Genomic DNA, 913,698 nt, shown 5'->3' with positions numbered 1-913,698 from the left:
GCGCGGGAGGAGGCGCGGGCGAGCCGACGCGGGTGAAGCCCCGCACCCCTGGTGTGACGCCCGCCACTCCGCCGGATGTCACATCGCGGAGCCCTGCCCCGTCCTGTGTGTGCAACCACGGACGACATCGCAGAGGAGCACACCATGAACGCCCGCCTCAACGCCTTCGCCAGCCCCGTGACGGGGAAGCTCGTCAAGCATCTGGTCGCCGCCGGGAAGGTGGTCGAGGGCACGGGACTGCCCGCCGCGACGCAGGAGCTGGTGAAGATCCGCGCCAGCCAGATCAACGGCTGCGGCGGCTGCCTGGACATGCACACCAAGGAAGCCGCGGCGGCCGGGGAGACCGCGTTGCGCCTCCACCTGATCGCCGCCTGGCGGGAGGCCACCGTCTTCACCGACGCCGAGCGCGCGGCGCTGGAGCTGACGGAGCAGGGCACCCGCATCGCGGACGCGGCGGGCGGGGTCCCGGACGAGGTCTGGGCGAACGCGGCCGAGCACTACGACGAGGAGCAGCTCCTCGCCCTGGTCTCCCTGATCGCGCTGATCAACACCTTCAACCGGCTGAACGTCATCCTCCAGCAGCCTGCGGGCGGCTACCAGGTGGGGCAGCTCGCGCACCTGTCGTAACCCCGTCCGGCCGGTCCGCGCGGCGTCGGGGCGGCCGGCGCTCTGCCTAGGCTGGGCGCCATGGACGTGTTCGACGAACTGTTGCGGGGCGTGCGGGGCCGGGGCGCGGTGTTCGGGCGGTCGGTGCTGACCGCGCCGTGGACCCTGCGGTTCACGGACGGGGCGTACCTGACCCTGTGTCTGCCGCTGCGCGGTGCGGGGTGGATCGTCCCGGAGGGCGGCGAGCCGCTGCGGGTGGAGGTCGGCGACGGAGCGATCGTGCGGGGCCCGGCCCCGTTCGTCTTCACCGACGACCCTGCGGACGGTACGGGGGCGGGCCGGGCCGGTGACGTCCGGGAGGTGCACCGGGGACACCTCCAGGACGCCACCGGCACCGGCTCCGTCGCCGTCGCGCCGGACGGCGGCCCCGAACTCGACTCCCCCACCGTGCTGCTGGCCGCCACCTACGACGTACAGGCGCACGTGCCGCAGCGGCTCCTGCGGGCGCTCCCGCCGGCGCTCGTGGTCCCCGACGAGGAGGACTGCGCGCCGCTGCGCGGCTACCTGGAGACCCAGATCGGCCGGGGCCGGCCGGGCGACCAGATCGTGCTCGACCGGCTGCTCGACTGGATGCTGGTGTGCACGCTGCGGGACTGGTTCGACCGGCCCGAGGCGAATCCGCCCGGCTGGTACGGGGCCCTCGGCGACGAGGTCGCCGGACCGGCCCTGCGGGCGATCCACGAGGACCCGGCGCACCCCTGGACGACGGCGGAGCTGGCGGGCCGGGCGGGCGTGTCCCGGACGACCCTGGCGAAGCGGTTCACCGAACTCGTCGGGGACGGGCCGGTGGCCTATCTGACCGAGTGGCGGATGACGCTGGCGGCCGATCTGCTGACCCGCCCGGAGCTGACCGTCGCGGCCGTGGCCCGCCGGGTGGGGTACGCGGACGCGTTCGGCTTCAGCGCGGCGTTCAAGCGGCTGCGCGGAGAGAGCCCGAGCGCGTACCGGCGGGAGGCCGCGACGGCATCCGGGACGGTGGGGACGGCCGCCCCGGCGGGGTGAGCCGCCGGGGTGAGCCGCCCTCGGGGCGTGAGCCGCCCCTTGCGGCGTGAGCCGTCCCCCTGCTCGTCCCGGCCCGGCCCAGCCCCTGCGGGATGAACCGCTCCCCCGGCCCCGGCCGCGCCCCTCAGCCCCAGACGCCCCGCGCCGCCGCCTCCCGGACGACGTCCGCGATGTCACGCGGCTCCCGGCCGAGCGCCCGGCGCACCCCGTCCAGCACCGGTGCCTCCTGACTCGTCGTGATCGGGATCAGGGCGTCGGTCCAGAGGCCGGCCTCCTCGTCCGTGAAGCCCTGGCCCTCGACGAGCCCGGCCCGGAAGACGGAGGGATCGACGGGCACGTACGCGGCGCGCTTCCCGGTCGCCTTCGCGATCTCGTCCAGGACGTCGGCGATACCCAGGGCGCGCGGGCCGGAGAGCCCGTACTCCTGACCCGCGTGGCCGTCCTCGGTCAGGGCGGCGACCGCCACCGCCGCGATGTCGTCGGCGTCCACGAACGCGGCCTTCCCGTCCCCGGTGGGCAGGGCCAGTTCGCCGGAGCGTACGCCGTCGAGGAAGACGCCCTCGCTGAAGTTCTGGGCGAACCAGCCCGGCCGCAGGATCGTCCACTCCAGCCCGGAGGCGCGCACGGCCCGCTCGCCCTCGCCGTGCGGCCCGCCGACGTCGTGGCCGGGCCCGAAGTAGCCGGGCACGTCCACGCCGCGGGCCGAGAGCAGCACGAGGCGGCGCACCCCGCTCGCCACGGCCCGCTCGACGAGAGGGGGGGTCGGGGAGGGCGAGGTGTCGAGCGGGACGATGTAGACGGCGGCGGCCCCGTCCAGGGCGGGACCCCAGGTGGCGGGCTCCGCCCAGTCGAACCGGGTCTCCCCGGACCGCGAGGCCGCGCGGGTCTCCACCCCCAGCTCGCGGAGTCGGGCCACCACCCGGCGGCCGGTCTTGCCGGTGCCGCCGATCACGAGGACGGGGCCCCGCGTCGGGGTCGTATCGGTACGCGTATCCGGAGTAGTCATGGCACCAGCCTCACGCGGCGGGAGGCCCCGGCCCATGGCTCAGCGTCCGGGAGAGATGTCCGAGCGTCCGGCAGGGGCGGGGACCGGGCACACGAAGAGGCCCGGATCCTCGGGATCCGGGCCTCTTCGTGATCATCAGTAGCGGGGACAGGATTTGAACCTGCGACCTCTGGGTTATGAGCCCAGCGAGCTACCGAGCTGCTCCACCCCGCGTCGGTGAACCCCACCCTACGGCACGGAACACCCCCTCCATGACCGCGAGCGGCCCGGTCCGGCCCGCCGACCCCTCGCGCGGCCACCAGGCCCCCGCGGCCGGCACGCCCCCGCGGCCGGCCGGCCCGGCAGCCCACCCCGGCGTACGGCCGTTCAGCCGACCGCCCCGACACGCGGCACTCGCGCCCGCCGGATCACCAGCGCCATCAGGGCCGCCATCGCGCACAGCGCCCCCGACGCGTACCAGACCACGTCGTAGCTGCCGAACACGTCCCGCGCGACCCCGCCGAGGAACGCGACCACCGCCGCGCCCACCTGGTGCGAGGCCAGCACCCAGCCGAAGACGATCGCACTGTCCTCGCCGTACTGCTCGCGGCAGAGCGCCAGCGTCGGCGGGACCGTGGCGACCCAGTCGAGGCCGTAGAAGACGATGAAGAAGATCATCGGCGGCCGTACGTCCGGGGCCATCAGCATCGGCAGGAAGAGCAGCGAGATCCCGCGCAGCGCGTAGTACACGGCGAGCAGCCTGCGCGCGTCGAAGCGGTCGGTGAGCCAGCCGGAGAAGATCGTGCCGATGACGTCGAAGACCCCGATGACCGCGAGCAGCGAGGCCGCCGCCGTGATGGGCATGCCGTGGTCGTGGGCGGACGGCACGAAGTGGGTGCGGATCAGGCCGTTGGTGGAAGCCCCGCAGATGGCGAAGGTGCCCGCCAGCAACCAGAACGGCCCGGTGCGGGCCGCGTCGAGCAGGACCCGCACCGTCCGCCGGGCGGCGCCGCGAGCGGGGGCGGGCTTCGGCACGTACGTGCCGCCGTACGGGGCGAGTCCCACGTCGGCCGGGTGGTCCCGCATCAGGAGCCACACGAACGGGACGACGACGAGCGCGGCGAAGGCGGTGGTGACCGAGGCGGGCCGCCAGCCGTGTTCGTCGATGATCCAGGCGCAGAACGGGAGGAAGACCAGCTGCCCGGAGGCCCCGGCGGCGGTGAGCACACCGGTGACCAAGCCCCGCCGGGCCGTGAACCAGCGCTGGGTGACGGTCGCGGCGAACGCCATCGCCATGGACCCGGTGCCGAGCCCCGCCAACAGGCCCCAGTACAGCATCAGTTGCCAGGACGCCGTCATCCAGACACTGGCCAGCGCCCCGGCCGCCACCAGGGTGAGCGCGCTCGCCACGACCCGCCGGATGCCGAAGCGGTCCATGAGCGCGGCCGCGAACGGCGCGGTCAGCCCGTACAGGGCCATGTTGATGGAGACCGCGAACCCGATCTCGCCACGGGACCAGCCGAACGCGGTGTGGAGCGGGTTGATCAGCAGTCCGGGAAGGGAGTTGAAGGCCGCCCCGCCGATGATCGTCACGAAGGTGACGGCCGCGACGATCCACGCCCGGTGGACACGGGGCGGGCGACGCCCGTCGCGGGGCGGCCGGGCGTCGTGGGTGGCGCTCTCCAGGGTCTCGGTCACGTGGACCAGCTTCTTGGCCCGAGGCGTACGCCACGAGTGGCCGGAAGGACATGGTTCGCAGGGATCGGGCCATCACCCGGCGCACGGAGGCCGATGTCCCGCCTGTGACAGCCCGTCGGCCGGTCGGCCGGGCCGGGGACGGGGGCGGGCTGCGCCGACGAAGCGGTCAGCCGGGCCGGGGGGCTCCGCCGACGAAGCGGTCAGCGGGGCGGAGGGCCGGCCCCGGCCGAGGAAGCGGTCAGCGGGGCCGGGGGTACACGGCGGAAGAGGCGGTGGCACGCCGCCGGGCCCCCGCGTGGACGGACCCGGCGGCCGCAGCGCCCACCGCGTACCAGAACAGGTCCGGGGCGTTGAAGGTCGAGCCGAGCACCAGGCGGGCCGCCGCGCTGTGCGCCGACAGCTCCGCCGGTACGCCGGTGAGCTGGGCGAACTCCACCGCCCAACTCAGGCCCAGTGCCGTGGAGGCCACCACGAGGGGCCGCGCGCGGGGCGCGCAGAGGGTGACGAGCGTGCAGAGCAGCACCGTGTAGAGCGCGCTCCCCGCGCACTTGGCGAAGGCCCCGTCCGCCCCGGCGCGCACGGCGAGACCCGCGGCGACGGTGACGACGGCCGCCACCGCCGCGAGCACCCGGACCCGGACCGTACGGGCTCCGGGGATCAGCGCCGCGGGCGCACCCGGCCCGACCGTGCCGCCCCCGGCCTCGCGCCTCCGGCACGTACGGGCCCTCACGCGAGCCCCGCCCGCTTCAGCCGCCGGATCGGCCGGGCCCCCAGCAGCACCACCACGACCCCCATGTTGACCACGGCCGCCGCCACCAGCAGCTCCGGCGCACCCACCGCCTCGGCCACCGGGCCGGCCAGGGCACGGCCCGCCGCGACCATCAGGAGCGAGCCCGCCACATCGTAGGCGTGCAGCCGGTTCAGGGCCTCCGGCGGGACGTGCGTCTGGACCGTCGTGGACCACATCACCAGCCAGAACGCGGCCGCCCCGCCCGCCAGGAGCTGTCCCGCCGCCAGCACCGGCAGCGGCATCCCCAGTGCCAGCACCAGCAGGCTCACCGCCACCAGCGGCAGCGCGACCGCCCCCGCCGCCAACGGGTGGGCCGGGCGCAGCCGCAGGGCGAGGAGGCCGCCGACGACGCTGCCCGCGCCGTTCACCGCCATCAGCATCCCGTACGCCCCCGAGCCGTGCCCCTCGGTGACCAGGACGGCGGTCAGCGGGAGCATCGGGCCGAGGACCGCGAAGCCGTACACCGTCCAGACCGCGATCACGCCCCACAGCCAGGACCGGGCCCGGAACTCCCGCCAGCCGTCCACCAGTTCGGCGACGAACGTGCCGCGTGCCGCGTCGTCGTGCGGGGCCGGAGCCAGCCGCATCAGGAAGAGGCAGATCCCGGAGACGGCGAAGGTGGTCGCGTTCGCCGCGTAGACCGCCCCGGCGCTGGCGATCCCCACGAGCGCCCCCGCGAACGCCGGGCCCGCCATGGCCATCAGCGCCTCGGAGACCCGCAGGACGGCATTGGCGCGCTGGACATCGGCCGAGACGCGCGGCACGGTCGAGGCGACGCCGGGCTGGAAGAGCGCCGCGCCGACGCCGGCCACCGAGCTGAGCGCGTACACCACCCACAGGGGCGGGTTGCCGGTCGCAAAGGCGACGGCCAGGACGGCGGCGCCGCCCCATCGCAGGACGTCGGCGATGATCATCATGCGGCGCGGGGTGAACCGGTCCGCGAGGACTCCGCCGAACAGGACGAACACCGCGAGCGGCCCCATCCAGGCGGCGAGCGCGAAGCCGACCGACGAGGCGGGCCGCCCCGCGCCCAGCAGCCCGGCGGTGAGGGCCACCGGGATCATGCCGTCACCGAAGAGCGCGACCGTACGGGCCACGAAGAAGTAGCGGAAGTTGCGGTTCCAGAGCCCCGCGCCACCGGGCCGGTCCGGGCCGAGCGGCGGCAGGGCGGGGCCGGGGGCGGCGACGGGCGGCCCCGGAGGCGCGGCGGACAGGCCGTGCGGCCCGCGCGGGGCCGGGGCCGGGCGCGAACTCGACCGCGGACTCCGCCCCGGGGCCGAGGCCGGGGCCGGACTCCGCCTCGGGTCCGGGGACGTACGGGTGTCGCACGCGGCGTCGGAAAGGGGCGCGGGCTCTGTCGGCTTCTCCATCACATCGCTAACCTGTATCAGCTCATGGTCTATACCACTACGGGATTTATCCGTGCTCTTCGAGGAGGCCGTCGTGCCGCACCGCGTCGTCGTCCTGGCCCTTGACGGACTGCTCCCCTTCGAACTGGGCATCCCCCAGCGGATCTTCGGCCGGTCCTTCGGCGCCGCGCCGGGTCGCGCCGCCGGGAAGCTGTACGACGTGGTGACCTGCTCGGTCCGCCCGCCGGGCCCGGTCCGGACCGACGCGGACTTCTCGATCCTCGTGGAGCACGGGCCCGAGGCGCTGGCCACCGCCGACACGGTGGTCGTCCCCGCCTCCTACGAACTGGGCCCGGTCTTCGAGGAGGGCCGGCTCACCGAGGAGCTGACCGCCGCGTTCGCCCTGGTCCGGCCCGGCACGCGGATGGTCTCCATCTGCACCGGGAGCTACGTCCTCGCGGCGGCCGGGTATCTCGACGGCCGGCCCGCCACCACGCACTGGTCCTGCGCCGACCACTTCCAGCGGACGTTCCCGCGGGTCCGGGTGGACCCGGACGTCCTGTTCATCGACGACGGCGACGTGCTGAGCTCGGCCGGGGTCGCCGCCGGGATCGACCTCTGCCTGCATCTGGTGCGGCGCGACCACGGGACGGCCGTGGCGAACGAGATCGCCCGGCGCACCGTCGTCCCCCCGCACCGGGACGGCGGGCAGGCCCAGTACATACAACGCCCGCTCCCCGAGCCGCGGTTCGCGTCCACCACCACCGCCAGATCCTGGGCACTGGCCCGGCTGGAGCGGCCGATCCTGCTGAAGGACATGGCGGAGCAGGAGGCGATGAGCGTACGGACGTTCACGCGCCGCTTCCGTGAGGAGGTCGGGATCAGCCCTGGCCAGTGGCTCACCCGACAACGGGTGGAGCGGGCGCGGCACCTGCTGGAGTCGACGGACCTCTCCATCGACCAGGTGGCCCGCGACGCGGGCTTCGGCACGGCGACCTCGCTGCGCCAGCACCTCCAGGCTGCCCTGGGCGTGCCGCCGACCGTCTACCGGCGCACGTTCCGCACCTCGGCGGAGACCACGGCCTGATCGGCCGACCGGCCGGACCCCGGCCCCGGGGTCCGGCCGGTCGTCGGACCCCCGGCGCCCGGGGTCCGGCCGGTCGCCGGGTCCGGGCCTCACCCCGGGGTCCGGCCGGTCGCCGGGTCCGGCCTCGTGCGGCCGGGCGGGGTGCGGAACCCGTCCCGGTCAACGGACCGGAGACGGGAGGCAGTTCGCCCGGCACCCCCGAAGGCTCAAGCCAGGTTGTCGGTGAACAGGCACACGGGCGGCTCGCAGGACTCGCCCGCCCGACCACCCGCGCCGACGACCGGGGGCGGGCCCGGCACCCGCACCGGGCCGCCGCGGTCCACCTCGCACCAGATCTGCTTCCCGCGCCCCTCCGGCAGCCAGCCCCAGCGGTCCGCGAGCCCATCCACCAGTTCCAGGCCCCGGCCGTTCGTGTCCTCGCCCTCCGCGTGCCGCTGGAGCGGCGGGCGGTCACTGGCGTCCGCGACCTCGACCCGGACCGTCCCGGCCCCGCCGGACGCCCCGGTGGAGCCGAAGAGCATCCGCAGCACGGCGGGACATCCCGTGTGGACGACGGCGTTGGTGACCAGCTCCGAGATCAGCAGGATGAGCGTCTCGGCGAGCGGCTCGTCCTCCCCTATCCCGGACCCGGCCAGACGCGACCGCGCCCACCGACGGGCCCGCCCCACCTCTGCGGGATCCGGACCGACCTCCAGCTGAACCTGAAGCACCTGCACCGCTCACACCATCCGAACCGGCGGACACATCGCCTCGCGCCTCCTCAGGGTCACGGAACGTGATTCCCTTACGCGACAGCATGGTTGACGTACAGTCACCGCAACAAGCGCTTCGGGCATATTCCAGCGCGAAGGAGTACGCGTGGTGCATACTGTGCGACGCACGCTGCGGGGAGTCGAACAGGAGCGCGCAGAGACCGCGGGAAACGCTCTTCGGGCAGGCCCGGCACAGCTCCGGCGAGAGCCCTCGCCCAGGACCGGAGCCGCCGCACAGGCCGCCCCCGGATCGCCCGGTTCCAGAACCACTCGCATCCCACGGAGCGTACCCGAGCCGGGCCCCGACTCCACCCGGTGACGAATCAGGCGAAGGGCACAAGGCGGTATCGGCACCGGGCGGATGCGCTGCGTCACGCTCCGGCCCCAGCCTGCGGATTTCCCGGACGGTACGCCGTCGAGCTGCCGGAACGCGGCCGCGCGGCCTCCCGGTCCGGCGGCCGGCTCCCCCTCCGCGCGGGTCCTCGTGGGCCGCCCGCAGCCCGGAACCGGGCGCGTTCCGGAGGGAGGTGAACATCTGCCTCCCAGGTGAAGCCCTGCCCGCCGTGGCTCCGGAGGCGGTCACGGGCGGCGCGGACGGCGGCCTCGCCGCCGGGCGGCACGGCCGCCGCGGCCCTCACCGCGCCCCCCGGTAGCGGCGGCCCCGCCCCCGGCGGCACGGGCCGGTCCGGTGGCGGCGGGCGGGTCGGCGCAGCGGTGTTCGACCGCCCGGAACGCTCCGATGACCGATCCGAACTCCTGGCGCCGCCCGGCGTGTTGAACGGCCGTACCGGCGGTCCGGGTGGCGTTGCGGGGTGGTTCGGTGGCGCGAGGGGCGCGGTCTCGTACCGGAGCCGCCCCGCGTACGCCAGAGTGCGCGCCCGCGCGGGGCAGCCGGACACCGGCCCCGGCGTACGGTGCGGTCCGGGGCCGCGGGGCCGGGCTCCCCCGCCGGCGGGGGATGCGGCGGGGCGAGCGGGTCCACGGAGCGTACGGACGGCGGCACGGGGACGGTCGCCGCCCCCGTAACACCCTGACCGGTGACTACGCGTCGGGCTCGATCACCGTGAAGTACACGGCGAACGCCGCCACCACATCGCTCTCCGCGACCTTGCCGTCCCGGTCCGTGTCCAGGCTCTGGGCGGCGACGCCCGCGATCTCGGCGCTGGCCCCGAGGACCCGGAGCGCCCGCTCCACGTCTGCCACCGCCGCTCTGCCGTCGTTCCCCCCGTCGGCGACCGCGATGGCCGCCCGCAGGAAGGGACGGGCGATCTCGGCGAACCGCTCGGGACTGTCCCGGAGCCGCTTCACCGCCCCGCCCACGAACTCCTCACGGGTGACCCGCTGGTCCCCGTCCACATCGGCGATCCCCGCCATGCCCTGCCAGAAGGCCTCGGCGCCGGTGTAGAGAGCCTGCCCCTTGTCGCAGCGGGCCGTCGTACCGAACTCGGTGAGCAGACGGGCGGCCGCGGCGTTGAAATCGGCGCGATCGATGTAGCCGTTGCCGTCCTGGTCGAAGGCGGCGAAGCGGTGCGCGATCTTGCGCTCGTACTCTGCGCTGTCCATGCGGGGAGCGTACGTCGCCCGGAGCCCCCACGTGTCACCGCGGAGCGCATCCTCTGTGACAACCTCGCATCACCGGGCCCGCCGAGCCGGCGGCGCGGCCCCGCTCACCGCCACGGAAACCGAGGTACGGCCCATGACGCGCACCGATACCGACGCCGCCGCCGCGTGGAGCCGCTCCCTCAGCGCCCTCTTCGGCGAAGGAATGTTCGCCGCCGTGGGTGCCCGGCGGCGCGATGACCGGCGGCTGGACGCCCTCGACGTCATGCGCCTGACGACGGGAGACCCGCGTGGCTGGTCGCGGCGGATCTCCGCCGCGGGAGTGCTCCCGGGAAGGTTCGGGGCGGACGCCGTCCTGTTCACCGACGCGGTGACGGCCCGCACCGACCCGCACGTCGACATGTTCCACCGGGACGGGGTGTACGAGGGGTTCACCGGTCACGTCATGGACTGCGGCGTCATCGCCGTCTCCGCGACGGAGGTCGGCGTCTTCCGGGCCTTCTCGACCGACTGACGACCGCCCCGCCGGCCGGCCGGCGGTGGTCAGGCGCTCAGCGGCCTGCACTCCTCGTCGGCAGCGGACCGGGCGTCCGGGTAGACGTCGAAGAGACGGCGCACGCCGAGGGCGCCGAGCACCTTGTTGACGTGCGAGCCGTCCTCCGCGCCCCGCGCCGGGAGGATCAGCCGCAGCCGGCCGCCGCAGGACTTCATCAGGCGGCGCGACGCGATCAGCACGCCGACGCCGCTGGAGTCGCAGAAGAACACCTCGGACAGATCCAGCACCACATCGTGACGGCCCTCCGCCACCGCGTCGTGGACGGACTGCCGTACGACGGGTGAGGACACCAGATCCAGTTCGCCGCTCATGCGCAGCACGGTCCAGGAGCCCTGCTCCGCCTCGTCCACAGTGAGCGTCACGCGACTGGACCTCTCGTTCCGGGGCTTCCGGAGATGATCCGGAAGTTGCCGTTCCTCCTCGCGGCTGCCCAACCGCACCCCCATGAAACACCGACACGCCCGCAGAGGCCCAGGAGGTTTCCGGCGGTAAGGCGCACTTCGGCCCGTTTTCGCTGATCAGAACGGCCGAGGAGGCATCCCGGCCGAAAATCGACTACCGTCGTCGGCCATATGCGGCAGTGGGACGGATAGGGCAAAGCCGCGTGCGCCGTTCGCCCGGCGGACTACATTCGGTCCGCACGGGCACGGGCAGGATGGATCACGGAGCTGGGCGACAGGCCGGGGGCTGGGGGGTTCATGGCGAAGGACACGGCACCCCGCTGGGACCGCAGGATGCAGCAGAGGCTGGCCCGCGGGGAGGCGGCGGCGCTCGGTGAGCTGTACGACCGGTTCGCCGCGCTCGTCCACAGCCAGGCGCACCTCATGCTGGACGACGAGGACGCGGCCGGCCTGGTGACCCGCGAGGTCTTCGCCCAGATCTGGGAGAGCCCCGAGGAGTACGACCCGAAGCAGGGCTCGATGCGTGCCTGGGTGGCCCACCTCACCCACCGCCGGTCGGTCCGGCGTCTGCGCACCTCCGCGGCCACCTCCTACGCGGCGGAGCACGGCGAGGACACGGCGCCCGACCCCGACGAGGTGGAACAGCGGGTGCGCAACGCCACGGCCGCGGCCCGTGCCGACTACATCGTCGCCTCCATGCCCGCACCGCTGCGGCAGGCCCTGAAGCTGGCGTACGTCGACCGCCGTGACTACCGGCAGGCCGCCGCCGAGCTCGGGGTCACCGAGGACGAGGCGCGCCGCCGGCTCCGCCTCGGACTCCAGCTGCTCTCCACGGCGAACGCCCGCCCGCTCGAAGGGTCCGCGCCACCCGGTTACGGACGGATCCGGTGAGCGGCGACGGGCGCGCGAGCGAAGGCGACGACGAAGGCGTCCGCGGCGCCCGCCGGATACCGGGCCCCCGCGGGGCGGCGGACGACCTCGACCTGGCGTCCGTACCGCTCCCTCCCCTGCCGCCGCCAGGCGCAGGCACCCCCGACGAGGCCGTGCCGGAACAGGCCGCTCCGGACGAGCCCGCGCAGGCCCGCCGGGACGCCTCGGGCCGGGACGCCTCGGACGGGACCGTGTCGGACACACCCGCGCCGGTCGATCCGGAGGCTTCGGACGTCACCACCTCGCAGGAGGCCTCCGCCATGGACGCGGCCGAGGGACACCGGCGCGAGGCCCGCCGTGCCCTGCGGGCGCCCGGTCCGGACGACGTTGCGGCGGGGCCCCCGCCGGAGCGCGTACCGCAGCCGTTCATGACCACCGGGCCGGTCCTCCCCCACCGCGATCTCCAGGCCCTCCTCGGCGCCTGGGCGCTGTCCGTGTGCTCGGCCGAGGAGACCGCCGCCGTGGAGGACCACCTCACCGTATGCGCCCCGTGCGCGGGCGAGGCGGTGCGGCTGCGACAGGCGGTGGGGCTGCTGCACAGCGACGGCTCCCTGGACCTCGACCCCGCCCTGCGCTCCCGCGTGGTGGACGGCTGCCTGAGCCGCAGGCCCGCCCTGATCCCGATACCGGAGTGGGCCGCCCCGTACGACGCCGAGACCGCCCGTCTCGACGCGCTGCTGCGCGACATCGGGGACGCCGACTGGCACGCGCCGGTGCGGCTGCGGTGGTTCGAGAAGGAGCGCGAGGCCGAGCGCAGCACCACGGTCGCCGGGGTGATCCGCCACCTGACGGCGGTCGACGGGCTGCTGTCCGCCGCGCTCGGCCTCGACGACCCGCTCGGCGGCGGCCGGACGCCGCCGGACCCGACCGCACGCACCGAGGCGTACTGGTCCGCGATGGGACCGCCGCCCACGCGGGCCGTCCGCGAGCCCTGGCGGGCGCAGAGCCACGAGGTGATCCGCACGGCCTCCTTCGCCGAGCGGAACGGCACCGAGACCACCGTCTCCTACGGGGCCTTCGCCCTGCCGCTCCAGGACGCCGCCGTGGACCGGGCCTTCGAGTGCTGGGTGCACGGCGGGGACATCGCCGACGCGGTCGACTACCCGTACTCCGCCCCGTCGCCGGCCCACCTGCACCTGATGATCGACCTGGCGGCCCGGATGCTCCCGGCCGCCGTCGCGGCACGCCGCCGCGCCGGGCTGGCCGGGCCCGCGCGGGACCTGGTCACGGCCGGGGAGCCGGGCCGCTCGCTCCATCTGGAGATCGAGGGCCACGGCGGAGGCGACTGGTACATCGCCCTGGACTCACCGGCCGCCCTCGGCTCGCGGGACCGCGCGGTGGCGCAGGTGGCCCTGGACGGCGTGGAGTTCTGCCGGCTCCTCGCGGGCCACATCTCGCCGGTGGACGCGGCGGCGGGCCAGGAGGGCGACCGGGAGGCCATCCGCGACGTGCTGTTCGCGACGGCCTCGCTCAGCCGGCTGTAGAGCCCGGCCGGAGCGCTACGCGAAGACGACCGTACGGCGGCCGTTGAGCAGGATGCGCCGCTCCGCGTGCCACTTCACCGCACGCGCCAGCGCCTGGCACTCGACGTCCCGGCCGATGGCGACCAGCTGGTCCGGGGTCACCTCGTGGCCGACGCGCTCGACCTCCTGCTCGATGATCGGGCCCTCGTCGAGGTCGGCGGTGACGTAGTGGGCGGTCGCGCCGATCAGCTTCACCCCGCGCGCGTGCGCCTGGTGGTAGGGCTTGGCGCCCTTGAAGCTCGGCAGGAACGAGTGGTGGATGTTGATGATCCGGCCGCTGAGCCGCTTGCACAGGTCGTCGGAGAGCACCTGCATGTAGCGGGCCAGGACGACCAGCTCGACGTCCTCCTCACGGACCAGCTCCAGCAGCGCCGCCTCCGCCTCCGGCTTGTTCTCCTTGGTCACCGGGAGGTGCCGGAAGGGGATGCCGTACGAGGCGACGAGCTCGGCGAAGTCCGTGTGGTTGGAGACGACGGCCGCGATCTCGACCGGCAGCGCGCCGGTGCGCGAGCGGAACAGGAGGTCGTTGAGGCAGTGGCCGAACCTGCTGACCATGAGCACGATCCGCATGCGCTCCGCCGACCGGTGGATCTGCCACTCCATCCCGAAGGCGTCCCCGATCGCGGCGAAGCTGGCGCGCAGCTTGTCCACCGTGACGCCGGCGTCCGCCGAGAAGTGGACGCGCATGAAGAACAGACCCGTGTCGTGGTCCCCGAACTGCTGGCTGTCCTCGATGTTGCAGCCGGTCATGAAGAGGTAGCTCGACACGGCGTGCACGATGCCCTGTTTGTCCGGGCAGGAGAGCGTGAGGACGTACTGCTCGGTCGCGGCGGCGGCGTCCGAGGGGGCGACGGAGGGGGCGGGCTGCGGCACGGTCATCCCCGTAGGGTGCCACACCCCACGGAGGCTAGGCGGCCCTGGTCATGATGCGGATGACGTCCAGCGAGTGCGGCGGTATGTCCGGGTTGTCCGCGTCGTTGGTGGCGAGCATCACATGGGCCTCGCGCGCCGCGTGGACGGCCTCGGCCCATCCGTGGTGCTCCAGATAGGCGGAGACGGGGGCGTCCGCGCCGACCTGGTGCATGATCCGCAGCACCCGGAGGGCGGCGGCGTCCACGGCGGCGGCCTCGGCGGAGTCCCTGAATATGGTGCCGATGTACTTCTCGGCGGACCAGTTGTCGAGCCAGGTGTCCTCGACCAGCCGGTACACGGCGTCGGTGACGTCCCCGTACCCTTCCTGGCCGGTCAGCCAGCACTCGCGGTGGAAGGCGGGGTCGGAGAGCATGTGCAGCGCCGAGCGCACGTTGGTGCGCCAGCGCCACCACGGCATGTCAGTGAGCGGCATGCCGCCCATGGTGGAGGAGCGACGGCCGCGACGGGAAGAGTTCTCCGAACCTTGCTGCACGGTCGTCGATCGTACGTTCCTTCACCGCACCTCCGCACAGGCCCCCGCAATTCACCTCGCCGTCACCGAGCGTTGAGGGTCGCACACCACGCCGTTACCCGCGAGGCGGAACAGTCGTGGTCCATGACCGGACGGCGACGCCCCACCTTCACCCGCCCCTTGCCGGGCGTCATCAGCGCGACGGCGACGGCGGTGCTGCTGTCCGGGTGTGGCGTGCTCCCTGGAGCCTCGGGGGGATCCAGGGAGCCCGTCACGGTGATGACGTGGGCGCCCGACCGCTCGGAGGACATCAACGCGGTGAAGATGGCCGGGGTCCCCGCGATGGCGCAGACGTACGCCCGCTGGGTCAACGACACCGGCGGCATCGACGGCCGGGAGCTGCGGGTGGTCGTCTGCGACGAGGCCGACACCTCGATCGGCGCGGAGCGGTGCGCGCGGGAGGCCGTCGAGAGGAAGGTGGCCGCCGTCGTCGGCTCGTACAGCCGTCACGGCCAGAGCTTCATGCCCGCGCTGGAGGCGGGCGGCGTCCCGTACATCGGGGGCTACGGGGCCTCCCCCGAGGAGTTCAGCAGCTATGTCTCGTACCCCGTCAACGGCGGCCAGCCGGCCCTGCTGGCGGGCCACGGGCGGCAGTTGGGCCGCAGCTGCGAGCGGGTCTCGCTGGTGCGGCCCGACTCGATCGGCGGCGACGGGATGCCGCCGCTCCTGAACAACGGGCTGCTCGCCGCCGACCGGCCCGCCTCCACCGACATCGTGGCCCCGCTGGACGCCACGTCCTACGACGAGCAGGCCGCCCGGGCGCTGCGGCGGTCCGGCGACGGCTGTGTGACGGCGGTGCTCGGCGCCCGTACGGAGACGTTCTTCGACTCCTTCCGCCGGCTGGAGCCGGACGGCGGGCGGGTCAGGATCTCCTCCGTGCTCGGCAGCGTCAGCCAGCCGCTCATCAACCGCACGGGCGGCCGGAACAGCCCGTTCGAGGGCGCGTACGTCACCGGCTGGTACCCGGACGCGAAGAACCCGCGCTGGAAGCAGATGCGCGACGTGGTCACGGAGTACGCCTTCGGGGACAACCGCATCGACCCGGACGACACCGCCGTGCAGACGACGTGGATCGCGTACACGGCGCTGCGGGCCGCCGTCCGGGCGGTCGGCGACGAGGACGTCACGCCGGGCCGGGTCACCGCCGCCCTCAACCGGGGCGTCGAGGTCGACACCGGTGGCCTCACCCCGACGCTCCGCTGGCGCTTCAAGGACCTGGTCGGCACGTCGAGCTACCCCCGCATCGTCAACACGAAGGTGACGTTCCAGGTGGTCCGGGACGGCCGTCTCACCGCCCAGAAGAAGGGCTTCGTCGACGTCCAGGAAGCCCTGACGGACGCCCCGCGCGGCTAGGACCTCCCGCGCGGATCATGCCGGGCTCGCGGGCCCGGCACGGCAGCCTCGCGGCGCGCGCGACGCCCGTCGGCACGGCGCCGGACCGCTCGGGGGCGGGAGCAGTGCCCGCCGGACCGCTCGGGGCGGAAGCGGTGCCCACCGGGCCCCACGGGAGCGGGGGCAGTGCCCGCCGGGCCGCTCGGGGGCGGGCCCGTCAGGCCCCGCCCCCGCTCCCGCGCCCGTCCTAGAGCTCGGTGTAGGCGTGCTGGGTGAGGCCGTACTTCCCCGCGATCGTGTTCCAGAGCCTCGACGCCTCGCGCTTGGCCCGGGTGGCCACCCCGCTCTGCTGGTTGGCCTTGGCCGTCTCGTTCGTCGACCGGGCCTGGCCGCCCTTGCAGACGGACTTGTTCTTCTGGGCCTGCCGCGCCCACGTGGCGTAGTGCTCGTCGGCCGCCGCCGACGCCTTCCAGGCCCGGTTCAGCGCGGCGACCAGCTCCGCCTGCTGCGGCAGCTTGTCCACGCTCAGCCCGCCGAGCCGGGTCACCAGGTCGCGGCGCTGCTGGGCGGCCCCCCGGAGATCGGTGTTCGCCCGGTCCAGATCCTTGCAGGACTTGATCTTCTCCACCGCGCTGATCACCGCTGCCCGGCTGTTGTTGCTGTCGGCCAGCAGCTTGTCCAGCGCCTCGGCCTGCGGCTTGGCCGGGTCGGGCGGCGCGGCCTCGGTGGTGGGGGCGGTGGCCTGCGAACTCTGCGAGGCCACCGGCTGCTTGTCGTCGCCGGAGCCGTCGCCACCGCTCATCAGCGCGCCCGCGCCGAGTCCGATGACCGCGCAGCCGACGACGACCGCGGCGATCAGCGGGATGTGCGCGGACCGCCGGCGCGGCGGGGCACCGTCGTGCTGGTCCGCCCCGTCCTGCTCCGCGCGGCCCTGGAAACCCTGGAGCCCGGAGTCGTAGCCGCCGGGCGGCTGCGGCCGGGAACCCTGCTGCTGGTACGGGGGCGGGGCCGGGCGGCCCGCGTCGAACTGGGGCAACTGCTGTGTGGCGCCCGCCGGTTCCTCCGAACGGAACAGGTTGTCGAACTCCGCGGGCGGCTGCCGGTCCTCCGGCGCGCCCGGCCTGATCCCGTACGGGGCCCCACCGGGCACGGGGGGTATGTACTGGGTCGCGTCCGCGTCCCCGCCGCCCGGCCGGGGCGCCACGGGCCCGGTGCCGCCGGGGACGGGCGCGATGTACTGCGTGGCGTCCGCGTCACCGCCGGGAGCCCCCTGGCCGCCCCGGACGCCCTGGCCCCCGTAGCTCCCCGGACCCCCCTGAGCGCCCGTCCCGGCCTCCGGCGGCAAGGGCTGCGCGTGCGGCAACGGCTGGGACGGCGCCGGGTCGTGCTGCTGGTGCCGGTGTTGCTGCTGGGGGTACTGCGGGTCGTACGGCGACGGAGGCTGCGGGGCGTGCTGCTGAGGCTGCTGGTACGCACCAGGCTGCTGGGCCTGCTGGTACGCCCCCGGCTGCGGGTACCCCTCCGAGGCCCCCGGCCGCCCGTACGCCTCCTGGCCCCCCGACTGCTGCGCGGGAGGGAGGGGCTGCGCCTGCGGGTAACCGTAGCCCCCTGGCGGCTGCTGGCCCGGCTGCGGATAGCCGTAACCCCCTTGGGGCTGCCGACCCGGCTGCACCTGCGGATAGCCGTAACCCCCCGGCGGCGGCTGGCCCGGCTGCGCCTGCGGCGCGGCAGACTGCGGACCCCACTGCTGCCCCCACGGCTGCCCGCCGGCGGGCGCCGCCTGCTCGCCCTGGCCGGACGCCCCCGGCACCCAGGGGGCTCCGCCGTCGGCGGGCAGCACGACACCCTCGTGCGCGGGTCGTGCGGCGGGGAGCTGTTGCTCGCCGCCCTGTTCGCCCTGTCCGCTCTGCGTCACCGGGACTCCTACGTGTGAACCTACGGAATCGTCGGCTCACGCTATCGGGTGGCCGCCCGCCTCCGCCAAGCGCGTGGTGCCCCGCACCACCCCTTCACAGGGCGCGTAACACCCCGCGGACCCACGACGCTGTTAAAGGCCCGGCCGGCGCCGGCGACCACCTCTCCCCTCACGCCGGCTGGAGCTCCAGGCGCTCGCCGAACTCCCGTACCGCGGGCTCCTCACCGAAGGGCGTGAGCCGCTGCTGGAGATCGTCGAGGTATTCGGCGCCCCGGCTGGAGCGCACCGTCGCCAGCAGCTCCATCGCCCTCGTCCCCGTGTGGCAGGCCCGCTCCACCTCGCGCTGCTGCACCTGCGCCGAGGCCAGCAGCACCAGGGCGATGCCCCGGCGCCGGGCACGCGTCTCCGGCAGCGCGGCCAGCGCCTCCTTGGCCCGCCGTGCGGCCTCGTGCGCCTGCCCCAGGTCCCGGTGACAGTGGGCCAGTTCGTCCGCGAGGTACCCCGCGTCGAAGTGCCGGATCCAGACCGGGTCGTCACCGGTGTCCGGGTCGGCCTGCTCCAGCGCGGCGACCGCGCGCCCCGCCACCGCGTGGCAGGTCCGGGCGTCCCCGAGCAGCGCGTGGCCGCGGGCCTCCGCCGCGTAGAACATCGCGCGGGCGCGGGGCGTGACCTGCCCCCGCGCTCCTTCCTGGGCGGCGCGGGCCAGCTGGGCGATCTCGCGGGGGTTGCCGAGCTGGGCGGCGAGGTGGCTCATCGACGCGGCGAGCACGTAGCCGCCGTACGCGCGGTCGCCCGCCGCCTGCGCGAGCCGCAGCGCCTGGATGTAGTAGCGCTGGGCGAGGCCCGGTTGACCGGTGTCGACGGCCATGTACCCGCCCAGCTCGGTGAGTCGGGCGACCGCGGCGAACAGCTGCCGCCCCACCTGTTCGCGGTACGAACCCGACAGCAGGCCGGACACGACGCTGTTGAGGTAGTGCACGAGCACCGGCCGCACGTGGCCGCTGCCGAAGCGGTGGTCGAGGTCGGTCAGGGACGCGGTCATCGCCCGCACCGCCTCGACGTCGGCCATCCCGACCCGTGCCCCCGCCGTCCGCTCGACCTGCGCGTCCGGGCCCGAGATCAGCCAGTCCCGGCTGGGCTCGACCAGCGCGGACGCGGCGACCGCCGACCCGGTCAGCAGGTCGCGGCGTCCCACGTCGCTGCGCCACAGCTCGCAGACCTGCTCGACGGCCCCGGCGACGGTCGGCGCGTACTGGAGACCGACGCCGGACGCCAGGTTCTTGCCGTCGGCCATGCCGATCTCGTCGATCGTGACCGTCCGGCCGAGCTTGCGGCCCAGGGCCTCGGCGATGACCCCCGGCGCCCGGCCGCGCGGCTGCTGTCCGCGCAACCAGCGGGCCACGGAGGTCTTGTCGTAGCGCAGATCGAGTCCGCGCTCGGCCCCGACCATGTTCACGCGGCGCGCGAGGCCCGCGTTGGAACAGGCGGCCTCCTGGATGAGCGTCTGGAGCCGTTCGTTGGGCTGGCGGGCTACGAGAGGCCTTGCAGCCATATGTCCCCCTGAAACATCGGTTATGTGCAGTGATCGGTGGAAGGGATCACTGCCCGGCACATACACAAGAAATGCGCATATCCCTTCGGCATTCGGTACGGACCCGGCGCGTCGCACGACGGCACGGGTCCGGGGCGGACCCGGCCGCGGCCCTGGGGGTGGTTACCCGCACGTGGCCGTCCCGCCTCCTGCGCGCCCCCGTCCGTGCACCGATGCGCCCCGCGTGTGGGGGCGGTGCGCCGGTCCCCGGTTCAGGCCAGGCCGTAACCCCTGGTGACGACGGCAGTTGTGCTGATCGTGGATGAGCCCATGGGAGTCACGGAAGCCGCGCAGGTCCCCCAGCAGCGGAGCGAGCCGCTGCTCGACGCCGCGGTGCGCTATGCGGAGGAGCGTCACTGGGACGTGTTCCCCGGCGCCTGGCTGGAGGTGGTGGGCGGCGTCGAGCGGTGCTCGTGCGGCGACACCGGCTGCGCCCTGCCCGGCGCCCACGCGGACCGGCCGGACTGGGCGGGCCGGGCCACCGGCAGCGGGGCGGCGGCCCGGCGGATGTGGACGCGGCAGCCCCGCTCCTCGGTGCTGCTGCCGACCGGGCGCGCCTTCGACGCGCTGGAGGTCCCGGAGTCCGCGGGCTTCCTGGCGCTGGCCCGGATGGAGCGGATGGACCTGACGCTCGGCCCGGTCACCCGCACCCCCGACCGCCGGATGCTGTTCTTCGTGCAGCCGGGGGCCGCCGCCAAGGTCGCCGACCTGGTACGCGGGCTCGGCTGGAACGCCGAGGCGATCGACCTGGCCGGCCGCGGCGACGGCCATTACGTCGCCGCCCCGCCGACCCGCGTCGGCGGCCGGGGGGCCGTGCAGTGGGCCCGCAGGCCCAACCACGCCAACCGCTGGCTGCCCGAGGTGGGCGAGTTGATCAGCCCGCTGGCGTACGCCTGCGCCCGCGACGCCGCCGACGCCCGCGCCCGGACCGCGTAGGGCCCGCGCCCGCTTCCGGGGCCTTTCGTAGGGTGGTCCCCACCACGTGGGGATATCGAAAGGCTGTGCCATGCCGGACCGGGCGGATGCGCGTACCGAGACAGACGACGACGCGGCGGGCGGCGGCCGGGAGGCGCGGCCCGCCGTCCGCGTCCAGGGGCTGTGGAAGCGGTTCGGGGAGCAGATCGCCGTCGCGGGGATCGATCTGGAACTGCCCGCGGGCAAGTTCATCGGTCTGGTGGGGCCCAACGGGGCGGGCAAGACGACGACGCTCTCGATGGTCACCGGGCTGCTGCGGCCCGACAGGGGGAAGATCGAGGTGGCGGGCCACGACGTGTGGACGGACCCGGTCGAGGTGAAGTCCCGGATCGGCGTGCTGCCGGAGGGGCTGCGCCTGTTCGAGCGGCTGTCCGGACGCGAACTGCTGGCCTACAACGGCCGGTTGCGCGGGCTTCCCGGTGACGAGGTGGACAAACGGGCCACCCAGCTGCTGGACGTGCTGGACCTCGCGGGCTCGCAGCACAAGCTGGTCGTGGACTACTCGACCGGCATGCGGAAGAAGATCGGGCTGGCCGCGGCCCTGCTCCACAACCCCGAAGTCCTGTTCCTGGACGAGCCGTTCGAGGGCGTCGACCCGGTCTCGGCGCAGACCATCCGGGGCGTGCTGGAGCGCTACACCCGGTCCGGGGCGACCGTGGTCTTCTCCAGCCATGTGATGGAGCTGGTCGAGTCGCTGTGCGACTGGGTCGCGGTGATGGCGGCGGGCCGGATCACGGCGCGCGGCACGCTGGAGGAGGTCCGCGGCGACGCGCCCTCGCTCCAGAGCGCCTTCCTCGAACTGGTCGGCGCGGGCGGCCGGGACGCCGGCGATTCCCTCGACTGGCGTGGGCGGCGCCCGATGAGCGTGCTGGACGCCCCGGTCTCCGCGGCCGCCCCGGCCGCGCCGACGACGGGCCTGACCCCGGTCTTCGTACGGCTCAAGCTGACGCTGCTGCGCAACGGGCTGCGGCAGTCCTCCGGACGCAGGGCGGCGTTCATCGCCTCCCTCGTCCTCACCCTGCTGCTCGCGGCGGGCCAGGTGCTCGGCCTGGTGCTGCTGCGCGGCAACGGGCACGCGGGCACCGTCGTGGTGCTGCTCACCGGTGTCGTGGCGCTCGGCTGGGCGGTACTGCCGCTGTTCTTCCCCAGCGGGGACGACACCCTCGACCCGACCCGGCTGGTGATGCTGCCGCTGCGTCCCGAGCCGCTGATCCGGGCCCTGCTGGTCTCCTCGATGATCGGCATCGGCCCGCTGTTCACCCTGTGCCTGGTGGCCGGATCGGTCCTCGCGCTCGCGCACGGGGCGGCGGGCGTGCTGTTCGCGGTGGTCGCGGTCCCGCTGACGATGCTGCTGTGCGTGGCGCTGTCCCGCGCGGTGGCCACGGCCAACGTACGGCTGCTGAACTCCCGCAAGGGCCGTGACCTCGCGGTGCTCAGCGGGCTGGTGATCGCGGTGGGCATCCAGTTCGTCAACTTCGGCGCGCAGCGGCTCGGCCGGGCCGGCGGGCTCTCCACGCTGGACCCGGCGGCGGGCGTGGTGCGCTGGCTGCCCGGCGCCTCCGCCGTTGCGTCGGTGGACGCGGCGTCGGACGGCGCGTACGGGATCGCCGCCGCCCAGCTCCTCGTCACGGCGGCGGCCCTGGCGGCGCTGATGTGGTGGTGGCAGCGGAGTCTGGTGACGCTGATGACCGCGCCGGACGGCTCCACCCTGGCGGCGGCGGAGCCGGCCCGCGCGGAGTCCGGCCGGCGCGGCCTTTCCGCGCTGCTGCCGGAGGGCCGTACGGCGACGGTGATGCAGCGCAGTCTGCGGTACGTGGCACGGGACCCGAAGACCAAGGCGGCCTGGGTGACGGCCCTGGCGGTCGGGGCGATCGTGCCGCTGCTCAACGCCGTCCAGGGAACCGGCTCGGTCTACTTCGCGTGCTTCGCCGCCGGGATGCTCGGCATGCAGATGTACAACCAGTTCGGCCAGGACACCTCGGCCTTCTGGATGGTGGCGCTGACGATCTCCTCGCCCCGTGACGCGTACGTCGAACTGCGGGCGCGGGCGTTCGTCCTGCTGCTGCTCACCCTGCCGTTCACCCTGGTCGTCTGCGTGGTGACGGCAGCGGTGCTCGGTGACTGGCGGTCGCTGCCGGGGGCGCTGGGCCTGTCCTTCGCCCTGCTGAGCGCGATGCTGGCGACGGGGGCGGTGGCCTCGGCGCTGTTCCCGTACTCGATTCCTCAGGAGGGCGCGTTCAAGAACGTGGTGCCGGGGCAGGGCGGACTGGCCTGGATCTCGATCCTCGGCGGGATGGTGGCGGCCGCGCTGCTGGCGTCGCCGGTGATCGCGGCGACGGTCTGGATGCATCTCACGGACCGCCACGACGCGCTGTGGTTCCTGGTGCCGGGCGGACTCGCGTACGGGGTGCTCATCGGGTGGGCGGGGCTGAGGATCGCCGCCCCGCGCACGGCGAACCGGCTGCCGGAGATCCTGACGGCGGTCAGCAAGGGCTGACCCACCCGAGAGCCGCCCGGCCCGGCTCCGGCAGGGGCGTACGGCCACCGGTTCCGGCCCGCGCACGGCCACCGGTCCGGGCCCGCGTACGACTACGGGGCGACCGGCTCGCGGTCGTCCTGGTCGTCGCGGCCGTCCCGGTCGCACCGGTCGTCCTCGGCGAGCTGGTCCAGGAAGGGCTCCACCGCGGCCCGCCAGCCCTCCGGCTGGTCGTAGTGGACGAGGTGGCCCGCGTCCGCGACCTCCGCGTACTGGCCGCGCGGCAGGACCCGAACCATCTCCTGCGCCTCGGCCCGGCCCAGCTCCCCGTCGAGCCCGCGCAGCACCAGGGCGGGGCACCGGACCTGGGTCAGCTCCTCCCAGTGGGCGTCGTAGACCCAGGTGGCACGGGTGTGGAGCATCTGGCGGCGGGAGAAGACGGGCCGCCAGCCGTCCTCCCGCTCGGCCATCACCTCGGCGTAGAACGCTCCGCGCGAGGGGTTGGGCCGCTCCACCCAGGGGTCGTCCTCGCCGAACCACTTCCGTACGTCGGCGAGGGTGGCGAAGGGCAGCGGCCAGGAGTCGAACCAGTCGCTCCACTCACGCTGGGAGGCGGCCCCGAGGGCGGAGGCCCGCATGTCGCAGACGACGAGGGCGCGGACGAGGTCGGGGCGCTTGGCGGCGAGCTGCCAGCCGGTGAGCGCTCCCATGGCGTGGCCGATGACGGTGACCGGGCCGAGCCCGAGCTGTTCGATCGTGGCCTCGGCGTCGGAGACGTAGGCGTCGCGGGTGTACGGGCCGTCGGCGGGCTTGGCGCTGCGACCGTGGCCCCGCTGGTCGAGGCCGACCGCCCGGTGCCGTTCGGAGAGCCAGCGGGCCGTGGGGGCCCAGTGCGAGGCCCGGCCCATCAGTCCGTGCAGCAGTAAGACCCCGGGGGCCCGGTCCGCCTCCGTCCGCCCCTTGGGCGGGTCGGCGAACTCCCATGCCGCGAGGCGTACGCCGTCGGTACCGGTCACATCGATGCGCCGCACCATCGTCCTGGCACCTCCTTCTGGTCCTCGATCACCGTGTGGTCGCACCGTCAGGCTATCGAACTTGTATTCGAAAACGGCGGTTGGCCACCCAACACCCCACGTTCGAGTGACACCGGTCAAGGATTGGTGCCGATCGGTCTGGGGAGATCTTCATCGGGAGGCGGGCCGCTCGGGGACAGGGGCTCGCGGGAACTGACCTTGAGAGCTCGGGGCTCCAGGTCAGCACAGGGGAGGAACGGCCCCGGCGCCCTCGGACGCCGGGGCCGCCCCCTGTCCGGGGACGGTTTCCGCCGGCGTGGACAACGATGGCAGGGGACGGCGCGAGGCCCCGCGCTCCGGAGGGGACGAGGCCCCTCGCACCGGCGGGGGAAATTCCCGCACCACCGGGGACGGCCACCGCGCGGACCGGGAGGACCGGGCCTGCACCGGACGCGACGACGGCGGTCGGACCGGCGGGTATGACGCTGCTCGTGCCGGACGCGACGACGGCGTTCGGATCAGCGGGGACGGCACCGCTCGGACCACCGAGAACGACGCCGCTCGGACCGGCGGACATCAGGGCGCTCGGATTGGTGGGTATCAGGGCGTTCGGACCGGCGGGTATCAGGGCGTTCGGCAGCGCGCCGGGCACCATGCGGTTCGCGTGACGGTACGACGGGCGCATTCCCTGCTCCCTCCCCGACCGTGCCGACCGGAACCGGCCGACACCCTCAGGTCCTCTGTCTGGCCTCAGCCTGGCACGGAGCCGCTCGCCCCGCTGCCCATTCGGACGGGAAATCGGCGCCCGTACATCACGGTTGTGTTGCCGCCGGGCCGGGAACCGCATCGCCGCCGGGCGGCGCACGCGAAGCCGCTCGGCGGCAGCCGCGTGCGCCGCCCGGCGGCGACAGGAGGTAGGTGCCGGACGACAGGACCACGACGCCGGACGGCGGCACCTCGGACAGGGGCGAAAGGGCCTGGCGAGGAGCCTTCGACGCCGACGCCGGACGTCAGCGCTTGGCGACGAAGACGTGCGAGGCGACCTCGGCACCCAGCTCGGCGGCCTCGCCGCTGGAGCCGACCAGCACCCCGCCGGGCGACTCGGTCACGCTGACGACGGCGCCGGGCTGCACCCCGGCCCTGCGCAGCGTGTACATCAGCTGGGCGTCGGTCTGGATCGGCTCCCCGATCCGCCGCACGACCACGGTCTTGCCCTCGGTGCCCGGATCCAGCTCGGCCAGGCTCACCATGGAGTCGTCCAGGAACGGGTCGGCCTCGGCATTCTCGCCCAGCTCCTCCAGGCCCGGAATGGGGTTCCCGTACGGCGACTCCGTCGGGTGGCGCAGCAGCTCCAGCACCCGCCGCTCCACCGCCTCGCTCATCACGTGCTCCCAGCGGCACGCCTCGGCGTGGACCTGCTCCCACTCCAGGCCGATCACGTCCACGAGCAGGCATTCGGCGAGCCGGTGCTTGCGCATGACGCGGGTGGCGAGCCGACGGCCCTCCTCGGTCAGCTCCAGGTGGCGGTCGCCCGCGACCTGGACCAGGCCGTCGCGCTCCATACGGGCCACCGTCTGGCTGACGGTCGGACCGCTCTGGTCCAGCCGTTCGGCGATGCGGGCGCGCATGGGGACGACGCCTTCCTCTTCCAGTTCGAGGATGGTGCGGAGATACATCTCCGTGGTGTCGATCAGTCCGGACATTCGTGCCCCTCGATGCTGTGACTAGAAAACGTCGTGCGATGGCCCTGCCCCAATTCTGACGCATCGCGCCGACAACCGTGCCGCCCGTGTGGCAGACCGGTGGAAGAGGGCACGGGCCCGGCCGCCGGGTGGTATTGACAGCCCACTGGTCCAGACCGCAACGTGATCGGCGGCACCAGCGTTCCCGCCCCGTCCCACCCCCGTCGAGAGGGCTCTCCCCGATGAGCGACAGCAAGCTGGCCGGTCAGTTCTTCGATGCGGCGATCGGCCTGCTGACGCGGGTGCGGGACGAGGAGGCGGAGAACATCGCCGCGGCGGGCGCGGCGATCGCGGACACCGTCGAAGCGGGCGGGCGGCTCTTCACCTGCGGCGCGGGCCACTCCTCCCTTCCCGCCCAGGACGTCGTCTACCGCGCGGGCGGCCTCGCCCTGATGAACCTGCTCGCCGTGCCCGGCGCGGTCGGCGTGGACGTCATGCCCGCCACGCTCGGCTCGGCGCTGGAGCGGGTGGACGGGCTCGCCTCGGCCGTCCTGGACTCCAGCCCGGCCACCGCCGGGGACCTGCTGGTGATCATCTCGCTCTCCGGGCGCAACGCCCTGCCGGTCGAGATGGCGCAGAACGCCCGCGCGCTCGGGCTGAAGGTCATCGGCGTGACCTCCGTCGCGTACGCGGAGAACACCCGGTCCCGGCACGCGTCGGGCGGCTTCCTGCGGGACCACTGCGACATCGTCCTCGACAGCAAGATCGCGATCGGCGACGCGGAACTGACGGCCCCCGGCGTGGACGCCCCCTTCGCCCCCGCCTCGACCGTGGTGACCAGTGCGATCATGCAGGCGATGCTGGCGGCCGCCGTGGAGCGGCTGGTGGCCCGCGGCATCGAGCCGCCCATGCTGCGCTCGGGGAACGTCGACGGGGGCCACGAGTGGAACGGCCGGATCATGACGGAGTACCGGGACCGGATCTTCTACCGCCACTGAGGCGCGCCCCGCCCCTGAGGCGCCTTCCGTCGCCGAGCGGGGTCCGGCCGGCCCGCCGGACCCCGGGACGACCGGGGGACCGGGGTGCTGGCCGCCCGGCAGCCCCCCTACCGGGCGCCCCCTACCGGCTGTCCGCCGTCGCCCGCGCCAGGTCCACCGCTCCCGCGACCCGTGCCGCGACCGTCTCCGCGTACGCCGTGTCGGTACGTTCGAACGCGGCCCGGTTCGCCGCGCGCAGGAATGTCAGCACGCCCAGCGTCCGCCCCCGGCTCCGGAGCACCGCGCAGAGCGCGTGCGCCGCGTCCCGCGGCCAGCGGCGCTCCACCGCCCAGGCGGCCGGGTCGGCGGCCCCGGTGGCCCCGCTCGTCCGGACCGTTCCGGTGCGCTCGACCGCCTGGAGGGCCGGGTGGCCGGGGGCGTACCGGGCGGGGATCGCACCCCCGGAGACCGGCAGGCAGGGGCCGGGGGCGTCGAAAGGCGTGGCGGCCGTACGGACCAGGCGCTCACCCGCCACCAGGTCGATCAGAACGTGGTCCGCGAACCCGGCGAGCGCGAAGTCCAGCAGGGAGGTCGCCGCCTCCATCGGGTCCTCGCACTCGGAGGCCGTACGGGCGGCCCGGTGGAGCTGGCTCGTCCGGAACCGCAGCCGGTCGGCCTCCTGTTCGGCGAGCTTGGCGGCGGTGACGTCCCGGAACAGCCACCCCACCCCGAGCGGAACCGGTTCTTCCGTCAGGGGCGACGCCAGTCGCAGGAACCCGCTGCGCCAGCACCGCCGACGCTCGCCCTCGGCCGTCCGCAGGGTCACCCACAGCTCGGCCGGGGCGCTCGGGGCGCCCTCGGCGAGCACATGGTGGAGGGCCGCCTCCACCTCCTCGACGCCCTGGACCACCAGGTCGCCGAGCGGACGGCCGAGGAGGCGGGTACGGCTGCCGCCGAGCGCGCGGGCGGCGTACGCGTTGACCACCGTGGGGCGCAGGTCCACATCTACGAGGACCACGCCCCAGGACGCGTCCTCCAGCAGCGCCTCGCTCAGCGCGATGGCCCGCTCCAGGTCGATCTGGGCGTGCACCTCGCTGAACGCGCAGTAGACCCCGGCCGGTCGCCCGTCCGCGCCGCGCACCCCTGCGGACTGGGTCCGCACCAGGACCCGGCCGCCGTCCTTGCGCAGCAGCGCGAACTCGTGCACCTGCCGCCCCGGCGCGTCCATGGCCGACATCAGCCGGTCCCGCACCTCGTCCGCGTCGGCCCTGCGCACCGCCCAGCCGGCGAAGCCGCTCCGGCCCACGGCCTCCTCGGCCGTCCATCCCAGGACGCGTTCGGCCTCGCGGTTCCAGTGGGTGACGGTGCCGGCCGCGTCGAACGCGCAGAGCGCGGCGTCCATGCCGTCGAGCAGGGCCGCCAGCAGCTCGGACCCGGCGGGCGGACAGGGGAGCCCGTCCTCCCCCGCCGGGGGTCCGGGAATCGTGGAGCGCCCCGGTGGCCCGCCTCCGGAGTCCTCGTCCGGCCCGATCTCGTCGGTGGTCCCACTGCTCCTGGAAGCACCCACTCCGCACCCCCCGCAGAACGTGTCGGCCGTCGCGCAGAACGTCCCGGCCGTTTCCCCACGCGTCGCCGCGTGGATTGCCGCACGTCAGACCATTCAACTCGAACGTGACCCAGCACACATCACCTTTCGGCGAAATGATTTTCCGGAGCGGTGGCTTCCGATGCATTCACGCCACCGGGCCCCCTCGCCGGACCGCGCCGGACCCCTCACCGGTCCGCACCGGACCCGGACCGGACCGGCGGAGCGGCCGCCGGATAAATCGTTTGAACCCCGATCGGGGCCGGTTCTACGCTGGTGGCACACAGGAAAGGAGGTGTTCCGGAAGTGATTTCTCTTCGGACTCGTGAGGTGGCTGCGGGCTGACGCCCGTCGTCGCACTCTTGTGCAGTGCATGGCCGGACGCCGGCCAATTCCCAGCAGTCACCGACCCGCAGGCTCGCCGGTAAGTCCGGCCGGCTCCTCTGTGCACGGAGGGCCCAGAGCCTGCGGGTTTCTGCGTTGTACGGGCCGGGAGCCCTGGAGCGCCGGAACGGCGTACGGGCGGGAGCCCTGGAGCGCCGGAACGCACGCGCCCCCGGAACACGGGACCCCCTCCCCCCGGCCGCCGTCGCGCACGCGGTCCCGCGGCCACGGAACGCCAGGCTCACGCGGCCCCTACGGGCAGAGCCGCTCCACCCGCCACGTACGCCCGTCCGGCCCGTCGCCCTCGCGTACGTACCGCAGCCGGTCGTGCAGCCGGTTCTCGTGCCCCTGCCAGAACTCGATCGTCTCCGGGACGACGCGGAAGCCGCCCCAGTGCGGCGGGACCGGCACCTTCTCGCCTTCCGGGTAGCGGGCGGCCAGTTCCTCGTACCGGTCGATCAGCTCCTCGCGGGAGCCGGCGACGGTGGACTGGGCACTGGCCCACGCGCCGAGCTGGGAGCCGTGCGGACGGGTACGGAAGTAGGCGGCGGTCTCCTCGCGCGAGGTGCGGGCGGCGGTGCCGGTGACGATGACCTGGCGGGCCATCGCGTGCCAGGGAAAGAGCAGCGAGACGTGATGGTTCGCCGCCAGTTCGCGGCCCTTGCGGGAGTCGTAGTTGGTGAAGAAGACGAAGCCCCGGTCGTCGTACTGCTTGAGGAGCACGGTGCGCGAGGACGGGCGGCCGTCCGGGGTGGCGGTGGAGACGACCATCGCGTTGGGCTCGTGCAGCACCCCGCCGACGGCGACCTGGCGGAACCAGCGGGCGAACTGCTCCATCGGATCGGCGGCGAGATCGCGCTCGGTGAAGTCCTCCGAGCGGTACTGCTCGCGCATGGCCGCCGGATCGGTGGTGGAATCGGTACGGGAGCCCCTCGCGGCGACGCGGGAGATCCCGGCCCCGGACTCGGCCCTGGCCTCTGCCCCGGTCCCGGTCCTGGCCCTGGCCCTGGCCCTGGCGGAAGGAGCCTGCTGGACGGCGTCGGCGGGGTGATCCGGTGCCGGCGCGTCACGATGACGATCCGATGCGGGTGCGGCGGGACGAGGGTGATCCGGTGCGGGCACAGCGTGATCCGGAGTCGGCACGGAGTGGTCTGGTCTGGGCACGGGACCATCCTGCCCCAGCGGCCCAGTGTTCCCGGCGGCCAGGGCCCATAACCGTGCGCCGCCGAAATGGGGTCCTGTGCCGGATGTCACGCTTCCCCGCTCCGTGGGAACCCGCCAATATCGTGGGGCAGACCCCTGTGGCCTTCGCACAACGGCCGCCCGGCCTTCCGCGGACACCACCGCTGCCGGCGCGTACACCACGGCCGCCGCCGAACCGGGTCTGCCGCCCGCCCGCCGCCCGCCGAACTGAGGGAGCCGCCTGATGTCCGATTTCGTACCCGGTCTTGAGGGAGTCGTCGCGTTCGAAACGGAGATCGCCGAACCGGACAAGGAAGGCGGTTCGCTCCGCTATCGCGGGGTGGACATCGAGGACCTGGTCGGTCACGTCTCCTTCGGCAACGTGTGGGGCCTGCTGGTGGACGGGGCGTTCGATCCGGGCCTGCCGCCCGCCGAACCGTTCCCGATCCCCGTGCACTCCGGTGACATCCGCGTGGACGTCCAGTCGGCGCTGGCGATGCTCGCGCCCGTCTGGGGCCTGAAGCCGCTGCTGGACATCGACGAGGCGACCGCCCGCGACGACCTGGCACGGGCGGCGGTCATGGCGCTGTCGTACGTCGCCCAGTCGGCGCGCGGCCAGGGTCTGCCGATGGTCCCGCAGAGCGAGATCGACAAGGCGCACTCGGTGGTCGAGCGCTTCATGATCCGCTGGCGCGGTGAGCCTGACCCGAAGCACGTGAAGGCGGTCGACGCGTACTGGACATCGGCGGCGGAGCACGGGATGAACGCCTCCACGTTCACGGCCCGCGTCATCGCCTCGACCGGTGCGGACGTCGCGGCGGCGCTGTCCGGCGCGGTCGGTGCGATGTCGGGTCCGCTGCACGGCGGGGCCCCGTCGCGGGTCCTCGGCATGATCGAGGAGATCGAGCGGACGGGCGACGCGACGGCGTACGTGAAGCAGGCCCTGGACCGGGGCGAGCGCCTGATGGGCTTCGGCCACCGTGTCTACCGTGCCGAGGACCCGCGCGCCCGCGTCCTGCGCCGCACCGCCCGCGAGCTGGCGGCCCCGCGCTTCGAGGTGGCGGAGGCGCTGGAGAAGGCGGCCCTGGAGGAGCTGCACAACCGCCGCCCGGACCGGGTGCTGGCGACGAACGTGGAGTTCTGGGCGGCGATCGTCCTGGACTTCGCGGAGGTCCCCGCGCACATGTTCACGTCGATGTTCACGTGTGCCCGTACGGCGGGCTGGTCGGCGCACATCCTGGAGCAGAAGCGCACGGGCCGCCTGGTGCGTCCCTCGGCGACGTACATCGGCCCGGGGACGCGGGACCCGCGTGAGATCAGCGGGTACGAGGACATCGTCGCGGGTTGAGGGGCCGGCGGGCGAGGGCGAGCCCGGTCGAGAAGTGCGGGTCTCGGTGAACGTGCCGGTACGGGGTAGACGTACCGGCACGTTTCCGACGCGCTCCCGGCGCGTTTCCGGCGCATTCCCGGCACGAGGAGGCCCATCATGACCACGCCCCGCCCGTCCCTGACCCTGTCCAGCACGGTGCTCGACGCCCCGGACGCGGCGGTGCTGGCGGACTTCTACCGCCGCCTCCTCGGGTGGGAGACCGTGCAGGACGAACCCGGCTGGGTGAAGCTGCTCCCGCCCGGCGGCGGCTCCGGCCTGGGCTTCCAGACCGCGCAGCCGTACGTGCCGCCGGTCTGGCCCGCCACCATGGGCGACCAACTGATGATGCTGCACCTGGACTTCGAGGTCTCCGACCTGGAGGCGGGCGTGGCCCACGCGGTCGCGGAGGGCGCGCGACCGGCGGAGTTCCAGCCGCAACACGACGTACGGGTGCTGTTCGATCCGGCGGGCCACCCGTTCTGCCTGTTCGTGAGCGACCGGGTGCCGGGCGAACCGCCCACGATCAGCCCGGAGTGGGTGGCGGAGCAGACGCGGGAGATCGCGGAGCAGGACCGGGTGACGATCCAGGACGCGGTGGCCCCGGACCCGGCGGACCGCCCGGCGGGCCCGGCCCGGCAGGCGGAGCCGGACACGGGGGCGTAGCGTCCGGGGGTTCAGACCTCGCGCTGGGGGCGGAGACGGCGGACGGCGATGACGTTGTCGGTGACGGTGGCCGTCTCGCCGCCGGGTCCGGTGGCGGTGCGCCGGGGCGCGTGGCAGCGCTCGGTGCGCCATCCGCCGTCGAGCCGGAGCGACGCGCGTACCTCGTCGGGGGTGGGGAACCGTACGTCCTCGTCGCCGTTCTGCCACGACCAGGGGGCGAGCGAGGCGTGCTCGACCAGGACGAGGAGACCACCGGGGGCGACGGCTTCGGCGGCGCGCCGGAGGACCTGATCACGAGGGATCTCCACAGGGGTGTGGAAGTAGCTGGCGGTGACCAGCTCGAAGACCCCCTCGGGGAAGGACCGGGCGAGGTCGTGCCGGTCGGGGTGGACGCGCTCGGTAAGCCCGGCCGCTGCGGCCCCGGCGGCGACCCGGCCGAGGGCGGTCGCGGAGACGTCGACGGCGGTGACGTCCCAGCCGCGCGCGGCGAGCCAGAGCGCGTCGCCGCCGTGCCCGCAGCCGAGGTCGAGCGCCCGACCGCCGCCGGTCGGCCCGGGGGCCAGGGCGGTGACGACCTCGGCCAGGACGGCGTTGGGACGGGTGCCCCCCTGCGGTTCGACGCCTGCGTAGTGGTTCTCCCAGAACGCGGCGGAGTCGGTGGTGCCGGTGGCGCCCTCGGTACGGGCGGTGTCGCTGCTCATGACGGTCCCCTTGTCGCTTTCGTGTGGCGGCGGGCGTGACCCCGGCTACGGCCCCGGCTCAGGCACCGGTTCCGGGTGCCGGTTCCGGGCTCCGTTCCCGGCCCGGCTCAGGGCCCGGCCCGGCTCGGCTCCCGGCGCCGGTTCCTGGCTCAGGTTCCGGCCCGGTCCCGGTCCCGGCTCCGGCTCCGGCTCCGGCTCCGCAGGGGACTTCCCGCCTTCCGGACGACCGTGCGCCGCGCCCGGCCGCTCTTGCAAGCTCCCATGCCGTTTCGGCAACCTGGGGCGCATGGGAGACGACGCGAACACAGGGGAGCAACCGAATCCGGACTTCGCCTCGCGGGACCGGGCCGATGTGCTCGCGGCGGTGGGCCCCCGTCTGCGCGAACTGCGGAGGCGGCACGGGATGACGCTGGCCGAGCTGGCGGAGCGGACCGGGATCAACGAGAGCACCCTGTCCCGCCTGGAAGGCGGCACGCGCAAGCCGACGCTGGAGCTGCTGCTGCCGCTGGCGGAGGTGCATGCGGTCCCGCTGGACGAGCTGGTGGGCGCACCCCGCACCGGGGACCCGCGCATCCACCTCCGCCCGGTGACGCGGGACGGGCTCACGTACGTACCGCTGAGCCGGCCGGGCGGGGTGCAGGCGCACAAACTGCTGATCCGGCCGAGTCCGGCGGGCACGGAACCTACGCTGCGGACCCACGAGGGCTTCGAGTGGCTGTACGTCCTGGCCGGACGGCTGCGGCTGATCCTGGGCGACCGGACGCTGGTGCTGAAGCCGGGTGAGGCGGCAGAGTTCGACACCCACGTCCCGCACTGGCTCGGCCCCGACGACGACCGGACGGTGGAACTCCTCGTCCTCTTCGGCCACCAGGGCGAACGGGCCCACCTGCGGGCCCGCCAGGAACCTCTGCGAGGATCGGCCGATGGGACCCTCTGACGCCGCCGTACGCCACTCGCCCTCGACCTGGCAACAGCCGTGCCCCGCCCCGGCGTCGGCCGAACGCAGCGCCCTGGTCGCGGCACTCGCCGAGCGCGTCCTGGCCCTCGGCGCGGGCCGCCTCCTCGTCGGCGTCGACGGTTTCACGGCGTCGGGGAAGACGAGCTTCGGGCACGAACTGGCCTCGCGCATAACGGAGTCGGGCCGACCGGTGTTCCGGGCCACGCTGGACGACTTCAAGAACCCGTGGAAGGACCGCCATCTGTACGACCGGGAGTCGGGGGCAGGCTACTACCGCAACGTGTACGACTACGACGCGGCCAGGCGCCTCCTCCTGGACCCGTTCCGCTCACCGGAGGCGGAGGCGTGCGCGCTGTGTTCGATCGACCCGCTGACGCAGCAGTCCCATGCGACGGAGACGACCCCGCTCACCCCGGACGCGGTCCTGATCGTGGACGGCGTATTCGCGTTCCGCCCGGAGATCGACGCGTACTGGGACTTCCGCATCTGGCTGGACGTGGACGCCGAACTCTCCGTACGCCGGGGTGCGGTACGCGACCGGAATTGGGCGGGCTCGGACGCGGAGTCGATCCACCGCGACCGCTACCTGGTGGCGGAACGGCTGTACCTGGCGGAGGTCGACCCGCTGCCGAGGATGGACGCGATCGTGGACAACACGGACTTCGCGCGCCCGCGGGTGGTGGAGCGGGGCTGACGGACGCGGCCCGCACGCTCGACCACGGGTGGCGGAGCGGGACTGACGAAGGCGGCCCGAACACCTCCCCCGCGCGCGCCCGCCGCCCGCCGCCCCTGCCGTCCCGCCGCCCCTGCCGTACGGGGCAGGGCCCCCCAACCACGGGTCAGGGCCCTCCCACCCCCGCTAGCTCGGCGCGCCCCCGCTCGGCGGACGCGTCGGACTCACGCCCCGCCGCGCTCGACTCACCACCTCCGCGGCCTCGTTCGTCGGCTTTCAGGGCGGCCGTGAGGTGGTGGCGGAAGCGCCGGCCGAGCTTGCGGTCGACGAAGCGTTCCAGCGCGGCGGCGAGCAGCATGCAGAGGGTCAGACCGAGGGCGATCGAGGAGAGCAGGCCGATTCCGGGGACGTTCTCCAGGATGCCGCGGGTGACGGGGACGCCGAGGCTCTGATGGACGAGGTAGAACGGGTAGGTCAGGGCGCCCGCGTAGACGAGGGGACGCCACCGCAGGCGACGGAGGGGTCCGGGACCGGCCAGGAGGAGCAGTCCGAGGCAGCCGGTGAGGACTGCCGCGCTGACGGCCCAACTGGTTCCGGGGTGGGCGACGACGCGGTCGTTGAGGACGGTGAGGGCGTAGCACCAGGCGAACCCGAGCAGCAGCCACAGCAGCAGGTTCGGCCCGTAGCGGTACATCAGGTACACCGCGATGCCGGCCACGAAGAGTCCGGCGTACTCACCGAGGAGGACGGCGTCGAGGACGGCGGAGTCCCGTTCGCGGCCCAGGGCGGCGAGGGTGAGCCAGAGGAACCCGAAGGCGATGACGCGCCGGTAGGTCAGTCCGATCAGCAGCAGGCCGCCCATGAGCAGGTAGAAGCGGGCTTCCACCCAGAGGGTCCAGGCCACGCCGGCGGTGAAGGGGACGCCGAGAGCGCTCGGGATCATCGTGAGGTTGGCGAGGGTCGTCCGCAGGTCCGTGGGGGCGCCCCACCGCTGACCGGCGAGCGTGGCGGCGATACCGACCGCGACGATGAGCAGGACCACGGCCCAGTAGACGGGGAAGAGCCGGGCGATGCGGGATACCGCGAACTGCGCCGGGGAACGGCCCCAGCATGACATGCAGATGACGAAGCCGCTGATCAGGAAGAACGCCTCGACCCCGAGCCAGCCGTAACCGCTGACGGGGTGGAGGGTGGGCGCGACGGCGTTCAGATCGTGGGCGGTGTCGGTGCCCCAGAAGTCACGCGTCGGGGTGCCCACGAAGTGGTAGGCGGCCACGGCTATCGCCGCCAGCAGCCGCAGACCGTCGATGGCGGCCAGCCGCCCGTCGCCGTACGGGCCGCAGGGCCGCGCCTCTCTCGCCCGCCGCGTCCATCGCGCCCATCGCGCCCATCGCGCCCATCTTGACCATGGCCGAACCTTCCTGGCTGTACGAGGCGGGCGGGGGACGGTTGCGACGGGCGCGGGCATGCGTGGTTGCTCCTGTGCCGAACACGGGGACGGCCGACCGGGAGGGGCGCGCAGGGAAGCGCTGACCGTCGGCCGCACGATGACTGCGCCTTGGCCCCAACCCCCGGCTGATGGGCGGCCGAAGTTGACGCGTCGAAGTCTCGCCGCACACCGGCCACGCGGTCGTCCCCCAGGAAGCCGAACCGAAAGCTGCCCGAAAGTGCCACAGGGCAGCGGCCCGAGCCCATCGGAAGTGCTACCGGTCGGGGTCCACCTTCGGACCGAGCAGCACGATGGGGAGCTGACCTCAGGGACCGGAACAGCCGGGATTGCGGTCGCCGTAGGGGGACAACAGGATGGGTGGATCTGGGCCCCTCGCGCGCCAACAGGAAGGCAGAATGGGGATCTGCTGAGCCACTTCCTCGAAGATGACCACTTGAAACAGAAGATCACATATGTCCGGTTCTCAAGAAGTAAGCAAAAACAGCCTCTCCGCCCGATAGACCCGCAGGTCACGAAGGGTGGTCCCCGCGCGTGCGGGGGTGGTCCGCTTGTCCAGGTTCATAGTTGGCCCCCTTTCGGGTGGTCCCCGCGCGTGCGGGGGTGGTCCGTCGACCCGGGGTTCGTTTTTGTACTGGGCGACGTGGTCCCCGCGCGTGCGGGGGTGGTCCGGTGGACCTGGCCTCCATCGCCGAGCGCGAGAAGTGGTCCCCGCGCGTGCGGGGGTGGTCCGAGCGTCTATCCGGGGGTGCCGCGCGCCTACCAGTGGTCCCCGCGCGTGCGGGGGTGGTCCGGAGTCGGCGGAGGCCGCAGCCGCGAAGGGTGAGTGGTCCCCGCGCGTGCGGGGGTGGTCCGATGTCGCGCAACGCGCGGTCCAGGACGACCTGGTGGTCCCCGCGCGTGCGGGGGTGGTCCGGAGATTCATGAGCACCACCACGCACTGCACCGGTGGTCCCCGCGCGTGCGGGGGTGGTCCGTCTACGACGTGACGGAGTCGGACGACGGGCACGTGGTCCCCGCGCGTGCGGGGGTGGTCCCCCGACCGCCGGCCCCGTCGAGCTGCGCCCCGTGTAATCCCCGCGCACGCGGGGGTGGTCCCCTCTCCGCCGACCACGCGCAGAGAAGCTGACAGTCGTCCCCGCGCACGCGGGGGCCTTCCCTCGTCCGGCTCCGCTGGGCTACGGGCTGGGGCAGCCGCTCACGTTGCGGGCCGTACTCGGCCATCGGCCGGTACGGCCCGGCGAAATCAGGTTCAACGTGCGCCAGTTGCACGTACGCCGGGCGACACGGCCCGTCGGGTCACGCACGACCTCGAGGGTGCGCCCGCGAACCGATCACCCCCGGCACCCGCCCTAGACGGGCTCGGTGCACATGACGTAGAGGTCGATGTGGGAACTCTGCAGGTTGTCACTTCCCTGGGCCCACCAGCCGTCGCGGGAGCCGGTTTCGGACGCCTTGGCGGGGCGGCTGGAGATGAGGCTGGCGGCAGGCCCGTTGGCCGACGCGCCTCCACCGGCGACGACGGTCCCGGCGGGGCAGGTGAGCAGGCCGCCGTAGGGGCTTTCGGAGGCGGCGTTGAAGCGGGTGACGGTCAGGGCGTGGACGGGGTCGGTGCAGACCGCGTGGACCACGGCGGTGGTCGTGTCCCATCCGGCGGTACCGAGTGCCCACTGCGTGGGCTGGGAGGTGCCACTGACCGGAGTGGGGTACGACTTGCTCAGCCAGGAGTCGGCCCCGATGGCCTCGCCGCCTCCGCCCAGGGCGACCTTTCCGGCCGGACACGACAACGTGGTCAGCTTGCCGTAGGGGGACGGCGTGACGGGATTCCGAACGATCCGATAGCCGCTGAGCGGGTAGGCGCAGACGGCATAGGTCGTCAGGGTCATGCCGGGGGAGACGAACTTCACGGCGGACGCCCTCCAGCCGACGGGCTGACCGCTCTCCATCAGCGGGGCGCTGCTGACGAGTTGGATGTCGTGGCCCCAAGGGGTGTGGCCGAAGTCGGCCTCGGCGCCTCCGCCGATCGGGACCTTGCGCTGCGGACAGCGGACACTCTGGGTCTGCAGGTCGCCGACCCCACCGCCCTCCTTGACGATCTCGACGCCGTAGATGCGCGACGCCGCGGCGGCGGCACCGTCCGCAGGTGTCGCCGCTTGCGAGACCGGCGCCCCCGGGCCAGCCGAAGCCATCAGCGCCCCGGCCACCACCCCCAGAGCGACGGCAACGAACCTGATCTTCTTCGTCAGCATGCGCATGAACCCTCTCTCACCGAACACACCCGGATAGCGGTGAGTGAGCTTCTTCAGCGTTGCCGCTCCGGTGTGAGGATGGCCTTGGCGATTGACGTCATGCGGTTGGGGCTGCATCGGGACCTGCGGAAGATCCGCCAGGACTTCAACCTCGCGACGCCGCGTTCGACGGGCGCTCGTGCTGCGGCCAGTGCTTGATTGAGGGTCTTTTCGGTGGGGGTGAGTTCCTGCAGGGGCCGGCGTTTGATGCCGGTGGTCAGCCACGGGCCGGCGCCCTGGTAGGCGAGATCGGCCAGGATGGGAACGCCCTGGCGCTCGCAGATCCGGATGATCCGGTGGGTGCGGGCCGCGGTCAGGTCATGGGCGCGGTCCGGCAGGGCGGGCGAGAGCCACAGCAGCCGGCCGCCGGGGTCGGTGACGACCTGCACGTTCACACCATGGCCACACCATGGCGCCGGTGTTTGTGGGAGTGGTCGGCCCGGCCGTCGCCGACCCGGTCGCACTCGGCGAGGGTACCGTCGAGCAGGACGAAGTCGGGTTCGTGCTCGCGCAGCGTCTTCAGCAGGCCCGGTGCACGGGCGGCGAGCAGGTCGACGACCGCGCTGGTGTATGCGTGGGCGGTGGACTCGCTGATCCCGAACCCGGCGGCGATCTTCGCGAGAGTGGTGTGTTCGCGCAGGTACACCAGTGCCACCATCGCGCGCTGGGACGGACGGAGCTTGCAGCGCCGGTCGCCCTCACGGGTGACGATCAGCATGGTGACCCACTCCACGAGTGCATGCGGCAGGTCAAGTGCGGCAGGATGGACGACCAACGAGGCCCCCGAGCAACGTGATGGAGACGTCAGACATCTCGATCAACAGCCCGGGGGCCTCGCTCGTTGCACTTCACGGCCCATCACCCGATCGGGGACCAACTCGAAGAGGCTCACTGAGCGTTACAAGGAGCGCCATCACCTGAGCTGCCGTAATCAGACCGTGCCAGTTAGCGGCCGATGCTCGGCCAGCCACCCCGCAAGTAACGGCGTCAGGCCGAACGGGCGGCCCTCGGCGCCCCCAACTCGCGCTCCTGGCAACGGGCTTTCCCGCTCGAAGGCCGCCCCCAGGTCATCAAAATGATCGTCGGTGTTCGATAGTCACGTCGTCAACCTGATGGCCCACTCACCCACGGAACTCTTCCCGAGTGCTTTGCGAACCTTCAGCCGTGGCCATTCCGCATCGCACTCCTTCAGTTAGGAATTTCTCCGTAGTTGACGTCTATAACCGTTCCTGTATTTGCATGGATCATTACCGACGCCACTTGCTGGCCAACAGGGACTTCTTCCGCAGTGGACTCTACAGGCGGGAGCATGAAATTGACTGCCCAGCGCGTCTCCCAGCCTCCCGCCTCGTTCTTTTGTACAAGTATTTCCGAACTATCAAATTTTCCGCTTGGCACCTTCTCCGTGGCAATTTTCCTAGCCTGTGCAGCTGTTAGGACATGAGCTGGAGGTGTCGCTGGGCCAGGTTCATTTCGGCCCGTAAAAGCAGAAATCCGTCCGTCCGGTTCAACTACGACGTCCATCCGCATAGGCATGAGGACACCCTCTACTCGCTTTCGCCACCCAACAGTTTTTTGTCCAGTTCCTGGCGCTGTCGGGTCTACCATCGGCTGACTCCCTGCGAGAGCCCAGGGGAACCTACCTCGAACGAATGATTCGGCCTGTTGAATCGCATCATCGTCTGATTTCAGCCGCTGATTCTCTACGCCTGGCAGTGACTTCGCGAGTGTGGATCCTGTGACAAAATTCCCGGATTCTGTGAAATTCAGGAACCCGTCCTCCAGAGTAACAAGGGTTTGATCCGCCTGGCCCCCTTCTCCCTTCATGTGCTGAATGCTGGAGATCTTGGCCCTCTCTCCATAGATTTCATTAACCATCTTTCTGGCTTTCTCCTGCTGTGTAGAGCTGGCTTGCGTCAATTCCGATACCTCGGTGAGGACCGTAGTGACTGCGATAGATCCGATGATCAGCGCTACTACGGCGCCTCCCAGGAGAGTTACGGCCGCCCGAGAGAAATCTTGCTTGTTGAAGATCTTGAAGCGCGCGTCATCAGATCCTCTCCCCTTGTGTACAAGGGCGGCTACAGCCGCACCGATTACGGCTCCCAGGCTGTTGGCCACGAGATCCTCGGAGGTGCAGGAGCGACCGATGTGCGGAGTGACTGCTTGAGTAAGTTCAGTGGCCGCCGAGAGCACAATGCAACTTGCGGAAATGAGGGCAGGTCGGCGGAACAGGGCGACGGCAAAGAAGGCGAGCGGAATGTACATCGCAATGTTCATCAAGCCCTGCTGAGTCAACAGCGGCGTGAACGGGTCTCGGTTGACCCAGCAAGTTCCTGACGCACCTGCGGAAGCGTGAATCGGATACAGCGTGGCAACAAGTTCTCCTGCAACAGCCCACCCGAGAAGCACTGACAGAGGCCGTGACAAGCCCCGCCTCCGAGCAACATAAAGCATCAAGCAGCTCAGAAAAATACCGAAGACAAGAAATGCGGGAACCAGCCATGGGTTCCCTTGGAAAATCGCGCTGATCACAGGGGCCTCGGTGAAGCATAGAAGAAGAAAGAATAGGACAGACCTGCGGGCCGCGCCTACATAGGAGCGGCCCGCAGATGGTGATACGTCAGCAGCCGGTAACCGGCGGAGTCTGGAAGGTCTGCTGGCCGGTAACCTGCATCATGCCGACCGCGGACTTGCAGGTGCTGTGCACGTAAGCGTTAGTCCAAGTAGAGCGCTTCGTGGTGCCGGCCGACTGGTTGAAGTAGCCTGCCCAATGGTTGGATCCGGAGTAGGAGTAGCCGAACCTGGCATTAATCGAGGATCCTGAATCCTTCCTGTACGAGACGACCACGTTCAGTCGGTTCTCAACGGTGGAAGCTTGCGAAAGAAATATGCTCAGTCGGCCGCTGCTAAGCGTTGTGCACGACTCGACGTAGCCGCAGTTCCCCGCGGCAACCGCCGGCGATGCCCCCACGCCGAGCGCAAGAACACTACCCATTGCCACAACCGCCGCCATCTTCTTCACGTTTTCCCCTTTTTCGTCATGGAATCATCACTTGCTTTGCGTAGTGAAACTACCCCGTCGCATTGCGTTCCTGCTAGGGGTGCCAGCAATTGCGCTGATCTACTCTAAATATGACGAATGCGATATTTTGCTCTCAGTCGGACAAGTTACACATAGTGGGTAACATGACTGCGGGGAATCTACACAACTCTCCCCTTTGGTGCGTCGAGAAAGTCGCATATCTGATCACCATTGACCTGTGGCTACTTCGTTGCAGAAAGGGTTTCTGCCAAAGTTGTCTCCTTTTCGCCCTCTCTGCATGCGCGCTGTTCCAATTCACTTCGCTGCCCGGCGCGTCCGTGGCCTTGGTCCTTCGTGACGGTCCGCCGGCTTCTTCGGTGAGCCGTTTCGGTGTTCGGGCTGGTGGCGGTCAGGTGATGGCCCGGCTGTGGCGTCGAGTGAGCGCCGGTTTCCACGGCTCCGGTGGAATGCTGCCGCTCTCATGGGCTGGAGCGTGTGGGCCAGTCGAGGTTCGGAGAGCTTCGAGTCGTGCCAGTGGCCGGTGAGGCACCGCAACTGGGTGCCGTGGTGGGGCCGTTCTTCGCGGACCTCCAGGTAGTTCACGACCTGTTATGCGACAGGACCGGCAGGCGCACGGCTGCGGCACTGAGTCAATCGCGACCGTGGTGATAGCGCAGAGCGTCGAGACCTCGGCAAACGTCGCGGAGCCAGCCAGGGCATCGATGCCTGTGAGAGATCAGGGATACACCCCTGCGTTGAACATGCCTCACTTGCCTGACTAGCACTTGTGCCGCCGACCAGTGAGCATTTTCAGCGTTGACGCTCCAGGGTGAGGACGGCTGCGGCAATGGCGGTCATGCGGTTGGGGCTGCAGCGGGCTTTGCGGAAGATGTGCCAGGACTTCAGCCTTGCGACGCTTCGTTCGACCGGTGCTCGCGCCGCTGACAGGGCCCGGTTGATCGTCTGCTGGGTCGTGGTGAGGTCCCGGTTCGGGGGACGTCTGATCGGTGTGGTCACCCAGGGGCCGGCCCCGATGTAGGCGCGGTCTGCGAGGACGGGGACGCCCTGGCGTTCGCAGTTCCGGATGATGCGGTGGGTGCGGGCGGCGGTCAGGTCGTGGGTGCGGCCGGGCAGCGCGGGAGAGATCCACAGCAGCTTGCCGGTGGGATCGGCCACGACCTGCACGTTCACGCCGTGACGGCGGTGCTTCTGGGAGAAATCGGCCCGGCTGTCGCCGACCCGGTCGCATTCGGCGAGTGTCCCGTCGAGCAGGACGTAGTCCGGATCGGCCTCATGCAGGACCCGCAGGAGGCCCGGCGCCCGGCCGGACAGGTGCTGGACGACCGCCTGGACGTAAGCGTGGGCAGTGCCGACGGATATGCCGAAGCCGGCGGCGATCTGCGCGATCTTGTCATGCCGGCGAAGGTAGACCAGGCCGACGAGGGCCCGCTGGTGGGGCGGCAGCTTGCAGCGGCGGTCACCCTCACGGGTGACGATGAGCATGGATACCCACTCGACCAGAGCATGAGGCAGGTCGAGTGCGGCAGAATAGGGGACCAACAGGGCTCCTGTGCCGATGGGTTGAGACTTCGAACACCTCCTCCAACGGCCCGGGAGCCCTGTGCGTTGCGGTCCTCACCCTGGCTCGGTCTGGGTCACTCGATCAGTGGCCACTCTGAAAGAGCTCAGTGAGCGTTTTCAGCTTTGCCTCTCCAGGGTGAGGACGACCTTGGTGATTGACGTCATGCGGTTGGGGCTCATCCGGGATCGTCGGAAGATGCGCCATGACTTCAGTCGTGCCATGCCCCGTTCAACGGGCGCCCGGGATGTGGCCAGCGCTCGGTTGACCGTCTGCTGTGTCGGAGACAGTCGTCCGCCGGGCGGCCGTCTGTGCCCGGTGGTGACCCAGAGGCCGGCGCCCTGGTAGGCACGGTCAGCCAGTACGGGGACGCCTTGGCGTTCGCAGATCCGGATGATTCGGTGGGTGCGGGCCGCGGTGAGGTCGTGGCACCGGCCAGGCAAGGCTGGGGAGATCCACAACACCTGCCCGAACGGGTCGGTCACGACCTGCACGTTCACGCCGTGGCGGCGGTGCTTGTGCGAGTAGTCGGCCCGGCCGTCGCCCACGCGGTCGCACTCGGCGAGGGTCCCGTCGAGCAGGACGTACTCCGGTTCATGCTCGCGCAGGACCTTGAGCAGGCCAGGCGCCTGGGCAGCCAGGAGGTCGATCACCGCGGCGGTGTAGGCGTGGGTGGTGCCCACCGAGATCCCGAAGCCGGCGGCTATCTGGGCCAAGGTGTCGTGCTTGCGCAGGTACACCAGAGCGACGAGCGCGCGTTGGTGCGGCGGCAGCTTGCAGCGGCGGTCACCCTCGCGGGTGACGATGAGCATGGTTACCCACTCGACCAGCGCATGAGGCAGGTCGAGTGCGGCAGGATAGGGAACCGACGAGGCACCTGTGCTGATGAGTTGAGACTTTGAACATCTTCCTCAACGGCACAGGTGCCTCGTGCGTTGTGCCCTTCACGCCGTCACCCCCATAGGTGACCACCCTGAAAACGCTCAGTGATTTTGCTTGACAACCCTAGATAACCATCGGAGTCAGGCGCCCCTCGGCGGTCGGCGGCCTGAGGCGAAGGGATCATCTGATCAGGCGGTCGCTATTTCGCCACCGAACGGAATATGCCCCGCCCCTCGTGTCCGGTAACAGCGGCTAACACAATGAGTTGATCTGTCGGTGGGTGATGAGGCAGCGGGCGAGTTTGAGGAAGGCTTCGTGGATGTCGGCTCTCCGTTCCCAGCGGATGCGGAGGCGTTTGAAGCCGTGGAGCCAGGCGGAGCTGCGTTCGACGGCCCAGCGGCAGGTTCCCAGTCCGGTGCCGTGGAGAGTGCCGCGACGGGCGATGGCCGGGACGATGCGGCGTTGGCGGACCTGTTCGCGGTAGATGTCGTGGTCGTACCCGCGCTCGGCGAAGACTGAGTCCGGCTTGCGTCGAGGGTGTCCGAGTCGGCCTCTGACGGGTGGGATGGCGTCGAGCAGGGGCATGAGCTGGGTGACGTCGTTGCGGTTGCCGCCGGTGAGGATCACGGCGGGCGGTGTGCCGTTCCCGTCGGTGATCAGGTGGTGTTTCGATCCGGTTCGGCCACGGTCGACCGGACCCGGTCCCGTGTGGCTCCCCCTTTTACGGCCCGCACGTGACTGGAGTCGACCACGGCACGCGACCGGTCGAGGCGGGCCGCCGCGTTGAGTTCGGCCAGCAGTACTTCGTGCAGCTGCTGCCAGACGCCGGCCTCGTTCCAGTCCCGCAACCTCCGCCAGCACGTCATGCCCGACCCGAAGCCCAACTCCTTGGGCAGGTACTCCCACTGGATGCCGGTGTGCAACACGAAGAGGATGCCGCACAGCACCTGCCGGTCCGGCAGCGGCTTCCGTCCAGGGTGCCGAAACCGGCGTTCCCTGCACGGAAGCAACGGCTCTATCCGCTTCCACAGGTCATCCGACACGATCCACGGCGAAGCCCCCATACCCGCCCAACGCTCAACTCCTGACGCGGACACGGCCAAGAGGACCGAACCACCTCATTGTGTTAGCCGCTGTAAGCACTGGGGCGAAGGGCCGGACACGAGGGGCGGGTGGTCCCTGCCCGACCCGGATCAGCTGCGAACCCGCGGCCCCCTCAGCGCCCTTCCGCAACACCGGCTCCGGGCTCCCCCTCCCGGCCGCTCACGGTCGGCCCTCTGCTCGGCTTCACCCGTAATCCGGGCCCCTGCCACCGCACGGTCGGAAGGAACCCACACACAATGATGGGGAACCCACACGTAACGGGGGAAATCCGCATGTAACGGTGGGAATCCGCACGGGATGGTAGGAGGGAGGCGGGCAGTGGAAGCGGGGGCGCCGCGACCGATGAAAGCCGCTCCCGCGAGCGGTCCACTCCCTGGCAGCACACACATGGACAGGAGCAGCACATGGGTCAGCTGGCCGTGGTCGACTTCGTTTCGCTCGACGGCGTCATGCAGTCGGTCCTCTCCGCCGACGAGGACCGGGACGGAGGCTTCGCTCAGGGCGGCTGGGTGCTGCCGTACGTCGATCCGATGGTCGAGCGGTTCATGAGCGACGCCACCACCGGCGCCGGAGCCCTGCTCCTGGGGCGCAGGACGTACGAGATCTTCGCCGCCACCTGGCCGTACGCCGACCGGAGCGACCCGGCGGTGGCCACGATGAACGCGATGCCCAAGTACGTGGCGTCCCGCACGCTCGGGAACGAGGGCCTGAGCTGGGCGAACACTTCCCTCCTCGGCGCCGACCTGCCGGCGGAGGTCCGCCGGATCAAGGCCGCTTCCGCGCGCGAGACGGTGGTGCTGGGCAGCGGCGAGCTGCTCGCTTCGCTGATCGAGCACGATCTCGTCGACGAGTACCGGCTCCTCGTCTTCCCTCTCCTCCTGGGCAGCGGCAAGCGGCTCTTCCCCGAAGGCGAAGGCCCCCGCCGCCTGACGCTCACCGGCACGCGGACGACACCGTCCGGCGTGCTGATCACCACCTACCACCGCCCCGGGAAAAGGTGACTCCACCCGCTGCCGGTGTGCGCCCGCTCCCATCGGCGATCATGAACAGATGAGTCAGGACACCACGGACGTGAACGCCGCCATCCAGGGTGAGCTGCGGCTCCTCGACCCCGCCGTGCGGCTCTCCCGGTCGGCCGCCGAGGCGCTCCTCGACCCGGAGTTCGTCGAGGTAGGGGCTTCCGGGAGACGGTGGACGTACGAGGAGATGCTCGCCGCGCTCCCCGGTCTGGACGGCGGGGACGTGAACGGGCCGCGCTTCGAGCCCTCCGGGATGACCGGGGTGGTGCTGGCGCCGGGGCTGGTGCACCTCACGTACGCGTGCGTCATCGACGGGGCGCGTTCCCGGCGGAGTTCACTGTGGCGCCGACGGGAGGGGGACGGTTCCTGGCGGATGTACTACCACCAGGGGACGCCCGTCCGGGAGACCGGGCATACGGCCGCCGAGAACGTGTAACACCCCGCCCGGCCCCGGTTCGGCCCGCGCCCCGCACCCACTCTCCGCAACGTGCGCAAGGTCTCACGAGAGGATTCACAGAGGCACGGCGTGTTGCTCAGATTGCAGATGTGATGATGTGCCGCATGTCTGACGACGAGAGCCGGGCCGGCGCACAACCAGGCACCGGCGTACCGAGGTCGCGCCTTGCGGAGTACGCCGAAATGGCGCCTACGCAGGGGAAGTCCGGCGCTTCGGAGAGGTCGGCGGACTCTTCTGCGACAGCTCGGTGTCCGTGCGGCCGGCCCCCTCGCGGCAACGGGGCACGGCTTCGGCCGAAACGGCCCGGGGCGACGCCGCCCGAGCTGCCGAACACCGTCTGAAATTCGCCGCGTTGCTCGAGAGATTTCGCGCTTCGCCGGTCCTGGTGCCCTTGGGCGAAGGTCGTTCGCCCGACGGGGAACGAGGTCTGCTGACGGCCGACGCGAACGGCATCCGCTTCATCCTGGCATTTTCCGACCAGCAGGCAGCGGCCTGGCTCGCCCACACCTATCGCGGGCTCGCGGAACTCGCGGCCCCTCACCCGGTGGCCGAGTCGTCGTGGGCGTGGCTCATGGCCTGCCGGACCGTGCCGCAGCCCGGCTTCCCGCCCACCCCGATGCTGGCGTCCTCGGTCGTCGTCCCCAAGGACGGCAGCTCCCCCTTCCACCCAGCTCCGAGCGCGCCCCTGGCGGATCTGGAGCCCGCCGAGTCGTACGAGGCGGCGGTTGCCCGGGTTCAGAACCAGGGGCGCAGGATCAACACCCGTGGCGCGGTCGTGGCCCTGCACTCCGCGATCGGCAAGAGCCCGTCCACCGCGCTCGCCTGGCGGCCCTCGGACGAGGCACCCGGCTGGTGGAGCCGGCTGACCCGGCGGTACTTCCCGGAGTTCGAGCGGGTGCGGGCGAACAGTTGGGACGAGATCGTGAAGGCGGTCGCGGAGCACGGGTCCGACAGCCGCGGCCTGGTGTGGGTACGTCGTGAGATCGGCGACCTGGAAGCGCCGGGCCATCTGGTCTACGCGCACAACCATCAAGGACAGGTCGTCTTCCTCGACGGCCTGACCTCTTCCCTCGCCCGGCTGGACACCGACGGCGTACGCGAGTTGGTCCTCGTCCGGGCCCTGCCGGAGGCGCAGAGGGTTTCGCGCCGTCCGTGGGAGCAGGAGGCCCACGACTTCGAGGCGGCGGTCACCAAGGCGCGGCTGTGGCTGGAGAACACGTACGGGGGCGAGGCGGAACTGGTGGGTCCGACCGTCGGTGACGAAACCGGGCGGGGCTGGGTCTTCTCCGTCGGTACGCGACGCCATCGGGAGAGCGGGCGCCTCCAGGACGCCATGCGCGACGCTGGTCGTCCCCAAGGACGCGGGCGAGCCGTTCGGGCTGCCGAACGCCGCCCCCTGGAACTGGCCGGCCCACTGGGACGCCGGAGGGCGTCCCGGCACCGGGACGTTCCCCGCGCCGCCCCCGCCCGGCCGTGCCGACGGGTTCGAGCCGACCTTCGCCCGGCTCGGACCCGTCCTGTCCCTGTCGGACCACCGGCTCTGGTCGTCGGGGGTGGACGAGCTGTCCTCCTTCCCGGCCGGCTCACGCGCCCTGATCTGGGTGCGCCGTACGGACGGCCGGGGCCGCGAGGCCGTGGGATGGCTGGTCAACGGTCTCACCACGGATACAGGCGTGCTGCTTCTCGACGGCTCGTCCGACGAGCCTGTGTCCTTCGACCCGACCGGTGTCCACGCGCTGCATGTGATCCGGTACCGCTGAGACCCTCACCCCAGCCCCTCCTCCACCAGTGCCGCCCACTGCGCCACCACCCGTGCCCGGCGGGCCGTGTCGTCGGTGAGGAGGTTGGCGAGGCCGAGACCGCGGGCCATGTCCAGGAGGCCCTGGACCGTTTCCCGGGTGCCGGGGCGGGACTCGTCCGCGCCGAGGAGCTCGACCGCGATCCGGTGGGTCTCGCGGCCCACCCGCGCCTCCAGCTCCGTGACGCGCGGGCGGAGCTGGGGCTCGTTGGAGGCGGCCACCCAGAGCTGGAGCGCGGCCCGGAACAGGGGGCCCGTGTAGAGGTCGACCAGGGCGGCGACCACCTCGGCGCGGCCCTGGACCGGGAGGGCGCGCAGGGCGGCGGAGCGTTCCTCCGCGACGTACTCCACCGCACCCGTGAACAGGTCCTCCCGCGTCGGGAAGTGGTGCTGGGCCGCCCCGCGCGAGACGCCGGCCCGCTCCGCGACGACGGAGACCGTGGAGCCCGCCCAGCCGTGCTCGGCCAGGCAGGCCACCGCGGCCTCCAGGAGCCGCTGCCGGGTGGCCCGGCTGCGGTCCTGCTTGGGCGCGTGCACCGCCTTGGATGCGGAGGAGGAGGTGGAGGAGGTGGAGGAGGTCACCGCACCCATGCCGGGTCCCGTCGTTCGAGGAAGGCCGTCATCCCCTCCCTCGCCTCGTCGGAGGCGAACAACGCGGCGGAGCGGGCGATGAGGTCTTCGGCGTACTGGTCGAAGCTTCTCAGCACCGTAGCCGTGACCAGCTCCTTCGACGCGGCCAGCCCCTGCGGGGAGGCCCGCCGCAGGCCGTCCAGGACCGGTGCGAGCGCCTGGTCGACGTCCTCGGCGGCCTCCGTGACCAGGGAGATCCTGGCCGCCTCCGCCGCGTCGAACCGTTCGCCGGTGAGGTAGTAGCGGTGTGCCGCCGTACGGTCCAGGCGCGGCAGCAGGGTGAGGGAGATGACCGCCGGGGCCAGGCCGAGCCGGGACTCGGTGAGCGCGAAGGACGACGCCCCGCCCGCCACCGCGATGTCGCACGCCGCCAGCAGGCCGAGCCCGCCCGCGCGGACGTGGCCGTCCACCCGCGCCACCACCGGTTTCGGCAGTGCCACGATGTCCCGCATCAGGCCGACGAACGCCGCCGGGTCCGGCGGCGCCGTCAGGTCCGCCCCGGCGCAGAACGTCGTCCCGGTGTGGGTGAGCACCACCGCCCGTACGGTGTCGTCCGCCGCGCAGGCCGCCAGCGCCTCCCGCAACGCGCCGACCAGGGCCGCCGAGAGCGCGTTGCGGTTGGCCGGGGAGTCCAGCGTCAGGGTGGCGATGCCCCGCTCCCCCGTGCGTACGATCAGCGTCACTGTTCCTCCGTCTTCTCCCGGTCGCGCAGCTCGCGCCGGAGGATCTTGCCGGAGGCGGCGCGGGGCACCGCCTCGATGAACTCGGCCCGCCGCAGCTTCTTGTACGGGGAGACCCGCTCGGCGACGTAGGCCATGACGTCGTCCTCGGTCAGTCCGTCCGCCGCCGGACCCCGGACCAGGAACGCCTTCGGGACCTCGTTGCCCTCCTCGTCGTGGACCCCGATCACCGCCGCGTCCGCGACCTGGTCGTGGGTCAGCAGCAGGGCCTCCAGTTCGGCGGGGGCGACCTGGTAGCCCTTGTACTTGATCAGTTCCTTGACCCGGTCGACGACGTACAGCCAGCCGTCCTCGTCCACCCGCCCGACGTCGCCCGTGTGCACCCAGCCGTCCGCGTCGATCATGCCGGCGGTGGCGTCGGGGCGGTTCAGGTAGCCCTTCATCACCTGCGGGCCCCGGATCAGGATCTCGCCGTCCGCTCCGGGCTCCGCGTCCTGCGCCGGGTCCTCCAGCGACACGATCCGCATCTCGGTGTTCGGCAGCAGCTTGCCGACCGTGCCCGGCGGCGGGTGCTCGACGGAGAGCGGCACCACGTGCGTGCCCGGCGACAGCTCCGTCATCCCGTACGCCTGCCGTACCGGCGGCAGGCCGAGCCGGGCCGAACAGGCGGCGGCCAATTCGGCGTCGAGCGGGGCGGCGGCGGAGACGATGTACCGGAGCGAGGAGAGGTCGTACTCCCCCACCAGCGGGTGTTTCGCCAGCGCCAGCACGATCGGCGGGGCCACGTACAGACCGGAGATCCGGTGCGTCTGGATGGCCTCCAGGAACTGCGCCAGGTCGAACCGGGGCAGCACGACGACCGTCGCGCCGCAGCGCAGCGGGGCGTTCATGAGCGCGGTGAGGCCGTAGATGTGGAAGAAGGGCAGCACCGCCAGGATGCGGTCGCCCTCGCCCATCGGGATGAACGGCCGCAGCTGTTCCAGGTTGGTCGCGATCGACCGGTGCGTCAGCATCACGCCCTTGGGCGCGCCCGTCGTTCCCGAGCTGTACGGGAGGGCGGCGACGTCCTCGCCGGGGTCGATGGCGATCTCCGGCTCGGGGGCCGTGGAGGACAGCATGTCCAGGACGGAGGTGTGCCCCTCCGCCTGGTCGCACACGTAGATCTCCCGTACGCCGCCCGCGAGTTCGGCCGCGCGTCGCGCGGTCGCCAGGAGCGGGGAGACGGTCACGATCCACCGCGCCCCGCTGTCCGTGAGCTGCTTGGCGAACTCCTCGGGGGTGGCCAGCGGGTGGACCGTGGTGACGGAGGCCCCGGCGCGGGTGGCCCCGTAGAACACGGCGGGATAGGCGATGGTGTTGGGGCTGTGCAGGGCGAGGACGTCACCCTTCCGGAGCCCGGCCTCCGCGAGTGCGGCGGCGATCCGCCGGTGGAAGCCGTCGAGTTGGGCGTAGGTGAGGGACATGCCGTTCGTGCCGTCGATCAGTGCGACGGTGTCACCGAACCCCGCGGCCCCGCCGAGGGCCGCTTCGTGGATGGGTGTGTCGAGGGCCGGTACGTCTGTGTACTCGCTGCGGAACACCATGGCGGTCCCCTGTCGTCGCGGTGGCCCGCGCCGCCCGGATGGCGGCGCGGGGCACCGTGCGGGTGTGGAGTGTGGAGGGTCGGAATCGCCCCTGTGGGGAGGGATGGGGAGGGGTCGGACGCGAGCGGTTCGCGGAGAGCGGGGACTCAGTACGACTTCGGCAGGCCGAGCGACTGGTGCGAGACGTAGTTCAGGATCATCTCGCGGCTGACCGGGGCGATCCGGGCCACGCGGGACGCGGTGATCAGGGACGCGAGGCCGTACTCCCTGGTCAGGCCGTTGCCGCCGAGGGTGTGGACCGCCTGGTCGACCGCCTTCACGCATGCCTCACCGGCGGCGTACTTGGCCATGTTGGCCGCCTCGCCGGCGCCGATGTCGTCGCCCTCGTCGTACAGCCGGGCCGCCTTCTGCATCATCAGGCGTGACAGTTCCAGCTCGATGTGCGCGGTGGCGAGCGGGTGCGCGATGGCCTGGTGGGAGCCGATGGGGGCCTTCCACACCTGGCGGGTACGGGCGTACTCGACGGCCTTGGCGAGCGCGAAGCGGCCCATGCCGATGCCGAACGCGGCCGTCATGATCCGCTCGGGGTTCAGCCCGGCGAAGAGCTGCAGGAGTCCGGCGTCCTCGTCGCCGACCAGGGCGTCGGCCGGCAGCCGTACGTCGTCGAGGACCAGCTCGAACTGCTTCTCCGGGGCCTGGAGTTCCATGTCGATCTGGTTGCGTCCGAAGCCCTCGGCGTCGCGCGGGACGATGAACAGGCAGGGCTTCAGCTTCCCGGAGCGGGCGTCCTCGGTGCGGCCGACGATCAGGGTGGCGTCGGCTATGTCGACACCGGAGACGAAGACCTTGCGGCCGGTGAGCAGCCAGTCGTCACCGTCGCGGCGGGCGGTGGTGGTGATGCGGTGGGAGTTGGAGCCGGCGTCCGGTTCCGTGATGCCGAAGGCCATGGTGAGGCTGCCGTCCGCGAGGCCCGGCAGCCATGCCCGCTTCTGCTCCTCGGTGCCGAAGCGGGCGATGACCGTGCCGCAGATCGCCGGGGAGACGACCATCATGAGCAGCGGCGAGCCGGCGGCACCCAACTCCTCCAGCACGATCGAGAGTTCGGCCATGCCCCCGCCTCCACCGCCGTACTCCTCGGGGAGGTTGACCCCGAGGTAGCCGAGCTTGGCGGCTTCGGCCCACAGCTCGTCGGTGTGGCGGCCCTCGCGGACGACGGTGGTCATGTAGTCGCGCCCGTACCGCTTGCCGAGGGCGGCGACGGCGGCGCGCAGGGCCTGGTGCTCTTCGGTTTCGAGGACGGTGCGTGCGGTGCTCATGCGGTCTCCTCCGGTACGGAAGCGGGGGCCGGGTCCTCCTGGACCACGGCGAGGAGCGCGCCGACCTCGACCTGGTGGCCGGGTACGGCGTGCAGGGCGGTGAGCGTGCCGGAGGCGGGCGCGAGGATGCGGTGCTCCATCTTCATCGCCTCCAGCCAGATCAGCGGCTGCCCGGCCTCGACGGCCGCCCCGGCGGCGAGGCCCTCCGCGACGCGGACGACGGTGCCGGGCATCGGGGCGAGCAGGGAGCCGGGTTCGGTGTGTGTGGCGGGGTCGGTGAAGCGGGGCAGGGCGGTGAACGTGTACGAGCCGTCGGGAGCGTCCACGTGGACCCGGCCGGTGTCCCCGTCGGCGGTGACCCGGAAGTGCCGGGTGACGCCGTCGACTTCGAGGGTGACGCGGTCGGGGGCGGCGGCCAGGACCCGGATGCCGGGGACCTCGTGCGGTTGCGGGGTTCCGGTGCGCGGGGTGCGGTAGGCGATCTCGTACTCGGTCCCGTCGGGCTCGCTGCGGTAGCGCTTGAGCTGCGGCCCCGAGGGCACGTTGCGCCAGGCCCCGAAGCGGGTCGGGGGCGGGCCGCCGGCATCGGCGCGATGTCCGGCGGGGGCGGCGGCGGGGGTGCGGCCTCCGGCCGGGGCTGCCGGGCGTACGGCTTCCGCCAGGGCGACGGCGAGGGCGGCTCGGGCGGGGTCGCGGCCGGGGTCGGGGGCGGTCAGGTCGGCCAGGTGCCGGTCGTAGAAGCCGGTGTCCAGCCGCGCCGCCGCGAAGTCCGGGTGGCGCAGCGAGCGGACGAGCAGGTCGCGGTTGGTGACGGGGCCGTGGACGCGGGCCCGCTCCAGCGCGCGGGCCAGCAGCCGCACGGCCTCGGGCCGGGTCGGGGCGTGGGCGATCACCTTGGCGAGCATCGGGTCGTAGTGCACGCCGATGGTGTCACCGCCGGTGTACCCGGTGTCCAGGCGCAGGCCCGTCGCGTCCGGCAGCTCCAGCGCGAGGAGCGTGCCGGTCTGCGGCTGCCAGTCGCGTGCGGGGTCCTCGGCGTAGAGCCGGGCCTCCACCGCGTGGCCGGACGGCTGCGGCGGCTCCGGTGCCGGCAGCGGTTCGCCCTCCGCCACGCGCAGTTGCAGGGCGACCAGGTCGAGCCCGAACACGGCTTCCGTCACCGGGTGTTCGACCTGGAGGCGGGTGTTCATCTCCAGGAAGTACGGGCGGCCCTCGGCGGAGACCAGGAACTCGACGGTCCCCGCGCCCCGGTAGCCGACCGCCCGCGCCGCAGCGACCGCCGCCTGGTGCAGCCGCTCGCGCAGCTCGTCGTCGAGTCCGGGTGCGGGGGCTTCCTCGATCACCTTCTGGTGGCGGCGCTGGAGGGAGCAGTCACGGGTGCCGAGGGCCCACACGGTGTCGTGCGCGTCCGCCATCACCTGGACCTCGACGTGCCGGCCGCGCTCCACGTACGGTTCGGCGAACACCTCGCCGTCACCGAACGCCGACGCGGCCTCGGCGGCAGCGGCGAGCAGCTCACCGGGCAGTGAGCCGATGTCGCGGACGATACGCATGCCGCGACCGCCGCCCCCCGCCGCCGCCTTGAGCAGCAGCGGCAGATCGTCCTCCCCGGCCGTCGCCGGGTCCACGGGGGCCAGCAGCGGGACCCCGGCCCCGGCCATCAGCTCCTTGGCGCGGGTCTTGGACGCCATCAGCTCGATGGCCTTCACCGGCGGGCCCACCCACACGAGCCCCGCGTCCTGCACGGCGGCGGCGAAGGCGGCGTTCTCGGAGAGGAAGCCGTAGCCGGGGTGCACGGCGTCCGCCCCGGCGGCCCGAGCGGCGGCGACGACGAGGTCGCCGCGCAGATAGGTGTCGGCGGGGGCCGCGCCCGGCAGCCGGACGGCGAGGTCCGCCTCCCGTACGTGCAGGGCGTCCGCGTCCGCGTCGGAGTACACGGCGACCGTGGTGATGCCCAGGTCGCGGCAGGTGCGGAAGATGCGGCAGGCGATCTCGCCCCGGTTGGCGACGAGCAGGGAGTGGATCACGTCTCTCCTCATGTGCGGGTCACGTCCGGAAGGGTCCTCATGGCGGTCACATCCGGAAGACGCCGAAGCCGCCGCGGGCGCCCTCGACCGGTGCGGTGTGGATCGCGGACAGGCACATCCCGAGGACGGTCCGGGTGTCGCGGGGGTCGATGACCCCGTCGTCGTACAGCCGCCCCGACAGGAACATGGGCAGCGACTCCGCCTCGATCTGCTGCTCCACCATGGCGCGCAGCCCGGCGTCCGCCTCGTCGTCGTACGGCTGCCCCTTCGCGGCGGCCGAGGCGCGGGCGACGATGGAGAGGACGCCGGCGAGCTGCTGCGGGCCCATGACGGCGGACTTGCTGCTGGGCCAGGCGAAGAGGAAGCGCGGGTCGTAGGCGCGGCCGCACATGCCGTAGTGCCCGGCCCCGTACGAGGCGCCCATGAGGACCGAGAGGTGCGGGACCTTCGAGTTGGCGACCGCGTTGATCATCATCGCGCCGTGCTTGATGATGCCGCCCTGCTCGTACTCCTTGCCGACCATGTAGCCGGTGGTGTTGTGGAGGAAGAGGAGGGGAATGTCGCGCTGGTTGGCGAGCTGGATGAACTGGGCTGCCTTCTGCGACTCCTCGCTGAACAGCACGCCCTGCGCGTTGGCGAGGATGCCGACCGGGTAGCCGTGCAGCCGCGCCCATCCCGTCACCAGGCTGGTCCCGTACAGCGGCTTGAAGGCGTCGAAGTCGGAGCCGTCGACCAGCCGGGCGATGACCTCGCGCGGATCGAACGGGGCCTTCAGGTCGCCCGGAACGATCCCGAGGAGCTCGTCCTCGTCGTACTTCGGAGGTTCGGCGGGTCCGGGATCGGTGTGTGCCTTGCGCCAGTTGAGGCGAGCGACGATCCGGCGGGCCTGCCGGATCGCGTCGTGCTCGTCCACGGCGAAGTGGTCGGCGAGCCCGGAGGTGCGGGCGTGCATCTCCGCCCCGCCCAGGGACTCGTCGTCGCTCTCCTCGCCGGTCGCCATCTTCACCAGCGGCGGCCCGCCGAGGAAGACCTTGGACCGCTCCTTGATCATCACGGCGTGGTCGGACATGCCGGGGACGTACGCGCCTCCGGCGGTGGAGTTGCCGAACACCACGGCCACGGTGGGGATTCCGGCGGCGGAGAGCCGCGTGATGTCGCGGAACAGCGCCCCGCCCGGAATGAAGATCTCCTTCTGGGAGGGGAGATCGGCACCACCGGACTCCACCAGGCTGATGCAGGGCAGCCGGTTGGCGAAGGCGATCTCGTTGGCACGCAGGGCCTTCTTCAGCGTCCACGGGTTCGAGGCCCCGCCGCGTACGGTCGGGTCGTTGGCGGTGATCAGGCACTCGACGCCCTCGACCACCCCGATCCCGGTGACGAGCGACGCGCCGACCGCGTAGTCGCTGCCCCAGGCGGCCAGCGGCGACAGTTCCAGGAACGGGGTGTCCGGATCGACGAGCAGCTCGATCCGCTCACGGGCCGGGAGCTTGCCGCGTGTGCGGTGCCGGGTCACGTACTTCTCACCACCGCCCGCGAGCGCCTTGGCGTGTTCGGCCTCCAGCGCGTCGAGGTTGGCGAGCATGGTGGCACGGTTGTCCGCGTATGCGGCGCTGTCGGTGTCGAGCGCGGTGGGCAGGACGGTCATGCGGTCACCTCCGGGACGGTAACGTCTGCCAGCAGCGCTACGGGAACGGGCACGCGACGGGACCGCAGCCACTCCCCCAGCGCCTTGGCCTGCGGGTCGAACCGGGCCTGGGCGGCGACGCCCTCGCCCAGAAGACCGTGGACGGTGAAGTTCAGGGCCCGCAGGTTCGGCAGGACGGTGCGGACAACCTCACATGCGGCTGTTTCCGGCAGCAGTTCCTTGAAGCGGGCTACGGTCAGTTCGTGCGCGAGCCACCGCCAGGCGTCGTCACCGCGCACCCACACGCCCACGTTGGCGTCGCCGCCCTTGTCGCCGCTGCGGGCCCCCGCGATCACGCCGAGGGGCGCGCTTCCCGTGGCGGTCGCGGGGTACGGCTCGGGCAGCGGCGGTTCGCCGAGCGGCTCCAACTCCCGTGTGCGGAACGGCGGCTCGATGACCGTGCGGGTACCGTCCGGGAGCACGGCGGTGTGCCGGACGTCCCCCGCCGGCACGTGGATCGCCTCGAACACGCCGTAGGGCGCGCCCTTTCCGGGCGGGGCGGTGACGTGGAAGCCGGGGTAGCTGCCGAGGGCCAGTTCCACGGCGGCTCCGGAGACCGCGCGGCCCACCGCCCCGGCGTCCTGGTCGCGGACGACGAGCCGGAGCAGTGCGCTGGCCCGCTCCTCGCTGTCCGCGTCGGGGTGGTCGGTACGGGCCAGCTCCCAGCGCACCTGGGCGGGCGGACGGGCCCCGCCGCGCTCCAGGGCCGCGCCGAACTGGTCCTGTACGAGCCGGGCCTTGGCCTCGATGTCGAGTCCGGTGAGGACGAAGACGACCTCGTTGCGCCAGCCGCCGAGCCGGGTGAGCCCGGCCTTGAGGGTGGGCGGCGGGGCCTCGCCGCGTACGCCGTCGATCCGGACCCGGTCGGGGCCGTCCTGGCTGAGTCGCACGGTGTCGAGGCGGGCGGTGACGTCGGGGCCCGCGTACCGCGCTCCTCCGGTCTCGTACAGGAGTTGGGCGGTGACCGTGCCGATGTCGACGTACCCGCCGGTGCCGTCGTGCTTGGTGATGACGGACGACCCGTCGGCGTGAATCTCGGCGAGCGGGAAGCCGGGGCGGCGCAGGAGACCGGGGTCGTGCTCGCCGAAGAACGCGTAGTTCCCGCCGGTCGCCTGGGTGCCGCACTCCAGGACGTGCCCGGCGACGACGGCCCCCGCGAGCGCGTCCAGGTCGCCCGGCCCCCAGCCGAAGTGGGCGGCGGCGGGCCCGGTGACCAGGGCCGCGTCGGTGACCCGCCCGGTGACGACGACATCGGCCCCGGCCCGCAGGCAGGCGGCGATCCCGGAGCCGCCGAGGTAGGCGTTGGCGGTGAGGAACCCGTCCGGGACGGGCAGGCTGTCGCCCTCGACATGGGCGACGCGGACCGGCACGCCGACTTTGGCCGCCAACTCCCTGACGGCGTCCGCGAGTCCGGCCGGATTGAGGCCGCCCGCGTTGGCGACGATCCTCACCCCGCGCTCATGGGCCAGGCCGAGCCCTTCCTCCAACTGGCGCAGGAAGGTGGAGGCGTACCCCTTCTGCGGGTCCTTGAGGCGGCTGCGGCCGAGGATGAGCATGGTCAGCTCGGCGAGGTAGTCGCCGGTGAGGACGTCGAGGGGGCCGCCGGTGAGCATCTCGCGCAGGGCGTCGAAGCGGTCCCCGTAGAAGCCGGAGGCGTTGCCGATGCGGAGGGGCGCGGCTCCGGGACGGCGCACGGGGGCGCTCACGCGTGGTCACCCCGCTCCGCACGGGGCAGCCGGCCGGGTCCGGGCGGCCCGGCGAACGCCTGGGCGATGCCGAGCCACTGGTCGGCGTCGCGCCCCTCGGCGGTGACCGCGAGGTCGGAGCGGTGGGCGCGCTGGGTGACCAGAAGGCAGAAGTCGAGGAGCGGGCCGGTGATCCGCTGCGCGGCGTCCGGCGGCCCGTACGCAATCATCTCCCCTCCGGGTACGTGGAGTTCGACGCGGAACTCCTCCTCGGGCGCGGTGATCCCGCGGACCGCGTAGGCGTAGTTCCGGGCCCGTACGCCGATCCGCGCCACGTGCCGCAGCCGGACGGTGGGGGTCCGGGTCGCACCGAGGGCGTCAGCGACGTCCTGGCCGTGCGCCCAGGTCTCCATGAGCCGTGCGGTGGCCATGGAGGCGACGCTCATCGGCGGCCCGTACCAGGGAATCCGGGTGCCGTCCGGGGCGTCCCGCAGGACCTTCTCCAGCCGGTGCCGCCCTTCCCGCCAGCGGGCGAGCAGAGCGTCCGGGGCATGGGCGGCGACCAGGGCGTCGGCGGCCTCGTCGACGAACGCCTCGGGGGCGGCGAGGGCCTTGGTCACCTCGTCGGCGAACCGGTCCGGCTCGGTGGCCGCCAGCAGCGCGACCTCGTCGGTCCAGCTGAGGTGGGCGATCTGGTGGGCGACGGTCCACCGCTCGGCCGGCGTCGGGCCGAGCCAGGCCGGCCCGTCCAACGCCCCGACCAGGGCGTCGAGTTCGTCGCTCTCCTCGCGCAGATCGTCGATCACGGCTACGACAGCGGACACGTGCGCTCCCCTCGGGACCGGGTGTGGTGTCCAGGAGCATGGCAGCGCGCCAGGAAACAATCAAGCGTGCTTGCATGATTTTCGCTCAGGGGTGCGCTGACGGGTGCCCCTCACCCGCTCACCCGTCAGCCACCCGCCCGTCAGCCGCCGTCCATGGCCGCCTTCGCCATCTGTTCGGTGGTGCTGGCGCCGTCGAGCGCCTCGCGCACGATGTCCGCGTGTCCGCTGTGGTGGGCGATCTCGCGGAACACGTGCAGCAGCACGTGCCGTACGGTCCAGACGCCGGGCTGCGGCGGTGACCAGGGGTATCGGGGCAGCGTGACCTCACGGTCGAGGTCGGGTTCCTCGCGGACCGCGCGGTCGAACGCCTCCGCCGCCGCGTGGAAGGCGTCGAGGTGGGCGGCGAGCGTCTCGCCGTCGGTCATCCGGTTGCCGTCGGGGTCGAGGTCGGCCCAGCCCACCTCGGGGGCGGCGGTCCCGTCGACCACGGAGAGCCAGGTCCGCTGCACCGACGCGAGGTGCTTGACGAGGCCGCCGAGCGTCAGCTCGCTGACCGTCGACCGGGTACGGGCCTGTTCGTCGGTGAGTCCGGCGACGGCGTAGAGGAAGTTGGTGCGCTGGTCGGCGACCATGGCCAGCAGGTCGCGGCGTTCACCGGGCTGCGGATGGCTGCCGGTCGGTGCGGTCGGTGCGGTCGGTTCCATGACGGGCCTCCTGGCGGACCGGTGCGGTGCGGGACTCGGTCCGGCGACTGTAGGCTCCGCCGCCGTACGGACGAGGGCATTCCGGCGGCGGTGGGGTGGCGGTCCGCGTTGGCCTCCGTCGATGACTGCCGAAACCCGCCCGCCGGCCTCGGCGGCCGTCCTCTTCGACGCGGACAAGCTGGTCCTGGAGCTCCGCCACGATGCCGAAGGCGCGTACCACGCCTTCCCCGACGGCCGTCCCGACGCCGGCGACCGCCCCGGCGCCGCACCACGGGTCGCCCTGTCTCTGGCGGAGGCCCTGCACGCCCGCATCCGCCCGGCCGGAACGGCGGAGGCGGTCCTGCGCGCCTGGTCGGCGGGGGCGGCCCCGCGGGGCCCGGTGGCCCTGGTCGACCCTTCGGCGGTACCGCCGGTACGGGTGCGGGCCGGGGCGGTCGTCATCCGGGGCGGGGCCGTCCTGCTGATCCGCTTCACCGAGGAGGACGGCGCGTCGCACCACGAGATTCCGGGCGGCGGGGCCGAGAAGGGCGAGATGCCGGAGAGGGCGGTGCTGCGCGAGCCGGACGAGGAGACCGGGCTCGCCGGAACCGTGGGGCCCGAGATCGCGCGGGTCTGGAAGGACGGCCGGCACGAGCACTACTTCCTCGTGGCCGCCACGGGCGAGGTCGGCCCGCCGGAGACGCTGGACACCTACGGCGGCGTCCCGGTCCGGGTGCCCGTGGAGGAGTTGCCGGCCACCCCGCTGTGGCCCCGGCGGCTGTCCTGGCGCATCGCACACCGGCACCGGACGGGGTGGCCGGAGCGACCCGCCGAACTGGCGGACTCGATCACAGAGTTGGGGCCGCCGTGCGAGTGGTGAGGACCCTGCGCCGCACGGCGGCGAGGGGTGCCGCGAGTGCCGGGGACCCGGGCTCCGGGCCTCTCCGTCACCACCCTGCCCCGCGTTCGGCGCCGCACGGTCCGAGCACGCGGCTGCGGCGAAGATCCTGGACGCCGAGCGGCTGGCGATCTCCCCGCCGTTCGTCACCGAACTGGACCACCTGATCCACCGCGATCGGGGATTCCCGGCGGCCAGGCAGGTGGTGGAGGCGGCGAATTCCCGCGTGGCCCGCGCTCTTTCCGCCGGCTGCCGCAGGCCCTGCCCGCCCTACGCCGACGCCCCCGCGGCCTCCCCCGGATCCGGCACCGTGCGCGGGATGCCGAGGTGCGGCAGCTCCAGGTGACGTGTGCCCCCCGGGTACGTCCACCTCGCCGAGCCTGCGGCGGCTTTCGCAAGCCGCCGCACCCGGCCGGGCCCCCTCACGCCTCGCGTCGCGTGCGGCCCGACCGGCTGCGTACCGCGCCGATGCTGGCCCCGATGACGAGGGCGATGGCGAGGGCGTCCGTCGTGGAGAGGGCCTGGTCCAGGATCAGGAAGCCCGCGGCCGCGGCGATGGCCGGCTCCAGGCTCATCATCACGGCGAACGTGGGCGCGGGCAGCCGACGCAGGGCCATCAGCTCCAGGGTGTACGGGAGGACCGAGCTGAGGACCGCCACCGCCGCGCCGAGCGCCACGGTGGACGGGACCGCGAGCTTCGCCCCGGACTGGATGACGCCGAGCGGCAGCGAGAGGACCGCCGCGACCACCATCGCCAGCGCCAGCCCGTCCGCCTGCGGGAAGCGGCGGCCGGTGCGGGCGCTGAACACGATGTACGCCGCCCACATCGCCCCGGCCCCCAGCGCGTACGCGGCGCCGACCGGGTCGAGGCGGTCGAACCCCCCGCCGCCCAGCAGGACGACGCCGACGAGCGCGAGCCCCGCCCAGACGACGTTGACCAGGCGGCGGGAGGCGACCACCGAGAGGACGAGCGGGCCGAGCACCTCCAGGGTGACGGCGATCCCGAGCGGGATGCGGTCCAGCGCCAGGTAGAAGAGGGTGTTCATGCCGCCCATCGCAACGCCGAAGGCGAGCACCGTGCCCCAGTCGGCACGCGAGTGGCCGCGCACCGTCGGGCGGCAGATCACCAGCAGGATCAGTGCGGCGGCCGCCAGGCGCAGGGTGACGACGCCCAGCGCGCCCGCCGTCGGCATCAGCAGCGCCGCGACGGCCGAGCCGAACTGGACGGAGAGGCCGCCGGCGACGACCAGCGCGATCGGCGCCAGCGCCGTCCGCCGCGCGGCCCACGCCCCCCCGGCGGGCGCGTCCGCGCCGCCCGCCCCGCCGGGGACGGCCGTGTCCGCCGCGAGGCCTTCGAGAGCCGTCACCGCTTCGGGTACGGCGACGGCTGCGGCGGCCGATTCGGCGGCGGCCGGATCGGCGGCGGCGCTGCGCTGGTCGTTCACGGGGGCCTTCCAAAGGGAGCGGGGGAGAACGGGGTGGAGCGGAAGCCGGTCGGTCCCGGTGGCGGGGACCGGGGCTCCGACACACCGGCCCGGTCCACTGTAATGGACCGGACGGTACGAGAAGCCGCACTGTCCGGTCCGTGGGCCTCCTCCACCGTAAGGACGCCCGCGCGTTCCGTGAAACAGCGTTCACGCTCCCGTGACGCTCGCCCGGCACGGAGCGAGGACGCGCCTCCCGCCGCCCCGTGGGCCTCCGGCGTCCGCGCACCGTCCGCGCGGTCGCCGACGAGCCGAACATCACACCCGCCGCCCGGCGCGGACCGCCCGCCCCGCTCGGTCGGAGCCCGCCCCGCTCAGTCCGGGCCCGCCCCGCCGGACCCGTCGTTCCCCGCTCCCAGCGCCTCCGCGATGACCTCCGCCAGGTGCCGGGCCCGCCGCCCCGCCAGCTGGTCGAGCTGCGTACGGCAGGAGAAGCCGTCCGCGAGGAGTTCCGTCCCGTGTTCCGCCTCCCGTACGGCGGGGAGGAGCCGCTCCTCCGCGCAGGCGACGGAGACCTCCCAGTGGCCCCTCTCGAAGCCGAAGTTCCCGGCGAGGCCGCAGCAGCCGCCGCTGAGCTCGCCGGTCAGGCCCAGCCGTTCGCGCAACCGCCGTTCCGCCGCGTCGCCGAGGACCGCGTGCTGGTGGCAGTGCGTCTGCCCGGCGACCGGGCGGTCCAGGCGGGGCGGCGTCCAGTCGGGGGCGTACTCCTCCAAATACTGGGCGAACGTCCGTACCGAGGAGGCGAGTCCGGCCGCGCGCGGGTCGTCGGGGAGGAGTTCGGGCAGATCGGTGCGGAGGGTGGCGGCGCAGCTCGGTTCCAGGACCACGAGCGGTTCGCCGGGGAAGAGGCCGAGCCGGTCCAGGGTGTCGCGCATCACCCGGCGGGCCGCGTCGAGCTGCCCGGTCGACACGTACGTGAGGCCGCAGCACAGGCCGGGGACGGGCGGCGGCACCGTACGTCCCGTCGCCTCCTCCAGCACCCGGACCGCCGCCCGGCCCACCTGCGGCGACAGGTGCTCGGTGAAGGTGTCGGCCCAGAGGTGCACCACCCGGTTCGCGGGGAGGACGTGCGTCACCCCGCCCTGCCGTGCGCGCAGCCACCGGCTGTACGTCTCGGTCGCCAGCACCGGGATGGTGCGCTCCGGCGCGATGCCCGCCAGCCGCTTCACGAGCGCGGCGAGCGGGCGCAGCCGGGCGAGGGCGTTGAGCGGCCGGGCGAAGGGGCGCGCCAGGCGCAGCCACCGCGGCAGGCGGCCCATCGCGTAGTGGGCGGCGGGGCGCAGGCGGCCCCGGTAGTGGTGGTGGAGGAACTCCGCCTTGTACGTGGCCATGTCGACGCCCACCGGGCAGTCGCCCCGGCAGCCCTTGCAGGAGAGGCAGAGGTCGAGCGCGTCCCGGACCTCCGTGCTGCGCCAGCCGTCCGTGATGACTTCGCCCGCCAGCATCTCGTGCAGGAGGCGGGCCCGGCCGCGCGTGGAGTGGGCCTCCTCGCCCGTCGCGCGGAAGGACGGGCACATGACGTCCGCGCCGCTCGCCTCCGTCGTCCGGCACTTGGCGACGCCGACGCAGCGGCGGACCGCGCCCGTGAAGTCGCCGCCGTCCTGCGGGTAGCCGAACTCCACGTCCACCGGGCGCTTCGGCAGGACGGCGAAGCGGAGGTCGTCGTCGAGTCGGGCCGGGCGGACCAGCATCCGCGGGTTCATGCCGCCGTCCGGGTCCCACAGGTCCTTGTACCGGCCGAAGAGGGCGACGAGTCCGTCCCCGTACATCCGGGGCAGCAGCTCCGCGCGCGCCTGCCCGTCGCCGTGCTCGCCGCTGAGGGAGCCGCCGTGCGCGACGACGAGACCGGCCGCCTCCTCGGAGAACCGGCGGAAGCGCGCCACCCCGGCCTCGGTGATCAGGTCGAAGTCGATGCGGACGTGGACGCAGCCGTCGCCGAAGTGGCCGTAGGGGGTGCCGCGCAGGCCGTGGTCGGCGAGGAGGACCCGGAAGGCGCGGAGGTACGCGCCGAGCCGGGCGGGCGGGACCGCACAGTCCTCCCAGCCCGGCCATGCCTCGCTGCCGTCGGGCATCCGGGTCGCGGTCCCGGCGGCGTCCTCGCGGATGCGCCACAGGGCCCGTCGGCCCGCCGGGTCGGTGACGACGAGCCCGTCCACCGCGTCGGCGGCCCGCAGGACGCGTCCGGCGGCCGCCTCCGCCTCGGCCGGGGTGGCGCCGCCGGTCTCGACGAACAGCCAGGCGGCCCCGCGCGGCAGCCCGGCCGCCCCGGTGACGAGGTCGGCGGCCATGCCCTCGACGGTGAGCGGGCCGTACGGGAGGAGGCCGGGCGCGGCATCGGCGGCGGCGGACTCGTCGGCGTAGCCGAGCACGGCCAGGGCGCGGGCGCGCGGAGCCTCGACCAGCCGCACGGTGGCCTCGGTGACGACGCCGAGCGTGCCCTCGCTGCCGCAGAACGCCCGGACCGGGTCGGGGCCGCCGGGGTGTTCGGGGAGCAGGGCGTCGAGCGCGTACCCGGAGATGCGGCGCGGGAGGTCGGGGTAACCGGTGCGCAGGAGGGCGAGGTGGGAGGCGATCAGTTCGCGTACGCCTTCGGGGCCGCCTCCGCCCCCCTGTTCCAGGCGCAGCACCTCTCCTCCGTACCGGGCCACCGTCAGCTTCGTCACGTTGTCGGCGGTCGTGCCCCAGGCCACCGAGTGCGCACCGCAGGAGTTGTTGCCGATCATGCCGCCGAGGGTGCAGCGGCTGTGGGTGGAGGGGTCGGGGCCGAAGGTCAGTCCGTGGGGCGCCGCGGCGGCGCGCAGGTCGTCCAGGACCACGCCGGGCTGGACGACGGCGGTGCGGGCGGCGGGGTCCAGGCGGAGGATCGTGCGCAGGTGGCGGGTGAGGTCGAGGACGAGTCCGGTGCCGGTGGCCTGCCCGGCGATGGACGTGCCGCCGCCGCGCGGGACGACCGGCACCCCGTGCTCCCGGCAGACCGCCAGCGCCGCCGCGACGTCGTCCGCGTCGCACGGGGCGCACACCCCGAGCGGCACGCGGCGGTAGTTGGAGGCGTCCATCGTCGTCAACGCCCGTGCTCCGGCCCCGAAGTCGCTCGCGCCGCGTACGGCGGAGCGGAGCGCCGCGACGAAGGCCGGTGGGGCCGGGGGCGGGGACGCCGGCCGTCCGGTGAGCGGTCGATGCTGTTCGGCCATGCCCTCAGCATGCCGTCGGGTCAGGTGAACTCTTGGGATGCGGCCGGGCCAATCGCCGCAATCCGCACAAAAAAGCCCACAAGATCTTCCCAAACAGACCGTCAAGTCTCCTATAGTGACCAAGACTTGCGCAGGAACTTTCAGTTCCAGTTGTGCAGGATCGCCCACACCCGTAACGAAGTGTCCGGAAAACGCCCCATCGGCTTCGGTCACTCCCCGCACCGCCCGGCACCACCGCCTACCGTCCAGCACCGTCCGCCACCGAGGACTCCGATTGCGCCCCTCACTCCGGCCCACCGCACTCGCCCTGCTGATATCGGCAGCCGCAACCGGCACGCTGACCCTGTGGGGTGTGGCCGCGGCCCCCGACGCGGCACGGACCCCGCTGGCCTGGGGCGCGGGCGCAGCCGCCGTGCTGCTGAGCGTCTGCGTCGCCGTCACCGTCCACACCCTGGGGACGGCGCGGACCCTGCGCGCCAAGGTCGCCGCCGACGCCGAGCGGTTCACCTCCGAGACCTCGCGCCTGGTCTCCGCCTCCGCCGTCGAGGCCCAGCGCTTCACCGCGGAGACGGCCAGGATCAAGGGCGCCGCCGCCGCGGAGACCGCCCGGCTGGTCTCCGAGATGCGGGCCGAGAACGAGCGGATCGCCGCGGCCGCCGCCGCCGAACAGGCCCGGCTCGGCGTCACCATCGACCGGCTGACCGCCCGTGCCACCCGCGCCGAGACCGAGCGCTCGGCCGCCATCGCGGCCTGCGCCAACGCGGCGGGCCGGATGCAGGCCCTGTCCACCAGCATGCTGGCCGACCTCCGCGAGATGGAGCACCGGCACTCCGACGAGTCCGTGCTCGGGGACCTGCTCCACCTGGACCACCGCACCGCCCAGGCGGGCCGCCTCGCCGACTCCATCGCCGTGCTGACCGGCGCCCGTTCCGGGCGGCGCTGGGCCAAGCCGATCGTCATGGAGTCGATCCTGCGCGGCGCGATGGGCCGGATCGGCAGCTACCAGCGCGTCCGCCTCCACTCCACCAGCGACGTCGCCATCGCCGGCCACGCGGCCGAGGGCGTCATGCACGCGCTCGCCGAACTCCTCGACAACGCTGCCAACTTCTCGCCGCCCACCGCCGAGGTCCACGTGTACGTGGAGGAGGTCCCGGCAGGCATCGTCATCACCGTCGAGGACAGCGGGCTCGTCATGAGCGAGGTGCAGCTGCGCCGCGCCGAGAAGGCGGTCTCCGCCGACCACCAGGACCTCACCAACCTCTCCGGCACCCGTCTCGGACTGGCCGTCGTCGGCCGGCTGGCCCGTAAGCACGGCCTGACGGTCTCCTTCCGGCCGTCCGCCCGCGGCGGCACCGGCGCGCTGATGATGCTCCCCCAGGAACTGATCTCCCGCGCTTCCGCACCGGCCGCACCGACCGCGACGCCTTCCACCGCGACGGCCCCGGACCGGGCGACGTCCCCGGAGGCGACGGCAGCGGAGCCCGCCCCGCCCACCACCACCGTGCCCGCCGAGCCCGAGCCCTTCCACGCCTCGGCGGCCGACACCGACGAGGCCGGCCCCGCCCCCACGGACCGGCCCTCCGCCGGGAGCGACACCTCCACGCCCACGACCCCGGCGGCGGAAGCGGAGTTCCCCGGTTCCTCGGTGGACTCCGTCTCCGAGTCCACCGGCAGCGTGCCCGCGTTCGGCGAGAGCGGCCTGCCCAAGCGCCGCCGGGGCCGCACGCTGGCCGCCGCCGAAGCCCGTACCGGCAACGTCGCCCCCGGCGGAGCCGACCACCCCCGGGCCCGTACCACCGACCCGAAGGTCCAGGCAGCGCGCTTCAGCACCTTCAGCAAGGCGGTCCGAGCCAACTCCCCGCACCCGGAAGGCAACACCCGATGACCGCGACCACCGACGAGAAGCTCAACTGGCTGCTGGAGGGGCTGCTCGACCGCACCCCCGGTACCCGCCACGCCCTCGTCCTGTCCCGCGACGGCCTCAAGCTCTGCCGCACCCCCGAGCTCTCCGTCGACCAGGCCGACCAGCTGGCCGCGATCTCCGCCGGCATCCAGAGCCTGTCGCACGGCGCGTCCATCGAGTTCGGGGACGGCACCGGCGGCGTACGGTCCGCGATGGCCGAGTTCTACGGCGGCGTGCTGTTCATCGTCGAGGCCGGGGCCGGCGCCCACCTGGCCGTCGTCGCCGACGAGGACTCCGACGTGGGCCTGGTCGGCCACAACATGAGCGAGCTCGTCGAGCAGCTCGGCGAGCACCTGGTCGCGCCGCCGCGCGAGCCCGTCGAGACTCCGGCCGTATGACGACGGCGCCCCGCCCCCGACCGGGCCGCGACGACGACCCGGACCGGCTGTACACCCTCACCGGGGGCCGCAGCCGCTCCGACTCCGCCGCCTTCGACCTGGTGACGCTCGTCGTCGCGGAATGCGACCCGGCGCCCGGAATGCAGTCCGAGCACGTCGCGATCCTGCGGATGTGCCAGGGCCCCGTGGCCGTCGTCGAGATCGCCGCGAGCCTGAACCTGCCGGTCAGCATCGTCCGCATCATGCTGTGCGACCTGCTCGACACCGGCCGGATCAGCGCCCGCCACCCCCGTACAGCCCGTGTCGCGGACCGGCTCCCCGACCCCGACATCCTGGAACAGGTGCTCGTTGGACTCCGCAACCTCTGACCGCGCCGCCCTGAGCGCGACGGCCGACAACGGTCTCAAGATCGTCGTCGTCGGCGGCTTCGGGGTCGGCAAGACCACCATGGTCCGATCCGTGAGCGAGATCCGTCCGCTCAACACGGAGGAGACCATGACCCGCGCGGGCGAGGCCGTCGACCACCTCGACGGCATCCAGGCCAAGTCGTCCACCACCGTGGCGTTCGACTTCGGCCGCATCACCCTCGACGAGCGCTCCGTGCTGTACCTCTTCGGCGCGCCCGGCCAGGAGCGCTTCTGGTTCCTGTGGGACCGGCTGTTCTCCGGCACGCTCGGCGCGGTCGTCCTCGTGGACACCCGCCGCCTCGCCGACTCCTGGTACGCCATCGACCGCCTGGAGCACCACGGCACGCCGTTCATCGTGGCGTGCAACGACTTCGGCGGCCCCCTCCACAGCGAGCAGCAGATCCGCGAGGCCCTGGACCTCTCGGACGACGTACCGCTGGTGGAGTGCGACGCCCGCGACCGCTCGTCCAGCAAATACGTGCTCATCACGCTCGTCGAGCACCTCGCCGCGCTCTCCGCCGCCCGCCTCCGCGCCCCGGAAGCGGCCCTGGCGGCGGCCGGCCCGACCCCGGAGTCCGCCCCGTGACCACTGTCTCCGGCTGCCCCGTCTCGCACGGGTCCGTCCCCCTGTCCGGGCCCCGCTTCCAGCGTGACCCCGTCCAGCTCTACCGGGAGCTGCGGCGCGACCACGGGGCGCTCGCCCCGGTCGTCCTCGACGGCGGCATCCCCGCGTGGCTCGTCCTCGGCTACCGCGAACTGCACCAGGTCACCGGCGACCCGGTCCTCTTCAGCCGGGACTCCGACCTGTGGAACCAGTGGGACCGCATCCCCGACGACTGGCCGCTGCTGCCGATGATCGGGCGCAAGCAGAACTCGATCCTCTACACGGTCGGCGAGCGCCACAGCGTCCGCGCCATGATGATCAGCAACGCGCTGGAGGGCGTCGACCCGTTCGCCCTCAAGCGGTACGCGGAGGAGTTCGCCGACGAGCTGATCGACCGGTTCTGCACCAAGGGCTCCGTGGACATCATCGCGGACTACGCCAAGCTGCTCCCCGCCCTCGTGCTGGCCAGGATCTACGGCTTCTCCGACGAGGAGGCCCACCCGCTGGTCGGCTCGATCAACGACATGATCGACGGCCGGGAGCGGGCACTCGCCGGAGCGGAGCACCTGGGCGCCTCGATGTTCCAGCTGCTCGTCGCCAAGCACGCCGAGCCCGGCGACGACGTCGCCACCCGCATGCTCGCCGATCCCGGCCGCTTCACCGACGAGGAGATCGCCCAGGACCTCATGGTGATGATGGCCGCCGGCCACCAGCCGACCGCCGACTGGATGGGCAACTCGCTGCGCCTGATGCTCACCGACGACCGGTTCGCCGCCTCGCTCTCCGGTGGCCGGCACAGCGTCGCGGAGGCCATGAACGAGGTCCTGTGGGAGGACACCCCGACGCAGAACGTGGCCGGCCGCTGGGCCGCCCGCGACACCCACATCGGCGGCCGGCACGTCCGCGCCGGGGATCTGCTGCTCCTCGGCCTCGCCGCCGCCAACGGCGACCCGCAGGTGCGGGTCGACGGCTCGGCACTGACCGGCGGCAACAACGCCTTCCTCTCCTTCGGCCACGGGGAGCACCGCTGCCCGTTCCCGGCCCAGGAGACCGCCGAGGTCATCGCCCGTACCGGCATCGAGGTCCTGCTCGACCGGCTGCCGGACGTGGACCTCGCCGTCCCCGCCGAGCAGCTCACCCGCAGGCCGTCGCCGTGGCTGCGCGGTCTGACGGATCTGCCGGTGCTCTTCACCCCCACTCCTGCCCTCGGCAGACCCGGACTTCACGGAGGCCCCGCATGACCCGCATCGCCCTCGATCCCTTCGTCAGAGACCTCGACGGCGAGAGCGCCGCACTGCGGGCGGCCGGTCCGCTCGCGGAGGTGGAGCTTCCGGGCGGAGTGCACGTCTACGCGGTCACCCGCCACCAGGAGGCCCGCGCGCTGCTCACCGACAGCCGGGTGGTCAAGGACATCAACGTCTGGAACGCCTGGCAGCGCGGCGAGATACCGGCGGACTGGCCGCTGATCGGCCTGGCCAACCCCGGCCGCTCGATGCTGACGGTCGACGGCCCGGACCACCGCCGCCTCCGTACGCTGGTGGCACAGGCGCTGACGGTGAAGCGGGTGGAGAAGCTGCGCGCCGGGATCGAGGCGCTGACGAACGCGAGCCTGGAGAAGCTGGCCGCGCTGCCCGCCGGGGAGCCGGTGGACCTGAAGGCCGAGTTCGCCTACCCGCTGCCGATGAACGTGATCAGCGAGCTGATGGGCGTGGACGCGGCGGACCACCCGCGGCTGAAGGAGCTGTTCGAGAAGTTCTTCTCGACGCAGACGCCGCCGGAGGAGGTCCCGCAGATGATGGCGGACCTCGGGGCCCTCTTCACCAAGATCGTCGAGGAGAAGAAGGCGAACCCGGGCGACGACCTGACCAGCGCTCTGATCGCGGCCTCCGAGAACGGTGACCACCTCACCGACGAGGAGATCCTCAACACCCTCCAGCTGATCATCGCCGCCGGGCACGAGACCACGATCAGCCTGATCGTCAACGTGGTCGAGGCCCTCGCGGTCCACCCCGAGCAGCGCGCGAAGGTGCTGAACGGGGAGATCCCGTGGGAGGGCGTGATCGAGGAGACGCTGCGCTGGAACACCCCGACCTCGCACGTCCTGATCCGCTTCGCGACGGAGGACATCGAGGTCGGCGACAAGGTGCTCCCGAAGGGCGAGGGCCTGATCATCTCGTTCGGCGCGCTGGGCCGGGACGAGGAGCAGTACGGCCCGACGGCGGGCGAGTTCGACGCGACCCGCACCCCGAACCGCCACATCGCCTTCGGCCACGGTCCGCACGTCTGCCCGGGTGCGGCGCTGTCCCGCCTGGAGGCGGCGATCGCGCTGCCCGCCCTGTACGAGCGGTTCCCCGAGCTGGATCTGGCGGTCCCGGCGTCCGAGCTGCGCAACAAGCCGATCGTGACGCAGAACGACCTGTACGAACTGCCGGTGAAGCTGGGCTGCCCGTTCGGCCACGACGCGTAGGCCGTCACCGGCGCGGGGCGGTCCGCGCAGCGGATGGACCACCCCGCGCCGGGGCGTCCACGGGCCGGAGCGCACGTCTCATCGGACGGACACGGTTGTTGAGCCGCGCCACCGAGGCACTACGCTCCGTCCCGTGGCCGACATCCAGATTCCCGCTGACATCAAGCCCGCAGACGGACGCTTCGGCGCCGGTCCCTCCAAGGTGCGGACGGAGGCGCTCGACGCGCTGGCCGCCACCGGCACCTCTCTCCTCGGCACGTCCCACCGCCAGGCCCCGGTCAAGAACCTGGTCGGCGAGGTACGGGACGGCGTGCGCAGCCTCTTCTCCCTCCCCGAGGGGTATGAGGTGATCCTCGGCAACGGCGGCTCCACCGCCTTCTGGGACATCGCGGCGCACGGTCTGATCGAGTCGAAGTCCCAGCACCTGAGCTTCGGCGAGTTCTCGTCGAAGTTCGCCAAGGCCGCGAAGCTCGCGCCCTGGCTGTCCGACCCCTCCGTGATCGCCTCCGAGCCGGGCACCCACCCGGAGCCGCGGGCCGAGGCGGGCGTGGATGTCTACGCCCTCACCCACAACGAGACCTCGACGGGTGTCGCGGCCCCGGTCGAGCGCGTCGCCGGCGCCGACGAGGGCGCCCTCGTGCTGGTGGACGCGACCTCCGGCGCGGGCGGCCTGCCGGTCGACATCACCGAGTCCGACGTCTACTACTTCGCCCCGCAGAAGTCCTTCGCCTCGGACGGCGGCCTGTGGATCGGCGTGTTCTCCCCGGCGGCGCTGGAGCGCGCGGCCCGCGTCCACGCCTCGGGCCGGCACATCCCGGAGTTCTTCTCGCTGCCCACGGCGATCGACAACTCCCTGAAGAACCAGACGTACAACACCCCGGCGCTGGCCACCCTCTTCCTGCTGAACGAGCAGCTGACGTGGATGAACAGCCAGGGCGGCCTGGACTTCACGACGGGCCGCACGGCCGCGTCCTCCCAGCACCTGTACGGCTGGGCCGACGCGTCGAAGTACGCCACCCCGTTCGTCACGGACCCGGCGAAGCGCTCGCAGGTCATCGGCACGATCGATTTCGCGGACGAGATCGACGCGGCGGCCGTCGCCAAGGTGCTGCGCGCCAACGGCATCGTGGACACCGAGCCGTACCGCAAGCTGGGCCGCAACCAGCTGCGCGTGGCGATGTTCCCGGCGATCGACCCGGCGGACGTGCAGGCGCTGACCGCGTGCGTCGACTACGTGATCGAGAAGCTGTAACCCTCCGGTTCTCCGGCTCCACCGCTGTACGGAGACGGCCCGGCACCCGCGTGGGGTGCCGGGCCGTCTCTGCTTCACTCGACCGGGTGGCATATGCCAGAAGCGCGATCCTGGCCGGTCCAGCCCTACGATGGTGGCCTCGACACCAGCCCCTTCCAGGAGGCCCGCAATGTCTGCGGCAGCAGTCGAGCACCCCGGTGACGACCAGCCGGAAACGCTGCTCGAAACGGCGAACCGTCTCGCTGAGCAGCTTCCGGGGCATCGCGTCGAGATCATCGGAGGCGTCATCACCGTGGCACCACCTCTGGACGGCCCGCATGCCGACGCGCTGACCACGCTCATGGTCCCCTTCCTCGCGGCAGGTCTCCACGGCGAGGAGTCGAGAGTCCTCCAGGGCATCGGCCTCTGGCTCCCCGGCGGCCCCCAGGACTTCGCGATCCCCGATCTGGCGATCGTCGACGCCGACTCCGACGAGCACCTGGCCGAGAACACCTGCTACGACCCCGCCTGCTTCCGGCTCGTCCTGGAGGTCACCTCCGGGAACTACCAGAACGACCTCCGCAACAAGGTCACCGCCTACGCCCAGGCCAAGATCCCGGTGTACGTCATCGTCGACCGCAAGCACAGCCGGGTCCACGTCCTGACCGAACCGCTCCCCGGCGGCTACGACCGGCACGAGGTCTACGCCCCCGGCCAGCAGGCCCCGCTGCCCGCCTCGATCGGCGCCGAACTCGCCCTGGACGTGGACGGGATCGTGCGCGCGGGCCGCTCGAAACGCTGAGGACACCCGGCGCGTCTACTCCCCCGGCGCCGCCACCAGCACCGCCCGCAGCGCGGTTATCCCCGCCAGCCACGCCTGGTCCTCGCCGGCGTCCGCCCACAGGTCCAGCGGCTCGGCGTTCGGCGCGGTGAGCCGGTCCAGCGCACGGACGGCCAGCGGGCGCAGGTCGGCGGGGAGCGGGGGCAGGGGCTCCTTCGGGCCGTACGCGGTGGTGACCGGCTCGCCCCCGGGGCACTGGGCGGCGACCAGCGCGGCGGCGGCGACCGCCTCCTCGCCGTCCGCGTAGTCCTCACCCCCTGTGCCCGCGACGGCGGCCAGGACCTCCCGGAGCACATCCGCCTTCTTCTCGGCGTCGGCGTCGTCCACCCGCCCGCCGAAGTCGGCCGCGGTGTCGTTGTCGAAGTGGCCGATGTCCCAGGCGCCCATGGGATCCCCCTCAGTTCGCGGTGCTGATGTCCCCATCCTCACAGCCGCCACTGACAACCGGCCCGCGCGCCAGGACGAACCCCTGCGGCGTCCGCTCCGGGAACGGCCCGTCCGTCTCCCGCTCCCGCCGGGTCACGGACACGATGTCCAGCCCCGCCTCCCGCAGCAGCTCCGCCATCCGCTCCGGCTGCCGGCGGTGGAAGACGAGCGCGACCTCCTCACCGAGCGCCTCCGTCATCCGCAACGCCTCGTCCCCCACCTGGAAGCCCAGCAGCACGGGCGCCCCCGGCGCGAGGACACGGCGGAACTCCGCGAAGGCACGCGGCAGTTCCTCGTCCGGGACATGGATCGTCGAGTACCAGGCGAGCAGGCCGCCCAGCGACGCGTCCGGCAGGTCGAGAGCGAGCATGGAGCCCTCCTCGAAACGCAGGCCGGGGTGGTCCTTGCGCGCCTCGGCCAGCATCCGCGGGGCGAGGTCGATCCCGAACACGTCGAGTCCCAGGCCGAGTCCGTGCAGATACCCGGTCACCCGGCCGGTACCGCAGCCGACGTCCGCCAGCGGAAGCGAGGCGCCGTCGCGCGCCGTGCGGGCCGCGAGTTCCGCGAAGGCGGTCAGCAGACCCCGCTCCAGCGGTTTGGCGGCCAGCTCGTCGCGGGTCCAGTCCGCGTAGCCGGTGGCGATGGCGTCGTACGAGGCACGGGTGGTGTGCAGGAAGTCAGGTCCGGTCATGGACCGGAACCCTAGGGGACGTCCGGCACGGGGGTGCGGGCAGCCCACCGCCGTTCGCCGTCCTCCCACTCCTCGGTCGGCCGGAGCCCCGCCGACCGCGCCACCGCCTCGGACGCCGCGTGGCCGGGGTGGATGTGGGCGAGGAGTTCGCGGACGCCGCCGGCCGACGCCAGGTGCGCCGCGAGGCCCTTCGCCGCCTCGCCCGCGTAGCCCCGGCCCTGCCACGGCGTACCGATCACCCAGGCGATCTCGGCGCGGGAGCCCCGTACGGTCGCCTGGACGTATCCGGCCAGGGCCCCGCCCTCACGGACCCGGAGCACCCAGTTCCACCACAGCTCCCCCGCGTCCGGCGAACCGGCGCACTGCCGTTCGTAGCGGGAGCGCAGCACGGCCGGGGCGGGCGGCTCGCCCCCGGTGAACCGGTACAGCGCCGGGTCCGCGAGGACGCCCGCCATCGCGTCGGCGTACGCCGGGTCGAGGGGGAGCGCGTCGAGGCGGGCGGTGGTGAAGGGCGGCGGCGGGGGTGCGGGAGTCGTCGGCACGGTGCCCGACCCTACGTGCCCCGCCCCGGCCCTCTCGGCCCTTCACCGGCTCAGGCGCTGGAAACGGCGGACCGCCAGCGGCAGAAAGACCAGCGTGAGCACCAGCGGCCACACCACCGCCATCAGCAGGGCGTGTTCCTCGACCCAGAAGCCGCCGCCCGCCACGGGGTTGCCGAACAGCTCCCGGGTGGCCGTCGCGGTCGAGGAGACCGGGTTCCAGGCGGCGAGGAAGCCGAGCCAGTCCGGCATCAGGGACGGGGAGACGAAGGTGCTGGAGATCATCGTGACGGGGAAGGCGACCGCGTACAGCCCGCCGGCCGCCTCCGGGGTGGGGACCAGCATGCCCAGCCAGACGCCCACCCAGATCAGGCTGAACCGCAGCAGCAGGAGCAGCCCGAACGCCCCGAGCGCGGCCGGTACCCCGCCGTCGGCGCGCCAGCCGATCAGCAGCGCCGTGACGGCCAGGATGGTCAGTTCGGCAACGGCGACCACCAGGTCGGCCGCCCCGCGCCCGGACGCGAACGCGGAGGGGGCCATCGGCATGGACCGGAAGCGGTCGACGACCCCCTTGGAGGCGTCGGTGACGACGGCGACGGCGGTGTTCATGAAGCCCATCGCCATGGTCATCGCGAACATGCCGGGCATCAGGAACTCCCGGTAGTCCCCGCCGCCGGGCACCTTCATCGCGCTGCCGAAGACGTACCCGTACAGCAGGAGCGAGAGGATCGGGAAGCCGAGTTGCCAGCCGATCGCGGCGGGTTGGCGCTGGTAGTGGGTGAGGGTGCGCCGGGTGATGTTCCAGCAGTCGGAGACCGCCCAGTACGCCGTGCCGTGGTCGCGGCCCCGGCCCGCGGGCCGGTCACCGGTCACCTCGGGGTTCGTGTCGAGCGTGGTCATGCCGCCACCTCCGGGGCGTCGTGGTGGCCGGTCGCGTGGTCCGCGTCCGCGTCGGCCGCGCCGTGGCCCGTCAGCCGCAGGAACACGTCGTCCAGGCTGGGCCGGCGCAGGCCGATGTCCTCCACCGCGATCCCGTCGTCCTGGAGGCCGCGGGCCACCTCGGTGAGCGCGGCGACCCGGTCGGCGACCTGCGCGTGCACGCGGCGGGCCGGGATGTCGGTGACGACGCGTCCGCCGGCGGCCACCCGGTCGACGGCCCTGGCCACCGCCGCGAGGTCGGCCGCCTCGGCGGCCACCACCTCGATCCGGTCGCCGCCCACGCGGTTCTTGAGCGCGTCCGGGGTGTCGTCGGCGATGGCCCGCCCCCGGTCGATGACGGTGATGCGCGAGGCCAGGCGGTCCGCCTCGTCCAGGTACTGCGTGGTCAGCAGCACCGTCGTCCCGCCCGCCACCAACGCCCGCACCGCGTCCCAGACTTCGCCCCGGCCGCGCGGGTCGAGCCCGGTCGTCGGCTCGTCCAGGAAGAGCACGTCGGGGTGGAGGATCATCGAGGAGGCGAGGTCGAGCCGCCGCCGCATGCCGCCGCTGTACGCCGTGGCCGGCCGGTCGGCCGCCCCGGTCAGGTCGAACCGGTCCAGCAGTTCCCCGGCGCGCTGCCGGGCCCGGCGGTTGCCCAGGTGGAAGAGGCGGCCGAACATCTCCAGGTTCTGCCGCCCGGTGAGGCCCTCGTCGACGGCCGCGTACTGGCCGGTGAGCCCGATCCGGCTCCGTACGCGGCGGGGTTCGCGCGCCACGTCGAGCCCGGCGACCTCGGCCCGCCCCGCGTCGTACCGCAGGAGGGTGGCGAGGACCCGCACGGCGGTGGTCTTCCCGGCCCCGTTCGGCCCGAGCAGGCCGTGGACGGTGCCGGGGCGGACGGCGAGGTCGAATCCGTCGAGTGCCCGCTTCTCCGCCCCGCCCTTCCCCCGGTACCGCTTCACGACGCCCTCGGCGAGCACCGCGTACCCGGACGAGGGACCCGAGCCCGCGCGGGACATGGACCCCTTCTTGGGCACAGCCATGACACAACCCCCTGTTCGACGACGTTCCGGAAGTCAACTGAGTACACCGTACCCTAGATTGGGTACACCGTACTCGGATGCGGGTACGGCGTACCCATCGCTGATCCGGAGCATTACGCTGACCCTCATGGCGAAAGACGGAACGACAGCGGCGGCGGACGGCACGGCCACCGGGAGCGGCGACACCGCGCGCAGTCTGGAGCTCCTGTGGGGCACCGGGGAACGGCCGAGCCGCGGCCCCAAACCGGGCCTCACGCTGGACCGGATCGTCACCGCCGCCGTCGCCGTCGCGGACGCGGAGGGGCTGCCCGCCGTCTCCATGCGCCGCCTCTCCACCGAGCTGGGCACGGGCACGATGTCGCTCTACCGGTACGTCCCCGGCAAGGCGGAGCTGCTGGACCTGATGCTCGACCGCGTCCTGGGCGAACCGCTGCCCGCCGCGACGGGGGAACCTGATGGCGCGGCCGCCGCCGAGGCGTCCGGGGCCGCCGCCGACACGCCCGGAACGGCCGCCGTCGGCACGCCCGCGACCGGTCCCGGCGACTGGCGCGCGGCCGTCGACACCATGGCCCGGTCCTACCTGGACAACCTGCGCCGCCACCCCTGGCTGCTGAAGATCAACCAGGCTCGTACGGTGCTCGGCCCCAGCGCCCTGCGAGGACTGGAACTGGCGCTCACCGGCCTGCGGGGCATGAGACTGCGCGACCCCGAGCTGATCGGCGTGATCATCACGGTGAACAGCTTCGTGGAGGGGCTCGCCCGCACGCGGGCGGACGCTGCGGAGGCGGTACGGCAGACGGGGCTGAGCGACGAGGAGTTCTGGGACCGCCAGCGCCCCTATCTGGAGCGGGCCATGCTCAGCGGTGCGTACCCCGTGATGGCGAACATGGCCGAGGACACCTTCAGCGCCGAGTTCGACCATTTCGAGTTCGGGCTGCGGCGGCTGATCGCCGGCTTCGAGGCGCTGGTCCGGGAACGGACCGCGGAACGGGGTGCGGCCCGCACATGACAACGCGCCCGGTCCGTGCCCCAATGGAGGTATGGACGCCAGCCGGGAGCTCGCTCCTTTCGTCAAGCAGTACGCCGTCCTCCTGAGCACCCACCGCCAGGACGGGACCTCCGTCGGCACCCCGGTCAACATCGCCGTCGAGGGCGATCACGCGTTCATCCGCACGTTCTCGTCCGCCTGGAAGGTCGAGCGGATGCGCAACCACCCGCGCGTGGAGATCGCCCCCTGCACGGTCCGGGGCAGCCCCACCGGACCGCAGATCAGGGCGCACGCCCGGCTGCTGCGACCGGGAACGAAGGAGAACACGCACGCGGCGCGGATGCTGTCGCGCAAGTACCCGATCGTGCAGGGCGTCCTGGTCCCGCTCGCCCACCGGCTGAAACGGGACCGGACGCTGCACTACGAGGTGTGGCCGGTGACGGACGACGACTGACCCGGTCACGCGCGACGACCGACCAGGTCACAGGTGACGACTGACCCGGTCACGCGCGACGACCGACCAGGTCACGGGCGACGACTGCCCCGGTCACGCGCGAGGGCTGAACCCGCGCCGGGCGACGACCGGACCGGCGACGGCGAGCGCCGAGGCGTCCGCGACGGCCTCAGCCCTGCCCCCGCTTCCGCCGGAGCGCGAACCACAGGACGCCCACCCCGACGATGACCGCCGCGCCGACCCCCGCTCCCCCCTTGCCGCCGCCCGTGGCGCCGCCCTCCTCGTCACCGGCTTCGCCGGTGGCGCCGGGGCTCCCCGAGGGCTTCCCCTGCTCCTGGCCGCCCTCGAGGCCGCCGCCCTCCACGTCCACCCGGACGACATCGCTGCTCTCCCCCTCGGAGCCGAACATCAGGGCCGAACCGTCCGCCGTGTACGTCACCGACTCCGCCTGCCCCTGGAACGGGGCGGCGACCGACCGGTCCTCGCCGAGGCGGCCGTTCTCGAAGGCGTACTCGCGGGCGCTGAAGTACGAGCGCAGCGTCAGGCGCTTCCCGTCCGGCGAGAAGGCCCCGTCGGTGACCCAGGGCACCTCGTCCACCCGCCGGAAGGTGTTCACGGCTCCGGCGGAGAGCTTCGCGGGGCCTTCGTAGAGGCCGCCGCCGTCCTCGTTCTTGGAGGCGATGTAGACGCGGCCGGTCTTCGGGTGGACCATCATCGCCTCGGCGTTGCGGGCCCCGTCGGCGTACTTCACGTCGTACTGGACGGCGGTGACAGTCGCGTCGCGCAGGACCTTCGGCTCGGGGAAGCGGTAGATCCACACGTGGTCCCAGGTGCCGTCGAGGTTGTCGCCGATGTCGCCGACGTAGATGTCGCCGTCCGGCCCGATCGAGATCGCCTCGACGTCCCTCGGCTCCCCCACCCCCCGCAGGGTGATGGTGGCGAGGGTCTTCCCGGTGCGGGAGTCGACGGCGAAGACGTAAGGGCCGTCGTCGCTGTCGTTGTGGGTCCAGTAGACGCCGGGGTGCGCGCGGCTGGCGGCGAGGCCGCTGGACTCGGTGATACGGGGGTCCTCGATCGTGAAGTCACGGTCGGGACTCCCGTCCTCGGCCACGGCCGGACCGGCCCCGGCGAACAGCGGCAGGGCGGCGGCGAGAGCGGCGGCGAGTACGGTGGCGGCGCGGCCTGCCGGGCCGGTCGGATACGAGCGCATGACCCAAGTGTCCATCGTCACGTCGCAGGCCGGAGCGGTGATCGGAGATGATGACGCCATGCGTTTTCTTCCGGTCGGCGATTCCATGACCATCGGCGCCACCGGCGACTACACCTGGCGCTACCGGCTGTGGCAGCACCTGGAGGCGCACCCCGGCCTCCCGTACGAGATCGTCGGCCCGCGCACGGCGCTGTACGACACCGCGGCGAACGCCCCGCTCTCCCACACCTACGCCGACCCGTCCTTCCCGCCGGCCGCCCGCCGCCATCTGTCCGGCTGGGGCGAGGGCTGGCTGCACATGGCCCCGGTGATCGCGGACGCGGTGCGCGCGTCCGGGGCGGACGTGCTGCTGGTCTCGCTCGGCCTGATAGACCTCGGGTTCTACACGGACGCCGAGCAGACGGCGGCCAACGCCCGCGCGTTCATCACGGCGGCGCGCACGGCGAACCCGCGCGTGCGGATGGTGCTGCTCCCGGTGATACCGAACGTCCGGGCCGAGACGGACGCCCCCTTCGCCGCCTCCTGCGCCCACTTCAACGAGCTGCTGGCCAAGGCGGCGGCCGATCTCGACACCCCGTCCTCACCGATCCTGCTGGCCTCGCGCCCCCCGGCGTACGACATCCACACGGACACCTACGACGGCACGCACCCCGGCCCGACGGGCGAACACAAACTCGCCGCCGCCTTCGCCGACGCGATGCACCGGGGGTGGGGACTGGGCGGCCCGTACGCGGGGGCGCCCACGGCCCCGTCCCCGGCCACGGCCCCGTCCCCGGCCACGGCCCCGACCCCGGCACCTCCGGCTCAGCCCCTGCCGGCCTGACCCGGCCGGCTCGACGTCAACGCGACGCCCGCTCGATGGCGTCGAAGACGTCGGCATCGGTCTCCTGCTGCCAGCCGGGCAGATCGGGCCAGTCGGCCACATGACCCGGCTTCGGGTCGTCGAAGTGCCGGAACATCTGAGCCGTCCAGCAGGTCACGCCGAACCGTCCGCGCCGTTCACGGATCGTCCGAACCGAAGGGGGCGCTCCGCCCCGTCGCCGGCCGGCCCGTCGCGGCTTCTCTTCCACCACGCCGGTGCGACAACCCGCGTGCCCGGCCGGGTTGTTCCGACAGGTGAGCCGCGTCGGGAGTGAACGCGTGGCCCACGGCACGCGGCGGGCACGGGCTCACCCGGTCCGCTGCGACCCCAGCATCGTCAGGGCCAGTTCCGTCAGTTCGCCCGAGACCTCGCCGGGGCGGGCCCGGCGGCTGCGGCGGGTGTGGTGGGCCATCAGTTCGTGGACCGTGCCGACCATCACCATCACGTCGACCCGGTGATCCCGGTCCTCCGCCTCGCCGCGCTCGACCGCGCGTTCGGCCTCGCCGGTCAGGAACTCCGTCCACAGCGCCCGCCACAGCTTGCAGTGTTCGTCCACCACCGCGCTGACGCCCAGCACTTCGACGAAGGTCACACGAGCCTCACGCGGGTCGGCGGTGACGGCCTCCACGTACGCGTCGAAGAGCAGCCGGACCCGCTCCGCGATCGAGCAGTTCTCGATGCCCTCGGTCAGCAGGGCGCGTTCCATCGCCCTCAGCCCGGCCGTGGTGACCCGGTTGTGGAGGGCGATGAGCAGGCCCTCCCGAGAGCCGTACTCCTGGCGCAGCACCTCGACCGGCACGCGGGCCGCCTCGCACACATCGTGCTCGGCGGTCGCCCGGTAGCCGTTGACCCCGTACAACTCTCTGGCTGCTTCGAGGAGTTGTTCCCGCGCCTGCGTGCGCGCGGCATCCCCGGGCCCGGTCCGCTGAACCGTCCAGCTGTCCGCCACCGGTCCTCCTTGAGCGCAAGCTGCGGGAGAGGAGCCTGAGCGCCTCTGCACGAACCGCGGCCCCATTGTGCTCGCCCCACCGCCGCACGGACGGCCTCGCCACACCCATACGGGGGAATACCCGCACGCGGAAACGCTTCTTCTTCCCGCGCCCCGGACGCACCCGCACACCCGTCCTAGCCGGCCGTCTCCACCCCCTCACCAGTCGCCCGCACACGCGTCCCCGCCGCGGCGCCGACCCCGCGTTGAACGCGTTCAACCGGCTCTGCCACGATGGCCGCAGCTGCCGCCCATCGGGCGTGCCGCGTACATCAGACGTGCGCGTGAGGGGGAATGAACGGTGAAGAAGAAGCGCCTCTGGGGGCTCTCCCTGTTGCTCTCGATCCTGGTGCTGCTCCTGGAAGCGGTGATCGCGCTCATCGTGAGCGTCGCTTACGGATTCACCCAGGAGTCCCCGAACGACGGGGGTGGCTCGCCCGCGATACTCATCCTGGCCCTGCCCGTGATCCTCGTGTTCGCCACCGTGGTGGCCGCCCTGCTCTCCGTGGTCCTCGTCCTCCCCACCGTCTGGCTGAGCGAGGTGCTGGGGCGCCGATCGGGCGGGCGCGAGGTGTGGTGGTGGGTACCGGTGGTGGCGGGGGTCGTCTCGCTCGCGGTCGTCGGCCTCGTCGTCGCCCTGGCCGGCGGCTCGGGGGCTGGTGCCTTCGCGGTGGGGTGGGTGCTGACGGCGGTCGCGCTCACCGTTCCGGCGCTGCTCTGGCGGTCGCGCCGGGAGCGGGTGTTCGGGCCGGTGATCCTCTGGGGAGTGGTCGCCGTCATCCTCACCACCGTGCTCGGCGGCGTCGGCTTCTGGACGGGACTGCTCCAGGAGTACCGCCCGCCCGCGCTCACCTCGGCGGACGTCGTCGGGCGCTGGACCGACGGGAGCGGCGGGACCATCACCTTCACGCCGGACGGCCGCTTCACCGCCGTGGACATCGACGACGACCTCGACACCTACGACGACTTCAGCGAGGCGGACCCGAAGGGCGGGGACGACGACCGCTGCTCCGGGCAGGGCACCTGGACGTACGAACCCGGTCCGGGCCGCTGGTCCCAGGAGGTGCGCGTCACGGTCGACTCCTGCGCGTTCGACTACTGGAACGTCGGCGGGACGGAGACCCGGCCCACCCTCTACCAGTACACCGACGACACGGATTCCGGGGATCTGTACGAGTTGACGAAGGCGAACGGCTAGGGCGCAGGGGGAACCGGGGGCCCGTGCGGTGGGTGGGGCGGCGCGGGACGAGGGGATCTCACGGTGGGGCGTATCCGTCGCGTACGTCGTGAGGGGGCCGCCTTCACCGGCGGGCCCAGCCGCATCGGGCTCTCCCGGGCACCGGCGAGGGCGAGCCGCTGCCGAGCAGGTGCACGGCTCCGGCCGCCGACGCCGAGGTGATCGAGAGTGGCCACGACCTCACGGACACGGTCCCGGCCGGGTGAGGGCCGTCCGTGGAAGCGTCGGGGCCACGACGCCGGTCCACCGGGCGCGGCGCGGGGCGACAGGTCCTACGACCAGGGACGGGTGTCGTACGCGGGCAGCGGCCGCAGGGCCGGCCAGCGCGCCGCCAGCCGTTCGGCCAGGGTGGAGCTCAGGCGGCCCACCGCGTGCAGACGATCGTGGTCGCGGGTCATGTCGGCGACCACGCCCAGGCGGTGGACAAGCCGCTCGCGGGCGGAGACGTAGCCCCACGAGAAGTCCTCGGCGGGCAGCCGGGCGAACTGGTCGGCCGTCCCGCGGTGGGCCCGCTCGACCAGCGCGTCCCCCTGGATCAGCCACCCCGCGCACGCGTCGGCGAGGTCGCCCGGCACGTCCCTGCCGGTGAGGCCGCGCCAGGTGGTCCGGTAGATGCCCTCGACCTCCGCGAGCGGAGCCGCGGGGACCGACATCGCGCACCAGCAGGTGGGGAAGCCGATGCGGAAGTAGGCGAGTTCCAGCAGTCCGTTGCCGAGCGCCGCCCGTTCGAAGTCGACGAACCGGACACCGTCCCCGGTGCGCAGGTCGTTGCCGGGGCACGGGTCGCCGTGCAGCAGCGCATGATGCGGGGTGGGGTCCAGCCGGTCCAGGAGGGCGGCGAGTTCATCGGGCGCCTCGGGTGGGACGGGCACGTCGAACGCCCGCGCCAGGGCGAGGAAGGACTCCGCGTCGGCGGCCGTGGGCCCCGACCAGGCGGGGAGCGCGCCCGCGTCGGCGGGTCCGGTCAGGGCGTGCAGCCGGGCGAGTGCCTCGGCGTACCCCGGCATCCAGTCGTCCGTCCTGCCGAGGTCGTCCAGGTGGTCGAGGACCATCACCCGCGCGGGCGCGTCCGTGGCGAGCACCGCGGGAGCCACGGCCGGCCCGGTCGCACGCCCCGCCAGGCGCAGTCCAGCGATCTCCCGCGCGAAGCGCGTGTCCGCGTCGGCGGCCGCGTCCCCGACGTCGGTGATCTGTTTGACGACCACCAGGCTCCGGTCGGCCAGCCGGACCCGCCACACCCGTGATCGCGGACTGCTGTCCAGAAGCCTGCTCGACTCGGGGGTGCCCACGGTGGAGCGCAGCGCTTCATCGAACGGGAGCCGGTTCGGCATGGGGGCGAGCCTAGAGCATGCCCGGCGGAAGGTGTCCGGCCCCGCCGCGCACCGGTCCCGCATCCTCAGCGGTCCAGGAACTCCGCGCAGCGCAACGGCCCCAGCACCGGGCCTTCCCCCGGCCGGATGGTCACCTCCACATCGTCCGCCCGGACCTCCGCCTCACGGTCGGACTGGAAACTGGCCAGCGTGCAGACCAGTTGTCCCGTCACCTGGTCCCGAGCCCGCGCCCAGTACGGGCCCTCCAGCTGCACCGTGACGCGTGCCCCGTCACCGGTGACGCGGTAACCGCTGGGGGCCTGGAGCAGCGTGGTCAGCCCCTCGCGGCGTTCGGCGGCCGTCGGCCCCTGGGCCAGCAGCTTCATCACCGCTTCCAGGCCGTCGTCCTCCCGGTCGAGCAGGGGCACCGCCCGCAGTCCGGTGTCCGACGCGTAGTAGAGCCGCTTCCCCCGCGTCAGCCCGGAGGCGGGCTCACCCGCGTCTATCACCCCGGTCGGCCGGACGCCGACCCCGCAGCCGGCCGACGCGGACAGGACGGCCGCCAGCGCGGCGAGGGTGACGACACCTCGGCGGCACCTCATCGTCCCTCCTCCTCTCCCGTACTCCGGAGAGTCGGTCCCGATGGCAGGATCAGCGTGAACACCGCGCCTCCGTCCGGCCGTTGACCGACCTCGATGGTGCCGCCGTGCAGCCGGGCGTTCTCCAGGGCGATGGCCATCCCGAGACCGCTGCCCTGTCCGCCGTCCAGCCCGGCCCCCGGCCCGCCGGCCCATCCATCGCGCCCGGCCTGCCCGTCGCGCCCGGTGACGGCCGTCCGGGTGCGCGCCTCGTCCGCCTTGTAGAACCGGTCGAAGACCCGCTCCCGCGCCTCCGGCGGCAGACCCGGTCCGCGGTCCGCGACCTCCACCGCCACCCGGCCCTCCGCGGGCGCGGCCAGGGTGACCGTGACCGGCGGGGCCCCGTGCCGGAGCGCGTTGCCCACCAGGTTCGAGACGATGACGTCGATGCGCCGCCGGTCCACCACGGCCCGTACCCCCTCGGCGAGTTCGGCGGTCACCCGGTCCGTCCAGCCGCGCAGCGCCAGCGACGCCCGTACGGTGTCGGCGAGGTCGGTCTCCGAGGCGTTGAGCCGGACCGCCCCCGCGTCGAAGCGGGAGATCTCCATCAGGTCCTCGACCAGCCGGGACAACCGGGCCGTCTCCGCACCCACGGTACGGGCCGCTCGGGCGGCGTCCGGCGGGAGTTGGTCCGCGTCCTCCTCCAGGACCGTCGCCACCATCGCCATCGCCGCGAGGGGCGTGCGCAGTTCGTGCGACACGTCCGCCACGAACCGCCGCGCCTTCGCCTCCTGTGTCCTCAACTCCGCGTCGGACGACTGGAGCGCGTCGGCCGTCTCATTGAACGTCCTTGCCAGATCGGCCAGTTCGTCGCGTCCGCGCACCGCGACCCGGCTGCCGAGGTCGCCGGCGGCCAGTTCGCGGGTGGCCCGCCCCAGCTTCCGTACCGGCCGCAGGACCGTCCCGGCGGCCAGCAGCGCCAGCAGGGCCGCCGCCACCACCACAGGCACGATCCCCTCCTGTACGGAGTCCAGCAGCGCGGCGGTGTCGTCGCGCTCGGCCCGCAGGTCGGTGATGGCGAAGACCTCCAGGCCCGAGGTGCGCCGGTCCCCGTCGGCGTACGTCACGGGCGTGCCGACCACCAGGTACGGCTCTCCCCTCCACTCCACCCGCTGGAACCGGGCCCCGTCCCCGGCTCGTACGGCCGCCCGCAGTTCGGCGGTGATCCTGCCCTCCGTGTCCGCGTACGCGTCGGAGACCGCCGACAGGTCCTCGTGGCGGGCGACCACGATGCGTGCGCCCAGGCCCTCGGAGACCTCCGCGGCGAACCGGGACAGCGACCGCTGGTCGGGCGGCAGGTCGAACCCCGCCGCCACCACCGCGACCCGCTCCCGGAGGTCGTTCACGGCGGTGTTCTGGGTGCGCTGGAGGACGGCGGTGCGGGCGTCCCGGTAGGCGAGGGCGGTCGCGGTCACCGCGCTGAGGAGGGCGACCAGGACGAAGGTGACGACCAGCCGGACCCGCAGTCCCCCGGCGAACCGCCGGGGACGGTGGCGAAGGGACCCCCGCCGCCGTGGGCCGAGCCGAAGGGACCCGAGCCGAAAGCCCCCGGACCGCACAGGCCCGGACCCCACGGACCCGGACCGCCGGGGGCCGGACCGCAGAGGACCGCGCCCCGGAACGCCGCCGCTCACAGCGGACCGAAGCGGTAGCCGAAGCCCCGCACCGTCTGGACGTACCGGGGCCGGGCCGGTACGTCCTCGATCTTGGCGCGCAGTCGGCCCACCGCCGCGTCCACCAGCCGGGAGTCGCCCAGGAACGTGTGGTCCCACACCGACGCGAGGAGCTGCTCGCGGGTGAGGACGCGGCCGGGGGCGGCCGAGAGCTCCAGCAGGACCCGCAGTTCGGTGGGCGGCAGGGCGATGGGCGTGCCGTGCTTGGTGACGGTCAGCCCGGCCCGGTCGATCACCAGACCACCGTGTTCGGTGCGGTCGCCGTGATCCGCCCGACCGGCCCCCGCCCCGACACCCGCACCCGCCGTGCCGGGCCCCGCCGCCGGTTCCGCGCGGCGCAGGGCGGCCCGGATACGGGCCTCCAGGACGGGCGCGGTGACCGGCTTGACCACATAGTCGTCGGCCCCCGCCTCCAGCCCGGCCACGATGTCCTGGTCGTCGCCGCGCGCGGTCAGCATGATGATCGGCAGACTCGCCGTCCGGGCCCGGATACGGCGGCACACCTCGAAGCCGTCCATCCCCGGCAGCATCAGGTCCAGCACCGCCAGCTCGACCGGCGCGCCCCGCTCCCCGGCGAGCAGCGCGAGGGCCTCCTCGCCGGTGGCGGCCGTCTCCACGCCGTACCCGTGCCGGCGCAGCACGAGTTCCATCCCGTCCCGTACGGACGCGTCGTCCTCGATGAGCAGCACATGCGGCATGGGGCCGATTATGCGCACGCCCCGCATCGCTCCGCCTCCCCCTCCCAGGGCTCAGCCGCAGGTCGGAGGCATTGTTACGTTCCCATCATGTGCCCATGCACCGGCCATCACGCACGACGGCCAGCGTAGGGCCCATGAGCTTCCCCACCACCACCGCCGGGCTCCGCCTGGCCGCCTTCGTGGCCGTGCCCGTACTCGCCCTCACCGTCGCCTGCGGCGGCAGCGACGACGACGCCGGGGCCAAGAGCCGCGACGCGATCGCCGACGTACCGTCCCCGAAGTCTCCGAAGTCCGAGCAGTCCGAGGACGGGAACACCGGGAAGGACGGCGCGCCGAGCGCGAAGCCCGCCGGCAAGAGCGCCTTCTACGACGCCCAGGTGGCCTTCGTCCAGTGCATGCGCGCCAAGGGCGGCTACCCGGAGTACCCCGACCCCAAGCTCAGCGGCCACCTCGACTGGTCCAAGGTCAACGAACTCGGCTCCCAGCCGGGCCGCAACCAGGGCATCAAGGCCGGGAAGAACAACGTCTGCGTGGACGAACTCAAGGCGTCCATGGCGGTCGAGCCCAAGCGTGACCAGCAGAAGTCCTACGAATCGATGCTCGCGCACGCCCAGTGCATGCGGGACAACGGCATCAGCCGGTTCACCAACCCGGTGATGTCCGGCGGCAACGCGATCCCCGGCGGCGACCCGAACCCCGGCTCCCCGGTCCTCGACCCCGAGTCGCCCGCGTACAAGCAGGCCCGTGAGGCGTGCAGGACGAAGCTCCTCGACGGTCTGGACGGCATGCAGTGAAACGCTCCACCACCGCCCTTGTCGCCCTGGGCGCGGTGACCGCCGCCGTCACCGGGGCGTCCTGTTCCTCGGCGTCGGCGGCGGGGCCGGCGCGGCGGGCCGGGACGGGGACGGCCTGCCGCCCGCCACGGCCGCCGTCGTCCGCACCGACCTCGTGCTATCCAAGACCGTCGACGGCCGGATCGACTTCGCCCAGCGCCGCGCCGTCAAGGCCGCCGTGGAGGGCACGGTGACGGTGGCCGCCGCCGAGGGGACGACCGTACGGAGAGGGGAGGCCCTGTACGAGCTGAACGACAAGCCGGTCACCCTCCTCTACGGGCCGGTCCCGGCGTTCCGCGAGATGAAGGCGGGCGCCCGAGGCAGCGACGTACTCCAACTGGAGCGCAATCTGCGCGACTTGGGTTACGGAGCCGGGCTGTACGTCGACACGGAGTACGGCCCCGACACCGAGGCCGCCGTCAAACGGTGGCAGAAGCACCTCAACCGCGAGACCACCGGCCGGGTCGGCCGGGGCGACGTCGTCTTCCAGCCCGCCGAGGTCACGGTGGTCTCCGCCGACGCGGCCCTCGCCGACCAGGTCGGCCCGGACGGGCCCGTCCTGACGATCGCCTCGACCAAGCCGGTCGTGCGGGCCCTGCTGGAGCAGACGGACGGGGCGCTCACCGCCCGCGGCACGAAGGTGGAGGTGACCCTGCCGAGCGGAAGGACCGAGACCGGGAAGGTCGCCGGGACGGTGCGCCCGGAGGGGGACGAGGAGGCCGAGGGCAGCCAGGAGGGCATCACCGTCGAGGTGGTCCTCGACGGTGGCTCCCGTGCCGTGTCCGGCGAGGACGCCGAGGCGACGGCGAGCGTCACGTTCGTCAGCGAGGCCCGCAAGGGAATCCTCGCGGTACCGGTCGAGGCGGTGGTGGCCCTGCGCGGCGAGAACGGCGGGTACGGCCTCCAGGTCGTCCGCGGCACGACCTCCGAGATGGTCCGGGTGGAGACGGGCATGACGGCGGACGGGCAGATCGAGGTCAGCGGGGACGGGCTGCGCGTGGGCATGAAGGTGGGGGTGGCGAAGCCGTGACCACACACCGCCCGGCCCCGTCCGCGCACCGCCCGGACCCGCCCGAACACCCGCCCGCGCACCGTCCGGACCCGCCCGTGCCACGGCCGATCGTGGTCGAACTCCGCGACGCCGGTAAGTCCTACCCCGGCGGCGTCCACGCCCTGCGCTCCGTGGACCTCACCGTCCACGAGGGCGAACTCCTCGCGGTGGTCGGCCCGTCCGGCTCCGGCAAGTCCACGATGCTCAACGTCATGGGCACCCTGGACCGGCCCACCTCGGGTACGGTCCGGGTCGCCGGCTACGACGTGTCCACGCTCTCCGACGCCCGCCTCTCCGCCCTGCGCGCCCGCCACATCGGCTTCGTGTTCCAGCACTTCCACCTCGCGGCGGGCCGTGACGCGGTGGACAACGTCGCCGACGGGCTGCTGTACACGGGCGCCGCCCTCCGGGAGCGGCGCGACCGGGCGCGCGAGGCGCTGGTCCGGGTGGGCCTGGGCCACCGCACCTCGCACACCCCGAGCGAGCTGTCCGGCGGCGAGAAGCAGCGCGTCGCCATCGCCCGCGCCCTGGTCGGCCGGCCCAGCCTGCTGCTGGCGGACGAGCCGACCGGGGCCCTGGACACCGCGTCCGGCGCCATCGTCATGGAGCTGCTGCACGAGCTGAACGCGTCCGGCACCACGGTCTGCGTGATCACCCACGACCAGCAGATCGCGGCCTCGCTGCCGCGCCGGGTCCGCTTCCGGGACGGCGAGGTCGTCGCGGACGAGGGCTCTGCGACACGTACGGAGAACCGCCCTCCGCCGCGTACGGGCGGGCACCCCCCGATGCCTGCGGACGAATGCCCTCCGGCACACACAGGGGAGGGCGCATGACCCGCGGTCTGATGCCCGCCCGGCTCTCCCCTCGGGACGTCCTGCGCGTCGGCGCGGTCGGTCTGCGGGCGCGCCGGGCCCGTGTGGTGCTCTCGGCGCTCGGGATCGCCATCGGCATCGCGACGATGGTCGCGGTCGTCGGCCTGTCCGAGTCGAGCCGCGCGGACCTGATGTCCCGGCTCGACCGCCTCGGCACCAACCTCCTCACCGCCGAGGCGGGCGAGACCCCGATCGGCGGCACGGTCGAACTGCCGAAGAACGCGGTGGCGATGGTCGAGCGGATCGGCCCGGTGCTCCACGCCACGGCCACCGCCGAGGTCGACGCCCGTATCCGCCGCAGCGATGTCGTTCCCGAGGAGCGCACCGCCGGGGTCACCGCCCAGGCGGCCCGGACCGATCTGCTCTCCACGCTCGGCGGCGAGGTCGCCCGCGGCACCTGGCTGACGCCGGCCGGGGAGCGGCTGCCCACGACCGTCCTGGGCACGGTGGCGGCGGACCGGCTCGGCATCACCCGCCCCGGCGAGACGATCATGATGAACGATGTCCGGGTGGTCGTCGTCGGCATCCTCGAACCCATCGAGCTGGTCCCGACCCTGGACCGGGTGGCGCTGGTCGGATTCCCCTCCGCCGAACGCTACTTCGGCTTCGACGGCCGCCCCACCACCATCTTCGAGCGGTCCACGGACGCCTCGGTGGAGGACGTACGGGCGGTGCTGGCCCGTACGGTCCACCCCGGCAACGAGGCCGCCGTCAGGGTCTCGCGCCCCTCGGACGCGCTGGCGGCACGCGCGGCGGCCGACAAGGGGCTGACGACCCTGATGCTCGGGCTGGGCGCGGTGGCGCTCCTGGTCGGCGGGGTGGGCGTCGCCAACACGATGGTCATCTCCGTGCTGGAGCGCCGCCAGGAGATCGGCCTGCGCCGTTCGCTGGGGGCGACGCGCAACGCGATCCGGCTCCAGTTCCTGACCGAGTCCCTGCTGCTGTCCGCGCTGGGCGGGGCCACGGGCGCGCTGCTGGGCGCGGCGGCGACGTACGGGTTCGCCCGCGTGCAGGGGTGGACGGCGGTGATCCCGCCCTGGTCCCTGGCGGGCGGCCTGGCCGCGACCCTGCTGATCGGCGTGGCCGCGGGCCTCTACCCGGCGATCCGCGCCGCCCGCCTGCACCCGACGGTGGCCCTGAACACGGCGTGAGGGGCAGGACGGTCACGGCACGGGACGGTCACGGCACGGGACGGTCACGGCACGGGGCGGCGACGCGAGGGCGGGCCGGGAGGCGCGGGGCGCGGGGCCGCCCCTCCCTCAGGGGCTGACCCGCTCGACGCCGCGCCGATCCGCGAGCTTCGCCACGATCAGGCAGTACAGCGGGGCGAAGACGAGTTCCAGGACGAGGGCCTGCCAGGGGGCATCGGCGGCGGTGCTGCTGCTGTCGAGTTGCCCGAAGCCCGCCGACAGGCCGAAGGCCAGCAGATTGTTGGCAGCGTGGAGCACGATCACCGCTTCGAGGCCGCCGGTACGGATCACCAGCCAGCCCCACCACAGGGCGGAGTAGAACAGCAGGAGGAATCCGGTGAGTTCGCCGAACCCGTGGGCCAGGGCGAACAACAGGGACGCCACGACGGTCGCGGGCCACGGCGAACGCACGGCCCGCCCGATCACCTGGACCAGCCAGCCCCGGAAGATGTACTCCTCGGCGGCGGCCTGGAACGGGACGAGGGCCAGGATCACGGCCATGCTCAGCAGGAAGTAGGGCCAGCCCGGAAAGCCGCCGCCCGGCTCCACGAGCGGCTCGGAATCCCAGGTCCAGGCGATCCCCACACCGATCTGCACGATCATCAGGGGGAAGCCCACGGCGGCGCACCACCCGATCCAGCTCCAGCGCAGCCGCCCGGCGACGGACGACAGGGTCCCGGCAGGACGGCGGCCCAGGAGCCGGACGACGCCCATGACGACGGGTATGCCGATCGCGATGCCGAGGAGCGAGATGGTCAGGTCGGCGACCGGGTCCTCGAAGAAGAGACCGCTGTCCGCCGGGTCGGGTCCCACGTCCAGCACGTCGGCGATGACCACGCCGATCATGGTGATGGTCATGATGCCCACCACGATCAGCAGCAGGGCGACCACCAACTCGCCCAGCCAGCCGTACCGCCCGCCCTGGCCCGTTGCGCCCCTGCTGGTCGTAACGGGAGCCCGAGGGCGCGCGCACCGGCCCGGTCGGCGGCGGGTTCCACGGCGGGGGCGAGCCCCAGCCCCCCTGCCAGGACGCCGGAGGCGGCGGGAACGACGAACCGGCCGGGCGCGGCGACTCGGCCGAGGCCGACGGTGGGGCCCAGGGCGACGGAGGCTCGAACGGAGGCTGGAAAGGGGGCTGATTCGGGGGCGCGGCCGGCGGGGGCTGGTCCGGGGGCACATCGGAGGGCGGGTTCACACCAGCGATCTTCGGCTGCCGCACGGCACGGGTCAACGCGTTACGCGGCCGGGAGGCAGGCAGGCTGACCGGGAGGCAGGGAGGTCAAGCACGTCACCCCAGGCGTTCCACGGCACACGGCCCACGGCCCCGGCGCCGATGGCGGCGCCGGGACCGTGGAGCCGGGGTCACTACTTGCGCAACTGGCGCCACGTGGACGGCCCGACGATGCCGTCCACTCCGATTCCCCGAGCTCTCTGGAACGAGGTGACCGCGTTGTAGGTCGCCGGGCCGAACTGCCCATCGACCGTCAGGCCGTAACCGTGATAGCCCAGGAGGCACTGGATCTCCCGGACCCGGTCGCCGGTGGCTCCCTGCTCGATCACGACATTCCACGCCCAGCTGTAGCCCGCGGTCAGCCCCGCGTAGTCGACACCCACCTTCCAATAGACGGAACACGCGGCCTGGACCGAGGCGGCCGTCGAGCTCTGGCCCGTCTCCGTCGAGGCGGCTGCCGTGCCGGGGCCGGCCAGCACGGTTCCGAGGGCGAGGGCGGAGCAGACAGCAGCTCCGGTGAACACGCCACGGAACCGCGTCGAGGACCGCATGCTCATGTTTTCTCCTTGGTGGGTGCGGTTTGCCATGAATCAGGCCGAGTCGGGCTGATGCGGCGACACACTGGCATGGCAAAGAACTGGCCACCAGAAGGTGTGATCCTGTTCCGGACAGCCCGAAAATGTCCTGCGGCAGCCTTGCCCGAGTGAGCATCGATTCTGAAAAGGCCGGCCCCTCAACGGAATTCACCAGCGGACGACGAGCTTCCCATTCCGCCAGGGCTTGCGATAGAGGTGGATGATCAGCAACTCGATGGCTCGACCTCCGCCGACGCATACCTCCATGCCGCAGGCGGGACCTCCCGCCCATAAGAAAGGAGCTTGCGAAATCCCCTCCGAGGGCAGGCAACCACCGTGCGCCCAGAATATGCGGAGCACATATGACCGGCCTCCCTACGGACCAGCGGGAAGCCGGAGCACGTATTCCTCAGGCCGAAAACTCTTGATCGTCATCTTGGGCAGTGGCCCATAACGTGGCCCGAAGTGACCGTCTCGGTCCCGGATATCGGCGTACATGCAGTCCGGCACCGAACGACCGGCCTCGCCTTGCAGCCTCATCGGCATCCGCCGTCAAGGCAGGCGGGGGACGGGCCGGGAAATCCTTTCCTCCCGGAAAGTCAGGGGATGATCCGACCTCTCCGCAGGCAGATGCCCGGAGTGACAGCTCTGACGGAACGAGCGACGAATCCCGCGTCGGCCACCCCACTCAGGCACTCCCCAGCGGGCCGAGAGAAGACCTCGGGAGGCACCTTCTCGCCTGCCCCCGCCCACGTCCGCGCACCGTCCCGCGCCCGCTTCCGCGCGGTACGTCCCTCCCGCACCTCCCCCGCACCTCCGGCCCCCGCACCTCCGGCGGCGAAGCGCTCGCGCCAGGAGGGCGGTTCGAGGGAGTTGGCCACCCTCGCCCGTACCTCGTCCCGGCAGGCGCGTCGCTCCTCACGGCAGCAGGGGCCGCAGATGGTGGCCCACGGAGCAGCGGGCCGAATCACATGCTCCTCGCAGGCCCCGCGCAGGTGATCTGGGCCGGAGGGGACGGCGATGGTACGGGCTGGGCGAGGCATGATGCGGGACACCGGTCCGCGAGAGGCCGCGGTGATCAGATCGTTGCCGCTCCCCGTACAACCGAGCAGAGCCCTCCCCGGTCCCACCATCAGCCGCGAGGAAGACCTCCGGCAGGAAACCCGAGCAGGGCGGGGGCCAGAAGATGCGCAGAACGGTGTGGAGAGCGGCGGTGGCCGGTGGGGCTGCGGCCGTGTTCACCGGGGTGGCGGCGGTGCCGGCCGGGGCGGTGGAGGGCGGGGTCTCCTTCAGCCGGGTCACGGTGAACGGCGGGAAGCCGATCGTGCTCGGTGTGAAGGAGGAGGTCGAGGTGTACGTGACCTTCCGGATGACGACCACGCTGAAGCACAGGTCCGGGCCGATGGTGTTCCCCTACCGGGGCACGGTGGGCTCCAGCGAAACGCTGTGGAATTCCATCATCACCAGCGATGGCGAGGTCGTGGACCAGGCCAAGGGCATCTGCGACTTCGAGGAATGGCTGACCATCGATCCACGGCACTACGACTTCGGCAACGAGGACGCGGGCACCTGGAAGACCGCGGCCAAGGTGTACCTCCCCAAGGGCGCCGAGGACATCGACGACAAGAAGCTGCCGCTCCAGGTCAAGCGAGCCACCCGCCTCACGGTCAACGCCTCCCCGGAGCCGGTCGGGAAGGGCAGGACGATCACCGTGACCGGCCGGGTCAGCCGCGCGAACTGGAACACCCACACGTACCAGGGATACGCGGGCCGCACGGTGAGCCTCCAGTTCAAGGCGGCGGGCACCTCCTCGTACAAGACGGTCAAGAAGGTGGAGTCGAACAGCACAGGCGCGCTCAAGACCACGGTGAAGGCGGGTACGTCAGGAACGTGGCGCTGGACGTACTTCGGCAACACCACATCCGGCGCGAACTCGTCGAACGGGGATCGGGTGGAGGTGCGGTAGGCGACGGGCGTACGTGGCGTGCCGGGCGACATCGTGTCGCCCGGCACCCCGGACACCGGCCCTCTGAACGCGGCCGCCGGCGCACGGGCCGATGCCCCCTCACTCGTTCACCGCACACCCCGCCCGCAGCCAGACCGCCGTACCGTGCAGCAACGCGGTGTCCACGAACGGGTCCTGCGCCGTCGCCCGCGACCGCCGGTCCAGCGGCCGGGTGCTCCCGCTCAGCGCCGGAACCCCCACGAACGCAACGCCCCGCGCGCTCCGGCTCATCGCCTCCACTCCGGGGGCCACCGATGCCCGGCGGCGGTGCCGGGCGCGAGCAGGACGTCCATGGTCGCTTCCGGCGCCGGGCGGCCCCTCGACCGAGAGCCGTGCCGCCGGGCCGGATCACACGGCGCCGGGCCGGACGAATGACGGCCACCGATCGGCGGCCCACTCCGGCCAGCCCGTCCAGCCGGGCGGCGGGTCGCCGTTCACGCGGCCTTCGAGTTCCGCCGCGTCGGGCTCCTCGAAGTGCGCCCGCCCGTGCAGGAGGTCGGTCTCGTCGAGCGGGTACGTCTCCTCGGCGGCGGTCGCCCAGCGGTGGGCGATCCGGGTGCGCTGGGTCTCGTGGTCGACAGGCAGGTAGACCATACGGAAGCCGGCGCCCTGCGCCTCGGCCAGCCGGCGGATCGCGGTCCGTTCGTGCCGTGACCAGCAGCCGTAGTCCACGACGACGTCGGTACCCAGCCGGACCGCGTCCAGGGCGAGCCAGAGCATGCGCCCCTCCAGCACGTCACGCTTACCGTCCGGCTCAGCCTCGCCGAACAGGGGAAGCATCCACTCGTCGGGCGTCAGGCGCAGCGCGCCGTGCTCGTCGGCGAGTTGGCGGGCCCGCGTGGTCTTTCCGGCTCCGGGAAGGCCGACCATCAGGAACAAGGTGGTCATGAAACCCGGATCGTGCCACGAGCCGAGCCGGACGACCACCGACTTTGCCCGGTGGCGGGGTGGGAACGTGGGCGGTCCAGCCGTTTCGGTGACGTACGCACCACGGAGGGCGTCCCTCCTTCTGAGCCGGCCCCGGACAGCAGCCTCCCGCCGGGATCAGGGCGCGGGGGTGGCAGCGCGACCCGGCACCGGGGTCCCGGCGGACCAGAAGTCGGAGCGGACATTGGGGGTGGGGATCTCACCCTCATACACACGGCCGTTCGCCGGCTTCACGGGCGGCGCTACCTCCGACTCGTCCACGCAGGGAGTGGTGACCTCGAAGAACCCTTGTCCCTTGTAGCCGAACTTGACTCTGATACCGAAGCCGTCCGGAGAGGTGGCGATGATCGTCGGCAGGTCCTTGCTCGGGTTCACCATGTCGATCCGGTAGTCATGCGCCTTCCAGAAGCGCTCGACCACACCGAGGAAGTTGCCTCGACGCTGTTCGGACACGACCGTCATCACGGTCCAGTAGCGCGACACATCGCAGCTGCCGGTCGTCGTCGCACGATGGACCCACTCGACCTCCGGCTTGATCGCTCCGACCGTCGCGTAGAACATCCTGTCGGCGTGCTCCGCCGCACCCTGCATGTCCATGCCCGCCAATGCCCCTTTCCCGTTCTGGCCACCGCCCAACAACCCGCACCCGGCCAGCAGCACACCGGCCATAGCCACCGCACAGGCTCGGCGGACAGTCCGCATGATGCGCTTCACCGATGCTTCTCCCTCACAAGGTCTTCGGGACGTCCACCGACGATATTGGCGATGTTGTCCGCCGACACCCGATCGATTTCGGGGTCGAAGTACTGGGAATGAGCCTGGAAACGGCCATTCTCAAGGATCATCCTGGGCCCGTCGTCGACCAGAAAGCGCTGTGCCCCGAAAGCCTCACTCGCCGGGTCCTTGCCGAAGTACACATCGTCGTTGCCGGCGTCGAAGAGGTCACGCCCCACCTCGATCCCTGCAGGGCCGCCCAGCAGAGGGTTCTGCGCACCACCCAGGACCCAGCCGAGCCCAGCCTCGCTCTTCGTGGGCAGGTGGGTGACCGGGTCGTTGTCGGCGGCCCCGACGAACACATGGTCCTTGCCGACACCGAGTTCCGTTGCCTTCTGAGCGTCCACGCCAGGACTGCCCAGCAGGATCACATCGTCGACGCCCGGGATTCCTCCCGCCTCCTTGGCGGCCGTGCCCACGGTGAGCGAGCCGTAGGAATGCCCGATCGCCGTCACATGCGGGTTCTCGTTCGCGTTCGTCGCCGAGAGACCTGACATGAACTCGTTGTACGCCGGGGCACCCCGTTGCGCATCACCTTTCGTCATCACGTCCACATGCTGCGGGGCGTCGTAGCCCAGCCAGACGATGGAGGCAGTGGACGGGTCCACTTCCCCCGCACCAAGAGCCGTGTCATAGGCACGCTTCATCGTGTCCGTGACGAAGTCACTGTCGAGCTTGGTGCCGAGACCGGGAACGTATGCCGCGACATGCCTGGAGGCATCAGGGTTGCCGTATGAGACGATCGCCCGCCCGTTGCCCTCGTCCCCGATGCCCAGGAGGAACATGGGAGGATGACTCGGCTTATCCAGTTTGCCCTGAAGCATGTGGAGGGCATCGAGCTTGGTCTTGGCGTCGTCGCCACCCTGTCGCGCCAGCTCATCGATGAGGACCGGCAGGTAGTTCCGGTTCGCCTCGTCGCGGGAGGCCGCCGGGATACCGTCCAGGCCGCCGATCAGATCCGGTGCGACCTTCAGGTACTCCTGCCGCTGTTCCTCGGTCAGGTCGTCCCACCACTTCTTGCGCTCGGCCGGGCTCTTGGCCTCCGGAACGCCTTCGGCGAGATACGTGCCCGCGGTGGAACGTACGTCGGCGGTGTCCCGGCCGACGTCCTTCAGCGTGGCCGCAGTGACGTCAAGGCCCTTCTCCGCCTTCAGGCCATTGAGGGTCTTCGCGTACCGGGCATCGATCTCCCGCGCGGACTGTACGGCTCGAACGATGCGGTCGGCCACGTCCTGCGCCTTCGCCGCGTTGGGGTTCGCCGGCATGAATCCCGCGTAGCCGGGATACAGCGACGGCTGCCCCGGCGAGCCGAGGCCGGGCGGGTCCAGCGGGAGCCGGGCATCGCCCTGAGAGCTACCGCCCGGTGCCTTCCGTCTCGCACCGGTCATGTCCGTGACCTCGGATGCCGGGTAGCTCACGGAACCGTCTTCGTGCACGGTGAAGTTCAGGGAGGCCGCATCCTCAAGGGCCTGCTTCAACCGGCGCTGCGGTTCGGCGAGATCGCCGGCGAGCCCGTTGAGCGCCGTACGGACCAACCCGCACTCCGTCCGCACGTACTGGAAGTTCCGGCTGAGACGCCGGAGCTTGCCGAGGGCGGCCTCCGCCGACTCGCTCTCCTGGGTCTCGCGGAGCTTCGCGGACATCGCGCGGTCGACCTGCCCCCGGTCAGCTGCCGCACGGTTCGACACCTCGTGCCATCGGTCGCCGGCCCGGGTGAGCGCGGACGTCTCGAGATCGCGCAGCATCTGCCAGGTGAGCGGGGATGTCATCGCTTCTCATCCGCCGTGCCGGGGACGTGAACACCCTTGACGGACGACTTGACAGCGGCCTCCGACTCCCCCATCTCCCTGGCGACCGTCAGCAGGTTCCCCTGGAGCTGCCCGCACTCGTCCCGCATCGCCCGAAGGCGGTCCTCCCAGGACGTCAGCACACGCGTGAGGGCCGTGGCGGAGCTGAGGCCGACTGTCTTTGCCTGGATGCCCTCGTGGCCGCTCTTGAGCACCGACCTACTGGTCTCGGCCCTGGTCCGCAGATCGCCGGCCGTGCCGGAGGCACTGGTCCAAGGCCCCTTGCTGTGCTTCAGGTTTCCGGCGCCGCTCTCCCTGCCCCCCGTGGTGGAGGACGCCGAGGCAAGCTTCATCGCAGGCTCATCGCCGCTCGGTCCGAACAACTCCTGCCAGCGGTCCGCATAGGACACGGCACTCCCCCGTCTGTCGGTGTTCCGCCTCCGCGCCACGAGAGACTAACGCAGCTCACGGAACGCGTATGCGATCGGGAACAAGTTCCGGACAGGAAAAGGCTGGTTAAGTACGCCGGGCGGTCTTCTGTGCTTGCGTACGCACCGCCTCTGAGGGGGAGCGCATTGCGGCCACCGTCGTGGCGCCTGCTCGGGCGTTCTCGGCCGTGCTCCGTATGACGGTCAGCCCTGAGCCCATGAGCCCGGTCTTCCCGCACCGCTTCCGTCACCTCACCGGTACGCCGGAATCATGGTCCCCCTCGGTTCCCCTCCTCACCGAGCCGGGATGCGAGCACGGTCGGCGGACAGAACCAACGCCGCCCCGAACCGCGTTCGGGAACGATCAGTCGTCGTTCCGGTTCCTGATGACAGCGACCATGAGGGCGCCCCCTCCGAGCGCGATGGCGCCTCCGGCCAGGACCCCGGCCCAGCCGAAGATCTTCTGGGCAGCATTCTCCCCGCTCCTCATGTCATCGGCACTGCGGTGCACGGCACCCTCGCCGGATCCGACCATGCAGGTCTGCCCCTCCTCCATGACGGAGCTGCCGCACACGGCGTTGGCCTCGGACTGGGTCAGGTCCCAGCTGTACATGAGCAAGGCAACTCCGGCGGCCGCTATGACCAGTGCGATCGGAATCGCACAGCCCAGGATGGGACCGTTCTTCTCTCTTGATGCCATGCCCCTGACATTACGGGTGGGCAGCGGGCTCCCGAAGGACCACCCCGGCACGTCCACGTACCAGCCGTCCGGGCGTTGCCCGGAGTTGGGGAGAACGTCAACCGGTGCACCCGCGAAGACCGACGCCGTAACACTTCGCCCCCACAGGCGCGGACCATCCGCCCCTGGCAGCCGCACCGGCATGCGGCGCCCCACAACGGAACATCTTCGGCCCGAAACGCTCCCTGCCAACACGGCCGGCCGGAAGATCAGTCGCCCTGCTCCACCGTGGTCGTCCGTACCAACGACACCGGTTCCGACTGCTGGTTCGAGGCCGAGACGCGGGTGGTCTCGCGGGTGAGGCGGAGCCCCATCGTGGTGAGGGCGTCCGTGTCGTACAGGGCGCACAGGAGCGCCGCAGCGGCCGAGAGCGACATCGAGTCCATCGGTCCGTGGCCGAACTGCGCGGCCATGTCCGGGTCGTCGAGGGCGGCCTGTTGAGCGTGGGCGAGCACCTGGTGCGGGTCGTCGACGACGAGCTCGTCGATCTGGATGCGCTGGGCGCGGACGCGCAGGTCGAGCGGGCGGGGCGGAGCGGACCTCGGAACGGTGGCGACGGACCGGAGCTTCGGGTGGGCCAGGGGGGTCAGGTCGGAGAGTTCTGTCAGGTGGTTCATGAGGTGGGCTCCAGAGAACGGGCCGCCGGAACGACGGTGCGGGCGGTGCACGGAACAGCCGTGGCGGTGCGGAGCTACGAGCGGGGCGGGCTGGGCGGCGGAGAGCAGGAGCGCCATGGAGCTACAGGCTGCGGCAGGAGGAGGAGTTGGGCTGTGCTGAACGGGAGTTGGGCGGCGTTGAACGGTGGTCGGGCAGTACTGACCGCGAGTTGGGCGGTGCTGAGCGGGAGTCGGACAGTTCGGGGGTGGCGTCGGGGGCGAAGACGGACCCAAGATCGATTCTGTTCTTCCTACTCGGCGTGGAATGCGGGCGGACATGCTTACCTTGGGAGCGCCGTGCGAACGTCGCAAGGTGCGCTGTGTGCATTCCGCGCACGCTGCGCGAAATGTCGGGTAGATCGAGCCGAACCGGGGAGGGGGCACCGTGGCGCGCGAGAGGTCGGGGAGAACGGCGCGACATCTGGTCCTGGTGGCCCGCCTCCGGCGCCTCCGGGAGGGTGCGGGCCTGTCCGTACCGCAGGCCGCCGCACAACTGGGGTGGCACCCCTCGACGCTGCGGCGGCTGGAACAGGCGCAGACCTCGCTCGACGTGGGTCAGGTGTCCGCCCTGCTCACCGCCTACGGGGCGGGCGCGACGGAGACCGACGACATCATGGGGCGCCTCAACTCGGCCAATATGCCCGGCTGGTGGCATCCGTGGCGCGACGCGATGGCACCCTGGCAGCTGGACGTGATGAGCGTGGAGTCCGCGGCGGGCGTCGTGCGCACGTGGGACCCGGCACTGGTGCCGTCGTTGCTGCGCACGCCCGCGTATGCGATGGCCGTGGATGCGGTCATGTTCCCCGATCAGGGCGAGGCCGCGCGAAAACGGCGTGCGGATTTCCTGATGGAGCGTCAAAGTCGTCTCGCAGAACAGCAGACCAGGCTCTGGGCGCTGCTTCCCGTCACCGCGCTGCGCTGCCGTGTGGGCGGCGACGGGGTGATGCGCGAACAGCTCAGGGCCCTCCGGAACATCGCCCGTCGCGGGGATGTGACGATGCAGTTGCACCCCGAGTACGCGCCGCCGCACCCGTTGACCGGCGTACCGGCGCTGACGCTGTACCGGGTGGAGGTCCGGGAGATCGCGGACCATGTGGTGCGGGAGGGAGGTCTGCCGGGAACGGCGGACGTGTGGGACAGTCCGCACCCCGTGCAGACGTATCAGGGAATGCTGGACGTGTCGTGCGTGATGGCGATGCGGCCGGACCGAACAGGAGAGGTGTTGCAGGATGAGTACGACCGGAAATGGGCCTGACGGACATGGGCCGGAACTGCCCGCCCAGATCGACACGAGCGTCGCGCACTCCGCACGTGTCTGGAACTACTGGCTCGGCGGCAAGGACAACTTCCCCGCGGACCGGGCGGCAGGCGATGCCTACCGGGAGAAGTACCCGCTGATCGAGACGTTCGCGCAGGAGTCGCGCGACTTCCTCCGCCGTACGGTCACCTTCCTCGCGCGGGACGCCGGTATCCGGCAGTTCCTCGACGTCGGCGCGGGGCTGCCGACCGCGAACAACACCCACGAGGTCGCCCAGCGGATAGCCCCGGACTCCCGGATCGTCTACGTCGACCACGACCCCCTGGTGCTCCTGCACGTCCACGCCCTGCTGACCAGCACCCCCGAGGGCGCGACCGCGTACGTCGAGGCGGACATGCGCGACACCGACGCCGTACTCGCCGGGGCGGCGAAGACCCTGGACCTGACCCAGCCGGTCGCCCTCGTGATCAGCGACGTGCTCGGGCACATCGTGGACTGGGACGACGCCCTCTCCCTCGTACGGCGCCTGGTGGACCGCCTCCCCTCCGGCAGCTACCTCTCGCTGAGCCACTCCACCGCCTCCGACGACGCCCACCGGGCCGTCCAGGACGAGTACAACGCGAGCGGCGCGATCCCGTACATCTTCCGGGAGCCGGAGGTGACGGTCGCGTTCTTCGAAGGGCTGGAGATGGTGGAGCCGGGCATGGTGTCCTGGCCGAACTGGCGGCCCGACGCCAACACCGGCACCACCACGGCCCGCGCCGGCTGGGGCGCGGTCGCCCGCATTCCCTGATCCGCGATCCCCGTTCCACGTAGGCAACCGCCGTGCCGCGCACGGGACTTCCCGTGCGCGGCGCGCACGGCCGCGGAGGCTGGCGCATGAGCAACCAGGGCACCACCGACCACGGAGCCGCCGGCCCGTGGGACGACCGCGACGGGCGGGACACGGCGGGCCGGCTGCTGCGCGCGGCGACCGGATCGGGCGCCGGTCTGATAGCCGAGGCCGCGTCCCTGGTCCAGGGCTGGGCGGTACTGACCGACCCGATCGCCGGAGCCGTCTACAGCTCCCCCGCCGCCGCGGCCGCCGACGGCGTCCACGCGGCATCCGCCCCACAGGAACACCCGTACAGCGTCCAACTCCCGGCCGCCGGCGCGGTTCTCGTCCTGACGCCCGCGCCCGCCACCCCCGCCGAGCACACCGGCCGGGTCGCCGCGACCACCGCGGCGCTCCTGGAGGTACGCGGTCAGCGGGCGGCGGAGCTGCGCGGGGAGCAGATGCGGCTGCACACCACCCTGCTGCGGCTGCTGCTGGCCGGACATGCCGGAGCCGTCGTCGACGCCCTGGGCGGGAGCGCGTACTCGCACGTCACGGTCTACCGGCTCACCGGCGACGACGCCCCCGCCGCCCACCTGGTCCTCTGGCGGGCCGTACGCCCCACCCTCGCCCCGCACGCCGACGCCTGCACGCTGCTGGGCCGGCTGGACGGCGAACTGGTCGTCGCCGAGGTGCACCGCGGCGCGGACGACGGCCGGATCCTGCGCCTGGTCTCCCGCGTGTGCGAGCGGCACGGCATGCTCGCGGGCATGGCGGGACCGCTTCCTCTGGCCGAGATGTCCACCGCCTACGGCGATGCCGCCGCCGCCCGGCACAGCGCCACCTCCGCCCACCGCATCGTCCCCGCCGACGCGATCGGCGCGCCCCGGCTCGCGCCGCTCCTGCCCGTCGCCCCGTACGCGCGGTGGGCGGCGTCCGTGCTGCGTCCGCTGGACCCCGCCCAGCAGCACCTGCTGCTGGTGTGGCTGCGCACCGGCAGCAAGCCCCGCGCCGCCGCGGCCCTCGGCCTGTCCGCCGGGACGGTACGGGCCCGGATACGCCAGCTCGCCCGGCTGCTCGGCGCGGACCTGGGGGACGCCACCGTCCGCGCCCACCTGCTGCTCGCCCTCCGCGCCCCCGCGCCCGCCGGGGTCGGGGAGGGGAAGGGGGAGGGGGGCGCGGAGGGGGAAGGCGGTCAACGATCCGGGGTTGCCCCCGGAGCGTCGACCACCGGTACCGCCTCCGCCGCCCCGGCATCCCTCGGAACGCTCGCCTCCGGAAGCGGGGGTGCTCCCGTGCCGGGCAGCCCGGACCGGTTGGACGCGCTGCCGGGCGGCCTCCTCGACACCGGAGCGGTACGGGCCTGGGCCGGCGGGCTCGTCGACGGGCTGGAGCCCCATCTGCGGATCGCCCTGACCTGCTGGCTGCGCCATCACGCCCGCACCGCCCCCGCCGCGGCCGAGCTGCACGTCCACCGCACCACGCTGACCACCTGGATCGGCCGGTGCGCCGACCACCTCGCGCAGAACCTCGCCGACGCGACCGTCCGCGCCGAACTCCACCTCGCCCTGCGGATCACCCGGAGCGGCCCCGACGATCCGGCAGCCCTGCCCCGGCGCGGCGGCCGCACCTACCGCCGTCTGTGAGGGCCCGCGCCGTACAGGAGCCGTACGTGCGGCCGTACACGGCGGCCGTGCGCGGGAGCCGTGCTTGCGGCCGTACGCGGGACCTGTACTCGCGGCCGTGCGCGGGAGCCGTACGCCGGGGGCCCGGAACCGTTCGCCGTACCCGAGGGGCCGCGCCGCGCACCCGCCGTACGCGGACCGGTCGCGCCGGCCCTCGTACGCGGTCTCAGGACGATGCCTGGCCCGTCTCGAAGCGGCTGACGCGGTCACCCGTGACCGTGAAGATCCACCGGGTCCGCATCGTGCCCCAGGTGTCGTTGGTGTAGTCGACGACGAGGCTGCGGCCGTCGTCGGAGGCCTCCACGACCTCCATACGTCCGTTGGCCTGCGGGGAGAAGATCTCTTTCTCCGTCCAGGCCGCCAGGTCCCGTTCGCTGCCGTCGTCGGACATGGTGGCGTCCTCCGTGAGGACGTCGGTGAAGAAGGCGTCCTTGTCGCCCGCGTTCACCGTGGCGACGAACTTCTCCACCACCGGGTCGTTGATCGATGGGGTCATCGTGTTCCTCCTCGGCAACCCGTCCGGGACCGGGTGTCCCGGAATCCCACCCGAGTCTCTGTCGGCACCCCCGGCACCGCATGTCGGGGGCGTCTCTGCTCCCTGTCACCGGTCCGGGGGGCATCCCGGTCCCCGGGGCGCTCCTGTCTGTGGAGCGCGCTTCTGCCACGTGTCGCCGACCCTGCCGGGTGCCCGTACCCGCACCCCGTCCCTCACCCCTCGCCGCCGGACCCGACCCGTCCCAGGAACAGGTCCCGCCCCGGACACGTCGTATGTGTCGGCCACAGGGCGTGGACCGGGACCCGCACGGGCGGGTCGAGATCGACGACCCGCGCCGCGCCGCCCGCCGCCGGACCCGGCGGAGCCGTGACGAAGGCGATGCGGCCGGTCGCGGTGACGGCCGTGACCGGGGGTGTGCCCTGGACCGGGTTGCGGCACGTGTCCGGCTCCACGCCCGCCCGGCGGCAGAGGCCGATCAGCAGGTCCGTGTACGCGGACGAGCCGGGCTCGCCCCACACCGTGAGGGGCTGGTCGCGCAGGTCGGCCACGGCCACCGAGGCGCGGGCGGCCAGCGGATGTCCGGCCGGTACGGCGACCCGCAGACGGTGTTCCGCGATCCGGGCCCGCGTCAGCCCCGTACCGGCGGGCATCGCGCGGCTCAGCCCCACGTCGCAGGCGCCCGTCAGCAGTTGCTCGCGCAGTTCGTCGGGGAAGAGCTGGCGGACATGGGCCTGGATGCCTTCTTCCTCCGTACGGGCTCGGGTCAGCAGCTCCACGACCTCCTCGGCGGTGACGGCCGGGGTGTGGCCGATGCGCAGGTGACCCGCCCGGCCGCGGCCGATACGGCGGGCGCGGTCCAGGGCGGCGAGCGCCTGGGCGTTCAGGGCGCGGGCGTCCTCGATGAGGGCCTGCCCGGCCGGGGTGGGGGTGACGTGCTGGTGGCTCCGGTCCAGGAGCCGGACACCGACGTGCCGTTCCAATGTGCGGACCGAGGTGCTCAGCGCCTGCTGGCTGAGGTGCAGCCGTTCGGCCGCGCGAGTGAACCCGCCCTCCTCCGCGACGGCGACGAGGTGCTCCAGCTTGCGCAGGTCCAGACTCACGCGGCCTCCTGTACGTCTGTACGCCGGGAAGGATCGGATGACCGGTCAAGGGGCAGGGGCTGACCGGTCAAGGGGCAGGGACAGGGGGCCGTGGTCAGGGGCCGTGGTCGGGGACAGGTCGGCGGCCGTCACGTCACGGGTCCGGCCGGGCGACCGGTCAGCGGACCGTGTAGCCGCCGTTGGCGAAGATCGTCTGACCGGTGATCCACCCGCCGTCGGTGACCAGGAACTTCACCAGCGGCGCGATGTCCTCGATCTCCGTGAGCCGGCCGCCCATCGCCTGCGACTTGTGGAACTCCACGCGCTCCGGCGTCTCCTCCGGGTAGAAGAACGGGGTGTCCATCGGTCCGGGGGCCACATTGTTCACGGAGATGCCGCGCGGCGCGAACTCCTTGGCCGCCGCCCGGGTGAAGTGCTCCAGCGGGGCCTTCGCGCCCGCGTAGGTGGAGTAGCCGTCCGTGAAGGCGGCGAGCAGGGACGTCACCAGGCTGACGATGCGACCGCCGTCGTTGAGGCGCGCCCCGGCTTCCTGGAGGAAGAAGTACGCCGCCTTGGAGTTGATCGCGAACATGCGGTCGTACTCCTCCTCGGTCGTCTCGGCGATCGGCTTGCGCAGCACCATCCCGGTGGTGTTCACGGCGACGTCCACCCCGCCGAAGGCGTCCAGCGCCTGGTCGAAGAGGCTCCGCACCCCCTCCACGCGGGTGAGGTCCTCGCGGACGACGACGGCCTGCGCGCCGGCGGCCCGTACGGACTCCGCCGTCTTCTCGGCGTCCGCCGCCGTGTTCTCGCCGTGGTAATGGACGACGACGTTCGCGCCGGCCTCGCCGAGCGTGCGGCTGATGAGGCCGCCGAGGTTCTTCGCGCCTCCGGCGACCACCGCGGTCCTGCCGTTCAGCGCCTGCTGCTGCTCACCCATGGGGAACCCCTCTCTCGTTCTGCTCATTCATTTCGTTCGTTCGCCTGTTCCGCGCCTGAGCGTGTTCCGATAGGCCTGCTATGAACCGTTCGGGAGGTCCAGGCCGTTCAGTGCGGTTTCGACCGTTCACCGCCCACGCTAGGAGCACGCCCCTCCGGACGGAAACACAAAGATCGTGTCGGCCCACAAGGAAGCTGGGTCGCCGCAGGTCAGCGCCGGTCTTCGCAGGTCACCACAGGTCAGCGCAGGCGCGGGAGCGTCCGACCGGGACCCCGGAAAGCCCGTTGACGTACGCGTACGGGTCACGAAGGATCGCCGCGTGACGACCGCCGAGCAGCCTTCGACCGCCCCCGGACCGGCCCCGGCCCGCCCCATCGCGCTGATCACCGGCGTCGGCCGCAGCATCGGCATCGGCGCGGGCATCGCGCGCAGGATGGCGGCATCCGGCTGGGACGTGGCCTTCACCTACTGGACGCCGTACGACCGCCGCATGACGTGGGGCGCCGAGCCCGGCGCCGCCGCGTCCATCGCGGACGAGCTGGCCGGGGCGGGGGCCCGTGCGGCGGCGATCGAGGCGGACCTGACCGACGCCGAGGCCCCGGCGCGCATCTTCGACGAGGCGGAGCAGCGCCTCGGCGGGCAGGTGACCGCACTGATCCTCTCGCACGCGGAGTCGGTGGATTCGGGGCTGCTGGACACCACCGTGGAGGCGTTCGACCGGCACTTCGCGGTGAACGCGCGGGCGAGCTGGCTGCTGATCCGCGAGTACGGGCTGCGCTTCCGCAGCGCGCCGGACGGCGCCGCGGGCAGCCCACCGGGCGGTTCGGCGGGCGACGCGGGCCCCGTTCCCCGTCCCGCGACGGGCCGGATCGTGGCGCTCACCAGCGACCACACCGTGGGCAACCTCCCCTACGGGGCGAGCAAGGGCGCGCTGGACCGCATCACGCTGGCCGCCGCGCACGAGCTGGCCCACCTCGGGGTCACGGCGAACGTCGTCAACCCCGGCCCGGTGGACACCGGCTGGATGACCGACGGCCTGCGCGAGGCCCTGGTCCGGGGCACCCCTCTCGGCCGCCTCGGCACCCCGCGCGACACCGCCCACCTGGTGGACTTCCTCTGCTCCCCCGAAGGCCAGTGGATCAACGGCCAGTTGCTCAAGAGCAACGGGGGCGCGGCTTCCTGACGCCGCACGGGAGGGCTTCCCGCCGCCTCCGCGTGCCGATGGGCCGCACTCAGGGATATGACGTCCCGTCAGCACGTCCGAACGCGTCGCAACACGTCTAATCTGGCCTGGTCCATGCAGTGCACAGGGGGTCGTATGCGCAACGAAGACAGAGCCGACCGGGCATACGGCGGGCAGGGGGACGACGGTCGGGCACACGACCGCCGGGCGGAGGACGGGCGGGCACACGACGGCCGACCGCACGGCTCCCCGTCCCACGACGCCGAGCCGCCCGCCGCCCGGACCGTGATCGACGGCCGCTACGAACTGCTGGAGCCGATCGGCAGCGGCGGGATGGGCGAGGTCTGGAAGGCCCATGACCTGCGGTTGCGCCGGTTCGTCGCCGTTAAGGGGCTGCTCGACCGGAACGCCATGACCGCGGGCACGCAGACGGCGGCGATGCAGCGGGCGCGGCGCGAGGCGGAGGCCATCGCCAAGATCGAGCACCAGAACGTGGTGACGGTCCACGACCAGGTGGAGACCGATCAGCAGGTCTGGATCGTGATGAAGCTGCTCGAAGCACGGTCGCTGGGCGACCTGTTGACCAGCGAGCGGGTCCTCGCCGTGCCGAGGGCGGCGAACATCGGCCTCCAGATCGTCCAGGGCCTGCGGGCGGTCCACGCGGCGTCGGTCGTCCACCGTGACGTGAAGCCGGGCAACGTCCTCGTACGGGACGACGGGCTCGTGATCCTGGTGGACTTCGGCATCGCCACCTTCGAGGGCGCGGACCGGGTGACCCGGTCCGGCAGCGTCATCGGCACCCCTCCCTACCTGGCGCCCGAACTGTTCGCCCCCGCTTCTCCGGGCCCCACGCCCGCCTCCGACCTGTGGGCGCTCGGCGTCACGCTGTACGAGATGGTGGAGGGCCGGGCGCCCTTCGCCGGGCGCGAGGTGTGGGAGGTCCAGGAGAACATCCGGCAGTCCCCCGAGCCCGCCATCCGCTACGCCGGGCCCCTCGCCCCGGTCATCCAGGGGCTGTTGATCACGGACCCGCGTGAGCGGCTGGACGCGGCCACGGCCGAGGCGATGCTCCGCGAGGTGCTCGGGGACCCGGCCGCGCCGCACGCCGGCGCCGCCGGCCCGGAGACGCACCCGCCGACGGCGGCCGCGACTCCGAACACGCCGAACCCGTTGCCCCCCGCCCCGGCTCCGGCCGTCCCTACCCCGGCCACCCCGCGCCCCGCGCCCCCCTCTCCCCCGGTGGCAGCGGCGAGCGGCGGGCGCGGCCGACAGCGGGGCTGGAAAGTCGCGGCGGCGGTCGTGTGCGCGGCGCTGCTGGCCGGCGCGGGCTGGCTGGTCTCGCAGGGCGACGGCGAGGGCGGCGGAACCGGCGACCGGGCGGACTCGGCACCGGGCCGGGGCGAGGACCCGATCGGCAGCGGCACGCAGAAGCGGTGGAAGGACACCCACCCCACCTTGAAGATCGGCGTCAAGGACGATCAGCCGGGGCTGAGCATCTTCGACCGGAAGTCGCGTACGTACAAGGGGTACGACATCGACCTGGCCTACGCCATCGCGGAGAGCATGGGCTACGGCAAGGGCGAGGTCTCCTTCACCACGGTCGCCACGGACTACCGGAGCACGGCGCTGAAGACCAAGCAGGTGGACCTGGTCATCGCCTCGTACAGCATCACCGACGACCGCAAGACGGCCTCCCCGGACGGCTACAGCGTCGACTTCGCCGGCCCGTACTACGAGGCCAGCCGGGGCTTCCTGGTCCGCGAGAAGTCGGCCAAGTACACGATCAACGACTCCAGCGATCTGCGGGACCTCGGCGTGGAGGTGTGCACGGCGCGGGAGTCGACGTACGAGAAGGCGCTGCCGAAGCAGGGCTTCACCATGGCGAAGTCGCAGCCCAACACCTACCAGGACTGCCTGGACAAGCTGCTGGACCCGAAGTCCGACGTGTACGCGGTGGCCTCGGACGACATCATTCTCGCCGGGTACGTCGAGGCCAATCCGGGCAAGGTACGGCGACTGGAGAACATCCAGGGCGCGGAGGGCTACGGCGTGGCGATGCGGCCGAAGTCGAAGGAGCTCAAGGGCGAGGTGTGCTCGGCGCTGCGGACGATCCTGGCGAGCAGGATCTGGGAGGACATGTACAAGGAGAACCTGTCGGGCCTGGTGGGCAACGAGAACCCGCCGGGCCGCCCGGACCTCACGGAGTGCGTGAATTACTGAGCGCGCCGGCCCGCGGGGCACGCGAGACGCGAGCGGGGCCGCGGGCACCCACGGGCCTCACCGCCCCACGCGCTGTCCGGCGGATCATGGGCGGAGCCATAGGCGGACTGCCGCCGCGATGACTGTGCCGTGGAAGGTGTAGGTCTTCCTGCCGTAACAGGTGGCGGCCGTACGGGAGTTCTGGAGTCGGTTGCTGGTCCGCTCGACCTCGTTGCGGTGTCGGTGGTGACCGCGGTCGAAGTCGGCGGGTCTGCCGCCCGCGCTGTCTTTGCTCATGCGTGTATGCAGAGCCTGAAGACCAAAGCTGCGGCGATAGCAGTGTTCGTCAGAGTCCTGCCTGGCGCGCGCGCAGACGCTGCCAAGCCGCGATTCCGAGGGTGATGCCCCAGATCAGGAAGAGGGCGTACCAGAACAGTCCCCAGGTCGCCTGCGGGTGGGCGTCCATGGCCGCGAAGGCCGGGGCCGAGACCACGCGGCCCGTGGTGATCAGGTACTGCATCGCAAAATACGTGAACCCCCAGAGAGCCATGCCGATCGCGGCGAGTCCCGACGGGACGGCGATAAGGAGGGCCGGGGCGCGGCGTCCCCAGGGACGCACCAGGGCGAGAGAGAGCACGGCGCCGAACGTGGCCACGGCGCCCATCACCCAGTAGCCGATGGCGGCCTCCAGGTTTCCGTGCGGGGCCGCGGCGAAGTCCCCGGGGAACATTGCCGGGACATCGGCGCCCCACCAGAAGTGGGGCGCCGCATATCCCAGGGCCGCGACCGCGGCCACGTAACCGGGCCATGCGGGCTGCGAGGCGGGCAGTGAGACCGTACTCTCCATCGCCATCAGGTCCTCCAGGACACTCGGGTTCGTTCAGCGGTTCGATGTTCCCGTCGTGAACCGAGTCTTCCTGACCAGCCCCTCCCTGCGGATCGGTCCGCTGGACGATCCCGTACTCCCCCGCCCGGCGGAGACCGGTCCACCCTGGTGTCAGCTGCCGATCACTTGGCCGGAGCGAACCATCCCCCAGCCGGAGGGAACCGCCGTGGCGTGAGGCGGCTCCTCCGCTTCCGCCTGCTGCTCCGGGGCGTTGCGGTCACACTCGTGGCGGGTGGCGTCATCCATGCGACCGGCCCGTCCAGCGCTTTCCAACCCTGCCGCAGCCGTGCTTCTCGAAATGCCCTGCGAGAAACAGCAGGCACGACTTCAGGCTCAGCAGGACCGGGTGTCCTCCAGGGCCTGGACGGTGCACAACTACCCGCCGACCGCCGGCGACAGCTACGGCCGCCGGAACGGACAGCGTTAGGGGCCGCCGGGCGGATCATGTGACTTTCCGGCTGGTTGCTCGTGGCTCGTTGGTCGGGCCATGGGCCGGACGGGACCCGGGACCGGCTGGACAGCGCCTGACCGCCGCCTGCTCACCGCTCGGGGAACCGCTCCCCGCACCGGCTGCAGAAGACCGGGGCGGGGTCCTGCGACAGCCGCCCGCACGCGGGGCAGACCCGATCCAGCATGCAGGGCCCCTCGCCGCCCTCGTGCGCCCCGCTCGGCGGCTTGACCGCGAGGCCGGGGCGGCGGCGGTGGACGGTGAGGTAGCCGAGCCCGTCCGGCCCGGCGGCCAGCGCGCGCCGGGACGTACGCGGCAACCAGAGGACGGTCCCGGCCTCCAGGTCCAGCTCTCGGCCGCCTGCCCTGGCGGTGCCCCGGCCCTCCATCACGACCAGGAGCACGTCGAGCACGTCCTCCTGGTGCTCCCCCACCTCGGCGTCGGCAGGGAGCCACACCAGATTGGCGTCCAACTCCCGCCCGCCCTCGGCCAGATGCCACAGCGCTCCGCGCTCATCCACGTCGACGGCGGCCAGGATGTCGGTGAGCACGGCGAGGACCTCGGGAGTGGCGTTCACACCGCCCAGGCTACGCGGGGGAGGTGCCGCCGGACCCGTCGCCTCGATCGCTACGCATGTCGCGGCCCGACCACCACGGAACGGAACCGGCCGGAGTCGTGCGCACCACCGTGGCGCCGAGGGCCGGATGCGCCAGGTGGAACACCCGCTGTTCATCCCCCTCCCTCGAAACGAGGCGGCCACCCGGAGACACGGTGAAGGGGGCACCCCTGCGTGCGCGGGGACCACGTCTTGGGCGCTCCGGTCTTGTCCCGGTTGACGGGACCACCCCCGCGTGCGCGGGGACCACAGTTCGTGACCTGCGGGTTTAGGTGGCAGGGGGACGGTTTTTACTTACTTCTTGAGAAACCGACATACCCGCCCTTTAGTTCATTTCGCTGCATCATCACCCGTCCCACCAAGCGCGGACGGTCAGCGGGCGGGGCCCAGGTCCGCCCCCGTGATCCTGTTCCGGCTGGCCGTGAGGCGGGGCGCGCCCCGGTCACCACCGTACCGGCCGGGCCCAGGAGCACTTCCGAGGCGTCAGGAGCCGGAGGTGTCGGACCGAACACGCGTAGTTCATCCACCTCGCCCTCGAAACTAAGCGCCCACTCGGGCAACGGGGTGAAGTCGTCCCGCGCAGAGGGCCACCGGGGCGAGCGGGCCGATGGCGGTCCGGGGGCGTTCCGCCTGCCGCCGTCGCACAGGAAGACGTCAGAAGGGTGCGGACCGCTCCAACAGCCTCCGGTTCGCGGCGAGTACGCTCACGCAGTCGTCGCCGTGACACTCAGGGCCAGCAGCTTCCCCACCTCCGCGAAGCCGCGCTGGGCGCAACCCGCCGCGAAGGCGGTCCGTTCCGCAGTCACCACGAACTCCCCTGTGCCGAGGGGACCCGTGCGGGGCCTCACGCCTCAGGCCTCATACGCAGGCACCGACTACGGAACTGACCCCGCACGGACCGCTGCTCCTGGCTCGACTCCCCTCGCCGCTCTACGAGTTGGTTGTCGACGAACTCGCCGCCACACAGAACTCGTTGCCCTCCGGGTCGGCCATCACCACATGGTGCTCGTGGACCTCCGCGAGCACGGACCCGCCCGCCGCCACGAGCCGCGCGGCCTCCGCCCGGATGTGGGCCCACTGCTCGGCGGGGGTTCCGTGGGCCGCGATCCGTACGTCGATGTGCAGCCGGTTCTTGGCCTTCTTCGGTTCGGGCACCTTGAGGATGGAGAGCCGGGGGCCGACACCCTCGGGGTCGCACAGCCAGGCGCCGTCGTCGATCGTCTCGCCCTCCGGCAGGTCGAACTGGGCGAGCCATTCCTCGCGGGTCCCGAACGGTGGCGGCGGCGGCAGATCCACATATCCCAGGGCCGACTTCCAGAATTCGGCCAGGAGTTGGGCGTCGGCACAGTCCAGGGTCAGATCGATACGTCCAGGCATGCCCCGGACCGTACGGGACCCCGTCGCCCGGCGCATCCGCGTAACGTGGCCCCCCGGCCATCCCCGGCCCACCCGCCTGCCGTACTCAGAGGGAGACCGCCGTGCACCGCGAGCCGAACGACCCGTACCCGCCGATCGAACCGTACGCGCACGGCATGCTGGACGTCGGGGACGGCAACCTCGTGTACTGGGAGGCGAGCGGCAACCCGGACGGCAAGCCGGCCCTGGTGGTGCACGGCGGGCCCGGCTCGGGGTCCTCGTCCCGCTCACGCCGGTACTTCGACCCGGACCGCTACCGGGTGATCCTCTTCGACCAGCGGGGCTGCGGGCGTTCGACCCCCCACGCGAGCGACCCGGCGACGGACATGGCGTACAACACCACGGCGCACCTGATCGCCGACATGGAACGTCTCCGGGAGCATCTGAACATCGACCACTGGCTTCTGTACGGCGGCTCGTGGGGGTCCACGCTGATCCTGGCGTACGCGGAGGAGCACCCGGAACGGGTCACGGAGGTGGTCATCCCGTCGGTGACGACGACGCGGCGCAGCGAGATCGACTGGCTCTACCGGGGCGTCGGCAACCTCTTCCCCGAGGCATGGGACGCCTTCCGCGCGGGTGTCCCCGAGACGAGCGACCCCGCCGGCCTGGTCGCCGCGTACGCCCGCCGTATGGAGAGCGAGGACGCCGCCGTACGGGAGAAGGCCACGGCGGACTGGTGCGCCTGGGAGGACGCGGTGGTCTCGATGGAGGCGATCACGGGCCCGCCCCCGTACAGCGGCCGCCCGGACCGCGACCAGCTGGCTTTCGTCCGGATCTGCGCCCACTACTTCGCCCACGAGGCCTGGCTGGAGGAGGGCCAACTCCTCGCCCGGGCCCACCGTCTGGCCGGCATCCCGGCCGTCCTGATCCACGGCCGCTTCGATCTGGCCGGCCCCCTCATGACCGCCTGGGAACTCGCCCGCGCCTGGCCGGACGCCCGGCTGACGGTCATCGACACGGCGGGCCACATGGGCGGCCCGGACACCCGGCGTGCGGTACTGGCGGCGCTGGACGGGTTCGCGGGCTGAGGCCCACGCCCGCGGGCCGGTGCGCGGAGTGAGACCGGGGCGGCAGGACGCCGGGCCCCGCGGAGGCGAACTCCGCGGGGCCCGGCGTCGCCAGGTGAGGGTGCGCCTCAGTCGTTCAGGGCGTCCTTGACCTTCTCCTTGGCCTGCCGGGCGTCGCCCTTGGCCTGCTCGGCCCGGCCCTCGGCGGTGAGGCGTTCGTTGCCGACGGTGCGCCCGGCGACTTCCTTGATCTTGCCCTTGGCCTGCTCGGTCTTGGCCTGGCTCTTCTCGTCGGCAGCCATGTCACTCACCTCGTGTGTGGTCGGCGTTTGCGATCAGCCACCGTCTGACCGCCCTCGCCCCCTTCAAACCTCTCGTCACCCGTGCGGACCATTCCCCCGAAAACGGTCCGCCGGAGGAGACATGGCAGCGGGACATCGCGGGCACGAGGGGGCCACATCGCCCCTGCGACGGCTGGTGAGGACATGATGCTGATCCCGAGCCCGGACGCCATGCGGACCCTGCTGGCCCGCTACAACGAGCTGCAGTTGCGCCATTCCCAGGACTCCGACCACGAACTCCAGCGGAGCCTGGAGGACGTGACGTACACGCTCTGTGTGAGCACCGGCACCCGCACGGTCCACGACGCCCTGCTCGCCGCCGACACGATCCTGCGGAGGTCGGCGGCCGAGGAGGAAGCGGCGGCGGGCGCTCCCGTACAGCCGGCGACGGCCGCCCGTCCGGTCCTCCCGAAGCCGCGGTCCCTCTGATCCGTACCGTACGAAAGGAGTCGGCTCATGCAGATCGAGGGGGCCGATACGGGAAGTCCCGTGTGTCGGCCGAGGACGGCCGCCGAGGCGCGCCAGGAGGTGGAGTTCGCCCTCTACCCGCTGCGCTGCGCGCCCGACGCACGGTACCGGACGGCTCATCAGGCCGGTGTGTGGGACGCCGTGCTGGTCGCCTCCGAACTCGTCGGCCATGTGCTCCACCACCGGGCGGACGTCTCCCGTGACTGCTTCCTGGTCTGCTCGCTGAACTGCGGCGAGATCACCATCAGCGTCACCGACCCCTGCGACGACGTCCTGCCCGCCTCCCCCGTCGCCCCGGACCCCCGGCGCGGCGGGCTGGAGGGGACGGGCTGGTGGCTGGTCCACCAGCTCGCCGACCAGGTCGACATCGTGCGGCTGCCCGAAGGGGGTCGGTCCATCACCGCGGCCGTGCCGCTCTCCGGGCCCTGAGCCGCGCCACCCGGCGCCATCCGCCCGACCGCATCCGGAACAGCCGCGCCACGGGCCACGCGCCATGGGCCACGGACCACGGACCACGGGAAGCCTGACCCGCGCGCGAGGGGGCATACGGCGAAGCGCCGGGGGAGAACAGGCTCCCGCGAACCGCCGCGCGGCGGGGCAGACATGGGGGAACCGATGGACACCGCCGTTCCGACCAGAGAGCCGCACGGCACGAACGAACCGCACGGCGCGAGAGAGCCGCACGGTGCGAGAGAGCCGCACGGTACGAACGAGTCGCACGGGGCAGTAGGGCCTCCTTGCGCGGGAGAGCCGAGAGGCGCGCGCCGTACCGACGAGCCGAGCTGGGCGAGCGGAGTGCAGGGTGCCCGAGGCTCTGGTGAGCGGGGTACGCCCCGTTCCCCGCGGCCCGGCCGCTCCCCCGCCCTCACCAGTGGTGCCGCCCGCGCGGCGGCCCGCGTCGGCGCGTTCGCCGTCTGCCAGGCGGCCTTCATGGTCGGCGTCGGCCTGCTGATCACCGGCCCGGCCCGGCACCTGGGGCCGGTGGCGGCGGAGGACGCGGTCGTCGAGGCCCTCGAAGACGCGCGCACCGGAACGCTCGACGCGGTCTCCACGGCCGTCTCCGCCCCGGGGGACACCACCACGGTGGTGGGCCTCACGTTCCTCGTCTGCCTGACGCTGGTCCTGACGCCCCGGCTGCCCCGGTGGCGCGAGGCCGTCTTCCTCGCCGCCGCGGTGTCGCTCCAGTCGGCGGTGTTCGTCCTGATCACCGCCTGCGTGGACCGGACGCGCCCGGACAGCGAGCGCCTGGACGACTCCCCGCCCACCTCCAGCTACACGTCCGGGCACACCGGAGCCGCCACCGCCCTGTACGGCGGCCTCGCCGTCCTGGTCCTGTCACGGGTGCGCGCACCGTGGCGCAGGCCACTGGCCGCCCTGCTGCTGCTCGTTCCGCTGCTCGTAGGGCTGGCACGGCTCTACCGGGGCATGCACCACCCCACCGACGTGGCGGGAGGGCTGGCGAACGGCACGCTGTCCCTGATCGTCGTGGGGCGGGCCGTGCTCGCGGGACACTCCTGGGCGGCCCGGCCTCCCGTCGACGCCGTGGACATCGCCGTGGCCGCCGCCGGGCACCGGTCCGCTCCCGCGCGGAAGCACGCCACCGTCATCGTCAATCCGACGGTGACCGGCCGGGCCACCAGGGAGCGGCTGAGACTGGTGCTCGCCCAACACGGTTACGCTGACGCACCGTTCGTCGACACCACCGCGCAGGACCCCGGCGGCGGCCAGACGACCGCCGCCCTGCGTGCCGGGGCCGAGATGATCGTGGTCTGCGGTGGCGACGGCACGGTCCGCGCGGTCGCGGACGTCCTGGCCGGCACCGGCGTCCCCCTGGTCCTCGTACCGTGCGGCACCGGAAACCTGCTGGTCCGCAACCTCGGTCTGCCCCTCCGCCCCGCCGAGGCGCTGGCGGCGGGCCTGACCGGCGAATCCCGCCCCCTGGACCTGGGCCGGATCGAGGGCGACGGGTTCCCCGCCGTCCACCTCACGGCGATGGCCGGGGCGGGGTTGGACGCGGCGATGCTGGAGGAGACCTCCGACCGCGCCAAGTCGGCCCTGGGCCGGCCCGCGTACGTCCTGGCCGGGGCCAAGGGGCTGCGTGCGCCCCGGATGCGGCTGACCGTCAGCCTGGACGGCGGGCCGGAACTGCACCGCACCGCCCGGATGGTCCTCATCGCCAACATCGGGGCCGTCCAGGCGGGCGCGGCACCGGTCCCCGCCGCCCGGCCGGACGACGGGCTGCTGGATCTCGCGGTCTTCGATCCGAGAGCGGTGGGCGGCTGGCTGCGCGTGGCCGGAGTGCTGCTGGGCGGCGGCCGGGGCGCGGGCGACGGGCGGGCGGTGGAGTACCACACCTTCCGCCGCGCCGAGCTGTCCTTCTCCCGGCCGCAGCCGCGCGAGGTCGACGGCGACCCGGTGGGGCCCGGCCTGCGCCTCGCCGCCGAGGTCCGGCCCGGCGCGCTGACCGTCATGCTCCCGGCGCGGGAACGCTGATGGGGACGGCGACGCGGGTCCCGGTGACCCATGACATGAGCGGGGACGAGCTGTCCGGCGACGAGGCGTTCGCGGCCCTGCGCCGGTACGGCCGCTGGGCACTGGTACGGGACGCCTTCGTCCGCTTCCGGTACGCCGACGGCTTCAGCCACGCCCGCGCGCTGGCCCTCCAGACGATCCTGGCCGTCGTCCCTCTGGTGATCGCCTTCGTCGGGCTGTCGGCCGAGCTGCACACCGAGAGCATCGGCAGAATCGCCGAACTCACCCTCCGCAACCTCAGCGAGGGCCCGAGCGCCGGAGTGGTGGACGACGCCCTCAACCGCCACCGGCGGAGCGGCGGCGACGGCCCCGAGATCGCCCTCTGGCTGGGGCTCGCGTTCTCCCTCGCCAACGTCACCACCGCGATGTGCCAGATCGAGCGCGGCGCCAACAGGATCTACGGCGTGGAGCGGGACCGCGTCTTCCACCGCAAGTACCTGCGCGGACTGGTGATGGCCCTGAGCGCCGGCATCCCCCTGGGCATCGGCACCGTGATGATGGTGGCCGGCGAGGAACTCGTCGCGGCCTTCACCTCCGTGTACGGGCTGGGGGACACGGCCCGTGAGGCCGGGAACCTGCTCCGCCTGCCCCTGGGCTTCCTGCTCGCACTCATCGCCGCGAGCGCGGTCTTCCGCCGTTCCCCGCGCCGTCAGCAGCCGGGCTACACGTGGCTGGCCTTCGGGGCGGCCGTCTACCTCGTCCTGTGGACGGTGCTGACCTGGCTGCTGGGCCTCTACCTCGGGATCAGCGGCTCCTTCGACACCGTCTACGGGCCCCTGAGCGCGTTCATGTCGCTGCTCCTGTGGGCCTACCTCACCTCCATAGCCCTCTTCGTCGGGCTGGCCTTCGCCGCCCAACTGGAGGCCGTCCGCGCCCGCAGGCCCGGACCGATCACCCCCGACCCCGGAGCATGACGTGCCACCACCCCCCACGGAGCCGCCCACCACGGGACCGGACCCCACCGGGCCGAGCCCGGTCGAACCGCCCACCACCGGGACGGGCCGCGCCGGGCCCACCGGACCCGGCCACGACCGGGCCCGCCGCGCGGACCGCCGCCTCGGCGTGCGGCTGGCGGCCGCGCTCGCGGCGGGCGTCGCCGCCGCAGTGCCGTTCGCGCTGCTGATGATCCTCGTCGAAGGCTCCTGGCCGCCCCTGCGACGCCTGGACTCCGGCGCGGCCCACCGGTTGCACGCGGTGGCGCTGGACCATCCGGCGTGGACGGGGACGCTGCGCGTCCTCTCGGACTGGGTCTGGGACCCCGCGACGCTGCGTACGGCGGTCGCGGTGCTCACCGGGTGGCTGCTGTACCGGCGGGCGTGGCGGCTCGCGGCCTGGGCGGCGACCACCGCGATCGGGGGCGCGCTGACCGGGGTGCTGGTGAAGGTCGTGGTGGAGCGGGCCAGGCCCTCGCTCCCGGACCCGGTGGCCCACGCGCCCGGCTACTCGTTCCCCTCCGGCCACGCGATGACGGCCGTCACCTCATGCGCCGTTCTCCTGCTGGTCCTGCTGCCGCTGGTGCCACGCGGGTGGCGCGGGCTGTGCTGGGCGGCGGCCGGGATCTCCGTCCTGGGCGTCGGGTTCACCAGGGTCGCGCTCGGCGTCCACTGGTTCAGCGATGTCGTCGGCGGTTGGCTGCTGGGCGGGGCGGTCGTCGTCCTGACCGGCTGGGCCTTCGCGGCGTGGCGGCGGGACGCGGGCCTCCCCCGTACGGAGGTGTCGGAAGGGCTCGAACCCGAACTGGCCGACGACCGCCCGGAGCCGGAGGAGTCCGGCGACCCGGCCGACCCGGCGAGCGGCGCACGCGCTCAGCGTCCCTGACCGGCCGGGGCGCGGTCGGCGTCACCGGGGCGCCGGGGGCGTCCTCGGCCGGCTCAGCCCCCTGCAAGCCCCGGTCCGGCCGGTCCGGTCCCCGGTGAGCGTCCCTGGCCGGCCGGGGCGGGGTCAGTACCCCTGGCCGGCCAGGAAGGACGCGAAGTCCAGGGCCAGGGACCGGGTCTCGGAGACAGGGGCCTCGTCGGCTCCACCGGCCCGGCTCTCCCCGTCCACCAGCACGAACACGCAGACGTCCTGCCCCGCCCGCACGACCCACATGGCATGGGCGCGGTCGCCGTCCCGCAGCAGGGCGAGTTCCAGCTCGCTCCCGGTGACGGCGTCGGAGATCACCTCGCGGCTCTCGCGCCGCCAGGGGACGCCCGCGATCCGCAGTCCTCTCGGGTGGACGGCCTCCTCGCACACCGTGCACAGGGCCTCGACGTCGTCCGGGCTTCCGTCCCCCGGACCGCCCGCCACCGACCGGAAGTACGGCCACCCGTCCTCGTCATCGCGCCCCGCGACGGCGAAGAACCCCGCATCGGCGGAGAACGCTGCGGCGGCCCGCACGGGCGATCGCGCCTCACCGAGGGCCAGATGCGTACGGAGGGCCTCGCCCCACTGTTCGGCCACCGGGGTCATCGGTGCCTCCTCTTCGTCGACTGCCGCTCGGCGCAGCTTCTCCTGCCCGGGTATTCGGCGGTCAGACGGGTTCGCCCGCACCCGTACCGGGAAGCCGCGCGGGCGGGTGCGGACGCCCGCCGGATTCAGGGGCCGGGGACGGGGCACACGGGGCAGGCACGACCTCCGGACCACACCGCAGGACGAAGACAAGCCGACAACCCAAGCCACCGCACCAGGACAAGGAATCGCCATGATGGTCGTAGGAATCGTCGCTGTCTGCGTCGTTCTCGCCGTACTCGCCTTCTTCGTACCGCGCCTCTCCCGCCACCCGGAACGCGGCACACAGCGCACGCTGGGCCTGGGCTCCCGCGCCGGCGGCAAGGCCCCCGGCGTTCTGGGCCGCCTCTTCAGCAAGCCGTTCCGCAGCAGCTCCAAGGCCGTCGGCCGCAGCGGCTCGGCCGGTCGCCGCGCCCGCGGCCACATGCCGTTCTGAGCCCGGCGACGCGCGAACACCGTTCTGAGCCAGGCGACGCCCGAACGCACGGACACCGGCCGGCAGGCCGGTGACGCACGAACGAACGCCGGAAGGGTCCTCCCGTCACGCCGACGGGAGGACCCTTCCGCTACGACTACGAGGGCGCCGCTACCAGGCGAACGCCTCCGGCGACGGGCCCGGACCGGGGAAGATCTCGTCCAGACCCGTGAGCACGGCCTCCGGGAGGTCCAGTTCCAGGGCGCGTAGGGCGCTGTCCAGCTGGTCGGCGGTGCGCGGGCCGACGATCGGGCCGGTGACGCCGGGGCGGGTCAGCAGCCAGGCCAGAGCCGCCTCGCCGGGCTCCAGGCCGTGCTTGTCGAGCAGGTCCTCGTACGCCTGGATCTGCGCGCGGGTGGCGGGGTCGGCCAGGGCGTCGGCCGCGCGGCCCGAGGCGCGGCGGCCGCCCTCGGTGGTCTTCCGGATGACGCCGCCCAGCAGACCGCCGTGCAGCGGGGACCAGGGGATGACCCCGAGTCCGTACTCCTGCGCGGCCGGGATGACCTCCATCTCGGCGCGGCGCTCGGCGAGGTTGTAGATGCACTGCTCGCTGACCAGGCCGAGCGAGCCCCGGCGGGCGGCCTGCTCGTTGGCCTGGGCGATCTTGTAGCCGGGGAAGTTCGAGGACCCGGCGTAGAGGATCTTGCCCTGCTGGACCAGGACGTCGATCGCCTGCCAGATCTCGTCGAAGGGGGTGTCCCGGTCGACGTGGTGGAACTGGTACAGGTCGATGTGGTCGGTCTGGAGGCGCTTGAGCGAGGCGTCGACCGCCCGCCGGATGTTCACGGCGGAGAGCTTGTCGTGGTTCGGCCAGGCCTCACCGTCGGCGCCCATGTTCCCGTACATCTTGGTGGCCAGGACCACCTTGTCGCGCCGGCCGCCGCCCTGGGCGAACCAGGTGCCGAGGATCTCCTCGGTGCGCCCCTTGTTCTCGCCCCAGCCGTAGACGTTGGCCGTGTCGAAGAAGTTCAGGCCCGCGCCGAGCGCGGCGTCCATGATGGCGTGGCTGTCCGACTCGTTGGTCTGCGGGCCGAAGTTCATCGTCCCGAGGACGAGCCGGCTGACCTTGAGTCCCGTACGTCCGAGCTGTGTGTACTCCATGGCTCCCCAGCCAACTCCTTCGAGTCCACTCCAGGCAAGCACCCCCGGCCACGGAGCCCGCGCCCAGCTCCGAGCGTCGAGCGGCCCGGACCCGGACCCCTGGCCCTGTCCCTGACCCCTGTCCCGGCCCCTGACCACGAGAACGGTCCCCCAGCCGGGCCGGGGGACCGCTGAGCACTGGGAAGATTCAGCGCACGTCCCGGACGAACGCCGCCCACGCCGAGGCCGCGAACACCAGCGCCGCCCCCTCCGGCCGCTTCGAGTCACGCACCGGCACCACACCGCGGAAGCCATCGGCCACCTCGACGCAGTTACCGCCGTCCGAGTTGCTGTACGAGGACTTCCGCCACCTCGCGGCGGTCAGATCAGGTCGCTGGGAACGCATGTACGCATCTCCTTGATCAGCTACTCGATGAACTGGGTCGTCCGCACCAGGAAGCGCGACCGGTCCCCCAGCACAAGCCGGGGGTGCGGCAGCGTGCCGCAGGGTTCAGCGCACGTCCCGGACGAACGCCCCCCACGCCGACGCCCCGAACACCAGCGCCGCCCCCTCCGGCCGCTTCGAATCACGCACCGGCACCACACCGGGGAAACCATCGGCCACCTCGACGCACTGCCCGCCGTCCGAGTTGCTGTACGAAGACTTCCGCCAGATCACGGCGGTCAGGTCGGGTCGCTGGGAACGCATGCGCGCATCTCCTTGATCAGCTGCTCGATGAACTGGGTTGTCTGCTCCGGGGAGAGCGACCGGTCCCGCGACACATCGTAGGACAGGCGCAGCTCATCGACCCGGGCCGGATCTTCCACCAGCTCACCCGACTTGCTGCCCTCCAGGTAGGCCACCGACTTACCGCTGGGCAGCCACAGAACCGTGAGCGAGCCACCCATCAGATCGTGCAGTCCGGCCGAGAACGGCAGCATCTCGATCGTGACGTTCGGCCGCTTCTGCCACTCCAGCAGGGCCTCCAACTGCTCCAGCCACACCGCGGGCTGCGCCGCCGCACGCCGGAACACCGCCTCGTCGAGCACCGCCCGGAAGAACGGCGCGTCCTCGCCTTCGAGGACGCTCTGACGGCCCATCCGAGCCTCCACGTCCTCCTGCAGCTCCGCCGCGTCCCGAGGCCGCCCGTGCTCCAGCACCTCCCGCGCGTACGTCCTGGTCTGGAGCAGTCCGGGAATCGTGCTGCACGCGTACATGTACTGGACCGTGGCCTCCCGCTCCAGCTGCATGAACCGCTTGTACCGGCTGCCGAACGCGTCGTCCCGCGCCAGCTCCCAGAGCTGGCGCAGCTGCTCCCCCGTACCGAACACACCGTCCAGCGACGCCCACACCTCCGGGGACCCCAACCGCGTGCCGTGCAGCAGCTTGTGCAGATAAGAGCGGTCGTACGTCGTCTCGTCGTGGAGGTCGTCCAGCGTCAGCCCGCGCTGTTCCCGCAGCTTCCTGAACGTGTCGTGGAGCATCTGCCGGGCCGACGTCTCACCCGATTCGGACTTGCGTTTGGGCATACCAACTCCGTTGTTGCCTATGGCGATAGGGCTACGCGAAGCCCCTTTCGAGAGTAGCCACCAGCGCCGATGCTCGTAACGGAAAGACCGGACACCATCACGGAAGGCGACATCATGAGTGCTACTCCCCCGCCCTCGCGCGCTACTCCACCGCGCTACGGATCACCCGACGGCTGGGCCGTCCAGCGCATCCCGGAGCGGCCCGTCATGCGCGTGATCGACGTCCGGCGGCAGGAGACCGCCTTCGAACTGCCACTGGTCGTCACCTTCAACGGCGAGGTCCGCCACACGGCCGCACTCCGCCTGGACGTCGACGAGGCCATCGACCTGGTGGACGAGGTGAACCTCGCACTCGACGTACGCGTACGGGAGCCCCTCGCCGACGCCTGCCGCCGCCGGGAGCGTCCCGAGTCCTGACACCTGCGCACACCTGGGCCCCGCGCATCGCGCCCGCGACGGGGTCTCGGTCCGATACGGGCTGAGCCTCAGCTGCCGAGGGCGGCCCCACGCCCGATGCCCCCATCAGGCGTCACCCTCCAACGTGACCAGCAGCGTCCGCAGCAGCCGGTTCAGCTCCTCGCAGTCCTTCTCGTCCAACCGCGCCAACATCCTGCGCTCGTTGCGCACATGCCCCTCCACCGTGTCGTCGACGAGCGCCCGCCCGGCGTCGGTGAGCGTGACGTACAGGCTGCGGCGATCGCCGGGGACGGCCTCCCGGGCTACCAGGTTCCGGGCGGCCAGCCGGTCGATCCGGTTCGTCAGCGCGGCGGAGCTGACCATGACGCTGGCGGCCAGCTCCTTGGGGGTGAGCGGGCGGTCGCTGCGGCGCAGGGTGGCAAGGACGTCGAACTCCCAGCGCTCCATGCCGTGTTCGGCGAAGTACCGGCCGACCTCCTTGTCGACGAGCCGGGTCAGCCGCAGAAGCCGGCCCACCGCGCCCATGGCCTCCAGATCCAGGTCGGACCTCAGGGCGGCCCACTGGTCCAGGAAGCCGTCAACCGCATCGCGCGCCTGCGCACCCGTCTCACCCATGGCCCGACCTCGCTCCAGATATTTCCACGTCGAACTGTTTGACGTAATCCTACCTCGCACCCTACCTTTCCGTTCCATGAGAGATAGTTCGACGTCGAATGATTGTGCCGACGCCTCGGCCCACCCGGTCGTGGGGTGGGCCGGTGCCTCGGCCCACCCCACGACCGCCGACGCGCGGGCCCACCCCGCGACCGGCGACCTCGACACCGTCGCCCGCGTCATCCACTCCCGCCGCAGCGTCCGCCACTACCTGCCCGACCCGATACCCGTCGGCCTCCTGCGGAGGCTGACGGATCTCGCGCTCCAGGCGCCCTCCAGCTTCAATCTCCAGGCGCGCTCCGTCGTCACCGTCGCGGACGCGACCGGCCTCCGTGCGCTCACCGCCGCGACCGGCGGGCAGCCCCACCCGCAGGAGGCGCCGGTGATGCTCGTGTTCGTCGCGGAGTCGGCCGCCCACCGGGAGGACCGCGGCGACATCTGGGAGACGGCCCGCGCCAACGGGGCCTGGTCCGAGGAGTACGCGGCCGCCTCGCCCGGGGACGTGCGGAGGTTCCAGGAGGACCTGGAAACCCGGGGGCTCGCGCGGGAGTACGCGGTGAAGGACGCCATGATCGCCGCCTCCTTCCTGATGATCGCCGCCGAGGCCGCCGGGCTCGCGACCAGCCCCATGAACGGATGGGACGAGGACGCCGTCAAGAAGGCCATCGGCATCGACGGCCGCGACCACCTCCACATCGCCCTGCTCATGTCCCTCGGCCGCCCCGCCGAGACCCGCACCCACCCGGGCCGCCGGGACCGTGCGCTGACCTGCTTCAGCGAGACGTTCGGGCGGTGAGCACCGACCCGATGGCCGCAGCCGCCCCCACCCCGCGCCCCCAGGAGCCCGCCATGGCCGACCGGTCCCGCACGGTCAGGATCTCCCTGCTCACCGCCCTCGCCCCGGCCGTCTGGGGCTCCACCTACCTCGTCACCACCGAGTTCCTGCCGCCCGACCGGCCGCTGCTCGCCTCCACACTGCGCGCGCTGCCCGCCGGGCTGGTCCTGCTCGCGCTGACCCGTGTCCTGCCCCGGGGCGTCTGGTGGCTGCGCGCGGCCGTACTCGGCACCCTGAACATCGGAGCCTTCTTCTTCTGCCTCTTCGTCGCCGCCTACCACCTGCCCGGCGGAGTGGCCGCGCTCGTCATGGCCGTCCAGCCGCTGATCGTGATGCTCCTCGGACTTCTGCTGCCTCGGCACCCGCATCCGCGCCCCGCACCTCGGCGCCTGCCTCCTGGCCGCCGCCGGGGTCGCACTGCTGGTGCTCCGGCCGGATGCGGCACTGGACGGCGTGGGCGTCGCGGCGGGGCTCGTGGGGGCCCTGAGCATGGCGGCCGGGATCGTGCTGACCAAGCGATGGGGGCGACCCGAAGGGGTCTCGCTGATGGCCTTCACCGGATGGCAGCTCACCGTCGGTGGTCTGGTGCTGCTGCCCGCCACCCTGCTCGGCGAATCGCTGCCGTCCGAACTGACCTGGGCCAACGTCGGCGGCTTCGGCTACCTGGCGATCGTCGGGGCGCTGCTCGCGTACATCGTGTGGTTCAACGGCATCGCGCGGCTGCCGGCCCTCGCCGCCTCGTTCCTGTCGTTCGCCTCGCCCCTGTGCGCCACGGTCCTCGGCTACCTCTTCCTGGGGCAGACCCTGGGTCCGCTCCAGTTGCTGGGCGCGGTGGGTGTCGTCGGGGCGGTGGTGCTGGTGCAGCGGGGCGAAAGGCTGGCCGACGCGGCTCGTACGGGGACGCCCCCGGCTCGTACCGGGACGCCCCCGACCGGCACTCAGGCGACACCGGCCGGTACGTCCTCGCCCGCGGCCCCTGCTGCCCCGGCGCCCTCCGGCTCAGGCGCCGAAAGCGGCTGACACGGCGACGACGACGAACATCAGCACGAGCACGGCCGCCATGATGCGGTTTCTGGTCTTCGGATCCACCCTTCGAGCGTAACGGCTCCGCCCGCGGCGCCCGCGACCAGGCCCGGACCGCCCCCAGCCTCCGCTCCGGACATGGTCCGTCCGCAGGCCCGGGCGTGTCCGGCGGGCCCGGCCTATCGTTGGACTACGCGGCTGCCCGCACGCCCGTGCGGCAGTGGGGAGGAGCGGCACGATGACCGTCGTAGACACCGACAGGATCGACATGGCCGACACCAGCGACGAGCGCACCCTGGACATGATGTTCGAGTGGCTTGAGCCCGTCCCCGAGGGATTCAAGGTCGAGATCGTCGAGGGGACCGTCCATATGTCGCCGCAGCGGGACACACACTGGCGAATCATTCTGGCCATCATCAGGCAACTGCTGCCTCGATTCGCAGAGGACCGGTTGCTCTCGGACGTGCGCATCGACTTCGGCGAGGGCAACGGCTTCGCCCCCGACGTGGTGAAGCTGTTCGACACGGCGCGCAAGGACAGCCGTGGGCGCTGGCTTCCGGAGCACGTGGAGTTCGTGGCCGAAGTCATCTCCAAGGGCACGGCCGCGGCGGACTACGGACCCAAGAAGGATGCCTACGCGGCCGCCGGAGTGCCCGTCTTCCTCATCGTCGATCCGTACACGGGCCGCTGTCTCCTCCACTCGGAGCCGAAGGACGGCGGCTACCACCAGAAGCTCGTGGCCGATTTCGGCCTCGATGTCGACCTCACCGGCACCTCCATGGACCTGGTCCTGAAGACCGACGCCTTCCCCCGCGACTGACACCTCGCACACGAAGAACGCCCTCCTCCCGGAAGAGACCGGGAGGAGGGCGTTTCCACACGTGGGGGCCGGGCCCACCGCCCTACGCGGCCGTAGCCAGCTGCTCGCGCGGGACGAAGCGGACGTGCGGGCGGCCCGGACGGAGGTCCACCTTCAGGCGGAGGCCGCCGACGCGGGCGAGGGCGAAGCCCACGGCCAGGGCGGCGATCACCGAGATCGCGCCGCCGGCCGCGAAGCCGACGCGGGCGCCGTACGTGTCGCTGATCCAGCCGACGATCGGGGCGCCCACCGGCGTGCCCCCGGCGAAGACCATCATGTACAGGCTCATCACCCGGCCGCGCATCTCCGGGTCGGCGGCCATCTGGACGCTCGTGTTCGCGGTGATGTTCGTCGTCAGGCCGAGCATGCCGATCGGGACCAGCAGGAGCGCGAACAGCCAGACGTACGGGGAGAGCGACGCGGCGATCTCCAGCAGCCCGAACGCCGTGCCCGCCACCACCAGCATCCGCAGCCGCGAGGAGCGGCGGCGGGCCGAGAGCAGCGCGCCGGCCAGCGAACCGGCCGCCATGAGGATGTTGAACAAGGAGTACATGCCCGCGCCGCCGTCGAAGATCTCGTCGGCGAAGGCGGTCAGCCAGATCGGGAAGTTGAAGCCGAACGTGCCGACGAAGCCGACCAGGACGATCGGCCAGACCAGCTCGGGGCGGCCCCGGACGTAAGCAAGGCCCTCGCGGAGCTGGCCCTTGGCGCGGGGCACGGTCACCGAGGCGTGGAGCTCGTCCCTGCGCATCAGCAGCAGGCCGGCGAGCGGGGCCAGGAAGGAGAGGCCGTTGAGCAGGAACGCCCAGCCGCTGCCGACCGTGGTGATCAGGACGCCCGCGACGGCGGGGCCGATGAGCCGGGCGGACTGGAAGTTCGCCGAGTTCAGGCTGACCGCGTTGCGCAGGTGCGCGGGGCCGACCATCTCGGAGACGAACGACTGCCGGGCCGGGTTGTCGACGACGGTCACCATGCCGAGGAGGAAGGCGACCAGGTAGACGTGCCAGACCTCGACGACCCCGGTCAGGGTCAGGACGGCGAGCGCGATGCCGCACAGGCCGAGCATGGCCTGGCTGACGAGCAGGATCTGCCGCTTCGGGAGCCGGTCGGCGATGACGCCGCCGTACAGGCCGAAGAGCAGCATCGGAAGGAACTGGAGGGCCGTGGTGATACCGACGGCGGTCGCGGAACCCGTCAGGCTCAGGACGAGCCAGTCCTGCGTGATGCGGGACATCCAGGTACCGGTGTTGGAGATCACGGCGCCCGTGGCGAACAGGCGGTAGTTACGGATCTTCAGCGACGAGAAGGTCCCGCCGGTCGTGCTCTCGTGGGTGGAAGTCGGTGCGGGGGCGGAGTCTGCTCCGGATCCCGTACTCAAAAGGGTTCATCTCCTCGGCGTCTGCGGTGTTCGGTCCGACGAGGACGTGACGACGGGCGCTCCGGCGGGGGCCCGGTGCGGAGCGGACGGCGTACGTCCGGTCCGGCGGCGGGTCACCGTCGGCGCGCCCGTGGGGTCACAGGTGGGCGAGCTTCTCCAACACGGGCGCGGCGGCCCGAAGCGTCTCCCACTCGTCCTCGTCCAGGCCCTCGGCAAGCCGGGTCAGCCAGGCGTTCCGCTTGGTGCGGCTCTCCGCGAGCATGGCCTCGGCCTGCTCGGTCTGGCTGACCATCTTCTGCCGACGGTCATCGGGGTGCGGTTCGAGCCTGACCAGCCCCTTCGCCTCCAGCAGCGCGACGATGCGGGTCATCGACGGAGGCTGTACGTGCTCCTTGCGGGCCAGCTCACCGGGGGTGGCCGAGCCGCAGCGGGCGAGGGTGCCGAGCACCGACATCTCGGTGGGGCTCAGCGACTCGTCGACCCGCTGGTGCTTGAGGCGACGGCCCAGCAGCATCACGGCGGAGCGGAGGGAGCTCACGGCGGCGGCACTGTCGCCGTCGTGGATCAGGTCAGGCATGTTTGTTAGCGTAACTCATTACCCAACCTAAATACCACTCGATCGCGCACACGCCGAAAAATACTCACCCGAACGAGTGAGTTCGGCGTGGAAAGTGACGCGAAGAACACTCCGGGGCGGCGACCCTGCTGGGCATGGGATCGACAGTGCTCAGCCTGCGGATAGACGGTGAGCTGCTCGACCGGCTCCGGCAGCACGCCGCCAAACGCGGAATGAGCGTCCAGGACTATGTGGTCCGGACGCTCATTCGTGACGACTTCGACGAACGCTTCACCGCGGCCGTCGAGGAGACGGAGAAGTTCTACGGCGACTCCAGGAGTGTGACACCACCGGTCACATGAGGGGTGCGACGTCCCGGGTCAGCCGAGGCGCACGACGACCGAGGCACGTGACGACGCCTCCGCTCACGTGAGGCCGAGCGCCGGCATCGCGTAGTAGAAGACGAACACCGCCGACACCGCGTACATGGCCGCCGGGACCTCACGGCCGCGACCGGCCGCCAGCCGCAGCACGGAGAAGGCGATGAAGCCGATGCCGATGCCGTTGGTGATCGAGTACGTGAACGGCATCATCAGCATCGCGAGGAACGCCGGGATCGACAGCGTGTAGTCGCTCCAGTCGATGTCCCGCACCGAGCCCGCGATGATCAGGAAGCCGACCGCCAGCAGGGCGGGCGTGGCCGCCTGCGACGGGACCATGGTCGCCAGCGGTGTGAGGAACAGCGCCACCGAGAAGAGCAGACCGGTCACGACGCTCGCCAGTCCGGTGCGGGCGCCCTCGCCGACGCCCGCCGTGGACTCCACGAAGCACGTGGTGGCGGAGGAGGAGCTCGCACCGCCCGCGGCGACCGCGAGGCCGTCCACGAGCAGCACCTTGTTGATGCCGGGGAAGTTGCCGTCCTGGTCCATCAGCTTCGCCTCGTCCCCGACGCCGAGGATGGTGCCCATCGCGTCGAAGAAGCAGGACAGCAGCACGGTGAAGACGAACAGGACGCCCGTCAGGATGCCGACCTTCTCGAAGCCGCCGAACAGGCTGACCTCGCCGAGGAGCCCGAAGTCCGGTGTGGAGACCGGGCTGCCCGGCCACGCGGGCGTCGTCAGGCCCCACGCCCCGGCGGGCAGGTCCGCGATCACGTCGATGACCACGGCGACGGCCGTCATGGCGACGATCGAGATCAGGATCGCGCCGGGCACCTTGCGCACGATCAGCGCGAGCGTGAGCAGCGCGCCGAGCACGAAGACCAGCACCGGCCAGCCGTTGAGGTGACCGTCGCCGCCGAGCTGGAGCGGCACGGTGGTGTGCGCGGCGTCCGGCATGCGCGAGACGAAGCCCGAGTCGACGAGGCCGATCAGCAGGATGAAGAGGCCGATACCGATCGCGATGCCCTTGCGGAGCGATTTCGGCACCGCGTTCATCACGCGTTCCCGCAGCCCGGTGGCGACCAGCAGCATCACCACGATGCCCGCGAGGACGACCATGCCCATCGCGTCGGGCCAGCTCATCCGGGGGGCGAGCTGAAGCGCGACGACGGTGTTGACGCCGAGGCCGGCCGCGAGCGCGATCGGCACGTTGCCGATGACGCCCATCAGCAGGGTGGAGAAGGCGGCGGACAGCACGGTGGCGGTGACCAGCTGCCCGTTGTCGAGCTGGTGGCCGTACATGTCCTTCGCGCTGCCCAGGATGATCGGGTTGAGCACGATGATGTACGCCATCGCGAAGAACGTGGCGAACCCGCCGCGGAACTCGCGGGCGACGGTGGACCCCCGCTCGGAGATCTTGAAGAACCGGTCCAGGCTGCCCTGGGGCTGCGGAGCCGACGGGGGCGGGGAGTCGACCGGAGCGGTGGCCGAGGGGGACATGGGTGACCTCAGTCGTACGTAGGGAGGTAAGGCGGGGCACTGCCAGGCGGGCAGCAAAGGGACGAAAGGTGATCGCTTTTGGATGTTCAGACGAAGAATTCGAGCCAACCCAAAGCAGATTCAGTATGAATACATCAAGCGAAGATCGCTATCTCCGCGCGTAGACCCCTGGTGCCCCTAGGTCGGGGAGGCGTCCCGAACGCGGTCCGGGACGCCTCCCCGCCGCCTCGTACCCGCCGATCCGGGCGCTTCCGACCCGGCCATACACTGAGGACATGGAGAAGTGGACACCGCAGCACGAGGCGCCCGAACCCCTGGAGGGCCCCGTCGTCGCCACCGTGGTCGGCGGCACGATCCTCTGGTTCGTCCTCTTCCTCGCCCAGCTCCCCTTCTACGGCTGGTTCGCCGACCGCGGTCACACCTGGTGGGTGTGGACCCCGCTGGCCGGCGCCGGGCTCGGCCTGATCGGCATCTGGTACGTGCGCGGACGCGACGCCGCACTCAAGCGGCACGCGGCCCGCGTCGCGGCCAAGGAAGCCGCCGGCGCGGAGGCCGAGGGCAGCGCCCTGGGCGGCAGCCGAACGGACCGCACCGACGGACACGGCTGACGCCGGTCACACGGGGAAAGCTCCGCCGACGCCGGTCACGAGCGGGAAACTCCGCCGGCACCGGTCACGCGGGGGAAACTGCGCCGACGCGGGTGACGTTCGGCCTCCTCCGACGACGCGGCTGACGGACCTCGCCGCTGTACAACCAGGGGCCCGACTTCCTCCACCCGTGGTCGGATCTTCACCCCTCCCGGTGGGTGATTCCACGGGCACGCCCGTAACGTCGGACCCATGACGCAGCGGGCACTCGATTCCTCCGGGGGACAGACTCCCGGCCCCGGGAAGCAACCCCCCGGAACCTCCCGGACCTCCGAGGGCTCCGGGACCTCCGGGACCTCCCGGCAGGCCAAGATCGACGCGGGGGCGGAACTCGATCCCGTGCACCCGATGGAGCCACCGGCACCGGCCCACCGGGCGACCGGCCTGACCAGCGCCGAGGTCGCCGAACGGGTCGCGCGCGGCGAGGTCAACGACGTACCCGTACGTTCCTCGCGCTCGGTCACCGAGATCGTCCGGGCCAACGTCTTCACCCGGTTCAACCTGATCATCGGCGTGCTCTGGGTGATCATGCTGTTCGTCGCGCCGATCCAGGACAGCCTCTTCGGCTTCGTGATCGTCGCCAACACCGGCATCGGCATCATCCAGGAGTGGCGGGCCAAGAAGACCCTGGACAGCCTCGCGGTGATCGGTGAGGCGAAACCGACCGTGCGCCGTGACGGGGTGGCCGCCGAGATCTCCACCTCCGAGATCGTCCTCGGCGACCTCGTCGAGCTGGGGCCGGGTGACAAGGTCGTCGTGGACGGCACGGTCGCGGAGGCCGACAGCCTGGAGATCGACGAGTCGCTGCTCACCGGCGAGGCCGACCCGGTGGTCAAGCGCGCCGGGGACCAGGTGATGTCCGGCAGCTTCGTCGTCGCGGGCGGCGGGGCGTTCACCGCGACCAAGGTGGGCCGCGAGGCGTACGCCGCACAGCTCGCGGAGGAGGCGTCGCGCTTCACGCTGGTCCACTCCGAACTGCGCAGCGGCATCAGCACGATCCTGAAGTACGTCACGTGGATGATGGTCCCGACGGCGATCGGGCTGATCATCAGCCAGCTCGTCGTGAAGGACACCAACGTCAAGGACTCCATCGCCCGGACGGTCGGCGGCATCGTCCCGATGATCCCCGAGGGGCTGGTCCTGCTGACGTCGGTGGCCTTCGCCATCGGAGTCGTCCGGCTCGGCCGCAAGCAGTGCCTGGTCCAGGAACTGCCCGCCATCGAGGGGCTCGCCCGCGTGGACGTGGTCTGCCTGGACAAGACGGGAACGCTCACCGAGGGCGGCATGGACGTCAGCGAGGTCCGGCCGCTGCACGGGGGCGACGAGGCGTACGTCCAGCGAGTGCTGCGGGCCTTCGGCTCCTCGGACCCGCGGCCCAACGCCAGCCTCCAGGCCATCATCGACGCGTACCCGGCGGATGGCGGCGACGTGGGCGGGAACGGCACGGAACGCGGCGACGCGGACGGCAGCGGTGCGGACGGCGGGAGCGCGACGGCGTGGACGGTCACCGACGCGATGCCGTTCTCCTCGGCGCGCAAGTACAGCGGCGCGGCGTTCACCGAGCCGGACGGGACGGGCTCCGCCTGGCTGCTCGGCGCACCCGACGTCCTGCTCCCCGAGGGCGACCCGGTCCTCGGGCAGATCGAGCAGCTCAACGAGCAGGGCCTGCGGGTCCTCCTGCTGGCCCGCGTACCGGGCGGTGAACTGGACGCGCCCGGCGTGGCCTCCGAAGCATCCCCCACCGCCCTGGTGGTCCTGGAGCAGCGGCTGCGCCCGGACGCGGGCGACACGCTCGCGTACTTCGCGGACCAGAACGTGGCCGCCAAGGTCATCTCCGGCGACAACGCGGTCTCGGTCGGCGCGGTCGCCGGGAAGCTGGGCCTCGCGGGCGCGGAGAACACCCTGGACGCCCGCCGGCTGCCGAGCGACCCGGACGAGATGGCCACGGCCCTGGAGCGGAACGCGGTCTTCGGCCGGGTCACCCCGCAGCAGAAGCGCGACATGGTGGCCGCCCTCCAGTCGCGCGGCCACACGGTCGCGATGACCGGCGACGGCGTGAACGACGTCCTCGCGCTCAAGGACGCGGACATCGGCGTCTCGATGGGCTCGGGCTCGGAGGCGACGCGCGCGGTGGCGCAGATCGTGCTGCTGAACAACAGCTTCGCAACGCTGCCCTCGGTGGTGGCCGAGGGCCGCCGGGTGATCGGCAACATCACCCGCGTCGCAACGCTCTTCCTGACGAAGACGGTCTACTCGGTGCTGCTGGCCGTCCTGGTGGTCTGCACCCAGGTGGAGTACCCGTTCCTGCCGAGGCACCTGACCCTGCTGTCGACGCTGACCATCGGCGTCCCGGCGTTCTTCCTGGCCCTCGCGCCGAACAAGGAGCGCGCACAGCCCCACTTCGTACGCCGGGTCATGCGGTACGCGATCCCCTCCGGTGCCATCGCGGCGACGGCCACCTTCGTCACGTACCTGCTGGCCCGCCACCACTACTCCGGCGACGGCGTGCTGGAGGCCGAGACGAGCGCGGCGACGCTGGCGCTGTTCCTGGTCTCGATGTACGTCCTGGCGATCATCGCCCGCCCCTACACCTGGTGGCGCGTCGCGCTGGTGGCGGCGATGGGGCTCGGCTTCCTGATCGTGCTCGTGGTGCCGTGGCTCCAGGACTTCTTCGCGCTGAAGCTGGTGGGGTCGGTGATGCCGTGGGCGGCGGTCGGCATCGCGGCTGCGGCGGCCGTCGCGCTGGAGTTCGTCTGGCGCTGGGTGGGGCGGCGCTTCCGGGCGTAGGGCCGGCCACGGACACGGAGAAGCCCCCGGGAGGACGGTGGTCCTCCCGGGGGCTTCTCCGTATGCCTGCGGCTACTACTTCACGTCGAGGTAGTCACCGGCGGCCGAGACGGCCGGGGTGCTCGGCGTACCGGCGAAGCTGTAACGCCAGTGACCGTCGGACGAGGCCTTGACGGTGGTCTTCAGGGTGCCGGTGGAGCTGGTCTTGACGGTCTTGACCGTCGTGTAGCTCTTGGCGCCCTTCTTCTTGAACTGGAGCTTCACGGACTGGTTGCTGTAGCCCTTGTACGTACCGGTGTCCCAGTTCGCACGGGTCAGCTTGCCGGTGACCGTGATGGTCTTGCCCTTCTTCACCGGCTCGGGCGAAGCGTTCACGGTCAGCTTGGAGAAGCGCTGGACGCGGACCTTGGAGACGACGTCCTGCGAGATCTCCTCGCCGTCGTTGGCGCCGGCGGCGGCACCGACGCGCCACCAGGTCGCGTCCGAGCTGATCAGGAAGGCCGGGTCGAGCGTGATGGTGCCCTTGCAGGTCGTGGTGGTGGTGTTGACCACCTTGCAGGAGATCGACTTCTCGTTCGGACCGAAGCCGAAGCTGTCCTCGTCGTCGATGGACGAGCCGATCCAGATGAACGCGGCGGCACCGGCGATGCCGGAGTCGTCGGTGGCCGTCACGGTGTAGGGCACCGTCTGCTTCGACTTGGTGCCGACCACGATCGGCTTGCCGCCGTTGACGACCGCCGAGGTGATCTTGCCGTTGCCGAACTCGGTGGCGGCGAAGGCACGCTGCGACTTCTCCCCCGCCGAGGGCTGGAAGGCGGTGAAGCCGCGGTCCACGGTCCAGGAGCGACCGTCATCGGCCTGCGCGGCCGGCACTGCGAAAGCGGAAAGGGCCAGGGCGCCGGTGACAGCGGCCACGGTGGCACGAATACGCATGTGTCCCCAAGTGGAGAAGGGGCCCCGGGGCGCGCTTGTGTCGTCAGCCCGGCGGGGCCCATCTGATCCATGAGCCTCTTGGCTCACTGGATCAGACCGGCAAACCAGGTGAACGGTTGTACACATCCATGATTTTTCTGTGAAGCCACCTGATCCGCGCCCCGTCCGCCCACCGGCCCCCGCCCGGCCGGCTCAGTCGAACCAGCGGTCCCGCGCCAGTTCCGCCGTCCGGGACGGGTCCTCCAGCAGGGCCGCGACCTCGAAGCGGCGGGGCCACTGGCCCGCCGCCCAGGCCAGGCCGGCCGCCACGCCCTCCAGGGTCGCGGCGTGGACGGTGCCGTCCGGCGTGCGGCGCCAGTCCAGTTCGATGCCGCCCGCGCGGAGTTCGGCGTGCTCGACGTACGTGTCCGGGGTGCGGGCGCCGAGCAGGACGCGGACCGCCTCCGGTACGCAGTGCTCCTCGCCCTCGCTGGTGACGTCCGCCTCGACGGTCTCGCCGAGGCGCCGCACCTGGAGCAGGTCGGCCAGGTCGGCGGCGCGGGACGGGGCGACCGGGAGCAGGGGCAGGCCCTCGGTGAGCGGCAGGACGTCGGGGGCGTCCGCGATCACGGCGTCGGCAGCGTCGACCACCGTCACCTCGCCGTCCACCACCGCCCGCAGCTCGTCCGGCAGCGTCACCTGGTCCGGGTCCAGTTCGGCCAGTGCCGTGTAGAGCGCGTGCAGGTGTACGGGGGTGACGGGGCGGTCCTCGTCGGCGAGGCGGCCCAGCAGTTCGGCCGCGCCGCCCGGCTCGTCCAGGAGGGCGTCCACCGAGGTCCGCACGCCGAGGGCCCGCAGCACCTCGGTGTCGTCGAAGCCGGTCGCGTCCACCGCGTCGTACAGCCCGGCCAGCCGGGGATCGCCGCCCGCCGCGCGCAGTCCGGCCGGGCGGCGGCCGTCCAGCACGGGGTGGTCGCGCAGCCACCACGCGGTGTAGGGGCGCACGGACCGTGTCGTGCCGTCCGGGAGGAGCACCCGCACCGGCTGGGTCAGCGCGTCGCGCAACGGCGGCTGCGCCAGCAGGGCGAGCGCCTGCGGCCAGGCGTCGTCGTCCACCAGGTCCAGGTCCCGTACGGCGACGATCTCGGTGGCGACGGGTGGCACCGGGGTCTCGGGCAGCTGGTCGAGCAGGTCCTCGCACCACACGTCGACGGCGTCCAGCAGCCCGGCGTCGTCCGGTTCGGCGAAGTCGCCGTCGCGGGGCTCCAGTTCGTCCGGGTCGAGGACGACGTCGGTGGCCCGCACGAGGGCGAAGGTGGCGAGCACCCCGCAGGCGGTGAGCGGGGCTTCGCCCCAGCGGTCGGCCAGCTCCTGGTCGACGAAGCCCAGTTCCCCCTCACGCATGACGTGCGCGAACGGGCTTGCGGGAAGGACGAGTTCGCCCGCCGGGGCCGGTTCGCCGTCCTCGTCGGGGAGGGCGAGCGCGCCGAGCCAGGGCTCGTCGCCGGGGGCGAGTTCGGCGTCGCGCACCAGGGTGAGGACGGTCTCCGCCAGTTCGTCGGCGTCGAGCGCGTCCTCGTCCCAGATCTCACCCGCGTCGAGCGATCCCGCGACGGCCGCCCGCACCTGAGGGGTCGTCAGGACGGCGCGGGGGGTGGCGGGCAGGGCCCCGAGCTTCTCCAGCAGGGGGTGCACGGCGTCCGGGTGGGCGACCTTGAGTCCGAGCCGGGAGAGCCGGCCGAGCACGGGTCCGGTGAGCGCGTCCGGGAGGGGCAGCAGGATCTGGCGCGGCCCGATCACGGTGCGCGGCGGGCGGCCCGCCCGCTGGCCCTCCGGGTCGCCCGCGAGCGGGACGGGGAGGCCGGTGAGCCGGTCGGGGTCGGTGCCCGCGAGGCTGTCGTAGAGCCGGTGCCACCAGGCGGGGTCGCGCTCCAGTCCGGCGAGGCGGTCGATCGCCTCGGTCAGCGGGACGCGGGCCACCCCGAGGGTGCGCAGCTCGGTACGCCGTTCCAGGCCGGCGGGCAGCAGGCAGGGCAGCACCTCGGCGAGCACCCGTACGGTCTCGGCTCCGACCCCCTCCACGACCTCGGCCTCCACGGGCCGCAGGGCCCGGGCATCGGATGCGGTGTCCTCCGGACGGTCCCGTTCCCCGTCCTGCTCCTGTTCCCAGCCGTCCGCCCACACCGGCTCGGCCTCGGGGCCGCGGGGAGCGGCGGGCTCCAGGAAGGCGACGCGGGGCAGCCGGTCCAGGATCGCGCCGCGCAGAGCGCCGTCGAGCCCGCCCTTGCCGAGCCGGCCGGGCACCAGATCGATGGTCCCGGTCGACACCGGCCGCCAGTGGCCGAGCAGTTCGGCGTACGCGTCGGCCGCCCGCTCCACCAGGAAGTCGGTCAGCGGCCCCGGTGCGGGGTGCCGGCGGGCGGTGTCCAGCGGAAGGGAGGCGATGAGCAGGGCGGGGATGCCGAGGGGTTCGTCGGTGGGCGTCGGGGCGTGCACGACGGGCGCCGTACGGGGATGGAGCGGGGCGCCTTCCTCGTCGACCGGGACCGCCCAGGTCACCGACCAGTGCGGGCGCAGCCGCTCCTCGACCGGCCGGTCGGCGAGCAGGGCGGGCTCGACGGGCCCGTGGCGGAAGACCGTGCGCCAGCGGTTCAGGCCGCGCGCGGAGTCATCGACGTGCGTGTACGGACCGTGCACCGAGCGGGTCAGGGTCCGCGTCCAGTCCGGGGTCTCGATGACGACCTCGACCAGGCCGGGCAGGGTGAGCAGCAGCGCGTCGTCCACGTCGGCCAGCAGCCGCGCCACCAGATCCTCGGCGGTGCCGTCGCGCAGCGGCAGCACGACGACGGTGTCGTACCCCCGGGGCGCGGAGCCCTCGGCCGGCAGCGGCAGGCGCAGCAGCGGTACGTGTCCGTCGCGGCGGCGCAGCTCGTCCCCGAGGCCGGGGGAGCCGACGGCCGCCCGACGGGCCAGCTCGCGGGCCTCGGCCAGGGACCAGCGGACGCCGCCGTGGACGCCGAGGACGGCGGGCTCGTCGCTGACCGCGAGGACGGCGGCGAACCCGACGCCGAAGCGGCCCACGGCGGACTCGTGGCCCTCGCGCTTGGCGGAGGCCCGCAGGGTGGACAGGGACTCCACGCCGGTGGCGTCGAGCGGGGCTCCGGTGTTGGCGGCGGCCAGGACACAGCGGCCGTCCGGGTCGCCGGGGGCGGCGGGGTGCAGGGTGAGGCGGAGCCTGCCGGGGACGCGGGCGCGGGCGGCGGCGTCGGCGGCGTTCTGGGCCAGCTCGACGACGAGGCGGTCGCGGTAGCCGCCGAGCGCGAGGTCCTCCTCGGCGTTGGCGTCCTCCCGGAACCGGGCGGGCCCGGCGCCCCACGCGTCGAGCACGCCGCGCCGCAGCCGTGCCGTCCCGAACGGATCGGCCCCCTCGGTCGCCTTCATGCTCACGCTCTCGACTCCGTTCGGTGGCTGGGGGCCGTGGTGCCCCTGCGGCCCAGTGTGCGCCCGAAGGTACCGCGCGTGCCGCGCCGACGGTGTCCGGCGCCCTCCCGGCGTCCGACGAGGGAACCCTCGGCCGGGGCATGACCAGCCCGTCCGGCGTGCGAGGACGGAGCCTTCGGCCGCCCGGGCCGCACACGGACAGGGCCCCGGGGCCCGGGCACCTGCATACGGCACCCCCGCGTCCCGCGATCTCCGGGCACCGCGAGCCCGGTCCCCCCGGCGGCCAGGAGCGTCAGGAGTGGCCGAGGTCCTCCGACGCACCGTCCGGCTCGTCCGGGACGGAACCGCCGCCCCGCTGCGGCCGCAGCGCGTACGCGTCCACCCGCATCGTGTCCAGGGCGTGCGGCGCCGGCTTCGGTGGGGCCGGCATCACCGCGGCCTCGGAGTGCCCGCCGCACCCGTACGCCAGCGACACCACATGCCCGTCCGCCGGGCCGAACTCGTTCGCGCACACCCCGAACGCCTGCTTCAGCGAACCCGCCATCGGGATCAGGAACGCGCAGCTCACACAGGTCGCCGGAGCCGCCTGGGCCATCGGCGTCTTGGGGCCGAACGCCTCGTCCCAGCGGTCGGCCGCCTCGTACAGCCCGTACCGCGACAGCACCCGCGCCCGGCGCGTACCCAGCTCCTCGGCCACCGCGGCGATGGAGCCCCGGCTGGTCGCGGCCACCGGCCGGTCGGTCAGCTCGGCGTCCTCCGCGTCGGCCAGCTCCGCCAACTCCGCGGAGACGATCGAGTTCGGCGGCGGCTCGTCCTCGCCGCTCCAGCCGGGCTCCAGCCGCAGGTCCTCCGCCTCGGTGGGCAGCAGGTCGCCGGGGCCCATGTCGCCGGGGCGCAGCCGCTCGCTCCACGGCACCCACTCCGGCGCGAGGAGCGCGTCCGCGCCCGGCAGCAGCACCGTTTCGTCCAGGGTGACCTTCTTCGCGCGGGAGGCCCGCGCCACCGTCACCGCCCAGCGCCAGCCCCGGTAGCCCGGCTCCCTGGCCTCGAAGTAGTGCGTGACGACCCGGTCCCCTTCGGAGACCACGCCGACATGCTCACCGACCACAGCGGGCGCGGCCGCCTCCTCGGCGGCCTCGCGTGCGAGGTCCACCGCCTCGGCGCACAGACGGTCGGGAACGGGGGTACGGGCCGTACGGCTCCGCGTCGTCGTCGCAGCACTCACAGGTCTTCGCTTCTCTCCATACGCCAGTCTCACGGGCGCGCCAGCTGCTGGACGATTGCCGTTGCGGCCGGACAGGCCAGACGGGTGGAGGCGGAGCGGACCTGGGGGCCGCGTCGACGTCCACACCCGTTGTGCCTGCCTCGGGCGTGCCTTCTGCCATCCCTTCCGGGGGATGGCCGAGAGGCGCGCGGCCAAGAACAAACGCCGGTGGCGCGTTACGCACGCTACCCTCTCCGCCGCTCCGCGCCCACCTGCCCGTCCCAAACGTGCCGTATCCGTTCGCCGGCGGACGCCGTCGCTCCGCTCGCCCGACAGGGCGTCACCGGGAGCGCCCCGCGCGAGTCCGTGACCGATCACCGTTCATACCTGCCGGGGTTGGGGCACTATGACGAGGTGACTGCCGCCAGGTCGCACGACGGTCCCGGCCCGCTCCGCAGGGCGGGGCGGGCGACGGGGCGTGCCCTGCGCGCCCCGTTCACCGGCACGGCACGCTCCATCCGCAGGGCGACGCACGCGCACGGGGCGGGCGAGTCGGGCCTCGGCAAACTGATCGAGCTGCACGCGGTGAACGGCGCGGGCGACGTCATGATCACAGTCGCCCTCGCCTCCACGGTCTTCTTCTCCGTGCCCACGGACGAGGCGCGCGGCCGGGTCGCGCTCTACCTCGCCATCACGATGGCCCCCTTCACCCTCCTCGCCCCGGTGATCGGCCCGCTGCTGGACCGGTTGCCGCACGGGCGGCGCGCCGCGATGGCCGGGGCGATGCTGGCCCGTGCACTGCTCGCGATCACCATGTCGGGCGCGGTCGCCACGGGCGGCCTGGAGCTGTATCCGGCCGCGCTGGGCGTCCTGGTCTGCTCGAAGGCGTACGGAGTGGTGCGCAGCGCGGTCGTGCCACGGCTGCTGCCCCCCGGATTCTCCCTGGTGAAGGCGAACTCACGGGTCACCCTGGCGGGGCTGCTGGCCACGGGGGTGGCGGCCCCGATCGGGGCCGGCCTCCAGACCGTCGGCTCCGCCTGGCCGCTCTACGGGGCCTGCGCGATCTTCGTCGCGGGCACCTTCCTCGCCTTCACCCTGCCGCCCAAGGTCGACTCCGCGAAGGGCGAGCGCCGGGCGCGGCTGATCGTCCCGCACCACGAGGAGCCCGCCCCGCGCCCCGCACCCGGCAAGGGCAGCACCCGTGCGGACCTGCGCCGGGGCAAGAACGGGCGGAAACCGGCCAAGGAGCGTCCTCCAGGTCTGCGGTCCGTCGGCGGGTCCGTCCTGCACGGGCTCCAGGCCAACGCCACGCACCGGGCCCTCTCCGGCTTCCTCATCTTCTTCCTGGCGTTCCTGCTGCGCGAGCACCCGCTGGCCGGGCAGAGCGCGGCGGTCTCGCTCGGCATCGTCGGCGTGGCGGCGGGGACCGGCAACGCCTGCGGTACGGCGGTGGGCTCCTGGCTCAGGGCGCGCGGCCCCGAGGTCATCATCGCCACCGTTCTGGGGCTCGCCCTCGGTACGGCGATCCTGGCCGCGGTCTTCTTCTCCACCGTGATGGTCGCCGCGCTCGGCGCGGTCGCCGGCTTCACCCAGGCCCTCTCCAAGCTGTCGCTCGACGCGATGATCCAGCGGGACGTGCCGGAGGAGGTCCGCACCTCGGCGTTCGCGCGGTCGGAGACGCTGCTCCAGATGGCGTGGGTGGTCGGCGGCGGCATCGGGATCGCCCTGCCGCTCAACGCGGTGCTCGGGATGTCGGTCGCGGCGGGCCTTCTCGCGCTCGGCGCGGCGGCCTCCGTACGGGGTCTCCTGGGGGCGGCGCGGCGCGGCACGCCGCACCCCCGCGTGGCGTGAACGGAAGCGACCGATAGCCTTCGGCCCATGACCGTTGCGTTCTTCTCCGGTAAGGGCCGTCGAATCGGCGTAGCTCTTGGTGCCGTGTCCGCGGGACTCCTTGTCCTGTCCGCCTGCGACAAGCCGACGCCGCTCGCCACCGTGACGGTCGGCAGCGACTCGGTGAACACCGAGGCCACCTGCTACAACGACGGCGATGCGATCAAGGAGTCCCTCGTCCAGGACTGCCTGAACAAGAAGCCCGGGAAGACCATCACGGTCTCCATGGACGACAAGGTCCGCTTCGGCGTCGACCCCGAGATCGCCGAGAACGGCTGGACGCTCTTCATCAACGGCCAGCAGGCCGAGCAGGAGCCGTACGACAAGACCTACCGGACGATCCCCAGCAGCGCCTTCTTCGCCAGCCAGACGGGCAAGCCCGCCGAGAAGACCAACATCTCCATCGTGGAGACCCGGGGCAAGAAGCTCACGGGCATCTGGCAGTTCGAACTCAAGAAGGACTGACCTCCGCCGAGGCCCCGCAGGGCCCGCCGAGGTCCGGCGGGCCCGCGGAGCCCGGTGTGGAACGCCCTCCCCCGTCCTCGACCCTGAGGCTGAATCCGTGCGTGTGCTGGTCGTGACCGCTGTCCCGGTGGAACGGGACGCGGTCACGCGTGCGTTCGGGGGCGTTCCGGAGACGGTGACCGTTCCGGGGGCCGAGCTGCACCGCAGCGGGGCGTTCGACGTCCTGGCGGGCGGTGCGGGCCCGGCCGCCGCCGCCGCGGCCACCGCGTTCGCCCTGGCCTCCGCGCCCGCGCCGTACGGTCTCGTCGTCTCGGCCGGGATCGGCGGGGCGTTCACCCCTCTGACCCCGCTCGGCTCGCCGGTCGTGGCGAGCGGCATCGTCGCCGCCGATCTGGGCGCCGAGTCCCCCGAGGGCTTCCTCCCGGTCACCGCGCTCGGTTTCGGCCGGGACCGCTTCACCCCGCCGCCCGCGCTCGTACGGGAGGTGGCGGCCGCCACGGGCGCCGCCGCGGGTCCCGTCCTCACCGTCTCCACCGCCACCGGCTCCGCCGAACGCGCCGGGGCCCTGCTCGCGGCGCATCCGGGGGCCCTGGTCGAGGCGATGGAGGGCTTCGGGGTCGCGGAGGCCGCCGCGCGGGCCGGTGTGCCCGTACTGGAACTGCGGGCCGTCTCCAACGCCGTCGGTCCCCGCGACCGGGACGCCTGGCGCATCGGTGACGCGCTGGCCGCGCTCACGGACGCGTTCGGGAAGAGCGCCCCCGTACTGGAAGGTTGGAACCGGCATGACCACTGAGACCGCATCCGGGGACAGCCCGGCCGGGGACGCGATCCGGATCGCCTACTCCCCCTGCCCCAACGACACGTTCGTCTTCGACGCCTGGGCGCACGGCCGGGTCCCCGGCGCGCCCGCGCTGGACGTGACCTTCGCCGACATCGACCTCACCAACGGCATGGCCGAACGCGGCGAGCTGGACGTCCTGAAGGTGTCGTACGCCGTTCTGCCGTGGGTGCTCGACGAGTACGCGCTGCTGCCGTGCGGCGGGGCGCTGGGCCGGGGCTGCGGCCCGCTGGTCCTCACCAAGGAGCTGGGCCTCGACCTGGCCGGCCGGACCGTCGCCGTGCCGAGCGAGCGTTCGACGGCGTACCTGCTGTTCCGGCTCTGGGCCGCCGACATGGTGCCGGGCGGGGTGGGCGAGGTCGTCGTCATGCCGTTCGACGAGATCATGCCCGCCGTCCGGGACGGCAGGGTGGACGCGGGCCTGGTCATCCACGAGGCCCGCTTCACCTACCGGAACTTCGGGTTGCACAACCTCGCCGACATGGGCCGCCACTGGGAGGACACGACCGGTCTCCCGATCCCGCTCGGCGCGATCATCGCCAAGCGCTCCCTGGGCGAGGAGACCCTGCGCCGCCTGGCCGATTCCGTACGCAGCTCGGTCCGGCTGGCCCGGGACCACCCGGAGGTCTCGCGCCCGTACGTCCTGGAGCACGCCCAGGAGATGGACCCGGCGGTCGCGGACCAGCACATCGGGCTGTACGTGAACGAGTTCACCGCCGACCTCGGCGAGGACGGCTACGCGGCGATCCGCGGCCTGCTGACCCGCGCCGCCGCCGAGGGCCTGGTCCCCCCGCTGCGCCCGGACGCGCTGGCGTTTCCCTGAGCGACCGAGCGACGGGCGGCCGGCGGCCGCCAGGAAGGACGGCCCCGGTGCACACCTCGATCGACCCGTTCACGCTGGAGTTCTGGAAGGAGGGCCGCACCCATGAGCGCCGCTCCGGCCTCCGGGGCACGGTGCCGGGGTTCGGGGAGGTCGTGCTCACCGCGCCGCTGCCCCTGAAACACACGCCGGGCAGCGTGGTGTCGGAGGTGCGGGGCCCCTCGATACCCACGGCGGTGTTCGAGACCCGCGGCATCCACACGGACGCCACGGACCTGCCGACGCTCAACGGTTCGACGCTCCGGCTCGGCGACGCCCACGTGTACCTGCGGCGCAACCGCTTCGGCCTGACGCGCGGGGCCCGCGCCCTGCGCTTCCGGTACGGAGGCGACCACTACGTGCTGCGGGCGGTGAACCGGAAGCGGTTCGTCCTGGTCCGGCGGGCCGACGACGAGGACCCCGGCGTCACCCTCACGGCGAGGCTGTCGGGGTTCGGCGGCGGCAAGCGGCTGGCGGTCCGCACGACGGGCCGGGCCGTGGCCGCGGACATCTCCCTGGTCGCCCTGTTCGCCGGGGTGGACCGGGCCCCGCTGACCCGGTCGGGCGCGGTGCGCGCGGCCCTGGGGCGGTCGACCCGGCTCTTCGCGGAGAGCCAGGCCTGACGCTCGGCCTCGGGCCGCCCCTCGGACCGCAGGCCGGAGCAGCCCTCGGACCGCAGACCGGAGCTGTCTGTACCGGCCCGGCTGTCCGGCCCGCGAACGTACCGGCCCCGCGGTCGGATGCGAGGTCTTCCGTGCGGATCGGGCCGGACCCCGTGGGCCCGGCCCGATCCGCACGCGAGGTTCTACACGTCGAGCTGGTCCGCGACCGCCCTCAGCAGGCCCGCGATCTTCGCGCCGGCGGCCTTGTCCGGGTAGCGGCCCCGCTCCAGCTGCGGAGTGATGTTCTCCAGGACCGTCGTCAGGTCCTGGACGATCGACGCCAACTCGTCCGGCTTGCGGCGCTGCGCGGCGGCGACGGACGGGGTGGGGTCGAGGACCACCACGGAGAGCGCCTGATCGCCACGCTGACCCGCGACCACGCCGAACTCCACGCGCTGGCCGGGCTTGAGTGCGTCGACTCCGGCAGGGAGTACCGACGAGTGGACGAAGACGTCACCGCCGTCGTCGCGGGAGAGAAAGCCGAAGCCCTTCTCGCTGTTGAACCACTTGACCTTGCCGGTGGGCACGTCTGTCCTCGTCCTCGTACTCGTCGGTGTGCGGGAGAGCCGGGATACGGCTCCGGATAGCAAAGCAGCGGGTCACCGTGACCCGCCCGGTCCCAGGCTAATGGCCCTGCGGCCGGTGACAAGAGTCGCCGGAGAGTTCCTCGGGGCTGGGAACTACCCTGGTCGGGTGAGTACTACTCCTTCAGGCGCGGGCGATCGGCTTGTTCAGGTCGGCGCGATCGTCTTTTTCATCGGCGCACTGGCCACGCTGGTCACGGTCGCCCCCCTGTTCCTGGGCACGGACCCGTTCCCATCGATCGCGTACGCGGTCTCCATGCTGATGGGCGTCGGGTTCCTGATCGCCGCGGCCGGCGTCGTGCGCTCGGTCTGGGCGAACTCGCCGAAACGCACCGCGAACTCGTAGCCGCCCTGCCGCCCCGGACCCTCCCGGAGGCGGAGAGGCGGCGGGGTGGAAGGGCGGACCGAGACGGCACCCGGAGGGGACGGGCGCACGGGCGGCCACCGGAGACGGGCGCGCGCATGCGGTTGTCCGGGGGGGCGGGCGCGTGCGGTTGTCGGGGGCGGGCCGGCGCGTACGGCTACCGGGCCGGGCAGTCCCTCGCGTCCTCCCTGCGCCCGTTCACGCCACCCGGTCCGCGTCGAAGGCCGCCAGCCAGGCCGGGAAGGCCGTCAGCTCCTCCAGCACCACGTCCGCGCCCGCCGCCCGCAGCTCCGTCGCGTCGCACGGGCCCGTGGTCACCGCGACCGACAGCGCTCCGGCGGCCCGCGCCCCGCGCACGTCCCCGAGGTGGTCGCCGACGTACACCTGCGCCCCGTGCTCGCGCAGGGCGTCGCCCTTGGCCTCCGCCCACAGCCGGCCGATCACCGCGTCCGGTTCGATGCCGAGGTGGTCCAGGTGCAGCTGCGCGTGCGCCGCCTGCTTCGCCGTGACGACGATCGCCCGGCCGCCGAGCGCCCGGACGGCGGCCACCGACTCCCGTGCCCCGGCGAGGGCCGTGCTCGGGGCTATCGCGTGGTCGGGGTAGAGCTCCCGGTAGCGGGCGGCCACGGCGGGCACCCCGCCGGCCGGGAACCAGTGCGCCAGCTCCGTCTCCAGCGGCGGCCCGAGCCGGTTCACCACCAGGTCCACGTCGATCGACGCCCCCGTCTCCGCGGCCAGGACCCGGAAGGCGGCGGCGATGCCGGGCCGGGAGTCGACGAGCGTCATGTCGAGGTCGAAGCCGACCGTCAGGGGGCGCCGCCGGGGGTGCGGTCGCCGATCGGGATGCTGAACCGTGGTAGCCATGCCTGCCATTGTGCCGACCGGCCGCAGCCCGCCCGGAGCCCCGTCGCGGAAGCCGTCCCTGCCCCGCGCGGGAGCCGATCCGGCCCCGTCGCGGAAGCCGACCCTGCCCCGCGCGGGAGCCGATCCGGCCCCGTCGCGGACGCCGTCCCGGCCCCCTGTGCGCGAGGCCACCCCGGAGCCCCCGTCGATGGCGAGAAACCGCCGCCTAGACTGAGGCGCGCACTTAGCCAAGCCTTACCAATGCGGCTCGTGCCCGTCTCGTTCTCCCACGTGCCGGGTCCGTGTCCGGGCCGTTCTCGATGGGATCAGATGTCAGCGTCAGCATCAGCGCCGGTGCGGGCCGCCGCGCCACCAGGGGCGTCCCGGCCCCCACGCCTCTCCCGACGCGCGACCACGACGGCCGCGGCGGTCGTCGCCCTGCTGCTGGCGATCCTGCTGAGCCTCGCCGTGGGGGCGCGTTCCATCCCGCCGGGCGAGGTGGTCGACGCCCTGCTGCACGGCGGGACCTCCGACGCCGCCGAGGTGATCCGCACGATGCGGGTGCCGCGCACGCTCATCGGCCTGATGGTCGGCGCGGCCTTGGCACTCGCGGGCACGGTGCTCCAGGGCATCACCCGTAACCCCATCGCCGACCCCGGCATCCTCGGCATCAGCCAGGGGGCCTCGGTGGCGGTGGTGGTGGCCATCGCGTTCGCGGGGGTGCACACGCTGACCGGATACGTGTGGTTCGCCTTCGCGGGCGCGGCCGTCGCCTCGGTCGCCGTGTACGCCATCGCGGCCCGCGGGCGCGGTGGGGCGACCCCGGTGAAGCTCGCGCTCGGCGGCGCGGCGATCAACGCGCTGCTGGTGTCGGTCACGATGGGAATCCTCACGACGAACGCGGCCGCGCTGGACGAGTTCCGCTTCTGGCAGGTCGGCTCGATCGCGGGCCGGGAGGCGGACGTCGTCCAGCAGGTGTGGCCCTTCCTCCTGGTCGGGGCCGCTCTCGTGCTCTCCGTCGCCCGCGGGCTGGACGCGCTCGCGCTCGGCGAGGACGTGGCGAAGGGGCTCGGGCAGAACGTCGCCGCGGTCCGGATCGTCGGCGGGATCGGGGCGACCGTGCTGACCGGCGTCGGGGTGGCCGCCGCCGGGCCGATCGCGTTCATCGGGCTCGCCGTCCCGCACATCGCCCGCGCGGTCGTCGGCAGCGATCACCGCTGGGTGCTCCCCATGGCGGCGCTGCTCGGACCCGTGATGCTGCTGGTCTCGGACGTCGTCGGCCGGATCGTGTTCCCGCCGAGCGAGGTTCCGGCGGGCGTGATGACGGCCCTGATCGGGGTGCCGTTCCTGGTCGCCCTCGTCCGCCGGAAGGCGGTGCCCGCGTGAGCGTCACCCGTGCACCCGAGAAGCGCGAGAAGCCTGGAAGGAGCGTGCCCGTACGGGTCCGGCCCGCCGGGTACGCCGTCGTGAAGGCGGGTCCGCGTGGCCGGTTCCTGCTGCACCGGCGGGCCTCCGCCGTCGCGGCGGCCCTGACCCTCCTGCTGGCCGCCGTCTGTGTCGCCTACCTCTGCGTGGGGGAGAGCTTCGTCGCGCCCGGCGAGGTCGTGAAGGTGGTCCTCGGGCAGCCGTCGTCCGCCGAACTGGTCGTGGGCACGCTGCGGCTGCCCCGCATGGTCGTCGGGCTGCTGGTGGGCATCGCGTTCGGGATCGCCGGGGCGCTGATCCAGACGGTGGCCCGCAACCCGCTGGCCAGCCCCGACATCATCGGCATCAGCCAGGGCGCGAGCGCGCTCACCGTCGGCGCGATGACCTTCGGCGTCACCTCGTACACCGTCCTGCCCTACCTCTCCGTGGTCGGCGGCATCGCGGCGGCGGCCCTGGTCTACGTCTTCGCGTGGCGCGGCGGCCTGCACGCGACGCGCTTCGTCCTCATCGGCATCGGGTTCGCCATCGCGCTGCGGTCGGTGACCACGCTGTTCCTGACCAAGGGCGACTACCTCGTCGCCCAGCAGGCGCAGATCTGGATGACCGGTTCGCTCAACGGGCGCGGCTGGCCGGAGGCGGCTCCGATCGGCTGGACGCTGCTGATCCTGCTGCCCGCCGTCGTCTGGGCGGCCCGCGCGCAGCGCACCGTCTCGATGGACGACGACACCGCCACGGCGCTGGGTGTGCGCCTGGGGCGCGTACGGCTCGGACTGGTCGCCCTCGGCGTGGTCCTGGCCTCCGTGGCGACGGGCACGGCGGGCCCGGTGGACTTCGTGGCACTGCTCGCCCCGCAGATCGCCCGGCGCATGACCCGGACCGCGCAGATCCCCCTCCTGTCCTCGGCGCTGCTGGGCGCGGTGATCGTCGTCGGCGGCGATCTGCTCGCCCGCAGACTGTTCTCGCCCACCGAACTGCCCGTGGGAGTCCTCACGGCGGCGGTCGGCGCCCCGTATCTGATCTGGCTGATCATCCGCGGTCACCGCGGCCGCAGTGGAGGCACCGCATGAGCCCGACGACCGACGCAGCCGCAGGTACCGGTGCGGGTGGCGGTACCGAAGCAGCCCCGGGGGCCGGTGGCAGGCTGGCCGCCCGTTCCCTGACCCTCGCGTACGAGGACCGCACCGTGGTCCGCGAACTCGACCTCACCGTGCCCGACGGGCAGGTCACCGTCATCGTCGGCCCGAACGCCTGCGGGAAGTCCACCACCCTGCGGGCGCTCGGCCGGCTGCTGAAGCCGCGCGGCGGGGCGGTCCTGCTGGACGGCACGGAGCTGGCGCGGATACCGACGAAGCAGATCGCCCGGAACATCGGGCTGCTCCCGCAGACCCCGGTCGCCCCCGAGGCGATCACCGTCTCCGACCTGGTCGCGCGGGGCCGCCAGCCGCACCAGAGCTGGTGGCAGCAGTGGTCGGACGCGGACGAGCGGGCGGTGACCGACGCCATGGCCCGTACGGACGTGACGGCGCTGGCCGAACGGCCGGTGGACGAGCTGTCGGGCGGACAGCGCCAGCGGGTGTGGATCGCCATGGCGCTCGCCCAGGACACCGATCTGCTGCTGCTCGACGAGCCGACGACGTACCTCGACATCGCGCACCAGGTGGAAGTCCTGGACCTGGTGCGCCAGCTGGCGGCCCCCGCCGCGGACGGCACCCGCGGCCGCACCGTCGTCACCGTGCTGCACGACCTCAACCAGGCCGCCCGGTACGCGGACCGCCTGGTCGCCATGAAGGACGGCCGGATCGTCGCCGAGGGACGGCCGGGCGATGTCGTCACCGCCGAACTGGTCCGCGAGGTCTTCGGCCTGGAGGCGGTGATCGTCCCGGACCCGGTGACGGGTTCACCGCTCGTCGTCCCCGGTGCACCCTGGTCCCCGCCGCCGGCGGGTTCCCCCTCTCTGAAAGGTCTGTGACATGACTGCCCTCCCCCGCCACCGCGGCCTCGCCGCCGGCTCCCTCGCCCTGACCGCGGCACTCGCCCTCACCGCGTGCGGCTCCTCGGACCCGGCCCCGGAAGCCGCCGGCTCCCCGGCGAAGACGCGTACGGTCAGCACCGCGAACGGGGACGTCGAGGTCCCCGTCGCGCCGAAGCGGGTCGTCGTCCTGGACTCCGGCGAACTGGACTCCGCGATCACGCTCGGCGTCCGGCCGGTCGGCGCGACGCACTCGGCGACCGAGGACGATTTCCCGTCCTACCTCCCCGAGAGCGAGACGAAGGACATCACTCCGGTCGGCGAGATCGCCAACGCGAACCTGGAGTCCGTCGCCGCCCTCAAGCCGGATCTGATCCTCACCAGCAAGGTCCGTGACGGCGACCGCTACGAGCAGCTCAGCAAGATCGCCCCGACCGTGATGACGGAGGCGACCGGCAGCGCCTGGAAGGAGAACTTCCAGGTGCACGCGCAGGCGCTCGGCAAGCAGGCGGAGGCGAAGAAGGTCCTCGCCACGTATGACAGCCGGGTGGCGAAGGTGACGGAGGCCCTCGGCGGCAAGGAGAAGGCCGCCGCCACGGACGTCAACTTCATCCGCTTCGTCGAGGGCGCCGAGATCCGCATCTACGGCAAGCAGAACTACATCGGTTCGATCCTCGCCGACATCGGCACCGGCCGCCCCGCGATCACGGACAAGGCGAAGGACGGGTTCTCGTACGACGTGTCGCCCGAGAAGATCGACCTCGCCGACGCGGACGTCATCTTCACGTCGACGTACGGCGACCCGGAGAAGGCGGGGACGACGAAGACGATGACGAGCGGTCTGTGGAAGGGGCTGAAGGCGGCCAAGAACGACAAGGTCTTCAAGGTCGACGACCGTCTGTGGATCTCGGGCATCGGCTACACGGCCGCCGGAAAGATTCTGGAGGAGTTCGAGGCCAGCATGACGGAGTAGCCCATCGCCGGGACGGCCCGCTCCCGCTCCCGCGGAGGGACCGGGGCGGGCCCGCCGGTACGGGGGCCCGTACCCCGGACACGGGCCGTGCTGGAGCCGGTCTCCACGCGAGCCGGTGTCCCGGACCCGTCCGGCGCGGGCGGCCGGCGTGGACGGCCGGCTCAGCCGGCCCGTCTCCGTGCGCGCCACACCAGGTAGAGCGCGGAGGCGACGGCGGCGACGCGGATGACCACCGGCCACGCGTCCAGCAGGACGTCCCGCAGCGCGCCCTCGCGGATCGGCTCGCCCCACCGCCCCTCCATCCGCCCCCACACCCACACGAGTGCCCCGGCCGCCACCGTGCCCGGCAGACCGAGCGCCGCCCACTTCGCCTCCGTACGGGAGAGGGCGCGCGAGGAGTACGCGATCAGCCAGCCGCCCGCCAGCGGCAGCCAGGAACCGGTGATCACCCCGGCGACGAGCAGGCCGGCGGCCAGGAGCAGCAGCGGGTGGGCGAAGCCGCCGCGGGGGCCGGGGGCGGCGGCCGCGGGCTCGGCGACGACGGGGACGGCCTTGCGGCGGCGGAGCTTGACCAGGCGCAGGGCGCGACGGCGGGCGGCGGTGCCTTCGCCTCCCCCGGCCACCGCCGCGTCCTTACCGACCCCGGCTTTTCCGGCCCCGGCCTTCCCCTCCCCGGCTTTTCCGAACCCGGCCTTCCCCGCACCGGCGGCGCCCCCCGCCTCCTCGTCCTTCGTGCCCGCCGGTCCCTTCCCGGTGGGCCCCGGCCGCCTGCCGAGCAGTTCCGGGGCCTCGATGCCGCCGAAGAATCCGGGGATGGCGGTCCCCTCGTCGAAGGGCCCCGGCTCCAGCCGCCACCAGTCGGTCGCGTCGCCGGAGCCGCCCTGCTGGTCCTGGCCGAGCATGTGCGGGGCGGAGGGGTCGGGCCAGTCGCGGACGGGAACACCGTCGTCGGCTGCGGGGGCCTCGTCGCCGTCTCCGTCACGGACGGGAACACGGGCGTCGGAAGCGGGGGCCGCGTCGCCGTCGCGGGCGGGAGCCGGCCGGGGCACGGAGGCCGCGCCGGGAGCGCCCGCATCGGCGGGACGCTCACCGCCCTGCGCGTCGTCCCCCGCGGCACGACGCGACGCGCCCCACCTGAAACCGGCTTTCGGCTTCCTGGCGCTCCGGGCGTCCGGGGGTGCGCCCCGCTCCTCCGGCGGCTCCGGCTCCTTCGCCCCTCTCGGCTCCTTGCGCAGCAGCCCGCTCCGGGGCCGGGGGAGGCTCCGCCGTGACGGCTCGCCCGCTCCCGCCCCCGCGCCGGGCCGGGCGGGCGGCAACGGGACCGTACCGTCGCCGGACTCCGCCGCCGCGGCGACCAGTTCGTCCGGGCTCCCCAGCCTGCCGATGATGCGCCGCACGGTCGCCGGGGAGTCCGCGCCCGCGGTGCCGCGCTGCCGGTCGATCTCGCCCCGGAGGGACGAGACGAGCCGCATCCGCGCGGCCGAGGACAGCTGGTGCCGCTGGGCCAGGTCGCCGACCCGGCTCAGGTAGTCGTAGACGAGCTGGTCGCTCTCGATCCCCACTGCGGTGCATCCCCTCTACCGGCCCTGCCCCGACGGTAGCGTTCCAGCGGCTACCGTGGGACGGATGGGGACGACCACACCACCGCGCACGCTCGCCGAAGCCCTGCGCGCCCGGGGCGACGAATCGCTGGCCGGGCTGCTGCGCGCACGCCCCGACCTCCTGAACCCGGTGCCGAACGACATCACCCAGCTCGCCACCCGAGCCGGAACCAGGGCGTCGGTCGTCCGGGCTCTGGAGCACCTGGACCGGTTCGCGTTGCAGACCGCCGAGGCGCTGGCGGTGGCCCCGGACCCGGCCCCGTACGCCACGGTGCTGTCCCTCCTCACCGGCGACGGGCTCGACGACGGCGAGCAGCACGACGACGCGGGGGCGGCGATCACCGCCGCGCTGCCGGGCGCGCTGGCGACGCTGCGCGAACAGGCCCTGGTCTGGGGCGAGGACGACCGGCTGCGGCTGGTGCGCACCGCCCGCGAACTGCTCGCGCCGTCGCCGCAGCACCCCTCCCCCACGGGCCTGGGTCCCACGGTCGCGGAGGCGACGGCAGGCATGTCGCCGGGCCGCCTCCAGGAGATCCTGGCGGCGACCGGGCTGCCCGCCACGCACGACCCGGTCTCGGCGGTGGCCGCGCTCTCCTCGCTCTTCACGGACCGGACGCGGATGGCGGAGCTGCTGGACACCGCCCCGGTGGAGGCGCTGTCGGTGCTGGACCGGCTGGTGTGGGGCCCGCCGTACGGGGAGGTCACGCCGAACCCGACCCCGCCCGTGAAGTGGCTGCGCGACCGGGGCCTGCTGCTGCCGGTCTCCACCCGCACGGTGGTCCTCCCGCGCGAGGCCGCCCTCCACCTGCGGGCCGGGCGCGCCCACCGCGTACCGGAACCGGTGGCCCCGGCCGTCGCGGCGGCGGCCGAACGCGATCCACAGGCTGTGGACAGGGCCGCGGCGGGCCAGGCGTTCACGGCGCTGGCCACGGTCGAGGAGCTGCTGAAGCTCTGGAACGGCGGCGGGCCCACGATCCTGCGCGCGGGCGGCCTGAGCGTACGGGAGCTGAAGCGGACCGCGTCCGCGCTGGACGTACCGGAGCCGATCGCCGCCTTCTGGGTCGAACTGGCCTACGGCGCGGGGCTGGTGGCGTCCGACGGCGAGACCGACGAGCGGTACGCGCCGACGCCCGCGTCCGACGAATGGCTCGACCTGCCCGCCGGGGACCGCTGGACGCACCTGGCCACCGCCTGGCTCGCCGCCACCCGGACACCGGGCCTGGTCGGCGGCCAGGACACCAAGGGGCGGGCCCTGTCCGCACTCGGCCCGGAACTGGACCGTTCGGCCGCCCCCGACGTACGCCACCGGGTGCTGGCCCTGTTCGGCGAATTGCCGCCGGGCACCGCGCCGGACCCGGAGACGCTGCTGCGACGGCTGCGCTGGGAACGCCCGTTGCGCGGCGGACCGGCCCCGGCGGCGGGAGGCACCGCCCCGGCCGGCTCGGCTCCCGCGGAGGGGACGGACCTCCGTTCACGCCTCGCCCTGTGGACGCTGAACGAGGCGGAGCTGCTGGGCATCACGGGCCGGGGCGCACTGTCCTCGCAGGCCCGCGCGCTGCTGGACGAGGGCGAGGAAGCCGCGGCGGCACGCCTCGCCCCGCTGATCCCCGAGCCTCTGGACCATGTGCTCCTCCAGGCCGACCTGACGGCGGTGGCCCCCGGCCCGCTGGAACGCCCGCTGGCGGAGACGCTGTCCGTCCTGGCCGACGTCGAGTCGAAGGGCGGGGCGACGGTGTACCGCTTCACGCCCGGCTCGGTGCGCCGCGCCCTGGACGCCGGGCGGTCGGCGTCCGACCTGCACGCGTTCCTGGCCGCGCACAGCCGTACGCCGGTGCCCCAGCCGCTGAGCTACCTGATCGACGACGTGGCCCGCCGCCACGGGCACCTGCGGATCGGGGCGGCGTCCGCGTACGTACGCTGCGACGACGAGGCGGTCCTCAACGAGATCCTGGCCGACCGCCGTTCCACGGGCCTGCGCCTGCGCCGCCTCGCACCCACGGTCCTGGCCTCCCGGGCCGACCCCGGCCCGCTCCTCGAAGCGCTGCGCGACATGGGGTACGCCCCGGCCGCCGAATCCGCCGACGGCGACGTCCTGATCACCCGCGCCGGGGCCCGCCGCACCCCGCCCCGCACGCCCCCGGTCCCGGTCCCCGAAGGCCCCCCGGCCCCGGACGCCACCCTGCTCGGCGCGGCGGTCCGGGCCATCCGCGCGGGCGACACGGCCGCCACGGTGGCCCGCAAGGAACCGGCGGACGGCCCCGCCGCCAACGGCCCGTCCGGCGCCCTCCCCCGCACACCACCCCCGCCGAGACCCTGGCCACGGTCCAGGCGGCCGCGATGACGGGCTCCACGGTCTGGATCGGCTACGTCAACGCGGACGGCGCGGCCAGCCAGCGCGTGATCGCCCCGGTCCGCGTGGAGGGCGGCTTCGTCACGGCCTACGACCACACGGCCGACGAGGTCCGCACGTACCCGCTGCACCGCATCACGGGGGTGGCGGAGCTGGCGGAGGACGGGGAGGGGTAGGGGCCCCGGCCCCCTCATGCCGGTGCGCGTCATCCCTGGTGCCCTTCCGGGTGCCTGCGCAGGTAGACGTTGCAGTCGGACACCGTGGTCATGTCGCCCACGGCCCGAGCGCGGCTGCGTACGGCGGCCGGTTCGACGCAGCCGGCACAGCCCTCGACCGGGACCGGCTCTCTTTCCATGCGCAGGGGTAGCTCGACCGGCGGGGTGCTGTAGCGCATCGGTTCGCTCATGCGGTGATCGTCACGCTCGTCACCGGGACGACGGAACCCCGTACGTTTCCCACTTCGGGACGTCCCCCGCCCTGTAGAACGTCCCTGAGACGTCCGGGCAAGCGGGAGCGGGAAGGCAACCAGGGATGCCGAACGAACGCCTACGGGCAGTCATGGCCGCCAGAGGGTGGACCCACGCAGACCTGGCCGGGGTGGTGGAGGTCGACCCCAAGTCCGTCGAAAGGTGGGTCAACTTCGGGCGCACGCCCCGGCGCTCCACGGCTCTCAAGGCCGCCGAGACGCTGGGCGAGGACGTGCACGCCCTTTGGCCTCAACTCAGGCAGGCACGCTCGGCGCGGGCAGTGAGTCCCGAGCTCGTCGCCCTGTACGAGCAACGGGCCGACCTGCCGGTATCCACGTTCGTGAACCTCCTCGCCCGGGCCCGCGCGCGGATCGATGTGCTCGTGTACGGAGCGGTCTTCCTGCACGAGGCGTATCCACGGCTCAACAGCATGCTGCGCGAGAGGGCCGCAGACGGGTGCTCGATCCGGATCGCGGTAGGCGATGCCGACCACATCAACGTCCGACAACGTGGCCAGGAAGAGCGCTTCGGCCATGGCATCGAGTCACGCTGCCGGCTGGCGCTCATGCACTACCGCCCCCTGGCCACCGTGCCCGGCATCGACATCCGCACGCACGGAACGACGCTCTACAACAGTCTGTACCGCGCGGACGACGAGATCCTGGTCAACGCCCACATCTGGGGCGTCAACGCCTACGCCGCGCCGGTATGGCATCTTCGGAGCACCGGCAGCGGAGGCATGTTCGGCACCTACGCGGACAGCTTCGAGACGGTCTGGAACTCCGCGCGGCCGGTGGAAGGGTGAACCCGATGGCACGGACCGAGTACTACGACGACCCGAACGCGCCCGAGCCCAACAGCATGGTCGTCGCGGCGTCGGCAGTCGTGACCGACGGCGACGGACGCATCCTCCTCCAGCGCCGCCGCGACAACGACCTCTGGGCGCTGCCGGGCGGCGGAATGGACCTCGGGGACTCGCTGCCCGGCGCAGCAGTTCGTGAGGTCAAGGAGGAGACCGGGCTCGACGTCCAGATCACGGGTCTCGTCGGGACGTACACCGACCCCCGGCACATCATCGAGTACAGCGACGGGGAAGTCCGCCGACAGTTCAACGTCTGCTTCACCGCCCGCGTGACCGGCGGAGCCCTGACCGTTTCCGAGGAGAGCACGGAGGTCCGGTTCGTGGCACCGGACGAACTCGACGCGATACCCATGCACCACACCCAGCGCCTCCGGCTGCGCCACTTCGCCGAGGGCCGTGACCGGCCCTACCTGGGCTGAGGGAGACCGAGCGCCCACGCGTGGGCGCTCGGCGCGAACCCTCAAGGAAAGCTCTGAAGATCACATCTCCGATGGTCGCAAGTCTCCCCGCATGACATGTTCACCCTGCATACGCAGCCGCACAGCCGAGGAGACCCGGATGATCGGAACCCTGACCGCCGGTGAGCAGATCCTGATGGCGATCATCGCGGTGGCCGTCCTCGGTCTCGCCGCGTTCGGCGTCCGGCGGGCCAAGCGCACCGGGCAGCCGGGCGGGACCGAGTAGCGCCGGCCCTTCGCCGGTCCCCGGCCGGGTGCGGTGCCGCCCCACCGCGTTCTGCGATGCTGCGGGCATGTCCTTCTCCCGCCGGAGCCCCGAGCCCGTGTCGCCGAACCCGCCCGCCGGGCCGATGCCCCCGCTGCTCACGCAGTCCTGGCTGGATCTGGCCTTCCTGCACTGGGCGGTCGACCCGGCCGACGTGGCGCCGCTGCTGCCGGCGGGCACCGTGCCGGACACGTTCGACGGGGCGACGACGTACGTGGGGCTCGTGGCGTTCCGGATGTACCGGGTGGGCGGGCTCGGGCTGCCGGGGATTCCGTACCTCGGCACCTTTCCCGAGACCAATGTGCGGCTCTACTCCGTGGACGGACGCGGTCGGCGCGGTGTCGTCTTCCGGTCGCTCGACGCCTCGCGGCTCATCCCGGTCCTCGTGGCGCGGGCCGCGTTCCGGTTGCCGTACGTGTGGTCCCGGATGGACGTCGAGCGCTCCGGCGGAACCCTCACGTACACGAGCGGCCGCCGCTGGCCCGGCCCGCGCGGCGCACGCAGCCGGATCGTGCTGCGGCCGGGCGAGGCGATCGACGAACCCACGCCCCTGGAGCACTTCCTGACGGCTCGCTGGGCCCTGCACACCACGTTCTTCGGGCGGACCGCCCACCTCCCCAACGTCCACCCCCGGTGGCCGCTCCACCGGGCGGAGCTGCTGGAGTGCGACGAGGACCTGATCGCGGCGGGCGGGCTGCCCGCCCCGGCCGGGGAGCCGATGAGCGTGCTGTACTCCCCCGGCGTCCCGGTGCGGTTCGGGCCGCAGCACCGCGGGGCCTGAGAGCCGCGGTGCCTGAGACCGGGGCGGGGCGGCGGGGTGCGGGGCAGCGGGGGCGGGGGCGATCTGCGCGGGCCGTGCGCTCGCTCCGCCCCTACTGCCCGCGGGCACGCACCCCCACCGCTCCGGCCCCCGATGCGGCACACTGGACGTTTGGCCGCAGCCGTGGCCGTACCCCGCAGAAAGGGCCGAAGCGCGTGACCGGACCCCTCATCGTCCAGAGCGACAAGACGCTGCTCCTCGAAGTCGACCACGACCTGGCGGACGCCTGCCGTCGTGCCATCGCGCCGTTCGCGGAGCTGGAGCGTGCGCCCGAGCACATCCACACGTACCGGGTCACCCCGCTCGGGCTGTGGAACGCCCGTGCCGCCGGGCACGATGCCGAGCAGGTCGTCGACGCCCTGGTCGAGTACTCCCGCTACCCCGTGCCGCACGCGCTCCTGGTCGACATCGCCGAGACGATGGCGCGGTACGGGCGGCTCACCCTGTCCAAGCACCCCGTGCACGGGCTCGTCCTGACCACCACCGACCGGCCCGTGCTGGAGGAGATCCTCCGGTCGAAGAAGGTCCAGCCGCTGGTCGGGGCACGCATCGATCCGGACACCGTGGCCGTCCACCCCTCCGAGCGCGGGCAGGTCAAGCAGACGCTGCTCAAGCTGGGGTGGCCCGCCGAGGACCTCGCCGGTTACGTGGACGGGGAGGCCCATCCGATCGAGCTGGCCGAGGACGGCTGGTCGCTGCGGCCGTACCAGAAGCAGGCCGTGGAAGGCTTCTGGCACGGCGGGTCGGGGGTCGTCGTGCTGCCCTGCGGGGCCGGGAAGACGCTGGTGGGCGCCGGTGCGATGGCGCAGGCCAAGGCCACCACCCTGATCCTGGTCACCAACACCGTCTCCGCCCGGCAGTGGAAGCACGAACTGGTGAAGCGGACCTCGCTGACCGAGGACGAGATCGGCGAGTACAGCGGGACCCGCAAGGAGATCCGGCCCGTCACCATCGCCACCTACCAGGTGCTGACCACCCGGCGGAAGGGCGTCTACCCGCACCTGGAGCTGTTCGACTCCCGCGACTGGGGCCTGGTCGTCTACGACGAGGTCCACCTGCTGCCCGCGCCCGTCTTCAAGTTCACCGCCGACCTCCAGGCCCGGCGGCGGCTCGGCCTCACGGCGACGCTCGTACGGGAGGACGGCCGGGAATCCGACGTCTTCTCCCTCATCGGGCCGAAGCGGTTCGACGCCCCGTGGAAGGAGATCGAGGCGCAGGGCTACATCGCGCCCGCCGACTGCGTCGAGGTCCGGGTCAACCTCACCGACTCCGAGCGGCTCGCGTACGCGACCGCCGAGACGGAGGAGAAGTACCGGTTCTGCGCCACCACCGCGACCAAGCGGAAGGTGACCGAGGCGCTGGTGCGCAAGCACCAGGGTGAGCAGACCCTCGTCATCGGGCAGTACATCGACCAGCTCGACGAGCTGGGCGAGCATCTGGACGCCCCCGTGATCAAGGGTGAGACCAGCAACGCCCAGCGGGAGAAGCTCTTCGAGGCGTTCCGCCAGGGCGAGATCAGCGTTCTGGTCGTGTCGAAGGTCGCCAACTTCTCCATCGACCTGCCCGAGGCGACCGTCGCCATCCAGGTCTCCGGCACCTTCGGGTCGCGCCAGGAGGAGGCGCAGCGGCTGGGCCGCGTCCTGCGGCCGAAGGCCGACGGGCACGAGGCCCGGTTCTACTCGGTCGTCGCCCGCGACACCATCGACCAGGACTTCGCGGCGCACCGCCAGCGCTTCCTGGCCGAGCAGGGGTACGCGTACCGCATCGTCGACGCGGACGAGCTGCTCGCGGAGAACTGAGAACGGGAGGGGGCGGGCAGGCGGGGCGGGCGCTCAGCGGCCGCGGCCGACGACGCCCGCCTCTTCCGCGTACTCGCCCAGGACGACGACGCCGAACGCCGTGGTCACGAACACCTTCACGGCGCGCATCGCGTCTCCGACGCGGTGGGGTCGGTGGTCACCGGTCGCCGCGGTCGCGCCGTGCGCGGGGCCGGTCGTGCGGGGGTTCAGGGTGGCTGTGCTCATGTATCCATGGTGCTCCCGTCACCCGATCGGGCGCGTCGGCCCGCAGGCGGAACCCGTGCGTCGGCCGCGTCGGTCCGCAGGCGGAAGCGCGGGCCTGTGCGTAGCCCTCCGGTACCGCCCAGGTCGCACGCATCCCCTACGGGTGCCCCTGACCAGGCCGTCTCCGGGCGCTTCCCCCTGGACCGCTCACCGGGCCCGCCCGCGAACGGCCGCCCCGGCACCGCCCCCTGGGCCCCTCCGCGGCCCGCTCCCCGAGCGTGCCGACCTCCCCGGCCTGCCCCGGCCGCTCCCGGCCGGGGCCGTATTCCGTTCGACCGGGTCCCGCCCTGTGACTACAATCGCCGGTCTGCCCGCCTCCCGAACCGTGGTACCGGCCTTTCACCGCCGGCAGCCGGGGGAGCGCCGCCGGCCGGACGGAAACCGGACGGCACCCACGCGAACCAACCTTCCCAGCGGACCGCCGCTCCGGCCCCTGCCGGTCTCAGCGCGCGGCCCGCCGTCCTGCGTTGAAGAGCCGGAGGCAACACCGTGCCCGCGCACGTAGCAGAGAGCGATTCCCCGCCCGACCCCCACGACCCCCTGTCGCACGAGCGTGCCCATCTCGCCGCGTCCCGCGCCGCACTGCGCGGCATGCGCGAGGACGTCCAGGCCCTCGACATCCGCGATGTCACCGCGAACTGGGTCAACGCCGCCGTGCTCCAGTCCCAGATCGACGACCGCATCAAGGCGCTCGCCGACCTCTCGCACACCCCGCTGTTCTTCGGCCGCCTCGACTACCTCCACGCCGTCGGCGGCGAACTGGCCGAGGGCGCGGACGGCGAGCGGTTCTACATCGGCCGCCGCCACGTCCACGACGCCGCCGGCGACCCCATGGTCATCGACTGGCGCGCGCCGGTCTCCCAGCCGTACTACCAGGCGTCCCGCACGAACCCCCGGGACGTGGGGCTGCGCCGCCGCTTCGGCTACACCGGCGGCGAGCTGACCGCGTACGAGGACGAGCACCTCACCGACCCCGCCGAGGCCGAGCACACCAGCCGCCTCCTCCAGGCGGAGATCGAGCGGCCGCGCGTCGGTCCGATGCGCGACATCGTCGCCACCATCCAGCCCGAGCAGGACGAGATCGTCCGCAGCGGCCTCGGCGGGACCGTCTGCGTGCAGGGCGGGCCCGGCACCGGGAAGACCGCCGTGGGCCTGCACCGGGTGGCGTACCTGCTGTACGCGCACCGCGAGCGCCTCGCCCGTACCGGCACCCTGGTCATCGGGCCGAACCGGTCCTTCCTCCACTACATCGAGCAGGTCCTGCCCGCCCTCGGCGAGCTGGAGGTGAAGCAGGCCACCGTCGACGACCTGGTGCGCGCCGGGGTCGAGGTCCGGGGCGAGGACGAGGCCGCAACCGCCGTCGTCAAGGGCGACGCCCGGATGGCGGAGGTGCTGCGGCGGGCGGTCCGCTCCCATGTGACCGCCCCGGTCGAGCCCGTCGTCGTGGTACGCGGCTCCCGGCGCTGGCGGGTGCCCGCGTACGAGATCCAGGAGATGGTCGACGAGCTGCTGGCCCGCGACATGCGGTACGGGGCCGCGCACGAGGCGCTCCCGCAGCGCATCGCGCACGCCGTCCTCGTCCGGATGGAGGAGGCCGGGGAGGCCCCCGACGACCGGGTGCAGAACGCGGTGGCCCGGAACCCGGCGGTGAAGGCGGCCGTCAAGGCGATCTGGCCCGCCGTGGACCCGGCGAAGCTGGTGCTGCGGCTGCTGTCCGACCCGGAGTTCCTGGCCGCGCACGCGGAGGGGCTGCTGAGCGAGGAGGAGCAGAAGCGGCTCCTGTGGGCGAAACCGGCCCGCAGTGTGAAGACGGCGAAGTGGTCGGCGGCGGACGCGGTCCTGATCGACGAGGCGACCGACCTGATCGCCCGTACGCACTCCCTCGGCCATGTCGTGCTCGACGAGGCGCAGGACCTTTCCCCCATGCAGTACCGGGCGGTGGGACGGCGGTGCTCGACCGGTTCCGCCACCGTCCTCGGCGACCTGGCACAGGGGACGACGCCGTGGTCCACGGAGAGCTGGGCCGAGGCCCTGTTCCACCTGGGCAAGGCGGACGCGGTGGTGGAGGAGCTGACGGCCGGTTTCCGCGTGCCGCGCGAGGTCATCGCGTACGCCTCCCGGCTGCTGCCCGCGATCTCTCCGGGCCTCGCGGCGGTGGAGTCGGTGCGTGAGTCGCCCGGTTCACTGGTCGTACGGGAGGTGACGGACGGTGCGGACGGGCTGGACGCGGCCGTGGTCGCCGCCTGCGAGGAGTCGCTGCGCCACGAGGGGTCGATCGGGCTGATCGCCGCCGACGCCCGGATTCCGGTGCTGGGAGCGGCGTTGGCGGCGGCGGGGCACGCGTACCTCTCGCCGGGTGAGGAGACGACCGCCGAGTCCCGGCTGACGCTGGTCCCGGCGTCGCTCGCCAAGGGGCTGGAGTACGACTACGTGGTGCTCGACGAGCCGGCGGCGGTGGTCGACGGCGAACCGGACGAGCGGACCGGGTTGCGGCGGCTGTACGTGGCGCTGACCCGTGCGGTGTCGGGGCTGACGGTGCTGCACGCGGCACCGCTGCCGGAGGCGCTGGTGTAGGCGGGGAGGCGGCATCGACTGGCCGGGGCCGGGGGGCCGGGCCGAGGCCCGGCCCCGGACGGGCCTCAGGCGTCCAGCGCCTCGCGCCACTCCCGTACGGCCGCCGCGTCCACCGGGCCCGACCAGCCGCCGGGCCGGGCCGCGCCGCCGATGTGGACCGCGTCGATGCCCGCCGCCCGCAGTTCGGGCAGGTGGTGCAGGTGGAGGCCGCCGCCGACCAGGACCTGCGCCTCGTACCCCGGCTCACCGCTGCGGGCCGCCTCGGCCACCAGGGTCGGAATGCCCGCGTCCACCCCGGCCGGGGAGCCAGCCGTGAGGAACGTGTCGAGTCCGGGCAGGTCCGCGAGCTGCTTGCGCACGGCGTCGCGGTCCGCGGCCCGGTCGATGGCCCGGTGGAACGTCCATGGGCAGCCGTCCAGCTCCGCGACGAGCCGCTCGACGGCGACGAGGTCCGCGTGGCCCTGCTCGTCGAGGAAGCCGAACACGAACGCGTCGGCCCCCGCCTCCCGCATCTCACGGGCCTTGCCGACCAGAACATCGATGTCACCGGCGGCGAAGCCGTCCGCCACCCTGAGCATCACGCGCAGCGGGATGTCCACGGCGGACCTGATCGCCGCGAAGGTCTCCCGCGACGGCGTCAGACCGTCGGCAGCCATGTCGGTGACCAGTTCGAGACGGTCCGCACCTCCGGCCTGGGCGGCGACCGCGTCCTCCGCGTCGAGAGCGATCACCTCCAGGACTGCACGATTGCTCATGGGTCCCCATTCCTCCGATACACAGCTATAGGTCTAGTCCAATGGCCAGCCTACGGGGCGGCGACTGGACAGCGCAGCCCTCTATAGGAACGTACGAGCGCGACCGGACGCGACCCGACCCGCCCCCTCCTCCGCGATCACCCCTTGCGTTTCATAGGGGCGGGGGGTATACATGAGGCAGCTGGAGATACCCCCCAGGGGTATCAGCCAGAGGACGACTCCAGGGAGGGCCCCGTGTCCGCGCATTCCGCCACCACCGACACCAGCGCCGTCGGCGCCGACACCGGCACGGCCGCGGTCGAACTCGCGATCGGCGGGATGACCTGCGCCTCGTGCGCGGCCCGGATCGAGAAGAAGCTCAACCGGATGGACGGTGTCGAGGCCACCGTGAACTACGCCACGGAGAAGGCGAAGGTCACCTATCAGGGATCAGAGGTCTCCGTCGACGATCTGATCGCAACCGTCGAGGCCACCGGCTACACCGCCCGGCGGCCCGCCCCGCCCGCCGCAACCCCCCGTACCGGGGGCGGCACGGACGCGGCGGACGCCCCGGCGCCGAGCACGGAGGACGACGGGCTCACCACGTTGCGCCAGCGCCTGACCACCGCCGTGGTGCTCGCCGTACCGGTGATCGCCATGGCGATGGTCCCGGCGCTCCAGTTCGACTACTGGCAGTGGCTCTCCCTGACCCTGACCGCGCCGGTCGTCACCTACGCCGCCTGGCCGTTCCACCGGGCCGCCTGGACCAACGCGAAGCACGGTGCGGCGACGATGGACACGCTGATCTCGGTCGGCACGTCGGCCGCGTTCCTGTGGTCGCTGTGGGCGCTGTTCTTCGGGACGGCGGGCATGGTCGGCATGACGCACCCGTTCGAGTTCACCATCGCGCGCAGCGACGGCGCCGGGAACATCTACCTGGAGGCCGCGGCCGGGGTGACGGCGTTCATCCTCGCCGGGCGCTACTTCGAGACCCGCTCGAAGCGGAAGGCCGGGGCGGCGCTGCGGGCGCTGCTGGAGCTGGGCGCGAAGGAGGTCACCGTCCTGCGCGACGGCGTCGAGTCGACGATCCCGACCGCCGAACTCCAGGTCGGGGACCGCTTCCTGGTGCGTCCCGGGGAGAAGATCGCGACGGACGGGACGGTGGTCGAGGGCTCCTCCGCCGTGGACGCCTCGATGCTCACCGGCGAGTCCGTCCCCGTCGAGGTCGGCGTCGGAGACCCCGTCACCGGAGCCACCCTCAACGCCGGAGGCCGCCTCGTCGTCCAGGCCACCCGCGTCGGCGCCGACACCCAACTCGCCCGCATGGCCCAGCTCGTCGAGGACGCCCAGAACGGCAAAGCCTCCGCCCAGCGCCTCGCCGACCGCATCTCCGCCGTCTTCGTCCCCGTCGTCATCACCCTCGCCCTCGCCACCCTCGGCTACTGGCTCGGCAACGGCGCCGGACCCACCGCCGCCTTCACCGCGGCCGTCGCCGTCCTCATCATCGCCTGCCCCTGCGCCCTCGGCCTCGCCACCCCCACCGCCCTCATGGCCGGCACCGGCCGCGGCGCCCAGCTCGGCATCCTCATCAAGGGCCCCGAAGTCCTGGAGACCACCCGCCGCGCCGACACCATCGTCCTCGACAAGACCGGCACCGTCACCACCGGCCGCATGACCCTCCAGACCATTCACACCACCCCCACCACGACCGAGACACAGGTCCTCCGCCTCGCAGGCGCCCTGGAGAACGCCTCCGAACACCCCATCGCCCAAGCCGTCGCCACCGCCGCCACCGACACCACCGGCCCCCTCCCCACCCCCGAGGACTTCCAGAACATCCCCGGACTCGGCGTCCAGGGCACCGTCGAAGGCCACGCCGTCCTCGTGGGACGGGAACAGCTGCTGGCCGAGTGGGAGATCCGTCTCCCCGCCGCCCTCGCCGAGGCGAAGCAGGCAGCCGAGGCGGCCGGGCGTACCGCGATCACCGTGGCCTGGGACGGCGAGGCGCGCGCGGTGCTGGAGGTCGCGGACGCGGTGAAGGACACGAGCGCCGAGGCCGTCCGCCGGCTGCGCGCCCTCGGTCTGACCCCGATCCTCCTGACCGGCGACAACCGGGCCGTGGCGGAGTCGGTCGCGGCCGAGGTCGGTATCGACGAGGTGTACGCGGAGGTCATGCCGCAGGACAAGGTCGACGCGGTCAAGCGCCTTCAGGCGGAAGGCCGTTCGGTGGCGATGGTCGGGGACGGGGTCAACGACGCCGCCGCCCTCGCCCAGGCCGACCTCGGGCTCGCGATGGGCACCGGGACGGACGCCGCGATCGAGGCGAGCGACCTCACCCTCGTCCGGGGCGACCTCAACGCCGCCGCCGACGCGATCCGCCTCTCCCGCCGCACCCTCTCCACCATCCGCACGAACCTCTTCTGGGCCTTCGCCTACAACGTCGCGGCCCTCCCCCTGGCCGCCGCCGGGCTGCTCAACCCGATGATCGCCGGAGCGGCCATGGCCTTCTCGTCGGTCTTCGTGGTCGGCAACTCGCTTCGGCTGCGCACCTTCAAGGGCGCGTGAGACCGGCCCGGCATACGGAGTCGGAGCGCGGCGGGACCGTCGAGGTCCCGCCGCGCTCGTGTGTGCGCACGGAGACCGGGCATGTCCGGTGTTCGTCACCATCTGTTGAACGGACGGTGAACTCACGCCGGACCATGAGGTCTTCCGCCGCCTCTCCCACCGGCTCGACGCCCTACTGGTAGCGGGGCGAAGCCCGAACCCGGCGGTGGTTCGGGACCGAGCGGGAGACGCGAGACCGTTCTCCGGCAGCCATTAGGGTGACAGCGAGTCACCGCCGGGCCTGGAACTGGCCGGTCCGCGCGGGTACGTCGGAGAACAGGATGCACAGGGTGAAGAAAATCAAGGCCGCCGTCGTCACCGTCGCCGCCATGGCGGGGCTGGCCGTGTCCATCACGCCGGCCCAGGCCGCCGACATCTGCACAGCCGGTGGCAACGGCAAGTACATATGCAAGTACGGCGTGACCAAGCACGACCTGCCGAACGGCGAGGACGAGCAGTACTTCGTCGGCACCGACTACGCGGTGTGGACGCGCTGGACCACGAACGGCAGTTGGAGCCGTTGGACGTCCATGGGCAAGCCCGACCCGTACGGCAAGGCCAGTGCGGCGAGCCCCATCAAGGTGACGGACACGCAGACGTCGAACCAGTTCCGCACGACCGTCCACCTCACGAACAGCAACGGCGCTTTCGTGGGCAAGACGCGCTACGACATCGGCTTGGACTGGCAGAACTGGGACTTCCCCAACTGCTGCTGATCGCGCCGTCGCGCCCTCCGCGGCACGTCTGATCCACGGCCGGCCGCCGCACCGGGTGGGAGCGGGCCCCACCGGTGAGGCGGCAGGTCACGGGGCCGCTCCTGGACGGCCCTTCGCGCGGTGTCTCGGGCCCCCCGGCCCACGCCCCGGCCACCGGGGGACCGGCCGGAACGGCACGTGGCCCGGCGGACGGGCTCAGGCCCGGACGAACCGCAGCCGGGTCCCCGGCACCGCCTGCGCGGCCCCGGCGAGGGCGTGTTCGGGGACCACGCCGACGACCGGGTAGCCGCCGGTCGTCGGATGGTCGTGGAGGAAGACGACGGGCCGCCCGTCCGGGGGGACCTGGACCGCGCCCAACACGACGCCCTCGCTCGGCAGTTCCTCCGTACGCGACCGTTCCAGCGCGGGTCCCTCCGTGCGCAGGCCGATGCGGTTGCTGTCCGGCGAGACCCGGTAGCCGGAGGTGAGGAGGGTGCGGAGGGCGGACGCGGTGAACCAGTGGTGGCGGGGCCCGGGATGGACCGGCAGCACCAGTTCGGCCGGGGCCCCCGGCCAGGGGACGGGTCCGGCCGCGGGCGACGGTACGCACCCCGCCGGGTCACCCAGGGGAACGGTGTCCCCCTCGCTCAGCGGGGCGGGCCCGAGCCCCGAGAGGACGTCTGCCGAACGGCTGCCCAGCACCGCGTCCGGCACCAGCCCGCCCGCGAACGCCAGGTAGCTCCGGAGACCGGTGGCGGCAGGGCCCGCCTCCAGCACCGCACCGGCCGGCACCCGTACCGGCGCGCCCCACGCCACCGGCCGTCCGTCCACCGTCACCGGACAGCCCGCCCCGCCGACGACGGCCACGACCGTCCCGTCCGGGCGGACCGCGCACCCGGTGAGCGTGGTCTCCAGGACGGCTGCGTCCGGCGGATTGCCGACCAGCCGGTTGGCCAGCCGGGCGGCGGGCGCGTCCAGCGCCCCGGCCCGCCCGACCCCCAGGTGCGCCCAGCCGGTACGTCCCGCGTCCTGCACGGTGGTCAGCGCGCCGGGACGGACAACGTGCAGGCGGTACGCGGCGGTTGACGTCATGCGCCCGCCCGGCGGCCGTTCGCGCGGGGCGTCGGCGTCGTACCCGCGCGGGGTTCCGGCACCGGGACCGTGCCGCCGTCCGCCCCCACCGGTACGAACCTGACCGGCGTCCCCGGCCCGAGCAGCGCCGCCGGTTCGCGGGCCGGGTCCCACAGGCCCGACGGGTCCGGCATCCGCCCGATGAGCTGCCAGCCGCCGGGCGACACCCGCGGGTAGACCCCCGTGTAGGGCCCGGCGAGCGCCACCGCCCCGGCCGGGACCCGCGTGCGCGGGGTGGTGCGCCGGGGCACGTGCAGCCGCTCGGGCAGCCCCGCGAGATAGCCGAAGCCGGGGGCGAACCCGCAGAACGCCACCCGGAACGCGGTACGGGAGTGCAGCGCGCCCACCGCGTCGGGCCCGACGCCCCAGAGCGCGGCGACCTCGTCGAGGTCGGGACCGTCGTAGATGACGGGGATCTCCACCGGTTCGCGGTCCGCGCGGGGCACCGCCTCCACCCGCCACGAGGCGAGGTCCCGCGCCAACCGGTCGCGGGCCCCAGAGATGCCCCCGGACCAGGGCCCGGCTGCGGCTGCGGCTTCGGCTTCGGCTTCGGCTTCGGCAGCACGGTCCGTGATCCCATCGAGCAGGACGGTGCGGGCGGCCGGGACGATGTCGCGCACGGCGGGCAGCTCACCACGCGCGCGACGGCGGATCAGCTCGGCGTGGAACGCCTCGGCGTGCTCGCCATCGTTCAGTTCGACGAGGAGCGCGTGCGGCCCGGCGGGCAGCACGCGTATCCGCCGCGCACGCGCACCGGGCGCGCGAGGGCCGGGACCGGCGGCTGGGGCGTTCGCGTCACCACCCGTTGCGCGGTGCCCGTTCATGTGAACGCCCGTATCGCAACGCCCGCTTCCTCCAGTGCGGCCCGCACCCGGCGGGCGAGGTCCGCCGCGCCCGGAGTGTCCCCGTGGACGCAGAGCGAGCGCGCGACGACCGGCACGCGGCTGCCGTCCGCCCCGGTCACCTCCTGCTTCACGGCCATCCCGACGCTCCGGCGTACGACGTCGTCCGGATCGTGCACCACCGCGCCCGGTTCGCCGCGCGGTACGAGGGTGCCCTGCGGGGTGTACGCGCGATCGGCGAACGCCTCCTCCACGGCGGCCAGCCGGGCCTCGGCCGCGTGGGCGAGCAGCCGGGAGCCGGGCAGGCCGAGCACGGCAGGGGCACCGCCCGCGAGGCGGACGCCCGCGACGACGGCGGCGGCCTGGTCGTCGTCCCAGACCGTCCGGTTGTAGAGCGCGCCGTGCGGTTTGACGTACGAGACGGCGGAGCCGGCGGCCTCCGCGAAGACCCTCAACGCACCTATCTGGTAAGCGATCTCGGCGGTCAGCTCGGCGGCCGGCACGTCCATCGCGCGGCGTCCGAACCCGGCCAGGTCCCGATAGGAGACCTGCGCCCCGATCCGTACCCCGCCGGCCGCCGCCGCGTCGCAGACCCGCCGCATCACGGAGGCGTCGCCGGCGTGGAAGCCGCAGGCCACGTTGGCGCTGGTGACGACGGTCAGGAGGGCATCGTCATCGGTCAGGGTCCAGCGGCCGAAGCCCTCGCCGAGGTCCGCGTTGAGATCCATCATCACGGGCGCACGGTATGACCGTCCGGGCCGGGCGACAAGGGCCGGTCCGGAGGGTGGAAGCCCCGGGCCCGTACCCCGGCTGCCTCCCGCGCGCACCCGTCCGCGCACCGCCCACGTCCTAGAGTCGCTCCATGACGGACCACAGCCACCGCCCCCACCCGCCGCGGAACGCCGGTGTCGGCACCAACACCGGCACCAGCACCGAAACCGGGCTCCGGGACCGCTGGCACGACACGCTGCTGGCCGCGCGCGCCGGGGCGGGCGGCCCCGATCCGCTGCCGTACGCCGACAACCTGCTCGCCCGCTGGGCCGAGCCGCAGCGCCGGTACCACACGACCGCCCACCTGCGGGCGGTCCTGGACCACGTCGACACGCTGGCCGACCACGCCGAGGACGTGGAGGCGGTACGGCTCGCCGCCTGGTTCCACGACGCGGTGTACCGGCCCGACCGCAGCGAGAACGAGGAGCGCAGCGCCGCCCTGGCCGAACGCGCGCTGCCCGAGGCGGGGGTGCCGGACGCGGTGACGGCAGAGGTGGCCCGGCTGGTCCGGCTCACCGTCACGCACGACCCGGCGGACGGCGACCGCAACGGCGAGGTGCTGTGCGACGCGGACCTGGCGGTCCTGGCGGGCGGGCCGCAGGAGTACGGGGCGTACGCGGCCCGCGTCCGGGAGGAGTACGGCTTCGTCCCGGACGACGCCTTCCGGGAGGGCCGGGCGGCGGTGCTGCGGCAACTCCTCGGTCTGCCCCGGCTGTTCCGTACCCCGTACGGCGCGGCGGAGTGGGAGGCGCGGGCCCGGCACAACCTGGCGACGGAACTGGAGCTGCTGTCCTCGTCCGCCTCCGGCTGACCGGCTGACCGGCCGAGCTGCCCTCGTACGTCCCGGCTGCCCGGCCGGCTCGACGCTGCCGGCCGGTCGCCCCGCCTCCGTCCGTCCCCGACCGCTCCCGGCTCCGTCCCTCCTGCCCCGCCTCGGGCGCTCCTCCGCCGGCCGTCAACGTGTCTTCGCAAATGTTCCGTTTCGTTCACGGTGTCGTCCCGGTCATGCCCTGGCCCGACCGGTGGAGGACGCCGGAGGTTAACGTCTCGCATCGCAGATGCACACGCCTTCTGCGACGGCGATCCGCCGATCTTTCCGCTCCGAACAACTCCACGGGGGTAAGGCGACATGTCCAAGGGACTCGGTACGACGGCCGGCAGGACTTCCCGGCGGCGCGTACTGCGGCTGGCCGGGGGCGGGCTCACGATGGCGGTGCTCGGGGCCGGTCTGACCGCCTGCGAGGACGAGTCGGCGACCGGCGGCGAGGGCAGCGTGCCGTCTCCGCGCGGCTCTTCCCCGCAGGACGGCAAGGGGGACAAGGGCGGGCAGGACGGCAAGGCCCCCGCACCGCTCTGGACGAAGACCACCTCGGCGCAGACGTACGGGGACAACGACGAGCTCGTCGCCGTGGACGGTGTGGTGATCGCAAGCGGCGACCCGCTGGCCGCGCTCGCCGGGGCGACCGGCGAGGAGCGGTGGTCGCTGACCGAGGGGGCGACGCCCGGTGCGCCGCTGCTGCTCGGCGCTGGCACCCTGTATCTGGCCAGCGGCAAGTACGACGGCAGCGTGATCGGCTTCGTGCCGGGGTCGGGCAAGGAGACCTGGCGCAGCCACCTCGGCAAGGAGTACCGGCAGCCGCGGCCCATCGCGGTGGACGCGGAGCAGGTGTACGTCGTCGCGGAGATCCTGGAGGCGGACGGTTCGTCCCACACCAACGTGATCGCCGCGCTGAACAGCACCACCGGCAAGGTCGCGTGGAAGGAGCAGCGCGACCTCGGCACCGAGCAGAACGGCATCCACGCCGCCGTCCAGGGCCGCCATCTCGTCTACACGGACTACAAGAAGAACCTCACGGTCCGCGACACCGCCACCGGCAAGCAGGTGTGGACGCACAAGACGACGAAGACGAGCTACGGGCCGTTCGCCGTCCACCAGGACCTGGTGATCGTTCCGCAGGGGTCCCGGCTCCAGGCGTTCGCGCTGGCGGACGGCTCCGAGAAGTGGTCCGTGGAGGCGGAGGAGTTCTCCCTGTTCCGGGAGCCGAGCCTCGTGGACGGGGTGCTGTACATCGCGGACAGCGGCCGCACGCTGTGGGCCCTCGAACCGGCGACCGGGAAGAAGGTCTGGCAGTCGACGGCGCTCCAGGACGCGAGCGTGCAGGTGCCCCGGCAGTTCGTCAGGGTGGGGGACACGCTCTTCGGGGCCACCGACCTCGATCCGGAGGGCGGCGTGCACGCCATCGACGCGAGGACCGGTGCCCTGCGCTGGACCTTCAACGACGGGACGGGCGACTACCACGCGTGGCTGGTGGCCACGGACGGCAAGCACGTCTTCGCCCTGCACGGCAAGAAGCTGCACGCGCTGCCCGCGTGACCGGTGCCCCCGGTCCGCGCGGTCGGCGGCCGGAGAGGCACCCGCCGTGAAGCCCGCCGCGGAACCTGCCGTGGCACCCGCCGCGGAACTTGCCAGGGGCCTGTCGCAGAACCTGCCGGGGGCCTGTCGCGGAACTCCCGGCCGTCCGGGTATGTGTGGCGGGTGCTTCTCCGGCCGCCGCCGCGCGGCTGCCTCTCCGGCCCCGCCGCGCGGGTGGCTTCCGGCCGTCCGCGCGAGGTGCCCGTGTCCCACGTGACAGGCGTGTGAACAGGTACGTTGCCCTCCCCACGCCGGGAATGCGCAAACGTTTCCCGGCGTTGGGACGAGTCATGCCCGACTCTCCCTCACGCCGCGCCCCCATGCCCCTGGCCGTATACATTCTCGGCCTCTCGGTCTTCGCACTCGGCACCAGCGAGTTCATGCTGTCGGGTCTGCTCCCGCCCATCGCGGACGACATGGACGTGTCGATCCCGCAGGCCGGACTCCTCATATCCGCGTTCGCGATCGGCATGGTGGTCGGCGCCCCGCTGCTGGCCGTGGCCACCCTCCGGCTACCGCGCCGCACCACGCTGATCGCGCTGATCTCGGTGTTCGGCCTCGGCCAGGTGGCCGGCGCCCTGGCCCCGACGTACGAGATCCTCTTCGCCTCCCGCGTGCTGAGCGCGCTCGCGTGTGCGGGGTTCTGGGCCGTCGGGGCGGCCGTGGCCATCGCCATGGTCCCGGTGAACGCGCGGGCACGCGCGATGGCCGTGATGATCGGCGGCCTGTCCGTGGCGAACGTGCTCGGCGTACCCCTGGGGGCCTTCCTCGGCGAGCACTTCGGCTGGCGTTCGGCGTTCTGGGCGGTCGGCGCGGCCTCGGCCGTGGCACTGGTCGGCGTCGTCACACGCATCCCGTACATCCCGCTGCCCGAGAAGAAGCCCGCGCTGAAGCGGGAGCTGGCGATCTACCGGGACCGCCAGGTCTGGCTGGCGATCGTGGTCACCGCGCTCGCGGCGGGTGGCGTGTTCTGCGCGTTCAGCTATCTGGCGCCGTTGCTCACGGACGTGGCGGGGCTGGAGTCCGGCTGGGTGCCGTGGATTCTCGGCCTGTTCGGGGTGGGCGCGCTGGTCGGCACGATGGTCGGCGGCCGGGTCGCGGACGCGCACCTCTTCGGAGTGCTGCTGAGCGGCATCGCGGCGTCCACGGTGTTCCTGGTGGCGCTGGCCCTGTTCGCCTCCAGCCCGGTGGTGGTCATCGCGCTGGCGTTCCTGCTGGGCCTGTCCGCCTTCTTCACCGCCCCCGCGCTGAACGCGCGGATGTTCAACGTGGCCGGGGCCGCCCCCACGCTGGCCGGGGCCACCACGACGGCGGCGTTCAACCTGGGCAACACGAGCGGACCGTGGCTCGGCGGCACGGTGATCGACCTGGACTTCGGCTTCGCGTCCACGGCCTGGGCGGGTGCGGCGATGACGGCCCTGGCCCTGGCGGCGGTCGGCGTGGCCCTGCGCCTCCAGCGCGGCGAGGGCGGCCACGGCACCGGCCGGTCGCGGTCGCGGCTGATCGCGAAGGGTGCGGCGGACGTCACGAAGAGCGCGTCGGCGGGTGGGGCTGTCCCGGTGCCGGACGCCCCTTCGGCCTCCTCAGCCCGGCGGCCGTAAGGCGCCGGACCAGCTCCTTCGAGCCGACCTCCCGCGCCCCGGCCCGTACGGCGTCCGCGTAGTGCGCCTCCGGTACGTCGTAGTGGTCGCGCTCGAAGGCGCGCGCCGGACAGCCGATCGCGGCGGCGAAGGCGTGCAGCTCCTCGAACGAGACATCGCTGACCAGGTGCGACCAGAGGCGGCCGTGGCCGGGCCAGGTGGGCGGGTCGATGTAGAGCGTCACCGCCGCAGTACCTCGCCCAGCGCCCCCACCGGGGCCACCGCGACGGCCGCCTTCGTGCAGACCCAGTGCGGGTCGGGGCCCAGCTCCGGTTCCACGTCCAGCGCGTGCGGCTCTTCCTCCGCCGAGCACGCGGGGCACAGCGGCCACCGCCCGTACCGCTCCAGCAGCGCGTCCTGGACGTCCTGGGCGATCAGCCCGGCCACGAACTCCGCACCCTCCGGCCACTGCTCCACCCACCACCGCCGGTGTGTCACCGCGTCCTCGACCAGCGAGACGATGTCCGCCTCCGCGACGTCGGCCGCCGCCAGATCGGCCACGACCAGCGCGCGGGCGGTGTGCAGTGCCTGCTCCAGGGGGTTCAGCTCCATGCCCCCATTGTGCGCCCGCGCGCGAAACGATCCGCCGGAGGCTCCGCCAGTGGTAGAGACCGCTGAGGGGTTGACGGGTCCCGGGGTTGAAAATATCTTTCATATGTGACCAGTGACGTGAAGGAAAGTTTCAACGGCGACTCCCCACCCGCTCCGGCGGCGCTGGCCGCCAAGGTCCGGACCCTCGCCCCCTCCATGACCCGCTCGATGCAGCTGGTCGCCGAAGCCGTGGCGGGCGACCCGGCCGGCTGCGCCGCCCTCACCGTCACCGGCCTCGCCGAGCGCACGGGCACCAGCGAGGCCACGGTCGTCCGCACGGCCCGCCTCCTCGGCTACCCCGGCTACCGGGATCTGCGCCTCGCGCTGGCCGGCCTCGCCGCACACCAGGAGTCCGGCCGGGCCCCCGCCGTCACCGCCGACATCGCGGTGGACGACCCGATCGCCGACGTCGTCGCCAAGCTCGCCTACGACGAGCAGCAGACCCTCGCCGACACGGCCGCCGGGCTCGACACCGTACAGCTGGGGGCCGCCGTCGCCGCCGCCGCGACCGCCCGCCGCATCGACGTCTACGGCGTCGGCGCCTCCTCCCTCGTCGGCCAGGACCTGGCGCAGAAGCTGCTCCGGATCGGCCTCATCGCCCACGCCCACATGGACCCGCACCTCGCGGTGACCAACGCGGTGCAGCTCCGCAGCGGCGATGTGGCCATCGCGATCACGCACTCCGGCTCCACCGGCGACGTCATCGAGCCGCTGCGGGCCGCCTTCGACCGCGGGGCGACCACGATCGCGATCACCGGACGGCCCGACGGCCCCGTGTCGCAGTACGCGGACCACGTGCTGACCACCTCCACCGCACGCGAGAGCGAGCTGCGACCGGCCGCCATGTCGAGCCGGACCAGCCAGCTGCTCGTCGTCGACTGCCTGTTCATAGGTGTCGCGCAGCGGACGTACGAGACCGCCGCGCCGGCGCTCGCCGCCTCCTACGAGGCCCTCGCCCACCGCCACAGCCCCCGCGCCCGCTGACCGGGCCCGGACCTCGTACGCGCACCCGTACGCGACCGGGAGCGTGACCGGGACCGGGACCGCCGAGAACACCGCGCAGACCGTTCAGACCAAGCGCCCCGCACAGACCGAGCAGACCGAGCACTCTGTGCAGACCGAGAAAGCTGAGCCGCACCTCATGACCTCCACCACCGACGCGAACCCCGGCACCCCCGGCACCCCCGACGTCCCCGGCGCGACCGACACCTCCGGGACCTACGGCGAGCTGCGCGCCCAGCTGGCCACCCTCGCCACCGAGGCGTTCCGCCCCGAGCTGGCCGAGATCGACCGGCTGTCCACCGAGGAGATCGCGCGGATCATGAACGGCGAGGACACCACCGTCCCCGCCGCCGTCGCCGAGCGGCTGCCGCAGATCGCCGCCGCCATCGACGCCATCGCCGAGCGCATGGCGCGCGGCGGCCGGCTGATCTACGCGGGCGCGGGCACGGCGGGCCGCCTCGGGGTGCTGGACGCCAGCGAGTGCCCGCCCACCTTCAACACCGACCCGTCCGAGGTCGTCGGCCTGATCGCGGGCGGCCCCTCCGCCATGGTCACGGCCGTCGAGGGCGCGGAGGACAGCAAGGAGCTGGCCGCCGCCGACCTGGACGGGCTGAAGCTGACCGCCGACGACACGGTGGTCGGCATCTCCGCCTCCGGCCGCACGCCGTACGCGATCGGCGCGGTCGAGCACGCCCGCGCGCGGGGCGCCCTGACCATCGGGCTCTCCTGCAACGCCGGTTCCGCGCTGGGCGCCGCCGCCGAACACGGCCTGGAGGTCGTCACCGGACCCGAGCTGCTCACCGGCTCGACCCGGCTCAAGGCGGGCACCGCGCAGAAGCTCGTCCTCAACATGATCTCGACGATCACGATGATCCGGCTCGGCAAGACGTACGGGAACCTCATGGTCGACGTCCGCGCCTCCAACGAGAAGCTTCGGGCCCGCTCCCGGCACATCGTCTCCCTGGCCACCGGCGCGTCCGACGCCGAGATCGAGGCCGCCCTCGCGGCCACCGACGGCGAGGTCAAGAACGCGATCCTGGTCGTTCTCGGCCAGGTCGACGGCCCCACCGCCGCGGCCCGCCTCACCGAGGCGAACGGCCACCTCCGCGCCGCCCTCACGGCCGTCCGCACCACCTGACCCACCCCGGGGTCCCCCACCCCCCGCACAGCAAGGCACCGAGCACCATGGCCACTGAAGACAAGAACCGCGCCACCGCCGCCGCGATCCTGCCGCTCGTCGGCGGCGCGGCGAACGTCGCCTCCGTCGCCCACTGCATGACCCGGCTCCGGCTCGGGCTGCACGACCGGTCCCTCGTCGACGACGAGGCGCTGAAGGCCCTCCCCGCCGTGATGGGCGTCGTCGAGGACGACACGTACCAGATCGTGCTGGGTCCGGGCACGGTCGCCCGCGTCACCCCGGAGTTCGAGCAGCTGGTCGAGGAGGCCCGCGAGGCCGCCCCGGCCCCGGCCCCCGAACCCGGCGCGGCCCCCGCCACGGCGGAGGAGCTGGCAGCCCAGGGCGCGGCGATCAGGGCGGAGCGGAAGGCGAAGAACGCCACCCCGTTCAAGCTGTTCCTGCGGAAGATCGCCAACATCTTCGTCCCGCTGATCCCCGCGCTCATCGGCTGCGGCATCATCGCGGGCCTCAACGGCCTGCTGGTGAACCTGGAGTGGCTGCCCGCCGTGACGCCCGCCCTGGCGGCGATGGCGTCCGGCTTCATGGCGCTGATCGCGGTGTTCGTCGGTTACAACACGGCGAAGGAGTTCGGCGGCACGCCGATCCTGGGCGGTGCGGTGGCCGCGATCATCGTCTTCCCGGGCGTGACGAACATCGACGCCTTCGGCCAGACGCTCTCCCCCGGCCAGGGCGGCGTGCTCGGCGCGCTGGGCGCGGCGGTGCTGGCGGTGTACGTGGAGAAGTGGTGCCGGCGCTGGGTGCCGGAGGCACTGGACGTCCTGGTCACCCCGACGCTGACGGTGCTGATCTCCGGCCTGGTGACGATCTTCGGCCTGATGTACGTGGCGGGGGAGATCTCGTCCGCGATCGGGACGTTCGCGGACTGGCTGCTGTCCAACGGCGGCGCGGGCGCGGGCTTCGTCCTCGGCGGCCTGTTCCTCCCGCTGGTCATGCTGGGCCTGCACCAGGCGCTGATCCCGATCCACACGACGCTCATCGAGCAGCAGGGCTACACGGTGCTGCTGCCGATCCTGGCGATGGCGGGCGCCGGCCAGGTGGGCGCGGCGGTGGCGGTGTACGTCCGTCTCCCCCGCAACGAGTCGATCCGCCGCACGATCAAGTCCGCTCTCCCGGCGGGGCTGCTGGGCGTCGGCGAGCCCCTGATCTACGGCGTCTCGCTCCCGCTGGGCCGCCCGTTCATCACGGCGTGCGTCGGCGGGGCCTTCGGCGGCGGCTTCGTCGGCCTGTTCAACCAGCTCGGCGACACGGTCGGCTCGACGGCCATCGGCCCGTCCGGCTGGGCCCTGTTCCCGCTCCTGGACGGCAACCACGGCCTGGGCTCCACGATCGCGATCTACGGGGGCGGCCTGCTGGTGGGTTACGTCGCCGGCTTCCTGGCCACGTACTTCTTCGGCTTCGGCAAGGACCTGCTGGCCGAGTTCAACGTCTCCCGCGAACCGGCCCACTCCACGGTCGCCGCCACGGGCAACACCCACCCCGCCCCGGCCGGTTCCGGCCCGAACGACTCCGACAACCCGGACCCGGGCCCCGGCCCCGACCCGGCCAAGGCCCCGGCGGGGGTCTGACACGGGGCCCGTCACGCGCCTCAGCCCCGGCTCGGCCGGTTTCGGGTCCCGGCCGGCCGGTTCCTGGTCCCGGCCGGCCGGTTCCTGGTCCCGGCCGGCCGGTTCCTGGTCCCGGCCGGCCGGTTCCGGTGCCCGGTCGGCCGGTCCGCGGCGCTGTGGTCGGCCGGGCACCCACTCGCCCGGCCACAGCTCCGCGAGTGGTTTCACCCCGACGCAGTAGCGACGCCCCACCGGATCAGCGTTCACGGCGCAACGGCTCGGTGAACCGCAAGGGCCACTCGGTGAACCGTAAGGCGGCTCTGCCAGGCCCCACCCGTGCGGCCACGCGAGGGAGCGGTGCTGCGACACACCTGTTCGGCGGTGAATCCCTCGACTTGCGACATCGATCCGCTCCCATTAATCCATGCCGACAACCCTCCCCCTCCGCCCTGGCGTGCGACGTTCCGCCATCCGCGCCACGCTGGCCGTAACCGCGGCCGCGACCCTGACCGCCGCCGGTTTCACGATCACCAGCACCGGCGCCCGGGCCGCCGACGGCGACGTGGCCAACAGCGTTCTGGCCGACCTCACCATCTCCGACGTCCCCGCGGCCGGACTGGACGCCTTCACCGGTGTCTTCGGCACAGCGGGCTCCCCACCGAACGGAGGACTCGACAACGGAGACCTCTCCGACCCGTCGGGAGTCCTGAACTACCTGACCGTACGCGGCCAGGCAGTGGCCAGAACGAACGCCGAGGCGGCGAGGAACTGGGCCCAGGCGCAGGCGTCCGGGTTCACCCTGTCGCTGAACGAGCGGGACTTCCTCAGCGTGGGTTCCCTGGACGCCTACGCCGAGTGCATCCCCGCTCCCATCGGCCCGCTCGCTCTGGCCTACGCGCGCACCGACTCCAACACCATCGGCGTCCTGGGACGCCAGGTGCCCACCGGTACGACGCAGCTCGAGGTCACGGGAGCGGAGCTGGGCGCCGCCGACGTCAGCACCGCCACCCTCACCGTCCGGTACGACCAGATCGAAGACCCCTCGGGAGGCGCCTACCAGCCGCAGTCCACCGCCCGGGCCGCCCTGGACATCACCATCTCCGGCACCCTGCGCGACGAAGAGGGCGGAGAGCTGTACGACGGGCCCCTTGTCGACGTCGAGCTCGGTCACGTGGACGTCACCTGCGACGGCACCACCTCCCCGCCGGTCACGACACCGCCGGTCACGACACCGCCGGTCACGTCACCCCCGGTCACGACACCTCCGCCCACTCAACCGCCGGTCACCGACCCGCCCATCACCATCCCGCCCGTCACCGTGCCTCCCATCACCGTGCCGCCGGTGACCGACCCGCCCATCACGATCCCGCCGGTCACGGTCCCTCCCGTCACCGTTCCCCCGATCACGCTCCCGCCGACCACGCCTCCGGTCACCAAGCCCCCGACGTCCCGTCCCACTCCTACGCCGACAGCGCCCGGGCCCAGCCACGAGCCGGACTACGGCTACGGCGACCACGGCGGCTACTGAGCACCTTCCTCCGCCGGCCGGTGGCCGTGCGTGCCGCCCGGTGACCGCGACCCACCGGGCGGCACGCCGACGGGCTACGTGGTCAGGCTTCCTGGCCACGTCACTCGCCCGACCGAAGGCCACCGGTAACGAGGAGTCCGAGGAGACCCGTGCGGAGCGCGCGGCGACCCGGCTCACCATGGCCTTCGCCAAGGCCGTGTACGACCGTCGCAAGGAACGCGGCCTCTCCCGGAAGGAGGCCACCCTCGACGAGAATCAGGAAAAGGTTTGCAGCGGCCTGTCCGGTGAAGCCGCTACCACGGGAGCTGCCCTCCCGGCGCGGGTGCTCCCCGGTGAGTCAGCGCTCGTCGGGGTCGTCGGGGTCGTCTCTGTGCGTGCGCTCGGCGTCGCGTCGGATCTGTGCGTGGTGCGCGTCGCGGAGGGGGTCTCTGACGTGGAAGCTGTGGTTGCCGGGGTGGTCGTCGTAGAGGCCGCACCACTGCCGGTAGTTCTCCCTGACGTGGTGGATACGGACAGGACACAGAGGCAGCGCGGTGAACCGGTGGTGGACACGATGGCCGCCCGCGCTCCCGACCCACAGGAACCACAGGCTTGCGGGCGGTTCCGTCTCGGCGGTCCACAGACAGGTTGCGTGCTCGACCGCCTCGCCGTGTTCACCCAACTCGCATAACACGTATGGCTTGTCGTGAAGGAGATCGTCCGCGTCGTCGGGGCCGCCTTCCATGGATACGAGAGCTGCGAGTGCTTCGTCGGGAGGAAGGGCGGTGACGGCGGTGCATTGCAGCACGGTGGGTCGGGCCTCTTTCGTGGAGGTCGGGGCAACGCGAGGCCCCGCCGACGCGTACGTAGGGCAGTACGTCGGCGGGGAGCGGTGCTCGCGGGCGGACTGGGTCGGCCCTGGGGCATGTCCTTCGCTGCCGTGGCGTGTCCGGTCAGGAGGATCCGTCCACCGCGTCGGACCGCCTGGGCGGGATGGAGCACAACAGCTCCCGCATCCGCTCGAACTCAACGGCGAATGACTCAAGTTGAGCTGCCATCGCACGGGTCTCGTCCACCGTCAGGATGCCCAGCCTGATGCGGTACGCGTCCTTGACGTCGGTACAGGTGTGACAGACCTTGTCGGCCGAGATCTGCTCCAGGTTCACGCCGAACCGCAGCAGCGCATTGACGAGCCGGACACCGGCCTCCACCGCCACCTCCCGGTCAGGGTCGTCCAAGTAGTCGGGGCCGACCGAGTCGCATCCGACCAGGCCGTCCACGGGGTTGCGGTGAAGCATCACGCGATCCATCTCTCTCTGGGCAAAGCCCATCCGGGCCTCATCCCGGCCACGAACGGAAGAAGTTGTCAGAACATGCCGCCGGCCGCACGCAGGCGGCAGGGTCGGCCTCGATACGGACCAGCCCTGCGGGCTACATCCCGTACGAGCGGGCGCGGGCACAACCCCCGTGCGCGGGGGCTTGCAGGGGCCCGTAAGCGCTGACCGGTCACAGCACCTCGCCCCTGCTCCGGGCGTTCGCACGAGCGGTCCGGGCGCGGAGGCCCTCCGCAGCCGTCGCGGGCCGTACGCGCTCAGGCACCGCCTCCCACTCGACACCACCGCCCACGGGCCGCAACGACCAGTACGGACCAGCAACCCCACGGAACACACCCACGCGATCGGAACTGCCCGTATCCACTACGAGCGTGCCGACCCTTGGCCGCGAACTCACTTTCTGTCCCATGTCTCACCTTCGTGGGAACTTGCTTGATTGCACCGGTGCACCTCGTTCGTGCACGCTGAGCTAACCGTGCGGGCCATGGTGCCCGGTACCGTTGAGAGGACGCCGGATCATAAGATCCATAAGCCCTAGGGGTTGGGATGGTCGCAAATCCAGGAGCACGGCGTAACCAAGAACTGTGCACCCTGCTTGAGCAGGCCGGATACTCGGAAACCAAATTCGCCCACGCAGTGAATCGTGTGGGGTCTGAAGCTGGTCTGGCTCTTGCCTACAAGCAGCCCTCCGTGTCTCAGTGGAAGCAGGGGGCCCAACCGAAGGCGCAGGTGAGGGCCGTAATTCTGGCCGTTCTTGAACGCCGGCTGGGGCGTCCGGTGACCTATGCCGAAGCAGGGCTGCAACCACCGGCAGGCGACCGGAGCGGATCTCGGCGCGACACCGTGGAGTCCCTGATCAACCTGGGGAAGGAAGACATGAACCCCTCCCGTCGCAAACTCTTGACCACCGGTCTGTACTCCGCCGCCCTCACCGTTCCAGCCTTTTCCGCTCTCGCTTCCGCTGCGGAGGCTGATGAGCGCGACCGTTTCACCCGGCCGACCGGCCGAATTGGCCCCGGAGAAGTCGAGACCGTCCGCCGGATGACGGGCAAGATCGCAGATATCCTCGATGAACTGGGTGGTGGGCATGCCCGGCCGATGGCAGCCGCGTTCATGGTGAATACGGTCGCGGGCTACTTGCGTGCCGCCGCCTCGGAGAAGGTTCACCGCGACATGCTTTCGGCCGCGTCGGACCTCACGTATCTCACTGGCTGGATGGCGATGTACGAACGGGCCCACGGGCTCGGCCAGACCTACTACCTGCGGGCGCTGGACCTGGCCAAGGAGTCGGGTGATCAGCTCACCTACAGCCGCACTCTGCGCGGCATGAGCTTGCAGGCATCCCACCTGCGGTACGGGCAGAAGGCGCTGGACTACGCAGATTCAGCAGCCGAGGTCGCCCCGCAGGCGGGCCCGCGTCTCGTCGCGTTTCTGCGCGGTCAGCAGGCTCACGCTTCGGCCATGGTGGGTGATCGGCACGGAGCGATCGCACGGCTCAAGGAAGCGGAAACCGCTCTGGCCCAGGCGGATTCCCGGCGCGACGCCGTGGGCGGGTACGACCAGGCCGCGTTCCTCTTCCACGTGTCCCACGTGCACTACGAATCGCGCGAACTCGCCTCCTCCATCAAGGCACTTCGGTCCTCCATCCGGATCATGTCCCCCCTGGAACGGCAGGGAAGACTTCATGCGCACGCGGTGCTGGCGCAGCGACAGCACGAGTACGGGCACATGGAGGAGGCATGCGCATCGTGGGGTCGCTTCCTCGACGACTACGAGGGGCTGTCGACAGCGCGAGGTGACGAGCATTTCGACAAGCTGCGCACGCTGAGCACCCCACGGCCTTCAACTGCCGTACGCAGGCTCCAGGACCGCATCCAAGCGGTGGCCCGGCTCAAAGCTGCCTGACACCGATCCGGAAGCGAAGACGACCCCGTCGCACTCCATGCCGGAATGCGGCACACCCCGTCACACGACGCGCGGTCGGCGTTCGCTCGCTCCTCCGGGGGCCTGCCGCTTCCATGCGTACCGGGTGGTCGCCCCGTTTCGAGGATGCGATGGACGAACTACGGACGAACTCAGCCGGTTCCGTAGCGACAGGGGTGCGACGTGCGGACCGATGAACATGTTCACCCTGAGCCGGCCCCCGGTCCGGACCCGGGCCTCCCAGCTTGGAACGAGCACGCCCGCTCGGCAGTCCGACCCGAGCAGGCCATGCGGTCAGCGAGGACGGCGTCGCTGAGTTCCCCGGCATCGCTCGACCGCAGCATCCTGCAACCTGCCCGCCCCCTCAGCACACCTTCTGGAGACAGCGTGCCCCGCCTGCACGTCCCGCCATACGCCTGGTCTGCAACGACAACCGTCTTGCCCTCTCCGTCGATGACTGCAACACCCTCGAACCCCTCGGAAGCGCACGGTTCACTCACTGCGTGCGCACCGACTGGGACCACGCCTCTACGGGACGCGGAGCACTACCTCTTACGCCAAAGGGAGACCGACCAAACTGGCAGCGGGCAGAATGACACCGACTGAACCACGCACGCGACCGCTTCATAGCGGAAGAACCGATATGCCGGTTTCTCAAGAAGTAAGTAACGGCCACCCCGCCACCTAAACCCGCAGGTCACGAACTGTCGTCCCCGCGCACGCGGGGGTGTTCCCGGAGTCCTGAGTCAGCGCATCGCTGACGTGGTGTCGTCCCCGCGCAGGCGGGGGTGACCCTGACAAGGGCTCCTCGGATTACGGTTCTGAGAGGTGACCCGCCGCGGGGGCTGCCCCTGTTGGCACGGTGTCCCCCGGTGGGTCAGCGCTCGTCGGGGTCGTCGGGGTCGTCTCTGTGCGTGCGCTCGGCGTCGCGTCGGATCTGTGCGTGGTGCGCGTCGCGGAGGGGGTCTCTGACGTGGAAGCTGTGGTTGCCGGGGTGGTCGTCGTAGAGGCCGCACCACTGCCGGTAGTTCTCTCTGACGTGGTGGATACGGACAGGACACAGGGCAAGAGTGACAAGCCGGTGGTGGACACGATGGCTGCCCGAGCTGTCGGTCCACAGGAACCACAGGCTTGCGGGCGGTTCCGTCTCGGCGGTCCACAGGCGCGCTGCGTGCTCGACCGCCTCGCGGTGCTCGCCCAACTCGCATAACACGTATGGCTTGTCGTGAAGGAGATCGTCCGCGTCGTCGGGGCCGCCTTCCATGGATACGAGAGCTGCGAGTGCTTCGTCGGGAGGAAGGGCGGTGACGGCGGTGCATTGCAGCACGGTGGGTCGGGCCTCTTTCGTGGAGGTCGGCGCAGCGCGAGGCCCCGCCGACGCGTACGTGGGGCGGTACGTCGGCGAGGAGCGGCGCTCGCGGGCGGACTGGGTCCGCCTGGGGCATGTCCTTCGCTGCCGTGGCGTGTCCGGTCAGGAGGAACCGTCCACCGCGTCGTGCCGCCTGGGCGGGATGGAGCACAGCAGCTCCCGCATCCGCTCGAACTCAACGGCGAATGACTCAAGTTGAGCTGCCATCGCACGGGTCTCGTCCACCGTCAGGATGCCCAGCCTGATGCGGTACGCGTCCTTGACGTCGGTACAGGTGTGGCAAACCTTGTCGGCCGAAATCTGCTCCAGGTTCACGCCGAACCGCAACAGCGCGTTGACGAGCCGGACACCGGCCTCCACCGCCACCTCCCGGTCAGGATCGTCCAAGTAGTCAGGGCCGACCGAGTCGCACACGACCAGCCCGTCCACGGGGTTGCGGTGAAACATCACGCGATCCCTCTCTCTCTGGGTATGACGCCCACCCGGCAGCGCGGCACTTCCCGCGCCTGCCGGACGGAACCTTGATCGGCCGGATCTACTCCCGGCCACGAACGGAAGAGGTCGTCAGCCCGTGCAACCGACCGCACACGGGGAGGCGGGGTCGGCCTAGATGCGGATCACCTCGGCGAGCGGCCCGCCGCATCCGAGCCGGCACGGGCCGGTCACAGCACCTCGCCCCTGCTCCGGGCGTTCGCACGAGCGGTCCGGGCACGCAGACGCTCAGCAGCCGTCGCGGGCCGTACGCGCTCAGGCGCCACCTCCCACTCGACGCCGCCGCACACAGGCCGCAACGACCAGTACGGACCAGCGACCCCACGGAACACGCCCACGCGATCGGAACTGCCCGTGTCCACCATCAGCGCCCCGACCGGAGGCATCACCGACTCTGCGCCCACCCGCCCATCCCCTTACGTTCCGTTCACATCTGCTCGCACTAGGCAACGGCACAGGCGGGTGCGGCGGTACCGTTGGAAAGCGCACAGGGTTTAAGGGCGTTAAGCGATGGGCTTAATCGTGCAGGGGAGTTGAGCGATCGTGGGCACCAGCGGGCCGAACACAGCGTTAGGGCAACTCTTCCGCGAAACCGGCTGGACGTTGCGGCAGTGCGCGCAAGCGGTCAACAGGGTGGGAACCGAACGCGGCACCCCCAAGCAGTACCGCGCGCCCTCGGTGCATCAATGGATGAGCGGGAGCCTTCCGCGCGAGGACGCCCGTTCGCTGATCTTGGAAGCGTTCGCCCGACGGCTCGGGCGGCCCGTCACACACGCGGAAGCCGGCTTCCCGGCTCCTGAGGGAGTAACGGAGACGGAGGGCAGCACAGTTGACGGGATCATCGATCTTGGGAGGCTGGACATGGACCCTTCCCGTCGTGGCGTACTGAGCATCGCCCTGTTCTCCGTCGCACTGACCGTCCCCGAGTGGCCGGACGTGGTCGGGCGCATGGAATCTGCCCAAAGTGGCGCGCGGACCCGTATCGGCATGTCCGATGTGCACACGGTCTCCGCGATGACAGAACAGCTCTCTTCCATGGACGACCAGTTCGGCGGTCGCACGGCGCGCCCTCTGGCAGCCACCTTTCTCGTGAACACAGTCGCGCCATTCCTGCGTGTGCCAGGCCCCGAGGATGTACGGAAAGCCATGATGTCCGCGGCATCCGATCTCTGCTATCTCACCGGCTACATGGCGGTTGACGAGGGCTTGCACGGTCTCGCGCAGCGCTACTACCTCAAGGCGCTGGAGCTTGCGGGAGCGTCGGAAGACCACTTGACGTACTGCACCACGCTCCGAGGCATGAGTGTGCAGGCGGTCGATCTCGGCCAAGGCCCAGTGGCGAAGCGGCTCGCCGACTCTGCCGCCGCATCGGCGCCGCAGGCCGGTCCACGCATGCGCGCCTTCCTTGCGGGACAACAGGCGCACGCCGCAGCACAGATCGGGGACCGTAAATCCGCGCTCATGTATTTGCAGGAAGCGGAGGTGGCCATGGACAAGGCGGAATCAGGCGCAAAGGTATTCGGTTCGTACGACCCCGCATCGCTCAACTATCACACCAGCCAGGTGCGTTATGAGATGGGCGACCTGCGCGGCGCAGTTGAGGCCCTGCAAGAGTCGGACCGGCTTCGGTACAGCGTCTACCGCCGCACGCGCGTCAAGGAACGAGCGATCCTCGCCGAGCGGCAACTCTCCGTCGGACACCTGGAGGCCGCGTGCCGGACATGGGGACTCGCTCTGGACGACTATCCGTTGGTCAACAGCGGTCGCATCGACAAACGCATGACGGACATGTTCAACCTGATCCGGCCCCACGTCCGTAACCAGGCCGCCCGAGCCCTGGACGAGCGCGCCCGTTCGGTCATCCGACCCCAGCTGATTCCGGCGTAGCGGAAATTCCGCCGCTCCACGAGCCGGGAACGTACCAGGGCCTCTACGAATACGGGCAACATCTCCTTGGCCGCCCGCATCGGTGCGCAGGCGGTAGGCATCGCCGCGGAGACCGGCTCCGCGCGGATCTTCGAACAGCTCGACCGGCTCGACCAGGCGCTGGCCCCTGCGGTCAGCGAGGACGGCGTCGCTGAGTTCCGAGGAGCGCTCGACCGCATCATCCTGCAACCTGCCCGACCCCTCACCACACCTTCTGGAGACAGCGTGCCCCGCCTGTACGTCCCGAATGGCACGATGCCCCGGTCGGCCGGGACCTCACAGCAATCCTGGCGCCGGTGACCGAAAGGACCTGACCATGGGCAAGGATTTGCTGCCGGACGAGGAGATCACGGAACGTTTGGCCGAGTTGACGGGATGGGAGCGCGAAGGGGACACGATTACGCGCTCGTTCGGCATCCGATACCACGGCGGCGTCGCGCTGATCGTGAACGTCGCGGATACCGAGCGGCTCGTCGGGCACCACGCGGACATCGACCTGCGGTGGGATCACGTACGGTTCCGGATCACGACGCACGACGCCGGCCACCGCCTCACAGCGGCCGACTTCGACCTGGCTGCCCGGATCGACCGCATCGCGGCGGCGCACCAGGCACAGCCCCACAACTCCTGAACGGGGAAACACGAGCGGACCCCGTCTCGTAGCCGGAGGTAGGCATATCCGGTACACAATCTGCCCCACCGAGGCATGAGAAGAGAGAGTCGTGAGCGACGACCTTTCCGCAGTGGACCCCCTCCTGTACGCAGTGGCCACGCTCACGTAGGCGCGGCAAGCCTCCCGAAGCTCGGATCTTGAGCCACGAACTTCGGGACCCGAGATCCGAGCTTCGGGTGAGACCGGGTCACTCGTTCGGAGTACGGGAATGAGGGCTGCGGCCCGAAGCTCGGGTCCTGGGATCCGGGTGTCGGGATACGAGCCGCGAGACCCGAGCACCTTCTTTAACCGGCAGGAAAGACAGGGGGGTTGGAGAAAACCTCCCCACCCTCCCTACCCCGTCACGGCCAGCAAGTATGACTAATGGTGACGGCTTGCGGCACAGCGTGACGACTGTCTACGGTGCGAGAACCAAAACGACCCCGACACGGTGTTGCAACCACCGGGCCAGGGTCTAACCGCAAGATCGTTCACCTAGAAAGCCGATCCCGTGGCTACTCAGCACCTTAGCTCTGCCCCGTCCGCGCCAGCAGCCTCACACGCCTACCCGATGGCCAAACCGGGTTATGGCAAACGCTCCGCCCCGGACCAGAACCCGCGCACACGCGACGACTTCGCCTTACTCCCCACCCGCGAGCGGTACGTGGCCGGGTTCATCGACCACCTCCCCGAAGGTGCGGCGATGAGCGTGAAGCAACTGGCCAAGCACCTCCCTCTCTACGGTCAGCAAGCCATCTCAACCGCGCTCAACACCCTGTCCGTCGCGGGCCACCTGCGCCGCGTCCTGTGCAGGCTCGGCACCGGGTACGAAGTCCGCTGGATCTACCGCACGTTCTGGTCCCGTACCGCACGCGACAACGAATGGTGGACCACCTACCTCGCCACCGAGAACGCCGTCCAGGCCCTGACCCCGGCCGCTGCCGGACCGGAAGCACCTCGCTCCGACGCATCCCCGCAGCCGAATGACGCAACCGCGGTATGCGCCCCTGAACCCCCCGCCGTTCCTCAGCAGCGCACCCCGCCACCGGCCCCCGAGGCACCGCAGCCTCAGCCTGAGCCCCAGCCCACCGAACAATGGCCGTCTGCACAGGACATGGTGAGCTACTCCTCAATCGCCCCGGCGCCCGCATCACCCGTCCCTGGTGCCGTCCGTGCGGCGCTCCGCGCCACCGCTGAACCCGAGCGCTCCCCCGCCTACCTGGCGTTGGCCCACCTGGGCCGCACCGACCACCGTCTCGCCCTCTCCGCCCACGACTGCACCGCCCTCGAACCCCTCGCAACCGCATGGCTCACACGAGGCGTGAGCGTCGACTACCTGACCAGCGCCCTCACCGCAGGACTCCCCGCACAGATCGACTCACCAGCCGGCCTCCTCCGCCGCCGCCTCACCGACAAGATTCCGCCCCAACTCCCCACGACCGAGGCCACTCCGTTCAGCTCCGACGCCTCCGCGACCGACCGCCGCATCCTCATCGAATGCACCAACTGCGGCCGCCCCGGCCCACCGGAAGCACTCCCGGACGGACTCTGCCGCCCCTGCCACCAAGCCCACACCGGCAACGACACCACCACACCCAGCCCCGCCGAAATCGCCACCGTCAAAGCCCACATGGCCAACCTCCGCAGCCTCCTCAAACCCGTCTGACCCCGACCAGCAGGCCAACCCACCACATCACCCCTGAGGTGCAGAGCATCTGCACCACCACCCACACCCCGAACCACGCCTACGAGTCGCGTAACCCCGCCTCTTGCGCCGAAGCCGGATCGACCAGGCTGGCAGCAGGCAGAATGGCACCAGCCGAATCACACGCGTGACCGTTCCATGATGGAAGTCCAGATATGCCGGTTTCTCAAGAAGTAAGTAAAAACCGCCACTCCGCCACCTAAACCCGCAGGTCACGAACTGTCGTCCCCGCGCACGCGGGGGTGTTCCGCCGGACCACGCGGCGGGGGCGGAGCCGGACGAGTCGTCCCCGCGCATGCGGGGGCGGGCCGTTGGGGGCTGAGGTCACATCTCCACCGGCACCGGACGACTTCCCGCCCTGCTCGCCCCCGTCTCCTCCCCGCTCGGCATCAGCGGCATCACCACCGCACCGGACACCAAGGTGACCACACCAAGGTGGCCACAAGCCCGGCACCGCGCCCGGCGGACTACGTCTCAGGTGCCGGTCTGCCCCCGTCTCCGGCCCGATACGCCCCCGGAGATCGCCAACTAGCTTCGGCCTCATGCGAATCGGACTGCTCGGCACCGGAAATGTCGCCCGCGCCCTGGCCCACGGCTGGCGCGCCGCAGGGCACGACGTCCTCCTCGGATCGCGTCATCCACGGGAGCGTGGCGACCTCGGTCTGCCGGTCGCGGGGCTGGACGAGACCGCCGCGCACGCAGAAGTCCTCGTCAACGCCACCCCCGGCGGCGTCTCCGTGGACCTGCTCCGCTCCATCGGTGCGCCGGCCCTGGCCGGCACGCTGCTGATCGATGTCGGGGTCGGCCTGTCCGACGACTTCAGCGCCCTCACCCATCCCAACAGCAGCCTGGGCGAACTGATCCAGGAGGCGTTCCCGCTCACCCCCGTCGTCAAGACGCTCTGCACGATGGACTCGACCACCATGGTCGCGCCGGGCGACCTCACCGAGCCGGGCACCGTCTTCCTGTCCGGCGACGATCCCGAGGCCAAGGCCACCACCGGAAGGCTGCTCGCCGACCTCGGCTGGCCTGCCTCCTCCCAGCTCGACATCGGCGGCATCACGACCGCACGCGGCCAGGAGCACTTCGCGTTCCTGTTCATGGGGATCGCGGGCGGGGTGGGCTCCCACACCTTCAACATCAAGGTGGTCACCCGCCCGTAGCCGCGCCACGGCGCACGCGGGCCCCGAGAACTCCATGCCCACAGCCGTACGTCGAACCGGAACGGCCCGACGTACGGCTACGGAACGACCGCGCGGTACGGCCTACCGGGGCGACTCCCGGTACGGCCTACCGGCGCGACTTCCTCCGGCTTCCTCCCGTGAACGGCTGGGCTCTCAGGAAGCACCGGCCCGGGCAATCCTCTTCAGGCAGTACACGGTCCCCTCATGGATGGAGTGGATCGGGCCTACTCCGCCGCACACAAGAGAGGGATCGGAGGCTCCGCCCTCCAGCGGTATCGCCTTCACGATCTCCAGATATCCCGGATCGCACATGGCGGGGTCCTCAAGGAGGAATCCGCTGTCCATGCGACCGCTGTCCGGGAATCGGGGGGCGTAGACGCATTCGCCCACATGGATGTTGCGCTTGACGCACAGCTCGATCGTTCCGACGAAGAGGTCGCCTTCCTCCCGCAGGCCGGAGTTCTGCCGCTGCTCGGGGCACCACGTGCCTCCCTCGACCCTGTCGTACGCGATGTAGTGCGCTTCCGCCGAGGAGCAGTCGGCCTTCTCCACGACGAGCCTGTAGTCCCGCAGGCAGTCACCGATCTTGAAGTCGCGGACAGCGGCGTAGGACTGACCCTCGTCGCTGTTGTTCCAATAGACCTTGTAGCCGCCGAATCCCAGGGAAGCGAGCAGTACGGTCACGGCCGCGGACCAGGCGAGGATCCGGCCGCGGAAGCCGCGACGCCGTACGCCTCCTGCCTGCGGCGGGTCGGGCACGGGCACGGGCAGGACAGGAGGATCTGTCCGTGGCGGGGCCGGGACAGGAGGGGCGGACGTGCCTGTCCGCGGCGGGCCCGGCACCGGTGGAGGGGCGGTGCTCGTGACCGCCCGGTGGAAAGATTCGGCACTGTCCGCCACGGGAACGGCCGCGGGTATCGGCTCCGGGGCTCCGCGTCCGCTGTGGTCGCTGATCATGGCGGTCCACGCCGGCGGCAGACTTCCGGCCCCGAGCAGAGGGACGAGCGCCGCGGCCGACAACAGGTCCGCCGGGCTCGGCCTGGCTTCCGGCGCGAGGGCCAGGCAGGGCCGGATGAGCGTGTCGAGTTCGCCGGGGAGACCGGTCAGGTCGAGTTCCCCGCGCTGTACGTGGGCGAGCAGCCGCAGGGCATCGGCGTCCGCCGCGTACGGTGGCCGGCCGACAGCGAGGAAGAAGAGGGTGGCGCCGAGCGAGTACACGTCCGACGCGGCGGTCGACTGTTCGCCGCGGGCCTGCTCGGGGGAGCTGAACGCGATCGTGCCCAGAGTCAGCGTGGTCCGGGTCAGGTCCGTGGCGTGGGAGATGCCGAAGTCGAGAAGGCGCGGGCCGGTGAGCGGCAGCAGCGTGTTGCCGGGCTTCACATCCCGGTGGACGATCCCGGCACGGTGCAGGTCCGTCAACGCTTCGGCCATCCCCGCGGCGAGCCAGCGCACAGCATCGGAGGGAAGGGCTCCGGCGCGCTGAACGAGGTCGGCCAGAGACGGTGCCGGTACGTACTCCGTGGCCATCCACGGCACGACGGCTTCGGCGTCCCCGTCCACCACGGACACGGTGAAGACTCCGTTCACCCTGCGAGCCAGTGCCACCTCCCGTGCGAAGCGACGCCGGTCGAACTGCCCTGCCTCCTCCTCCGTGAGGAGCGTCTTCACCGCCACCAGCCGGCCGCTCACGGAACGGCCGAGATACACCCGGCCCATGCCGCCGGCACCGATACGGCCCAGCAGTTGGTAATGCCCCAGTTGAGAGGGGTCTCCAGGCTGTAGCGCCTGCACACGTGATGAGCTCATTTCCCCCGCCTGCTGCCTGCGGCACGGGGCCATGGTCCGGCCGGCCGCGCGCTCCCCGTGGTGATCGGATGTGCGACATGGCGCCCCTGGCGAACGGGCCCTCGCCCAGGGCCGCCCGCGGCCGCCAAAGACCTCGCGCGCTCGTCCACCCTTCCCCATGTGTCGATGCCGTTCGTGCCTCGCCGGACAACTTGTCTTCCGGGGGCGGGAATTCGGGGCCATGCTAACGGCGTTCGGCTGCCGGCCATCAGGCGGTCCCCGGCTCGGCGGGCTCCCGCGAAGGATCATCGCCGGGGTCCGGTCGGCCGTCTCCCGGCTCGACCTCGGCTCGCCACCCGCCCGGCACGCCCCGTTCACGCCATGTACGCATCAGGTCGGTCCACGCGCGCTGCCCGTGTCCGGCCGCTCCGGTCCCAGATCGGAATCCCGGCCCTCCGGTCATACTGGGCCAGACAGGGAACGGACACGGGCGGCCGACGAACAGCGGAGGAGGGCAGGGCATGGGCAGAGGTACGGGCGACGACGCCTGGTCCGGTGCGCTGCACCGGCTCTGGCAGGCCGCTTCGCGGGCCGAGGAGGTCGGCGCGCTGGCGGACGACGTCTACGCGCCGCTCCTCGCCACTCCGGGCGTCCACCTCGTCGTGGGCACCCGATGGGACGAGGACGCGACCCTGCGGTACATGCGGGCCCTCAGCGCCGGGAGCGACACCCCGGTGATCGTCGCGGCGGCCCGTTCGATGCCGGGGGCAGCCGCCCGCGAACCCGACGGGGAGCCGGTCGTGACCCGGACCGCCGTCGCCGGTCTCGACGACGGGGCGTGGCCGGAGGCGGAGTTCCTGCGGCAGTCGCCGGGGGCCGCCGTGGTGGCGTGCACGTTCCGGCTCGACCGGCGTGGCTGGGCGGCGCTCAGCCTCGCCGTTGACCCCTCGGCCGACACGGAAGGCGTGGCCCGCCGCCTGGCGCAGGCCGTCGACGTCATCGTCGCCTGCCACACCGGCATCCTCCAGCGCGGACGTGAGGCCCGGCGGGCCGCCTCCGACGCGCTGCTCGCCGAGGCGTCGCTCCAGATGGACTCGTCCCTCGACGTCGAGGACACCCTCAGACGGGTGGCCCGGATAGCGGTCCCGGCCGTCGCGGAGGGCTGCCTCGTCCACCTGCTGCGCCAGGACGGGCCCGAGTTCGTCGCCGCCACCCATGTGGCCGTGCGGCAGCAGCGCGCACTGGAGGCCGTGGGCCGCGACGACCCGTGGCTGGCGGCCCTGCTCGACCGCCGCGGCGACGCCGACCAGGCGGTCTTCCTGAGCGGCGCCGCCCTCGAAGGGTCCCCGTTCGCCACGTCCGCCCCCGCCGGGCCGGGACCGGCCGACCCCCACCCCACGGTGGTCAGCGTCAGCACCCTGCGCGCCCGCGACCGCGTCGTGGGCACCATCACCTTCATCTACCAGCGCGCCGAGGACCGGCTGCCCGGCACCGCCTTCCTCGACAGTCTCGCCTCCCGCGCCGCCCTCGCCATCGACAACGCCCTGCTGTACGAGATGCGCCGCCACGCCGTCCTCTCGCTCCAGGAGCACCTGCTCCCCTCGACGCTCCCGGCCGCGCCGGGGTGGGACCTGTCGGCGAGCTACGAGGTCGGCGACCCGATGCTCGACGTCGGCGGCGACTTCTACGACGCCGTGCCCCGCCCCGACGGCAGCATCGCCGTGCTCATCGGCGACGTCTGCGGGCGCGGCGCGGAGGCCGCCGCCCTCACCGGGCTGGCCCGGCACACCCTGCGCACCCTCCTGGAGGAGGGCACCGAACCGGGCACCGCGCTGAGCCGTCTCAACCGGGCGCTGCGCCAGGAGAGGGCGAGCCGCTTCCTCACCGCGGTCGTCGTGACGATGACGCCCCGCACCGACGGCACCGCTCTGCTCACCACGTGCAGCGCCGGACACCCCCGCCCCCTGGTGCTCCGCGCGGACGGCTCCATCGGCGAGATCGTCTCCGGCGGGCTGCTCCTCGGCGTCCTGGACGACGTGGCGTACGAGAGCCACGAGGACTCCCTGGGCCCCGGCGACGCCCTCGTGCTGTTCACCGACGGGCTGACGGAGGCGCGGGAGGCGGACGGCACGTTCTTCGAGAGCGTCCTGCCGCAGCGCCTCTCGGCCCTGCGCGGCGGCGACGCCGCCCGTATCGCGGAGACCCTGGCCCGGCAGGCCAGGACCTTCCGCGCCTCCGGGCAGGACGACATCGCCCTGCTCGTGGCCCGTTGGAACGGCACCTCGCCCTCCGGGGACCCGGCATCCTCCGAGGACCTGACCCCCCTGGAAGCCCAGCTCGAACAGGCGGCGACGCGATGACCGGTGACGGACTGATCCTGGTGGTCGAGGACTCGGAGGAGGACACCGAGGCCATCCAGCGCGCCCTGTCCCGCTCGCGCCCCCTGGTGGACCTGGAGTTCACCCCGCGCAGCGAGGCGGTGCTCCCGCGCCTCCTGGACCCGGACGCCCGGACCCCGGACCTGCTGCTCCTCGACCTGAACATGCCGGGCGTGGACGGCCTGACGCTGCTGTCGCAGCTGCGCGCCCACACCGCGTGCGCGTCGCTGACCGTGGTCGTCTTCACCTCTTCCACGGCCTCCGCCGAGGAGGACGCCTGCTACGCGGCGGGCGCGGACAGCTACATCTACAAGCCGGTCAACTTCGAGCTGTTCCGGACCGTCCTTCAGGGAGCGGTCGACTACTGGCTGCCCCGCGAGCCGGACGGCGCGATCACGGTCGGCCCTCCGGCCGCTCCCCCAGCGTGAACCAGACGGCCGTGCCGGGACCGCCGCCGCAGTCGGGGTCCGGTGCGGGGGCCGGGCTCTCCAGCCACAGGCGGCCCCCGTGCCGTTCCACGATCCGCTTGACCACGGCGAGGCCGACGCCCGAACCGCCGCCCCGCTCGTCACGGCGGTGCAGCCGCCGGAACAGCTGAAGGACGTCCGTCTGCTGCCCGGCCGGGATGCCGATGCCGTTGTCCCGGACGACGAGAGCCGTCACCGTGCCGCCGTCCGCGCCCGCGTCCGGGTCGCCGCCCCCCTCTCCGCGCGTACCGTCGTCGGCCGGCGCCGGGACCCGTACCGCCTCGATCCACACCCGGCGCTCCCCCGTGCCCTCGTCGGCCGCGTACTTGGCCGCGTTCACGAGCAGGTTCTCCAGCACCTCGCGCAGCCGCTCCCGGTCCGCCCGCAGCCGGGGCAGGGGCTCCGGGCGCACCAGCGTCACCCCGCGCTCGGCGAGCCGCCCCCCGGCCACCTCCAGCGCGTCGTCGAGCACCTCGTCCACCGACAGCGTCTCCCGCACCAGGCCCACCTGCCCCAGGCGGGAGAAGTGCAGCAGGGAGTCGAGCAGCCCGTCCATGCGCTCCGCGAGCCGCCGTACGGTGGTCAGGCGGCGCAGGGACGTCGCGTCCAGGACGGCTCCGGCGTCCTCGACGATGAACGCCGCGGCGTTCGAGATCCCCCGCAGCGGCTCCTTGAGGTCGTGGGCCGCCGCGTGCGCGAACGAGTCCAGGTCCTCGTTGGTCCGGGACAGTTCCGTGTTCCGCGCCTCCAGCGCCACCACCTGCCGGGACAGCAGTCCCGACACCTCCCGCCACAGCTCGGCGGCGACCACCCGCTGGGCCGGGCTCCACGGGATGCTCCGCCCCCGTACGGTCGCCCGGTAGACCGCCGCCGAACCGCGCGGGGTCAGCCGCTCGCCTCCCGGCCCCGTCCGCACCGGGCGGGCCGGGTCCGCCGCCCACTCCCGAGGCGCGGGCTGTTCGTGGCGCCACCAGGCCAGCAGGTCGCCGTCCCGGTTGAACGGCAGGAAGAGGAGTCCGGCGGGCACCCCCCGCTCCTCCGCCTCCTCCCGCTCCAGACCCAGCACCTCGGGGAGCCGGTCGGTGCTCCACACCTCCCCGACCGGCGCCTCCCGTGCCAGCCGGGCCAGCAGTCCGGGCAGCGCCTCGGGCACGGGGTCCCCCGCCGTCAGCGTCTCCGCGGCCCGCAGCAGTACCGCCCCGTCCGCGTCGAGCAGTTCGGCCATTCCGGACCCCGGCCGCATCAACGCGTCCGGGGCCAGGGAGGCCGACCGGGCCAGCAGCGTGGCGAGCGTCCGGCGGCTGCGGGCCAGCTCGTCCGCCTCCTCGCGCCCGGCGACGGCGGCCAGTTGCAGGGACAGCGCGATCCCGAAGAACTCGCACGCCGCCCGCACTTCGGGCGTCAGCCGCATCGGCTCGTCGCCGTGGCAGGCGATCAGCCCCCACAACTCCCCGTCGTGCAGCAGCGATACGGACATGGAGGAGGCCACCCCGATGTTGCGGAGGTACTCCAGGTGGTAGCCGGAGACGGTCCGCAGCACGGACGCCGAGAGGTCCAGCGGCTGCCCCGTCCTCTCCCGCAGCCCGGGGACGAGCCCCACCGTGCGGTCGTCCACGTCACCGATGACCCGGATCCAGTTGCGGGCATAGAGGCGGCGAGCCTGCGGCGGGATGTCGGCGGCCGGGAACCACAGCCCGAGCCATGGCTCGCGTCCCTCGTTGCGCGCCTCCGCGATCACCTGGCCGGGCCCGTCGCGGCCGTCGAAGCGGTACGCCACCACCCGGTCGTACCCGGTGAGCGCCTGGACCTCGCGGACCGCGGCCGTACAGCACGCGGTGACGTCGGACGCCCCCTGGAGCTTCTGCAGGGCCCGCCGCACCCTGGGGTAGAAGTTCTGGAACACGAACGGCCCGTCCACGGCACGGGGTTCGAACTCCAGCACCAGCAGGTCCCCGTTGCGGTGCACGGTCACGTCGTACGACCGGGGCCCGCCCTCGCCCCTCACCGTCAGGGCCAGCACGCCGGAAGAGGCGGGCCCGTCCTGCGCACCGCCGTCCGGGCCCGTCTCGGGCGACGCCGGGTCCACCGCGGCCTCCAGGACCGACGTGCTCTCCCGGACCAGGGCCCACTGCTCGTCGCCGATCAGCTCCGTGAGCGGACGGCCCAGCAGATCCCCGGCCGCCCGGCCCAGCACGTCCGCCGCGTTCCGGCTCACGGTGTCCACGACCGCGTCGTCCAGCCGCGCGGCGATCAGCACCCCGTACGACTGGACGCCGCCCAGCAGATGGATCGGCTCGCGCACGCACTGCGAGAGGTCGAATTCCTGGCTGACGCCGGCCTCGGCCGTCACCGCCCTCGGGGTCAGCCAACCCCGTACGTCATCGGACACCGTCTGTTCTCCGTCCTTCGGGGTCGGCCCTTCCTACCATTCCGGTTCCGGCCGGCGGCGACCGGTCCGGAGCGGAAATCATCCGAGTATTTCCCGCGCACGGAAAAACACGGGGCACCGACGTGCACCTTCCTTTCCCGCACCTTTACCGCTCCTCTTCCACCCCGCACCGAACCGCCCCGCACCTGGCCGTCCCGTGTCTCCCTCCACCCCGCTCCTGCCCGTCCGCCCCTGTGCACACCGCTGCTACCGGGGTGCCTCCCAGGTGTGGGCCGCACCTTCGCGGGCACACGAGGGTCAGCGGAAATATCACCGGTATATCGATGATCCGCCGCACAATGCGCTGAGCGACCTTCGCGAAAGGAGCCACAATGAGCGACTCCCTGTGGGGCTACCAGCCGTCGAGCGGTCATATCGCGGGCAGCGACCTGACCGGCTTCACGGTCGAGGCGACCGACGGCAGTATCGGAAAGGTCGACAAGCACTCCGACGAGGTGGGCTCGGCCTATCTGCTCGTGGACACCGGCGTCTGGATCTTCGGCAAGGACGTCCTGCTCCCTGCGGGCACGGTGAAGCACATCGACACCGAGGACCGGAAGGTCTACGTCGATCTCACCAAGGAGCAGGTCAAGGACTCCCCGGAGTTCGACCGGCACCAGCAGACCGAGGATCCGGCCTATCACGATCAACTGTCCGCCTACTACACGGCGTTCCGCGTCATGTGATCCGGCGCGCCCCCGAACGGCGGCGGGCCCGGCCCCGAGGAGGGGCCGGCTCCGCCGTCCCGCCCGTCCGGACCGGACCGCCACGCGGCCGACGCGGCGCCGCCGCCTCAACGCGGCAGCTGACTCTCCCTGTTGGCCTCCGCCACCCGCGCCCGGAGCACCGCCCCCGGCGGCGCCGGCCGCACCGCCTCCGACGGGCACTCCCACTCCGGCCCGCCGCCGGGCGGCCGCAGCCGCAGGCCCGGACCGGACCGGCCGACCACCCGGCCCACCCGGCCGTCCCGCGCGTCCACCGCGAACGCGCCCGCCTCGGGTGCACCCGGCGCGCATCCCTCACCCGTCATGACCGCTCTCCTTCTCCGCCAGCACCTCGCACAGCCGCAGCGCGGTGTCGATGTTGCAGCGGCCCAGATCGACCAGGGGCGCGGGTTCGTCGCCCGCGCACGAGGCCGGATCGACCCGCAGGGACGGCAGCTTCACCCCGAGCCCGGCGAACCTCTCCTTCAACCGCTCCACGGCGTCCTCCGCCGTGCGCACCCGTTCGACCGCCACCCTGCGCCGCTCCATCGCTTCCATGCCGCACCTTCCACTCTGCGTGATGGACATGCATACCCAGCGTGTCCAACGCGCAGGTCGCCCGGAAGAGGCGCAGTTCCGGTAAACCTCCTCACCGTCACCGACCGTCACCCTCTCCGGAGCGGCGCCGCTTCCCGTCCTCCCGCCGCACCGGCGCGCGGCGTGGGAGCGCTCTCAGTGCGGTCGGCGCCCGGCGCTAGGCTGTACGGGATCCGGCGACGACACCGAGCACACGCACCGCAGCGCACCCCGCACCCGCCCGCGTATCGCCGCCCCGTCGACGAGGAGCGACCGCCTTGCCCGAGCAGCCCCCCGGGTCCCGGCCCACCCTGGAAGCCGTCGCCGCGCGCGCCGGGGTGTCGCGGGCCACCGCCTCGCGGGTCGTCAACGGGGGCGACGGCGTCCGCAAGCCACTCGTGGACAAGGTGCTCCAGGCGGTCGAGGAACTGGGATACATCCCGAACCACGCGGCGCGGACCCTCGTCACCCGGCGCACCGGGGCGGTGGCTGTCGTCATCGCGGAGCCGGAGACCCGCTTCTTCTCGGACCCCTTCTTCTCCCAGCAGATCCGGGGCATCAGCAAGGAGCTGACCGCCCACGACACCCAGCTCGTCCTGCTGCTGGTGGAGGGGCCCGGCGACTTCGACCGGATAGCGCGCTACCTGGCGGGCGGGCACGTCGACGGCGCGCTCGCCTTCTCGCTGCACACCGACGACCCGGTGCCCGCGATCACCCGGCGGGCGGGGATTCCGGCGGTGTACGGGGGCCGGCCCAGCTGGACCGCCGATCCGGGCGACCAGGCCGTCCCGTACGTCGACGCGGACAACCGGGGCGGGGCGCGGCTGGCCGTGCGGCATCTGCGGGACCTGGGGCGCGAGCGCATCGCGCACATCGCCGGACCCGCCGACCAGACCTCCGCGCTGGACCGCCTGGACGGCTACCGGGACGTGCTGGTGGACGTGGACCCGACGCTCGTCGCGGACGGCGCGTTCACGGTGGAGAGCGGGGCGCGGGCGATGGCGGAGCTGCTGGAGCGGCGGCCCGACCTCGACGCGGTGTTCGCCGCCAACGACCTGATGGCGTCGGGCGCGCTGCGCGTGCTGCGCGAGCGGGGGATCGCGGTGCCGGACCAGGTGGCGCTGGTCGGCTTCGACGACATGGACTCGGTGGCCGCGGAGACCGATCCGCCGCTGACGACCGTGGGCCAGGAGATCGAGGGCCAGGGCCGGCTGATGGCCCGGCTGCTGCTGCGCGCCCTGGACCGGGACCGCACGGGCGACGGAGAGGTCCCGGAGTCGGTGATCACCCCGACCACGCTGGTGCGCCGCGCCTCGGCCTGAGCACGCGGGCCGTGCCCCGGCCGGGGCACGGGTGCGGCGGACACGGGTGCGGCGGGCCGCCGCTCCGAGGAGCCGGCGACCCGCCGCACCGATCGTGCCCGCACGCCGGGTGTACACCGCGTACGGAGTGCCGTACCGCGCCCGGCCCGCACGTACGGGCGCGTAACGGCGTACCCGTCCCGTGCCGGGCCTGCGCGTACGGGCGCGTACGGGGTACCGCCCCGCGCCCGGCCCGCACGTACGGGGGCGTACGGCTTACGGCACCGCGTCCGGCCTACACGTACGGGATCTTCAGGACCGCCGCGTCCGTGCCGGTCTGCACCTGGGACGTGCCGTTGCCGAGCGCGTTCCAGATCTCCAGCCGCACCGTGCCGTTGCTGAGGTCGCCGAGGCTTCCGGTGACGGCCTTCGTGCCGGACGCCTGGGTGTACTCCTCCCACCCGTCGACCGGGTCGGTCGCGAAGTAGCGGAAGGTCTCGGTCCGGTCGAACGTGCCGTCGCCGGTCAGGTCGTAGCTGACCCGGACCTGCGGGGCGAGGCCGACCTTCGTGCCCGCGTCCACCCGGAGGCGGAACGCGGTGGCCGCGCCCGCGGCGACCTTGCCGTTGACCTTCTTCACCTCGTAGACGTTCGGCCGGTACGGGGTGCCGTCCCGGTTGACGCCGTCCGCCGAGGCGATGGTGTCCACACCCGCCGGGTCGGTGGTGGCGGTGGTGAGGACGCCGCCGGACTTCAGCCGGAAGGTGTTGCCGGTGGAGGGCTCGCCGGGCTCCTCCGGATCGGGGTTCGAACCACCGGGGCCGGTGCTCGTGGCGGTCGAACGGGCCGGTACGGACAGGGTCTTGCCGTCCGAGAAGGTGACCGTGCGGGCCGTGGAGCCGTGGTTGTGGGCGGTGTAGGTGCGGGTGCCGTCCCTGGAGAAGACCGCCGAGGTCGGCAGGTCGCCGCTGACCCCCATGTCGGGTGCGCCGACGGAGGCGAGGGTGGTGATCCAGTGGTACGTGTGCGCCTTCGACTCGCCCTGCTCCGGGGTGTAGTTCCCGTTCACCCCGTCCCACTTGGCCTTGGCGGACGCCGGGTCGGAGAGCGACTCGAACTCCCAGAGCAGGTCGCGCCACTCCTGGGCGGGTCCGCCGTTCTCCCGTTCCATCTCGGCGATGTTCCGCTTGATGGCCGCCTTCTCACGAGCGAGATGGAGTGAACCCCCGGTCACGGGGAGGACGTTGATGCCGTGGATCTCCTCCGGGTTGGCCGTCCACCAGGTGGAGTACGCGCCGCCGCTGCCCCAGACCATGCCGACCGTGTCATGGCCGAAGGAGGCGGGGAAGACCTGCTGGCTCGCGTCGAACCAGTACTGGGTGATCGCCTCGGACTCGGTGGTCAGCAGGTAACTGCCGAGGTCCCGCAGCGCGTTGTCACCGGTGGCCGCGCCCCACAGGACGAGCCCGGCGCTGAGGTTGATGGACTCGGAGGAGGACTCCTGGTTGTTGCCGGCCGCGAAGCCCTGGTGGCCGGAGGCCCAGCTGTGGCCCGCGTACACGTCGAAGCCGCGCAGGAACGGGTAGGCGGAGTCGGTGCGGCTGGGATTGGCGGCGTCGCGGATCAGGTGCTTGACCATCGTGCCCCAGGCCGGGTCGGCGGCCCACGCCTGGTCGTACTGGGCGATGATCGCCGCCGCGTACACGTAGTAGCTGTAGTGGAAGTGGTGGTCGTTGAGTTCGGTGTCGCTGCCGTACGAGGCCGGGTAGCCGGTGAGGGTCTTCCAGTCCTTGTCGTAGCTGAACTCACTGGGCCCGCCCGCCGTGAACCACTCCTGGAGCCGGCCCTTCATCAGGCCGAGGAGCTTGTCGCGGGTGGCGGTCTGGCCGATCTGGTCGGCCACGGGCACCAGTTGGGCGAGGCGGCCGAGCGCCTTGCCGGTCCAGTAGGTGTCGGTGGCCCCTGAGAACGGGTCGGCGGCGTTCGCCACCTCGTTCAGGTAGCCGGTCAGCCGGGCCTTGTCGACACCGCTGGAGGCGGGCAAGGCGGGCACGACGCCGTTGTTCTTCTGGCTGGTGGTGAAGGACGCGGACTCGCGGACCTTCATCGTGCCGCGCGGCGATACGTACGTGTACGGGGTCAGCGCGTCCGTGGTGTGCAGCCACTGGTGGCGGTAGAGGGCCTGGAGCGTGGAGCGCTCGGTGCCCTCCCTGGCCTCGGTGGTCAGGCTGTAGGTCGCCTTCACCGTTCCGCCGGTGGACTGCCACGCCACCTGGGAGCCGGTGACGAAGCTGAAGGCGTACTTCCGGTAGGTCGGGAGGGCGTCCGGCGAAGGCAGCACCGCGAGCGAGAAGTAGTCCTTGGAGCCCAGCCCGGCGGTGATCGCGGTGCCGGAGACGTTCCAGTCGCTGCCGCTCGGGGCGAAGAGGGCGTAGTGGTGCCCGGCGACGGTGATGCCGAGGACGTTGCCCTGGTCGGAGAAGACGGTGGGCGTGGAGGCGGTGGTGACGCGGGCGTCGCCGCCGGAGCCCTTGGCGTACACGAAGGGCATGCCGTGGCCGATGGTGGCCCGGAAGGTGCGGGAGCCGTCGGCCCAGTAGGGCGTGACCGTCCAGTCGGACCAGGCGTCGGCCTTGGTGTCCGGGGAGTTCAGCCCGCTCAGCCCGACGGTCAGGTCGGCCTTGTGGGCGTACTCGTACTGGCGGCCGTCGCCGACGATCGCCGGCGTGGTCGGGTAGCCGACCTCCAGACCGGACGCCTTGGCCTGGTAGGTGAGCGGGTGGCCGTACAGGGGGGTGCTGTACGGGTTGTCGCCGTAGCGCTGGAAGGCGAGCGAGGACCACCAGTCGTTGGTCGGGACCGGCTTGTCGCGCGCGGCGGTGGTGAGTTTCGGGGTGACGGGCGCACCGGTGTCGGTGGTCGGGCCCGAGGTACCGGCGGGGCGGGAGTCGGTGTAGCTGCCGGCACCGGCGGGGAGGGTGGCGGCGGCAGCGGGAGAGGCGGCGGGGCCCAGCCCCACGGCGGCCACGGCGACGGCGAGGAGCGCGGCGGCCACGGGTCTGGGAGCGGTGCGGGAAACGGATCGGGAGAGGGAGGTTCGCACGAGCAGCACCTCGATCATGGGGGGAAGAGCGCGTTCGAGAGCGCTCTCATGTGCCGAGGAACGTAAAACTCCTGAAACGTCAGTGTCAAGAGAACGTGCACGCAGGGCAGTTGGGCGGGAGGGCGGCGCAATCCCAAGCTGTTATGTGTTCGAGTCTTGACGGGGCGAGGGCGGTGCGGGACGCTCCAGACGCAGGTTTTGAGAGCGCTCTCAAGGCGCTCGGTTCATCCCGAAGCCAAGGGAGGCTTCCATGCCCATCGCCCGAGCCGCCAAGAGAGCCACCGTCCGCCTCGGCGCGGTCGTCCTCGCCGGGGCCCTCCTCGCCGCCTGCGGAACCGGCGACTCGTCGGACACCTCCGACAGCGCGGGCGGAAAGGTCACGCTCAACGTCGACCTCTTCGGGTCCTTCGGCTTCAAGGAGGCCGGGCTGTACGAGGAGTACCAGAAGCTCAACCCGAACATCACGATCAAGCAGAGCGACACCCAGGACGAGGCGGACTACTGGAAGTCGCTCCAGACGCGGCTGGCGGGCGGCGGCGGCCTGGCGGACGTGCAGGGTGTGGAGGTCGGCCGCATCGCGTCGGTCACCCAGCAGCAGGCGGACAAGTTCCAGGACCTGAAGGAGTTCGGGGCCGACAAGCTCAAGGGCGAGTTCGCCGAGGCGAAGTGGTCGGCGGCGACCACGAAGGACGGCAAGGTCCTCGGCCTCGGCACGGACGTCGGGCCCGAGGCGATGTGCTACCGCACCGACCTCTTCGAGCAGGCCGGGCTGCCCACGGACCGCGAGGAGCTCGCGAAGAAGTGGTCCACGTGGGACGGCTACCTGGAGCTGGGCAAGCAGTACAAGAAGAAGGCGCCCGCCAAGAGCGCCTGGCTGGACAGCGTCGGCTCGCTCTACGGGATCATGATCGGCCAGGAGAAGGAGCGCTACTACGACGCCTCCGGCGAGCTGATCTACGAGAAGAACCCGGCGGTCAAGGCGGCCTGGGACACCTCCGTCGAGGCGGCGGAGGCCGGCCTGAGCGCCAAGCTCGACCAGTGGTCCCCGCAGTGGAACCAGGCGTTCGCCGCCGGTTCGTTCGCGACGATCCCCTGCCCGGCCTGGATGCTCGGCTACGTCAAGGGCCAGGCCGGTGACGCGGGCAAGGGCAAGTGGGACATCGCCAAGCTGCCCGGCGGCGCGGGCAACTGGGGCGGCTCGTACCTCTCCATCCCGCGCGCGGCCAAGCACAAGGAGGAGGCGTACGCGCTCATCGCGTGGCTGACCGCCCCCGAGCAGCAGGCGAAGGTCTTCCAGAAGCAGGGCAACTTCCCGTCCTCGACGGGCGCCATCGAGAAGATCGCGGGCGCGAAGGACACGTACTTCTCGGACGCGCCGATCGGCCAGATCTTCGGTGAGGCGGCCAAGGCGTCCCCGGTGCAGGTGCTGGGTGTGCACGACCAGAACGTGATGCAGCAGATCACGAACGCGCTGAGCGAGGTCGAGCGCAAGGGCGTGTCGTCGGAGAAGGCGTGGGGGACGGCGAAGAAGGGCGTGGACAACGTGATCGGCTGACCTGCCGCCGCCACGGCCGCCCGGCCTTCTCCGCACCGGGTGGGGCCGGGACGCCACCGGTCCGGTCCGGGCCGTCCCGCTTGTCAGAGGTACGGGGGCGGCCCGGTCCCGCCCCCGTACACCCGACGAGCGGGACGGGCACCACCGAGCCCGCCGCCTCTCTCTCCCCCCCCCGCTCGTCCGCATCACCTCCTCGCCCCCGATCCCGAAGGGCCGAACCGTGTCCCTCACCGCCACCGCGAAGGCCGGGCCCCGCAGCCCCGCCGGACCCGGTCCCGGCCCCGACGACGGCCGGGCCGCCGCGCTCCGGCGCACCTGGCGCAAGGCGTCCCCGTACGCCTACATCGCCCCGTTCTTCACGCTCTTCCTGGCCTTCGGCCTCTTCCCGCTCCTCTACACCGCGTTCGTCTCCCTCTACCGGGTCGAACTCCAGACGAGCGGCGAGATGGAGTGGCGGGGCATCGCCAACTACACGGCGCTGTTCACCGACGAGTTCTTCTGGACCTCGCTGCGCAACACGTTCACCATCGGCGTGCTGTCCACGGTTCCGCAGCTGGCGATGGCGCTGGGCCTCGCGCACCTGCTCAACTACAAGCTGCGCGGGCGGACGTTCGTGCGGACCGCGATCCTGCTCCCGTACGCGACCTCCGTCGCCGCCGCCACGCTGGTCTTCGCGCAGCTCTTCGGCAAGGACTTCGGGCTGATCAACTACGCGCTGGGGCTGGTGGGTTTCGACCCGGTGGACTGGCAGACCGGCACCGTGGCCTCGCAGATCGCGGTGTCCTCGATCGTGATCTGGCGGTGGACCGGCTACAACGCGCTGATCTACCTGGCGGGCATGCAGTCCATCCCGCACGAGCTGTACGAGGCTGCGGAGATGGACGGGGCCTCGCGCTGGCGGCAGTTCGTGCACGTGACGCTGCCCGGCCTGCGCCCCACGATCGTCTTCACGGTGATCATCTCCACCATCGGGGCGACTCAACTCTTCGGTGAACCACTGCTGTTCGAGGGATCGATCTCGGGCGGGATCTCGCACCAGTACCAGACGCTCGGCCTGTACATGTACGAGCAGGGCTGGGGCTTCTTCCACCTGGGCCGGGCCGCGGCCATCGCCTGGGTGATGTTCGTCCTGATCGTGGTGCTCGTCGGGGCCAACGCCCTGCTCGTGCGCCGCCGCGCACGCAAGGAGGCCGGCCGATGACCGCGCTCGCCGCACCGCCGGCCGCCCCGGAGAAGGACGGTCCGCCGCAGACCCCACCGCCCGGCAGGCGCGTCCGCCGCGGAGGCGCGGGCCGCACGATGAAGGCCGGCTGGCTCTCCTACGTGATCCTCGGCGTCGCGCTGCTGATATCCGCGTTCCCGTTCTACTGGACGATCGTCGCGGCCAGCCGGTCCAACGCGGACATGGCGAAGGTGCCACCGAGCCTCCTGCCGGGCCCGAACCTGATCAAGAACTTCGAGCAGGTCCTCGACGAGGCGGACATCGGCAAGGCGCTGCTGAACTCGCTGATCGTGTCGGGTTCGATCACGATCGGCACGGTCCTGTGCTGCACGCTGGCCGGATTCGCCTTCGCCAAGCTGAGGTTCAAGGGCCGCAACGCGCTGCTGACGCTGACGATCGGGACGATGATGATCCCGCCGCAGCTCGGGGTGATCCCCCTCTTCATGCTGATCGCCGAACTCCAGTGGGTGAACCAGCTCCAGGCGGTGATCCTGCCGGGCCTGGTGTCGGCGTTCGGGGTGTTCTTCATGCGCCAGTACCTCGTGCAGTCGCTGCCGGACGAGCTGATCGAGGCGGCCCGGGTGGACGGGGCGTCCACGGCCCGCATCTTCTGGTCGATCGTGATCCCGATCGCGCGGCCGGGGATGGCGGTGCTCGGGATGCTCACGTTCATGACCGCGTGGAACGACTTCTTCTGGCCGATCATCGCGCTGTCCTCGCAGGAGCCGACCGTGCAGGTGGCGCTGCGGCAACTCGGCGGCGGGTACGTCAACGACCAGTCGGTGATCATGGCCGGCACGCTGCTCGGCACGTTGCCGGTCCTGCTGGTGTTCGGACTGCTGGGCCGGCAGATCGTCGGCGGGATCATGCAGGGCGCGGTGAAGGGCTGACGGGAGCGCCTTCACCCGGGGGCCGGCCGAAGCGTCACCCCCGCCCGCCCGTCACTGATGCCCCCCGTTCCCGGTCCCGTCCCGTTCCCGTTCCCGTTCCCGTTCTGGTCCTTCGCCCTCCTCCCCTCCTCTCTTCTCCTTTCCGCTCCTCTCCTTCCGCCGTCGGCGTCCGCCCGAACGCCCCTCACTCTCTCCTCGTCATCCCTCCTCCCCTCACTCTGGAGTGTCCGTCTCATGACCGCTGTCGATTCCCGCCCGGCGACCGCCGAGGACGCCCTTCCCGAGACCGGTACGGTGCTCCGCTTCCCGACCGGGTTCCGGTGGGGCACGGCCACCGCCGCGTACCAGATCGAGGGCGGGGCCGCCGAGGACGGCCGTACGCCGTCGATCTGGGACACGTTCAGCCGGACGCCCGGCAAGGTGCGCAACGGCGACACCGGCGACATCGCCGCCGACCATCTGCACCGGATGCCCGAGGACGTCCGCCTGATGAAGGAACTGGGCGTCACCGACTACCGGTTCTCCGTCTCCTGGCCGCGGGTGCAGCCGACCGGCCGGGGCCCGGCGGTCGAACGCGGCCTGGACTTCTACCGCCGGCTGGTGGACGAGCTGCTGGCGGCAGGCATCAGACCGGTCGTGACGCTCTACCACTGGGACCTGCCGCAGGAGCTGGAGGACGCGGGCGGCTGGCCGGAGCGGGACACGGCGCACCGGTTCGCGGAGTACGCGGGCCTGGTGGCGGGGGCGCTGGGCGACCGGGTGCCGACGTGGACGACGCTGAACGAACCGTGGTGCGCGGCGTTCCTCGGGTACGGGAACGGGGTCCACGCCCCCGGCCGCACCGACGACCTGGCGGCCCTGCGCGCCGCCCACCACCTGAACCTGGCGCACGGGGCGGGGGCGCGGGTGCTGCGTGACCGGCTGCCGGAGACGGCGGAGATCTCGCTGACCCTGAACCTGCACGCCCTGCGCCCGCTGAACGACACCGACGCGGACCGGGACGCGGTGCGCCGGATCGACGCGGTGGCGAACCGGATCTTCCTGGACCCGGTCTTCCACGGCAGGCTGCCGCAGGACCTGGTGGCGGACACGGCGGCGGTGACGGACTGGTCGTTCGTGCAGGACGGCGACCTGGAGGTGACATCGACGCCGATCGACTCGCTGGGCATCAACTACTACTCGCCGAGCGTGGTGTCGGCGGGTTCGTCGGGGTCGCCGTCGCCGTGGGCGGGCGCGGAGCGGCACGTGGCGTTCACCCCGGCGGAGGGTCCGCGCACGGCGATGGACTGGCCGGTGGACGCGAACGGCCTGTACGAACTGCTGACCCGGCTGCGCGACGAGTTCCCGGCGCTGCCGGTGCTGGTGACGGAGAACGGGGCGGCGTACGACGACTACGCGGACCCGGAAGGTGACGTGCACGACCCGGAGCGGGTGGCGTACCTGGACGCGCACCTGACGGCGGTGCACCGGGCGATCGCGGACGGGGTGGACGTACGCGGGTACTTCCTGTGGTCGCTGCTGGACAACTTCGAGTGGGCGTACGGGTACAGCAAGCGGTTCGGCATCGTGCACGTCGACTTCGCGTCCCAGCGGCGCACGGCGAAGGACAGCGCGCGCTGGTACGCCGACGTGATCGCGCGCGGCGGCCTGGAGGGCTGACGGCGCGCAGGCCGGAGGTCCGGAGGTCCGGAGGTCCGGAGGTCCGGAGGACAGACCACCGGGGTGCCACCTGGCGGGCCGACGGCCTGGAACCGGGGGTTTCGTGGAGGGTCCGGGATACGTGTCCCGGACCCTCCCGCGTGCCCCGGACCCTCCCGCGTGCCCCGGACCCTCCCGCGTGTCCCGGACCCTCCCGCGTGTCCCGGACCCTCCCGCGTGTCCCGGAATCTCTCGCATGTCCCGGCCCCGCCCGACTGCCCAGGCCCCTCTTGCCCGCACCGGCCCCGCCCGTGGTGGGGCCCTTCCCCGTGGCCGGGTGGACGGGGCGAGTGATGTGCGTTTCGTACCGGAATCGTCCGGGCGGCTTTCGGCCGGATGAATCCCCGGTGGTGTCCGGCGAGTCGGCGGTCGGCGGACCCGGTCGAGGAAGGGCCGCCCGTATGGCCGGAAGAGACCGCGAGCAGACCGACGGCGGAGCCCGCTCCGGGGAGGACCACGAGGCCGACCGGGGAAACAGAGCTGATCAGCAGCGAGGCGCCCCGGAGCCGGTCCGCGTCGGCACCTGGGGCGAAGGTCGCCCGGCCCACGCCGACCGGACGGCCGGACCGGCACCAGCAGGCGCGTACCACACAACTGCGGCCGACCCGCTGCAACTTGGCGCGAATGCATGGCCTCCGACAGCGGTGACGTACCTCACCCCTTGACCTCCTCACCCCCGCCCGTATGGTCTAGACCAAGCAGTGAGAGGCAGTCGGCGGCGGCACCCGAGCCGCCCCTGCCTCGCCCATGTCCCCCGGCCGGCCGCGCCCACCCCCAGCGAAAGGCCCGCATCCCGTGCGCTGAAGCGGCACAGCCGACGCTTCGCCGTACCGCCCCACCAGGCGGGCCCCGCGGACCTGCGCGGACCTGCCCATGCACGCTTCTTCCCACCCCCACGGACACAGCGGGAGATCGCACATGAGGAGCTACACAGCAGAGCCGAGCCTGCCCCCGCCCGGCGGAACCCCCCACGCCCCGCCCCACGCCCCGCTGCACCAGGACGGGGCCGGTCCCGCCGATGAACGGACGCGGGCCACAGCGGCGGCCACCGGCGCACGAGCGCTCCAGTGGCTGGCCGACCACGTCAACACCCACGCGTACGCGCTGCTGAGGGTGACCGTGGGCATCGTCTTCGTCGGCTTCGGCGTCCTGAAGCTGTTCCCCTCGGCGAGCCCGGCGGAACACCTGGCCGTGGACGCGGCGACGAAGATGACGCTGGGCCTGGTACCGGAGACGGTGCTGCTGCTCTCGCTCGCGGCGCTGGAGACGGCCATCGGCATCGGCCTGATCATCGGCCGCCGCCTGCTCCGGCCCGCCCTGATCGCGTTCTTCCTCCACATGGGCGGCGTGTTCTCGACGCTGCTCCTCCTGCCCGACGCCATGTGGCAGCCCCACTCCCCCGCACCGACGATGGAGGGGCAGTACGTCGTCAAGAACGTGGTCCTGGTCGCGGTGTGCCTGGTGGTGGCCGCGCACGAGTGGAACAGCGGGACCGGTCACGACGCCGGCCGGGAGGGGGCGGGCTGAGGCCCCTTGAGGCGACCCAAAGGCACCCCGGGCGCCACAACCGTCTCGTCCGCCCCCTTAGCCTGGGTAAAGGATCGGCCTACGGGGGCGTCCTGACGGATGGAAGAGAACCTCACACATGACCAGGGAACCGGCCGCCGGAAGCGGCGGCGAACCACTGCCCTACGCGCCTCTGCCACCCGGCGCGCGCGGCCCGCTGGACCCGCCGCCGCTCGGAGCCCCTCCTCCGGGCTTCGGGCCCCGGCTCGTCATCGCGGAAGGCATCCTCACCAAGGCGGCGGGAGCGGCCGACCGGATCTTCGACGGCTTCCACCAGCCGGCCCGATCGGTGGACGAGCCGACCGGGAAGGCCGCACGTGAGCTGGCGGGCTGGGAGAGCGCGGCGGCTCTGCGGACCTCGTTGAAGAACTGGCAGAACCAGTCGAAGGCCGCCGAGACGTGGCTGACCCGCATCGCGGAGAGCCTGCGCGCCTCCTCGCACACGTACACCTCGACCAACCAGGGCGTCGATCAGCAGTTCAGCGTTCTGAGGACCTACGGCTGATGCCCGCCTTCTACCGCGAACTGCTCGACACCGACCTCTCGGTCCTGGACAGCCTCGCCGACGCGTGGCGGGACGCCCACACCCGTACGGAGAAGTTGCCGAAGCGGATGATGGACGAGGTCCTCAAGCCGCTGCGGGACAAGGGGTACTGGGAAGGTGCGGCGGCTCCGCACGCCTGGTCGCTGATCGACGACATCGCCCGTCAGCTGGCCGCCGCGAACAAGGTGGCCGAAGCGCTGGCAGGCGTCATCGACGACGCGGTGGCCGACCTCAAGGTCATCCGCCGCGATCTGAAGGATGCGGTGCGGCGGGCCCAGGACCAGGGGCTGGCGGTGGACGCCTCGGGCAGGGTCTCCGGGTACATCACGTCCGAGCAGCAGATCCCCATGGGGCAGCGCGTCCACAGCGCCCGCTACGCCGAACTGGCGCAGGAGGAGATCAACGAGATCGTCCGCCGGGGCATCACCGCGGACCAGGGCCTCTCCATGGCGCTCATGGCGGACGTCGGCCTCGGCGCGTGGTTCAACACCAGCCCCCGGCACAGCTCGATCGACACGACCGACCGGATCAGTGTCGACGAGTACAACGCGTACCACCGCGCGCTGTCGGGGAAGGACCCCTATCCCGAGACCAAGGACGACAGCCCCTACGGACTGGGCCTGGACTACGTCACCGGCATCGGCCCCCGCCACAAGGACTTCACCAACGGTGACCGGATGGCCAACCTGATGCAGTCCATGGAGAGCATGAAGGACATCCGGAAGCAGACGGTCGAGCAGTGGGAGGCGACCGGCGAGAAGGAGGGGCAGGCGGCCTTCTCCATCTCCGCGTCCGGCAAGGTCGAGGCGGGGAAGAAACTGCTCACCGAGGACCTGCCGGCCATCGTCACCAACGACCCCGACCACCTGGGCGAGGCGTTCATGGGCTCGTACAACGTGGACTACGTCGTGCGGGGCACGGATCCTGACGGTTCGCTGGTGGTCGAATACACACTGAACAACACGACCAGCTCGGAATCGGCGCTGCACTACATCGGCTACTACGACTGGCTGAAGTACGCGGAGATCGCCGATGGCCCGATGACGAGCGCGGTCAGCCAGACGGTCACCTGGACCGAACGTATCCCCGGGAGGACATCGTGAACCGCGCCCGGCGGCCGGCCGGCCGCCACCTCCCCGCGGCAGCCGCCCTGGCGGCGCTCTCCCTGTCCCTCACTGCCGGCTGCTCCGAGGCCGCCCGCTGCGGGCCGCCCGCTCTGGACGAGGTCAGCCAGATGGACCTGTACGGCACGTATGCCGGCCCCCACGGGTCCCAGCTCACGCTGACGAACATCGGTGGCACCACCGTCACGTTCACGGCCCGCGACTGGCCCGCCGGGAATGGCGTCGGCATTCTCGCTCAGGACGCTCCCTCCATCGACGGAGAGGGGACGTGGTCGGTGGTGAGCGCCCCCGGCGAGGCCGGGCGCGTCCGCCTGAGCTTCGAGGACCGCGAGGCGGGACAACCGGGGCCGCCCTTGCAGCAGTTGGAGGTCGGCAAGAGCGAGGCGGATACACCACCGATGCTGTTCGCCAAGCTCGGCGACCCGGATGTGTGCCGGGTGTACGAACTGGAACGAGAGAGACAGTGAGGTAGGACCGGCACCGCCGCACTGCTCCCTCGCACCGCTCGACGTACGGACAGCGTCCGACTCGCGTCGCCCACCGGATATCACCGGTCAGCCATCGGCCACGGCGCACAGGGGATCACGCATCGATCGCCGGTCGTCCGTCAGCGTCCGGCCCTGCCCGGCGCAGCTGTCAGCCACGTTCGCTAAGGTCAGCGGCCATGACTGAGAACACCGCCGGGACATGGCCGGAACCTCCCCTCGCCGGCACCGAGGCACGAGCCATCATCGGCGCCCTGGAACGCCAGCGGGCCACCCTGGCCTGGAAGTGCTCCGGCCTGGACGCCTCCGGCCTCCGCACCACCCTCGGTACGTCCACGCTCACCCTGGGCGGCCTCCTCAAGCACCTGGCACACGTGGAGGACAGCCACTTCGCCCGGCTGTGGCTCAACGCCCCGGTCGGCGCGCCCTGGAACACCGTCGACTGGGAGACCACGCCCGACTGGGACTACCGCTCGGCGGCCGACGACACTCCGGAGCAACTCCGCGCGCTCTGGCAGCAATCCGTCACCCGCTCCCGAACCATCGTCGAGGAAGCCCTCGGCAAGGGCGGCCTGGACCAACTGGGCGCCTACACCACCCGAACCGGCGAACGCCCCAACCTGCGCCGCATCCTCCTGGACCTCTTGGAGGAATACGCCCGCCACACCGGCCACGCCGACCTCATCCGCGAATCGATCGACGGGCTGACGGGCGAGGACCCGCCGAGGTGAAGCAGGGGAAGAGGCGTCCGCTTCGCCGAGCGGACGCCATGACTTGCGGTTGTGCGCCCGCCTGAAGCCGTGGCGCCCGATGGGTGTTTCACCCGCGCAGGCGGAAGCGGCCAGAAATTCGGCCAACACCTCTGCCGGGACCGCTGCCGTGGACGCCCACATGGCCCTTTCCTTCCGGTCGGCCTGTGCCCCCGCAGCGGATGAACGCTGTCTCGCGCATCAATGTCGAGGGTCATTCCACAGCAGCCCCACCACAGAGCAGACGGCGGACAGAATTACGGCTACCACCGAACTCCGAACACGCCAGCTTCACAATGAAGGTGCCACTGCACGTTCCTCAAGAAGTAAGCAAAAACGGTCCCTCGGCCACCTGAACCGGCAGGTCACGAACAAGAGTTCCCCGCATGCGCGGAGGTGGCCCATAATCGTCTCGATTCGCCGCGCGAAAGCAGATAGGGTCCCCGCGTGCGCGGGAGTGGCCCCTTGACCACGCCGGGGCCTGCGGATGTCGACCAGTTCCAAGCCATGACCGAAAGTAGCCGTTGATCAATTCCGTCCATCAACTTTACGATCTCACCGTTTGGCATGTGACAGGATCATGGCGCTCCTGTCGGGGCGGGCATGCCTTCCGGGGGAGGGGGACATTCCTCTTTCGCGTGCCCGGATTCGACCCGCGAACGAATGGAATGTACTCGTGAGATCTCTCCACGCGCGTGTCATGACGCTGCGGGCCTCGGCCCGTCGGGCAGCCATAGTGCTGCTCAGCGCCGTCACGATCGTCGGCATATTCTCCGCACCGGCTCAGGCGGGGAGCTGGGACAGCAGCCTGAGCAGCGTCGGCCCGAACTATGAGTCCCGCCGGTGGTACCAGCCGAGTTCCTCCACCGGCACCACGATCAAGTTCACAGGGTGCACGGCGGGAGGGTACACAGTTGTAAACGTCACCCTCTACAAGGTCGTCAACAACTTCCCTGACACGGACTACACCAAGGCTGCATTCACGAAGTGCTTCCAGAGCTCCACGTCGACCTCCACGGGAAACTGGAACGACCACGGGGCCGGAGACTACTACTTCGTCGTCAATGACGGCGGAGGATCATACGTTTCGGTCAAGTACCTGGCCGTTTCCTACTAATCTCACCGTCCCCGGCCTCGCGTCCACCGCGAGGCCGGGGACGAGTCCCGTCGATGAGGTTGACCCATGCCGTTGCACTACCAGTCCTGCACGTTCCGCTACAGCCGCAGGACACGCCCTGTCATCGACAGACTCGACTTGAGTTTCTCGCCGGGCAACACCGTCCTTCTGGGCCCCAACGGAGCGGGGAAGAGCACGCTCCTTGCGCTAGGAGCGAGCGCGCACCTTCCGCTGGAAGGCAAGGTCCGCTTCGGCGAGTTGCAGTCCACCAACACCAGGACTCTGCAGTCCTACCGGCGCAAGATTTCCTGGTTGCCCCAGCGCGCCAGCTTCCTTCCGAGGATGACCTGTCGGGAGCACGTTGCCTACGTCGGCTGGCTCAAGGGGATGCGGGAACGTGACGCCTGGCGTGCCGCTCCCGCAGCGATCGAGCGTGTCGGGCTGACGACAAAGATCAAGGACAAGGTTTCAACCCTCTCGGGAGGGCAACAGCAACGGCTGGCCATTGCCCAGGCGTTGGTGCACGACGCGGAACTCTTGCTTCTCGACGAACCCACGGTAGGCCTGGATCCTGCCCAGCGCCGCCGGTTCCACGACCTGCTCGTCGAGCTGAGAGGTAGTGTGCACGTCATCGTTTCCACACATGACATTGCCGACCTGGATCAGGCCTTCGACGAGGTCGTGGTCCTCGAGAACGGTGCCCCGAGATTTCAGGGCGGCGTAGCCGAATTCGCCAACTATGCCGATCCGGAGAGCGTACCGGGACGACGCCTGGAGAGCGCCTATTCAGCGCTGCTGGGATCGGTGGAACAGTGATCTCTCTCGGGAACCTTCGTGCATCATCCGCGCCCTGGCTGGTCCTCCCGGCGCTCCTCTATCTGAAAAGCTTCGTCACGGAGGGAAATTTCTGGGGAGTTCACGGCTACGGCCTGGTATCGGGCGAGTTCGCCTCGTGGGGCATCACAGCGATCGCTCCGGCAGTAGCCGGGTCCGCCGCCTGGGAAGCCGGCCGCCACCGGCACGTGGAAGACCTGCGGAGGGTCGGCTCCCGAGGTCCGGTACGCCAGTGGTTGTGGGCGTCCCGACCGGTCTTCGCACTGCACCTCGTCCTTGTCGTTGGCGCCCTGATCATGGCCAGGATCGCTGTCGGGGTCTGGCCGAGCGCTTCCGGTCTGCTCGCCGTTGGGCACCTGTTGGTCCTCCCCTGCGCCTGGATAGTCATCGGCTGGGTGGTGGGGCTGCTGTGCCCACGCGCTGTGGCCGCGTTGATCGCTGCGGTCGGCAGCTGGGTGTGGCTGGCGATACCGCAGTCCATGGGTGCCCCGGCATGGCGGCACCTGAACGGCTTCGTCATCGAGAACTCGACCCTCACCGACACTCTGGACCCGCTCGTCTATCTCATTCCCTGGTTGGTCACTGCAGGACTCACTGTGGCCGTCGTGCTCATCGTGGGCGTACGCCGCAGGCCTTGGCTGGTCGTGGCGAGCGTGGCCGTTCTGGCGGCGACGATCATCGCGGGCAGGAACCTGGTATCGGACTGGGGGCACAGCCCGCTCGCGCATGCGCGTGTCGGCCACACCGTATGCGTCGGCAGGTCGCCGACGCTCTGCCTGCCCGAGGAGTACAAGGAGAAGGCCTCCCATCTGCGCCACAGCTCCCTGCCTGCGCTGGAAGACCTGCGAGCCTCTGGCGTGCCCTCGCCCCGAACGCTGCGGCTGGCCTCCGATGACCTCGACCCCGAACCCGGTGTTTGGCCTCTGTACTGGTCGCCGGAGAACAGCACCGAGCAACTCCGCGTCGACCTCGCTCGATCGGCCGTCGCCGGCGTCGCCGCACTGCACGGCATACGTGACTGCCGCCAGCCGTACCTGGCCGACACCTGGGCGCTACTGGTCGTAGGCATAGACGAAGAAGACGTGCGTGCGAGTGTCCCTGAGCAGGACTGGACGCAGGTCCAGCGCATCCGGCAGCTTCCGGACGAGCAGCAGGCCCAGTGGTTCACCAAGGCCGCCCAAGACCAGACCCACTGTGTGGGAGGGACGACGTGAAGCTCTACTTTTCCGTCGTACGACGCTGGTGGACCGTGTCCCTGGCCCTCCTGCTGCTGGCAGTGATCTGCTGGATACTTGGCGGGACGGAAATCCCCGTACCGGCATTTCTTGGCGGCATGGTCAGTACGCGCGTCCAGTACTTCACACCGCTCATCGTCATCGGGACCGTCCTCTACTGCCTTGAGCGCCGTCTGGACGCTCCCGAGAGGACAGCGGTCGTGCGTGTTGACCGCTGGGACCTCGTGGCCATCACAGCCGCTGTGACGGTGTCTCATCTGCTGGGCTTCATCTTGGGCATGGACATCCCACGCAACCTGATGCTGCTCATCGCTGTGGCTCTGGTCGTACGTCGGGTCAGTAACGAGGCAGCAGCCGGTGGAATCTGCCTGCTCCTCCTGTTGATCAGCGCCAGTCTCGGCCGCGCGTTCCACCCTTCCGGGAAGCCGGCAGCTGAGTGGTGGGCTCTCACGCTCTATCCATCCGGGAGCATGCCCGCGTGGATCGCGGCTCTTGTTCTGTTCGGATTGGGGCTACTGGCATCCAGTCGGCACCGAACAACAGCGCGTAGCTGACTCGCGGCGGCACTCAAAACATCGAGTAGCTCCTTCCGGGGCGGCGCCAGCAGACCGAACTGGCCCGCCGTCATCGACCGCCCCGCCTTCGGCGGAACATCACCGAGACCTGCACGGAGTGTTACCGGCTCGCAGGCACCAGAGCGGCCCGAGAGCAGGACGCCACTGGCCGGCTCCAGCATTGGCACGCTGATGCGTGCGCTGCTCAGCACCACCATCGTGAGGTGGGGGTCACTGAGCTGTGCGATGGATGCGGTCACCCTCCAACGTTCCAACTCGTCCTCAGCCCACACCAATCAGTTCGCCGCCATCGGGCCTGCTCAGGGGGAAGCCGCCGTCCGCTCGACAGCCGACGGCGAGCGCAGGCGCGGCAGGCAACGGTCAGCGGACGGTGCATCGCCTCGCTCACCCCGCCCATCTCCCCGTCAGGAACGTCAGCGCGACCAGCGTGGTCACCGGGGCCGCCACGCACAGGTACACCGTTCTGAACCACGGCCGGCTCAGGCTCAGCGCCGCCAGGCCGATCCACAGCGGCCACCACAGCAGTGTCGCGCGCGGGATGGACGTGTACCAGTACGACGTGCCGAGCGCCCACAGGCTGAGGGCCACGTACACCGCCTCGGGCCAGCGGCGCCGGTACAGGAGTACGGCCGCCAGTGCGAGGCCGACCAGCATCGCCGCCAACTCCGCCTGGAACATGAGGGCGTAGCCCGTCGTCTGCGTCCGGCCGAACGCCCCGGCCCATGTGTTCCCCCACGCCTCCCAGGGCGTGTGGAACGTTCGGTACCAGCCGCGTTCCTGCGCGTGCTTCCACGCCATCCAGTCACCGGTGTGCGTGTGGAGGTACCAGCTGTACGCGGCCGGGGGCAGCGCCGGAAGCAGGGTCCAGCCCGCCGCCCGCCGGCTCCTCCGCCTCTCCCGCTCCCGTGCCGCCGTCAGGAGGAACAGCAGCCCGATGGCCGCCGCGAGGAACAGGCCGCTGATCCGTACCGTCGTCCCCAGCGCGGTCAGCACGGCGGCGAGCGCCCAGCGGTGCTTCATCGCCGCCAGCCAGGCGGGCAGCGCACACGCGAGGAACAGCGCCTCCGTGTAGCCCGCCGCCAGGAACACCGCGCAGGGGGAAAGGAGGAAGAAGAGGGCTGTGCGGGAGCCCGCCGCGCCCTCCGGCAGGTACGCCCGCGCGATACGGGCCAGGGCCACGACCGCCACGGCCCCCGCGACGAACGAGATCAGCAGACCGGCCGCCGTCCAGTCCGGGACGGCCGTGTGCACGGCCCGGAGGACGAGGGGGTAACCGGGGAAGAACGCCTCCCGGTTGTCCCAGCCGCTGGTCCACGGGCCCGCGCCCGCCGGGAAGTAGCCGTCGCGCGCTATGTGGAGGTAGTGGTTCGCGTCCCACTGCTGGAAGGGCGCCAGGACCGGGGCCGCCTCCCGTGCGCCGGACTGGGCGGGGAACAGCCAGCGGGCGAGGTGGGCCGTGAGCCACAGGGATAGGCGCGTCAGGAGGTAAAGCCCCAGCACGGTGCGGTCGGCGGGGGTCAGCCGCGCCGCCACCCGGCGCAGCCACCCCACCCGAGGACCGGGTCCGGGGCCGGGCCCGGGGCCGGGGCCGCCGCCCGCAGCAACTCCCCCACCCTCGGGCGGCGCGAGGAGTCCCCAGCCCTCGGGCGGCACGGCAGGCTGCCGGCCTTCGGTGCGCATGGAGTACCGGGGCTCGGGGGCCGCCGCCGGGTGGGAGTCGGGTAGCCGTGGGCCGGGGGAGAGCGTGGTCAACTCGGGCACCTTTCGGGCGCGCCTCACGGAGACGCCGAGGCGTAGGCGTACGGGACCGCCCGGGGAAGCCGCCGGGGCACGGGGAGAGGAAGCGGGAGAGATGGGAAGGAGAGGGGAAGGGGAAGGAGAGCGCTGCCTGTCCCCATCTGAGTCAAGATCGGGATCAGGACCGGATCGACGCCGACGCCGACGCCGACGCCGCCGGAGTCAGTTCATCGACTCGGCCCCATCCGACATCGCCGAAGCCGTCGCCGAAGCCGTGGCCGTCGGCGGGGTCTGCGGCGACGCTGTCCTGCTGATGCCGGCACTCGTCCGCGTGGGCCGTCCGTCCGGGCGACCCGACGGATCCTCCGCCCCCGTACTCCCCGCACTCCCCGTACTCCTCGGTCCGCCGGGGAACGTCCTGGTCGGTGACGGTGACGTCGGAGGATGGGTCGGTGAGCGGTCGGAGGGTACGGGGGACGGGTAGCTGGGCGTCGGGCTCGTGGCGGGGGCGACCGGTTCCGGCCGTACCGGCAGCAGGCCCACCGCCGCCGCGCCGCCCCCGCCGACGACCAGGCAGACGCCCACCGCGACCACGGCCATCCGGCGGCGCTGGGCGCGCATGCCGCGCCGGGTGATCCCCGCCGCGTCGTCCGCGCCAACGCGGATCTGTCCGAACTCGCCGGCCTCCCGGAACAGGGACCGCAACGGATCCCGCCGTTCAGACATCACGTGCCTCCTCGATGCGGGGGTCCTGCAACCGGTGGGCGAGCGCCGCCCTGCCGCGGACCAGATGCGTCTTGATCGTGCTGGTGGAAAGCCCGGTCTCCCCGGCGATCTGCTCGACCGTGAGGTCGCACAGGTAGTGCAGGGTCAGGGTCCGCCGCTGCTGCGCGGGCAGTTCCCGGAGCGCGGCGACCAGCGCCACATGGTCCGGGCCCGGCGGCGCGACATGCTCCGGGAACTGCGCGCTCCCCCGGCCCCACGCGTCCGCCGAACGCCGCCGGAAACGCCAGCGGCTCACCGCGAGACGCCAGGCGACCGTACGGATCCACGCCTCGGGCTGCCCCTCGCGCTCCAGCCGCCCGCGCCGGACCCACGCCTTGACGAAGGCTTCCTGCACGACGTCCTGCGCCTCCTGGAGGTCACCGGTCATCACGTACAGCTGGCCTGTGAGACGCGCGACCGCCCGGGCGTAGAACTCTTCGAACTCCTCGACGGTCAAAAGTCGCTCCCGGATCTTTCGCTTCACCGGGTATACGCCCGGCGAGCGGGATCCGGTCGACACGACCCCCGAGGACATCCGAGTGACAGTCGTCACAGCACCGGAAGGTCCATCGCGGGCGCCCCGGACCGGAGGGGGCACCCGTACGGTGACGCCCGTACGGCCTACGCCTCCGCGCCCTCCGCCGCGTCGAGGACTCTCCGCACCGCCGCCAGCACCGACTCGTCGCTGAGGACGGCGCGCCACTGGCCGTGGCTGACCGGGCGCTCATCGGTGTCGAGCAGGTACCGCACCCGTGGGGCCGCGTCCGCCGCGCAGGCCGGGTCGGCCGTGGCGACCTCGGCGAGAAGGTCCAGGGGTTCGACGATCGTGGGCGGGTAGCCGCCGGGCGGGCAGATCCGCACCAGCTCGACCAGAACCGGGGCGATCCGCCGCCCGTCCCGAGTCAGCTCCCACAGGGCCCGGAGGACCTTCAGCGCCTCGGAGCGGCAGTCGCCCTCGACACGCGCCCGCGCGGTGGCGTACAGCCGCTCCGCCACCTGGTCAGCCACGGGCGGATGCGTGGCGGCGACCTCGGCGAGCAGGAGCAGGGGCCCGACGCCTCCCGGAGTCGCGTACGCCTGCCGCGCGCTGGTCGCGGTCAACTCCAGCAGCGCGGGCACGACTTCGTCCGCATCGCCGGTCACCCGCCACAGGGCCCGAGCCGTCTCCACGGCTCCCTTCGGCGTGGAGGACGGGTGGCGGGGCTTCTCGCGGAGAGCTTCCCGGAACAGTCCGCGCAGCCAGTCCACCGCACCGGACGCGAGCGGCCCCAGCGCCGCACAGGCGCGAACGCGGTCCCGGTCGGTGGCCGTGGCGCCCAGCCCGCCGAACGGGCCACGGCTCTCCCCGGCGGTGTCCAGCACGTCCAGCACGGCCAACAAGGGTTCGCCGTCGCCGGTCAGGGCGAAGTGGACGAACGGGTCGACCCGCGTGGTGTCCGGCCAGAACCGCGGCGGGCCCAGTCGTTCCCGCAGCCGGTCACGGTGGGCCGCCGCGACGGGGCCCGCGTCCAGCAGGCTCAGGGCCTGCACCGCCACGGTCCACGGCTCGCCCTCGCCCTGTCCCTGGCCCTCGCCCTGTCCCTCGCCGTCACCCTGGCCCTGCCCCTCGCCCTGTCCCTGGCCCTCGCCGTCGCCCTGTCCCTCGCCGTCGCCCTGCCGCTCGCCCTCGTTCTCGTTCTCGTTCTCGTTCTCGTCCAACAGCTCGACCAGCCGCTCGACCACGGGGGCTCCCTCAAGGTGCCACCGCCGCACGATCGCGTAGTACGCGCCCTGTTCGGAGGACGGGGCGGACCTGGCCCGCGCCAGCAGAGGGCCGAGGAGCACCCCGGCGTGAGCACCGAACAGACGCAGAGCTTCCGGGTAGTTGAGGTCGCTCTCCTCCCAGGCGCAGGTGGAGGTGGTGGGGGGCCACACCGCGAACCCCATGGACCGGCCGGACAGCAGCCCGGCGACCAGCGGTGCCAGGCACCGCTCGTCCCCCATCCGGCTCAGCGCCCACACCGCGTACCGCCGCGCGGGCTCGTACGGTTCGTCCTCCTCGGCGAGGTGCGCCGCCACCCGGTCGGCCCAAGGGCGGGCCGCGGCACCGCACATGGCGAGGAGTCGCAGAGCGAAGGCACGGTTCGCCGGGTCGGCCGTGTCGATGAGCTGGGCCACGTCCGGCAGGAGTTCCGGTACGGCCGAACGCCACCCGGACATCAGGGCCGCCGCGATCCGCAGACCGCCCTCGTGGTGGGCGGCGGTCTCCTGGCGCAGCAGTCCCCGCGCGAGAACGAGCCGCCCCGGCAGGTCGCCGTCGAGTTGCGCGTCCGCGGCGGTGACCCGCTCGACGTACGAAGAGCGGGAGCCCCGGTGGCGGGGGGCGTCGGAGAGTGACGGTCCGAGCAGCACATCGGCGGTGGTCCGGGCGTACGCCGGGTCCGGGTGGCCGGGCAGGACACGGCGCAGCGCGACGACCGCGGACAGCCGGACATCGTGCCCGTACTGTTCGTACCAGGCGAGCCACACGTCGATGTCGCCGTCGATGTCGGGCTCCTCGCGCTTCCCGGTGTCGCCCATCCTCTGCCGCAGCCAGGAGATGGCCTCCTCGCGCCGGTCGACCGCGTGGCCGGCGAGTTCGCCCACCGCGAGCACGAGTTGCTCGGCCACCGACCGGTTCGGTTCGCAGGCGAAACGGTCCCGGATGCCGTCGATGACGTCGTCCGCCCGGTCGGTGGCCCGTGCGAGAACCGACACCACCCCGATCCGTACATCTTCGTCGTCGGCGGCGAGCTGCGGCAGCAGCGCGTCGACAGCCCGGCCCCAGGCCGCGGGCCAGGTGGCGGGAGCGGTGGGCCGCCACCCGCCGAGCTTCGGATCGGGCCGGGCGGTACGGGCGGTGTTCCCCGCGCGGGCGAGCACGGCGAGCGTGGCCAGGATCTGCGAACGCACCTTCACGACCGGGTCCTGTACCGCCTGGACGAGGAACGGAAGCACCTCGGGGGCCGCGGGCCGCACCGAACTGCCGTCGCCGCAGCACGCGAAGTGGAGGTCGGCGCAGGCGTCTGCGGCCGTCCGCCGGTCGGGCGACCAGAGCCGTACCAGGAGGTCCGGCCCGTACGGCCCGAAGCCGTGGGGATCGGCCGGATCGACCACCAGCGACCAGTCGACCTCCGCGGCGAACCGGGCGGTCAGCTCCACGCCCGGACCGCGCGTGACAGCCGGGGAATCCGTGTCCTCCGCGCCCGCACCGCGCGTGACAGCCGGGGAATCCGTGTCCTCCGCGCCCTCGTCCCTCTCCGCCCTCGCCACGCCCCATGCCCTCCCTCAGCTGCGCTCACTCCGCCGGGCCGCCGCCCGGCGGCCCCTCACCGCGCGTCCGCCGCCAGCTGGGTCGTCGCCAGTTCGCGGTACAGCTCGTCCTCGACGATCAGCTCGTCATGCGTGCCCGCGCGGCGGACCCGGCCCTCCTCCAGGACCACGATGCGGTCCGCGTGCCGGACCGTGGACAGGCGGTGCGCGATGACCAACACCGTCGTCTGTTGCGCCAGTTCGAGGATGACGTCCCGGAGGGCCTGTTCGTTGACCGCGTCCAGCTGCGAGGTCACCTCGTCGAGCAGCAGCAGGCGGGGGCGGCGCAGCAGCGCCCGAGCGATGGCGATGCGCTGGCGCTCACCGCCGGAGAGAGTGACGCCCCGGTGGCCGACCGCCGTGTCCAGTCCCTCGGGCAGCCGCTCGACCAGGGTGTCCAGCCGCGTGCGGGCGACCGCCGACACCAGCGCCCCTTCGTCGGCGTCCGGGGCGGCGAAGAGCAGGTTCTCCCGCAGCGTCCCGGCGAGGACCGGCGCGTCCTGTTCCACGTACGCCAGTGCGCCCCGCAGTTCGGCCAGCGGCCAGTCCCGGATGTCCCGGCCGTCCACGGTGATCGTGCCGCCGTCGTGGTCGTAGAACCGTTCCAGCAGGCTGAACACCGTGGACTTGCCCGCACCCGACGGGCCCACCAGCGCCACCATCCCGCCCGCCGGCACATCGAACGTGACGCCCCGGTGGGCGGGGGCGCGCTCGTCCCCGTAGCCGAAGGCCACGTCCTGGAACGCGACGCCGAGCGGTGTCGCGGGGGCCTGGTCCCGTACGAGCGCGGGGGCGGTCTGCTGCCGTACGGGCGCGGGGGGCGTGGCCGGTTCGCCGGGCAGCGACTCCACCTCGTCGATCCTGCGCACCGCCGCAAGCCCGCTCTGCAGGCCCGTCCAGCCCTCGACCAGGCCGCCGATCGGGCCCATCAGGTAGAAGAGGTACAGCAGGAACGCGATCAGCGACGATATCTCCAGCGAACCGGAGGCGACCCGTGCGCCGCCCACGCCGAGCACCGCCAGGAACGCCAGCTGGATCGACATCATCATCGTGACGTCGGAGACCGAGGACCACCGCGCCACCGCGACGCCCCGGTCGTGCGCGTGCCGGGCCGCCGCTGCCACGGCCGCCGTCTCCCGCTCCTCCGCCCCGCTCGCCTTGACCGTACGGAACGCCTGGAGCACCCGGTCCAGCGCCGCGCCCATCGCGCCCACGGCCTCCTGCGCCCGGAGCTGGGCCCGCTGGATGCGCGGCATCAGCAGGGACGTCACGGCCCCGATGCCGACGATCACGACGAGGGTCACGCCGAGCAGCGTCAGGTCCATGTACGCCATGAAGGCGATCGTGCCGAGCAGCATCAGCACGCTGTTGAACGATTCGACCAGACCGCTGGAGAGGACCGTGCGCAGCAGGGTCGTGTCACTGGTGACGCGCGACTGGAGGTCGCCCGGAGTCAGCCGGTCCACCGCCGGGACCGTCAACCGCATGATGCGGCCCACGAGTTGGTCGCGTGCCCGCAGGACGACGCCTTCTCCCGTACGGGCCATGAGATAGCGCCCGTACGCGGAGAGGCAGGCCCCGGCCAGCACGAGCGCGGTCAACGCGACGAGCGGGCCCACGGGCGAGCGGTCGGCGGCGAACGCGTCCACCGCGTACTTCGCCGTCAACGGCATCGCCAGCCCCGCCCCGGACCCGGCGAGCGAGAGCAGGCCGGCGCGGACGAGAACGCCCCGGTGCGGACGGACGCGGGAGAGGAGCAGGCGGAGAGGGGAGGGTGCGGGCGAGGAGGCGGGGGCGGGGCTGCCGGGGGCCCCGGACTCGTCCGCAGGCCCGTCCCCAGCGTCGTCGTCGGCCCTGACCTGCGGTTCGGGCCCGCGCGGCTCCCCGTCGTCAGCGGGCTCGTTCCGCCCCGCGCCGGTCGTCGTCCCCGCGGCCGTGCTCACCCGGACCCCCTCCGTCTGCCGTCACCACCATCAAGGGACGCAGATCGGCCGGTTCCGCCTGCTCCCCGACCGTACGACCCCCCGCCTGCACCCAAGCATGCGGGGCGAACGGCGGTGCCGCCCGCACCCCCGCGCACCAGTCGGGCCAGACGCCCGACATCCGGCAGGCCAGGGCGATGGCGACCGAACGCGGCAGACAGCCGTAACGGCCCGCGCAGCGGCGGCTGGTGGACACCACCGCCTCGAACACCTCCAGCGTCTCCGCGTACGTGGCGGGACGCGCGCCCCGCGCACACGCGGCCAGCACCCGGCGCAGCCGTCCCGGCTTGAGGCGGGCCAGGACGAACGCGGCGGCGATGGCCGTACGCAGCCGTATCCCGCCCGCCCCCGCGCCCCGGCGCGGCATCGTCATCTCGGTGGTCATGCGTGCAGGATCTTCGCCTCGACGAGCTGACGGGTCAGCTCCGCGACATCCGACTCCGCCTCGGCGCGCTCGACGTCGAAGGCCGCGACGATCCGCTCGACGGCGGTCTCGGGCCCGTGCCCGGCGGCCAGCGTGTCGACGACGATGACGCTGGTGTCGTTCAACTGCCAGTAGCTGCCGTCGTTCTCGTCGAGGAGCACGCCGCCGTACTCGGTGGTGGTGACGGCGATGCCTTTTCTGAGCTTCACAGGGATGCCTCGCTGGTACGGGTACGGGTAGGGGCAGGGGTTCGATGGGACAGGGACGCCGGCCAGGCGTTCTCGGCCGTGCGGAGCCAGGTCTCCCCGGCCACGGTGGAGCCGATGGAGTGCTCGACCAGGACCGGCGAGAAGGGTTCGGCGGCGAGCCGGAGCAGGTGGCGGGCATCGACCAGGCCGCGTTCGGCGAGCCGGGAGCCGGTCCACAACGCGGCGAGTTCCGGGCCGTGTTCGCGCAGGCCCTGGTGTTCGTCGGAGGACATGTGGTCCTTCGTGGTCCGGGCCAGCAGCGCGTCCGGGACCACGCCGCGCATGGCCTCGACGAGCAGCGGCTTGTAGCGCCAGGGGCTGATCCGGTCCGGAAGGCGTACGGCGAGGGTCGCCTCCAGGACGCGGTCGTCGTAGAAGGGGGCGGCGACCGGCAGGCCGATCGTCGTGCCGATGTCCTCCATCGCCTGGAAGTGCCGGGCCCCCATGCGTACCGCGTCGATGTCGACGTGCCGCCCGCGCCACGGGTCGATCGGCTCGGCGTGCTCGGCGGCGGCCCGGAACTCCTCGGTGATCAGGGCGTTGGCGTGCTCGGTGAACCAGGGGCGCAGGGACTGCCGTACGCCCCAGGAGAGCAGCGGGGTCCTGGCCACCGGCTGGGGTTCGACGGTGACGGCTCCGGCGAGCCAGCGGCGGAAGCCGGACCGGTCCAGCAGCGCCTTCACCGTGGGCAGGAGCGGCCAGCCGAACTGGTGGCGCAGACCGCTGAGGTGGTTCCAGGCGGTGAACGGGTTCCCGTGGAAGAGGTCCTGGTAGGCGTGGGGCAGGCCGAGGAAGAGTTCGTCGCCGCCGTAGCCGGTGAGGTGGTAGCGGGATCCGGTGGCGTGGGCACGGCCGAGGAGGAGGTCCGCACGGGCCCGGCCGGGGGCGACCGGGAGTGGTTCGTCGTTCAACTCGGCGGCGCAGGACGCCAGATCGGCGTAGAAGTAGGGGGCGTCGCCGGCGGGGATGACACGGTGGTCCAGGGTGGCCGCGCGGCGGTCGGCGGTGGAGGCCGCGTGTCCGGCCGGGGCCGGAGCCGTGCCGCGATCGTCCTGCCCGGCCAGCTCCACCGCCCGCCGTGCCCAGGTCTCGTCCTCGCTGTAGCGGTCGCGGGCGGCGACGGTGAGCAGCGAGAGCCGCTGCGGACCGGTCGCACGGGCGGCGAAGGTGAGGGAGGTGGAGTCCAGGCCCCCGGACAGTTCGCAGCTGATCCGGTCCAGGCCGCCGACATGGGCTCGTACGGAGGCGGCGATGGCCTCACCGAGGGCCCGTGCGCCCTCGGCCAGCGGGAGTTCGGGGGCCGGCGGCTCCCACCAGCGGTGCTCCGTGGGGCCGGGGAGGGCGGCCGTGCCCGGTGCTGCGACCGGCAGGGTCAGGCCGTACCCGGCGCCGGTCTCGTGCACCCCGCGCCACACGACACGGCGGCTGAGGGGGTGCGGCAGGAAGTCGAGCATGCGCAGGGCGAGCGCTCCGTCGTCCAGAGGCGCGTCGATCAGCCGGGCGAGGGCGGCCGGGCGGTCGGAGGCGATGGTTCCGGCCTCCGGGTGCCGGGCGTGGTAGATCCGGCGCAGCCCGGAGGCGGTGCCCCTGATCCAGGTCTGCCCGCAGAGCTGGGCGATCACGTGGTGCAGGCCGGGCAGCCGGGCCAGGCGGCGCTCCAGGCCGGTACGGTCGCGGGCGCCCTCCAGCAGGCCGGAGAGTACGGCCTCGGGAACGCGGTCGGGCCCGATGAGCACGAGGGCGTCGTCGCCCCGGCGGAGGTGGCTCACCTTGCGGAACGCCGGACGGGCGACGATCCAGGGCCGGCCTGACGGGTGGGCGACGGTCAGAACGTCGCCCCCCGTCGCGGCCGGCCCGGCCGACTCCTGCGCGGGAAGCCGCCCGGCCACCGCCGCGCCCGCCGCGCTGTCCGGCAGAACGACGAAGTAGTCACGCAGATGGCCGGGCATGTTCACCTTCCGGAAGTTCTCATACGTCGCACAGGAATCCGAGGTCCGGTTTAGACGAAACGGCGGACCCAGTACTCCTTGTACGAGCCGTAGAAGTAACCGGCGGTCTTCTTCGAGAAGTCGCCCTGCTTGAACAGCGACGGCTTCACGTAAGCCTTCTTCTGCTGCTTCATGAGACCTTCCCTTCTGTGTGAATGGAAACCGTAATGACCACTTTGCGCCTGCATAACTGACGTTATTCATGCGACTGGTGTTCACCACGTGAACACCAGAGCCATCATGTCCCGCCGCAGAACCGGTACGCATGATTCCGACTTACCGCCTGAAGTTGGCTGGATAGCGTGAGCGGAGAAGAGTGGAGGCCGACGCTCCGGCCCGGCGCGCGACATCGGGTGGCCGCCATGTGCAGTCGCACACCGGAGGCGCGTGACACCGAAGTGGACTGGACCAATCGCGGACCTGAAGGGCCTGATCGGGCGGTGAGCTGCCAGGAGAGGGAACCGCCGGTCACAGATCCGCCGAACCGCCCCCCGCCCCTCCGACCGCCTTCAAGGCCGCACTACCTCAGGCGCGGGGGGCGCGCCACCGGCATCGGCGAAACCGCCCGGACCCGTGCTGCCGCACCGGGAAGGTCGCCGCAAGACCCCATTCGGCCATGCCGAACGCCCTCCGCCACCGTCCGACTACGGAATGATCGGCCACACAGCCCCGCACGGGGCTTCCCATCGCGCGGCGAAGGACTTCCCGCCCCGCGGCGAAGGGCTCCTCGACCCGAGGCGAGGGGCTTCCCGGCCTGCATCCGCGGCCTTCCGCCCCCGCAGGCGGAAGTGTCCCGCCCCGGCGAGGGGGCGTGCCGGCCCGCCTCCGAGGAGCTCTCCGACCCGCCTCCGGGCTCCTCCCCTCCTTACCGCCCGCACCGCGCCCCACACCCCTCCCCGGCCACCTCCACCAACGCCTCAGGGGCGGCACCTCCGTGATGGAGGTACCGCCCCTGAGGGACGTACGGGGAACTTCGTGATCGGCAGGCCGATCAGAAGTCCATGTCACCGCCCGGCATGCCGCCCGGAGCGGCCGCGCCGGCCTTCTCGGGCTTGTCGGCGATGACGGCCTCGGTGGTGAGGAACAGCGCGGCGATGGACGCGGCGTTCTGCAGAGCGGAACGCGTGACCTTCGCCGGGTCGAGGATGCCCTCGGCGATCATGTCGACGTACTCACCGGTCGCGGCGTTGAGGCCGTGACCGATCGGAAGGTTGCGGACCTTCTCCACGACGACGCCACCCTCGAGACCACCGTTGACGGCGATCTGCTTGAGCGGGGCCTCCAGCGCGAGCTTCACGGCGTTGGCGCCGGTCGCCTCGTCGCCCGTGAGGTCGAGCTTCTCGAAGACGGCCGAGGCCTGGAGCAGAGCCACGCCACCACCGGCGACGATGCCCTCCTCGACGGCGGCCTTGGCGTTGCGCACCGCGTCCTCGATGCGGTGCTTGCGCTCCTTGAGCTCCACCTCGGTGGCGGCGCCGGCCTTGATGACGGCCACGCCGCCGGCCAGCTTCGCCAGACGCTCCTGGAGCTTCTCGCGGTCGTAGTCCGAGTCGGAGTTCTCGATCTCGGCACGGATCTGGTTGACGCGACCCTGAACCTGGTCGCTGTCACCGGCGCCGTCGACGATCGTCGTCTCGTCCTTGGTGATGACCACCTTGCGGGCACGGCCGAGCAGGTCCAGGCCGGCGTTCTCCAGCTTGAGACCGACCTCCTCGGAGATCACGGTGCCACCGGTGAGGATGGCGATGTCCGCGAGCATGGCCTTGCGGCGGTCACCGAAGCCCGGAGCCTTGACGGCGACGGACTTGAAGGTGCCCTTGATCTTGTTGACGACCAGGGTGGAGAGCGCCTCGCCCTCGACGTCCTCGGCGATGATCAGCAGCGGCTTGCCCGACTGCATGACCTTCTCCAGCAGCGGGATCAGGTCCTTGACGCTGCCGATCTTCGAGTTGACGATCAGGATGTACGGGTCGTCGAGCGACGCCTCCATACGCTCCATGTCGGTGGCGAAGTACGCCGAGATGTAGCCCTTGTCGAAGCGCATACCCTCGGTGAGCTCCAGCTCCAGACCGAAGGTCTGGGACTCCTCGACGGTGATGACGCCTTCCTTGCCGACCTTGTCCATCGCCTCGGCGATCTTGGCGCCGATCTCGGTGTCGGCGGCGGAGATGGAGGCGGTGGAGGCGATCTGCTCCTTGGTCTCCACGTCCTTGGCCTGCTCCAGCAGAGCGGCGGAGACGGCCTCGACGGCCTTCTCGATACCGCGCTTGAGGGCCATCGGGTTGGCGCCCGCGGCGACGTTGCGCAGACCCTCGCGGACGAGAGCCTGGGCGAGAACGGTGGCGGTGGTCGTACCGTCGCCGGCGACGTCGTCCGTCTTCTTGGCGACCTCCTTGACCAGCTCCGCACCGATCTTCTCGTACGGGTCCTCGAGCTCGATCTCCTTGGCGATGGAAACACCATCGTTGGTGATCGTGGGCGCGCCCCACTTCTTCTCGAGGACGACGTTACGGCCCTTGGGGCCGAGGGTGACCTTGACGGCGTCGGCGAGCTGGTTCATCCCGCGCTCGAGACCGCGCCGTGCCTCCTCGTCGAACGCGATGATCTTGGCCATGTGAAGTGGTCCTCCCGGACAGGGGTGGATTGCTCCGGACCGAGAGGCGCCCGCGACGGACGGCCTGCTGCGTGGTGGTTCCTTGCCCCACCGCACCTGCGGACCTCACCGGCCCGGTCCAAGTTCTGTCACTCTCACCTGGAGAGTGCTAACGCCAATGATTAGCACTCGACCCCCGAGAGTGCAAGCGCCTCGGGCGAGTGCCCGCCATGTGGTCCGGGGCCGCCGGCGGTGCCGCGCGGGGCCCGCCGCAGGTACGTGCCCCGAGGGCGGCGGCGGTCCCGGAACGCGCGTAGGGCCCGATCCCTGCTGGAGAACTCCAGGGGGGTCGGGCCCTACGTGCGTGAGTGGTGTCGTCGGACAGACGCGCCGGCCTCAGCCGACAGCGAGCTTGACCATGTCGGCCTGGGGCCCCTTCTGGCCCTGCGAGATCTCGAATTCAACTCGCTGACCCTCTTCGAGGGTGCGGTACCCGTCCATCTGGATCGCGCTGTAGTGGACGAAAACATCCGCACCACCGTCGACCGCGATGAAGCCGTACCCCTTCTCCGCGTTGAACCACTTGACGGTGCCCTGAGCCATGCCTAACTCCCCTATTACTGGCCCTTGCACGGGACCGCACTTCGCGGGCCCGGGTCACGACTCACCCTCCGACAGGAGAGGGTGCGCGGCGCCGCAGCGCGTCGACCGCGGCCGAATGTATCCGTCCAACTGCCCTCTGCAACAGGTCAATCGGACGAGAAATCTGGGGGCGGCTGAACACGCGAATAGGAGCGTTTCCTGAGATGTACGGGCAAGTCGGGCCAGTCAAAGGCCACTTATGCCGCAAGAGGTTCACGTACATTGGCTGCTTCTTATCGGGGCCGGGCGCATTCTCATATGCGGGCGGCACGAGCAGCGGACGGGGCTTCCCCAACTGTACCGCGCTCAACCATGCAGAATTGCCCCCTCCGCTTCTGGAGCGGAGGGGGCAACGGTGGTCCCGCGAAGGCGCGATGGCCACACCGGTCTCGACGGCCCCATAGGGCTCACACCGGCCGGGGAGCACGTCGACCCGAACCGACCCGGCTCGAACCGACCCGGCGTGAACCGGCCCGACCCGGCCCGAACCGACCCGGCGTGAACCGGCCCGAACCGCTCCGGACCGGCTCAGCAGCCGCCGGCGACCGCGGGAATGATCGAGACGCCCGCGCCGTCCGGGGTGGCGGCGTCGAGGCCGCCCTCGAAACGCACGTCGTCGTCGTTGACGTACACGTTGACGAAGCGGCGCAGCTTGCCCTGGTCGTCCAGGACGCGGGCCGCGATGCCCGGGTGGTCCTTCTCCAGGGACTCGATGACCTCGGAGAGCTTCGCGCCCTCCGCCGTGACCTCGGCCTGGCCGCCCGTGTAGGTGCGGAGGATGGTGGGGATGCGGACCTTGACGCTCATGGCGGACGCCTTTCTTGCTGCTGTGGTCGGAGTGGTCAGGCGGAGGCGAGGCCCGCGGCGCGGAACGCGTCCAGGCTCGGCTTGATGGTCGCCGTGGCCTGCGAGGTGGGGGCGACCGCGTCAAGCGTCTTGAGTCCGTCGCCGGTGTTCAGGACGACGGTGGTGAGCGCCGGGTCGATCACGCCGGCCTCGACCAGCTTCTTCGTCACGCCGACGGTCACCCCGCCCGCCGTCTCGCCGAAGATGCCCTCGGTGCGGGCCAGCAGCTTGATCGCGTCGACGACCTGCTCGTCGGTGACGTCCTCCACCGCGCCGCCGGTGCGCCGGGCGATGTCCAGCACGTACGGGCCGTCCGCCGGGTTGCCGATGGCCAGCGACTTGGCGATGGTGTTCGGCTTCTGGGGACGTACCACGTCGTGGCCGGCCTTGAAGGCGGCGGAGACCGGGGAGCAGCCCTCGGCCTGGGCGCCGAAGATCTTGTACGGCTTGTCCTCGACGAGGCCCAGCTCGATCAGCTCCTGGAACCCCTTGTCGATCTTGGTGAGCTGGGAGCCGGACGCGATCGGGATGACGATCTGGTCGGGCAGCTTCCAGCCGAGCTGCTCGCAGATCTCGTACGCCAGCGTCTTGGAACCCTCGCCGTAGTACGGACGGAGGTTGACGTTGACGAAGCCCCAGCCCTCGCCGAGCGGGTCGCCGATGAGCTCGGAGCAGAAGCGGTTGACGTCGTCGTAGGTGCCCTCGATACCGACCAGCTCACCGCCGTACACCGCGGCCATGACGACCTTGCCCTGCTCCAGGTCGTGCGGGATGAACACGCAGGAGCGCAGTCCGGCGCGGGCGGCGGCGGCGCCGACGGCCCCGGCCAGGTTGCCCGTGGAGGAGCAGGAGAGGGTGGTGAACCCGAAGGCGCGGGCGGCCTCGACGGCGATGGCGACGACCCGGTCCTTGAAGGAGTGCGTCGGGTTGCCGGAGTCGTCCTTGACGTACAGGCCGCCGGTGACGCCCAGCTCGCGGGCGAGGTTGTCGGCCTTGACGAGCTTGGTGAAGCCGGGGTTGATGTTGGGCTTCTCCGCCACGTCGGCGGGGACGGGCAGCAGCGGGGCGTACCGCCAGATGTTGTCCGGGCCGGCCTCGATGCGCTTGCGCAGCTCCTCGGGGGAGCCGGTGGGCAGGTCGTACGCCACTTCCAGCGGTCCGAAACAGGAGGCGCAGGCGAACAGGGGGCCGAGTTCGAACCGCTCGCCGCACTCGCGGCAGGAAAGCGCCGCGGCGGGACCGAGGTCGACGGCCGGGGCGGAAGGAACGGTGGTACCTGCAACGGTCTGAACAGCCATGATGGCGGAGGTCCCTTTCTCCTCATCTTCCTCGCGGCGCATTTCGCCGCAAGACGGAATTGGCACCTTCCCCACCGTGACCTCGCGGTCGGCAGGAGGGTTGCCGGGACTTCAACGGGCCGTTCCCTCAGTCCCTCTGGATGAGCTCTATGGCGCTGGATCTTCGATCCAGGCGTTTATGCGCGCTCCGACCCCGACATGCGACGGCGATACGCGTTGTTCAAGACTGTAACCGAAGCACCGGACCGTCGAGATAGCCGTCCGAACCGCGAGATGGATCACACACAGGGAGTGCCGACCGTGCTCGAAGAGGTGGAACGCTGGCTGACCAGGCGTTCCTGGTCGTCCGGCGACCGCCCGCTGAACCGGCTCGCCGACGCCCGGACCGCCGACCCGCGCCGTACGACCGTGAGCGTGGTGCTGCCCGCGCTCAACGAGGAGGCCACGGTCGGCGCGATCGTGGCGACGATCCGCCGGGAGCTGATGGAGAAGGTCCGGCTCGTCGACGAACTCGTGGTGATCGACTCCGGCTCCACCGACGCCACCGCGGCCGTGGCACGGGCGGCAGGCGCACGGGTGGTCCACCGGGACGCGATCCTGCCCCGGATCCCGGCGCTGCCCGGCAAGGGCGAGGTACTGTGGCGCTCACTCCTGGTGACCAGCGGCGAGATCGTCTGCTTCGTGGACGCGGATCTCAGGGACTTCTCGGCGGACTTCGTCTCGGGGACGGTGGGGCCGCTGCTCACCGATCCGGCCATCCAGTTCGTCAAGGCCATGTACGACCGCCCGCTCGGTGACGCGGCAGGTCAGGGCGGCCGCGTCACCGAACTGGTGGCACGCCCGCTGCTCAATCTGCACTGGCCGCGGCTGGCCGGGTTCGTCCAGCCGCTGGGCGGTGAATACGCGGTGCGGCGCTCCCTGCTGGAGCGGCTGCCGTTCCCGGTCGGTTACGGAGTGGAGCTGGGGCTGCTGGTGGACGCGCTGCACACGGTGGGCCTGGACGCGCTGGCCCAGGTGGACGTCGGCGTACGCCTCCATCGCCACCAGGACGGGCAGGCGCTGGGCCGCATGGCGGCGGCGATCTACCGTACGGCGCAGCTCAGGCTCTCGCGCGGCCATCTGGTGCGGCCGTCGCTGACCCAGTTCGAGCGCGGCGAGGGCGGCTTCGTCCCCCGTACGCACCCGGTGGACACCGAGGAGCGGCCGCCGATGCGGGAGATCGCGGAGTACGCGGAGCGGTGGGCGGCGTGAGGCGGTGGGTGGCGTGAGGCGGTGGGCGGCGTGAGGGGTGAGCGCCCGGAACGCCGGGGCCGGGTGAGGCTGTGGGCGGCCGGAGCGGCCGGGCCGTCTGAGGCGGTGCCGGGTGGAGCCGCCGGGCGTTTGGGGGCCGGGCTCACGGGCTAGGTTCCGGTACATGGTCTCCGAGCACACGCCTTCCACCGGTTCCACCCGTTCCACCGCTTCCCAGGTCCTCGTCGCGTCCAACCGCGGCCCCGTCTCGTACACGCTCGGTGAGGACGGGACGCTCGACGCCAAACGCGGCGGGGGCGGTCTCGTCTCCGGGCTGAGCGCCGTCGACGACAAGCTGTGGGTCTGCGCGGCCCTCGGCGACGGCGACCGCGAGGCGGTCCGCCGCGGGGTCGGGGAGCCGGGCGTCCGGATGCTGGACATCGACGCGGAGGTGCACGCCGACGCCTACAACGGCATTGCGAACTCGGTGCTGTGGTTCGTCCACCACATGCTCTACCAGACGCCCGTCGAGCCGGTCTTCGACGCGGAGTTCCGCAGGCAGTGGGCCGCGTACGAGACGTACAACCGGGCCTTCGCCCGCGCGCTGGCCGAGGAGGCGGAGCCGGGAGCCTCGGTCCTCGTCCAGGACTACCACCTGGCCCTGGTTCCCGGCATGCTGCGGGAGCTGCGCCCGGACCTGAGGATCGGCCACTTCTCGCACACCCCCTGGGCGCCCGTGGACTACTTCCGGCTGCTGCCCGACGACATCGCGGAGCAGTTGCTGCGCGGCATCCTCGGCGCGGACCGGGCCGCGTTCCTGACCCGCCGCTGGGCGGACGCGTTCATCGGCTGCTGTACGGAGATCCTCGGCGGCACGGGCCGGACCCGGATCGGGGTGCACGGCCTCGGGGCCGACGCGGAGTTCCTGCGCCGCCGTGCGCACGAGCCGGACGTGGACGAGCGGATGGCGGCGCTGCGGGAGCAGGTGGGCGAGGGCCGGAAGACCGTGGTCCGGGTGGACCGCACCGAGCTGTCCAAGAACATCGTGCGCGGCCTGCACGCCTACCGGGCCCTGCTGGACGCCCACCCGGAGTGGCGCGAACGCGTCGTGCACATCGCCTTCGCCTACCCCTCCCGCCAGGACCTCGCCCTCTACCGGGATTACACGGCGGCGGTGCAGTCGCTGGCCACGGAGATCAACGGGGCGTACGGGACGGAGAGTTGGACGCCGGTCGTCCTCCACGTCAAGGACGACTTCGCCCGCTCGCTGGCCGCGTACCGGATGGCGGACGTGGCCCTGGTCAACCCGATCCGCGACGGCATGAACCTGGTCGCCAAGGAGGTCCCGGTCGTCTCGGACCAGGGCTGCGCGCTGGTGCTCTCGCGCGAGGCGGGGGCGTACGAGGAGCTGGGCGAGGACGCGATCGTGGTCAACCCGTACGACGTGACGGGCACGGCGGAGGCCCTGCACGAGGCGCTGACGATGCCCGCCGGCGAACGCTCCGCCCGCACGGAGCGCCTGGCCGGGGCGGCGACGGCACTGCCGCCCCAGCAGTGGTTCCTGGACCAGCTGGAGGCACTGCGGCAGGGGTGAGGGGCCGCGGGACCGCTCGGCGGACCACTCGGCCCGTCGAGCGGCCCGCCGGTCACAGCCGCTCGGCGAGCGCCGCCAGGAAGGCGACCACCGCGGCCGGGCCCGGCAACGACAGGTCGGCGCGGTCGGACAGTTCGGGCACCTCGGCGCTGCCGCTGCACACCAGGAGGCCGGGGATGCCGTCCGCACCCTCGGACCGCAGCTTCTCCACGGCGGCGAAGGCGGCCAGGTCCCCGAGGTCGTCGCCCGCGTAGATCACGGACTCGGCGTCCAGCTCCGCGACGAACCGGGCGAGCGCGACGCCCTTGTCCATGCCGGGCGGGCGCAATTCCAGGACCAGGCGGCCCGGTTCGACGATGAGGCCGTGCCGCGCGGCCAGCTCGCCGAGGGGTCCGCGCAACATGTCGAAGGCCGCCTGCGGGTCCTCGGCACGTCGGGTGTGGACCGCGACGGCCTGCCCCTTCTCCTCGATCCAGGCGCCCTTCCCGACGCCGGAATCGTCGAGCAGGCCGGGGAGTTCGGCGCGTACCGCCGTGACGCCCGGATGCGGAGCGGGGGCGTTGACGGTACCGGTCACAGCGTCCCAGCGTTCGGCGCCGTAGTGCCCGAGCACGACGAGGTGCTCCAGGCCGGGGACGCCCGCGAAGCCGCCGTAGCGCACCGCGAGTGCCGCCGGGCGGCCGGTGATCACGGCGACGGCCGCGACCTTCGGTGCGAGCGCGGCGAGCGCCTCGACGGTGCCGGGGTGGGCGCGCGCCTGTTCGGGGTCCGGGACGATGTCGGCGAGCGTGCCGTCGAAGTCGAGGGCGACGACCGCACGGTCGGGCCGGGCGAGCACGGCTTCGAGCCCCTCGCGGCCGGCCGGGGTGGTCGGGGTCGGCAGGTTTTCCGGGTGACTGCCCATGGGACGAGCCTAATCCCTGAGCACGGCATCCCTGAGCACGGTATCCCTGACCACGGTATCCCTGACCACGGTGGACGCGTCCGTACGCCGACCGCCCCGCAGGGACGCCTACGCACGGGCGGGCGGGAGTTCGGGCCGGTCACCCGATCCACGGGGTCCACGGCGGCCGCCGGCACGGCGACGATCCGCGGCGGCACCCTGCGGCCGTCGCCCGGGTGTGCCGTGGCCGCGTCACCGGCGCGGACGGCCGGCCCCTCCCTCCTTGCCGTGCGGGGCCCACCACCCTGTCGTGTGGAGCCCGCCATGCAGGCACCCGCTCCTCCCCTGCTTGACAGCCACCCCCCACAACTCCATGATTCCATTAATTGACTCATGGAATCGAGGTGAGGCGCGTGGCAGACACGAGCGCCCCGAACGCGGCGTCCGGCAGCTGGGCACTCGAAGCCCGCGGCCTGGGCAAGCGCTACCGGCGCGGCTGGGCGCTGCGCGACTGCTCCTTCCGCATCCCGGCCGGCCGCATCTGCGGTCTGGTCGGCCCGAACGGAGCCGGCAAGAGCACCCTGCTCGGGCTGGCGACCCGGCAGGTACAGCCGACCACCGGCGGTCTGCGGATCTTCGGCGTACCGGTCGACGACCCCGCCGTCCTGCCCAAGGTCGCGTTCCTCGGCCAGGACAAGCCGCTGTTCAAGCGGTTCACCGTGGCCGAGACCCTGCGCATGGGCGCCGAGCTGAACCCGGACTGGGACGCCGCCGCCGCGCACCGCATCGTCCGCTCCGGCAACATTCCGCAGCACGCGAGGGTCGGCACGCTCTCCGGCGGCCAGCGCACCCGCCTCGCCTTCGCCCTCGCCTTCGGCAAGCGGCCGGAACTGCTGCTCCTGGACGAGCCGATGGCGGACCTCGACCCTCTGGCCCGCGACGAGATGAGCACCCTCCTCATGGCGGAGGCCGTCGAGCGCGGCACCACGGTGGTGATGTCCTCGCATCTGCTGACCGAGCTGGAGGACATGTGCGACTACCTGCTGGTCGTCGCGGAGGGCCGCATCCGCATGGCCGGTGACGCCGACGCGCTGGTCCCGGCCCACACGCTGGTCACCGGGATGAGCCGCGACGGTTCGCTCCCGCCCGAGCTCGGCCACCACACGGTCGTCGAAACCCGCCTCCAGGGACGGCAGTTCCAGGCGATGATCCGGCCGCAGGGACCACTCCCGGCCGACTGGCAGAGCGTCGAGCCCTCACTGGAGGAAGTCCTCCTCGCCCACCTCCGCTCCCCGGACGCGCCGTCGCTCTACACGCCGGGCGCGCGCGTCGACGCCGAAGGGATTCAGGCCGCATGAGCGCCACCCTCACCGAGAAGCCCGCCGAACCCGCTCCCGGCCGCCGCCTGTTGCGCGGAATGCCGTGGCTCGTCGTACGCCAGCATCGCGTCGCCCTGGCCTGCGTCCTCGGCCTCACGCTGCTGACCGCGCTGTGGATCGTGTACGAGCGCAACGAGTTGGTCCACCTGCTCGACGCGAAGGGCTGGCCGGAGAACGACGCCGGACAGCCGATGGAGAACAACCGCGGCTACAACTACATCACCACCGTCCTCGGCGGCCTCCCGGTCATCCTCGCCGTCTTCATCGGCGCCCCGCTGATCGCGGGCGACCAGGAGAACGGCACCGCACAGCTCGTCACCACCCAGTCGGCGACCCGCCGCCAGTGGCTGCTCGCCAAGCTGGGCCTGGCCTACACCCTCGCGCTGGTCTCCGGCGTGGTGCTCTCGGCGCTGTTCACCTGGTGGTGGAAGCCGTACCGCTCGGTCTTCCTCAGCGAGTGGATCGACGGCGTGATCTTCGACAACACCGGGCCCGTGCTGCCGGCGTTCCTTCTCTTCCTCACCGCTGCGGGCATCACCATCGGTGTCCTGATCCGCCGGGTCCTCCCGGCCATGGTGGTCACGTTCCTGTTCACGGCGGTCACCACCATGTTCGTCTGGGACGAGATCCGCATCCGCCTCGGCGACACGCAGATCTTCAGCTACCCGATGGGCAGCGAACTCCCCGCCCGTTATGCCGAGTCGTACGAGGTGGACCGCTGGGTCGGCAGTGCCGACGGAACCCTGTACGGCTGGGGCACCTGCGCCGAGGCGACCGAGAAGGCGCAGAGCGCGTGCATCAAGGAGCACGGCATCGTCAACGACGTGATCGAATACCTCGACTTCAGTCAGATGGCGCCGATGCAGTGGACCGCGGCCGGCCTCCTGCTCGTCGGAACGGCGCTGCTCACGGCGTTCACCCTCTGGTGGACCTCGCGCCGCCCGCTGTAGGGACAGCCCCCCTCTTCTCCGTAAAGTGTCGGCAATCGAGCGGAAGGTGAAGTCCGTGGTCGTGTTCCGCATCGACCGGCGCAGTGGGGTGTCGACCTACCTCCAGATCGTCCGGCAGGTCGAACAGGCGCTGCGCATGGGCGCGTTGGAGGTGGGCGACCGGCTGCCGACGGCGGCCCAGGTCGCCGCGACCACCAAGGTCAACCCGAACACGACGCTCAAGGCATACCGCGAGCTGGAACGTATGGGACTCGCCGAAGTGCGCCAGGGTGCCGGAACGTTCATCACCCGCACCCTCGCCCAGCCCCAGTCCGGTCCCGACTCCCCGCTGCGGTCCGCGCTGACCGACTGGATGGGCCAGGCCCGCGCCGAGGGACTCACGGGGCGGGACGTCACGGCCCTGTTCCACGCGGCGTTCGCCGGCGCGTATCCGGGCGAGTCACCGGACTGACCGGTGCCGCCCGGTACCGGTCAGGCGCGGTGGTAGCGGTAGCCGCTGCCGTGGGCGGGACCGACGTCGTGCAGGATGCCGGACCCGGCGACGGTGAAGAACGAGGGTTCGGCGTCCCGGCACATACCGGTGGAACGGGCCGTGTCCACCATCGCTGCGCCGACGTTGATCCGCGTCCCGCCGGCCGCCACCGAGCTGAGCTTCGCCGTGTACTCGCAGTGCCCCGAGCCCTGGACGTCGGAGATGAGGGTCACCGCCGACTGGCCGGGCGACACCCGCCGGATGACCACGGTGTGCGGCTGGAGGGCGTCGTACTGGGACGCGATCGACCAGGTGCCGACGAACTGCTGCGGGACCCGGCCGTCCGGGGCGGGTTCGGGGTCCGGCGCGGGCGGCTTCGCATCGTCCCCGGAGCCGCTCGACGCCGACGACTCGGCACCGCCCTGCCCGCCGCCGTCTCCGGTGCCTGCGTCTCCGGTGTCCGCGGACCCGCCGCCTCCGGGCACGGAGCCGCCGCCCTCACCGTCTGCCCCGCCCTCCTCCTTCTCTCCCTTGTCCCCCTTCTCCTCGCCCTTGTCCTTCGGGGCGTCCTTCCCGTCGTCCTTCGCCCCGTCCTTGTCGTCACCCTTCCCGGAGGGCGAGGCCGCGGGGCCGGAGGAGGCGTCACCCGCTCCTGGCGGCGTCGCGGCCCCCTCGCTCCGGGCGTCCTCGGAACCGCCGGGGGCGCGGTTGAGGAACGCCGTGGTCCCCCCGGCTGCCAGCACGGCGACGACGACGGCCGCGACGATCCAGACCCGGCGGCGACGCGACCCTCCCGCGCGCGGCGCGGCAGGCGGCTCGGCGGCGGCCGGGGCGGGCTTCGCGGCCGACTCGCCGGCCTTCACCGGGGCCGGACGCAGATCGACCGTGCCGAGGTCACGGGGAGCGGCGGCCGGGGCGACGGCGGAGACGGCGGATCCAGTGGGATCAGCGGGTTCAGGTGCGGAAGCAGCGGGCGCGCGGGCGGCCCCCTCGCCCTCGGACACGGCCGCGCCCTCGCGTCCGGGGACAGCTACGGGTACGGGATCGGCCGCGCCCCGGCCCTCCGGCGAGCCCACCCCGACCGCGCCCTTGGAACCCCCCGGAACCGCTGAACTCCCCGACTCTCCGCCCTGCTCCGGCACCTCCGCGTCGAGCAACAGGGCCGACTGACGCGCCAACCGGGCCAGCAGCACCGGCGGCAGCCAGGCACCGTGCGAGGCGGTCGCGGACTTCGAGGCGGCCAGCTCCTCCAACAGCGCGTCCACACCGGAACGTTCGGCGGCACTCTTGGTCAGGCAGCGTTCGATCAGCGCGCGCAGGGGGGCGTCCGCCACGGCGGTCAGGTCCGGCGAGGACTGAACGATCTGGAACATGACGGAATGCTGGTTGCTCGCACGGGCTCCGAACGGCAGCTGCCCGGTGGCGGCGTACATCAGCACACAGCCGAGGGAGAAGACGTCCGCCGCAGGCCCGGTCTCCTCGCCGAGGACCTGCTCGGGCGCCATGAAGCCGGGCGAGCCGATGACCATGCCGGTACTGGTCAGCAGGGATTCGACGGACACCTGGAACGCGCGGGCGATACCGAAGTCGATGACACGGGGACCGTCCACGGTGAGCAGAACGTTGGAAGGCTTGAGATCCCGGTGGACGATCCCCGCGGCGTGGATGCCCCGCAAGGCCCGCAACAGCCCCTCGGCCAGCGCGTGCACGGACGCGGCGGGCAGCGGGCCGTGCTCCCGGACGGCCTGCTCCAGAGAGGGACCGGGTACATAGCCGGTGGCCACCCAGGGCTGCTCCGCGTCCGCGTCGGCGTCGAGCACGGGGGCGGTCCAGCGCCCGCCGACCCGCCGGGCACTCTCGATCTCCCGGCGGAAGCGGGCCCGGAACTCACCGTTCGCTATGTGCTCCTCGTGGACCACCTTCACGGCCACGGTACGTCCGCCCGCCGACCGGGCCAGATACACACGGCCCATCCCGCCCGCACCCAGCCGGCCGAGCAGCGGGTAGGGCCCGATCCGCACGGGATCACCGGCCGCGAGCGGGCGTATGCCCTCCATCGCCGTGTACCGCCGGCTGTCCGCGCCCGTACGCCCGCCGTCGCCCGTTCCCGACCCCGGACCCGACCCCGTTGCCGCGCCTTCGCCCGTACCGCCACTCATGCTGAACAGATCCCCCGATGGCCGTGACCCCTGCGGTCGTTCACGCCGACCGGAGCCGCGCGCCCGCCCAGGATAGGAGCACCGCGTACCGGAGGGTCATGGGGCTCCCGGTCCGAGGGCGATCACGGAGAACACGGCCCCACGGGGCCCGTTCCGACCGATCGGCCGGCAGCGCCCGCCGCCCGGCCGGCCCGGAACCGGCACTGCACCGGGGCAGCCGAAGACCGGCGAATATAATCGGCCCCATGTCGAAGCCTGACGCACTGCTTGTCGACGTTGCCGCCCTGGTGGAGTCGGGGCACAGCAACCAGATGCCTCTGAGCGTGGTCGCCGGAGGCGCCGTCATCACCGGCCGGCTGGCCCCCGAAGCCGTGTGGAGGCAGCGGGTCTCGGAGGTCCTGGCGGACTCGGCCCACCTGACCGACTTCTCCACCGTGTTCACCGCCGCGAACACCGGGGAAGGACCGCCCACCCATCTGCACTTCCACGTGGCGCAGATCCTCCAGGGCACGATGGGGATCCCGGAGACGGGCGGGATGTACCGGGTGGCGATCGAGGACGTCAGCGCCTGGAGCATGGGCGACTTCAGCTACTCCGACCACTGACCCCCGCCACCACCCCCGGACGCCTCGCTCCGGGAAGTTCCCGCAGAACGCGGTGAGGGTCCGGCCGGGACACCCCGGTCGGGCCCTCACCCCAGCCCTGCCGACGGGGCGCGCCGTCACGCACGCGTGCCCGCCGGCTCGACCGGCCTGACGCGCAGCGCGAACGACGCGGGCAGCACGGAGGCCACCGTGGCGAGCAGGGCACTCGCGCCGATCACCGCGGCGACCGTGCCCCGGGGCACGACGACGCCGGACCCCGCGCCGAGCAGGCCGAGGGCGCTCCACACGCCGAGCAGGTTCACCCCGGCGATCACCGCCCCGAGCACCGCGCCGACCGCCACCACCACCAGGGCCTCCACCGCGACGAGCCGCAGCACCTGCCCCTTCGTGGCACCCGCCAGACGCAGGGACGCCAGCTCGCGGACCCGGTCCGAGGTCGCCATCATCAGCGTGTTGGCGAGCGCGATTCCCGTGTAGAGCAGCGCGATGCCGAGGATCATCCACATCCCGAGCCGGGTGTTCCCGCTGGAGCGCTGGTGGTGGACCTCGACCCACCGGTCGCCCGTCAGGAGCTGGACGCCGGTCGCCTTCGCGGCGGCTCCCAGCGCGGCGGCCGCGGTGTCCGCGCCGTCCCGCGGCAGCACGAGGTCGACCCGGTCGACGGGGGCGCCGGCGGCGTTGCGCCCGGTGAGGTAGACGCCGTTGCCGCCGGTGCCGGTGGAGAGCACCGCCGCGATACGCAGGTCGGCCTTGCGGCCGTCGCCCAGCCAGACGGACACCCGGTCGCCCACCTTCGTGGTCAGCCACTCCTCGTTGACGACGATCCGTACGACCTGGAGCCCACAACGCCGGTGCGGGGCGCCGGCTTCACGGCCCTGACCCCGTACGCCCGGGAACACGGCCACCCCGCGACCGGGGCCTACGCCATCTGACCGACCCGACCCGACGCGACACGGTGCGGCAGCGCCGAAGATGAAGCCCAAGGCAGTGTCCGGCCGGCAGGGGGCAGTCCATCCCGGAAACGCTTCGATCGAACCATTTCCAAAGCCGCCCTTGCCTAACTTGCCTGACGTCAAAGCACCCGGTCTGACCTGCGCATAGGGTCCTTTGACCCTAGATAACGATCGTCGGGCAGCGGCCGTCGTCGGCCTTGCAGACGGGGTGCCGGTCGATGCCGTTCCGGAGCTGTTCCTGCTGGTGTTCCAGGTCGGCCCAGGCGGACAGGGTGGGTGTCGGACCGTCTTCCCAGCGGCGCTCCTCCCCTGGTGCGGTGCGGTCCGGGGCTTGGTGGGGTGAGGCGGGGGTGCCGGCTGCGGAGTCGGGGGCCGGCATCGCGGCGGCGGCCTTGACGGCGGCCGGAGATCACCGCGCCGACCGTGCGGGCGATGACCTCCCGCGGCAGCGGCACCGGCCACCCCGCCGCGAAGAGCCCGGACGCCATGAGGCCCTGGTCCCGGAGCGTGTCTCCAACCCCGTTGCTAGAGTGAACCGTTGGTTTCGATCAGGGGCGGGGGACCCATGACGTTCGACGACGAGTGGGCGGCACTCAAGTCCGACGCGCGAGACAGGCAGTCGGCGCAGATGAGCCTCAACACGGCTGGGGCCCGGCCCGGTGTTCCGGCGTCCGGTGCTGATCGCGACCTGGTGGTGCACCGGGACGAGCTGGGCGCGGTCGGTAACGAGGCCTTCCGGGTCCACGGCGAGCTGCGGAAGCGTGCTGACGTGGCGGGTGCCGGTGCCGACAAGGCCGGCGCGGGGACTGCCCGGGCCGCGGCGGAGTTGCAGGGCCACAACTTCAGCGCGGGTGGCGAGTTGTACACCACGCTCGAAGTCTGGACTTCGCAGGTGAAGACAGTTCTGCAGATGTTCGCGCACATCTCCAACCACCTGGACTACTCGAAGAAGTCGCACGCCAACGACGAGGTGGAGATCGCCGCGACGCTCAGACGGCGGGACGGCTCCGCCGTGCCGGTGTCGGAGTTGCAGAAGTACGTGAAGTGATCAGGGGGAGCAGGACAGCATGGGGGCGTTCTCGTACACGGATCTAATCGAAGCCGACCTGGGCAAGCTGAGCTCGGCTGCCGATGACTGGACCTCGACGGCAGCCGGTCTGAAAAGGTTGAGAACCGAGGTCTGCAGCGGTCTCCTCCAGTTGTCCGATGGAGCCGACTGGGCTGGGCTGAATGCGACCGTCACCAAGGAGTTCGTCCGCAAGTCGGTCAAGGAGGTAGCGGATCTCCAGCTGGAGGCGCAGAGCATCGCGTCAGTCCTCCGCGACGGTCATGCCGAGCTGAAGCACGTGCAGAAGCGTGCTCGCGAGCTTTCCGCGGAAGCACGTAAGGGTGATCCTGACCGGTCGGCGGGCCCTGATCCGGGGCTGTTGGTGTCGGACGGTCCCAACGGGACCGTGAAGGTCATGGAGGCCTTCTGCGGTGTGGAGGGCACGTCCCAGCGGACCAAGGACCTGATGCAGTGGTACGCCGATACCCTCACGGGTCTGGTGGCGCACGCGGCGGAGATCGACGCCGCCGTGACCCGGGCGCTGAAGCGAAGCCACGGCGGTGATCCGCACAATGCGGGGCATGCGACGTACACCTCGCTCGACGAGGACCAGCTCCCCCGCGCCACCAAGCTCGCCTCCCTCGGGGATGATGCGAACACGGCGCAGCGGGCCGAGCTGCGGCGGCTGTGGACGTCGTTGAGCCCCCAGGCTCGTGCGGAGTTGTGGACCGGGCACAAGGGCGACCTTCTCGCGGCGGGGCTGCTCGCTCCGACGATCAAGAAGGCGGCTCCCGACCGGGGCTCCGGCCCTCACGGTGTCGAAGATCCGGGAGCCGAGGAGCGCAGGACCCGGGAGAAGATGAACCTGGTCGCCGAGGCCGCCGACTGGAAGGGCGACAACGACGCCGCGCGGCACATGGCGCATTACCTCGGGAACAGCGGGACGGACATGGATCTGCCCGTCGATAAGATGATGTCGGACGTGCCCAGCTTCAACGCGCACATCGAGGACGGCATCAGGGAGAATCAGGCGGCTTGGCGCGACGAGGCTCTCGCGGAGTTCCGGCGTAATGGCGGACAACCCGTTTCGATGCCGGTGGAGACCGGAAACCGGGACTTCAGTTTCACGCCGGATGTCGACAACAACTGGTTCTACGCAGTCGGGTCCACGCGGTCGAACGTGACCGGGGTGGTCACCGTCGTACCGGACGAGAACGGGCAGCCCAAGGTCGGTCTCGACTACCAGGCCAACGCCTGGGACCGCTACAACTGGGACGAGAGCAAAGGCGTGACCGTTCCTCTCCCGTGGGGCAGCGACATGAGCATTCCGGACGGTCAGATGGCCCGCCTCCACACCACGGGCATCGCCCAGGAGTTCGACATGGCGGGCAGCAGCTCCGTCAAACACTACGATCTGGGCGGCCCCGCCCCGAACGAGGGTTCTCTGCCGCAGCCGGACCAGCCGGGCCGCGAGGGCGACCGGACGGATCCGGGTCGTGAGCAGCAGGAAGCGCGATAGAGGATCACTGATGGACACCTTCCCCCGAACCGCTGCCAGCGCGCAGCCTGTGCGGCGCCGTCGTGTGCCGGTCGTAGTCGTCGTCGTTGCGGTGCTGCTCGCCTGCGTCGCCACCGCGATCGGTGTGGTGTCCTGGGTCGCCGACGACGTGTCGTCGGACCTGACGGACCAGGAAATGACGTGTTGCTGGGAAGAAGGAGCCACGCCCGCCTGGATGAGCGACCAGCTCGGTATCCGTATTCCGGAGGGGGCCTCGGACCGGCGGTCGGGCTACAAGAGCGGCCAGCGTTACGACACCGGTCTGCTGGCCTTCGTCCTGCCGAGCGAGGACGCGGAGCGGTATACGGGCCGACTCATCCGGAGCGGCACCGAGATGATCGGGAACTTGCACCCCGAGAAGAAGGGCTACCGGCCCGCCGCCGCCTTCGGTCACCTCGGACTACCCGAACCCGAGACGGTTACCCAGGGCCTGCGAAAGGCCAGCCTGTGCCCGGACGACCTGACGTCCCCGGAGGGCAAATACCTCCAGCGCTGCGTCGACATCTTCGCCCACGAGTTCACACCCGGCACCACCCGTATCTACGTCCGGTCGACCATCGAACCGTCCATCACACCTCCCCCCGCGAGCAAGGCTCCGTAGCCGGCAGCGAGGGCATCGCAGAAGCGGCGGAACCCCTGCTTCGTACCACTGTCACCGCCAGGAGAACGGGCACGGCCAGGGCGACAACATGAGCGCTGCGGGCCGAGTTGAAGCGGGTGCGGCTGGTGCCGGCGATCCGGGCGCACTCGGGGTGGCGCGGAGCGCCGGCCGCCTGGCCGGGCGGTTCCGCCGTGGGGAGCGGAGCGGACCCGGCGGGGAGGGTGACGGGGTCGAGAGCCCGGAGCGCGCGGCCCGGGGAGCGGAGCGGACCGGCGGCCCCGGCATCCTCGAGCGTGAGAGCGCGGAGCGCTCGGTCCGGGGAGCGCAGCGGATCACCCCTGCACGCGGCACCCCGTCGACCCCCGCCCCCACCCCACCCGTGATGAAACGGGCCGTCAGGCCCGCTGCGCCCCCGGGCCGTCAGGCTCTCGCCCCGTCGTGCCTCGCTGCGCCCCGCTCAGCCACGATCCCGCTGCGCCTGACAAACCCCCTTAACCGCACCACTGGGAGAGCGGACGCTCGGTGCGCAAATCGGAGTGCCGACGGGCCAGATTCGCAGGATGAGATCACTGCCGCCGCTTGCGTCGGCGGGCCGACGCAGACGTGCTGCCTTCGTGCTGGGACTCGTGCCAGCGCAGCCGCTCCCGCCGAAGACGCCGCCGCAGTCTTTCTCGCCGGATTCGCTTGCCGCACGCGCTGCCTGCGACCAGGAGCAGCAGCAACGCCAGCAGGGCGGCCATGACCGCCTGAGCCGTGCAGGCTCGAGGCAGATCAGTCCAGGACAAGCCGTAGGCGATCGCTGCCGTACATGCCGAGCCCGTGCTCAGCACCAGCACCTGCCGGCCCGTCGGATCAGACACCGACTGCCCTTTGGCGGCCCACTGCTTGAGGCCTTCCACGAACCAGAAGCCGACCAACCCCAGCGCTCCGAGCGCTGACAGCAGCACGGCCAAGCCCAGGTCCACAAGGAATGCCATGTTCGCCATGCTCTGGCAGACGACCAGCAGTCCGTCAGAGTACGGCTACTCAGATACGCGGCTTGCACGGCTGGCTGCGTAGGTCGTCTCCAAGAACGGTTGTCTGCGGCTTCCAGGAACGCTTCCCCATCACCGGCGTCCACAATGTCGGCGAGAACATGGAGTGCCGCCCGCCACGGGAGCGCACGAGTTGCAGGGCTTATGAGACGGGCACGGCCGGACGGCCAGGACTTGGGCGTTGGGTCGCCCTCGATCAGCGATGGTTGGGGGTCAGCAGCGTGGCGGCTGCGGCGATGAAGGCGACGGATGCTTCCTTGGCCGCATGCCGCCGGGCGTCCAGCTCGGTCCGGTCGATGACCTTGCGAAGCGCGTATGTGGCATCTGCAGCCTGCTGGGCGGGGCCGGCCAGCGCGGGCACCAGGACCTGAAGGCGGATGTGGGGCGCGGTGATAGCCGCCCGGGTGTCGTGGGACCTCGGCTGGGCCTCCAGCTGGTGCTCGGTGCCTGCCTCGGTCAGGGCCAGACGTTCCCGATGGAACATCGCCGAGCGGTGCGCGTCCAAGGCGGCCGCGAAGTCGGTGACGGCGCCGAGCTGGTCCTGGCGGTGGCTTTCGGTGCGCTCCTCAGCGCGTGCAGTGCGTGCCGAACGGTGCTGGAGGAGTCCGGCGGTCAGGGCACCAGCGAGGGTACCGAGTACGGCAACGATCGAAGGCCATATGGACATCAGGCAGTGGGTCCTCTCGGGCCGTCGGTTTCCGTGGTGAGGGTCAGCGGACAGCAAGGCGCACGGCGGCGCTGAAGGTGCCGGAGAAGACGAGGACGCCGATCTCGTGCCGCGCTTCTCGCAGTAGTGCGAGCCATACGTCCCGGGGCACGCTGGCTCGGTTCTGGTAGGTGCCGACCAGCTCGGTGCCTAACCCGTCCTTCGGCCGACCGGGACGCTTGGACGGCTCGGGCCAGAGAAAGGTCTCTTCGACGCGCAGGTGTCGCGCGACGCGGAAGCGGTGCCGTGCATGGGGAATCCGTCCGCCCAGCCATCGGCTGACCGTCTTGGGATCCACCTCGCAGATCTCGGCGAGTGCATCGGGCGAGACGCCGCGTTGGCCGAGCACGGTGCGCAGTCGGTTGTTCACAGCAGCCATCGAATCGGCACGGCGCGTGATCGCGCAAGGACGTTTCGGGACGCAGTCCGCTGTAGTGGAACCTCGCGGACTGCCTACTCTGGCGGCATGGAGCTCTTCGTCCTGTGGGACATCGACCACACCCTCATCGAGAACGCGGGGGTCAGCAAGGAGATCTACGCCGCTGCCTTTCGTGCCCTCTCAGGTCGGGAGCCCACGGAGCCCGCGCGCACTGAGGGGCGTACGGACCGACTGATCATGCGCGACATGTTCGTCCGCGAAGGGCTACCCGTGCCCGACTGGCCCTTCGTCGAGACGGCGCTCGCCCAGGCAGGGGAGGCGCGCCTGGAGGAGCTGCGCAGGCGTGGGACCGCCCTGCCCGGTGTGCACGACGCCCTGAAAGCCGCCTCGGCTCAGACCGGTTGGATCTCCTCCGTACTCACCGGCAACATCGCCGCCAACGCCCGTGTGAAGCTTGCCGCGTTCGGCCTCGACTCCCTGCTTGATCTACCGGTCGGCGCCTACGGAGCGGACGCCGAACTCCGCCCCCACCTGGTCGCTGTCGCCCGCGAGCGCGCACAGCGGCTTCATGGTGTTGCGGCTGACATCCCCACCGTCCTCGTGGGGGACACCCCTCGTGACGTGGAGGCGGCTCGGACCACAGGCTCCGGCATCCTCGCCGTCGCCTCCGGCATCCACCCCCAGGAGGAACTGACCGGCGCCGGAGCCGTCGAAGTCCTGCCCGACCTGTCGGACACGAAGCGTGTCCTCGGCATCCTGGAGTCCTTCGCAGGTCACTGAAAACGTCCCAGGACGTCCTTGGGACCGTCCCCGAACGCGGTGTCGAGGTCCCCGAGCAGAAGGCCACTATCAGGCTCCCACCAGGCAACCAGCCGAAGGAGCCGACGTGATCGAGGAAGTCACCGGGATCAAGAAGATCCGCATGCTGTACCTGCAGCTGCTCTACCGCTGCAACTTCACGTGCCTGCACTGCTTCCACGGCAAGCGGCTTCAATACGCCGACGCCTTCACCGTCGACGAAGCTGCCGATCTCCTCACCCTGATGCGGGACGAGTACGGCACCGAGGCCGTGACCCTGCTCGGCGGAGAGCCCTTCGTCCACCGGGACCTCGCGCAGGTCGTCCGCCATGCCAAGGAGGAATTGGGCCTGCGGGTCGAGATCTGCACCAACGGGTACCGGATCGAGCGCCGTCTGACCGAGATCGCTCCTCCCTGGACCTGCTCAGGGTTTCTCTGGAGGGCGTCGGGTCGACCAACGACGGCATCCGAAAGCAGGGCAGCTACCAGAGCGCCCTGAGCACGCTCGGTCTGGCTCGGGATCTCGGCGTTCCGACCGGCGCGACCATGACCGTCACCTCGCGGAACATCGCCGAAGTCCTGCCCCTCGGACACGCCTTGGCGGAACTCGGGGTCCGGCAGCTCAAACTCCACCACCTGCGGCCGGTCGGCAACGCCGCCGACCATCCCGAGCTGCTGGTCACCTCCCCTTCCGCCTACGGCCGGCTCCGGGCCGAGCTGGCGTAAGCCGATCTGCCTTTGGAGGTGATCGTCGACGAGGACCTCTCCGAGGACGGTGCTCCGCAGGTGTGCGCCCCCTCCGATGGTCCTCGCGAAATCGACCGCATCGAGGTCGACCCGCGCGGTGCGCTGACCATGTCCTGCAAGGCCGTGGGCAAGGACGCGCACGCCTTCTGGTACGAGAAGGCGGCAGGACACATCGTCCACCAGCCCTCGTCCGTCGACGAGCTCACCCTCGCGGTACCGGACGTGGTGTACGGCCGTGCCTGATCACCCGCGCTTCGAGAGCCTGGAGGGATTACGCGGCACCGGCAAATCCACCCTGGCGCCCATGCTCGCCGCCGCCCGACAGGCCGTCCTCGTCGCTACCGTCCCGCTGCCCTACCAGCCGCTCAGACAGGCGCTGGACGAACGGACGAATGTAGAGGCACGGATGTGCTTCTACCTCTCGGGCCTGTTCACCGCGGCCGAGGAGATCCAGCACCACCTCGACGCCGGCGTCCCTGTCGTCGTCGAGAGCTACTTCGCCCGGTGCCTCACCAACCACCGGGCCCTGGGGGCACAACTCGGTATCACCCTGCCGAGCTGGCTGCCGACACCCGCTACCTACCACCTCGTCTGCGACGACGACGAGAGACAACGTCGACTCGCTGGGCGGAACAAGCCGGTGTCGCGGTGGGACTCACTGATCGAGACCGTTGCGGACCGAGTGACGGACGCCTACGCCTCGTTCCCGATGCATCGCGTCGACACCACCGGACGCAGCCCCGACGAGGTCCTCCGAGTGATCATGGATACCGAGACGCAAGGAGCGCACCCCCATGCAGACTCAGAGCCTGTGGGAGCACACCCTCACGTTCTTTCCGCAGTTCCTCGCCACGCTGCGGGAACGTGTCGCCCCTGACGCCACCGTCGCGGTGGTCGGCGCGAGCGACGGCAAGTTCGTCCTGCCCCTCGCCGCCGCCGGCTACCGCGTCGTCGCCGTCGAACGTGACGCGGTCGCCCTCCACGGGGGCGGCGTCCACCTCCCGGGTGACAGCCAGGCCCACGCGTTGGGCCTGATCGATCGACTGAAGCTCGAAGAACTCCACGAACGCGTCGAGGTCGTTGAGGACGACTTCCTGGACGGCGAGCCCCTGGGCCTGCAGTGCGACGCGGTCTGGACGAGCTGCTCGTGGCACTACAGTGCCAACCACCACCGCCCGCTCGGCGAGTTCGTCGACCGCATGCAGCGCCTGGTCCGCCCGGGCGGCGTGTTCGGCGCGGAGTTCATGATGCCCGTCGAAAGACGCCACCACATGATCGAGCACTACACCTCCCCGGAACGCCTTCACCCCCACTTCATCGGCGACTGGGAGGTCCTGCTCACCCTGCGTACCACCGAGTTCACCGAGCGGCCCCACGTCGGCCAACTGCACGACCACACCCACCGCATGGGCCTGCTGCTCGCGGCCCGGACGTCCACCCTCACCGACCACTTCTGAGAGAAGGCCCCATGAAGCACGAGTACGAGGCGAAGTTCCTGGCCGTGGACGTCGCCGCCCTCCAGAACAAGCTGAGCGCCCTCGGTGCCGTCCAGGCGTTCCCCCGCACGCTCCTCACCCGCAAGATCTTCGAGAACGACTCTCTCGACGGCGGGGCCTGGATTCGGCTGCGGGACGAGGGCACCCGCTCGACGCTCACGCTCAAGCAGGTCACCGACGCCACGACGATCGACGGCACCAAGGAGATCGAGACCGAGGTCACCGACCTGCACGCCATGGCCGACATCCTGCGCCGGGTCGGCCTCACCGAGGTCCGGTACCAGGAGAACTTCCGCGAGGAATGGCGTCTGGGCGAGGTCGCCTTCGACTTCGACACCTGGCCCGATCTCCCCACCTTCCTGGAGAACGAAGGACCCGACGAGGCATCGGTGCGCCAAGCCGCCGCCCTGCTGGACCTCGACTACTCCGAGGCCCGGTTCGGCAGCGTCGACGAGATCTACACGAGCGAGTCCAGCCGCGACATCCTCGCCGAGCCCACGCTCCTGTTCTCCGAAACCGAGAAGCAGAAGGACTCTTCTCCTGCGACTCAGGACCGTTGATCACGGAGGGAGGACGAGGGATGCTGGCGGAAGTCGCCCTACAGCACAGGGTGATCCCCGCGATCGCCGAGTTCGCCCGAGGAGGACTGCCCTCACCGGCGGCCACCGACGACGGCAACGAGTGGGTCGACGGACTCTGCTGGCTCTACTGCTGACAGCGGTGGACGCACGTGCTGTGGATCGGCCCCGCCAGAGTCGCCGGGGCCCAAGCCCCGATGTACGCGTGCGGCGCCTGCATCAGCGAGCTGCAGGAACGGGTCTGGCAATCCTTCTTCAACGAGAGCCGCCCGGCCGGCTCCACCCGGCCGAGCGAATCCGCCGAGGTGGGGCAGTCGACCTCCGGCAGGAGAACGGGCAAGCATCGGGGCGAGAGCAGGCTCTTCCGCCGTAGTTGAGCCCCCGCCCCGGTCACGCTGGCGCCCGCTGTCCCCCGCAGCGAGAGCCCGTGGCCGGGGCGGGTCCTTGGCGTGCGCGCCTTCGGCGGAAGCCCCGAGACGAACGGTCTGACAACGCAGCGACCGTTTCACATCCACCGATACGGTCTTCCCACCCATCCTGGGCCTCTTGGAGGAGCAGTCGTGACGCAGCAGACCACGGACGAGCGGCCGGGCATCGCCGCCGCCATCGTCGTTCACGAGGGCCGTGTGCTCATGGTCCGCCGCCGGGGGAGCGAGGGGCAGCTCTCCTGGCAGTTCCCCGCCGGGGAGGTCGAGCCCGGCGAGGAACGTGAGGCCGCCGCCGTACGGGAGACCCGGGAAGAGACAGGGCTGACCGTGGAGGCGGTCAAGCTGCTCGGCGAGCGCGTTCACCCCAAGACGGGCCGCCTCATGTCCTACACCGCCTGCCAGATCCTGGGCGGCACAGCTCACGTCGCCGATACCGAGGAGCTGGCCGGGCTTGCCTGGGTATCCCATGGCGACATCCCGGAGTACGTCCCGTACGGGCTGTTCGAGCCGGTACAGAAATACCTGGACGTGGCCCTGAACTCCTGAGGGCTGATACAAGCCTGCGGAACTTCGAGGCTAGCTGAGATCGAACAGCGCTCGCTCCAACTCGCGCCACCCCGGCTTCGGTGCCGCAACGGGCCGTACGACAGCAAGAAGTCGTCCGTCGAGACACACGTCGAACCGTCCTTCCGACCGTGCCACTCTCTCGGATCGCCACCTGCCGGGGCGGCCTCTCCTCAAGCACTCCCATCATGACCTCGTACTCCGCGGGCCCCAAGGCATCAGCTCGTGCCCATCGGCCCTTTACTGAAATTCCTGCGAGAGTGGCCTCCTGCTCAGGTTCGGGGGCGGTTCGGTAGAGCCTGCTCATCACTTCCTCTGCGGTTTCCTGCGGAGGCTGCCTGAGTTCACGGGCCAAGAATGCAAGTGTTTCGAGTCCCGTGATCTCCTCGCTTACGACATCCTTGACCACCGCTCCCGCCGGGGGCTGCTGCTTCGTTGGAGCCGCTGGGGACTGCTGCTTCGTCGGGGGAACGTCGGTTCCGGAGGCTGCGTGCGATTCTGAATCGCCCCAGCAGAAAGGTTGCTCCTGGCTGCCCCCGTCTTCCGTGCCTGCCCAGTCGGTCAGGACTGCGTCTACCGATTCGCTGGCTTCGGGGATGAAGATGTCCACAGCCACGCCCGCCGGACTGACGTAGACCCAGCTCATGAACCTCCAGCGGAAGGCCGAGGCCGAAAAGGCCACCCGCCGCAAGCCCACAAAGTAGGTCCCGAGCAGCACCGCTCACGCACCGCTCACGCAGGCAACGTCACAGCACCCGGCCGTGTGACCCGCCATGCCCCGAGCAACAGAAAACCCCAGGTCACGGTTGATGTGACCTGGGGTTCTTCTGAGCCGCCTTCGGGATTCGAACCCGAGACCTACGCATTACGAGTTGTCCGATCTTGTTCCACGGGCGTCCGTCAGCATCCGCCAGAATGACGAACCGCCTGGCCAGGTAGACGCCCAGCCCTAAGCAGACGAGGACGGACTCCTGCGGACGTGGCACACATCGAGACCGAGACTGAGACCGCTTCGTCCCGAAGCAGCTTCGAAGCGGATGTTGCCTTGGGAGGGCGTACCGCCCACCTCCGCCCATGCCCACAGACGGCCCACACTCGTGATGCCGCCCGAGCCTCACTCCGTCCGCGCGCGGACGCGAAATTTCGCCAAGCCAGCTTCTGCAATCATGACTGATCATCGGCCAAGAAATTCAGCGGTCTGCACGCCTTATTCCCACAAGTCGCCACGCCTCGCATAAAGATTGAGCGAAAACCCCCGGAGGCGCATCAGCATGCCTCTTTGCGGTGCAGGGCTACCCCCACCAGCTCCTGAAGGCAGCGGTCAAGAAAGCGCCGACGATGACACCCACGAGAGAAAATGTTACCGTCGTAAATCGCTGCAATTCCTGACTGTGGCGCCCTTCCAGCACCGTCAGGATCTTCTCCGAGCTTTCGATCTCTTCGATATAATCCTCGCCCATCGTCTTCTCTAGATGGCCTTTTAGGTAAGTCTCGTCATCGCCTGGATAAAGCCTCTCAAGGTCATCCACGTTGTCACGCTTGTGGTGAATAATTTCGAGCCGCGCGGACACTGCATCCAACTGCACGGATTGCAAACTGTGACGCATCGTCAGATTCCGAGAAATGTAGGCACGAAATCCGCGAAGCTTGAATGTTTTCACCAAATCTTGCGACTTCCTCGACAGATTCTCTGCCGCACCAAGTCGCACATTCCTCAGCATCGTAAATCGATAGAAATAGGAAAACTGCTCCTGAATTGAGGAGTATAGCGCCCACAGGGAATCTAGAGAGTCAGAGAAATAAGTAACCTGATCGTAGGAAAGGGTCTTTTCGACCTCCACCCTAAAACCTTCACCCGCAGGCCGACCCTCGTCTCCCACCCTGAGGAAGAAATCAGCATGAAATGGACTAGGCCCCAGAGTGAGCAAGTCGGCCGGGGAATTGCGTTTCTTGAGTTCATCGCGAAGGAATTCCCGAACTACCACTAGCGCCATGGATGGATTAGCGACATCCCCTGGGGCATCGACACATTCGATGAAGGTAACGGGATGCACGTAGTCGAACAGAGTCGTCACCCGGAAAGTCTCTACCTCATCCGACTCCAGGAGTTTCATGGCCTGCAATCGCATTGGAATCTTAACTTCGAAAGCAATTACGCCAGATTCAGGTATATGCACCTCCTTTTTCTCGGGATCATCATACCCATCTCCGGTCCAACAGAAGTTGAGATCAGAAACGTCAAGTATCCTGAAATTTTGCACCGACGGTATCGCATCAAAGGCATCCTTCGTCTGCTTGGTCCAGCTAGCAGGGTCATCGGCGTCGATAACGCTGGGAACCATGCAACCCACTCCGAAGAAACGTGCACTCATCTCTACCACCCTTCACTCATTCCGGCAGGATTAGCCTAGCGTCGGAAGGGTGTGCGCGTCAGGCGTTGAGGGATAACGCTTGGGTCGGGGGAGCCACTTTGGGGCGAGTGATCATGGTCCCTTAGGATTCCGGCGAGTCGGGCAGTGTGGACCTGACCGTTAAAGCGCGACCTTAGGCCAGGATCTTAGAGGCTCGCCCAAAGCGGCTGCCTTAAAGCAGTGGAGTCGACCGCCCCAGCCACAGAGGATGTTTCCTGACCCCATGCACGCAGCGGGCACCCGGGCCCGGTCTCCTGAGCGGTCATGACGGGATGTCGGGCGGTCGTGGGAGGCTTGGCTGGGAGCGAGAGAGTGAGCCGAGGGGAGCCCAAGTGACAGAGGCCAGTCCGCGCGGAACTTACCTGGTCATCGCGGAGGCGCTGCGGCAGGAGATTGAGGGCGGCCGCCACAGGAGCGGTTTGCCGTCCGAGGCGGACCTCATGCGTGAGCACGGGGTAGCGCGGAACACGATCCGTCGAGCACTCAAGACGCTGGAAGCTGAAGGCGTGCTGGAATCTGCGCCGGGCATCGGCTGGCGCGTGTTCCAGGGCGGTGACCGCCGCTCGCTCGTTGAACGGATGGTGGCGGTGATCGAAGAAGACTCGCTGGCCGTCGGGGACGCGTATCCGTCGGAGGCGAGGCTCTGCGAGCGATTCGGCGTATCGCGTACGGCTGTCCGCCGAGGGCTCGCACACATGGAAGGGACGGGCCTGCTCGCCACCGTTCACGGCAAGGGGCGCACAGTGCGCGCTCTCCCGAGTCCTACCGTAGGGCCGTAACCTTGGCCACCATGGGACTGACTGAGTGGGCGTACTCGCTCTCTGAATCGCTGCTGTCCGAGCCGCTGCCTCGAAGGTGGGCGCATTCCCTTGGTGTCGCGAAGCGGGCCCGCTCTCTGGCTCCGATGCTTGGCGACGACGCGGAGCTTCTCGAAGCAGCCGCCGTGCTGCATGACATCGGGTACTCGCCGGAGATCGCCCTCACCGGATTCCATCCGCTCGACGGGGCCCGCTTCCTCCGTGGTCAGGAAGGGGCAGACGAAAGGGTCGTCCGTCTCGTGGCGCACCACTCCTGTGCCCTGCTGGAGGCGGAGGAGCGAGGGCTCCGGCACGAGCTGGAGAGCGAGTTCGAGCTTGAGCGTCCCGACCTTGTGGACGCCTTGCTCTTCTGCGACATGACGACGACCCCGGACGGCACGCACACCGCGCCGGCCGACCGCCTCAACGAAATCTTGCAGCGGTATGGGCCGGATACGATCGTCGGCCGCTTCATCCAACGCGCGGCGCCGGAGATCCACGCAGCTGCGCGACGTGTGGAGGCGCGCCTCGCCCAGGCGCAGACCGCAGATCAGCCGATGTAAGGCTCTTGGCGCGCGTCGTCCAGGCCGTGTGTGATGCGCAGCCGCATAGACAGATGGATGTCCAGGTCATCGAGGTCCGCCGGGTCGACCCAGCGGACCTCTTTGGACTCGCTGCTTGTACGCAGGGTGCCGCCCGTGGGGTGCGCTCGGAAGCAGATAGAGAACTGCTGACGGACCTCTCCGTCGTCGTACGCGAGGACGTGCTGAGGGTCGGTGTAAAGGCCAGAGACGCTGTCAATCTCGACCGTGATTCCCGTCTCCTCAAGCACCTCCCGAACGACGGTGTCGCCGATGCGTTCGCCGATGTCATGCCCCCCTCCGGGGAGTGCCCACAGGTTGTTGTCGGTCTTGTGGATGAGCAGAAGTCGCCCCGTGCCGTCGCGGACGACCGCCGTGACGGAGGGGACCACCGAGTTCGCCTTGGGCGCGTCGGGATCCCGGAAGTAGTCGATACGGCTCATGCGTGCAGACCTCCGCAGTCGGCGGGAGAGGAGATGGGCCTGGCCGCTTCCCAGACTCGTTCGATGCTTTCAGCGTATGCGTCGAACAGCTCACCCCCGGGCACACGCTGAAGGTGCAGGACAGGAGCCATGTACGCGCCGACCCCGTACAGGTGGCCGTTGGCGAGCATCTCGTTGTCGGCCCGGTAGAGCGAGTTGTAGAGCGTGGTGCTGTGGAGCCGGAACTCCACTCCGGGAAGTCCGAAGAGCGAGCTGTAGTTGATGAGGGCGTTCCGAACCTTGCTGGCCATGGCTGGCCCGATCCCCTCATCCTCGCCGCGCACCGCCACTGCGGGGCTGTCCGGGTCTCCGAGCATGAAGCGGATACGGGTGCCGGCAGCTGACTTCTCCTTCACGACTCGGTGGAACGACGCGTCCTCCGTGAGCCAGAAACCCGAGTACACGAGCACGTCGAACGACTCCTTGGCCTGCGCGTAGAGCTGGGGCCAAATACGGTTGGGGACGACGGACCGGTGCGGATACAGCTTGATCAGCTCAGCGTTTCCGGCCTCGGTGATCTCTGATGACGTGCGTTCTTCGGGCCAGAGGTAAGAGACCTCGCACTGAAGGAGCGAGGCCGTGGCGTACTGGAAGCGCCGGTAGGGCTTGCGGTTCGGTTCGTTGATCCAGCGCTCTACCGTTTTCGCCGACACCCCGAGTCGCTGGGCTACTTGATCGAGCGTCAGGCCACTCTCAAGGATCGCGCCGCGAAGTTTCTCGTTGGCCATGCCGAACTCTCCCCCGAGTGGGACGACTTGGTACGACTTCACCGTACCGAAGTCGTGCGCAGGTCGTACATGTGCGGAGTCGATCGTCTTCGCTGCTGAAGCCAATCTGTAGGTACATCGCAGCGAGCGGCTCGCAGGAACCCAAAAAGTCGAAGGGCTTGACGGAGCGAACCTCCCTCTGCATGATGAGGAACACGTATTACATGTCTCTCTCGTTCGGGTCGGTCACACACGCCCCGGCGGATGCGCAACAACTGAACAGTGTGATCCACCGCAGTACGGCGGCCGTGACCGTTCCGGCCGAGGCGAGTGGAGACCAGTCGGCCGAGAAGGGGCCCCCGTCACACCGGGGCCCAACACCCCAGATGGGGGGACACGCCACCGACTCGAAAGAACCGCATCGGCACACCTTGAAGCTGCCGCCTCAGACGTCCGGGACTTCGGATCTCCCCGGACCGAGCAGCGCCGAGCGAATTCGAGAACCGAGCATCCACCCACCTCCTGAATCACTGCGGAGGAACCCGTGAACAAGCGAATGCGCAGGGCGTCACCGGCGCTGGACCGGCGCAGGTGACCACGCCCTACCGCGTCGGCGGCCGAGCAGCACGGGCCGCCTGTATGAACCGTGCTTCCCCGCGGCTATCGCGGGGCCGGTTGCCTCCCCTGCCCGTCAGGCCCGCCCCTCGCGGCGGTGCCGTACGGGCGGGGCTGAGGGGAGCCGGACCTTCCGCCCTCCTCTTTCCCTGGGAGTCATCGTGAGTGAAGTTGAGATCGTCTCGTTCGGTTACCTGCACGGTGAGCCGCCGGCCGCGCACCTGACCATCGACCTGCGCCACCACTTCCGTGACCCGCACGTCCGGCCGGAGCTGCGGTACATGACCGCCGATGACGCGCCGGTCCGCGCCGCTGTGCTCGCCACGCCCGGCATCACCGCGCTGGTCGACGCGACCGCCACGGCGGTCGACGCGTTCGCGTCCGGCCCCACGGCGGGCATCGTGACGGTGGCCGACGGGTGCGCCGGTGGACGACACCGCGCCCCGACGTTCGCCCGCGCCCTGGCCGAGCGGCTGACGGCCGCCGGGCACCGTGTGACCGTTCAGCACCGCGACATCGCCAAGGCTGTCGTCCAGCGGTGACGGTCGCTGCCTGCGTGTTCTGCGAAATCGTCGCCGGACTCGCACCGGCGGACGTCGTCCGTGAGTGGGGCGACGTGATCGCGATCCGCCCGCTCGCCCCGGTCGCCCCGGGGCACGTCCTGGTCATCCCGCACACCCACGCCGCCGACGTCGGAGAACGCCCGCTCGTCTCCGCCCGGACGATGGCCTGCGCGGCGGAACTGGCCGCCGAACTGCCCGCCGCGAACGTCATCACCAGCAAGGGCAGTGCCGCGACACAGACGGTCGCTCACCTGCACCTGCACGTTGTCCCCCGCACCGCCGGGGACGATCTGCCGCTGCCGTGGACACCCCAGCAGCAGGCCGCCGGTGACCCGGCTGCCTCCCTCTGATCAACCCCATCTGAACGGCGTGCGGCCCCGGTGCTCGAACACCGGGGCCGCTGTTCTGGGCCGTTCCACCGCTAAGGAGAACCACGACCCATGAAGAACATTGTGGCCGGTCGCATCGCGGCCAGCACCACCGAGTTCATCGAACTGGCCCTCGGTACCCCGCTGGACCTCTGGCTGGGCGTGGAGGGCGAGAGCGAGATGGAGCGCGCGGCCCGGATGGACGCGGCCCGCGACATCCTCGCCGACAACCCCAACCTTCCGGACCGCGTGAGTCAGGTCGCCGCGCAGGCGATCGAGGCCCACGCCCCGGAGCTGTTCAACGTCACCCTGTTCCCCGCCCGCCGTCCGGCCGGCCGACGGCAGTACCGGGGCGGTGTGGCGGCATGAGCGCTACACAGTCTGTGCCGAAGCCGGAACTGCTGCTGGACCACCGGGGCGCGGTCAAGGCCTCGTTCGACATGCCGCTGGACTACGAGCCTGCCCGTCTGGGCGTTGCGTTCCACGAGGCAGGGCATGCGGTGCTGGCCATGGCCTACGGCATTCACGTGGTCTCCAGCGAGGTCATGTCCTGGAAGGTGGGGGATGACGGGTGGGGCCTGACCGGGGCCACCACGCTGAACGTGGAGCAGGTCGGGGAGTGGCAGTACGCGGCGATGCTCGCGGCCGGTGAGGTCGCGCAGGTGCAGTACCTCATGGTCGCCGGGCTGTGGACTCCGGAGCGGGCCCTTGCCTGCACCGCCGACCACGACCGCGAACAGGCCGTCGACGTCCTCGCGTACCACGGCTACTGCCTGGGCCGCAGCCACGTTCCGGCTGACGGCCGGTCGTGGGGGCAGGTTCGCGGGATGGCCCGCCGCCGGATCTCCTACCTCTGGCGGGAGATCCGCACGGTCGCGCACGCCATGAACGAGAGCACCACGGTCACCGGCGAGGAAATCTCCACCCTCACCGGCCTGACCAACCCGCCCCTGATTGGCGGTGCGGCATGAGCACCACGACACAGGAAACGGTGCGGCCGGCGGTTCCGCCGCTGACCCGCCCGGAGATGGGCCTCGCCGGATTCGGCGCTCTCGCCGCCGCCGGTGTCGGCGCACTCGGGCTGATCTCCTCCTTCGACGCCGTGTCCGACGCGGCGGCCGGGTGGGGATTCAGTGAGGCGTGGATGGTGCCGATCGGGATGGACGTCGCGATCCCGGTGTTCTCGGTGGCCAACCTCCTCCTCATCCGTATGGACATGCCGTTGGCGTGGGTGCGCTTCGTCCCCTGGGTTCTGACGCTGGTGACGTGCGGGCTGAACGTGTCCGCTGGGCATGGGCTGTGGGCGAAGGTGGCGCACGGGACGATGCCGCTGCTGTGGGTGGTGTTCTCCGAGATCGGCGCGCACATCTACGCCTCCCGCATCGGCGCGGTCACCGGCCGCCGCATGGACAAGATCCGGGCCTCCCGGTGGCTGCTCGCCTTCCCCTCCACGTTCGCCCTGTGGCGCAGGATGACGCTGTGGGAGGTCACTTCCTACGCCGACGCACTCACCCGGGAACGTGAACGCCTCCTCGCTCGTGCGGAGTTGCGCGAGCGGTATGGGCGGCAGTGGCGTCGGCGGACTCCTCGCCGGGAACGGGTCCTGCTCAAGCTCGGGGAACTCAACCCGGCAGCCGAGCAGGAACCGGTTGTCCCGTCGAAGCCCGACACGGCACCGGCCCCGGAAGCCTCCGACGCCTCGGAGACCGAGCCGCAGCCCAAGGACAAGCGGTCTCCGCGCCGTCCGGGCAAGGCGAAGCGGTCCCCGGAGGAGATCCTCGCCGAGGCGCGGAAGGTCACCACGGAGTGGCCGGACACGGCGCTGACCGCTGACGGCATCCGTACGGCGGTCCGCGTCTCGCAGGCCACCGCCCGCACCCTGCGCGACACCCTCAAGGCCGAACGCGCCACCGCCCCGCTCCACAGCGTCAACACCGAGCAGTACCACGACGCTGACAGCGCCGGTGACGAGCAGCCTGGGGCGGTGGCGGCATGAGCACCCTCTTAACAGCCCTCGCCACCGCCGGTCCGCTCGCGGCCGGGTGGTCGGTCCACACGGTGTGGCTGCGCCGCTCCCTGCGTACGGCTCGCCGTGACCCGCTCACCGGGCTCCGCACCCGCGACGGCTTCACCCGCCGCGCCAGTGCCCTGTTGAAGGACCCGCGGGCGGTGGTGGTCCTCGCGGACGTCGACCACTTCAAGCAGATCAACGACACCCACGGCCACGCCGCGGGGGACGCGCTGTTGAAGGCGACCGCTGACCGGCTCGCGCACTACGTGGGTCGGGACGGGGTCGCCGGACGGCTCGGTGGGGATGAGTTCGCCGCCGTCGTCATCGACACCCACGGCACCATCGCGGACCTCCTCGCCGTGCTCCACGGCGTGCTCGCCCGACCGGCCGACGGTATGAACCCGGCGGTGCGCACCACGGTGTCGCTCGGCTGGGTCCGTGCCGCCGACCACCCGGGAGAAGACCTCTCCGGGCTGCTGCGGCGGGCGGATGAGGCGATGTACACGGCGAAGCAGGCTCGGGCCGGGGTCCGCCGAGCCGGACTCGGCAGGCTCCTGGCCACCTTGTCCGGGCGTCGTGCCGGCCGTCGCGGTACGGGGGTGGCCGCGTGAGGCGTCCGAAGTTGCTGGACCTGTTCTGCTGCGCCGGCGGCGCGGGCGTCGGGTACGACCGGGCCGGGTTCGACGTCGAGGGTGTCGACATCGTCGCCCGGCCCAACTACCCCTTCCCGATGCACCGGGGCGACGCCCTGGAGCGGCTCGCGTCACTGATCGCGTCGGGGGACATCGAGCAGTACGCGTTCGTGCACGCCTCACCGCCGTGCCAGGACAAGTGCTCGCTCACCGTGGGTACCAATCGGTCCCAGGGGTGGGGAGGTCGGCACGTCGACCTCGTTGCCCCGACCCGGCACCTGTTGGAGCAGTCGGGACGGCCGTATCTGATCGAGCAGCCCAACGGGCGGGCGGAGATCCGTAAGGATCTGACCCTGTGCGGGGAGATGTTCGGTCTCGGAGTCATCCGCCACCGCAACTTCGAACTGGGCGGCTGGACCGTGGAGCGACCGGCCCACCGGGCGCATCGCGGGCGGGTTCGTGGGTGGCGACACGGCGTCTACTACGACGGCCCGTACGTCGCCGCCTACGGCAACGGCGGCGGCAAGCCCACCGTGCCCGAACTCCAACAGGCCCTGGGCATCACCTGGACCGACCTCCGCGACGAACTCACCGAAGCCATCCCACCCGCCTACAGCCGGTGGATCGGTGAACAATTCCTCACCGCCGGCCGGGTGCTGAAGGCGGTGGCCTGATGTCCCCCGCGTTCGGCAAGTGCTACGACCCGACCGGGACGACCTACGGGGTGCCGACCTTCCCGTGGAAGTACGCCCCCGACGGCTACGCCACCCGCCGCCAACTCCGCGATCGCGGACTGCGCCCTGGTGGTCAACCGGTCGCCGCGCAAGTGATGCGCCGCGCCGCCCGCCGCAAGGGCGGGGTATCGGTCGCCTACCTCTACCGACTCGACCTCGCCAAGCCCGTCCGCCCCATGACCCCCGGGGCGGGCTGCGGCTCTGGCCGCCGCGATGACCGCGCGCCGCACCTGCCCGCAGTGCCGGGTCGACGTCGGGTACTGCATCCCGACCTCGCTCGGCATGTGCCCGGGCTGCGCCTACCCCGATCAGCAGCCCGGCACATAAATCGAGCGCTTGAACGAGGGGCAGGAATCCTGCCCCTCGTCGCGGCTCTGGGGACTGAACATCAACGACATGGGCCCGGCCACTCACCTCTCACAGCGTCGGCCGGGCCCGTGCCCACTCCCTTGTCTAGGAAGGACATTCAGTGAATCACGACGACGAAAGCGAAATCCCCGACCGCCCCGAAGCCGACCGGAACATCCCCGCCGCACCCGACTCGGTCGGGGACGTGGTCGACCTCGACAAGGCCCGATCCGCCCGCACCGAGTCGGCCGACCCGACCACCGACCGGTCGGCCGACTCCCGGCCCGACGAGTCGGGTGTCGAGTCGGGCGACCCGACCGAGCCCGTGATGGTCGACGGACCGACCGAGGTCGGCCCCGGGTTCATGGGCCGACTCATGAGGGCGAAGCGGCGGGCGATCGTCCCGGCCTGGCTGCGGTCGGGCAAGGAGTTCCGGACCGCCACGAAGTGGGCGACCGGGCACTACGGCCACCTGGCCGGGTACCACGCCCTGCGCTCCCCGTACTACGCCACCCGATTCGCCTTCCAGGCTCCGGCCGGTGCGGCGAAGTTCGTGGGCGGGACGATGCGGTGGGTGGCCGACCGGGAGGGCGAGCCTGTCCGGCTCGCGTCCGTCCGGCGCGAAGATGCCGCCGAGTATCTGAAGCTGTCCCGGCAGCGTGATGGCCGGGTGCGGCTGCGCACCGTCGTGGCGACGCTGGCTCTGTTCGTCGGGATCGGGGCAGCGCTCGCCATCTACGTCCTCGCCCCCGGCTGGCTCCAACTCCTCACCGTAGGCGCGCTGTTGATGGCCCTCGGGTCGGCCGGCACGCAGGCCGACGCCCCGGTCATCACCCGGGCCGTGGAGATGGTGAAGGCTCCCAAGCTCACCTCCGACATCGTCCTGCGGGCATTGGGTGCGCTCGGGATCACCGCGATCAATCAGGTGCAGAGCAAGGGGCGGGACGGGTTCACGTTCACCGCTCCGATCACCCGGGACGGGCCCGGATGGCGTGCGGAGGGCGACCTCCCGTACGGCGTCACGGTCACCGACGTGATCGAACGCCGGGACAAGCTCGCCTCCGGCCTCCGACGCCCGCTCGGCTGCGTCTGGCCCGAAGCCGTCCCCGACGAGCACACCGGCCGACTCGTGCTCTGGGTCGGGGACCAGGACATGTCGACCGCCGCGAAGCCCGCGTGGCCGCTGATCAAGGGCGGCTCCGTCGACCTGTTCAAGCCCGTCTCCTTCGGCACTGACCAGCGAGGACGCTGGGTCGACATCACCCTGATGTACATCGCCGGAGTGATCGGCGCGATCCCGCGCATGGGCAAGACGTTCCTGCTGCGTCTGCTTCTGCTCATCGCCGCCCTGGATGCCCGTGCCGAGGTCCACACCTACGACCTCAAGGGCACCGGCGACCTCGACCCCGTGGGCGAGCGGGTCTCGCACCGGCACCGGGCCGGGGACGATGACGAGGACATCGAGTACGCCCTTGAGGACCTGCGGGCCCTGCGTACCGAGCTGCGCCGCCGGGCGAAGATGATCCGGTCTCTGCCGCGGGATATCTGCCCGGAGTCCAAGGTGACCTCTGAGCTGGCGAACAAGAAGGAACTCGGGCTCCATCCGATCGTGGTCGGGGTGGATGAGTGCCAGGTCTGGTTCGAGCACCCCAAGCACGGTGGGGAGTTCGAAGAGATCTGCACCGACCTGGTCAAGCGCGGCCCGGCGACCGGGATCGTGCTCCTGCTCGCCACGCAGCGCCCGGACGCGAAGGCCCTGCCCACCGGGATCAGCGCGAACGCGTCGGCCCGGTGGTGCCTGAAGGTCATGGGCCAGCTCGAAAACGACATGGTCCTCGGTACGTCCAGCTACAAGCGGGGCATCCGAGCCACGATGTTCAGCTGGAAGGACAAGGGGATCCACTACTTCGTCGGTGAAGGTGCCGACGCGCGGATCGTCTCGTCCGTCTACGTCGACGCCCCCACCGCCGAGGTGATCGGGCTGCGGGCCCGCCGCCTGCGCGAAGCAGCCGGAACCCTCACCGGCCACGCCGCCGGGGAAACGTTCGAGGACCGGGAGACGAGCGGGTTCGACCTGCTCGCCGACATCCTCGCCATCGTGCCGGCCGAAGAGCCCAAGCTGTGGTCCGAGACCGTCGTCGCCCGCCTCGCCGACCTCCGCCCGGACGTGTACGGGGGCTGGGAGCCGGAGCAGCTCGCCACCGCGCTCAAGCCGCACGGCGTCCCCACCGGTCAGGTGTGGGGCAAGACCGAGGCCGGGAAGGGCGCGAACCGGCGCGGTATCGAACGCTCCCGCATCCTCACCGCGATTGCGGAGCGTGACGGAAAGCGGGACGCGAGCTGACCACGGATCGCCGCTAGACCTAGCAGCCACCCTCGCTAGGTCTAGCGGCACCGCTAGCGGCCCATATGCCGCGTGATCAGCACGCTAGTACCTAGCACCCCACCTGCGAAAACCCCGGAAGCCGGCCTGGGAGGCCTCTGATGACCCCTGCCCTGCTCGCTAGCACCCTCCTCATGTTCATCACGCTCAGTTACGCATCCCTGTGTGCGGCCTCGCCGTTCGGGAACTGCCGCAAGTGCCGCGGCTGGGGCTTCGCAACGAAGACCGACCGCAAGGGCCGCCCCAAGCGCGGCAAGGACTGCCGCCGCTGCAAGGCCACCGGCAAGCGCATCCGGATAGGCCGCCACCTCTACAACGTCGCCGCCCGCCTCCACCGCAACGGCACCCGCTGACCACCCCACCCGCTGCACCGCCGACCACCACCGGAAAGGGGCCCATCGTGGCCGTCACCGTCTCCCTGGTCCTGCTCTTCGGACTCGTCCTGTTCTTCCTCCTCCGCTCCAACTCCCTCGGCTGGGGATCCGCGTTCATCGCCGTCATGTTCGGGTACTTCCTCGCCTCCACCGGAGCCTCCACCCCGATCAACGAACTCACCACCGCCGTCATCAACTCCATCCCGGACCTGTGAGGCGTGCAATGAACGAACCTCTCATCCACCGCCACTGGGCCGCCCTTGCTGCCCCGAAGGTGGCCCCGGCCATCGGCACGTCGACAGTGCTGATCCTGGGGCGGATCTGGAACGCCAACGGGGCCGAACACAGCACGGGCAACGCCGTGTTGATGGTCGCCCTCGCGGCCGGGGCCGCAACCGCCGGCGCGTTCGCCGCCGCCGGACACAGCGGCGGTGACGGGGTCCTCGCCGGGACCGCGTTCGCCACCTCCGGCGCCCTCGCCCTCGCCGGAGTCTCCGGATACGCCGACGGCTGGTCCCTGCCCATCCTGCTCTGGGCGGTGGCCACCGCCGTCGCGTACGGGATCGCCGCCCGCTACTGGCGCACCGACCGCCGAACCACCCTCGCCCACCACCGGCAGACCGAGGTCCGGCGCGAGGACCACGCCCACGTGGAGCGCGTCGAAGCCCTGCGCGCCGGAGCCGAGATCGAGGTGGCCCGGGCCGGGGCCGCGTATGCCGAGCAGCTCGCCACCGCGCTCATCACCCGCGCCACCCTGCCCGGCTACGACCCGCAGGCCATCACCCGGGCCGGGCTCCCCGAGCTTCCCGCCGTCGACATCACCAAGGAGCACTGAGCCGTGTTCGAGATCCGCGTCATCTGCGAGGCCGCCGACCGCGAGGCCGTCGTCAGCGGCCTGCGGTCCCAGTTCACCATCGGCCGCGTCCGCAGCAACTTCTCCCTCACCTCCGGGGGCGAGCGCCTCTACATCACCGCCGACCTCCGCGACGCCAACCCCTGGCCCACCCCCGAGCAGGCCTACACACACGCCCCGAGCATCATCCGGGAGATCGGCTGGACCACACGGGCAGCAGCGGAAAGGCCGTTGTACACGGATCTGGGGCGTGAGTTCTGGCTCCGCAAGGCGGCCCTCCTGGACCGCATCGCCCTCGCCGACGAACGCGAGGACGCCCCCGGCGACGCGGCCCAGGCCGCCACTGAGGCCGCCCGCCGCCTCATGGACCTCGACAGCGCTGCCGGGCTCGGGCCCTCCGGCCACGCCGACGGACCGTACGCCCCGGATCACCCGGAGAGCGCCCGCGACCCCCGCGGTTACGTCCGCCAGGAGTTCGCGATCTGGCACAAGAACAACCAGTAGCTACGCCAAGGGCGGCCCCCGTCTCGGCAAAAGATCAGGGCCGCCCTTGTCTCCCAGCCCTCAACAGAACTGGAGACACCCAGCATGACGCACCCCACCACCATCCCGCGAGACCAGGACCGAGGTGCCCACCTCACCACCGCCCTGGCACTCGCCGCGACCGGTGTGCCGGTCCTGCCGCTGCGGGCGGGGAAGATCCCGTTCGGGAACTGCCTGTCCTGCCGCGACAACGCCTGCGGCGGCCGGCCGAACATGAAGACTCCCGGCCCCTGCCAGTGCCCCCGCCCCTGCCACGGATGGGCCGCCGCCACCGTCAACCCCGCGACCATCGATTCGCCCGATTGGGCGACTGCGTGGCGGCAGGCCGAAGCAGTAGCGTTCTGCCCCGGCGAAGCCGGGGTCACCGTCGTCGACCTCGACCACGCCGACGCCATCGCCTGGGCCCGCCGCACGCTCCCCTCCACCCGCACCGTGGCGACGACCCGGGGCGAGCACTGGATCTACCGGGGCGCGATGCAGTCCGCGAACGCGGTCCGCGACGGCGTCGACATCAAGTCGGCCATGTCCTACGCCCGTTGGCTCGGCCAGGGCAACGGCACCATGACCGCCCTGCCCGACGCGGTGCAGGCTCTGGTCGTCAGGAAGCCGTCGCCCATCCGGCCCGTCACCGTGCCCGTACCGGCCGGGGGCGGGGAGTGCCGTCACCGCAGCCCCGCCTATCTGGAGCGCGGCATCGCGATGGCGGAACAGCAGATCACCGGGGCGACGAGCGGCGTGCACGCCACGGTGTACCGCACGTTCCTCGCTGTGCTGTCCAAGCACGGCCGGTGCGGCTGCCTCACCGAGACCCACATGGCCCGGCTGTTCGCCGCCGCGCAGACCAAGGGCGAGAGCCCCCGCCACTGCACCGACGCATGGGCCAACGCCCGCACGGCATTGGGGATGTGAGTCATGTCCGAGGATGAGAAGACCCCGGCACGTGAAGTCATCACCGAATACGCGCAGTCCCACTTCCGGTACTTCCGCACCGCCGACGGCACCGTCTACGCCCAGCGCAACAACCACCCCGTCGCCCGGCCGATCCGCTCACAGGGCACCACCGGCAGCCACCGGCAGGAACTCATGGTCGGCATGTTCCGCGACGAGGTCGGCGTCTTCAACGGCACCTCGCTCAAGGAAGCCCTCGGCCTCATCGAGGCGCTCGCGCTGACCGAGGACACCCAAGCCGTCCACATCCGCGTCGCCCCCGGCTTCGACGGAGCCACCTGGCTCGACCTCGGCCGCGCCGACGGGCAGTCCGTCCGCATCCACCCCACCGGGTGGGAGATCACGGTTCCCGACCCGCGGGAGGTGTGCTGGCGGCGCACCCAGCTCACCGGGGAACTCCCCCTGCCGGCCAAAGACACCAACGGCAAGGGCATCGACCTCCTGATGCGGCTGTGCAACTTCGCCAACGCCGAAACCGAATGCCTCGCCATCGCCTGGCTCCTCGGCTGCCTCGGCCCCAACGTCCCCGTCCCCGCCCCCTTCCTCACCGGCCCCCAGGGCGCGGGAAAGTCGACGGGCGGGCGGATGCTCGTGCGGATCATCGAGGGCATGAGCGGCGACCTTCGGCGGGCTCCGAAGGATGAGGAGAACTTGATCGCTGCTGTGGCCGCCGGGTGGGTCACCGCTCTCGACAACCTCTCCCACATGACGCCGGACCTGTCCGACGCCATGTGCTGCATCGTCACCGGAGCCGAGAGCGTCAAGCGCGCCCTGTTCACCGACGGAGACGTCCACCGCGCCCGCTACCGCCGCCCCATGCTCCTCACCGGGATCGACGTCGGCGTCATCCGCCCGGACCTCGCCGAACGGCTCCTTCCCCTGCGTCTGGAGCGGCCCCGGGTGAGACGGACCGAAGCGGAACTCTGGACGGAGTACGAAGAGGTCCTGCCCGTCGTCCTCGGCTCCCTCCTCGACCTCGCGGTCAAAGTCCGCGCGGCCAAAGCCGAGACACCCACCGATCTACGGATGGCGGACTTCGCCCACCTCTGCGCGCAGCTCGACGTCGCCACGGGTCTCGGGGCGCTGCCCGCGTACCGGGCGAGCCTGGACGACCTGAACGACGACGTGATCGAGGGCGACCTCCTCGCGCAGACCGTCCTCCAGCACGCCGACACCATCGACCCCGGCGGCGAGCAGCGCATGACGTCCACCGAATGGCTGCACGCCCTCAGCCGCCTCTACAGCGGTGACGAACTGCGCCCTCTGCCCAAAGGGTGGCCGACGACCGGCAAGGTCCTCTCCGACCGGCTCAAGCGCCTCCAACCCACCCTGGCCGCGCGCGGCGTCCTCATCGACACCGGCCGCACCAGCGAGGGCCGCTACCTCGAAATGGCCCGCAAGACCGCCCCCGCCGCACACGAGCAGCGGCCAGCGTTCTGACCCGCCGCCACGCTCGCTCGACAAGCAAGAGGAGCACCCGGCGTGACGTGCTCCTCTTGCTGTTCGGCGGCAACGCCGCACCAAGGTCGTGCCGCCCCGCGGCTCCTTCTTCACGCTCTGAGCCGCGCACTACAACAGACACCCCCCTCTTTTGTCCTAAGAGGGAAGACGCTGCGTCATCTGCGTCATACAGCTCAGAAAGCAGCCCCTGACCTGCAACTTCGAGCATGACGCAGACGGCCGCGCCTGCGTCATCCTGCGTCATCTGCGTCACCTCCGTGACGCAGCCCATGACGCGCCGATGACGCACACCCACACCGCTGCGTCACACGAAACAGCAGCTCAGAAGGCCGAATGACGCTGATGACGCAATGACGCAGAAATCCGCACCTAGGACAGGTACGGGCCTCGCAGCTCTCCCCGTACCTATCCCCCAGTCCAGGCCGCCGCCGAGGAGGCATGTTCCGTTGAACCCCGCCACGCGAGTCGTCGAGCCCCTTCTCTACACCCCCGAGGAAGCCGCCGAAGCACTCCGGCTCGGCCGCTCCACCGTCTACGAGCTGATGGCCGACGGAGCCCTGGAGTACGTGAAGCAGGGCCGCTGCCGCCGCATCAAGGTCGCCGTGCTGAAGGCGTTCGTCGCCGGGATGCCGTCGGAGACCACCTCTCACTGACCACGACCCGAAGCGCGGGCCGGAGGACGTCCTCCGGCCCGCGCTTCGTCGCGCAAGGAGCACGATGAGCCCCCGTAAGGCCAACCTCGAATCGTCCATCTATCTCGGCAGCGACGGCTGGTGGCACGGCCGCGTCACGATGGGCACCAAGAACGACGGCAGTCCTGACCGGCGCCACCGGCGCGCGAAGTCCGAACCCGAAGTCAAGCGCAAGGTAAGGGCGTTGGAGAAGCTCCGCGACGAGGGGCGGGCACCCGTCGCCGGACGGAAGCCCACCGTCGAACAGTGGATGACTACCTACCTGACCACCATCGCGAGCCTGAAGCTCAAGCCCCGCTCTCTGGACGACTACTGGTCCAAAACCCGCAACGACATTGTCCCCGGGCTCGGTCAGCACCGGATCGACAAGCTCCAGCCGGGGCACCTGGAACGCTGCTACGCCGACATGCTCCGCGCCGGCCGCGCCCCGTCCCACGTCCTGAAGGTGCACCGCATCCTCTCCCGTGCCCTGAAGATCGCTCACCGTCGCCGGATGATCGTGGAGAACGTCGCCACCCTCGTCGACCCGCCTACCGTCGACGAGACCGAAGCGAACCCGTTCACCGTCGAAGAGGCGAAAGCCTTCCTCCTCGCCGCGGCAAAGCGGCCCACCTTCATGCGCTGGCTCGTCGGCGTCGGCATGGGCTTCCGCCAAGGCGAAGCACTGGGACTCCGCTGGCCGTACGTCGACCTCGAAGCCGAGCTGTTCCACCCGCAGTGGCAGCTCCAGCGCCTGACTTGGCGGCATGGCTGCGCCAACCCGCACCTCTGCGGTGCACGCCTCCACCGCTTCGATCCCTGCCCGCCTGACTGCACCAAGCACAAGGGCTACAAGCGCGGCTGCCCGAAGCCGTGCCCGCCCGGTTGCACTCGCCACGCCAGCACCTGCCCCATACGGAAAGGCGGCGGCCTCACCTACACCCGGCCCAAGACGAAGAAGAGCCGGAACGCCGTCCCTATCCCCGCGCCATTCATCCCCCACCTCCGCGCGCACAAGGCGCAGCAGGACGCCTTGCGAGAGGAGGCCGGAGAGGCGTGGCAGGAGTTCGACGCGGTGTTCACGCGCCCTGACGGCCGGCCGATCGACCCCCGGGACGACTGGGAGGAGTTCAAGGAGCTTCTCGAAGAGGCCGGCATCAGCGACCGGCGACTTTACGACGGCAGCCGCCACACCACCGGGACGATCCTCAACGAGCTTGGGGTGGACATGCCCACCATCATGGAGATCCTCCGGCACACCCAGATCAGCCAGACCCGCCGCTACGTGAAAGGCCGTTCCGCCCTCTCCAAGGACGCCATGCACCGGATGGGGAACGCCTTCGCACCGGGGCCCTCCACGGGCCCGTCTGAGACCAGAAGTGAGACTGCAGGCAGTCGAGCGGAGCGCTCACGGCGTCGCCGCCGCATCCGCTGAACCAAAGAAGCCCAGCTCAGAGAAGGTCTGAGCTGGGCTTCGGATGGAGCCGCCTTCGGGATTCGAACCCGAGACCTACGCATTACGAGTGCGTTGCTCTGGCCAACTGAGCTAAGGCGGCGCGCCCTGTCGCACTATGGTGCGATCAGCAGCGGAGCCAAGTCTACACAGTTTCCGGGGGTGCTCCGAACATCGCACCCCCGGAGGTGTTTGTGCTGGTCAGAAGCGGTCAGGTGGGCCGGGCGGGGCCGCAGGGGTCAGGTGCACTTCTTGCCGTCCCGGGGCGGGGTGCCCTCCAGGAGGTACGTGTTGACCGCCGTGTCGACGCAGTCGCTGCCTCGGCCGTACGCGGTGTGGCCGTCGCCCTCGTAGGTGAGCAGGGTGCCGGAGGAGAGCTGGCCGGCGAGGGACTCGGACCACGTGTACGGGGTGGCCGGGTCGCGGGTGGTGCCGACGACGAGGATCGGGGCGGTGCCCCGCGCCTTGGTGGGATGCGGGGTGCCGGTGGCCTCGGTGGGCCAGTACGCGCAGTTCAGGGAGGCCCAGGCGAAGCCGCGCCCGAAGACCGGGGACGCCTTCTCGAAGTCCGGGACCGCCTTCTCCACCGCGTCGGGGCCGTCGAAGGCGGGCGGCAGGTCGAGGCAGTTCACGGCGGCGTTGGCGAACATCAGGTTCGCGTACTTCCCGTCCGGCTCGCGCTCGTAGTAGCTGTCGGCCAGGGACAGCAGGCCGGAGCCGTCACTGCGCTGCGCGCCCGCCAGCGCCTCGCGGAGCTGCGGCCAGGCCGCCTCGTCGTACATGGCGGCGATCACCCCGGTGGTGGCCAGCGCCTCGCCCAGCTCGCGGTCGTCGCCGGTCGGGACCGGGTTCGCGTCCAGGTCCGTGAAGAGCCGCTTCAGGGCGGCGGCAGCGTCCTCGGTGGACGTGGTGCCGAGCGGGCAGTCCGGCTGCTTCACGCAGTCGGCGGCGAACGACTGGAAGGCTCCCTCGAAGCCCGCCGTCTGGTCGCGGTTCATGTCGATGGCCTTGAGGGACGGGTCCATCGCCCCGTCCAGGACGAGTCGCCCGGCCCGCTTCGGGTAGAGATCCGCGTACGTGGCGCCGAGGAAGGTGCCGTACGACGCTCCGACGTAGTTCAGCTTCTCGTCACCGAGGAGAGCCCGCAGGACGTCCATGTCGCGGGCCGTGTCGACGGTGGAGACGTACGGGAGGATCTTCCCGCTCCGCTTCTCGCACCCCGCTGCGAACTTCTTGAACGCGGCCGTCAGCTTCCGGACCTCCGCCTCGTCGTCCGGGGTCTGGTCGACCTGGGTGTAGGCGTCCATCTCCTTGCCCGTGAGGCATTCGACGGGCTCGCTGCGGGCCACGCCGCGCGGGTCGATGGCCACCATGTCGTAACGGGCCCGCACCGGGGCCGGGTAGCCGAGGGCCGCGTACCCCTGGAGATAGCCGATCGCGGAGCCGCCGGGGCCGCCCGGGTTCACCAGGAGCGAGCCGATCCGCTTGCCGGGGCCGGTGGCCTTCTTACGGGAGACCGCGAGGTCGATGTCGCCGTCGTCCGGCTTGTCGTAGTCCTTCGGCGCCTTCATCGTCGTGCACTCGAACCCCTCCACGCCGCAGTCGCGCCAGCTCAGCTTCTGCGTGTAATACGACGACAGCCCTTCGGGGGCCGCGGTGCCGGCGGCCGATGCGTTCGGCGACGAGCCACCGCCGCTGCAGCCGGAGACGAGAAGGCCGGCCGTGCCGATCCCGAGGGCGAAGGTGCGGAGCAGGCGCCTGGTTTCCATGCCGGGAGCGTATCCGGCAGGTGACGAGTCGTCCGATTCCCTGCTCATTCGGGTGAACAGGGCACCCGCCGGGAGCTACAGGGCCCTACCGGGCAGCCGCGCGGCCCCATCCGGACCGTACCCCGAACGACAGCACACGGCCGCGTGCCCGGCGGCCCCTTCCCCGACTCTGTGCCTCGCCCCCCGCCGCCGGCCCACGCCCCCGCCCCGGCGCGCGCCGATTCAGCCCGCCCGCAGCGCCATCGTCATCGCCTCCACCGCCAGCAGCGGCGCCACATTGCGGTCCATCGCCTCCCGGCAGGCGATCACCGACTCGATCCTGCGGAGGGTCTGCGCGGGCGTGGAGGACTCCGCGACCCGGTCGAGGGAGTCCTGTACGTCGGTGTTGGCGATCGCCAGCTTCGAGCCGAGCTGGAGCGCCAGCACATCGCGGTAGAACCCGGTCAGCTCGGTCAGCGCCAGGTCCAGGCTGTCGCGCTGCGTACGCGTCTTGCGGCGCTTCTGCTTGTCCTCCAGCTCCTTCATCGCCCCCGCCGTACCCCGCGGCATCCGGCCGCCCGCCACGCCGCCGAGCGCCGCCTTGAGGTCCTCGGTCTCCTTGACGTCGACCTCCTCCGCCAGCTGCTTGGCATCCTCGGTGGACGTGTCGATCAGCTCCTGGGCCGCCTTGAGGCAGCCCCCGACATCGGCCACGCGCAGCGGGACCTTCAGCACGGCGGCCCGTCGGGCCCGCGCCCGCTCGTCCGTGGCGAGGCGTCGGGCCCGCCCGATGTGGCCCTGCGTGGCGCGCGCCGCCGCGTGCGCCCGCTCCGGGTCGATGCCGTCGCGGCGGATCAGGACGTCGGCCACGGCCTCCACCGGCGGGGTGCTCAGGGTCAGGTGCCGGCAGCGGGAACGGATCGTGGGCAGGACGTCTTCGAGCGAGGGGGCGCACAGCATCCAGACCGTGCGCGGCGCGGGCTCCTCGACGGCCTTCAGCAGGACGTTGCCCGCACCCTCGGTGAGGCGGTCGGCGTCCTCCAGGACGATGATCTGCCACCGCCCGACCGCCGGGGAGAGCTGGGCGCGGCGGACCAGGTCGCGGGTCTCCTTCACGCCGATGGAGAGCAGGTCCGTACGGATCACCTCGACGTCGGCGTGCGTACCGATCAGGCTGGTGTGGCAGCCGTCGCAGAAGCCGCAGCCGGGCGCGCCGCCCAGCGCCCGGTCCGGGCTCGTGCACTGGAGCGCGGCGGCGAAGGCGCGCGCCGCCGTGGACCGGCCGGAACCGGGCGGCCCGGTGAACAGCCACGCGTGGGTCATCTTCGAGCCCTGGTCCAGCGGCTCGCCTTCGGACACGGCGGTGACCAGCGCATCGGCGTCCTTGGCGGCAGCGGCGAGCTGTTCCTGCACTCGGTCCTGTCCGACCAGGTCGTCCCATACGGTCATGGGTCACCGCCCTTCCGGTGGTGTCGTGCGAAAGCCTGCGGCGGTGGGCGCCGGCCGTGCCGCTCCCCCTCCGACGCCCCTGCGGATTCCATTGTGGACGACGCCACTGACAACTCCGGCCCGCCCGCCCCGGAGGGACGGACGGGCCGGCCGGTCACCGCGGGAGCGGGTCAGCCGCGCGGGCGGCGTCCCCGGCCCTCGTGGCCGTCGTCGTCATGACCGCCGAGGAGCTCGTCCGCCAGGGTCGGCAGATCGTCGAGCGGGGTCTCCTCCGCCCAGTCCGGGCGGGGACGCTTGCGACGGGACTGCTGCCGGTCGGGGGCCGGGGCGTTCGGGTCCTCGATCTGCGGCAGCTCGCGGGTGCGCTCGCTCTCGCTCTCCGCGGGCGAGGCCGCAGGGCCCTCGTCACGGAAGTAGCCCTGAGGCACCCGGTCGGAGGGGCGGTCGTCGCGTACCGGCGGCAGCACGGCCGTCTCATCCGCGTCACGCGCCTCCCGCGCCGGCGGCCACGGGTCCGTCCGTCCCGGATCCGGGACGCGCGGCAGCATCGCCGTCTCGTCGTCCCCGAGCCCGGCACCCGAACGGGAACCCGAGCCCGACCCGGCGGCACCCGAACCCGAACCGGAACCGGAACCGGAACCGGAACCGGAACCCGAGCCCGCGGAACCGGAACGGCCCCCCGTACCCGTACCGGATCCCGTACCCGTACCGGGTCCCCCGGCGCCGTCCTCCTCCGGGCGGGCCGTCGGGACCGGCTGCGTGATCTCGTTCGGGTTCACGATCGGCGTGGGGACCGTCAGCTCGTTCTCCGGAACCGACGCCCCCTCCGAGTGCGAGGACGAACGCGAGGGCGTCTCCCTACGGGACGCCCGCTCCGCCTCGGCCCGTGCCGCCTCCGTACGGGCCGCCGCCTCCTCCTCGGCGCGGCGGCGGGCCTCCTCGGCGCGCAGCAGGACCTCTTCGGCCTTCCGCTGCTTCGCCAGCCGCTCGGCCTCGGCCTCCTTGCGGAGCCGCGCCTCCTCCTCGGCCCGCTGCCGCAGCCGCTCCTGCTCGGCCTCGCGGGCCGCCTCCTCGGCCTCCAGCCGGCGCCGGTCCTCCTCGGCGCGGCGGCGGGCCTCCTCGGCGCGCTGCCGGGCCTCCTCCGCCTGGCGTTCGGCCTCGCGGCGGCGGGCCTCCTCCAGCTCGCGCTGCTTGCGCTCCTCCTCCTCGGCGCGCAGCCGGGCGAGCTGCTCCTGGCGCTCCTTCTCCAGGCGCTCCTCCTCGGCCTTGCGGGCGGCCTCTTCCTCGGCCTTGCGCCGCGCCTCCTCCTCGGCCTTGCGGCGGGCCTCCTCGATGGCCTCGATCTCGGCCTCGGAGAGCGGAAGGAGCTGGTCGAGCCGGTGGCGTACGACCGTGGTGATCGACTCCGGCTCCTGGCCGGCGTCCACCACCAGATAACGGGTCGGGTCGGCGGCGGCCAGGGTCAGGAACCCGGAGCGCACCCGCTCGTGGAACTCCGCAGGCTCCGACTCCAGCCGGTCCGGCGCCTCCGTGAACCGCTCCCGCGCGGTCGCCGGGTCGACGTCCAGCAGCACCGTCAGATGCGGTACGAGGCCGCTCGTCGCCCACCGCGAGATCCGGGCGATCTCGGTCGGGGCCAGGTCCCGGCCCGCGCCCTGGTAGGCGACGGACGAGTCGATGTAGCGGTCGGAGATGACGATCGCGCCGCGTTCCAGCGCCGGGCGGACGACGGAGTCGACGTGCTCGGCGCGGTCGGCGGCGTACAGCAGGGCCTCGGCGCGGTTGGAGAGACCGGCGGAGGACACGTCGAGCAGGATCGACCGCAGCCGCTTGCCGATCGGGGTGGCTCCGGGCTCGCGGGTCACGACGACCTCGTGGCCCTTGGACCGGATCCAGTCGGCGAGCGCCTCGACCTGGGTGGACTTGCCCGCTCCGTCGCCGCCCTCCAGGGCGAGGAAGAAGCCGGTGGCGGCGGGCGCGACCGCCGGGTCGCCGCCGCGCAGCGCCTCACGCAGGTCCCGGCGCAGCGGCACGCCCGCCCGGTCGTCCGTCTTGGCGAGGACGAGCGCGGCGACGGGCAGCAGCAGCGCGCCGAGCAGTATCAGGGTGAAGGCAGCCCCGCCGTGGGCGAAGACGAAGTCCCCGGCGACCAGGCGGTGGCGTCCTATCGCGGCGGCCAGCAGGGGGCCGGCGACCGCACCGAGGGCGACGAACACCCGGACGACCGCCTGGAGGTGCTCGGTGGTCCGGGCCTGCCGGAACGCCTCGGTCTCCTGGTCGATCAGGGTGTGCCCGGTGTTCGCGGCGACCCCGGCGGAGTACCCCGCGAGGAGGGCGATGGCCAGTCCGGTCGCGGTGTCCGGAACCAGGCCGAGCGCGAGGAGCGCGAGCCCGGTGGCGGTGACGGCCAGCGCCAGCAGGCGGCGGCGCGACAGGGCCGGCAGCACCTGGCGGGCGGTACGGATGCCGAGGGCGGTGCCGCCGGTCAGTCCGAGGATCAGCAGCGCGAACGTGGCGGGCCCGCCGCCCAGGTCGTAGGCGTGCAGGACGGAGACGGCGGCGGCCGCCGCGACGGCACCGGCGACGGCGGCGCAGACCGCGACCAGCAGCGGGACCGCGCCGGTGCGGCCCTTGTCGGGGCCGTTGCCGGTGGCGGGCCGGCGCAGACCCTCCAGCGGGGAACGCGGCCGGGGCGTCCGGTCGGCCGGGAACTCGATGAAGTACAGGACGGAGATGGAGGCGGAGAAGAGGCCCGCCGCGACGTAGGACCCCAGGGCCGCCTGGTGGAAGGAGAACCACTCCAGGCCGGAGCCGAGGAGGTTGCCGATCAGTGTGGCGACCAGCAGGACGGCCGCGGCGGCGGGCACGGAGAGGAAGTTCGTCCGCAGTGAGAGGCGGCGCAGGGCGTCGAGGTGGTCGGGCAGGGGGCGTACGGCCGCGCCTTCCGGGGGCGGGCCCGGCAGCAGCGCCGGGGCGGCGCTCTCCTTGGCCACGGCCCACAGGCGCTCACCGGCGCCCGTCACGAAGACGGTGATGAGGACCATCATGAGCGCCTTGTCGGGCGTCCAGTCGATCCACAGCGGGGCGACGACCAGCAGCGCCAGGCGCAGCCCGTCCACCCCGATCATCAGCCATCGTCGGTCCAGCTTTCCGCCGGGCCCCGTGAGGGACGTCAACGGCCCCAGGAGTACGGCTCCGAAGAACAGGGTGGAAAGGATCCGGGCACCGAAGACGGCGGCGACGGCGAAGGCCGCCCCGCGGTATCCGGTGCCGAATGAGCCCTCAAGGACCGCCGCTTGCAGCGACAGCAGCACCAGCACGAGAAGGGCGAGTGCATCGCCGATACCGCCGACGAGCTGGGCGCTCCACAACCGCTTCAGCGGAGGGATGCGCAACAGGGCCCGTACGGCGCGCTCGCGTGAGTCTGCGGCAAGTGTGTCGGAGGTGGGGCTCACGACCGTTGGCTGCTCGGCTCGCGTCATCCGCCCAGCCTATCGGGAGCGGCGCGGTGACTGTCGGCCCGTCCGAACATATGGACGTGGGCAGCTTCCGGCCATGCCCTCGCCACCCCCCTTGACACACCCGCCCGGCACCCCGTTGAGCCCCCCCCTGAGCCCCCTGACGCACCGCCGCCCGGCACCGGGATCACGGGGATCGAGGTGCCGGGCGGGGCGCGATACGGGCGGCGCGGGTGTTGCGGAGATACGGAGGTCAGTCGTCGGTCGGCGTGGAGGAGGCCGAGGCCGTCTTCTTCGCCGCCGCCGTCGTCTTCTTGGCGGCCGTCTTGGTGGCGGTCGCCTTCTTGGCCGTCGTCGTCTTCTTCGCCGCGGTCTTCTTGGCGGCCGTCGTCTTCTTCGCGGCCGTCTTCTTGGCCGTCGCCTTCTTCGCGGGGGCCTTCTTGGCCGTCTTCTTGGCCGGTCCCTTGGCACGCTTCTCGGCGAGCAGCTCGTAACCGCGCTCCGGCGTGATCTCCTCGACGCTGTCGCCGGTCCGCAGGGTCGCGTTGGTCTCGCCGTCGGTGACGTACGGGCCGAAGCGGCCGTCCTTCACCACGACCGGCGCGCCGCTGACGGGGTCGGTGCCCAGCTCCTTCAGCGGCGGCTTGGCCGCGGCCCGGCCGCGCTGCTTGGGCTGGGCGTAGATCGCCAGCGCCTCTTCGAGGGTGATGTCGAAGAGCTGCTCCTCGGAGGTCAGCGACCGGGAGTCGGTGCCCTTCTTGAGGTACGGGCCGTAGCGGCCGTTCTGCGCGGTGATCTCGACGCCCTCGGCGTCCGTGCCGACGACGCGCGGCAGCGACATCAGCTTGAGCGCGTCGGCGAGGGTGACCGTGTCCAGGGACATGGACTTGAAGAGGGAGGCGGTCCGCGGCTTCACCGCGTTCTTGCCGGTCTTCGGCGTCCCCTCGGGCAGCACCTCGGTGACGTACGGGCCGTAGCGCCCGTCCTTGGCGATGATCTGGTTGCCGCTGACCGGGTCGGCGCCCAGCTCGAAGTCGCCGCTGGGCTTCGCCAGCAGCTCCTCGGCCAGCTCGACGGTCAGCTCGTCGGGGGCCAGGTCCTCGGGCACGTCGGCCCGCTGATGGCCCTCGGCGTCCTTCTCGCCCCGCTCGATGTACGGGCCGTAGCGGCCGACGCGGAGCTTGATGTCGTTGCCGACGGGGAAGGAGGAGATCTCCCGCGCGTCGATCGCACCGAGGTCGGTGACCAGTTCCTTCAGGCCGCCGAGGTGGTCGCCGTCGCCGTTGCCCGCGTCGGAGGCGGAACCGGCGCCGGCCGCGTCGTCACCGGAAGCGCTCGCTCCGAAGTAGAAGCGCTTGAGCCACGGCACGGACCTGGCCTCGCCCCGCGCGATGCGGTCGAGATCGTCCTCCATGCGGGCGGTGAAGTCGTAGTCGACGAGCCGGCCGAAGTGCTTCTCCAGGAGGTTGACCACGGCGAACGACAGGAAGGACGGGACGAGCGCCGTGCCCTTCTTGAAGACGTACCCGCGGTCCAGGATGGTCCCGATGATCGAGGCGTACGTGGAGGGGCGGCCGATCTCGCGCTCCTCCAGCTCCTTGACCAGCGAGGCCTCGGTGTAGCGGGCCGGGGGCTTGGTGGCGTGGCCGTCGACCGTGATCTCCTCGGCGGAGAGCGCGTCGCCCTCGGCCACCTGCGGCAGCCGGCGCTCGCGGTCGTCCAGCTCGGCGTTCGGGTCGTCGGCGCCCTCGACGTACGCCTTCATGAAGCCGTGGAAGGTGATCGTCTTGCCGGACGCGGAGAACTCGGCGTCGCGCCCGTCGCTCGCCCGGCCGCCGATCTTGACGGTGACGGAGTTGCCGACCGCGTCCTTCATCTGGGAGGCGACGGTCCGCTTCCAGATGAGCTCGTAGAGCCGGAACTGGTCGCCGGTGAGCCCGGTCTCGGCGGGGGTGCGGAAGCGGTCGCCGGAGGGGCGGATCGCCTCGTGCGCCTCCTGCGCGTTCTTGACCTTCCCGGCGTACGTGCGCGGCTTGTCGGGGAGGTAGCCCGCCCCGTACAGCTGCGTGACCTGGGCACGGGCCGCGGAGACCGCGGTGTCGGAGAGGGTCGTGGAGTCCGTACGCATATAGGTGATGAAGCCGTTCTCGTACAGCTTCTGCGCCACCTGCATGGTCGCCTTGGCCCCGAAGCCCAGCTTGCGGCTCGCCTCCTGCTGGAGGGTGGTCGTCCGGAAGGGGGCGTACGGCGAGCGACGGTACGGCTTCGACTCGACGGACCGGACCGCGAAGGTGGAGTCGGCGAGCGCGGCGGCGAGCGCACGGGCGTTCGTCTCGTCCAGGTGGAGGGTCTGGGCGGAACCGGCCTTGAGCTGCCCGTCTGCCCCGAAGTCGCGGCCCTGGGCGATCCGGCGGCCGTCGACCGCGCTGAGGCGGGCGGTCAGGGTCGAGGGGTCGGAGGCGTCACCGGTGCGGCCGGTGGCGAACTTTCCGGTCAGGTCCCAGTACTCGGCGGAGCGGAACGCGATGCGCTCGCGCTCCCGCTCGACGACGAGCCGGGTGGCGACGGACTGGACGCGGCCCGCCGAGAGCTTCGGCATGACCTTCTTCCACAGGACCGGCGAGACCTCGTAGCCGTAGAGACGGTCGAGGATGCGGCGGGTCTCCTGGGCGTCGACCATGCGCTGGTTGAGCTCGCGCGGGTTGGCGACGGCAGCCCGGATCGCGTCCTTGGTGATCTCGTGGAAGACCATCCGGTGGACCGGGACCTTGGGCTTGAGCACTTCCTGGAGGTGCCACGCGATGGCTTCGCCCTCGCGGTCCTCATCGGTGGCGAGGAAGAGTTCGTCGGACTCGGCCAGCAGCTGCTTGAGCTTCCTGACCTGGGCCTTCTTGTCGGCGTTGACGACGTAGATGGGCTGGAAGTCGTGTTCGACGTCCACCCCGAGGCGGCGTACCTCGCCGGTGTACTCGTCCGGGACCTCGGCCGCGCCGTTCGGGAGGTCGCGGATGTGCCCGACGCTCGCCTCGACGACGTATCCGGGGCCGAGATAGCCCTTGATCGTCTTCGCCTTGGCAGGCGACTCGACGATGACGAGTCGGCGGCCGCCCTGTGCGGTCTCGCTGGTCGGGGACAACTTCGCTCTTCTCTCCGGTCGACACTCGATGGGCATCCGGGCGGCGTCATGACGCCGCCGAGGTGCTGTCGCTGCGGAGTGTGACGGTACAACCCGCCCCCGTGTCAAACGGCAAAAGCCCGCAACGGCCACTCGAACGGTAACCCGACTTCCGCCATTCCTGCCGCCCGGACCGCCCGGACCGTGGCGCTCCGGGCCCTGGCCGGGGCCTCGGAGCCGGTCGGGCTCTCCATCGGCCGCTCGGCGGGCCGCCCGCCGAGCGGCCGGTCGTCCGGGGGTTCACGCCACCGGGCAGGGGGTCAGACGAGCGTGAGGACCCACACGCCGAGGCCGAGGAAAACTACGCCGAAGAGCGTGGTGAGTGCGGTGGAGGCGACGGGGCTCACACCGTGTGCCACCGGCGCGCGGTGCAGGGCTCGCGCCCCTGTCCAGACCAGGAGGGCGGCGCCGAACAGCGACAGGGTCGTACCGGCGAAGACTGCTGAGACGCTCTCCATGTCGTACCCCTGACCCGTCGTGTGGCCTGCCGTGCGGCCCGGCGCGTAAACCCTTGTGGCGAACCGCCGGGGCGGGCCCGGCCGGTCCGGCACGGGAAGGAGGCTGCCACCCCACGGCGTCGCCCACACGAACCCGGAGTGAACAGCACTCCCCCGCCACCCGGCGGAACCCCATCGGCCGCATCCGCCGGGACGGGACGGGGGATGAGCGCGCCCTCTGACCGGAGTACGCGCCCCCTCGGCCGAACGGCCTGCGGGAACCGGTCGAGCGGAATACGCGGAGACGGGTGCGCCGTGAACGGCACCGGACGGGAAGGCGCTGGCCGCGCGGACGATCGCGCCTCGGGCGGGGGCCGAGGCGCACCGGTACCGGAATCCGTCGCGCTGCCGCGCCGACCCGGTCGGCCCGACCCCGGAGACCACCCGGACCCGGCCCCCTACCCGCCGGTACGAGCCCCGGCGCGCCCGGAGCGTACGCCCGGCGCACACCCGCCAGGAGCGGGGCAGCCCGCGGTACGGGACACGACACATTCGCGGGCCGGGACCGGGGCCTCGGCCGAGGCCCGGGCTGAGGTCACGGGGGCTGGACCGAGACCCAAACGCGGGCGGAGGTCGGGGGCTTCGAGGCTCCGGGGCAGGAGTTCCAGGGCGGGGGTTCCAGGGCCGGGTTCCAGGGCCCCGGAGCGCGCCGGGGCCCTGGAAGGCAGCGCGCCGGAGTCCCCGGGCGGCAGCGGCCTACTCGCCCCGCGTCACCACGCCCGGCGCCGGCTCCAGGAAGCCCTCTTCCACCAGCAGCCGGATCGCCTGCGGGGTGCGGTCGCGCAGGAGCACCGGATCCTCGGCCATCAGCTGCGCGATGGCGTCGAGGATGCGCCCGGCGGGAAGCGAGCCGTCGCACACCCCCGCGAACCCGGCGGCCACCGCGTCGACCTTGGTCGCCCGCATCATGCCGCGGTGCTGGCGGAGCACCACGTGCTCGGGGTCCTCCGCGCCCGGCAGCCCGACCTGCTCCTGCACGACCTCGGTGGCGAGGACGAAGTGCCCGGCGAGCAGCGCCGCGTCGTCCTGGTCGCGGAGGAAGTCCTGGCGGGCGAAGTGCTCCTGGACGGCCTGTCCGAGCGGCTGCCGCACCGCGTGCGGCCACTCCTCGACGACGATCGAGGGGGCGCCGGCCGCCGCCGCGGCGGATTTGCGCAGGGTGATCCAGCCGAATCCGACGGCCGTGGTGCCCCGCGCCTCGAACTCGTCGAGCCACGCCTCGTACCGCTCGCCGTACTCGGCGGGGTCGCTGCGGTGGTCACCGCTGTCCCGCAGCCACAGCTCGGCGTACTGCGTGACGTCCTGGACCTCGCGCTGGACGATCCAGGCGTCGCAGCCGTACGGCACCCAGGAGCGCAGCCGGTCCTGCCACTCCTCGCCCTCCACGTGCTGCCAGTTGGCGAGGAACTGGGCGTATCCCCCGTCGTTCAGATGGTCGCCCGCCTGCTGCACCAGCGTCCGGCACAGGTCGTCGCCGCCCATGCCGCCGTCCCGGTAGGTGAGGCGGGCGCCGGGCGAGATGACGAAGGGGGGATTGGAAACGATCAGGTCGAACGTCTCGGAGCCCACCGGCTCGAAGAGGGACCCCTCCCGCAGATCGGCGGGGGCGGCGCCGGACAGGGCGAGGGTGAGCCGGGTGAACTCCAGCGCGCGGGGGTTCAGGTCGGTGGCGGTGACCCGCGTGGCGTGCTGCGCGGCGTGCAGCGCCTGGATGCCGGAGCCCGTGCCCAGGTCGAGCGCCGAGGCGACGGGCGTACGCACGGTGATCCCGGCGAGGGTGGTGGAGGCCCCGCCGACACCGAGGACGACGCCCTCCTCGCGGGAGCCGCTCCCGCCCGCGCCGCCGACCGCGCAGCCGAGGTCGGACACGATGAACCAGTCCTCGCCGTCCGGCCCCCCGTACGGCCGTACATCGACGCGGGCGCGGACCTCCCCGTCCGCACCGCCCTCGCGGGTCACCCAGCCGTCCTCGACGCACGCGTCCAGGGGCAGGACCGCACGGGCCCGCTCCTCGGCGACGGGGTGTTGCAGGAGGAACAGCCGCACCAGCGTGTCGAGCGGGCTGTCGCCGCGGGTGGCCCGCGACGCGGGGACGGTCTCGCTGCGGGCCAGCGCGGCGTAGGCGGGCGCGCCGAGCCGGTCGAGGAGCCCGTCGGCGGTGAAGTCCGCGGCGAGCAGGGCCTCACGGAGGTCGGAGGCGTGGTCGGATGCGGGAAGGCTGCTCTTACTCACCCACCCATTGTGTCCGCTCCCACCGACAACGGCAGCGGCCCGGACCCCCACCGGGTGTCCGGGCCGTGAGAACGCCGCTCAGTCCTTCTTCTCGGAGGATCCCTTGTCGGAGGAGTTCTTCTCCACCGCGTCCTTGTCCGAGGAGTCCTCGGTCCTGGCGTCCTTGCCGTCGGAAGCCGAGCCTTCCGCGGGCGCGTCGCCGCCGGTCGCACCGGAACCGGAAGGTCCGGTCGAGGCAGGCTGCTTCTGGCAGCCCTTCTGCTTCGACATCGCGGAACCGACCTTGCCGGACTCCAGCTTCTTCATCGCCTGATTGCCGCCGGCGCTGATCCTCTCCAACTCGTTGGCGATGGTCTTCAGCCCGTCGGAGAACTTGTGCTGGTCCTTGATGTCGACCGCGTCGACCTTGGTCTTGAGGGCGGCGTACTCCTTGGAGGAGGCGTTGAGCTCCTTCATCGCCGCCTTCTGCGTGCTCTCGCCGTCGTCGACCGGCGGCGGGCCGACCTCGCCCACCGCCGTGCCCAGCGCCTTGTATGCGTCGGACATCTGCTGGAAGGCGACCGAGTCGGTCTTCTGGACCTCGGCGGGCGGGTCGTTGTCCTGGGTCTTCTGCCCGATGGAGGCGTTGGCCTTGTCGATCTTCTGGAGTTGCGGCTGGGCCTGGGCACAGAACTTCTTGGCCCAGTCGTTGACCTTGTCGTCGCTGTCGTCGCCGCCGCAACCCGACAGCGTCAGCACGAGTACCGCACCGCCGGACAGCGCGGCTGCAAGCTTCTTGTTCACCGGTTTGGTCCCTTCCAAGGCTCTCGGCCCGGAACTTACACGCCGAGGGTCCGACAGCCGGGCGCCGGTCAACCGATGTGCACCCTTTTGAAGCCATTTGAACCAAGCGAAATGAGGGGGATGCCACTCATACAGAAATCCGCACACCCGCCCGGTCACTCCATCGAACGGAGGAAGAAGACGGCCACCGAGGGACAGCTGGGGAGCGGAGCAGGGTGACGGCCCGAGAACGACGCGTGGACGGCGCGTCAGCACGCGCCGCCCATCACTGCCTTGACCGGCCGTCACGCCGGAACGGGCCCATCTCCTCCTCTGTACGGACGCGTGCCGATACGGATGTACGTACGCCTCAGAGGGCTGCCGCGGGAGGCGACGCGGAAGCCGGCGGACCGTCGCCCGACGCGTCGTCGTCACCCACGGCGATGCCCCGCCGTTTGGAGACGTAGACCGCGCCGACGATGACCCCGATGGCGACGACGGCCACCAGCGCCCGCACCCAGGGGTTCGCGTCCGCGCCGTAACTGAACTGCACGATCGCCGGGGCGATGAGGAGGGCGACCAGGTTCATCACCTTGAGGAGCGGGTTGATCGCCGGGCCCGCCGTGTCCTTGAACGGGTCGCCGACCGTGTCGCCGATGACGGTCGCGGCATGGGCCTCGCTCCCCTTGCCGCCGTGGTGGCCGTCCTCCACGAGCTTCTTGGCGTTGTCCCAGGCGCCGCCGGCGTTGGCGAGGAACACCGCCATCAGCGTGCCGGTGCCGATCGCACCGGCGAGGTACGAGCCGAGCGCGCCGACGCCGAGGGTGAAGCCGACCGCGATCGGCGCCAGCACCGCGAGGAGGCCGGGCGTGGCCAGTTCGCGCAGGGCGTCCCGCGTGCAGATGTCCACGACACGTCCGTACTCCGGCTTCTCCGAGTAGTCCATGATGCCGGAGTGTTCGCGGAACTGCCGTCGGACCTCGTGGACCACGGACCCGGCGGACCGGGACACCGCGTTGATGGCCAGCCCGGAGAAGAGGAAGACGACCGCCGCGCCCAGGATCAGGCCGACGAGGTTGTTGGGCTGCGAGATGTCCAGGCTCAGTCCCAGCTCGCCGGCTCCGGCCCCCACCTCCGCGACGGCCGTGGCGATGGCGTCGCGGTAGGAGCCGAACAGCGCCGCCGCGGCCAGGACGGCGGTGGCGATGGCGATGCCCTTGGTGATGGCCTTGGTCGTGTTGCCGACCGCGTCCAGGTCGGTGAGGACCTGGGCACCGGCCCCGGTGACGTCCCCGGACATCTCCGCGATGCCCTGGGCGTTGTCGGAGACCGGCCCGAAGGTGTCCATGGCCACGATGACGCCCACCGTGGTCAGCAGCCCCGTACCGGCGAGGGCGACCGCGAAGAGTGCCAGCATGATCGACGTACCGCCCAGCAGGAACGCCCCGTAGACGCCGAGGCCGATCAGCAGCGCGGTGTAGACCGCCGACTCCAGACCGATGGAGATGCCCGCGAGCACCACGGTGGCCGGACCGGTGAGCGAGGACTTCCCGATGTCCCGGACGGGACGGCGATCGGTCTCCGTGAAGTAGCCGGTGAGCTGCTGGATGAGCGCGGCCAGCACGATGCCGATGGCCACCGCCACCAGGGCGAAGACCCGTGGATCGCCGCCGTGCCCGGTGATCGCCCCGTCGGTGACACCGTCCAACTCGGCGTACGAGGAGGGCAGATAGCTGAAGGCGGCCACGGCCACCAGGGCGAGCGAGACCACCGCGGAGATGAAGAATCCACGGTTGATCGCCGTCATCCCGCCCCGGTCGGAGCGGCGCGGGACGACCGCGAAGATGCCGATCATCGCGGTGACGACGCCGATCGCCGGGACCATCAGCGGGAAGGCGAGGCCGGAATCGCCGAACGCGGCCGTGCCGAGGATGAGCGCCGCGACGAGCGTCACGGCGTACGACTCGAAGAGGTCGGCGGCCATGCCCGCGCAGTCACCGACGTTGTCGCCCACGTTGTCGGCGATGGTGGCGGCGTTGCGCGGGTCGTCCTCCGGGATGCCCTGCTCCACCTTGCCCACCAGGTCGGCGCCCACGTCCGCCGCCTTGGTGAAGATCCCACCGCCGACCCTCATGAACATGGCGACGAGCGCCGCGCCCAGTCCGAATCCCTCCAGCACCTTGGGCGCGTCGGCGGCGTAGACGAGCACCACACAGGATGCCCCGAGCAGACCGAGCCCCACCGTGAACATTCCGACCACGCCACCGGTACGGAAAGCGATCTTCATCGCTTTGTGCGATACCGCGGTGAGATCCTTTTCCGCTTCACCGTCCACCGGGGTCGCCTCACGCGCCGCTGCCGCCACACGCACATTGCTCCGCACCGCGAGCCGCATTCCGATGTATCCGGTCGCCGCCGAGAAAAGCGCCCCCACCAGGAAGAAGAGGGAACGCCCCACGCGCTGCGACCAGGTATCGGCCGGCAGCAGGAACAACAGGAAGAACACGACGACGGAGAAGACGCCGACGGTACGCAGTTGTCGGGTCAGATAGGCGTTCGCACCCTCCTGGACCGCCGCGGCGATCTCCTTCATGCGCTCGGTGCCCTCACCGGCCGCCAGCACCTGGCGTACGAGCACCTGGGCGACAACCAGCGCGGCGACGGCGACCACCGCCACCGCGATGACGATCAGCCGGTTGCCGTCGGTGAGTACCGCGGCGAGAGAAGCCGGTCGGTCGGGAAAAGCGGATTCTCGCGCCAATGCTGCCGTGGGGGTGATGAGGAACTCCGCCATACGTCCTCCTTGACGCTCAGCGCACAAGTCGTGGACGGATTGTAGGGAGCGGAACCCGATCAAAACAGTGGGCGGGAAGAGAATTGATTGCACTCCCCCCGATGCCGAAAGATCAACGGAAGGATTCGTCTCGAATGCAGTAACGCCGCAGCCGTATTACGTGTGTCGGCTCAGGAGAAGAGCTCCTGCTCAACCGAACCGACGCCCCGGAAGCCTCACCGGCACGCCCGCCCCGCCGAAAGCCGGGGCGACGGGGGTTCCCCGGGTGACGGAGGGGAGAAGACCGCACGGGCAGAGACCACTGGGCCGCGCGGGCACGCCGCTGGACGGACGGTCTATGGGTGAAAGAGCGCGGACACACGGGCCGGGCCACCGGGCACCGTCCCTGGGACCGCGCCACCTCGCTCGGCCTAGCTCAGGGACAGGGCTGCGGGCGGGGCTCGCGGGCACGGCAACCCAAGGCACCGAACCGACTACGGGGCTACGGCAATGATCCCTGGCCGCGGCCGGCGGTGAGCAGGACAGCGCAGGTTCCACGTGGCAGCGCAGGTTCCACGTGCCAGCGCAGGTTCCACGTATCCATGGGCTCGTCAGCCCCCTTGCCCCGTCCTCAGGCCTGTAGCGCGGCGTCGGCCGTGGGCCAGCTCATGCGGATCACTCCGCCGCCTGCGCCGGAGCGGACTTCCATGTCGTCGACGAGGCCGCTGATGACCGCGAGGCCCATCTCGTCCTCGCCCTCGCCGTCCGCATCGGGTTCGGGCCGGACCGGCCCCGCACCGGAAGCGCCGGAACCGTTGCGCGCCCCGGAGCCGGCAGGCCTGCCGCCGGGGCCGGGAACGCTGTCCCCGACCTCGATGGAGAACACCTTCTCCTCCTCCGTCAACGCCACACTGACCGGCTCGGTGATGCCGTGGCTGCGGTGCAACCCGACCGCGCGGCTGCACGCCTCGCCGACGGCGAGTCTGACCTCGTCGAGCACCGCCTCGTCCACGCCGGCCCTGCGCGCCACGGCGGCCGCCACCAGGCGGGCCGTCCTGACATGTTCAGGCTGGGCGCTGAAACGGAGTTCAACGGTGGCCATGCCATCCCCCTCGAAACGTTCTCGGGCGTACGACTCAGGGGCCCCGGGCGTGTCGCCCGGCACCCCTGCTCTCCTCCTCCGGAAACCGACAAAGCCGACAGCCGACCCGAAGGTCGACCGCCTGCCCGTCACGGCCCACGCACTGCCGCTGCCGGCCCGTTCACTGCCTGCCGACCGGCCCGCGGGCCGGCCCGCTCCGACCTCAGTCGGTGGCGGCGACAGCCTCGTCGACCGTGGTGTGAATCGGGAACACCTTGGTCAGGCCCGTGATCCGGAAGATCTTGAGAATGCGCTCCTGGTTGCAGACCAGGCGCAGCGAGCCCTCATGGGCCCGGACACGCTTCAGGCCGCCCACGAGCACGCCGAGGCCGGTGGAGTCGAGGAAATCGACGCCTTCCATGTCGACAACCAGGTGGTAGCTGCCGTCATTCACCAACTCGACCAACTGCTCGCGCAGCTTGGGCGCGGTATACACATCAATCTCGCCACCGACCTCGACGACCGTACGGTCGCCACCAGGGCCGGACACATTGCGAGTCGACAGGGACAGGTCCACGGATCCTCCAGCACCTTGCTATCGAGCGGTCGCCCCTCGCTCTCCCCGACGGAGGCCAGGGGACGGATCGCCAGCCGCGATGGCATTCAATCACTTACCAGCAGCCATGCACGACGCCTTGGGACCATTGTCCGTCACGCCAGTGACACACTCGGTGCCGATGGCCAAGAATCATCGTCCCGGACGACCACCCGAGAGCGGGGACTCGCGCCCCTCTCCCGCCATGATCCTCGACCGGCTCGCCACAGGGGCGGGCCGGGCCGCGCGCATCACTCATACGGAGCACCTGCCCCCGAGATCGGGAACCCATGCCATCTGGCCGGATCGCATCCGACCAGAGGTGATCTCCGCGATCGAAAAGGCCGGGATCGCCCATCCTTGGGCGCATCAGGCGGCCGCGGCCGAGCATGCGCTGGACGGCGAGTCGGTCGTGATCGCCACCGGTACGGCCTCGGGGAAGTCACTCGCGTACCTCGCTCCGGTCCTCAGCACCCTGCTGGACGGCTCCGAGGCCCCGAACGGTCGTGGGGCCACCGCCCTCTACCTCGCCCCCACCAAAGCCCTGGCAGCCGACCAGCGCCGATCGGTGAAGGCGCTCGCCGCCCCGCTCGGCAACGCCGTCAGGCCCGCGGTCTACGACGGCGACACCCCGGTGGAGGAACGCGAGTGGGTGCGCCAGTACGCGAACTACGTCCTGACCAACCCCGACATGCTGCACCGCGGCATCCTGCCCTCCCATTCCCGCTGGGCCTCGTTCCTGCGCGCCCTGCGGTACGTCGTCATCGACGAGTGCCACACCTACCGCGGCGTCTTCGGCTCCCACGTCGCCCAGGTCCTGCGCCGCCTGCGTCGCCTGTGCGCCCGCTACGGGGCCGACCCGGTCTTCCTGCTGGCCTCGGCCACCGCGGCGGAGCCCGCGGTGGCCGCCGGGCGCCTGACGGGCCTGCCGGTCGTCGAGGTGTCCGACGACGCCTCCCCGCGCGGCGAGCTGGTCTTCGCCCTGTGGGAGCCCCCGCTGACCGATCTGCACGGTGAGAAGGGCGCCCCCGTCCGACGTACCGCGACGGCCGAGACCGCCGACCTCCTCACCGACCTGACCCTCCAGGGCGTCCGCTCGGTCGCCTTCGTCCGCTCCCGGCGCGGCGCGGAACTCATCTCGATGATCGCCAAGGAACGCCTCGCGGAGATCGACCGCTCACTGCCGCAACGGGTCGCCGCCTATCGCGGGGGCTACCTCCCCGAGGAGCGCCGGGCCCTGGAACGGGCACTGCACTCCGGCGAGTTGCTCGGTCTGGCGGCCACCACCGCCCTGGAACTCGGCATCGACGTCTCCGGCCTGGACTCGGTCGTCATCTGCGGCTATCCGGGCACGCGCGCCTCCCTCTGGCAGCAGGCGGGCCGCGCAGGCCGCTCGGGACAGGGCGCCCTGGCGGTCCTCGTCGCGCGGGACGACCCGCTGGACACGTACCTGGTACACCACCCCGAGGCGCTGTTCCGGCAGCCCGTCGAGTCGACCGTGCTGGACCCGGACAACCCCTACGTCCTGGCCCCGCACCTCTGCGCCGCCGCCGCCGAGCTGCCCCTCACCGAGCCCGACATCGCGCTCTTCGGGCCGGCGGTACCCGAGCTGCTGCCGCAGCTGGAGGCCACGAAGCTGCTGCGCAAGCGCCCGTCGGGCTGGCACTGGACCCGCCGCGAACGTGCCGCCGATCTCGCCGACATCCGGGGCGGGGGCGGCCGACCGGTCCAGATCGTCGAGGAGGGCACCGGCCGCCTGCTGGGCACCGTCGACGCGGCCGCCGCCCACACGGCCGTCCACGAGGGGGCCGTCCACCTCCACCAGGGCCGCACCCACCTGGTCCGCAAACTGGACCTGGAGGACTCCGTGGCCCTGGTCGAGCAGGCCGACCCGCCCTACTCGACGGTCGCCCGCGACACCACGTCCATCACCGTCCTGGAGACCGACACCGAGGTCCCCTGGGGTCAGGGGCGGCTCTGCTACGGCTCCGTCGAGGTCACCAACCAGGTCGTCTCCTTCCTTCGCCGGAAACTGATCACCGGGGAGGTCCTGGGCGAGACGAAGCTCGACCTGCCGCCCCGCACCCTGCGCACCCGTGCCGTGTGGTGGACCGTCACCGAGGACCAGCTCGACGCGGCCCGCATCAATCCGGAGATCCTCGGCGGCGCGCTCCACGCAGCCGAGCACGCGTCGATCGGCCTGCTCCCCCTCTTCGCCACCTGTGATCGCTGGGACATCGGCGGCGTCTCCGTACCGCTGCACCCGGACACCCTGCTGCCGACGGTCTTCGTGTACGACGGCCATCCCGGCGGAGCCGGATTCGCCGAGCGGGCCTTCCATACCGCCCGTACGTGGCTGACGGCGACCCGCGAAGCCATCGCGTCCTGCGAGTGCGAGGCGGGGTGCCCCTCCTGCATCCAGTCCCCCAAGTGCGGCAACGGCAACGAGCCCCTGCACAAGCGCGGAGCCGTACGCCTGCTCACCGAACTCCTCCGGTCCGCGCCCTCCGGCCCTGAACCGGCCGGAGCGACCGCCCCGGAGGGCGGTCCGCCCAGCAGCCCGACGTAGGCGAACCCCCGTCAGAAGCGGGCGGGGTACACCCTGCTGTCCTCCTCCCCCGTTCACCCACCATGGACCGGCGTGCCCACGCCATCCCCCTTCTCGACGGCTTGCGCATCCCCGGCCGGGGTACTCGCGTCCTCGGCCAGCGGTTCCCCGACCTCCTTCGAGGCCCGAGGGAGGGCCGGCGGACCGGCCCGCGCTCTGACGGCGGGTGCATACGGACCGAACCCCGAACGGGCGGTCACATCGGCGATCTCCCCGTTCACCGCACAGCGGACGAGCTCGGCGCCCTGTGCCAGGGCCACCCTCCTGGCCACCTCGCAGGCGACCACCGCACCCTCCAGCGCCCGGTCCGCGGCCGCGAGCGCCGCCAGATCCGCTGCTCCGCCCGCCCGGTGACGGGCAGCCACGGCTTGCCCCAGCGCGAGCACGACGGCGAACACGGTGCACAGCGCGGTGGCGGTGACAGCGACCCACACCGTCGCCACGCCCCGGTCCGCCCCCGAGGCCGCCCCCCGACCCGTGTCCCGGCCCGCGCTCAGGGCCTCCACCCGGCCCGTGTCCCGGCCCACCGCCGACGTCGTCGGTCGGGCCGCCAGTCGGCCCACGCCCTGAACCGCGTCCCGGTTCCGGCACCACCCCCTCGGCATCCTCCGTGGGCCCCCGCCCGGCCGTCGGCGCGGACACCGTCTCCCATGCCCTCTCACCTTCATGTGGCGACGCTCCCTACCGTGTCCTCGGCCAGGACGGCCGCCTCTGCGCTCAACATCAGGGTCAGCGCCCCCGGACCCGGAGCCGGTGCCTCCACCCGGACCCGCCACAGGTCACCGGCCCGCGCCACCTCGACGCGGGCCCCGCGGGGTGCGGCCTCACGGGCCGCCTCCAGTACCGCCGCCTCCGGCTCCGAGCGGGCCGCTGCGCGCGCCCCCGCCCGCGCCGCATCCACACAGCGGATCTGGTCGGACGCCGCCACCAGTGCCCAGAGCAGCGCCAGCGCGAAGGTGACCAGCACCGGGATCACCACGGCCGCCTCTGCCGTCACAGCGCCCCGGTCCCCGCCGCCGCCTCCACTCCCGGCCCGACCCGGCCGCCCGCTCCGGGGAACACGTCGAGAAGCGGCCCGACGGAATCGACCGACGGCCGGGGAGAGGAGCCGGCGCGGTCGGCTGTACCGGGTCGCCGTGAAGGGTCCCGAGCGGATCTCAGAACTTCGCATCGAGCGCGTCCTCGACCAGTGACTGCAGTGCCGACAGCACCGGCCCGCTGTTCACCACCTTGTAGAGCACCGCGGCGAAAGCGCACGCCGCGATGGTTCCCACCGCGTATTCGGACGTGGTCATCCCGTGATCCGACCGGCCGAGCCGCCCCGCCCAGCGCGCGGACCACCTCGCCGAGCGGCCCGGTGCCCCCGCGGACGGTCGCCCTCGGCGCAGTGCGTTGACGGCCAGGTCCCAGAACTTCGTTTTCATTTCATCCCCCGATGAGCATCGATGACGAGCAGGCGTCCGAACGGAACGCCCGTGAGCGACACGGAACCCCCGTGAATGACAGCGAAAGTGAAGGGCCGACAGGTCGCCGCCGACCGCGAACCACGTTCCGTCTCACCGGCCCGGACCGCCGCCCGAGAGCAGGCCGCCGGCCAGACCGATGATCACCGGTGCCACCCCGACCGCCAGGAAGGCGGGGAGGAAGCAGAGGCCGACCGGTGCGGTGATCAACACGCCGGCGCGTTGTGCCCGCGCGACCGCCGCAGCAGCTCGCTCGGCGCGCATCGACTCGGCGAGCCTGGCGACCGGCTCCGCGGCCGGGGCCCCCGTCGAACCCGCCCGGTACAGACAGCGGGCCAGCGGACCGGCGCCCGGTATCTCGGCGAACCGGCCCCATGCCTCGGCCGGTTCGCCGCCGAGACGGATCTCGGCGGCCGTTCGGGCGAGCCCGTCACCGACCGGGCCTCCGATGGATTCACCCACCTCCTCGGCAGCCTCCCCCGGGCCGGCTCCGACCGCGATACAGGCGGCCAGCAGATCCGCCGCCAAGGGGAGCTGCCCGGCGATCACGGCCCGGTCCGGGACGGTGCCATCGGGACCGTCCCGGAGCCGGGCCCGCTGCCACCTCCACGCCCCGTACGCGGCGGCCGAACCGGCGGCGCAGCCCAGCACGCCGCCGACCAGGATCCATCCGGTCAACCAGGCCCCTGCCGGAGCCACCCACCCCCGAGCCACCCCGGAAGGCCCAACGCAGCCGCCGCCCGACCGGAACCGTACGGCCAGTCGGCTCACGCTCCACCTGCCGGGGTGCGCCGACGCCGCCTCCCCCAGCAGCAGGGCTCCCCGACCGCGCACCGCGCGCAACCGGTACCTGCCGGTGGCCATGGCCGCCAGCTGTGCGGCCAGGCCCAGCATCGCCATCGCCATCCCCAGGCTGTGGAGAACTTCTCCGCCCACCGCGCTCACGTCTCCTCCCCTCCGCGCACGATGCGGCACGCCCAATACAGTCCGACCGCCTCCAGCGACGCGCCCACCGCCAGGCAGGCCAGACCTGCCGGGGTGTGGAGCAGGACACGCAAGGGTTCGGCTCCGAGGGCCGCTCCGAGCCCCAGCCCCGCCACCGGGAGCAGCGCCAGGACCACGACGGTCGACCACGCTCCCGACAGCTGCGCGCGCAACTCCTCCTGTCTGCGCCGCTCGTCCCGCAACGTCGCCTCCAGCCGCTCCAACCCGACCGCCAGCCCGGCTCCACCGTCGACGGCCACCCGCCAGCACGCGGCCATCCCGGAGAGCCCTCCCAGACCCGGACCTTCCGCGGCCTGCCGCAGTGCCGCCGGTACGTCGCCACCGAACCGCGCCGCCGCCAGCACCGCGTCCTCCGCCTCCCCCAGCCGACCGCCGGAAGCGGTGGCCGCAGCGCACACGCTGTTCCCCGCCGAGCCCTCGCTCAGCGCGGCCAGCAGCGCCTGCCCCGGCTCACGGCCGGCGCGCAACTCCCCGACCACAGCCCCGCACAGCGCCGCCACCGCGGCCGCGCCCCTCTCCGCCGCCCGCACTCCGGTCCGCCCGTGCAGCCAGCGGCGTACCAGCGGGACCGCCACGGCTCCAGCGACCAGCGGCAGCACTGAACTCCCCGCGACGGCGAGCAGTACGGCGGCCGGAACGCACCACCACTCCCGACGGCTCCGGACCGCCTCCATCACCTGTCCCCGCGCCGTGAGCAGCCGGGCCCCTGGCCGCCACGGACGTGACCGGGGTGGAGCGTCCACGAACAGCACCCGTGCCCGCCGTGCCCCGGAATCCCGCACCCTCGCAAGCCACATCGCCGAACCCGCGCAGAGCGCCACCGTGTGGATCGCGTAGGCGGACATCGCCGCCGTCACAGCGCACCCCCGATCAGAGACCGCAACCGTTCCCAGCCCCGCTCCGGCACGAAGCCGCCGGTTCCCCAGCTCAGGGCCGGAACCGTGAAGACCAACCCGGCCGCGTCCCGCTCCAGGACGTGTACCTCGGCAACCCGCCGCTGCCCCGCGCGGTCCCGGACGAGATGCACGACCACCGAGAGAGCGGCCGCCAACTGGCTGTGCAGGGCGACCCGATCGAGACCGGCCGCGGTACCCAGCGCTTCCAGCCGGGCAGGGACGTGCTCGGCGGCGTTCGCGTGGACGGTGCCGCATCCCCCTTCGTGTCCGGTGTTCAACGCAGCCAGCAATTGCGTGACCTCAGCGCCCCGCACCTCTCCGACCACCAGCCGGTCGGGCCGCATGCGCAGCGCCTGCCGCACCAAATCCCGCAACGTCACCCGGCCCGCGCCCTCCTGGTTGGCCGGGCGGGACTCCAGGCGGACCACGTGCGGGTGGTCCGGCCGCAGTTCGGCGGAGTCCTCGGCGAGCACGATCCGTTCGTGCGCCCCGACCGCGCCGAGCAGGCTGGCGAGGAGCGTCGTCTTTCCTGCCCCTGTGCCGCCGCTGATCACGTAGGAGATCCGCGCTTCCACGAGTGCTCGCAGGATCCGGTCACCGCCCGGCGGCACCGTGCCCGCGTCCACCAACTCCGTGAGCGAGAAAGCTTTCGGCCGTACCACGCGCAGGGAGAGGCAGGCCGAGCCGACGGACACCGGTGGCAGCACGGCGTGCATCCGCGTGCCGTCGGGCAGTCGTGCGTCCACCCAGGGCCGCGCGTCGTCCAGCCGCCTGCCCGCCACTGCGGCAAGACGCTGGGCCAGCCTCCGGACCGCCGCCGCGTCCGCGAAGGCGACACCCGTCAGCTGGAGCCCGCCGCCCCGGTCCACCCACACCCGGTCCGGTGCCGACACCAGCACATCCGTCACCTCCGGGTCCGAGAGCAACGGCTCCAGCACTCCCGTGCCGACGAGTTCGCCGCGCAGCTCCGCCGCGGCGCCGAGCACCTCGGCATCCCCCAGCAGCCGCCCCTGGGCCCGTAGGGCGGCGGCCACGCCGGCTGGAGTCGGAGCGGTACCGCTGCGGGCCAGCCGCTGGCGTACGGCGTCGAGCAGTTCGTCCGTCATGCCCTGCCTCCCCCGGGCGGGGCGGACGGGGAGCGGGTGTCGGCGGCTGCCTCCGCCTGCGTCCAGAAGGCCGAACAGAACCGGGCCAGCGGGCTCCGGGCGCTGCCGCCGGGCGGGGTGCCGTCGTCCTGGGAGGCCAGAAGGTCCGGCTCGTGGGGAAGTTCGCCGACGAGCGGGAGGCCGACGGCCCGGGCCACCCACTGTCCGTCCAGTCCTGCCGCATACGGCCCCCGCGGGACCACCCGCAGGTCGTCCAGCACCATGCCGACCGTGGCCGCGACGCGTTTGGCCGCCACGACCGCGCGCAGTTCGCCCGGCACGACGAGCAGGCCGAGATCGAGTTGGGCCAGAGCCTCCGCCACTCCCTCGTCGACCCGGCGCGGGAGATCCACGACCACCACTCCGCCGAGGCGACGCGCGGCGGCGAGCACCGCCCGCATCGCCTGCGGTGGGATCACGACCTCGTCGTCACGCCCCCAGCTCAGCACCCGCAGCCCGTGAAGCGCGGGCAGCGAGTCCTCCAGGGCCCCACCGCCGAGACGCCCCTTCGATTGGGCGAAATCCGGCCACCGTCTGCCCTCTGCCCGCTCACCGCCGAGCAGGACGTCGATGCCGCCTCCCAGCGGATCGGCGTCGATCAGCATCGTCCGCCGACCCGCCCTCGCCGCGTTCACGGCCAGAGCGCAGGCCAGCGTGGACGCGCCGGAGCCGCCCCGGCCGCCCATCACGCCGACGGTGAGCGCCGGCTGCCCCACACCTTCGGCGGCGTTGGCGATCTGCTCGACGAGCCAGCCCTCGGAATCAGGCAGCCGCAGCACATATTCGGCCCCGATCTCCACCGCCCGGCGCCACACGTCCGGATCGTCCTGGTCCCGCCCGACCAGCATCACCCCCTTCCTGCGGTCCGCGCCGCGGCACCGCGCGGCGGCGTCGTCCCCGACCAGCACCATCGGAGCCCGCTCCCAGCCGCCCCGACGGCCCGGCGGCCCGTGATGGACCTCCGGCTCGGCTCCGGCCGCCGCGCACAGCCGCAGCAGGTCGTCGAGCAGCTCCACGTCCTCCGTCACGATCAGCGGGCCTCCGCACCGCCGCCCGGCGAGCGTCGCTCCGTCTCCTGCAAGGGATCCAGCCACGATCTCCGCCCCCTTCTCACTGCCCCTTCAGTGCGGTTCGCGGTGTTCTCGGAGCGTTTCCGAGATGCGCGTTCCAGCAACCGCGGACTTCGCGGGTGGAATCAACGTGGGGCACGGCGGAAAAAGATGTGGATCTTGATGGAAAACTGTGGACAACCTCGGGCTTGTGAATAACTCCGTAACCCGAACCAGCGACTTCCGCAGAGCATCGCTTCAGCTACACACTGTTACGAGACGAGTCGCACGGCATCCGGCTCGCACGAACAGGCCGATGACGGCCGGAAGGGAGATCGAGGTGGTTTCCGCCCCAAAAATGCGTCCGGACATGCGACGACCCCCGCCGGGGGGGAGAGCGGGGGTCGTCCCCACGGCCGACTCGGGGGGGGGGAGGAGTCGGGCCGGGTTAGCACGGTCGCGAACGATCCGTGACTTCCATGGTGTACCCGAGGCCCTTCTCAGGCAAACCCACGCGCCGGAGTTTACGCCGAATGGTGGGCCCCTATGCTCAGCGTTGTGGAAAACTGCTTCTCGCCGCGCACAGCAGCCTTCTTTGACCTGGACAAGACGGTCATTGCGAAGTCTTCGACGCTGACCTTCAGCAAGTCCTTCTACCAAGGCGGGCTGATCAACCGCCGCGCCGTACTGCGCACCGCGTACACCCAGTTCGTGTTCATGGCCGGGGGCGCCGATCACGAGCAGATGGAGAAGATGCGTGCCTACCTCTCCGCCCTCTGCAAGGGATGGAACGTCCAGCAGGTCAGGGAGATCGTCGCCGAAACCCTGCACGACCTGATCGACCCGATCATCTACGACGAGGCCGCCACCCTCATCGAGGAACACCACACGGCAGGACGCGATGTGGTCATCGTGTCCACCTCGGGCGCCGAGGTCGTCGAACCCATCGGCGAACTGCTCGGGGCGGATCGTGTCGTCGCCACCCGCATGGTCGTCGGCGACGACGGCTGCTTCACGGGCGAGATCGAGTACTACGCCTACGGTCCGACCAAGGCCGAGGCCGTGAAGGCCCTCGCGGAATCGGAGGGGTACGACCTCGCACGTTGCTACGCCTACAGCGACTCGGTGACCGACGTGCCGATGCTGGAGTCGGTCGGCCACCCGCACGCGGTCAACCCCGACCGCGCGCTACGCCGCGAAGCGATCCTTCGCGAGTGGCCGATTCTCGTCTTTGACCGTCCGGTCCGCCTCAAGCAGCGCCTGCCCGCATTCTCCATGCCTCCCCGGCCGGCCCTCGTGGCGGCGGCAGCGGTCGGCGCGGCAGCGGTCACCGCCGGACTGGTCTGGTACGCCAGCCGTCGGCGTGCCACCGTCGCCGCCCTGCCGGGATAGGGATCGACGGAGCGGAGCCGGACGGAGGGCGCCGGAGCGGGAGCGACGAGGCGGAGGGGGCTTGGTCGCCCCACCCCGTCCGGTCAGTCCGATTCGCCCTTGATGGATCGGAAAAGTAAAGAAGTCCGTCCAGGGGTTTCCCTCCTCCGGGTCCTGGAGTACAAAGGAGCTGACGGCCCGCGAGACCAAGGACATCCGTGAGGATGACCTGCAACGCATGACGGCCCCACGGACCGCGCACGAAAGCTGAGCACCCACGCGACGTCGACCCGTCGATTACGGGCCAGCCGCACCAGGTGACGGGCAAAGCACCCGACCTGATGGGCGAATTCACGAGGACGCTTGGTAACTCGGCAGACGTGCCAGCGGCGGTACCGCACAGCGGTACCGCCGCAACTCTCACCGCAGCCCCAGCACCGGCCCCCGCGTCCGGCCGTCGGCACTCGCCACCCTCGACACTTCGGCCGCACGCTCGGCAGTCGGGCCGAACAGCCGCCCCGCGGGCAACCTCGGCGCCCGGCAGCTCAAGCAGCGCCGCGCTGGAGCGCCTCGCAGACCGCGGTCGACTCGCGCACACCCAGCTCCACCGAACGCCCGCAGTGGGCGATCCAGGCGGCCATACCCTCCGGGGTTCCGGCCGTGTACCCCTCGAACGCCGCCACGTAGGCGGCCCGGCCCTGTTCCGCGTGCCCCACCTCGGCCGGGCAGATCGACTTGGGGTCCAGCCCACTGCCGATCAACACGATCCGCTCGGCCGTCCGGGCCACCAGACCGTTGTGCGAGCCGAACGGGCGCAGCGCCAGCAGTTCACCGTGCACCACGGCCGCCGTGACCAGAGCGGGGGCGCTACCGCCCGCGATGATCAGCCGCGAGAGCCCTTCGAGTCGCCCGGCGACCTCTTCGGCCCTGGGTAGCGGTGCCTCGATGAGCGGCTCGTCGACCGGTTCCCCTGCCAGTCGAGGGCGCCCCACCGCGTCGTCGGGGGTCGCCCCGCCGGCCGCCACCAGATGCAGCCGAGCCAGCACCCGGAGCGGCGACTGACGCCAGATGGAAAGGAGCTGACCCGCCTCCGCGGTGAGCCGCAGAGCGGCACCGACCACGCGCGCCTCGTCCTCGCCGCTGAAGTCGGTGCGTCGGCGGACCTCCTCGAGGTTCCAGTCGGCACCGGACAGCGCGGCCGACCCGCGCGAACCCCGCAGTGCGGCCTCGGCCGTGACCTCGTTGCTGCGGCGCCGCATGACGCGATGGCCGTAGACCCGGTCGACGGACTTGCGCACGGAGTCCACGGCATCGGGAACGCCGGACAGGGAACCGAGCGCGGCAAGCGGGTCTGAGGCAGTCGTACTCATAAGTAGCGAGGCTACGCGCCCCTCTTGCCCGGACCACCCCCAAGTGGCCTTCTTCACGAACCTTGACAGCACAACGCAACGAACCCACTACCCTAGGTGAACATGAAGATCGCTTTCGTCGGGAAGGGCGGCAGCGGAAAGACCACGCTGTCCTCGCTCTTCATCCGCCACCTCGCCGCCAACGAAGCCCACGTGATCGCCGTGGACGCCGATATCAACCAGCACCTGGGGGCCGCGCTCGGCCTGGACGAGGCCGAGGCCGCCGCGCTTCCGGCCATGGGGGCGCACCTCCCCCTCATCAAGGAGTACCTGCGGGGGACCAATCCCCGCATCACCTCCGCCGAGACGATGATCAAGACGACGCCACCCGGTGAAGGCTCCCGGCTGCTGCAGGTCCGCGAGGACAATCCGATCTTCGATGCCTGCGCGCGCACGGTACGGCTCGACGACGGGGACGTCCGGCTGATGGCGACGGGCCCCTTCACGGAGTCCGACCTCGGGGTGGCCTGCTACCACTCCAAGGTCGGCGCCGTGGAGCTGTGCCTCAACCACCTGGTCGACGGCCCCGACGAGTATGTGGTGGTCGACATGACGGCGGGCTCGGACTCGTTCGCCTCGGGCATGTTCACGCGCTTCGACATGACGTTCCTCGTCGCGGAGCCGACCCGTAAGGGGGTGTCGGTCTACCGCCAGTACAAGGAGTACGCCCGTGACTTCGGTGTCGCCCTGAAGGTCGTCGGGAACAAGGTGCAGGGGCCGGACGACCTGGAGTTCCTGCGCGCGGAGGTCGGCGACGACCTGCTGATCGGGGTCGGCCACTCCGACTGGGTACGGTCGATGGAGAAGGGGCGGCCGTCCCGGTTCGAACTGCTGGAGGCCGACAACCGGATGGCCCTGCAGACGTTGCAGGACACCGCCGAGGACTCGTACGAGCTGCGCGACTGGGAGCGCTACACCCGCCAGATGGTGCACTTCCACCTGAAGAACGCCGAGAGCTGGGGCAACGAGAAGACCGGTGCCGATCTGGCCGCCCAGGTCGATCCCGCCTTCGTCCTCGACGAGCGGTACGCCGGAGCGGGCGCGGCCGCACCCGCCTGACGCACCGCGATCACGCGAGGACCACCATCACGCGCGGCCCGTGTCCGCCGTGCCCGCCTCCCTTTCCGGCGGCCGGCGGACACGGCGACGCGGTCAGCCGTCGCTTCGGTCGGCCGCTTCCGCAGCCCCCTCCGCGTGCTCCGTGGCCTTGCCGTCGGCCTTCCCCTCCGCCTCGCCCCCTGCGCTCCCCGCGTCCTTCCCCTCCGTGCTCTTCCCCGTGCTCTTCCCCGTGCTCTTCCCCGTGCTCTTCTCCGTGCTCTTCTCCGCGTTCTCCGCGCCCCTCTCCTCCTTCTCCAGGGCGTCGCCTGCGGCCTCGCTCCCCGCCTGCTGGGGTGCGGACCGCTTGCCGAGGAAGGACTGCCAGCCGGTCTTGGGCGCCTCGCCCACGCCCAGCCGGGTCAGCTTGGCCAGCACCTTCGGGTCCTGGGCGTCCAGCCAGTCGGCGAGCTGCCGGAAGGACACACAGCGCACGCCCTCCTTCGGGCACACCTTCGCGATGGTCTCCTCGATGGCGCGCATGTAGGTGCCGCCGTTCCAGGACTCGAAGTGGTTGCCGATGATCAGCGGTGCCCGGTTGCCGTTGTACGAGCGGTCGAATGCCTGGAGCAGGCCGTCCCGCATCTGATTGCCCCAGAACTCGTGCTGGGAAGGGTCTCCCTGAGTGGCCGTGCCGGACTGGTTGACCATGAAGTTGTAGTCCATCGAGAGGGTCTCGAAGGCGCGGCCGGGCATCGGGACGAGCTGGAGCGGAATGTCCCAGACCCCGCCCTTCTTCTTCGGCCAGACCTGGTTGCCGACGCCGCTGGAGTCGTAGCGGAAGCCCATGGTCCGGGCCGCTGCGACCATGTTCTTCTGGCCTTCGAGGCAGGGGGTGCGGGCGCCGACCAGTTCCTTGTCGTAGTCGAAGGGGAGCGGGTCCTCGCCCTTCAGCGCCGGGGCGTTGGTCTTCCAGCTCTTGACGAAAGCTTTCGCCTGGCTGATCTCGCTCTTCCACTCCTCGACCGACCAGGTCCCGACGCCGCCGTCCTTGCCGCAGAAGTGCCCGTTGAAGTGGGTGCCGATCTCGTTGCCCTCCCTCCAGGCGGCACCGACCTCGGCGAGGGTGTCGCGGATGCCCTTGGTGTCGTTGAAGCCGATGTCGGAACGGCCCGGTGCGTGCTGGGGCGGGTTGTAGAGGTCCTTCTTCTCCTCCGGCAGCAGGTACACGCCGCTGAGGAAGTACGTCATCTTGGCGTTGTACTTCTTGCCCACGCCACGGAAGTGCGAGAAGAGCTTCTGACTGTCCTCGCCGGCTCCGTCCCAGGAGAACACCACGAACTGGGGAGGCTTCTCGCCGGGGGCCAGACGCTGGACGGCCGGCATGTTCGGCTGGACGCCCGTGTGGGCGGTGGACCCGTCCCCGATGAGCTTGACCGCGCCCTTCGGGGCGGCCGGCGGATTCTCCTTGGCGCCGTGGGCGCCCTTCTCCGCTCCAGCCTCTCCGGCACCGGAACCTCCGGAACAGCCCGCGAGAACGGCGACCAAGGCCGTGGACATGACGCCCAGAACGATCCTCTTCGTGGCGGCCATCATCCGCCCACCCTCTTCCTTGCAGGTCATTTGCGTTGAAGTGCCGACACGGCGCGGCCAAATTCGCACGCGGTCCCGCACAGCAAGGGCGACATACCGAATGAAAAGCTGCTTATTCACCAATACGAGTTATCGACTGGTCCGTACGCCCCCTGTGCCGAACCGAGCACCCCGCCGCGATCCGCCCCTCCGTGAACTGCGACGCCGCAAACCGCACCGCCCTGAACCGGCCGACCCCCGGACTCGTGCAACAGGACGACGTGACCCGGAAGAGACGACATGATCCAGATGACGTGATCCAGACGACGAGACCAGGCGACGCCACCGGGCGACCCCGGCGGACGAAGGAAGCGGACGCCCCCGCTCCACCCCCTTCCGCCCGAGCACCGCACCGGGGTGACAGCCCCGCGCACCCGCGCCGCTCGACGGCCCTCCGAACACGGAGCAGGATCATGGCTCCATACACGAGGACACAGGTCTAAACCAATTCCCGGCAGACACTTGTCACCCGGCCTCGCGCCTGATGAGCTATGCCTCGGGACACAACGGACACCCTGGGACTGGGAGAAGTCGTGAGCAACGAGAGCCTGGCCAACCTGCTTCGGGAAGAGCGGAAGTTCGCTCCGCCTGCCGAGCTGGCCGCCAACGCCAACGTCACCGCAGAGGCGTACGAGCAGGCCGAGGCGGACCGGCTGGGCTTCTGGGCCGAGCAGGCGCGCCGCCTGACCTGGGTCACCGAACCGACCGAGACCCTCGACTGGAGCAACCCGCCCTTCGCGAAGTGGTTCGCGGACGGCGAGTTGAACGTCGCGTACAACTGCGTGGACCGCCATGTCGAGGCCGGCAACGGTGACCGGGTCGCCATCCACTTCGAGGGCGAGCCGGGCGACAGCCGGGCCATCACCTACGCGGAGCTGAAGGACGAGGTCTCCCGCGCCGCCAACGCGCTGACCGAGCTGGGCGTCGGCAAGGGCGACCGGGTCGCCGTCTACCTGCCGATGATCCCCGAGGCCGCCATCGCGATGCTGGCCTGCGCCCGCATCGGCGCCGCGCACTCCGTGGTCTTCGGCGGCTTCTCGGCCGACGCCATCGCCGCCCGCATCAAGGACGCGGACGCCAAGGTCGTCATCACGGCCGACGGCGGCTACCGCCGCGGCAAGCCGACCGCGCTCAAGCCCGCGGTCGACGACGCCGTCTCGCGCTTCGACACCGTCGAGCACGTCCTCGTCGTCCGCCGTACCGGTCAGGACACCGCCTGGACCGAGGGCCGCGACGTCTGGTGGCACGAGATCACCGGCCGCCAGTCCGCCGAGCACACCCCCGAGGCGTTCGAGGCCGAGCAGCCGCTCTTCATCCTCTACACCTCCGGCACCACGGGTAAGCCGAAGGGCATCCTGCACACCTCCGGCGGCTACCTCACCCAGGCCGCGTACACGCACCACGCGGTCTTCGACCTCAAGCCCGAGTCCGACGTCTACTGGTGCACCGCCGACATCGGCTGGGTGACCGGGCACTCGTACATCGTGTACGGGCCGCTGGCCAACGGCGCGACCCAGGTCATGTACGAGGGCACCCCGGACACCCCGCACCAGGGCCGGTTCTGGGAGATCGTGCAGAAGTACGGCGTCACGATCCTCTACACCGCGCCCACCGCGATCCGTACGTTCATGAAGTGGGGCGACGACATCCCCGCGAAGTTCGACCTGAGCAGCCTCCGGGTCCTCGGTTCGGTCGGTGAACCGATCAACCCCGAGGCGTGGATGTGGTACCGGAAGAACATCGGCGCCGACACGTGCCCCATCGTGGACACCTGGTGGCAGACCGAGACCGGCGCGATGATGATCTCGCCGCTGCCCGGCGTGACCGGGACGAAGCCGGGAAGCGCCCAGCGCGCGCTGCCGGGCATCGCCGCCACCGTCGTGGACGACGAGGCCAACGAGGTGCCGAACGGCGGGGGCGGCTACCTCGTCCTCACCGAGCCGTGGCCGTCCATGCTCCGCACCATCTGGGGCGACGACCAGCGCTTCATCGACACCTACTGGTCGCGCTTCGAGGGCAAGTACTTCGCGGGCGACGGCGCCAAGAAGGACGAGGACGGCGACATCTGGCTGCTCGGCCGGGTCGACGACGTCATGCTCGTCTCCGGGCACAACATCTCGACCACCGAGGTCGAGTCGGCGCTCGTCTCCCACCCGTCGGTCGCCGAGGCCGCCGTGGTCGGCGCGGCCGACGAGACGACCGGCCAGGCCATCGTCGCGTTCGTGATCCTGCGCGGCACGGCGACCGCATCCGACGAGCTGGTCGCGGACCTGCGCAACCACGTCGGCGCGACGCTCGGCCCGATCGCCAAGCCCAAGCGGGTGCTGCCGGTCGCCGAACTGCCGAAGACCCGGTCCGGCAAGATCATGCGCCGCCTCCTCCGCGACGTCGCGGAGAACCGCGAGCTGGGTGACGTCACGACGCTGACGGACTCCTCGGTGATGGACCTGATCACCACCCAGCTCCCGTCCTCCCCCTCCGAGGACTGACAGCTCCGTCCGAGCGGACACGCCTCGGATGTACGGCTCCGACGGGCACCCGGCAACGCGCCGGGTGCCCATCGTGCGTCCAGCCGGAAAAGCACCCAGCTCGCTGCGTACGGGCCGCTCCGCACGCCCCCGGTAGAGTGGGCGCTTCATCGACAACTTCAGAGAACATCTCCACAGGGGCGCCGGGAAGTCTGGTCGGCACGCCGATCAGTGCTACCCGCCCACCGTCCCGACCTGGAGGTCTCTCTCGTGGCACCGCCCACCCCGCCCACGGCCGCACCCACCCCGTCCGGCCCCCCGCCACCGCCCCGCCGCCCGCTGCTGGGCAGGCTCTCGCTCCCCGAGCGGAACTACGTGGCGGAGGCGCTCCGCACCGAGACGGTCGGCGGGATACTGCTGCTGGTGGCGGCGGTCGCGGCACTCGTCTGGGCGAACGCCTTCGGCGGCTCGTACGGAGAGGTCAGCCACTTCCACCTCGGCCCCGCCGCCCTCGGCCTGGACCTCTCCGTGGCGCACTGGGCGGCGGACGGACTGCTCGCCGTCTTCTTCTTCGTCGCCGGTGTCGAGCTGAAGCGCGAGCTGGTCGCGGGCGAACTCCGCGACCCGAAGGCCGCGGCCCTCCCCGTGGTGGCCGCTCTGTGCGGCATGGCCGCGCCCGCCCTCGTCTACGCCGTCACCGCGGCGGCCGGCGGCGGTTCACAGGCCGGCTGGGCGGTCCCCACGGCCACCGACATCGCCTTCGCGCTCGCCGTCCTCGCCGTGGTCGGCACCTCCCTGCCCTCCGCGCTGCGGGCCTTCCTGCTCACCCTGGCCGTCGTGGACGACCTCTTCGCGATCCTGATCATCGCGGTGTTCTTCACCTCGGACCTGAACTTCCTCGCTCTCGGCGGCGCCGTCCTCGGCCTGGGCCTCTTCTACGCCCTCCTGCGCTTCGAGGTCCGGGGCTGGTACGTCTACGTTCCGCTCGCCCTGGTCATCTGGGGGCTGATGTACAACAGCGGCATCCACGCCACCATCGCCGGTGTCGCGATGGGCCTGATGCTGCGCTGCACCCGGCGCGAGGGGGAGGAGCACTCCCCCGGCGAGCACATCGAGCACCTGGTCCGCCCGCTGTCGGCCGGGGTCGCCGTTCCCCTGTTCGCCCTGTTCTCGGCCGGGGTCGCGCTGAACGGTGACGCGCTGGCGGGCGTCTTCACCCGACCCGAGACGCTCGGCGTCGTCCTCGGCCTCGTCGTCGGCAAGACCGTCGGCATCTTCGGCGGTACCTACCTGGCCGCCCGCTTCACCAAGGCCGAGCTGAACGAGGACCTGGCCTGGGCCGACGTCTTCGCGGTGGCCTCGCTCGCCGGCATCGGGTTCACCGTCTCGCTGCTCATCGGCGAGCTCGCCTTCGAGGGCGACCCGGAGATGGTCAACGAGATCAAGGCCGCCGTCCTGCTCGGCTCCCTCATCGCGGCCACGCTCGCCGGTGTGCTGCTGAGAATCCGGGTACGCAAGTACCGCGCACTGTACGAGGCCGAGGAGCTGGACGAGGACGCATCCGGGATACCGGACGTGTACGAGCAGGATGACCCGGAATATCACCTGCGCATGGCCGCCATCCACGAACGCAAGGCGGCCGAACACCGCCGTATCGCCGAAGAGCGGGCGGGGGCAGCGCGCAACAAGCCGAACAGTCCGGCATGATCTGACATCGGATGTGTCGAAGACGGAGAGGGAGTCAGGGATGAGCGACCCCGGCAACTACGCGGGCAACACCGACCGCAGCATCGGGCAGCTGGTCGCCGCGGCGACGGCCGAGATGTCCGCGCTGGTGCACGACGAGATCGCCCTGGCCAAGGCGGAGGTCCGCCAGGATGTCAAGCGCGGCGCGATCGGCAGCGGGGCGTTCATCGCCGCGGGCGTGCTGCTGCTCTTCACGATGCCGATGCTGAGCTTCGCGGCCGCGTACGGAATCCACAACCTGGGGCTGGGGCTGGCCTGGTCCTTTCTGATCGTGGCCGGCGCCTTCATCCTCCTGGCCGCCCTGATCGCCTTCATCGGGCTGCGCAAGTTCAAGAAGATCAAGCCGCCGGAGAAGTCCATCGCCTCCGCCAAGCAGACCGCCGCCGTCCTCCAGAACGCCAAGCCGCATCCCCGGCCGTCCACCGAGGCCGCCGCGATCATCAAGCGCTCCGGGAGTTCGCCGGCGCTGAAGGGCACCGGGGGCGGCGCCGGTCAGGACACGGCCTCCGCTGTGGCACGCTCGTCCACATGACGGTTCCCGATTCCAGCGCTTTCGGCCCGACGGGTCCCGTGGACCCGGAGGGTCCGGCCGCTTCGGCCGCTTCGGCCGACAGGCCCGCCACCACCGAGCAGGCGGCCCCGGCCGTGCGGACCGCCTCGGCCGCCCGGACGGCCCCGGCGGCTCCGGACGGCCCGGACGCGGCCCCGGCGGGCCGGGTCGTCACGGCCGGGGGACCCGTGCGGCTCGACGGCCCCTGGACCCACCGCGACGTGGCCGCCAACGGCGCGCGCTTCCACATCGCGGAGGCGGGCGAGGGCCCGCTGGTGCTCCTGCTGCACGGCTTCCCGCAGTTCTGGTGGACCTGGCGCCACCAGCTGACCGCACTCGCCGACGCGGGGTTCCGGGCGGTAGCGATGGACCTGCGCGGCGTGGGCGGCAGCGACCGTACGCCACGCGGTTACGATCCCGCCAACCTGGCGCTCGACGTCACCGGGGTGATCCGCTCCCTCGGTGAGCCCGACGCGGCTCTCGTCGGCCACGATCTCGGCGGCTACCTCGCCTGGACGGCCGCCGTGATGCGGCCCAAGCTGGTCCGCCGACTCGCCGTCTCCTCCATGCCGCACCCGCGTCGCTGGCGCTCCTCGATGCTCTCCGACTTCTCCCAGTCACGGGCAGGTTCGTACATCTGGGGCTTCCAGCGCCCCTGGCTGCCGGAGCGTCAACTCCTGGCGGACGACGCCGCCCTGGTCGGAAGCCTCATCCAGGACTGGGCGGGTCCCCGTACCCCGGACTTCCCCGACGAGGAGACCCTGGACGTCTACCGGCGGGCCATGAGCATCCCCTCCACCGCCCACTGCTCGATCGAGCCGTACCGCTGGATGGTGCGGTCGATGGCGCGTCCCGACGGAATCCAGTTCAACCGGCGGATGAAGCGCCCGATCCGGGTGCCCACGCTGCACCTGCACGGGTCGCTCGATCCGGCGGTCCGCACCCGCAGTTCGGCGGGGTCCGGACAGTTCGTGGAGGCGCCCTACCGTTGGCGACTTTTCGACGGTGTCGGGCACTTCCCGCATGAGGAGGATCCGATCGGCTTCTCCACCGAACTCATCAACTGGCTCAAGGACCCCGAGCCCGACCGGTAGCCGTACGCCCGGCACGGGCACGGATGTCCGACGGCCCGCCACTTGCCTGCCGCATAGGCCAATTGGCTGACTCGCGCACGATTACCGACCTTGGGTCACGGGCAGACGTCGGGGTATGGGCTGGACGCACGACTTCACCGACGAAGCACGCAACCGCCGCTCCACCGCCTCGGCCGGTGCGAGCACACACGAGGGGGGCGGCCCTCGCGGCCGGGTGCACCACGTGGACGTTCACCATTCCCGTCTCGGGATCTCGCGCATTCTCCGCCGCCGGGCCCGCTGGGTCTCGGCACGACTCCGCCACCCCCGCAACTGACCCGCGTCGCCGGCCTCCTCGACACATCGGAGGGCGGCGGCGGACGCGTCGAGATCCGCCGGGCTCCGGCTAGAGGGCGCAGCCCTGGCTGTCGACCTGCTGGTCGGCCGTACGGCCGATCTCGATGTCCTCGCGGATCTCGTCGACCGTCAACGCGTAGCCGGTGTCCGGGTCGTCGAGCGACTTGGCGAACACCACTCCGTACACCTTCCCGTCCGGAGTGAGCAGCGGGCCGCCGGAGTTGCCCTGACGCACCGTCGCGTAGAGCGAGTACACATCGCGGCGCACGGTGCCCCGGTGGTAGATGTCCGGGCCGTCCGCGTCGATGCGGGCGCGGACACGGGCCGAGCGCACGTCGTACGCGCCGTTCTCGGGGAACCCGGCGACGATCGCGCTGTCGCCGGTCTCCGCGTCGTCGTCCGTGCCGGTGAACCGCAGCGGCGTGGCCCGCAGATCGGGGACGTCCAGGACGGCGATGTCGCGCTGCCAGTCGTAGAGGACGACCTTCGCGTCGTACAGCCGGCCTTCGCCGCCGATCTGGACGGTGGGCTCCTCCACACCGCCGACCACGTGGGCGTTGGTCATCACCCGGCGCTCGGAGAAGACGAAGCCGGTCCCTTCGAGGACCTTGCCGCAGCTCGGGGCCGTCCCCACGACCTTGACGATCGACTTCTTGGCTCGGGCGGCGACCGGGCTGCCCACCAGGGCCGGGTCCGGGGCCTTGACCTCGGTGATCGGCTCGTCGGCGAACGGGCTGAAAACCTGCGGGAAGCCGTTCTGCGCGAGGACGGAGGAGAAGTCCTGGAACCAGGTGGGCGCCTGCTTCGGCATCACCCGGTCGACCCCGAGCAGCACCGAGGAGGTACGGACCTCCTTGCCGAGGGTGGGCAGCGAGGTGCCCGCCAGCAACAGCCCGATCATCCAGGCCACCAGCAGCATCGCCACCACGTTGACCAGGGCGCCGCCGGTGGCGTCCAGGGCGCGCGCGGGCGACCAGGTGATGTACCGGCGGAGTTTGTTGCCCAGGTGGGTGGTGAACGCCTGGCCGATCGAGGCGCAGACGATCACGACGACAACCGCACCGATGGCGACCGCTGTGGAGACCTCGGCGTCCTCGGTCACCCGGTCCCAGATGACCGGCAGCAGATAGACGGCGACGAGGCCGCCCCCGAGGAAGCCGATCACCGACAGGATGCCGACGACGAAGCCCTGGCGGTAGCCGATGACCGCGAACCACACGGCAGCCAGCAGCAGCAGGATGTCCAGCACGTTCACCGTCTATAGCCTCGCAGTTTCGTCACCTGGCCCGTCGGGGGTGACGGGGTCCGGGCCGGGCCCGGAACAGCGCAGCAGGACAGCCAGCGTGTCATGCGCGCCAGTCGAGCGGCACCTGTCTGTCCCGGTCCCAGGGGCGTTCCCAGCCCGCGTAGTGCACGATGCGGTCGATCACTCCGGCCGTGAAGCCCCAGACGAGAGCCGATTCGACCAGGAACGCCGGGCCGCTGTGCCCGCTCGGATGGACGGCCGTGGCCCGGTTGGCCGGGTCCGTGAGATCCGCCACGGGGACCGTGAAGACCCGCGCCGTCTCGGCCGGATCGACGACCCCGACCGGGCTGGGCGCACGCCACCAGCCGAGCACGGGCGTCACGACGAAGCCGCTGACCGGGATGTAGAGCCGGGGCAGCACGCCGAAGACCTGGACGCCGCGCGGGTCGAGCCCGGTCTCCTCCTCGGCCTCGCGCAGCGCCGCCCGGAGGGGCCCGGTGGTGGCCTGGTCGCCGTCCTCGGGGTCCAGCGCACCGCCGGGGAAGGACGGCTGCCCGGCATGGGAACGCAAGGTCCCCGCACGCTCCATGAGCAGCAGCTCCGGTCCGCGCTCCCCCTCGCCGAACAGGACCAGGACCGCCGACTGCCGGCCGGCCCCGCTCTCGGGCGGCAGGAAGCGGCTGAGCTGCTGCGGCCGGATCGTGAGCGCGGCTCTGGCGACGGGGTCGAGCCATGAGGGCAGGCCGTCGGTGCTGACGGTCACAGGCACGTCGGGGACGCGCCCGTCGCCGGCGGCGCGGACGGCCCCCTCTCCGCGGCCGGCTCCGGGGCCGGAGCCTGCCTGCGTCGTGCTGCGTGCGTGCGTGTGCGTCATGGGCACCCCCGTCGATTCACAACGCGTGTCATCGGCCATTTCGTTCCGGGCCGTTCCGTCCTGAGGGGTGAAAGTCCGCCGGGCGCACGCTTCATGCCGCCCTCACCCTGCCCCCAGCGGGGGCGCGGGCCTGCCCGGATAGTCGGCGGGCGGGCTGAGCCGCTGGCCCGGATAGCCGCCCATCTCGTACTTCAGGAGCTTCCTGGCCTTCTCCGGATCGGTCTCGCCCTCCCCGTACGAGGGGCAGAGCGGCGCGATGGGACAGGCCCCGCAGGCGGGCTTGCGCGCGTGGCAGACCCGGCGGCCGTGGAAGATGACGCGGTGGGAGAGCATCGTCCACTCGCTCTTCGGGAAGATGCCGGCCACCACCGCCTCGACCTTCACCGGGTCCTCCTCGTCCGTCCACTTCCAGCGCCGCACCAGGCGGCCGAAGTGTGTGTCGACCGTTATGCCGGGGACGCCGAAGGCATTGCCGAGGACGACATTGGCGGTCTTGCGGCCGACGCCGGGCAACTCGACGAGGTCTTCGAGACGTCCGGGGACCTCGCCGCCGAACTCGTCCCGGAGAGCGGCCGAGAGACCCAGCAGCGACTTGGTCTTGGCCCGGAAGAACCCGGTCGGCCGGATGATCTCCTCCATCTCCTCCGGCACGGCCGCCGCCATGTCCTCAGGGGTCGGATAGGCGGCGAAGAGCGCGGGGGTCGTCTGGTTGACCCTCAGGTCGGTGGTCTGGGCGGAGAGGACCGTGGCCACGAGAAGCTCGAAGGGGTTGCGGAAGTCCAGCTCGGGATGGGCGTACGGGTAGACCTCGGCGAGCTCGCGGTTGATCCGGCGCGCCCGTCGGACCATGGCGAGATGCGACTCGGTCTTCGGAGCCTTGGCCGGAGCCCCCTTGGCCGGGGCCTTCGCCCTGGCCGAGGGTGCCTTGCGCGGAGTGGCCGCTTTCGTCCCGGCGGCCTTGCGCGAGGAGGCCGTCTTCGTCCCGGCGGCCTTGCGCGGGGTGGCCGCCGTACGTGCCGCTGCCGACTTGGCGGGCTCGGCGGGCTTGCCGGGGTTCGACGATGACACTTCAGACCTCCTGGCCGACTTCCGGAGCGTTTTCCCCGGCTCTCCGGTTGAAACGTTCGCCCCTCCGAGGGAGCCGTTCGCGGCATTCTTCGGGCATGACCGGGCCTGTTCGCCCATAGCGGAACCGCTGCCCTTCAGCACCCGGTCGGCCGCCTCGGCCCGCGCACTCCCCGGCGTTATGGACACCCGGCCAGCCTAGAGCCCGGCACCGACAACCACCGCTGTCCCGGGGTTTCCACCCCCGATCGGACCCCTGCCGTAGGTTTCGTACCGCCCGTGCGTCAAACTGGTTTGTGATTGATCGCACTGTTTTACCGTCCGGCATGATGGGGACCACGGTTTCCGGACCAGGCCGACAAGGAGAGAACTCGTGGACGACGTTCTGCGGCGCGCCCCGCTTTTCGCGGCGCTCGATGACGAGCAGGCCGCGGAGCTCCGCGCCTCGATGAGTGAGGTGACCCTCGCCCGCGGAGACGCGCTGTTCCACGAGGGCGACCAGGGTGACCGCCTGTACGTGGTCACCGAGGGCAAGGTCAAGCTCCACCGCACCTCACCCGACGGGCGCGAGAACATGCTGGCCGTGCTCGGACCCGGCGAGCTGATCGGAGAGCTGTCGCTCTTCGACCCCGGCCCCCGTACGGCGACCGCCTCCGCGCTGACCGAGGTCAAGCTCCTCGGCCTCGGCCACGGTGACCTGCAGCCCTGGCTGAACGCCCGGCCCGAGGTGGCCACCGCCCTGCTGCGCGCGGTCGCCCGGCGGCTGCGCAAGACCAACGACCAGATGTCCGACCTGGTCTTCTCCGACGTGCCGGGCCGGGTCGCCCGCGCCCTCCTGGACCTGTCGCGCCGCTTCGGCGTCCAGTCCGAGGAAGGCATCCACGTCGTGCACGACCTCACCCAGGAGGAGCTGGCCCAGCTGGTCGGCGCCTCCCGCGAGACGGTCAACAAGGCGCTGGCGGACTTCGCGGGCCGCGGCTGGCTGCGTCTGGAGGCCCGCGCGGTCATCCTGCTGGACGTGGAGCGGCTGGCGAAGCGCTCGCGCTGACACCCCCGCGCCCGTACGCGGTGTGCGCGCCGACGCCGCCCCGGAGGCGCTGCGACGGATGTGAGCCGACGCGAGGGCCCGGCCGACCGGAGATGCGTCCCGGTCGGCGGGGCCCTTCCCGTTCATGCCCGGGGGGCGTCCGGCCCTGATCCGCCGGGCGCTCCCTGGATGAGCCCGTGGCCGGCGAGGTACTCCAGCTGCGCCCGCACCGACAGCTCCGCGGCCGGCCACAGGGAGCGGTCCACGTCGGCGTAGACCGCGGCCACCACCTCGGACGGCGTACGGTGCCCGGCCTCCACCGCCGTCTCCACCTGGGCCAGCCGGTGCGCGCGGTGGGCCAGGTAGAACTCCACCGCCCCCTGCGCGTCCTCCAGCACCGGACCGTGGCCCGGCAGCACCGTGTGGACGCCGTCGTCGACCGTCAGCGACCGCAGCCGCCTCAGCGAGTCCAGGTAGTCGCCGAGCCGCCCGTCCGGGTGCGCGACCATCGTCGTACCGCGGCCGAGGATCGTGTCGCCCGTCAGCACCGCCCGGTCGGCGGGCAGATGGAACGAGAGCGAGTCCGCGGTGTGCCCCGGCGTCGGCACCACCCGCAGCTCCAGGCCGCCCGTGGTGATCACGTCACCACCCGCGAGGCCCTCGTCGCCCAGCCGCAGCGCCGCGTCCAGGGCCCGCACCTTCGTCCCCGTCAGCTCCGCGAACCGGCCGGCGCCCTCCGCGTGGTCGGGGTGCCCGTGGGTGAGCAGCGTCAGGCCCACGCGCCGCCCGGTCCGCTCCACCGCGTCGATCACGGCCCGCAGGTGTACGTCGTCGAGCGGCCCGGGATCGATGACGACCGCGAGAGCGGAGTCGGGCTCGGCCACGATCCAGGTGTTCGTCCCGTCGAGCGTCATCGCGGACGGGTTGGGCGCGAGGACGTTGACCGTGCGGGCGGTCGCGGGACCGGAGAGAACGGTTCCGCGCGGCTGTCCGGGCAGGGCGGCTGCGTCGGTCATGCTCCGCCACCCCCCGGTCCCGCCGCGGGTACGTGCTTGGTGAACTCGTCGTGTCCCGGCCAGCTCAGCACCAGCTCGTCGCCCTCCAGACGGGCCTGCGCGAGGACCGGGGTCATGTCCTGGTCCTCCGCCGCCCCGAGCGCCTCCGCGGCCGTCCGGTACGGCGTGAGGGCCCGCAGCGTGGTCACCGTGGGCGGCATCATCAGCAGCTCACCCGCGTCGTAGCGGCGGGCCGCCTCGGCGGGGGCGATCCACTCCGTGCGGTCGGCCTCGGTGGAGACGTCGCGGGTCCGCTGCCCCTCGGGGAGCGCGGCGACGAAGAACCAGGTGTCGTAACGGCGGGGTTCGAATTCCGGGGTGATCCAGCGCGCCCAGGCGCCCAGCAGGTCCGAGCGCAGCACCAGACCGCGCCGGTCCAGGAACTCCGCGAAGGACAGGTCCCTGGCGACGAGCGCCTCCCGGTCGGCCTCCCAGTCGTCCCCGGTCGTGTCGCCGACCACGGTCGATGCGGTCGGACCGGCGAGCAGGACGCCCGCCTCCTCGAACGTCTCGCGCACCGCCGCGCAGACGACGGCCTGCGCCTCGGTGACCGTGGCCACGCCGAGCCGGGCGGCCCATTGCTCCAACGGGGGCCCGGCCCACCCGATCAGCCGGTCGTCGTCGCGCGGATCGACTCCGCCACCCGGATAGGCGTACGCGCCGCCGGCGAACGCCATGGAGGTGCGCCGGCGCAGCATGTGCACGACGGGGCCCGTCGCCCCGTCCTTCGCACCGCCCTCCACCCCGCCCTTCCCGACCGGATCGCGCAGCAACATCACGGTGGCGGCCCGCCGGGGGGTGGCGGCCGTCAGCTCACCGGCGGCGAGGGCCCTGATCCGGTCGGGCCATTCCGGGGGGTACCACTGACCTTGGGACATGGCCGGAGGCTATCCGGAACCGCGCCGATGTTCGAGAGGCTCCGGGAACGTCACGGCGTCCCGACATGCCCCGTACACACGCGCCCTCCCGTACACCCCTCCCGCTCGGCCCCCACGGATACCGCACCGCGGGAGGGGACCCGCACACGCCCGATCCCGCCCGGTCGAGGACCGGACGGGATCGGGAAGGGCGGAAAGGGCAGGAAGGCGGAGGGCCGAAGGCGGGCGAGCGGAGGCTCAGGCCTCGGTGAGCTCCACCTGGACCTCGACCTCGACCGGCGCGTCCAGCGGCAGCACGGCGACGCCGACGGCACTGCGGGCGTGGACGCCCTTGTCTCCCAGGACCTCGCCCAACAACTCGCTCGCGCCGTTGATCACGGCGGGCTGGCCGGTGAAGTCGGAGGCCGAGGCGACGAAGCCCACGACCTTCACGACGCGCTTGATCCGGTCCAGGTCGCCGGCGACCGACTTCACGGCGGCGAGGGCGTTGAGCGCGCAGGTCCTCGCGAGCTCCTTCGCCTCGTCCGGCGTGACCTCGGCGCCGACCTTGCCGGTCACGGCGAGCTTGCCGTCCACCATGGGCAGCTGGCCCGAGGTGTACACGTACACCCCGCTCTGCACGGCCGGCTGGTACGAGGCCAGCGGCGGCACGACGGCGGGCAGGGTGAGGCCGAGTTCGGCGAGGCGCGCTTCGACGGCGCCCGCCACTACGCCTTCTCCCGCTTCAGGTAGGCCACGAGCTGCTCGGGGTTGTTCGGGCCGGGAACGACCTGGACCAGCTCCCAGCCGTCCTCGCCCCAGGTGTCCAGAATCTGCTTGGTCGCGTGCACGAGAAGGGGCACGGTCGCGTATTCCCACTTGGTCATGGGCCCGACTGTAACGCCTGGCACGTACGGTCCCGTGCGTAGGCCGGGGCCTGACTGGTTAGGCTCGAATACGTGAGCAGGTTCCAGGTCGTCAGCGGCAAGGGCGGTACCGGTAAGACCACGGTGGCCGCCGCCCTCGCGCTCGCCCTCGCGACCGAGGGCAGGCGCACCCTCCTCGTCGAGGTCGAGGGCAGGCAGGGCATCGCCCAGCTTTTCGGGTCCGACGCGCTCCCCTACGAGGAGCGGAAGATCGCCGTCGCGCCGGGCGGCGGCGAGGTGTACGCGCTGGCGATCGACGCCGAGCTCGCGCTCCTCGACTACCTCCAGATGTTCTACAAGCTCGGCGGCGCGGGCCGGGCCCTGAAGAAGCTCGGCGCGATCGACTTCGCCACCACCATCGCGCCCGGCGTCCGGGACGTCCTGCTGACCGGCAAGGCGTGCGAAGCCGTACGCCGCAAGGACAAGCAGGGCCGGTTCGTCTACGACCACGTGATCATGGACGCCCCGCCGACCGGCCGGATCACCCGCTTCCTGAACGTCAACGACGAGGTCGCCGGGCTGGCGAAGATCGGCCCGATACACAACCAGGCGCAGGCGGTGATGCGGGTCCTGAAGTCCCCGCAGACCGCGGTCCACCTGGTCACGCTCCTGGAGGAGATGCCGGTCCAGGAGACCGCGGACGGCATCGCCGAACTGCGCGCCGCCGAACTGCCGGTGGGCAGCGTCTTCGTGAACATGGTCCGCCCGCATCTGCTGGACGAGGACGCCCTGCGCACCGCCGCGGGCGGCCGCCGCAAGGAGATCGCCAAGACGCTGACCCGGGCCGGGGTGACCGGTTCCGCGGCCCTCGTACGTCCGCTGGTCGCGCAGGCGGCCGAGCACGCGGAGCGGGTCGGCCTGGAGCGGGAGCAGCGCGCGGTGCTGGCCGGTCTCGGCCTGCCGACGGCGGAGCTGCCGCTGATGGGCGACGGGGTGGACCTCGCCGCGCTGCACGACCTGGCCACGGAGCTCCGCAAGCAGGGCGCGGGGGAAGAGGGGGACGCATGAGCGCGGACGCATCCGGTACGAGGAGGAGCACGGGGACGGGCAGGGGGGCGGGGACGGCCGGATCGGACGTGGCCGGTGTGGCCCCGGACGCCGGCGCGTCCCTCGACGTCGACGGGCTGCTGGACGACCCGGACATCCGGATCGTCGTGTGCTGCGGTTCCGGCGGGGTCGGCAAGACGACGACGGCCGCCGCCCTCGGTGTACGGGCCGCCGAGCGCGGCCGTAAGGCCGTCGTCCTCACCATCGACCCGGCCCGGCGGCTCGCCCAGTCCATGGGCATCGACCAGCTGGACAACGTCCCCCGGCAGGTCGACGGCATCACGGGCGACGGCGAACTGCACGCCATGATGCTCGACATGAAGCGGACCTTCGACGAGACCGTCGAGGCCCACGCGGACGCCGAACGGGCGAAGGCCATCCTGGAGAACCCCTTCTACCAGTCCCTGTCGGCCGGATTCGCCGGTACGCAGGAGTACATGGCGATGGAGAAGCTCGGGCAGCTGCGGGCACGCGACGCGTGGGACCTCATCATCGTCGACACCCCTCCCTCGCGCTCCGCGCTGGACTTCCTGGACGCGCCGAAGCGGCTGGGATCCTTCCTGGACGGGAAGTTCATCCGGCTGCTGATGGCGCCCGCGAAGGTGGGCGGCCGGGCCGGGATGAAATTCCTCAATGTCGGCATGTCGATGATGAGCGGCACGCTGGGCAAGCTGCTCGGCGGCCAGTTCCTGCGGGACGTCCAGACGTTCGTCGCCGCGATGGACACCATGTTCGGCGGCTTCCGCAGCCGTGCGGACGCCACGTACAAGCTGCTCCAGGCCCCCGGCACGGCCTTCCTCGTGGTGGCGACGCCGGAGCGGGACGCGCTGCGCGAGGCCGCCTACTTCGTGGAACGGCTGGCCGCCGAGGACATGCCGCTGGCCGGTCTGGTCCTCAACCGCGTGCACGGCAGCGAGGCCGCGCGGCTCTCGGCCGAGCAGGCGCTGACCGCCGCGGAAAATCTTGACGACGCCCGCATTGTGGATCAGGAGGCCGGGAAAGCTGGCCTTGGTGACCGGGAAGCTCCCGCCCCTGCCGTCACCACCCCCGGACCGACCGAGCCGCCCCTCTCCCCCGAGGCCGAGCCGGCGTCCGGACCCGAGCACCAGGACACGACGGACACCACCACGGACGCACGCGACGAGACCGGCGGGATCGGCACATCCACCGACGCATCCATCGACACGTCCGGAGACACCGACGACGCGGATGAGGACGACGCGGACGAGATCGACGTCATCGGCATCGAGGAACTGACGGCGGGTCTGCTGCGCCTGCATGCCGAACGCATGCAGGTCGTCGCCCGCGAGGGCGTCACCCGCGACCGCTTCACCGCGCTCCACCCCGAGGTGGCGGTGACGGCCGTGGCGGCGCTGCCCGGCGATGTACACGACCTGGACGGCCTCCGGGCCATCGGCGACCGCCTCGCGGAGGGTTCCGCCCCGGCTCCGGCCTGAGCGGCGGAGCGGTCACCGGCGTACCCGGATACGGACAGGGCCCTGGCGTCCCGTCGGTGCACAGCCCGCGTACGGACCGGGCTCAGCGGCGGCACCCGCGGCTACCCGTACAGGTACCGGCGCATGCCCGCAATCCTCGTACGCGTCGGCGCACCGCACCTGCCCCGCCGCACCTACCCCACCGCGGCGTACGTCTCCTGCAGCTCCTCGTCCTCCAGCCCGATGACTCCGGGCAGGATGCCGGTGGACCGCTCGTACTCGCTGCGTGCGGTCTCCAGCAGGCGGCGCCACGACGTGACGGTGGGCCGACGGCGCAGCAGCGCGCGGCGCTCCCGTTCCGTCATGCCGCCCCACACGCCGAATTCGACGCGGTTGTCCAGCGCGTCGGCCAGGCACTCGGTCCGCACCGGACATCCGGTGCACACCGCCTTGGCTCTGTTCTGCGCTGCCCCTTGTACGAACAGTTCATCCGGATCGGTAGTGCGGCAGGCTGCCTGCGCACTCCAGTCGGTTACCCAGCCCATGCCGGCGCCGTCCTCTCCCGAATCGAGGCTCCCCCACGGCGGTAGCGGCATATTCACCGCTGCCAGTTGAGGACGTTACGGAAGGTAGGGACAGCACAACACCCCCTTCGGGCCCAATCTTGAATGGTCCGAACGGACTATGCGTATGCGGCAGATCACCCAGAGGAGTGAGCGGAGGACATGCTCGACCAACCCTGCTAAAAGCGGACAGTGCACGCAAGTCGCAAGGGACTTCTTCTGGCATACGGGGCGATTTCGGGAGCGCCTCGATGCCGATGCGAAGACCGATGTGGTTACTCAGAGGTCAGATGAAGAATGACCAGAAGATGCACATGGGGTGGCAGGGGACTTGATACGTAACCGGACTGCTGTGACAGTTGAGAGCAGCTTAGGCCAACGCCTGCCCGTCTGTCCGGCGAATGGGAACGTAGCCGCCGCACGCCCGCGCGCGCCCGTGCCGCCAGGCGCGGCGAGGTCCCGCGAGGTCCGGGGGCGCTCGCCGGACCGCAGGGAAACCGCACGACGCGGTTCGGTCGGTACCACCCCGCGAGGAGCCCCTCGGCTTCGGCGAAAGACGGCAGCCGGCGGACGGCCGACCGGCCCATCCGGATGTCACGGTCTGGTACGCGAACGCTCCGAGAGGCCCCCGCTCCTACGACACGTTCATCACAACTGGTTAGGCTGCCCCCATGCCAAAAACGCGCTCGGGCGGGGGTCTCACCACGACCCAGCAGGCCGCAAAGTTCCTCGGTGTCGCCGCGCTCTCCGGAGCTGTCCTGGCAGGCATCGCGCTGCCCGCAGCCGGAGCGCTGGGGCTCGCCGCGAAGGGGACGGTCGAAGGCTTCGACGAGATCCCCTCCAACCTCAAGACCCCGCCGCTCAGCCAGCGGACCACGATCCAGGACCGCGACGGCGGCACCATCGCCACGGTCTACTCCCGTGACCGCACGGTCGTCCCGCTCAAGGACATCTCGCCGTACATGCAGGACGCGATCATCGCGATCGAGGACTCCCGCTTCTACGAGCACGGCGCGGTCGACCTCAAGGGCATCCTGCGCGCCATGAACCGCAACGTACAGGCGGGCGGGACCGCGCAGGGCGCGTCGACCCTCACCCAGCAGTACGTGAAGAACGTCTTCGTCGAGGAGGCGGGCGACGACCCGGAGAAGGTCGCGGAGGCCACGCAGCAGACGCTCGGCCGCAAGGTCCGCGAGCTGAAGTACGCGATCCAGGTCGAGGAGGAACTCGGCAAGAAGAAGATCCTGGAGAACTATCTCAACATCACGTTCTTCGGGCAGCAGGCGTACGGCGTCGAGGCCGCGTCCCAGCGTTACTTCTCCAAGAGCGCCAAGGACCTCAAGCTGGAGGAGGCCGCACTGCTCGCCGGCCTCGTCCAGTCGCCGAGCCGCTACGACCCGGTCAACGACACGGAGGAGGCGACCAAGCGCCGCAACACCGTGCTGGCACGGATGGCCGCGGTCGACACCATCTCGCGGGCCGAGGCCGACAAGGCCATGGAGACGCCCATCAAGCTGAGGGTGTCCCGGCCGAAGAACGGCTGCATCACCGCCGTCAGCGGCTCCGGCTTCTTCTGCGACTACGTCCGCAAGACGATCCTCACCGACACCGCCTTCGGCAAGACCGAGGAGGACCGGGCCAAGCTCTGGAACCTCGGCGGCCTGACCATCCGGACCACACTGGACCCGCGCGCGCAGAAGGCCGCCAACGAGGCCGCCACCGCGAAGGTCAACAAGGCCGACAAGTTCGCGGCATCCGTGGTGCAGGTCCAGCCGGGCAGCGGCAAGATCCTCTCGATGGGCCAGTCCCGCCCGTACGGACTGGACCAGAAGCAGAACGAGACCGTGCTGAACCTCGCCGTGAGCAACAAGATGGGCGGCAGCACCTACGGCTTCCAGGTCGGCTCGACGTTCAAGCCGTTCACCGCGGCGGCGGCGCTGGAGAAGGGCATCAGCCCGGCGACGTCGTTCTCCTCGGACTGGAAGATGACGCTCCAGGAGCGCGACTTCCGCAACTGCTCCGGCGCTCCGGCCGGGCACGCGCCCTGGGAGCTCCAGAACGAGCTGGAGTCCGAGAAGGGCACCTGGGACATGACGAGCGCGCTCGGCAAGTCCATCAACACCTACTTCGCGATGCTGGAGCAGAAGGCCGGCCTCTGCGAGACCGTCGAGATGGCCAAGAAGGTCGGCTACGAGCGCGGCGACGGCAAGAAGATCGGGGAGTACCCCTCGATCACCCTCGGCGGCGAGGTCAGCACCCCGCTCTCCATGGCCGGCGCGTACGCCGCGTTCGCCAACCGGGGCACGTACTGCACGCCGATCGCCATCGAGTCCATCAAGGACCCGCAGGGCAAGAACGTCCCCGTGCCGAAGACGTCCTGCTCGCGGGCGATGAGCGAGCGGACCGCGGACACCATCAACCAGATGCTCAAGGGCGTCGTGGAGGACGGCACCGGGACGCAGGCCGGACTCAGCGACCGGGACAACGCGGGCAAGACCGGTACGACGAACGACCGCAAGGACGCCTGGTTCGTCGGCTACACGCCGAACCTCTCCACCGCGGTGTGGGTCGGCGACGACATCGGCGAGAAGAGCTCGATGTTCGGCGTCACCATCGGCGGCCAGTACTACGACAAGGTCTGCGGCGGCTGCCTGCCCGGCCCGATCTGGCGCATCGCGATGACCGGGGCGCTGAACGCCTCCGAGACTCCGGGCTTCAACCCGGTCCCCGTGCCTCGCGGCAAGGAGAAGGAGGACAAGGAGGAGGGTGACCAGGACCAGGGCCGTGACCGCGGCCGCGGTCGGGGCGACGACGGCCGCGATGACCGCAAGCCCGGCGACGACGGCAACCGGTTCCCCGGCATCGAACTCCCGGACGGCGTGATCGGCGGACCGGGCAGGGGCGGCGGCACCGAGGGCCCCTGACCCGTACGGGCAGTGAAGAGGAAAAGGGTGGGTGCCCCGGTCGTGACGGGGCGCCCACCCTTTTCGCTACCTGGCGGCCGGCCCTTTCCCCTTGCTCGGAACCCGCCCTCTTCCCTGCCCGGCGGCCGGCCTTCGACGGCCCGTGTGCTCGACCGGGATCTCGTGCGGCCGCTCGGCCGGCGGGGGCAGCCGGTCCTCACGTGCTCAGCCGACCGGACAGCCGGCCCTCACCTGCTCATCCGGCGAGGCAGCCGCCCCTCGCCTGCTCAGCCGGCGAGGCGCTGCTTCACCGCGGCGGCGACCCGGCCGCCCTCGGCGAGACCGGCCACCTTCGGGTTGACGATCTTCATGACGGCGCCCATCGCGCGCGGCCCCTCGGCTCCGGCGGCCTTCGCCTCCTCGACGGCGGACGCCACGATCGCGTTCAGCTCGTCGTCGGTGAGCTGCTGGGGCAGGTAGCCGTCGAGGATCAGGCCCTCCGCCTTCTCCCGCTCGGCCTGCTCGGTCCGGCCGCCCTGGGCGAACGCCTCGGCCGCCTCACGGCGCTTCTTCGCCTCCTTGGCGATCACCTTCTGCACCTCGTCGTCGGAGAGCTCGCGCGCCGACGTACCGCTGACCTCTTCCTTCGTGATCGCGGTGAGGGTGAGCCGAAGGGTGGACGAGGTCAGCTCGTCGCGCGCCTTCATGGCGGTGTGGAGGTCTTCCTTGAGCTTGGACTTGAGCGTGGTCATGCCGCGATTGTGACAGGTGCGGGCCTCGGGGTGCCCACCGGTTTTCCCGGCCGCGCGGTCCGGTCTGCGACGATGGGGCCATGCGCGCACGCTACGGAGTACCCCTGAAAGTCACGGCAGTCGGCGCGGCGGTCGGCGCCGCCGGACTCGCCTACGCCGCCGGGTTCGAGGCCCGCTCGTTCCGCCTGCGACGGGTCACCGTTCCGGTACTCCCGCACGGGGCACGCCCGTTGCGCGTGCTCCAGGTCTCCGACATCCACATGGTGAGCGGTCAGCGCAAGAAGCGCGCCTGGTTGCAGTCGCTCGCCGGGCTGCGCCCCGACTTCGTCGTGAACACCGGCGACAACCTCTCGGACCCGGACGCCGTGCCGGAGCTGCTCGACGCGCTCGGTCCGCTGATGGAGTTCCCAGGGGTGTACGTCTTCGGCTCCAACGACTACTACGGCCCGAAACTGCGCAACCCGGCCCGCTACCTCCTGGAGAAGATGCAGGGCAAGCACGGCCTGAACGGCAACGCACCCGCGGTCGGCGTCGTCCACAACCCGTGGGAGCCGATGCGCGACGCCTTCGACGAGGCGGGCTGGCTGAACCTGTCGAACACGCGGGGCCGGCTCAAGCTCGACGGCATGGAGCTGGCGTTCACCGGCCTGGACGACCCGCACATCAAGCGGGACCGGTACGCCGAGGTCCAGGGCGGCCCGGAGACCGACGCCGACCTCTCCATCGGCGTGGTCCACGCCCCGTACCTGCGCTCCCTGGACGCCTTCACGGCCGACGGCTATCCCCTGATCCTGGCGGGTCACACGCACGGCGGCCAGCTGTGCATCCCGTTCTACGGAGCACTGGTCACCAACTGCGACCTGGACACGGACCGGGTGAAGGGCCTGTCGAGCCACACGGTGGGCGACCGCCGCGCCTACCTCCACGTCTCCGCGGGCTGCGGAACCAACCGCTACACCCCGGTCCGCTTCGCCTGCCCCCCGGAAGCCACCCTGCTGACGCTGACGCCGAAGGCTTGAGCCCCCCTCCCTCCCCGCGGCCCGAGGCCCCACGACGCCGCCCCGTCCTCCGGGCCCGGAGGACGGGGCGGGAGCCGGGAGAAACCGGATTTCGCCTCCGGCCGCAGGTGGGCTAGAGTTATCGATGTCGCCGGGAGTCCGGTGGACATCGGGGTGTAGCGCAGCTTGGCAGCGCGCTTCGTTCGGGACGAAGAGGTCGTGGGTTCAAATCCCGCCACCCCGACAGCTGGTCAGAGACCACATACGGATTTTCGTATGTGGTCTCTGTCGTGCTCAGGGGCCAAAGAGATTTGATCACGGCTCCGGCGTGACTGCCCTACTCCGCTCCGAGAAGGTCTCCTCCATAGCCTCCGCCCCCTGCGTGATCACCGGTCGGAGCTGCTTCCTGCACACGGCCTCGGTGGTCGCCTGACTGCTGTGGCCGGCCAGCAGGGCGATGCGCTCCAGCGGGATGTCGTGATGTGGGAGAGCAGGGACGCGAGGCTGTGTCGAAAGCTCCCGTGGTGTCCCTTCGGGATCGAGCCCCGCCTTAGCCTCGCCTGCAGTTTCATCTGCCAGCGCAGGTTGAAGGCACTGCTGCTGTCCTAGTGCCGCATCAGGCAACGTTCGCCCTGTCGTGTTGCGCGGGCTGACTCGCTCCGGTGCCAACGGGTGGTAACGGCGTGGGGGGTCTCGGATAGGCTCAAGCATGCGATCTCGAACAGGCGGCATGTGGTGGGGCACCACGATCGAAGCGCCGGATCCCAGCGGTTTGGCGAAGTTCTATGCCGAACTCCTCGATTGGCACATCGGGCACGAAGAGCCGGGAACAGCCATCGTGGCCGCCTCACCGCAAGGACCGTTCTTCGTGTTCCAGCAGGCGGAGGGCTATCGGTCTCCGGTGTGGCCACCGGCCGACGGTGACCAGCGCCCGATGATGCACTTCGACTTCCAGGTCGGCGACCTGGACTCGGCGGTCGCCGAGGCGGTGGCCCTGGGCGCCACCATCGCGGAGTTCCAGCCGCGGGAAAACGTCCGGGTGCTCTTCGACCCGGCCGGCCATCCTTTCTGCCTGTGCCGCGACGACGAATAGATCAGGCGACGTTCGCCCTGTCGACGACGGCGCGTAGGCGCCCGTCGTCGGCATGGCGGTTTCGCCAGATGATGTAGCGGCGGATCATGCTGCCTTGTTCTTTGTGGGTGGCGTGGTCGGTGCCGTCGAGGGTGAAGTAGCGCAGAGCGGTGAACTGAGCCTCGATGCGGTTGAGCCAGGAGCTGTTGGTAGGGGTGTAGGCGATCTCGACGTTGTTCGCGGCAGCCCAGGTGCCGACCCGCTGGCATTTCTTCGTGGTCAGGTGCGGGGAGTAGTTGTCGCAGACGATCGCGATGCGGGTCTCGGGCGGGTAGAGGGTGCGCAGGTAGCGGCAGAACTCCAGGAACTGCGTCCGCCTCTTGATGGGCTTGACGTGGCCGTAGAGCTTGTCCTTGGCCAGGTCGAGTGCGGCGAACAGGTGCCGTACTCCGCCGTAGCGGTTGTAGGTGGCCCGGCGCCTGCGGCGGGGTTCGCGAGCTGGGTCTTTGTGCCTGCCGCTGCGTTCAGCCCACTGCCGGCCGGGGTGGGGCATCAGGTTGAGCGGCCCGAACTCGTCCATACAGAAGACGACTTCGGGCTCGTCGTCCTCGGGTATGACCTCGCCGTCGGCGATCGCGTAGAGGTGTTCGACGCGGGCCTTCTTGGCGGCGTAGTCCGGGTCGCGGGAGGTCTTCCAAGTCTTCAGGCGTTGAAAGGTGACGCCTTCCTCGCGGAGCAGGATGCGCAGGCCCTCGTGGCTGATGTCGTCGATCACCCCCTCGGCGACCAGGAAGTCCGCCGGCTTGGACAGACTCCAGGTGGAAAACGGCAGGTCGTGCTCGGTGGGCTTCGATTTGGCGATCTTCTTGATCTCGCGGCGCTCGGGCAGTGTGAACGTCTTCGGCCGACCGCCTTTGTATTTCGGGTAGAGCGAGTCGAAGCCGTCGGCGTTGAAGTTGTGGATCACATCGCGGACCCGGTCGCCGCTGGTGAACGACACCTCGGCGATCTTCGCCACGGCCATGCCCTGCGCGGACAGCAGGACCATCTGGGCCCGCCGCCAGGTCACCACCGACCCAGTGCCCCTGCGGATGATCCGCAGTAGCCGCCTGCCCTCGTCATCGTCGATCTCCCGGACCTGTGCTCGTTCCGCCACGAGAACAGCATGGCGTGTCCGCGCCGCCCGGACTGACACCCGCACGGCGCGTCACAGCAGGGCGAACGTTGCCTGACGCGGCACTAGCTCTCGGTGTCCGGGGCACCACGAAAATCGCGGTCCTCGATGACCGCGAAGGCTTGCTCAGCGCTGGCGTCCACACATCGATCCGAGCATGGGACGACCTGATGGCGTTGATCAGCTCCTCCACCACGTCAAACTTCCACTGGTGGACGTTCAGCCTCAGATCCTGCATCGGCACCTCGCTGTACGGCATGCCCAGTTGCCACCAGAACCGCATGAGGTAACGACACTCCTGGAACGCGGTCATCCGCCAGGCGATCATGAATGACCGCCCGGACTCGCCGTCTCTGTTCGTCGTCACGAAAGCCGTTGCCGAGGTCGGTCAGGGGCACGCCCGGACGCCAGCAACCACGTGCACCACCCATCACAGGGTCCGTGAAGACGCCGAACGAGTCATTCCGCCAGGAGTTCTTACACGCGGTTCCAAGGCGGGAACGCACTCAGTACGGCCGCACGCTCTCGGATAAGTGCTATCTGCGCCCCCCCCCCGGCGAATTTCGAGGTTTGCTTGGAGCGTTGAGCAGCGTGTCGGCGGTAGCGAAGGGTTGGCGCGTCGACCAGGACTCCCTCCACGACCGCCGAGGCCGCCATGAGGACCCCTGTGTCCTCCATGCCCTGGAGGGCGGACCACCCACCGAGTGCCAGGAGCAGGGAGCGTCTCCACATCACCCCCGCAGGGTGGACGGGAACCCGGTACTCGGTGGGGCTCGTTTTCCAGGTGGGCAGCAGCGCACCCCGAGGCAGAACGCCGGCCGGGATTGGCAAGGGATGGTCGACCAGGAGGCCGTCGGCCATCAGATCGCGGGCGTGGCCCACGGCGTATCCGGCGCCCGGATGGTCGATCAGGGCGGTGGTGAGGACCGCCAGGGCGTCGGGTTCGAGTTCGTCGTCCGCGTCGACGTTCTGGACGAAGGGGGCGGCGGTGCGGCCCAGAGCGACGTTGCGGGTGACCGCCGGCCCTTCGGAGGTGCCGTGAGAGGCGACGACCACCCTCGGGTCGTCCATGGCGGCGCAGGCCGTCAGAACCGCCCGTACCTCGTCCGGCGGCCCGTCGATCTGGACCACCCACCGCCACTGCGCATGGCTCTGGTCGAGCAGTGACCGCCATGCCGCCGGAAGGAAGGCCGCATGTGAGGCGTGCACGGCTGTCACCACGTCTACCTGCATGATCCGATCATATGGACCCCTAGCCCTGTCGTGCCGTGGTATGCACGTTCGGGGCACTGTCGAGCAGCAGGGGGAGCGGATGGACGCCGGGGTCGTACACGGCGCGGCTGAACCAGGTGACCGTCTCGGACTCGCGGGAGCTGGACCGGGTGTGCGAGGAGGTGGCGTTCGCCCTGCACCGGGACGGGACGGAGCCACCCTTCGACGTGGCATCCTCCGACTTCGCCGCCGATCCGTATCTGATCTGTGCCGACCGCTACTGGCGGCTGCGATTCCTGGAACGGCCGAGCATCCGGACCGCCGCCGCCTGCTCCCTCTGGATCGGCGGGCACGTGTCCCGCGAAGCACGGGTCGAAGTGCTGGAGAAGTGGGCCCTCGGATACGCCTTCATCACCAAGGACAGCGTCGAATCCGCCGTCGAGCTCTCCCAGGGCATCGAGGAGATCGTCTCCCGCGACACCCCGGCCGGGGACGTCGCCTACTTCGCCACCCTGTACCACGCGGGCAAACTGCGCTCGGATTTCCTCTTCGAGGAACTCCACCAGTTCCTCGACGCCTCCCTGCTCGCGCTCGCCGCCGGCACCCACCGACAGTCCGCCCTCTTCACGGCACTACGCTCCTTCGCGGCGTTCGGAAGTCCGGCCGTCACCACCGAACACGCCGTCGGTCTCCTCGACCAGGCATGGCGCTCCGCCGACCGCACCCGGCACGTCGTCGACATCGGCCTCAACGGCATCCAGTTCGCGACCCCCTTCGACGGACACGGCGAGCTGCTGCGCGACCGTGCGACCGAGGCCGTACGGGATCACCCCGGCGACCACATGTTCCACTTCCGGCTCGCCACCGGACAGCACATGGCCCGCGAGCACGACGCAGCTCTGAAGAGCATCGACACCGCTCTCCGCCTGCTGCCCGCCGTCGGCACCCGGGGCAGCCACAAACTGCTCCAGGAGCAGTACCTCACCAAGCGGGAAGTGATCGTGGAGGGTCGGCAGCGTGCCGTGCTCGATGCCGAGTACCGACAGCGGCTGGTCGAGCAGGAGACGCGCCACCAGGAGCGGTGGGCACGCTCGGAGGAGGAGATGCGACGACGCGACGAGCATCTGGGCCGGGCCCTCAGGGAGAGCGAGGAGTCGGCGCGGGCCAACCACGTGCGCTCGGTCGAACTCGTCGCCCTCTTCGCGTCCGTCATCGCCTTCGCCGTCGGATCACTTCAGGTGACGCTGACCGGCGACTTCTCCCTGCGTGACCGACTCCTGCTCATCGGCGCGTGGGGCATCGTCCACGCGCTGTTCGCCCTACTCGTGATTGGTGGCACGTGGCTGATCACCCGGCCGCGCCGGACATGACGGACTCACTGGTCTCATACGGGAAGGACGTTGAGGGCAGCCGGTGGTGATCGGTACCGTCGAGGCACAAGGGACGACCGGGGGAGATTTCGACATGGCACGCTCCGTACGTGCGTGGGGGCCGGGTACGCGGACGACGGCGCGGGCGGTGCTTGCAGGGCTGATCGGTGCGGTGGTCGGCATCGCCGCGTACTCCATCGCCCAGACCGGCGGACAGACGCTCTCGATCGTGGTGGGCGGGCTGGCCGGCATCGCGCTCGTCCTGGGGGCCGAGTTCTACCGCCAGTCGGCGCAGTTGACGGAGGTCAAGCTCACCCTGCCCGTCGGCGAGATGACCTTCGCGCCCACCCCGGACGCGCGGCAGGCGGCCCAGCGGCTGTTCTTCCAGGCCGCCACCCGCGTGGCCACCCGTCCGCTGAGCGACGAGGGCGGGAACCTCCGCGCGGCTCTCGCCTCGCTCAAAGGCCTCGTCGACCTGTACCGGGAGCCCGTCGAATCGGGTACCGCGCCGCCGCCGCCAGCCACGGGCGACTCGGTCTACGCTCTCGCGCTGAGCATCGTCAACCACAACCTGGCCCCGTTCCTCGAGATCTGGCACCCGAAGCTGGACACCTGGGCGGCCGCGCAGGGGGAATACGCGGACGAGAGCACGTGGCCCGAGAACGCCGCGTTCCGCGCCGACCTCAAGGAACTGCAGGAACGCCTGCGGCCGTACGTCATCGGGCTGGGAGACCTTGCGGGCATCCGCGACCCGGAGCAGTACCTGCGCCGGCCCGACTGGCGCCCCGGGGCGGGACGCGCGCCCCTCCCCCACCAGCAGGAGACCGGGCCCGACATCCGTTGATCGGCTCGGCCGAACCCGCGAGGTTCTCCTTCCGGTGATGACGCATGATGAGACCGTGAAGATCGACCGACACGTTCCGGCGCCGCGGACGTCCCGCAGAACAGCGCAGACAGCACCCCCCCCCCCCGGCTATTTTCCGGGCTGAGCGGGTATGCCGGCGCGCAGGCATGAGTCCCTGCGGGAGGGACTGATCATGGTCCCTCCGGCAGCGTCCGACGGTGCTCCCGTGCTCGTCGCCGAGTGGGACGTGTTCCTGAGCTACAGCCGCACCGATGCCGACAAGGCCCGGTCCCTCGCCCGCATGCTGCGGGACCAGGGGCTGCGGGTGTTCCTCGACGACATGGGCGTCGACGACTTCGCGTCGATCACCGCTTCGATCTCCGAGGCCCTCGCCCGTTCGAAGGTGCTTCTCGCCCTCTACTCCGCCGAGTATCCGCGTCGTCGTGCCTGCCAGTGGGAGCTCACGTACGCGTATCTCGCCGGTCAGCGGGAGGGTGATCCCCGAAGCCGTGTCCTCGTGATCAACCCCGAGCTCTCCGCCGAGCACGTCCATCCCGTCGAGCTCCGCGACGCCAAGCACTGGATCTGGCCCGCAGCCCCGGACGCGCTCCGGCCGCTCGCGGAGCAGGTCGCGGCGCACGTGGCGGGGATCGACTCGCCCCTCGGCGCGGCGGGCCACCTGGCTGGCGGGCGCGAGGCTCCGTCCGTTCCGTGGCTTCCGGCACCGGTCAGGACGGGCTCGGCGCGCTTCACCGACCGGCTCGCGGAGCAGTGGCGCATCCATACGGCGCTCGTCCGCCACCGCGCCCCGCTCGTCGCCCAGCCGGGCTCGGGCTCCGGCCGGACGGCGCAGCTCCGCGGCATGCCCGGCATCGGCAAGTCTGTACTGGCCCAGGAGTACGCCCTCCGGTTCGGCTCCGCGTATCCCGGCGGTGTGTTCTGGTTCGACCTCCACCCGGCCCAGGGTTCATTCCCGACGACGGCGATGGACGTCTACGCGGAGCAGGTGGACGTCGTGTGCCACGCGCTCGACGTGGACCGTACGGGTGACGCCTCCCTCGTACGGCTCCTCAGCCGACTCGCGATCCACCTGGGCGAACGCGGGGCGCCGTGCCTGTGGGTCGTGGACGGCGTGCCCGACGGACTGAGCCAGGAGGAGCTGCAACTGCTGCGCGGTCCCCACCTGCTCGCCTCCACCCTGCTGACCACGCGCTCGTCCCGGTACGGGTCGTTCGCCGAGGCCGTCGACGTACCGCCGCTCTCCGACGCGGACGGGTACCGGCTCGTCACCTCGCACCGCACTCCCGGGAGCGAGGTCGAGAAGGCGACGGCCCTCGCCCTCGTCCACGACGTGGGCGGACACCCCCATGCCCTCGACCTCCTCTCCGACCTGGCCGACACCGCCGACTTCACCGGCCTCCGGAACCGGCTGCATGCCGCCGGCACCGACATCCTGGTCTCTCCCGGTCCACCGCCTACCGGAAGCCGGCCGTCGGGGCTTTCCCGGGCCCCGCTGGCAGCCACGCTCCTGACCCAGCCCTTGTGCGGGAACGGGCCGGTCGACGACGTCCTGCGCCTCTTCGCCCTCGCCTCCCCGGCGCCCCTTTCCCAGACGGTCCTGGAGAACGCCGTCGCCTCGGTCGACCCCTACGACCCGTGGGAGGCCGGCCCTGCTGTCTCCGACGCCGTCGCCACGCTCCTTGGCTCAGGCGCGCTCCTCCCCGACCCCGCGGCCCCCCGGTCATGGACCGTGCACGCCCTCCTCGCGCGGGCGGTCCGCAGACACGACGAGGACACCGCACGCCAGGAGGACCTACGGCAGGTGCTGCTGCACACCCTCGCGGCGCCGCTCACCAGGATGTCCCACGACAGCGTGCCGCCCCGGCCGGTGCCCGTCCCCTTCCCTCCGCTCGACCTGCCCCGCTCGGGACCGAGCCCCGTGGAACGGGCCGCCGCGTTCGACCTCCAGGTGGAACTGGTCACCCGGGTCGGCGTCCAGCCTCTCGGACCCGAGGAGGGCTCGCTGCGCGAAGCCCTCACCTCACTGCACTCCCTGTTCGCCACGACCCGGGAGGTGCTGCACCGGGTCGCGGCCGAGTCCCCGCCCCCGCTCGTCCTCCCCCGGATCGCCTTCGTCCTGGCCAACCAACACCTCCGCCCTTTCCTCGCGACGTGGCACTCGGCCCTCCGCCTGCACGAGGAGACCTGTCCGCCCGGACGCAGCTCCATCGACCACGAACGGCTCTGGCCCAGGGCCGCCGGCATGCGCACGCAGCTCGCCGAGCTGAAGGATCCGCTGTCCTCGACCGCCGAGGAGTTGGCCGCTCTCTGCGGGATCGACCTGCTGCACCTGGCAGGGCCGGGGGATACCTGATACGCCCCGCCCCTCGCCCTTCGTCGCGACCCACCTCAGTCGCGTTCGCCTCGTACGACCTGGGCGATGGCTTCCGCGATCTCCTCGACGGAGTAGTCGCAGGTGCTCATCGCGACCGTGCCGGCGAGCGAAGGGCTGTACCGCCGGACGCCATCGGCGTCCAGGTCGTGCCAGATCGGCAGCAGCGATTGTTCACCGGCCACGCTGCGAGTGACGAGCCCGTCGAGCTCGTGGTTGGTCCATCCCTTCACGAAGAAGGAGTCCGAGAGGATGACGACGCCGTACCGGCTGGCTCTGATGCCTTCGTCGATCATCCGACGCAGGCTGTGCCCGAGCCGCATCCGGGCCTCGTCCAGCCAGACGCTCACCCCCAGTTCGACGAGTGCGTCCCGGAGCGGGCGAGCGACGTCTTCCTTGTCCTCCGAAGCGTGGGAGACGAAGACGTCCCACGTCTGTCCGCCGAGGGCATCACCCGACGGTTCCTGCGGCTCGTGGAGAGCGACCGAGCGCGCCGGGTTCGTCCCCGCTTCTCGGACCGGGGGAAGGAATCCTCGCGGCGGCGGCTGAACGCCCACGGACGCGGCGATACGTCCGGAGTGGCCTCCCAGGTCGATCGCGACGACCCAGTGACCGTCACGAGGGATGGCCACTCGGCAAGGCGATCGGGTGACACGTCCGCCGTAGTACCGATGCCTTCTTCCCGTCTTGTACTTGCTGTACTCGCTGCGCGTCATCACCAGGACATTCGCCTGATTACGCAGGGTGACAATTACAGTGGACCCCTTCTTGAGGTTCCCGAGGTCTTTGAAGAAATGCTGCACGGACGCTCCTCCCCGAGACGACTGCGTCGCATTCAGGTTAAGAAGCACCACCGACAGTCGAGCTGGGCCGCCCGTCCTTGCCTGGTCAGGCAAGCGGATCGATCCGGCCGGCACACGCGACTTGGAGCGTTCGGAGCGCTCCGACCGCTTCCTGGAATTCGTCTCCATCCTTGTCCGGAACTGCCACTGCGGCCATGACCAGTCCCTCGACCTCACGTACGGACGCCGGAGGCAGAACGAAGGTTCCGTTCTTGAACCCGGTGTCGATGTTCGTGGACAGCAACTCGTGGAGGGAATCCCAGGACCGACGGGCAGCGGACCGGAGCTTGTTCCGCTCGCTCTCCTCACTTTCTCCCCCAAGGTCTTCGAGCGCCCGGAGAAGCAACTGGACGTGCCTGTTGAGCGATGTGGTCAGCCTGCGGAACCTCAGGTGCACTTTGAGCGCCGCGGCCGTCGTGGTTCCTGCGATGGTGACGACCATTCCGAAGAGCACCGTGTCGAACTTCGGGTCGTTCTGTTGCCAGTGCACATACCAGATGAGGCCCAAGGCGCCCATGGCCATGGCGACCACCCTCCCGTACATGGCCCGGACAAGCCGCCGCCGAAGCCGCTCCAGAGGAAAGTCCGTGGGCTCGAAGGTGCCGTAGAACGTATGCAGGAACCAGATGAGGATCAGGACCGAGCCCGCTCCTCCCTTGTCCTCGGGTGCCGCGGTGAAAGCGACGTAGGCGAAGCTCGCGACGAGCAGGCCATAGAGGACCAAGGGAGTGGTCGTGATACGGCGGCGCCATCGCGAAGGCAGCGAACGGAACCAGGGAAGCACCAGCCAGGCAGCGGCACCGTAGAGGACCACGCTCGATGCGAGTTGGCCAGCGATCCATACGAGGTTGCCTGTCATCATCACGACCGTGAGGGCGGCCAAGGCCGCAGCCGCCAAGATCACCGCCATGGTGAGGCGGCTCCACATGGGCAGTCGCTCGAGCAGGACTATGAGACGAGGCAACGGCATGACCTTTCTGTCGGTTGCCTCCTACCTACCAGGGCGGTCTGACAGCGGGCCCGTAGTGCCCCCGGTGACTCCGACCAGGACCTGTCTCACCGGGCGAGGGTTTATCCGAAAACCACGTTGAGATGGGTGTGCTCCGAGGGAAGATCCTTGCCAGCCGTTTGCAAGAGAGGACCACCGACCATGACCTGCCAACCGGACCGCGCCTGCGGGCGGCCGACCCGTTCGGGCAACCCGTGCAAGATTCGGATATCAGGGTCGGACGTGGCGTGCGGCACGCATGCCACCGAGCAGGACAAGGCCGTGGCCGAGGCCCACCGGCGCGGGTGAAGGGAGGGCTACGAGTCGGGAAGTGAAAGCAGCGCGCTTCTCCAAGTCCCGCATCGAACGGCTGGAACAACGCGTCAAGGAGCTTGAGGAGCAGCTGGACAGCACACGGCGCGTGTATGAGGTCAACGGCTGCCAGGTCGTGGAGGTCGGCGGTTACGGATACCGCTGGCGCGAGAACGAGCCGCTCGAAGTCGGTGATCGTGTGCTGCTGCCGGAGAACTACGTGAGCCGCATCAAGAACGGCCCGGGCCCCACGGTGGGTGTGGTCGACAAGCTCGGCACCACCTATCGCGGTTCCCTGTCCGACATCGTGGGGCGGGCACCAGCGGCCGGCAAGGACGGCTGACAGAAGCTCGTGCCCCCACTGTGCCTCTAAACCGTGTCTCGCACTTTCCCTGGCTGCACCTCATCCGGGACGAGGAGGCCGTGGGTTCAGACCGCCACCCCAACAGCTGAAACACCAGGTCAGGGGCCTGATCCGCATCGCGGGTCGGGCCTCTGAGCAGTTTCGGGGGACGTGTACATCCGAGCATTCCTCCACGCCGCCTCGTCGCCCCTGTCCGGCCATGGCGCCTGGTCCGTACGGTGCCGGAGCTTCGATTGTGATCATGGCGGTCCGAGGCCCCCGGACCGCCATGATCGGTGTCCCGGCTCAGGCTGCCGCGCCCCCGAAGCGCGCACGATAGGACTCCAGGTCCTCGTCCGTGATCTTCGCGAAGAGGACCGGTGGGACCGTGAACGGGGTGCCGGCCGGGATCGTGGACAGGGACTTCGCCTGGTCAGGTGTTGGCCAGGTCGCCGCGTCGTTCGGCAGGGTGAAGGCGCCACGCATCGTTGCGGCCGAGGTCGGGATGAAGGGCTCGGAGACGATCGCGTACAGGTGGATCAGGTTCATCGCCGTGCGCAGCGTCAGGGCCGCGCCGTCCGGGTCCGCCTTGATCTGCTGCCAGGGGGCCTTCTCCTCCAGGTAGGAGTTGCCGGCCGACCACAGGGACCTCAGTGCGGCCGCTGCCTTGCGGTACCGGAGGGTATCCATGTGCTCCTCGTACTCGGCCAGCAGGCGGGCGGTCTCCTCGCCGAGCCGCGTCTCCGCCTCGCCCGCCCCGCTGCCCGCGGGGACCTCGTCGCCGAAGCGTTTGCGGGAGAAGGACAGCACGCGGTTGACGAAGTTGCCGAGGGTGTCCGCCAGGTCCTTGTTGACCGTGGCGGCGAAGTGCTCCCAGGTGAAGGACGAGTCGTCGGACTCGGGCGCGTTGGCGATCAGGAAGTAGCGCCAGTAGTCGGCCGGGAGCGTCTCCAGTGCGGCGTCGGTGAAGATGCCGCGCTGCTGGGAGGTGGAGAACTTGCCGCCGTAGTACGTCAGCCAGTTGAAGCCCTTGACGACGTCGACCGTCTTCCACGGTTCGCGCACCCCCAACTGGGTGGCGGGGAACATCACCGTGTGGAACGGGACGTTGTCCTTCGCCATGAACTGGGTGTAGCGGACCGTGTCGTCGGCCTCGTACCACCACGACTTCCAGTCGCGGGTCTCACCGGGCGGGGCCGCGTCCGCCCACTCCTTCGTGGCGCCGATGTACTCGATCGGGGCGTCGAACCAGACGTAGAAGACCTTGCCCTCGGCCGCCAGCTCCGGCCAGGTGTCCGCCGGGACCGGCACGCCCCAGTCCAGATCACGGGTGATCGCCCGGTCGTGCAGGCCCTCGGTCAGCCACTTGCGGGCGATGGAGGAGGACAGCTGCGGCCAGTCCCCCTCGTGGCGGGCCACCCATGCCCCCACCTCCTGCTGGAGCTTCGACTGGAGCAGGAACAGGTGCTTCGTCCCGCGGACCTCCAGCTCCGTGGAGCCGCTGATCGCGGAACGCGGGTCCAGGAGGTCGGTGGGGTCCAGGACGCGGGTGCAGTTCTCGCACTGGTCTCCGCGCGCCTTGTCGTAGCCGCAGTGCGGGCAGGTGCCCTCGACGTACCGGTCCGGCAGGAAGCGGCCGTCGACCGGGGAGTACACCTGACTGATCGCCCGTTCCTCGATGAAGCCGTTCTCCCACAGCTTCCGCGCGAAGTGCTGCGTGATCTCGGCGTTCTGCCGCGAGGAGCTGCGGCCGAAGTGGTCGAAGGCCAGCTGGAAGCCGTCGTACACCGCCTTCTGCGCGTCGTGGGCCTGCGCGCAGAACTCCGCCACCGACGTGCCGGCCGCCTTGGCCGCCAGCTCGGCGGGGGTCCCGTGCTCGTCGGTCGCGCAGATGTACAGGACGTCGTGACCACGCCGGCGGAGGTACCGGGAGTACACATCCGCCGGAAGCATCGACCCGACCATGTTGCCCAGGTGCTTGATCCCGTTGATGTAGGGAAGCGCGCTGGTTACCAGGTGTCGAGCCTTCCTCGGATGCTCCCTTTCGTACGGGCGCGGGACCGGTGGCCGGGTCGCGGCAGGTCCGGTCGGTGGTGTGCGGTCGGCGGCTGCCCTGTGGCCGCGCGACCGCGGAACGCGGCAATCGTAGGTCACCTCCCCACCGTGACCGCGAGCCGTTTATCGCCGGCCGTCAGCGGGCCGGGCGGTCACACCGGCCCGGCTCTCCCTGCGGACCAGCTTCATGGACGAGGGCCGGGAATCGGCACCGGGGACCACCTCCACTCCCCCCGCGCAGCCCGGTCGGCACCCGTTCGCGGCGGGCCCGGATGCCGTAGCGGCCCCGGCGCTCCCCCATCTCGCCCACCCCGCCTCCTCGTCCCGCGAGGTGGGCCGTACGGATGAATCGGGGGCCCTCCCGGGGGCGCGCTCCCCCCTCCGCCACGCCGTGAGGAGCTGGCCGCCGGGACACACGGAATTCCCTTGAACTTGCCCGTACAGGCACGGAGTTGAGGGTTTATCTACGCGCGGAGCATAAGTCACCGAACGATCATTCGGGCATATCAGACGACTTCCCGCGGGGGCCCTACCCGCTGGTACCGCGAGCTGCTAGAAACTGCATCGCTCCCCCCGTCCCCCGCTTCCTTTCACGGCTCGTCCCCTCATCCCCCACACCTCGAAGGGCCTTGCAGCCATGTCAGTACGCAGAATCCGGACTTCCGTCATCACCTTCGCCCTCGCCGCCGCGGCCGCTCTCGGCGTCGCAGGACCGGCCGCGGCGAGCGACTCGGCGGCCGCGGGCGGCTATGTCGCGCTCGGCGACTCCTACTCCTCGGGCGTCGGCGCCGGAAGCTACCTGTCCGACAGCGGCGACTGCCGGCGCAGCACCAAGGCCTACCCGTATCTGTGGCAGGCGGCCAACTCCCCCGCCTCCTTCGACTTCGTCGCCTGCTCGGGGGCGACGACCTCGTCCGTGGCCGGCACCCAGCTCGGCGCGCTCGACGCGTCCACGTCGCTCGTGAGCGTGACCGCCGGAGGCAACGACGTCGGGTTCGCCTCCGTCATGCAGGACTGCGTCCTCGGCAGTGAGGCCACCTGCATCAGCCGCGTGAACAACGCCGTCTCACAGATGAACAACTCCCTGCCGGGACGCCTCGATTCGCTCTACGACGACATCCGGGCCCGCGCCCCCCGGGCGCAGGTCGTGGTCCTCGGCTACCCCCGCTTCTACCAGCTCTCCGGCAGCTGCATCGCCGGGCTCACCGAGGCCGAACGGACCGCGATCAACAAGGCGTCGGACGCACTGAACGGCGTCATCGCCAAGCGGGCCGCCGATGCCGGGTTCGCCTTCTCCAGCGTGGTGGACGAGTTCACCGGGCACGAGCTGTGTTCGGGCGACGCCTGGCTCCACAGCGTCACGCTCCCGGTCTACAACTCCTACCACCCCAAGGCCGCGGGGCAGTCGGGCGGCTACCTGCCCGCCTTCCGCTCGGCGGTGTAGGACCGATCGCGTACGGAGAGGCGGTTCACCGGGCGACCGATGGGCCGCCTCTCTCCGTACCGCCCGCTTCTCTCCGTACCGCCCGCTCCCTCAGTACCGCTCGACCAGGTGCTCGCGGCCGGCCGGCGGCTCGTACGACTCGGGCCAGAAGTCCGTCACCGCGGTGATCAGACCGTTCGCGTCGAACGTGAAGAACTGGATGGCGTCCAGCTCCTGCGGCGGATCGCCCTCCCGCTCCGCCGTCACGGTGACCCCGGTCCGGGCGGCGGCCTGCCGGCCCTCCGCGTCGGCGACGATCCGCTCGACCCGTACGTGCCAGTCGCCCGGATACTCCCGGTTGAACCGCACGTACCGATCCCTGCCGCTGATCCGCTCCCGTGTCTGCGGCAGGTCGTACACCACGTCCTCGGCCAGGGTCGCCCCGAAAGCATCCCAGTCGCGCGCCTCGGCGGTCGCCCAGTACGTCTCCACCGCCCCCCGCAGCGCGGCCGTCGTCGGTCCCGTGGCCGCGCCGGAAGGCGCTCCCGTCGTCGCGTCAGAAACCGTACCGGGCAGGGCTTCGCCCGCCGATCCACCTGTCATGTCGGTCATGGGAACGAGTCTGGCCCCCACCACTGACAATCGGCCGGAGAAGACCGCCACCGCCGCTCACTCGTCGGTGGTCAGTCCTGCCGCCCCGCGGGCCGCGACGCCTTGATCGAGTACATCAGCGGAATCCGCGGCCGGCCCGCCGGGAACCGGAAGTGGCCGTCCGCGTGGCGCTCCAGCACGTCGAAGCGCTGGACGAGCGCGAGATCGTGCTCGTGGAGGAAGTCGATCCGCAGTCCGGCCGCGGCGAGCGCCGTCACCACCCGGCCCACCGGGTGCTGCCACTCGATGCTGCGGTTGTGGACCGTCGGCGCGGTGAGGTCGGCGTACGTCCCCGGCGTCTCGTCCACCCAGGCGTCCCGGCTGAAGTAGTCGTCGGTGACCACCGAACCGGTCTCGGCGTCCATCGAGTCGGTCAGCGGATGGAACTCTCACGAGGTAGAGGAATCCGCCGGGGGCGACCAGCGAGGCAGCGGTCTCGGCCCAGCGATCGATGTCGGGCAGCCAGTTGAGCGCGCCGATCCCCGTGTAGACGATGTCGTACGCGGAGTCGGGGACGGCGGACGGGGCGTCGTACACATCGGCCGCGACGAACGCCGCCCGGTCCGGGCCCAGCCCCAGCTCTCCGGCCAGGCCGCGGGCGGTCTCGACGGCGGGTTCGGAGAAGTCGAGGCCCACGACCTGCCTCGCGCCGTGTCGTGCCCAGGACAGGGTGTCCACGCCTATGTGGCACTGGAGGTGCAGCAGCGTCCGGCCCGTGACGTCACCGACCTCGGCCAGCTCGAAGGCGCGCAGCGCGTCCTGGCCCGCCCGGAACGCGTCCAGGCCGTAGTAGTCGCTCGCCACATGGATCGGCACACGTTCGTCCCAGCGTGCGCGGTTGGCGTCGTGCCAGTCGTCAGGAGTCGTCGAGGAGTACATGCCCCGAAAGCTACTCATGGGCCCGGCGGGGCACGAGTGGTTATCCGGTGCCCTCAAGACCCATGAGGGCGGAGTACGCGGACTCGGCCCGCCGGCCCGGGGCGGCGTCGGGCCGCGCGTGTTCCAGGAAGCTCCCGGTCGCCCCGTGGTGGAGTATGCGGCCCCGGTTCATGAGGGAGACGGTGTTCGCCTCGTCGGCCAGGTCGGCGATGTCGTGGGTGGACATCAGGACCGGAATCCGCTCGGTGACCTTCCGCAGAACATCGCGGAACACGGTCCGCTGGTGCGGGTCGAGGCCGGCGGTGGGCTCGTCGAGGAGGATCACCCGCGCGTCGTGGGCGGGGGCGCACGCGATGCCGACCCGGCGGAGCTGGCCTCCGGAGAGCTTGGCCGTCTTCCGGCCGCTCCGGTCGGCGAGGCCCACCTGTTCGAGGACCGTGCCCGCGCGTTCCCACGCCGCGGAACGGTCCTCGCCCTTCAGCCAGGCCGCGTACGCCACGTACTCACGCGCTGTGAGCTGCCGTGACGTCGGCACCTTCTGCGGCAGCCACGCCACATGGCGGCGGTATGCACGTGCGGCGGAGGTGAGGTCGGAGCCCCTTGAGCCGGACCTGGCCTCCCCCGGGCGCCACCGTGCCGGCCAGGCCCCGATGAAGGGCGTGGCCGGCACGGCCGGGTGGGTGCGGAGGGAGGTGGAGATGCGCATGGGCCTCGTCGTGGAGCCGGAGCCGTTGGAACACGCCGTGAACGTGGAGGAGTCATGCTTCTTGTCGCTCCCCCGGTCGACCTGCTGCCGGAGCTCCACGTTCACGCTCGTCCGGCCGTACACCTCTTCGCAACCGGTGAAGTCGATGTCGTTGGACGACCCGTCGACCCACCGCTGGGACGGCTTGCCCTGGTCGCCCACCCAGTCATCGGCGGTCCCGTTCGCCCGGGCACCCGTGCCCGTCGCCGACACGGGCACCGCAGCGGCTCCAACGACCGTACCGGCCTTGCGCATACGGCGTCCTGCCACGGAAATCCCCTCCCTCGACTTCCCGGTCGCCGAGACCCCCTCGAACGGCAACCCGAAAAGTCGCCGAACGTCAGCACCGGTCAGGGCGTTCCGGTCCCGGAAGAGACGGCGCATGTCCGGTTCATTCGATCTCGGTCCGATCCATCACGCCCCATCGGCATCGGATTCCCGCAGAGAAGAGGCGCCTCCGGACTCCGGAATTCGTCCCCCGGGAATTCCGCACAGCCCCGGACGGGCCCCTGGTGATACGCGGTCCGCATCCCGTCGCGGGCGGGCCGGGCGATCGGGTTGGATGGGGGCATGACGACTGATGCAGCAGCCGCGCCCGACTGGGAGAAGCGGTTCCGTGCCCCCCGTGTCTCGCTTCCCGACTGGGCCGAGGACGCGCCTGACCGCTCCCTCTTCGTCTCGAACGTCACGGGGACCTACGAGCTGTACGCGTGGGACCGGGCGAGCGGGCGGCAGCGCCAGGTGACCGACCGGCCCAACGGGACCACCGACGGGGTGCTGACGCCGGACGGGGAGGCGATCTGGTGGTTCAGCGACACCGACGGCGACGAGTTCGGGGTGTGGATGCGCCAGCCGTTCGACGGTGGCGAGGACGAACCGGCCGTGCCGGGGCTCGCCCCCTCCTATCCGGCGGGTCTGGCCATCGGGCGCGACGGTTCGGCGGTGATCGGGCGGTCGACGGACGAGGACGGCACGACGGTCCATCTGGTGCGGAAGCCGGGCGGTGACCCGGTGGAGATCTACCGGCACCGGGAGTCCGCGGGGGTCGGGGACCTGTCCCACGACGGCACCCTGATCGCCCTGGAGCACACCGAGCACGGCGACGCGATGCACTCCGCGCTGCGGGTGGTGCGCCCGGACGGCTCCACGGTGGCCGAGCTGGACGACACCGAGGGCGGCACGAAGGAGCTGGGGCTCACCGTGCTCGGCTTCGCCCCGGTGGCCGGTGACACCCGGCTCCTCGTCGGGCACCAGCGGCGGGGGCGCTGGGAGCCGATGATCTGGGACCCGGTCGCGGGCACGGAGACCGTCCTGCCGGTCGACCTGCCGGGCGATGTGGGGGCCGAGTGGTATCCGGACGGCTCCGCGCTGCTCATCGAGCACGAATTCGAGGCCCGCAGCGAGCTGTGGCGTTACGAGCCGGGGACCTCGGGGCCCGTGCGCGTGGAGACCCCCGCCGGCACGGTGTCGAGCGCCACGGCCCGACCGGACGGCACGGTGGAGTACCTGTGGTCGTCGGCCGCCGAGCCGCCCGTGGTGCGGTCCACGAGCGGTGCCGTGGTCCTGGACCCGCCCGGCGCGAAGGCCCCGCCGTCCGTGCCCGTCGAGGACGTGTGGGTGGACGGGCCGGGCGGCCGTGTCCACGCCCTCGTGCAGAGGCCCGCGACCGGGGAGGGCCCCTTCCCCACGGTCTTCGAGATCCACGGCGGACCGACCTGGCACGACAGCGACGCCTTCGCCTCCGGCCCGGCCGCCTGGGTGGACCACGGCTTCGCGGTCGTCCGGGTCAACTACCGGGGCTCCACCGGGTACGGCCGCGAGTGGACCGACGCGCTGAAGCACCGGGTCGGCCTCATCGAACTGGAGGACATCGCGGCCGTGCGGGAGTGGTCCGTGGCATCCGGGCTCGCGGACCCGCAGCGGCTGGTCCTGGCAGGCGGCTCCTGGGGCGGGTACCTCACCCTGCTCGGGCTCGGCACCCAGCCGGACGCCTGGGCGCTGGGGCTGGCCGCGGTGCCGGTCGCGGACTACGTCACGGCGTACCACGACGAGATGGAGGCCCTGAAGGCCATGGACCGCACGCTGCTGGGCGGCACTCCGGAGGAGGTCCCCGAGCGCTTCGAGGCGTCCTCCCCGCTGACGTACGTCGACGCGGTACGCGCCCCGGTCTACATCTCGGCGGGCGTCAACGATCCGCGCTGTCCCATCCGTCAGGTGGAGAACTACGTGGACCGGCTGGCGGCGCGCGGCGCGGTGCACGAGGTGTACCGGTACGACGCCGGGCACGGCTCGCTCGTGGTGGAGGAGCGGATCAAGCAGGTGCGGCTGGAGCTGGAGTTCGCCCTCAAGCACCTCGGAGGAGGCGCGGCGGCCGGTACGGCGGGGTGAACCTCGGCCGGGGCGGCCGGGAGCGGTGGTCCGGCGGGGAGGCCGAGGGCTGGACTCGTACGCCGGGGGCGGAGGCGGGGGAGCGGGGGTTCTCCGCGCCCCGGACGGGCGTAAGAGGCGGATAAAGGACGGACCCCGCTCCGGAACAGCGGGGCGGGGAACCGTACCTTGGAGGGGTGTACCGGTTCCTGCTGACCCCGCGATGGTGGGGGATCAACCTCTTCGTCGTGCTGGCCATTCCGTTCTGCGTGTTCATGGGCACCTGGCAGCTCGGCCGCTTCGAGGACCGCGTGCAGTCGCACGAACAGGCGGAGAAGCAGCCCGATCCCGGCACCCGGGCCGCCAAGCCCCTCGAAGAGCTGCTGCCCGTCGACAAGGTGACGTCCGGCCGCCCGGCCATCGCCACCGGCACGTACGCCGACCAGTTCCTGGTACCCGGCCGTGAACTCGACGACCGCCGGGGCTTCTACGTCCTGACCATGCTGCGCACGGACAGCGGCAAGGCCCTGCCGGTGGTACGGGGCTGGCTGCCCGGCTCCCCGAACGACGCCCGCGTGCCCGCCGCCCCGCGGGGTGAGGTCACGGTGACCGGTGACCTCCAGGCATCCGAGAACGCCCGCAGCAACGGCGTCGATGTCCGGGGTGGGCTTCCCGAGGGCCAGCTCGGCATGATCAGCGCCGCGACCCTGGTGAACCTCGTCCCGTACGACGTCTACGACGCCTGGGTGACCCTCCCCGAGCCCGAGGCGGGCGGTGCGGACAGGGCGATGAAGCCGGTGCCGGCGGCGGCCCCGGAGGGCAGCGGCCTCGATCTGAAGGCGTTCCAGAACCTGGGGTACACGGGCGAGTGGTTCGTCTTCGCCGGGTTCGTGCTCTTCATGTGGTTCCGGCTGGTGCGGAGGGAGGCCGAGGCCGCGCGTGACGTCGCCCTCGGGCTCGTGCCGGAGGGCTCGGAGGGGCCTGGTACCTCGGCGGCCTCGGACGATGCGGGGGCCTTGGCGGCCCCGGCTGAGGCGGGGGTCCCGACCGTACCGGCGGCACCGGGCGACGCCGGAGCCTCGGAAGACCCGCAGGCCGCAGGGGCCGCGGAAGCCGCCTCGGGCCACGCGGGGCGCTGACGACTCCCGGCGCCGGCCGGGACGAGGGCGAGGGCTGGTGCCCGCCCCGGTCGGAAGGCGGACGCGGGGCGCTGCCGCCGGCCCCGGTCGGGGCGTGGGCGGGCGCTGACGCCGAACCCGGTCAGGGCGTGGGCGGGCGCTGACGCCGGGCCCGGTCACGACGTGGGCGGGCGCTGACGCCGGGCCCGGTCACGACGTGGGCAGGACACCCGTTCGGTAGATCGTGCCCGCGCAGGCGTTGGGGATCTTCGTCTCCGCCGTGGGCGCGCCCGCCTCCGGGGTGTGCGTCACGGCAATGCTGCCCTCGGCCGTGCCGCCGTCCTCGGCCAGCGACTGGGCGGCCGCGCCGGACTGGTCCGTACCGTCGCCGACCGATCCGCCCGCGCCGTCCGCCGACGGGGTCGGGCTCGGGGACGGGCCCGTGGTGGGACAGGTCTCGGCCGGCACCCAGGCGAACCGCACCTCGTACGCCATGGCCGGTTTCAGCAGTACGGTGCCCGGCTCCTGCGAGGGGTCGGGCAGGCCGGGGGCCGCGTCGCCCGCCGCGTGCTGGACCACGCCGATCTTGAGCGGATCCGCCGCACCGAGGGCGGTGAAGCCCACCGTGCCGTCGCTGCTGACGGTGCAGTCCTTGCCGGACACGTTGGCGATCTTGAAGCTGCCGTAGACCGTGCCGTCGGCCGCCGGGGCGTCCGTGCCGGCGGACGCGACGCCCAGCTGGCTCGGGTCGCAGACCGGCAGCGTCGCGTAGTCGACGTCGGTGGGGTCGGGGTTCCGGCCGGTCGCCGTGCCGTCGGGGTCGCTGCCCTCGCCCCGGGTGGGCCGGGGGTCCGGGGTGGACTCGCCGACGCCGCCCTCGCTCCGCCGGTCGGTGGGTTCCACGGTCCGCAGGCCGGGCGCCTCGGGGCCGGTCTCGTCCCCGTTGCCGCCCTGGGCCTGTTCGCCGTGTCCGGCGATGGCGGGGCGGGCGGCGGAGGCTCCGTCCGAGGTAGCGACATGGACGAAGGCGGGGACGGCGGTACCGATCAGCAGCGCCGCCGCGGCCGCCCCCACGAGGGCCTGCCGCCGTCTGGCCCGGCGGGCGGGGACGGCGCGGTGGAGGTGGTCGAGGGTGCCGTCGGCGGGCGCGAGATCCTGGACCACCCCGTGCAGCATGCGGCGCAGGGCGACCTCGTCCAGTTCGCGGGACGGGGGGGACGGCCGGTCGGCGGCCCGGCCGGTCGCCCGGTCGGTGGTCCCGTCAGCAGCGCGGCCAGCAGCCTGGTCAGCGGCGAAAAGGCTGGTCAGCGTGGTGAGGATGTCGTCGCCGTCGTCGGCGCCGGGGGTCTTGTCCGCCGGTGCGGCGGTCCTGCCCCCGGTCCGGGGTGCCTTCCCTCCGGCCGCCGCACTGCCGGGGCCTTCGCCCGCGGCGGCGTCCGCGGGCCCGCTCCGGCGGCCCGCGTCCTCGGCGGTGACGGGTTCCTCGGGGTCCTCGGCGGTCTCGCCCTCGGGGCCGTCCGCCGCCTCTCCCCCCTCGTGCGCGGGCGGTTCCGGTTCGGGGGCGGCCACCGGATCGGGCGCCACGCTCCCCTCGTGCGGGCGGTCCGGATCGGTGTGCGGAGTCTTCTCCGGCCCGTGGTTCACAATTCCGTTTCCCGTCGGGTCGCTCTCGTGCCTGTGCTCGGGGACCGCGGAACCACCGGAGCCCTCGGCCCCCGGCCCGCGCCGCTGTTCGGGCCCGCTCATGTCTGGGCCTCCATCACCACGCGCAGGGCCGCTATGCCCCGAGAACCGTACGCCTTCACCGACCCCAGCGAGATACCCAGCACCTCGGCGACCTGGGACTCCGTCATGTCCGCGAAGTAGCGCAGCACCAGCACCTCGCGCTGGCGTCGTTGCAGTCCCTTCATCGCCTTGATCAGCGCGTCCCGCTCCAGCTGGTCGTACGCGCCCTCCTCCGCGCTGGCCATGTCCGGCATCGGCTTGGAGAGCAGCTTCAGCCCGAGGATGCGGCGGCGCAGGGCCGACCGCGACAGGTTGACCACGGTCTGGCGGAGATACGCGAGGGTCTTCTCCGGTTCGCGCACCCGGCTGCGCGCGGAGTGCACGCGGATGAACGCCTCTTGCACCACGTCCTCGCAGGACGCGGTGTCGTCCAGCAGCAGGGCCGCGAGACCCAGCAGGGACCGGTAGTGGGCGCGGTAGGTCTCGGTGAGATGGTCGACCGTGGTTCCAGCTGCCACCGTCTCGTCAGCACCCCTGCGCTGCGACGGCAACGGTGGCGGGGCGCGCGGCGGGCATGGGCGCGATCACCGGCATGCCGCCGGGCGCGCGGGGCCGCCGGAGCGGGCGCACCGAAGCGCCCCGCAACGGGCCCACCACTGTGATGTCGAGAACCTCTGCCACGCCTGTTGGACACGCTGCCCCCCGTCAGGGTTGTACGCGGACCACGCCCCGTTCGACGCTGTGCGACATGCCCTCATACGTACCTGCTCTTCCCCAAATGCCCCGTCATCGCGTCCGGCCACGCACAAAGTGACCGCAGAGACGCAGCCCGGCCGAGGTTCGGTTGCAGATGGCCGGGAGATCATCGTCGGATACGACAACGTCCCAGCTCAAGAGGTTCAGACCAGCGAATTGCTCATAGGGCGTTCACAGATCCTACAAAACAAGTTCGACCATCACCGGGGGAATTCGGCGGCGATCGATTCGGCGATCTGAGCCACGTTCAAAGCCGCACCTTTTCGGAGATTGTCCCCGCAAAGGAACATTTCCAGGGCATGCGGATCGTCCATCGACCGCCGGACGCGGCCCACCCAGGTGGGGTCGGTGCCGACCACGTCGGACGGGGTGGGGAAGTCACCGGACGCGGGGCTGTCGAAGAGCACCACGCCGGGAGCGGTCGCCAGGATCTCGTGCGCCTTGTCGACGCCGACCTCGTTCTCGAAGCGGGCATGGACGGACATCGAGTGCGTGGCCACGACGGGGACGTACACACAGGTCGCGGTGGCCTTCAGGTCCGGGAGGCCCAGTACCTTGCGGCACTCCTCGCGGAGCGAGATCTCCTCGGTGGACCAGCCGTCGCCGGCGTCCGTTCCGGCCCAGGGCACCACGTTCAGCGCCACGGGCGCGGCGAACGGGCTCGGCGCACCGCCGCCCGTACCGGCCGCGCCACCCCCGAGGTCCCCCAGGGCCCGGCGTACGTCTCCGGGCTGGGTCCCCAGCTCCGTACCGGCCACCAGCGCCAGCTGCTCCCGCAGGGCCGCGACGCCGTCCCGGCCCGCTCCGCTGACCGCCTGGTAGGAGGAGACGATCAGCTCGCGCAGCCCGAACTCGGCGTGCAGCGCGCCGACCGCGACGATCAGCGACAGCGTGGTGCAGTTCGGGGACGCGACGATGCCGCGCGGCCTCAGTCGCGCGGCATGGGGGTTGATCTCGGGGACGACGAGCGGCACGTCGTCGTCGAGCCGGAAGGCCGCCGAGTCGTCGACGACGACGGCGCCCTTGGCGGCGGCGATCGGGGCCCAGTGGGCGGACACCTCGTCCGGCACCAGGAAGAGGGCCACGTCGATGCCGTCGAACACGTCCTCGCTCAGCGCGAGGACCTCGCTCTCCTCACCGCGCACGGCCAGCTTGCGGCCGGCCGAGCGCGGTGAGGCGACGAGTCTGACCTCGCCCCAGACGTCCGCGTGCTGCGAGAGGATCCGGAGCATGACACCGCCGATCGCCCCGGTCGCACCGACGACCGCGAGCGACGGGCGGTGTCCGGTCATCGGCCGGTGCCTCCGTAGACGACGGCCTCGTCGGAGTCGCTGTCGAGACCGAAGGCGGTGTGCACGGCGCGCACGGCCTCGTTGACGTCGTCGGCACGGGTGACCACCGAGATACGGATCTCGGATGTCGAGATCAGCTCGATGTTGACGCCCGCGTCGGACAGCGCCTCGAAGAAGCCGGCGGTGACGCCCGGGTTGGTCTTCATGCCCGCGCCGACCAGCGAGATCTTGGCGATCTGGTCGTCGTAGCGGAGCGAGTCGAAGCCGATGGTGCTCCTGGTCCGCTCCAGGGCGTCGATGGCCTTGCGGCCCTCGGCCTTGGGGAGGGTGAAGGAGATGTCCGTCAGGCCGGTCGTCGCGGCGGAGACGTTCTGCACCACCATGTCGATGTTGACCTCGGCGTTCGCGATGGCGCGGAAGATCGCGGCCGCCTCGCCCGGCTTGTCCGGGACGCCGACGACGGTGACCTTGGCCTCCGAGACGTCGTGGGCGACTCCGGAGATGATCGCGTGCTCCACCTTCTGGTCCCCTTGCGGCTCGTTGCTGACCCAGGTTCCGCGCAGTCCGGAGAAGGACGAGCGGACGTGGATCGGGATGTTGTAACGGCGTGCGTACTCGACGCAGCGGTGCAGCAGCACCTTGGAGCCGGACGCGGCCAGCTCCAGCATGTCCTCGAAGGAGATCCAGTCGATCTTCTTCGCCTTCTTCACGACCCGCGGGTCCGCGGTGAAGACGCCGTCGACGTCCGTATAGATCTCGCAGACCTCGGCGTCCAGCGCGGCGGCCAGCGCGACGGCGGTCGTGTCCGACCCACCGCGACCGAGGGTGGTGATGTTCTTGCCCTCCTGGCTCACGCCCTGGAACCCGGCGACGATGGCGATGTTGCCCTCGTCGATCGAGGTCCGGATGCGGCCCGGGGTGACGTCGATGATGCGCGCTTTGTTGTGGACCGAGTCGGTGATGACACCGGCCTGGCTGCCCGTGAACGACTGGGCCTCGTGGCCCAGGTTCTTGATGGCCATCGCCAGCAGGGCCATGGAGATCCGCTCACCCGCGGTCAGCAGCATGTCGAATTCCCGGCCGGTAGGCATCGGGGACACCTGCTCGGCGAGATCTATCAGCTCGTCCGTCGTGTCGCCCATCGCGGACACCACGACAACCACCTGGTTGCCGTTCCTCTTGGCGTCGACGACTCGCTTGGCAACCCGCTTGATGCCCTCGGCATCGGCTACGGAGGAGCCTCCGTACTTCTGCACGACAAGGCCCACGTGCGCTCCTCGCTCAGTCATTACTGCGGTCGGCTCAGTTTAACGAGCAGCCCGGAATCGACCCGCTCATACCAGATGATGAGATGTCCCGCTCATCACCCGGTACGGCGTGTCGTCCCGAACCGCTCGTAGGGGGCTGTTGCCCAGCCGGACCACCGGCACTCCCCTTTGTGTCCCAGCCCACACGATCGGGGGCGGCCGGGCGAGTCGAAGCGGCCGGCCGGGGTACGTGGTGCGGTCGGCCCGCGCACCGGGTCGGCGTACGCCCTCACTCGGGGTACGCCGTCAGTCGCCTCCTCGCCGCCCTGGCGCCCCGGCTTTCGCCAGGGGATGGGCGGGCGCGCCCAGTACGGCACTGAGGTTGGCGGCAGCCATAGGGATCCAGCCTTTCCAGCAGGCGGTCTCTTACGGTCAGACCCCGGTTGGCGTTGGTAGCACCGCCGGGGTTGTCCGTTTTCCGGATCGGCCCGCCGCCGCCCTCTGGTGGTGCGTCAGCCCGTTGCCAGGGTCTGCGCGTCGAGCACCTGTGTGTTCTGCGCGGCCGCGATGCGCCAGACGCCGTCGTCCTTGGCCAGTACGTAGGTCGGGGTGCCGGGGAGCGCCTCGGGGTGGTCGGCCATGAGCCCGGAGGGATCCGCCTGGCCGTGGAAGACCTCGTCCAGGAAACGGCCGTCGTCGCGGGAGACCGGGCGCTGCCGGATCTTGACCGCCGCGATGTCGGGGCGGATGAAGAGGATCAGGTCCACCGTGTACGTGGCCGTCACCGGGGAACCCGCCTGCGGAGGCAGTACCGCGCGGGTGAACGCGCCGATCTCCGGCAGGCCGGCCAGCCTCTTCCCGTGGGCCGTGGTCCAGATGGCGTCCTCGCGGAAGCCGTCGAGGAAGTCATCGGGCAGCGCGTTCTGCTGGGCGTGCTCCACCCGCGCGACGAACGCGACGATGGCGTCGACATCCTCCTGCGGGGCCGGTACGCCGATGACGGTGGGGGCCGGAGCCGGGGCCGGGGCGGACGCGAGGGGCGGCCCGGCTGGTACGGGGGGTGTTGCGGGGGACGGAGTGGCGGGGGGCGTGGCGCTCATGCGTAACCTCCTGGTGGGTCGCGGCCCGTTGCGTCGGCCGTCGTTCACCAGGAGACTCGCTCCTCAAGCGCGCTTGAGGTCAAGAGCGGCCCTCTCAGGCCGCACCGACCGTCCGGTTCCCGTACGCGATGGACGCCTACTTCACCGGCCGCAGCCCCAGCGGGGCCGCGATCTCCTGGAGCATCACGCGCCCCGCCTCTTCCGCGAGGTCGTCCTCGCCCGGATCCTGGTCGGTGTCCAGACCGTCCAGTTCCGCCAGGGGCTGGCCCAGGCGGATGTGGGCGACCAGGGACTGGAGGGCGCGGAGGGCGGCGGACGCGGTGGAGCCCCAGTTGGAGAAGTACGAGAACTGCCACCACCACAGCGCCTCGGCGGTGCGGCCGGCCTCGTAGTGCGCCAGGCCGTGGCCGAGGTCCGTGACCAGGTCCGCCAGATCGTCGGAGATCCGGTGCGGGACCGGGGCCTTGCGGGGCTCGTACGGGTCGAAGACCTCGGAGTAGACGTCGATCGGCTCCAGCAGCGCCGCGAACCGCTCGCGCAGGCCGTCCGCGTCGGGCTCCGCCCCGAGGTCCGGTTCGTAGCGCTCGTCGGGCAGGACGTCCTCGTACGCGCCGAGACGGCCGCCCGCGAGCAGGAGCTGCGAGACCTGGAGCAGCAGGACCGGAACGGCCTCCTCCGGCTCCTCGACCTTGGACACCTCCGTGACCGCGACGATGAACGTCTTGATCTGGTCCGCGATCTGGACGGCGAAGTCGCCCGGGTCCTGCGTGACGGAGTTCAGCGTGGCGTCAGACATCGAGGGGACCTCCCGTGGGCGCGGTCACAGACGGTGAAGTGAACGATGAAGCGGACGGCGAACCGAGCGGCGAAAAGGACCACGCGGCGGACGGCGGACCGGGTCGTGCGGCGGACAGCTGTACGGGCGAGGGCCGGGGAGGCGCTGCGGGGGTGTCAGACATCCAGCAGCCGCCTCCCCTCGAAGGCGCGGCCCAGGGTGACCTCGTCGGCGTACTCCAGGTCGCCGCCGACCGGCAGGCCGCTGGCCAGCCGGGTCACCTTCAGGCCCATCGGCTTGACCATCCGCGCCAGGTACGTCGCGGTGGCCTCGCCCTCCAGATTGGGGTCGGTCGCAAGGATCAGCTCCGTGATGGAGCCGTCCGCGAGCCGCGCCAGCAGCTCGCGGATGCGCAGGTCGTCCGGGCCGACGCCCTCGATGGGGCTGATCGCCCCGCCCAGGACGTGATAGCGGCCCCGGAACTCGCGCGTCCGCTCGATCGCCACGACGTCCTTGGGCTCCTCGACCACGCAGATGACGCTCAGGTCGCGGCGCGCGTCGCGGCAGATCCCGCACTGCTCCTGCTGCGCGACATTGCCGCACACGGCGCAGAACCGGACCTTGTCCTTGACCTCCAGCAGGGCGTGCGCGAGCCGGCGTACGTCCGTGGGCTCGGCCTGAAGGATGTGGAAGGCGATCCGCTGCGCGCTCTTGGGGCCGACGCCGGGCAGCCTGCCCAGTTCGTCGATGAGCTCCTGAACCACGCCTTCGTACAACGGAACGCCTCTCTTCGCTTCCTGCTCCGTACCGTAGTGGGTACGGATCGGTACCAGTAGGCCCCGGAGGGCCCGCCCGTATCCGGTCGGGTCAGAACGGCAGACCCGGAATGCCGCCTCCGCCGCCCAGCCCCTGCGTCAGCGGGCCGAGCTTCTCCTGCTGGAGCGCCTGCGCGTTCTCGTTGGCCGCCTGGACGGCCGCGACGACGAGGTCGGCGAGCGTCTCGGTGTCCTCCGGGTCCACCGCCTTCGGGTCGATCACCAGGGAGCGGAGCTCGCCGGAACCGTTCACGGTGGCCCTCACGAGACCACCGCCCGCCTGTCCGTCGACCTCGGTCCTGGCCAGTTCCTCCTGGGCCGCGGCGAGATCCTGCTGCATCTTCTGGGCCTGCTGGAGCAGCTGCTGCATGTTGGGCTGGCCACCACCGGGAATCACGGTCACTCCTGGCATTTCGACGACAAATGTTTCGGTAAGCCGAGCCTACGTGCTCACGGGGCACCGCGCTCCACCCGTCGGGGACCAACTCTTTCGGGTGAGATTCGCGGACCGGCGTGAGTGCTCCTATACCTGACCAGCGGCCCCGCGCAGGCGGGAATCCCGCGATTTCGACCCCACGGCCCACCATTCGGCGGTAGGAAGGGCATACACATCGACACGCGCGCGCAGCCGTTCGGTGACGCAGAGTTACCCCTCACAGCTTCAGAGGTTTCAGAGGTTCTCGGTCGCGCGGACCGCCCCGCCCCCCTTCGGGCCCGGCCGGGTCCGGGCCCGTTCCGGAAGCCCCACGCGCCCGTCCCGTCCGTCAGAGTGCAGAGGAGTGCCCCGGTGAGTCAGCCGGATATGCAGCCCGAGGGGCCGCCCCGCAAGGAGTCCGACGCGGGATCCGGTGAAAACGGAGTTGCGCATTCCGTGGCCGCTTCCGGCTCCCCGGCCGGGAGGCGCGCCGAAGGCCGTACCGAGGGCGGCGCCGGGGGGCGGGATCTGACCGGGCGCCCGTTCCCCCTCGGTGACTGGGGCGAGCCGGCCGAGCGGCTCGACGAGCTCTACCGCTGGGTCGAAGCCGGTGCGCTGGACACCGCCGACTGGTATCTGCACGACCGGATCTGGAAGCGGCGGGCCGCCAGGAGCCTGCGGATGGGAACGGCCGCCGGGGCCTTCGCCGGGGCCGCCCTGCCGTTGCTCGACCTGACCGGGGCGCTGAGCGGTTCGGCGGGCTGGGGCTATCTGTCGCTGCTGCTGGGGGCCGCCTGCATGGCCTGCGACCGGTACTTCGGTCTCACCTCCGGGTGGATAAGGAACCTCGCCACGGCCCAGGCGGTGCAGCGGCGGCTCCAGGTGCTCCAGTTCGACTGGGCGTCGGAGTGCGTACGGGAGGTGCTCGGGCCGACCGAGGGCACGGCCAGCGAGGCGACCGAGCGGTGCCTGGGGGTGCTGCGGAGGTTCTCCGAGGACGTGACCGACCTGGTGCGGTCGGAGACGGCGGACTGGATGGTGGAGTTCCGGGCCGGGCCCGCGCCGATGGGCATGCAGGCCCTGGCCTCGGGGAGCGCGGGCGGGCGCGGGGAGCCGGCGGCGCCGGGGCGGTTCTCGATGCCGTCGGTGGCGGCGCGGCCCAACATGCCGCGGCAGCGGCCGCCGGAGTCGCCGCGGTGAGGGCGGTGCCGGAGCCGGTCCGGTTCCCGGCGGGCCCGGCCGGACCGGCGGGTCCTGCCCGCCTCCGCGCCGAACCGCCGCCGGACACCGCCTAGCTGAAGATGATCATCGAGCCCTGGGCCAGGCTGCGGGTCGCCGCCGCGTGGAGGCCGAGCCAGACATGGCGTTCGCGGGCGAACGGGCTGTCGTCGTAGGGGATCGGGGCCGCCGGTTCCTCCAGGGAGGTGGGTCCGGCGGGGGGCTGCGGGGCGGCCGGTGGGTTCGCCGGGTCGATGCCGATGGCCGGGGCGACGAACTCCAGCTCCCGCAGCAGCCCGTGCGCGGAGCCCAGCGGTCCGCCTCCCGCCAGGAGCGCGTCGTCGGAGAGCGGGGCCGGGAAGTCCACCGGGACGTACGCCCCGGCGTGGTCGTAGTGCCAGACCAGGTGCGACTGCTGCGCGCCCTGCTCGAACATCTCCAGCAGCCGCTCGTACTCCCCGTCCAGGCCGTCGGCGGGGGTGACCGCGAGGCCGCTCAGCTGGAGCAGGTAGGCGCGGCGCAGGAAGTGCAGGGCGTCGTAGTCGAAGCCGGCCACGGGGGCGACCTCCCCGTTCAGGCCCGGCATGTAGGCGTAGACGGGGACGGGCGGCAGCCCGGCGTCGTTCAACGCCTTGTCGTAGACGGCGATCTCTTCGGCGAACGGATTGTCGGCGCTGTGGCACAGCACGTCGACGAGGGGGACCAGCCACAGGTCACAGGCCACGAAGTCTCGCTCTCCAACGGGTTCGGCGATCGTCGGAACAGCGTAATGCGGGGCGAACCTCACGCACAGTGCCCCGGCGTCCGCGACCTCCCGCGCAGTGCCCCGGCGTCCGCGACCTCACGCACCGCGCCCCGGCGGTTCCGGCGGCTCCGGCCCGGTTTCGCGGGCCTCCTGTGCCTCCAGGCGTTCCGCCCAGGCCAGCGCGTGGCCGTAATACGCGTGCATCGAGGCCCGGACCTGGTCGCGGTCGCCCCGGCCGATGGCGTCGACCAGTTCCTCGTGGCCGAACCACAGCACGTCCTCGTCCATGCCGTCACGGCGCAGCCGGTGTACGGCGAACACCCATGCCTGAACGCGGAGTCGGGTGAGGAAGTCGGCGATGTGCGGGTTGCGGACGAACTGTCCCAGCTCCCGCCAGAACCTCAGGTCGTACCCGATCAGTACGTCGAGATCACCCCCCTTCGCCGCGCGGACCGCCTCCGCGGCCCGGCGACGGATCGGGGCGAGCGCCTCGGTCCGGATGGCCACCTGCCCGGCGGGGTCGCGGAAGAGGCCGTCGACGACGAGGGCGCGGGCCTCGGCCATCGCGCGGTAGTCGGCCACGGTGAACTCGCGGACCTGGAAGCCGCGGTGCTGATCGGAGACGAGGAGCCCCTGCGCGGAGAGGTCGAAGAGGGCCTCACGGACGGGGGTCGCGGAGACCCCGTACTGCTCGGCGATCTGCTTCACGGTGAACTCGCGGCCCGGCGGAAGCCGCCCCGCGACCACTTCGTCACGCAGGGCGTCGGCGATCTGCCGGCGCAGGGTGTTGCGCGTCACGCCTCCGCCCGGCCTCATTCCGGCCCCCATCCGTACGCCCCTGTCCGCCCCTGTCCGCCCCGTTCACCGGCCGTTTCCGGCGGGGGGCACTTACGGCTCGGGTCACCTTAAGCCAGACCCCCGGCGTGCCCGATTCCGGGCAGGGCGGGGGCTGTGCGGCTGCGTACAGGGGCGGTTACCCGGAGTGCGGGCCGGAACGCGCCCGGCGGGCCGGTCGGCCGTACGGACCGGAGGGCCTGGCGGCGGTACGGACCGGGGCCCGGCGGCAGCACGGACCGGCGGGCCGGACAGCCGGGGCGGGCCTCCGGGAAGCGGGGCGGGCCGTTCCCGGCGGAGGGGTGGCCTCCAGCCCGTTCCGGACCCCGCCCCGCGCCCGCGCGCCTCCCTCCCGCGTCCTACGCGCCCTTTCCGCCCTCCACCGTGTACGTGTCCGCGACGGAGAGGGCGGCGTCCAGGGCCGCGAGCCCTTCCTCGGCCTCGGCCTCGGAGACGTTGCAGGCGGGGACGGCGTGGGTCCGGTTCATGTTGATGAACGGCCACAGCCCCTCCTTCTTCGCCGCCGCGCCGAACGCCGCCATCGGGGCGTTCGCCTCGCCCGCGGCGTTGTACGGGACGAGCGGTTCGCGGGTCTCCCGGTCACGGACCAGGTCCAGCGCCCAGAAAGCGCCGAGGCCGCGCACCTCGCCCACCGAGGGGTGGCGTTCGGCCAGTTCGCGGAGGCCGGGGCCGAGGACGGTCTCGCCGATGCGGGCCGCGTGCTCGACGACCTTCTCGTCCTCCATCACGCCGATGGTGGCGACGGCGGCGGCGCAGGCCAGCGGGTGGCCGGAGTAGGTGAGGCCGCCGGGGTAGGGGCGGGTCTCGAAGGTCGCCGCGATCTCGGCGCTGATGGCGACGCCGCCGAGCGGCACGTAACCGGAGTTGACGCCCTTGGCGAAGGTCAGCAGGTCCGGCACGACGTCGAAGTGGTCGGCGGCGAACCAGGCGCCGGTGCGGCCGAATCCGGCCATCACCTCGTCGAGCACGAAGACGATCCCGTACCGGTCGCAGATCTCACGGACGCCCGCGAGGTAGCCGGGCGGCGGGGTCATGATGCCGGCGGTGCCCGGAATGGTCTCCAGGATGATCGCGGCGATGGTGGACGGACCCTCGAACGCGAGGGTGTCCTCCAGGTGCTGGAGCGCGCGGGCGCACTCCTCGGCCTCGGTCCGCGCGTGGAACGGGGAGCGGTAGAGGAACGGGGCCCAGAAGCGGACGACACCGGCCGAGCCGTTGTCGGAGGGCCAGCGGCGCGGGTCGCCGGTGAGGTTGATCGCGGTGGAGGTGGCCCCGTGGTACGAGCGGTAGGCGGAGAGCACCTTGGTGCGCCCGGTGTGCAGCCGGGCCATGCGGACGGCGTTCTCGACGGCCTCGGCCCCGCCGTTGGTGAAGAAGATCTTGTCCAGGTCTCCCGGCGTGCGCTCGGCGATGAGGCGCGCGGCCTCGGAGCGCGCCTCGACCGCGAACGCGGGCGCGAAGGTGGCGAGCTTGCCCGCCTGCTCCTGGATCGCGGCGATCACGGTGGGGTGCTGGTAGCCGATGTTGGTGTAGACGAGTCCGCTGGTGAAGTCCAGGTAGCGGTTGCCGTCGTAGTCCCAGAAGTAGGACCCCTCGGCGCCGGCGACGGCGAGCGGGTCGATGAGGCCCTGGGCGGACCAGGAGTGGAACACGTGCGCGCGGTCCGCGGCCTTCACGGCCGCACCGGCCGCGGGGTCGGCGTACGGGGCATGAGGGGCATGAGGGGTCATGCGGCGAGCGTAAGCGGGGTCCGGGGCCGGCCTCCATGGCCACCTTGTACGGCCCGGGGCGGATGGTTCGGCAGGGTGTCGGGTCCTGGCCGGATGTCGAATTGACAGCATGCTGGCAACATGACAGCCTTATGTCATCTAGCCGAGGGAGTCATCATGACCGTCAGCAGCGGCAGCACCGGCGACAGGACCGTGCACCTCGCCGTCTACGACACCTTCGCCGACTGGGAGACCGGGTACACGACCGCCCATCTCACGCAGAACGGCTACACCGTGCGGACCGTGGGACTCACACGGGAGCCCGTGACGACCATGGGCGGCCTGTGCGTCCGGCCCGACCTGGCGCTGGACGAACTCCGGCCGCAGGACAGCGCGCTGCTGATCCTGACCGGGGCGGCCGGCTGGGACACGGGCGACACGCTGGCGCCGTTCGCGCGGACGGCCCGCGCCTTCCTGGACGCGGGGACGCCGGTCGCGGCGATCTGCGGGGCGACGGCCGGGCTGGCGCGGGAAGGGCTGCTGGACGACCGCACGCACACGAGCGCGGTCTCGTTCTACCTCGCGGCGACGGGGTACGCGGGCGGCGAGCGGTACGTGGACGTGGACGCCGTCACGGACGAGGGGGCGGACACGGGCGGCCGGCTGGTCACGGCCGGGCCGACGGAACCGGTGGCGCTCGCGCGGGAGGTCTTCGCGCTGCTCGGGGTGTACGGCCCGGAGAAGCTGGACGCGTGGTACCGGCTGTTCCACGACTCGGACGCGAGCGCGTACGAGGTGCTGGAGAGTGCGTGAGGGCGGCGCGGGCGCGCAGGACGTCCGGCTCCAGCAGGACCTGTTGAGCCGGACGGCGCTCACGGTGTTCCGGCTGAACGGCCAGTTCCTCTCGGTGGCCGACGAACTGGCGCGGCCGGGCGGCCTCACCGCGGCGTGGTGGCAAGTGCTGGGGGCGGTGCTGCCGGAGCCGTTGCCGGTGGCGGGGATCGCCCGCACGATGGGGATCACCCGGCAGAGCGTGCAGCGGATAGCGGACCTGCTCGTCGAGCGGGGGCTCGCGGAGTACGTCCCGAACCCGGCCCACCGCCGGGCGAAGCTGCTCCGGCCGACGGCGGCGGGACACGAGGCGGTGGCCCTGATCGAACCGTCCCACACGGCGTTCGCGGCGCGGCTGGTGGCGGAACTGGGGGCGGAGGAGGCGGCGGACACGGTGCGGGTGCTGGAGCGGCTGTCGGAGGCGGTGGACCACCTCACCGCTCCGGAGGGCCCGAACGCGAGCGGCGGAACCGGAGCGCGGGAAGGCGTGTCGTAGAGAAGGACCGTGGCCCCGCCGCCCCTGCCCGGCGGGGCTGTCCTCGTGCGGGCCGCAGGGGAGGACGCGCACCATGGACAAGCTCGGCTCCGACGACCCGCACCGCGTCGGCGCGTACCGGCTCCTCGGCCGTCTCGGCGAGGGCGGCATGAGCCAGGTCTTCCTCGCCCGCTCCGACCGCGGCCGCACCGTCGCCCTCAAGCTGGTCCGCCGCGAACTCGCCGAGCGCCCCGAGTTCCGCGCCCGCTTCCGCCAGGAGGTCCGCGCCGCGCACCACGTCGGTGGCGCGTGGACCGCGCCCGTCCTGGACTCCGACACCGAGGCCCCCGTCCCCTGGGTCGCCACGGGGTACGTCGCCGGGCCCTCCCTCCAGCGCGTCGTCTCGGGCCGCCCCGGTGCCCCGGTCACGGTCTCGGGGGCGTACGGGCCGCTGCCGTCGCGTTCCGTACGGTTCCTGGGGGCCGGGCTCGCCCACGCCCTCCAGCACATCCACGGCGCCGGGCTCATCCACCGGGACCTGAAGCCCTCGAACGTCCTCATGACCATCGACGGCCCGCGGGTCATCGACTTCGGCATCGCCCGCGCCCTGGAGTCCGTGCCCGACGGCGAGCTGACCCGCACCGGCATCCTCGTCGGCTCACCCGGCTTCATGGCCCCCGAGCAGGTGCGCGGCGAGCGGGTGACCACCGCCTGCGACGTGTTCTGCCTCGGGGCCGTCCTCGCGTACGCCGCGTCGGGGCGGCTGCCGTTCGGTACGGCCGAGAGCGGCGGGGTCCATGCCCTGATGTTCCGGACAGCGCGGGAGGACCCGGACCTGACCGGCGTACCGGAGGAACTGGCCGGCGTCGTACGGGACTGCCTGGCGAAGGACCCGGCGGCCCGGCCCGGTACGGACGACATCCTGGCCCGCCTGGGCGGGACGGAGGCGGACGAGCCCTGGCTCCCCGCCCAGCTCATCGCCCAACTCGGCCGCCACGCGGTGAGCTTGCTCGACGCGGAGGATCCGGAGCTCCCGGAGGGGCTGGACACTCCGAAGGCTTCGGGGGTCCCGGAGGCCCTGGACACGCCGGGAGCTTCGGGGGTCCCGAAGGCCCTGGACACGCCGGGGACTCCGGTGGTCCCGGAGGCCCCGGACCGGGCGCGGGCGGCCGGAGATCCCGCCGCCCCGGCGCCGCCGGAGTCCGGCCCGTACGCCGCACCCCCGGCGTCCGCGTCGCCCCGGCCCCATCCCGCCCCGTACGCCCGGGCCCCCCAGCCGTACAGCGGCGCTCCCGCCCACGGCGGCACCGCCGAACAGGCCCTCGCCCCGGCCTGCTTCGCCCCCACGCCTGCCCCGTCCGGCCGGGAGGGCCGCCCCCTCGGGGCCACCGTCGCGCTCATCGCCGTGGCCGTGGTCGTGGCGCTGGGAGCGGGCGGATCGGTGTACGCGTTCATGAAGGGCGGCACGCCGGGGAGGACCGTCTCCCCCGGACCGTCCGGGTCCGCCACGGAAAGGGGCGGGCAGCAGGGCGACGGGGGAACCGTCCCGGAGAACTTCCTCGGGACCTGGTCCGGCTCCATACCCGGCGAACAGGGTTCGGCCACACGGACACTGACCATCCGTCAGGGCGAGGTCGGCGACCAGGTCCTCGCCCTCACCGCCGAGGGGACCCTCGACTCCGGGGGCACGTACCACTGCGAGTTCGGCGCCCCGCTCGCCGGGCGCCCGCCGGCGGACGGCCCGGTCCGCATCGGGCCCTCCACGGTGTCCTCCGGCTCCCCGGCCACCTCCTGCACGCCGGGGAAGCCCACCGAGCTGACCCTGCTCCCGGACGGGACCCTGCGCCGGTCCACGGCCGGGACCGGCGAGAGTCTGATCTACACCAGGGCGGACTGACGCCACCGCCGACGCCGTGCCTCTCCGGCGGCGCAGCACGGCCGCCCCCAGGCGCCGTGATCACCCCGCCGTGATCACCCCGCCGCGCGCCAGGATCAGCCGTCGGCGCCGCGATCACCCGTCGACACCGCGGTCACCGGCCCCTCGTCGCACCCGCGGGCCAGTTCCGCCAGCCGTTCCGCGTCCACGGTGCCCGGTTCGGCGGACCAGAGCACGAGTTGCTGTTCCGGCGCTCCGGCGTAACGGAAGGCGTCCCAGTCGAGGGTGAGGTCGCCGACATCCGGGTGGGCGATGCGCTTGCTGCCGAAGTCCTGGTGGGCGACCCGGTGTTCGGCCCACCAGACCCGGAAGTTCCGGTCGGCCACGGACAGTTCGCCCACCAGGGCGGTCAGGGCCGGATCGGCCGGGTTGGTGCCGGCCTCCATCCGCAGCACTTCCACGCAGGTGCGGGCGACGTCCTCCCACTCGGGGTAGATCTCGCGCATCACCGGGGCGAGGAAGACCATGCGGACGTAGTTGCGCTCGGCCTCGGGCACGGCCCCGAAGTCGCACAGCAGCGCCGCCGCCGGCGGGTTCCACGCGAGGATGTCGAGGCGTGGCCCGAAGACGAGGGCGGGCGTCCCGCCGAGCTGGCCCAGGAGCCGCGCCAGGTGCGGGTGGACCGTGGGCCGGGCCCGTCGCCGCGGCGCGGTACGGCGGCTCCCCGCGCGGGCGGCCTGGTCGATCAGCCCCTCCGCGTACGCCCGCTGGTCGCCGTCGAGCCGCAGGGCCCGCACCAGCGCGTCGAGCACCGGCTGCGAGGGCGCGAGACGGCCCTGTTCGATGCGCACGTAGTAGTCGGTGCTGATCGCGGTCAGCTCGGCCACCTCCTCGCGGCGCAGCCCCCGGACGCGGCGCTGGGTGTGGCCGCGCTCGGGCAGCCCCACCTGCGCCGGGGTGAGCTCCCCGCGGCGGTGCTTGAGGAGCTCGCCCAGCTCACGAAGGTGTGCGGAACCGGTCATGAGCCCAGCATGGCAGTGGGGTACGCGTTCCGCCCGGGAGAGATCCTTCCCGGGAAGCCGCCCGACCTTCTTCCGGACCCCGCCCGGCCGGAGAGTGGAGACAGGCCGCGGAATCACCCGGCCACCCCCACGATCCCGTCAGGAGAACGCCATGAGGACCGACGTCCGCTTCCCGACCAACGGCCTCCAGCTCGCAGGCCACCTCTACCTCCCCGAGGGCGTCGACGGCCCGCTCGCCGCGATCGTCGTCGGCCACCAGACCACCGGCGTCAAGGAGCAGTCCCCGGCGGTGTACGCCGAGCGGCTGGTCGCCGAGGGGTTCGCCGTCCTGACCTTCGACGCGGCGTTCCAGGGCGAGTCCGAGGGCATGCCCCGCGGCCTGGAGGACCCCTTCCAGCGTGCCGAGGACTTCCGCGCGGCGGTCTCCTACCTCACCACGCGGCCCGAGATCGACGCCGGCCGCATCGGCGTGATGGGCGTGTGCGGCTCGGGCGCCTACGTGCCCTACGCCGCCCAGACCGACCACCGCATGAAGGCCGTGGCCGGCGTCTCCGGCACCGATGTGCCCAGCTTCTTCCGCGAGGGCGACCCCGAGGGCTGGCAGCAGATGGTGGCCCGCTCGGGTGAGCTGCGCAGTGCCGAGGCGGCCGGTGAGCCCGCGGCCACCTTCGCGGTGCTGCCGGAGAAGGCCGACGCCGACACCCCGGCCCCGACCGCCGACTTCGTCGACTACTACAAGACGCCCCGTGGCCGCCACCCGCGCTCCACCGGCGACCTGGTCGTCCGCAGCGCCGACCTGCTCGACCAGTTCGACTCCTTCGCCGATGTTGCGAAGATCGCCCCGCGTCCGCTGCTCATGATCGCCGGCACCGAGGCGGTGACCAGGGGGTTCTCCGAGAAGGCGGTCGCCGACAGCCCCGGCAACGCCGAGCTGTTCCTGGTCGAGGGCGCCGGCCACGTGGACCTGTACGACCGCGACGCGGCCGTCACGCCCGCCGTCGCCAAGCTCACGGAGTTCTTCCGGAAGCACCTCGGCTGAGACCGCCGCCCTCCGCGCCCCCGTCCGTGGCCGGCTCCGCCCTCGCGGCGGGGACCGGCCCGGCGGCCGTCCGGGGGCCTGCCGCACGGCCGTACCGGGCCCCGACAGCCCGCCCGCACCGCCGTCCGCGCCCGTGTGCCGCGCGGGCCCGCCGTACGCGCCCGTGTGCCGCGCGGGCCCGCCGTCCGCGCCCGCCTCGCCGCCCCGGCCCGCCTCGCCGCCCCGGCCCGCCCCGCTGGTCCGGCCCGCGCCGCAGTCCCGGCCCGCAGTCCCGGCCCGCCTCGCCGTCCTGGCCCGCCGTCCGCCCCGCCCGTCCGGGTGCCGGGTGCGCCCGCCTCGGGGGGCCGTCCCCAACAGGCCCGCCCGGACTTCCCGAAGTCGTCGGAGGTCGGCAAGTAGCGACGGGTCGCTGTCCCCCGAGGCCTCCGGGCTGTTGCTATGAAGTGGTCGCTTTCCTCTGTGGAGAAGGGAGTTCCGCGGAATGCGGACCACAACACTGGGCAGGGACGGGCCGGTCGTCGGACGGCTCGGACTGGGCGCCATGGGGCTCTCGTACCGCTACGCCCCCGGCCAGCGCGACCGGACCAAGGCCGTATCGCTGGTCCAGGAGGCGGTGGACCTCGGGGTCAACCTCGTCGAGACGGCCGGCGCGTACGCGGCCGGGGACAACGAGCGGCTGATCGGCGAGGCCATCCGGGGGCGGCGGGACGAGGTGGTGCTCTGTACCGGCGGCGGCCTGCTCGGCGACCCGGACGGCGGGCTGCGGCCCGCGGGCGGCCCGCAGGCGCTGCGGGACGCGGTCGACGAGAGCCTGCGCCGGCTGCACGTGGACCACATCGACCTCTATCTGCTGCGCCGCGTCGATCCCGGCGTGCCGCTGGAGGAGAGCTGGGGCGCGCTGGCCGAGCAGGTCTGGGCGGGCAAGATCCGGATGCTGGGGCTGCCCGTGGTCACCGTGCAGGAGGCGCGCGACGCCGAGGCCGTGCACGAGGCCGCGGCGATGGCGGCCGAGGTGTCGCTGTTCACCCGCTGCGGCCTCGACGACGTCGTGCCGTACGCGGTGGAGCGCCGGATCGCCCTGCTGGCCGGCGCCCCGCTCGGGCGCGGGCTGCTGGCCGGTGCGCTGACCCGCCACGACGACCTGCCCCCGGACGACTGGCGGCGCACCCAGCCCCGTTTCGCCCCCCGCGCCATCCGCCACAACGCCGCGCTCACGCAGGCGGTCGCCCAGGTGGCCGCCCGGCACGGGGCGACCCCCGCGCAGGTCGCCCTGGCGTGGCTGCTGCGCCTGGGCGACCACGTGGTGCCGCTGCCCGGCACGCGGGCGTCCTACCACCTCGCGGAGAACCTCGGCGGCGACCGCGTCCGCCTGACCGACCAGGACCTGACCGACCTGGAGTTCCTGCCCTACCCGGCGGGCGCGCCCGAGGCGTGAACCGAGCCCGGACCGCCCCCGCACCGCAGTTCCCGACTCTCCACCTCTTATGGAGTTCCTGACATGACGACCTCTCTGGTACGGCAGGTTCTGCCGAGGCCACGGCCACGGGCGGCGACGACCGGCGTCCACGGAACCACCGCGCCCGGATTCGCCTCGGTGCGCCACTCCTTCGAACGGGCCTGCCGGGAGTCGGGTCCGCCCGGTTCCCACGGGGCCGCGCTGGCCGTCGTCCGGGACGGTGACCTGATCGTCGATCTGTGGCACGGGACCGCCGACCCGGTCACCGGCGCTCCGTGGACCGGCGACACCCTCGCCCCGCTGCTGACGGCCTCCCACTCCGTCCTGGCCACGGCGGTCCTGCTCCTCGCCGACATGGGCGCGCTCGCCCTGGACCGGCCGGTCGCGGAGTACTGGCCGGAGTTCGCGGTACGCGGCAAGGGCAAGGTGACGCTGCGGGACGTGCTGACGTTCACCGCCCGGCTGCCGGGCATGGCGGCGGGCCTCGACCAGCGGGACGTCGAGAACCCGCGCATGATGGCCGCGCTGCTCGAACTGCACAGCCTGGAGGAGGACCCGCGGGCCGGCGGGGTGCTGCACGGACCGTGGACCGCCGGGTGGATCGTCGCCGAGGTGGTCCGCCGGGTCGACGGCCGCGATCTCGACCTGTTCTTCCTGGAGGAGATCGCGGGTCCGCTGGGCCTCGACGTCCACTTCGGCCTCGTCCCGGACCAACTGCCGCACGCCGCCCGCGTCTCGTACGACCCGGACTTCCGCGCCCGCTTCCCCGCGCCGGACGGCGGCCCGGACGACGGCGCGGCGGACCTGTTCGGCCGGGTGTGGAACAACCCGTCCCCGTTCCCGCCGGACGCCGGGGTGTGGAGCGAGACGCGGCGGCGGTACGCGATCGTCCCCTCGCTCGGGGTGTACGCGTCGGCCCGAGGGCTCGCCCGGCTCCAGGGGGTGCTGGCCGCCGACGCCGTACGCGCCCCCGGCGAGGAGCCCCTGCTGCTGTCGCGGCGCACGCTCGACCAGGCGCGGAGCTTCTGGGTCGAGGGGCTGGACCCGCTGCTCGGCGGGGTCAGCGCGTACGGCGAGGGGGGCCTCCAGCTCCTCGACGAGGGCCTCCACCCGGCCGTCCGCGCCGGGGCCTTCGGCCACCAGGGCCCCGGCGGCGTCGCCCACCAGGCGTGGCCCCGGACCAGGACCGGGGCCGCGTGGGTGCGCGGCCGGCTGACGGCGGACGCCTCGGCACGGGTCCTGGACGCGGTGGCGGACGCGGTGGAGCGGACGGCGCGGGACGCGTTCTGAGGCCGCCCACCGTCCCGTACGCCCCGGTCCACGCCCCGGTCCCGGACCGGTCACCCTCATACGCGCCCCGGACCGGCCGCCTGTTCGGGCCGGACCGGAACAGGCCGCCTTGCGCTCCGGGCCGGACGGGCCGCCGTTTCGCCCCGGACCGGCCGCCGTTCCGGGCCGGACCGGGGACGAACGCCGTCCTTCCCCGGTCCGGCCCGATCACGTGCGAGGCCGGCCACGCGTCGTCCGCCCCGGTCCGGGGCCGCGCCTCGCCGTGCGGGCCGCCCGGCCCCGGCCGCCGGTCAGGCCGCGCCGGGTACCCGGGCCCACGCCCCGAGCGCGTCGCGTCAGGACGGACCGGGGCGGGCCTCGGCGAGGCCCGGTGAAGCGGTTCCCGAGGCCCCCTGGTTCGGCCCGTCCGCGGCGAGGCCGTGCAGGACGACGTCCCAGACCGAGTCCCCCACCGAGCCCCACGCCGTGTCGCGGGCCGTGCAGTTCGCGGCCATCGCCCCCTCCGCGAGGTGCGACAGCATCGCCACCGCGTCCTCGGGGGCCACACCGGGGCGCAGCCGCCGGGCACTGTCGGCCCGGTCGATCAGGGTGCGCAGGACGGGAAGCCAGATCTCGGCCAACAGCGGTGCGTCCTCGGGCGCGTCGGCCTCCAGCCGGCGCGCGGCGCGGACGAAGGGGTCCTCGTGCGCGAGCCGGACCAGCGTGCCGATCAGCGTACGCAGCTCAGTCAACGGATCGGCGGAGAGCGCGAGTTCGTCCAGGCAGCGCGCGAACCGGGCCGACCCGGCCGTGCGCACCTCCTCGGCCAGAGCGGTCTTGTTCCTGAAGTGGAACGTCAGAGCACCGATGGAGGTCGCGGCCCGCCAGGCCACCCCCTGGAGGGAAGCGCCCTGGTAGCCGCGCTCGGCGAACTCGTCGGCCGCCGCCTCCAATACGGTCCGGCGCGTCCTGGCCGCCCGTTCCTGCATGCGCCTTCTCCTCGGACCTCGGCAAGTAGTCGTTCTCTCCCGTAGAAATATAACGAACATTCTCTATGTTTGTTAGTCTGCTGAGCGACGCTCACCTGGGAGGGACCCGCAGTGACGACGATGCACGAAACGCCCGACATGACGGCGAGTCGGCCGCCGACCGACCTGTCCCGGCTCCTGTTCGGCCATTTGCACCGCTCCGACCAGCAGCGTTGGGGCCACGTGTACCTGCAGGGACTGCTGCGCACCCACGGGAAGAAGACCGTGCGCCGCATGGCAGCCGTCGTGACCGGCTCGGAGGCGGCCTCGACATCCCTGCACCAGTTCGTCAACGCCAGCCCGTGGGAATGGGCCCCGGCACGCGGGGAGTTGGCCCGCTGGGCCGCCCGTTCACTGCCGGTACGCGCCTGGACCCTGGCGCCGGCCGTCCTGCCCAAACGGGGCGACCGCTCGGCCGGGGTGCACCAGCGCTTCCTTCCGGAATCCGGGCGCACCGTCAACTGCCAGCTGGGCATCGGCCTGTTCCTGGACGTCGGCCGGGCTCAGGTCCCGGTCGACTGGCAGCTGTTCCTGCCGCCCCGCTTCACCCGCGACGAGGCCGTGCGCGACCGGGCGAAGATCCCCGCGACGACCCGGACCCGGCCCCTGTGGGACCACGCCCTGTCCCTGGTACGGGAGATGGCGGCGCGGTCCGGCGGGCGCACGGCACCCGTGGTCGCCGATCTGACCTCCCTGTGCGACGTCGATCCACTGGCGCAGCGGCTCCAGGGAGGCGGGCACTCCTTCGTCCTCGCCCTGCCGGGCCAGACCGCCCTCGGCGGTCCCGAAGTGCCGCCGGGCAAGAAGGAGTCGGCGCGCGGCCTGCTGCTGCGCCGGGGCGTCCGGCACCCGGCGGGGCCCGGCCGGCAGATCCTCTCGCACGAGACGACCGTGCGCGGACTGCGCCCGGACGGCGAGCACAGCCTCGGGCAGGGCCGGCTGATGGCCGAGTGGGACGCGGGCAGCGGGCGGCCCGGACAGATCTGGCTGACCAACATCACCGACCGGCATCCGGCCGAGCTGCTGGAGCTGGCCCGCTCCCCCCTGGGGGCGCGGACCGCGGTCGACCGCATGGGCGAGGACTTCGGCCTCCTCGACTTCGAAGGGCGCTCCTTCCCCGGCTGGCACCGGCACATGACGCTCGTGTCGGCGGCCTACGCCAGCGCGACCCTGGAGAGCATGACCCCCTGACCATTTTGCTTGCCTATACAAATAAATATCGGCCAGGGAGACCCTTCAAGTACCCCGACCCTCCCCAGATGATTGCACAGGCATGTATCTTGGTGTCATCGCAGTCGAGAAGGGGAGCTGTTCCATGACGATCAACCAACAGCCACGCGCCGCCTCCGATCAGGTCATGTGGGAGGCCGTCCTCGGCCTGCACACCTTCGTGGAGCGCCAGCTCGCCCACACCCTCCAGCGCCGCTACGGCGTCGGGCTCTCCGAGTACCGCGCCCTGGAGACACTCACCCAGGCGGAGAAGGGCGAGTGCCGGATGCAGGAGCTCGCGGACCACATCGGCCTGGGCCAGAGCTCGGTGACGCGCCTGGTCGGACGGCTGGAGAGCGCCGGCTACGCCTACAAGGACAGCTGCGCCGACGACAAGCGCGGCGTCTTCGCCGTCATCACCGAAGAAGGCCGCAAGCGCTACCAGGAAGCCCGTGCCACGTACGCCGACGTCCTCAGCTCGGCCCTCAACACCGCGAGCGCCGACGACCAGCTCGCCAGGGCGGTGCAAGCGCTCCGCAGCGCTGCCTGACGAGACCGCGACCGACGGCGGGAGGCGTCCGGGGTAACCCCGGCCTCCCGCCGTCTTTGCATGTTCGGGCTTCGGCAGCACCGGAGCCAAGCCGTGACCCAGGTCACACGAACCTCCAAAGTATTTGCTTGACCATGCATATAAAGAGGGATAGATTCTTCCTCATAGCCGGACCGGCCGCACCAGCCGGACCAGCCGCACCAGCGAGCACAGCCACACCCGTGGGGCCGGTCGAACCAGCCAGAACGGTCGGACCGGCCAGATCGCCCATCCACCGAGGGGGACCGTTGCCTTCGCCTCGCCTGTTGCAGGCATTCAGCAGACACGTGCAGGAACAGCCCGACAGCACCGCGCTCGTCGCCGCCGGCACCCGCGTCACCTACGCGGACCTGGAGCGGCTGGCCCACCGGGCCGCCGCGGACCTCGACGGCGTCGCCTTCACCTCCGTCCGCGCCCTGTGCGTACCGGCCCACAAGTCGCCGGAGACCATCGCGCTGCTGCTGGCGGCCTGGCGCCTCGGGATCAACACCCTGGTCCCGTCACCCAGCCTCGGCGCCGCCGCCCTGGCCACCCTCACCGCTCAGGCGCACGGCCCGCTGAACGCCGTCGCGGCCCCCGGCGGCGGCGCGGTCCTGACGCGGGAGGAGACCGACCCCGCGCTCGCGGAGGGATTCAGCGCCCCCGACCCCGCGGAGTCGCTGCTGACCCTCACCACCTCCGGGTCCACCGGCGTCCCCAAGCTCGTCCCCATCCGTACCGCGGCCTTCGACCGCTTCGGCGACTGGGCCACGGAGAAATTCGGGATCGACGCGACCACGCGGGCGCTGAGTTTCTCGCCGCTCAACTTCGACCTGGCCCTCCTCGACGTCTGGACGGTCCTGGAGGCCGGCGGCACCGTGGTCCTGGCCGACGCCGGAGCCAGCGGGGACGCCGCCTACCTGCGGGCGCTGACCCGGGACAACGAGGTGACCCTGGTCCAGGGGGTGCCCCTGCTGCACCGGCTCCTGGCCGCGGACGACGCCCGCTACCCGGCGGTCCGTACGGTCGCGTTCACCGGGGAGTCCGTCTCCGAGCAGGGGCTGCGGGACGCGTTCGCCGCCTGTCCGGCCGCCCGCTTCCACAACGTCTTCGGCTGCACGGAGACCAACGACAGCTTCGTCGAGGACATCGACCCGGACTCCTTCGTGCACCCGCTGCCCATCGGCGCGCCGATCGAGGGCACCGAGGCGGTGCTGCTCATCGAGGGCCCCGACGGCACCGAAGTCCTCCAGGGGCCGGGCACCGGCGAACTGCTGGTCCACACTCCCTTCCAGACCTGCGGCTACCTCGAACAGGCCCGTAACGCCCACGCGTTCATGCCGGACCCGCGCGGCGGCGGCGCCATGTTCTACCGCACCGGCGACCTCGTCCACCGCGACGCCGACGGACGCCACTTCCTCCAGGGACGTACCGACTTCCAGGTCAAGGTGCGCGGCGTACGCACCAACACCCTGGAGGTCGAGACCGTCCTCGGCGCCCACCCGGACGTCGTCGAGGCCTGTGTCGTCGCCCTGCCCTGCCCCGAGGCCGGCACCCGGCTGCACGCCGAAGTGGTGCGCCGGGACGGGACCTCCCTCAGCTCGCTGGGTCTGCGGGCGTACGCGGCGAAGCACCTGCCGCGGCACGCCGTGCCCAGCTCGGTCGCGCTCGCCGGCACCCCGCTGCCGAAGACCCCGACCGGCAAGCCCGACCGTAATTCGATCAAGAAGACCCGACTGAACGGAGACCGCTGATGAGCACCCCCGGTACCGACCCGATCCGCGACTACATCGTCCAGGACTTCCTCTCCGGCGAGGACGCCGAGGACCTGACCGACGACTTCGACCTCATCGAGAGCACCGTCGTCAACAGCCTCGGCCTGGTCCGCCTCATCTCCTGGATATCGGAGACGTACGGCATACCGGTGGACGACATCCCGCTGGAGCCGGACGCCTACCGCACCCTCGCGGACATCCGCCGTTTCGTCGGCGAGGCCGCCCCGGCCGCCGTCTGACCGGCGGCTCCGCACCCCCTGATCCCCGCGTATCCGCCCCCCACACGCGGCGCACTGCACCTGCACCTGCACCTGGACACGTCCGGAACACAACGATGACAGGAGTTCTCCCATGATCGTCCGTTCTCTCTCCGACGTCCCCGCGGTCGAGTGGGGCAGCGGCACCAGCCACCGCCTCCTCACCGAGCAGGACGGGATGGGCTTCACCGTCTGCGAGACGCTCGTCCGCCAGGGCACCTCCAGCGCGCTGCAGTACCTCGGCCACCTGGAGGCCTGCTACTGCATCGGCGGCTCCGGCGAGGTCGTCACCACCGACGGCGTCCGCCACAAGATCAAGACCGGGACCATCTACGCCCTGGACAAGAACGACGCCCACCACCTGATCGCCTCCGACGACGAGGACCTCCTGCTCGTCTCGGTCTTCAGCCCGGCGCTGCGCGGGGACGAGAAGCACTCGCTCTCCGACGACGGTTTCTCCCGCTACTGATCCGCACCGCCGGGGGCGGGGCCGCGACGGCGCGGCCCCGCCCCCGGCCCCCCGCGCCCGCGACCGGTGAAAGGCAAGGCAGAGCACCCATGGCAGCAGAGAAGGACACGGACACCTACGGCGTCACCGCGCCGTACGCCGACGAGCTGAACGACGACGTCACCCGCTGGGACCGCGCCGGCGAGTTCCCGCACGAGAAGTGGAAGCCGCTCCAGCGGTCCGGCCTCTTCACCCTCCCCTTCGCCCCGGAGTACGGCGGCGCGGGCCGGACGCTCACCGAGACCATGGCCGCGCTGGAGGGCCTCGGCCACACCAGCCGGGACGCGGGACTGAACTTCTCCGCGTCCACGCAGATCGTCAGCGTCGGCATCCCGCTCCAGGCGTTCGGCTCCGCGGACCTGCGCGCGCGCTACCTGCCGCGGGTCACCTCGGGCGAGGCCATCACCGCGCACGCCATCACCGAACCGGGCCACGGCTCGGACGTGATGAACATCCGGACCACGGCCGTCCGCGACGGTGACGCGTACGTGCTCAACGGCGGCAAGATGTTCATCACCAACGCCCCGGTCGCCGACCTCTTCCTGCTCTACGTCCGCACCGGCAAGCCGGGGGCGTTCGGGCTGAGCACCTTCCTCGCGGAGCGCTCCACGCCGGGCCTCACGATCGGCGAGCCGCTGGAGACGATGGGGCTGCGCACCTCCCCGATCAGCGAGGTCACGCTCACCGACGTACGGCTGCCCGTAGGCAACCGGCTCGGCAGCGAGGGCGCCGGCTTCCTGATCATGGACCATGTGATGAAGCGGGAGATCCTGTTCTCCTTCGCCGTCAATCTCGGCGAGATGACCCACCGGCTGAAGCGGGTCGTCGAACACGCCACCACCCGGCAGCAGTTCGGCTCCGCCATCGGCAAGAACCAGGCGGTCGCCCACAAGATCGCGGACATGCGGATCGCGGTCGAGTCGGCCCGCAAGTGGCTGTACGACACGGGCCGCAAGGTCGAACAGGGCAAGGACGCCTCGCTGGACGTGGCCGCCACCAAGATCGTGGTCAGCGAGGCCAACCAGCTCACCGCCCGGCACGCCATCCAGATCTTCGGGGCCCGCGGCTATCTGACCGACACGGGCATCGAGCGCGAGCTGCGCAACGCCGCGGCCGGCTCCATCTACTCCGGCACCAACGAGATCCAGCGCAACTGCATCGCCGCCCTGATGGGCCTGTGACGAGAGGCATCGCCATGACCGAGACCCTGATCGACACCGCCCCCGCCCAGCCGGCCGCCGACGCCGCGTCCGCGCGGACGACCGCGGACGACCTCGCCCGGCTCACCGCTCCCACGGACTTCCTCGACCACGAGCACCCGACCGTCCAGGCGTTCGTCGACAAGGCCCTCAAGGGGATCGACCGCGACGCCGCCGGCCCCGTCGAACTCGCCGTCGCCCTCTACTACGCGGTCCGCGACGGCATCCACTACGAGGTCTACGGCGCCGACCTGTCGCCGCAGGGGCTGCGCGCGTCCAGCATCATCACCGGCGGCAAGGGCTTCTGCCTGCACAAGTCCGTGCTGTACGCCGCCTGCTGCCGGGGGGTCGGCATCCCCGCCCGGCTGCACTACAGCGACGTGCGCAACCACCTCGCCTCCGACCGGCTGCGCTCCTACATCGGCGGCGACGTCTTCTTCCACGGCCTGGCGACCGTGTACCTCGAAGGACGCTGGCTCCAGGTGACCCCGGTCTTCAACAAGCTGCTGTGCCGGCTGTACGGCATGACCCCGCTGGAGTTCGACGGCCGCTCCGACAGCCTCTACCACCCCTTCGACGCCCAGGGCCGCCAGAGCATGGAGTTCCTCACCGACCACGGCGACTTCGACGACGTCCCGTACGACTTCGTCATGGACAACATGCGCCGCAAGCACCCGAAGTTCCTCGCCGAGGACGGCACCGGCACGGTGAGCGGCGGCTCGCTCGCCGACGAGGCGACCGCCTGATCCCCACGCCCGGTGCCCCACCCGCACCCGTATCCGTACCGGCATGCACGGCAGAAGAACGCAGAAGAAGAGGAGAAGCACCCCATGACGCAGTTCCAGGCCCGAGAGGACGGCTGGGGCGCGGTCGCCCGCGTCGGCGTCGTCGTTCCGCACGCGGACGTCGGGCCCGAGTCCGAGCTCCAGGCGATGGCGCCGCGCGACGTCTACATCCACGGCTCCCGCGTGCACTTCGGGGCGATGCGCCCCGGCGGCGAGATGGACCCCAAGATCCCGCACGACCCGGTCCGCGCCTTCATCGACCCGCCCTTCATCGACGACGCGGTCGAGCTGCTGGCCGCCTCCCCCCTGGACTCCATCGCCCTGGGGTTCACCAGCTCCTCCTACGTCCTGGGCGCCGACGGCGAGCAGAAGCTGTTCGAGCGGCTCGCGGAGCGGACCCGCGGCATCCCGCTGACCGGCACCGCGCACGCGGCCGCGGCCGGCTTCCGCGCGCTGGGCGCCGAGCGGATCGCGCTGGTCAACCCGCCGTGGTTCGACGACGAGCTGTCCGCCCTGGGCGCCTCCTACTTCGGTGAGCGCGGCTTCGACGTCGTCCACCACGCACCCTGCGGCCTCCCCAGCAACCAGAAGCTGATCACCCCGGAGGCGCTGGTGAAGTGGATCGAGTCCGACGTCGCCCCGCACCGGCCCGACGCGGTCCTGGTCGCCGGCAACGGCATCCGCGCCGTCGGCACCATCGCCGGCCTGGAGGAGACCGTCGGCTTCCCCGTCCTCACCGCGAACCAGGTGCTCTTCTGGCACGCGCTGCACGCCGCCGGCGGCAGCGGGGCCGCCGCGCGGATCACCGACTACGGCGCCCTGTTCGGCGTCCGTCCCGAGACCGGGAGCGTGGCCCGATGAGTCTGCTGCCCGCGTACGGCTACCAGGCGGCCGTGCAGGAGACCTGCGACACGCCGGAGTACCACATTCCGCTCGTGTGCTGGCACGACGACGACACCGGGGTGCGCGGCATGGTGCTGTACCGCGGGGCGCTGCGCCCGGCGGAACAGGTACCGGGGTTCCGGCGCTACCTCGCCTCCGAGGACCTGGAGCAGTACGCCACGACCGGCCCGTGGCCGCTGCTCGCAGCAACCGCCTGATCCGACCCGTGGCGGGGGCCGGCCGGGCCCCCGCCGCATCAGGAGCCGTATCGACATGACACACGACTTCATGTGGTCCGACGCGCCGCCGGGTGAGGTCCTCGATCCGGTCGGCATCTGGATCGTCCGGGCCCCGGCGGGGCAGCGCCTCCCGCCCGACGGCTCCCCGCCCGACTGGCTGGACGAGAAGGAGCGGGGCCGGCTGGCGTCGATACCGCAGCAGTCCGGCCGGGAGACCTACGCCTTCGCGCACTGGGCGCTGCGGAGCGTGCTCGGGTCCTCGCTCGGCTGCTCCCCCGGCAGCGTCGGCTTCCTGCGGCAGCCCTGTCCCGGCTGCGGCGGGGCGCACGGGCGGCCGGCCATCCGGGACCCGGCCCCGGTCGGTGAACCCCTGGAGTTCTCGATGTCGCACAGCGGGGACCACGTCGCCATCGCGGTCGCCGAGGCCACCATCGGCATCGACATCGAGTCCTGGCCCACCCCGGAGTCGGTCGCCGGCTATCTGCCGTTCCTCCACCCCAGGGAGCAGCAGTGGCTGGGAGGCCGCCCGGACGACGAGCTCGTCCGGGACTTCGCCCGGCTGTGGACCCGCAAGGAGGCCATGGCCAAGGCGACCGGGCAGGGCATGGCCGCCGTCATGAACCGGCTGGACCTCACCGGCCAGCCGCTCGGCTGGCGGGTGCGGCAGCTACTCGCCCCTCCCGGTTACGAGGCCAGCTTCGCGGTCCCGGCCTCGGTGCACGTCACGGTGACCGTGCACGAGGAACTTCCGGAGCCGATGCCGGAGTTGGCACCGACATGACCGCCCGGCGGGCGGTCCGCACCCCACTCGGGGGGTGCGGACCGCCCGCCGCGTCACGGAGCGGGCGTCAATCGACGGTCACCTCGGCGGTGAAGACCTGGATGCCGTGCTGCTCGACCCGGACGGGGACCCGGCGGCGGCCCGTGCCGACGGAGACCGGCTCCCCGGCCACGACGACGGCGGGGGCGTCGAACTCGACGTACCGGACGAAGTCCGTCCTCATCCCGATGACGGCCGAGCCCGCGCCGCCGACCTCGTGAGCCGCCTGCCGCGCCGCCTCCAGCAGGAGCATCCCCGGCACATGGTCCACCGCATGGTCGAAGAGCACCGGGTGGGAGGGGTCCACCCGCAGCAGCCACCGGCCGGGCCGCTCGCCGCCCAGCGCGGGCGAGAGCACCACGTCGTCCGCGCGGTCGCGGCCCACCCGGTGCGGGTCCACCGGCGGCCCCACCGGGAGGCAGCCCTCCTGGGCCGCGTCGAGGTCCGCGTAACTCCCGCGCAGCCGACGGTAGATCGCCGCCGGCTGGTTGTTGAAGCGGGTGTGGGCGATCCCCATCAGCCGCTTGCCCAGGTGGACGTCGATGTCCATCGTCATCCCGGCGAACCTGCTGCCGCGCCGGACCACGTCCGAGCAGGTCACCACCAGGCGCACCTCGTCCTCCCCGGTGGTGACCAGCGAGGCCGCCGGCTCGACCGCGAAGCTGAAGTCCTCCCACGCCTGCTTGTACTCCCGCGGCACGTCGTACACCGCGTGGGAGAGCAGCGGGACGGTCTGGCGCACGGTCTCCGCGAGCAGCAGCGGATCGTACGAACCCCGCGACGGCCGGTAGAAGTCGTGGCCCTTCGGCCAGCGCGCCGTGAGCACATACCGGTCCGGGCTCGTCCCTAACCAGGTCCTGAGCAGCACTTCCTCCCCCCGAAGCTTGTGCACCTGCCACTGCTGCACCTGCGACTGCTGGACCGGCTCCACCTCACGGCTCAGTACAGAAACAGACAACTTGGCCCCCCAAGGTCGATGGTGTGCGCGGGTGACGACGGAGGAATTCGCGCTCAGCGCTCCGTTCCCCCACTCCAAAAATAATGTTCCTTTTGTTTTGCCGCGTCAAGAGGGGCCTCTCCGCGAGTTTCCTTCGGGGCGATCTAAGATCAGAGCCAACTCAACTACCCCATACCGGACTTGCCTTGCCCCCTGTTCACCCAGCTAACATAAGGAGCATTCTTTTTGGGAAGGTGGGAGTCATGGCACAACCGAAACAGGAGCGGGCGGAACAGACCCGCCGTGCCCTCCTGAACGCCGCCGCCGAGGTCTTCGACGAGTTCGGCTACGCGGGGGCCAGCATCACCCGCATCCTCAAGCGGGCCGGGGTGACGGCCGGAGCCCTCTACTTCCACTTCGGCTCCAAGGAGGACCTGGCCAAGGCGGTGATGAACAGTCAGCCGGAGACCCTGGTGCCGCTGCTCGCCGCCGGCGGCCTCCAGCGGCTCATCGACCTCACCCTCGTCTGGTCGTGGCAGCTCCAACGCGATCCGCTGCTGCGGGCCGGGGTCCGGCTGACCAACGAGCAGGCGTCCATCGACGGCTCCCTCAACGCCGACCCGTACGAGAACTTCCGCGGCATCATGGTCGGCAGCCTGCACGAGGCGCTGGAGGCCGGCGAACTGCAGCCGGGGGTGGACCCGACCGTGGTCGCGGAGTTCGTGGTGGCCGCCTGTACCGGCATGCAGATGTACTCCAACGTCGTCAGCGGCCGCCGGGACCTTCCCGAACGCACCCAGCAGATGTGGAACCTGATCCTGCCGGGCCTCGCGGTCCCGTCCGTGATCACCCGCGCCGAGACATCTCCCGCCCGCGGCAGCGCGCTGATGCCCTGACCCCAGCAGCCCGCCGGCCCGCCCGACCCGTCCCGACCCGATCCGACCGGCGCATCCGGCCGGACGGTTCCTCCAGCACGCCCAGCACGCCCCGGATGTCCTGCACCGCTCCGCCCGTTCCGACGAGCCCTACGGAGAAGCATGCTCACCCTGCGCCTGGTCGCCCTGAACATCGACGGTGTCCTGCTCAACGACACCTTCAGCCCGGTGATCCACCACTTCGTCACCACCCGGGGCGGTACGTACTCCGCCGAACTGGAGAGGTCCGTCTTCTCCCAGCCGCAGCACATCGCCGGCCGGCTCCTCGCGGCCGCCACCGGCGGCTCCATGAGCGGCGAGGAGGCGCTCGCCGCCTACTTCGAGGACCGCGCCGCCCACCTCGACCGCCACCCGGTCACGGTCACGCCGGGCACGGCCGGCCTGCTCACCCGGCTGCGCGGCGCGGGCCTGCGCACGGTCTGCTACGGCGGACTGGGCAAGGACCACTTCGACCGCCATCTGGGCCGGTACGCCGAGCTGTTCGACGGTCCCGGCTACGTCTGCACCAACGACTTCCGCCCCGGTCTGAAGGAGATCACGCGGGACGTGTTCGGGCTCCGCCCCGAGCAGACCCTCTTCGTGGACGACGTGGCCCGCGTCGCCGCCGTGGCCCGCGAACTGGGCACCGCCTTCGTCGGCCGGCCCTCCACCTTCGTCCACAGCCACCAGCGCGCCCTCATGGAGGAGGCCGGGGTACGCCATCTGATCAGCGGCCTCGACGAGCTCGACGACGGCCTGGTGCGGCGGATCGACCGGGACCTCGCCTCGGGCACGTTCTGGAGCGCCGCCCCGGCCGGGACCCCGGCATGACGGCGGGCGGACCGCTGCTGTCCGGCAAGGTCGCACTGATCACCGGGGCTTCCAGCGGCATCGGCGCCGCGGCGGCCCGGCACTTCGCCGACGAGGGCGCGGCCGTCGTCCTCGTCGCCCGCAGGGCCCACCTGGTGGAGGAGGCCGCCGAACGGATCGGGAAGGGCGGCGGCAGAGCCGTGGCCGTGCCGGGCGACGTCACCCGCCGGGAGGACATGGACCGCGCGGTCGCCACGGCGGTGGATCGGTTCGGCACGCTCGACTGCGCGTTCAACAACGCCGGTCACGCCGGCGCCGGAACCCTTCTGCACGAGCTGTCCGACGACGAGTTCGACCGCACCCTCGACGTCAACCTGCGTGGGGTGTGGAACTGCCTGCGCGCCCAGCTCCCCGCCATGATGGCGGCCGGCGGCGGCGCGATCGTCAACACCTCCAGCGTCGCCGGGGTGCGCGCCACCTCCGCGTCCGCTCCCTACGTGGCCGCGAAGCACGCGGTCCTCGGCCTGACCCGCGCGGCCGCCGCGGAGTACGGCGAGCACGGCATCCGCGTCAACGCCCTCGTGGTGGGCAGCACCGATACGGAGATGATGGACAGCGTCCTCGCCGCCGGGCCCGCCGTCCGCGCCCGCTTCGGCGGCAAGGCGATCCAGCAGCGCCTGGCCGATCCGGCGGAGATCGCCCGCGCCGCCGCCTGGCTCTGCTCGGACGCCTCGTCGTTCACCACCGGGGCCGCCCTCGCGGTGGACGGCGGCCGCACGGCCACGTAGGGACGGAGACGGATACGCCCCCGGCGGCCGCTCCCCTTCGGTGAGGGGGGCGGCCGCCGGGGGCGTACGGTCGCGCGGCGCTTCGGGCCCGTGTCGGGCCGCGCGTCAGACCTGGAGCGCGCCGGACCGGTCGGTGACCTGCTGCGGGGCCGCCGGGGCCGCGGCCGCCTCGGGCTTCGTGCGGTCGGCGAGCTTGAGCCAGATGACCCCGACGATGATGACGGCCAGCCACAGGCCCTTGGCCAGGGTGAGGGTCTCGTCGAAGAAGAGCGGGCCGAGGACCGCGGCGCCGACCGCGCCGATGCCCGCCCAGACGGCGTAGCCGATGCTCACGTCGATGGTGCGGAGGGCGAGGCTGAGCGCGTAGAGCGTCAGCAGGAAGAACACCACGGCCACCAGGGACCAGGTCAGCCGGGTGAAGCCTTCGCTGCCGCCGACGGCGAGTGCGTACCCGATCTCGAAGACTCCGGCGAGCAGGAGGGAGAGCCAGGCGTTGGTGGAGCTCTTGGCCGCGTTGGACATGGGAGGTGGTTCCTCTCTCAGAGGTGTCGTCAGGGGTGTGCGGGGTGGGCCGCTCGCGCCGCCCGGGGAGCGGGCGGGGCTCAGGCCGAGCCGCTGAGCTGGAGTCCGACGACTCCGCCGATGACGAGGAGGATGCCGATCGCCTTGTTGACGTTCAGGCGCTGGCCGAAGAACAGCGCGCCCAGGACGGTGATGCCGACGCCCGCGACGGACGTCCACAGGGCGTAGCCGACGCCGACGTCGAAGGTCAGCAGGGCCTTGCTGAGGAAGAAGGTGGCGGCGGCGCCGCTGGCCAGGGTGATCCCGGTCCACTTGCGGTTCTTGAAGCCCTCGGCCTTTCCGGCGGCGATGGCGACCGTGATCTCGAAGGCGACGGCGATGGCGAGGTAGAGCCAGTGCATGGGAGGTCCTTCCGTGCGGTGGGTGGGAGGAGCGGGAGTGGAGCGGACGCGTGAGGGGAACGTGGGGCGCCGTACTCCGGCCGGGGCGCAGGGGGCGAGGGGGGCGGGTGCGGCGCGTGCCGCGTCACGTCGGGGACGGGGTGCGGCGTCGCGGGGTGCGGTGCGGCGGGCCGGGGCCCTGGTCAGTACCGGGACCGGTCCATGGTGAGGTAGTCCTGGAAGGGCTCCTCCGCCTCGGGGAGCCGGAGCGCGGTGACCTTGAGGGGCCAGCGCTCGGGGTCCTCGGCGAAGAGGGTGTACGTGCTGGTGTAGTCGAAGCCGTACCGGGCGGCGGTCCGGCGGTCGGCGGCGTGCACGATGTGGCCGATGCCGGCGAACCGCGCCGCCATGTAGCACAGGGCGCAGGGCTCGCCGGAGGCGATCAGGGTGGCCCCCGCCACGGCGCGGATGCCGTGCCGGGTGGTGGCCTCGCGGAGGGCGACGACCTCGGCGTGCGCCGTCGGGTCGTTGTCCTCGCGGACCCGGTTGAAGCCGGTGCCCAGGATGCGTCCGCCGCCCACGACCACTCCGGAGAACGGGATTCCGCCCTGCGCGACGTGCTCGCGGCTGAGCCGGATCGCCTCGTGGGCGTAGCCCATCAGTTCGCTGTCGTGTGTACCCATGAGCAGTTCGTCTCCCGAGTTGCCCTGTAGCGACCTAGCATCGTGTGCATTTGCTTGCACAGGCAAGCATATGAGTTCAGGGATCTCCGTCAGCGACGCGATCCGATGAGACTAATCATGCATGTGCATGTAACCAGTGTCAAGCGGGGGCGTGGGCGCGCGCGTTGTCCAGGGTCGCCAGGGGCTCCAGCGTTCCGGGATCGAACGGCGTCAGGGCGCTCCCCGCCGCCATCCTGAGCGGCAGGTCGGGATCGGCCAGCGCACCCGTCCCGATCGCCACGAGGTCGGCGTGGCCCTCCTCCAGGACGCGCCGCGCCACGGCTTCCCGGTGCAGCGCGCCGTTGGCGATGACGGGCAGTCCGGTGACCGTCCGGGCGATCGCGGGCAGCGTCCGCCCCTCGGGGAACCAGTCGCGCCCGCTCCCGGCCAGGTGCAGGTAGTCGGCCCCGGCTTCGGCCGCGGCCGTGAAGACCGCCTCCGCCTCGTCCTCCCCGCCCGGCCAGCGCCAGGCGGGGTCGTTGATCTTCCCCTGGGACAGCCGGACGCCGACCGCGAAACCGGGCCCGACCGCGCCCCTGACCTCGGTCAGCACCTCCCGGACGAGCCGCAGACGCCCCTGGAGGCCGCCGCCGTACTCGTCGGTGCGCAGATTGGTGTACGGGGTCAGGAACTGGTCGAGCAGATAGCCGTTGGCCGCGTGGACCTCCACCCCGTCGAAGCCGGCGTCGCGGGCGCGGACGGCGGAGGCCGCGAACCCCGCGACCGCCTCCGCGATCTGGCGGCGCGTCAGCTCCATCGGCACGGGCCAGGGCCCGGCGCCCCGGTACTTGGCCAGCTGTTCGCCCAGCGGCCGTACGGCGGAGGGCCCCGCGGCACGGTCCCGGAACCGGTTGCCCTGCGAGACGGCTCCGGCGTGCATCAGCTGGAGGACCACGCGCGCGCCCGCGGCGTGCGCCCGGTCGACGACGGGCCGCCAGGCGGCGGCCTGCGCCTCGTCCGTGATGCCCGGCTGGTGCAGGTAGCCCTGGGCGAAAGCCCGGTCGGTATAGGTCCCTTCGGTGATCAGGAGCCCGAAACCGCCCTCGGCGAAGGCCGCGTAGTACGCGGCCATCTCCTCGGTGGCCCGGCCGTCCCCGGTCGCCGAAACGCGGGTCATGGGGGCGAGGGCGTACCGGTTGCGCAGGTCGAGGCCCGTGAACCGGCAGGCGGCGAGGGCGGGGTGGGTTCCGGGCACCTCAGCAGCTCCCGTCGATGCCGCAGGCGGCGCCGTAGACGTCGCCGTCCGCCTGCTGCGCCCGCGCGTCGAGGATCGCCTTGCGGAGCTGGGCGGGGCGCGGGACGCCCTCGATGCGGGTGTCGCCGACGAGGATGGTGGGCACGGCCTGCACCCGGTGGGCCGCGGCCTCCCGCAGCGCCTCCTGGTGCCGCTCGCGGTACCTGCCGTCCTCCAGCGCGGCCCGGAAGCCGTTCTCGTCGAGCCCGATCTCACCGGCCAGGGCGGTGAGGACGTCGAGCTGCCCGAGGTCCTGGCTCTCCTGGAAGAAGGCGCGGAACATCCGCTGGTTGTACGCCGTGCCCAGGCCGTGCTCGGCCGCGTACTGGTAGCCCTCGAAGGCGAGCGCGGTGTACGGCTGCGGGGAGACGTCCGGGAGCTTGATGTCGACGCCCAGGCGGCGGGCCATGGGGTAGACGGCCCGCTCCCAGATGCTCGGCAGGTACTCGTCCTCCGGCCGCAGGGTGGGCTGGGGGTGCGGACGCAGCTCGAAGGGCAGCCACTCGACCTCGACGTCGGTGCCCACGTCCTTGATCGCCTCCTCCAGCGGGCCCTCGGCCAGCATGCAGAAGGGGCAGACGTAGTCGGACCAGATCTTGATCTTCACGGGCTCGGCCATGCGCAGACCTCCAGGTCATTGATCGCGCAAGCAACAACATCCGCCGACAGGGCGGCAGGCGTTGACGGACGCCCAAAAGGTTGCACGATCATGCACTTTTGTGTCAAGCCGTCCCGTCCTGGAGCCCCCGAACGGAGTCGGGTCCCGGTGCGCCCGCCGCCTCAGCCCGACCGGTCGGCGGGCGGGAGGCGGAAGCCGTCGAAGAGGTCGTCCATGGCGCTTCGCGCGACGCGGGCCGGGGTCGCACGGAGGGCGAGATCGCGGGCGGCCACCGCGACGGGGTGGGCGAGGGAGGCGATCCGGCCGGCCCGGCGGGATCGGACCCGGAGGGCGTCGGTACGCGCGTGGCGGGCCCGGCCGTAGGCGGCCAGGGCCTCCGGCACGTCGCCGCCGTCCAGCAGGTGCGCGAGCACGACGGCGTCCTCGATCGCCTGGCAGCCGCCCTGGCCGAGGTTGGGGGTCATGGCGTGGGCGGCATCGCCCAGCCAGGCGATACGTCCCCGATGACGGCACGGGAGCGGGGTGGCCAGGTCGTACAGATCGTGCTGGAGCACGGCCGCCGGGCCGATCCGCGCCAGCAGTTCCGGCACCGGCGCGTGCCAGGCACCGAACCGGGCCAGGAGTTCGGCACGCGGGTCCTCCGGCCGGAACCCGCGCTCCACGACGGCGGTGGCGTAGACGTAGACCCGGCCGTCCGCGAGCGGGACCACCCCGAAACGCTCACCCCGCCCCCAGGTCTCGGCGGCGTCCGGTCCGGGGAGACCGGCGGCGGGCAGCACGGCGCGCCACGCGGTCTCCCCGCTGTAACGCAGACCGGGATGGTCCGGGAAGTGCTGCCGGCGCAGGGCGCTGTGGATGCCGTCGGCGGCGACCACCACATCGGCGGCGAGGTCACCGGCCGGCGTACGGACGACCGGCGTACGGGCGGCGGACGCACGACCGGAAGGCGTCACGGCGAAAGCCGGACGGGCGGCGGGCTCGTGGGCGGAAGCCGTACGGAGGGACTCGTGGGCGGAAGCCGTACGGGGGGAAGGGCCCCGGGCCGCGGCCGTGCGGGCGGGCGGGGTGCGGAGGGCCCGCGGGCCGCCGGGGCCCGCGGCGGGGCCGGGCTCGACGGCCGTGACCGGTGTCCCGTACCGGATCACGCCCCGCGGCAGCGCGGCGGCCAGTCCGGCCGCCAGGGCCGGACGGTACACGGCGAGCGGAGGGCTGCCGTACCGGGCCGCCAGCGCGGCCGTGTCGGCGCGATGCAGCCAGCCGCCACCGGGCCGCCGCAGCCCCATCGCGGCGGGCACGGCGCTGCCCGTCGCCCGGACGACGTCGAAGCCGATCGCTTCGAAGGCGCGCAGGGCGTTGGGCGCGAGGACGATCCCCGCGCCGGTCGCGGACGGTTCGGGGGCCCGCTCGCACACGGTGACCCGCCAGCCGCGCCGGTGCAGGGCCACCGCCGCCGTCAGCCCGCCGATCCCCGCCCCCACCACGACCGCACGACGCACGGTTTCCGCCATGGCACACGCCCCTCTCCCCCTCGCCCATCCTCTACATCCGTAGAGGATGGGCTCACTCTACAGCTGTAGAGTGAGCCCATGGCCTCCCCTGATCGCAGAACACTGATCGCGGACACCGCGATCGGCCTCGTGGCGGCCGTCGGGCTGCGGGGGCTGACCCATCGGGCGGTCGACGCTGCGGCGGCTCTCCCGACAGGCAGCACCTCGTACTACTTCCGGACACGGACGGCGCTGATCGGCGCCTGCTACCAGCGGCTCGCGGAGCTGGATCTCGCCGACCTCGACGACTTCGCCGCGTTCGCCCCCTCCGGCGTCGGCGACCGGGAGGCGGACCGGGGCGCGGCGGGAGCCGACCGGGAGGCGGTGGCGGCGGCGCTCGCCGCGCTGCTGCACCGCTGGCTGACCACGGGCCGCGCACGGCAGCTGGCCCGCTTCGAGCTGAGCCTGGAGGCGGCCCGCACCCCCGAGTTGGAGACGGACCTGCACCGGGCGGGGCTCGGTGCGCGGGTCCGGGCGGCCGAACTCCTCGGCGGGCTCGGGGCGGAGCGGCCCGAGGAGGCAGCACGGTCCCTGGTGGCCTGGACCGACGGGCTGCTCTACGACCGCCTCGCGGGGGCGCTGTCCCGCTCCGGGCCGCCCCCGGACCTGGCCGAACTGACCGCGGTGACACGCCGCATGGTGGACGCGGCCCTGGCCTGAGACCCGTTCGCGCTCAGCGGCCGACGCGTGACAACCGGGGGCGGGTGACGACACGGCCGGGTGCCGACACGGGCGGAGAGGGCTCCACCGGGCCCGCGCCCCGCCGCGCCCGGCTCCCGGCGCGCCCAGGGCCTGCACGAGGCCGCAGGGCCCCTACCGGCTCCGGAGGGACCGGAGCCACGCCGTCCTCATGCGGCGCGATCCCGCGACCGCAGCGCGAGCCACAGGTCGTAGCGGGCGCTCGGAGGCCGGAGCAACGACCGCTGGAGAACGGCTTCGAGCCGGGTCAGCCGCTTACGCGTACCGGGGACGGAGAGGCCCAGCTCGGCGGCGGCCGGGCCGAGCCTGCCCTCGCACCGCAGCCAGGTCCGCAGGGTCTCCTCGAACCCGAGGACGGGGGCCAGTTGGCGGTCGGCCCAGTCCCGTACGGCGGGGTGGGCCAGGATCTCGTCGAGGTCCCGCGCCGGCTTGCCCGTACCCGGCCCGGCGGTGGCGTTCGGGGCGGGCTCGGGGGTGCGCGCCGCGGCCGGGGTGCACGCCGGGGCGGGGGTGGCCCGCACGCGCAGCGCGAGGTCGAGCGCCGACCGGTCGGCGAGCCGGTGCAGATCGAGGCCGAGCAGTTCACCGATGAGTTTCAGCCGGGCGGCCAGCGTGTTGCGGTGGATCTTGAGGTGATCGGTCGCGTGCGACGAGAACGCCAGCCAGGAGGTGGCGGTGGCCATCAGTTCCTGGCTTCCGGGGTCCCGGGCCCGGCGGGGCGTATGGACCAGGAGCGGCTTCAACAGCTCGTCCGCCCACTGCCGGCCGTGCGGCCCGACGGCGAGCGCGAGATCGGGCGAGACACCGAACCGGGCGTGCCGGGCGGGCAGTTCGCGGGCGGCTGCCAGCGCGTGGAACGCCTGGCGGTAGCCCGTCGCGGTGTCGGCGAGCGGCACCGGTTCGCTGACGCCCACCACGCATCCGCCGACCCGCGCGGCGACCGCCTCGTCGGTGGGCGCCTCCCCGGCGTCCGGTTCGGGCCCGCGCCCCGGCATCACGAGGATGAGGTGGCGGGAGTAGACGGGGCACCGCACGATCCAGGACCGGCCGCCGTCCGCGTCCCCGCAGATCCGCGCCACCTCGTCGCGGTCGTCGGCGGAGCACTCCACGACGCACACCCGTACCGGATCGGGGAGCCGGGGCCGCAGCGCTCCGGCGACCTGCTGGGCGATGGTGAGCTGGCCCGTCATCAGCAGGTGCAGCACCGCTTCGCGGCCACGGGATTCCGCGAGGTCCACCCGGCGGCGGCGGCGCTCCAGCGTCTCGGCCTGCCGGCACAGGGACAGCGGCATGACCACGTCGGCCAGCAGGGTGCCGAGCCCGGGGGCCACCGGCCGGGGCGTGACGACGACGAGCACCGGGGAGGCCGGATCGCCCGCGCTCAGCGGGAACAGCAGCGCGGTGTGCCCGCCGGTGTCCAGCACGTACGTTCGGGCCCCGCGTCCGGTGAGGGCGTTGCCGCCCTCGGCCATCAGCCCCACGACATCGGGGACCACCGCCTGATCCGTACGGGAGGCGGCGTGCAGCACCCTTCCGTCCGGCCCGACCAGCCCCGCCCAGCCCTCGGCCCGCCCGGCCAGCCAGCCAGTGCAGGATCTCGGCCGTCCCGCCGGTGCGGGCCAGCCGGTTCATCCGCAGCAGGTCGTCCGCGCGCTCCTGCACCCGCACCCGTTCCCCCGTTCCCACCCAGGACACGGGGCAGCGTGAGGGAGCCTCCTCGCCCGACTGTGCGAACCGATACCCCCGCCGCCGTCCCACTGGGCGTAGTGAATCTCCCGTCTCCTTACCCTGCGTTCTAGGGTCCGAACCTGTCCGGCACGTCGGGGGATGACGGGGGAACGCCGGCAACGGGGGACCGCGGGGAACGCGGGGAACGCGGCGGCAGCGGTTCACGGGGGTGGCCGTTGCCGCCGGTTCCCACGCGGCGCCGAGGCGGCCCACGGCCTCCCGGCTCCCGGCTCCCGGCTCCCGGCTCCCGGCTCCCGGCTCCCGGCTCCCGGCTCCCGGCTCCCGGCTGATTGTCAGTGGTGCCTTGTAGCGTCGATCTCGTGAAACCGGTTCCCGGCTTCACGACGCCGATGTGCGAGGAAAGGCCCCCATGGAGTTCCGCATCGACCGCAGCGCCCTGACCGAGGCGGTGTCCTGGGCGGCCCGCGTCCTGCCCGTGCGCTCGCCCGTCCCGGTGCTGGGCGGACTGCTGCTGGACACGGAACACGGGGGCGAACGCGACGGCGGGGGCGGGTCGTTGCGGATATCCGGTCTCGACTACGAGGCGTCCGCACGCGTCGACGTGGACGCCGACGTCGCACGGTCCGGAAAGGCGCTCGTCATGGGGCGACGGCTGCTGGACATCTGCAAGGTGCTGCCCGAGGGCCCCGTGGAGTGCGCGGTGGAGGGCTCGCGGTTCACGGTCTCGGGCGCCGGAGCCCGGTTCGGCCTCTCCGTGCTGCCCCTGGACGACTACCCGGCGCTGCCCCCGCTCCCGCAGGTCCGGGGCGAGGTGGACGGCGCGCTGTTCGCGGCGGCCGTGGCCGATGTGGCGGTGGCCGCCGGGCGCGACGACGCCCTGCCGGTCCTCACCGGCATCCGGCTGGGGCTCGACGGCGACACGATGACGCTCGCGGCGACCGACCGGTACCGCTTCGCCGTGCGGACCCTCCCGTGGAAGGCGGCCTCCCCCGGCGAGAGCGCCGACGCCATCGTCTCCGCCCGCCGCCTCACCGAGATCGCCCGGTCGCTGGGCCGCTCCGGGCCGGTGAGCGTCGCGCTGGACACCGGCTCGGCCGGTTTCGAGCACGCCGGGACGCGCACCACCGTACGGCTGCTGGAGGGCCGGCTGCCGCGCCACGAGAAGTTGTTCACGATGGAGGACCCGGCCGTCGCGGTGGTGGACCGGGTCCGGCTGACCGAGGCGGTCAAACGGGTCTCCGTCGTCGCGGACGGGGACAGTCCGGTGCAGCTGGTCTTCTCCCGCGCCGACGCCTCCGTGCTGCTCCGGGCGGGTTATGAGGACGATGTGGCGTCGCAGCGGGTGCCGGCCGCCCTGGAGGGGGCCGACGAGCTGACCGTGGCCTTCAACCCCGGCTATCTGGCGGACGCCCTGGCCACGTTCACCGAACCGTCCCTGCGGCTCCTGCTGCTGGGGCCCGGACAGCGCGCGATGATCACGGACGAGGCGGGCACGGACGCCCATCGTCACCTGCTGATGTCGGTCAAGCCGCAGCTGGCGTGAGCGCGGCCGGACGCCGGAGCCGCCGGCGCGGACAGCTGTGGAGTGACACCCCGCGGGCCCGGCATGGACCCGGGGCAGCGGAGCGGGGGCCGTCCGGGCATCGCGGCCGACGCGGCACCGGCGGCCTGGCGGGCCGGCGGCACACCGAAACGTCCGGCAGGCCGGAACGTCCGGCGCACCGAAGCGGGGGCGGGCCCGGCGGATGCCGGACCCACCCCCGTCCGGGTGGGGCCTGATGGACTCGACGACCTTCGCAGCCGCTCAACGGCCTTCGTGGGCGGGGGCGAAGGTCATGCCCCGCCGGGTCAGCAGCTCAGGTTCGGTCCGGTGGTGGTACCGAGGATCTGGGTGAACTGCGTGAACTTGTTGATCCGGCTCTGGACCTGCGCCGGGTTGCCGCCGTTGCACTCCAGTGCGCCGTTGATGGAGCGGATCGTCTCGCCGAAGCCGGCGTTGTTGACGATGGCGTTGTGGGCGGTCATCGTGCCGGGGCCGTTCTGGGTGTTCCAGTACCAGAGGCCGGTCTTCCACGCCACGGAGGCGTTCTGCTCCACCAGGTACGGGTTGGCCAGCAGGTTGATGCCCAGCGCGTCCCCGGCGGCCTTGTAGTTGAAGTTCCAGCTCAGCTGGATCGGGCCGCGGCCGTAGTAGGCGGACTGGCCCGCCGGGCAGCCGTAGGGCTGGGTGGCGTCGCAGTAGTGCGGGTAGTTCGCCTCGTTGACTTCCTTGATGTACACCAGCCCGCCGGTCTCGTGGCTGACGTTGGCGAGGAAGGCTGCGGCCTCGCGCTTCTTGACCTCGTCGCTGCCGGTGTTGGCGAAGGCCGGGTAGGCGCTCAGCGCGTCGGTCAGGCCCTGGTAGGTGTAGAAGGCGTTCCGGTTCGGGAACATCTGGTTGAACTGGGCCTCGCTGACGACGAACCCGTCGTTCTGGCCCGGCCCGTCACCGCCGCCGCAGGCGCCCTTGTCGGCCCAGACGTCCGACGAACCCGGACGCTCGTTCTGCGTCCACCACTTGGCGGTGTAGTTGCGGCCGTTGTACGAGACCGTGCCGCCGTTCGTGTAGACGGCGGAGGAACTCCAGGCCGTGGCGCAGGCGGCGGCCTGCGCGGTGGCGGCGGGAAGGACGACGAGTGCTGCGACGAGCGCGCCGAGCGCGACCAGCAGACTCATGACACGTCGGATCACGTGATCACACTCCTTGGACGCGGCGCGACGTCCGGCCGTGCGCCGCCGTGGGGGTGCCCGACACTCAAGCGAGATGGTCTGAACCTGTCAAGGTCTAGACCAACCCTGCCGAAAGGTCCCGGTACCGCCACCGCCGGCCTCGCCGCTCCGGCGCGACCTCGCCGGAGGGCCCTCAACAGCCGTTATTCCGGAGGGAGTCCGTCCGCATCCCCGCCGGACCGCGACGGAACCGAAGGTAAAATCTTCCGGCCGTGCCCAGCATGCGGACGGCACGGAAACCCCGGCGTAGCGCTCCGGAGCGGCGGGTCGAGCGGTGAACCCGTACCGTGCGACGGGCGCTTCAGCACGTCGGCCCGGCCCCCGGGGCGACCCCGACGACGCCCGTGATGCGCCCGTACCGCCCCACCACCGGGCAGCCGAAGGGCTGGGTGGCACCGCATGTGCGCCCGTGGTCGGCCTCGTCGATCTCCTTGACGTACTTCAGCCCGACCGACTCGAAGACCGCGTGCGTCAGGAACGCCGCCGCCTCCCGCGCCCGCGTCTGCGGCGTACCGACGTCGGCGAAACGCGGGTACGCGTGCAGCGCGTCGATCAGCCCCCGGTACGCGCGCACCCACGGCGCGCGACATGCCCGTGGGGCCCGCGATCACGGTGATCGCGGGCCCCACGGAGAACCGCTCCCTACAGGAACGAGTTGATCTCGATCGTCTCGGTCCGGCCGGGGCCGACGCCGATCGCGGAGATCGGAGCGCCCGACATCTCCTCCAGGGCCTTCACGTAACCCTGCGCGTTCTTCGGCAGGTCGGAGAAGGTCTTGGCCTTGGTGATGTCCTCGGACCAGCCCGGCAGGTACTCGTAGATCGGCTTCGCGTGGTGGAAGTCGGTCTGGTTGTACGGGAGTTCCTCGACACGCTTGCCGTCGATCTCGTACGCCACGCAGACCGGGATCCGCTCCCAGCCGGTGAGGACGTCCAGCTTGGTGAGGAAGAAGTCGGTCAGGCCGTTGACCCGCGTCGCGTACCGCGCGATCGGGGCGTCGAACCAGCCGCAGCGGCGGTCACGGCCGGTGGTGACGCCGCGCTCGCCGCCGATGCGCCGCAGCGCCTCGCCGTCCTCGTCGAACAGCTCGGTCGGGAACGGACCGGCCCCCACACGCGTCGTATAGGCCTTGAGGATGCCGATCACGCGGCTGATCTTCGTCGGGCCTACACCGGCTCCGGTGCAGGCGCCGCCCGCGGTCGGGTTCGACGAGGTGACGAAGGGGTACGTGCCGTGGTCGACGTCGAGCAGGGTGCCCTGGCCGCCCTCGAAGAGCACGACCTTGCCGTCGTCGATGGCGTCGTTCAGGATCAGGGTCGTGTCGGCGACGAACGGCTTGATCTGCTCCGCGTACTGGAGCATGTCCTCGACGACCTTGCCGGCCTCGATGGCCCGGCGGTTGAAGACCTTGGCCAGGAGCTGGTTCTTCTGCTCCAGGGCCGCCTCCACCTTCTGCTCCAGGATCGACTCGTCGTAGAGGTCCTGGACGCGGATGCCCACCCGGTTGATCTTGTCGGCGTACGTCGGGCCGATGCCCCGGCCCGTCGTGCCGATCTTGCGCTTCCCCAGGAAGCGCTCGGTCACCTTGTCGAGCGTGACGTTATACGGAGTGATCAGGTGAGCGTTTCCGCTGATCAAAAGCTTGGACGTGTCGACGCCTCGCTCGTTCAGACCGCTCAGCTCGGAGAGCAGGACCGCCGGGTCGACCACGACACCGTTTCCGATGACCGGGGTGCACCCCGGCGACAGGATTCCGGAGGGGAGGAGATGCAGCGCGTACTTCTGGTCGCCGACGACGACCGTGTGGCCGGCGTTGTTGCCGCCCTGGTAGCGCACCACATAGTCCACGGATCCACCGAGCAGGTCGGTGGCCTTCCCCTTGCCCTCGTCACCCCACTGAGCACCGAGCAGCACAAGTGCGGGCACAGGCGTACACCCCTTCCGGGCGGGGCATGTCCAAGGTCAGGGGGCGTACGTCAAGGTCGTACCTGCCGTACGACGATGTACGGCAGAGCCTGAGCCGTCGAACCGGGTGCCCCGGAATAGACGAAGCCCCTGGCGCAATAGCGCAAGGGGCTCTTGCACCAAGATGCTACCCGAGGAAGGACCGAGGTGTCGGCTGCAGAGCCCCCCGGCGACGGCGACGACCAGCTTCTGGTGGTCATCGACCCGGTCGCCCGCCGGAGCGACGGCGAGTCCGTCCGTATCGCCAAGGACGTGCTGAGCGCCGGCTCGCACGCCAAGATCTGCCTTCCGGACACCCCCGAGGAGTTCGCGCGGGCCCTGTCCCGGCGGGGTTCGCGCAGGCCCGTGGTGGTCGGCGACGACCACGCGCTGCTGCGTGCGGTGGCCCAGCTGCACCGTGAACGGGAGCTGGCCGCCGGCGTCCTCTCCCTGATCCCCGTCGGCGCGGCGCACGCCCTGGAAGTGGCCCACGCCCTCGGCGTCCCCCGCGGCGCGGTGGCCGCCGCGCGGACCGCGCTCGACGGAGTGGTGCGCCGTCTGGACCTGCTGGTCGACGACAGCGACGGCGTCGTCCTCGGCCGCCTGCGCATCCCCGTCCCCGCCCCGCCGCCCGACGCGCGGGGCCCGCACGCGGGCGTCACGGCCGTCTGGGACACCTGTCGCTCGCTGGTGGCGTCCCTGGTCCGGCCGGTCCCGGTCGCCGCCGCCGCCGCGCACCCGACCACACACCGCCTGCGCATCGAGGCGGACGGGGTGGTGCTGAGCGACCTGGACACCCCGGTCCGGGGCCTCTCCGTGACCTCCCGAGGGGGCGGAGGGCTGGCCGACGTCGTCGTCCGCACCGCCGCGGGCGAGGACGTGACGGCGGAGGCCGGGGCGGTCACGGTCTCGGGCGCGGACTTCCGCTACCGGGCGGGCATACGGACCGCGGGGCCGGTGCGCACCCGGACCTGGACGGTCCGGCCGGGCGCCTGGGCGCTGATGCTGCCCGCCCCGGCGAGCGCGGACGGGGCGGCGGGCGCACGCTGGTAGGGGGCGGCCGCGGAACCGAGCCGTCCCGTGACCGGTCCCGGAGGTGACCGTCATGACCAGGATCGCTGTCGGATGGCACATCGACCTCGCATTCGAGGAGGACTCCCACCGCACCCGTGCGGCGGCGCTCGTCCGCCTCTCCGACGGAACGGAGGTACGCGCCCACGGCTACGCCGGCCGCCACCCGTCGGACGCCGACCAGCAGCGGGTCGGCGAGGAGATCGCGGGGGCCAGGGCGCTCAACGAACTGGCGATGAAGCTGCTGACCAAGGCGCACGACGAGATCGACGAGGCGTCGGGCCGCTCGTCCTACCCACTGACGTAAGCCCTCTCGCCGTTCCCTCCCGCACGGGGCGCCCCGCCCCCGCGGCGTCCGCGGTGCGGGTCGCGGAGGGGAACCGTCCCCCTGCCGTGCCACGTCCCCCGGTATGGAGATCCACTAGGGCATGCGGGACGAACGGCGGGAGGCCGCCGTAGGCACCGCCGGCTGTGCGGCGGCCTTCGCCGGCGCCCCCGTAGGCATCGTGCTCCGGGCCCCGCACGGCAAGGGACGCGCTCGCCGGGGCGCCGAGGCCGGAGTGCTACGCCCCCTGCTGAGCCACCGGGCCGGCCCGCCGCGCACCCGGCCCGCCCGCCTCACCACGGTCCAGGCCCGTCCTCGCCCTCACACCTCCACCAGCAGCTCCTTCAGCCCCCGGATCACGTACCCCGGCTGCCACGCGGGCTCCGCCGTCATCCGCAGTGCGGGCGCCTTGCGCAGCAGCTCCCCGAAGGAGGCGGTCAGCTCCAGCCGGGCCAGCGGGGCGCCCAGGCAGAAGTGGATGCCCGCGCCGAAGGTGAGGTGCGGGTTGTCCGTACGCGACAGGTCCAGGGTGTCCGGGCGCGCGAACCGCTCCGGGTCCCGGTTGGCCGAGCCGAACAGCAGCGCCACCTCCTCGCCCCGCCGGATCACCTGGCCGTCGATCTCGATGTCGTCCAGCACCCAGCGTTCGAACATCTGCAACGGGGTGTCGTAGCGGAGCAGTTCCTCGATCGCGGTGGGCAGCAGCGTGGGATCGGCGCGCAGCGCGGCCAGTTGCTCCGGGTGGTGGAAGAGGGTGCGCCAGCCGCCGGCGGTGGTGTTGACCGTCGCCTCGTGGCCCGCGTTCAGCAACAGCACACAGGTCGAGACCATCTCCTGCTCGGTCAGCCGCTCGCCCTCGTCGTGGGCGGCGATGAGCGCCGAGATCAGGTCGTCTCCGGGGTCGGCGCGCCGCTCGGCGATGAGGCCGCGCAGATAGGCGGAGAAGTCGACGGAGGCGCGTACGGCGGCCGCCGCCGTCTCCTCCGAGGGGTTCAGCTCGAACATCCCGCAGATCGCCGCCGACCAGGGCCGCAACAGCCCCCGGTCGGCCTCCGGGACGCCCAGCATCTCCGCGATCACCGCGACCGGCAGCGGCTCCGCGATCTCCGCCAGCAGGTCCCCGCCTCCCTCGGCCACGAACGCGTCGACCAGGCCGGCCGCCAGCCGCCGTACGGTCGGGGCCAGGTTCTCGACCGTACGCGGGGTGAACGCGCGGGAGACCAGCCGCCGGATACGGGGGTGGTCGGGGGCCTCCAGATCGAGAATGCCCTGCCCGTTGAGCGTGGTGAACGGCTCGTGCGCGGCGGGCGGCGGGGTGCGGCCGAACTCCTCGTGGCTGAAGCGGTGCAGATACGTCCGGCCGAGCCGCCGGTCCCGCAGCAGGGCCGATACGTCGGAGTGGTGCGGGATCAGCCACTGCCCCGTCGGCTCGAACCGGTGCGCCCGGCCCGCGGCCCGCAGAGCGGCGTAGGCGGGGTAGGGATCGGCGACGAACGCGGGCGACCAGGGATCGAAGGAGACGTGCATGGCCCGACGCTACCCGCGCCCGCCGCCACTGCAAGGGGGCGGTACGGACGCTCTCCGCTCGGCCTCCCGCGCCGGGGAGGCCCGCCGGATCACGGACCTCCGGGCCCCGGGGGCAGCCGCGCTACCCCGGAGTGACCAGCCGCGCCTCGTACGCGAACACCGCCGCCTGGGTCCGGTCGCGCAGCCCCAGCTTCACCAGGACGCGGCTGACGTGCGTCTTGATCGTGGACTCGGCGACGATCAGGTGCGAGGCGATCTCCCCGTTGGAGAGCCCCTGCGCGATGAGGACCAGCACCTCCGTCTCGCGCTCGGTGAGGTCCCCGATCCGGGCGAGTGCGGGCGGTCGCGGGGCCTCCGCGAGCTTGGAGAACTCGTTGATCAGCCGCCGGGTCACCGTCGGGGCGAGCAGCGCATCGCCCGAGGCGACCACCCGCACCCCGTCCGCGAGCTGGCGGGCCGAGGCGTCCTTGAGCAGGAAGCCCGAGGCCCCGGCCCGCAGCGCCTGGTAGACGTACTCGTCGAGGTCGAACGTCGTCAGGACCAGGACCTTCGCGTCGGCGTCCCGAGCCACGATCTCGCGGGTCGCCTCGATGCCGTTCATCTCCGGCATGCGGATGTCCATCAGGACGACGTCGGGGCGCAGTGCGGCGACCTGGTCGAGCGCCTGCCGGCCGTCCAGCGCCTCGCCCACCACCGTGATGCCCGGCATCGCGTTGAGCAGGACCGAGAACCCCTCGCGGACCATCATCTGGTCGTCGACGATCAGGACCCGGATGTCGGTGTCGCTCATGCCCGGCCGTCCCGTTCGACGACGACCGTGTCGGCGTCGCCGCCGGCCGTCCCACGGGGCTCCGGCAGGTCCGACAGCGGTACGGGGAGGAACACCGCGATCTCGTACCCGCCGTCCGCCGTCGCTCCGGCCGTCATCTCGCCGTTCAGCATCGCCACCCGCTCCCGCATCCCGGTGATCCCGTGGCCGGCACCGGGCGAAGGCTTGACCAGGCCCCGCGGGGGCCCGTTGACCACGCGCAGTCCCAGGCCGCCGAGGACGTAGCTCAGCTCCACCCGCGCGGAGGCGCCAGGCGCGTGCCGCAGGCTGTTGCTCAGGGCCTCCTGGACGATCCGGTACGCCGACAGCTCGACGCCCTGAGGCAGCTCGCGGACGGCACCGGTGATCACCTTCTCCGTCTCCAGGCCGGTCTCGCGGACGTTGTCCAGCAACCCGTCGAGCACGGCGAGGGTGGGCTGCGGTGCGTCCGGCGCCTCGTAGTCCTCCGCCCGGACGACCCCGAGCACGCGGCGCAGCTCGGTGAGGGCGGCCACCGCGTTCTCCCGGATGGTGACGAACGCCTGCTCCAGCTCCGGCGGCGGGTTCTCCACCCGGTACGGGGCGGCCTCGGCCTGGATCGCGACGACCGACATGTGGTGGGCCACCACGTCGTGCAGCTCCCTGGCGATGGTGGTGCGTTCCTCCAGCAGGGTCCGCCGGTCGCGCTCGACAGCGGTGACGGTGCGCTGCACGGTGACCTCGCGCTCGGCGTCGCGCCGGATCTGCACCACGGCGACGACGAGCAGCGCGAAGGCCGAGAGGACGGCCACGGGCGCGGTGATGCTCGGGTCGCCGCCCTCCAGGAGCATCCCGAACAGCAGCGTCAGCAGCCACATCCAGGCGGCCGTACGGGGCCGGGTCCGGGCGGCCACGACCACCATGACCACGATCTGGGCCAGGAAAGCGCCCGGCCCCCACAGCCCGTCGCTGCCCAGCACACCGCAGAAGACGGTCGCCAGCAGGGCGGCCCAGAACGCGGCGACCGGCCGCACGAGGGTCATCACGACCGGGATCGCGGGCACCAGCCCCATCAGCAGGCGGTACTCCCACTCGGTGAACCCGGCCATCATCACGAGGAAGGCGGCGAACAGCACCAGCGCGTGCGGGGTCCAGACGGCGGCCTTCCGCGCGCCCTCGGGCAGCCGCCGTATCAGCCGGCCGTCAGGGTTCAGCGGCGGCAGCGGCCGGTAGGCGAGCACATCGCGCAGGAGATCGTTCCGCAGGCCGTCGATCGCCCCTGCGGCGGCCCGGAACTCCGGGCTGCTGGTCTTCGTCTGGGTCTCGGTCACGCTTCCACGGTAGGCGGCGGCGGACGGCGGGTCGTCACCATCGCTACGGATTCCGGGGCATCCGTCTCAAGGACTACGCGCCTCCGCCCCACCGCGCCCCGCACTGCGAAACCGCAGGTGGGAGCCTTGCGTCTACCAGGCAAGCTGGGTGATCTCCTCGGCCACGACCGCGCAGGCGTCGGCGGCCGGGTCGATCAGCGGGAAGTGCCCGGCGCCGCCGAGCAGCGTCAGCCCGACCGTCTCGCCGAACCGGGCCGCCGCGTCCACGTACGCCTCGGACACGGCGCGGGGTACGACGATGTCCTCGACACCGTGCACGATCACGGTGGCGATCCCGGTCGGCAGCAGCGCTCCGGGGTCGGCGTGGGCCACCCGCTCGGCGAACTCGCCCTCTCCGCCCAGAAGTTGGGTGACCGCTCCGCCGCACACCCCCAGCTCGACCGCCGTGGCGAAGTCCGCGATCGGGGCCAGCGCGACGACCCCGCGCAGCGGCGGCGGGGCGGGCAGCCGCCACGGCGACCCCTCGGGCAGCACGTGCCGCGCCGCCGCCCACAGCGCGAGGTGTCCCCCCGCCGAGTGCCCGGAGACCACGATCCGCCGCGCATCGGCGCCCGGCAGCTCGCGGGAGGCCAGGGCGGGCATCGCGTCCAGGGCGGCGGCCACGTCGTCGAAGGTCTCCGGCCAGCGCCCCGCGACGGGGTCGGTGCTCCCCGGCCGGGGCTCCTCGCCGACGCGCTGCCGAGGGATGTCGTCGCCGCCGCGCCGGTACTCCACGCTCGCCACGGCGAAGCCCCGGCGGGCCAGGAAGTCCGCGAGCGGGGAGAGATGAGCCCGGTCGTAGGGGGCCCGCCAGGCGCCGCCGTGCAGGAGGACGACGAGCGGGGCCCCGGTGCGGCCGTCGCGCGGGGCGTAGAAGTCGACGACCTGGTCGGGGTGGTCCCCGTAGGCGGCCGTCCGGTCGGGGGCGACGGCGGGGTGGGCGAACGCCGACGCGCTCTCGGCCGCGTCCCGCTCGCGCGCGGCAGAGTCCGGGGAACCCGGGGAATCCGTCATGCTGCTCAACCGTCCTCTGCCCATGGCCTGTGCAAGTGTCCTGCCCCAACAGGGTTGACCTGCGGGGACGGTACCAGCACCCGGTACCGTCCCCGCCCGGTCGCACGCGGGCCCGACGGGGCGTCAGGCCGGCCGCACCTCGGCCAGTACGTCGGCGAGCACCCGCGCCGCCCGTTCCGCGTCGGCGTATCCCACGTACAGCGGGGTGAAGCCGAACCGCAGCACGTCCGGACGCCGCAGGTCGCCCACGACGCCCCGCTCGATCAGCCGGCGCATCACCGGTCCGGCGTCGTCGCAGCGCAGGGCGACCTGGCTGCCGCGTTCGGCGTGCGCGGCCGGGGTGACGGAGGTGACCCGGCCCGCCGGGACGTACGCCTCGACGCACTCCAGGAAGAAGTCCGTCAGCGCGAGGGACTTGGCCCGCACCGCGTCCACCGACACCCCGTCCCAGACGTCGAGCGCCGCCTCCAGCGTCAGCATGGAGACGATGTCGGGGGTGCCGACCCGGCCCCGTACGGAACCGTCCGCCGGGGCGTAGTCCGGCGTCATGCCGAACGGGTCGGCGTGCGAGTTCCAGCCCGGCAGGGGCGAGTCGAAGGCGGCCTGGTGGCGCTCGGCGACGTACAGGTACGCGGGCGAACCGGGGCCCCCGTTCAGGTACTTGTACGTACAGCCGACCGCCAGGTCCACCGTGTGCTCGTCCAGTCCCACCGGGAGGGCGCCCGGCGCTGTGGCACAGGTCCCACACCGCGACCGCGCCCGCCGCGTGGACGGCGGCGGTCAGGCCGGGCAGGTCGTGCAGCCGGCCGGAGCGGTAGTCGACGTGGTTGAGCAGCACGGCGGCGGTACGCGGACCGAGCGCGGCGGGGACGTCGGCGGGCTGGACCGGCACGATCCGGTGACCGGTGAGCCGGGCGGCGGACGCCGCGATGTACCCGTCCGTGGGGAAGGTGGACGCGTCGACCAGGATCTCGTCCCGCCCCTCGCCCGCGAGGCGGGCGGCGGCGACGACGGCCTTGAAGACGTTCACGCTGGTCGAGTCGCCGACGACGATCTGCCCGGCGGCGGCCCCGACGAGCGGGGCGATCCGGTCCCCGATCCGCTCGGGCGCCGTCCACCAGCCGCTCTCGTCCCAGGACCTGATGCGCAGCTGGCCCCACTGGCGGGCCAGGACGTCCTGCACCCGCGCCGGGACGTGGACGGGCAGCGCGCCGAGCGAGTTGCCGTCGAGGTAGACGCCGTCGTCGAGCGCGAACAGTTCGCGGCGTGCGGCGAGCGGATCGGCGGCGTCGAGCCTCGAAGCCCGCGCGCGGAGGTCCGTGGTCGTGACCGTGGTCTCAGACATGGCTGCGCGCCGTCCACAGCTCGGGGAACACGTTCTTCGTGGCGCGCTTCTCCAGCCAGGCCACCCCGGCGGAACCGCCGGTACCGGTCTTGGAGCCCATCGCGCGCCGGGTGGCGACGAGGTGGTCGTTGCGCCAGCGCCACACCAGCTCGCCGACGTCGGTCAGCAGCTCGCCGAGGCGCACCAGCTCGTCGTTCTGGTCGTCGGAGGCGTAGATCTCCGCCCACACGGCCTCGACCTCGGGCGAGGGCTCGTACCGCCGGGTCAGGTCCCGTGTGATCACCGACTCGGGGATCGCGTACCCGCGCCGGGCCAGCAGCGCGAGGGTCTCGTCGTACAGGCTGGGCTCCGCGAGCGCCTTCTCCAACTCGGCGTGCACCCGGGGCGCGCCCCGGTGCGGCACCAGCATGGAGGCGGACTTGTCGCCGAGCAGGAACTCCATCCGCCGGTACATCGCGGACTGGAACCCGGACCCCTCACCGAGGGAGCCCCGGTAGGAGTTGAACTGGGCGGGAGTGAGCCCGGCCAGCGGCCGCCAGGACTCGTTCAGCGCCTCCAGCTCGCGCAGCGACCGCTTCAGGGCGTCGCGCGCGACGGGTATGCGGTCCTCGCGCAGGGCGCGGGTGGCGGTCTCCCACTCATGGACGATGACCGTGAACCACAACTCCATGACCTGGGTGGTGACCAGGAAGACCATCTCGCCGGGATCCTCCGAGCGGAGGTGCTGGAGGTGGGTCAGAACGTCCGCCTGGACATAGTCCTCGTACGGAGTCGTTCCCGCGAAGTCCAGGTACGGGGTGTCCGCACCGGTGGCTTCGGGGTCGGGGTGGTTGGTCGACATTTCTGTCTCCTCGACACGAGCTTCCGGGTAGCGGTCCGCCCCTTCCGTGAGGTGATGGAGCTCCGGTCCCCTGCTCGCATACTAAGCGTCTCCCCGCCCTCGGCGCTCGGGCGGGGAGACGGCTCAGGACAGAGGGGATCAGCCCAGGATGTCGGCGGCGGTCGGCGAGGAGTCGCGCAGGAACGTCGTGCAGCGCTCGTGCTCCTGGGTCTCCCCGATCGCCCCGGCCGCCCGCGCGAGGGCGTGCAGGGCGCGCAGGAAGCCGCGGTTCGGCTCGTGCTCGAACGGGACGGGGCCGTGGCCCTTCCAGCCGGCCCGGCGCAGGGAGTCGAGGCCGCGGTGGTAGCCGGTACGGGCGTACGCGTACGACTCGACGACCCGGCCGCCCTCGAACGCCTCGTCGGCGAGCTGCGCCCAGGCGAGCGAGGAGGTGGGGTACTTCGCGGCGACCTCGGCGGGCGGGGTTCCGGCCGCCAGCAGCTCGCGCGGCTCGGGGTCGTCGGGCAGGTGGGTCGGGGCGGGGCCCCCGAGCAGGTTCTCGTGGATGGACATGCCTCAAGTGTGCCTGCCGTCACGCCCCGGCGGCACCGCGCCCCGGCCCGCTCGTGGAAGCCTCGGGGGGCGGCTCACCCGTCGCCGTGCTCCTCCCCCGCGTACGGCTCACCGGACGCCGCGCTGGGCTCGCCCGCCGCCGCGCTGTCCCCCGCGTACGGCTCACCGGTCGCCGTGCTCCGGTTCCAGCGGCGGGGAAGCGACCCCGCAGTGCACCGCGCACGCGGGCCGCTCGCCCCGCGCGGCGGCGGGGGCCGGGGCGCGCACCGTCCACCAGGCGAGGAGCGCCCCGGCCACCAGCAGCCCGGCGCACATCGGCATCGCCCGCCGGAAGGTCGCGGCGAACTCGCCCGCGTCCCGGTACGCCTCCGGCCCCATCCCGGCGAGCAGCGGCAGCGCGGCCACCGCGATGAGCCCGGCGGCCCGCGCGGCGGCGTTGTTGATGCCGCTGGCCAGCCCCGCCCGCCCGGCGTCCACGGCGGCCAGGACGGTCGCGGTGAGCGGGGCGACGACCACGACGAGCCCGGCGCCGAGCACCACGACGGCGGGCAGCACCTCGCCCGCGTACCCGCCGGTCCGGCCCCACCCGCAGCATCAGCAGCATCCCGGCGGCGGCCAGCAGCGGCCCCGCCGTGAGCGGGATCCGGGGCCCGATCCGGCGGCCCAGCTCCCCCGACCGGGCGGAGAACAGCAGCATCAGCACGGTGGTGGGCAGCAGCGCGGTGCCGGCCCCCAGCGCCGAGTATCCGGCGACGACCTGGAGCTGGATCGCGGAGAGGAAGAAGAAGCCGCCGAGGGCCGCGTAGACGCAGAAGGTCACCAGGTTGACCGAGGTGAACAGGCGGGAGCGGAAGATCGACGGCGGCAGCATGGGGTCGGCCCGCCTCCGCTCCACCGCCACGAACACGGCCGCCAGAACCAGCCCGCCGACGGCCGCCCCGACCACCACGGGCGACGCGCCCCGCGCGGGGGCCTCGATCAGCGCGTACGTCACCCCGGCGAGCGCCAGCGCCGCGAGGGCGGCCCCCAGCACGTCGAACCGGCCGTGCGCCGCCGGATCGCGCGACTCCGGTACGTGCCGGAGGGCGACGGGGACGCAGAGCGCGGCGAGCGGCAGATTGAGCAGGAACACCCACCGCCATCCGGGCCCGTCGACGAGCCACCCGCCCACGAAGGGCCCCACGGCCGCCCCCACCCCGCCGAACCCGGACCACAGCCCCACGCCCCGCGCCCGGTCGTCCGGATGGAAGCTCGCCTGGATCAGCGCCAGCGAGCACCGCTACGAAGGCACCGGCCACCGCCAGCCGGTCAGCGCAAGACCCCCACCGGCCACCGCCCACCGGTCAGCGCAGGGCCTCCACCGCCCGCACCAGCGCCTCCACCCCCAGCACCGCCTTCTCCCGCGGGCACCCCACGTTCAGCCGGAGGAAGCCGGGCGCCCCGTAGACCGCGCCCCCCATGATTGCCACCCGTTCCCGCTCCACCAGCACCCGCTGCAACGCCTCGTCGTCCACACCCAGCGGACGCAGGTCGATCCACGCCAGGTAGCCGGCCTCGGGCGGCGTCCACCCCAGCTCGGGCAGGGCGTCGCCCAGCCGCCGCGCGACGTACGCCAGGTTCCCCGCCGTGTACGCGCGGACCGCGTCCAGCCACGCCGCACCCTCCCGGTACGCGGCGATGTGCGCGGTCAACGACAGGACGGCGGGCGACGCCAGGCCCTCCGCCGTCTCCATCCGCCGCAGGAACTCCGTCCGGTCCCCGGCGTCTCCGATGAACCCGTACGACCCGGTCAGCGCCGGGAAGTTGAACGCCTTCGAGCCTGAGGTGACGAGCGCCCAGCGCCCGCCGCCCGCCACCCGCGTCCACGGAACGTGGACGCGCCCGACGCCTCCCTCGTGCACGAAGTCCGCGTGGATCTCGTCGCTGATCACGGCGACCCCGTGCCGCTCGGCCAGCTCCGCCGTGCGGGCCAGCTCACCCGCCGTCCACACCCGGCCGGTGGGGTTGTGGGGCGAGCACAGCACCAGCGCCTTCGCGTCCGGCCGGGCCAGCTCCCGCTCCAGCGCCTCCTCGTCCCCCACCGGCACCCCGCGCAGCTCGCGCCCGAGCCCGGTGACCGCCTTGCGGAAGCCGTCGTACGTGGGGGTGTGGACGACCACGCCGTCGCCCTCGGCCGTCCACATCTGGAGGAGCTGGGAGAGCTGGCTGAGGACGGACGGGCCGTAGACCAGCTGCCCGGTGTCGATCGCGGTGCCGTACCGGGTGGCGTACCAGTGGGCTATCGCGGAACGGAAGTCGTCCTGCTGCCAGGTGGTGTAGCCGAACACCCCGTGGTCCACGCGCGCCCGGAGCGCGGCCAGCACCTCGGGGGCGGTGGCGAAGTCCATGTCGGAGATGGTGAACGGCAGCAGGCCGTCGGCCCCGAAGCGGTCGGCGACCCCGTCCCACTGGACGCACCAGGTGCCCCGGCGGTCGACGACGGTGTCGAAATCGTAGGGCGCGCTCGCCACAGATCCTCTTCTCTCGCGGCACGGCGACGGGCCCGGCCCTCCGGAGGAGGACCGGGCCCGACACCGTACGTCCGTGCCTACGGGGTGGTTACTTCAGCTTCGTGCCGGTGGAGCGCAGGTTCGCGCACGCCTCGGTGACGCGCGCGGCCATACCGGCCTCGGCGAGCTTGCCCCAGGTGCGGGGGTCGTAGGTCTTCTTGTTGCCGACCTCGCCGTCGACCTTCAGGACACCGTCGTAGTTGCGGAACATGTGGTCCGCGACCGGGCGGGTGAAGGCGTACTGGGTGTCGGTGTCGAGGTTCATCTTCACGACGCCGTTCTCCAGCGCGGTGGCGATCTCCTCGGCGGTGGAGCCGGAGCCGCCGTGGAAGACGAAGTCGAACGGCTGGCTGCCGGCCGGCTTGCCGTACTTCTCGGAGACGCCTGCCTGGAGGTCCTTGAGCAGCTCGGGACGGAGCACGACGTTGCCCGGCTTGTAGACGCCGTGGACGTTGCCGAAGGAGGCGGCCAGCAGGTAGCGGCCCTTCTCGCCCAGGCCCAGGGCCTCGGCGGTGCGCAGCGCGTCCTCGACGGTCGTGTACAGCTCGTCGTTGATCTCGTGCGTGACGCCGTCCTCCTCGCCGCCGGTCGGGGTGATCTCGACCTCAAGGATGATCTTGGCGGCGGCGGCCTTGGCCAGCAGCTCCTGGCCGATGGCCAGGTTGTCGGCGAGGGTCTCGGCCGAGCCGTCCCACATGTGGGACTGGAACAGCGGGTTCAGGCCCTTGGCGACGCGCTCGGCGGAGATGTCGAGCAGCGGACGTACGTACCCGTCCAGCTTGTCCTTGGGGCAGTGGTCGGTGTGCAGCGCGATGGTGACGTCGTACTTCGCGGCGACGATGTGCGCGAACTCGGCCAGGGCGACCGCGCCCGTGACCATGTCCTTGTTGTACTGGCCGCCCAGGAACTCCGCACCGCCGGTGGAGATCTGGACGATGCCGTCGCTCTCGGCCTCCGCGAAACCGCGCAGGGCCGCGTGCAGGGTCTGGGACGAGGTCACGTTGATGGCCGGGTAGGCGAACTTGCCCGCCTTGGCCCGGTCGAGCATCTCGGCGTAAGCCTCGGGGGTTGCGATGGGCATCTGACCGCTCCTTGGGATGTGCGGGTGTGCAGGCGTAAGTCCCTGACCTGGGGGCGACGTCATCGTCGCCCCCATCTTCCCAGACTCGCCCTGCGGCTCCACCCGGCGGACCCCGTTGGATACCGGACGGTGATGGGTCAGGGGTGGACGGTTTCACGTGAAACGGTCCACCCCTGGCGAAAAACGCAGGTCACCCCGCGTACGCGTGCGGCTCAGGCCAGATCGAGGTCGGCCACCGAGTAGACGTGCACGTACGGCAGGCCCGCCTCCGCGATGGCCGGGGCGGCCCCGCGCTCGACGATCACGGCGACGGCGACGACCTCGCCGCCCGCCTCGCGCACCGCCTCGACGGCGGTCAGCGGCGAACCGCCCGTCGTCGAGGTGTCCTCGACGACCAGGCAGCGGCGGCCCTTCACGTCGGTGCCCTCGATCCGGCGCTGCATCCCGTGCGCCTTCTGCGCCTTGCGGACGACGAACGCGTCCAGGCTCTTACCGCGGGCGGCGGAGGCGTGCAGCATCGAGGTGGCGACCGGGTCGGCACCGAGCGTCAGCCCGCCGACGCAGTCGTAGTCCAGCTCGGCGGTGGCGTCGAGCATGACCTGGCCGACCAGCGGCGCGGCCTGGCCGTCCAGCGTGATCCGGCGCAGGTCGATGTACCAGTCGGCTTCCAGGCCCGAGGAGAGGGTCACCTTGCCGTGCACCACGGCCTTGTCCTTGATCTGCTGGAGCAGGTCAGCGCGTACGTCAGTCATGACCACGAGGGTAAGCGGTGGAGCCCGGGCCCACGGCCGGGCACCGGCTCAGAGCCGTGTCCAGCTCCAGGTCGTCGTGATCTCCAGCGGGTCGATCGGGGTCACCAGCCGGGGCGCGGTGTTCAGCCCGTTCGGCGGTCCGGACTGCGGCTCCACGCACACCGCCTCGTCCTGCTCGTCGTAGACCACCACCCACTCACCGCGGCTCCTGACCGTCAGCTCCAGCTGCTCCGGCCAGGTGAGCTTCACGTCCACGCCGTCCGGCATGCCGAAGCAGTCGTCCCACGGTCCGGGTACGGGGTCGATGCGCTTCCCGGTCGGCAGGTGGTCCGCGCCCCGCTCCTCCTGCCAGCCGGGCTCGAAGGAGAGCTGGGCGTCCTGGCCGCCGAGGTTGCGGTGGAACCAGGGGTGCCAGCCCGCCTGCGCGGGGAAGGAGTCGCCGTACGTCTCGACGGCGAGACCGAGCGTCAGGGAGTCCCCGGTCAGCTCGAAGGTCTGCGTCACCCGGCCCTCGTACGGCCAGGGGTCGGCGAGGTCGTAGGAGAAGGCGGCCCGGCCCTCGGCCAGCCCGGCGGCCGTGTACGCCGGCCGCCAGGAGGTGTCCCGGCCGGTGCCGTGGATGGCGTGCGGCGGGGAGTTGAGCGGCAGTTCGTGGAGCACGTCACCGTTGCGGAACTGTCCGTACCCGGTGCGCCCGCACCAGGGGACCATAGGGAAGCAGCCGTACCGCTCGCCCTGGCGGAGCAGTTCGGTGGACCCGATCCGCAGGCTGCTGATCCGGCAGCCGTGCAGCGGGTCGATGGTCAACTCGGCTTCGCCGACGGTCAGCCTGACGTTCTCTTCGCTCCTGCTCACCCGACGACCCTACTGGCCCGCCCCCTGCCACCGCCTCCGGCCCGCACCACCTCCGCGTCCGCCGTCGCCCCGGCTCCGGCTACCTCCGGCGTCGCAGCGCCCGGCCGAGCACCACGGCGGAGGCGAGCGCGAGGGCGGCGGCGGGGGCGACCCACCGCAGGGCGGTGCTCGCACCGCCCGACTCCGGGGACGGCACGGGGGCGTAGCGGCCGCGCGGGGGCGCGTGATCGACCTCCTCGGCACTGCGCCCGATCATGGTGCGCCGGGCGTGCGCGGCCTCGGCGGGCGGTTCCTCCGGAACGGTGAACTCCAGCCCGGCGACGGGGTCGAGCGAGGGCGGCGGCACCGGGGAGTCGTAGACGGACGGGGCGGCATCGGAGCCGGAGCCCGAGCCGGGGCCGGGAGCACCGGAAGCGTCACCGTCACCGGCCTCCACAGCCTCCGCGCCGTCACCGGAGCCGGCATCGGCTTCCACGCCGCCACCGGAGCCGGGAGCAGCACCGTCACCGGAGCCCGCGTCCTCCCCCCGCGCCGCCAGCGACTCCGTGACGAGTTGCTGGGTGAAGCGGTCCAGGAGGCGGTGGGCGGCCGCGAGGGCAGCGCCCTCCTCCAGCTCGACCAGTCGCCCGTCCCCGTCGGCCGTACCGCTGTAGGCGAGCGTGGTCCCGCCGTCCGTCTCGGTGAGCGCGACGGTCAGGATCAGCTCGACCGCGCCGTCGCCCCGAGCCTCCACGCCCTTCCCGGTCACCGAGAAGCGCCGCCCGTCCGGGACGACTCCGTCCTCCGGACCGGTGAGCCGCAGCTCGCCCCGGTACGTGATGGTGTGGCCACCGGCCCGCAGTTTCAGCCGGCCCGCCAGGGGCGACGCCGACGCGTCGGCGTCCTGCTGGAAGCCGGGTACGCAGCGGGCGACCCGGACGGGGTCCTCCAGCGTGCGCAGCAGGGTCGGGGCGGGAACCGGAACGAACACCTCATGCTCCATGGCAACCGAGCCTAATCCGCCCCGGCCCGGACGTCAGCGGTTCCGTCCACCGAAAGCCTCCCCGCTCACCGGACGCCCCGCTCGCGGGAAGCACCGGCGCGGCCGCGCCCCGCGCCGCCCCCACACCACCGCTCACCCGGCCCCCCGCCGCCCCCTCTCCGCCGGGCTCCGCCCCGCCCCCTCCGGGCTCACGCCTCCTCCCAGTACCGGGGGTGGATCAGCGTCGACGGAGCGAGGCCCGGCAGGCGGGCGCCGGCCGCCACCCGTGCGCCCTCACGCAGCTCCCGGCCCCTCAGCGACCGCGGCTCGGGCCCTCCGGCGGCCAGCACGATCCGTGGGGCCGTGCCCGGTCCGGCGAGGAGGAAGCCCCAGTCCTCCCGCTCCCGGTCGTCGTCGCCGCCCCGGTCCGGGCTCGCGGCGAAGCCCCCGTACCGGCCGGTGACGCGGTACGGGCGGGGGGCGAGACCGCCCGCGCGCACCGACGCCTCCACCGTCCAGAAGGTCTGCGGCCGGGCCTCCAGCGGTCCGGCGTGCACCACGAGCCGCCCGTCCGGGGCCAGGGCCTCCGTGATCAGCCCGTAGAACTCGGCGGAGTACAGCTTCGTGCTGGCGGTGATGCCCGGGTCCGGGAGGTCGGAGATCACCACGTCGTAGCGCCCCCGGTCGGTCCGGAGCCAGGGGAACGCGTCCGCCGCGATCACCGTGAGGCGCGGGTCCCGGAAGGCGTGGTCGTTCAGCTCGGAGAGGGCGGGGTCGGTACGGGCCAATCGGGTGACTCCGGGGTCCAGCTCGACGACGGTGACCGAGCGGACGTCCTCGTAGCGCAGCACCTCGCGGGCGGCGAGCCCGTCGCCGCCGCCCAGGACGAGCACGCGGGCCCGGGGGCCGTTCATGGCGGGGTGCACCAGCGCCTCGTGGTAGCGGTACTCGTCGCGGGCGCTGACGCGCAGCCGGCCGTCCAGGTAGAGGTCGAGGGAGTCGCGGTCGGCACCGGTCAGGACGACCTCCTGGACCCCGGTCTGGACGGCCACCCGCACCTGGTCGCCGTAGACCGCACGGCGCGCGGCCCGCTCGAAGTCGTCGACCAGCACGGTGGCGGTGGCCAGCACGGTGATCACCGAGACGTTGACCAGGACGAGGAGCCACCGGGTACGGGCACTGAGGTCGCGCCGGAACACCCACAGGACCAGGGCCCCGCCCGCCGCCGCGTTGACCGAGCCGGTGAACAGCGTGCCGGTCAGCTGTCCCAGCACCGGCAGCAGCAGAAAGGGGAAGGCGAGCCCGCCGACCAGCGCGCCCACGTAGTCGGCGGCGAAGAGGTCGGCGACGGTTCCGTCCGCTTCCTGCCGGTCGACGCGCTGGATCAGCGTCATCAGCAGCGGGATCTCCGCCCCGATCAGCACCCCGATCGCCAGCGAGAACCCGACCAGGACGTACTGCGACTCCCCGAGCCAGGCGAAGGAGGCGTAGAGCACCAGCGCCGAGGAGCCGCCGATCAGCGCGAGGGCGGCCTCCAGCAGGCCGAACCCGACGGCGGCGTGGCAGCGCAGACGTTTCGCCAGAAGGGAGCCGATCCCCATCGCGAACACCATCACGGAGAGCACGACGGACGCCTGGGTGACCGAGTCTCCGATCAAGTACGAGGCGAGCGCGACCAGTTCGAGCTCGTAGACGAGACCGCAGGCGGCGCAGACGAAGACCGCGGCCAGCACGAGGAACCGGCCGGTCCCCGGCCGCACGGGGAGCGGCGCCGCGCCCCCTCGCAGCGACGTGTGCTGGTCGATCATGATGCGAACGCTACGTCACTGGACCGTCGCGCCTTGTCACCCACACGGGTGCAAGTGCCCCGGCCGCTCAGACCGCGACCGCGGGCACCCGCGCCCCCACCCGCGTCCGGGTCACCACCAACTGCCCTTCCTGCGGGTACGCGTGCCAGGTCCGCCACCGCACCTGACCCTCGGCGCGCTGGGCGAGCATCGCGGTGAAGGCGTACGGACTGCCGGGGAAGGTGCCCACCAGTCCGTGCGGATGGTCGCTCACGAGGGCGAGCAGCTCCTGCGCCCGGCCCGCGAACTGACCCTGGGTCAGCATCTCGACGCGGGCCGCGAATTCGTACTCCCGGTCGCCGAGGCGCTTCGAGACGCCGAGGGGCAGAGGGGTACTGCTGCCGGGCATGCAGGCCACGGTCTCGGAACAGGTCCCGCCCTCCTCCCGAAGGAGGACCTGATGGGAGGCGCCGAGCAGCCTCAACTGGAGTTCGGAGCCGCCGAGCCGGAGGTCGAGGACCGCCAGGGCGGGCAGCGGCTCCCGCCCCAGCATCCAGGCCAGGTCGGCGGCACGGGTATCGGAGTAGGCCGTCTGGAGGGTGGTGAGCATGGGTGGGCTCCGCAAACACACATGGACACCTGGACAGCGGAACGCCCCGGACAGACTGCGCGTGGGAGGTGAGGGGCGCCCGATCTGGTCCAACTGGGGTCCGAGGGCTGAATGTTCTCTTCGACGAGGGAAGCACGAAGTGCACCGCGCCCACAGCGTTTTCGCCCAACTTGCCGTGGTTTCCATCCCCTCGGGGGCCCACGGGTTCACGTGTTCAACCGAAAACGTCCGCGTCGCTCAACGAAAAGACGCCCGGAGGGAGTTCACCCTCCGGGCACCTGGTGTGAGATCACTGTCCGTGACCCTCGACGGCTGGGTCAATCACCGCCTCCCCCACCGCATCCAGCCCCGCCCCCGCACGAGTGCCCTCCGGAGCGACGGCTTCCGCCGGGGCCTCGGCTCCCGCCGGGGCCTCGGCTCCCGCCCGAAGGCCGTCCACCTCCACCGCCGGGACGAGGCGCGCCCTTCCGGCCGGCATCCCGGCCGCCACAGCGCACCATCCCCCACACGAGCCACACGGCGCCCACGATCGGTGCCCCCAGCAGCAGCACCGTCAAGACGATCTCCATGGCCGCCACCCGCCTTACCCTCCCGAAGCGAGGTCCCCCGTCGCTTCCCCGTTGGTGCGCCCGCCCCCGGGCCCATGGCCCCGTCAGCCGCCACCGGCGGCGGGGGTGGCCCCGTCAGCTGCTGCCCCCGCCGCAGCCACCCCCGCCCCCGCCCCCGCACGACGAGCCGCCGCCGCAGGAGTGCCCGCCGGAACCGGAGTCGCTGCCGGACCCGGAGTCGCCCCACGACCACCAGCTGCCGCCGGAGTCGCCGGCGCCGAGACTCTCGCCGCCCGCCGACGCCGACGAGGAACGCCGGCCCTTGGTGCGCGCGTGCGCCGTCCTGTTCCCACCGGTGGCCCGCAGAACGGCCAGCAGTCCTCCGACGACGAGCGCCGAGATCAGCACCGCGATGAAGACGCCCATGGCCCCCACCCGCCTTTCCTTCCCCCGAAGCGAGGTCCCCCGTCGCTTCCCCGTTGTTGTGACAGGGGGATTCCCGGGGTCCCCGCGCGCCAAAGCGCACTTGAGCAACTCCAGAGCTTCGGCCCAGGATGACGCCCATGACACAGGGACGAGCCACTCAGGAAACCCCGGAACGGGAGCGGCGGCCGCTGCTCAACCGCCGCCTCGCCGCGTTCGGCACGACGATCTTCGCCGAGATGTCCGCGCTGGCCGTGCGGACCGGCTCGATCAACCTCGGCCAGGGCTTCCCGGACACCGACGGCCCCGAGGAGATCCGCGAGGCGGCGGTCCGGGCGCTGCGGGCCGGACTCGGCAACCAGTACCCGCCGGGCCCCGGCGTCCCGGAGCTGCGCGCCGCCGTCGCCGCCCACCAGGAGCGCTTCTACGGCCTGAGCTGGTCCCCGGAGACGGAGGTGCTGGTGACCACCGGGGCCACCGAGGCGATCGCCGCCTCCCTGCTGGCCCTGCTGGAACCGGGCGACGAGGTCATCGCGTTCGAGCCGTACTACGACTCGTACGCCGCGTGCATCGCCCTGGCGGGGGCCCGGCGCGTACCGCTCACGCTCCGCGCCCCCGGTTTCCGCCCGGACCTCGGCGAACTGCGCTCCCTGATCACCCCGCGCACCCGCCTGCTGCTCCTGAACACCCCGCACAACCCGACCGGCACCGTGCTCACCCCCGACGAACTGGCCGGCATCGCGGCGCTCGCGGTGGAACACGATCTCCTGGTGGTCACCGACGAGGTGTACGAGCACCTGGTCTTCACCGGGGCGCACCACCCGATCGCGGCGCTCCCCGGTATGCGCGGGCGCACGGTCTCGATCTCGTCCTCGGGCAAGACGTTCTCGTACACGGGGTGGAAGGTCGGCTGGGTCACCGGGGAGGCGCCGCTGGTGGCGGCGGTGCGCTCGGCGAAGCAGTACCTCACCTTCGTGAGCGGCGGCCCGTTCCAGTACGCGATCGCCGAGGCGCTGGCCCTGCCGGACGCGTTCTTCACGGGCTTCCGGGAGGACATGCACCGCAAGCGCGACCTGCTGGCCGAGGGCCTGCGGAGTGCGGGCTTCCGGGTGTACGAGCCGGAGGGGACGTACTTCATCACCACCGACATCACCCCCATCGGCGACGAGGACGCCTACGCCTTCTGCCGCGCCCTGCCGGAGCGCTGCGGGGTCGCGGCCGTACCGAACTCCGTCTTCTACGACGACCCGCAGGCGGGCCGCAGCCAGGTCCGCTTCACCTTCTGCAAGCGGGACGAGGTGCTGGAGGAGGCGGTGGAGCGGCTGGGCAGGCTGGGCTGAGCACGGGGCGGCGGCCGGGTACCGCGGTCGTCCGCCCACGGAAACGGCCCGGAAGGCGGTCGGGGATGACCGTCTTCCGGGCCGTGGCCGTCGGCTGCCGGGACTCAGGCGCCCGCGGGCTCCTCGCCCTCCGGCTTGTCCTCGGCGGGCTGGATGCCGAGGTGCTCCACGAGCCACTTGTCGAACTCGATCGAGGCGCGCACCCAGCTCACCGTCGAGGAGACGAAGTGCTCCAGGCTCACGCCGGTGCCGATGAGCATCTGCGCCTCACCGATCAGCCGGACGGAGCCCGCCTCGTCGCCCTCGCCCTCGTGGGCGTGGGTGTAGACCTTGGGCCACAGGGTGCGGCGGTTCCAGTCGTCGATGGCGTCCAGCAGGACGGGACGCTGGTCCAGGTCGTGCGGGCGGTCGTAGAACGTACGGACCGAGAAGACCTGCTGCTCCGCCTCGCCGCGGAACATGAAGTACGTGCGGAACTCCTCCCACGGCGCCGCGAGGTCGCCCTCGTCGTCGACGACGTACTTCAGCTCCATCTGGTCGAGCAGCTGCTTGACGAGGTCCTGGTCAGGGACGACGGGGCCCTCCGGTCCTGCCGCCTGCGGTTCGGGCTGGCCCCCGAAATTAGGAATCGAGGACGGATCGATGCTCACCGTTATTTCCCTTCGTGCGGTTGCCGCCATCCTCTCCCATGGCAGGCGGGGCATGGCAAGCCCGCGCGGCTCCTATCCGCCACAAGCTGACAGACGGCGTGCGCGGACGGGGGTGCGCGGGCCTGCGGCCACGGGCCGTGACACCCTGCGACCCCCGGTGGCCGCCGTGGCGCCCAGGGGGGCGCTCCGGGGACCTCCGGGGGCCGCAGGCCGCCTCCGGACCTCCCGGCCTACGCGGCGGGGCCCACGATCAACCCGTCCTCGGCCCGGTCCACCCGTACGGTGTCGCCGTCGCGGACCTCGCCGGACAGGATCTCCTTGGCCAGCCGGTCCCCGATCGCGGTCTGGATCAGCCGCCGCAGCGGGCGCGCCCCGTACGCCGGGTCGTTGCCCTCCGCCGCCAGCCAGGCCAGCGCCTCCGGCGTGACGTCCAGGGTGAGCCGGCGCTCCGCGAGCCGCTTGGCCAGCCGGTCGATCTGGAGCCCCGCGATGTGGGCCAGCTCGTCGCCGGAGAGCGCCGAGAAGACCACCAGGTCGTCCAGCCGGTTGATGAACTCCGGCTTGAACGAGGCCCGCACCACGTCCAGCACCTGCTGCTTCTTCACCTCGGGCTTGACCAGCGGGTCCATCAGGAACTGGGAGCCGAGGTTGGAGGTGAGGACGAGGATGGTGTTGCGGAAGTCGACCGTACGGCCCTGTCCGTCGGTGAGCCGGCCGTCGTCGAGGACCTGGAGCAGGACGTCGAAGACCTCGGGGTGGGCCTTCTCCACCTCGTCCAGGAGCACGACGCTGTACGGGCGGCGGCGAACGGCCTCGGTGAGCTGGCCGCCCTCCTCGTACCCGACGTAACCGGGCGGGGCGCCGACGAGCCGGGCGACGCTGTGCTTCTCGCCGTACTCGCTCATGTCGATGCGGATCATGGCCCGCTCGTCGTCGAACAGGAAGTCCGCGAGCGCCTTCGCCAGCTCGGTCTTGCCGACGCCGGTGGGGCCGAGGAAGAGGAACGAGCCGGTGGGCCGGTCCGGGTCCGCGATCCCCGCCCGCGTGCGGCGTACGGCGTCGGAGACGGCCTGCACGGCCTCGGTCTGCCCGATCAGCCGCTTGCCCAGCTCGCTCTCCATCCGCAGCAGCTTCTGGGTCTCGCCCTCCAGCAGCCGCCCGGCCGGGATGCCGGTCCAGGCGCCGACGACGTCCGCGATGTCGTCCGGGCCGACCTCCTCCTTGACCATGGTGTCCTTGTCCTTCGAGGCCTCCTCGGCCTCGGCGGCCTCCTCCAACTCGCGCTCCAGGCCGGGGATCTCCCCGTACAGCAGCTTGGAGGCGGCGTCGAAGTCGCCCTCGCGCTGGGCGCGTTCGGCCTGGCCGCGCAGTTCGTCGAGCCGCTCCTTCAGCTCACCGACCCGGTTGAGGCCCTGCTTCTCCTTCTCCCAGCGGGCGTTGAGGCCGCGCAGCTCCTCCTCCTTGTCCGCGAGGTCGCGGCGCAGCTTCTCCAGACGCTGCCGGGAGGCGGGGTCGGACTCGTTCTTGAGCGCCAGCTCCTCCATGCGCAACCGGTCGACGGAGCGCTGGAGTTCGTCGATCTCCAGCGGAGACGAGTCGATCTCCATCCGCAGCCGGGAGGCCGCCTCGTCGACCAGGTCGATCGCCTTGTCGGGGAGGAAGCGGGAGGTGATGTAACGGTCGGAGAGGGTCGCGGCGGCCACCAGCGCCGAGTCCGCGATCTGCACCTTGTGGTGGGCCTCGTAACGGCCCTTGAGCCCGCGCAGGATCGCGATGGTGTCCTCGACGGTGGGCTCGGCCACCAGCACCTGCTGGAAGCGGCGCTCCAGGGCGGGGTCCTTCTCGATGCGCTCGCGGTACTCGTCGAGCGTCGTCGCGCCGACCATCCGCAGCTCGCCGCGGGCCAGCATCGGCTTGAGCATGTTGCCCGCGTCCATGGCCGAGTCGCCACCGGCGCCCGCGCCGACGACCGTGTGCAGCTCGTCGATGAACGTGATGATCCGCCCGTCGCTCTCCTTGATCTCGGAGAGGACGGTCTTCAGACGCTCCTCGAACTCACCCCGGTACTTCGCCCCGGCGACCATCGCGCCCAGGTCCAGCGAGACGAGCCGCTTGTCCTTGAGGCTCTCGGGGACGTCGCCCTTGACGATGCGCTGGGCGAGCCCTTCGACGACGGCGGTCTTACCGACGCCCGGCTCACCGATGAGCACGGGGTTGTTCTTCGTGCGGCGCGACAGCACCTGCACCACGCGGCGGATCTCCTGGTCGCGGCCGATGACCGGGTCCAGCTTGCCCTCGCGCGCGGCGGCCGTGAAGTCGGTGCCGAACTTTTCCAGGGCCTTGTACTGGCCCTCCGGGTCGGGAGTGGTCACCCGGCGCCCTCCCCTGCTCGTCTCGAATGCGGCCAGCAGCTTCCTGGTGCCGGCGCCCTGCCCGTCGAGGATCTCACCGGCACGGCCGCCCTTCGCGGCGATCCCGATGAGCAGGTGTTCGGTGGAGATGTAGTCGTCGCCCAGCTCCTTCGCCCGCTGGGAGGCGTCCTGGACGACGGCCAGGAGCTCGCGGTTGGGCTGCGGCGGGGCGACGGTGGAGCCGGTGACGCTGGGCAGCGTGCCGAGCAGCCGCTCGGTCTCGCCGCGCACGGCGGCCTGGTCGGCCTCGACGGCGGCGAGCAGGTCGATGACGTTCTCGTTGTCCTGCCCCTCCAGCAGCGCGAGCAGCAGGTGCCCCGGAGTCAGATCGGGGTGCCCGTCCTTCACGGCCCTGCTGGTGGCCGCGTTGATGGCGTCCCGGCTCTTGTTGGTCAGCTCGGCGTCCACGTGTGGTTACTCCTCCTCGCAGCTGGCGGGTCGCGCATGAGTCCATGCATTGACTTCAACGACGTGTACAAAGTTGAGTCTACTCCACTCAAGGACGGGCGTGCACGCGCCGGGGGCGGCATTTCGGAGGGCGCGGGCGCCGCGAACGGGCGAGGCGGGGCGCAGGTGCCGCGCGGACCTGCGGCGACCGGGGCCGTGGGCGCTGCGGACCGTCGGCGACCGGGGACGCGAGCACTGCGGACCGACGGCGGGGACGCGGGCGCTGCGGACCGACGGCGGGGACGCGGGCGCGGCAGACCACCGGCGCGAGCGCGGGCGGCGCGGGCCGCCGGCGCGGGTGCTCGTACGCTGCCCCCATGGCAGACGTACGCAACCCCTCACCCGAATACGTCGCGTTCTGGCGCGAGAGCCACCTGTCCACGCTGACGACCCCCCGCCCGGACGGCACGCCGCACGTGGTCCCGGTGTGCGTGACGTACGACCCGGAAGCCGGGGTGGCGCGCGTGATCACGGACGGCGGCAGCCGCAAGGTCGCCCATATCCGGGCGGCGGGACCGGAGGGGGCGCGCGTGGCCGTCTGCCAGATCGACCGGGCCCGCTGGGCGACCCTGGAGGGCCGCGCGGTCATCCGTACCGAGCCGGAGGCCGTCAAGGACGCCGAGGCCCGCCACGAGGAGCGCTACGGACGCCCCCCGCGGATCAACCCGACCCGCGTCGTCGTCGAGATCACCCTCGACCGGGCGCTCGGCAAGGTCTGAGGCCGCCCGGTCGCGCACGGCCGGACTCCGGCCGCGGGAGCAGCACAACGGCGCCACCGCGTTCAGGTCACGGTGGCGCCGCTGTGTGGGGGAAGCGCCTGGAGCGACAGGTGACGACGGGGGAATCGCTCAGGCGCTGCGGGGGGTGGCGGAAAGGGGTTCTGCGTCGAACAGCTCGTGGTCCCGCTGATCGAGATTGACGAAGATCATGCCGTACCTGACGGCACAGCGAACCGGCTGCGGAGCACCACGGGGCCGGCGGAGGCAGCGATAAGCGCGGACGTCCTCGTCCTCTTCCATCACCACGACGACCGGCTCTCCGAACAGGGTGACCATCAACGAGTCGCCACGACGGGGGAGGGCCGTGAGCAGATCGATGAAATGCCACCCTGAGCGATAGGCGGACGCCATCTCGCGCCGGAAGGTGCGGTCGTCCGGCGGGGTGCTCATGCGCGGGCTCCTTCCGGCAGGTCGACGGCCGAGGGCGATCCGGGCGCCGCCCCCACCGTCCGTGCGGGCATCAGGTCCCAGGCCAGGTCAGGGGGCGGAGCAGCCAAGGCGTGCACATCGGCCACACCACTGTTCACGCCGCCCTCCACGAGGCCAAGAGCACTCAGCGCTCCGGTCGTCACCCCGACGGAGAGGGCAACAGCAAGCACCGAGCGAAGCGTTTTGTAACTCATGATGGGCTTCGTCCTCACTTCCCAGGTTTCCTCTCCCCCGCAAAACAAGACGATGGCCCATCCAGGCACGTCAATGCCACAGAACCGATGCATCATGTTCCTGCTGATTCATGTTCCTGGGGGGTGGAGAATTGACCACAGAAAGCACTAAAGCGACACATCCCCACGCGGTAAGCGCGATGTGTGACGAGGGGGCGCGGCTCTACGCGAGCGCGCTGAGCGTGGGCAAGATAGCTCGCACAGAGGCGGAGGAGGCCCCCTGCCTGCTGGAATTCGCCCTGCTCCACCCCGACCCCGACGATCCCACCTGGCTTCGTCCGGTGCCACCGTCAGCCGCGCTGACGCAGCGGCTTCACCCGATCGAGCGAGAGATCCAGGAGCGGAGACGCCGCTCGGTCGAGCTCACCGAGGCGTTCGAACCCTTCATGGCGATCAGCGCGCAGGCGCCGCCGATGACGCACGCCATCACGGTCCTCGAAGGCATCGGCCGCATCAACGCATCCATAGAACTCGCCCTGGCGGAGTGCCACTCGGAAGTCCTCACGATTCAGCCCGGTGGAGGGCGCAGCGAGAACGCCCTGACCATCGCCATGGAGCGCGGCCGCATGCTCGCCGCTCGAGGTGTGGGCATGCGGACCCTGTATCAGCACACCGTCCGCCACAGCCATGGGACTCTCAGCTATGCGGCGCAGATGGCCGACAGCAAGGTCGAGATCCGAACGCTCGAAGAACTCATAGAGCGGCTCATGATCTTCGATGACACCGTCGCTTTCATACCGGCCACGGATGACCGCACCGTAGCCCTCGAACTGCGGCACCCCGGTATCGTGGAGTACCTGACCAAGGTCTTCGAGCAGTTCTGGCACCGCGCGGTTCCCCTCCAGGAGCAGATTCCGTACGAGTCCCCGTCCGACGGCATTTCCGGGGTGCGGCATTCCATCGCAAAGCTCCTTGTGGAAGGCCACGTCGACGAAGCGATCGCCCGCCGCCTCGGCATGAATGTCCGCACCTGCCGCTCCCACATCGCCAAACTCAGCGTCGCACTGGGCAGCAACAGCAGAGCCCAACTCGGTTACCTCATAGCACGGTCAGGAATTCTGGAGTCCGGACCGGACCCCGCGCTTCGCCCCACAACCCGGGCGTGACCGCACAGAGGGGGAGAGCACGGCCACGCCCAGGTCCGCCGGGGGAGTTCCCCGCTCTCCCGCCTCCTCCACCCTCACCCCACACCTGAGCCGGCACCACCCTCCCCTTGTTGCACTGCACGAAGCGGGGGCCACGCATGGTCATCGAGACGGAACAGGACACTCTCCGCACGGAACAGCCGAGTTGTGCGAGCCGGCGCTCCGGATGCACGGGGCGGTCACCCCGGTCCAGCGCAGCATCGCCCGCCTCCTCACCGAAGGCCACGTCGACGACGTCGTCGCCCGCAGGATGGGCATCGGCGTCCGCACCTGCCGCGCCCACATCACCACACGCATGCGGCCCCTCGGCGCCACCAGCCGCACCCACCTCGGCGCCCTCCTCATCGGCTCGGGCATCGTAGAGGCACGCCGGCACGGCTGATCCGCCGGCGCGGCGCTCCACAGGCGCGATCGGACGACTCCAAGGACCACGAAGCCCAGATGACCGACTCCACCCCCCTGCCGGCCGCCGTCGAGGACGACCACTTCGGGGCCATCCAGGTCGAACTCACCGGAGAGCGCGGCGAGACGATCGTCGTGAGCGGCGAGCGCATCCCGCGCGTCGTCCTCACCCGCGCCCCCGGCGCGATCGTCGACGACCACATCGCCATCGGCACCCGCGACCCCCGCCACCTCACCCTCACCGTGGACGGCGAGGAGGCGACGATCAAGCCCGGCAAGGGAAAGCTCCGCCGCCGTTCCTACCGGGTCGACGTCCGCTGCGCGGGCACGTCCTACCGGCTCGTGCCCGACTCGATCCCGAGCAGCCGGCTGCTCCGCGACGGCAAGCGCATCGGGGACTTCTCCTCGGGCGGCGACCGCCGGGTCCTGGCCGAATGGCGGGAGGGGGCCGCGGTGGAGCCGCTCGACGCGGCGATCGCCTACACGCTGGCGGCCGCCTTCGGCACCGGCGGTCAGCCGATGTGGATGATGCTGGTCGAGGCGGTCAGTGAACTCCTGCCGTAGAGGGGGCGGGCGCGTGTACGTGCACCGGGCGTCCGTGTACGTACACGCGAAAGGGGCCGGGAGCGCGTGCGATCCGCTCTCCCGGCCCCTCGTCCCGCCGTCGGCGGGCGAGCGGTGCTACTCCGTGGGCCGCTTCGGCTTCGGCCGCCAGACCACCAGCGCGCCGGTCTGCTGCACGTCCTGGTACGGCACCAGGTCACGGCGGTACGAGGCGTGCACCTGGGCCTCGCGCTGCTGCATGGCGACCGCCGCGCCGTCCACCGCCGCCGACAGCTCGGCGACGCGCTGCTGGAGTGCGGCGACCTGGTTCTCCAGCTCGATGATCCGCTTGATGCCCGCCAGGTTGATGCCCTCGTCCTGCGACAGCTGCTGCACGGTGCGCAGCAGCTCGATGTCGCGGGCCGAGTAGCGCCGCCCGCGCCCGGCCGTACGGTCCGGGGAGACCAGGCCGAGGCGGTCGTACTGGCGCAGCGTCTGGGGGTGGAGGCCCGAGAGCTGGGCCGCGATCGAGATCACGTACACCGGTGTCTCATCGGTCAGCTGGTACGGATTGCGTCGACGGCCGTCCATCTCAAGCTCCCTTCGCGGCCTGGAACAGTTCCGCCCGCGGGTCCTCGTCCGCGGTCGCCTTCCGGTAGGCCTCCAGGGCGTCCCTGGCCTCCTGGTCCAGTTCCCCGGGGACCGCGACCTCCACGGTGACCAGCAGGTCGCCGCGGGTGCCGTCCTTGCGCACCGCGCCCTTGCCACGGGCGCGCATCGTACGCCCGTTGGGGGTGCCGGGGGGAAGCTTCAGGGTGACCGGGGGGCCGCCGAGCGTGGGGACCTTGACCTCGCCGCCGAGCGTCGCCTCCGGGAAGGTGACGGGCACGGTGACCGTGAGGTTGTCGCCCTTGCGTCCGAAGACCGGGTGGGCGTCGACGTGGACGACGACGTAGAGGTCGCCGGCCGGGCCGCCTCGTTCGCCCGCGCCGCCCTTGCCGCGCAGCCTGATCCGCTGGCCGTCGGAGACGCCCGCCGGAATCCGCACCTGCATGGTGCGCGCCGACTTCGCCCGGCCGCTGCCCTTGCAGACGTCGCACGGGTCCTGGGCGATGAGGCCCCGGCCCTTGCAGTCCACACAGGGGTCGGTGAGCGAGAAGCCGCCGCCGCTGCCGCGCGAGACCTGGCCGGTGCCGACACAGGTCGGGCAGACCCGGGGGGTGCCGTTCTTGTCGCCGGTGCCGGAACACGCCTTGCAGGGCGCCTGGCTCGACATCCGCAGCGGGACCGTGGCCCCGTCGACCGCCTCGGTGAAGCTGAGCGTCACCTCGGACTCGATGTCCTGGCCGCGCTTGGGCTGGACGCGGGTGCCCGCGCCGCCGCGGTTGAACAGCCCGCCGAAGACGTCGCCGAGACCGCCTCCGCCGCCGAAGCCGCCGCCCGCGCCGCCCTGTCCGCCCGGTGCGCCCCCGCCGAAGAGGTCGCCCAGGTCGAAGTTGAAGTTGCCGCCCGCACCACCGGGGCCGGCCCGGAAGCCGCCGTTGCCGAAGAGGGCGCGCGCCTCGTCGTACTCCTTGCGCTTCTTGGGGTCGCCGAGGACGTCGTTCGCCTCGGAGATCTCCTTGAAGCGCTCCTCCGCCTTGGCGTCGCCCTTGTTGGCGTCCGGGTGGTTCTCGCGGGCGAGCTTCCGGTACGCCTTCTTGACCTCGGCGTCGGTGGCGTCCTTGGGGACGCCGAGAACCTTGTAGTAGTCCTTCTCGACGAAGTCCTTCGTGCTCATCGACGTCCCTCCTTCCGGACGATCGGCCGAGCGGCCGGCCCGTGGGCCGGCCGCCGGGCCGCGCGGTGGGCCCCGTGGTGGTCAGACGCGTCGTCAGACCTCCTCGGTGCCACCGCTCTCCTCGTCGTCGGTCTTCTCTTCCTTGGCCGCGGCGGGCGTGGCGCCCGGCTGCGGCTCGGCGACGGCCACCCGCGCGGGGCGGATGGTGCGCTCGCCGATGCGATACCCCGGCTGGAGGATCGCCACGCAGGTCGTCTCGGTGACGTCCGGCGCGTAGCTGTGCATCAGGGCCTCGTGGATCGTCGGGTCGAAGGACTCGCCCTCCTTGCCGAACTGCTGGAGGCCCAGCTTCGCCACGACGGTCTCCATCGACTCGGCGACCGACTTGAAGCCGCCGACGAGCTCGCCGTGTTCCCGCGCGCGGCCGATGTCGTCGAGCACGGGAAGGAGCTCGGACAGGAGGTTCGCGACGGCGATCTCCTTGACCGTGACCCGGTCCCGCTCCACGCGGCGGCGGTAGTTCTGGTACTCGGCCTGGAGCCGCTGGAGGTCCGCGGTGCGCTCGCCGAGCGCGCTGCGTGCCTGGTCCAGCTGGGCGGTCAGACCGACGGACTTGTCCGTGTCCCCGGCCGGGGCCGCCGCCTCCTCCTCGGAGGGGTCGGCGGCCTTCGGCTCGGCGTCATCAGGGGTGGCGCCGGAGGGGACGTCGGGCTTCTCCTCGAAGCCCGGAGTCTCCTCGGTCACGCCGCACCGCCCTTGGTGTCCTTCTCGTCGTCCACGATCTCGGCGTCGACGACGTCGTCATCGGCCTTGGCCTGACCGTCGCCCGGCGCCTCGGCACCCGGCGCCGCACCCTCGGCCTGGGCGTTGGCGTACATCGCCTGGCCCAGCTTCTGGGAGACGGCCGCGACCTTCTCGGTGGCCGTGCGGATCTCGGCGGAGTCCTCGCCCTTGAGCTTCTCCTTCAGCTCCTCGACCGCGGTCTCCACCTCCGTCTTGACGTCGGCGGGGACCTTGTCCTCGTTGTCCTTGAGGAACTTCTCCGTCTGGTAGACGAGCTGCTCGCCCTGGTTGCGCGACTCGGCGGCCTCGCGACGGGCGTGGTCCTCCTCCGCGTACTTCTCGGCCTCTTCGCGCATCCGGTTGACCTCGTCCTTCGGCAGCGAGGAGCCGCCGGTGACGGTCATCTTCTGCTCCTTGCCGGTGCCGAGGTCCTTGGCGGCGACGTGCATGATGCCGTTGGCGTCGATGTCGAAGGCGACCTCGATCTGCGGCACGCCGCGCGGGGCCGGCGGCAGACCGGTCAGCTCGAACATCCCGAGCTTCTTGTTGTACGCCGCGATCTCGCGCTCGCCCTGGTAGACCTGGATCTGGACGGACGGCTGGTTGTCCTCGGCCGTCGTGAAGATCTCGGACCGCTTGGTCGGGATCGTGGTGTTGCGCTCGATGAGCTTGGTCATGATCCCTCCCTTGGTCTCGATGCCGAGGGACAGCGGGGTGACGTCGAGGAGCAGGACGTCCTTGACCTCGCCCTTGAGGACACCGGCCTGGAGCGAGGCGCCGATGGCGACGACCTCGTCCGGGTTCACACCCTTGTTGGCCTCCTGGCCGCCGGTCAGCTCCTTGACGAGCTCGGCGACGGCGGGCATACGGGTGGAGCCACCGACGAGAACGACGTGGTCGATCTCGGAGAGCTGGATGCCCGCGTCCTTGATGACGTTGTGGAACGGGGTCTTGCAGCGGTCCAGGAGGTCCGCGGTCAGCTGCTGGAACTGCGAGCGCGTGAGCTTCTCGTCCAGGTGCAGCGGGCCCTCGGCGGACGCCGTGATGTACGGCAGGTTGATCGTGGTCTCCGTCGAGGACGAGAGCTCGATCTTCGCCTTCTCCGCGGCCTCGCGGAGACGCTGGAGAGCCATCTTGTCCTTGGACAGGTCCACGCCGTGGCCGTTGGCGAACTGCTTCACCAGATAGTCGACGACGCGCTGGTCCCAGTCGTCACCACCGAGGTGGTTGTCGCCGTTGGTGGCCTTCACCTCGACGACGCCGTCGCCGATCTCCAGGAGGGACACGTCGAAGGTGCCGCCACCGAGGTCGAAGACGAGGATCGTCTGGTCGTCCTTGTCGAGGCCGTACGCCAGGGCGGCGGCGGTCGGCTCGTTGACGATGCGCAGGACGTTCAGGCCCGCGATCTCACCGGCCTCCTTCGTCGCCTGACGCTCCGAGTCGTTGAAGTACGCGGGGACGGTGATGACCGCGTCGGTCACCTTCTCGCCCAGGTACGACTCGGCGTCGCGCTTCAGCTTCTGCAGGATGAAGGCGCTCATCTGCTGCGGGTTGAAGCTCTTGCCGTCGAGGTCGATCTTCCAGTCCGTGCCCATGTGGCGCTTGACGGAGCGGATGGTCCTGTCGACGTTCGTGACCGCCTGGCGCTTGGCGACCTCGCCGACGAGCACCTCGCCGTTCTTGGCGAAGGCGACGACGGACGGCGTGGTCCTGGCGCCTTCGGCGTTGGTGATGACGGTGGGCTCGCCGCCTTCGAGAACGCTGACGACGGAGTTAGTCGTGCCCAGGTCGATGCCGACCGCACGTGCCATTTCAATTCCTCCAACTGACTACTTGAGCGGATCTGACTCAAGGATGCATCACATCGCCGCATGCGTCAACAGAGCTGAGTCGACCGGACTCAACTTACATGCTTACGCAGAACACATCCCTGCCGGTCGGGACGCCACAGCGCCATGTCTCCGCCCGCCACACCCCTCGCACACCACCCGGCCCGCCACTCCGGCATGGGATCGTTCTGTCACAAAATGCCGCGAGACGGCCACAACCGTCCCTGACCGGCAGGTTTCACCGTGGATCGTTACCCATCGAACCTCGAACCCCGGGCGGGCGCGATGCAGAACGCGACGAAGCGGCACGTACGGCAGATGAGACGGAAGACCCGGTGGGCCCGGAGCGCCCGGCCGCTCCCGCCCGCGTACGCGGCGGTGCCCGGAACCGCGAGGTGCCGCTTCCCCTCCCGCACCGCCGCACTCCTGGCCGGCCTCACCGACCGGGCCGGACGGATCGCGGACCGCTTCCTGCCCCGCGCGCCAAGCACGACGGGCAGGGCGAGCACGACGGCCGAACGGGCGCTGGACCTGGCGCTCGGCACCGCGCTCCTGGTTCTGACCGCCCCCGCCGTGGCGGTCGCCGCCCTCGCACTGACCGTGCGGCGCACTCCCGGCGGGGCCTGGGACCGCCGCCCCCGCACCGGCCCGGACGGCCGGGTCTTCACCCTGCGCACGCTCCGGACGCGCCGGTTCCGCCTGGACGTGCTCTCCCGGCTCCCCCATGTCGTCCGCGGCGACCTCGCCCTCGTCGGCCCCGCCCCGCTCGCCCCCGGCAACCCGCGCGCCGCGGTCCCCCGCACCCGGCGCCGGCAGCGGGAGCTGCGGCCGGGACTGACCGGACTGGCACAGGTACGGGCCCGCTCGGGCCTGCCGTGGAACGACCCCGCCCTGCTCGACCAGCACTACGCAGAGCACCATGGAGTCGTACTCGACCTGGCGATCCTGGCCGAGGCCGCACGCGACTGGCTGCGGACGGCGCTCCCCGGAACCCGCCGGACCAAGGCACACCTGAGCGACACAGATCACCGCCCGCCCGGCTGCGGCGGGGTGGACTAAGTGGATAGTGTCAGCACAGACTAATTAAGTTACTGCTTAGTAGTAGTGGGCAGTATTCAACTGGATCCCGCTCTCGCAGGCCCGAGGAGCCCTACTCATGCAACTCGCCGCGATCATCGTGTCGCTGGTGCTGACGGTCGTCGGCGTTGCGCTCGTCGCCCGAGCCGTCGCGCAGATCTACCGCTTCGTCCGCCTCGGACAGGCGGTACCGGCCGGCAGTCGCACCGACGACCCCAAGCAGCGGACGATCACCTTGATCAAGGAGTTCGTCGGCCATACCCGCATGAACCGCTGGGGAATCGTGGGCGTCGCCCACTGGTTCGTCGCGGTCGGCTTCCTGACCCTGGGCCTGACGATCGTCACGGCGTACGGCCAGCTGTTCCAGGCGGACTGGGTGCTGCCGTACATCGGCACCTTCCTGCCGTACGAGATGTACATCGAGTTCATCGCGCTCGGCACGACCGTCGGCATCCTCGTCCTGATCGCGATCCGCCAGCTGAACCTGCCCTCGCGGGCCGGCCGCAAGTCGCGCTTCACCGGCTCCAAGATGGGCCAGGCGTACTTCGTCGAGATCGTCATCCTGATCATCGGCGCCGCGATCCTGGTGCTCCGCGGCCTGGAGGGCGCGCTCCACCACGTGGACGGCTACGGCCCCGCGTACTTCGTCTCGTACCCCCTCGTGCTGGCCTTCGAGGGACTGAGCGTCGGAACGCTGCAGAACCTCGTCTACCTGTTCGCGATGATCAAGCTCGGTACGACGATGATCTGGGCGATCACCGTCGGGCTCAACACCAACATGGGTGTGGCCTGGCACCGCTTCCTGGGCTTCCCGAACATCTGGTTCAAGCGCAACGCCGACGGCGAGGTCGCGCTCGGCGCGCTCCAGCCGATGACCTCGGGCGGCAAGGAGATCGACTGGGAGGACCCGGCCGACGACGCGGTCTTCGGCGTCTCCCAGGTCGAGCAGTTCTCCTGGAAGGGCATCCTCGACTTCTCCACCTGCACCGAGTGCGGCCGCTGCCAGTCGCAGTGCCCCGCGTGGAACACCGGCAAGCCGCTCTCGCCGAAGCTCCTGATCATGTCGCTGCGCGACCACGCGCACGCCAAGGCCCCGTACCTGCTGGCCGGCGGCGGCAAGACCATGGAGGGCGAGGAGAAGGCCACCGAGGAACAGCTCAAGGACGTCCCCGCCGCCGCGCTCGCCGAGGCCGAGCGGCCGCTGATCGGGACCGTCGAGGAGAACGGCGTCATCGACCCGGACGTCCTGTGGTCCTGCACCACCTGCGGCGCCTGCGTCGAGCAGTGCCCGGTGGACATCGAGCACATCGACCACATCGTCGACATGCGCCGCTACCAGGTGATGATCGAGTCCTCGTTCCCGTCCGAGGCGGGCACGATGCTCAAGAACCTGGAGAAGAAGGGCAACCCCTGGGGGCTCGCCAAGAAGGCGCGCGTCGAGTGGACCAAGGAGGTCGACTTCGAGGTCCCGATCGTCGGCAAGGACGTCGAGGACCTCACCGAGGTCGAGTACCTGTACTGGGTCGGCTGCGCGGGCGCCCTGGAGGACCGGGCGAAGAAGACCACCAAGGCCTTCGCGGAGCTGCTGCACATCGCGGGCGTCAAGTTCGCGATCATGGGCGGCGACGAGAAGTGCACGGGTGACTCCGCCCGCCGCCTGGGCAACGAGCCGCTGTTCCAGCAGCTCGGCCAGGAGAACGTGGCCATGCTGAACATGGCGTACGGCGAGGACGACGACGAACCGGAGACGAAGAAGCCCAAGTCGTCGAAGAAGATCGTCGCCACCTGCCCGCACTGCTTCAACACGATCGCCAACGAGTACCCGCAGCTCGGCGGCGAGTACGAGGTCATCCACCACACGCAGCTGCTCCAGCACCTCATCGACGAGGGCAAGCTGATCCCCGTGACCCCGGTCGAGGGCCTGATCACGTACCACGACCCGTGCTACCTGGGCCGGCACAACAAGATCTACACCCCGCCGCGCGAGATCATCGCGAAGGTGCCGGGGCTGCGCAACGAGGAGATGCACCGCCACAAGGAGCGCGGCTTCTGCTGCGGCGCCGGCGGCGCCCGGATGTGGATGGAGGAGCGGATCGGCAAGCGCATCAACACCGAGCGCGTCGACGAGGCCCTCGCCCTCAACCCGGACATCGTCTCCACCGCCTGCCCGTTCTGCCTCGTCATGCTGACCGACTCGGTCAACGGCAAGAAGAACGACGGCCAGGCCAAGGAGTCGATCCAGGTCGTGGATGTCTCCCAGCTCCTGCTGGATTCGGTGAAGACCCCGATCGACCCGGCCGGTGAGGCCGACGCGGTGGACGCACCGGAGCCCGAACCGGCACAGTGACGTAAGGCAACGCCGCGATGAGCGGCCGGACCCGCCTCGGGGGCGGGACCGGCCGCTTTCCCGTGCCCGGCGGCCCCTTCCCGGCCGCGACCGTGCTTCCGGGCCCGGCGCCCCGCCCCCGCGGTGGTCGCGCTTCCGTGCCCGGCGCCCCCTCCCCCGCGGTGACGGCCACCGGGTGTGAGCCCCGACATGTACGGGATGCCGTATCTGGAGCATCATGTGCGCGGAAGACGCCCGATACGGCTGAGGACCCCCGCCCCGGACCCGGCGGGCACCGGCCGACGAACGACGACGAGGCACCCGTGCGCCGACCCACCCGCCCCGAGCACCCGAAGGCCGCGATACCCGGCCGGGTACCGGCCGTCCTCGCCGCAGGCTGTTCGGTCCTGCTGCTGGCGCTCACGGCCTGCTCGGGCCCGTCCCCCTCCCCCGCGTCCGGCGCCAAGAACGGGGACACCCCGCCACGGGCCCGGGCCGGGGCGGGCACGGCGAGCCTGCCCGTGCCCCGCGGGGACGGCAGCCGCGTCCCGTACGACTTCAACGGCGACGGCCACCGCGACCTGGTCCTCGACGACCTGGTGAAGGCCCCCGAGGACAGCCACGGCGACGACGCGGGCATCGGGGTCGTCTACGGCACCGGCGACCCCGACCGCCCCCTGGACCCGGCCGTACGGCAGCTCCTGAGCGCGCGGGCGAACGCGGCGAAGTCCGGCGACACCCTGCCCGCCGCGTTCGACGCCGAGGCCGCCTGCGACCTCGACCGGGACGGCTTCAGCGACCTGATCGTCTCGACGGACCCCCCGTACAACGGCATCGGTGCTCCGCCCGTCCCCCTCCAGATCCTCTTCGGCTCCCCGGCCGGACTCACCGGCAAGGCGGTCACCGTCCGCATCCCGCAGAAGGCCCGGTCCGGCAACGATTGGCCCGAGCAGCCGGTCTGCGGCGACTTCGACGGCGACGGCGAGGCCGACCTCGCGGTCACCGCCAGCGCCGGCCGGATCACCTTCCTGCACGGCCCCTTCACCCGCGCCGGAGCTCCGCGCGGCGCGGAACTGCTGCCCGACGGCGGCCCGTACCTCTACGCTCCCGAACCCAAGGCCGACACGGACGGGGACGGTTACGACGACCTCGTCGCCGCCGCCCGCCCGCACGCCCCCGGCCAGGCGGGCAAAGGCACCCTCCTCCTCGGCTCGGCGGAGGGCCCGGTGCGGCCGGGCGGGCCGTACGCGTTCGCGGCGGAGAAGCTCCCCGGCGCGCCGCTGGACGTGACAGGCACCACCCGCACCGCCCTCCTGAGCCACGGCGACCACGACGGCGACCGCAAGCCGGACACGGTGGTACGGACGTACCGGGGCGAGCGGCAGGACCTGGTCGCGCTCTACCCGGCGGGTACCACGGACAAGCCCGCCGTCACCTTCTCCACGGCGGTCTTCCTCCCCTGAACTCCCCCGCCGGCGGGCCGGGGTTCACCCCTTAGGGGATGTCACAGCTCGGCCGCAATGGCGGACGGCCCTCCCCTGCCCTGCCCCCGGACGCCGGGGACCAGGTACGTTCGACGGGTGGCTGGATTCAGGATCGGACGCGGCCGGGACAACCGCACCCCGCAACAACCGCAGCAGCAGCGGCAGCAGCCGTACGGAGGGCAGGCACCACAGCCGCCGTACGGTGCTCAGCCGTGGCCGACCGCCGGCGCCCCCGGCAACGGTTCGGTGCCACCGCCGTACGGCGCCCCGCAGGGCCCCCCGTACACCGGGGGCGGCCATCCGGGCCAGGGCCGGCAGGGCGGAGGCGGACGGCCTCCGCACGGCCCCGGCGGCCACCACGGCGGAGGCGGCCACGGCGAGCCGGAGTACTTCGGCGACCCCTACGCCGACCCCGCGCCCCACGACCCGTACGCCAACAACCCCGGTCACACGCAGGCGTTCCGCGTCGACGAGGACCCGTACGGCGACGGCAGCACCTACCACGCCGGTGACGCCCCCGCCCCGCCGGCCGGCCCGCGGCTGCGATGGAAGGAGCTCCTGAGCGGCATCGTGATGCGCCCGGGACCGACGTTCTGGCAGATGCGGGACTACCCGGTCTGGGGTCCGGCGCTGGTCGTCACGTTCCTCTACGGACTGCTCGCGCTGTTCGGCTTCGACCAGGCACGCGAAGAAGCGATCAACGCGACGATCTCGACGGCCATCCCGTACGTCCTGTTCACCGGTGTCGGCTTCGTCATCGGCGGTCTGGTCCTCGGCGCGGTCACCCACACCCTGGCCCGCCAGCTCGGCGGCACGGGCTCGTGGCAGCCGACGGTGGGCCTGTCGATGCTGATCATGTCGATGACGGACGCGCCGCGCCTGGTCTTCGCCGTGTTCCTGGGCGGTGAGAACTCCCTGGTCCAGATCCTGGGCTGGCTGACCTGGCTGGCGGCCGGAGCGCTGTTCACGTCGATGGTCAGCAAGTCGCACGACCTGCCCTGGCCGAAGGCGCTGGGAGCGTCGGCGATCCAGCTGATCGCGCTCCTGTCGATCATCAAGCTGGGCACGATCTGAGGCAGGTACGCGAAGGTCCCCGGAGCACGCACGGCGCTCCGGGGACCTTCGCGTAGGCGGGGTGACGGCCGGGCTGGGCCGCGGTCAGACGGGGTGACGGTCGGGCGGGCCCACGATCAGGCGGGTGACGGTCGGGCGGGCCCACGGTCAGGGGGGTGACGGCCGGGCGGGCCCACGGTCAGGGGGGTGACGGCCGGGCGGGCCCACGGTCAGGGGGGCCACGGCCCTACGCGTCCAGCACCTGCCCGTCCCGCCGGACGACGGGCTTCTCCACGCTCCAGGGGAAGTTGATCCACTGGTCGGTCTTCTTCCACACGTACTCGCACTTCACGAGGGAGTGGGACTTCTCGTAGATGACGGCGCTGCGGACCTCGGCGACGTGGTCGACGCAGAAGTCGTGGACGAGCTTGAGCGTCTTGCCGGTGTCGGCGACGTCATCCGCGATCAGGACCTTCTTGTCGGAGAAGTCGATCGCGTTGGGGACGGGCGCCAGCATGACCGGCATCTCCAGGGTGGTCCCGACCCCGGTGTAGAACTCCACGTTGACGAGGTGGATGTTCTTGCAGTCGAGCGCGTAGGCGAGCCCACCGGCGACGAACACACCGCCGCGGGCGATGCTCAGCACCACGTCCGGCTCGTACCCGTCGTCCGCGACGGCCTGCGCCAGCTCGCGCATCGCCCGCCCGAAGCCCTCGTAGGTGAGGTTTTCCCGCACGTCACTCGCCATGATTGATCACACCTGGGTCCGATGGAAGTTCTGGAACGACCGCGAGGCCGTCGGCCCCCGCTGGCCCTGGTACCGCGACTCGTACCGCTCGGAGCCGTACGGGAACTCGGACGGCGACGTCAGCCGGAACATGCACAGCTGCCCGATCTTCATCCCCGGCCACAGCTTTATGGGCAGCGTGGCGAGGTTCGAGAGCTCCAGGGTCACGTGCCCGGAGAAGCCGGGGTCGATGAACCCGGCGGTCGAGTGCGTCACCAGACCGAGCCGCCCGAGGGAGCTCTTCCCCTCCAGCCGGGAGGCCAGATCGTCGGGGAGCGAGATCACCTCGTACGTGGACGCCAGCACGAACTCCCCGGGGTGCAGGATGAACGCCTCATCCCCCTCCGGCTCGACCGTACGGGTCAGGTCGGTCTGCTCGACGGCCGGGTCGATGTGCGGGTACCGGTGGTTCTCGAACACCCGGAAGTAGCGGTCCAGCCGCACGTCGATGCTCGACGGCTGCACCATCGAAGGGTCGTACGGATCGATACGGACTCGGCCGGCGTCGATCTCGGCCCGGATGTCCTTGTCTGAGAGAAGCACGCCCCGAGGATACGCAGAAGGCACGACCCCACCCCAACCGGACCACCCACATGCGCCCGGGGGAGATGGGTGTGGGGGACCGGACCACCCACATGCGCCCGGGGGAGATGGGTGTGGGGGTTGGGGACCGGGGGTTCGGGGGCCGGGGGTTTGGGGGCCGGGGTTCGGGGGGGGTTGGGCCGGGGGTTTGGGGGCCTGGGGTTTGCCTTCGGCGGCCTGGCTGGGCGGGGCGGCCCATGGGGGGGCCGACTTCGGCGGAGCCGGCTCCGGCGCGCGGGGGCTGCGCGGGGCCGGTCCCGGCGGGCAGGGGTTTCGCGGGGCCGACTTCGGTAGGCAGGCTTCGGTCGGGGCCGCTCGCGCAGGCCTGCTGTGACGAGAGGCCGTGGCGACGGCTACCCGAACGCCACGGCCCGCACACGGCTACCGCCCGACTCGTGCCCGGCTACCGCTCCTGCTCGTCGGCTCCCACCTGGATGCCGCTACGGCTACCGGTCTTCGGCTCCGCCCCGGATGCCGCTACCGCTTCTCGAACGCCACCGGCACGGCCTGCCGCAAGCGCGCACAGCGGGGACACCGGATCAACCGCCCGGGCCCGATCCGGCCGGCCCCGAGCTGCTGCATCGGGAACGACGAGGTAGCGAAAACATGCCCTTCGGCACAGCGGACGACGGTGCGCTCCATCGACTCCATCAAGTCCCTTCCCCAACCACATACGGACGAGAAAGCCACATTAGGGGATGAACGGGACGCCACCACACCCGGCACTCCGACCACCCACGCTACGCCCTCAACTCCCGCCCACCACACCCCTGTCCATCCCCCACCCCCTCTCGCCCGCACAACAGAGAGGCCCCACGGCGCATCCGCCGGGGGCCTGGCATGGGGTACAGTGTGAAACGCTGCAGCGCCGGTGATCGGCATGCTTCGCGGGTGTAGTTTAATGGTAGAACATGAGCTTCCCAAGCTCAGAGCGCGAGTTCGATTCTCGTCACCCGCTCCACGACTGAGGCCCAGGTCATCGACCTGGGCCTTGTTTGGTGTCTGGTATCTGTCTAGGTTTGCGTGCCCGTTCCGCGCCCACCGCAATGGGGTGACGCAGAGACCGCAAGCCACGGCCCCGGACGCATGTTGCAGCAGACGAATGCGCCCTCGATGATGCCCGGCCCCCCGCAAGAACACCGGCCTGGTGCGTATAGCGGCTCTCGCAAAGGCCCTCTCCAAGCCAGCAAGTTCTGACGGCACAGACGCGCAGCGCCGTTCTACGCCCCACGGCTTCGCGGGAACCTGCTGCGTCGGCCGAGCCCACCGTTACTACGTCTCGCCTTGGGCGGAGGCGACCGCCCCTCGGCGGTGCGGTCGGTGTGAACGAGTCAACTGCTTCTTCCAGGCTGGAGCTGGGAGAGGGCATGCACGACAGTCAAGTCGTACTCGTCCTTGTCCTGCTCCCAATAAGCGAACACCCGAGCCGTGGCCTCGGCCATGTCCGGGGGCAGGTCAGCCGCGCGGAGCGTAGGGGCGATCTCTTCCATATCCGGCGCCCAGCGCCAGGCCCTGGCTGCCACGCTCGGCAGATACTCGGAGTCGGAGAGGATCGCGGAGACCATGATCTCGACTTCGGCCGTGAGCTGGGCACCGACTCCATGGGCGTCGGCGAGCGCGTGAGCGATGCCGGCGAGGGTGCGGGCGGCCTTCTGGTAGCTGGCAAAGGCCATCTTCAGAGCGGAAGCGGAACCGGGTGTGTCCCTGACGCGGCACACGTGCAGCACAGAGTCCGTGAACAGCGACGCCACCAGCTCGACGGCAGAATCGGCGCCTGCGAGATAGAGCCGTGTGGCACGCCCCTCGCCTGGCGGCTGACCGAAAACGGCACCGTCGACGACTGCGGAGCCGGGGCGGATCTCGTCGGCGATGCGCCGTACGCGTTGAGGGCTGATGGCGTTCACATCGGTGTACACCCCCGCGAAGCCGTGCGCGGCCGCCGCCGCTGCAACGTCCTCCGCCGCCTGTGGTGGGCACACCGAGAGAACGACTGCGCTTCGGGTCAGCGCTTCCGCGAGCGAGTCGTACGCCGTGGCACCGGCTTCCCTCCCGCGTAGCCAGGTGTTCTCACTGCGCCCCTTGGTCACCGACAGTGCCTCATGGCCGCCGGCGACGAGCTCGGCGGTGATCGCCGCGCCCATGGTTCCAGGGTGGAGGACAGTCACGGTGATCACTGGCTGCCTCCGGCGGTGTGCGACGTGGAATGTCCCTCATCCCCATGATCCGCTGTCGCTCGGCACCGGCGGCTTCAGGTTCAATGCCTGGTGGCAGTCCGGGCACTGATGGCGGACAGAAGCGCCTCCGGCCCTGGACCGGCCGTTCAGGACGGGACAGCGGTACACGGCCCGTCGCCGCCACCGTCCTGGCAGCTCGCCTCACGCTGAAGCCGCGTCATGGGTACCGTGCAGGAGACGAACTCTGTACGGACAGACCGGCGGTCGCGCCGGATCGTCCGGCGGCCGGGAGGTGTCCTGATGCTGGAGGAAGCCGAGGAGATCGGCAAACGCGCTCGCAGGGCGAGGCTGCGACTGGGCATGCCGCAGGCCGACCTGGCGACGGCCCTGGGGAAGTCACAGGGCTGGGTGTCGAAGATGGAACGGGGCCTGATCGAACTGGACCGGGTCGGGCTGCTCAACCAGGTGGCCGCAGAGCTGCACGTCCATCCGAACGACCTGATCGGACGCCCGTACAGCAGCTCCCCCGACGACAGCCAGTGGCAGATCGCCGCCTCGTCGATCCTGCGCGAGCTGCGCCGCTACGACCTCGTTCCCGTCTTCGACGGGGTTCCCCGGCCGGCCTCACAGCTATGGCGTGAGGTGACCCGGCTGCACCGCCTGCGGGACACCGCCTCCAACGCCGCGATCCTCCAAGTTCTCCCGGACCTGTTCCGGGAAGCGCGCAGCCTGGCGGAGGACTCGGACGGGCACGAGCGGGAAGAGGCGTATGCCATTTACGCCGTGTGCTGCAAGTTCGCGCACACCGCCGCGCACGCCCTCGGACACCCCGAGCTGGTGGCCATGGCGTGCGAACGGGCCGCGTGGTCAGCCAGGTTGTCGGGAGATCCGGTGCTGCCTGCCGTCGCCGACTGGATGCGCGTCTGGGACATGTGGGCGACGGCCGACTGGACCGACGCCCTGACCCTCTCGGACAAGGCGATCGCCTCGGTGCAACAGCCGTACGAGCACGGTGATCCGCTGGCCGTACGGGCTTGGGGCACGCTTCAGCTCCGAGCGGCCATCTCCGCCGCTCGGGCCAACCGCCCATCGGAAGCGGAGGACCGGATCGGACACGCGAAGGACGCTGCCGAACGCATGGACGCGTACGTCAGCGCACCGGTGTACGACCGGCATTCGCTGACGTTCTCCGCCGGAAACGTACAGATCCACGCGATCAGCGTGGCCCTCGAAATGGGCAAGCAGGGCAAAGCTCTGGAGATAAACCGCCGCACCAGCCCGAGCTTGGTCGGGGCACTACCCAACTCCCGTCAGGGCCACCACCACATGGACGTCGCACGGGCCTGGCTGTGGGACGGGAACCGGGCAAAGGCCCTCACCGAGCTGGAGACGGCTGAGCGGATCGCGCCGCAGCTCGTACGGAACCACCCCATCGCCCGTTCAACGCTTCGCAGCATCGTCTACGCGGAACGGGCAGCCACGAGGGAGAAGCTGCGGCACATGTCCGACCGCTTTCACCTGGACGGATAGGGGTCGTATTCCTCCGGCTCATATTCGAGGCCCGTCCTGTCCCTAACTTCGGGGCATGACGCGACGACGTTCTTCTCATCTTCCCTCGCAGGGAGCCGAGTTAGGTACGGCAGCACCGTTCGTTCCACGGCTCGGCGACCTCGCCACGGACAGCGCTCGCGATGGCCGTCTCGGGGTCGTGGTCGCTCTCCCCGGTGAGGGCTCCGCTACGACGTACCACCTGCGTCCGCCCGGGGGCGGAGCCCCGTGGTCCGCGCCCGCTGACGGGACGACGCTCCGTCCCGTGCCGGTGAGGGCCACCCACGCCACGCTCTCGGCCGGACGGGACGCGGTCTACGACCCGCGTGCCCGGCAGGGATCGGTTCCCATCGAGTTCCACTTGGACGACGGATCGACCCTCGATGGCGCGCTCATCCTCACCTCTGTCGAGCTGGAGTGGCTGCACCAGCAGACCAGCCGCCTCGTCGACGCACACGGACGGGCCCTCGGCGGCACCCCGTGACCGGGCCTCGGCGACGCCACGCCCGAAAAGCCGCGCCGCGCTCCGTGCACCCCGAAGGCGGAGGCATCGCGCTCACGCTTCTGGCCGTCGTCGGCCTGGTGGGCCCGGCCTGGGCACTGCGTGAGCAGGCCGTCCCGCTCCTCAACGGCCTCGGTCACCAGCCCGCCGCCGTCTCAACGGACGCGAGCTCGCCCTCCGACCACTGACTCCGCTCCGCTGTCCGGGACGTTCACCCCACGTTCCCAGCAAACGGAGCCTGCCATGCACCCGGAACATCCAGGCGTGATTCTCCAGGGAGAGATCGTGGACATCCCGTACATCGTCATCGACCAGCTCACCCCCGACCAACAGCAGGTCTGGAAGACCTACTTCGGCGATGCCGACCGACCCCGCTACATCGAGGAAGGCATCTGGCGCCGTACGCAGGAGAAGGCCACGGCCGAACAGAGCGGCTGGACTGCCGACGACGACGCCCGGCGGCGGATCATCCACTACCGCTACCGGTACGGCCTGGTCCCCACCACCGCTGCGCCGGCCATCGGCCTGACCGACCTGTACCTCTACCACTCCGCTACCGCTCCCGCGGACGAGATCGACGCGCACCACGACGCCCTGTGGGACTCGCTCGCCACCGGCGGCTGGAAGGAGGCTCCCGGTGGATTCTTATGGACACGTCGGGATCTGAAGTGCCGGATCACCGAGCACGACGTCCACCCCCAGGACGCCGCTGCGGGCCGTACCCTCCCCGTCGGCTACCGGAGCCTGGACGTGCAGATCGCCTCGGTGTCCTACGCACCGCCGCCCTCGGTGCGGCAGCTGCCGTGGAACGTCCTCTCCACCGGGATCAGGTGCAAGGACCGCCCCGGTACGCCGACCCGCGTCACGGACCTGTCCGTCCTCGCGGACCTGCTGCCGTTCCAGGTGGAGATCGGATGCGGTACGTCGGTCGAGGCGGGTATCCCGCCCCTGCACCGTCTCCACGAGATCTACCGGGTCACCGACCGCCAGGGCCACGAACCGCGGGAACACCGCTTCACCCTCTCCCCGACAGCGGACACCCTCCTCCACGAGCTGCTGACAGAGCCGGAGGAGAAGGCGGCGGAATTCGTGGAGATGTTCCGCGCATGCTTCCTGGCCGAGCCGACCCCGGCCATGTGGGCGCTCAAGGAACTGAAGGACGCCGGGCATCTCGTCGGCCCTGTCATCACCAACAACTTCGACGTGCTCGCGGCGCGCGCCGGGCTCGACGAGTGCTTCATGCGCCGCTACGACCAGGCCGTACCCGACGTCGAGTGGGTGGACAGCGCCAAGGCCCTCCTCGTCGTCGGCCTGCACGCCGACCGCCGCAAGGTCCAGGCCCGAGCCCGCGCTCGCGGCATGCAGGTCGTCTACCTGGACCCGGAGGGCTTCTGGCGCGACGGCCAGTTCATGCCGTACCCCCTGGAAGGCCCCCAGGACGGCGACCTGGTGTGCCGGGCAACCGCCGCCGAGGCACTGCCCGCCCTCGTCAACCTGCTGAAACAGCAAGCTGGTTGATCCACCTGCACGAAGAGGGCCGCGCCGGGTGTTGGCGCTAGCGTGACGCACCCGGCCGGCCCGGACTCCCCTGGGCGGGCGAGGGACAAGGAAAGGAGCGTCGACCCATGCGCGTATCCGTCATCGGCTGTGGTCACCTGGGCATTCCCCACGCCGCTGCCATGGCCGAGATCGGCCACGAGGTCATCGGCGTGGACCTGGACCAGGCGAAGATCGACCGCCTCAACACCGGCGAGTGCCCCATCTACGAGGACGGCCTGCCCGAACTCCTCAGCACCCACACCGCCACCGGCCGCCTGCGGTTCACCACCAGCCTCGCTGAGGCAGCCGAGTTCGCCGACATCCACTTCCTGGCCGTGGGCACGCCCATCGACGCGGACGGGCGGAGCTACGACACCGGACAGGTCTTCGGCGCCGCCCGCGCCCTGGCCCCGCACCTGACCCGCCCCACGGTCGTCATCGGCAAGTCCACGGTCACCGTCGGCACCTCCCGCGACCTCGGTGCTCTCCTCGCCCGGCTCTCTCCGGCCGGTGAGGACGTGGAGGTCGTCTGGAACCCCGAGTTCCTGCGCGAGGGCCACGCCATCGACGACACCCTGCGCCCCGACCGCATCGTCGTGGGCGTGCCCTCGGCCCGCGCCGAGGACGCGGTACGTGAGGTCTACGCACCCCTCCTGGCGAACGGCATCCCGCTGTTCGTGACCGACCCCGCCACCGCCGAACTCATCAAGGGCGCCGCCAACGCCTACCTCGGCATGAAGATCTCCTTCATCAACGGCGTCGCCGACATGTGCACCGCCGCCGGAGCCGACGTCCAGCAGCTCACCGAAGCCATCGGCCTGGACCCCCGCATCGGCCGCGGCGGCCTCAACGCCGGCCCCGGCTACGGCGGCGGCTGCCTCCCCAAGGATGTCCGCGCCTTCACCGCCTCCGCCCGCACCCTGGGCGCCGCCGAAGCAGCGACCATGCTGCGCGCGGCGGAGGAGGTCAACGAATCCCGACCCACCGCCGCACTGAAGCTCATCGAGCAGACGCTCGGCCGACCCGTCGACGGCGTACGCATCACCGTCTGGGGCGCGTCCTTCAAGGCCGGTACCGACGACGTCCGCGAATCCCCCGCCCTGGCGATCGCCGCCCTCATGCACCAGCGCGGCGCGACCGTCACCGTCCACGACCCGCACGCCGTGCCCACAGCACTGCGCCGCCACCCCGAACTCGACTACTGCGAAAGCCTCGAAGACTCCCTCGCGGCAACCGAGCTGATCGTCCTGGCCACCGAATGGCCCCACTTCCGCGAGGCCGACCCCAAGGCCCTCGCCCCACTGGTCGCGGACCAAGTCCTCGTCGACCTCCGCAACCTCATCGACGCCGACGCCTGGCGCATGGCCGGATGGACCGTACGCCAGCTCGGACGACCCGCACAGGAATAGCCGAACCCATCGACCGGAGGTCCGACGTGGACACCCTGTGGGACAACATCGAGAAGCTCTCCGCCGTCTGCCGAGCAGCCGGCGCCCACCTCCCCGACGAGGAGCTCAAAGCCCTCCAGGTCGGCAAGGTCGCCGAGGAAGCCGGCGAGGCCATACACGCCCTCCACGGCCTGAAGGGCCTCACCACCTGCGGCGACGACCACACCTGGTCCGAGGTCCAGAACGACCTGGTCGGCTCCGTCATCGCCGCCCTCCTGGCCATGCACTACATCGACCCCACGGGCGCCCGCGCCACCTTCGACGAGATCCTCCACCGCCGGACGCGCAGGGGCCGCGAGGCCGCTGCGGCGGCCTGACAGCCTCCGGACGTAGCCGTCGACCGCTCCAGCTGAAGGCGGTCGACGGCCAAGTTCGACACACAAGCTGCGGCAGGCACCTGTTTCCAGCACGGTAGAACTTTCCCTACTTCATCAAGGTGGCTCGCTCCGCTCGCCGCGCGCTCCCCGGCTCACCGCCGGTCGCACGGCTGGAGCGAGCACCATGGTGGGGAGGAAACCCGCTGTGGCCGGGGCGGTCGGCTCCACGGCTTTAGCCACCTCCCCGGTTCGGGTTCCGCATCGAGCAAGACCAGGGGGCCACTCGTTCAAATTCCGGGCAGGATCACAGCCTGCCCGAGTTGCGGCAAGCGTACGGCCCCCTGATCATGCCCGACCCCAAACCGGGCAGGACACCGGCCAAACCCGCTCCGCCGACCTTGTCGGAACCGCCAGCGTGAACAACGGCCTTGGCTATACCCTTACGCCATGAGGGTTTTCCAACCTCACGCTGTCGCGTGGTGAAGGACGAGGACGGCCTTCACCACGTCGGTGATCCGGTTCGTGCTGCAGCGGAGCTTCCGTAGCAGTCGCCAGCCCTTCAGGGCGGCCATGGCCTGCTCGCCGAGGCAGCGGATCTTGGCGTGCGTACTGTTGTGCCGGCGCTGCCACCGCTTGAGGCGACGGCCGCGGAAGGGCACCCGGACCGGGCAGCCGGCACCTTGGTATGCCTTGTCCGCCCAGCACTTGAGTTCGGCAGCGGCGAGAGCTTCGACGATCCCGTGAGTGCGGGCCGCAGTCAGGTCGTGGGTGGAGCCGGGCAGCGCGGGCGAAGCCCACAGCAGGCGGCCGAACGGGTCGGTGAGAACCTGGACGTTCATGCCGTGACGTTTGTGTTTGCCGGAGTAGTACGGGGTGTCGGCGGCGATTCGGTCGATCGGCAGCAGGGTGCCGTCGAGGATCACAAAGGCCGGGCGGCTCGCGGTCCGCATGACCTGGGCCAGGCTGGGAGCGAGCGTGGCCAGGACTTCTATCGCCTCGCGGACATAGCGGTAGACCGTCGCGACCCCGATGCCGAACCCGGCGGCAAGCTGGGCGTAGGTGTCACCGCAGCGCAGATGCGCCAGAACCAGGAGGGCCTGGCGGCCCGGCGTGATGCGCCGCCACCGGGTGCCGATCTCACGACGACGCGCAGCCAGGTGCCCGGCGAGGTGGCGCAGATGGCCACTGGACAGATCGATCGCCGATGGGTAGACAAGCACGCGAAGCTCCTGGTCGGCACGGGTGATCTTGGTCGTGAACCCGTCTACCAGGAGCTTCACCGCTTCGCATATCCCGCCAACCACCGGCGCACACCGTCAGGTTGGAAAGGGCTCAATGAAGGCCCTGGTCAGAGACCGGGGCCTTTCGCTTGCCCTCCAGCGGCGTCGGTCCAAATCCTTGCCCCCCAGTGGACGGCCGGAGAGCGGCTGCTCTGTCATCACCCGACGCATGCGGTCGCAACCATCAAGGCAGGGGCCTGTGACTCAGCCGACCCTCGCATACTCCAATATGATTGGTTTGATGCCCTCAACGACTCGCATCACTGTCACGCTGCCCAGCGACCAGGTGGCGGAGCTCCGCAAGCTCACGGACAACGTCTCCGGGTACGTGGCGGAAGCCGTATCCCGCCAGATCCGGCACCAGCTTCTGGTCGACGACCTCCGCCGTCACGAGGAAGAGCACGGTCCCTTCAGCGACGAGGAGCTCGCCGAGGCTCGCGCGAAGATCTTCGGCTCCGCCGGCACCTCCACGGGTGCGGACGCCGCGTGAGCGAGCGCATCGAAACCGTCGTCCTGGACTCGGAAGGGCTCTCCGCCTGGATCGCGCAGGACCGCAAGCTCCTCGCGATGCTTCAAGTCTTCCATGACATGGGAGCCAACCTGGTCATCGGGCCACCACCATTGTGGAAGTCAGCCACTCCCGTACCAACGCGCCTCGCCCTGAACTGGGTCCTCTCCCGCGTCAAGGTGGAGCCGGTCACCGAACAGTCGGCGAAAGCGGCGGCTGTACTCCTCAAAGGTGCCGGACTGCACAGGCACAAGTACGCCCTCGACGCCACGGTCGCCGAGGTCGCCCTCCGCCAGCCGAAACCCGTCGCCCTGCTGACGTCCGACAGCGACGACATGAACAAGCTCTGCGGCAACCAAGTGCGCATCATCTCCCTCTGACCAGCCGGCCCGCCCGGATCACGCGTCGCACTGCCAGCTCTCGTGCCCCATCCGTGCCCAGCAGAGCGGACAACAGCGGTCAGATATGGTTCTCAGAGACCGGGAGCCATCCACCTGACCAATCCGAAAGCGCAGGTCAGAGCCCCTCCAGCAGCGTAAGAGCCGCTGATTCCCAAGCTCAGAGCGCGAGTTCGATTCTCGTCACCCGCTCTTTGATGAAGGCCCTGGTCGGAGACCAGGGCCTTCATTGTGTTCGGGGCCCGGCCGAGGTGTGGAGGCTGTGGGGACGGCTGGAACCGCGTGGTTGCCGTCGTGCGTGGTGCCCTAGCGTGTGCAGGAGTGAAGGGCGACAGCACGCGTATCCGGGGGGGGGGGGGGGATTCGATGGCTGACGGGGTAGCTCTGGCGGATCGGATAGCCGAGCGGCGGTCCGGGGTCGGTGATCCGGGGGCTCTGGTGGGTGAGCTGCGGCGGTCGTTGGTGCTCGTGCCGTACGACCGGGGTGGGTTGTGGACCGCCGAGTTCGGTGGGGTGCGGTGGGTGTGCGGGTTCACCGATGAGGCCGCTCTGGCCCGGTTCGCCGAGGAGCGGGCCGTGCTGGAAGGGATGGCCGGGGCCGGCTCCAGGAGCTGGGAGTACGCCGCGTTCCGGGGGGCCCGGTTGCTGGACGAGGTCATTCCGGCGATGGGGGTGCCGGCCGGGGTCGCGGTGAATGTGGCTGATCCGGACGGGTCGATGCTGTTCCCGCCAGTGGTGGGGATCGTGCCGGATGCCGTCGCCGTCGATGCGGACGTACCGAGCGAGGGGCGGGACCTGTGAGCGGTACGGGGGCCGAGGACCTCAACGTCGATCCGGTCAGCGTTCAGCAGATTACCAGCGGGCTGCGCGGGGCCGTGGCCGAGTTGAAGGAGATCGGGGACGGCACGGGGGCCGTGCTGGGCAAAGGGCTGTCCGAGCTGTCGATGACCGGGATGGAGGCCGGACATCACGGGCTGTCCGTGGACTTCGAGGACTTCTGCGAGCGGTGGGAGTGGGGCGTCCGCGCGCTCGTCCAGGACGCCAACGCGATCGCGGCGAAGCTCGGGCTGGCGGCGGGGATCGTGTGGGAGGAGGACCAGTACGTCCAGGGCACGTTGAAGATCGTCGTCAACGCGGGCGTGGGGAATCCGCATGCTTCCGAGGACGAGATCGTCAAGCAGGGGTGGGGCGATGTGTTCACCCCGGACTATCTGAGCCCCGACTACAGCCGCGAGTCGTTCGAGCGGGCGGCGGACGAGGCCGGGCAGACCTGGAAGGACACCGGACGGGCGCTCGTCACCGAGGGGAACGGCGGTCGACAGGCGGAGCAGCTGAAAGAGCTGTTCGGTGTGGATCAGCAGACGTTCGACCGGTCCGTGGACGACATGTTCGGGCCATCGCCCGAGGAGCGGGCGCGGCAGAAGGAGCAGCAGGGCGGCGGGGGGAACTAGGCCATGGGGTTCGGGGATTTCGTCAGTGACATCACGCCCGATGTCGTCGAGGACGCGGTCGAGGACGGTGTCGAGTGGGCGGGTGACCGGGTCGAGGACGCCGGGAACTGGACCGGCGACCGGCTCGAGGACGTCGGCTGGGAGTCCGGGGCGGACTGGGTCCGGGAGAAGTCCCGCTCGGTGGCGAACCGGATGGGCGCCGAGGTCGACGAGATGGACCTCGGGCAGACCGAGGACAAGACCAAGCTCATCTACGGCAGCCCGTCCACGATCCGGTCCACCGCGACCCATCTCCGTAAGTTGCAGGGGTCGTTCGACCAGGTCGGCGGTGGACTCAAGGGGGTCGACTCCTCCGCGCTCAAGGGGCAGGCCGCCGACGCCTTCCGGGACTCCGTGTCCATCGAGCCGCCCAAGTGGTTCAAGGCAGCCGACGCCTTCGAGAAGGCCGCCGGCGCGCTCGACTCCTTCGCCGGGACCGTGGAGTGGGCGCAGGGGCAGGCGCAGACCGCGATCGACAAGTGGAAGGCGGGAACCAAGGCGTCGGAGGAGGCCAGGGACGCGTACAACGCCAAGGCGGACACGTACAAGAAGGCCGTCGACGCGTACAACGCCAAGCCCGCCGACGACCGTGACCCCTCCTCGCTGCCGCCCAAGCCCGGCGCGTTCACGGACCCGGGCATCGGGCGGATGGAGGAGGCGCAGTCGCTGCTCGCGGAGGCGCGCAAGCAGCGCAACACCGCCGCCGACATCGCACGCAAGGCCGTCACCGCGGCCCGGGACTCCGCGCCGCCGAAGCCCCGGTACGCCGAGCAGGCTTTGGACGGGCTCGCCGAGTACCAGGTGATCCAGACTCATATCGCGGGCGGCGTCGTCAAGGGCGCGGCAGGCATCCTGAACTTCGCGCGGAGCGTCAACCCGACCGACCCGTACAACATCACCCACCCCGCCGAGTACGGACTCGCGCTCAACAACACCGCCGCCGGCCTCGTCCGGGTCGCCAACGACCCCTGGGGCACCGGCAAGCAGATGGTCACCGACTTCATGAAGGACCCCGCCGAGGGGTTCGGCCGGCTCCTGCCGGACCTCGCCCTCACCGCCGCGACCGGCGGCGCGGGGGCCGGCGTCAAGGGAGCCCGAGTGGTGAAGGAGGCCGCCGACCTCGCCTCCGACGCCCGCAAGCTGGAGCGCGCCGCACCCGAAGGAACCCACAACCGCCCCGACAGCGAGCGCACCAGCGGGGGAACCGACCCGGTCGACCTCGCCTCCGGTCGCATGTTCCTTCCTCAGACCGACGTGAGGCTCCCCGGCGTACTGCCCCTGACATTCACGCGTCGCTTCGAGTCCGGGTACACAGCCGGCCGGTTCTTCGGACCCTCCTGGTCCTCCACCGTCGACGAACGCCTGGAGATCGACGCCCACGGCGTCATCCACGTCACCGCCGACGGCCTGCTCATCACTTACCCCCACCCCTTGCCCGGGTTGCCCACCCACCCGGAATCCGGCACCTCACGCAATTCCCTGAGCCGTGATGAATCCGGCGACTACACCCTCACCGACTCCGACACTCGACTGACCAAGTACTTCTCCGCTCCTCATGGAACGGAACCCGGCCAGGACGGAACCGCATGGCTCGTCCAGATCAGCGACCGCAACGACAACGCCATCAGCATCGACCGCACCGAGGACGGGACACCCCAGGAACTCGCCCACTCCGCCGGGTACCGCCTCTCGCTCACCAGCACCGAAACGGGGATCACCGTGCTGAGTGTGAGAGACGAGACAGGCGCGGCCACCCCCATCAGGTCCTACGGCTACACGGGCGGCGATCTCACCACCGTCACGAAACCGTCCGGCGCCACACTCACCTTCATCTACGACGATCGAGGGCGGATCACCGCCTGGATCGACTCCAACAACCACCGCTACGACTACACCTACGACAACAACGACCGCGTGATCGCGCAGGGAGGTGAGGGCGGCCACCTGCAGATGACCCTCGCCTACAGCGATCCGGACACGGGGACCGGCCACCGCACGACCTCTCTGACGACCGCGCGCGGTCACACCACCCGCTATCTCGTCGGTAGAGGCAGCCGCATCCTCTCCACGACGGACCCGCTCGGCCATACCACTCGCTTCACCCACGACACCCGCGGAAGGCTGCTCACGCTCACCGACCCACTCGGTCGCGCCACAACTCACCAGTACGACGAGGAGGGGAGACAGACCGCGGTCCTCCACCCCGATGGCAGTGAGGAGCGCATCGTCTTCGACCGGCTCGGCCTGCCAACTCACTACACGGCTCAAGATGGTGCTCGTTGGCTGCAGGAGTTCGACGACCGTGGTAACCGGACCGCCGTCACCGATCCCATGGGGCACACAACGCGCTACAGCTACGACGCTGCCGGTTTCCTGACCGGGACGACCAACCCGCTCGGGGCGGTCACCTCGATACGGTGCGATGCGTCAGGGCAGCCTGTGGCGGTCACGGACGCCGTCGGTGCCACCACCCGTTACCAGCGGGACCTCCTTGGTCGCCCTGTCCGGATAACCGACGCCCTGGGTGCGACCACGGTCCTGGAATGGTCAGCCGACGGAGAGCTGGCCAGTCGTACCACCCCTGACGGTTCCAAGGAGTCCTGGACCTACGACGGCGAAGGGAACTGTACGCGTCACGTCGACGCGCTCGGACGGGAGTCCCACTTCGAGTACACGCACTTCGATCTTCTCTCGGCGAGCAGGTCACCCGGAGGAGCGAGTTTCGAGTTCCAGCACGATGGCGACCTCAACCTCACGCAGGTCCGGAACACGCTGGGCTCGGTGTGGTCGTACACACGCGACCCTGCGGGACGGCTCGTTTCGGAGACGGACTTCGACGGCCGCACGCTCAGCTACGAGTCGGACGCTGCCGGACAGGTAGTCACGCGCACCAACTCGCTGGGTGAGTCCATCACGTACGAGCGTGACGCGTGCGGCCGAGTTACCCGCAAAGACGCGGCGGGCACGGTGACGACCTTCTCCTACGACCGAGCGGGGCGCCTGCTCCATGCTGTGGGGCCGGAAAGCGAACTGCTCTATCAGTACAACCGAATCGGCCGTGTGAAAGTAGAGATAGCCGACGGCCGAGTCACCACCTATACCTACGATGCGCTGGGCCGCCGGACCCAGCGCGTGACACCCACCGGTCAGCGCACCAGGTACGCCTACGACGCCTCCGACCGGCTCACCGAGCTGATCAGCGGCAACCGGACCATCGCGTTCACCCACGACCTGGCGGGCCGCGAACTGACGCGCGCTTTCGGCCCCGAGCTGACCTTCAACTCGGCGTGGGACGGCGCTGGCAGGCTGGTCACACAGCACATCTTCAGTGGCGAAGACACAGTGAACCGCCGGTCCTACACCTACGACGCCGACGACCGGCTCACAGCGGTCGACGACACACTGCGCGGCATGTCGCGGTTCACCCTGGACGCTGTCGGCCGGGTCGTGTCCGTCACAGCGGACCGATGGGCCGAGAGCTACTCCTACGACGCCGACGGAAATCAGACTTCGGCGTCCTGGACTGCCTCCCATCCCGGCCAGGAGGCTACGGGACCTCGTTCCTACACCGGCACGGAGATCATTCGCGCCGGCGCGCTCCGGTTCGAGCACGATGCTCTGGGCCGGGTCACCGTCCGCCGGAAGACACGGCTGTCCCGCAAGCCCGACACCTGGCGGTACACGTGGGATGTCGAGGACCGCCTGACGGCGGTGACCACCCCGGACGGCATCGCGTGGCGCTACCGCTATGACCCCCTTGGCCGCCGCACAAGCAAAGTCCGGCTTTCCGACATGGGTGACCCCACGGGCGAGGAGGTCCGTTTCTCCTGGGATGGCACCACGCTCTGCGAGCAGACCACGTTGTCTTCGGAGCTTCCTCGTCCAGTCACGCTCACCTGGGATCACGACGGTATTCGCCCGATCGCCCAGACCGAACGCATCCTGTCCTCGAACACGCGACAGGACGTGATCGACGAGCGATTCTTCGCGATCGCCACCGACCTGATCGGCACCCCCACCGAACTCATCGATGAGACCGGGAACGTGGGATGGCAGTCCCGCGCGGCTCTCTGGGGCAGTACGACATGGGCGAGAGACAGCACGACCTACACGCCGCTCCGCTTTCCCGGTCAGTACTACGACCCGGAGAGCGGCCTGCACTACAACCACCACCGGCACTACGATCCGCAGACCGCCCGTTACCTCACAGCCGATCCCCTCGGCCTCTCACCTGCACCCAACCCCCGTACCTACGTCCACAACCCCCACACATGGTCCGATCCGCTGGGGCTCGGCCCCTGCCCCCGAGGGGGGTGGGAAGAAAAAGCCGACTTCTCCAGCCAGAGTGTGATGAGCAAGAAATTCCACGCACACGCGGGAGATTTCCTGGACGAGCCGGGTAATCTCAAAAAGGCGAATCTCCAAAGGTTCGAAGATAGCATGCGGGCTCACATAAAAGCGGATGACACGAAGATTTATCGATTCGACTACAGAGGCCAAGGACAAGCGATCGGCTTCATTGACCCGACCACTCAGAAGATGGTCATGCTACACGCGGACACCGGAAAATTCTGGTCAGGCTATAAACTGGGCGACAAGCAATTTCAGAGCATCATCGATAAAGGGTTCCTATGGTGACAGGGTCGAACGAGGGCGGAGCTGGAAACGCCATGGCTGTTCTCGACAGGCAGGGCGCCTTCAGCGGACAATGGCTCGCGGCAGGAGAGAAGAAGGTCGCCCCGGTGCCGGCAGGCAGTCACACGGACGACTCTCTGGTCAGGCGTATCACCGAGGGATGCCGGACTGCAGGCGCCGACGCCGTCCTGGTGATTCACCCCTCCGTCGGGGCAATCGCCACTGCGGACAGCCTGCCGCCGGCCGATCCGGGCCTTGTCTCGCTGCCTGCGGATCTTCTGCTCGTCGCTGCGAACCTGGAGGGCGCGGTCCTCTTTCCCGGACCGGGCTACGCCTTGGTCGCCGGCACGTCGGCGTTCCTCGCGGGAGCAGCGCCAGAGGGAGTGGACCAGGCGCGTGCTCGCTTCGCCCGTTACGCTCGGGCAGCAGCACGGAAATGGCCCGCTCTGGAGTCGACCGCGCGGTCGTTTCCTCCCGGACACATCGCCTGGAAGTACCCGAGGGACGTTCCGGAGGCCACCGCCACGGGCCAGCAGCTGGCACTGATGAGAGATCTAGCAGCCGGACACTGCACGGGGGCGGAATTCGCCGTCGGTTGGCTCGACGCACGTCGTCGTTCGCAGCAGCGGGGCGAGCGGGTCCGCGATCCCTTGGAGACGCTCCTCGATCGTGTCTTCTCGCTGCTGGAGGACTACTCCATCGACCCGCAGTTCAAGGAGCCGGACGACCTGTCGGACGACGAATTGAAGAACGCCGTCATCGAGCTGCTGCGCAAAGCGGAATGACCAGCGTCAGAGACCTCTGAGGACCGGCCGCCGTGGAGACTGGTGGCGGGGCCGGCTCCCCGCAGGCGAGAGCCGGGCACCTCCGGACGTGGCGTCCGATCTCTCCGGGTCGTGCCCCATCCGTGCCCAGCGAAGCGGACAACAGCGGTCAGATATGGTTCCCAGAGACCGGGAGCCATCCACCTGACCAATCCGAAAGCGCAGGTCAGAGCCCCTCCAGCAGCGTAAGAGCCGCTGATTCCCAAGCTCAGAGCGCGATTTCGATTCTCGTCACCCGCTCTTTCAGAAGGCCCCGGTCTCCGACCGGGGCCTTCTTCGTATTCGGCGGCGGTCCGTGGTGTGGGGGCTGTGGGGACGGCTGGAACCACGTGGTTACGGGTGGGCGTGGTGTCCTAGCGTGTGCGGAAGTGAAGGGCGACGACTCGCGTATGGGGGAGGCACCAGTGGGTGACGGGTCAGCGCTGGTGGATCGGATAGCCGAGCGGCGGGCCGGGGTCGGTGACCCGGAAGCCCTGGTAGGTGAGCTGCGGCGGACTCTCGTGCTCGTGCCGTACGACCGTGGCGGGTTGTGGACCGCTGAGTTCGGTGGCATCCGACGGTGGAACCGTCGTCGAAGAGGTCAGATTCGCCTGGGACGGCCTCACCCTCTGCGAACAGACCATGCGAGAGTCCGCTCTGCCGAACACCGTTGTCATCACATGGGATCACAGCGCCGGAGTCCCTCTCGCCCAGACCGAGCGCATCCTGACCGCCGACACCCGTCAGGACGAGATCGACCGGCGGTTCTACGCCATCGCCACCGACCTCGTCGGTGCCCCCACCGAACTCGTCGACGAATCGGGCGATATAGCTTGGCGCACCCGCACCACTATCTGGGGCACCACTGCCTGGGAACGGACGAGTACGGCCTACACCCCTCTGCGCTTTCCCGGCCAGTACTACGACCCGGAGACCGGCCTCCACTACAACCTCTTCCGCCACTACGATCCGGCAGCAGGCCGCTACGTCTCTCCCGACCCACTCGGTCTGGCGCCAGGGCCGAACCCGGTCGCCTACGTCGACAACCCCTTCACCTGGTGCGACCCGCTGGGCCTCATGCCCAAGTGTCCCAAGGAGAGGGCCCGGAAGGTTGCCGACCAGGTGATCGAGCGGGCCCAGGAAGGGAAGATGAGGAAGTCCGGCAACTACCACGCCGACACACGGCACCAGTTCAGCGACGACCGGGTTCTGGAGATCCTCAAGAACCCCGACGCGGTCTACCACTCCCAGGGACAGCGAGGAAACCTCACCTTCCGGCAAGGAGAAGACGTCGTGATCACCAAGGGGCCGGGCGCCGGCGCGGGCGATGTCATCACCGCTTACGGTCCTTCGGGGACCCGAGGGGAAAGCGGCGCCAAGGCATTCGGCGGATCGCCTGACGACCCCGGCCTGCCGGTGACCCATGACGATATTGTGAACGGCAACATTCCGGACAGCCGAGGCGGCACGCTGGCGCCCGCCGATCAGATCCGGTGAGGTGGGACACCTGTGGAAATCGCCCTGAACACCCTTCGCGCCGTGGTGACGGATACTCCGCTCACGTCCACCCCGCGCCTCGCCCTCGACATCCCCCAGTTGGTCGTCGGTGAGTTCACCGACCGGGCGGAATTCGAGCGGCTGCTGCCCGGCACCTTCGGAAGCCAGGAGTGGCTGGGGTCGGAGAACGACGACCTTCTGTTCGACAACGGCAGCCGCGAGCTGGTCGGCGTGGGCCTCCACCTGCCCGCCGTATCCGCCCCGGCAGAGGCCGGAGTCCGCCTTCCCACCGAGCCCCGGGCCGTCCGGGGCGGGCTCCGCGCGGAGGAGGCAAACGACTTTGCCCTCGCGCAGACGGCGGTGCTGTGCTGCGACCCCGAAGCGACGGAACTGGCCTGCCTGCGGAATCTCGCGATCCTCGACACTCCGCTGGATGCCCGGATCGGTATCGCCCCAGGCTTGGCGCTCCTGGTCCAGACCGGGGCAGTCGTCGGCTGGAGCCTGGCCGACCCTGTCCGATACCTGACGACCGGGTACGCCGTCGCCGACCTGGCGCCGCCGGCGCCATCCACCAGGCGGCGACTGGCCGAGTGCCTCGCGCTGATCACCCGCCCGCTGGTCGACGACGTGATGGACAAGGAACCGGACGCCTGGCATCGGCTGCGGGCGACTGAGCGGGCCCTGCGCGAACAGAAGGAGGACCTGAACAGGGCAGCAGCGCTCCACCAGCTTGTGGCTCGCTTGATCGAGGACTACGAGAACTGGTGAATGGGGCAGGACGTGGGTCTACCTAACTCGCTGTTCGCCCCGACACCTCGACGTACAGTCCGCCGAGAACCGCTGGAACCAGCCGAACCCAAGGAGCTCGGACGGCGCCATGCCGGTGCCCCCTTCGGCCTGAGCGACTTGCAGGCGCGACAGGGCAAAACCGACTGGATCGGCGACACGAAGTGCGCCGCCTACGGGCTCGACGTGCAGGCAAGCTTTGCATCGGGCCGAGCAGACCTCAACAGCCGTGCCCCATCCGTGCCCAGCAGCGCGGACAACAGCGGTCAGATGCGGCTCCCAAAGACCGAGGCAATCTACCGGCGACATTCAAAAGTCCAAGTCAGAGCATCTCTGGCAGCCCAAGCACCGTTGATTCCCAAGCTCAGAGCGCGAGTTCGATTCTCGTCCCCGCTCCCTCCATGAAGGCACTGGTCAGCGACTGGGGCCCTATTTGTGTTCAGTGCCGGCCTGTGGTGTGGGCGCTGGGTGGTGGCAAGAACCACGTGGTTGCAGCTGGGCGGGGTGGCCTGGCGTGCGCGGAAGTGAAGGGTGATGACTCGCGTACAGGGAGGGCTTCCGGTGGGCGACCGGGTGGGCGATCGAATCGCCGAGCGGCGGGCCAAGGTCGGTAATCCAGGGGCTCTGTAACGGCTGAACGGACAAACCACCCCACGGGCGTTCATGTCACCGCCTCGGCGAAGATCATTTACGGGACAGCCCTTAGCTTCACGTAAACCTTGCCAGGGCCGCGTTCCCACGTACGCCGACAGTCCTGCGGGTCAGGTGCGCCGCACTGGCCGGTTGCATGGTGTTGGCAGCCCGTCAAAACGGTAGCTCACGTACGAGCTCTCAGCGAGAGTGTGATCTGACGTTCATGAAGATTAATTCTGGCAACCTCGACACAGATCTCATCGCCCACTCGATATTCATCAGCAATATCGACCATTGCAGACCCAGGGAGCAGTCCGCTCACTCCACCCGGCAATGAAACGAGAAGACCGACAGGCGTCACCATCACGACACTCCCAGTAAAAGATGCCCCAAAATGCTCGCGCGCAAATTTCTTCATGGGGTCCTCCTCCAGGCCCTTGATGGAGAGGAGGACTTGCTCTCGCGCAGGGGCGTGACCGATGACCAGGGAACTCACCTCCCGCCCTTCGCACATCACTTCGGTGATTTCCGCGTACTTCATCCATGTGATCTCGGAGGGGTTGACGAATCCCGCACAACCCCCAAGATCTACGAAAACGCCGAAGTCGAAGACATCAGATACCACCCCTTTGCAGACATCCCCCTCCCTGAACCTCTGCCCTGCCGACCAAATCATCATGCATTCCTCGCAATCCAAGTCTTAAGTAGATCACCAAAAGGTCGCGCGAGCACGGGTGGCCGCGCCTCAAATTTCGCGGAAAGGGGCACGGTCATCTATTCCAGCGGAGCGACATCGACACAGGTTGGATTCAAGCCGGGCCCGACCCCCATGCCGGTACGGAGAGGGGAGCCAGCCCCAGAACAAGCCAGGCTCTGCCCCGAGCACGAGGCAGGGAGTCGCCGGCAGTCGCTGCGGAGAGGTCATGAGGTTGCGCCCCTCACGTCAGTTCCGCTCGCCGTCAACTGCCAGCGCAGAATGCGAGATGGGACGCCATAATTCCCTGACAGCCTCATGGTCAACCGCTACTGACATCTCCGCGCAGACCTCCAGTGACCAAGCTGCTGCACGGCGGCCACCCTCGCACGTCGCTCGATCGCTGTGAAGTCAGAGGGACAGCCTCTCAAGGTTGGTGCGGAACGCCTGAGTCAGGGCACTTCTCTTCTATGGGGGGCGTTGCCGGCTGAGTCGTGTGGGTGGAGACACTCACCGGCTTGCGGATGAGGCGATTCGAGAAGGTGGTGGGGGTAGTACGGGAGCGGGGAGGGAACGGTCCCGGTGTCGGCCGACCGCCAGGCTTCGACCGCGACACCTACCACCGCCGCAACACCGCCGGACGCTGCTTCACCCGGCTCAAAGCCATCCGCGGCATCGCAACCGGATGCGACAAGACCGCCCCTTCCTACGAAGCAGCGGTCAGCCTGCCGTCGTTGCTGTTTTCGGCACGATCGCTGTGAGGACGGACCCCAGCGGGGGCTCTGCGGCGGGCCCTGGTGCTCGTGCCGTACGACCGTAAGGGGTGATGGACCGCCGAGTTCGGCGGGGTGCGGTGGGCGTGCAGGTTCGCCGGGGAGGCGGCGTTGTCACCGTTCGCCGAGGTGCGGGGCTGTGGTGGACGGGGCCGGAGCCGCGGTGAACGTGGCCCACCCGGACGGGTCGATGCTGTTTCCGTCAGAGGGGGATCGTGCCGGATGCCGCCGCCGTCAATGCCGACGTCCCCATCGAGGGGGACGGCGAGTGGCACGGGGGCGGACCATCTCCACCTCAACGCCGAGCCGGTCAGTGTGCAGCTGAGGTGGGACACCGGGGGAAAACGCCCTCAACACCCTTCCCGCCGTCCGGACGACCGGATCACCTCGTGGACGGTAACGACCCCAACGTTCCGCTATGTGTATGACGGTGCCGGCCGCGTGGTCCGCACGGTCGGCCCGGACGGCTATCTGTCGTCCACGTTCGCCTACGACGTCCGGCCGGCGACGGGCGGCCGCGTCACCGGTACTCGGACTCCCTCGGCGCGACCAGGCACTGGTCGCGCCGACGACGAGACCGGGCGGCGCACCCGATCCGTCCTGTGGGGAGCCACGTCGTGGGACCGCGACGCCGGCGCGTACACCCCCCTGCGCTTCCCCGGCCGGTACTCCGACCCGGAATCGGGCCTCCACTACAACCGCCACCGACCGGCCGACGCCCTGTGCCCCCTCCCCCGGGAGGAATCGGAGGAACCGGAGGAACAGGCCGACCGCGACCGGCGGCCATCGGCGACCCGTGGTCGGACATCCGGCGGGCATGCTCCCACCCTGGTCGAGTTGAGCATCCGGCTCACCGGCGTAGCGTGGAAGACGCCTGGATGAGGGCAGCCGGGTCGCTGACGGGCAGGGGAGCCAGGAGCGACCGACGTAGAGGGCTGGACGTCTCCGGAACTCGTGCAAGAGCGCGCAAGGAGTGAGATGGATGAACATCTCATCGATCAACCAGCTGCGGGACCGTGTACGGGGGCCGGTGATCACGCGTGACTGCGACGGCTACGACGAGGCGCGCAAGGTCTACAACGGCATGATCGACCGGTACCCGGCTGCCGTCGTGCAGTGTGCGCATGCGGGCGATGTGATGGCTGTGGTCGACTTCGCACGCGGGAATGAGCTGGACCTCGCGGTGCGTGGTGGTGGGCACAGCGTGCCCGGCTTCGGGACCTGCGACGACGGTGTTGTGGCCGATCTGTCGGGCATGAGAGGCGTCCGGGTCGATCCCCGGCGGCGGACCGCGCGGGTGGACGGCGGAGCGACCTGGGGCGACTTCGACGCGGCGACGCACACGTTCGGTCTGGCCACAACGGGCGGGATCATCTCCACCACCGGCGTCGCGGGGCTCACCCTCGGTGGAGGGATCGGGTACCTTGCCCGCAGCCTCGGGCTGAGCTGCGACAACCTGGTCTCGGCCGATGTGGTGACTGCGGACGGCAGGCTGCTCGTGGCGAGCGAGCACGAACACGAAGACCTGTTCTGGGCCATCCGCGGTGGCGGCGGCAACTTCGGCGCGGTGACGTCGTCCGAGTTCCGGCTCAGTCCGGTCGAGAACATCTACGGCGGGCCCATCCTGTACGAGTTGGAGGATGCGGGCACGGTTCTGCGCGCGTTCCGCGAGTTCATCGCCGACGCCCCCGAGGAGCTCGGCGGCTTCCCCGCCTTCCAGATCGCTCCGCCACTGCCGTTCATCCCGGAGGACCGGCACGGCGACACCTTCATCCTCATCGTCGCGTGCTGGTCCGGACCCATGGACGAGGGAGAGCGCGCCGTCCAGCGGTTCCGGGATATCGCACCGGTGGTCGCCGAGCACGTCGGCCCCCTGCCGTATCCCGCTCTCAACAGCGCGTTCGACGCGCTGGTACCGCCTGGCCTGCAGCACTACTGGAAGGCCAACTTCGTGACGGAGCTCAGTGATGCGGCGATCACGGCACACCTCGATCACGCGGCCCGGCTGCCCGCCATGAACTCGACGGTGCACATCTATCCGGTCAACGGCGCCTGCCATCGCGTGGCACCGGAGGACACGGCCTTCGCCTACCGTGACGCCAACTTCGCCACCGTCATCGCGGGCATGTGGCCGGACCCTGCCGACAACGAGGCCAACATCGCCTGGGTGCGGGACTACTACCAGGCCACCGCACCGCACGCGGAAGAAGGCGGGTACATCAACTTCATGTCCGAGGACGACCAGGACCGCATCAGGGCCAACTACCAGGGCAACTACGAACGCCTCGTCGAGGTCAAGAGGGACTACGACCCCGGAAACCTCTTCCACGTGAACCAGAACATCGCCCCGTAGGGGCGACAGTCGGCCGCAGGAACCGTTGGCCCTTCACCACGGTTCGTTGCGCCGGGACACAGAGGAGGGGGAGGGGACCGAAGAACTCTTCGGTCCCCTCCCCCGGGCCCACCGGTCCCCTCCCCCTGGCCCACCTCGGGTCAGAGCCAGGAGTCCCAGATGCCGTAGGCCGTCGATCGGGTCGCGGCCTCGGCGCCCGAGGCGTCGAGCCGTACGACGCGGTAGTAGTACAGGCCGAGCCGGTCCTCGTGCACCGTGGTGTCCATGAAGAACGCCGCGTCACCCGCCGTGCCCTCCGTCAGGGCGACGTAGGCGGCGGTGACGGGGTCCCAGCGCTCCACGCGGTAGCTCGCGAAGCGGGAGCAGTCCCCGAGTCCGGAGCTCTCGGAGCAGCCGACGTACAGCTCCGGGTACTGGCCCTCGCGGACGTCGGTCTCCGTCCAGCCCGGTGGCCGGGTGTCGGGCAGCGTGACCGACACCTCGGCGGGGTGGAGTACGTCGAGTGGCTCGTCGTCGTGCAGGAGCCGGTCGTCCGTGGCCGCCACCTTGTAGACGTGGGTGGCGCCGTCGGCGACCGTCGGGCAGAGGATCTCGGTGCCGGCCAGGGAACTGCCGGTCCAGCAGTTCTCCTTCCAGACCGTCTCACCGCTGTCCGGGTCGGTGACGCCCTGCCATACGTGGTAGCCGCGGACGTCGGCGTCGGCGGGCGGCGTCCAGGTCAGCCGGACGCCGAGCGGGACGCGTTCCGCGGTCAGGTCCTGGACCGGGGCGGGACGCCGGGTGTCCGGGGTGGTCTCCGTGGCGGGCGGACCGGCCTGCGACACCCGCCCGTACCGGTCGGTCGTCACGACCCGGTACTCGTACGTCGTCTCCGACGCGCCCTGGACGTCCCAGCAGCTGCCGTTGACCTGCCTGCGGGCGGAGAGGGGGGCGTCGTCGTCCGCCCAGGTCCAGTACGTGTCCGGGTCGTCCAACGGCTGGTCCACCGCGGTGAACGGCTTGCACTGGTCCACGACGGCGGTCTCGCCCGTCGCGGTGTCGGTCCGGATGATCCTGTACGTGGGAAGGTGCTGTTCGTCGACGGTCCACGGGTCGACGCTGCTCCACGCGACCATCACGCCCTCGTCGAACCTCTTGGCGGTGGTCTTGAAGGCCGGGATCGCCTCCGGCCGGTCGGCCATCTCCAGCGTGATCTCCACCGGCGCGGCGGCGTTGCCCCGGGCGTCCACGGAGCGGACCGCGTACCGGTAGCTGTCGGCGACGGCGGCCGTCTGCCGCGGCACCACGTCGGTCCGGGTGGCGGCGCTCCCCTCGGGAAGAGCGTCGGTGTAGCCGCCGGTCGCCGGGTCGTACTGGAGGACCTGGTACGAGGCGGCCCCGGTGACCGGTGACCACACCAGATGCGGAACGCCCGAGCGATACTCGGTGCGGAGCCCCGTGACGGCGGCGGGCGGGGTCAGGTCGGGGGTGGTGAACGTCCTGGCGGCCGAGTACGCCGACCAGTTCCCGACGGCGTCCCGTGCCCGCCCCCGGTAGGTGACCTGGCTGCCGTCGGCCCGGTAGCCGGTGTCGCAGATCGCGCCCTTGGTGCCGGAGTAGACGGTGCTCCAGCGCTTCGTGACGGCGTCGAGCCGCTGCATCTCGTACCGGGCGATGTCGGCGGCGTTCTGCGCGGTGGTGACCAGCTCCGGCGCCGCGTAGGGCTGGTCGGCCGGGCAGGCGTCCCATTCGACGAAGGGTGCGGCGGGCGGCGTCCTGTCGATGGTGGTGACGAGGGCGTCGGTGCTGCCGCCGGAGGCATGGCCCGCCCGGTCGACGGCCCGCACCTCGTAGTAGTAGGCCGCGCCGGTCCTGGGCAGCGCGCTGTCGGTGTACGACGTGGCCGTGGTCGTCCCGAGCGGCTTGCTTCCGTACGGCGTGCCCTTCAGCCGCCGGTAGACCCGGTAGTTCGCCAGGTCCATCTCCCGGTTCCTGGTCCAGGTGAGCTTGGCCGCACCGGTGGTGGAGTCGTACGAAACGGCCGCGCCCGTCGGAGTGAGGGGCCTGACCTTGTCATGGACGGCGGAGGTGCGCGGCGTGTAGGTGAACCTGACGTTCGCGGAACCCGTCCAGTTGACGAAGTCGAAGCGGAGCGTGTGCTTCCCCTGGGGAATCGTCACGTTGACCGTCTTCTCGACGGTGGCGGAGACGTTCTTCCACACGTCGATCTTGCGGACCCCGTCGAGGTAGACCCGCATGCCGTCCTGGGCGGAGGCCGTGAACGTGAAGGGGCCGCCGGAACCGAAGTCGCGCGTCACCGTCCAGCGGACACCGAAGTGGTTGGACGGCACGCCGGAGGCGGGCGCCCCCTTGCCCCAGTTCTGGGCGATCGCGGAGTCGCAGTCCGTCTTCTTCGGCGTGCCCGAGAACGTCGTGTTCGTGAAGAACTGCCGTGTGAAGACGGGGGAGGCACAGCTCACCGCGGCGGTGGCGGGTACGGCGGTGGCGTACAGCACTCCGCCTGCCGTCGCCAGAACCAAGGCGGTGGCGGTCGTGCGTCTGGCTGGGTTCATCAAGTCCTTCAGTCCTGTTCGGCGGCCGATGTCGATCAGACGTCGCCGAACAAGACGGACCAGAGCGTCGGTTGGTTGTACGCGTCCCACCCGTGACCGTTCAGGCGCCGGAACACGGTCTCCGCAGCGCCCCGCAGTGCCCCCTGTTCACCCGTGCTCAGCGGGGCGGGCGTCGGCCGGTCGGAGGCCGTTCAGCAACCGGAGCACCGCTGCTTCCCCCCGAAGGGCGCGGCGTTCCGCCTCGCATCGGTCCGCACCATCCGCGAGGCGGGCCGGTGAAGGGACGCCCCTGCGCGGTGAGCCGCCCGCCGCACCGTGCCCCGGTCACCGCGGGCCGCTCCCGCCGAGGGCGTCGCCGGTGGCCACCGGCCGGTCGGAGGGCAGGCCCCACTCGCTCCAGGAGCCGTCGTACACGGCGAGGTCGTCGTACCCGGCCAGAGTGGCCCCCAGGGCGAGGACGCAGGCGGTGACCCCGGAGCCACAGCTGAAGTACAGCTGCTCACGGCCCCCGGCCGCCGCCTCGAACACCGTGCGCAGTTCGTGCGCCGGCCGCATCACACCGCCGTCCCGCAGGAGTTCGCCGAAGGGGAGGCCGGCGGCGCCCGGCATGTGGCCCCGGCGCAGGCCGGGCCGCGGCTCGGGCGCGGTGCCGGCGTACCGTTCCGCGGTACGTGCGTCGAGCACGGCGGACGCCGGGTCGGCGAGGGCTGCTGCGACCGCGTCGGCGTCCACGATCAGCCCCGGTCGGGGCCGGGCGGTGAAGCCGCCGCGCGGGCCGTCGTAGGCGGCGGGCGTCGACTCGACCGGATGGCCGGCCGCGATCCAGGCGGGCAGGCCGCCGTCGAGGACGGCGACCCGGTCGAAGCCCATGGCGCGCAGCATCCACCAGGCGCGGGCGCTGGAGTAGATGCCCCGGGCGTCGTAGACGACCACCGTGTCGGAGTCGTCGACGCCGAGCGCACGCAGGGCCTCGGTGAACTGCCGGACATCCGGCATGGTGTGCGGCACAGGGGAGGTGTGGTCGGACAGTTCGCCGTCGAGGTCGAAGGGGCGGGCCCCGGGGATGCGCACCGGGGCGCCCCGGTGGGCTCCGACCGAGGCGTCGAAGAGGACCACGCCCTCACCGCTCCGGGCGGCCGCCGGCGCCGCCAGCCGGTCGGCCCCGACGAGCGGCCCGGTGAACCCGGTGGCGGCGGTGTCGGGCGGTGTCGTCGCGCTCATGCGGTACCTCCGGGTGAATCGGCGGGCCGCCACCGGGTGTTGTCGGTGCACCGGCCCGCCGTAGGTTCGAGATCAGCTGCCCCATCCTCCTCGGTGACGCCGTCGCGCACGATCCCCGCACCCGACGAGCCCGCTGCGGACGGAGCGGGCCGGGGCCGGGGTCGTGGCGTACCGGCTCAGCGGCCGGCCTGTCCAGCGCCCGTAGGATCCGGAGCATGGACGATGACAGTCTGATCACCGCACGCGTTCGGACGGAGCTCGTACCGGTGATACTGGCGCTCGCCAATCCGCCCTGGCAGCGCGACGTGTGGCTCGATCCGTCCACGTTCGAGAACCTGGACCATGTCTTCCACGTCCTCTACGACGACTTCTGCGAAGCCGATCACCCGGAGCGGTACCTCGGCATCGGCCTGCGTACCGAGGAAGAGGTCGCGCTGATGCGGCAGCTCGGTGTGGCGCTCGACGCCGTCGAGGCAGAGGTCCCGGACGAGACCGACGCGGAGTATCTGCGCGCCCCCGGTTGGCCGCAGGTCGTGTCCGCCGCCGGCCGGCTCGCCCGGGTCATGGTCGGCCATGACCTCCGCGAGCTCCTCGAACTGCACGAGGCCCGAGTCGAGCGCGATACGGCCCCGTAGGGCCGGGTTCCGGACGTGCGCGGCCGGGCGGCGCGCGGGTCCTGGAGGGGGCCGAACCGGCCGGGACGCCCTCTTCGGCCCCGGTCAGCCGTACTGCGCGACGCTGTAGGCGTACAGACCGACCAGCCCCATGACGCAGACGAGGATCACCCAGGAGCTGAGCCCGGTGTGCCGTCCCCGGCCTCTCCGGTCCGGGCGGCCCTTGCGCCCCTTCTGCTTCCGGGGCTTCCGGGGCTTGCTGGACGTGCGGGGCCGCTCGCTCCGGCCCGGCGCTTCGCCGCCCGGTGCGGCAGTCAGCGCGTCGGCCGCCGTCTCGGCCAGCAGCCGCCTGCACGTCGCGGCGAGCACGTCCGTACCGGCGGAGAGGGACACCACGGCCTCCGAGCGCGCGGGAGCGGTGGTGCCGCCGTCCAGGATGCGGCCCGCGCGGACGAGGATCTCGCCCCTGCCGCCGGAGGGGGCGAGGCTGATCCAGCGGCGTACGTGCTCCCCCCGGATGACCACGCCTCCGGACCGCTCCCGGTACACGGTGTGCTCCCGCCACAGCACCCCGGCCAACTCCTGAGCGGTGTCTCTCAGTTGTGCGCCCACCAGCCAACCCCCGCCTCGCCGCGAATCGAACAAGCATCGCACTCTACTGGCGGGGAACCCCGGTGCGGGACCGGGGCCAGGGGAACGCGGGCTGCTGGGGCCGCCCCGTCGGTTTCTCGGTGCGCCCGCTCAGCGCACCGGGAACCCGAACGCGTACCCCTGCTCCTTCAGCCAGGGCAGGACCTCGCGCAGCGCGGTCAGGGTCTGGGAGCGCTCGCCGCCCGCGTCGTGGAAGAGGACGGTCGGACCGTTGGCGATCTCGCGCTTGACGGTGGCGACCATGGCGTCCGCGCCGGGGTGTTCGAAGTCCTTGGTGTCGACGTTCCAGCCCAGCGGGCGCATCCCGTGCGAGGCGGCGAGCTGACGGCTGTACGGGGTGAACGCGCCGCCCGGAGCCCGGTAGTACTGCGACCGGACACCGCCGGACGCCTTCATGATCATGCGTTCCGCGTCGAGGATCTGCTGGGACTGGTACGCCTCGGACTTGGTGTCCATGGTGGTGTCGTGCGAGACGGTGTGGTTGCACAGCCGGTGGCCGTCGGCCACGACCTTCTTGACCAGGTCCGGGTACGCCTCGGCCTGCGTGCCCACCATGCAGAAGGTGGCCTTCACGCCCTCGTCCTTCAGCAGCCGCAGCACCTGCGGCGTCCAGACCGGGTCCGGTCCGTCGTCGATGGTGATGTTGACGCCCCGCGGACCGCTCTCCGAGGCGTGCGCGATGTCCGCCGCCACCTTCTCCACGGGCCGTTCCCCGCCGGCCGGGGCGGAGGCTCCGGCCTGCGGCCGTCCCCCGGTGGTGTCGGCCTGGGCGGTCCACATCGAGGCGGCGGCGGCCAGCGCCGTGACGCCGATCGCCGCAGCGAACATCTTGCTGTGCCAGGCCCGTCCCTTGTGCTTCGCCATGTCCGCCCGCCCCTTGTGCTGTCTCCGCCGATGCCGTGCACCCCTCCAGACACGCGGAGAGCCGCCGGGGATCCCTCGGTTACCGATCGCGGACATTCCTGCAGGGAATCGGCGACAAACGCCGCCCTCCCACACCGCCCGGAGCGGCCCGGCGGGCAGCCCGGCTGCGGGCGCCGGGCCAACGCCATCCGGGACAACGGGAGTCAGGGCAAAGGAAGTCAGGGCAAAGGAAGTCGGGGCAAAGGGAGTCGGGCAGCGGGGCGGGGAGAGCGGAAGCCGGTCAGCGGGTCCTGTCCTCGGCGAGGGTGTGGGCGACCAGCGCGTTGGCGTGTCCGTGGCCCAGACCGTGGGCGGACTTGAGCCAGGCGACCAGGTCCATGTGCTTGCTCAGCTCGGAGGCCCGTACGAGGTCCTTCCACTCGGAGACCGGGCGGCCGTACTTCTTCTCGATCGAGGGGAAGTAGCTCGCGGGGCCCTTCACTGCGTCGGTCATGGCGTGTCCCGTCTGTGGTGTGCCGGAAGGTGATCGCGGGGGCGTGGTGTGCGCCCGAACCGCCGGGTGTGCGACGTGCGGTACTGCCGTGATGTGCGGTACGGCTCTACCGGAGAGTGTTCCTGGTGGATCTGACAATCGGGCCCCGGAGCACCGGAGGCCGGGCCCCCGCACGGTGTTTCCGCAGATGCGCGTGCCCGTCCGGTGCGGGCTGCGGCATGCTGTCCCGGTGTACGAGAGCCATCTGACCGTGTTGTGCGACGGCGGGGAACTGCGCAGGCTGGAGCGCTGGGCCGCCCGCAGGCCCGACGTGAAGTTCACCCACATCGCGCTGGCGCGGGGCCGTACCGTCTCCCAGCCGATGCTGACGCTGCGCGGGAGCCGCCCGTCGTTCGAGGACGAGCTCGCCGCCGCCCGCGAGGCCGGGGCCGCCCTGGCCCGCGCCGGGTTCGCCGTGGCGCGCGTGAAGGTCGAGTGCGCGCCCCTGGCGGCGGAGGTGCCGCGCGACGACGCCGACGTGCCGGACGACCGGCACCCGTACGGGGCACGGCACTTCGAGCACCATGTGAAGCTGCTGCTCGACCCGGCGGACGGCCGGCAATCCGCCCTCGTCGCCGTGGCCGAACGGCACGGGGCACACGTCTCGTGGAACGCGCGCCGGGTGCGGGCGGACGGCCGGGAGGAACGCTTCGTCACTCAGCGCTGCCACCGTACGGGCGACCGCGGCGCGGCACTGATGCTCGACGCGCTCCTCGCGGAGCTGACGGCATACCACGTGGTCGACGTGGAGCGGGAGTACGTGCTCCTGGACAGTGGTCCGGAGCTGGACGAAGGATGGCTGGAGACCGCATGAGCACCGAACAGCGCCCGCCGTTCCCCCCGGTGCCTCCGGCGGCCGGTCCCGTGCCCCCCGGTGCGGGCCGGGACGTACGGCGCCGCTTCCTGGACGCCGTGCCCCCGACGATGCTGCGGGTGCTGGACGACGAAGCCGTCCAGCGCACCGTCTTCGATCCGGCGCTCAAGCAGTTCCCGAACGCCTATCGCGCCTCCGACCCGGTCTTCCCCTCGCCCTCGGCCACGCGGGCCTGGCAGAGCGCGCGGGGCGCGGCGCTCCGCGCCGTACGGGACGGGGTGGCCGCGTCCCCCTGGGCCGAGGCGCTGGTGATGCGCGGGAGCGTGCTGATGGCCCTGTGGTTCGGCGAGCAGGCGCGCGAACCCGGCGACCTGGACTTCGTGGTCGTCCCCGCCTCGTGGCGGATGGACGAGGAGCGCACCTCGGCGCTGCTGGCCGGGGTCGCGGAGGCGGCCGAGGCGCAGGCTGCGCACGGCGGCGACGGGGTGCGCGTCCACGCCGCCGGGGCCGTGTGCGAGGACATCTGGACGTACGAACGGGTGCCGGGCCGCCGCATGATGCTGCCCTGGGAGGCCCCCGGAACGCCGGGCGGCTGGGTGCAGTCGGACTTCGTGTTCGGTGAGGAGCTGCCCGAACCGCCCGAGCGGATCGTCCTGCCGTCCGGCGGGGTCCTGTACGGGGCCACCCCGGTGCTGTCCCTGGCCTGGAAGGTGATGTGGCTGATCAACGACGCGTACGCGCAGGGCAAGGACCTCTACGACGCGGTCCTGCTCGCGGAGCGGCACCCGCTCCCCTCCGCCCTGCTCCAGGAGGTGTTCCGGCTGAGCGGGGAGTGGCCGGAGACCGGGCGGGACCGGGTGGTGGGCGAGGATCTGGACGCGGCACTGGGCCATGTCGAGTGGCACCACTTCGTCGGGGAGTACCCGCGGTTCGACGGCCGGGAAGCGGAGTTCGCCGGACGGCTGCGAACGGCGCTGGCCCCCACGTTCGCCGGTCCGTCCGAGCGGTGGAACCGGCGCGCCGGTGCGGGGGAAGGGCCGGCGCACGGTCGCCCCGGCGGAGCCCCAGGACAGCGGAGGCAGCCTCCATTTTTTGCCTTTCCTTTGCCCGGATCAGGGTCGCCGCCGGGATGGACGCGCGCTCCCGCCGTGTTGGGGCCGGGTGGACACCCCGGCTACGGACAGGACAGCGACGTGACAGACACGACCACCGAACACACGGCCACGGCGGACACGGGCATCCCGGCGGGCGCGGTCACGGCGGGCGGGGCGGACTCCGCGAGCCGGGTGGAGCCGGTCGCCGCGCGCACCGCGGACGCCCTCTCCCGCCCGTTCTCGGTCCGGGGCCTCACCACCCGGAACCGGATCGCGATGGCCCCCATGACCCGGCAGTTCTCCCCGGACGGCGTCCCCGGCCAGGACGTGGCGGACTACTACACCCGGCGGGCCGCCGCCGACGTCGGGCTGATCATCACCGAGGGCACCTACGTCGACCACGACGCGGCGGGGACCAGCGACCGGGTCCCGCGCTTCCACGGCGAGGCGGCCCTCGCGGGCTGGGCGAACGTGGCGGACTCCGTGCACCGGGCGGGCGGCGCGATCATTCCGCAGCTGTGGCACGTGGGCGTCACCCGCGCCGAAGGCGCCGGGCCGGTCCCGGAGGCCGAGCCGGTGGGCCCCTCCGGTGTGGCGTTGAACGGTGAGCCCAAGGGCCGCGCCATGACGCAGAAGGACCTCGACGACGTCATCGCCGCCTTCGCCGACGCGGCGGCGGCCGCCGAGCGCCTCGGCTTCGACGGCGCCGAACTGCACGGAGCGCACGGCTACTTGATCGACCAGTTCCTCTGGTCCGGCACCAACCGGCGTACCGACGCCTACGGCGGCGACCTGGTCGCCCGCACCCGCTTCGCGGCCGAGATCGTGGCGGCGTGCCGCGCCGCCGTGTCCGACGCCTTCCCCCTCTTCTTCCGGATGTCCCAGTGGAAGTCCGACGCGTACGACGCGAAGCTCGCGAAGAGCCCGCAGGAGCTGGACGCGCTGATCACGCCCCTGGCCGAGGCCGGCGTGGACGTCTTCCACGCGTCCACCCGCCGTTACTGGCTGCCCGAGTTCGAGGGCTCCGACCTGAACCTGGCCGGCTGGGTCAGGAAGATCAGCGGCAGGCCGACCCTCACCGTCGGCTCGGTCGGGCTGGACGGCGACTTCTTCGGGGCCTTCCAGGGCGTCGACGCGAACGTCACCGGCATCGAACAGCTGCTGGACCGGATGGAGCGGGACGAGTTCGACATGGTCGCGGTCGGGCGGGCGCTGATCGCCGACCCCGCGTGGGCGGCGAAGACCCTGCACGGGCGCACCGGCGAGATCACCCCGTTCACCGCGGAGATGCTGAAGACGCTGCGCTGACCGGCCCCGGCGGCTTGTCGGCTCGCGCTCCGTCATGCCCTGTTCGCCGCTCCCGGCAGCTCCGCCCGGATCGCGGCGATCAGGGCGCGGCCGGCCTCGTGCGCGGCGGCACTGCCTTCGGCCGGGGTGGTGCCGGCGCGCTGGTGCAGCACCACCCCGAGGATCAGCCGGGAGGTTCCGGCGATCTTCTGCGTGGTGGCCCAGACGAGGTTGCCGCCCGCCGGGGTGGAGGAGCCGGTCTTCAGGCCGATGACGCCGTCGTGGCCGAGCAGCCTGTTCGTGTTCCGGAAGGTGGCCCCGGTGCCCGGCGCCGTGACGGAGGCGGTCGCCACGATCTGCCGGAAGACCGGGTCCGCCATCGCCGCGCGGGCCAGCCGCAGTTGGTCCTCCGCCGTGCTCCTCGTGCTCGTCTCCATGCCGCTCACCCCGGTGTACGTGGTGGCGCGCATGCCGAGGCCGGCGGCGGCCCGGTTCATCTTCACGACGAAAGCCTTCTCGTCTCCGGCATCCCAACGGGCCAGCAGCCGGGCGATGTTGTTCCCGGACGGCACCATCATCAGTTCCAGCAGCCGCCGCTGGGTGTACGTCCGGCCGGCGAGCACGGGGGCGGTCGTCTCGACGGAGGAGTACGACTCGTCGGCCGCCCGCTGGTCGGCGACCACGGTCGCGCCGGGGGCGTCTGCCCGCATCGGGTGGTCCCGGAGGATCACGTAGGCCGTCATGATCTTGGTGATGCTGGCGATCGGGACCGGCTTCCGCTCGCCCCGTGTGCCGAGACTGCCGATCCCCTCGACCGTCACGCTCGCCTGGCCCTCGCGCGGCCAGGGCAGGTGCAGCGACCGGGCGAGTGGTGCCACCGCCTCTCCCGGCCGGTCGGCCACCGACCCGGCCGGGGCCCCGCCGCCTCCGACCGCGTACCACCCGCCCGTACCCGCCACGAGCGCCGCGACGGCGGCCAGCGGGACGAGGACCGAGCGGCGGAAGCGGCCTCCACCGGGGGCGGGAGAGGCCGCGGGGACAGGGAGCGGCGTGGGCTCGGGCGACGTCGTGGGCTCGGGCGAGGCCGCGGGCGTGAGACCGGGTTCGGGGCCGGGGCCGGGCGTGGGCGTGAGAGCGGCTTCGAGTTCCGGGCCGGGGCCGGGCGTGGGCGAGGTCGCGGGCAGGGGCGTACGGTCGGGCATGGCTCCTCCAGGTGGTGCGTGCGGTGTGCCGTCACCACTGCCACCTTCGAAGAAGCGTTCTTCCGGTCCCGTGCGATGCCGTTTCCGCCCCCGCGTGAGTGCGTTTCGGTTCCGTATCGGCCCGTCGGACCGGCGGGCGGACCAGGCCCGTCGGGCCCTCAGGCCGCCGGCGGGGCGAGGTCGAGGACGGCGAGCGCCCCTCCGTCCGCGGCGTTCGTGAAGGTCAGCCGGGCCCCGAGCACCTCGGCCTGGCCTCGGGCGACCGTCAGGCCGAGGCCGTGCCCCCGGCCGCGTTCGCTCGCGCCGGTGCGGAAGCGCTGCGGGCCGTGCTCCAGCAGCTCCGCCGGGAAGCCCGGCCCGTGGTCGCGTACCGCGATCCGCGTCCCGGCCACCGTCACCTCGACGGGGGCCGCGCCGTGCCGGTGGGCGTTGGCGACGAGGTTGACCACGATCCGCTCCACCCGGCGCGGATCGGTCTCCACGACCCCGGCGGGCTCCCCGGCGCGGCCGGCTTCCACCGCCCCGGCGGACCCCATGCCCCCGGCGTTCTCCGCCGGCTCGACGGCGAGGACGCGGGTGTCCGTGCCCGTGCGCCGCACCACGTCCGCGACCAGCTCGCCCAGCGGCACCGGGTCCAGCCGGGCCCGCTCGACGCCCGCGTCGAGACGGGAGATCTCCAGCAGGTCCTCGACCAGCGCGTTCAGAGCCCGCAGCCGGTCCCGTACCAGCGCCGCCGCCTCGTCGTCCTCGGGCAGCAGCCCGGCGGCAGTGACCAGGCCCATGAGGGGGGTGCGCAGTTCGTGGGCGACGTCGGCGGTGAAGCGGCGCTCGTTCTCCAACTTGTGCTGGAGGGCGGTGGCCATGTCATCGACGGCCGCCGACATCTCGGTGATCTCGTCGCGGGCGCGCCCGGCGGGGCCGATCCGGGCGTCCAGGTCGCCGTCGGCGATGCGGCGGGCGGTACGCGCCCCGTGGCGCAACCGCCGGTTGATCGGTTCCGTGGCGAGGGCCGCGAGCGGGACCACGACCAGGAGGGCGGCGAGGACGGACTTCACGATGCTGCGGTCCAGCAGCTGGAGGCCGCGGACCTCGGAGCTCATGTCGTCCCGGACGACGAGGTACCGGTCGTCGCCGACGTCCGCGGCCCCCCACATCCAGTACCAGTTGGGCGGATCGACGTCGTACCAGGTGGCGTACGCTCCCTCGCCCGCGGGCCCGTCCACGTCCCCGGCCGGCCGGGCGGGGAGGTCGCGGGCCAGGGGGCCGGGCAGCTCGGCCCTCGTCCGTACGTCGATGTCGGCCGGGGCCTTCCCGGTACGCGCGAACTCCCGCTCGGCGGCGATCAGCCGGGTCAGCGTCCGGTCGGTGCCGACGCGCAGACCGCGTTCGCGGGTCGCGTCGTGCACCAGGAAGCCGACCACGGCGGCGACCGCGCAGCACGCGGCGGCGGCGAGTGCGGCGATCTTCCAGCGCAGGGCACGGGGGTTGAGGAAGTCCACGGGACCGGCCGGCCGCTCAGCCGCGGACGAGCTTGTAGCCGAAGCCGCGGACGGTCTCGATCCGCCCGCCGCCGATCTTCTTGCGCAGCCGGAGCACGCACAGGTCCACGACGCGGGTGTCGCCCTCCCAGCCGTAGTCCCACACCTCGCGCAGCAGCCGGCGGCGGTCGAGCACCGTTCCGGGCGCTGCGGCGAACTCCAGCAGCAGCCGCAGTTCGGTGGGGGTCAGCGCCACGGCCTCCCCGGCCCGGCGGACCTCCATGCCGAGGGTGTCGACGGTCAGGTCGCCGAAGGTCAGCACATGGCCGCGGGCCGCGTCGGCCGACCGGAACCCGCTCGCCCCACCTGTCCGGGGCCCGGTCGTACCGGTTGCCGGCACCGGGCCCTCCCGGTCGGGGCGGAAGGTGGCACGGCGCAGCAGGGCGCGGATGCGGGCGACCATGACGGCGGTGTCGACGGGTTTGACCACGTAGTCGTCCGCCCCCGCCTCCAGCCCCGCGACCACGTCGAGGGCGTCGCCCCGCGCGGACATCATCAGGACCGGTACGGAGCTCTCCTCGCGGATGCGGGTGCAGAGCCCGATGCCGTCCAGCTGGGGCAGCATCACGTCGAGGATCAGCAGATCGTGCGCGCCCGCGCGGAAGGCGTCCAGGCCGTCGAGCCCGTCGGCGGCGACGTCCACCTGGTAGCCGTACCGTTCCAGGGCGAGCTGGACGGCGCGGCGGATGGTGGCGTCGTCCTCGACCACGAGCACGCTGACGGGGGCCGGGCCCCGGGCTTCGGACACGCTGCCTACCTGGGCGTTCGAGGTCATCGGTCGGTCGCTCGCATCGTAGTCGGAGGGCTACCGGCTCAGCGTCGCCGCGACCGGGAGGTGGTCGCTGCCGGTGGCGGGCAGGGTCCAGGCGGCGCGCGGGGTCATCCCCCGCACCAGGACGTCGTCGATGCGGACCATCGGGAACACCGCGGGCCAGGTGAAGCCGAGGCCGTCGCCCGCCTCCCGCTGCGCGGAACGCAGCCGCGAGGTCACCGGGGCGAGCGCGTCGTCCTGATACGTACCGTTGAAGTCGCCCAGCACCACGAGCCGGGGCGCGGCATCCAGCCGGAGCGCGGCGGCCAGTGCGCGGGCCGCCTCGTTGCGGCGGCCCGTCGTGAAGCCGGCCGCCGAGACCCGTACCGACGCCAGATGGGCCGCGTACACGGCGACGGGCCCGGACGGGGCCCGGACGGTGGCGCGCATCGCGCGGGTCCAGGGCATGATCGGCACCGCCTTCACGTCCGCCAGCGGGTGCCTGCTCCAGAGGCCGACCCCGCCGATCACCGCGTGGTGCGGGTAGGAGGCGGCCAGTTCGCGGGAGTAGACGGCGGCCGACGCGTCGGACAGTTCCTCCAGCGCCAGCACGTCCGCGTCCGCCCCGGCGAGCGCCCGCGCGGTACCGGCGGGGTCGGCGTTCGCCTCGTCCACGTTGTGGCTGACCACCGTCAGATCGCCGCCGCCCGCGCGCTTGTCGGTGAGCGCGCCGCCGAAGAGCGTGACCCACACGACGGCGGGGGCGAGCACCGCCACGGCGACGGCGCGGGACCGGCGTACGGCGGCGAGCCCGAGCAGGACCGGCACGGCGAGCCCCGTCCAGGGCAGCAGCGTCTGGACGAGGCTGCCCGCGTTGACGCCCGCGTTCGGAATGCACCCGTGCAGCGCCATCGGCGCGGCGCAGCACACGGCCGCGGCGGCGAGCAGGCGGTCAGCGCGGCGTACCCCCCGACGCCGCCCCGCCGGGGGCGCGGGTGGCGGCCCGTCCTCCGCGGCCTCGTCCTCCGCGGCCTCGTCCTCGTCACGGGCCTCCGGGCCCTTCCGGATGGTCAGCACGGCACGCGTCTCCCAACGTCCGACGTCACGTACACCGGGGCGGGGTACGCCCCCAGCGTCGGTGAGCCGTGCTTCCGGCCGGTCAGGGCGGTGATTCGAGGACCGCGCGGCTCTGTATCGGCCGCGTATCGGCGGGGGTACGCGGTCGGGGCCGGGACTCCGCACCGCCCGGCGGCCTCCGGCGAGCGGCGGCGGGGCGGGAGGGTCACACTCGGAGGAACCCGAGTGGCCCGAGTGGGAGGACTGCCGCGTGGACGTACCGGTGTGGCTCTGGATCGTGTTCGCCGCGACCGTCGTCGTCTCCCTGACGGTCGACCTCCTGGCCCATCGCACGGCGCATGTCATCGGCTTCAAGGAGGCCGGCCTGTGGAGCGCGCTGTGGGTGGGTCTGGCGCTGGTCTTCGGCGGGGTCGTCTTCCTGACCCTCGGGACGACCGCCGGAACCGAGTACACGACCGCCTGGCTGCTGGAGAAGAGCCTGTCGGTCGACAACCTCTTCGTCTTCGCGCTGATCTTCGCCTATTTCAAGGTCCCCCGCGCATATCAGCACCGGGTGCTTTTCTTCGGCGTCATCGGAGCCCTGGTGTTCCGGGCGGTGTTCCTGACGCTCGGTGTCGCGGTGGTGAACCGCTTCACGTTCGTGCTGTTCCTCTTCGCCGCGGTCCTTTTCTACAGCAGTTACAAGATCCTCAGCGGCCAGGAGGAGAATTTCGACCCCGGCAGAAGCTTCGCGGTGCGGTTGCTGCGGAAGGTGATGCCGGTCCAGGACCACTATTCCGGTACGCACTTCGTGGTCCGCGAGGAGGGGCGCCGGGTCGCCACGCCGCTGCTCGCGGTGGTCGCCGCGATCGAGGCGGCCGACCTCATCTTCGCCGTCGACAGCGTGCCGGCGGTGCTCGCGGTCAGCGACGACCTGTTCATCGTCTACACCAGCAACGCCTTCGCCATCCTGGGGCTTCGGGCCCTGTACTTCCTGCTGGCGGGGCTGCTGGACCGGTTCCACTACCTGAGCCACGGCCTGGCGGTCATCCTCGCCTTCATCGCGGTCAAGCTGCTCCTCCAGGCCGCCCACAAGATGATCAGCACCTCGATCCCGGAGATTCCGTCCCCGGTGAGCCTCGCGGTGATCGTCGTCGTCCTGGCCGTGTCGGTGACCCTGAGCATGCGCCGCCCGCCGGACACGAAGGACGGCTCGGGCACCGGTACGGACGGCGGCGCCGGTACCGAGAAGTAAGCCGTCGGGAAGTCGAGAAGTAAGCCGTCGGGGAGTGAAGCAAGGCATCGGCAATGCACGGCCAAAGGTTTCCAGAACCACCCGCCCGGCCTATCGTGGGTAAATGGCCAGCAAAGAGCGTGAGACCCGACAGCGGGCCGCTTTCATGTGCCCGACCTGCAAACAGCCCGTCCCCTCCGAGATCCACCGCCACAAATCCCTCGGGATCTTCGTCCCCGTATGGCGCGCAGGGCCCTGCGCGAATCCCGACTGCGCGGATCACGCCGCCGAGGAGCGGCCCGCCCGGCAGCACGGGGCGACCCGGAGGTAGCCCGGCAACCCGGCGAACGGCCCGGCCCAGCCCGGCGAACGGCCGGCCCGGTCCGCCGCGACCCGGCCCCGTCACGGACCTCTCGGCCCGCCTCAGCCCGCCGCAAGGCGGGCGGTGAGCCGGGCCCGCGCCTCGGGCCACTCGTCGGCCAGCAGCGAGAAGCAGACGGAGTCCCGCCAGGTTCCGTCCGGCCGGCGCCGATGCCGCCGCAGCACCCCTTCGCGCCGCGCTCCGAGGCGGGCGATGGCCGCCTGCGACCGCTCGTTGAGGTGGTCGGTCTTCAGCTGGACGCGCCCCATGTGCAGCTCCTCGAAGGCGTACGTCAGCAGCAGGAGCTTCGTCTCGGTGTTCACGGGCGTGCGCCAGTGGGCCCGGCCGTACCAGGTCCAGCCGATCTCCAGCCGCTCGTCCGCCACCACCACGTCCATGAAGGCCGTCCACCCCACGGCCCGCCCGCTCCCGCGGTGGACCACGGCGAACGGCACATACGCCGGATCGCCGAGCACCTCGTCCATCCGCTCGCGCAGCTCCTCGCGGGTCCGCGGCGCGGGCCCGCCCTGCCAGCGCCACACCTCCTCGTCACCCCCACCCGCCGCGAAGAGATCGTCGAGGTGGGCGGCGGTCAGCGGGACGAGTTCGACGTACTGCCCGGTCAGGGTCACGGGCCGGGGCGGAAGCGCGATCATGGAGCCGATCCTAGCCTCCCTCGCCTCTTTCGCACTAGCGTGTACAGGTTATGCACTAGTACATAAAGGGGTCATCGTCGTCCGGGCGCGCGGGGCGGCCGGACGACGCCTAGCGTTGTCCGTACGGGCCGGTGGCCCGTACGGGCGGGGCCGAGGACAGGGATCGCAGGGAAGGACCGGCGCGATGGCTGTACAACCCGAGGGCACCCCGTGCTGGGCGGACGCCATGTTCGTCGACATGGAGGGCGCCAAGAGCTTCTACGGAGACGTGCTCGGCTGGACGTTCGGCGAGAGCACGTCGGAGTTCGGCAACTACACGCAGGCGTACGCGGACGGCAGAGCGGCGGCGGCCGTCGTTCCGCCGATGCCGGGCGCGGAGGGCGCCTCCGCGTGGTGCCTCTACTTCGCCTCGCCGGACGCCGCCGCGACCGCGGAGAAGGTCCGGGAGAGCGGCGGCGAGGTACTGATGGAGCCGATGCGGGTCGGCGACTTCGGCACGATGGCACTGGCCCGCGACCCCGGCGGAGCCGTCTTCGGCATCTGGCAGGCGGGCAGCCACGAGGGGTTCGAGACGGAGATGGGCGCGCCCGGCGGCTACTGCTGGGGCCAGGTCTTCACCCGGCGCCCGGAGCAGGTGGACGCGTTCTATCCGGCCGTCTTCCCGTACACGGTGCGGAAGTTCGACGACGAGTCGATGGACTTCGCCATGTTCGACGTGGCGGGGCAGACCGTGCTCGGCCGGATGGCGATGGGCGAGGACTTCCCCCCGGAGGTTCCCTCGTACCTGAACGTGTACTTCGCCGTGCCGGACTGCGACGCGGCCGCGGCGAAGGCGACCGAGCGCGGCGGGACGCTGCAGTACGGGCCGATGGACAGCCCGTTCGGCCGGTTCGCGGCGATCAGCGACCCGCAGGGCGCCTCGTTCGCCGTGATCGACGTGACCACCACCGTGGGCGCGATGCCCGCGACGAGCCCGGTGCCCTGACCGGTCCGGCCGCGAGCCCGGAGGGCCGGGGCCGGCGTCCCTGAGGGCGGGCCGCGACCGGATCACCGGCGCGGCCCGCTCGCATACCGCCGTACGTTTCTCCGACAGGGCCGCAGTTTCGTCGGAACATCGCCCAAAAGCTGGCAGATGCGAGCCTGATCGGTCTAGCGTGTCGCACATGCAGTCCTACACCATCGGTCAGGCAGCACGCCTCCTCGGGGTCAGCCCCGACACCGCCCGTCGTTGGGCGGACGCCGGCCGGGTTGCGACCCATCGCGACGAGTCCGGCCGTCGGCTGATCGACGGCCGTGCGCTGGCCGCCTTCTCGATCGAGGTCGGCCAGGGCACGGGCGGCGACGAGGAGGAGGACGTATACACCTCGGCCCGCAACGCGTTTCCGGGCATCGTCACCGCGGTGAAACTCGGGGACGTCGCGGCCCAGGTCGAGATCCAGGCCGGCCCGCACCGGCTCGTCTCGCTCCTGACCAGGGAGGCGGTGGAGGAACTGGGGCTGGAGGTGGGCATGCGGGCGACCGCGCGGGTGAAGTCGACCAACGTCCACATCGACCGCACCTGAGCCGCCCGCACAGAACCCGCCCGCACCGCACGGCACCACCGTTCACACCCCGGCCCCACCCGGCACAGCACCGTCCCGCACAGCCCGGCCCCACCCGGCACAGCACCGTCCCGCACAGCCCCGCACCACTCATCGCAGCACCGCACCACACGGCACCACCGCACAGCACCACCCTTCGCAGCCCCGCACGGCTGCCCCGCCGGACCGGCGCCCCGCCGGCCGCGCACGCGCCGAAGGAGCCCCGACCCCCATGTCCCTGCCGCCCGCCCGCCGCCGCGCGGCCGCCGCCGCCCTGACCACCGCCCTGATGCTCCCGCTCGCCGCCTGCGGCAGCGACGGATCCGGGGCCGAGGAAGAAGGGGGCGGCGGCTCCGGGGCCGCCTCCGGCGCCCGGAAGGCCGATCTGACCGTGCTGGCCGCCTCCTCCCTGACGGACGTCTTCACGGAGGCGGGGGCCGTGTACGAGAAGGAGAATCCGGGCACGGAGGTGACGTTCTCCTTCGCCGGCTCCCAGGAGCTGGCCGCCCAGGTCAAGCAGGGCGCGCCCGCCGACGCCCTGGTCACCGCCGACACCAGGACCATGGAGGGCCTCTCCGGCGACACCGGCGAGCCGACCGTCATCGCCAGGAACCGCCTCGTCATCGCCACCGGCGAGGGCAACCCGGAGAAGGTCGAGCGCCTCGACGACCTCGCCGACCCGAAGCTGAAGGTCGTCCTGGCCGCCCCCGAGGTACCGGTCGGCCGCTACAGCCGGCAGATCCTCGACGCCCGGAAGATCGACGTGAAGCCGGTCTCCCAGGAGCCCAACGTCCGCGCGGTCCTGTCCAAGGTGTCGCTCGGCGAGGCGGACGCCGGACTCGTCTACAGGACCGATGCCGCCGCCACCGGCAAGGTCGACGCGATCGAGATCCCCGATGCGCAGAACGCCATCGCCTCCTACCCGGCCGCCACACTGAAGACCTCGCAGCACGGCGAGGCCGCCGCCGCGTTCGTCGCCTGGCTCTCCACACCCGCCGCCCAGAAGATCCTCCGGGGCGCGGGCTTCCAGCAGCCGTGACGCGTCCCCGCCCGCCCCGGCGAAGCCCGCACCGCCGCACCCCGCCCACCCGGCGGAACCCGTACCGCCCCCGTCCCACGGGCCCCGCCGGGGCCGCCGTCACCTCCCCGCAGCCCCGACGAGGTCACCCATGAAACGACCGGCCGCCCGCCGCACGTCCGGTGCCCGCGCGCCCCTGCTGCTGACGGTGCCCGCCCTGCTGGCCGTGGCGTTCCTGATGCTGCCGCTCGCCGGCATCCTGGCCCGCACCTCGTGGGGCGAGCTGGGCGGCCACCTCACGGCCGAGGCCACCACCGAGGCGCTGCGGCTCTCGCTGCTGGTCTCCCTGTGGGCGCTCGGGCTCTCCCTGCTGCTCGGGGTGCCGCTGGCCTGGCTGCTGGCGCGGGTGCCGTTCCGCGGCAAGGCGTTCGTCCGCTCGCTGGTGCTGCTGCCGATGGTGCTGCCGCCGACGGTCGGCGGCGTCGCCCTGCTCCTGGCCTTCGGGCGGCGCGGGCTGCTCGGCCCCTGGCTGGAGGACGCCTTCGGCGTCACGCTGCCCTTCCACACCTCGGGGGCCGTGGTCGCGGCCACGTTCGTCGCCATGCCGTTCCTGGTCATCTCGCTGGAGGGCGCGCTCGGCGGACTGCGTCCCCGGTACGAGGAGACCGCCGCGTCCCTGGGGGCCTCGCCGGTCCGGGTCTTCCTCACCGTGACCCTGCCGATGGTCGCCCCCGGACTGATCGCCGGGGCCGCCCTGACCTGGGCGCGGGCGCTGGGTGAGTTCGGGGCGACCATCACCTTCGCCGGGAACCTCCCCGGCAGCACGCAGACCCTTCCGCTCCAGGTGTACCTGCTGCTCCAGGACTCCCCGGAGGCCGCCACCTCCGTGTCGCTGCTGCTCCTGGCCATGGCGATGATCGTCCTGATCGCGCTGCGGGGGCGCTGGGCGGCTGCCCCCGGCGGCCGACGGGACCCGGCGAGCCGGGCGGCGGCGACCCGGCCGGAGGAACCGGCGGGCACCACCCCGGACCCGCTCCCCGAACCGTCCGCCGTTGCCCTGGACAGGAGTCCGCCCGAACCCTGGCCGCTGCACGCCGAGGTCACGGGCTTCACCCACCTCACCCTGGACGCCGCCCCCGGCACCACCATCGCGGTGGTCGGCCCCAACGGCGCGGGCAAGACGACGCTCCTGCGGGCCCTCCTCGGCCTCACGCCCCGCGCGCACGCGGCCCTGCGCCTGGGCGACCGCGACGTCACCGCGCTCCCCCCGCACCGCCGGGGCGTGGCCTGGGTCCCCCAGGACGGGGCGCTCTTCCCGCACCTGAGCGCCCTGACCAACACGGCGTACGGGCTCCGCGCCCACGGCGTCCCCCGTGCCGAGGCCCGGCGCGAGGCCCAGGACTGGCTGGACCGGCTCGGCGTGGGCCACCTCGCCCGCCGCAGGCCCGACCGGCTCTCCGGCGGCCAGGCCCAACGCGTCGCCCTCGCCCGCGCGCTGGCCGCCCGCCCGCGCCTCCTGCTGCTGGACGAACCGCTCGCCGCCCTCGACCAGACCACCCGCGCCCACGTGCGGCACACCCTGCGCGGGCACCTCGCCCGGTTCGGCGGGGTCTGTCTGATCGTCACCCACGACCCGGTCGAGGCGGTCTCGCTGGCCGACCGGGTCCTGGTGCTGGAGGACGGCCGGGTCCTCCAGGACGAGCCGCCCGCCGAGGTCACCCGCCACCCGCGCTCCCCCTGGGTGGCCCGGATGCTGGGGCGCAACGCCTGGCCGGGCACCACCACCGACGACGGCCTGGCACCGGAGGGCGGCGGGCGGCTCGTGGTGGCCGAACCCCTCCCGGCGGGCGCGCCCGCCCTCGCGGTGATCGGCCCGGAAGCCGTCTCCGTACACCGGGAGCGGCCCACCGGCTCCCCGCGCAACGTCTGGCCCGGCACGGTCCGCGAGATCACCTCCGTCGGCAGCCGGCTGCGGCTGCTGATCACCTCGCCGGAGGCCCCGGACCTGGTCGCGGAGATCACCCCGGAGTCCGCCGCCGAACTCGGCCTCGCCGACGGAAGCGCCGTCTGGACCTGCGTGAAGGCGACCGAGGCGACGGTCGTCCGGCTCTAGGCCCGGCTCCGGCGCCGGGAACCACGCACCCCTGCCCGCACGTACTTCTGTACGTACACCTCCACGACACCACGAGAGACGGGGACCCATGTCGCTGTTCGGCAACGCCCACACCATCGACCCGGCCACCGCCCAGCAGGACTACGCGCGGCTGCTGGGGCAGGGCGAGCAGGTCCACGCCGCGTACCTGCTGGTCCGCGACAGCATCCTGTTCACGGACCGGCGGCTGATCCTCGTCGACAAGCAGGGCATCACCGGCAAGAAGGTGGAGTACCGCTCCGTCCCGTACCGCAGCATCACGCAGTTCTCCGTGGAGACGGCCGGGACGTTCGACCTCGACGCCGAGCTGAACATCTGGGTCTCGGGCCACGCGATGCCGATCCAGAAGACGTTCACCAAGGGCGTCGACATCTACGAGGTCCAGGCGATCCTGGCGCAGTTCGTCTCCCGGTAGCCCCGCTCCGCGAGGGTCAGAACGCCGGGCGCAGCCGGGCCGCCGCCGAGTGGCCGGGGACGGCGGCGCGCAGCTTCGCGGCGCGCTCGCGCAGTTCGGGCAGCCGGGCGTAGAGCGCGTCGCCGGGGCAGCGGGTCTCGAAGCTGTCGCGGTGGCCGGAGATGACGTGCAGCCGGGCCACCTGGCCCTCGTCGAAGCGGCTCTCGTCGTTCGTCGAGACCAGGTCGACCGTGCCCAAGGGGTCCGCGCCCGGCCGGAGTTTCCACGCGACGACCTTCACCAGCGCGTCCATCATCGGCTTCGGCACCTCGGCCCCCGGCCCGAAGTTCCCGATGGCCGCGACGCCGACCGTGTCGGCGTTGAACCCCTTCGTGTGCGCGCCCAGCACCGGGCGGCCGACCCCGCCCGCCCGGCCCTCGTAGATGGTGCCGCAGCGGTCGACGAGGAAGTTGTAGCCGATGTCGTCCCAGCCGTCCTGCCGGACGTGGTCGCGCTGCACCGCCCGGATCAGGTCGGGGGCGTCCGCGCAGTCGTAGTCGTTGGGGTTGCCGGTGTGGTGCACGAACACCGCCCGTGCCGCGCCCGTGTAGTGCGGTCCCTCCCGGACCAGCTTCTCGTCCGCGTGCCACTCCCGGCGGGTGACGAGGGCCGGTTGCGGGAGCCCGCGCGGCGGCCGGGGCCCGGTGGCCAGCTCCGACCCGGGCGTGCGGAACTCCGGACCGTCCCCGAGGACCAGGAGGGCCAGGGGCAGGACCAGGACGCCCAGGACGAGTCGGCGGGACCACATGGACTCCACCCTGCGGCCTGGCATCCGGCCGCGCAGAGGAGCGGGCCGTTCGGGTGACGCCCCTCCGGCGAGGGCGATGGCACCCCTCCAGCAGGGCCACCTTGTCCGGAATGCGGGTTTCGCAGGGTCTTCCTACGATGAGACCCGGATCATCGCCCGCTCCCGGCGGGGATGCCCGGCGGAGCGAGGACCCATGGCCCACGACGCCCACGACCCCGTGCGGGACGAACCCGATGTCGGCCTCAAGCCGAACGCGATCGGGTTCGTCGACGCCCTGGTGATCGGCCTCAACGCGACCTCCCCCGCGTACTCGCTGGCCGCCGTCATCGGCCCCATCGTCGCCCTGGTGGGGATCTACGCGCCGGGCGTCATGTTCGCCTCCTTCGTGCCGATGCTGCTGATCGCCTCCGCGTTCTACTACCTGAACAAGGTCGACCAGGACTGCGGTACGACGTTCTCCTGGGTGACGCGGGCGATGGGCCCCTGGGCGGGCTGGCTGGGCGGCTGGGCCATCACCATGACCGGCGTGCTGGTGGTGGGCTCGCTGGCCGACGTGGCGGTGAGCTTCACCCTGCTGGCGGTGGGCCTGGACGGCTGGGTCGAGAACGACGTCGTACGCCAGTCGCTCACCGTGCTGCTCATCATCGTGATGACCGCGGTGTGCGTCGTCGGCACCGAACTGTCGGCCAAGGTGCAGAACGCGCTGATCCTCCTCCAGATCGCGTTCCTGCTGGTCTTCGTCGTGGTGGCGCTCTACCGGGTGTACGCGGGCACGACCGGCTTCGACTCCGTCGAGCCGGCCGCCGGCTGGCTCGACCCGTTCGGCGCGGGCGGCGCCGCGCTGACCGGCGGGCTGCTGCTCGGGGTGTTCATCTACTGGGGCTGGGAGTCCGCGGTCAACCTCACCGAGGAGACGGAGGACTCGGCGAGCGCCCCCGGCAAGGCGGGCCTGTGGTCCACGGTGGTGCTCCTGGTGACCTACCTGTCGGTCGCCTTCGCGGTCGTGGCCTTCGCGGGTACGGCGTTCCTGGCCGAGAACGCGGGCGAGGAGGAGTTCGTCTTCGCCCAGCTCGCCGGGGACGTCCTGGGCGGCTGGGACTGGATCCTGCTGCTGGCGGTGGCCACCTCCGCGCTCGCCTCCACCCAGACCACGATCATCCCGGCGTCCCGGACCACCCTGTCGATGGCCCGCCGTCAGGCGCTGCCGCAGCACTTCGGGCACATCAGCCCCCGGTTCCGTACGCCGGACGTCAGTACGTGGTGGGTCGCCGGCGTCGCCATCGCCTGGTACGTGGTGGTCAACCAGATCTCCACGAACGCCCTCTTCGACTCGCTCACCGCGCTGTCCCTCCTGATCGCCTTCTACTACGCGCTCACCGGGGTGGCCTGCGCGGTCTACTACCGCCGCCACCTCACCGAGAGCGTGCGGAACTTCCTCCTCATCGGCCTCGGCCCGGTGGCCGGCGCCGGGCTGCTGACCTGGCTGCTGGTGCGTTCGATCATCGACATGTCCGATCCGGCCAACTCCTACAGCGGCACCTCCTGGTTCGGCCTCGGTCCGCCGCTCGTCATCGGCATCGTGATCTCCCTGGCCGGTGTGGTCCTGATGGTGGCGTGGCGGCTGCGGGACGCGGTGTTCTGGCAGGAGCGGCCGGGGGTGGCGGACCCCGACCTGGTACACGGGACGATCACGCGCTCCGGCGGCCCCGGTGCCGCCGCCTCCGGTCGGGGTGACTCCGCCGAGGACCCCACCGGTACAGGTGATTCCGGTACGGGTGATTCCGGTACGGGAAAGGGGAGTTGAGATGTCGGTCGTCCTCGGTTACGACGAGTCCCCCGGTGCCGCCCGCGCCCTGCGCATCGCCATCGAGGTGGCGGCGGCGTACGGGGAGGAGCTGGTGCTGGTCTACGGGGCCGCCGCCCCCGGGCTGCGGGACGGCGCCGAGTACCGCAGTCACTACGAGGCGATCCGCCAGGCCGGACGCGCCGGACTGGAGCACGCGCTCACCGCCGCCGAGGAGGCGGGCGTCCCGGCCTCGGTGGAGGTGCTGGACGAGAAGCCGGCCCAGGCACTGCTGGACGCCGCCGAACGCCACGGGGCTCGGGTCATCGTGGTCGGCACCTGGGGCGAGAGCCCGATGCGCGGTGCCCTGCTGGGCTCGACCCCGCACAAACTGCTGCACATGTCGACGGTCCCGGTGCTGTGCGTCCCGACGGAGGACGACGGGGGTCCGGAGCAGCCGTAGCCCACCGTCGACGCCGCTTCCCCCGTCCCGATCACCTTCTCGTTCAGGCCGCCACCCCTGACGGGCCGGGTCAGTTCGGGCAGTGGGCGTCCCGGACCGGGCGCCTGCCGGTGACGAGGAAGTCGCTGACGGCCCGGTCGCCGCAGGCGTTGCCGTTGCCCAGATACATCCCGTGCCCGCCCCGCTCGACGGTGACCATCCGGGCCCGCCCTCCGAGCGCCTCCCGCATCTTCAGGGCCCCGGCGTACGGGGTGGCCGGGTCGCGCAGGCTCTGGATCATCAGCACGTTCGAAGGGCCGTCGTCGGTGATCCGGGTCGCCTCGGGCTCCTCGTCGTACGTCCAGAAGGCGCACGGCGCTATGTTCACGGGCATCCCGGCCGTCAGCGGATACCGCGCCCGGTCGGCGGCGACCCGGCGGGCGTAACCGGAGTCCGGGCCCGGCCAGCGCACATCGTTGCAGACGACCGCCATCGTCAGCGTCGCGTCCTCGTCCGGCAGCGCGCCCGCCTGCTCCGGCGGCAGCGCCGGGCGGCCCGCCGGCTCCTGCGCGGACCGGATCAGCCGGGCCAGCGACGGGAACGCCCGGTCGCTCTGCAGGGTGCCCTGGAGGGCCTGCCTCAGCCGGTCCCCGGTGAGCGGGACGCCGGGAATCTCCGATTCCTTCGGGTCGCGGTCCAGCGCACGGGCCAGTGCGAGGAACAGCGGCTTCACGTCCTCGGCGCGCCGGGCCAGCCGGAGCCCTTCCGCGTCCCGTGCGGGGTCAGCCGCCCAGGCCGCGAAGTCGGGGAAGCGGAGGGCGACCGCCGGGGCCGTGTTCGCCAGCCAGCCGTACCCCACCCGTGCCGGGTCGGGGTCGCCGACACTGTCCAGGACCAGCCGGTCGACGCGGCGTGGATACTCCTGCGCGTACACCGCGCCGGCGTAGCTGCCGTACGAGTGCCCCCAGACGGACAGCTTCCGCTCGCCCAGCGCGGCGCGGAGCCGGTCGATGTCGCGGACCTGGTTGCGCGTGCTGAAGGACCGCACCACCGGGCCGCCGTCGCGGGCGCACGCCCCGGCGGTGCGGCGCGCGCGCTCGGTGTTCCGCGTGATCGAGCCGTCCGGCGCGGGGTAGGACCGCAGCGTCACCAGGTGCCGGTCCGCCTCGGGGATCCCGCAGCCGGCCCGGATGGAGCCGCCGACCCCGCGCGGGTCGAGGCTGACCAGGTCGTACGCACCCTCGGTCGCGGTCCGCAGCGCCTCGCCCTTCTGCGCGAGGCGCTGGACCCCGGAGCCGCCGGGGCCGCCGGCGAGGGCCAGCAGGGTGCCGCGCCGGGCCTCGGGCCGGTCGGTGCGCAGCCGGCTGACCGCCACGTCGACGGTGCGCCCGCCGGGGACTCGGTGGTCCAGGGGGACGCGGAGCGTGGCGCACTGCTGCCCTGCGGGGGCGGTCACGCCCGGAAGGGGAGCGCAGGGACCCCAGTCGAGCGGGGCCGCCGCGGACCCCGCCGGGCGGCTGTGCGCGACGGGCGCACCGACGGCGGCCAGGGTGCCGGCCGCGGCGGCTGCGGAGACAGTGAGGAGTAAGGCCTTGCGGGTCCAGGTCGTCATGGTCCAAGCCTGGTCGAGCGCTGACGCGCTGCCCATGAGGGAGCCCGGTGAATCCGACCGGGGGCGGCCCACCGGGCCCCCCTCCGGCAAACCCCCCACCGCACCTCGGGCAGGCCCCCGCACCACCGGGACACGCCCCGCCCTGCCCCCCGCACCACCGGAACACGCCCCGCGCAGCTTCCGCGACACCGGGCCGCACCTCGGGCAGACCCCGCGGCACCCTGCCGCACCTCGCGCACAGCCCGCGCCATCGGCACGCACCGCCCGGAGGAGCAGATTGACGTGATGCATGACACAGCAGGCGGAGGGAACGCTTCCACGTTCTAGGGTGTCAGGATGTCTTCCCCCCTCGCCTCCGAGCAGCCGCGTCCCACCGCCGCCGGTCCCACGGAGACCGACAGCCCTCCGGCCGGGAAGCCCCCGGCCACGGGACCGTCCGCCGGGAGCCCGCCGGCCGTGAAGCCCCCGAGCGGCGGCCGGGACCACTTCTTCGACAACGCGAAGTACCTGGCGATCGTGCTGGTGGCGATAGGACACGCCTGGGAGCCGCTGCCGTCCGGGCGTCTCGTGGAGGCCGCGTACACCTTCATCTACACGTTCCACATGCCGGTGTTCATCCTCATCGCCGGCTACTTCTCCCGGAACTTCGAACTGACGCCGAACCGGGTGTGGAAGCTGGTCACCAGCCTGCTGGTCCCCTACGTCCTGTTCGAGGCGCTCTACTCGCTCTTCGAACGGGTCGCGGACAAGCCGGACTTCGCCCTGTCCATGCTGGCGCCCTACTGGCTGTTGTGGTTCCTGCCCGCCCTGTTCTTCTGGCGGCTGTCCACGCCGCTGTGGCAGGCGGTGCGGTTCCCCGTGCTGCTCTCGCTGGCCGTCGCCGCGCTGGCGACGGTGTCACCGGCCGCCGACGGGGCCCTCCAGATCCAGCGCGTGCTCCAGTTCCTGCCGTTCTACGTGCTCGGCATGCGGCTGCGCCCGGAGCACTTCGCGTTCCTCCGCTCCACCCGGGTGCGGATCGTCTCGGTACCGGTCTTCGTGTTCGGGATGCTGCTGGCGTACTGGCTGGTGCCCCGGATCTCGACCTCGCTGTTCTTCCGCAAGAACAGCGCCCTGGAGATGGGCATCGCCGAGTGGGCGGGTCCGGTGACCACGCTCCTGCTGTTCGTGGCCGCGATCGCGCTGGGCGCGTGCTTCCTGGCCTGGGTGCCCCGGGGCCCCAGCTGGATGACGGCGCTCGGCACCGGCACGCTGTACGGGTACCTGCTCCACGGCTTCGTCGTGCGGGGCCTGAAGTACGGCGGCTTCTACGACGACCCGTTCTTCGAGACCACCCTGGGCACAGTAGCCGTCACCCTGGGCGCGATCGTCGTCATGACCCTGCTGTGCACGCCCCCGGTCCGGGCTCTGCTGCGCCCGGTGCTGGAACCGCGTATGGCGTGGGCGCGGCAGAAGCCGCCCACCGCCACGGCTTCCTGAGGGACCGGACCGCGATCGCTCGGGGCCGCTCGGGACGTCGAGCGGCAGCGAGGGGTCAGTGGTCCACGACGACGGTCCGGCCGAGGACCGCGACGTGCTCCAGGACGTCCTCCAGCGGATCGTCGATCTGGCCCGTCGCGATCAGAGCCACCTGCGGGCCGTTGTGGGCGTCGGTGTGGGTCTCGTCGGCGTGTGCGGCGGTGCCGGGCAGCACGGAGGCCGCCACCGCCAGGCCCAGCACGGTCAGCATGCTCTTCATGATCGCGATCCTCGCACGCCCCGCACCGCCGACGGACGGCGTCACGGGGCGTACGAGCGGGTCTCAGGTCCCGTCGGCGGGTGTCAGACCCCGCCGGCTCCGGGGGCGGACACCGCTCCGGGAACCTCGTTCCTCGCCTCGTCCGGACTCCCCAGCAAGGCGGAGGCCGTCTCCAGCGGGGTGCGGGCGGGGGCCGGCGCCGGCGCGGCCGACTCGGCGGTACGGCAGGTGAAGCCGAGCTTGGACAGCGCCCGGACGACCTCGGCGGAGCTGAAGTCCCGGCGGTCCTGCCGGGTGATCACTTCACCCACCTGCTTGACGGGGTAGACCCGGCGGCTGATGACCACCGCGTCGCCCGTGACGGGTTCGGGCTTGATGCCCTTCATCGCTTCCGCCACTTCGCTCTTGAAGAGGTCGAAGGGGAAGCGGGCGATGACACAGCGCATGGTTCCTCAACAGGGGTCGAGTGCTCGGAGGACGCACGCACCGGGAGGCTCGCCGGGCGTACGGGGCGGCCGGCGGCGGACCGCCGGCCGCTCGGGGTCACGCGGCGCGGTTGGCCCGACGCTGCGCGGCGGCCGCACGGGCCTCGGGCGTCGGCACTCCGGGCCGGCGGCCGCGGGCCGGAGCTCCGCTGCCACCGCGCTTGGTGCCGCGGCCCATGAACGCGCCGCCACGGCTGCCGCGCTCCTTGGGCGGGGCGGTGACGACGACCGGGACGCCGGAGGGGGCCTGCGCACCGGTGATCCGGTTCAGCTCGGCCTCGCCGGAGCGGACCTGGGCGATCTGCGGGGTGATCCCGGCATCCGCCATCAGCCGGGTCATCTCGCGGCGCTGGTTGGGCAGCACCAGCGTGACGACACTGCCGGACTCCCCGGCACGGGCGGTACGGCCGCCGCGGTGCAGGTAGTCCTTGTGGTCGCTCGGCGGGTCCACGTTGACGACCAGGTCGAGGTTGTCGACGTGGATGCCGCGCGCCGCGACGTTCGTGGCGACGAGCACCGTGACGTGGCCGGTCTTGAACCGCTCCAGGGTGCGGGTGCGCTGCGGCTGGGACTTGCCGCCGTGCAGCGCCGCCGCCCGGACCCCGCTCTGCAGCAGGTGGTCGGTGAGCTTGTCCACCGCGTGCTTGGTGTCGAGGAACATGATCACGCGACCGTCGCGGGCCGCGATCTCCGTCGTGGTGGCGTACTTGTCGGCGCCCTGGACGTAGAGGACGTGGTGCTCCATCGTCGTGACCGCGCCGGCGGCGGGGTCGACGGAATGCACGACCGGGTCCTTGAGGTAGGAGCGCACCAGCAGGTCGACGTTACGGTCCAGGGTGGCCGAGAACAGCATCCGCTGCCCGTCGGGGTTCACCTGGTCGAGCAGCTCGGTGACCTGCGGCATGAAGCCCATGTCGGCCATCTGGTCGGCCTCGTCGAGGACGGTGATGGTGACCCGGTCCAGCCGGCAGTCGCCGCGCTCGATCAGGTCCTTGAGGCGGCCCGGCGTGGCGACGACGACCTCGGCGCCCCCGCGCAGCGCACTGGCCTGGCGGCCGATGGACATGCCGCCGACGACGGTGGCGATGCGCAGCTTCAGCGACCGGGCGTACGGGGTGAGCGCGTCGGTGACCTGCTGGGCCAGCTCACGGGTGGGGACGAGGACCAGGGCGAGCGGGCGCTTGGCGTCGGCGCGGCGGCCGGAGGTGCGGGCCAGCAGCGCGAGGCCGAAGGCGAGGGTCTTGCCCGAGCCGGTGCGGCCCCGGCCGAGGACGTCCCGGCCGGCCAGCGAGTTCGGCAGGGTGGCCGCCTGGATCGGGAAGGGCACGGTCATGCCCTCGGCGACCAGCGCCGCCTTCAGCGGTGCGGGCATCTCCAGCTCGCCGAAGGTCTCGGCGGCGGGGAGGGCCGGGGTGACGGTCACCGGCAGGGCGAACTCGCCCTTGGCGCCGGACGCGGAGCGGCGGCCGTAGCCACCGGACCGGCCCGAGCCGCCGGAGTGACCGGAGCCGCCGGAGCGCTTGGGGCCCCCGCCGAAGCCCGCGGCACGGCGCTCGCCGCCGCCACCGGAGTAACGGGGGCCGCCGCCGGAGCGGGTACGGGAGAACCGGTCGTTCGAGCGGGGGGTGCGTTCGCGGTTCATAGGGAACCTTTCCTCGATAGGGCACGTATCGAGGGATTCCTTTGGGGAAGCGGCCGTGAACGGCACCCAGAATCGCAAGAACGAGCCGATGAAATGACAAAAGAAAACGAAACCCGGCCGCCGGGAATCAACACACCGGACGCGGCTCCGTCGAGGGGCGCGCAGAGCGAGCCCCGGAAACGACAACGAGCCGGGGCCCGCACCCCAAGGTGCGGGCCCCAGCTGCGCAGTGCTACCTGAGTGATCAGGCGGGGGTGATGTTCTCGGCCTGCGGGCCCTTCTGGCCCTGCGTGACGTCGAAGTTCACCTTCTGGCCCTCCTGCAGCTCACGGAAGCCGCTGGAGGCGATGTTGCTGTAGTGAGCGAAGACGTCGGCGCCGCCGCCATCCTGCTCGATGAAGCCGAAGCCCTTTTCCGAGTTGAACCACTTCACGGTGCCAGTAGCCATGTCATATCTCCTTAGGGGCAGAGCCCGCGGGCCCACACTGTGCAGGCCCAACGTCGCCGCGATGATTACCCCGTCCGGAAAGAACACCGGAAAGACAAAAGTGCGCCTACCGACATCCGATCGGCAAGAGCACTTGAAGTTTTTTGGGAACCACAACTGCAACTGAGATCAACAGTAGCACGATGAAGCCGGAGCGGCATGTGTCCAATATCGCCGGCCGTGTCGGAACATAAAAGCCTCATCGCGCATTGCGTGAAATTCTATGCTGACGAATGCAGATATTTTCCGGGCCCGCGCGGGTGTTCTCCGGGCCGGCGTCGGGGCTCCGCGGCGCGCGGCACGGCGCACGTCAGCGCTCGGCGGGCCCTGCGGAGCGGGCGGACCGGCCGCGCAGTTCCTCGTTGAGGCGCAGCGCCTCCTCCAGCTGGTCCTCCAGGATGACGATGCGGCAGGCCGCGTCGATGGGCGTGCCGGAGTCGACCAGCTCACGGGCGCGGGCGGCGATACGCAACTGGTAGCGGGAGTAACGGCGATGGCCGCCCTCGGACCGCAGCGGGGTGATCAGGCGGGCTTCGCCGATCGCCCGGAGGAACCCCGGCGTCGCGCCGATCATCTCGGCGGCTCGCCCCATCGTGTAAGCGGGGTAATCGTCGTCGTCGAGCCGGTCGGTGGCCTGCGAGGGGGTCTCCGGGGGCATCTGCACCTCTTCTGTCACGCGCGGCCGGAGGGGCCGGGCGCCGTACGCCTGCGGGGTGCGCCTCGGCTGCGTACCGCTGTGTCACGTGACTGCACAAGAAACCCTAAGCCCCTGCCGAGGACATGTCTATCGCGGCCGGAACAGTTTCGGACGGCTGCCACGGGCTCGGCGGACGCACCCCCGCGACCTTCCCGCGTTTCACTGACCGACTGGTCAGTTGTCGTCGGGAGGACCGCGGGGCCATAATGCACGCGTAGCCCTTCACGCATCCCCCGTCGTGAAGGGCTACACCCCTGTCCGGACCCGGCTCCGGGCAGCAGGGTGCGGGGCTTTCACGGGCAAGGGACTCCCCTCGTGGCCCCCTGCCCATGTTTTTTCGAGTTAACAGTGACGTAGAGTGTTTGCGCAAGCTCAGTTCCGACTCCGAGGGGAATCGTGGAGGCCCGGATGGCCAAGGACGACGGCGACGATCGCGGTCCGGAACCCGTCGTGCCGCCCGCTCCGGACGAGCTGCCCCGCCTCGACTCCCTGCGGGAAAAGGTCGAGTACATGGTCGAGAAGACCTTCCCCGGCCAGAAGATCTCGGGCCGGGTCTTCGCCGAGCTGGTCCGCGACCGCGGCGGCTCGCTGTCGCACAGCTACTTCTCCAACATCCTGGCCGGCAAGGTCACCCAGCCGTCCGAGGACATCCTCAAGGCCCTCGGCCTGGGGTTCGGCGTGGACTGGCGCTTCTTCAAGGAGGAGTCCGAGGTCGTCGACGACGTCGTCGCCGGGCTCCAGTTCCTGGCCAAGCGGCGCACCGGCGAGATCAGCGGCCTGGCCGGCCGGGGGCTGAACGACGACGGGCTCCCGCCGGAGCTCCTCCGGTTCGCCCTGTCCCTGCTGGAGGACGCCGCACGTGAGAAGAGCGGCCCGGCGGGCCGGAGCACGGACGACGGTGAAGATTCCGCCGGGAACCGCCGTCCGGCGGGCCCCGCGGCGTAGCGTCTTCGTCATGTCCCTGCGGAAACTGCGGAAAGAGTGCGAGGCCGGGCTCGCCGACCTGCCCCTCCCGGTTCCCTTCACCCTGGACGGACTCGTCGCAAACATGGAGGCGGCGAGCGGGCGCACGATCCGGCTGCACGAGATGCCGGACCGTCTCGCCCGCGTCAACGCCGCCTGCGGACTGCGGCTGAAGGCCGGCGACACCAGCCTCGTCCTCTACCGCCGCAGGCCGACCGCGTACCAGACCCAGCACGTCGTCCTGCACGAGCTGTGCCACGAATGGTTCGACCACGGGACGACTCTGGACGCGGAGCGACTGCGCACGCTCCTGCCGGTCTTCGACACCTCGCTGATCGCCCGGATGATCTCCCCGGACGCCGCGGCGTCCTTCGCCACCGGCGGCGGCACGGTCCAGGCCCGTGCGCAGTACGACACCCACGACGAACGTATGGCCGAATTCGGTGCCTCGCTGATCCCCCGGATGGCGCGGGACCTCACCACCGATGACATGGTGGGGCGGCTGGACGACTCCCTGTCCCGCCCGGTGGCCCACCGTCGGCGCGCTCTCTTCCCGAGCAGGTGGACCGGCCGCGGCTGACACGTGCCACCGCCCTGCCCGCAGGCCCGACCCGTACCCCTACTCCGAGGACGAAGACCGCCGTGACCCCCCTCGATCTCGCCGGCTACCTGATAGCCGGCCTGATGACGGCCGTTGCCCTGTGGCGTATGCCCGCCGCCCTGTGGGGTGACGAGGAGGACCGCCGTCGCCGGGCCCTGTGGGGCTGCTACGCCGGATTCGCCGTCGCGCTGTGGACGAAGACCGAGGCGGTGCGCACCGGCCTGAACGACAGCGCCGTCACCGACCTCGCCGTCCTCATCAAGCACTACACCGCCACGGTGGCAATTCTGGCCATCCTCAGCTACATCGTGGCCATCTACGGCGGCTACCCCGAAGAAGGCGTGGTCCCCCGCCACGTACGGTTCGCGCGGCTCGTCCAGAAGCTGGCGGCCAAGGCGTCCGCCGCCACGCTGATCCTGCTGACCGTTCTCTTCTTCACCGTCGTCGACCGCTCCCGGCCCTCGGACCGCTTCGTCTCCGACCACGCCGGGGAATGGGGCGCCACGCTCTACATGAGCGTCTTCTACCTCTACCTCGGGGCCGCGTCCGCCGTCTGCGCCTTCCAGTGGGCGCTGGCCACCCTCGACGCCCGGAGGCGCCATCTGCGCATCGGGCTCGGGATGATGACCTTCGCCATGTTCATCGGTGTCGGCTACACCGTCAGTCGCACCCTCTTCCTGTGGATCAGCGTGGTGGACGAGCCGAGCGAGGCGTTCGCCCTGCGCTTCGACCGGGTCACCGAGGCCGCGCAGTTGGTGCTGTTCGCCTTCTTCGCCCTCGGCGCGTCCGTCCCCGCGTTCGCGGCCGGGGCGCGCCGGGCCCGGCTGTGGCGGGCCCAGGTCAAACTGCACGCGCTCTGGCACGAGTTGATGACCGTCTTCCCGGACCAGCCGTTCGACCCGCCCGCCTCGCTGGTCCGCGAGCTCACCCGTTTCAACGTCCCGGCCGACCTGCGGGTGGACCGCTGGGCCGCCGACATCGCGGACGCCGCCGAGAAACTGCGCCACTACGTCCCCGACGGGCTGCTCGACGCCGCCGTCACGGCCGCCGCCCGCGACACGGACGACCCGCGCCGGGCCGAAGCGCTCACCGACGCCTACTGGCTCCGGTCCGCCGTGCTCGCGAAGGTGTCCGGCGCGCCCGCCGGAGGAGCCGCGCCGGTCGCCGTCCACCACGCGGCGGACCAGGACGGGGAGGTGGCCCGGCTGGTACGGGTCGCCGCCGCGTACCGGACGGTCGGCGAGGAACGCGCCCGCGCGGTGCTCGCCGCCGCCACGGCAGCGGCGTCAGCCACGGCGGACACGGCGGCCTCGGCCGAGACCACCCGCACGACGGAGACGAGCGCATGACGGGCACCACCCACGACCTGACCGGCACCTCCCCGGACACCGCCCCCGCCCCCGGTGCCGGTGCCGGTGCGCCGGAGAGCACCACCCCGTCCGTGGCGCGCACCGTCACCGACGTCCTCCAGCCGCGCAACGTCCTGCTGGCGGGCATGCTCGGCATCGGCCTCGCCGCGGCGGGCGACTGGACCGGGCTGCTCTGGGGTCTCCTCGGGGCCCTCTGCGCGGGGCTGATCCCGGCGGGGTACATCGAGTGGGAACGGGGGCGTGGCACCTGGGGCGACCGCCATGTGGTGGACCGGACGAAGCGGGCGCCGATCTTCTTCGTGATCCTCGGCTCGATCGGCGGCGGCTCGGTGGTGATGGTGGTCGGGAACGCGCCCACCGGCATCCTCGCCGCGATGCTCGCGCTGTGGGCGATGACGATCGGCCTGCTGGCCGTCAACACGGTGTGGAAGATCTCGGTCGACGCGTCGGTGGCCTCGGCGGCGGTCGCCCTCCTCGCCGTCGTCCACTCCCCCTGGTGGCTCGCCGCGTACACGCTGACGGTGGCGGCCTGCTGGTCGCGGGTCGCCCTCGGCTATCACACCGTCGCCCAGACCGTGGCGGGCGCGGGTCTGGGGGCGGCGACCACGGTGGCGTACGTGTTCGTCTGAGCACATACGCCACCAGGCCTCCGACCGGTGCGGAACCGGCCGGAGGCCCGGTGCGGAGACGGTCGGAGGCCCCGGTGCCGGGCCGCGGCGCGGAGTTCGGCCGGGCGCAGGGCCGGCGCGCGGCCCGGCACCCGGATCAGAGCGCGGAGCACTGCCCCGTACGCGGGCCCCCCACCTCGTTGGCGCGGCCCGGACCGGCCACCGGTTCGGGACGGTTGGCCGAACACACCAGCGGGCCGGTGACCGTGTTGGCGGCGAACCGCACCCCGCCGGTGTTGCCGGTGAGGACGACCGGGCCCTCGACGGTGTTCGCCGTGCAGCCCGGACCCCCCACGCGGACGGGACCGGTCGCACGGCTCACCGAGACCGGGCCGGACACCCGTGAACCGCACACGTGGACGGCGGCCGCCCGGTCGGCCTGGACCGGGCCGTCGAGCGTGGAGCCGGTGACCACGAGGGCCGCGCCGGGACGGACGACGACCGGGCCGCGCTGCGCCGCCCGGTCCAGGCAGGTGACGCCGCTCGTGACGGTCAGCGGGCCTCTGCGGGGACCGGTGACCCTGGTGGTGCAGGCGGGGGCGGCCACGATGCGGGACTTGTAGACCAGGGACTCGGCGAGCTTGCCCGGCTTGGGGTCGCTCAGCGGACGCCCCAGCTTGGCGAACTCCCCGCCGGTCTCCTTCTTGCCGCCGTTCCATGCCTCGATCCGGCCGAGCTGCGCGGCGGTCCTCCCGTCGTCCACGACCGCGTCGGGGGCGAGCGCGGCCATCGACTTCGAGGCACGCTTCACCAGGTCGAGATACGGGCCCGGAGCGGTCAGGTCGTACGCGCTCACATCGTGCTCGCCGCGCAGCCAGGCCCCCCACGAGAACTCCAGGAACTCCGTCGCCCCGTCCGGGACCTCGTAGCCGATGTCACGGGTGAAGTAGACGAGGCTGCGGTACGGGTCGTCGCGGAAGTGGGTGATCCCGAGGCGCTCCGGCAGCTGGTTCACCGTCAGCGGGCGGTTGTTCTCGTCACGCAGCCACACCTTCTTCTCGGCGGTCATCCGCTGCCAGAACGCGGAGGGGGACAGCGAGCTGAAGTTGTCGGTGACGCGGAGCCGGATGTGCGTCGCGGGCGAGCCGTCCGGGCCCTCCAGGAAGGACGTCAGGGTGTGGTGCCCGTCGGTGAGGTACAGCTTGCCGCCCGGCCCGACGACGGCGGTCTTCATCGGCGCGATCGTCTCGGGCGTCTCCTGCCCGAGAGGCACGGTGCAGGTGAAGCTCGACGGGTCGCCCAGCCGGGCGCCGGGGCCGGCCGACGCGGCCTCCCCCTGGCCGTTGGTCTCGCACCACTCGTCGAAGCGCTTGTTGACGCCGCCCGCCGCCTCGTCGCGGTCGCTGCCGTAGCGGCCGAGCTTGTAGAAGACCTGGTCGAAACCGAGGACGGCCTGCGTCGGGTGCAGTTCGCCGAGCGTGACGTCGATCAGGTCGCCCGGCTGGGCGCAGACCCGCGGCAGCGGACCGCTCCCGGCGCACGGGTCGGCGGCCGCCGCGCCGGTCCCCGCACCGGCCACGACCGTGCCCGCCGCCAGCGCACCGGCCAGCAGCAGCGCCCCGCGCCGCGGCAGCCGCGCCCTCGATCTGTTCATGAACGTGCCCTCCTGCGTGATGGTCTTCCGCGAGGGACCTTCGCAAGGCCCGGCGACCCCCGCGCGGACGCCGCGTGAACGCGGGATGTCGCCGGGGTGCCACGGCGGGACCGCCGTGCCGGTGCGGCCGCGGCGGGGCACCGGACCGGGGTCGTACGTCCGCCGGTGCGGACCCGCCGCCGCACCCCTCCCGGTCCGTTTGCGGGCACGGCGGACACCCGGTTACGTGGACGGGGAGGGCCCGCCCGCGAAGGGGCCGGCCCCACCGCCTGGAGGTGGCACCGATGGCGAAGAACCGGTCAGCACCCGGCAAGGGCGCGCGCGGCGGCAAGGTCGGGCTCATGCTGAGCCTGGGCAGCAGCGCGCTCGCGGTCATCAGGGCGTCGAAGCAGATCCGTCGGACCAGGGGCACGCACGACAAGCTGAACACCGCCGACGCGGTGGCGGGGATGCTGCCGCTGATCACCTCGGCCGCCCTCGTCCTGCGTCAGTTGCGCGGCCGGAAGCGGGACACTCCGGAGACGGCCTGAGCCGGAAGCGGCCCGAGCCGGGCAGCACCCCACCCGAGAGGTTGGACACCCGAGAAGCCGGAGGCCCCCGAGAAGCCGGACACCCGAGAGGCCGGAGACCCGAGAGGCCGGAGAGGCCGGAGACCCGAGAGGCCGGAGATCATCACCCTGCCCCCGGCGCTGACCGCCCTGGCGACCGGGGTACGCCGCTGAGCCCGACCGGCCGGTCACTCCGGCGGCGTGGGCCGCACCACCGACGGATCCTCGCGGATGCGGGACGCGAGGACGGCGATGTCGTCCTCCGCGTCATCGCCGAACCGGTCCAGCACCCGGTCCAGAAGGTCCTCCAGACCACCGCCGGGCGGCAGGGTCAGCGAGGCCAGCCGCCGTACCGACACGTCGATGTCCTCGCCCCGGCGCTCCACCAGCCCGTCGGTGTACATGAACAGCACGGTCCCCGGACCGCAGGGCACGGACGCGGTCCGGTAGCCGCCGAATCCGGTGCCGAGCGGCGGCCCGACCGGCACCGGCACGACCCGCGCCGCGGCGGTGCCGGGGTCGATGAAGACCGGGGGGAGGTGGCCCGCGCTGGCCACCTCGCACACCCCGCCGAACCGGTCGACGACGGCGAGGAGGCAGGTCGCCGCCCGGTCCAGGCCCGACCGCTCCACCATCCCGTCGAGCTGCTCCAGGATCTGGTGCGGCGGGAGGTCCTCCTGTGCCAGCAGCCGCAGCAGGGAGCGGTACTGGCTCATCGCCACGGCCGCCTCCACACCGTGGCCCATCACGTCGCCCATCGCCTTGAGGTGCCTGCCGTCCCGGAGCGGCACGACGTCGAACCAGTCGCCGCCGACCAGGACGCCCTGGTCGGCGGGGCGGTAGCGGGTGGCGACCTCGACGTGGGGGTGGGGCCCCCAGGGCTCGGACAGCAGTGAGCGCTGGAGCTCGCGGGCGATGCTGTGCTCGTGGTCGTAGCGACGGGCGTGGTCGAGGTCGACGCCCGCCCGGAGGGCCAGTTCGCGGGCCACGGCGACGTCCTGGTCGTCGAAGGAGGGGGAGCCCTCGGCCCGGACGAGGCTGAGCGCGCCGAGCGGCCGGGTGCGCGCGGTGAGCGGGACGACGAGCGCCTGGCGCAGGCCGAGCGCGCGGGAGGTGGTGATCCGGTCCGATGTGGAGGCGCTGCGCCCGTGCGGGTGGTCCTCCCAGTCGTCGATGACCGGTTCGTTCTCCGCGAGGCAGCGAGCCACCGCGGAGTCCGGCGCGAAATCGACGTACTCCCCCGGATGGCCGAACTCCTGCATCACCTCGTCGAGGTCGCCGTCGCCCCGCAGCGCAGCCCGCCGCAGCCGTACGACACCGGGGGCCGGGCGGCGCACGGAGTGCCCCACCTCGGCCGGGAACACGTCGACCGCCGCGACGTCGGCGAAGGCGGGCACCACGAAGTCGGTCAACTCCCGGCAGGTGGTGTCCATGTCGAGCGTGGTGCCGATCCGGACGGCGGCGGTGCTGAGCAGGGCGACACGGCCGCGGGCCTGTTCCAGCTCCTCGTGCTGCCGGACGGTGTCGGTGATCTCGACGACGATCGCCATCAGCCCGCAGCCCTCGCCGTCCGCGTCGAGCCGGTGGTAGGTGGCCCTCCAGAGCTGCTGGCCCGGCCCGTCCGCCGCCCAGGTCCGCCCGCTGATCGTCTCCTCGCGGGGCTTTCCGTCGGCCAGCACGGCGCGCATGGTGGTGGCCCGACCGTTCAGCTCGGGCAGCACCTGGAAGAAGGTCCGTCCGAGGTGGGAGGCGGCGGGAAGGCCGTTGAGCCGTTCGAGGGCCGGGTTGACGTAGGTGTAGCGGAGGTTGTGGTCGAGCACCGCAACGGCGGCCGGATTGCCGTCGAACAGGGCCGCGACCGTTTTCGGGTCGAAGAACGACGGCATGCCGTCGTCGCACGCATCGGCCTGCAAGACCTTTCCTCCCGCCCTCGTCGCCCCCGAGTCCTGGGACTCCATCGTCGGCCGCCCCTCCTCGCACCGCATCCGCAGGACGACCGATCAGCGGCCCGGCGGTGGACGGCTCGGGAGAGCAGTTCGGCGGGTCAGCGCGCGAGATCCGTCCGGTCAGGGAACGGACCGGAGCCAGGACCGGAGCCGAGATCGAGGTCCAGGTCGAGGTCCAGGTCGAGGGTGCCCTCGGTGGCCTCCGCCGTGGGCGGCAGGGCCAGCGCCGCGCCGACCGGACCGGGCAGACTGCCGGAACCGAGCAGTCCCACGACCAGCGTGGTGGTGAGGCGGTGCCAGGCGGGGGCCCGGCGGAGCATGGCGTGGTCGCCGCCCCGGACCGTGATCATGCAGGTACGGGCGCCGGCCCGGCGGGCCCGCGCGGTGAGCGACTGGCTGGCCCGGGGGCTGGTCAGCCGGTCCCGGTTACTGTGGACGAGGACGACGTCACGGCCCGCGAGCTGGGTGACCGGGTCTCCCGGCGGACACCACGGGGCCAGCCCGACGACGCCCCGTACCAAGGGGTGCCCGGCGGCTCGGAGGGCGGCGCGCGCCCCCATGGAGTGGCCGAGGAGCACCACCGGCAGCTCGTCCCCCGCCTCTTCCCGTAGCGCGTCCAGAGCGGCCACGGCGTCGTGGAAGGGGTCCGCGCGGGTGCCGTTCCAGCCTCGGTGGGCGTACCGCACCTGCTGGACGAGGACGTTCCCGCCGGGGGCGCGGACGGCCCGGCCGAGCGCCCGGACGAAGGGGCGCATCCGGGTGCCGGGCAGATTGAGCAGCCCCGGCGGCGGGGGTTCCGTACCGGCCTCGCGCCCGCCGTGCAGGACGAGCACCGCTGCCGACGGCGGTCGTTGAACCACGCGTACCTCCAGGTCCGGATGCGGGGCGCGGAGCCCCCTCGTCCCCGTATACGTCGCCGGGGCCGCTCCGGATGGGGCGTACGGGCCGACAGGCCGGCGAACCGGTCGCCCCCGTGACGACGGGGCGGGCGCGAGGGGCGGGAAGTGCCGTCCACTGTACGGTCACGGGCGCGGAACCATTCGTGGCGTCAGCACCATCCCCGTACATGACACCGAAGGAGCCTCCATGGCATCAGGACCCCAACTCGGCAGCATGGCACCGGACTTCACGCTTCCGGGCGGATCACTCTCGGGCGATTCGTTCGAACGCGCCGACTACCGGCTCTCCTCCGCCCGCGGCCGGTCGGTGGTGCTGGCGTTCTATCCGGGGGACAACACCAGCGTCTGCACGAAGCAGCTGTGCTCGTACTCCTCGGGCATGGAAGTGTTCGAGGGGCTCGACGCCGATGTCTGGGGAATCAGTCCACAGGGTGTGGACAGTCATGAGTCGTTCGCCCGCGCGTACGACCTCCGGATGCCCCTGCTGGCCGACGAAGGCCGCGAGACCGCGAGGGCGTACGGAGTCGCCGCGCCGGGAATCGGGGTGCGGCGGGCGGTCTTCCTCATCGACCCGGACGGGGTGCTGCGCTGGAAGCACGTGGCGCTGCTCGGAGCGACCTTCCAGTCGCTCTCCACGCTCACGGACCGTTTGTCCGGCATCAAAGAGGCGTAAATATTGCCGGGTTCCGGCAGTGACTGAGGCAGGTGCCGTATGGGACCATCCAGCCAGATCGACGTAAGACATTCGGGGGAAGCCGCCAGGCGGGGAGTGATCACGTGACCTTCTTTCTCGGTCTCGGCATTGCGGGGATCGCCCTGCTCGCCTTCTCCCTGATCTTCGACGGCCTTCTCGAAGGTCTCTTCGGGGGCGTGCTCGACGGCCTGTTCGACGGGCTGCTGTCGCTCCCGGTGATCGCCGGATTCGTCTCGATGCTCGGCTTCGGCGGGGCCATCGTGCTCGGCACGACGGGGGTCGGAACGGTCGCGGCCACGGCTGTCGGCTGCGCGGCCGGTCTGGTGGCGGGCTGGCTGACCTGGAAGCTCAGCCAGGCCCTGATGCGCGACCAGACCCACACCACGCCGCGCGCATCCGACCTGGTCGGCACGGCGGGTTCCGTCGTGACGGCCATCCCGGCAGGGGGCTACGGCGAGGTGCTGCTGCGCCTGGGCGGCCAGCCCGTGAAGTACGCGGCCAAGGCGGCCGCGCCCGTCGCGCGCGGCACCGAGATCTGGGTGGAAGAGGCGCTGTCGACCACCTCGGTCGCGGTCCGCCCGGTGGAGCGCTGACCGCGCGAGACCCGGTTCGCCCGGCGCCCGCCGCCCTTCTTCTTTCGTCTTTCGCCCATGACCGACGATCAACTCCACAGCTCTGCCCAGCTCCACGACAATCTGCCGTCCCCCACGGGAGGCAGGGGGGACACATCCCATGAGTCCAGTAGTCATCGCCGTCATCGGCATCGTCGTACTCCTCGTCCTGCTCGGCCTCGTCGTCATCACGCGCTACAAGGTGGCCGGGCCCAGCGAGGCGTTCATCATCACCGGCCGCCGGGGCAAGAAGTCGACGGACCCGGTCACGGGCCTCACCAGCATCGACAACAGCGGTCAGAAGGTCGTCGTCGGCGGCGGCGTCTTCGTCGTGCCGTTCGTCCAGCAGAAGTTCACGCTGGACCTCTCCAGCCGCCACATCCCGATCGCCGTGCGCGGCGCGGTGACGCTGCGCGGCGTGAAGTCGAACCTCGAAGGCGTCGCCATCGTCAAGGTCGGCGGCAGCGAGGACGCGATCCGCGCCGCCGCCCAGCGCTTCCTCCAGCAGCAGGACGGCATCGTCGGCTTCACCCAGGAAGTGCTCTCCGGCGCGCTCCGCGCGATCGTCGGCCGGATGTCGGTCGAGGACATCATCCGGGACCGGGCCGCGTTCGCCGGGCAGGTGGCGGAGGAGGCCGAGGCCAGCCTCTCCGGTCAGGGCCTGATCCTGGACGCCTTCCAGATCCAGGACATCACCACCGAGGGCTCCTACCTGGAGGACCTCGGCCGCCCGGAGGCAGCCCGCGCCAAGCAGGAGGCGGACATCGCCGAGGCCATCGCGAAGCGCGCCTCGGAGCAGGCCCGGCTGAAGGCGGCCGAGGAGATCGCCATCGCCGAGCGGACGTACTACCTGAAGCAGGCCGAAATCAAGGCCGAGACGGAGGCGGCGGCCGCCAAGGCCAACGCCGCCGGCCCGCTCGCCGAAGCCGCCCGCCAGCAGGAAGTCCTCGCCGAGCAGGAGAAGGTCGCCGAGCGCCAGGCCGCGCTGACCGACCGCGAGCTGGACACGAAGGTCCGTAAGCCCGCCGACGCCGCCCGCTACCAGGCCGAGCAGGAGGCGGAGGCCCGCCGCATCGCCCAGGTCAAGGAGGCCGAGGCCGACGCGGAGCGCTCGCGCCTGACCGGTCAGGGCGAGAAGCTGCACCGTTCGGCGCTGGCCGACGCGGTCCGCATCGAGGGTGAGGCGGAGGCCGCGTCGATCGCCGCCAAGGGTGCGGCCGAGGCCGAGGCCATGCGGAAGAAGGCGGACGCGTTCGCGCAGTACGGTGACGCGGCCGTCCTCCAGATGCTGGTTGAGGTCCTCCCGAGCGTCGTGGCGAAGGCTTCCGAGCCGCTGAGCGCCATCGACAAGATGACGGTCATCTCCACGGACGGCGCGAGCCAGCTGGCCCGCACGGTCACGGACAACGTCGCGCAGGGCATGGAGCTGCTCAGCTCGACGACGGGCGTGGACCTGGCGTCGCTCCTGAACAACCTCACGTCCCGTACGGGCACGGTGCCCGCGCCCACGACCGGGGAAGCCGGTACGGCGGCGGGCGCCGCGACGACGGGCGAACCGGGCACGGGGTCGCGGCAGAACGGCGAGATCGAGATCAAGGGCTGACGCCGGGGCGGGACTTCCACGCCCTCAACGGCAGCCCGGTCGGACCGGTCGGACCGAGCGCACCGGTCGCACCGAGCGCACCGAGCGGCAGGCCGGGCCGGTCAGGCCGGTAAGTGCCCGGAAGCCCCACGGGGGTTCCGGGCACAGCCATGTCCGGCTCGGCCCTCGCCACGCCCTGGCCTGCCACCCGATCGGCCGGGCGACAGGCCTCCGGCTCAGCCCGGCCGACCGGCTTCCGGCTCGGCCTGGCGGTCGGCGGCAGCGGCGACGGCGGCGGCCAACCGCCCGCGCCACCCGCTCGGTTGCACCTCCTCGGGTCCGGGCCGGGCATCACCGCCGAGGCCGGCGATCCGGTACTCGGCCCACCGCGCCCAGGCGGCCTCCTGCTGGCAGTCGGGGCACTGGGTCTCACCCGCCAGGGACCGGAAGACGTGCTCGGTCCCCGGCCCTTCGCAGGTGACGAGCGGAGCGACGTACCGGGGGACGGCGACCACGGACGAGGACTCGGGCGCCGATGCGAGTTCGCGTAGGGACGCGGGCCCACGTTCACGCCGGGGCGCGGGCCCACGTTCACGCCGGGGCGCGGGCTCGACGCCCCGCTCCAAGGCACCGGGTTCGTGCCCGACGCTCACGCGGGCAAGGGGCTCGGGCATCTTCTGCACCAGCCGGTGCCGCAGGAACCCCACGGCGGACCGCACGCCACCGGCCGGCAGGTCACTGGTCAGCACCCGCCGCAGGTCGCTCCCGGACATCCCGCGCCGTAACCACTCGACGGCCTGCCCGACGAGGGCTCGGGCTTCGGCCGCGCCGAGGTACAGCTCCCGATGGGAATGCCGCAGGGACAACAACACCCGCTCGGCCTCGACGGCTTCGGGCGCGTCAGGTGTCTCGGGCACTCCGAGCGCGTCAGGCGTCTCGGGCACCTCGGGTACCTCGGGCACCTCCGGCGCTTCGGTGGGTGGGCGGGATGAGTTCTTCTCCCGTTCTTCGTCTACCGGTAGGTGGTGACCGACGGTCCGACGCCCCGGCTGACCGACCGCCGGAAGGTGCGCACTCGGAGGAGAGGAGCGACGGAGAGAGGAACAGGAAGAAGCCGGGGGAGGAGCACCGAGCGTGCCACCCGGCGCACGGCCGCCCCCGCTCCCCAGCTGATCCCCTTCCTTCCGCCACACGTCACACGCCCCGGCATCGTCCAACGGGACATTGGAGAAGAGTTGACGGGTCGCCCACCACCCACGCTCGCCGGAGACCCGCCGCTCATGCACGAAGCCGTTCGTGAGCAACTGCTCCTTGACGCGCTGGAAGGCGCGCCCCTTGAGGCCCAACTTCCGCGCGTGCTCGGACAGGGGGAGGTGGGCCTGCCCCTCGGGCAGCCCCTGGACGTAGAGAATCAGGATCTTCGCGTCGCCGCACAGACGCGGGTGGCGCACGACATCGTGCGAGGCCTTCGTGTAGCGCCGGGAGGGCGCGATAGCATGCCGAAGCATCCCAGTGGAGCCTTTCTTCCACTAGTTGGGTGAAGGCCCTCGGATCGGTGCTCGAACACCACCGGGGGCCGCCCCATGCACGTACGCATACGCACGTACATGCACGGAGCGTGATGACACGATCACGGTACCGCAGCGGAGAAGGCGCGCCGACCACCAGCGGAAAACCCCACTCGACCAGGTGACGGGCGAATTCCGGCCAGCTCAGTCGCTGTTGGTGCCGACGAGCCGGCGAGTGCCTCGCGCAGGAGACGACGGGCGCTCCGCCGAACCGGACCGACGGTCGACAACACCCCCGGTCGACAGCCACACCCCTCCGAACGAGCCGCCCCGGTCACCTCCCGCCGAGCGGCGAGCGCCAACCGGGATCGTGCGACGCCCGTCGCTCAAGATGGCCCAGCAGATGAGCGGCGGCAACCTCCACGGTGGCCTCGGGCACCCCAACGCCCCTCAGCGCAGCGGCAGTCCGCCCGCGCACGGCCTCCTCCTCCCACACCCCACCCAGACACGGCAGAAGCAACAGGAACCGCTCGGCCCACTCCCGGACACCGTCACCACCGAAAGCGGGACCGTCAGCAAGGCCGGTCAGCTCGCTCCACGACAGCCGGACCTCTCCGCACGAAGTCGAGCCCGCACGGAGGTAGTCCACTCCGAACTCATCACCGAGATTCCGGTAGACCACGACGACCCCGCCCTCGGAGCCCTGATCCCCCGTCAGAACCCGGAAGGCCGGCCACCGCTCGGGATCGAAGAGAACCTCGGAGAGGGCATCGGCATCCGCCCCGTCACCCCCGAACCACTCAGGCTCAGCACGCCCACCGCACGCCCCGTCCGCACACAGCCCCAGCAGATGACAGCTCCAGAACCCCGGATGTCCGACCAGCGCCTCCCCGGCAACCACCGGCCCGTGCCCATACCCCGTGATCAACACACGCGGATTATGGCTCACCCCGTACCGGGCCGGAGGAACCTGAGCGCACCGGGCAGCACCCGTATGACCCCGGGTACTGCTCAAGCCCGGTCCACGAGCCGACGGAAGCGCCTCGAACCTCACGGCCGGGGGATACTACTCCGCCGCCGCGTCCGCCTCCTCCATCTGCGTCAGCGCGTCCGTGATCATGCGGGTAGCGAAGTTCGGGTCGTCCGTCATGCGGTTGATGTGTTCCGCCAGCAGGAACGCCGTCGCCTGGAGCGGGGTCAGCTCCGTGCGCTTCCAGTCGCCGTACTGCTGGCGCCACAGCGTGGGGCTCAGGCCGATGGCGGCGGCGATGGCCATGCCGGACATCGTGGGGATGGTCTCGGGAGGGATGCTCATGGTCATCTGCCGGAGCGTGGTGACCAGGGTCGGCACCACGTACTCGATGACGTCCTTGTCGTGCGCCTCGTGAGCCTCCCGCAGCCACTTCATGTACATGAAAATCAGCGTGCACGCACCGTCCAGCACGTCGTCCACGCCCTGCGGGCCCAGCGACGAGATGAGCTGCTGGACCAGGCGCTCCTGTTCGGGGTCGGGGCCGGTCCCGCCCGCGTGGACGCTTCTGAGCCGGGAGTCGATCATCATGAGCGCCGCGCCCACATCGCCGGCGGGAGCGTAACGGGGGTGAAAAGACGACACGGCAAGGGTCCTTCCCGGGTGGCTGCCGTCGGGCAGCACGCGGTGTCCGGGCGGCGCTCCGTACCTCTGCGCACCCGGACGACTACGCATCCGACTCTCCCCGATCCGCCGCGCCCCCGTCGGGCACTTCCCGAATTCGGCCGGGCCCTGGCGTCACTTTCGCCAGAACAGGTGGTGTGTCATGCCACTCGGGCTCGGGACGACGTCCAGGTGGTAGCGGTCGCGCAGGTCGTCGGGCGAGTCCCAGAGGCGCAGGCCGCTCCCCAGCTTCAGCGGAGCGACCGCCACGTGCAGGGTGTCGATCAGGCCGGCGTCGAGGAACTCCCGGATCGTGGTGACGCCGCCGCCGAGCCGGACGTCCTTGCCGTCCGCCGCCTCACGGGCGCGCTCCAGCACCGTCGCCGGGTCGCCGTCGACGAAGTGGAACGTGGTGTCGGAGAGCGTGAACGACGGGCGTGCGTGGTGGGTCATCACGAACACCGGTGTACGGAACGGGGGTTCGCCGCCCCACCAGCCCTGCCAGTCGTGGTTCTCCCACGGGCCGCGTTGCGGGCCGAACTTGTTCCGGCCCATGATCTCGGCCCCGATGTTGTGCGTGAAGTCCCGCGTGAAGTAGTCGTCCAGGCCCCGGCTTCCGCCCGGCTCGGTGCGGTTGGGCCAGCTCGCCGTCGCGCCCGCCCAGGAGAAGAGGGCGCCGGGGTCGACGTCGCCGAACGGCCGCTCCAGCGTCTGGTTCTCGCCTGCGGCGACGCCGTCCTCGGAGAGGGTGAAGTTCTGGACCCTCAGCAGCTGTGCCATGCGTTCCTCCTGCTTCTGTGCGGTCACCGACCGGTGTCGGACGACAGGTCAGACCTGTCGCGGCGGCGGAAGTCATCGGTCTCGCCGCCGTGTTCACCGCCCCGCTCTCCCGGCCGCCTCCGTCACCCTCGCCGTACGCTGCCTGCATCACACCGCGCCACGCCGCACCGATCCGGCGCACCACACCGTCACCGCGATCAGATCAGTGGGGGTTTCCTCATGAGCGAGCCGTCCGGACCTCGGGCCCGTAAGCCGTTCCTGTACGTCGTCGTCTGCGCGGCCGGCGTCGCCCGTGACGTCGACATCCTGCTCGCCGCCGCGCAGGACGCCGGCTGGGACGTGGGCGTCGTCGCCACCCCGCAGGGGCTGGGCTTCCTCGACACGGCGGCCGTCGAGACGCGGACCGGGCACCCGATCCGCTCGGCCTGGCGCTCCCCCGGCGGGCCCCGGCCGTTCCCGGACCCGGACGCGATCGTCGTCGCACCCGCCACGTTCAACACCGTCAACAAGTGGGCGGCCGGGATCGCGGACACCCTGGCCCTCGGCATCCTCTGCGAGGCGTACGGGCAGGGCGTCCCCACCGCCGTCCTCCCGGCGGTGAACTCCTTCCTGGCCCAGCACCCCGCGTACGTCGAGAGCCTGGCCCGGCTGCGCGGCATGGGCGTCCGGATCAGTGGCAGCACACCGCACACACCCACGTCGGGTGACACGGCCGCCTTCCCGTGGGAGGAGGCCCTGGAACTGCTCGCCCCGGGCCGTTCGGCGCGGAGCTGAGCGGCTGCCGGCGTCGCACCGGTGGGGGCCGAACGCCGCTCGGGACGGGAGTGACGGCCGGGGCGGGTTCACGACGGTCGCCGCGCTCCTCGTGTCGTTCGATCAGAGGTGCGTTCAGGCCAGGTGCGACAGGGCAGGCTCCGGAGCGCGGCCCCGTACAGCACCGGGGCGTGACCCCGTACAACTCCGGGGCGCGGCCCCGTACAACTCCGTCCCGATCACGACCCCTCGACGTAATTCGGCCACCCGATAAGGTCATGGCCGGATAAAGAGATCGTCAAGTGCGCGCCTACCGCCGCACATCTCGGGAGGAAGTCATGGGAACCCGCCGCACGTCACTGCCCGGAGTGGGTGCTCAGTACGACTTCACGACCGAGACGGGCCAGCACATCTCGGTCGTCGTCCACCACGACGGCCGCCGGTTCATCGGGTTCTACGAACAGGACGATCCTGATGCGTGCCAACTCTCCGTCCCCCTGACGACGACCGAGGCCACCGCCCTCGCGCACCTCATCGATCCGGCGCCCATCGACGCCGTACGGACCGAGGGCATCGACCTGGTCACCGAGCACATCCCGCTCGGGTCCCGCTCCCCGTACGGCGGGCGGCTGCTGGGGGAGACGCGGGCGCGGACCCGGACCGGGGCGTCCATCGTGGCGGTGCTGCGCACCCACAGCGCGCACCCGTCACCGGAACCGGATTTTCGACTGGCCATCGGGGACACCCTCGTCGCCGTCGGTACACGTGAGGGCGTCGACGCGCTCTCCGAGATCATTGCGGAGGGCTGACCGTGCATGACACGACTGCATTGCTGGTGGAGCTGGGAGCCGTCATCCTCGGGCTCGGGCTCGTCGGGCGGTTCGCCGGCCGGATCGGACTCTCCCCCATCCCGCTCTACCTGCTGGCGGGGCTCGCGTTCGGGCACGGCGGGCTGATCCCGCTCAAGGCCAGCGAGGAGTTCACGATGGTCGGCGCCGAGATCGGCGTCATCCTGCTGCTCCTCCTGCTGGGTCTCGAGTACAGCGCGTCCGAGCTGGTCACCAGTCTCAAGACGCAGTACCCGTCCGGTGCCGTGGACTTCGTGCTGAACGCGACGCCCGGCGCCGTCGCCGCCCTGATGCTCGGCTGGGGACCGGTCGGCGCCGTCGCGCTCGCCGGTGTCACCTGGATCTCCTCCTCCGGCGTGATCGCCAAGGTGATGACCGACCTCGGCCGGCTCGGCAACCGGGAGACCCCCGTCATCCTCGGCGTCCTCGTCATGGAGGACCTGGCGATGGCGATCTACCTGCCGCTGCTGACCGCCATGCTCGCCGGGGTCAGCCTGGCCGGTGGCAGCCTCGCCCTCGTCATCGCGCTCGGGGCCGTCGGGTTCGTCCTGTACCTGGCGCTGCGCCACGGCCGTCTGATCAGCCGCGCGGTCTCCTCCGACAACCCGGAGATGCTGCTCCTGGTCGTCCTCGGCCTCACCGTCCTGGTCGCCGGCGTCGCCCAGCAGCTCCAGGTCTCGGCGGCCGTCGGCGCGTTCCTCGTCGGCATCGCGCTCTCCGGCGAGGTCGCCGAGGGCGCCCGCAAGCTGCTCACCCCGCTGCGGGACCTGTTCGCCGCCGTGTTCTTCGTCTTCTTCGGACTCTCCACCAACCCCGCCGACATCCCGCCGGTGCTGCTTCCCGCCGCCCTGCTGGCCGTCGTCACCACCTTCACCAAGATCGCCACCGGCTACTACGCGGCCCGGCGCGCCGGAATCGGCTCGCGCGGCCGCTGGCGGGCGGGCGGCACCCTCGTGGCGCGCGGGGAGTTCTCCATCGTCATCGCCGGTCTGGCCGTGGCCACCGAGCCGCGCATCGGTCCCATCGCCACCGCGTACGTCCTGATCCTCGTCGTCCTCGGCCCGCTCACCGCCCGGTGGACACAGCCCATCGCGGCGAGGATCGAGGCCCGGCGCGGCGGTGGTGGAGACGGGAGCGCGGGCGGGAGCGGGGAGACGGCCGCCGAACCGGTAGCCAAGGCCGCCCCCGAGCGCCGGCTGGGCACGCACGACGACCTCACCCCGGAACCGGCGGGCGAGAAGCGCGAGTAGCCCCCGTAGGCACTTCCGTACGTAGGGACGCAGGCCGGAGCCCCCGGACCCCACCACGCCGGTGGGGTCCGGGGGCTCCGTCGTCGTTCGGTCCGGCCCGTACGCCTGCGGCCGTGAGCACCTCTTCGTCCGTCTCCGTGCGTCAGCGCTCCTCCGTGCGGTTCAGTGCGCGATGCCGTCGATCAGCTCCCGCGCCCCCTGGCGCAGCAGCGCGACCGCGACGGACGTGCCCAAGGTGGCGGGGTCCAGGGGCCCCGCCCATTCGTGCGCGTTCAGCACGGTCTTGCCGTCCGGTGTGAACACCTTCGCCCGCAGCGACAGGTCGCCGTTCCGCTCGACCCGCGCGTACCCGGCGATCGGGCTGTTGCAGTGGCCCTGGAGCACATGGAGGAACATCCGCTCGGCGGTCGTCTCGCGGTGGGCTGCCGGGTCGCCGAGCGCGCTCACCACGTCGATGACGGCGTCGTCGCCCTCGCGGCACTGGAGCGCCAGCACCCCCGCACCGATCGGCGGGCACATCACCTCGGTCGACAGGATCTCGGTGATCACGTCCGCGCGGTCGATGCGCTCCAGGCCCGACGCGGCCAGCAGCAGCGCGTCCGCCTCCCCGGCCGCGAGCTTCTCCAGGCGGCGGTTGGCGTTGCCGCGCATCGGTACGCAGTCGAGGTGCGGGTGCGAGGCGGCGAGCTGGGCGGAACGGCGTACCGAGGAGGTGCCGATCCGGGTGCCGGCGGGCAGCTCGTCGAGCGCCAGCCCCCTCGGGTGGATCAGGGCGTCGCGGATGTCGTCGCGCCGGAGGAAGGCGGCGAAGACCGTGCCGGCGGGCAGCGGACGGTCCGCCGGGATGTCCTTGACGCAGTGCACCGCCAGGTCCGCCTCCCCGGCGAGCAGTGCCTGATCGACCTCCTTGGTGAACGCGCCCTTCCCCTCGACCAAGCTGAGATCGCCCATCCACTTGTCACCGGTGGTCTTCACCGGGACCACCTCCGTACGGATGCCGGGGTGCAGGGCGGCCAACTCGGCTCGGACGCGCTCCACTTGAGCGAGAGCCATGGGGGAGTCACGGGAGACGACGCGGATCAGATCGACGGACATGGCGTCACGATAGAGGGTCGGGTCGCTGTTTCACCGACCGGACTCGGCGTTCATGTCCGCTTTCGGACGCGGCCGTTGACGGTTCGGAACGCGGCGACCCTCCGCACATCCGTGCGGGCGGTCATCCGTACGGTGCGGCTCCCGCGCCGGTCGAGCCGGGTCACACGCCTGACAAGGAGCCGTCTTGCCCACCGTTCTCTACACACCTGTAGAGTTACCTCGGTCCCGGCTCGCACCACACCGTGGATCGCGGTACGCAGCACGCAACAAGCAGTGCAGTAGGTAGCACGCAGCAGGTAGGGAGACGCCATGGCTCTGTGGGATCGCATCAAGGAATCCGCGTCGTCGATGCAGGCGCAGTTGGAGACGAAGAAGAACGAGCTGAAGTCGGGGTCGTTCCGGGACGCGAGCATGGCCATGTGCGCCCTGGTCGCCGCCGCCGACGGTTCCGTCGACCCCTCGGAGCGCCTGCGCGTCGCCACGCTCATCGGGACCAACGACGTCCTGCGCAACTTCCCGGCCGAGGACCTGCAACGGCGCTTCAACGCGTACGTCGACCAGCTCACCGCCGACTTCGCCTTCGGCAAGGTCAGCGTGCTCCAGGAGATCGCCAAGGCGAAGAAGAAGCCCGCCGAAGCCCGTGCCGTGATCCAGATCGGCATCGTCATCGGCGGCGCGGACGGCGACTTCGACGCCTCCGAGCGCGGCGTCGTCCGGGAGGCGTGCTTCACGCTCGACCTGCCGCCGCACGAGTTCGACCTCTGACCCGTCAGGCCACGACGGACTCCGGGCCGGACCCCCGGCAGCCCGGTCCGGAGCCGAGAGACCGTGCCCGGCCCGGAGACCGTGCCCAGCCCCGGAACCCGTGACGCCCGGCCCGGAGACCGGCGGCCGGCCGGACCCCGCCGTCCCGTCCGCACGGCCCGTCCCTGAACCGCACGCCCCCGCTCCCGTGTCGCACGAACCCCCGCATCCCCCGAACCGCCGGTGCGGTCGCGTGGTCCGGCCGACCACCGGTCCGCGTCCCCGTCCGCACCGGCTGCCGGGGGTGCCCCACCCCCTTGGGGCACCCCCGGCCGCACCCCCGGACCCGCGCCCTCCCCCGGCGCGGGTCCGGGGACCTTCCGGCGCGGGGCCGGGCGTCACAGCTCCTTGGCCGGCCAGTCCAGCAGCCGCGCGCCGATGACCGCCGTCTGGAGGCTGTAGCGGTGCATCGGGTCCGAGGGATCCGACCCGGTCAGCTGGTGGATGCGCTCCAGCCGGTACGTCAACGCCCGTACGCTCAGCGCCAGTCGACGGGCGGTCTCGGCGGCGACGCAGCCCGCGTCGAAGTAGACCGCCAACGTGTTCAGCAGTGGTTCCGCGCCGCCCCGCGCCTTCTGGAGCGGGCCCAGCTCACTGCGCACCAGATCGGCCATCGCCTGCCGGTCCCGCGTCAGCACCGGATAGACCAGCAGGTCGGAGGCGTAGAGCACCGGGTCCTCCATGCTCATCCGGTCCGCCAGATCGAGGGCTTCGAGCGCCTCGTCGTACGAGTGGACCACCCCGCCGGGGCCCTTGTGCGGGCGGCCGACCGCGACCTGGCCGCCGTCCGTCGCCGCGTGCGCCTGCTTGGCGAAGTAGCGCAGCACGTCGGGCTGGCTGCCCGGAGCGATGCAGACGATCCGGCCGTCCTTCGTCGTCAGCAGGATCTTGCGGCCGCTGAACCGCGTCAGCAACGCCGCCTCCACACTGCGCGGCACCGCGTCCGTCTCCGTGTACGCCTCCGGGCCCGTCGCCACCGCCACCGCGTGCGCGCGGGAAAGCCGCAGGCCGAAGCGGGTCGCCCGCTCCGCGAGCCGGACCAGGTCGCTGCGCCCGTACAGCAGGTCGTCGATGAACTCCCGGCGCGCCGCCTCCTCCCGCCGTACGGTGAGCCGCTGGGCACGCTCGAACCCCTCGGCGAACGCGTCGACCGCCTGCTCCACCGCGGCCAGGAGGGCATCGGTGGCGGCAGGGGATTTTCCGGCAGCGGAGCGCGGCCATGCCTCACGCGTCTGCGCCAAGTGCATCGTGACCAGCGCGCGCAGTTGGTACCCGGCGTCCGCCGCCGCACGACCGAGCGCCCGCCGCGCCTCCAGTTCGTCACGGGTCAAGCGACGGCCGGTCTGGGCGACTTCGCCCAGAATATAGACATAATCGCCCAGCATGTCGTCGGGAATCCTCGGCTCCGCCACGCACGCTCCTTCAGCCCTGCAACAGTCCTGTCATTTCCCCAACGCACTCAGGGCGGTGCCGGTGCCCGGCATCAGCACCGCGTAAAGATTGCCGGGTTCCGGCAGTGCGTGGTACCGCCACGTGGTGTCAGGATCAGGTCAGCACCAACACGGGGGAAACACACCGGAGAAGCACGCCGGTGACGCACGGGGGAAGTACGGGGGAGCACGGGAACGGGGGTGCGGGAGCCTCTCGGATCTCGGGGTCCGCGCCGTCCACGGGGGATCGGGGACGGCGCGGGTCCAGGGTCCGGCGCGGGCGTCCCGCGGGGAACGCCCCGGTCGCCGCGGCAGGTTCGACCACACCGCGGGGCCGGGCCCCCGTCACCCGCCCACCGGCTCCCGGCCACCGGTCCGAACGCCCCCGCGCCGGAACGGATGAGACGCACCGTCACGGCGACGAGGCGCGTGACCACAGGGGGTGGGACCGATGGACGCATTCCTGAGCACGGCACTCGCCTTCCCCGCCGTCCTGGCCGGTACGGTCCTGCGGGACCGGAGCGATACCGGCGGCACCGCCCACTGACCGGGAAGACCGAGCCGGAAGGATGACGGCATGCTGGGTCTCGTGCCTCCACTTCCTCAGCAGCCGGGACGCCCGCCGCCCTCCGGCCACATGATCGTCTGCGGTGACGACGCCCTGGCGCGACGGCTCGCCGTGGAGCTGCGCTACATCTACGGGGAACGGGTCACGCTGCTCCTGCCGCCGGGCCGGGACGCGAACGGCCCCGAGACGCCGCTGACCCAACGGGGCCGTGCGGCAGCCCTGTTCGGCCGGATGTCGGCGGCGATGAACCGCGCGGGCAACGGCAACGGCGCCGCCGGCGGAAGCGGCGACACCAATGCCGGGGTCGAGGCCGTCCGCATCATGGAGGCCCCCGAGCCCTCGGACGACGTCCTGGAGGAGGCGGGCATCGACCGGGCCGCCGCCCTCGCCCTCGTCTACGACGACGACGAGCGCAACATCCGCGCCGCCCTCACCGCCCGCCGCCTCAACCCCCGTCTGCGGCTGGTGATCCGGCTCTACAACCGCAAGCTCGGCCAGCACCTGGAGGAGCTGCTCGACCAGGCGGCGGCCGTCGCCATGCCCGGCATCGACCCGACGCTGCTGGACGCCTCCACCACCGTCCTCTCCGACGCCGACACCGCCGCCCCGGCCCTCGCCGCCACCGCCCTCACCGGCAGCAGCAAGATCATTCAGGCGGAGGGGCTGCTCCTGCGCGCCGCCGAACGCCCTCCGCCGCGCCCCGGTGAGAGCGCCGACCCCGGCCTGTGCACCCTCGCGCTGCTCTCCTCCACCACCAACGACCCGGCGGGCGCGGAGGGTTCGGAGACGAGCGGCGACGAGGCCCCGCTGCTGCTGCCCGACGAGAGCACCGTCGCCGCCGCGACCGGCCGGGGCACGGTGGTCCTCGAAGCGATCAGCCGGGCCGATCCGGACCGCCCCGCGACCCGGATGGGCGGCCGGGGCGCGCCGCTCTCCCAGGTCTTCTCGCGCCGCCTGCGCTGGTCGGCCCTCGGCGTCGCGCTCTCCGCGCTGGCCCTGGTGATCGCCTCGCTGCTGACCACCGAGGACTCCGCGCTCCAGTCCACGTACCTGACCCTGCTCGACCTGCTGGGCATGAACGACCCGGCGGAGGACGGCCCCCCGGCCCGGCAGATCATCCAGCTCCTCTCCGGCATCGCCGGACTGTTCCTGCTGCCGCTGCTGATCGCCGCCGTCCTGGAGGCGTTCGGCACCCTGCGCACGGCCTCCTCGCTGCGCCGCCCGCCGCGCGGACTGTCGGGACACGTGGTGCTGCTGGGCCTCGGCAAGATCGGTACGCGCGTCCTCGTACGCCTCCGCGAGCTCGGCATCCCCGTGGTCGTCGTCGAGGAGGACCCCGAGGCGCGGGGTATCCCGCTGGCCCGCTCGATGCACGTGCCGACCGTCATCGGCGACGTCACCCAGGAAGGTGTCCTGGAGGCGGCCAAGATCCGCCGTGCCCACGCCCTCCTCGCGCTGACCAGCATCGACACGACGAACCTGGAAGCGACGCTGTACGCCCGCTCGGTGAAACCGGATCTGAGGGTGGCGCTGCGGCTGTACGACGACGAGTTCGCCACCGCCGTCTACCGCACCCTGCGCACCGCGCACCCCCAAGCCCTGACCCGCTCCCGCTCCGTGTCCCATCTGGCCGCCCCGTCGTTCGCGGTCGCCATGATGGGCCGGCAGATCCTCGGCGCGGTCCCGGTCGAGCGGAAGGTGATGCTGTTCGCGGCACTGGAGGTGGCGGGGCACCCGCAGTTGGAGGGCCGCACGGTCGAGCAGGCCTTCCGGTCCGGCGCGTGGCGGGTGCTGGCCCTCGACGCCACCCCGCCCGCCGACCGCAACCCCGACCTCGCCGCGCTCCCGCCGTACGACCCGGCGAGCGACGGCGCGACGCCGCCGCCCTCCGGCCTGGTCTGGGACCTGCACCCCGGCTACGTCCTGCGCGCCCGGGACCGCGTGGTGATCGCCGCCACCCGCCGGGGCCTCGCGGAACTGCTGCGCCGCCGGCGGACGGCCGCCTCACGGCAGTAGGCGGCCGGGGGGGGGCCGGCTCCACCGGTCCCACCAGGGGTCGCCGGAGCCGGTGGGGACGGGGCGGCCGGGGGAACCGCCGGACGGGGTCGCCGGAGCCGGTGGGGACGGGGCTGCCGGGGGAACCGGCGGGCGGGCCGCTGCCGGTGGTACGGGGCCGCTACCGGAACGCGCCCATCGCCTCCCTCACCTGGTCCAGCGTGGCCTCCGCCAGCGCGTTCGCCCGCTCGTTGCCCGCGCGGAGCACCGACCGTACGTACGTCAGGTCCTTCGCGTACTCCGCCCGCCGGGCCCGGAAGGGGGCAAGACGGGTGTTGACCGCGTCGGTCACCGTCCGCTTGAGCGCGGCCGCCCCGCCGTCGCCGATCTCCGCCGCGACCTCGTGCGGGTCCCGCTCCAGACAGAGTGCGGTCAGCAGGACCAGCGAGGAGACGTTGGGGCGGGCGTCCGGGTCGTACGTGATGTGCCGGTCGGCGTCCGTGGTGGCGCCCTTGATCAGGCGCGCGGTCTCGTCGGCGGTGGCGGAGAGCGGGACGGAGTTGGCACGGCTCTTGCTCATCTTCGTGCCGTCCGTGCCGAGCAGCAGGGGCGCGGTGGAGAGCAGGGTCTCCGGCTCCGGGAAGACGTGGCCGTACCGCTCGTTGAAGCGGCGGGCGACCGTGCGGGTGACCTCCAGGTGGGGCGCCTGGTCCCGGCCGACCGGGACCAGGTTGCCCTTGCAGGACAGGATGTCGGCGGCCTGGTGGACCGGATAGGTGAGCATCAGCCCGCTGACGGCGGACTGCCGGGAGTGCGCGATCTCGTCCTTCACCGTGGGGTTGCGGTTCAGCTCGGCGACGGAGACGAGGCTGAGGAAGGGCAGCAGGAGCTGGTTGAGCGCGGGAACGGCGCTGTGGCAGAAGACGGTGGACCGGGCGGGGTCGATGCCGAGGGCCAGGTAGTCCAGGAGCAGCCCGTCGGTGTACTCCCCGAGCCGCTCGGCGGTGTCCCGGTCGGTGATGACCTGGTAGTCGGGGATGAGGACGATGACGTCCACGCCGAGGTTCTGGAGGCGCACCCGGTTGAGCAGCGAACCGAAGTAGTGGCCGAGGTGGAGGGGGCCGGTCGGGCGGTCCCCGGTGAGAACCCGGAAACTGCCGGGGTCCTGGGCGATGCGGCGTTCCAGTTCCGTGCCGCTGCCGGGCTCGGCGGCGGGAGGCCGCTGGGCGGCAGAGCCGGTGGTGGTGGCGGCCGGGAGCGTGGTGGTCATGGTGGGTGTCTCTCCTCGCGTGAGTGCTGCGTGAGGGACGGCCCCGCCGGTGAGCGCCGCTGCGCTCCGTCTCCGTGTCCGCTGCGCCGTACAAGGGCAGCGAAAAGGGCCGTCCATGTCGAACGGCCCTGGTTCCGTGCAGATGCTGTGGCCGCTCCTATGAGGAGCGCCACCAGTTTCGGCACGGGACGGAGGTCATGGCCCGAGTGTACGAGCTGCGGGTCCGGCGCAGTAGTTCCTCCGGGGCATGCTCGCCCACGTGCCGGGAGCCCGTCCGGGGTGACCCGCCCACGTGCCGAAGCCCGGTCGGGGCGTGCTCGCCCCCTGTGGCGGAAGCCCCTTCCGGACCCGTGGAATAGGCCGGACCCGTGGAATAGGACGGAGGAGGGTCCCGTTGTAGGGTATAGTTCAACGTTCAACCAAAACGGCCGAGGCTTCCGGAGACGGAACCCTGACCTCCGGCCGGGACTCAGGAAGGCGGACGCCATGCAGTTCGGGATCTTCACCGTCGGGGACGTCACGACCGACCCGACCACCGGCCGGACCCCCACCGAGAACGAGCGGATCAAGGCGACCCTGGCCATCGCGCAGAAGGCCGAGGAGGTCGGCCTGGACGTCTTCGCGACCGGCGAGCACCACAACCCGCCGTTCGTCCCGTCCTCCCCGACGACCACGCTCGGCTACATCGCCGCCCGCACCGAGAACCTCATCCTCTCCACCTCCACCACGCTGATCACCACCAACGACCCGGTGAAGATCGCCGAGGACTACGCCACCCTCCAGCACCTCGCGGACGGCCGCGTCGACCTGATGATGGGCCGGGGCAACACCGGACCGGTCTACCCCTGGTTCGGCAAGGACATCCGGCAGGGCATCCCGATGGCCATCGAGAACTACGCCCTGCTGCACCGGCTGTGGCGCGAGGACGTCGTGGACTGGGAGGGCACGTTCCGCACCCCGCTCCAGTCCTTCACCGCCACCCCGCGCCCGCTCGACGGCGTCCCGCCGTTCGTCTGGCACGGCTCCATCCGCTCCCCGGAGATCGCCGAGCAGGCCGCGTACTACGGCGACGGCTTCTTCCACAACAACATCTTCTGGCCCATGGAGCACACGAAGAAGATGGTCGACCTCTACCGGCGCCGCTACGCCCACTACGGCCACGGCACCGCCGACCAGGCCATCGTGGGGCTCGGCGGCCAGGTGTTCATGCGGAGGAACTCGCAGGACGCGGTACGGGAGTTCCGCCCGTACTTCGACAACGCGCCGGTCTACGGCCACGGCCCGTCCCTGGAGGACTTCACCCGCGAGACCCCGCTGACGGTGGGCTCCCCGCAGGAGGTCATCGAGCGGACGCTGACGTTCCGGGACGCGGTGGGCGACTACCAGCGCCAGCTGTTCCTGATGGACCACGCGGGGCTCCCGCTGAAGACGGTCCTGGAGCAGCTCGACATCCTCGGCGAGGAGGTCGTACCGGTGCTGCGCAAGGAGTTCGCCAACCTGCGGCCGGCCGGCGTGCCGGAGTCCGCGCCCGTCCACCCGGCGGTCGCCGCCGCCCGCACCGCCCGTACCACCCCTACGACGGACAAGAAGGAGGTCTGATCCCGATGCCCGCCACCACCCCCCTGCGCGTCGTCGCCGTCTCGGCCGGACTGAGCCGGCCGTCCTCCACCCGGCTGCTGGCCGACCGGCTGGCCGCCGCCACCCGTGAGCGCCTCGCGGCCGACCAGGACCGGCCGGTCGAGGTTCGGGTCGTCGAGCTGCGCGACCTCGCCGGGGACCTTGCGAACCACCTGGTCAGCGGGTTCCCTCCGGCCGCACTGCGCGAGGCGATCGAGGCGGTGACGGAGGCGGACGGGCTGATCGCCGTGACGCCCGTGTTCACCGCCTCGTACAGCGGACTGTTCAAGTCGTTCTTCGACCTGATCGACAACACCGCGCTGACCGGAAAGCCCGTCGTGATCGCCGCCACGGGCGGCACGGCCCGGCACTCGCTGGTCCTGGAGCACGCGATGCGCCCGCTCTTCGCCTATCTGCGGGCCGTCACCGTGCCCACCTCCGTCTACGCGGCGTCGGAGGACTGGGGGTCCTCGGGCGACGAGTACACCGATGGCCTGCCGTCCCGCATCCGGCGCGCGGGCGGCGAACTGGCCTCCGCGATCCTGGGCCGTACGGTCTCCGGGGCCTCGCGCGCCCTCGGCCTGGACGACGGGGAGGACGCGGTCGTCCCCTTCGAGCAGCAGCTCGCGGCCCTGCGGCCGAACTGAGCCTGCCACACCCCGCCGCCCGCTGAGCGGACCTCACGGCCGAGCGGGACTTACGCGGGCCGGCCTTAGGCGGGCGGGTCGGTACGACCCGCCCGCCTGTGTCCGATGTGACTACAGTGAGATCGAGAGCTGTACCGAGCTGGACCGCGCAGGACCGGGCTGGAGGCAGACATGGGCAGGATCGTGGTGGGGGTCGACGGCTCCGACGCGTCGATCAAGGCGCTGCACTGGGCTGTACGCCAGGCCGAGCTGACCGGCGCCACGGTGGAGGCCGTGAACAGCTGGGAGTACCCCGCCACCAGCTGGGCGTCGATGATGCCGGGCATGCCGGAGGACTTCGACCCGCAGGCCCTGGCCACCGTCTCCCTCAACGAGGCGCTGGAGGAGGCGCTCGGCGCCGCGGGGGCAGCCGCGGTCAGCAAGGTCGTGGTGATCGGCAACCCGGCCCAGGCCCTGCTGGACCGTGCCGAGGGCGCCGACCTGCTCGTCGTGGGAGCCCGCGGCCACACCGGCCTGAAGGCCACCCTCCTCGGCTCGGTCAGCCTCCACGTCACCCAGCACGCGCCGTGCCCGGTGACGGTCGTACGCGACTGACGCGGGGCGGGTGCACCCGAACTGACGCGCATCGTGCGCGGGTGGTGCGGGGCTCGTACGCGGGTGGCGCGGGGCGGACTGACTCAGCTCGTACGCGGGTGGTGCGCGGCGTGGTACGCGGCGGACCGACGTCGGGCGTACCCGGCCGGGCGTACCCGGCCGGGCGGCGGGGCCGGCGGCCGGACAGCCGGCGGGGGAAATCGGGGGACCGTTGTCAGTGGGTGCTCCTATCGTGGGCTCATGACCCCTGCTCTCTTCGGGCGCGACCACCCCGCGGGCGTCCTCCGCTCGGAGATCGTCCGGGCCCTGGACAGCCACGGTGGCCTCGTGCTGGTCGCCGGAGAGGCCGGGATCGGCAAGAGCACGCTCGTGACGGACGCCGCGCACGAGGCGCGGCGGCGGGGGGCGCTGGTGGTCGGCGGCTCCTGCTGGGACTCCGACAACACCCCCGGATACTGGCCCTGGGTCCAGGTCCTGCGCGGCCTGCGCCGCTCCGCCACGGCGGCGGAGTGGACGGCGGCGCTGGAGGCGTCGGAGGGCAGGCTCGCCGCGCTGCTCGGCGAACCGGTGCCGGGGGCGGCGGCCCCCGGCCCCGTGGGCAGCGGCACGAGTCCGCCGGGCGCACAGGAGCCACCGGGGTCACCGAGGTCATCGGGGCCGCAGGAGCCACCGGGGCCGCAACGGTCCTCGGGGTTCCTGGTGTCCTCCGGCAGTGGTCCCACCGACGGAATCGACACCTTCGGCCTGTTCGACGCGGTGACCACGGCCCTCGTCACCCTCTCCCAGAGCCGTCCGCTGGTGGTCGTCCTCGACGATCTGCACAGCGCCGACCCTGCGTCGCTGCGCCTGCTCGAATTCGTCGCCCAGCACGCCTGGTTCGAGCGGCTGCTGCTGATCGGCGCGTACCGGGACGTCGAGGTCGAATCCCCCGGACACCCGCTCCAGCCGCTGATCCTGCCGCTGGTCTCGCGGGCCGCCGCCACGCTCACCCTGACCGGCCTCGGCCGGGACGAGGTGGGCGCGCTGATGGCAGTGACGACGGGGCGTGAGCCCGCGCCGGAGCTGGTGGACGAGGTCCACCGGCGTACCGGCGGCAACCCCTTCTTCGTCGAGCAGACCGCCCGGCTCTGGCACAGCGGGTCCCCGGTCTCCACCATCCCGCCCGGTGTACGCGAAGCCGTCCGGCAGCGGCTCGCCCTGCTGCCGGAACCGGTCGTCTCCCTGCTGACCGGCGCCGCCCTGCTCGGCCGGGAGTTCCGGCGGCAGGTCCTGGCCGTGGTGCACGGCTCCCCGGTCCCCCACGTGGACCGGCTGCTGGAGCCGGCCGTCGTGGCCCGGATCCTCGTTCCCCAGCCCTCCGGGCAGTACGCCTTCGCCCACGACCTGCTGCGCGAGACGCTGTACGCCTCACTGGACGACGCCGAGGCGCGTGAACGCCACGCCACCGTCGTACGGGCCCTGGACGCCCACGGCGGCCTCGGCGACGCCCTGCGGCCCGGCGCGCTCGCCCGGCACGCCCACCTCGCCGGCGGGGCGCTGGAGCCCGGCCGGCGGATCGACCTGCTGCTGGCGGCCGCCCGCGACGCCGCGGGACGCCTGGCCGACGAGGAGGCCATCGGCCACTACCGCCGCGCCCTCGCGGTCGCCTCCGGCACACCCGGCGCACCCGGCGCACCGGAACGCGACCCGGATCTCCGGCGGGCCGCGCTGATCGGCCTCGACCTCGCCGGACAGCTGCGGCACGTGGGGGAGAAGGCCGAGGCACAACGCCTCCTGGACCACGCGGTCACCCGCGCCCGGCAGCTGGACGAACCGGAGCTGCTGGCCCGCGTGGCGATCACCCTCCACCGCGACGCGATCCTGAGCAGCCACGACGTGTCCACGAAGGACCTCCTCGCCGAGGCGCACCGCAGGATCACCGGCAAGGAGGGCCAGGACGGCCTCTCCGACGACCGGCTCGCCCAGGAGCTGGCCGTCCACACCATGGCGCTGGCCCGGCGCGGCTCGGACGACGAAGCGCTCGCGTTCTCGCTCTGGGCGCGCCACGACTCCGTGTGGGGCCTCGGCTCCGCGGTGGAACGGCTGGCGCTGACCGACGAGCTGACCGTCGTCGGCCGGCGCACCCGGCACCAGGACATGGAGCTGCACGCGGCGGCCATGCGCTGGGTGGCGCTCCTGGAGCTGGGCGACCCGGCCTACCTCGATCAGTTCCGTACGTTCGTCCGGCTCGCGGAGCTGAGCGAACTGCCCTGGTTCACCCTGGCCGTCGCCGTGGACACCAGTCTGATCGCCTCCCTCCAGGGCCGGTTCGCGGAGGCTGCCGCCGCACTGTCCGGCGACGCGCTCACCCTGGAGGGCTGTGACCGCGCGACGTTCGGCTTCATGGGGCACCACCTGCACTGGGCGCTGCATCTGCTCCGGGGGCACTTCGCCGAGGCCGAGGAGGTTCTGCACGGACTGCGGAGCTCCGGGTACCCCTACCCGCGGCTGCTGGAATCGGTCACCGCGGTGGAGCAGGGCGACGCCGCGCCCGCGCTGCGCCTGATCGCCGAGCACGCGGACCGCGCCGCCCCGTACCCACGGGCGTTCATGCCGCAGTGGCTCAGACTGCTCGCCCAGACGGCCGCGCTGACGGGGGACCCGCGGCTCATCGCCCGCGCGGAGGACGAGCTGACGCCCTACACGGGCCAGTGGATCGTCTCGCTCTCCGGGTGCGACATCGGCGGGCCCGTCGACCTGTGGCTCGGGGTGCTCGCCGCCGCGCGCGGCGACCGGGACGCGGCGGTGGCGGCGCTGACCGAGGCCGCCGCCTCCTCGGACCGCCTCGGCGCCCGCCCCTGGGCCGTACGCTCCCGCCTCCACCTGGCCCGCGCCCTGCTGGCCCGCGCCACCGGTGCCGGGGACGGGGCGGGCGGGGACGCCGGTGCCGTTACGGTGCGGGGCTCCGGTTCCGGTGCGGTGGGTCCCGGTGCGATGGGTCTCGGTGCGGTGGGACCCCGTGCGACGGGTCCCGGTGCCGGTGACGCCGGGCAGGCTCGTCGGTTGCTCGACGACGTCGCACGGGAGGCGGGCGAACTGGCGCTGCACCACTGGGTGTCCGAGGCCACCGTCCTCCGTGCGCTCCTGCCCATCGCCTCCGTCACCACCGGCACCGGCACCGGCACCCGTACCGGTACCTCCGACGACACCGCCCCCTCCCCCGTCCCCGCCCCGCCGTCATCCGTCCCTGCCCCGCTGTCGTCCGTCCCCGCCCCGCCGTCGTCATCCGCACCGGATGCGGCCCCGGAGCGGAGCACGGCCGAGGCGGCGGCCGGAGTGCCGACCGGGGAACGGAGCGGGGCACCGAGCGCAGAGCAGAGCGGGGAGCGCGCCGAGTTCCGGCGGAACGGGCCCGTCTGGCAGCTCCGTTGGGACGGGGTGACCGTGCACGTCCCGGACGCCAAGGGCCTGCGGGACCTGCACAGCCTGCTGGGTCTTCCCGGCACCGACGTCCCGGCCGTCCAGCTCCTCGCGCCCGAGGGCGGGAGCCTCGTGGTCGCCGCCGGGCAGCTCGGCGGCGATCCGGTGCTCGACGACGAGGCCAAGCGCCGGTACAAGGAGCACCTGGACCGGCTGGACGCCGAGATGGACCGCGCCGCGGCCCGCGACGACGCCCGGCAGGTGGAGGCGTACGACCGGGAGCGGCGGGCCCTCCTCGACGAGCTGCGCACCGCGTCCGGGCTCGGAGGCCGGACCCGGCGGCTGGGCGACCGGACCGAGCGCGCCCGCAAGACGGTCACCGCCCGGATCCGCGACACCCTGCGCAAACTGGATACCCTGCACCCCGCCCTGGCGGCCCACCTCACGGCGTCCGTGACGACCGGAACCACCTGCGCCTACCGTCCCGACCGCGCCCCCGACTGGCGGCTCTGACCACCACCGCCCGCCCGGGGAGCGCCCCGCACCACGGGCGCGAGGCCGCACCGCACCCATGGTGCCGGGTCCGCCCGCTTGGTGACGGAGCCGCCCGCTCCGCGATGATCCGGGCCCCGGCACCACCGGCGGATACCGGTCCAGGGCCGGCCACCACGGACGGATACCGGGCCGCGCGCCGCGGCACCCTGCGGGACCGGCCGCCCCCGCGGGGTGCCGTCCGGGCCCCGCCGCTACCCCTCGGCCACCACGTCCGCGACGACGCACGCCACGTTGTCGGGTCCGCCCGCCTCGTGGGCCAGGCCGACCAGCCGGCGTACGGCGGCCTCCGGTGTCTCCGCCCCGGTGACCTCCGTCCGCAGCTCCGCTTCGTCCACCACCGCCGACAGACCGTCCGAGCAGAGCAGATAGCGGTCCCCGGCCCTCGCCTCCCGCAAGCGGACGTCGGGCCGGGACACCCCCGTCGACGGGGCGGACCCCGCCGCCCCGACCAGCGCCTTCAGCAACAGCGCACGCTCCGGATGGGAGGCGGCCTCCTCGGGGCCGAGCGAACCGTCGTCGATCATCGCCTGGACCACGGTGTGGTCGTGCGTGATCCGGAACAGCTCGCCGTCCCGCAGCAGATAGGCCCGCGAGTCCCCGATGTGCACGAGCCCGAGCCGCGATCCGGTCCACAGCATCGCGGTGAGCGTCGTCCCCGAACCGTCCGGGGCCGCACCGGGCGCGACCGCGTCCCGGACCGCGCGGGACACGGAATCCACCGTGTCCTCCAAGGCGTTCAGCAGATCCGCGGCGGACAGCTCGCCGTCCCGCACACCCCACGCGGACGGCTTGAGCGCCTCGATCGCCGCCGCGCTCGCCTCGGCCCCGCGCTCCCCGAAACCGTCGGCGACCGCCAGCAGCCGGGGACCCACGAACGCCGCGTCCTGGTTCTCCGTACGCACCATCCCCGTATCGGTCAGCGCGGCACACCGGATCACCAGGTGCACCGCCCCCGGCCCGAACGCTCCGGTGCTCAGGGCTTCCGCGTCCCCCGCGCCCCCGGCCGACCCCGCACCGCTCTCGTCCCCGCTCCCGCAGGTGATCTCCGTACCGCCCGACATCCGCCCCATGGCTCCGCCCTCCGCTGACAAGTGGTCGACGAGGTACATCGCCAGATCGCGGCGGGCCGCCGTCTCGGCCTCCACCCGCGCCCAGTAGGCCCGGATCTCCACGGCCGCCGCGCCCGCGTCGAGCGCCACGACCCGGCCGATCCGGCTCAGCGGCATCCCGATCCTGCGCAGCCATGCCACCAGCCGGGCACCCTCCACCTGCGCCGGGTCGTAGTACCGGTAGCCGTTCACCGGATCGACCAGGGCGGGCCGGAGCAGCCCCAGCTCGTCGTAGCGCCGGAGCGCCTTCGCGGAGAGCCGGGACAGCCGGGCGAACTCCCCGATCGTCACCAGCTTCCCACGCGCGGCGTCCACCGCACGGCCTTCGCGTTCCACCCCGCACCTCCTCGCACCGGGCGTCGTCCGCCCGGCCCCACCGATGCTGGGGCTTCCCCCGCGGGGAAGGTCAAGGATGCCCGGGACGGGTAGGTCCACGACGCCTGGGGCCCCGCACGTACGGCAGGGAGCCCGGTGGCCCGTCAGGGGCCGGCCGTCCGCCCCCATCGGGCGGGCACGGAACGCGCCCGATGGGGGCGGGCAGGGACGCGCCCGCGCCCCTGTCGCGGTCACTTCCGGTTGTAGAGCCGCATCGTCACCACCCCGAAGACCACCAGGAACACACCGGTCCAGCCCAGCGTCCAGGCGATGTCGGTGGCCGGCCACTTCCCCGCCATCAACTCACGGACCGCCGTGGCGAGGTGGGTGACCGGACTGTTGTTCACGAACGCCTGGAGCCAGCCCGGCATCGTCTTCGGCTCGACGAAGACATTGCTGAGGAAGGTCAGCGGGAAGATCACCATCATGCTGACGCCCATCACCGACTTCTCGGAGCGCAGCATCAGCCCGAACATCGTCCAGATCCAGGAGAACGCGAACGAGAACACGACCAGCAGCGCGACGCCGGCCAGTACGCCGAGCACACCGCCGTCCGGACGGAACCCGATGATCACGCCGACGACGAGCATCACGAACGACGCCAGCACATAGCGCAGGACGTCGCCGAGCAGATAGCCGACCATCGGAGCGGGGCGCCAGATCGGCAGCGTGCGGAACCGGTCGAAGACACCCTTGGCGATGTCCGTGTTCACCGCGACACCCGTGTACATCGTGATCATCACGACGCTCATCACCATGATGCCGGGCAGCAGGAACTGGATGTACTCCTCCGTCGAGCCGGCCAGCGCCCCTCCGAAGAGGTACGTGTACATCAGGACCAGCATGATCGGGAAAGCCGTCACGTCGAAAAGCTGTTCCGGCACGTGCTTGATCTTCAGCATGGCGCGCCAGCCGAAGGTCAGCGACGCCGACAGGGCGCTGGGCCTCGGCGGGCGCTCGTGGCCCACCAGCAGCGCCGAGAGGCGCTCCCGGTCGGGCTCGGCGAGCACGACGTCCTCAAGCTCCGTCTTGGCGGTCGCGGTGCTCATGCCGCCGCTCCCTTCTTGTCCGTGAGAGCGAGGAAGACCTCGTCGAGGCTGGGTTGTCCCAGCGAGAAGTTGTCGACCGTGATGCCGCAGTGGGCCAGCTCTGCCAGGGCTCGCCCGGCCTGCTCCGCAGCGCCCCGGTCACCGCTCTGCCCGTCGATCCGGGCGGTGAGCGCCACCGGGTCCGCGTCCAGCTGGACCTCCGTGTTCAGCGCGAGCGCCAGCACCTTCTGCGCCTCGGCACGCTGATCGGCGTCCCGCAGCCGCAGATGGACGGTCCCGGAGCCGACGGATGCCTTGAGCTCGCCCTTGGTCCCCTCGGCGATGACCTTGCCGTGGTCGATCACCGCGATACGGGAGGCGAGTTGGTCAGCCTCGTCCAGATACTGGGTGGTCAGCAGGACCGTGGTGCCGTGCGCGACGACCGCCCGCACGATGTCCCAGACCTGGTTGCGGCTGCGGGGGTCGAGTCCGGTGGTCGGCTCGTCCAGGAACAGCACGTCCGGGGTGTTCAGGATGGACGCGGCGATGTCGATGCGCCGCCGCATGCCTCCCGAGTAGTTCTTCACCTGCTTGCCCGCCGCTTCGCTCAGCCCGAACCCGTCGAGCAGCTGGTCGGCCCGGTCGCGGGCCGCCGGCTTGGAGTGCCCGAGCAGCCGGGCGAGCAGGATCAGGTTCTCCACGCCGGTCAGGTCCTCGTCCACCGAGGCGTACTGCCCGGTCAGGCTGACCCGGCTGCGCACCGCGTCGGCCTCCTTCACGACGTCCTTGCCGAACACCCGGGCGGTGCCGCCGTCGGGGCGCAGCAGGGTCGCGAGCATGCGGACGGCGGTGGTCTTGCCGGCCCCGTTGGGTCCGAGGACGCCGTAGACGGTGCCGGTGGGGACGGCGAGGTCGATGCCGTCCACCGCGCGGTTGTCGCCGAAGACCTTCACCAGCCCCGCGGTCTCGATGGCCAGTTCTGTGGTCATGTTCCCTTCCTTGTGGATCGTCGGTGGGTGTCGGTGCTCCGGGTCCGTCCGGGCTTCCGGAAGGTCAGGAGACGTAGGGGCGGACGGCGCGCGCCTCACGCAGGGCCCGGCCCCACCAGCCGAGCTGGTCGAGCATCACGCGGACGGACCGGTCGTGACGGGTGTCGGCGGGGCTCTCCTCCAGCGGCTGCTGGAGGAAGTCGAGCGCGACCCCGTTCCTCAGGGTCACCGTGTGCAGCTCGGTGAAGACCGAGCGGAGCTGTTCCACCGCGTACAGCCCGGCGGAACCGTGTCCGTAGCTCACGAAGGCGACCGGTTTGGTCTGCCACTCCTCGTAGGCGAAGTCGATGGCCTGTTTGAGGGAGGCGGGGAAGGAGCGGTTGTACTCCGGGGTGACCACGACGAACGCCTCGGCCCTGGCGATCTCCTCGGTGAACTCCGTCATCTGCTCGGTCGCGCGCCCCGGGTAGTGGACGGGGAAGTCGAAATCCGCCAGGTCCAGCACCGCGAGCTCCAGCTCGCTCCGGCCCTGCGCCCGCTCCACGAACCAGCGGCCGACCGCATCGCCGACGCGGCCTTCGCGGGTGCTGCCGATGATCACCGCGACGCGGAGCGGGTCGCTTCCCGTCTCCCGCTCCCGCCCGGAAGGAGAACCGCTTCCGGTGCCCCGCACGACGTCGTCGGCCTCGTCCGTCGTCATCGCCGGCCCCCTCCCGTGTCCTCCGCCGCGTCCGGGCCCCGTCCGGGCCCGGTCCGCTCCCTCACCTCCTGGGCGCGAGACGCGGAGGCGCGGCCGCCAGATCGAATCTGGCGGCCGCGCGCACGGTCGGGGAGCCATGGGCACAGGTCCCGGAACCGGGCCCCGGAAGGAGCCTGGCTCTCAGGTCTCCCGCGCGTACAGGGCGTAGTACGAGACGCAGAGAACGCCCACCCCGACCGCCAGGCCCAGCGCGGCCGACCGCAGCACGCTGGTGTCGGTGAGACTCACCAGGAAACCGATCGCGCTCGCGGTCAGCGCCCCGTACGCGACCGCCCGCAACTCGCGCGGCACCGCGTGCTGGATCCGTCCCAGCGCGAAGCAGAGGACCGCCAGAGCGGCACCGGAGACGAGCCCGAGCAGAACCTGTCCGCCGGTGCTGGGGCCGCCGTCGCGGCGGATGAACGCCGCGTAGAAGCCGTAGATCACGCCGAGTACCAGGGGCAGGGCCCAGGCGAGCGCGGTGTGGGGGCGGGGCCGCGCATGCGCGCGGCCACCCCTTCGGCCGGGCATGGCTGCGTGTGTGACCATCGCGGACAGCTCCTTCCGTCGCACGCCCCCGTTCCTCCAGAGCACACCCGGCCGCGCCGCCCGGCAACTCGAATGGCGTACGGCCCGGAGCGGTCCGGTCCCGCAGGGGATTCCCTGAAGGGGTGCGGACCTCTCCCTCGACCACCTCGACGACCCCGGCGGGCCCGCCGCGCTCGGCGGTCCCGGCGGCCCTCTCGGCGGTCCTGCTCGTCCTGCTGGCGCTCCTGGTTCCGCTGAGCGCGCTCTCCGCCTGGGTGGACCTGGAGATCGACGACACCGACCGGTACGTCGCCGCTGTCTCTCCGCTCTCCTCCGACCCGGCGGTGCGGTCCACCGTCGCGGACCTGGTCACCGAGGAGGCCCTGCGACAGATCGACCTCGGCCCGCTCCAGGACACGGCACGGGACTTCCTGCACCGGACCGTGTCGTCGTTCACCACCACCGATGCCTTCCGGAACGCCTGGGACACCGCCAACCGCACCGCCCACGAGGCGGTGGCAGCAGCACTGGACGGGGACAGCGGTGAGCCCGTGACGATCGATCTGGCCCCGGTGATCGACCAGGTCAAGAAGGACCTCGTACGCGACGGGGTGCCGTTCGCGGACCAGATCCCGGTGGAGCGGACGGAGATCACCGTGCTCGGCCCGGACCAGGCCGACGCCTTCAGGAGTTCGTTCCGCTGGCTCCGCTACTGCAGCATCTGGCCGGCCGTCGCCACGCTGGTGTTCCTCGTCCTGGTGGTGGGCACCGCGACCGTGCGGCGTGGGCTGCGGGGCGGCCTGTGGGCCACGGCGGTCGTGGGCGCCGGGTTCGTGGCCGGGGCGATCGTGCTCCGGGTGCTGGTCGCGGTCGGCCGCAGCCGTGCGCTGGACGAGGTGCCCGGCAGCGACCGGGACGCGGCGGCCGCGGTGGTCGATGCCCTGACGGCCTCGCTGCGGACCACGGTGTGGGTGGTGCTGGTGGTCGGGGCGGTGCTGCTCGTGGGGGCGGTGTCGGCCCGGATGCTCCTGCGGAAGAGGTCCTGAGCCGATGTGCGCCGAGGTGGCACGCGCGGGGGATCTGCCGTGCGGGCGACGGGCGCTCAGCGAGTACGGCGAGGCCCCCTCGGCGGCGAACGCCCGCCCGGCGGACGAGGTCGAGGGCTCCCGGACCCGACCGGGTGAGGAAGCCCGGCGGAGACGCTGTCCGGGTGTTTCACGTGAAACACCCGGACGGGGTCTCCGCCGGCCGATGTCCCGCTGACCGGCTCGGACGGTGGCTGCCCCTGCCCGACCCGGCTGGGCCCTGCCCGGCTCGACTCCGGCGTCGGCGGATCAGTCCGCCGACGAGCGCCCCTGAAGGCGTTCCATCTCCCGGCGGTCGCGCTTGGTCGGCCGGCCCGCTCCCCGGTCCCGTACGGGTACCTGGATCGCGATCTCGCGGGGCGGCGGGGGCGGGCTGTTGTCGACGAAGCACTCCACGGCCACCGGTGGTCCGACCCGCTTCTTCACGATCTTCGAGACGACGACCACCCGGTCCCGGCCCGCGTGCCGGAGCCGCACCTCGTCACCGACGCGTACGGCCTGCGCGGGCTTGGCACGCTCGCCGCCGACCTTCACATGCCCCGCCCGGCAGGCGGCGGCCGCCTGGGCGCGGGTCTTCGTCAGCCGGACCGACCAGATCCACACGTCGATCCGGACGCTTCCCTCCGCCTGGGGCACGTCACCGGAAACCATGGATCCGACTGTAATGCGCGGAGGGCGGCGGGCGGGAGGCGATCATCCTCCCGCCCGCCGGTTCTCACACGCCGATGTCGCGTCCGTCCTTGCGCCAGACGGCGACGACGGCGGGGCGGACGATCTTGCCCGGTCCGTCGGGCCAGACGCTCGCCGGGTTCTCCACGGACGCCCCGTCCGTCTCTCCCGGATGCTGGACGGCGACCAGGACGCGGCGGTCCTGGATGACCGGGCCGCAGGTCTCGGCCCCGGCCGGGACGGTGAGGAACTGCTTCAGCTCCCCGCGCCGCTCACCGTGGGTCGCCACGCCGAACAGTCCGTCGTGCGAGTCGAGCTTGTTGCCGTCCGTGGAGATCCACAGGTTGCCGTGATCGTCGAACGCCACGTTGTCCGGGCAGGAGATGGGGCTGACGTTCTCCTTGGGGAAGCCCGCGAAGTACGTCGACGGGTCGTCCGGGTCGCCCGCCACGAGGAAGAGTCGCCAGGCGAAGCCGTCGCTCGCCGGGTCGTCCCAGTTCTCCGCCAGCTCCAGGACCTGCCCGTGCTTGTTGTTGTTGCGCGGGTTGGCCTCGTCCGCACCCGCCTTGCCCGCCTTGCCGCGGTCCGTGTTGTTGGTGAGCGCCACGTACACCCGGCCGGTGCGCGGCGAGGGCTCGACGTCCTCGGGGCGGTCCATCTTGGTCGCGCCGACCTTGTCACCGGCGACCCGCGTGTAGACGTACACCTCCTCGGCGGTCATGCCGGGCACGTGCGACGTGGTGCCGGTGGCCAGCGGGATCCACACACCGCTGCCGTCGAACTCCCCGTCGTTGGGCAGCTTTCCGGTGCCGTCGATCTCAGTGACAGGCGAGTCGCCCGTCAACTTGGCGACGTACAGCGTGCCTTCGTCCAGCAGCGTCAGGTTGTGCTCACGGGCGGCCCGCGAGTTCCCCTTCTTCATCTGCTTGCTGGAGACGAACTTGTAGAGGTAGTCGAACTTCTCGTCGTCGCCCATGTAGACGACGGGGCGGCCGTCCGAGGTGAGCCGGGGCTGCGCCGCCTCGTGCTTGAACCGGCCCAGCGCGGTCCGCTTGCGCGGGGTGGAGTCCGGGTCGTAGGGGTCGAGCTCGACGACCCAGCCGAAGCGGTTGGCCTCGTTCGGTTCCTGCGCCAGGTCGAAGCGCCGGTCGAAACGCTCCCACTTGCGCTCCGTTGCGCCCGCGCCGATCCCGTACCGCTTGTGCATGGCGGTGGAGCCGTTGGCGAAGTACTGGTTGAAGTTCTCCTCACCGTGCAGCGTGGTGCCCCACGGAGTGGTGCCGCCCGCGCAGTTGTTGAGGGTTCCGTACACCTTGCGACCGGTGGGGTCGGCGGACGTGCGGAGCAGGCTTCCGCCTGCGGCGGGGCCCGTCATCCGGAACTCGCTCGTCGCGGTGAGGCGGCGGTTCAGCGGGTGCCGGTTGACCGGGCCCAGCTTGCCGGTGCGGTGCTCCTCCTGGACGACGACCACGGAGAGTCCGTGCGCGGCCCAGGCGATCTCCACCTGCTCGCGGGTCGGGTTGGCCGGATCGTACCCACGGAACATGAGTATCTCGTCCGTGTACTCATGGTTGGCGACCATGACCTGTCGGCCGTGCTCGCCGCGCAGCGGGAGCAGGGAGAGGAAGTCGTTGTTGTAGCCGAACTGGCCCGCCTGCGCCTTCGCGGTCTGCTTGTCCGGGTCGAAGGCGGGCGCGCCGCGCAGGATCGGCTCGCCCCAGCGGATCACCACGTTCTGGGCGTACCCGTCGGGGATGGTGACCTTGTCGTCCTTGTTGGGCGCGACCGGCGAGAATCGCAGGCCGCGGGCCCCGGACGAGGACGGTCCGTGGGGACGGCCCGGCTTGTTCCCGTGCCCGGCCGCCGCGAGGGCGTGGGCCTGCGGGGCGCTCGGGCCGGACAACGCGGCGGTCCCTGCGGCGGTGGCGACGGTGACCACGGCGGCGGCGCGCATCATGGAGCGGCGCGACACGGCACCGGCGATGATGTCGCCGGCGTACTCGTTGTCGCTGGTGTTGGGCGTCTCCTTGAAACAGGCGTCCCCGCAGCGGAAGCGGCAGGTCAGCGCGGAACGCCCACCGGGATGCGAGCTGATGAACGGCAGCAGGTTGCGCACGTGGATTCCCTCCGTCTGGTGTCGTGCGAGACGGTATGTGCGCCTTCACGCGGTCCGTGGGACTCCTGGTGAACGGAGGGTGAAGTCCGGGCCACCGCTGTTTCCTTGACCACTCCGAGGGGAAGCCCCGCGGACTCGGTACGGGAACGGTTGCGGCTCGGTTGACGCAGGGGTGGGCCGCACCGGCGTACGGCCTGATCCGGCCGCTAACCTTACGTATCCGTCCTGGCCAGGGATGAATTCACCCAGGTCGGACATTCACCGCACCCAACTCATGCGAAAGGCCTCGCCCATGGGCATTCGGAGCTTGCTGCGTAAGGTGTTCGGCCGCACGGAGCAGGACGAGCCGACCACGGCCACCGTCCCGCCCCAGGCCGAGCGCACTCAGCCCAAGGAGTCGGAGCCGGAGACCACTTCGGCGGCCGAGCCCGCGGCGGAGCCGAAGGCGTCGATCCCGGCCCCGGCCTCGCCCTCGTCCACGGAGGCCGCACCGACGGCCTCCTCCCCCGACGGCACCACGGAGCGTGACAGCTCGCCCGCCGCCGACCTGGTGGCAGAGGCGTTCGACAAGCCGGCCGCCGCACCGGCGTCGCCGATCGTCCCCGCACAGGGATCGGCCCCGGACGACACCCCGAAGGCGGAGAAGCCCGAGGCTCGGGTGGCCGCCGCCGAGCCCGAGGTGCCGGTGGCCGCCGCCGAGGCACCTGCCGAGGCCGAGGAGCCCGAGACGGCGGTACCGGCGCCGATCACGATCGACCTCGACCTCGACGACGCCCCGGAAGCCGCACCCGAGCCGGAGCCCACTCCGAAGCTCGCAGCGGAGGCGGAGGCCGTTCCGGAGCTCGCAGCGGAGGCGAAGGCCCTTCCGGCAGAAGCCGAGGCCGCTCCGGCGGAGGAAGAGGCGCCCGCGAAGGCCCCGGAGACGAAGACCGCCCCCGAACCGGCAGCCGCAGAGGCCCCGGCCGCTCCGAAGGCCACCGAGGCCGAGCCCGCCGAAGCCGATGCGGAATCCGCCCCCGAGCCCGTCGAAGCCACGGCCGAGGCCGCCCCCGAGCCCTCTACGGCCGAAGCGGCACCCGCCCCGACGCCCGCGCCCGCCTCCGGCAAGCCCGCCACCACGCTCGCGAAGGTCACGTCGCGCGCTCCGCAGCTCGCCGGCCCGTACAAGGCCGCGCAGGCAGCGCTCAAGGCGCACGAGCTGACCGGGCTCCGCGCCCGCGTCTACCTCGTGCTGGATCGCTCCGGCTCGATGCGCCCGTTCTACAAGGACGGCAGCGCCCAGCACCTGGGCGACCGGGTGCTCGCGCTCGCCGCGCACCTGGACGCGGACGCCACCGTGCCGGTCGTCTTCTTCTCCACCGAACTCGACGGCACCGGGACGCTCGAACTCTCCGGCCACGAGGGGCGCGTCGATGAACTGAACGCGGGCCTCGGCCGCCTGGGCCGGACGCACTACGAGCACGCCGTCGCGGAGGTCGTCGCCCACTACGAGAAGTCCGGCGCCACCGGCCCGGCCCTCGTGATCTTCCAGACGGACGGCCCGCCGGACGCCAAGCAGGCCGCCCGGCAGGCCCTCGCGGACGCGGAGCGGCTGCCGCTGTTCTTCCAGTTCGTCGCCTTCGGCGACCCGGAGGCGAAGGGCTTCGACTTCCTGCGGAAGCTCGACGCACCGAACACCGGCTACTTCCACGCCGGACCCGCACCCCGCGAGATCGCGGACGCCGAGCTCTACCGGGAGATCCTGGCCGGCCTGCCCGCCTGGACCGCCGCGCGCGAAGCCGGCGCCGAGGGCTGACCGACCGGCAGTCGTACGGTCACGGCGGGATCGCCGCCCCAGGGCCCGGCTTCGCCGTGACCGTTCCGCCGCGGGCCGACACGAGCAGCCCCCTCGACGAGTGGTTCGCTGCGCCGGCGGGTGTCCGGCCGGGTCTGCCGGGTGCGGACGAGATCCTCGGGCGACCAGGACCCGCAGGGTGACGCCCCTGCCTCGTGCATGCTTGTGCGCCCCCTCCCGGGGTGGGACTTTCCTACGGGAACCCATGACGGCGACGGATGTTTCGCAGAGCTCTCCACCACGGGCGGGGGCGCCTCCCCGTCCGTGGTGGGGCCCCGCCGCGTGGGCCCCGCCCGCCGATGTGAGGACGCCCCTCCTCGGGGCCGTAGGATTTCCGGCATGGCGGCCACTGGATCCGAGAAGCAGGGGGCGAAGGCGTTCTACGTCTCGACCCCCATCTACTACGTCAACGACGCTCCTCACCTGGGCCACGCCTACACGACCGTCGCAGGCGACGTGCTCACGCGCTGGCACCGCCAGCGTGGTGAGAAGGTGTGGTACCTCACCGGCACGGACGAGCACGGTCAGAAGATCATGCGCACGGCCGAGGCCAACGACGTCACCCCGCAGGCATGGGCGGACAAGCTCGTCGATGAGGCGTGGAAGCCTCTCTGGGAGCACCTGAACATCGCCAACGACGACTTCATCCGGACGACGGAGAAGCGGCACACCGACCGGGTGCAGGAGTTCGTGCAGGACCTGTACGACAAGGGCGAGATCTACAAGGGCGGGTACGAAGGCCCGTACTGCGTGGGCTGCGAGGAGTACAAGCTCCCCGGCGACCTGATCGACGGCGAGGGCGACTTCGCCGGGCAGAAGCTGTGCCCGATCCACAAGAAGCCGGTGGAGCTCCTCAAGGAGGAGAACTACTTCTTCAAGCTCAGCGCGTACGGCCCGAAGCTGCTGGAGTTCTACGCGGCGAACCCGGACTTCATCCAGCCGGAGTCGGCGCGCAACGAGGTCGTGAACTTCGTCGAGCAGGGCCTCCAGGACCTGTCGATCTCGCGCTCCACCTTCGACTGGGGGGTCCCTGTCCCGTGGGACGACCAGCACGTGATCTACGTGTGGGTCGACGCGCTCCTCAACTACGCCACGGCCGTCGGCTACGGCGCCGACCAGGAGAAGTTCGACGGGACGTTCCCGGCGAACGTGCACCTGATCGGCAAGGACATCCTCCGCTTCCACTCGGTGATCTGGCCCGCCATGCTGATGGCGCAGGGCCTCCCGCTCCCCGGCAAGGTCGTCGCCAACGGCTGGCTGATGGTCGGCGGCGAGAAGATGTCGAAGTCGAACCTGACCGGCATCAAGCCGCAGGACCTGACCGCGCACTTCGGGGTGGACGCGTACCGCTGGTACTTCCTGCGGGCCATCGCGTACGGCAGCGACGGGTCGTTCTCCTGGGAGGACTTCTCCGCCCGCTACACCTCCGAGCTGGCCAACGACTACGGCAACCTCGCCTCGCGCGTGGCCGCGATGGTCGGCAAGTACTTCGGCGGCGCGCTGCCGGCGGACACGGCAGCCGGTGACGCCGAACTGGCCGTGCGGGAGGGACTGGCGAAGGCGGTCGCCACCGCCGACCGGAAGATCGGCGATGAGCTGGACTTCCAGGCGGGCATCCTGGCGGTCTTCGAGTTCGTGAAGCAGGTCAACGGCTACATCACGGAGCAGGAGCCGTGGAAGGTGGCCAAGGACACCACGCCGGAGGGCCAGGCCCGCCTGGCGGCCATCCTCTACACGGCCGCCGAGTCGCTGCGCGGGGTCGCGGTCCTGCTCAACCCGGTCATGCCGGAGACCTCGCAGAGGCTCTGGGAGTCCCTGGGCGCCGAGGAGCCCCTGGGTGCCCTGGCCGACCAGAGGGTCCAGGACGCGGGCACGTGGGGCGCCCTGCCGGCGGGCTCGACGGTGACGAAGGGCGCGGTGCTGTTCCCCCGCCTGGAGGAGAAGCCGGCGTAACCGCCGCCGTACGCGCAGGAGCCCGGGACCACCGTCGTGGTTCCGGGCTCCTCGCGTCCGGCCACCGGCCTCACCGCCCCAGCGTCTCCGCGTCACCCATCACGATCACCGGGTGCAGGGCCGGGTCCAGGGTGCGCAGGAGCTCCCGCATCCGGTTCTCCGGGATGGAGACACAGCCCTGGGTGGGGCCGCCGTGGTCGACGTGGATCCAGATGCCGCCGCCGCGTCCGAGGCCGAGGGGGCGGGTGCGGTCGAGCGGGCTGACGCCCTCCGTGCGGTTGTAGTTGATGGCGACGACGTAGTCGAAGGAACCCTCCAGCGGCTCGCCGAAGAAGCCCTCTCCGTCCACTGCGAACCGGGGGTGCTCGTCGTACGGGAGCAGAGCGCCCGGGTCGGGGAGGCGCCCGCCCGCGTCGGTGAGGGTGTACACGCCCGTGGGGGACCGCAGGTCGCCCGCCACGTGGTGGTCGGTCCAGCCCTCCATGCCGTTGTGCGCGTCCCAGGGCCCGGCGACGGGCTCCCAGCCCTTCCCCGGGCCTTCGCGGCTGTAGAGGACCGCGCTGGACTGGTTGGCGTCGGCCTCCTCGCCGGTCACGACGAACGCCTGCCGGGCCTCGGCGGGGATCTCGGCCAGGGTCTGCGGTCCCAGGCCGGGGATCGTGGCGGGGGTCGGCGCGGGGGCCGGAACGGTCTCCGGGCCGGACGGGGCCCTGCGTACGGACGAGGCGTCGGACTCCGGGCCCGCCGCCCCCTGTCCCGGCGCGCCCACGGGGGCCTTGGCGGGGGTGGGGCCCGAGGAGCAGCCGGTGAGCAGCAGGGCCAGAACGAGGAGCGGTGCGGCGAGCAGGGCTGGCGGGCGGCGCGGGACGGACACGGCGGATGGCTCCTCGGTGACGGCGGACGGCGCGGCGGGGCGGCACGCGGTGCGGTGGAGGTGTCTCGCTGCCAGTCTTTGCCGGGCCCGTCCCGGCCGAATCCGAACCGGGGCCATCCGGCTGTACCACGTCGCCCGGCCGTCATCGGAGCGCTCACGGCCGCGCAACGAAACAGCCCCCGATCGGGTGATCGGGGGCTGTTTCACGTGAAACATCCGCGGCGCGGGCCGCGCGGAGCCGTAGGGGCCGCCGGGTCCGCGCGGGCTACTTCTCCGATCCGGTCTTCTCCGCTGCGGGCTTCTCCGAGGCGCCCTTGGCGGCGACCGGCTTGCGGAGCTGGATGTTCAGCTCGCGCAGACGGGTCTCGTCCAGTTCGGTCGGGGCGCCCATCATCAGGTCCTGGGCGTTGCCGTTGAGCGGGAAGGCGATCGTCTCGCGGATGTTCGGCTCGTCGGCGAGCAGCATCACGATGCGGTCGACGCCCGGAGCGATGCCACCGTGCGGAGGAGCGCCGAGGCGGAATGCGCGGAGCATGCCCGCGAACTCGTGCTCGACCGTCTCGCGGTCGTATCCGGCGATCTCGAAAGCCTTGAGCATCAGCTCGGGCTCGTGGTTGCGGATGGCGCCCGAGGACAGCTCGATGCCGTTGCAGACGATGTCGTACTGCCAGGCGAGGATGTCGAGCGGGTCCTTCTCCTCCAGGTCGGCGAGGCCGCCCTGGGGCATCGAGAAGGGGTTGTGCGAGAAGTCGATCTTGCCGGTCTCCTCGTCCTTCTCGTACATCGGGAAGTCGACGATCCAGCAGAACCGGAAGACGCCCTCCTCGAAGTGGCCGGCCCGCTTGGCCGCCTCGACCCGCACCGCCGACATGATCTTGGAGACCTCGTCGAACTCGCCCGCGCCGAAGAAGACCGCGTGGCCCGGCACCAGCGAGAGGCGCTCGGTGAGCGTCTTGACGTCGGCCTCGGTGAGGAACTTGGCGATCGGACCGGCCAGCGTGCCGTCCTCACCCACACGCACCCAGGCCAGGCCCTTGGCGCCGTGCTCGACGGCGTACTCGCCGAGGCCGTCGAAGAACTTGCGGGACTGGCCCGCGGTGTCCGGGACGGGCAGCGCGCGGACGTGCTTGCCGGCGAACGCCTTGAACCCGGAGTCGGCGAAGACGTCCGAGATGTCGACGAGCTCCAGCTTGGCGCGCAGGTCCGGCTTGTCGTTGCCGTACTTCAGCATCGACTCGCGGAAGGGGATGCGCGGGAACGGCGAGGTGACCTCGCGGCCGTTGCCGAACTCGGTGAAGAGCTCGGTCATCAGCTTCTCGATCGGCTGGAAGACGTCCTCCTGCTCGACGAAGGACATCTCGACGTCGAGCTGGTAGAACTCGCCCGGCGAGCGGTCCGCGCGGGCGTCCTCGTCGCGGAAGCAGGGCGCGATCTGGAAGTAGCGGTCGAAGCCCGAGATCATCAGCAGCTGCTTGAACTGCTGCGGGGCCTGCGGCAGCGCGTAGAACTTGCCGGGGTTCAGCCGGGACGGGACGACGAAGTCACGGGCGCCCTCGGGCGAGGTCGCGGTGAGGATCGGGGTCGCCATCTCGTTGAAACCGAGGGCCACCATCTTGGATCGGATGGCGGCGATCACGGCCGAGCGCAGCATGATGTTGCGGTGCATGCGCTCGCGGCGCAGATCGAGGAAGCGGTACTCCAGGCGCCGCTCCTCGTTGACGCCGTCCTCGGTGTTGATCGTGAACGGCAGGGGCGCCGCCTCGCCGAGCACCTCGACCTCGGTGACCTCGATCTCGATCTCGCCGGTCGGCAGCTCCGGGTTGACGTTGTCGGCACCGCGGGCGGAGACCTTGCCGTCGACGCGGACGACGGTCTCCTTGGTGAGCTTCGCCAGCGCCTCGTTGGCGGGCGTGCCGGGCCGGGCCACGAGCTGCACCAGACCGTAGTGGTCGCGCAGATCGATGAAGAGGATGCCGCCCAGGTCTCGGCGATTGTGCAGCCAGCCGCTCAGCCGGACGTCGGTGCCGACGTCAGAGGCGCGGAGCTCGCCGCAGGTGTGGGACCTGTACCGATGCATCGTCGTTCATCCAGTCTTCGCGGTTGGGGGTGGATCGAGCCTCACCAGGCTACCGTCCGGGACCGGGGCGCTTCATTTCCCTTACGCTCCGCAGCCGGGTCCCACCCGCTGCCGCCCCGCCGGGCCTCCGCGGCAGGTGGATGCTCCTCGGTGGCGTCCACCCCGCAGACGTTCCTAAAGTGGGGCAATGCGCACCGAGGAAGTCCTGGCCGCGATCGCGACGGGCCTGTGGCGCTGGGACAACGCCGCCGGCACGGTCATGCTCGACGCGGAGGCGGCCCGGCTGGTCGGGCTGCCGCCCGAGCCCGGCAGCTACCGGGAGTCGGAGGTGCGCTCCTGCTTCCACCCGGTCGACTGGAACGAGATCTACGCGGTGGTCAACCTCGCGGTCACCGAGGGGACCCTCGCCGAGGCGCGGCTGCGGATCGTGAACGAGCGCGGGCAGGTCCTCCGTACCGTGCGCAGCCGCTCCAAGCCGGTGATCCCGCCGGGCCATGACACCGGGGGCTACGTCCTCATCGGCACGCTCCAGGAGATCGCCGAACCCCAGCCCGGCTCCACCGCCGCCGCCCGCATGCCGGTCACCGGGGACTGGCGCCGGTCCCGCGAGGCGTTCCTGCTGGACGCCGGGCGGGCGCTGGCCGAGGCCCGGTCCACCGAGGAGGTGCTGCGGGTCGCCGGGTCGCTGTCCATGCCCGGCTTCTCCCCCGACGGCCTCGCGGTCTTCGGCTCCGCCGGGGAGCGGCTGACGATCATCGGGCACCACGGGCACAACGCGGGCGACGAGGAAGCCTTCACCGACATGTCGCTGGACACCGACTACCCGGCCGCCGAGGTCGTCCGCACGGGCCGCGCCATCTACCTCCCGTCCCCCGAGGAGTACCGCCGCCGCTATCCGGCCACCTGGCCGCTCGCCCGGCGCTTCGGACGGCAGTCCTGGGCCTTTCTGCCACTGGTCGCCTCCGGCCGCACGATGGGCGCCTGGATGGCCGGGTTCCGGCATCCGGTGGGGTTCTCGCCGGACGAGCGCGCGGTGCTCTCGACGGTCGCCCGGATGCTCGCCCAGGCCCTGGCCCGCGCAGGGGTGGCGGAGACGGAGCGCGAGCTGTCCCTCGGCCTCCAGCGCTCGATGATGCCGACCCTGGGCCCGGAGATCCCCGGTATGACGGTGGCCGCGCGGTACGTGCCCACCGGCGGCGGACTCCAGGTGGGCGGCGACTGGTACGACATGATCCCGCTGCCCAACGGCCGCATCGCCCTGGTCATCGGCGACGTCCAGGGCCATGACGTACGGGCCGCCGGGCTGATGGGCCAGCTCCGCATCGCGTTGCGCGCGTACGCGTCCGAGGGGCACCGCCCGGACGCCGTGCTCGCCCGCGCCTCCCGCTTCCTGTCCGGGCTCACCGACGCGCACGAGAGCGTCGAGGGCGATCCGGGGGCCATGGCGCCCCGCTTCGCGACCTGCCTGTACGCGGAGGTGGACCCGGAGGACGGGACCCTGGACATCGCCCGCGCGGGCCACCCCGACCCGGTGGTGATCAGCGCCGACGGAACCGCGGTGATCCGGCAGACGGCCGGCGGGCTGCCGCTCGGGATCGAGTCCGACTCCGACTACCCCACCACCCGTGTCGTCCTGGAACCCGGCGAAACGATCATGTTGTGCACGGACGGCCTCATCGAGACCGGCGGACATGACATGGCCACCGGCTGGACCCGTCTGCGCCCGGTCCTGGAGGACCCCGTCGAGGACCTGGAGGAGATGGCCGACGCGCTGGTCCAGGCCGTGCACGGGCCGACCTCGCACTACACGACGGGACCGCTCGCGGACCGGCGGGAGGACGACATCGCCGTGCTGGTCCTGCGGCGGGAGAGCGCCCCCGCCCGGAAGGCGCCGCCCCGCCGGAGCGTCCTGACCATCGCGCAGGCCGAGCCCGAGCGGATCTCGGTCGGACGGCAGCTCGTGCGCGAGCTGCTGCACGACTGGAGCGATCCCGAGCAGGTCGACTCGGCGGTCCTGATGGTCTCCGAGATGGCCACCAACGTGCTCGTCCACACGGACGGGGACGCTCTGATGGTGGCGGAGATCTCCGGCGAACAGGGGGAACGGCGGCTGCGCGTCGAGGTCGCCGACGCCAGTGACGAACTGCCGCACAAACGGCGGCCCGGCGAGATGGCGTCCAGTGGGCGGGGACTCATGCTGATGGAGATGCTCGCGGACGCGTGGGGGGTCGATCCGCGGGGCGAGGGGAAGTCGATCTGGTTCGAGCTGTACGAGTCGGACGAGCCGGGGGAGTTGGCGAACGCCGCGACCGCCTGAGGGCTCGGGGGCTCCGCGCCCTCGGTGGCCCGGACCTCTCCCGTGACACGTCCGTCCTCACCCGACGGACGGGCCGGAGTGGCTGCCGGACGGGCCGGGGGTACTCCCGGACGGGCCGGGGGTGCCGCCGGACGGGCCGGAAAGGGCTCCCTTGCGCAGTTCACCCAGGATGCCGGAGGCCGCCGCGCACAGGGGTACCGCCAGCAGCATGCCGAGCAGCCCCGCCACGCTCGCCCCCGCCGTCAGCGCGATCATGACCATGGCGGGGTGCATCTGGACCGTACGGCTCTGGATCACCGGCTGCAGCACATGCCCCTCCAGCACCTGGACCGCGAGCACCACCCCCAGGGCCCACAGGGCGGTCACGAACCCCCGGTCGGCCAGAGCCACCAGGACGGCCACCGCACCGGAGATGAACGCCCCGAGGTACGGGATGTACGCACCGACGAACACCAGCGAGCCCAGACCGAGCGCACCGGGGACATCCAGGATCAGCAGGCCCACCGTGATGCACACCGCGTCGATCAGGGCGATGAACGTGGTGCCGCGCATGAACCCCTGGATGGCCTCGAACGCCCGGCGCCCCATGGCCTCGACCAGGTCCCCGGTGCCGCGCGGGGCCACCGTGTGGGCCAGGTGCACCGCACGGTCCGAGTCGCGCAGGAAGAAGAAGGTCAGCAGCAGGGCCAGCACGCTCGTCGCCACCAGCGAACCGACCAGGCTGATACCGCTGAGCAGGCCGCCCGCCGCGCTCGCCCCGAACTTCTCCACCAGGCGCTTCGCGCTGTCGGCCAGATCATCGACGTCGGTGGTCCCGCCGATGTCCAGATGGTCGACGACCCACTGCCCGGCGTCCTTCAGCGAGGCGACGATCTGGTCGCCGGAGTCGATGAGCGTGGTGACCACGATGTACCCGGCGCCGCCGACCACCGCGACGAGGGCCGCGCAGGTCAGCCCCGCGGCCAGCGACCGGTTCAGCCGGCGGGCGATCAGCCATTGGTGGACGGGCCCGAGCAGGGCGGTGCCGAGCAGCGCCAGCAGGACCGGGGTGACCGCCGTCTTCAGGACGACGACCAGCCAGATCACGACGGCGGCCACGCCCACGACGAGCAGGACGACACCGCACCAGGCGGCAGCACGGCGGGCGCTCTCGGGGAGGAGGGGCTTGAGTGCGGGCACCCTCCCAGCCGATCACGGTGTGCGTCGGCGGGCCCGCCGACGCACACCGCACGGGTGACCGGACGTCACATGCCGTGGACCGCGGGTACCGTGCCGAGGCGCCCGGCCTGGAAGTCCTCGAACGCCTGCTTCAGCTCGGCCTGACTGTTCATCACGAACGGACCGTAGTGCGCCATCGGCTCCCGGATCGGGCGTCCGCCGAGAAGCACGACCTCCAGGTCCGGGGTGTGGCCGTCCTGCCGCTCGTCGGCGCGGACGGTCAGCGAACCACCGGCCCCGAACACGGCGGTCTGCCCCAACGCGATCGGGCGGCGCTCCGCGCCGACCGAGCCGCGCCCGGCCAGGACGTACGCGAGGCCGTTGAAGTCCTCGCGCCAGGGCAGGGTCACCTCCGCGCCGGGGCGGACGGTGGCGTGGATCATCGTGATCGGGGTGTGGGTGATGCCGGGGCCCTGGTGGCCGTCCAGCTCACCCGCGATGACCCGCAGCAGCGCACCGCCGTCGGGCGAGGCCAGGAGCTGGACCTCGCCGCCGCGGATGTCCTGGTAGCGCGGGTTCATCATCTTGTCGGCCTTGGGCAGGTTCACCCAGAGCTGGAGGCCGTGGAAGAGCCCGCCGGACAGGACGAGCGACTCCGGCGGGGCCTCGATGTGCAGCAGGCCCGACCCGGCGGTCATCCACTGGGTGTCGCCGTTCTCGATGGTGCCGCCGCCACCGTTGGAGTCCTGGTGGATGAAGCTCCCGTCGATCAGGTACGTCACGGTCTCGAAGCCGCGGTGCGGGTGCCAGGGCGTGCCCTTCGGCTCGCCCGCCGCGTACTCCACCTCACCCATCTGGTCCATCATGATGAACGGGTCGAGGTGCCGGTAGGTGATCCCCGCGAAGGCGCGGCGGACGGGGAAACCCTCGCCCTCGAATCCACTCGGCGCGGTCGTGACGGTGAGTACGGGCCGGGCCTCGGCGTCACCCGGAGCGGCCACCTTGGGCAGGGTCAGCGGGTTGTCGACGGTCACTGCGGGCATGGAAGCCACCTCCGGGCGAGTGTTCTGCGATCAATTTAGTTGAATGATGAACATCTCGCAAGGCGCCACGCATTCCCGGACCGCCGCACACAGCGACCCGGCCCCTGACGGCCGGGCGGTCGCACGGGGCGGCACACCCGCCCCCGCACAGCGGAAAGGGCCCGCCCCCCTTCCGGCGCGGACCCTCGCACGTACACGGGAACGGCAGGCGGGCGGCCTACCGGGACGCTTCGATCACCCGTACATCCGGCGCATCGCGAAGTCGACCATCTGCTCGACGGCCTTGGCGTCGAAGACCATCCGGTGGTCGCCCTCCATGTCGAGGACGAAGCCGTACCCCGTCGGCAGCAGGTCGATCACCTCGGCCCCGGTGATCACGAAGTACTTGGACTCCTTGCCCGCGTACCGCCGCAGCTCCTTGAGCGTGGTGAACATCGGGATCACCGGCTGCTGGGTGTTGTGCAGCGCCAGGAAGCCGGGGTTGTCGCCGCGCGGGCAGTAGACCTTGGAGGTCGCGAAGATCTGCTGGAAGTCCTCGGCGGAGAGGGAGCCGGTGGTGAAGGCCCGTACCGCGTCGGCCAGGGAGGGCGGCGACGGTTCGGGATACAGCGGCTGCTCCCCGTAGCCGCCGCCCATCTGGCCCATCTGACCCATCTGCTGCTGAGCACCAGGGTTCTGGTCGTAGCCGTACATGCCGCAAAGAGTAATCGGACACATCTACGGCTTGAGGGGTTGCGCCTTATTACTGACGGGTAGCATCATCGGAGAGGTCAGCTGATCGATCCCTGTCTGCCTGTCGCCCGACCCGCATCTCCCCAGGGCGCTGCGCGCCACTGCTATTGATTACGGAGCCTTCCCATGGGGCACTACAAGTCGAATCTCCGCGACATCGAGTTCAACCTCTTCGAGGTCCTCGGGCGCGACAAGGTGTACGGCACCGGTCCGTTCGGTGAGATGGACGTCGACACCGCGAAGAGCATCCTGGAAGAGATCGCGCGCCTCGCCGAGAACGAGCTCGCCGACTCCTACGCCGACGCCGACCGCAACCCGCCGGTCTTCGACCCGGAGACCAAGACCGCCCCGGTCCCGGCGAGCTTCCGGAAGTCGTACCAGGCGTTCATGGACTCCGAGTACTGGCGGCTGGGCCTGCCGGAGGAGATCGGCGGCACGACCTCGCCCCGCTCCCTGATCTGGGGTTACGCGGAGCTGCTCCTCGGCTCGAACCCGGCCGTGTGGATGTACTCCTCCGGCCCGGCCTTCGCCGGCATCCTCTTCGAGGAGGGCAACGAGCAGCAGAAGAAGATCGCGGAGATCGCCGTCGAGAAGCAGTGGGGCTCGACGATGGTGCTGACCGAGCCGGACGCCGGCTCGGACGTCGGCGCCGGCCGGACGAAGGCCGTGCAGCAGGAGGACGGCTCCTGGCACATCGAGGGCGTGAAGCGCTTCATCACCTCGGGCGAGCACGACATGTCCGAGAACATCATCCACTACGTGCTGGCCCGCCCCGAGGGCGCCGGACCGGGCACCAAGGGCCTCTCCCTCTTCATGGTCCCGAAGTTCCACTTCGACTGGACCACCAGCGAGCTGGGCGAGCGCAACGGCGTGTACGCCACGAACGTCGAGCACAAGATGGGCCTCAAGGCGTCCAACACCTGCGAGATGACGTTCGGCGACCAGCACCCTGCCAAGGGCTGGCTGATCGGCGACAAGCACGACGGTATCCGCCAGATGTTCCGCATCATCGAGTTCGCCCGCATGATGGTCGGCACGAAGGCCATCGCCACCCTCTCCACCGGCTACCTGAACGCGCTGGAGTACGCCAAGGAGCGCGTCCAGGGTCCGGACCTGGCGAACTTCATGGACAAGACCGCGCCCAAGGTCACCATCACGCACCACCCCGACGTGCGCCGCTCGCTCATGACGCAGAAGGCGTACGCCGAGGGCATGCGCTCCCTCGTGCTGTACACGGCCGCCGTCCAGGACGCGATCCAGGAGAAGGAGGCCGCAGGCGAGGACGCCAAGGCGCTGAACGGCCTCAACGACCTGCTGCTGCCGATCGTGAAGGGCTACGGCTCCGAGAAGTCCTACGAGCAGCTCGCGCAGTCGCTCCAGACCTTCGGCGGCTCCGGCTACCTCCAGGAGTACCCGGTCGAGCAGTACATCCGGGACGCCAAGATCGACACCCTCTACGAGGGCACCACGGCGATCCAGGGCCAGGACTTCTTCTTCCGCAAGATCGTCCGCGACCAGGGCGCCTCGCTCAACACGCTCTCCGAGGAGATCAAGAAGTTCCTCGCCGAGGCCCAGGGCAACGAGGAGCTGGCCCCGGCGCTGGACTCGCTCGCCAAGGCCGCCGTGGACCTGGAGGCGATCGTCGGCACGATGATCACCGACCTCACCGCGACCGGCGAGGACGTCAAGAGCATCTACAAGGTGGGCCTCAACACCACCCGCCTGCTGATGGCGTCCGGCGACGTCGTCGTCGGCTACCTGCTGCTCAAGGGCGCGGCCGTCGCCGCGGAGAAGCTGCCGACCGCCTCCGCCAAGGACACCGCCTTCTACCAGGGCAAGATCGCCGCGGCGAAGTTCTTCGCCGCGAACGTCCTGCCGGGCGTCTCGACCGAGCGCGCGCTCGCCGAGACCGTCGACAACTCCCTGATGGAGCTGGACGAGGCCGCGTTCTAGGACCGCCCGACCACGCGGTACGTCACCCCGGCGCCGCCACCCGAATCCTTTCGGGTGGCGGCGCCGTCGTAGCGGCTGGGTACGCAGAGCTGATCGACGGGAGTCTGGTCCTGCCGGGCGTCCGCCGGGCCGCCGATCCCGTGGTCACCGGATACCGGACCCCGTGTCCTCGTTACAGTGAAGAACATGAGTTCCCCTCTCCGGTTCGACCGTGCGCACACCGATGACCTGATGTCCTACCTGGCGGCCAGCCCGTCCCCGTACCACGCCGTGGCGAACGCCGCCGCCCGGCTGGAGGAGGCAGGGTTCCGGCAGGTCGAGGAGACCGCCGCCTGGGATGCGTCGCCCGGAGGGAAGTACGTGCTGCGCGGCGGGGCCATCGTCGCCTGGTACGTGCCGGAGGGCGCCCGGGCGCACACCCCGTTCCGGATCGCCGGGGCGCACACCGACTCCCCGAACCTGCGGGTGAAGCCGCTGCCCGACACCGGGGCGCACGGCTGGCGCCAGATCGCCGTGGAGGTCTACGGCGGCACCCTGCTCAACACCTGGCTCGACCGGGACCTGGGCCTGGCCGGACGGATCTCGCTGCGCGACGGCACCCACCGGCTGGTCAACATCGACCGGGCGCTGCTGCGGGTGCCGCAGCTGGCCGTGCACCTGGACCGGTCCGCCAACACCGACGGCCTCAAGCTCGACCGGCAGAAGCACATGCAGCCGATCTGGGGGCTCGGCGACGTCGAGGAGGGCGACCTGATCCGGTTCGTCGCCGAGGAGGCGGGCGTCGACGCGGAGGACGTCACCGGCTGGGACCTCATGCCGCACGCCATCGAGCCGCCCTCCTACCTGGGCCGGGACCGGGAGTTGCTGGCCGGGCCCCGGATGGACAACCTGCTCTCGGTGCACGCCGCGACCGCCGCCCTGGCCGCCGTCGCCGGGCAGGACGACGCCGACATCCCGTACATCCCGGTGCTCGCCGCCTTCGACCACGAGGAGAACGGCTCGCAGTCCGACACCGGGGCCGACGGCCCGCTGCTGGGCTCGGTGCTGGAGCGCTCGGTGTTCGCGCGCGGCGGCACGTACGAGGACCGCGCCCGCGCTTTCGCCGGCACGGTCTGCCTCTCCTCCGACACCGGCCACGCCGTGCACCCGAACTACGCGGAACGGCACGACCCGACGCACCACCCGGTCGCCAACGGCGGCCCGATCCTCAAGGTCAACGTCAACATGCGGTACGCGACCGACGGCAGCGGCCGCGCGGTGTTCGCCGCCGCCTGCGAGAAGGCGGGCGTGCCGTGGCAGAGCTTCGTGTCCAACAACGCGATGCCCTGCGGCACCACGATCGGCCCGATCACCGCCGCCCGGCACGGTATCCAGACCGTGGACATCGGCGTGGCGATCCTCTCGATGCACAGCGCCCGTGAGCTGTGCGGCGCGGACGACCCGTACCTGCTGGCGAACGCGCTGGCCGCGTTCCTCGCCGGCTGACCGGTCGGCGTCGCACCGCCTCCAGCCGTCCGGGTGAGGACACCCAACCGACCGCGCGCACATGGTTGTTGCCGGGCCGGGTACGCGGTCCGTACACCGGCCCGGACTCACCGGGCGGTCGAGGAGGCGGAAGTCATGGGACTCGGAGGATGCATTCTCCTGATCGGTGCCGGCGCCATCCTGGCGTTCGCCACCGACTGGCAGATCGACTCGGTCAACGTCGACCTGGTCGGCTGGATCATGATGCTCGTCGGCCTCATCGGGGTCTTCGTGTACATGAGTATCGCGCGGCGCCGCCGGATGGTCGTGCCGCCCACCACCACAGTCGTCTCGGACGACGAACAGCGGTACCACTGACGACCTGCGGCGACGAGCGGACCGGACAGCCGGCCGAGCGTCGCCGCCGGGCCCGGCGGCCCGGCACCGGTCCTGCGGAGACCCCGATATTCTGGGACGGATCCCGCGCCCCCACCGTGGGTGCGCCCGCCCGGAAGAGGAGCCGTTCGTGGAGTTCCGGCTGCTCGGTACGGTCGCCGTCGAGACGCACACCGGACCGCTGCCCCTGGGTCCCGCCAAGCGGCGCAGCCTGCTCGCCGCACTGCTGCTGTCCGCCAACACTCCGGTCTCCATCGGCCGGCTGACCGACTCCCTGTGGGACGACACCCCGCCGCTCCAGGCCCGAAGTGTCATCCAGGGCCATGTGTCGCGGTTGCGCGCCCTGCTGGTGGACGCCGACGCGGAGGCGTACGGGGTCGAGCTGGCCACCCTGGGGGACGCGTACGTGCTGCGGGTCCCCGAGACGCTGGTGGACGCGCAGCGGTTCGAGGAACTGCTGATGCTGGCGCGGGAGCAGCGCAGCCCGGCGGACACCGTGCTGATGCTGAAGGAGGCCCTGTCGCTCTGGCAGGGCCCGGCCCTCAGCGGTGCGTTCGCCGGTCCGCCGCTCCGGGCGGCCGCGCACTCCCTGGAGGAATCGCGGCTGGCGACGGTCGAGCTGCTGGCCCGTACGTACGGGACGCTCGGCGAGCACCACCGGGCGGCCGCCCTGCTGGCGGCGGAGACCGCGGCGCACCCGTTGCGCGAGTCGCTGGCCGCCGAACTGATGCTGGCGCTGTACCGGGCGGGACGCCAGTCGGAGGCCCTGGACCGTTTCCACCGGACGAGGCGGCTCCTCGCCGACGAGCTGGGCATCGACCCGGGGCCCAAGCTCGCCGACGCGTACGCGCTGATCCTGCGCGGCGACCCGGCGCCCTCGTCCGCCGCCCCGGCCGCCCGCCGCACCACCGCCGCGTCCGGGTCGGCGGCCCCCTCCGCCGGATCCCCCGGAGCCGCCGCGGCACCCGGAACCGGTGGGGCCCCTGGAACCGCTGAGGCCCCCGGAACCGTTGGGGGACCCGCAGGAGGCCCGCCCGCCACCGGGGCGGGGACGACCGCCGGTGGCGGTGGCACGACGGGGGCCTCCTCCGCCGCACAGCGCTCGCGGCCCGCCGCACCGCCCGCGGTGCACCCCGCCGACCCGCTCCCCGTCGACCTGCTCCCCCGCGCGCCCCGCGGTTTCCACGGGCGTACCACCGAGCTGGGCGCGCTCAGCCGGGCGGCGGCCGGTGAGTCGCCCGTCTGCCTGGTCACCGGGCCGGCTGGGGTCGGCAAGACCGCGCTGGCGCTCCAGTGGGCGCACCGCAACGACGCGCTCTTCCCGGACGGCCGCCTCTTCGCCGACCTGCGCGGATTCAGCGAGGCCGGTGAGCCCGTGCTCGTCGACGTCCTGCGGGAGTTCCTGCTCGCGCTCGGCGTCCCGCCGCGCCGGGTCCCGGAGTCCGCCCCGGCCGCCGCCGCGCTCTTCCGCTCGCTGACCGGCCGGCGCAGGCTGCTGGTCGTCCTCGACAACGCCCGCGACTCCGCCACCGTCCGGGCGCTGCTGCCGGGCGGCACGGACTGCGTCACCCTGGTCACCAGTCGGCACCGGCTGGAAGGGCTGATCGCCTCGGACGCCGCCCGGCCCGTCCCGCTCGACACGCTGGAGGCCGACGACGGCACGGCGCTGCTCGCCGGGGTGCTGGGGGAGGAGCGGGTGCTCGCCGAACCGGTGGCGGCCCGCCGCCTCGCCGAACTCTGCGGCGGGCTGCCGCTCGCGCTGCGCGTCACCGCCGCCCGACTGGCGGGGCGGCCGCGCTGGACGCTGGCCGCCCTCGCCGACGAACTGGCCGACGAACGCGGCCGCCTGGCCTGCCTCGACGTGGACGACACCGGCGTCGCGGCCGCGCTCCGGCTCACCGTCCAGCACCTGCCGCCGGACGCCGTCCATCAGTTCGCGCGGCTCGGCCACCACCCCGGCGGTCACTTCGACCCGTACGCGGCGGCCGCGCTGGCGGGGACGGACCCGGTGGCCGCGTCGGCCGCGCTGGAGCGGCTGGCCGCCGCCCACCTCGTCGCCGAGACCGCGCCGGGCCGGTGGGTCCTGCACGACCTGGTGCGGCTCTACGCCCGTGGTCTCGACCCGGCCTCCGCGCGCGAGGCCCTCACCGGGGTGCTCGACCACTGCATCGCCACCGCGCTGGCCGCCGCCGACACGGCGGAGCCCGGCGGCGAGCCCTGCTTCGTCCTCCCGGACGGATTCCGCCCGCCCACCGCCGTACGGGACTTCGCCGACCGGGACGAGGCGATGCGCTGGCTGGCGGGCGAGCGCGAGAACCTGGCGCTGGCCGCCCAGGCAGCGCGGGACGCGGGCCTGGAGGACCGGGCCTGGCGGATCATCCTGCTCCAGTGGCCGCAGGTGGTGTGGCGGGTACGGGACAACTGGGCGCCCCTGCTGGAGCTGGCCCTGGAGTCGGCCCGCGCCGGGAAGGACGCGTACGCCGAATCGAGGGTGCTCACGCTGCTGGGCTGGGTGCTGACGGAGGAGGGCCGGACCGCCGAGGCCGCCGCCCTGCTGGAGCGCTCACCGCAGCTCGCCCGTGAGGCCGGCGACCCGCTGGGCGAGGCGACCGCGCTGGTCAACCTGGCCGTCGTCCAGGCCGAGCTGGGCGACCTGCCTGCCGCGTCGGAGAACTGCGCCCGCGCCGTGGAACTGGCCCGCCGTGAGGAGGACCGGCACACCGAGATGCTCGCTCTCCAGCACCTGGCGCGGATGCGGCTCACCGCGCGCCGCCCGGAGGAGGCGCTGGCCGATGCGCGGGCCGCGCTCGAACTGGGCCCCGAACACGAGGAGGCGGCCCGCCGGTCCCTGCTGCTGGCGATCTGCGGCGAGGCGCGTCTGGCGCTCGGCGAGGAGGACGACGGCATCCGGCTGCTGGACCGGGCCGCGCGGGAGGCGGAGCAGGCCGGTTACGACGAGGGCGCGGTACGGGCACTGGAGGTCCTGCTGCGCGTCTCCGCGGAGCCCTCCTACCGCGTGCGCCACGAACGGTCCGCGCTCCGGCTCGCCACCGCACCCTGAGCCGTGCCGGCCGGCGCCACCGCAGGTGGGGAAGGGTGCGGCCCGGCCGACGCGAGGAAGTGCGAGGCGTCAGCCGAACGTCAGCGGGACGCCACCAGAACGTGAGCGGGGCCGCACAGACTCATTCCTGTCAGCAGCTCACCGGCCGCTTCACCGCTGAAAACGCGGAGGCGGCCCCTCGTGTCGGGGATATCGTCATGCGCACCTACCGCAACCGCACCGCCGTACTCGTCTCCGCGGCCACCGCCGCCCTCGCCCTCTCGCTCACCGCGTGCAACGGCGACGACGGTGGCGCCAAGTCCGCCGGTACGACGGACAGCTCCGCCGCCTCGGCCTCCACGGCCCCCGTCGCGAAGAGCACCGACACCCAGCAGGACGGCGCGGAGCAGAGCGGTGACCAGGACGCTGCGGAGCAGGGCGGCGAGGGCCAGGGCACCGTCAAGCAGAGCGGCGGCACGGGCCAGGCCAAGCAGCGCGGGAGCGGCACCACGGGCAACACCCCCCTCTGCACCGCCAAGGGTCTGACGATCACCGCCGAGCGCCAGGACGGCCCGCCCTACACCCACCTCACGCTGTCCGCGAAGAACACCTCCGGCGCGAGCTGCGAGATGAAGGAGTACCCGCACATCCACTTCCTGGACAACGCGCGGGGCATCGTCCCGCCCGTCGCCAAGAGCAAGCCGGCGGCCCCGGTGATCCTGGAGCCCGGCCAGTCCGCCTACGCCGCGGTGCGGATGTCCGAGGGCGGCCGCAAGGAGAACACCGAGACGGTGAAGGAGTTCACCGTCACGCTGAAGGCCAACGGCGGCGGCATGGCGGTCGTGAAGTCCCCGGCCGCCGAGGGCCTGTCCGTCAACCCGCAGAAGTGGGCCACCGGCTACTGGACCCCCCAGCTGCGCAACGGTGCCGACGAGTTCTGAGCCACCGGAAGATCGAGCGGAGATCCGCCGGAGGCCGGACGCCAGGAGCGTCCGGCCCGGCGCCCGGCGGCTACCTACCGTGCCGGTCTCAGGCGGGCTCGTCCATCCCGGCCAGCACCAGCGCCAGCCGGGATTCGCCGTCCGCGGTGACGCGAACCGGCACCCCCCAGTCCTGCTGGTGCACATGGCAGGCCGGGTACTCGTTGGCCGGGTCGTCGTCGCAGGACGCGGCCATCGCGGAGACGTGCAGCACGCCCTCGGTGACTCCGTCCGCGAGCACCAGGTCGCGCCCGAGGTCGGTCCCCGTGCCGGAGCCCTCCGCCAGCAGCTCCGGCGGGGTCGCGGAGACCAGCAGCCGGGTCGAGGGCCCGTAACGGGTGTCCAGCTTCTGGCCCGCGGGCGCCTGGAAGACCACGTCGAGACGGAGGGCGCCCGGAGCGATCTCCGTGGCGGCGCGCCGGGTGCGGTGCGCCCGGTCCGCGACCCGTACCGCCTCCTCGGGCAGCCGGAGCCGGGTCAGCCGGTGGCGGACCGACTCGACGACGACGAGATCGCCGTCGACCAGCACCGCGTCGCTGGGCTCACGGACATCGGTGGCCAGCGTGGTGACCTCGCCGGACGCCGGGTCGTACCGCCGCAGGGCGTGGTTGTACGTGTCGCTGATCGCGACGGACCCGTCGGGCAGCGCGGTCACGCCGAGCGGGTGCTGGAGAAGCGCCTGGGAGGCCGCCCCGTCGCGGTGGCCGAAGTCGAAGAGGCCCGCGCCGACAGCGGTGTGGACGTGCCCGTCCCGATCGACCCAGCGCAGCGCGGAGTTCTCCGAGTCGGCCACCCAGAGCCGTTCCCCGTCCGCGGAGACGGCGAGACCGGACGGCTGGGCGAACCACGCCTCGGCGGCCGGGCCGTCGACCAGGCCCTCGTTGGTGGTCCCGGCGGCGACGCCCGCGGTTCCCGCCTCCGGGTCGTACGTCCACAGCTGGTGCACGCCCGCCATGGCGATCCACAGCCGGTCGCCGAACCAGGCGACGTCCCACGGCGAGGAGAGGTCCACCTCACGGGCCGGCCCACTGGTCGGGGTCCCCTGCCACCACTGGCGGCCGGTCCCGGCGAGCGTGCTGATCACCCCGGTCGTGAGGTCCAGGGCACGGATCGCGTGGTTGACGGTGTCCGCGACAGCGATCCGGCCGTCCGGGAGCGCGGCAAGCCCCTGCGGTTCGCTGAAGCGGGCCTCGTCCGGGCCGCCGTCGCGCAGACCGCGGTCACCCGTGCCGAAGTGGCGGCGCACGGTCTCGCCGTCCGCGTCCAGTTCGACGAGACGGTGCCGGGTGGTGTCGGAGACCAGGAAGCCGCCGTCCGGCAGCAGCAGCACCTTGCCGGGGAAACGCAGATGTGTGGCGACGGGCTCGGGCGCGACGTAGGGGCCGTCGCCCCGGCGCAGCGTGCCCTTGGCCCCGTGTTCCGCCTCCAGCTCCTCGACGAGCTTCTCGATGGCGTGCGCATGGCCCTCGCCCGCGTGCTGGGCGACGACATAGCCCTCGGGGTCGATCACGACGAGCGTCGGCCAGGCCCGTACCGCGTACTGCTTCCAGGTGGCCAGCTCGGGATCGTCGAGGACGGGGTGGTGGACCTCGTAGCGCTCGACGGCGTCCACGACGGCCTGGTGCTCGGCCTCGTGGACGAACTTCGGCGAGTGGACGCCGATGATCACCACGGTGTCGCGGTGCTTCTCCTCCAGCTCGCGCAGCTCGTCCAGGACGTGCAGACAGTTCACACAGCAGAACGTCCAGAAGTCGAGGATGACGATACGTCCTCGCAGGTCAGCGAGGGTGTACTGCTGGTCGCCTGTATTGAGCCAGCCGCCCTTGCCGATGAGTTCGGGGGCGCGGACGCGTGCACGTGTTGCCATGCCACCAGTCAACACCCTGAACGCCTGCGCGCATTCCGCCGGGTGCCGGGGGAACCTGTGCTCCATGAGACTTCTCGTGCGGGAGCGGATGTTCGCCATCGGCGACGACTACTGGATCGAGGACGACACGGGCCGCAAGGTCTTCCTGGTCGACGGGAAGGCGATGCGGCTGCGCGACACCTTCGAGCTGAAGGACGCGGACGGCCGGATCCTGGTCGAGCTGCGGCAGAAGCTGATCAGCCTGCGCGACACGATGCTCATCGAGCGGGGCGGCGAGGAGCTTGCCACGGTCAGACGCAAGCGGCTGTCACTGCTCCGCAACCACTACCGGGTGACGCTGGTGGACGGTACGGAGCTGGACGTCAGCGGCAAGATCCTGGACCGCGAGTTCGCCGTCGAGTACGACGGTGAGCTGCTGGCCCGGATCTCGCGCCGCCTGCTGACCCTCCGGGACACGTACGGCATCGACATCGTCCGGGACGACGCGGACAGCGCTCTCCTCATCGCCGTCGCGATGTGCGTGATCGTGCTGGCCGACAAGGAGAACGGGGGCTGAGCGCCCGCCCCCGCACCCGCGGTTCGCGTTTCACGTGAAACATCGAGCCGTGCGCCCCGTGGTCCGGGCGAGGCTCATCCCGCCTGCCGCGCGGCTGCCCGCCGGTCCGCCTGGACGAAGGCCGCCGCCACGAGGACGACGGCGGCCGCGAAGGAGACCGCGAGGGCCGGGTTGAGCCAGGAAGGGACGACGCCGCCGGCGAACTCCCGGCCGTCGGTGGTGTGGCACAGGACGCCCACCGGGAGGTACCGCACCTCGTGCGTCGCCACCGTCGCGCCCTCGGGCCGTTCGGGGGCGTAGCGGCACTGGTGCAGAGGGGTGGAGTCCGCGCCGGACCCGGCCTCGCTGACCGCGAGGCCGGTGAGGAGCAGGCCGAGGAGGTGGAGCACCACCGTGACGGAGGCGGCGAAGACCGCCGTGCCACGCAGCAACGTCGATGCGGAGCCGTCCTGTTCAGCCATGGCGCTCACTGTAGGCGGGCGACCGGCGCACCGGCTTCGCGTGCAGCCGGAGCACCGGACCGCCGGGGCTCAGGACCGATCAGCGGACGGGGCCGGGAGCGGCGAGGCGAGCCCCAGCCGGCGGCCCTTGAGCACCGGGAACTGCTCGCGGGTCGTCCGCACCTTCTCCGGGTCCAGCTCGACCGTCAGGATCTCCTCGTCCGCGCCCGCCTCGGCCAGCACCTCGCCCCACGGATCGACGACGATGCTGTGCCCGGCCTGCTGGACGTCGGCGTGGGTGCCCGCCGTCCCCACCGCGAGGACGTACGCCTGGTTCTCCACGGCGCGCGCCTGCGCCAGGAGCGTCCAGTGGGAGCGGCGGCGCTCGGGCCACCCCGCCGCGACGATCAGCGTCTCGGCCCCCGCGTCCACGAGTCCACGGAACTGCTCGGGGAAGCGGAGGTCGTAACAGGTGGCGAGGCCCAGGGTGGTGTCCGGCAGCCGGACGGTCACCAATTCCTCGCCCGCGCCCATCATCACCGCCTCACCCTGGTCGAAGCCGAAGCGGTGGATCTTGCGGTAGCAGGCGGCGCGCTCACCTTCGGGTGAGAAGACCAGACTGGTGTTGAACAGGGTGCCGTCGTCCGCCCGTTCGACGAAGGAGCCGGCGTGCAGCCAGACCCCGGCCTCGGCCGCCGCCTTCGCCATCACCTGGTGCGTGGGGCCCTCCAGCGGCTCGGCCTCCGCCTCGAAGGCGGTGTAGGCGAATGCCCCGACCGGCCAGAGTTCAGGGAGAATTACCAGGTCAGAGCCGCTCTGGGCGACCACCGATGAGGCCGCTCGCGCTCTGCGGGACTCGACGGATTCGTCCGGGTCCACCGCGATCTGGATGAGGGAGGCGCGCACACTACCACCGTCCTGGCATTCGAGCCGTCAACACGGGCCTACGATCGTCACACGAAAGCACTGCCGGGGTGCCTGCTCGCAGCGTAACTTAGCCACCGAACGTCCCGACTCCGCCACCGAACCTCGCCCGCAGCCCGCCGACAGCGCCGTCAGTGCCCGCCCGCACTCCCTGCTCTCCAGCCCACGCACCGCAGAACCGCACGAGGGGTCCCGTGACCGTCCATCCCAGCCTCCAGACCTACACCGACGCCGCGACCCACTCCATCGAGGCGATAGCCGAGCTGGTGAAGCCCCTTCCCGAAGGCGAGTGGAACCGCCGCACACCCTGCCCGGGATGGTCGGTGCGCGACATCGTGTCGCACGTCATCGGCATGGAGTGCGAGATGCTCGGTGACCCCCGGCCGATCCACACCCTGCCGCGCGACCTCTACCACGTGCGGAGCGACTTCGCCCGCTACATGGAGATGCAGGTCGACGTCCGGCGGCACCACACCTCCCCGGAGATCCTCGCCGAGCTGGAGTACGTCCTCATCCGCCGCGCCCGCCAGATCCGCAACGAGTCGCGCAGCCCCGAGACCAAGGTCCGGGCGCCCCTGGGCGCCGAGCAGACCCTCGAAACGGCGCTGAACCTGCGGGCCTTCGACGTCTGGGTGCACGAGCAGGACCTGCGCACCACGCTGGGGCAGCCGGGCAACCTGGACTCTCCCGGTGCCCTGATCACCCGCGACCTGCTGCTCGCCGGACTGCCGAAGGTGGTCGCCAAGGCGGCGGGCGCGCCCGCCAACTCCGCGGTCGTCCTCGATGTGCACGGCCCGGTGGAGTTCCTGCGGACGGTACGGGTCGACGCGGAGGGCCGCGGCTCGATCGACGGCGCGCCCTCGCTGGGCCCCGCCGTGACGCTCTCGCTGGACTGGGAGACGTACGTCCGCCTCGCCTGCGGCCGGGTCCGGCACGGGGCCGTCGCCGACCGGATCAAGGCCGAGGGCGACCAGGAGCTGGCCACCGCGATCCTGGACCACTTCGCCGTCACGCCGTAACCCGCGCCCGCATCCCGGCGGCCCCCGTCCCGGCCCGCCCGCGCCCGTCCCGTCCCCTCCTCGGGTGGCGGGCGCACCGCGGAGCGCGCTCCGGACGTCCTCCCCGGCGCGGCCCGCGGGGTTCCGGGTGCCGCGCGGCTTCCCGGTGGCCCTACACCGGCACGTGCACGGCCTCGACGCGGCTGACCACGTGGTGCTCGCGCTCCCTGGACGCCACCCGCCGGCGAAGCCGCAGGATCTGGGCGACGCCGAGCGCCTCCAGGACGAAGACCGAGGCGAACGCGACCCGGTAGTTGTCCCCCGTGGCGTCCAGCAGGACCCCGACGGCGAACAGGGTGGTCATCGAGGCGATGAACCCGCCCATGTTGACGATCCCCGACGCGGTGCCCTGACGCTCAGGAGGGTTGGCCGGGCGGGCGAAGTCGAAGCCGACCATCGAGGCCGGCCCGCAGGCACCGAGCACGACGCACAGGACGACCAGCAGCCACATCGGCGTGTGGTCGGCCGGGTAGAAGATCGCGGAGGCCCAGAGCAGGGCCGTCGCGGCCACCGTGCCCAGCGCGATCGGGGTCCGCGCCTCGTGGTGGCGGGCGATGATCTGCCCGTAGACCAGCCCGACCACCATGTTCGAGAGCACCACCAGGGTGAGCAGCGTCCCCGCCGTGCCCCGGCCCAGCCCCTGCGCCTCGACCAGGAACGGCATCCCCCACAGCAGCAGGAACACCATCGCCGGGAACTGGGTGGTGAAGTGCACCCACATCCCCAGGCGCGTACCGGGCTCCCGCCACGCGGCGGCGATCTGGCGGCGGACGTAGGCGGCCCCGGCGTGCTCGGCGGGCGGCGGTTCGTGGCCCTCGGGGTGGTCCTTGAGGAACAGCAGGAGCAGCACCAGCACCACCACGCCCGCCAGCGAACTGCCGGCGAACGTCGTGGTCCAGCCGTAGCTGTGCAGCGCCCGCGCGATGAACAGCGTCGAGACGAGGTTGCCCGCCATCCCGAACAGGGCGGCGACCTGGCCGATCAGCGGACCGCGCCGGGCCGGGAACCAGCGGCTGCCGAGCCGCAGCACGCTGATGAACGTCATCGCGTCGCCGCAGCCGAGCAGGGCGCGCGCCGCCAGAGCCGTCCCGTACGAGGGGGAGAGCGCGAAGCCGAGCTGCCCGACGGTGAAGAGCACGACCCCGAGGGTGAGCACCTTCTTGGCGCCGAGCCGGTCCACCATCAGCCCCACGGGTATCTGCATGCCCGCGTAGACGAGGAGTTGGAGGATGGAGAAGGTGGAGAGCGCCGACGCGTTGACGTCGAACCGGTCGGCGGCGTCGAGCCCGGCGACGCCCAGGCTCGTACGGAAGATGATCGCGACGAAGTAGACGGCGACCCCGATGCCCCAGATCCAGGCGGCACGCCGCCCGCCGGGCGGGTCACCTGGCAGCGGCAGGGTGGGCGCGGCGGCCGAACTCACCGGTCCTCACCCCGCACCAGCTCCCGCACCCGGCCGACATGGCGGCGCACGACCAGGGCCGCGCCGTCGGCGTCCCCGGCCCGGATCGCGTCCAGCAGCTCGCCGTGCTCAGTGACGTTGGCCTCGATCCTGCCGGGGTGGGCCTCCATCACGGCGACCCCCATCCGCAGCTGCCGGTCGCGCAGCTGGTCGTAGAGGCGGGAGAGGATCTCGTTGCCGGCATGCTTCACGATCTCGGCGTGGAAGCAGCGGTCCTTCACGGCCACCGCCGCCAGGTCACCGGCCGCCGCCAACTGCCGCTGCTCCTCCAGGAGCTGTTCCAGCCGGGCGATCAACCGCGGGGAGGCGGGCACCGCCTTCCGCGCGGCGAACTCCTCGACCAGCAGCCGCGTCTCGACCACGTCCTTGATCTCCTGCGCGGAGACCGCGAGGACGAGTGCGCCCTTCTTCGGGTAGAGCTTGATCAGCCCCTCCACCTCCAGCCTCAGCAGCGCCTCGCGCACGGGCGTCCGGGAGACCCCGACCGCGTCCGCCAGGTCCCCTTCGGTGAGCAGCGTCCCGCCCTCGTACCGCCGGTCCAGCACGGCTTCCTTGATGTGCGTGTAGACCCGCTCGGCGGCGGGTGGTCGCCTGAGGGGAGCGGTCGGCGGCTTCACGGGGGCGGCGGGTGCGGCAGACATGCGCACAGCATAGATACAACATGCACGCATGAGGAGCGCCGTCCGGATTCCGGACCTGCGCCTGCCCGTCCGGACCCCACCGCCAGGCAGCGGGCCTGCCCGCAACGCCGAACGGAGGCGGGAGAAGCGAGAGGGTCCGGCCCGCGCGCTCGCGCCCCGGGTCAAGCCTGTGCACATTCACCCCTGCGGCACCACATCCATTGCGCCGCTCCAGGAGTCTCACGGGCGAGCGGCACCCTTATGTGGCCGCATATCAGGGGCATTTGGAGCATTCAGTTGAAAATCGGCATCAAGCGCATCAATCGCGTCACCGTCACGGCCACCGTGACACTCACCGCCGGTGCGGTGCTCGCGGGCAGCGCCTTCGCCTCCTCGGCGCACGCCGCCACGCCGCCGGTTCCGAAGATCGTCGCCAAGGGCGGCTTCGTGATGAACGACGGCACCGGGAAGACCCTCTTCACCAAGTCCGCGGACACCCGCCGCGCCACCGGCTCCACCACCAAGATCATGACGGCGCTGGTGGTGCTGTCGCAGAAGAACGTGAACCTGAAGTCGAAGGTCACGATCCAGAAGGCGTACAGCGACTACATCGTCTCGAAGAACGCCTCGTCCGCCCGGCTCATCGTCGGCGACAAAGTCACCGTGGGCCAGCTCCTCTACGGCCTGATGCTCCCCTCCGGCTGCGACGCCGCGTACGCCCTGGCCGACAAGTTCGGCTCCGGCACGACCCGTGCGGCCCGTGTGAAGTCGTTCATCGGCAAGATGAACTCCACGGCCAAGAGCCTCAAGCTGAAGAACACCCGCTTCGACTCGTTCGACGGCATCGGGGGAGGCAACAACTACTCGACCCCCCGTGACCTGACGAAGATCGCCAGCAAGGCGATGAAGAACTCCACGTTCCGGTCGATCGTCAAGACCACATCGACGAAGCAGAAGGTGACCACGAAGAGCGGTGGCTACCGCTACATGGCGTGGAGCAACACCAACAAGCTGCTCGGCAGCTACAGCGGCGCCATCGGCGTCAAGACCGGCTCCGGCCCGACCGCCAAGTACTGCCTGGTCTTCGCCGCGACCCGCAAGGGCAAGACCGTCATCGGCACCGTGCTCACGTCGTCCTCCGAGGCGAACCGCACCGCCGACGCGAAGAAGCTGATGGACTACGGCTTCAAGCGCTAGGCGTGCCGCCCCGCAGCCGCCTGCCGTGAACGGCCGGCCAGGCGTGACCGCGGGGCATGAAGACCTCCGGTGTGGTGAAGACCCGACACCTCCACCACACCGGGGGTCTTCGCCCTGATCAAGCCCGGTCGGTGTCGGCCAACGCTCGTGATCGGTACGTCCAGGACCCGGTCCGGGCAGGCGAAAGGCCGGTAGGCCCGCGCGGCCGTCGCGCGGACCCACGCACGACGGGTTCGCCGCCACATTCTTTGCCATGTCCGCGTACATCCTTGCGGGCCGCTCATGAGTCTCGTATCGGGGCCTCTTCCTGTTCCGGCCCCTCAATGCATTCGCGAACTCGGAGCGTTCATTGATATCGAGCCACAAGGCCCGCCCAAAGGCTGGTCACAAGGCCGGCCGCAAGCGCCTGCGCAACTCTGTCGTCGCAGCTGTCGTATCCGGTGGCGTGATGCTGGGGGTCACCCCCCTCATGTCACCTGCCCAGGCCGCCGTCCCGCTGCCGACGCTCAGCGCCAAGGGCGCGTTCCTGCAGGACAAGGCGACCGGCGCCAAGAAGTACGGCAAGGCCGCCGACACCAAGCGGCAGATGGCCAGCACCACCAAGGTCATGACCGCCGCCGTGGTCCTCAACACCCCCGGCGTCGATCTGTCCCGCAAGGTGACCATCTCGCAGACCTACCGCGACTACGTCACGGCCAAGGGCGCCAGCACGGCGGACCTGAGGACCGGCGACAAGGCCACGGTCCGTCAGCTGCTCCACGCGCTGATGCTTCCGTCCGGCTGTGACGCGGCGTACGCACTCGCCGACGCCTACGGCGTGGGCACCACCCGGGCCGCCCGGACCAAGCAGTTCATCGGCCAGATGAACAAGAAGGCCGCGTCGCTCGGGATGACCAACACCATGTTCGACTCGTTCGACGGCATTTCGTCGACCGGGAACAACTACTCGACCCCGCGCGATCTCGCGCAGCTCGCCAGCTATGCGATGCGGGGCTCGACACTGCGCGGCATCATGAGCACCACCAAGTACGTGACGCCCGTGACGACCAGCACCGGCGCGCTGCGCACGTACACCTGGTACAACACCAACAAGCTGCTCGGCTCCTACAGCGGCGCCGTCGGTATCAAGACCGGCACCGGCACCGCGGCAGGCCCCTGCCTCATCTTCGCCGCCACCCGCGGTGACAAGACGTACGTCGGCGTCATCCTGAACGGCACCGACCGCTACAACGACGCGGCCAAGCTGCTGGACTACGGCTTCGGCTCCACCACCGCGTCGACCATGCAGCTGCGCACGCTCCCCCAGGGCGCCCAGCGCGACTGATCCGGTACCGGGCCTGACCGGCCGGACACCGCAGCGGACACAACAGAAGGGTGCGGCCACCAACCGGTGGCCGCACCCTTTGTCCGTTCGCCCGTCAGGCCCAGGTGATGAGCCTCTTCGGCTGCTCCAGGATCGCGGCCACGTCGGCCAGCACCTTGGAGCCCAGTTCGCCGTCGACCAGGCGGTGGTCGAACGACAGGGCCAGCGTGGTGACCTGACGGGGCTTCACCTTGCCCTTGTGGACCCACGGCTGGAGCTTGATCGCGCCGACCGCCAGGATCGCGGACTCGCCCGGATTGAGGATCGGCGTACCGGTGTCGACGCCGAAGACGCCGACGTTGGTGATGGTCACCGTGCCGCCCGCCATCGCGGCCGGGGACGTCCTGCCCTCCCGCGCCGTGGCGACCAGCTCGCCCAGGGCCTCCGCGAGCTGCGGCAGCGTCTTGTCGTGCGCGTCCTTGATGTTCGGCACGATCAGACCGCGCGGGGTGGCCGCCGCGATGCCCAGGTTCACGTAGTGCTTCCGCACGATCTCCTGGTTGACCTCGTCCCAGGCGGCGTTGACCTCGGGGTTCCGCTTGATGGCGACCAGGAGGGCCTTGGCGATGACGAGGAGCGGATTGACCCGCACCCCCGCCATGTCCTTGTCCTCCTTGAGCTCGGCCACGAGCTTCATCGTGCGCGTCACGTCCACCGTCACGAACTCGGTGACGTGCGGCGCGGTGAACGCGCTGCCGACCATCGCCTGCGCGATGGCCTTGCGGACGCCCTTGACCGGGACGCGGGTCTCACGGGCGGAGTCCCGTACGTCGGCGGCGGGCGCGGCGGCTGCCGGAGCCTCGGCGGCCACCGGGGCTGGGGCGGCACGGGACGGGGCCGGGGCCGCCGCCGCGTGGACGTCCTCGCGGGTGATGATCCCGTCCTTGCCGGTCGGCACCACCGACGCCAGGTCGATGCCCAGGTCCTTCGCCAGCTTGCGTACCGGCGGCTTGGCGAGCGGACGGCCGCCGGCCGCCGCACCGGCCTGCGCGGGAGCGGCGGGAGCGGGAGCGGCGGGAGCGGGAGCGGCGGGAGCGGGAGCGGCGGGCGCCCCGTGCCCGTTCAGCTCGGCCTGGACCGCCGCCGCGACGGCGGCGGCCTCCGGAGCGGCGGCCGCCCCCTTGCGCGGGCGGCGCTTGGTGGAGGACTCGGCGACGCCGTACCCCACCAGGACCGGTGTACGGCCCTTCGGCTCGGCATCGGCCTCCGGGGCCTCCACCGGCTCCCGGGCCGGCTCGGCGGCCGGGGCCGGGGCGTCGCCGCTGCCCGGAGCCACGTCGATCGCGATGATCACCTGGCCGACATCGACGGTCGTGCCCTCGGCGAAGCGCAGCTCGTGCACCACCCCGTCGAACGGGATCGGCAGCTCGACGGCCGCCTTCGCGGTCTCGACCTCGCACACGACCTGGCCGTCGGTGACGGTGTCGCCGGGCTGCACGTACCACTTGAGGATCTCGGCCTCGGTCAGTCCTTCGCCCACGTCGGGCATCTTGAACTCACGGAAGCGAGCAGACGTATCGGTCATCGTCGTCACGAACCCTCTCCTCAGAACGCCAGCGAGCGGTCGACGGCGTCGAGCACCCGGTCCAGACCGGGCAGGTACTCGTCCTCCAGCCGGGCCGGCGGGTAGGGGACGTGGTAGCCGCCGACCCGCAGCACGGGGGCTTCGAGGTGGTAGAAGCAGCGCTCGGTGATCCGGGCGGCGATCTCCGCGCCGGAGCCGTAGAAGACGGGCGCCTCGTGGACGACCACGACCCGGCCGGTCTTCTCGGCCGACGCCTGGATGGCGTCGAAGTCGATCGGGGACATCGAGCGCAGGTCCAGGACCTCGATCGACTTGCCCTCCTCGCGGGCGGCCGCGGCCGCTTCCAGGCAGACCTTCACCATCGGCCCGTACGCGACGAGCGTGAGGTCGCTGCCCTCGCGGACCGTCACGGCCTTGTGCAGCGGGCCGGGGATGGAGTCGGTGTCGACCTCGCCCTTGTCCCAGTAACGGCGCTTGGGCTCGAAGAAGATGACCGGGTCGTCGCTCTGGACGGCCTGCTGCATCATCCAGTAGGCGTCGCTCGCGTTGGACGGCGAGACCACCTTCAGGCCCGCCACGTGCGCGAACAGCGCCTCGGGGGACTCGCTGTGGTGCTCGACCGCGCCGATGCCGCCGCCGTACGGGATGCGCACGACGACCGGCAGCTTGACCTTGCCGAGCGAGCGGGCGTGCATCTTGGCGAGCTGCGTGACGATCTGGTCGTACGCGGGGAAGACGAAACCGTCGAACTGGATCTCGACGACGGGACGGTAGCCGCGCAGGGCCAGGCCGATCGCCGTACCGACGATGCCGGACTCCGCGAGCGGGGTGTCGATGACCCGCTCCTCGCCGAAGTCCTTCTGGAGCCCGTCGGTGATCCGGAAGACGCCGCCGAGCTTGCCGACGTCCTCGCCCATGATGAGGACCTTGGGGTCGTTGTCGAGGGCGAGGCGGAGCGACTCGTTGAGCGCTTTCGCGATGGACATCTTTTCCACGGCCATGGCTACTTGCCCTCCTCGGCAGAGTCGGCGAACGATGCCTGGTAGGCGGCGAACTGGGCGCGCTCCTCGTCCACGAGGGAGTTGCCGTCGGCGTAGCCGTGCTCGAACAGGGCCATCGGGTCCGGGTCGGGCATCGCGCGCACCGTCTCACGCACCCGCTTGCCGAGGGTCTCGCTCTCCTCGTCGAGCGCGGTGAAGAAGGCGTCGTCCGCGAACTTCTCCTTCTCCAGGTACGCCCGCAGCCGCAGGATCGGGTCCTTGGCCTCCCAGGCGGCCCGCTCCTCGTCGGCCCGGTACTTCGTCGGGTCGTCGGAGGTGGTGTGCGCGCCCATGCGGTAGGTGAACGCCTCGACGAGGGTCGGGCCCTCGCCCCGGCGGGCCCGCTCCAGCGCGGAACGCGTGACGGCCAGGCAGGCCAGCACGTCGTTGCCGTCGACACGGACGCCGGGGAAGCCGAAGCCCTGGGCTCGCTGGTAGAGCGGCACCCGTGTCTGGCGCTCGGTGGGCTCGGAGATCGCCCACTGGTTGTTCTGGCAGAAGAAGACGACCGGGGCGTTGTAGACCGCGGAGAAGGTGAACGACTCGGCGACGTCACCCTGGCTGGAGGCCCCGTCACCGAAGTACGCGATCACGGCGGAGTCCGCACCGTCCTTGGCGACGCCCATGGCGTAGCCGGCGGCGTGCAGCGTCTGCGCGCCGATGACGATCGTGTACAGGTGGAAGTTGTTGCTGTTCGGGTCCCAGCCGCCGTGGTTCACGCCGCGGAACATGCCGAGCAGGTTGGTCGGGTCGACGCCCCGGCACCAGGCGACCCCGTGCTCACGGTAGGTCGGGAAGACGTAGTCGTCGTCACGCAGGGCCCGGCCGCTGCCGATCTGCGCGGCCTCCTGGCCGAGCAGCGAGGCCCACAGGCCCAGCTCGCCCTGGCGCTGGAGGGCGGTCGCCTCGGCGTCGAAGCGGCGGGTGAGCACCATGTCCCGGTACAGGCCGCGCAGTTCGTCGGCGCTCAGGTCGATGCTGTAGTCCGGGTGCTCGACGCGTTCGCCCTCGGGCGTGAGCAGCTGTACGAGCTGGGGCTCGGCACTCTCCGGCTTCTTCGCGGCGCTGGTGCGCTTACTGGCGCGTCGCGGTTTGCGCGCGGCGGCAGTACTCTCCACGGTCACGTGCGTGCTCCTCCGTCGGTCCGGCCCCCGGGGTCTGCCGGGAAACCAGTGCGGCTCGCCTGAATCCGGCTGACGCGCACGGGGTGGGTGCCGGCCGGCCGGGATCAGGCGTGACAGGTGCCCCGGCGAGCGCCCTGTCATAGGCACGTTACCCAGTGCTTCGCACAACTGCGAAACCCTATCTGACCTGCGATTTTGCTTGGATTTCCAAGTAAATCGAAAAAATCTCGAAGCTCTGCTGGTCAGGGCACTGGAAACAGCCTTGCAGGCCGCCGGAACAACGGCACGTTATCCCGCGGATCAGCGCCAGGGAAGAGCGGAGCGGAGGCGAGTATGTGAGACTGCGATCGTGCGCGAAGAAGGAAAAATCACGGTATTTCTGCTCGACGATCACGAGGTCGTCCGGCGTGGCGTCCATGAGCTGCTCGCCTCCGAACCGGACATCGAGGTGGTCGGGGAGGCCGGTACGGCGGCGGACGCCCTGGTGCGGATTCCTGCGACGCGCCCCGACGTTGCGGTGCTCGACGTACGGCTGCCGGACGGCAGCGGGGTGGAGGTGTGCCGGGAGGTCCGTTCCCGGGACGAGAACATCGCCTGTCTGATGCTCACCTCGTACGCCGATGACGAGGCGCTTTTCGACGCGATCATGGCGGGCGCGTCGGGATATGTCCTGAAGGCGATCCGGGGCGATGAACTGCTGAATGCGGTACGGGACGTGGCGGCCGGGAAATCCCTGCTGGACCCGGTGGCGACCGCCCGCGTACTGGAACGGCTGCGGGACGGCGGCAGCGGCAAGAAGGACGACAAGCTGGCCGGACTGACCGAGCAGGAACGCAAGATCCTGGACCTGATCGGCGAGGGGCTCACCAACCGGGTCATCGGCGAGCGGCTGCACCTGGCCGAGAAGACCATCAAGAACTACGTCTCCAGCCTGCTGTCGAAGCTGGGCATGGAGCGCCGCTCGCAGGCCGCCGCGTACGTCGCCCGCCTCCAGGCCGAACGCCGCTGAGTCCCGGACCGCCCCGCAGGTAGGGCCTCGGCCCGGCCAGTGGGCCCTCAGCCCACCCTGCCGTACCCCTCGGAGCCCACCCTGCCGTACCCCTCGGTCCGCGCCGACCGTACGCCCTCGGCCCCGGCCGTAGGCCCTCAACACCGTGCGCCGGGCGGCCGTCTCCGGCCGTGGGCCTGCGGCCGGAGACGGCCGCCCGGGACTTTGGTCCCGCGTCACGTGGGGCAGGCGACTCTTACGCGGCCCCTACGTCCGGGGAACAGTGGAGGCCATGTCCTTCGACGAACTCCCCGCGACCGAGGCGATCCGGCGCGCCGTGACCGGCACGACCGAGCGGGCCGCGCGGGCGGAGCGGACCGCCCCGGCGGCACGGACCGGGCGGGCCGAGAAGGTCGAGCCGATCGAGCTGCTGCGACGGGTCCCGTACGGCCGCCTCGCCACCAGCATGCGGGCGCTGCCGTTCCTGTCGGTCGCCCGGCACATCGTGAGCGACGGACACATCCTGCTGCGGATGCACGGCGGCTTCGGCCACCACGAGGCGTGCGACGGGAGCGTGGTCGCCTACGGGGCGGACAACTACAGCGGCAGCGTCTCCGGCGACGGCGGCGACCTGTGGTCGGTACAGTTCACCGGGCCCGCCGAGATCGTGCACCCCTGCCCCGAGCAGGAGGAACTGTTCGGAGCCGCGCCCGTCTCCGTGAACGGTGAGCCCTACACACCGGCCTACCTCCGGGTCGATCCGCACTTCGCCACGGAACACCGGCTGACCTTCTGAACCGTCGAGTCGCCGACCGCCCTTCCGAGGCGTCGAACACGGCAGCGCGTCTGCGGACGGCGGGGCCCGCGGCAGCGCGGCTTCCCTAGCGCATCGCCAGGGGTGACCGCAACTCCGCGAAGCGAACACGCAGAGTGATCTAACATCTGGTAAGTGCCGCGCTCATATGTCACTCGCCCGCCTGTTCCCCCGGTCGGCGAGGTGCTGCGCCGTTATCCGGACGTGGGCGAGCCGCTCGCCTGCGAGCCGATCACCAAGGGCCTGCTGAACCACGGATACCGCGTCTCCACCACGAGCGGCTCCTACTTCCTCAAGCACCACCTCGACAAGAAGCACCTCGACGATCCGAGCGGTGAACGCGCCGCGATCGTGCGCCAGCACCGCGCCACCCAGCGCCTGAAGTCGCTCGGTGTGCCCGTCGTGCCGCCGCTGACGGACGCCCGAGGCGACACCGTCACGGTGATCGGCGAGCGGTGCTACGCCCTGCACCCCTGGGTCGACGGCCTCCACCGGGTCGGCGCCCAGCTCACCCTCGCCCAGTCGCGCCGCCTCGGGGCGCTCCTCGGCGCCGTGCACACCGGGCTGGAACAGGTGATGGCCCCGCGCGACGGACCGCATGCGGCGAACCCGCCCGGCCGGCGGGGCCACCACAGCCCGGACGCCGCCGACACCTTCGCGCTGATCGACGACCTGCTGGACGCCGCACGCGGGCAGGACGGACGGGACACCCCGCGCGACGCCTTCGACGAACTCGCCGTGCACCGGCTCGTGGAACGGCGCGCCCTGCTCGAACAGCACGCCCACCGCCGCCCGCCCACCCCGGACCGGCCCGCCACCGGCTGGGTGCACGGGGACTTCCACCCGCTGAACCTGCTCTACCGGGGCGCCGACCCGGTCGCCATCGTGGACTGGGACCGGCTGGACGTACAGCCGCGCGCCGAGGAGGCGGTCCGGGCGGCGGCGATCTTCTTCGTCCGGCCCGTCGGGGAGCTGGACCTCGCGAAGGTCCGGGCGTACGCCCGCGCGTACCGGCGGACCGCCGGGGCGGGGGCCGCCGAGCTGGCGGCCGCGGTGCACCGGGTGTGGTGGGAGCGGCTCAACGACTTCTGGATACTCCGCTGGCGCTACCGCCTCGACGACCGCAGGGCCGACCCGCAGTTCCCCGCGGTGTCGGCCCTGGCGGTGTGGTGGACGCGGGAGTACGAGGCGGTGTGCGCGGCCTTCACGGAGTGAGCGCAGCGCACGAGGGGGCGCTCACGCGTGAGCCCGGCGTGCGCCGTGGTGGCGCACGCCGGGCTCAGCGCGGTGCGGCAGAACTGGGGTGCCGTCGGAGTTGTTACGGCGTGGTGCCGCCGGCCGACACGTCGCCGCCGGGGGTGGTCCCCGTACCGCCGTCGTCCTCGCCGCCGGCGCCGCCGTCGTCCCCGGCGCCACCCGGTGTGCCGGGATCGGTGGCCGGGTCGCTGGGCTCACCGCTGGGCTCGCCGCTGCCGCCCTCGTTGGCGCTGCCGTCCGACGTACCCGGATCCGTGCCGGTCTGGGTCGGGTCCGGGGAGAACGTCGGCCGGGTCGGGGTCGGGTCCGGGGTGTACGGCGGAGGGTTCGGCTGCGTCTGGCCGCCGCTGGAGGTGTCCGGCTCCGTCGGCTCGTCGCTCTCCTCCTCGGACGGCTCCTCCGAGGGCTCCTCCTTGGACTGGCTGACCGAGGTGGACGGCGTGACCGGGCCCTTCTTGCCCCCGCTGTCCTGCGCGGCGTTGACGGCGAAAGCGACCCCCGCCCCGATCGCGATCAGCGCGAGCAGGACGAAGAGCCACATCTTGCCGCGCCCGCCGGACCGCCGCTGTCCGCCGTCGTACCCCCCGTCGTCCGGGTTGTACGGAGGAAGGATCGGTCCCTGCGAGGTGTCCCCGTGCATCGGGTGGCCCGCACCCATCGCACGGGTGGAGCCGGTCATTCCGTGCGCCGGGGTCTGACCGCCCTCGTGCAGCGCGACCGGCCCGGTGTTCCAGGTGCCCGTGTGGCCGCCCTGCACCTGGAGCATCTGCAGGCTGTACTGGATGAGGCCGCGCATCTCCTCGGCGCTCTGGAACCGGTCGTCCGGGTCCTTGGCGAGCGAGCGCATCACCATGCCGTCCAGCTCCGGCGGCACCACGTCCGAGACCTCGGACGGCGGCACCGGGATGTCCTGGACGTGCTGGTAGACCACCGAGAGCGGGGTCTCGCCGGTGAACGGGGGACGCAGCGCCAGCAGCTCGTAGAGCAGACAGCCCGTGGCGTAGAGGTCGGAACGGTGGTCGACGGCCTTGCCGAGCGCCTGCTCGGGGGAGAGGTACTGCGGCGTGCCCATGACCATGCCGGTCTGGGTCATCGTCGACTGCGCGCCGTGCAGCGCGCGGGCGATGCCGAAGTCCATCACCTTGACCGCGCCGGAGTCCGTGATGATCACGTTGGCGGGCTTGATGTCGCGGTGCACGATGCCGTGCTGGTGCGAGTACGCGAGGGCCTCCAGCACCCCCGAGACGATGATCAGCGCCTGCTCGGGCGGCGGGGCCTCGGCGGTCAGGAGCAGGTCGCGGATGGTGCGCCCCTCGACCAGCTCCATCACGATGTAGGGGACGGTCTGGCCGCCCACGACGTCCTCGCCGGAGTCGTACACGGCGACGATCGCGTGGTGGTTGAGGCCCGCGACGGACTGTGCTTCGCGGGTGAACCGCGCCTTGGAGACCGGGTCCTCGGCCAGGTCGGAACGGAGAAGTTTCACCGCGACGGTCCGTCCGAGCCGGACGTCCTCCGCCGCGTAGACCTCCGCCATGCCGCCCCGGCCGAGCCGGTGGGTCATCCGGTAACGTCCGTCACCGACGACGCCGCCGACGCCCCAGGAGTCGGTGCCATCCGAAACTCCGCCGCCGTTTGCTTCGGAATCGGGTGCCATCAGTCCTCGCCGTCGTATCTGTCCGCGCGTCCGCGGGTTCTCACGGTGCCTTGCTGCATTGCCACGTCACGCTACAGGCTTCCGCGGACACCCCGGTTCCGCTCCGGCAGGATCATCTGCCCGCCCCGGCGCGTCCTCCCGGTGAATTGTCGGCGTTTCCTGTAACGCTTCCGAGACGCTTCCCGTGCGTAGGGTCACGGAACGGGCACCCGGCTTGACGTGTCGGACCCCTGCGGCAGACTTGGCGCGTAATCGCGTTGTACGGAACCGCGTCGCACGCAATCACGTCCTACAGAAACACCGCGTGCGACCGCGCGCCGGCGAGGGGGATGCAAGTCATGAGCCAGGACGGCGCACAGGGCCGCTACGCGGGCGGAGCCGTGGCGGGCGGCCGCTACCAACTGCGGGACCTGCTCGGCGAAGGCGGGATGGCGTCCGTATACCTGGCCTACGACTCCGCGCTGGACCGCCAGGTCGCGATCAAGACCCTGCACACCGAACTGGGCCGCGAGCAGTCCTTCCGCGAGCGGTTCCGGCGTGAGGCACAGGCCGTCGCCAAGCTCCAGCACACCAACATCGTCTCCGTCTTCGACACCGGCGAGGACGAGCTCGGCGGTGCGCTGATGCCGTACATCGTCATGGAGTACGTCGAGGGGCAGCCGCTCGGCTCGGTGCTGGCCGCGGACATCCGCGACCACGGCGCGATGCCCGCCGACAAGGCGCTCAAGGTGACGGCGGACGTGCTCGCCGCGCTGGAGACCAGCCACGAGATGGGCCTGGTCCACCGCGACATCAAGCCCGGCAACGTGATGATGACCAAGCGCGGTGTGGTCAAGGTCATGGACTTCGGCATCGCCCGCGCCATGCAGTCCGGCGTCACCTCGATGACGCAGACCGGCATGGTCGTCGGCACCCCCCAGTACCTCTCCCCCGAGCAGGCGCTCGGCCGGGGGGTCGACGCCCGGTCCGACCTGTATTCGGTCGGCATCATGCTCTTCCAGCTGCTCACCGGCCGCATCCCGTTCGACGCGGACTCGCCGCTGGCCATCGCGTACGCGCACGTGCAGGAGGAGCCGGTCGCGCCCTCCAGCATCAACCGGTCGGTGACCCCGGCGATGGACGCCCTCGTCGCCCGCGCGCTCAAGAAGAACCCGAACGAGCGCTTCCCCAGCGCCGCCGCGATGCGCGACGAGATCGCCCGTGTGCTGAACGCCTCCGGCGGCCAGACCGGCGCCCCGGTGATCGTGGCCGGCGGCGGTCCCGCCAACAGCGGCTCCGGCGTCGGCTCGGCGGTGTTCCCGCCCGTCGACCAGAGCGTCCCGGCCCCCCACGGCGTCCAGACGCCGTACCAGCCGCACCCGCAGCAGCCCGGACCGTACGGGCAGCCGACCCCCGCGCCCACGCCCAGCTACGGCTATCCGCAGGCGGGCCAGGGGTACCGGACCGCGGGCCCGCTCTCCCACCCGACGCCGCCGCCGTACGCGGTCAGCCCGCAGCACTCGACGTCCGTGGGCACCACCGGCCGCGGCGGGCCGAAGCGGAACATGCCGGTCGTCGTCGGTTCGATCGTCGTGGCGCTGCTGGCGATCGGCGGCCTGATCACCGCGATCGCCCTCCAGGGGGGCAAGGACGACGAGGCGGGCAAGGACGGCGACCCGGGCACCACGGAGCAGGTGGAGGGCTACCGCCCGCCGGAGCGCAACCGGACGATGGACGACACGGACTGCTCGAACGCCTCCGAGGACTCCAACGACCCGCAGAAGGTCCGCGCGCCCAACTTCATCTACAAGGACATCCTCTCGGCGAAGGCATGTGCGGCCGCCGCGGGCTGGACGATCAAGGAGATCGCGGAGCCGGGCAACACGTACGCGGACGGCCAGGTCGTCGGACAGTTCCCGTCCTCCGGTGCGGCGGTCCCCGAGCGCGGCGCCCACTTCGAGCTGAAGGTCTCCACCGGTAAGCCCTCCTGAAACCCCTCCTGAACCGACGGCGGGGACACCGCTCCGAGGCGTCGGCGCGGAGCTCCCGAAACGCTCGTGGGCCGACGGTCGGGAAGCCGACCGCCCGTGTCCGAAGCTGATCGTTTCGGGGCCCCGGAGTCCGTCTCGTCACCCATGAGCGACCGCTGACCAGCCGGGTATGTCCGGATCGCACATCCGGGATGCCGGATGAAGTGGCCCGTGTGACGCTGATCCCATGGCTCCAGGACAGCCGGCCTCATGGTCGTCGAGGTGTGCGGTCTATCTGCTGGCGGCGGCCGGAGCGGCGCTGGGGCCGCTGGGCGGCTCCGCCCACGGTTCGCCGCCGCCGGACGGCCCGCCCCTCACCGCGTCGGCCCCCGAGGCGTCGCGTCCCGCCGCGTCCGCCGCACCGCCCGCATCGGGCGCGTCACGACCCGCCCGCACGAGCTCCGGCTCCCCCGCGGCACACCCCTCCGGCCTGCCCCTGCCCGATCTGCCCCTGCCCTCCGGCGTCCCGTTCGCCGGATCACCGGGGGAGCGGCCCGTGCCGTCCTCCACGGCGAGCGGGCACGGCGCGCCCGGTGTCGACGCGCCCGGAACGTCCCCATCCCCTTCCGCCTCCCCCGAGGTCTCCGGATCGACCGCCCCGCTGGCCGGGCGCGAGGCCGGGGCCGGCAAGGCGCGTCCCGGACGGTCGCTCCCGCCGTGGGAACCTGCGGCGGCCGAGCCACCGGTCGGGGAGGAGCAGTCCGGCGAGAGCCGTGTCGACCCCGTCGATCTGCCCGTCTCCACCCCGCCGCCCGACGCCTTCACCGACCCGGCGCAGCGCGCCGCCGCCCGCGCGCTGGACGCCGCGTCCCTGCGGCGGGTGCAGCAGGTCTCGCTCGGCACGGGCATCGCTCTGGTCGGGATGGGGATCGGCTTCCTCGCGTTCCGTCTGCGCCGGGCGAACTGACCCCCGCGAGCGGAAGGCCCGGCTGCCCGGCTCGTCACAGCCGCGTCACCGATCCCGGCGACATTTGCCAGGATGAGCATACTCGGTATACATACTCAGTATGTCCATTCGCCACGGCCTTCTGGCCCTGCTGGAACGGGGCCCTCGTTACGGGTCCCGGCTCCGCACCGAGTTCGAGTCGCGCACCGGCTCCACCTGGCCCCTGAACGTCGGCCAGGTCTATACGACGCTCAGCCGCCTGGAGCGCGACGGCATGGTCGTCCAGGACGGCGCGGACGACGCCGGCCACGACCTCTACGTGATCACCGACGCGGGCCGGACCGAACTGCGCACCTGGTTCGAGACCCCCGTGGACCGCACCAGTCCGCCCCGTGACGAGCTGGCCATCAAGCTGGCCATGGCCGTGGGGGCGCCGGAGGTCGACATCCGTGAGGTCATCCAGTCCCAGCGCCATCACACGCTCAAGGCCATGCAGGACTACACCCGGCTCAAGGCCCGCGCCCTGGCCGACGTCCCGGCCAACCGTGACGAGGTCGCCTGGCTGCTCGTCGTGGAACAGCTGATCTTCCAGGCGGAGGCCGAGGCCCGCTGGCTCGACCACTGCGAGTCCCGCCTCGTCCGCCTCGCCGAGGCCGCCGCCACCGAGCCCACACCCGAGCCCGGCCCCGCCGCCACCCGCGCCCTGTCCGGCCGGACCCGTTCCCGGCGCTGACCCCGACGCCTCCGTCCCGTACGGCCCGGCACCCCTGCCGTACACCGATGCCGGTGCCGTGTGCCCCGTGCCGTACACCGACGCCGTGTGCCCGTGCCGTCCGCCGGTGCCGTAGCGACCGGCCCGGTGCCGTACGAGCGGCCCGTGCGGCACCACGGACCCCGGCGCCGCCCACACCCGACCACGCCGTTCCCAGGGGGGACCTCCCACCATGTCTTCGTCCGCCACACCGCCGCCCCCGCCGTCCTCCGGGACGCCCGGCGGCAGCCCCGTACTCGAACTGCGGGCGCTGACCCGTACCCATGGCTCCGGCGTCGCCGAGGTGCACGCCCTGCGCGGCATCCAGCTCTCCGTGCACGCGGGCGAACTGGTCGCCGTCATGGGACCCTCCGGCTCCGGCAAGTCCACCCTGCTGACCCTGGCCGGCGGCCTCGACACCGCCACCAGCGGCCAGGTGGTCATCGAGGGGCAGGACATCGCCGCCCTCGGACCCAAGGGGATGGCCGCCCTGCGCCGCCGCAGCGTCGGCTACGTCTTCCAGGACTACAACCTCATCCCGGCCCTGACCGCCGCCGAGAACATCGCACTGCCCCGCGAACTCGACGGCGTCCCGGTGCGCAAGGCCCGCAAGGAGGCGCTCGCCGCGCTCGCCGAGATGAGGCTGGAGGAGATCGCCGACCGCTTCCCCGACGAGATGTCCGGCGGCCAGCAGCAGCGCGTCGCCATCGCCCGCGCCCTCGTCGGGGACCGCCGCCTCGTGCTCGCCGACGAGCCCACCGGAGCGCTCGACTCCGAGACCGGCGAGACCGTCCTCGCCCTCCTGCGCACCCGCTGCGACCAGGGAGCGGCCGCCGTCATGGTGACCCACGAACCCCGGTACGCGGCCTGGGCCGACCGGGTCGTGTTCCTCCGCGACGGCTCGATCGTCGACCAGACACTGACCACCGGAGCGGACTCGCTGCTCCCCACCACCACCGAGGCCGCCAGGTGAGCGTCCTCTCCGGCTGGCGCGCCGCCTTCCGCACAGCCCGACGCGACGCCGTACGAGCCAAGGGCCGCAGCGCCCTGGTCGTCGCGATGATCGCCCTCCCGGTCCTCGGCGTCACCGCCGCCGACCTCACCTACCGCAGCGCCCTGCCGACCCGGGCCGAGGAGCTGACGGCGGAGCTGGGATCGGCCGACGCCCGGTTCAGGTCCACGGGCATGGGCCCGGTGAAACTCCAGCAGATGCCCGACGGCGTCAACTGGGGCACCCCTCCGGGCACACCCGACCCGTCCCCCGAGGTGCAGGCGAAGCCGGTCGACGTGAAGGCCGCCCTCCCCGAGGGCTCCCGCTACCTGACCGAGCGCAGCGTGCCCGCGTCGGTGACCACCCGGCACGGCATCGCCGACACCGAGATCAGCGAACTGTCCGTCTCCGACCCGCTGGTGCGCGGCCGGATCGAGCTGACCGACGGGGCCTTCCCGCGCAAGCGTGACGAGATCGCCGCGACCACGGCCTTCGCCGAAGCGGCCGGACTGTCCCTCGGCGACACCGTCACCGTGCGCGGTCCCGAGCAGACCTACACCCTCACCGGCACGGTCGAACTCCCCGCCGATCTGCGGGCCGAATCCCTCTACGCGCTCCCCGGCTCGGTCATCGCCCCGTGGCAGAGGACCGCCGACCGCGACAAGGCCGTCCTGCCACCCCAGCCGAGCGACCCGCTGTGGCTGGTGAAGGGGCCCGCGGGAGCGGGTGTGACCTGGCAGGACATCCTCGCGGCCAACGAGAGGGGTGTGGTGGTCACGTCCCGCCAGGTCGCCCTGGACCCGCCGCCGGACTCCGAGGTCCCCATGTCCGCGATGAGCAGCGGGTACTCCACCGAGGTGGAGACGACCGCGGCGGTCCTGACGGTGGCCGCCATGGCCGTCCTGGAGATCGTGCTGCTGGCCGGCCCGGCGTTCGCCGTGGGCGCCCGGCGCTCGCGCCGCCAACTGGGCCTCGTCGGCTCGTGCGGCGGCAGCCGGGGCCAGGTCCGGTCCATGGTGCTCGCCGGCGGCGCGGTGCTCGGCGGGGTCGGCGCGGTCGCCGGAGTGGTCGCCGGATTCGGCCTGACCGCGCTGTTCCACCCGGTGATCGAGGACTACACGGGCAGCCGTTTCGGCGAACTGACCGTACGGCCCTGGGAGATCCTCGGCATCGCCGTGCTCGGCCTGGTCACCGGCGTCCTCGCCGCGCTCGCCCCGGCGATCGTCGCGGGCCGCCAGTCGGTCCTGGAATCGCTCACCGGTCGGCGCGGCACCCGGCGCGGCTCCCGCGTGCTGCCCGTCATCGGCGCCATCGCGCTCACGGCCGGCGTCACCGTCGCGGTGTACGGCGGGGTGGCGGGCGACACCGCCTTCGTCGCCGGTGGCTCCGTCCTGGCCGAACTCGGTGTGCTCGGCTGCATCCCGGTGATCGTCGGCCTCCTCGGACGGCTCGGCCGGAGGCTTCCGCTGACCCCCCGGATCGCCCTGCGCGACGCGGCCCGCAACCGTGGGCGCACCGCTCCCGCCGTCGCCGCCGTGATGGCGGCCGTCGCGGGCAGCGTCGCCATCGCCACGTACACCAGCAGCAGCGCCGCCGAGCAGGCGTACGACTACGTGCCGAACATGACCCCGGGCACCCTCGCTCTGTCGGCGTCCGACATCGGCGCCGACCTGCCCCGCTCCCGCGCGGCCGTCGAGCAGAACTACCCGGTCAGCGGCGGGGCCGCCGATTTCGGCCGGGTCTGGGCCGGCAGCGACTGCTCGGTCCATCACCAGGAGGAGAACGGCTGCGGCGAGCTTCAGCTCGTCAAGCCCACGGGAAAGGGCCACAGCTGCCCGCTGAAGGGCAAGGGAGCCGAGGAACTCGCCCTGCGGCTCTCGGCCGACGAGCACAAGCGCGTGATGAACTCCCCGGCCTGCATGGACGAGAACTACACGATGGTCGCGTTCGGCACCGACGATCACAAGATCGTCATCGGGGGCGTGGACGTTCTCCGCACGTACGTGAAGCTCGACGACCCGGCGGCAGCGAAGGCCCTGGAGGCGGGCATGCCCGTCCTGCTGAACTCGGCGTACGCCAAGAACGGCGAGGTCACCCTCAAGGCCACCCACACCTACAGCGCCCGGGACGAGAAGAACCGGGCCCGGCACCCCGGCAAGGCCCGCACCACCACGGACCGGCTGAAGGTGTACGTCGCCCCCGACCGGTACGCGGCGACTCCCGGCATCCGGATGGTCATGCCGCGGAAGACCGCCGAGCGGCTGGGGCTGCACGTCGAGGACTACGGGAGCTTCTACACGCTCGGCCGGGAGGCCACGGACGCCGAGCGCCAGGCGGCGTACGCGGCGCTCGACCAGGCCGGGAACAAGGCGTACCTGATGGCCTCGGACGAGGAGCTCCGGACCGAGGACGACACGATCCTGCTGATCCTCGCCCTCTTCGCCGGGGTGGTGACCCTCGGCGCGGCGGCCATCACGACCGGGCTGTCCAAGGCCGACGCGGAGGCCGACCTCACCACGCTCAGCGCGGTCGGCGCGCCGCCGGGCCTGCGCCGGTCGCTGTCCGGCTTCCAGTGTCTGGTCGTCGCCGCGACCGGGGTCCTGCTGGGGACAGCGGCGGGGCTCGTGCCCGCGATCGCCCTGCGCCTGACCGACCTGCGCGCGGCGCTGGCGGAGATGCGGGCGGACCCGATGCAGTCGGCCTACACGCCGATCGTGATGCCGTGGGAGACCCTCGGGCTGCTGGCCCTGGTCGTCCCGGTGCTCGCCGGGCTGCTGGCGGCCGCGCTCACCAGCTCCCGCCAGACGCTGGCGCGGCGCGCGGGATGACGCGCGGGGAGGGGCGGTCCCCTCCGCCACGCGGGTCGGGACGGTCCCTTCCGGGGGCTCGCTGAGGAGTTCCGGTGCCCCCGAGGACGGTGGATCATCCGTTCTCGGGGGCACCACCCTTGTGTACGGCAGGTGTGCGAGACAATGGCGGCATGGAAATGCCGAGGAATGACCGGTCGCAGGAGCACCCGCAGGTCCTTGTCGTGGGCCAGGACGGAATGGCTGTCGGCGGCGGTGCCAGTGACGACGAGTCGCGCGAGGTCCCGGTGACGGAAATGGTGGAACAGCCCGCGAAGGTCATGCGCATCGGCAGCATGATCAAGCAACTGCTGGAGGAGGTCAGGGCGGCTCCTCTCGACGAGGCGAGCCGGGTCAGGCTCAAGGAGATCCACGCCGGTTCCGTGAAGGAGCTGGAGGACGGACTGGCCCCGGAGCTGGTCGAGGAGCTGGAGCGGCTCTCCCTGCCGTTCACGGAGGACTCGGTGCCCTCCGAGGCCGAGCTGAGGATCGCCCAGGCGCAGCTCGTGGGGTGGCTGGAGGGTCTTTTCCACGGCATCCAGACGGCGCTGTTCGCCCAGCAGATGGCGGCCCGCGCCCAGTTGGAGCAGATGCGCCGCGCGCTGCCGCCCGGATCGGCGCACGACGACGAGGGGGGCGGCGCGGACCCGCACGGTCCGATCCGCTCGGGCCCGTATCTGTAACCCGCCCCTCAGCCTTCTCCGACACGCATCAGGGCCCGGCACACACGGTGTGCCGGGCCCCTCGTCGTACGGCTCCCGGAGGTCAGGCGTCTGCCGCCGGTGCGGTCAGCAGCACCTTGCCGATGTGCCCGCTGGACTCCAGTACCCGGTGCGCCTCGGCCGCGTCGGCCATCGGCAGCGTCCGGTCCACCACGGGCCGGACCACGCCGTCCTCGATCAGCGGCCACACGTGTTCGCGTACGGCGGCGACGATGGCGGCCTTCTCCGGGAGCGGGCGGCCCCGCAGGGAGGTCGCGGTGACGGCGGCCCGCTTGGTCAGCAGGGCGCCGAGGTTCAGTTCGCCCTTGGCGCCGCCCTGGAGCCCGATGATCGCGAGCCGGCCGTTCACGGCGAGCGCCCGCACGTTCCGGTCCAGGTACTTGGCGCCGATGAGGTCCAGGATCACGTCGGCCCCGGCCCCGGCGGTGTTCTCCCGCAGCTCCTCGACGAAGTCCTGCTCGCGGTAGTTGATGAGGATGTCCGCCCCCAGCTCGGCGCACCGGGCGAGCTTCTCCGGACTGCCCGCCGTGACCGCGACGCGGGCCCCGACCGCCTTCGCCAGCTGGATGGCCATCGTGCCGATGCCGCTGGAGCCGCCGTGGACCAGGAAGGTCTCGCCGGGGCGCAGGTGGGAGATCATGAAGACGTTCGACCACACGGTGCAGGCGACCTCGGGGAGCGCCGCCGCCTCGACCAGGCCGACGCCCTTCGGAACGGGCAGGAGCTGGCCCGCCGGCACAGCGACCTTCTCCGCGTAGCCGCCGCCGGCCAGCAGCGCGCACACCTCGTCGCCGACCGCCCAGCCGGTCACCCCCGGACCGAGCGCGAGGATGCGGCCCGCGCACTCCAGACCGGGGTAGGGGGAAGCGCCGGGCGGCGGGTTGTAGAAGCCCTGCCGCTGGAGTACGTCCGCACGGTTCACGGCGCTGGAGACGACCTCGACGAGGACTTCGCCTTCGCCGGGTACGGGATCGGGCACCTCGGCCCACAGGAGCGCCTCGGGGCCACCGGGTTCGGGAATCGTGATCGCATGCATGGCCGCGAGGCTACTCCGGCACGCCGTGCGCGCTGGAGCACCGCACATACTCCTGCGCGTGGCGCGGGCGCGTGTACCGGGCTCTCCGCGTACGGCTGAAGGCACGCGGAGAGCCCGGTACAGGTACGCGCGCGAGGCCCCACGGGTGTGCGGCGGCCCGGTGTTCGTTCCGGGGCGCGGCGCGCTCAGGGACGCGGCGGCATCGGGTTGTGGGACACGGAGGTGGAGCTGGGGCTCTTCCGCACGATGGTGATGACCCGGTCCGTCAGTTGCAGCGGACTGGCCGCCGGGTCGTCGTAACCGAGCAGCCTGTGGCCGCGCAGAACGCTGACGACGAGGTCCTCCGTCTCCCGTACGTTCTTGCCCACCTCGGCCTTTATGACCGGCCGTTCCACCAGATCGAGGCCACTGCCCTGCTGGATCAGGTCCTCCATCACCGTGCCCGCGCTGGGGCTGAGGACGGAGAGGCCGAGCAGCCGCCCGGCCGCGCTGGCGCTGGTGATGACGGCGTCGGCCCCGGACTGCCGTAGGAGCGGAGCGTTCTCCTCCTCGCGCACCGCCGCCACGATCTTCGCCCCCCGGTTCAACTGCCGGGCGGTCAGGGCCACGAGAACGGCCGTGTCGTCGCGCTGGGTGGCGATGATGACCTGACGGGCTTTCTGGAGCTCGGCCCGCAGCAGGACATCACTCCGGGTGGCGTCGCCCAGTACGCCCGTGAAGCCTTCGGCGTTGGCGGCCTCGATCACCTTGGAGGCCGGATCGACGATGACGATCTGGTCCTTCCGCAGGCCGGTGGAGCAGAGGGTCATGATCGCCGAGCGGCCCTTCGTGCCGAAGCCGACGACGACGGTGTGGTCACGCAAGTTGGATCTCCAACGCTTCAGCCGGAAGTCCTCGCGGGTCCGTTCCGTGAGGACTTCGAGGGTGGTGCCGACCAGGATGATCAGGAACAGCACGCGCAGCGGTGTCACGAGCACCACGTTGATCAGCCTGGCCCCGTCGCTGTACGGGGTGATGTCCCCGTACCCGGTGGTGGAGAGGGTGACCGTCGCGTAGTAGATGGCGTCGAGCAGGTTGACCTTGCCGTCGGCGTTGTCGTTGTAACCGTCGCGGTCGAGCCAGACGATCAGCACGGTCGCGGCCAGCACGATCAAGGCCATCAGCAGGCGTTTGGCGACCTGGCGGGCCGGACCGAGGGCCACCCGGCGGGGGAGCATCACCCGTGTCGGCACGACCAGTTCGTCCGCTCGCCTGGCCATCGCATCGTGGCCGGGAAGTTTCACGTGAAACACCCTTCCGTCCACGGCGTCGCCGGGGCCCATGGGAGATCCAGAATCTCCACCTCGGTGCCGGACCGTACCCCGCCCGGCTCCACGACGGCCAGCCCGTCCGCCGCGGCGATGCCCCGCAGCATCGCGGGGCCGTTGTAACGCAGCGGCGCGACATGGTCCCGCCCGCCCGCCCGGCCCGCGCGATGGACGACGGGGACGAGACGGGTGTCGTGCGGATGCCCGTGCACCTCGGCGTGGACGAGGGCCCGGTACGCGTCCTGGGCGGGGCGGCCCGCCAGACCCGCGAGCAACGGCTCCACGAGCGTCACCAGCCCCGATACGGCCGCGAGCGGATTTCCGGGCAACCCGACCAGATACGGACCGTCCGGTGTCCCCTCACGCTGCTTCGTCACCCCCGCGGACTGCTTCGCAGCCCCCTCGACATGCTTCGGCGGCTGCTCTTCCGCGCGCCGCTCGGTCTGTCCGCGGGCCGGCAGCCGCGCCAGCAGCATGGGGTGGCCGGGGCGGACCGCGACGCCGTCCACCAGCAGTTCGGCGCCGAGACCGTCGAGAACCGGGTGCACGTGATCGACCGGGCCGGCGGCGGTACCGCCCGTGGTGATGATCAGGTCGGCGTCGGAGGCGATGAGGGCGTCGCGCAGCGCCCCGGCGTCGTCGCCGAGGCGGCGGGGCCCGGCGACCTCCGCACCGAGGGCCCGCAGCCAGGGACCGAGCATGGGCCCGAGGGCATCCCGGATCAGCCCGTCGTGCGGCAGGCCGGCGGCGAGCAGTTCGTCGCCGAGCACGAGGACGTCGACGCACGGGCGGGGCACGGCGGGCAGCGCGTCGTACCCGGCGGCGGCGGCGAGTCCCAGCACGGCCGGGGTCACCACCGTCCCGGCCGGGACGAGTTGTTCGCCCGAGTGACACTCCTGGCCTCGGGGCCTGATGTCCTGCCCGGTCGCCACGGACCGCTCGGCGTGCAGCAGCCCCTTGGCCTCGTCGGCGTACGCGTGCTCGTTGCGGATGACGGCCGTCGTGTCGGGCGGAACGCGGGCACCGGTGGCGATCCGTACGGCGACGCCGTCGGGCAGCGCCGTGGCGGGACCGCGTCCGGCGAGGATTCCGGCCCCGGCCTCGAACGCCCAGGGTCCGGGGCCGGCGACCGCCCAGCCGTCCATGGCCGAGGTGTCGAACGACGGCAGGTCGGTGAGCGCGCCGAGCGGCTCGGCCAGCACGTGCCCCAGCGCACGGTCGAGCGGCAGCCGGACCGCCCCGAGGGGGCCGACCCGGCCGGCGCGGGCCGCGACCGCCCGCGCCCGGCTCCACGACAGGAGCGGGGACGGGTTCGCGGTCCGGGACGTGGAGGCGGACCGTACGCGGCTGTCCGCCCCCCTCTCCGCCGGGGTCCGCGGGGAGTCCCCCGTCCCCGGATGACGACCGCTCACCGCGCTGGTCTTCGGGGTGCGGCCGGTCGGGGTGTCGCCGGTGCGCGGGGTGTCGGCGGCCGGGGCGCTGCCGTCCGGTTCGCCATGGCCGGGGGCGCTGCCCGTGGCGCCGTTCGTGCCGTCGCGTGGGGCCGGCTGCGGCCGGACCGGGCCGAGCGGCGAGCCGCCCACCAGGGCGAGCGCCTGCTCGATGGCCAGCTCCTCCTCGGCGCGGGCGCGACCGCGACCGCTCACGGGCAGCCCCACCGGAGCGGGACCGGACGCGAGGAGATCGTCATCGGCCGGACCGGATGCGGGGCGGTCGGGCCCGGTCATGGCGTCCCGGCCCCCTCGCGGCCCGTACCGGGCCTCGCATCACCTGCGGCACCGTCGGCCCGCCCGTCCCCGGTGCCTTCCGCGCCCGCCTCCTGGTCCGCCGCCTCCGCCTCCCAGCACAGGGCGAGACCGGTGGCCTTGCGAGCAGCCTCCGCGACCGCTGCGGCGGCCTCGTGGGGCCCGGCGTCGGCGCTCGCCCTGGCCGCCGCGTACCCGACCAGGAAGGTCGTGAGCGGGGCTGCGGGCCGGGCGACCCCGTGGGCGGCGTCACGGGCGAGGTCGAGCAGGACGCCGGTGTCGACGTCGAGTTCGATGCCCAGTTCGTTCTTGACCGAGGTGATCCATTCGTCCAGCACGGCCCCATGCTCTCTGATCCGGGCTCTGGCGGCGGCGATGTCGTCCCAAGTGTCGCAGTCGAACGCGGCGTCGGGTCCGGCCTCGACGCGGGCGAGGTCCAGCTCCGCCGTCAGGAGCCGCAGCGGCAGCCCGGCGAGACTCCCGTGCTCCGTGGCGATCAGGCCCAGCTCCCGGCGGAGCGGCTCGGCGCGATAGGCGGCCACGAGCGGCTGGTCTCGCCCCTCGGGGTCGGTGCACAGGGCCCCTTCGCTGCCCGCCTCCCCAGCTGCGGCGAGCAGCGCGTCGACCGTCCCCCGGCCGAGGAACGGCAGGTCGGCCGAGAGGACGAGAACGCGCTCCGCCGTCGTCTGCCGCAGCCCCGCGCCGAGCGCCGCCAACGGGCCGCCGCCCTCCGGCACTTCACGCGTCCAGGTCACCGGCCGGGCGGTGGCGCGACGACCGCCCACCACGACGGTGAGCGCCGCGTCGGCGCAGGCGGCGAGCACCCGGTCGAGGAGCGTCAGGCCACCCACCCGAAGCCCTGGCTTGTCGGCGCCGCCGAGCCGCTTCGCGGCCCCGCCGGCAAGAACGATCACGTCGTAGGCCGTCATACGTCGAGTATGGGCGGCGCACCGGAGCGGCACCCCCGCCGGGGTGGCGAAAGGCCGAGTCCCGGCAGGGGGCGCGGCAAGCCCCGTACACGCGACCGGCGACACGCGACAGCGCACCGACCGCCCGACGAGCAGCCGCAGCCCACCCCCAGCCCACCCGCCTCCGGCCCATCGGCTGACGGCCGGCCACCGGCGGGTCCGGCGGCCGGCGACCAGCCACCGACCACCCGCCGTCGGCAGGCTCGTCGACTACAGCGAGCGCAGAAGTACCGCCGGCTGCTCGACGCAGTCCGCCACGTACCGGAGGAAGCCGCCGGCCGTACCGCCGTCGCACACCCGGTGGTCGAATGTGAGGGACAGTTGGACGACCTGACGTACGGCCAGCTCTCCCCGGTGAACCCAGGGCTTGGGCATGATCCGGCCGACGCCGAGCATCGCCGCTTCCGGGTGGTTGATGATCGGCGTCGACCCGTCGACCCCGAACACCCCGTAGTTGTTCAGCGTGAACGTGCCCCCGGTGAGCTGCGCCGGGCTGAGCTTCCCGGTCCGCGCCAGCTCGGTCAGCCGGACGATCTCCGCCCCGATCGATTCGGCGTTGCGGGTGTGCGCGTCGCGGACGACCGGAACGACGAGTCCCCGCTCCGTCTGGGCCGCGAACCCGAGGTGCACTCCGGGAAGCCGGACGATCTCCCGCGCCTCCGTGTCCACGGTGGAGTTGAGCTCCGGGAACCGGGCCAGCGCAGCCGTGCAGATCCTCGCCAGCAGGGCCAGGACCGACACCTTCGGCCCGGCGGACGGGCCCGTGGCGGCGTTCATCGCGGCCCTGACCGCCATCAGCTCGGTGGCGTCGGCATCGACCCAGCAGGTGGCGTCCGGAATCTCGGTACGGCTGCGCGACAGCTTGTCCGCGACCGCCCCGCGCACCCCGCGCAACGGAATCCGCTCGGCGGCCGGCTCGCCCGCCCCCACCGTGGCCCGCCCCGGCGCCACCGGAGCGGCAGGGGCGGCAGGAGCCGCAGCCGCACGGCTCTCCGTCTCCACCGCCGCCCCGGCCATCCGGATCGCGGCATCGACGTCGGCCCGCAGGATCAGCCCGTCGGGCCCCGTCCCCGTCAGCTGCCGCAGATCGATCTCGTGCTGCCGGGCCAGTCGCCGTACGAGGGGCGAGACCACGGCCACGGGACCCGGCACACCGTCCATCTCACCGACGACGACGGACGCGGAAGCGCGACCGGCACCCGGTACGGGGGCAGCGGGTACGGAGTTGGGTGCGGCAGCGGCGGTCCGCTCCGGCCGGATACGCCGACGCCGGGCAGCCGGGGCCCCGGTCCCGTACCCCACGAGCACGTTCCCGGAACCGGAATCGGAACCGGCACCCGCCTCCGCAGCGGGGCCGTCCGCAGCAGCCCCACCCCGCCGGGACGCGCTCCGGGATGCGGCCGGAGCGGCGGAGGACCCGACGGAAGCGGAGGGCTGCGTCGCCCCCACCGCGACCGTCAGCAGCGGTGCGCCGACGGGGAGTTCCGCACCTTCCTCGCCGTACCGCGCGGTCACGACACCCCCGTACGGGCAGGGCACCTCCACCATGGCCTTGGCCGTCTCGACCTCCACGACGGGCTGGTCGATGGCGACGACGTCGCCCACCTCCACCAGCCAGCGGACGATCTCCGCCTCGGTCAGCCCCTCACCGAGGTCCGGCAGCTTGAACTCGAGCACCTGGGCCATCAGCTGTCCGCCTCCCACTGCAACCGCGCCACCGCGTCGAGCACTCGGTCCACTCCCGGCAGATGGTGCCGCTCCAGCATGGGCGGCGGATACGGGATGTCGAACCCGGCCACCCGCAGCACCGGCGCCTCCAGGTGGTGGAAGCACCGCTCGGTGATCCGGGCCGCGATCTCGCCGCCCGGACCGCCGAACCCCGGGGACTCGTGGACCACGACCGCGCGCCCGGTGCGCCGCACCGACGCGGCCACCGTCTCGTCGTCGAACGGCACCAGCGAGCGCAGGTCCACCACCTCCAGGTCCCAGCCTTCGGCGACCGCCGCCTCGGCGGCCTCCATGCAGACCGGCAGGGAAGGCCCGTACGTGATCAGAGTGGCGCTGCGCCCGGACCGCCGCACCACGGCCCTGCCGATCGGCTCGACCGCCGCGGGCGCCTCGGGCGACCAGTCGGCCTTGGACCAGTAGAGCCGCTTCGGCTCCAGGAAGACCACCGGGTCGTCCGAGGCGATCGACTCCCGCAGCAACCCGTACGCGTCCTCGACCGTGGCCGGTGTGACGACGTGCAGGCCGGGGGTGGCCATGTAGTACGCCTCGGAGGAGTCGCTGTGGTGCTCGACCCCGCCGATCCCGCCGCCGTACGGCACCCGCACGGTGATCGGCAGGGGCATGGCCCCGCCGGTGCGGTTGCGCATCTTGGCGACATGGCTCATCAGCTGCTCGAACGCCGGGTAGGCGAACGCGTCGAACTGCATCTCCACCACGGGCCGCAGCCCGTACATCGCCATGCCCACGGCCGCGCCGAGGATGCCGGCCTCGGCCAGCGGGGTGTCGGTGCAGCGGTCGTCGCCGAACTCCTTCGCCAGCCCGTCCGTGATCCGGAAGACCCCGCCGAGCGTGCCCACGTCCTCCCCGAGCACGTGGACGGAGGGGTCCTCGGCCATGGAATCGCGCAGCGCGCGCCCGAGGGCCTGCGCCATCGTGGCCGGTTTCGCCTTCGTCGTACGACCGCCGGCCGTCGCTGCCGCGGTGGTCATCGTCCCGCCTCCGTGCCGTGCTCGTCGTGGTCCTGCTCGGCGTCCAGCTCGGCCCGCAGCGCCGCGGCCTGGGCCTGGAGCTGGCTGGTCTGCTCGGCGTAGACATGGGTGAACAGGTCCATCGGCGCCAGCTCCGGATCGGCGTTCATCCCGTCACGCAGGGCGGCGGCCATGCGCTCGGCGGACTCCTTCACCCGCTCGACGCCCGCCTCGTCCAGCAACCCGCGCTCCAGCAGCTCCCGCTCCAGCAGCCGCACCGGATCGTGCGCCCGCCACGCCTCGACCTCGCTGTCGACCCGGTAGCGGGTGGCGTCGTCGGCGTTGGTGTGGGCGTCCATGCGGTAGGTGACCGCCTCGACCAGCGTCGGGCCCTCGCCCCCCCGGGCCCGTGCCACGGCCTCGCTCAGCACCTGGTGCACGGCGGCGGCGTCGTTGCCGTCGACGAGGCGGCCCGGCATCCCGTACCCGACGGCCTTGTGGGCCAGGGAAGGGGCGGCGGTCTGCTTGGCCAGCGGTACGGAGATCGCGAATCCGTTGTTCTGGACGAGGAAGACGACCGGGGCCTTCCAGACCGCCGCGAAATTCAGCGCCTCGTGGAAATCGCCCTCGCTGGTGCCGCCGTCGCCGACCATGGCGAGGGCCACCACGTCGTCGCCCTTGAGCCGGGCCGCGTGGGCCAGTCCCACGGCGTGCGGGAGCTGGGTGGCGAGCGGGGTGCACAGCGGGGCGATGCGGTGCTCACGCGGGTCGTAGCCGGTGTGCCGGTCGCCGCGCAACAGGGTCAGCGCCTCGACCGGGTCCAGACCGCGGGCGACGGCCGCCAGCGTGTCCCGGTAGCTCGGGAAGAGCCAGTCGCGCTCCTCCAGAACCAGGGCGGCGGCGATCTCGCACGCCTCCTGGCCGGTGCTCGACGGGTAGACCGCCAGTCGGCCCTGCTTCGTCAGCGCGGTGGCCTGTGCGTTGTAGCGACGCCCGCGCACCAGCTCGGCGTGGAGCCGGAGCAGCAGCTCGGGATCGGCGTCGGCGACCGCGTCCGTACCGAGCACCCGGTAGGGCTCCGGGTCCGGGAGCAGCGGCGCGGGGTCGGTGATCGGCTTCCAGGCCGGGGGCGGCGTGGGCCGGTAGGCGGCCGCGCCGGGCAGCTCTTGGACCGTCATGTGAAGCACCTCCTGGCATCGAGGGGATCGAGGGTGTCGATCAGGGCGTCGATGGGTGTCGATCGGGAGCGAGACGTCGAAGGAGCGGAACAAGACGTCGAGGGTCGGACGGGGCACGGATGTGGTGTGCCTCACCAACCGATTGTTCGGTCGCGCGGGCATTTTGGCTACAGGCACCGCCAGCCTGTGGACAAACGGTTCTCCACAGCCTGGGATAGGAACAGGTCGTCCACAACAGGGAGGCGCGGGCCGATGGCAGCTGAACAAATGGCCGACAAGGCCGCGGAGCCGGGCCGGATCGCACCCGGAGCCGTGCCCCCGGCCGCACCCGCGGCACCCCCGGCCACCCCCGCGTCACCGCAGGCCACCCCCGCGGGACCGTCCGGCACGGCCGCGGGAGCGCCCACCACGGCCGCCCGGCCGCCGACCGCACCCGCCGGGTCCGTGACGGAAGCGCCGATTCCGCCCGCGCGGCCACTGGACGCCATCGACCGCGACATCCTGCGCATCCTCCGGACGGACGGCCGCGCCTCGATACGGTCGGTGGCCGAACGGGTCCACGTATCGCGCGCCAACGCCTACGCCCGGATCAACCGGCTCGTCGAGGACGGCGTGATCCGCGGCTTCGGCGCGCGGGTCGACCACGAGCGGGCCGGCCAGGGGGCGTCCGCGTACATCACGCTCAAGATCGTGCAGAACTCCTGGCGCACCGTGCGCGAACAGCTCCAGGCCCTGCCCGGCGCCACGCACATCGCCCTGGTCAGCGGCGACTTCGACGTACTGCTCCTGGTGCACACGCCGGACAACCGGGCGCTGCGCGAGCTGGTCCTCACCCGGATCCAGTCGATCCCCGAAGTGCTCTCGACGCGCACGCTGCTGGTGTTCGAGGAGACGGACCTCGGACCGCTCCCGGACCGCCCGGCCGAGCTGGCCTGACCCGCGGCGGAGCCCCCGCCGACCATGGGCCGGCCCCGACCGATCCGCCCCCGGACCGGACCCGCCCGGTCACCTGGCCGAGCCCGCCCGGCCGCCCGCTCAGCGCCCGTTCGCGCGCATCCCCTCGAAGGCGAGGCGCACGATCGTGTCCGCGAGCTGATCCTCTCCCGGAAAACCGCCCGGCTGCGGCCGGTACCACTCGACCAGCGAGTTCACCATGCCGAACAGCAGCCGGGTGGCGAGCCGTATGTCCACGTCCGCCCGGAGGTCGCCCTCAGCGACCGCCGCCTGGAGCAGCTCCGCCACCCGCTGGTCGAACTCGCGGCGGCGCTCCAGCGCCCAGCGCTCCGTCTTCGTGTTGCCGCGCACGCGCAGCAGCAGAGTGACGTAGGGGACCTCGGCCATCAGTACGTCGACCGTCCTGCGCGTGACGTACTCGACCCGCTCGATCGCGCGCCCGCGCTGCGCCCCCGGCTCGTCGAGGATGGCGAAGAGGCCGTCGAGCGCCCGGCTCACGGCCCGGCGCAACAGCTCCTCCTTGCCCGCCACATGGTGGTAGATGGAGGACTTCGAGATGCCCGCCGCCCGCGAGAGATGCTCCATGGACGTGCCGTCGTAGCCGCGCTCGTTGAAGACACGGACGGCGACGGTGAGCAGGGTCTCCGGTGTGTACGTGTCCCGCTTGGCCGTGGTCATGTCCGCGATCCTCCCCCATGAGTTGTCCACAGGTTCTCTGGGGCCCCTTGTCCCGACCGATCGTTCGGTTACTCTAACTCCATCCGTACGTCCCTGCCCGGCTCGATGAGGAGTTGGTCCGCCATGGCCGCCGCGCTCACCCCCCAGCAGCTGTCCGAGACCCACCGGCCCACGCTCGACCAGGCCCTCGACGTGATCAGTACCCGCGCGTACTGGTCACCGCACCCCGAGCACCCGAAGGCGTACGGGGAGGGCGGCGTTCCGGGCAGCCTCGGAGCCGCCGAGGGCAAGGCCGCCTTCGACGCGCTGCTGGGCTCCCGGTTCGATCTGGGCCAGCCGGGCACCGACGGCTGGGTCGGCGGCGAGGTCTCGCCGTACGGGCCGGAGCTGGGCGTCGAGTATCCGCACGTCGATCCGGACGTCCTGCTTCCGGCGATGAAGGCCGGCATGGGCGCGTGGCGGGCGGCGGGACCGGAGATCCGGGCCCTGGTCTGCCTGGAGATCCTGTCGCGGATCAGCGCCCGCACCCACGAACTGGCCCACGCGGTGATGCACACGAGCGGCCAGGCCTTCATGATGGCCCTCCAGGCGGGCGGCCCGCACGCGCAGGACCGGGGGCTGGAGGCCGTGGCGTACGCCTACCGGGAGCAGGTCCGCACCCCGGAGACCGCCGACTGGTCGAAGCCCCAGGGCAAGCGCGACCCGCTCAAGCTGCACAAGTCGTTCATCGCCTCCGGCCGGGGCGTCGCGCTGGTCATCGGTTGCAACACCTTCCCCACCTGGAACGGCTATCCGGGCCTGTTCGCCTCCCTCGCCACGGGCAATCCGGTGCTGGTCAAGCCGCACCCGCGCGCCGTGCTGCCGCTGGCCGTCACGGTGTCCATCGCCCGCGAGGTGCTGGTCGAGGCGGGCTTCGACCCGAATCTGGTCGCCCTGGCCGCCGAGCGCCCCGGCGAGGGCATCGCCAAGTCCCTGGCGCTCCGCCCCGAGGTCCGGATCATCGACTACACCGGCTCGACCGCCTTCGGCGACTGGCTGGAGGAGAACGCGCGCCAGGCCCAGGTCTACACGGAGAAGGCCGGCGTCAACACGATCGTCGTCGACTCCACCGACGACTACCGGGGCATGCTCGCCAACATCGCGTTCTCCCTGTCGCTGTACAGCGGCCAGATGTGCACCACCCCGCAGAACCTGCTGATCCCGAGGGACGGCATCGCCACCGACGACGGCGCCAAGTCCTACGACGACGTGGTCGCCGACATCGCGGCCGCCGTCACCGGACTGCTCGGCGACGACTCCCGCGCCTCCGCCCTGCTCGGCGCGCTGGTCAACCCGGACGTACGGGCGCGGGTGGAGGCGGCCGGCGAACTGGGCGAGGTCGCCCTGGCCTCGCGTACGGTCGCCAACGCCGAGTTCCCCGACGCCGTCGTCCGTACGCCGGTGATCGTGAAGCTCGACGGCACCAAGACGGACGAGGACGCCGCCTACCTCTCCGAGTGCTTCGGCCCGGTGTCCTTCGCGGTCGCCGTCGAGTCGACGTCCGCCGCCCTGGACCTCCTCCGGCGCACGATCCGCGAGAAGGGGGCGATGACGGTCGGCGCGTACACCACGTCCCCCGAGGTGGAGCGCGCGATCGAGGACGTCTGCCTGGATGAGTCGGCCCAGCTCTCGCTGAACCTGACCGGTGGGGTCTACGTCAACCAGACCGCGGCCTTCTCCGACTTCCACGGCTCCGGGGGCAACCCCGCCGCCAACGCGGCCCTGTGCGACGCGGCCTTCGTCGCCAACCGCTTCCGGGTGGTGGAGGTGCGCCGCCAGGCGTAGTCAGGAAACGGGCGGCACGTCAGCGGATGTCGCGGGGGTCGGGGACATCGGCGTAGCGCTGAATCCACGCGTGCATCGCGATCGCCGCGGCGGCCCCGGCGTTGATGGACCGGGTCGAGCCGAACTGCGCGATCGAGCACACCATGGAGACGTGCTCGCGCGCCTCCTCGGTGAGACCCGGCCCCTCCTGCCCGAACAGCAGGACGCAGCGGCGCGGCAGTTCGGTGCGCTCCAGCGGTACGGCGCCGGGGAGGTTGTCGATCCCGATGATCGGCAGCCCCTCGGCGGCCGCCCACGCGGTCAGGTCCGCGGTGCCGGGGTGGTGGCGCACATGCTGGTAGCGGTCGGTGACCATGGCGCCGCGCCGGTTCCAGCGCCGCCGGCCCACGATGTGGATCTCCTTGGCCAGGAAGGCGTTGGCGGTCCGCACCACGGAGCCGATGTTGAAGTCGTGGCCCCAGTTCTCGACGGCCACGTGGAAGTCGTGCCGCCGCAGGTCGAGGTCGGCGACGATCGCCTCCCTGGTCCAGTAGCGGTACGCGTCACCGACGTTGCGCCGGTCGCCCTCGGCCAGCAGCTCGGGGTCGTACCGCTCGTCGTCGGGCCAGGGCAGGGGGTGCGGCCCGACACCGATGGTCTGGCCGTACCCGTCGTCGTACTGGAGGGGTTCGTCCTGAACGGGCCCCGCCGGGGCGTTCTCCGCCCGATCGGGGGCCTGCTCCGCCGGGGGCTGCTGGGTTCTGCCGGTCTCACTGCTCACCCGACGAGCGTATGGCCCCCGCCGCCGCCCCGGTGCCGGGGCTCCTCCGTACCGTCCCCGTGACCGTCCCGGCCGCCTCCGTGGCCGTCCCGCACCGTTCCGGGTGCCGCAGGTTCCGCGGGGCCGTCCTCAGCGCCGGGTGTTCCGGACACCTCGGCCTTCCCCGGCGTACGCGACCGGCCGGGCAGGCCGGAGAGCAGCCGCCGTCGGCCGTTCGTGACCCGGACGCCCATCCAGACGAGGAAGGCCGTCGGCAGGAACACCGCGTCGGCCGCGATCATCGCCATGGAGAAGAACGGCAGTCCGAGCAGCAGGGCGATTCCCGCGTGCTCGCAGATCATCACGACCAGCAGGACGTTCTTGACGCGCCGGTTGAACAGCGTGAACGGAAAGGCGACCTGGACGATGACCGTGCCGTACGTCAGCACCATCACCATCAGCCCGCTGGAGCCCAGAAGGTCCGACAGGGCGGGCCACGGGGTGAAGTAGTCGAGGTTGAGCGGGTAGTACAGCGCGGTGCCGTCCTGCCAGCGCGAGCCCTGGATCTTGTACCAGCCGGCCGTCGCGTAGATCAGGCAGACCTCGGCCATGATCACGGCGAGCGTGGCGTTGTGCGCGAGGTTGGCCAGTACGTCGAGGAGGGCGCGGGGCTCGCCGTGCGGCTGATAGCGGTTCGCGGCCCACCAGGCGGCGGCGGAGAGCCAGAGGACCCACAGCAGGGCCGGGAGCCACCAGGTGCCACCGAGCCCGCCCATCAGCGTGGCCGTCACGAGGACCGGACCGAGGACCGCCCAGAGCACCGGGCCCACGATGTCCCGCGCGGGCGGCAGGCCCGCCGCGACCCGCCGAGCGTCGCGCACCGCGCGCCGGGCGTCCAGCGACCAGACCTGACCGCAGCGGGTCAGCACCAGGTAGATCGCCATGAGGTGGACGACGTTGTCGCCGCCGTCGCCCATGAAGATGCTCCGGTTCTGCACCGAGAGCACGCCGATCATGAAGAGGACGGACATCGTCCGGGTCCGCCACCCGAGCATCAGCGCGGCGGCGGACAGCAGCGTGAGGGCGTACACGGCCTCGAACCAGACCGTGCTGTCGGTCCACATGAGGACCGAGAACGCCTCGTTGCCGGCCGTGAGCCGGCGGGCCAGATCCCAGTGCCACGGGCTGTCGGGGCCGTACAGCTCATGGCGGTTCGGCAGTTCGCGCAGCAGGAAGAAGAGGTAGGTGGCGGCGAAACCGATCCGGACGACGGCGCTCTGGTAGGGGCCGAGGGCAGAGGCGGTGACGCGGTGAAGAGCACGGGCCGGACCGCCGCCGATGCCGGAGCGCGGCTCGGCCGGCCGGGCACCGGCGGGCCGGGGGGTCGCGGGCACGGGGACCGGGGGCCGCGGGGTGGCGGGCGGAGGAATCGTCACTGGTCCGCCTCCACGCGGTGGGCCGCGTTCCTGCCCGCGTCCCGGCCCTGTCCCCCGGCGTTCTCGGGGAGGTCGTCGGGGGTCACGGTCCACCAGGGGAGGACGCGGTGGACGGGCCGGGTGCTGATCCTCTCGGAGCTCCACGGCGGCGGGGCGACGGAGCTGGTGGCGGAGCGGAGCTGGATGCGCTCGATGGTGCCGCCGTAGTCGCGCCCGCTCAGCCGCAGCATCGCGATGCGTCGCACGTAGCGCTCGGAGAGCTCTCCGCGCAGACCGTTGGGGCGGTTGTCGCTGTCGTGGGAGTTGACGTAGAAGTCCCAGCCCCGGCGGAGCTCGTTCTGGTCCACATGGCTGGGGAAGAGGTTGCCCCGCACCCCTTTGCCGTCCTCATGCGTCAGGTTCATCCACCGTGTGGTGCGGCGGCCGTCCTCCCCCACCACCTCGGCGCGCACGTGGACGGCGATGTTCTGCTGGAGCGGGTTGGGCGCGAAGAGCTTCCAGTTCTGCTCGAACTCCGGGTAGATCCAGCGGTCGATCGTCTTCCCGTGCTGCTTGGTCAGCGTGTTGGAGGGGGCGACGTGCAGGAACACCATGGCCACCTGCGTGCAGGCGAGCAGCCCGATCAGCGAAAGCGCCAGGGCCGCGGCCACCTGGTACGGGAAGGAGAGCCCGGCTATGCCCCGGCCTGTGGCCGACGGCTCCGTCGCCACGAGCTCCGCGTGAGGTTCCGACACGTCCACCGTCCCGTACGGCGGATGCGACATCGGTGGCGGTATGGCCTCGGGGGCGGTGTCCTGCGCTTCCGTCGAACGGTTCGACGCCTGCGGACAGGCGTCCTTCCCCCCGTCCGCGGAACTCCTGCCGTGGTCCGAATCCATCCCGCCCCGATCACCGTCGATCACCACTCAGTCATCCACAGGGTTGACACCCTACGGGCCTCCGACTCACCATTGAAGTCAAGGAACCGAACGATCGGTCGGTAGGGAGCCCTGGGATGGCGGCAGTGACTGCGGACCAGACGACGCGGAAGACGCCCGGCACGGCAGATGGGGCGGACACGGTGGACGCGGACCGCGTCGCGGCCTTCGACGCGACCGTGGCGGCGGACGAGCGGATCGAGCCGCGCGACTGGATGCCGGACGCCTACCGGGCGACGCTCATCCGTCAGATGGCCCAGCACGCCCACTCAGAGATCATCGGCATGCAGCCCGAGGCCAACTGGATCACGCGGGCGCCCTCGCTGCGCCGCAAGGCGATCCTCATGGCCAAGGTGCAGGACGAGGCCGGCCACGGCCTGTATCTGTACAGCGCGGCCGAGACGCTGGGCACCAGCCGCGACGAGCTGCTCGACAAGCTGCACGCGGGCCGTCAGCGCTATTCGTCGATCTTCAACTATCCCACGCTGACCTGGGCCGACGTCGGCGCGATCGGCTGGCTGGTGGACGGGGCCGCGATCACCAACCAGGTCCCGCTCTGCCGCTGCTCCTACGGCCCCTACGCCCGCGCGATGGTCCGCATCTGCAAGGAGGAGTCCTTCCACCAGCGCCAGGGGTACGAGCTGCTCCTCGCCCTCAGCCGCGGCACCGAGGCCCAGCACGCCATGGCCCAGGACGCGGTGAACCGCTGGTGGTGGCCCTCCCTGATGATGTTCGGCCCGCCCGACGACGCCTCGTCGCACTCCGAGCAGTCCATGGCCTGGAAGATCAAGCGGCACTCCAACGACGAGCTGCGCCGCCGCTTCGTGGACATCTGCGTGCCCCAGGCCGAGGCGCTGGGCCTGGAGCTCCCCGACCCCGACATCCGGTGGAACGAGGAGCTGGGCCGGCACGACTTCGGCGCGATCGACTGGTCCGAGTTCCAGGAGGTCCTCAAGGGCAACGGCCCCTGCAACGAGCAGCGGATCACCCAGCGGCGCACGGCCCACGAGGAGGGCGCCTGGGTCCGGGACGCGGCGGCCGCGTATGCCGCCAAGCACGCCCCGAAGCCTTCACCATCACCGTCCCCGGCCTCATCGGCGGCGACGGCCACCGCCCCGGCCCCAGCTTCGGCTTCGGCTTCGGCTTCGGCTTCGGCTTCGGCTTCGGCACCAGACCAGTCATCGGCACGGACCGGCGCGTCCGCGCGGCATGTGGAGGAGACGGCATGAGCAGCTCGACCGACTGGCCCCTGTGGGAGGTGTTCGTGCGCTCGCGGCGCGGGCTGTCCCACACCCATGCGGGCAGCCTGCACGCGCCGGACGCCGAGATGGCCCTGCGCAACGCCCGCGACCTCTACACCCGCCGCTCGGAGGGCGTATCGATCTGGGTGGTCCCGTCCACCGAGGTCACTGCCTCCTCCCCTGACGAGAAGGACTCCTTCTTCGAGCCGTCCGCCGACAAGCCCTACCGTCACCCGACGTTCTACGAGATCCCGGACGGGGTGAAGCACCTGTGAGCGCCGCACTCGCCCTCGGCGACGACGCGCTGGTGCTCTCGCACCGGCTGGGGGAGTGGGCCGGTCACGCCCCCGTCCTGGAGGAAGAGGTGGCCCTCGCCAACATCGCCCTGGACCTGCTCGGACAGGCGCGGGTGCTGCTCTCGCTCGTCGGGGACGAGGACGAGCTCGCCTACCTCCGCGAGGAACGCGCCTTCCGCAATCTCCAGCTGGTCGAGCAGCCGAACGGGGACTTCGCCCACACGATCGCCCGGCAGCTCTACTTCTCGGTGTACCAGCACCTGCTGTACGAACGGCTGGCCGCCGGGAACGGCGAGTTCGCCCCTCTGGCGGCCAAGGCCGTCAAGGAGGTGGCCTACCACCGCGACCACGCCGAGCAGTGGGTCCTCCGGCTCGGCGACGGCACCGAGGAGAGCCACCGCCGGATGCAGGCCGGGCTGGACGCGCTGTGGCGGTTCACCGGTGAGATGTTCCAGCCGGTCGAAGGGCTGGACGACACGGACTCCGGTGTCGACCGGGAGGAGCTGCGCGGCAGCTGGCTCGCCGCCGTCTCCGGCGTCGTCGAGCGTGCCACGCTGACCCTGCCGACGGGCCCGCGGTCCGGGGGCTGGGCGGCGGGTGCGGGCCGACAGGGCCTGCACACCGAGGCGTTCGGCCGCATGATCGCGGAGATGCAGCACCTGCACCGCAGCCACCCGGGGGCGTCATGGTGACGGACACCCGGCTGGAGGCGGAGCTGCGCGACCTCGCCGGTTCCGTGCCCGACCCCGAGCTCCCGGTGCTGACCCTGGCGGAGCTGGGGGTCCTCCGGGACGTTCAGGTGGAGGGACCGGGGCGGGTGACCGTGCACCTCACCCCGACGTACACCGGCTGCCCGGCGATCGAGGCCATGTCCGCCGATATCGAGCGGGTCCTGCACGACCACGGCGTACCGGAGGTCTCCGTCGTCACGGTCCTGGCGCCGGCCTGGTCGACGGACGACATCAGCGCCGAAGGGCGCCGCAAGCTCGCCGAGTTCGGCATAGCACCGCCGCGCGCCCACAGCGCCGACGGCGGCCCCGTGCCGCTGACGCTGTCGGTCCGCTGTCCGCACTGCGGTTCCACCGACACCGAACTGCTCAGCCGGTTCTCCTCCACGGCGTGCAAAGCCCTGCGGCGCTGCGTCGCCTGCCGTGAACCGTTCGACCACTTCAAGGAGTTGTAGATGTTCCATCCGCTCCGGGTCAGCGCGATCGAACGGATCACGGACGACGCGGTGGCCGTCACCCTCGCCGTACCGGCCGAGCTGCGCGAGACCTTCCGCCACGCCCCCGGTCAGCATCTGAACGTGCGCTACCCGGTGGACGGCCAGGAGGTCCGCCGTTCGTACTCGATCTGCGCGCCGGCCGTCGAGGCACCCGGCGAACCGGTGCTGAGGGTGGGCATCCGCATGGTCGAGGGCGGCGCGTTCTCCACGTACGCGCTGAAGGAGCTGGCCGTCGGGGACCAGGTGGAGGCCATGCCTCCGATGGGCCGTTTCGTGCTGAAGCCGCGCGCGGGGCTGTTCGCCGCGGTGGTCGGCGGCAGCGGCATCACCCCGGTGCTGTCCATGGCGGCCACTCTGCTCGACCGGGAGCCCACGGCCCGGTTCTGCCTGATCCGCAGTGACCGCACGGCGGCCTCCACGATGTTCCTGGACGAGGTGGCCGACCTCAAGGACCGGTATCCGGACCGTTTCCAGCTGGTCATCGCGCTCTCACGGGAGGAGCAGTCGGCCGGACTGCCCTCCGGGCGGCTGGACGCCGAACGACTCACCGCCCTTCTGCCCGCCCTGCTGCCGGTCGCCGACGTGGACGGCTGGTTCCTGTGCGGACCGCTCGGCCTCGTACGGGGCACGGAGAAGGCGCTGCGGGCGCTCGGCGTCGACCGCTCCCGGGTCCATCAGGAGATCTTCCACGTCGACGAGGGCTCCGCCGACGCGGCGGCGGTCACGGTCGCGGCCCCGGCCGACTCCGTGCTGACGGCCACCCTCCACGGCCGTTCGGGGAGCTGGCCCGTGCAGGACGCCGAATCCCTGCTGGAGACGGTGCTGCGAAGCCGCGCGGACGCTCCGTACGCCTGCAAGGGCGGCGTCTGCGGGACCTGCCGGGCGTTCCTCGTCACGGGCGAGGTCCGGATGGACCGCAACTTCGCGCTGGAACCGGAGGAGACCGAGGCGGGCTTCGTGCTGGCCTGCCAGTCACATCCGCTCACCCCGGAGGTGGAGCTGGACTTCGACCGCTGAGGCCGCCGGGCCCCTCGGTCGTTCCGCTCTCCTGCAGCCTGCTCTCCCCCGAAGGCCCTCAGGCGCTGACGACCAGCTGGGGAAAGCCGACGAGCGGCGGGAGACCGGGGCCGTGGTCGTCCCTTCACCGAGGACCCGCGGGCGGCCGTCGAGGCGGTCAGGGCCGCCTTCCCGAACGTCGGACCCAGCCCGCGTACCCGGTTGTGGCCGTGCGCGCCCACGCCGCACGGCCGGAGCAGCGGTACGGCGTGGGCGCGTCGGGGCACACGCTCGGAGGACTCCGGACACGAGCTCGGGAGACCCGGCGCGTGTGTCCGGAGCTCCGGGGCACAGGCTCGGAAAGCCCGGCGCAAGGGCTCAGAGAACGAAGGCGGGCGTCCCGTTGTCCGTGGTCATCGGGCGTCCGGCGCCGTCCCACGCCTGCATGCCGCCGTCGATGTTCACCGCGTCGATGCCCTGCTGGACCAGGTACTGGGTGACCTGGGCCGAACGGCCGCCGACCCGGCACATCACGTACACGCGCCGACCGTCCTCGGCGGCCTCGGTCAGCTCGCCGAACCGGCCCACGAAGTCGCTCATCGGGATGTGCAGCGCGCCCTCGACATGACCGGCCGCCCACTCGTCGTTCTCACGGACGTCCAGGACGAAGCCGTCCGATGGCACCGCCGCGGCGTCCACCGAGGGCAGCGGGGCGAAATTCATGGGTCATGCCTTCTCTCGTACGTACGCGGCCGGGTCACCGGGAACGCTACTGCACCATCTCCGCCAGCTCGGCCTCCCGGCGGGACACCTCTCCCAGCAGTTGCTCCGCGATGTCCTCCAGCAGCTGGTCCGGGTCGTCCGGGGCCATCCGCAGCATCGACCCGATCGGCCCCTCCTCCAGCTCCTTGGCGAGGACGGTCAGCAGCTCCTTGCGGCGGGTGAGCCACTCCAGGCGGGAGTAGAGCTCCTCGCTCTCGCTCAGCGGGGCCGGGGGCTGCACCGGGCCGGCCGCCCACTCCTCGACGAGCTCCTTGAGCAGTTCGACGTCGCCGCGGCCGTAGGCGGCGTTGACGCGGGCGATGAACTCGTCCCGGCGCTGCCGCTCCGTCTCGTCCTGGGCGAGGTCCGGGTGCGCCTTGCGGGCCAGGTCCCGGTAGAGCCTGCGGGCCTCCTCGCTGGGCCGGACCCGCTTCGGCGGCCGTACCGGCTGCTCGGTGAGCATGGCCGCCGCCTCGGGGGAGAGCCCGTCGCCGTCCATCCAGTCGTGGAACAGCTCGTCGACACCGGGCATCGGCAGGACCGCCGCCCGCGCCTCGCGCGCCTTGCGCTCGTCCTCCGGGTCGCGGGTACGGGCCGCCCGCGCCTCCGCGATCTGCGCGTCCAGTTCGTCGAGGCGCGCGTACATCGGGCCGAGCTTCTGGTGGTGCAGCCGGGAGAAGTTCTCCACCTCCACCCGGAAGGTCTCCACCGCGATCTCGAACTCGATCAGCGCCTGCTCGGCGGCCTGTACCGCCTTGGCCAGCCGCGCCTCGGGGCGCGGAGCGGCCTCCTCGGGCCTGTCGGACGCCCCGGCGGCATCCGGCGCCGCGGGGGCGTCGTCCTGCGCGTCCGGCGCGGGCTGCGGCGCGTCCGGCCCGTCGCTGTCCTGCCGGTCTTCATCGTTCCGGGTGGTCGGCACCCCGGCGGCTTCGTGGGTCACCCGTCCAGCGTATGGCCACGGCGGGCCGGCACCGCACACGCGGTGGGCCGCCACCGGGGCGCGATGCGTCACCGGCCCGAAGGCCACCGCACCGTACGTCACCGGCCGTAGGCCACCGCATCGGCCCCGACCCTGCCGGCACCTGCCTCGGACCCCGGCCCACACCCTCGCCCCCAGGAGTTCCCGGCACCCATGGGCCCCGGAGTCACGGGTCGTACGGGCGTCGCGGACGTGGCGGTGGGCGCGGGCCCGTCTCACGGTCCCGTCATATCCCGAACTCGGCGGCCAGCCTGCCCGCCTTGATCGCCCGCACCAGCTCGGCGTGATCCGCCTCCGTACGGTCCGCGTACGTCACGGCGAAGGCCGCCATCGCCTCGTCGAGCTCGTCGTTCTTGCCGCAGTAGCCCGCCAGCAGGCGGGGGTCCGCGCTGTGCGCGTGCGCCCTGGCGAGAAGCGCGCCGGTCATTCGCCCGTAGTCGTCCACCTGGTCGGCGGGGAGCGCGGCGGGGTCCACGCTGCCCTTGCGGTTCCGGAACTGCCGGACCTGGTACTGCCGGCCGTCGACGTCCGCCCAGCCGAGCAGGATGTCGCTGACGACCTGCATCCGCTTCTGCCCGAGCACCACCCGACGGCCCTCGTGCACCTCCTCCGGCACATCGAAGCCGACCGCGGGCAGATGGGGGGCGAGCACCGAGGGGCGCGCCTCCTTCACCTGGAGGACCAGCGGCTCGCCGCGGTGGTCGAGCAGCAGCACCACGTACGAACGCGTCCCCACGCTGCCGGTGCCGACCACCCGGAACGCCACGTCGTGGATCGCGTAGCGGGCCAGGAGCGGCACCCGGTCCTCGGAGACCGTGGTGAGGTAGCCGCCGAGCCCGGCGGCCACGGCCGCGGCCTCGGCGTCCGGCACCCGTCGCAGCACGGGCCGGGCGTCCACGAAACGCCGGCTGCCGTCCGGGCACTCCTCGGTGGAACGGGCGGCGAAGCGGGCGCTGGTGTTGTTGCGGGCCTTCTCCGAGACCCGCTCCAAGGTGCCGGCCAGGTCACGCGCGTCCGTGTGCGAGACGAGCTCCTCGTCGGCGATCGCGTTCCAGGCGTCGAGAGCGGGCAGCCGGGCCAGCAGCCGCATGGTGCGCCGGTAGGCCCCGACGGTGTCGTACGCACCCCGGCGGCAGGTGTCCTCGTCGGCCCCGGCGGCGCGGCCCGCGAGCACCAGGGAGGTGGCGAGCCGCTTGAGGTCCCACTCCCACGGCCCGAAAACGGTCTCGTCGAAGTCGTTCAGATCGATGATCAGGCTGCCCCGGGCATCGCCGTAGAGGCCGAAGTTGGCCGCGTGCGCGTCACCGCAGAGCTGGGCGCCCACCCCGGTGACGGGGCTGCCGGTCAGATCGTGGGCCATCAGCCCGGCGGCACCGCGCAGAAAGGCGAACGGGGTGGCCGCCATCCGGCCCACCCGTATCGGCGTCAGACCCGGCACACGGCCCCGGTTCGACTCCTCGACCGCCCGCACGGCGTCCGGCCGTCCCGGCGGCAGGATCAGCGAAGCGTGCGAGGACCGCGGCACCCGATCGCGCAGCGCCTTGCCCGACGCCTTGGGCGAGGGGCCCGCCCCCCGTCGGGCGAAGCCGGGCACGACCGGAATGCGCGGGTCCTCGCCCGTGGCCCGCTGCTCGGACATCGCCGCCTCGGTTCCGCTCATGGAGCGTCGCCTCCCCCACCCTCGTCCCGCTTCCGGCTGCCCGGCTCTCCGAGCCGCCGGCGGCCCTGCGCATCAGTGACCGAGCACGACGGTACCGCCGATGCCCCGCACCCGCCGGGCCCTGTGGACAACTGTGCGATGCCCTGGCCGACCGACCCCACCGGACCGGGTTACGGCAAGTAATCGACAGCGAGCGCTTCGAAGTTGTCCAGAATTACGCGGGGCGCGCTCGAGAACACCTCGCCCGCGGAGGTGGGCCGCTTCCTCGCTCGGACAGCCGGACCGTAGAGCCGTACCGTATGATGATCATGACGAATCGGGTGTTTCACGTGAAACACAGCGCTGCCCGAGAAATGCCGCACCACAACAGAAGACCAGCACAGCTCGGCACCACGCGCGAGGTGCCGAGCCGCCCCGGTCCGAGCCGGTCACCCCGCCGAGTCGAGCAGGTCAGCCGACGCCGCCGGCGGCGACCCCCGCGCCCGCCGGCTCCTCCTCGCCCTCGTCGCCGAACCGCCCGGCCCGCATACCGCGAGCGGTTTCGACGCCGTCGAGGACCGCCTCGTCCGACGGGGAGTCCCCGTTCGAGGGGGCATCGGAGCCCACGCCCCCGACCTCCGCCGCGAGGCGGGCCTCCCGCTCCTCCCGCTCCGCCTTCTCGCGCGCCTGGGCGGCCAGATCCACCCGGCCCTCCGGCTTGATGTGGGCGATGACACCGGGGTGGGCGATCGAAGGCAGGATGTGGCGCCACATCTCCGCCACCTGCTCACGCAGATCGGCACGCCCGGAATCGGCTTCCGAGACCAGCTGGATACCGGTGAACGAAGCAACAATGATCTTGGCCGACACCATCGGGTCGATCTGCGGGAACACCTCGCCGCGTTCCTGCCCCAGCTCCAGCATCCGGGCGGTCGCGTCGATCCATTCGCCCCACGGATGCGGGCCGCCGAGGAAGACGCCCTCGATGGAGAGCCTGGTGCCCGCGCGGGCCATCGCGTTGTGGCGCAGGGCGAAGGCGAACTGCTGGCCGCCGTCCACCAAGGACTGGAGCGGCGAACCCTCCTGCTCGAACTCGACCGTGGAGGTCTGCTCGTCCATGATCGCCTGCGCGATGGCCTCCTTGGAGGCGAAGTGGAAGTACAGGGCCCCCTTGGTGACCTTGGCACGACGGAGAATCTCCGAGATGGCGGCACGCTCGTAGCCGTAGTCGTCGAAAACGCTCGCCGCGGCCTCCACGATCGACCGCCACGTCTGGACCGCGCGAGCCTGCTTCGCCATTTCCTGCCTCCGGGACGTTCTGTGCGCTCAGCCCTTCGCCGCCGAGCCGCCGTCGATCCAACCTCTGCGGCCAGCGTATGCAAGCGCGTCGTCGCGCCGGCTCTCGGTCTGTCCGGAAACCGCGCCCGGACCCGCCGCACCACCGCCTGCGGACGCCCGCCGCCGCTCCCTCCCACCCGCCTGTCCGTACCCCGCCCGCCCACCGAAAACACGGACCTCGTCATCGAGGGAACACGGACTTACCCACCGCCGACGGTCACCGAACCCCCGGACGCCGGGACCGAGCCCGCGTCCACCGGATGCCGAACCCCGCCTCCGACAGCCGGCGTGCCCGCCGAACAACCAGCACCGAACACCGAACGTCTCAACGTCCGGGGCGTCGACCCACGGGACAACGAAGAACCCCCGCTCCGGATCTGATCCGAAGCGGGGGTTCTTTCAAACCAACCCGACAGCCGATGACGACTGTCCGTTGTGCGCGAGGGGGGATTTGAACCCCCACGTCCCGAAGGACACTGGCACCTGAAGCCAGCGCGTCTGCCGTTCCGCCACTCGCGCATGAGTGGTGTTTTCAGACTCTCTCACCGTGTGGTGCGAGCGCCTGGCGACATCCGGAAGATTAGCACGCTGGACAGGGTGGATTCACATCCGTTGTTTCGCCGACCTCCGCAGGGGAAGCGGGAACCCCGAACCCCTCGGCCGGGAACCCCGACCCCGGCGGGCAGGGAACCTTCCGTCATCTCCCCCACTCCTCCGGAGTGCGCCCCGGGTGCGGGACACTGGGAGGAGGCCACCTCTACGATCCGTGTGAGGGGTGACACTCATCCACAGGCCAGACAAGGGGAACCAGCTGATTTCCCGACGCGTGGATACGATCAGTAAGCAGTACAGGGACGATGACACCGGAGGAGGTGCCCCGTGGGGGTCATGAAGCGTTTCGAGCAGCGCCTCGAGGGGCTGGTCAACGGCACCTTCGCCAAGGTCTTCAAGTCCGAGGTGCAGCCCGTCGAGATCGCCGGCGCGCTCCAGCGCGAGTGCGACAACAACGCGACGATCTGGAACCGTGAGCGGACCGTCGTCCCCAACGACTTCATCGTCGAGCTCAGCACACCGGACTACGAGCGGCTCAGCCCGTACTCCGGGCAGCTGGGCGACGAGCTCTCCGGGCTGGTGCGCGACTACGCCAAGCAGCAGCGCTACACCTTCATGGGCCCGATCAAGGTGCACCTGGAGAAGGCCGACGACCTCGACACCGGGCTCTACCGGGTCCGCAGCCGCACCCTGGCGTCGAGTACGTCACAGCACGATCCGGCGGGCCACGCCCAGCCGCCCGCCGCCGGGCGGCCTGCCGCCCCGGGCGGTTACGGCTACCCCCCGAGCGCCGCTCCGCCGATGCCCGCGGCCCCGCCGCCGGGCGCCGGACGGCCCCCGGCCCCCACGAGCGACCGGCGCCCCCCGGCCGCGCCCGGCCCCATGCCGGACGCCCGGACCCGGCGCTGGATCGAGATCAACGGCACCCGCCATCAGATCTCCCGCCCGACGTTGGTGATGGGACGATCCACCGACGCCGACGTGCGGATCGACGACCCCGGCGTATCGCGCCGGCACTGTGAGATCCGGACCGGAACGCCCTCGACGATCCAGGATCTCGGATCTACCAACGGCATCGTGGTAGACGGGCAGCACACCACCCGCGCTACGCTCCGCGACGGCTCGCGGATCGTCGTGGGCAGCACCACCATCGTTTACCGGCAAGCCGAAGGGTGAAGCGGGGGCAATGTCAGAGCTGACCCTTACGGTCATGCGGCTAGGTTTCCTGGCTGTTCTGTGGCTGTTCGTCATCGTGGCCGTCCAGGTCATCCGCAGCGATCTGTTCGGAACGCGCGTAACGCAACGCGGCTCACGCCGCGGTGCCGCCGAAGCGCGCCCGCAGCAGGGACGCCAACAACAACAAGCGGCGCCGCCCCAGCAGCGCCAGCAGCCCGGCCGGCAGCGCCGGGGTGCGCCGACCAAGCTGGTCGTGTCCGAAGGCACGCTCACGGGCACCACGGTCGCGCTCCAGGGCCAGACCATCACCCTGGGCCGGGCCCACGATTCGACGATCGTGCTGGACGACGACTACGCGTCCAGCAGGCATGCCAGGATCTACCCGGATCGTGACGGCCAGTGGATCGTCGAGGATCTCGGGTCCACCAACGGCACGTACCTGGAACGGACCCGGCTCACCACCCCGACACCAATTCCGCTGGGCGCGCCGATCCGTATCGGCAAGACCGTCATCGAGCTGCGGAAGTAGTACGACAATGAGCGAGCGGAGCGAGCGAGCCGCGGCGGTCCCGACGGTGGACGCTGCCCGGTTCCCGACCGGAGGGTGGGCAGTGTGGCTCGAGACAGGCTGTACCCCGAGGCGGAGTCGACGGGGCAGGCGCGCATGAGTCTGTCGCTGCGCTTCGCCGCGGGGTCGCACAAGGGCATGATCCGGGAGGGCAACGAGGACTCCGGCTACGCCGGTCCCCGGCTCCTCGCCATCGCCGACGGCATGGGAGGCCAGGCGGCCGGCGAGGTCGCCAGCTCCGAGGTGATCTCCACGCTCGTCCCGCTCGACGACGACGTACCGGGATCCGACCTCCTGACCTCGCTCGGCACGGCCGTCCAGCAGGCCAACGACCAGCTGCGCGTCATGGTCGAGGAGGACCCCCAGCTGGAGGGCATGGGCACCACGCTCACCGCCCTGCTCTGGACCGGACGCCGCCTCGGCCTGGTGCACGTCGGCGACTCCCGCGCGTACCTGCTGCGCGACGGCGTCCTGTCGCAGATCACCCAGGACCACACCTGGGTGCAGCGCCTCGTCGACGAGGGCCGGATCACCGAGGAAGAGGCCACCACCCACCCGCAGCGCTCCCTGCTGATGCGGGCGCTGGGCAGCGGCGACCACGTCGAGCCGGACCTCTCCATCCGTGAAGTCCGCGCCGGTGACCGCTACTTGATCTGCTCCGACGGCCTCTCCGGCGTCGTCTCGCACCAGACGATGGAAGAGACCCTCGCCAGCTACCAGGGCCCGCAGGAGACCATCCAGGAGCTGATCCAGCTCGCTCTGCGCGGCGGCGGCCCGGACAACATCACCTGCATCGTCGCCGACGTCCTGGACGTCGACGGCAACGACAGCCTGGCCGGACAGCTCAACGACACCCCGGTCGTCGTCGGCGCGGTCGCGGAGAACCAGGCCCAGCTGGGCGACGGCGGGGCCATGCAGACGCCCGCCGGGCGCGCGGCCGGCCTCGGCCGCCCCGTGCCCCCGCCCGCCGGCGGCTTCGGCCCGCCCGGCAGCGGCGACGCCGGTTACGACGGCATGCCGGACAACTCCTACGACGCCTACACCGACGACGACTTCGTCAAACCGCGCGGCGGCCGTAAATGGCTCAAGCGCTCCGTCTACATCGTGCTCGCGCTGGCCGTGATCGGCGGCGGTCTCTACGGCGGCTACCGCTGGACGCAGACGCAGTTCTACGTCGGCGCGCAGGACGAGAAGGTCGCCCTGTTCCGGGGCATCAGCCAGGACCTCGCCTGGGTCTCGCTCTCGAAGGTCGAGAAGAACACCGACATCGAGCTCAAGTACCTGCCGCCGTACCAGCGCAAGCAGGTCGAGGCGACCATCGCCGAGGGCAACATCACCGACGCCCGCGAGAAGGTCGCCGAGCTCGCCGCCCAGGCCTCAGCCTGCAAGAAGGACGCGCAACGCCGCGCGGCCGACGCCGAGAACCGGGCCCGTACGGGCGAGGGCGAGGCCGGCGGCACCGCCGGGGCCCCCGCCACCCGGACTTCCGCCACATCCTCCGCCAAGGGGACCAAGCCGACCACCGCTCCCACTCCCGGCCCCAGCCTCTCGGAGGATGAGAAGAAGCTGGTCCCGCAGTGCGGTAAGCAGTAAGCCGTAGGGGGCCTTCAGCACCATGAGCGTTGTCACCAACACGACCACCATCGGCGCGATCGACGCACCGAGCCGCCGCAACACCGAGCTGGCGCTCGTCGTCTTCGCCGTCGCCATCTCGGTGTTCGCCTACGCCAACGTGGGCCTCGCCCTCAACGGCGAACTGCCCGCGGGCATGCTCGGCTACGGAGCGGGGCTCGCCCTGCTCGGCGGCGTCGCCCACCTCGTGGTGCGCAGGTTCGCCAAGTACGCCGATCCGCTGCTCCTGCCCCTGGCCACCCTGCTCAACGGCCTGGGCCTGGCGCTGATCTGGCGCCTGGACCAGTCGGAACGGCTGGCGCGGCTCCCCAGCTTCGCGCCCGCCGCCTCCAAGCAGCTGATCTTCTCCGCGATGGGCGTGGCCCTGTTCATCGGGGTGCTGCTCCTGCTCAAGGACCACCGCATCCTCCAGCGCTACACCTACATCTCCATGGTGGTGGCGCTGATCCTGCTGATCCTGCCCATGTTCTTCCCGGCCCAGTTCGGCGCGAAGATCTGGATCACCATCCCCGGTATCGGATCCATCCAGCCCGGTGAGTTCGCGAAGATCGTCATCGCGGTCTTCTTCTCCGGCTACCTGATGGTGAAGCGCGACGCCCTGGCCCTGGCCAGCCGCCGCTTCATGGGCATGTACCTGCCCCGCGGCCGGGACCTCGGCCCGATCCTGGCCATCTGGGCGATGTCGATCCTGATCCTCGTCTTCGAGACCGACCTCGGCACCTCGCTCCTCTTCTTCGGCATGTTCGTCGTCATGCTCTACGTGGCGACCGAGCGCACCAGCTGGATCGTCTTCGGCCTGACCATGTCGGCCGTGGGCGCGGTCGGCGTGGCCTCGTTCGAACCGCACGTGCAGGACCGCGTGACCGCCTGGCTCGACCCCTTCGCGGGCTGGGGCACGCACGCCGCCAGTGAGCAGATGGCCCAGGTGCTGATGTCGTTCGGCTCCGGCGGCACGCTCGGCACGGGCCTCGGCCAGGGCAACTCCGACCTCATCCTCTTCGCGGCCAACACCGACTTCATCCTCGCCACCGTCGGCGAGGAACTGGGGCTCGCCGGCGTGATGGCGTTCCTCCTGCTGTACGGACTGATCGTCGAGCGCGGTGTACGCACCGCGCTGGCCGCCCGCGACCCCTTCGGCAAGCTGCTGGCCATCGGCCTCTCCGGAGCCTTCGCCATCCAGGTCTTCGTCGTCGCCGGCGGTGTCATGGGGCTCATCCCGCTCACCGGTATGACGATGCCGTTCCTCGCGGCCGGTGGTTCGTCGGTCATCGCCAACTGGGCCCTGATCGGCATCCTCATCCGGATCAGCGACACAGCCCGCCGCCCCGCGCCGGCTCCCGCGCCCTCGACCGACGCCGAGATGACCCAGGTGGTCCGTCCGTGAACAAGCCGCTGCGCCGGGTCGCGATCTTCTGCGGCCTCCTGATGCTCGCCCTCCTCGTCCGGGACAACTGGATCCAGTACGTCCGGGCCGACGAGCTCACCGGCCGGGAGGAGAACCGCCGCATCCGGATCGAGCGGTACGCCCACGAGCGGGGCGACATCATCGTGGACGGCAAGGCGGTCACCGGGTCCGTCGAGACCGAGGACAGCGACTTCAGGTACAAGCGGGTCTGGAAGAACGGGCCCCTGTGGGCCCCCGTCACCGGCTACTCCTCGCAGGCGTTCGACTCCTCGCAGCTGGAGAAGCTGGAGGACGGCATCCTCACCGGCAACGACGACCAGCTGTTCTTCAACCGCACCCTCTCCATGTTCACCGGCGAGAAGAAGCAGGGCGGCAACGTCGTCACCACCCTGAACGGCGACGCCCAGAGGGCGGCCTTCAAGGGCCTCGGTGAGAAGAAGGGCGCCGTCGTCGCCCTCGATCCGAAGACCGGCGCCATCCTGGCGCTGGCGAGCACCCCCTCGTACGACCCCTCGGTGTTCGCGGGCAACTCCGACAAGGACGCCGCCGCCCGGCAGAAGCTCCTGCGGGACAAGGACAAGCCGATGCTCAACCGGGCCTTGCGCGAGACCTACCCCCCGGGCTCCACCTTCAAGGTCGTCACCGCCGCCGCGGCCCTGGAGAACGGGCTCTACGACGACATCGACGCCAAGACGGAGTCCCCGCTGCCCTGGACGCTGCCCCAGTCCACCACGCAGCTCAGGAACGAGGGGAACATCCCCTGCGAGAACGCCTCGCTGCGGGAGGCCCTGCGGGTGTCGTGCAACACCGTCTTCGGGAAGATGAGCGACGACCTCGGCAACAAGAAGATGATCGAGCAGACGGACAAGTTCGGCTTCAACAAGGAAGTCTTCACGCCCGTCCGCGCCGACGCGAGCGTCTACCCCGAGGACAACAAGCCGCAGAACGCCATGGCCGGCATCGGCCAGGCGTCCAACCGGACCACGCCGCTCCAGATGGCCATGGTGGCCTCCGCGATCGCCAACGACGGCAAGCTGATGCAGCCGTACATGGTCGCCGAGCGCCAGACCCCCAACCTGGACCCCGTCTACACCCACGAGCCCGAGGAACTCAGCCGCGCGCTCTCCGGTGAGAACGCCCAGAAGATCCAGCAGATGATGGAGACCGTCGTCAAGGACGGCACGGGAACCAACGCACGGATCCCCGGCGTCACAGTGGGCGGCAAGACCGGTACAGCACAGCACGGTCTGAACAACAGCGAGAAGCCCTACGCCTGGTTCATCTCGTACGCGAAGACCGACAACGGCTCCCCGGTCGCCGTCGCCGTCGTGGTCGAGGACGGCAACGCCAACCGGGACGACATCTCCGGTGGCGGACTGGCCGCCCCCATCGCGCGCGACGTGATGAAGGCGGTCATCGACAGCGGGAAGTGAGACCTGTCACGGCGGCCGCCCGTCATACCGGACATCGGATACCGGTCGGATATCGGGTTGCCGGGTGCGGGCTGATCACTTCACCCGTGCCCGGTAGCGTATGCGCGAACAGCGCACCGCCGCGGACCACACACGGGTGCGGTCGGGACTGACGGAGAGGGCTGGAACAGTTATGGAAGAGCCGCGTCGCCTCGGCGGCCGGTACGAGCTGGGCTCGGTGCTCGGCCGTGGTGGCATGGCCGAGGTCTACCTCGCGCACGACACCCGGCTCGGCCGCACCGTAGCTGTGAAGACGCTCCGGGCCGATCTGGCCCGCGACCCGTCGTTCCAGGCCCGGTTCCGCCGAGAGGCCCAGTCGGCCGCCTCGCTCAACCACCCCGCGATCGTCGCCGTGTACGACACCGGCGAGGACTACGTCGACGGGGTCTCCATCCCGTACATCGTGATGGAGTACGTCGACGGGTCGACGCTGAGGGAGCTGCTGCACTCCGGTCGCAGGCTGCTTCCCGAGCGCACGCTGGAGATGACGGTCGGCATCCTCCAGGCCCTGGAGTACTCGCACCGCGCCCAGATCGTCCACCGCGACATCAAGCCGGCGAACGTCATGCTGACGCGCACCGGCCAGGTCAAGGTCATGGACTTCGGCATCGCCCGCGCCATGGGCGACTCCGGGATGACGATGACGCAGACCGCCGCGGTCATCGGCACCGCCCAGTACCTCTCCCCGGAGCAGGCCAAGGGCGAGCAGGTGGACGCGCGTTCCGACCTGTACTCCACGGGCTGCCTGCTGTACGAGCTGCTCGCCGTGCGCCCCCCGTTCGTCGGGGACTCGCCGGTCGCGGTGGCCTACCAGCACGTCCGCGAGGAGCCGCAGCCACCGAGCAACTTCGACCCCGAGATCACGCCCGAGATGGACGCGATCGTGCTGAAGGCGCTCACCAAGGACCCGGACTACCGCTACCAGTCCGCCGACGAGATGCGCGCCGACATCGAGGCGTGCCTCGACGGCCAGCCGGTCGCGGCCACCGCGGCGATGGGCGCCGCGGGGTACGGGGGCTACGACGGCTACAACACCGACCAGCCGACCGCCGCCCTGCGCCCGACCGACCCGAACCACGCGCAGACCTCGATGCTGCCCCCGGTCAACCCGGACGACGGCGGCTACGGCTACGACGACCGCGGAGCCCGCCGGCGCCAGCAGAAGAAGAGCAACACCTCGACGATCCTCCTGGTCGTCGCGGGCATCCTGGTCCTCATCGGCGCGATCCTGATCGGCCGGGTGGTCTTCGCCGACACCGAGGGCGACAACCAGGTCAAGGCCCCGAACCTGGTGGGTTCCACGCTCCAGGAGGCGGAGACGCTCGCGGCGAGAACCGGCGTCACCGTGAAGAAGGGCGCCGAGGAGCCGTGCGAGCAGCAGGAGAAGGGCCAGATCTGCTCGCAGGACCCGTCGGCCGACGCCATGATGGACAAGGACGGCACCGTCACGGTCGTCGTCTCCACCGGTGCGCCGACGGTCGAAGTGCCCAATGTCATGGAGAAGTCCGAGGACGGTGCCCGCGAGGAGCTGGAGAAGAAGGGCTTCACGGTCAACGTCACCACGGCGGAGTCCGAGAAGGCCGAGGGGACGGTGATCAAGCAGGACCCCAAGGGCGGCGAACAGGCCGAGGAGGAGTCCGAGGTCACCATCACCGTGGCCGTCCAGGCCACGCTCGACCTGCCCGACATGCGGACCCGCACGTTCGAGGCTGCGCAGCAGCAGCTTCTGGGCATCGGCTTCACCAACGTCTCGCGGACCGATGTGGACTCGGACAAGCCGGCGGGGGAGGTCATCGAGCAGACCCCGACGGGCCCGAGCAAGCAGGGCAAGGACGTGCAGATCGTCCTCAAGGTCTCCAAGGGACCGGCCCAGCCGGAACAGGTCCAGATCCCCGGTGACATCGTCGGCAAGTCGTACCAGGACGCCAAGGGCCAGCTCGAAGGGCTCGGCTTCGTGGTCCAGCTCGCTCCGGGTTCGGTCGACAAGCCGAACGCCAAGGTGATCACCAGCAACCCCGGACCGAACACCCAGGCGGCCAAGGGCAGCACCGTCATGCTCGTGACCATCGAGGGCGGCGGAGGCGACGGAGGCGGTGGCCTCTTCGGAGGCATGGGCGACGACTGAACCACCGCCCGCCCCACCCCGTACGGCGAAGGGCCCTGGTCAACCATCGTGGTGACCGGGGCCCTTCCCGCGTACGTGAGCGCGTACGCGCACTCAGCACAGCTCGGTGCGGGTAGACGCACTCAGCGCAGCTCGGCCGGCTTCGTGCGGTCCTTGTCGACCTTCTCCGTACGCTCCAGCTCGCCCCACACGACGTACCGGTACTTCGAGGTGTAGACCGGGGTGCAGGTCGTCAGCGTGATGTAGCGGCCGGGCTTGTCGACGCCCGACTCCTCCGGGACCGGCTGGATCACGTCGACGTTGAACTTCGAGGTCTCGGGGAGCGTCTTGTAGACCTTGTAGACGTACCAGGTGTCCTTGGTCTCGAAGACGACCGCGTCACCGTTCCTGAGCTTGTGGATGTTGTGGAACTTCGCGCCGTGCCCGTCGCGGTGCGCGGCCAGCGTGAAGTTGCCCTCGTCGTCCCAGGGGAGAGCCGACTTCACCGGGTCCGTGTAGTAGCCGGCGATGCCGTTGTTCAGGGTCTCGGGGTCGGTGCCCTTCTTGACCAGCACTTCACCGTTCTCCATGGCGGGCACGTGCAGGAACCCGATGCCGTTCTTGGTGTCCAGCACGCCCGGCCCGCCCGCCCATCTGCCGCGGACCGTGTCGCCCTGCTTGTCGGCCTCGCGGTCGGCGAGCACGTTGGTCCACCACAGGGAGTACGCGACGAACAGGGCGAGCACCAGCCCTGCGGTGATCAGCAGTTCGCCGAAGACGCCGACGGCCGTCGCGACGGGGTGGCGGCGTGCCGGGGTCGGAGGCGGGGACGCGGACGTGTCGGTCCGCTCGTCGTGCTCGGTCCTCGCTGCCACCGCACCGTCCCTGTCGTGAGGTTGTTCAGCCGACGAGCGCGTCGGGCTTCCCCTCGCTGCGCGGCCGTTCGTCGACCATCTTGCCCCAGACGATCATCCGGTACGTACTCGTGAATTCCGGAGTACAGGTCGTCAGGGTGAGGTACCTGCCGGGCTTCTCGAAGCCCGAACCGACCGGCACCGGCTCGATCACGGAGATGTTCGACGGCGAGGTCTGCGGGAGGATGGCGGCCATCTCGTACGTGTAGTACGCGTCCCGCGTCTCGACCACGATCGGGTCACCGGGGTTGAGCTTGTTGACGTAGCGGAACGGTTCGCCGTGGGTGTTGCGGTGGCCCGCCACGGCGAAGTTGCCCTGCTTGTCGGAGGGCATGGCCGTCTTGAGCTTGCCCTCGCCGTAGTGGCCGATCATCCCCCGGTCGAGGACCTTCTCCTTGTCGATGCCCTCGGCGATGGGGGCGACGACGTCGAGCTTGGGGATGTGCATGATCGCGAAGCCCTCGCCGGGCGCGAACACTCCGGGCCTGCGGTCGCCGGCGGCCCATTCGTCCTGGATCCGGCTGGTCTCCTTGCCGGCGATCTGCTCGGCCCTGATGTTGGTCCACCAGAGCTGGTAGGTGACGAACAGGAGCATCAGGACACCCAGCGAGATGAACGTCTCGCCGACCAGCCGGCTGGCGACGACCGCCGGGCTGTCCTTCGCCGCCCGTGCCGCGCGCCGCGCCTCGATCCGGGACAACGGGGCCGCCGAGGCCGGGACGTCCCGCTCCGGGGCCGGGCCCTGGCGCCGCCGCCCGCGCGCCTTGGCCGCCCGGCGCCGCTCGGCCCGCCCGCCGGTGGCCGATGGCGGGCCGGAGGAAGGGGCGGGCCCGTCCGGGACGGGGGCGAGCACCTCGGTGCGGGGCCCCGCGTCGTCGGCAGGGACCGCGTGGACGGCGTCGAGGACGTCGGTACGGGGCCCGGCGGAGAAATCCGGAGCCGGGGCCCGTCCCTCGACCGGGACCGCCGGGGACCCGGCACCCGCCGGAACCGTGGGGGGCAGCGGTGCCGGAACCTCCGGAGCCATGCGCGCGGAGGGCTCCTGAGGCCCGTACCAGTCCCGCTGGTACCCGGCGGGGTCATACCACTCGTTCGGGGCCCCCCGGGGCTCCTGAGGGCCCGGAGAGGGTACGTATCCGGCCTCGTACGCCGGTTCCGCGGCCGGAATGTTGTCCGCCCGGAACCACGGCGAGGTGTGCCCGCCGGGCAGCGGAGCGTTGCGCGGGTCCGCGAGGCCGTCCACTGCCGCTCCGGACGCGCCGTCGGCCCCGTACGCCTCGTGCGTGGAGGGGTCCTCCGGTCCGGCGCCGTGTCCGGGGCGGCCCCCGGTCACGCGACGGCCTTGCCCACCACCGGCGCGAGTCCGGCCGACCGTGCGACGGCTCCCTGGTCCCCGCACTGCTCCAGCCAGTTGGCGAGCATCAGGTGGCCGTGTTCGGTGAGCACCGACTCGGGGTGGAACTGCACACCCTCCACCGGCCGGTCGCGGTGGCGCAGCCCCATGATGATGCCGTCCGCCGTGCGGGCGGTGACCTCCAGCTCCGGAGGCAGCGCGCCGGGTTCGGCGGCGAGCGAGTGGTAGCGCGTGGCGGTGAACGGGGACGGCAGCCCGGCGAACACGCCCTTGCCCTCGTGGGTCACCGGGGACGTCTTGCCGTGCAGCAGTTCGGGGGCCCGGTCGACCACACCGCCGTACGCGACGGCCATCGACTGCATCCCGAGGCAGACGCCGAAGACCGGAACGCCGGTGTCCGCGCAGTGGCGCACCATCTCGACGCAGACGCCCGCCTGTTCGGGCGTGCCGGGGCCGGGCGACAGCAGGACGCCGTCGAACCCGTCCCGGGCGTGGGCGGTGGTCACCTCGTCGTTGCGCAGCACCTCGCACTCGGCACCGAGTTGGTAGAGGTACTGGACGAGGTTGAAGACGAAGCTGTCGTAGTTGTCCACGACGAGGACGCGTGCGCTCATCGGGCGGCTCCTGCTCCATCGGCGCTCTGGCCGTCGACGGTCACGTCACCGAACGGAAGCAGCGGTTCCGCCCACGGGAACACGTACTGGAACAGCACGTAGACGACCGCCAGGATCAGCACGAGCGAGATGAAGCCCCGCACCCACGCGTTGCCCGGCAGATGCCGCCAGATCCAGCCGTACATGCTGTTTCCTCCATTCGGTGCCCGCCCCAGACTAAAGGGCTGCGGCCCGGACGTGGGTCAGCGGTGGAAATCCCCGGACCGGCCACGGCCCGGCCGGGGAGCCCGGCCCGGTCTCACTCCACAGGCCGCGCGTGGTGCAGGTCCACCGTGCCGGAGTATCCGGGGAGGGTCACCGCCTCGTTCTCGTCGACTTTCCAGCCCAGCCCGTACGCCTTCACGTACAGCAGGTAGTTCTGGATCGCGGAGGAGTCGTCGAGCGCCCGCTTGAGCTTGCCGGGGTCGCCGACCGCGGTGACCTTGTAGGGCGGGGAGTAGACGCGGCCCTGGAGGATCAGCGTGTTGCCCACGCAGCGGACCGCGCTGGTGGAGATCAGCCGCTGGTCCATCACCTGGATCCCGCGCGCCCCGCCCTGCCAGAGCGCGTTCACCACCGCCTGGAGGTCCTGCTGGTGGATGACCAGGTCGTTGGGCTGGGACTCGGGGTAGCCGGGGTTGGCGGTCGCGTCGGGGGGCGCGTCATCGAGGGTCACGCTCACGGAGTCGCCGCTGATCTTCGCGGTCCCCGCGGCCTTCTCCAGGGCCTTCAGCTCGGCGTCCTCGGCCTCGGTGGAGCCGTCGTCGCGCTGGGCGAGGGCGTCGATCTCCGCGCGTACAGCGGCGGTCGCGTCGTTCAGCTCGCCGTTCTTCTCGCTGCGGTTCCGGATCAGGTCGGAGAGCTTGAGCAGGGAGGAGTCACTGCGCAGATCGGTGCCCTTGGCGGCGTTGGCGCTGGTGACGAAAATCAGTCCGGCCAGGGCGAAGACCGCAGCGGTGAGCCCCCGAGCCGCCCACACGGAGGTGCGGTGGCCCGGCCCTTCGGGGGAGTCGGCAGAATTGCTCAACGTACCCTTATCTCATCAGGCGCCAGAGAAGCACTACGCTAACGGACGCTCGGGGGAGGCGGCATTCCCCCTGGCACCCACCCCGGCGCCCGCCACAGATCCCTGCGCGGTCACGCAGCGCATCGACAGGAGAGTCCCTCGTGCCGAAGTCACGTATCCGCAAGAAGGCCGACTTCACGCCGCCCCCGGCGAAGCAGGCAACGGCCATAAAGCTGACCAACCGCAGCTGGGTCGCCCCGGTGATGCTGGCCCTGTTCCTCATCGGACTGGCCTGGATCGTGGTGTTCTACGTGACGGAAGGCGATCTGCCGATCGACGCCCTGGGCAACTGGAACATCGTGGTCGGCTTCGGCTTCATCGCCGGCGGTTTCGCCGTGTCGACGCAGTGGAAGTGACGCGCTTCCCCGATCGGTGACGCCGCCGCGGTCGCTTCCGCAGCGGCCATCCGCTCGCCCTGTACCCGTTCGGCACCCTCCCGCGCAAGCCTTGCCCTGAGTTACCCACAGCGTTATCCACAGCTGGGGGAAAAGGTCAGACGATCTGTGGATAACCTCCACTCACGTTGACGCCGGTATGACCGCAGCCTCCCTCATCGAGGGGGGCTGCACCCCGTTGTTCAGGTGGAAAAACCCAGCTCAGCGACGACAGGAACACCCGTTCCTCTTACCATGCACAAGATTCCGCGCACACTGTGGACAACTTCGGTCGAGCTGGGGGCGGAGAGTCACTTTTCCCGACGATTCCGGTCAGCCCGGCTCCCTCGTGTCCGGTCAGGTCAGCTCCATCGTGCGGACGACGATCATCCCCACGGTCGCGAGCAGGACGAGCGCAGACGCCCACCTGCACCGCTGTGCGCCGCTCGCGCGGGGCGTGGACCAGGCCGACGGCGAGGGCGACGCCCACGACCAGCCCGCCGATGTGCGCCTCCCAGGCGATGCCGTGCCACCGGAAGGTGAAATACAGGTTCACCGCCAGCAGCACGAGCACCGGACGCATGTCGTAGTTCATCCGGCGCATCAGGACGGCGGTCGCGCCGAACAGGCCGTAGACCGCGCCGGAAGCCCCGAGCGAAGGCTGGTTCTGCGCGGCGAGCAGGTAGGTCAACGCGCTGCCGGCGAGGCCGGACAGCAGGTAGAGCGCGAGGTAGCGGGCCCGTCCGAGCGCCGCCTCCACCTGTCCGCCGAGCCACCAGAGCCCCAGCATGTTGAACGCGATGTGCACCACTTCCCGGTGGAGGAACATCGAGGTCACCAGGCGGTACCACTGGCCCTCGGCGACCCCGACGAAGGCCCCCGGCGGGGGTTGCCGGTCCCACGCCAGCCCGACCAGCGTCAGGTCGTTCACCAGCGCCGGCCGGACGGTGACCAGGAGGAAGACGGCCAGATTGATGCCGAGCAGGACCTTGGTGACCAGCCGCGGATCGGCGGCCACCGTCCCGCCCGCCACCGTCCGCGGTCGACCGGCGGCCGGCCGGCGCCCCGTCCCCGCACCCTGGCGTACGCAGTCGGGGCACTGGAAGCCGACCGATGCGCCGACCATGCACGCGGGGCAGATCGGCCGTTCGCAGCGCGTACAGCTGATGCCGGTCTCGCGGTCGGGATGGCGGTAGCAGACCGGCGTCGACGCACCGCTCCCCGAGGCCCCGCGGTCCGTCGGCGGCTGCTGCTCCATCGGTCCTGACCTGCCTCTCGGTACTGGTCGCCCGGACGGCGGGACAGGGCCGCCCCGCCGGTCCGCTCACTCGTCGGTACGGACGGGTGGGGCGGTTGGTTCCCCCGCCGGTCTCCCCCGATGAGGGGCGCCGACGCACTGACGGCGCGCGCACCGGGCGCACCGGGGGCGCGCTCCCGGTCAGCGGGTCTCGATGACCACGGACTCGATGACCACGTCCTGCAGCGGACGGTCGGTGCGCGGATTGGTCGGCATGGCCGCGATGGCGTCGACGACCTTGCGGCCGGCCTCGTCCGCCACCTCACCGAAGATGGTGTGCTTGCCGGTGAGCCAAGCGGTGGGGGACACGGTCAGGAAGAACTGCGATCCGTTCGTCCCCGGTCCCGCGTTCGCCATGGCCAGCAGGTACGGCTTGGTGAAGCCCAGCTCCGGGTGGAACTCGTCGGCGAACTTGTAGCCGGGGCCGCCGGTGCCGTTGCCCAGCGGGTCGCCGCCCTGGATCATGAAGCCGCTGATCACGCGGTGGAACACGGTGCCGTCGTACAGCCGGTCCGTGGTCTTCTCGCCGGTCTCGGGGTTGACCCACTCGCGCTGCCCGGTGGCCAGCTCGACGAAGTTCCTGACCGTCTTGGGGGCGTGGTTCGGCAGCAGCCGGATCTCGATGTCGCCCTGATTGGTCTTCACAGTGGCGTAAAGCTGCTCGGCCACGATCTGCCTTCTTTCGTCCTTCGCCTGCCGTCAAGTCCTTCGCTGACGTCCGCCGATCCTCCCACGGCCGGGGAAACGTACGGCCGGATGGCGAGCGAAACGGCGCGTTCACCACCGAACCATGGCATGGTCGGCGGAACACTCCACATAAACCGTTTCGGCCATATCAGCCATTTCAGCCGCATGAAATGTCGTGGCCGTGAAGGACGATCATGACCCGGATGCCCGTCCCGCATGCCGGGCATGGCCGCAACAGGCATGATTTCGAACTGGGCGGACAGGCGGAGTACCTACCCGCCACCAAGGAGGAGGATCTCGTGACCCGCATCGACAGCGTGCGCGCCGCAACCGACTCGGCGAAGGACAGCGCGCAGCACGCCGCGGAAGTGGTGGCGCCCTACGCCGACACGGCCAAGGAACAGGCGGCCCACCTCGCGCACGAAGCGCGTGCCCTGCTCGCGCCCAAGGTGACGAAGGCGGCCAAGCAGGCCCGTGTCCAGTACGCGTCGCACCTCGCACCCCGCATCGAACAGGCCCGCACGCACGTGCCGCCGCGGGTCGACGAGGCCGCGCACCGCGCCGCGGTCTCCACCCGCAAGGCCGCGCGGAGCGCCGCCGAGTACACCGCGCCCCGTGTCGAGCAGGTCCGTGCGGCGGCCGTGCCGGTCGCCGAGCAGGCATCCGCCCGCGGCGCGGCCGCCCTGGCCGCGCTGCGTACCCAGGTGACGGCCGAGGAAATCCAGAAGCTCGCCAGGAAGCACCAGCGGCGGGCCAAGGCCGGCCGGGCCGCGAAGGGCTTCCTGGTGCTGGGCGTGCTGGCGGGCGGCGCGTACGCCGCCTGGCGCTGGTGGGACAAGCAGGCCAACCCGGACTGGCTGGTCGAACCGCCCGTCGCCACCGAGGTGGGCGACGAGCGCTCGCCGCTCAGCTCGGTCGACGGCAGCGACCGCGCCGACCTCGACCCGGAAGTCAAGGCCAAGCAGGCCGAGGCCGAAGCGGCCGAGGGCGAGGCCCCCGGCCTCGACGACCGCCCCTGACCGGGGCGGACAGCTCAGCCGTCAAGATCGCCGGAAGAACGGGAACGCGGCTGCGGTGACCATCGGATGGTCACCGCAGCCGCGTTCGTCCGTCCCTACCGGCTCGGCGGCAACGGCGGGCAACCGGCCCGGCGCGACCCGCCGACCCGTCGCGCACCGGCCCCGCCCGCCGGCCTACCGGCCCACTGGCCTACCGGCTCACCGCGAAGCGCATGAGGGCGTGCTCGTCGCCCTGCTTGATCTTCCCGGTCTCGTTGATCACCTGGAGCTTCCACCCCGAGCCCTGCCGGACCGCCTTGGCCACCGCGACGCCGTTGTCCTGGGTGAGCATGCTCGGCCAGATGTCGGCCACCTGCTGCGTGCTGCCGCCCGTCGCGTCATACACCTTGAAGCTGATGTTGCGCGCGTTGCTGAACGAGCTGCGCTTCTTGTACGCGGCGGCGATGAAGACGATCGACGTGATGTTCGAAGGAATCCTGGCGAACTCGACGGTCACCGTCTCGTCGTCACCGTCCCCGTGACCGGTCTGGTTGTCCCCGCTGTGCACCAGCGAGCCGTTGCCCAGCGGGTCCAGCGAGTCCAGCCCGGCGAGCCGCACCGGGTCGCCGCCCTGCATCGCGATGGCGATCAGGTCGAGGTCCGTACCGGCCTTCTGCCGGATCTTGCCCATCAGACCGCCGCTGCTCCCGACGGTCGGGTCCCACGAAGCCCCGATGCTCAGGTGCGTCACCCCGTCCAGGTCCGCAGGTCCGTCTTCCTTCGTCAACGTGATCATGCCTGAGTCCTTAGTGGCTCGACTGTTTATGCATGAAGTGTGCCTGGTACCTCCGGCACACGGCCCCAGGAGAGAGCGGAAAGCACCGGCCGGTCGGCGCGGAAGGGACCGGAAGCCTCCGGAACCGGGACGGCGCCCGGTGCCGGGCTCCGCGACCGCACCCTGCCCGCGGCCCCGGAGCCGGACGACGAAAAAGACCCCCCTGACCGCGTTTCCACAGGCCAGAGAGGTCTTTCGCAGTGGAGCCTAGGAGATTCGAACTCCTGACATCTGCCTTGCAAAGGCAGCGCTCTACCAACTGAGCTAAGGCCCCGCGCCACTACGCACGAGAGTAGCCCCCAACACGTCCGTGCCAGGGCCACCGTCGCGAACCAGAGTACCGGGTGACCCCCGTAATCCTGCAAAAGGATAGGGACTCCCGGTGGACGACCACGCTCCGTAAGATGCTCGCCAGGTTCGCAGCAGCGAAGCCGTAGCGATGGGGAGACGCCATGGACACAGCGCAGCAAGAGGCGACAGCAAGAGCCAGAGAGCTTCAACGCAGCTGGTACGGAGAGCCGTTGGGGGCGCTCTTCCGTCGCCTGATAGATGATCTCGGGCTGAACCAGGCCCGGTTGGCGGCTGTGCTCGGGCTTTCCGCTCCGATGCTCTCGCAGCTGATGAGCGGCCAGCGCGCCAAGATCGGCAACCCCGCTGTGGTCCAGCGCGTCCAGGCCCTCCAGGAGTTGGCGAGCCAGGTGGCGGACGGCAGCGTCAGCGCGGGCGAGGCCACCGACCGCATGGAGGAGATCAAGAAGTCGCAGGGTGGATCGGTGCTCACCTCCTCCGGCCAGACCACGTCCTCCGGCGGCGCCCCCACCGTCCGCCGCGTGGTGCGCGAGATCCAGTCGCTGCTGCGGTCGGTCGCGGCGGCCGGCGACATCATCGATGCGGCGGACTCCCTCGCGCCCACCCACCCGGAGCTGGCAGAGTTCCTCAAGGTGTACGGCGCGGGGCGCACCGCGGACGCGGTCGCGCACTACGAAGGGCACCAGAGCTAGGGCGTCCCGTCGGAGCGAGGGCGTTGTGTTCGAGTCGGGCCGGACCCCGTGAATCCGGCATGATCCGAACGCCGGGCCCCAGGGCCCTTCGCAGGAATCGGGCGAACGTCGGAGCCAGGGCATGCGCACCGCGCAGCGCCCTGGTGCCGCCGGGACACGGGAGCCGGACACGGGGCCGCGGCAGAAGCCGGGGCGCCACGGAACGGGGAGCGGGCGCAGCACAATGGGTGAGGTCTTCGCCGGTCGGTACGAGCTGATCGATCCGATCGGACGGGGCGGGGTCGGCGCCGTCTGGCGCGCCTGGGACCACCGCCGCCGCAGGTACGTCGCGGCCAAGGTGCTCCAGCAGAGCGACGCGCACACGCTGCTGCGCTTCGTCCGCGAACAGGCCCTGCGCATCGAGCACCCGCATGTGCTGGCTCCCGCCAGCTGGGCCGCCGACGACGACAAGGTCCTGTTCACCATGGACCTGGTCAGCGGCGGATCGCTCGCCCATCTCATCGGCGACTACGGTCCGTTGCCGCCGCGCTTCGTCTGCATGCTGCTGGACCAGCTGCTCTCCGGCCTCTCCACGGTGCACGCCGAGGACGTGGTGCACCGCGACATCAAGCCGGCCAACATCCTTCTGGAGGCGACCGGAACAGGCCGCCCGCATCTGCGCCTCTCCGACTTCGGCATCTCGATGCGCAAGGGCGAACCCCGGCTGACCGAGACCAACTACGTGGTCGGTACGCCCGGTTACTTCGCCCCCGAGCAGATGATGGGCGCCGAGCCCGACTTCCCGGCAGACCTCTTCGCGGTCGGCCTGGTCGCGCTCTACCTCCTCCAGGGAAAGAAGCCCGACGCCCGGGCGCTGGTGGAGCACTTCGCCGAGCACGGCACGCCCAGCGCCCCCAACGGCATCCCCGAGCCGTTGTGGCAGGTGCTCGCCGGTCTGCTCCAGCCCGATCCGCATGCCCGGTTCCGCACGGCTACGGGCGCGCGGAAGGCGCTGACCGCGGCGGTCGAGATGCTCCCGGAACCCGGCCCGGACGACGAGCAGGTGGAGGTGTTCGACCAGATCGGGCCGCTGCCGGAGGGATTCGGCCCGGACGGTCCTCCCACCGCCCCACAGCGTTCCTCGGACTACGCCGCGGGCGGTCCCCGGCGTGCCCCGGACCCGGCGGCGACCGGAGCGGCGCGGCAGAGCGTTCCCCGGCCGTCCGACCCGCAACCCGTCGCCCCACCGCCCGTATCGATGTCGGAGACGGGCAGCTTCCACCTCGCACCGCCGCCGGAACCCTCGCCTCCGCGGCAACAACAGCCGCACGTCCAGACGGGTTTGCAGCACCAGCCGACCTCTCCGGACCTCCAGCAGCCGCACGACCGGCAGGCTCGGTCCGGGCCGCAGCAGACACCGCCGCCGCCCCCGTACGCGTCGAGCACGCCGTCCCCGTACGCTACGGACGCACCGCCCGACCCGTACGTCGTCGGCGCTCCGGACCTCTCCCGGGCACCGACCACCGGCGTACCGAGCGACGTCGCCGCCACCCGCGCCTACACGGCCCAGCAGCCCCAACAGGCCCACCTGAACCAGCCGTTCTCCCCGGTGCCCAGCCCACCGGTACAGCACGCCGCACCGCACGCGCCCGCAGGGCGCACGCTTCCAGGACCGTCCCCGAAGGTGGCGGCCGGGGTGCTGCTGGTGGCGTTGATCTGCTTCGCGGTCGGCATCTGGGCCCTGACCCAGATCTGACGGGCGGCGGCCGGCAAGCGCGGCCGGGGACCTGTCGCAGGACGCAGGCGGCTACCAGCCCTGCGGCGACCCGTGGCCACCCACTCCCGGCGCACCGGAGGCCGGGGACGGGGTGGCGGCGGCCGCACGACGGCGCGCCAGCAGCACCCACCCGCCGAGCCCGAGCACCAGCACGGCCCCCGTGCCGATCCCGGCCGCGGCGACCACCTTCATCGGACCGCTCTTCGCCGCCTGCTCCGCGTTCTGCCCCTTCCGGGCCACCTCCCGGTCCTGGTCGGTGACGCCGAAGGCCCCGGCATCCCCGTCGTACGGGGATGCCCCGGCCTTGTTCTTCACCTGGACCGACAGCTCGTACGGGATCGGCTCGGCGCCGTAGAACTCCTTCAGCTTCGGGCTGAGGGACACCGCCAGGTAGTACCAGCCGGCGAAGCGCATGGCGCTGACCTGGGTCGAGGAGTCGTACCGGTTGCGGTAGGCCACCGGAGGCAGCGGTCTCAAGGAGGCGGAAGCGGGCCTTCCGGAGTACGAGAGGGTGGCGTCGGACACCAACCCGTGGGCGGGGTTGGCCAGCGACAGCGTCAGCGCGCTGCCCACGAACTCCTCCACGCCGCCGGTGCTGTTGGAGAGTCCGGCGGTGGCGTGGATCTGCTGGCCCCAGCCCACCGGCACCCGGTAGAAGCGGGTCTGTCCCGGCGCGACCGTGTCCTGCCAGCGGCCGTTCTCCAAGCTGGTGGCCTCGAAGTAGCCGGAACCGCCGGCCCGCTTCCGCTGCTTCCCGGTCAGGGGCTGCGGCGAGGCCGACGGCCAGCTCTCGGGTGCCTCCGTCGGCATGGCGGAGGCGTTCTTCAGCCGTGGTTCCTGGAGGAAGCGCAGCTCCAGGTCCCAGGCCCGTGTGTCGGAGGCGTCCTTGGTCTCGCGCTCGACGAGGACGTCGTACTGGCCGCTCTCCTGACAGGAGGCGGAGCCTTCCTCGATCGTCCGGTAGGCGTACGCGGTGATGGGACGTGCGTACTCCCCCGAGCCGAAGGTCGCCCGCTCCGAGCCGCACCGGGTGTCGTCGGTCTCCCGGAGGCTGACCTCGATGCCGTCTCCGTAGGCGACCGGGCCGCTGCCACCGGGTACCGCGACCGCCGAGACATAGGCGTTGGAGACGTCGTCCAGCGTGACCCGGTAGTACAGCTTCTCGCCCGGTCTGATGGTGCTGCGGTACGGAACGCCCTCGTCCAGCTCGGACGCCTCGACGTTCGCCGTCGCCCCCTGCACCTTCTTCGCCTCGGGATCGAACGCGTACACACCGGGGCCCGCCGCGTGCGCCCGGCCCGGCAGCACCGCCACCGCGCACATCGCCGCGAGTGCCGCGGCCGTCACCCGGTCCCTGTTGCGCTGCCTCTTCACGCGCTTCCCCTCGTCGTCCTCACGCGCCCGCACCGTCGGCCCGCCCGGCCCCGGCCGGTCCATCCTGCCCCGCACGCCCCGCCGTTGTCTCCGGCCCCCACCGGATTGCGCCGCTTGTCCGCGTTGCCGACGCCCGCCCCCGAGGACGGCACCCGACCCGGCGATCATTCACGTAAGCAACTCGTTGATTTGCTTACGTGAATCCGCTGGGTCGGTCATCACGGTTCCGCGCCGCCCGGACCCCGGACAGCACGAAGCCCCGGCCGCTCAGCGACCGGGGCCCGTAACAGACTGGTGTCGTCTCACACACCCGAACCTGCGGGCACGGAGTCGGTCGCCTCCGTCCACAGATCCTGCTCGGCGCGATCCGCCTGGATCTGGCGGTACACGAGGAGCCCGCCGATGGCGGCCAGTGCGACCAGGAGAAGCTTCTTCACCGCGCTACCTCGTCTTTCCTTGGTTTTGGGGCCTTCTGCCGCCGACTATACACACCGGCCGATACCGATCGGTGACCTGCCCGCGGCCTCCCGGCGGGCCCTCCACCGCCTCCGGAACGACCCTTCGGCGACCCCTTCCGGCCGCTCGGGAGGGCCGGTCCACTCCGGTTGCACCATACGAGTGGTGTTAATCCGAAGATCGGCGCAGCGCGGGCGTCGGTCCTCGAAATCGCGGCCCGATTCCACATGATCGGAGAAGTCAGCAACCGGACCATCCGAAAGCGAGGGGCCATGAGCACCTTCCAGCCCAAGAACATCTGGACCGCCTTCATCACCGCCTTCTTCGCCCTCCTGGCGTCGCTGGGCCTCGCCACCGCCACGGCCGGCACCGCGAACGCGGCGAACGCCACGAACACGGCCCCGACGCCGGGCGCCACGACCCACGAACACACGGAGGCCACCGTGGCAACTCCGTACGCACCCTCGGTCCGATGGACCCTTCCGCGTGACCGCGCCCTCCCGCCCACGATGAAGCAGCGCATCCGGGCCGAGGCCCACGGCTCCTCCCCGGCCACCCGCCACCTGTCGATCGACCCCGCGGAGACCGCTCGCACCACCGGCCAGTCCGGCTCCCACCCCACAGCCCCGGAAGGCGACTCCCCGGCGCCACCCCCCTGATCCCGGCGCCCGCCGCACTCCGGGGCCCCTGGTCCGGTTCACACCGGCCGGGGGCCTTTCGCATGCCCGGAACCGGCCGCCGGTCCGGGCCCCTTTCCGTACGCCGGGTACGCCCGACCCGCGGAACGGTCTGCGATGATGCCGCACACGCGGGCGGCCGCGTGGGCGACGGGGCGCGATGAGCGGGGGTGCCGCATGGCGGCGTCGGGCTTCTTCTTCGTCGTCCTGCCGTGCCTGGCCATCGTGAGCTTCACCTGCTTCGCGGCCTGCCGGTCCCAACGGCACAGGATCTTCAAGGCCCTTGCGTACGTGTTCCTGTCAGCCGGCCTCGTCTGCGGGCTGACCCCGGTAGGCGTGGTGATTTGGGCGGCCACGCTGTAGCCCCGCCCGCTGCCCCGGCAGAACACCGGAACACGCAGAAGGCCCCCACCGTCTCCGGTGGGGGCCTTCGTGCTGGTGGGGCTAACAGGATTTGAACCTGTGGCCTCATCCTTATCAGGGATGCGCTCTAACCAACTGAGCTATAGCCCCGCCGCGCTGTACTGCTCCGCGCTGACCTCTGAAGATTAGCGCACGTCGGGGCCAGTCCCAAAATCGATACCCGGTGCCCTACTCGTCCTCGGCCAGCGTGAGCTCGACGCCGCCCACGAAGCCCGCCGACAGGTTGTAGATGAAGGCGCCCAGCGTCGCCAGCGCGGTGGCCAGCACCACGTCGATCACGGCGATGACCGAGGTGAAAATGAGCACGCGCGGCAGCGACAGGAACGACTGCAGATCGAAGCCGTTGCTCTCGTTGGAGCCGGTGGCCTCGCTGATCGTGCCGCCGACGGTCTCGAAGACGCCCATCGCGTCCATGACCATCCACAGCACCGCCGCCGCCACCACCGTGCAGATGCCCAGCGCGATCGACAGCAGGAAGCTGACCTTCATCACCGACCACGGGTCGGCCTTGGCCACCCGCAGTCGGGCCTTGCGGGTACGCGGAGTGGTCCGCGCCCCCGTGCGCGGCTTGCGCGTCGCCTGAGCGCCGCCCAGGCCCTGCGCGCCGCCCAGCGTCCCGCCACCCTGACCGGGCCGCTGCTGGCCGCCCTGCGTGCCGCCGCCGGGCGCCTGGTACGCCTGGGGCGGGTGGTACGGCCCCGAAGGCCCCGGTGCGGGCTCACGCTCGCCGGGCAGCGGCCCGGTCGCGTAACCCTCGTACTGGGGCTGAGGCCCTCGTGTGTCCGTCACAGTGCCCCCTTGGGAGTCCGTGGCAGGGCCACGGGCACCGTTCGCTCCTGCTCCGGAAGCGGCCGAACCGGCGCCCGTGGCTCCACTCACGCTCTTACTCCTCGTGCTCCCCGGTCGAAGGCTCCGTGCCCTCGACAGTGCCCTCGCTCACGCCCTCGGCGTGCACCGCGGCCGTCTCGCCCTCGGCGTCATCGGCCCCTTCGACCTCTTCCGCCTCACGACCGGCCTCGGCGTTGCGCGCGATGCCGACGACGGCGTCGCGCTTGCCCAGATTGATCAGTTGGACGCCCATGGTGTCACGGCCCGTCTCCCTGACTTCATTGACTCGCGTACGAATCACACCACCGCCGAGCGTGATGGCGAGAATCTCGTCGGTCTCCTCGACCACCAGCGCGCCGACGAGCGATCCGCGGTCCTCCACGATCTTGGCGGCCTTGATGCCGAGGCCGCCGCGGCCCTGGACGCGGTACTCGTCGACGGCGGTCCGCTTCGCGTACCCGCCGTCGGTGGCGGTGAAGACGAACGTACCGGGCCGGACGACATTCATCGAGAGCAGTTCGTCGCCCTCGCGGAAACTCATCCCCTTCACGCCCGAGGTGGCGCGGCCCATCGGGCGCAGCGCGTCGTCCGTCGCGGTGAACCGGATCGACTGGGCCTTCTTGCTGATGAGCAGCAGGTCGTCCTCGGCCGACACCAGCTCGGCGCCGATCAGCTCGTCGTCGCCGCCGTCCGGCGTCTCGCGCAGGTTGATCGCGATGACACCGCCCGAACGCGGCGAGTCGTAGTCCTTGAGCGCGGTCTTCTTCACCAGACCGCCCTTCGTCGCCAGGATCAGGTACGGCACGGCCTCGTAGTCGCGGATCGCGAGGATCTGGGCGATCTTCTCGTCCGGCTGGAAGGCCAGGAGGTTGGCGACGTGCTGGCCGCGCGCGTCCCGGCCGGCGTCGGGCAGCTCGTACGCCTTGGCCCGGTAGACCCGGCCCTTGTTGGTGAAGAACAGCAGCCAGTGGTGGGTCGTCGAGACGAAGAAGTGGTCGACGATGTCGTCCTCGCGCAGCTTCGTCCCGCGCACACCCTTGCCGCCGCGCTTCTGCGAGCGGTAGTCGTCCGTCTTCGTGCGCTTCACATAGCCGCTGCGGGAGATCGTGACGACGATGTCCTCCTCGGCGATCAGGTCCTCGATGGACATGTCGCCTTCGAAGGGCACGAGCTTGGAGCGCCGGTCGTCGCCGAACTTCTCGACGATCGCGGCCAGCTCCTCGCTGACGATCCCGCGCTGCTTGGCGGGCGAGGCCAGGATCTCGTTGTACTCGTTGATCTTCGCCTGGAGCTCGTCGTGCTCGGCGGTGATCTTCTGGTGCTCCAGCGCGGCCAGCCGGCGCAGCTGCATCTCCAGGATGGCGTTGGCCTGGAGCTCGTCGATCTCCAGCAGGCCCATCAGGCCCTCGCGCGCGATCTCCACCGTGTTCGAGCGGCGGATGAGGGCGATGACCTCGTCGATGGCGTTCAGGGCCTTGAGGAGGCCGCGCAGGATGTGCGCCCGCTCCTCGGCCTTGCGCAGCCGGAACTTCGTCCGCCGGACGATGACCTCGATCTGGTGCGTCACCCAGTGGCGGATGAACGCGTCGATGGAGAGCGTGCGCGGCACCCCGTCGACGAGCGCCAGCATGTTCGCGCCGAAGTTCGTCTGGAGGTCGGTGTGCTTGTACAGGTTGTTCAGGACGACCTTGGCGACCGCGTCCCGCTTCAGGACGACGACCAGGCGCTGCCCCGTCCGCGAGGAGGTCTCGTCGCGCACATCCGCGATGCCGCCGACCTTACCGTCCTTGACCAGGTCGGCGATCTTCTGCGCGAGGTTGTCGGGGTTGGTCTGGTACGGAAGCTCCGTGACGACCAGGCACTGGCGGCCCTGGATCTCCTCGACCGCGACGACCGCGCGCATCGTGATCGAGCCACGGCCGGTGCGGTAGGCCTCCTCGATGCCCTTACGGCCCACGACCAGCGCGCCGGTGGGGAAGTCCGGGCCTTTGATGCGCTCGATCAGCGCGTCCTGCAGCTCCTCGTGCGAGGCCTCCGGGTGCTCCAGGTACCACTGGGCGCCCGCGGCGACCTCGCGCAGGTTGTGCGGCGGGATGTTGGTCGCCATACCGACCGCGATCCCGGCGGAGCCGTTGACCAGCAGGTTCGGGAAGCGCGCCGGCAGAACCGTCGGCTCCTGGTTGCGGCCGTCGTAGTTGTCCTGGAAGTCGACGGTCTCCTCGTCGATGTCCCGGACCATCTCCATGGACAGCGGCATCATCTTGCACTCGGTGTACCGCATGGCGGCGGCCGGGTCGTTGCCCGGGGAACCGAAGTTGCCGTTGGAGTCCACCAGCGGCATCCGCATCGACCACGGCTGCGCCAGGCGCACCAGGGCGTCGTAGATGGAGGAGTCGCCGTGCGGGTGGTACGTGCCCATGACGTCGCCGACGACGCGGGCGCACTTGTAGAAGCCCTTCTCGGGGCGGTACCCGCCGTCGTACATCGCGTACAGCACCCGGCGGTGGACGGGCTTGAGGCCGTCCCGCACGTCGGGCAGCGCGCGCGAGACGATGACGGACATCGCGTAGTCGAGGTAGGAGCGCTGCATCTCCGTCTCGAGCTGGACGGGCTCGACCCGCATCCCCACGCCGGGGACGGTGACCTCCTCCTCGAGCGTCACGGATTCAGGTGTCTCAGGGGTGTTCTCGTCGGCCATTGCTGGTCAAAGTCCTTTCGAGCGGCGGCGTGGCTGGTACGGCCGACTCAGATGTCGAGGAAGCGGACGTCCTTGGCGTTGCGCTGGATGAACGAGCGCCGTGCCTCGACGTCCTCACCCATGAGCACCGAGAACAGGTCGTCGGCCTGCGCCGCGTCGTCCAGCGTGACCTGGCCGAGCACCCGGTGGTCGATGTCCATGGTCGTGACGCGCAGCTCCTCGGCGTTCATCTCGCCGAGGCCCTTGAAGCGCTGGATCGAGTCTTCCCTGATCCGCTTGCCGTTCTGCTTGCCGAGCGCCACCAGGGCGTCGCGCTCGCGGTCCGAGTACGCGTACTCGAAGTCGTCCCGGCCCCACTTGATCTTGTAGAGGGGCGGGCGGGAGAGGTAGACGTGCCCGGCCTCGACCAGCGGCTTCATGAAACGGAAGAGGAAGGTCAGCAGCAGGGTGTTGATGTGCTGGCCGTCGACGTCGGCGTCCGCCATCAGGATGATCTTGTGATAGCGGAGCTTCTCGATGTCGAAGTCCTCGTGGACCCCGGTGCCGAACGCCGAGATCAGCGCCTGGACCTCGGTGTTCTGGAGGATCTTGTCGATCCGGGCCTTCTCGACGTTCAGGATCTTGCCGCGGATCGGCAGGATCGCCTGGTACATCGGGTTGCGGCCGGACTTCGCCGAACCGCCGGCGGAGTCACCCTCGACGATGAAGATCTCGCACTGGGTGGGGTCGTTCGACTGGCAGTCGCTGAGCTTGCCCGGCAGCGAGGCGCTCTCCAGGAGCCCCTTGCGCCGCGTCAGGTCGCGCGCCTTGCGGGCCGCCACCCGGGCGGTCGAGGCGGCGATGCCCTTGCGGATGATGTCGGCGGCCTCGTTGGGGTTCCGGTCGAACCAGTCCGTCAGCTGCTCGTGGACGACCTTCTGCACGAAGGTCTTGGCCTCCGTGTTGCCCAGCTTGGTCTTCGTCTGGCCCTCGAACTGCGGCTCGCCCAGCTTCACCGAGATGATCGCGGTGAGGCCCTCGCGGACGTCCTCGCCGGTGAGGTTGTCGTCCTTGTCGCGCAGCAGCTTCTTGTCGCGCGCGTACCGGTTGACCAGCGAGGTCAGCGCCGCGCGGAAGCCCTCCTCGTGCGTGCCGCCCTCGTGCGTGTGGATCGCGTTGGCGAAGGAGTAGACGCCCTCGGTGTACTGCGTGTTCCACTGCATGGCGATCTCGGCCGAGAGGAGACGGTCCTTGTCCTCGGCCTCGATGTCGATCACCGACTGGTGGATGACGTCGCCCTTGCGGGAGTTGAGGTACTTCACGAAATCGACGATGCCGTTTTCGTAGTGGTACGTGACCGAGCGGGCGGTCTCCTCCTCGGCGGGCTCGGCCGCGTCCACGCTGTCCGCGCCGGCCGTCGCCTTGGCCGACTCGCGCTCGTCGGTGAGCTTGAGGGTGAGGCCCTTGTTGAGGAACGCCATCTCCTGGAAGCGGCGCGAGAGGGTCTCGAAGCTGTAGTCGGTGGTCTCGAAGATGTCCCCGTCGGCCCAGAAGGTGACCGAGGTACCCGTCTCCTCGGTGGCCTCGTGCTGCGCCAGCGGGGCGGTCGGGACGCCGAGCTTGTAGTCCTGGGTCCAGCGGTAGCCGTCGGTCTTGACCTCGACGGCGACGCGGGTGGACAGCGCGTTGACGACGGAGACGCCCACGCCGTGCAGACCGCCGGAGACGGCGTAGCCGCCGCCGCCGAACTTGCCGCCCGCGTGCAGGACGGTCAGCACGACCTCCACGGCCGGCTTGCCCTCGGACGGCACGATGCCGACCGGGATGCCGCGGCCGTTGTCGATCACGCGCACCCCGCCGTCGGGGAGGATCGTGACGTCGATGGTGTCCGCGTGACCCGCCATCGCCTCGTCGACCGAGTTGTCGACGACCTCCTGCACCAGGTGGTGCAGGCCGCGCTCACCGGTCGAGCCGATGTACATGCCAGGCCGCTTGCGGACCGCGTCCAGCCCTTCCAGCACGGTGATCGCGCTGGCGTCGTACGAGGCGGTGACCTCGCCCGGCTCACCGGCTGTGGACGGAATGTTCTCGTTGGGGTTGCCGGAATCGGCCACGAAGCGCCCTTTCTGGCACAGCACAGGCCGTTCTCCGGACAGGCGGGAGCGGCTGCGTCGTTCGGCTTGTATCGACGACTCCCGCCTCAGCGGCGGGATTACTCACCAGTCTACCGGTAGCACTGACATGAGTGGGGGTTTGCCGGTACCTGAGTACGCATGTGCCGCCCTGAATGAGCGGCTGACGACTCCCCATATTCGGGAAGGGGCCCCAAGAGGTCCTGACGGGCTTTGAGCGCTTCGGCCTGTCAACCTCCCGCTACGGTGAGGGACGCTTCAGCCGTACCGTCCGGTTTCCTCCCGCCCAAACCCTGGCGAAAACACCCGAGGATCGCCCCGTACACGACAATTTTGCGCCAAAAGCGCAGCTCAGCGAGGGCGAGTGATGATCGCCACGGAATCTCCACGGAAGCGCCGAAGAACGCCGAACCCGACCGCGGGCTCCCCGGTCCGGCCCGCGTCCACGGGTCCTCACCCGTAGGTGTCCCCCGGCCCCTTGCTGCCCGGCGCCCGCAACGGCCCGTACCGGCGCTCCGGGCCGCCCGGACCGACCACCTTGATCATCCGTACGGTGCCCTGCCCCAGGTCCGCGTTCAGCCGGGCCACCAGCTGCGGAGCCAGCAGCCGCAGCTGCGTCGCCCACGCCGTCGAGTCACAGCTCACGGTCAGCACCCGCGCGTCCGGTGCCTCGTCGTACCGCAGCGGCACGCAGTGCTTCGCCAGGTCCTCGCCGACGATCTGCGGCCACCGGCCCATCACCCCGCCGACCGCCGCGGGCGTCTCCCAGCCACGTTCGGTGATCAGCCGGTTGATCGCGGACCCCAGCGCCTGCGGGTCCCGGCCGTCCGACCGGGCCCCCGACCGCAGCCCGCCACCCCGCCGGGCCTGCTTCTTCTGCTGCGCCGCCGCGCCCCGCGCGCGGGCCTGTTCCTTCGCCGCCCGCAGCGCGACGCGGGCCAGGTCGACCCCGGACACCTCGGGCGGCTTCGGGCTCCCGCCCTCCGGCGTGCCACCGTCCGCGCCCGTCCCGCCCGCCCGCTCGTCCCGGCCGGTCATACGCGCTCCACCTCGCCCGCGCCCACCGCGTACCGCGTCCCCGCCAGCACCCCCGGCACGTCCTCCGCCACCGCGGCCGTCACCAGCACCTGCTCGCCCGGCGCCACCAGCTCCGCCAGCCGCTCCCGGCGGCGGGCGTCCAGCTCGGCGAAGACGTCGTCCAGCACCAGCACCGGCTCGTTGCCCTCGGAGCGCAGCAGCTCGAACGAGGCCAGCCGCAGCGCCAGCGCGTAACTCCACGACTCGCCGTGACTCGCGTACCCCTTCGCGGGCATACCGCGCAGCCCCAGCAGCAGATCGTCGCGGTGCGGACCGACCAGCGTCACGCCCCGTTCGATCTCCTGCTTCCGGACCCCCACGAGCGCCGCGATCAGCTGTTCGTACAGCTCGTCGCGGGTGCGCTCGGGACCCACGCCCTCGCCGACCGAGCTGTGGTACTCCAGCGCCACCGGACCGCCGCCCGGCGCGACGTCCCCGTACGCCTTGTCGGCCAGCGGCTGGAGCGTGGCGACCAGATCGAGCCGCTGCGCCAGCAGCTCGGCGCCCACCCGGCCCAGATGCTGGTCCCAGACGTCCAGGGTGGACAGGTCCATCGAGCGACCGCCGTGCCGCCTGGCCATCGCCGCGGACTTCAGCAGGGTGTTGCGCTGCTTGAGCACCCGCTCGTAGTCGGAGCGGACCCCGGCCATCCGCGGCGAGCGCGCGGTGACCAGCTCGTCCAGGAACCGCCGCCGCTCGCCGGGATCGCCCTTGACCAGCGCCAGGTCCTCCGGCGCGAACAGCACCGTCCGGACGATGCCCAGCACATCACGCGGTCTGACCTGCGAGGACCTGTTGATACGGGCCCGGTTGGCGCGGCCCGGATTCAGCTCCAGCTCGACCAGCTGCGAGCGCTCGCCCTGCGTCACCGCCGCGCGGATCACCGCCCGCTCCGCGCCCATCCGCACGAGCGGGGCATCCGAGGAGACCCGGTGGCTGCCGAGGGTGGCGAGGTAGCCGACAGCCTCGACCAGATTGGTCTTGCCCTGCCCGTTGGCCCCCACGAACGCGGTGACGCCCGGATCGAGAGGGACCTCGACCCGGGCGTACGAGCGGAAGTCGGCCAACGAGAGATGGGTGACGTGCATGATGTCCGACCTCTCCCATGGGTGCTTCCGCTTCGCAGGCTGCCGCGCCGTGCGGCGCGTCGTGGCGCGGCCTGTTCGCGCCTGCCGGACGCCGACGCCCGCGCGTCGGCGTCCCGCTCAGTTCTCGGACTTGGACTCGACCGCGTGGCCGCCGAACTGGTTGCGCAGCGCGGCGATCATCTTCATCTGCGGGGAGTCGTCCTGGCGCGAGGCGAACCGCGCGAACAGCGACGCCGTGATCGCGGGCAGCGGCACCGCGTTGTCGATCGCGGCCTCCACCGTCCAGCGGCCCTCGCCCGAGTCGGCGGCGTATCCGCGGAGCTTGTCCAGGTGCTCGTCGTCGTCGAGCGCGTTGACCGCGAGGTCGAGCAGCCAGGAGCGGATGACCGTGCCCTCCTGCCATGAGCGGAAGACCTCGCGCACGTCGGTGACGGAGTCGACCTTCTCCAGCAGCTCCCAGCCCTCGGCGTACGCCTGCATCATGGCGTACTCGATGCCGTTGTGGACCATCTTCGCGAAGTGGCCGGCGCCGACCTTGCCCGCGTGGACGGAGCCGAAGTCGCCCTCGGGCTTCAGCGCGTCGAAGATCGGCTGGACCTTCGCCACGTTCTCCTCGGTGCCGCCGTACATCAGGGCGTAGCCGTTCTCCAGGCCCCAGACGCCGCCGGAGACGCCGCAGTCGACGAAGCCGATGTCCTTGAGGCCCAGCTCGACGGCGTGCTTCTCGTCGTCGGTCCAGCGCGAGTTCCCGCCGTCGACGACGACGTCGCCGGGCGAGAGCAGTTCGGCCAGCTCGTCGATCGTGGACTGGGTCGCGGCGCCGGCCGGCACCATGACCCAGACGACCCGCGGGCCCTTCAGCTTGCCCACAAGCTCTTCGAGACTGTGGACATCGGCGACATCCGGGTTGCGGTCGTAACCGATGACGGTGTGGCCTGCGCGGCGGATGCGCTCACGCATGTTGCCGCCCATCTTGCCGAGGCCGACGAGACCGAGCTCCATCAGAGATTCCTTAAGCGTCGTGGCGATAAGCGTCGGGGCATCTGCACCCGTGTCCGAGCCTACGCCCGGCCGGGGACAGCACGGCGGGCCCGCTCCGCGCCGAGCGGGCCCGCCGGAAACTGCCGCGGAAAGGTCCCCCGGACGGCCGGGGGCAGGCGGGATCAGCCGGAGAGGCGCACCGGCATGATCAGGTACTTGTACGCGTCGTCCGCCTCGGCGTCGACGGCCGGGCGGCCGCTGAGCAGGGCGGGCTTCGTGGAGGTGGTGAACGAGAGCTGGGCGACCGGGGAGTCGATCGCGCTCAGTCCGTCCAGCAGGAACGTCGGGTTGAAGGCGATCGAGATGTCGTCGCCCTCCAGCACCGCGTCGACCCTCTCCACAGCCTGTGCGTCGTCGCTGGAACCGGCCTCCAGGATGAGGACACCCTGTTCGAAGCTGAGCCGTACGGGGGTGTTGCGCTCGGCGACCAGGGCCACACGCTTGACGGCCTCGACGAAGGGGGCCGTCTCGATCACCGCGACGGAGTTGAACTCGGTCGGGAACAGCGTGCGGTACTTCGGCAGGTCGCCCTCGAGCAGCCGCGTGGTGGTGCGGCGTCCGGCGCCCTCGAAACCGATCAGTCCCTCGCCCGCACCGGAGCCGGAGAGCGCCAGGGTGACCGTGTCACCGCTGGTGAGGGCCTTCGCGGTGTCCAGGAGCGTCTTGGCGGGCACCAGGGCGACCGCCGAGGCGTCCGCGTTCTCCGGCTTCCACAGGAACTCGCGGACCGCGAAGCGGTAGCGGTCGGTGGAGGCGAGGGTGACCGTGTCGCCCTCGATCTCGATGCGCACACCGGTGAGCACGGGCAGCGTGTCGTCACGGCCGGCGGCGATGGCGACCTGGGCGGCGGCCGAGGCGAAGACCTCGCCGGGGACGGTTCCCGTGGCGGTCGGCATCTGCGGCAGCGCCGGGTACTCCTCCACAGGCAGTGTGTGGAGGGTGAAGCGCGAGGAGCCGCAGACGACCGTGGCGCGCACACCGTCGGTGGAGATCTCCACCGGGCGGTTGGGGAGGGCGCGGCAGATGTCGGCGAGCAGCCGGCCGGAGACGAGCACCGTGCCGTCCTCGTCGATCTCCGCGTCGACGGAGACCCTGGCGGAGACCTCGTAGTCGAAGCTGGAGAAGCTGAGCGCACCGTCCTCGGCCTTCAGCAGAAGACCCGCGAGAACGGGCGCCGGCGGACGGGCCGGGAGGCTGCGGGCCACCCAGGCCACCGCCTCCGCGAGTACATCGCGCTCCACCCGGATCTTCACCGGAACCGCCTCCTGCTGTTGCTCGCTCGCCCTGCTGGCCTTCGTCGTCTGGACCGGAGCCCACGGCCGAGTCGGCGGAGGCTCCGGGGTCCAGTCTGACGTACGGCACCGACAGCCGTTGCTGCTCGGGGTCAAGTCGGGCCAAGAAGTCCGCGACGGTCGCCGGTCGAGTTGTACACAGGCCCCACTTCGAAGCGGATTCCTGGCTAACTCTGAGTGGTAGTAGTAGTAGGCCCTGTGGAAACCGTGGATAACGTCGTTTGCGCAGGTCAACGACTGTTTTTTGTCCACCGGTCCTGTGGGCGGCATCCGTGGACAACCGGGCCTATCTGTGGACGGGCGAAAGTTCTGCACACCCGATGCACAGGAGGGGGCTACTTCTCCCCAGCGCTGTCCCCAGCTTTACCCCCGTTCCCCACAAGCCAACCCAGCACCTTGGTGTGACGCCTTTCACTCCGGGCGGTGAGAGCGGGTGTCGCGTTGCCGAACAGTGGACAGGGGTGTGGAGAAGCTGGGGACAACCTGGCCCTGCCTGTGGGCCGCCGGTGGACAACATCGAGGACCCCCTGTGGAAGAAGAATCTGTCCACAGGCTGTGGATGATCGTTGACCACAAATCCCCAACCACGTGACCTGGCCTGATGGAGTATCGGCAGCGCGTCCTGTGGACGCAATATGGACAACTTCCCAGTCCCCGGGCTGTGGACGGAAAATACTTCGCACATCTGTGGAGAAGCCCCTCTGAGCAGTACGTATTCGAACAACGCGGTCGGATCGGGGAGCTCGTCACGGAGTTCCGGCACCGCACAGAAGCGCTGCCAAGGGCTCCCGGATGCCCGTGGCGGGGTCCGGACAGGCACCGTGTACGGACTACGCGTCGGAGCCTGAGGCCTCGGGGACGCGAAAAAGCGCCTGCCGCGAACCGTGGAGGTCCGCGACAGGCGCCCTGGGAAGAGGACTCCGGGAGTCCGGCTGCTCAGAAGGCCAGAAGCCCGGTTGTCCTGCTGTCCTGCTGTCCTGCTGTCCGGGAAGGGGGGTGCCCCGCCGTGCCGAGAGCCGGTGTCAGCCGTTCTTGATGCGGTTGGTCAGTTCGGTGACCTGGTTGTAGATGGAGCGGCGCTCCGCCATCAGCGCCCGGATCTTCCGGTCCGCGTGCATGACCGTCGTGTGGTCGCGGCCCCCGAACTGCGCACCGATCTTCGGCAGCGAGAGGTCGGTCAGCTCGCGGCACAGATACATCGCGATCTGGCGCGCCGTCACGAGCACCCGGCTGCGCGACGATCCGCAGAGGTCGTCCACGGTGAGCCCGAAGTAGTCCGCGGTCGCCGCCATGATGGCCGGCGCGGTGATCTCCGGGGCCGCTTCCTCGCCGCCCGGGATCAGGTCCTTCAGCACGATCTCCGTCAGCCCGAGGTCCACCGGCTGCCGGTTCAGCGAGGCGAAGGCGGTCACCCGGATCAGCGCGCCCTCCAGCTCACGGATGTTGCGCGAGATCCGCGAGGCGATGAACTCCAGTACCTCCGGCGGGGCGTTGAGCTGCTCCTGGACCGCCTTCTTGCGGAGGATCGCGATCCGGGTCTCCAGCTCGGGCGGCTGGACGTCGGTGGTCAGGCCCCACTCGAAGCGGTTGCGCAGGCGGTCCTCCAGCGTCACCAGCTGTTTCGGCGGCCGGTCCGAGGAGAGCACGATCTGCTTGTTCGCGTTGTGCAGCGTGTTGAAGGTGTGGAAGAACTCCTCCTGCGTCGACTCCTTGCTCGCCAGGAACTGGATGTCGTCGACCAGCAGGATGTCCACGTCGCGGTAGCGCTTGCGGAAGGTGTCGCCCTTGCCGTCGCGGATCGAGTTGATGAACTCGTTGGTGAACTCCTCCGAGCTCACGTACCGCACCCGCGTCCCCGGGTAGAGGCTCCGCGCGTAGTGCCCGATGGCGTGCAGCAGGTGGGTCTTGCCGAGTCCCGACTCCCCGTAGATGAACAGAGGGTTGTACGCCTTCGCGGGCGCCTCGGCCACGGCGACGGCCGCGGCGTGCGCGAACCGGTTGGAGGCCCCGATGACGAAGGTGTCGAAGAGGTACTTCGGATTGAGCCGGGCGTGCGGTTCGCCGGGGCCCGGCGCGGGGGCCGGCTGGGCGCCCATCGGGCCGGGGACCGAGCCGCCGGTCCGTCCGGGACCGTGGCCGGGGCCGCCCTGGCGGTGCTGCGGCTGCTGGTCCTGCCGTTCGGGGCGCTGCTGGTCGTACCCCTGGCGCTCGGGCGGCTGCGACCGGTAGTCGTGCTGGGGCCGCCCGGTGCCGTACGGCTGCCACTGCTCGGAGGACTGCTCCCGGTACTGCTCGTTCTCCCGGTACGGCTCGCTCCCGCGGTACGCGTCGCTTTCGCGGTACGGCTCGCCGGACGGCTGCTCGCGGTCCTGGTAGCCGCTGTGCCGGGGTTGCTGCCAGGAGAGGTCGTCCTGGGTACGCGGCCAGGCGCCGGGCTCCGGACGCTGCTGCTGGTAGTCGGGGTAGGCGGGCCGGGCCGTCGGCATGCCGTCGTCGGACGACCGCTGGTCGTAACCGTCGTACGAGTCACCCCGCCCGGAGTCGTCGCGCGGCTGCGGTGGGTAGCGGTGGCCCTGCTGGCTCTGGTGCGACGGGGGCGCCGGCGGCTCGCCCGCGGAGTCGTCGACGGTGATGGCGATCCGGATGGGGCGGCCGCACTCGCGGGTCAGCGTCTCGCTGATGAGCGGTGCGAGCCGGGTCTCCAGGACGCGCTTGCCCCATTCGTTGGGGACGGCCAGCAGCGCGGTGTCGGCGACGAGTGCCAGCGGCTGACAGCGCTCGATCCACTGCTTGTCCTTCGGCTCGATGCCCTGCTGGCCCTCCCCGAGGAGTTGCTCCAGCACTCGTGGCCACACTGCGGCAAGATCGGCAGGTACGTCAGCCACAAGGCACGCTCTCTCGCATGTCCCACGAATGTGTGGTTCTCGGGACGGGATGGGTCGGGTCGGGTGAGGCCCGGCAGTCGGGAAGGAAAGGAACCGGAGTTCAGCCACGGTAGTCAGGCCGACCCGCACGGTTCAAGTTGTTGTCCACAGGCTGTGCACAATGAGGCCTCGCGTGAGGCCGGTTTGACCGGATGGCGCAGCCGCGCGTACCGTGACCAGGTCGAGTTGTCGATGGCTGCTGCCGCCTGCCTCCGATGGGCAAAGATCACGATCTGTGATTGTGAAGCGGTGCACTAAGGCGTTTACGCGAGTTCCTCGTGGGCGCACGGTGACAGCCAGGCGATGTCCCGCCAAGACACACATCATTTCTGGAGCCCCCGAGTGAGCAAGCGCACCTTCCAGCCGAACAACCGCCGTCGCGCCAAGACCCACGGCTTCCGTCTGCGCATGCGTACCCGTGCCGGCCGCGCGATTCTCGCGAACCGCCGTGGCAAGGGCCGCAGCAGCCTGTCCGCCTGATCGCTTACAGGTCCATGACGTGCTGCCTACCGAGAATCGGCTGAGGCGGCGCGAGGACTTCGCGACCGCGGTACGACGAGGACGTCGAGCCGGACGTCCGCTGCTCGTCGTCCATCTACGCAGCGGTGCAACGGACCCGCACGTGTCGGGGGAGAGTGTTCCCCCGCCGCGTGCGGGTTTCGTTGTCAGCAAGGCCGTGGGGGGAGCCGTCGTCCGCACCGCGGTGAAGCGGAAGCTTCGCCACCTGGTCTGCGACCGGCTGGCTCAGCTGCCCCCCGGTAGCCTTGTTGTCGTACGGGCGCTGCCCGGTGCGGGCGACGCCGACCATGCACAGCTGGCCCGAGACCTGGACGCCGCTCTTCAGCGGCTGCTGGGAGGGGGCGCGCGATGAAGTACCCGCTGCTTGCTCTCATCAAGCTGTATCAGTGGACGATCAGTCCACTCCTCGGTCCTGTCTGCCGCTATTACCCGTCGTGTTCCCACTATGGATATACGTCGATCGACAGGCACGGTGCCATCAAGGGAACAGCGCTGACGGCCTGGCGCATCCTGCGGTGCAACCCGTGGTCGCCCGGTGGCGTGGATCATGTTCCGCCTCGCAGGCGTCCGCGGTGGCACGAGCTGCTGCGCAACGCCCTGCGCGGCCACAAGGGCGGGGAGTCCGCCGCTGATGTGCGGCCCGGGAGTTCGGTATCCGAGCCTCCGAGCCCGGCCGCAGAGACCTCGCCCAATGCTCAAGGAGCCTGATTAGTGGACACGATTGCCAGTCTGTTCAGCTTTATCACCACACCTGTCTCATGGATCATCGTCCAGTTCCACAAGATCTACGGGGCGCTCTTCGGCGATGACTCCGGCTGGGCCTGGGGCCTGTCGATCGTGTCCCTGGTGGTGCTGATCCGGATCTGCCTGATCCCGCTCTTCGTGAAGCAGATCAAGTCGACCCGCAACATGCAGGTGCTCCAGCCGAAGATGAAGGCGATCCAGGAGCGCTACAAGAACGACAAGCAGCGTCAGTCCGAAGAGATGATGAAGCTGTACAAGGAGACGGGTACGAACCCGCTCTCCTCGTGCCTTCCCATCCTGGCGCAGTCCCCGTTCTTCTTCGCCCTGTACCACGTGCTGTCGTCCATCGCCTCGGGCAAGAAGATCGGTGCGATCAACCAGGACCTCCTGGACAGCGCGCGTGAGGCGCACATCTTCGGCGCCCCGCTGGCCGCCAAGTTCATGGACAGTGCCGACAAGGTCGCCTCGCTCAACGCCGACCTGCTGGACGTCCGGATCGTCACCGCGATCATGATCATCATGATGTCGGCCTCGCAGTTCTTCACCCAGCGCCAGCTGATGACGAAGAACGTCGACCTGACGGTGAAGACCCCGTACATGCAGCAGCAGAAGATGCTGATGTACATCTTCCCGGTCATCTTCGCCGTCATGGGCATCAACTTCCCCGTCGGTGTCCTCGTGTACTGGCTGACCACCAACGTCTGGACCATGGGTCAGCAGATGTACGTGATCAACCAGAACCCGACGCCGGGCAGCAAGGCGCAGGACGCGTACCTCCAGCGACTCCTCAAGAGCGTGACCTCCCACGGCGAGGTGCGGGGCCGCACCCGGCGCAAGATGGTCAAGGCGATCGTCGCCAAGGGTGCCGACCGCAACGACATCGAGCGCAAGTTCATCACCGGCCTCGCCAAGCTGGGTCTCGCGGCCCAGGAGGACGGCACGGTGCAGAAGAGCGAGACCGCGGTCACCGACGCCGAGAGCCAGGCGCACAAGCGTCAGCAGCCCAAGCGCCAGACCAAGGCGAAGCGTCAGACCACCGGCCACGCGACTGCGGGGGCCAAGGACACGGCATCCTCGGAGACCGGTTCCAAGACCTCGCTCCAGAAGCAGGACGCACCGCAGGACAGCAAGCCGAAGTCGGCGGACAAGCCCGCCTCCGGCTCCTCACGCCAAGCCAAGTCCGGACAGCGCAAGGGCCCGCAGCGGCCCAAGCACCCGTCCAAGAAGTAAGAAGGAGTCCATCCGTGACGGAAGGCACCACCTCCACGGCGCCCACCGAGGCCGGCAGCGACACCCTGACCCGCCTGGAGCAGGAGGGTGAGATCGCAGCCGACTACCTTGAGGGCCTGCTCGACATCGCCGACCTCGACGGCGACATCGACATGGACGTCGAGGCGGACCGGGCCGCAGTGTCGATCATCAGCGAGTCGGCACGCGACCTCCAGAAGCTCGTGGGCCGCGACGGTGAGGTCCTGGAGGCGCTCCAGGAGCTGACGCGGCTGGCCGTTCACCGGGAGACCCGCGACCGCAGCCGGCTGATGCTGGACATCGGCGGCTTCCGGGCCAAGAAGCGCGCGGTCCTCGCGGAGCTGGGTGCCAAGGCCGCGACCGAGGTCAAGAGCTCGGGCCAACCGGTGAAGCTGGACCCGATGACGCCGTTCGAGCGCAAGGTCGTGCACGACGCGATCGCCGCCGCCGGCCTCCGGAGCGAGTCGGAGGGCGAGGAGCCGCAGCGCTTCGTCGTCGTACTCCCGGCCTGACCGGACCCTTGTACTGTCGGCCCCGTCTGTTCGCAGGCGGGGCCGCATGTGTCAGCTTGATAGTCGGCCACCAGACAGGCCCTAGGGCGGTACGGAAGGACGGTCCCCCGTGACGGAGGCAGCAGAGCTTCCCCAGGCACCTGCGGAGGCGCAGGCGGTGTTCGGAGAGCTCTTCCCGGAGGCTGTCCGGTACGCCGAACTGCTGGCGGATGCCGGAGTCAAGCGTGGCCTGATCGGGCCGCGTGAGGTTCCCCGGCTCTGGGAGCGGCACCTGCTGAACTGTGCCGTGCTCTCCGAGGTCGTGCCCGAGGGGGTCACCGTCTGCGATGTGGGCTCGGGCGCGGGCCTGCCCGGCATTCCGCTCGCGCTGGTACGCCCGGATCTCAAGATCACGCTGCTGGAGCCGCTGCTCCGGCGGACGAACTTCCTCCAGGAGGTCGTCGAACTGCTGGGCCTGGACCATGTGACGGTCGTACGTGGGCGGGCCGAAGAGGTGCTGGGCACGCTGCAGCCGGTGCAGGTGGTGACCGCGCGTGCGGTGGCGCCGCTGGACCGGCTCGCGGGCTGGGGCGTGCCCCTGTTGAGGCCCTACGGCGAGATGCTCGCGCTCAAGGGCGACACCGCCGAGGAGGAACTCAACGGTGCCAGGGCGGCGCTGAGCAAACTCGGCGTGGTGGAGACCGAAGTGCTCCAGATCGGAGAAGGTGTGGTCGACCCGCTGTCCACCGTGGTCCGTGTCGTGGTGGGCGAGAGTCCGGGTGGTGTGAGGTTCGCCGCAAAGAGGGCCAAGGCCGCCCGCACGGGGCGCACCCGTAGGCGTCGCTGAGGGCGTCGTAGGCCCGCGCCGCCGTCCTGCGGAGGCGATCGGTCGAGGCAGATATGCGGGCTTCGTTACCGGTTGGGCCACTTAGCAGCGTTTCTGCCGGAAAGTGGCGATCCCCCCTCATCGCGGAGTGTCGTGGCCTGCTAGTTGCCGCGCAGGGGCATCGTGTTTCACGTGAAACGTCGCTCTCTGCTGCAGGGAATCATCGGGCGCGGGCGTGCGTCCGCCACGCCGCGCGACCGCAAGCCCGGACGGGTGGCCGAGTTGTCCACACGCACGGATTCATCCACAGAACAGCGGGCCTCGCTGGTTCACGACCCCGAAAGCATGGCAGGCTCTGTTCATTGCGAGCCTGAAGTCGAGGAGAGTGAATCCTTGCGGTCCGACGCCAACATCGCGGGACCGATGACCGACCCGGTCCCCGGTCCCCGAACCGAGTCCCTGGGTGAGGGTGTTTCACGTGAAACACCGCCGCCGATGGGCGACACCCCCATCGGCCGTGCCGCTCAGCTGGCGGTCGAGGCCCTCGGCCGCGCCGGCGAAGGGCTGCCCCGCCCTGACCGCACCCGCGTCATGGTGGTGGCCAACCAGAAGGGCGGGGTCGGCAAGACGACCACGACGGTCAACCTTGCCGCTTCTCTTGCTCTTCATGGCGCCCGCGTTCTGGTGGTCGACCTCGACCCACAGGGCAACGCCTCGACGGCTCTGGGGATCGATCACCACGCCGACGTCCCCTCGATCTATGACGTCTTGGTGGACAGCCGCCCCCTCTCCGAGGTGGTTCAGCCCGTACCGGACGTGGAGGGTCTCTTCTGCGCCCCCGCCACCATCGATCTCGCCGGTGCGGAGATCGAACTGGTCTCGCTCGTGGCGCGGGAGAGCCGCCTGCAGCGGGCCATCCAGGCGTACGAGCAGCCGCTGGACTACATCCTCATCGACTGCCCGCCCTCGTTGGGTCTGCTGACGGTGAACGCCCTGGTGGCGGGAGCCGAGGTGCTGATCCCCATCCAGTGCGAGTACTACGCACTGGAAGGCTTGGGGCAGCTGCTGCGCAACGTCGACCTGGTGCGGGCTCATCTGAACCCGGAACTGCACGTCTCGACGATTCTGCTGACGATGTACGACGGTCGGACGAGGCTCGCCTCCCAGGTCGCCGAGGAGGTTCGCACCCACTTCGGCAAGGAGGTGCTGCGGACGAGCATTCCGCGGTCGGTGCGCATCTCGGAGGCGCCCAGCTACGGGCAGACCGTCCTGACCTATGACCCGGGATCCAGCGGGTCGCTCTCGTACCTCGAAGCCGCCCGCGAAATCGCTCTGCGGGGCGTCGGGGTGCACTACGAGGCTCAGCCCGCCCACACGAGCAATCAGAACAGCCAGCAGAACATTTCGGAGGGCATGCAGTGAGTGAGCGCCGTAGAGGACTGGGACGTGGGCTCGGTGCGCTGATCCCCGCCGCCCCTCAGGAGAAGCAGGTCTCGGCGGCCGGCGGGGGCGCGGCCTCGTCCGGCGCAGGTCCGGTGCTGACAGCGGAGCGCGGGGTGGCCGCGGCCAAGGTCGCCGGGCTGCCGTCCTCGCCGGTGGTGCCGGAGCCGGCGTCCGCTCCTGAGAAGCGGGCCGAGCAGGGTGTCGGGACGTCCGGTGCCTACTTCGCCGAGCTGCCGGTCGGGGCGATCACCCCGAATCCGCGCCAGCCCCGTGAGGTCTTCGACGAGGACGCCCTGGCCGAACTGGTCGTCTCCATCAAGGAAGTCGGCCTGCTCCAGCCGGTCGTCGTCCGCAAGGTGGGCGCCGACAGCTATGAGCTGATCATGGGTGAGCGCAGGTGGAGGGCCTGTCGTGAAGCGGGTCTGGAGCGCATTCCCACCATCGTGCGCGCCACGGATGACGAGAAGCTCCTGCTGGACGCGTTGCTGGAAAACCTTCACCGGGCTCAGCTGAACCCGTTGGAGGAGGCTGCCGCGTACGACCAGCTGCTCAAGGACTTCAAGTGCACCCATGACGAGCTGGCTGACCGGATCGGCCGCTCGCGTCCGCAGGTGTCGAACACTTTGAGGCTCCTGAGGCTCTCGCCGCCGGTGCAGCGCCGGGTCGCCGCCGGTGTTCTTTCAGCCGGGCACGCCCGCGCCCTGCTGTCCGTGGACGATTCCGAGGAGCAGGACCGGCTGGCCCACCGCATTGTGGCCGAGGGTCTTTCGGTGCGTGCGGTCGAGGAGATCGTGACGTTGATGGGCTCGCGCCCGTCCAGCTCTCCGAAGTCCAAGGGACCGAGGGCCGGGGGGCGCCTGTCCCCGGCCCTGACCGACTTGGCTACCCGTCTGTCCGACCGCTTCGAGACCCGTGTGAAGGTCGACCTGGGGCAGAAGAAGGGCAAGATCGTCGTCGAGTTCGCTTCGATGGAGGACTTGGACCGGATTCTCGGAAGCCTCGCCCCGGGCGAGGGGCGGGTGCTGGAGCGCCGGCTCGCGGAGACGTCCGAGGAGGACGACGGCTGAGCACCGCGGGCTCTGTGCGAGGGCGGGTCGTGTTCCGGCGTTGACCGGAACACGACCCGCCCTTTGTTCTCTCTCGGTGTCCGTATCACCTCTGGGTGGATACGATGCGATCTGGGACGGCGTATCCACGGTGATCGACCTCGGAGGAGGGCGGAGACCTTGCCAAGAGTGAGCCGCAGTCGGCTTGTCACGGTGGGGCTGGGCCTGGGAGCCGTCGGGGGATTCGTCGGCAGCCTGGTCCGTGAACGGAGCACGCTGGCAGCCGCACGTGGTGCGGCGGGTGGAGGAAGTGAGGAATCGCCGTCATGGGGCGCCGACTCGTACCACTCACCTTGGACAACCTCCCGGATCTCCCAGAGCGTTGCCGCTCATGCGTCTTCTGGGAGCTTGACCCGGTCAGCGGGGAAGCCGCGGTAAAGGCGGGCAAGCCGGGGCTGGAGAAGGAAGCCTGGATCTCCGCGGTGCTTCTGGAGTGGGGCTCCTGCGGTCGTGTGGTCTATGTGGACGATGTGCCGGCCGGCTTCGTGCTCTTCGCCCCGCCCGCGTACGTTCCTCGCTCGACGGCGTTCCCGACCAGTCCGGTCTCCCCCGACGCCGTCCAGCTGATCACCGGGCTGATCGTCCCGGAGTATCAGGGACAGGGGCTGGGCCGTGTCATGGTGCAGACCGTGGCCAAGGACGTGCTGCGCCGGGGGTTCAAGGCGATCGAGGCGTTCGGGGACGCGCGGTCGGAGTCGTCCTCCTGCGTGCTTCCGGCAGATCATCTGCTGGCCGTCGGCTTCAAGACCGTGCGGCCCCACCCCGTCCATCCCCGTTTGAGGCTGAACCTGCGGACCACTCTGTCCTGGAAGGAGGACGTGGAGTTGGCACTCGACCGGCTTCTGGGGGCGGTCCAGAAGGAGCCGGTTCTCCGCCCACTGTGAGGCCGGGCCGCTGAGGGGCGTCATACGAAACGGGCCCACCCTGAGGGGTGGGCCCGTTTCACGTGAAACATCGCGCCGTGGCGCTGCCGAGCTGTCAGGCGGGGGCGATGAAGCCTTCGAGGTCGCGGAGGATCGCGGCCTTCGGCTTGGCGCCCACGATGGTCTTGGCGACCTCGCCGCCCTGGTACACGTTCAGGGTCGGGATGGACATCACGCCGTACTTGGCGGCGGTGGCCGGGTTCTCGTCGATGTTGAGCTTGACGATCTCGATCTGGTCGCCGTGCTCGGCCGCGATCGCCTCCAGCGAGGGGGCGATCTGGCGGCACGGGCCGCACCAGGCAGCCCAGAAGTCCACCAGAACAGGCTTGGCGCTCTTGAGGACTACCTCGTCGAAGGTGTCATCCGTAACGTGCTTCAGGTCGCCGGCCACGGCGGCCTCCTTAGTCTCTCGGGGTGGTGGGGTGCGGTGCGAACGTTCAGAGGGCCGGGGTCTTCTCCGGCTCGGCGGGCTCGGTGTCGGCCAGGGCCGCGAGGAAGCGCTCGGCGTCCAGAGCGGCGGAGCAGCCGGTGCCCGCTGCGGTGATGGCCTGGCGGTAGGTGTGGTCGACCACGTCGCCGGCACCGAAGACACCGGTGAGATTGGTGCGGGTGGAAGGCGCCTCGACCTTCAGGTAACCCTCGTCGTCGAGCTCCAGCTGACCCTTGAAGAGCTCGGTACGCGGGTCGTGGCCGACAGCGATGAAGAGTCCGGTCACGGGCAGCTCGGACGTCTCGCCGGTCTTGGTGTTGCGCAGGACCAGGCCGGAGAGCTTCTGATCGCCCTTGATCTCGGCGACCTCGCTGTCCCAGGCGAACGTGATCTTCGGGTCGGCGAAGGCGCGGTCCTGCATCGCCTTGGAAGCACGCAGGGTGTCACGGCGGTGGACGATCGTGACGGACTTGGCGAAGCGGGAGAGGAAGGTCGCCTCCTCCATCGCGGTGTCACCACCGCCGATCACGGCGATGTCGTGGTCCTTGAAGAAGAATCCGTCGCAGGTGGCGCACCAGGAGACGCCGCGCCCGGAGAGGGCGTCCTCGTTGGGCAGCCCGAGCTTGCGATGCTGGGAGCCGGTCGTGACGATGACCGACTTGGCGCGGTGGACCGTGCCGGCGGTGTCGGTGACGGTCTTGATGTCGCCGGTGAGGTCGACCGCGACGACATCGTCGGGGACCAGTTCGGCACCGAAGCGCTCGGCCTGGGCCCGCATGTTGTCCATGAGCTCGGGGCCCATGATGCCGTCCTGGAAACCGGGGAAGTTCTCCACGTCGGTGGTGTTCATCAGCGCACCACCGGCCGTGACGGCGCCCTCGAAGACCAACGGGTTCAGCGAGGCGCGGGCGGTGTACAGCGCGGCGGTGTACCCGGCCGGTCCTGAGCCGATGATGATCACATTACGGACGTCGCTCACGGGTTTCTTCCTCGTTTCTGCAGACTGCCTAACTGCCTACGGGGTCGGTCAACGACTCTCACCCCACCCAACGGATCCTACGGCTGATGCATTCCCGAACGGGCCGCGGCGGCGCGGCCCGTGCTTCAGGGGCGGCTGTAGGCGCGGGTGAGCAGCAGTTGTCCAGGGGAATTCGGGGCAGTGTCCACGCAGGTGGCGGCGACGAGGTAGGCCTCTACACGCGAGGGGTCACTTGTATGGGGAAGGACGACGAGATAGGCGTTCTCCCCTTCGTAGGTCCCCTCGTCGAGAGCGAGAGCCGGTGTGGTGCGTCCGGTGGCCTGCTGCACACAGGGGGGCACGGCGGCGGCAGCCTTCAGGGGGCGCCCGGATTCGCCGGAGTCAGGGGCGAGGGCTTCGCTCGACGACTTGGTGTCCGCCTCCGGCGGGACTTTCTTGGCACCGGGGGCGTCCTGGCCCGGTCCGCCACCGAGGAGGTCCTGCACCTGAGCTTCGAGGGTGGTGTCGGCGTAGGAGTGCGCACCGCTGTCCGCGGCACTGGCCCCGCTGTCGGACGCCGCCTTGGAGGCGCTGCCGGACGGGGCGACGGACTGGAGGAAGAAGATGCTTGCTCCGATGACCGCCGCGCCGAACGCGGTGCCGAGGACCACGGCGCGTCGACGGCGCCGGGTCGGACGACGGCCCGGCCCGGTCGTCGCAGAGGACCGTCCCGCAGGGCGACCGGGGGCGGGGGCACTGCTGCTCAGGGAAGAAGTGCCGGTCCTCAGGTCCGCACCGGGCGTTGTTTCACGTGAAACAACGCCCGGTGCGTCGACGGCGGCCGCGGGGGACGAGTGGGCTTCCACCGCCAGGGCCGCGTCGATACGGGCGGCGACGTCCTCCGGCATCGGCTCGGGGGTGGGCATCGTTCCGAGCAGCCCGCGAATCTCTTCCAGGGAGTCGCGGACCTCCGCGCAGGGGGCGCACTCGGTGAGATGGTGCCGGACTTCCTCTGACCGGGAAGGCGGGAGCAGCCCTTCGGTGAGGTCGGAGATCTCGGAGACCTCCGGGTGCTGAGCCGTGTCGGCTGTGGATGTCACGGGCGCCCACCTCCTCCCTTCGTCGCGGCAGGGTCGCTCACTCCTGCGTCTCTGGGGCCTGACGCAGATGGGACGGATGCGCCGGGTGCCCGGTTCCGTTCGGCCGCGGTGATGCCCCCGTCCGAGACCTGCCCTCCGGCTTCCGCGCGCAGATGACGGACCAGAGGAGCCAGTCTCGCCCGGCCGCGGGCGCATCGGCTTTTCACGGTGCCGGTCGGCACCTCCAGGATGCTGGCCGCCTCAGCCACGGGGTAGCCCTGCATGTCGACGAGGACGAGGGCTGCCCTCTGATCGGCGGGCAGGGTGGCCAGGGCTTCCTGGAGCTGGCGGTGGAGATCCCGCCGCACAGTGGGGGCCTCGGCCGATTCGTGGGGTTCCAGGAGTTGGTCGAGCCGGTCGGCGTCGTCCACCGGGGACGTCTTGCGGGAGGCGGCCTTGCGGGCCCGGTCCAGGCAGGCGTTGACGGTGATCCGGTGCAGCCACGTGGTGACGGCGGACTGGCCTCGGAAGGTGTGGGCGGCGCGGAAGGCTTTGACGAGGGCGTCCTGGACGGCGTCAGCGGCTTCCTCCCTGTCCCCCAGGGTCCGCAGCGCTACGGCCCAGAGCCGGTCGCGGTGGCGCCGCACGAGTTCGCCGAAGGCGTCGGGGTCGCCCGCGACATGCTGCGCCAGCAGGTCCGAGTCGCTCGGCGCCTCTGGTGGAACGGAATCCACCGTGCTCCCCCTCCGAACCGGATCCGATGTGACCTGTGGGCCGCGACCCGTCGAAGCGGTGCGACGGGAGAAGCCTGCCGCCAGGGGTGGGACGGCCGCAACCCTCGCCACCGTCGGTGCCCGATGGGCCGGGCGGTCCGCCCCACAGTAGCGGGCGGAGGCGATCGGTGATCAGTACTGGGTACGGACGGACCGCCCGTACCCTGCTCAGCCGAGAACGGAGATGTCGGTGATGCCGCCGCGGTATCCGCCGGTGCCGTCCGCCGGAAGCTCGGTGACGTGGATCAGGACGTAACGCGTGCGGATGGGTTCGTCGAGCTTTTCCTCGAGCTTCGGTCCCGCGACCGTCCGCTTGACGATCGGCTGGTCGAAGTCGGCCGCCGTGGACGGGGACGTCGCGTCCGGGGACGCGGCGGAGACGGCCGTTGTCTGTCCGCTCCGGTACAGGGACACGGCGACGCCGGAGACGTCCCGCACCTCGCCGAGGTCGACGATGATGCCGCTGCCCTGCTTGCGCTGGGGGAGGTTGCCGAAGTTCGCGAAGCCCTCGTACCGCGGAGTGATCCAGTGGGTCCCCTGGTCACCGTCCACGGTGTTGCCCACCTCCTGCTGCTTGATCCCGGAGCCGTCGGGCGTGAATTCCGTGGCTCCCGCGATGTCGAGGGGTTCGGCGCGCGGGGCGGGCTTGTCGTCCTTGTTCTTGTCGTCCCCGCCCGGCTCGGTGACGCCGGTGTCGTCCGTGCCCTTGGTGCGGTCGAGGAGCGCCTCCGCGAGCTGCCAGCTGCCGAGACCCAGGGCGGCGATGAGGAGTGCGGAGACCGTCCACTTCAACACGCGGCCGGTACGGCTCTGCAGGGGTGCAGGAGGGGGCGACATGACCGGCTGGGTCGCGGCGGCCGGGTGGGAGGACGGGCGCCCGTAGGTGCCCTGCTGGTAGGTCGTGCGCTGGTACGCCGGCGGCGCGGTGAACGCGGGCTCCGGCGGAAGGATGCGCGGCATGGCGGCGACGGCCTTGGCCAGCTCGTCCGGAGTGGTGCAGGGAGGTTCCTGCCGGGAGGCGGTGGCGCCGTCGTTGGCGAGCGCCCGCATGGCGAGCTCGGAGAGGCCGCGGTGGACGCCGGCCCGCACCTGGTCCGGGGCGATGAGCCCCAGGTCCTTGGGCAGCCCGGCGAGACCGTGCGCGTCCTCCCCGTACGGCCAGCGGTGGGTCAGTGCGGCATACAGGAGGGCGCCGATGGCCTCGGTGTCCGTACGGAGCGGGCGCTCGGCGGTGATGCCGCGCAGGGCGGCGTTCACGGCGAGGCCCCGGATGCGGTACTGCCCGGTGGAACTGCGCAGGACCGCGCCGGGGGTGAGACACAGATGGGACAGGCCCTCGCGGTGGGCTGCGGCCATCGCCTGGGAGAGCTGGCTGACGAGCTGGTAGGCGTCATGGGCCTCCATCGGCCCGGCGGCCAGCAGAGCGGTGAGCTCGGTGGCGTCCGGCAGCCATTCGTGGACCACGTAGACGAGGTCGTTCTCCTCGACGGCGTCCAGGACCTGGACGAAGCGGGGGTCGCCGAGCAGAGCCGAGGAGCGGGCGGCCGCCAGGACGGAGCGGGCCCGCGGGTGATCCGCGGGGAGCAGGTGGACGCCCACGGCTCGGCGGAGCTTCTCGTCGACGGCGCGCCAGCTGCTGAAGCCGTCCAGCCGGGTGACGCACTCCTCCAGGCGGTAGCGCCCGGCGAGCTTGTGACCGCTGTGCAGGTCGGGGGAGGCCGGGACGACCTCGGAACGCGCCCGTCCACCGTCCGCTTTCCCGGTGTCCTCGGGGCCCGCGCCCGTGGTGTTCTCGGCTTGCGCCGTCCCGTCGGCCGTGGTCCCGTCCGCCTTGGCGGTCAACGGCTCGCCGCCGCTGTTGTCGGCCACGTCGACGGCAGCCGTGCTACGTTCCGCCACCGTCGTTCCTGCCTCCCCATCCGTTGCGCGATGCCAGCCAGCTCTGCACAGTCACGCCAATTGTGCCCACACTCCGGCGCTAAGCACGACATGCGGAGTGCGGCGATGGTTGTGCGGGCGGGTGCTCATTCAGCGTCCGAGCCGACCCCGGACCATGCCCACCAGGCCGTTGACCTCTTCGATTCGCATCTTCTTCGCCGCGACGAAGAAGATGCCCAGGAGGAGGGCGCCGCCGCAGATCAGCGCGACCAGGGAGCCGAGGGCACCGGTGCCGACCAGTTCCAGAATCGCGAACCCGGCGGCACCGCCGACCAGGGCGGCGGGCAGCGCTGCCATGCAGAGGCGGGCGTAGGTCCGGACGATGTGCGCGCCGTCCAGATCGCCGCCCAGCCGGTTGCTCAGCCGGCGCCAGGCGACGCCGACGCCGACCGCGTAGGCCAGACCGTAGGAGAACGCCATGCCGACGACGGCCCAGCGGGCGGGCAGGACGACGTAGCACAGGGCGGAGGCGGCGGCGTTGACGGCGGCCACGATGACCGTGTTGTAGAAGGGGGTACGGGTGTCCTCGTACGCGTAGAACCCTCGCAGGACGACGTACTGCACGGAGTAGGGGATCAGGCCCAGCGCGAAGGCCATGAGGATGAAGCCCATGGAGCGGGCGGCCTCGGCGCCGCTGGAGGCGTACAGCAGGGTGCACATCGGCAGGCCGAGCGCGAGGAACGTGAAGGCCACCGGCACGATGGCGACGGCCGAGTTCCGCAGCCCCTGGGAGATGTCGTCGCGGACGGCGCCGGGGTCGTTGTCATGGGCGGCCCTTGAGATGCGGGGCAGCAGCGCGGCCATGACGGACACGGTGATGATGGCCTGCGGCATGCCCCAGATCAGCTGGGCGTTGGAGTAGGCGAGGAACCCGGTGCCGTCCTGCCCGGAGAGCTTGCCCGCGGCCGTGGCGAGCTGCGTGACGACCAGGACGCCCGCCTGGTTGGCCAGGACGAACAGCACGGTCCATTTGGCCAGCTTGACGGTCTTGCCGAGCCCGTGACCCTTCCAGTCGAACCGGGGACGGAAGCGGAAGCCCGTCTCCCGCAGGTAGGGGATCATCGCCAGGGACTGGACGACGAGCCCGAGCAGGGTGCCGATACCGAGCAGCCGCACACCCTCCGGCGGGATCGTGTCGACGCCCATCTCCGATTCGGCGGAGGTGCCGTAGACCCAGATGAACAGCCCGAACGTGATGATCATGACGATGTTGTTCAGGACCGGGGTCCACATCATCGCGCCGAACTTCCCGCGGGCGTTGAGGATCTGCCCCATCACCACGTGCACGCCCATGAAGAAGATGGTGGGCAGGCAGTACCGGGCGAAGGTGACGGCGACGCTGTTGGCCGCCACATCGTCGGCGATCGTGCTGGACATCAACGTGATCAGCACCGGAGCGACGAGGACCGCCGCTACGACGATCAGGCCGAGCGCGACCATCACCAGGGTCAGGAGCCGGTTGGCGAACGCCTCGCCGCCGTCCTCGTCGTCCTTCATCGCACGGACGAGCTGGGGGACGAAGACCGAGTTCAGGCCGCCGCCGACGGTGAGGATGTAGATCATCGTCGGCAGGGTGTACGCGATGGTGAAGCTGTCGCCGAGCATCGCCGCACCGAGTGCGGCGGTGATCACCAGGGACCGGACGAATCCGGTGAGCCGGGAGACGAGGGTGCCGGCGGCCATGACGGCGCTGGACCTGAGGAGGCCGGAGACCTTGCCGCCGCCCTTCGCGGGCGCGGGGGCCGGTTCGGGCTGGGGCGGTGCGGGGGGCTTGCCCGCTCCCTCCTGGTCCCGGAAGAGGTGGGCGAAGGCATCCGGCTCCTGGCGGTCGTCCGCCGCCCGCGTGACGAGGTCGTCGACGCCGACGAACTGCGTGGTCGCCGGACGGTCCCCGTACGGCAGGTGCCGCGAAGGTCCTGCCGGCTCGGGGGGCGGGGTCTGGGCCCAGATGCGCGGGTCCGGGGCGTAGGGAGCGGGGGGCGGCTGCTGGTAGAGCGCCCCCGGCTCCTGGTAGGTGCCGGGAGGCGGCGGCGGGTGCGCGGCGCGGTCGTAGAGCGCCTCGCCCACCGGGTCCTGAGCGGTCAGGTCCTGCGCCCGGTAGGGGTCGTCCTGGTAGGCATGCTGGAGGTACGGGTCCGGCGGCACCGGGCCGTCCTGGTCCGGGGGCGGAGGAACCGGAGGCCCGCCCGGAGACGCTGCTCCGCCCGCGCCCTGTCCGCGGTCACCGTCGTACGGCGCGTTCATCGAAACCCCTACCTCATCGTCCCCGGCCGGCCGGCCACGACAGACATCGCTCAACGGTCCACTTTCTCACCCGTTCCCGATGGGGCCCCGCTTTCCGGACCGGTGTCCGGAGCCGGGTCACTCGGCTGCTCGGGTCCGTCACCGCCGCCGCCCGCCGTGTCGCTTGCCACGGCACGCTTGCGGTGGGTGTACATCCTGATGCCTGCCAGCACCAGGAGCAGCAGGCCACCGGCGATGACGAGCAGCACGGTCGGCGTCACCTCGGAGACCTTCACGGTGAAGGTCATCTCCTCGCCGTACTGGGTACCGTCCTCGGTGAACAGCCGGGCGGTCACCTGGGCCCGTCCGTTGGCGCTGGTCGCCGTGTCGAACTTCACCGATTGGCTGTGCCCGCCCGCGATGCTGACCGGCAGCTCGGCCTTGGTTCCGTCATCGTTGAACTTGAGCCGGATGTTGTCCGAGGTCAGCTGGAGAACCAGCCGGTCCACGCCCTGCACCAGTTGGTTCTGCACCGTGACCGGGATGGTCGCGCTGCGCCCGGAGAGGGTGACGTCGGACTTCTCGATGAGCTGCACCTCGGAGGTGAGGCTCTTCAGGTAGACGCGGACAGCGGTGCGGTACTGCCGCGACTCCACGGGGTGCCCGCGCCAGGACGTCGACATCGAGCGGTTCACGGCGTTGCCGAAGGGGGTCACCACGCGCTCGGGCTGCGTCAGGATCGTCTCGAAGCTGTCGAGTGAGCCCTGGGTGGTGCGGATGTCCTGGAACGCCTGGGTGGGCAGCTCCTGGGCGCGGAGCTGCTCCGGGTACGCGGAGCGCCGGGGCACCTTGGTGGTGGCCCTCGGATCGGGCTTGACCTCGGCGGCGGCCACGAGGTCGAGGGGCTGAGTCCAGCGGTTGCCCGACAGGGCCTCCAGTGCACGGGCCATCGTCTGAGCCTGTGCGGCGGTGGGCATCCGGGGCGGCGCCACGACGATGCTGCGCTCGTTGTCCGGAGCCTGCTCGGTCAGCGCGAGGGTCTGCGCGAGGAACTTCTGGACAGCGAGGGCGGAGGCGCCCGCCCTCGACATGTCGCCGTCGAACAAGGTCGACAGCCGGGCGTCCGCGACGACCGCGGTGGTCCCTCCGCCGATCGGCCGCGCCGCGGTCGGTGTGTACGGAAGCTCCGTGGTCTCGCGGAAGCTGTCGCTACGGGCGATCACGTTGTGGGCGCCCGCCGAGGTCGCCACGTCGACGATGGACGAGTCCACGGCGCCATTCACGGGCCAGGCGAAGTCGGTGGACGGCTTCACGTGGAGGATGGTCTCCACCGTGGTCGCGGCCACGGTGGAGGCGTTCTGCAGGTGGCTGAGCGTTCCGGAGACGTTCTTGCCACGGTGCGCGATGGAGGCCAGGTCGGGGTCGGCGAACGGCAGGGCGATCACCTTGTCGTCCTCCACCACCTTCTCCAGAGCGGTGAGCCACTGCTTGGCGACAACCTGGTTCTTGCCCGCGACGGTCCGGTCACCCGACTTGATCTCGTACTTCCCGGCCATCGCCGCGACGCTCGCCAGGAGGTCCGGGTCGACGACCCAGGTCACCGGAAGCCGGCTGCCCAGGGACACCATCTGCTCCAGCCGGCCACCGGGCGCCAGCTCCTCGGCCAGGTCGTCGTCGGCGAAGACCGGGGTCTGCTGTTGGTCCGAGCGGGTCTCCGCCGTGACGTGGGGCGAGGCGATCAGCGGCCAGAGGAAGGTGAGTTTCGTCCTGCTGTCGCTCGCCTCGGGCTGCCAGGGCAGGAACGAGCGCTTGATGCCGAGGACCTGCTCGTAGGCGGTGCCCGCCGTACGGCCGGAGACGGAGACGCCGAGCTGGTAGACGCCCGGCTCGTCCAGCCCCAGCTTGTCGACGGGCACGGTGAGCGTGAAGTCCTGGCTGATCCCCCGGGCGAGTCTGGGGATCTTCAGCGTGTACTTCTCCCCGACGTCGACCGGGTCGGCGCCGGGAACGTACCCGGACCGCTTGGCCGCGTCGTCGACCTCGCCCCGGCCGGTGAGCCGAGGGCCGACGCGCAGGTCGACCTCGGCACCGCTGATCGCCTTCTTGCCCTTGTTGGTGAGCGTTCCGGAGACGGTCAGGGTGTCGTCCTCCGAGGGAACGCTCGGGGAGAGGGTGTTCAGCGACACATCGACCGTACGGGAGCCGGTGGAGGCATTGGAGGGCTCGGCGGCCGGGGCGGCGCCGGAGGCCGGAACGGCCAGCAGACCGGCCAGGAGCGGTGCTCCGAGCACCGCGGCGGCCGTGCGCCGGAGCCACCGGCGGGCAGGAGAGGGACGAGTCCCCTGGAAGTCTGCCGCCTCGGCCACGCGCCTACCCGTCCCTCGTCGTCGTCAGATGCTGTCGATCGTTCGGTCCTGCGTCCACGCATGGTAACGAGGAGCGGCGGGCCGAAGTGCTGGGGTCCATCGCACATGATCGCGGGCGCCACGCAGGGTCCCCGTAAACGATGACGTCGCGGTCGGCCTGTGCACGTACCCTTTTCTGTTGTGCCGAACGCCAACGAAGAGAACGCCAGTGCACTGAGCCAGGTGCAGCACCGCGCGGTGAGTGAACTGCTGCGGGTGTCCCCGGTAGCCGACGACCTCGCTCGCCGATTCCAGCAGGCCGGATTCGGCCTCGCGCTGGTCGGCGGCTCGGTCCGTGACGCACTGCTGGGCAGGCTGGGGAACGACTTGGACTTCACCACCGACGCCCGCCCGGAGGACGTGCTCAAGATCGTCCGGCCATGGGCGGACTCGGTGTGGGAGGTCGGGATCGCCTTCGGCACCGTCGGGTCCCAGAAGGACGGATACCAGATCGAGGTCACGACCTACCGGTCGGAGGCGTACGACCGGACTTCGCGCAAGCCGGAGGTCTCCTACGGCGACTCCATCGAGGACGACCTCGTGCGCCGTGACTTCACGGTCAACGCGATGGCCGTGGCGTTGCCGGAGAAGGAGTTCGTCGATCCGTACGGAGGTCTGAAGGACCTCGCCGACCGCGTCCTGCGTACACCGGGCACGCCCGAGGCATCCTTCTCCGACGATCCGCTGCGGATGCTGCGCGCGGCCCGTTTCGCCGCGCAGCTCGACTTCGATGTCGCTCCCGACGTCGTCACCGCCATGACGGAGATGGCCGCCCGGATCGACATCGTGTCCGCCGAGCGGGTCCGCGACGAGCTCAACAAGCTGCTGCTCTCCGCGTGCCCGCGCAAGGGTCTGGGGCTCCTGGTCGACACCGGGCTGGCCGACCACGTGCTGCCCGAGCTTCCCGCGCTGCGCCTGGAGAGTGACGAGCATCACCGCCACAAGGACGTCTACGAGCACTCGCTGACCGTCCTGGAGCAGGCCATCGATCTGGAGCAGGACGGACCCGACCTGGTCCTGCGGCTGGCCGCGCTGCTCCATGACATCGGCAAGCCGAGGACGCGCCGCTTCGAGAAGGACGGCCGGGTGTCCTTCCACCATCACGAAGTGGTGGGCGCGAAGATGACCAAGAAGCGCATGACCGCGCTGAAGTACTCCAACGAGCTGGTCAAGGACGTGTCGAGACTGGTGGAGCTGCACCTGCGGTTCCACGGATACGGCGACGGGGAGTGGACCGACTCCGCGGTGCGCCGCTATGTACGGGATGCCGGACCGCTGCTCGAACGCCTCCACAAGCTGACCCGGTCGGACTGCACGACACGGAACAAGCGCAAGGCCAACGCGCTCTCCCGCACCTACGACAGTCTGGAGGAGCGCATCGCCCTCCTCCAGGAGCAGGAGGAACTCGACTCGATCCGCCCCGATCTGGACGGCAACGAGATCATGGAGATCCTCGAGGTCGGTCCGGGACCGGTGATCGGCAAGGCGTACGGATTCCTGCTGGAGCTGCGCCTGGAGCACGGTCCCATGGAGCGGGAGGCCGCAGTGGCGGCGCTCAAGGAGTGGTGGTCGCGGCAGGACTGAACGCGGCAGGGTGATGTTTCACGTGAAACGTCACTGGCGGGCTGGGGAGGAGGGGCGTTGTTTCACGTGAAACAACGCCCCTCCTTCGTGGCAGAGCCTGGCTATCGGTGGGCGTCGGGCTCTCGTCGGCGGAACATCGTGGCCGCGACCGCCCCGTAGAGCAGGGCCACGACCACGATGACGGGGACCGATCTGCCGTCCGGGGGGAGCATCAGGGCCGCCACGCCTGCGGCGCCCACGAAAGCGACGTTGAAGAGCACGTCATAGAGCGAGAAGACCCGACCGCGGAACGAGTCGTCGACCGAGGTCTGCACGACGGTGTCGGTCGCGATCTTCGACCCCTGGGTCACGACGCCGAGCACGAAAGCGGCGATCACCATCGGGACCGGGGCGAACGTGAGTCCCAGTGCGGGGACCAGGACCGCCGCCGATCCGGCGCAGCCGACGATCCACCCGTACCGGCCCAGCCGTCCCACCGCCCACGGAGTGATGGCGGCGGCGACGAAGAACCCCGCTCCCGAGGCTCCGACCGCCAGACCGAGCAGGGCCAGTCCGTCGGACTCGGTGTCCGACCAGGCGTAGCGGCACAGCATGAGCACGGTCACGGTGAGTGCGCCGTAGCAGAAGCGGACCACGGTCATCGCGGCCAGGGCTCGGGCCGCGTGGGACCGCTGTCCCAGGTGCCGAAGCCCAGCGGCCAACCCGTGCGCGGTGGTGCCCAAGGCGGCCCGCCACCGCAGGGGGTTCGCGTCGACGTCCGGCCCCAGCAGGGTGCGAGGCAGCCCCAGGGACGCCAGCGCGGACAGCAGGTAGAGCATCGACGCCAGCAGCACGACGGCCGCGTCGGACTCGTCGGCCACCAGCCGCACCGCGAAGGCGAGGCCGCCTCCCGCGGTCGCCGCCAGGGTTCCGGCGGTCGGGGAGAGGGAGTTGGCGACGACGAGACGGTCGTCGTCGACCACGCGGGGCAGAGCGGCGGAAAGGCCGGCCAGCACGAACCGGTTGACGGCGGTGACGCAGAGAGCCGAGCCGTAGAAGAGCCAGTCGGGTGCGGAGGCGGCCATCAGCAGAGCCGTCGAGCAGGCCAGGGCGGCCCGCAGCAGGTTCCCGTAGAGAAAGACCTGACGTCGGGACCAGCGGTCCAGCAGCACCCCGGCGAAGGGCCCGATCAAGGAGTAGGGCAGCAGGAGCACGGCCATGGCGGACGCGATGGCAGCTGCCGTCGTCTGCTTCTCCGGCGAGAAGACGACGTAGGCGGCGAGGGCGACCTGGTAGACGCCGTCGGCGGACTGGGACAGGAGCCGCACGGTGAGCAGGCGGCGGAAGTTCCGCAGGCGCAGCAGGGTGCGCAGATCACGCGCGACAGACATGGGAGCAAGCGTCACACACGTCGGGGGCCCACAGGCGGATTGCCCGAGGACCCCCGACGTGCGGCAGGAAGCGGTGAGCGTCTCCGCTCACCGCTCCGGTGGGGCCGGTGGCCGAGAGGGCCGGTTCAGCGCTCCGTCTCGCCCTGGATGAACTTCTCGACGTTCTCGCGGGCCTCGTCGTCGAAGTACTGCACCGGCGGGCTCTTCATGAAGTAGCTCGACGCGGAGAGGATGGGGCCGCCGATACCGCGGTCCTTGGCGATCTTCGCCGCACGGACGGCGTCGATGATGACACCGGCCGAGTTCGGGGAGTCCCACACCTCGAGCTTGTACTCGAGGTTGAGCGGGACATCGCCGAACGCGCGGCCCTCGAGGCGCACGTACGCCCACTTGCGGTCGTCCAGCCAGGCCACGTAGTCCGAGGGGCCGATGTGGACGTTGTCGGCGCCGAGCTCGCGGTCACGGATCTGCGAGGTGACGGCCTGCGTCTTCGAGATCTTCTTGGACTCCAGGCGCTCACGCTCGAGCATGTTCTTGAAGTCCATGTTGCCGCCGACGTTCAGCTGCATGGTGCGGTCCAGGATGACACCGCGGTCCTCGAAGAGCTTCGCCATCACACGGTGCGTGATGGTGGCGCCCACCTGGGACTTGATGTCGTCGCCGACGATCGGGACACCGGCCTCGGTGAACTTGTCCGCCCACTCCTTGGTGCCGGCGATGAAGACCGGCAGAGCGTTGACGAACGCGACCTTGGCGTCGATGGCGCACTGCGCGTAGAACTTCGCGGCGACCTCGGAACCGACGGGCAGGTAGCAGACGAGTACGTCGACCTGCTTGTCCTTGAGGACCTGGACGATGTCGACCGGGGCGTCCGCGGACTCCTCGATCGTCTCGCGGTAGTACTTGCCGAGGCCGTCGTGGGTGTGGCCGCGCTGCACGGTGACGCCCGTGTTCGGCACGTCCGCGATCTTGATGGTGTTGTTCTCACTGGCGCCGATGGCGTCCGCCAGGTCGAGACCGACCTTCTTCGCGTCGACGTCGAAGGCGGCGACGAATTCGACGTCGCTGACGTGGTAATCGCCGAACTGAACGTGCATCAGGCCGGGTACCTTGCCGGCCGGATCGGCGTCCTTGTAGTACTCGACGCCCTGCACCAGCGAGGCGGCGCAGTTGCCCACGCCTACGATGGCTACGCGAACCGAACCCATTCCGGTTGCTCCCTGTGTAATCGGTGTTTCCGATGAAGTCGCCGCGGAGTGCGATGACTTCACTTGGCGGTGTCGTCGGACGGATCCGGCGGGATGTTGTCCCGATGCCGGGGCAGGCCGCCCGTCTCTCCAGGTGTGTCCTGCTGAGCGGAGCCCTCGGGTGAGGATCGTCGCCGATCCCGCCCCGACCGCTCGCTCTCGATGAGCTCGTTCAGCCAGCGCACTTCGCGCTCCACGGACTCCATGCCGTGCCGCTGCAGCTCAAGTGTGTAGTCGTCGAGTCGTTCACGGGTGCGGACGAGAGAGGCGCGCATCTTCTCCAGCCGCTCCTCCAGCCGGCTGCGCCGCCCTTCGAGAACACGCATCCGCACTTCGCGTTCGGTCTGGCCGAAGAAGGCGAAGCGCGCTGCGAAGTGCTCGTCCTCCCAGGCATCCGGACCTGTGTGCGACAGCAGCTCCTCGAAGTGCTCCTTACCTTCGGCCGTCAACCGGTAGACGATCTTCGCCCGGCGCCCCGTCAGTGAGGAGGGGGCAGCGGCTGGACGCCCTGCGGCCGAGGTGGAGTCGACCGGATCGCCGGCCGGTTCCTCGATCAACCAGCCGTTGGCCACCAGCGTCTTGAGGCAGGGGTAGAGGGTCCCGTAACTGAACGCACGGAAGACCCCCAGTGAGGTGTTGAGACGTTTGCGCAGCTCATAGCCGTGCATCGGCGACTCGCGGAGCAGGCCGAGAACGGCGAACTCAAGGATGCCGGAGCGTCTGCTCACCCGCGCCTCCCCCTCCTTCCGCTGCTCGCGTCGGCATGGTCGGTCGGGACCACCGGCGTACGTATGCCGTGCTGATGTATCGACTCGATACATCAGCACGATAGATCTGTCCGTCCTCTTCGACAAGGGTGACCTTCGTGAGCGGCGTCACATCGACAATTCCCAGGGTTCGACTTGCGTTGTTTGGGGTGAAGTTCGGCCCTAGGCGGGTTTTGACCGTGCGTAGTCTGTGCGGCATGCAGACCACCGGGAACCGCGAGACGCTTTCGCGCGTCAGTCATCGCGGACTGCCGGATGCACTGAGGATGAGCCTCCCGCAGCGGCTTGTCCGTCATTCGGGGGGACCGGATCTCAACTGCCGCTTCCAGGCGCTCTCGCCTGCCCGAGGAGTAGTCGTTCCATGAGCGAGCACCGTCGCAAATCGCCTCAGCCACAGGGTGGCGGGCGTGCCGCGGCCAGACGAGCCGCCCAGCAGTCGGGCGGACGCCGAACAGGCGCATCACGCAGGGTCACTTCGGAGTCACCTTCCGGATCGCCCCTCGAGTCGCATGGTGAGGAGCCCCGGTACGGCAGCCGTGCCGAGGCCCGGCGCGCGGCCCGGAAGAGCGGACGGCGCCGCGGTGCCGACGCCTGGGGGCACGGTGCGGGCGGCGGGGGCCGGCGACGTGGCGGCGGAGGTGGACCGGGCGGACGCGACGGGGGCGGCCCCGGCAAGAAGCGGTTCATCGACTACCCGCGCCACGGCAGGTACGGGTTCCGTCGCTGGGTGCCCTCCTGGAAGCTGGTGTCGGGACTCTGCCTGGGGTTCCTCGTCCTGCTGATGGGCGTGGGGGGCGTCTCGTACGCCCTCGTCACCCTGCCGAAGGAGAACGAGGCGGCCACTGCCCAGAACAACGTGTACTACTGGGCGGACGGCACTCAGATGGTGGCGACCGGCGGTGCGGTCAACCGTCAGGAGCTGAAGTACGAACAGATCCCGGAAGCGATGCGTAACGCCGTGATCTCGGCGGAGAACAAGAGCTTCGAAAGTGACCGGGGTATCGACCCGAAGGGCATCGGACGGGCCCTGTTCAACATGGCCACCGGCGGTGAGACCCAGGGCGGGTCGACCATCACCCAGCAGTACGTCAAGAACTCGCGGCTCTCACAGGACCAGACCCTCACCCGCAAGTTCAAGGAACTCTTCATCACGCTCAAGGTGGGCGGCAAGATGAAGAAGGAAGACGTCATGAGGGGCTACCTCAACGTCTCCTACTACGGACGCGGGGCTTCCGGGTTGCAGGCAGCGGCGCGCACCTATTACGACAAGGACGCCGGCGAACTGGACGCGAGCGAGTGCGCCTTCCTGGCCACCTTGCTCAAGGGCGCGAGCTACTACGACCCTGCCGGCGCAACCGACATCGACAAGGAGAACGCGACCCCGGCGAAGAACCGAGAGCGCGCGGAGAAACGCTGGAAGTGGATCCTTGACGAGCAGGTCAAGGACGGGCGGATGACGGCGGAGGAACGCGCCAAGTACAAGAAGTTCCCGGAGCCGAAGCAGCTGAGGAAGGACGCCAAGCTGGGCGGCCAGGTCGGCTATCTCGTGGATCTCGCCAAGAAGTACTTCCTGGCCAACAACGACAAGGGCATCGACGCCAAGCAGCTCGAACTCGGCGGTTTCGAGATCCACACCACCTTCCAGAAGAAGCAGGTGAATCAGCTCGAAGCGGCGGTGAAGAAGGTCTACGACGCCAAGATCCGCCCCAAGGAACGCCCCAAGACGGACACGCACGTCGAGTTCGGCGGTGCGTCCGTGGACGCGAAGACCGGCGCCATCATCGCCACGTACGGTGGCCAGAACGCCACCACGCACTTCACGAACAACGCTGACGCCACGGGTGCTCAGGTCGGTTCGACGTGGAAGCCGTTCGTGCTGGCGGCGGCCATGCAGTACGGCGTGCGGGACCCGTCCGGCCCTCCGGAGCAGAACGAATCCCAGCGCACCAAGATCTCGCCCAAGAGCATCTACAACGGCGACGACGGCGTACGCATCAAGGACTACACGGGCAAGATCTGGCTGGACGAGAACGACAACGAATGGCGCCAGACCAACGACGGCAACCACGACCACGGTGAGATCGACCTGCGCAAGGCCATGGAGCAGTCCGCGAACTCCCCGTTCGTGCAGCTCGGCATGGACGTCGGTACGGACAAGGTCAAGGACGTCGCCGTCGCCGCCGGCCTGAAGGACGACACCTTCATGGCGGACTCCACCGTCCCCTCGTTCTCCATCGGTACCTCGTCGCCCAGCGCGATTCGCATGGCGGGGGCCTACGCCACCTTCGCCACCAGCGGCCGGCAGAACGACACGTACTCGGTGACCGAGGTGAAGCAGGGCGGCGAGGTCGTCTTCCAGCACAAGAAGAAGCCCAAGCGCGCCTTCAGCTCGGCCGTCGCCGACAACGTCACGGACGTTCTGAAGAACGTCGTGGAGAACGGGACGGGCCAGCCCGCGCGGCTGGAGGGCCGCGAGGCCGCCGGCAAGACCGGTACGACGGACGGCAACCGGTCCGCGTGGTTCGTCGGATACACGCCGCAGGTCTCGACCGCCATCAGCATGTTCCGGCTCGACGACGACGAGACGAACACCAAGCGCGAATTCGAGAAGATGTTCGGAACGGGTGGCGAGAAGAAGATTCACGGAAACTCGTTCCCGGCCTCCATCTGGCACGACTACATGACACAGGCGATGAAGGGGAAGAAGGCCGTCTCCTTCCCGGAGCCTCAGGACCTGGGCGACATCGTGTGGGGCGGCGGCGCGGTCAGCCCCAGCCCGACGCCGAGTCCCACGCCTTCACCGACGCCCTCCGAGGAGCCGACTCCGACCCCGACACCGACCCCGACCACCCCGAGCCCCCCGTCGCCTACGCCGACCAGGAGCTGCAGCATCTTCGACCCGCTCTGCCAGGACGCCAACGGCGGCCAGAACGGTGGAGCGGTCGACGGCGGCGGTCAGAACGAGGGCGCCGACGGCGGTGGCGACAGTGACGGAGCGGACGGCGGTGGCGACAGCTCCGGAACGATCGACGGCGGTGAAAACGGCGGCGGAGGGAACGGCAACCCCAACGGAGGCAGCACGATCTGGGGCACCGGGGGCTAGCCGCACCACCGGCCCGGAGCCCACGGGCCGGTCCCGCACGGTGGCGAGGGCCGCCGTACCCACACCGGGTACGGCGGCCCTCGCCGTGTTCCGGCTGCACGCGGCTCCCGTCCCAGGGCTCTCCCACCGTGTCCCCGGAGCGGCCCGTGCCCCGGGCGCGGACCCGTACGGCAGGATGTGCGGCATGCCAAGCCCCAGCGCGGAAGAGACGAGCGTGGACCAGGAACGGACCGGCGTGCGGCCCACCGACCAGGACGAGGTCGCGGCGGCCGGCAGCGAGCTGATCGGCGGCCGCGTGGGGCGGTGGGCGCGATCGGGCGACGGTCCCCTCACGCCCGTACGCGTCGTCGCACTGGTCATGATCGGGATGTTCTCCCTCGGCATGGTGCAGAAGATCCCCTGCTACGAATGGGCCTGGTTCCGCGGTGCCACCTCGCAGTACACGCACGCCTGCTACTCCGACATTCCGCATCTCTTCCTGGGACGCGGGTTCGCCGACGGACTCGTGCCGTACTTCGACCGGCTGAGCGGCGACATGCAGTACCTGGAGTACCCCGTGCTGACCGGGGTGTTCATGCAGGTGGCGTCCTGGCTGACGCTGACGCCCGAGAGCGACCCCATCCAGCAGCGGGAGCAGATGTACTGGATGGTCAACGCGGGCATGCTGATGATCTGCGCGGTCGTCATCGCCGTGTGTACCGTCCGCACGCACCGCCGCCGCCCCTGGGACGGCCTCCTGGTCGCGCTGGCTCCCGCGTTCGTCCTCACCGCGACCATCAACTGGGACCTGCTGGCGGTGGCCCTGACGGCCGCGGCGATGCTCATGTGGTCCCGCGGCCGGGTGCTGGCGTTCGGCCTCCTCATCGGCCTGGCCACGGCCGCCAAGCTCTATCCCGTCCTGCTGCTCGGCCCCCTCCTGGTGCTCTGCTGGCGGGCCGGCAGGTGGCGCGAGTTCGGGACGGCACTGCTGGGCGCGGGCGCGGCCTGGCTGGTGGTGAACCTGCCAGTGATGGTCTTCGCCCCCGAGGGGTGGCGGAAGTTCTACACCTTCAGCCAGGAACGGCCCATCGACTTCGGGTCGTTCTGGCTGATCATCACGCAGCGCACCGGCAAGCCCATCGACGTGGAGACGGTCAACACGGCGTCGGTCGTCCTGATGGTCGTGTTCTGCGCCGGTATCGCCGGCCTGGCGCTCTCCGCGGCCCGCAGGCCCCGCTTCGCCCAGCTGGCGTTCCTGGTGGTCGCCGCGTTCATCCTGACGAACAAGGTCTACTCACCGCAGTACGTGCTCTGGCTGATCCCGCTGGCCGTCCTGGCCCGGCCGCGCTGGCGCGACTTCCTGATCTGGCAGGCATGCGAGGTCATGTACTTCTTCGGGATCTGGTTCTACCTCGCCTACACCAGCGGCGGGGACAAGCACCAGGGGCTGCCGCAGGAGGGCTACCAGGCCGCGATCGCCCTGCACCTGCTGGGCACGCTGTACCTGTGCGCGCTGATCGTCCGTGACATCCTCCGGCCGGAGAAGGATCCGGTGCGCGCCGACGGGTCGGACGACCCGTCGGGCGGTGTCCTCGACGGGGCTCCGGACGCGTTCGTCCTGGCACCCGGAACCCCTGCGTCCGAGCCCCCGGTTCCGGCGGTCACGGGACCCCGGATGGAGTGGGGCGTGACGCCCACCCGCGACGGCTGAGCCGGGCTCGGCTTCGCAGGGCGGGCGGCTCAGCGGTCGACGAGCCGGTCGTACTGCGTGGTCGTGTGGCGCAGGTGGGCGACGAGCTCGTCGCCCACCCTCGGCTCCTGGGCGTCCGAGGGAACGAACAGGATCGACACCTGCATGTGCGGCGGCTCGGCGAACCAGCGCTGCTTGCCCGCCCAGACGAACGGCGACAGATTGCGGTTGACCGTGGCCAGGCCCGCACGGGCGACGCCCTTGGCCCGCGGCATCACGCCGTGCAGCGCCTTGGGCGCCTCCAGGCCGACGCCGTGGGACGTGCCGCCGGCCACGACGACCAGCCAGCCGTCGGACGCGGCCTTCTGCTGGCGGTAGCCGAACCGGTCCCCCTTGACGACGGGGGTGACGTCCAGGACCGCCCCCCGGTACTCGGTGGCCTCGTGGTCGCCGAGCCACAGCCGGGTACCGATGCGGGCGCGGAAACGGGTCTGCGGGAACTGCTGCTGGAGCCGGGCCAGTTCCTCGGCCCGCAGGTGGCTGACGAACATGGTGTGCAGGGGCAGCCGGGCCGCGCGCAGCCGGTCCATCCAGCCTATGACCTCCTCGACGGCGTCCGAGCCGTCGGTGCGGTCCAGGGGCAGGTGCAGGGCGAAGCCTTCGAGCCGAACGTCCTCGATCGCCGCGTGCAGCTGTCCGAGTTCCTCCTCCTTGACTCCGTGCCGCTTCATCGAGCTCATGCACTCGATGACGACCCGTGCGCCCACCAGGGCGTGCACCCCGTCGACGGAGGAGACGGACCGGATGACGCGGTCCGGGAGCGGTACGGGCTCCTCACCACGGCGGAACGGAGTCAGGACGAGCAGATCGCCGCTGAACCAGTCCTTGATCCGGGCCGCCTCGTAGGTCGTTCCGACCGCGAGGGTGTCCGCCCCGAAGCGGATCGTCTCGTCCGCGAGGCGCTCATGGCCGAATCCGTAGCCGTTGCCCTTGCAGACGGGCACGAGGCCGGGGAACTGGTCGATCACGGACTTCTGGTGCGCCCGCCAGCGCGCGGTGTCGACGTAGAGGGAGAGCGCCATGGCCGGCCCGGAACCTTTCTGGTGGCTGCGGTGGATCAGGAACGAACGGAGGTGTGCCCACAGGGGCGGTGAAGCGGGTCAGCGCCGCGACATGTAGATGTCGAGCGCCTTGTGGAGCAGCTTGTTGAGCGGGAAGTCCCACTCGCCGACGTACTCGACGGCCTCGCCGCCGGTGCCGACCTTGAACTGGATCAGACCGAAGAGGTGGTCGGTCTCGTCCAGCGAGTCGCTGATCCCCCGCAGGTCGTAGACGGTGGCGCCCATCGCGTAGCTGTCGCGCAGCATGCGCCACTGCATCGCGTTGGACGGTCGGACCTCGCGCCCGATGTTGTCGGAGGCGCCGTAGGAGTACCAGACGTGTCCGCCGACGACGAGCATCGTGGCCGCGGAGAGGTTCACGCCGTTGTGCCGGGCGAAGTAGAGCCGCATCCGGTTGGGGTCCTCGGAGTTGAGGACGGTCCACATGCGCTGGAAGTACGAGAGGGGGCGCGGCCGGAAGCGGTCGCGTACGGCGGTGATCTCGTACAGCCGCTGCCACTCGGCCAGGTCCTCGTAGCCCCCCTGGACCACTTCGACGCCGGCCTTGTCGGCCTTCTTGATGTTGCGGCGCCACAGCTGGTTGAAGCCCTTGAGGACGTCCTCCAGCGAGCGGTTGGCCAGCGGCACCTGGAAGACGTAGCGGGGCTGCACGTCACCGAATCCGGCGCCGCCGTCCTCGCCCTGCTGCCAGCCCATCTTCCGCAGCCGATCCGCGACCTCGAAGGCGCGCGGCTCGATGTGGGTGGCCTCGACGTCGCGCAGGCGTTTCACGTCCGGGTCCTGGATGCCGGACTTGATGGCTGCGGAGTCCCAGCGGCGGATGACCACCGGGGGGCCCATCTTCACGGAGAAGGCGCCCTGCTGCTTGAGGTGGGCGAGCATCGGCTGGAGCCAGTCGTCCAGATTCGGTGCGTACCAGTTGATGACCGGGCCCTCGGGGAGGTACGCCAGGTAGCGCTTGATCTTGGGCAGCTGGCGGTACAGGACGAGGCCCGCTCCGACCATCTGGCCGTCCCGGTCGAACCAGCCCAGGTTCTCCGAACGCCATTCGGTCTTCACGTCAGCCCACGCCGGAACCTGGCAGTGACTGGCCGAGGGCAGACTCTGGATGTACGCCAGATGCTGCTCTCGGCTGATGGTCCTCAGGGTCAGGCTCATGCGGGGCGCTCCTCGGCAGGTGTGTCCCCATCGGTCAGGGGCTCCGGCTCTCGCGCCGAAGCCTACTGTGACCGAGGCCCGCCCGGCCTGGCCCAGGGGGGCCGGAAAGCACGGTGGGCCGGTACGGGCACGCCCGGGCGCCCGTACCGGCCCGCGATCCGGCCGGTGGTCCGGTCAGGTGATCACGCCGCCGAAGAGTCCGCCGTGGGCCATGCCGAGGTAGAAGCCGACCGCGGAGGCGCCGATGCCCATGATCAGACCGAACCTCTCCCAGGTGGTCTTCGAGATGTACTGGCCGTAGAGGCCGGTCAGAATCCCGACGAGTCCCGCCCAGGAGCTGATCAGGTGCAGATGGTGGAACATCGCCGTGACGAACGCGAGGATGCCGAGCACCCCGGTCACCACCATCAGGACGTCCTGGACGGGGTGTGGCCTGCCGTCCGTGGCGAAGAGCGAACCGGTGGCCGGGCGGCCGGTCGCGGACCGGGATCCTGCGGGGCGGATGGTCTGTGCCATGGAGTACCTCCTGGCCGGACGGGTGGGCGGGCGAAGCCGGCGCACCCGTCGCGGGTGTAGCGCCTCTCACACCGCATCTGTCTCGATTGTGCCCTCTGAGCTCCTGATTTCAACCGGAGGCCGGTCTACGGGTAGGCTGTACGGTCTGCACCGGTGTCTGCCCAGGCCAGCACGGCGAGCCCTTCCTCGAACCCCCGACCCCGGGACCGTTCGGGAGCGGATTGTCAGTGCCGGGTGTTCTCCTCGGGGACGCCGTTGCATCACGCATACGACCCTCCTGCCACGGAACGACCGTGGCCGCTGAGTCCAAAGGAGGTGGGTTCCACATGCGTCACTACGAGGTGATGGTCATCCTCGACCCCGATCTCGAGGAGCGAGCAGTCTCCCCGCTGATCGAGAACTTCCTCTCCGTTGTCCGTGAGGGCAACGGAAAGGTGGAGAAGGTCGACACCTGGGGCCGTCGTCGGCTCGCCTACGAGATCAAGAAGAAGCCCGAGGGCATCTACTCGGTCATCGACCTGCAGGCCGAGCCTGCGGTCGTCAAGGAGCTCGACCGCCAGATGAACCTGAACGAGTCGGTCCTCCGGACCAAGGTCCTCCGTCCCGAAGCCCACTGAGCCTCTAGCTCAGCGGTTCTCGGGTCCGAGTAGCAGCAAGCAGCCAGAAGCAATCCCCGCCGAGAGGTTCACCCATGGCAGGCGAGACCGTCATCACGGTCGTCGGCAATCTCGTCGACGACCCCGAGCTGCGCTTCACCCCGTCCGGTGCGGCGGTCGCGAAGTTCCGTGTCGCGTCCACTCCCCGCATCTTCGACCGGCAGACCAATGAGTGGAAGGACGGCGAAGGCCTGTTCCTCACCTGCTCGGTCTGGCGTCAGGCGGCGGAGAACGTCGCGGAATCGCTCCAGCGAGGCATGCGCGTCGTCGTGCAGGGCCGGCTGAAGCAGCGGTCGTACGAAGACCGTGAGGGCGTCAAGCGCACGGTCTACGAGCTGGACGTCGAGGAAGTCGGCCCCAGCCTCAAGAACGCCACGGCCAAGGTCACCAAGACCACCGGTCGCGGTGGTCAGGGCGGTCAGGGTGGATACGGCGGCGGCCAGCAGGGTGGCGGCAACTGGGGCGGCGGTCCCGGTGGCGGCCAGCAGGGCGGCGGCGGTGCACCCGCCGACGACCCGTGGGCGACCGGCGGCCAGGGCGGGGGACAGCAGGGCGGCGGAGGCGGCTGGGGCGGAAGCTCCGGCGGTTCCGGCGGCTCCGGCGGTGCCCCTTCCGGCGGCGGCTATTCGGACGAGCCTCCCTTCTAGGGCTGCTCGTACCCCCACTTCTTGATCACACAGGAGAAACACCATGGCGAAGCCGCCTGTGCGCAAGCCTAAGAAGAAGGTCTGCGCGTTCTGCAAGGACAAGACCCAGTACGTGGACTACAAGGACACGAACATGCTGCGGAAGTTCATTTCCGACCGCGGCAAGATCCGTGCCCGCCGCGTCACCGGCAACTGCACGCAGCACCAGCGTGACGTCGCCACGGCAGTCAAGAACAGCCGTGAGATGGCGCTGCTGCCCTACACGTCCACCGCGCGATAAGGGAAGGGTGACAACAGCATGAAGATCATCCTCACCCACGAGGTCTCCGGCCTCGGTGCCGCCGGCGACGTCGTCGACGTCAAGGACGGGTACGCCCGCAACTACCTGGTTCCGCGTGGCTTCGCCATTCGCTGGACCAAGGGTGGCGAGAAGGACGTGGCGCAGATCCGCCGCGCCCGCAAGATCCACGAGATCGCGACGATCGAGCAGGCCAACGAGATCAAGGCCAAGCTCGAGGCCGTGAAGGTCCGTCTGGCTGTTCGCTCCGGCGACGCCGGCCGTCTCTTCGGCTCCGTGACCCCGGCCGACATCGCTTCGGCGATCAAGGCTGCCGGCGGTCCCGACGTCGACAAGCGTCGCGTCGAGCTCGGCTCGCCGATCAAGACGCTCGGTGGACACCAGGTGTCCGTCCGTCTGCACCCTGAGGTCGCTGCGAACCTCGGTGTCGAGGTCGTTGCTGCCTAAGGGCAGAGCTCAGCAGAGCTGGTGAAGGGCCGCACCCACGGGGTGCGGCCCTTCACTGTGTTTCACGTGAAACGAGCGGCCTGTTTCACGTGAAACAGGCCGCTCGTCCGATCCGGTCAGCGCGTGGCCCCGGTGATGATCCATCGGCCCGACCGGGTGCGCACCCAGAGCGTGATGAGGCGGACAGCCATCATCAGCGTCATCGCCCACCAGAGAGCGGTGAGCCCACCGCCGAGGGTGGGCACCAAGAGCGCGGCGGGAGCGAAGATGGCGAGCGTCACCAGCATCGCCCAGGCGAGATAGCGGCCGTCGCCGGCCCCCATCAGTACACCGTCCAGGACGAAGACCACGCCGGCGATCGGCTGGGAGACAGCCACCACCAGGAGGGCGGGGAGCAGGGCGTCCTCGACGGAGGGGTCGCTCGTGAAGAGCGGGATGAAGAGGGGGCGGGCGAGCACGATCAGGACACCGAGCGCGATGCCGCAGCCGATGCCCCACTCGACCATGCGGCGACATGCCTCGCGCGCGCCCTTCTCGTCGTTCGCCCCCAGGTAGCGGCCGATGATCGCCTGCCCGGCGATGGCGATGGCATCGAGCGCGAAAGCGGTCAGGCTCCAGAGGGAGAGGACGATCTGGTGCGCAGCGATGTCGACGTCCCCGAGCCGGGCGGCGACGGCGGTGGCGATCATCAGGACAGCTCGCAGTGACAGGGTCCGGATCAGCAGGGGCACCCCGGCCCGCGCGCTGGCCCTGATACCTGCCGCATCGGGCCGAAGGGAGGCTCCGTGCTGTTGTGCCCCGCGGATCACCACGAAGAGATAGGCGGCAGCCATGGCGGCCTGGGCGATCACCGTTCCCCACGCCGATCCGGCGATGCCGAGCCCGGCGCCGTAGACAAGGGTCACATTGAGGATGGCGTTCGCCGTGAACCCACCGATGGCCACGTACAGAGGGGTGCGGGTGTCTTGGAGACCGCGCAGCACACCGGTGGCGGCGAGCACGACGAGCATGGCGGGGATGCCGAGGACGGAGATCCTCAGATAGGTGATGGCATAGGGGGCTGCGGTGTCCGAGGCGCCGAAGACGTCGACGAGCCAGGGGGCGATCGGCATCACCACGGCGACGACGGCCGCTCCCAGCAGGAGGGCGAGCCAGATGCCGTCCATGCCCTGGCGGATGGCTGCGGGGAGATCACCCGCCCCGACGCGACGGGCTACTGCGGCCGTCGTCGCGTAGGCGAGGAAGACGAACACGCTCACCGCGGTCATCAGGAGTGCTGCTGCGATGCCGAGGCCGGCCAGTTGCGGGGTGCCGAGGTGGCCGACGACTGCGCTGTCGACCATCACGAACAGGGGCTCGGCGACGAGGGCGCCGAATGCGGGGACGGCGAGGGCGAAAATCTCGCGGTCGTGCCGTCGACGGCTGTTCTTCGGGGTCGCGGGAGCCTTGTTCATGAGGGTCAATCTAATCTTCCACAGGTAAGAGATGCAATCGGTACTTGGTCCTTACTTCTACCGACTGTCGGGCCGCGCCGCCGGGCCGTTCGCGGTGATCTTGAAACGAAGGTGAAAGTTTTTCTCCCCCACAGTCGGTGGACGGAGAATCCGCAGGTCAGCGTGGTCACGCTTCTAGTGCTATGAGTTTGTCCACAGTGCTGTCCCCTGGTCCGTGCACAGGTTCGGCAGACTTCTCCACAGCATCTGGTCTGTCGTCCACATGCCCTGTGGATAACCAGATTGGCTGACGGTGCGGAGGGGCCTACCGTGGGGCGGCGCCCGTACTCCGTTCCGGCCCCGGAATCCTCCGAACCAGACGTGCCGGAAGTGGAGTCGGGCGACCTGTTTGTCAGCGCCGTGACGTAAGAAAGAGTGGCACGGCTAGGTCCGCGACGCGGACGGGAGGAGGCGGCCCGGTGAGCATCCCCGAGCCTTTGGACGACCCCTGGACCGAGACCGGTCCCGGAGACCGTCTGCCTGTCTCCCGCCAGCGTCGCGGCGACCGAAAGGGGCGCGAGGACCGCCACGACCGGGGCTCGGACGAGGCATGGGAAGGAGGCGCCCCCGGCTTCGAGCGGGTGCCGCCCCAGGACCTCGACGCCGAGCAGTCGGTCCTCGGCGGCATGCTGCTGTCCAAGGACGCCATCGCCGAGGTCGTCGAAGTCATCAAGGGGAACGACTTCTACCGCCCCGCCCACGAGACCGTCTTCTCGGCGATTCTGGACCTGTACGCCAAGGGTGAGCCGGCCGACCCGATCACGGTCGCCGCCGAGCTGGTGAAGCGCGGCGAGATCACCAAGGTCGGCGGAGCGCCGTACCTGCACACCCTGGTGCAGTCCGTTCCGACTGCGGCCAACGCCTCGTACTACGCGGAGATCGTCCATGAACGGGCGGTGCTGCGGCGTCTGGTCGAAGCCGGCACCAAGATCACACAGATGGGGTACGCGGCGGACGGCGACGTCGACGAGATCGTCAACACCGCGCAGGCCGAGATCTACGCGGTCACCGAGCAGCGCACCAGCGAGGACTACCTTCCCCTCGGCGACATCATGGAGGGCGCACTCGACGAGATCGAGGCCATCGGCTCGCGCAGCGGCGAGATGACCGGTGTGCCGACGGGTTTCACGGACCTGGACGCCTTGACGAATGGGATGCACCCCGGCCAGATGATCGTCATCGCCGCCCGCCCCGCCATGGGCAAGTCCACGCTGGCGCTGGACTTCGCGCGCGCCGCGTCGATCAAGAACAACCTGCCCAGCGTCATCTTCTCCCTCGAAATGGGACGCAACGAGATCGCGATGCGTCTGCTGTCGGCCGAGGCGCGGGTGGCCCTGCACCACATGCGGTCCGGCACGATGACGGACGAGGACTGGACGCGGCTCGCGCGCCGGATGCCCGAGGTCTCGGCCGCCCCGCTCTACATCGACGACTCCCCCAACCTGTCGATGATGGAGATCCGCGCGAAGTGCCGTCGGCTCAAGCAGCGCAACGACATCAAGCTCGTGATCATCGACTATCTGCAGCTGATGCAGGCCGGCGGTTCGAAGCGGTCCGAGAGCCGACAGCAGGAGGTCTCGGACATGTCCCGAAACCTGAAGCTGCTGGCCAAGGAGCTGGAGGTGCCGGTGATCGCGCTCTCCCAGCTGAACCGTGGCCCCGAGCAGCGCACGGACAAGAAGCCGATGGTCTCCGACCTGCGTGAGTCCGGCTCGATCGAGCAGGACGCCGACATGGTCATCCTGCTCCACCGCGAGGACGCGTACGAGAAGGAATCACCGCGCGCGGGCGAGGCCGACATCATCGTCGGCAAGCACCGTAACGGCCCGACAGCCACCATCACCGTGGCGTTCCAGGGCCACTACTCCCGCTTCGTGGACATGGCCCAGACCTGACGGGCAGCGGTCCTGGCGGGCTTCGCTGCCCTTCTGAGTCGACCGCTCTGGATCGGGGGCAGTCGGCTATCGAACGGGGCCGCACTCGTTCACCAGGACAGTCGGTTCCGACAGAAACACGTCCGGGGCGACCGGCCCGTAGGCGACGTTGAAGGTGTCGAGCCAGTACGACCAGTCCCGTACCCCGGCGGCGCTGCTGAACCGGTAGTTCAGCTGCCAACGGACCCACTGCCCCGGCAGCAGACGCACCGCCGGCGGCCGTCGTGGACGCGGCGGCAGACCGAACAGCGGGTCCACGCGCGGCAGCACCCGGAGCCGGCCGCGCTCGTTCCTCAAGCTGAGTGCGACCCCGCGAAGGGGCTTCTCTCCCGCCCGCGGTTCGAAACCGTCACTTTCGGACATCCGTACGACCTGGGCGAAGGAGGGTGGCACCTGCGACACCGGGAACCCGATTGGCGCCGAGTTCCTGAGCGCCGCAGGCTCACCGCCTCTGGAATGCTTCGTCCAGGACGTCCTGATCCACTGCACCGTGATCTCCACCTGGCCCGCCTTTCGCCTCGGGAGCCTACGGCGAGTACGGCCTGAACGGCACTCCGTTTTCCGCTCTCCGACCACGTGCTTGCGCTCGCCGAGTGCCACATGCCGTCTGCGGGCATTGCGCGCAGGGGGCCTCTCAGCCGTGCGTCAGGGCACGGGCGAGGAGTGGAAGCAGTCGGTCCCAGTGATGTTGCAGGCCTGCCGGGTCGAAGGCATCGGTGTCGGCCATGGTGAAGCCGTGGACGGTGCCGGGGTAGATCTCGGAGGTGTACTCGACTCCTGAGGCCTCCAGGGTCCCGTTCAACTCGTCGAGGCCCTCGAGGGTGAGGTCCGTCTCGGCATGGCCGAAGTGGATGTCAACGGTGAGGCGGCGCAGAGTTTCGGGACCGTCGGCGGCGACGGGCGCGTGGAACGCGGCGAGGGCGGCGACCTGTTCGGGGTGGGCCTCGGCGGTACGGGTCGCCAGAAGGCCACCGATGCAGTAGCCGGTCACCGCGACCGGTCCGGCGCCGACCTCGGGCTGGGCGGTCAGGAAGCCGAGGTAGGCATCGGCGTCGCCCTGGAAACGTGCGCGGGTGAGGTCCATGATCAGGGGCATCAACCGCTCGATGAGCGGGGCCCGGTCCGCTTCCCCGATGTGCTCGGGCAGCTCCACGACCGGCGTCGCCCCCTCCCGGTGGAAGACGTTGGGGACGAGCACGTAGTACCCGTGGTCGGCCAGTTCGCGGGCCATCTCCTGGATCGTGGGACGGATACCGAAGGCGTCCGCGTACATCAGCACGCCCGGATGCCGCCCGCCGCCTCCGGGACGGGCGACGAAGGCGTCGGCGAGGCCGTCCGCGGTGGGGATCTGAACCGTCTTGGTGGGAATGGTGGATCTTCCTTTCGGGAGGGCGTCGCGTCGCGGCGACTGCTGGAACGGTGGGAGCGGACGATGCGTCGAGTCGGCCGAGCGAGTCTCGTCGAGCAGACGCCCAACGGCCGGACGACCGCGGCCGCGACGTCGTCCCGGCCGTCTTCCGGGCTGTCCTGGCCTCGCGTCAGGACGCCCTCATACTGGCGGTCGTGACGCCGATGGCACCACCCGAGCCGGAGCTCCGTGCCATGTTCCCCGCCGAGCGTGTCGGGAGCGTGACCTGCTCCCGCCGCCGGGGAGAAGCCTGTCGCGGGGGAAGGCGACGCTGAGGGTGCGGACCTTCGAGAACGGCACGCTGTCCCGGACATGCCGTCGGAGGCGCTGAAGCCACGGCGAGACACGAAGCCGCTCGGGACTCGCTGTCGGCCTCCTCGACTCCGGAGAAATGGGTTCGTCAAGGAGCGGCCGGTCGGATAAGGGTGGGGTCATGACTTCTTTCGGCGAAGACCTGCTCCCCAGTACGCGGCGCGCCCTGCTGCACCGCATCGCCGTCGCACAGCGGGACGGGCGTGCGCCGTCTCTCGTGGCCGCGGTGCGCCGAGAGGGGCGTACGGCCTGGAGCGGGGCGCGTACCTGCGTCGAGGGGCACGCTCCCGACGCCGATACGCAGTACCGGATCGGCTCGATCACCAAGACCTTCACGGCCGTTCTGGTCCTGCGCCTGCGGGACGAGGGCCTGATCGATCTGGATGCCCCGCTGGAGAAGTACCTTCCCGGCACCGGCGTGGGCAGCGTGACCGTCTTCCAGTTGCTGTGCCACAGTGCGGGGCTGGGCGCGGAGACGCCGGCACCGTGGTGGGAGCGCACACCGGGAACCCTGCGTCCGGAGATCGCGGATGTGCTGGGCGACCGGCCGCAGGTGCATCCCGCCGGACATCGTCACCATTACTCCAACCCCGGCTACACCCTGCTCGGCTCGCTGATCGAAGCGGTACGCGGCGTCTCCTGGGAGGAGGCGCTGTGCCGCGAGATCCTGGAACCGCTGGGCATGCGCCGTACGACCAGCGATCCCGTCGCTCCGCACGCGGGTGGCTGGGCCGTCCACCCCTGGGCCGACGTCCTGCTGAGCGAACCCGTCGAGGACCTCGGCATCATGGCTCCCGCCGGCCAGCTCTGGTCCACCGCCGAAGACCTGCTGCGGTTCGCCGCCTTCCTGGCCGAGGGAGACGACCGGGTTCTTTCGGCCTCCTCCGTACGGGAGATGCGGACGCCGGCCGCGCCGGTCGAGCCGGGTGGCAGCGGCTACGGTCTCGGACTCCAGATCGTCGGTGGTGAAGGACGGGTGCTCTTCGGGCACTCGGGGTCGCTCCCCGGCTTCGTCGCGGGCCTCTGGGTGTGCGAGGAGGAGGACGTGGCCGCGGTCGCCCTCTCGAACGCGACCTCCGGGCTGCCCGCCGCGATGGTGGCGGCCGAGCTTCTGAACATCGTCGTGGACGCCGAGCCCCGGATCCCGGCCCCCTGGAAGCCGCTGCCCGACGTGGACGACGAACTGCTCGCGCTGACCGGCGTCTGGTACTGGGGCACCCACACGTTCACGCTGACGCTCGCAAGGGACCGGGCCCTCCAGCTCGCGCCGTTGGGTGGCAAGGGGCGCGGAGCGACGTTCACGTACCGGCCGGACGGCACCTGGACGGGCCAGAACGATTACTACGCGGGCGAGACCCTGCGCGTCGTGCGTAAGGACGACGGCTCGGTGGACCACCTCGACCTCGGCTCGTTCGTCTTCACACGGGAGCCGTACGAGGCCGGGGCAGCTGTGCCCGGCGGGGTGGACGCGGAGGGCTGGCGCGGGCTCGGCGGCTGAACTCCGGAGGGGCCCACGGCGATCGGCTCGGAATGGCGCTGGTGGGAGGGGTGGGTGTTTCACGTGAAACACCCACCCCTCCCGTTCGTTCAGAGCGCCAGCTTGAAGCCCACATGGCTGGCCGTGAAACCGAGCCGCTCGTAGAAGCGATGTGCGTCCTCGCGGGTGACATCCGAGGTCAGCTGCACCAACCGGCAGTTCTGCCGACGGGACTCGTCCACCGCCCACTGGATGAGCTGGGTACCGAGACCGCTGCCGCGCTCGTCGCCGTGGACACGGACGCCCTCGATGATCGAGCGGGTCGCCCCCCGGCGGGACAGCCCCGGCACGATGGTCAGCTGCAGGGTGCCGACGACACGGCCTGCGCGCACGGCGACGACCACGTGCTGGTTCGGGTCGTCCGCCAGCCGCTGGAAAGCCTCTTCGTAGGGGGCGAGGTCGTCCGGGGACTCACGCTGCGCGCCCAGCGGATCGTCGGCGAGCATCGTGACCACCGGAGCCAGGTCGTCCGAAGTGGCGGGACGTATTTCGAGATCGCTCATGATCGGCATCTTAGGTCGCGCCGGGGGCGGTCAGGCCGGGATCTTCAGTCCTTCGACCGCCCTGACCAGGGGGGCCAGCTCCGGGTTCTCCGCCGCCTCGTCCAGAGCCGCCCGCAGTGCTCCGTCGTTCGTCGGCCGGGCCTCCCGCAGGAGTACGAGTCCCGCCTCGGTGACATCGGTGTAGATGCCCCGGCGGTCGGTGTCGCACAGGTAGCGGGTGAGCAGCCCGCGGTCCTCCAGCCGGGTGACGAGCCGGGTGGTGGCGCTCTGGCTGAGGACGACGGCGTCGGCCACCTGCTTCATCTGGAGGTGCCCGCCGGTGCCGCTGTGCTGCCGGCTCAACACGTCGAGCAGGGAGTACTCGCGCGCGCTGAGCCCATGTCCCGCCTGGAGGGCCCGTTCGATACGCGCCTCGATCTTTCCGTGGAGCAGCGAGAGAGCACACCAGCTCTGCGCGATGGCGGTCAGGGCCGGGTCGGTCGCTGTCATGTCTGTCTCCTCCGGACGGGAGCGGCGATGACTCCAGGATAGGGGACGCTTGCAATAGACCGCGCTTGCAATTAGCCAGCGCATGCAATTATTGTGGACGCTCGTTAAGTGCATGTGCAATCTTCAGGAGGTGGAACCATGCCGCTCGCGCTCCTCGCCCTCGCCATCGGGGCCTTCGGGATCGGGACGACCGAGTTCGTGATCATGGGGCTGCTCCCCGAGGTCGCCGGAGACTTCCAGGTCTCGATTCCGACTGCGGGCTTCCTGGTGACCGGCTACGCCCTCGGTGTCGTCCTCGGAGCCCCGCTGATGACGCTGCTGGGCACCCGCGTCCCACGCAAGCGCATGCTGATGCTCCTCATGGGGCTGTTCATCGTGGGCAATGTGGTGTCGGCGCTCGCCCCCGTGTTCGGCGTCATGCTCGCCGGACGTGTGGTCGCCTCCCTTGCGCACGGCGCCTTCTTCGGGATCGGCTCGGTGGTCGCGGCCGGACTGGTCGCACCGCAGAAGAAGGCCGGGGCCATCGCCATGATGTTCACCGGGCTCACCGTCGCCAACGTCGTAGGCGTTCCGCTCGGCACCTTCATCGGGCAGTCCATGGGCTGGCGGACCACGTTCCTCCTCGTCGCCGGTCTCGGGGTCGTGGGCCTGCTCGGGGTCGCGAAGCTCATCCCCGAGCAGCCGAAGCCGGAAGGCGTACGCATCCGGCACGAGCTGGCCGCGTTCCGCGACGTCCAGGTCCTGCTGGCGATGGCGATGACCGTCCTGGGCTTCGGCGGAGTCTTCGCCGCGATCACCTACATCACGCCGATGATGACCGGGACCGCCGGCTACTCGGCCTCGTCCGTCACCTGGCTGCTCGTCCTCTTCGGCCTCGGCATGGTGGGCGGCAACCTGATCGGAGGCCGGTTCGCGGACCGGCATCTGATGCCCATGCTGTACGTCTCGCTCGGCGCGCTCGCCGTGGTCCTGGGCCTGTTCACCGTGACCGCCCACGACAAGGTCGCCGCGGCCGTCACGATCGTCCTGATCGGCGCCCTGGGCTTCGCTACCGTGCCCCCGCTGCAGAAGCGGGTCCTCGACCAGGCGGCCGGTGCGCCGACACTGGCCTCCGCGGTCAACATCGGGGCCTTCAACCTCGGCAACGCCCTCGCCGCCTGGCTCGGCGGGCTCGTGATCGCGGCCGGTCTCGGCTACACCGCCCCCAACTGGGTCGGCTCAGCACTGGCGGCCTCGGCTCTGGCCCTGGCCGTCCTCTCCAGCCTGCTGGAGCGCCGGGAGACGGGCAGGGGACGGATCGTCGCCCGGAGCAGCCCTGAGCCGGCCCCGGTGGTGGCGACCCCGAGGTGAGCCCCGGTTGTTCCAGGAGCCGTCCCGCCCGCAGGACGGCAGCTGCCCCTGCCGTTCGTCAGCCGCGCCGCCCTCCCGGCGGTGCGGCTGCTGGCCGTCAGCCCGTGGCGAGGGTGAGCGGAGCGAACCTCCGCACGGCGTCGCCGGGCAGCTCAGGGATGCCGTAGGTCATGACCGTCGTCCGGGAGACGGGCTCCAGTCCACGCTCCGTCAGCCATCCGAGCAACTCCTTGTGCCGGTCCTCGACATCGATCCGCAGGGGCCGGTCCGTCGTGGCGGCCAGGTCCGCGATCAGCGCCTGCGCGACGGCCCAGTCCCGCGCGATCAGCGGGCCCACCACCGCGGTGGACCCGCTCGGCCAGAGCGCCGCGTAGCCGACCAGTTCGCCGTGCTCCTCGGCCACCTGGAGCCGGTCGGAGAAGGCGGGCAGCCGGGCGAGGAGATGCGTCCGGTCGGCGCCGAACGCGGTGAGGTCGAGCCGGATCATCGCCTGAAGGTCGTCCGCCGCGGCCGGGCGCGTCGTCACCGACGAGCCGGAAGGTGAGGCCGAGGAAGAGCCGCCGGGGCCGCCCGCTGCGAACCGGCCGCCGACGCGTTCGGCGTGGCCCACGGGGGAGAAGCCGAGGTCTTCGTAGAGCGGCTGCCCCTGCTCGGTGGCGTACAGGGCGAGCGGGGTGGCCTTCTCCGCCTCCATCACCTGGCGCATCAGCCGTCGTGCACTCCCCTGACGTGCGTAGCGGGCGGCGACGAGCAGCATCCCGACCGCGGTGAGGCCGGGTCCGTACGTCATGGTCAGGCAGGTCGCCGCCAAACCCTTGCCGTCCGGGGCGTCGATCCCGTACCCCGTGCCGGCCGAGAGCAGCAGCCCCCACCGGTGTTCGTCGCGGGGCCAGCCGCGGTCCTCGCAGAGATCGGCACAGGGGATCAGGTCTCCCCGGTTCAGACGCCGGATCGGCAGGTCGACGAGGGAGCGGGGTGATGGGCTGTGCATGGGGCCAGGCTGTCTGACGGGATGATCGCCCGTCCACCGATTTCGCGGAACTGGCCGAGATCCGCAACCACCTGGCACACGAGCCTGTACGCATCGAGCCGGACCGAGGCGCCGGTTTCACGTGAAACACGAGGCCGAGCGGGCCGGGCGACCGCCCGACCCGCGGTGTCAGCCCAGGTCGGGAGCGTGCATCGCCCGTACGCCTTCGATGTTGCCGTCCAGATAGTGACGCAGGGACAGCGGAACGAGGTGCACGGCCGCGATGCCGACCCGGCTGAACGGCACCCGGACGATCTCGTACTCCCCGCAGGGCTCGTCGATCTCCGGACCGTGGCGCCGTGAGACGTCCATCGACACCAGGCGGCAGACGAAGAAGTGCTGGACCTTCACGCCGGTCACGCCGCCGTCCGCGATGTGCTCCACGGTGTCGACGAAGCACGGGACCACGTCGACGATCTTCGCGCCGAGCTCCTCATCGACCTCGCGGTGCAGCGCGTCGACGACGCTGGCGTCCTCGGGCTCCACACCGCCACCGGGGGTGACCCAGTACGGATCGACCCCCGGCTTCGTGCGCTTGATCAGGATGAGGTCGTCGCCGTCGAGCAGAATGGCGCGTGCGGTGCGCTTGACCACAGGACGTTCGGTCATGGCAAGAGAGTGGCCCATGGGAGACCGTCTGAAACTCCCCCGGTCTACCGGACCGCCGCGTCCAGCGCCTGTTCGACGTCGGCGAGCAGGTCCTCAGGGTCCTCGGCGCCGACCGAGAAGCGGATGAACCCCTCCGCCACCGTGTCGCCGCCCCAGCGGCCCCGGCGCTCAGCGGTGGACCGGACACCGCCGAAGCTCGTCGCGTCGTCGACCAGACGCAACGCCGACAGGAACCGCTCCGCAGTCTCCCGGTCGGCCAGTTCGAAGGAGACCACGGAGCCGAACCGCCGCATCTGGCGTGCCGCGACGGGGTGCGAGGGGTCGGTGGGCAGCCCCGGATAGCGGAGTCCGGCGACCTCCGCATGCTCCTTCAACGCCTCGGCGAGGGCGAGGGCGGTCGCGCACTGCCGGTCGATGCGCAGGTGCAGGGTGGCCAGCGAACGGTGTGCGAGCCATGCCTCCATCGGCCCCGGAATCGCCCCGACGACCTTGCGCCAGCGCCGTACGTCCGCGGCCAGCCGGGGATCGCGGCAGGTCACATGGCCGAGCAGGATGTCGCCGTGCCCGGTCATCCCCTTGGTGTCGCTGGCGACCGAGAAGTCGGCGCCCAGCTCCAGCGGGCGCTGCCCGATCGGGGTGGCCAGAGTGTTGTCGACGGCCACCAGCGCGCCCACCGCGTGCGCGTCCTCCACCAGGCGCCGGATGTCGCAGACGTCCAGACCGGGGTTGGACGGGCTCTCGATCCACAGCAGCTTCGCGCCCTCCAGCATGGCGAGCTGGGCGTCACCGCCGGTCGGCGCGGTCCGGATCTCGACACCGTAGGCCGCCAGTTGTTCCCGTACGAGGGGGAGCGCCTGGTAGCCGTCGTCGGGCAGGACGACGGTGTCGCCGGAGCGGACCTGGGAGAGCAGCACCGCGGTGATAGCCGCCATGCCGGAGGCGAACACGGTGGTGTCCACTTCCTCGCCGGGAGCCTCCAGCTCGCCGATGGCCTGCTCCAGGCGGGTCCAGGTCGGGTTGGTCTCCCGGCCGTAGGTGTAGGGGCCCACCGGATCGCCGGAGAGGTGGAAATGGGCCGCGAAGACCGGGCCGGGCAGGGTGGGCTCGAACTGCTCCGGTACCGGAAGACCGGCCCGTACCGCACGCGTACCGTCGCCCATGGTGCTCATGCCTGCTCCTTCGCTGCTCCCGCCGGTGGGTGGATCCGGCGCATCCCCCCCCGCACTCTTCCAGAGGCTCGGGCGGGGGCCGCCGTCAGCTCCCGCTGTCAGGCCGCATCGAGCAGGACGCCGTTGAGCGCTCAGGAGACGGCCGAGATGACCAGGCCGCCGAGCACCGCCGTCCAGGACCCTTCGACGTGGAAGCTGAGACCGGGCGCTCCCGCCGGCCAGGAGGTCAGCACCGGCAACGAAGCGTTGGCCACAAGGGTGATCACCCCCGGGGGCCAGGATGAAGAGGGGGAGAGCAGGCAGCTGGACTACCGGCTGCACCAGGAAGTTCACCGGTCCGAAGAACAGCGCGACCGGGATCAGGGTGAGGGCCTTGCGCCCTGTGCTGCCGCCCTCCAGCGTGATGTCGCCGGTCAGCCGACCGCCAGGACCAGGCCCCGCGCGTGGGAGATCGTCTTGACTACGAAATTCTTCCTGTGTCTGATCGTGGCAGACATGATCGGTGGTGGAGACCGGCAGTGGTGGACACCGGCAGTACGGGTACGGCCGACGACGCGGGCACAAGGGCGGGACGAATCATGAAGGCATTCAGACTGGATGAGCTGGAGGCGGAGCGGGCCGCCAATGACGGCGCGTATCTGCAGTTCCTGCGGGAACGCCATATGTCGGTCGGCCTGTACGCGCTGGACGCGGGAGAACTCGATCCGCAGCAGCCGCACCAGCAGGACGAGGTCTACTTCGTCGTCAGCGGGCGGGCGTCGATCACGGTGGGGACGGAGACGACGCAGGTCGGCAGGGGAAGCGTCGTCTATGTGCCCGCGGGCGTGGCGCACAAATTCCATCACATCACCGAGGACCTGCGGGTGATGGTCGTCTTCTCACCGCCCGAGGGCTGACCGCGGGCCGGGGAGCCACCAGCCCGGCGGTCCAAGCTCGGGGGTCGGAGGCCGGCCGCTCCGGTAGTCCCTAGGGGCTCGATCAGGGGTCTTCAAGGGCTGCCCGGCCCCCGCCGAGCCCTCGTGCCCCTTTAGCATCGAGGCAAGGACCCAGAGAGACGAGGTAGAGGCGATGGCCGTGCGGGAGATATACGCGGGAATGCCCTGGTGGGTGAAGTGGATCGCGGTGCCCGTCATTGCGATCTTCGTGTTCGGCGGGCTGATCGCCAGCGTGGTCGGCTTCGTGATCGGCCTCCTCTTCAAGGTGCTGCTCTTCGTCGTCCTGATCGGCGGACTGATCTTCGTCGTCCGCAAGTTCATGTCGTCCTCGTCCTCACGCGGGGACTGGTAGGACGTGGGCAGGCGCCGCCCGGCAGGCGGACAGCGCCCGGCCCGGTCCGTCCGACCCGGCAGGCCCGTGTCGACGGGATGACCTGGCAGCTCCCGGCCCACGGGAGGCGGGACGGGCAGCGCCGACGAGGGTATTAGCCCAGCAGAGCTAAGTCCCGGAGGAAACCACCCGTCTGCCGCAGGCGGCCGATACAGTGACAAACCACTGCCGCCATCCGGAATGTGACCTCCCGTCACCACATCGATCACCTGATCGTCCTGGGTACGACAGTCCGGTCGTTGGCCCCCGATCGCCGGCGCCCGGACCGGTCTTCGCCGGTCACGGGTCACCGGAACTCCGGTCCCCCTCCGGCCCTCGGGATCGCGGCAGGCCCGTGGGGGCGGCCCCCACGGGAGGGCCGACGCCCGTCACCATGCCTGGGGGTGACCTTTGACCACGGCATCGAGCACCGCTGTCCCGACGTTGATCGGTTCGGTTCAGCGGGCGTTGAGGCTGCTGGAGGCTGTGGGGAATCATCGGGACGGGGCGCCCGCGAAACAACTGGCGCGGGAGGCGGGGCTGCCGCTGCCGACCGCGTACCACCTGCTGCGCACTCTGACCTACGAGGGCTACCTCCGCCGCGAGAACGGGGTCTTCCACTTCGGTGCGGCCGCCGAGAACCTCACGTCGGCACCCGGAGTCAGAAGCCGTCTGCGCCGGGCCCCTTCCGTCGCCGACTCCCTCGGCCACTGGCGGGACATCATCGGAGCGCCGGTGTACTGCGCCGTCTACTGCGACGGCGAGATCGAGCTCATCGCGGTCGCGGACGCGCCCGACACCCCGGCGGTGGAGGAGTGGGCCTCGTTCCGCGAGACCGCCCACGCCCACGCCATCGGCCAGTGCCTGCTCGCCCAACTCGACGAGCAGGCCCGCGAGGACTACCTCGACCGGTACCCCGTACGGCCCCTTACCCGTTACTCAGTGCGAGATCGCGCCACACTTCTTCAGCGGCTGCGCACCCTCCGACGAGGTGAACCGGTCATCGAACGCCAGGAGTACGCACTGGGGACCGTGTGCGCCGCGATTCCGGTCACAGCCGGTGCCACGATTGCGGCGATGGCCATTTCTGTACCCCTGGACCGCGAAGATCGATTGCTGCCCGCAGTCGAACAGTTACGTGGCGAAGTCTCCAGCCTCTTGCGTTCGTTCGTGTTCTCTATCAGTATCTGAAAAATCACTCCTTGTGATCTGCTATCGCGTGCACCACGATGGCGTCAATAGGGCCATGGGGGATCATTCCTGGCCAGTTTCATCTACTGCGGGGTTGAACGATGCGCGAGTCGGTTCAAGCAGAGGTCATGATGAGCTTCCTCGTCTCCGAGGAACTCTCGTTCCGTATTCCGGTGGAGCTCCGGTACGAGGTCGGCGATCCGTACGCCATCCGGATGACGTTCCACCTGCCCGGCGATGCTCCTGTGACCTGGGCTTTCGGCCGAGAACTGCTGCTGGACGGGCTCAACAGCCCGAGCGGCGACGGAGATGTGCACATCGGCCCGACCGAACCCGAGGGTCTCGGCGATGTGCACATCCGGCTCCAGGTCGGCGAGGACCGTGCGCTGTTCCGGGCGGGAACGGCGCCGCTGGTGGCGTTTCTCGACCGCACGGACAAGCTCGTGCCGCTCGGTCAGGAGCACACGCTGGGTGACTTCGACGGCAACCTGGAGGATGCGCTCGGCCGGATCCTCGCCGAGGAGCAGAACGCCGGGTGACCGGGTGTGCCCGATGCTCCGTCACCCCTTCTTACGACGACGGCCCCGGCCGGCCCGCACGGGCGCGGCCGTAGCCGCCTGCGTGCCGCCGGCCGCCGGACGGTCCGCGGAGACGACCAGCGCGGCGAGCGCCGTGGTCACCGGCACCGAGGCGACCAGGCCGATCGACCCGACCAGCGTGCGGACGATCTCCTCGGCCACCAACTCGCTGTTGGCCACCGTTCCCACGCTGCTCTGGGCGATGGAGAAGAGCAGCAGCAGGGGCAGCGCCGCGCCCGCGTACGCCAGCACGAGGGTGTTGACCACCGAGGCGATGTGGTCCCTTCCGATCCGGATACCTGCCCGGTACAGCCCCTTCCAACCCATCTCCGGGTCGGCCTGGTGCAGTTCCCAGACAGCGGAGGTCTGGGTGACCGTCACATCGTCGAGCACCCCGAGCGAACCGATGATGACACCGGCCAGCAGCAGACCGCTCATATCGATGTCCGGGTAGAGACCGTGGATGAGGCCGGTGTTGTCGTCGGTGTTGCCGCTCAGGTACGCCCAGCCGATGAACAGGGATCCCAGCAGCCCGATCAGCAACAGGGAGATCAGGGTGCCGACGACCGCGACGGACGTCCGGGCCGTCACCCCATGGCACATGTAGAGCGCCGCCAGCATGATGGCGCTGGCTCCGATCACCGCAACCACCAGCGGATTCGAACCCTGCAGGATCGCCGGCAGGATGAACAGGGTCAGGACGGTGAACGACACGGCCAGCGCCACCAGCGCCATCACCCCGCGCAGCCTGCCCACCACGACCACCGCCAGTGCGAAGATCCCGGCCAGCAGCGCCATCGGAACCTTCCGGTCCACATCGGTCACGGAGTACTGGAGGTCGCGGGGCGCGTCGGGGGCATAGGCCACGACCACGCCCTGCCCCTCCTTCAACTGACGTGGTGCGTCGGGCTGGACCACCTCGACGAACGTGCGGCCCTTGTCGTCGCCGCTGGTCACCTCGACGGTCGCCTTCGCGCACTCCCCCTCCTGCTCGTTGACGGCCTCCCGTCCCGAGGGTGTGGACGTGGCACCGGTCGGGGGCACCTGCGCGGCGTTGACGTCGGCGCAGTCGACCTTGACGACCTGGACGACCTTGCCGTCCTGGGTCTGCCGGTCGAAACCGACGCCGGTGCGCTCGTGGTCGGGCACGCCGCCGGGCCAGAACGCGATCAGGCCGACGACGACCGCCGTCGCGAACGGGATCAGCACGGCGGCGATGACCTTGCGCAGGTGCCGGGAGACCGGGGCGGCCGGCCCGTGGCTGTGCGTGTGGCCGTGGGAGTGGCCCTGGGGTGGCTGGGAAGCGGAGTCGCTCTGGGGAGAGGTCACGGGGCGATCATCGCAAGAACGCGAGGGCCCTCTGGTCAGCTCGCCGTAAAGGACGCTAGCGTGGAGTCACCTTTGCACACGCGGGAGCTCGGAGCACCGGGCTGAGAGGGCGCTGACCGCCGTACGCCTCCGTACGGGAAACGCTGCGCCGACCGCCGAACCTGTTACCGGGTAATGCCGGCGTAGGGAGTAGGTCTCATGACCACAGCGGACGCACGCACGCCTGCCTCGAAACAGAACGACGAGGCCGGGAAGTCCATCGGCTGGCACAAGGGGTACGTCCGGGGTTCGCGCCCGGACCTCCGGGTGCCGGTCCGACAGGTGCACCTCACCAACGGCAAGGACGTGACGCTGTACGACACGTCGGGGCCGTACACGGATCCCGCCGTCGACACGGATGTCCGCCGCGGCCTCGCGCCCCTGCGGGAGAACTGGATCATCGCCCGCGGCGACACCGAGGAGTACGCGGGCCGGCCCGTCCGACCCGAGGACGACGGGCTCAAGCACACCTCGCCGCGCGGCGGACTGCGCAACCTCGACGCCGTCTTCCCCGGCCGCCCGCGCCAACCGCGCCGCAGTCGCGACGGACGGCCCGTCACCCAGCTCGCGTACGCCCGCCGGGGGGAGGTCACTCCGGAGATGGAGTACGTGGCGATCCGGGAGAACGTCGGGGCGGAGGTCGTACGGGAGGAGATCGCGGCGGGCCGGGCGGTGCTGCCGGCCAACGTCAACCATCCGGAGATCGAGCCGATGATCATCGGCAAGCGGTTCCTGGTGAAGGTCAACGCCAATATCGGCAACTCGGCCGTGACCTCCTCGATCGAGGAGGAGGTGGAGAAGATGACCTGGGCGACCCGGTGGGGCGCGGACACGGTCATGGATCTGTCCACCGGCCGCAACATCCACACCACGCGTGAGTGGGTGCTGCGCAACTCCCCGGTGCCGATCGGCACCGTCCCGCTCTACCAGGCTCTGGAGAAGGTCGACGGCCGGGCCGAGGAGCTGACCTGGGAGATCTACAAGGACACCGTCATCGAACAGGCCGAGCAGGGCGTGGACTACATGACGGTCCACGCCGGGGTGCGCCTGCCGTACGTCCCGCTGACGGCCCGTCGCAAGACCGGGATCGTCTCGCGTGGCGGCTCGATCATGGCCGCCTGGTGTCTCGCGCACCACAAGGAGTCGTTCCTCTACGAGCACTTCGAGGAGCTCTGCGAGATCCTTGCGACCTACGACGTCACCTACTCGCTCGGTGATGGCCTGCGACCCGGTTCGATCGCGGACGCGAACGACGAGGCGCAGTTCGCCGAGCTGCGCACCCTGGGCGAGTTGAACACGATCGCCAAGCGGTTCGGCGTCCAGACCATGATCGAGGGCCCCGGGCATGTCCCGATGCACAAGATCAAGGAGAACATCGACCTTCAGCAGGAGATCTGCGAGGAGGCGCCGTTCTACACGCTCGGCCCGCTGACCACGGACGTCGCGCCCGCCTACGACCACATCACGTCCGGTATCGGCGCCGCGATGATCGCCTGGTGGGGCACGGCGATGCTCTGCTACGTCACGCCCAAGGAGCACCTGGGGCTGCCGAACCGGGACGATGTGAAGACCGGCGTCATCACCTACAAGATCGCCGCTCACGCGGCCGACCTCGCCAAGGGACATCCGGGCGCGCAGGAGTGGGACGACGCGCTCTCCGACGCGCGGTTCGAGTTCCGCTGGGAGGACCAGTTCAATCTGGCCCTCGACCCGGACACGGCTCGGGAGTTCCATGACGAGACGCTGCCCGCCGAACCGGCGAAGACGGCGCACTTCTGCTCGATGTGCGGGCCGAAGTTCTGCTCGATGAAGATCTCCCAGGACATCCGGCGTCAGCACGGCGGATCGCAGCAGGAGATCGAGGAGGGCATGGCCGAGAAGTCGAAGGAGTTCGCGGCCGCCGGGAACCGGGTCTACCTGCCGATCACCGATTGACTCACCCCGGCCGCCGGTCCACGTCGGCGGCCGGGACGTCCCCGGCCGCCGACCGGGCCGGGAGGCTCAACGGGGAGGGATGGGCAGGCCACCTGATCCGGTCTGCTCGCCCGGGCGAAACCCGGCGTGTCCCGCCCGTGCCGGTCAGGCCGGTCGCGGGCCGGGCGGCTGCGCCGTGCCGAACGGGTTGTCGATGACGTAGCGCCAGAACCCGTCGGCTCCCCGGCGGGCGACGTCGGTGGCCGTGCCCGTGAGCCGGACCTGTCCGCCGTGCGCCGCCCGGCCCTCCACGACCCAGTCGACGATGAGGAGCGCCAGGTCGCCGGAGACGTAGGTGTGGCGCGGGGCCACCCGGATCGGTACGCGCAGGGCCAGGAAGTCCCGGTGGGCCGGAATCCGCCCGGGGCCGTGCGCGGGGTGGCCCGGCCGGGGGACGAACAGCGCGTCGGCCTCGTACAGCCGGTCGACGACCCCGGCATCGAAGGTGTTGAACGCCCGCTCCAGAACGTACGGGTGATCGGCGGCGACGGTGGTCGGATGCACACTGGCGGGATGCGTCATGCCGTCAGTGAACAACCCGCGGACGAGGGTCACCCAACGGTTACCCATGGGACCGACGACCGGGAGTTGACGCCGACCGCGCGCGGCCGCACGGTCCGCCCGGAGCCGGACTGCCCGGTCGAGGTGGCCCTCGCCGCCGTGTCGGGGCGCTGGACCACGCTGGTGCTGCGTGAACTCATGGGCGGCCCGCTCGGCTTCTCCGAGCTGAGGCAACGGCTGCCGGAGCTGTCGGCGAAGGTGCTCAGCCAGCGGCTCAGCCAGCTGGGCGATCGGGGGCTGGTCTCGGTGGAGCGCCGGCGCGGGTTTCCCGTGCGGACGAGCTACACCCTGACCGGAGCCGGCCGGGCTCTCCGACCGTTGCTGATCGAGCTCTACGCCACGGGCGAGGCGCTGCTCGCCACGGTCGGGCGGGGGCGGACGGAAGACCGCGACTCGGAGGCGTGAACCGGCCAGAGGGCGGTGACCGTAGCGCGGTATGTCCTGTTGGTGAACTCTGGGTATTTAGCGGTGCTTTGTGACGGTTGAGAGTCTTGTTAAGCGACAGTATGGACACGGTCGTGCGGCAGCTGGATGTACGTTCTCCGTCCGCGTCAACAAGGCTTGACCTGGTTCTTATCTGTGGCTTACTTTCCGGCTTGCTTGGCTGAAAAAGGGAGCCCTCGCACGGAGGGCTTCGGGGAGGGAACACAGTGAACTGGTACCTGAACGTACTCAAGAACTACGCAGGCTTCAGCGGACGTGCGCGCCGCAAGGAGTACTGGATGTTCACCTTGATCCACGTGGTCGTGGCGGCCGCCCTGCTGGCTGTCGGTTTCGCGATAGAGACGACCATCCCGTACATGATCTACCTGGCGGCGACGTTCATCCCGTCGCTCGCGGTGATGGTGCGGCGTCTGCACGACACCGGCCGCTCGGGCTGGTGGTTCCTGATCTCGTTCGTTCCGCTGGTCGGCGGCATCATCCTGCTCGTCTTCCTCGCCTCGGAGGGCAAGCACGAGGCGAACGAGTACGGCGCCAACCCGAAGCTGGCTCCGCAGGCCGTCTGATCCACCGCTCCGGTCCGTCCGGAGCATCCCTCGGGCCGGGCGCGGCACTTGCCGCCCCGGCCCGAGGTGTGTCCGGGCCCCCGAGCCGCGGCTGAACCGGAGGGCCGGTCCCGCGGATCTCAGTCCGGCTGGTGTTCGGGGCCGCCGAAGTCCGGGCTCGTGAAGTCGGGGCTGGTGAAGGTCGGCCGGGGGCCGGCCGCCGGGCCGTCCTCCGGGCCGGAGAAGTCCGGCCTGCTGTACCCGATCTTCGGGATGCGGTCGGGCGAACGGTGCGGGACACGCGAGGCGGGGCCCGCCGTGGGGTCGGCCAGGGCGTCCCGGAGGAACGGGAGGATGCCGCGCTCCAGCAGGGCGTGGCGCCATGCCTCCCTGGCCCGCGCGACCTCTTCCGGAAGGTCCTCCTCGTCCTCGGCGTCCAGGGACGTCGCGCCGTTGCGGAGCGCGGTGACGAGCAGTCCGACGGCGGCGACCAGGATCGCGGCGGCGGCGACGCAGGCGAAGAACCACCCGGCCGTGACCAGGGACCGGCCGAACGGTAGCGAGGGGCTGAGCGCCCTCAGCAGATAGCCGACGAGCAGGAAGATGAGGGCCGCGGCCCCGGCCAGCAGCGGGGTCAGGACCGTGACGACCGCGCCTATGCCCGCGCCGGCTCCGGCAGCCGTGCTCCCGGGCCCGTCCAGGGGCGATGCCTCCTCGGCGCCCGCCGCCCGGCGCAGCTCGCCGCGTGCCTTGACGTAATGCTCGTACTCGGTGGCCGCGGCCGCGGTGATCGGTGCCGTGGCGCCGAGTGCCATGGTGCGGAGCTGTTCGGTGTTGAGCCGGTCACCGACGCCCTCGAGGTCCGGGCGTTCGTGAGCGTGGCGCAGTGCGTCGCCCAGGATCCGCTCGTACTCGGGTCCGTCCTCGGCCAGCAGGTGCGGAGCGCTTGTCATCTGCATCCCCCGATGCTCCGTCGGTGCCCGGAAGCCCGCGTGGACCGGGCGATCGGGCGGAAACGGAGGAGAGCCTGCCACTGATAGGCCGATGGTAGAGCGCTCACGGCAAGGGGTGACAGAGGGTTTCCGGAATTGGGTCCGATGACGGGCCCGGTGATCGGCGGGGACGGCGCGGGCGGAACCTGAAGCGTCTTCCCCGCCGACGGTCAGTCATGCAGCGGGAGCTGAACCACCAGCAGCTTTCCGGCCATGGTCACTCCGCCGTCCATGGCGATGGCGAGACCGTCCGCGTACACGTGGGGGCCGGTGATCACGGGTCCCGAGCCCTCCTCGCCGTCCTCCGTGCCGACCTCGCCCAGGAGGTACGGAATGGGGCTGTGACCATGGACGACGCGCTGTCCGCCGTACGTCGAGAGCAGCTCGCGCACGGCCTGGGAGCCGCCCTCGTCACGGAAGGCGAACCGCTTGGTGAGCTTGCGGAACAGGTCCCAGCACTCGTCGGCGTCGTTGCGCGTGAGAATGGCCGTGATCGTGTCGTTGACGTCCTCGATGGTGGAGCCGTAGTCGAGGTAGGCCGTCGTGTCGGAGTGCAGCAGCAGGTGGCCGTCCTGCTCGACGACGGCGTCGAGCCGGGACATCCACTGGAGGTGGACGTCCTGGAGGCGCTCCATATCGGCCTTCTGGCCGCCGTTGAGCAGCCAGGCGGCCTGGAAGGTGGCGGTGCCCGCCCCTGAGTTGACCGGGGTGTCGGCGAACCGCTTGGCGCCGATCAGCAGCAGTTCGTGGTTGCCCATCAGGGCCTTGCAGTAGCCGCCGGCCGCCGCGGCCTCGGCGGAGAGCCTCATGACGAGGTCGATGACCCCGATGCCGTCCGGGCCGCGGTCGGTGAAGTCGCCGAGGAACCACAGCCGGGCGTTGCCCGCGGCCCACTTCCCCTCGGCGTCGATGAGGCCCTGCTCGCCGAGGGCGGCCAGCAACTCGTCCAGGTAGCCATGGACGTCCCCGACGACGTAGAGCGGACCGCGACTGTCGTCGGGGGCGGGGCCGGGGGTCGGCTCGGGGACCGTGGGGACCTGGACCGTGTCGCCGCGCCGGATGACCGGGAGGTCCCGTTCGGTCGGCGTGTACCCGTCCGGCTGCTCGTCGCCCATCACGGCGTTGCCGGGGTGCGTCGGTGGAGGCGGTGCGGGCGTGTGCGGCGGAACGGGAGTGTCCGGCTCCGGCGCGCGCGGCGGCACCGGGGAAGGCGGTGCCGCCTGTGCCTGCGGTGGTACGGGTGTCTGCGCGTACGGCGGAACTCGGAAGTCACGCAACGTCGCCGTCCGCACCACGGGTTCCTGACCGGCCCCCTGAGTCATCGACCCCTCCACCACCGTCGCGCCGCCGTACACCTGACGGGCCCTGCCTGGTAGAGGTGGTCCGCGGTGTCGTGCGCCCATCATAGGAATGCGGATCGATCTGTGTGACGCACCAGGGGTGGTGAATCCGGGCGCACGCACGGATCACCGGTCGATTGGTCCGAAAAGTGACGATCAATCCCTGCTGGGAGAGCGCGGCGCGCTGACCGTGGTGCGCGGTGGACGCCGTTGGGACGAGGTCCGGACGATGAGCTCCGTCGGTATGACCTGCTCCACCGGGCCGTCGTGCTCGACCCCTTCGATGGCGTCGATGAGGAGCTGGACGACCGCCGTGCCGATGCGGCGGGGCTTCAGAGAGAGCGTCGTGATGGGCGGCTCGGTGGCCGCGTACACGGTGGACTCGCTGCAGCAGACCAGCAGGAGGTCCTCGGGGACGCGCAGCCCGTAGCGGCGGGCCGCCGCGAGGAGGTCGGTGCCGTTGGGGTCGAAGAGTCCGTAGACCGCGTCGGGGCGGTCCGGGCGGGCGAGCAGCCGGTCGGCGGCCACCGCGCCCGCGCACGGGTCGTGGGCCGGGTAGGACTCGTAGACGGGGTCCTGACCGACCCGCTCACACCAGTGGAGGTAGGCGGCGGTGGACAGCCGGGTGTAGGTGTCGGTGGTGTTGCCGGTCAGCAGGCCGATGCGGCGGGCCCCGGCGGCGGCGAGGTGGTCGAGGAGGTCGAGGACGGCGGCCCGGTGGTCGTTGTCGACCCAGGCGGTGACGGGGAGCGTGCCGGCGGGGCGGCCGTCCGAGACGACGGGCAGTCCCTGGCGGACGAGTTCGGTGACGACCGGGTCCTGGTCGGACGGGTCGATGACGACGGTCCCGTCGAGCGCGACGTTCGACCAGACGTCGTGCCGGGAGGTGGCGGGGAGGATGACGAGGGCGTAGCCGCGGGCGAGCGCCGCGGAGGTCGCGGCTCTCGCCATCTCCGCGAAGTACGCGAATTCGGTGAAGGTGAAAGGTTCATTCCCGTACGTGGTCACGGTCAGGCCGATGAGCCCCGACTTGCCCGTACGGAGGGTTCGGGCCGCGGCGGACGGGCGGTAGCCCAGGCGCTCGGCGACCTCGCGGACATGGCGGCGGGTGGCGTCCGGGAGCCTGCCCTTGCCGTTGAGCGCGTCGGAGACGGTCGTGATCGAGACTCCGGCCGCGGCGGCCACGTCGCGGATCCCCGCCCGTCCTGGCCGGCCGCTGCGCCGGGGGGTCTCCGTCCGGCTCACCTGGTGCTTCCCTGCTGCTGTCATGGCGAGCCGATAGTAGGGCTCCGGAGGGGGGTCGGTCCGGTCGCATATGCGCACGTTGACAGGCACGTTTCTGCAAGGCGACGCCCCATCAGTTCCCTTGTAAAGCAAGGCAGTTGGATGAACCCGCATGCGGGTTTCAGGTCCTGGGGCCAGATGGCCTGCTGTATGTTCGATGTCTCGAAGAGGTCTCAACTCACCACTTCGGGGGACGCGCGCCACGGCGCGAGCCACGGGCGCGCGATACGGAGGTGAGCGCCCCCTCCGGTGAAACCCCTGGTGGTCCCGTGCGGGGCCCCTTCCCGGGCGCTGCCGTCGATTTCCCGCTCGTCCCATTCGCACCGGGGCCCAATCCTCATAGGGTGTGCAGTATTGCTGTGAACGGACGGTCGAGGAGGACCTGCGGTGAGCGAGACGAGCCCCAAGCTGCGCGCCGAGCTGGACGGCGTTCCCGCCTATGTGCCGGGGAAGCCGGCGGCGGCCGGCGGCCCGGTCGCGTACAAGCTGTCCTCCAACGAGAATCCCTACCCGCCGTTGCCGGGTGTCCTGGATTCCGCGCTCGCCGCCGCGGGGAACTTCAACCGCTACCCGGACATGGCGTGCACCGGCCTGATGAACGAGCTGGCCGACCGTTTCGGTGTGCCTCTTTCGCATCTCGCCACCGGTACCGGCTCGGTGGGCGTCGCCCAGCAGCTGTTGCAGGCCACCTCCGGCCCCGGCGACGAGGTCATCTACGCCTGGCGGTCCTTCGAGGCGTACCCGATCATCACCCAGGTCAGCGGTGCGACCTCGGTGAAGGTTCCGCTGACCGACGGAGAGGTGCACGACCTCGACGCGATGGCGGAGGCGATCACCGACCGGACCCGGCTGATCTTCGTCTGCAACCCCAACAACCCCACCGGCACGGTGGTGCGCCGGGCCGAGCTGGAACGGTTCCTCGACCGGGTGCCGAGCGACGTGCTGGTGGTGCTCGACGAGGCGTACAAGGAGTTCATCCGGGACCCGGAGGTGCCGGACGGCATCGAGATCTACCGGGATCGCCCCAATGTGGCGGTGCTGCGGACCTTCTCCAAGGCGTACGGCCTGGCGGGGCTGCGGGTCGGGTTCGCGGTGGCCCACGAGCCGGTGGCGGCGGCGCTGCGCAAGACGGCCGTCCCCTTCGGCGTGAGCCAGCTCGCCCAGGACGCGGCGGTGGCCTCGCTCCGCGCCGAGGACGAGCTGCTGGGCCGGGTCGGCTCGCTGGTCGCCGAGCGCGTCCGGGTGAGCGCCGAGCTGGAGCGCCAGGGCTGGGCGGCGCCGGAGTCCCACGCGAACTTCGTCTGGCTGCGGCTGGGGGAGCGGACCCTCGACTTCGCCGGGGCCTGCGAGCGGGCCGGGGTGGTCGTGCGGCCCTTCGCCGGTGAGGGCGTCCGGGTCACGATCGGCGAGAGCGAGGGAAACGACCTCTTCCTCAAGGCGGCGGAGGCGTTCCGCGCGGAACTGTAGCCCTCCGCTCCCTGCTGCCGCTCGCTGGAGCGGCCTCCGCAAGGGCCCCGGACCTCGATCGACGAGGACCGGGGCCCTTCGCGTGGGGCGGCTCGGACACCTGGGAGCGGGAGGTGAGGAGGGGGTGGGGCGGGCGCGGTTCCGGCGCAGGCGGTGGGCGGGAGCCGGCGGTGGGGGTGGGCGGAGAAGGGGTACCCCCGGCGAAGGCTCCGCATGTGTGTGCGCCATAATTGCTTGTGAATGTGAACGCGTTCACAAGCGTGCCCCGCTTCCTCCCGTAATCGGGGGGATCGAAGGGGCATAGTGCCGGTATGACCACGGCGATGTAAGGAGACTGACGACGTGGACCTCGCTCTGGCGCCGGAAACCCTGGCGCGATGGCAGTTCGGCATCACCACCGTCTACCACTTCCTCTTCGTCCCGCTGACGATCTCACTCGCCGCGCTCACCGCCGGCCTGCAGACCGCCTGGGTACGGACGGACAACGAGAAGTACCTCAGGGCCACCAAGTTCTGGGGCAAACTGTTCCTGATCAACATCGCCATGGGTGTCGTCACCGGCATCGTCCAGGAGTTCCAGTTCGGCATGAACTGGTCCGACTACTCGCGCTTCGTCGGCGACATCTTCGGCGCACCCCTCGCCTTCGAGGCGCTGATCGCCTTCTTCTTCGAGTCCACCTTCATCGGCCTGTGGATCTTCGGCTGGGACAAGCTCCCGAAGAAGATCCACCTCGCCTGTATCTGGGTGGTCTCGATCGGCACGATCCTCTCCGCCTACTTCATCCTGGCGGCCAACTCCTGGATGCAGCATCCGGTCGGCTACCGGATCAACGAGGAGCGCGGCCGCGCCGAACTCACCGACTTCTGGCGGGTACTCACCCAGGACACCGCAGTCACCCAGTTCTTCCACACCATCACTGCGGCGTTCCTGGTCGGCGGGGCCTTCATGGTCGGCATCGCCGCGTTCCACCTGGCGCGCAAGAAGCACATTCCGGTGATGCGGACCTCGCTGCGGCTGGGTCTGATCACCGTGGTGATCGCCGGCCTGCTCACCGCCGTCAGCGGCGACCGCCTGGCCAAGGTCATGTTCAAGCAGCAGCCGATGAAAATGGCTGCCGCCGAGGCCCTGTGGGACGGTCAGGAGCGGGCGCCGTTCTCGATCTTCGCGTACGGGGACGTCAGTAAGGGCCACAACTCCGTGGAGATCTCTCTCCCCGGGATACTGTCCTTCCTCGCCAACAACGACTTCGATTCCTACGTCCCCGGCATCAACGACGTGAACAAGGAGTCGCAGCAGAAGTACGGGCCCGGCGACTACCGCCCCAACATCCCGGTCGCGTTCTGGAGCTTCCGGTGGATGATCGGCTTCGGCATGTTCTCCTTCGGCCTCGGGCTGCTGGGGCTCTGGCTGACCCGGAAGAAGTTCCTACTGCCACCGGCGCTGCGGACCGGTGAGGACGAGGTGCCGCATCTGGTCCTCTTCCGGAACAAGGCGCTGAGCCCGAGGCTCACCAAGCTCTACTGGGTCGCCGCGCTCTGGACGCTGCTCTTCCCCCTGATCGCCAACTCCTGGGGGTGGATCTTCACCGAGATGGGCCGCCAGCCGTGGGTGGTCTACGGGGTGCTGGAGACCAGGTCCGGGGTCTCCCCCGGCGTCTCGCAGGGCGAGGTACTCACCTCGATGATCGTCTTCACCCTGCTCTACGCGGCGCTCGCCGTGGTCGAGGTGAAGCTTCTCGTGAAGTACGTCAAGGCCGGTCCTCCGGAACTCACCGAGGACGACCTCAATCCGCCCAAGAAGATCGGCGGGCACGACGAAGACGCCGACCGGCCGATGGCCTTCTCGTACTGAGCACAGGAGCTGAGAGATGGAACTCCACGACGTCTGGTTCGTGCTCATCGCCGTCCTCTGGATCGGCTACTTCTTCCTGGAGGGATTCGACTTCGGCATCGGGATCCTCACCAGACTGCTGGCCCGTGACCGCAAGGAGCGCCGGGTCCTGATCAACACGATCGGACCCGTCTGGGACGGCAACGAGGTCTGGCTGATCTCCGCGGGCGGTGCGACCTTCGCCGCCTTCCCCGAGTGGTACGCCACGCTGTTCTCCGGCTTCTACCTGCCGTTGCTGATCATCCTGTTCTGCCTGATCCTGCGCGGCGTCGCCTTCGAGTACCGCGCCAAACGGACCGGGGAGCGGTGGCAGACGAACTGGGAGGCCGCGATCTTCTGGACCTCCCTGATCCTCGCGGTGCTGTGGGGCGTCGTGTTCGGGAACATCGTGCGGGGCGTGAAGATCGACGGGGACATGGAGTACGTCGGCAACTTCTGGGATCTCTTCAACCCGTACGCCATCCTCGGCGGCCTGGTCACGCTGACCCTCTTCACCTTCCACGGAGCGGTGTTCGCGGGGCTGAAGACGGCGGGCGACATCCGGGTCCGGGCCCGTTCCCTGGCGCTCAAACTGGGTCCGGTCGTCGCGGTGTTCGCGCTGGGTTTCCTGCTCTGGACCCAGGCCGACAACGGGGACGCCTGGAGTCTGGGGGCCCTGATCGTGGCGGTGGTGGCGCTGCTGGCAGCGATTGCGGCCATCGCCAAGGGGCGTGAGGGCTGGTCGTTCGCCTTCTCGGGCGTGACGATCGCGGCGGCGGTCGCGATGCTCTTCCTGACGCTGTTCCCGAACGTCATGCCGTCCTCGCTGAACGACGCCTGGAACCTCACGGTCACCAACGCCTCGTCCAGTCCGTACACGCTCACGATCATGACCTGGTGCGCGGGCATCGCCACCCCGGTCGTGCTGCTCTACCAGAGCTGGACCTACTGGGTCTTCCGTAAGCGCATCGGCACCCAGCACATCGCCGACGCGCACTGAGTCCGGCGAACCGCCGCGGGCCCGAGACCTCCGAGAGGCCCGCGGCGGACGCCGATCCCGCAGAACTCACCGACCCCGCCGGGGGGATGTTTCACGTGAAACCGATCGATCCGCGTCTCCTCCACCATGCACGGGCCACCCGTCTCTTCCTGGCGGCCGTGGTCGCCCTCGGTCTGGTCGGCGCGCTGCTGGTGATCGGCCAGGCCATGCTCATCGCCGAGATCGTGGTGGGTGGTTTCCAGGACGGGCTCACGGTCACCGAGCTGCGCACCCCTCTGCTGCTGCTCGCCGCGGTCGCGGCCGGCCGGGCCCTGGTCGCCTGGCTCACCGAGCTGGCGGCCCATCGCGCCAGCGCGGCCGTCAAGTCCGAACTGCGTGGTCGGCTCATGGAGCGGGCCACGCGGCTGGGCCCCGACTGGCTGAGCGGCCGGCGCACCGGTTCGCTGGTCGCCCTGGCGACCCGCGGGATCGACGCGCTCGACGACTACTTCGCGCGCTACCTCCCGCAGCTCGGCCTCGCGGTCGTCGTGCCCCTCGCGGTGCTCGCGCGGATCGTCACCGAGGACTGGGTCTCGGCGGCGATCATCGTGGTCACCCTGCCGCTCATCCCCCTCTTCATGATCCTGATCGGCTGGGCCACCCAGTCCCGGATGGACCGCCAGTGGCAGCTGCTGTCCCAGCTCTCCGGGCACTTCCTGGACGTGGTCGCCGGTCTGCCGACCCTCAAGGTGTTCGGGCGGGCCAAGGCCCAGGCCGCCTCGATCCGCACGATCACCTCCGACTACCGCCGGGCCACCCTGCGCACCCTGCGGATCGCCTTCCTCTCCTCGTTCGCCCTGGAACTGCTGGCCACCCTGTCGGTGGCCCTGGTCGCCGTGACGATCGGCATGCGGCTCGTCCACGGCGAACTCGACCTCTACACCGGTCTGGTCGTCCTGATCCTGGCCCCGGAGGCGTATCTGCCGATCCGCCAGGTCGGAGCGCAGTATCACGCGGCGGCCGAAGGGCTCTCGGCCGCCGAGGAGATCTTCACGGTCCTGGAGACCGAACCCCGGACCCCGGGCGGCGAGGACGTCCCGGACCCGCTGCGGCTGGAGCTGGCGGGCGTGACCGTACGCCACGAAGGCCGCGCCGAACCGTCGCTGAACGCCGCTTCACTCACCGTGGAGCCGGGGGAGACCGTCGCCCTGGTCGGCCCGAGCGGCGTCGGCAAGTCCACCCTGCTGAACGTGGTCCTCGGATTCGCCGTACCCGACGAGGGCCGCGTCCGGGTGGGCGGCCGGGACCTCGCGGAGCTGGACCTCGAACGCTGGCGGAGCCGTATCGCCTGGGTCCCCCAGCGCCCCCACCTCTTCGCAGGCACCATCGCCGAGAACGTCCGGCTCGCCCGGCCCGGAGCCGACGACGAGGCGGTCCTCGCGGCGCTGCGGGACGCGGGCGCGTACGACTTCGTCGACGCGTTGCCCGACGGGATGCTCACCGCGCTCGGCGAGGACGGCGCAGGGCTCTCCGCGGGCCAGCGCCAGCGCCTCGCGCTCGCCCGCGCCTTCCTCGCCGACCGGCCGGTCCTCCTGCTGGACGAGCCGACCGCGAGCCTGGACGGCGAGAGCGAGGCGGGCATCGTCGACGCGGTACGGAGGCTGGCCGCCGGGCGGACCGTCCTGCTGGTCGTCCACCGCCCGGCCCTGCTGGCGGTCGCCGACCGTGTGGTGACGCTGGAGGCGGGCGGCGACACCGTCCCCCGGACCGTGACGGTGGGCCATGCCACCGGACCGGCCGTACCGCAGCCGCTCGCAGGGGGCGAACTTCTCGATACCCGCCGGACGGAGGAACTGCGCAGGGCCGACAGCGGTCCGAGGGGGGCCGGGGCCCGCTCGGGACGGGTGCTCGCCCGCGTCCGGAGGTCCGCCGGGGCGCAGCGAGGCCAACTGGCCCTGGCGCTGCTGCTGGGCAGCCTGGCGGTCGGATCGGCCGTGGGGCTGATGGCCGTCTCCGGCTGGCTGATCTCCCGCGCCTCGGAGGAACCGCCGGTCATGTACTTGATGATGGCGGTCACCGCGACCCGCGCCTTCGGTATCGGGCGGGCGGTCTTCCGCTACGCCGAGCGGCTCGTCTCGCACGACGCGGTCCTGAAGCTCCTCGCCGACCTGCGCGTATCCGTCTACCGGGGGCTCGAACGCATCGCCCCCGCCGGTCTGCGCACCACACGCCGCGGCGATCTCCTGACCCGGCTCGTCGCCGACGTGGACGCGCTCCAGGACTACTGGCTGCGCTGGCTCCTGCCCGCCGGAACCGCCGCCGTGGTGGGGACCGCGGCCGCCGGGTTCACCGGCTGGCTGCTCCCGGAGGCCGGTGTGATCCTCGCGGTCGGACTCCTGCTCGCCGGGGCCGGCGTCCCACTCGTCAGCGGCGCCTGCGCCCGCCGCACGGAGCGACGGCTCGCACCGGCCCGCGCCGCCCTGACCACCCGCGTCACCGATCTCCTCGGCGGCACCGCGGAGCTGACCGTCGCCGGCGCGCTGCCGGAGCGGCGCGCACAGCTGCGCACGGCCGACACCCTGCTCACCGGCATCGCCTCGCGCGCCGCCGCCGCGACCGCGCTCGGTGGCGGACTGTCCGCCCTGGTCTGCGGGTTCACCGTGGTGGCGGCCGCCCTCGTCGCCGTTCCCGCCGTGAACGACGGCCGGCTCTCCGGGGTCGCGCTCGCCGTGGTGGTGCTGACCCCGCTCGCCGCCTTCGAAGCCGTGGCCGGGCTGCCGCTCGCCGTGCAGTACCGCCAACGCGTCGCCCGGAGCGCGGAGCGGGTCTTCGAGGTGCTGGACGCTCCGGTGCCCGTACACGAGCCCGAGACCCCCGCGAAGGAGCCGCCCTCCCCGTTCCCGCTGGAGGTACGGGCGCTGAGCGCCCGCTATCCGGGGGCCGGGCACGACGCGCTGACCTCGCTCGACCTGACGCTGACGCCCGGACGGCGCATCGCGGTCGTGGGACCCTCCGGATCGGGCAAGACGACGCTCGCCCAGGTGCTCCTGCGCTTTCTGGACGCCTCGTCGGGGACGTACCGGCACGGCGGGGTCGATGCGTCGGCGCTGGACTCGGACACCGTCCGGCGCTCGGTCGGGCTCTGCGCCCAGGACGCGCACGTCTTCGACAGCACGATCCGCGAGAACCTGCTCCTCGCCCGCCCCGGAGCCACCGACCCCGAACTGCGCGACGCGCTCTCCCGCGCCCGACTCCTGGACTGGGTACTGGCCCTTCCGCACGGTCTCGACACCCCGGTGGGCGAGCACGGGGCGCGGATCTCCGGCGGTCAGCGCCAACGCCTCGCCCTCGCCCGTGCGCTGCTCGCCGACTTTCCCGTACTCGTCCTGGACGAGCCGGCCGAACACCTCGACCTGCCGACCGCGGACGCCCTCACCGCCGATCTGCTGGACGCGACCCCGGGCTGTGCGACGGTCCTGATCACGCACCGGCTGACCGGGCTGGAGACGGTCGACGAGGTGCTCGTGCTGAACGAGGGGCGGGTCGTGCAGCGCGGGCCGTACGCCGAGCTCGCGGCCGAGGACGGGCCGCTGCGCCGCATGCTGGAACGCGAGAGGGAGACGGTCGCGGCGGGGGTGTGATCCGTCGTCCGCGCGGGGCGGAGGCGGCGGTCAGCGGCCGCCCCAGACATCACTGGCATTCTCGACTTTCGTCCCCTACCGGCACTAACTACGCTCGGTCCATGGCAGAGCCCGACCCGAAGGACTCCCTCGACGCCGCCACGCGGGCCGCTCGCAGTCTCCAAGGTCTGTCCACGGAGCTGACCGCCCGGGTGCCCCAGCTGCTGGAGGCGATGCGGTCGGTCGGTTCGGGTCTCGAACTGCACTCCACCCTGGACCGGATCTGCGAGACGGCCGCCGAACTCGCCCACGCCGAGTACGCCGCGATCGGTGTCATCGACGAATCGGGCGAGGGGCTGTCGGACTTCGTCACGTACGGCGTTCCGCAGGAGGTGGCCGAGGAGATCGGTCGGCGCCCCGACGGGCATCGGGGGCTGCTCGGCGCGCTGGTCCACGACCCCGGCCCGGTCCACCTGGCAGACCTGACCACCGACCCCCGGTCCGCGGGCTTCCCGGCGGGACACCCTCGGATGCGGACCTTCCTGGGGGTGCCCATCCAGGTCCAGGGGGAGATCTTCGGCAACCTCTACCTCACCGAGAAGCAGAACGGCGCGGAGTTCACCGACTACGACCTCCACATGGTCCGGGTGCTCGCCACACAGGCGGGGATCGCCATCGGCAACGCCCGGTTGTACGAGGCGGCGCGGCAGCGGGAGTACTGGATCGACGGTTCGGTCGCGGTCACCACCGCGCTCCTGTCGGGCGGGGACGCGGACGAGGCGCTGTCCGTGGTCGCCGAACAGGCCCGGCGGCTCGCCGACTCCGCCGCCGGGATCGTGCTCCTGCCGGCCGAGGAGGGCGGGCTGGAGATCGTCGCCGTCTCGTCCGACGACCCCTCGTCCTCGCTCGGGGTGATCGTCCCTCCCCGGAGCGCGGTGGTGGCGAAGCTGCTCGCGGGCGAGGCGGTCTTCATCGACGACTCGGCCACCGACAGCCGGATGGTGACCAGGCTGGCGGGCCGGTTCGGCCCGAGCATGATGCTGCCGCTCCACAGCGGTGGCCGGGTGCTCGGTGCCCTGGCCACCCCCCGGTCCCGCGGCGCGCGGCCGTTCACGGAGTCCGAACGGACGCTCGCCACCCAGTTCGCCTCCCAGGCGGCGCTCGCGCTGATGATGGCCGAGGCGCAGCGGGACCGGGAGCGGCTGGCGGTGTACGAGGACCGCGACCGGATCGCCCGCGACCTCCACGACCTGGTCATCCAGCGGCTGTTCGCCACCGGGATGATGCTGGAGAGCGCCCAGCGCAGAGCGGTCGTGCCGGAGGTGCGGACCGGTGTCGGCCGGGCGGTGGACGAGTTGGACGTGACGATCCAGGAGATCCGCACGGCCATCTTCGCGCTTCAGCAGGAACCGGCCGAGGCCCCGTCCGGGCTCCGTACCCGCGTGCTGCGGGAGATCAACATGGCCGCCGTCCCGCTCGGCTTCAAGCCCTCGCACCGCTTCCTGGGCCCGGTGGACGCGCTCGTCGGCGAGCTGACCGGCAAGAACCTGGTCGCCGCGTTGCGCGAGGCCCTGTCCAACGCGTTCCGGCACGCGGGGGCGTCGCTGATCGATGTGGTCGTCGACGCGACGGTGACCCTGCCGGACGGGAGGGGGGCGGTGCGACTCTCGGTGGCCGACGACGGCGTGGGAATCCCGGAGGACGGCCGCCGCAGCGGACTGCGCAATCTGGCCCGCCGCGCCGAGTCCCTGGGCGGGTCGAGCCGGATCGAGCCGGGCCTCGGGGAGGGCGGCGGCGGTACGACGGTGGTGTGGGAGGCGCCTCTGTGAGGGAGCGGTGGGGAAGCGCCGCTATGGGGGAGGGCCTGTGGCTGGCGGCAGGTCTGCACAGGCGGGCCGCAGGTCTTCGGCAGGGTCGCAGCAGTGCCTGCCGCGACCCTGCCGAAAGGTTTCAGCGGTTGACTGTGCGGGCGGCGAGGATCCGCTCGATGACGGCCGCCACCCCGTCCTCCTCGTTGCTCGCGGTCCGGCCCGTGGCGGCGGCCACCGCGGCCGGGTGGGCGTTGCCCATGGCGAAGGAGGCGCCGGCCCAGCTGAGCATCTCGACGTCGTTGGGCATGTCGCCGAAGGCGACCACCTCGGACGGTGCGATGCCGCGCTCCGCACAGCAGGCGGCGAGGGTGGTGGCCTTGGAGACGCCGGGACCGCTGACCTCCAGGAGCGCGGAGGGACTGGAGCGGGTGAAGGCGGCCCGGTCTCCGGCCGTCGTACGGGCCAGCGCGAGGAAGGCGTCGGGCGCCAGCTCCGTGTGGTGGGCCAGCAGTTTGACGACCGGTGCTCCGGCCCCCGGCGCGTCCTCGTGCAGCAGCTTCTCGGCGACCGCCACCGCGGCGCCCGGATCCAGGTGGAAGGGCGGGTAGGACGGTTCGTAGTTGATGCCGGTGGTCAGCTCGACGGCGAAGGAGGTGCCGGGGGCCGCCTCGCGCAGGGTGCGCACGACGTGCAGGGCGGCTTCGCGCTCCAGCGGCCGTACGGAGATCAGCTCGCCGTCCGTCCGCAGATCGGTGACCACGGCTCCGTTGGCGCAGATCGCCGTGCCGTGGCTCTGGACGTGGGCCCGTACGACGTCCATCCAGCGGGCCGGCCTGCCGGTCACGAAGAAGACCTCGATGCCGGCCTCCTCGGCCGCGGCGAGAGCCGCGACCGTGCGGGCGGACAGCGTCTTGTCGTCGCGCAGCAGGGTGCCGTCGAGGTCGGTGGCGATCAGCCGGGTCACGGCGGGAAGAGGCGTCTCGGTCACTGAGGTCACCGGCCCATTCTCGCCCACGGGGGTGCACGTGCGTGCGGAGGTGCGCACATCTGAGTGAATAAGCCGCTGACCAGCGAAAATGTTTCTGGCATATGCCAAAGCCCTCCGATGGTCGCAAGAGCTGTGCGCGGCCGTAGGCTCAGGGGCATGAGTCCCCGCTTGAGCACCGTGATTCTGCCCGTCCACCGCTGGCATGAGGGAGGCCGCGACCGGTGGCGGCGGGCGGAGGAGCTGGGTTTCCATACCGCCTACACCTACGACCACCTCTCCTGGCGGACCTTCCGGGACGGTCCGTGGTTCGGGGCGCTCCCCACGCTGACCGCCGCGGCTACGGCGACCGAACGGCTGCGGCTGGGCACCCTCGTGACCTCGCCGAACTTCCGCCACCCGGTCACTCTGGCCAAGGAGCTCATCTCGCTGGACGACGTCTCGGGCGGCCGGATCACCCTCGGCATCGGCGCGGGCGGCAGCGGCTTCGACGCCACCGCCCTGGGCCAGGACGCCTGGACCCCGCGCGAGCGCGCCGACCGGTTCGCCGAGTTCGTACCGCTTCTGGACCGGCTGCTCACCGAGGACGCGGTGACCGAGCGTGGGGCCTTCTACACCGCGGAGGAGGCCCGCAACATCCCCGGATGCGTCCAGCGGCCCCGGCTGCCCTTCGCGGTGGCGGCGACCGGGCCACGCGGTCTGAAGCTCGCGGCCCGCCACGGTCAGGCGTGGGTCACCACCGGTGACCCGAAGCTGTACGAGAACGGCACCCCGGAGGAGTCACGGGCCGCGCTGCGGGCGCAGAACGAGAAGTTCACGGCGGCCTGCGCGGAGATCGGCCGGGACGCCGCCGAGCCCGACCGGATCCTGCTGACCGGCTTCACCCCCGACCGGACCGCCCCGCTGGAGTCGGTGGACGCCTTCGTGGACTTCGCGGGACGCCATGCGGAGCTGGGCTTCACCGAGATCGTCATCCACGCCCCGATCCCGGAATCGGTCTTCGACGTCGACGAGAAGGTCTTCGAACGCATCGCGACCGAAGCGCCGGTACAGCTGGCGTAGGCATCTGCCCGCGCGTCCGGGCGAAGGCGTCCGGGATCGGCCGGAGAGGTCTCCTCACAGGCCGCGGTCGCTCAGCCGTGCGGAGACCCGGGCCGCGCAGCCGCAGGACGCGTGACGCGCCCGCCCGGTCGCGCAGGAACTCCGGCGGTGGCGCGCCCGCTCAGTCGCGCAGGCGCAGGAACTCCGGCGGTACGGCGTCGGCGAGCCAGACCCCGTTGGCGCTGACCCGGAAGACGTGGCCGGCGCGGTGCATCGCGGCCGCGTCCACGGCGAGGACGAGGGGACGACCACGGCGCGCGCCGACCCGGATGGCCGTCTCCCGGTCGGACGACAGGTGGACGTGGTGGCGGGCCATGGGACGCAGCCCCTCGGCCCGGATCGCCTCCAGTGCCGGGGCGACCGTGCCGTGGTAGAGGTACGCGGGCGGCTCGACGGGCGGCAGATCCAGCTCGACGGCGATGGTGTGGCCTTGGTTGGCGCGGATGCGATCACCGTCGACGCCCTTCTCGACGGCGAAGCGCCGCTTGTCGTTGACGGCGACGGCGTGGTCGAGTTCGGCGCGGGAGAGCGCGAAGCCGTTCCGGGCAGCGGCGGCGAGCAACTCGTCCACCGCCACCCAGCCGTTCCGGTCGAGGGTGAGGCCGATGCGTTCGGGCTGGTGCCGCAGATGTTTCGAGAGGTATTTGGACACCTTGACGGTGCGACGTTCGTCCATGACGTCAGCGTGCCGGGAGCAAGCCGGTCGGTGCATCCGCATTTCCCACCGAAGCCCCGCCCCCGCCCTCGTCGTCCTCGTCGCCGTCCGGACGCTCGTGCGGCCGACCTGCTCTGCGGAGCGCCCGCTCTCCGCCTCTCCATCACGCGATTTCGCCGCGTCGTCGCCCTGCCATCGTCTATCGCTTCTTCGTATGGTCAGCCCATCGTTCTTCTGCGATTCTTCGGCTGTTTCCCGCCGTCAGGTTTGATCCACAGCCAACTCGGTTTATCCACAGGCTATTTGATGGATCTGTGGACAAGCGCCCTCTGCTTTAGGGCATTTCATCAATTTTGCCCCCTCTCGCATGATTTGCTGCGAGGTCGTCCAAAGTGCGTGCCTGTAGTTCGCGTTCGGTCGCCGCCGCGACGAACGTGGCGATGTGCTCTCGGCCAACCAGACGCTCTACCGCCTGTGTTGTACGCAGCGGCAACAGCACGGGACGTGGAGCGTCGCCGTCCAGCACATCGCCCCGCGGGTGCAGGTGATGGTGCAGGTACCGGGGTGCGAACGTCCGCATGGCGCGCGCCAGTTCGGCCTCGACCGTCTGCTGCGCGAGAGGGCGCAGCCGCCGGACCAGGGAGGCTGCCTCGGCCGCGTCGGAGTCCGTGGGCGGGCGGGGCCCCAGATAGCGAGCGAAGACGTGCTCGGTGGTGAACTCCAGGAGCCGGGAAGCTATGTGCTCGACCTGGCCGCGAAGTTCCCTGAGGTGACCGGAAATAGCGAGGAGTGGAACGCCTGCCGCGTGCAACTCGACTGCAACAGCGAGCTCTTGTGGACTCGGCACGAGAAACTCGTCGTCGTTTCCCGGCACGCGTTCCAGAACCCCGAGCTCCACCGCCTCCTCGATGGCCCCCTCGTTCCGCCGGCCGCCGAACTTCGTCTCCAGCTCGGAGCGGCTGATCCGGCCGGCCTCCTCGTCCGTCCACGGACCGTGCACCTCCGCGACCAGACCGAGCACCCCGCCGAGCCCCCGCCCCGCGTCCCACGCCTCCAGCAACTCCTTGATGCTGGCCAGGGTGTAGCCCCGGTCGAGCAGGTCCGCGATCTGCCGCAACCGGGTCAGATGGGCCTCTCGGTACACATTGGCCCGTCCGCGCCGCTCGGGGGTCGGCAGGAGCCCCCGGTCCTGGTAGGCGCGGATCGTACGCACGGTGGCCCCACTGGCGTGGGCCAGGTCCTCGATGCGGTACTCGGCGGTCTCCCCGCCCCCGGCCGCCGACGTCCCGCACCCCGCCCCCGCCCCGGTCACAGCGGCGGCTTCAGGCGGGCGACGGAGCGCAGCGCCCCCGGGCTCAGCCGGGAGAGCAACCGGGCGCCGCGGGCCTCCGGGGTCACCGGCACCACGGCCTGGTTGCGCACGACCGCGCGCAGGATCGCGTCGGCGACCTTCTCCGGCGGGTAGTTCCGCCGCCCGTAGAGCTTGCTCGTCCGCTTGCGCAGCCGGTCCTGTTCCGCCTCGTCGACTCCCGTGAATCGCGTGGTGCGGGTGATGTTGGTGTTCACGATGCCGGGGCATATCGCGCTCACCCCGATCGACTTCTCCGCCAGCTCGGCCCGCAGGCATTCACTGAGCATCAGCACGGCCGCTTTCGACGTGCTGTACGCCGGCAACGCGCGCGAGGGCTGGAAGGCGGCGGCCGAAGCCGTGTTGACGATGTGGCCGCCCTGGCCGCGGTCCGCCATCTGCTTGCCGAAGAATCGGCAGCCGTGGATGACCCCCCACAGATTGACGTCGAGGACCTTCTTCCACTCCTCGCTCGTCGTCTCCAGGAAGGAGCCGGAGAGCCCGATCCCGGCGTTGTTGACCAGCACGTCGACGATGCCGTACTCGGCGGCCACCAGAGCGGCGAGCTTCTCCATCGCGGCCTCGTCACCGACGTCGACCGCCTCTCCCCAGGCGGCCGGCGACCCGATCAGCCGTGCCATCTCCGCGGTTCGGGCGGCCCCCTCCGCGTCGCGGTCCACGGCCACGATCCGGGCCCCCGCCTCGGCGAACGCGAACGCCGTGGCCCGCCCGATTCCGGAGGCCGCCCCCGTCACCAGGACCAGCCGACCGCCGAAGTGCTGCGCGTAGGGACCCTGCGGCGCCGGCTGCCGCGGAGCGCCGTCACCTCCGACGGACTCGTTCGCCTCGACGAACTCATGGATCCACGTGGTCAGTTGGTCCGGGCGGGTGCGCGGCACCCAGTGCTTGGCGGGAAGCGATCGCCGTACCAGCGTCGGAACCCAGCTCTCCAGGTCGTCGTAGAGCCGCTCGGAGAGGAAGGAGTCCCCGGTCGGTGTGATCAGCTGGACCGGAGCGTGGGCGTAGGCGTCCGCGCGGGGCCTGCTCAGCCGGGCGCGGACGTTGTCGCGGTAGAGCCAGGCCCCGTGCGCCGCGTCATCCGGCAGAGAGGCGGTCGGATAGTCGCCCGCGGGGACCTTCTCCAACCGCTCCAGGATGCGCGGCCACCGCTTGCCGAGCGGCCCGCGCCAGGCGAGCTCCGGCAGGGCCGGCGTGTGGAGCATGTACACGTACCAGGATTTCGCGCCCTGGCCCAGCAGTTGGCCGACCCGGCGCGGGGTGGGACGGATCATCCGCTGCTTGATCCAGTGCCCGAAGTGGTCCAGGGACGGCCCGGACATCGAGGTGAAGGAGGCGATCCTGCCCTCGGTCCGGCCGACCGTGACGAACTCCCAGGACTGGACGGACCCCCAGTCGTGGCCGACGACGTGCACCGGACGGTCCGGGCTGACCGCGTCGATCACGGCCAGGAAGTCGTCGGTCAGCTTCTCCAGGGTGAAGCCGCCGCGCAGCGGTTTCGGAGCGGTGGACCTGCCGTGCCCCCGTACGTCGTACAGCACCACGTGCCACTGCTCGGCCAGCCGGGCGGCCACCTCCGTCCAGACCTCCTTGCTGTCCGGATAGCCGTGGACCAGCACCACGGTCGGCCGGTCCGCGTCGCCCAGCTCCGCGACGCACAGGTCGACCCCGCCCGTGCGCACGTACCGCTCACGTGCCTGAGACAGATTCACGCCGCCACCTTCTCCTGGTTCCAGCGCCGCACATGCGGCAGATCGTCGTCCAGCCAGAAAGCGCTCTGCTCGGGGTCCTTGGAGTCGGTGACGACCAGGATCTCCTCGAACTTCGCGCCCGTACCCCGGAATCCGAGGTGCGGTTCGACCGCCCACAGCCCCGGCTGTGGCGGGTGGTCGGAGAAGTGGTAGGGGCTCCACAGCGGCGACCAGCCGTCCCGGTGGCCGTGCACGGCGTCGCTGATCAGACCCTTGAGGGACTGAGTGCCGAAGCCGAACACATGCGGTGACCATCGGCGTTCGGAGACCCGGTCGATCTTGTGGGCGATCACGCCGAAGGGATAGGCCCGGTGCCTGTTCGCGTATCCCTGGGAGGTCATGAGGTGTTCGACGTCCTCATATATCTCGCGCAGCGACCGGCGCTCGCGCACCTCCCGCAGGATCAGCTCGCGGTGGGCCTCCAGATCGGCCAGCAGCTTGTCGTGCAGAGGGTTGGGGCCGAGGCATCCCGCATAACCGATGTCGGCGGTGAACCCCTTGTGGACCGGGGCCATGTCGAGGATGAACGGCATGCCCGGCTCCAGCTTCCGGTCGGTCGGGAAGAACTGGAGCGGCACCTTGAACCCGGCGAACGCCGTCCGGTCCCCGAACCAGGCGAACGGGAGGTGGAACCAGTCGCGCACACCGCGCTCGCGCAGCCACACCCGCTGCATCCGGGCCGCCTCGCGCTCGGTCACTCCAGGCCGCAGCCGGCCCGCGACCGCCTCCGCGCAGGCATAGGCCAGCCGCTGGACTTCTCTGAACCCCCGCAACTCCGGGGTGTCCTGCTGCACTGCCGAGGCCATGCCGGTCATGCCACCGTCCGTTCCCTGCCGTATGCGATACGCGTCCGTAACGTGACACTGATGAATGTGACAATGCCCAGCGGCTGCGTCAAGGGGCCTGCATCGCCTGTGGACAACATGGGGAATCCAGGACGGCGGCCTGTGGACAACCCGACCCGTCCGGCCGGGACGTCTTCGTCCGCAGCAGCTGACGCCCTCCCGTGCACCGTCCGGCCGAGGGCTCCGTCCTCGGTTTCCGCACGGTCCCCCTACGGGCGCGTACGCCTGGAGTCTGACCCGCATCCAGCCGTCAGGGCTGACGACCGGTGTGGCCCGCACCACTAACGTCGTTGATGTGACAGCCGTAATCGCTACCGAAGCCCTGAGCATGCGGTTCCCTCGGGTGACCGCGCTTGACCGGCTCACGTTGGACATCGGACCGGGTGTGACCGGTCTGGTGGGGTCCAACGGAGCCGGCAAGTCCACACTGATCAAGATCCTGCTGGGTCTCTCCCCCGCCACCGAAGGCCGGGCCGCGGTGCTCGGGCTCGACGTCTCGACCAGCGGCGCCGCCATCCGGGAACGGGTGGGGTACATGCCCGAGCACGACTGCCTGCCGCCGGACGTCTCGGCGACCGAGTTCGTCGTGCACATGGCCCGTATGTCGGGGCTGCCGCCCACAGCGGCCCGTGAGCGCACGGCGGATACCCTGCGCCATGTCGGCCTCTACGAGGAGCGCTACCGCCCCATCGGCGGCTATTCGACCGGCATGAAGCAGCGGGTGAAGCTGGCCCAGGCCCTCGTCCACGACCCCCAGTTGGTCCTGCTCGACGAGCCGACCAACGGCCTGGACCCGGTCGGCCGCGACGAGATGCTCGGCCTCATCCGCCGCATCCACACCGACTTCGGCATCTCCGTCCTGGTGACCTCGCACCTCCTGGGCGAGCTGGAACGCACCTGCGACCACGTCGTGGTCATCGATGGCGGAACCCTCCTGCGTTCCAGCTCCACCAGCGACTTCACCCAGACCACCGCGACCCTCGCCGTCGAGGTGACCGACAGCGACACCCACCCCGACGGCACCGGCACCCTGCGCAAGGTCCTCACCGACGCCGGGGTCACGCTCGTCGGCCACGACGGGATCGATACGGAGGGGCTGCCGGGCGCGGGCCACATCCTGTTGATCGAGGCGGCCGGCGAGGAGACCTACGACCTGGTCCGCGACAGCGTCGCCGGGCTCGGACTCGGCCTGGTCCGCATGGAACAGCGCCGCCACCACATCGCCGAGGTCTTCCGCACCGAACAGGGCGGGGCGCACGCAGCCGCCGTCCCGGCCGCCGCCGGAGCCGTCCACCCGGCCGCGCAGCAGGTCGTCCAGCAGAAGGGAAGCGGCCGCGATGAGCGCTGAGACCAAGACCGCGGCCGGGCGCGACGCGTCCCGGATCCACAACATCGGCTACCGCTCCTACGACGGACCGCGGCTCGGCCGGGCCTACGCCCGCCGCTCCCTGTTCTCGCAGACCCTGCGGGGCTCCTACGGACTGGGCCGTTCCGCCAAGTCCAAGGTGCTGCCCATGCTGCTGTTCGGTGTGATGGCGCTGGTCGCGGCGATCCTGGTGGCGGTCTCCATGGCCGCACCGGATGCCAGCAAGCTGGTGGTCAAGTACACGTCGTACGCGATCTACCTCCAGGCCGTCATCGGCCTCTTCATCGCCGCGCAGGCACCGCAGGCGGTCTCCAGGGATCTCCGCTTCAAGACCGTCCCCCTGTATTTCTCGCGGCCGATCGAACGCACCGACTACGTGCTGGCGAAGTTCGCCGCCACCGCAGCCGCGCTCTTCATCCTCACCGGCGCGCCCCTGCTCATCCTCTATGTGGGTTCTCTGCTGGCGAAGTTCGACTTCGCCGATCAGACCACCTGGTTCGCCCAGGGACTGGTGTCGGTGGCGCTGCTCTCCGTGCTGTTCGCCGGGCTCGGCCTCGTGATGGCCGCCCTCACCCCGCGGCGTGGCTTCGGCGTCGCCGCGGTGATCGCGCTGCTGACCATCACCTACGGCGCCGTCTCCACGGTCCAGGCCATCGCCTGGGAGACCGGGTCGACCGGGGCCGTGCAGTGGCTCGGACTCTTCTCGCCGATCACGCTGGTCGACGGCGTGCAGACCGCGTTCCTCGGCGCCACCTCCGCCTTCCCCGGAGGGGAAGGCCCGGGGGCAGGCACCGGAGTGGTCTACCTGATCGTTGTTCTCGCGCTCGTCGCCGGCTCGTACGCCGTCCTGATGCGCCGCTATCGGAGGGCCGGGCTGTGACCACCATCGAGATCGACCACACCTCGCGCTGGTTCGGCAACGTGGTCGCCGTCAACGACGTCTCCATGACCGTGGGGCCCGGCGTCACCGGCCTGCTCGGCCCGAACGGAGCCGGGAAGTCCACCCTCATCAACATGATGGGCGGATTCCTCGCCCCCTCGACGGGGAAGGTCACGCTCGACGGGCGGCCGATCTGGCGCAACGAGGCCGTCTACAAAGAGATCGGCATCGTTCCCGAGCGGGAGGCGATGTACGACTTCCTCACCGGCAAGGAGTTCGTCGTCGCCAACGCCGAACTCCAGGGTCTGGGCGGGGCGGAGGCGCGTAAGGCGCTCGCCACGGTTCAGATGGAGTACGCGCAGGACCGCAAGATCTCCACGTACAGCAAGGGCATGCGCCAGCGCGTGAAGATGGCGTCCGCGCTGGTCCACGAGCCCTCGGTGCTGCTTCTGGACGAGCCGTTCAACGGGATGGACCCGCGCCAGCGGATGCAGCTCATGGAACTCCTGCGACGGATGGGGGGCGAGGGGCGGACGGTTCTGTTCTCCTCCCACATCCTCGAAGAGGTCGAGCAGTTGGCCTCGCACATCGAGGTGATCGTGGCGGGCCGGCACGCCGCTTCCGGCGACTTCCGCAAGATCCGCCGGCTGATGACGGACCGGCCGCACCGCTATCTGGTGCGTTCCAGCGACGACCGGGCGCTCGCGGCCGCGCTCATCGCCGACCCGTCCACCGCGGGCATCGAGGTCGATCTGTCCGATAAGGCGTTGCGCATCCAGGCCGTCGACTTCGGGCGGTTCACCGAACTGCTGCCGAGGGTGGCCCGCGAGCAGGGCATCCGCCTGCTCACCGTCTCGCCGTCCGACGAGTCCCTCGAATCGGTCTTTTCCTATCTCGTAGCGGCCTGAGTAGTGGCCTGAAAGGAGCTGTGCACCGTCATGTACGACCCCACAGTCGCCCGGCTCACCTACCGGGCCCTGCTCGGCCGGCGCCGGGCCGCCATCCTGTTCGTCCTGCCCGCGCTGCTGCTGGTCATCGCCGCGGCCGTGCGGATGTTCGCCGGAGCCGATGACCAGATCGCCTCGAACGTCCTCGGCGGGTTCGCCATCGCCACCATGGTGCCGCTGATCGGCGTGATCGCGGGCACCGGGGCGATCGGCCCCGAGATCGACGACGGCTCGATCGTCTACCTGCTCGCCAAGCCGGTGAAGCGGCCCACGATCATCTTCACCAAGCTGATCGTGGCCATCGCGGTGACCATGGTGTTCTCCGCCCTGCCGACGCTTCTGGCGGGCCTGATCCTCAACGGCAACGGCCAGCAGATCGCCGTCGCCTACACGATCGCGGCGCTGGTCGCCTCGATCGCGTACAGCGCCCTGTTCCTGCTGCTCGGCACCGTCAGCCGGCACGCGGTCGTCCTCGGCCTGGTCTACGCGCTGGTCTGGGAGGCCCTCTTCGGCAGCCTGGTGGCCGGGGCGCGGACGCTCAGTGTCCAGCAGTGGTCCCTGGCGGTCGCCCAGAAGGTCGCGGGCGACGGCGCGGTGACCTCGGACGTCGGCCTGCCGCTCGCCACGGTCCTGCTGGCCGTGGTGACGGTCGCAGCCACCTGGTACGCGGGCCAGAAGCTGCGGGCGCTGAAGCTCGCGGGCGAGGAGTGAGGGCCGCGGAGCGGGATTGAGGCCCGCGCCCTGAGACTCGCGCATACGCTCGCGTACACGACGGCTCCCGCCCCGGCCAGGGCGGGAGCCGTCGGTCGTACGCCCGGTCAACCTCGCGTGACGTTGTGTTTATCGGGTCGTTGGGCAGGGTGCGTGGAGGCAACTGGAATCCGTGGCGTCGTAGCGATCGTGAAATCGGGGAATGCCGGCACCGGGTGAGGCCCAGCCCACCGGACCGGTCATCGAGTGAGTGGCAACCGTGAGCGTCCTCCACCCCTGAAGCCCGGGGTGTGGGCCGTCCTCGTCATTCCCTCGTACGAAAGGCACACCCATGCCCACGGAAGTCGCCCTGCTCGAATCGCGCGCACTGCGCGGGGAGCGGATGGGGCGCGTCGACGTCCTCGACAAGGTGAAGAGCCTGGTCATGCTCCCGGACGGGATGCACGTTCGCACAGAGGACGTGGCTCGTTACTTCGAAGTATCCACAGAGGTCGTGAAGAAGGTGACCCAGCGGCACCGGGCAGAAGTCGTCGAGAACGGTCTCGTCCTCCTGCGCGGCGCTGAGCTGCGACTTTTCCATAGGGACATGGTGTCCCTATGGGAGGGGGAGGGGCGGGGAAGTTATCCACAGGCGGCTACGCGGCTGACCCTCTACACCCGCCGCACCGTCCTCAACATCGCCATGCTTCTTCGTGACAGCGACATCGCCCGCTGCGTGCGGACGTACCTTCTCGACGCCGAAGAACCGCTGCGTACCCAGTACGCGTCCCTCGACCAGCGCGTCACGCGCATCGAGAGCTGCCTCTCCGGGGTCGGCAGTGCGCTGCAGGAGCTGGGGCCGGTGCTGGTGCGGATGTCGGAGCGGCTCGACAGCCTGGACCGGAAGGTGGAGATGACGCACCAGGTGGTCGGGGCGATGAGCCTGCGGCTGACGGACGTGCAGCAGGACGTCGTACGGCTCGACGGACGGCTGGACTGTTTCGCCCGTCAGCTGAAGGACCTGCGCCGCCGTGGCGGACCGCGCGGGCGGCACGGAGAGCGCTAGAGAACGGCGGCCCGGCACCGTCTTCCACGGTGCCGGGCCGCCGTCGCGCTGTGCGGATGGGTGCTACCGCGCCGGCTGCACGGACGCCGAGCGGAGCAGCTCCTCCAGAACCACCGCGATGCCGTCGTCCTCGTTGGACGCGGTGACCTCGTGGGCGACGGCCTTCAGCTCGTCGTGGGCGTTGGCCATGGCCACGCCGTGGCGTGCCCAGCCGAACATCGGGATGTCGTTCGGCATGTCGCCGAAGGCGATCGTGTCGCCCGCCTTCACCCCCAGCCGCCGGGCGGCCAGCGAGAGGCCGGTCGCCTTGCTGAGGCCCAGCGGCAGGATCTCCACCACGCCGGGCCCGGCCATGACCACGTCGACCAGACTGCCGACGGCCGCCCTCGCGGCGAAGGCCAGCGCGTCGTCGTCCAGCTCCGCGTGCTGGATGTAGACCTTGTTGAGCGGGGCGGTCCACATCTCGGCCGCGTCCTCCACGAAGACGTACGGCAGCGGCCCCTCCTGCACCCGGTAGCCGGGGCCCACGAGCACTTCGCCGTCCAGGCCGTCGCGGCCGGCCGCCAGGTGCAGCGGGCCGACCTCCGCCTCGATCTTCGCCAGCGCGAGTCCGGCGAGCCGGCGGTCCAGCGTCAGCGAGGTCAGCAGCTTGTGCTCGCCCGCGTGGTAGACCTGCGCGCCCTGACCGCAGACGGCGAGTCCCTCGTACCCGAGGTCGTCCAGGATGTGCCGGGTCCAGGGGACCGCCCGTCCGGTGACGACGATGTGCGCGGCGCCGGCCGCCGTGGCGGCGGCCAGGGCCTCGCGGGTGCGCTCGGAGACCGTGTCGTCCCCGCGCAGCAGTGTGCCGTCGAGGTCGGTCGCTACGAGCTTGTAGGGAAAGGTCACGTGGCGACCGGTTCCAGGACCTCGCGTCCGCCCAGATAGGGGCGGAGCATCTCGGGCACCCGGACCGAGCCGTCGGGGAGCTGGTGGTTCTCCAGGATCGCCACGATCGTGCGCGGTACGGCACAGAGCGTGCCGTTCAGCGTGGCCAGCGGCTGGACCTTCTTGCCCTCACGCATCCGGACGGACAGGCGGCGGGCCTGGAAGCCGTCGCAGTTCGACGCGGAGGTCAGCTCGCGGTACTTGCCCTGGGTCGGGATCCACGCCTCGCAGTCGAACTTCCGCGAGGCGGAGGCGCCGAGGTCACCGGTGGCGACATCGATGACCTGGAAGGGCAGTTCGAGGCCGGTGAGCCACTGCTTCTCCCACTCCAGGAGCCTGCGGTGCTCGGCCTCGGCGTCCGCCGGGTCGACGTACGAGAACATCTCGACCTTGTCGAACTGGTGGACGCGGAAGATGCCGCGGGTGTCCTTGCCGTACGTGCCGGCCTCGCGGCGGAAGCACGGGGAGAACCCGGCGTACCGCAGGGGCAGCTTGCCGGCGTCGATGATCTCGTCCATGTGGTACGCGGCGAGCGGGACCTCGGAGGTGCCGACCAGGTAGTAGTCGTCCTTCTCGAGGTGGTACACGTTCTCCGCGGCCTGACCGAGGAAGCCGGTGCCCTCCATGGCGCGCGGGCGGACCAGCGCCGGGGTCAGCATCGGGATGAAGCCGGCCTCGGTGGCCTGCGCGATCGCCGCGTTGACGAGGGCCAGCTCCAGGAGCGCGCCGACGCCGGTGAGGTAGTAGAACCGCGAACCGGAGACCTTCGCGCCGCGCTCCATGTCGATGGCGCCGAGCGCCTCGCCGAGCTCCAGGTGGTCCTTGGGCTCGAATCCCTCGGCGCCGAAGTCGCGGATGGTGCCGTGCGTCTCCAGGACGACGAAGTCCTCCTCGCCGCCGACCGGCACGTCCTCGTGGACGATGTTGCCGAGCTGGAGCAGCAGCCGCTTGGCCTCCGCGTCGGCCTCGTCCTGGGCGGCGTCGGCCGCCTTGACGTCGGCCTTGAGCTGCTCGGCCTTCTTGAGGAGTTCGGCGCGCTCCTCGGGGGTGGCCTGGGGAATCAGCTTGCCGAGCGACTTCTGCTCGGCGCGGAGTTCGTCGAAGCGGACGCCGGACGACCTGCGCAGCTCGTCGGCGGAGAGCAGGGCGTCGACGAGGTCGACGTCCTCTCCACGGGCGCGCTGGGAGGCGCGAACACGGTCGGGGTCCTCACGGAGCAGGCGAAGGTCAATCACCCCACCAGGCTACCGGTGCGCGGTTCTCGCACTCGAACCGATAGGGCCGAGCGTGTCCCTATGGGTGAATTGCCGGAATTGATATGTATGAGGGGGATCGCGGATATCGCCTGCAGGGGATCTCGATGGCGGAGTCGGGGCGGGGGCGGGAGAGGGGCCGGTCAATAACGGCCGTTAACTCCCCTGAACAGGGCAGAAGGTGCGGTCCGCCTTGACGTACCGGCCGTGAAGAGGGCGGGAGTTGGGGGAGCGGCCGATGCTGTTGTCCACAGGGGCGGCAGTATCCGAATAGTTATCCACAGGCTGTGTGGAAGTTCTGTGGATGCCGGAGCGCTTAGCTCCGGAACTCGGGTGAAGCGCTCCGGAAACCTCGCCAAACCTGCTTTGTGCGCTCTTTCGGGTGGGAATTCATTGCCTCAAAGGGGCGATTGGGCGAATGGGGGCGAGACGAGAGGCTCGCACCGCCTTGTTTCGCCTCGTGCCACTGTGGGTCGCTCCGAGGATGCTGGGTTGATTTGTCGATGATGTCGCTTGAGGGTGTCGACTTGTCCCCAGGCCGAGAGGCCTTCCTGTGGATAACTCCCTCGCATGCGTGACTATCCGTAGATAGCACCGCTGCGGAGCGCGCAAGGAGGCCGCCCCGGAGGCGCGCCGGGGCTCCCTGCCCTGCCGTCAGATCCGGCCGTCCTGGCAGCGCGCCAGCCAGTCGGAGGCTTCCGTGAACGCCGCGTCCGAGGTGCCCGCCCGCAGCGGCCGCACCTCGGACGGGGAGATGTCCGCCCGCGGGTACGAACCGAGGAACCGCACGTTCGGGCTGATCCGTTTCAGCCCCATCAGGGCCTCCCCGACCCTCCGGTCCGCGATGTGACCCTCCGCGTCCACGGCGAAGCAGTAGTTGCCGATGCCCTCGCCGGTCGGGCGGGACTGGATCAGCATCAGGTTGACGCCCCGTACCGCGAATTCCTGGAGCAGTTCCAACAGGGCGCCGGGGTGGTCGTCCTCCATGCAGATCACCACGGAGGTCTTGTCCGCGCCGGTCGGCGAGGAGGGCCGGGCCGGGCGGCCCACCAGGACGAAGCGGGTCTGGGCGTTCTCCGCGTCGTGGATCTCCGTCACCAGCGGCTCCAGGCCGTAGGTGGCGGCGGCGAACTCCCCGGCGAACGCGGCGTCGTACCGCCCTTCCTGGACCAGCCGGGCACCGTCCGCGTTGGACGCGGCCGACTCCCACACGACTCCCGGCAGGTGGGTCGCCAGCCAGTTGCGCACCTGCGGCTGGGCGGCCGGGTGGGCGGTGACCGTCTTGATGTCCGACAGCTTGGTGCCGGGCCGCACCAGCAGCGCGAAGGTGATGGAGAGCAACACCTCGCGGTAGATCATCAGCGGTTCCCCGCCGGCCAGCTCGTCCAGCGTCGCGGTGATGCCGCCCTCGACGGAGTTCTCGATCGGCACGAGCGCCGCCGCCGCCTCGCCGCCGCGTACGGCGTCCAGGGCGGCCGGCACGGACACCATCGGGACGAGTTCGCGGGTGGCGGCCTCCGGGAGCGTACGGAGAGCGACTTCGGTGAAGGTGCCTTCGGGGCCGAGATAGGCGTAGCGCGTGGCTGACATGCGTTCAGCCTAATGTGCCCCGCGAGGCCCGCCGCGCTGTCTCGGAATGCGGTCACGATCGTGCGCGCCGGGGGCAAGGGAGCGCCTCCCGCCCAGGGGCGTACGCGCCTCCGCTGCACGCCCCGGACTTGCGCGCGGGTACGCCCCCGTCTTGCACGCGCCCCCCGGCACAAGCTGTCCCGCCCTGTGCCCGCCCGCCGTCAGGCGACCCGCTACGGGTCCGCGCGCCGCATCAGCCGCCCCCTACGACTCCAGAAGCCGCTGCCCCACGTACTCCCCCTCCGCCGCCCCGCCGGGCACCGCGAACACCGCGCTCGCCTCGTGCCGGAGGAACGGTGAGAGCGCGTCGCCCCGGTCGAGCTTGCGCTGCACCGGCACGAAGCCCCGGAACGGGTCCGCCTGCCAGCAGATGAAGAGGAGTCCGGCGTCCGGAGTGCCGTCCTCCGCGATGCCGTCGTGGTACGAGAACGGGCGGCGCAGCATGGCGGCCCCACCGTTCTTCTCGGGCGAGGAGATCCGGGCGTGCGCGTTGTCGGGGATCACCAGCCTGCCGTCCGGGCCCGCCTTGTCGAGGTCCATCCCGGTGGTCTCGGTCCCCCCGCTCAGGGGCGCTCCGTCCGCCTTGCGCCGCCCGATGACCCGCTCCTGGCGCTCCACCGGAAGCTTCTCCCAGTCGTCCAGCAGCATCCTGATCCGGCGGACGACGGCGTACGAACCGCCTTCCATCCACTCCTGCGGCCTTCCGGGCGAGGCGGGGACGAAGACGCGCCGGTCGAAGTCCTCGTCGGAGGGCTTCGGGTTGCCGGTGCCGTCGATCTGGCCCATCAGGTTGCGGGCGGTCATCGGCCGGGCGGTGGCGCCGGGGGTGCGGTTGAAGCCGTTCATCTGCCACCGCACCCGCGCGGTTCCCGCGGCCTCCTTCTGGATCGCCCGCAGGGCGTGGAAGGCGACGAGGGCGTCGTTCGCGCCGATCTGCACCCACAGGTCGCCGCCCGAACGCCTGGCGTCGAGGATGTCGGCGGAGAACACCGGCAGCGGGTCGAGCGCGGCGGGCAGGCGGTCGGTCAGCCCGGTGCGCGCGAAGAACGTACGGCCGAAGCCGAAGGTGACGGTCAGGGACGAGGGGCCCGCGTCCAGAGCGATCCCGGTGTCGTGGCCGGGGCCGTCCGCCGCACCCGCGGCGGCGCGTCCCGCCATGAGCTCCTTCGCCAGCGCGGACCAGCGCCGCAGCAACGCCGCCGCCTCCCTGCGCCCCGTGCCCGCCACGAGATCGAAGGCGACGAGGTGGCCCCGCGCCTGAAGCGGAGTGGTGATCCCCGGTTGATGTTTCCCGTGAAACATCGCCTCGGTCGCCCCGACCGTCGTCAGCGCGGCCGGCTCCTCGGGACGGGTGGCGGCGTACCCGGCGGCCCCGGCTCCGGTCCCCAGGACCAGCCCCGTGGCGCCGGCCGCGCCTGCCGTCCCCAGCAGCCGTCGCCGGGACACGCCGGTGCCGCCACCGTCCGTGCGGGCGGCGTCCGGGGAGCCGGTGTCGCCTTCAGCGCCCCCGGCGTTCGCCGCGTTCTCCGTGATGAGGGTCGTGGCGGGCCGGTCCGTCGCCCGCTTCCTGGTCTTGCCCATCGTGCTCAGCCGATCTTCGTCTTGGTCATGCGCATCGTGCTTGGCCGATCCTCGTCCCGGCGGTGCCCCATCGCGCTCAGCCGATCTTCACGTTCTTGTCGACAGTGACCTGGTCGATGTCCGAGGTCCGTACCGTCACGTCGATCCTCCAGTCCCCGGCCATCGGGATCTGCACCCCGCTCGCCGACCAGTGCCCCTCCGCCAGCCGGTCCGGGACGACCGGCAGCGGGCCGATGTCCTTGGACTCCAGGGTGAGGGCCAGCTTCAGCTCGGGAACGTCCATCGGCTTGCCGCCGCTGCCGTCGATCCACACGTGCAGATCGTTGGAGCCGGTGCGGCCGGGCTCGAGATCGATGCGGACGGTGCCCTTGCCGTTCCGGACGCCGGTGTCGAACGGCAGGCTCAGGTTGACCGGGCCGCCCGCGGCCGGAGCCGAGGCGGCGGGGGAGCCGGCGGCCTCCTCCTCCGTACGGCCCGGTTCGGTGGACGTCAGCACGGTGGTGACGGCCAGCAGGACGACGGCGACGGCGGCCTCGGCCAGGACCGAGCGGCGCAGCCCGGAGCGCTCAGGGTCGGCGTCCCGTATCCGCTTCTTCTTCGTCGCGGTCAGGACGGCTTGCTGACGGGCCAGCTGCGCGGCCCGCTCGGGGTCGATGTCCGGCTCGTCCACCGCACCCGCCCGCTCCTCGTCCTCGGCCTCCGTTTCGCTGGGCGCGGAGGCGGCCCCCGCCGTATCCGTCAGCAGCCCCGTCCAGCGCCGGGAGAACCGGGCGGCCACGAGCATCAGCACGATCAGCGCCACCTTGATGATCAGCAGCTGCCCGTACCGCGTCCCGGTCAGCGCCGACCAGGAACCGACCTGCCGCCAGGACTGGTAGATCCCGGTCGCCGCCAGCACCACGACACTGCCGAACGCGACCGCCGAGAAGCGCCGGACCGCGGCGCTCCCGATGTCCGGAGTCCGGTACAGCGACACCAGGAGCGAGACCAGCCCGCCGAGCCAGGCGGCGACGGCCAGCAGGTGCAGGACGTCCACCGGCATGGCGATGCCCGCCTGGATGCCGGTCGAGGCGTGCTCGGACATCGCCCAGGTGGCGGCGATGCCCGCCGCGACCACTCCGCCGCCGACGGCGAGACCGAAGGTGAGGTCCTTCTTCTCCCGCTCGTCCTCACGCCGCGCGTACGTGCCGAACAGCACGGCGATGAACAGCGCGGCGGCCCCGAGCAGCAGCAGCCGGGAGACGAGGGCCGCACCGGGCTTGGTCTCCAGGACGGCCTGGAGGGCGGTGAGGTCGAAGGCGTCGGCGAACTTCCCGCTGCCGGTGTACGGGGCGCGCAGCAGCAGCATGGCCAGCGTCGCCGCGGTCAGCGTGAGCCAGCTGCGGACCACGAGCCGCTGCATCGGCAGGGCGGACGCACCGCCCCGCCAGCAGACCAGGACGAACGCGCTGCCGCCGGCGAGCAGGACGAATCCGCCGTACGCCGCGTAGCGCGCGATGCCGTAGACGACGCCGACCGGCCCGCCGCCCGCCTCCTGCGAGGGCAGGGCGACGGTGGTGTCGGACGGGGCGCCGATGGAGAACGTGAACGCGCCGGAGATCGGGTGGCTGTCGGCGGAGATCGCCTGCCAGGCCACCGTGTAGGTGCCATCCGGCAGGCCGGAGTGCAGGGAGACGCCGTAGCGGACGGTGGAGCCCTCGGACAGGTCCTTCGGCGCCGCCTCGGTGTCGGCGCGCCTGCCGCTGGGGTCGAGGACCCGGATGGAGTCGTCGCCCACGGCGATCGCCTCCGAGAAGCTGAGGGTGACCTCCTTGGGCGCGGTGCCGACCACCGCCCCGTCCTGCGGGTCGCTCCCGGTGAGGGCGGCGTGCGCGGACGCCGGGCCCGCGCCGGCCAGCAGCAGCCCGAGGACCAGGCCGGCCAGCGCGGCGAGGAACGCGGTGACGGCGGCGGGCCGTCGTACCGGGGGCGGTCCGGGGTACGGGGCGGTGGCAGACATCGGCTCAGTCCCTCACTGCTTCTTCGGGTTGTGGGTGGTTTCCTTCACCGGCAGGTCGACCGTGATGCGGCCGGCCTTCTCGAAGTGCAGCTCGACGGAGACCTTCTCGCCCTGCTTGGGCTTCTGCTTGAGCTTCATGAACATGATGTGGTTGCCACCGCGTTCGAGGTCCAGCTCGCCCTTGGCGGGCACCTCGAACGAGGAGACCTTCCGCATCTTCCGGTTCTTCGTCTCGTGGATCGTGACGTCGTCGGAGAGCGGACTGGTCACCGAGGTGAGCCGGTCCCCGGCATCGCCCTTGTTCTGGACGACGAGGAACCCGGCGGCCATGTCGCTGACGGGCTGCGGCAGATACGCGCCGACGATCTCCAGATCCGGCTCGCCCGCCGACGAGCACCCGGCCAGGGTCAGCCCCGTGGCGAGGGCGAGGACGGCGGCGAGGACCGGGCGAAGGTTCACGGCGCCTCCCCCTTGATCAGCTTGGGGAGGTCCTTCGTGTACTCCTCGGCGCTGGTGTCCTCGCCGTAGAGCACGTACCCCTCGTCGGTCTTCGGGGAGAAGGCGATGACCTGGGCGCCGTGCATCGAGACGACGGTGCCGTCCTTCTCCTTCTTCGGCGCGTCGATGCCGATGCCGATCTGCCGCGCCCCGGCCTGGATGGTCGGGAAGTCGCCGGTGAGACCGGTGAAGGAGGGGTCCTGGGCGGACAGCCACTTGCCGAGCGAGGCAGGGGTGTCGCGCTCGGGATCGGTGGTGACGAAGACGACCTGGAGCTTGTCCTGGTCGGCCTTGGGCAGCTCCCGCTTGGCGAGGGAGATGTTGCTCATGGTCAGCGGGCAGACGTCGGGGCAGTTGGTGTAGCCGAAGTAGATGAGCGTCGGCTTGCCCTTGGTCGCCTCGCGGAGGTCGTACTCCTTGCCGTGGGTGTCGGTGAGGACGAGGTTCGGCTTGGTGAACGGCTGGTCGAGAACGGTCGCGGCCTTGTCCTTCGGCGCGGCGCTGACGTCGGCGACGGACGAGGAGTCCGCCGTGTCGTCACCGGTGCCGCAGGAGGAGAGGGCCAGGGCGGCCGCGGCGGCGAACGCCACGGCCGTCACTGCTTTTCTGGTGCGCATGGAAGAGATGTCCTGAACGTGGTGCGGGTGAGGGAACCGGCCGGTCAGGCCGAGCGGCGACGTCCCGCGAGGACGCCGAACGCGACGCCCGCGATGCCGATGACGATGCCGATGATGCCCAGGGTGCGGGCGGTGGTGTCGCTGGAGGAGGAGGACGCGGCGGTGCTGCTCTCCTTGGCCGACGCGTCGGAGCCGGCGGCCTTGTGGTCGTCGGTCTCCTCGGTGTCGTCGGCCGCGGCGCCGTGGTGGTCCTCGGCGGCGGCGGTCAGCTTCAGGACCGGGGCGGGGCTGTCGGGCTCCTCGCCGCCGGCCTTGGGCTCCTCGATCCAGCGGACGACTTCCTTGTTGTCGTAGGTCTGGATCGCCTTGAAGACGAGCTGGTCGGCGTCCTCGGGCAGCGCGCCGACGGAGACCGGGAACTGCTGGAAGTAGCCGGGGGCGATCTCGCTGTCGTCCGCGGTCCAGGTCACCTTGGAGACGGCCTCGGTGATCTTCTTGCCGTGGACTTCCAGCGGCTTGTCGAGCTTGCTCTTGTCGATCGTGATCTTCCAGCCGGGCACGGCCTGCGGGCTGACGGAGGAGAGCGGGTGGTCGGCCGGGAAGTTCACCTCGAGCTTCACGGTCGAGGCCTGGTCGCGCTCGTTGGGCACCTTGAAGTTGAGCGTGGCGTATCCGCCCTTGGCGGCCTCGCCCACCGGCTGGACGCTGACGTGGGCGGCGGCCGGGCCGGCGACCAGCAGGACGGTGGACGCGGCGACGCCGGCGGCGAGGGCGATACGGGAAAGCTTCATGGCAGGAATCTCCACAGGGGAACGGAACACGGTGGTCCGGCGCGCGGCTGCGCGACGGCATCACGACACCTCGCGGTGCGGTTCCGAACGGGAGCACGTGCACAGGGATGTGCAGGGGCGGCCCGCGGGGCCCGGTGGAGGCGTCGCGTCAGGCTGCGAGGGTGTACGGGGCCGGAGGCCCGCGCCTGATCACCAGGTGCTGCAGAGGGTCCCCGGGGGCAGGCAGGGGCACGTCGTCGCAGGGGCGCGGCGCGCGCGGTCCTGCGGTGCGCTGCTCCCGGTCCCCGGCCCGCAGCGCGCGCACGAGGGCGAGCGCGGCCCGCAGGGACCGCAGCCGGGCGCCGGCCGCCAGGGCCTGGGCGCCGTGGGCGGAGAGCCGGGCCAGTCCGAAGAGGGCGATCTCGCCGCGCCGCAGCAGCCAGCCGAGGGCGAGCGCGACGAGGACGTGGGCCAGGAACATCGGCAGGCTCGGCAGCATCGCGGTGACCGCGGCGCACACCTGTGCGAAACCGGAGGCGCCGTCAGCTCCCGCCGACGCGGCGGCGCGCGCCGCTTCGGCACCGCCGTCGGCCCCGAGATGGCCGTGGGCCCCCGCGAGCGTCGACGGGTCGATGCCCGCGGAGGAGACGATGCGGTGGGCGTCGGCCGCGTTCAGCCCCGCCGGGCCTTCGCCGCACACGAGCCCGGAGGCGAACCGGATGAGCGGGCTGTCGCCGCCCGTGCTCGTGGGCGCGGCCGGGGCGCCGCTGTGGCCGCCGTACGCGAAGAGGCCGTGCAGGAGGATCTGCCCGCCGGCCAGCGCGCCCACGATCGCCGGGAGGGACCGTTCCCTTCCGGCGAGGACCGCGGCGGCCCCGAAGACGCCGAGGAACGCGGCGAGCAGGGTCCACGCGGGAACCGCCGTGCGGGCCGCGAACGCGTGCCCCGCGGCGGACAGCACGACGCAGACCGCGGTGAACACCGCGGCCCTCATGAGCCGCAGACCGGCTCCGGCGTGTGCGAGAGGCGTGGACATGGCGGGGACATCATCGCACTGCGCCCGCCCCGGCCGTACGGCAGGTCCGGAAGATCGTCCTCCGTCCCCGATCGCGCTTGTTGCCCCTGTTCGCGGGGGATGTACGGGCCGGGGGCGCGTTCCGGTCACCGGGTACGCGCCCCCGGTGACCTGCGACGGGTCGGTGCATACACCGGGCGGCCGCATATCGGCATCCGCCGAACGAGGGCTCTCCCGCCCGATCCGTGCTTACGAAGTGCCGAGTGCGGCAATACGTATCGATACGTCGAGCCGCAGCCAGGAGGCTGGAAGATGAGCATCTGGTGGTCTCTCCATTTGCGGCGCGAAGCTGCGAGTGTTCCGCTCGCCCGTCGTTTTCTGCTCGGCACCATGGAAACCGCAGGGGTGGATCCGGACATCTCCTTCGACCTGTCGGTCGCGCTCAGCGAGGCCTGTGCGAACGCCGTCGAGCACGGTGGCTACCGCACGGTTCTCGGGGAGCAGGGGGAATCCGGGTACGGACGCCCTGCCGCGGACTCCGGGCAGTACCGGGTCACGGCCTATCTGGACGGCGAGAAGTGCCGTATCGAGGTCAGCGACTCGGGGCCGGGCTTCCCCGCCCGGCGCGCGCTTCGCCCCACCGCGCACCACGAACAGCCCGCGCACCACGAGCGTCCCGAAGATCCGCAGGGCCCGCTGGACGCGGAGGACGCGGAGGACGCGGCGCGCTGTGACCAGCAGTCCCCGTGGTCCTCGTTCCCCGCGTGGGACCCGGAGGCCGAGAGCGGCCGGGGCCTCGATCTGATCGAGCGGCTCTCGGACCACGTCCAGTTCGGCAACCGGCCGGGCCGGGGCGCGGTGGTCAGCTTCGACAAGGTCCTGAAATGGCGCGAGGGCGCGCTGCTCACGGCGTAGTGAGCGGCACGCCCCGGCGCGTGCCGTGCGCGAGGGGCCGGCCCCTCGCGCACGTACGGGAAGGTCAGCCCTTCAGCCGTGCCATCCACGCCTCGACCTCGTCGGCCTGGCGGGGCAGCGCGGCGGAGAGGTTCCGGTTGCCGTCCTCGGTGACGAGGATGTCGTCCTCGATCCGGACGCCGATGCCCCGGTACTCCTCCGGCACGGTCAGATCGTCGGCCTGGAAGTAGAGACCGGGCTCGACCGTGAGGCAGACACCCGGCTCCAGCGTGCCGTTGACGTACGCCTCGGTGCGCGCGGCGGCGCAGTCGTGGACGTCCATGCCGAGCATGTGACCGGTGCCGTGGAGGGTCCAGCGGCGCTGGAGGCCGAGCTCCAGCACCTTGTCCACGGACAGGTCGCCGAGCAGGCCCCACTCGACGAGCTTCTCGGCGAGCACGCGCTGTGCCGCGTCGTGGAAGTCGCGGTAGTCGGCGCCCGGCTTCACGGCGGCGATGCCCGCCTCCTGGGCCTCGTACACCGCGTCGTAGATCTTGCGCTGGAGCGGCGAGAACGTGCCGTTGATCGGCAGCGTGCGCGTCACGTCGGCGGTGTAGAGGTCGTTGGTCTCCACCCCGGCGTCCAGGAGCAGCAGCTCGCCCGCGCGGACGGCGCCGTCGTTGCGCACCCAGTGCAGGGTGGTGGCGTGCGGGCCGGCGGCGCAGATCGAGCCGTAGCCGATGTCGTTGCCCTCGATGCGGGCGCGCAGGAAGAACGTGCCCTCGATGAAGCGCTCGCTGGTGGCCTCGGCCTTGTCCAGGCTCTTGACGACGTCCTCGAAGCCGCGCGCGGTGGCGTCGCACGCCTTCTGCAGCTCGGCGATCTCGAAGGCGTCCTTCACCAGACGGGCCTCGGAGAGGTGGACGCGCAGTTCCTCGTCCCGCTCCGCGGTGACCTTGTCGGTGAGGGCGGCCTCGATGGCGGCGTCGTGGCCGCGCACGACGCGGACCGGGCCGGTGGCCTCGGTCAGCGCGGCGGGCAGCTCGCGGACGTCCTTCGCGGGGATGCCCAGCAGCTGCTCGGCCTCGGCGAGGGAGTTGCGGCGGCCGACCCACAGCTCGCCCTGGCCGTCGAGCCAGAACTCGCCGTTCTCCCGGTCGGAGCGCGGCAGCAGGTAGATCGTCGCCTCGTGACCGCGCTCACCCGTCGGCTCCAGGACGAGCACGCCGTCGTGGGTCTGGTCGCCGGTGAGGTACGCGTACTCGGTGGAGGCGCGGAAGGCGTACTCGGTGTCGTTGGAGCGGGTCTTCAGGTTGCCCGCGGGGATGACCAGGCGCTCGCCGGGGAAGCGGTCGGAGAGCGCGGCGCGCCGGTCGGCGGTGTGCCCGGCCTGGGCGATCGGCTGGAGGTCGTGCAGTTCCGTGTCGGCCCAGCCCGACTTCATGTTCGCGGCGAGCTCGTCGGAGACGGCCGGGTACAGGCCGTTCTTCCGCTGCTTGACCTTCTCCGCCTCGTTTCCTTCGGTCTCCTGCTCCGGGTTCTCCGGGATGAGCTCCTCAGACACGATTTGTCTCTCCTTGATACGACACTGGACCATCACCCATCGTACGGGCGTACGGAAGGGGGCCCGGGGCCGAAGGGCCTGTTACCGGGGAGGGCGTCGCCGGAGCGGCCCGCGGGTCACTCGAAGTGGGCGGCGAGGAGCACGACGTCCTCGGTGGAGTCGCTCCGGTCGAGGCCGTCGGGAAGCATCGTGCGCAGGACGTGGTCGGCGACGGCCGCCGGATCGTTCCGCTCGCTCTTCGGTACGGAGGCGGCGGCGGAGTGCAGCCGGGCGAAGGCGCGGTCCATCGGGTCGCCGGTGCGGCGCAGCAGCCCGTCCGTGCAGAGAAGCACCGTTTCGCCCGGGGCGGGGCTGAACTCCACGCTCGGCGCCTCCCAGCAGGAGAGCATCCCCAGCGGGGCGGAGAGCGCCGTCTCGACGAACTCGCACCGCCGGTCCCCGAGCACCAGCGGCGGGGTGTGCCCGGCCCCCGCCAGCACGACCTTGCGGGTGGCGGGCTCGCAGTAGGCGAAGAGGGCGGTCGCGGTCCGCGCGGGTTCGGTGAGCCGCAGCAGCAGTTCCAGGTCGGAGAGTACGGCGACGGGGTCCTCGCCCTCCATCACGGCGTACGCGCGCAGGCTGGCGCGCAGCCGGCCCATGGCGGCCACGGCGCCGGGACCGGACCCGCCCACGGAACCGACGGCCAGGCCGAGCGCCCGGTCGGGCAGCGTCAGCGCGTCGTACCAGTCGCCACCGCCGCGGGGACCGGTGCGGTGGCGGACTGCGAGCCGCACGCCGGGGACCCGCGGCAGCCGGCTGGGCAGCAGCTCCTCGGCGACGGCGGCGATGTCCGCGCGGGCGCGCTCCAGCTCGATCAGGCGGGCCAGGTGCTCGGTGGCGTAGCGGGCGTAAAGACCGACGAGGTGGCGCTGCTTCTGCGCGGGTTCGGCCGGTTCGTCGTAGAGCCAGAGCGCCGCACCGAGGCGGCCGGCCGTATCGGAGGTGAGGGGGAGGGCGTAGCTCGCGGCGTAGCCGAGCCGGACGGCGACCTCGCGGTGGCGCGGGTCCAGGTCCTGCTCGGCGAGGAGGTCGGGGCTGGCGATCCCGTCGGCGGAGCCCGGCAGCCCGTCGAGGGCCCGGCCGAGCGCGGTGGCCGCGCGCGGCACGGTTTCGATGTGCCCGAGATCGGCGTGGCTCAGCCCGAGGGTCCGGGTGGTGGCGGGGCCGTCGGCGTTCGCCGGTTCCAGAACGAGAAGACCGCGGCGGGCGCCGACGAGGGCGGCTCCGGCGTGCAGCAGTTCGTTCAGGGCGTCGTCGAGGGTGCTCGTTCCGGCCAGCCGCTCGGTGAGTTCGTGCAGCGTCGTGAGGTCCGAGACCCAGCCCGCCAGCCGGTCCTGGAGGAACGCTCCGGGCGGGCTCGGAACCTCGGCCAGAGGAGCGGTAGTGTGCGCTGAAACCGCAACTTCTGGATCGATTCCAGCCACTTTCGGCAGGTGTGGGGCGCTCATGGCAGCCAGCTTTCCGACCAGCTTGATTCGTCGAATAGCATCGCAAACCCCCATGTGATTCTGCGCCACTATCAATGTATCCACATGTACACGCACAAGTAACCCGATGTCCAGCATTGTCCGTTCAGGGAACCGGGCGATTCGCGCCCTCCCAGTGTCGGTCAACTTGGCTGAAAAGTGCACCCTGTGAACGCCAATTACGATCGACTGGGGCTGTTCAACCGGGTACCTCCGGGGCGCACCTCGCCGGAGGAGCGTCATTCCGGGGATGCTGGGTACGTAAACGGTGTCGCTCGGGTGCGGTGGTGTTCGACCAGGAACCCGGCGGCGGGTTCAGGCGTCCTCACCCGTGACGGCGATGCCCCGCGCCGGACGGCGGGGTTCGCACCAGGGACGGCAGGCGAGGCCCGGACCACCCTCGCCCGGTGATCGTCGGCCCGGCTCGACCCGCACGTTCGACCCGCACGACGTCGCCCGAGCAGCACGACTCCGCTCGGCCGGTTCGGCCCTGCCCGGTTCGGCTCCGCTCAGCCCGTCCGTCCTCGTCCGGTTCGACTCCGCACTCGATTCGTCCCGTGCGGTGGCTCTGCCCCCGCTCCACCCGGCTCGGCTCACCCCCGGTAAGACGGCACACCTGTACCGCGGAACTGATGAGCACATACGCACAGCGAAGAGATACGCACATGGTGTCACCGGCGCGTGGTGCCATGTGGACTCGGCGTTCAACGGAAAGGAACGAGCGCTCATGCGCGAGATCCTCGGAAGGCGGCGCAGGCTCCGGCGCAAGGAGGGGGCCGCCCGGCTCGACGCGGCCCTGACCTGCGCCACCGTATGGCAATGGCCCGTCCTGCCCGGAGTGGGAACGGCCCGCGCCGTTCCACGCGGCGGGAGCGACGGCCTCGGCTGTGCCTGCCCCGAACCCGACTGCGCCGTACCGGGCGCACACCCCTTCGACCCCGGCCTGCTGGCGGCCACCACGGACGAGCGCATGGTGCGCTGGTGGTGGACCAACCGCCCCACCGCCCCCGTCCTGCTGGCTACCGGCGGTCGCGCGCCCTGCGCGGTGAGCCTGCCCGCCGTGGCCGGAGCCGGAGCGCTGAGCGTCCTCGACGCCCTCGGCATGCGCCTCGGCCCGATCGTGGCGACGCCCACGCGATGGTCGCTGCTGGTGGCCCCGTACACCCTGGAACGGCTCGGCGAACTGCTGTACGCGAAGGACTGGGTGCCCAGTTCGCTCCGGTTCCACGGCGAAGGCGGCTATCTCGTCCTGCCGCCGTCCCGGACCGGCGCGGGCCAGGTCCGCTGGGAACGGCCCCCCGCACCGCCCACGGCCTCCGCCGCCGTAGGTCCGGTGCGCCGGAGCCGGACGAAGAGTGCGGTGCCCGCGGCCCCCTGGCTGCCGGACGTGGAAGCGGTGCTGGACGCCCTGGTCGAGGCGAGTACAGGCGCTCCGGGCGGGGGCAGCCGGCTCGCGTACTGACGCGACCGGCTGATCGGGAACCGGCGGGCCGCCAGAAAGCTTTCGGGCAAAGGTTTCTGAGGGGGCGTCCGGAGGTCGCGGCCTCCGCGCCCGGAGATGTCACGGGGGCGGTTCGCAGCCGGAGAAGGAAGACGCCCGATCGCTGGCGACGGGGGATGCACCAGCGACCGGGCTTTTAGAACCGTAACAAGAGATCTGCTGTTCGCAAATTCGATCTCGCTTGTAAGGACGCCGATTTACTTGCGGGTACGGCGAGTTGTGACGCGGGTCACCGCCTGCGGTGTCCGGTCGGCCTCCTCAGCTGAGGGTCACCTGGCGGTTGGTGAGGCCGCCGCGGGCGCGGCGCTCCTCGGCGGTGAGCGGGGCGTCGGACGCGAGGGCGGTCGCCAGTCGCTCGGCGAACTCGACGGCGGGCTTCTCGCACGCCTCGGCCCCCATCGAGCTCGGCAGGTCCCAGACGGGGACCACGAGCCCGTGCGCCCGGAACGACCCGACCAGGCGGGTGTCGTCGCCGAGCGAGGAGGTGCCCGCGGCGTGCAGCCGGGCGAGCGCGTCGAGGAGCTGCTCCTCGGGGTGCGGCATGACCCAGCGCAGGTGGTTCTTCTCCGGGGTCTCGCACCAGTACGCGGCGTCGACGCCGGACAGCCGCGTCGTCGGGATCGCGGCGGCGTTCGCGCGCTCCAGGGAGGCTGCCACCTCCGGCGCGGCGTTCTCCGCGTCCGGTACCCAGAACTCGAACCCGGTGTGCACGTCCGGCTCGAAGGCGGCGTCCGGCGCGAGGAGGTCCTGGAGACGCGGACCGTCGGCGGGAACGCGGCGGGCGGCGACCGGGGATCCGGGCTCGGCCTCCAGGGCGCGCTGCAGGGTGTCCGCGAGGTCGCGGCTGAGGTCGCCGGAGGAGGTGTCGTTCTGCAGGGCGAGCAGGACGGAGCCGTCGTCGCGGCGCAGCGCGGGCCAGGCCATCGGCAGGACCGTCGCGAGCGTCACCGACGGAACCCCCTCGGGCAGCCCGTCCTTGAGCGTCAGCCCGACCGTGGCGGCGGGCACCAGCTCGCGCAGCGCGACCCAGTCGCACTCACCCGCGAGACCCTCGAACGGGCGGTGGACGAGCTCGGTCACGGCCTGGGCGGCGGCGCGCCCGTGACACGCCTTGTAACGGCGGCCCGATCCGCACGGGCAGGGCTCGCGGGCCCCGACGACCGGGATCTCACCGTCCTTGAGCTGCGGCTTCCCGGCCTTGGACTGAGGGCGCTTCTTGGCCATGGTGGGCGTTCTCCCGATTGCGACAGTGCGGACTCGGCGCGAGCCTAGCCGCCCGGCGAGCCTCGCTCCGCCCCCGTACGCCTTCGGGCCGCGCCGTCCGGCCGTCAACACGCGGGCGACCGTGCCGTCGAAGCGGTCGGTACGGGGGTGGCTCGGGCCCGGCGCCACCGTCCGATCGTGCGGGACAGCGCACGACGGGTGACACCGCGCGATCGTGCGGGGCGGCCCAGGCCGGTGGCGCGCCGTCCGGTCGTGCGGGGCCGTGCGGGCTGGTGGCGCGCCGTCCGGTCGGTGCGGGGCGGCGCAGGCTCAACTCGCGTCGTCGAAGGCGTCGGAGAAGTCCAGGCCCTCGAAACCGGTGAGCCCCCCGGTGCGGTGCTCGCCGACGCCGCGCCTACCGGTGCCGTTGGCGCGGAGCCCCTTCGCGCCGGTGTCGGTGCCGGTGGCGACGGAGCTCCCGCAGCCGTCCCCGGGCGGTTTCTCCGAGGCGACCAGGGCCCAGACGGTGACCTCGCCCGGCGCGTCGTCCCGCACGCCCCACTCCTGGGCCAGGGCGCTGATGATGTTGAGTCCCCGGCCGCCGCGCGCCGTCACCGACGGGGTGGACGGAGCCGGGCGGGTCGGGCCGCCGCCGTCCGTGACCTCCACGGTGAGCGCGCCGGCGGGGTCCATCCGCCAGGCGGCGCGGATGTCCCCGTCACCGACCTCGGCGTGCCGCCCCAGAGGTCTGCCGTGCCGGCAGGCGTTGCTGAGAAGTTCGGAAAGGATCAGAACAGCGTCGTCGACGACCGTGTCCGACACCCCGTTGCCGCGCAACTGTTCACGCATCCGGTGTCGTGCCTGCCCCACGCCGGCAGGACCATGAGGAATGGCCATGCTCGACGACGCGGGCACCTCTTGTGCCACCACCAACGCCACCCCCGAGACCTCCTTTTCCCCACGCCACGGGTTGGATGCCCCACTGAGCTGGATCGGAAACCGGCCAATCCGTTGACGGTGACGCACTCGTGACGGATGAGCGCACGGTGAATGCGCCGGGGCACAACCCGTAACGGCCGGGGTCGGGCGTGTGAGGGGCGATTCGGGTACCGGGACGCGTACTAAACACGACCCAGTTGGGACAGAACCTGCTTAGGGCGGTTGGTGATGATCGCCTCGACACCGAGGTCGGCGCACAGGTCGACGTCGGCCGGTTCGTTCACGGTCCACACGTGCACCCGGTGGCCCGCACGGTGCAGCCGCTCGATGTAGCCGGGGTGGCTGCGCACGATGCGCATGCCCGGCCCCGCGATCCGCGATCCGGCGGGCAGCCGCCCGTCGCGCATCCGGGGCGAGACGAACTGCATCAGGTAGACCGTGGGCAGGGTGGGAGCGGCCGCCTGGACGCGGTGGAGGGAGCGGGCGGAGAAGCTCATGACGCGGATGGGCGAGGGCTCGTCGGCTGCCGGGGCGTCCAGCCCGAACCGCTTCAGCAGCCGCAGGAGCCGCTCCTCGACCTGCCCGGCCCAGCGGGTGGGGTGCTTCGTCTCGATGGCCAGCTGCAGGGGCCGCCCGGTCGCCCGTACCTCGGTGACCAGCTCCAGGAGCCGTTCCAGGGTGAGTACGGAGGTGAGCTCGCCCGGTACGGGATCCCAGTCGGGCGACTCCTCCCGGTCCTTCCAGGAACCGAAGTCGAGGGCGGCGAGGTCGGCGAGCTCCAAGGCCGAGACGGCGCCGCGCCCGTTGGACGTACGGTTCACCCGTCGGTCGTGGACGCAGACGAGATGGCCGTCGGCGGTGAGCCGGACATCGCATTCCAGCGCGTCGGCACCGTCCTCGATCGCCTTCCTGTAGGCGGCCAGGGTGTGCTCGGGGGCGTCGTCGGAGGCACCGCGGTGGGCGATGACCTGGATGGAGGTGCGCGCGCTGCGCTGCCGTGCGTGGGTCACCCGCGTCATGGTGTCACCGCTGCGGAACCTGCTGAGCACATGTCACCCTGGAGGTCTGTTTTGTCTGATGTAAAGATTGGTGTGCGGATGCACAGGTCCTGCTTACAGTGGCCCGACGTGTTGTGGGAAAAGCTGACCGCAGACACGTGCACAGCGGATTTCTTGCCGAACGCCGACTGGATGCCGAGTGGAACCGAGGAGTAGAGAGCTGTGAGCACCGAGAACGAGGGCAACGAGGGCAACGCGGCACCGAACGTGCCGTCCGTTCCGTCCGCACCTCCCGTGCCGGCCGACGCTCCCGTGCGGGCCGACTCCTCCGGACCGGCCGACTCCGCCGGGCGGGCCGATGCTTCCGGCCCGGCGGCCGATGGGCCCACGCCGCCGACAGACCCGGTCCGGGACGCCGCACCCGAACCTCCCGCGACGGCGCACGACACCGCGCGCCTTCCCGTGCACGACACCGGCGCACCGGACTCCGCCCCGCCCGCCCCCGGCGCGGGAACTCCGGCACCGGCGGCCCCGGCGTACGCCGAAGCGCCGCGCCACGACCCCACGCACCAGGGCGCTCCGGCGCAAGGCCCTTCGGCCCCCACGCCCGCGTACGCCCAGGGCGCCCACCCGACGCCGCCCCAGCCGTCCCACGGCTCCCCGTACGGAGCGGCGCCCGACCTCCCCGCGGGCGCCGCCTCCTGGCCTCCGCCGCCGCCCGCCGTGCCGTCGTACGCCGGCGGGAACGCGGCGCACGCGTCCGGTGGCGTCGGCAACGGCGGTGGCCACGGCCCGGTCTGGGGCGCTCCGGTGCCGCCCGGCCTCGAATCCCCGGACCACAGGAGCGGCAGGAGCCGCGCGGGCGGTCTCGTGGCGGCCGTCGCCGTGGCGGCGCTCGTCGCGGGCGGTATCGGCGGAGCCCTCGGCTTCTGGGCGGCCGACCGCAACGGCAGCGGCTCGTCCGGCAGCTCGACCACGGTCGCGGCGTCGGACACCCCGAAGGACCTGAAGCGACCGGCGGGCACGGTGGCCGGAGTCGCGGCGAAGGCGCTCCCCAGCGTGGTCACCATCGACGCGCAGGGCGGCGACGGCGAGGGCGGCACGGGCACCGGCTTCGTGTACGACAAGGAAGGCCACATCCTCACCAACAACCACGTGGTGGCCTCCGCCGCGGAGTCCGGCGAACTGTCGGCGACCTTCTCGGACGGCAAGAAGTACGCGGCCGAGGTGGTGGGCCGGGCCCAGGGCTACGACGTGGCCGTCCTGAAGCTCAAGAGCCCGCCGGCGGGCCTGACGCCCCTTCCGCTGGGCAACTCGGAGGGTGTCGCGGTCGGCGACTCCACCATTGCGATCGGCGCGCCCTTCGGCCTCTCCAACACGGTCACCACGGGCATCATCAGCGCGAAGAACCGCCCGGTGGCGTCCGGGGACGGTTCCAGCAACAAGAACTCGTACATGAGCGCCCTGCAGACCGACGCCTCGATCAACCCGGGCAACTCCGGCGGCCCGCTGCTGGACGCGACGGGCGCGGTCATCGGCATCAACTCCGCGATCCAGTCGACCGGCGGCGGCCTCGGCCAGTCCCAGGCGGGTTCGATCGGCCTCGGCTTCGCCATCCCGGTCAACCAGGCGAAGAACGTCGCCGAGCAGCTGATCAAGACCGGCAAGCCGGTCTACCCGGTGATCGGCGCGACGGTCTCGATGGAGGAGAAGACGGGCGGCGCTGCCATCTCCACCGAGGGCGCGGGTGGCACCCCCGCCGTCACCCCGAACGGCCCGGCGGCCAAGGCGGGGCTCAAGGGGGGAGACGTGATCACCAAGTTCAACGACACGGTGATCGACAGCGGCCCGACCCTGATCGGCGAGATCTGGACCCGCAAGCCGGGCGAGAAGGTGACCCTGACGTACGAGCGCGACGGCAAGGAGGCCACGGCCGAAGTCACCCTGGGCCAGCGCGAGGGCGACAGCTGACCGGCTAGGCTGTCCCACGCGTCGAACCGGCCCCACACGGGCCTGACGGCCCATCGGCTTGCACAGCGACGGACCCGCCGACGCGGGGTGGGTTGCCCGAGCGGCCTAAGGGAACGGTCTTGAAAACCGTCGTGGCAGCGATGTCACCGTGGGTTCAAATCCCACACCCACCGCCATAAGACGGCCCCCGACCAGCAGTTTTGGTCGGGGGCCGCCTTCGTTGCACGCCGCCCGCCCGCGCTACCAGGCCGGACGCGGGTCCCGGCGTTCCGGTGCGAGGCCCGTGGGGACGTCGGTGCCCGTGTCCGTTCGCCACAGGTACCCCGGACTCGGGGCGAACTCCTCGTCGGGGGGCGACTGGGCGTGGTAGCGCTGCGTGCGGGGGAGCGGTATCTCGACCAGGCTGCCGTCGTGGATCATCCACAGCCCGAAGCAGTCGTCCTCCTCGTCGTGGATCAGCACCTGCACCCGCTCCGGGTTCGGCCAGGGAAGCGATGCGAGGTGGTCGAGGAGTCCGGAGCGCGGGCCCACCCGGTCGAACTCGATGACCCAGCCGCCGACGAACAGGTCCAGGGGCCGGAAGTGGCCTTGCCAGCTGCGCGAAGCGTCCGGGCGGGTCAGGGGTTCCATGACCTCGTCCGCGTACGTCGCCAGGACGATGACCTGCGCGATTCTGCTCATGCCGGAGTATCGCCGCAGGGTGGGGGTCGGCCGCACCTCATTTCTTCCGGGTGCTGGCCCCCCGGCTCCCGGTCTCGGGTCGTCAGGCCGCGCCGTTCGCTTCCCCGTCCCGTCCCGAGGTCAGCCTCGCCGCCGAGGCGATCGCGGCGCGCGCCTCGTCTTCCGGGAGGCCGGTGCGGACGGCCGCGGCGGTGAGGGCGTCCGCCAGGGCGTCGCCGAAGCCGTGCTCGTACGCACGGCAGGCCGCCCAGAACAGGCGGGTGTTGCGCTGGCCCTTGTGGGCGGCCAGGACGAACTGGACCAGGCCCTCGCCCCTGCGGCCCGGAGCGTGGGGGGTGCCCGCGGTGGCCGAGGGTGCGGCCGTGCGCCGGGGCTGGGTGAGGAGGCGGAGCAGGGCGCGGGGGCAGGGGGCCGGGGTGAGGTGGGCGGTGCCCGGTGCCAGGCGGTAGTGGCCGTGGGCGGTGACCGAGCCGGGGCCGACCAGGTAGCCGCCGCTGCCGCGGATGTCGATGCCAGGGGCGAGGCGGCCGGCGGAGTTAGGGACCGTCGCGTCGGCGGGGCCGGTCAGCCAGAGGTGGCGGCCGCCGCTCGGGGTGAGCACCGTGACCGTCGGCGGGATGGTGAACAGGTGCTGGAGGGCCAGCTGTCGGAGCGAGCCGGCCGCGTCGCTTCCGTACGCCGGGTCGACGTCCAGGTCGATGCCGATGAGACGGTGCGGGGCGCGTCCGCAGGCGATGCCGTAGCCGGTGGCCCGCGGGGCGGCGGCGAAGAGGGCGCGTACGGCCGAGGGATCGGTGGTGGCGTCGTGCACCCCGTGCCCCGGCAGGCCGCATTCGCCCCGGCAGTGCGCCGGGCGCTGCCCGTCGCGGTGGGGGGAGCGCAGGGCGGGGACCTTGGTGGCGGAGAGGGGGAAGACGGGGAGGCCGCGCTCGGCAGCGGCCAGGGCGTGGGCGAGGGCCAGGGTCGGGGTCTGCCGGTCGATGATGGCCATGCGGCTATTTTCGTACACACGTTCGAAGAAGGGAAGGGGTGGAGCTGAGAGCGAGAGCTGATGGGCCGCTCGGAAAGATGCGCGTGCGGGGGCGGTTGCCGGGACGGTCGGGGGCGGCCGTGCTCGGGCTCGCCCCGCATCCTCGGGGGGTGTGAGGCCCCGCTCGCCGCAGGTCCGGGCGTACCGAGGTCGGGACAGGGGATCGGCGCGGCCGGCCGGGCGGTGGCGGCTCCGTCCCGGAGCGGTCTCGGGGGCGGACCCTGACGGCGGTGCGCGGCCTCGTCCACCTGGAGGAGGTGAGGGGTGTCCCTCTCCTACAACCTGAGGCGGACGGAGCTTCGGGACCTGGGGGCGATCCCCTCGGCGGCCCCCGCTCCTAGCGTGGAGTGCATGACCACGCCAGTCTGCACGGGCGCCTCCAGGGCAGCCTCTGCCACCGCCGCCGGCCACGCCCCGTACGCGTCGTTCTCCTCGTACGTACGGGAGCGGGGACCGGTCCTGCTGCGCACCGCGCGCTCGCTCACCGCGAACCCGTGCGACGCGGAGGACCTGCTGCAGACCGCGCTCGCCAAGACGTACGTGGCGTGGGAGCGGATCGAGGACCACCGGGCGCTGGACGGCTATGTCCGCCGGGCCCTGCTGAACACCCGCACCTCGCAGTGGCGCAAGCGCAAGGTCGACGAGTTCGCCTGCGAGGAACTGCCCGAGCGGGAGGTCGTCCCCGCGCCCGACCCGGCCGAGCGGCAGACGCTGCACGACGCGATGTGGCGGGCGGTGCTGAAGCTTCCGGACCGCCAGCGCGCGATGGTCGTCCTGCGCTACTACGAGGATCTGAGCGAGGCCCAGACGGCGGAGGTGCTCGGGGTGTCGATCGGTACGGTCAAGAGCGCCGTCTCCCGCGCCCTCGGCAAGCTCCGTGAGGACCCGGAGCTGACACCGGTCCGCTGACCGCGACCCGTCGGCCCCGCCCCGCCCCAGAAGGCGCCACACGGACCCGGACAGGAATTTTTTCCCGCGAGTAGTGACATACCGCGTGGTATGTGCGCAGAATCAGCGCAACCTTACTGCCGCGTAGCGCCCCCGGGAGGACGCCGTGCTGAGCACCATGCAGGACGTACCGCTGACTGTCACCCGCATCCTGCGCCACGGGATGACGATCCATGGGAAGTCGCAGGTCACGACCTGGACCGGCGAACCCGAGCCGCACCGCATCACCTTCGCCGAGATCGGGCAGCGCGCCACCCGGCTGGCCAACGCCCTCCGCGACGAGCTGGGCGTCGACGGCGACCAGCGGGTGGCGACCCTCATGTGGAACAACTCGGTCCACGTCGAGGCCTACCTCGCCATCCCCTCCATGGGAGCCGTCCTCCACACCCTCAACCTCCGGCTGCCCGCAGAACAGCTCGCATGGATCGTCAACCACGCCGACGACAAGGTCGTCATCGTCGACGGTTCGCTGCTTCCGCTCCTCGTTCCGCTGCTGCCCCACCTGCCGGGCATCGAGCACATCGTCGTCTCCGGCCCCGGCGACCGCTCGGCCCTCGCCGACGTCACGCCGCGCGTGCACGAGTACGAGGAATTGATCGCGGACCGCCCCACCACGTTCGACTGGCCGGAGCTGGACGAGCGCCAGGCCGCGGCCATGTGCTACACCTCCGGCACCACGGGCGACCCCAAGGGCGTCGTCTACTCGCACCGCTCGATCTACCTGCACTCGATGCAGGTCAACATGACCGAGTCGATGGGGCTCACCGACAAGGACACGACCCTGGTGGTCGTCCCGCAATTCCACGTGAACGCGTGGGGGCTGCCGCACGCCACGTTCATGACCGGCGTCAACATGCTCATGCCGGACCGTTTCCTCCAGCCAGGCCCGCTCGCCGAGATGATCGAGCGCGAGCGCCCGACGCACGCGGCCGCGGTCCCCACCATCTGGCAGGGCCTCCTCGCCGAGGTCACCGCCAACCCGCGCGACCTCTCCTCCATGGCCAACGTGACCATCGGCGGCGCGGCCTGTCCGCCCTCGCTGATGGAGGCGTACGACAAGCTCGGCGTCCGGCTCTGCCACGCCTGGGGCATGACGGAGACCTCGCCGCTCGGCACGATGGCCCACCCGCCCGCGGGGCTGGGCGTCGAGGAGCAGTGGCCCTACCGGGTTACCCAGGGCCGCTTCCCCGCCGGTGTCGAAGGGCGGCTGGTCGGCCCGGCCGGCGAGCACCTGCCGTGGGACGGCGCGTCGGCCGGTGAGCTGGAGGTCCGGGGCCCCTGGATCGCCGCCGCCTACTACGGCGGAGCGGACGGCGAGCACCTGCGGCCCGAGGACAAGTTCAGCGAGGACGGCTGGCTGAAGACCGGCGACGTCGGCGTGATCAGCGCCGATGGCTACCTGACGCTCACCGACCGGGCCAAGGACGTCATCAAGTCGGGCGGCGAATGGATCTCCAGCGTCGAACTGGAGAACGCGCTGATGGCCCACCCGGAGGTCGCGGAGGCGGCCGTCGTCGCCGTGCCGGACGAGAAGTGGGGCGAGCGGCCCCTGGCGACCGTCGTCCTCAAGGAGGACGCCACCGGCGTCGACTACGAGGCGCTGAAGGCGTTCCTCGCCGATCAGGGCATCGCCAAGTGGCAGCTGCCGGAGCGCTGGTCGGTGATCCCCGCCGTGCCGAAGACGAGCGTGGGCAAGTTCGACAAGAAGGTGATCCGCAAGCAGTACGCCGAGGGCGAGTTGGACGTCACCCAGCTCTGACCGTCCGAGCCGCCCTGTTTCACGTGAAACAGGGCGGGCGGAGTGGAAGAGGGCAGCGCGGTGTGAAACGGGGCGGGGGCGGTACGGAATTCCGTACCGCCCCCGCCCCGTTGCGTGTGCTCAGTTGGTGCCGATCTTCGCCAACAGGTCGACGATCCGCGACTGGACCTCGTCGCTGGTGGACCGCTCCGCGAGGAAGAGGACGGTTTCCCCCGATTCGAGCCGTGGCAGCTCCGCCGGGTCCATCCCGGCGGAGGTGTAGACGACCAGCGGGGTGCGGTTCAACTGCCCGTTGGCCCGCAGCCAGTCGATGATCCCGGCGCGCCGACGACGTACCTGCATCAGGTCCATGACCACCAGGTTCGGCCGCATCCGGCCGGCGAGGTCCACGGCTTCGCTGTCCGTCGCGGCGCGGGCCACCTGCATCCCGCGCCGCTCCAGGGTCTGCGTCAGGGCCACCGCGATCTCCTCGTGCTCCTCGATCAGGAGCACGCGTGGAGGGTGCTGTTCGCTGTCGCGCGGGGCCAGCGCCTTGAGGAGGACGGCCGGGTCGGCCCCGTAGGCGGCTTCTCGGGACGCCTGCCCCAGACCGGCGGTGACCAGCACCGGGACCTCGGCCGCCACGGCCGCCTGGCGCAGCGACTGCAACGCGGTACGGGTGATGGGGCCGGTCAGCGGATCGACGAAGAGCGCGGCGGGGAACGCGGCGATCTGGGCGTCGACCTCCTCACGGGAGTTCACGATCACCGGACGGTAGCCGCGGTCGCTGAGCGCCTGCTGCGTCGGTACGTCGGGGGCGGGCCAGACCAGCAAGCGGCGCGGGTTGTCCAGCGGCTCGGGCGGCAGCTCGTCGTCCATCGGGCGCGGGTGCGGCCGGTTGGCGACCTCGACCGCCCCTCCGGGCCCGTCCAGCGGCTCGGGTCCCTCGGCCCCCTCGTCGGGCGCCCCGATGGCGTACGCGCGCCCCTCGGCGACGGGAGCCGCGATGAGCTGCCCCTCCCCGTAGGCGATGCCGGGGCCGGAGCCCTGGGCCGGCTGGCCCTGACCCGCTCGCGGGTGCCCTGACGGGTCCGGCTGGACGGTCTCCTGCGCCGGGAACGGGGCCTGCCCGTGACTCTGCCCCTGGGACAGACCGTGGTTCTGACTCGGAGCCGGAGACGCGGATGGGGCCCGGGGCGGGGTCTGCTGAGGTGCGGACGGCGCAGTGGGCGCGGCAGAACCACCCGGCTGTTCCTGCGGCGATCCGGGCTGCTGCGGCGGGAGCTGCCGGCCGCCCGGCCGTTCCGGGGTGCGGTCGCCCTCCGGCGGGGCGGCGAGCTTGCGCCGCCGGCCGGCCCCACCGACGCCCTGATACGGCTGGTTCTGCTGATGCGCGAGGTGCTGGGCGAACGGCACGCCCTGGCCCAGCGTCCGCACGCTGAACGCCCGTCCCTGCGTCGAGTCGGGGTGGACGCCCTCCGGCATCGGCTCCTCGGCCGGCAGTGGCTGCCGCCGCGCGTCCGCGCCCGGCACGCCCGCCTCACCGTCGGCCGGGTGCCCCGACGGAACGGCGACGGACGCGGTGCCGGTGGTGTGCGCGGTCGGGCCGACGCCGGTACCGGGGGTGCGCTCGGCGCCGGTGCGGGCGTTCTGCTCGGTGTCGCCCCACGGCGCGGGGTCCGGAGCCGCGCCCGGAACCGGCGGTACACCGGTGTCGGGTCGGCCGGGGGCGGGCGCCGTCGCCCCGGCGGCGCGCGGCTCTGCGGGTGGGCCCTCCGCGGACCCGAGTCCGGCGGTCCCGTGGGCGGGGGTGCCCTGTCCCGGTGCTCCGTCCGTCTGCGGACCGGCGGGCGACGGGACGACGGGGTGCGCCGGGGGAGGTGTGTAGCCGGTCTCCGGTGCGGTACGCGCGTGGTGCGCGCTCGTCCCCCGGGCGGGGTCCATCGGGGCATCGGGTGCGGCCGGAGCCCGGTCGGCGTCGGCCGGGGGGAGGGCGAAGGCGGTCCGCGGGCCGGCATCGGCGGCCGTGCGCTCCTGGGCGGCGGCCAGCGCGCGCCGGGCCCGCCGGCCTCCGGGCTGGGACGGTTCCGGGTCGGACCCGCTCTCGGGGCCGCCGCTGCCGGATGCCAAGGCGGGGAGGGCGAGGTTCTCGCCCTCCCGGCGGGCCCGCCGCCCGGTGGGCGGAACCGGCTGCTGCGGGTCCACCGGGACGCCCTGGGGCGGCACGGTCTGCCCGAGCTGAGGACGGCCACCGCCCTGGGCGTTCTCGGCAGCGGTGACGACCGCCCCCTCGGACGGCCCGGAAGGGGCGGCGGGGGCCAGGGCCAGCGCGCTCCGGTGCGGCTGCGGTTCCTGACGCTCCTGCGCGGCGGCCTCTCCCGGAGCGGTTCCGGGGGCAGCCTCGGCCGGGCTGGGCCGGCCGCGCCGACGCCCGGAGCCCTCGCCCTGCTGGGCCGGGATCAGCTCGGGAGCCTGCTCCTCGGGCGCGGCCGGCCCACGGCGGGCCCGCCGCCGTCCGGTCGGCTCGGCGTTCGGACGGTCGTCGGGGGCGGGAGACACGGCCCCGGTCGCGTGGTCCCCGCCGCCCTCCGGCGTACCGCCGGGGGCGTCCAGGAACGCGTCGGTGGAGGACCGGCGCGCCCGGCGCCGGCCGCCGCTGGTCACCCCCGGTGCGCCAAGGCCCTCGGGCGACGAGGAGGGGGCCGACGCGACGGCTGACCCCGGAGCCCGGCCGTCGCCGTCCGACTCCGGGGGCGCGATCGTGCCGGACGCCGCGCCGATGGGCACGTCGAGGATGTACGCGCTGCCGCTCATCCCCGGCATCTCGTGTGTCTGGAGCACCCCGCCGTGCGCCTGGACGATGCCGCGCACGATCGGCTCGTGCACCGGGTCGCCCCCGGCGTACGGGCCGCGCACCTCGATCCGTACGGCGTCCCCGCGCTGGGCGGCGGCCACGACGACGGTGGAGTCGACATAGCCGCCGCCGGGGACGGCCCGCGTCTTGCCGGTCGAGTCGACCCCGCAGACGTCCGCGACGAGGTGGGCGATGGCGGTGGCCAGCTGACGCGCGTCGACCTCGGCCTCGATCGGCGGGGCGTGCACGGCGAACTGGGCGCGACCGGGGCCGATCAACTCGACCGCCCCGTCGATCCCGCCCTTCACGATCCCCTCGACCAGGGCGGGGGCCTTGTGCAGACCCTCCGTGCCGGCGTCCAGGCGCTGGAAGCCGAGGACGTTGTCGACGAGCGTGGTCATCCGGGCGTACCCGGCGGCGAGGTGGTGCAGGATCTGGTTGGCCTCGGGCCACAGCTGCCCGGCCGGGTCGGAGGCGAGCGTGGACAGCTCGCCGCGCAGCTCCTCCAGGGGCCCGCGCAGCGAACCGCCGAGGACGGCGGTGAGCTGGGCGTGCCGGGCGCCCAGGGACGCGAGCAGCTCGGCCTGTCCCTCGATCTCGGCGGCGTACCGCTCGCTCCGGTCGGCGATCTCGGCGGCGTGCGCCTCCTCCAACGCCTCCAGTTCGGCGGCGTGCGCCTCCTTGAGCGCGGTGACCTCGGCGGAGTGACTCGTGGTCAGCTCGGCGACGACACTCTTGTGCTGCGCCGACAACTCCTCGTACGGGCGGCGGTCGGTGAACGTCATCACCGCGCCGACGAGCTGGTCCCCGTCCCGTACCGGCGCGGTCGTCAGGTCCACCGGCACCTGCGCGCCGCTCTTGGACCACAGCACCTGCCCGCGCACCCGGTGCTTGCGCCCCGACCTGAGCGTGTCGGCGAGCGGGGAGTCCTCGTACGGGAACGGCTCGCCCTCCGCCCGCGAGTGCAGGACCAGCGGGTGCAGCTCCTGGCCGCCGAGATCGCTGGCCCGGAAGCCGAGGATCTGCGCGGCGGCGGGGTTGACGAGGACGACGCGCCCTTCGGTGTCCGTACCGACGACGCCCTCGGACGCGGCCCGCAGGATCATCTCGGTCTGCCGCTGCGAACGGGCCAGCTCCGCCTCGGTGTCGACGGTGCCGGAGAGATCCCGTACGACGATCATGAGGAGCTCGTCGCCGGTGTAGCTGGAGTGGATGTCGTTGTACGCGGCCTGGCCGCTGTCGAGGCTCGCGCTGGTGACCTCGACCGGGTACTCGTGGCCGTCCGTACGCCGCGCGGTCATCCGCGTCGGCTTGGTCCTGCCCTGCTCGTCCGTGTTCTCGGGCCGGCGCATCGACCCCGGAATCAGCCGGGAGTCGAACTCCGGCAGCAGATCGAGCAGTCCGCGACCGACGAGCGCCGTGCCCGGAGTCTCGAACATGTCGAGGGCGATGGAGTTGGCGTTGACGACGGTGCCGTTGCAGTTGACGAGCAGCAGCCCGTCAGGAAGGGCATCGAGTATGGCTGCGAGGCGAGCAGTGCCTCGGGACGGCCTGCTGCTCACGACGACGCTTCCTCCCTGATTACCGCACCTTGCCGACAGCGGGCCCCATCTTGCCCCTCGGGCCGCAGACTGTCACGGGAGGAGTCTAAGGCCAGGGGAGCCCCCGGCGGCGGCGGATGAGGGGGAGCTCTCACCGAGGTTATGTGCGCGCCGTGTACGCCGCGAGCCCCTGAGGTGAGCGTCCGCGCACCTGTGACGTGCGCGGACACGGGGCGCGGCCCCTGTCGTCCAGGGGGCGCTCGGGGGTTGCCGAAGCGTCTTGTGCTGCTCGGGGGGCGCGCGTCTTCACTCCGGAGCCACCGGACCGTCCGGCACGGCTCAGCGAACGTCCGGGAGCACCGGCACGAGGCTGTTCCAGCGGGCGATCTCGCAACCGTCGCGGCGGGTCGCGGTCGTGTCCACGGCCCGGCCCTCCCAGGTGCCCACGATGCGCGCGAAGGCGTCGCCGCCGTGGATCATCGTGCACATGGTGCCCTCGGGGGTCTCCCGGAACAGCTCCTGCCGCCCGGACCGGGTGGCCCCGGCCTCCGCCAGCCGCTCACAGGCGGCCTGCCCCTTCGGATGGGTGCCTCCGGTGGGCCCGCACTCCAGCTCGAACGTTCCGTCGGCACCGGGGACGCCGGTGTTCTCCACGCTCACGGTGAGCCGGGTCCGTGTCTCGTCCACCACGCCGGGCGCGTCCCCCGTCCCGTCGTCCAGGAATCCGGGCAGCGGGAGCGGCATGGGCAGCGGCCCCGGAGCGGGCTTGGAGGCGGCGAACGGTCCGGAGGTCGGTACGGCGGCGGGCACCGGCCCGGCGGAGACGGGCCCGGAGGCGGTGGCCGTGGACGCCGGCACGGCGGTGGCGAGCGCGGCGAGCGAGACGACGGCGGTGAGGGCGAGACGGCGCAACATACGGAAGCTCCAGGATCTCTGCGACGAGGCCGGTCGCGGGCGGCGGTCGCGGCGATCATGGCGATCACGGACCCGTTCCACCGCCACGGCTGACGGACGACGGCTGATGACGGACGGGCGACGGCGACGCGCGGAGACGGCGACGCCGCACGGAGGCGACGGCGGACGGAGATCCGGGCCCCCACCCCTCTCTAACGCGCGTCGCGCCCGGACGTTGCGCCACCACGCCGAACTGCTTTGCCCTGGCCCCCGGAGGACTAGTAACGTGGGCGGCGATTGGTGGCACGGCGTTCGCCTGTGTCATCATCTGCACGCACCACTCGCGTTCGCGCGAGGCGTGCGGAGGAGGCGTCGCCTAGTCCGGTCTATGGCGCCGCACTGCTAATGCGGTTTGGGTCTTAAAGCCCATCGAGGGTTCAAATCCCTCCGCCTCCGCTCCACCCTGAAGCCCCGTGCCCCTGGCACGGGGCTTCGGCCGTTCCGGGCGCGGAGGCCCTCACCGGGCAGGCGGGCGGGGCCGAAGCAGCCGGAGGAGGTCCGGAGAGGCCGGCGCGAGTCGGAGGAGGCCGGGGACGCATGGCCGAGATGAGCCCAGACAAGCTGTTTCCGCAGGTCAGGCACGGTAGGGCTAATGGATTTCGCGTCACGGCGCAGGTCATGTAATGTTGTTCTCGCAACGCCGACCGGGAAGAAAAAAGCCCGGAACGCCAAGCACTCGTAGCTTAACGGATAGAGCATCTGACTACGGATCAGAAGGTTGCAGGTTCGAATCCTGCCGAGTGCACAGCAGGCCAGAGGCCCCCGGAGATGATCCGGGGGCCTCTCGCGTGTTCGGGCTGGTGTCAGAGGTCTTTGTCAGAACTCCGTCATGACATACAGGTTCACTGCGCGGATCGCCTGGGGCGTCGACGACCCGGAACGGTAGCCGTGCGTGCTGGCGGGAGTCGCCGAGTCGGACGACGACGAGGGCTTCTCCCTGCACTTCATGTGCGATCGGGCGGAGCCGGGCCCGCAGGAGGTGTCCCTGGGCATGGATGCGTACTGCCTCGTCACCCCGGACCGGAACGCCGCCTACGGGTGCGTGCGCGCGGTGGAGTTCGAAGGGGATCTCCTGCGCGTGACCCTGGACCCCGCGTCGGTGGATGGACTCGGGCTGGAGGACGACGTCGTCGAGGTCGCCCTCCGAGCGCCTGCGGACGATGTGGCGCGTCTGCGCGAGGTGCTGCCCCGGATCCTGGAGTACGGGCGGCCGGACGTCCGTCCGAGGCTGAGCATGGCATAGGGGAGTGAGGTGTCCGGCGGATCCCGACCGGGTCCGCGGCGTCTGGCGCGGGGCGAGTACGTCGTGTTCCGCGACGTACTCGCCCGGTGGGAGCGGCGTCTCAGGCGGCCTTCGCGGACGCCCGTGCCGGGGTCGCCGTCACCACCCGGCGGCGGCGGGTCGGCAGGTTCAGCGTCGGGTGGGCCACGGCCCAGGCGGCGCCCTTGCAGATCATTTCCTTGTAGAGGGCGGCCGGACGGCCCGTCAGGGCGGCGCTGACGGAGCGGTCGTCGGCGGTGACGTACTGGATCAGGCCCTCCTTGCGGCCCAGGGAAACGCACTGGTTGTAGTAGCGCGGGGCCAGGGTCGGGAGCTTGGCACCGGTGAGGCGGGCGGCGATGGCGTCGGCTGCCTGCCAGGCGGTGGGGATACCCGAGGCGCACGACATGCGCAGCGGCTTGCCGCCGGGGCCGGGCGCCCATGCCGCGTCGCCGATGGCGTACACGTCCGGGTGCGAGGTCGAACGCATCGTGGCGTCCACCGTGATCCGGCCGTCCTCGGCCGTCTCCAGCGTCGTGCCGCGGGCGATCGGGTGGACCGCGAAGCCCGTGGTCCAGAGGGTGGCCTCGGCCGGGATGTCGCCCCCGGTGGTGGAGACCCGGTCGGCGTGCACGGCGGTGACGTCGGTGTTCTCGTGGACGGTGATCCGCAGGCCGGCGCAGACCTTCCGCAGGTGACGGGCGCCCTTGGGGGAGAGCCAGTCGCCCAGTGTGCCGCGGGCGATCAGTGACACGTCGAGGTCCGGGCGGGCCTCGGCCAGTTCCGTCGCGCCCTCCACGCCGGTCAGTCCGCCGCCGACGACCGTGACGGGGCTGCCGGGGGCGAGGGCCGCCAGGCGGTCGCGCAGGCGCAGCGCTCCGGGGCGGCCGGCGATGTCGTGGGCGTGTTCGGTCACTCCGGGGACGGCGTGGGTGTTCCAGGCACTGCCGAGGGCGTAGACCAGGGTGTCGTACGGCACGGTCTCCGAACCGTCGGCACCGGCCGGGGTGTCCGGCGCCACCGTCACGGTCCGGCCGTCGACGTCGATGCCGGTGACCCTGGCGAGCTTCAGCCGCACCCCGGTGCCCGCGAACATTTCGCCGAGCGGGCGGGGGCGCAGGGTCTGGCCCACCGCCAGCTGGTGGATCCGGACGCGTTCGACGAAGTCAGGTTCGGCGTTGACGAGGGTGATGGAGACGTCCTCGCGGTGCAGCCGTGCGGCGAGGCGCCCGGCTGCGCTCGCTCCGGTGTAGCCGGCTCCGATGACGACGATGCGGTGCTGGTGGGCGTGGTGTCGCGGGTTCTCCTGCATGTCCTGCCACTCCTGTCTCGCGCGGTGTCGCTCCTTGAACCGGGCAGCCCCGCGTTTCCTGACAGGTGGCATGTGTGAGGTGGGTCACCGGGTGGGCGTCCCCGGGTCAGCCGATGCGGAGCACCGGTTCCCCGTGGTCCGTCGCCGCCCACTGCCGCGTCGCCCGCTCCAGCTTGTCGGGGTTGGCCTGGTTGCGGAATGCCGCGATGCCGTCCTCGGTGATCTCCAGGCACATCACGCCGATGACCCGGCCCCGGACCAGGACCACCAGGGCGGGCAGCCCGTTGGCGGAGGAGACGTACACCTCCGCCGAGCCGCCGAGGAGCCGGCGGGCGGCCTGGTTGGGGACGAACAGGCTGCGCATGAACGTGGCGACGGCCGCCGCGCCCGCGAACGGCTTCGTGCGGGCCGGTACCTTTCCGCCGCCGTCGCCGATCGCGACGGCGTCCGCGGTGAGCAGCCGGACGAGGGGCTCGGTCCGGCCGCTGGTGGCGGCGGTCAGGAACTCCTCGACGATCCGCCGCGCCGCCGACTCGTCCACCTCCGTACGGGTGCGGCCCGCCGCGATGTGCTTCTTCGCGCGGTGGAACAGCTGCTGGCTCGCGGACTCCGTGATGTCGAGAATCTCGGCGATCTTCCGGTGCGGGTACGCGAACGCCTCCCGCAGCACGTACACCACCCGCTCGTCGGGGGAGAGCCGCTCCATCAGGGTGAGCACGGCGAACGAGACCGACTCGCGCTGCTCGGCCGTGTCGGCGGGGCCGAGCAGCGGGTCGCCCGCGAGCAGCGGTTCCGGCAGCCACTGGCCCACGTACGTCTCGCGCCGGGCGCGCGCCGAGGTGAGTTCGTTGAGGCAGAGGTTGGTGAGCACCTTGGTGAGCCATGCCTCGGGGACCTCGATGCGCCCGACGTCGGCGGCCTGCCACCGCAGGAACGTCTCCTGCACGGCGTCCTCCGCGTCGCTCGCCGAGCCGAGGAGACGGTACGCGATGGCCTTCAGCCGGGGCATGCACGCCTCGAACAGGTCCACCTGAGTCCCGGTCAGCGCCATGGTCCGGATCCTAACGGGACGGGGCGCACCGGCTCCGGCCGCTCCGGAAATTCCTCGGCACGGGGAGCCGGAACCCTTCCGCAGGTCTCGTCGGCGGGACGACCCCGCGCCGGCCGGGTGCGCTTCACGCCCATGCCGCCGGGCCGCCCGTTTGGACCGGGTCCCGCGAGCCCGGCATGATCCGAGGGAGAGGCCCTGACGCGGCCGGACCGGTTCGACCGGTGGTCCGGTGGTCGGGCGCCGGTGAGGAGAGCGGGGTTCCGGGTGGCCGGTGGATGGTGGTGCGCCGGGCTGCGCTGGCCCGGTGAGGCGCCCGAGCTGGGGTGGCGCAGGGGCGGCGACCGGCGGGTGAGCGTGCTCGCGTACGGGGCGGCCCTCGGGTTCCGGGCTCTCGGGGAGCGGCACTGCGTGGGGGCTCGGGGCAACGCCTGCCCGCTGAACGCCGTGGTGCCGGGGCGCTCGACCGGCGGGCGGTGCGCCGAGTGCGCGCGGCTGGACCGGGCGCACTCCGTGGCCGCCGACAGGCTGGCGGACGACCCCCGTACGTACCGCGTGTACCTCGCCTGGTTCGGGCCCGGTCTGGTCAAGGTCGGGATCACGGGGGAGGAGCGCGGGGCCGCCCGGTTGCGGGAGCAGGGGGCCGTCGCGTTCACCTGGCTCGGGCGCGGTCCCCTCATGGCGGCCCGGCGGACCGAGGAGGTGCTGCGGGCGGCGCTCGGGGTGCCCGACCGCATCCCGTACGCCGGGAAGCGGGCCGTACGCGGGCGGTTGCCCGGCATCGAGGAACGGGCGCGGGCGGTGGCGGAGCTGTACGCGCGGGCCGCGGCGCTCGATGGGCGCGGCCGGCCCGAGTCGTTGGAGCGGCTCCCTCTCGAAGTCGTCGACCAGGCCGGGGTGTTCGGGCTGGACGGCACCCGCGCGCCCACGCGGTCGGTGCGGGAGCTGGTGGACGGGGGCGTCGTCGCGGGGCGGCTCGTCGCCGCCGCCGGGCCCGATCTGCACCTCGACGCGGCCGGCGGAGGCGTGGTCGTCCTGGACACGCGGCTGATCACCGGGTGGGAGCTGACGGCGGTCACCGACGGCGATGTCCGTGTCCCTCTCATCGACATCGGCAACGGCGGTGTGCAAGGTGGGTTGTTCTGAACGACCCGCCCCCGGGGGTGAGTCGTTCACCACGACCTGCGGCCGACGACCCCGGAAGAGGACCTGCGCATGGAGACACCCGGGACGACGGAGCCGACGGACCCGGCCGGGACGACGACCGGCACGGCGGCCGGGGCGGCGGAGACGTCCGAGAGCGACGACGTGGCGCGGTTCCGGCGGCGGATCGGGCTGGCCGGGATCATCGACGTGCACACCCACTTCATGCCGGAGCGGGTCCTGCGCAAGGTGTGGGCCTACTTCGACGCCGTCGGTCCGCTCACCGGGCTGGAGTGGCCGATCGCCTACCGGTACGAGGAGGAGCGGCGGCTGCACCTGCTGCGCTCCTTCGGGGTGCAGCGCTTCACCTCCCTGCTCTACCCGCACAAGCCCGGCATGGCCCGCTGGCTGAACGGCTGGGCCGCCGACTTCGCCGCCCGGACGCCCGACTGCCTGCACACCGCGACCCTCTTCCCGGAGGAGGGCGTGGAGGCGTACGTGAAGGAGGCCGTCGAGAACGGGGCGCGGGTGTTCAAGTCCCATCTCCAGGTGGGTGCGTACGACGCCAACGATCCGCTGCTCGACCCGGTGTGGGGGCTGCTCGCGGAGGCCGGGGTCCCGGTCGTGATGCACTGCGGGTCGGGGCCCGCGCCGGGGAGGTTCACCGGGCCCGAGCCGGTCGGGCGGCTCCTGGCACGCCATCCCCGGCTGCGGCTGATCGTCGCGCACCTGGGGATGCCGGAGTACGCGGAGTTCCTGGCGCTGGCGGAGGCGTACCCGGAGGTCCGGCTCGACACGACGATGGCGTTCACCGACTTCAGCGAGGGGCTCAGCCCGTTCCCGGCGGCGCAGCGGGGGCGGCTGGCGGACCTCGGGGACCGGATCCTGCTCGGGACCGACTTCCCGAACATCCCGTACCCGTACGTGCACCAGCTCCGGGCGCTGGAACGGCTCGGGCTGGGCGACGAGTGGTTGCGGGCGGTCTGTCACGGGAACGCCGCCGCGTTGTTCCCGTGACTCCGCCATGGTGTCCCCGTGAGGACGGCGGCCGCTTTCTCAGGCAATTCACAGAAACGCGTCAGGCTTCTCTCACGGGTGGCTCACAGAGTGGGGTCCATGACGACGACGATCTCGCCCCAGGGGCGCGCCGAACTGCTCGGGCCGGACCGTACCCCTGTGCGGGTGCTGGTCGTGGACGACGAGGCTCCGCTCACCGAACTGCTCTCGATGGCCCTGCGCTACGAGGGGTGGGAGGTGCGCAGCGCCGGGGACGGGGCCGGGGCGGTGCGGGCCGCCCGCGACTTCCGTCCGGACGCCGTGGTGCTCGGCGTGGCCCTGCCGGACATGGACGGGCTGTCCGTGCTGAGTCGGCTGCGGCGTGAGCACGCCGATGTGCCGGTCCTCTTCCTGACCGCTCGGGACGCCGGGGAGGGCCGGATCGCCGGGCTCACGGCGGGCGGCGACGACTACGTGACCAAACCGTTCGGCCTGGAGGAGGTCGTGGCCCGGCTGCGCGGGCTCATCCGCCGCTCGGGTTCGGTCGCCGCCGCCGGGCGCGGCGGGTCCACGCTCGTCGTCGGGGACCTGGTGCTGGACGAGGACAGCCACGAGGTGAGCCGCGGCGGCGAGTCGATCCACGTCACGGCCACCGAGTTCGAGCTGCTGCGCTTCCTGATGCGCAACCCGCGCCGGGTCCTCAGCAAGGCACAGATCCTCGACCGGGTCTGGAACTACGACTTCGGCGGCCAGGCCAACATCGTCGAGCTCTACATCTCCTACCTCCGCAAGAAGATCGACGCGGGCCGCACGCCGATGATCCACACCCGGCGCGGCGCGGGGTATCTGATCAAGCCCGGTGCGTAGGCGTACGGCGGCGGGGGCCTGCGGCGGCCGTCGTCGGGTCCGTCACGGGCGATCGTTCGCCTTCTCCGGCTCCGGGGACACCGCGTCGGCCGGCCCGCCCCCCCCGCCGCCGTACCGGCGGAGCGACCGTGCTCGTCGTTCCTGCGGCCGCACCAACACCCGTCGTTCCCGCCGCCGTACCAGGACTCATCGTCCCCGCGGCCGCACCACCAGGTCCGCCACCACCGGCCGGTGATCGGACGCGACGCTCTCCGGCACCCACGCCTTCCGCACGGTGATCGTCCCGCGCACCGGTGCTTCACGGCCGCCGTACGGGCTGCCACCGTGGTCGCCCTGATCGGTCCGGTCCCCCCGATCGCCCTTCGACACCGCCACGAAGTCGATCCGCTTGACCGGATCCTGCGCGGGGAACGTGGGCGCAGCCGGGTCCGCGTCCGTCAGCTCCCGCCACAGCGGCGCCAGTTCGGGGGCGGCGGGCTCCGCGTTGAGGTCGCCGAGCAGGATCTTCGGGCCCCGGTCCTCGGCCATGATCCGCCGGGTGTCGGCGACCTGGGCCACGCGGACGGCGGGGTTCGGGCGGTAGTCGAGGTGGGTCACGTAGACGTGCACGGGCAGCCCGCGCACGCGTACGACGACCTCCCCGAAACCCGGCGCGGGGGCCGGGACCGGGTTCGGGTGCTGGGTCGAGAGACGGGTGATCTCGTGGTTCTCGGCGCTCACGATCCGGTGCCGCGACAGCACGGCCACCCCGTACTCCGCGCGGGGGGCGCCCGGTCGTGCCGGGTCCAGGCTGTAGATCGGCGCGAAGGAGACGTGCATCCGCAGCCGACGGGCCAGCTCGCCCGCGAGGTCGCGCCACGCGCTACGGGCGCCCCAGTGCCGGTCGACCTCCTGAAGTCCGATCACATCCGCGTCGAGAGACCGTAGTTCGGCCGTCTGGCGGTCCAGATCGAACACGCCGTCCGAGCCGGCCCCGGCGTGGATGTTGTACGTGGCGACGCGCAGCGGCACGCCCCCGCCGGAAGAGGGCCGGTACGGCGTGACGGCGGCGGCCGGCGGCGCGAGGAGTGCCCCCAGGAGGGCGGCGGCGAGCAGGAGTTGGGGGGTGTGAGGGGGACGGCGACGCGGCGACATGGCTCTCCCAACGGCCGAAGATCGCGCTCTTGTCAGGTCAGCGTCGAGAACCGTACCGTCCGGCACCCCTCCGGGTCCCCCGACGCGACGATTCCGGCGTCCCTGAAATCGACTTGTACACCGTACAGCGCTGCTCTACGGTGTACGGTGTATGGTCCTGTACGCCGTATGGGCAACGTCTCGGCGTTTCTCGTTCCCGCCACCCCCGCCGCCGCCCGCCAGGCGTCCGGCGTCCGGCCGCCGGTCCATCGACCCATCGACCAGTTCTCCCCCGACCCATGGATCCCAAGGAGCCCGTATGACGGCGCCCGCCGCACCGCGATCCGACCTCGCCCCCCAGGGGCATCCGCAGCGCTGGCTGATCCTCGGCGTCATCTGCCTGGCCCAGCTGACGGTGCTCCTCGACAACACCGTTCTCAACGTCGCAATCCCCTCCCTCACCACGGAACTGGACGCCTCCACCGCCGACGTGCAGTGGATGATCAACGCGTACTCGCTCGTCCAGGCGGGTCTGCTGCTCACCGCCGGCAGCTCCGCCGACCGCTACGGACGCAAGAAGATGCTGATCGTGGGCCTCGCCCTGTTCGGCGTCGGCTCGCTCGTGGCCGGACTCGCACAGTCTTCGGCCCAGCTCATCGCCGCCCGTGCCGGGATGGGCGTCGGCGGGGCGCTGCTGCTCACCACCACGCTCGCCGTGGTGGTGCAGATCTTCGACGACACCGAACGCGTCAAGGCGATCGGCATCTGGTCGACCGTCGCCTCCCTCGGTTTCGCGGCGGGCCCGCTCTTCGGCGGGTTCGTCCTCGACCACTTCTGGTGGGGCGCGATCTTCCTCATCAACATCCCGGTCGCCCTGATCGGCCTGGTCGCCGTCGCCCGGCTCGTACCGGAGTCGAAGACCGCGCAGGGGCAGCGCCCCGACCTGGTGGGCGCGCTGCTCTCCACGGTGGGCATGACCGCCGTCGTCTTCGCGATCATCTCCGGGCCCGAACACGGCTGGTCGTCCGGCCGGGTGCTGCTGACGGCGTTCGTCGGCGTCGCCGTGCTGACCGGCTTCGTGCTGTGGGAGCTGCGCATTCCGCACCCGATGCTCGACATGCACTTCTTCCGGAACCAGAAGTTCGTCGGTGCGGTGGCGGGTGCCCTCCTGGTCGCCTTCGGGATGACCGGATCGCTCTTCCTGCTCACCCAGCACCTGCAGTTCGTCCTCGGGTACGGGCCGTTGGAGGCGGGGCTGCGGACCGCCCCGATGGCACTCACCGTGGTCGCCCTCAACCTCACGGGCGTCGGCGCGCGCCTGGTCCAGAAGCTCGGCACGCCCGTCGTCATCGCGGCGGGGATGAGCTGTCTCGCGGCCGGTCTCGCCGCCATCGCGGTGCTCGGACGGCACGGGTACGGGGGCATGCTGTTCGGCCTGGCCGTGATGGGCGCGGGGATCGCGCTCGCCATGCCCGCGATGGCCAACGCCATCATGAGCGCGATCCCGCCGGAGAAGGCCGGGGTCGGTGCGGGGGTGAACGGCACGCTCGCGGAGTTCGGCAACGGCCTCGGGGTCGCGGTGCTCGGCGCGGTGCTGAACGCCCGGTTCGCCGCCCTCGTCCCGGCGGCGGTCGGGGCCTCGTCGCTGCCGGCCGCGCTCGCCGCCGCCGGGACGCCGGGAGCCCGCGCGGAGATCAAGGACGCCTTCGCGTCGAGCCTGGAGGTCAGCCAGCTGGCCGGAGCGGTCGCGGTGCTGGCGGGCGGCCTGCTCGCCGCGTTCCTGCTGCGCCGGGCCGAGCGGGCGGAAGCACGGGCGTCCGGGGCCGGGGTGGCCGGGCAGTCTCCGGTGGAGAAGGCCGGGGACCGGGCAGACTCCGCGGGACCGGCGGCATAGCATCGGAGCGGACGCCCGTACCGGACCGCCAGCGTCCGGTACGCCGTCCCTTCCAGCAGGACGGACGGCCCGGCGAGGCGGTCCGAGCGAGACGAGGAGAGTGCGCCATGGTGTCCGAGCCCGGGTCCGACCGCGCGAACGCCCCCGGAGACGGGACCGTGCCCCCGGCAGGGAACGGCTCCGCGGCCGAGCCGGCGCACGGCGACGCGTCCGGGGCCGCGAACAGCGCTCCGCGGACCAGCGTGTGGCTGGACCGGCGTGCCCCTTCACGATCCCGCCGCACGGAGTCCCCGGCCGGCCTGGACCGCGACCGGATCACCGAGGCGTCGGTGCGGCTGCTGGACGCCGACGGGCTCGCCAAGTTCTCGATGCGCCGGCTCGCCGCCGAGCTGGACGTCACCGCGATGTCCCTCTACTGGTACGTCGACACCAAGGACGACCTCCTGGAGCTGGCGCTCGACGCGGTGTACGCCGAGATCACCCCGCCCCGCGAGGGCGCCGCCTGGCAGGACCGGCTGCGCGAACTGGCCCGCAGCTACCGCGAACTGCTCGTCCGGCACATCTGGATCTCCCCGCTGGCCGGGACCTTCCTCAACATCGGCCCCAACTCCATGCTGTTCGCGTACGCCGTCCAGGACATCGTCCGGGCCACCGGCCTGCCCCTGGAGCGGCAGACGGGCGCGCTCTCGGCGGTTTTCCAGTTCGTGTACGGATTCGGCACCGTCGAGGGCCACTTCAAGGCGCGGTGCGACGCGACCGGGCTCACCCAGGACGAGTACCACCAGCAGGCGATGGGCACGATCCGGTCGCAGCCCCACCTGCGGAAGATCGTCGAGTCCTCCGAGGACCTGATGGCGGCACGGGGCGGGAAGACGGTGGAGGAGATGCGCGAACGGGACTTCGGCTACGCGCTGGACATCGTGATCGCGGGCATCGAAGCGGTACGCGACCGGACCGGCGCACCGGCCCGCTGAGACCACGCGTGCGTGCGGATCATGCCGGGCTCGCGGGACCCGGCCCGATCCGCACGACGGGTCCCAGGGGCCGGCGGCCACCCCGACCCGGCCGGCCGCTCCAGGGCCACCGGCCACCGCGGCCCGGTCGCCCGACCGCTCAGGCCACCGGCCCTGACGGCCCGGCCCGGCCGGCCCGTCAGTAGCCGCGCCCCACATCCACGGTCAGCTCCGGCCACCGGCCCGCCGTCACGGCCTCCCAGGCGGCGGTGAAGTCCACGACGACGTCCTCGTCGGCGGTGATCCCCGAGGAGTGCGAGGTGATGACCGTACGGGGCAGCCGCCACACCGGGTCCTCCGGCGCGGCCGGTTCCTTCGGCAGGACGTCCAGCACGGCCCGCCGTACGCGGCCGTCGCGCAGGGCGTTCTCCAGCGCCGCCATGTCCACGGTCGCGCCGCGCCCCACGTTGACGAACGTCGCTCCGCGTACGGCCGCGAACCGGTCGGCCCCGAAGAAGCCCGCCGTGGCACCGGTCAACGGCAGCGTGGACACCACCCAGCGGGCCTCTCCCAGCGCCTCGGCGTCCTCGGCGGCCCCGATCACCCGGTCGAAGCCGGGCACGACCCGGACGGACCCCGGCTGCGGTCCGGTCCGTGTGGTGCGGGCGACGCCCACGGTCCGTACCCCGCAGGCTCCCAGGAGCCGCCCGACAGCCGCACCGGTGCGGCCGGTCCCGTAGACCAGGGCGGCCTGGCCGGCGATCAGCTCGGTGGGGAGCTGTTCCCAGTGCGCGCGGGCGTGCTGGGCGGTGAACGCGGGTACGGCCTGGCACTCGGCGAGCACCCACCCCAGCACGTACTGGGCCATCCGCTCGCCCATCCGCCCCACGGTCCGGGTCAGGAGCGCCGAGGCGGGCCAGGCGCCCGCGCCGAGCAGCCGGTCCGTCCCGGCGGTGACGCTGTGGAACCAGAGCAGCCGGTCCGTCCGCAGCGCTCCGGGCAGCGAGCCGCCCACGCACAGGTAGGGCTCGTCGGACGGCGGTGGGGCGTCCGCCAGCGGCTCCGCCCCGCGCCCGGCGATCCGCTCCACCTCCCGTACGAGACCGGCGTCCAGGGAGGGCGAGACCAGCAGCCGGGCCCGCGCGAGGGCGTCGGGCGCGGGCAGCGGGGGCGGGGGTACGGGCAGCCCGCAGCCGAGGAGGGAGTGGGGCTGACCGGCGGAAGGCGGCGGCAGGACCTGACCGGCGGCCCTGTCGGCGGTGCCCCCGGTGGTCGCGGTGCCGTCGGCCGTCCCCCCTGTGGTCGCGCTCACGGCAGCCGTGCCGCCCGGCTCGGTGTGTGCGGTCATCGCGCGGTCAGCTCCTCGGGGCCAGGTGGGCGGGGAAGCCACCGGTGGCGACGGGACCCCGGCGCTCCGGGGTGACCCGGATGATCGACGTGCCCTGCCTCACCATCGCCGCCCGGTACTCGTCCCCGCCCGGATGCTCGCCCGAGACAGAGCTCCACGGCGGTGTCGGTCGCGATGTTCGGTGCCATGCCCACCACCCTACGACCGCCCCCGGCCACCGTCCGGGCAACGGTTCACACGCCCGACGGGGCCTGGCCGCCGCACGGCGGCCCCGGCCCGCGCGACCGGCCGGACCGGTCACGGCATCGGCAGCGCCTCGCCCTGGACCGCCTGGATGTCCAGCTCCACGCGCAGGGTCGTGCCGATCGCCGAGATGCCCGCCTGGACGACCTGGTTGTAGTTCATCGCGAAGTCGTCGCGGCGCAGTTCGGCGGTGGCGTGGAAGGCCGCACGAGTGCCGCCCCACGGGTCGGGCCCGGTGCCGAGGTAGGTGAGGTCGAGGTCGACGGGCCGGGAGACGCCGTGCATGGTCAGCTCGCCGTGCACGGTCCAGCGGTCCGGCCCGGCCGGGGCCAGGGCGGTGGAGGTGTAGGCGATCTCCGGGTACCGGTCCACGTCCAGGAAGTCCGGCGAGCGCAGGTGTTTGTCCCGCATGCCGTTGCCGGTGTCGATGCTGGCCGCCCTGATCACCGCGCCGACGCGGGAGCGCCCGATCTCCGGGGCGATCTCGATCCGGCCGCCGAAGTCGGTGAACCGGCCGTGCACGCTGGAGATCCCCAGGTGCTGGGCGACCGCGCCGACCGAGGAGTGCGCCGGGTCCAGCGACCAGGCGCCGGGCGGGGGCAGTTGAACCCCGCCCTGCCGGGCCAGCACGATCTGGCCGCTCTCGATCCGGCCGCTCGCGGTGACGAGGGCGGTGGAGGCGGCGGGGGCGTACCCCACCGCCGTGACGATCACCGTGTACGCGCCCGCCGGCAGGGAACCGTCCGTGCGGACGGTCCCGTCCTCGTCGGCCGCGGCGCGCAGCACCTGGGCGCCGGTCATGTCGGTGACGGTGACGACGGCATGCTGGACCGCCCAGCCGTCCCGCGTCCGTACCTGTGCGCGAAGTCCCATCCCGTATCTCTCTCCTAGCTCGATGACCCCCGTCGCCCGGCCGGGCCCGTAAGGCACATGAGTCGGGCCCCGGAGCGGGCACGGCAGGCCGTCCCCTGCTCGCCGTGCCCGCCGCCGGGGCCCGTTTCCACCCGGCCGCGACAGCCTCTCCGCTGGAAGTGCCGTCCGACCAGGGGCCTCCGCGATCCCTTCACCTGTTCACATGAAGATCACGTGCACCCGCATGTCGCTTCCCCCGCGTGCACGCGCTCACGCACCGGAAGGATCTATTCCTTGCCCGGTGCGGGACCGGTCTCACTCGCCGGGGTGGGCGAGTTCGATGTCGTGCCCGTCGACTCCGGGGCCGCTCACGGTCAGCGATCCGGCCACCGGCGGGTAGCCGGTCGCGATGACCGCGTACTCGCCCGCGTCCAGGTCGGTGAAGGCGTACGCACCGTCCTCGCCGGTCGTCGCGGTGGCGACCACGTTGCCGGCCGCGTCGAACAGCGTGACCCGCGCGTCGGTCAGCGGGCTGCGGGCGGACCCGGCCCGCACGACGCCCCGGACCAGCGCACCGGACCGCAGCGAGGCCTCGACGCGGGTGACGCCCTGGCCGCCGATCTCCACCGGCAGCGCCAGCGGACGGAAGCCGGCCGCGGTGACCGCGACGGTCACGGAGCCCGGAATCAGCTCGCCGAAGGCGAACTCACCGGCCGCCCCGGACGTTCCGGTGGCCAGGACATCGCCCCGGACATCGGTGACGACGACCATCGCGCCCTCGACCGCCGCCCCGGAGCCCTCGGCCCTGACCGCTCCGGCCAGCCCGCTCGTCCCGGACAGCAGGATGTCGAAGGCCAGCGGCTCCTCGCCGACGACCACCGTGGACGCCTGCGGCTGGAAGCCGTCGGCGGAGGCGATCAGCACGTAGCTGCCCGCGCCGGGCGCGTCCAGGAGGTAGCCGCCGTCCGGCCGGGCGACGGAACGCCCGAGCTGCCGGCCGCCCAGCGAGATCAGGGTGACGGCCGCGCGGGAGACCGGAACGCCCTCCGCGCCGCGCACCACACCGTGGACCGGGATGCCCTGGACGCTCTCGTACGCGGTGGGGGCGTCGGCCTCGTGCGTGTCGACCGTGGTGACCCCGGCCGCGCCCTCGGAGACGAGCCCGGCCGCGCCGACCGCGGCGGGCACCGGGGCCTCCGCCGTCTCGACGGCGGCCGGAGCCGGGGCGGGGGCGTCCTGCGAGGACTCTGCGGGGGCGTCGTTCGCCGCGCCGGTCTTCAGGGCGACCTCCTTGATGAAGATCGTCACGATGAAGGCGACGAGCGCGGCCGGAGCGGCGTACAGGAAGACGTCGCCGACGCCGTGCCCGTACGCGGCCTCCATGACCAGCCGGAACGGCTCGGGCAGCTTGTCCAGGTCGGGGATGCCCCCGCCGCCGGTGCCGCCGTGGCCGAACTTCGCGCCCTCGGGGCCGAGCGCGGCGAGGCCGTCCTTGACGTAGTGGGTGACCCGGTTGCCGAGGACCGCGCCGAGCGCGGAGACACCGATCGCACCACCGAGGGAACGGAAGAAGGTGACGACGGAGCTGGCGGAGCCGAGGTCCTCGGGCGCGACCTGGTTCTGCGTGGCGAGGACCAGGTTCTGCATCATCATGCCGATGCCGAGGCCCATGACGAACATGAAGACCGCGACGTGCCAGTACGGGGTGTCGTACCGGATCGTGCCCAGCAGCCCGAGCCCGGCCGTGACCAGGAAGCCACCGGTGACCAGCCACGCCTTCCAGCGTCCGGTCTTGGTGATGACCTGACCGGAGACGGTCGAGGACAGGAAGAGCCCCGCGATCATCGGGATGGTCATGACACCGGACATGGTCGGCGACTTGCCGCGCGCCAGCTGGAAGTACTGGCTGAAGAAGACGGTGCCCGCGAACATCGCGATGCCGACGAACAGCGAGGCGATCGAGGCCAGCGTGATGGTGCGGTTGCGGAAGAGGCGCAGCGGGATGATCGGCTCGGCCGCCCGCGACTCGATGAACACGAAGATCAGGCCGAGCAGGACCGAGCCCGCGACCATCACGTACGTCTGCCACGACAGCCAGTCGTACTTGTCACCCGCGAAGGTCACCCAGATCAGCAGCAGGGAGACGGCGGCGCTGATGAAGAACGCGCCCGACCAGTCGACCTTCACGCCTTCCCGCTTGACGACCGGGAGCTTCAGGGTCTTCTGGAGCACGATCAGGGCGATGACCGCGAACGGCACACCGACGTAGAAGCACCAGCGCCAGCCCATCCAGCTGGTGTCGGTGATGACGCCGCCGAGCAGCGGGCCGCCGACGGTGGCGACGGCGAAGACCGCGCCGAGGTAGCCGCTGTAACGGCCGCGCTCACGCGGGGCGATCATCGCGGCCATGACGATCTGCGCCAGGGCGGAGAGACCGCCGACGCCGATGCCCTGGACGACCCGGCAGGCGATGAGCATGCCGCTGCTGGTCGACAGACCGGCGACGACCGAGCCCAGGACATAGATGATCAGGGCTATCTGGACCAGCAGCTTCTTGCTGAAGAGGTCCGACAGCTTGCCCCAGAGCGGGGTGGTGGCGGTCATGGACAGCAGCGAGGCCGTCACGACCCAGGTGTAGGCGCTCTGACCGCCGCCGAGGTCGGAGATGATCTCGGGCAGGGCGTTGGAGACGACCGTCGACGACAGGATCGCGACGAACATCCCGAGCAGCAGCCCGGTCAGCGCCTCCATGATCTGCCGGTGTGTCATCGGCGTGCCGTCGGAGGCGCCGGGACCGGTGTGGCCCGCGTGCCCTCCGTGCTTGGCGTGGCCGCCCCGCACACCGGTGGGTGTGGTCGTAGCCATTGAGTTCCTATCCGTGCGTATTTGCTTCTGTTACACAGGTGTACGGGTGTGAGCCTCGTCGCCGAGGCGGTTCCTGCACTCCCCGGTATGGCTTCCGGGGGCGCAGCCACCCGCTCCGCGACAGGCGAAGCTGTCGCGGAGCCGGGACAGCAGCGCGTTGAGCCGGCCGACGTCCTCGTCGGACCAGTCCTGGAGGTTGTGGGCGAACACCTCGGTGGTCCGCCGGGTCAGCTCGTCGAGCTGGGCGTGTCCGCCGGCGGTCAGCCGCAGGATGCGGGACCGCTTGTCCGCCGGGTCCGGGCACCGCTCGATCCAGCCGCGATCGGCTACATGGGCCACGTGGCGACTGGTCACCGACATGTCCACGGACAGCAGTTCGGCGAGCCGGCTGATACGCATCTCGCCGTGCCGTTCCAGCAGGGTCAGCACGGCGGCGGACCCCGCCGGACATGCGGCGGGCAGGGCGCGGGCCAGCCCTCTCTTGACGGCTCCGACGGCGCTGAGCTGCCGGGCCAGCTCCTCGTACCTACTCCTTGCCGCCACGGGGACCCCCAGCACACTCACGACTATGTTGTTGCTTAGGGCAACGATAGAAGCCGTTGGTTGCTACAGGCAAACGAAAACGGCCTTGCAGAAGTAAAGGAACGCCAAAGCCTCCGTAGGGTCCGGGTCAAGCCCGGTACGGGGCCGCGTCGCCGCAGGTCGGACGGGGTGACGGGCCGCGCCGCCGCAGGTCGGACGGGGTGCCGGGCGCCCCCGGGGGTTGGGCCGGAGGCCCGAGTTCGCTAGGGTCCTGCCCCATGGCACACAACCCCCACGCCCCCCAGCCGGGCCCCGAGGGCAACCACGACCCGGCGGGCAGCACGCAGATGTTCCGCGCCTTCGTCGACGAGGGCGAGCCGCAGCGGCGGCAGCAGCCCGCGGCGACCTCGTCCGGGCCGAAGGTCGGGGTGATCGCGGCGGTGGTCGCGATCGTCGTCGTCCTCGGCGCGGTGGCCTGGCTCGCCCTGGGCTGACGAGGGCGACGAGACGTACGGAAGCGCGTGCCGGTGCGACAGCGTGACCGCACTGCTGCACGCGTGACCGCACTTCGCTCCAGGTACCGCACGTACTGCTGCACGGCAGCGACTGCACGACCCGGCCGCACGGGGACGGACGGCGGAGCCGCACAACGACGGCCACCGCCCCGCCTCGGGCGGCCCTCGTGCGTTCCGGACCGTTTCGCCGGGTCACTCCCCCGCAGCGGAGACGCTCTGCGTCTCGATGCGCATGCCCCGGCCGTGTACGGGTTCCGTCGGCTGAGCCGGGTTCCCCTTGCCCCGCTGTCCTGCTGTCCTGCGGCTCTGTCCCGTGACGGCCGGCCGTCCGCTCACGTACCCGCCAGGGCCGTCCTCGGGCGCCCGCTGAGCCCGCGCGCACCGGGGATGGGGACGTGGAAAGGGAGGCGTACCGGTCCCATGCCCTCCGGGCGGCGTTCACCGTCAGCACTGTGGCCCTGCCGCGTGGTTGACGGGCCGTCGTGTGGGCCTGGCGTAACCGGATCGCGGAACGAAGGTCCGGGAGCGGCCAGGGCGATGGACCGGGGGCCGGGCAGGGAGGCCGACCGGGAGGCCGGGCCCGCACCAAAAATCGTGCCGGGGATCGCACCCGGGGAGACGGGCCCGGACCAGGGGCCGGCCCCGGAGCCCGGAGGCCCGGGCCCCGCCCGGACCCCGGACCGGAGCGGATCAGTCCGCGATGAGCCCTTCCCGGAGCTGGGCGAGCGTACGGGTCAGCAGCCGGGAGACGTGCATCTGGGAGATGCCGACCTCCTCGCCGATCTGCGACTGCGTCATGTTCGCGAAGAACCGCAGCATGATGATCTGGCGCTCACGCGGGGCGAGCTTGGCCAGCAGCGGCTTGAGGGACTCGCGGTACTCGACGCCCTCCAGCGCCGTGTCCTCGTACCCGAGGCGGTCCGCGAGCGAGCCCTCGCCGCCGTCGTCCTCGGGGGAGGGGGAGTCGAGCGAGGAGGCGGTGTAGGCGTTGCCGACGGCGAGACCGTCGACCACGTCCTCCTCGGAGACCCCGAGCGCGCGGGCCAGCTCCGGCACGGTGGGGGAGCGGTCCAGCTTCTGCGCGAGCTCGTCGCTTGCCTTGGTCAGGGCGAGCCGCAGTTCCTGGAGCCGGCGGGGGACCCGCACGGACCAGGAGGTGTCGCGGAAGAAGCGTTTGATCTCACCGACGACGGTCGGCATCGCGAACGTCGGGAACTCGACGCCCCGTTCGCAGTCGAACCGGTCGATCGCCTTGATCAGGCCGATCGTGCCGACCTGGACGATGTCCTCCATCGGCTCGTTGCGACTGCGGAACCGCGCCGCGGCGTACCGCACCAGCGGGAGGTTCAGTTCGATCAGTGTGTCCCGCACATAGGTCCGCTCCGGACTGTCCGTTCCCTCGGGGCCCGAGGCGGGGCCGAGCGCGGCGAGCCGCAGGAACAGGGAGCGGGACAGCGTGCGGGTGTCGATGGCTTCCGGTGAGCTGGTGAGCACGGCGGGTGCCGGCACGCTCTTCGTGAGCGTGAGCACCTTCGAGCTGCCCTGTTCTTCGGACATGCCACCCCCTTGAGGTCGCGGACGGTCGCGGCGGCCGCGACCATCGGAGGAACGCAGCCTCCACCTGAATACCGGAGGTGGGGCTGCGGCAAACGCGCTTCGAGCAGAATGTCACATGTCGGCAACGCGCTGTAGTGACATGTCGACAAGTCGGCGCCGAATCCGCCCTGGAAACAGGGGGTGTGGCCCTTATATGCCGTCAGAACTGCTCTCTGGACGGTCTACCCGTTCCGGTTACGCCTCGATCCTGTTTGCGGATCTCAGTCGGGCGAAACTTCTGGCCAGAAGTCTTGACACATGCATCTGGGAGACACCCAGCTCCGCGCTGATCTGAGACTGGGTCAAGTTGCTGTAGTAGCGCAGGAGAAGGATGCGCTGCTCGCGTTCGGGAAGCTGGACGAGGAGGTGGCGTACGAGGTCGCGGTGTTCGACGCCGGCGAGCGCGGGGTCCTCGTAGCCGAGCCGGTCGAGCAGCCCCGGCAGTCCGTCACCCTCCTGGGCCGCTTCCAGGGAGGTCGCGTGGTACGAGCGCCCGGCCTCGATGCAGGCCAGCACCTCGTCCTCGGGGATCTTCAACCGCTCGGCGATCTCGGCGGTGGTGGGGGAGCGGCCGTGAGCGGTCGTCAGGTCCTCGGTGGCGCCGGTGACCTGGACCCAGAGTTCGTGCAGCCGGCGGGGGACGTGGACGGTGCGCACGTTGTCGCGGAAGTAGCGTTTGATCTCGCCGACGACGGTGGGCATGGCGAAGGTGGGGAACTGGACCCCGCGCTCCGGGTCGAACCGGTCGATGGCGTTGATCAGGCCGATCGTGCCGACCTGGACGACGTCCTCCATCGGCTCGTTGCGGCTGCGGAAGCGGGCTGCGGCGTACCGGACGAGGGGGAGGTTCGCCTCGATGAGTGCGGCCCGGACCCGGCGGTGCTCCGGAGTGCCCCGTTCCAGGTTCTTCAGCTGGCCGAAGAGGACCTGGGTGAGTGCTCGGGTGTCGGCGCCGCGGGCCCTGGCGGGCCGGGCGGAGGGGTCCGGGGTCTCGGTCCGGACGTCCTCGGCCAGGACGGTCGGGTCGGCCTGGACGGCCTGGGGAGGCACTTGAGGCGCTGTACTGGCCGGCACGGTGTCGCCACCCCTTTGCGGTCAACTACGGTCAACTCATCCGTCAAAAGCGGTCATAGCATCACAAGACATGTGCACTATGTGCAAGCACCGCATAGTGCCGTGTTGTGGGCATATGGGTTTAAAGCTCATGAAGGAACCCCCCGCCCGAGGGGCGAGGGGTTGATGGAACCAGTCCGGGAAGCAGGCAGGGGGAACGCACCGCCCGTGCCGCCGAGAGTGGTCAGAAGGGGTAATCGGCGATCACCCAAGTGGCGAATTCCCGCCACTGTGCGGCGGCGGCCTGGTGGGCCGGGTGCTCGATGTACCGCTTCAGCGCGTCCTCGTCCGCGACGGCGGAGTTGATGGCGTAGTCGTACGCGATCGGCCGGTCGGTGATGTTCCAGGCGCACTCCCAGAACTCCAGCTCCGGAATCCGCCCCTCCAGCTCCCGGAAGGTCCGGTCCCCGGCGACGACCCGCGGGTCGTCGCGCTCGACGCCCTCGTTCAGCTTGAAGAGGACCAGGTGGCGGATCATCGGAGGTCTCCTACTTCACGAGTTCTGACATGAAGTCACCGACGCTCTGCGCGGCGGTGGAAATGCCCTCGAACCCTATCTGGACCAGCTCGGCGGCCCGCCGCGGAGACACGATGATCGTGTACAGCACGAAGACCACCAGTATGTAGATGATGATCGTCTTTGCCTTGGCCACAATCCTGCCTCCCCGTCGGCCCCACGTGCGATCGGGCGATTGTATCCGCACGGATGGTCGTATCCGGTGGCCGTTTTTGATCACTGATGGGCACTTTAAGGACCTATGGCCCCGCCATCGAGGTCTTTCGCCGGACCTCGCGCCCTCCCCGACCCGGCAGCATGGATACCGAGCCCGACGGGACCTGGCAGGACCCGTCCGGCCGGAACGGGGCCTCACTGTGGGGCCGGCCGCCGCGTGACTCCCCCTGACCGCGACGGCCGGCCGTAGGCCCTGTTCTCTTCGGGGGAAGCGGCTTGTCCCCCCGATGCCGCTTCCCCCGACCTGATCCGTGGACCGGAACGCCCGGCCGCCGTACACCTTCTGTACGGCGGCCGGGCGTTCCGCTGTCCGGCCTGCGGAAGGCGCACGACTGGTCCGGACGGGGGGAGCCCCGCGTGCGCGGGGGCGAGAGTTCGTGGCCTGCGGGTTTGGGCGGCGGGTTGGGGAAGTGGGGAGAGACTTCCCCAACCCGCCTTCTTTCCCTATCGGTTGAAGAAATCGAAGCTCGGGGCCCGAAGTCGGAGGTTCGAGTCCCGAGCTTCGGGAGACTCACGGGCTTGCCTTCGCGCAGGGCGGTGCGTAGCCAGTCGTGGCTGTCCTGGGCCGGCAGCTTGTCTGCCAGAGGTCGGCCGTTGCGATGGCGAGCGGGCGGCGGTTGTTCTCGTGACCGTCCAGACCGGCATCCTCCGGCAGATACGCCGCGCGATCAGCCACCGTCTCGGTCGCGGGAATGAAGGTGAGCCGGGAGCGGAGTCAGCGCGGATGGTCCGTGGCCTTTCCGATGCTGCGGACATCGGCGATGCTGACCGTCGAGATCGCGGCCGCGTGCCCCTCGGCCTGAGCGACCTTGGGCATCAGCGTGATCCTGCGGTCCTCGCAGGCCAGGAGCGACAGGGGCGGTGCATCAAGGATGAGAGGACGCGGGGGAACGCCGGGGCTGCTCGCCCGTGCCATGCTCGACGGGCCTCTTCGATCTCCTCGGGGGTGAAGGGGCCGTGTTCGTCCTCGTGGGCCTCGACGCTCTCCCTGGTCCTGGTCGGGGCGAGGGCGTGCTCGGCGGCTTCGGAGACGAAACGGGAGAAGCCCCGGGAGCCTGTGCGGGCTTCGACCTCGCTCGCAGGTGACCGCAAGCGACCAGGGAATGGTGGCGCTCTTCTTTGCGGTGGTCTCGTCCGGAGGCGCGTACTCGGCAGCCCCACCGCACGCTCCCACCAGGAGTGGGATTTCGGTCCAGCCGTGTTCCGTCTCGTGCCGCACGCAAACACCCCCTCGATCGCGTTTCCGCATGATCGAGGGGGTGTTCAGAAGCGGTAGCGGTGGGATTTGAACCCACGGTGACGGGTTACGCCACACTCGCTTTCGAGGCGAGCTCCTTCGGCCGCTCGGACACGCTACCGAGAGAGAGCTTAGACCATTCCGGGGCGTGGACAGAAATCGGTTCCCGGCGGCGGGGGCGTGCCTGGTCAGGCGGCGGTGTCCTGTCTGGTCAGAGGGTGTGGAAGAAGGCTGTCAGCTGGGCGGCGCACTCCGGCTCCAGGACGCCGCCGATCACCTCGGGGCGGTGGTTCAGGCGGCGGTCGCGGACGACGTCCCAGAGGGAGCCGGCCGCGCCCGCCTTCTCGTCGCGGGCGCCGTAGACGACGCGGTCCACCCGTGACTGGACCAGGGCGCCCGCGCACATCGTGCAGGGCTCCAGGGTGACCACCAGGGTGCAGCCGGTCAGCCGCCATGCGCCGTGGGCCTCGGCCGCCCGGCGCAGGGCCAGGACCTCGGCGTGGGCGGTGGGGTCGCCGGTGGCCTCGCGTTCGTTGTGGGCGGTGGCCAGTTCGGCGCCGTCGGGGCCGAGCACGACGGCGCCGACCGGCACATCGCCGGCCGACGCCGCCCGCGCCGCCTCCGCCAGGGCGCGGCGCATCGGGCCCTGCCAGGGGTCGCGTACGGGGTCGGGCTCCGGCACGGGTCCCCGTACGGGGTCGGGCACCGGTGCGCGTACGGGTTCCCGGCCGGGGTCGGGTGAGGGGAGCGGCGGTCGTGCGGTCACCCGCGGACCCTAACGGACGGGAGGGAGCGCGAGTGGGGTGGCGGCTGCCCGCCGGGAGGGGTGAGGGAGGGGAGGGAGTAGTGACTGACGTCGGTGAGTGGTGAGTGGTGAGTGGTGGGTGAGTGTGGTGGGGGGACGGGGGCGTGGTGGTGGTCCGGTCGGTCAGCGGACCGTCTCCAGGACCTCCGTCGCTCCCACGGCCTCCGCGATCTCCCCGAGCGCGTCGGTCTGCAGGGTCAGCAGTTCCTTCTCGGACATCCCGAGGTCGGCCAGGAGGCCGAGTTCCCCGATCGGGCCCGCCGGAACCGCGTCCGGGTCGGAGGCTTCGTCCTGGTCGGCTGCCGCGGTGGCGGAACGGTTCGGTTCGCCGTCCTCCGTGCCGTCGAGGTCGACGAGCTCCTCCAGGGCGGCGATCTCGTCCTCGGCCCCTGGTTCGCGGCCGAGCATTTCGTCGGTGAGCAGGATCTCCCCGTACGAGGAACGGGCGGCGGCGGAGGCGTCCGAGACGTAGATCCGGGGGTCCTCCTCACCGTCCACGCGGACGACGCCGAACCAGGCGTCCTCCTGCTCGATGTAGACCAGGACCGTGTCCTCGTCCACCGAGGCCTCCCTGGCCAGATCCGTCAGATCGGACAGGGTCTCCACATCGTCGAGCTCTGTATCGCTCGCTTCCCACCCGTCTTCGGTGCGCGCGAGCAGTGCGGCGAAGTACACCGTGACTCTCCCACTGGTCATAGGCGAATCGGTCCGACGGGAGGGCGAACGGTGATCCGTCCGTCCTGGGCCCCGCCCAATCGGCATCGTGGCAGAAACAAGCGCCGCGCGAGACCTCTTCGGCCGTTGCGTCGGCCATCAGTTCCAGGAGTGCCCGGTCGGACGTCGCCCTGACGCGCCGATCGGCGGGGGAGTGCGCCGGTGGTACGTGCCGGGTTCACCTGCGGGGCACGCTCGGCCGAGCCGGCGGAGCACGCTCGTTCACCAGCGGAACGTGCGCATCCGCATCTGCTGCCGCATCCGTGCGGCGCGGGCCCGGCGCGGCTGCACCCGGTCGCGCAGCTGCTTGGCCTCGTGGAGCTCACGGAGGAACTGGGCCCGTCGGCGCCGGCGGGCCGCGTCACTCTCCTGCGCGTCCTCGGCGCCGCCCGCCGCGCCGGCCGTGTCCGCTGCGCCGACCGCGCGCGCCGTGCCTGTCGTACCCGCCGTGCCCTCGGCACCGCGCTCCTCGCGCGGCGCGCGCGAGGCCGGGTTGCGGCGCAGTTCCCCGTCAGCCATCGACACACCACCCCAGTGCTGGGTCCGTATGCCCCCACCTTCCCCCCGAACAGGTGGTTGATGCCAGCGCAGAGTCACGGGCGGCGCGGTTACTGTTGACGTATGCGGATCCACGTTGTCGACCACCCCTTGGTGGCGCACAAACTCACCACGCTGCGCGACAAGCGCACCGACTCCCCGACTTTCCGGCGGCTCGCCGACGAGCTGGTCACCCTGCTCGCGTACGAGGCCACCAGGGACGTGCGCACCGAGCAGGTCGACATCGAGACCCCGGTGACGGCCACGACCGGGGTGAAGCTCTCGCACCCCCGGCCCCTCGTCGTTCCGATCCTGCGGGCCGGGCTGGGCATGCTGGACGGCATGGTGCGGCTGCTGCCGACCGCCGAAGTGGGCTTCCTCGGCATGATCCGCAACGAGGAGACCCTCCAGGCGGAGACGTACGCCACCCGGATGCCCGAGGACCTCTCCGGCCGCCAGGTCTACGTCCTCGACCCGATGCTGGCCACCGGCGGCACCCTCGTCGCGGCCATCCGGGAGCTGATCAAGCGCGGTGCCGACGATGTCACCGCCGTCGTCCTCCTCGCCGCGCCCGAGGGCGTCGAGGTGATGGAGCGCGAGCTGGCCGGGACCCCGGTCACCGTCGTCACCGCCTCCGTCGACGAGCGGCTCAACGAGCACGGCTACATCGTGCCGGGCCTCGGCGACGCGGGCGACCGGATGTACGGCACGGCCGAGTAGGTCCTCCACGCACGTTTTCGCGCCCCGTCCCGGCACCGTACGGTCGTCTCGTACGGCGCCGGGACGGGGCGCCCTCGTGTGTCCGGGGTCAGCAGGAGGAGGACGGGGCCGGGGCCGGCTTCGTCAGGTCCGCCATCGCCGCCGTGGCCTGCTGCGGGGTGCTGAACGCCGTGAACTTCCTCCCGAGGATCAGGTCGACCTCGCCCGTCCTGCGGGTGTCGGTCTTCTGCACCGCGCCCGCCAGCTGCGTGCCGAGCACCGTGAAGCTGCCGTTCTTCGCGGTCGGAGCGCCGAGCAGCACGCCCGTGCCCGGCACCTTCTTGTCGTACTCCTTCGACGCGTTCCCCACCTCGCCGATGACGAAGCCACGCTTCTTGAGCTCCTCGGCGGCGTCCTTGGCCAGTCCGCTGCGCGTCGTCGCGTTGTAGACGTTGACCTTGATCGCGGCCGGCTTCGGCAGCGCTTTGGCGGGGGCCGCAGACGGCTTCGCGGTGGGGCAGTCCCGCTTGTGGTCGGCCGCGGCAGCGCTCTTGTCGCCGCCGGTGAAGACGTCGATGAGCTGCAGGGTGCCCCAGCCGGCCAGGCCGAGGGCGACGACGGCGCCGATGCCCGCGAGGACCAGCCTGCGGCGGTTCCGGGGGCGGCGCATCCGGGGGTAGGCGTCGCCCGTGATGCGGTACTTTCCGCCCATGCCGGGGGGAGTGAGCATGCTCATGGAAGCAGCGTAATGCGGCCGGTGATGATGCGTACTAAATGATCAACACAGGGCACCCGGATGAGTGGGAAAGCACCCGAAAGGCCCGAAGCATCCGGATCGGGCGGGTGCTGGGGCCCGAGCGGAGCCGGAGGGGCGTGGGCGGTGACTCGTGGCAGGCGCGCGGCCTGTTCGGTCGCGCGGGGCCTGGGCGCGTAGTCCCGTGGCGCGTGGTGCGGGGTGCGCGGCGGGGTGGGGCGCGGGGTGCCGGTCCGGGTGGGTGTCAGCCCGGGTGGGCGGGTGTCAGCCCAGGTCGAGGACGCGGGCGTGCAGCACCTGGCGCTGCTGGAGCGCGGCGCGGACCGCCCGGTGCAGCCCGTCCTCCAGATAGAGGTCGCCCTGCCACTTCACGACATGGGCGAACAGGTCACCGTAGAACGTGGAGTCCTCGGCGAGGAGGGTCTCCAGGTCCAGCTGGCCCTTGGTGGTCACGAGCTGGTCCAGGCGAACCGGACGCGGCGCGACGTCCGCCCACTGCCGGGTGCTTTCCCTGCCGTGGTCGGGGTATGGCTTCCCATTTCCGATGCGCTTGAAGATCACACGGAAAGCCTACCGGGCAAGGGCCACCCGGCACAGCCGGGGAAGCCCGCCGTGATGCCGGTGCAAAGGGTGCATAGCACCGAATCCGGGCGTGATGCCGGGTCGTGCGGTGCCGTGAGGGCGGTGCCGAGGGGGCGGTGCCGGGAGGGTGCCGGGATGGCTGTGCTTCCGCGAGTGCTGTGCCTCGGCCGGGCGGGGAGGCCGCGCCCCTCGCGCGGGGAGTGCTGTGCCCGTCGCGCCGGGAGGGCCGTTCCCGCTCCCGGCGGAGGCGTGCGGGTGAGGCCGGTACGGAGTCCGGCGGGCTGCGACGGACTCCGTACCGGCCTCACGATCGGCCGCTACTCCGTGTCGCGTCCGTGGCCTTCACGCAGGCCGCCGCCGCTGCCACCGCTGCCGGGCGTGCCCGAGCCGGTGTCGGGGGTGACCGGACGGGTGAGGGAGCGCAGGTCGTGCGCGTACGTCCCGACGGCGTTGGCGATCACGTCGATGTTGGTGTCGAAGTGACCCATGTCGATGTTGTCCAGGTCGTCGCAGGCCGCGTGGTAGCAGGGGTCGTACGCGATCCCCGCCTCGCCGCCGAACACCTTCGCCTGGGCCGCCGTCTTGATGCCCTCGGCACCCGTGTCCGTACCGCCGGAGGGGATGCCGACCTCGATGAAGGGGCCGTAGTCCGAGCGGCCGGTGAAGTCCGTGCCCTCGTGCGGCTTGCCCTTGCCGTCGAGGAACTCGTTGATGTCCCGCTCCAGTTGGGCCGAGCCCTCCGGTCCTTCACCCTCGCCGACCTGGTCGGAGTTGTCGCCGTCGAAGACGAACTGGACGCCGTTGGGCGAGGCGATCATGTCGAAGTTGAGGTAGAGCGCGATCTGCTCGCGCTGCTTCTCGGAGAGCGCCGCGACGTACTTCTCCGAGCCGATCAGGCCGTTCTCCTCGGCCGACCACCAGGCGAACCGCACCTTGTTGGCCGGGTTGCTCTTCGTCTTCGCCAGCTTCAGGGCGACATCGAGCAGACCGGCCGAACCGGAGCCGTTGTCGTTGATGCCGGGGCCCTCGGTCACGGAGTCGAGGTGCGCGCCGAGCATCACGGTCCGCGCCGGGTCGCCGCCGGGCGTCTCCGCGATGACGTTGCGGGTCGGGCGGTCCTGCTGGAGTTCGCGGATCTCGAAGGAGACCGTGACCTCGCCGGCCGCGAGGTCCTGGACGAGCTTCTCGCCCTCCTCCTGGGTGAGCCCGCCGGTCGGGATCTTCCCGGCGGCGACCTCGCCGAGCGTGCCGGAGAGCACGCCCTCGACGTTGTTGTAGACGATCGCGCCGGCGGCACCCGCCCCGGCGGCGGCCGCCTGCTTGTCGGCGAAGGAGCAGCCGCCGCGCTTGATCAGCGCGACCTTCCCGGTGAAGTCGGCGGCGGTGTAGTCGGACGCCTCGCAGCCGGTCGTGCCGTCGACGGGCACGGCGACGAGCGCCGCCGTCAGGCCGCCCTCCTTCGTCGACGGCGTGTACGTCATGGCCTTGATCGTCACGTCGCGGGGCGTCGGCGTCACCACGGAGAGCTTTTCGGCCAGCGTCTCCGTGTAGGTGAAGCGGAAGTTCTCGTACGAGACCTTGTAGCCGGCCCGCTGGAGCTGGCGGTAGACGTACGCGGCCGACGCGTCGTGGCCCAGCGAACCGGCGGCGCGGTGGCCGTCGGCGGAGTCGGCTATCGCCTGGAACTGCTGGAGGTGGCGGTACGCGTCATCGGCCGACGCGCTCTTCACCAGCTTCCGCGACAGCTTGGCCGCTTCCTTGCCGGGGTCGTGCGGGGCGGGGCGTCCGGGGTTCGGGGACGCGGCCAGCAGGAGCGGCGTGGCCAGGGCGGTGGCGGCCACGACAGCCATAGCTCTGCGACGTATGGCGTGCACAGGAGTCCTTCCGGTCTGAACGGCTGGCATCCCGAGTCGCCCGCGCTCCGATGGTGCGCCGGGCGGCTCGGTGAGGGAACGGCTGAACGAATGTGCTCGAAAGCTAGCGAGTGGCGTGACGCCTGGGAACAGGTGTGGCCGAAACTTTTCGGTGGGGTGGTGGTGTCGTCCTGATTCGGCCCTTGTCACATCACTTTTCGGCCGATGAACCGCCGGTCCTCTTCGCCGCTCCGGACCCTTTCGCCGCCTTGGCAGCCGCTTTGGCCGCCGCCTTGGCATCCTGTTTGTACGCCCGTACCTCGGCGAGCGACTCCGGGCCGGTGATGTCGGCGACCGAACGATGCGATCCGGCCTCCCCGTACGCACCCGCCGCCTCCCGCCACCCCGTCGGCCGTACGCCGAACCGCTTGCCGAGCAGCGCCAGGAAGATCTGCGCCTTCTGCTTGCCGAAACCGGGCAGCGCGTTGAGGCGTTTCAGCAACTCGCCGCCGGTCGCGGCGTCCCGCCACACCGCGCTCGCGTCGCCGCCGTACTCCGCCACCAGGAACTGGCACAACTGCTGCACCCGCTGGGCCATGGAGGCGGGGTAGCGGTGCAGCGCCGGTTTGGCGGTGAACAGTTCGGTGAAGGCGTCCGGGTCGTAGGCGGCGATCCGTCCCGCGTCCAGATCGTCCGAGCCCATCCGTTCCGCGAGGGTGTACGGGCCGGTGAACGCCCATTCCATCGGTACCTGCTGGTCCAGGAGCATGCCGACGAGGGCGGCCAGCGGGCTGCGGCCGAGAAGCGCGTCCGCTTCCGGACTCTGGGCGATCCGCAAGGTGGTGACCCCGCCCGTGTCCTCGTGCCTGCCCGTGTCCGTGCCGCCGTCGCTCGTGGTCATGGTGCCGATCATCGCGAGCCCGGCGGGCGACGGCGACCGGTACTGCGCCGATGGCCTCTCCCTGTCGGCCGTAGGAAGTACGGAGGGTGGGGGATCACGGGGCGGTGGCCGGGGGTGAACCGGGGCGCAGGCTGCGCCGCTACCCGCCCAGCCGGTCCGCACGCATCCGCAGGTAGCGGGCCTCGGGCTCGCTGAGGGTGGCGTCGGCGGCCGCACGGTAGGCGGTGCGGGCGGCGGCCGGGTCCCCGGCCCGCTCCAGGAGATGGGCGCGTACGGCGTCGAGCCGGTAGTGCGGCCCGGCGGCCTCCGCCAGTGCCTCGACCTCCGCCAGTCCGGCGCGTGGTCCGTGCACCATGGCCACGGCGACCGCCCGGCCGAGGGCGGCGGCCGGATCGGGGGTGCACCGCACGAGGAGGTCGTACAGGGCGAGGATCTGCGGCCAGTCGGTGTCCTCGGCCCGTTCCGCCTCGTCGTGCAGCGCGGCGATGGCGGCCTGGAGCTGGTAGTCCCCGGCCGGGCCCCGGGAAAGCGCCTCCTCGGCCAGAGCGGTGCCCTCCGCGACCGCCGTACGGTCCCAGAGGGCGCGGTCCTGTTCGTCGAGCGGGATCAGCGTGCCGTCCGCCCCGGTACGCGCCGGGGTGCGCGCTTCGGTGAGGACCATCAGCGCCAGCAGCCCGGTCACCCGCCCGTCGTGGGGCAGCAGTCGGCGCACGGCGCGGGTCAGCCGGATCGCCTCGCGCGCCAGGTCGGGGCGGTGGAGGTCGGGGCCGGCGGAGGCGGTGTAGCCCTCGTTGAAGATCAGGTAGAGGACCTGGAGCACGGCGCCGAGCCGCTGGTCGAGGTCCCGGGTGTCCGGCAGCAGGAATCGCATCCCGCGCACCGTGCGCTTGGCCCGGCTGATCCGCTGCGCCATCGTCGCCTCCGGCACCAGGTGGGCGCGGGCGATCTCCGCCGTGGTGAGGCCGCCGACGGCGCGGAGGGTGAGCGCGATCTGGGCGGCGGGGGAGAGCGCGGGGTGGCAGCAGAGGAAGAGCAGGGTGAGCGTGTCGGCTTCGGAGGGGGCCCGGTCCTGCCCGGCGGGAGCCTCGTCGGGCGGCGGGGTGACGAACGCGTCCGCCGGGGTGAGGGCGGCTGCCGCCTCCTCGCGCCTGCGGCGGGCCTCGTCGCTGCGGAGCCGGTCGGTCAGCCGGCGGGAGGCGACCCGGATCAGCCAGCCGCGCGGGTTGTCGGGGACCCCGTCGCGGGGCCACTGCTCGGCGGCCGCGATCAGGGCCTCCTGGACGGCGTCCTCGGCCGGGTCGAAGTGCCCGTACCGGCGGACGAGCGCGCCGAGGACCTGGGGCGCGTGGCGGCGCACCAGATCCTCGTTGACGTCGTCCGCCAGGTGATCCATGCGTCTCCGCGTCTCTCCGCAACCGGCCGTCGTCCGCCGCTGCCTGTCGATCCGGGGTCGGGCTGCCGGGCAACCCGGAGTCCGTAACCCTTCTGCCCGTCGGCCTGTCCGGCCGTCGGCCCGGAGCCCGGCTGCCCGGCGATCCGGAATCCTGCTGGGCGCCCCGCAGTCCGTCGCCCGTGCGGGACCACGCACCAGTCGATCACCCGGTACGGCCGAGCGCCACACGCCGAAAGGGGGCATCTTCCGTCCGGCCGGACAGAGGGCCGCCGCGATGGGCCATGCATACCCCTGCCGACAGGAGTTTCCAGGACCAGGGCCAGGGCCAGGGCCAGGACCAGAAGGAGGGCTTCATCTATGGATCGCACCGACGCCGATCGCACTGACGTCGACCGCGCCGACGTCGACCGCGCCGACGCCGACCGCACCGACGCCGACCGTGCCGTGGTCGACCGTGCCGTGGTCGTGGGAGGCGGGCACATGGGCTCGGTCATCGCCGGACGGCTCTCCGACGAGTTGCGTGGCGCGGAGGTCACGGTGGTGGAGCCCTCGGCCGACCGCGCGGCGGCCCTGCGCGAGGCCGAGCCGCGCCTGCGGGTCGAGGAGTCCTACCGTCCGGTGCCGGGAGCCGCCGTGGTGGTTCTCGCCCTTCCTCCGGCCGCTCTGGACTCCTTCGCGTCGGGGCTGCCCGCCGACGCGTTCCACGACGCCACCGTGGTGTCGATCATGGCCGGGGTCCGGTTGGAGACGCTGGTCGCGCGGCTCGGTACGGCGCACGTGCTCCGGGCGATGCCGAATCTGGCCGCCGAGGTCGGACAGAGCATGACGATGCTGTGCCCCGGACCTGGAGCGGATGACGACGACCTGGCCAGGGCGGAGAAGGCGCTGTCCGCGATCGGTGAGGTTCTCGTACCGCCGGACGAGTCCTTCCTGGACGCGGGGACCGCGCTCGTCGGCAGTGGCCCGGCGCTGGTGGCCTTTGTGATGAAGGGCTTCACGGACTACGCGCGGCGGGCGGGGTTCGACGCGGCCGGCAGCCTGCGGCTGACCTGCCAGGTTCTGCGGGGCACGGCCGACCTCCTGGAGGCCGACGGCACCAGCCCCGAGGAGCTCTACGGACGGGCGAGCACGCCGGGAGGAACCACCGAACGGGGCATCACCTGCCTGGGCGAGCACCGGGTCCAGGAAGCCGTCCGCGACGCGTTGGAGAAGACGGCTGCCCGCTCGCGGGAACTGGCCGGCTGAGCCGCCGGAGCCGCCGACGCGCGCCGGGTCTCACCCCGGCGCGCTTCGGCGTCTCCGCGCTCCGCCTCCGGCACGCGCCTAATCGTCGATCCCGCCGCCGATGGGCCGGATGAGCACCGGGTACTCGGGCGCCCCGGCCGGCTGCGGGCAGCGGGCCACGCGGGCCGCGATCTCGGTGACCCGCTCCAGGCTCTCGCAGTCGAGCACCCAGAACCCGGCGAGCAGCTCCTTCGTCTCGCTGTACGGCCCGTCCGAGACGACCGGGCGGCCCTCGCCGTCCAGGCTGACGGCTCGGCCCGCCGCGGGCTCGGACAGCCCGTAGCCGGTGATCAGCTCGCCCGACTCGGCGAGGTCGTCGTTGATGCCGCCCATGTGGGCGAACATCGCCTGCGTCGCCTTCTCGTCCCAGACCGGGCTGCCGGCGCTCCCCTTGCCGGCCTGCGCGTCGTAGTCCGCCTGGCTGCCCTGGACCATCACCAGATACCTCATGACTGTCGCCTCCGTGGTCGCTCGCTCGTTCTTCGGTCTTCTTCTTCCTACACAGGGGACGTCGGAGCCGATGCGGAGTTCTCGACACCACGCGCGGGGTCCTTTCGGATTCACCCGGCGGAGGGCGTGGAACAGGGCGTTCAGTAAAGTTCGGCAGCGTCGCGCTCGCGTGGCGCGCCCCTTCCGTCCATCCGCCGCACCGCTCCTACGCCGCTCCGCCGATCGAGGTCCCGACGTGTCGCCCGTTCCGCCCCAGGCCGCCGCCTTCCCGCACCCGGTCTCCGTCGTGGGGATCGGCGCGGACGGCTGGTCCGGCCTGTCGGGCGCGGCCCGTGGGGCGCTGGGCGCGGCGGAGGTGCTGATCGGCGGGGCGCGCCAGCTGGACCTGCTCCCCCCGGAGTGCGCCGGAGCGCGGGTGGCCTGGCCGTCGCCGCTGCGGCCGGCGGTGCCCCGGTTGCTGGCCGAACACGCGGAGCGCCGGATCGCGGTGCTGGCCAGCGGGGACCCGATGTTCTACGGGATAGGTCGCGCGCTCGCCGAGGAGCTGGGGCCCGAGAGGCTGCGCGTCTTCCCGCACCCGTCCTCCGTCTCGTACGCCTGCGCGCGCCTGGGCTGGCCGCTGGAGGACACGGAGGTCGTGACGCTGGTGGGCCGTCCGGCGGCCCGGCTCGCCGCGTCCCTGCACGCGGGCCGCCGGCTGCTGGTGCTGAGCGCGGACGCGTCCACCCCCGCCACGGTCGCCGCCCTGCTCACGGCCCACGGCTTCGGGCCGAGCCGGCTGCGGGTCCTGGAACAGCTGGGCGGCGAGGACGAGGGGTACGCCGAGGGGATCGCGGCGGAGTGGGCGCACCCGCCGGGCGACCGCCTGAACGTCATCGCCATCGAGTGCCGGCCGTCCGCCGGCGCGCTGCGGCTCGGCACGGTGCCGGGTCTGCCGGACGAGGCGTACGAGCACGACGGCCAGCTCACCAAGCGCCACATCCGGGCGGCCACGCTGGGCACCCTGGCGCCCGCGCCGGGGGAGCTGCTGTGGGACGTGGGCGGCGGCTCGGGCTCCGTGGCGATCGAGTGGCTGCGGGCCCATCCGTCCTGCCGTGCGGTGAGCGTGGAGCGGGACCCGGTGCGGGCCGAGCGGATCGCCCGTAACGCGGAACGCCTGGGCGTCCCCGGCCTGACGGTCGTCACCGGTCCCGCCCCCGCGTCCCTGGCCGGGCTGCCCGTGCCCGACGCGGTGTTCATCGGCGGCGGCCTGACCGCGCCGGGCCTGCTCGACGCGTGTTGGGAGGCGCTGCGGCCGGGGGGCCGGCTGGTCGTGAACACGGTGACGCTGGAGTCGGAGGCGCTGCTGGCCGAACGGCACAAGGCGTACGGCGGCGACCTGGTGCGGATCGCGGTCGCCCACGCGGTCCCGGTCGGCGGCTTCACCGGCTGGCGGCAGGCGATGCCGGTGACGCAGTGGTCGGTGACCAAGTCCCCGGATTCCGGGGCGCATTCGGACAAGGGAGATCGATCATGACGGTGTACTTCATCGGCGCGGGCCCCGGCGCGGCCGACCTGATCACGGTGCGCGGTGCGCGGATCCTCGCCGCCAGCCCGGTCTGCCTGTACGCGGGCAGCCTGGTCCCGGTGGAGCTGCTGGCCGAGTGCCCGCAGGACGCCCGCCTGATCGACACGGCGAACCTGGACATCGAGCAGATCACCGCCGAGCTGGTCCGGGCCCACGCGGAAGGCTACGACGTGGCGCGGCTGCACTCGGGCGACCCGTCGGTGTTCAGCGCGGTGAACGAGCAGATGAAGCGCCTGGACGAGGCGGAGATCCCGTACGAAGTGGTGCCCGGCGTCCCCGCGTTCGCGGCGGCGGCGGCGGCGCTGAAGCGCGAGCTGACCGTTCCGACGGTCGGCCAGACGGTGATCCTGACCCGGATCGCCCAGCGTGCCACGGCGATGCCCGAGGGCGAGGACCTGGCGACGCTGGGCCGCAGCGGCGCGCTGATCGTGCTGCACCTGGCGGCGCGGTACGTGGACCGGGTGGTGGCGGAACTGCTCCCGCACTACGGGGCGGACTGCCCGACCGCGGTGGTGGCGATGGCGTCCCGCCCCGACGAGATCATTCTGCGGGGCCCCCTGAACTCGATCGCCGCCCGGGTGAAGGAGGCCGGGGTGACCCGGACGGCGGTCATCATGGTCGGCCGGACGCTGGGAGCCGAGCAGTTCCGCGACAGCCACCTGTACGCGGTGGGGCGGGACCGGGACGTCTGCTGACCGCCCGGCCGGGGCGGCAACGGGCTCGGCACGAGCCCCGACGGAGCGTGCCGCGAGTCCCCGTGTCAGCGAGTCCGCCCCACCGCGCGTTCGTGCGTACCGCGAGCCCGTGCGTGCCTCACGTACCGCCACCGTGGTGTCCGGCCGCCCGCGACGCGCGGAACCGGGGGCGGCACCCCCACATCCTGGCTACCCTGCGCGGATGCATGCGATCGAATTCCGGCGGACTTCCCACCCGGCTGTCCGGCCGGAGGGCGGCGCCGCACCGGTGGTGGGCATCCTCGTGGACGGCGTCCCTCTGGTGGAACTGGTGCGGGCGGTCGAACTGCCGTATGCGCAGGCGGAGCAACGGAGAAGGGCTGACGAGGGCCTTCCCGGGACCGCACCGCTGCTCGCCGGCGACTACACGACGTTGGGACCGGCCTACGACTGGCCCAGTCGGCATTTCCTCGGTGAGCCGAGGAATCTGCCCTGGGGCGGCGAGGAGGGCGAGACCATGGTGCTGGGGTGCCCCTGCGGCATCGACGAGTGCTGGGCGCTGATGGCCAGGATCACGGTGACACCCCGGACGGTGACCTGGTCGGCGTTCCGGAACAACTGCTGCGACTGGGATCTGAGCGCTCTGGGGAGCTTCGTCTTCTCGCGGCGGCAGTACGAGGACTCCCTCCGAGGCGGAGCGCCCCGGCCCTGACCGGCACGGACGCCGAGGACGAGCCGACGGTCGCCCGCCGCGCCGGCCAGGGCCGTGACGTCCGCTGACCGCCCGCCGGGTCCGCTACCCCCGCCCCACCACCGCCCCCGCCCGGTCGATGCAGATCACGTCCACCGCGACCGGGGCACCCCGCAGGACGGCCAGGGCCTCCTCGCGGGCGCGGGAGGCCACCAGATCGCCCAGGGGGACGCCCGCCGCCTCGCACAGGCGCAGGGCCTCCAGGCCCGTGTTGGCGGTGGCGATGCGGGAGGCCAGGCCGTCGTCCGCGCCGCCCCGGCGGGCCAGGCCGGCGAGGAAGGGCTTGTCCACCTGGGAGCGGGCCGAGTGGAGGTCCAGGTGGCCCGCCGCCAGCTTGGAGAGCTTGGCGAAGCCGCCGCAGATCGTCAGGCGGTCGACCGGGTGGCGGCGCACGTACTTCAGGACCGCCCCCGCGAAGTCGCCCATGTCCAGCAGCGCGATGTCCGGCAGGCCGTACTCCGCGACCACCGTCCGCTCCGACGTGGAGCCCGTGCAGCCCGCCACATGGGTCAGGCCCGCCGCCCTCGCCACGTCCACGCCCCGCCGGATCGAGTCGATCCACGCCGAGCAGGAGTAGGGGACGACCACCCCCGTCGTGCCGAGGATCGACAGGCCGCCCAGGATGCCGAGGCGGCCGTTCCACGTGGAGCGGGCGATCTCCTCGCCGTGGTCCACCGAGACCGTGATCTCCACGTCGCCCGGCGCACCGTGCTCCGCCGCGACCCGCCCCACGTGCTCCCGCATCAGCCGGCGCGGCACCGGGTTGACCGCGGGCTCCCCGACGTCCAGCGGCAGGCCGGGCAGGGTGACCGTGCCCACGCCGGGGCCCGCCCGGAAGACCACGCCGGAGCCGGGCGGCAGCCTCCGTACCGTCGCGCGCACCAGCGCCCCGTGCGTCACGTCCGGGTCGTCGCCCGCGTCCTTCACCACCCCGGCGGTCGCGCTCTCCCGCCCGGCCGCCAGCTCCTCCACCGCCAACGCGAACGCCGGGGTCTGGCCCTTCGGCAGCGTGATGGTCACCGGGTCCGGGAAGTCGCCGGTCAGCAGCGCCGTGTACGCGGCCGTCGTCGCCGCCGTCGCACAGGCCCCGGTCGTCCAGCCGGGGCGCAGGCCGGTGTGCTTGAGTTGGGCGGCGCGACCGCCGCGGGCCCCGCCGTCCGACGCGGCCGCCCCGCCGCCCGCGCCCCGTGCCTCAGCGTTCATGAGTGGAGTCCGTTCCGATGCCTGTGCTGCCCGTGCATGTGCTGGTCCTGGGGGGTACGACCGAGGCGCGTCGGCTCGCCGAGATCCTTGCCGGTGACCGGAGCGTACGGGTCACCACCTCGCTCGCCGGTCGCGTCGCCGCCCCCCGCCTGGCGCCCGGCGACGTACGGGTCGGAGGGTTCGGGGGGCCCGAGGGGCTCGCCGCCTGGATGCGTGAGCATGACGTGGACGTGCTCATCGATGCCACCCACCCCTTCGCCGCGACCATGAGCCGGAACGCGGCCGAGGCCGCCGCGCACACCCATGTTCCCCTCCTCGCCCTCCGCCGGCCCGGCTGGGCAGCCCGGGACGGCGACCGCTGGCACTCCGCCGGATCGCTCGCCGAGGCCGCCGGGCTGCTGCCCGCGCTCGGCGAGCGGGTCTTCCTCACCACCGGACGGATGGGGCTCGCCGCGTTCGCGGGGGCGGACCTGGACCCCCTGTGGTTCCTCGTGCGGTCCGTCGACGCCCCCGAACCGCCGTGCCCGGCCCGGACGGAGGTCCTGCTCGACCGGGGGCCGTTCACCCTGGACGGCGAGCGGGACATCCTCCGCCGTCATCGGATCGACGTCCTCGTCACCAAGGACAGCGGCGGGGACGCCACCGCCCCCAAGCTCACCGCCGCCCGCGAAGCCGGGATTCCCGTCGTCGTGGTCCGGCGGCCACCGGTACCGGAAGGGGTGCCGGTGGCCCGTACGCCCGACGAGGCCGCCCGATGGGTGCGCCGGCGCTACGCCTCCGGGTAACGGCGCGGCGTCCACACGACGGTCTCGCCGTCCTCGCCCCGCCGCACCCACCGGGTCTGCGACGACCCCACGATCAGCAGCGTCCGCATGTCCACCTCCGCCGGGTCCAGACCGGCCAGCCGCACCGTCCGCACGGACTCCGTCGGGCCGCCCACATCGCGCGCCAGCACCACCGGGGTGTCCGGCGAGCGGTGCTCCAGGAGCAGGTCGCGGGCCTGGCCGACCTGCCGCGTACGGGACTTGGAGCCCGGGTTGTACAGCGCCAGCACCAGGTCCGCCGAGGCCGCCGCGCGCAGCCGCTCGGCGATGACCTCCCACGGCTTGAGCCGGTCCGAGAGCGAGATCGTGGCGTAGTCGTGGCCCAGCGGCGCGCCCGCGCGGGCCGCCGCCGCGTTGGCCGCGGTGACGCCGGGCAGGACGCGCACGGGGACATCCGCGTACGCCTCCTGCGAGGCCACCTCCAGGACCGCCGTCGCCATGGCGAAGACTCCGGGGTCGCCGCCCGAGACCACCGCGACCCGGTGGCCGCGCCGGGCCAGGTCCAGGGCGAACTCGGCGCGCTCCGACTCCACCTTGTTGTCCGAACCGTGCCGTGCCTGGCCCGGCCGGACCGGCACCCGGTCCAGATAGGTGGTGTAGCCGACCACGTCGTCGGCGGCGGCGAGTGCCCCGCGCGTCTCGGGCGTCAGCCACAGCGGGCCCGCCGGACCGGTGCCGACGACCACCACCTCACCGCCCGAGGAGGGCGACGGGCGCGGCGCGTCCACCCGGCTGGGCAGGACCGCCACCGAGAAGTACGGGACCGACGCCGGGTCGATGTCCGCCAGTTCGCCCGTGCGCTCCCCGGCCATCGTCGCCCGCTCCACGTACCGGGCCTCGGCCAGCCGCCCCGACGCCTCGAACGCCCCGCGCACCGCCGGGAACGTCCGCCCCAGCTTCATCACCACCGCCGTGTCCGTGGCGGCGAGACGGGCCGTCAGCTCCTCCTCGGGCAGCGTGCCGGGCAGGATCGTGAGGATCTCCTCGCCCTCCACGAGCGGCGTCCCGAGCCGGGCCGCCGCCGCGCTGACGGACGTCACGCCCGGAATGACCTCGGTGGCGTACCGGTCGGCCAGCCGCTTGTGCATGTGCATGTACGAGCCGTAGAACATCGGGTCGCCCTCGGCGAGGACCGCGACGGTCCGCCCGGCGTCCAGGTGCGCCGCGAGCCGGGCCGCGGCCTTCTCGTAGAACTCCTCCAACGCGCCCCGGTAGCCGCCCGGATGGTCCGTGGTCTCCGTCGTGACGGGGTAGACCAGGGCCTCCTCGATGTGGTCGGGCCGCAGGTGCGCCGCCGCGATGGACCGGGCGATGGAGCGGCCGTGCCGGGCGCTGTGGTACGCGACGACGTCCGCCTCGCCGATGGCCTGGACGGCCCGCAGCGTCATCAGGTTCGGGTCGCCGGGGCCGAGTCCGACCCCGTAGAGCCGGCCGGTGCCGGTGTCGTTCACCGGAGAAGTCACTACTCCTCCTCGCTGGCGATGGCGTTGAGCGCCGCCGCCGCTATCGCGCTGCCGCCGCGGCGGCCGCGCACGATCAGGTGCTCCAGGCCCGAGGCGTGCTCGGCCAGGGCCTCCTTGGACTCCATCGCGCCGACGAAGCCGACCGGGACGCCGATGACGGCGGCCGGGCGGGGGGCGCCCTCCTCGATCATCTCCAGCAGCCGGAACAGGGCGGTCGGCGCGTTGCCCACCGCCACGACCGCACCTTCCATGCGGTCGCGCCACAGCTCCAGGGCCGCCGCGCTGCGGGTCGTGCCCATCTTCGCGGCCAGCTCCGGCACGGACGGGTCGGAGAGGGTGCACACCACGTCGTTGTCCGCGGGCAGCCGCTTGCGGGTGACCCCGCTGGCCACCATCGCCACGTCGCAGAGGATCGGTGCGCCCGCACGCAGGGCGGCGCGCGCGTCGGCCACGGCGTTCGGCGAGAACGCCAGGTCGCGTACGAGATCGACCATGCCGCAGGCGTGGATCATCCGGACGGCGACCTGGCTGACGTCGGCGGGCAGCCCGGCCAGATCCGCCTCCGCGCGGATGGTGGCGAAGGACTGGCGGTAGATCGCCGGTCCGTCCTTCTCGTACTGGTGCACAGTGCTGTCGCTTTCTTCTGCCGATGGGGACGGGGGAATGGTCTACGGGTGGTCGCGTCTGCGTCTGCTTCCGCTTCCGCTTCTGCTCAGGCGCGGGCCGCGGCCACCGCTGCCGCGCGTGCTTCCGGATCGTCGCGCACCGTGTGCGGCGGGTCCCGCCGCTCTCCCCGTACGTGGGAGATCCGGTGCCCGTCCGGTGTGACGACCACGTCGATCCACTCCCCGTGGGGGTGGCCGCAGCGGCGTTCGCAGCCGGACCAGTACACAGGGAGCCGCCCGACCGGTCCGACGGCGGCCCCCGCCTGGGCGCGCACGTCGGCCAGGGACTTCGCGCAGCCGGGGCTGCCGATGCAGGCGCCGACACCGGTCCACGGGGAGCCGGGTGAGGTGATCAGCCCGGCCGCCGCCAGGCCGCGGAGCGCGTCGGCCGCCTCGGCACGGGGAAACGCGCCGGGGACGACGATCCCGCGCCAGGGGGTGAGCCGCAGCTCGCCGCCGTACCGCCGGGCGGTCGAGGTGAGCAGCCGCCACTGCGCGGGGGTGAGCCGCCCCAGGGGTACGTGGACGCTGATCGCGGTGACGTCGCCTCCCGGTACGGGGGGCGTTGCCGAGACCGGGGCCGGGGGGCTGTTCGGGGCTGCCGGGGTCGCGGTGACGGGATCCTCCGCGGCCGCGCCCTCGACCGGGAGGCTGTACGGGGATTGGCCTCCGGGACCGTACGGACCCGCGGCAGGGGGTGTCGCCGTGCGCGGGCGGGGCCGGTGCACGGCCGGGCCCGCCGTCGCGGCGACGCTCCGGACCAGCTCCGCCCGTACGGCGTCGGGCAGATCCGAGACCCGCCAGGCGCCGGAGCCGTGGGCGGCGCGGAGGAACGCCTCGGCCGCCAGCAGGGCGGCGCGCGGGCCCGCGTCGGCCGGGACCCGGAACGCCTCGTCGCCGGGCCCGACCCGCAGCAGGACGTCGTCGCCGTCCGCGATCAGGGTCACGTCCGCCCCGAGCGCGTCCACGTCGCCGTGTCCCGCGTCCAGGGCGAAGAGGAAGCGGCCGGAGAGCCGCGCCGCGTCCGGACTCGCGCACACCAGCCGGTCCAGCTCGGCCAGGCGCTCCCCGAGCGCGGGCGAACCGTCGAGCCCGGCGAGCGGGGAGGCCACGATGTTGCGGGCCCGTTCGTGCGCGGCGGACGGCAGCAGCCCGGCGGCGGCCAGCAGTTCGGCGAGCGCGCCGCCGCATCCCGTGTCGAGGCCGCGCAGTTGGACGTTGCCGCGGGAGGTGAGATGCAGCTCACCGTCCCCGAACCGGCCGGCGGCCGTGAGCAGCGCGTCCGCCCCGTCCGCGCTCAGCACCCCGCCGGGCACCCGCACCCGGGCCAGCGCACCGTCGTCGGCGCGGTGCAGCCGCAGCGTCCCCGGGCAGGCGTCGCCGCCGTCGCGGAGGGCTGGGCCGCCCGCGGAAAGGGGCGAGGGGGCGGAATCGGGCATGGCGGCGAGCATACCGACCGTGCCGATCCGATCGGCGGGCTCACTCCTGTGACCTGGGGGACAGTGGCCCGACCCCGGACCGGACGGGCCCCACCGGACGGGCTCCACCGGACGGGCTCCACCGGGCGGGCTCCACCGGGCGGCCTCTGCTCGGGTCCGCCCCGGTCCGGCCGGGCTTCACCGGGCGGCCTCTGCTCGGGTCCGCCCCGGTCCGGCCGGGCTTCACCAGCCAGGCCCCACCGGCCGGGCCCCGGTCCGGCCGGTCAGAACCAGGCCGCCTCCGCGCGGGTCACCACCCCCGCCCCCTGCCCCGCCCGCACCCCGCCGCTTAGGATGCAGGCGGTGGTCCGTTCAGGCCGCCATCGCCAGACGGCGACAGGGGAGGAAGCCCGGTGCGATTCCGGCGCGGTCCCGCCACTGTGAGTCCGGCCGCCGCCACCACCGGCAGCCGGACGAGTCAGGAACTCCCTTCCCCGAGTGCGCGGCAGCCGCCGTGCCGACGGGGAGACCCTCCGACACCGCCCGGGGCGTGGACACCCCGAGGAAGGCCTGACGCAGCATGATCCTGCTCCTGTCGACGTCCGACACCGACCTCCTGAGCGCCCGCGCATCCGAGGGGCCCGTCAGCTACCGGTACGCCAACCCCTCCCGTCTCGACCTCGACGGCCTGCCGGAACTGCTGGACGGCGTCGAACTCGTCGTCGTCCGCCTCCTCGGGGGCGTACGCGCCTGGCAGGAGGGCCTGGACGCGGTGCTGGCCACCGGCCGCCCCGTCGTCGTGCTGACCGGTGAACAGGCCCCCGACGCCCAGCTGATGGCCGCCTCCACCGTGCCGATCGGGATCGCCGCCGAGGCGCACGCCTACCTCGCGCACGGCGGGCCCGCCAACCTGGAGCAGCTGGCCCGGTTCCTCTCCGACACCGTGCTGCTGACCGGCCACGGCTTCGAGCCGCCCGCCCCGGCCCCCGCGTGGGGCCCGCTGGAGCGGGAGGCCCGCCCGGTGCCCGAGGGGGCGCCGACCGTGGCCGTCCTCTACTACCGCGCCCACCACATGAGCGGGAACACCGCGTTCGTGGACGCCCTGTGCACGGCGGTCGAGGAGGCCGGGGGCCGCCCGCTCCCGCTGTACGTCGCCTCCCTCCGCACGCCGGAGGACGAGCTGATCGAGACGCTGCGCGCCGCCGACGCCATCGTCACCACCGTCCTCGCGGCGGGCGGCACCAAGCCCGCCGAGGCGTCGGCGGGCGGCGACGACGAGTCGTGGGACGCGGGCGCGCTGACCCGGCTCGACGTGCCGATCCTCCAGGCGCTCTGCCTGACCGGCCCGCGCAGCGCCTGGGAGGAGAACGACGAGGGCGTCTCCCCGCTCGACGCGGCCACCCAGATCGCGGTGCCGGAGTTCGACGGCCGGCTGATCACCGTCCCGTTCTCCTTCAAGGAGATCGACGAGGACGGTCTCCCCGCGTACGTCCCCGACACCGAGCGGGCCGCCCGCGTCGCCGGGATCGCCGTACGCCACGCGAAGCTCCGCCACCTCCCCAACGCCGAGAAGAAGATCGCGCTCGTGCTGTCGGCGTACCCGACCAAGCACTCCCGCATCGGCAACGCGGTCGGCCTCGACACCCCCGCCAGCGCCGTCGCCCTGCTGCGCCGGCTGCGCGCCGAGGGGTACGACTTCGGGCCCGAGGAGGACATCCCGGGCCTGGTCTCCGGCGACGGCGACGAGCTGATCTACGCCCTCATCGAGGCGGGCGGCCACGACCAGGAGTGGCTGACCGAGGAGCAGTTGGCGAAGAACCCGGTCCGCATCCCGGCCGCCGACTACCGCCGCTGGTTCGCCCAGCTCCCCGAGGAGCTGCGCACCGCCGTGGAGGAGCACTGGGGCCCCGCCCCCGGCGAGATGTTCGTGGACCGCTCCGCCAACCCGGAGGGTGACATCGTCCTCGCGGCCCTGCGGCGCGGCAACCTCCTCATCCTCATCCAGCCGCCGCGCGGCTTCGGCCAGAACCCGATCGCGATCTACCACGACCCCGATCTGCCGCCCTCCCACCACTACCTGGCCGCCTACCGCTGGATCGCCGCCTCCGCCGAGGACAACGGCTTCGGCGCGGACGCCATGATCCACCTGGGCAAGCACGGCAACCTGGAGTGGCTGCCCGGCAAGAACGCGGGCCTCTCCGCCGCCTGCGGCCCCGACGCCGCCCTCGGGGACCTGCCTCTCGTCTACCCGTTCCTGGTGAACGACCCGGGCGAGGGCACGCAGGCCAAGCGCCGCGTCCACGCCACGCTGGTCGACCACCTGGTGCCGCCGATGGCCCGCGCCGACAGCTACGGCGACATCGCGCGCCTGGAGCAACTGCTCGACGAGCACGCGCAGATCGCCGCCATGGACCCGGCGAAGCTGCCCGCGATCCGCGCCCAGATCTGGACGCTGATCCAGGCCGCGAAGCTCGACCACGACCTCGGGGTGGAGGACCGCCCGGAGGACGAGGGCTTCGACGACTTCATCATGCATCTCGACGGCTGGCTCTGCGAGATCAAGGACGTCCAGATCCGCGACGGCCTGCACGTCCTGGGCAACCCGCCCGCCGGGAACGACCGCGTCAACCTGGTCCTGGCCGTGCTCCGCGCCCGCCAGATCTGGGGCGGTACGGCCTCCCTCCCCGGCCTGCGCGAGGCGCTCGGCCTCGACGAGTCGGCGGCCGTCCGCACGGACGCCGACGCGGTCGAGGAGCAGGCCCGCGCGCTGGTCCAGGCGATGGACGACGCGGACTGGGACCCGGCGGCCGTGGCGGGGGTCGCCGCGGGCCTCCCCGACGCCGTGGCGGACATCCTGACCTTCGCGGCCACCGAGGTCGTCCCGCGCATGGCGGCCACGACCGACGAACTCACGCACGCCGTCCACGCGTTGAACGGCGGCTTCGTGCCGGCGGGCCCGTCCGGCTCCCCGCTCCGCGGCCTGGTCAACGTGCTCCCCACCGGCCGCAACTTCTACTCGGTGGACCCGAAGGCGGTCCCCTCCAAGCTGGCCTGGGAAACGGGCCAGGCGCTGGCGGAATCCTTGTTGACCCGCTACCACACCGACAACGGCGACTGGCCCACCTCGGTCGGCCTGTCCCTCTGGGGCACCAGCGCGATGCGCACGGCGGGCGACGACATCGCGGAGGCGTTCGCGCTGCTCGGCATCCGCCCCGTCTGGGACGACGCCTCGCGCCGGGTGACGGGCCTGGAGCCCATTCCGTACGAGGAGTTGGGCCGCCCCCGCATCGACGTGACGCTGCGCATCTCGGGCTTCTTCCGGGACGCGTTCCCGCACACGGTGGGGCTGCTCGACGACGCCGTACGCCTGGCCGCCTCGCTGGACGAGCCGGCCGAGCGGAACTACGTACGGGCGCACACCCAGGCCGACCTGGCCGAGCACGGCGACGAACGGCGGGCGACCACCCGCATCTTCGGCTCCCGCCCCGGCACGTACGGCGCGGGCCTCCTCCAGCTCATCGACTCCCGCGACTGGCGCACCGACGCCGACCTCGCGGAGGTCTACACGGTCTGGGGCGGCTACGCCTACGGCCGCGAGCTCGACGGCCGCCCGGCCCGCGAGGAGATGGAGAGCGCCTACAAGCGCATCGAGGTCGCCGCCAAGAACACCGACACCCGCGAGCACGACATCGCGGACTCCGACGACTACTTCCAGTACCACGGCGGCATGGTGGCCACGGTGCGCGCGCTCAAGGGCACGGCTCCGGAGGCGTACATCGGGGACTCCACCCGCCCCGAGACCGTGCGCACCCGCACCCTGGTCGAGGAGACGTCCCGCGTCTTCCGCGCCCGCGTCGTCAACCCCAAGTGGATCGCGGCCATGCGCCGCCACGGCTACAAGGGCGCGTTCGAGCTGGCGGCCACGGTGGACTACCTGTTCGGGTACGACGCCACGACCGGAGTCGTCGCCGACTGGATGTACGACAAGCTCACCGAGACGTACGTGCTCGACCCGGAGAACAAGCAGTTCCTCCAGGAGGCCAACCCCTGGGCCCTGCACGGCATCGCGGAACGCCTGCTGGAGGCCGAGTCGCGCGGCATGTGGGCCAAGCCGGACCCGGCGGTGCTGGAGGCGCTGCGCCAGGTCTACCTGGAGACGGAAGGCAACCTGGAGGGCGAGGACTGACGCGCCCGGCCCACCGCGCTGACCCTGCGGTGCTGATCCCACCGCGCTGATCCCGCGGTGCTGATCCCGCGACGCTGATCCCGGCGGGCGGCGCGGGGAAGCCCGTTCCGCCCGCACCGCATTTCTTCCTCCGGCCCCTGCCCCGGATCGCCCCCGCCCGGCACAATCACGGACATGGGGACAACGGGGCGGGCGCAGGGGCAGGGGCAGGGAGAGGCCGCACAGGACTCGTCCGAGGCCAACGGGCCGTCTGTGCACGGGCGTTCGTTCGTACGCCGGGCGTTCGCGGGGTTACGTCTGACCTTCACGTCGGGAGCGGCCGGGGCGGCGGTCGCGGCCCTCGTGGTCGGCGTGATCCTGGAGCGGGTCCCGGTCTTCCTCTCCGGGGGCGGGGTCCTGATCCTCCTGGTCCTGATCGGCTTCGTCGCCGGGCGCCGGCCCTCCGGACCGGCCGAGGCGCCGGTCACCCGGACCGCCCTCGCCCGGATCGAGGACCTGCGGGCGACGAGCGGCGAATCGGCCGACGTACCGGTGACGTTCCGGCTGACGGTCGCACCGGAACCGGAGGACGGCCGGCCGGCGTACCGCGTGAAGATCGACGAGCACATCAACCTGGTCGACATCCCCGCCTACCGGCCGCGTGGCATCGCGGTGGTGGAGTACCGCCCGGACGAGCCCTGGGAGGTGCGGATCGTCACCCGCCCGACGCCGGAGTGGAGCCGCCGGGCGGAGGAGGCGGAGATCGACTCCGCGCCCGAGTCCACGCTGGTGGAGAATCCGGGGCCGAGCGAGGGCACCTGGTGCGTGCTGGTGCTCGTCACGTTCCTGGCGGGCGCGGCGCTGGTGGTGCTGCTCTTCCGGGGCGAACTGTTCACGCGGGAGGACGATGCGGCACCCTCCCCGAAGCAGCCCTCCGTCACGTCGTCGGCCTCCGCGTCCGTCTCCGTCTCCCGGACGTTCACCACGTCCACCACGATTTCCGGCCACTCCTCCTCGCTGCTGGTCCTGGGCCGGATGCGGGAGACGGTCACGGAGCTGGCGGAGCGGGCGGGCACCTCGGACGTCACCGCGATCACCGTCCAGGAGCGCCGCATGGAGATCCGCGGCGACTCCGCCCGCCCGCCCGGCGAGACGTTCCACGTCCAGATGCTCCCGTACGAACTGTTCCCCGCCCTGGTCCGCGAGGCCCGCACGACGCTCGGCGTCCGCACCCCGAAGGGCTGGCGCATCGACGTGACCCCGGACCCCGGCACGGGCCCGGGCACGGGCCCCCGTATCCGTGTCACGGTGACCGGCGAGGAGGGCACCGCCCACCTGGACGCGGACGCCACGGCCCGGATCGTGGACCGGCGGCCGGTGGAGAAGAGATAGGGGGAGGCGGGCCGGCGGCCGGTGGGGAGAGGGCGGCGCGGGGACAGACGCCTGCGCCTGTCCTGATCACCGTCGTTTGGTACGTTGCGTCGCGTGGTCACGGGACGAGGGGGAGACGCTTGTGGCATGGGAGGAATGGGAGCGGCTGAAGCAGGACGCTTCCGAGCATCAGGGCACGCGCATGCAGCTCAACCAGTACGAGGCGGGTGACGGCCCCGGCCCGGGTACCAGCAGCGTCACCGGTGGGGTGAAGTCCACCAAGAAGGCATGGAACGACGCCGGAGCAGGCGTCGGAGCCCTTCGGGAAGCCATCGACAAGGCGGTAGGCCGGCTGCAAGAAGGGCAGACAGGCCTGGGCGCGGCGGACGACTGTCTGACTGCGGGAGCGCAGAAGGCCGTGCACACGTCCTGGGATCGCTACGTCAAAGCCGTCGGTAAACGGTGTGGAAGCCTCAAGGAGATCCTGGAGAAGACCGGGCACGACCTGCTCGTGACCGACGAGGCTGTGACGGCGGAGTTGAACAGGATCAAGGTGGAGTACGCCGACACGCCCGCCGTCGGCGGCCAGGGCACGGGGCGGTGACGGATCGTGAACCTCACGACGCTCAAGCAGTTCAAGCCGTCCGAGTGGGAGGAGGCGGCTGACGGTTACCGGCACACCGGTGACATGGCGGCAAAGGCCAAGGACCAGGTGGAGAACGCCGTCGCCGCCGGGATGCGCAAGTCCCTGCGGGGTGCTGCCGCCGACGCTGCGCTCGCGGAGCTGAAGCGGCTCGCGGCAAACTTCCACTACACGCAGGTCCAGTGCGGCCTGGTGAGCACCGCCCTGAACGGCTTCGCGCACGACATGGAAGCGGCCCGCAGGAAGTTGCTGGCGGCGCTCGACGACGCGGAGGCCAAGAAGTTCACGGTCGGCCCGGACGGCAGTGTCAGCTACCCGGCGGCCCAGCCGAAGAACGGCGTCGAACTGCCCCCCGAGGCCGGTTCCGTGACCGGACTGTCCGACCCCACCGCCCGGGCGGTCGGCCGTCAGGCGGCGAACCTCAACCCCAACCCGCACGCCGTGGCGGCACAGGAGATCGCCGATCGGATCGCCGGGGCGGTCACGGCCGCCACGGAAGCCGACGAGAAGTGGGCGCCGAAGGTCCGGGCGCTGACGGCGGACGACGACCTCACGGTCTCGGACGAGGACTGGAAGGACGCCCAGTCGGACATGCAGGGCGTTCGGGACGCGGGCAAGGCGTACCTGGACTCGATCGGCGGACCGCCCAAGGACGGCACCGCGAAGACGAACGCCGACTGGTGGGCGGGCCTCACCCCCGAGGAGCGCGAGGCCTTCGTCGCTCTCGACCCCGCTCTGGTGGGGCGGCTCGACGGCCTTCCCTCCGACATCAGGGACGAGGCGAACCGGGTCGTCCTCGATGAGAAGCAGGCCGAGTACCAGCTGAAGCTGAACAGCATCCCCAAGCCGCCTGCCAACGAGTGGACCTGGATCACCGCAGGCGGGTACCCGTCCAAGGTTCACACCGACGAGTGGATGGACTGGAACAGGAAGCACGGCGACCAGTACCGGCATCTGGACGCTTCCCTGAAGGGGATGAGCGCCATCCGGAGCCGGTTCGACCAGACCGGGGAGCGTGGGTTGCCGGAGGCGTATCTGCTGGGGTTCAGTGCTGAGGGCAACGGCCGGGCCATTGTGGCCACCGGCAACCCGGACACCGCCGAGCATCAGGCGGTGTACGTCCCGGGGACAACGGCGAACCTGGGGAAGGTGGAGGGGGACATCAACAGGATGACCCAGCTATGGCGCCAGACCCAGGAAGCGACGCCGGGCGCAAACGTCTCCACGATCACCTGGCTCGGTTACGACGCGCCGCAGGACGTCGTGAAGGACGCGCCGTTCGAGCACTACGCGTACGACGGGGCCCCCGCGTACCGCCAGTTCATGGACGGCCTGGAAGCTTCCCACAACGGCCCCGGCGAACCGCACCGCACGGCCGTCGGACATTCGTACGGCACCACTCTGATCGGCGCGGCCGCGGAGAAGGGTGACCTCAACGCGGACGACGTGATCTTCGCGGGAAGCCCCGGCGTCAAGGTCGGGTCCGCAGAGGAGATGGACGTACCGAAGGGCCATGTGTGGAACCAGGAGGCGGACGGCGACGCGGTTCCGGACATCGGCCGCTGGGGCCATGGCGGGAGCCAGTGGAGACTGGGCGGGGGAGTGGCCCTCATCCCCAGCGACGAGGTGTTCGGCGCCAATCAGATGAACACCGGCGCCGAGGGTTCCGGCCCCGGCGCCACCAAGGGGGTGGAAGGGCACAGCGGCTACTGGGACGAGTCGTCGACGGCCCTGAAGAACCAGGCACTCGTCGTGGTCGGTGAGTACGGCGACGTCACGAGACCTGAGTGACAGCCCTCCGCACCCGCGACAACCACCGCGTATCGCGTGCCGACCGCACCCGACAGAGGATCTCCGTTGTTCCACTATCCGAGTACCACCGGGCGCCGCTCTTCCCGCGGCGGCCGGATTCCCACCACTCTCGCCCTGACAGCTCTTCTTCTCAGTGGATGTGGCATGAACGACACCGAAAACTCCCGTTCGTCCAGCGACGGATCCACGGATTCCGGTGACGCGACCTCGGGTGTGCCGTACGCCGGTGTGGCCACGACCGACGAGGCCGCCGACGCTCTCGAAGCGATCTCCAGCCAGATCTATGAGTACGCAGGGGTGCCTGGCAAGGCGTCCGAGCCCGGCCCCGGCGTCAAGGAGTGCGAGGGCAAGGACCCGGATCGGTTCTTCCGGGTCTTCCATCCCTGGAACTTCCAGCCGGGCTCCGCCGCCGACTCCGACCTGGCGATGGAGAACCTCAAGAAGAAGCTGAACTCCGGTGACTGGGTGCTCAAGAAGGAGTACCGGGACAACAGCCGGAACGAGAATCTCAACCTGGTCGCGGACAACGACGCCAAGAAGGTCAGCGTCTGGATCGTTCAGTACCGCGACCGGGCGAAGCCCAGCCTGGGCATCACGGCGACATCCGGGTGCTATGAAGTGCCCGAGGGGGCGAAGGTGGAGAAGTTCTGAGGCAGCCGCCCGCGCCTGCGGCATGCCGTCGCCCCCGGGGACGAACACCCGGGGGCGACGGCAGACATACGCGGAATCACGTCAACACTGCGCGGTGCGCGCTCAGTTGCTCTTCACCAGGTCATGAGCGGGCACCTTCACGGTGCGGGCACCCTTCTTCCCGCCGAGGACGACCTTGCGCAGCGCGCTGTTGTTCTTGTGGTTGGTCTCCTTGAGCCGGTTCTCCGGGTTGGCGAGCACCTGGATGTAGTACGTGCCGTTCGGCAGGTTCGTGATGTCGAAGGACTGGCCGGGCAGGTCCTGGGTGTAGGTGTCGCCGGAGCCCACGTCGAGCACCTCGCGGACGGAGATCGAGTTCTCCTGGCCGCACGCGGTGGAGAGGTCGGTGTTGCCGGGGTGCCAGTTGGCGTTCTTCACCGTGTAGTCGACCGCGTCGGTGTTGGCCAGGCAGAACGCCTCCTTGCCGCTGCGGACCGTCTCCTTCTTGTCGGCCTTCAGCAGCCGGTAGCTGGCGAAGTCCGTGAAGTGCCAGTGCTCGTGGCCGGGGCGCGGGTCCCACTCCATGGTGCCGGTCGGGGTGTAGCCGACCTGCTTGCCCTTGGCGTCGTAGAAGTACTGGTACGCGTCCATCAGCTTCTTGCCCGGGGAGCGGAAGCCGTCCACGACGAGCTTGGCCGGACCCGCGTTCCACACGTTGGCGCTGAAGGCGAGGTAGTCCTTGCCGGGAACCTCCTCGTAACCGTCGCTGACGGTGATGCCGTACGCCGGCAGCGAGCGCAGGTCCGGCTTGGGCACGGCGGGCACGGACGCCTTGCCGGTGGGCCGCTTCGCGTTGGGCGCGACGCCCGGAGCCCGGCGCGAGCCGTCGGTCTGCCCGGCCCGGTCGCCGACGGTGGCGGCGGCGAAGGACTGCCGCTGGAGCGACTCCTTCTTCAGCGCCCACGGCAGGGCGGGCGGTGCGGGCGGGTAGGGCCCGTGACCGACGTTGAACGTGGCGCCCGCGCCGGTCGTCCGGCCGGCGGGCGCCTCGGTGCGCGCGGGAGCGCCGTGCGCCGCGTGGGCGCCGTGCCCGGAGGCCGCGGCCGGTCCGCCGTGCCCTTCGTGCCCTTGGCTCGCCGTGTGCCCCTGGTGGCCTGCGTGCCCCTGATGTGCGCCGCGCTCGGCGGCGGCCGGGGCCGGCTCCTCCCAACTGCGCTCGCGCACCACGACCTTGACCGTCTGCGGCTTGCTCGCGATGCCGAAGAGGTCGCGGTACTTCTTGGTGACGTCGATCTTGGCGGTATACGTCCCGGCGGCGAGCTGGACCGGCTTGGAGTAGTACCCGGCGTAGGTGTTGGACGCCCAGCCGTTCTCCACGCCCCACACCGAACCGAGGGTGAACGGGTTCACCGGGCAGCTCTGCGGATACTTCGAGTTGGCGGGGGCGTCCGGCCGGACCCGCCCGGACGCGTTGTTGGGGCAGAACGCCTCGGTCTGCTTGAGCACGGTCTTGCCGGCCGCGTCGGTGAGCTGGACCTGCGCGAAGTCCGGCAGCCCGGAGAAGTCCTTCACAAGCCCGGCGGGGAGCGCCTTGGTCGTGGTCTTCTTCCCGTTCCGGAAGACCTGCGAGACGGTGACCGGGTCCTTGTACGACTTCCGGGTCACCTTGAGCTCGAAGGCGCCGTTCTCCGAGGTCAGGTAGGTTCCGAGATCCAGGTAGACGCCGGGGTCCTCCTTCCACGAGTCGAGCGTCACCGAGGTGGAGGCCGCGATCAGGCTGAGCTTCGGCTTCGGCTGCGCCGTCCTGGCGCCGGGCGCGGCGGCGACGACACCCGCGGTCACGGCGACGGCCGCGGCGACGGCGATCGAGGGGCGGATGAAGCGGTTGGTACGTCCCTGCGGGGATCTGGTCATCATTCCTCGTACTTCCGGCTTTCCGAGTGCGTGACGGAACGTGGACGCCAGCACGGCCCCAACTCGCTTGTGACGACGCTGTGTCCGGCCTGTGAGAGGAGGGGTTGGGGCTCCGGGTTGTCTCCCATCCCTCGAATGGCCCAGGGTTGTCCGAAAATCACCCGACCGTGTGTGTCCATCACCGACACCGGATCGTCTGCGCTCCCGTCCTGCACCGGGGCCGGGAGACCGGCTGGGAAGGGAGTGGCTGATTCGTCGCGGTCGCGGCGTTCGGCACCGGTGACGCCCGCAGGCACGACCGACGTTCCGCCGCTCGCCACCTGAGAGGAAGCCCGTGAGTTTGGCCGGACGACGCCACGCTTCGTCGTTGACAGCGTTGGTAAAGCGTGAACGAAAGATTTTCTGACGCACCTGCGTTGAGCGGCGGCCCGAGCATCCTGGTGCGCCCTCTGAGCGTGTCGCGGTACTCGCGGTCATTCCAACTCGAGGTTCTGGCGACCGATCTGGTTCAGCTCGTGACCGGACCGGATGCCGCCGACCGTCTGCGTACCGGCCGCGGGTACTTGCACGACACCCCGCAGACGCTCGCGCTGGAACGGCTGCTCCGTGAGAGCCCTGAGGAATTCGGTCTGGTCGGCTCGATCGTCCTCGGTGCGGACGTGGTTGTTCCCGCCCGGTCCGGAGGAGGCTTCTCGGACCACCTCTGGCTCCACGGCGTCGAACTCTTCGACGGCCTCCAGAGGCTCAGGACGGTGGCCCTGGTGTGGGACGAACTCGGGCCCACCCACCTGGCGCGTACGTTGTTGAAGGTCGAGGTCTTCTGTGGTGCTGAGCGGGAGCGGGCCCGTCGGCTGCATGGGTGTGCGGACCAGTTGCGGAACGTTCGGGACGCTCAGGACCGCCTCCACTTGTGTCCCCACATCCGCCGGCTGATGAACGCGGACTGGGAACGGTGGACCTTCTCCGTACGACGGGGCATGGCTCAGGGACCAGGCGGCAGAACCTACTCACTGCCGGAGGTGACCAGGGCTCTTGCCTGCCTTTCGGGTCCGGGGCCCGAGATCGCCCACCAGGTTGTGGGGGCCGAGGGACTGCTGGCGCTCTGGGAAGACATCCGGTCGCCGTCCTATCTGGCCCTCTTCCACCCTCACATGACTCCGCTGGGCGTCATGCGTGCCGTCGAGACGCTGCGCGCGGCGCAGGAGGCGCTGGATGCGATCCCGAAGAGCCGTCAGCAGGGGCACGGCAAGCTCATCCGCTATGCCCCGGAGCTGATCCATTGGGCGAGCTGTCGGTTCCTGCCTCTGTCGCGGTTGCACGATGAGTCGTTCGACTTCGATTGGCATGGGGCACTTCGACGAGATATGCGCAAGCACACCGAGACCGCCGTGGCGGAGCTGGTCCGGCGCTACGAGCAGCTCGTCCCGCCCAAGAAGGGAGGGGCCACCTACTGGAGAACCGCTCCTGAGCTGTGGTTGTGGAAAGCACTGACGGAAAGGATCTGAGCGGTGTCGGGTCAGCCGAGGCTCCAGTCGAGCGTTCCGGGGATCTCGCTCTGTGCCGTCGACTCATTCCGGCCCGGCAGCCCGAGGATGGTTTCGACGTCGGACCCGGTAATGGTGGTCAGGTTCTGACCTGATGCCGCCACCAACACGGTGTGCGCCTTGCGCAGGACGTCCCGTGGTTTGCGGGCCGAGCGTTCGAAGAGACTGACGATGGCGTCGCTGGTGAAGGGATAGAGCTCGTCGCGTTGCACTCCCTCCTTCACGGCCGCGGCGAGATAGCGTTTGAGCAGTTGTGCGGCCTGGGCAGCGTCGTGGAGAGGCGGTAGTTCCACTGTGCTGAAGCGGTTGCCGGGGGTGAGGTCGAAGCTGGGCAGATCGGCGAGGGCCCACGCCTGCTTCATGGTCAGGGACGCACGCGGATGCATGGTGGCCACGAGCGTCACCATGTCCGCCATGGGAAGCGTCTCCACGATGACATCACGGAACCGCTCGACTTCGAGGTCTCGTTTGGACTTCGCCGTGGTTGTGCTGGCCAGGTCCTCCAGCTGGTCGCAGCAGAGCAGTACGTGTTTGATGCCGGCCGCTGCGGCGAAGACGAGGAAGGTGGCCATGTGCACAGCCCCATTGCGCGAGCGCGAAATCGGAGTGATCTTCGCCAGGTAATCCGCTGCGGCATTGGGGTCCTCGTCGCACAGGGCGACGATCAATTTGTCGTCCGGGGGGCCCAGAGTCCTGCCTCGTAGAGCACGGTGGCTGTCTGCGACCTCTTTCGTGAGCGCCTTCACGTCATGGTCGCCGATGCGCTCGGCGATGCGCAGCCGCAATTGTCCGGCCAAGGGCGGCGCATGGTCCGCACGGAATTTCACCGCGTACTCGACGGCAGCGAACAGCGCCGCGCCCAGCGAGCGGACGTGAACGGTGTCGAAGCTGGTGAAGAGGGAGCAGATGGGCACTTCATCCGCGTCGGATCCGTCGAGGCCGGCCTCTTGGTAGACGGAACGGCCGAAGTCCTCGTTGATCCTCCTCGACAAGTGCTGCATCAGGACCGACTTGCCGAAACCTCGGGCGTCGGAATCATTGGGAATCACACCTGCCGACCAGAGATACCCAAATTTCAGTCCAGAGAAAGACATTCCCAGGACAAACTTCTCAATGGTTTCGCGCAGTTGGTCGGCGTGTACGCCGGGTTCGTACAGGAGTCCGTTCTCACGATCGTCCACCCCTCCCATCCGGGCCATCCCGGTTGCGGGGAAGGGGTTGTTGTGGAATTTCCACTCGCGCTTGATCCAGACGATTCCGGGGAGGAGATTTTCGGAGTTCATCGTGTCAGAGCCTCCTCGTCGGCGCGGGCGCCGAGAAGACTCATCACGTGGAAAACCCGGCGCTGGCCGTCGCCTTGGGACAGTACGAGAGGGCGGACCGACCCTGGTGCTCTGAGCTGGATCGCTTCGTCCAGATGAACTCTGAACCCGAGGCCGGGAAAATCGCCGCGATAGGCAGCACCGATAGCCGCATCGAATTCGTCGTCGCTGATTCTGAGCTTCCAGCAGACAGCCGCGCGGACGCGCCATACCGGGTGGTAGGAGGCGTCGTCCAGATGTCCGTCCGGAGTGCTCCAGATCTGGGGCAGTGCCGTGAGAGCGGCCGCCCGGACCTCCCGCCCGACGAAGCGCTGGAAGTCCGGTTGCCTTCCTGCTCCCATGACACGGCCCGTGGCCCACAGGCGCAGGGCGGGCGGCCCGGGAGCGTAGTAGCTGAAATTGGCCAGCCCGAGGAACCGGGTCCAGCGTCGGAGCAGCTCATGGCTGATGTAGTCCATCGGACAGCCGGCGGAACTGAACGCGAGGCGCACGGTCGCCTCCTCGCACAGCAGGCTGAACCGCTTGCGGGTGATCAACGGCGCGGCCGAAGCCGCGCCGTCCACCGGGCGCTGCTTGGATTCGCGCTGTTTCGCCCGCGCCTCGGATCGGTGCACGGCCCGAGTGACGTAGGCACGCAGGTCCTTCTCGATGGCTTCGGGGGAGGCGGACCAGCCGAGGTCTCCGGCGCGTGATGCGTCGGTGACATGGTTGATGAATGCCGTCAGGTAGCGTTCGCGCCCACCGTCCGCCGGAGCGTCGGCGCGTAGCAACGGGACAGTGAGGTGGTCGGTCGTGCTGTGCGGCCGAGCCCCCACCACGCGCAGGTAGCCCTCGAACTGGGGATGCGCGTCGATCAGCGCACCCACCAGCGCGTTGTAACCGCTGAGCCGGTCCTGCTGGACCAGTTCGGTCCAGGCGAGACCCGCGGGCGTTGCCTCGTAGGTCACATCCGCGTGCGCGTATGCGGAACGCGGTGTCGAGGGCAGTACGTGCCGTTCAACCCAGCCGAGCCGCATCAACTCCTTCAGCACGTCCACGGTGTTGTGTACGTAGCTCATGGTGTCGACGCGCCGGCGGCGCCATTTCTCCGGATCGAAGGAACCGTCATGGTCGGTTCCACGCGCCGACTTTTCCGCGCGATCAAGAATCGCCAGGCGGATCTTCTCGAACGGTTCCCCCCGCGCCACGGCGAGCGCGGCGGATTCGACGTATGTCAGTTCTTGCAGGCGCGGGATGCCTGCTCCTCCCACGCTCATCAGGCGGCATCCCCACTCAGCGCATCAGAAGTATTAATAGCTTCTTCGTACGATGTCATGTATTCCCTTATCTGGGCGCCTTGCCGGACTCATTGGCCATGAGGCCAGTATGCGGTGCGCCCGAGGCGGCTCGGTGACGGGGGCGGCTGCCGGGGCCTCCCAGGGAGGCGGGAAAAATATTTCTACCCAGGTCTCATGGGGCATGAGGTGCGCTGCCTGAAAATTATTCAGCCGGAGCCCTTTGGTCGCGGGGTGCGGGATTCCTGGTTGGCCTACAGTTCATCCCGATCACCACCGGGGCTCCCGAGTGAATAGGTGATCGATTCTTCACGATCAGGCGTTCGAGGCGAAGGTGCCTCGCTGCGCCCGGGGCATCCCTATGCCTGTATGCAAGAAAGGGATAAAAAATGATGAACGGTGTCGCTGTCGCAGGCAGTATCGAAGTCACCCTCCCGTCCGAGTTTCACCCCGGCTGGAACCGGCTTCCCGGAGTGCGGGTCGAGGGGCGAAACCTCACCATCGATTCGGCTGAGTACTTCTTCCGGCTGGAGTCCCACTCGTGGCTGGTGGCGGACTGGGAGAAGGTGCTGACGGAGCTCATTCCGGTCGATGAGACGACCGACAGTGCTGTGGAGCAGTTGGCCCTGAACTTCATCAGGGCACATGCGAAGCCCACCAGCGATCCCGCGTTGGTACTCCGTACCGCCTACGACGTCTACGGCTACCTCTTCCGGAGCGATCGCCTTGATTCCGCCGGCCTCCCGCATGTCACGACGGACCACCTCCGGATGCTGCACGAGGCGGCCACGCTCATGGCGCTGAACAAGGTGGAGCTGGACGGTCACATCTCCAACATCGGCCCGTGCTGGTTCTTTCCCGCAGCCACATCGGTGGTCTTCGGGCTGGATGACGAGGAAGGACGCATGCTCGACGAGCTCTACCACGGAGCCTGGTTCAACGAGCACCGTCGCATCGAGTCCATCAAGGCCCATGCCGCTCTGGGCGGCCGGCTGGTCCACGGTTGCCAGGCGGCAGCCGACCAGACCGGCGGCGTAGTGGCGCCGTACGGAGCGACCATGACGACCTTCCGGCAGGACCTGGAGGCGTTCAAGAAGGGATGGATCGCCCAGGTCTACGCGCATCGAGTCGAGTTCGTGGACTGATCTCCGGCCCGCTCGGGGCGTGCCGGCGCGCCCCGAGCGGCAGCACCTACCTCGGTCCGGTCGACTGCTCCCGACTCTCTGTGCATCGGAGATATGTGTGATCAACAAGTGTTCCCCGTGGTATGCCTACGCCCTGCAGACCCGACCGGTCTCGGGCGAACCGTCGACGCTGACCGCTCGGCTCGAGTGGGGAACGTATCCAGGCATCGGACCAGGAGCGGAAGTGCTGGGCCGCGCACTGCGTGGCCGCAGAATCCTGGAACTCGGCTGCGGACAGGGGCAGAATGCGGCATATCTCGCCGGTTCCCACCGAGCCCTGGTGACGGCCATCGACCTGATCGACCTGCAGATCCAGTACGCCCGCGACCGATACGGAGATGTTCCCGGTCTGACGCTCCTGGCGTGCGACGCGTTGCGATACCTGCGCCAGACGTCGACGACGTTCGACATCGTCTACTCGGTCTTCGGCGTCGTTGGCTTAGCCGAACCCGGACAACTCCTCGCCTGCGTTGCCCGCCGCCTCCGACCCCACGGGATCGTGGCCTTCTCGGTGCCGCACCCGCGCCGCACCGGTGTCGCGGCGAGCGACGGCCCCCAGCCGCGGCACAGTATGTTCCGTCTGCCTGACGGCAGGTGCCGTTCAGTGCCCCGGTGGGAGTTGGACATCCCTGGCTGGCGCCGAGTCCTTGCCCAGGCGGGTCTGCGCGTCACATCCGTCACGGAACTGGAGCATCCCGGACGGTCTCACCCCACTGCGCTCATGATCGTTGCCCGCAGGATCTGACGGCGGCGCCATGTCCCGAACGTCCTCATATGCAGAGAGGTACGGGCTATGAGGGCCGGGACAACGTCGAAGGGCCCCACCGCAAGCGGTGGGGCCCTTCGACGTATTGCCCGGTGAGAGCAATGGCGGAGGATACGAGATTCGAACTCGTGAGGGGTTGCCCCCAACACGCTTTCCAACTGTGCGAGTGGCCGTTCAGAGGTGTCCGCAAGGATTCAAGCGCCAGGTCAGAGGTGGTGCGCGTACGGGAGTGAACGATGGCGGCCAGTGGCGTACTGAACAAAGACCAGGACAACGAGCGCCCCCAATGCACCAGGTCATAGCGTGGCTGGGCAGCGCATCCATCCCTAAGTGTCTGTGCCTACCACTACCCTGACGCTGACTCAACTTGAGGGGGGCCAGTGTCGACTGTTCGTGCGAGCCGCAAGATCGAGAGGGCGGGCGTCAACGCTCTCCGCGCGCTGCTTGAAGATCATGAGCAAATCGTCCAGGAGATCGACGGTGGGAACGATCACGGCGAGGACATGATCGTAAACTTCACGCGCGGTGGCAAGAGAACGCCTTATTGGATCGCCATTCAGGTGAAGAGTGGCAAGAAATACAAGCGAGTGAATGGGTACGCCGTTCCCGTTGACGACCACTTCGACGAGTGGCGGCAAAGCCGTATTCCCATTCTTGGTGTCGTGTACGATATGAAAAAGCGGGAGTTATTTTGGGTTAACCTCACTGATCGGTTAAAGTCTGTAGAGGAAAGCCCAGGATGGGTGCAAGTGGCGAACTCCTCTCCTCTTAACCCGGAAACAATCGAGCAATTCTATACGGAAGTCGCAAACTATGCTGGCGAAGAAAGAATGCGCATTCGGGCGGCGACTGACGAAGAAGCCCTCAATGAGGCGATTCGTGCGAGACGTGGGCTGGACCCAGCAACCGCCCCGAATCCCCTATTTGAGGAGTTGGCGAACATTGCACTCAAGTATGAGGATCGACTTAAGGCTATAAGTAGAAACCTTGCTGCGGCTCTGCCGATGATGCTTCTAATCATGCTCATGATGTGGGTATGGCCCTATCAAATTCGCTTCGTCGAAGGCTCATCGGACATGCCTGCATGGTTGTGGGTATCCAACCTCTATCTTTTCATGTTCACCATGTCGATAGTCATCTTTTTCGAGCTTAGGGTAGGGAGATTCCCCATTGAGACTGGCAAGTGGTTGTGGATGATTGCAGCCAACTTTTTCTGGCTGCCCGTAATCGATGCCGACGGGGATAGTGGGTGGTGGGGGACATTCTGGATTACGGCCGGGGCGCTTGTTCCTTCCTTTGGTCATAAGGTATTGATTCTTACGTTTATTCGCTTTGCGATGGATCGCGTAAGGAAGAGGCGTGAAATGGAAATGGGATAGAAGTGCCTTGTATCTCGAAATCCCAGGCGGGCGCGGCCTCGCAATGAGGCCGCGCCCGTTTTCATTCTGTCGCTCAAGAAGGGAGGAAACCTGACTTGTTCTTCCCTGGGTCGGTCCGACCGCTAAAGCCGTGCTTGTGAACTGTCGTCTAAACCGCCCCGTCCAGCCGTTCCAATCCTGTCTCGGAAGCCTGAAACAGCCGCTGTAAGTCGATGTTGACGTCAGCGGTGGATGCCACGAGGGGCCAGCCGCTTTACGGCACGCCTCACATTCGCTAGCTCAAGTCTGCCTCCGGGAGGGGGCCAACGCATCAGCTACAGCCAGCATCGTGGTTACGACCACGTCCGCCCCCGCGACGGCTAGAGCACGTTCCTTACCTGCCTTGTTGGCGAAACCAACAGAGCGCCCGCCGGTCCCCCTCGCGGCCTCGATGTCGGTCACCGAATCCCCGATGAGCGTGCAGTCCCGCAGAGGAGTAGCCAGCTCCCTGGCAGCGCGTACCAATGAGTCGGGGGCGGGTTTCATCGCTTCCGGCTGATACGGGGCCCGGCCCACCACTGTGTCTACCAACGGCAGAAGACCATGGAGCAGCAGGAACGCATTTACACAAGCAGCCGAATTGTTGCTGACAATGGCGACCTTCCGGCCTGGCGTTCGGGCGGCTTCGAGCGCGGCCACAGCACCTGACACGGGCAGACCGGCCACGCGCACCGCGCTCACCTCCGCTTCGGTCAGCTCATCCTCGATCGCCCGCAAGGCTGCCTCCCCAGCCTGCGGAGCCAGACGAAGAACCTCCATCGGATCGTCTGTGCCGTGGGCCTTGTCCTCCAGAGAGCGATCGAAGTTCGCCAGAGTCGCAGCCAGGTGACGCGCGATGTCGGGGGCTGGCTGCCCCGCGAACACGTCGCAGATGGGTCCGTCGAAGTCAAACAGGACTGCCCTGGTGGCCCCGAACACGCCCCTGAGGTCATTACTTTCCATCCGGGTCAAAGTCCCTCCCGATGGTCTCCCACACGCTGTCAAACCACATACGGGCCTGGCTCACCTGCTGAGCACCACTGGACGACTCCCCCTCGTTCATCGAGTAGTGGAACAGCGTGGCATCCGCCCCGACGAGGTCATAGATCTCTATGGCCTCCCCTTGCGTGACGACCTTGTTCGGGCGGATCGGGTAGTACCCGAAAAAGGCGTCGTCCTGGTTGATCAGGTAGAGCTTGAAGAACTGCGTGCCGCTGTGGACGCGCACGCTGACCTTCGCTTCGCTGACCAGCCCGAGCACGCTGAGTTCATGCATCGTGTTGGCGATGCTCCGAGTGAAGCTCACCATCATGTCGTGCATCCGGGCCCGGAGCCGGGGGTCATCGCTACCGTCCTCTCGCCGAACAGGCGCGGCCTGGGGCACCGACATGTCTGGCACCAGGATGCGGATGTTGATGGTTGACGGAGTCAGACGCCCCACGCGGATCTTGTCGATCGGCTCCTGAAGTGCCCCGTGGAGCGTCTCGCTAGAGAAGCCTGCGAAGTCAATCGACACGTTCTGGCTGGCGAAAGCTTGCTCGACGTACGGCCGAAGACCCGCCGGCCGTTCGGTGCGGTTCCGCACGAACACGCCGCTGCCCTTACGAGAGACGATCAGCCCCTCGTCTTCCAGCTCTCGGAGAGCCCGTTGGATCGTGGCGCGGGCGAATCCATATGCCTCCGTCAGTTCCTTCTGAGACGGAATCTTCTCTCCGGGGCCCAGCTTCCGAGTCCTGATGGCGGCGCTCAGACTGCTCGCCACCTGCTCGTACGGCGGCCGGGCGTCGTCCGGGTCCAGTGCTTCGGGAGTGAAGGTCATGCCCTCGATGCTACGACCTCCTGAGCCGATTAGGACAGCCAACCTAGCCAGGTGTTGACGTGACTAGCCAGGATGGCTACGTTGTTCTCATCTGAACCGGGCTAGCCAGGTTGGTCAGGCCGAGTCGGACGGTTCTACTCAGTTCTGCGCCCATCAGCGCTTGGTGAGTCCCGTGTGAACGGGAGCCCTCGATCGAGGGTTACCGCACTCATCTCGGAGCTGCTGATCTTTGACAACTGAATGGGGATCACGCCGCCTCTCCTCGGCCAAGTAGGCGGCCACGCGGGTCTCCGCGTGATGTGCAGCGCAACCCCTTCCTGTTCGCAGCGCCTCTGCTGCGCCGGTTGCCTCCCCTGTCCGTCCGGCCGCTTCGGCTGTACGGGCGGGGCTGAGGGGAGCCGGAAGTTACGGGTTCCACCCCGGGGCGGGTCGTCTCTCACCACAGGACCACGACCCGCCCCGGCTTCTGTCCCTTCGCCTCGCATCAGGGAGTCCCGCATGGATGCTGCTACGTTCGCCGCTGTTTTCGTCGCCCTGTACGTCGCCCACAGTGTGGGTGATCACTGGGTGCAGACCTCGCACCAGTCGGCCACCAAGGGCAAGCCCGGATGGGTCGGCCGCCTGGCCGACGCCCGGCACGTCGCCTCGCTGACCGCCACCAAGCTCGCCGTTCTGCTGCCCGTGGCCTGGCTGCTGGGGCTGGACCTGTCTCTCCTCGGCCTCGTGCTGGGTTTGGGGCTGGACGCGGTCACGCACTGGTGGGCGGACCGCCGCACCACCCTTGCCCGCCTGGCCAAGGCCCTGGGGCAGTCCGAGTTCTACGGACTGGGTACACCCGCCCACTCCCTCGCACCGGTCACCGCCGAGGGCAAGCCCGCCGCGCACTTGGGCACCGGGGCCTACGCCCTGGATCAGTCCTTCCACCACCTGTGGCTTCTGGTCGCCTCGCTGATCATCGCCACCGTCTGAACCATCTCTCTCGCCCGGGGCGGTCGCCTCTCACCACAAGACCGCAACCGCCCCGGCTCCCCGTCCCTTCGCCTCTCAGGAGATCCACCATGCGTACGTACATCGGCACCCACCAGGTGCTCAGCCCCGCCGAGTTCGAGGAAATGGCCCTCGGATTCGATGAGTTGCCTCTCGGTCTGGACCGTGACCTGTTCCGGGGCCCGCTCACCCACGAGTCCCCCGAGGAGCGCGCCGCCCGTCTGGACGTGGCCCGCGAGGTCATCAAGGAGCTGGCCGCCGAGGGGGAGGGCGGCGACGAGATCGCCGCGTGGGACGCGCTCTACGCCGACGCGCTGACCCGCACCGTCCCCTTCCTGCGCGCCGCCCAGTCCGCCGGCCGTTTCACCGGGGCGGGGGAAGCGGCATGAGCCACGCCCTGACCGCGCTGTCCGCCGCTCTGCCGCTCGCCTCCGGGTGGGCCGTGCACGGCCTTCGGATGCACCGCCGGTTCGAAATCGCCCGCCGCGACCCGCTGTCGAACCTGTGGACGCGGGACGCGTTCGAGGAGCAGGCAACGCGCCTCCTCGCCCGACACCCGCACGTCGCCGTGGTCCTGGTGGACCTGGACGGCTTCAAGGCGGCCAACGACACCCACGGCCACGCGGCGGGAGACGCCGTGATCCGGGCCACCGGAGCGAGCTTCGCTGACGCGCTCAGCGGCCACCGTCGCTCGGTTGCGGGGCGGATCGGGGGCGATGAGTTCGCCGCCGCTGTCGCCCTGCCCGACCCGGCCGCCCTGCCGTGGCTGCTGGGAGGTCTCCACGGCGAGATCACTGCCCCCCTGCGCCACGACGGACACGACCTCATGGTCGGTGCCTCGATCGGTGCCGCGCTTTCCAGCGACGCCCCCGAGGGTCCTGCCCAGGAGCTGTCGGTGCTGCTGCGCCGGGCGGATGAGCGGATGTACCGGACCAAGCAGAATGGCGGGGGTTGGAGCATCGCTCCGGCGCCCGGTTCGGCCCCCGGGCTGCGGACGGTCAACGGTCGCCGCGAGGGCCGCCCCGGCACCACGAGCGGGACGGGGGCGGCAGCATGAACCGCTTCGCCAAGTCCCTGCTGGTCGCCGCTCTGGTCGCCGTGGTCGGTATGGCCTTCCGCGTCTCGTGGAACGCACAGCACGACGTGGCCCGCACGGTCGGAGCCGACGACACCGCAGCCTTCCTCTACCCGTTCGTGGTGGACGGCCTGATGGCCCTGGCCCTCGTCGCCACCCTCGTCCTCACCGGCAAGGACCGCACCTTCGCCCTGCGGGTCCTGGCGGGATACACCGCCGCGTCCCTCGTTCTCAACTACGTGCACGGCCTGGTGCCCGCACTGCGCGGCGGCGAGGCCCGGATGCAGTTGGCCGACTGGGCTCCCGCCAACTGGGCCCTCGTCCTCCTGGCAACCTCTCTTCCGGTCGGGGCCATCTTCTTCGGCTCCGACCTCGTCGCCAAGGTCCTGCACCACCGGACCACCCGCAGTGCAGATCGGGACGAAACCCAGCAATCACTAACAAATCGGTTGGGTTCTGACCTGCAAGAGTCGGCCCCCGAGGCCCCTCCCGCCGTGGCCGAGTCCCCGGCCCCCCAGTCGACCGACCCGGCCCCGGTGGTCGCCCCGGAGCCGGTGGGCGGACCGGTCGCGGAAGTCGAGCCGGTGAAGTCGGCTGAGCCGCCCGTGCTGCGGCCGGTGGCCTCTGCCGAGTCGGGTCCGCGCCGGGCGACCGGTCGGGTACCGCAGGCGGCCCGTACGCCCCGGCCGACCCGCACCCCGGATGAGCTGCTGGCCGAGGCGCGGTCGGCAACGGCCGACTGGCCCGACGAGAAGCTGACGGCCGAGGCGATCCGCAAGGCGGTCCGTACCTCGTCGGCCAACGGCCGCCTCCTGCGGGACGCGCTGAAGTCGGAGCGGGCCGCACGGGTGGTGGTTGAGGCGGAGGCCGCCTGATGGGCGGCCACCGCTTCTACGACCCGGCCGGTTCCCGCTACGGGCTGCCCACGTTCCCGTGGCGCATGGCCCCGGATGGCTATGCCACGCGCCGCCAGCTCAGGGCCGTGGGGCTCCGGCCCGGTGGGCAGGACATCGCCGCACAGGTCCTGTGGTACTCGCGCCGCTACTGGCGCAAGGGCACCAGCCCCGTCCGCGTCGCCTACCTCTACCGGATCGACCTGGCCAAGACGGTCCGGCCGATGACGCCGGCCAAATGGGCGGCCCTCGCCAAGGCGAACACCGCACGGCAGGTCTGCCCTGAGTGCCGCACCGATGCCGGATACCGCATCCCCACCTCGCTCGGCATGTGCGTGACCTGCGCGGATTCCCCGCAGCTCGCCGCCTGACCCGACGCGATCCCCGCCCCTCGGGCCCGGACGGCTCCCCGCCCCGTCGTCCGGGCCCACCCCCACCCTGGAGAACGGACTCACCGTGTCTGACACGCATGTCACCGGACAGGCCGAAGCGCCCGAGCGTCCCGACGCCGAAGTCTTCGACATCACCACCAAACGCCCCACCACCCCCGCCCCGGAACCGGCCGAAGCAGCCGTTCCCGCCCCGCCGGCCGAGGCGGACGACGACGAGGAGTCCCCGCGGCTTCGACCGGTCGACTCGCCCACCCTGCCCGACCCGGGTATCACCACCTTCAAGCGGCTGCCGATCCTGCCGAGTTGGCTGACCTCGAAGCCGGGGTTCGTCTCGACCACCCAGCGCGCCGCGTCGAACGCGTTCTACGCCACCGCCTTCCACGGCATCCGCACCCCCTGGTACGCACTCCAGCTCGGTCTGCGTGCCCCGCAGGGTGCGGCCCGGCTGCTGAAGGAGACCAACCGGTGGATGTGGGACGCCGAGGCCGCGCCCCTGCGGGCGTACGAGGTCTACAAGGAGAACACCGCCGAGTACCTGAAGCTGTCGCGGCAGCGGGACCGGCGGGTGAGGCTTCGGTCGTTCGTGACGCTGGTCTCCATCGTCTTCGGTACCGGCCTGGCCTTGACCCTGTATGTCATGGCCCCGGCGCTGCTGGTGGTGCTGGGGTCGGCTGCGGTGCTGGTCGCCGGGTACTGGGGCTCACCGCAGGATCAGCCGGTCATCGGCCCGGCCGTGCTGAAGACCGAGTTGCAGAAGCTCACCGGGCCGATCGTGCTGCGCGCCCTGGACAACATCGGCAACGTGAAGCTGTCGGCCGCCATCAAGAAGGGCGGCGACATGAACGGGATGCGCTTCACCTCCGAGATCACCCGTGACGGTCCCGGATACCGCGCTGACCTGGACCTTCCGTGGGGTGTCACCCCGGAGGACATCATGGAAGCTCGCAAGCCGCTCGCCTCCGGTCTGCGCCGCAAGGTCGGCTGTGTGTGGCCCTCCTCCGACCCCACGGAGCACGAGGGCAGGCTGATCCTGTGGGTGGGCGACAAGCCCATGAACGAGACCACCAAACCGGCCTGGCCACTGCTGAAGTCCGGCAGCGTGGACCTGTTCAAGCCGGTCGTGTTCGGCAACGACCAGCGCATGGGCGACGTGGCGGTGACCCTGATGTTCGCCTCGGTCATCGTCGGGTCCATCCCGCGCATGGGCAAGACGTTCCTGATGCGGCTGTTCCTGCTCATCGCCGCTCTGGACCCGCGTGCGGAGCTGTACGCGTTCGACTTCAAGGGCACCGGCGACTTCGGGGCCCTGGAACCGGTCTGCCACCGCTACCGGGCCGGTGACGAGGACGAGGACATCCTCTACGTCCTGGAGTCCCTACGGGAGCTGCGGGCGGAACTCCGGCGCAGGGCGAAGGTCATCAAGTCCCTGCCGCGCTCGCGCTGCCCGGAGTCCAAGGTCACCCCGGCCCTGGCGAACGACAAGACGTTGGGGCTGCACCCGATCGTGGCCGGGTTCGACGAGTGCCAAGTCCCCTTCGAGCACGACAAGTACGGGCCGGAGATCGAGGAGATCTGCACCGACCTGGGCAAGCGCGGCCCGGCGCTGGGGATGACGATGCTGTTCGGCACCCAGCGCCCCGACGCGAAGTCGCTGCCCACCGGCATCTCAGCGAACGCCGTGCTGCGGTTCTGCCTCAAGGTCATGGGTCAGCCCGCCAACGACATGGTGCTGGGAACCTCGATGTACAAGGCCGGATACCGGGCCACGATGTTCTCCCGCACCGACCGTGGCATCTGCTGGATGGCCGGTGAGGGCGACGACCCCCGCATCGTCGCGTCCGCGTTCGTGGACGCGGTCGGCGCGGAGAAGGTCGTGGCCAGGGCCCGGAAGATGCGCGAGGAGTACGGCAACCTCACCGGCCACGCCATCGGCCAGCAGCCGGAGAACGGGGAAGCCTCCTTCGACCTCCTCGCCGACATCCTCAAGGTTGTGCCGGCCGACGAGGACAAGGTGTGGAACGAGAAGATCGCCGCCCGCCTCACCGCCCTGCGCCCCGAGGTCTACACCGGGTGGAAGGCCGAGACGGTCACCTCGAACCTCAAGCCCCACGGCGTCACCGCACAGGACGTCTGGGGCACCAGCGACAAGGGCAAGGGCACCACCCGCCGAGGCATCGTCCGCGCCGACATCACCAAAGCAATCACGGTGCGTGACGGAAGTCGGTCCGGGAGCTGACCTGGGGCGCTGCTAGGCCTAGCAGCCACCGCTGCTAGGTCTAGCACCCCAGCTAGCACCCCGCACCCGCCCCCATCAGCGATCTCGCACCTAGCACCCCACCTGTGCAAACACCCGGAACCCCGGCTGGAAGGCACCCCATGACCCCCGTCCTCCTTGCTAGCGCCTGCCTGATCATAGTCACCCTCAGTTACGCCAGTCTGTGCGCGGCCAGCCCGTTCGGGGACTGCCGCAAGTGCAAGGGCTTCGGCTACGCCCTCAAGACCGACCGGCGCGGCAACCTCCGGCCCGGCAAGACCTGCCGCCGCTGCCGGGGCAAGCGCAAGCGCATCCGCTTCGGCCGCCACCTCTACAACGCGTGGTTGCGCCTCTACCGCGACGGCACCGACACCCCCAACAAGCCCGCCTTCAAGATCACCCAGAAGGGACAGTCCCGATGACCCTCACCGTCTCCCTCGTCGCCCTGTTCGGCCTCGTCCTGCTCTTCCTCCTGCGCTCCAAGACCCTCGGATGGGGCTCCGCCTTCATCGCCGCCATGTTCGGGTTCTTCCTCGCCTCCACCGGAGCCTCCGGCCCCATCAACGAACTCACCGCCGCAGTCGTCGCCGCCATCCCGGACCTGTAGGAGGCAACGTCATGAACGAACCCCTCACCCAGCACCACTGGCTCACCCACGCCGCCCCCAAGGTCGCCCCGGCCGTGGCCACCTCAACCGTGCTGATCTTCGGGCGCATCTGGAACGCCAACGGAGCCGAACACAGCTTCGGCAACGCCGCGTTGATGGTCGTTCTGACGGCCGGAGCGGCAACGGCCGGCGCTTTTGCCGCCACGGGTCGCGGGGGCGGTGACGGGGCCCTCGCGGGGACCGCGTTCGCCACCTCCGGAGCCCTCGCCCTCGCCGGGGTCTCCGGATACGCCGACGGGTGGTCGCTGCCGATCCTGCTCTGGGCCGTGGCCACCGCCGTGGCGTACGGGATCGCCACCCGGTACTGGCGCACCGACCGCCGCGACCGCACCACCCACGAACGGCACACCACCGTGCGGCGTGAGGAACACGCCCACGTCGAACGCGTCGAAGCCCTCCGTGCCGGAGCACAGATCGAAGCCGCACGCGCCGGGGCCGCGTATGCCGAACAGCTCGCCACCGCGCTCATCACCCGCGCCACCCTGCCCGGCTACGACCCCGCCGCACTCACCCGCGCCGGGCTGCCGGAGCTGCCCGCACCCACCAAGCATCAGTAGCTATGCCTGGGGCGGTCGCCTCTCACCACAAGACCGCGACCGCCCCGGCTCCCTTGTCCCTTCGCAGAAACAGGAGAACCCCCATCATGGCAGCACCCCACAACCCCGCGCTGCTGGGCGCGGCCCTGGCCGCTGCTGAGCGCGGCTGGCCCGTCTTCCCCATCCGCCCTGGCGACAAGCGGCCTGCCGGGCACCCGGAGCGGTCCTGCCCCGGCACCGGTCGGTGCGCGGACGGTCACCGCACCCCGGAGCAGCGGGCCACCCTGGACGCGGACAGCATCCGCGCGTGCTGGGAGTCGGCCCCGTACAACGTCGGGATCGCCACCGGTCCCGCTGGTCTCGTTGTGGTGGACCTGGACTTGCCCAAGGACGCCGAGGACACCGCACCGTCCGAGTGGGCGGGCATGGCCGATGGGCTGGACGTGTTCGCCGCCCTGTGCGAGCGGGCGGGGGTGAGGCTGCCGACCGAGACGTACACCGTGCGTACCCGCCGTGGCGGACAGCACCTGTACTTCACCGCCCCCGAGGGAAAGACGCTACGCAGCACGGGCGGCAGCTTGGGGTGGAAGGTCGATACCCGGGCTTGGGGCGGGTACGTGGTCGGCGCCGGAAGCCTGGTGGGCACCGGGGGGTATGAGGTCATTCACGAGGCCCCTGCCGCCCCCCTCCCTGCGTGGCTTAGTGACTTGCTCACCACCCGGCCCGCACCGGCCCCGATGCCCCTGTCGGAGCTGTCGTCCCGGATGCGCAACGCCACTGCCTACAGCACCACCGCCCTGCGCGGGGAGCTGGAAAAGGTGCTGTCCGCCCGTGAGGGCGGTCGTAATCGGTCGGTGTACTTCGCCGCATACGCCCTGGCCCGCCTCATCCGGACCGAGGACCTGACCGAGGTCACCGTCACCAGTGAGCTGATGAGCGCGGGACAGTCGGCCGGTCTGTCCGCGTCGGAGTGCCGTACCGCGATCCGCTCCGGTCTCGTCCGTGGCGGCGCACGGGAGGCGAGTGCGGCATGAGCACACAGCCTGTGGACAGTGCGGATCTGTGGGCCGGATTCGCCGCCCTGGACGCACAGCAGGAAGCCGCGGCTTCGTGGGACGACCCGATCCCGCTGACCGCCCGCCGCGAACTGCCGGCGTTCCCCACGGAGGTGTTCCCGGCCTGGCTCGGTGACTTCGTGCGCGGGGTCGCGGAGGAGACGCAAACGGCGGTGGATGCTGCGGGGTCGCTCGCTCTCGCGGTCCTGGCGACCGCTGCCGGAGGCCGCGCCACCGTCCATGTCCGGGGCCGGTGGCGGGAGCCGCTGAACCTGTTCGTCGTCATGGCGCTGCCCCCGGGCAGCCGCAAGAGCGCGGTGTTCGGTTTGATGACGGACCCGCTCTACACGTGCGAGAAGCTGATGGCGACCAAGGCGGCCGGGGCCATCATCGAGGCCGAACTCACCGCACGCCTCGCCAAGGAAGTCGCGGACAACGCGGCGACCAAGGCAGCCCGCGCGGATGCCGACAAGCGTGATCAGCTCATGGCCGAGGCCATCAGCCTCGGGCAAGCCGCCGAGGCGGTCACTGTGCCCACCAAGCCCCGGCTGTTGGCCGACGACGCCACCCCGGAGGTCATCTCTTCACTGCTCGCGGAGCAGGGCGGGCGGTTGTCGGTGATGTCGGCCGAGGGCGGGATCTTCGACATCATCGCCGGACGCTACTCCGGCACCCCCAACATGGAGCCCTTCCTCAAGGGCCATGCCGGGGACCGCTTGCGGGTGGACCGCCGTGGGCGTGAGGAGTTCATCGACTCCCCTGCCCTCACCATGGGCCAGACCGTTCAGCCCTCCGTGCTGGAGGACATCAGCCGTATCAAGGGGGCGGGGGACAGGGGCCTGTTGGGCAGGTTCCTGTATTCGCTGCCGGAGGACCTGGTGGGCTATCGGGAAGTCACCCCCGAGCCCCTGGCCGAGGACGTGGCTGACCTGTACGAGGAGCGCGTGACCTCCCTGGTGATGTCTCTGGCGGGCTGGACCGACCCGGCCGTACTCCAGCTCGCCCCCGAGGCCAACGAGACCCTGGCCGCCTATGAGCGTCGGCAGGAACCCCGGCTGCGCAAGCGGGGCGGGGACCTCGGGCACATCCGGAACTGGGCCGCGAAGCTGGGCGGCGCGACCGCCCGACTTGCCGGGCTGCTCCACCTGGCCGCGCACACGGAGAACGGGCACACCCAGCCCGTCACCGCCGACACCATGCGCGACGCCATCAAGCTCGCCGACTACTTCACCGGCCACGCCCTCGCGGTGTTCGACCTCATGGGAGCCGACCACACCGCCAACCGCGCCCGCACCGTCCTGGACCTGCTCCGGGCCAACCAGTGGGCCGAGGTCAGCAAACGCGAGGTCATGACCAAGCTCTCCCGCGCCGAGTTCCCCACCGTCGTGGACCTCGACCCCGCCCTGGACCTGTTGGAAGACCACGGCTACGTCCGGGCCCAACCCGTCGCCAAGACCGGAGGACGCGGCCGACCGCCCTCCCCGCGCTACCTCACCCACCCCCAGCTCAGCGAACCCACCGCCTGAACCCCGCCACAGAAACCACAGAATCACAGAAATAACCCGACACTACCCCTGACCTGCGACAACACCGCCCCGAGCGGTCCCGAGGCGGCTGCCACGGAAACCCGCAGAGGAACCACACAAATACCAGCCGCCCACCGGCCCCTTATTTCTGTGGAACTTCCCGCACTTTCTGTGGCAGTCCACCCCCACCACCAAACCCCCAGGTCAGACCACCCAAACAGGGTTTCTGTGTATTACGTGGTTTCTGTGGCGGCCCGCCAAGGAGCGAGCCCATGCAGAACAGTCCCGCACCCACGACGGCAGACGACCCCACCCTGATCCTGCTCACCGTCGAAGAGGCAGCCCGCCGACTCCGCGTCGGCCGCACCACCTGCTTCGCCCTCATCCGCGCCGGAGCCCTGGAGTCGCTGACGATCGGCAGCCTGCGCCGCGTACCCGCCGACGCCCCGGCTGCCTACCTCGCACGCCGCCGCGCCGAACAGTCCGCAGCCTGACCCACCCCGCATACACACGGGCCGCCACCCCACCGGGTGGCGGCCCGTGCTCACACCGATCACGAAGGAGTCCGCCAGTGGCGGAAGAGAAGAAGCGAGCGCGCCGGGCGAATGGCGAAACGGCCATCTACTTCGGCAAGGACGGCCGTTGGCACGCCCGGGTGCCGATGGGTTACAAGGACAACGGTGAGCCCTACCGCAGGCACATCACGCGCCCCGACGAAGACGCGTTGAAGGACGAAGTGCAACGACTGGAGAAGCAGCGCGACCAGGGAAAGGCGCAACAGCCCGGCAAGCTGTGGACTGTCGAGAAGTGGATGTGGCACTGGGTCGAGAACATCGCTAAGGACGTCGTCAGCGAGAACACCTACGACGGGTACGAGGTCGCGGTTCGCGTGCACCTCGTACCCGGCATCGGCAGGCACCGCATCGACCGCCTGGAGCCGGAACACCTGGAGAGCCTGTACCGCCGGATGCAGAAGAACGGCAGCGCCGCCGGCACCGCCCACCAGGTCCACCGCACTGCCCGCACCGCCCTCGGTGAGGCGGTCCGCCGTGGCCACGCCGCGAAGAACGCCGCCGCTCTAGCCAAGCCGCCGCGGGTGGAGGAGCCGGAGGAGGAGATCGAGCCCTACTCGGTAGAGGAGGTTCAGAGCCTGCTGATCGAGGTGAACAAGCGCCGCAACAGCGCCCGTTGGATGCTGGCGCTAGCCCTCGGTCTGCGACAGGGGGAGACGCTGGGGCTCCGCTGGGTCGACGTGGACCTGGACCACGAGTACCTGAAGCTGCGCCGGAACCGTCTGCGCCCCAAGTACGAGTACGGGTGCAAGGAGGCAGATCCCTGCGGCAGGAAGGCAGGGTACTGCCCGGACCGAAAGCAGGTGCGGCGCGAGACGAAGAACACCAAGTCACGTGCCGGCCGTCGAGCGGTTCCCCTGCCGGGCCCCTTGGTTGTGATGCTGCGCAAGCACAAGGAGGTTCAGGCTCGGGAGCGCAAGACCGGCGGCGACCTGTGGACCGAGTCCGATTACGTGTTCACGAAGCCGCTCGGTGGGCCGCTCAGCCCGAACACCGACTACCACGACTGGAAGAAGCTGCTGGAGGACGCCGGGGTACGTGACGCGCGGCTGCATGACGCCCGTCACCACCGCTGCCACCGTCCTCATGCTGCTCGGTATCCCGGACCGTGTGATCGACCAGATCATGGGCTGGGAGGCAGGCACCTCTTCGCGGATGCGCGCCCGGTACCTGCACGTGCCCGACGCCATGCTGAAGGAGGTGGCGCAGAAGCTCGCGGACGCCATCTGGGGGCCCGCACCAAACGCCCTTGTGGACAAAGACCAGAACAACGAGGGCTGAGACAACGTCGAAGGGCCCCACCGCGAACGGTGGGGCCCTTCGACGTATTGCCCGGTGAGAGCAATGGCGGAGGATACGAGATTCGAACTCGTGAGGGGTTGCCCCCAACACGCTTTCCAAGCGTGCGCCCTAGGCCACTAGGCGAATCCTCCGCCGCAAACAATACAAGACGTTGGAGGGTGCTAGCGAACACGATCCCCGGAGATCGTCCGGAGGCCGTCCGGAGACCCCCCGGCGAGCTCGTCCTGAGAGGTCCTGCCGAGGTCCCGTCGAGATCCCGCAGGGGTTGCGTCGTGGTCTCGCCGGGCGGGGTGGCGGTCGGCCGGTGGTGAGGGTGGGTGGACCGGAGGGGGTGGGGATCCGCTAAGGTGGGCGTCAGCCCCTCACGTGGCGCTATCTGACTGAACTCCCCCAGGGCCGGAAGGCAGCAAGGGTAGGTCGGCTCTGGCGGGTGCGTGGGGGGCCCTTGCGTTCCGGGGCGCGCCGTTCCTGCGGGTGCGTCGGGCTGACCGGCCGCCGCCGCCCGAGCTGTGCCGGGAGCCCTCGTGCCCCGGTGTTCCCGCGGTTCGCGTCGCACCAGGTGCCCCGTGTGAGCGGTGTGGGGTCGGTTGTCGGTCGGCCCCGATAACCTCGTAGGTGTGTCGTCCCTTGCGCTGTACCGCCGCTACCGCCCCGAGTCGTTCGCCGAGGTCATCGGTCAGGAGCATGTCACTGACCCGCTCCAGCAGGCCCTGCGGAACAACCGGGTCAATCACGCGTACCTGTTCAGCGGCCCGCGTGGCTGTGGAAAGACGACCAGCGCGCGCATCCTCGCCCGCTGCCTGAACTGTGAGCAGGGCCCCACCCCCACCCCGTGCGGGGAGTGCCAGTCCTGCCAGGACCTCGCGCGCAACGGGCCGGGGTCCATCGACGTGATCGAGATCGACGCCGCCTCGCACGGTGGCGTGGACGACGCCCGTGATCTGCGCGAGAAGGCGTTCTTCGGGCCCGCCTCCAGCCGTTACAAGATCTACATCATCGACGAGGCGCACATGGTCACCCCGGCGGGCTTCAACGCCCTGCTGAAGGTGGTCGAGGAGCCGCCGGAGCACCTCAAGTTCATCTTCGCGACGACCGAACCCGAGAAGGTCATCGGGACGATCCGGTCGCGTACGCACCACTATCCGTTCCGGCTCGTCCCGCCGGGCACCCTGCGCAGTTACCTCGCCGATGTGTGCGACCGGGAGAACAGCCCCGTCGAGGACGGCGTCCTCCCGCTCGTCGTGCGCGCCGGGGCCGGGTCCGTGCGTGACTCGATGTCCGTCATGGACCAGTTGCTGGCCGGCGCGGGCGACGACGGTGTGACGTACGCCATGGCCACCTCGCTCCTCGGGTACACCGATGGTTCCCTCCTCGACTCCGTCGTCGACGCCTTCGCCGCCGGCGACGGGGCCGCCGCCTTCGAGGTCGTGGACCGGGTCATCGAAGGCGGCAACGACCCCCGTCGGTTCGTGGCGGATCTCCTGGAGCGGCTGCGCGATCTGGTGATCCTCGCCGCCGTGCCGGACGCGGGGGAGAAGGGGCTCATCGACGCCCCCGCCGATGTCGTCGAGCGCATGCAGGCCCAGGCGTCCGTCTTCGGGGCCGCCGAGCTGAGCCGCGCCGCCGACCTGGTTAACGAAGGGCTCACCGAGATGCGCGGGGCCACCTCGCCGCGCCTCCAGGTGGAGCTGATCTGCGCGCGGGTCCTGCTGCCCGCCGCCTACGACGACGAGCGGTCGCTCCAGGCCCGGCTCGACCGGCTGGAGCGCGGGGCCTCGGCCGCCGCTGCCGGGTCGTTCGCCGCCCCGCCCGCCGCCGCTGCCCCGATGGGGTACGTGCCGGGCCCCGACGCCCATGCGCCGGCCGGGGCTCCCCCGGCCGCCCCCATGGGCCTCGCCGGTCCGGACGCCGCCCGTGCCGCCGTCCGGGGCGAGGCACCCCCGGCGCCCGCCCGGACGCAAGCCCCCGCCGCCTACGCAGCCCCCGCCCCCGCCGCACCACCGCCCGCCGCCCCGGCCCCCGATGCCTACGCCCCGCAGGCCCAGGCCCAGGCCCAGCCTCAGGCCCCCGCGGCCCCCGTGTCCGCCCAGCGGCCGGGGTCCTGGCCCACCCCCGCCGGGGCCGGGGAGCAGGCCCGTCGTCCGGGTGGCTGGCCCACCGCCTCCGCCCCCGGCAGCGGCCCGGCCCCCGCCGCCACCCCGCCCCCGGCCACGGCTCCGGCAGCCTCGCCGCAGGCCCCCGCCGCCCCGCAGGCCGGGCAGGCCGCACCCGACGGCGGCCAGAGCATGGCCCAGGGCGCGGCCCAGGTGCGGAACATGTGGCCCGACATCCTGGAAGCGGTCAAGAACCGCCGCCGCTTCACCTGGATCCTGCTCAGCCAGAACGCCCAGGTCGCCGGGTTCGACGGGACGACCCTCCAGCTCGGCTTCCTCAACGCGGGCGCCCGCGACAACTTCGCCAGCAGCGGCAGCGAGGAGGTCCTCAAGCAGGCCCTCGCCGAGCGCTTCAACGCCCAGTGGCGCATCGAGGCGGTCATCGACCCCTCCGGCGGCGGGGGCGCCCCCGGTCCCGGCGGAGGCGGTGGACGGCCCGCCCCGCAGTACCAGCCCGCCCCGGCGGCCCCCGCCCCCGTCGCGTACGAGCCCCGGCCCCAGCACGCGTCCCAGCAGCAGTCCCCGGCTCCGCAGCAGGGGCAGTACGCGCCCTCGGGCCCCGCGTCGCCCCCCTCCGCGCCGTCGCCGGGTGGCCGGGAGGCCCCGCCCGCCTCCGAATCCTCCTCCGGTTCGTACGCGGCGGAGCCGCCGCGGTCCGTGTCCATCGAGGACGACATCCCGGAGGCCGACGACCCGGACCTCGTCGACTCCGCCCTCTCCGGTCACGAGCTGATCGTCCGCGAGCTGGGCGCCACGGTCGTCGAGGAGTTCACCAACGAGCAGTGACGCGACGGCCGCCGGAGCGGGGGACGGTCGTCCCCCGCTCCGGCGGTTGTTTCAGCGCCGACGGCTGTCCAGGGCCGGCGTCCGTCCACCGGCCGGCGGCTGTCCGCGTGCCCACGGCCGTCCAGGCTCGGCGGCCGTCCATGTGCCGACGGCTGCCCCGAGGCGGCAGCCGTCATGCACGGACGGCGTCATGCACGGACGGCGTCATGCGCGGACGGCGTCACGGGCCGGTCGGGCCGTCCACGGACCGGCGGCCGTCGGGGCTCCTTCCGCCCGGCGGCTAGGCTGCACCCCGTGAAGGTCCTCGTCATCGGCGGCGGCGCCCGCGAACACGCCCTGTGCCGCTCTCTGTCCCTCGACCCCGATGTCACCGCTCTGTACTGCGCCCCCGGCAACGCCGGTATCGCAGAGGTGGCCGAACTGCACCCGGTCGACGCGCTCGACGGTGACGCCGTCGCGCGCCTCGCGGCCGAGCTGGGCGCCGGGCTGGTGGTCGTCGGCCCGGAGGCGCCGCTCGTCGCCGGGGTCGCCGACGCCGTGCGCGCGGCCGGCATCCCCTGCTTCGGCCCCTCCGGCGAAGCCGCGCGGCTGGAAGGCTCCAAGGCGTTCGCCAAGGACGTCATGGCCGGTGCCGGGGTCCCCACCGCCCGTAGCTACGTCTGCACCACCCCCGCCGAGATCGACAAGGCCCTCGACGCGTTCGGTGCCCCGTACGTCGTCAAGGACGACGGCCTCGCGGCCGGCAAGGGCGTCGTCGTCACCGAGGACGTGGATGTGGCCCGCGCCCACGCGCTGGCCTGCGACCGCGTGGTCATCGAGGAGTTCCTCGACGGCCCCGAGGTCAGCCTCTTCGCGATCACCGACGGCGTCACCGTGGTGCCGCTCCAGCCCGCCCAGGACTTCAAGCGCGCCCTGGACGGCGACGAGGGCCCGAACACCGGGGGCATGGGCGCCTACTCCCCGCTCCCCTGGGCCGACCCCGAGCTGGTGGACGAGGTCCTCGCAACCGTCCTCCAGCCCACCGTCGACGAACTGCGCCGCCGGGGCACGCCCTTCTCCGGGCTGCTCTACGCGGGCCTCGCGATCACCTCGCGCGGGGTGCGGGTCATCGAGTTCAACGCCCGCTTCGGCGACCCCGAGACCCAGGTCGTGCTGGCCCGGCTGAAGACCCCGCTGGCCGGCGTCCTGCTCGCCTCCGCCAACGGCACCCTCGACACCTTCCCGCCGCTGGCCTGGCGCGACGACGCCGCCGTCACCGTGGTCATCGCCTCGCACAACTACCCCGGTACCCCGCGCACCGGCGACCCGATCGAGGGGCTCGCCGACGTGGCGGCGCAGGACGGGCCCGACGCGTACGTCCTGCACGCCGGGACCCGCGCCGAGGACGGCGCGGTGGTCAGCGCGGGCGGCCGCGTGCTCTCGGTGACCGCGACCGGCAAGGACCTCACGGCCGCACGCGAACGCGCCTACACCGCGCTCGGCCGCATCCGCCTGGACGGCTCCCAGCACCGTACGGACATCGCCCTCAAGGCGTCCCGGAGCTGACGCGCCCGTACGACGCCCCACCCGGCCGCCCCGCATCCAGGCGCCCCGGCCCCTCCGCCCGCCCTCGCCGTACACCCCGGTGTACGCGGCGGGCGCGAGGGGCTGCCGCGTACAACCCCTCGGGACCCGGAGGACCGGCCGCCGCTTGCCCATCGGCGCGGACACGTCAGCAGCTTTGCCCAAAGCCATTCCATCGGGTGACGACTGGGCCATCCGGATGACGGTCGCCGGAGCCCCAACTAGGGTGCGGCGCAGGCGTTCCGGCACTTGGCCCACCGGCATTGCGATGTCGGTGACGGGTGCCACAGTGGGGGAGTGAGCAACACCGTCGCGGGGCAGAGGGGGGTGACGTCCGGCCGTGTCCGACATCGATGTGGGTGAGGAGCTGGGCGCGCGGGCCGCGCGGGCCCGAGCGCTCTCCCTGCTGCGGATCCGCGGCAGGGCACTGGCCGTGACGATCCTGCCCGCGGCCGTCGCCGTCGTCCTGTTCGCCGCAGACGCGCAGGGGCACCTGGCCGGACCGGCCTGGGACACCGCGCGCCGGGCGGTCCTCGCCGTCGCGGTCGTCGTGCTGCTGGTGACCGTCCTGGTCGCGGTCTCCGTGGCCCGCGCGCGCCCCGCCATGAGCCCGACCGTCCCCGTGTCCGAGGAAGGGGCCCCCGACCTCTACCGACTGGTCCGGGACCTGGCCGACCGGCTCGACGTGCCCGCGCCCTCGGCCATAGCGCTCACCCCCGACTGCGACAGCTGGCTGGAGGACCGCACCCACCGCGCGCTCCGGAAGGGCACGGGGGCCACCGCCGCCGGCACCGCCCCCGTCCTCGTCATCGGTTCGCCGTTCCTGTGGTGGATGCGGGTCGCCGAGCTGCGCGCGGTCCTCGCCCCGGTGGTGGCGGGCACCGGCCCGTCGGCCGACCCCGACATAGCCGCCGCCCGCCGCTTCGTCCGCGGTCTGGACGCCGCGATCGCGGACGCCGCAGCCCCCGGCCGGGGCGCGGTGCGCGGGGCGCCGCTCGCCTTCGCCGGCTGGGTCTCCCGGCTGCTGCTGCGGGCCTGCCGGGAGCACGCCGCCGAGATGGAGCGCTGTGTGGCGGCCGCCGCGTCCACGCGGGCCCGGACGGTCGACCAGGGGCTGCGCGTCACCGCTCAGGAACAGGTCGGCCTCGCCTACGCCGGCTGGGACCGGTTGCTGACGCGGGTGGCGCTGCCCGCCTGGCGGATGGGCCGCTGGCCCTCCCGGCTGGACGCGGGGGTGGTCTCGGCGCTCACCGAGCTGTCCCGCCGGGACCGGCTGGCCGACGGCTTCGCCCTGCGCCTCGGCGAGCGGCCCGCGTGCGACCTGCTGGAGGAGCCCGGTCCGGCGGACGAGGCCGCGTCCCTGCTCGCCGCCCGCCTCTTCCACGGAGGCCCCGCCGAGAGCGGCCCGGACTGGGCGCCGGTGGACTGGCAGCAGTATCCCGACGAGGTCGTCGACCGGAAGTGGCGCAGCGAGGCGGCCCGGCTGCACCGGGTCCTGGACACCCTGGGCGTCACGCGGGCCTCCGAGGCGGACCCGGCCGTCCCGACCCTGGCGCGGGTGATGGAGCATCTGTCCGGTCCCGGCGGGCCGGGCGAAGAGCTGGCGGCGGGCATCGGCGCCGCGGTCGCCCGCGAGGAGGCCGGTCCCGCGGGTACCGGTGGCACCGGCCCCGGCAGCGGCGGAAGCGAACCCTCCGGCGAGGGGTACGGCGGCCGGAGCGGGAGGAGCGCGGCCCCCGGCGGCCAGGGCCAGGGAAGCGGGGCCCCCGGCGGCCAGGGACACGGGGGCGGTGCGGCCGAGGACCCCCTCGACCTCTGGGGGCCGGGCCCGCTCCCCCTCTTCCCGCTCCAGCCCCCGCGTACGGGCACCGAGCTGCTCGCCGACCACGTCACGGCCATGGTCTGCTGCGCGGCCGTGGACACGGCGGGCGCGGCACCCGGCCTGGACTGGCTGGACGGTCCCGCGCTGCTCGTCGGCGGGGAGCGCCGGGCGGACTTCGCGGACCCGGTCCTCAGCCTGGTCGAGGACGGGGACCCGGACCCGCTGCTGTCCTGGCTGGCCGAGGTGGGCGTGCGCGCCGACAAGCCCGTCCGGCTGGTGTGAACACGTACGCCGGACCAGCCGTACGAACAGACGGGCGTATCCCAGGGCCGGGCCGGCGGACGCGCACACCGGAGGCGGACGGGCACGGAGGCCCACCGCGCGCCGGTCCGTCCGGCGTGAACGTGTACGCCGAACAGGTGCCGATCGGGCCCGCGTGAGCGCGTACGCCGGACAGATATGCGGGAACGGACCGGAAGAAACGGTTCCGTTCCCGCCAATTCACGACGAAGGGTGACGGACCGCGTGCGTTATGTGATGTGCTGGGACCGGCGCTGACATTCGGCGCACCAGAGTTGTCCGGGGGACCCCCCTGAGCCGTTCTCGCCGGGGGTCCGAGGGAGGGGCGCGGCATGGGGGCGGAGCAGATTCGCCGGTGGGAGTCGGGTGCCCTCGCGCACGCGGTGAGCGATCCCTTCGGGCAGGGCCCGCTGCCGTGGCTGCGCGGGAGCGAGAACTACTTCGACGACACCGGCCAGGTCGTCCCCTGGTACGCCGACCTCGCCCGCTCCACCGGTGGCGGCACCCGTACCGCCGACGACGTGCGCCGGCAGATCAAGGGCTTCGTCTCACCCGGTGCCGCCGCCCCCGGCGAGGCCATCGACTTCCACATCACGGTGGACCCGCCCCAGCAGTTCTCCGTGGACGTCTACCGGATCGGTCACTACGGCGGCGACGGCGCCTCCAAGATCACCACGAGCCCGCGGCTCTCCGGCATCGTCCAGCCCCCTCCGCTCGCCGCCGACCGGACCGTCTCCTGCCACCACTGGTGGATGTCCTGGCGGCTCCAGATCCCGAGTTACTGGTCGGTCGGCGCGTACGTGGCCGTGCTGACCACCGCCGACGGCCACCGCTCGCACATCCCCTTCACCGTGCGCGACGACCACCCCGCCGATCTGCTGCTCCTGCTCCCCGACATCACCTGGCAGGCGTACAACCTCTACCCGGAGGACGGCCGCACGGGCGCCAGCCTCTACCACGCGTGGGACGAGCGGGGGAGGCTGCTCGGCGAGGAGGACGCCGCCGTCACGATCTCCTTCGACCGCCCCTACGCCGGGGCCGGCCTGCCGCTGCACGTGGGCCACGCGTACGACTTCATCCGGTGGGCCGAGCGGTACGGCTACGACCTGGCCTACGCCGACGCCCGCGACCTGCACGCGGGCCGCGTCGACCCCAGCCGCTACCGGGGCCTGGTCTTCCCCGGCCACGACGAGTACTGGTCGCTGCCGATGCGCCGGGCCGCCGAGCGCGCCCGCGACACCGGCACCTCGCTCGTCTTCCTCTCCGCCAACACCATGTACTGGCAGGTGAGTCTGGCCCCCTCCGCCTCCGGCGAGCCGGACCGCCTGCTGACCTGCCGCAAACGCCGGGGGCCGGGGAAGTCCGCGCTGTGGCGCGAGGTGGACCGGCCCGAGCAGCAGCTCCTGGGCATCCAGTACGCGGGCCGGGTGCCCGATCCCCGCCCGCTGGTGGTGCGCAACGCCGAGCACTGGCTCTGGGAGGCGACGGGCGCGGCCGAGGGCGACGAGATTCCGGGACTGGTGGCCGGCGAGGCCGACCGCTACTTCCCGCGCACCAGCCTGCCCGAGCACGACAGCCGCATCCTGCTCGCCCACTCCCCGTACGAGGACTCCGAGGGCGCCCTCCGCCACCAGGAGACCTCGCTCTACCAGGCTCCCTCCGGCGCCCTCGTCTTCGCCTCCGGCACCTTCGCCTGGTCCCCGGCCCTGGACCGTCCGGGTCACACCGACCGCCGCATCCAGCAGGCCACGGCCAACCTCCTGGACCGGATCTGCAAGAGCGACTGACCGGGGCGCGCACACGGGAGCGGGGACCCGACCGCCGTGTTCCGCACACCCGGCCCGGCGCCCCGCGGGCCCGGCGCGCGCCACGGGCCCCCCGTGCGGGACAATCGGAACCGCTCCTGGATCAAGCTACGCGGAGGAACCGTGTCCGGTTTTGTAGAAAAGCCCGAGCCCGTACAGGTGCCGGGCCTCACCCACCTGCACACCGGCAAGGTGCGTGACCTGTACCGGAACGAGGCGGGCGACCTCGTGATGGTGGCCAGTGACCGCATCTCCGCGTACGACTGGGTCCTGCCCACCGAGATCCCCGACAAGGGCCGCGTCCTGACCCGGCTCTCGCTCTGGTGGTTCGACCAGCTCGCCGACCTGGTGCCCAACCACGTCCTGTCGACCGAGCTGCCCGCGGGCGCCCCGGCCGACTGGGAGGGCCGCACCCTCGTCTGCAAGAGCCTGCGCATGATCGAGGTCGAGTGCGTGGCCCGCGGCTATCTGACCGGCTCCGGGCTCGTCGAGTACGACGCCACCCGTACGGTCTGCGGCATCGGCCTCCCCGAGGGCCTGGTCAACGGGTCCGAGCTGCCCGGCGCGATCTTCACCCCGGCCACCAAGGCGGCCGTCGGCGAGCACGACGAGAACGTCAGCTACGAGGACGTGGCCCGCGAGGTCGGCGTGGAGACGGCCGCCCAGCTGCGGCAGACCACGCTCGACGTCTACCGCCGGGCACGGGACATCGCGCACCAGCGCGGGATCATCCTGGCCGACACCAAGTTCGAGTTCGGCTTCGAGACCGCCGCGGACGGGACCGAGCGGCTGATCATCGCCGACGAGGTGCTGACCCCGGACTCCTCGCGCTTCTGGCCCGCCGCCACCTGGGAGCCCGGTCGCGCGCAGCCCAGCTACGACAAGCAGTTCGTCCGCGACTGGCTGACCTCGCCGGCCTCCGGCTGGGACCGCGCGAGCGAGACGCCGCCGCCGGCGCTGCCGCAGGAGATCGTGGAGGCGACCCGCGCCAAGTACATCGAGGCGTTCGAGGTGCTCACCGGCAGCAACTGGGCGTAAGGACGGTCCCGTTGCCCCTGGCGGGCGCAGGGGTGACGGGACCGCGCTCAGGGCGGAGCGGACATGGAGAAGGCCCCGGACCGAAAGGTCCGGGGCCTTCTCTGCGTGGAGCGGATGACCAGGTTCGAACTGGCGACCTCAACCTTGGCAAGGTTGCGCTCTACCAACTGAGCTACATCCGCAGTGCGCCGCAGCGCGCTGCCCACTATACCCAACCCCGCTCGCGTGCGAGACGCACCGCCGTGTGCCGGTTCTCCGCCCCGATCTTGGAGGCGGCCGAGGAGAGGTAGTTGCGCACGGTGCCCTGGGAGAGCGAGGCGCGCTCCGCGATCTCCGCGACCGGCGCTCCGTCCGCCGCCAGTTCGAGCACCTCGGCTTCCCGCGCGGTCAGCGGCGAGTCCCCGGCGGCGATCGCGTCGGCGGCCAACTCCGGGTCCACGTAACGGTTTCCCGCGTGGATGGTACGGATGATCTCGGCGAGCCGGCGGGCGCTGACGGTCTTCGGGACGAACCCGCGTACGCCGGCGGCCAGGGCCCGCTTGAGATGTCCGGGGCGTCCGTGGCTGGTCACGATCATGGTGCGGCAGTCGGGCAGTCCGGTCCGCAGCGATGTGGCGACCTTCACACCGTCCGCGCCCGGCATCTGGAGGTCCAGGACGGCGACGTCGGGGCGGTGCGCGAGCGCCATCGCCAGCGCCTCGGGGCCGCTCGCGGCCTCCGCCACCACGACGAGGTCCTCCTCCAGGGCGAGCAGTGCGGCCAACGCGCCCCGGATGAGGTGTTCGTCGTCGGCCAGCAGGATCCGCAGGGGCCGGTCGGCGGTCATCGTTCCTCCGGAGAAGCGGGTACGGAAGCGACGGCGGAGGAGGGGGCGGCGCGGCCGTCCGGCCGCGCACGGGACGAGGCTGCCAGCGGCACGGTCGCCGTCACCCGGAAGAGATCGTCCCCGGCCGGTCCCGCGCCGAGCGTCCCGCCGAGCGCTCCGAGCCGTTCGCGCAGCCCGGCCAGGCCCGAACCGCCGCCGTCCGGGCCGCCGGACGAGGCGGCGGCACCGGCCCCGTCGTTCTCGACCTCCAGGACCACCGCGTCCCGTGTCCGCGTGAGCCGGATCCGGCAGTGGCGCGGGTCGCCGTGGCGCAGGACGTTCGTCGCCGTCTCGCGCACCACCCAGCCGAGCGCGGCCTGCACCGCCGCCGGGGCCCCGATCCCGGCCGGCCCGTCCGCGCCCTCGACGCCCACGGAGATCCCGGCCGCCTCCAGCACGCTGCGCGCGCCCATGAGTTCGGTGGGCAGGTCGGCCTCCCGGTAGCCCCGGACGACATCGCGGACCTCCTGCTGGGAGGCGCGGGCGATCCGCTGCACCTCGACCATCTGGTCCACCGCCGCCGGGTTCCCGCGCTGGGCCAGTTCCACGGCCAGCTCGCTCTTCAGCGCGATCACCGACAGGTTCCGGCCGAGCACGTCGTGCATGTCCCGGCCGAACCGCAGCCGCTCCTCCGCCACCGCCAGCCGGGCCTGCATGTCCCGCGCCTCCTCCGCCTGCCACATCGCGGTCAGGCTCCAGGCGCTCGGGCGCGCCGAGACGAGCACCAGCAGGGAGGCGACGAGCAGGGAGAAGGCGGACCCGAACAGCATGCGTCCCGGCGCCCCGACCGCCGCCATCAGTGCCACGGCCACCGCGGCGTAGAGCGCGCAGTGGAGCAGGTACCTGCGGACGGGGACGATGAGCGCGTACGGGGTCGTGAACGCCAGGGGCAGGTCGAGCACGAGCAGGCTCATCCCCGCGTCGTCGACGGCCCCCACCGCCGCGAGGGCCACCACCAGGCCGGTGAGCACCACCAGCGACACGGCGGGGAGCCGCAGCCGCTGCCGGGGGAAGGGCTCGGTGCCCCGGTAGTGGGCGAAGGCGGGGGCCACGTTGCGGTTGCTCAGCACGCACTGGGCGGCGTTCACCGCGAGGAACGCCGCTCCCAGGGACACCGCCGGCGCGCCGCGGCCGAGGGCCTTGCCGAGGGGCAGCAGCCCCCAGGTCACGAGGAAGATCCAGGGGAGTGTGCAGAGCGTGATCCGGGTGTAGAGGTCGATGCGCTGGAGCTTGCTGCGTTCGTGCCAGCCGCGCCGCCAGTCCCGTACCCGAGTGATCACACCCTTCAGCCCCTTCACGTCAGCCGCGCGGGTCCCAGCGGAACCACCGCTGCACAGCAAACACCGCGAACGCGGTCCAGGCCAACGCCACCGCGGCGGCCGTCAGCAGGTCACCGCCCTCCACCCCGCCGAGCCAGCCGTGCTGGACGAGGGTCACCACACCGGTCAGCGGCAGCAGTTCGAGTACCGAGGCGAGCCGGTCCGGGAAGACGTCCAGCGGGACGAAGATCCCGGAGCCGAAGAGCGAGACGAAGTACAGCGGCAACGTGGTGAGCTGCGAGGTCTGGACCGTCCGCGTCAGCGCCGAGGTCGCCGCGGCCAGCGCCGACATCATCACGAGGCCCACCACCAGGCCCGCCAGGAACACCTCGGGCCGCTCCGGGGCCGACAGGTCGAAGGCGATCGCGCCGGCCACGACGAGCAGCACGCACTGCACGAGCGCCAGGGCGATCGAGGGCACGGCGGTGGCGGTCAGGATCTCCCGGTCGGTGATCTCTCCGGTACGCAGCCGCTTGAGGACGAGTTCCTCGCGCCGGGTGACGTAGCCGGTGACCAGGTTCATGTAGACGACCTGGAGGAGGACGACGCCGATGCCGCCGGTGAGGGCCGCGCCCGCGATGGAGAGCCCGGTACCGGACAGGTCGATCTGCCGGAGCGACGCCCGGATCGAGAAGATCATGACGACGGGCAGCACCAGGGCCAGGAAGATCGCCGACCGGTTGCGCAGGAGCAGCACCAGCTCGGCGCGGGCGAGAGCGGTCAGCCGCCGTGCCGACGCGGCGGCCTTCGAGGGCGGTGCGGGGGAGCGGCCGGGGGCCGTGCGGTCGTCCGTGAGGACGGTGGGCGTGGTCATGCCGTCACCTTCTTCGGCTTCGTCTTCGCCGTCCCGTTCCGGACGCCGCCGTCCCCGGCCCCGCGCGGGTCGTCGGCGCGGGAACGCAGTCGGGTGTGGGCGATCCGGAGGAACGCCTCCTCCAGCGAGGCGGAGCGGGCGTCGAGGTCGAGCAGGCGCACGCCCGACTCCCGTGCCCAGCCGAGCAGTTCGTACAGCGCTTCCTGGAGCGCGGGGGTACGGATCTCGATCCGCTGCCCCTCCGCGCCCGCCCGCAGGGAGAGCGGAAGACGCCCGGCCGGTACGTCGTCGGGCAGCGTGAACCGGATGCGCGCGGGCTGCGAGGCGGTGACCTCGGCGGTCGTCCCGGCCGCCACGATCCGGCCCTGGTGCATGATCGCCAGCCGGTCCGCGAGCGCCTCGGCCTCCTCCAGGTAGTGGGTGGTCAGCAGGACGGTCGTGCCGCCGTCGCGGAGCGCCCGGATCAGGTCCCAGGTGTCCCGCCGGCCCTCCGCGTCGAGCCCCGTCGTCGGCTCGTCCAGGAAGAGCACCTCGGGACGCGAGGTCAGGGCGAGCGCCAGGTCCAGACGGCGCTTCTCCCCGCCGGACAGCTGCTTGACCCGCACCCCGGTACGGCTCGTGAGGCCGACCATCTCCAGGGCCTCGGCGGCGGGGCGCGCGCCGGTGGTGCACGCGGACCACATCCGCGCGGTCTCCAGGACGGTGAGGTCGGAGGGGAAGCCGCCCTCCTGGAGCATCACCCCGGTCCGGGGCCGGACGGCGGCGCGTTCGCGGTACGGGTCGTGGCCGAGGATCCGGACCGTCCCGGAGGTCGGGGGCGCCAGTCCCTCCAGGAGTTCCACGGTCGAGGTCTTGCCCGCGCCGTTCGTCCCGAGCAGGGCGAACAGTTCACCGCGGGCCACGGAGAAGGAGATCCCGGACACGGCCTCGAAGCCGTCCTGGTAGCTGCGGCGGAGCCCGTCCGCCGCGATCACCGTCTCCGCGCCGGTCGTGCCCCCGGTCGCGGCCGGTCGGTCGCTGAGCATGTCGTCGCTGGTCATGCCTCAAGGCTTCCGCCGGGCTCGGCCCGCGAGCAGTGCGCGCTGTCATCACTGCTCATGACAAACGTCATGGCGGCATCCGAGAACACGACAAAGGCCCTGATCAGAAGATCAGGGCCTTTGATGCTGAGCGGACGACCAGGTTCGAACTGGCGACCTCAACCTTGGCAAGGTTGCGCTCTACCAACTGAGCTACGTCCGCAGTGCGACCACTCGGCTTTCACCGGTGGAGCGAGCACTACTCTACCTGATCCGACGCGGTGGTCGGTCCGAAGAGTCGTGCAGAGCGGGTGACAGGAATTGCACACTGCGCCTTCCCCCTGGAAGGGGGATGTTCTACTACTGAACTACACCCGCACGCTGCGTGGGATTCGGCTTTGCGGCCTCGCCCCTCGGCGTGTTCCAGACTCTAGCCGACCTGCGGGGGTGTCGCGCAAGTCGGCTCCCGGCGGGGCGCACGCGGCGGGCCTCCGGGCCGGGCCGGCGGAGCGGCGGGCACCCGGCCCGCCGGGCGTCCGGGGCCGCCTGACGGTGCGTCCGACCGGTCGTTCCGCGCTCCGGCCCGCGCCCCCCGCCCGGCGGACGCCCGCCCTCCGCATCCGGCGGGATCTCCGTGCCCGGCACCCGCCCGTCGCCCCCGGCCCGTCGGGCGCGGGGTCACCCGGCCGCCTCGAACGCTTCGTAGACCTTCTTCGGGATGCGGCCGCGGGCCGGCACCTCCATCCGGTGCGAGCGGGCCCAGGCGCGGACGGCCGCCGGGTCCGGGGCGAGGGAGGTGTGCCGGTAGGACGTGGGCTTCCGGCCGTGCTTGCCGGCATGTGTCTGCTTCCGGGCGGCGGCCACGTAGGGCGCCAGGGTCTTCCGGAGTTTTCTGGCGTTGGCGGGATTGAGGTCGATCTCGTACGTCTTCCCGTCCAGGGCGAAGAGCACCGTTTCCGCCGCCTCTCCCCCGTCGATGTCGTCGGAGAGTGTCACCACTACGCGCTGAGCCACGGATATCGGTCCTTTCCTACGGCACCGGCGCGTGTCGCGTGCGCGGATGCCGGCCTTCCGGCTGCCAGGCGGGCGGATGCGGATCGACGCGGTGTCGACTGGTCCGTTGTTCCCGGTGTTCCGTTGTCGTAACGGGGCAATAATGCTTTCCCCGTAATCATTTGTACAGCGGTGGGTACCGCATGGTGAAGCCCGGTCAATTACCTCCGCGTGTCCGTGTGCAATCCGTGGACAAACGGCGCGAGTTTTTTCCGGACCTTTTCCCTGCGGTGTCGCGGCCGATATCCGGATGTGATCCGCGGAACGTGTCCGCCGGGTCGCCCCTGTCCGATATCTACCCGCGTAGAAATTTTGGGCAGGTACGCTGAGTGGACCCGCGGGGGTCTGGGGAACCCCCCGGAGAGACAGCCGCACCACACCACCACACCGGGAGTGCCAGTGGCACGCGTCGTAGTCGACGTCATGCTCAAGCCCGAGATCCTCGACCCGCAGGGACAGGCGGTGCAGCGCGCACTGCCCCGTCTCGGCTTCGAGGGAATCGCGGACGTTCGTCAGGGAAAGCGTTTCGAGCTGGAGGTCGAGGGGCCGGTCGACGACGCCGCCCTCGCCCGCATTAACGAGCTGGCCGAGACGTTCCTCGCCAACACCGTCATCGAGGACTTCGTCGTGAAGGTGGAGGAGGAGAAGTGACCACCCGTATCGGCGTCGTCACTTTTCCCGGCACCCTCGACGATCAGGACGCCCTGCGCGCCGTCCGGATCGCGGGCGCCGAGCCCGTATCCCTGTGGCACCGCGACAAGGATCTCCACCAGGTCGACGCGGTCGTGCTGGCCGGCGGTTTCTCGTACGGCGACTACCTCCGCGCCGGAGCGATTTCCCGCTTCTCGCCGGTCATGGAAACCCTCATCGAGCAGGCGAAGGCCGGGATGCCGGTCCTCGGCATCTGCAACGGGTTCCAGATCCTGACCGAGGCGCACCTGCTGCCCGGCGCCATGCTGCGCAACAACCACCTCCACTTCATCTGCCGCGACCAGAGCCTGCGGGTGGAGAACGCGGAGACCGCCTGGACCTCGGACTACAGCGCCGGCCAGGAGATCAGGGTCCCGCTCAAGAACATGGACGGCCGGTACACCGCCGACGAGCGCACGCTCGACGAGCTGGAGGCCGAGGGCCGCGTCGCCTTCCGCTACCTGGACGGCAACCCCAACGGCTCGCTCCGCGACATCGCGGGCATCACCAACGCCGCGGGCAACATCGTCGGCCTGATGCCGCACCCGGAGCACGCCGTGGAGCCGCTCATCGGCACCGGCCGCACCGACGGCCTCGGTTTCTTCACCTCGATCATCAAGAAGCTGGTCAACGCATGAGCCTGGATACGGTCAAGCACGCGGCCGAGACCCCGGACGCCGAGCAGCCCTGGAAGGAACTCGGCCTCAAGGAGGACGAGTACGCCCGGATCCGCGAGATCCTGGGCCGCCGTCCCACCGGCGCCGAGCTCGCCATGTACTCGGTGATGTGGTCGGAGCACTGCTCGTACAAGAGCAGCAAGGTCCACCTCAAGCAGTTCGGCGAGAAGGTCCCCGCCAACGACGCCATGCTCGTCGGCATCGGCGAGAACGCCGGCGTCGTCGACGTCGGCCAGGGGTACGCGGTCACCTTCAAGGTCGAGTCGCACAACCACCCGTCGTACATCGAGCCCTACCAGGGCGCGGCCACCGGCATCGGCGGCATCGTCCGCGACATCCTCGCGATGGGCGCACGCCCGGTCGCGGTCGTGGACCCGCTGCGCTTCGGCGCGGCCGACCACCCCGACACCAAGCGCGTCCTGCCGGGCGTCGTCGCGGGCATCGGCGGCTACGGCAACTGCCTGGGCCTGCCCAACATCGGCGGCGAGGTCGTCTTCGACTCCTGCTACCAGGGCAACCCGCTGGTCAACGCCGGCTGCATCGGCGTGATGAAGCACGAGGACATCCACCTCGCGCAGGCGTCGGGCCCCGGCAACAAGGTCATCCTTTACGGCGCCCGCACCGGCGGCGACGGCATCGGCGGCGTCTCCGTGCTGGCCTCGGAGACCTTCGAGTCCACCGGCCCGGCCAAGCGCCCCGCCGTCCAGGTCGGCGACCCGTTCCAGGAGAAGCTCCTCATCGAGTGCACCCTGGAGATCTTCCAGGAGAAGCTCGTCGCGGGCATCCAGGACCTCGGCGGCGCCGGGCTCTCCTGCGCCACCAGCGAGCTGGCCTCCGCCGGGTCCGGCGGCATGCGCGTCGAGCTGGACACCGTGCCGCTGCGCGACTCCTCGCTCTCGCCCGAGGAGATCCTCATGAGCGAGTCGCAGGAGCGCATGTGCGCGATCGTCGAGCCGCAGCACGTGGACCGCTTCCTGGAGATCTGCGAGAAGTGGGACGTCATCGCCACCGTCATCGGTGAGGTGACCGACGGCTCCCAGCTGGAGATCTTCTGGCACGGCGAGCAGATCGTGGACGTACCCCCGCGCTCGGTCGCCCACGACGGCCCGGTCTACCAGCGCCCGTTCGCCCGCCCGTCCTGGCAGGACGCGCTCCAGGCGGACGACGCGGGCAAGCTCGCCCGCCCGGCGAACGCCGCCGAGCTGCGCGAGCAGGTCCTCCAGCTGGTCGCCTCCCCGAACCAGGCGTCCAAGGCGTGGATCACCGACCAGTACGACCGCTTCGTCCAGGGCAACACCGTGCTCGCGATGGGCGAGGACGCGGGCATGGTCCGCATCGACGCCGAGACGAACCTGGGCGTGGCGCTGGCGACCGACGGCAACGGCCGGTACGCCAAGCTCGACCCGTACACCGGCGCGCAGCTCGCGCTGGCGGAGTCGTACCGCAACGTGGCCGCCTCCGGCGCCCGGCCGCTGGCCATCTCGGACTGCCTGAACTTCGGTTCGCCCGAGGACCCGGACGTCATGTGGCAGTTCGCGGAGGCCACGCGCGGCCTCGCGGACGGCTGCCTGGAGCTGGGCACCCCGGTCACCGGCGGCAACGTCTCGCTGTACAACCAGACCGGTGAGACGGCGATCCACCCCACGCCGGTCGTGGCCGTGCTCGGTGTGATCGACGACGTCAACCGGCGTACGCCGGTCGCGTTCGCGGAAGAGGGCCAGCTCCTCTACCTGCTGGGCGACACGGCTGAGGAGTTCGGCGGCTCGGCCTGGTCCGAGGTCGTCCACCAGCACCTCGGCGGCCTGCCGCCGAAGGTGGACCTGGCCCGTGAGAAGCTGCTCGCCGACATCCTCATCTCGGCCTCGCGCGACGGCATGATCGACGCCGCGCACGACCTGAGCGACGGCGGTCTGATCCAGGCCGTCACCGAGTCCTGCCTGCGCGGCGGGAACGGCGCCCGGCTGGTCGTGCCGGACGGCCTGGACGCGTTCACGTTCCTGTTCTCCGAGTCGGCGGGGCGCGCGGTCGTCGCGGTCCCGCGCAGCGAGGAGCTGCGCTTCACCGACATGTGCGGCGCGCGTGGTCTGCCCGTCGCCCGCATCGGTGTCGTGGACGGCGAGGAGATCGAGATCCAGGGCGAGTTCAGCATCCCGCTGAGCGAGCTGCGTACGGCGCACGAGGCGACGATCCCCGCGCTGCTCGCCTGAGCCGCGCGCCGGGCGGCGTCACCGATCGGCGTTCTCGAAACCCCCGTCCGGGGCCTCCGGGCGGGGGTTTCGCCTTTGCGCGCCGTGGCCCCGGTCGAGGCCGGCCCGCCGGTCACCGGACGGTGGACGGCCCGGGTCGCGACGACGCGCGGGGCGTCCCGTTCATCTGGCGGGGCGTCGGAGTGCCCGCGAGCGGCGGGACGTTCACCGCCGGGGAGCGGGCCGCAGGAGCCTGAGGATGCGTTGTCGGTGGGGCGGGCTACCCTCGGCCCCATGCCTCCGGCCAAGAAGCGCCCGCGCGCCTACGACTACCTCAGGACCCGCACCGCGGTCCTCGCCCAGTTCGGCCATGTGCGCGACGCCGTCGCCGTGTTGACGCCGGAGCAGCTCGCCGCGCCGACCCGGCTCGGCGACTGGACGGTGCGCGAGCTGGCCGCCCACGTCGCCATGGGCATGAGCAGCGTCGCCCGCTCCCTGGCGCTGCCGGAGCCGCCCGGCGCCAAGCCCGGCCTCGTCCTGGTGGAGTGGCCGGCGGCCACCGCCGCGTACGCCGCCCCGATCTCCGAGGACGTCGTGGAGCTGGCGGCCGGCAGCCCCGATCTCGTCGCCCTGTACGCGGAGGCGGAGGCGGGCTTCGCGGCGGCGGTCCCCGCCACCGGCACGGGGGAGCGGCTGCTGGCCACGCGGGTCGGGTCCATGCGGCTGGTCGACTACCTGGTCACCCGGACCGTCGAGCTGACCGTCCACACGGACGACCTGAACGCGGCCCTCGGGCTGGAGGTGCCGTACGACCGCCAGGCGCTGGCCGCCTGCACCCGGCTGCTGGCGGACGCCCTCGCGGACCGGGCCCCCGGCGGCTCGGTCGAGGTGCGCGTGCCGCCGTTCGCGGTGGTCCAGTGCATCGGCGGCCCCAAGCACACCCGCGGCACCCCGCCCAACGTGGTGGAGACCGCCCCGCTGACCTGGCTGCGGCTCGCCACCGGGCGTACGGAATGGGCGCGGGCCCTCGCGGACGCCGAGGTCGGCGCCAGCGGGGAGCGCGCCGATCTGGCCGCCCTGCTGCCCCTGATGGGGTGAGACACCCGCCCGGCGGCGGGGCGTACGGAACCGGATCGGGACCCCGCTCCGTCCCATCGCCATGCGCACACAACGGATGACCCTCAGCGTCAGTGTTCTGGCCCTCCTCACGCTCGCCGCCTGCGGCACGGTGTCGGATTCCGACTCCGGCGGCGGCGACACCGTGCAGAGCGACGTTCCCGTCACCGGCGTCGCGTGGAGCGTCGACTCGGTGACCGTCGACGGGAAGACGACCGAGGCCCCGGCGGGGGCCCGCATGGAGATCGACCCGAAGGGCCGCGCCACGGCCGACTTCGGCTGCAACGAGATCGGTGTGGACGCCCGCGTGGAGGGCGACCGGATCACCTTCGGCAAGCCCGTCACCACGCAGATGGCGTGCGGCGAGGACATCGAGAAGTTCGAGAAGGCCGCCATCGACGCGATGGGCGGCGAACTCACCGCGAAGCTCTCCGGCAAGAAGCTGACCCTCGCGCGGCAGGGCGGCGCGACCATGGAGCTCAGCGAGGAGAAGGCGGCCGATCCGGTCGGCACCCGGTGGACGGTGACCACCCTGCTCGACGGCGAGACGGCCACCACGGTGCCGGCGGACCTCCCCGAGGAGCGGGCGCCCCACCTGACCTTCGGCGAGGATGGCACCGTACGGGGCAACGCCGGCTGCAACTCCTTCAGCGGCAAGGCCACGGTGAAGGACTCCACGATCACCTTCGGCCGGATCATGAGCACCCGGAAGATGTGCCCGGAGGCCGAGATGGAGGTGGAGAACGCCGTGCTCACGGCCCTCGGCGGCCCGGCGACGTACACGGTCGAGGGCAGCACGCTCACCCTCCACGGAAAGGGCGGCCGGGGCATCGGCGCCACGGCCGCGCCCGCCGGGACCGGCTCCCGGCACGGATGACCCGCAGGACGCGGCCGGGGCGGGGCCCGCGGCGGATGCGGGGCGCGTGCCGCAGGACCTGCCGAGCCGGTGCGCGCCCGCGGCAGCCCCGGCGGTCAGGGGCTGACCGGCCGGGGCGGGCCGCCCGGCACCGCTGACGGCGGGTCAGGAGGCCGGGGGATAGGGGAGCAGGCCGGAGTCGGTCCTCTCCCAGGACGCCCGCAGCCCGGCCAGCCGCTCCGGGTCGGCCTTCGCGCGGTCGGCCTGCTCGCGCCGGTCCTCGGCCAGGTTGAACAGCTGGTCGGCCCCGCTCCTTCCCCGGTAGTACTTCCAGTCGCCGCGCCGCAGTGCCCGCTCGCCGCGCACCCGCCAGAACAGGTCGCGCTCCTTCGGCGTCTCACCCCGCAGCAGATACCCCGCGAGGCTGACGCCGTCCAGAGGGTGGGCGGGGTCCGGTCGTGCCCCGCCCAGCTCCAGCAGGGTGGCCGTCCAGTCGGGGGAGAACACCGGGAGGTCGCTGACCTGGTGTCCCTCGATGCGCGCGGGCCAGCGCAGGATCGAGGGGACGCGGATGCCGCCCTCCTGGAGCGAGCCCTTGCTGCCGGCGAGCGGCCAGGTGTAGGAGAACCGCTCGCCGCCGTTGTCGCTGGCGAAGAAGACCAGGGTGTCCTTCTCCTGCCCCGATCGCTTCAGCGCCTTCAGCACCTCGCCGACCGAGCGGTCCAGGTCCTCGACCATCTCCGTGTACTTCTCGACCGAGCCGCCGTCGGCGTGCCGGAGGGCGGACCGGTCGCCGGCCTTGATCCGGCGGACGATCGCGGCGCTCGCCCCGGTGTCGCCGTCGGCGATCCAGGGCCAGTGCGGGGTGGTGAAGTTCAGGTTGAGCAGCCACGGCCTGCCGTCGTGGTCACGCTGTACGTACTCGCTCGCGCGCTCCGTGAGGATCCGGGTGTAGTACCGCAGGTCCTTGTACTCGGCGTCGCCCTCGTACAGGTCGTACTCGCCCGCCAGGCCGAGCTTGGAGTAGTACTCCAGAGCCCCGCCGAAGTTGCCGAAGAACGCGTCGTACCCCGACTTCGTCGGGCTGTGGTCCGGCAGGTAGCCGCAGTGCCACTTGCCGATCAGCGCGGTCGCGTAGCCGACGCCGCGCAGCAGCGAGGCCAGCGTCGGATGGGTGGGCTCCAGCCCCACCGAACGGTCGGCGATGGGCTCGGCGAGCCCGCCCCTCGTACGCCCCGGATAGCGCCCCGTGTAGAGGCTGAACCGGGTCGGGGAGCAGGTCGCCGAGCCGGAGTACGCGTCGGTGAAGCGCACGCCCTGCCGTGCCAGCCTGTCCAGGTGGGGTGTGCGGATGTGCGGAGACCCGTAGGACGAGAGGTCCGCCCATCCGAGGTCGTCGCCGAGGATGAAGAGGATGTTGGGGCGGCGCGCGTGCTTGCCGCGGGCGGCACGGAACGGGCGTTCCCGTGGCACGGCGGCGGCCGTTCCGGCGGCGGATGCCGGGGCGGCCCCCGGTATCCCGGCCGCGGTGACGGCGCTCGCACCGACGGCGGTGGTGAAGGCGCGCCGGGTCAGCGGCGTACCGGATCGTGCGTACGCATCGTGAGAGGTCATGAGGGCTCCTGGGCGGGCCTCGGGCACCGGTCGGAGGGCGGGGCGCGAGGCGGTGGGCGCGACGTCCCGGCGGGCCGGGGGCCCGCGGACGGACGCACCCGTCCGCAGGGGACGGAAGAGGGAGAGGCGGAGGGAGGCACGCGTGCGCGCAGGCCGAAGCCTCGGGGCGGAGGCCCTGCGGGGGTCCGGGAGGTGCGGCTGCCTCAGGCGCGGCGACAGATGGCGCTCGCTACACGTCCCAGATCGACGTGCCGGCGCACCACGAGCGTGATCGAAAGATCACCGAGGGGCTGCATGGGGGAGGAGCCTGCCAACGGGGCATGGGCCTGTCAATGGCGGTCTCGGACTGCGGACGGTGGCCCTCGCCTCCACGGCCCGCGCCGCTCACCCGGAGCCCGGAGGTGTGAGGCTCACCACGCGACGAGCGTTCGGCCGGCAGCCGGGGCGGAGTCCGGGCAGGCTCACCGAGCGCCACGACCGCCCCTCCGCCCCAGCTATCCGCTACCGATCGGTAACCGACCCTCCGGCCCGGAAGTGAGCCCCGCGGCCGCCTCGCGCAGCCCGCGCCGCTCCTGCGACGGTAACGCAGTGTCACCGTCTGAAGTCCCGCGAACCACCCGTCCCGCGCGGTCCCCGGGCCCGCTGTCCCTGCCCCGCCCCGCGTTTGCCCACCGGTCTCCAATTCGGACCAGTGGTCGATCTCGCCTACACTCGGTGCCGTGCCCCGTGGTGATGGACGACTCAACCACGACCTGCTCCCCGGAGAGAAAGGCCCCCAGGACGCTTGTGGCGTCTTCGGTGTCTGGGCTCCGGGTGAAGAGGTCGCCAAGCTCACCTATTTCGGACTGTATGCCCTGCAGCACCGCGGACAGGAATCCGCGGGCATCGCAGTGAGCAACGGGTCCCAGATCCTGGTCTTCAAGGACATGGGACTGGTCTCGCAGGTCTTCGACGAAACGTCTCTGGGTTCCCTCCAGGGCCATATCGCGGTCGGCCATGCCCGCTACTCCACCACCGGCGCCTCGGTGTGGGAGAACGCGCAGCCGACGTTCCGTGCCACCGCGCACGGCTCGATCGCCCTCGGCCACAACGGGAACCTGGTCAACACCGCCCAGCTCGCGGAGATGGTCGCCGACCTTCCGCGCAAGGACGGCCGTGCCACCCAGGTCGCCGCGACCAACGACACCGACCTGGTGACCGCGCTGCTCGCCGGGCAGCGCGACGAGGACGACAAGCCGCTCACCATCGAGGAAGCCGCCGCCAAGGTGCTCCCCGAGGTGAAGGGCGCGTTCTCCCTGGTCTTCATGGACGAGCACACCCTCTACGCCGCCCGCGACCCGCAGGGCATCCGCCCGCTGGTCCTCGGCCGCCTGGAGCGCGGCTGGGTGGTCGCGTCCGAGTCGGCCGCGCTCGACATCTGCGGCGCCAGCTACGTACGCGAGATCGAGCCGGGCGAGCTCGTCGCCATCGACGAGAACGGTCTGCGCACCTCGCGATTCGCGGAAGCGAAGCCCAAGGGCTGCGTCTTCGAATACGTCTACCTGGCCCGCCCCGACACCGACATCGCCGGGCGGAACGTCTACCTCTCCCGCGTGGAGATGGGCCGCAAGCTGGCCGCCGAGGCCCCCGTCGAGGCGGACCTCGTCATAGCCACCCCGGAATCCGGCACCCCCGCCGCGATCGGGTACGCGGAGGCCAGCGGCATCCCGTTCGGCGCCGGACTGGTGAAGAACGCCTACGTCGGCCGGACCTTCATCCAGCCCTCGCAGACCATCCGCCAGCTCGGCATCCGGCTCAAGCTGAACCCGCTGAAGGAAGTCATCAAGGGCAAGCGCCTGGTGGTCGTCGACGACTCGATCGTCCGCGGCAACACCCAGCGCGCCCTGGTCCGGATGCTCCGCGAGGCGGGCGCCGCCGAGATCCACATCCGGATCTCCTCGCCGCCGGTGAAGTGGCCCTGCTTCTTCGGGATCGACTTCGCCACCCGCGCCGAGCTGATCGCCAACGGCATGACCGTCGATGAGATCTGCACCTCCATGGGAGCCGACTCGCTCTCGTACATCTCGATCGACTCGATGATCGAGGCGACGACGATCGACAAGCCGAACCTCTGCCGCGCCTGCTTCGACGGTGAATACCCGATGGAGCTCCCGGACCCGGAGCTGCTCGGCAAGCAGCTGCTGGAGACCGAGCTGGCGGCGGGCCCGGCGGCGACCGCCGCGGCCGACGCGCTGCGCCGTCCGTGACCCGGACGCGCCGCCGCATCCCCCACCAGCCCCGTATCTCCACACGAAAGATCCCACGCCATGTCTGAGACAACAGGTGCCTCCTACGCGGCGGCCGGCGTCGACATCGAAGCCGGTGACCGCGCCGTCGAGCTGATGAAGGAGTGGGTGAGGAAGACGCAGCGCCCCGAGGTCGCGGGCCTCGGCGGCCTGGGCGGCTTCGCCGGCCTCTTCGACGCCTCGGCGCTGAAGCGCTACGAGCGGCCCCTGCTGGCCTCCGCCACCGACGGCGTGGGCACCAAGGTGGATCTGGCGCGCCGGATGGGCGTGTACGACACCATCGGCCACGACCTCGTCGGCATGGTCGTGGACGACCTCGTCGTCTGCGGCGCCGAGCCGCTGTTCATGACCGACTACATCTGTGTCGGCAAGGTGCACCCCGAGCGTGTCGCGGCCATCGTCAAGGGCATCGCCGAGGGCTGCGTCCTGGCGGGCTGCGCCCTGGTCGGCGGCGAGACGGCCGAGCACCCCGGCCTGCTGGGCCCGGACGACTTCGACGTCGCGGGGGCCGGTACGGGCGTGGTCGAGGCCGACCGCCTGCTCGGTCCCGACCGCATCCGCAAGGGTGACGCGGTGATCGCCATGGCGTCCTCCGGTCTTCACTCCAACGGGTACTCGCTCGTCCGCCACGTGGTCTTCGACCGGGCCGGCTGGTCCCTGGACCGCGAGGTTGAGGAGTTCGGCCGGACCCTCGGCGAGGAGCTGCTGGAGCCCACCCGGATCTACTCCCTGGACTGCCTGGCGCTCACCCGGACGACCGATGTGCACGGCTTCAGCCACGTCACCGGCGGCGGTCTGGCGAACAACCTGGCGCGGGTGATCCCGGACGGCCTGCACGCCACCGTGGACCGCTCCACCTGGACGCCCGGCGCGGTCTTCGACCTGGTCGGCAAGGCCGGGAACGTGGAGCGGCTGGAGCTGGAGAAGACGCTGAACATGGGCGTCGGCATGATCGCGGTCGTCCCGGCGGACTCGGTGGACGTCGCGCTGACGACGCTGGCCGACCGCGGGGTCGACTCCTGGGTCGCCGGCGAGATCACCGACCGCGGCGACCACGCGACCGGCGCCGAGCTGACCGGCGACTACGCGCGCCAGTAGCCGTACGCGGGGGTGCGCCGGGTCACCGGCCCGGCGCACCCCGTACCGCAGGACAGGGGGTCGCGGCGAGCGGCGGCCGGACCGGGACACACAGAACCCGGTCCGGGACAGGCCCGGACCGGGTTGATGTGTCAGTCAGCGCGAGGTCAGGCGCCGCGGCGCTGTGATGACGACGGGCCGGACTGATCGTCCTGATCGTCGTCATCGTCCTGGTTGTAGCGATCCGCGTACTGTGCGTACGGGTCATCCTCCTCGTCATCCTCGAACGGCTCTGCGTTCGGTGGCTGACTCGAAGGCGATGCGCCCAGCTCATTGGCCAGACGCGACAGGTCAGTCCCGCCGGTGCTGTACTTCAGCTGGCGGGCGACCTTGGTCTGCTTGGCCTTTGCCCGGCCGCGCCCCATGGCTCGACCCCCTCGGTGACGGGGCTCGACGGCCCCAGAGTCTTGACACCCGTTCATGTTTCGGGACGGACTCTCCGAGGAGAGACCGTGCCCGTAGGGCTTTAACGGTACCTGCTTCCGTGGCCATACGGTACGCCGCCCGCATTCCGGTCCCGGCACAGGGCCACCGAGGAGCCCCGTCCTCGCTGGTCAACTGCGATTTTAACCTCTTGTGGAGGTACGACCCGCCGACCGGCGTGAGTCTTGTCCCGCCGGTCGGCGGGTCGCTCGCGCGCCCGTCAGCGGGTACGCGCCTCCGCCATGCGCTGCTCGGCGAGCCGGTCGGCCGCCGCGGCCGGCGGAATCCCGTCCGCCTTCGCACGTGCGAATATTTCCAGCGTGGTGTCGAAGATCTTCGTCGCCTTCGCCTTGCACCGGTCGAAGTCGAAGCCGTGCAGCTCGTCGGCCACCTGGATCACGCCACCGGCGTTGACCACGTAGTCGGGGGCGTACAGAACCGACCGGTCGGCCAGGTCCTTCTCCACGCCGGGGTGCGCGAGCTGGTTGTTGGCCGCGCCGCACACCACCTTCGCGGTGAGCACCGGCACGGTCGCGTCGTTCAGCGCGCCGCCGAGCGCGCACGGCGCGTAGACGTCCAGGCCCTCGGTGCGGATCAGGGCGTCGGTGTCGGCCGCCACGGTCACCTCGGGGTGCAGGTCGGTGATCCGGCGCAGCGACTCCTCGCGGACGTCGGTGATCACGACCTCGGCCCCGTCGGAGAGCAGGTGCTCGACGAGGTGGCGGCCCACCTTGCCGACACCGGCGACGCCGACCTTGCGGCCGCGCAGCGAGGGGTCGCCCCACAGGTGCTGGGCCGAGGCGCGCATGCCCTGGAAGACGCCGAACGCGGTGAGCACGGAGGAGTCGCCCGCGCCGCCGTTCTCGGGTGAGCGGCCGGTGGTCCAGCGGCACTCGCGGGCGACGACGTCCATGTCGGCGACGTAGGTGCCGACATCGCAGGCGGTGACGTACCGGCCGCCGAGCGAGGCGACGAACCGGCCGTAGGCGAGGAGGAGTTCCTCGCTCTTGATCTGCTCGGGGTCGCCGATGATGACGGCCTTGCCGCCACCGTGGTCGAGCCCGGCCAGGGCGTTCTTGTACGACATCCCGCGGGAGAGGTTCAGCGCGTCGGCGACGGCGTCGGCCTCGGAGTCGTAGGGGTAGAAGCGGGTGCCGCCGAGGGCGGGGCCCAGGGCGGTGGAGTGGAGCGCGATGACGGCCTTGAGACCGCTGGCGCGGTCCTGGCAGATCACGACCTGTTCGTGGCCTCCTTGGTCGGAGTGGAACAGGGTGTGCAGCACATCGACGGGCGCGCCGGTCACATCGGTCACTGTGGTGACTCCCAAACAACGAAGCGGCGGAAGACCCTCCTGAGGGTGGGGAGGGCCGCGGACCGGCCGGGCTCGGCGGGTCCGATGGGCAAGAGCGTAAGTCTTCCGGCGGCGCGGATCTGCCCCCCTGCGAAGGATCACCCCCCGCGGGTGATCCGCCGTGACACGATGCGCTGCATGTCGGTGGTGTCTTCGGTGCTCGTCCCTTACACGTCGTACCTCCGGGTCTATGAGCCGCTCGCGGCTTTCGCGGAACCCGAGCGGAGTCACTGGGCGCGGTACGCGCGGCGCGGGGACCTCCCCACGGCCCAGGACGAACTGCGCCGCTCGCTCGCCGACCTGGCGTCGACTCCGCCGGTCGGGGTGCCCGCCCACGAGAGCGGTGACGCGTTCGTGGCGGAGCTGGACGGGGTGGTGTGCGTCTGCCCGTGGCGGACCAGACTGCGGGGATGGCTGGCCCTGGAGGAGCTCGGGGGGATGTTTCCGGCCAACGTGCTCGACGCCGTGCTGCCCGCCGTGGTGCGCGGCCAGGCGGCGGCGGACCACCAGCGCTGGCAGCGGCGCCATCCGGACGCGCGGCCGTGGATCCGCACCACGGTGTGGCAGGTCCCGGTGCGCTGGTTCGTCCTCTTCGGCGACGAGGAGCGGGAGTACCGGCCGGTGGCCGGCGAGGGGGAGGAAGGGCCCGTCCTGCGCTACCGCACCCCGATGGTCGAGGCCCGCCGCCGACTGGCGCGGGCGCTGCGGACCCTGCGCGAGAACGCTCCCGAGGGCCCGCTGATCGAGGGGCTGGTGGATGTGGGGCGCTGGCTGGAGGAGTTCCATCCGCGCTCCCTGGTCGAGCTGGACTACGGAGGGCTGGTGCACGCCCTGCCGGCCGAGCAGTTGGCGGGGGACCGGTCGGCGGCGGACGTGGCGGAGGGGCTCACCGCGCTGCGGGACGGGGACGACGCGGGCGCGGAGGAGGCGTACGCCCGGCTCGCGGAGCGCTGGCGGGCGGTCCGGGACCGGCAGTTCACCAATTGACGTGAAAAGGCCCACAGGGGCATCAAGGTGACGGAACCGGGGCATCCTTCTTCCAGGACGGCCGAGAGGCCGGCGGGCGGCCACCGGGGCCGGGCCGTACGGAAGAGGGAGGACGTCGCGTCGCCCCTGGAGGAGGGTGACGGAGAGGGCTCGACGAACAGGTGACGGGCCGTGAACCTGCGTCCGATGTGACACGTGTGAAGGGTGAGGCGGAAGCGTACGCCGCCGACCCCAGGACCTACGTCCCGAACCGGGCCTAAGCCTCATGCGTGATGGACGGCACTAACAGGGCCCTTGCGCCTATCCCTACTCCTCATGCCAAAATAGGACAAGGAGTCCGGGGAGGGCTCCTTCTGTCCAAGTAAGGGCAGGATGCTCGACATTGCACGCTATGGGGGGTCTGGCGACTCCTGATCACCCCTGTGACTGATCGTCACTGAGGTGTGACTGTCCGCTATGGCATGGTCCATCGGCTTTCCGTCGCTGATGGACACCTGGGAGGGCAATTCCATCGGTTTGGCCGACGCGGCTGGACGGATGGTGTAGTTGTAGTGCCGAGGACAAGCCGTTCGTCCTATAACCGACTCGGCCCGCGTCCGCCATTCGGGCAACGCGGGTCAAGGTGCAGAATTTAGAGGAAAGAACCGAGAAGGTTCGGTTCTCCCGAGGAGGCCGCTCATGACCGCTCGCACCCCTGATGCCGAGCCGCTGCTGACCCCGGCTGAGGTTGCCACGATGTTCCGCGTGGACCCGAAGACGGTCACCCGTTGGGCCAAGGCTGGCAAGCTCACGTCCATCCGCACGCTCGGTGGACACCGCCGGTACCGCGAGGCGGAGGTCCGCGCACTGCTCGCGGGCATTCCGCAGCAGCGCAGCGAGGCCTGAACACCCCTGCCTCGCAGCAGAAACAGCAGTTCGGCAGTACCGCAGTAACGACGCATCACCGCACCACATCCGGGTAGCCACCGGGTCCCCCAACCCCGGCCGCCCGCCCATAGCTCCACTCGACGGACGCCTGCCCCAACGGGCGTCACACCTGTGTCTCATGGGTGTCGTCGCATCGATCGCGCTGGACTCCGCCGGGTCCAGCGCGATCTTTTTTATGCCCCGCGCGGCTCTGCGGGCCGCTCCCGCGCTCGCGGACCGGGATCCCGTTCAGAACCGGGCGGTCGGTCGGCTTCGGGGGGTTCAGGGGCTTCCTGGCGCTCTCCGGGCCGGCGAGGCGCCGGGGCCGGGGTCCGGGGGCCTTCGTGGGGCTGTGAGCGGGTCTGTGCGGGAGTGTGGGTGAGCGTCCCGGAGGGGGCGGGGACGCGGTGGGACAGCCCCGGACGGAACGGTCTCCGGAGGGCCGCCGTCCACTGATCCACCCCGTGCAATTGCACATATTAAATTCATCAGTTGTAGGGGAGGCGTAAAATCCCCCAGTCTGAAAACTCTTTCGGTGACTACCGTCACATCACCTGATGCTTGCCAACTCCCAGAATGCCACTGCGCGGACGAGGAATCATCCGGCCGATGGTCATGTCGGGGAGGGCCTTTCGGCCCCGGCCCGTTCCGCCGCGGACCGCTTCTCGGGGTGCCCGGTCCGTTTTCCGCCCGGCGCGCGGTCGTCGCGCGCGCCCCCGTCCGGCCGCCCGGCGGATCCCTCCGCCCGCCTCTCGGGGCCCTCCCCCCGCCCGTTGGCGCTCCGCGCGGCTCCGGAGGCCGCTGAGGGGGGTGCGGAGACCGTGCGCTCCCCGCCCCCGCCGGGCTCCATGGCGAGCCGCAGGAGGCGGTGGCAGACCGCGCAGTGGCGGGTGAAGTGGCGATAGGCGGAAGCGGCTGCCAGATGGGCGCGCAGCAGCGCGCGGATCTCATGTCGTGCCGTGGACGCGGACAAACGAGCCACCTCCCGATGGGCCCGGCAGCCCCCTCGCCGTGAGGAGCGCCGAGGGGCGCCGGGGAGTGCCGAGGAGCCGGGGGAACGTAGAGGAACAGCGGGGAACGATGAGGGATGCAGAGGGGCGCCGAGGGACAGGGACGACCTCTGCTCTCCGGGGTACCCGTGGCGGGGTGGAACCGTCAAGACGCGAGAAGGCCCGGATCGAAACGATCCGGGCCTTCTCCTACTGCGGTCCTGACGGGATTTGAACCCGCGGCCTCCACCTTGACAGGGTGGCGAGCACTCCAAACTGCTCCACAGGACCAGGTTTTCGCTGCTTGCCTTGCGGCTTGCTGCGAAACCAGACTGTACAGGAGGGAAGAGGTCCAGGTCGACTTCACTCCTGGTGGTGACTCCGTCACCGCTCCGCGCCCCCGGGAGGTCAGGGCGCCAGGGCGTCGATCGCCTTCACGATCCGCTTGTCCGAGACGGGGAACGCGGTGCCCAGCGCGTGGGCGAAGTAGCTGACGCGCAGCTCCTCGATCATCCAGCGGACGTCCCGCACCTCCTGCGGCACCGGCCGCCCCTGCGGGAACTGTTCGAGGAGCCAGGCGTACTCGTCCTGCATCTCGTGGACCTTCTCCATCCGCGTGGTGTCCCGCTGGGCGCCCGTCGGCATCTGCTGGAGCCGCCGGTCGGCCGCCACCAGGTACCGCATCAGGTCCGGCAGCCGGCGCAGCCCGGTGGCCGTGACGAAACCGGAGGGCACGAGACGGGCCAGCTGCTCGCGCACATCGGCGACGTTGGCCACCAGCGTCAGGCTGTTGGTCGCCTTCAGCCGCCGCTCGCACGCCTGCCAGGCGGCCAGGATCTGCTGCACCTGGTCGATCGTGCGGACGGTCAGGTCCACCAGGTCCGCCCGCACCTTGTCGTAGAGCGTCCGGAACGCCTTCTCGTCCCACGCGGGCCCGCCGTGCGCGGCGATCAGCCGGTCGGCCGCGGCGGTGGCGCAGTCCTCGAAGAGGGCCTGCACCGAGCCGTGCGGGTTGCGGGACAGCGCCAGCTTCTGCTGGTTGCTCAGCCGGTCCGAGGCGAACTTCGCCGGGTTCACCGGGATGTTCAGCATGATCAGCCGCCGGGTGCCGCGCCACATCGCCTGCTGCTGCTCGGCCTCGGTGTCGAAGAGGCGTACGGCCACGGTGGCGCCCTGGTCGACGAGGGCCGGGTACGCCTTCACCGGCTGTCCGGCGCGACGGGTCTCGAAGACCTTGTCCAGGGTGCCGATCGTCCAGTCCGTGAGCCCCGAGCGTTCGATGGACTCACCGGAGGGGCCCGCGGTCGCCGCGGCGGCCTGGGAGAGCGCCTGGCGGGCCTTCGGGCGCAGCGTGAGCTTCAGCGCCTCCAGGTCCTTGCCCTCCGCGACCCGGCGCCGCCGCTCGTCGACGATCCGGAACGTGATCTTGAGGTGGTCCGGGACGCGGGAGAGGTCGAAGTCGTCGGCCGTGACCGGTACGCCGACCATCCGCTGGAGCTCCCGCGCCAGCGTGACGGGCAGCGGCTCCTGGAGCGGGACCGCCCGGTCCAGGAACTTGTCGGCGTAGTTCGGCGCCGGGACGTAGTGCCGGCGGATCGGCTTCGGCAGCGAGCGGATCAGCTCGGTGACGACCTCCTCGCGCAGCCCCGGGATCTGCCAGTCGAAGCCCTCGGAGGTGACCTGGTTGAGCACCTGGAGCGGCACGTGGACGGTCACGCCGTCCGCGTCCGTACCGGGCTCGAACTGGTACGTCACCTTGAACTTGAGCTTCCCCTGCCGCCAGGAGTCCGGGTAGTCGTCCTTGGTGACGGCCCCCGCCTTCTCGTTGATGAGCATGGAGCGCTCGAAGTCGAGGGCGTCCGGCTCCTCGCGCTTCCTGGTCTTCCACCAGGAGTCGAAGTGCGCCCCCGAGACGATGTGCTCGGGAATCCGCTGATCGTAGAAGTCGAACAGCGTCTCGTCGTCCACGAGGATGTCGCGGCGGCGGGCCCGGTGCTCCAACTCCTCGACCTCGCCGAGGAGTTTGCGATTGTCATGGAAGAACTGGTGGTGGGTGCGCCAGTCGCCCTCGACCAGGGCGTTGCGGATGAACAGGTCCCGCGACGCCTCCTGGTCGATCCGGCCGAAATTGACCTTGCGCTGGGCGACGATCGGCACGCCGTAGAGGGTGACCCGCTCGTACGCCATCACCGCCGCCCGGTCCTTCTCCCAGTGCGGCTCGCTGTACGTCCGCTTCACCAGGTGCTGGGCCAGCGGTTCGATCCACTCGGGCTCGACCTTGGCGTTCACCCGCGCCCACAGCCGGGAGGTCTCCACCAGCTCCGCCGACATCACGAACCGGGGCTGCTTCTTGAACAGCGCCGAGCCGGGGAAGATCGCGAACTTGGCGCTGCGCGCGCCCAGGTACTCGTTCTTCTCGGTGTCCTTGAGCCCGATGTGCGACAGCAGACCGGCCAGCAGCGAGGTGTGCACCGCCTGCTCCGGAACGGGCGCGTCCGCCTTGGGCTCCTCGACGGTGATGCCCATCTGCTTGGCCACCGTACGCAGCTGCGCGTAGATGTCCTGCCACTCGCGGATGCGCAGGAAGTTCAGGTACTCCTGCTTGCACATCCGGCGGAACGAGGACGAGCCGCGCTCCTTCTGCTGCTCGCGGACGTACGCCCAGAGGTTCAGGTACGCCAGGAAGTCGGAGGTCTCGTCCTTGAACCGGGCGTGCTGCTGGTCCGCCTGCGTCTGCTTCTCGGCGGGCCGCTCGCGCGGGTCCTGGATGGAGAGCGCGGCGGCGATCACCATGACCTCGCGGGCGCAGCCGTTGCGGTCGGCCTCGATGACCATCCGGGCCAGGCGCGGGTCCACGGGCAGCTGGGAGAGTTTGCGGCCGAGGGGCGTCAGCCTCTTCTTCGGATCCTTCTCACCGGGATCGAGAGCGCCCAGCTCCTGGAGGAGCTGCACGCCGTCGCGGATGTTGCGGTGGTCCGGCGGGTCGATGAACGGGAACTTCTCGATGTCCCCGAGCCCGGCGGCGGTCATCTGGAGGATGACGGAGGCCAGGTTGGTCCGCAGGATCTCCGCGTCGGTGAACTCCGGCCGGGTGAGGAAGTCGTCCTCGGAGTAGAGCCGGATGCAGATGCCGTCCGACGTACGGCCGCAGCGGCCCTTGCGCTGGTTGGCGCTGGCCCGGGAGATCCGCTCGATCGGCAGCCGCTGGACCTTGGTGCGGTGGCTGTAGCGGGAGATACGGGCGGTGCCCGGATCGATCACGTACTTGATGCCGGGGACCGTCAGCGAGGTCTCGGCCACGTTGGTCGCCAGCACGATGCGGCGGCCCGTGTGGCGCTGGAAGACGCGGTGCTGCTCGGCGTGGGAGAGGCGGGCGTAGAGGGGGAGCACCTCGGTGTGCCGGAGGTTCCGCTTGTTGAGCGCGTCCGCCGTGTCCCGGATCTCGCGCTCACCGGAGAGGAAGACCAGGATGTCACCGGGGGCCTCGTGGCCCAGCTCGTCCACGGCGTCGCAGATCGCGGTGATCTGGTCGCGGTCGGCATCCTCGCTGTCCTCTTCGAGGAGGGGGCGGTACCTGACCTCCACCGGATACGTCCGCCCGCTGACCTCCACGATCGGGGCGTCCCCGAAGTGGCGCGCGAACCGCTCCGGGTCGATGGTCGCCGAGGTGATGACGACCTTCAGGTCGGGGCGGCGGGGCAGCAGCCGGGCCAGATAGCCGAGCAGGAAGTCGATGTTGAGCGACCGCTCGTGGGCCTCGTCGATGATGATCGTGTCGTACGCCAGCAGTTCGCGGTCCGTCTGGATCTCCGCGAGCAGGATGCCGTCCGTCATCACCTTCAGATACGTCGACTCCGGGTTCACCTGGTCGGTGAAGCGGACCTTCCAGCCGACGGTCTCGCCCAGCGGTGTCCTCAGCTCGTCCGCGACGCGCTCCGCGACCGTGCGGGCGGCGATCCGGCGGGGCTGGGTGTGCCCGATCATGCCCCGGACGCCGCGCCCCAGCTCCATACAGATCTTGGGGAGCTGCGTGGTCTTCCCGGACCCCGTCTCCCCGGCGACGATCACGACCTGGTGGTCGCGTATCGCCTCCAGGATCTCGTCCTTCTTCTGGCTGACGGGCAGCTCGTCCGGGTACGACAGGGCCGGCAGCCGGGCCGCGCGCGCCGCGAGCCGTTCGGCCGCCCTGCCCGCCTCGGCCGCGATCTCGTCCAGCACGGACTGGCGGGCCTCGGGCTTGCGGATGCGGCGCGCGCCTTCGAGGCGCCGGCCGAGCCGGTTCGCGTCGCGGAGCGAGAGCTGTCCGAACTGGGACTGGAGATCGGCGAAGGAAGTAGACATACGGATCCCAGGATCTCACCCGCCCGTGTTCGGTGGCGACCTCATTTCGCGCGGGCTGCGTCACGCGGCACGTACCATTTCGGGCAGTCGAACGCCCTGGCACCGCTCCCCGCGCGAGAAAGGCCCGGTCCCGTGTCCCGTACGCAGTGGTGGAGCCTGACGGCGCTGCTCGCGGTGGCGATCGGGCTGCTGTGCGGGCCGGCGGCCTTCGGCGGTTCCGGAGCCGCCGGCGTACGGGCGGCTTCCGCCGTACGGGCCCTGTCCCAGGGCGCGGCCTCCGCGACCGACGCGAGCGCTCCGGCCCCCGCGACCGGGGCCGTCCATGGGAGTGCCCCGGACCCCGCGACCGGGGCGGCCGACGCGAGCGCTCCGGGTTCCGCGTCCGGGGCCGTCTCCGTGAGCCGCCCGGCAGCGGTCGAGGCCGCCGATACGGACGCCGATGCCGGCGGCCCCGTCCCCGGCTGCGGGAAGCTCCGCGATCACGACGGCGAGCCCGCCGTGCCCTCCCGCGTCCGGGCCGGTCACGACCAGGCGCCGGGCCTCGCTCCGTGGGGGATGCCCGCCGCGACGGGCGCGTCCCCGGCCGAGCCCCCGCCGGGGATGCGGGCCCGCGCACCGGCCCCGTACACCCCGACGCCCGTCGAACTCTCCGTGCTGCGGGTGTAGGCGGGCCCGCCCGGCCCGCTCCACCTCCACTTCCTCCCTCCCCTTCCGCACCAGCACGGAGTGCCCCATGCCCACGCCCCAGAAGCCCGCGTCCACCCCGTCGAAGTCCTCCCGCAAGCCCCTCGTCTACGGCGCGGTGGTCGTGGTGGCCGCCGGCCTCCTCGGCTTCGCCTCGTACAAGGCCACCTCCCCCGACGACTCCTCGAAGGACACCGCCGCCACGGCACCCGCCGCCGAGGTCTCCGCCGACCCGAGCGAGGGCGTCTACCCGGAGCTGGCCGAGCTCGCCCGGCGGGACGCGGGCGACAAGCTGGCCATCGGCCGTGCCGACGCGCCCGTCGTCATGATCGAGTACGCCGACTTCAAGTGCGGCTACTGCGGCAAGTTCGCCCGCGACACCGAGCCGGAACTGATCGAGAAGTACGTGGAGGACGGCACGCTCCGCATCGAGTGGCGCAACTTCCCGATCTTCGGCGAGGAGTCCGAGAACGCCGCACGGGCCGCCTGGGCCGCCGGGCAGCAGAACCGCTTCTGGGAGTTCCACGCCGCCGCCTACGCCGAGGGGGCGAAGGAGAAGGGCTTCGGCAGGAACCGGATCAAGGGGCTCGCGCTGGAGGCCGGGGTGAAGGACCTGGACCGGTTCATGAAGGACCTCGACGGCGACGCGGCCCGTGCGGCGGTCAAGAAGGACCAGGAACAGGGGTACGGGATCGGCGCCACGTCCACCCCGTCGTTCCTGATCAACGGCCGCCCGATCGCGGGAGCCCAGCCGGACGAGACGTTCACCCGCGCCATCGAGGCCGCCGCCGAGCAGGCGAAGGCGACCGGCGCGGCGGGCCAGGCCGGGAAGCCCGCCAAGTGACGGCGGACATCGGCTACTTCGCCGCCTTCCTCGGCGGGCTGCTCGCCCTGGTCAGCCCGTGCAGCGCGCTGCTGCTGCCGGCGTTCTTCGCGTACTCCATCGACTCCGCCTCCCGGCTGCTGGCCCGTACCGGCATCTTCTACGCCGGGCTCGCCACCACCCTCGTCCCGCTCGGCGCGGCCGGTTCGTACGCGGGGCGGCTGTTCTACGGCCACCGCGACGCCCTCGTCACCGGCGCGGGATGGCTGATCATCGCGCTCGGCGTGGCGCAGATCGTCGGCCTCGGCTTCGCCTCGCGGCGGATGGCCGAGCTCAGCGGACGTATCCGCCCGACCACCGCGTTCTCCGTCTACGCCCTCGGCGCGGTCTACGGCCTGGCCGGCTTCTGCGCGGGCCCGATCCTCGGCAGCGTCCTGACCGTGGCGGCGGTCAGCGGCAGCCCGGTCTACGGCGGGCTGCTGCTGGCGGTGTACGCGCTCGGCATGGCGGTCCCGCTGTTCGTGCTCGCCCTGCTCTGGGAACGTTTCGACCTGGGCCGCCGGACCTGGCTGCGCGGCCGGACCGTCCGGCTCGGCCGGTTCGAGCTGCACACCACGTCGCTGCTGTCGGGCCTGTTCTTCATCGGGCTCGGCGCGCTGTTCCTCGTGTACGACGGGACGACCGCGCTGCCCGGTCTGCTGGGGGTCGACGACTCGTTCGCGGTCGAGCAGTGGGCGCAGCGGCTCGGCGAGCGGGTGCCGGACCTGGCGGCGCTGGCCGGGGCGGTGCTGCCGGCGCTGCTGGTCCTGGGCGTACGGGCCCGGCGGCGGCGGGGCGCGGACGTCGCACACGAAGCGCAGGCCGAGGGAACCGAGGAAACCGAGAAGGTGTGACACGGCGAAGGCCCCGTCCGGTGGACGGGGCCTTCGAGAAGTGGCTGGGGCCGGGATCGAACCGGCGACCTATCGCTTTTCAGGCGATCGCTCGTACCAACTGAGCTACCCAGCCACGCAGCCGCTGGGGCTGCAAGCGGTCCTGACGGGATTTGAACCCGCGGCCTCCACCTTGACAGGGTGGCGAGCACTCCAAACTGCTCCACAGGACCAAGCAATGTGCGAGACAAGTCTCGCACACGGTGAAACGTGCCCCCAACGGGATTCGAACCCGTGCTACCGCCTTGAAAGGGCGGCGTCCTGGGCCACTAGACGATGAGGGCTATTGGCCCGCCGGTTCGCTTTGCAGCGCGTCGGGGACGTGAGAAGCATATGGGATGGGTGGAGCTATCGCCAAAACGGTTTACGGCGACGGGGTGGGGCGCCCTGCGGGGCGGCCCGGCGAGGCTCCCGCGGAGGGGGAGGAGGACGGCGAAGGGGTGGGGGAGACGGGGCCGCCCTCCTTGAGGTTCTCCTCCGGGAGATGGCGGCTGACCTCGGCGGTCGTCAGTCCGAGACCGCCCAGGGTGATCTCGTCCCACGCCTGGAGGCGGCGGGTCGAGCGGTCCATGTAGAGCACCGACGCGTGCACCTTCTCGGGCTTCTCGTTCTGCACGGCGCGCAGGCCGCCGCCGCCCGTGGAGCCCTCGACCTTCAGCCGGGTGCCGAGCTTCAGCTGCTCGTTGATCCGGCGGTGGTAGTGGCCGGACAGCACCAGCGGGACCGTGCCGTCGGTCTCGCGGGCGGTGTTCGGGTCGTGCGCGACGGCGATGTCCACCGGGGTGCCCGCGTGCTGCTGGTCGCGCAGCGCGGAGGCCAGCCGCATGCCCTCCAGCCGGGCGGCCTCCTTGTTGCCGCCGGGGCCGGTCCGGTCCGGGGTGAACGAGGCGTCGCCGGTGCCCGCGATCCGCAGGCCGCCGATGTTCACCGCCGCGCCGCCGTCCAGGACGCGCACGTTCTCGAACTTCTCCAGATACGCCTGGGTGACGGGGGAGTCGTGGTTGCCGCGCACCCAGACGTAGGGCGCGCCGAGGTCGCGGACCGGATCGAGGAAGCTGTTCTCGGGGGCGGACCCGTGGTCCATGGTGTCGCCGGAATCGACGATGACGTCGATCTCGTACTGCTCGACGAGCGAGGCGATGATGTGCCAGGCGGCCGGGTTCAGATGGATGTCGGAGACGTGCAGGACCCGGATGGTGCCGGGGTCGGGCTGGTAGACGGGGAGCGTGGAGGTCGCGTCGTACAGCTTGGTGACGTTGGTGACCAGGCGGGCCAGCTCCCGCTGGTAGATGTCGAACTCGGTGACGATGGAGCGCGCGTCGCCGACCAGGGACGGGGCGCTGGAGAGCAGCCCGGAGAACTTCGGCTCCAGGACGGACTTCGGGTTCCAGGTGGCGTACGCGCTGACGCCCGACGCGGCCAGCAGGGTGAGGGCGATCCCGCCGGCGGCCAGGGCGCGGCGGGGGCGGCGGTAGACGACCAGGCCGAGCGCGGCGGCCCCGGAGACGACGGCGACGCAGGAGCGCACGGCCAGTTCGCGTGTGCCGGCGGCGACGTCACGGGTGACCTCGTCCTGCAGGTGGGAGAACCGTTCCGGCCAGTCGACCAGGGCCTGCGAGCGTTCGGGGTCGAGCCGGTCCACGTCCACGTCGAGCCGGAGCGGCGCGCTGTGGGAGTCCAGCTCCAGCGCCCCGAGCGGGGCCACGTTGATCTTGCTGCCGCCGGTGAGGGAGGGGCGCAGCGTCATGTTGGTGTCCATGGGGCCGACCGGCGTACGGATGCTGCCGACCGCGAGCAGTCCGAGCCAGGCCCCCAGCACGACGACGGCGAGCATGCCGAGGGCGCGGAGGAAGGGGCGGTGGCGGGCGGGGGCGGTCAGGTCGCCGGGGACCGCCGCCCCGGTCCGGGACGGGCGGGAGCCGGCCGGGGCGCGTCGCGGCGGGCGGCCGGGCGCGGGGCTGCCGGGGTTCGGGCCGCCGGGCTCCTGACTGCCGGAGTTCGAGCGTCCGGGCTTGGGGCGGGCGAGCTGGCTGAGGCGGTGCCGGACGCGGTCGGCTGCGGCACGGAACGGGACGCGGACCATTGGGCGCGTATGCCCCGGTACGGCCTCCGTCATGCCGGGCGGCGGGGGTGGGACGGGGGCGGGCCGGGGGCGGTCGCGGAGGCGGCGACGGGTCCGGCGCGGCCTCCGCCTGCCCGTATCCGCCCCCGTACGGGACAATGACCGGGTGCTGGAGATGACGCGCGAACAGTTCGAAGAGCTGGTGAGCCAGGCTCTGGACCGGATTCCGCCGGAGCTGACGCGGCTGATGGACAACGTGGCGGTGTTCGTCGAGGACGAACCGGACCCCGGCGACCCCGACCTGCTCGGTCTCTACGAGGGCACCCCGCTCACCGATCGCGGTGAGTGGTACGCCGGGGTGCTGCCGGACCGGATCACCATCTACCGGGGCCCCACGCTGCGGATGTGCGAGACCCACGAGGACGTCGTCGCGGAGACCGAGATCACCGTGGTCCACGAGATCGCCCACCACTTCGGCATCGACGACGAGCGGCTGCACGCCCTGGGCTACGGATGAGCGAGCGGGACCCGCAGGAGCCGCCGCGGTCGCGGGAGCCGCAGGGGGCGCGGGAGCCCCGCGAGTCGCAGCGGTTGCGGGAGCGCCAGGAGGCGTGTGGCCCGCAGGAGCCGCCGGACCGGCAGCAGCCGCCGGAGCCCGTCCCGCCCGCCGCCGTCCCGCAGGGCCGGGTGCTGGCGGCGGTCGCGGCCGGCGGCGCGCTGGGGGCGCTCGCCCGGTACGGGGCACTGGTGCTGTGGCCCGGCGCGGGCGGCTTCCCCTGGACCGTGTTCGCGGTCAACGTGAGCGGCTGCGCCCTGATCGGGGTGCTGATGGTGCTGACCGTCGAGCGGCGCCGGATCACGCATCCGCTGGTACGGCCCTTCCTCGGGGTCGGAGTGCTCGGCGGCTACACGACCTTCTCGACGTACGCGGCGGACGTCTCGGGCCTGCTGGCCCGTCAGGAGGTCGCGGTGGCGATGGCGTACGCGGCGGCGACGGCGGTGGCCGCGCTCGCCGCCGTGTGGGCGGCGGCAGCCGCGGCGCGGGCCGCGCTGGACCGGGGCGCGCGGACGGCCGCGCGGGATGCGGGGCGGACGGCGTGACCTGGCTGCTGGTGGCGATCGGCGGGGCGGTGGGCGCGCCCCTGCGCTATCTGACGGACCGTGCGGTGCGGGCGCGCCAGGGGCCGGGCGTGCCGTACGTCTTCCCGTGGGGCACCTTCGCGGCGAACACCGCGGGCAGCCTGCTGCTCGGCGTGCTGACCGGCGCGGCGGTCTCCTCCCCGGCGCACGCGCTGCTGGCGACGGGCCTGTGCGGGGCGCTGACGACGTACTCGACGTTCTCGTACGAGACCCTCCGCCTGGCCGAGACGGGCCGCGCCTTCCTGGCCGCGGCCAACGTGCTCGCCTCCCTGCTGGCGGGCCTGGGCGCGGTGTTCCTGGGGGTGGAACTGGCGGGCGGGGCCGGGGGGTAGGGGAGGCGTACGGGGGCGGCCGGGGCAGGAGACGCGGGGGCCGCCGCGGTTTCGGGCGTGTCTCCGGCGGGGTCGGGGGAGTTGGGCACGGTACGACGCCGGGCCGGTACGCCCCGGCTTCCGTTCCGGTCGCTCCGGTCGCCGTTCCGGCTTCCCTTCCGACGCTCCCGGTTCGGTGTCCCCGGTCCGGTCCGGGCGTCGCGCTCCACCCCTGCCACGCCCCCGCTCCCTTGCCCCGGAGGTGCCCCTCGTGCGCCAGTTGTCCGCCCCTCTCCGCTGGGCAGCCGTCACCGCGCTGACGATCGCCGCCTCCACCGGCTGCATGAGCGTCGGCGAGGACGACGCCGGGGCGCCGGGGCCCTCCCGGTCCGCCGGCCCGAAGGGGGCCGACGCCGACCCGGCCGGGGACACGGCCCCCGGCTCCGGACGGTCCGGGAGCGGCAGCGGGGACGCCCACCCCTACTCGGACCGGGCCGTCCCCAAGAGCGCCCGGCGCCCGGACAGGTCCGGCCCGGTGCCGTCGGCCACCCCCGAGGGCCCGCGCCCCGAACCGGCCGCCCCGGCGCCCACCCGCGGCCCCGGTGTGACGCAACCCACGCCGACGCCCTCCACTCCGGGGCCGGGCGAGCCGCCGCCGACCGTCCCGGAGGAGCCGGCCCCGTCGTCCCCCGCCCCGGACCCGGACCCCGAGCCGGAGCCCACCGATCCGCCGGAACCGTCCCCCTCGGAGTCGCCCGCCGCACAGCTGCGCGTACATGCGATGGGCGGAGAGGGGGCCTCCCGAACGCTGTGGACCCCGGAGGCATCACCGCAGGTCAGGGCGGTATAGCCCAAGGCTTTCGCGGCTGGGCTTGCGCAAGGTGGGGGAGGGTGCGTATGGTGGTAGATCGTTTGATCCCATTGCCCGGCGCCGACACAGAAGAGCGCCGTGTGGCGCGTACTCTCCCTTGCCGTGGCTGGACCGCATTGAGGCGGTCGAAATTGCGAATCACGGAGTTATGGGCGCGTGCCGAGACTCCGGAAGGTTTCGCATTTCGCATGTCAATTTCCAGTTCTGACCGCACCGTCATGCCCGAGAACGTCGACAGCGACCAGCTCGCCGAGCTGGTCGAGTCCGCCGTGACCGAGGCCCCCGCCGGTGCGACCGCCCCGGCCGCCGAGAAGTCCGTCGCGGACTTCGTCGCCGACCAGCAGTCCGCCGACGAGCCGTCCGCCGACCAGCAGGACACGGCGAAGGCCGACGACTCGTCCGCCGCCGCGCAGGCCGAGGAGCCCGCCGCCGAGGTCGAGGACGCCGCCGACGCCGAGCCGACCATCACCTTCAGCGACCTGGGCCTGCCCGAGGGCATCGTCCGCAAGCTCGCGCAGAACGGCGTGACGACCCCCTTCCCGATCCAGGCGGCGACCATCCCGGACGCCCTGGCCGGCAAGGACATCCTGGGCCGCGGCCGTACGGGCTCCGGCAAGACCCTCTCCTTCGGCCTGCCGACGCTGGCCGCGCTGTCCGGCGGCCGCACGGAGAAGAAGAAGCCCCGCGCGGTCATCCTCACCCCGACCCGCGAGCTGGCGATGCAGGTCGCGGACGCGCTGCAGCCGTACGGCGACGTCCTCGGCCTCAAGATGAAGGTCGTCTGCGGCGGTACGTCGATGGGCAACCAGATCTACGCCCTGGAGCGCGGCGTCGACGTCCTCGTCGCCACTCCGGGCCGCCTGCGCGACATCATCAACCGCGGCGCCTGCTCCCTGGAGGACGTCCAGGTCGCCGTCCTCGACGAGGCCGACCAGATGTCGGACCTGGGCTTCCTGCCCGAGGTCACCGAGCTGCTCGACCAGGTCCCCGCCGGCGGTCAGCGGATGCTCTTCTCCGCCACCATGGAGAACGAGATCGGCACGCTGGTCAAGCGCTACCTCTCGAACCCGGTCACGCACGAGGTCGACAGCGCCCAGGGCAACGTCACGACCATGTCGCACCACGTCCTCGTCGTGAAGCCGAAGGACAAGGCGCCCGTCACGGCCGCGATCGCCGCCCGCAAGGGCCGCACGATCATCTTCGTCCGCACCCAGCTGGGCGCCGACCGCATCGCCGAGCAGCTCATCGAGTCCGGTGTGAAGGCCGACGCGCTGCACGGCGGCATGACCCAGGGCGCCCGTACGCGGGTCCTGGAGGACTTCAAGAAGGGTTACGTCAACGCGCTCGTCGCCACCGACGTGGCCGCCCGAGGCATCCACGTCGACGGCATCGACCTGGTCCTGAACGTGGACCCGGCCGGCGACCACAAGGACTACCTGCACCGCTCGGGCCGTACCGCCCGTGCCGGCAAGTCCGGTGTCGTCGTCTCGCTGGCGCTCCCGCACCAGCGCCGCCAGATCTTCCGCCTGATGGAGGACGCGGGCGTCGACGCCTCGCGCCACATCGTCCAGGGCGCGGGCGTCTTCGAGCCGGAGGTCGCCGAGATCACCGGTGCCCGCTCGCTCACCGAGGTCCAGGCCGACTCCGCGAACAACGCCGCCAAGCAGGCCGAGCGCGAGGCCGCCGACCTGACGAAGCAGCTGGAGCGGGTCCAGCGCCGCGCCGTCGAGCTGCGCGAGGAGGCCGACCGCCTGGTCGCCCGCGCCGCGCGCGAGCGGGGTGACGACCCCGAGGCCGCGGTGGCCGAGGTGGCCGCCGAGGCCGAGGCCGCCCTCGTGGCAGCCGTCTCCGTCCCCGAGCAGCCGGCCGCCCGCGACGAGCAGCGCCGCGACGAGCGGGGCAACTACGAGCGCCGCGACAACCGCGGTGGCGACCGTGGCGGCTACCGGGGCGGCAACGACCGCTCGTCGGGTGGTTTCCGTTCCGGCGGCAGCGACCGTCGTGACGACCGTGGTGGCCGTTCCTTCGAGCGTCGGGACAACGACCGTCCGTCGTTCAACCGCGACCGCCGCGACGACCGCCCCTCCGGTGGTTTCCGTTCCGGCGGCAGCGACCGTCGTGACGACCGTGGTGGCCGTTCCTTCGAGCGTCGGGACAACGACCGTCCGTCGTTCAACCGCGACCGCCGCGACGACCGCCCCTCCGGTGGTTTCCGTTCCGGTGGCAACGACCGTCGTGACGACCGTGGTGGCCGTTCCTTCGAGCGTCGGGACAACGACCGTCCGTCGTTCAACCGCGACCGCCGCGACGACCGCCCCTCCGGTGGCTTCCGCTCCGGCGGCAGCGACCGCCCGTTCAACCGCGACCGCCGCGACGACCGCCCCTCGGGCGGCTTCCGCTCCGGCGGCAGCGACCGCCCCACCGGCCGTCGTGACGACCACCGCGGCGCCAACACCGGCACCAACACCGGCTCCTTCGGCCGCCGCGACGACAAGCCGCGCTGGAAGCGCAACGGCTGACCCCCGCCCGGCCCCTCCAGGCCGAGCAGGTCCGCCTGACAGACCGGCAGGGCCCGTACGCCACCGAACCGACTCGGTGCCGTACGGGCCCTGTTGCTGTCCCCGGCCCCCGCCGCACCTGCTCCGGGTTCCGCGCCGGCCGCCCGCACGGGCCCCCGGAGCGGGCGCGACGGGCCCAAGACCGATACCGGATCGGCTGCCGGGACCGGGCGGGCTATGCTCGGGGGGTGATGTCGCAGGGGCCGTTAGCTCAATTGGTCAGAGCAGCGGACTTTTAATCCGTTGGTTGTGGGTTCGAGTCCCACACGGCCTACTGACGTGAGACCAGGTGTACGCCTGTGACGTACGGCGAAGCGCCCCCACCCGGCTCGGGTGGGGGCGCTTCGCCGTCAGGTTCCTCGGCGGTCCAAACTCATGAGGAGGAGCCTCTGGTCGATCGATGACCTTCGGTCTCCGTTGCCCGCATGCGGGGAGGCGCCAGGGAACCCGGCCCCCGCAGACCCGAGGGACCGCTCCGCGTTGTCGATCAGCTCCTTGTAGGTCAGGACCTCGACCCGGCTCATGTGGCTGTTGAACGTCCTCAGGGCTTCGTTGATCTCCTGCTCGGGGACACCGGGCTGAACTCCCGGATGGCCGATCAGTACGACTGCACTCGCACGGCGGGTCTCGATGCCCAGCTCCCCCTGGATCTTCTGGCGGTTCTCGTCGAGGCCGACGAGGTAGTTGATCGCCTGGCCGACGGCGTCGTGCACTTCTGCGGCGGGCACCCAGGCGCCGCGGTGCCGCTTCACGAGTGGTTTGTGCAGACTCATCGCCCGCTTCAGCTCCACGATGTGCAGGCTGCCGTCGCCGCGGATGAGAGGGATGTCGATCTCGTCGCCCGGTACCAGCCGCCTCTGTGCGGCTTCCCCCACGAACCGACCACCGAAGATCCAGTGCTGCCCTTCGAGCGCGGTCTGGAGGTCGTGCTCGGTCGCGGTCCGATCCTCCGCCACCGCGCGGAGGCGGTCCAGGCCAGCCGCACGGCGCTGAAGCTCCGCCGCCCTGAAGACCATCTGGCCGTCGGAATCTGCGGCCAGGAGCGCCAGTGCCTCGGGAGAGGTGGCGATGCGGTGAGCCTCGACCCCGGCATCGTCGACATCGACGCGCTCCCGCCGGATCACTCTCTCGATCCAGAGGGCTGTCTCGGCGCGCCCTCGGGGGATTGAGTAACGTCCGGGCCGGTCCGGCGGTGCCTCCAGGAACAGGGCGTCCTGCCCGAGCGACGACAAGTGGTCGAGCAGCTCCGCGGTGCTGGAACCGGGATGGCCCTCGAGGAACTCCTTGGCCTTCCCGGTCACGAACCTGCTACCCGCCCACAGGACCATCGACATGTAGTCCCGAAGGATGTCGTTGCGCTGCTGTCCGTCCTGGAAGAGCCGGTACCTCTCTTCGAACTCCGGCTTGAGGATCCGGCCCTCCGCATAATCAAGCGAATCCTGGAGCAGCCGTACGACCTGCCAGTCCTCGGCCTGCGCAGCGGTCGACCGAGCCTCCTCCAGCAGCGATATGAGCTGTTTGCCCCCTCTTCGGTTCCGCGATCCGGATCCTCCTATGTGCGTGAGGGCCGAGTCGATGGCGCTCTCTGTTGCGGGGCTGGTGGCCTGGTCCTTCACAGCGTTCAGCTGTAGCTCCAAGGCCCAGTCTGATCTGGTAGCCATGGGGAGAGTCTCGCCGGTGGGACTGACAGAACCTACGAAGGCGCTCACCGTCGCCGAGGGGCAGCGCGGCAGACGCTCAGCCGTCGAAGGGGCCCAGCAACTGTTCTGCGCCTGGGCGGCCGACTCCCATATCGTCGCCCGGGTGATCGACGCGATGTGGCGGACAAGACGCGCCTTCCCGCATGCGCTCCGCTGCCGACCGATGTGGTCGCCGAAGTCGGCGGTAGCGGCTATTGCCTGTTCCCTGGTCGTACGCGGAGCACGTATGCGGCGTCACCCTGTCGCTGCCGCGGGTGGCCGAGCTTGGCGCGCACCTCGCACGACTTCATGCGTCGCTGAAACGTACTGCCGAAGTCGCGAACCCGCCCGCCGTGCCGACCTCGGTTGCCGCCGAGGTGACGGATGCCGGGCGAGCCGTGCGGAAGGGCGATCGGCTTGCTGGAGTGCCTGTCGGCCCAGGGCACCCACTATGCCTTCGACGTGGCTGCGGCCGCGGCCTTCGAACAGCGCAGGCTCCTTCTCAACAAGCACGCACACTTGCGCCCCGAAGGTGGCGTCCCCGCGGGGCCGATTGGCTGGATGCACGGGGACTCCCAGTGCCGGAACCTTCTTTAGGCGGGCGGTGAGCTGGTGGGAATCCTGGATTTGGACCGGCTGGGCGTTCGTCCGTACGCGGAAGAGGTCGTGTGCACGGCGCAGGGCAGTTCGGAGTGGAGGGCGTCTTCGACCTGGAGCGGGCTTCGGCATTCGTGGCCGGCTATCGGTCGGTGCACCCGCTGGAGCCGGACGTGCTGGTCGATGCAGTCCGTCGTCCGTGGTGGAAGTGGATGACTGACTTCTGGCAGCTCGAATTCCACTACGACCGGGACGACCACTCCTGCGACGACTTGTTCCTGGGCGGCGAGGCGCTCCTTCACTGGTGGACGGAGCGGCTGGATGTGGTGGAGCGTGTGTTTGCAGGGCACGCCCAACAAATCGCGGTCTCGCTACCCGAGCCCGAAGCCGTCATGGTCCGCTGGAAGCGGGCGGAGCGGAGGTCGCCGACCACCATGACGCGGAACACTGGTCCTTCGGCGGGGAGTACCGGTCCGGCCCGTGGGCCACATCGCCGGACAGGGCGATCGGGGCGTTGCCGATGATGAGGTAGGCGGCATCTACCGTGATCGTCCGTCGGCCGTCCTGGACCTTCGCTTCCGCCGGCACAGGGGCGTTCTCTGCGGGCCTTGGCGTCAGGTGCTCGATGCGGACGAGTATGCCGCGGGGGTCATCCCGGGCTTCTTCGAGCCGTCTTCGCTATGCAACGCAGTTTCAGGTCAGCACCCACGGAGTGTGCAACGGCATGCTGTGCAGTACACGGCGGTGGTGCTCCGTCAGCAGCCGTCCGGAGCATGGCCAGATAGCGGTCTGCGCCCCTCGTGCGCACTTGATTGCGCCCCCTGTCGTGCCCTACCTTCCTTCGGCTCACGCCGCACGACAACGACGGGAAGGGCAGCTGGTGAACAAGGACGAATCCCAAGCCGTCAGGGAGATTCTCGACGGGCTGAGCGCCACCTCACACGTCCAAGTCCGCTCGTCCACCGAACTGGCTGCCCGCGTCTCCGAGGCCGCGGAGGACGAAGACGAGAAGCGGATAGGCAACGGGCAGGGGCCGCTTCGCCGACGCACCGACTACAAAGCCGTCCGAAACGGGCCGCGATCGCTGACCCTCACGCCCTGGCAGATCATTCACGCCATCGGTCTTGGGGCTGCTGCGGCCCGCCAAGGCGCGGGACGAGGACTCGCCGAACACTGGGGAAGCCTGCGCTACAACCAGGCCCTGGAGGCCAACCAGGGTAATTACCTGCAGCTGTCATCCGAGGGGCGCGACCTCCTGCGGTTCTACAAGGCCACCCAGTCCGGGGAGATCGGCACCGGCTTCGCCTCGCTGCTGGCCGAAGAGCTGGTCAGGTCCCGGTACCCCGACCACTCAGTCTCGGTGATCCCGGCAGACGTCGCCCTGAAAGCCGGCTGGACCCTGCGCAGCACCTCCGGAACGGGCACCCGTCCGGAGCCACTTCAACGACGGCCCCACTTCTTCGTCGAAGCCTGGCAACCGGGGCAGCCGTCCAAGGTCCTGTTGCTTTCCTCGAAGGGCACCCACAGCAGCGTTCGCCAGGTGCACAAGCAGCTCAGCACGGCCAGTGCGCACGTGGAGTCAGTGCACATCGGGCCTTACGGCACGGTCCCGTACCTGCTCATCGGGACTGAGATCCCCAAGAGGGAAAGTCTCGCCCTGCACATCCTGGAGGCTGAGGGTACGACCATCCTCCGCCCGCCCGGGGCAGCGTCAGAAGCAGACCTGGATCTCGCCCTGGTCCAGGGGAACCGCATGGCCGACGCCGTGAGGCACACGGGCCAGAAAAGGACGACCATCCCCGGGTTCCAGGTATTGCCCGAATCATTCGCCTGGTTCAGCATCGTGCTGGCACGGGCAGAGGCGGCCACGCTGACGGCCTTCACGGGAGGAGGCAAACCCACTGCCCAGTACCTGACCAAGGAGCAGGGGAGACGTCACTTTCAGCACGACGTTCACGCCAACACGGGCAGGATGCGAGACGCTGAGCACCGCATCCACGGGATCGACTTCGTCGGAACCGACCACATATACCGTCTCAACGGCACCCGCGTGGAGGTATTCTCCGGGCTTCAGAGGAGTCTGTACACGTACCTTCACCATGGGCGCGTAAATGAGTACCGTCGCGAAGTACACGCTCAACGTGGGCAGTGGCCGGGCCGCAGCACATCGGGGGCCTGGAACGCGGTGTCCATCCGCGCCGACGGAACCGTGATGGCCATTCGGCTCCAAGACGAGTGATCAGAGATGCCGCTGTTACACGGGGCATGACCCGGATCACCGGTGCCGAAGCCTTCTTCGACGGCTTCGGCGCACCCAGGGGATGCCGCGCCCTTCGCGCTGAGGGGCCGTGCTGCGCACCACGCCCTGTGCCTTTCGCAACAGGGCCTGCTCTCCGCCACGGTCAAAAGAGGCAACACATTATTGTCAGCGGCGATCTGGGTTCCCCTCCCAGGCTCATCAGCCTGAGGACGCCGCTGAGAATCCATAGTGAGAAGCGACGCCTCACGAGCCACAGCGCATAGGCCCCGAGGACCAGCGTGACCAGCACGAACCAGTTACCGGGCCACCATTGAACGGGCGGCAGCAAGGGGTCCGTACGGGGGGAGCGGCCAGCGGGGGCCTTCTGCTGGAGCCGGACGCCGACGACTGCGCCGAAGACCACCAAGGTCCCCGCAAGCGCGGCGGTGACGCCGACGCGCAGCAGGGCCATGCCGCGCGTGGTGTGGCGGGCCACGGTGCCGGGATGCCTGCCCGTGAGCACAGCGGTCTCCTCCCGGGTGTAGCCCAGAGCCTGGGTCGCCCACACCGCCGTGCGCTGTGGCGCCGACAGCTCACTCATGGCTCGGACGACCGTCTGCCGGTTGTCCACCAGGGCGCTGAAGTCGGCGACGTAAGGAAGCGGGCAGCAGAGCGGATCGGTGCTTCGCTTCACGTCCAGGAGGCGGTGTTCCGCGCGACGCGTTACCAGGTGCAGGATTTCGGTGCGCATGAGCTTGTACACGTAGGCGCGTGGCTGCCGCACGGCGCCGGGGTTCTGCAACGCCGTCGCGAACGCGCTACTCACGATGTCATCGGCGTCCACCACCGACGCTGGCACGTCGGCCTCCAGGAGGAGCTGGCGAGCCTTGCCCGTCATCTCTGCCCGGTACTGCTCAAACACCTTGCCCAGTACTTCGGCGCCCTCTTCCACGTGCTCAGCCACGCGTCTTCCTCCTCTCCTGCTTCCGCCTGGCCGGCGGAAGCTCAGCGGAGCGCCTGGCGCGGATGACCTCGGCCTTGCCTTGGGCCCGATTCCGGTATGCCGCGCTCTCCAGCAGCTTGTTCAGCCCCGGGATCAGCAAGAGAACCATCATGATGAGCACGCCGAGAATCTCCACGGCCCTACCTCCTCGTCATCGTCATCCCTCGACCGTTGCCCGCCTCGTACGGGCAGTGGCTGGATCACTTCGGAAGAGCCGTGAGTCCGCCGTTCTGATGACATCGACCTCAGGATTCTTCTACGAACCGCTCACGGGACCGCGCTACGTGCCGCACCGATACGTCCCTGGGGGTGCCTTCGAAGGTCATATCCAGAGGAGGACGGGGCGATGGTGGCTCGGCAGGACTCGCGGGCCTTGTCGTAGCGGGTTGCCAGGCCGCGCATTGCTTGAGGCGGCTGAAACAGCGTTCGATGACGTTACGGTGGCGGGCGGTAAGCAGTTCGGTTGAAAGCCGATGGGTCTGCCACCTCGCGGACCGCACCGGTGGAGGTCAGCGCTCTGATCGGCGCGTTCGGGGATGGTGTGCGGGATGCCGCGTCTGCGCAGATAGGCGTGGATCTTGTGGGAGCCGTAGCCCTGTCGCCAGTCAAACCCGCCGACCGGCCGGCCCCGGCGGAGCCCGACGGGTCTAGCAGGTCCGGCCGCCTTGCCGAGAGGCTCCGACTTGCCGGCACGCGTGAGCAATGCGTGAGCGGACGTTTCGGCAGAGCCCGCCTCCGTTCGGACCGCGCGGCACCGACCACCCTGTCCGACTAGGCAGTCCGGGACGGCGCAACATGACCAGGCACCACCCACCCTCTCCCTGCCGGGACTTTTAATCCGTTGGTTGTGGGTTCGAGTCCCACACGCTACCCATGGGCCCCAGGTCAGAGCGTTCCTCTGGCCTGGAGTCACTGCTTGTTCGGGTTCATTTCGGACACTCGCTCCGCCGATGCTCCACCGAAGCACAAACGATCATGTTGGCGATGCGTTCACCGCTGCCGTACCGATAGCGGGTCGTTCTGTTCCAGCCTGTCGAGCCACTCCATGACCGCGGCGCGCGGGTAGAGGGTGCCTCTGCCCACCCTGCGGCCCCGCCTCGGTCCGGTACCGCGATGCCGTATCTGACGCACGGCGTGCGGCGTCTTACGGAGGTGTGTCCCCCGCTGCGTGCCACGCGCGGACTGCCGCGAGATCGAATCGTCTGCCCCAGAGACGGACGGGCTCAACCGGGCAACCCATTTGCACCCAGCGGTTCACGGTCCAGTCCGAGACGGAGTAGAACTTCATCAGCTGCTTGGTGGTGAGGAGCGGGGCGGGCTCATGGGGTGTGGTCCTCTGCATGAGCAGAGCCTTCCTCGCTGGTGCGGCCGGTGCTCCACCCGAAGGTGGGGATTGAGCGGCCGGCGGTACCCCGAATGCGTGTAGCCGTCGCGCGTCGGGCATGACGCCGGGCCCAGGCTGCCGACCAGAGGAGAGCGCCCATGGATCCGGAAGAACGTGCCCTGCGGGCCCGACTCGCGGCTCACCAGAGCTGGGGCAACACCGCCGACCGTGCCGCCCGAACAGAGGGAGCCCGACGCGCCGCCGAGTCCAGGTTCGAGCAGGACGCCAGGAAGAAGCACCCGGGAGCCACGGAGGCTCAGATCGCCGCAGCCGCGGCGTCGCTGCGGAAGGCGCACTTCGTGAGGATGGCGCTTCTCTCCGCGCAGGCGCGGCGCAAGAAGCGCGGGGCCTCGTGAGAGGGCGAGCGAAGCAGCCCCCGCCTCGCGGGAGAGGATAGGGGCTGCGGTCTATGCCCAGGCTATCCCTGGGCGTGGACGAGCAGGGTGCCGATCTTCCTCGGGCCGGGCGGGGCAGGGATCACGCGGGCAGCCGCGGCGGAGAAGCCGTGTTCCTCGAGGAGGCCTGCCCACCGGTCGGGCTCGTAGTCCCACCGCTTCACGACCAAGGGGTCCTCGTCCTCGGACCGGGTGATGTACGAGGCCTGGCACCCGTAGCAGCCCTCGACAGGCGGACGCTGCGAGAACGCGAACACCCCGCCAGGGCGCAGCCGGCGGCGCACGGCGGGGAGGAGAGCGGCCGGGTCGGTGAACCAGGCGGCACCGAACACGGAGAACACCGCATCGAACTGCTCCTCGCCCTCGGTGAGGAAGCGGGTGGCCTCCGCCTGGTGAAGCTCCAGCTTGATGTCGGGCCAGCGGGCCTCCGCACCCTTGATCTGCGCCATGGACATGTCTACGCCGACGGGGCGCGCGCCGAGCGTGGCGACGTGGGCGAGGTTGCCGCCCTTGCCGCAGCCCAGGTCGAGGACATTGGCTCCCGGGGTGATGCTCAGGACTTCGGCGCCGGGCCCGTGGTCGGGGTACTGCGTCCAGTTGAACCAGGTCGTCTCGCCCGCCGCGTTCACCGGGCGTCGCTCCGGCTTCTGCTTCGAGTACGTGTCCCACGCCGCGGTCTCGGTCACTCTCGCTCCGTTCCTGGGGCCAGCCGCCCGGGGGTTCCGGGCGGCTGGCTGAGGGGTTGCTACTTCTTGCCGCTGTTCGGGCTGTCGCTGCAGCCCGCGTGGCACTGGCTGCAGTCACCCATCTTGGCGGTGTCGGGCCACAGATCGTGGTCGATTCGGTATCCCGCCGCCATGATGGCGCCGAGGGTGCGCTGCCGGGCGGCGCCGCTTCCCTCGCCGGTCTCGGCGTCCGGGGTGGGGACGTGGTGGATGAACCGGCCGGCGACGCGCTCGCAGAACTCGGCGTAGTCCACGGTGTGGAGGATCCAGGTGTGCCAGCCGACGTCGACCGCCTTGCTCGGGGAGAGCTCGGCCCCGGGCAGGGCGGCGCTGGCGGCGAGGAACGCGGCGGCCTGGCCAATGATGCGGCGCGCGGTGGGCAGCTCGGTGTCGGGGTGGTCCTTAGTGATGCGGGTGGCGAGCCGCTCCATCACCTCGGGGGTGATGAGGGTTGCCGGGTCGGTGGTGCCCACGGGACGCTCTAACGCGATGGTCATGTGCTTCCTCCTGTGGTGGACGGGTGCCCTGTGTGAGGGCGGGCCCGCCCCGGTCGAACGGGGTCCGTGCCGGGGCGGGAGTCTGTGGTGCCGGGCAGGCAGTGGCCGTCGTCGTGGACGATGATCCGTATGTCGGGCCCCGTCATGCGGGGGATCCACTGGACGGGGCCGTCGTCGACGACGTGGGCGCACAGCGCGCAGAGCCCGGCGCCGCGCGTTGACTCGTCGTCCCACATTGGGCTCACCGGCACCGGGGGCAGGTGCACGGCGGGAAGATGTGCGTCTTCTCGATGACGTTGCTGGGCTTGGTCTCGTACCGCTTGACCAAAGTGCGGTCGCCGGTCTTGGAGTCAACGCGGTAGACGTTGACGGTGAGTCCGGGCCGTGGGGTGCCGCTGCCTGTGGTGGTCACGGATTCAAGATGGACCTTGCACGGAGAGTCGCGCGGCGCCCGTACAGGTGTCAAACCGGCGTCATACGGGGTGTCATTTCGGTGTCATCCAGAGCGGGTTGGGTCTACCGTGCAGATATGGCCACACCGAACAGCACACTTCGGGCCGTCCGACTCGGCCTGCTCATGTCCCTTGACGACTTCGCCCGCGCGATCCGCGACGCCGGAACCCGCGCCGGCCAGCCCAACGAAGCGAACAAGCGGCTCATCCAGCGGTGGGAGTCCGGCGAGACCGCCGCACCCCGCCCTGTGTACGCCCGCGCCCTGGAATCCGTGACCGGGCTGCCCATCGAATCGCTGGGCTTCAACTCGGTGCCCGTCGCCAGGATCTCCGGAGACGGGCACGGCGGGCACGACATGCAGCCCACCGCGTCCCTCATCCCCGCGGCCCCCCAGGGCGACCCGCAGCCCGGGCGCCGCAACCACTCCGGGGTGTGGCTGTCCCGCTACGAGTACTTCTCCAGCGGGCGCGACAGTGCGTTCGTCGGGCAGCACTACGTGGTGCTGCTCCAGCACGGCAACCGGCTCACCGCCCGCTCCTTGCCCGGGTCCTCGGACAGCCCGCTCACCATGGACCTGGAGATAGACGGTCACGTTGCGACGGGCACCTGGACCGAGCAGACCGCCACGGACGGCTACTACCGGGGCGCCCGTTACCACGGGGCGGTCCAGCTCCTTGTCGAGACGACCGGTCGGCGGATGACCGGCAAGTGGGTCGGGTTCGGGAAGGAGTTCGACGTGAACACCGGGCCTTGGCAGCTGGTGTTCCAGGACGCGTCGACGAACAAGGCGACCCTGGCCGCGTACAACAAGCGGCCCGAGGCATGACGAAAGGCCCCCACCGCCGAAGCAGTGGGGGCCGTGGTGCCGTCAGGCTGCGGGGCGCTGCTCCCACAGATCGACGACGAGATCGATACCGCGGGCGGTGGCATAGGCCGTCGGGAAGTTGAAGCCGTTCTTCGTCTCCTGCTTCACGACGAACTGCCCGGCGTCCTGGTACGACTTGCGCGGCATGTTGCGGCCGCCGCCGTACCGGGACGTCTGCTTTCGGTAGACGTCGATGTCAACGAGCCACCCGGTGAGCGTCCTGACGTTCGTGTGGAGCGGGTCGGCGAGCTCGGTCATCCCGCAGAGACCCTCGGCGTTGAGGAAGGCGTCCCACTTGCCGGCCTTCGGCGCCGCGATGGAGAGTTCCCGCTTCGTCGCGACCAGTTCCTTCGCGGCGGCGACGTACTGCTCGGCCAGCGCGAGGACGCCCTCGGGGCTTCCGACGTCCGGCTTCGCGGCGAGCTCGGCTTCCCTCGTCTTGAAGGCGAAGTACGTCTTCGCCGCAGCGATCTGCGGCTTCGAGGAGTCCCCGTTCAATGCCACCTGGTAGGCGCCGAAGCGTGTCAGTCGGTAGTCGTCTACCTCCTGGCGGCCCCACCGGCCCCCGCTGATCACTTTACGGGCGCCCGTAAAGTGATCAAGAGGCTCCATGCCGCTGTCGAGGATCGCCAGCTTGGCCTTGGCGATCACCTTCTCGAACTCCTGCCACTTGCTGTACCCGGCGAGCTGCTGGAGGTCGCGGGCGGACCAGCGCTCCTCGCCCCGGTGGTCGAGCAGCATGATTCGATCGAATGGACTAGACCCCGCACTGTTGCCATGGGGGCCTGACACTGTAGTGGGCAGGGGCCAGGTCAGTGGTGCCAGGAGGTGAGGGCCAGGTCGACCGGCGTCGAGCCGACAGGCGCACGTGCCCGATACGGGGGCTTCCGATGGGCGCGCGTGTGCGGCACGTAGCCGTTGCGGGTGGTCCTGCGGCGTTTCTCCGACCCGCGCCGGTCCGTCTCCCTCCGGTTGCCGACCATGAGGCCGCCCTGTATCAGCAAACCGCTTCGGGCGGACCCACCGGCCCGTCCCCGGCGGGCTCCCCAGCGCGCGGACGGTCCGGCGGGTCCGGGCGGATCAGTGGGACAGGTGGGCGGTGCGGGCAGCGGTGAGCAGGTGGCGCAGGCGCAGGCCGTCGGGGGCGAGGGCGGTGATGAGCGCGGCGGGGCCCGCGAGGGGGGCGAGGACCGCCAGTCCGTCCTGCGCGGTGTCGGTCAGGACGCGGGCGGCGGGGGGTGCCGCCTCGGCGTCGGGTTCGACGATGAGGAGGGTGCCGGTCGCCCGGTGATGGGCGAGGACGGCCGGGCCGTCCCAGCCGGGGGCCCCCGGCCCGTAGTCCGCCTCCTGGTCGAGAAGCACATGCCCGCCGCGACGGACGGTGAGCCGGGTGGTCACGCGGCCGGGTGGTTCACCTGTCCGTCCGAGAACCAGCTCCTCGCGCAGGACCAGCCGTGCGGTGGGGGCCAGGTCGACGGTCCAGCTCTGCCGCAGGTTGCTTCCGGCGGCGCTGATCAGGGGCTTGGGCAGCCAGCGGAGTTCCGCGCCGTCCGCCACGGACAGGTGGACGTCGTAGGTGGCGGGTGCGGTGGTGGGGCCTCTCAGGGCGAGGGTCGCGGCCGCGGAGGTGACGTGCAGGGCGGCCCCCCGCCGGGCGGCGGCCTCGATGCGCAGGCGGTCGCCGCCGAGGGGAGCGCTCATGGCCCCGACGACGCAGACCCGCGCCTCGGCGCCCCGCGAGCGCAGCCGCCGGAACTCGAAGGGGCCGTCGCCGTCGAGAACGGGCAGGACGGTACCGCCGCCCCGGACGGCGGCCGTGATGCGGGCCGTGGCCCGTACGCCCACGGCGGCCGTGCTCCGGGGCGGCGGAACGACGGGGGCGGTGGCGGAGACGGGCGTCATGCGGGACCCGCGGCCCAGGTGGTGAGACGTTCACGGACCCAGTCGGCGACGGGCTTCACGCCGCCCTCCTCCTTGAGGGAGGTGAAGGCGACCGGAAGGTCGCCGCGCTGGGCCTCGGCGTCGCGTGCCATCGCGTCCACGTCGGAGCCGACGTGGGGGGCGAGGTCGGTCTTGTTGACGACGAGGAGGTCGGCGGTGGTGACGCCGGGGCCGCCCTTGCGGGGGATGTCGTCGCCGCCGGCGACGTCGATGATGAAGATCTGGGCGTCGACCAGTCCTTTGGAGAAGGTGGCGGTGAGGTTGTCGCCGCCGGACTCGACGAGGATCAGGTCGAGGGGGCCGACGGCCTCCTCCAGGTCCTCGACCGCTTCGAGGTTGGCGGAGATGTCGTCGCGGATCGCGGTGTGCGGGCAGGCTCCGGTCTCGACGGCCTGGATCCGCTCGGGCGGCAGGACCGCCTGCCGGAGCAGGAAGTCGGCGTCCTCCCGGGTGTAGATGTCGTTGGTGACCACGGCGATGGACACCTCCGTGCGCAGGGTCCGGCACAGGGCCGCGACGGTGGCCGTCTTGCCGGAGCCGACCGGACCGCCGAGCCCGATCCGCAACGCGCGGCGGGTGCCGTCGGGGCGCTCGGGGGCGGAGGCGCCGTAGGTGTGGCGGTGCGGGAACTTCTCGTCGAGATCGTGGTCGAGGTGCATCCGGTTTCCTTGGGTGGGGTCTCGTCGTCGGTGTGGGGCGTCCCGGTGCCGGACCGGTGTGCCCCGGTGGCGGCGTCAGGAGGCGAAGAGGCGTGCGGGCCGGGCGGCGTGCTGCTGGGCACTGATGTCCAGCAGCGGCGCGGAGGCCGCGGGCAGGGCGCCGACCCCCTCTTCTGCGACGCGTCGGGCCGACGCGGCGGCGGCCGCGGCGACGTGGTCCAGCTCCGGCGCCAGGCGGGCGAGCACGGTGCTCGCGTCGAACGGGTCCAGGCTCAGCAGCCGGACCGTGGCGGTGGCCGGCCCGCTGACGGTTTCGTACACCGCCGCGTACGCGGCATCCAGCGGACCGAGTCCGGCCGAGCGGGCGGCCACGCCCAGCACCACCGGCTGGTGGGCGCCCCGTGGCAGCGCCGCCGCGAGCGCGTCGAGTTCGGCCGACGGCCACGTGGCGCGGGCCGCCCGCATCATCTGCCGGCCCAGCTTGCGGGCGGTGTTCCGCAGGGCGGCCACGGGGGTACGGGCGTCGGCGGCCCGGTCCAGCGCCAGCGGGTCGTGGCCGGTGGCGGCCGCGGCGGCGAGCGCCGCCGCGACCAGCCCGGCGGTGTGCAGCCGCCCCCGGCAGAACTCCTCCAGCGTGCCGGCGTCCGTGATGCGGCCGGCCGCGACCGCCGGTTCGGCCCCGCCCGAGTGGGCGTGGCCTCCGGCGGGGAACCGCCCGTCGGCCAGGATGAGCAGCGCGGCACGGTTCATTCGTCATTCCTCTGCTGGACGGCTCGGCTCGGTTCGGCTTGCTGTGCTCCGGGGAGGCTCAGAAGAGGAAGTAGCGCTGAGCCATGGGGAGTTCGGTCACATACGCGCGGTCGACGATGTGGTCGTCGACAAAGGTCGTCACGTCCGTCACCTTCGCTCCGCCGATGATGACGTCGTAGGTGTCGGGATCGATGCGGACGTGCGGGGTGGCGTGGTTCTCCTTCATGTGGGCCTTCTTGACGCCGCGCGTGTCGGTGATCGCCTTGAACCGCTTGCGCAGCGCGGACCGCTCGGCCAGGCCGTTGCCGAGGGCCCGTTCGGTGACGAAGTTGTACGAGAGGGAGCCGGGCGCCAGGCCGGTGGCCCCCCACATGGGGCGGGGGAGGACGGGCTGCGGGGTGGGGATGGACGCGTTGGCATCGCCCACCTGGGCGTAGGCGATCTGGCCGCCCTTGATGACCATGTGGGGCTTCACGCCGAAGAACTTCGGCTCCCACAGGACCAGGTCGGCCAGCTTTCCGGTCTCCACGGAGCCGACGACGGCGTCGATGCCCTGGGCGAGGGCCGGGTTGATGGTGTATTTGGCGACGTACCGGCGGGCGCGCCGGTTGTCCGCCGGAGGCGGCTGGACCGCCGGGGTCGTGTCCACCGCCGCTTCACCCCGCGCCGTCCCCGCCTGCGAGCCGTTCTCCGGCTCGTCGCGCGGCCGGTCCTCCTCCAGGAAGCCGCGGCGGACCTTCATCACGTGCGCGGTCTGCCAGGTGCGCATGATCATCTCGCCGATACGGCCCATGGCCTGGGCGTCCGAGGACATGATCGAGATCGCGCCGAGGTCGTGGAGGATGTCCTCGGCGGCCATCGTGGAGGGCCGGATCCGGGAGTCCGCGAAGGCGAGGTCCTCCTCGACCTTCGGGTTGAGGTGATGGCAGACCATCACCATGTCGAAGTGCTCCTTGACCGTGTTGACGGTCAGCGGACGGGTGGGGTTGGTGGAGGCGGGCAGCACGTTCGGCTCGCTCACCATCCTGATCATGTCGGGGGCGTGGCCGCCTCCCGCGCCCTCGACGTGGAAGACATGGATGGAGCGGCCGCCGATGGCGCCGATGGTGTCCTGGACGAACCCGGCCTCGTTCAGCGAGTCGGCGTGGAGGGCGAGCTGGACCCCGGTCTCCTCGCACACCTCCAGGCACCGCTCGATGACGGCCGGCGTGGCGCCCCAGTCCTCGTGGATCTTCAGGCCGAGGACACCGGCGTCCACCTGCGCGAGCATCGACTCCTTCGACATCGTGGCACCCTTGCCGAGCAGCCCGATGTTCACCGGCGCACCGTCCAGCGCCTCGAAGATCCGGCTGATGTGCCAGGCGCCGGGCGTGACCGTGGTCGCCGTGCTGCCCTCCGCCGGGCCCGTACCGCCGCCGATGAGCGTGGTGACCCCCGCCGCGAGCGCCTCGCGGACCTGGTCGGGGCAGATGAAGTGGACGTGCGTGTCGATCCCGCCGGCGGTCAGGATCCTGCCCTTGCCCGAGATGACCTCGGTGTCCGGACCGATGACGAAGTCGGTGGGCCGGGGGCCGATGCCGTTGTGGGGTTCCGCGCCCTCGTGGAGCGGATCCATGGTCTCGGGGTTGTACGCCTTGCCCAGCGCGACGATGTTCCCGTCGCGAAGGGCGACGTCCGCCTTGACGATCCCCCAGTGGTCCAGGACGACCACCCCCGTGATGACGGTGTCCGGGGGGCTCGCCGTCGCGGAGCCGGCCGGCTTCCCGCGCCCGGTTTTCGCCGGGTCGCGCGGCACGACGGACATCCCCATCGACTCGCGGATCACCTTGCCTCCGCCGAAGACCATCTCGTTCCCGCTGCGACCGGGGCCTCCCGACCAGTCGTCCTCGATCCTGATGCTCAGAGCGGTGTCGGCGAGGCGGATACGGTCACGGACCGTCGGCCCGAAACGGTCCGCGTAGGCGGGGCGCGTCAGCGGGTCGGAGGCCGTCGGCTCTTCCGGGCAGCAGGCGCAGTCGGGGCACTGAACGGTGGCACTCACATCTGCTCCTCGGCGAACGAGCCCGTGACCTCGGCGAACGAACCCCTGACCTCGTCGAGCGAGCCGTCGACCTTCTCGGGCAGGCCCTCGATCCTGCCGCGCAGGCCGTGGACCACCCGGGCGCCCTCGATGGGGACGAGCTGGACCTTCTCGGTGATGCCGGGCTCGAACCGCACCGAGCTGCCGGCGGGGACGTTCAGACGCCTGCCCCACGCTTCCTCGCGGGCGAACTCCAGCCCGTCGTTGGCCTCGGCGAAGTGGTAGTGGGAGCCGACCTGGACGGGCCGGTCGGTCGGATTGGCGACGACCAGCTCCGTCACCTGGCCGAGCTGCCTGTTGCGCTCGTTGAAGACCACCACCTCGTCCCCCTTCACGGGGGAGAAGTCGACCTTCCCCGGACAGGTGTCCGGCCCCTCGTCCTGGCCCGCCTCCGGGAACGGACCGTGGATGGTGACCAGCTTCGTCCCGTCCGGGAACGTGGCCTCCACCTGTACGTTCTCGATCATCTCGGGGACGCCCTCCATGACCTCCTCCCGCGCCAGCACCTTGCGGCCGGACGCCATGAGTTCGGCCACGGTCCTGCCGTCCCGCGCGCCTTCGAGGACATGGACGATCAACAGCGCCATGGTCTCCGGGTAGTTCAGCAGCACGCCGCGGGCCCGGCGTTTCTCCGCCACGTCGGCGGCCACGTGCAGCATCAGGCGTTCTTGCTCGTGTGGGGTGAGGTGCACAGACAGATCCCTGCATCGGCTTCCGCCCAGGACTTCTGCCCCGGGCCGCGAGTAGGACACGCGGCCGCGCACCTCCGCGGCGCGGGAAGCCTCGATGACGCCGCTCCCGCGCTCCTGGCGCAACACGTTTGTCGTTCCTGGCCGTTCAGGCCCCACTCGACGTGAGCCCATCGTGATCATGCGGACAGGGCCCGAAGCCGGGTATGGGGCGCGGGGCACCCGAATGAGTGATCACGGTGGCGAAGGAGCTGACAGCGGGAGCCGGAGCCGGGGCCCCTTCCTCCCGTGGCGCCGGGGTTTCCGTCCGGCCGCCTTCCAGAACGGCGGACGGAGGGCAGCGGACACCGCCCGGGGACGAGCGCTCCGCCGAGCGCTTGGGCAGACCCCGCGAATCGTTCCTGCGGTGAACGTCTGCGTCCGGGTGGGGGAGCGGCCGCCGCCGGGCACGAGCCGGGGGCGCGAAGGCCGGTAGAACACGGAGGGATCGCGCTGCGCTCACCCCTCCACCACGCTCCGCGTGGACCGGGCCGAGAGACTCCGCAGCCGTCCTGACCGCTGTTCCCATGTTCCAAGACGTGAGTGAAGGGGGCTCGTCCATGAGCCGGGGCTTGATCGTCGTAGACGTCCAGAACGACTTCTGCGAAGGAGGCAGCGTTCCCGTGGCAGGGGGCGCGCGCATCGCGGCGAAGATCGCCGACCTGGTGGAGCGGAGCGCCGGCCGGGACTACCGGTACATCGTGGCCACCCGTGACCACCACATCGACCCCGGAGGCCACTTCTCGGAGAACCCGGACTTCAAGGACAGCTTCCCCGTGCACTGCGTGGCCGGGGAGGAGGGCGGAGAGTTCCACCCCCACTTCGCGCCCGCTGCCGCCGGCGGCAAGATCGACGCCGTCTTCTTCAAAGGCGCGCACAGCTCCTCCAAGAGCGGCTTCGAGGGCGCCGACGAACAGGGCACGCCCCTGGCGGACTGGCTGCGCGCCCGCGGAGTGGAGGACGTCGACGTGGTGGGCATCGCCACGGACCACTGCGTACGCGCCACAGCGCTGGACGCCGTGCGGGCCGGCTTCCGTACGCAGGTACGCCTGGACTACTCCGTCGCCGTCGCCCCCGACACCGTCGACTCCACCCTGGCCGATTTCCGCGAGGCGGGCATCGCCGTATCCGGGGAAGCCCCTGTCCCGCAGTAATCCCCGCCGCCCTCCGCGACCCGAGGGACGGCCGGTCCCGGTTCGGTCCGCCCCACCGGCACGGGCCGACCGCCCGGCGGCCGCCGGGCTTCCGCCGGTCCCGTGCGCGGCCCGGAGCCCGTGCTCGGGGCCGCCCCGGAAAACATGGTCGAACGCGCTCCGGCAATGCCGTACAGTTGTGTTTACCGACGCGGGGTGGAGCAGCTCGGTAGCTCGCTGGGCTCATAACCCAGAGGTCGCAGGTTCAAATCCTGTCCCCGCTACTGAAGGCCCGGGCCCGGCACGCTGTCAGCGTGCCGGGCCCGAGTCGTTTCCGGGCGGGCCGGGCCCGAGTGGGCGGTGCTTGACCTTGACGTAGCGTAAAGATCTAGCGTTTCCGGCATGGAGTGGTCCATTCAGGAAATCGCGCGCCGGGCCGGCACCACGAGCCGCACGCTCCGGCACTACGGGGACCTCGGGCTCCTCGCGCCGAGCCGGGTCGGGAGCAACGGCTACCGCTACTACGACCAGGACGCCCTCGTCCGGCTGCAGCGCATCCTGCTGCTGCGGGAGCTCGGGCTTTCGCTGCCCGCCATCAAGGACGTACTGGCGGGGCAGCGGGACACGGCGGTGGCGCTGCGGGCGCATCTGCGGCTGCTCGAACAGGAGCAGGCGCGCATCGGGCGGCAGATCGCCTCGGTGCGGACCACTCTCCACAAGACGCTGGAGGGAACGGAACTCATGGCTGACGAAGTGTTCGACGGCTTCGACCATACGGTGCACGAGCGGGAGGTCACCGAGCGCTGGGGCCGGGACGCGTACGAGGAGGGCGACCGCTGGTGGCGGTCGCTCGGAGCGACGGAGAAGAAGGCATTCCTGGACGAGCACGAGGCCATCGCGCGGGACTGGGGCCGGGCTCGCGGGGAAGGGCTCGCCGCCGACGGGCCCGAGGCGCAGGAGATCGCGCGGCGGCACTGCGCGTGGCTGGCGTCGTCGGCCAAGGAGCCCAGCCGTTCGTACGTGATCGGGCTCGGGGAGATGTATGTCGCCGATCCCCGGTTCGGGAAGAACTACGATCGCTACGGGGACGGCACCGCCGCCTTCGTACGGGACGCGCTGACGGTCTACGCGGAACACCGGCTCTCCGACTGACCACGGACGGCCGGGCCGTCGCCCGCACTCCCCCTATTCGGCCGATGAGGAGTCGCCGCTCGGCGCGGCTCCGGGAAGCCTGGGCGGGGCGCGGTACCGTCCGCAGCCGTGGGTGGACCGGGCAGGAGTACACAGGTGGGGATGGCCAAGGAACGGCGGGGCATGGCGCGGGGCGTCGATGCCGTCGGCCGCGCGGTGCTGGGTTCGCCGGAGGGTGAGGCGACGCCCGGCAGCCGGGGATCACGACGGTTCGTCCGGATGCTGCCCGCGCTGCTGATCGTCGGCGGGCTGGTCTTCGACGCGCTGACCCCGGCCAACTTCACCGCCGTCCCGCTGTTCGTCGCGGCACCGCTGATCGCCGCACCGTTCTTCTCGCTGTCCCGGACCGTCCGCACGGGCATCGCGGCGGTCCTCTCCGTCCTTGCGATGAGACTCTCCGATGGAACGTCCACCGAGGTGGTCCCGGCCATCGAGATGCTCACCGTGCTCACCGCCTCGGTGCTGGCCCTCGTCATCAACGGGGTCGTGCGGCGCAGCAACGAGCAACTGGCCTCGGCCCGCGTCATCGCGGAGACCGCCATGCGGGCCGTGCTGCCGACACCCCCCGAGCGGATCGGCGGGCTCCAGGTGGCCGCGCGGTACGAGGCGGCGCAGGCGGACGAGTTCGTGGGCGGTGACCTGTACGCCGTCGCCGACACCCCGTACGGCGTCCGCATGGTGGTGGGAGACGTGCGCGGCAAGGGGCTCGGGGCCGTCGAGGCGGTGGCGGTGATCATCGGGTCGTTCCGGGAGGCGGCCGAGCAGGAGCCTTCGCTGGAGGGCGTCGCGCAACGGCTGGAGCGCGCGCTCGCCAGGGAGGGGACGCGGCGCTACGGGCTGGACGTCATGGAGGGGTTCATCACCGCCGTGCTGGCCGAGATCCCGCCCGGCGCGGTCACGCTCCGTCTCGTCAACCGCGGCCACCCCGAGCCGATCCTGCTGCACGCGGACGGTGACCTGGAGGTGCTGGCGCCCTCCGTGCCGGCGCTGCCGCTGGGGATGGACCTGGGGGTGTGGCCGGACCGGGTCGACGAGTGGGAGATGCCGCCCGGAGCGACGCTGCTCGCCTTCACGGACGGCCTGTCCGAGGCGCGGAACGCCGACGGGTTCTTCTACGATCCGGCTGCGCGGCTGCGCGGCCGGATCTTCCCCGGCCCGGAGGAGCTGCTGTCGGCGCTCACCGACGACGTACGGCTGCACACCGGAGGGCGGGCCACGGACGACATGGCGCTGCTCGCGGTGGGCCGGCCGGCGGAGGGCCAGCCGGTGCGCCGGACGACGGTGCGGATCGTGGGCCGTCGGGACGGGCACGGCGACGGGTAGCGCGGGGGCGGCGCGACGGGCGGCGAGGCGGAGCGCGGCGGGGTGCAGGGCAATACCACGGTGCGTGATCGAAAGGCACCGCTCCGCATAACATTTGACACTCCGTCAGAAAAAGGAGTGTGGCTGATCGCTGGTCAAGTCGCCCGATTCGGCCCGCTTGCATCCTGTACATCCCCGCCTCGTTCGTTAATGATCAACAGGAACGGCTTGGAATCAGGCATGGGTGTCTATTAACGTTCGATAACGCAGCGCGGTCGTCACAGTCGTCGTCAGGACGGCGCCGCGCGCGAGCGCCGAATCCCGCAAGGGAACCGGGGAACCACCTCCATGGGGTGAATCGGACGCCTGCGTCTCGTGAGAGGCGGAGGGGCCCGTAGGAGACCTTCCTGCTCCGAACCCGTCAGCTAACCCGGTAGGCGAGAAGGAAGGAAAGGAGTGCGCCCACGTGGCGTCCAACAAGCCTGCCCCTGAGGCCGTGTCACCCTTCACCGCGAACGCCTACGGTGGCGCGGAGCGGTCCGAGGGTGAGTGGAATCCCACCGAGGACACCATCCGCCCCGTGCGCGGCAGGCACCGCGTGGCCAAGCAGCGTGGTCTGGCCCGTAGCTCCACCGTCCTCGGGGTCGGCGTGATCGCGGCCGTCGGAGCGGGCGGCATCGCCACCGCTCAGGACAAGGCCCCGGTCTCCATCTCTCTTCCCGATTCCATCGCGGACAATCTTCCCGACGCCAAGTCCCTTCCCGGCGTAGGGGCGTTGATGTCCGACGACGCGGAGGCCGCCCCGGTCGCCGCCGCTCCGCTGACCACCGCCGGGCTCACCGCCGCCGAGGCGGAGAGCGGTACCGACGCGGGCGAGGCCCTGCGGGCCCGGATCCTCCAGCAGGCCGAGCAGCAGCAGGCCGGCGCCGACGCCGAGGCCAAGGCCGCGGCGGAGAAGGCCGCGGCCGAGAAGGCGGCGGCGGAGGCCGCGGCGCAGCAGGACGAGGCCGAGAAGAAGGCCGCCGCGAAGAAGAAGGCCGCGGAGGAAGCGGCGAAGAAGAAGGCGGAGGAGGAGCGTCTCGCCAAGCTCGCCGCCAGCTTCTCCCTGCCCACGCCCTCGTACACGATCACCTCGACCTACGGGCAGTCCGGCGCGATGTGGTCCTCCGGCCAGCACACCGGCCTCGACTTCGCCGGGTCCACCGGTGCGCCGCTCAAGGCCGTGCACAGTGGCACGATCACGTCGGCCGGCTACTCCGGTTCGTACGGCTACCGCACCGTCCTCCAGCTGGAGGACGGCACGGAGATCTGGTACGCCCACCAGTCCTCCATCGAGGTCTCCGTCGGGCAGAAGGTGACCACCGGCCAGACCATCGGCCGCATGGGCGCCACCGGCAACGTCACCGGCACCCACCTCCACCTGGAGGTCCGCACCGCGGGCGGCTCCGCGATGGACCCGATGGCCTGGCTGAACAGCAAGGGCCTGCGGGTCTGAGCCACGGGGCCGGCCGCCTCGTCGGCCGCAGGCCGCCGATCTTCCTCCGCCGGCCCTCCCCGAAACCCCGGCAGCCCTGACGCACACCCCCCGACGTCAGGGCTGCCGGTCTGTCCGGGGCGGCCCGGCCCGGCATCGCACGTGGCCGAGCGGACGGGTACGGCGGCCGGGAGCGCACCGAAGCGGCCACGGACGGGCCTCGACGGGCGATCATCAGCGGATGAGGTCTGTCGCGGGGGCCCGGCCACGGATGGCGTACGCGGTGGAATGCCGGCCCGGACCGGCTCGTTGAACCCCCGCATAACTTCTGCGCGCACGCCCCTCGGCACCTCCGGCCTCCAGGTCTTCCCGCTCGCCCTCGGCGGCAACGTCTTCGGCTGGACGGCGGACGAGCACCCGTCCTTCGCCGTCCTGGACGCGTACGTGGCGGCCGGCAGCACCTTCGTCGACACCGCCGACGTGTACTGCGCCCGGGCCGAGGGCAACCGGGGCGGCGAGTCGGAGACCGTCCCCGCCCCGGCTACTGCGGCGGGCGGCGGTGGGTGTGCGGGGCGGGGGCGTGGCCGTGGGGCCGGGGCGGGCCGCCGTATCCGTGGCCGGGGGGCTGGACGGGGGGCTGCCCGTACGCCGGTGCCTGCGGACGGCCGTGACCGGGCGGGTTCCAGGGGGCGTTGCCGTACCCGTACCCGTACGGCGTCGGGGGGACGGCCCGGTGGGCCGCCGGGCGGGAGGTGAGGCGGGCCGCGTGGGTGAGGGCCGGGGCCGCGATCTCCCGGCGCTGCCAGAGATGGTGCAGCAACTCGCGCTCCCGCGCGCCGAAGTCCGGGCCCACCGCGCCGTGGCGGGCCCGGCGGCGCAGGCCCGCCAGGGAGGTCGCGAACGACTCGTACTCCGCGACCGCGCGGGCCGCCGCCCGGCCGCGGGTCCGGTCCTGCTGCCAGTGGCGGGCCAGGTCGCGGGCGACGCCCCGCGCCCGCATCGAGGAGAGCGCCGACGGCTCGGCGGGGGTGAGCCAGCCGGCCGCGGCGTACGCGGGCAGCTCTGCGGCGAGCGTACGCAGCTCCCGCTGGCGCGACCAGATCGCCAGCCAGGTCACCAGGGCGAAGGCGGGGACCATGACGATGCCGTACACCGCGTAGAAGCCGTACGGGCCGAAGGACGACGAGCCGTTCCACAGGGCGTGCAGCCCCATCGCCAGGACCAGGCCCAGCAAGGGCAGGGCGATCCGGCGGGCCCGGTGGCGACGGGCGCTGACGGCCGCGAAGCCGAAGCCGAGGCCGGTGAGCACGGTGAACAGGGGGTGCGCGAACGGCGACATCACGATCCGCACGAAGAACGTCCCCGCCGTCACCGAGGCGAACCCGGAGCTGCCGAGCAACTGGTCCTCGCCGAAGGCATTGCCCAGATAGAGGATGTTCTCGGTGAACGCGAACCCCGTCGCGGTGAACCCGGCGACGACGACGCCGTCCACCACTCCGCTGAACTCCCGTCTGCGGAACAGGAAGATCAGCAGGACGGCCGCCGCCTTGGCGCTCTCCTCGACCACGGGGGCGATCACCGTCGCCCCCAGGGTGTCCGCGCTCGCCGGGTCGGCCGTCGCGGTGGCTATCCAGCGCGTGGCGAAGGAGTTGGCGATGATCGCGACGAGCGCGGCGGCGCACGCGCCCCAGGCGAAGGAGAACAGGAGGTTCCGCCAGGGCCCCGGCTCGACCCGGTCCAGCCAGCGGAACGCCGCCATCAGCAGCGGGACGGGCAGGACCGCGAGGCCGAGACCGACCAGGAAACCCTCGGGGCCGGTCTGTTCGCGGACGAGGGCGAGGATCACCAGTCCGCACAGCAGGAGCGCCACGATCACCGCCCCGGCGCGGAACACCTTGCTGCGCCACACCATGCCGACGCGGCGCGGCCGGTAACGCTGTCGGCCGCGCTCCGGCGCGGCGCCCAGGACCTCGTCGAGCCGCTGCTCGTGGAGGACCGGGACGGCGGGCCGCGCCTGCTGATACCGCACGGAGGGGTCGGACACCTCTCGACCCTAACGAGGTGCGCCGACACCCGGCGACGGCGCATCCGGCCAGGACATGGCCGTACGCCGTCGTGCGCGGGCGCGGCGGACCGTGCGACACCGACCGTGGGCGGCCGCTTCGCCGGACGGGCCGGCCGGCCGGGGCCGGGGAGATCCTGGCCGGCCCCGGCGGGTGCGCGTGCGGCGTCAGACGCGGGCGAACAGCAGGTCGTGGACGACGTGCCCCTTGTCCAGCCCCTGTCCCTCGAACCGGGTGAGCGGCCGGAACGCGGGGCGCGGGGCGTATCCGCCGCCGGCCGCGGTGTTCTCGAAGCGGGGGTGGGCGGTGAGCACCTCCAGCATCTGCTCCGCGTACGGCTCCCAGTCGGTGGCGCAGTGGACGATCGCGCCGGGCTTGAGCACCGGGGCGACCAGGTCCAGGAACTCGGGCTGGATGAGCCGCCGCTTGTGGTGGCGGGCCTTGGGCCACGGGTCGGGGAAGTAGACCCGCAGGCCGTCGAGCGACGCGGGGGCGAGCATCTCGCGCAGCAGGATGATCGCGTCGCCGTTGGCCACCCGTACGTTCGTCGAGCCCGCCTTGTCCGCGAGGCCGAGCAGATTGCCCTGGCCGGGGGTGTGGACGTCGACCGCGAGGATGCCGGTGCCGGGGTCGTCGGCCGCCATCTGCGCGGTGGCCTCGCCCATGCCGAAGCCGATCTCCAGGACCACGGGCAGCCCGTCGAACAGGTCGGCGAGATCCAGGACCCGCTTGCCGTCGATGTCCAGGCCCCACTTCGGCCACAGGCGTTCCAGGGACTCCTGCTGGCCGGTGGTGACCCGGCTGCGGCGCGGCTGGAAGCTGCGGATGCGGCGCTCGTGGTGCGAGCCGGCCGGGTCGGCGGCGGGGCCGCCGGGGAAACGGGGCTCCTGCCGCAGCCGGCGCGCGCGCTCGAAGGAGGCGGCCCGCAGCGCGGCGGCCTCGTCGGGGGACGCGGCGGCGGGCGGACCGTCCGTGAGCGCGTCGGCCGCCGTGGAGCCGGTCGGTGCGGGAGTGCCCGGCTCGGGAGCGGTCGGCTCCGGGGCGACGGGCCCCGCGTCGGCCGCGGCGTCCTCGTGGGCTTCGGCGGGGCTGGGGTTCAGGGGCTGCTCAGACACAATGACCGGATTCTACGGCGGGCGGCTTCCACCCCGTCCCCTGAGCCCGGCGCAGCGCCAGCCGCGCCACCTCCCGTCCGATGGGCAGGCACGCCGTCGCGGCGGGCGACGGGGCGTTGAGCACGTGCACGGTGTGCGGGGCCTCGCGGATGAGGAAGTCGTCGACCAGCGTGCCGTCCCTCAGCACCGCCTGGGCCCGCACCCCGGCGGGCGAGGGGCGCAGGTCGTCCTCGGTGACGGCGGGCAGCAGCCGCTGGACGGCACGGGTGAACGCGGACCGGGACAGCGAGCGGTGCACCTCGCCCGCCCCGTACCGCCAGTGGCGGCGGGCGATCTGCCAGGTGCCCGGCCAGCTCAGCGTGGACAGCAGGTCACCAGGGCGGACCCGCGGCCAGGCGTACCCCTCACGGGCCAGCGCGGGGACCGCGTTCGGCCCGACGTGGACCGAGCCGTCGAAACCCCGCGTGAGGTGGACGCCGAGGAAGGGGAACGCCGGGTCCGGCACCGGGTAGACCAGGCCGCGCACCAGCTCGGGGCGGTCCAGCGCGTAGTACTCGCCCCGGAACGGCACGATCCGCACCCCCGGATCGTCCCCGGCGAGGCGGGCCACCCGGTCGCTGTGCAGCCCCGCGCAGTTGACCAGCGTCCGGGCCCGCACGACCAGGCCGTCCGCCGTGCGCACCGCCACGCCCCAGGGGCGGCGGTCGATCGCGGTGACCTCCGCGCCGTACCGCACGATGCCGCCGGCGGCGCCGATCTCGGCGGCGAAGCGGTGGGCGACGGCGGTGAAGTCGCAGACGCCCGTGGTGCCGACCCGGATCGCCGCCGGCCCCCGCACCTCCGGCTCGTACTCCGCGATCTGGGCGGGGCCCAGCTCCCGCACGGGCAGCCCGTGCGCGCGGCCGCGCTGCACCAGGGAGTGCAGCCGGGGCAGCTCGGAGCGGTCGGTGGCGACGATCAGCTTGCCGGTGGTGGCGTGGGCGATGGCGTGCTCGGCGCAGAACTCCGCCAGCTCGGCGGAGCCGCGCAGCGCGTAGCGGGCCTTGAGGGAGCCGGGGCGGTAGTAGATACCGCTGTGGACCACGCCGCTGTTGCGGCCGGTCTGGTGGCGCGCGGGGCCGCTCTCCTTCTCCAGCACCGTCACCCGCGCGCCCGGAGCGGCCCGCGTCAGCGCGTACGCGGTCGACAGACCGACGATTCCGCCACCGATCACCAGCACATCGCAGTCGTACGCCGCGTGCGTCATCATCACGCCACCTCCCACCCCGATAGTGCACTGACCCACTGACAACGGGCTCAAACCCGGATCGGGCAGGGCGTGGCGCGCAGTCCGGGCGGCGGGGGGCCCGCCGGCCGGAGCGCGCGCCCGGTTCAGACCTGGGTGACCAGCAGCGGGCGGGCCCGTTCCCGCAGCTCCGCGACGCGGGGCTCGTCCCCGTACGGCTCCAGGCGGTGGAGCAGATCGCGTACGTACTCGGTGGTGCGGGCCGAGGAGATCCGTCCGGCGACCTCCACCGCCCGGGTGCCCGCCGCGCAGGCCGCGTCCAGGTTGCCCGACTCCAGCTCGGCGACGGCGGAGACGACGAGCCGCAGTCCGTGGCTGCGGACGAACTCCTCGGTCGGCCGGGACAGCGCCTGCTCGGTGAAGCGCCGCACCTGGCGGGGGGCCTTCAGGTCGCGGTAGCACTCGGCGGCGTCGGCGGCGAACCGGTCGTACCCGTAGAAGCCGAGCCAGGGCGGGTCGGAGTCGCCCGCCCGCGCCCGTTCCAGCCAGCTCTCCGCGCCCTTGAGCGCGGCCCCCGCGGCCGGAGCGTCGCCGGCCTTCGCATGGGCGCGTGCCTCCACCAGCCGGAAGAAGCTCATGGTGCGGGCGGTGGCGAGGCCGCGGTTGCGCTCGACGGCGGCCTGGGCGAGGTCCACGCCCTCGTCGGCGAAGCCGCGGTAGGTCGCCTGGAGGGACATCGAGGCGAGGACGTAGCCGCCGAGCGGGACGTCGGCGGCGGCGCGGGCCAGGCGCAGGGCCTGGATGTAGTAGCGCTGGGCGGCCTCCTGCTGGCCGGTGTCGAAGGCCATCCAGCCGGCCAGCCGGGTCAGCTCGGCGGACGCGCCGAACAGGGCCCGCCCGACCTCGTCGGTGTACGAGCCGAGGAGCAGGGGCGCGGCGTCCACGCGTAAGCACTCGGGAACCATGGAGGAGCGCCAGTCGCCGCCGCCGTACTTGGAGTCCCAGCGCCGGGCGTCCTGCGCCGCCTCGCGCAGCTTCGTCACATCGCTGTGGCCGACCCGCAGCGGCGAGGCGTCCGCCACCGACTCCGGGCCGGGCTGGACGGGCACGGAGCCGGCCGCGCCGCCGGGGTGGAGAAGGTGTGCGCCCCTCGCGTCCGGTACCGCCCCGGAGCCGCGGGCCCCCGCGGGGCCGGGGCCGTCTCCCGAGCCGCCGCGCGCACCGAGGTGCGCCGCCTGAGCCGCCGTCGGGTCACGGGCCACCGACGGATCGGCGGGGGTTATCAGCCAGCGGGAGGCGGGCGTCGCGTAGGCGCTCACCGAGAACGATCCCGCCAGGGACTGCCAGATCCCGCCGCCGCCCCGCCGTCCGGCCAGATCCAGCCGGTACAGCTCGGTCGCCGACCGGACCGCCTCGCCCACGTCCCGCGGGAAGGCGAGGCCGACCTCCGGGGCCGGGTCCGCGTCGGCGAGGCCGATCTCGTGCAGCGGGACCGGCCGGCCGAGTTTGGCCCCGATCGCCGCCGCGATGAGATGCGGCGCCGCGCCCTGCGGCACCATCCCCTTGGCGACCCACCGGGCCACCGAGGTCTTGTCGTAGCGAAGTGTCAGACCGCGCTGTGCTCCGAGGTCGTTGACCCGCCGGGCGAGCCCGGCGTTACTGATTCCCGCGAGGGCGAGAACCGTGCCGAGCTTCTCGTTCGGCCCGCGTTGCTCCCTGGACATGCGCCACCCCTCGACACACAGACAGCCGCCGCGTCACCGAGGACGGTGCGCGGCATTCGTGCCGATGCCTCCCCAGGTTCGAACCCTCGTACTCCGCCTGCACACGCCTTTGGCTGAGCCCCGAGGAATATGCCCCCCTGTCGAGAACACCGGTAAACACAGCGTAGTTCTCCCTATCCCTACCGTTAAGGGGCGGACGTCCGGATGGCGGGATTGTTGTCGGTGCGGGCGGTCGGGTCCGCCCCGGCGGCGGCCGTCCGCCGGGGCGCGGCGTGCTCCCGGTGTGTGGCCGTGCGCCCGGCCGTGCGCTCTGGCCCGGTCACCGCCCGGCCGCTTGTCTGGGTCCTGCGTGGGTCGGCCCGCTGCACTGGACTCAGTGGGCTGGGGGAAACCGCCGCCTCATTCCCCGCGGGCGGCGGACCGGTCCGGGAGGTGAGGCCCACCTCCCGGACTGTGCGTGGAAGGGCCGCCAGGGGGGCGCGGCACGGTACGCGCGCAGGGTGGCGCTTCGAGAGAATGGCCGAATAGCGACGGTCCGGTGAGGGTCTGGCCAACGGTCCGACTATGGCCGGATATCGACGCTGTTTCCGGGCGGCGCCGGCCCCTCCCCCGCCAGGGGGGCGGGCCGGAGCGGCGCGGCAGGCGAAGGACTCCGCCTCCACAACTCCTGGAACCGGCAGTTCCGTTGCTGTCGCCGCGGTGGAGAACGCGGCGGGCCTTTGCCAGGGGCGCATGCTCTTCCGGCGTGCGCCGCCCGTACACCCTCTCCTGCGGCATTGTCGTGGCAGCATGTCCCGCAGCGGCGTTCTCGTTCATCCGGTGCGCCGTTTGTCCACAGCCTGTGGAGGCGGCGATGCGTTGGTTGGTGGGATGGAGCAGTATCGCCGCGAGCTTCGGCACCGCCGGCACCGCCGCCGCGGTCGGAAACGGCGGACAGGGGCGCACGGTTCACCCCGTGGGCTCCCAACTCCTCTGGGGCGACCCCGATCCACTCTGGGCGGTCGGTGACTGGCGGCCCGACGAGATCCGCGTCATCGGCGTCGTGACCCCCGAAGGGGCCCCCACCGCCCGCCTCGCGGTCCTCGGCTGCTGCGGCGCCACCGACGAACAGCTGCGCGTCGGACTGCTCTCCGCACGCGGTGGCGCGATGCGCCACCTCACCGCCTGGCCCGGCAGTTACACCGCTGTCGTGCAGATCGGCCGCCGTATCACCGTCGCCGGTGACCTGGCCGGCGCCCGGCCCGTCTTCCACACCCCCTGGGCGGGCGGCACCGCCTTCGCCACCGCCGCCCTGCCGCTCGCCGACCTCATCGAGGCCCAGCTCGACATCGGACACCTCGCCGCGCTGCTCGCCTGCCCCGAGTCCCCCGAGGCGCTCGGCGACGGCACGCCCTACGTCGGGGTGAAACGGGTCCCGCCGGGGCACGCGCTCATCCTGCGCGAGGGCTCGCGGGAGATCACCGGGTACGAAGCCGTCGCCTCCCTCGCCGTCGCCGCACCCCAGACCGACCCGGTGCACGCCGTGGAAGGGGTACGGGACGCGCTCGTCGAAGCCGTACGCGCCCGGCTCACGGCCCCCCGCCACGCGCCGGAGGCCGCGCCGCCGGATCCGGGGCCCGTCCCCGGCATGGGCCCGGCCGACCGGCGCGCGGCCCGTGGCGGACCCGTGGCGGGCATCGGCGCCGACCTCTCCGGAGGAAGCGCCTCCGCCACCCTCGCCCTGCTCGCCTCCGGGCTGCCCGGACTCCCCGGCACCCTCCTCGGCCACGGCGCCGGGGCGGGGGAGCGGCTGCTCGCCGTCACCTTCAACGACCTCACCACCCGCGGCGACGAGGAGGAGCTGGAGCGGGCCCACGCCATCGCCGCCGACCCGCGCCTGCACCACGTGGTCGTCGCCGCGGGCGAAGAGGCCCTGCCGTACGCGTCGTTGGAGACCGGGCCGCTCACCGACGAACCGGCCCCCTCCCTCGTCCTCGCCGAACGCCACCGCCGCCGGCTCTCCGCGGGCAGCGCGGACCACCTCGTCGGCCACGGGGCCCGGCAGGTTCTGGACGCACACCCGGCCCGTCTCGCCGACCTCCTGATGGACCGGCGCAGACGCCACCTCCTCCGTCCCGTCGCCGCCCTCACCAAGGCCGAAGGACCCACGGCGCACTCCCTGTTCGTCCCGCTGACGGTCTACCGCGCCGCCCGCCGCCTCGCCCGTACGTCGTACCGCACCGGCCTGGAGACCGCCGCCGGACTCCTTCCCGACGCCAACCGCCGCGCCCCCGAGCTCACCACCCCCGCCGACGCCTCGCTCGCCGCCCTCGCCTGGTCGCGTCCGGGCCCCGCGGCGCGCTGGCTGACGGGAGAGGCGCTGGCCGAAGTATCGGTTCGCCTCCAGGAGGCCGCGATCCGGCCCACCTCCGTGCAGCGGCCGGGGGAGGCCCGCGCCCGCGCCGCCCTCGCGCGGGGGGCCGCCGACCACCGGATCCTGGAACAGGCCACGGAGATCCGCAGCCAGCGCCTGCACGCCCCGTACCTCGACAACCAGGTCGTCCGGGCGGCCCGAGCCCTGCCCGAGTCGCTCCGCGTCCAGCCCGGCGCACGGGCGGCGATCCTGCGCCGGGTGCTCGGCGGGGCGGGCATCCACGACCTGCCGCCCGGCTGGGGCGCGCCCTCCCAGGCCACCTCCACCGCTGTCACCCGGACCGGCCTGCGCATGGCCCTGCCCGATCTGATGGCCCTCTTCGACGCCCCGCTGCTGGCCGACGCGGGGCTGGTCGAGGCGCGAGTGGTCCGCAAGGCCCTGCGCGCCGCCTCCGAGGGCGAACCGCTGCCCCTGGACGGCCTGGCGGACCTCGCCTCCACCGAACTGTGGCTGCGCCGCCTGCTGAACCGCCGCGGCACCTGCTGGACCGGTACGGCCGCTCCGCGCCGGCGCGCGGTCGCGGGCGGCGTGATGCCCGCCCGGCGCACACTCCAGCCCTGACCGGAACACCCGACCGGAAGCGGCGACCGGAAGGGGCGACCGGTCGGCCGGGAGCGGACGGCGGGCCCATAAGGCGGGGGCCGGTGCCGTGCGCGTACGGGCTTCCCGCGCGGGCCGGCCGCCCCGTGGTCCCCGTCCGGCTCAGGAGCAGCTGATCCGGGACTCCGCCCAGTCGGCGAGCGCCACCTGGCCGAACGTTCCCTCCGGCTCCACCACGAGGCGGATCGAGGACTGACCGGAGATGTCCACGCTCACCGGGACGGCGGGATCACCGCCCGCCATCACCGGGGAGCGCCAGAGCCGCGCGCCGTCCCCGTCGAACACGGAGAAGCGCACCGCACCGAGTCCCATGGTCAGGTCGTCCACCCCGACCATGGCCTCGTAGCGGGTGCACGTCCGGTTCAGCCGGATGGTCACCGAGGAGCGGCCGTGCACGGTCACTCCGTGCGCGTAACGGGTGGAGGCGATCGACACGTCGGAACGCTGCCAGATCCAACTGCTCTGCCCCATCACCACCTCCGGCTCGCTGCGGTCGCCGAGGAAGGAGTACGACAACTCGCTGACCTGGTACACCTCCGGCGCGGGCGGCGGTGGTGCGGGCTCCGGCGGGGTCGGCGTCGGCGAGGGCTCCGGCGGCGGGCTCGGCGAGGGCTCCGGCGGCGGCTCGGGGGAGGGCGTGGGGCTCGGCGTCGGCTCGGGGGCCGGCTCGGACGGGGACGGCTCCGGAGACGCGGGCGGCACGGCGGCCGGCGGTTCGGGCGTCGGCTCGGGGGACGGCGGCGCGGGCTTCGGAGTGGGGTCCGCCGGCGCCACGGCGGGCGGCTTCGCGACCGGCTTGGGCTCCGGCTTCGGCTGGTCGTCGCCGACCAGCGCCCACACCAGCCCGGCAGCGGCGGCCACCGTCACGGCTGCGGCGATCCCGGCCTTGGCGGGCGCGCCGAGTCCTTCGGAGGCCGCCGCGCCCCCGGCGGCCCCGGCCGAGCCACCGGGCCCGGTGGCCGCCGCTGCGGCACCCGCCCCCGCCGCCCCGACCGCGCCGCCGGCCACGACACCCGCGGCCTTGAGCGCGTATCCGGCGGCGAACCACCCGATGACCGCGACAGGCAGCAGCGCCGGAATCCCGGCGTTCACCTGCTCCAGCTCGCCTGCGGCCACCCGGCACTTCGCGCACTCGTCGAGGTGCTTGCGCAGGCCGCGTTCGGCGCGGGTGCGCAGCCCGCCGCGGGCGTGCGCGCCGAGCCGGTCGGCGTACTGCGCGCAGTCTCCGCCGGTGCTGAGCGCCTGGCTGACGTGGGCCTGGAGATACGCCTGCTTGAGCCCTTCGCGGGCCCGGCTGGCCAGGACGGCGGTGGCGTTGGCGGTGAGCCCGAACAGCGGGGCGATCTCGCTCGGGGACTCCTCCTCCACCGTGGTGTGCCACAGGACCGCCTGCCAGCGCTCCGGGAGGCTCCGGAACGCCTGCATCGCCATCGTCTGCTCGGCCTCGTGCATCGCCAGGACGTCGGCGCCGAGTTCGAGGGTGTCGTCGTCGGAGAGCTCGGAGGAGCGGGTGGCCTGTGCGGCGAACACCGCGAAGTCGTCGACCAGATGCTCGCGCTTGGCGCTCTTCGTCCAGGCGGCCGCGACATGGCGGACGGCGGTCATCAGATAGGCCCGGACCGCTTCCGTGGGCCCCTTTCCGCCCCGTACGGCCTGGAGCGTGCGCGCGAACACCTCAGCCGTCAGGTCGTCGGCCGTGTGCCCGTCCCGGCAGCAGCTGCGGGCGTAGCGGAGGACGGCGGCCGAATGGCGCCGGAACAGCTCCTCGTACGCCTGGTCGTCGCCGGCCCGCATGTCCTCGATCAGCCGGGCGTCGGAGAGCCCGGACTCGGGAGCCCCGCTGCGGCCGGCGCGCTGCTGCGGAACCGCGTGCGGGCCGGCCCCCGTCCCGGCGGCTCCTGCGGGAACGTCCTCCTCGGCGACGGCGGGCCACGGGCCGGGCAGGACGGTGCCGCCCCCGGTCTCACCGTCCGACGGACCGCGTACGGCCTGGACCGGCACGTGCCCGGCGGGTCGCCCGGCGGCCTTCGTGTCCTTGCCGGCCGCAGCGATCTCGTCGAGCGGCTCCTCCTGCTGCTCGTTACCGCTCATCGCGGAAGCCCCCGTAACACGCTCGGACCCGAATACCGGCCAAGACTGCCACATGGCTCAATCCCCTTGGCCCCTCGGTCCTGCCAACCACTCATCCGGGGCGTTTTCTGGTACGGGAGTACTAGACATCCCTCGTTCGGGGAATGGGTCTTTGCTGTTCGGCCCCCGGTCGGCCCCCTGCTCTCCAGGCCCGACCGCCGAGGCCGACGACCCGCCCCGGCCGGCACGTCCGGCGGGGCGGATGACAACGGAGGGACCCGGACGGAGGCGGGCGGGTCACGCCACGGAAGCACCAGGTGCGGGACGGCAGGCGCAAGGCCACGCGCACACGGGCCGCCGGCACACGACGACGGACGGCAGGCGCGGCGCGGCAGCATGGCCGCCCCCGCCCCGGCCGTCCCGCCGATCACGGCCTCGCCCCGGGGGGCGTCACGCGGGGCGCGACCGCAGACCCTCCAGGAGGATGTCCAGCAACCGGGCCGAGGCCGCGGCCTGCTGAGCGGCGTCCGGCAGCGAAGGAGCCGCCGTGGCGATCACCAGCAGCACATCCGCGACCGTCACGTCCCGGCGCAGCTCGCCGGACTCCCGCGCCCGGTCCACCAGCCGCCCCACGACCTCCAGCAGCTCGCCCGCGCCGGTGTCCTCACCGAGCCCGTCCAGCCCGTCGGCCCCGCCGGAGCGCGGGCCGACGACCCGGACGTCGTCCTGCCCCACACCCTGCCGCTGCTGCGGAACACGGGTCTCGTCGCCCGCGCCCGGAGCCGCCGGGCCGCCCGGCTCCTCCGCGTCCGCCCCGACCCTCAGCACCTGCGGCGGCAGCAGCCTGCCCGCGCCCGACGCCACCGACGTACGCAGGAAGCGCGAGAGAGCCGCCCAGGGCTTCTCCTCCTGCCCCAGCGCCGTACGCGCCTGCTCGGTCAGCCGGGAGGTCTCCTCCTCGGCTATCCGTCGCACCAGCACGTCCTTGGACGGGAAGCGCCGGTAGACCGTGCCCACACCGACGCGCGCGCGACGTGCCACGTCCTCCATCGGAGCGCCGTAACCGAGCTCCCCGAACACCTCGCGCGCCGCCCGCAGCACATGCTCCAGATTCCGTTGAGCGTCGACCCGCAACGGAGCCGAGCGAGGAGCGTGCGCTCCACCCGCCGCCCCGTTCGGACCCTGCCCGGCGATCGACGAACTCAACGCGGCGGCGCTCACAGCGGCCGCGGAACGAACGGCGTCGGCCGAGCTCATGACCCCGAGCGCACCCACGGAGCCGAGGCGTCCCTGGTCCTCGGACGGGCGCGAGAGCGCAGCCTGGCCATGCATATCCTGAATGTGCATAACTTCCCCCGGTTATGACGTCTCCCCCCGGAGACTTCCCGCCGTTTCGGACGAGGAGCGGAGCACAACGAATCCGCACCCGCACCCCGACGGGTAACGAACATAGTTGAGCCCGCGTCAATTCAGAAGGGGGTTGTTCCGCATGAGGCGGCCCCCGGACGGGCCAAGCTCCGGTGCACGCAGGGAGAACGCCCTCTCGGCCACCCCCTGCGTAGCGCCTGACCTGCGCGGCTGCGGTCCCGCGCCGCGCACGGGCACCGGGCGCCGCTGAGAGCACTCCGGTCACACAATTTGCCGGGCCTGTGGACAAACCACTGACTCCGTTGCGTCATGGGGTGGTGATGGCTCCAGATTCCCGGGGGACGGCCCCCGGCACCCGGCCAGGTGTACGCATTCTCGTCGTCGGCGGCGGCTACGTCGGGATGTACACAGCGCTGCGTCTCCAGCGGAAGTTGAAGCGGAGACTGAGAAGCGGCGACGCCGAGATCGTGGTCGTCACGCCCGAGCCGTACATGACGTACCAGCCCTTCCTCCCCGAAGCGGCCGCCGGCTCGATCTCGCCGCGCCACGTCGTCGTGCCGCTGCGCCGCGTCCTGAACGACTGCCGGATCGTCATCGGCGAGGTCCGGCGGCTCGACCACGCCGAGCGGACCGCGACGGTCGCCACCCTCGCCACCGCCGAGGACGGCACCGGGACCCAGGAGATCGCGTACGACGAGGTCGTCATCGCCCCCGGGTCCGTATCGCGCACCCTGCCCATTCCCGGCCTGGCCGCATTCGGCATCGGTTTCAAGACCGTCGAGGAGGCCATCGGGCTGCGCAACCACGTCATCGAACAGATGGACATTGCCTCCGCCACCCGTGACCCCGCGATCCGCGACGCCGCCCTGACCTTCGTCTTCGTCGGCGGCGGCTACGCGGGCGTGGAGGCGCTGGCCGAGCTGGAGGACATGGCCCGGTACACCGCGCGGTACTACCACAACATCAAGCCGGCCGACCTGAAATGGATTCTCGTCGAGGCCTCCGGGCGCATCCTCCCCGAGGTAGGCGAGGCCATGGGCACGTACGCCATCGGCGAGCTGCGCGGCCGCAACATCGACGTCCGTCTCGAAACCCGCCTCGACACCTGCGAGAACCGCGTCGCGGTCCTCAGCGACGGCTCCCGCTTCCCCACCCGGACCCTCGTCTGGACCGCGGGCGTCAGACCGGCCCCGCTGCTGGCCGCCACCGGCCTGCCCCTCACCGAACGCGGCCGGCTCCGCTGCACCGCCTCCCTCGGAGTCGAGGGCACGCCGCACGCCTGGGCCGCCGGCGACGCCGCGGCCGTACCCGACCTGACAGCCTCGGAACCGGGGCGCGAGACCGCGCCCAACGCCCAGCACGCGGTGCGCCAGGCGAAGGTCCTCGCCGACAACGTCCTCGCCTCGATCGACGGCCGGCCGCTGGAGGAGTACCGGCACGCGTACGCCGGGTCCGTCGCCTCCCTCGGCCTGCACAAGGGCGTCGCCCATGTCTACGGCCGCAAGCTCAAGGGCTACCCGGCCTGGCTGATGCACCGCGTGTACCACCTCAGCCGGGTGCCGACGTTCAACCGGAAGGCGCGCGTCCTTGCCGAATGGACCCTGTCCGGCCTCTTCAAACGGGAGATCGTCTCCCTCGGTTCGCTGGAGCACCCCCGCGCCGAGTTCGCCCTCGCGGCGGGCGGCTCCGTCACTCCGGAGATTCCCCGCCCCGGCCGCCCCGGAGACGGGGAGGAACCGCCGGAGCACCGTCGGACGGGCGGCTGAAGGACTGCTGACGGGCCGTCGACGGGGCGGCGGAACGGCAACTGTCAGTACGGTCGGTCACACTGGACGTGTGACCATAGGTGGGCCCACACCTGCACAGAGTGACCCGGTCGGCAGTGACCAACAGTGACCAGCAGCGACGCACCGCCAGCACGACGAGGCCCGGCTGCGCCTTCCCGGGGGACGGCCCCCGGTGCACCGAACAACGGCAGAAGAAGCAGCCCGCCCGAGCGGACCAGACCGACACACGAGGCCAGAAATACCGTGAACTTCACGCGTTGGAGCGCCCGCCTTCCCGGAACGCAGCGCCGAGCCGCCGCCGCACGGGACGACCGCAGTCCTGTGCCGGCCGCCCGAGCCGAGTCCGCCCGCCCGGACGGCTCGCCCGCCCCGCCGGACGACGCCTCCCCGGCGCCCGGCGACCACGCCGCGCCGGAGGCCGTCCCCGGACCCGCCCTCGACGACCTGTCCGCCTGCGAGATCCTCGGCCGGCTCCCCGCCCCCGTCGCCCTGCTGCACGGCCCCGACCACCGGATCGCCTACGTCAACGACGCCTACGCGACCGCGTTCGGCCCCCGCCCGTCCGGCGTCCCCGCCGCCGCGGCCATGCCCGAGCTCGCCCAGCTCAGCGTGCTCCCCCTGCTCGACCAGGTCCTGCGCAGCGGCACCGCCCGCACGGTCAAGTCCCGCAGAACCCCCGGAGGGGGCTCGTACACCGTCACCTGCACCCCGGTCGCCGGAGAGAAGGGCGTCCTCGTCTACGCCGCCGACGTCACCGACCACGCCGAGGCCGCCGAACGCCTGCGCACCAGCGAGCGCCGCCACCGCGAGACGGCCGTCACCCTCCAGCGCTCCCTGCTCCCGCAGGAGCTGGAGCAGCCCGACGACCTCCGTATCGCCGCCACCTACCAGCCCGGCGGCACCGACGCCGCCGTCGGAGGCGACTGGTACGACGTCATCACCCTCGGCGCGGGGCGCACCGCCCTCGTCATCGGCGACGTGATGGGCCGCGGGGTCCGGGCCGCCGCCGTGATGGGACAGCTCCGCACGGCGGTCCGCGCCTACGCCCGCCTCGACCTCCCGCCGCACGAGGTCATCCAGCTGCTGGACGTCCTCGCCGCCGAGATCGACGCCAGCCAGATCGCGACCTGCGTCTACGCCGTCCACGACCCCAACGAGGAGCAGCTCGTCTACGCCTCCGCCGGGCACCTCCCGATCCTCGTCAGCGACGAGGACGGCACGGTCCACCGGGCCGCCGACCCCACCGGCCCTCCGCTCGGCACCGGCGGCTGGGTGCACACCTCCGGGACGATCGCGCTGCCGCCCGGCTCCACCGCCGTCCTCTATACGGACGGGCTGGTCGAACGGCGCAGCGAAGACATCGACGAGGGCGTCGCCGCCCTGGCCCGCGCCCTCTCCGGCGCCAAGGGCTCACCGCAGGTGGTCTGCGACCGGCTGATCCGCTCCCTCGGCGTGACCGCCGAGCACGACGACGACGTGGCGGTCCTGGTCGTCCAGCACCCCGCGCGCACGGGGGCGCACGCGGAGCTGTTCCACAACGCGGCGCTCGACCTCCTGGGCGGTATCGAGGCCGCCCCGCGCGCCCGCGCCTTCGCCACCGGGGTGCTGACCTCCTGGCGCTTCCCGGTCGAGCTGCGCGATCTGGGCGTGCTCGCCACCAGCGAGCTGGTCGCCAACTCCCTCCAGCACGGCACACCGCCGATGCGCCTGGGGCTGAGACGTACGGACCGCCGCCTGATCATCGAGGTCACCGACGGCGACGACCACCTGCCGCGCCGCCGCCAGGCCGAACCGGCGGACGAGGCGGGACGCGGCATCTCGATCATCGCCTCGATCGCCACCTCGTGGGGCAGCCGCCGTACTCCGGGGGGCGGCAAGGCGGTCTGGTGCGAGTTCGCCCTGCCGCAGTGAGCAGGGCGAACACGGAACAGGGGGGCCGGGGCCCCGGTCAGTGACCGGCCGGGGCAGAGGCGGCCGCGGCGGGAGCCGGAGCGTTCCCCACGACCTCTCCGCCCTCGGGCAGCGACACCGCCACCACCCGCGACGGCACGTGGGCGAGCGACGGCTGATCCTGTACGGGGGTGAGCCGGCGTCCCAGCCGCAGCGCGAGCACCGTGATGCCCAGCGAGAACAGCACGAACGTCACGATGTACGGACCGTGCAGCGATGCCCCCATCGGACCGCCGACGGCCGGACCGACCGCCAGCGCGAGCTGCTTGCACAGGGCGAACGCCGAGTTGTACTGCCCGACCATCGACTCCGGCGCCAGATCGGCGACCAGCGGGGCGACGGTCGGCGACAGCATCGCCTCACCCAGCCCGAACAGCGCGTACGTCGAGATGAACGCGGCCGTCGCCATGGTCCGGCTGCCATGGCCCAGACCCGCGTACCCCGCCACGATCCAGGCGAACGCCCAGATCAGGCCGACCGCGGCGATGACCCGCGTGCGCCGCCGCCGCTCCACGAGCCGCAGCACGACGAACTGCGCGACGACGATGACCGCGGTGTTGGCGGCCAGCGCGAAGCCGAGGGTGGACGGATCGATCCCGGCGGCCTCCGTGCCGTACGCGGCCAGGCCGGACTCGAACTGCCCGTAGCAGGCGAAGAACAGCACGAACCCGAGCACGCACAGCTGGACCATGGCCCGGTGCGCGAGCAGCGCGCGCAGCCCGCCGCCCTTCGCGGCCGACGCGTCGGTGGGCCGCACGCCGCCGAGCGCAGCGGGACGGGGCATGCGCACCGTGGTCACGGTGACACCGAGCACCACGAACATCGCGGCCTCGATCAGGAACAGCAGGGTGAAGCTCGCCGGACGGCTCACGTCCACCAGCTGCCCGCCGACGAGTCCGCCGAGGCCGAGGCCGAGGTTCTGCAGGAAGAACTGCATGGCGAAGGCGCGCGTCCGGGTCGCGGCGCTGGAGCACCACACGAGCATCGTGGCGAGGGCCGGCTGCATGACGGCGGTGCCCGCGCCCAGGATCGCGGCGGCCGGCACGGCCGCCGGAACGCTGCTCGCGAATCCCAGGGCGGCGGCGCCCACGGAGGCCAGACCGGAGGCCACCAGCAGCACGGGCAACGGGCCCCGCCGGTCGATGGCCCGCCCGGTGAACGGCAGAACGGCCAGCGCCGCCATCGCGAAGACGGCCAGGACGACTCCCGCCGTCCCGGCGCCCAGATCCCGCACCTGCGCCACGTAGACGTACAGGTACGGAACGGTGAACCCGAGCCCGAACGCGCTCAGCGCGCTGCCCAGCTGGATCCGCCGCAGCGCTGCGCCCATCTCCCTGGTCACACTCACCTACCTCAAGATCTCGAAGGACCGATCGCCGGATCGCCGGGGAACGGGGTCCGACCCGTAAGAAATCAGACTCGAAGACTTTAGCACTAAACTTCGAAGGTGAAAACTTCACGATGAAGGACTTCAGGGCGAGGGGGCGTGCCATACTGCCCGCCATGTCCGAGAGCACCGAGGAGCCCGCCGTCGGCGAGCCGAGCCTCGACGAACAGATCGCCGCGTACCAGCGCGAGTTCCGCGACCTCGACCCCCAGGTCGAACAGGTCGTCTCCGCGCTGGGCCGGCTGAACCGCCGGATGAACGTCGCGTACGGGCGGCAGCTCGCCGCGCTCGGCATCAGCAACGCCGAGTGGGAGGTCCTCAAGACCCTGGTCCTCTCGGGCACTCCCTACCGGCTGGGCCCCGGCGAGCTGGCGAAGCGCCTCGGCCTCACTCCGGCGGCCATGACGCACCGCATCGACCGGATGGCCGGCGAGGGCCTGGTCACCCGCGACCGCGACGAGAACAACCGGGTCCGCGTCATCGTCGAGCTGACCGACGAAGGCCGTACGAAGTGGCTCGAGGCGATGCGCATGGCGACCGATTTCGAGGAGGACCTCCTCCAGGACCTCTCCGGCGACGAACGCGGAGTCCTCGGCGAACTGCTGGTCCGCCTGCTGCGCAGGGTGGAGCACGCCCAACCGGACGCCGGCGGCCGCCTCACCGACCTGGACTGACGGCCGGAACCGGAAGGATCGCGGAGCGGGCGCGGAGGCCACCTGGGGAGGGTTGACACACCCTTGGTGGTTGCGTAGTGTTCTCCGAGTTGTCACGGAGCCGGACGGTTCCGGGGCAGCCATCCCGCCGCGAACGCGGCAATCAAACTTCAGCACGATCTCCCACTCGGGATGATTTCGGCATGCCGGAATTCATGACGAAGGCCCGATTATGAGCCGCCGGGGGAATCCGCTAGAGTTTGGGCGTCGGAACGGCCCAACAGCCGGGAAGGCAAACCCCGCTGACTGGGAATCAGGCCCGAAAGGATCTGATAGAGTCGGACTCGCCGGAAAGGGAAAACGCGAAAGCGAAGGACCTGGAAAGCGGCCCCGCTTCGACCGGGAATCGGACACGAAAGAGTCTGATAGAGTCGGAAACGCAAGACAGCAGGACAAAGCAGTAAACGAAGGGAAGCGCCCGGAGGGGCCCGGTGAAACGGGACCGAAGGAAGCGTCCGTTCCTTGAGAACTCAACAGCGTGCCAAAAGTCAACGCCAGATATGTTGATACCCCGGCCTGCACCTGGTGCAGGTTGGTGGTTCCTTTGAAAAGTCCCACAGGGTCACTTCGGTGGCCGGTGGGCGACAACACAGCGAGGACGCTGTGAACAACGGGTCTTATTCCGACCGGTTGTTCCGCTCTCGTGGTGTGCACCCGATCACGGGTAAACATTCACGGAGAGTTTGATCCTGGCTCAGGACGAACGCTGGCGGCGTGCTTAACACATGCAAGTCGAACGATGAAGCCCTTCGGGGTGGATTAGTGGCGAACGGGTGAGTAACACGTGGGCAATCTGCCCTTCACTCTGGGACAAGCCCTGGAAACGGGGTCTAATACCGGATAATACTCTGTCCCGCATGGGACGGGGTTGAAAGCTCCGGCGGTGAAGGATGAGCCCGCGGCCTATCAGCTTGTTGGTGGGGTAATGGCCTACCAAGGCGACGACGGGTAGCCGGCCTGAGAGGGCGACCGGCCACACTGGGACTGAGACACGGCCCAGACTCCTACGGGAGGCAGCAGTGGGGAATATTGCACAATGGGCGAAAGCCTGATGCAGCGACGCCGCGTGAGGGATGACGGCCTTCGGGTTGTAAACCTCTTTCAGCAGGGAAGAAGCGCAAGTGACGGTACCTGCAGAAGAAGCGCCGGCTAACTACGTGCCAGCAGCCGCGGTAATACGTAGGGCGCAAGCGTTGTCCGGAATTATTGGGCGTAAAGAGCTCGTAGGCGGCTTGTCACGTCGGATGTGAAAGCCCGGGGCTTAACCCCGGGTCTGCATTCGATACGGGCTAGCTAGAGTGTGGTAGGGGAGATCGGAATTCCTGGTGTAGCGGTGAAATGCGCAGATATCAGGAGGAACACCGGTGGCGAAGGCGGATCTCTGGGCCATTACTGACGCTGAGGAGCGAAAGCGTGGGGAGCGAACAGGATTAGATACCCTGGTAGTCCACGCCGTAAACGTTGGGAACTAGGTGTTGGCGACATTCCACGTCGTCGGTGCCGCAGCTAACGCATTAAGTTCCCCGCCTGGGGAGTACGGCCGCAAGGCTAAAACTCAAAGGAATTGACGGGGGCCCGCACAAGCAGCGGAGCATGTGGCTTAATTCGACGCAACGCGAAGAACCTTACCAAGGCTTGACATATACCGGAAAGCATCAGAGATGGTGCCCCCCTTGTGGTCGGTATACAGGTGGTGCATGGCTGTCGTCAGCTCGTGTCGTGAGATGTTGGGTTAAGTCCCGCAACGAGCGCAACCCTTGTTCTGTGTTGCCAGCATGCCCTTCGGGGTGATGGGGACTCACAGGAGACTGCCGGGGTCAACTCGGAGGAAGGTGGGGACGACGTCAAGTCATCATGCCCCTTATGTCTTGGGCTGCACACGTGCTACAATGGCCGGTACAATGAGCTGCGATGCCGCGAGGCGGAGCGAATCTCAAAAAGCCGGTCTCAGTTCGGATTGGGGTCTGCAACTCGACCCCATGAAGTCGGAGTTGCTAGTAATCGCAGATCAGCATTGCTGCGGTGAATACGTTCCCGGGCCTTGTACACACCGCCCGTCACGTCACGAAAGTCGGTAACACCCGAAGCCGGTGGCCCAACCCCTTGTGGGAGGGAGCTGTCGAAGGTGGGACTGGCGATTGGGACGAAGTCGTAACAAGGTAGCCGTACCGGAAGGTGCGGCTGGATCACCTCCTTTCTAAGGAGCACTTCTCACCATGTCCTTCGGGGTGTGGTCAGAGGCCAGTACACCGGCGAGTGTTCGGTGCTGGTTGCTCATGGGTGGAACGTTGACTATTCGGCACGGTCGGTCGGTTTCTGTCAGTACTGCTCCTCGGAGCGTGGAACGCGGAGACGGATGGATCGTGTCGGGCACGTTGTTGGGTGTCTGAGGGTACGGCCGATTGTGGCTGTCCTTCGGTTGCCGGCCCCAGTGAACTCGCCTGTTCGGGCGGGGTGATGGGTGGCTGGTCGTTGTTTGAGAACTGCACAGTGGACGCGAGCATCTGTGGCCAAGTTTTTAAGGGCGCACGGTGGATGCCTTGGCACCAGGAACCGATGAAGGACGTGGGAGGCCACGATAGTCCCCGGGGAGCTGTCAACCAAGCTTTGATCCGGGGGTTTCCGAATGGGGAAACCCGGCAGTCGTCATGGGCTGTCACCCGCTGCTGAACACATAGGCAGTGTGGAGGGAACGAGGGGAAGTGAAACATCTCAGTACCCTCAGGAAGAGAAAACAACCGTGATTCCGGGAGTAGTGGCGAGCGAAACTGGATGAGGCCAAACCGTATGCGTGTGATACCCGGCAGGGGTTGCGCATGCGGGGTTGTGGGATCTCTCTTTCACAGTCTGCCGGCTGTGAGGCGAGTCAGAAACCGTTGGTGTAGGCGAAGGACATGCGAAAGGTCCGGCGTAGAGGGTAAGACCCCCGTAGCTGAAACATCAACGGCTCGTTTGAGAGACACCCAAGTAGCACGGGGCCCGAGAAATCCCGTGTGAATCTGGCGGGACCACCCGCTAAGCCTAAATATTCCCTGGTGACCGATAGCGGATAGTACCGTGAGGGAATGGTGAAAAGTACCGCGGGAGCGGAGTGAAATAGTACCTGAAACCGTGTGCCTACAAGCCGTGGGAGCGTCGCGCATCGAGCTTGCTCGGTGCGTCGTGACTGCGTGCCTTTTGAAGAATGAGCCTGCGAGTTAGCGGTGTGTAGCGAGGTTAACCCGTGTGGGGAAGCCGTAGCGAAAGCGAGTCCGAACAGGGCGTTTGAGTTGCACGCTCTAGACCCGAAGCGGAGTGATCTAGCCATGGGCAGGTTGAAGCGGAGGTAAGACTTCGTGGAGGACCGAACCCACCAGGGTTGAAAACCTGGGGGATGACCTGTGGTTAGGGGTGAAAGGCCAATCAAACTCCGTGATAGCTGGTTCTCCCCGAAATGCATTTAGGTGCAGCGTCGTGTGTTTCTTGCCGGAGGTAGAGCACTGGATAGGCGATGGGCCCTACCGGGTTACTGACCTTAGCCAAACTCCGAATGCCGGTAAGTGAGAGCGCGGCAGTGAGACTGTGGGGGATAAGCTCCATGGTCGAGAGGGAAACAGCCCAGAGCATCGACTAAGGCCCCTAAGCGTACGCTAAGTGGGAAAGGATGTGGAGTCGCAGAGACAACCAGGAGGTTGGCTTAGAAGCAGCCACCCTTGAAAGAGTGCGTAATAGCTCACTGGTCAAGTGATTCCGCGCCGACAATGTAGCGGGGCTCAAGCGTACCGCCGAAGTCGTGTCATTCACACATATAGGGCCAACGCCTGTGTGGATGGGTAGGGGAGCGTCGTGTGCCGGGTGAAGCAGCCGCGGAAGCGAGTTGTGGACGGTTCACGAGTGAGAATGCAGGCATGAGTAGCGATACACACGTGAGAAACGTGTGCGCCGATTGACTAAGGGTTCCTGGGTCAAGCTGATCTGCCCAGGGTAAGTCGGGACCTAAGGCGAGGCCGACAGGCGTAGTCGATGGACAACCGGTTGATATTCCGGTACCCGCTTTGAAACGCCCAGTACTGAATCAGGCGATGCTAAGTCCGTGAAGCCGGCCCGATCTCTTCGGAGTTGAGGGTAGTGGTGGAGCCGATGAACCAGACTTGTAGTAGGTAAGCGATGGGGTGACGCAGGAAGGTAGTCCAGCCCGGGCGGTGGTTGTCCCGGGGTAAGGGTGTAGGACGCACGGTAGGCAAATCCGTCGTGCATATGAGTCTGAGACCTGATGCCGAGCCGATTGTGGTGAAGTGGATGATCCTATGCTGTCGAGAAAAGCCTCTAGCGAGTTTCATGGCGGCCCGTACCCTAAACCGACTCAGGTGGTCAGGTAGAGAATACCGAGGCGTTCGGGTGAACTATGGTTAAGGAACTCGGCAAAATGCCCCCGTAACTTCGGGAGAAGGGGGGCCATCACTGGTGATAGCACTTGCTGCTTGAGCTGGGGGTGGCCGCAGAGACCAGCGAGAAGCGACTGTTTACTAAAAACACAGGTCCGTGCGAAGCCGTAAGGCGATGTATACGGACTGACGCCTGCCCGGTGCTGGAACGTTAAGGGGACCGGTTAGCTGCCTTTCGGGGTGGCGAAGCTGAGAACTTAAGCGCCAGTAAACGGCGGTGGTAACTATAACCATCCTAAGGTAGCGAAATTCCTTGTCGGGTAAGTTCCGACCTGCACGAATGGCGTAACGACTTCTCGACTGTCTCAACCATAGGCCCGGTGAAATTGCACTACGAGTAAAGATGCTCGTTTCGCGCAGCAGGACGGAAAGACCCCGGGACCTTTACTATAGTTTGATATTGGTGTTCGGTTCGGCTTGTGTAGGATAGGTGGGAGACTGTGAAGCGGCCACGCCAGTGGTTGTGGAGTCGCCGTTGAAATACCACTCTGGTCGTGCTGGATGTCTAACCTGGGTCCGTGATCCGGATCAGGGACAGTGTCTGATGGGTAGTTTAACTGGGGCGGTTGCCTCCTAAAGAGTAACGGAGGCGCCCAAAGGTTCCCTCAGCCTGGTTGGCAATCAGGTGTTGAGTGTAAGTGCACAAGGGAGCTTGACTGTGAGACCGACGGGTCGAGCAGGGACGAAAGTCGGGACTAGTGATCCGGCAGTGGCTTGTGGAAGCGCTGTCGCTCAACGGATAAAAGGTACCCCGGGGATAACAGGCTGATCTTCCCCAAGAGTCCATATCGACGGGATGGTTTGGCACCTCGATGTCGGCTCGTCGCATCCTGGGGCTGGAGTCGGTCCCAAGGGTTGGGCTGTTCGCCCATTAAAGCGGTACGCGAGCTGGGTTTAGAACGTCGTGAGACAGTTCGGTCCCTATCCGCTGTGCGCGTAGGAATATTGAGAAGGGCTGTCCCTAGTACGAGAGGACCGGGACGGACGAACCTCTGGTGTGCCAGTTGTCCTGCCAAGGGCATGGCTGGTTGGCTACGTTCGGAAAGGATAACCGCTGAAAGCATCTAAGCGGGAAGCCTGCTTCGAGATGAGTATTCCCACCCTCTTGAAGGGTTAAGGCTCCCAGTAGACGACTGGGTTGATAGGCCAGATGTGGAAGCCCGGTAACGGGTGGAGCTGACTGGTACTAATAGGCCGAGGGCTTGTCCTCAGTTGCTCGCGTCCACTGTGTTAGTTCTGAAATAACGAACGGCCGTGTTGTTGCCCGGTGTTCAAATTTTCATAGTGTTTCGGTGGTCATTGCGTTAGGGAAACGCCCGGTTACATTCCGAACCCGGAAGCTAAGCCTTTCAGCGCCGATGGTACTGCAGGGGGGACCCTGTGGGAGAGTAGGACGCCGCCGAACAATTTTTCCGGGAAAGCCCCGTGCCTTGTGGCACGGGGCTTTTCTGCGTTCCGGACCAGTTTCTGCCGGCATGCTCTTCCCGGCTCGGTGCCCGGTGGTGGCGGGTCAAGTCGGTTGAACGTCGGGCGCGTGAGGGTGAGGATCGGGACATGGACTATGTGGTGCGTGGCGTGCGGGCCGACGAGTGGCCGCAGGCGCGGCAGTTGCGGTTGGAGGCGCTGAAGGACCCGGCGGCTCCGGTGGCGTTCCTGGAGACGTACGAGGACGCGGTGGCGCGACCGGACACGTTCTGGCAGGGGCGTACGGCCGGTGCGGCCGAGGACGGAGGCGGCCGGGTCCGGCAGTTCGTCGCCGAGTCGCCCGAGGGCTTCTGGGTGGGGACGGTCACCGTGCTGGTCGAGAGCCCGGACGACGAGGTGCGGTTCGGGGAGGCCGCCACCGTGGACCAGGCGCACGTGGTCGGTGTGTTCGTCCGGCCCGAGGTGCGGGGGACCGGGGTGACCGACGCGCTGTTCCGGGAAGCCGTCACGTGGGCCTGGTCGTTGTCCGCGCCCCGGATGGAGCGGGTGCGCCTCTACGTGCACGAGAAGAACCCGCGGGCCGCCGCCTTCTACCGGAAGTTCGGCTTCACCCCGTCCGGCCGGCGGATCGCGGCTCCGGGCGACCGGGGCGATCAGGAGCTGGAGTACGTGCTCGGGCGCGAGGGGTAGGGCGGCTTCGGCGGCCCGCGCCGCGGCGGTGGGGCTTCCGGTAGTCGGTGCTGCTCCCGGTCAGAAGGCGATCGGCCGGTAGGCCAGGGCCCGGTCGACCACCTCGGCGGCCGTGAGCTCACCCGCCGGCGGCCAGTGGATCGGGTCGCTGACGTAGCCGGACGGACGGGCCAGTGCTCTGTCGAGGCCCTCCAGCCATCCGTGCAGCTCGTCCTCCGACGGGTAGTCCCCCGCCACGATCCGCTCCACGCGTGCGACCGCTTCGGCCCGGCTCATCGGCACGGCACCCCACCCCCTCGGCGGCGGCCTGGTGAACGGTGGGGTCGGCCGGGCAGGGGGATCATCCGGTGCCTGGTGCGGGAGTGTGCAGGGGGTGCTGCCAGCGGGCTCGGCCCTGTTCCTCGGAGCGGAGCAGCACGAGGACGGGCATGCCGTGGTCCTGACCGGTCGTCAGGAGGTCGGGGAGCTGGGGGAAGGGTGCCACGGCCGCGACATCGTCGAGGACGAACGTCATTGGTGGGTCGAGCCGGCCGGCGGATGACCGTGCGGCCATGCGGCGGCCGTGCTCGACCACGTCTGCGGCCAGCGCGGTGAGGAGGGGCATCGCGCCGGGGCGGGAGCGGGGATCCTCGATGGATTCGCCCACCAGGTAGAGCGTTCCCCCTTCGGCGGCAAAAGATTCCAGCGCGAGGGAATCGGCTCGGTTCGCCGTGCACGCCTCGCGGATGTGGACCGTGGACAGCGCGGCGAACGCCCGTACCGTCAGTTCCTGTGCCACCTCCCGCCGTTCGGGATAGGCGGTGAGGGCGGACTCCAGCAGTCCGGCGAACCCGGACGCGGCCTTGGGGTGCGTACGGAGAAGGCGTACGGGTTCGTGGGCGCCGGAGCCGGAGGCCCAGCGGAGGACCTGGCGGAAAGGGCGGCCGTCCACCGCCGCGGCGTGCAGCCAGCACTGGAGGAGGGTCTGCGCGGTGTCGGCGACCGCCGCGTCGATCCTGGCCCGCGGACGGACCGGGGCGAGCAGGGCGGCGGCGCGGGCGTCGGCGGTGCCGGGCAGCTCGCACCCCGCGGTGGGCGACCAGTGGAGGCGGGCCGGGGTGTCGCAGAGATGGCCCGGATCGTGGACGAGGACCGGGCCGACCTTGGCGCGGGCGTCCTTCGTCTCGGCCCAGACGGTGGGGTCCGAGGTGACGACGAGGGCGGGGCCCTCGGCGTCATGGACGGCCTGCACGACGGTGGGGCGCCGGGTGGCGGCGGGTGCGTAGACGAGGAGGGGGGTGCGCGGGGAGGGAAGGCGCTGGGGGAGGGTGGTTTCGGGGGTGGAGCGTGGCGGCTGATGCGCGCCGGGGGGCGGGGGCGCGTACGCGGGCGTGGACACCGGGGCGTTCGGGGATGCGGGGGTCGGCGGCGATACGTACTCGTGCTCGTACGTGGCGGCGGGGGCGGGGGTGTGCGTCGGACCGTGGTCGTACGCCGGGGTGTGCGGGGGAGCGTTCCCGGTTCCGCTCCCGTTCTCGCTTCCGTTCCCGCTGACGTGGCCGGTCGCCTCAGGTGCCCGTCGCTGCTTCTCGTACGGGTCCGGGACTCGTTCCTCGCGGCGGCGTGCCCGGACGGCTCGGCCGCGGGCCACGACGCCGACCGTGAACACCGTGATGACCACCAGCACCATCAGTTCGCCGATGAACAGGCCCCAGAACAGGCCGTACCCGGAGAGCTGGGTGCGGGACGCCTCCGGCCAGGCGGTGGAGAGGTCCTGGGGGGAGGTGGCCAGTTCGCGCAGGGCGAGCGGGGCGCGGGTGAACGTCACGCCGTCCGGCCAGGCCCCGTGGGCGAGGAGACCGGACAGGCCGGTGGCCGTCCAGGTGACCAGGGTGGCGGCGAGGAGCAACCCCAGGAGGCCGATCAGCAGACCGTCCGGGATGCCGCCCTCGCCCCGGTGGCCGTGGGGTCCGTCGTGATGGGCCGGGCCCTGGCCCCGTACCGGCTGACGTGCCACGTCAGGCCACCGTGGACTCGGACGACTCGTTCATCCGCTTCTGGTGCTCGATCCGGGCCGCCCGTTGCTCCGCCTCCAGCTCGGCGGCGCGGATGTCGTCGGGGAGCTGGTCGTCCGACGAGCCCTCGGTCATGGCGCGGTCGGTGAAGACCAGGGGGCGTTCGGCCTCGGTGATCAGGTGTTTGACCACCTGGACGTTGCCGTTGACGTCCCAGACGGCGATGCCGGGGGTGAGCGTCGGGATGATCTCGACGGCCCACCGGGGCAGCCCGATGACCCGGCCGGTCGCTCGCGCCTCGTCCGTCTTCTGGGCGTAGATCGTGCGGGTGGACGCCATCTTGAGGATGGCGGCGGCCTCCTTCGCCGCGGCCCCGTCCACCACGTCGCTGAGGTGGTGGACGACGGCGACGAAGGAGAGCCCGAGCCGGCGGCCGAACTTCAGGAGGCGCTGGAAGAGCTGGGCGACGAAGGGGGAGTTGATGATGTGCCACGCCTCTTCGACCAGGAAGATGCGCTTCTTGCGGTCGGGCCGGATCCAGGTGTGCTCCAGCCAGACCCCGACGATGGCCATCAGGATCGGCATCGCGATCGAGTTGCGGTCGATGTGCGAGAGGTCGAAGACGATGAGGGGCGCGTCGAGGTCGATGCCGACGGTCGTGGGCCCGTCGAACATGCCGCGCAGGTCGCCGTCGACCAGCCGGTCCAGGACGAGGGCGACGTCCAGGCCCCAGGCCCGTACGTCGTCTATGTCCACGTTCATCGCCTCGGCCGACCGGGGCTCGGGGTGGCGCAGCTGTTCCACGATGTCCATCAGGACCGGCTGGCGGTCGGTGATGGTGGTGGTGACGAAGGCGTGCGCCACCTTCAGCGCGAAGCCGGAGCGTTCGTCGAGGCCGTGGCCCATCGCGACCTCGATGATCGTGCGGAGGAGGGCGAGCTGGCCGGTGGTGGTGATGGAGGGGTCGAGCGGGTTGAGGCGGATGCCGCCGTTGAGCGCGGCGGTGGGGTCCAGGCGGATGGGGGTGATGCCCAGTTCCTGGGCGATGAGGTTCCATTCGCCGACGCCGTCCTCGCCCTGGGCGTCCAGCACGACGACCTGGCGGTCGCGGAAGCGGAGCTGGCGCAGCACGTACGTCTTCTCCAGCGCGGACTTGCCGTTGCCGGACTCGCCGAGGACGAGCCAGTGGGGGGCGGGGAGTTGCTGCCCGTACAGCTGGAAGGGGTCGTAGATGTAGCCCTTGCCGCTGTAGACCTCGCGGCCGATGATCACGCCGGAGTCACCGAGGCCGGGGGCGGCGGTGGGGAGGTAGACGGCCTGGGCCTGGCCCGTGGACGTACGGACGGGGAGGCGGGTCGTCTCCACCTTGCCGAAGAGGAAGGAGGTGAAGGCCTCCGACAATGCGGACAGGGGGTCTCGCATGGTGGGGGCGCCCTCTCTTGGTTCGTGTCGCGGGTGGGTGGGGTGTCGTTCCTGCGGAGGCCGCGGGGTCAGCGGCGGATTCCGGTGGCGAACGGGAGCGTGTTCACGAAGGCCCGGTGGTGCTCGCGGTCGCACCACTCCAGCTTGAGGTAGGACTTGCCGGCGGAGGCGCGGATCGTGCGCTTGTCGCGGGCGAGGGCCTCGGGTGAGCGGGACGACACCGTGATGTACCCGACCAGGTTGACGCCGGCCGCGCCGCTGGCGAGGTCTTCGCCGCGTTGGTCGAGCCGTCCGTGGGCGGCGATGTCGCGGGGGTCGACCGTGCGGTTCATCTTGGCCTGGCGGCTGGCCTCGGCGTCGTCGTTGGTCTTCTCGGTCAGCATGCGTTCGATGGCGACCTCGGTGGGTTCGAGGTCCATGCAGACGGCGACGGTACGGATCACGTCGGGGGTGTGGACGAGGAGCGGGGCGAGGAAGTTGACGCCGACGGGGGTCATCGGCCACTCCTTCACCCAGGCCGTGGCGTGGCACCAGGGGGCGCGGGTGGTGGACTCGCGGGTCTTGGCCTGGAGGAACGTCGGCTCGACCGCGTCCAGTTCGGCGGGCCAGGCGTTGCGCTTGGTCATGGCCTGGATGTGGTCGATGGGGTGGTCGGGGTCGTACATGGAGTGCACGAGGGAGGCGAGCCGGCTCTGGCCGAGCGGCTGGCGGACCCGGATGTCGGCCTCGGCGAGGCGGGCGCAGATGTCGGTGAGCTCGCGGGCCATGACGACGGCGAGACCGGCGTCGCGGTCGAGCTTGCGGCCGCCGTGGGGGCGGGGCGGCGCGGGCCATGGCGTTGGCCTCGGCGGCCAGGTCACGGCTGTGGTGCATGCAGGCGACGAGGTAGGCGCGGTGCTGCTCGCTGGAGGTGGAGACCATGGACTGGAGCTGGTCGTAGGAGTCCTGGAGCCAGCCGGGGGCGTTCTTGTCGCCGCGCTGGGCGACGTCCTTGGCGTGGGCGTCGGGGTCGGCGGGGAGGGTGCGGGCGAGCATCTGGAGGCGGGTGACGAAGCCGTCGCCGTTGGCCACGTGCTTGAGGAGGGTGCCGAAGCGGTCGACGAGGGCTTCCTGGTCCTCGCTGTCGCGGAGGCCGACGCCGGGGCCCTCGATCTCGATGGCGGCGGTGACGGTGCGCCGGTCGGCGTGGAGCAGTACGGCGATCTCGTCGGGGCCGAAGGGGGCGGCGAGCCAGCTGATCCGGCCGATGCCGGGGGGCGGGCCGATCTCGACCTCGCGGCCGGTGGCGCTGATGCCCGCTTCCATGGCGCCGGAGCGGTAGGCGGTGCCGCGGCGCAGGGAGCGCTTGAAGCTGCGGTTGATCTCGAACCACTTGTAGAAGGTGCGGCCCTTGTACGGGACGTACACGACGGCGAGGGCGAGCATCGGAAAGCCCACGAGGCAGACGATGCGCATCGAGAGGACCGGGACGAGGAGCCCGCTCATCATGCCGAGGAACGCGCCGACGATGATCAGGGCGATCTCGCCGGTCTCGCGGTTCTTGCCGATGATCGCGTTCGGCCGGGCGCGGCCGATGAGATACGTGCGGCGGGGCGCCATCGTGTGGGACGGGGTGGTCAACGCCCTCCACCTCCTGTGCTCGAGTTACCTGTGGTGCCGAAGCCGCCTCCGCCTCGGGAGGAGCGGCTGCTGTGGGGGGTGCCGGAGGTGGGCGCGGAGCCGCTGCGGGGGGAGGGGGCGGCCGATCCGCCGCCGGTTCCGCCGCCTCCGCCGGAGGGGCGGGAGCTGTGGGCGGCGACGCCGCCGCTGGCCGGGTTGGCGGGGCGGGCGCCTCCGCCTCCGCCGCTGTTCTGGTCGGTGCGGCCGCTGTGGGTCTTGATGCCCTGGGAGACGAGGGCGGCCGGGGAGCTGATCAGGGCGGCGGCCTGGGAGCCGTCGGTGGCCTGCTTGCGGTTGGTGCGGGCGCCCTGGATCTCGTCGCCGAAGCCGGGGACGAAGCGGTAGATCATGGCGGAGGCGAAGATGGCCAGCAGGATGATGGAGAGGCCGGAGACGACGGCGGAGAAGGCGTCGGGACCGTCGCCCGTGGAGAGCGCTCCGGCGAGGCCGAGGACGATGACGATGACCGGCTTGACCATGATCACCGCGATCATGATGCCGGCCCAGCGGCGGACGTGGCCCCACATGTTCTTGTCGACGAGACCGGCGTAGACGACGATCCCGAGGAGCGCGCCGACGTAGAGGAGAGCGGCGCGGATGACGAGTTCCAGCCAGAGGACGCCGGCGGCGAGGACCGAGACGAGCGAGACGACGATCAGCATGATCGGGCCGCCGCCGATGTCCTCGCCCTTCTTGAGGGCTTCGGCGAACGAGCCGAAGAAGACGTCGGTCTGGCCGCCGGTGGCGGAGGCGATGGCCTCGGTGACGCCGTCGGTGGCGGAGACGATGGTGTAGAGGATCAGCGGGGTGAAGGCCGAGGCGAGGACGGTGAGCCAGAGGAACCCGACGGCCTCGGAGATCGCGGTGGTGAGGGGCACGCCGCGGATGGCGCGCTTGGCCACGGCGAGCAGCCAGAGGACGAGGGTGAGGATGGTGGAGGCCGCGAAGATGACGGCGTACTGCTGGAGGAACGTGGGGTTGGTGAAGTCGACGTTCGCCGTGGACTCGACGGCCTCGCTGAGCTTGCCGACGGTCCAGGAGGCGGCGTCGGCGCAGCCTCGGGCCAGGGAGGAGAGGGGGTCGAGGGCGTCGGTGTCCGTGGACCGGGCGGTGGAGCCGCTGCGGGCGTTCTCGCCGTCCTCGCAGTAGTCACGGGCGAGGCCCCACGATGAGGTCGCAGGGGTTTTCGCTGCCACTTGGCGACGGGGTCGGGGTGGGCGTCGGGGCGGCGGTCGCTCGCGGTGCCGTGCCGATCGCGAGCGCAGGGAGGACGGCTGAGATACCGGTCCGCATCAGCCTGCGGAACCGTTGGCTATCGGGCATAGGTGAAGCCTCCGTATCCGTCGACCGCGTCTGCCATGTCGTCAGCTGTCGAGGCACGGTTGTCCCCGTTGACCGGCGTCGGCCCTTCCGTCTGGCTCGACGAAGAGATCTTCCAGTCCCCAGCAGTCCACTTGAGCTTCTGGGTGATGGTGAACCATGTGCCGGTGACGGGCTTCGTGGCCCCTTCTCCGGCCAGTCCGACCAGTCCGGTGCACCAGACCTCGACCGTGGCCGTGTCCTCGTTCGTCTCGACGACCTTGGTGCCGACCGGCACGGTCCTTGAGACGAAAGTGAGCCCTGGGGGCGGGGTTCCGTCCTCCGTGAGGCCGACGTTCGCGTAGAAGGAGGGCGAATAGGCGGCATCGAGATCGGCCTGGAGCTTCGACACCACCGCAGGATCGTGCGTGGCATCGATGATGCCGCGGCGGGTTTCGGCGTTGAACATCTCTGCGGACCCGAGCGCCACCGCGTAGTTCGCCGCCGCGCTCTGCGCGCCCTGCTCGTCGCGGGCGAAGCCGGAGGGGATCGTGCCGTTCTTGCCCTGGACGGGCTTGGTGCCGGTGGCGGCGGTGGGGGCGCTTCCCGCACCGCCGCGGCCCTTGGCGCCGGGTGAGGCGTCGTCCTCGCTGCCACCGCCGCGGTTGGCGAAGGCGAGGGCGGCGATGAGGAGGACCACGATGCCGACGATCATCACCAGGGAACGGGAGTTCCGGGCGGGGCGCGCCTGGGGACGGCCCGCATCGCTCTCGGGCAGCCTGGTGCGGGTCTGGCGGGTGCCGCCGAGCGTGCTGTACGGGTCGTCCGAGCGTCCCCCGCGGTCCGCGGAACGGTAGTCGTGCTCGTCACCGGGACTCATGCCGCGTTCGCTCCCTCGGTCGTGTGCGGAACCGCGCAGGACGGCGCCGGCTGTGCTGGTTGCCGCTCGAACGCGGTGGGGTGACTCGACATCAGGGAAACGCGACCTCAGTCGGTGGGCACGACGGGCGGACGGTGGGGGACGGGCTGGGACGGCCCGGAGCGGAATGGCCGACTGCGGGTCAGACGGCCATTCCGTACACGATGGTGAACAAGGTTCCCAGGGAGCCGATGATGAAGACCCCGGTCAGCCCGGCCACGATCAGGCCCTTGCCCTGCTCCGCGCTGAACGTGTCGCGCAGGGCCGTCGCGCCGATCCGCTGCTTCGCAGCGCCCCAGATCGCGATGCCGAGGCAGAGCAGGATGGCGATGGCCATCACCACCTCGATCATGATGCGCGCCTCGTTGCCCAGCGTCCCGAACGGCCCCCAGTCCGGAGCGATTCCGCCGATGATGGTGGTGATGTCGCCCTTCTCTGCTGCCAGGATCATGTAAGTCACCGCCCCTGTTGGGTAGTTCGCTGCCCGTGCCGGCCGACACGGGTCGCCTTCTATCTTCGCTGATGAAACCGCGCTCGCACGACGCCTTCCGGGGTCTCTTTACCCGGATCTCGCACGTTTGACCGGGGCGGGCACCCTGACCTGCGGCTCGTCCCAACTCCTCATACGCACACCTGGTCACTCTGTGTATCACGGGGTGTGACCAGGAGCAACGACGGCGGCCACGGGTTCCGGATGCGGTCGCAGCGTTCACGGAGCACGGCGTGTTCGGATGCGCCGTTCGAGAGCCCTCGGTGCGCCGGTCGGCAACCTGTTCGGGCCGGCGCGCTGCGGGAAGCCGACGCGGGCGCGAGCGGCGGTGGTCGTGCGGCGGTAGCAGGAGAGGGCGCCGGCTCCGGGCGGCGGGTCCGGAGAACCGACGGCTGGTAGCTGACGCCGACCCGGAGGATGCCGACGGGGACCGTGTCCGGGTGGGGGCGCGTCCGCCACCACGGCTGGCGGCCCCGATCGCGGTCAGCGCGAGGGCTTCGACGGCTTCCCGGTACGACGGCGGCCCCCGGCGCACGGGTGGGCGGCCGCCGATGACCGGCGGCCACGGGGGCAACATTTCGTCCCACCGCCGTACCGGGCCGGGGGAGAGCAGCGTGACCAGCTGCGCCGCGCGGATCGCACGCCGGAGCGCCTGCCCATCGTTCGGGTGAACCGCGCGGTCCGGCAGGAACGGCGTTCCCGCTCGTCCGGGCCGGGAACCACGGGACCACGTACGTCCGGAGCGCGGTGTACGGGGTGTTGACGTACGGCATGTCGCGCAGCGCCGATTTGGCACAGTGCCGCTCCACGATCGAGAGAACGGGGTGAGCGGTGTGGGTGGCGTGGGCGGAGTGACCGAGGTCGGGCAGCCGAACGGCGGATCGGAGCAGCTGTGGCCGCCGGTCGGAGCGGCGGGGGCGCCGGGGCCGGTGGGGGCAGCGGGTCCGGCGGGGGTTCCAGGATCCGTGGGGCCGGCGGGGGTGCCGGGTGCGGGAGGGGGTGGCGATCTGCGGCACAGCCGTGGCCCGTGGCTGCGGGCCGCCGATGGCGCCGACCAGTTGGTGGCGCACCTCGGTCCGGTGAGGGCGGAACTGGGTTCCGCCCACCAGGGCCTGACCGCAGGCGGCGGAGCCCTGGCCGCGCTGGCCGAGCTGGGCGTGGTGCGCGCCTCGTGGGAGCGCCGCATCGAGCAGGCGCGCGGCGAGTGCGGAAGCCTGGCCGGGAACATGAGGGCAGCCGTCCGGGGGCAGTCCCGCTCCAACGAGGCGGTGAGAAGCGGCTTCGACGGCGTGAAGACGCCTTCCGTGATGCCGAACGGGGGCGGTGCGTCGTGAGCGGCCGGATCGGCGGTACGGGCTCCGCACTGACCTGGGCCGCATTACGTGAGGTGAAGTGCGCCGAGCTGGAGCAGGCGGCGGACGGCTGGGGGCGGGTGAGCAACCGCGCCGATGCGGCCCGCGACCGGGTCGAGGGCCGGCTCCTGCCCGGTCTGCGCGAAACACAGAAGGGTGAGGCGGTCGACGCTGCCGTGTGGCGGCTGCGCAGGCTGGGGACGAACTTTCAGTACATCTATACGGAGTGCGGGCTGTTGCGGACCACGCTGAACAGCCTGGCCCACGAGATCAAGGCCCATCAACGGGTGTTGCAGGGTGCGCTGGACGATGCGGCGGCGCTGCGGTTCACGGTGCACGCGGACGGGTCGGTGACGTACCCCGCGGCCGGTGAGGGCCTGGCCGACGGGAAGCCGCTGCCGGGCGGGACGGCCACCGGGGTCCCGAATCCGGGCATGGTCGCCCCTTCGGGTCTCGTCGCGCCCAACCCGAACGCGGGCAAGGCCCAGGACATCGCGGACCGGGTGGCGCAGGCCGTACGGGAGGCCGCTGATGCGGACTGGCGGTACGCCAGGATCCTGCGGTCGCTGAAGGCACAGGAGGGCCTCGGCGTCTCTACGGCGACGTGGACGGACGCGGCGGCCGACGCGGCGGCGGTACGGCAGGCGGCGCGCAGCTACCTGAAGGACGCCATTCCGCACGACGCGAGCCCGACGGAACGCAAGGCGTGGTGGGCGGGCCTGACGGATGAGCAGCGCGAGGAGTACCTCGCGGTGTACCCGGATCAGATCGGCAACCTGGACGGGATCCCGGCCCTGGTACGGGACGCGGCGAACCGGGACAACCTGCGCCTGTTGATCGGGAAGCTGGAGGGCCAGGACGGCGAGGACGCGGCGACCAAGCTCGCCGCGCTGCGGGAGATCGACCGACAGTTGCGGGCGGGGACGAAGCCGGGAGAGCCACCGATGTATCTGCTCGGCATCGGCGACCAGGGCAATGGACGAGCGATCGTCTCGTACGGGAACCCGGATACGTCGCGGAATGTGGCTGCTTATGTGCCGGGGTTGAATACGTCGTTGGACAGGGAGTTCGCTGAGGGGGATCTGAAGCGGGCACGGGATACTGCTGGCGCAGCACGGGAGATTGATCATTCAAGTGCCGTGATCACTTGGCTCGGATATGACGCACCGCAGAGCCCCGATGGCTGGAGTAGTTTAGCTGTTGCCGGATCGGGGCCCGCGAAGACCGGTGGTCATGCCTTCAACGGATTTATGGCCGGCTTAGTGGCGTCGAACGATCACGCTGATCCGAACCTAACGGCTATCGGGCATTCCTACGGGTCACGAACAGTCGGGGCGGCGACGCAGGAGGAAGGAGGGATCCCTGGTGTGACGGACATTGTCCTGGTCGGCAGCCCTGGTGTGGGTGTGGATCATGCTGAAGATCTTGGAGTGGGAAGGGGGCACGTGTACGTAGGTGCAGCGGAGAACGACGTGGTGACCAAGCTCCCGGCAAGCGATCGTGCGGTGATCTCGGGACTTGGGCATGCCCTGGGTCCGGTCGGTTCTCTGGCGGGGAACCTGACGAACGGCGGTGGTGGCGATCTCTGGTTCGGGACGGATCCGGCGAGTGAGGAGTTCGGAGGGCGCCGCTTCGCAGTAGATCCGGGGCCGCCGCTTTCGTTCGACGCGCATTCGCAGTATTTCGATCCTGAATTGGACTCCTCGTCTGCTGGCAGCATTGCGCTGATTGCTGCTGGACGCGGACACGAAGTCAAACAGGAGCGGCCGAGGTGAAGCTGTACATGCGAACACCGGTGCTGATTCTCGCGGTCGGCATCTTATTGGCGGGGTGCGCCAAGAAAGAAGATAGTTACGTGGATATGCAAGATGCCGCAGTGCGGTCCGATGCGATTCTTGACGCGGTTTTTCGGAAGATTCGTCCGGAAGTGCATTGGACTCATGGCTTCACCTCGACGGGGCGGTGCGAGGTTACACGAAGGCGCGTTGTCATGACGGACATCTCGGCCGAGCGGAGAGGAAGCTTCCTCGGGCTGGTCGATCGGTTCTGGCGTAAGAGCGGATACCAAATGACGGCAGTGAACAACAGTTCTGAGTTCCCCGCCATCTATGCGCGGACCAATGATGGGTACCGCATGAGTCTTCGCATCGGAGGCAAGGGCCAAGCGTTCTTCCAGGTGGATACGCCCTGTGTCCAGAAGTCGGAAGTGCAGGACTCCACCAGCCAGGCGACGGCACCGCTGTACGAGGGCATGGAGTTCATCCCCCGCCCCAACATCCACTCCGACTTCTGGTCCGCAGGTGCCTCCGAGGCGGTGGGGGCCGGATCGTGAGCGAGGACGCCTGGTCCAACTCTGGTTTCGTGGAAGCAGTTTGAGCCCTCCAATGGGTCCTGGGGCCCATGTCGGGGCCCCGCCCGTGTGGTCGCATACGTGGAGTGACTGATCTGTCGCCCGTTCCGCCCACTCACGAGGTAGGGGACTGCTCTTGTCCGGCATACGAAGAAGCGCGGTTCCTGTCGGTGTCGATGTAGGCGCTGCCGTGGTGGGTTCGGGCGGGCAGTTGATGCCGCGGCCGTTGCAGGCGGTGCTCGTCCTGCTGCATGTTCTCTTCGTCGCCACCCTGGTGGGCGTCGTCAGGGCTCTCTCGGCGGCGTCCTCGGTGGATGCGGTCGACGGGTACCTCCTCGGGTTGGTGCTCTACGCCTCGTTACCCGGTGCCGCCGCCTTCGTGTTGTCGCTGTACGTACGTCAGGGCGGCGTGCGGGTCTGGTACGGGCTCCTCTCCGTGCAGGCGTGGATCGCTCTCGGCGCGCTCGCGGAGCTGGGTGGCGGCGGGGCCGGGCTCGCGGGGGTGGCGCGGCTGGTGATGCCGGTGACCGTCCTCGTGCTGCTGTGCCGGCCGGAGAGCCGCCGGTGGTTCCGCAGCACTCCGGAACAGCGTCACGAGCAGCGGCTGTTCAGCGTCGCCCGGATGATGAAGTTCCGCCGTGACGGCGGGCAGACCGCCTTGGAGTACCTCGGTCTCGTCCTGATCGTCGTCGCCCTCGTCGGCGGGCTGATGGCCACCGGTACCGGCAGGCAGCTCACTGCCGAAATCAGGGCGGCGATCTGCGAACTGACCGGAAGTTCGTGCCCGGCGCCGGGGCACGACGTCGTGGCCGGGGGCGGGGATGCCGACGGCGGTACGGACAGCGGTACGGGCGGCAGCAGGGGGGCCGACGGTGGTGGAGGCGACGAGTCCAGCCTCACCGGTGGTACCGGCAGCACCGGAACCAGCGGTGACGTCGGAGGCATCGGAGGGGCCGCGACCGGCGGAGGTGCCGAAGGCGCCGGAGATACCGCAAGCACGGGCGGCACCGTCGGCACCGGCGGTACGGGAAACATCGAAGGCACCGCAAGCACCAGCGGCACCGAAGGCACCGCAAGCACCAGCGGTACGGGAAGCACCGGAGGTACCGGAAGCCTCGGAGGCACGGAGGGTACCGGAAGTCCCGGCCGTGCCGGGGGTGGCGGCCCCGCCGGGTCTCTGGCCGGACCCGGCTCCCCTCAGGACCGCGCCGCCCTCCCTCCTGCCGACTTCATCGTTCCGGTTGACGCGGGTAGACCCGCCGGTCCGCACGGTGGCGGGTTCCTCGGCGGGTTGATCGGGGACGGGCTCGGGGGTGACGTCCACGGGGTCGCCGACGCCGTTCTGCGGCCGGGGGAGACCGGGCGGAGGATCGTCGACGCCTGGGAGCGCGACACCCGTGGCGCACAGGAGAAGTGGGCGCGGGGCGACTACATCGGTGCGGCCCGGGACTGGAACAAGGCCGTCGGGGGCGCCGGCGCCGGGATGGCGATACCCGGGTCCGGGGCGCGGGTCGACGCCGAGGTGCGGGACGCCGAGCGTGCGCACCTGAGCGAGCGGATACCGCTCGACGTGACGCCCGCCGGGCGCAAGGCATGGTGGGACGGGCTCTCGCCGGAGGAGCGGGAGCGGTACATCGAGCTGGTGCCGGAGCGGATCGGCAACCTCGACGGCATCCCGGTCCTCGCCCGCGACGCCGCCAACCGCCGCAACCTGCCGGCGCTGATCGACAAGCTGGAGGGGGTCGACACCGACAAGGCACGCGACCAGCTGGCCGGGCTGCGGGAGATCCAGCGGCAGGTGGACGAGAACGGGAAGCCGCCCCTGTACCTCATCGGGATCGGGGACGAGGGCAACGGACGGGCCATCGTCTCCTTCGGCAACCCGGACGCCTCACGGCACGTGTCGGCGTACGTACCGGGGCTCAACACCTCGCTCGACGAGGAGTTCGCCAAGAACGACCTCGGGCGGGCGCGGGACACCGCGATCGGGGCGCAGGGGTACGACGAGTCGACGGCGTCCATCGTCTGGCTCGGGTACGACGCGCCGCAGCTGCCGGACAAGGACGGGGCGGCGGGCTACTTCGCCGTCATGGGGACCGGGCGTGCCGAGAAGGGCGGGGCGGCCTACCGCGACTTCATGGACGGGATCTCCGTGACCAACCAGAACAAGGACCCGCATCTGACCGCCATCGGGCACTCCTACGGGTCCCGGACCGTGGGCGCCGCGGCTGCTCGGCCCGGTGGGATACCCGGAGTCGACGACATCATCCTGGTCGGCAGTCCGGGCGTCGGCGTCGACCACGCCGTGGACCTCGGCGTCGGCAGCGAGCACGTCTTCGTCGGGGCAGCCGCCAACGATCCGGTGACCAAGCTGCCGTCGAAGACCCAGGTCGTGGTGGGCGGGATCGGGATGGCCCTGGGCGGGCCCGGCGGGGCGTACCTGGCCGGCGATCTGGCCGATCCGGGTGACGACGACCTGTGGTTCGGGAAGGATCCGGCGAGCAAGGCGTTCGGGGCGCGGCGCTTCCCGGTGGCGGACGGTCCCCCGCTGGTCAGCGGCGGCGGTATCAGTCTGGACTCGCACTCGAACTACTTCAGCCCGGAGCGCGACGCCGTGTCCGCGGACAGCATCGCCCTGATCGTGTCGGGCAACGCCGACCGGCTCAAGATGGAGGAACCGAAGTGAGGCGAGCGAAGCGGGTCCTGCCCCTCGTCGCGGTGGTCCTGGCCCTGGGGGTTCCGCTGTCCGGATGCGGGAGCGGGAGCGGCCCGCGCGCGGGCGACGTGAGCACGGGGCAGGAGAGCGGGGCGGAGAGCGGGGCGGGGAGCGGGAAGGAGACGGGGAAGGAGAAGGAGAAGGGCATGGATATGCAGGAGGCCGCCGAGGAGTCCGATGCCATGCTGGACGCCGTCCTCGAGGGCATCGACCCCGAGGTGCAGTGGGCGCACGGGCCGACCACCACCCGCGCCTGCGGGGTGACCCGCCGCCGGACCGTCATGACCGTCGTCTCGCCCGAGCTGCGCCAGACATTCCTGGACCGTGCGGAGACGTACTGGCGGACGAACGGCTACCGGATCAAGGCGGTCAACAAGGACGAGAAGTTCCCGGCGGTCTACGCGGTCACCCGGAGCGGATTCGGTGTCAGTGTCTCCTTCCGGGGGAAGGGGCAGGCGTTCCTGGAGGCCGACAGCCCGTGCGTGAAGGAGTCGGAGGTCGCCGCTCCCGCCTCCGAGCCGAACGGGCCCGCGTACGAGGACGTCTACCCGCTGCCCCGTCCCAACGTCCGCTCCGACTTCTGGTCGGGGGACGGCGGCTGAGGGGTCGTCACGTGTCGCGCCCGGTGAGGTGGGCCGCCGCCCCCCGGTCGGCGGTGGCCGAGGGCTCGTCACTGCTGGTGCCGGTGAGCCGTCGACGCCCCCGTGTGCTTCGGGTGCGCCGGTGGTGTGCCGCGGATGACTCGTACACACCCTCGAAAACGACTCTGAAGCACGCCCCGATGGGGGATGGTTGAGGGGTGCGGAAATACTGGGTGTTCGGTGGCATCGGCGTCGGCATGGTCATGTGCTTCCTGGCGCTGCTCGTCGTCGGTACGTACTCCGCCGCCGCCGGGCTCGCCGGGACGGGCGGCGGTGGTGCCGTCGCGCTGGCCAAGGGGGCGGTGCCGGCGCGGTTCCAGGGGCTGGTGCAGAAGTGGGGCAACCTCTGCCCCGCCATCAACCCGGCCTTGCTGGCGGCGCAGTTGTACCAGGAGAGCGGCTGGAACCCGCGTGCCCGGAGTCCCGCCGCCGCGCAGGGCATCGCCCAGTTCATCCCCGGCACCTGGGCCACGCACGGGATCGACGGCAACGGCGACGGCAAGCGGGACGTGTGGGACCCCGCCGACGCGATCCCCTCGGCCGCCTCGTACGACTGCGAGATCGCCGGGTACGTGAAGAAGGTGCCGGGTGATCCGACGAGCAACATGCTCGCCGCGTACAACGCCGGCGCGTACGCGGTGATCAAGTACGGCGGTGTGCCTCCCTACAAGGAGACGCAGAACTACGTCAGGATCATCCGCTCGCTGGAGAAGAGCTTCGCCCGGCCCGTCGGCCGGGTCGCGCCCTCCCGGCAGGCCGCCGGGGCCATCTACTTCGCCCAGAAGAAGCTCGGCACGCCGTATCTGTGGGGCGGGAACGGTACGCCGGAGCAGCAGGGGCGGTTCGACTGTTCCGGGCTGACCCAGGCCGCGTACCGGACGGTGGACATCGAGCTGCCGCGCGTTGCGAACGATCAGTACAACGCCGGACCGCACCCCTCGCGCGACGAGCTGCTTCCGGGGGACCTGGTGTTCTTCTCCGACGACCTGACGAACTCGCGCGCCATCCGGCACGTCGGTCTGTACGTCGGAGGCGGCTATATGATCAACGCGCCGTTCACCGGGGCGGTCATCCGGTTCGACAAGATCGACACCCCGGACTACTTCGGTGCGACGCGGGTCACCAAGGACGGTGCCGCCGCCCTGCCGACCGATCTGCCCGCGGGGTGATCCATGTCTCGTGCGCTTCCGGAGTGGCGAAGGGCTCTGACGGGCAGTCGGCCGTGGTCGGAACGCTCCGTGAAGCCTGGGCCCTGAGCTGCGACGACGAGTCACTCTTCGATAACGTCATGGTGATCATTCGGTGGAGAGCGGAACGCACGCGACGGCCGGGCCGTTCCCTGGACGGGTACGGCAACGGGAACGGCACGCGCACTGACCATGCGATGCGGTGCAGTGCGGTAACGGATCGCACCGGACACGGGGGTTCGACCACGGCGGCGGGCAAGGACGCGCGTCGCAACAGATGAAGCAGACAAGGCAAGGGGCCGTAGCTGATGGCTGGACTCGAACTCGACGGGTCGAACCCGGACGTCGGTCTGCTCTACGACATCAACGGCCTCGCGAAGGCCGCTCCGACCTGGTTCGACCGGGTCATGGAGTTCGTCGGCGAGTACGGGATCATGTTCGGTCTGGTCCTGGTCGGCCTGTGGTGCTGGTGGAGCATGCGCAAGCGGGGTACGGCCGAGGACGCGGTGGCCGCCGCCGCTGCCATCGTCTGGGCACCGCTCGCCGCAGCGATCGCCATCCTCATCAACATCCCGATCCGCGGCTTCGTCGAACGGCCGCGGCCCTTCAACGACCACGAAGGTCTCGAGGTCCTGATCCACGGCAAGACGGACTTCTCGTTCGTCAGCGACCACTCCACCCTGGCGATGGGCATCGCGGTCGGCATCTTCGTGGCCAACCGGAAGTTCGGCTTCGCCGCGATCGGGCTCGCGCTCTTCGCCGGTTTCAGCCGCGTCTACATGGGTGTCCACTACCCGACCGACGTGATCGGCGGGTTCGCCCTCGGCACGGCCGTCGCCCTGCTGCTGGCCCCGCTCGCCATGGCCCTGCTGACCCCGCTGATGGCGGCGATCGCCCGTTCGCCGCGCGTCGGCTGGCTCGTCCGGGCGGAGGACGCCGACGCCGCGTCCGCGGACGGGCGGGGCGGGCAGGACGGTGCGCACGGCATCCCCGAGCCCCGGCCGGGCTCCCGGCGCGGTGATCCGGGGGAGAAGGACCTGGCCGCCTGACGGACGGTCCCGGACCGGGCACCCCTCCCGTCCGGTCCCCGCTTCTTCCGATCCCCCGGATGCTTCCAGCGCCCGGGGGATCGTGCTGTAGCGGTCCGTGGAGCACGGGGCCGTGCTGTACGGCCTCGTGCTCCACGGGCCGGGGCCGCACGGACCGGGCCGTGCCGCACGGGGCCGTACGGGCCGGGTCGGCGGTAGGGGTCCGGCGCGGGTCGGCGTCGGTCAGGGGGCGGTGAGGTGTTCGGCGGCGTCGGTACGGGCCCGGTCGCGGGATCTGCGGGCCGGCCCCGCCCAGCCGCAGGTGCAGCGGGCCAGGCAGAACGAGCCGCGCTCGATCGTCGTGGTGGCGTGCCCGCCCGGTGGACCGGGGTGGGAGGCATCCGGGGATTCGGGCGTCGGCCCCGTCGCCGTACGGGCCGGAGCCGGCGGCGCGACGGCGGGCGTCACAGGGGCCGGAGCGGTCCGGACGGGGGTGCGCGGGGCGGTGGTGGTGCGGGCCGGGGCGGGGGGATCCTCATGCACCCGACCACGGTACTGGCCGCGGCCGCCGTATGGGGGTACGGGCGGGTGCGGGCCCCCTCCGGACGGCCTGTGCCACGGGGGCGGCGTGACGGGGGACGGCGGCGGTCGTTAGGCGGAGCGGGTGCGGGGCTCGGCCGGGCGGTAGTCGTTGGGGGTAGGCAGGCGATGGCGGTGCAGCGGTACAGGGACGGAGGCGGGGCCCGTGCTGTGCGCGCCCTCGCCGTGACCGGGGCGATCGCGGTCACCGCCGGCTGCTTCGGCGGGGGCGGTGCGGGCGGCACGGGCGACGGTTCCGGGCAGCGCTCCGTGGCCGCCGAGCGCCCGCTCGATCTGCTCGGCCGGGCGGCGGACGTCCTCGTCGCGGCGGGCGGCGCGGAGACCCGTACGTCCATGGAGACGACGGCCGGCGGGACGCGGGTGACGATCCGCGGGCAGGGGGCGTACGACTTCCGCAGGCAGCTGGGGCGGATCAAGGTGGTGCTGCCCGAGGGCGCCGCCGGGGCGGACGGGCACCGGCCGATCACCGAGCTGCTGACCCCCGGAGCGCTGTACATGAAGAACCGCGGCGCCGGGGTGCCCGACGGCAAATGGGTCAGGATCGACACGACCGCGCTGAAGGACGGCAACCTCGTCACCGGCGGGGTCACCGACCCGATGGCGGCGGCCGAACTGCTGCGCGGCGCGGCCGACGTGACGTACGTGGGGAAGTCCGAGCTGGCCGGGGTGACGGTGCATCACTACCGGGGGGTCGCCGACCTGGGCCGGGCCGCGCGCGCCGCGTCGCCGCAGTCGCGCGGGGCGCTCGGCGCGGCGGCGAAAGGGTTCAGCAAGGACGCCGTCCCGTTCGACGCCTACCTCGACGAGGACGGCCGGCTGCGGAAGGTCCGGCACCGCTTCACCTTCTCCTCCGAGGGCCCCGAGGTGTCGGTGGTCTCGACGCTGCTGCTGTACGGGTTCGGGCTCCCGGTCACGGTGGCGCTGCCGGACGAGGACGCCATCTACACCGGCCGTATCCGGCAGGGCTGAGGGGGCGCGGGGTGGGCGGAACGAGCGGGGCGGCGGGGGCCGGTTGGGAGGGGGCGCAAATGGCCCGTCCGTGCCATGCGGGGCGCGTACCGCGTTCCCTAGGCTGGGAAGCCGGTGCGTCAGGGGCCGGTGAACGGTCGCGGGACGGTGGAGAGAACGGCAGGGAGAGGTGACGCAGGTGGTGACGCTCAGGACTCCGAACGCTCAGGACCGTGTGGCCCTCGCCGAGATCGAGCTGTGCGGCGAGCTGATGATCGCCGCGTCGGCGGCCGGGGAGGAGCGCCTCAGCCCCGACCGTATCGACGAAGTGCTCGACGTCCGGGGTGCGGAGTGCTGGGCGGCGGTCCCCCGGCAGGGCTCCCGGCGGAGATGACGCGCGGGGCCGGGTGGCGCCGTGGCCGGTACCCGGTGACGT

786 protein-coding genes, 21 tRNA genes, 3 rRNA genes, 1 other RNA gene, 30 pseudogenes, 1 CRISPR repeat array and 4 riboswitches (1 of these 846 running past the window's edge) are annotated in these 913,698 nt (G+C 71.5%); of the genes and pseudogenes, 417 read left to right on the top strand and 424 right to left on the bottom strand.

Features of this window, described 5'->3' with window-relative positions; all coding sequences use genetic code 11:
• The 3 genes from QFZ71_RS17580 to QFZ71_RS17570 form a co-directional block, all read left to right on the top strand.
• Positions 1-36, top strand: the 3' end of a protein-coding gene (locus QFZ71_RS17580) for an NAD(P)/FAD-dependent oxidoreductase (RefSeq protein ID WP_307669159.1). Its footprint begins 1,176 nt before the window's first position; 36 of the gene's 1,212 nt are visible here — the last part of the coding sequence; the start codon falls outside the window, past its left edge; the stop codon is at positions 34-36.
• A 108-nt stretch (positions 37-144) separates the two neighbouring features.
• Positions 145-627 (top strand): carboxymuconolactone decarboxylase family protein, encoded by a 483-nt coding sequence (locus tag QFZ71_RS17575; RefSeq protein WP_307669158.1) that lies wholly within the window; start codon positions 145-147, stop codon positions 625-627.
• A gap of 60 nt (positions 628-687) precedes the next feature.
• Positions 688-1,668 carry an AraC family transcriptional regulator gene (locus QFZ71_RS17570; protein WP_307669157.1) on the top strand — a complete coding sequence of 327 codons (981 nt, stop codon included), beginning with the start codon at positions 688-690 and terminating at the stop codon, positions 1,666-1,668.
• Positions 1,669-1,792: 124 nt separating this feature from the next.
• Here the strand turns inward: QFZ71_RS17570 and QFZ71_RS17565 are convergent, their stop codons facing one another.
• From QFZ71_RS17565 to QFZ71_RS17545, 5 genes are all read right to left on the bottom strand, one after another.
• Entirely contained in the window at positions 1,793-2,674 is an 882-nt protein-coding gene (locus QFZ71_RS17565; RefSeq protein WP_307669156.1) for an NAD(P)H-binding protein, read from the bottom strand.
• A gap of 139 nt (positions 2,675-2,813) precedes the next feature.
• Positions 2,814-2,887 (bottom strand) — tRNA-Met (locus tag QFZ71_RS17560).
• A 153-nt stretch (positions 2,888-3,040) separates the two neighbouring features.
• Complete coding sequence (locus QFZ71_RS17555; protein WP_307669155.1) at positions 3,041-4,351, bottom strand: MFS transporter; 1,311 nt, start codon at positions 4,349-4,351, stop codon at positions 3,041-3,043.
• 238 nt (positions 4,352-4,589) lie between these two features.
• Positions 4,590-5,012 carry a DUF2809 domain-containing protein gene (locus tag QFZ71_RS17550; RefSeq protein ID WP_307671495.1) on the bottom strand — a complete coding sequence of 141 codons (423 nt, stop codon included), beginning with the start codon at positions 5,010-5,012 and terminating at the stop codon, positions 4,590-4,592.
• Positions 5,013-5,077: 65 nt separating this feature from the next.
• Entirely contained in the window at positions 5,078-6,511 is a 1,434-nt protein-coding gene (locus tag QFZ71_RS17545; RefSeq protein WP_307669154.1) for an MFS transporter, read from the bottom strand.
• Between the two features lie 73 nt (positions 6,512-6,584).
• On the opposite strand from QFZ71_RS17545, the gene QFZ71_RS17540 reads away from it, so the two are divergent.
• A complete protein-coding gene (locus tag QFZ71_RS17540; RefSeq protein ID WP_307671494.1) occupies positions 6,585-7,577 on the top strand; it encodes a GlxA family transcriptional regulator in 993 nt (330 codons plus the stop codon).
• Between the two features lie 206 nt (positions 7,578-7,783).
• On the opposite strand, the gene QFZ71_RS17535 is transcribed toward QFZ71_RS17540, so the two are convergent.
• Complete coding sequence (locus tag QFZ71_RS17535; RefSeq protein WP_307669153.1) at positions 7,784-8,293, bottom strand: ATP-binding protein; 510 nt, start codon at positions 8,291-8,293, stop codon at positions 7,784-7,786.
• A gap of 1,077 nt (positions 8,294-9,370) precedes the next feature.
• Entirely contained in the window at positions 9,371-9,892 is a 522-nt protein-coding gene (locus QFZ71_RS17530) for an EF-hand domain-containing protein (protein ID WP_307669152.1), read from the bottom strand.
• A gap of 133 nt (positions 9,893-10,025) precedes the next feature.
• Between QFZ71_RS17530 and QFZ71_RS17525 the strand changes: the two genes are divergently transcribed.
• On the top strand, positions 10,026-10,403 hold the full coding sequence (locus QFZ71_RS17525; protein WP_307669151.1) for a hypothetical protein: 378 nt from the start codon (positions 10,026-10,028) through the stop codon (positions 10,401-10,403).
• Positions 10,404-10,432: 29 nt separating this feature from the next.
• Here the strand turns inward: QFZ71_RS17525 and QFZ71_RS17520 are convergent, their stop codons facing one another.
• On the bottom strand, positions 10,433-10,807 hold the full coding sequence (locus tag QFZ71_RS17520; protein ID WP_307669150.1) for an STAS domain-containing protein: 375 nt from the start codon (positions 10,805-10,807) through the stop codon (positions 10,433-10,435).
• Between the two features lie 336 nt (positions 10,808-11,143).
• On the opposite strand from QFZ71_RS17520, the gene QFZ71_RS17515 reads away from it, so the two are divergent.
• Entirely contained in the window at positions 11,144-11,737 is a 594-nt protein-coding gene (locus QFZ71_RS17515) for an RNA polymerase sigma factor (RefSeq protein WP_307669149.1), read from the top strand.
• A complete protein-coding gene (locus tag QFZ71_RS17510; protein WP_307669148.1) occupies positions 11,734-13,260 on the top strand; it encodes a maleylpyruvate isomerase N-terminal domain-containing protein in 1,527 nt (508 codons plus the stop codon). The genes QFZ71_RS17515 and QFZ71_RS17510 overlap by 4 nt, the downstream gene beginning before the upstream one ends.
• Positions 13,261-13,275: 15 nt before the next feature.
• Here QFZ71_RS17510 and purU read toward each other — a convergent pair whose 3' ends face one another.
• Together purU and QFZ71_RS17500 are read right to left on the bottom strand one after the other, a co-directional pair.
• Complete coding sequence (gene purU / locus QFZ71_RS17505) at positions 13,276-14,178, bottom strand: formyltetrahydrofolate deformylase (protein WP_307669147.1); 903 nt, start codon at positions 14,176-14,178, stop codon at positions 13,276-13,278.
• 28 nt (positions 14,179-14,206) lie between these two features.
• The gene (locus tag QFZ71_RS17500) at positions 14,207-14,653 is read right to left on the bottom strand and encodes a hypothetical protein (RefSeq protein ID WP_307671493.1); all 447 of its coding nucleotides are present in this window, start codon (positions 14,651-14,653) and stop codon (positions 14,207-14,209) included.
• A gap of 174 nt (positions 14,654-14,827) precedes the next feature.
• Between QFZ71_RS17500 and QFZ71_RS17495 the strand changes: the two genes are divergently transcribed.
• Positions 14,828-16,096, top strand: coding sequence for an ABC transporter substrate-binding protein (locus tag QFZ71_RS17495; protein ID WP_307669146.1), 1,269 nt, complete (start codon positions 14,828-14,830; stop codon positions 16,094-16,096).
• Between the two features lie 226 nt (positions 16,097-16,322).
• On the opposite strand, the gene QFZ71_RS17490 is transcribed toward QFZ71_RS17495, so the two are convergent.
• Together QFZ71_RS17490 and QFZ71_RS17485 are read right to left on the bottom strand one after the other, a co-directional pair.
• Entirely contained in the window at positions 16,323-17,990 is a 1,668-nt protein-coding gene (locus QFZ71_RS17490) for a hypothetical protein (RefSeq protein WP_307669145.1), read from the bottom strand.
• 169 nt (positions 17,991-18,159) lie between these two features.
• Positions 18,160-19,542, bottom strand: coding sequence for a transcriptional regulator (locus tag QFZ71_RS17485; protein WP_307669144.1), 1,383 nt, complete (start codon positions 19,540-19,542; stop codon positions 18,160-18,162).
• A 309-nt stretch (positions 19,543-19,851) separates the two neighbouring features.
• Here QFZ71_RS17485 and QFZ71_RS17480 point away from each other — a divergent pair, with 309 nt between their 5' ends.
• From QFZ71_RS17480 to QFZ71_RS17470, 3 genes and pseudogenes are all read left to right on the top strand, one after another.
• Positions 19,852-20,517 carry a bifunctional DNA primase/polymerase gene (locus tag QFZ71_RS17480; RefSeq protein ID WP_307669143.1) on the top strand — a complete coding sequence of 222 codons (666 nt, stop codon included), beginning with the start codon at positions 19,852-19,854 and terminating at the stop codon, positions 20,515-20,517.
• 70 nt (positions 20,518-20,587) lie between these two features.
• Positions 20,588-21,232: pseudogene (locus tag QFZ71_RS17475) on the top strand (ABC transporter ATP-binding protein); the annotation flags it as partial.
• A gap of 183 nt (positions 21,233-21,415) precedes the next feature.
• Positions 21,416-23,053, top strand: coding sequence for a transporter (locus tag QFZ71_RS17470; protein ID WP_307671492.1), 1,638 nt, complete (start codon positions 21,416-21,418; stop codon positions 23,051-23,053).
• Positions 23,054-23,145: 92 nt separating this feature from the next.
• On the opposite strand, the gene QFZ71_RS17465 is transcribed toward QFZ71_RS17470, so the two are convergent.
• Entirely contained in the window at positions 23,146-24,066 is a 921-nt protein-coding gene (locus tag QFZ71_RS17465; protein ID WP_307669142.1) for an alpha/beta fold hydrolase, read from the bottom strand.
• A 989-nt stretch (positions 24,067-25,055) separates the two neighbouring features.
• Positions 25,056-25,748 (bottom strand): metal-dependent transcriptional regulator, encoded by a 693-nt coding sequence (locus QFZ71_RS17460; RefSeq protein ID WP_307669141.1) that lies wholly within the window; start codon positions 25,746-25,748, stop codon positions 25,056-25,058.
• 221 nt (positions 25,749-25,969) lie between these two features.
• Here QFZ71_RS17460 and QFZ71_RS17455 point away from each other — a divergent pair, with 221 nt between their 5' ends.
• Positions 25,970-26,725 (top strand): SIS domain-containing protein, encoded by a 756-nt coding sequence (locus QFZ71_RS17455; RefSeq protein ID WP_307669140.1) that lies wholly within the window; start codon positions 25,970-25,972, stop codon positions 26,723-26,725.
• A 121-nt stretch (positions 26,726-26,846) separates the two neighbouring features.
• Here QFZ71_RS17455 and QFZ71_RS17450 read toward each other — a convergent pair whose 3' ends face one another.
• Both QFZ71_RS17450 and pdxH read right to left on the bottom strand, forming a co-directional pair.
• A complete protein-coding gene (locus tag QFZ71_RS17450; protein WP_307669139.1) occupies positions 26,847-28,271 on the bottom strand; it encodes a PAS domain-containing protein in 1,425 nt (474 codons plus the stop codon).
• A gap of 654 nt (positions 28,272-28,925) precedes the next feature.
• A complete protein-coding gene (pdxH, locus tag QFZ71_RS17445) occupies positions 28,926-29,567 on the bottom strand; it encodes a pyridoxamine 5'-phosphate oxidase (RefSeq protein WP_307669138.1) in 642 nt (213 codons plus the stop codon).
• On the opposite strand from pdxH, the gene QFZ71_RS17440 reads away from it, so the two are divergent.
• From QFZ71_RS17440 to QFZ71_RS17430, 3 genes are all read left to right on the top strand, one after another.
• Entirely contained in the window at positions 29,566-29,724 is a 159-nt protein-coding gene (locus QFZ71_RS17440) for a hypothetical protein (protein ID WP_307669137.1), read from the top strand. The genes pdxH and QFZ71_RS17440 overlap by 2 nt on opposite strands.
• 375 nt (positions 29,725-30,099) lie before the next feature.
• Positions 30,100-31,203, top strand: a complete 1,104-nt coding sequence (locus QFZ71_RS17435) for a citrate synthase 2 (RefSeq protein WP_228989690.1) — start codon at positions 30,100-30,102, stop codon at positions 31,201-31,203.
• A 138-nt stretch (positions 31,204-31,341) separates the two neighbouring features.
• Positions 31,342-31,887 carry a VOC family protein gene (locus QFZ71_RS17430; protein WP_307669136.1) on the top strand — a complete coding sequence of 182 codons (546 nt, stop codon included), beginning with the start codon at positions 31,342-31,344 and terminating at the stop codon, positions 31,885-31,887.
• Positions 31,888-31,898: 11 nt separating this feature from the next.
• Here the strand turns inward: QFZ71_RS17430 and QFZ71_RS17425 are convergent, their stop codons facing one another.
• The gene (locus QFZ71_RS17425) at positions 31,899-32,588 is read right to left on the bottom strand and encodes a cyclopropane-fatty-acyl-phospholipid synthase family protein (protein ID WP_307669135.1); all 690 of its coding nucleotides are present in this window, start codon (positions 32,586-32,588) and stop codon (positions 31,899-31,901) included.
• A 286-nt stretch (positions 32,589-32,874) separates the two neighbouring features.
• Between QFZ71_RS17425 and QFZ71_RS17420 the strand changes: the two genes are divergently transcribed.
• Positions 32,875-33,525: a helix-turn-helix domain-containing protein gene (locus QFZ71_RS17420; RefSeq protein ID WP_307669134.1), complete on the top strand. Its 651-nt coding sequence runs from the start codon at positions 32,875-32,877 to the stop codon at positions 33,523-33,525.
• A complete protein-coding gene (locus QFZ71_RS17415; RefSeq protein WP_307669133.1) occupies positions 33,512-34,240 on the top strand; it encodes a uridine kinase in 729 nt (242 codons plus the stop codon). Before QFZ71_RS17420 ends, QFZ71_RS17415 begins: the two co-directional genes overlap by 14 nt.
• Before the next feature lie 145 nt (positions 34,241-34,385).
• Here QFZ71_RS17415 and QFZ71_RS17410 read toward each other — a convergent pair whose 3' ends face one another.
• From QFZ71_RS17410 to QFZ71_RS17375, 8 genes and pseudogenes are all read right to left on the bottom strand, one after another.
• Positions 34,386-35,687, bottom strand: a complete 1,302-nt coding sequence (locus tag QFZ71_RS17410; RefSeq protein WP_373465125.1) for an acyltransferase family protein — start codon at positions 35,685-35,687, stop codon at positions 34,386-34,388.
• Between the two features lie 500 nt (positions 35,688-36,187).
• Positions 36,188-36,825: direct repeats of the CRISPR family, unit length 28 nt; unit sequence GTGGTCCCCGCGCGTGCGGGGGTGGTCC.
• Between the two features lie 193 nt (positions 36,826-37,018).
• Positions 37,019-37,921 (bottom strand): hypothetical protein, encoded by a 903-nt coding sequence (locus QFZ71_RS17405; protein WP_307669131.1) that lies wholly within the window; start codon positions 37,919-37,921, stop codon positions 37,019-37,021.
• A gap of 47 nt (positions 37,922-37,968) precedes the next feature.
• A pseudogene (locus QFZ71_RS17400) lies at positions 37,969-38,729 on the bottom strand (transposase family protein).
• A 413-nt stretch (positions 38,730-39,142) separates the two neighbouring features.
• Positions 39,143-40,411: a VanZ family protein gene (locus QFZ71_RS17395; RefSeq protein ID WP_307671491.1), complete on the bottom strand. Its 1,269-nt coding sequence runs from the start codon at positions 40,409-40,411 to the stop codon at positions 39,143-39,145.
• Positions 40,412-40,577: 166 nt separating this feature from the next.
• On the bottom strand, positions 40,578-40,979 hold the full coding sequence (locus QFZ71_RS17390) for a hypothetical protein (RefSeq protein ID WP_307669130.1): 402 nt from the start codon (positions 40,977-40,979) through the stop codon (positions 40,578-40,580).
• An 810-nt stretch (positions 40,980-41,789) separates the two neighbouring features.
• Positions 41,790-42,539, bottom strand: a complete 750-nt coding sequence (locus QFZ71_RS17385; RefSeq protein WP_307669129.1) for a transposase family protein — start codon at positions 42,537-42,539, stop codon at positions 41,790-41,792.
• Positions 42,540-42,677: 138 nt separating this feature from the next.
• Positions 42,678-43,370, bottom strand: coding sequence for a transposase family protein (locus QFZ71_RS17380; protein WP_307669128.1), 693 nt, complete (start codon positions 43,368-43,370; stop codon positions 42,678-42,680).
• A gap of 322 nt (positions 43,371-43,692) precedes the next feature.
• A pseudogene (locus tag QFZ71_RS17375) lies at positions 43,693-44,521 on the bottom strand (IS5 family transposase).
• A gap of 427 nt (positions 44,522-44,948) precedes the next feature.
• Here QFZ71_RS17375 and QFZ71_RS17370 point away from each other — a divergent pair.
• The 4 genes and pseudogenes from QFZ71_RS17370 to QFZ71_RS17360 all read left to right on the top strand — a co-directional run bounded on the left by QFZ71_RS17370 (position 44,949) and on the right by QFZ71_RS17360 (position 47,780).
• Positions 44,949-45,545 carry a dihydrofolate reductase family protein gene (locus QFZ71_RS17370; RefSeq protein ID WP_307669127.1) on the top strand — a complete coding sequence of 199 codons (597 nt, stop codon included), beginning with the start codon at positions 44,949-44,951 and terminating at the stop codon, positions 45,543-45,545.
• A gap of 49 nt (positions 45,546-45,594) precedes the next feature.
• Positions 45,595-45,999 carry a nuclear transport factor 2 family protein gene (locus tag QFZ71_RS17365; RefSeq protein ID WP_307669126.1) on the top strand — a complete coding sequence of 135 codons (405 nt, stop codon included), beginning with the start codon at positions 45,595-45,597 and terminating at the stop codon, positions 45,997-45,999.
• 637 nt (positions 46,000-46,636) lie between these two features.
• Positions 46,637-47,302 (top strand): annotated as a pseudogene (locus QFZ71_RS30470) (toxin glutamine deamidase domain-containing protein); the annotation flags it as partial.
• Positions 47,277-47,780, top strand: a complete 504-nt coding sequence (locus QFZ71_RS17360; protein WP_307669125.1) for a hypothetical protein — start codon at positions 47,277-47,279, stop codon at positions 47,778-47,780. The pseudogene QFZ71_RS30470 and the gene QFZ71_RS17360, both read left to right, overlap by 26 nt.
• Positions 47,781-47,785: 5 nt before the next feature.
• On the opposite strand, the gene QFZ71_RS17355 is transcribed toward QFZ71_RS17360, so the two are convergent.
• The 9 genes from QFZ71_RS17355 to QFZ71_RS17315 all read right to left on the bottom strand — a co-directional run bounded on the left by QFZ71_RS17355 (position 47,786) and on the right by QFZ71_RS17315 (position 58,951).
• Positions 47,786-48,409 (bottom strand): TetR/AcrR family transcriptional regulator, encoded by a 624-nt coding sequence (locus tag QFZ71_RS17355; protein ID WP_307669124.1) that lies wholly within the window; start codon positions 48,407-48,409, stop codon positions 47,786-47,788.
• Positions 48,397-49,131 carry an enoyl-CoA hydratase family protein gene (locus QFZ71_RS17350; protein ID WP_307669123.1) on the bottom strand — a complete coding sequence of 245 codons (735 nt, stop codon included), beginning with the start codon at positions 49,129-49,131 and terminating at the stop codon, positions 48,397-48,399. The genes QFZ71_RS17355 and QFZ71_RS17350 overlap by 13 nt, the downstream gene beginning before the upstream one ends.
• Positions 49,128-50,711, bottom strand: a complete 1,584-nt coding sequence (locus QFZ71_RS17345) for a 4-coumarate--CoA ligase family protein (protein WP_307669122.1) — start codon at positions 50,709-50,711, stop codon at positions 49,128-49,130. The genes QFZ71_RS17350 and QFZ71_RS17345 overlap by 4 nt, the downstream gene beginning before the upstream one ends.
• 146 nt (positions 50,712-50,857) lie before the next feature.
• Positions 50,858-52,027 carry an acyl-CoA dehydrogenase family protein gene (locus tag QFZ71_RS17340; protein ID WP_307669121.1) on the bottom strand — a complete coding sequence of 390 codons (1,170 nt, stop codon included), beginning with the start codon at positions 52,025-52,027 and terminating at the stop codon, positions 50,858-50,860.
• Positions 52,024-54,066: a biotin carboxylase N-terminal domain-containing protein gene (locus tag QFZ71_RS17335; RefSeq protein WP_307669120.1), complete on the bottom strand. Its 2,043-nt coding sequence runs from the start codon at positions 54,064-54,066 to the stop codon at positions 52,024-52,026. The genes QFZ71_RS17340 and QFZ71_RS17335 overlap by 4 nt, the downstream gene beginning before the upstream one ends.
• Before the next feature lie 34 nt (positions 54,067-54,100).
• Positions 54,101-55,699, bottom strand: a complete 1,599-nt coding sequence (locus QFZ71_RS17330; RefSeq protein WP_307669119.1) for an acyl-CoA carboxylase subunit beta — start codon at positions 55,697-55,699, stop codon at positions 54,101-54,103.
• On the bottom strand, positions 55,696-57,444 hold the full coding sequence (locus QFZ71_RS17325; protein ID WP_307669118.1) for an acyclic terpene utilization AtuA family protein: 1,749 nt from the start codon (positions 57,442-57,444) through the stop codon (positions 55,696-55,698). Before QFZ71_RS17325 ends, QFZ71_RS17330 begins: the two co-directional genes overlap by 4 nt.
• Complete coding sequence (locus QFZ71_RS17320) at positions 57,441-58,247, bottom strand: TIGR03084 family metal-binding protein (protein WP_307669117.1); 807 nt, start codon at positions 58,245-58,247, stop codon at positions 57,441-57,443. Before QFZ71_RS17320 ends, QFZ71_RS17325 begins: the two co-directional genes overlap by 4 nt.
• 140 nt (positions 58,248-58,387) lie before the next feature.
• On the bottom strand, positions 58,388-58,951 hold the full coding sequence (locus tag QFZ71_RS17315) for a DinB family protein (protein WP_307669116.1): 564 nt from the start codon (positions 58,949-58,951) through the stop codon (positions 58,388-58,390).
• 121 nt (positions 58,952-59,072) lie between these two features.
• Between QFZ71_RS17315 and QFZ71_RS17310 the strand changes: the two genes are divergently transcribed.
• Positions 59,073-59,810, top strand: a complete 738-nt coding sequence (locus QFZ71_RS17310; RefSeq protein ID WP_307669115.1) for an NUDIX domain-containing protein — start codon at positions 59,073-59,075, stop codon at positions 59,808-59,810.
• A gap of 440 nt (positions 59,811-60,250) precedes the next feature.
• On the opposite strand, the gene QFZ71_RS17305 is transcribed toward QFZ71_RS17310, so the two are convergent.
• Positions 60,251-61,273 (bottom strand): DMT family transporter, encoded by a 1,023-nt coding sequence (locus QFZ71_RS17305; protein WP_307669114.1) that lies wholly within the window; start codon positions 61,271-61,273, stop codon positions 60,251-60,253.
• 353 nt (positions 61,274-61,626) lie between these two features.
• Positions 61,627-64,503: an FAD-binding and (Fe-S)-binding domain-containing protein gene (locus tag QFZ71_RS17300; RefSeq protein WP_307669113.1), complete on the bottom strand. Its 2,877-nt coding sequence runs from the start codon at positions 64,501-64,503 to the stop codon at positions 61,627-61,629.
• Between the two features lie 274 nt (positions 64,504-64,777).
• Between QFZ71_RS17300 and QFZ71_RS17295 the strand changes: the two genes are divergently transcribed.
• The 8 genes from QFZ71_RS17295 (at position 64,778) to QFZ71_RS17260 (ending at position 72,315) form a co-directional block, all read left to right on the top strand.
• The gene (locus tag QFZ71_RS17295) at positions 64,778-66,388 is read left to right on the top strand and encodes a sensor histidine kinase KdpD (protein WP_307669112.1); all 1,611 of its coding nucleotides are present in this window, start codon (positions 64,778-64,780) and stop codon (positions 66,386-66,388) included.
• Positions 66,385-66,804 (top strand): roadblock/LC7 domain-containing protein, encoded by a 420-nt coding sequence (locus QFZ71_RS17290; protein WP_307669111.1) that lies wholly within the window; start codon positions 66,385-66,387, stop codon positions 66,802-66,804. Before QFZ71_RS17295 ends, QFZ71_RS17290 begins: the two co-directional genes overlap by 4 nt.
• Positions 66,801-67,172 (top strand): DUF742 domain-containing protein, encoded by a 372-nt coding sequence (locus tag QFZ71_RS17285; RefSeq protein ID WP_073765209.1) that lies wholly within the window; start codon positions 66,801-66,803, stop codon positions 67,170-67,172. The genes QFZ71_RS17290 and QFZ71_RS17285 overlap by 4 nt, the downstream gene beginning before the upstream one ends.
• Positions 67,153-67,797 carry an ATP/GTP-binding protein gene (locus tag QFZ71_RS17280; protein ID WP_307669110.1) on the top strand — a complete coding sequence of 215 codons (645 nt, stop codon included), beginning with the start codon at positions 67,153-67,155 and terminating at the stop codon, positions 67,795-67,797. Before QFZ71_RS17285 ends, QFZ71_RS17280 begins: the two co-directional genes overlap by 20 nt.
• Complete coding sequence (locus QFZ71_RS17275; protein ID WP_307669109.1) at positions 67,794-69,056, top strand: cytochrome P450; 1,263 nt, start codon at positions 67,794-67,796, stop codon at positions 69,054-69,056. Before QFZ71_RS17280 ends, QFZ71_RS17275 begins: the two co-directional genes overlap by 4 nt.
• The gene (locus tag QFZ71_RS17270) at positions 69,053-70,282 is read left to right on the top strand and encodes a cytochrome P450 (RefSeq protein ID WP_307669108.1); all 1,230 of its coding nucleotides are present in this window, start codon (positions 69,053-69,055) and stop codon (positions 70,280-70,282) included. The genes QFZ71_RS17275 and QFZ71_RS17270 overlap by 4 nt, the downstream gene beginning before the upstream one ends.
• 133 nt (positions 70,283-70,415) lie before the next feature.
• The gene (gene serC, locus QFZ71_RS17265) at positions 70,416-71,534 is read left to right on the top strand and encodes a phosphoserine transaminase (RefSeq protein ID WP_307669107.1); all 1,119 of its coding nucleotides are present in this window, start codon (positions 70,416-70,418) and stop codon (positions 71,532-71,534) included.
• A 169-nt stretch (positions 71,535-71,703) separates the two neighbouring features.
• On the top strand, positions 71,704-72,315 hold the full coding sequence (locus tag QFZ71_RS17260; protein ID WP_307669106.1) for a Uma2 family endonuclease: 612 nt from the start codon (positions 71,704-71,706) through the stop codon (positions 72,313-72,315).
• 15 nt (positions 72,316-72,330) lie between these two features.
• On the opposite strand, the gene QFZ71_RS17255 is transcribed toward QFZ71_RS17260, so the two are convergent.
• From QFZ71_RS17255 to QFZ71_RS17235, 5 genes are read right to left on the bottom strand one after another with little or no spacing between them, the layout of a single operon-like run.
• Positions 72,331-72,741: a DUF4259 domain-containing protein gene (locus QFZ71_RS17255; RefSeq protein WP_307669105.1), complete on the bottom strand. Its 411-nt coding sequence runs from the start codon at positions 72,739-72,741 to the stop codon at positions 72,331-72,333.
• A 10-nt stretch (positions 72,742-72,751) separates the two neighbouring features.
• A complete protein-coding gene (locus tag QFZ71_RS17250) occupies positions 72,752-73,471 on the bottom strand; it encodes a class I SAM-dependent methyltransferase (protein ID WP_307669104.1) in 720 nt (239 codons plus the stop codon).
• 11 nt (positions 73,472-73,482) lie between these two features.
• Entirely contained in the window at positions 73,483-74,013 is a 531-nt protein-coding gene (locus QFZ71_RS17245) for a GNAT family N-acetyltransferase (RefSeq protein ID WP_307669103.1), read from the bottom strand.
• A 42-nt stretch (positions 74,014-74,055) separates the two neighbouring features.
• Positions 74,056-74,910, bottom strand: a complete 855-nt coding sequence (locus tag QFZ71_RS17240) for an ABC transporter permease (protein WP_307669102.1) — start codon at positions 74,908-74,910, stop codon at positions 74,056-74,058.
• Positions 74,907-75,947, bottom strand: a complete 1,041-nt coding sequence (locus QFZ71_RS17235) for an ATP-binding cassette domain-containing protein (RefSeq protein WP_307671490.1) — start codon at positions 75,945-75,947, stop codon at positions 74,907-74,909. Before QFZ71_RS17235 ends, QFZ71_RS17240 begins: the two co-directional genes overlap by 4 nt.
• Positions 75,948-76,098: 151 nt before the next feature.
• On the opposite strand from QFZ71_RS17235, the gene QFZ71_RS17230 reads away from it, so the two are divergent.
• Positions 76,099-76,980 carry a TetR/AcrR family transcriptional regulator gene (locus tag QFZ71_RS17230; protein WP_307669101.1) on the top strand — a complete coding sequence of 294 codons (882 nt, stop codon included), beginning with the start codon at positions 76,099-76,101 and terminating at the stop codon, positions 76,978-76,980.
• Positions 76,981-77,011: 31 nt separating this feature from the next.
• Positions 77,012-77,413: a PPOX class F420-dependent oxidoreductase gene (locus QFZ71_RS17225; RefSeq protein WP_307669100.1), complete on the top strand. Its 402-nt coding sequence runs from the start codon at positions 77,012-77,014 to the stop codon at positions 77,411-77,413.
• 169 nt (positions 77,414-77,582) lie between these two features.
• On the opposite strand, the gene QFZ71_RS17220 is transcribed toward QFZ71_RS17225, so the two are convergent.
• Positions 77,583-78,623, bottom strand: coding sequence for a WD40 repeat domain-containing protein (locus QFZ71_RS17220; protein WP_307669099.1), 1,041 nt, complete (start codon positions 78,621-78,623; stop codon positions 77,583-77,585).
• Here QFZ71_RS17220 and QFZ71_RS17215 point away from each other — a divergent pair.
• Entirely contained in the window at positions 78,622-79,446 is an 825-nt protein-coding gene (locus QFZ71_RS17215) for a GDSL-type esterase/lipase family protein (protein WP_307669098.1), read from the top strand. The two genes, QFZ71_RS17220 and QFZ71_RS17215, sit on opposite strands and share 2 nt — an antisense overlap.
• 16 nt (positions 79,447-79,462) lie before the next feature.
• Here QFZ71_RS17215 and QFZ71_RS17210 read toward each other — a convergent pair whose 3' ends face one another.
• A complete protein-coding gene (locus tag QFZ71_RS17210; RefSeq protein WP_307671639.1) occupies positions 79,463-79,603 on the bottom strand; it encodes a hypothetical protein in 141 nt (46 codons plus the stop codon).
• A gap of 189 nt (positions 79,604-79,792) precedes the next feature.
• Positions 79,793-80,434, bottom strand: a complete 642-nt coding sequence (locus QFZ71_RS17205; RefSeq protein WP_307669097.1) for a TetR/AcrR family transcriptional regulator — start codon at positions 80,432-80,434, stop codon at positions 79,793-79,795.
• A gap of 340 nt (positions 80,435-80,774) precedes the next feature.
• On the opposite strand from QFZ71_RS17205, the gene QFZ71_RS17200 reads away from it, so the two are divergent.
• Entirely contained in the window at positions 80,775-81,671 is an 897-nt protein-coding gene (locus QFZ71_RS17200) for a hypothetical protein (RefSeq protein WP_307669096.1), read from the top strand.
• 311 nt (positions 81,672-81,982) lie between these two features.
• Here QFZ71_RS17200 and QFZ71_RS17195 read toward each other — a convergent pair whose 3' ends face one another.
• The 4 genes from QFZ71_RS17195 to QFZ71_RS17180 all read right to left on the bottom strand — a co-directional run bounded on the left by QFZ71_RS17195 (position 81,983) and on the right by QFZ71_RS17180 (position 86,029).
• Positions 81,983-83,041, bottom strand: a complete 1,059-nt coding sequence (locus tag QFZ71_RS17195) for a phosphotransferase (protein ID WP_307669095.1) — start codon at positions 83,039-83,041, stop codon at positions 81,983-81,985.
• 65 nt (positions 83,042-83,106) lie between these two features.
• The gene (locus tag QFZ71_RS17190) at positions 83,107-83,622 is read right to left on the bottom strand and encodes a GerMN domain-containing protein (protein ID WP_307669094.1); all 516 of its coding nucleotides are present in this window, start codon (positions 83,620-83,622) and stop codon (positions 83,107-83,109) included.
• Positions 83,619-85,124 carry a HAMP domain-containing sensor histidine kinase gene (locus QFZ71_RS17185; protein WP_307671489.1) on the bottom strand — a complete coding sequence of 502 codons (1,506 nt, stop codon included), beginning with the start codon at positions 85,122-85,124 and terminating at the stop codon, positions 83,619-83,621. The genes QFZ71_RS17190 and QFZ71_RS17185 overlap by 4 nt, the downstream gene beginning before the upstream one ends.
• Before the next feature lie 164 nt (positions 85,125-85,288).
• A complete protein-coding gene (locus tag QFZ71_RS17180) occupies positions 85,289-86,029 on the bottom strand; it encodes a response regulator transcription factor (protein WP_307669093.1) in 741 nt (246 codons plus the stop codon).
• Positions 86,030-86,163: 134 nt separating this feature from the next.
• Here QFZ71_RS17180 and QFZ71_RS17175 point away from each other — a divergent pair, with 134 nt between their 5' ends.
• The 4 genes and pseudogenes from QFZ71_RS17175 to QFZ71_RS17160 all read left to right on the top strand — a co-directional run bounded on the left by QFZ71_RS17175 (position 86,164) and on the right by QFZ71_RS17160 (position 89,936).
• Positions 86,164-86,823: a hypothetical protein gene (locus QFZ71_RS17175; protein WP_307669092.1), complete on the top strand. Its 660-nt coding sequence runs from the start codon at positions 86,164-86,166 to the stop codon at positions 86,821-86,823.
• A pseudogene (locus QFZ71_RS17170) lies at positions 86,820-87,892 on the top strand (peptidoglycan-binding protein). Before QFZ71_RS17175 ends, QFZ71_RS17170 begins: the two are co-directional and overlap by 4 nt.
• A gap of 77 nt (positions 87,893-87,969) precedes the next feature.
• On the top strand, positions 87,970-88,746 hold the full coding sequence (locus QFZ71_RS17165) for an ABC transporter ATP-binding protein (RefSeq protein WP_307671488.1): 777 nt from the start codon (positions 87,970-87,972) through the stop codon (positions 88,744-88,746).
• Entirely contained in the window at positions 88,743-89,936 is a 1,194-nt protein-coding gene (locus QFZ71_RS17160; protein ID WP_307669091.1) for an ABC transporter permease, read from the top strand. The genes QFZ71_RS17165 and QFZ71_RS17160 overlap by 4 nt, the downstream gene beginning before the upstream one ends.
• 108 nt (positions 89,937-90,044) lie before the next feature.
• On the opposite strand, the pseudogene QFZ71_RS17155 reads toward QFZ71_RS17160, so the two are convergent.
• Both QFZ71_RS17155 and QFZ71_RS17150 read right to left on the bottom strand, forming a co-directional pair.
• Positions 90,045-90,948 (bottom strand): annotated as a pseudogene (locus QFZ71_RS17155) (lysostaphin resistance A-like protein).
• Positions 90,949-91,340: 392 nt separating this feature from the next.
• Complete coding sequence (locus QFZ71_RS17150; RefSeq protein WP_307669090.1) at positions 91,341-91,763, bottom strand: peptidoglycan-binding protein; 423 nt, start codon at positions 91,761-91,763, stop codon at positions 91,341-91,343.
• 1,204 nt (positions 91,764-92,967) lie between these two features.
• Between QFZ71_RS17150 and QFZ71_RS17145 the strand changes: the two genes are divergently transcribed.
• Entirely contained in the window at positions 92,968-93,747 is a 780-nt protein-coding gene (locus QFZ71_RS17145; protein WP_307669089.1) for a hypothetical protein, read from the top strand.
• 99 nt (positions 93,748-93,846) lie between these two features.
• On the opposite strand, the pseudogene QFZ71_RS17140 reads toward QFZ71_RS17145, so the two are convergent.
• The 7 genes and pseudogenes from QFZ71_RS17140 to QFZ71_RS17110 all read right to left on the bottom strand — a co-directional run.
• Positions 93,847-94,088 (bottom strand): annotated as a pseudogene (locus tag QFZ71_RS17140) (hypothetical protein); the annotation flags it as partial.
• Positions 94,089-94,134: 46 nt separating this feature from the next.
• Positions 94,135-94,674, bottom strand: coding sequence for an ATP-binding protein (locus tag QFZ71_RS17135; RefSeq protein WP_307669088.1), 540 nt, complete (start codon positions 94,672-94,674; stop codon positions 94,135-94,137).
• A gap of 156 nt (positions 94,675-94,830) precedes the next feature.
• Positions 94,831-95,427 carry a hypothetical protein gene (locus QFZ71_RS17130; RefSeq protein WP_307669087.1) on the bottom strand — a complete coding sequence of 199 codons (597 nt, stop codon included), beginning with the start codon at positions 95,425-95,427 and terminating at the stop codon, positions 94,831-94,833.
• Positions 95,424-97,256, bottom strand: coding sequence for an alpha/beta hydrolase (locus tag QFZ71_RS17125; protein WP_307669086.1), 1,833 nt, complete (start codon positions 97,254-97,256; stop codon positions 95,424-95,426). Before QFZ71_RS17125 ends, QFZ71_RS17130 begins: the two co-directional genes overlap by 4 nt.
• Positions 97,253-97,627: a hypothetical protein gene (locus tag QFZ71_RS17120; RefSeq protein ID WP_307669085.1), complete on the bottom strand. Its 375-nt coding sequence runs from the start codon at positions 97,625-97,627 to the stop codon at positions 97,253-97,255. Before QFZ71_RS17120 ends, QFZ71_RS17125 begins: the two co-directional genes overlap by 4 nt.
• A 439-nt stretch (positions 97,628-98,066) precedes the next feature.
• The gene (locus QFZ71_RS17115; protein ID WP_307669084.1) at positions 98,067-98,402 is read right to left on the bottom strand and encodes a hypothetical protein; all 336 of its coding nucleotides are present in this window, start codon (positions 98,400-98,402) and stop codon (positions 98,067-98,069) included.
• Between the two features lie 248 nt (positions 98,403-98,650).
• Positions 98,651-99,058, bottom strand: coding sequence for a hypothetical protein (locus QFZ71_RS17110; RefSeq protein WP_307669083.1), 408 nt, complete (start codon positions 99,056-99,058; stop codon positions 98,651-98,653).
• 424 nt (positions 99,059-99,482) lie between these two features.
• On the opposite strand from QFZ71_RS17110, the gene QFZ71_RS17105 reads away from it, so the two are divergent.
• From QFZ71_RS17105 to QFZ71_RS17095, 3 genes are all read left to right on the top strand, one after another.
• Positions 99,483-100,352 carry a helix-turn-helix transcriptional regulator gene (locus QFZ71_RS17105; RefSeq protein WP_307669082.1) on the top strand — a complete coding sequence of 290 codons (870 nt, stop codon included), beginning with the start codon at positions 99,483-99,485 and terminating at the stop codon, positions 100,350-100,352.
• Positions 100,327-101,148, top strand: a complete 822-nt coding sequence (locus QFZ71_RS17100; protein WP_307669081.1) for an SAM-dependent methyltransferase — start codon at positions 100,327-100,329, stop codon at positions 101,146-101,148. The genes QFZ71_RS17105 and QFZ71_RS17100 overlap by 26 nt, the downstream gene beginning before the upstream one ends.
• 86 nt (positions 101,149-101,234) lie before the next feature.
• Positions 101,235-102,815 carry a helix-turn-helix domain-containing protein gene (locus QFZ71_RS17095; RefSeq protein ID WP_307669080.1) on the top strand — a complete coding sequence of 527 codons (1,581 nt, stop codon included), beginning with the start codon at positions 101,235-101,237 and terminating at the stop codon, positions 102,813-102,815.
• Positions 102,816-103,020: 205 nt separating this feature from the next.
• Here the strand turns inward: QFZ71_RS17095 and QFZ71_RS17090 are convergent, their stop codons facing one another.
• From QFZ71_RS17090 to QFZ71_RS17080, 3 genes are all read right to left on the bottom strand, one after another.
• Entirely contained in the window at positions 103,021-103,350 is a 330-nt protein-coding gene (locus tag QFZ71_RS17090; protein ID WP_307669079.1) for a nuclear transport factor 2 family protein, read from the bottom strand.
• A gap of 212 nt (positions 103,351-103,562) precedes the next feature.
• Positions 103,563-104,450 (bottom strand): LysR family transcriptional regulator, encoded by an 888-nt coding sequence (locus QFZ71_RS17085; protein WP_307669078.1) that lies wholly within the window; start codon positions 104,448-104,450, stop codon positions 103,563-103,565.
• Between the two features lie 157 nt (positions 104,451-104,607).
• The gene (locus QFZ71_RS17080; protein ID WP_307669077.1) at positions 104,608-105,369 is read right to left on the bottom strand and encodes an SDR family oxidoreductase; all 762 of its coding nucleotides are present in this window, start codon (positions 105,367-105,369) and stop codon (positions 104,608-104,610) included.
• 319 nt (positions 105,370-105,688) lie between these two features.
• On the opposite strand from QFZ71_RS17080, the gene QFZ71_RS17075 reads away from it, so the two are divergent.
• Together QFZ71_RS17075 and QFZ71_RS17070 are read left to right on the top strand one after the other, a co-directional pair.
• Positions 105,689-106,552, top strand: coding sequence for an SDR family oxidoreductase (locus QFZ71_RS17075; protein WP_307669076.1), 864 nt, complete (start codon positions 105,689-105,691; stop codon positions 106,550-106,552).
• Between the two features lie 135 nt (positions 106,553-106,687).
• Entirely contained in the window at positions 106,688-108,772 is a 2,085-nt protein-coding gene (locus tag QFZ71_RS17070; protein WP_307669075.1) for a serine/threonine-protein kinase, read from the top strand.
• Positions 108,773-108,856: 84 nt separating this feature from the next.
• On the opposite strand, the pseudogene QFZ71_RS17065 reads toward QFZ71_RS17070, so the two are convergent.
• The 4 genes and pseudogenes from QFZ71_RS17065 to QFZ71_RS17050 all read right to left on the bottom strand — a co-directional run.
• A pseudogene (locus QFZ71_RS17065) lies at positions 108,857-109,033 on the bottom strand (IS5/IS1182 family transposase); the annotation flags it as partial.
• Positions 109,034-109,097: 64 nt separating this feature from the next.
• A complete protein-coding gene (locus QFZ71_RS17060) occupies positions 109,098-109,604 on the bottom strand; it encodes a DUF3995 domain-containing protein (protein ID WP_307669074.1) in 507 nt (168 codons plus the stop codon).
• A 572-nt stretch (positions 109,605-110,176) separates the two neighbouring features.
• Entirely contained in the window at positions 110,177-110,662 is a 486-nt protein-coding gene (locus QFZ71_RS17055; protein ID WP_307669073.1) for a cupin domain-containing protein, read from the bottom strand.
• A gap of 969 nt (positions 110,663-111,631) precedes the next feature.
• Entirely contained in the window at positions 111,632-112,078 is a 447-nt protein-coding gene (locus QFZ71_RS17050) for a VOC family protein (RefSeq protein WP_307669072.1), read from the bottom strand.
• 101 nt (positions 112,079-112,179) lie between these two features.
• On the opposite strand from QFZ71_RS17050, the gene pip reads away from it, so the two are divergent.
• Positions 112,180-113,148 (top strand): prolyl aminopeptidase, encoded by a 969-nt coding sequence (gene pip / locus QFZ71_RS17045; RefSeq protein WP_307669071.1) that lies wholly within the window; start codon positions 112,180-112,182, stop codon positions 113,146-113,148.
• A gap of 107 nt (positions 113,149-113,255) precedes the next feature.
• Here pip and QFZ71_RS17040 read toward each other — a convergent pair whose 3' ends face one another.
• Positions 113,256-113,429, bottom strand: coding sequence for a CsbD family protein (locus QFZ71_RS17040; RefSeq protein WP_307669070.1), 174 nt, complete (start codon positions 113,427-113,429; stop codon positions 113,256-113,258).
• A 183-nt stretch (positions 113,430-113,612) separates the two neighbouring features.
• On the opposite strand from QFZ71_RS17040, the gene QFZ71_RS17035 reads away from it, so the two are divergent.
• The 5 genes from QFZ71_RS17035 (at position 113,613) to QFZ71_RS17015 (ending at position 118,286) form a co-directional block, all read left to right on the top strand.
• Entirely contained in the window at positions 113,613-113,897 is a 285-nt protein-coding gene (locus QFZ71_RS17035) for a DUF5133 domain-containing protein (protein ID WP_307669069.1), read from the top strand.
• A gap of 27 nt (positions 113,898-113,924) precedes the next feature.
• Complete coding sequence (locus QFZ71_RS17030; protein ID WP_307669068.1) at positions 113,925-114,365, top strand: ATP-binding protein; 441 nt, start codon at positions 113,925-113,927, stop codon at positions 114,363-114,365.
• A 501-nt stretch (positions 114,366-114,866) separates the two neighbouring features.
• Positions 114,867-116,429 (top strand): diacylglycerol kinase family protein, encoded by a 1,563-nt coding sequence (locus QFZ71_RS17025; protein ID WP_307669067.1) that lies wholly within the window; start codon positions 114,867-114,869, stop codon positions 116,427-116,429.
• Entirely contained in the window at positions 116,429-117,382 is a 954-nt protein-coding gene (locus QFZ71_RS17020) for a YihY/virulence factor BrkB family protein (protein ID WP_307669066.1), read from the top strand. The genes QFZ71_RS17025 and QFZ71_RS17020 overlap by 1 nt, the downstream gene beginning before the upstream one ends.
• A gap of 148 nt (positions 117,383-117,530) precedes the next feature.
• Positions 117,531-118,286: a phosphatase PAP2 family protein gene (locus QFZ71_RS17015; RefSeq protein ID WP_307671487.1), complete on the top strand. Its 756-nt coding sequence runs from the start codon at positions 117,531-117,533 to the stop codon at positions 118,284-118,286.
• Between the two features lie 123 nt (positions 118,287-118,409).
• Here the strand turns inward: QFZ71_RS17015 and QFZ71_RS17010 are convergent, their stop codons facing one another.
• Complete coding sequence (locus QFZ71_RS17010; protein WP_307669065.1) at positions 118,410-118,919, bottom strand: hypothetical protein; 510 nt, start codon at positions 118,917-118,919, stop codon at positions 118,410-118,412.
• A gap of 232 nt (positions 118,920-119,151) precedes the next feature.
• Between QFZ71_RS17010 and QFZ71_RS17005 the strand changes: the two genes are divergently transcribed.
• On the top strand, positions 119,152-119,394 hold the full coding sequence (locus tag QFZ71_RS17005; protein ID WP_307669064.1) for a DUF6411 family protein: 243 nt from the start codon (positions 119,152-119,154) through the stop codon (positions 119,392-119,394).
• A 150-nt stretch (positions 119,395-119,544) separates the two neighbouring features.
• Here QFZ71_RS17005 and QFZ71_RS17000 read toward each other — a convergent pair whose 3' ends face one another.
• The 4 genes from QFZ71_RS17000 to QFZ71_RS16985 form a co-directional block, all read right to left on the bottom strand.
• Positions 119,545-120,534 carry an aldo/keto reductase gene (locus QFZ71_RS17000; RefSeq protein WP_307669063.1) on the bottom strand — a complete coding sequence of 330 codons (990 nt, stop codon included), beginning with the start codon at positions 120,532-120,534 and terminating at the stop codon, positions 119,545-119,547.
• A gap of 187 nt (positions 120,535-120,721) precedes the next feature.
• Positions 120,722-120,919, bottom strand: a complete 198-nt coding sequence (locus tag QFZ71_RS16995) for a DUF397 domain-containing protein (protein WP_307669062.1) — start codon at positions 120,917-120,919, stop codon at positions 120,722-120,724.
• Between the two features lie 105 nt (positions 120,920-121,024).
• Entirely contained in the window at positions 121,025-121,222 is a 198-nt protein-coding gene (locus QFZ71_RS16990; protein WP_307669061.1) for a DUF397 domain-containing protein, read from the bottom strand.
• A complete protein-coding gene (locus tag QFZ71_RS16985; protein ID WP_307669060.1) occupies positions 121,198-122,043 on the bottom strand; it encodes a helix-turn-helix transcriptional regulator in 846 nt (281 codons plus the stop codon). The genes QFZ71_RS16990 and QFZ71_RS16985 overlap by 25 nt, the downstream gene beginning before the upstream one ends.
• A gap of 114 nt (positions 122,044-122,157) precedes the next feature.
• On the opposite strand from QFZ71_RS16985, the gene QFZ71_RS16980 reads away from it, so the two are divergent.
• A complete protein-coding gene (locus QFZ71_RS16980) occupies positions 122,158-122,460 on the top strand; it encodes a hypothetical protein (protein WP_307669059.1) in 303 nt (100 codons plus the stop codon).
• Positions 122,461-122,565: 105 nt separating this feature from the next.
• Here the strand turns inward: QFZ71_RS16980 and QFZ71_RS16975 are convergent, their stop codons facing one another.
• Complete coding sequence (locus tag QFZ71_RS16975; RefSeq protein WP_307669058.1) at positions 122,566-123,075, bottom strand: MarR family winged helix-turn-helix transcriptional regulator; 510 nt, start codon at positions 123,073-123,075, stop codon at positions 122,566-122,568.
• 76 nt (positions 123,076-123,151) lie between these two features.
• Here QFZ71_RS16975 and QFZ71_RS16970 point away from each other — a divergent pair, with 76 nt between their 5' ends.
• From QFZ71_RS16970 to QFZ71_RS16960, 3 genes and pseudogenes are all read left to right on the top strand, one after another.
• Positions 123,152-123,910 (top strand): nitroreductase family protein, encoded by a 759-nt coding sequence (locus QFZ71_RS16970; protein WP_307669057.1) that lies wholly within the window; start codon positions 123,152-123,154, stop codon positions 123,908-123,910.
• 53 nt (positions 123,911-123,963) lie between these two features.
• A pseudogene (locus QFZ71_RS16965) lies at positions 123,964-124,969 on the top strand (EamA family transporter).
• Positions 124,970-125,210: 241 nt separating this feature from the next.
• Positions 125,211-125,792: a Uma2 family endonuclease gene (locus tag QFZ71_RS16960; protein ID WP_307669056.1), complete on the top strand. Its 582-nt coding sequence runs from the start codon at positions 125,211-125,213 to the stop codon at positions 125,790-125,792.
• An 82-nt stretch (positions 125,793-125,874) separates the two neighbouring features.
• Here QFZ71_RS16960 and QFZ71_RS16955 read toward each other — a convergent pair whose 3' ends face one another.
• Both QFZ71_RS16955 and QFZ71_RS16950 read right to left on the bottom strand, forming a co-directional pair.
• Positions 125,875-127,209: an MFS transporter gene (locus tag QFZ71_RS16955; RefSeq protein ID WP_307669055.1), complete on the bottom strand. Its 1,335-nt coding sequence runs from the start codon at positions 127,207-127,209 to the stop codon at positions 125,875-125,877.
• A gap of 136 nt (positions 127,210-127,345) precedes the next feature.
• Positions 127,346-127,786 carry a MarR family winged helix-turn-helix transcriptional regulator gene (locus tag QFZ71_RS16950; RefSeq protein ID WP_307669054.1) on the bottom strand — a complete coding sequence of 147 codons (441 nt, stop codon included), beginning with the start codon at positions 127,784-127,786 and terminating at the stop codon, positions 127,346-127,348.
• Positions 127,787-127,920: 134 nt separating this feature from the next.
• On the opposite strand from QFZ71_RS16950, the gene QFZ71_RS16945 reads away from it, so the two are divergent.
• On the top strand, positions 127,921-128,127 hold the full coding sequence (locus QFZ71_RS16945) for a hypothetical protein (protein ID WP_307669053.1): 207 nt from the start codon (positions 127,921-127,923) through the stop codon (positions 128,125-128,127).
• A 63-nt stretch (positions 128,128-128,190) separates the two neighbouring features.
• Here QFZ71_RS16945 and QFZ71_RS16940 read toward each other — a convergent pair whose 3' ends face one another.
• Positions 128,191-129,645, bottom strand: coding sequence for an NCS2 family permease (locus tag QFZ71_RS16940; protein ID WP_307669052.1), 1,455 nt, complete (start codon positions 129,643-129,645; stop codon positions 128,191-128,193).
• 275 nt (positions 129,646-129,920) lie between these two features.
• Here QFZ71_RS16940 and QFZ71_RS16935 point away from each other — a divergent pair, with 275 nt between their 5' ends.
• A complete protein-coding gene (locus tag QFZ71_RS16935) occupies positions 129,921-130,253 on the top strand; it encodes a DUF2530 domain-containing protein (RefSeq protein ID WP_307669051.1) in 333 nt (110 codons plus the stop codon).
• Between the two features lie 231 nt (positions 130,254-130,484).
• Positions 130,485-133,079 (top strand): HAD-IC family P-type ATPase, encoded by a 2,595-nt coding sequence (locus QFZ71_RS16930; protein WP_307669050.1) that lies wholly within the window; start codon positions 130,485-130,487, stop codon positions 133,077-133,079.
• Positions 133,080-133,154: 75 nt separating this feature from the next.
• Here the strand turns inward: QFZ71_RS16930 and QFZ71_RS16925 are convergent, their stop codons facing one another.
• The 3 genes from QFZ71_RS16925 to QFZ71_RS16915 form a co-directional block, all read right to left on the bottom strand.
• A complete protein-coding gene (locus tag QFZ71_RS16925; protein WP_307669049.1) occupies positions 133,155-134,012 on the bottom strand; it encodes a calcium-binding protein in 858 nt (285 codons plus the stop codon).
• 192 nt (positions 134,013-134,204) lie between these two features.
• Positions 134,205-137,432 (bottom strand): sacsin N-terminal ATP-binding-like domain-containing protein, encoded by a 3,228-nt coding sequence (locus QFZ71_RS16920; protein ID WP_307671486.1) that lies wholly within the window; start codon positions 137,430-137,432, stop codon positions 134,205-134,207.
• Between the two features lie 292 nt (positions 137,433-137,724).
• Positions 137,725-138,657, bottom strand: a complete 933-nt coding sequence (locus tag QFZ71_RS16915; protein ID WP_307669048.1) for a DUF3027 domain-containing protein — start codon at positions 138,655-138,657, stop codon at positions 137,725-137,727.
• Between the two features lie 393 nt (positions 138,658-139,050).
• On the opposite strand from QFZ71_RS16915, the gene QFZ71_RS16910 reads away from it, so the two are divergent.
• The 5 genes from QFZ71_RS16910 to QFZ71_RS16890 all read left to right on the top strand — a co-directional run bounded on the left by QFZ71_RS16910 (position 139,051) and on the right by QFZ71_RS16890 (position 143,311).
• Positions 139,051-140,487, top strand: a complete 1,437-nt coding sequence (locus tag QFZ71_RS16910; RefSeq protein ID WP_307669047.1) for an MFS transporter — start codon at positions 139,051-139,053, stop codon at positions 140,485-140,487.
• 27 nt (positions 140,488-140,514) lie between these two features.
• A complete protein-coding gene (locus tag QFZ71_RS16905) occupies positions 140,515-140,991 on the top strand; it encodes a DUF2771 domain-containing protein (RefSeq protein ID WP_307669046.1) in 477 nt (158 codons plus the stop codon).
• Between the two features lie 97 nt (positions 140,992-141,088).
• Positions 141,089-141,784, top strand: a complete 696-nt coding sequence (locus tag QFZ71_RS16900; protein WP_307669044.1) for a futalosine hydrolase — start codon at positions 141,089-141,091, stop codon at positions 141,782-141,784.
• Positions 141,774-142,652, top strand: coding sequence for a 1,4-dihydroxy-6-naphthoate synthase (locus QFZ71_RS16895; protein ID WP_307669043.1), 879 nt, complete (start codon positions 141,774-141,776; stop codon positions 142,650-142,652). Before QFZ71_RS16900 ends, QFZ71_RS16895 begins: the two co-directional genes overlap by 11 nt.
• A 47-nt stretch (positions 142,653-142,699) precedes the next feature.
• A complete protein-coding gene (locus QFZ71_RS16890) occupies positions 142,700-143,311 on the top strand; it encodes a hypothetical protein (protein WP_307669042.1) in 612 nt (203 codons plus the stop codon).
• Positions 143,312-143,493: 182 nt separating this feature from the next.
• Here the strand turns inward: QFZ71_RS16890 and QFZ71_RS16885 are convergent, their stop codons facing one another.
• Positions 143,494-143,877 (bottom strand): cold-shock protein, encoded by a 384-nt coding sequence (locus QFZ71_RS16885; RefSeq protein WP_006126557.1) that lies wholly within the window; start codon positions 143,875-143,877, stop codon positions 143,494-143,496.
• 166 nt (positions 143,878-144,043) lie between these two features.
• Between QFZ71_RS16885 and QFZ71_RS16880 the strand changes: the two genes are divergently transcribed.
• Positions 144,044-144,280, top strand: coding sequence for a hypothetical protein (locus QFZ71_RS16880; protein WP_307669041.1), 237 nt, complete (start codon positions 144,044-144,046; stop codon positions 144,278-144,280).
• 216 nt (positions 144,281-144,496) lie between these two features.
• On the opposite strand, the gene QFZ71_RS16875 is transcribed toward QFZ71_RS16880, so the two are convergent.
• Positions 144,497-145,162, bottom strand: coding sequence for an HAD family hydrolase (locus tag QFZ71_RS16875; protein WP_307669040.1), 666 nt, complete (start codon positions 145,160-145,162; stop codon positions 144,497-144,499).
• A gap of 309 nt (positions 145,163-145,471) precedes the next feature.
• Here QFZ71_RS16875 and QFZ71_RS16870 point away from each other — a divergent pair, with 309 nt between their 5' ends.
• Genes QFZ71_RS16870 through QFZ71_RS16855 form a run of 4 tightly spaced genes read left to right on the top strand, consistent with a single transcriptional unit; the run spans position 145,472 to position 149,508 of the window.
• Complete coding sequence (locus QFZ71_RS16870; RefSeq protein WP_307669039.1) at positions 145,472-146,527, top strand: iron ABC transporter permease; 1,056 nt, start codon at positions 145,472-145,474, stop codon at positions 146,525-146,527.
• Positions 146,524-147,633: an iron chelate uptake ABC transporter family permease subunit gene (locus QFZ71_RS16865; protein WP_307669038.1), complete on the top strand. Its 1,110-nt coding sequence runs from the start codon at positions 146,524-146,526 to the stop codon at positions 147,631-147,633. The genes QFZ71_RS16870 and QFZ71_RS16865 overlap by 4 nt, the downstream gene beginning before the upstream one ends.
• Positions 147,630-148,535 (top strand): ABC transporter ATP-binding protein, encoded by a 906-nt coding sequence (locus QFZ71_RS16860; RefSeq protein ID WP_307669037.1) that lies wholly within the window; start codon positions 147,630-147,632, stop codon positions 148,533-148,535. The genes QFZ71_RS16865 and QFZ71_RS16860 overlap by 4 nt, the downstream gene beginning before the upstream one ends.
• 1 nt (position 148,536) lies before the next feature.
• Complete coding sequence (locus QFZ71_RS16855) at positions 148,537-149,508, top strand: ABC transporter substrate-binding protein (RefSeq protein ID WP_307669036.1); 972 nt, start codon at positions 148,537-148,539, stop codon at positions 149,506-149,508.
• Positions 149,509-149,669: 161 nt separating this feature from the next.
• On the opposite strand, the gene QFZ71_RS16850 is transcribed toward QFZ71_RS16855, so the two are convergent.
• Positions 149,670-151,070 (bottom strand): hypothetical protein, encoded by a 1,401-nt coding sequence (locus QFZ71_RS16850; protein ID WP_307669035.1) that lies wholly within the window; start codon positions 151,068-151,070, stop codon positions 149,670-149,672.
• A gap of 64 nt (positions 151,071-151,134) precedes the next feature.
• On the opposite strand from QFZ71_RS16850, the pseudogene QFZ71_RS16845 reads away from it, so the two are divergent.
• Positions 151,135-153,635 (top strand): annotated as a pseudogene (locus QFZ71_RS16845) (helicase C-terminal domain-containing protein).
• A 29-nt stretch (positions 153,636-153,664) separates the two neighbouring features.
• Here the strand turns inward: QFZ71_RS16845 and QFZ71_RS16840 are convergent.
• On the bottom strand, positions 153,665-153,865 hold the full coding sequence (locus QFZ71_RS16840; RefSeq protein ID WP_307669034.1) for a hypothetical protein: 201 nt from the start codon (positions 153,863-153,865) through the stop codon (positions 153,665-153,667).
• Between the two features lie 125 nt (positions 153,866-153,990).
• Between QFZ71_RS16840 and QFZ71_RS16835 the strand changes: the two genes are divergently transcribed.
• From QFZ71_RS16835 to QFZ71_RS16815, 5 genes are all read left to right on the top strand, one after another.
• Positions 153,991-154,731: an XRE family transcriptional regulator gene (locus QFZ71_RS16835; protein ID WP_307669033.1), complete on the top strand. Its 741-nt coding sequence runs from the start codon at positions 153,991-153,993 to the stop codon at positions 154,729-154,731.
• A gap of 5 nt (positions 154,732-154,736) precedes the next feature.
• The gene (locus QFZ71_RS16830) at positions 154,737-155,207 is read left to right on the top strand and encodes an NUDIX hydrolase (RefSeq protein WP_307669032.1); all 471 of its coding nucleotides are present in this window, start codon (positions 154,737-154,739) and stop codon (positions 155,205-155,207) included.
• 139 nt (positions 155,208-155,346) lie between these two features.
• Complete coding sequence (locus QFZ71_RS16825) at positions 155,347-155,472, top strand: hypothetical protein (RefSeq protein WP_307669031.1); 126 nt, start codon at positions 155,347-155,349, stop codon at positions 155,470-155,472.
• A gap of 67 nt (positions 155,473-155,539) precedes the next feature.
• A complete protein-coding gene (locus tag QFZ71_RS16820; RefSeq protein WP_307669030.1) occupies positions 155,540-156,292 on the top strand; it encodes a YqjF family protein in 753 nt (250 codons plus the stop codon).
• A gap of 194 nt (positions 156,293-156,486) precedes the next feature.
• Positions 156,487-158,130, top strand: coding sequence for a DNA repair helicase XPB (locus tag QFZ71_RS16815; RefSeq protein WP_307669029.1), 1,644 nt, complete (start codon positions 156,487-156,489; stop codon positions 158,128-158,130).
• Between the two features lie 33 nt (positions 158,131-158,163).
• On the opposite strand, the gene QFZ71_RS16810 is transcribed toward QFZ71_RS16815, so the two are convergent.
• Positions 158,164-158,355, bottom strand: coding sequence for a hypothetical protein (locus QFZ71_RS16810; protein WP_228989583.1), 192 nt, complete (start codon positions 158,353-158,355; stop codon positions 158,164-158,166).
• 528 nt (positions 158,356-158,883) lie between these two features.
• Here QFZ71_RS16810 and QFZ71_RS16805 point away from each other — a divergent pair.
• The gene (locus QFZ71_RS16805; RefSeq protein WP_307669028.1) at positions 158,884-160,968 is read left to right on the top strand and encodes a UvrD-helicase domain-containing protein; all 2,085 of its coding nucleotides are present in this window, start codon (positions 158,884-158,886) and stop codon (positions 160,966-160,968) included.
• Between the two features lie 65 nt (positions 160,969-161,033).
• On the opposite strand, the gene QFZ71_RS16800 is transcribed toward QFZ71_RS16805, so the two are convergent.
• Positions 161,034-161,723: a copper homeostasis protein CutC gene (locus QFZ71_RS16800; RefSeq protein WP_307669027.1), complete on the bottom strand. Its 690-nt coding sequence runs from the start codon at positions 161,721-161,723 to the stop codon at positions 161,034-161,036.
• A 234-nt stretch (positions 161,724-161,957) separates the two neighbouring features.
• On the opposite strand from QFZ71_RS16800, the gene QFZ71_RS16795 reads away from it, so the two are divergent.
• Together QFZ71_RS16795 and QFZ71_RS16790 are read left to right on the top strand one after the other, a co-directional pair.
• Positions 161,958-164,267, top strand: coding sequence for a cation-translocating P-type ATPase (locus QFZ71_RS16795; RefSeq protein ID WP_307669026.1), 2,310 nt, complete (start codon positions 161,958-161,960; stop codon positions 164,265-164,267).
• 329 nt (positions 164,268-164,596) lie between these two features.
• The gene (locus QFZ71_RS16790) at positions 164,597-165,022 is read left to right on the top strand and encodes a hypothetical protein (protein WP_307669025.1); all 426 of its coding nucleotides are present in this window, start codon (positions 164,597-164,599) and stop codon (positions 165,020-165,022) included.
• Positions 165,023-165,217: 195 nt separating this feature from the next.
• Here the strand turns inward: QFZ71_RS16790 and QFZ71_RS16785 are convergent, their stop codons facing one another.
• From QFZ71_RS16785 to QFZ71_RS16775, 3 genes are all read right to left on the bottom strand, one after another.
• Positions 165,218-166,093 (bottom strand): biotin-dependent carboxyltransferase family protein, encoded by an 876-nt coding sequence (locus QFZ71_RS16785; RefSeq protein WP_307669024.1) that lies wholly within the window; start codon positions 166,091-166,093, stop codon positions 165,218-165,220.
• Positions 166,090-166,863 (bottom strand): allophanate hydrolase subunit 1, encoded by a 774-nt coding sequence (locus QFZ71_RS16780; protein ID WP_307669023.1) that lies wholly within the window; start codon positions 166,861-166,863, stop codon positions 166,090-166,092. Before QFZ71_RS16780 ends, QFZ71_RS16785 begins: the two co-directional genes overlap by 4 nt.
• Before the next feature lie 89 nt (positions 166,864-166,952).
• Complete coding sequence (locus QFZ71_RS16775; protein WP_307671485.1) at positions 166,953-167,702, bottom strand: LamB/YcsF family protein; 750 nt, start codon at positions 167,700-167,702, stop codon at positions 166,953-166,955.
• 134 nt (positions 167,703-167,836) lie between these two features.
• Here QFZ71_RS16775 and QFZ71_RS16770 point away from each other — a divergent pair, with 134 nt between their 5' ends.
• From QFZ71_RS16770 to QFZ71_RS16760, 3 genes are all read left to right on the top strand, one after another.
• Positions 167,837-168,556, top strand: a complete 720-nt coding sequence (locus tag QFZ71_RS16770; protein ID WP_307669022.1) for a hypothetical protein — start codon at positions 167,837-167,839, stop codon at positions 168,554-168,556.
• 318 nt (positions 168,557-168,874) lie between these two features.
• A complete protein-coding gene (locus tag QFZ71_RS16765; RefSeq protein ID WP_307669021.1) occupies positions 168,875-170,119 on the top strand; it encodes a PQQ-binding-like beta-propeller repeat protein in 1,245 nt (414 codons plus the stop codon).
• Between the two features lie 359 nt (positions 170,120-170,478).
• The gene (locus QFZ71_RS16760) at positions 170,479-171,759 is read left to right on the top strand and encodes a Cmx/CmrA family chloramphenicol efflux MFS transporter (protein WP_307669020.1); all 1,281 of its coding nucleotides are present in this window, start codon (positions 170,479-170,481) and stop codon (positions 171,757-171,759) included.
• Here the strand turns inward: QFZ71_RS16760 and QFZ71_RS16755 are convergent.
• Positions 171,683-171,982, bottom strand: a complete 300-nt coding sequence (locus QFZ71_RS16755; protein ID WP_307669019.1) for a DUF4031 domain-containing protein — start codon at positions 171,980-171,982, stop codon at positions 171,683-171,685. The genes QFZ71_RS16760 and QFZ71_RS16755 overlap by 77 nt on opposite strands.
• Positions 171,979-172,350: a hypothetical protein gene (locus tag QFZ71_RS16750; protein WP_307669018.1), complete on the bottom strand. Its 372-nt coding sequence runs from the start codon at positions 172,348-172,350 to the stop codon at positions 171,979-171,981. The genes QFZ71_RS16755 and QFZ71_RS16750 overlap by 4 nt, the downstream gene beginning before the upstream one ends.
• Positions 172,351-172,455: 105 nt before the next feature.
• On the opposite strand from QFZ71_RS16750, the gene QFZ71_RS16745 reads away from it, so the two are divergent.
• From QFZ71_RS16745 to QFZ71_RS16730, 4 genes are all read left to right on the top strand, one after another.
• Positions 172,456-173,373 carry a MurR/RpiR family transcriptional regulator gene (locus QFZ71_RS16745; protein WP_307669017.1) on the top strand — a complete coding sequence of 306 codons (918 nt, stop codon included), beginning with the start codon at positions 172,456-172,458 and terminating at the stop codon, positions 173,371-173,373.
• 157 nt (positions 173,374-173,530) lie between these two features.
• A complete protein-coding gene (murQ, locus tag QFZ71_RS16740; protein ID WP_307671484.1) occupies positions 173,531-174,529 on the top strand; it encodes an N-acetylmuramic acid 6-phosphate etherase in 999 nt (332 codons plus the stop codon).
• Between the two features lie 47 nt (positions 174,530-174,576).
• Positions 174,577-176,154 carry a PTS transporter subunit EIIC gene (locus QFZ71_RS16735; protein WP_307669016.1) on the top strand — a complete coding sequence of 526 codons (1,578 nt, stop codon included), beginning with the start codon at positions 174,577-174,579 and terminating at the stop codon, positions 176,152-176,154.
• Between the two features lie 433 nt (positions 176,155-176,587).
• The gene (locus QFZ71_RS16730; RefSeq protein WP_307669015.1) at positions 176,588-177,661 is read left to right on the top strand and encodes a hypothetical protein; all 1,074 of its coding nucleotides are present in this window, start codon (positions 176,588-176,590) and stop codon (positions 177,659-177,661) included.
• Positions 177,662-177,998: 337 nt separating this feature from the next.
• Here the strand turns inward: QFZ71_RS16730 and QFZ71_RS16725 are convergent, their stop codons facing one another.
• The 3 genes from QFZ71_RS16725 to QFZ71_RS16715 all read right to left on the bottom strand — a co-directional run bounded on the left by QFZ71_RS16725 (position 177,999) and on the right by QFZ71_RS16715 (position 179,383).
• Positions 177,999-178,448: a hypothetical protein gene (locus QFZ71_RS16725; RefSeq protein WP_307669014.1), complete on the bottom strand. Its 450-nt coding sequence runs from the start codon at positions 178,446-178,448 to the stop codon at positions 177,999-178,001.
• A gap of 145 nt (positions 178,449-178,593) precedes the next feature.
• Positions 178,594-178,938, bottom strand: coding sequence for a hypothetical protein (locus QFZ71_RS16720; RefSeq protein WP_307669013.1), 345 nt, complete (start codon positions 178,936-178,938; stop codon positions 178,594-178,596).
• Between the two features lie 208 nt (positions 178,939-179,146).
• The gene (locus QFZ71_RS16715; RefSeq protein WP_307669012.1) at positions 179,147-179,383 is read right to left on the bottom strand and encodes a hypothetical protein; all 237 of its coding nucleotides are present in this window, start codon (positions 179,381-179,383) and stop codon (positions 179,147-179,149) included.
• A 137-nt stretch (positions 179,384-179,520) separates the two neighbouring features.
• On the opposite strand from QFZ71_RS16715, the gene QFZ71_RS16710 reads away from it, so the two are divergent.
• Positions 179,521-180,879: a hypothetical protein gene (locus QFZ71_RS16710; protein WP_307669011.1), complete on the top strand. Its 1,359-nt coding sequence runs from the start codon at positions 179,521-179,523 to the stop codon at positions 180,877-180,879.
• An 895-nt stretch (positions 180,880-181,774) separates the two neighbouring features.
• On the opposite strand, the gene QFZ71_RS16705 is transcribed toward QFZ71_RS16710, so the two are convergent.
• From QFZ71_RS16705 to QFZ71_RS16695, 3 genes are all read right to left on the bottom strand, one after another.
• A complete protein-coding gene (locus QFZ71_RS16705) occupies positions 181,775-182,224 on the bottom strand; it encodes a hypothetical protein (protein ID WP_307669010.1) in 450 nt (149 codons plus the stop codon).
• Positions 182,225-182,368: 144 nt separating this feature from the next.
• Complete coding sequence (locus QFZ71_RS16700) at positions 182,369-182,713, bottom strand: hypothetical protein (protein ID WP_307669009.1); 345 nt, start codon at positions 182,711-182,713, stop codon at positions 182,369-182,371.
• A gap of 215 nt (positions 182,714-182,928) precedes the next feature.
• On the bottom strand, positions 182,929-183,144 hold the full coding sequence (locus QFZ71_RS16695) for a hypothetical protein (RefSeq protein ID WP_307671483.1): 216 nt from the start codon (positions 183,142-183,144) through the stop codon (positions 182,929-182,931).
• A gap of 157 nt (positions 183,145-183,301) precedes the next feature.
• Here QFZ71_RS16695 and QFZ71_RS16690 point away from each other — a divergent pair, with 157 nt between their 5' ends.
• The 5 genes from QFZ71_RS16690 to QFZ71_RS16670 all read left to right on the top strand — a co-directional run bounded on the left by QFZ71_RS16690 (position 183,302) and on the right by QFZ71_RS16670 (position 188,204).
• On the top strand, positions 183,302-184,645 hold the full coding sequence (locus QFZ71_RS16690) for a tetratricopeptide repeat protein (protein WP_307669008.1): 1,344 nt from the start codon (positions 183,302-183,304) through the stop codon (positions 184,643-184,645).
• A gap of 66 nt (positions 184,646-184,711) precedes the next feature.
• Positions 184,712-184,984, top strand: coding sequence for a hypothetical protein (locus QFZ71_RS16685; protein ID WP_307669007.1), 273 nt, complete (start codon positions 184,712-184,714; stop codon positions 184,982-184,984).
• Positions 184,985-185,000: 16 nt separating this feature from the next.
• Positions 185,001-185,315: a 4a-hydroxytetrahydrobiopterin dehydratase gene (locus tag QFZ71_RS16680; protein WP_307669006.1), complete on the top strand. Its 315-nt coding sequence runs from the start codon at positions 185,001-185,003 to the stop codon at positions 185,313-185,315.
• Between the two features lie 592 nt (positions 185,316-185,907).
• The gene (locus tag QFZ71_RS16675) at positions 185,908-187,002 is read left to right on the top strand and encodes a MarR family transcriptional regulator (RefSeq protein WP_307669005.1); all 1,095 of its coding nucleotides are present in this window, start codon (positions 185,908-185,910) and stop codon (positions 187,000-187,002) included.
• Positions 187,003-187,583: 581 nt separating this feature from the next.
• Positions 187,584-188,204 carry an NADPH-dependent F420 reductase gene (locus QFZ71_RS16670; protein WP_307669004.1) on the top strand — a complete coding sequence of 207 codons (621 nt, stop codon included), beginning with the start codon at positions 187,584-187,586 and terminating at the stop codon, positions 188,202-188,204.
• 174 nt (positions 188,205-188,378) lie between these two features.
• Here the strand turns inward: QFZ71_RS16670 and QFZ71_RS16665 are convergent, their stop codons facing one another.
• Positions 188,379-190,031 (bottom strand): serine/threonine-protein kinase, encoded by a 1,653-nt coding sequence (locus QFZ71_RS16665; RefSeq protein WP_307669003.1) that lies wholly within the window; start codon positions 190,029-190,031, stop codon positions 188,379-188,381.
• 500 nt (positions 190,032-190,531) lie between these two features.
• On the opposite strand from QFZ71_RS16665, the gene QFZ71_RS16660 reads away from it, so the two are divergent.
• Together QFZ71_RS16660 and QFZ71_RS16655 are read left to right on the top strand one after the other, a co-directional pair.
• A complete protein-coding gene (locus tag QFZ71_RS16660; RefSeq protein ID WP_307669002.1) occupies positions 190,532-192,370 on the top strand; it encodes a PP2C family protein-serine/threonine phosphatase in 1,839 nt (612 codons plus the stop codon).
• A complete protein-coding gene (locus QFZ71_RS16655) occupies positions 192,367-192,816 on the top strand; it encodes a response regulator (RefSeq protein ID WP_307669001.1) in 450 nt (149 codons plus the stop codon). Before QFZ71_RS16660 ends, QFZ71_RS16655 begins: the two co-directional genes overlap by 4 nt.
• Here the strand turns inward: QFZ71_RS16655 and QFZ71_RS16650 are convergent.
• Complete coding sequence (locus tag QFZ71_RS16650) at positions 192,782-195,244, bottom strand: ATP-binding protein (protein ID WP_307669000.1); 2,463 nt, start codon at positions 195,242-195,244, stop codon at positions 192,782-192,784. The two genes, QFZ71_RS16655 and QFZ71_RS16650, sit on opposite strands and share 35 nt — an antisense overlap.
• Positions 195,245-195,615: 371 nt before the next feature.
• Between QFZ71_RS16650 and QFZ71_RS16645 the strand changes: the two genes are divergently transcribed.
• The gene (locus QFZ71_RS16645) at positions 195,616-195,969 is read left to right on the top strand and encodes a PRC-barrel domain-containing protein (protein WP_307668999.1); all 354 of its coding nucleotides are present in this window, start codon (positions 195,616-195,618) and stop codon (positions 195,967-195,969) included.
• 107 nt (positions 195,970-196,076) lie between these two features.
• Here QFZ71_RS16645 and QFZ71_RS16640 read toward each other — a convergent pair whose 3' ends face one another.
• On the bottom strand, positions 196,077-196,313 hold the full coding sequence (locus QFZ71_RS16640; RefSeq protein ID WP_307668998.1) for a hypothetical protein: 237 nt from the start codon (positions 196,311-196,313) through the stop codon (positions 196,077-196,079).
• Entirely contained in the window at positions 196,303-196,545 is a 243-nt protein-coding gene (locus QFZ71_RS16635; RefSeq protein WP_307671482.1) for a hypothetical protein, read from the bottom strand. Before QFZ71_RS16635 ends, QFZ71_RS16640 begins: the two co-directional genes overlap by 11 nt.
• A gap of 296 nt (positions 196,546-196,841) precedes the next feature.
• Between QFZ71_RS16635 and QFZ71_RS16630 the strand changes: the two genes are divergently transcribed.
• On the top strand, positions 196,842-197,885 hold the full coding sequence (locus QFZ71_RS16630) for a LacI family DNA-binding transcriptional regulator (RefSeq protein WP_307668997.1): 1,044 nt from the start codon (positions 196,842-196,844) through the stop codon (positions 197,883-197,885).
• 274 nt (positions 197,886-198,159) lie between these two features.
• Here the strand turns inward: QFZ71_RS16630 and QFZ71_RS16625 are convergent, their stop codons facing one another.
• Complete coding sequence (locus QFZ71_RS16625; RefSeq protein WP_307668996.1) at positions 198,160-200,985, bottom strand: glycosyl hydrolase; 2,826 nt, start codon at positions 200,983-200,985, stop codon at positions 198,160-198,162.
• A 232-nt stretch (positions 200,986-201,217) separates the two neighbouring features.
• Here QFZ71_RS16625 and QFZ71_RS16620 point away from each other — a divergent pair, with 232 nt between their 5' ends.
• The 13 genes from QFZ71_RS16620 to QFZ71_RS16560 all read left to right on the top strand — a co-directional run bounded on the left by QFZ71_RS16620 (position 201,218) and on the right by QFZ71_RS16560 (position 214,540).
• A complete protein-coding gene (locus tag QFZ71_RS16620; RefSeq protein ID WP_307668995.1) occupies positions 201,218-202,522 on the top strand; it encodes an ABC transporter substrate-binding protein in 1,305 nt (434 codons plus the stop codon).
• Positions 202,523-202,742: 220 nt separating this feature from the next.
• The gene (locus QFZ71_RS16615) at positions 202,743-203,723 is read left to right on the top strand and encodes a carbohydrate ABC transporter permease (RefSeq protein WP_307668994.1); all 981 of its coding nucleotides are present in this window, start codon (positions 202,743-202,745) and stop codon (positions 203,721-203,723) included.
• The gene (locus QFZ71_RS16610; protein WP_307668993.1) at positions 203,720-204,634 is read left to right on the top strand and encodes a carbohydrate ABC transporter permease; all 915 of its coding nucleotides are present in this window, start codon (positions 203,720-203,722) and stop codon (positions 204,632-204,634) included. The genes QFZ71_RS16615 and QFZ71_RS16610 overlap by 4 nt, the downstream gene beginning before the upstream one ends.
• Positions 204,635-204,868: 234 nt before the next feature.
• A complete protein-coding gene (locus tag QFZ71_RS16605; protein WP_307668992.1) occupies positions 204,869-206,293 on the top strand; it encodes a GH1 family beta-glucosidase in 1,425 nt (474 codons plus the stop codon).
• Between the two features lie 957 nt (positions 206,294-207,250).
• Positions 207,251-207,859 carry a DUF417 family protein gene (locus tag QFZ71_RS16600; protein WP_307668991.1) on the top strand — a complete coding sequence of 203 codons (609 nt, stop codon included), beginning with the start codon at positions 207,251-207,253 and terminating at the stop codon, positions 207,857-207,859.
• Between the two features lie 118 nt (positions 207,860-207,977).
• The gene (locus tag QFZ71_RS16595) at positions 207,978-208,403 is read left to right on the top strand and encodes a hypothetical protein (protein ID WP_307668990.1); all 426 of its coding nucleotides are present in this window, start codon (positions 207,978-207,980) and stop codon (positions 208,401-208,403) included.
• Positions 208,403-209,545: a hypothetical protein gene (locus QFZ71_RS16590; RefSeq protein ID WP_307668989.1), complete on the top strand. Its 1,143-nt coding sequence runs from the start codon at positions 208,403-208,405 to the stop codon at positions 209,543-209,545. The genes QFZ71_RS16595 and QFZ71_RS16590 overlap by 1 nt, the downstream gene beginning before the upstream one ends.
• Positions 209,542-210,033: a hypothetical protein gene (locus tag QFZ71_RS16585; protein ID WP_307668988.1), complete on the top strand. Its 492-nt coding sequence runs from the start codon at positions 209,542-209,544 to the stop codon at positions 210,031-210,033. Before QFZ71_RS16590 ends, QFZ71_RS16585 begins: the two co-directional genes overlap by 4 nt.
• A 197-nt stretch (positions 210,034-210,230) precedes the next feature.
• A complete protein-coding gene (locus tag QFZ71_RS16580) occupies positions 210,231-210,782 on the top strand; it encodes a DUF664 domain-containing protein (protein ID WP_307668987.1) in 552 nt (183 codons plus the stop codon).
• 694 nt (positions 210,783-211,476) lie between these two features.
• Positions 211,477-211,917 (top strand): hypothetical protein, encoded by a 441-nt coding sequence (locus QFZ71_RS16575; RefSeq protein ID WP_307668986.1) that lies wholly within the window; start codon positions 211,477-211,479, stop codon positions 211,915-211,917.
• 66 nt (positions 211,918-211,983) lie between these two features.
• Positions 211,984-212,733: an ATP-binding cassette domain-containing protein gene (locus QFZ71_RS16570; protein ID WP_307668985.1), complete on the top strand. Its 750-nt coding sequence runs from the start codon at positions 211,984-211,986 to the stop codon at positions 212,731-212,733.
• Positions 212,730-213,965: a hypothetical protein gene (locus QFZ71_RS16565; protein ID WP_307668984.1), complete on the top strand. Its 1,236-nt coding sequence runs from the start codon at positions 212,730-212,732 to the stop codon at positions 213,963-213,965. Before QFZ71_RS16570 ends, QFZ71_RS16565 begins: the two co-directional genes overlap by 4 nt.
• Complete coding sequence (locus tag QFZ71_RS16560) at positions 213,962-214,540, top strand: hypothetical protein (RefSeq protein ID WP_307668983.1); 579 nt, start codon at positions 213,962-213,964, stop codon at positions 214,538-214,540. Before QFZ71_RS16565 ends, QFZ71_RS16560 begins: the two co-directional genes overlap by 4 nt.
• Before the next feature lie 405 nt (positions 214,541-214,945).
• On the opposite strand, the gene QFZ71_RS16555 is transcribed toward QFZ71_RS16560, so the two are convergent.
• From QFZ71_RS16555 to thrC, 13 genes are all read right to left on the bottom strand, one after another.
• Positions 214,946-216,214 carry a mannosyltransferase family protein gene (locus tag QFZ71_RS16555; protein WP_373465199.1) on the bottom strand — a complete coding sequence of 423 codons (1,269 nt, stop codon included), beginning with the start codon at positions 216,212-216,214 and terminating at the stop codon, positions 214,946-214,948.
• 306 nt (positions 216,215-216,520) lie between these two features.
• Positions 216,521-217,024: a hypothetical protein gene (locus tag QFZ71_RS16550; RefSeq protein WP_307668981.1), complete on the bottom strand. Its 504-nt coding sequence runs from the start codon at positions 217,022-217,024 to the stop codon at positions 216,521-216,523.
• Positions 217,017-217,520: a SigE family RNA polymerase sigma factor gene (locus QFZ71_RS16545; RefSeq protein WP_307668980.1), complete on the bottom strand. Its 504-nt coding sequence runs from the start codon at positions 217,518-217,520 to the stop codon at positions 217,017-217,019. Before QFZ71_RS16545 ends, QFZ71_RS16550 begins: the two co-directional genes overlap by 8 nt.
• Positions 217,521-217,684: 164 nt before the next feature.
• Positions 217,685-220,354, bottom strand: coding sequence for a hypothetical protein (locus QFZ71_RS16540; RefSeq protein ID WP_307668979.1), 2,670 nt, complete (start codon positions 220,352-220,354; stop codon positions 217,685-217,687).
• A gap of 56 nt (positions 220,355-220,410) precedes the next feature.
• Positions 220,411-222,153 carry an ABC transporter ATP-binding protein gene (locus tag QFZ71_RS16535; RefSeq protein WP_307671481.1) on the bottom strand — a complete coding sequence of 581 codons (1,743 nt, stop codon included), beginning with the start codon at positions 222,151-222,153 and terminating at the stop codon, positions 220,411-220,413.
• 130 nt (positions 222,154-222,283) lie between these two features.
• The gene (locus tag QFZ71_RS16530) at positions 222,284-222,760 is read right to left on the bottom strand and encodes a lasso peptide biosynthesis B2 protein (protein ID WP_307668978.1); all 477 of its coding nucleotides are present in this window, start codon (positions 222,758-222,760) and stop codon (positions 222,284-222,286) included.
• A complete protein-coding gene (locus QFZ71_RS16525) occupies positions 222,757-223,008 on the bottom strand; it encodes a lasso peptide biosynthesis PqqD family chaperone (RefSeq protein ID WP_307668977.1) in 252 nt (83 codons plus the stop codon). Before QFZ71_RS16525 ends, QFZ71_RS16530 begins: the two co-directional genes overlap by 4 nt.
• The gene (locus tag QFZ71_RS16520; RefSeq protein WP_307668976.1) at positions 223,005-224,996 is read right to left on the bottom strand and encodes an asparagine synthase-related protein; all 1,992 of its coding nucleotides are present in this window, start codon (positions 224,994-224,996) and stop codon (positions 223,005-223,007) included. Before QFZ71_RS16520 ends, QFZ71_RS16525 begins: the two co-directional genes overlap by 4 nt.
• A 50-nt stretch (positions 224,997-225,046) precedes the next feature.
• Positions 225,047-225,169 (bottom strand): keywimysin-related RiPP, encoded by a 123-nt coding sequence (locus QFZ71_RS16515; RefSeq protein WP_307668975.1) that lies wholly within the window; start codon positions 225,167-225,169, stop codon positions 225,047-225,049.
• A gap of 857 nt (positions 225,170-226,026) precedes the next feature.
• Positions 226,027-227,649, bottom strand: a complete 1,623-nt coding sequence (gene groL, locus QFZ71_RS16510) for a chaperonin GroEL (protein ID WP_003967345.1) — start codon at positions 227,647-227,649, stop codon at positions 226,027-226,029.
• A 375-nt stretch (positions 227,650-228,024) separates the two neighbouring features.
• Positions 228,025-228,231: a cold-shock protein gene (locus QFZ71_RS16505; protein ID WP_003967346.1), complete on the bottom strand. Its 207-nt coding sequence runs from the start codon at positions 228,229-228,231 to the stop codon at positions 228,025-228,027.
• Positions 228,232-228,798: 567 nt separating this feature from the next.
• Positions 228,799-229,077, bottom strand: coding sequence for a MoaD/ThiS family protein (locus QFZ71_RS16500; RefSeq protein WP_030113311.1), 279 nt, complete (start codon positions 229,075-229,077; stop codon positions 228,799-228,801).
• A gap of 35 nt (positions 229,078-229,112) precedes the next feature.
• Positions 229,113-230,414, bottom strand: coding sequence for a threonine synthase (gene thrC / locus QFZ71_RS16495; protein WP_307668974.1), 1,302 nt, complete (start codon positions 230,412-230,414; stop codon positions 229,113-229,115).
• A 19-nt stretch (positions 230,415-230,433) separates the two neighbouring features.
• Positions 230,434-230,561: riboswitch (SAM riboswitch) on the bottom strand.
• Between the two features lie 153 nt (positions 230,562-230,714).
• Between thrC and QFZ71_RS16490 the strand changes: the two genes are divergently transcribed.
• Together QFZ71_RS16490 and QFZ71_RS16485 are read left to right on the top strand one after the other, a co-directional pair.
• Entirely contained in the window at positions 230,715-231,665 is a 951-nt protein-coding gene (locus QFZ71_RS16490; protein WP_307671480.1) for a glucosyl-3-phosphoglycerate synthase, read from the top strand.
• 163 nt (positions 231,666-231,828) lie between these two features.
• Positions 231,829-233,238 carry a trehalose-6-phosphate synthase gene (locus QFZ71_RS16485; protein ID WP_307668973.1) on the top strand — a complete coding sequence of 470 codons (1,410 nt, stop codon included), beginning with the start codon at positions 231,829-231,831 and terminating at the stop codon, positions 233,236-233,238.
• A 52-nt stretch (positions 233,239-233,290) separates the two neighbouring features.
• Here the strand turns inward: QFZ71_RS16485 and otsB are convergent, their stop codons facing one another.
• Positions 233,291-234,142 carry a trehalose-phosphatase gene (otsB, locus tag QFZ71_RS16480; protein ID WP_307668972.1) on the bottom strand — a complete coding sequence of 284 codons (852 nt, stop codon included), beginning with the start codon at positions 234,140-234,142 and terminating at the stop codon, positions 233,291-233,293.
• A 392-nt stretch (positions 234,143-234,534) separates the two neighbouring features.
• Here otsB and QFZ71_RS16475 point away from each other — a divergent pair, with 392 nt between their 5' ends.
• Genes QFZ71_RS16475 through QFZ71_RS16465 form a run of 3 tightly spaced genes read left to right on the top strand, consistent with a single transcriptional unit; the run spans position 234,535 to position 236,901 of the window.
• Positions 234,535-235,479, top strand: a complete 945-nt coding sequence (locus QFZ71_RS16475; RefSeq protein ID WP_307668971.1) for an ABC transporter ATP-binding protein — start codon at positions 234,535-234,537, stop codon at positions 235,477-235,479.
• A complete protein-coding gene (locus tag QFZ71_RS16470; protein ID WP_307668970.1) occupies positions 235,476-236,450 on the top strand; it encodes an ABC transporter permease in 975 nt (324 codons plus the stop codon). The genes QFZ71_RS16475 and QFZ71_RS16470 overlap by 4 nt, the downstream gene beginning before the upstream one ends.
• Before the next feature lie 46 nt (positions 236,451-236,496).
• Entirely contained in the window at positions 236,497-236,901 is a 405-nt protein-coding gene (locus QFZ71_RS16465) for a GntR family transcriptional regulator (RefSeq protein WP_307671479.1), read from the top strand.
• A 20-nt stretch (positions 236,902-236,921) separates the two neighbouring features.
• Here the strand turns inward: QFZ71_RS16465 and QFZ71_RS16460 are convergent, their stop codons facing one another.
• Positions 236,922-238,979, bottom strand: a complete 2,058-nt coding sequence (locus QFZ71_RS16460) for a serine/threonine-protein kinase (RefSeq protein ID WP_307671478.1) — start codon at positions 238,977-238,979, stop codon at positions 236,922-236,924.
• A gap of 347 nt (positions 238,980-239,326) precedes the next feature.
• On the opposite strand from QFZ71_RS16460, the gene QFZ71_RS16455 reads away from it, so the two are divergent.
• A complete protein-coding gene (locus tag QFZ71_RS16455) occupies positions 239,327-239,686 on the top strand; it encodes a hypothetical protein (RefSeq protein ID WP_307668969.1) in 360 nt (119 codons plus the stop codon).
• Positions 239,687-239,802: 116 nt separating this feature from the next.
• On the opposite strand, the pseudogene QFZ71_RS16450 reads toward QFZ71_RS16455, so the two are convergent.
• Both QFZ71_RS16450 and QFZ71_RS16445 read right to left on the bottom strand, forming a co-directional pair.
• Positions 239,803-240,510 (bottom strand): annotated as a pseudogene (locus QFZ71_RS16450) (FtsX-like permease family protein); the annotation flags it as partial.
• Positions 240,511-240,799: 289 nt separating this feature from the next.
• The gene (locus QFZ71_RS16445; RefSeq protein WP_307668968.1) at positions 240,800-241,018 is read right to left on the bottom strand and encodes a hypothetical protein; all 219 of its coding nucleotides are present in this window, start codon (positions 241,016-241,018) and stop codon (positions 240,800-240,802) included.
• Between the two features lie 186 nt (positions 241,019-241,204).
• Between QFZ71_RS16445 and QFZ71_RS16440 the strand changes: the two genes are divergently transcribed.
• Genes QFZ71_RS16440 through QFZ71_RS16430 form a run of 3 tightly spaced genes read left to right on the top strand, consistent with a single transcriptional unit; the run spans position 241,205 to position 243,846 of the window.
• A complete protein-coding gene (locus tag QFZ71_RS16440; protein WP_307668967.1) occupies positions 241,205-241,687 on the top strand; it encodes a hypothetical protein in 483 nt (160 codons plus the stop codon).
• A gap of 19 nt (positions 241,688-241,706) precedes the next feature.
• Complete coding sequence (locus QFZ71_RS16435; protein ID WP_307668966.1) at positions 241,707-243,206, top strand: hypothetical protein; 1,500 nt, start codon at positions 241,707-241,709, stop codon at positions 243,204-243,206.
• A gap of 10 nt (positions 243,207-243,216) precedes the next feature.
• On the top strand, positions 243,217-243,846 hold the full coding sequence (locus tag QFZ71_RS16430; RefSeq protein WP_307668965.1) for a hypothetical protein: 630 nt from the start codon (positions 243,217-243,219) through the stop codon (positions 243,844-243,846).
• Positions 243,847-244,412: 566 nt separating this feature from the next.
• Here the strand turns inward: QFZ71_RS16430 and QFZ71_RS16425 are convergent.
• The 3 genes from QFZ71_RS16425 to QFZ71_RS16415 all read right to left on the bottom strand — a co-directional run bounded on the left by QFZ71_RS16425 (position 244,413) and on the right by QFZ71_RS16415 (position 245,956).
• The gene (locus QFZ71_RS16425) at positions 244,413-244,823 is read right to left on the bottom strand and encodes a hypothetical protein (RefSeq protein WP_307668964.1); all 411 of its coding nucleotides are present in this window, start codon (positions 244,821-244,823) and stop codon (positions 244,413-244,415) included.
• 253 nt (positions 244,824-245,076) lie between these two features.
• Complete coding sequence (locus QFZ71_RS16420) at positions 245,077-245,547, bottom strand: hypothetical protein (RefSeq protein WP_307668963.1); 471 nt, start codon at positions 245,545-245,547, stop codon at positions 245,077-245,079.
• A gap of 43 nt (positions 245,548-245,590) precedes the next feature.
• The gene (locus tag QFZ71_RS16415) at positions 245,591-245,956 is read right to left on the bottom strand and encodes a helix-turn-helix transcriptional regulator (RefSeq protein WP_307668962.1); all 366 of its coding nucleotides are present in this window, start codon (positions 245,954-245,956) and stop codon (positions 245,591-245,593) included.
• Between the two features lie 96 nt (positions 245,957-246,052).
• Between QFZ71_RS16415 and QFZ71_RS16410 the strand changes: the two genes are divergently transcribed.
• The 7 genes and pseudogenes from QFZ71_RS16410 (at position 246,053) to QFZ71_RS16380 (ending at position 250,558) form a co-directional block, all read left to right on the top strand.
• On the top strand, positions 246,053-246,745 hold the full coding sequence (locus tag QFZ71_RS16410) for an HAD family hydrolase (RefSeq protein WP_307668961.1): 693 nt from the start codon (positions 246,053-246,055) through the stop codon (positions 246,743-246,745).
• A gap of 106 nt (positions 246,746-246,851) precedes the next feature.
• Positions 246,852-247,753: pseudogene (locus QFZ71_RS16405) on the top strand (radical SAM protein).
• 61 nt (positions 247,754-247,814) lie between these two features.
• Positions 247,815-248,387, top strand: a complete 573-nt coding sequence (locus QFZ71_RS16400; protein WP_307668960.1) for a hypothetical protein — start codon at positions 247,815-247,817, stop codon at positions 248,385-248,387.
• Positions 248,305-248,967 carry a bifunctional 2-polyprenyl-6-hydroxyphenol methylase/3-demethylubiquinol 3-O-methyltransferase UbiG gene (locus QFZ71_RS16395; RefSeq protein ID WP_307668959.1) on the top strand — a complete coding sequence of 221 codons (663 nt, stop codon included), beginning with the start codon at positions 248,305-248,307 and terminating at the stop codon, positions 248,965-248,967. Before QFZ71_RS16400 ends, QFZ71_RS16395 begins: the two co-directional genes overlap by 83 nt.
• Before the next feature lie 11 nt (positions 248,968-248,978).
• On the top strand, positions 248,979-249,566 hold the full coding sequence (locus tag QFZ71_RS16390) for a class IV adenylate cyclase (protein WP_307668958.1): 588 nt from the start codon (positions 248,979-248,981) through the stop codon (positions 249,564-249,566).
• 20 nt (positions 249,567-249,586) lie between these two features.
• Positions 249,587-249,721 (top strand): hypothetical protein, encoded by a 135-nt coding sequence (locus QFZ71_RS16385; RefSeq protein ID WP_307668957.1) that lies wholly within the window; start codon positions 249,587-249,589, stop codon positions 249,719-249,721.
• A 423-nt stretch (positions 249,722-250,144) separates the two neighbouring features.
• The gene (locus QFZ71_RS16380; RefSeq protein WP_307668956.1) at positions 250,145-250,558 is read left to right on the top strand and encodes an NUDIX hydrolase; all 414 of its coding nucleotides are present in this window, start codon (positions 250,145-250,147) and stop codon (positions 250,556-250,558) included.
• 1,310 nt (positions 250,559-251,868) lie between these two features.
• Here the strand turns inward: QFZ71_RS16380 and QFZ71_RS16375 are convergent.
• A complete protein-coding gene (locus QFZ71_RS16375; protein ID WP_307668955.1) occupies positions 251,869-252,948 on the bottom strand; it encodes a hypothetical protein in 1,080 nt (359 codons plus the stop codon).
• 371 nt (positions 252,949-253,319) lie between these two features.
• On the opposite strand from QFZ71_RS16375, the gene QFZ71_RS16370 reads away from it, so the two are divergent.
• Positions 253,320-253,766 (top strand): GntR family transcriptional regulator, encoded by a 447-nt coding sequence (locus tag QFZ71_RS16370; RefSeq protein ID WP_307668954.1) that lies wholly within the window; start codon positions 253,320-253,322, stop codon positions 253,764-253,766.
• Positions 253,767-253,777: 11 nt separating this feature from the next.
• Positions 253,778-254,347: an HD domain-containing protein gene (locus tag QFZ71_RS16365; RefSeq protein WP_307668953.1), complete on the top strand. Its 570-nt coding sequence runs from the start codon at positions 253,778-253,780 to the stop codon at positions 254,345-254,347.
• Here QFZ71_RS16365 and QFZ71_RS16360 read toward each other — a convergent pair.
• Positions 254,335-254,808 (bottom strand): NUDIX domain-containing protein, encoded by a 474-nt coding sequence (locus QFZ71_RS16360; RefSeq protein WP_307668952.1) that lies wholly within the window; start codon positions 254,806-254,808, stop codon positions 254,335-254,337. The two genes, QFZ71_RS16365 and QFZ71_RS16360, sit on opposite strands and share 13 nt — an antisense overlap.
• On the bottom strand, positions 254,805-255,575 hold the full coding sequence (locus QFZ71_RS16355; RefSeq protein ID WP_307668951.1) for a helix-turn-helix domain-containing protein: 771 nt from the start codon (positions 255,573-255,575) through the stop codon (positions 254,805-254,807). The genes QFZ71_RS16360 and QFZ71_RS16355 overlap by 4 nt, the downstream gene beginning before the upstream one ends.
• 752 nt (positions 255,576-256,327) lie before the next feature.
• Here QFZ71_RS16355 and QFZ71_RS16350 point away from each other — a divergent pair.
• From QFZ71_RS16350 to QFZ71_RS16270, 17 genes and pseudogenes are all read left to right on the top strand, one after another.
• Entirely contained in the window at positions 256,328-256,711 is a 384-nt protein-coding gene (locus QFZ71_RS16350) for an RNase adapter RapZ (RefSeq protein ID WP_307671477.1), read from the top strand.
• Between the two features lie 14 nt (positions 256,712-256,725).
• Positions 256,726-257,082, top strand: a complete 357-nt coding sequence (locus tag QFZ71_RS16345; protein ID WP_307668950.1) for an HIT family protein — start codon at positions 256,726-256,728, stop codon at positions 257,080-257,082.
• A 90-nt stretch (positions 257,083-257,172) separates the two neighbouring features.
• Entirely contained in the window at positions 257,173-257,469 is a 297-nt protein-coding gene (locus QFZ71_RS16340; protein ID WP_307668949.1) for a hypothetical protein, read from the top strand.
• Positions 257,466-258,071, top strand: a complete 606-nt coding sequence (locus QFZ71_RS16335) for a hypothetical protein (RefSeq protein WP_307668948.1) — start codon at positions 257,466-257,468, stop codon at positions 258,069-258,071. The genes QFZ71_RS16340 and QFZ71_RS16335 overlap by 4 nt, the downstream gene beginning before the upstream one ends.
• Positions 258,068-259,096: a DUF2637 domain-containing protein gene (locus QFZ71_RS16330; RefSeq protein WP_307668947.1), complete on the top strand. Its 1,029-nt coding sequence runs from the start codon at positions 258,068-258,070 to the stop codon at positions 259,094-259,096. Before QFZ71_RS16335 ends, QFZ71_RS16330 begins: the two co-directional genes overlap by 4 nt.
• Positions 259,093-259,722, top strand: a complete 630-nt coding sequence (locus tag QFZ71_RS16325) for a GGDEF domain-containing protein (protein ID WP_307668946.1) — start codon at positions 259,093-259,095, stop codon at positions 259,720-259,722. The genes QFZ71_RS16330 and QFZ71_RS16325 overlap by 4 nt, the downstream gene beginning before the upstream one ends.
• Positions 259,719-260,417 carry a DNA methylase gene (locus tag QFZ71_RS16320; protein WP_307668945.1) on the top strand — a complete coding sequence of 233 codons (699 nt, stop codon included), beginning with the start codon at positions 259,719-259,721 and terminating at the stop codon, positions 260,415-260,417. The genes QFZ71_RS16325 and QFZ71_RS16320 overlap by 4 nt, the downstream gene beginning before the upstream one ends.
• Positions 260,417-260,804 (top strand): annotated as a pseudogene (locus QFZ71_RS16315) (RRQRL motif-containing zinc-binding protein). The gene QFZ71_RS16320 and the pseudogene QFZ71_RS16315 overlap by 1 nt, the downstream one beginning before the upstream one ends.
• A 142-nt stretch (positions 260,805-260,946) precedes the next feature.
• On the top strand, positions 260,947-263,169 hold the full coding sequence (locus tag QFZ71_RS16310; protein ID WP_307668944.1) for a cell division protein FtsK: 2,223 nt from the start codon (positions 260,947-260,949) through the stop codon (positions 263,167-263,169).
• Positions 263,170-263,309: 140 nt separating this feature from the next.
• Positions 263,310-263,561 carry a hypothetical protein gene (locus QFZ71_RS16305; RefSeq protein WP_307668943.1) on the top strand — a complete coding sequence of 84 codons (252 nt, stop codon included), beginning with the start codon at positions 263,310-263,312 and terminating at the stop codon, positions 263,559-263,561.
• 47 nt (positions 263,562-263,608) lie between these two features.
• Entirely contained in the window at positions 263,609-263,797 is a 189-nt protein-coding gene (locus QFZ71_RS16300; RefSeq protein ID WP_307668942.1) for a hypothetical protein, read from the top strand.
• A gap of 8 nt (positions 263,798-263,805) precedes the next feature.
• Complete coding sequence (locus QFZ71_RS16295) at positions 263,806-264,417, top strand: hypothetical protein (protein WP_307668941.1); 612 nt, start codon at positions 263,806-263,808, stop codon at positions 264,415-264,417.
• 3 nt (positions 264,418-264,420) lie between these two features.
• Positions 264,421-264,939, top strand: coding sequence for a hypothetical protein (locus QFZ71_RS16290; RefSeq protein ID WP_307668940.1), 519 nt, complete (start codon positions 264,421-264,423; stop codon positions 264,937-264,939).
• 84 nt (positions 264,940-265,023) lie between these two features.
• Positions 265,024-265,887 (top strand): bifunctional DNA primase/polymerase, encoded by an 864-nt coding sequence (locus QFZ71_RS16285; protein WP_307668939.1) that lies wholly within the window; start codon positions 265,024-265,026, stop codon positions 265,885-265,887.
• A gap of 3 nt (positions 265,888-265,890) precedes the next feature.
• Complete coding sequence (locus tag QFZ71_RS16280) at positions 265,891-267,366, top strand: ATP-binding protein (RefSeq protein ID WP_307668938.1); 1,476 nt, start codon at positions 265,891-265,893, stop codon at positions 267,364-267,366.
• Positions 267,367-267,833: 467 nt separating this feature from the next.
• Positions 267,834-268,040, top strand: a complete 207-nt coding sequence (locus QFZ71_RS16275) for a helix-turn-helix domain-containing protein (RefSeq protein WP_307668937.1) — start codon at positions 267,834-267,836, stop codon at positions 268,038-268,040.
• Between the two features lie 64 nt (positions 268,041-268,104).
• Entirely contained in the window at positions 268,105-269,493 is a 1,389-nt protein-coding gene (locus QFZ71_RS16270) for a tyrosine-type recombinase/integrase (RefSeq protein ID WP_307668936.1), read from the top strand.
• Between the two features lie 44 nt (positions 269,494-269,537).
• Here the strand turns inward: QFZ71_RS16270 and QFZ71_RS16265 are convergent.
• The 11 genes from QFZ71_RS16265 to QFZ71_RS16215 all read right to left on the bottom strand — a co-directional run bounded on the left by QFZ71_RS16265 (position 269,538) and on the right by QFZ71_RS16215 (position 287,263).
• A tRNA-Thr gene (locus QFZ71_RS16265) sits at positions 269,538-269,614 on the bottom strand.
• A 136-nt stretch (positions 269,615-269,750) separates the two neighbouring features.
• Positions 269,751-271,280: an alpha/beta hydrolase gene (locus QFZ71_RS16260; protein WP_307668935.1), complete on the bottom strand. Its 1,530-nt coding sequence runs from the start codon at positions 271,278-271,280 to the stop codon at positions 269,751-269,753.
• Positions 271,281-271,502: 222 nt separating this feature from the next.
• Positions 271,503-272,708: a DNA polymerase III subunit delta' gene (locus tag QFZ71_RS16255; RefSeq protein ID WP_307668934.1), complete on the bottom strand. Its 1,206-nt coding sequence runs from the start codon at positions 272,706-272,708 to the stop codon at positions 271,503-271,505.
• A gap of 170 nt (positions 272,709-272,878) precedes the next feature.
• Complete coding sequence (gene tmk / locus QFZ71_RS16250; protein ID WP_307668933.1) at positions 272,879-276,190, bottom strand: dTMP kinase; 3,312 nt, start codon at positions 276,188-276,190, stop codon at positions 272,879-272,881.
• Positions 276,191-276,419: 229 nt separating this feature from the next.
• A complete protein-coding gene (gene topA / locus QFZ71_RS16245; RefSeq protein WP_307668932.1) occupies positions 276,420-279,302 on the bottom strand; it encodes a type I DNA topoisomerase in 2,883 nt (960 codons plus the stop codon).
• Positions 279,303-279,601: 299 nt separating this feature from the next.
• On the bottom strand, positions 279,602-279,799 hold the full coding sequence (locus QFZ71_RS16240) for a hypothetical protein (protein WP_307668931.1): 198 nt from the start codon (positions 279,797-279,799) through the stop codon (positions 279,602-279,604).
• A gap of 735 nt (positions 279,800-280,534) precedes the next feature.
• Complete coding sequence (locus QFZ71_RS16235) at positions 280,535-282,070, bottom strand: class I SAM-dependent methyltransferase (RefSeq protein WP_307668930.1); 1,536 nt, start codon at positions 282,068-282,070, stop codon at positions 280,535-280,537.
• 78 nt (positions 282,071-282,148) lie between these two features.
• Positions 282,149-282,853: a small secreted protein gene (locus tag QFZ71_RS16230; protein WP_307668929.1), complete on the bottom strand. Its 705-nt coding sequence runs from the start codon at positions 282,851-282,853 to the stop codon at positions 282,149-282,151.
• 349 nt (positions 282,854-283,202) lie between these two features.
• Positions 283,203-285,626 carry a sodium-translocating pyrophosphatase gene (locus QFZ71_RS16225; protein WP_307668928.1) on the bottom strand — a complete coding sequence of 808 codons (2,424 nt, stop codon included), beginning with the start codon at positions 285,624-285,626 and terminating at the stop codon, positions 283,203-283,205.
• 610 nt (positions 285,627-286,236) lie between these two features.
• Positions 286,237-286,707 carry an ATP-binding protein gene (locus tag QFZ71_RS16220; RefSeq protein ID WP_307668927.1) on the bottom strand — a complete coding sequence of 157 codons (471 nt, stop codon included), beginning with the start codon at positions 286,705-286,707 and terminating at the stop codon, positions 286,237-286,239.
• Between the two features lie 202 nt (positions 286,708-286,909).
• A complete protein-coding gene (locus QFZ71_RS16215) occupies positions 286,910-287,263 on the bottom strand; it encodes an STAS domain-containing protein (protein ID WP_003967428.1) in 354 nt (117 codons plus the stop codon).
• Positions 287,264-287,342: 79 nt separating this feature from the next.
• Between QFZ71_RS16215 and QFZ71_RS16210 the strand changes: the two genes are divergently transcribed.
• Positions 287,343-289,850 carry a DEAD/DEAH box helicase gene (locus tag QFZ71_RS16210; protein WP_307668926.1) on the top strand — a complete coding sequence of 836 codons (2,508 nt, stop codon included), beginning with the start codon at positions 287,343-287,345 and terminating at the stop codon, positions 289,848-289,850.
• Between the two features lie 53 nt (positions 289,851-289,903).
• On the opposite strand, the gene QFZ71_RS16205 is transcribed toward QFZ71_RS16210, so the two are convergent.
• The 7 genes from QFZ71_RS16205 to ssd form a co-directional block, all read right to left on the bottom strand.
• A complete protein-coding gene (locus QFZ71_RS16205; protein ID WP_373465123.1) occupies positions 289,904-290,416 on the bottom strand; it encodes an Rv3654c family TadE-like protein in 513 nt (170 codons plus the stop codon).
• Between the two features lie 137 nt (positions 290,417-290,553).
• Positions 290,554-290,886 (bottom strand): TadE family type IV pilus minor pilin, encoded by a 333-nt coding sequence (locus QFZ71_RS16200; RefSeq protein WP_307668925.1) that lies wholly within the window; start codon positions 290,884-290,886, stop codon positions 290,554-290,556.
• Between the two features lie 160 nt (positions 290,887-291,046).
• Positions 291,047-291,313 carry a DUF4244 domain-containing protein gene (locus tag QFZ71_RS16195; protein ID WP_307668924.1) on the bottom strand — a complete coding sequence of 89 codons (267 nt, stop codon included), beginning with the start codon at positions 291,311-291,313 and terminating at the stop codon, positions 291,047-291,049.
• 132 nt (positions 291,314-291,445) lie between these two features.
• The gene (locus QFZ71_RS16190) at positions 291,446-292,297 is read right to left on the bottom strand and encodes a type II secretion system F family protein (RefSeq protein ID WP_307668923.1); all 852 of its coding nucleotides are present in this window, start codon (positions 292,295-292,297) and stop codon (positions 291,446-291,448) included.
• A complete protein-coding gene (locus QFZ71_RS16185) occupies positions 292,294-293,202 on the bottom strand; it encodes a type II secretion system F family protein (protein WP_307668922.1) in 909 nt (302 codons plus the stop codon). The genes QFZ71_RS16190 and QFZ71_RS16185 overlap by 4 nt, the downstream gene beginning before the upstream one ends.
• Before the next feature lie 8 nt (positions 293,203-293,210).
• Positions 293,211-294,359: a TadA family conjugal transfer-associated ATPase gene (locus QFZ71_RS16180; protein WP_307668921.1), complete on the bottom strand. Its 1,149-nt coding sequence runs from the start codon at positions 294,357-294,359 to the stop codon at positions 293,211-293,213.
• On the bottom strand, positions 294,356-295,492 hold the full coding sequence (ssd, locus tag QFZ71_RS16175; RefSeq protein ID WP_307668920.1) for a septum site-determining protein Ssd: 1,137 nt from the start codon (positions 295,490-295,492) through the stop codon (positions 294,356-294,358). Before ssd ends, QFZ71_RS16180 begins: the two co-directional genes overlap by 4 nt.
• Before the next feature lie 501 nt (positions 295,493-295,993).
• Between ssd and QFZ71_RS16170 the strand changes: the two genes are divergently transcribed.
• Positions 295,994-296,839: an HAD family phosphatase gene (locus QFZ71_RS16170; protein WP_307668919.1), complete on the top strand. Its 846-nt coding sequence runs from the start codon at positions 295,994-295,996 to the stop codon at positions 296,837-296,839.
• A gap of 524 nt (positions 296,840-297,363) precedes the next feature.
• Here QFZ71_RS16170 and QFZ71_RS16165 read toward each other — a convergent pair.
• Positions 297,364-298,188 carry an oxidoreductase gene (locus tag QFZ71_RS16165; RefSeq protein WP_307668918.1) on the bottom strand — a complete coding sequence of 275 codons (825 nt, stop codon included), beginning with the start codon at positions 298,186-298,188 and terminating at the stop codon, positions 297,364-297,366.
• Positions 298,189-298,290: 102 nt separating this feature from the next.
• Between QFZ71_RS16165 and QFZ71_RS16160 the strand changes: the two genes are divergently transcribed.
• Entirely contained in the window at positions 298,291-299,286 is a 996-nt protein-coding gene (locus tag QFZ71_RS16160) for an ATP-binding protein (RefSeq protein WP_307668917.1), read from the top strand.
• 93 nt (positions 299,287-299,379) lie between these two features.
• Here the strand turns inward: QFZ71_RS16160 and QFZ71_RS16155 are convergent, their stop codons facing one another.
• On the bottom strand, positions 299,380-300,858 hold the full coding sequence (locus tag QFZ71_RS16155; RefSeq protein WP_307671475.1) for a hypothetical protein: 1,479 nt from the start codon (positions 300,856-300,858) through the stop codon (positions 299,380-299,382).
• A 527-nt stretch (positions 300,859-301,385) separates the two neighbouring features.
• On the opposite strand from QFZ71_RS16155, the gene acs reads away from it, so the two are divergent.
• The 5 genes from acs to QFZ71_RS16130 all read left to right on the top strand — a co-directional run bounded on the left by acs (position 301,386) and on the right by QFZ71_RS16130 (position 307,068).
• The gene (gene acs / locus QFZ71_RS16150) at positions 301,386-303,383 is read left to right on the top strand and encodes an acetate--CoA ligase (protein ID WP_307668916.1); all 1,998 of its coding nucleotides are present in this window, start codon (positions 301,386-301,388) and stop codon (positions 303,381-303,383) included.
• A gap of 249 nt (positions 303,384-303,632) precedes the next feature.
• Positions 303,633-305,069, top strand: a complete 1,437-nt coding sequence (gene nhaA, locus QFZ71_RS16145; RefSeq protein ID WP_307668915.1) for a Na+/H+ antiporter NhaA — start codon at positions 303,633-303,635, stop codon at positions 305,067-305,069.
• Positions 305,070-305,109: 40 nt separating this feature from the next.
• Positions 305,110-305,640, top strand: coding sequence for a phage holin family protein (locus QFZ71_RS16140; protein ID WP_307668914.1), 531 nt, complete (start codon positions 305,110-305,112; stop codon positions 305,638-305,640).
• On the top strand, positions 305,637-306,752 hold the full coding sequence (locus tag QFZ71_RS16135) for an alpha/beta fold hydrolase (RefSeq protein ID WP_307668913.1): 1,116 nt from the start codon (positions 305,637-305,639) through the stop codon (positions 306,750-306,752). The genes QFZ71_RS16140 and QFZ71_RS16135 overlap by 4 nt, the downstream gene beginning before the upstream one ends.
• A 115-nt stretch (positions 306,753-306,867) precedes the next feature.
• Positions 306,868-307,068, top strand: a complete 201-nt coding sequence (locus QFZ71_RS16130; RefSeq protein WP_307668912.1) for a hypothetical protein — start codon at positions 306,868-306,870, stop codon at positions 307,066-307,068.
• A gap of 69 nt (positions 307,069-307,137) precedes the next feature.
• Here the strand turns inward: QFZ71_RS16130 and QFZ71_RS16125 are convergent, their stop codons facing one another.
• From QFZ71_RS16125 to nth, 3 genes are all read right to left on the bottom strand, one after another.
• Positions 307,138-308,343, bottom strand: a complete 1,206-nt coding sequence (locus tag QFZ71_RS16125) for a MarP family serine protease (protein ID WP_307668911.1) — start codon at positions 308,341-308,343, stop codon at positions 307,138-307,140.
• Positions 308,344-308,434: 91 nt separating this feature from the next.
• The gene (locus QFZ71_RS16120) at positions 308,435-309,208 is read right to left on the bottom strand and encodes a CoA pyrophosphatase (protein ID WP_307668910.1); all 774 of its coding nucleotides are present in this window, start codon (positions 309,206-309,208) and stop codon (positions 308,435-308,437) included.
• Positions 309,209-309,310: 102 nt separating this feature from the next.
• Complete coding sequence (gene nth, locus QFZ71_RS16115; RefSeq protein ID WP_307668909.1) at positions 309,311-310,276, bottom strand: endonuclease III; 966 nt, start codon at positions 310,274-310,276, stop codon at positions 309,311-309,313.
• Positions 310,277-310,646: 370 nt separating this feature from the next.
• On the opposite strand from nth, the gene QFZ71_RS16110 reads away from it, so the two are divergent.
• Positions 310,647-311,321: a Crp/Fnr family transcriptional regulator gene (locus tag QFZ71_RS16110; RefSeq protein WP_003967450.1), complete on the top strand. Its 675-nt coding sequence runs from the start codon at positions 310,647-310,649 to the stop codon at positions 311,319-311,321.
• 122 nt (positions 311,322-311,443) lie between these two features.
• On the opposite strand, the gene QFZ71_RS16105 is transcribed toward QFZ71_RS16110, so the two are convergent.
• The 4 genes from QFZ71_RS16105 to QFZ71_RS16090 form a co-directional block, all read right to left on the bottom strand.
• Complete coding sequence (locus tag QFZ71_RS16105; protein WP_307668908.1) at positions 311,444-312,316, bottom strand: MBL fold metallo-hydrolase; 873 nt, start codon at positions 312,314-312,316, stop codon at positions 311,444-311,446.
• Complete coding sequence (locus QFZ71_RS16100) at positions 312,313-313,233, bottom strand: NUDIX hydrolase (RefSeq protein WP_307668907.1); 921 nt, start codon at positions 313,231-313,233, stop codon at positions 312,313-312,315. The genes QFZ71_RS16105 and QFZ71_RS16100 overlap by 4 nt, the downstream gene beginning before the upstream one ends.
• Positions 313,234-313,470: 237 nt before the next feature.
• On the bottom strand, positions 313,471-313,941 hold the full coding sequence (locus QFZ71_RS16095) for a RidA family protein (RefSeq protein WP_307668906.1): 471 nt from the start codon (positions 313,939-313,941) through the stop codon (positions 313,471-313,473).
• Entirely contained in the window at positions 313,941-314,099 is a 159-nt protein-coding gene (locus QFZ71_RS16090; protein WP_003967454.1) for a DUF4177 domain-containing protein, read from the bottom strand. Before QFZ71_RS16090 ends, QFZ71_RS16095 begins: the two co-directional genes overlap by 1 nt.
• A 72-nt stretch (positions 314,100-314,171) precedes the next feature.
• Between QFZ71_RS16090 and QFZ71_RS16085 the strand changes: the two genes are divergently transcribed.
• Entirely contained in the window at positions 314,172-315,146 is a 975-nt protein-coding gene (locus QFZ71_RS16085; protein WP_307668904.1) for an ArsA-related P-loop ATPase, read from the top strand.
• Positions 315,143-316,642: an ArsA family ATPase gene (locus tag QFZ71_RS16080; protein ID WP_307668903.1), complete on the top strand. Its 1,500-nt coding sequence runs from the start codon at positions 315,143-315,145 to the stop codon at positions 316,640-316,642. Before QFZ71_RS16085 ends, QFZ71_RS16080 begins: the two co-directional genes overlap by 4 nt.
• 173 nt (positions 316,643-316,815) lie before the next feature.
• Here the strand turns inward: QFZ71_RS16080 and QFZ71_RS16075 are convergent, their stop codons facing one another.
• Entirely contained in the window at positions 316,816-317,166 is a 351-nt protein-coding gene (locus QFZ71_RS16075) for a WhiB family transcriptional regulator (RefSeq protein ID WP_255382728.1), read from the bottom strand.
• 689 nt (positions 317,167-317,855) lie between these two features.
• On the opposite strand from QFZ71_RS16075, the gene QFZ71_RS16070 reads away from it, so the two are divergent.
• A complete protein-coding gene (locus tag QFZ71_RS16070; protein WP_307668902.1) occupies positions 317,856-320,108 on the top strand; it encodes a transglycosylase domain-containing protein in 2,253 nt (750 codons plus the stop codon).
• Positions 320,109-320,374: 266 nt separating this feature from the next.
• On the opposite strand, the gene QFZ71_RS16065 is transcribed toward QFZ71_RS16070, so the two are convergent.
• Positions 320,375-320,839 (bottom strand): GatB/YqeY domain-containing protein, encoded by a 465-nt coding sequence (locus tag QFZ71_RS16065; RefSeq protein WP_307668901.1) that lies wholly within the window; start codon positions 320,837-320,839, stop codon positions 320,375-320,377.
• Positions 320,840-320,919: 80 nt separating this feature from the next.
• On the opposite strand from QFZ71_RS16065, the gene QFZ71_RS16060 reads away from it, so the two are divergent.
• The 3 genes from QFZ71_RS16060 to QFZ71_RS16050 all read left to right on the top strand — a co-directional run bounded on the left by QFZ71_RS16060 (position 320,920) and on the right by QFZ71_RS16050 (position 322,930).
• Positions 320,920-321,858, top strand: a complete 939-nt coding sequence (locus tag QFZ71_RS16060) for a metallophosphoesterase (protein WP_307668900.1) — start codon at positions 320,920-320,922, stop codon at positions 321,856-321,858.
• Between the two features lie 149 nt (positions 321,859-322,007).
• Positions 322,008-322,081: transfer RNA gene (locus QFZ71_RS16055), tRNA-Pro, on the top strand.
• Between the two features lie 465 nt (positions 322,082-322,546).
• Positions 322,547-322,930, top strand: a complete 384-nt coding sequence (locus QFZ71_RS16050) for a VOC family protein (RefSeq protein ID WP_307668899.1) — start codon at positions 322,547-322,549, stop codon at positions 322,928-322,930.
• Position 322,931: 1 nt separating this feature from the next.
• Here QFZ71_RS16050 and QFZ71_RS16045 read toward each other — a convergent pair whose 3' ends face one another.
• Both QFZ71_RS16045 and QFZ71_RS16040 read right to left on the bottom strand, forming a co-directional pair.
• Positions 322,932-324,065 (bottom strand): IS630 family transposase, encoded by a 1,134-nt coding sequence (locus tag QFZ71_RS16045; protein WP_307668898.1) that lies wholly within the window; start codon positions 324,063-324,065, stop codon positions 322,932-322,934.
• Between the two features lie 495 nt (positions 324,066-324,560).
• Positions 324,561-325,316: a glycosyltransferase family A protein gene (locus tag QFZ71_RS16040; RefSeq protein WP_307668897.1), complete on the bottom strand. Its 756-nt coding sequence runs from the start codon at positions 325,314-325,316 to the stop codon at positions 324,561-324,563.
• Positions 325,317-325,432: 116 nt separating this feature from the next.
• On the opposite strand from QFZ71_RS16040, the gene QFZ71_RS16035 reads away from it, so the two are divergent.
• The 3 genes from QFZ71_RS16035 (at position 325,433) to QFZ71_RS16025 (ending at position 329,883) form a co-directional block, all read left to right on the top strand.
• Positions 325,433-326,665, top strand: coding sequence for a hypothetical protein (locus tag QFZ71_RS16035; protein WP_307668896.1), 1,233 nt, complete (start codon positions 325,433-325,435; stop codon positions 326,663-326,665).
• A gap of 94 nt (positions 326,666-326,759) precedes the next feature.
• A complete protein-coding gene (locus QFZ71_RS16030) occupies positions 326,760-327,509 on the top strand; it encodes a hypothetical protein (protein WP_307668895.1) in 750 nt (249 codons plus the stop codon).
• Between the two features lie 193 nt (positions 327,510-327,702).
• Entirely contained in the window at positions 327,703-329,883 is a 2,181-nt protein-coding gene (locus tag QFZ71_RS16025) for a TIR domain-containing protein (RefSeq protein ID WP_307668894.1), read from the top strand.
• Between the two features lie 35 nt (positions 329,884-329,918).
• Here the strand turns inward: QFZ71_RS16025 and QFZ71_RS16020 are convergent, their stop codons facing one another.
• Positions 329,919-330,704, bottom strand: coding sequence for a DUF1883 domain-containing protein (locus QFZ71_RS16020; protein ID WP_307668893.1), 786 nt, complete (start codon positions 330,702-330,704; stop codon positions 329,919-329,921).
• An 85-nt stretch (positions 330,705-330,789) separates the two neighbouring features.
• On the bottom strand, positions 330,790-331,653 hold the full coding sequence (locus QFZ71_RS16015; protein ID WP_307668892.1) for a hypothetical protein: 864 nt from the start codon (positions 331,651-331,653) through the stop codon (positions 330,790-330,792).
• A 409-nt stretch (positions 331,654-332,062) separates the two neighbouring features.
• Between QFZ71_RS16015 and QFZ71_RS16010 the strand changes: the two genes are divergently transcribed.
• Positions 332,063-332,386, top strand: a complete 324-nt coding sequence (locus tag QFZ71_RS16010; protein ID WP_307668891.1) for a hypothetical protein — start codon at positions 332,063-332,065, stop codon at positions 332,384-332,386.
• A gap of 306 nt (positions 332,387-332,692) precedes the next feature.
• On the opposite strand, the gene metG (QFZ71_RS16005) is transcribed toward QFZ71_RS16010, so the two are convergent.
• Entirely contained in the window at positions 332,693-334,402 is a 1,710-nt protein-coding gene (gene metG, locus QFZ71_RS16005) for a methionine--tRNA ligase (RefSeq protein WP_307671474.1), read from the bottom strand.
• A 676-nt stretch (positions 334,403-335,078) separates the two neighbouring features.
• Here metG (QFZ71_RS16005) and QFZ71_RS16000 point away from each other — a divergent pair.
• The gene (locus tag QFZ71_RS16000) at positions 335,079-335,885 is read left to right on the top strand and encodes an SGNH/GDSL hydrolase family protein (protein ID WP_307668890.1); all 807 of its coding nucleotides are present in this window, start codon (positions 335,079-335,081) and stop codon (positions 335,883-335,885) included.
• A gap of 90 nt (positions 335,886-335,975) precedes the next feature.
• Here the strand turns inward: QFZ71_RS16000 and QFZ71_RS15995 are convergent, their stop codons facing one another.
• The 3 genes and pseudogenes from QFZ71_RS15995 to QFZ71_RS15985 form a co-directional block, all read right to left on the bottom strand.
• On the bottom strand, positions 335,976-336,368 hold the full coding sequence (locus tag QFZ71_RS15995) for a nuclear transport factor 2 family protein (RefSeq protein WP_307671473.1): 393 nt from the start codon (positions 336,366-336,368) through the stop codon (positions 335,976-335,978).
• A gap of 179 nt (positions 336,369-336,547) precedes the next feature.
• Positions 336,548-337,394, bottom strand: a pseudogene (locus tag QFZ71_RS15990) (class I SAM-dependent methyltransferase).
• Between the two features lie 40 nt (positions 337,395-337,434).
• Positions 337,435-338,038: pseudogene (locus QFZ71_RS15985) on the bottom strand (ATP-binding cassette domain-containing protein); the annotation flags it as partial.
• 671 nt (positions 338,039-338,709) lie between these two features.
• Here QFZ71_RS15985 and QFZ71_RS15980 point away from each other — a divergent pair.
• Both QFZ71_RS15980 and QFZ71_RS15975 read left to right on the top strand, forming a co-directional pair.
• Positions 338,710-340,527: a prolyl oligopeptidase family serine peptidase gene (locus QFZ71_RS15980; protein WP_307668889.1), complete on the top strand. Its 1,818-nt coding sequence runs from the start codon at positions 338,710-338,712 to the stop codon at positions 340,525-340,527.
• A gap of 176 nt (positions 340,528-340,703) precedes the next feature.
• Positions 340,704-341,645, top strand: coding sequence for an SURF1 family protein (locus QFZ71_RS15975; RefSeq protein ID WP_307668888.1), 942 nt, complete (start codon positions 340,704-340,706; stop codon positions 341,643-341,645).
• Positions 341,646-341,834: 189 nt separating this feature from the next.
• Here the strand turns inward: QFZ71_RS15975 and QFZ71_RS15970 are convergent, their stop codons facing one another.
• The 8 genes and pseudogenes from QFZ71_RS15970 to QFZ71_RS15935 form a co-directional block, all read right to left on the bottom strand.
• Positions 341,835-343,370, bottom strand: coding sequence for a hypothetical protein (locus QFZ71_RS15970; protein ID WP_373465122.1), 1,536 nt, complete (start codon positions 343,368-343,370; stop codon positions 341,835-341,837).
• Positions 343,367-343,943, bottom strand: a pseudogene (locus QFZ71_RS15965) (SigE family RNA polymerase sigma factor). Before QFZ71_RS15965 ends, QFZ71_RS15970 begins: the two are co-directional and overlap by 4 nt.
• Positions 343,944-344,305: 362 nt before the next feature.
• Positions 344,306-345,397, bottom strand: coding sequence for an aspartate-semialdehyde dehydrogenase (locus QFZ71_RS15960; protein WP_307668887.1), 1,092 nt, complete (start codon positions 345,395-345,397; stop codon positions 344,306-344,308).
• A complete protein-coding gene (locus QFZ71_RS15955) occupies positions 345,394-346,665 on the bottom strand; it encodes an aspartate kinase (protein ID WP_030812959.1) in 1,272 nt (423 codons plus the stop codon). Before QFZ71_RS15955 ends, QFZ71_RS15960 begins: the two co-directional genes overlap by 4 nt.
• 491 nt (positions 346,666-347,156) lie before the next feature.
• On the bottom strand, positions 347,157-347,744 hold the full coding sequence (locus QFZ71_RS15950) for an SgcJ/EcaC family oxidoreductase (protein WP_307668886.1): 588 nt from the start codon (positions 347,742-347,744) through the stop codon (positions 347,157-347,159).
• 136 nt (positions 347,745-347,880) lie between these two features.
• A complete protein-coding gene (locus QFZ71_RS15945; RefSeq protein WP_307668885.1) occupies positions 347,881-348,540 on the bottom strand; it encodes a DUF5063 domain-containing protein in 660 nt (219 codons plus the stop codon).
• Between the two features lie 155 nt (positions 348,541-348,695).
• Positions 348,696-349,295 carry a recombination mediator RecR gene (gene recR, locus QFZ71_RS15940; RefSeq protein WP_307668884.1) on the bottom strand — a complete coding sequence of 200 codons (600 nt, stop codon included), beginning with the start codon at positions 349,293-349,295 and terminating at the stop codon, positions 348,696-348,698.
• A 91-nt stretch (positions 349,296-349,386) separates the two neighbouring features.
• Complete coding sequence (locus QFZ71_RS15935) at positions 349,387-349,731, bottom strand: YbaB/EbfC family nucleoid-associated protein (RefSeq protein ID WP_307671471.1); 345 nt, start codon at positions 349,729-349,731, stop codon at positions 349,387-349,389.
• Between the two features lie 390 nt (positions 349,732-350,121).
• On the opposite strand from QFZ71_RS15935, the gene QFZ71_RS15930 reads away from it, so the two are divergent.
• Complete coding sequence (locus tag QFZ71_RS15930) at positions 350,122-350,949, top strand: SLATT domain-containing protein (protein ID WP_307668883.1); 828 nt, start codon at positions 350,122-350,124, stop codon at positions 350,947-350,949.
• 91 nt (positions 350,950-351,040) lie between these two features.
• On the opposite strand, the gene QFZ71_RS15925 is transcribed toward QFZ71_RS15930, so the two are convergent.
• The 3 genes from QFZ71_RS15925 to QFZ71_RS15915 all read right to left on the bottom strand — a co-directional run bounded on the left by QFZ71_RS15925 (position 351,041) and on the right by QFZ71_RS15915 (position 354,297).
• Positions 351,041-351,691 carry a hypothetical protein gene (locus QFZ71_RS15925; RefSeq protein ID WP_307668882.1) on the bottom strand — a complete coding sequence of 217 codons (651 nt, stop codon included), beginning with the start codon at positions 351,689-351,691 and terminating at the stop codon, positions 351,041-351,043.
• Positions 351,692-351,808: 117 nt separating this feature from the next.
• Complete coding sequence (locus QFZ71_RS15920) at positions 351,809-352,528, bottom strand: GntR family transcriptional regulator (RefSeq protein ID WP_307668881.1); 720 nt, start codon at positions 352,526-352,528, stop codon at positions 351,809-351,811.
• Between the two features lie 377 nt (positions 352,529-352,905).
• Positions 352,906-354,297, bottom strand: coding sequence for an aspartate aminotransferase family protein (locus tag QFZ71_RS15915; protein ID WP_307668880.1), 1,392 nt, complete (start codon positions 354,295-354,297; stop codon positions 352,906-352,908).
• Between the two features lie 156 nt (positions 354,298-354,453).
• Between QFZ71_RS15915 and QFZ71_RS15910 the strand changes: the two genes are divergently transcribed.
• The 3 genes from QFZ71_RS15910 (at position 354,454) to QFZ71_RS15900 (ending at position 357,479) form a co-directional block, all read left to right on the top strand.
• Positions 354,454-355,089 (top strand): DJ-1/PfpI family protein, encoded by a 636-nt coding sequence (locus QFZ71_RS15910; RefSeq protein WP_307668879.1) that lies wholly within the window; start codon positions 354,454-354,456, stop codon positions 355,087-355,089.
• Positions 355,082-355,603 (top strand): MarR family winged helix-turn-helix transcriptional regulator, encoded by a 522-nt coding sequence (locus tag QFZ71_RS15905; protein ID WP_307668878.1) that lies wholly within the window; start codon positions 355,082-355,084, stop codon positions 355,601-355,603. Before QFZ71_RS15910 ends, QFZ71_RS15905 begins: the two co-directional genes overlap by 8 nt.
• Positions 355,604-355,676: 73 nt before the next feature.
• Positions 355,677-357,479: a serine/threonine-protein kinase gene (locus tag QFZ71_RS15900; RefSeq protein ID WP_307668877.1), complete on the top strand. Its 1,803-nt coding sequence runs from the start codon at positions 355,677-355,679 to the stop codon at positions 357,477-357,479.
• Positions 357,480-357,574: 95 nt separating this feature from the next.
• On the opposite strand, the gene QFZ71_RS15895 is transcribed toward QFZ71_RS15900, so the two are convergent.
• Entirely contained in the window at positions 357,575-358,480 is a 906-nt protein-coding gene (locus tag QFZ71_RS15895; RefSeq protein ID WP_307668876.1) for a helix-turn-helix domain-containing protein, read from the bottom strand.
• A gap of 151 nt (positions 358,481-358,631) precedes the next feature.
• Here QFZ71_RS15895 and QFZ71_RS15890 point away from each other — a divergent pair, with 151 nt between their 5' ends.
• From QFZ71_RS15890 to QFZ71_RS15880, 3 genes are all read left to right on the top strand, one after another.
• Positions 358,632-359,519, top strand: a complete 888-nt coding sequence (locus QFZ71_RS15890; RefSeq protein ID WP_307668875.1) for an alpha/beta hydrolase — start codon at positions 358,632-358,634, stop codon at positions 359,517-359,519.
• Between the two features lie 481 nt (positions 359,520-360,000).
• Positions 360,001-360,954, top strand: a complete 954-nt coding sequence (locus QFZ71_RS15885) for an aldo/keto reductase (protein ID WP_307668874.1) — start codon at positions 360,001-360,003, stop codon at positions 360,952-360,954.
• A 63-nt stretch (positions 360,955-361,017) separates the two neighbouring features.
• Positions 361,018-362,265, top strand: coding sequence for a serine hydrolase domain-containing protein (locus tag QFZ71_RS15880; protein ID WP_307668873.1), 1,248 nt, complete (start codon positions 361,018-361,020; stop codon positions 362,263-362,265).
• Between the two features lie 335 nt (positions 362,266-362,600).
• On the opposite strand, the gene QFZ71_RS15875 is transcribed toward QFZ71_RS15880, so the two are convergent.
• Complete coding sequence (locus tag QFZ71_RS15875) at positions 362,601-363,233, bottom strand: TetR/AcrR family transcriptional regulator (protein ID WP_307668872.1); 633 nt, start codon at positions 363,231-363,233, stop codon at positions 362,601-362,603.
• Between the two features lie 120 nt (positions 363,234-363,353).
• Here QFZ71_RS15875 and QFZ71_RS15870 point away from each other — a divergent pair, with 120 nt between their 5' ends.
• The 10 genes from QFZ71_RS15870 (at position 363,354) to QFZ71_RS15825 (ending at position 371,475) form a co-directional block, all read left to right on the top strand.
• The gene (locus QFZ71_RS15870) at positions 363,354-364,463 is read left to right on the top strand and encodes a transposase (protein WP_307671470.1); all 1,110 of its coding nucleotides are present in this window, start codon (positions 363,354-363,356) and stop codon (positions 364,461-364,463) included.
• 124 nt (positions 364,464-364,587) lie between these two features.
• The gene (locus tag QFZ71_RS15865) at positions 364,588-365,031 is read left to right on the top strand and encodes a MarR family winged helix-turn-helix transcriptional regulator (protein WP_307668871.1); all 444 of its coding nucleotides are present in this window, start codon (positions 364,588-364,590) and stop codon (positions 365,029-365,031) included.
• 326 nt (positions 365,032-365,357) lie between these two features.
• Positions 365,358-366,803, top strand: a complete 1,446-nt coding sequence (locus QFZ71_RS15860) for an AMP-binding protein (protein WP_307668870.1) — start codon at positions 365,358-365,360, stop codon at positions 366,801-366,803.
• Positions 366,803-367,063, top strand: a complete 261-nt coding sequence (locus QFZ71_RS15855; protein WP_307668869.1) for an acyl carrier protein — start codon at positions 366,803-366,805, stop codon at positions 367,061-367,063. Before QFZ71_RS15860 ends, QFZ71_RS15855 begins: the two co-directional genes overlap by 1 nt.
• Before the next feature lie 112 nt (positions 367,064-367,175).
• Positions 367,176-367,550 (top strand): ectoine synthase, encoded by a 375-nt coding sequence (locus QFZ71_RS15850; RefSeq protein WP_307668868.1) that lies wholly within the window; start codon positions 367,176-367,178, stop codon positions 367,548-367,550.
• A gap of 89 nt (positions 367,551-367,639) precedes the next feature.
• Positions 367,640-368,770, top strand: a complete 1,131-nt coding sequence (locus QFZ71_RS15845; protein WP_307668867.1) for an acyl-CoA dehydrogenase family protein — start codon at positions 367,640-367,642, stop codon at positions 368,768-368,770.
• A gap of 14 nt (positions 368,771-368,784) precedes the next feature.
• Complete coding sequence (locus tag QFZ71_RS15840) at positions 368,785-369,534, top strand: transglutaminase family protein (protein WP_307668866.1); 750 nt, start codon at positions 368,785-368,787, stop codon at positions 369,532-369,534.
• 84 nt (positions 369,535-369,618) lie between these two features.
• Entirely contained in the window at positions 369,619-370,434 is an 816-nt protein-coding gene (locus tag QFZ71_RS15835; RefSeq protein ID WP_307668865.1) for a maleate cis-trans isomerase, read from the top strand.
• Positions 370,431-370,673, top strand: coding sequence for a DUF6253 family protein (locus QFZ71_RS15830; protein WP_307668864.1), 243 nt, complete (start codon positions 370,431-370,433; stop codon positions 370,671-370,673). Before QFZ71_RS15835 ends, QFZ71_RS15830 begins: the two co-directional genes overlap by 4 nt.
• A gap of 55 nt (positions 370,674-370,728) precedes the next feature.
• Positions 370,729-371,475 carry a 4'-phosphopantetheinyl transferase superfamily protein gene (locus QFZ71_RS15825; RefSeq protein ID WP_307668863.1) on the top strand — a complete coding sequence of 249 codons (747 nt, stop codon included), beginning with the start codon at positions 370,729-370,731 and terminating at the stop codon, positions 371,473-371,475.
• A gap of 67 nt (positions 371,476-371,542) precedes the next feature.
• On the opposite strand, the gene QFZ71_RS15820 is transcribed toward QFZ71_RS15825, so the two are convergent.
• Positions 371,543-372,472 carry a ScbA/BarX family gamma-butyrolactone biosynthesis protein gene (locus tag QFZ71_RS15820; RefSeq protein ID WP_307668862.1) on the bottom strand — a complete coding sequence of 310 codons (930 nt, stop codon included), beginning with the start codon at positions 372,470-372,472 and terminating at the stop codon, positions 371,543-371,545.
• A gap of 242 nt (positions 372,473-372,714) precedes the next feature.
• Here QFZ71_RS15820 and QFZ71_RS15815 point away from each other — a divergent pair, with 242 nt between their 5' ends.
• The 3 genes from QFZ71_RS15815 (at position 372,715) to QFZ71_RS15805 (ending at position 374,963) form a co-directional block, all read left to right on the top strand.
• The gene (locus QFZ71_RS15815) at positions 372,715-373,347 is read left to right on the top strand and encodes a ScbR family autoregulator-binding transcription factor (protein WP_307668861.1); all 633 of its coding nucleotides are present in this window, start codon (positions 372,715-372,717) and stop codon (positions 373,345-373,347) included.
• 141 nt (positions 373,348-373,488) lie between these two features.
• Positions 373,489-374,196: an HAD family phosphatase gene (locus QFZ71_RS15810; protein WP_307668860.1), complete on the top strand. Its 708-nt coding sequence runs from the start codon at positions 373,489-373,491 to the stop codon at positions 374,194-374,196.
• Complete coding sequence (locus QFZ71_RS15805; RefSeq protein WP_307668859.1) at positions 374,193-374,963, top strand: SDR family NAD(P)-dependent oxidoreductase; 771 nt, start codon at positions 374,193-374,195, stop codon at positions 374,961-374,963. The genes QFZ71_RS15810 and QFZ71_RS15805 overlap by 4 nt, the downstream gene beginning before the upstream one ends.
• A 105-nt stretch (positions 374,964-375,068) precedes the next feature.
• Here the strand turns inward: QFZ71_RS15805 and QFZ71_RS15800 are convergent, their stop codons facing one another.
• The 6 genes from QFZ71_RS15800 to QFZ71_RS15775 all read right to left on the bottom strand — a co-directional run bounded on the left by QFZ71_RS15800 (position 375,069) and on the right by QFZ71_RS15775 (position 379,948).
• Positions 375,069-375,485: a multidrug efflux SMR transporter gene (locus QFZ71_RS15800; protein ID WP_307668858.1), complete on the bottom strand. Its 417-nt coding sequence runs from the start codon at positions 375,483-375,485 to the stop codon at positions 375,069-375,071.
• An 80-nt stretch (positions 375,486-375,565) separates the two neighbouring features.
• Positions 375,566-375,886: a multidrug efflux SMR transporter gene (locus QFZ71_RS15795; protein WP_228994481.1), complete on the bottom strand. Its 321-nt coding sequence runs from the start codon at positions 375,884-375,886 to the stop codon at positions 375,566-375,568.
• Positions 375,887-376,068: 182 nt separating this feature from the next.
• Positions 376,069-376,548: a nucleoside deaminase gene (locus tag QFZ71_RS15790; RefSeq protein WP_307668857.1), complete on the bottom strand. Its 480-nt coding sequence runs from the start codon at positions 376,546-376,548 to the stop codon at positions 376,069-376,071.
• A 139-nt stretch (positions 376,549-376,687) separates the two neighbouring features.
• Positions 376,688-377,782 (bottom strand): NADH:flavin oxidoreductase, encoded by a 1,095-nt coding sequence (locus tag QFZ71_RS15785; protein ID WP_307668856.1) that lies wholly within the window; start codon positions 377,780-377,782, stop codon positions 376,688-376,690.
• Position 377,783: 1 nt separating this feature from the next.
• Entirely contained in the window at positions 377,784-378,440 is a 657-nt protein-coding gene (locus QFZ71_RS15780) for a DsbA family protein (protein WP_307668855.1), read from the bottom strand.
• 161 nt (positions 378,441-378,601) lie between these two features.
• Complete coding sequence (locus QFZ71_RS15775) at positions 378,602-379,948, bottom strand: FAD-dependent oxidoreductase (RefSeq protein ID WP_307668854.1); 1,347 nt, start codon at positions 379,946-379,948, stop codon at positions 378,602-378,604.
• 78 nt (positions 379,949-380,026) lie between these two features.
• On the opposite strand from QFZ71_RS15775, the gene QFZ71_RS15770 reads away from it, so the two are divergent.
• Positions 380,027-380,647, top strand: coding sequence for a TetR/AcrR family transcriptional regulator (locus tag QFZ71_RS15770; protein WP_307668853.1), 621 nt, complete (start codon positions 380,027-380,029; stop codon positions 380,645-380,647).
• Between the two features lie 188 nt (positions 380,648-380,835).
• On the opposite strand, the gene QFZ71_RS15765 is transcribed toward QFZ71_RS15770, so the two are convergent.
• Positions 380,836-382,215 carry a helix-turn-helix domain-containing protein gene (locus tag QFZ71_RS15765; protein ID WP_373465121.1) on the bottom strand — a complete coding sequence of 460 codons (1,380 nt, stop codon included), beginning with the start codon at positions 382,213-382,215 and terminating at the stop codon, positions 380,836-380,838.
• 569 nt (positions 382,216-382,784) lie between these two features.
• On the opposite strand from QFZ71_RS15765, the gene dnaN (QFZ71_RS15760) reads away from it, so the two are divergent.
• Positions 382,785-383,918, top strand: a complete 1,134-nt coding sequence (gene dnaN, locus QFZ71_RS15760) for a DNA polymerase III subunit beta (RefSeq protein ID WP_307668852.1) — start codon at positions 382,785-382,787, stop codon at positions 383,916-383,918.
• Between the two features lie 305 nt (positions 383,919-384,223).
• Here the strand turns inward: dnaN (QFZ71_RS15760) and QFZ71_RS15755 are convergent, their stop codons facing one another.
• The 3 genes from QFZ71_RS15755 to QFZ71_RS15745 form a co-directional block, all read right to left on the bottom strand.
• Positions 384,224-385,105 carry a glycoside hydrolase family 19 protein gene (locus QFZ71_RS15755; RefSeq protein WP_307668851.1) on the bottom strand — a complete coding sequence of 294 codons (882 nt, stop codon included), beginning with the start codon at positions 385,103-385,105 and terminating at the stop codon, positions 384,224-384,226.
• A gap of 340 nt (positions 385,106-385,445) precedes the next feature.
• Complete coding sequence (locus QFZ71_RS15750; protein WP_307668850.1) at positions 385,446-385,718, bottom strand: hypothetical protein; 273 nt, start codon at positions 385,716-385,718, stop codon at positions 385,446-385,448.
• A gap of 68 nt (positions 385,719-385,786) precedes the next feature.
• A complete protein-coding gene (locus QFZ71_RS15745; protein ID WP_307668849.1) occupies positions 385,787-387,070 on the bottom strand; it encodes an adenylosuccinate synthase in 1,284 nt (427 codons plus the stop codon).
• A gap of 186 nt (positions 387,071-387,256) precedes the next feature.
• Between QFZ71_RS15745 and QFZ71_RS15740 the strand changes: the two genes are divergently transcribed.
• Positions 387,257-388,141: a diacylglycerol kinase gene (locus QFZ71_RS15740; protein WP_307668848.1), complete on the top strand. Its 885-nt coding sequence runs from the start codon at positions 387,257-387,259 to the stop codon at positions 388,139-388,141.
• A 52-nt stretch (positions 388,142-388,193) separates the two neighbouring features.
• Positions 388,194-388,466, top strand: a complete 273-nt coding sequence (locus tag QFZ71_RS15735) for a DUF1876 domain-containing protein (RefSeq protein ID WP_307668847.1) — start codon at positions 388,194-388,196, stop codon at positions 388,464-388,466.
• 339 nt (positions 388,467-388,805) lie between these two features.
• On the opposite strand, the gene QFZ71_RS15730 is transcribed toward QFZ71_RS15735, so the two are convergent.
• From QFZ71_RS15730 to QFZ71_RS15655, 16 genes and pseudogenes are all read right to left on the bottom strand, one after another.
• A complete protein-coding gene (locus QFZ71_RS15730) occupies positions 388,806-390,011 on the bottom strand; it encodes a cytochrome P450 (protein ID WP_307668846.1) in 1,206 nt (401 codons plus the stop codon).
• 121 nt (positions 390,012-390,132) lie between these two features.
• Positions 390,133-390,801 (bottom strand): response regulator transcription factor, encoded by a 669-nt coding sequence (locus tag QFZ71_RS15725; protein WP_307668845.1) that lies wholly within the window; start codon positions 390,799-390,801, stop codon positions 390,133-390,135.
• On the bottom strand, positions 390,798-392,129 hold the full coding sequence (locus QFZ71_RS15720; protein WP_307668844.1) for a sensor histidine kinase: 1,332 nt from the start codon (positions 392,127-392,129) through the stop codon (positions 390,798-390,800). The genes QFZ71_RS15725 and QFZ71_RS15720 overlap by 4 nt, the downstream gene beginning before the upstream one ends.
• A 132-nt stretch (positions 392,130-392,261) precedes the next feature.
• A complete protein-coding gene (locus tag QFZ71_RS15715; RefSeq protein WP_307668843.1) occupies positions 392,262-393,182 on the bottom strand; it encodes a S9 family peptidase in 921 nt (306 codons plus the stop codon).
• A gap of 123 nt (positions 393,183-393,305) precedes the next feature.
• Positions 393,306-394,527, bottom strand: a pseudogene (kynU, locus tag QFZ71_RS15710) (kynureninase).
• Positions 394,520-395,368: a tryptophan 2,3-dioxygenase family protein gene (locus QFZ71_RS15705; RefSeq protein WP_307668842.1), complete on the bottom strand. Its 849-nt coding sequence runs from the start codon at positions 395,366-395,368 to the stop codon at positions 394,520-394,522. Before QFZ71_RS15705 ends, kynU begins: the two are co-directional and overlap by 8 nt.
• A gap of 138 nt (positions 395,369-395,506) precedes the next feature.
• Positions 395,507-395,920, bottom strand: coding sequence for a DUF3151 domain-containing protein (locus tag QFZ71_RS15700; RefSeq protein ID WP_307668841.1), 414 nt, complete (start codon positions 395,918-395,920; stop codon positions 395,507-395,509).
• Positions 395,921-396,082: 162 nt separating this feature from the next.
• Positions 396,083-397,193 (bottom strand): annotated as a pseudogene (locus QFZ71_RS15695) (MFS transporter); the annotation flags it as partial.
• A gap of 70 nt (positions 397,194-397,263) precedes the next feature.
• Positions 397,264-398,430, bottom strand: coding sequence for a MalY/PatB family protein (locus tag QFZ71_RS15690; protein ID WP_307668840.1), 1,167 nt, complete (start codon positions 398,428-398,430; stop codon positions 397,264-397,266).
• Between the two features lie 88 nt (positions 398,431-398,518).
• The gene (gene fbaA, locus QFZ71_RS15685) at positions 398,519-399,550 is read right to left on the bottom strand and encodes a class II fructose-bisphosphate aldolase (protein ID WP_307668839.1); all 1,032 of its coding nucleotides are present in this window, start codon (positions 399,548-399,550) and stop codon (positions 398,519-398,521) included.
• Between the two features lie 212 nt (positions 399,551-399,762).
• Positions 399,763-400,302: an orotate phosphoribosyltransferase gene (gene pyrE / locus QFZ71_RS15680; RefSeq protein ID WP_307668838.1), complete on the bottom strand. Its 540-nt coding sequence runs from the start codon at positions 400,300-400,302 to the stop codon at positions 399,763-399,765.
• 48 nt (positions 400,303-400,350) lie between these two features.
• Complete coding sequence (locus tag QFZ71_RS15675; RefSeq protein ID WP_307668837.1) at positions 400,351-401,157, bottom strand: aldose 1-epimerase; 807 nt, start codon at positions 401,155-401,157, stop codon at positions 400,351-400,353.
• Positions 401,158-401,236: 79 nt separating this feature from the next.
• Positions 401,237-402,139 carry an SRPBCC domain-containing protein gene (locus QFZ71_RS15670; RefSeq protein WP_307668836.1) on the bottom strand — a complete coding sequence of 301 codons (903 nt, stop codon included), beginning with the start codon at positions 402,137-402,139 and terminating at the stop codon, positions 401,237-401,239.
• A 188-nt stretch (positions 402,140-402,327) separates the two neighbouring features.
• Positions 402,328-403,926, bottom strand: coding sequence for a polyamine aminopropyltransferase (locus tag QFZ71_RS15665; RefSeq protein WP_307668835.1), 1,599 nt, complete (start codon positions 403,924-403,926; stop codon positions 402,328-402,330).
• Between the two features lie 67 nt (positions 403,927-403,993).
• Complete coding sequence (locus QFZ71_RS15660) at positions 403,994-404,515, bottom strand: DUF2617 family protein (protein ID WP_307668834.1); 522 nt, start codon at positions 404,513-404,515, stop codon at positions 403,994-403,996.
• Between the two features lie 683 nt (positions 404,516-405,198).
• Complete coding sequence (locus QFZ71_RS15655) at positions 405,199-405,489, bottom strand: hypothetical protein (protein ID WP_307671469.1); 291 nt, start codon at positions 405,487-405,489, stop codon at positions 405,199-405,201.
• Positions 405,490-405,626: 137 nt separating this feature from the next.
• On the opposite strand from QFZ71_RS15655, the gene QFZ71_RS15650 reads away from it, so the two are divergent.
• Entirely contained in the window at positions 405,627-406,826 is a 1,200-nt protein-coding gene (locus tag QFZ71_RS15650) for a pyridoxal phosphate-dependent aminotransferase (protein ID WP_307668833.1), read from the top strand.
• Between the two features lie 104 nt (positions 406,827-406,930).
• Here the strand turns inward: QFZ71_RS15650 and QFZ71_RS15645 are convergent, their stop codons facing one another.
• Together QFZ71_RS15645 and clpB are read right to left on the bottom strand one after the other, a co-directional pair.
• Entirely contained in the window at positions 406,931-407,476 is a 546-nt protein-coding gene (locus QFZ71_RS15645) for a YbjN domain-containing protein (protein WP_228994959.1), read from the bottom strand.
• Between the two features lie 230 nt (positions 407,477-407,706).
• Entirely contained in the window at positions 407,707-410,295 is a 2,589-nt protein-coding gene (gene clpB, locus QFZ71_RS15640) for an ATP-dependent chaperone ClpB (protein WP_307668832.1), read from the bottom strand.
• Between the two features lie 356 nt (positions 410,296-410,651).
• Between clpB and QFZ71_RS15635 the strand changes: the two genes are divergently transcribed.
• Positions 410,652-411,053 (top strand): pyridoxamine 5'-phosphate oxidase family protein, encoded by a 402-nt coding sequence (locus QFZ71_RS15635; RefSeq protein ID WP_307668831.1) that lies wholly within the window; start codon positions 410,652-410,654, stop codon positions 411,051-411,053.
• Positions 411,054-411,182: 129 nt separating this feature from the next.
• Here the strand turns inward: QFZ71_RS15635 and QFZ71_RS15630 are convergent, their stop codons facing one another.
• Positions 411,183-411,503, bottom strand: a complete 321-nt coding sequence (locus tag QFZ71_RS15630) for a (2Fe-2S)-binding protein (protein ID WP_307668830.1) — start codon at positions 411,501-411,503, stop codon at positions 411,183-411,185.
• Positions 411,500-411,712: a hypothetical protein gene (locus QFZ71_RS15625; RefSeq protein ID WP_307668829.1), complete on the bottom strand. Its 213-nt coding sequence runs from the start codon at positions 411,710-411,712 to the stop codon at positions 411,500-411,502. Before QFZ71_RS15625 ends, QFZ71_RS15630 begins: the two co-directional genes overlap by 4 nt.
• Before the next feature lie 134 nt (positions 411,713-411,846).
• Between QFZ71_RS15625 and QFZ71_RS15620 the strand changes: the two genes are divergently transcribed.
• From QFZ71_RS15620 to QFZ71_RS15610, 3 genes and pseudogenes are all read left to right on the top strand, one after another.
• On the top strand, positions 411,847-412,881 hold the full coding sequence (locus QFZ71_RS15620) for a helix-turn-helix transcriptional regulator (protein ID WP_307668828.1): 1,035 nt from the start codon (positions 411,847-411,849) through the stop codon (positions 412,879-412,881).
• Between the two features lie 217 nt (positions 412,882-413,098).
• Positions 413,099-413,302: pseudogene (locus tag QFZ71_RS15615) on the top strand (LuxR C-terminal-related transcriptional regulator); the annotation flags it as partial.
• A gap of 59 nt (positions 413,303-413,361) precedes the next feature.
• On the top strand, positions 413,362-413,886 hold the full coding sequence (locus QFZ71_RS15610; RefSeq protein WP_307668827.1) for a hypothetical protein: 525 nt from the start codon (positions 413,362-413,364) through the stop codon (positions 413,884-413,886).
• Between the two features lie 117 nt (positions 413,887-414,003).
• On the opposite strand, the gene QFZ71_RS15605 is transcribed toward QFZ71_RS15610, so the two are convergent.
• From QFZ71_RS15605 to dnaK, 4 genes are all read right to left on the bottom strand, one after another.
• Entirely contained in the window at positions 414,004-414,456 is a 453-nt protein-coding gene (locus tag QFZ71_RS15605) for a heat shock protein transcriptional repressor HspR (protein WP_032767066.1), read from the bottom strand.
• 1 nt (position 414,457) lies between these two features.
• Positions 414,458-415,645 carry a molecular chaperone DnaJ gene (gene dnaJ, locus QFZ71_RS15600; RefSeq protein WP_307668826.1) on the bottom strand — a complete coding sequence of 396 codons (1,188 nt, stop codon included), beginning with the start codon at positions 415,643-415,645 and terminating at the stop codon, positions 414,458-414,460.
• 93 nt (positions 415,646-415,738) lie between these two features.
• Complete coding sequence (gene grpE / locus QFZ71_RS15595; RefSeq protein WP_307668825.1) at positions 415,739-416,389, bottom strand: nucleotide exchange factor GrpE; 651 nt, start codon at positions 416,387-416,389, stop codon at positions 415,739-415,741.
• Positions 416,386-418,239, bottom strand: a complete 1,854-nt coding sequence (dnaK, locus tag QFZ71_RS15590) for a molecular chaperone DnaK (RefSeq protein ID WP_073768500.1) — start codon at positions 418,237-418,239, stop codon at positions 416,386-416,388. The genes grpE and dnaK overlap by 4 nt, the downstream gene beginning before the upstream one ends.
• A gap of 396 nt (positions 418,240-418,635) precedes the next feature.
• Here dnaK and QFZ71_RS15585 point away from each other — a divergent pair, with 396 nt between their 5' ends.
• The 4 genes from QFZ71_RS15585 to QFZ71_RS15570 all read left to right on the top strand — a co-directional run bounded on the left by QFZ71_RS15585 (position 418,636) and on the right by QFZ71_RS15570 (position 424,218).
• Positions 418,636-419,316 carry a sugar transferase gene (locus QFZ71_RS15585; protein ID WP_307671468.1) on the top strand — a complete coding sequence of 227 codons (681 nt, stop codon included), beginning with the start codon at positions 418,636-418,638 and terminating at the stop codon, positions 419,314-419,316.
• Positions 419,317-419,413: 97 nt separating this feature from the next.
• The gene (locus tag QFZ71_RS15580) at positions 419,414-421,681 is read left to right on the top strand and encodes a (Fe-S)-binding protein (protein ID WP_307668824.1); all 2,268 of its coding nucleotides are present in this window, start codon (positions 419,414-419,416) and stop codon (positions 421,679-421,681) included.
• Between the two features lie 302 nt (positions 421,682-421,983).
• Entirely contained in the window at positions 421,984-423,123 is a 1,140-nt protein-coding gene (locus tag QFZ71_RS15575; RefSeq protein ID WP_307668823.1) for a VCBS repeat-containing protein, read from the top strand.
• A gap of 117 nt (positions 423,124-423,240) precedes the next feature.
• A complete protein-coding gene (locus QFZ71_RS15570) occupies positions 423,241-424,218 on the top strand; it encodes a Yip1 family protein (protein ID WP_307668822.1) in 978 nt (325 codons plus the stop codon).
• Positions 424,219-424,444: 226 nt separating this feature from the next.
• Here the strand turns inward: QFZ71_RS15570 and QFZ71_RS15565 are convergent, their stop codons facing one another.
• Entirely contained in the window at positions 424,445-424,945 is a 501-nt protein-coding gene (locus QFZ71_RS15565; RefSeq protein ID WP_307668821.1) for a phosphoribosyltransferase, read from the bottom strand.
• Between the two features lie 6 nt (positions 424,946-424,951).
• Positions 424,952-425,527, bottom strand: a complete 576-nt coding sequence (gene dcd, locus QFZ71_RS15560) for a dCTP deaminase (RefSeq protein WP_307668820.1) — start codon at positions 425,525-425,527, stop codon at positions 424,952-424,954.
• A 926-nt stretch (positions 425,528-426,453) separates the two neighbouring features.
• Here dcd and QFZ71_RS15555 point away from each other — a divergent pair.
• Positions 426,454-426,527 (top strand) — tRNA-Gly (locus tag QFZ71_RS15555).
• Between the two features lie 370 nt (positions 426,528-426,897).
• Here the strand turns inward: QFZ71_RS15555 and QFZ71_RS15550 are convergent.
• Entirely contained in the window at positions 426,898-427,740 is an 843-nt protein-coding gene (locus tag QFZ71_RS15550) for an NAD(P)-dependent oxidoreductase (RefSeq protein ID WP_307668819.1), read from the bottom strand.
• Positions 427,741-428,040: 300 nt separating this feature from the next.
• On the opposite strand from QFZ71_RS15550, the gene QFZ71_RS15545 reads away from it, so the two are divergent.
• From QFZ71_RS15545 to QFZ71_RS15520, 6 genes are all read left to right on the top strand, one after another.
• The gene (locus QFZ71_RS15545; RefSeq protein WP_307668818.1) at positions 428,041-429,270 is read left to right on the top strand and encodes a helix-turn-helix domain-containing protein; all 1,230 of its coding nucleotides are present in this window, start codon (positions 428,041-428,043) and stop codon (positions 429,268-429,270) included.
• Between the two features lie 283 nt (positions 429,271-429,553).
• Positions 429,554-429,772 carry a hypothetical protein gene (locus QFZ71_RS15540; protein ID WP_007457738.1) on the top strand — a complete coding sequence of 73 codons (219 nt, stop codon included), beginning with the start codon at positions 429,554-429,556 and terminating at the stop codon, positions 429,770-429,772.
• Between the two features lie 44 nt (positions 429,773-429,816).
• The gene (locus tag QFZ71_RS15535; protein WP_307668817.1) at positions 429,817-429,978 is read left to right on the top strand and encodes a hypothetical protein; all 162 of its coding nucleotides are present in this window, start codon (positions 429,817-429,819) and stop codon (positions 429,976-429,978) included.
• Positions 429,979-430,075: 97 nt separating this feature from the next.
• Positions 430,076-431,308 (top strand): hypothetical protein, encoded by a 1,233-nt coding sequence (locus QFZ71_RS15530; protein ID WP_307671467.1) that lies wholly within the window; start codon positions 430,076-430,078, stop codon positions 431,306-431,308.
• Between the two features lie 107 nt (positions 431,309-431,415).
• Complete coding sequence (locus QFZ71_RS15525; protein ID WP_307668816.1) at positions 431,416-432,738, top strand: UDP-glucose/GDP-mannose dehydrogenase family protein; 1,323 nt, start codon at positions 431,416-431,418, stop codon at positions 432,736-432,738.
• Between the two features lie 26 nt (positions 432,739-432,764).
• Positions 432,765-433,094 carry a MazG-like family protein gene (locus tag QFZ71_RS15520; protein WP_307668815.1) on the top strand — a complete coding sequence of 110 codons (330 nt, stop codon included), beginning with the start codon at positions 432,765-432,767 and terminating at the stop codon, positions 433,092-433,094.
• Between the two features lie 464 nt (positions 433,095-433,558).
• Here QFZ71_RS15520 and QFZ71_RS15515 read toward each other — a convergent pair whose 3' ends face one another.
• Positions 433,559-434,314 carry a transposase family protein gene (locus tag QFZ71_RS15515; RefSeq protein ID WP_307668814.1) on the bottom strand — a complete coding sequence of 252 codons (756 nt, stop codon included), beginning with the start codon at positions 434,312-434,314 and terminating at the stop codon, positions 433,559-433,561.
• Between the two features lie 301 nt (positions 434,315-434,615).
• On the opposite strand from QFZ71_RS15515, the gene QFZ71_RS15510 reads away from it, so the two are divergent.
• The 8 genes and pseudogenes from QFZ71_RS15510 to QFZ71_RS15475 all read left to right on the top strand — a co-directional run bounded on the left by QFZ71_RS15510 (position 434,616) and on the right by QFZ71_RS15475 (position 444,473).
• A complete protein-coding gene (locus tag QFZ71_RS15510; RefSeq protein WP_307668813.1) occupies positions 434,616-434,864 on the top strand; it encodes a type II toxin-antitoxin system CcdA family antitoxin in 249 nt (82 codons plus the stop codon).
• A pseudogene (locus QFZ71_RS15505) lies at positions 434,861-435,262 on the top strand (DNA-binding protein). The gene QFZ71_RS15510 and the pseudogene QFZ71_RS15505 overlap by 4 nt, the downstream one beginning before the upstream one ends.
• A 384-nt stretch (positions 435,263-435,646) precedes the next feature.
• The gene (locus tag QFZ71_RS15500; RefSeq protein ID WP_307668812.1) at positions 435,647-436,081 is read left to right on the top strand and encodes a hypothetical protein; all 435 of its coding nucleotides are present in this window, start codon (positions 435,647-435,649) and stop codon (positions 436,079-436,081) included.
• Positions 436,078-436,731 (top strand): hypothetical protein, encoded by a 654-nt coding sequence (locus QFZ71_RS15495; RefSeq protein ID WP_307668811.1) that lies wholly within the window; start codon positions 436,078-436,080, stop codon positions 436,729-436,731. Before QFZ71_RS15500 ends, QFZ71_RS15495 begins: the two co-directional genes overlap by 4 nt.
• A gap of 3 nt (positions 436,732-436,734) precedes the next feature.
• Entirely contained in the window at positions 436,735-441,408 is a 4,674-nt protein-coding gene (locus tag QFZ71_RS15490) for a putative T7SS-secreted protein (protein ID WP_307668810.1), read from the top strand.
• 32 nt (positions 441,409-441,440) lie between these two features.
• Positions 441,441-442,190, top strand: coding sequence for a hypothetical protein (locus QFZ71_RS15485; protein ID WP_307668809.1), 750 nt, complete (start codon positions 441,441-441,443; stop codon positions 442,188-442,190).
• Between the two features lie 585 nt (positions 442,191-442,775).
• A pseudogene (locus QFZ71_RS15480) lies at positions 442,776-443,705 on the top strand (RHS repeat-associated core domain-containing protein); the annotation flags it as partial.
• Between the two features lie 12 nt (positions 443,706-443,717).
• Entirely contained in the window at positions 443,718-444,473 is a 756-nt protein-coding gene (locus tag QFZ71_RS15475) for a hypothetical protein (RefSeq protein ID WP_307668808.1), read from the top strand.
• Between the two features lie 835 nt (positions 444,474-445,308).
• Here the strand turns inward: QFZ71_RS15475 and QFZ71_RS15470 are convergent.
• The gene (locus QFZ71_RS15470) at positions 445,309-445,803 is read right to left on the bottom strand and encodes a S1 RNA-binding domain-containing protein (RefSeq protein WP_307668807.1); all 495 of its coding nucleotides are present in this window, start codon (positions 445,801-445,803) and stop codon (positions 445,309-445,311) included.
• A 515-nt stretch (positions 445,804-446,318) separates the two neighbouring features.
• On the opposite strand from QFZ71_RS15470, the gene QFZ71_RS15465 reads away from it, so the two are divergent.
• Entirely contained in the window at positions 446,319-446,579 is a 261-nt protein-coding gene (locus QFZ71_RS15465; protein WP_307668806.1) for a hypothetical protein, read from the top strand.
• A gap of 994 nt (positions 446,580-447,573) precedes the next feature.
• Positions 447,574-448,944: an FAD-binding oxidoreductase gene (locus tag QFZ71_RS15460; protein WP_307668805.1), complete on the top strand. Its 1,371-nt coding sequence runs from the start codon at positions 447,574-447,576 to the stop codon at positions 448,942-448,944.
• Positions 448,945-449,084: 140 nt separating this feature from the next.
• Here the strand turns inward: QFZ71_RS15460 and QFZ71_RS15455 are convergent, their stop codons facing one another.
• The gene (locus tag QFZ71_RS15455) at positions 449,085-451,496 is read right to left on the bottom strand and encodes a PA14 domain-containing protein (protein WP_307668804.1); all 2,412 of its coding nucleotides are present in this window, start codon (positions 451,494-451,496) and stop codon (positions 449,085-449,087) included.
• Between the two features lie 324 nt (positions 451,497-451,820).
• Complete coding sequence (locus QFZ71_RS15450) at positions 451,821-452,717, bottom strand: sulfurtransferase (RefSeq protein WP_307668803.1); 897 nt, start codon at positions 452,715-452,717, stop codon at positions 451,821-451,823.
• A gap of 215 nt (positions 452,718-452,932) precedes the next feature.
• Between QFZ71_RS15450 and QFZ71_RS15445 the strand changes: the two genes are divergently transcribed.
• On the top strand, positions 452,933-453,352 hold the full coding sequence (locus QFZ71_RS15445; RefSeq protein ID WP_307668802.1) for a hypothetical protein: 420 nt from the start codon (positions 452,933-452,935) through the stop codon (positions 453,350-453,352).
• Positions 453,353-453,436: 84 nt separating this feature from the next.
• Here the strand turns inward: QFZ71_RS15445 and QFZ71_RS15440 are convergent, their stop codons facing one another.
• From QFZ71_RS15440 to QFZ71_RS15430, 3 genes are all read right to left on the bottom strand, one after another.
• Complete coding sequence (locus QFZ71_RS15440) at positions 453,437-453,901, bottom strand: hypothetical protein (protein WP_307671466.1); 465 nt, start codon at positions 453,899-453,901, stop codon at positions 453,437-453,439.
• Between the two features lie 171 nt (positions 453,902-454,072).
• A complete protein-coding gene (locus QFZ71_RS15435) occupies positions 454,073-454,846 on the bottom strand; it encodes a polysaccharide deacetylase family protein (protein ID WP_307668801.1) in 774 nt (257 codons plus the stop codon).
• 280 nt (positions 454,847-455,126) lie between these two features.
• Positions 455,127-455,339 carry a DUF4287 domain-containing protein gene (locus QFZ71_RS15430; RefSeq protein WP_307668800.1) on the bottom strand — a complete coding sequence of 71 codons (213 nt, stop codon included), beginning with the start codon at positions 455,337-455,339 and terminating at the stop codon, positions 455,127-455,129.
• A gap of 187 nt (positions 455,340-455,526) precedes the next feature.
• On the opposite strand from QFZ71_RS15430, the gene QFZ71_RS15425 reads away from it, so the two are divergent.
• The 3 genes and pseudogenes from QFZ71_RS15425 to QFZ71_RS15415 all read left to right on the top strand — a co-directional run bounded on the left by QFZ71_RS15425 (position 455,527) and on the right by QFZ71_RS15415 (position 458,594).
• Positions 455,527-456,192, top strand: a complete 666-nt coding sequence (locus tag QFZ71_RS15425) for a hypothetical protein (protein WP_307668799.1) — start codon at positions 455,527-455,529, stop codon at positions 456,190-456,192.
• Positions 456,174-457,115, top strand: a pseudogene (locus QFZ71_RS15420) (nucleotidyl transferase AbiEii/AbiGii toxin family protein); the annotation flags it as partial. The gene QFZ71_RS15425 and the pseudogene QFZ71_RS15420, both read left to right, overlap by 19 nt.
• Positions 457,116-457,430: 315 nt before the next feature.
• On the top strand, positions 457,431-458,594 hold the full coding sequence (locus tag QFZ71_RS15415; protein WP_373465198.1) for an NADH:flavin oxidoreductase: 1,164 nt from the start codon (positions 457,431-457,433) through the stop codon (positions 458,592-458,594).
• 32 nt (positions 458,595-458,626) lie between these two features.
• Here QFZ71_RS15415 and QFZ71_RS15410 read toward each other — a convergent pair whose 3' ends face one another.
• The 4 genes from QFZ71_RS15410 to QFZ71_RS15395 form a co-directional block, all read right to left on the bottom strand.
• On the bottom strand, positions 458,627-459,775 hold the full coding sequence (locus QFZ71_RS15410; RefSeq protein WP_307668798.1) for a D-alanyl-D-alanine carboxypeptidase family protein: 1,149 nt from the start codon (positions 459,773-459,775) through the stop codon (positions 458,627-458,629).
• 158 nt (positions 459,776-459,933) lie between these two features.
• Complete coding sequence (locus tag QFZ71_RS15405; RefSeq protein ID WP_307668797.1) at positions 459,934-461,274, bottom strand: HAMP domain-containing sensor histidine kinase; 1,341 nt, start codon at positions 461,272-461,274, stop codon at positions 459,934-459,936.
• A 16-nt stretch (positions 461,275-461,290) separates the two neighbouring features.
• On the bottom strand, positions 461,291-462,088 hold the full coding sequence (gene cseB, locus QFZ71_RS15400; protein WP_307668796.1) for a two-component system response regulator CseB: 798 nt from the start codon (positions 462,086-462,088) through the stop codon (positions 461,291-461,293).
• 30 nt (positions 462,089-462,118) lie between these two features.
• Positions 462,119-463,012 carry an endonuclease/exonuclease/phosphatase family protein gene (locus tag QFZ71_RS15395; protein ID WP_307671464.1) on the bottom strand — a complete coding sequence of 298 codons (894 nt, stop codon included), beginning with the start codon at positions 463,010-463,012 and terminating at the stop codon, positions 462,119-462,121.
• Between the two features lie 379 nt (positions 463,013-463,391).
• Here QFZ71_RS15395 and QFZ71_RS15390 point away from each other — a divergent pair, with 379 nt between their 5' ends.
• Together QFZ71_RS15390 and QFZ71_RS30465 are read left to right on the top strand one after the other, a co-directional pair.
• Entirely contained in the window at positions 463,392-464,375 is a 984-nt protein-coding gene (locus QFZ71_RS15390; protein WP_307668795.1) for a TerC family protein, read from the top strand.
• A 103-nt stretch (positions 464,376-464,478) separates the two neighbouring features.
• Positions 464,479-464,685 (top strand): hypothetical protein, encoded by a 207-nt coding sequence (locus QFZ71_RS30465; RefSeq protein WP_373465119.1) that lies wholly within the window; start codon positions 464,479-464,481, stop codon positions 464,683-464,685.
• A gap of 92 nt (positions 464,686-464,777) precedes the next feature.
• Here the strand turns inward: QFZ71_RS30465 and QFZ71_RS15385 are convergent, their stop codons facing one another.
• Positions 464,778-465,371, bottom strand: coding sequence for a GNAT family N-acetyltransferase (locus tag QFZ71_RS15385; RefSeq protein WP_307668794.1), 594 nt, complete (start codon positions 465,369-465,371; stop codon positions 464,778-464,780).
• Positions 465,372-465,555: 184 nt separating this feature from the next.
• On the opposite strand from QFZ71_RS15385, the gene QFZ71_RS15380 reads away from it, so the two are divergent.
• The 5 genes from QFZ71_RS15380 to QFZ71_RS15360 all read left to right on the top strand — a co-directional run bounded on the left by QFZ71_RS15380 (position 465,556) and on the right by QFZ71_RS15360 (position 470,536).
• A complete protein-coding gene (locus QFZ71_RS15380) occupies positions 465,556-466,356 on the top strand; it encodes a VOC family protein (protein ID WP_307668793.1) in 801 nt (266 codons plus the stop codon).
• 178 nt (positions 466,357-466,534) lie between these two features.
• On the top strand, positions 466,535-466,933 hold the full coding sequence (locus QFZ71_RS15375; protein ID WP_307668792.1) for a molybdopterin-binding protein: 399 nt from the start codon (positions 466,535-466,537) through the stop codon (positions 466,931-466,933).
• Positions 466,934-467,183: 250 nt separating this feature from the next.
• Positions 467,184-467,990 carry a molybdate ABC transporter substrate-binding protein gene (gene modA, locus QFZ71_RS15370; protein WP_307668791.1) on the top strand — a complete coding sequence of 269 codons (807 nt, stop codon included), beginning with the start codon at positions 467,184-467,186 and terminating at the stop codon, positions 467,988-467,990.
• A gap of 130 nt (positions 467,991-468,120) precedes the next feature.
• Entirely contained in the window at positions 468,121-470,082 is a 1,962-nt protein-coding gene (locus QFZ71_RS15365) for an ABC transporter permease (protein WP_307668790.1), read from the top strand.
• Positions 470,083-470,170: 88 nt separating this feature from the next.
• Entirely contained in the window at positions 470,171-470,536 is a 366-nt protein-coding gene (locus QFZ71_RS15360; RefSeq protein ID WP_307668789.1) for a PH domain-containing protein, read from the top strand.
• Positions 470,537-470,552: 16 nt separating this feature from the next.
• Here QFZ71_RS15360 and QFZ71_RS15355 read toward each other — a convergent pair whose 3' ends face one another.
• Complete coding sequence (locus QFZ71_RS15355) at positions 470,553-471,323, bottom strand: peptidoglycan recognition protein (protein ID WP_307668788.1); 771 nt, start codon at positions 471,321-471,323, stop codon at positions 470,553-470,555.
• Positions 471,324-471,516: 193 nt separating this feature from the next.
• Here QFZ71_RS15355 and QFZ71_RS15350 point away from each other — a divergent pair, with 193 nt between their 5' ends.
• Together QFZ71_RS15350 and QFZ71_RS15345 are read left to right on the top strand one after the other, a co-directional pair.
• Positions 471,517-473,127 (top strand): APC family permease, encoded by a 1,611-nt coding sequence (locus tag QFZ71_RS15350; protein WP_307668787.1) that lies wholly within the window; start codon positions 471,517-471,519, stop codon positions 473,125-473,127.
• Position 473,128: 1 nt separating this feature from the next.
• Positions 473,129-473,569 carry a universal stress protein gene (locus QFZ71_RS15345; protein ID WP_307668786.1) on the top strand — a complete coding sequence of 147 codons (441 nt, stop codon included), beginning with the start codon at positions 473,129-473,131 and terminating at the stop codon, positions 473,567-473,569.
• 70 nt (positions 473,570-473,639) lie between these two features.
• Here QFZ71_RS15345 and QFZ71_RS15340 read toward each other — a convergent pair whose 3' ends face one another.
• A complete protein-coding gene (locus QFZ71_RS15340; protein ID WP_307668785.1) occupies positions 473,640-475,160 on the bottom strand; it encodes an alpha/beta hydrolase in 1,521 nt (506 codons plus the stop codon).
• A 336-nt stretch (positions 475,161-475,496) separates the two neighbouring features.
• Here QFZ71_RS15340 and QFZ71_RS15335 point away from each other — a divergent pair, with 336 nt between their 5' ends.
• A complete protein-coding gene (locus QFZ71_RS15335; RefSeq protein WP_307668784.1) occupies positions 475,497-476,639 on the top strand; it encodes an acyltransferase family protein in 1,143 nt (380 codons plus the stop codon).
• Between the two features lie 55 nt (positions 476,640-476,694).
• Here the strand turns inward: QFZ71_RS15335 and QFZ71_RS15330 are convergent, their stop codons facing one another.
• From QFZ71_RS15330 to QFZ71_RS15310, 5 genes are all read right to left on the bottom strand, one after another.
• Entirely contained in the window at positions 476,695-476,898 is a 204-nt protein-coding gene (locus tag QFZ71_RS15330; protein ID WP_307668783.1) for a hypothetical protein, read from the bottom strand.
• A gap of 83 nt (positions 476,899-476,981) precedes the next feature.
• Positions 476,982-477,344, bottom strand: a complete 363-nt coding sequence (locus QFZ71_RS15325) for an SCO5918 family protein (protein WP_307668782.1) — start codon at positions 477,342-477,344, stop codon at positions 476,982-476,984.
• Between the two features lie 97 nt (positions 477,345-477,441).
• Entirely contained in the window at positions 477,442-479,025 is a 1,584-nt protein-coding gene (locus tag QFZ71_RS15320) for a DEAD/DEAH box helicase (protein WP_307668781.1), read from the bottom strand.
• Between the two features lie 244 nt (positions 479,026-479,269).
• Entirely contained in the window at positions 479,270-479,473 is a 204-nt protein-coding gene (locus tag QFZ71_RS15315) for a cold-shock protein (RefSeq protein ID WP_018522223.1), read from the bottom strand.
• A gap of 349 nt (positions 479,474-479,822) precedes the next feature.
• A complete protein-coding gene (locus tag QFZ71_RS15310) occupies positions 479,823-480,170 on the bottom strand; it encodes a MerR family transcriptional regulator (RefSeq protein WP_307668780.1) in 348 nt (115 codons plus the stop codon).
• Between the two features lie 401 nt (positions 480,171-480,571).
• On the opposite strand from QFZ71_RS15310, the pseudogene QFZ71_RS15305 reads away from it, so the two are divergent.
• The 4 genes and pseudogenes from QFZ71_RS15305 to QFZ71_RS15290 all read left to right on the top strand — a co-directional run bounded on the left by QFZ71_RS15305 (position 480,572) and on the right by QFZ71_RS15290 (position 483,772).
• Positions 480,572-481,154, top strand: a pseudogene (locus QFZ71_RS15305) (hypothetical protein).
• Positions 481,155-481,164: 10 nt separating this feature from the next.
• Positions 481,165-481,752 carry a toxin gene (locus QFZ71_RS15300; protein ID WP_307668779.1) on the top strand — a complete coding sequence of 196 codons (588 nt, stop codon included), beginning with the start codon at positions 481,165-481,167 and terminating at the stop codon, positions 481,750-481,752.
• Positions 481,753-481,814: 62 nt separating this feature from the next.
• Positions 481,815-483,122: an MAB_1171c family putative transporter gene (locus QFZ71_RS15295; protein ID WP_307668778.1), complete on the top strand. Its 1,308-nt coding sequence runs from the start codon at positions 481,815-481,817 to the stop codon at positions 483,120-483,122.
• Positions 483,119-483,772: a hypothetical protein gene (locus QFZ71_RS15290; RefSeq protein ID WP_307668777.1), complete on the top strand. Its 654-nt coding sequence runs from the start codon at positions 483,119-483,121 to the stop codon at positions 483,770-483,772. Before QFZ71_RS15295 ends, QFZ71_RS15290 begins: the two co-directional genes overlap by 4 nt.
• A 136-nt stretch (positions 483,773-483,908) precedes the next feature.
• Here QFZ71_RS15290 and QFZ71_RS15285 read toward each other — a convergent pair whose 3' ends face one another.
• Positions 483,909-485,405, bottom strand: coding sequence for a ParB/Srx family N-terminal domain-containing protein (locus QFZ71_RS15285; RefSeq protein WP_307668776.1), 1,497 nt, complete (start codon positions 485,403-485,405; stop codon positions 483,909-483,911).
• Positions 485,406-485,689: 284 nt separating this feature from the next.
• Between QFZ71_RS15285 and QFZ71_RS15280 the strand changes: the two genes are divergently transcribed.
• Positions 485,690-485,935 carry a hypothetical protein gene (locus QFZ71_RS15280; RefSeq protein WP_307668775.1) on the top strand — a complete coding sequence of 82 codons (246 nt, stop codon included), beginning with the start codon at positions 485,690-485,692 and terminating at the stop codon, positions 485,933-485,935.
• Between the two features lie 206 nt (positions 485,936-486,141).
• On the opposite strand, the gene QFZ71_RS15275 is transcribed toward QFZ71_RS15280, so the two are convergent.
• Together QFZ71_RS15275 and QFZ71_RS15270 are read right to left on the bottom strand one after the other, a co-directional pair.
• Positions 486,142-487,911 (bottom strand): SpoIIE family protein phosphatase, encoded by a 1,770-nt coding sequence (locus QFZ71_RS15275; RefSeq protein ID WP_307668774.1) that lies wholly within the window; start codon positions 487,909-487,911, stop codon positions 486,142-486,144.
• Between the two features lie 86 nt (positions 487,912-487,997).
• Positions 487,998-488,759 (bottom strand): alpha/beta family hydrolase, encoded by a 762-nt coding sequence (locus tag QFZ71_RS15270; RefSeq protein WP_307668773.1) that lies wholly within the window; start codon positions 488,757-488,759, stop codon positions 487,998-488,000.
• A 226-nt stretch (positions 488,760-488,985) separates the two neighbouring features.
• Between QFZ71_RS15270 and QFZ71_RS15265 the strand changes: the two genes are divergently transcribed.
• The 3 genes from QFZ71_RS15265 to QFZ71_RS15255 all read left to right on the top strand — a co-directional run bounded on the left by QFZ71_RS15265 (position 488,986) and on the right by QFZ71_RS15255 (position 491,706).
• Complete coding sequence (locus QFZ71_RS15265) at positions 488,986-489,471, top strand: peroxiredoxin (protein WP_307668772.1); 486 nt, start codon at positions 488,986-488,988, stop codon at positions 489,469-489,471.
• A gap of 104 nt (positions 489,472-489,575) precedes the next feature.
• Complete coding sequence (locus QFZ71_RS15260; protein ID WP_307668771.1) at positions 489,576-490,085, top strand: hypothetical protein; 510 nt, start codon at positions 489,576-489,578, stop codon at positions 490,083-490,085.
• 139 nt (positions 490,086-490,224) lie between these two features.
• Positions 490,225-491,706: a flotillin family protein gene (locus tag QFZ71_RS15255; RefSeq protein WP_307668770.1), complete on the top strand. Its 1,482-nt coding sequence runs from the start codon at positions 490,225-490,227 to the stop codon at positions 491,704-491,706.
• Between the two features lie 215 nt (positions 491,707-491,921).
• Here QFZ71_RS15255 and QFZ71_RS15250 read toward each other — a convergent pair whose 3' ends face one another.
• From QFZ71_RS15250 to QFZ71_RS15235, 4 genes are all read right to left on the bottom strand, one after another.
• Entirely contained in the window at positions 491,922-492,629 is a 708-nt protein-coding gene (locus QFZ71_RS15250; RefSeq protein WP_307668769.1) for a hypothetical protein, read from the bottom strand.
• 898 nt (positions 492,630-493,527) lie between these two features.
• Positions 493,528-494,124 (bottom strand): hypothetical protein, encoded by a 597-nt coding sequence (locus QFZ71_RS15245; protein WP_307668768.1) that lies wholly within the window; start codon positions 494,122-494,124, stop codon positions 493,528-493,530.
• A gap of 135 nt (positions 494,125-494,259) precedes the next feature.
• Positions 494,260-494,754 carry a hypothetical protein gene (locus QFZ71_RS15240; RefSeq protein ID WP_307671463.1) on the bottom strand — a complete coding sequence of 165 codons (495 nt, stop codon included), beginning with the start codon at positions 494,752-494,754 and terminating at the stop codon, positions 494,260-494,262.
• A 207-nt stretch (positions 494,755-494,961) separates the two neighbouring features.
• Entirely contained in the window at positions 494,962-495,606 is a 645-nt protein-coding gene (locus tag QFZ71_RS15235; RefSeq protein WP_307668767.1) for a dihydrofolate reductase family protein, read from the bottom strand.
• Between the two features lie 219 nt (positions 495,607-495,825).
• On the opposite strand from QFZ71_RS15235, the gene QFZ71_RS15230 reads away from it, so the two are divergent.
• The 3 genes from QFZ71_RS15230 (at position 495,826) to QFZ71_RS15220 (ending at position 498,457) form a co-directional block, all read left to right on the top strand.
• Positions 495,826-496,380, top strand: a complete 555-nt coding sequence (locus QFZ71_RS15230; RefSeq protein WP_307668766.1) for a flavoprotein — start codon at positions 495,826-495,828, stop codon at positions 496,378-496,380.
• 317 nt (positions 496,381-496,697) lie between these two features.
• Positions 496,698-497,168 carry a cation:proton antiporter regulatory subunit gene (locus QFZ71_RS15225; RefSeq protein ID WP_010056578.1) on the top strand — a complete coding sequence of 157 codons (471 nt, stop codon included), beginning with the start codon at positions 496,698-496,700 and terminating at the stop codon, positions 497,166-497,168.
• 2 nt (positions 497,169-497,170) lie between these two features.
• A complete protein-coding gene (locus QFZ71_RS15220; protein ID WP_307668765.1) occupies positions 497,171-498,457 on the top strand; it encodes a cation:proton antiporter in 1,287 nt (428 codons plus the stop codon).
• 162 nt (positions 498,458-498,619) lie between these two features.
• On the opposite strand, the gene hemC is transcribed toward QFZ71_RS15220, so the two are convergent.
• Positions 498,620-499,552, bottom strand: a complete 933-nt coding sequence (hemC, locus tag QFZ71_RS15215; RefSeq protein ID WP_307668764.1) for a hydroxymethylbilane synthase — start codon at positions 499,550-499,552, stop codon at positions 498,620-498,622.
• A 309-nt stretch (positions 499,553-499,861) separates the two neighbouring features.
• On the opposite strand from hemC, the gene QFZ71_RS15210 reads away from it, so the two are divergent.
• Positions 499,862-500,317, top strand: coding sequence for a tellurite resistance TerB family protein (locus QFZ71_RS15210; RefSeq protein WP_307668763.1), 456 nt, complete (start codon positions 499,862-499,864; stop codon positions 500,315-500,317).
• A gap of 377 nt (positions 500,318-500,694) precedes the next feature.
• Here the strand turns inward: QFZ71_RS15210 and QFZ71_RS15205 are convergent, their stop codons facing one another.
• On the bottom strand, positions 500,695-501,768 hold the full coding sequence (locus QFZ71_RS15205) for a CdaR family transcriptional regulator (RefSeq protein ID WP_307668762.1): 1,074 nt from the start codon (positions 501,766-501,768) through the stop codon (positions 500,695-500,697).
• Positions 501,769-502,363: 595 nt separating this feature from the next.
• Between QFZ71_RS15205 and QFZ71_RS15200 the strand changes: the two genes are divergently transcribed.
• Entirely contained in the window at positions 502,364-504,370 is a 2,007-nt protein-coding gene (locus tag QFZ71_RS15200; RefSeq protein WP_307668761.1) for an NAD-binding protein, read from the top strand.
• A gap of 160 nt (positions 504,371-504,530) precedes the next feature.
• On the opposite strand, the gene trpS is transcribed toward QFZ71_RS15200, so the two are convergent.
• Positions 504,531-505,619 (bottom strand): tryptophan--tRNA ligase, encoded by a 1,089-nt coding sequence (trpS, locus tag QFZ71_RS15195; RefSeq protein WP_307668760.1) that lies wholly within the window; start codon positions 505,617-505,619, stop codon positions 504,531-504,533.
• A 486-nt stretch (positions 505,620-506,105) separates the two neighbouring features.
• Here trpS and QFZ71_RS15190 point away from each other — a divergent pair, with 486 nt between their 5' ends.
• The 4 genes from QFZ71_RS15190 (at position 506,106) to QFZ71_RS15175 (ending at position 512,389) form a co-directional block, all read left to right on the top strand.
• Positions 506,106-507,218 (top strand): LLM class flavin-dependent oxidoreductase, encoded by a 1,113-nt coding sequence (locus tag QFZ71_RS15190; RefSeq protein WP_307668759.1) that lies wholly within the window; start codon positions 506,106-506,108, stop codon positions 507,216-507,218.
• 5 nt (positions 507,219-507,223) lie between these two features.
• Positions 507,224-507,883: an FMN reductase gene (locus QFZ71_RS15185; protein ID WP_307668758.1), complete on the top strand. Its 660-nt coding sequence runs from the start codon at positions 507,224-507,226 to the stop codon at positions 507,881-507,883.
• 171 nt (positions 507,884-508,054) lie between these two features.
• Entirely contained in the window at positions 508,055-508,477 is a 423-nt protein-coding gene (locus QFZ71_RS15180) for a universal stress protein (RefSeq protein ID WP_307668757.1), read from the top strand.
• 240 nt (positions 508,478-508,717) lie between these two features.
• Positions 508,718-512,389 carry an AAA family ATPase gene (locus QFZ71_RS15175; protein ID WP_307668756.1) on the top strand — a complete coding sequence of 1,224 codons (3,672 nt, stop codon included), beginning with the start codon at positions 508,718-508,720 and terminating at the stop codon, positions 512,387-512,389.
• Between the two features lie 233 nt (positions 512,390-512,622).
• On the opposite strand, the gene QFZ71_RS15170 is transcribed toward QFZ71_RS15175, so the two are convergent.
• The 5 genes from QFZ71_RS15170 to QFZ71_RS15150 form a co-directional block, all read right to left on the bottom strand.
• The gene (locus QFZ71_RS15170; protein ID WP_307668755.1) at positions 512,623-513,876 is read right to left on the bottom strand and encodes a MerR family transcriptional regulator; all 1,254 of its coding nucleotides are present in this window, start codon (positions 513,874-513,876) and stop codon (positions 512,623-512,625) included.
• 230 nt (positions 513,877-514,106) lie between these two features.
• Positions 514,107-514,964 (bottom strand): ABC transporter permease, encoded by an 858-nt coding sequence (locus QFZ71_RS15165; protein ID WP_307668754.1) that lies wholly within the window; start codon positions 514,962-514,964, stop codon positions 514,107-514,109.
• Positions 514,961-515,932: an ATP-binding cassette domain-containing protein gene (locus tag QFZ71_RS15160; RefSeq protein ID WP_307668753.1), complete on the bottom strand. Its 972-nt coding sequence runs from the start codon at positions 515,930-515,932 to the stop codon at positions 514,961-514,963. Before QFZ71_RS15160 ends, QFZ71_RS15165 begins: the two co-directional genes overlap by 4 nt.
• A gap of 64 nt (positions 515,933-515,996) precedes the next feature.
• The gene (locus tag QFZ71_RS15155) at positions 515,997-516,632 is read right to left on the bottom strand and encodes an NADPH-dependent FMN reductase (RefSeq protein ID WP_307668752.1); all 636 of its coding nucleotides are present in this window, start codon (positions 516,630-516,632) and stop codon (positions 515,997-515,999) included.
• Positions 516,633-516,812: 180 nt separating this feature from the next.
• Positions 516,813-517,220, bottom strand: a complete 408-nt coding sequence (locus tag QFZ71_RS15150) for a hypothetical protein (RefSeq protein ID WP_307668751.1) — start codon at positions 517,218-517,220, stop codon at positions 516,813-516,815.
• A gap of 122 nt (positions 517,221-517,342) precedes the next feature.
• On the opposite strand from QFZ71_RS15150, the gene QFZ71_RS15145 reads away from it, so the two are divergent.
• Complete coding sequence (locus QFZ71_RS15145) at positions 517,343-518,245, top strand: hypothetical protein (RefSeq protein ID WP_307668750.1); 903 nt, start codon at positions 517,343-517,345, stop codon at positions 518,243-518,245.
• A 288-nt stretch (positions 518,246-518,533) separates the two neighbouring features.
• Here QFZ71_RS15145 and QFZ71_RS15140 read toward each other — a convergent pair whose 3' ends face one another.
• Positions 518,534-518,935 (bottom strand): RNA-binding S4 domain-containing protein, encoded by a 402-nt coding sequence (locus tag QFZ71_RS15140; protein WP_307668749.1) that lies wholly within the window; start codon positions 518,933-518,935, stop codon positions 518,534-518,536.
• 64 nt (positions 518,936-518,999) lie between these two features.
• A complete protein-coding gene (locus QFZ71_RS15135) occupies positions 519,000-521,069 on the bottom strand; it encodes a PhoX family phosphatase (protein WP_307668748.1) in 2,070 nt (689 codons plus the stop codon).
• A gap of 292 nt (positions 521,070-521,361) precedes the next feature.
• Here QFZ71_RS15135 and QFZ71_RS15130 point away from each other — a divergent pair, with 292 nt between their 5' ends.
• Together QFZ71_RS15130 and metG (QFZ71_RS15120) are read left to right on the top strand one after the other, a co-directional pair.
• On the top strand, positions 521,362-522,864 hold the full coding sequence (locus QFZ71_RS15130; protein ID WP_307668747.1) for a VWA domain-containing protein: 1,503 nt from the start codon (positions 521,362-521,364) through the stop codon (positions 522,862-522,864).
• 378 nt (positions 522,865-523,242) lie between these two features.
• Positions 523,243-524,856, top strand: a complete 1,614-nt coding sequence (metG, locus tag QFZ71_RS15120) for a methionine--tRNA ligase (RefSeq protein ID WP_307668746.1) — start codon at positions 523,243-523,245, stop codon at positions 524,854-524,856.
• 70 nt (positions 524,857-524,926) lie between these two features.
• On the opposite strand, the gene QFZ71_RS15115 is transcribed toward metG (QFZ71_RS15120), so the two are convergent.
• Together QFZ71_RS15115 and aspS are read right to left on the bottom strand one after the other, a co-directional pair.
• Complete coding sequence (locus QFZ71_RS15115; RefSeq protein ID WP_307668745.1) at positions 524,927-525,730, bottom strand: L,D-transpeptidase family protein; 804 nt, start codon at positions 525,728-525,730, stop codon at positions 524,927-524,929.
• A 265-nt stretch (positions 525,731-525,995) separates the two neighbouring features.
• The gene (gene aspS / locus QFZ71_RS15110) at positions 525,996-527,807 is read right to left on the bottom strand and encodes an aspartate--tRNA ligase (RefSeq protein ID WP_307668744.1); all 1,812 of its coding nucleotides are present in this window, start codon (positions 527,805-527,807) and stop codon (positions 525,996-525,998) included.
• 187 nt (positions 527,808-527,994) lie between these two features.
• Between aspS and QFZ71_RS15105 the strand changes: the two genes are divergently transcribed.
• A complete protein-coding gene (locus QFZ71_RS15105) occupies positions 527,995-530,124 on the top strand; it encodes a SpoIIE family protein phosphatase (RefSeq protein WP_307668743.1) in 2,130 nt (709 codons plus the stop codon).
• A gap of 57 nt (positions 530,125-530,181) precedes the next feature.
• On the opposite strand, the gene QFZ71_RS15100 is transcribed toward QFZ71_RS15105, so the two are convergent.
• The 3 genes from QFZ71_RS15100 to QFZ71_RS15090 all read right to left on the bottom strand — a co-directional run bounded on the left by QFZ71_RS15100 (position 530,182) and on the right by QFZ71_RS15090 (position 533,018).
• Positions 530,182-531,303, bottom strand: coding sequence for an AI-2E family transporter (locus QFZ71_RS15100; protein ID WP_307668742.1), 1,122 nt, complete (start codon positions 531,301-531,303; stop codon positions 530,182-530,184).
• A gap of 65 nt (positions 531,304-531,368) precedes the next feature.
• Positions 531,369-532,325 carry a pirin family protein gene (locus tag QFZ71_RS15095; protein ID WP_307668741.1) on the bottom strand — a complete coding sequence of 319 codons (957 nt, stop codon included), beginning with the start codon at positions 532,323-532,325 and terminating at the stop codon, positions 531,369-531,371.
• 234 nt (positions 532,326-532,559) lie between these two features.
• Positions 532,560-533,018: an SseB family protein gene (locus QFZ71_RS15090; RefSeq protein WP_073822341.1), complete on the bottom strand. Its 459-nt coding sequence runs from the start codon at positions 533,016-533,018 to the stop codon at positions 532,560-532,562.
• A gap of 165 nt (positions 533,019-533,183) precedes the next feature.
• Here QFZ71_RS15090 and QFZ71_RS15085 point away from each other — a divergent pair, with 165 nt between their 5' ends.
• The 5 genes from QFZ71_RS15085 (at position 533,184) to QFZ71_RS15065 (ending at position 540,851) form a co-directional block, all read left to right on the top strand.
• The gene (locus QFZ71_RS15085; RefSeq protein ID WP_307668740.1) at positions 533,184-535,010 is read left to right on the top strand and encodes an acyl-CoA dehydrogenase; all 1,827 of its coding nucleotides are present in this window, start codon (positions 533,184-533,186) and stop codon (positions 535,008-535,010) included.
• A gap of 186 nt (positions 535,011-535,196) precedes the next feature.
• A complete protein-coding gene (locus QFZ71_RS15080; RefSeq protein WP_307668739.1) occupies positions 535,197-536,495 on the top strand; it encodes a M18 family aminopeptidase in 1,299 nt (432 codons plus the stop codon).
• A gap of 135 nt (positions 536,496-536,630) precedes the next feature.
• Positions 536,631-536,852 (top strand): DUF6458 family protein, encoded by a 222-nt coding sequence (locus tag QFZ71_RS15075; RefSeq protein ID WP_307668738.1) that lies wholly within the window; start codon positions 536,631-536,633, stop codon positions 536,850-536,852.
• Positions 536,853-537,000: 148 nt separating this feature from the next.
• Positions 537,001-539,931, top strand: a complete 2,931-nt coding sequence (locus tag QFZ71_RS15070) for a BTAD domain-containing putative transcriptional regulator (protein ID WP_307668737.1) — start codon at positions 537,001-537,003, stop codon at positions 539,929-539,931.
• 197 nt (positions 539,932-540,128) lie between these two features.
• Positions 540,129-540,851, top strand: a complete 723-nt coding sequence (locus QFZ71_RS15065; protein ID WP_307668736.1) for a DUF4232 domain-containing protein — start codon at positions 540,129-540,131, stop codon at positions 540,849-540,851.
• Positions 540,852-540,939: 88 nt separating this feature from the next.
• Here the strand turns inward: QFZ71_RS15065 and QFZ71_RS15060 are convergent, their stop codons facing one another.
• The gene (locus QFZ71_RS15060; RefSeq protein WP_307668735.1) at positions 540,940-542,757 is read right to left on the bottom strand and encodes an NHL domain-containing thioredoxin family protein; all 1,818 of its coding nucleotides are present in this window, start codon (positions 542,755-542,757) and stop codon (positions 540,940-540,942) included.
• A gap of 64 nt (positions 542,758-542,821) precedes the next feature.
• Between QFZ71_RS15060 and QFZ71_RS15055 the strand changes: the two genes are divergently transcribed.
• On the top strand, positions 542,822-543,313 hold the full coding sequence (locus tag QFZ71_RS15055; RefSeq protein ID WP_307668734.1) for an LURP-one-related/scramblase family protein: 492 nt from the start codon (positions 542,822-542,824) through the stop codon (positions 543,311-543,313).
• A 74-nt stretch (positions 543,314-543,387) separates the two neighbouring features.
• Here the strand turns inward: QFZ71_RS15055 and QFZ71_RS15050 are convergent, their stop codons facing one another.
• Together QFZ71_RS15050 and QFZ71_RS15045 are read right to left on the bottom strand one after the other, a co-directional pair.
• On the bottom strand, positions 543,388-543,774 hold the full coding sequence (locus QFZ71_RS15050; protein WP_307668733.1) for a hypothetical protein: 387 nt from the start codon (positions 543,772-543,774) through the stop codon (positions 543,388-543,390).
• Between the two features lie 69 nt (positions 543,775-543,843).
• Entirely contained in the window at positions 543,844-544,659 is an 816-nt protein-coding gene (locus tag QFZ71_RS15045; protein WP_307668732.1) for a carbon-nitrogen family hydrolase, read from the bottom strand.
• Between the two features lie 212 nt (positions 544,660-544,871).
• Between QFZ71_RS15045 and QFZ71_RS15040 the strand changes: the two genes are divergently transcribed.
• Positions 544,872-545,696: a maleylpyruvate isomerase family mycothiol-dependent enzyme gene (locus QFZ71_RS15040; protein ID WP_307668731.1), complete on the top strand. Its 825-nt coding sequence runs from the start codon at positions 544,872-544,874 to the stop codon at positions 545,694-545,696.
• 151 nt (positions 545,697-545,847) lie between these two features.
• On the opposite strand, the gene QFZ71_RS15035 is transcribed toward QFZ71_RS15040, so the two are convergent.
• Both QFZ71_RS15035 and QFZ71_RS15030 read right to left on the bottom strand, forming a co-directional pair.
• Complete coding sequence (locus QFZ71_RS15035; protein WP_307668730.1) at positions 545,848-547,158, bottom strand: nitrate/nitrite transporter; 1,311 nt, start codon at positions 547,156-547,158, stop codon at positions 545,848-545,850.
• Positions 547,155-547,838, bottom strand: a complete 684-nt coding sequence (locus QFZ71_RS15030; RefSeq protein ID WP_307668729.1) for a GntR family transcriptional regulator — start codon at positions 547,836-547,838, stop codon at positions 547,155-547,157. The genes QFZ71_RS15035 and QFZ71_RS15030 overlap by 4 nt, the downstream gene beginning before the upstream one ends.
• 276 nt (positions 547,839-548,114) lie before the next feature.
• On the opposite strand from QFZ71_RS15030, the gene QFZ71_RS15025 reads away from it, so the two are divergent.
• Complete coding sequence (locus tag QFZ71_RS15025; RefSeq protein ID WP_307668728.1) at positions 548,115-549,014, top strand: D-alanyl-D-alanine carboxypeptidase family protein; 900 nt, start codon at positions 548,115-548,117, stop codon at positions 549,012-549,014.
• Between the two features lie 469 nt (positions 549,015-549,483).
• Positions 549,484-550,338: a D-alanyl-D-alanine carboxypeptidase family protein gene (locus tag QFZ71_RS15020; protein WP_307668727.1), complete on the top strand. Its 855-nt coding sequence runs from the start codon at positions 549,484-549,486 to the stop codon at positions 550,336-550,338.
• 94 nt (positions 550,339-550,432) lie between these two features.
• Here the strand turns inward: QFZ71_RS15020 and QFZ71_RS15015 are convergent, their stop codons facing one another.
• From QFZ71_RS15015 to pdhA (QFZ71_RS15005), 3 genes are read right to left on the bottom strand one after another with little or no spacing between them, the layout of a single operon-like run.
• On the bottom strand, positions 550,433-551,911 hold the full coding sequence (locus QFZ71_RS15015) for a dihydrolipoamide acetyltransferase family protein (protein WP_307668726.1): 1,479 nt from the start codon (positions 551,909-551,911) through the stop codon (positions 550,433-550,435).
• Between the two features lie 11 nt (positions 551,912-551,922).
• Positions 551,923-552,903 (bottom strand): alpha-ketoacid dehydrogenase subunit beta, encoded by a 981-nt coding sequence (locus tag QFZ71_RS15010; RefSeq protein WP_307668725.1) that lies wholly within the window; start codon positions 552,901-552,903, stop codon positions 551,923-551,925.
• A gap of 2 nt (positions 552,904-552,905) precedes the next feature.
• On the bottom strand, positions 552,906-554,066 hold the full coding sequence (gene pdhA / locus QFZ71_RS15005) for a pyruvate dehydrogenase (acetyl-transferring) E1 component subunit alpha (protein ID WP_307668724.1): 1,161 nt from the start codon (positions 554,064-554,066) through the stop codon (positions 552,906-552,908).
• Positions 554,067-554,415: 349 nt separating this feature from the next.
• On the opposite strand from pdhA (QFZ71_RS15005), the gene QFZ71_RS15000 reads away from it, so the two are divergent.
• From QFZ71_RS15000 to QFZ71_RS14990, 3 genes are all read left to right on the top strand, one after another.
• A complete protein-coding gene (locus QFZ71_RS15000) occupies positions 554,416-555,075 on the top strand; it encodes a response regulator transcription factor (protein WP_307668723.1) in 660 nt (219 codons plus the stop codon).
• A gap of 271 nt (positions 555,076-555,346) precedes the next feature.
• Positions 555,347-555,850 (top strand): pyridoxamine 5'-phosphate oxidase family protein, encoded by a 504-nt coding sequence (locus tag QFZ71_RS14995; RefSeq protein WP_307668722.1) that lies wholly within the window; start codon positions 555,347-555,349, stop codon positions 555,848-555,850.
• 201 nt (positions 555,851-556,051) lie between these two features.
• Positions 556,052-557,083 (top strand): phosphotransferase, encoded by a 1,032-nt coding sequence (locus tag QFZ71_RS14990; protein ID WP_307671462.1) that lies wholly within the window; start codon positions 556,052-556,054, stop codon positions 557,081-557,083.
• Positions 557,084-557,186: 103 nt separating this feature from the next.
• On the opposite strand, the gene QFZ71_RS14985 is transcribed toward QFZ71_RS14990, so the two are convergent.
• Positions 557,187-558,782 carry a protein kinase gene (locus QFZ71_RS14985; RefSeq protein WP_307668721.1) on the bottom strand — a complete coding sequence of 532 codons (1,596 nt, stop codon included), beginning with the start codon at positions 558,780-558,782 and terminating at the stop codon, positions 557,187-557,189.
• Positions 558,783-559,120: 338 nt separating this feature from the next.
• On the opposite strand from QFZ71_RS14985, the gene QFZ71_RS14980 reads away from it, so the two are divergent.
• The 6 genes from QFZ71_RS14980 to QFZ71_RS14955 all read left to right on the top strand — a co-directional run bounded on the left by QFZ71_RS14980 (position 559,121) and on the right by QFZ71_RS14955 (position 566,948).
• A complete protein-coding gene (locus tag QFZ71_RS14980; RefSeq protein WP_307668720.1) occupies positions 559,121-560,752 on the top strand; it encodes a protein kinase in 1,632 nt (543 codons plus the stop codon).
• 226 nt (positions 560,753-560,978) lie between these two features.
• Positions 560,979-561,698 carry a hypothetical protein gene (locus QFZ71_RS14975; RefSeq protein ID WP_307668719.1) on the top strand — a complete coding sequence of 240 codons (720 nt, stop codon included), beginning with the start codon at positions 560,979-560,981 and terminating at the stop codon, positions 561,696-561,698.
• A 100-nt stretch (positions 561,699-561,798) separates the two neighbouring features.
• Positions 561,799-562,410 carry a PadR family transcriptional regulator gene (locus tag QFZ71_RS14970; RefSeq protein ID WP_307668718.1) on the top strand — a complete coding sequence of 204 codons (612 nt, stop codon included), beginning with the start codon at positions 561,799-561,801 and terminating at the stop codon, positions 562,408-562,410.
• 211 nt (positions 562,411-562,621) lie between these two features.
• The gene (locus QFZ71_RS14965) at positions 562,622-563,401 is read left to right on the top strand and encodes an ABC transporter ATP-binding protein (protein WP_307668717.1); all 780 of its coding nucleotides are present in this window, start codon (positions 562,622-562,624) and stop codon (positions 563,399-563,401) included.
• Positions 563,398-566,247, top strand: a complete 2,850-nt coding sequence (locus QFZ71_RS14960; RefSeq protein WP_307668716.1) for an FtsX-like permease family protein — start codon at positions 563,398-563,400, stop codon at positions 566,245-566,247. Before QFZ71_RS14965 ends, QFZ71_RS14960 begins: the two co-directional genes overlap by 4 nt.
• A gap of 152 nt (positions 566,248-566,399) precedes the next feature.
• Positions 566,400-566,948, top strand: a complete 549-nt coding sequence (locus QFZ71_RS14955; protein WP_307668715.1) for a bacterial proteasome activator family protein — start codon at positions 566,400-566,402, stop codon at positions 566,946-566,948.
• 82 nt (positions 566,949-567,030) lie between these two features.
• Here QFZ71_RS14955 and QFZ71_RS14950 read toward each other — a convergent pair whose 3' ends face one another.
• From QFZ71_RS14950 to pdhA (QFZ71_RS14920), 7 genes are all read right to left on the bottom strand, one after another.
• Complete coding sequence (locus tag QFZ71_RS14950) at positions 567,031-568,023, bottom strand: NAD(P)H-quinone oxidoreductase (protein ID WP_307668714.1); 993 nt, start codon at positions 568,021-568,023, stop codon at positions 567,031-567,033.
• Between the two features lie 185 nt (positions 568,024-568,208).
• Positions 568,209-569,345: a TrkA family potassium uptake protein gene (locus tag QFZ71_RS14945; RefSeq protein ID WP_307668713.1), complete on the bottom strand. Its 1,137-nt coding sequence runs from the start codon at positions 569,343-569,345 to the stop codon at positions 568,209-568,211.
• The gene (locus QFZ71_RS14940) at positions 569,303-571,057 is read right to left on the bottom strand and encodes a molybdopterin molybdotransferase MoeA (protein ID WP_307668712.1); all 1,755 of its coding nucleotides are present in this window, start codon (positions 571,055-571,057) and stop codon (positions 569,303-569,305) included. Before QFZ71_RS14940 ends, QFZ71_RS14945 begins: the two co-directional genes overlap by 43 nt.
• Positions 571,054-572,004 (bottom strand): NTP transferase domain-containing protein, encoded by a 951-nt coding sequence (locus QFZ71_RS14935; protein WP_307668711.1) that lies wholly within the window; start codon positions 572,002-572,004, stop codon positions 571,054-571,056. The genes QFZ71_RS14940 and QFZ71_RS14935 overlap by 4 nt, the downstream gene beginning before the upstream one ends.
• Before the next feature lie 249 nt (positions 572,005-572,253).
• Positions 572,254-573,729 (bottom strand): dihydrolipoamide acetyltransferase family protein, encoded by a 1,476-nt coding sequence (locus tag QFZ71_RS14930; RefSeq protein WP_307668710.1) that lies wholly within the window; start codon positions 573,727-573,729, stop codon positions 572,254-572,256.
• Complete coding sequence (locus QFZ71_RS14925) at positions 573,729-574,760, bottom strand: alpha-ketoacid dehydrogenase subunit beta (RefSeq protein WP_307668709.1); 1,032 nt, start codon at positions 574,758-574,760, stop codon at positions 573,729-573,731. Before QFZ71_RS14925 ends, QFZ71_RS14930 begins: the two co-directional genes overlap by 1 nt.
• Positions 574,757-575,917, bottom strand: coding sequence for a pyruvate dehydrogenase (acetyl-transferring) E1 component subunit alpha (gene pdhA / locus QFZ71_RS14920; protein WP_307668708.1), 1,161 nt, complete (start codon positions 575,915-575,917; stop codon positions 574,757-574,759). The genes QFZ71_RS14925 and pdhA (QFZ71_RS14920) overlap by 4 nt, the downstream gene beginning before the upstream one ends.
• 267 nt (positions 575,918-576,184) lie before the next feature.
• Between pdhA (QFZ71_RS14920) and QFZ71_RS14915 the strand changes: the two genes are divergently transcribed.
• A complete protein-coding gene (locus tag QFZ71_RS14915) occupies positions 576,185-576,853 on the top strand; it encodes an Lrp/AsnC family transcriptional regulator (RefSeq protein ID WP_373465197.1) in 669 nt (222 codons plus the stop codon).
• 99 nt (positions 576,854-576,952) lie between these two features.
• On the opposite strand, the gene QFZ71_RS14910 is transcribed toward QFZ71_RS14915, so the two are convergent.
• Positions 576,953-577,549, bottom strand: coding sequence for a TetR/AcrR family transcriptional regulator (locus QFZ71_RS14910; protein ID WP_307668706.1), 597 nt, complete (start codon positions 577,547-577,549; stop codon positions 576,953-576,955).
• A gap of 123 nt (positions 577,550-577,672) precedes the next feature.
• Here QFZ71_RS14910 and paaN point away from each other — a divergent pair, with 123 nt between their 5' ends.
• Positions 577,673-579,373, top strand: coding sequence for a phenylacetic acid degradation protein PaaN (gene paaN / locus QFZ71_RS14905; protein ID WP_307668705.1), 1,701 nt, complete (start codon positions 577,673-577,675; stop codon positions 579,371-579,373).
• Between the two features lie 19 nt (positions 579,374-579,392).
• Here the strand turns inward: paaN and QFZ71_RS14900 are convergent, their stop codons facing one another.
• The 3 genes from QFZ71_RS14900 to QFZ71_RS14890 are packed head-to-tail and all read right to left on the bottom strand — an operon-like array spanning position 579,393 to position 582,453.
• Positions 579,393-580,133 (bottom strand): TrmH family RNA methyltransferase, encoded by a 741-nt coding sequence (locus QFZ71_RS14900; protein WP_307668704.1) that lies wholly within the window; start codon positions 580,131-580,133, stop codon positions 579,393-579,395.
• Positions 580,130-581,548: an HTTM domain-containing protein gene (locus QFZ71_RS14895; RefSeq protein WP_307668703.1), complete on the bottom strand. Its 1,419-nt coding sequence runs from the start codon at positions 581,546-581,548 to the stop codon at positions 580,130-580,132. The genes QFZ71_RS14900 and QFZ71_RS14895 overlap by 4 nt, the downstream gene beginning before the upstream one ends.
• Entirely contained in the window at positions 581,545-582,453 is a 909-nt protein-coding gene (locus QFZ71_RS14890) for a DUF5819 family protein (RefSeq protein ID WP_307668702.1), read from the bottom strand. Before QFZ71_RS14890 ends, QFZ71_RS14895 begins: the two co-directional genes overlap by 4 nt.
• 89 nt (positions 582,454-582,542) lie before the next feature.
• Between QFZ71_RS14890 and paaA the strand changes: the two genes are divergently transcribed.
• From paaA to QFZ71_RS14865, 5 genes are read left to right on the top strand one after another with little or no spacing between them, the layout of a single operon-like run.
• A complete protein-coding gene (gene paaA, locus QFZ71_RS14885) occupies positions 582,543-583,694 on the top strand; it encodes a 1,2-phenylacetyl-CoA epoxidase subunit PaaA (protein ID WP_307668701.1) in 1,152 nt (383 codons plus the stop codon).
• Positions 583,691-583,981, top strand: a complete 291-nt coding sequence (paaB, locus tag QFZ71_RS14880; protein WP_307668700.1) for a 1,2-phenylacetyl-CoA epoxidase subunit PaaB — start codon at positions 583,691-583,693, stop codon at positions 583,979-583,981. The genes paaA and paaB overlap by 4 nt, the downstream gene beginning before the upstream one ends.
• Positions 583,978-584,694 carry a 1,2-phenylacetyl-CoA epoxidase subunit PaaC gene (gene paaC, locus QFZ71_RS14875; protein WP_307668699.1) on the top strand — a complete coding sequence of 239 codons (717 nt, stop codon included), beginning with the start codon at positions 583,978-583,980 and terminating at the stop codon, positions 584,692-584,694. The genes paaB and paaC overlap by 4 nt, the downstream gene beginning before the upstream one ends.
• Positions 584,688-585,185, top strand: coding sequence for a 1,2-phenylacetyl-CoA epoxidase subunit PaaD (paaD, locus tag QFZ71_RS14870; RefSeq protein ID WP_307668698.1), 498 nt, complete (start codon positions 584,688-584,690; stop codon positions 585,183-585,185). The genes paaC and paaD overlap by 7 nt, the downstream gene beginning before the upstream one ends.
• On the top strand, positions 585,186-586,244 hold the full coding sequence (locus QFZ71_RS14865; protein ID WP_307668697.1) for a 2Fe-2S iron-sulfur cluster-binding protein: 1,059 nt from the start codon (positions 585,186-585,188) through the stop codon (positions 586,242-586,244).
• 357 nt (positions 586,245-586,601) lie between these two features.
• On the opposite strand, the gene QFZ71_RS14860 is transcribed toward QFZ71_RS14865, so the two are convergent.
• From QFZ71_RS14860 to QFZ71_RS14840, 5 genes are all read right to left on the bottom strand, one after another.
• A complete protein-coding gene (locus tag QFZ71_RS14860; RefSeq protein WP_307668696.1) occupies positions 586,602-586,946 on the bottom strand; it encodes a rhodanese-like domain-containing protein in 345 nt (114 codons plus the stop codon).
• A gap of 46 nt (positions 586,947-586,992) precedes the next feature.
• Positions 586,993-587,925, bottom strand: a complete 933-nt coding sequence (locus tag QFZ71_RS14855; protein WP_307668695.1) for a hypothetical protein — start codon at positions 587,923-587,925, stop codon at positions 586,993-586,995.
• 265 nt (positions 587,926-588,190) lie between these two features.
• Positions 588,191-589,489: a DUF2252 domain-containing protein gene (locus QFZ71_RS14850; protein WP_307671461.1), complete on the bottom strand. Its 1,299-nt coding sequence runs from the start codon at positions 589,487-589,489 to the stop codon at positions 588,191-588,193.
• Positions 589,490-590,074: 585 nt separating this feature from the next.
• The gene (locus QFZ71_RS14845) at positions 590,075-590,902 is read right to left on the bottom strand and encodes a ScbR family autoregulator-binding transcription factor (RefSeq protein ID WP_307668694.1); all 828 of its coding nucleotides are present in this window, start codon (positions 590,900-590,902) and stop codon (positions 590,075-590,077) included.
• 475 nt (positions 590,903-591,377) lie between these two features.
• A tRNA-Leu gene (locus tag QFZ71_RS14840) sits at positions 591,378-591,460 on the bottom strand.
• Positions 591,461-591,820: 360 nt separating this feature from the next.
• On the opposite strand from QFZ71_RS14840, the gene QFZ71_RS14835 reads away from it, so the two are divergent.
• From QFZ71_RS14835 to pknB, 6 genes are all read left to right on the top strand, one after another.
• Positions 591,821-592,669 (top strand): DUF3662 and FHA domain-containing protein, encoded by an 849-nt coding sequence (locus QFZ71_RS14835; protein ID WP_307668693.1) that lies wholly within the window; start codon positions 591,821-591,823, stop codon positions 592,667-592,669.
• 10 nt (positions 592,670-592,679) lie between these two features.
• A complete protein-coding gene (locus tag QFZ71_RS14830) occupies positions 592,680-593,198 on the top strand; it encodes an FHA domain-containing protein (protein WP_307668692.1) in 519 nt (172 codons plus the stop codon).
• 135 nt (positions 593,199-593,333) lie between these two features.
• The gene (locus tag QFZ71_RS14825) at positions 593,334-594,830 is read left to right on the top strand and encodes a PP2C family serine/threonine-protein phosphatase (RefSeq protein ID WP_307671460.1); all 1,497 of its coding nucleotides are present in this window, start codon (positions 593,334-593,336) and stop codon (positions 594,828-594,830) included.
• A gap of 22 nt (positions 594,831-594,852) precedes the next feature.
• A complete protein-coding gene (locus QFZ71_RS14820) occupies positions 594,853-596,253 on the top strand; it encodes an FtsW/RodA/SpoVE family cell cycle protein (RefSeq protein ID WP_307668691.1) in 1,401 nt (466 codons plus the stop codon).
• Entirely contained in the window at positions 596,250-597,707 is a 1,458-nt protein-coding gene (locus QFZ71_RS14815) for a penicillin-binding protein 2 (protein WP_307668690.1), read from the top strand. The genes QFZ71_RS14820 and QFZ71_RS14815 overlap by 4 nt, the downstream gene beginning before the upstream one ends.
• Positions 597,708-597,879: 172 nt before the next feature.
• Entirely contained in the window at positions 597,880-599,871 is a 1,992-nt protein-coding gene (gene pknB, locus QFZ71_RS14810) for a Stk1 family PASTA domain-containing Ser/Thr kinase (RefSeq protein WP_307668689.1), read from the top strand.
• Between the two features lie 122 nt (positions 599,872-599,993).
• Here the strand turns inward: pknB and QFZ71_RS14805 are convergent, their stop codons facing one another.
• The 5 genes from QFZ71_RS14805 to QFZ71_RS14785 form a co-directional block, all read right to left on the bottom strand.
• Positions 599,994-600,725, bottom strand: a complete 732-nt coding sequence (locus QFZ71_RS14805; protein WP_307668688.1) for a class E sortase — start codon at positions 600,723-600,725, stop codon at positions 599,994-599,996.
• 25 nt (positions 600,726-600,750) lie between these two features.
• Positions 600,751-602,097, bottom strand: coding sequence for a class E sortase (locus QFZ71_RS14800; protein ID WP_307668687.1), 1,347 nt, complete (start codon positions 602,095-602,097; stop codon positions 600,751-600,753).
• Positions 602,094-602,732, bottom strand: coding sequence for an aminodeoxychorismate/anthranilate synthase component II (locus QFZ71_RS14795; RefSeq protein WP_307668686.1), 639 nt, complete (start codon positions 602,730-602,732; stop codon positions 602,094-602,096). The genes QFZ71_RS14800 and QFZ71_RS14795 overlap by 4 nt, the downstream gene beginning before the upstream one ends.
• Positions 602,729-602,917 (bottom strand): hypothetical protein, encoded by a 189-nt coding sequence (locus tag QFZ71_RS14790; RefSeq protein WP_307668685.1) that lies wholly within the window; start codon positions 602,915-602,917, stop codon positions 602,729-602,731. The genes QFZ71_RS14795 and QFZ71_RS14790 overlap by 4 nt, the downstream gene beginning before the upstream one ends.
• A 113-nt stretch (positions 602,918-603,030) precedes the next feature.
• Complete coding sequence (locus QFZ71_RS14785; protein WP_307668684.1) at positions 603,031-603,798, bottom strand: DUF881 domain-containing protein; 768 nt, start codon at positions 603,796-603,798, stop codon at positions 603,031-603,033.
• Positions 603,799-603,938: 140 nt separating this feature from the next.
• On the opposite strand from QFZ71_RS14785, the gene crgA reads away from it, so the two are divergent.
• Complete coding sequence (crgA, locus tag QFZ71_RS14780; RefSeq protein WP_032776522.1) at positions 603,939-604,193, top strand: cell division protein CrgA; 255 nt, start codon at positions 603,939-603,941, stop codon at positions 604,191-604,193.
• A gap of 375 nt (positions 604,194-604,568) precedes the next feature.
• Here crgA and QFZ71_RS14775 read toward each other — a convergent pair.
• Both QFZ71_RS14775 and QFZ71_RS14770 read right to left on the bottom strand, forming a co-directional pair.
• Positions 604,569-605,469 (bottom strand): annotated as a pseudogene (locus QFZ71_RS14775) (rhomboid family intramembrane serine protease).
• Between the two features lie 180 nt (positions 605,470-605,649).
• Positions 605,650-606,177: a peptidylprolyl isomerase gene (locus QFZ71_RS14770; RefSeq protein WP_307668683.1), complete on the bottom strand. Its 528-nt coding sequence runs from the start codon at positions 606,175-606,177 to the stop codon at positions 605,650-605,652.
• Between the two features lie 317 nt (positions 606,178-606,494).
• On the opposite strand from QFZ71_RS14770, the gene QFZ71_RS14765 reads away from it, so the two are divergent.
• Positions 606,495-607,214, top strand: coding sequence for a DUF5324 family protein (locus tag QFZ71_RS14765; protein WP_307671459.1), 720 nt, complete (start codon positions 606,495-606,497; stop codon positions 607,212-607,214).
• Between the two features lie 190 nt (positions 607,215-607,404).
• On the opposite strand, the gene QFZ71_RS14760 is transcribed toward QFZ71_RS14765, so the two are convergent.
• Positions 607,405-607,989, bottom strand: coding sequence for a TerD family protein (locus QFZ71_RS14760; protein ID WP_307668682.1), 585 nt, complete (start codon positions 607,987-607,989; stop codon positions 607,405-607,407).
• A gap of 240 nt (positions 607,990-608,229) precedes the next feature.
• Positions 608,230-608,302: transfer RNA gene (locus QFZ71_RS14755), tRNA-Ala, on the bottom strand.
• A 178-nt stretch (positions 608,303-608,480) separates the two neighbouring features.
• On the opposite strand from QFZ71_RS14755, the gene QFZ71_RS14750 reads away from it, so the two are divergent.
• A complete protein-coding gene (locus tag QFZ71_RS14750; protein WP_307668681.1) occupies positions 608,481-609,029 on the top strand; it encodes a DNA-binding protein in 549 nt (182 codons plus the stop codon).
• A gap of 223 nt (positions 609,030-609,252) precedes the next feature.
• Complete coding sequence (locus QFZ71_RS14745; protein WP_307668680.1) at positions 609,253-610,764, top strand: serine/threonine-protein kinase; 1,512 nt, start codon at positions 609,253-609,255, stop codon at positions 610,762-610,764.
• 51 nt (positions 610,765-610,815) lie between these two features.
• Here the strand turns inward: QFZ71_RS14745 and QFZ71_RS14740 are convergent, their stop codons facing one another.
• On the bottom strand, positions 610,816-612,159 hold the full coding sequence (locus QFZ71_RS14740; protein ID WP_307668679.1) for a hypothetical protein: 1,344 nt from the start codon (positions 612,157-612,159) through the stop codon (positions 610,816-610,818).
• 302 nt (positions 612,160-612,461) lie between these two features.
• Entirely contained in the window at positions 612,462-612,596 is a 135-nt protein-coding gene (locus tag QFZ71_RS14735) for a DLW-39 family protein (protein ID WP_003958712.1), read from the bottom strand.
• 291 nt (positions 612,597-612,887) lie between these two features.
• Here QFZ71_RS14735 and QFZ71_RS14730 point away from each other — a divergent pair, with 291 nt between their 5' ends.
• Positions 612,888-613,274, top strand: coding sequence for a DUF6344 domain-containing protein (locus QFZ71_RS14730; RefSeq protein WP_307668678.1), 387 nt, complete (start codon positions 612,888-612,890; stop codon positions 613,272-613,274).
• A 135-nt stretch (positions 613,275-613,409) separates the two neighbouring features.
• On the top strand, positions 613,410-613,655 hold the full coding sequence (locus QFZ71_RS14725) for a hypothetical protein (protein ID WP_307668677.1): 246 nt from the start codon (positions 613,410-613,412) through the stop codon (positions 613,653-613,655).
• A 73-nt stretch (positions 613,656-613,728) separates the two neighbouring features.
• Here QFZ71_RS14725 and QFZ71_RS14720 read toward each other — a convergent pair.
• From QFZ71_RS14720 to dnaA, 9 genes are all read right to left on the bottom strand, one after another.
• Positions 613,729-613,805 (bottom strand) — tRNA-Ile (locus tag QFZ71_RS14720).
• 78 nt (positions 613,806-613,883) lie between these two features.
• Positions 613,884-614,504, bottom strand: coding sequence for a DUF3566 domain-containing protein (locus QFZ71_RS14715; RefSeq protein ID WP_307668676.1), 621 nt, complete (start codon positions 614,502-614,504; stop codon positions 613,884-613,886).
• A 94-nt stretch (positions 614,505-614,598) separates the two neighbouring features.
• Complete coding sequence (gene gyrA, locus QFZ71_RS14710; RefSeq protein ID WP_307668675.1) at positions 614,599-617,241, bottom strand: DNA gyrase subunit A; 2,643 nt, start codon at positions 617,239-617,241, stop codon at positions 614,599-614,601.
• A 47-nt stretch (positions 617,242-617,288) separates the two neighbouring features.
• Positions 617,289-619,358: a DNA topoisomerase (ATP-hydrolyzing) subunit B gene (gene gyrB, locus QFZ71_RS14705; RefSeq protein WP_307668674.1), complete on the bottom strand. Its 2,070-nt coding sequence runs from the start codon at positions 619,356-619,358 to the stop codon at positions 617,289-617,291.
• A gap of 447 nt (positions 619,359-619,805) precedes the next feature.
• Positions 619,806-620,309 carry a DUF721 domain-containing protein gene (locus tag QFZ71_RS14700; RefSeq protein ID WP_307671458.1) on the bottom strand — a complete coding sequence of 168 codons (504 nt, stop codon included), beginning with the start codon at positions 620,307-620,309 and terminating at the stop codon, positions 619,806-619,808.
• A gap of 77 nt (positions 620,310-620,386) precedes the next feature.
• Positions 620,387-621,517, bottom strand: coding sequence for a DNA replication/repair protein RecF (recF, locus tag QFZ71_RS14695; protein WP_307668673.1), 1,131 nt, complete (start codon positions 621,515-621,517; stop codon positions 620,387-620,389).
• Between the two features lie 117 nt (positions 621,518-621,634).
• Complete coding sequence (gene gnd, locus QFZ71_RS14690) at positions 621,635-622,519, bottom strand: phosphogluconate dehydrogenase (NAD(+)-dependent, decarboxylating) (protein ID WP_307668672.1); 885 nt, start codon at positions 622,517-622,519, stop codon at positions 621,635-621,637.
• A gap of 161 nt (positions 622,520-622,680) precedes the next feature.
• Complete coding sequence (gene dnaN / locus QFZ71_RS14685) at positions 622,681-623,811, bottom strand: DNA polymerase III subunit beta (protein WP_003967886.1); 1,131 nt, start codon at positions 623,809-623,811, stop codon at positions 622,681-622,683.
• 1,061 nt (positions 623,812-624,872) lie between these two features.
• A complete protein-coding gene (gene dnaA / locus QFZ71_RS14680; protein ID WP_307668671.1) occupies positions 624,873-626,735 on the bottom strand; it encodes a chromosomal replication initiator protein DnaA in 1,863 nt (620 codons plus the stop codon).
• 381 nt (positions 626,736-627,116) lie between these two features.
• Between dnaA and rpmH the strand changes: the two genes are divergently transcribed.
• The 9 genes from rpmH (at position 627,117) to QFZ71_RS14635 (ending at position 634,035) form a co-directional block, all read left to right on the top strand.
• Positions 627,117-627,254, top strand: coding sequence for a 50S ribosomal protein L34 (rpmH, locus tag QFZ71_RS14675; RefSeq protein WP_003967884.1), 138 nt, complete (start codon positions 627,117-627,119; stop codon positions 627,252-627,254).
• Positions 627,255-627,273: 19 nt separating this feature from the next.
• On the top strand, positions 627,274-627,645 hold the full coding sequence (rnpA, locus tag QFZ71_RS14670; RefSeq protein ID WP_307668670.1) for a ribonuclease P protein component: 372 nt from the start codon (positions 627,274-627,276) through the stop codon (positions 627,643-627,645).
• Positions 627,642-628,001, top strand: coding sequence for a membrane protein insertion efficiency factor YidD (yidD, locus tag QFZ71_RS14665; RefSeq protein WP_307668669.1), 360 nt, complete (start codon positions 627,642-627,644; stop codon positions 627,999-628,001). Before rnpA ends, yidD begins: the two co-directional genes overlap by 4 nt.
• 3 nt (positions 628,002-628,004) lie before the next feature.
• A complete protein-coding gene (yidC, locus tag QFZ71_RS14660; RefSeq protein ID WP_307668668.1) occupies positions 628,005-629,267 on the top strand; it encodes a membrane protein insertase YidC in 1,263 nt (420 codons plus the stop codon).
• A gap of 14 nt (positions 629,268-629,281) precedes the next feature.
• Positions 629,282-629,797, top strand: a complete 516-nt coding sequence (locus tag QFZ71_RS14655; protein ID WP_307668667.1) for a R3H domain-containing nucleic acid-binding protein — start codon at positions 629,282-629,284, stop codon at positions 629,795-629,797.
• Between the two features lie 109 nt (positions 629,798-629,906).
• Positions 629,907-630,623, top strand: a complete 717-nt coding sequence (gene rsmG / locus QFZ71_RS14650; protein ID WP_307668666.1) for a 16S rRNA (guanine(527)-N(7))-methyltransferase RsmG — start codon at positions 629,907-629,909, stop codon at positions 630,621-630,623.
• Positions 630,624-630,947: 324 nt separating this feature from the next.
• A complete protein-coding gene (locus tag QFZ71_RS14645) occupies positions 630,948-632,024 on the top strand; it encodes a ParA family protein (protein ID WP_307671457.1) in 1,077 nt (358 codons plus the stop codon).
• The gene (locus QFZ71_RS14640) at positions 632,021-633,112 is read left to right on the top strand and encodes a ParB/RepB/Spo0J family partition protein (protein WP_307668665.1); all 1,092 of its coding nucleotides are present in this window, start codon (positions 632,021-632,023) and stop codon (positions 633,110-633,112) included. The genes QFZ71_RS14645 and QFZ71_RS14640 overlap by 4 nt, the downstream gene beginning before the upstream one ends.
• A 305-nt stretch (positions 633,113-633,417) precedes the next feature.
• On the top strand, positions 633,418-634,035 hold the full coding sequence (locus QFZ71_RS14635; RefSeq protein ID WP_307668664.1) for a GNAT family N-acetyltransferase: 618 nt from the start codon (positions 633,418-633,420) through the stop codon (positions 634,033-634,035).
• 94 nt (positions 634,036-634,129) lie between these two features.
• Here QFZ71_RS14635 and trxA read toward each other — a convergent pair whose 3' ends face one another.
• From trxA to QFZ71_RS14600, 7 genes are all read right to left on the bottom strand, one after another.
• Positions 634,130-634,465 carry a thioredoxin gene (gene trxA / locus QFZ71_RS14630; RefSeq protein WP_307668663.1) on the bottom strand — a complete coding sequence of 112 codons (336 nt, stop codon included), beginning with the start codon at positions 634,463-634,465 and terminating at the stop codon, positions 634,130-634,132.
• 46 nt (positions 634,466-634,511) lie between these two features.
• Positions 634,512-635,483 (bottom strand): thioredoxin-disulfide reductase, encoded by a 972-nt coding sequence (gene trxB, locus QFZ71_RS14625; RefSeq protein WP_307668662.1) that lies wholly within the window; start codon positions 635,481-635,483, stop codon positions 634,512-634,514.
• Between the two features lie 125 nt (positions 635,484-635,608).
• Complete coding sequence (locus QFZ71_RS14620; RefSeq protein WP_307668661.1) at positions 635,609-636,562, bottom strand: hypothetical protein; 954 nt, start codon at positions 636,560-636,562, stop codon at positions 635,609-635,611.
• Positions 636,559-637,275: an RNA polymerase sigma factor SigM gene (sigM, locus tag QFZ71_RS14615; protein ID WP_307668660.1), complete on the bottom strand. Its 717-nt coding sequence runs from the start codon at positions 637,273-637,275 to the stop codon at positions 636,559-636,561. The genes QFZ71_RS14620 and sigM overlap by 4 nt, the downstream gene beginning before the upstream one ends.
• A 207-nt stretch (positions 637,276-637,482) precedes the next feature.
• On the bottom strand, positions 637,483-639,213 hold the full coding sequence (locus QFZ71_RS14610; RefSeq protein WP_307668659.1) for a protein kinase family protein: 1,731 nt from the start codon (positions 639,211-639,213) through the stop codon (positions 637,483-637,485).
• Between the two features lie 129 nt (positions 639,214-639,342).
• Complete coding sequence (gene murJ / locus QFZ71_RS14605; protein WP_307668658.1) at positions 639,343-641,496, bottom strand: murein biosynthesis integral membrane protein MurJ; 2,154 nt, start codon at positions 641,494-641,496, stop codon at positions 639,343-639,345.
• 50 nt (positions 641,497-641,546) lie between these two features.
• Positions 641,547-643,841: a DUF6049 family protein gene (locus QFZ71_RS14600; RefSeq protein ID WP_307668657.1), complete on the bottom strand. Its 2,295-nt coding sequence runs from the start codon at positions 643,839-643,841 to the stop codon at positions 641,547-641,549.
• A 180-nt stretch (positions 643,842-644,021) separates the two neighbouring features.
• On the opposite strand from QFZ71_RS14600, the gene QFZ71_RS14595 reads away from it, so the two are divergent.
• Complete coding sequence (locus QFZ71_RS14595; RefSeq protein ID WP_307668656.1) at positions 644,022-645,464, top strand: CCA tRNA nucleotidyltransferase; 1,443 nt, start codon at positions 644,022-644,024, stop codon at positions 645,462-645,464.
• Positions 645,465-645,565: 101 nt separating this feature from the next.
• Here the strand turns inward: QFZ71_RS14595 and QFZ71_RS14590 are convergent, their stop codons facing one another.
• The 3 genes from QFZ71_RS14590 to QFZ71_RS14580 form a co-directional block, all read right to left on the bottom strand.
• A complete protein-coding gene (locus QFZ71_RS14590; RefSeq protein ID WP_307668655.1) occupies positions 645,566-646,834 on the bottom strand; it encodes an MFS transporter in 1,269 nt (422 codons plus the stop codon).
• 125 nt (positions 646,835-646,959) lie between these two features.
• Positions 646,960-648,042, bottom strand: a complete 1,083-nt coding sequence (locus tag QFZ71_RS14585) for an inositol-3-phosphate synthase (RefSeq protein WP_307668654.1) — start codon at positions 648,040-648,042, stop codon at positions 646,960-646,962.
• Positions 648,043-648,101: 59 nt separating this feature from the next.
• Entirely contained in the window at positions 648,102-648,809 is a 708-nt protein-coding gene (locus QFZ71_RS14580; protein WP_307668653.1) for a PadR family transcriptional regulator, read from the bottom strand.
• Positions 648,810-649,209: 400 nt separating this feature from the next.
• Between QFZ71_RS14580 and QFZ71_RS14575 the strand changes: the two genes are divergently transcribed.
• Both QFZ71_RS14575 and QFZ71_RS14570 read left to right on the top strand, forming a co-directional pair.
• Positions 649,210-651,951: a transglycosylase domain-containing protein gene (locus QFZ71_RS14575; protein ID WP_307668652.1), complete on the top strand. Its 2,742-nt coding sequence runs from the start codon at positions 649,210-649,212 to the stop codon at positions 651,949-651,951.
• A gap of 175 nt (positions 651,952-652,126) precedes the next feature.
• Positions 652,127-653,641 carry a glycosyltransferase family 87 protein gene (locus QFZ71_RS14570; RefSeq protein WP_307668651.1) on the top strand — a complete coding sequence of 505 codons (1,515 nt, stop codon included), beginning with the start codon at positions 652,127-652,129 and terminating at the stop codon, positions 653,639-653,641.
• A 29-nt stretch (positions 653,642-653,670) separates the two neighbouring features.
• Here the strand turns inward: QFZ71_RS14570 and QFZ71_RS14565 are convergent, their stop codons facing one another.
• The 3 genes from QFZ71_RS14565 to QFZ71_RS14555 all read right to left on the bottom strand — a co-directional run bounded on the left by QFZ71_RS14565 (position 653,671) and on the right by QFZ71_RS14555 (position 656,415).
• Positions 653,671-654,702: an alanine racemase gene (locus QFZ71_RS14565; protein WP_098007554.1), complete on the bottom strand. Its 1,032-nt coding sequence runs from the start codon at positions 654,700-654,702 to the stop codon at positions 653,671-653,673.
• Between the two features lie 78 nt (positions 654,703-654,780).
• The gene (locus QFZ71_RS14560; protein ID WP_307668650.1) at positions 654,781-655,899 is read right to left on the bottom strand and encodes a peptidoglycan bridge formation glycyltransferase FemA/FemB family protein; all 1,119 of its coding nucleotides are present in this window, start codon (positions 655,897-655,899) and stop codon (positions 654,781-654,783) included.
• 174 nt (positions 655,900-656,073) lie between these two features.
• Complete coding sequence (locus QFZ71_RS14555) at positions 656,074-656,415, bottom strand: hypothetical protein (RefSeq protein WP_307668649.1); 342 nt, start codon at positions 656,413-656,415, stop codon at positions 656,074-656,076.
• Between the two features lie 326 nt (positions 656,416-656,741).
• Between QFZ71_RS14555 and rpsF the strand changes: the two genes are divergently transcribed.
• From rpsF to rplI, 4 genes are all read left to right on the top strand, one after another.
• On the top strand, positions 656,742-657,032 hold the full coding sequence (gene rpsF / locus QFZ71_RS14550; protein WP_030115097.1) for a 30S ribosomal protein S6: 291 nt from the start codon (positions 656,742-656,744) through the stop codon (positions 657,030-657,032).
• Between the two features lie 74 nt (positions 657,033-657,106).
• The gene (locus QFZ71_RS14545; protein ID WP_307668648.1) at positions 657,107-657,718 is read left to right on the top strand and encodes a single-stranded DNA-binding protein; all 612 of its coding nucleotides are present in this window, start codon (positions 657,107-657,109) and stop codon (positions 657,716-657,718) included.
• Between the two features lie 43 nt (positions 657,719-657,761).
• Positions 657,762-657,998, top strand: coding sequence for a 30S ribosomal protein S18 (gene rpsR / locus QFZ71_RS14540; RefSeq protein ID WP_003967857.1), 237 nt, complete (start codon positions 657,762-657,764; stop codon positions 657,996-657,998).
• An 18-nt stretch (positions 657,999-658,016) separates the two neighbouring features.
• Positions 658,017-658,463 carry a 50S ribosomal protein L9 gene (rplI, locus tag QFZ71_RS14535; protein ID WP_266731309.1) on the top strand — a complete coding sequence of 149 codons (447 nt, stop codon included), beginning with the start codon at positions 658,017-658,019 and terminating at the stop codon, positions 658,461-658,463.
• Between the two features lie 116 nt (positions 658,464-658,579).
• Here the strand turns inward: rplI and QFZ71_RS14530 are convergent, their stop codons facing one another.
• Positions 658,580-659,917, bottom strand: coding sequence for an MATE family efflux transporter (locus QFZ71_RS14530; RefSeq protein WP_307668647.1), 1,338 nt, complete (start codon positions 659,915-659,917; stop codon positions 658,580-658,582).
• A gap of 458 nt (positions 659,918-660,375) precedes the next feature.
• On the opposite strand from QFZ71_RS14530, the gene dnaB reads away from it, so the two are divergent.
• The gene (dnaB, locus tag QFZ71_RS14525; RefSeq protein ID WP_307668646.1) at positions 660,376-661,851 is read left to right on the top strand and encodes a replicative DNA helicase; all 1,476 of its coding nucleotides are present in this window, start codon (positions 660,376-660,378) and stop codon (positions 661,849-661,851) included.
• Between the two features lie 66 nt (positions 661,852-661,917).
• Here dnaB and QFZ71_RS14520 read toward each other — a convergent pair whose 3' ends face one another.
• Together QFZ71_RS14520 and QFZ71_RS14515 are read right to left on the bottom strand one after the other, a co-directional pair.
• Positions 661,918-662,391, bottom strand: coding sequence for a hypothetical protein (locus QFZ71_RS14520; RefSeq protein ID WP_307668645.1), 474 nt, complete (start codon positions 662,389-662,391; stop codon positions 661,918-661,920).
• 133 nt (positions 662,392-662,524) lie between these two features.
• The gene (locus QFZ71_RS14515) at positions 662,525-663,259 is read right to left on the bottom strand and encodes a dienelactone hydrolase family protein (RefSeq protein ID WP_307671456.1); all 735 of its coding nucleotides are present in this window, start codon (positions 663,257-663,259) and stop codon (positions 662,525-662,527) included.
• Positions 663,260-663,731: 472 nt separating this feature from the next.
• On the opposite strand from QFZ71_RS14515, the gene QFZ71_RS14510 reads away from it, so the two are divergent.
• Positions 663,732-665,108 carry a serine hydrolase gene (locus tag QFZ71_RS14510; RefSeq protein ID WP_307668644.1) on the top strand — a complete coding sequence of 459 codons (1,377 nt, stop codon included), beginning with the start codon at positions 663,732-663,734 and terminating at the stop codon, positions 665,106-665,108.
• Between the two features lie 89 nt (positions 665,109-665,197).
• On the opposite strand, the gene QFZ71_RS14505 is transcribed toward QFZ71_RS14510, so the two are convergent.
• Both QFZ71_RS14505 and QFZ71_RS14500 read right to left on the bottom strand, forming a co-directional pair.
• Positions 665,198-665,650, bottom strand: coding sequence for a GNAT family N-acetyltransferase (locus tag QFZ71_RS14505; RefSeq protein WP_307668643.1), 453 nt, complete (start codon positions 665,648-665,650; stop codon positions 665,198-665,200).
• A gap of 30 nt (positions 665,651-665,680) precedes the next feature.
• Entirely contained in the window at positions 665,681-666,139 is a 459-nt protein-coding gene (locus QFZ71_RS14500; RefSeq protein ID WP_307668642.1) for a MarR family winged helix-turn-helix transcriptional regulator, read from the bottom strand.
• 138 nt (positions 666,140-666,277) lie between these two features.
• Here QFZ71_RS14500 and QFZ71_RS14495 point away from each other — a divergent pair, with 138 nt between their 5' ends.
• The gene (locus QFZ71_RS14495; RefSeq protein ID WP_307668641.1) at positions 666,278-667,489 is read left to right on the top strand and encodes an MFS transporter; all 1,212 of its coding nucleotides are present in this window, start codon (positions 666,278-666,280) and stop codon (positions 667,487-667,489) included.
• 97 nt (positions 667,490-667,586) lie between these two features.
• On the opposite strand, the gene QFZ71_RS14490 is transcribed toward QFZ71_RS14495, so the two are convergent.
• The 4 genes and pseudogenes from QFZ71_RS14490 to QFZ71_RS14475 all read right to left on the bottom strand — a co-directional run bounded on the left by QFZ71_RS14490 (position 667,587) and on the right by QFZ71_RS14475 (position 670,794).
• Entirely contained in the window at positions 667,587-668,480 is an 894-nt protein-coding gene (locus QFZ71_RS14490) for a GNAT family N-acetyltransferase (RefSeq protein WP_307668640.1), read from the bottom strand.
• A 168-nt stretch (positions 668,481-668,648) separates the two neighbouring features.
• Positions 668,649-669,128: an NUDIX domain-containing protein gene (locus tag QFZ71_RS14485; RefSeq protein WP_307668639.1), complete on the bottom strand. Its 480-nt coding sequence runs from the start codon at positions 669,126-669,128 to the stop codon at positions 668,649-668,651.
• 44 nt (positions 669,129-669,172) lie between these two features.
• Positions 669,173-670,297, bottom strand: coding sequence for a cystathionine gamma-lyase (locus QFZ71_RS14480; RefSeq protein ID WP_307668638.1), 1,125 nt, complete (start codon positions 670,295-670,297; stop codon positions 669,173-669,175).
• Positions 670,298-670,428: 131 nt separating this feature from the next.
• A pseudogene (locus tag QFZ71_RS14475) lies at positions 670,429-670,794 on the bottom strand (phage holin family protein).
• A gap of 81 nt (positions 670,795-670,875) precedes the next feature.
• Between QFZ71_RS14475 and QFZ71_RS14470 the strand changes: the two are divergent.
• From QFZ71_RS14470 to QFZ71_RS14455, 4 genes are all read left to right on the top strand, one after another.
• Positions 670,876-671,193 (top strand): cupin domain-containing protein, encoded by a 318-nt coding sequence (locus QFZ71_RS14470; protein ID WP_307668637.1) that lies wholly within the window; start codon positions 670,876-670,878, stop codon positions 671,191-671,193.
• Between the two features lie 178 nt (positions 671,194-671,371).
• Positions 671,372-671,584: a DUF5326 family protein gene (locus QFZ71_RS14465; protein WP_307668636.1), complete on the top strand. Its 213-nt coding sequence runs from the start codon at positions 671,372-671,374 to the stop codon at positions 671,582-671,584.
• A 429-nt stretch (positions 671,585-672,013) separates the two neighbouring features.
• Positions 672,014-672,793: an IclR family transcriptional regulator gene (locus QFZ71_RS14460; protein WP_307668635.1), complete on the top strand. Its 780-nt coding sequence runs from the start codon at positions 672,014-672,016 to the stop codon at positions 672,791-672,793.
• A gap of 101 nt (positions 672,794-672,894) precedes the next feature.
• The gene (locus tag QFZ71_RS14455; RefSeq protein ID WP_073768137.1) at positions 672,895-673,332 is read left to right on the top strand and encodes an SsgA family sporulation/cell division regulator; all 438 of its coding nucleotides are present in this window, start codon (positions 672,895-672,897) and stop codon (positions 673,330-673,332) included.
• Between the two features lie 21 nt (positions 673,333-673,353).
• On the opposite strand, the gene QFZ71_RS14450 is transcribed toward QFZ71_RS14455, so the two are convergent.
• Positions 673,354-674,700, bottom strand: a complete 1,347-nt coding sequence (locus QFZ71_RS14450) for a YibE/F family protein (protein WP_307668634.1) — start codon at positions 674,698-674,700, stop codon at positions 673,354-673,356.
• Positions 674,701-674,770: 70 nt separating this feature from the next.
• Positions 674,771-674,906: riboswitch (TPP riboswitch) on the top strand.
• Between QFZ71_RS14450 and thiC the strand changes: the two genes are divergently transcribed.
• Positions 674,899-676,674 (top strand): phosphomethylpyrimidine synthase ThiC, encoded by a 1,776-nt coding sequence (gene thiC / locus QFZ71_RS14445; protein ID WP_307668633.1) that lies wholly within the window; start codon positions 674,899-674,901, stop codon positions 676,672-676,674. (Overlaps the previous riboswitch by 8 nt.)
• 144 nt (positions 676,675-676,818) lie before the next feature.
• On the opposite strand, the gene QFZ71_RS14440 is transcribed toward thiC, so the two are convergent.
• The gene (locus QFZ71_RS14440; protein WP_307668632.1) at positions 676,819-677,235 is read right to left on the bottom strand and encodes a DUF4440 domain-containing protein; all 417 of its coding nucleotides are present in this window, start codon (positions 677,233-677,235) and stop codon (positions 676,819-676,821) included.
• Positions 677,236-677,301: 66 nt separating this feature from the next.
• On the opposite strand from QFZ71_RS14440, the gene QFZ71_RS14435 reads away from it, so the two are divergent.
• Both QFZ71_RS14435 and QFZ71_RS14430 read left to right on the top strand, forming a co-directional pair.
• Positions 677,302-677,679 carry a helix-turn-helix domain-containing protein gene (locus QFZ71_RS14435; protein WP_307668631.1) on the top strand — a complete coding sequence of 126 codons (378 nt, stop codon included), beginning with the start codon at positions 677,302-677,304 and terminating at the stop codon, positions 677,677-677,679.
• A gap of 245 nt (positions 677,680-677,924) precedes the next feature.
• A complete protein-coding gene (locus tag QFZ71_RS14430; protein WP_307668630.1) occupies positions 677,925-678,281 on the top strand; it encodes a DUF805 domain-containing protein in 357 nt (118 codons plus the stop codon).
• A 119-nt stretch (positions 678,282-678,400) separates the two neighbouring features.
• On the opposite strand, the gene QFZ71_RS14425 is transcribed toward QFZ71_RS14430, so the two are convergent.
• The 3 genes from QFZ71_RS14425 to QFZ71_RS14415 form a co-directional block, all read right to left on the bottom strand.
• Complete coding sequence (locus QFZ71_RS14425; RefSeq protein WP_307668629.1) at positions 678,401-679,219, bottom strand: hypothetical protein; 819 nt, start codon at positions 679,217-679,219, stop codon at positions 678,401-678,403.
• A 203-nt stretch (positions 679,220-679,422) separates the two neighbouring features.
• Positions 679,423-680,589, bottom strand: a complete 1,167-nt coding sequence (locus QFZ71_RS14420; RefSeq protein ID WP_373465196.1) for a metallophosphoesterase — start codon at positions 680,587-680,589, stop codon at positions 679,423-679,425.
• Positions 680,590-680,748: 159 nt separating this feature from the next.
• Complete coding sequence (locus tag QFZ71_RS14415; protein ID WP_030725112.1) at positions 680,749-681,861, bottom strand: LacI family DNA-binding transcriptional regulator; 1,113 nt, start codon at positions 681,859-681,861, stop codon at positions 680,749-680,751.
• Between the two features lie 402 nt (positions 681,862-682,263).
• Between QFZ71_RS14415 and hisC the strand changes: the two genes are divergently transcribed.
• From hisC to QFZ71_RS14390, 5 genes are all read left to right on the top strand, one after another.
• Positions 682,264-683,343, top strand: coding sequence for a histidinol-phosphate transaminase (gene hisC / locus QFZ71_RS14410; RefSeq protein WP_307668627.1), 1,080 nt, complete (start codon positions 682,264-682,266; stop codon positions 683,341-683,343).
• Between the two features lie 342 nt (positions 683,344-683,685).
• Complete coding sequence (locus QFZ71_RS14405) at positions 683,686-685,194, top strand: cytochrome ubiquinol oxidase subunit I (protein WP_307668626.1); 1,509 nt, start codon at positions 683,686-683,688, stop codon at positions 685,192-685,194.
• Positions 685,195-685,210: 16 nt separating this feature from the next.
• Positions 685,211-686,212: a cytochrome d ubiquinol oxidase subunit II gene (cydB, locus tag QFZ71_RS14400; protein ID WP_307668625.1), complete on the top strand. Its 1,002-nt coding sequence runs from the start codon at positions 685,211-685,213 to the stop codon at positions 686,210-686,212.
• A 95-nt stretch (positions 686,213-686,307) separates the two neighbouring features.
• On the top strand, positions 686,308-689,832 hold the full coding sequence (gene cydD, locus QFZ71_RS14395) for a thiol reductant ABC exporter subunit CydD (protein WP_307668624.1): 3,525 nt from the start codon (positions 686,308-686,310) through the stop codon (positions 689,830-689,832).
• Between the two features lie 101 nt (positions 689,833-689,933).
• Positions 689,934-691,640, top strand: coding sequence for a GAF domain-containing sensor histidine kinase (locus tag QFZ71_RS14390; protein ID WP_307668623.1), 1,707 nt, complete (start codon positions 689,934-689,936; stop codon positions 691,638-691,640).
• A gap of 121 nt (positions 691,641-691,761) precedes the next feature.
• On the opposite strand, the gene QFZ71_RS14385 is transcribed toward QFZ71_RS14390, so the two are convergent.
• Entirely contained in the window at positions 691,762-692,619 is an 858-nt protein-coding gene (locus QFZ71_RS14385) for an HAD family hydrolase (RefSeq protein WP_307668622.1), read from the bottom strand.
• A gap of 147 nt (positions 692,620-692,766) precedes the next feature.
• Between QFZ71_RS14385 and QFZ71_RS14380 the strand changes: the two genes are divergently transcribed.
• Entirely contained in the window at positions 692,767-693,669 is a 903-nt protein-coding gene (locus QFZ71_RS14380) for an LLM class flavin-dependent oxidoreductase (protein ID WP_307668621.1), read from the top strand.
• A gap of 160 nt (positions 693,670-693,829) precedes the next feature.
• Here QFZ71_RS14380 and QFZ71_RS14375 read toward each other — a convergent pair whose 3' ends face one another.
• From QFZ71_RS14375 to QFZ71_RS14360, 4 genes are all read right to left on the bottom strand, one after another.
• Positions 693,830-694,384, bottom strand: a complete 555-nt coding sequence (locus tag QFZ71_RS14375; protein WP_307668620.1) for an RNA 2'-phosphotransferase — start codon at positions 694,382-694,384, stop codon at positions 693,830-693,832.
• 313 nt (positions 694,385-694,697) lie between these two features.
• Positions 694,698-695,675 carry a MerR family transcriptional regulator gene (locus QFZ71_RS14370; protein ID WP_307668619.1) on the bottom strand — a complete coding sequence of 326 codons (978 nt, stop codon included), beginning with the start codon at positions 695,673-695,675 and terminating at the stop codon, positions 694,698-694,700.
• Positions 695,672-697,441 (bottom strand): SDR family oxidoreductase, encoded by a 1,770-nt coding sequence (locus tag QFZ71_RS14365; RefSeq protein ID WP_307668618.1) that lies wholly within the window; start codon positions 697,439-697,441, stop codon positions 695,672-695,674. The genes QFZ71_RS14370 and QFZ71_RS14365 overlap by 4 nt, the downstream gene beginning before the upstream one ends.
• Positions 697,438-698,295 carry a M24 family metallopeptidase gene (locus tag QFZ71_RS14360; RefSeq protein ID WP_307668617.1) on the bottom strand — a complete coding sequence of 286 codons (858 nt, stop codon included), beginning with the start codon at positions 698,293-698,295 and terminating at the stop codon, positions 697,438-697,440. The genes QFZ71_RS14365 and QFZ71_RS14360 overlap by 4 nt, the downstream gene beginning before the upstream one ends.
• A gap of 358 nt (positions 698,296-698,653) precedes the next feature.
• Here QFZ71_RS14360 and QFZ71_RS14355 point away from each other — a divergent pair, with 358 nt between their 5' ends.
• The 5 genes from QFZ71_RS14355 to QFZ71_RS14335 all read left to right on the top strand — a co-directional run bounded on the left by QFZ71_RS14355 (position 698,654) and on the right by QFZ71_RS14335 (position 703,274).
• Positions 698,654-699,673 (top strand): ABC transporter ATP-binding protein, encoded by a 1,020-nt coding sequence (locus tag QFZ71_RS14355; RefSeq protein WP_307668616.1) that lies wholly within the window; start codon positions 698,654-698,656, stop codon positions 699,671-699,673.
• Positions 699,663-700,571, top strand: coding sequence for an ABC transporter permease subunit (locus QFZ71_RS14350; protein WP_307668615.1), 909 nt, complete (start codon positions 699,663-699,665; stop codon positions 700,569-700,571). The genes QFZ71_RS14355 and QFZ71_RS14350 overlap by 11 nt, the downstream gene beginning before the upstream one ends.
• Positions 700,568-701,479, top strand: coding sequence for an ABC transporter ATP-binding protein (locus QFZ71_RS14345; protein WP_307668614.1), 912 nt, complete (start codon positions 700,568-700,570; stop codon positions 701,477-701,479). The genes QFZ71_RS14350 and QFZ71_RS14345 overlap by 4 nt, the downstream gene beginning before the upstream one ends.
• Positions 701,480-701,509: 30 nt before the next feature.
• Positions 701,510-702,229, top strand: coding sequence for an ABC transporter permease (locus QFZ71_RS14340; RefSeq protein WP_307668613.1), 720 nt, complete (start codon positions 701,510-701,512; stop codon positions 702,227-702,229).
• Positions 702,230-702,560: 331 nt separating this feature from the next.
• Complete coding sequence (locus QFZ71_RS14335; protein WP_307668612.1) at positions 702,561-703,274, top strand: hypothetical protein; 714 nt, start codon at positions 702,561-702,563, stop codon at positions 703,272-703,274.
• A 63-nt stretch (positions 703,275-703,337) separates the two neighbouring features.
• Here QFZ71_RS14335 and QFZ71_RS14330 read toward each other — a convergent pair whose 3' ends face one another.
• From QFZ71_RS14330 to QFZ71_RS14290, 9 genes are all read right to left on the bottom strand, one after another.
• Positions 703,338-704,162, bottom strand: coding sequence for an HAD family hydrolase (locus QFZ71_RS14330; protein WP_307668611.1), 825 nt, complete (start codon positions 704,160-704,162; stop codon positions 703,338-703,340).
• On the bottom strand, positions 704,159-705,436 hold the full coding sequence (gene serS / locus QFZ71_RS14325) for a serine--tRNA ligase (protein WP_307668610.1): 1,278 nt from the start codon (positions 705,434-705,436) through the stop codon (positions 704,159-704,161). The genes QFZ71_RS14330 and serS overlap by 4 nt, the downstream gene beginning before the upstream one ends.
• Before the next feature lie 672 nt (positions 705,437-706,108).
• Positions 706,109-707,044 carry a prephenate dehydratase gene (gene pheA / locus QFZ71_RS14320; RefSeq protein ID WP_307668609.1) on the bottom strand — a complete coding sequence of 312 codons (936 nt, stop codon included), beginning with the start codon at positions 707,042-707,044 and terminating at the stop codon, positions 706,109-706,111.
• A gap of 243 nt (positions 707,045-707,287) precedes the next feature.
• A complete protein-coding gene (gene efeB, locus QFZ71_RS14315) occupies positions 707,288-708,664 on the bottom strand; it encodes an iron uptake transporter deferrochelatase/peroxidase subunit (protein WP_307668608.1) in 1,377 nt (458 codons plus the stop codon).
• Between the two features lie 76 nt (positions 708,665-708,740).
• Positions 708,741-710,663 (bottom strand): copper resistance CopC/CopD family protein, encoded by a 1,923-nt coding sequence (locus QFZ71_RS14310; protein WP_307668607.1) that lies wholly within the window; start codon positions 710,661-710,663, stop codon positions 708,741-708,743.
• A gap of 12 nt (positions 710,664-710,675) precedes the next feature.
• Positions 710,676-711,122 carry a copper chaperone PCu(A)C gene (locus QFZ71_RS14305; protein WP_307668606.1) on the bottom strand — a complete coding sequence of 149 codons (447 nt, stop codon included), beginning with the start codon at positions 711,120-711,122 and terminating at the stop codon, positions 710,676-710,678.
• Positions 711,119-711,778, bottom strand: a complete 660-nt coding sequence (locus QFZ71_RS14300; RefSeq protein ID WP_307668605.1) for an SCO family protein — start codon at positions 711,776-711,778, stop codon at positions 711,119-711,121. Before QFZ71_RS14300 ends, QFZ71_RS14305 begins: the two co-directional genes overlap by 4 nt.
• 44 nt (positions 711,779-711,822) lie before the next feature.
• On the bottom strand, positions 711,823-712,569 hold the full coding sequence (locus tag QFZ71_RS14295; RefSeq protein WP_307668604.1) for a YcnI family protein: 747 nt from the start codon (positions 712,567-712,569) through the stop codon (positions 711,823-711,825).
• Positions 712,570-712,717: 148 nt separating this feature from the next.
• The gene (locus tag QFZ71_RS14290) at positions 712,718-713,584 is read right to left on the bottom strand and encodes a hypothetical protein (protein ID WP_307668603.1); all 867 of its coding nucleotides are present in this window, start codon (positions 713,582-713,584) and stop codon (positions 712,718-712,720) included.
• A gap of 291 nt (positions 713,585-713,875) precedes the next feature.
• On the opposite strand from QFZ71_RS14290, the gene QFZ71_RS14285 reads away from it, so the two are divergent.
• On the top strand, positions 713,876-714,478 hold the full coding sequence (locus tag QFZ71_RS14285; RefSeq protein WP_307668602.1) for an ATP-binding protein: 603 nt from the start codon (positions 713,876-713,878) through the stop codon (positions 714,476-714,478).
• A gap of 64 nt (positions 714,479-714,542) precedes the next feature.
• On the opposite strand, the gene QFZ71_RS14280 is transcribed toward QFZ71_RS14285, so the two are convergent.
• A complete protein-coding gene (locus QFZ71_RS14280) occupies positions 714,543-716,021 on the bottom strand; it encodes an aminopeptidase P family protein (RefSeq protein ID WP_307668601.1) in 1,479 nt (492 codons plus the stop codon).
• Positions 716,022-716,137: 116 nt separating this feature from the next.
• Positions 716,138-717,625: a PP2C family protein-serine/threonine phosphatase gene (locus tag QFZ71_RS14275; protein WP_307668600.1), complete on the bottom strand. Its 1,488-nt coding sequence runs from the start codon at positions 717,623-717,625 to the stop codon at positions 716,138-716,140.
• Positions 717,626-718,253: 628 nt separating this feature from the next.
• Here QFZ71_RS14275 and QFZ71_RS14270 point away from each other — a divergent pair.
• Entirely contained in the window at positions 718,254-718,988 is a 735-nt protein-coding gene (locus tag QFZ71_RS14270) for a bifunctional DNA primase/polymerase (protein ID WP_307668599.1), read from the top strand.
• A 297-nt stretch (positions 718,989-719,285) separates the two neighbouring features.
• On the opposite strand, the gene QFZ71_RS14265 is transcribed toward QFZ71_RS14270, so the two are convergent.
• The 3 genes from QFZ71_RS14265 to QFZ71_RS14255 all read right to left on the bottom strand — a co-directional run bounded on the left by QFZ71_RS14265 (position 719,286) and on the right by QFZ71_RS14255 (position 722,188).
• Positions 719,286-720,251: a DUF5926 family protein gene (locus QFZ71_RS14265; protein ID WP_307668598.1), complete on the bottom strand. Its 966-nt coding sequence runs from the start codon at positions 720,249-720,251 to the stop codon at positions 719,286-719,288.
• Positions 720,252-720,560: 309 nt separating this feature from the next.
• Complete coding sequence (locus QFZ71_RS14260) at positions 720,561-721,256, bottom strand: ATP-binding protein (RefSeq protein WP_307668597.1); 696 nt, start codon at positions 721,254-721,256, stop codon at positions 720,561-720,563.
• Between the two features lie 95 nt (positions 721,257-721,351).
• A complete protein-coding gene (locus QFZ71_RS14255; RefSeq protein WP_307668596.1) occupies positions 721,352-722,188 on the bottom strand; it encodes a glycerophosphodiester phosphodiesterase in 837 nt (278 codons plus the stop codon).
• Between the two features lie 201 nt (positions 722,189-722,389).
• Between QFZ71_RS14255 and QFZ71_RS14250 the strand changes: the two genes are divergently transcribed.
• Together QFZ71_RS14250 and QFZ71_RS14245 are read left to right on the top strand one after the other, a co-directional pair.
• Positions 722,390-724,138, top strand: coding sequence for a trypsin-like peptidase domain-containing protein (locus QFZ71_RS14250; protein WP_307668595.1), 1,749 nt, complete (start codon positions 722,390-722,392; stop codon positions 724,136-724,138).
• A gap of 86 nt (positions 724,139-724,224) precedes the next feature.
• Positions 724,225-724,314, top strand: a tRNA-Ser gene (locus QFZ71_RS14245).
• A gap of 64 nt (positions 724,315-724,378) precedes the next feature.
• Here the strand turns inward: QFZ71_RS14245 and QFZ71_RS14240 are convergent.
• Both QFZ71_RS14240 and QFZ71_RS14235 read right to left on the bottom strand, forming a co-directional pair.
• Positions 724,379-724,819 carry a hypothetical protein gene (locus QFZ71_RS14240; RefSeq protein ID WP_307668594.1) on the bottom strand — a complete coding sequence of 147 codons (441 nt, stop codon included), beginning with the start codon at positions 724,817-724,819 and terminating at the stop codon, positions 724,379-724,381.
• A gap of 82 nt (positions 724,820-724,901) precedes the next feature.
• Positions 724,902-725,810 (bottom strand): bifunctional DNA primase/polymerase, encoded by a 909-nt coding sequence (locus QFZ71_RS14235; RefSeq protein WP_307668593.1) that lies wholly within the window; start codon positions 725,808-725,810, stop codon positions 724,902-724,904.
• 390 nt (positions 725,811-726,200) lie between these two features.
• Here QFZ71_RS14235 and QFZ71_RS14230 point away from each other — a divergent pair, with 390 nt between their 5' ends.
• Together QFZ71_RS14230 and QFZ71_RS14225 are read left to right on the top strand one after the other, a co-directional pair.
• Positions 726,201-726,758 (top strand): SigE family RNA polymerase sigma factor, encoded by a 558-nt coding sequence (locus QFZ71_RS14230; RefSeq protein WP_307668592.1) that lies wholly within the window; start codon positions 726,201-726,203, stop codon positions 726,756-726,758.
• A 145-nt stretch (positions 726,759-726,903) separates the two neighbouring features.
• On the top strand, positions 726,904-728,556 hold the full coding sequence (locus QFZ71_RS14225; protein WP_307668591.1) for a long-chain fatty acid--CoA ligase: 1,653 nt from the start codon (positions 726,904-726,906) through the stop codon (positions 728,554-728,556).
• Between the two features lie 120 nt (positions 728,557-728,676).
• Here QFZ71_RS14225 and QFZ71_RS14220 read toward each other — a convergent pair whose 3' ends face one another.
• Positions 728,677-732,951, bottom strand: a complete 4,275-nt coding sequence (locus QFZ71_RS14220; protein ID WP_307668590.1) for a PAS domain-containing protein — start codon at positions 732,949-732,951, stop codon at positions 728,677-728,679.
• A 318-nt stretch (positions 732,952-733,269) separates the two neighbouring features.
• A complete protein-coding gene (locus QFZ71_RS14215) occupies positions 733,270-733,845 on the bottom strand; it encodes an SSI family serine proteinase inhibitor (protein WP_307668589.1) in 576 nt (191 codons plus the stop codon).
• Positions 733,846-734,189: 344 nt separating this feature from the next.
• On the opposite strand from QFZ71_RS14215, the gene QFZ71_RS14210 reads away from it, so the two are divergent.
• The 3 genes from QFZ71_RS14210 to QFZ71_RS14200 all read left to right on the top strand — a co-directional run bounded on the left by QFZ71_RS14210 (position 734,190) and on the right by QFZ71_RS14200 (position 735,127).
• Positions 734,190-734,280: transfer RNA gene (locus tag QFZ71_RS14210), tRNA-Ser, on the top strand.
• Between the two features lie 276 nt (positions 734,281-734,556).
• Positions 734,557-734,629, top strand: a tRNA-Arg gene (locus tag QFZ71_RS14205).
• Positions 734,630-734,776: 147 nt separating this feature from the next.
• Positions 734,777-735,127, top strand: coding sequence for an Imm10 family immunity protein (locus tag QFZ71_RS14200; RefSeq protein WP_307668588.1), 351 nt, complete (start codon positions 734,777-734,779; stop codon positions 735,125-735,127).
• 100 nt (positions 735,128-735,227) lie between these two features.
• Here QFZ71_RS14200 and QFZ71_RS14195 read toward each other — a convergent pair whose 3' ends face one another.
• Both QFZ71_RS14195 and sigJ read right to left on the bottom strand, forming a co-directional pair.
• Positions 735,228-736,457: an NAD(P)/FAD-dependent oxidoreductase gene (locus tag QFZ71_RS14195; RefSeq protein ID WP_307668587.1), complete on the bottom strand. Its 1,230-nt coding sequence runs from the start codon at positions 736,455-736,457 to the stop codon at positions 735,228-735,230.
• Positions 736,458-736,563: 106 nt separating this feature from the next.
• A complete protein-coding gene (gene sigJ / locus QFZ71_RS14190; RefSeq protein ID WP_307668586.1) occupies positions 736,564-737,508 on the bottom strand; it encodes an RNA polymerase sigma factor SigJ in 945 nt (314 codons plus the stop codon).
• A 264-nt stretch (positions 737,509-737,772) separates the two neighbouring features.
• On the opposite strand from sigJ, the gene QFZ71_RS14185 reads away from it, so the two are divergent.
• From QFZ71_RS14185 to QFZ71_RS14175, 3 genes are all read left to right on the top strand, one after another.
• Positions 737,773-738,651: a DUF2797 domain-containing protein gene (locus QFZ71_RS14185; protein WP_307668585.1), complete on the top strand. Its 879-nt coding sequence runs from the start codon at positions 737,773-737,775 to the stop codon at positions 738,649-738,651.
• Between the two features lie 69 nt (positions 738,652-738,720).
• The gene (locus QFZ71_RS14180) at positions 738,721-739,665 is read left to right on the top strand and encodes an amidohydrolase family protein (RefSeq protein ID WP_307668584.1); all 945 of its coding nucleotides are present in this window, start codon (positions 738,721-738,723) and stop codon (positions 739,663-739,665) included.
• Between the two features lie 99 nt (positions 739,666-739,764).
• Positions 739,765-740,511 (top strand): response regulator transcription factor, encoded by a 747-nt coding sequence (locus QFZ71_RS14175; RefSeq protein ID WP_307668583.1) that lies wholly within the window; start codon positions 739,765-739,767, stop codon positions 740,509-740,511.
• Positions 740,512-740,697: 186 nt separating this feature from the next.
• On the opposite strand, the gene QFZ71_RS14170 is transcribed toward QFZ71_RS14175, so the two are convergent.
• Positions 740,698-741,645, bottom strand: coding sequence for an endonuclease/exonuclease/phosphatase family protein (locus QFZ71_RS14170; protein WP_307668582.1), 948 nt, complete (start codon positions 741,643-741,645; stop codon positions 740,698-740,700).
• A gap of 298 nt (positions 741,646-741,943) precedes the next feature.
• Here QFZ71_RS14170 and QFZ71_RS14165 point away from each other — a divergent pair, with 298 nt between their 5' ends.
• The gene (locus QFZ71_RS14165) at positions 741,944-743,518 is read left to right on the top strand and encodes a DHA2 family efflux MFS transporter permease subunit (RefSeq protein WP_307668581.1); all 1,575 of its coding nucleotides are present in this window, start codon (positions 741,944-741,946) and stop codon (positions 743,516-743,518) included.
• A 107-nt stretch (positions 743,519-743,625) separates the two neighbouring features.
• On the top strand, positions 743,626-744,492 hold the full coding sequence (locus QFZ71_RS14160; protein WP_307668580.1) for a TetR/AcrR family transcriptional regulator: 867 nt from the start codon (positions 743,626-743,628) through the stop codon (positions 744,490-744,492).
• A 178-nt stretch (positions 744,493-744,670) separates the two neighbouring features.
• On the opposite strand, the gene QFZ71_RS14155 is transcribed toward QFZ71_RS14160, so the two are convergent.
• The 5 genes and pseudogenes from QFZ71_RS14155 to QFZ71_RS14135 all read right to left on the bottom strand — a co-directional run bounded on the left by QFZ71_RS14155 (position 744,671) and on the right by QFZ71_RS14135 (position 750,322).
• Complete coding sequence (locus QFZ71_RS14155) at positions 744,671-745,657, bottom strand: NAD(P)-dependent oxidoreductase (RefSeq protein ID WP_307671455.1); 987 nt, start codon at positions 745,655-745,657, stop codon at positions 744,671-744,673.
• A gap of 169 nt (positions 745,658-745,826) precedes the next feature.
• Positions 745,827-745,970 (bottom strand): annotated as a pseudogene (locus QFZ71_RS14150) (PPOX class F420-dependent oxidoreductase); the annotation flags it as partial.
• A gap of 146 nt (positions 745,971-746,116) precedes the next feature.
• On the bottom strand, positions 746,117-746,935 hold the full coding sequence (locus QFZ71_RS14145; protein WP_307668579.1) for a YceI family protein: 819 nt from the start codon (positions 746,933-746,935) through the stop codon (positions 746,117-746,119).
• A 294-nt stretch (positions 746,936-747,229) separates the two neighbouring features.
• Entirely contained in the window at positions 747,230-749,779 is a 2,550-nt protein-coding gene (locus QFZ71_RS14140) for an MFS transporter (RefSeq protein WP_307668578.1), read from the bottom strand.
• Positions 749,780-749,809: 30 nt separating this feature from the next.
• On the bottom strand, positions 749,810-750,322 hold the full coding sequence (locus QFZ71_RS14135; RefSeq protein ID WP_307671454.1) for a MarR family winged helix-turn-helix transcriptional regulator: 513 nt from the start codon (positions 750,320-750,322) through the stop codon (positions 749,810-749,812).
• Positions 750,323-750,579: 257 nt separating this feature from the next.
• Here QFZ71_RS14135 and QFZ71_RS14130 point away from each other — a divergent pair, with 257 nt between their 5' ends.
• Positions 750,580-750,795, top strand: coding sequence for a hypothetical protein (locus tag QFZ71_RS14130; RefSeq protein ID WP_307668577.1), 216 nt, complete (start codon positions 750,580-750,582; stop codon positions 750,793-750,795).
• 711 nt (positions 750,796-751,506) lie between these two features.
• Here QFZ71_RS14130 and QFZ71_RS14125 read toward each other — a convergent pair.
• The 8 genes from QFZ71_RS14125 to QFZ71_RS14090 form a co-directional block, all read right to left on the bottom strand.
• A complete protein-coding gene (locus QFZ71_RS14125) occupies positions 751,507-752,373 on the bottom strand; it encodes an RNA polymerase sigma factor SigF (protein WP_307668576.1) in 867 nt (288 codons plus the stop codon).
• A gap of 234 nt (positions 752,374-752,607) precedes the next feature.
• Complete coding sequence (locus QFZ71_RS14120) at positions 752,608-753,486, bottom strand: RNA polymerase sigma factor SigF (protein ID WP_307668575.1); 879 nt, start codon at positions 753,484-753,486, stop codon at positions 752,608-752,610.
• Between the two features lie 223 nt (positions 753,487-753,709).
• Positions 753,710-754,003 carry a Dabb family protein gene (locus QFZ71_RS14115; protein WP_307668574.1) on the bottom strand — a complete coding sequence of 98 codons (294 nt, stop codon included), beginning with the start codon at positions 754,001-754,003 and terminating at the stop codon, positions 753,710-753,712.
• A 10-nt stretch (positions 754,004-754,013) separates the two neighbouring features.
• Positions 754,014-754,178 (bottom strand): hypothetical protein, encoded by a 165-nt coding sequence (locus QFZ71_RS14110; RefSeq protein ID WP_307668573.1) that lies wholly within the window; start codon positions 754,176-754,178, stop codon positions 754,014-754,016.
• 1,350 nt (positions 754,179-755,528) lie between these two features.
• A tRNA-Ser gene (locus QFZ71_RS14105) sits at positions 755,529-755,616 on the bottom strand.
• 90 nt (positions 755,617-755,706) lie between these two features.
• On the bottom strand, positions 755,707-756,135 hold the full coding sequence (gene tadA / locus QFZ71_RS14100; RefSeq protein ID WP_307671453.1) for a tRNA adenosine(34) deaminase TadA: 429 nt from the start codon (positions 756,133-756,135) through the stop codon (positions 755,707-755,709).
• A 288-nt stretch (positions 756,136-756,423) separates the two neighbouring features.
• Entirely contained in the window at positions 756,424-756,975 is a 552-nt protein-coding gene (locus tag QFZ71_RS14095) for a hypothetical protein (protein WP_307671452.1), read from the bottom strand.
• Between the two features lie 261 nt (positions 756,976-757,236).
• The gene (locus QFZ71_RS14090; RefSeq protein ID WP_307668572.1) at positions 757,237-757,533 is read right to left on the bottom strand and encodes a hypothetical protein; all 297 of its coding nucleotides are present in this window, start codon (positions 757,531-757,533) and stop codon (positions 757,237-757,239) included.
• 102 nt (positions 757,534-757,635) lie between these two features.
• Between QFZ71_RS14090 and upp the strand changes: the two genes are divergently transcribed.
• Positions 757,636-758,271 (top strand): uracil phosphoribosyltransferase, encoded by a 636-nt coding sequence (upp, locus tag QFZ71_RS14085; protein ID WP_307668571.1) that lies wholly within the window; start codon positions 757,636-757,638, stop codon positions 758,269-758,271.
• Between the two features lie 88 nt (positions 758,272-758,359).
• Here the strand turns inward: upp and QFZ71_RS14080 are convergent, their stop codons facing one another.
• From QFZ71_RS14080 to QFZ71_RS14060, 5 genes are all read right to left on the bottom strand, one after another.
• Positions 758,360-758,962, bottom strand: coding sequence for a LytR C-terminal domain-containing protein (locus QFZ71_RS14080; protein WP_307671451.1), 603 nt, complete (start codon positions 758,960-758,962; stop codon positions 758,360-758,362).
• A gap of 306 nt (positions 758,963-759,268) precedes the next feature.
• The gene (locus QFZ71_RS14075; RefSeq protein ID WP_003967677.1) at positions 759,269-759,565 is read right to left on the bottom strand and encodes a type II toxin-antitoxin system VapB family antitoxin; all 297 of its coding nucleotides are present in this window, start codon (positions 759,563-759,565) and stop codon (positions 759,269-759,271) included.
• Between the two features lie 338 nt (positions 759,566-759,903).
• Positions 759,904-761,436: a M28 family metallopeptidase gene (locus QFZ71_RS14070; protein WP_307668570.1), complete on the bottom strand. Its 1,533-nt coding sequence runs from the start codon at positions 761,434-761,436 to the stop codon at positions 759,904-759,906.
• Positions 761,437-761,650: 214 nt separating this feature from the next.
• Complete coding sequence (locus QFZ71_RS14065) at positions 761,651-762,340, bottom strand: HhH-GPD-type base excision DNA repair protein (protein ID WP_307668569.1); 690 nt, start codon at positions 762,338-762,340, stop codon at positions 761,651-761,653.
• 139 nt (positions 762,341-762,479) lie between these two features.
• A complete protein-coding gene (locus tag QFZ71_RS14060; protein WP_307668568.1) occupies positions 762,480-763,733 on the bottom strand; it encodes an RNA polymerase sigma factor in 1,254 nt (417 codons plus the stop codon).
• Between the two features lie 357 nt (positions 763,734-764,090).
• Between QFZ71_RS14060 and QFZ71_RS14055 the strand changes: the two genes are divergently transcribed.
• Positions 764,091-764,978 (top strand): pyrroline-5-carboxylate reductase, encoded by an 888-nt coding sequence (locus tag QFZ71_RS14055; RefSeq protein ID WP_307668566.1) that lies wholly within the window; start codon positions 764,091-764,093, stop codon positions 764,976-764,978.
• A 78-nt stretch (positions 764,979-765,056) separates the two neighbouring features.
• Here QFZ71_RS14055 and QFZ71_RS14050 read toward each other — a convergent pair whose 3' ends face one another.
• Entirely contained in the window at positions 765,057-765,467 is a 411-nt protein-coding gene (locus QFZ71_RS14050; protein WP_307668565.1) for a YciI family protein, read from the bottom strand.
• A gap of 235 nt (positions 765,468-765,702) precedes the next feature.
• On the opposite strand from QFZ71_RS14050, the gene cbiE reads away from it, so the two are divergent.
• The 3 genes from cbiE to QFZ71_RS14035 all read left to right on the top strand — a co-directional run bounded on the left by cbiE (position 765,703) and on the right by QFZ71_RS14035 (position 768,420).
• Positions 765,703-766,983: a precorrin-6y C5,15-methyltransferase (decarboxylating) subunit CbiE gene (gene cbiE, locus QFZ71_RS14045; protein WP_307668564.1), complete on the top strand. Its 1,281-nt coding sequence runs from the start codon at positions 765,703-765,705 to the stop codon at positions 766,981-766,983.
• Complete coding sequence (gene cobM, locus QFZ71_RS14040) at positions 766,980-767,729, top strand: precorrin-4 C(11)-methyltransferase (protein WP_307668563.1); 750 nt, start codon at positions 766,980-766,982, stop codon at positions 767,727-767,729. Before cbiE ends, cobM begins: the two co-directional genes overlap by 4 nt.
• A 202-nt stretch (positions 767,730-767,931) precedes the next feature.
• Entirely contained in the window at positions 767,932-768,420 is a 489-nt protein-coding gene (locus tag QFZ71_RS14035) for a hypothetical protein (RefSeq protein WP_307668562.1), read from the top strand.
• Positions 768,421-768,504: 84 nt separating this feature from the next.
• On the opposite strand, the gene QFZ71_RS14030 is transcribed toward QFZ71_RS14035, so the two are convergent.
• Positions 768,505-769,662, bottom strand: a complete 1,158-nt coding sequence (locus QFZ71_RS14030; RefSeq protein ID WP_307668561.1) for a cobalt-precorrin-5B (C(1))-methyltransferase — start codon at positions 769,660-769,662, stop codon at positions 768,505-768,507.
• A 17-nt stretch (positions 769,663-769,679) separates the two neighbouring features.
• On the opposite strand from QFZ71_RS14030, the gene QFZ71_RS14025 reads away from it, so the two are divergent.
• Entirely contained in the window at positions 769,680-770,447 is a 768-nt protein-coding gene (locus QFZ71_RS14025) for a cobalt-precorrin-6A reductase (RefSeq protein ID WP_307668560.1), read from the top strand.
• Here the strand turns inward: QFZ71_RS14025 and QFZ71_RS14020 are convergent.
• The 3 genes from QFZ71_RS14020 to QFZ71_RS14010 all read right to left on the bottom strand — a co-directional run bounded on the left by QFZ71_RS14020 (position 770,432) and on the right by QFZ71_RS14010 (position 774,065).
• On the bottom strand, positions 770,432-771,937 hold the full coding sequence (locus QFZ71_RS14020; RefSeq protein ID WP_373465195.1) for a precorrin-2 C(20)-methyltransferase: 1,506 nt from the start codon (positions 771,935-771,937) through the stop codon (positions 770,432-770,434). The two genes, QFZ71_RS14025 and QFZ71_RS14020, sit on opposite strands and share 16 nt — an antisense overlap.
• A gap of 11 nt (positions 771,938-771,948) precedes the next feature.
• Positions 771,949-772,575 (bottom strand): precorrin-8X methylmutase, encoded by a 627-nt coding sequence (locus QFZ71_RS14015; RefSeq protein ID WP_307668558.1) that lies wholly within the window; start codon positions 772,573-772,575, stop codon positions 771,949-771,951.
• 86 nt (positions 772,576-772,661) lie between these two features.
• Positions 772,662-774,065, bottom strand: a complete 1,404-nt coding sequence (locus tag QFZ71_RS14010; protein WP_307668557.1) for a cobalamin biosynthesis protein CobG — start codon at positions 774,063-774,065, stop codon at positions 772,662-772,664.
• Positions 774,066-774,434: 369 nt separating this feature from the next.
• Positions 774,435-774,520, top strand: a riboswitch (cobalamin riboswitch).
• Positions 774,521-774,612: 92 nt separating this feature from the next.
• Here QFZ71_RS14010 and cobN point away from each other — a divergent pair.
• The 5 genes from cobN to QFZ71_RS13985 all read left to right on the top strand — a co-directional run bounded on the left by cobN (position 774,613) and on the right by QFZ71_RS13985 (position 782,674).
• On the top strand, positions 774,613-778,218 hold the full coding sequence (gene cobN, locus QFZ71_RS14005; RefSeq protein WP_307668556.1) for a cobaltochelatase subunit CobN: 3,606 nt from the start codon (positions 774,613-774,615) through the stop codon (positions 778,216-778,218).
• Between the two features lie 174 nt (positions 778,219-778,392).
• On the top strand, positions 778,393-779,589 hold the full coding sequence (locus QFZ71_RS14000) for a hypothetical protein (RefSeq protein ID WP_307668555.1): 1,197 nt from the start codon (positions 778,393-778,395) through the stop codon (positions 779,587-779,589).
• A 121-nt stretch (positions 779,590-779,710) separates the two neighbouring features.
• Complete coding sequence (locus QFZ71_RS13995; protein ID WP_307668554.1) at positions 779,711-780,172, top strand: hypothetical protein; 462 nt, start codon at positions 779,711-779,713, stop codon at positions 780,170-780,172.
• 6 nt (positions 780,173-780,178) lie between these two features.
• A complete protein-coding gene (locus QFZ71_RS13990) occupies positions 780,179-782,002 on the top strand; it encodes an alpha/beta hydrolase (protein WP_307668553.1) in 1,824 nt (607 codons plus the stop codon).
• 165 nt (positions 782,003-782,167) lie between these two features.
• A complete protein-coding gene (locus QFZ71_RS13985; RefSeq protein ID WP_307668552.1) occupies positions 782,168-782,674 on the top strand; it encodes a hypothetical protein in 507 nt (168 codons plus the stop codon).
• Positions 782,675-782,776: 102 nt separating this feature from the next.
• On the opposite strand, the gene QFZ71_RS13980 is transcribed toward QFZ71_RS13985, so the two are convergent.
• On the bottom strand, positions 782,777-784,570 hold the full coding sequence (locus QFZ71_RS13980) for a lysyl oxidase family protein (RefSeq protein ID WP_307668551.1): 1,794 nt from the start codon (positions 784,568-784,570) through the stop codon (positions 782,777-782,779).
• Between the two features lie 383 nt (positions 784,571-784,953).
• Here QFZ71_RS13980 and QFZ71_RS13975 point away from each other — a divergent pair, with 383 nt between their 5' ends.
• Positions 784,954-786,072, top strand: a complete 1,119-nt coding sequence (locus QFZ71_RS13975; protein ID WP_307668550.1) for a hypothetical protein — start codon at positions 784,954-784,956, stop codon at positions 786,070-786,072.
• 11 nt (positions 786,073-786,083) lie between these two features.
• On the opposite strand, the gene QFZ71_RS13970 is transcribed toward QFZ71_RS13975, so the two are convergent.
• Entirely contained in the window at positions 786,084-787,394 is a 1,311-nt protein-coding gene (locus QFZ71_RS13970) for a hypothetical protein (RefSeq protein WP_307668549.1), read from the bottom strand.
• Positions 787,391-788,689 (bottom strand): hypothetical protein, encoded by a 1,299-nt coding sequence (locus tag QFZ71_RS13965; protein ID WP_307668548.1) that lies wholly within the window; start codon positions 788,687-788,689, stop codon positions 787,391-787,393. Before QFZ71_RS13965 ends, QFZ71_RS13970 begins: the two co-directional genes overlap by 4 nt.
• A 407-nt stretch (positions 788,690-789,096) precedes the next feature.
• On the opposite strand from QFZ71_RS13965, the gene QFZ71_RS13960 reads away from it, so the two are divergent.
• The 3 genes from QFZ71_RS13960 to QFZ71_RS13950 all read left to right on the top strand — a co-directional run bounded on the left by QFZ71_RS13960 (position 789,097) and on the right by QFZ71_RS13950 (position 792,036).
• Entirely contained in the window at positions 789,097-789,852 is a 756-nt protein-coding gene (locus tag QFZ71_RS13960; RefSeq protein ID WP_373465117.1) for a hypothetical protein, read from the top strand.
• Between the two features lie 97 nt (positions 789,853-789,949).
• Entirely contained in the window at positions 789,950-790,636 is a 687-nt protein-coding gene (locus QFZ71_RS13955) for a bifunctional 2-polyprenyl-6-hydroxyphenol methylase/3-demethylubiquinol 3-O-methyltransferase UbiG (protein ID WP_307668547.1), read from the top strand.
• Positions 790,637-791,037: 401 nt separating this feature from the next.
• Positions 791,038-792,036, top strand: a complete 999-nt coding sequence (locus tag QFZ71_RS13950) for a DUF4365 domain-containing protein (RefSeq protein WP_307668546.1) — start codon at positions 791,038-791,040, stop codon at positions 792,034-792,036.
• Positions 792,037-792,315: 279 nt separating this feature from the next.
• Here the strand turns inward: QFZ71_RS13950 and QFZ71_RS13945 are convergent, their stop codons facing one another.
• Both QFZ71_RS13945 and QFZ71_RS13940 read right to left on the bottom strand, forming a co-directional pair.
• Positions 792,316-793,017, bottom strand: a complete 702-nt coding sequence (locus QFZ71_RS13945; RefSeq protein ID WP_307668545.1) for an HAD family hydrolase — start codon at positions 793,015-793,017, stop codon at positions 792,316-792,318.
• On the bottom strand, positions 793,007-793,873 hold the full coding sequence (locus tag QFZ71_RS13940) for a GntR family transcriptional regulator (RefSeq protein ID WP_128806951.1): 867 nt from the start codon (positions 793,871-793,873) through the stop codon (positions 793,007-793,009). The genes QFZ71_RS13945 and QFZ71_RS13940 overlap by 11 nt, the downstream gene beginning before the upstream one ends.
• A gap of 498 nt (positions 793,874-794,371) precedes the next feature.
• Here QFZ71_RS13940 and QFZ71_RS13935 point away from each other — a divergent pair, with 498 nt between their 5' ends.
• The 13 genes and pseudogenes from QFZ71_RS13935 (at position 794,372) to QFZ71_RS13875 (ending at position 805,111) form a co-directional block, all read left to right on the top strand.
• Positions 794,372-794,842, top strand: a complete 471-nt coding sequence (locus QFZ71_RS13935) for a transcriptional regulator (RefSeq protein ID WP_307668544.1) — start codon at positions 794,372-794,374, stop codon at positions 794,840-794,842.
• Positions 794,843-794,931: 89 nt separating this feature from the next.
• On the top strand, positions 794,932-795,249 hold the full coding sequence (locus QFZ71_RS13930) for a hypothetical protein (RefSeq protein ID WP_307668543.1): 318 nt from the start codon (positions 794,932-794,934) through the stop codon (positions 795,247-795,249).
• On the top strand, positions 795,246-795,917 hold the full coding sequence (locus QFZ71_RS13925; RefSeq protein ID WP_307668542.1) for a GGDEF domain-containing protein: 672 nt from the start codon (positions 795,246-795,248) through the stop codon (positions 795,915-795,917). Before QFZ71_RS13930 ends, QFZ71_RS13925 begins: the two co-directional genes overlap by 4 nt.
• Positions 795,914-796,810 carry a DUF2637 domain-containing protein gene (locus QFZ71_RS13920; protein ID WP_307668541.1) on the top strand — a complete coding sequence of 299 codons (897 nt, stop codon included), beginning with the start codon at positions 795,914-795,916 and terminating at the stop codon, positions 796,808-796,810. The genes QFZ71_RS13925 and QFZ71_RS13920 overlap by 4 nt, the downstream gene beginning before the upstream one ends.
• The gene (locus tag QFZ71_RS13915; RefSeq protein ID WP_307668540.1) at positions 796,810-797,199 is read left to right on the top strand and encodes an RRQRL motif-containing zinc-binding protein; all 390 of its coding nucleotides are present in this window, start codon (positions 796,810-796,812) and stop codon (positions 797,197-797,199) included. Before QFZ71_RS13920 ends, QFZ71_RS13915 begins: the two co-directional genes overlap by 1 nt.
• Positions 797,200-797,284: 85 nt before the next feature.
• Entirely contained in the window at positions 797,285-799,456 is a 2,172-nt protein-coding gene (locus QFZ71_RS13910; RefSeq protein WP_307668539.1) for a cell division protein FtsK, read from the top strand.
• Positions 799,457-799,596: 140 nt separating this feature from the next.
• Positions 799,597-799,896 (top strand): hypothetical protein, encoded by a 300-nt coding sequence (locus QFZ71_RS13905; RefSeq protein ID WP_307668538.1) that lies wholly within the window; start codon positions 799,597-799,599, stop codon positions 799,894-799,896.
• Positions 799,893-800,081 (top strand): hypothetical protein, encoded by a 189-nt coding sequence (locus tag QFZ71_RS13900; protein WP_307668537.1) that lies wholly within the window; start codon positions 799,893-799,895, stop codon positions 800,079-800,081. Before QFZ71_RS13905 ends, QFZ71_RS13900 begins: the two co-directional genes overlap by 4 nt.
• Before the next feature lie 11 nt (positions 800,082-800,092).
• The gene (locus QFZ71_RS13895; RefSeq protein WP_307668536.1) at positions 800,093-800,698 is read left to right on the top strand and encodes a hypothetical protein; all 606 of its coding nucleotides are present in this window, start codon (positions 800,093-800,095) and stop codon (positions 800,696-800,698) included.
• 86 nt (positions 800,699-800,784) lie between these two features.
• Positions 800,785-801,711 (top strand): bifunctional DNA primase/polymerase, encoded by a 927-nt coding sequence (locus tag QFZ71_RS13890; protein WP_307668535.1) that lies wholly within the window; start codon positions 800,785-800,787, stop codon positions 801,709-801,711.
• On the top strand, positions 801,708-803,258 hold the full coding sequence (locus QFZ71_RS13885) for a YfjI family protein (RefSeq protein WP_307668534.1): 1,551 nt from the start codon (positions 801,708-801,710) through the stop codon (positions 803,256-803,258). Before QFZ71_RS13890 ends, QFZ71_RS13885 begins: the two co-directional genes overlap by 4 nt.
• A 272-nt stretch (positions 803,259-803,530) precedes the next feature.
• A complete protein-coding gene (locus QFZ71_RS13880) occupies positions 803,531-803,752 on the top strand; it encodes an excisionase family DNA-binding protein (RefSeq protein WP_307668533.1) in 222 nt (73 codons plus the stop codon).
• A gap of 77 nt (positions 803,753-803,829) precedes the next feature.
• Positions 803,830-805,111: pseudogene (locus tag QFZ71_RS13875) on the top strand (tyrosine-type recombinase/integrase).
• A 64-nt stretch (positions 805,112-805,175) separates the two neighbouring features.
• Here the strand turns inward: QFZ71_RS13875 and QFZ71_RS13870 are convergent.
• A tRNA-Ser gene (locus tag QFZ71_RS13870) sits at positions 805,176-805,263 on the bottom strand.
• A gap of 222 nt (positions 805,264-805,485) precedes the next feature.
• Here QFZ71_RS13870 and ffs point away from each other — a divergent pair.
• The 6 genes from ffs (at position 805,486) to QFZ71_RS13840 (ending at position 814,599) form a co-directional block, all read left to right on the top strand.
• An RNA gene (gene ffs / locus QFZ71_RS13865) (signal recognition particle sRNA small type) lies at positions 805,486-805,582 on the top strand.
• Positions 805,583-805,749: 167 nt separating this feature from the next.
• The gene (locus QFZ71_RS13860) at positions 805,750-808,071 is read left to right on the top strand and encodes a DNA polymerase III subunit gamma and tau (protein ID WP_307668532.1); all 2,322 of its coding nucleotides are present in this window, start codon (positions 805,750-805,752) and stop codon (positions 808,069-808,071) included.
• Between the two features lie 294 nt (positions 808,072-808,365).
• Positions 808,366-809,616: a phosphoribosylamine--glycine ligase gene (gene purD, locus QFZ71_RS13855; protein ID WP_307668531.1), complete on the top strand. Its 1,251-nt coding sequence runs from the start codon at positions 808,366-808,368 to the stop codon at positions 809,614-809,616.
• 358 nt (positions 809,617-809,974) lie between these two features.
• Positions 809,975-811,738 carry a hypothetical protein gene (locus QFZ71_RS13850; RefSeq protein ID WP_307668530.1) on the top strand — a complete coding sequence of 588 codons (1,764 nt, stop codon included), beginning with the start codon at positions 809,975-809,977 and terminating at the stop codon, positions 811,736-811,738.
• Positions 811,739-812,088: 350 nt separating this feature from the next.
• The gene (locus QFZ71_RS13845; RefSeq protein WP_307668529.1) at positions 812,089-813,543 is read left to right on the top strand and encodes a N,N-dimethylformamidase beta subunit family domain-containing protein; all 1,455 of its coding nucleotides are present in this window, start codon (positions 812,089-812,091) and stop codon (positions 813,541-813,543) included.
• Positions 813,544-813,684: 141 nt separating this feature from the next.
• Positions 813,685-814,599: a phosphoribosylaminoimidazolesuccinocarboxamide synthase gene (locus QFZ71_RS13840; protein ID WP_307668528.1), complete on the top strand. Its 915-nt coding sequence runs from the start codon at positions 813,685-813,687 to the stop codon at positions 814,597-814,599.
• 106 nt (positions 814,600-814,705) lie between these two features.
• On the opposite strand, the gene QFZ71_RS13835 is transcribed toward QFZ71_RS13840, so the two are convergent.
• From QFZ71_RS13835 to QFZ71_RS13800, 8 genes are all read right to left on the bottom strand, one after another.
• A tRNA-Gly gene (locus QFZ71_RS13835) sits at positions 814,706-814,781 on the bottom strand.
• 23 nt (positions 814,782-814,804) lie between these two features.
• Positions 814,805-815,425: a response regulator gene (locus tag QFZ71_RS13830; protein WP_307668527.1), complete on the bottom strand. Its 621-nt coding sequence runs from the start codon at positions 815,423-815,425 to the stop codon at positions 814,805-814,807.
• Positions 815,422-816,744: a sensor histidine kinase gene (locus QFZ71_RS13825; RefSeq protein ID WP_373465115.1), complete on the bottom strand. Its 1,323-nt coding sequence runs from the start codon at positions 816,742-816,744 to the stop codon at positions 815,422-815,424. Before QFZ71_RS13825 ends, QFZ71_RS13830 begins: the two co-directional genes overlap by 4 nt.
• A 19-nt stretch (positions 816,745-816,763) precedes the next feature.
• Positions 816,764-817,597: an ABC transporter permease gene (locus QFZ71_RS13820; protein WP_307668525.1), complete on the bottom strand. Its 834-nt coding sequence runs from the start codon at positions 817,595-817,597 to the stop codon at positions 816,764-816,766.
• Positions 817,594-818,637: an ABC transporter ATP-binding protein gene (locus QFZ71_RS13815; RefSeq protein WP_307668524.1), complete on the bottom strand. Its 1,044-nt coding sequence runs from the start codon at positions 818,635-818,637 to the stop codon at positions 817,594-817,596. The genes QFZ71_RS13820 and QFZ71_RS13815 overlap by 4 nt, the downstream gene beginning before the upstream one ends.
• A gap of 129 nt (positions 818,638-818,766) precedes the next feature.
• Positions 818,767-818,839: transfer RNA gene (locus QFZ71_RS13810), tRNA-Gly, on the bottom strand.
• Between the two features lie 83 nt (positions 818,840-818,922).
• Positions 818,923-818,994: transfer RNA gene (locus tag QFZ71_RS13805), tRNA-Gly, on the bottom strand.
• Between the two features lie 300 nt (positions 818,995-819,294).
• Positions 819,295-819,630: an Lsr2 family protein gene (locus tag QFZ71_RS13800; RefSeq protein ID WP_307668523.1), complete on the bottom strand. Its 336-nt coding sequence runs from the start codon at positions 819,628-819,630 to the stop codon at positions 819,295-819,297.
• Between the two features lie 438 nt (positions 819,631-820,068).
• Here QFZ71_RS13800 and purS point away from each other — a divergent pair, with 438 nt between their 5' ends.
• From purS to QFZ71_RS13770, 5 genes are all read left to right on the top strand, one after another.
• Positions 820,069-820,320 (top strand): phosphoribosylformylglycinamidine synthase subunit PurS, encoded by a 252-nt coding sequence (purS, locus tag QFZ71_RS13795; RefSeq protein ID WP_003968034.1) that lies wholly within the window; start codon positions 820,069-820,071, stop codon positions 820,318-820,320.
• Positions 820,317-820,997 carry a phosphoribosylformylglycinamidine synthase subunit PurQ gene (gene purQ / locus QFZ71_RS13790; protein ID WP_307668522.1) on the top strand — a complete coding sequence of 227 codons (681 nt, stop codon included), beginning with the start codon at positions 820,317-820,319 and terminating at the stop codon, positions 820,995-820,997. Before purS ends, purQ begins: the two co-directional genes overlap by 4 nt.
• Entirely contained in the window at positions 820,994-823,243 is a 2,250-nt protein-coding gene (purL, locus tag QFZ71_RS13785) for a phosphoribosylformylglycinamidine synthase subunit PurL (RefSeq protein WP_307668521.1), read from the top strand. Before purQ ends, purL begins: the two co-directional genes overlap by 4 nt.
• Positions 823,244-823,516: 273 nt before the next feature.
• Complete coding sequence (locus tag QFZ71_RS13775) at positions 823,517-824,320, top strand: maleylpyruvate isomerase family mycothiol-dependent enzyme (RefSeq protein ID WP_307668520.1); 804 nt, start codon at positions 823,517-823,519, stop codon at positions 824,318-824,320.
• Between the two features lie 61 nt (positions 824,321-824,381).
• A complete protein-coding gene (locus QFZ71_RS13770; RefSeq protein WP_307668519.1) occupies positions 824,382-825,215 on the top strand; it encodes an META domain-containing protein in 834 nt (277 codons plus the stop codon).
• Between the two features lie 144 nt (positions 825,216-825,359).
• Here the strand turns inward: QFZ71_RS13770 and QFZ71_RS13765 are convergent, their stop codons facing one another.
• Both QFZ71_RS13765 and QFZ71_RS30460 read right to left on the bottom strand, forming a co-directional pair.
• Positions 825,360-826,808 carry a sulfatase gene (locus QFZ71_RS13765; protein ID WP_307668518.1) on the bottom strand — a complete coding sequence of 483 codons (1,449 nt, stop codon included), beginning with the start codon at positions 826,806-826,808 and terminating at the stop codon, positions 825,360-825,362.
• Between the two features lie 203 nt (positions 826,809-827,011).
• Entirely contained in the window at positions 827,012-827,104 is a 93-nt protein-coding gene (locus QFZ71_RS30460; protein WP_350693465.1) for a putative leader peptide, read from the bottom strand.
• A 423-nt stretch (positions 827,105-827,527) separates the two neighbouring features.
• Here QFZ71_RS30460 and purF point away from each other — a divergent pair, with 423 nt between their 5' ends.
• Positions 827,528-829,054: an amidophosphoribosyltransferase gene (gene purF, locus QFZ71_RS13760; RefSeq protein ID WP_307668517.1), complete on the top strand. Its 1,527-nt coding sequence runs from the start codon at positions 827,528-827,530 to the stop codon at positions 829,052-829,054.
• Positions 829,055-829,114: 60 nt separating this feature from the next.
• Entirely contained in the window at positions 829,115-830,191 is a 1,077-nt protein-coding gene (purM, locus tag QFZ71_RS13755; RefSeq protein ID WP_307668516.1) for a phosphoribosylformylglycinamidine cyclo-ligase, read from the top strand.
• Positions 830,192-830,337: 146 nt separating this feature from the next.
• Here purM and QFZ71_RS13750 read toward each other — a convergent pair whose 3' ends face one another.
• Together QFZ71_RS13750 and QFZ71_RS13745 are read right to left on the bottom strand one after the other, a co-directional pair.
• A complete protein-coding gene (locus QFZ71_RS13750; RefSeq protein WP_073767899.1) occupies positions 830,338-830,595 on the bottom strand; it encodes a DUF3073 domain-containing protein in 258 nt (85 codons plus the stop codon).
• A 278-nt stretch (positions 830,596-830,873) separates the two neighbouring features.
• Positions 830,874-831,965: a Glu/Leu/Phe/Val dehydrogenase dimerization domain-containing protein gene (locus QFZ71_RS13745; protein ID WP_307668515.1), complete on the bottom strand. Its 1,092-nt coding sequence runs from the start codon at positions 831,963-831,965 to the stop codon at positions 830,874-830,876.
• 177 nt (positions 831,966-832,142) lie between these two features.
• Here QFZ71_RS13745 and QFZ71_RS13740 point away from each other — a divergent pair, with 177 nt between their 5' ends.
• The gene (locus tag QFZ71_RS13740) at positions 832,143-832,991 is read left to right on the top strand and encodes a hypothetical protein (protein WP_307668514.1); all 849 of its coding nucleotides are present in this window, start codon (positions 832,143-832,145) and stop codon (positions 832,989-832,991) included.
• Positions 832,992-833,669: 678 nt separating this feature from the next.
• Positions 833,670-833,876: a developmental transcriptional regulator BldC gene (gene bldC / locus QFZ71_RS13735; protein ID WP_003949541.1), complete on the top strand. Its 207-nt coding sequence runs from the start codon at positions 833,670-833,672 to the stop codon at positions 833,874-833,876.
• Positions 833,877-834,510: 634 nt separating this feature from the next.
• Here the strand turns inward: bldC and QFZ71_RS13730 are convergent.
• The 3 genes from QFZ71_RS13730 to hrpA all read right to left on the bottom strand — a co-directional run bounded on the left by QFZ71_RS13730 (position 834,511) and on the right by hrpA (position 839,227).
• Complete coding sequence (locus QFZ71_RS13730) at positions 834,511-834,879, bottom strand: DUF6274 family protein (RefSeq protein ID WP_373465114.1); 369 nt, start codon at positions 834,877-834,879, stop codon at positions 834,511-834,513.
• 223 nt (positions 834,880-835,102) lie between these two features.
• A tRNA-Asp gene (locus QFZ71_RS13725) sits at positions 835,103-835,177 on the bottom strand.
• Positions 835,178-835,294: 117 nt separating this feature from the next.
• Positions 835,295-839,227 carry an ATP-dependent RNA helicase HrpA gene (gene hrpA / locus QFZ71_RS13720; protein WP_307668512.1) on the bottom strand — a complete coding sequence of 1,311 codons (3,933 nt, stop codon included), beginning with the start codon at positions 839,225-839,227 and terminating at the stop codon, positions 835,295-835,297.
• 132 nt (positions 839,228-839,359) lie between these two features.
• Here hrpA and QFZ71_RS13715 point away from each other — a divergent pair, with 132 nt between their 5' ends.
• The 3 genes from QFZ71_RS13715 to QFZ71_RS13705 all read left to right on the top strand — a co-directional run bounded on the left by QFZ71_RS13715 (position 839,360) and on the right by QFZ71_RS13705 (position 841,627).
• On the top strand, positions 839,360-839,893 hold the full coding sequence (locus QFZ71_RS13715) for a hypothetical protein (protein WP_307668511.1): 534 nt from the start codon (positions 839,360-839,362) through the stop codon (positions 839,891-839,893).
• Positions 839,894-839,960: 67 nt separating this feature from the next.
• Complete coding sequence (locus tag QFZ71_RS13710) at positions 839,961-840,755, top strand: thioredoxin domain-containing protein (RefSeq protein ID WP_307668510.1); 795 nt, start codon at positions 839,961-839,963, stop codon at positions 840,753-840,755.
• A complete protein-coding gene (locus QFZ71_RS13705) occupies positions 840,752-841,627 on the top strand; it encodes a cytochrome c biogenesis CcdA family protein (protein WP_307668509.1) in 876 nt (291 codons plus the stop codon). Before QFZ71_RS13710 ends, QFZ71_RS13705 begins: the two co-directional genes overlap by 4 nt.
• A 41-nt stretch (positions 841,628-841,668) precedes the next feature.
• Here the strand turns inward: QFZ71_RS13705 and QFZ71_RS13700 are convergent.
• From QFZ71_RS13700 to QFZ71_RS13685, 4 genes are all read right to left on the bottom strand, one after another.
• Positions 841,669-841,742 (bottom strand) — tRNA-Phe (locus QFZ71_RS13700).
• Positions 841,743-841,764: 22 nt separating this feature from the next.
• Positions 841,765-841,839: transfer RNA gene (locus QFZ71_RS13695), tRNA-Asp, on the bottom strand.
• A 38-nt stretch (positions 841,840-841,877) separates the two neighbouring features.
• Positions 841,878-841,950 (bottom strand) — tRNA-Glu (locus tag QFZ71_RS13690).
• An 80-nt stretch (positions 841,951-842,030) separates the two neighbouring features.
• Positions 842,031-843,749 carry a metallophosphoesterase gene (locus QFZ71_RS13685; protein ID WP_307668508.1) on the bottom strand — a complete coding sequence of 573 codons (1,719 nt, stop codon included), beginning with the start codon at positions 843,747-843,749 and terminating at the stop codon, positions 842,031-842,033.
• Positions 843,750-843,894: 145 nt separating this feature from the next.
• On the opposite strand from QFZ71_RS13685, the gene QFZ71_RS13680 reads away from it, so the two are divergent.
• The 6 genes from QFZ71_RS13680 (at position 843,895) to QFZ71_RS13655 (ending at position 848,882) form a co-directional block, all read left to right on the top strand.
• A complete protein-coding gene (locus tag QFZ71_RS13680; RefSeq protein WP_307668507.1) occupies positions 843,895-844,245 on the top strand; it encodes a metallopeptidase family protein in 351 nt (116 codons plus the stop codon).
• Entirely contained in the window at positions 844,242-844,829 is a 588-nt protein-coding gene (locus QFZ71_RS13675; protein ID WP_307668506.1) for a CrcB family protein, read from the top strand. Before QFZ71_RS13680 ends, QFZ71_RS13675 begins: the two co-directional genes overlap by 4 nt.
• Positions 844,826-845,200: a CrcB family protein gene (locus tag QFZ71_RS13670; RefSeq protein ID WP_307668505.1), complete on the top strand. Its 375-nt coding sequence runs from the start codon at positions 844,826-844,828 to the stop codon at positions 845,198-845,200. The genes QFZ71_RS13675 and QFZ71_RS13670 overlap by 4 nt, the downstream gene beginning before the upstream one ends.
• A gap of 250 nt (positions 845,201-845,450) precedes the next feature.
• The gene (locus QFZ71_RS13665; protein WP_307668504.1) at positions 845,451-846,029 is read left to right on the top strand and encodes a hypothetical protein; all 579 of its coding nucleotides are present in this window, start codon (positions 845,451-845,453) and stop codon (positions 846,027-846,029) included.
• 239 nt (positions 846,030-846,268) lie between these two features.
• Positions 846,269-848,569, top strand: coding sequence for a DEAD/DEAH box helicase (locus QFZ71_RS13660; protein WP_307671449.1), 2,301 nt, complete (start codon positions 846,269-846,271; stop codon positions 848,567-848,569).
• 239 nt (positions 848,570-848,808) lie between these two features.
• Positions 848,809-848,882 (top strand) — tRNA-Lys (locus tag QFZ71_RS13655).
• Between the two features lie 76 nt (positions 848,883-848,958).
• On the opposite strand, the gene QFZ71_RS13650 is transcribed toward QFZ71_RS13655, so the two are convergent.
• On the bottom strand, positions 848,959-850,269 hold the full coding sequence (locus QFZ71_RS13650) for a Shedu anti-phage system protein SduA domain-containing protein (protein ID WP_307668503.1): 1,311 nt from the start codon (positions 850,267-850,269) through the stop codon (positions 848,959-848,961).
• A 686-nt stretch (positions 850,270-850,955) separates the two neighbouring features.
• On the opposite strand from QFZ71_RS13650, the gene QFZ71_RS13645 reads away from it, so the two are divergent.
• Together QFZ71_RS13645 and QFZ71_RS13640 are read left to right on the top strand one after the other, a co-directional pair.
• Positions 850,956-851,408: a hypothetical protein gene (locus QFZ71_RS13645; protein WP_307668502.1), complete on the top strand. Its 453-nt coding sequence runs from the start codon at positions 850,956-850,958 to the stop codon at positions 851,406-851,408.
• Positions 851,409-851,764: 356 nt separating this feature from the next.
• Positions 851,765-853,123, top strand: a complete 1,359-nt coding sequence (locus QFZ71_RS13640; protein ID WP_307668501.1) for a hypothetical protein — start codon at positions 851,765-851,767, stop codon at positions 853,121-853,123.
• Between the two features lie 163 nt (positions 853,124-853,286).
• Here the strand turns inward: QFZ71_RS13640 and QFZ71_RS13635 are convergent, their stop codons facing one another.
• Positions 853,287-854,087 (bottom strand): RNA polymerase sigma factor, encoded by an 801-nt coding sequence (locus QFZ71_RS13635; RefSeq protein WP_307668500.1) that lies wholly within the window; start codon positions 854,085-854,087, stop codon positions 853,287-853,289.
• The gene (locus QFZ71_RS13630; protein WP_307668499.1) at positions 854,080-854,262 is read right to left on the bottom strand and encodes a hypothetical protein; all 183 of its coding nucleotides are present in this window, start codon (positions 854,260-854,262) and stop codon (positions 854,080-854,082) included. Before QFZ71_RS13630 ends, QFZ71_RS13635 begins: the two co-directional genes overlap by 8 nt.
• Positions 854,263-855,608: 1,346 nt before the next feature.
• On the opposite strand from QFZ71_RS13630, the gene QFZ71_RS13620 reads away from it, so the two are divergent.
• Positions 855,609-855,866 (top strand): hypothetical protein, encoded by a 258-nt coding sequence (locus tag QFZ71_RS13620; protein ID WP_307668498.1) that lies wholly within the window; start codon positions 855,609-855,611, stop codon positions 855,864-855,866.
• Between the two features lie 62 nt (positions 855,867-855,928).
• Here QFZ71_RS13620 and QFZ71_RS13615 read toward each other — a convergent pair whose 3' ends face one another.
• The 3 genes from QFZ71_RS13615 to QFZ71_RS13605 form a co-directional block, all read right to left on the bottom strand.
• Positions 855,929-856,591 (bottom strand): bifunctional 2-polyprenyl-6-hydroxyphenol methylase/3-demethylubiquinol 3-O-methyltransferase UbiG, encoded by a 663-nt coding sequence (locus tag QFZ71_RS13615; protein ID WP_307668497.1) that lies wholly within the window; start codon positions 856,589-856,591, stop codon positions 855,929-855,931.
• Between the two features lie 59 nt (positions 856,592-856,650).
• Complete coding sequence (locus QFZ71_RS13610) at positions 856,651-857,127, bottom strand: hypothetical protein (RefSeq protein WP_307668496.1); 477 nt, start codon at positions 857,125-857,127, stop codon at positions 856,651-856,653.
• Positions 857,128-857,368: 241 nt separating this feature from the next.
• The gene (locus QFZ71_RS13605; protein ID WP_307668495.1) at positions 857,369-857,539 is read right to left on the bottom strand and encodes a hypothetical protein; all 171 of its coding nucleotides are present in this window, start codon (positions 857,537-857,539) and stop codon (positions 857,369-857,371) included.
• Between the two features lie 117 nt (positions 857,540-857,656).
• On the opposite strand from QFZ71_RS13605, the gene QFZ71_RS13600 reads away from it, so the two are divergent.
• On the top strand, positions 857,657-858,406 hold the full coding sequence (locus tag QFZ71_RS13600; RefSeq protein ID WP_307668494.1) for an XRE family transcriptional regulator: 750 nt from the start codon (positions 857,657-857,659) through the stop codon (positions 858,404-858,406).
• Between the two features lie 42 nt (positions 858,407-858,448).
• Here the strand turns inward: QFZ71_RS13600 and QFZ71_RS13595 are convergent, their stop codons facing one another.
• From QFZ71_RS13595 to QFZ71_RS13570, 6 genes are all read right to left on the bottom strand, one after another.
• Complete coding sequence (locus QFZ71_RS13595) at positions 858,449-859,186, bottom strand: phage antirepressor KilAC domain-containing protein (protein WP_307668493.1); 738 nt, start codon at positions 859,184-859,186, stop codon at positions 858,449-858,451.
• A gap of 339 nt (positions 859,187-859,525) precedes the next feature.
• Positions 859,526-860,347, bottom strand: coding sequence for an urease accessory protein UreD (locus QFZ71_RS13590; RefSeq protein ID WP_307668492.1), 822 nt, complete (start codon positions 860,345-860,347; stop codon positions 859,526-859,528).
• Positions 860,344-861,045, bottom strand: coding sequence for an urease accessory protein UreG (gene ureG / locus QFZ71_RS13585; RefSeq protein ID WP_307668491.1), 702 nt, complete (start codon positions 861,043-861,045; stop codon positions 860,344-860,346). The genes QFZ71_RS13590 and ureG overlap by 4 nt, the downstream gene beginning before the upstream one ends.
• 75 nt (positions 861,046-861,120) lie before the next feature.
• The gene (locus QFZ71_RS13580) at positions 861,121-861,795 is read right to left on the bottom strand and encodes an urease accessory protein UreF (RefSeq protein WP_307668490.1); all 675 of its coding nucleotides are present in this window, start codon (positions 861,793-861,795) and stop codon (positions 861,121-861,123) included.
• 58 nt (positions 861,796-861,853) lie between these two features.
• Positions 861,854-863,770 (bottom strand): urease subunit alpha, encoded by a 1,917-nt coding sequence (locus QFZ71_RS13575; RefSeq protein ID WP_307671448.1) that lies wholly within the window; start codon positions 863,768-863,770, stop codon positions 861,854-861,856.
• A gap of 62 nt (positions 863,771-863,832) precedes the next feature.
• Positions 863,833-864,567: an urease subunit gamma gene (locus QFZ71_RS13570; RefSeq protein ID WP_307668489.1), complete on the bottom strand. Its 735-nt coding sequence runs from the start codon at positions 864,565-864,567 to the stop codon at positions 863,833-863,835.
• 596 nt (positions 864,568-865,163) lie between these two features.
• On the opposite strand from QFZ71_RS13570, the gene QFZ71_RS13565 reads away from it, so the two are divergent.
• The 6 genes and pseudogenes from QFZ71_RS13565 to QFZ71_RS13540 all read left to right on the top strand — a co-directional run.
• Positions 865,164-865,757 carry an isochorismatase family protein gene (locus QFZ71_RS13565; RefSeq protein ID WP_307668488.1) on the top strand — a complete coding sequence of 198 codons (594 nt, stop codon included), beginning with the start codon at positions 865,164-865,166 and terminating at the stop codon, positions 865,755-865,757.
• A 189-nt stretch (positions 865,758-865,946) separates the two neighbouring features.
• Positions 865,947-866,020, top strand: a tRNA-Met gene (locus tag QFZ71_RS13560).
• Positions 866,021-866,138: 118 nt separating this feature from the next.
• Complete coding sequence (locus QFZ71_RS13555; RefSeq protein ID WP_307668487.1) at positions 866,139-866,888, top strand: MerR family transcriptional regulator; 750 nt, start codon at positions 866,139-866,141, stop codon at positions 866,886-866,888.
• 141 nt (positions 866,889-867,029) lie between these two features.
• Positions 867,030-868,250 carry a PP2C family protein-serine/threonine phosphatase gene (locus QFZ71_RS13550; RefSeq protein ID WP_307668486.1) on the top strand — a complete coding sequence of 407 codons (1,221 nt, stop codon included), beginning with the start codon at positions 867,030-867,032 and terminating at the stop codon, positions 868,248-868,250.
• 281 nt (positions 868,251-868,531) lie between these two features.
• Positions 868,532-868,684: riboswitch (cyclic di-AMP (ydaO/yuaA leader) on the top strand.
• 11 nt (positions 868,685-868,695) lie between these two features.
• Positions 868,696-869,724, top strand: a complete 1,029-nt coding sequence (locus QFZ71_RS13545; protein WP_307668485.1) for a M23 family metallopeptidase — start codon at positions 868,696-868,698, stop codon at positions 869,722-869,724.
• Positions 869,725-870,024: 300 nt separating this feature from the next.
• Positions 870,025-870,238 (top strand): annotated as a pseudogene (locus QFZ71_RS13540) (aldo/keto reductase); the annotation flags it as partial.
• A gap of 6 nt (positions 870,239-870,244) precedes the next feature.
• Here the strand turns inward: QFZ71_RS13540 and QFZ71_RS13535 are convergent.
• The 4 genes from QFZ71_RS13535 to QFZ71_RS13520 all read right to left on the bottom strand — a co-directional run bounded on the left by QFZ71_RS13535 (position 870,245) and on the right by QFZ71_RS13520 (position 875,830).
• Positions 870,245-871,747 (bottom strand): PrsW family intramembrane metalloprotease, encoded by a 1,503-nt coding sequence (locus tag QFZ71_RS13535; protein WP_307668484.1) that lies wholly within the window; start codon positions 871,745-871,747, stop codon positions 870,245-870,247.
• A gap of 186 nt (positions 871,748-871,933) precedes the next feature.
• Positions 871,934-872,881, bottom strand: coding sequence for a tRNA (guanosine(46)-N7)-methyltransferase TrmB (trmB, locus tag QFZ71_RS13530; protein ID WP_307668483.1), 948 nt, complete (start codon positions 872,879-872,881; stop codon positions 871,934-871,936).
• Positions 872,874-874,130, bottom strand: coding sequence for an L-2-hydroxyglutarate oxidase (gene lhgO / locus QFZ71_RS13525; RefSeq protein WP_307668482.1), 1,257 nt, complete (start codon positions 874,128-874,130; stop codon positions 872,874-872,876). The genes trmB and lhgO overlap by 8 nt, the downstream gene beginning before the upstream one ends.
• A 122-nt stretch (positions 874,131-874,252) precedes the next feature.
• Positions 874,253-875,830: a sporulation protein gene (locus QFZ71_RS13520; protein ID WP_307668481.1), complete on the bottom strand. Its 1,578-nt coding sequence runs from the start codon at positions 875,828-875,830 to the stop codon at positions 874,253-874,255.
• Between the two features lie 853 nt (positions 875,831-876,683).
• Between QFZ71_RS13520 and QFZ71_RS13515 the strand changes: the two genes are divergently transcribed.
• On the top strand, positions 876,684-878,804 hold the full coding sequence (locus QFZ71_RS13515) for an asparagine synthase-related protein (protein ID WP_307668480.1): 2,121 nt from the start codon (positions 876,684-876,686) through the stop codon (positions 878,802-878,804).
• A 141-nt stretch (positions 878,805-878,945) separates the two neighbouring features.
• On the opposite strand, the gene QFZ71_RS13510 is transcribed toward QFZ71_RS13515, so the two are convergent.
• Both QFZ71_RS13510 and QFZ71_RS13505 read right to left on the bottom strand, forming a co-directional pair.
• Positions 878,946-880,934 (bottom strand): sigma-70 family RNA polymerase sigma factor, encoded by a 1,989-nt coding sequence (locus tag QFZ71_RS13510; RefSeq protein WP_307668479.1) that lies wholly within the window; start codon positions 880,932-880,934, stop codon positions 878,946-878,948.
• 429 nt (positions 880,935-881,363) lie between these two features.
• Complete coding sequence (locus QFZ71_RS13505) at positions 881,364-882,260, bottom strand: TetR/AcrR family transcriptional regulator (RefSeq protein ID WP_307668478.1); 897 nt, start codon at positions 882,258-882,260, stop codon at positions 881,364-881,366.
• 341 nt (positions 882,261-882,601) lie between these two features.
• On the opposite strand from QFZ71_RS13505, the gene QFZ71_RS13500 reads away from it, so the two are divergent.
• On the top strand, positions 882,602-884,047 hold the full coding sequence (locus tag QFZ71_RS13500) for an NAD(P)/FAD-dependent oxidoreductase (protein ID WP_307668477.1): 1,446 nt from the start codon (positions 882,602-882,604) through the stop codon (positions 884,045-884,047).
• A gap of 264 nt (positions 884,048-884,311) precedes the next feature.
• Positions 884,312-885,979 carry a SpoIIE family protein phosphatase gene (locus QFZ71_RS13495; protein ID WP_307668476.1) on the top strand — a complete coding sequence of 556 codons (1,668 nt, stop codon included), beginning with the start codon at positions 884,312-884,314 and terminating at the stop codon, positions 885,977-885,979.
• A gap of 37 nt (positions 885,980-886,016) precedes the next feature.
• Here QFZ71_RS13495 and QFZ71_RS13490 read toward each other — a convergent pair whose 3' ends face one another.
• Complete coding sequence (locus QFZ71_RS13490) at positions 886,017-887,348, bottom strand: MFS transporter (protein ID WP_307671447.1); 1,332 nt, start codon at positions 887,346-887,348, stop codon at positions 886,017-886,019.
• A gap of 173 nt (positions 887,349-887,521) precedes the next feature.
• Between QFZ71_RS13490 and QFZ71_RS13485 the strand changes: the two genes are divergently transcribed.
• The 5 genes from QFZ71_RS13485 (at position 887,522) to QFZ71_RS13465 (ending at position 894,657) form a co-directional block, all read left to right on the top strand.
• Positions 887,522-888,079, top strand: a complete 558-nt coding sequence (locus tag QFZ71_RS13485; protein WP_307668475.1) for a MarR family winged helix-turn-helix transcriptional regulator — start codon at positions 887,522-887,524, stop codon at positions 888,077-888,079.
• A gap of 710 nt (positions 888,080-888,789) precedes the next feature.
• Positions 888,790-890,315, top strand: a 16S ribosomal RNA gene (locus tag QFZ71_RS13480).
• 311 nt (positions 890,316-890,626) lie between these two features.
• Positions 890,627-893,752, top strand: a 23S ribosomal RNA gene (locus QFZ71_RS13475).
• A 78-nt stretch (positions 893,753-893,830) separates the two neighbouring features.
• Positions 893,831-893,947: ribosomal RNA gene (gene rrf, locus QFZ71_RS13470) — 5S ribosomal RNA — on the top strand.
• The 16S, 23S and 5S rRNA genes sit together here, the layout of an rRNA operon.
• A 149-nt stretch (positions 893,948-894,096) precedes the next feature.
• Complete coding sequence (locus QFZ71_RS13465) at positions 894,097-894,657, top strand: GNAT family N-acetyltransferase (protein ID WP_307668474.1); 561 nt, start codon at positions 894,097-894,099, stop codon at positions 894,655-894,657.
• Between the two features lie 60 nt (positions 894,658-894,717).
• Here the strand turns inward: QFZ71_RS13465 and QFZ71_RS13460 are convergent, their stop codons facing one another.
• From QFZ71_RS13460 to QFZ71_RS13430, 7 genes and pseudogenes are all read right to left on the bottom strand, one after another.
• A complete protein-coding gene (locus tag QFZ71_RS13460) occupies positions 894,718-894,933 on the bottom strand; it encodes an e9imm peptide (RefSeq protein WP_307668473.1) in 216 nt (71 codons plus the stop codon).
• Positions 894,934-894,997: 64 nt separating this feature from the next.
• Positions 894,998-896,653 carry a type IV secretory system conjugative DNA transfer family protein gene (locus tag QFZ71_RS13455; RefSeq protein ID WP_307668472.1) on the bottom strand — a complete coding sequence of 552 codons (1,656 nt, stop codon included), beginning with the start codon at positions 896,651-896,653 and terminating at the stop codon, positions 894,998-895,000.
• A 1-nt stretch (position 896,654) separates the two neighbouring features.
• Positions 896,655-898,073, bottom strand: coding sequence for an ATP-binding protein (locus QFZ71_RS13450; RefSeq protein ID WP_307668471.1), 1,419 nt, complete (start codon positions 898,071-898,073; stop codon positions 896,655-896,657).
• 68 nt (positions 898,074-898,141) lie between these two features.
• Positions 898,142-899,672: pseudogene (locus QFZ71_RS13445) on the bottom strand (SCO6880 family protein).
• 17 nt (positions 899,673-899,689) lie between these two features.
• A pseudogene (locus QFZ71_RS13440) lies at positions 899,690-901,055 on the bottom strand (hypothetical protein).
• Positions 901,045-901,911: a hypothetical protein gene (locus QFZ71_RS13435; RefSeq protein ID WP_307668470.1), complete on the bottom strand. Its 867-nt coding sequence runs from the start codon at positions 901,909-901,911 to the stop codon at positions 901,045-901,047. Before QFZ71_RS13435 ends, QFZ71_RS13440 begins: the two are co-directional and overlap by 11 nt.
• 181 nt (positions 901,912-902,092) lie before the next feature.
• Positions 902,093-902,401 (bottom strand): hypothetical protein, encoded by a 309-nt coding sequence (locus QFZ71_RS13430; protein WP_003968086.1) that lies wholly within the window; start codon positions 902,399-902,401, stop codon positions 902,093-902,095.
• A gap of 1,004 nt (positions 902,402-903,405) precedes the next feature.
• Here QFZ71_RS13430 and QFZ71_RS13425 point away from each other — a divergent pair.
• The 7 genes from QFZ71_RS13425 (at position 903,406) to QFZ71_RS13395 (ending at position 911,735) form a co-directional block, all read left to right on the top strand.
• Positions 903,406-903,774, top strand: a complete 369-nt coding sequence (locus tag QFZ71_RS13425; protein ID WP_307668469.1) for a hypothetical protein — start codon at positions 903,406-903,408, stop codon at positions 903,772-903,774.
• On the top strand, positions 903,771-905,567 hold the full coding sequence (locus QFZ71_RS13420; RefSeq protein WP_307668468.1) for an alpha/beta hydrolase: 1,797 nt from the start codon (positions 903,771-903,773) through the stop codon (positions 905,565-905,567). Before QFZ71_RS13425 ends, QFZ71_RS13420 begins: the two co-directional genes overlap by 4 nt.
• Positions 905,564-906,124 (top strand): hypothetical protein, encoded by a 561-nt coding sequence (locus QFZ71_RS13415; RefSeq protein WP_307668467.1) that lies wholly within the window; start codon positions 905,564-905,566, stop codon positions 906,122-906,124. The genes QFZ71_RS13420 and QFZ71_RS13415 overlap by 4 nt, the downstream gene beginning before the upstream one ends.
• A gap of 232 nt (positions 906,125-906,356) precedes the next feature.
• Complete coding sequence (locus QFZ71_RS13410; RefSeq protein WP_307671446.1) at positions 906,357-908,828, top strand: alpha/beta hydrolase; 2,472 nt, start codon at positions 906,357-906,359, stop codon at positions 908,826-908,828.
• Positions 908,825-909,460: a hypothetical protein gene (locus QFZ71_RS13405; RefSeq protein ID WP_307668466.1), complete on the top strand. Its 636-nt coding sequence runs from the start codon at positions 908,825-908,827 to the stop codon at positions 909,458-909,460. The genes QFZ71_RS13410 and QFZ71_RS13405 overlap by 4 nt, the downstream gene beginning before the upstream one ends.
• Positions 909,461-909,672: 212 nt before the next feature.
• A complete protein-coding gene (locus QFZ71_RS13400; protein ID WP_307668465.1) occupies positions 909,673-910,668 on the top strand; it encodes a bifunctional lytic transglycosylase/C40 family peptidase in 996 nt (331 codons plus the stop codon).
• A 326-nt stretch (positions 910,669-910,994) separates the two neighbouring features.
• The gene (locus tag QFZ71_RS13395; RefSeq protein ID WP_307668464.1) at positions 910,995-911,735 is read left to right on the top strand and encodes a phosphatase PAP2 family protein; all 741 of its coding nucleotides are present in this window, start codon (positions 910,995-910,997) and stop codon (positions 911,733-911,735) included.
• Positions 911,736-911,957: 222 nt separating this feature from the next.
• Here QFZ71_RS13395 and QFZ71_RS13390 read toward each other — a convergent pair whose 3' ends face one another.
• Positions 911,958-912,257, bottom strand: coding sequence for a hypothetical protein (locus QFZ71_RS13390; protein WP_307671638.1), 300 nt, complete (start codon positions 912,255-912,257; stop codon positions 911,958-911,960).
• A gap of 165 nt (positions 912,258-912,422) precedes the next feature.
• Here QFZ71_RS13390 and QFZ71_RS13385 point away from each other — a divergent pair, with 165 nt between their 5' ends.
• Both QFZ71_RS13385 and QFZ71_RS13380 read left to right on the top strand, forming a co-directional pair.
• The gene (locus tag QFZ71_RS13385; RefSeq protein ID WP_307668463.1) at positions 912,423-913,283 is read left to right on the top strand and encodes a hypothetical protein; all 861 of its coding nucleotides are present in this window, start codon (positions 912,423-912,425) and stop codon (positions 913,281-913,283) included.
• A gap of 169 nt (positions 913,284-913,452) precedes the next feature.
• Positions 913,453-913,656: a hypothetical protein gene (locus QFZ71_RS13380; protein ID WP_307668462.1), complete on the top strand. Its 204-nt coding sequence runs from the start codon at positions 913,453-913,455 to the stop codon at positions 913,654-913,656.
• The last annotated feature ends 42 nt before the right edge of the window (positions 913,657-913,698 follow it).

The sequence above is a fragment of the Streptomyces sp. V2I9 genome, assembly GCF_030817475.1.
In the GTDB taxonomy this organism is placed as follows: Bacteria; Actinomycetota; Actinomycetes; order Streptomycetales; family Streptomycetaceae; genus Streptomyces.
The sequence above is the reverse complement of the archived record's forward strand: the minus strand, read 5'-3'. Positions and strand labels throughout refer to the sequence as shown.

What these genes read in the sequence shown, in the direction of transcription:
- QFZ71_RS17525 (WP_307669151.1), top strand. Translation starts at nt 10,026, where the DNA reads ATGACGCGCACCGATACCGACGCCGCCGCCGCGTGGAGCCGCTCCCTC.
- QFZ71_RS17240 (WP_307669102.1), bottom strand. Translation starts at nt 74,910, where the DNA reads ATGACCACGCTCGACACGAACCCCGAGGTGACCGGTGACCGGCCCGCG.
- QFZ71_RS16825 (WP_307669031.1), top strand. Translation starts at nt 155,347, where the DNA reads ATGATCGGAACCCTGACCGCCGGTGAGCAGATCCTGATGGCGATCATC.
- QFZ71_RS16835 (WP_307669033.1), top strand. Translation starts at nt 153,991, where the DNA reads ATGCCGAACGAACGCCTACGGGCAGTCATGGCCGCCAGAGGGTGGACC.
- QFZ71_RS14375 (WP_307668620.1), bottom strand. Translation starts at nt 694,384, where the DNA reads ATGGACGAACGTCGCACCGTCAAGGTGTCCAAATACCTCTCGAAACAT.
- QFZ71_RS16855 (WP_307669036.1), top strand. Translation starts at nt 148,537, where the DNA reads ATGACTGCCCTCCCCCGCCACCGCGGCCTCGCCGCCGGCTCCCTCGCC.
- QFZ71_RS17270 (WP_307669108.1), top strand. Translation starts at nt 69,053, where the DNA reads ATGACCCGCATCGCCCTCGATCCCTTCGTCAGAGACCTCGACGGCGAG.
- QFZ71_RS13450 (WP_307668471.1), bottom strand. Translation starts at nt 898,073, where the DNA reads ATGCGAGACCCCCTGTCCGCATTGTCGGAGGCCTTCACCTCCTTCCTC.
- QFZ71_RS16770 (WP_307669022.1), top strand. Translation starts at nt 167,837, where the DNA reads ATGACGGACCACAGCCACCGCCCCCACCCGCCGCGGAACGCCGGTGTC.
- QFZ71_RS30460 (WP_350693465.1), bottom strand. Translation starts at nt 827,104, where the DNA reads ATGCAGCCCCTCGGTGATCTTTCGATCACGCTCGTGGTGCGCCGGCAC.
- QFZ71_RS14285 (WP_307668602.1), top strand. Translation starts at nt 713,876, where the DNA reads ATGAGCATCTGGTGGTCTCTCCATTTGCGGCGCGAAGCTGCGAGTGTT.
- QFZ71_RS16970 (WP_307669057.1), top strand. Translation starts at nt 123,152, where the DNA reads ATGAGAGATAGTTCGACGTCGAATGATTGTGCCGACGCCTCGGCCCAC.
- QFZ71_RS15435 (WP_307668801.1), bottom strand. Translation starts at nt 454,846, where the DNA reads ATGGCGAAGCACAAGGGACGGGCCTGGCACAGCAAGATGTTCGCTGCG.
- QFZ71_RS15410 (WP_307668798.1), bottom strand. Translation starts at nt 459,775, where the DNA reads ATGCCCGACCGTACGCCCCTGCCCGCGACCTCGCCCACGCCCGGCCCC.
- QFZ71_RS14995 (WP_307668722.1), top strand. Translation starts at nt 555,347, where the DNA reads ATGTCCTTCGACGAACTCCCCGCGACCGAGGCGATCCGGCGCGCCGTG.
- QFZ71_RS15105 (WP_307668743.1), top strand. Translation starts at nt 527,995, where the DNA reads ATGCGCACCGAGGAAGTCCTGGCCGCGATCGCGACGGGCCTGTGGCGC.
- QFZ71_RS16660 (WP_307669002.1), top strand. Translation starts at nt 190,532, where the DNA reads ATGGGCAGAGGTACGGGCGACGACGCCTGGTCCGGTGCGCTGCACCGG.
- QFZ71_RS17095 (WP_307669080.1), top strand. Translation starts at nt 101,235, where the DNA reads ATGAGCAACCAGGGCACCACCGACCACGGAGCCGCCGGCCCGTGGGAC.
- otsB (WP_307668972.1), bottom strand. Translation starts at nt 234,142, where the DNA reads ATGGGCAGTCACCCGGAAAACCTGCCGACCCCGACCACCCCGGCCGGC.
- QFZ71_RS15345 (WP_307668786.1), top strand. Translation starts at nt 473,129, where the DNA reads ATGTCGGTCGTCCTCGGTTACGACGAGTCCCCCGGTGCCGCCCGCGCC.
- QFZ71_RS14025 (WP_307668560.1), top strand. Translation starts at nt 769,680, where the DNA reads ATGCCTGTGCTGCCCGTGCATGTGCTGGTCCTGGGGGGTACGACCGAG.
- QFZ71_RS14860 (WP_307668696.1), bottom strand. Translation starts at nt 586,946, where the DNA reads ATGAATTTCGCCCCGCTGCCCTCGGTGGACGCCGCGGCGGTGCCATCG.
- QFZ71_RS15500 (WP_307668812.1), top strand. Translation starts at nt 435,647, where the DNA reads ATGGCTGACGGGGTAGCTCTGGCGGATCGGATAGCCGAGCGGCGGTCC.
- paaB (WP_307668700.1), top strand. Translation starts at nt 583,691, where the DNA reads ATGAGCAGCTCGACCGACTGGCCCCTGTGGGAGGTGTTCGTGCGCTCG.
- QFZ71_RS15095 (WP_307668741.1), bottom strand. Translation starts at nt 532,325, where the DNA reads ATGCCCGCAGTGACCGTCGACAACCCGCTGACCCTGCCCAAGGTGGCC.
- QFZ71_RS15545 (WP_307668818.1), top strand. Translation starts at nt 428,041, where the DNA reads ATGCTGGAGGAAGCCGAGGAGATCGGCAAACGCGCTCGCAGGGCGAGG.
- QFZ71_RS13770 (WP_307668519.1), top strand. Translation starts at nt 824,382, where the DNA reads ATGCGCACACAACGGATGACCCTCAGCGTCAGTGTTCTGGCCCTCCTC.
- QFZ71_RS16665 (WP_307669003.1), bottom strand. Translation starts at nt 190,031, where the DNA reads ATGAGCTCATCACGTGTGCAGGCGCTACAGCCTGGAGACCCCTCTCAA.
- pknB (WP_307668689.1), top strand. Translation starts at nt 597,880, where the DNA reads ATGGAAGAGCCGCGTCGCCTCGGCGGCCGGTACGAGCTGGGCTCGGTG.
- QFZ71_RS17460 (WP_307669141.1), bottom strand. Translation starts at nt 25,748, where the DNA reads ATGTCCGGACTGATCGACACCACGGAGATGTATCTCCGCACCATCCTC.
- QFZ71_RS15970 (WP_373465122.1), bottom strand. Translation starts at nt 343,370, where the DNA reads ATGAGCGGGCCCGAACAGCGGCGCGGGCCGGGGGCCGAGGGCTCCGGT.
- QFZ71_RS15360 (WP_307668789.1), top strand. Translation starts at nt 470,171, where the DNA reads ATGTCGCTGTTCGGCAACGCCCACACCATCGACCCGGCCACCGCCCAG.
- QFZ71_RS15660 (WP_307668834.1), bottom strand. Translation starts at nt 404,515, where the DNA reads ATGCTCACCACCCTCCAGACGGCCTACTCCGATACCCGTGCCGCCGAC.
- QFZ71_RS14865 (WP_307668697.1), top strand. Translation starts at nt 585,186, where the DNA reads ATGTTCCATCCGCTCCGGGTCAGCGCGATCGAACGGATCACGGACGAC.
- murJ (WP_307668658.1), bottom strand. Translation starts at nt 641,496, where the DNA reads ATGAACGCGCCGTACGACGGTGACCGCGGACAGGGCGCGGGCGGAGCA.
- QFZ71_RS16945 (WP_307669053.1), top strand. Translation starts at nt 127,921, where the DNA reads ATGGGATCGACAGTGCTCAGCCTGCGGATAGACGGTGAGCTGCTCGAC.
- QFZ71_RS15020 (WP_307668727.1), top strand. Translation starts at nt 549,484, where the DNA reads ATGTCACCTGCCCAGGCCGCCGTCCCGCTGCCGACGCTCAGCGCCAAG.
- QFZ71_RS14170 (WP_307668582.1), bottom strand. Translation starts at nt 741,645, where the DNA reads ATGTCGCCGCGTCGCCGTCCCCCTCACACCCCCCAACTCCTGCTCGCC.
- QFZ71_RS13515 (WP_307668480.1), top strand. Translation starts at nt 876,684, where the DNA reads ATGCGTTGGTTGGTGGGATGGAGCAGTATCGCCGCGAGCTTCGGCACC.
- QFZ71_RS15510 (WP_307668813.1), top strand. Translation starts at nt 434,616, where the DNA reads ATGCCCTCAACGACTCGCATCACTGTCACGCTGCCCAGCGACCAGGTG.
- QFZ71_RS15845 (WP_307668867.1), top strand. Translation starts at nt 367,640, where the DNA reads ATGGCAGCAGAGAAGGACACGGACACCTACGGCGTCACCGCGCCGTAC.
- QFZ71_RS14485 (WP_307668639.1), bottom strand. Translation starts at nt 669,128, where the DNA reads ATGACCGAACGTCCTGTGGTCAAGCGCACCGCACGCGCCATTCTGCTC.
- QFZ71_RS15300 (WP_307668779.1), top strand. Translation starts at nt 481,165, where the DNA reads ATGTCCCTGCGGAAACTGCGGAAAGAGTGCGAGGCCGGGCTCGCCGAC.
- QFZ71_RS17030 (WP_307669068.1), top strand. Translation starts at nt 113,925, where the DNA reads ATGCAGATCGAGGGGGCCGATACGGGAAGTCCCGTGTGTCGGCCGAGG.
- cobM (WP_307668563.1), top strand. Translation starts at nt 766,980, where the DNA reads ATGACGGTGTACTTCATCGGCGCGGGCCCCGGCGCGGCCGACCTGATC.
- QFZ71_RS16335 (WP_307668948.1), top strand. Translation starts at nt 257,466, where the DNA reads ATGAGCGCTACACAGTCTGTGCCGAAGCCGGAACTGCTGCTGGACCAC.
- QFZ71_RS14130 (WP_307668577.1), top strand. Translation starts at nt 750,580, where the DNA reads ATGGCACACAACCCCCACGCCCCCCAGCCGGGCCCCGAGGGCAACCAC.
- dnaN (WP_307668852.1), top strand. Translation starts at nt 382,785, where the DNA reads ATGGAGTTCCGCATCGACCGCAGCGCCCTGACCGAGGCGGTGTCCTGG.
- QFZ71_RS15470 (WP_307668807.1), bottom strand. Translation starts at nt 445,803, where the DNA reads ATGATGATTTGGTCGGCAGGGCAGAGGTTCAGGGAGGGGGATGTCTGC.
- QFZ71_RS16385 (WP_307668957.1), top strand. Translation starts at nt 249,587, where the DNA reads ATGCTGGCGGAAGTCGCCCTACAGCACAGGGTGATCCCCGCGATCGCC.
- QFZ71_RS16000 (WP_307668890.1), top strand. Translation starts at nt 335,079, where the DNA reads ATGTCAGTACGCAGAATCCGGACTTCCGTCATCACCTTCGCCCTCGCC.
- QFZ71_RS15725 (WP_307668845.1), bottom strand. Translation starts at nt 390,801, where the DNA reads ATGAGCGACACCGACATCCGGGTCCTGATCGTCGACGACCAGATGATG.
- QFZ71_RS15330 (WP_307668783.1), bottom strand. Translation starts at nt 476,898, where the DNA reads ATGAAGAGCATGCTGACCGTGCTGGGCCTGGCGGTGGCGGCCTCCGTG.
- QFZ71_RS16675 (WP_307669005.1), top strand. Translation starts at nt 185,908, where the DNA reads ATGGCCAAACCGGGTTATGGCAAACGCTCCGCCCCGGACCAGAACCCG.
- QFZ71_RS15155 (WP_307668752.1), bottom strand. Translation starts at nt 516,632, where the DNA reads ATGACGACGGACGAGGCCGACGACGTCGTGCGGGGCACCGGAAGCGGT.
- QFZ71_RS16360 (WP_307668952.1), bottom strand. Translation starts at nt 254,808, where the DNA reads ATGAGCCGTATCGACTACTTCCGGGATCCCGACGCGCCCAAGGCGAAC.
- QFZ71_RS13555 (WP_307668487.1), top strand. Translation starts at nt 866,139, where the DNA reads ATGGAGTGGTCCATTCAGGAAATCGCGCGCCGGGCCGGCACCACGAGC.
- QFZ71_RS13935 (WP_307668544.1), top strand. Translation starts at nt 794,372, where the DNA reads ATGGATGCTGCTACGTTCGCCGCTGTTTTCGTCGCCCTGTACGTCGCC.
- QFZ71_RS15795 (WP_228994481.1), bottom strand. Translation starts at nt 375,886, where the DNA reads ATGCACTGGCTCTACCTCGCCATCGCCGTCGCCTTCGAGATCACGGTC.
- QFZ71_RS16090 (WP_003967454.1), bottom strand. Translation starts at nt 314,099, where the DNA reads ATGACCAAGTGGGAATACGCGACCGTGCCCCTTCTCGTGCACGCGACC.
- QFZ71_RS16940 (WP_307669052.1), bottom strand. Translation starts at nt 129,645, where the DNA reads ATGTCCCCCTCGGCCACCGCTCCGGTCGACTCCCCGCCCCCGTCGGCT.
- QFZ71_RS15430 (WP_307668800.1), bottom strand. Translation starts at nt 455,339, where the DNA reads ATGACCGACGCAGTGAAGGGCCCCGCGAGCTACTTCCCCTCGATCGAG.
- QFZ71_RS17315 (WP_307669116.1), bottom strand. Translation starts at nt 58,951, where the DNA reads ATGGAACCGACCGCACCGACCGCACCGACCGGCAGCCATCCGCAGCCC.
- QFZ71_RS16070 (WP_307668902.1), top strand. Translation starts at nt 317,856, where the DNA reads ATGCCAAAAACGCGCTCGGGCGGGGGTCTCACCACGACCCAGCAGGCC.
- upp (WP_307668571.1), top strand. Translation starts at nt 757,636, where the DNA reads ATGCGGATCCACGTTGTCGACCACCCCTTGGTGGCGCACAAACTCACC.
- QFZ71_RS15790 (WP_307668857.1), bottom strand. Translation starts at nt 376,548, where the DNA reads ATGGGTACACACGACAGCGAACTGATGGGCTACGCCCACGAGGCGATC.
- QFZ71_RS17190 (WP_307669094.1), bottom strand. Translation starts at nt 83,622, where the DNA reads ATGAGGTGCCGCCGAGGTGTCGTCACCCTCGCCGCGCTGGCGGCCGTC.
- QFZ71_RS16935 (WP_307669051.1), top strand. Translation starts at nt 129,921, where the DNA reads ATGGAGAAGTGGACACCGCAGCACGAGGCGCCCGAACCCCTGGAGGGC.
- bldC (WP_003949541.1), top strand. Translation starts at nt 833,670, where the DNA reads ATGACCGCTCGCACCCCTGATGCCGAGCCGCTGCTGACCCCGGCTGAG.
- QFZ71_RS15895 (WP_307668876.1), bottom strand. Translation starts at nt 358,480, where the DNA reads ATGACCGGTTCCGCACACCTTCGTGAGCTGGGCGAGCTCCTCAAGCAC.
- QFZ71_RS13410 (WP_307671446.1), top strand. Translation starts at nt 906,357, where the DNA reads ATGCCGCGGCCGTTGCAGGCGGTGCTCGTCCTGCTGCATGTTCTCTTC.
- QFZ71_RS16980 (WP_307669059.1), top strand. Translation starts at nt 122,158, where the DNA reads ATGAGTGCTACTCCCCCGCCCTCGCGCGCTACTCCACCGCGCTACGGA.
- QFZ71_RS14480 (WP_307668638.1), bottom strand. Translation starts at nt 670,297, where the DNA reads ATGAGCACCATGGGCGACGGTACGCGTGCGGTACGGGCCGGTCTTCCG.
- QFZ71_RS16260 (WP_307668935.1), bottom strand. Translation starts at nt 271,280, where the DNA reads ATGGAAACCAGGCGCCTGCTCCGCACCTTCGCCCTCGGGATCGGCACG.
- QFZ71_RS15230 (WP_307668766.1), top strand. Translation starts at nt 495,826, where the DNA reads ATGAGCGAGCCGTCCGGACCTCGGGCCCGTAAGCCGTTCCTGTACGTC.
- QFZ71_RS14300 (WP_307668605.1), bottom strand. Translation starts at nt 711,778, where the DNA reads ATGCGCACCAGAAAAGCAGTGACGGCCGTGGCGTTCGCCGCCGCGGCC.
- QFZ71_RS14910 (WP_307668706.1), bottom strand. Translation starts at nt 577,549, where the DNA reads ATGACCACGGCCAAGCGGGACACGTACACACCGGAGACCCTGCTCACC.
- QFZ71_RS15450 (WP_307668803.1), bottom strand. Translation starts at nt 452,717, where the DNA reads ATGAGCGCGACGACACCGCCCGACACCGCCGCCACCGGGTTCACCGGG.
- QFZ71_RS13385 (WP_307668463.1), top strand. Translation starts at nt 912,423, where the DNA reads ATGGCGGTGCAGCGGTACAGGGACGGAGGCGGGGCCCGTGCTGTGCGC.
- QFZ71_RS14145 (WP_307668579.1), bottom strand. Translation starts at nt 746,935, where the DNA reads ATGGGACTTCGCGCACAGGTACGGACGCGGGACGGCTGGGCGGTCCAG.
- QFZ71_RS14970 (WP_307668718.1), top strand. Translation starts at nt 561,799, where the DNA reads ATGTCCATTCGCCACGGCCTTCTGGCCCTGCTGGAACGGGGCCCTCGT.
- QFZ71_RS14115 (WP_307668574.1), bottom strand. Translation starts at nt 754,003, where the DNA reads ATGATCCGCCACCTGGTCCTCTTCAAGCTGAACGAGGGCGTCGAGCGC.
- QFZ71_RS17420 (WP_307669134.1), top strand. Translation starts at nt 32,875, where the DNA reads ATGGGAGACGACGCGAACACAGGGGAGCAACCGAATCCGGACTTCGCC.
- rplI (WP_266731309.1), top strand. Translation starts at nt 658,017, where the DNA reads ATGAAGATCATCCTCACCCACGAGGTCTCCGGCCTCGGTGCCGCCGGC.
- QFZ71_RS13550 (WP_307668486.1), top strand. Translation starts at nt 867,030, where the DNA reads ATGGCCAAGGAACGGCGGGGCATGGCGCGGGGCGTCGATGCCGTCGGC.
- QFZ71_RS16505 (WP_003967346.1), bottom strand. Translation starts at nt 228,231, where the DNA reads ATGGCTCAGGGCACCGTCAAGTGGTTCAACGCGGAGAAGGGGTACGGC.
- QFZ71_RS15705 (WP_307668842.1), bottom strand. Translation starts at nt 395,368, where the DNA reads ATGTCGACCAACCACCCCGACCCCGAAGCCACCGGTGCGGACACCCCG.
- metG (WP_307668746.1), top strand. Translation starts at nt 523,243, where the DNA reads ATGGCGGCCACTGGATCCGAGAAGCAGGGGGCGAAGGCGTTCTACGTC.
- QFZ71_RS14160 (WP_307668580.1), top strand. Translation starts at nt 743,626, where the DNA reads ATGGTGTCCGAGCCCGGGTCCGACCGCGCGAACGCCCCCGGAGACGGG.
- QFZ71_RS14270 (WP_307668599.1), top strand. Translation starts at nt 718,254, where the DNA reads ATGCGCGAGATCCTCGGAAGGCGGCGCAGGCTCCGGCGCAAGGAGGGG.
- QFZ71_RS15635 (WP_307668831.1), top strand. Translation starts at nt 410,652, where the DNA reads ATGGCAGACGTACGCAACCCCTCACCCGAATACGTCGCGTTCTGGCGC.
- QFZ71_RS14795 (WP_307668686.1), bottom strand. Translation starts at nt 602,732, where the DNA reads ATGAGCGCACGCGTCCTCGTCGTGGACAACTACGACAGCTTCGTCTTC.
- QFZ71_RS15265 (WP_307668772.1), top strand. Translation starts at nt 488,986, where the DNA reads ATGGCATCAGGACCCCAACTCGGCAGCATGGCACCGGACTTCACGCTT.
- QFZ71_RS17070 (WP_307669075.1), top strand. Translation starts at nt 106,688, where the DNA reads ATGCGCAACGAAGACAGAGCCGACCGGGCATACGGCGGGCAGGGGGAC.
- QFZ71_RS15385 (WP_307668794.1), bottom strand. Translation starts at nt 465,371, where the DNA reads ATGATCGCGCTTCCGCCCCGGCCCGTGACCCTGACCGGGCAGTACGTC.
- QFZ71_RS16640 (WP_307668998.1), bottom strand. Translation starts at nt 196,313, where the DNA reads ATGACGGGTGAGGGATGCGCGCCGGGTGCACCCGAGGCGGGCGCGTTC.
- QFZ71_RS15950 (WP_307668886.1), bottom strand. Translation starts at nt 347,744, where the DNA reads ATGAGCGCCACGCCCCCCGCCACTCCGTCCCCCGCAACACCCCCCGTA.
- QFZ71_RS16375 (WP_307668955.1), bottom strand. Translation starts at nt 252,948, where the DNA reads ATGAGTGCACGTTTCTTCGGAGTGGGTTGCATGGTTCCCAGCGTTATC.
- QFZ71_RS15285 (WP_307668776.1), bottom strand. Translation starts at nt 485,405, where the DNA reads ATGAACAGATCGAGGGCGCGGCTGCCGCGGCGCGGGGCGCTGCTGCTG.
- trpS (WP_307668760.1), bottom strand. Translation starts at nt 505,619, where the DNA reads ATGACCACCACGCTCCCGGCCGCCACCACCACCGGCTCTGCCGCCCAG.
- QFZ71_RS15945 (WP_307668885.1), bottom strand. Translation starts at nt 348,540, where the DNA reads ATGTCTGACGCCACGCTGAACTCCGTCACGCAGGACCCGGGCGACTTC.
- QFZ71_RS15280 (WP_307668775.1), top strand. Translation starts at nt 485,690, where the DNA reads ATGGCGAAGAACCGGTCAGCACCCGGCAAGGGCGCGCGCGGCGGCAAG.
- QFZ71_RS13490 (WP_307671447.1), bottom strand. Translation starts at nt 887,348, where the DNA reads ATGGGCGCAGCGCTGCGGCGGATCCAGCTGGGCAGCGCGCTGAGCGCG.
- QFZ71_RS15775 (WP_307668854.1), bottom strand. Translation starts at nt 379,948, where the DNA reads ATGGCGGAAACCGTGCGTCGTGCGGTCGTGGTGGGGGCGGGGATCGGC.
- QFZ71_RS17340 (WP_307669121.1), bottom strand. Translation starts at nt 52,027, where the DNA reads ATGAGCACCGCACGCACCGTCCTCGAAACCGAAGAGCACCAGGCCCTG.
- QFZ71_RS14230 (WP_307668592.1), top strand. Translation starts at nt 726,201, where the DNA reads ATGACCACGCCAGTCTGCACGGGCGCCTCCAGGGCAGCCTCTGCCACC.
- QFZ71_RS15140 (WP_307668749.1), bottom strand. Translation starts at nt 518,935, where the DNA reads ATGGTTTCCGGTGACGTGCCCCAGGCGGAGGGAAGCGTCCGGATCGAC.
- QFZ71_RS14940 (WP_307668712.1), bottom strand. Translation starts at nt 571,057, where the DNA reads ATGACCGGGCCCGACCGCCCCGCATCCGGTCCGGCCGATGACGATCTC.
- QFZ71_RS16895 (WP_307669043.1), top strand. Translation starts at nt 141,774, where the DNA reads ATGACCACTGAGACCGCATCCGGGGACAGCCCGGCCGGGGACGCGATC.
- QFZ71_RS13650 (WP_307668503.1), bottom strand. Translation starts at nt 850,269, where the DNA reads ATGGCTACCAGATCAGACTGGGCCTTGGAGCTACAGCTGAACGCTGTG.
- QFZ71_RS16460 (WP_307671478.1), bottom strand. Translation starts at nt 238,979, where the DNA reads ATGGAGGGCATACGCCCGCTCGCGGCCGGTGATCCCGTGCGGATCGGG.
- QFZ71_RS17345 (WP_307669122.1), bottom strand. Translation starts at nt 50,711, where the DNA reads ATGGTGTTCCGCAGCGAGTACACAGACGTACCGGCCCTCGACACACCC.
- QFZ71_RS17220 (WP_307669099.1), bottom strand. Translation starts at nt 78,623, where the DNA reads ATGCGCTCGTATCCGACCGGCCCGGCAGGCCGCGCCGCCACCGTACTC.
- QFZ71_RS17110 (WP_307669083.1), bottom strand. Translation starts at nt 99,058, where the DNA reads ATGAACCACCTGACAGAACTCTCCGACCTGACCCCCCTGGCCCACCCG.
- ureG (WP_307668491.1), bottom strand. Translation starts at nt 861,045, where the DNA reads ATGCACCTCGACCACGATCTCGACGAGAAGTTCCCGCACCGCCACACC.
- QFZ71_RS15770 (WP_307668853.1), top strand. Translation starts at nt 380,027, where the DNA reads ATGGCCTCCCCTGATCGCAGAACACTGATCGCGGACACCGCGATCGGC.
- QFZ71_RS14165 (WP_307668581.1), top strand. Translation starts at nt 741,944, where the DNA reads ATGACGGCGCCCGCCGCACCGCGATCCGACCTCGCCCCCCAGGGGCAT.
- QFZ71_RS15605 (WP_032767066.1), bottom strand. Translation starts at nt 414,456, where the DNA reads ATGGACGGCCGTCGACGCAATCCGTACCAGCTGACCGATGAGACACCG.
- QFZ71_RS15880 (WP_307668873.1), top strand. Translation starts at nt 361,018, where the DNA reads ATGACGACCTCTCTGGTACGGCAGGTTCTGCCGAGGCCACGGCCACGG.
- QFZ71_RS17195 (WP_307669095.1), bottom strand. Translation starts at nt 83,041, where the DNA reads ATGCCGAACCGGCTCCCGTTCGATGAAGCGCTGCGCTCCACCGTGGGC.
- hemC (WP_307668764.1), bottom strand. Translation starts at nt 499,552, where the DNA reads ATGTCCGTCGATCTGATCCGCGTCGTCTCCCGTGACTCCCCCATGGCT.
- QFZ71_RS16280 (WP_307668938.1), top strand. Translation starts at nt 265,891, where the DNA reads ATGTCCGAGGATGAGAAGACCCCGGCACGTGAAGTCATCACCGAATAC.
- QFZ71_RS14730 (WP_307668678.1), top strand. Translation starts at nt 612,888, where the DNA reads ATGAGCACCTTCCAGCCCAAGAACATCTGGACCGCCTTCATCACCGCC.
- QFZ71_RS14965 (WP_307668717.1), top strand. Translation starts at nt 562,622, where the DNA reads ATGTCTTCGTCCGCCACACCGCCGCCCCCGCCGTCCTCCGGGACGCCC.
- QFZ71_RS17335 (WP_307669120.1), bottom strand. Translation starts at nt 54,066, where the DNA reads ATGAGGAGAGACGTGATCCACTCCCTGCTCGTCGCCAACCGGGGCGAG.
- QFZ71_RS15090 (WP_073822341.1), bottom strand. Translation starts at nt 533,018, where the DNA reads ATGTACGGCTACGACCAGAACCCTGGTGCTCAGCAGCAGATGGGTCAG.
- QFZ71_RS15160 (WP_307668753.1), bottom strand. Translation starts at nt 515,932, where the DNA reads ATGACCACAGAACTGGCCATCGAGACCGCGGGGCTGGTGAAGGTCTTC.
- QFZ71_RS13765 (WP_307668518.1), bottom strand. Translation starts at nt 826,808, where the DNA reads ATGACCTCTCACGATGCGTACGCACGATCCGGTACGCCGCTGACCCGG.
- QFZ71_RS15850 (WP_307668868.1), top strand. Translation starts at nt 367,176, where the DNA reads ATGATCGTCCGTTCTCTCTCCGACGTCCCCGCGGTCGAGTGGGGCAGC.
- QFZ71_RS16765 (WP_307669021.1), top strand. Translation starts at nt 168,875, where the DNA reads ATGTCCAAGGGACTCGGTACGACGGCCGGCAGGACTTCCCGGCGGCGC.
- QFZ71_RS16950 (WP_307669054.1), bottom strand. Translation starts at nt 127,786, where the DNA reads ATGCCTGACCTGATCCACGACGGCGACAGTGCCGCCGCCGTGAGCTCC.
- QFZ71_RS16580 (WP_307668987.1), top strand. Translation starts at nt 210,231, where the DNA reads ATGACTGAGAACACCGCCGGGACATGGCCGGAACCTCCCCTCGCCGGC.
- QFZ71_RS13435 (WP_307668470.1), bottom strand. Translation starts at nt 901,911, where the DNA reads ATGAGTCCCGGTGACGAGCACGACTACCGTTCCGCGGACCGCGGGGGA.
- QFZ71_RS17080 (WP_307669077.1), bottom strand. Translation starts at nt 105,369, where the DNA reads ATGGGTGAGCAGCAGCAGGCGCTGAACGGCAGGACCGCGGTGGTCGCC.
- QFZ71_RS14265 (WP_307668598.1), bottom strand. Translation starts at nt 720,251, where the DNA reads ATGGCCAAGAAGCGCCCTCAGTCCAAGGCCGGGAAGCCGCAGCTCAAG.
- QFZ71_RS14745 (WP_307668680.1), top strand. Translation starts at nt 609,253, where the DNA reads ATGGGTGAGGTCTTCGCCGGTCGGTACGAGCTGATCGATCCGATCGGA.
- QFZ71_RS15290 (WP_307668777.1), top strand. Translation starts at nt 483,119, where the DNA reads ATGACGGGCACCACCCACGACCTGACCGGCACCTCCCCGGACACCGCC.
- QFZ71_RS14065 (WP_307668569.1), bottom strand. Translation starts at nt 762,340, where the DNA reads ATGACCACGAGCGACGGCGGCACGGACACGGGCAGGCACGAGGACACG.
- QFZ71_RS15050 (WP_307668733.1), bottom strand. Translation starts at nt 543,774, where the DNA reads ATGGCTGAACAGGACGGCTCCGCATCGACGTTGCTGCGTGGCACGGCG.
- QFZ71_RS13500 (WP_307668477.1), top strand. Translation starts at nt 882,602, where the DNA reads ATGGCTCCAGATTCCCGGGGGACGGCCCCCGGCACCCGGCCAGGTGTA.
- QFZ71_RS17480 (WP_307669143.1), top strand. Translation starts at nt 19,852, where the DNA reads ATGGGAGTCACGGAAGCCGCGCAGGTCCCCCAGCAGCGGAGCGAGCCG.
- QFZ71_RS14455 (WP_073768137.1), top strand. Translation starts at nt 672,895, where the DNA reads ATGCGCGAGTCGGTTCAAGCAGAGGTCATGATGAGCTTCCTCGTCTCC.
- QFZ71_RS13920 (WP_307668541.1), top strand. Translation starts at nt 795,914, where the DNA reads ATGAACCGCTTCGCCAAGTCCCTGCTGGTCGCCGCTCTGGTCGCCGTG.
- QFZ71_RS15910 (WP_307668879.1), top strand. Translation starts at nt 354,454, where the DNA reads ATGACCGTCAGCAGCGGCAGCACCGGCGACAGGACCGTGCACCTCGCC.
- QFZ71_RS15240 (WP_307671463.1), bottom strand. Translation starts at nt 494,754, where the DNA reads ATGATGATCGACTCCCGGCTCAGAAGCGTCCACGCGGGCGGGACCGGC.
- QFZ71_RS15375 (WP_307668792.1), top strand. Translation starts at nt 466,535, where the DNA reads ATGCAGTCCTACACCATCGGTCAGGCAGCACGCCTCCTCGGGGTCAGC.
- QFZ71_RS15840 (WP_307668866.1), top strand. Translation starts at nt 368,785, where the DNA reads ATGACCGAGACCCTGATCGACACCGCCCCCGCCCAGCCGGCCGCCGAC.
- QFZ71_RS14830 (WP_307668692.1), top strand. Translation starts at nt 592,680, where the DNA reads ATGTCAGAGCTGACCCTTACGGTCATGCGGCTAGGTTTCCTGGCTGTT.
- QFZ71_RS14945 (WP_307668713.1), bottom strand. Translation starts at nt 569,345, where the DNA reads ATGGGCCCCGGCGACGCCGTGGACGGAAGGGTGTTTCACGTGAAACTT.
- QFZ71_RS16840 (WP_307669034.1), bottom strand. Translation starts at nt 153,865, where the DNA reads ATGAGCGAACCGATGCGCTACAGCACCCCGCCGGTCGAGCTACCCCTG.
- QFZ71_RS17215 (WP_307669098.1), top strand. Translation starts at nt 78,622, where the DNA reads ATGACCCAAGTGTCCATCGTCACGTCGCAGGCCGGAGCGGTGATCGGA.
- QFZ71_RS14125 (WP_307668576.1), bottom strand. Translation starts at nt 752,373, where the DNA reads ATGTCCGAAGAACAGGGCAGCTCGAAGGTGCTCACGCTCACGAAGAGC.
- QFZ71_RS16220 (WP_307668927.1), bottom strand. Translation starts at nt 286,707, where the DNA reads ATGGCCACCGTTGAACTCCGTTTCAGCGCCCAGCCTGAACATGTCAGG.
- QFZ71_RS13520 (WP_307668481.1), bottom strand. Translation starts at nt 875,830, where the DNA reads ATGTCCAGGGAGCAACGCGGGCCGAACGAGAAGCTCGGCACGGTTCTC.
- QFZ71_RS13965 (WP_307668548.1), bottom strand. Translation starts at nt 788,689, where the DNA reads ATGAGCGTGGGAGGAGCAGGCATCCCGCGCCTGCAAGAACTGACATAC.
- QFZ71_RS15180 (WP_307668757.1), top strand. Translation starts at nt 508,055, where the DNA reads ATGGGCAGGATCGTGGTGGGGGTCGACGGCTCCGACGCGTCGATCAAG.
- QFZ71_RS15340 (WP_307668785.1), bottom strand. Translation starts at nt 475,160, where the DNA reads ATGACGACCTGGACCCGCAAGGCCTTACTCCTCACTGTCTCCGCAGCC.
- QFZ71_RS16800 (WP_307669027.1), bottom strand. Translation starts at nt 161,723, where the DNA reads ATGAGCAATCGTGCAGTCCTGGAGGTGATCGCTCTCGACGCGGAGGAC.
- paaA (WP_307668701.1), top strand. Translation starts at nt 582,543, where the DNA reads ATGGCGGCAGTGACTGCGGACCAGACGACGCGGAAGACGCCCGGCACG.
- QFZ71_RS16325 (WP_307668946.1), top strand. Translation starts at nt 259,093, where the DNA reads ATGAGCACCCTCTTAACAGCCCTCGCCACCGCCGGTCCGCTCGCGGCC.
- QFZ71_RS16500 (WP_030113311.1), bottom strand. Translation starts at nt 229,077, where the DNA reads ATGAGCGTCAAGGTCCGCATCCCCACCATCCTCCGCACCTACACGGGC.
- QFZ71_RS14575 (WP_307668652.1), top strand. Translation starts at nt 649,210, where the DNA reads ATGAGCGAGCACCGTCGCAAATCGCCTCAGCCACAGGGTGGCGGGCGT.
- QFZ71_RS14925 (WP_307668709.1), bottom strand. Translation starts at nt 574,760, where the DNA reads ATGACCACCGCGGCAGCGACGGCCGGCGGTCGTACGACGAAGGCGAAA.
- QFZ71_RS14560 (WP_307668650.1), bottom strand. Translation starts at nt 655,899, where the DNA reads ATGAGCCTGACCCTGAGGACCATCAGCCGAGAGCAGCATCTGGCGTAC.
- QFZ71_RS15980 (WP_307668889.1), top strand. Translation starts at nt 338,710, where the DNA reads ATGACGACTGATGCAGCAGCCGCGCCCGACTGGGAGAAGCGGTTCCGT.
- QFZ71_RS14950 (WP_307668714.1), bottom strand. Translation starts at nt 568,023, where the DNA reads ATGCATGCGATCACGATTCCCGAACCCGGTGGCCCCGAGGCGCTCCTG.
- QFZ71_RS16550 (WP_307668981.1), bottom strand. Translation starts at nt 217,024, where the DNA reads ATGTCTGAACGGCGGGATCCGTTGCGGTCCCTGTTCCGGGAGGCCGGC.
- QFZ71_RS16515 (WP_307668975.1), bottom strand. Translation starts at nt 225,169, where the DNA reads ATGAAGCAGCAGAAGAAGGCTTACGTGAAGCCGTCGCTGTTCAAGCAG.
- QFZ71_RS16990 (WP_307669061.1), bottom strand. Translation starts at nt 121,222, where the DNA reads ATGCGTTCCCAGCGACCCGACCTGACCGCCGTGATCTGGCGGAAGTCT.
- lhgO (WP_307668482.1), bottom strand. Translation starts at nt 874,130, where the DNA reads ATGATGACGCACGCGGCGTACGACTGCGATGTGCTGGTGATCGGTGGC.
- QFZ71_RS14975 (WP_307668719.1), top strand. Translation starts at nt 560,979, where the DNA reads ATGGCTCCAGGACAGCCGGCCTCATGGTCGTCGAGGTGTGCGGTCTAT.
- QFZ71_RS15325 (WP_307668782.1), bottom strand. Translation starts at nt 477,344, where the DNA reads ATGCGCTGTGTCATCGCCCGCTTCCCCTTCGACCTCTTCAAGAGCGAA.
- QFZ71_RS14750 (WP_307668681.1), top strand. Translation starts at nt 608,481, where the DNA reads ATGGACACAGCGCAGCAAGAGGCGACAGCAAGAGCCAGAGAGCTTCAA.
- QFZ71_RS15350 (WP_307668787.1), top strand. Translation starts at nt 471,517, where the DNA reads ATGGCCCACGACGCCCACGACCCCGTGCGGGACGAACCCGATGTCGGC.
- QFZ71_RS17380 (WP_307669128.1), bottom strand. Translation starts at nt 43,370, where the DNA reads ATGCTCATCGTCACCCGCGAGGGTGACCGCCGCTGCAAGCTGCCGCCG.
- QFZ71_RS16715 (WP_307669012.1), bottom strand. Translation starts at nt 179,383, where the DNA reads ATGGGACAGAAAGTGAGTTCGCGGCCAAGGGTCGGCACGCTCGTAGTG.
- QFZ71_RS16605 (WP_307668992.1), top strand. Translation starts at nt 204,869, where the DNA reads ATGACCGCTGTCGATTCCCGCCCGGCGACCGCCGAGGACGCCCTTCCC.
- aspS (WP_307668744.1), bottom strand. Translation starts at nt 527,807, where the DNA reads ATGCATCGGTACAGGTCCCACACCTGCGGCGAGCTCCGCGCCTCTGAC.
- rpsF (WP_030115097.1), top strand. Translation starts at nt 656,742, where the DNA reads ATGCGTCACTACGAGGTGATGGTCATCCTCGACCCCGATCTCGAGGAG.
- hrpA (WP_307668512.1), bottom strand. Translation starts at nt 839,227, where the DNA reads ATGTCTACTTCCTTCGCCGATCTCCAGTCCCAGTTCGGACAGCTCTCG.
- QFZ71_RS14470 (WP_307668637.1), top strand. Translation starts at nt 670,876, where the DNA reads ATGAAGGCATTCAGACTGGATGAGCTGGAGGCGGAGCGGGCCGCCAAT.
- QFZ71_RS17160 (WP_307669091.1), top strand. Translation starts at nt 88,743, where the DNA reads ATGACCCGCGGTCTGATGCCCGCCCGGCTCTCCCCTCGGGACGTCCTG.
- QFZ71_RS13600 (WP_307668494.1), top strand. Translation starts at nt 857,657, where the DNA reads ATGGCCACACCGAACAGCACACTTCGGGCCGTCCGACTCGGCCTGCTC.
- QFZ71_RS14495 (WP_307668641.1), top strand. Translation starts at nt 666,278, where the DNA reads ATGCCGCTCGCGCTCCTCGCCCTCGCCATCGGGGCCTTCGGGATCGGG.
- cydB (WP_307668625.1), top strand. Translation starts at nt 685,211, where the DNA reads ATGGAACTCCACGACGTCTGGTTCGTGCTCATCGCCGTCCTCTGGATC.
- QFZ71_RS16470 (WP_307668970.1), top strand. Translation starts at nt 235,476, where the DNA reads ATGAGCGCCACCCTCACCGAGAAGCCCGCCGAACCCGCTCCCGGCCGC.
- QFZ71_RS17415 (WP_307669133.1), top strand. Translation starts at nt 33,512, where the DNA reads ATGGGACCCTCTGACGCCGCCGTACGCCACTCGCCCTCGACCTGGCAA.
- QFZ71_RS16440 (WP_307668967.1), top strand. Translation starts at nt 241,205, where the DNA reads ATGACGTTCGACGACGAGTGGGCGGCACTCAAGTCCGACGCGCGAGAC.
- QFZ71_RS17530 (WP_307669152.1), bottom strand. Translation starts at nt 9,892, where the DNA reads ATGGACAGCGCAGAGTACGAGCGCAAGATCGCGCACCGCTTCGCCGCC.
- QFZ71_RS14290 (WP_307668603.1), bottom strand. Translation starts at nt 713,584, where the DNA reads ATGTCCACGCCTCTCGCACACGCCGGAGCCGGTCTGCGGCTCATGAGG.
- QFZ71_RS16920 (WP_307671486.1), bottom strand. Translation starts at nt 137,432, where the DNA reads ATGAAGGCGACCGAGGGGGCCGATCCGTTCGGGACGGCACGGCTGCGG.
- QFZ71_RS13505 (WP_307668478.1), bottom strand. Translation starts at nt 882,260, where the DNA reads ATGCACATTCAGGATATGCATGGCCAGGCTGCGCTCTCGCGCCCGTCC.
- QFZ71_RS16870 (WP_307669039.1), top strand. Translation starts at nt 145,472, where the DNA reads ATGTCAGCGTCAGCATCAGCGCCGGTGCGGGCCGCCGCGCCACCAGGG.
- QFZ71_RS16830 (WP_307669032.1), top strand. Translation starts at nt 154,737, where the DNA reads ATGGCACGGACCGAGTACTACGACGACCCGAACGCGCCCGAGCCCAAC.
- QFZ71_RS14565 (WP_098007554.1), bottom strand. Translation starts at nt 654,702, where the DNA reads ATGGCGCTCTCCCTCTACGTCGACACCGCGCGCTGGCGGGCGCACCAG.
- QFZ71_RS14175 (WP_307668583.1), top strand. Translation starts at nt 739,765, where the DNA reads ATGACGACGACGATCTCGCCCCAGGGGCGCGCCGAACTGCTCGGGCCG.
- QFZ71_RS15610 (WP_307668827.1), top strand. Translation starts at nt 413,362, where the DNA reads ATGACCGACTCCACCCCCCTGCCGGCCGCCGTCGAGGACGACCACTTC.
- QFZ71_RS16365 (WP_307668953.1), top strand. Translation starts at nt 253,778, where the DNA reads ATGGGACTGACTGAGTGGGCGTACTCGCTCTCTGAATCGCTGCTGTCC.
- QFZ71_RS14215 (WP_307668589.1), bottom strand. Translation starts at nt 733,845, where the DNA reads ATGTTGCGCCGTCTCGCCCTCACCGCCGTCGTCTCGCTCGCCGCGCTC.
- QFZ71_RS13565 (WP_307668488.1), top strand. Translation starts at nt 865,164, where the DNA reads ATGAGCCGGGGCTTGATCGTCGTAGACGTCCAGAACGACTTCTGCGAA.
- QFZ71_RS16270 (WP_307668936.1), top strand. Translation starts at nt 268,105, where the DNA reads ATGAGCCCCCGTAAGGCCAACCTCGAATCGTCCATCTATCTCGGCAGC.
- QFZ71_RS16710 (WP_307669011.1), top strand. Translation starts at nt 179,521, where the DNA reads ATGGTCGCAAATCCAGGAGCACGGCGTAACCAAGAACTGTGCACCCTG.
- QFZ71_RS15655 (WP_307671469.1), bottom strand. Translation starts at nt 405,489, where the DNA reads ATGGGCGTCTTCATCGCGGTGCTGATCTCGGCGCTCGTCGTCGGAGGA.
- modA (WP_307668791.1), top strand. Translation starts at nt 467,184, where the DNA reads ATGTCCCTGCCGCCCGCCCGCCGCCGCGCGGCCGCCGCCGCCCTGACC.
- QFZ71_RS15210 (WP_307668763.1), top strand. Translation starts at nt 499,862, where the DNA reads ATGGCTCTGTGGGATCGCATCAAGGAATCCGCGTCGTCGATGCAGGCG.
- QFZ71_RS16600 (WP_307668991.1), top strand. Translation starts at nt 207,251, where the DNA reads ATGAGGAGCTACACAGCAGAGCCGAGCCTGCCCCCGCCCGGCGGAACC.
- QFZ71_RS15225 (WP_010056578.1), top strand. Translation starts at nt 496,698, where the DNA reads ATGGGAACCCGCCGCACGTCACTGCCCGGAGTGGGTGCTCAGTACGAC.
- QFZ71_RS13740 (WP_307668514.1), top strand. Translation starts at nt 832,143, where the DNA reads ATGTCGGTGGTGTCTTCGGTGCTCGTCCCTTACACGTCGTACCTCCGG.
- QFZ71_RS13830 (WP_307668527.1), bottom strand. Translation starts at nt 815,425, where the DNA reads ATGACCGCCGACCGGCCCCTGCGGATCCTGCTGGCCGACGACGAACAC.
- QFZ71_RS16165 (WP_307668918.1), bottom strand. Translation starts at nt 298,188, where the DNA reads ATGAGTACGACTGCCTCAGACCCGCTTGCCGCGCTCGGTTCCCTGTCC.
- sigJ (WP_307668586.1), bottom strand. Translation starts at nt 737,508, where the DNA reads ATGGCGCTGACCGGGACTCAGGTGGACCTGTTCGAGGCGTGCATGCCC.
- QFZ71_RS16210 (WP_307668926.1), top strand. Translation starts at nt 287,343, where the DNA reads ATGGCATTCAATCACTTACCAGCAGCCATGCACGACGCCTTGGGACCA.
- QFZ71_RS15380 (WP_307668793.1), top strand. Translation starts at nt 465,556, where the DNA reads ATGGCTGTACAACCCGAGGGCACCCCGTGCTGGGCGGACGCCATGTTC.
- QFZ71_RS15165 (WP_307668754.1), bottom strand. Translation starts at nt 514,964, where the DNA reads ATGAGCACCGCGACCGCCAAGACGGAGCTTGAGGACGTCGTGCTCGCC.
- QFZ71_RS16975 (WP_307669058.1), bottom strand. Translation starts at nt 123,075, where the DNA reads ATGGGTGAGACGGGTGCGCAGGCGCGCGATGCGGTTGACGGCTTCCTG.
- QFZ71_RS14425 (WP_307668629.1), bottom strand. Translation starts at nt 679,219, where the DNA reads ATGCAGATGACAAGCGCTCCGCACCTGCTGGCCGAGGACGGACCCGAG.
- QFZ71_RS16645 (WP_307668999.1), top strand. Translation starts at nt 195,616, where the DNA reads ATGAGCGACTCCCTGTGGGGCTACCAGCCGTCGAGCGGTCATATCGCG.
- QFZ71_RS15190 (WP_307668759.1), top strand. Translation starts at nt 506,106, where the DNA reads ATGCAGTTCGGGATCTTCACCGTCGGGGACGTCACGACCGACCCGACC.
- QFZ71_RS13940 (WP_128806951.1), bottom strand. Translation starts at nt 793,873, where the DNA reads ATGACCTTCACTCCCGAAGCACTGGACCCGGACGACGCCCGGCCGCCG.
- QFZ71_RS16625 (WP_307668996.1), bottom strand. Translation starts at nt 200,985, where the DNA reads ATGATCGAGGTGCTGCTCGTGCGAACCTCCCTCTCCCGATCCGTTTCC.
- QFZ71_RS16135 (WP_307668913.1), top strand. Translation starts at nt 305,637, where the DNA reads ATGACGGTTCCCGATTCCAGCGCTTTCGGCCCGACGGGTCCCGTGGAC.
- QFZ71_RS17545 (WP_307669154.1), bottom strand. Translation starts at nt 6,511, where the DNA reads ATGGAGAAGCCGACAGAGCCCGCGCCCCTTTCCGACGCCGCGTGCGAC.
- QFZ71_RS14555 (WP_307668649.1), bottom strand. Translation starts at nt 656,415, where the DNA reads ATGGCACAGACCATCCGCCCCGCAGGATCCCGGTCCGCGACCGGCCGC.
- QFZ71_RS13815 (WP_307668524.1), bottom strand. Translation starts at nt 818,637, where the DNA reads ATGACCAGCGACGACATGCTCAGCGACCGACCGGCCGCGACCGGGGGC.
- QFZ71_RS17455 (WP_307669140.1), top strand. Translation starts at nt 25,970, where the DNA reads ATGAGCGACAGCAAGCTGGCCGGTCAGTTCTTCGATGCGGCGATCGGC.
- QFZ71_RS15355 (WP_307668788.1), bottom strand. Translation starts at nt 471,323, where the DNA reads ATGTGGTCCCGCCGACTCGTCCTGGGCGTCCTGGTCCTGCCCCTGGCC.
- QFZ71_RS14380 (WP_307668621.1), top strand. Translation starts at nt 692,767, where the DNA reads ATGAGTCCCCGCTTGAGCACCGTGATTCTGCCCGTCCACCGCTGGCAT.
- QFZ71_RS16160 (WP_307668917.1), top strand. Translation starts at nt 298,291, where the DNA reads ATGAAGATCGCTTTCGTCGGGAAGGGCGGCAGCGGAAAGACCACGCTG.
- QFZ71_RS15255 (WP_307668770.1), top strand. Translation starts at nt 490,225, where the DNA reads ATGAGTCCAGTAGTCATCGCCGTCATCGGCATCGTCGTACTCCTCGTC.
- QFZ71_RS13595 (WP_307668493.1), bottom strand. Translation starts at nt 859,186, where the DNA reads ATGCTGCTCGACCACCGGGGCGAGGAGCGCTGGTCCGCCCGCGACCTC.
- QFZ71_RS17285 (WP_073765209.1), top strand. Translation starts at nt 66,801, where the DNA reads ATGACGACGGCGCCCCGCCCCCGACCGGGCCGCGACGACGACCCGGAC.
- QFZ71_RS16530 (WP_307668978.1), bottom strand. Translation starts at nt 222,760, where the DNA reads ATGACCACCGAGATGACGATGCCGCGCCGGGGCGCGGGGGCGGGCGGG.
- dnaK (WP_073768500.1), bottom strand. Translation starts at nt 418,239, where the DNA reads ATGGCACGTGCGGTCGGCATCGACCTGGGCACGACTAACTCCGTCGTC.
- QFZ71_RS13620 (WP_307668498.1), top strand. Translation starts at nt 855,609, where the DNA reads ATGGATCCGGAAGAACGTGCCCTGCGGGCCCGACTCGCGGCTCACCAG.
- QFZ71_RS15455 (WP_307668804.1), bottom strand. Translation starts at nt 451,496, where the DNA reads ATGAACCCAGCCAGACGCACGACCGCCACCGCCTTGGTTCTGGCGACG.
- QFZ71_RS14060 (WP_307668568.1), bottom strand. Translation starts at nt 763,733, where the DNA reads ATGGATCACCTGGCGGACGACGTCAACGAGGATCTGGTGCGCCGCCAC.
- QFZ71_RS17500 (WP_307671493.1), bottom strand. Translation starts at nt 14,653, where the DNA reads ATGGGCGGCATGCCGCTCACTGACATGCCGTGGTGGCGCTGGCGCACC.
- QFZ71_RS16820 (WP_307669030.1), top strand. Translation starts at nt 155,540, where the DNA reads ATGTCCTTCTCCCGCCGGAGCCCCGAGCCCGTGTCGCCGAACCCGCCC.
- QFZ71_RS16430 (WP_307668965.1), top strand. Translation starts at nt 243,217, where the DNA reads ATGGACACCTTCCCCCGAACCGCTGCCAGCGCGCAGCCTGTGCGGCGC.
- QFZ71_RS14760 (WP_307668682.1), bottom strand. Translation starts at nt 607,989, where the DNA reads ATGATCACGTTGACGAAGGAAGACGGACCTGCGGACCTGGACGGGGTG.
- QFZ71_RS13675 (WP_307668506.1), top strand. Translation starts at nt 844,242, where the DNA reads ATGAGCGAGCGGGACCCGCAGGAGCCGCCGCGGTCGCGGGAGCCGCAG.
- QFZ71_RS17025 (WP_307669067.1), top strand. Translation starts at nt 114,867, where the DNA reads ATGGTCGGCGTCGGCCTGCTGATCACCGGCCCGGCCCGGCACCTGGGG.
- purU (WP_307669147.1), bottom strand. Translation starts at nt 14,178, where the DNA reads ATGACCGTGCCGCAGCCCGCCCCCTCCGTCGCCCCCTCGGACGCCGCC.
- QFZ71_RS17175 (WP_307669092.1), top strand. Translation starts at nt 86,164, where the DNA reads ATGAGCTTCCCCACCACCACCGCCGGGCTCCGCCTGGCCGCCTTCGTG.
- QFZ71_RS17435 (WP_228989690.1), top strand. Translation starts at nt 30,100, where the DNA reads ATGTCCGATTTCGTACCCGGTCTTGAGGGAGTCGTCGCGTTCGAAACG.
- QFZ71_RS15900 (WP_307668877.1), top strand. Translation starts at nt 355,677, where the DNA reads ATGGACAAGCTCGGCTCCGACGACCCGCACCGCGTCGGCGCGTACCGG.
- QFZ71_RS15080 (WP_307668739.1), top strand. Translation starts at nt 535,197, where the DNA reads ATGAGTTCCCCTCTCCGGTTCGACCGTGCGCACACCGATGACCTGATG.
- QFZ71_RS16050 (WP_307668899.1), top strand. Translation starts at nt 322,547, where the DNA reads ATGCGATCTCGAACAGGCGGCATGTGGTGGGGCACCACGATCGAAGCG.
- QFZ71_RS17310 (WP_307669115.1), top strand. Translation starts at nt 59,073, where the DNA reads ATGACTGCCGAAACCCGCCCGCCGGCCTCGGCGGCCGTCCTCTTCGAC.
- QFZ71_RS13460 (WP_307668473.1), bottom strand. Translation starts at nt 894,933, where the DNA reads ATGAGCCGGGCCGAAGCGGTCGCACGCGTGGAGCGGATCGTGGCGGGG.
- QFZ71_RS16995 (WP_307669062.1), bottom strand. Translation starts at nt 120,919, where the DNA reads ATGCGTTCCCAGCGACCTGATCTGACCGCCGCGAGGTGGCGGAAGTCC.
- pdhA (WP_307668708.1), bottom strand. Translation starts at nt 575,917, where the DNA reads ATGACGGTCCAAGAGCTGCCCGGCGCGGCCGCCTACCGGCCCACGCCG.
- QFZ71_RS16680 (WP_307669006.1), top strand. Translation starts at nt 185,001, where the DNA reads ATGGGCAAGGATTTGCTGCCGGACGAGGAGATCACGGAACGTTTGGCC.
- QFZ71_RS15275 (WP_307668774.1), bottom strand. Translation starts at nt 487,911, where the DNA reads ATGGAGTCCCAGGACTCGGGGGCGACGAGGGCGGGAGGAAAGGTCTTG.
- paaN (WP_307668705.1), top strand. Translation starts at nt 577,673, where the DNA reads ATGGCCGCCGCGCTCACCCCCCAGCAGCTGTCCGAGACCCACCGGCCC.
- QFZ71_RS17020 (WP_307669066.1), top strand. Translation starts at nt 116,429, where the DNA reads ATGGGGACGGCGACGCGGGTCCCGGTGACCCATGACATGAGCGGGGAC.
- QFZ71_RS16240 (WP_307668931.1), bottom strand. Translation starts at nt 279,799, where the DNA reads ATGGAGAGCGTCTCAGCAGTCTTCGCCGGTACGACCCTGTCGCTGTTC.
- dnaJ (WP_307668826.1), bottom strand. Translation starts at nt 415,645, where the DNA reads ATGAGCACGAAGGACTTCGTCGAGAAGGACTACTACAAGGTTCTCGGC.
- QFZ71_RS17370 (WP_307669127.1), top strand. Translation starts at nt 44,949, where the DNA reads ATGGGTCAGCTGGCCGTGGTCGACTTCGTTTCGCTCGACGGCGTCATG.
- QFZ71_RS16590 (WP_307668989.1), top strand. Translation starts at nt 208,403, where the DNA reads ATGCCCGCCTTCTACCGCGAACTGCTCGACACCGACCTCTCGGTCCTG.
- QFZ71_RS14935 (WP_307668711.1), bottom strand. Translation starts at nt 572,004, where the DNA reads ATGACGGCCTACGACGTGATCGTTCTTGCCGGCGGGGCCGCGAAGCGG.
- QFZ71_RS16180 (WP_307668921.1), bottom strand. Translation starts at nt 294,359, where the DNA reads ATGACGGACGAACTGCTCGACGCCGTACGCCAGCGGCTGGCCCGCAGC.
- QFZ71_RS16655 (WP_307669001.1), top strand. Translation starts at nt 192,367, where the DNA reads ATGACCGGTGACGGACTGATCCTGGTGGTCGAGGACTCGGAGGAGGAC.
- QFZ71_RS14240 (WP_307668594.1), bottom strand. Translation starts at nt 724,819, where the DNA reads ATGAGCAGAATCGCGCAGGTCATCGTCCTGGCGACGTACGCGGACGAG.
- QFZ71_RS17035 (WP_307669069.1), top strand. Translation starts at nt 113,613, where the DNA reads ATGATGCTGATCCCGAGCCCGGACGCCATGCGGACCCTGCTGGCCCGC.
- QFZ71_RS13925 (WP_307668542.1), top strand. Translation starts at nt 795,246, where the DNA reads ATGAGCCACGCCCTGACCGCGCTGTCCGCCGCTCTGCCGCTCGCCTCC.
- QFZ71_RS14070 (WP_307668570.1), bottom strand. Translation starts at nt 761,436, where the DNA reads ATGGCTGTCGTGGCCGCCACCGCCCTGGCCACGCCGCTCCTGCTGGCC.
- QFZ71_RS14010 (WP_307668557.1), bottom strand. Translation starts at nt 774,065, where the DNA reads ATGCTCGCCGCCATGCCCGATTCCGCCCCCTCGCCCCTTTCCGCGGGC.
- fbaA (WP_307668839.1), bottom strand. Translation starts at nt 399,550, where the DNA reads ATGCCCATCGCAACCCCCGAGGCTTACGCCGAGATGCTCGACCGGGCC.
- QFZ71_RS13580 (WP_307668490.1), bottom strand. Translation starts at nt 861,795, where the DNA reads ATGAACCGTGCCGCGCTGCTCATCCTGGCCGACGGGCGGTTCCCCGCC.
- QFZ71_RS16130 (WP_307668912.1), top strand. Translation starts at nt 306,868, where the DNA reads ATGGGCTGGACGCACGACTTCACCGACGAAGCACGCAACCGCCGCTCC.
- QFZ71_RS17365 (WP_307669126.1), top strand. Translation starts at nt 45,595, where the DNA reads ATGAGTCAGGACACCACGGACGTGAACGCCGCCATCCAGGGTGAGCTG.
- QFZ71_RS15335 (WP_307668784.1), top strand. Translation starts at nt 475,497, where the DNA reads ATGTCTTCCCCCCTCGCCTCCGAGCAGCCGCGTCCCACCGCCGCCGGT.
- QFZ71_RS14930 (WP_307668710.1), bottom strand. Translation starts at nt 573,729, where the DNA reads ATGGCCCAGGTGCTCGAGTTCAAGCTGCCGGACCTCGGTGAGGGGCTG.
- QFZ71_RS16620 (WP_307668995.1), top strand. Translation starts at nt 201,218, where the DNA reads ATGCCCATCGCCCGAGCCGCCAAGAGAGCCACCGTCCGCCTCGGCGCG.
- pyrE (WP_307668838.1), bottom strand. Translation starts at nt 400,302, where the DNA reads ATGACTGACGTACGCGCTGACCTGCTCCAGCAGATCAAGGACAAGGCC.
- QFZ71_RS16395 (WP_307668959.1), top strand. Translation starts at nt 248,305, where the DNA reads ATGCAGACTCAGAGCCTGTGGGAGCACACCCTCACGTTCTTTCCGCAG.
- QFZ71_RS17330 (WP_307669119.1), bottom strand. Translation starts at nt 55,699, where the DNA reads ATGACCGTCCTGCCCACCGCGCTCGACACCGACAGCGCCGCATACGCG.
- QFZ71_RS14845 (WP_307668694.1), bottom strand. Translation starts at nt 590,902, where the DNA reads ATGGCGAAGCAGGCTCGCGCGGTCCAGACGTGGCGGTCGATCGTGGAG.
- QFZ71_RS14590 (WP_307668655.1), bottom strand. Translation starts at nt 646,834, where the DNA reads ATGTCTGTCGCGCGTGATCTGCGCACCCTGCTGCGCCTGCGGAACTTC.
- QFZ71_RS14335 (WP_307668612.1), top strand. Translation starts at nt 702,561, where the DNA reads ATGCCCACGGAAGTCGCCCTGCTCGAATCGCGCGCACTGCGCGGGGAG.
- QFZ71_RS16065 (WP_307668901.1), bottom strand. Translation starts at nt 320,839, where the DNA reads ATGACCACGCTCAAGTCCAAGCTCAAGGAAGACCTCCACACCGCCATG.
- QFZ71_RS14275 (WP_307668600.1), bottom strand. Translation starts at nt 717,625, where the DNA reads ATGCTGGACATCGGGTTACTTGTGCGTGTACATGTGGATACATTGATA.
- QFZ71_RS16425 (WP_307668964.1), bottom strand. Translation starts at nt 244,823, where the DNA reads ATGGCATTCCTTGTGGACCTGGGCTTGGCCGTGCTGCTGTCAGCGCTC.
- QFZ71_RS15835 (WP_307668865.1), top strand. Translation starts at nt 369,619, where the DNA reads ATGACGCAGTTCCAGGCCCGAGAGGACGGCTGGGGCGCGGTCGCCCGC.
- QFZ71_RS14985 (WP_307668721.1), bottom strand. Translation starts at nt 558,782, where the DNA reads ATGGCACCCGATTCCGAAGCAAACGGCGGCGGAGTTTCGGATGGCACC.
- pheA (WP_307668609.1), bottom strand. Translation starts at nt 707,044, where the DNA reads ATGTCAGCCACGCGCTACGCCTATCTCGGCCCCGAAGGCACCTTCACC.
- QFZ71_RS17470 (WP_307671492.1), top strand. Translation starts at nt 21,416, where the DNA reads ATGAGCGTGCTGGACGCCCCGGTCTCCGCGGCCGCCCCGGCCGCGCCG.
- QFZ71_RS16060 (WP_307668900.1), top strand. Translation starts at nt 320,920, where the DNA reads ATGCGCGCACGCTACGGAGTACCCCTGAAAGTCACGGCAGTCGGCGCG.
- QFZ71_RS16670 (WP_307669004.1), top strand. Translation starts at nt 187,584, where the DNA reads ATGCGAATCGGACTGCTCGGCACCGGAAATGTCGCCCGCGCCCTGGCC.
- QFZ71_RS14295 (WP_307668604.1), bottom strand. Translation starts at nt 712,569, where the DNA reads ATGAAGCTTTCCCGTATCGCCCTCGCCGCCGGCGTCGCCGCGTCCACC.
- QFZ71_RS13610 (WP_307668496.1), bottom strand. Translation starts at nt 857,127, where the DNA reads ATGACCATCGCGTTAGAGCGTCCCGTGGGCACCACCGACCCGGCAACC.
- QFZ71_RS17260 (WP_307669106.1), top strand. Translation starts at nt 71,704, where the DNA reads ATGTCTGCGGCAGCAGTCGAGCACCCCGGTGACGACCAGCCGGAAACG.
- paaD (WP_307668698.1), top strand. Translation starts at nt 584,688, where the DNA reads ATGGTGACGGACACCCGGCTGGAGGCGGAGCTGCGCGACCTCGCCGGT.
- QFZ71_RS15085 (WP_307668740.1), top strand. Translation starts at nt 533,184, where the DNA reads ATGGGGCACTACAAGTCGAATCTCCGCGACATCGAGTTCAACCTCTTC.
- QFZ71_RS14505 (WP_307668643.1), bottom strand. Translation starts at nt 665,650, where the DNA reads ATGAGCGATCTCGAAATACGTCCCGCCACTTCGGACGACCTGGCTCCG.
- QFZ71_RS16930 (WP_307669050.1), top strand. Translation starts at nt 130,485, where the DNA reads ATGACGCAGCGGGCACTCGATTCCTCCGGGGGACAGACTCCCGGCCCC.
- QFZ71_RS16400 (WP_307668960.1), top strand. Translation starts at nt 247,815, where the DNA reads ATGCTCGCCGCCGCCCGACAGGCCGTCCTCGTCGCTACCGTCCCGCTG.
- QFZ71_RS15810 (WP_307668860.1), top strand. Translation starts at nt 373,489, where the DNA reads ATGCTCACCCTGCGCCTGGTCGCCCTGAACATCGACGGTGTCCTGCTC.
- QFZ71_RS15815 (WP_307668861.1), top strand. Translation starts at nt 372,715, where the DNA reads ATGGCACAACCGAAACAGGAGCGGGCGGAACAGACCCGCCGTGCCCTC.
- QFZ71_RS13465 (WP_307668474.1), top strand. Translation starts at nt 894,097, where the DNA reads ATGGACTATGTGGTGCGTGGCGTGCGGGCCGACGAGTGGCCGCAGGCG.
- QFZ71_RS17090 (WP_307669079.1), bottom strand. Translation starts at nt 103,350, where the DNA reads ATGACCCCATCGATCAACGACCCGGTGGTGGAGAAGTTCGTCGCCACG.
- QFZ71_RS13685 (WP_307668508.1), bottom strand. Translation starts at nt 843,749, where the DNA reads ATGGTCCGCGTCCCGTTCCGTGCCGCAGCCGACCGCGTCCGGCACCGC.
- QFZ71_RS17180 (WP_307669093.1), bottom strand. Translation starts at nt 86,029, where the DNA reads ATGCCGCATGTGCTGCTCATCGAGGACGACGCGTCCGTACGGGACGGG.
- QFZ71_RS16635 (WP_307671482.1), bottom strand. Translation starts at nt 196,545, where the DNA reads ATGGAAGCGATGGAGCGGCGCAGGGTGGCGGTCGAACGGGTGCGCACG.
- QFZ71_RS16155 (WP_307671475.1), bottom strand. Translation starts at nt 300,858, where the DNA reads ATGATGGCCGCCACGAAGAGGATCGTTCTGGGCGTCATGTCCACGGCC.
- QFZ71_RS13930 (WP_307668543.1), top strand. Translation starts at nt 794,932, where the DNA reads ATGCGTACGTACATCGGCACCCACCAGGTGCTCAGCCCCGCCGAGTTC.
- QFZ71_RS15825 (WP_307668863.1), top strand. Translation starts at nt 370,729, where the DNA reads ATGACACACGACTTCATGTGGTCCGACGCGCCGCCGGGTGAGGTCCTC.
- QFZ71_RS15150 (WP_307668751.1), bottom strand. Translation starts at nt 517,220, where the DNA reads ATGGTCACACACGCAGCCATGCCCGGCCGAAGGGGTGGCCGCGCGCAT.
- QFZ71_RS16075 (WP_255382728.1), bottom strand. Translation starts at nt 317,166, where the DNA reads ATGGGCTGGGTAACCGACTGGAGTGCGCAGGCAGCCTGCCGCACTACC.
- QFZ71_RS14350 (WP_307668615.1), top strand. Translation starts at nt 699,663, where the DNA reads ATGAGCGCTGAGACCAAGACCGCGGCCGGGCGCGACGCGTCCCGGATC.
- rpsR (WP_003967857.1), top strand. Translation starts at nt 657,762, where the DNA reads ATGGCGAAGCCGCCTGTGCGCAAGCCTAAGAAGAAGGTCTGCGCGTTC.
- QFZ71_RS16225 (WP_307668928.1), bottom strand. Translation starts at nt 285,626, where the DNA reads ATGGCGGAGTTCCTCATCACCCCCACGGCAGCATTGGCGCGAGAATCC.
- QFZ71_RS14570 (WP_307668651.1), top strand. Translation starts at nt 652,127, where the DNA reads ATGTGCGGCATGCCAAGCCCCAGCGCGGAAGAGACGAGCGTGGACCAG.
- QFZ71_RS14310 (WP_307668607.1), bottom strand. Translation starts at nt 710,663, where the DNA reads ATGTCTGCCACCGCCCCGTACCCCGGACCGCCCCCGGTACGACGGCCC.
- QFZ71_RS30465 (WP_373465119.1), top strand. Translation starts at nt 464,479, where the DNA reads ATGGCCAGCAAAGAGCGTGAGACCCGACAGCGGGCCGCTTTCATGTGC.
- tadA (WP_307671453.1), bottom strand. Translation starts at nt 756,135, where the DNA reads ATGCGCCGCGCCCTGGCGGAGGCGGCGCGGGCGGCGTCGGCCGGCGAT.
- QFZ71_RS14635 (WP_307668664.1), top strand. Translation starts at nt 633,418, where the DNA reads ATGGGGCGCCGACTCGTACCACTCACCTTGGACAACCTCCCGGATCTC.
- QFZ71_RS16875 (WP_307669040.1), bottom strand. Translation starts at nt 145,162, where the DNA reads ATGGCTACCACGGTTCAGCATCCCGATCGGCGACCGCACCCCCGGCGG.
- gyrA (WP_307668675.1), bottom strand. Translation starts at nt 617,241, where the DNA reads ATGGCCGACGAGAACACCCCTGAGACACCTGAATCCGTGACGCTCGAG.
- cseB (WP_307668796.1), bottom strand. Translation starts at nt 462,088, where the DNA reads ATGACCTCGAACGCCCAGGTAGGCAGCGTGTCCGAAGCCCGGGGCCCG.
- QFZ71_RS17485 (WP_307669144.1), bottom strand. Translation starts at nt 19,542, where the DNA reads ATGGCTGCAAGGCCTCTCGTAGCCCGCCAGCCCAACGAACGGCTCCAG.
- QFZ71_RS16720 (WP_307669013.1), bottom strand. Translation starts at nt 178,938, where the DNA reads ATGCTTCACCGCAACCCCGTGGACGGCCTGGTCGGATGCGACTCGGTC.
- QFZ71_RS17050 (WP_307669072.1), bottom strand. Translation starts at nt 112,078, where the DNA reads ATGCCTGGACGTATCGATCTGACCCTGGACTGTGCCGACGCCCAACTC.
- QFZ71_RS15865 (WP_307668871.1), top strand. Translation starts at nt 364,588, where the DNA reads ATGACGATCAACCAACAGCCACGCGCCGCCTCCGATCAGGTCATGTGG.
- QFZ71_RS16810 (WP_228989583.1), bottom strand. Translation starts at nt 158,355, where the DNA reads ATGAGCACAGCCACCCTGAACCCCCGCACGACCGGCCCCGCGCACGGC.
- QFZ71_RS13820 (WP_307668525.1), bottom strand. Translation starts at nt 817,597, where the DNA reads ATGACCACGCCCACCGTCCTCACGGACGACCGCACGGCCCCCGGCCGC.
- QFZ71_RS16420 (WP_307668963.1), bottom strand. Translation starts at nt 245,547, where the DNA reads ATGTCCATATGGCCTTCGATCGTTGCCGTACTCGGTACCCTCGCTGGT.
- QFZ71_RS14415 (WP_030725112.1), bottom strand. Translation starts at nt 681,861, where the DNA reads ATGACAGCAGCAGGGAAGCACCAGGTGAGCCGGACGGAGACCCCCCGG.
- QFZ71_RS15185 (WP_307668758.1), top strand. Translation starts at nt 507,224, where the DNA reads ATGCCCGCCACCACCCCCCTGCGCGTCGTCGCCGTCTCGGCCGGACTG.
- QFZ71_RS16985 (WP_307669060.1), bottom strand. Translation starts at nt 122,043, where the DNA reads ATGCCCAAACGCAAGTCCGAATCGGGTGAGACGTCGGCCCGGCAGATG.
- acs (WP_307668916.1), top strand. Translation starts at nt 301,386, where the DNA reads ATGCCTCGGGACACAACGGACACCCTGGGACTGGGAGAAGTCGTGAGC.
- QFZ71_RS15630 (WP_307668830.1), bottom strand. Translation starts at nt 411,503, where the DNA reads ATGAGCACCCCGCCGGACGACCGCACCTTCCGGCGCGAGATGGCGTCC.
- QFZ71_RS15730 (WP_307668846.1), bottom strand. Translation starts at nt 390,011, where the DNA reads ATGCACGTCTCCTTCGATCCCTGGTCGCCCGCGTTCGTCGCCGATCCC.
- QFZ71_RS14180 (WP_307668584.1), top strand. Translation starts at nt 738,721, where the DNA reads ATGGAGACACCCGGGACGACGGAGCCGACGGACCCGGCCGGGACGACG.
- QFZ71_RS14500 (WP_307668642.1), bottom strand. Translation starts at nt 666,139, where the DNA reads ATGACAGCGACCGACCCGGCCCTGACCGCCATCGCGCAGAGCTGGTGT.
- QFZ71_RS16485 (WP_307668973.1), top strand. Translation starts at nt 231,829, where the DNA reads ATGGTCTCCGAGCACACGCCTTCCACCGGTTCCACCCGTTCCACCGCT.
- QFZ71_RS16520 (WP_307668976.1), bottom strand. Translation starts at nt 224,996, where the DNA reads ATGCCCGGCCATCTGCGTGACTACTTCGTCGTTCTGCCGGACAGCGCG.
- QFZ71_RS15735 (WP_307668847.1), top strand. Translation starts at nt 388,194, where the DNA reads ATGACCAGGATCGCTGTCGGATGGCACATCGACCTCGCATTCGAGGAG.
- murQ (WP_307671484.1), top strand. Translation starts at nt 173,531, where the DNA reads ATGACCTCCACCACCGACGCGAACCCCGGCACCCCCGGCACCCCCGAC.
- QFZ71_RS13980 (WP_307668551.1), bottom strand. Translation starts at nt 784,570, where the DNA reads ATGATGACCAGATCCCCGCAGGGACGTACCAACCGCTTCATCCGCCCC.
- QFZ71_RS17575 (WP_307669158.1), top strand. Translation starts at nt 145, where the DNA reads ATGAACGCCCGCCTCAACGCCTTCGCCAGCCCCGTGACGGGGAAGCTC.
- QFZ71_RS13590 (WP_307668492.1), bottom strand. Translation starts at nt 860,347, where the DNA reads ATGACGCCCGTCTCCGCCACCGCCCCCGTCGTTCCGCCGCCCCGGAGC.
- QFZ71_RS16750 (WP_307669018.1), bottom strand. Translation starts at nt 172,350, where the DNA reads ATGGAGCTGAACCCCCTGGAGCAGGCACTGCACACCGCCCGCGCGCTG.
- QFZ71_RS14645 (WP_307671457.1), top strand. Translation starts at nt 630,948, where the DNA reads ATGGCAGGCTCTGTTCATTGCGAGCCTGAAGTCGAGGAGAGTGAATCC.
- QFZ71_RS17465 (WP_307669142.1), bottom strand. Translation starts at nt 24,066, where the DNA reads ATGGTGCGGCGCATCGATGTGACCGGTACCGACGGCGTACGCCTCGCG.
- QFZ71_RS16595 (WP_307668990.1), top strand. Translation starts at nt 207,978, where the DNA reads ATGACCAGGGAACCGGCCGCCGGAAGCGGCGGCGAACCACTGCCCTAC.
- QFZ71_RS14030 (WP_307668561.1), bottom strand. Translation starts at nt 769,662, where the DNA reads ATGAACGCTGAGGCACGGGGCGCGGGCGGCGGGGCGGCCGCGTCGGAC.
- QFZ71_RS15875 (WP_307668872.1), bottom strand. Translation starts at nt 363,233, where the DNA reads ATGCAGGAACGGGCGGCCAGGACGCGCCGGACCGTATTGGAGGCGGCG.
- QFZ71_RS16905 (WP_307669046.1), top strand. Translation starts at nt 140,515, where the DNA reads ATGACCGTTGCGTTCTTCTCCGGTAAGGGCCGTCGAATCGGCGTAGCT.
- QFZ71_RS15030 (WP_307668729.1), bottom strand. Translation starts at nt 547,838, where the DNA reads ATGTCTGCCGCACCCGCCGCCCCCGTGAAGCCGCCGACCGCTCCCCTC.
- cobN (WP_307668556.1), top strand. Translation starts at nt 774,613, where the DNA reads ATGATCCTGCTCCTGTCGACGTCCGACACCGACCTCCTGAGCGCCCGC.
- QFZ71_RS16570 (WP_307668985.1), top strand. Translation starts at nt 211,984, where the DNA reads ATGCCGTTGCACTACCAGTCCTGCACGTTCCGCTACAGCCGCAGGACA.
- QFZ71_RS17355 (WP_307669124.1), bottom strand. Translation starts at nt 48,409, where the DNA reads ATGGGTGCGGTGACCTCCTCCACCTCCTCCACCTCCTCCTCCGCATCC.
- recF (WP_307668673.1), bottom strand. Translation starts at nt 621,517, where the DNA reads ATGCACGTCACCCATCTCTCGTTGGCCGACTTCCGCTCGTACGCCCGG.
- QFZ71_RS15800 (WP_307668858.1), bottom strand. Translation starts at nt 375,485, where the DNA reads ATGTCCAACGCGGCCAAGAGCTCCACCAACGCCTGGCTCTCCCTCCTG.
- yidD (WP_307668669.1), top strand. Translation starts at nt 627,642, where the DNA reads ATGAAGTACCCGCTGCTTGCTCTCATCAAGCTGTATCAGTGGACGATC.
- QFZ71_RS16105 (WP_307668908.1), bottom strand. Translation starts at nt 312,316, where the DNA reads ATGACCGACGCAGCCGCCCTGCCCGGACAGCCGCGCGGAACCGTTCTC.
- QFZ71_RS15960 (WP_307668887.1), bottom strand. Translation starts at nt 345,397, where the DNA reads ATGACCGGACACCGCCCGTCGCTCGCGGTCGTCGGTGCGACCGGGGCG.
- QFZ71_RS14000 (WP_307668555.1), top strand. Translation starts at nt 778,393, where the DNA reads ATGGGGACAACGGGGCGGGCGCAGGGGCAGGGGCAGGGAGAGGCCGCA.
- QFZ71_RS17290 (WP_307669111.1), top strand. Translation starts at nt 66,385, where the DNA reads ATGACCGCGACCACCGACGAGAAGCTCAACTGGCTGCTGGAGGGGCTG.
- QFZ71_RS15870 (WP_307671470.1), top strand. Translation starts at nt 363,354, where the DNA reads ATGCACGAAACGCCCGACATGACGGCGAGTCGGCCGCCGACCGACCTG.
- QFZ71_RS15780 (WP_307668855.1), bottom strand. Translation starts at nt 378,440, where the DNA reads ATGGCCGAGCCCGTGAAGATCAAGATCTGGTCCGACTACGTCTGCCCC.
- QFZ71_RS14490 (WP_307668640.1), bottom strand. Translation starts at nt 668,480, where the DNA reads ATGCACAGCCCATCACCCCGCTCCCTCGTCGACCTGCCGATCCGGCGT.
- pdxH (WP_307669138.1), bottom strand. Translation starts at nt 29,567, where the DNA reads ATGCGCGAGCAGTACCGCTCGGAGGACTTCACCGAGCGCGATCTCGCC.
- QFZ71_RS13895 (WP_307668536.1), top strand. Translation starts at nt 800,093, where the DNA reads ATGAACGAACCCCTCACCCAGCACCACTGGCTCACCCACGCCGCCCCC.
- QFZ71_RS15065 (WP_307668736.1), top strand. Translation starts at nt 540,129, where the DNA reads ATGCGCACCTACCGCAACCGCACCGCCGTACTCGTCTCCGCGGCCACC.
- QFZ71_RS17255 (WP_307669105.1), bottom strand. Translation starts at nt 72,741, where the DNA reads ATGGGCGCCTGGGACATCGGCCACTTCGACAACGACACCGCGGCCGAC.
- efeB (WP_307668608.1), bottom strand. Translation starts at nt 708,664, where the DNA reads ATGGGCAAGACCAGGAAGCGGGCGACGGACCGGCCCGCCACGACCCTC.
- QFZ71_RS15445 (WP_307668802.1), top strand. Translation starts at nt 452,933, where the DNA reads ATGGACGATGACAGTCTGATCACCGCACGCGTTCGGACGGAGCTCGTA.
- QFZ71_RS17125 (WP_307669086.1), bottom strand. Translation starts at nt 97,256, where the DNA reads ATGACATCCCCGCTCACCTGGCAGATGCTGCGCGATCTCGAGACGTCC.
- QFZ71_RS15460 (WP_307668805.1), top strand. Translation starts at nt 447,574, where the DNA reads ATGAACATCTCATCGATCAACCAGCTGCGGGACCGTGTACGGGGGCCG.
- QFZ71_RS17120 (WP_307669085.1), bottom strand. Translation starts at nt 97,627, where the DNA reads ATGAAGCTTGCCTCGGCGTCCTCCACCACGGGGGGCAGGGAGAGCGGC.
- QFZ71_RS14825 (WP_307671460.1), top strand. Translation starts at nt 593,334, where the DNA reads ATGAGTCTGTCGCTGCGCTTCGCCGCGGGGTCGCACAAGGGCATGATC.
- QFZ71_RS14340 (WP_307668613.1), top strand. Translation starts at nt 701,510, where the DNA reads ATGTACGACCCCACAGTCGCCCGGCTCACCTACCGGGCCCTGCTCGGC.
- QFZ71_RS17495 (WP_307669146.1), top strand. Translation starts at nt 14,828, where the DNA reads ATGACCGGACGGCGACGCCCCACCTTCACCCGCCCCTTGCCGGGCGTC.
- QFZ71_RS14510 (WP_307668644.1), top strand. Translation starts at nt 663,732, where the DNA reads ATGACTTCTTTCGGCGAAGACCTGCTCCCCAGTACGCGGCGCGCCCTG.
- QFZ71_RS15485 (WP_307668809.1), top strand. Translation starts at nt 441,441, where the DNA reads ATGGCTGTTCTCGACAGGCAGGGCGCCTTCAGCGGACAATGGCTCGCG.
- QFZ71_RS16305 (WP_307668943.1), top strand. Translation starts at nt 263,310, where the DNA reads ATGACCCCTGCCCTGCTCGCTAGCACCCTCCTCATGTTCATCACGCTC.
- QFZ71_RS15525 (WP_307668816.1), top strand. Translation starts at nt 431,416, where the DNA reads ATGCGCGTATCCGTCATCGGCTGTGGTCACCTGGGCATTCCCCACGCC.
- QFZ71_RS14545 (WP_307668648.1), top strand. Translation starts at nt 657,107, where the DNA reads ATGGCAGGCGAGACCGTCATCACGGTCGTCGGCAATCTCGTCGACGAC.
- QFZ71_RS17430 (WP_307669136.1), top strand. Translation starts at nt 31,342, where the DNA reads ATGACCACGCCCCGCCCGTCCCTGACCCTGTCCAGCACGGTGCTCGAC.
- QFZ71_RS13750 (WP_073767899.1), bottom strand. Translation starts at nt 830,595, where the DNA reads ATGGGGCGCGGCCGGGCAAAGGCCAAGCAGACCAAGGTCGCCCGCCAG.
- QFZ71_RS17060 (WP_307669074.1), bottom strand. Translation starts at nt 109,604, where the DNA reads ATGGCGATGGAGAGTACGGTCTCACTGCCCGCCTCGCAGCCCGCATGG.
- QFZ71_RS15915 (WP_307668880.1), bottom strand. Translation starts at nt 354,297, where the DNA reads ATGACCCCTCATGCCCCTCATGCCCCGTACGCCGACCCCGCGGCCGGT.
- QFZ71_RS13395 (WP_307668464.1), top strand. Translation starts at nt 910,995, where the DNA reads ATGGCTGGACTCGAACTCGACGGGTCGAACCCGGACGTCGGTCTGCTC.
- QFZ71_RS17225 (WP_307669100.1), top strand. Translation starts at nt 77,012, where the DNA reads ATGGACGCCAGCCGGGAGCTCGCTCCTTTCGTCAAGCAGTACGCCGTC.
- QFZ71_RS16015 (WP_307668892.1), bottom strand. Translation starts at nt 331,653, where the DNA reads ATGGCGGTGATCTTGGCGGCTGCGGCCTTGGCCGCCCTCACGGTCGTG.
- QFZ71_RS13960 (WP_373465117.1), top strand. Translation starts at nt 789,097, where the DNA reads ATGATGAACGGTGTCGCTGTCGCAGGCAGTATCGAAGTCACCCTCCCG.
- QFZ71_RS16120 (WP_307668910.1), bottom strand. Translation starts at nt 309,208, where the DNA reads ATGACGCACACGCACGCACGCAGCACGACGCAGGCAGGCTCCGGCCCC.
- QFZ71_RS13485 (WP_307668475.1), top strand. Translation starts at nt 887,522, where the DNA reads ATGTCCGAGAGCACCGAGGAGCCCGCCGTCGGCGAGCCGAGCCTCGAC.
- QFZ71_RS15200 (WP_307668761.1), top strand. Translation starts at nt 502,364, where the DNA reads ATGCTGGGTCTCGTGCCTCCACTTCCTCAGCAGCCGGGACGCCCGCCG.
- QFZ71_RS14725 (WP_307668677.1), top strand. Translation starts at nt 613,410, where the DNA reads ATGATGCCGCACACGCGGGCGGCCGCGTGGGCGACGGGGCGCGATGAG.
- QFZ71_RS13430 (WP_003968086.1), bottom strand. Translation starts at nt 902,401, where the DNA reads ATGATCCTGGCAGCAGAGAAGGGCGACATCACCACCATCATCGGCGGA.
- QFZ71_RS16960 (WP_307669056.1), top strand. Translation starts at nt 125,211, where the DNA reads ATGACCGTCGTAGACACCGACAGGATCGACATGGCCGACACCAGCGAC.
- thiC (WP_307668633.1), top strand. Translation starts at nt 674,899, where the DNA reads ATGACCACAGCGGACGCACGCACGCCTGCCTCGAAACAGAACGACGAG.
- QFZ71_RS14955 (WP_307668715.1), top strand. Translation starts at nt 566,400, where the DNA reads ATGGAAATGCCGAGGAATGACCGGTCGCAGGAGCACCCGCAGGTCCTT.
- QFZ71_RS17250 (WP_307669104.1), bottom strand. Translation starts at nt 73,471, where the DNA reads ATGACCGGACCTGACTTCCTGCACACCACCCGTGCCTCGTACGACGCC.
- QFZ71_RS14255 (WP_307668596.1), bottom strand. Translation starts at nt 722,188, where the DNA reads ATGACGCGGGTGACCCACGCACGGCAGCGCAGCGCGCGCACCTCCATC.
- QFZ71_RS16195 (WP_307668924.1), bottom strand. Translation starts at nt 291,313, where the DNA reads ATGAAAACGAAGTTCTGGGACCTGGCCGTCAACGCACTGCGCCGAGGG.
- QFZ71_RS17235 (WP_307671490.1), bottom strand. Translation starts at nt 75,947, where the DNA reads ATGTCCCGCGCGGGCTCGGGTCCCTCGTCCGGGTACGCGGTGCTCGCC.
- QFZ71_RS13900 (WP_307668537.1), top strand. Translation starts at nt 799,893, where the DNA reads ATGACCCTCACCGTCTCCCTCGTCGCCCTGTTCGGCCTCGTCCTGCTC.
- QFZ71_RS14035 (WP_307668562.1), top strand. Translation starts at nt 767,932, where the DNA reads ATGCATGCGATCGAATTCCGGCGGACTTCCCACCCGGCTGTCCGGCCG.
- QFZ71_RS16735 (WP_307669016.1), top strand. Translation starts at nt 174,577, where the DNA reads ATGGCCACTGAAGACAAGAACCGCGCCACCGCCGCCGCGATCCTGCCG.
- QFZ71_RS16435 (WP_307668966.1), top strand. Translation starts at nt 241,707, where the DNA reads ATGGGGGCGTTCTCGTACACGGATCTAATCGAAGCCGACCTGGGCAAG.
- QFZ71_RS16700 (WP_307669009.1), bottom strand. Translation starts at nt 182,713, where the DNA reads ATGTTTCACCGCAACCCCGTGGACGGGCTGGTCGTGTGCGACTCGGTC.
- QFZ71_RS17395 (WP_307671491.1), bottom strand. Translation starts at nt 40,411, where the DNA reads ATGCTTTATGTTGCTCGGAGGCGGGGCTTGTCACGGCCTCTGTCAGTG.
- QFZ71_RS17040 (WP_307669070.1), bottom strand. Translation starts at nt 113,429, where the DNA reads ATGGCTGCCGACGAGAAGAGCCAGGCCAAGACCGAGCAGGCCAAGGGC.
- QFZ71_RS15130 (WP_307668747.1), top strand. Translation starts at nt 521,362, where the DNA reads ATGGGCATTCGGAGCTTGCTGCGTAAGGTGTTCGGCCGCACGGAGCAG.
- QFZ71_RS16170 (WP_307668919.1), top strand. Translation starts at nt 295,994, where the DNA reads ATGCTCAGCGTTGTGGAAAACTGCTTCTCGCCGCGCACAGCAGCCTTC.
- QFZ71_RS17135 (WP_307669088.1), bottom strand. Translation starts at nt 94,674, where the DNA reads ATGACCACCTTGTTCCTGATGGTCGGCCTTCCCGGAGCCGGAAAGACC.
- QFZ71_RS17300 (WP_307669113.1), bottom strand. Translation starts at nt 64,503, where the DNA reads ATGGCCGAACAGCATCGACCGCTCACCGGACGGCCGGCGTCCCCGCCC.
- QFZ71_RS17440 (WP_307669137.1), top strand. Translation starts at nt 29,566, where the DNA reads ATGGCCGCCGGATCGGTGGTGGAATCGGTACGGGAGCCCCTCGCGGCG.
- QFZ71_RS14915 (WP_373465197.1), top strand. Translation starts at nt 576,185, where the DNA reads ATGGCCGACAAGGCCGCGGAGCCGGGCCGGATCGCACCCGGAGCCGTG.
- QFZ71_RS15830 (WP_307668864.1), top strand. Translation starts at nt 370,431, where the DNA reads ATGAGTCTGCTGCCCGCGTACGGCTACCAGGCGGCCGTGCAGGAGACC.
- QFZ71_RS15620 (WP_307668828.1), top strand. Translation starts at nt 411,847, where the DNA reads ATGTTCCTGGGGGGTGGAGAATTGACCACAGAAAGCACTAAAGCGACA.
- QFZ71_RS16760 (WP_307669020.1), top strand. Translation starts at nt 170,479, where the DNA reads ATGCCCCTGGCCGTATACATTCTCGGCCTCTCGGTCTTCGCACTCGGC.
- QFZ71_RS13905 (WP_307668538.1), top strand. Translation starts at nt 799,597, where the DNA reads ATGACCCCCGTCCTCCTTGCTAGCGCCTGCCTGATCATAGTCACCCTC.
- QFZ71_RS15310 (WP_307668780.1), bottom strand. Translation starts at nt 480,170, where the DNA reads ATGCCCCCGGAGACCCCCTCGCAGGCCACCGACCGGCTCGACGACGAC.
- QFZ71_RS14055 (WP_307668566.1), top strand. Translation starts at nt 764,091, where the DNA reads ATGGATCGCACCGACGCCGATCGCACTGACGTCGACCGCGCCGACGTC.
- QFZ71_RS13660 (WP_307671449.1), top strand. Translation starts at nt 846,269, where the DNA reads ATGCCCGAGAACGTCGACAGCGACCAGCTCGCCGAGCTGGTCGAGTCC.
- QFZ71_RS14980 (WP_307668720.1), top strand. Translation starts at nt 559,121, where the DNA reads ATGAGCCAGGACGGCGCACAGGGCCGCTACGCGGGCGGAGCCGTGGCG.
- QFZ71_RS16255 (WP_307668934.1), bottom strand. Translation starts at nt 272,708, where the DNA reads ATGACCGTATGGGACGACCTGGTCGGACAGGACCGAGTGCAGGAACAG.
- QFZ71_RS13985 (WP_307668552.1), top strand. Translation starts at nt 782,168, where the DNA reads ATGAACGACACCGAAAACTCCCGTTCGTCCAGCGACGGATCCACGGAT.
- QFZ71_RS13945 (WP_307668545.1), bottom strand. Translation starts at nt 793,017, where the DNA reads ATGGAAAGTAATGACCTCAGGGGCGTGTTCGGGGCCACCAGGGCAGTC.
- QFZ71_RS14235 (WP_307668593.1), bottom strand. Translation starts at nt 725,810, where the DNA reads ATGGCCATCATCGACCGGCAGACCCCGACCCTGGCCCTCGCCCACGCC.
- QFZ71_RS15665 (WP_307668835.1), bottom strand. Translation starts at nt 403,926, where the DNA reads ATGATCGACCAGCACACGTCGCTGCGAGGGGGCGCGGCGCCGCTCCCC.
- QFZ71_RS17145 (WP_307669089.1), top strand. Translation starts at nt 92,968, where the DNA reads ATGCGCAGAACGGTGTGGAGAGCGGCGGTGGCCGGTGGGGCTGCGGCC.
- QFZ71_RS13885 (WP_307668534.1), top strand. Translation starts at nt 801,708, where the DNA reads ATGAGCACACAGCCTGTGGACAGTGCGGATCTGTGGGCCGGATTCGCC.
- QFZ71_RS13890 (WP_307668535.1), top strand. Translation starts at nt 800,785, where the DNA reads ATGGCAGCACCCCACAACCCCGCGCTGCTGGGCGCGGCCCTGGCCGCT.
- QFZ71_RS15715 (WP_307668843.1), bottom strand. Translation starts at nt 393,182, where the DNA reads ATGACGGATTCCCCGGGTTCCCCGGACTCTGCCGCGCGCGAGCGGGAC.
- QFZ71_RS16390 (WP_307668958.1), top strand. Translation starts at nt 248,979, where the DNA reads ATGAAGCACGAGTACGAGGCGAAGTTCCTGGCCGTGGACGTCGCCGCC.
- QFZ71_RS15700 (WP_307668841.1), bottom strand. Translation starts at nt 395,920, where the DNA reads ATGTCCATCCACGAGAACCTGCTCGGGGGCCCCGCCCCGACCCACCTG.
- QFZ71_RS15650 (WP_307668833.1), top strand. Translation starts at nt 405,627, where the DNA reads ATGACACAGGGACGAGCCACTCAGGAAACCCCGGAACGGGAGCGGCGG.
- QFZ71_RS15010 (WP_307668725.1), bottom strand. Translation starts at nt 552,903, where the DNA reads ATGGCCGTGGAAAAGATGTCCATCGCGAAAGCGCTCAACGAGTCGCTC.
- QFZ71_RS14820 (WP_307668691.1), top strand. Translation starts at nt 594,853, where the DNA reads ATGAGCGTTGTCACCAACACGACCACCATCGGCGCGATCGACGCACCG.
- QFZ71_RS15425 (WP_307668799.1), top strand. Translation starts at nt 455,527, where the DNA reads ATGCGCGTGCCCGTCCGGTGCGGGCTGCGGCATGCTGTCCCGGTGTAC.
- QFZ71_RS16340 (WP_307668949.1), top strand. Translation starts at nt 257,173, where the DNA reads ATGAAGAACATTGTGGCCGGTCGCATCGCGGCCAGCACCACCGAGTTC.
- QFZ71_RS17010 (WP_307669065.1), bottom strand. Translation starts at nt 118,919, where the DNA reads ATGACCCCGGTGGCCGAACAGTGGGGCGAGGCCCTCCGTACGCATCTG.
- QFZ71_RS16455 (WP_307668969.1), top strand. Translation starts at nt 239,327, where the DNA reads ATGTCGAAGCCTGACGCACTGCTTGTCGACGTTGCCGCCCTGGTGGAG.
- QFZ71_RS16695 (WP_307671483.1), bottom strand. Translation starts at nt 183,144, where the DNA reads ATGCCTCCGGTCGGGGCGCTGATGGTGGACACGGGCAGTTCCGATCGC.
- QFZ71_RS17565 (WP_307669156.1), bottom strand. Translation starts at nt 2,674, where the DNA reads ATGACTACTCCGGATACGCGTACCGATACGACCCCGACGCGGGGCCCC.
- QFZ71_RS15805 (WP_307668859.1), top strand. Translation starts at nt 374,193, where the DNA reads ATGACGGCGGGCGGACCGCTGCTGTCCGGCAAGGTCGCACTGATCACC.
- QFZ71_RS13710 (WP_307668510.1), top strand. Translation starts at nt 839,961, where the DNA reads ATGCCCACGCCCCAGAAGCCCGCGTCCACCCCGTCGAAGTCCTCCCGC.
- QFZ71_RS17230 (WP_307669101.1), top strand. Translation starts at nt 76,099, where the DNA reads ATGGCGAAAGACGGAACGACAGCGGCGGCGGACGGCACGGCCACCGGG.
- QFZ71_RS16785 (WP_307669024.1), bottom strand. Translation starts at nt 166,093, where the DNA reads ATGACGTCAACCGCCGCGTACCGCCTGCACGTTGTCCGTCCCGGCGCG.
- QFZ71_RS15365 (WP_307668790.1), top strand. Translation starts at nt 468,121, where the DNA reads ATGAAACGACCGGCCGCCCGCCGCACGTCCGGTGCCCGCGCGCCCCTG.
- QFZ71_RS15060 (WP_307668735.1), bottom strand. Translation starts at nt 542,757, where the DNA reads ATGGCAACACGTGCACGCGTCCGCGCCCCCGAACTCATCGGCAAGGGC.
- QFZ71_RS13845 (WP_307668529.1), top strand. Translation starts at nt 812,089, where the DNA reads ATGGGGGCGGAGCAGATTCGCCGGTGGGAGTCGGGTGCCCTCGCGCAC.
- QFZ71_RS15565 (WP_307668821.1), bottom strand. Translation starts at nt 424,945, where the DNA reads ATGGCGAGTGACGTGCGGGAAAACCTCACCTACGAGGGCTTCGGGCGG.
- QFZ71_RS13510 (WP_307668479.1), bottom strand. Translation starts at nt 880,934, where the DNA reads ATGAGCGGTAACGAGCAGCAGGAGGAGCCGCTCGACGAGATCGCTGCG.
- QFZ71_RS17150 (WP_307669090.1), bottom strand. Translation starts at nt 91,763, where the DNA reads ATGAGCATGCGGTCCTCGACGCGGTTCCGTGGCGTGTTCACCGGAGCT.
- QFZ71_RS17425 (WP_307669135.1), bottom strand. Translation starts at nt 32,588, where the DNA reads ATGAGCAGCGACACCGCCCGTACCGAGGGCGCCACCGGCACCACCGAC.
- QFZ71_RS14360 (WP_307668617.1), bottom strand. Translation starts at nt 698,295, where the DNA reads ATGACCGGCATGGCCTCGGCAGTGCAGCAGGACACCCCGGAGTTGCGG.
- QFZ71_RS14140 (WP_307668578.1), bottom strand. Translation starts at nt 749,779, where the DNA reads ATGGCTACGACCACACCCACCGGTGTGCGGGGCGGCCACGCCAAGCAC.
- QFZ71_RS14440 (WP_307668632.1), bottom strand. Translation starts at nt 677,235, where the DNA reads ATGACGCATCCCGCCAGTGTGCATCCGACCACCGTCGCCGCCGATCAC.
- QFZ71_RS15855 (WP_307668869.1), top strand. Translation starts at nt 366,803, where the DNA reads ATGAGCACCCCCGGTACCGACCCGATCCGCGACTACATCGTCCAGGAC.
- gnd (WP_307668672.1), bottom strand. Translation starts at nt 622,519, where the DNA reads ATGGAGCTCGGTCTCGTCGGCCTCGGCAAGATGGGCGGCAACATGCGT.
- QFZ71_RS15320 (WP_307668781.1), bottom strand. Translation starts at nt 479,025, where the DNA reads ATGAACCGCGAACGCACCCCCCGCTCGAACGACCGGTTCTCCCGTACC.
- QFZ71_RS16775 (WP_307671485.1), bottom strand. Translation starts at nt 167,702, where the DNA reads ATGGATCTCAACGCGGACCTCGGCGAGGGCTTCGGCCGCTGGACCCTG.
- QFZ71_RS14195 (WP_307668587.1), bottom strand. Translation starts at nt 736,457, where the DNA reads ATGCAGGAGAACCCGCGACACCACGCCCACCAGCACCGCATCGTCGTC.
- QFZ71_RS17000 (WP_307669063.1), bottom strand. Translation starts at nt 120,534, where the DNA reads ATGGAGTACACACAGCTCGGACGTACGGGACTCAAGGTCAGCCGGCTC.
- QFZ71_RS16025 (WP_307668894.1), top strand. Translation starts at nt 327,703, where the DNA reads ATGGTCCCTCCGGCAGCGTCCGACGGTGCTCCCGTGCTCGTCGCCGAG.
- QFZ71_RS16355 (WP_307668951.1), bottom strand. Translation starts at nt 255,575, where the DNA reads ATGGCCAACGAGAAACTTCGCGGCGCGATCCTTGAGAGTGGCCTGACG.
- QFZ71_RS16410 (WP_307668961.1), top strand. Translation starts at nt 246,053, where the DNA reads ATGGAGCTCTTCGTCCTGTGGGACATCGACCACACCCTCATCGAGAAC.
- QFZ71_RS14050 (WP_307668565.1), bottom strand. Translation starts at nt 765,467, where the DNA reads ATGAGGTATCTGGTGATGGTCCAGGGCAGCCAGGCGGACTACGACGCG.
- QFZ71_RS13775 (WP_307668520.1), top strand. Translation starts at nt 823,517, where the DNA reads ATGCCTCCGGCCAAGAAGCGCCCGCGCGCCTACGACTACCTCAGGACC.
- QFZ71_RS14355 (WP_307668616.1), top strand. Translation starts at nt 698,654, where the DNA reads ATGCGGTTCCCTCGGGTGACCGCGCTTGACCGGCTCACGTTGGACATC.
- QFZ71_RS14090 (WP_307668572.1), bottom strand. Translation starts at nt 757,533, where the DNA reads ATGGCTGACGGGGAACTGCGCCGCAACCCGGCCTCGCGCGCGCCGCGC.
- QFZ71_RS17005 (WP_307669064.1), top strand. Translation starts at nt 119,152, where the DNA reads ATGATGGTCGTAGGAATCGTCGCTGTCTGCGTCGTTCTCGCCGTACTC.
- QFZ71_RS16285 (WP_307668939.1), top strand. Translation starts at nt 265,024, where the DNA reads ATGACGCACCCCACCACCATCCCGCGAGACCAGGACCGAGGTGCCCAC.
- purM (WP_307668516.1), top strand. Translation starts at nt 829,115, where the DNA reads ATGTCTGAGACAACAGGTGCCTCCTACGCGGCGGCCGGCGTCGACATC.
- QFZ71_RS13915 (WP_307668540.1), top strand. Translation starts at nt 796,810, where the DNA reads ATGGGCGGCCACCGCTTCTACGACCCGGCCGGTTCCCGCTACGGGCTG.
- QFZ71_RS16860 (WP_307669037.1), top strand. Translation starts at nt 147,630, where the DNA reads ATGAGCCCGACGACCGACGCAGCCGCAGGTACCGGTGCGGGTGGCGGT.
- QFZ71_RS17515 (WP_307669149.1), top strand. Translation starts at nt 11,144, where the DNA reads ATGGCGAAGGACACGGCACCCCGCTGGGACCGCAGGATGCAGCAGAGG.
- QFZ71_RS16040 (WP_307668897.1), bottom strand. Translation starts at nt 325,316, where the DNA reads ATGCAGGTAGACGTGGTGACAGCCGTGCACGCCTCACATGCGGCCTTC.
- purL (WP_307668521.1), top strand. Translation starts at nt 820,994, where the DNA reads ATGAGCCTGGATACGGTCAAGCACGCGGCCGAGACCCCGGACGCCGAG.
- QFZ71_RS16100 (WP_307668907.1), bottom strand. Translation starts at nt 313,233, where the DNA reads ATGTCCCAAGGTCAGTGGTACCCCCCGGAATGGCCCGACCGGATCAGG.
- QFZ71_RS16080 (WP_307668903.1), top strand. Translation starts at nt 315,143, where the DNA reads ATGAGCGCGGACGCATCCGGTACGAGGAGGAGCACGGGGACGGGCAGG.
- QFZ71_RS16925 (WP_307669049.1), bottom strand. Translation starts at nt 134,012, where the DNA reads ATGCGTATTCGTGCCACCGTGGCCGCTGTCACCGGCGCCCTGGCCCTT.
- QFZ71_RS16610 (WP_307668993.1), top strand. Translation starts at nt 203,720, where the DNA reads ATGACCGCGCTCGCCGCACCGCCGGCCGCCCCGGAGAAGGACGGTCCG.
- QFZ71_RS16295 (WP_307668941.1), top strand. Translation starts at nt 263,806, where the DNA reads ATGAACGAACCTCTCATCCACCGCCACTGGGCCGCCCTTGCTGCCCCG.
- QFZ71_RS17115 (WP_307669084.1), bottom strand. Translation starts at nt 98,402, where the DNA reads ATGGCATCAAGAGAGAAGAACGGTCCCATCCTGGGCTGTGCGATTCCG.
- QFZ71_RS15315 (WP_018522223.1), bottom strand. Translation starts at nt 479,473, where the DNA reads ATGGCTACTGGCACCGTGAAGTGGTTCAACTCGGAAAAGGGCTTCGGC.
- QFZ71_RS15890 (WP_307668875.1), top strand. Translation starts at nt 358,632, where the DNA reads ATGAGGACCGACGTCCGCTTCCCGACCAACGGCCTCCAGCTCGCAGGC.
- QFZ71_RS16330 (WP_307668947.1), top strand. Translation starts at nt 258,068, where the DNA reads ATGAGCACCACGACACAGGAAACGGTGCGGCCGGCGGTTCCGCCGCTG.
- QFZ71_RS15580 (WP_307668824.1), top strand. Translation starts at nt 419,414, where the DNA reads ATGCAACTCGCCGCGATCATCGTGTCGCTGGTGCTGACGGTCGTCGGC.
- QFZ71_RS15175 (WP_307668756.1), top strand. Translation starts at nt 508,718, where the DNA reads ATGACCCCTGCTCTCTTCGGGCGCGACCACCCCGCGGGCGTCCTCCGC.
- QFZ71_RS14530 (WP_307668647.1), bottom strand. Translation starts at nt 659,917, where the DNA reads ATGAACAAGGCTCCCGCGACCCCGAAGAACAGCCGTCGACGGCACGAC.
- QFZ71_RS17405 (WP_307669131.1), bottom strand. Translation starts at nt 37,921, where the DNA reads ATGCGCATGCTGACGAAGAAGATCAGGTTCGTTGCCGTCGCTCTGGGG.
- thrC (WP_307668974.1), bottom strand. Translation starts at nt 230,414, where the DNA reads ATGGCTGTTCAGACCGTTGCAGGTACCACCGTTCCTTCCGCCCCGGCC.
- QFZ71_RS15235 (WP_307668767.1), bottom strand. Translation starts at nt 495,606, where the DNA reads ATGGCACAGCTGCTGAGGGTCCAGAACTTCACCCTCTCCGAGGACGGC.
- QFZ71_RS14790 (WP_307668685.1), bottom strand. Translation starts at nt 602,917, where the DNA reads ATGTACGGCTGGATCTGGCGGCATCTGCCGGGCAACGCGTGGGTGCGG.
- QFZ71_RS14390 (WP_307668623.1), top strand. Translation starts at nt 689,934, where the DNA reads ATGGCAGAGCCCGACCCGAAGGACTCCCTCGACGCCGCCACGCGGGCC.
- tmk (WP_307668933.1), bottom strand. Translation starts at nt 276,190, where the DNA reads ATGACGCGAGCCGAGCAGCCAACGGTCGTGAGCCCCACCTCCGACACA.
- QFZ71_RS15490 (WP_307668810.1), top strand. Translation starts at nt 436,735, where the DNA reads ATGGGGTTCGGGGATTTCGTCAGTGACATCACGCCCGATGTCGTCGAG.
- QFZ71_RS16185 (WP_307668922.1), bottom strand. Translation starts at nt 293,202, where the DNA reads ATGTCCGCCTACGCGATCCACACGGTGGCGCTCTGCGCGGGTTCGGCG.
- QFZ71_RS15055 (WP_307668734.1), top strand. Translation starts at nt 542,822, where the DNA reads ATGAGACTTCTCGTGCGGGAGCGGATGTTCGCCATCGGCGACGACTAC.
- QFZ71_RS13970 (WP_307668549.1), bottom strand. Translation starts at nt 787,394, where the DNA reads ATGAACTCCGAAAATCTCCTCCCCGGAATCGTCTGGATCAAGCGCGAG.
- QFZ71_RS15670 (WP_307668836.1), bottom strand. Translation starts at nt 402,139, where the DNA reads ATGGAGCATGAGGTGTTCGTTCCGGTTCCCGCCCCGACCCTGCTGCGC.
- QFZ71_RS13880 (WP_307668533.1), top strand. Translation starts at nt 803,531, where the DNA reads ATGCAGAACAGTCCCGCACCCACGACGGCAGACGACCCCACCCTGATC.
- QFZ71_RS14080 (WP_307671451.1), bottom strand. Translation starts at nt 758,962, where the DNA reads ATGGGCGGAAAGTACCGCATCACGGGCGACGCCTACCCCCGGATGCGC.
- QFZ71_RS14585 (WP_307668654.1), bottom strand. Translation starts at nt 648,042, where the DNA reads ATGGGTTCGGTTCGCGTAGCCATCGTAGGCGTGGGCAACTGCGCCGCC.
- QFZ71_RS15885 (WP_307668874.1), top strand. Translation starts at nt 360,001, where the DNA reads ATGCGGACCACAACACTGGGCAGGGACGGGCCGGTCGTCGGACGGCTC.
- QFZ71_RS17570 (WP_307669157.1), top strand. Translation starts at nt 688, where the DNA reads ATGGACGTGTTCGACGAACTGTTGCGGGGCGTGCGGGGCCGGGGCGCG.
- QFZ71_RS15920 (WP_307668881.1), bottom strand. Translation starts at nt 352,528, where the DNA reads ATGAGGCCGGGCGGAGGCGTGACGCGCAACACCCTGCGCCGGCAGATC.
- QFZ71_RS16140 (WP_307668914.1), top strand. Translation starts at nt 305,110, where the DNA reads ATGAGCGACCCCGGCAACTACGCGGGCAACACCGACCGCAGCATCGGG.
- QFZ71_RS17100 (WP_307669081.1), top strand. Translation starts at nt 100,327, where the DNA reads ATGAGTACGACCGGAAATGGGCCTGACGGACATGGGCCGGAACTGCCC.
- QFZ71_RS17410 (WP_373465125.1), bottom strand. Translation starts at nt 35,687, where the DNA reads ATGCCCGCGCCCGTCGCAACCGTCCCCCGCCCGCCTCGTACAGCCAGG.
- QFZ71_RS16445 (WP_307668968.1), bottom strand. Translation starts at nt 241,018, where the DNA reads ATGCCGGCCCCCGACTCCGCAGCCGGCACCCCCGCCTCACCCCACCAA.
- QFZ71_RS16030 (WP_307668895.1), top strand. Translation starts at nt 326,760, where the DNA reads ATGGCACGCTCCGTACGTGCGTGGGGGCCGGGTACGCGGACGACGGCG.
- QFZ71_RS15075 (WP_307668738.1), top strand. Translation starts at nt 536,631, where the DNA reads ATGGGACTCGGAGGATGCATTCTCCTGATCGGTGCCGGCGCCATCCTG.
- groL (WP_003967345.1), bottom strand. Translation starts at nt 227,649, where the DNA reads ATGGCCAAGATCATCGCGTTCGACGAGGAGGCACGGCGCGGTCTCGAG.